924 protein-coding genes, 1 tRNA gene, 1 other RNA gene, 7 pseudogenes, 6 riboswitches and 4 other annotated features are annotated in these 922,746 nt (G+C 39.2%); of the genes and pseudogenes, 336 read left to right on the forward strand and 597 right to left on the reverse strand.

Annotated elements, in window-relative coordinates; all coding sequences use genetic code 11:
- The first annotated feature begins 77 nt into the window (after positions 1-77).
- On the forward strand, positions 78-1,253 hold the full coding sequence (locus BCM40_RS07200) for an FAD/NAD(P)-binding protein (protein WP_065526528.1): 1,176 nt from the start codon (positions 78-80) through the stop codon (positions 1,251-1,253).
- Positions 1,254-1,299: 46 nt separating this feature from the next.
- Positions 1,300-1,653 carry a hypothetical protein gene (locus tag BCM40_RS07205; RefSeq protein ID WP_065526527.1) on the forward strand — a complete coding sequence of 118 codons (354 nt, stop codon included), beginning with the start codon at positions 1,300-1,302 and terminating at the stop codon, positions 1,651-1,653.
- Between the two features lie 202 nt (positions 1,654-1,855).
- Here BCM40_RS07205 and BCM40_RS07210 read toward each other — a convergent pair whose 3' ends face one another.
- Positions 1,856-2,836, reverse strand: coding sequence for a 4-hydroxy-3-methylbut-2-enyl diphosphate reductase (locus BCM40_RS07210; protein WP_065526526.1), 981 nt, complete (start codon positions 2,834-2,836; stop codon positions 1,856-1,858).
- Positions 2,837-2,972: 136 nt separating this feature from the next.
- Between BCM40_RS07210 and BCM40_RS07215 the strand changes: the two genes are divergently transcribed.
- The 5 genes from BCM40_RS07215 to BCM40_RS07235 all read left to right on the forward strand — a co-directional run bounded on the left by BCM40_RS07215 (position 2,973) and on the right by BCM40_RS07235 (position 7,404).
- Positions 2,973-4,268 carry a DEAD/DEAH box helicase gene (locus tag BCM40_RS07215; protein WP_065526525.1) on the forward strand — a complete coding sequence of 432 codons (1,296 nt, stop codon included), beginning with the start codon at positions 2,973-2,975 and terminating at the stop codon, positions 4,266-4,268.
- 12 nt (positions 4,269-4,280) lie between these two features.
- Positions 4,281-5,174 (forward strand): deoxyribonuclease IV, encoded by an 894-nt coding sequence (locus BCM40_RS07220; protein ID WP_065526524.1) that lies wholly within the window; start codon positions 4,281-4,283, stop codon positions 5,172-5,174.
- 204 nt (positions 5,175-5,378) lie between these two features.
- Positions 5,379-6,146, forward strand: coding sequence for a metal ABC transporter ATP-binding protein (locus BCM40_RS07225; RefSeq protein ID WP_065526523.1), 768 nt, complete (start codon positions 5,379-5,381; stop codon positions 6,144-6,146).
- Entirely contained in the window at positions 6,143-6,997 is an 855-nt protein-coding gene (locus tag BCM40_RS07230; RefSeq protein WP_065526522.1) for a metal ABC transporter permease, read from the forward strand. The genes BCM40_RS07225 and BCM40_RS07230 overlap by 4 nt, the downstream gene beginning before the upstream one ends.
- Complete coding sequence (locus BCM40_RS07235; RefSeq protein WP_065526521.1) at positions 6,994-7,404, forward strand: Fur family transcriptional regulator; 411 nt, start codon at positions 6,994-6,996, stop codon at positions 7,402-7,404. Before BCM40_RS07230 ends, BCM40_RS07235 begins: the two co-directional genes overlap by 4 nt.
- A 37-nt stretch (positions 7,405-7,441) precedes the next feature.
- Here BCM40_RS07235 and BCM40_RS07240 read toward each other — a convergent pair whose 3' ends face one another.
- The 3 genes from BCM40_RS07240 to BCM40_RS07250 all read right to left on the reverse strand — a co-directional run bounded on the left by BCM40_RS07240 (position 7,442) and on the right by BCM40_RS07250 (position 9,863).
- Positions 7,442-8,032 (reverse strand): hypothetical protein, encoded by a 591-nt coding sequence (locus BCM40_RS07240; protein ID WP_065526520.1) that lies wholly within the window; start codon positions 8,030-8,032, stop codon positions 7,442-7,444.
- Between the two features lie 12 nt (positions 8,033-8,044).
- Positions 8,045-9,166 (reverse strand): flavodoxin-dependent (E)-4-hydroxy-3-methylbut-2-enyl-diphosphate synthase, encoded by a 1,122-nt coding sequence (ispG, locus tag BCM40_RS07245; RefSeq protein WP_065526519.1) that lies wholly within the window; start codon positions 9,164-9,166, stop codon positions 8,045-8,047.
- A 172-nt stretch (positions 9,167-9,338) separates the two neighbouring features.
- Positions 9,339-9,863, reverse strand: a complete 525-nt coding sequence (locus BCM40_RS07250) for a DUF1189 family protein (protein WP_065526518.1) — start codon at positions 9,861-9,863, stop codon at positions 9,339-9,341.
- A 162-nt stretch (positions 9,864-10,025) separates the two neighbouring features.
- Between BCM40_RS07250 and BCM40_RS07255 the strand changes: the two genes are divergently transcribed.
- From BCM40_RS07255 to BCM40_RS07315, 13 genes are all read left to right on the forward strand, one after another.
- Positions 10,026-11,657, forward strand: a complete 1,632-nt coding sequence (locus BCM40_RS07255; protein ID WP_065526517.1) for a Na/Pi cotransporter family protein — start codon at positions 10,026-10,028, stop codon at positions 11,655-11,657.
- A 96-nt stretch (positions 11,658-11,753) separates the two neighbouring features.
- Positions 11,754-12,248 (forward strand): DUF456 domain-containing protein, encoded by a 495-nt coding sequence (locus BCM40_RS07260; protein WP_065526516.1) that lies wholly within the window; start codon positions 11,754-11,756, stop codon positions 12,246-12,248.
- Between the two features lie 137 nt (positions 12,249-12,385).
- The gene (gene sodA / locus BCM40_RS07265; RefSeq protein WP_038703721.1) at positions 12,386-12,994 is read left to right on the forward strand and encodes a superoxide dismutase SodA; all 609 of its coding nucleotides are present in this window, start codon (positions 12,386-12,388) and stop codon (positions 12,992-12,994) included.
- 113 nt (positions 12,995-13,107) lie between these two features.
- Positions 13,108-15,285, forward strand: coding sequence for a penicillin-binding transpeptidase domain-containing protein (locus BCM40_RS07270; RefSeq protein WP_065526515.1), 2,178 nt, complete (start codon positions 13,108-13,110; stop codon positions 15,283-15,285).
- Positions 15,286-15,449: 164 nt separating this feature from the next.
- Entirely contained in the window at positions 15,450-16,388 is a 939-nt protein-coding gene (locus BCM40_RS07275; RefSeq protein WP_065526514.1) for a PstS family phosphate ABC transporter substrate-binding protein, read from the forward strand.
- A 75-nt stretch (positions 16,389-16,463) separates the two neighbouring features.
- Positions 16,464-17,390 carry a phosphate ABC transporter permease subunit PstC gene (gene pstC, locus BCM40_RS07280; protein WP_065526513.1) on the forward strand — a complete coding sequence of 309 codons (927 nt, stop codon included), beginning with the start codon at positions 16,464-16,466 and terminating at the stop codon, positions 17,388-17,390.
- 1 nt (position 17,391) lies between these two features.
- Positions 17,392-18,270, forward strand: a complete 879-nt coding sequence (gene pstA / locus BCM40_RS07285) for a phosphate ABC transporter permease PstA (protein WP_065526512.1) — start codon at positions 17,392-17,394, stop codon at positions 18,268-18,270.
- A gap of 28 nt (positions 18,271-18,298) precedes the next feature.
- Positions 18,299-19,111, forward strand: a complete 813-nt coding sequence (gene pstB / locus BCM40_RS07290; protein WP_065526511.1) for a phosphate ABC transporter ATP-binding protein PstB — start codon at positions 18,299-18,301, stop codon at positions 19,109-19,111.
- 17 nt (positions 19,112-19,128) lie between these two features.
- A complete protein-coding gene (gene phoU / locus BCM40_RS07295; protein WP_065526510.1) occupies positions 19,129-19,788 on the forward strand; it encodes a phosphate signaling complex protein PhoU in 660 nt (219 codons plus the stop codon).
- A gap of 188 nt (positions 19,789-19,976) precedes the next feature.
- Complete coding sequence (gene rpmG, locus BCM40_RS07300) at positions 19,977-20,126, forward strand: 50S ribosomal protein L33 (protein WP_006830468.1); 150 nt, start codon at positions 19,977-19,979, stop codon at positions 20,124-20,126.
- 65 nt (positions 20,127-20,191) lie between these two features.
- On the forward strand, positions 20,192-20,767 hold the full coding sequence (locus BCM40_RS07305) for a 5-formyltetrahydrofolate cyclo-ligase (RefSeq protein WP_065526509.1): 576 nt from the start codon (positions 20,192-20,194) through the stop codon (positions 20,765-20,767).
- Positions 20,764-20,961, forward strand: a complete 198-nt coding sequence (locus BCM40_RS07310; protein WP_065526508.1) for a YqgQ family protein — start codon at positions 20,764-20,766, stop codon at positions 20,959-20,961. The genes BCM40_RS07305 and BCM40_RS07310 overlap by 4 nt, the downstream gene beginning before the upstream one ends.
- Positions 20,962-21,095: 134 nt before the next feature.
- Positions 21,096-23,000 carry an LTA synthase family protein gene (locus tag BCM40_RS07315; RefSeq protein WP_065526507.1) on the forward strand — a complete coding sequence of 635 codons (1,905 nt, stop codon included), beginning with the start codon at positions 21,096-21,098 and terminating at the stop codon, positions 22,998-23,000.
- Between the two features lie 81 nt (positions 23,001-23,081).
- On the opposite strand, the gene BCM40_RS07320 is transcribed toward BCM40_RS07315, so the two are convergent.
- Positions 23,082-23,264 (reverse strand): DUF2759 domain-containing protein, encoded by a 183-nt coding sequence (locus tag BCM40_RS07320; RefSeq protein ID WP_008432208.1) that lies wholly within the window; start codon positions 23,262-23,264, stop codon positions 23,082-23,084.
- Between the two features lie 150 nt (positions 23,265-23,414).
- Between BCM40_RS07320 and BCM40_RS07325 the strand changes: the two genes are divergently transcribed.
- On the forward strand, positions 23,415-24,059 hold the full coding sequence (locus BCM40_RS07325; protein WP_065526506.1) for an MBL fold metallo-hydrolase: 645 nt from the start codon (positions 23,415-23,417) through the stop codon (positions 24,057-24,059).
- 70 nt (positions 24,060-24,129) lie between these two features.
- Here BCM40_RS07325 and BCM40_RS07330 read toward each other — a convergent pair whose 3' ends face one another.
- Positions 24,130-24,372 (reverse strand): DUF2626 domain-containing protein, encoded by a 243-nt coding sequence (locus BCM40_RS07330; protein WP_006830462.1) that lies wholly within the window; start codon positions 24,370-24,372, stop codon positions 24,130-24,132.
- A 312-nt stretch (positions 24,373-24,684) separates the two neighbouring features.
- On the opposite strand from BCM40_RS07330, the gene comGA reads away from it, so the two are divergent.
- The 10 genes from comGA to gcvPB all read left to right on the forward strand — a co-directional run bounded on the left by comGA (position 24,685) and on the right by gcvPB (position 33,256).
- Positions 24,685-25,728 (forward strand): competence type IV pilus ATPase ComGA, encoded by a 1,044-nt coding sequence (gene comGA / locus BCM40_RS07335; RefSeq protein ID WP_065526505.1) that lies wholly within the window; start codon positions 24,685-24,687, stop codon positions 25,726-25,728.
- A complete protein-coding gene (comGB, locus tag BCM40_RS07340; RefSeq protein WP_065526504.1) occupies positions 25,682-26,725 on the forward strand; it encodes a competence type IV pilus assembly protein ComGB in 1,044 nt (347 codons plus the stop codon). The genes comGA and comGB overlap by 47 nt, the downstream gene beginning before the upstream one ends.
- Positions 26,726-26,736: 11 nt before the next feature.
- On the forward strand, positions 26,737-27,051 hold the full coding sequence (gene comGC / locus BCM40_RS07345) for a competence type IV pilus major pilin ComGC (RefSeq protein WP_065526503.1): 315 nt from the start codon (positions 26,737-26,739) through the stop codon (positions 27,049-27,051).
- Complete coding sequence (comGD, locus tag BCM40_RS07350) at positions 27,038-27,475, forward strand: competence type IV pilus minor pilin ComGD (protein WP_272947699.1); 438 nt, start codon at positions 27,038-27,040, stop codon at positions 27,473-27,475. The genes comGC and comGD overlap by 14 nt, the downstream gene beginning before the upstream one ends.
- Before the next feature lie 25 nt (positions 27,476-27,500).
- Entirely contained in the window at positions 27,501-27,764 is a 264-nt protein-coding gene (locus BCM40_RS07355) for a hypothetical protein (protein ID WP_238323762.1), read from the forward strand.
- Positions 27,752-28,195: a competence type IV pilus minor pilin ComGF gene (comGF, locus tag BCM40_RS07360; protein ID WP_065526501.1), complete on the forward strand. Its 444-nt coding sequence runs from the start codon at positions 27,752-27,754 to the stop codon at positions 28,193-28,195. Before BCM40_RS07355 ends, comGF begins: the two co-directional genes overlap by 13 nt.
- A 199-nt stretch (positions 28,196-28,394) precedes the next feature.
- Positions 28,395-28,922 (forward strand): shikimate kinase, encoded by a 528-nt coding sequence (locus tag BCM40_RS07370; protein ID WP_065526499.1) that lies wholly within the window; start codon positions 28,395-28,397, stop codon positions 28,920-28,922.
- 127 nt (positions 28,923-29,049) lie between these two features.
- Positions 29,050-29,141, forward strand: a riboswitch (glycine riboswitch).
- Between the two features lie 163 nt (positions 29,142-29,304).
- Positions 29,305-30,405, forward strand: coding sequence for a glycine cleavage system aminomethyltransferase GcvT (gene gcvT, locus BCM40_RS07375; protein ID WP_065526498.1), 1,101 nt, complete (start codon positions 29,305-29,307; stop codon positions 30,403-30,405).
- 27 nt (positions 30,406-30,432) lie between these two features.
- Complete coding sequence (gene gcvPA / locus BCM40_RS07380; RefSeq protein WP_065526497.1) at positions 30,433-31,800, forward strand: aminomethyl-transferring glycine dehydrogenase subunit GcvPA; 1,368 nt, start codon at positions 30,433-30,435, stop codon at positions 31,798-31,800.
- Complete coding sequence (gene gcvPB / locus BCM40_RS07385) at positions 31,793-33,256, forward strand: aminomethyl-transferring glycine dehydrogenase subunit GcvPB (protein ID WP_065526496.1); 1,464 nt, start codon at positions 31,793-31,795, stop codon at positions 33,254-33,256. The genes gcvPA and gcvPB overlap by 8 nt, the downstream gene beginning before the upstream one ends.
- A gap of 157 nt (positions 33,257-33,413) precedes the next feature.
- On the opposite strand, the gene BCM40_RS07390 is transcribed toward gcvPB, so the two are convergent.
- On the reverse strand, positions 33,414-33,797 hold the full coding sequence (locus BCM40_RS07390; protein ID WP_065526495.1) for a rhodanese-like domain-containing protein: 384 nt from the start codon (positions 33,795-33,797) through the stop codon (positions 33,414-33,416).
- A gap of 156 nt (positions 33,798-33,953) precedes the next feature.
- Here BCM40_RS07390 and BCM40_RS07395 point away from each other — a divergent pair, with 156 nt between their 5' ends.
- The 20 genes from BCM40_RS07395 (at position 33,954) to BCM40_RS07485 (ending at position 53,532) form a co-directional block, all read left to right on the forward strand.
- Positions 33,954-34,733, forward strand: a complete 780-nt coding sequence (locus BCM40_RS07395) for a lipoate--protein ligase family protein (protein ID WP_065527723.1) — start codon at positions 33,954-33,956, stop codon at positions 34,731-34,733.
- A 186-nt stretch (positions 34,734-34,919) separates the two neighbouring features.
- Positions 34,920-37,478 (forward strand): vitamin B12-dependent ribonucleotide reductase, encoded by a 2,559-nt coding sequence (locus tag BCM40_RS07400; RefSeq protein ID WP_065526494.1) that lies wholly within the window; start codon positions 34,920-34,922, stop codon positions 37,476-37,478.
- A gap of 135 nt (positions 37,479-37,613) precedes the next feature.
- Positions 37,614-38,054: a type II 3-dehydroquinate dehydratase gene (gene aroQ, locus BCM40_RS07405; RefSeq protein ID WP_065526493.1), complete on the forward strand. Its 441-nt coding sequence runs from the start codon at positions 37,614-37,616 to the stop codon at positions 38,052-38,054.
- Positions 38,055-38,086: 32 nt separating this feature from the next.
- Entirely contained in the window at positions 38,087-39,118 is a 1,032-nt protein-coding gene (locus BCM40_RS07410) for a M24 family metallopeptidase (RefSeq protein ID WP_420330058.1), read from the forward strand.
- 18 nt (positions 39,119-39,136) lie between these two features.
- Positions 39,137-39,697, forward strand: a complete 561-nt coding sequence (gene efp, locus BCM40_RS07415; RefSeq protein WP_008429961.1) for an elongation factor P — start codon at positions 39,137-39,139, stop codon at positions 39,695-39,697.
- 124 nt (positions 39,698-39,821) lie between these two features.
- On the forward strand, positions 39,822-40,325 hold the full coding sequence (gene accB, locus BCM40_RS07420) for an acetyl-CoA carboxylase biotin carboxyl carrier protein (RefSeq protein WP_065527722.1): 504 nt from the start codon (positions 39,822-39,824) through the stop codon (positions 40,323-40,325).
- 26 nt (positions 40,326-40,351) lie between these two features.
- Positions 40,352-41,701 carry an acetyl-CoA carboxylase biotin carboxylase subunit gene (accC, locus tag BCM40_RS07425; RefSeq protein ID WP_065527721.1) on the forward strand — a complete coding sequence of 450 codons (1,350 nt, stop codon included), beginning with the start codon at positions 40,352-40,354 and terminating at the stop codon, positions 41,699-41,701.
- Between the two features lie 15 nt (positions 41,702-41,716).
- Positions 41,717-42,112: an Asp23/Gls24 family envelope stress response protein gene (locus tag BCM40_RS07430; RefSeq protein ID WP_065526491.1), complete on the forward strand. Its 396-nt coding sequence runs from the start codon at positions 41,717-41,719 to the stop codon at positions 42,110-42,112.
- 206 nt (positions 42,113-42,318) lie between these two features.
- A complete protein-coding gene (gene nusB, locus BCM40_RS07435) occupies positions 42,319-42,708 on the forward strand; it encodes a transcription antitermination factor NusB (protein WP_065526490.1) in 390 nt (129 codons plus the stop codon).
- A gap of 14 nt (positions 42,709-42,722) precedes the next feature.
- Positions 42,723-43,589: a bifunctional methylenetetrahydrofolate dehydrogenase/methenyltetrahydrofolate cyclohydrolase FolD gene (gene folD, locus BCM40_RS07440; protein ID WP_065526489.1), complete on the forward strand. Its 867-nt coding sequence runs from the start codon at positions 42,723-42,725 to the stop codon at positions 43,587-43,589.
- Positions 43,590-43,667: 78 nt separating this feature from the next.
- Positions 43,668-45,029 carry an exodeoxyribonuclease VII large subunit gene (gene xseA, locus BCM40_RS07445; RefSeq protein WP_065526488.1) on the forward strand — a complete coding sequence of 454 codons (1,362 nt, stop codon included), beginning with the start codon at positions 43,668-43,670 and terminating at the stop codon, positions 45,027-45,029.
- Positions 45,022-45,258 carry an exodeoxyribonuclease VII small subunit gene (gene xseB, locus BCM40_RS07450; RefSeq protein WP_008429975.1) on the forward strand — a complete coding sequence of 79 codons (237 nt, stop codon included), beginning with the start codon at positions 45,022-45,024 and terminating at the stop codon, positions 45,256-45,258. The genes xseA and xseB overlap by 8 nt, the downstream gene beginning before the upstream one ends.
- Entirely contained in the window at positions 45,255-46,136 is an 882-nt protein-coding gene (locus BCM40_RS07455) for a polyprenyl synthetase family protein (RefSeq protein ID WP_065526487.1), read from the forward strand. The genes xseB and BCM40_RS07455 overlap by 4 nt, the downstream gene beginning before the upstream one ends.
- An 85-nt stretch (positions 46,137-46,221) precedes the next feature.
- Complete coding sequence (gene dxs / locus BCM40_RS07460) at positions 46,222-48,132, forward strand: 1-deoxy-D-xylulose-5-phosphate synthase (protein ID WP_420330055.1); 1,911 nt, start codon at positions 46,222-46,224, stop codon at positions 48,130-48,132.
- Positions 48,129-48,950 (forward strand): TlyA family RNA methyltransferase, encoded by an 822-nt coding sequence (locus BCM40_RS07465; protein ID WP_065526486.1) that lies wholly within the window; start codon positions 48,129-48,131, stop codon positions 48,948-48,950. Before dxs ends, BCM40_RS07465 begins: the two co-directional genes overlap by 4 nt.
- A 191-nt stretch (positions 48,951-49,141) precedes the next feature.
- A complete protein-coding gene (ahrC, locus tag BCM40_RS07470; RefSeq protein ID WP_008429983.1) occupies positions 49,142-49,591 on the forward strand; it encodes a transcriptional regulator AhrC/ArgR in 450 nt (149 codons plus the stop codon).
- A 17-nt stretch (positions 49,592-49,608) separates the two neighbouring features.
- The gene (recN, locus tag BCM40_RS07475; protein ID WP_065526485.1) at positions 49,609-51,306 is read left to right on the forward strand and encodes a DNA repair protein RecN; all 1,698 of its coding nucleotides are present in this window, start codon (positions 49,609-49,611) and stop codon (positions 51,304-51,306) included.
- Between the two features lie 57 nt (positions 51,307-51,363).
- Positions 51,364-52,143 carry a sporulation transcription factor Spo0A gene (gene spo0A / locus BCM40_RS07480; RefSeq protein ID WP_065526484.1) on the forward strand — a complete coding sequence of 260 codons (780 nt, stop codon included), beginning with the start codon at positions 51,364-51,366 and terminating at the stop codon, positions 52,141-52,143.
- A 253-nt stretch (positions 52,144-52,396) separates the two neighbouring features.
- Positions 52,397-52,528 carry a hypothetical protein gene (locus tag BCM40_RS16600; protein ID WP_272941508.1) on the forward strand — a complete coding sequence of 44 codons (132 nt, stop codon included), beginning with the start codon at positions 52,397-52,399 and terminating at the stop codon, positions 52,526-52,528.
- Between the two features lie 269 nt (positions 52,529-52,797).
- A complete protein-coding gene (locus BCM40_RS07485) occupies positions 52,798-53,532 on the forward strand; it encodes a glycerophosphodiester phosphodiesterase (RefSeq protein ID WP_065526483.1) in 735 nt (244 codons plus the stop codon).
- A 455-nt stretch (positions 53,533-53,987) separates the two neighbouring features.
- Here BCM40_RS07485 and BCM40_RS07490 read toward each other — a convergent pair whose 3' ends face one another.
- Positions 53,988-54,221: a DUF2627 domain-containing protein gene (locus BCM40_RS07490; protein ID WP_008499061.1), complete on the reverse strand. Its 234-nt coding sequence runs from the start codon at positions 54,219-54,221 to the stop codon at positions 53,988-53,990.
- Positions 54,222-54,346: 125 nt separating this feature from the next.
- Here BCM40_RS07490 and BCM40_RS07495 point away from each other — a divergent pair, with 125 nt between their 5' ends.
- From BCM40_RS07495 to BCM40_RS07555, 13 genes are all read left to right on the forward strand, one after another.
- Positions 54,347-56,392 (forward strand): sigma-54 interaction domain-containing protein, encoded by a 2,046-nt coding sequence (locus BCM40_RS07495; protein WP_065526482.1) that lies wholly within the window; start codon positions 54,347-54,349, stop codon positions 56,390-56,392.
- A gap of 131 nt (positions 56,393-56,523) precedes the next feature.
- On the forward strand, positions 56,524-57,432 hold the full coding sequence (gene yqiS / locus BCM40_RS07500) for a phosphate butyryltransferase (protein WP_065526481.1): 909 nt from the start codon (positions 56,524-56,526) through the stop codon (positions 57,430-57,432).
- Positions 57,433-57,457: 25 nt separating this feature from the next.
- Entirely contained in the window at positions 57,458-58,552 is a 1,095-nt protein-coding gene (locus BCM40_RS07505) for a Leu/Phe/Val dehydrogenase (RefSeq protein ID WP_065526480.1), read from the forward strand.
- Positions 58,553-58,710: 158 nt separating this feature from the next.
- Entirely contained in the window at positions 58,711-59,793 is a 1,083-nt protein-coding gene (buk, locus tag BCM40_RS07510) for a butyrate kinase (RefSeq protein WP_065526479.1), read from the forward strand.
- 30 nt (positions 59,794-59,823) lie between these two features.
- A complete protein-coding gene (gene lpdA, locus BCM40_RS07515; RefSeq protein ID WP_065526478.1) occupies positions 59,824-61,251 on the forward strand; it encodes a dihydrolipoyl dehydrogenase in 1,428 nt (475 codons plus the stop codon).
- Positions 61,252-61,264: 13 nt separating this feature from the next.
- Positions 61,265-62,269 carry a thiamine pyrophosphate-dependent dehydrogenase E1 component subunit alpha gene (locus BCM40_RS07520; RefSeq protein WP_065526477.1) on the forward strand — a complete coding sequence of 335 codons (1,005 nt, stop codon included), beginning with the start codon at positions 61,265-61,267 and terminating at the stop codon, positions 62,267-62,269.
- Entirely contained in the window at positions 62,269-63,252 is a 984-nt protein-coding gene (locus BCM40_RS07525; protein WP_065526476.1) for an alpha-ketoacid dehydrogenase subunit beta, read from the forward strand. Before BCM40_RS07520 ends, BCM40_RS07525 begins: the two co-directional genes overlap by 1 nt.
- 329 nt (positions 63,253-63,581) lie before the next feature.
- Positions 63,582-64,886: a dihydrolipoamide acetyltransferase family protein gene (locus BCM40_RS07530; RefSeq protein ID WP_065526475.1), complete on the forward strand. Its 1,305-nt coding sequence runs from the start codon at positions 63,582-63,584 to the stop codon at positions 64,884-64,886.
- A 97-nt stretch (positions 64,887-64,983) separates the two neighbouring features.
- Positions 64,984-66,678 (forward strand): methylmalonyl-CoA mutase family protein, encoded by a 1,695-nt coding sequence (locus BCM40_RS07535; RefSeq protein WP_083394486.1) that lies wholly within the window; start codon positions 64,984-64,986, stop codon positions 66,676-66,678.
- Positions 66,678-68,825, forward strand: coding sequence for a methylmalonyl-CoA mutase (gene scpA / locus BCM40_RS07540; RefSeq protein WP_065526474.1), 2,148 nt, complete (start codon positions 66,678-66,680; stop codon positions 68,823-68,825). The genes BCM40_RS07535 and scpA overlap by 1 nt, the downstream gene beginning before the upstream one ends.
- On the forward strand, positions 68,825-69,892 hold the full coding sequence (meaB, locus tag BCM40_RS07545; RefSeq protein ID WP_065526473.1) for a methylmalonyl Co-A mutase-associated GTPase MeaB: 1,068 nt from the start codon (positions 68,825-68,827) through the stop codon (positions 69,890-69,892). Before scpA ends, meaB begins: the two co-directional genes overlap by 1 nt.
- A gap of 65 nt (positions 69,893-69,957) precedes the next feature.
- Positions 69,958-70,398, forward strand: coding sequence for a BrxA/BrxB family bacilliredoxin (locus BCM40_RS07550; protein ID WP_008499069.1), 441 nt, complete (start codon positions 69,958-69,960; stop codon positions 70,396-70,398).
- 55 nt (positions 70,399-70,453) lie between these two features.
- A complete protein-coding gene (locus tag BCM40_RS07555; protein ID WP_065526472.1) occupies positions 70,454-71,446 on the forward strand; it encodes an aromatic acid exporter family protein in 993 nt (330 codons plus the stop codon).
- Positions 71,447-71,857: 411 nt separating this feature from the next.
- Here BCM40_RS07555 and prli42 read toward each other — a convergent pair whose 3' ends face one another.
- Complete coding sequence (gene prli42 / locus BCM40_RS16390) at positions 71,858-71,953, reverse strand: stressosome-associated protein Prli42 (protein ID WP_008430007.1); 96 nt, start codon at positions 71,951-71,953, stop codon at positions 71,858-71,860.
- Between the two features lie 167 nt (positions 71,954-72,120).
- Between prli42 and mce the strand changes: the two genes are divergently transcribed.
- The 5 genes from mce to rnz all read left to right on the forward strand — a co-directional run bounded on the left by mce (position 72,121) and on the right by rnz (position 77,493).
- Positions 72,121-72,519, forward strand: a complete 399-nt coding sequence (mce, locus tag BCM40_RS07560) for a methylmalonyl-CoA epimerase (RefSeq protein WP_008430008.1) — start codon at positions 72,121-72,123, stop codon at positions 72,517-72,519.
- A 15-nt stretch (positions 72,520-72,534) separates the two neighbouring features.
- On the forward strand, positions 72,535-74,076 hold the full coding sequence (locus BCM40_RS07565; protein ID WP_065526471.1) for an acyl-CoA carboxylase subunit beta: 1,542 nt from the start codon (positions 72,535-72,537) through the stop codon (positions 74,074-74,076).
- Between the two features lie 21 nt (positions 74,077-74,097).
- A complete protein-coding gene (locus BCM40_RS07570; RefSeq protein ID WP_065526470.1) occupies positions 74,098-75,216 on the forward strand; it encodes a M20/M25/M40 family metallo-hydrolase in 1,119 nt (372 codons plus the stop codon).
- A gap of 89 nt (positions 75,217-75,305) precedes the next feature.
- Positions 75,306-76,541, forward strand: coding sequence for a DNA polymerase IV (locus tag BCM40_RS07575; protein WP_065527718.1), 1,236 nt, complete (start codon positions 75,306-75,308; stop codon positions 76,539-76,541).
- Positions 76,542-76,548: 7 nt separating this feature from the next.
- A complete protein-coding gene (gene rnz / locus BCM40_RS07580) occupies positions 76,549-77,493 on the forward strand; it encodes a ribonuclease Z (RefSeq protein ID WP_065526469.1) in 945 nt (314 codons plus the stop codon).
- Positions 77,494-77,896: 403 nt separating this feature from the next.
- On the opposite strand, the gene namA is transcribed toward rnz, so the two are convergent.
- Positions 77,897-78,913 carry an NADPH dehydrogenase NamA gene (namA, locus tag BCM40_RS07585; protein WP_065526468.1) on the reverse strand — a complete coding sequence of 339 codons (1,017 nt, stop codon included), beginning with the start codon at positions 78,911-78,913 and terminating at the stop codon, positions 77,897-77,899.
- A gap of 48 nt (positions 78,914-78,961) precedes the next feature.
- Positions 78,962-79,771, reverse strand: a complete 810-nt coding sequence (gene proC / locus BCM40_RS07590; RefSeq protein ID WP_197681403.1) for a pyrroline-5-carboxylate reductase — start codon at positions 79,769-79,771, stop codon at positions 78,962-78,964.
- Positions 79,772-79,813: 42 nt separating this feature from the next.
- Positions 79,814-80,019: a binding site (T-box leader), on the reverse strand.
- 118 nt (positions 80,020-80,137) lie between these two features.
- On the opposite strand from proC, the gene BCM40_RS07595 reads away from it, so the two are divergent.
- The 9 genes from BCM40_RS07595 to BCM40_RS07635 all read left to right on the forward strand — a co-directional run bounded on the left by BCM40_RS07595 (position 80,138) and on the right by BCM40_RS07635 (position 90,145).
- Complete coding sequence (locus tag BCM40_RS07595; RefSeq protein ID WP_065526466.1) at positions 80,138-81,085, forward strand: MBL fold metallo-hydrolase; 948 nt, start codon at positions 80,138-80,140, stop codon at positions 81,083-81,085.
- Between the two features lie 93 nt (positions 81,086-81,178).
- Positions 81,179-81,748: a DUF3221 domain-containing protein gene (locus tag BCM40_RS07600; protein WP_065526465.1), complete on the forward strand. Its 570-nt coding sequence runs from the start codon at positions 81,179-81,181 to the stop codon at positions 81,746-81,748.
- Between the two features lie 135 nt (positions 81,749-81,883).
- Entirely contained in the window at positions 81,884-83,116 is a 1,233-nt protein-coding gene (locus BCM40_RS07605) for an argininosuccinate synthase (protein WP_065526464.1), read from the forward strand.
- Positions 83,113-84,486 (forward strand): argininosuccinate lyase, encoded by a 1,374-nt coding sequence (argH, locus tag BCM40_RS07610; protein WP_065526463.1) that lies wholly within the window; start codon positions 83,113-83,115, stop codon positions 84,484-84,486. The genes BCM40_RS07605 and argH overlap by 4 nt, the downstream gene beginning before the upstream one ends.
- Positions 84,487-84,772: 286 nt before the next feature.
- On the forward strand, positions 84,773-86,527 hold the full coding sequence (locus BCM40_RS07615; RefSeq protein ID WP_065526462.1) for an ABC transporter ATP-binding protein: 1,755 nt from the start codon (positions 84,773-84,775) through the stop codon (positions 86,525-86,527).
- Positions 86,527-88,311, forward strand: a complete 1,785-nt coding sequence (locus BCM40_RS07620) for an ABC transporter ATP-binding protein (protein ID WP_065526461.1) — start codon at positions 86,527-86,529, stop codon at positions 88,309-88,311. Before BCM40_RS07615 ends, BCM40_RS07620 begins: the two co-directional genes overlap by 1 nt.
- A gap of 282 nt (positions 88,312-88,593) precedes the next feature.
- Positions 88,594-89,304: a cytochrome c biogenesis CcdA family protein gene (locus BCM40_RS07625; RefSeq protein WP_065526460.1), complete on the forward strand. Its 711-nt coding sequence runs from the start codon at positions 88,594-88,596 to the stop codon at positions 89,302-89,304.
- A gap of 24 nt (positions 89,305-89,328) precedes the next feature.
- Complete coding sequence (locus BCM40_RS07630) at positions 89,329-89,652, forward strand: thioredoxin family protein (protein ID WP_065526459.1); 324 nt, start codon at positions 89,329-89,331, stop codon at positions 89,650-89,652.
- Positions 89,645-90,145 carry a CcdC family protein gene (locus tag BCM40_RS07635; RefSeq protein ID WP_065526458.1) on the forward strand — a complete coding sequence of 167 codons (501 nt, stop codon included), beginning with the start codon at positions 89,645-89,647 and terminating at the stop codon, positions 90,143-90,145. The genes BCM40_RS07630 and BCM40_RS07635 overlap by 8 nt, the downstream gene beginning before the upstream one ends.
- A 14-nt stretch (positions 90,146-90,159) precedes the next feature.
- Here BCM40_RS07635 and BCM40_RS07640 read toward each other — a convergent pair whose 3' ends face one another.
- Positions 90,160-90,594, reverse strand: a complete 435-nt coding sequence (locus BCM40_RS07640) for a DUF2621 family protein (RefSeq protein WP_065526457.1) — start codon at positions 90,592-90,594, stop codon at positions 90,160-90,162.
- Between the two features lie 120 nt (positions 90,595-90,714).
- Between BCM40_RS07640 and BCM40_RS07645 the strand changes: the two genes are divergently transcribed.
- The 4 genes from BCM40_RS07645 to BCM40_RS07655 all read left to right on the forward strand — a co-directional run bounded on the left by BCM40_RS07645 (position 90,715) and on the right by BCM40_RS07655 (position 92,055).
- Positions 90,715-90,933: a DUF1659 domain-containing protein gene (locus BCM40_RS07645; protein ID WP_008430030.1), complete on the forward strand. Its 219-nt coding sequence runs from the start codon at positions 90,715-90,717 to the stop codon at positions 90,931-90,933.
- A gap of 23 nt (positions 90,934-90,956) precedes the next feature.
- Complete coding sequence (locus tag BCM40_RS07650) at positions 90,957-91,172, forward strand: DUF2922 domain-containing protein (protein ID WP_065526456.1); 216 nt, start codon at positions 90,957-90,959, stop codon at positions 91,170-91,172.
- A 99-nt stretch (positions 91,173-91,271) separates the two neighbouring features.
- Positions 91,272-91,400, forward strand: coding sequence for a YvrJ family protein (locus BCM40_RS16270; RefSeq protein ID WP_008430032.1), 129 nt, complete (start codon positions 91,272-91,274; stop codon positions 91,398-91,400).
- Between the two features lie 94 nt (positions 91,401-91,494).
- Positions 91,495-92,055: an SCO family protein gene (locus BCM40_RS07655; protein WP_065526455.1), complete on the forward strand. Its 561-nt coding sequence runs from the start codon at positions 91,495-91,497 to the stop codon at positions 92,053-92,055.
- A 12-nt stretch (positions 92,056-92,067) separates the two neighbouring features.
- Here the strand turns inward: BCM40_RS07655 and mscL are convergent, their stop codons facing one another.
- Positions 92,068-92,457, reverse strand: coding sequence for a large conductance mechanosensitive channel protein MscL (mscL, locus tag BCM40_RS07660; RefSeq protein ID WP_065526454.1), 390 nt, complete (start codon positions 92,455-92,457; stop codon positions 92,068-92,070).
- A 157-nt stretch (positions 92,458-92,614) separates the two neighbouring features.
- Between mscL and BCM40_RS07665 the strand changes: the two genes are divergently transcribed.
- Positions 92,615-93,253, forward strand: coding sequence for a lytic transglycosylase domain-containing protein (locus tag BCM40_RS07665; protein WP_065526453.1), 639 nt, complete (start codon positions 92,615-92,617; stop codon positions 93,251-93,253).
- A 44-nt stretch (positions 93,254-93,297) separates the two neighbouring features.
- On the opposite strand, the gene BCM40_RS07670 is transcribed toward BCM40_RS07665, so the two are convergent.
- The 3 genes from BCM40_RS07670 to BCM40_RS07680 form a co-directional block, all read right to left on the reverse strand.
- Complete coding sequence (locus BCM40_RS07670; protein ID WP_065526452.1) at positions 93,298-93,552, reverse strand: GlsB/YeaQ/YmgE family stress response membrane protein; 255 nt, start codon at positions 93,550-93,552, stop codon at positions 93,298-93,300.
- A gap of 89 nt (positions 93,553-93,641) precedes the next feature.
- Positions 93,642-94,184: a cysteine hydrolase family protein gene (locus tag BCM40_RS07675; protein WP_065526451.1), complete on the reverse strand. Its 543-nt coding sequence runs from the start codon at positions 94,182-94,184 to the stop codon at positions 93,642-93,644.
- A 289-nt stretch (positions 94,185-94,473) separates the two neighbouring features.
- Positions 94,474-95,328 carry a site-specific integrase gene (locus BCM40_RS07680; protein WP_065526450.1) on the reverse strand — a complete coding sequence of 285 codons (855 nt, stop codon included), beginning with the start codon at positions 95,326-95,328 and terminating at the stop codon, positions 94,474-94,476.
- A 211-nt stretch (positions 95,329-95,539) separates the two neighbouring features.
- Here BCM40_RS07680 and BCM40_RS07685 point away from each other — a divergent pair, with 211 nt between their 5' ends.
- The 4 genes from BCM40_RS07685 (at position 95,540) to BCM40_RS07700 (ending at position 99,727) form a co-directional block, all read left to right on the forward strand.
- Complete coding sequence (locus BCM40_RS07685) at positions 95,540-96,043, forward strand: DinB family protein (RefSeq protein ID WP_065526449.1); 504 nt, start codon at positions 95,540-95,542, stop codon at positions 96,041-96,043.
- A 129-nt stretch (positions 96,044-96,172) separates the two neighbouring features.
- Positions 96,173-98,887 carry an aconitate hydratase AcnA gene (acnA, locus tag BCM40_RS07690; protein ID WP_008430041.1) on the forward strand — a complete coding sequence of 905 codons (2,715 nt, stop codon included), beginning with the start codon at positions 96,173-96,175 and terminating at the stop codon, positions 98,885-98,887.
- 116 nt (positions 98,888-99,003) lie between these two features.
- Entirely contained in the window at positions 99,004-99,444 is a 441-nt protein-coding gene (locus BCM40_RS07695) for an acyl-CoA thioesterase (RefSeq protein WP_065526448.1), read from the forward strand.
- Positions 99,428-99,727, forward strand: coding sequence for a hypothetical protein (locus BCM40_RS07700; RefSeq protein ID WP_065526447.1), 300 nt, complete (start codon positions 99,428-99,430; stop codon positions 99,725-99,727). The genes BCM40_RS07695 and BCM40_RS07700 overlap by 17 nt, the downstream gene beginning before the upstream one ends.
- 201 nt (positions 99,728-99,928) lie before the next feature.
- Here BCM40_RS07700 and BCM40_RS07705 read toward each other — a convergent pair whose 3' ends face one another.
- Together BCM40_RS07705 and plsY are read right to left on the reverse strand one after the other, a co-directional pair.
- A complete protein-coding gene (locus BCM40_RS07705) occupies positions 99,929-100,219 on the reverse strand; it encodes a HesB/YadR/YfhF family protein (protein ID WP_065526446.1) in 291 nt (96 codons plus the stop codon).
- 20 nt (positions 100,220-100,239) lie between these two features.
- Positions 100,240-100,833, reverse strand: coding sequence for a glycerol-3-phosphate 1-O-acyltransferase PlsY (plsY, locus tag BCM40_RS07710; RefSeq protein WP_008430045.1), 594 nt, complete (start codon positions 100,831-100,833; stop codon positions 100,240-100,242).
- Positions 100,834-100,969: 136 nt separating this feature from the next.
- Here plsY and BCM40_RS07715 point away from each other — a divergent pair, with 136 nt between their 5' ends.
- The 7 genes from BCM40_RS07715 to BCM40_RS07745 all read left to right on the forward strand — a co-directional run bounded on the left by BCM40_RS07715 (position 100,970) and on the right by BCM40_RS07745 (position 112,626).
- The gene (locus BCM40_RS07715; RefSeq protein WP_065526445.1) at positions 100,970-101,377 is read left to right on the forward strand and encodes a CoA-binding protein; all 408 of its coding nucleotides are present in this window, start codon (positions 100,970-100,972) and stop codon (positions 101,375-101,377) included.
- Between the two features lie 118 nt (positions 101,378-101,495).
- A complete protein-coding gene (gene parE, locus BCM40_RS07720) occupies positions 101,496-103,466 on the forward strand; it encodes a DNA topoisomerase IV subunit B (protein WP_065526444.1) in 1,971 nt (656 codons plus the stop codon).
- The gene (gene parC, locus BCM40_RS07725; protein WP_065526443.1) at positions 103,463-105,889 is read left to right on the forward strand and encodes a DNA topoisomerase IV subunit A; all 2,427 of its coding nucleotides are present in this window, start codon (positions 103,463-103,465) and stop codon (positions 105,887-105,889) included. Before parE ends, parC begins: the two co-directional genes overlap by 4 nt.
- 275 nt (positions 105,890-106,164) lie before the next feature.
- Positions 106,165-107,454, forward strand: a complete 1,290-nt coding sequence (gene ilvA / locus BCM40_RS07730) for a threonine ammonia-lyase IlvA (RefSeq protein WP_008430049.1) — start codon at positions 106,165-106,167, stop codon at positions 107,452-107,454.
- Between the two features lie 110 nt (positions 107,455-107,564).
- Positions 107,565-108,119, forward strand: a complete 555-nt coding sequence (locus BCM40_RS07735; protein WP_065526442.1) for a DNA-3-methyladenine glycosylase I — start codon at positions 107,565-107,567, stop codon at positions 108,117-108,119.
- A gap of 294 nt (positions 108,120-108,413) precedes the next feature.
- Positions 108,414-110,357: a fructose-bisphosphatase class III gene (locus tag BCM40_RS07740; protein ID WP_065526441.1), complete on the forward strand. Its 1,944-nt coding sequence runs from the start codon at positions 108,414-108,416 to the stop codon at positions 110,355-110,357.
- A gap of 220 nt (positions 110,358-110,577) precedes the next feature.
- The gene (locus tag BCM40_RS07745) at positions 110,578-112,626 is read left to right on the forward strand and encodes a GAF domain-containing sensor histidine kinase (protein ID WP_065526440.1); all 2,049 of its coding nucleotides are present in this window, start codon (positions 110,578-110,580) and stop codon (positions 112,624-112,626) included.
- A 166-nt stretch (positions 112,627-112,792) separates the two neighbouring features.
- On the opposite strand, the gene BCM40_RS07750 is transcribed toward BCM40_RS07745, so the two are convergent.
- A complete protein-coding gene (locus tag BCM40_RS07750; RefSeq protein ID WP_065526439.1) occupies positions 112,793-113,245 on the reverse strand; it encodes a DUF305 domain-containing protein in 453 nt (150 codons plus the stop codon).
- Between the two features lie 239 nt (positions 113,246-113,484).
- On the opposite strand from BCM40_RS07750, the gene BCM40_RS07755 reads away from it, so the two are divergent.
- The 3 genes from BCM40_RS07755 to BCM40_RS07765 all read left to right on the forward strand — a co-directional run bounded on the left by BCM40_RS07755 (position 113,485) and on the right by BCM40_RS07765 (position 115,849).
- Positions 113,485-114,381, forward strand: a complete 897-nt coding sequence (locus BCM40_RS07755) for an aminoglycoside phosphotransferase family protein (protein WP_065526438.1) — start codon at positions 113,485-113,487, stop codon at positions 114,379-114,381.
- Positions 114,378-115,259 carry a DMT family transporter gene (locus tag BCM40_RS07760; RefSeq protein WP_065526437.1) on the forward strand — a complete coding sequence of 294 codons (882 nt, stop codon included), beginning with the start codon at positions 114,378-114,380 and terminating at the stop codon, positions 115,257-115,259. Before BCM40_RS07755 ends, BCM40_RS07760 begins: the two co-directional genes overlap by 4 nt.
- A 62-nt stretch (positions 115,260-115,321) precedes the next feature.
- The gene (locus BCM40_RS07765; RefSeq protein ID WP_083394561.1) at positions 115,322-115,849 is read left to right on the forward strand and encodes a GNAT family N-acetyltransferase; all 528 of its coding nucleotides are present in this window, start codon (positions 115,322-115,324) and stop codon (positions 115,847-115,849) included.
- Positions 115,850-116,158: 309 nt separating this feature from the next.
- Here BCM40_RS07765 and BCM40_RS07770 read toward each other — a convergent pair whose 3' ends face one another.
- Positions 116,159-117,172, reverse strand: a complete 1,014-nt coding sequence (locus BCM40_RS07770; RefSeq protein ID WP_065526435.1) for a YeiH family protein — start codon at positions 117,170-117,172, stop codon at positions 116,159-116,161.
- A 105-nt stretch (positions 117,173-117,277) separates the two neighbouring features.
- Between BCM40_RS07770 and BCM40_RS07775 the strand changes: the two genes are divergently transcribed.
- From BCM40_RS07775 to BCM40_RS07895, 25 genes are all read left to right on the forward strand, one after another.
- The gene (locus BCM40_RS07775) at positions 117,278-118,183 is read left to right on the forward strand and encodes a LysR family transcriptional regulator (protein ID WP_065526434.1); all 906 of its coding nucleotides are present in this window, start codon (positions 117,278-117,280) and stop codon (positions 118,181-118,183) included.
- A 225-nt stretch (positions 118,184-118,408) separates the two neighbouring features.
- Positions 118,409-118,825: an SMI1/KNR4 family protein gene (locus BCM40_RS07780; protein ID WP_065526433.1), complete on the forward strand. Its 417-nt coding sequence runs from the start codon at positions 118,409-118,411 to the stop codon at positions 118,823-118,825.
- A 51-nt stretch (positions 118,826-118,876) separates the two neighbouring features.
- Positions 118,877-119,350: an SMI1/KNR4 family protein gene (locus BCM40_RS07785; protein ID WP_065526432.1), complete on the forward strand. Its 474-nt coding sequence runs from the start codon at positions 118,877-118,879 to the stop codon at positions 119,348-119,350.
- Positions 119,350-119,571 (forward strand): DUF7660 family protein, encoded by a 222-nt coding sequence (locus BCM40_RS07790; RefSeq protein WP_065526431.1) that lies wholly within the window; start codon positions 119,350-119,352, stop codon positions 119,569-119,571. The genes BCM40_RS07785 and BCM40_RS07790 overlap by 1 nt, the downstream gene beginning before the upstream one ends.
- Before the next feature lie 120 nt (positions 119,572-119,691).
- Positions 119,692-120,045 carry a transposase gene (locus BCM40_RS07795; RefSeq protein ID WP_065526430.1) on the forward strand — a complete coding sequence of 118 codons (354 nt, stop codon included), beginning with the start codon at positions 119,692-119,694 and terminating at the stop codon, positions 120,043-120,045.
- Between the two features lie 180 nt (positions 120,046-120,225).
- Entirely contained in the window at positions 120,226-120,561 is a 336-nt protein-coding gene (locus BCM40_RS07800; RefSeq protein ID WP_065526429.1) for a DUF7668 domain-containing protein, read from the forward strand.
- 44 nt (positions 120,562-120,605) lie between these two features.
- Entirely contained in the window at positions 120,606-121,130 is a 525-nt protein-coding gene (locus BCM40_RS07805) for a hypothetical protein (protein ID WP_065526428.1), read from the forward strand.
- A gap of 94 nt (positions 121,131-121,224) precedes the next feature.
- Positions 121,225-121,557 (forward strand): hypothetical protein, encoded by a 333-nt coding sequence (locus BCM40_RS07810; protein WP_065526427.1) that lies wholly within the window; start codon positions 121,225-121,227, stop codon positions 121,555-121,557.
- Between the two features lie 239 nt (positions 121,558-121,796).
- On the forward strand, positions 121,797-122,531 hold the full coding sequence (locus tag BCM40_RS07815) for an urease accessory protein UreH domain-containing protein (protein ID WP_065526426.1): 735 nt from the start codon (positions 121,797-121,799) through the stop codon (positions 122,529-122,531).
- A gap of 70 nt (positions 122,532-122,601) precedes the next feature.
- Positions 122,602-123,414, forward strand: coding sequence for a prolipoprotein diacylglyceryl transferase (gene lgt, locus BCM40_RS07820; protein WP_065526425.1), 813 nt, complete (start codon positions 122,602-122,604; stop codon positions 123,412-123,414).
- 18 nt (positions 123,415-123,432) lie between these two features.
- Positions 123,433-124,335: a cytochrome c oxidase assembly protein gene (locus tag BCM40_RS07825; RefSeq protein ID WP_083394488.1), complete on the forward strand. Its 903-nt coding sequence runs from the start codon at positions 123,433-123,435 to the stop codon at positions 124,333-124,335.
- Between the two features lie 122 nt (positions 124,336-124,457).
- On the forward strand, positions 124,458-125,864 hold the full coding sequence (locus tag BCM40_RS07830) for a sensor histidine kinase (protein WP_065526424.1): 1,407 nt from the start codon (positions 124,458-124,460) through the stop codon (positions 125,862-125,864).
- Complete coding sequence (locus BCM40_RS07835; protein WP_065526423.1) at positions 125,861-126,058, forward strand: hypothetical protein; 198 nt, start codon at positions 125,861-125,863, stop codon at positions 126,056-126,058. Before BCM40_RS07830 ends, BCM40_RS07835 begins: the two co-directional genes overlap by 4 nt.
- A 4-nt stretch (positions 126,059-126,062) precedes the next feature.
- Positions 126,063-127,091: a F510_1955 family glycosylhydrolase gene (locus tag BCM40_RS07840; RefSeq protein WP_065526422.1), complete on the forward strand. Its 1,029-nt coding sequence runs from the start codon at positions 126,063-126,065 to the stop codon at positions 127,089-127,091.
- Between the two features lie 136 nt (positions 127,092-127,227).
- Entirely contained in the window at positions 127,228-127,794 is a 567-nt protein-coding gene (gene resA, locus BCM40_RS07845; protein ID WP_083394489.1) for a thiol-disulfide oxidoreductase ResA, read from the forward strand.
- Between the two features lie 27 nt (positions 127,795-127,821).
- Positions 127,822-129,723 (forward strand): copper resistance protein CopC, encoded by a 1,902-nt coding sequence (locus BCM40_RS07850; protein WP_065526421.1) that lies wholly within the window; start codon positions 127,822-127,824, stop codon positions 129,721-129,723.
- 38 nt (positions 129,724-129,761) lie between these two features.
- The gene (locus BCM40_RS07855; protein WP_065526420.1) at positions 129,762-130,472 is read left to right on the forward strand and encodes a cytochrome c biogenesis CcdA family protein; all 711 of its coding nucleotides are present in this window, start codon (positions 129,762-129,764) and stop codon (positions 130,470-130,472) included.
- Between the two features lie 135 nt (positions 130,473-130,607).
- On the forward strand, positions 130,608-131,300 hold the full coding sequence (locus BCM40_RS07860; protein ID WP_083394490.1) for a response regulator transcription factor: 693 nt from the start codon (positions 130,608-130,610) through the stop codon (positions 131,298-131,300).
- A 61-nt stretch (positions 131,301-131,361) separates the two neighbouring features.
- Complete coding sequence (locus BCM40_RS07865) at positions 131,362-131,601, forward strand: SHOCT domain-containing protein (protein WP_065526419.1); 240 nt, start codon at positions 131,362-131,364, stop codon at positions 131,599-131,601.
- A gap of 80 nt (positions 131,602-131,681) precedes the next feature.
- Positions 131,682-131,945 carry a hypothetical protein gene (locus BCM40_RS07870; protein WP_065526418.1) on the forward strand — a complete coding sequence of 88 codons (264 nt, stop codon included), beginning with the start codon at positions 131,682-131,684 and terminating at the stop codon, positions 131,943-131,945.
- Between the two features lie 265 nt (positions 131,946-132,210).
- On the forward strand, positions 132,211-132,702 hold the full coding sequence (locus BCM40_RS07875; RefSeq protein ID WP_065526417.1) for a hypothetical protein: 492 nt from the start codon (positions 132,211-132,213) through the stop codon (positions 132,700-132,702).
- Between the two features lie 212 nt (positions 132,703-132,914).
- Positions 132,915-133,586, forward strand: a complete 672-nt coding sequence (locus BCM40_RS07880) for a 5'-methylthioadenosine/S-adenosylhomocysteine nucleosidase family protein (protein WP_065526416.1) — start codon at positions 132,915-132,917, stop codon at positions 133,584-133,586.
- A gap of 258 nt (positions 133,587-133,844) precedes the next feature.
- Entirely contained in the window at positions 133,845-134,396 is a 552-nt protein-coding gene (locus BCM40_RS07885; RefSeq protein ID WP_065526415.1) for an SAP domain-containing protein, read from the forward strand.
- A gap of 32 nt (positions 134,397-134,428) precedes the next feature.
- Positions 134,429-135,046, forward strand: coding sequence for a hypothetical protein (locus BCM40_RS07890; protein WP_065526414.1), 618 nt, complete (start codon positions 134,429-134,431; stop codon positions 135,044-135,046).
- Positions 135,047-135,527: 481 nt separating this feature from the next.
- Entirely contained in the window at positions 135,528-135,860 is a 333-nt protein-coding gene (locus tag BCM40_RS07895; RefSeq protein WP_065526413.1) for a hypothetical protein, read from the forward strand.
- Positions 135,861-135,933: 73 nt separating this feature from the next.
- Here BCM40_RS07895 and BCM40_RS07900 read toward each other — a convergent pair whose 3' ends face one another.
- Both BCM40_RS07900 and BCM40_RS07905 read right to left on the reverse strand, forming a co-directional pair.
- Entirely contained in the window at positions 135,934-136,278 is a 345-nt protein-coding gene (locus BCM40_RS07900) for a hypothetical protein (protein ID WP_065526412.1), read from the reverse strand.
- A 145-nt stretch (positions 136,279-136,423) separates the two neighbouring features.
- The gene (locus BCM40_RS07905) at positions 136,424-137,038 is read right to left on the reverse strand and encodes a hypothetical protein (RefSeq protein WP_065526411.1); all 615 of its coding nucleotides are present in this window, start codon (positions 137,036-137,038) and stop codon (positions 136,424-136,426) included.
- A 147-nt stretch (positions 137,039-137,185) separates the two neighbouring features.
- Here BCM40_RS07905 and BCM40_RS07910 point away from each other — a divergent pair, with 147 nt between their 5' ends.
- The 5 genes from BCM40_RS07910 (at position 137,186) to BCM40_RS07930 (ending at position 140,182) form a co-directional block, all read left to right on the forward strand.
- Positions 137,186-137,686, forward strand: coding sequence for a HEAT repeat domain-containing protein (locus BCM40_RS07910; RefSeq protein ID WP_065526410.1), 501 nt, complete (start codon positions 137,186-137,188; stop codon positions 137,684-137,686).
- An 88-nt stretch (positions 137,687-137,774) separates the two neighbouring features.
- Entirely contained in the window at positions 137,775-138,182 is a 408-nt protein-coding gene (locus tag BCM40_RS07915) for a DUF4279 domain-containing protein (protein ID WP_065527714.1), read from the forward strand.
- Between the two features lie 136 nt (positions 138,183-138,318).
- Positions 138,319-138,819, forward strand: a complete 501-nt coding sequence (locus tag BCM40_RS07920) for a hypothetical protein (RefSeq protein ID WP_065526409.1) — start codon at positions 138,319-138,321, stop codon at positions 138,817-138,819.
- A gap of 98 nt (positions 138,820-138,917) precedes the next feature.
- On the forward strand, positions 138,918-139,571 hold the full coding sequence (locus tag BCM40_RS07925) for a hypothetical protein (protein WP_156851275.1): 654 nt from the start codon (positions 138,918-138,920) through the stop codon (positions 139,569-139,571).
- Positions 139,572-139,735: 164 nt separating this feature from the next.
- Complete coding sequence (locus BCM40_RS07930; RefSeq protein WP_065526407.1) at positions 139,736-140,182, forward strand: hypothetical protein; 447 nt, start codon at positions 139,736-139,738, stop codon at positions 140,180-140,182.
- A gap of 267 nt (positions 140,183-140,449) precedes the next feature.
- Here BCM40_RS07930 and BCM40_RS07935 read toward each other — a convergent pair whose 3' ends face one another.
- Positions 140,450-141,067 (reverse strand): hypothetical protein, encoded by a 618-nt coding sequence (locus tag BCM40_RS07935; protein ID WP_065526406.1) that lies wholly within the window; start codon positions 141,065-141,067, stop codon positions 140,450-140,452.
- 463 nt (positions 141,068-141,530) lie between these two features.
- Here BCM40_RS07935 and BCM40_RS07940 point away from each other — a divergent pair, with 463 nt between their 5' ends.
- The 11 genes from BCM40_RS07940 (at position 141,531) to BCM40_RS07995 (ending at position 151,744) form a co-directional block, all read left to right on the forward strand.
- Entirely contained in the window at positions 141,531-141,842 is a 312-nt protein-coding gene (locus tag BCM40_RS07940; protein ID WP_065526405.1) for a hypothetical protein, read from the forward strand.
- 647 nt (positions 141,843-142,489) lie between these two features.
- Positions 142,490-143,287: a hypothetical protein gene (locus tag BCM40_RS07950; RefSeq protein ID WP_071450553.1), complete on the forward strand. Its 798-nt coding sequence runs from the start codon at positions 142,490-142,492 to the stop codon at positions 143,285-143,287.
- A 404-nt stretch (positions 143,288-143,691) separates the two neighbouring features.
- Entirely contained in the window at positions 143,692-144,138 is a 447-nt protein-coding gene (locus tag BCM40_RS07955) for a hypothetical protein (RefSeq protein WP_065526402.1), read from the forward strand.
- 242 nt (positions 144,139-144,380) lie between these two features.
- Positions 144,381-144,800: a VOC family protein gene (locus BCM40_RS07960; protein WP_065526401.1), complete on the forward strand. Its 420-nt coding sequence runs from the start codon at positions 144,381-144,383 to the stop codon at positions 144,798-144,800.
- A 379-nt stretch (positions 144,801-145,179) separates the two neighbouring features.
- Positions 145,180-145,437: a binding site (T-box leader), on the forward strand.
- Positions 145,438-145,496: 59 nt separating this feature from the next.
- Positions 145,497-146,720, forward strand: a complete 1,224-nt coding sequence (locus BCM40_RS07965) for an MFS transporter (protein WP_156851277.1) — start codon at positions 145,497-145,499, stop codon at positions 146,718-146,720.
- Between the two features lie 193 nt (positions 146,721-146,913).
- Positions 146,914-147,447 (forward strand): nucleoside/nucleotide kinase family protein, encoded by a 534-nt coding sequence (locus BCM40_RS07970; RefSeq protein ID WP_065526399.1) that lies wholly within the window; start codon positions 146,914-146,916, stop codon positions 147,445-147,447.
- 703 nt (positions 147,448-148,150) lie between these two features.
- The gene (locus BCM40_RS07975; protein WP_065526398.1) at positions 148,151-148,570 is read left to right on the forward strand and encodes an SMI1/KNR4 family protein; all 420 of its coding nucleotides are present in this window, start codon (positions 148,151-148,153) and stop codon (positions 148,568-148,570) included.
- A 104-nt stretch (positions 148,571-148,674) separates the two neighbouring features.
- Positions 148,675-149,253 (forward strand): histidine phosphatase family protein, encoded by a 579-nt coding sequence (locus BCM40_RS07980; RefSeq protein ID WP_065526397.1) that lies wholly within the window; start codon positions 148,675-148,677, stop codon positions 149,251-149,253.
- Between the two features lie 237 nt (positions 149,254-149,490).
- Positions 149,491-149,949 carry a hypothetical protein gene (locus BCM40_RS07985; RefSeq protein ID WP_065526396.1) on the forward strand — a complete coding sequence of 153 codons (459 nt, stop codon included), beginning with the start codon at positions 149,491-149,493 and terminating at the stop codon, positions 149,947-149,949.
- 351 nt (positions 149,950-150,300) lie between these two features.
- Positions 150,301-150,606 carry a hypothetical protein gene (locus tag BCM40_RS07990; RefSeq protein WP_065526395.1) on the forward strand — a complete coding sequence of 102 codons (306 nt, stop codon included), beginning with the start codon at positions 150,301-150,303 and terminating at the stop codon, positions 150,604-150,606.
- Positions 150,607-151,408: 802 nt separating this feature from the next.
- Positions 151,409-151,744, forward strand: a complete 336-nt coding sequence (locus tag BCM40_RS07995) for a hypothetical protein (protein WP_065526394.1) — start codon at positions 151,409-151,411, stop codon at positions 151,742-151,744.
- A gap of 312 nt (positions 151,745-152,056) precedes the next feature.
- Here the strand turns inward: BCM40_RS07995 and BCM40_RS08000 are convergent, their stop codons facing one another.
- Positions 152,057-152,857, reverse strand: a complete 801-nt coding sequence (locus tag BCM40_RS08000; RefSeq protein WP_065526393.1) for a GNAT family N-acetyltransferase — start codon at positions 152,855-152,857, stop codon at positions 152,057-152,059.
- Positions 152,858-152,972: 115 nt separating this feature from the next.
- Complete coding sequence (locus BCM40_RS08005) at positions 152,973-153,473, reverse strand: plastocyanin/azurin family copper-binding protein (protein WP_065526392.1); 501 nt, start codon at positions 153,471-153,473, stop codon at positions 152,973-152,975.
- A 284-nt stretch (positions 153,474-153,757) separates the two neighbouring features.
- Here BCM40_RS08005 and BCM40_RS08010 point away from each other — a divergent pair, with 284 nt between their 5' ends.
- On the forward strand, positions 153,758-155,119 hold the full coding sequence (locus BCM40_RS08010; RefSeq protein WP_065526391.1) for a copper amine oxidase: 1,362 nt from the start codon (positions 153,758-153,760) through the stop codon (positions 155,117-155,119).
- A gap of 153 nt (positions 155,120-155,272) precedes the next feature.
- Positions 155,273-155,491, forward strand: coding sequence for a hypothetical protein (locus BCM40_RS08015; RefSeq protein WP_065526390.1), 219 nt, complete (start codon positions 155,273-155,275; stop codon positions 155,489-155,491).
- A 967-nt stretch (positions 155,492-156,458) separates the two neighbouring features.
- On the opposite strand, the gene BCM40_RS08025 is transcribed toward BCM40_RS08015, so the two are convergent.
- Positions 156,459-157,658, reverse strand: coding sequence for an MFS transporter (locus tag BCM40_RS08025; protein WP_065526388.1), 1,200 nt, complete (start codon positions 157,656-157,658; stop codon positions 156,459-156,461).
- 237 nt (positions 157,659-157,895) lie between these two features.
- Entirely contained in the window at positions 157,896-158,426 is a 531-nt protein-coding gene (locus BCM40_RS08030) for a DinB family protein (protein ID WP_083394563.1), read from the reverse strand.
- 198 nt (positions 158,427-158,624) lie between these two features.
- Between BCM40_RS08030 and BCM40_RS08035 the strand changes: the two genes are divergently transcribed.
- Together BCM40_RS08035 and BCM40_RS08040 are read left to right on the forward strand one after the other, a co-directional pair.
- Complete coding sequence (locus tag BCM40_RS08035) at positions 158,625-159,044, forward strand: GNAT family N-acetyltransferase (protein WP_065526386.1); 420 nt, start codon at positions 158,625-158,627, stop codon at positions 159,042-159,044.
- A 179-nt stretch (positions 159,045-159,223) separates the two neighbouring features.
- Positions 159,224-159,729, forward strand: a pseudogene (locus BCM40_RS08040) (nucleotidyltransferase family protein).
- A 72-nt stretch (positions 159,730-159,801) separates the two neighbouring features.
- Here BCM40_RS08040 and BCM40_RS08045 read toward each other — a convergent pair.
- The gene (locus BCM40_RS08045; RefSeq protein ID WP_065526385.1) at positions 159,802-161,052 is read right to left on the reverse strand and encodes an MFS transporter; all 1,251 of its coding nucleotides are present in this window, start codon (positions 161,050-161,052) and stop codon (positions 159,802-159,804) included.
- A gap of 20 nt (positions 161,053-161,072) precedes the next feature.
- The gene (locus tag BCM40_RS08050; protein ID WP_065526384.1) at positions 161,073-161,663 is read right to left on the reverse strand and encodes an ArsR/SmtB family transcription factor; all 591 of its coding nucleotides are present in this window, start codon (positions 161,661-161,663) and stop codon (positions 161,073-161,075) included.
- A gap of 313 nt (positions 161,664-161,976) precedes the next feature.
- On the opposite strand from BCM40_RS08050, the gene BCM40_RS08055 reads away from it, so the two are divergent.
- From BCM40_RS08055 to BCM40_RS08070, 4 genes are all read left to right on the forward strand, one after another.
- The gene (locus BCM40_RS08055) at positions 161,977-162,237 is read left to right on the forward strand and encodes a hypothetical protein (protein ID WP_083394492.1); all 261 of its coding nucleotides are present in this window, start codon (positions 161,977-161,979) and stop codon (positions 162,235-162,237) included.
- A 575-nt stretch (positions 162,238-162,812) separates the two neighbouring features.
- Positions 162,813-164,105 (forward strand): endonuclease, encoded by a 1,293-nt coding sequence (locus tag BCM40_RS08060; RefSeq protein ID WP_065527712.1) that lies wholly within the window; start codon positions 162,813-162,815, stop codon positions 164,103-164,105.
- Positions 164,106-164,407: 302 nt separating this feature from the next.
- Positions 164,408-164,869 carry a hypothetical protein gene (locus BCM40_RS08065; protein WP_065526383.1) on the forward strand — a complete coding sequence of 154 codons (462 nt, stop codon included), beginning with the start codon at positions 164,408-164,410 and terminating at the stop codon, positions 164,867-164,869.
- Positions 164,870-165,105: 236 nt separating this feature from the next.
- On the forward strand, positions 165,106-165,378 hold the full coding sequence (locus BCM40_RS08070; protein ID WP_238323763.1) for a hypothetical protein: 273 nt from the start codon (positions 165,106-165,108) through the stop codon (positions 165,376-165,378).
- 108 nt (positions 165,379-165,486) lie between these two features.
- Here the strand turns inward: BCM40_RS08070 and BCM40_RS08075 are convergent, their stop codons facing one another.
- The 3 genes from BCM40_RS08075 to BCM40_RS08085 all read right to left on the reverse strand — a co-directional run bounded on the left by BCM40_RS08075 (position 165,487) and on the right by BCM40_RS08085 (position 168,441).
- A complete protein-coding gene (locus BCM40_RS08075) occupies positions 165,487-166,356 on the reverse strand; it encodes a DMT family transporter (protein WP_065526381.1) in 870 nt (289 codons plus the stop codon).
- Between the two features lie 284 nt (positions 166,357-166,640).
- Positions 166,641-167,513 (reverse strand): YitT family protein, encoded by an 873-nt coding sequence (locus tag BCM40_RS08080; protein ID WP_065526380.1) that lies wholly within the window; start codon positions 167,511-167,513, stop codon positions 166,641-166,643.
- Between the two features lie 343 nt (positions 167,514-167,856).
- Positions 167,857-168,441, reverse strand: a complete 585-nt coding sequence (locus BCM40_RS08085) for a TetR/AcrR family transcriptional regulator (protein WP_065526379.1) — start codon at positions 168,439-168,441, stop codon at positions 167,857-167,859.
- Positions 168,442-169,164: 723 nt separating this feature from the next.
- On the opposite strand from BCM40_RS08085, the gene BCM40_RS08090 reads away from it, so the two are divergent.
- Positions 169,165-169,914, forward strand: coding sequence for a class I SAM-dependent methyltransferase (locus BCM40_RS08090; protein ID WP_065526378.1), 750 nt, complete (start codon positions 169,165-169,167; stop codon positions 169,912-169,914).
- Between the two features lie 46 nt (positions 169,915-169,960).
- On the opposite strand, the gene BCM40_RS08095 is transcribed toward BCM40_RS08090, so the two are convergent.
- Complete coding sequence (locus BCM40_RS08095) at positions 169,961-170,236, reverse strand: hypothetical protein (protein WP_065526377.1); 276 nt, start codon at positions 170,234-170,236, stop codon at positions 169,961-169,963.
- A gap of 154 nt (positions 170,237-170,390) precedes the next feature.
- On the opposite strand from BCM40_RS08095, the gene BCM40_RS08100 reads away from it, so the two are divergent.
- Complete coding sequence (locus tag BCM40_RS08100) at positions 170,391-171,182, forward strand: phosphotransferase (protein ID WP_065526376.1); 792 nt, start codon at positions 170,391-170,393, stop codon at positions 171,180-171,182.
- Positions 171,183-171,291: 109 nt separating this feature from the next.
- On the opposite strand, the gene BCM40_RS08105 is transcribed toward BCM40_RS08100, so the two are convergent.
- The gene (locus tag BCM40_RS08105; RefSeq protein WP_065526375.1) at positions 171,292-171,642 is read right to left on the reverse strand and encodes a YciI family protein; all 351 of its coding nucleotides are present in this window, start codon (positions 171,640-171,642) and stop codon (positions 171,292-171,294) included.
- Positions 171,643-171,840: 198 nt separating this feature from the next.
- On the opposite strand from BCM40_RS08105, the gene BCM40_RS08110 reads away from it, so the two are divergent.
- Both BCM40_RS08110 and BCM40_RS08115 read left to right on the forward strand, forming a co-directional pair.
- Positions 171,841-172,314, forward strand: a complete 474-nt coding sequence (locus BCM40_RS08110) for a DUF2243 domain-containing protein (protein WP_065526374.1) — start codon at positions 171,841-171,843, stop codon at positions 172,312-172,314.
- Between the two features lie 2 nt (positions 172,315-172,316).
- On the forward strand, positions 172,317-173,102 hold the full coding sequence (locus BCM40_RS08115; RefSeq protein ID WP_065526373.1) for a cytochrome c oxidase assembly protein: 786 nt from the start codon (positions 172,317-172,319) through the stop codon (positions 173,100-173,102).
- A 557-nt stretch (positions 173,103-173,659) separates the two neighbouring features.
- Here BCM40_RS08115 and BCM40_RS08120 read toward each other — a convergent pair.
- A complete protein-coding gene (locus tag BCM40_RS08120) occupies positions 173,660-174,895 on the reverse strand; it encodes an MFS transporter (protein ID WP_065526372.1) in 1,236 nt (411 codons plus the stop codon).
- Between the two features lie 364 nt (positions 174,896-175,259).
- Here BCM40_RS08120 and BCM40_RS08125 point away from each other — a divergent pair, with 364 nt between their 5' ends.
- Both BCM40_RS08125 and BCM40_RS08130 read left to right on the forward strand, forming a co-directional pair.
- On the forward strand, positions 175,260-175,739 hold the full coding sequence (locus BCM40_RS08125; protein WP_065526371.1) for an RNA polymerase sigma factor: 480 nt from the start codon (positions 175,260-175,262) through the stop codon (positions 175,737-175,739).
- Complete coding sequence (locus tag BCM40_RS08130) at positions 175,729-176,577, forward strand: zf-HC2 domain-containing protein (RefSeq protein ID WP_065526370.1); 849 nt, start codon at positions 175,729-175,731, stop codon at positions 176,575-176,577. Before BCM40_RS08125 ends, BCM40_RS08130 begins: the two co-directional genes overlap by 11 nt.
- Before the next feature lie 108 nt (positions 176,578-176,685).
- Here the strand turns inward: BCM40_RS08130 and BCM40_RS08135 are convergent, their stop codons facing one another.
- Positions 176,686-177,120 carry a hypothetical protein gene (locus tag BCM40_RS08135; protein ID WP_065526369.1) on the reverse strand — a complete coding sequence of 145 codons (435 nt, stop codon included), beginning with the start codon at positions 177,118-177,120 and terminating at the stop codon, positions 176,686-176,688.
- A gap of 587 nt (positions 177,121-177,707) precedes the next feature.
- On the opposite strand from BCM40_RS08135, the gene BCM40_RS08140 reads away from it, so the two are divergent.
- The 6 genes from BCM40_RS08140 to BCM40_RS08165 all read left to right on the forward strand — a co-directional run bounded on the left by BCM40_RS08140 (position 177,708) and on the right by BCM40_RS08165 (position 184,386).
- A complete protein-coding gene (locus BCM40_RS08140) occupies positions 177,708-178,532 on the forward strand; it encodes a sugar nucleotide-binding protein (protein ID WP_065526368.1) in 825 nt (274 codons plus the stop codon).
- A 144-nt stretch (positions 178,533-178,676) separates the two neighbouring features.
- Positions 178,677-179,291 (forward strand): TetR/AcrR family transcriptional regulator, encoded by a 615-nt coding sequence (locus BCM40_RS08145; RefSeq protein WP_065526367.1) that lies wholly within the window; start codon positions 178,677-178,679, stop codon positions 179,289-179,291.
- Between the two features lie 27 nt (positions 179,292-179,318).
- Complete coding sequence (locus BCM40_RS08150; RefSeq protein ID WP_065526366.1) at positions 179,319-180,173, forward strand: ABC transporter ATP-binding protein; 855 nt, start codon at positions 179,319-179,321, stop codon at positions 180,171-180,173.
- 1 nt (position 180,174) lies between these two features.
- Entirely contained in the window at positions 180,175-181,284 is a 1,110-nt protein-coding gene (locus tag BCM40_RS08155; protein WP_065526365.1) for an ABC transporter permease, read from the forward strand.
- A gap of 12 nt (positions 181,285-181,296) precedes the next feature.
- Positions 181,297-182,298, forward strand: a complete 1,002-nt coding sequence (locus tag BCM40_RS08160) for an ABC transporter permease (RefSeq protein WP_065526364.1) — start codon at positions 181,297-181,299, stop codon at positions 182,296-182,298.
- A gap of 276 nt (positions 182,299-182,574) precedes the next feature.
- Positions 182,575-184,386 (forward strand): M3 family oligoendopeptidase, encoded by a 1,812-nt coding sequence (locus BCM40_RS08165; protein ID WP_065526363.1) that lies wholly within the window; start codon positions 182,575-182,577, stop codon positions 184,384-184,386.
- 111 nt (positions 184,387-184,497) lie between these two features.
- Here BCM40_RS08165 and BCM40_RS08170 read toward each other — a convergent pair whose 3' ends face one another.
- Together BCM40_RS08170 and BCM40_RS08175 are read right to left on the reverse strand one after the other, a co-directional pair.
- Entirely contained in the window at positions 184,498-185,052 is a 555-nt protein-coding gene (locus BCM40_RS08170) for a peroxiredoxin family protein (RefSeq protein ID WP_065526362.1), read from the reverse strand.
- Complete coding sequence (locus BCM40_RS08175) at positions 185,049-185,669, reverse strand: hypothetical protein (protein WP_065526361.1); 621 nt, start codon at positions 185,667-185,669, stop codon at positions 185,049-185,051. Before BCM40_RS08175 ends, BCM40_RS08170 begins: the two co-directional genes overlap by 4 nt.
- Before the next feature lie 150 nt (positions 185,670-185,819).
- Here BCM40_RS08175 and BCM40_RS08180 point away from each other — a divergent pair, with 150 nt between their 5' ends.
- Positions 185,820-186,419, forward strand: a complete 600-nt coding sequence (locus tag BCM40_RS08180; protein ID WP_065526360.1) for a class I SAM-dependent methyltransferase — start codon at positions 185,820-185,822, stop codon at positions 186,417-186,419.
- A gap of 97 nt (positions 186,420-186,516) precedes the next feature.
- Here the strand turns inward: BCM40_RS08180 and BCM40_RS08185 are convergent, their stop codons facing one another.
- From BCM40_RS08185 to BCM40_RS08205, 5 genes are all read right to left on the reverse strand, one after another.
- Positions 186,517-187,002, reverse strand: a complete 486-nt coding sequence (locus BCM40_RS08185; RefSeq protein ID WP_065526359.1) for a DMT family transporter — start codon at positions 187,000-187,002, stop codon at positions 186,517-186,519.
- 11 nt (positions 187,003-187,013) lie between these two features.
- Positions 187,014-187,682, reverse strand: coding sequence for a Crp/Fnr family transcriptional regulator (locus tag BCM40_RS08190; protein ID WP_065526358.1), 669 nt, complete (start codon positions 187,680-187,682; stop codon positions 187,014-187,016).
- A gap of 14 nt (positions 187,683-187,696) precedes the next feature.
- Positions 187,697-188,122, reverse strand: a complete 426-nt coding sequence (locus BCM40_RS08195; RefSeq protein ID WP_065526357.1) for a DMT family transporter — start codon at positions 188,120-188,122, stop codon at positions 187,697-187,699.
- A gap of 248 nt (positions 188,123-188,370) precedes the next feature.
- Positions 188,371-189,147, reverse strand: coding sequence for a 3-hydroxybutyrate dehydrogenase (locus tag BCM40_RS08200; protein WP_065526356.1), 777 nt, complete (start codon positions 189,145-189,147; stop codon positions 188,371-188,373).
- A 43-nt stretch (positions 189,148-189,190) separates the two neighbouring features.
- Positions 189,191-190,474, reverse strand: a complete 1,284-nt coding sequence (locus BCM40_RS08205) for a GntP family permease (RefSeq protein WP_065526355.1) — start codon at positions 190,472-190,474, stop codon at positions 189,191-189,193.
- Between the two features lie 561 nt (positions 190,475-191,035).
- Between BCM40_RS08205 and BCM40_RS16570 the strand changes: the two genes are divergently transcribed.
- The 3 genes from BCM40_RS16570 to BCM40_RS08220 all read left to right on the forward strand — a co-directional run bounded on the left by BCM40_RS16570 (position 191,036) and on the right by BCM40_RS08220 (position 192,952).
- Positions 191,036-191,203, forward strand: coding sequence for a hypothetical protein (locus BCM40_RS16570; protein WP_238323764.1), 168 nt, complete (start codon positions 191,036-191,038; stop codon positions 191,201-191,203).
- A 199-nt stretch (positions 191,204-191,402) separates the two neighbouring features.
- Entirely contained in the window at positions 191,403-192,302 is a 900-nt protein-coding gene (locus tag BCM40_RS08215) for a hypothetical protein (protein ID WP_065526353.1), read from the forward strand.
- 113 nt (positions 192,303-192,415) lie between these two features.
- Entirely contained in the window at positions 192,416-192,952 is a 537-nt protein-coding gene (locus BCM40_RS08220) for a dihydrofolate reductase family protein (protein WP_065526352.1), read from the forward strand.
- Position 192,953: 1 nt separating this feature from the next.
- Here BCM40_RS08220 and BCM40_RS08225 read toward each other — a convergent pair whose 3' ends face one another.
- The gene (locus tag BCM40_RS08225; RefSeq protein ID WP_065526351.1) at positions 192,954-193,346 is read right to left on the reverse strand and encodes a hypothetical protein; all 393 of its coding nucleotides are present in this window, start codon (positions 193,344-193,346) and stop codon (positions 192,954-192,956) included.
- An 82-nt stretch (positions 193,347-193,428) separates the two neighbouring features.
- On the opposite strand from BCM40_RS08225, the gene BCM40_RS08230 reads away from it, so the two are divergent.
- Entirely contained in the window at positions 193,429-193,950 is a 522-nt protein-coding gene (locus BCM40_RS08230) for a hypothetical protein (protein ID WP_065526350.1), read from the forward strand.
- Positions 193,951-194,048: 98 nt separating this feature from the next.
- Here BCM40_RS08230 and BCM40_RS08235 read toward each other — a convergent pair whose 3' ends face one another.
- The 3 genes from BCM40_RS08235 to BCM40_RS08240 all read right to left on the reverse strand — a co-directional run bounded on the left by BCM40_RS08235 (position 194,049) and on the right by BCM40_RS08240 (position 195,846).
- A complete protein-coding gene (locus BCM40_RS08235) occupies positions 194,049-194,258 on the reverse strand; it encodes a hypothetical protein (protein ID WP_065526349.1) in 210 nt (69 codons plus the stop codon).
- A gap of 265 nt (positions 194,259-194,523) precedes the next feature.
- Entirely contained in the window at positions 194,524-194,922 is a 399-nt protein-coding gene (locus tag BCM40_RS16575; protein ID WP_272947700.1) for a phosphatase PAP2 family protein, read from the reverse strand.
- Positions 194,923-194,937: 15 nt separating this feature from the next.
- Positions 194,938-195,846 (reverse strand): DedA family protein, encoded by a 909-nt coding sequence (locus BCM40_RS08240; RefSeq protein ID WP_238323766.1) that lies wholly within the window; start codon positions 195,844-195,846, stop codon positions 194,938-194,940.
- A gap of 298 nt (positions 195,847-196,144) precedes the next feature.
- On the opposite strand from BCM40_RS08240, the gene BCM40_RS08245 reads away from it, so the two are divergent.
- Positions 196,145-197,437 carry an APC family permease gene (locus BCM40_RS08245; protein WP_065526348.1) on the forward strand — a complete coding sequence of 431 codons (1,293 nt, stop codon included), beginning with the start codon at positions 196,145-196,147 and terminating at the stop codon, positions 197,435-197,437.
- Between the two features lie 88 nt (positions 197,438-197,525).
- Here BCM40_RS08245 and BCM40_RS08250 read toward each other — a convergent pair whose 3' ends face one another.
- On the reverse strand, positions 197,526-199,028 hold the full coding sequence (locus tag BCM40_RS08250) for a multicopper oxidase family protein (RefSeq protein ID WP_083394495.1): 1,503 nt from the start codon (positions 199,026-199,028) through the stop codon (positions 197,526-197,528).
- A gap of 188 nt (positions 199,029-199,216) precedes the next feature.
- Between BCM40_RS08250 and BCM40_RS08255 the strand changes: the two genes are divergently transcribed.
- From BCM40_RS08255 to BCM40_RS08280, 6 genes are all read left to right on the forward strand, one after another.
- Positions 199,217-200,122 carry a F510_1955 family glycosylhydrolase gene (locus BCM40_RS08255; RefSeq protein ID WP_065526347.1) on the forward strand — a complete coding sequence of 302 codons (906 nt, stop codon included), beginning with the start codon at positions 199,217-199,219 and terminating at the stop codon, positions 200,120-200,122.
- A gap of 49 nt (positions 200,123-200,171) precedes the next feature.
- Positions 200,172-202,217: a copper-translocating P-type ATPase gene (locus BCM40_RS08260; RefSeq protein ID WP_065526346.1), complete on the forward strand. Its 2,046-nt coding sequence runs from the start codon at positions 200,172-200,174 to the stop codon at positions 202,215-202,217.
- Between the two features lie 203 nt (positions 202,218-202,420).
- Positions 202,421-203,719 carry a murein hydrolase activator EnvC family protein gene (locus BCM40_RS08265; protein WP_083394496.1) on the forward strand — a complete coding sequence of 433 codons (1,299 nt, stop codon included), beginning with the start codon at positions 202,421-202,423 and terminating at the stop codon, positions 203,717-203,719.
- Positions 203,720-203,801: 82 nt separating this feature from the next.
- Positions 203,802-204,866 carry a stage II sporulation protein P gene (gene spoIIP / locus BCM40_RS08270; protein WP_065526345.1) on the forward strand — a complete coding sequence of 355 codons (1,065 nt, stop codon included), beginning with the start codon at positions 203,802-203,804 and terminating at the stop codon, positions 204,864-204,866.
- 319 nt (positions 204,867-205,185) lie between these two features.
- Positions 205,186-205,884: a lipocalin/fatty-acid binding family protein gene (locus tag BCM40_RS08275; protein ID WP_065526344.1), complete on the forward strand. Its 699-nt coding sequence runs from the start codon at positions 205,186-205,188 to the stop codon at positions 205,882-205,884.
- Positions 205,885-205,968: 84 nt separating this feature from the next.
- Complete coding sequence (locus BCM40_RS08280) at positions 205,969-206,892, forward strand: HD-GYP domain-containing protein (protein WP_065526343.1); 924 nt, start codon at positions 205,969-205,971, stop codon at positions 206,890-206,892.
- Between the two features lie 66 nt (positions 206,893-206,958).
- On the opposite strand, the gene BCM40_RS08285 is transcribed toward BCM40_RS08280, so the two are convergent.
- Complete coding sequence (locus BCM40_RS08285) at positions 206,959-207,618, reverse strand: TetR/AcrR family transcriptional regulator (RefSeq protein WP_065526342.1); 660 nt, start codon at positions 207,616-207,618, stop codon at positions 206,959-206,961.
- 141 nt (positions 207,619-207,759) lie between these two features.
- Between BCM40_RS08285 and BCM40_RS08290 the strand changes: the two genes are divergently transcribed.
- The 3 genes from BCM40_RS08290 to BCM40_RS08300 are packed head-to-tail and all read left to right on the forward strand — an operon-like array spanning position 207,760 to position 211,970.
- The gene (locus BCM40_RS08290) at positions 207,760-209,355 is read left to right on the forward strand and encodes a BCCT family transporter (protein WP_065526341.1); all 1,596 of its coding nucleotides are present in this window, start codon (positions 207,760-207,762) and stop codon (positions 209,353-209,355) included.
- Positions 209,355-211,400 (forward strand): CocE/NonD family hydrolase, encoded by a 2,046-nt coding sequence (locus BCM40_RS08295; RefSeq protein WP_065526340.1) that lies wholly within the window; start codon positions 209,355-209,357, stop codon positions 211,398-211,400. Before BCM40_RS08290 ends, BCM40_RS08295 begins: the two co-directional genes overlap by 1 nt.
- A gap of 45 nt (positions 211,401-211,445) precedes the next feature.
- Entirely contained in the window at positions 211,446-211,970 is a 525-nt protein-coding gene (locus BCM40_RS08300; protein WP_065527709.1) for a DUF2179 domain-containing protein, read from the forward strand.
- A gap of 70 nt (positions 211,971-212,040) precedes the next feature.
- Here the strand turns inward: BCM40_RS08300 and BCM40_RS08305 are convergent, their stop codons facing one another.
- Positions 212,041-213,132 carry an FAD-dependent oxidoreductase gene (locus BCM40_RS08305; protein WP_065526339.1) on the reverse strand — a complete coding sequence of 364 codons (1,092 nt, stop codon included), beginning with the start codon at positions 213,130-213,132 and terminating at the stop codon, positions 212,041-212,043.
- A 16-nt stretch (positions 213,133-213,148) separates the two neighbouring features.
- The gene (locus tag BCM40_RS08310; RefSeq protein WP_065526338.1) at positions 213,149-213,730 is read right to left on the reverse strand and encodes a CDP-alcohol phosphatidyltransferase family protein; all 582 of its coding nucleotides are present in this window, start codon (positions 213,728-213,730) and stop codon (positions 213,149-213,151) included.
- 174 nt (positions 213,731-213,904) lie between these two features.
- Between BCM40_RS08310 and BCM40_RS08315 the strand changes: the two genes are divergently transcribed.
- From BCM40_RS08315 to BCM40_RS08355, 9 genes are all read left to right on the forward strand, one after another.
- Positions 213,905-215,788: an FAD-dependent oxidoreductase gene (locus tag BCM40_RS08315; RefSeq protein WP_065526337.1), complete on the forward strand. Its 1,884-nt coding sequence runs from the start codon at positions 213,905-213,907 to the stop codon at positions 215,786-215,788.
- Complete coding sequence (locus BCM40_RS08320) at positions 215,785-216,444, forward strand: TVP38/TMEM64 family protein (protein WP_065526336.1); 660 nt, start codon at positions 215,785-215,787, stop codon at positions 216,442-216,444. Before BCM40_RS08315 ends, BCM40_RS08320 begins: the two co-directional genes overlap by 4 nt.
- A 36-nt stretch (positions 216,445-216,480) precedes the next feature.
- Positions 216,481-217,728, forward strand: coding sequence for an ABC transporter substrate-binding protein (locus BCM40_RS08325; RefSeq protein WP_065526335.1), 1,248 nt, complete (start codon positions 216,481-216,483; stop codon positions 217,726-217,728).
- Positions 217,712-218,596 (forward strand): ABC transporter permease, encoded by an 885-nt coding sequence (locus tag BCM40_RS08330; RefSeq protein ID WP_065526334.1) that lies wholly within the window; start codon positions 217,712-217,714, stop codon positions 218,594-218,596. Before BCM40_RS08325 ends, BCM40_RS08330 begins: the two co-directional genes overlap by 17 nt.
- Entirely contained in the window at positions 218,596-219,405 is an 810-nt protein-coding gene (locus tag BCM40_RS08335; RefSeq protein ID WP_065526333.1) for an ABC transporter permease, read from the forward strand. Before BCM40_RS08330 ends, BCM40_RS08335 begins: the two co-directional genes overlap by 1 nt.
- A gap of 17 nt (positions 219,406-219,422) precedes the next feature.
- A complete protein-coding gene (locus BCM40_RS08340; RefSeq protein WP_065526332.1) occupies positions 219,423-220,499 on the forward strand; it encodes an ABC transporter ATP-binding protein in 1,077 nt (358 codons plus the stop codon).
- Between the two features lie 250 nt (positions 220,500-220,749).
- Positions 220,750-221,097: an ArsR/SmtB family transcription factor gene (locus tag BCM40_RS08345; RefSeq protein WP_065526331.1), complete on the forward strand. Its 348-nt coding sequence runs from the start codon at positions 220,750-220,752 to the stop codon at positions 221,095-221,097.
- A gap of 29 nt (positions 221,098-221,126) precedes the next feature.
- Complete coding sequence (arsC, locus tag BCM40_RS08350; RefSeq protein ID WP_065526330.1) at positions 221,127-221,546, forward strand: arsenate reductase (thioredoxin); 420 nt, start codon at positions 221,127-221,129, stop codon at positions 221,544-221,546.
- 158 nt (positions 221,547-221,704) lie between these two features.
- The gene (locus BCM40_RS08355; protein ID WP_065526329.1) at positions 221,705-223,300 is read left to right on the forward strand and encodes a long-chain-fatty-acid--CoA ligase; all 1,596 of its coding nucleotides are present in this window, start codon (positions 221,705-221,707) and stop codon (positions 223,298-223,300) included.
- Positions 223,301-223,362: 62 nt separating this feature from the next.
- On the opposite strand, the gene BCM40_RS16480 is transcribed toward BCM40_RS08355, so the two are convergent.
- The 3 genes from BCM40_RS16480 to BCM40_RS16395 form a co-directional block, all read right to left on the reverse strand.
- Complete coding sequence (locus BCM40_RS16480; RefSeq protein WP_169818718.1) at positions 223,363-223,524, reverse strand: hypothetical protein; 162 nt, start codon at positions 223,522-223,524, stop codon at positions 223,363-223,365.
- A gap of 18 nt (positions 223,525-223,542) precedes the next feature.
- Positions 223,543-224,079 (reverse strand): DUF1572 family protein, encoded by a 537-nt coding sequence (locus BCM40_RS08360; RefSeq protein ID WP_065526328.1) that lies wholly within the window; start codon positions 224,077-224,079, stop codon positions 223,543-223,545.
- Positions 224,080-224,264: 185 nt separating this feature from the next.
- A complete protein-coding gene (locus tag BCM40_RS16395) occupies positions 224,265-224,429 on the reverse strand; it encodes a hypothetical protein (RefSeq protein ID WP_156851279.1) in 165 nt (54 codons plus the stop codon).
- 308 nt (positions 224,430-224,737) lie between these two features.
- Between BCM40_RS16395 and BCM40_RS08365 the strand changes: the two genes are divergently transcribed.
- The 6 genes from BCM40_RS08365 (at position 224,738) to BCM40_RS08395 (ending at position 231,223) form a co-directional block, all read left to right on the forward strand.
- The gene (locus BCM40_RS08365) at positions 224,738-224,986 is read left to right on the forward strand and encodes a hypothetical protein (protein ID WP_065526327.1); all 249 of its coding nucleotides are present in this window, start codon (positions 224,738-224,740) and stop codon (positions 224,984-224,986) included.
- Positions 224,979-226,373 (forward strand): AMP-binding protein, encoded by a 1,395-nt coding sequence (locus BCM40_RS08370; protein WP_065526326.1) that lies wholly within the window; start codon positions 224,979-224,981, stop codon positions 226,371-226,373. Before BCM40_RS08365 ends, BCM40_RS08370 begins: the two co-directional genes overlap by 8 nt.
- 135 nt (positions 226,374-226,508) lie before the next feature.
- A complete protein-coding gene (locus BCM40_RS08375; RefSeq protein ID WP_065526325.1) occupies positions 226,509-227,960 on the forward strand; it encodes an MBOAT family O-acyltransferase in 1,452 nt (483 codons plus the stop codon).
- 75 nt (positions 227,961-228,035) lie between these two features.
- Positions 228,036-228,947, forward strand: coding sequence for a hypothetical protein (locus BCM40_RS08380; RefSeq protein ID WP_065526324.1), 912 nt, complete (start codon positions 228,036-228,038; stop codon positions 228,945-228,947).
- Between the two features lie 1,120 nt (positions 228,948-230,067).
- Positions 230,068-230,403, forward strand: a complete 336-nt coding sequence (locus tag BCM40_RS08390; protein ID WP_065526322.1) for a PadR family transcriptional regulator — start codon at positions 230,068-230,070, stop codon at positions 230,401-230,403.
- A 1-nt stretch (position 230,404) separates the two neighbouring features.
- Positions 230,405-231,223, forward strand: a complete 819-nt coding sequence (locus BCM40_RS08395) for a permease prefix domain 1-containing protein (protein WP_065526321.1) — start codon at positions 230,405-230,407, stop codon at positions 231,221-231,223.
- A 288-nt stretch (positions 231,224-231,511) separates the two neighbouring features.
- Here BCM40_RS08395 and BCM40_RS08400 read toward each other — a convergent pair whose 3' ends face one another.
- Complete coding sequence (locus tag BCM40_RS08400; RefSeq protein WP_065526320.1) at positions 231,512-231,919, reverse strand: hypothetical protein; 408 nt, start codon at positions 231,917-231,919, stop codon at positions 231,512-231,514.
- Positions 231,920-232,214: 295 nt separating this feature from the next.
- Between BCM40_RS08400 and BCM40_RS08405 the strand changes: the two genes are divergently transcribed.
- From BCM40_RS08405 to BCM40_RS08430, 6 genes are all read left to right on the forward strand, one after another.
- Positions 232,215-233,132 (forward strand): DMT family transporter, encoded by a 918-nt coding sequence (locus tag BCM40_RS08405; protein ID WP_065526319.1) that lies wholly within the window; start codon positions 232,215-232,217, stop codon positions 233,130-233,132.
- A gap of 41 nt (positions 233,133-233,173) precedes the next feature.
- The gene (locus tag BCM40_RS08410; RefSeq protein WP_065526318.1) at positions 233,174-233,731 is read left to right on the forward strand and encodes a DEAD/DEAH box helicase family protein; all 558 of its coding nucleotides are present in this window, start codon (positions 233,174-233,176) and stop codon (positions 233,729-233,731) included.
- A gap of 71 nt (positions 233,732-233,802) precedes the next feature.
- The gene (locus BCM40_RS08415) at positions 233,803-234,558 is read left to right on the forward strand and encodes a kanamycin nucleotidyltransferase C-terminal domain-containing protein (protein WP_238323777.1); all 756 of its coding nucleotides are present in this window, start codon (positions 233,803-233,805) and stop codon (positions 234,556-234,558) included.
- 60 nt (positions 234,559-234,618) lie between these two features.
- Positions 234,619-235,080 (forward strand): NUDIX domain-containing protein, encoded by a 462-nt coding sequence (locus tag BCM40_RS08420; RefSeq protein ID WP_065526316.1) that lies wholly within the window; start codon positions 234,619-234,621, stop codon positions 235,078-235,080.
- Between the two features lie 243 nt (positions 235,081-235,323).
- A complete protein-coding gene (locus BCM40_RS08425; RefSeq protein ID WP_065526315.1) occupies positions 235,324-236,532 on the forward strand; it encodes a Bcr/CflA family efflux MFS transporter in 1,209 nt (402 codons plus the stop codon).
- A gap of 178 nt (positions 236,533-236,710) precedes the next feature.
- A complete protein-coding gene (locus BCM40_RS08430; protein ID WP_065526314.1) occupies positions 236,711-238,312 on the forward strand; it encodes a pyruvate oxidase in 1,602 nt (533 codons plus the stop codon).
- A 51-nt stretch (positions 238,313-238,363) separates the two neighbouring features.
- Here BCM40_RS08430 and BCM40_RS08435 read toward each other — a convergent pair whose 3' ends face one another.
- Positions 238,364-240,454, reverse strand: coding sequence for a sensor domain-containing protein (locus tag BCM40_RS08435; protein WP_065526313.1), 2,091 nt, complete (start codon positions 240,452-240,454; stop codon positions 238,364-238,366).
- 141 nt (positions 240,455-240,595) lie between these two features.
- The gene (locus BCM40_RS08440; protein ID WP_065526312.1) at positions 240,596-241,396 is read right to left on the reverse strand and encodes an AraC family transcriptional regulator; all 801 of its coding nucleotides are present in this window, start codon (positions 241,394-241,396) and stop codon (positions 240,596-240,598) included.
- Positions 241,397-241,632: 236 nt separating this feature from the next.
- On the opposite strand from BCM40_RS08440, the gene BCM40_RS08445 reads away from it, so the two are divergent.
- On the forward strand, positions 241,633-242,019 hold the full coding sequence (locus tag BCM40_RS08445; RefSeq protein ID WP_065526311.1) for a VOC family protein: 387 nt from the start codon (positions 241,633-241,635) through the stop codon (positions 242,017-242,019).
- 440 nt (positions 242,020-242,459) lie between these two features.
- Here BCM40_RS08445 and BCM40_RS08450 read toward each other — a convergent pair whose 3' ends face one another.
- The 6 genes from BCM40_RS08450 to BCM40_RS08475 form a co-directional block, all read right to left on the reverse strand.
- On the reverse strand, positions 242,460-242,939 hold the full coding sequence (locus BCM40_RS08450; RefSeq protein ID WP_065526310.1) for a hypothetical protein: 480 nt from the start codon (positions 242,937-242,939) through the stop codon (positions 242,460-242,462).
- 155 nt (positions 242,940-243,094) lie between these two features.
- Positions 243,095-245,098 (reverse strand): ABC1 kinase family protein, encoded by a 2,004-nt coding sequence (locus tag BCM40_RS08455; protein WP_065526309.1) that lies wholly within the window; start codon positions 245,096-245,098, stop codon positions 243,095-243,097.
- Between the two features lie 78 nt (positions 245,099-245,176).
- Entirely contained in the window at positions 245,177-246,439 is a 1,263-nt protein-coding gene (locus tag BCM40_RS08460) for an MBL fold metallo-hydrolase (RefSeq protein ID WP_065526308.1), read from the reverse strand.
- Positions 246,440-246,628: 189 nt separating this feature from the next.
- Positions 246,629-247,135, reverse strand: coding sequence for a P-loop NTPase family protein (locus tag BCM40_RS08465; RefSeq protein ID WP_065526307.1), 507 nt, complete (start codon positions 247,133-247,135; stop codon positions 246,629-246,631).
- Positions 247,132-247,581, reverse strand: a complete 450-nt coding sequence (locus tag BCM40_RS08470) for an SRPBCC family protein (protein ID WP_065526306.1) — start codon at positions 247,579-247,581, stop codon at positions 247,132-247,134. Before BCM40_RS08470 ends, BCM40_RS08465 begins: the two co-directional genes overlap by 4 nt.
- A 16-nt stretch (positions 247,582-247,597) precedes the next feature.
- Positions 247,598-248,050: an SRPBCC family protein gene (locus tag BCM40_RS08475; protein WP_065526305.1), complete on the reverse strand. Its 453-nt coding sequence runs from the start codon at positions 248,048-248,050 to the stop codon at positions 247,598-247,600.
- A gap of 118 nt (positions 248,051-248,168) precedes the next feature.
- Here BCM40_RS08475 and BCM40_RS08480 point away from each other — a divergent pair, with 118 nt between their 5' ends.
- On the forward strand, positions 248,169-248,357 hold the full coding sequence (locus BCM40_RS08480) for a hypothetical protein (RefSeq protein WP_065526304.1): 189 nt from the start codon (positions 248,169-248,171) through the stop codon (positions 248,355-248,357).
- Between the two features lie 162 nt (positions 248,358-248,519).
- On the opposite strand, the gene desB is transcribed toward BCM40_RS08480, so the two are convergent.
- The 4 genes from desB to BCM40_RS08500 all read right to left on the reverse strand — a co-directional run bounded on the left by desB (position 248,520) and on the right by BCM40_RS08500 (position 251,688).
- Entirely contained in the window at positions 248,520-249,587 is a 1,068-nt protein-coding gene (desB, locus tag BCM40_RS08485; RefSeq protein ID WP_065526303.1) for a Delta(10) desaturase DesB, read from the reverse strand.
- 532 nt (positions 249,588-250,119) lie between these two features.
- Positions 250,120-250,707 carry a histidine phosphatase family protein gene (locus BCM40_RS08490; protein ID WP_065526302.1) on the reverse strand — a complete coding sequence of 196 codons (588 nt, stop codon included), beginning with the start codon at positions 250,705-250,707 and terminating at the stop codon, positions 250,120-250,122.
- Positions 250,708-250,782: 75 nt separating this feature from the next.
- On the reverse strand, positions 250,783-251,115 hold the full coding sequence (locus tag BCM40_RS08495; protein ID WP_065526301.1) for a hypothetical protein: 333 nt from the start codon (positions 251,113-251,115) through the stop codon (positions 250,783-250,785).
- Positions 251,116-251,301: 186 nt separating this feature from the next.
- Positions 251,302-251,688 carry a nuclear transport factor 2 family protein gene (locus BCM40_RS08500; protein WP_065526300.1) on the reverse strand — a complete coding sequence of 129 codons (387 nt, stop codon included), beginning with the start codon at positions 251,686-251,688 and terminating at the stop codon, positions 251,302-251,304.
- Between the two features lie 206 nt (positions 251,689-251,894).
- Between BCM40_RS08500 and BCM40_RS16290 the strand changes: the two genes are divergently transcribed.
- Positions 251,895-253,243 (forward strand): IS3 family transposase gene (locus BCM40_RS16290; protein ID WP_156851264.1). Its coding sequence is split into 2 segments (ribosomal slippage): positions 251,895-252,339 and positions 252,339-253,243, totalling 1,350 coding nucleotides; the frame shifts between segments, so codons are not numbered across the junction.
- Positions 253,244-253,295: 52 nt separating this feature from the next.
- Here the strand turns inward: BCM40_RS16290 and BCM40_RS08515 are convergent.
- From BCM40_RS08515 to BCM40_RS08525, 3 genes are read right to left on the reverse strand one after another with little or no spacing between them, the layout of a single operon-like run.
- Complete coding sequence (locus BCM40_RS08515; RefSeq protein WP_065526299.1) at positions 253,296-255,203, reverse strand: PTS fructose transporter subunit IIABC; 1,908 nt, start codon at positions 255,201-255,203, stop codon at positions 253,296-253,298.
- Positions 255,200-256,132 (reverse strand): 1-phosphofructokinase, encoded by a 933-nt coding sequence (pfkB, locus tag BCM40_RS08520; RefSeq protein WP_065526298.1) that lies wholly within the window; start codon positions 256,130-256,132, stop codon positions 255,200-255,202. Before pfkB ends, BCM40_RS08515 begins: the two co-directional genes overlap by 4 nt.
- On the reverse strand, positions 256,129-256,881 hold the full coding sequence (locus tag BCM40_RS08525; RefSeq protein ID WP_065526297.1) for a DeoR/GlpR family DNA-binding transcription regulator: 753 nt from the start codon (positions 256,879-256,881) through the stop codon (positions 256,129-256,131). Before BCM40_RS08525 ends, pfkB begins: the two co-directional genes overlap by 4 nt.
- Before the next feature lie 192 nt (positions 256,882-257,073).
- Between BCM40_RS08525 and BCM40_RS08530 the strand changes: the two genes are divergently transcribed.
- Together BCM40_RS08530 and ptsP are read left to right on the forward strand one after the other, a co-directional pair.
- Entirely contained in the window at positions 257,074-257,343 is a 270-nt protein-coding gene (locus tag BCM40_RS08530; protein ID WP_065526296.1) for a phosphocarrier protein HPr, read from the forward strand.
- A complete protein-coding gene (ptsP, locus tag BCM40_RS08535; protein WP_065526295.1) occupies positions 257,340-259,058 on the forward strand; it encodes a phosphoenolpyruvate--protein phosphotransferase in 1,719 nt (572 codons plus the stop codon). The genes BCM40_RS08530 and ptsP overlap by 4 nt, the downstream gene beginning before the upstream one ends.
- Before the next feature lie 37 nt (positions 259,059-259,095).
- Here ptsP and BCM40_RS16400 read toward each other — a convergent pair whose 3' ends face one another.
- From BCM40_RS16400 to BCM40_RS08545, 3 genes are all read right to left on the reverse strand, one after another.
- The gene (locus BCM40_RS16400; RefSeq protein ID WP_156851281.1) at positions 259,096-259,284 is read right to left on the reverse strand and encodes a hypothetical protein; all 189 of its coding nucleotides are present in this window, start codon (positions 259,282-259,284) and stop codon (positions 259,096-259,098) included.
- 165 nt (positions 259,285-259,449) lie between these two features.
- Complete coding sequence (locus BCM40_RS08540; protein WP_065526294.1) at positions 259,450-260,169, reverse strand: 3-ketoacyl-ACP reductase; 720 nt, start codon at positions 260,167-260,169, stop codon at positions 259,450-259,452.
- A 287-nt stretch (positions 260,170-260,456) separates the two neighbouring features.
- Entirely contained in the window at positions 260,457-261,395 is a 939-nt protein-coding gene (locus tag BCM40_RS08545) for an MBL fold metallo-hydrolase (RefSeq protein ID WP_065526293.1), read from the reverse strand.
- A 300-nt stretch (positions 261,396-261,695) separates the two neighbouring features.
- Here BCM40_RS08545 and BCM40_RS08550 point away from each other — a divergent pair, with 300 nt between their 5' ends.
- On the forward strand, positions 261,696-262,538 hold the full coding sequence (locus BCM40_RS08550; protein ID WP_065526292.1) for an NAD(P)H-hydrate dehydratase: 843 nt from the start codon (positions 261,696-261,698) through the stop codon (positions 262,536-262,538).
- Positions 262,539-262,606: 68 nt separating this feature from the next.
- Here the strand turns inward: BCM40_RS08550 and BCM40_RS08555 are convergent, their stop codons facing one another.
- On the reverse strand, positions 262,607-263,071 hold the full coding sequence (locus BCM40_RS08555; RefSeq protein ID WP_065526291.1) for a low molecular weight protein-tyrosine-phosphatase: 465 nt from the start codon (positions 263,069-263,071) through the stop codon (positions 262,607-262,609).
- A 707-nt stretch (positions 263,072-263,778) separates the two neighbouring features.
- Here BCM40_RS08555 and BCM40_RS08560 point away from each other — a divergent pair.
- From BCM40_RS08560 to BCM40_RS08575, 4 genes are all read left to right on the forward strand, one after another.
- Positions 263,779-264,777 carry a potassium channel family protein gene (locus BCM40_RS08560; protein ID WP_065526289.1) on the forward strand — a complete coding sequence of 333 codons (999 nt, stop codon included), beginning with the start codon at positions 263,779-263,781 and terminating at the stop codon, positions 264,775-264,777.
- 129 nt (positions 264,778-264,906) lie between these two features.
- Entirely contained in the window at positions 264,907-265,842 is a 936-nt protein-coding gene (locus tag BCM40_RS08565) for an acetamidase/formamidase family protein (RefSeq protein ID WP_065526288.1), read from the forward strand.
- Positions 265,843-265,900: 58 nt separating this feature from the next.
- On the forward strand, positions 265,901-267,568 hold the full coding sequence (locus tag BCM40_RS08570) for a DUF2207 domain-containing protein (RefSeq protein WP_065526287.1): 1,668 nt from the start codon (positions 265,901-265,903) through the stop codon (positions 267,566-267,568).
- A gap of 107 nt (positions 267,569-267,675) precedes the next feature.
- On the forward strand, positions 267,676-268,410 hold the full coding sequence (locus BCM40_RS08575) for a YqcI/YcgG family protein (protein WP_065526286.1): 735 nt from the start codon (positions 267,676-267,678) through the stop codon (positions 268,408-268,410).
- A 68-nt stretch (positions 268,411-268,478) separates the two neighbouring features.
- On the opposite strand, the gene BCM40_RS08580 is transcribed toward BCM40_RS08575, so the two are convergent.
- From BCM40_RS08580 to BCM40_RS08610, 7 genes are all read right to left on the reverse strand, one after another.
- Positions 268,479-269,483, reverse strand: a complete 1,005-nt coding sequence (locus BCM40_RS08580; protein ID WP_065526285.1) for a LacI family DNA-binding transcriptional regulator — start codon at positions 269,481-269,483, stop codon at positions 268,479-268,481.
- Positions 269,484-269,792: 309 nt separating this feature from the next.
- A complete protein-coding gene (locus tag BCM40_RS08585; RefSeq protein ID WP_065526284.1) occupies positions 269,793-270,740 on the reverse strand; it encodes an ABC transporter substrate-binding protein in 948 nt (315 codons plus the stop codon).
- Entirely contained in the window at positions 270,737-271,282 is a 546-nt protein-coding gene (locus BCM40_RS08590; protein ID WP_065526283.1) for a hypothetical protein, read from the reverse strand. Before BCM40_RS08590 ends, BCM40_RS08585 begins: the two co-directional genes overlap by 4 nt.
- 165 nt (positions 271,283-271,447) lie before the next feature.
- Positions 271,448-271,641: riboswitch (cobalamin riboswitch) on the reverse strand.
- Between the two features lie 54 nt (positions 271,642-271,695).
- On the reverse strand, positions 271,696-272,649 hold the full coding sequence (locus BCM40_RS08595) for an HNH endonuclease (protein WP_065526282.1): 954 nt from the start codon (positions 272,647-272,649) through the stop codon (positions 271,696-271,698).
- 167 nt (positions 272,650-272,816) lie between these two features.
- Entirely contained in the window at positions 272,817-273,932 is a 1,116-nt protein-coding gene (locus BCM40_RS08600; protein WP_065526281.1) for a GGDEF domain-containing protein, read from the reverse strand.
- 156 nt (positions 273,933-274,088) lie between these two features.
- On the reverse strand, positions 274,089-274,577 hold the full coding sequence (locus BCM40_RS08605; protein ID WP_065526280.1) for a GNAT family N-acetyltransferase: 489 nt from the start codon (positions 274,575-274,577) through the stop codon (positions 274,089-274,091).
- A 16-nt stretch (positions 274,578-274,593) separates the two neighbouring features.
- On the reverse strand, positions 274,594-275,847 hold the full coding sequence (locus tag BCM40_RS08610; protein WP_065526279.1) for an MDR family MFS transporter: 1,254 nt from the start codon (positions 275,845-275,847) through the stop codon (positions 274,594-274,596).
- 97 nt (positions 275,848-275,944) lie between these two features.
- Here BCM40_RS08610 and BCM40_RS08615 point away from each other — a divergent pair, with 97 nt between their 5' ends.
- On the forward strand, positions 275,945-277,609 hold the full coding sequence (locus BCM40_RS08615; RefSeq protein ID WP_065526278.1) for an ABC transporter substrate-binding protein: 1,665 nt from the start codon (positions 275,945-275,947) through the stop codon (positions 277,607-277,609).
- Positions 277,610-277,651: 42 nt separating this feature from the next.
- Here the strand turns inward: BCM40_RS08615 and BCM40_RS08620 are convergent, their stop codons facing one another.
- Both BCM40_RS08620 and BCM40_RS08625 read right to left on the reverse strand, forming a co-directional pair.
- Entirely contained in the window at positions 277,652-277,918 is a 267-nt protein-coding gene (locus BCM40_RS08620; RefSeq protein ID WP_065526277.1) for a hypothetical protein, read from the reverse strand.
- 367 nt (positions 277,919-278,285) lie between these two features.
- Complete coding sequence (locus BCM40_RS08625; protein WP_065526276.1) at positions 278,286-279,347, reverse strand: DmpA family aminopeptidase; 1,062 nt, start codon at positions 279,345-279,347, stop codon at positions 278,286-278,288.
- 75 nt (positions 279,348-279,422) lie between these two features.
- Here BCM40_RS08625 and BCM40_RS08630 point away from each other — a divergent pair, with 75 nt between their 5' ends.
- Positions 279,423-280,076: a TVP38/TMEM64 family protein gene (locus tag BCM40_RS08630; protein ID WP_238323713.1), complete on the forward strand. Its 654-nt coding sequence runs from the start codon at positions 279,423-279,425 to the stop codon at positions 280,074-280,076.
- Positions 280,077-280,094: 18 nt separating this feature from the next.
- Here BCM40_RS08630 and guaC read toward each other — a convergent pair whose 3' ends face one another.
- The 8 genes from guaC to BCM40_RS08670 form a co-directional block, all read right to left on the reverse strand.
- A complete protein-coding gene (guaC, locus tag BCM40_RS08635; protein WP_065526275.1) occupies positions 280,095-281,078 on the reverse strand; it encodes a GMP reductase in 984 nt (327 codons plus the stop codon).
- 119 nt (positions 281,079-281,197) lie between these two features.
- The gene (locus tag BCM40_RS08640) at positions 281,198-282,715 is read right to left on the reverse strand and encodes a gluzincin family metallopeptidase (RefSeq protein ID WP_065526274.1); all 1,518 of its coding nucleotides are present in this window, start codon (positions 282,713-282,715) and stop codon (positions 281,198-281,200) included.
- A 168-nt stretch (positions 282,716-282,883) separates the two neighbouring features.
- The gene (locus tag BCM40_RS08645) at positions 282,884-283,603 is read right to left on the reverse strand and encodes an anti-sigma factor (RefSeq protein ID WP_065526273.1); all 720 of its coding nucleotides are present in this window, start codon (positions 283,601-283,603) and stop codon (positions 282,884-282,886) included.
- On the reverse strand, positions 283,596-284,162 hold the full coding sequence (locus tag BCM40_RS08650) for an RNA polymerase sigma factor (RefSeq protein WP_065526272.1): 567 nt from the start codon (positions 284,160-284,162) through the stop codon (positions 283,596-283,598). Before BCM40_RS08650 ends, BCM40_RS08645 begins: the two co-directional genes overlap by 8 nt.
- A 309-nt stretch (positions 284,163-284,471) precedes the next feature.
- Positions 284,472-284,903, reverse strand: a complete 432-nt coding sequence (locus tag BCM40_RS08655; RefSeq protein WP_065526271.1) for an Hsp20/alpha crystallin family protein — start codon at positions 284,901-284,903, stop codon at positions 284,472-284,474.
- Between the two features lie 256 nt (positions 284,904-285,159).
- Entirely contained in the window at positions 285,160-285,753 is a 594-nt protein-coding gene (locus BCM40_RS08660; RefSeq protein ID WP_065526270.1) for a class I SAM-dependent methyltransferase, read from the reverse strand.
- A 96-nt stretch (positions 285,754-285,849) separates the two neighbouring features.
- Positions 285,850-287,322 (reverse strand): aldehyde dehydrogenase family protein, encoded by a 1,473-nt coding sequence (locus BCM40_RS08665; RefSeq protein ID WP_065526269.1) that lies wholly within the window; start codon positions 287,320-287,322, stop codon positions 285,850-285,852.
- A 24-nt stretch (positions 287,323-287,346) separates the two neighbouring features.
- A complete protein-coding gene (locus tag BCM40_RS08670) occupies positions 287,347-288,078 on the reverse strand; it encodes an SDR family oxidoreductase (RefSeq protein WP_065526268.1) in 732 nt (243 codons plus the stop codon).
- Between the two features lie 171 nt (positions 288,079-288,249).
- Between BCM40_RS08670 and BCM40_RS08675 the strand changes: the two genes are divergently transcribed.
- Positions 288,250-288,939: a TetR/AcrR family transcriptional regulator gene (locus BCM40_RS08675; protein ID WP_065526267.1), complete on the forward strand. Its 690-nt coding sequence runs from the start codon at positions 288,250-288,252 to the stop codon at positions 288,937-288,939.
- 261 nt (positions 288,940-289,200) lie between these two features.
- Positions 289,201-289,368, forward strand: a complete 168-nt coding sequence (locus tag BCM40_RS16485; protein ID WP_008429691.1) for a hypothetical protein — start codon at positions 289,201-289,203, stop codon at positions 289,366-289,368.
- Positions 289,369-289,682: 314 nt separating this feature from the next.
- Here BCM40_RS16485 and BCM40_RS08680 read toward each other — a convergent pair whose 3' ends face one another.
- The 3 genes from BCM40_RS08680 to BCM40_RS08690 form a co-directional block, all read right to left on the reverse strand.
- Entirely contained in the window at positions 289,683-290,120 is a 438-nt protein-coding gene (locus BCM40_RS08680) for a PTS mannitol transporter subunit IIA (protein ID WP_065526266.1), read from the reverse strand.
- Between the two features lie 37 nt (positions 290,121-290,157).
- The gene (locus BCM40_RS08685; RefSeq protein WP_065526265.1) at positions 290,158-291,618 is read right to left on the reverse strand and encodes a PTS mannitol transporter subunit IIBC; all 1,461 of its coding nucleotides are present in this window, start codon (positions 291,616-291,618) and stop codon (positions 290,158-290,160) included.
- Between the two features lie 342 nt (positions 291,619-291,960).
- On the reverse strand, positions 291,961-292,452 hold the full coding sequence (locus BCM40_RS08690; RefSeq protein WP_065526264.1) for an SdpI family protein: 492 nt from the start codon (positions 292,450-292,452) through the stop codon (positions 291,961-291,963).
- 182 nt (positions 292,453-292,634) lie between these two features.
- Here BCM40_RS08690 and BCM40_RS08695 point away from each other — a divergent pair, with 182 nt between their 5' ends.
- From BCM40_RS08695 to pgeF, 4 genes are all read left to right on the forward strand, one after another.
- Positions 292,635-293,321 carry a GIY-YIG nuclease family protein gene (locus tag BCM40_RS08695; RefSeq protein ID WP_065526263.1) on the forward strand — a complete coding sequence of 229 codons (687 nt, stop codon included), beginning with the start codon at positions 292,635-292,637 and terminating at the stop codon, positions 293,319-293,321.
- Positions 293,322-293,482: 161 nt separating this feature from the next.
- A complete protein-coding gene (locus BCM40_RS08700; protein ID WP_065526262.1) occupies positions 293,483-294,715 on the forward strand; it encodes a PucR family transcriptional regulator in 1,233 nt (410 codons plus the stop codon).
- 120 nt (positions 294,716-294,835) lie between these two features.
- Complete coding sequence (gene ald, locus BCM40_RS08705; protein WP_065526261.1) at positions 294,836-295,966, forward strand: alanine dehydrogenase; 1,131 nt, start codon at positions 294,836-294,838, stop codon at positions 295,964-295,966.
- A gap of 116 nt (positions 295,967-296,082) precedes the next feature.
- The gene (gene pgeF / locus BCM40_RS08710; protein ID WP_065526260.1) at positions 296,083-296,850 is read left to right on the forward strand and encodes a peptidoglycan editing factor PgeF; all 768 of its coding nucleotides are present in this window, start codon (positions 296,083-296,085) and stop codon (positions 296,848-296,850) included.
- Positions 296,851-297,249: 399 nt separating this feature from the next.
- Here the strand turns inward: pgeF and moaA are convergent, their stop codons facing one another.
- The 9 genes from moaA to BCM40_RS08755 form a co-directional block, all read right to left on the reverse strand.
- On the reverse strand, positions 297,250-298,266 hold the full coding sequence (moaA, locus tag BCM40_RS08715) for a GTP 3',8-cyclase MoaA (RefSeq protein ID WP_065526259.1): 1,017 nt from the start codon (positions 298,264-298,266) through the stop codon (positions 297,250-297,252).
- Between the two features lie 16 nt (positions 298,267-298,282).
- Positions 298,283-298,846: a molybdenum cofactor guanylyltransferase gene (gene mobA, locus BCM40_RS08720; RefSeq protein WP_238323714.1), complete on the reverse strand. Its 564-nt coding sequence runs from the start codon at positions 298,844-298,846 to the stop codon at positions 298,283-298,285.
- Positions 298,843-299,076, reverse strand: coding sequence for a molybdopterin converting factor subunit 1 (gene moaD / locus BCM40_RS08725; protein ID WP_065526257.1), 234 nt, complete (start codon positions 299,074-299,076; stop codon positions 298,843-298,845). The genes mobA and moaD overlap by 4 nt, the downstream gene beginning before the upstream one ends.
- Positions 299,073-299,513 carry a molybdenum cofactor biosynthesis protein MoaE gene (locus BCM40_RS08730; RefSeq protein WP_065526256.1) on the reverse strand — a complete coding sequence of 147 codons (441 nt, stop codon included), beginning with the start codon at positions 299,511-299,513 and terminating at the stop codon, positions 299,073-299,075. Before BCM40_RS08730 ends, moaD begins: the two co-directional genes overlap by 4 nt.
- Positions 299,500-300,021: a molybdopterin-guanine dinucleotide biosynthesis protein B gene (mobB, locus tag BCM40_RS08735; protein WP_065526255.1), complete on the reverse strand. Its 522-nt coding sequence runs from the start codon at positions 300,019-300,021 to the stop codon at positions 299,500-299,502. The genes BCM40_RS08730 and mobB overlap by 14 nt, the downstream gene beginning before the upstream one ends.
- Complete coding sequence (locus tag BCM40_RS08740) at positions 300,009-301,253, reverse strand: molybdopterin molybdotransferase MoeA (protein ID WP_065526254.1); 1,245 nt, start codon at positions 301,251-301,253, stop codon at positions 300,009-300,011. The genes mobB and BCM40_RS08740 overlap by 13 nt, the downstream gene beginning before the upstream one ends.
- Before the next feature lie 183 nt (positions 301,254-301,436).
- Positions 301,437-302,717 carry an L-lactate MFS transporter gene (locus BCM40_RS08745; RefSeq protein WP_065526253.1) on the reverse strand — a complete coding sequence of 427 codons (1,281 nt, stop codon included), beginning with the start codon at positions 302,715-302,717 and terminating at the stop codon, positions 301,437-301,439.
- 212 nt (positions 302,718-302,929) lie between these two features.
- Positions 302,930-303,739 carry a formate dehydrogenase accessory sulfurtransferase FdhD gene (fdhD, locus tag BCM40_RS08750; protein ID WP_065526252.1) on the reverse strand — a complete coding sequence of 270 codons (810 nt, stop codon included), beginning with the start codon at positions 303,737-303,739 and terminating at the stop codon, positions 302,930-302,932.
- Positions 303,726-304,109 (reverse strand): Na-translocating system protein MpsC family protein, encoded by a 384-nt coding sequence (locus BCM40_RS08755; RefSeq protein WP_065526251.1) that lies wholly within the window; start codon positions 304,107-304,109, stop codon positions 303,726-303,728. The genes fdhD and BCM40_RS08755 overlap by 14 nt, the downstream gene beginning before the upstream one ends.
- Positions 304,110-304,366: 257 nt before the next feature.
- Between BCM40_RS08755 and fdhF the strand changes: the two genes are divergently transcribed.
- From fdhF to BCM40_RS16515, 5 genes and pseudogenes are all read left to right on the forward strand, one after another.
- On the forward strand, positions 304,367-307,294 hold the full coding sequence (fdhF, locus tag BCM40_RS08760) for a formate dehydrogenase subunit alpha (RefSeq protein WP_065526250.1): 2,928 nt from the start codon (positions 304,367-304,369) through the stop codon (positions 307,292-307,294).
- 14 nt (positions 307,295-307,308) lie between these two features.
- Positions 307,309-307,788, forward strand: a complete 480-nt coding sequence (locus BCM40_RS08765) for a helical membrane plugin domain-containing protein (RefSeq protein WP_065526249.1) — start codon at positions 307,309-307,311, stop codon at positions 307,786-307,788.
- A 421-nt stretch (positions 307,789-308,209) separates the two neighbouring features.
- Positions 308,210-309,496, forward strand: a pseudogene (locus BCM40_RS08770) (IS4 family transposase); the annotation flags it as partial.
- Between the two features lie 1,138 nt (positions 309,497-310,634).
- Positions 310,635-311,927 (forward strand): isocitrate lyase, encoded by a 1,293-nt coding sequence (gene aceA, locus BCM40_RS08775; protein ID WP_065526248.1) that lies wholly within the window; start codon positions 310,635-310,637, stop codon positions 311,925-311,927.
- A 75-nt stretch (positions 311,928-312,002) separates the two neighbouring features.
- Positions 312,003-312,131, forward strand: a complete 129-nt coding sequence (locus BCM40_RS16515; RefSeq protein ID WP_197681390.1) for a YhfH family protein — start codon at positions 312,003-312,005, stop codon at positions 312,129-312,131.
- Between the two features lie 94 nt (positions 312,132-312,225).
- Here BCM40_RS16515 and BCM40_RS08780 read toward each other — a convergent pair whose 3' ends face one another.
- On the reverse strand, positions 312,226-312,936 hold the full coding sequence (locus tag BCM40_RS08780; protein ID WP_065526247.1) for a class I SAM-dependent methyltransferase: 711 nt from the start codon (positions 312,934-312,936) through the stop codon (positions 312,226-312,228).
- A 15-nt stretch (positions 312,937-312,951) separates the two neighbouring features.
- Positions 312,952-313,482, reverse strand: coding sequence for a GNAT family N-acetyltransferase (locus BCM40_RS08785; RefSeq protein WP_238323716.1), 531 nt, complete (start codon positions 313,480-313,482; stop codon positions 312,952-312,954).
- Positions 313,483-313,798: 316 nt separating this feature from the next.
- On the opposite strand from BCM40_RS08785, the gene BCM40_RS08790 reads away from it, so the two are divergent.
- The gene (locus BCM40_RS08790; protein WP_065526245.1) at positions 313,799-314,773 is read left to right on the forward strand and encodes a proline dehydrogenase family protein; all 975 of its coding nucleotides are present in this window, start codon (positions 313,799-313,801) and stop codon (positions 314,771-314,773) included.
- A gap of 151 nt (positions 314,774-314,924) precedes the next feature.
- Here BCM40_RS08790 and BCM40_RS08795 read toward each other — a convergent pair whose 3' ends face one another.
- The 6 genes from BCM40_RS08795 to BCM40_RS08820 form a co-directional block, all read right to left on the reverse strand.
- Entirely contained in the window at positions 314,925-315,728 is an 804-nt protein-coding gene (locus BCM40_RS08795) for a metallophosphoesterase (RefSeq protein WP_065526244.1), read from the reverse strand.
- 186 nt (positions 315,729-315,914) lie between these two features.
- Positions 315,915-316,985, reverse strand: a complete 1,071-nt coding sequence (locus tag BCM40_RS08800; RefSeq protein ID WP_065526243.1) for an ABC transporter ATP-binding protein — start codon at positions 316,983-316,985, stop codon at positions 315,915-315,917.
- Entirely contained in the window at positions 316,982-318,724 is a 1,743-nt protein-coding gene (locus tag BCM40_RS08805; RefSeq protein ID WP_065526242.1) for an ABC transporter permease, read from the reverse strand. Before BCM40_RS08805 ends, BCM40_RS08800 begins: the two co-directional genes overlap by 4 nt.
- A 34-nt stretch (positions 318,725-318,758) precedes the next feature.
- A complete protein-coding gene (locus BCM40_RS08810; RefSeq protein WP_065526241.1) occupies positions 318,759-319,787 on the reverse strand; it encodes an ABC transporter substrate-binding protein in 1,029 nt (342 codons plus the stop codon).
- 365 nt (positions 319,788-320,152) lie between these two features.
- A complete protein-coding gene (locus tag BCM40_RS08815) occupies positions 320,153-320,476 on the reverse strand; it encodes an IDEAL domain-containing protein (protein ID WP_065526240.1) in 324 nt (107 codons plus the stop codon).
- Between the two features lie 372 nt (positions 320,477-320,848).
- A complete protein-coding gene (locus BCM40_RS08820; RefSeq protein ID WP_065526239.1) occupies positions 320,849-321,832 on the reverse strand; it encodes a ketoacyl-ACP synthase III in 984 nt (327 codons plus the stop codon).
- Between the two features lie 172 nt (positions 321,833-322,004).
- On the opposite strand from BCM40_RS08820, the gene BCM40_RS08825 reads away from it, so the two are divergent.
- Both BCM40_RS08825 and BCM40_RS08830 read left to right on the forward strand, forming a co-directional pair.
- Entirely contained in the window at positions 322,005-322,757 is a 753-nt protein-coding gene (locus BCM40_RS08825; protein ID WP_065526238.1) for a GDSL-type esterase/lipase family protein, read from the forward strand.
- A 155-nt stretch (positions 322,758-322,912) separates the two neighbouring features.
- On the forward strand, positions 322,913-323,647 hold the full coding sequence (locus BCM40_RS08830; protein WP_065526237.1) for a Bax inhibitor-1/YccA family protein: 735 nt from the start codon (positions 322,913-322,915) through the stop codon (positions 323,645-323,647).
- Positions 323,648-323,816: 169 nt separating this feature from the next.
- Here BCM40_RS08830 and BCM40_RS16490 read toward each other — a convergent pair whose 3' ends face one another.
- The 5 genes and pseudogenes from BCM40_RS16490 to BCM40_RS08850 all read right to left on the reverse strand — a co-directional run bounded on the left by BCM40_RS16490 (position 323,817) and on the right by BCM40_RS08850 (position 326,896).
- Complete coding sequence (locus BCM40_RS16490) at positions 323,817-323,966, reverse strand: hypothetical protein (RefSeq protein WP_169818719.1); 150 nt, start codon at positions 323,964-323,966, stop codon at positions 323,817-323,819.
- Between the two features lie 83 nt (positions 323,967-324,049).
- Entirely contained in the window at positions 324,050-324,412 is a 363-nt protein-coding gene (locus BCM40_RS08835; protein WP_065526236.1) for a hypothetical protein, read from the reverse strand.
- 5 nt (positions 324,413-324,417) lie between these two features.
- Entirely contained in the window at positions 324,418-324,846 is a 429-nt protein-coding gene (locus tag BCM40_RS08840) for a hypothetical protein (RefSeq protein WP_065526235.1), read from the reverse strand.
- Positions 324,847-325,525: 679 nt separating this feature from the next.
- Positions 325,526-325,834, reverse strand: coding sequence for a WGR domain-containing protein (locus tag BCM40_RS08845; protein ID WP_083394499.1), 309 nt, complete (start codon positions 325,832-325,834; stop codon positions 325,526-325,528).
- Between the two features lie 92 nt (positions 325,835-325,926).
- A pseudogene (locus BCM40_RS08850) lies at positions 325,927-326,896 on the reverse strand (LLM class oxidoreductase).
- Between the two features lie 223 nt (positions 326,897-327,119).
- On the opposite strand from BCM40_RS08850, the gene BCM40_RS08855 reads away from it, so the two are divergent.
- The gene (locus tag BCM40_RS08855; protein WP_065526234.1) at positions 327,120-327,812 is read left to right on the forward strand and encodes an AIM24 family protein; all 693 of its coding nucleotides are present in this window, start codon (positions 327,120-327,122) and stop codon (positions 327,810-327,812) included.
- 114 nt (positions 327,813-327,926) lie between these two features.
- Here the strand turns inward: BCM40_RS08855 and BCM40_RS08860 are convergent, their stop codons facing one another.
- From BCM40_RS08860 to BCM40_RS08870, 3 genes are all read right to left on the reverse strand, one after another.
- Positions 327,927-328,898 carry a Gfo/Idh/MocA family protein gene (locus BCM40_RS08860; RefSeq protein WP_065526233.1) on the reverse strand — a complete coding sequence of 324 codons (972 nt, stop codon included), beginning with the start codon at positions 328,896-328,898 and terminating at the stop codon, positions 327,927-327,929.
- Positions 328,899-329,071: 173 nt separating this feature from the next.
- Positions 329,072-329,722, reverse strand: a complete 651-nt coding sequence (locus tag BCM40_RS08865) for a vWA domain-containing protein (RefSeq protein WP_065526232.1) — start codon at positions 329,720-329,722, stop codon at positions 329,072-329,074.
- A gap of 81 nt (positions 329,723-329,803) precedes the next feature.
- Positions 329,804-330,778 carry a macro domain-containing protein gene (locus BCM40_RS08870; protein ID WP_065526231.1) on the reverse strand — a complete coding sequence of 325 codons (975 nt, stop codon included), beginning with the start codon at positions 330,776-330,778 and terminating at the stop codon, positions 329,804-329,806.
- A 224-nt stretch (positions 330,779-331,002) separates the two neighbouring features.
- Between BCM40_RS08870 and BCM40_RS08875 the strand changes: the two genes are divergently transcribed.
- Positions 331,003-331,749 (forward strand): potassium channel family protein, encoded by a 747-nt coding sequence (locus BCM40_RS08875; protein ID WP_065526230.1) that lies wholly within the window; start codon positions 331,003-331,005, stop codon positions 331,747-331,749.
- Positions 331,750-331,786: 37 nt separating this feature from the next.
- On the opposite strand, the gene BCM40_RS08880 is transcribed toward BCM40_RS08875, so the two are convergent.
- The gene (locus BCM40_RS08880) at positions 331,787-332,692 is read right to left on the reverse strand and encodes an HNH endonuclease domain-containing protein (RefSeq protein ID WP_238323717.1); all 906 of its coding nucleotides are present in this window, start codon (positions 332,690-332,692) and stop codon (positions 331,787-331,789) included.
- Between the two features lie 216 nt (positions 332,693-332,908).
- A riboswitch (purine riboswitch) is annotated at positions 332,909-333,008 on the forward strand.
- An 82-nt stretch (positions 333,009-333,090) separates the two neighbouring features.
- On the opposite strand from BCM40_RS08880, the gene BCM40_RS08885 reads away from it, so the two are divergent.
- The 5 genes from BCM40_RS08885 to BCM40_RS08905 all read left to right on the forward strand — a co-directional run bounded on the left by BCM40_RS08885 (position 333,091) and on the right by BCM40_RS08905 (position 338,135).
- Entirely contained in the window at positions 333,091-334,269 is a 1,179-nt protein-coding gene (locus tag BCM40_RS08885) for an MFS transporter (RefSeq protein WP_065526229.1), read from the forward strand.
- Between the two features lie 337 nt (positions 334,270-334,606).
- A riboswitch (TPP riboswitch) is annotated at positions 334,607-334,712 on the forward strand.
- Positions 334,713-334,802: 90 nt separating this feature from the next.
- A complete protein-coding gene (locus BCM40_RS08890; protein WP_065526228.1) occupies positions 334,803-335,393 on the forward strand; it encodes a YkoF family thiamine/hydroxymethylpyrimidine-binding protein in 591 nt (196 codons plus the stop codon).
- Between the two features lies 1 nt (position 335,394).
- Complete coding sequence (locus tag BCM40_RS08895) at positions 335,395-335,976, forward strand: ECF transporter S component (protein WP_065526227.1); 582 nt, start codon at positions 335,395-335,397, stop codon at positions 335,974-335,976.
- Positions 335,969-337,399, forward strand: coding sequence for an ABC transporter ATP-binding protein (locus tag BCM40_RS08900; protein WP_065526226.1), 1,431 nt, complete (start codon positions 335,969-335,971; stop codon positions 337,397-337,399). Before BCM40_RS08895 ends, BCM40_RS08900 begins: the two co-directional genes overlap by 8 nt.
- Positions 337,380-338,135, forward strand: a complete 756-nt coding sequence (locus BCM40_RS08905) for an energy-coupling factor transporter transmembrane component T family protein (protein WP_156851285.1) — start codon at positions 337,380-337,382, stop codon at positions 338,133-338,135. Before BCM40_RS08900 ends, BCM40_RS08905 begins: the two co-directional genes overlap by 20 nt.
- Before the next feature lie 283 nt (positions 338,136-338,418).
- On the opposite strand, the gene BCM40_RS08910 is transcribed toward BCM40_RS08905, so the two are convergent.
- The 5 genes from BCM40_RS08910 to BCM40_RS08930 form a co-directional block, all read right to left on the reverse strand.
- Positions 338,419-340,371 carry a phospholipase D-like domain-containing protein gene (locus BCM40_RS08910; protein ID WP_065526225.1) on the reverse strand — a complete coding sequence of 651 codons (1,953 nt, stop codon included), beginning with the start codon at positions 340,369-340,371 and terminating at the stop codon, positions 338,419-338,421.
- A 378-nt stretch (positions 340,372-340,749) separates the two neighbouring features.
- A complete protein-coding gene (locus tag BCM40_RS08915) occupies positions 340,750-341,610 on the reverse strand; it encodes a glycerophosphodiester phosphodiesterase (protein ID WP_065526224.1) in 861 nt (286 codons plus the stop codon).
- Positions 341,611-341,945: 335 nt separating this feature from the next.
- Entirely contained in the window at positions 341,946-342,365 is a 420-nt protein-coding gene (locus BCM40_RS08920; protein WP_065526223.1) for a sporulation protein, read from the reverse strand.
- A 59-nt stretch (positions 342,366-342,424) separates the two neighbouring features.
- Positions 342,425-343,612, reverse strand: coding sequence for an AI-2E family transporter (locus BCM40_RS08925; protein WP_065526222.1), 1,188 nt, complete (start codon positions 343,610-343,612; stop codon positions 342,425-342,427).
- Between the two features lie 58 nt (positions 343,613-343,670).
- Positions 343,671-344,618, reverse strand: coding sequence for an LCP family protein (locus tag BCM40_RS08930; RefSeq protein WP_065526221.1), 948 nt, complete (start codon positions 344,616-344,618; stop codon positions 343,671-343,673).
- A 262-nt stretch (positions 344,619-344,880) separates the two neighbouring features.
- Here BCM40_RS08930 and msrA (BCM40_RS08935) point away from each other — a divergent pair, with 262 nt between their 5' ends.
- Both msrA (BCM40_RS08935) and BCM40_RS08940 read left to right on the forward strand, forming a co-directional pair.
- Positions 344,881-345,411 (forward strand): peptide-methionine (S)-S-oxide reductase MsrA, encoded by a 531-nt coding sequence (gene msrA, locus BCM40_RS08935; RefSeq protein ID WP_065526220.1) that lies wholly within the window; start codon positions 344,881-344,883, stop codon positions 345,409-345,411.
- An 84-nt stretch (positions 345,412-345,495) separates the two neighbouring features.
- Positions 345,496-345,813 (forward strand): hypothetical protein, encoded by a 318-nt coding sequence (locus tag BCM40_RS08940; protein ID WP_065526219.1) that lies wholly within the window; start codon positions 345,496-345,498, stop codon positions 345,811-345,813.
- Here the strand turns inward: BCM40_RS08940 and BCM40_RS08945 are convergent.
- On the reverse strand, positions 345,810-346,979 hold the full coding sequence (locus tag BCM40_RS08945) for an MFS transporter (RefSeq protein ID WP_083394500.1): 1,170 nt from the start codon (positions 346,977-346,979) through the stop codon (positions 345,810-345,812). The two genes, BCM40_RS08940 and BCM40_RS08945, sit on opposite strands and share 4 nt — an antisense overlap.
- Before the next feature lie 166 nt (positions 346,980-347,145).
- On the opposite strand from BCM40_RS08945, the gene BCM40_RS08950 reads away from it, so the two are divergent.
- A complete protein-coding gene (locus tag BCM40_RS08950; RefSeq protein ID WP_065526218.1) occupies positions 347,146-347,379 on the forward strand; it encodes a hypothetical protein in 234 nt (77 codons plus the stop codon).
- A gap of 107 nt (positions 347,380-347,486) precedes the next feature.
- Positions 347,487-349,094, forward strand: a complete 1,608-nt coding sequence (locus tag BCM40_RS08955; protein ID WP_065526217.1) for an ABC-F family ATP-binding cassette domain-containing protein — start codon at positions 347,487-347,489, stop codon at positions 349,092-349,094.
- A gap of 73 nt (positions 349,095-349,167) precedes the next feature.
- Here the strand turns inward: BCM40_RS08955 and BCM40_RS08960 are convergent, their stop codons facing one another.
- The 4 genes from BCM40_RS08960 to BCM40_RS08975 form a co-directional block, all read right to left on the reverse strand.
- The gene (locus BCM40_RS08960) at positions 349,168-349,644 is read right to left on the reverse strand and encodes a YkvA family protein (RefSeq protein WP_065526216.1); all 477 of its coding nucleotides are present in this window, start codon (positions 349,642-349,644) and stop codon (positions 349,168-349,170) included.
- A gap of 45 nt (positions 349,645-349,689) precedes the next feature.
- Complete coding sequence (locus BCM40_RS08965; protein WP_065526215.1) at positions 349,690-349,896, reverse strand: cold-shock protein; 207 nt, start codon at positions 349,894-349,896, stop codon at positions 349,690-349,692.
- A 145-nt stretch (positions 349,897-350,041) separates the two neighbouring features.
- Positions 350,042-350,242, reverse strand: coding sequence for a cold-shock protein (locus BCM40_RS08970; protein ID WP_008428384.1), 201 nt, complete (start codon positions 350,240-350,242; stop codon positions 350,042-350,044).
- A gap of 186 nt (positions 350,243-350,428) precedes the next feature.
- Positions 350,429-350,725: a DUF1033 family protein gene (locus BCM40_RS08975; RefSeq protein WP_065526214.1), complete on the reverse strand. Its 297-nt coding sequence runs from the start codon at positions 350,723-350,725 to the stop codon at positions 350,429-350,431.
- Positions 350,726-350,929: 204 nt separating this feature from the next.
- Between BCM40_RS08975 and BCM40_RS08980 the strand changes: the two genes are divergently transcribed.
- Positions 350,930-351,637, forward strand: a complete 708-nt coding sequence (locus BCM40_RS08980) for a 5-bromo-4-chloroindolyl phosphate hydrolysis family protein (protein ID WP_065526213.1) — start codon at positions 350,930-350,932, stop codon at positions 351,635-351,637.
- Positions 351,609-352,790 carry a toxic anion resistance protein gene (locus BCM40_RS08985; RefSeq protein WP_065526212.1) on the forward strand — a complete coding sequence of 394 codons (1,182 nt, stop codon included), beginning with the start codon at positions 351,609-351,611 and terminating at the stop codon, positions 352,788-352,790. Before BCM40_RS08980 ends, BCM40_RS08985 begins: the two co-directional genes overlap by 29 nt.
- Before the next feature lie 216 nt (positions 352,791-353,006).
- Here the strand turns inward: BCM40_RS08985 and BCM40_RS08990 are convergent, their stop codons facing one another.
- The 9 genes from BCM40_RS08990 to BCM40_RS09030 form a co-directional block, all read right to left on the reverse strand.
- Positions 353,007-354,860: a vWA domain-containing protein gene (locus tag BCM40_RS08990; RefSeq protein ID WP_065526211.1), complete on the reverse strand. Its 1,854-nt coding sequence runs from the start codon at positions 354,858-354,860 to the stop codon at positions 353,007-353,009.
- A 9-nt stretch (positions 354,861-354,869) separates the two neighbouring features.
- Positions 354,870-355,727 (reverse strand): AAA family ATPase, encoded by an 858-nt coding sequence (locus BCM40_RS08995; protein WP_065526210.1) that lies wholly within the window; start codon positions 355,725-355,727, stop codon positions 354,870-354,872.
- A gap of 67 nt (positions 355,728-355,794) precedes the next feature.
- Positions 355,795-355,992: a DUF6501 family protein gene (locus BCM40_RS09000; RefSeq protein WP_065527704.1), complete on the reverse strand. Its 198-nt coding sequence runs from the start codon at positions 355,990-355,992 to the stop codon at positions 355,795-355,797.
- A 96-nt stretch (positions 355,993-356,088) separates the two neighbouring features.
- Positions 356,089-356,685 carry a DedA family protein gene (locus tag BCM40_RS09005; protein ID WP_065526209.1) on the reverse strand — a complete coding sequence of 199 codons (597 nt, stop codon included), beginning with the start codon at positions 356,683-356,685 and terminating at the stop codon, positions 356,089-356,091.
- Positions 356,686-356,772: 87 nt separating this feature from the next.
- Entirely contained in the window at positions 356,773-358,035 is a 1,263-nt protein-coding gene (gene odhB, locus BCM40_RS09010) for a 2-oxoglutarate dehydrogenase complex dihydrolipoyllysine-residue succinyltransferase (RefSeq protein WP_065526208.1), read from the reverse strand.
- Positions 358,036-358,059: 24 nt separating this feature from the next.
- Positions 358,060-360,870 (reverse strand): 2-oxoglutarate dehydrogenase E1 component, encoded by a 2,811-nt coding sequence (locus BCM40_RS09015; RefSeq protein WP_065526207.1) that lies wholly within the window; start codon positions 360,868-360,870, stop codon positions 358,060-358,062.
- A 245-nt stretch (positions 360,871-361,115) separates the two neighbouring features.
- The gene (locus BCM40_RS09020; protein ID WP_065526206.1) at positions 361,116-362,762 is read right to left on the reverse strand and encodes a sensor domain-containing diguanylate cyclase; all 1,647 of its coding nucleotides are present in this window, start codon (positions 362,760-362,762) and stop codon (positions 361,116-361,118) included.
- An 18-nt stretch (positions 362,763-362,780) separates the two neighbouring features.
- Complete coding sequence (dapF, locus tag BCM40_RS09025; RefSeq protein ID WP_065526205.1) at positions 362,781-363,734, reverse strand: diaminopimelate epimerase; 954 nt, start codon at positions 363,732-363,734, stop codon at positions 362,781-362,783.
- A 28-nt stretch (positions 363,735-363,762) separates the two neighbouring features.
- Positions 363,763-364,839, reverse strand: coding sequence for an undecaprenyldiphospho-muramoylpentapeptide beta-N-acetylglucosaminyltransferase (locus BCM40_RS09030; RefSeq protein ID WP_065527703.1), 1,077 nt, complete (start codon positions 364,837-364,839; stop codon positions 363,763-363,765).
- Between the two features lie 211 nt (positions 364,840-365,050).
- Between BCM40_RS09030 and BCM40_RS09035 the strand changes: the two genes are divergently transcribed.
- Positions 365,051-366,409, forward strand: a complete 1,359-nt coding sequence (locus BCM40_RS09035; protein WP_065526204.1) for an MATE family efflux transporter — start codon at positions 365,051-365,053, stop codon at positions 366,407-366,409.
- Between the two features lie 54 nt (positions 366,410-366,463).
- On the opposite strand, the gene BCM40_RS09040 is transcribed toward BCM40_RS09035, so the two are convergent.
- From BCM40_RS09040 to BCM40_RS09135, 19 genes are all read right to left on the reverse strand, one after another.
- Entirely contained in the window at positions 366,464-366,703 is a 240-nt protein-coding gene (locus BCM40_RS09040; RefSeq protein ID WP_065526203.1) for a hypothetical protein, read from the reverse strand.
- Positions 366,700-367,581 carry a CobW family GTP-binding protein gene (locus tag BCM40_RS09045; protein WP_065526202.1) on the reverse strand — a complete coding sequence of 294 codons (882 nt, stop codon included), beginning with the start codon at positions 367,579-367,581 and terminating at the stop codon, positions 366,700-366,702. Before BCM40_RS09045 ends, BCM40_RS09040 begins: the two co-directional genes overlap by 4 nt.
- 57 nt (positions 367,582-367,638) lie before the next feature.
- Positions 367,639-369,162 (reverse strand): lmo1851 family serine protease, encoded by a 1,524-nt coding sequence (locus tag BCM40_RS09050; protein WP_065526201.1) that lies wholly within the window; start codon positions 369,160-369,162, stop codon positions 367,639-367,641.
- Between the two features lie 122 nt (positions 369,163-369,284).
- Positions 369,285-369,989 (reverse strand): purine-nucleoside phosphorylase, encoded by a 705-nt coding sequence (deoD, locus tag BCM40_RS09055; protein ID WP_065526200.1) that lies wholly within the window; start codon positions 369,987-369,989, stop codon positions 369,285-369,287.
- A gap of 70 nt (positions 369,990-370,059) precedes the next feature.
- Positions 370,060-370,275, reverse strand: a complete 216-nt coding sequence (locus tag BCM40_RS09060) for a YozE family protein (protein ID WP_008431862.1) — start codon at positions 370,273-370,275, stop codon at positions 370,060-370,062.
- A 59-nt stretch (positions 370,276-370,334) separates the two neighbouring features.
- Positions 370,335-370,760 carry a peptide-methionine (R)-S-oxide reductase MsrB gene (msrB, locus tag BCM40_RS09065; RefSeq protein ID WP_065526199.1) on the reverse strand — a complete coding sequence of 142 codons (426 nt, stop codon included), beginning with the start codon at positions 370,758-370,760 and terminating at the stop codon, positions 370,335-370,337.
- Entirely contained in the window at positions 370,757-371,287 is a 531-nt protein-coding gene (gene msrA, locus BCM40_RS09070) for a peptide-methionine (S)-S-oxide reductase MsrA (RefSeq protein WP_065526198.1), read from the reverse strand. Before msrA (BCM40_RS09070) ends, msrB begins: the two co-directional genes overlap by 4 nt.
- Positions 371,288-371,303: 16 nt before the next feature.
- Entirely contained in the window at positions 371,304-371,882 is a 579-nt protein-coding gene (locus tag BCM40_RS09075) for a YpmS family protein (protein WP_083394501.1), read from the reverse strand.
- A 9-nt stretch (positions 371,883-371,891) separates the two neighbouring features.
- Entirely contained in the window at positions 371,892-372,692 is an 801-nt protein-coding gene (locus tag BCM40_RS09080) for a GDSL-type esterase/lipase family protein (RefSeq protein WP_065526196.1), read from the reverse strand.
- Between the two features lie 39 nt (positions 372,693-372,731).
- Positions 372,732-373,571 (reverse strand): DegV family protein, encoded by an 840-nt coding sequence (locus BCM40_RS09085; protein WP_065526195.1) that lies wholly within the window; start codon positions 373,569-373,571, stop codon positions 372,732-372,734.
- A 47-nt stretch (positions 373,572-373,618) separates the two neighbouring features.
- Positions 373,619-374,356, reverse strand: a complete 738-nt coding sequence (locus BCM40_RS09090) for a lysophospholipid acyltransferase family protein (protein WP_083394502.1) — start codon at positions 374,354-374,356, stop codon at positions 373,619-373,621.
- Positions 374,343-374,840, reverse strand: coding sequence for a dihydrofolate reductase (locus BCM40_RS09095; protein WP_065526193.1), 498 nt, complete (start codon positions 374,838-374,840; stop codon positions 374,343-374,345). The genes BCM40_RS09090 and BCM40_RS09095 overlap by 14 nt, the downstream gene beginning before the upstream one ends.
- Positions 374,841-374,904: 64 nt before the next feature.
- Positions 374,905-375,849 (reverse strand): thymidylate synthase, encoded by a 945-nt coding sequence (locus BCM40_RS09100; RefSeq protein WP_065526192.1) that lies wholly within the window; start codon positions 375,847-375,849, stop codon positions 374,905-374,907.
- A 119-nt stretch (positions 375,850-375,968) separates the two neighbouring features.
- A complete protein-coding gene (locus BCM40_RS09105; RefSeq protein WP_065526191.1) occupies positions 375,969-376,562 on the reverse strand; it encodes a YpjP family protein in 594 nt (197 codons plus the stop codon).
- A 739-nt stretch (positions 376,563-377,301) separates the two neighbouring features.
- Positions 377,302-377,673, reverse strand: coding sequence for a rhodanese-like domain-containing protein (locus BCM40_RS09115; RefSeq protein WP_083394503.1), 372 nt, complete (start codon positions 377,671-377,673; stop codon positions 377,302-377,304).
- A complete protein-coding gene (locus tag BCM40_RS09120) occupies positions 377,673-377,969 on the reverse strand; it encodes a rhodanese-like domain-containing protein (RefSeq protein WP_065526189.1) in 297 nt (98 codons plus the stop codon). Before BCM40_RS09120 ends, BCM40_RS09115 begins: the two co-directional genes overlap by 1 nt.
- Before the next feature lie 59 nt (positions 377,970-378,028).
- Positions 378,029-378,265, reverse strand: a complete 237-nt coding sequence (locus BCM40_RS09125; RefSeq protein ID WP_065526188.1) for a glutaredoxin family protein — start codon at positions 378,263-378,265, stop codon at positions 378,029-378,031.
- A gap of 206 nt (positions 378,266-378,471) precedes the next feature.
- Positions 378,472-379,260, reverse strand: coding sequence for a class I SAM-dependent methyltransferase (locus BCM40_RS09130; RefSeq protein WP_083394504.1), 789 nt, complete (start codon positions 379,258-379,260; stop codon positions 378,472-378,474).
- Entirely contained in the window at positions 379,257-379,694 is a 438-nt protein-coding gene (locus BCM40_RS09135; RefSeq protein ID WP_065526187.1) for a BrxA/BrxB family bacilliredoxin, read from the reverse strand. The genes BCM40_RS09130 and BCM40_RS09135 overlap by 4 nt, the downstream gene beginning before the upstream one ends.
- 176 nt (positions 379,695-379,870) lie before the next feature.
- On the opposite strand from BCM40_RS09135, the gene BCM40_RS09140 reads away from it, so the two are divergent.
- Positions 379,871-380,656, forward strand: a complete 786-nt coding sequence (locus BCM40_RS09140) for a GNAT family N-acetyltransferase (protein ID WP_065526186.1) — start codon at positions 379,871-379,873, stop codon at positions 380,654-380,656.
- A gap of 270 nt (positions 380,657-380,926) precedes the next feature.
- Here BCM40_RS09140 and BCM40_RS09145 read toward each other — a convergent pair whose 3' ends face one another.
- The 5 genes from BCM40_RS09145 to BCM40_RS09165 all read right to left on the reverse strand — a co-directional run bounded on the left by BCM40_RS09145 (position 380,927) and on the right by BCM40_RS09165 (position 385,625).
- Complete coding sequence (locus BCM40_RS09145) at positions 380,927-381,133, reverse strand: hypothetical protein (RefSeq protein WP_065526185.1); 207 nt, start codon at positions 381,131-381,133, stop codon at positions 380,927-380,929.
- Between the two features lie 393 nt (positions 381,134-381,526).
- On the reverse strand, positions 381,527-381,820 hold the full coding sequence (locus BCM40_RS09150) for a hypothetical protein (protein ID WP_065526184.1): 294 nt from the start codon (positions 381,818-381,820) through the stop codon (positions 381,527-381,529).
- A gap of 139 nt (positions 381,821-381,959) precedes the next feature.
- Positions 381,960-383,090 (reverse strand): conserved virulence factor C family protein, encoded by a 1,131-nt coding sequence (locus BCM40_RS09155; RefSeq protein ID WP_065526183.1) that lies wholly within the window; start codon positions 383,088-383,090, stop codon positions 381,960-381,962.
- Positions 383,091-383,115: 25 nt separating this feature from the next.
- The gene (locus tag BCM40_RS09160) at positions 383,116-384,993 is read right to left on the reverse strand and encodes an ABC-F family ATP-binding cassette domain-containing protein (protein ID WP_065526182.1); all 1,878 of its coding nucleotides are present in this window, start codon (positions 384,991-384,993) and stop codon (positions 383,116-383,118) included.
- A complete protein-coding gene (locus tag BCM40_RS09165; protein ID WP_065526181.1) occupies positions 384,990-385,625 on the reverse strand; it encodes an HD domain-containing protein in 636 nt (211 codons plus the stop codon). The genes BCM40_RS09160 and BCM40_RS09165 overlap by 4 nt, the downstream gene beginning before the upstream one ends.
- A 165-nt stretch (positions 385,626-385,790) precedes the next feature.
- Here BCM40_RS09165 and BCM40_RS09170 point away from each other — a divergent pair, with 165 nt between their 5' ends.
- The gene (locus BCM40_RS09170) at positions 385,791-386,000 is read left to right on the forward strand and encodes a cold-shock protein (protein ID WP_008499149.1); all 210 of its coding nucleotides are present in this window, start codon (positions 385,791-385,793) and stop codon (positions 385,998-386,000) included.
- Between the two features lie 69 nt (positions 386,001-386,069).
- Here the strand turns inward: BCM40_RS09170 and BCM40_RS09175 are convergent, their stop codons facing one another.
- Entirely contained in the window at positions 386,070-386,270 is a 201-nt protein-coding gene (locus tag BCM40_RS09175; protein ID WP_065526180.1) for a zinc-finger domain-containing protein, read from the reverse strand.
- 145 nt (positions 386,271-386,415) lie between these two features.
- Here BCM40_RS09175 and BCM40_RS09180 point away from each other — a divergent pair, with 145 nt between their 5' ends.
- From BCM40_RS09180 to BCM40_RS09200, 5 genes are all read left to right on the forward strand, one after another.
- On the forward strand, positions 386,416-387,099 hold the full coding sequence (locus BCM40_RS09180; protein ID WP_065526179.1) for a queuosine precursor transporter: 684 nt from the start codon (positions 386,416-386,418) through the stop codon (positions 387,097-387,099).
- 8 nt (positions 387,100-387,107) lie between these two features.
- Positions 387,108-387,497 (forward strand): ribonuclease HI family protein, encoded by a 390-nt coding sequence (locus tag BCM40_RS09185; protein WP_065526178.1) that lies wholly within the window; start codon positions 387,108-387,110, stop codon positions 387,495-387,497.
- Between the two features lie 115 nt (positions 387,498-387,612).
- Entirely contained in the window at positions 387,613-387,822 is a 210-nt protein-coding gene (locus BCM40_RS09190) for a hypothetical protein (protein ID WP_008430532.1), read from the forward strand.
- A 20-nt stretch (positions 387,823-387,842) separates the two neighbouring features.
- Positions 387,843-388,157 (forward strand): hypothetical protein, encoded by a 315-nt coding sequence (locus BCM40_RS09195; RefSeq protein ID WP_008430530.1) that lies wholly within the window; start codon positions 387,843-387,845, stop codon positions 388,155-388,157.
- A 159-nt stretch (positions 388,158-388,316) separates the two neighbouring features.
- A complete protein-coding gene (locus BCM40_RS09200; RefSeq protein ID WP_065526177.1) occupies positions 388,317-389,327 on the forward strand; it encodes a PQQ-dependent sugar dehydrogenase in 1,011 nt (336 codons plus the stop codon).
- A gap of 43 nt (positions 389,328-389,370) precedes the next feature.
- Here the strand turns inward: BCM40_RS09200 and BCM40_RS09205 are convergent, their stop codons facing one another.
- From BCM40_RS09205 to BCM40_RS09215, 3 genes are read right to left on the reverse strand one after another with little or no spacing between them, the layout of a single operon-like run.
- A complete protein-coding gene (locus tag BCM40_RS09205) occupies positions 389,371-389,868 on the reverse strand; it encodes a GNAT family N-acetyltransferase (protein WP_065526176.1) in 498 nt (165 codons plus the stop codon).
- Positions 389,869-389,880: 12 nt separating this feature from the next.
- Entirely contained in the window at positions 389,881-390,891 is a 1,011-nt protein-coding gene (locus tag BCM40_RS09210) for a S66 family peptidase (protein WP_065526175.1), read from the reverse strand.
- Positions 390,892-390,911: 20 nt separating this feature from the next.
- Positions 390,912-391,118: a hypothetical protein gene (locus BCM40_RS09215; RefSeq protein ID WP_008430523.1), complete on the reverse strand. Its 207-nt coding sequence runs from the start codon at positions 391,116-391,118 to the stop codon at positions 390,912-390,914.
- Between the two features lie 192 nt (positions 391,119-391,310).
- Here BCM40_RS09215 and BCM40_RS09220 point away from each other — a divergent pair, with 192 nt between their 5' ends.
- Positions 391,311-391,955, forward strand: a complete 645-nt coding sequence (locus BCM40_RS09220) for an SDR family oxidoreductase (protein WP_065526174.1) — start codon at positions 391,311-391,313, stop codon at positions 391,953-391,955.
- Positions 391,956-392,009: 54 nt separating this feature from the next.
- Here the strand turns inward: BCM40_RS09220 and BCM40_RS09225 are convergent, their stop codons facing one another.
- The gene (locus BCM40_RS09225) at positions 392,010-392,258 is read right to left on the reverse strand and encodes a hypothetical protein (RefSeq protein WP_065526173.1); all 249 of its coding nucleotides are present in this window, start codon (positions 392,256-392,258) and stop codon (positions 392,010-392,012) included.
- Positions 392,259-392,307: 49 nt separating this feature from the next.
- The gene (locus BCM40_RS09230; protein WP_065526172.1) at positions 392,308-392,823 is read right to left on the reverse strand and encodes a cupin domain-containing protein; all 516 of its coding nucleotides are present in this window, start codon (positions 392,821-392,823) and stop codon (positions 392,308-392,310) included.
- Between the two features lie 108 nt (positions 392,824-392,931).
- Between BCM40_RS09230 and BCM40_RS09235 the strand changes: the two genes are divergently transcribed.
- Together BCM40_RS09235 and BCM40_RS09240 are read left to right on the forward strand one after the other, a co-directional pair.
- Positions 392,932-393,732 carry a TIGR00266 family protein gene (locus tag BCM40_RS09235; protein WP_065526171.1) on the forward strand — a complete coding sequence of 267 codons (801 nt, stop codon included), beginning with the start codon at positions 392,932-392,934 and terminating at the stop codon, positions 393,730-393,732.
- Positions 393,733-394,015: 283 nt separating this feature from the next.
- Positions 394,016-394,537, forward strand: coding sequence for a GNAT family N-acetyltransferase (locus BCM40_RS09240; RefSeq protein WP_065526170.1), 522 nt, complete (start codon positions 394,016-394,018; stop codon positions 394,535-394,537).
- An 82-nt stretch (positions 394,538-394,619) separates the two neighbouring features.
- On the opposite strand, the gene BCM40_RS09245 is transcribed toward BCM40_RS09240, so the two are convergent.
- The 6 genes from BCM40_RS09245 to BCM40_RS09270 form a co-directional block, all read right to left on the reverse strand.
- Complete coding sequence (locus BCM40_RS09245) at positions 394,620-395,078, reverse strand: GNAT family N-acetyltransferase (protein WP_065526169.1); 459 nt, start codon at positions 395,076-395,078, stop codon at positions 394,620-394,622.
- A 186-nt stretch (positions 395,079-395,264) separates the two neighbouring features.
- Positions 395,265-395,669, reverse strand: a complete 405-nt coding sequence (locus BCM40_RS09250) for an HIT family protein (RefSeq protein WP_065526168.1) — start codon at positions 395,667-395,669, stop codon at positions 395,265-395,267.
- Complete coding sequence (locus tag BCM40_RS09255) at positions 395,659-396,096, reverse strand: NUDIX hydrolase (protein WP_065526167.1); 438 nt, start codon at positions 396,094-396,096, stop codon at positions 395,659-395,661. The genes BCM40_RS09250 and BCM40_RS09255 overlap by 11 nt, the downstream gene beginning before the upstream one ends.
- Before the next feature lie 176 nt (positions 396,097-396,272).
- A complete protein-coding gene (locus BCM40_RS09260; protein ID WP_065526166.1) occupies positions 396,273-396,752 on the reverse strand; it encodes a hypothetical protein in 480 nt (159 codons plus the stop codon).
- Positions 396,753-396,894: 142 nt separating this feature from the next.
- Entirely contained in the window at positions 396,895-398,277 is a 1,383-nt protein-coding gene (locus BCM40_RS09265) for a M1 family metallopeptidase (protein ID WP_065526165.1), read from the reverse strand.
- 177 nt (positions 398,278-398,454) lie between these two features.
- Positions 398,455-398,670, reverse strand: a complete 216-nt coding sequence (locus tag BCM40_RS09270) for a hypothetical protein (protein WP_065526164.1) — start codon at positions 398,668-398,670, stop codon at positions 398,455-398,457.
- Between the two features lie 308 nt (positions 398,671-398,978).
- Between BCM40_RS09270 and BCM40_RS09275 the strand changes: the two genes are divergently transcribed.
- Positions 398,979-399,167, forward strand: a complete 189-nt coding sequence (locus tag BCM40_RS09275) for a hypothetical protein (RefSeq protein ID WP_065526163.1) — start codon at positions 398,979-398,981, stop codon at positions 399,165-399,167.
- A gap of 20 nt (positions 399,168-399,187) precedes the next feature.
- Here the strand turns inward: BCM40_RS09275 and BCM40_RS09280 are convergent, their stop codons facing one another.
- The 3 genes from BCM40_RS09280 to BCM40_RS09290 all read right to left on the reverse strand — a co-directional run bounded on the left by BCM40_RS09280 (position 399,188) and on the right by BCM40_RS09290 (position 401,972).
- A complete protein-coding gene (locus tag BCM40_RS09280) occupies positions 399,188-399,895 on the reverse strand; it encodes a DNA alkylation repair protein (RefSeq protein WP_065526162.1) in 708 nt (235 codons plus the stop codon).
- A gap of 168 nt (positions 399,896-400,063) precedes the next feature.
- Entirely contained in the window at positions 400,064-401,515 is a 1,452-nt protein-coding gene (gene cls / locus BCM40_RS09285; RefSeq protein WP_083394505.1) for a cardiolipin synthase, read from the reverse strand.
- A 223-nt stretch (positions 401,516-401,738) separates the two neighbouring features.
- Positions 401,739-401,972: a hypothetical protein gene (locus BCM40_RS09290; protein WP_065526160.1), complete on the reverse strand. Its 234-nt coding sequence runs from the start codon at positions 401,970-401,972 to the stop codon at positions 401,739-401,741.
- A 218-nt stretch (positions 401,973-402,190) separates the two neighbouring features.
- Between BCM40_RS09290 and BCM40_RS09295 the strand changes: the two genes are divergently transcribed.
- A complete protein-coding gene (locus BCM40_RS09295) occupies positions 402,191-402,691 on the forward strand; it encodes a YusW family protein (protein WP_065526159.1) in 501 nt (166 codons plus the stop codon).
- 103 nt (positions 402,692-402,794) lie between these two features.
- Here the strand turns inward: BCM40_RS09295 and BCM40_RS09300 are convergent, their stop codons facing one another.
- From BCM40_RS09300 to BCM40_RS09315, 4 genes are all read right to left on the reverse strand, one after another.
- Positions 402,795-403,733: a metal ABC transporter substrate-binding protein gene (locus BCM40_RS09300; RefSeq protein ID WP_065526158.1), complete on the reverse strand. Its 939-nt coding sequence runs from the start codon at positions 403,731-403,733 to the stop codon at positions 402,795-402,797.
- A gap of 29 nt (positions 403,734-403,762) precedes the next feature.
- Positions 403,763-404,620 (reverse strand): metal ABC transporter permease, encoded by an 858-nt coding sequence (locus tag BCM40_RS09305; protein ID WP_065526157.1) that lies wholly within the window; start codon positions 404,618-404,620, stop codon positions 403,763-403,765.
- 2 nt (positions 404,621-404,622) lie between these two features.
- On the reverse strand, positions 404,623-405,363 hold the full coding sequence (locus BCM40_RS09310; RefSeq protein ID WP_065526156.1) for a metal ABC transporter ATP-binding protein: 741 nt from the start codon (positions 405,361-405,363) through the stop codon (positions 404,623-404,625).
- A 164-nt stretch (positions 405,364-405,527) separates the two neighbouring features.
- Positions 405,528-406,088 (reverse strand): CGNR zinc finger domain-containing protein, encoded by a 561-nt coding sequence (locus BCM40_RS09315; RefSeq protein ID WP_065526155.1) that lies wholly within the window; start codon positions 406,086-406,088, stop codon positions 405,528-405,530.
- 114 nt (positions 406,089-406,202) lie between these two features.
- Here BCM40_RS09315 and trxA point away from each other — a divergent pair, with 114 nt between their 5' ends.
- Together trxA and BCM40_RS09325 are read left to right on the forward strand one after the other, a co-directional pair.
- Positions 406,203-406,517: a thioredoxin gene (trxA, locus tag BCM40_RS09320; protein ID WP_065526154.1), complete on the forward strand. Its 315-nt coding sequence runs from the start codon at positions 406,203-406,205 to the stop codon at positions 406,515-406,517.
- A gap of 71 nt (positions 406,518-406,588) precedes the next feature.
- Positions 406,589-407,239 (forward strand): peroxiredoxin-like family protein, encoded by a 651-nt coding sequence (locus tag BCM40_RS09325; protein ID WP_065526153.1) that lies wholly within the window; start codon positions 406,589-406,591, stop codon positions 407,237-407,239.
- Between the two features lie 150 nt (positions 407,240-407,389).
- On the opposite strand, the gene BCM40_RS09330 is transcribed toward BCM40_RS09325, so the two are convergent.
- Positions 407,390-408,751 carry a copper amine oxidase gene (locus BCM40_RS09330; protein WP_065526152.1) on the reverse strand — a complete coding sequence of 454 codons (1,362 nt, stop codon included), beginning with the start codon at positions 408,749-408,751 and terminating at the stop codon, positions 407,390-407,392.
- A 247-nt stretch (positions 408,752-408,998) separates the two neighbouring features.
- Between BCM40_RS09330 and BCM40_RS09335 the strand changes: the two genes are divergently transcribed.
- Positions 408,999-409,550 carry a plastocyanin/azurin family copper-binding protein gene (locus BCM40_RS09335; RefSeq protein WP_065526151.1) on the forward strand — a complete coding sequence of 184 codons (552 nt, stop codon included), beginning with the start codon at positions 408,999-409,001 and terminating at the stop codon, positions 409,548-409,550.
- 93 nt (positions 409,551-409,643) lie between these two features.
- Here BCM40_RS09335 and gshAB read toward each other — a convergent pair whose 3' ends face one another.
- From gshAB to BCM40_RS09350, 3 genes are all read right to left on the reverse strand, one after another.
- Positions 409,644-411,911, reverse strand: a complete 2,268-nt coding sequence (gshAB, locus tag BCM40_RS09340) for a bifunctional glutamate--cysteine ligase GshA/glutathione synthetase GshB (RefSeq protein ID WP_065526150.1) — start codon at positions 411,909-411,911, stop codon at positions 409,644-409,646.
- Between the two features lie 238 nt (positions 411,912-412,149).
- Positions 412,150-412,983, reverse strand: coding sequence for an S-formylglutathione hydrolase (gene fghA, locus BCM40_RS09345; RefSeq protein WP_065527700.1), 834 nt, complete (start codon positions 412,981-412,983; stop codon positions 412,150-412,152).
- 4 nt (positions 412,984-412,987) lie between these two features.
- Complete coding sequence (locus tag BCM40_RS09350; protein WP_065526149.1) at positions 412,988-414,103, reverse strand: S-(hydroxymethyl)glutathione dehydrogenase/class III alcohol dehydrogenase; 1,116 nt, start codon at positions 414,101-414,103, stop codon at positions 412,988-412,990.
- A gap of 125 nt (positions 414,104-414,228) precedes the next feature.
- On the opposite strand from BCM40_RS09350, the gene BCM40_RS09355 reads away from it, so the two are divergent.
- Complete coding sequence (locus BCM40_RS09355) at positions 414,229-414,591, forward strand: winged helix-turn-helix transcriptional regulator (protein ID WP_008428659.1); 363 nt, start codon at positions 414,229-414,231, stop codon at positions 414,589-414,591.
- Between the two features lie 62 nt (positions 414,592-414,653).
- On the opposite strand, the gene BCM40_RS09360 is transcribed toward BCM40_RS09355, so the two are convergent.
- From BCM40_RS09360 to BCM40_RS16605, 7 genes are all read right to left on the reverse strand, one after another.
- Positions 414,654-415,148 carry a GNAT family N-acetyltransferase gene (locus tag BCM40_RS09360; protein ID WP_065526148.1) on the reverse strand — a complete coding sequence of 165 codons (495 nt, stop codon included), beginning with the start codon at positions 415,146-415,148 and terminating at the stop codon, positions 414,654-414,656.
- A 172-nt stretch (positions 415,149-415,320) separates the two neighbouring features.
- Entirely contained in the window at positions 415,321-418,155 is a 2,835-nt protein-coding gene (locus BCM40_RS09365; protein WP_238323779.1) for a YhgE/Pip family protein, read from the reverse strand.
- A gap of 2 nt (positions 418,156-418,157) precedes the next feature.
- Positions 418,158-418,664, reverse strand: coding sequence for an RrF2 family transcriptional regulator (locus BCM40_RS09370; protein WP_008428653.1), 507 nt, complete (start codon positions 418,662-418,664; stop codon positions 418,158-418,160).
- A gap of 181 nt (positions 418,665-418,845) precedes the next feature.
- Positions 418,846-420,117, reverse strand: a complete 1,272-nt coding sequence (egtB, locus tag BCM40_RS09375; RefSeq protein ID WP_065526146.1) for an ergothioneine biosynthesis protein EgtB — start codon at positions 420,115-420,117, stop codon at positions 418,846-418,848.
- 60 nt (positions 420,118-420,177) lie between these two features.
- Positions 420,178-421,080: a glycine betaine ABC transporter substrate-binding protein gene (locus BCM40_RS09380; protein WP_065526145.1), complete on the reverse strand. Its 903-nt coding sequence runs from the start codon at positions 421,078-421,080 to the stop codon at positions 420,178-420,180.
- A 40-nt stretch (positions 421,081-421,120) separates the two neighbouring features.
- Positions 421,121-422,470 carry a dihydrolipoyl dehydrogenase family protein gene (locus BCM40_RS09385; protein ID WP_065526144.1) on the reverse strand — a complete coding sequence of 450 codons (1,350 nt, stop codon included), beginning with the start codon at positions 422,468-422,470 and terminating at the stop codon, positions 421,121-421,123.
- A 242-nt stretch (positions 422,471-422,712) separates the two neighbouring features.
- Positions 422,713-422,994: a glutaredoxin domain-containing protein gene (locus tag BCM40_RS16605; protein ID WP_065526143.1), complete on the reverse strand. Its 282-nt coding sequence runs from the start codon at positions 422,992-422,994 to the stop codon at positions 422,713-422,715.
- Here BCM40_RS16605 and BCM40_RS09395 point away from each other — a divergent pair.
- Entirely contained in the window at positions 422,993-423,673 is a 681-nt protein-coding gene (locus tag BCM40_RS09395; RefSeq protein ID WP_065526142.1) for a Crp/Fnr family transcriptional regulator, read from the forward strand. The two genes, BCM40_RS16605 and BCM40_RS09395, sit on opposite strands and share 2 nt — an antisense overlap.
- Positions 423,674-423,784: 111 nt before the next feature.
- Here the strand turns inward: BCM40_RS09395 and BCM40_RS09400 are convergent, their stop codons facing one another.
- Positions 423,785-424,222, reverse strand: a complete 438-nt coding sequence (locus tag BCM40_RS09400) for a hypothetical protein (protein WP_065526141.1) — start codon at positions 424,220-424,222, stop codon at positions 423,785-423,787.
- A 259-nt stretch (positions 424,223-424,481) separates the two neighbouring features.
- On the opposite strand from BCM40_RS09400, the gene BCM40_RS09405 reads away from it, so the two are divergent.
- The gene (locus tag BCM40_RS09405; RefSeq protein WP_065526140.1) at positions 424,482-424,745 is read left to right on the forward strand and encodes a hypothetical protein; all 264 of its coding nucleotides are present in this window, start codon (positions 424,482-424,484) and stop codon (positions 424,743-424,745) included.
- 234 nt (positions 424,746-424,979) lie between these two features.
- Here BCM40_RS09405 and BCM40_RS09410 read toward each other — a convergent pair whose 3' ends face one another.
- Entirely contained in the window at positions 424,980-426,080 is a 1,101-nt protein-coding gene (locus BCM40_RS09410; protein ID WP_065526139.1) for a flavin monoamine oxidase family protein, read from the reverse strand.
- Between the two features lie 299 nt (positions 426,081-426,379).
- On the opposite strand from BCM40_RS09410, the gene BCM40_RS09415 reads away from it, so the two are divergent.
- The 4 genes from BCM40_RS09415 to BCM40_RS09430 are packed head-to-tail and all read left to right on the forward strand — an operon-like array spanning position 426,380 to position 430,811.
- Positions 426,380-427,990, forward strand: a complete 1,611-nt coding sequence (locus BCM40_RS09415) for a diguanylate cyclase (protein ID WP_065526138.1) — start codon at positions 426,380-426,382, stop codon at positions 427,988-427,990.
- Positions 427,987-429,039 (forward strand): HEAT repeat domain-containing protein, encoded by a 1,053-nt coding sequence (locus BCM40_RS09420; RefSeq protein ID WP_065526137.1) that lies wholly within the window; start codon positions 427,987-427,989, stop codon positions 429,037-429,039. Before BCM40_RS09415 ends, BCM40_RS09420 begins: the two co-directional genes overlap by 4 nt.
- Entirely contained in the window at positions 429,039-430,436 is a 1,398-nt protein-coding gene (locus BCM40_RS09425; protein ID WP_065527699.1) for a glycosyltransferase family 2 protein, read from the forward strand. The genes BCM40_RS09420 and BCM40_RS09425 overlap by 1 nt, the downstream gene beginning before the upstream one ends.
- An 18-nt stretch (positions 430,437-430,454) precedes the next feature.
- The gene (locus BCM40_RS09430) at positions 430,455-430,811 is read left to right on the forward strand and encodes a response regulator transcription factor (RefSeq protein WP_065526136.1); all 357 of its coding nucleotides are present in this window, start codon (positions 430,455-430,457) and stop codon (positions 430,809-430,811) included.
- A gap of 53 nt (positions 430,812-430,864) precedes the next feature.
- On the opposite strand, the gene BCM40_RS09435 is transcribed toward BCM40_RS09430, so the two are convergent.
- From BCM40_RS09435 to BCM40_RS09490, 12 genes are all read right to left on the reverse strand, one after another.
- Entirely contained in the window at positions 430,865-433,726 is a 2,862-nt protein-coding gene (locus BCM40_RS09435) for an ATP-binding protein (RefSeq protein WP_065526135.1), read from the reverse strand.
- Between the two features lie 311 nt (positions 433,727-434,037).
- Complete coding sequence (locus tag BCM40_RS09440) at positions 434,038-435,012, reverse strand: glycosyltransferase family 2 protein (protein WP_065526134.1); 975 nt, start codon at positions 435,010-435,012, stop codon at positions 434,038-434,040.
- A 40-nt stretch (positions 435,013-435,052) separates the two neighbouring features.
- Entirely contained in the window at positions 435,053-435,793 is a 741-nt protein-coding gene (locus tag BCM40_RS09445) for a WbqC family protein (protein ID WP_065526133.1), read from the reverse strand.
- A gap of 55 nt (positions 435,794-435,848) precedes the next feature.
- Positions 435,849-436,622: an SDR family NAD(P)-dependent oxidoreductase gene (locus BCM40_RS09450; RefSeq protein WP_065526132.1), complete on the reverse strand. Its 774-nt coding sequence runs from the start codon at positions 436,620-436,622 to the stop codon at positions 435,849-435,851.
- A 35-nt stretch (positions 436,623-436,657) separates the two neighbouring features.
- Positions 436,658-437,224, reverse strand: a complete 567-nt coding sequence (locus tag BCM40_RS09455) for a GNAT family N-acetyltransferase (protein WP_065526131.1) — start codon at positions 437,222-437,224, stop codon at positions 436,658-436,660.
- Positions 437,225-437,619: 395 nt separating this feature from the next.
- Entirely contained in the window at positions 437,620-438,393 is a 774-nt protein-coding gene (locus tag BCM40_RS09460) for an SDR family oxidoreductase (RefSeq protein ID WP_065526130.1), read from the reverse strand.
- Positions 438,394-438,472: 79 nt separating this feature from the next.
- A complete protein-coding gene (locus BCM40_RS09465) occupies positions 438,473-438,856 on the reverse strand; it encodes a nuclear transport factor 2 family protein (protein WP_065526129.1) in 384 nt (127 codons plus the stop codon).
- Positions 438,857-438,858: 2 nt separating this feature from the next.
- Complete coding sequence (locus tag BCM40_RS09470) at positions 438,859-439,287, reverse strand: nucleoside 2-deoxyribosyltransferase (RefSeq protein ID WP_065526128.1); 429 nt, start codon at positions 439,285-439,287, stop codon at positions 438,859-438,861.
- 109 nt (positions 439,288-439,396) lie between these two features.
- Entirely contained in the window at positions 439,397-439,891 is a 495-nt protein-coding gene (locus tag BCM40_RS09475) for a DinB family protein (protein WP_065526127.1), read from the reverse strand.
- 180 nt (positions 439,892-440,071) lie between these two features.
- On the reverse strand, positions 440,072-441,133 hold the full coding sequence (locus BCM40_RS09480) for a hypothetical protein (protein WP_065527698.1): 1,062 nt from the start codon (positions 441,131-441,133) through the stop codon (positions 440,072-440,074).
- 31 nt (positions 441,134-441,164) lie between these two features.
- A complete protein-coding gene (locus tag BCM40_RS09485; RefSeq protein WP_065526126.1) occupies positions 441,165-441,884 on the reverse strand; it encodes a nucleotidyltransferase domain-containing protein in 720 nt (239 codons plus the stop codon).
- 47 nt (positions 441,885-441,931) lie between these two features.
- Complete coding sequence (locus BCM40_RS09490) at positions 441,932-442,681, reverse strand: aminoglycoside phosphotransferase family protein (RefSeq protein ID WP_238323718.1); 750 nt, start codon at positions 442,679-442,681, stop codon at positions 441,932-441,934.
- 299 nt (positions 442,682-442,980) lie between these two features.
- Here BCM40_RS09490 and BCM40_RS09495 point away from each other — a divergent pair, with 299 nt between their 5' ends.
- The 3 genes from BCM40_RS09495 to BCM40_RS09505 all read left to right on the forward strand — a co-directional run bounded on the left by BCM40_RS09495 (position 442,981) and on the right by BCM40_RS09505 (position 446,589).
- Entirely contained in the window at positions 442,981-443,763 is a 783-nt protein-coding gene (locus BCM40_RS09495; protein WP_065526125.1) for a class I SAM-dependent methyltransferase, read from the forward strand.
- Positions 443,764-444,179: 416 nt separating this feature from the next.
- Positions 444,180-445,841 (forward strand): M4 family metallopeptidase, encoded by a 1,662-nt coding sequence (locus BCM40_RS09500; protein ID WP_065526124.1) that lies wholly within the window; start codon positions 444,180-444,182, stop codon positions 445,839-445,841.
- Between the two features lie 196 nt (positions 445,842-446,037).
- Positions 446,038-446,589, forward strand: a complete 552-nt coding sequence (locus BCM40_RS09505; protein ID WP_065526123.1) for a biotin transporter BioY — start codon at positions 446,038-446,040, stop codon at positions 446,587-446,589.
- Positions 446,590-446,791: 202 nt separating this feature from the next.
- On the opposite strand, the pseudogene BCM40_RS09510 reads toward BCM40_RS09505, so the two are convergent.
- The 3 genes and pseudogenes from BCM40_RS09510 to BCM40_RS09520 all read right to left on the reverse strand — a co-directional run bounded on the left by BCM40_RS09510 (position 446,792) and on the right by BCM40_RS09520 (position 448,879).
- Positions 446,792-447,253, reverse strand: a pseudogene (locus BCM40_RS09510) (VOC family protein).
- 49 nt (positions 447,254-447,302) lie between these two features.
- Entirely contained in the window at positions 447,303-448,241 is a 939-nt protein-coding gene (locus tag BCM40_RS09515) for a magnesium transporter CorA family protein (RefSeq protein ID WP_065526122.1), read from the reverse strand.
- A 224-nt stretch (positions 448,242-448,465) separates the two neighbouring features.
- Complete coding sequence (locus tag BCM40_RS09520; protein WP_065526121.1) at positions 448,466-448,879, reverse strand: VOC family protein; 414 nt, start codon at positions 448,877-448,879, stop codon at positions 448,466-448,468.
- Positions 448,880-449,023: 144 nt separating this feature from the next.
- Here BCM40_RS09520 and BCM40_RS09525 point away from each other — a divergent pair, with 144 nt between their 5' ends.
- Entirely contained in the window at positions 449,024-449,407 is a 384-nt protein-coding gene (locus BCM40_RS09525) for a VOC family protein (RefSeq protein ID WP_065526120.1), read from the forward strand.
- A gap of 968 nt (positions 449,408-450,375) precedes the next feature.
- Here BCM40_RS09525 and BCM40_RS16405 read toward each other — a convergent pair.
- The 5 genes and pseudogenes from BCM40_RS16405 to BCM40_RS09550 form a co-directional block, all read right to left on the reverse strand.
- Positions 450,376-450,546, reverse strand: a complete 171-nt coding sequence (locus tag BCM40_RS16405) for a hypothetical protein (RefSeq protein WP_156851287.1) — start codon at positions 450,544-450,546, stop codon at positions 450,376-450,378.
- A 445-nt stretch (positions 450,547-450,991) separates the two neighbouring features.
- Entirely contained in the window at positions 450,992-451,432 is a 441-nt protein-coding gene (locus BCM40_RS09535; protein ID WP_065526118.1) for an OsmC family protein, read from the reverse strand.
- A 360-nt stretch (positions 451,433-451,792) separates the two neighbouring features.
- Positions 451,793-452,416 (reverse strand): annotated as a pseudogene (locus tag BCM40_RS09540) (flavodoxin family protein).
- A gap of 4 nt (positions 452,417-452,420) precedes the next feature.
- Positions 452,421-453,164 carry a cysteine hydrolase family protein gene (locus BCM40_RS09545; protein WP_083394506.1) on the reverse strand — a complete coding sequence of 248 codons (744 nt, stop codon included), beginning with the start codon at positions 453,162-453,164 and terminating at the stop codon, positions 452,421-452,423.
- Between the two features lie 177 nt (positions 453,165-453,341).
- Positions 453,342-453,668, reverse strand: a complete 327-nt coding sequence (locus BCM40_RS09550; RefSeq protein WP_065526117.1) for a thioredoxin family protein — start codon at positions 453,666-453,668, stop codon at positions 453,342-453,344.
- A gap of 218 nt (positions 453,669-453,886) precedes the next feature.
- On the opposite strand from BCM40_RS09550, the gene BCM40_RS09555 reads away from it, so the two are divergent.
- Together BCM40_RS09555 and BCM40_RS09560 are read left to right on the forward strand one after the other, a co-directional pair.
- Positions 453,887-454,567 (forward strand): Crp/Fnr family transcriptional regulator, encoded by a 681-nt coding sequence (locus tag BCM40_RS09555; protein WP_065526116.1) that lies wholly within the window; start codon positions 453,887-453,889, stop codon positions 454,565-454,567.
- Between the two features lie 876 nt (positions 454,568-455,443).
- On the forward strand, positions 455,444-455,710 hold the full coding sequence (locus BCM40_RS09560; RefSeq protein ID WP_065526115.1) for a SunI/YnzG family protein: 267 nt from the start codon (positions 455,444-455,446) through the stop codon (positions 455,708-455,710).
- A gap of 255 nt (positions 455,711-455,965) precedes the next feature.
- Here the strand turns inward: BCM40_RS09560 and BCM40_RS09565 are convergent.
- The 8 genes and pseudogenes from BCM40_RS09565 to BCM40_RS09600 form a co-directional block, all read right to left on the reverse strand.
- Positions 455,966-456,335 (reverse strand): annotated as a pseudogene (locus BCM40_RS09565) (DUF2691 family protein).
- A 78-nt stretch (positions 456,336-456,413) separates the two neighbouring features.
- Positions 456,414-456,836, reverse strand: a complete 423-nt coding sequence (locus BCM40_RS09570) for a YxiG family protein (protein WP_083394508.1) — start codon at positions 456,834-456,836, stop codon at positions 456,414-456,416.
- 66 nt (positions 456,837-456,902) lie between these two features.
- The gene (locus BCM40_RS09575) at positions 456,903-457,271 is read right to left on the reverse strand and encodes a hypothetical protein (RefSeq protein ID WP_065526113.1); all 369 of its coding nucleotides are present in this window, start codon (positions 457,269-457,271) and stop codon (positions 456,903-456,905) included.
- A 42-nt stretch (positions 457,272-457,313) separates the two neighbouring features.
- Positions 457,314-457,610: a hypothetical protein gene (locus BCM40_RS09580; RefSeq protein WP_065526112.1), complete on the reverse strand. Its 297-nt coding sequence runs from the start codon at positions 457,608-457,610 to the stop codon at positions 457,314-457,316.
- Positions 457,611-457,906: 296 nt separating this feature from the next.
- On the reverse strand, positions 457,907-458,290 hold the full coding sequence (locus BCM40_RS09585) for an ACT domain-containing protein (protein WP_083394509.1): 384 nt from the start codon (positions 458,288-458,290) through the stop codon (positions 457,907-457,909).
- Between the two features lie 80 nt (positions 458,291-458,370).
- Positions 458,371-458,472, reverse strand: a riboswitch (guanidine-I (ykkC/yxkD leader).
- Between the two features lie 353 nt (positions 458,473-458,825).
- Positions 458,826-460,271 carry an NADP-dependent glyceraldehyde-3-phosphate dehydrogenase gene (locus BCM40_RS09590; RefSeq protein ID WP_065526110.1) on the reverse strand — a complete coding sequence of 482 codons (1,446 nt, stop codon included), beginning with the start codon at positions 460,269-460,271 and terminating at the stop codon, positions 458,826-458,828.
- A gap of 1,028 nt (positions 460,272-461,299) precedes the next feature.
- Entirely contained in the window at positions 461,300-462,070 is a 771-nt protein-coding gene (locus BCM40_RS09595) for an ABC transporter permease (RefSeq protein WP_065526109.1), read from the reverse strand.
- A 12-nt stretch (positions 462,071-462,082) separates the two neighbouring features.
- Entirely contained in the window at positions 462,083-462,997 is a 915-nt protein-coding gene (locus tag BCM40_RS09600) for an ABC transporter ATP-binding protein (RefSeq protein ID WP_065526108.1), read from the reverse strand.
- A gap of 1,337 nt (positions 462,998-464,334) precedes the next feature.
- Here BCM40_RS09600 and BCM40_RS09605 point away from each other — a divergent pair.
- Entirely contained in the window at positions 464,335-465,984 is a 1,650-nt protein-coding gene (locus tag BCM40_RS09605; protein ID WP_169818721.1) for an S-layer homology domain-containing protein, read from the forward strand.
- Between the two features lie 434 nt (positions 465,985-466,418).
- Here the strand turns inward: BCM40_RS09605 and BCM40_RS09610 are convergent, their stop codons facing one another.
- Both BCM40_RS09610 and BCM40_RS09615 read right to left on the reverse strand, forming a co-directional pair.
- Complete coding sequence (locus BCM40_RS09610) at positions 466,419-467,300, reverse strand: DMT family transporter (protein ID WP_238323719.1); 882 nt, start codon at positions 467,298-467,300, stop codon at positions 466,419-466,421.
- A gap of 43 nt (positions 467,301-467,343) precedes the next feature.
- Positions 467,344-467,889, reverse strand: coding sequence for a flavodoxin family protein (locus tag BCM40_RS09615; RefSeq protein ID WP_065526106.1), 546 nt, complete (start codon positions 467,887-467,889; stop codon positions 467,344-467,346).
- Positions 467,890-468,004: 115 nt separating this feature from the next.
- Between BCM40_RS09615 and BCM40_RS09620 the strand changes: the two are divergent.
- Positions 468,005-468,898, forward strand: a pseudogene (locus BCM40_RS09620) (LysR family transcriptional regulator).
- A gap of 177 nt (positions 468,899-469,075) precedes the next feature.
- On the opposite strand, the gene BCM40_RS09625 reads toward BCM40_RS09620, so the two are convergent.
- A complete protein-coding gene (locus BCM40_RS09625; protein ID WP_065526105.1) occupies positions 469,076-470,026 on the reverse strand; it encodes an SDR family NAD(P)-dependent oxidoreductase in 951 nt (316 codons plus the stop codon).
- A gap of 233 nt (positions 470,027-470,259) precedes the next feature.
- Here BCM40_RS09625 and BCM40_RS09630 point away from each other — a divergent pair, with 233 nt between their 5' ends.
- Complete coding sequence (locus tag BCM40_RS09630) at positions 470,260-471,198, forward strand: AraC family transcriptional regulator (protein ID WP_065526104.1); 939 nt, start codon at positions 470,260-470,262, stop codon at positions 471,196-471,198.
- An 840-nt stretch (positions 471,199-472,038) separates the two neighbouring features.
- Here the strand turns inward: BCM40_RS09630 and BCM40_RS09635 are convergent.
- From BCM40_RS09635 to BCM40_RS09645, 3 genes are all read right to left on the reverse strand, one after another.
- Entirely contained in the window at positions 472,039-472,515 is a 477-nt protein-coding gene (locus tag BCM40_RS09635) for a MarR family winged helix-turn-helix transcriptional regulator (protein WP_238323720.1), read from the reverse strand.
- A gap of 50 nt (positions 472,516-472,565) precedes the next feature.
- Positions 472,566-472,922: a DoxX family protein gene (locus tag BCM40_RS09640; RefSeq protein WP_065526103.1), complete on the reverse strand. Its 357-nt coding sequence runs from the start codon at positions 472,920-472,922 to the stop codon at positions 472,566-472,568.
- A 545-nt stretch (positions 472,923-473,467) separates the two neighbouring features.
- Positions 473,468-473,929: a DedA family protein gene (locus BCM40_RS09645; RefSeq protein WP_065526102.1), complete on the reverse strand. Its 462-nt coding sequence runs from the start codon at positions 473,927-473,929 to the stop codon at positions 473,468-473,470.
- 166 nt (positions 473,930-474,095) lie between these two features.
- Between BCM40_RS09645 and BCM40_RS09650 the strand changes: the two genes are divergently transcribed.
- The 3 genes from BCM40_RS09650 to BCM40_RS09660 are packed head-to-tail and all read left to right on the forward strand — an operon-like array spanning position 474,096 to position 476,432.
- Entirely contained in the window at positions 474,096-474,656 is a 561-nt protein-coding gene (locus BCM40_RS09650; RefSeq protein ID WP_083394510.1) for a class I SAM-dependent methyltransferase, read from the forward strand.
- A complete protein-coding gene (locus tag BCM40_RS09655) occupies positions 474,628-475,350 on the forward strand; it encodes a response regulator transcription factor (protein WP_065526101.1) in 723 nt (240 codons plus the stop codon). The genes BCM40_RS09650 and BCM40_RS09655 overlap by 29 nt, the downstream gene beginning before the upstream one ends.
- Entirely contained in the window at positions 475,347-476,432 is a 1,086-nt protein-coding gene (locus BCM40_RS09660; RefSeq protein ID WP_065526100.1) for a HAMP domain-containing sensor histidine kinase, read from the forward strand. Before BCM40_RS09655 ends, BCM40_RS09660 begins: the two co-directional genes overlap by 4 nt.
- Before the next feature lie 354 nt (positions 476,433-476,786).
- Here BCM40_RS09660 and BCM40_RS09665 read toward each other — a convergent pair whose 3' ends face one another.
- The 4 genes from BCM40_RS09665 to BCM40_RS09680 all read right to left on the reverse strand — a co-directional run bounded on the left by BCM40_RS09665 (position 476,787) and on the right by BCM40_RS09680 (position 480,142).
- Positions 476,787-477,338 (reverse strand): SMI1/KNR4 family protein, encoded by a 552-nt coding sequence (locus tag BCM40_RS09665; RefSeq protein ID WP_065526099.1) that lies wholly within the window; start codon positions 477,336-477,338, stop codon positions 476,787-476,789.
- A gap of 273 nt (positions 477,339-477,611) precedes the next feature.
- Positions 477,612-477,821 carry a hypothetical protein gene (locus BCM40_RS09670; protein ID WP_008428505.1) on the reverse strand — a complete coding sequence of 70 codons (210 nt, stop codon included), beginning with the start codon at positions 477,819-477,821 and terminating at the stop codon, positions 477,612-477,614.
- Positions 477,822-477,838: 17 nt separating this feature from the next.
- The gene (locus tag BCM40_RS09675; RefSeq protein WP_065526098.1) at positions 477,839-478,564 is read right to left on the reverse strand and encodes an SDR family NAD(P)-dependent oxidoreductase; all 726 of its coding nucleotides are present in this window, start codon (positions 478,562-478,564) and stop codon (positions 477,839-477,841) included.
- 3 nt (positions 478,565-478,567) lie between these two features.
- Complete coding sequence (locus tag BCM40_RS09680; RefSeq protein ID WP_065526097.1) at positions 478,568-480,142, reverse strand: amidohydrolase; 1,575 nt, start codon at positions 480,140-480,142, stop codon at positions 478,568-478,570.
- 169 nt (positions 480,143-480,311) lie between these two features.
- Between BCM40_RS09680 and BCM40_RS09685 the strand changes: the two genes are divergently transcribed.
- On the forward strand, positions 480,312-481,622 hold the full coding sequence (locus BCM40_RS09685; RefSeq protein ID WP_065526096.1) for a hemolysin family protein: 1,311 nt from the start codon (positions 480,312-480,314) through the stop codon (positions 481,620-481,622).
- Positions 481,623-481,658: 36 nt separating this feature from the next.
- On the opposite strand, the gene BCM40_RS09690 is transcribed toward BCM40_RS09685, so the two are convergent.
- The 11 genes from BCM40_RS09690 to BCM40_RS09740 form a co-directional block, all read right to left on the reverse strand.
- Positions 481,659-482,588, reverse strand: coding sequence for a sulfurtransferase (locus BCM40_RS09690; RefSeq protein WP_065526095.1), 930 nt, complete (start codon positions 482,586-482,588; stop codon positions 481,659-481,661).
- A gap of 3 nt (positions 482,589-482,591) precedes the next feature.
- The gene (locus BCM40_RS09695) at positions 482,592-486,173 is read right to left on the reverse strand and encodes a dynamin family protein (protein ID WP_065526094.1); all 3,582 of its coding nucleotides are present in this window, start codon (positions 486,171-486,173) and stop codon (positions 482,592-482,594) included.
- A gap of 97 nt (positions 486,174-486,270) precedes the next feature.
- Complete coding sequence (locus tag BCM40_RS09700) at positions 486,271-487,029, reverse strand: SDR family NAD(P)-dependent oxidoreductase (protein WP_065526093.1); 759 nt, start codon at positions 487,027-487,029, stop codon at positions 486,271-486,273.
- Positions 487,030-487,511: 482 nt separating this feature from the next.
- Positions 487,512-489,017 carry a carboxypeptidase M32 gene (locus BCM40_RS09705; protein ID WP_065526092.1) on the reverse strand — a complete coding sequence of 502 codons (1,506 nt, stop codon included), beginning with the start codon at positions 489,015-489,017 and terminating at the stop codon, positions 487,512-487,514.
- A gap of 53 nt (positions 489,018-489,070) precedes the next feature.
- Entirely contained in the window at positions 489,071-490,978 is a 1,908-nt protein-coding gene (locus BCM40_RS09710) for an ATP-dependent DNA helicase (protein WP_008431070.1), read from the reverse strand.
- 54 nt (positions 490,979-491,032) lie between these two features.
- On the reverse strand, positions 491,033-492,166 hold the full coding sequence (locus BCM40_RS09715; RefSeq protein ID WP_065526091.1) for a THUMP domain-containing class I SAM-dependent RNA methyltransferase: 1,134 nt from the start codon (positions 492,164-492,166) through the stop codon (positions 491,033-491,035).
- A gap of 385 nt (positions 492,167-492,551) precedes the next feature.
- Positions 492,552-492,931, reverse strand: an RNA gene (rnpB, locus tag BCM40_RS09720) — RNase P RNA component class B.
- A gap of 48 nt (positions 492,932-492,979) precedes the next feature.
- Positions 492,980-493,273, reverse strand: a complete 294-nt coding sequence (gene gpsB / locus BCM40_RS09725) for a cell division regulator GpsB (RefSeq protein ID WP_065526090.1) — start codon at positions 493,271-493,273, stop codon at positions 492,980-492,982.
- Between the two features lie 64 nt (positions 493,274-493,337).
- Complete coding sequence (locus BCM40_RS09730) at positions 493,338-494,585, reverse strand: ribonuclease H-like domain-containing protein (protein WP_065526089.1); 1,248 nt, start codon at positions 494,583-494,585, stop codon at positions 493,338-493,340.
- Between the two features lie 6 nt (positions 494,586-494,591).
- Positions 494,592-496,862, reverse strand: a complete 2,271-nt coding sequence (locus BCM40_RS09735) for a DEAD/DEAH box helicase (RefSeq protein ID WP_065526088.1) — start codon at positions 496,860-496,862, stop codon at positions 494,592-494,594.
- A complete protein-coding gene (locus tag BCM40_RS09740) occupies positions 496,855-497,223 on the reverse strand; it encodes a YppE family protein (RefSeq protein ID WP_065526087.1) in 369 nt (122 codons plus the stop codon). The genes BCM40_RS09735 and BCM40_RS09740 overlap by 8 nt, the downstream gene beginning before the upstream one ends.
- Before the next feature lie 235 nt (positions 497,224-497,458).
- Between BCM40_RS09740 and recU the strand changes: the two genes are divergently transcribed.
- Both recU and BCM40_RS09750 read left to right on the forward strand, forming a co-directional pair.
- The gene (recU, locus tag BCM40_RS09745) at positions 497,459-498,070 is read left to right on the forward strand and encodes a Holliday junction resolvase RecU (protein ID WP_065526086.1); all 612 of its coding nucleotides are present in this window, start codon (positions 497,459-497,461) and stop codon (positions 498,068-498,070) included.
- A gap of 34 nt (positions 498,071-498,104) precedes the next feature.
- Complete coding sequence (locus tag BCM40_RS09750; RefSeq protein WP_065526085.1) at positions 498,105-500,783, forward strand: penicillin-binding protein 1A; 2,679 nt, start codon at positions 498,105-498,107, stop codon at positions 500,781-500,783.
- Between the two features lie 38 nt (positions 500,784-500,821).
- Here BCM40_RS09750 and BCM40_RS09755 read toward each other — a convergent pair whose 3' ends face one another.
- From BCM40_RS09755 to BCM40_RS09830, 16 genes are all read right to left on the reverse strand, one after another.
- The gene (locus BCM40_RS09755) at positions 500,822-501,160 is read right to left on the reverse strand and encodes a YpoC family protein (protein WP_065526084.1); all 339 of its coding nucleotides are present in this window, start codon (positions 501,158-501,160) and stop codon (positions 500,822-500,824) included.
- Complete coding sequence (nth, locus tag BCM40_RS09760; protein WP_065526083.1) at positions 501,135-501,815, reverse strand: endonuclease III; 681 nt, start codon at positions 501,813-501,815, stop codon at positions 501,135-501,137. Before nth ends, BCM40_RS09755 begins: the two co-directional genes overlap by 26 nt.
- Positions 501,816-501,827: 12 nt before the next feature.
- Positions 501,828-502,529, reverse strand: coding sequence for a DnaD domain-containing protein (locus BCM40_RS09765; protein WP_065526082.1), 702 nt, complete (start codon positions 502,527-502,529; stop codon positions 501,828-501,830).
- Positions 502,530-502,558: 29 nt separating this feature from the next.
- A complete protein-coding gene (gene asnS, locus BCM40_RS09770) occupies positions 502,559-503,854 on the reverse strand; it encodes an asparagine--tRNA ligase (protein WP_065526081.1) in 1,296 nt (431 codons plus the stop codon).
- 31 nt (positions 503,855-503,885) lie between these two features.
- On the reverse strand, positions 503,886-505,073 hold the full coding sequence (locus BCM40_RS09775) for a pyridoxal phosphate-dependent aminotransferase (protein ID WP_197681422.1): 1,188 nt from the start codon (positions 505,071-505,073) through the stop codon (positions 503,886-503,888).
- 19 nt (positions 505,074-505,092) lie between these two features.
- The gene (locus tag BCM40_RS09780) at positions 505,093-505,569 is read right to left on the reverse strand and encodes a cell wall elongation regulator TseB-like domain-containing protein (RefSeq protein ID WP_065526079.1); all 477 of its coding nucleotides are present in this window, start codon (positions 505,567-505,569) and stop codon (positions 505,093-505,095) included.
- Between the two features lie 8 nt (positions 505,570-505,577).
- Positions 505,578-505,748, reverse strand: a complete 171-nt coding sequence (locus BCM40_RS09785; protein WP_065526078.1) for a YpmA family protein — start codon at positions 505,746-505,748, stop codon at positions 505,578-505,580.
- A gap of 24 nt (positions 505,749-505,772) precedes the next feature.
- Positions 505,773-508,535 (reverse strand): ATP-dependent DNA helicase DinG, encoded by a 2,763-nt coding sequence (gene dinG / locus BCM40_RS09790; protein ID WP_065526077.1) that lies wholly within the window; start codon positions 508,533-508,535, stop codon positions 505,773-505,775.
- Positions 508,536-508,675: 140 nt separating this feature from the next.
- Positions 508,676-509,059 (reverse strand): aspartate 1-decarboxylase, encoded by a 384-nt coding sequence (gene panD / locus BCM40_RS09795; RefSeq protein WP_008431043.1) that lies wholly within the window; start codon positions 509,057-509,059, stop codon positions 508,676-508,678.
- Positions 509,060-509,062: 3 nt separating this feature from the next.
- Positions 509,063-509,899: a pantoate--beta-alanine ligase gene (gene panC / locus BCM40_RS09800; protein ID WP_065526076.1), complete on the reverse strand. Its 837-nt coding sequence runs from the start codon at positions 509,897-509,899 to the stop codon at positions 509,063-509,065.
- A 262-nt stretch (positions 509,900-510,161) separates the two neighbouring features.
- Positions 510,162-511,154, reverse strand: coding sequence for a biotin--[acetyl-CoA-carboxylase] ligase (locus BCM40_RS09805; RefSeq protein WP_065526075.1), 993 nt, complete (start codon positions 511,152-511,154; stop codon positions 510,162-510,164).
- Complete coding sequence (locus BCM40_RS09810; protein ID WP_065526074.1) at positions 511,132-512,265, reverse strand: CCA tRNA nucleotidyltransferase; 1,134 nt, start codon at positions 512,263-512,265, stop codon at positions 511,132-511,134. The genes BCM40_RS09805 and BCM40_RS09810 overlap by 23 nt, the downstream gene beginning before the upstream one ends.
- The gene (gene bshA / locus BCM40_RS09815) at positions 512,262-513,404 is read right to left on the reverse strand and encodes an N-acetyl-alpha-D-glucosaminyl L-malate synthase BshA (RefSeq protein ID WP_065526073.1); all 1,143 of its coding nucleotides are present in this window, start codon (positions 513,402-513,404) and stop codon (positions 512,262-512,264) included. The genes BCM40_RS09810 and bshA overlap by 4 nt, the downstream gene beginning before the upstream one ends.
- A gap of 11 nt (positions 513,405-513,415) precedes the next feature.
- Positions 513,416-513,820: a methylglyoxal synthase gene (mgsA, locus tag BCM40_RS09820; RefSeq protein WP_065526072.1), complete on the reverse strand. Its 405-nt coding sequence runs from the start codon at positions 513,818-513,820 to the stop codon at positions 513,416-513,418.
- A gap of 13 nt (positions 513,821-513,833) precedes the next feature.
- On the reverse strand, positions 513,834-514,634 hold the full coding sequence (dapB, locus tag BCM40_RS09825; RefSeq protein ID WP_065526071.1) for a 4-hydroxy-tetrahydrodipicolinate reductase: 801 nt from the start codon (positions 514,632-514,634) through the stop codon (positions 513,834-513,836).
- Positions 514,631-514,969, reverse strand: coding sequence for a nucleotide pyrophosphohydrolase (locus tag BCM40_RS09830; RefSeq protein WP_065526070.1), 339 nt, complete (start codon positions 514,967-514,969; stop codon positions 514,631-514,633). The genes dapB and BCM40_RS09830 overlap by 4 nt, the downstream gene beginning before the upstream one ends.
- Positions 514,970-515,076: 107 nt before the next feature.
- Here BCM40_RS09830 and BCM40_RS09835 point away from each other — a divergent pair, with 107 nt between their 5' ends.
- A complete protein-coding gene (locus tag BCM40_RS09835; protein WP_065526069.1) occupies positions 515,077-515,943 on the forward strand; it encodes a YitT family protein in 867 nt (288 codons plus the stop codon).
- Positions 515,944-515,992: 49 nt separating this feature from the next.
- Here the strand turns inward: BCM40_RS09835 and BCM40_RS09840 are convergent, their stop codons facing one another.
- From BCM40_RS09840 to BCM40_RS10015, 36 genes are all read right to left on the reverse strand, one after another.
- Positions 515,993-516,676 (reverse strand): zinc metallopeptidase, encoded by a 684-nt coding sequence (locus BCM40_RS09840; RefSeq protein ID WP_065526068.1) that lies wholly within the window; start codon positions 516,674-516,676, stop codon positions 515,993-515,995.
- Between the two features lie 51 nt (positions 516,677-516,727).
- Positions 516,728-517,339, reverse strand: a complete 612-nt coding sequence (gene lhaT / locus BCM40_RS09845) for a lipoprotein heptaprenylglyceryl N-acetyltransferase LhaT (protein ID WP_065526067.1) — start codon at positions 517,337-517,339, stop codon at positions 516,728-516,730.
- A 63-nt stretch (positions 517,340-517,402) separates the two neighbouring features.
- On the reverse strand, positions 517,403-518,185 hold the full coding sequence (locus BCM40_RS09850) for a menaquinol-cytochrome c reductase cytochrome b/c subunit (RefSeq protein WP_065526066.1): 783 nt from the start codon (positions 518,183-518,185) through the stop codon (positions 517,403-517,405).
- Between the two features lie 39 nt (positions 518,186-518,224).
- The gene (gene qcrB / locus BCM40_RS09855) at positions 518,225-518,899 is read right to left on the reverse strand and encodes a menaquinol-cytochrome c reductase cytochrome b subunit (RefSeq protein WP_008431028.1); all 675 of its coding nucleotides are present in this window, start codon (positions 518,897-518,899) and stop codon (positions 518,225-518,227) included.
- A 21-nt stretch (positions 518,900-518,920) separates the two neighbouring features.
- Positions 518,921-519,424 (reverse strand): QcrA and Rieske domain-containing protein, encoded by a 504-nt coding sequence (locus tag BCM40_RS09860; RefSeq protein WP_065526065.1) that lies wholly within the window; start codon positions 519,422-519,424, stop codon positions 518,921-518,923.
- Positions 519,425-519,564: 140 nt separating this feature from the next.
- On the reverse strand, positions 519,565-520,017 hold the full coding sequence (locus BCM40_RS09865; protein WP_065526064.1) for a DUF2487 family protein: 453 nt from the start codon (positions 520,015-520,017) through the stop codon (positions 519,565-519,567).
- 9 nt (positions 520,018-520,026) lie between these two features.
- On the reverse strand, positions 520,027-520,587 hold the full coding sequence (locus BCM40_RS09870; RefSeq protein ID WP_065526063.1) for a ReoY family proteolytic degradation factor: 561 nt from the start codon (positions 520,585-520,587) through the stop codon (positions 520,027-520,029).
- A gap of 14 nt (positions 520,588-520,601) precedes the next feature.
- Positions 520,602-521,855: a tetratricopeptide repeat protein gene (locus BCM40_RS09875; protein ID WP_065526062.1), complete on the reverse strand. Its 1,254-nt coding sequence runs from the start codon at positions 521,853-521,855 to the stop codon at positions 520,602-520,604.
- Positions 521,856-521,941: 86 nt separating this feature from the next.
- A complete protein-coding gene (gene aroA / locus BCM40_RS09880) occupies positions 521,942-523,225 on the reverse strand; it encodes a 3-phosphoshikimate 1-carboxyvinyltransferase (RefSeq protein ID WP_065526061.1) in 1,284 nt (427 codons plus the stop codon).
- A 16-nt stretch (positions 523,226-523,241) separates the two neighbouring features.
- Complete coding sequence (locus BCM40_RS09885; protein WP_065526060.1) at positions 523,242-524,330, reverse strand: prephenate dehydrogenase; 1,089 nt, start codon at positions 524,328-524,330, stop codon at positions 523,242-523,244.
- Positions 524,327-524,710, reverse strand: coding sequence for a chorismate mutase (gene aroH / locus BCM40_RS09890; protein ID WP_065526059.1), 384 nt, complete (start codon positions 524,708-524,710; stop codon positions 524,327-524,329). The genes BCM40_RS09885 and aroH overlap by 4 nt, the downstream gene beginning before the upstream one ends.
- On the reverse strand, positions 524,707-525,783 hold the full coding sequence (aroB, locus tag BCM40_RS09895; RefSeq protein ID WP_065526058.1) for a 3-dehydroquinate synthase: 1,077 nt from the start codon (positions 525,781-525,783) through the stop codon (positions 524,707-524,709). Before aroB ends, aroH begins: the two co-directional genes overlap by 4 nt.
- A gap of 2 nt (positions 525,784-525,785) precedes the next feature.
- A complete protein-coding gene (gene aroC / locus BCM40_RS09900; RefSeq protein ID WP_008431014.1) occupies positions 525,786-526,958 on the reverse strand; it encodes a chorismate synthase in 1,173 nt (390 codons plus the stop codon).
- A 182-nt stretch (positions 526,959-527,140) separates the two neighbouring features.
- Positions 527,141-527,587: a nucleoside-diphosphate kinase gene (gene ndk / locus BCM40_RS09905; protein WP_065526057.1), complete on the reverse strand. Its 447-nt coding sequence runs from the start codon at positions 527,585-527,587 to the stop codon at positions 527,141-527,143.
- An 85-nt stretch (positions 527,588-527,672) separates the two neighbouring features.
- Positions 527,673-528,647 (reverse strand): heptaprenyl diphosphate synthase component II, encoded by a 975-nt coding sequence (hepT, locus tag BCM40_RS09910; RefSeq protein ID WP_065526056.1) that lies wholly within the window; start codon positions 528,645-528,647, stop codon positions 527,673-527,675.
- Positions 528,648-528,664: 17 nt separating this feature from the next.
- Positions 528,665-529,369 carry a demethylmenaquinone methyltransferase gene (locus tag BCM40_RS09915; RefSeq protein WP_065526055.1) on the reverse strand — a complete coding sequence of 235 codons (705 nt, stop codon included), beginning with the start codon at positions 529,367-529,369 and terminating at the stop codon, positions 528,665-528,667.
- 5 nt (positions 529,370-529,374) lie between these two features.
- A complete protein-coding gene (locus BCM40_RS09920) occupies positions 529,375-530,151 on the reverse strand; it encodes a heptaprenyl diphosphate synthase component 1 (protein ID WP_065526054.1) in 777 nt (258 codons plus the stop codon).
- A gap of 76 nt (positions 530,152-530,227) precedes the next feature.
- Complete coding sequence (gene mtrB, locus BCM40_RS09925; RefSeq protein ID WP_006829861.1) at positions 530,228-530,449, reverse strand: trp RNA-binding attenuation protein MtrB; 222 nt, start codon at positions 530,447-530,449, stop codon at positions 530,228-530,230.
- Positions 530,450-530,470: 21 nt separating this feature from the next.
- A complete protein-coding gene (gene folE / locus BCM40_RS09930) occupies positions 530,471-531,055 on the reverse strand; it encodes a GTP cyclohydrolase I FolE (protein ID WP_083394511.1) in 585 nt (194 codons plus the stop codon).
- Between the two features lie 514 nt (positions 531,056-531,569).
- Complete coding sequence (locus BCM40_RS09935) at positions 531,570-531,842, reverse strand: HU family DNA-binding protein (RefSeq protein ID WP_006829858.1); 273 nt, start codon at positions 531,840-531,842, stop codon at positions 531,570-531,572.
- Positions 531,843-532,015: 173 nt separating this feature from the next.
- The gene (locus BCM40_RS09940; protein ID WP_065527691.1) at positions 532,016-532,726 is read right to left on the reverse strand and encodes a hypothetical protein; all 711 of its coding nucleotides are present in this window, start codon (positions 532,724-532,726) and stop codon (positions 532,016-532,018) included.
- A gap of 10 nt (positions 532,727-532,736) precedes the next feature.
- On the reverse strand, positions 532,737-532,940 hold the full coding sequence (locus BCM40_RS09945; RefSeq protein ID WP_008431005.1) for a DUF2768 domain-containing protein: 204 nt from the start codon (positions 532,938-532,940) through the stop codon (positions 532,737-532,739).
- An 87-nt stretch (positions 532,941-533,027) separates the two neighbouring features.
- A complete protein-coding gene (locus BCM40_RS09950; protein ID WP_065526053.1) occupies positions 533,028-534,047 on the reverse strand; it encodes an NAD(P)H-dependent glycerol-3-phosphate dehydrogenase in 1,020 nt (339 codons plus the stop codon).
- Between the two features lie 20 nt (positions 534,048-534,067).
- Positions 534,068-535,378 (reverse strand): ribosome biogenesis GTPase Der, encoded by a 1,311-nt coding sequence (gene der, locus BCM40_RS09955; RefSeq protein WP_065526052.1) that lies wholly within the window; start codon positions 535,376-535,378, stop codon positions 534,068-534,070.
- A 93-nt stretch (positions 535,379-535,471) separates the two neighbouring features.
- Positions 535,472-536,506: a type 2 isopentenyl-diphosphate Delta-isomerase gene (gene fni, locus BCM40_RS09960; protein ID WP_272947679.1), complete on the reverse strand. Its 1,035-nt coding sequence runs from the start codon at positions 536,504-536,506 to the stop codon at positions 535,472-535,474.
- 22 nt (positions 536,507-536,528) lie between these two features.
- Complete coding sequence (gene rpsA, locus BCM40_RS09965) at positions 536,529-537,674, reverse strand: 30S ribosomal protein S1 (RefSeq protein WP_065526050.1); 1,146 nt, start codon at positions 537,672-537,674, stop codon at positions 536,529-536,531.
- A gap of 68 nt (positions 537,675-537,742) precedes the next feature.
- Complete coding sequence (locus BCM40_RS09970) at positions 537,743-538,333, reverse strand: lysophospholipid acyltransferase family protein (RefSeq protein ID WP_065526049.1); 591 nt, start codon at positions 538,331-538,333, stop codon at positions 537,743-537,745.
- Entirely contained in the window at positions 538,334-539,008 is a 675-nt protein-coding gene (cmk, locus tag BCM40_RS09975) for a (d)CMP kinase (RefSeq protein ID WP_197681391.1), read from the reverse strand.
- Between the two features lie 82 nt (positions 539,009-539,090).
- Positions 539,091-539,780: a glutamic-type intramembrane protease PrsW gene (prsW, locus tag BCM40_RS09980; protein ID WP_065526048.1), complete on the reverse strand. Its 690-nt coding sequence runs from the start codon at positions 539,778-539,780 to the stop codon at positions 539,091-539,093.
- Positions 539,781-539,861: 81 nt separating this feature from the next.
- Positions 539,862-540,830, reverse strand: coding sequence for an asparaginase (locus BCM40_RS09985; RefSeq protein WP_065526047.1), 969 nt, complete (start codon positions 540,828-540,830; stop codon positions 539,862-539,864).
- Positions 540,831-540,896: 66 nt separating this feature from the next.
- Complete coding sequence (locus BCM40_RS09990; RefSeq protein WP_065526046.1) at positions 540,897-541,865, reverse strand: YpdA family putative bacillithiol disulfide reductase; 969 nt, start codon at positions 541,863-541,865, stop codon at positions 540,897-540,899.
- Between the two features lie 65 nt (positions 541,866-541,930).
- Complete coding sequence (locus tag BCM40_RS09995; RefSeq protein WP_065526045.1) at positions 541,931-542,692, reverse strand: metallophosphoesterase; 762 nt, start codon at positions 542,690-542,692, stop codon at positions 541,931-541,933.
- Between the two features lie 65 nt (positions 542,693-542,757).
- Entirely contained in the window at positions 542,758-543,390 is a 633-nt protein-coding gene (locus tag BCM40_RS10000; protein ID WP_065526044.1) for a CBS domain-containing protein, read from the reverse strand.
- Positions 543,391-543,448: 58 nt separating this feature from the next.
- Positions 543,449-544,177, reverse strand: coding sequence for a LysM peptidoglycan-binding domain-containing protein (locus BCM40_RS10005; protein ID WP_065526043.1), 729 nt, complete (start codon positions 544,175-544,177; stop codon positions 543,449-543,451).
- Positions 544,178-544,256: 79 nt separating this feature from the next.
- The gene (locus BCM40_RS10010) at positions 544,257-545,684 is read right to left on the reverse strand and encodes a RecQ family ATP-dependent DNA helicase (RefSeq protein ID WP_065526042.1); all 1,428 of its coding nucleotides are present in this window, start codon (positions 545,682-545,684) and stop codon (positions 544,257-544,259) included.
- Positions 545,681-546,706: a YpbB family protein gene (locus BCM40_RS10015; protein WP_065526041.1), complete on the reverse strand. Its 1,026-nt coding sequence runs from the start codon at positions 546,704-546,706 to the stop codon at positions 545,681-545,683. Before BCM40_RS10015 ends, BCM40_RS10010 begins: the two co-directional genes overlap by 4 nt.
- A 106-nt stretch (positions 546,707-546,812) precedes the next feature.
- Here BCM40_RS10015 and BCM40_RS10020 point away from each other — a divergent pair, with 106 nt between their 5' ends.
- Positions 546,813-547,064, forward strand: coding sequence for a ferredoxin (locus BCM40_RS10020; RefSeq protein ID WP_006829841.1), 252 nt, complete (start codon positions 546,813-546,815; stop codon positions 547,062-547,064).
- Between the two features lie 462 nt (positions 547,065-547,526).
- Here BCM40_RS10020 and BCM40_RS10025 read toward each other — a convergent pair whose 3' ends face one another.
- The 11 genes from BCM40_RS10025 to BCM40_RS10075 all read right to left on the reverse strand — a co-directional run bounded on the left by BCM40_RS10025 (position 547,527) and on the right by BCM40_RS10075 (position 558,684).
- Complete coding sequence (locus BCM40_RS10025; protein WP_065526040.1) at positions 547,527-548,108, reverse strand: ECF transporter S component; 582 nt, start codon at positions 548,106-548,108, stop codon at positions 547,527-547,529.
- A 144-nt stretch (positions 548,109-548,252) separates the two neighbouring features.
- Positions 548,253-548,385: riboswitch (FMN riboswitch) on the reverse strand.
- 76 nt (positions 548,386-548,461) lie between these two features.
- Entirely contained in the window at positions 548,462-549,664 is a 1,203-nt protein-coding gene (locus tag BCM40_RS10030) for a hypothetical protein (RefSeq protein ID WP_065526039.1), read from the reverse strand.
- Positions 549,654-550,187 (reverse strand): RNA polymerase sigma factor SigX, encoded by a 534-nt coding sequence (locus tag BCM40_RS10035; protein ID WP_065526038.1) that lies wholly within the window; start codon positions 550,185-550,187, stop codon positions 549,654-549,656. Before BCM40_RS10035 ends, BCM40_RS10030 begins: the two co-directional genes overlap by 11 nt.
- A 46-nt stretch (positions 550,188-550,233) precedes the next feature.
- Positions 550,234-552,015, reverse strand: coding sequence for an ATP-binding protein (locus BCM40_RS10040; RefSeq protein ID WP_065526037.1), 1,782 nt, complete (start codon positions 552,013-552,015; stop codon positions 550,234-550,236).
- On the reverse strand, positions 552,008-552,724 hold the full coding sequence (locus tag BCM40_RS10045; RefSeq protein ID WP_065526036.1) for a response regulator transcription factor: 717 nt from the start codon (positions 552,722-552,724) through the stop codon (positions 552,008-552,010). Before BCM40_RS10045 ends, BCM40_RS10040 begins: the two co-directional genes overlap by 8 nt.
- A gap of 135 nt (positions 552,725-552,859) precedes the next feature.
- Positions 552,860-554,044, reverse strand: a complete 1,185-nt coding sequence (gene ccsB, locus BCM40_RS10050; RefSeq protein WP_065526035.1) for a c-type cytochrome biogenesis protein CcsB — start codon at positions 554,042-554,044, stop codon at positions 552,860-552,862.
- A complete protein-coding gene (locus BCM40_RS10055) occupies positions 554,041-555,699 on the reverse strand; it encodes a cytochrome c biogenesis ResB family protein (protein ID WP_065526034.1) in 1,659 nt (552 codons plus the stop codon). Before BCM40_RS10055 ends, ccsB begins: the two co-directional genes overlap by 4 nt.
- Before the next feature lie 13 nt (positions 555,700-555,712).
- Positions 555,713-556,273 (reverse strand): thiol-disulfide oxidoreductase ResA, encoded by a 561-nt coding sequence (gene resA / locus BCM40_RS10060; RefSeq protein ID WP_065526033.1) that lies wholly within the window; start codon positions 556,271-556,273, stop codon positions 555,713-555,715.
- A gap of 99 nt (positions 556,274-556,372) precedes the next feature.
- Entirely contained in the window at positions 556,373-557,104 is a 732-nt protein-coding gene (locus BCM40_RS10065) for a pseudouridine synthase (protein WP_008430976.1), read from the reverse strand.
- Positions 557,105-557,342: 238 nt separating this feature from the next.
- Entirely contained in the window at positions 557,343-557,933 is a 591-nt protein-coding gene (gene scpB / locus BCM40_RS10070) for an SMC-Scp complex subunit ScpB (RefSeq protein ID WP_065526032.1), read from the reverse strand.
- Complete coding sequence (locus BCM40_RS10075) at positions 557,911-558,684, reverse strand: segregation/condensation protein A (RefSeq protein WP_065526031.1); 774 nt, start codon at positions 558,682-558,684, stop codon at positions 557,911-557,913. The genes scpB and BCM40_RS10075 overlap by 23 nt, the downstream gene beginning before the upstream one ends.
- Positions 558,685-558,767: 83 nt before the next feature.
- Here BCM40_RS10075 and BCM40_RS10080 point away from each other — a divergent pair, with 83 nt between their 5' ends.
- Complete coding sequence (locus tag BCM40_RS10080) at positions 558,768-559,268, forward strand: DUF309 domain-containing protein (RefSeq protein WP_065526030.1); 501 nt, start codon at positions 558,768-558,770, stop codon at positions 559,266-559,268.
- 1 nt (position 559,269) lies between these two features.
- Here BCM40_RS10080 and BCM40_RS10085 read toward each other — a convergent pair whose 3' ends face one another.
- The 7 genes from BCM40_RS10085 to BCM40_RS10115 all read right to left on the reverse strand — a co-directional run bounded on the left by BCM40_RS10085 (position 559,270) and on the right by BCM40_RS10115 (position 565,928).
- On the reverse strand, positions 559,270-559,629 hold the full coding sequence (locus BCM40_RS10085) for a GNAT family N-acetyltransferase (RefSeq protein ID WP_008430972.1): 360 nt from the start codon (positions 559,627-559,629) through the stop codon (positions 559,270-559,272).
- A gap of 180 nt (positions 559,630-559,809) precedes the next feature.
- Positions 559,810-561,132: a diaminopimelate decarboxylase gene (lysA, locus tag BCM40_RS10090; protein ID WP_065526029.1), complete on the reverse strand. Its 1,323-nt coding sequence runs from the start codon at positions 561,130-561,132 to the stop codon at positions 559,810-559,812.
- A 69-nt stretch (positions 561,133-561,201) separates the two neighbouring features.
- Positions 561,202-562,506: a pyrimidine-nucleoside phosphorylase gene (locus BCM40_RS10095; RefSeq protein ID WP_065526028.1), complete on the reverse strand. Its 1,305-nt coding sequence runs from the start codon at positions 562,504-562,506 to the stop codon at positions 561,202-561,204.
- A 60-nt stretch (positions 562,507-562,566) separates the two neighbouring features.
- Positions 562,567-563,754: a phosphopentomutase gene (deoB, locus tag BCM40_RS10100; protein ID WP_065526027.1), complete on the reverse strand. Its 1,188-nt coding sequence runs from the start codon at positions 563,752-563,754 to the stop codon at positions 562,567-562,569.
- A gap of 67 nt (positions 563,755-563,821) precedes the next feature.
- On the reverse strand, positions 563,822-564,724 hold the full coding sequence (gene xerD, locus BCM40_RS10105; RefSeq protein ID WP_065526026.1) for a site-specific tyrosine recombinase XerD: 903 nt from the start codon (positions 564,722-564,724) through the stop codon (positions 563,822-563,824).
- Between the two features lie 86 nt (positions 564,725-564,810).
- Positions 564,811-565,272 carry a ferric iron uptake transcriptional regulator gene (fur, locus tag BCM40_RS10110; RefSeq protein ID WP_008430965.1) on the reverse strand — a complete coding sequence of 154 codons (462 nt, stop codon included), beginning with the start codon at positions 565,270-565,272 and terminating at the stop codon, positions 564,811-564,813.
- A gap of 104 nt (positions 565,273-565,376) precedes the next feature.
- The gene (locus tag BCM40_RS10115; RefSeq protein ID WP_065526025.1) at positions 565,377-565,928 is read right to left on the reverse strand and encodes an NUDIX domain-containing protein; all 552 of its coding nucleotides are present in this window, start codon (positions 565,926-565,928) and stop codon (positions 565,377-565,379) included.
- An 81-nt stretch (positions 565,929-566,009) separates the two neighbouring features.
- Between BCM40_RS10115 and BCM40_RS10120 the strand changes: the two genes are divergently transcribed.
- Positions 566,010-566,912 carry an aldo/keto reductase gene (locus tag BCM40_RS10120; protein ID WP_065526024.1) on the forward strand — a complete coding sequence of 301 codons (903 nt, stop codon included), beginning with the start codon at positions 566,010-566,012 and terminating at the stop codon, positions 566,910-566,912.
- Between the two features lie 383 nt (positions 566,913-567,295).
- Positions 567,296-569,635 carry an S-layer homology domain-containing protein gene (locus BCM40_RS10125; RefSeq protein ID WP_065526023.1) on the forward strand — a complete coding sequence of 780 codons (2,340 nt, stop codon included), beginning with the start codon at positions 567,296-567,298 and terminating at the stop codon, positions 569,633-569,635.
- A 60-nt stretch (positions 569,636-569,695) separates the two neighbouring features.
- Here the strand turns inward: BCM40_RS10125 and BCM40_RS10130 are convergent, their stop codons facing one another.
- Both BCM40_RS10130 and BCM40_RS10135 read right to left on the reverse strand, forming a co-directional pair.
- Positions 569,696-569,905, reverse strand: a complete 210-nt coding sequence (locus tag BCM40_RS10130) for a DUF3886 domain-containing protein (protein WP_065526022.1) — start codon at positions 569,903-569,905, stop codon at positions 569,696-569,698.
- Positions 569,906-569,918: 13 nt separating this feature from the next.
- The gene (locus BCM40_RS10135; RefSeq protein WP_065526021.1) at positions 569,919-571,103 is read right to left on the reverse strand and encodes an acetyl-CoA C-acetyltransferase; all 1,185 of its coding nucleotides are present in this window, start codon (positions 571,101-571,103) and stop codon (positions 569,919-569,921) included.
- An 80-nt stretch (positions 571,104-571,183) separates the two neighbouring features.
- Here BCM40_RS10135 and BCM40_RS10140 point away from each other — a divergent pair, with 80 nt between their 5' ends.
- Together BCM40_RS10140 and BCM40_RS10145 are read left to right on the forward strand one after the other, a co-directional pair.
- Positions 571,184-572,083: a hydroxymethylglutaryl-CoA lyase gene (locus BCM40_RS10140; protein ID WP_065526020.1), complete on the forward strand. Its 900-nt coding sequence runs from the start codon at positions 571,184-571,186 to the stop codon at positions 572,081-572,083.
- Positions 572,084-572,095: 12 nt separating this feature from the next.
- Positions 572,096-573,076, forward strand: coding sequence for an alpha/beta hydrolase (locus BCM40_RS10145; RefSeq protein ID WP_065526019.1), 981 nt, complete (start codon positions 572,096-572,098; stop codon positions 573,074-573,076).
- 32 nt (positions 573,077-573,108) lie between these two features.
- On the opposite strand, the gene BCM40_RS10150 is transcribed toward BCM40_RS10145, so the two are convergent.
- The 6 genes from BCM40_RS10150 to yneA form a co-directional block, all read right to left on the reverse strand.
- Positions 573,109-573,384, reverse strand: a complete 276-nt coding sequence (locus tag BCM40_RS10150) for a hypothetical protein (protein ID WP_065526018.1) — start codon at positions 573,382-573,384, stop codon at positions 573,109-573,111.
- Between the two features lie 119 nt (positions 573,385-573,503).
- A complete protein-coding gene (locus BCM40_RS10155) occupies positions 573,504-573,746 on the reverse strand; it encodes a YneF family protein (RefSeq protein ID WP_065526017.1) in 243 nt (80 codons plus the stop codon).
- 130 nt (positions 573,747-573,876) lie between these two features.
- Entirely contained in the window at positions 573,877-575,880 is a 2,004-nt protein-coding gene (gene tkt, locus BCM40_RS10160) for a transketolase (protein WP_065526016.1), read from the reverse strand.
- 87 nt (positions 575,881-575,967) lie between these two features.
- Positions 575,968-576,201 carry a DUF896 domain-containing protein gene (locus BCM40_RS10165; RefSeq protein WP_008430945.1) on the reverse strand — a complete coding sequence of 78 codons (234 nt, stop codon included), beginning with the start codon at positions 576,199-576,201 and terminating at the stop codon, positions 575,968-575,970.
- 57 nt (positions 576,202-576,258) lie between these two features.
- A complete protein-coding gene (locus BCM40_RS10170) occupies positions 576,259-576,912 on the reverse strand; it encodes a YneB family resolvase-like protein (protein WP_065526015.1) in 654 nt (217 codons plus the stop codon).
- Positions 576,909-577,226 carry a cell division suppressor protein YneA gene (gene yneA, locus BCM40_RS10175; RefSeq protein WP_065526014.1) on the reverse strand — a complete coding sequence of 106 codons (318 nt, stop codon included), beginning with the start codon at positions 577,224-577,226 and terminating at the stop codon, positions 576,909-576,911. The genes BCM40_RS10170 and yneA overlap by 4 nt, the downstream gene beginning before the upstream one ends.
- 165 nt (positions 577,227-577,391) lie before the next feature.
- On the opposite strand from yneA, the gene lexA reads away from it, so the two are divergent.
- On the forward strand, positions 577,392-578,012 hold the full coding sequence (lexA, locus tag BCM40_RS10180) for a transcriptional repressor LexA (protein ID WP_008430939.1): 621 nt from the start codon (positions 577,392-577,394) through the stop codon (positions 578,010-578,012).
- 133 nt (positions 578,013-578,145) lie between these two features.
- On the opposite strand, the gene BCM40_RS10185 is transcribed toward lexA, so the two are convergent.
- The 7 genes from BCM40_RS10185 to BCM40_RS10215 form a co-directional block, all read right to left on the reverse strand.
- Entirely contained in the window at positions 578,146-578,880 is a 735-nt protein-coding gene (locus BCM40_RS10185; RefSeq protein ID WP_065526013.1) for a class I SAM-dependent methyltransferase, read from the reverse strand.
- Between the two features lie 81 nt (positions 578,881-578,961).
- Positions 578,962-579,156, reverse strand: a complete 195-nt coding sequence (locus BCM40_RS10190) for a hypothetical protein (protein WP_065526012.1) — start codon at positions 579,154-579,156, stop codon at positions 578,962-578,964.
- 59 nt (positions 579,157-579,215) lie between these two features.
- Positions 579,216-579,647, reverse strand: a complete 432-nt coding sequence (locus tag BCM40_RS10195) for a hypothetical protein (protein WP_065526011.1) — start codon at positions 579,645-579,647, stop codon at positions 579,216-579,218.
- Between the two features lie 107 nt (positions 579,648-579,754).
- Entirely contained in the window at positions 579,755-579,961 is a 207-nt protein-coding gene (locus tag BCM40_RS10200; protein ID WP_065527689.1) for a hypothetical protein, read from the reverse strand.
- A 208-nt stretch (positions 579,962-580,169) separates the two neighbouring features.
- Positions 580,170-581,504 carry a type I glutamate--ammonia ligase gene (gene glnA / locus BCM40_RS10205; RefSeq protein ID WP_065526010.1) on the reverse strand — a complete coding sequence of 445 codons (1,335 nt, stop codon included), beginning with the start codon at positions 581,502-581,504 and terminating at the stop codon, positions 580,170-580,172.
- 41 nt (positions 581,505-581,545) lie between these two features.
- Complete coding sequence (locus BCM40_RS10210) at positions 581,546-581,932, reverse strand: MerR family transcriptional regulator (RefSeq protein WP_008430929.1); 387 nt, start codon at positions 581,930-581,932, stop codon at positions 581,546-581,548.
- Positions 581,933-582,053: 121 nt separating this feature from the next.
- A complete protein-coding gene (locus BCM40_RS10215) occupies positions 582,054-583,286 on the reverse strand; it encodes a methionine gamma-lyase family protein (protein WP_083394512.1) in 1,233 nt (410 codons plus the stop codon).
- 108 nt (positions 583,287-583,394) lie between these two features.
- On the opposite strand from BCM40_RS10215, the gene BCM40_RS10220 reads away from it, so the two are divergent.
- Positions 583,395-584,000: a trimeric intracellular cation channel family protein gene (locus tag BCM40_RS10220; RefSeq protein ID WP_065526008.1), complete on the forward strand. Its 606-nt coding sequence runs from the start codon at positions 583,395-583,397 to the stop codon at positions 583,998-584,000.
- 49 nt (positions 584,001-584,049) lie between these two features.
- Here the strand turns inward: BCM40_RS10220 and BCM40_RS10225 are convergent, their stop codons facing one another.
- The 9 genes from BCM40_RS10225 to rny all read right to left on the reverse strand — a co-directional run bounded on the left by BCM40_RS10225 (position 584,050) and on the right by rny (position 594,380).
- Positions 584,050-584,349, reverse strand: coding sequence for a rhodanese-like domain-containing protein (locus BCM40_RS10225; protein ID WP_065526007.1), 300 nt, complete (start codon positions 584,347-584,349; stop codon positions 584,050-584,052).
- 148 nt (positions 584,350-584,497) lie between these two features.
- The gene (gene hfq, locus BCM40_RS10230; RefSeq protein WP_008430925.1) at positions 584,498-584,722 is read right to left on the reverse strand and encodes an RNA chaperone Hfq; all 225 of its coding nucleotides are present in this window, start codon (positions 584,720-584,722) and stop codon (positions 584,498-584,500) included.
- A gap of 10 nt (positions 584,723-584,732) precedes the next feature.
- Positions 584,733-585,689 (reverse strand): tRNA (adenosine(37)-N6)-dimethylallyltransferase MiaA, encoded by a 957-nt coding sequence (gene miaA / locus BCM40_RS10235; protein ID WP_065526006.1) that lies wholly within the window; start codon positions 585,687-585,689, stop codon positions 584,733-584,735.
- Positions 585,682-586,602 (reverse strand): alpha/beta hydrolase, encoded by a 921-nt coding sequence (locus tag BCM40_RS10240; protein WP_065526005.1) that lies wholly within the window; start codon positions 586,600-586,602, stop codon positions 585,682-585,684. Before BCM40_RS10240 ends, miaA begins: the two co-directional genes overlap by 8 nt.
- 60 nt (positions 586,603-586,662) lie before the next feature.
- Positions 586,663-588,480, reverse strand: coding sequence for a DNA mismatch repair endonuclease MutL (mutL, locus tag BCM40_RS10245; protein WP_065526004.1), 1,818 nt, complete (start codon positions 588,478-588,480; stop codon positions 586,663-586,665).
- A gap of 11 nt (positions 588,481-588,491) precedes the next feature.
- Positions 588,492-591,011, reverse strand: coding sequence for a DNA mismatch repair protein MutS (gene mutS / locus BCM40_RS10250; RefSeq protein ID WP_065526003.1), 2,520 nt, complete (start codon positions 591,009-591,011; stop codon positions 588,492-588,494).
- Between the two features lie 195 nt (positions 591,012-591,206).
- Positions 591,207-591,635, reverse strand: coding sequence for a YlbF/YmcA family competence regulator (locus tag BCM40_RS10255; RefSeq protein WP_008430917.1), 429 nt, complete (start codon positions 591,633-591,635; stop codon positions 591,207-591,209).
- A 321-nt stretch (positions 591,636-591,956) separates the two neighbouring features.
- A complete protein-coding gene (locus BCM40_RS10260) occupies positions 591,957-592,754 on the reverse strand; it encodes a TIGR00282 family metallophosphoesterase (RefSeq protein WP_065526002.1) in 798 nt (265 codons plus the stop codon).
- Positions 592,755-592,820: 66 nt separating this feature from the next.
- The gene (gene rny / locus BCM40_RS10265) at positions 592,821-594,380 is read right to left on the reverse strand and encodes a ribonuclease Y (RefSeq protein WP_065526001.1); all 1,560 of its coding nucleotides are present in this window, start codon (positions 594,378-594,380) and stop codon (positions 592,821-592,823) included.
- Positions 594,381-594,696: 316 nt separating this feature from the next.
- On the opposite strand from rny, the gene BCM40_RS16310 reads away from it, so the two are divergent.
- Positions 594,697-596,045 (forward strand): IS3 family transposase gene (locus tag BCM40_RS16310; RefSeq protein WP_156851264.1). Its coding sequence is split into 2 segments (ribosomal slippage): positions 594,697-595,141 and positions 595,141-596,045, totalling 1,350 coding nucleotides; the frame shifts between segments, so codons are not numbered across the junction.
- 69 nt (positions 596,046-596,114) lie between these two features.
- Here the strand turns inward: BCM40_RS16310 and recA are convergent.
- The 70 genes from recA to BCM40_RS10625 form a co-directional block, all read right to left on the reverse strand.
- Positions 596,115-597,176: a recombinase RecA gene (gene recA / locus BCM40_RS10280; protein ID WP_008430914.1), complete on the reverse strand. Its 1,062-nt coding sequence runs from the start codon at positions 597,174-597,176 to the stop codon at positions 596,115-596,117.
- Positions 597,177-597,350: 174 nt separating this feature from the next.
- Positions 597,351-598,604 (reverse strand): competence/damage-inducible protein A, encoded by a 1,254-nt coding sequence (locus tag BCM40_RS10285; protein ID WP_065525998.1) that lies wholly within the window; start codon positions 598,602-598,604, stop codon positions 597,351-597,353.
- A 22-nt stretch (positions 598,605-598,626) separates the two neighbouring features.
- A complete protein-coding gene (gene pgsA / locus BCM40_RS10290; protein WP_065525997.1) occupies positions 598,627-599,205 on the reverse strand; it encodes a CDP-diacylglycerol--glycerol-3-phosphate 3-phosphatidyltransferase in 579 nt (192 codons plus the stop codon).
- A gap of 49 nt (positions 599,206-599,254) precedes the next feature.
- Positions 599,255-600,115 (reverse strand): helix-turn-helix domain-containing protein, encoded by an 861-nt coding sequence (locus BCM40_RS10295; RefSeq protein ID WP_065525996.1) that lies wholly within the window; start codon positions 600,113-600,115, stop codon positions 599,255-599,257.
- Between the two features lie 17 nt (positions 600,116-600,132).
- On the reverse strand, positions 600,133-600,933 hold the full coding sequence (locus BCM40_RS10300) for a YmfK family protein (RefSeq protein ID WP_065525995.1): 801 nt from the start codon (positions 600,931-600,933) through the stop codon (positions 600,133-600,135).
- Between the two features lie 108 nt (positions 600,934-601,041).
- Positions 601,042-601,761 carry an elongation factor P 5-aminopentanone reductase gene (ymfI, locus tag BCM40_RS10305; protein ID WP_065525994.1) on the reverse strand — a complete coding sequence of 240 codons (720 nt, stop codon included), beginning with the start codon at positions 601,759-601,761 and terminating at the stop codon, positions 601,042-601,044.
- Positions 601,758-603,059: an EF-P 5-aminopentanol modification-associated protein YfmH gene (gene yfmH, locus BCM40_RS10310; RefSeq protein WP_065525993.1), complete on the reverse strand. Its 1,302-nt coding sequence runs from the start codon at positions 603,057-603,059 to the stop codon at positions 601,758-601,760. The genes ymfI and yfmH overlap by 4 nt, the downstream gene beginning before the upstream one ends.
- Positions 603,052-604,326 carry an EF-P 5-aminopentanol modification-associated protein YfmF gene (gene yfmF / locus BCM40_RS10315; protein WP_065525992.1) on the reverse strand — a complete coding sequence of 425 codons (1,275 nt, stop codon included), beginning with the start codon at positions 604,324-604,326 and terminating at the stop codon, positions 603,052-603,054. The genes yfmH and yfmF overlap by 8 nt, the downstream gene beginning before the upstream one ends.
- A 388-nt stretch (positions 604,327-604,714) precedes the next feature.
- Positions 604,715-605,674 carry an ABC transporter permease gene (locus tag BCM40_RS10320; protein ID WP_065525991.1) on the reverse strand — a complete coding sequence of 320 codons (960 nt, stop codon included), beginning with the start codon at positions 605,672-605,674 and terminating at the stop codon, positions 604,715-604,717.
- A 1-nt stretch (position 605,675) separates the two neighbouring features.
- On the reverse strand, positions 605,676-606,725 hold the full coding sequence (locus BCM40_RS10325; protein WP_065525990.1) for an ABC transporter permease: 1,050 nt from the start codon (positions 606,723-606,725) through the stop codon (positions 605,676-605,678).
- Positions 606,715-608,274, reverse strand: a complete 1,560-nt coding sequence (locus BCM40_RS10330; protein WP_065525989.1) for an ABC transporter ATP-binding protein — start codon at positions 608,272-608,274, stop codon at positions 606,715-606,717. The genes BCM40_RS10325 and BCM40_RS10330 overlap by 11 nt, the downstream gene beginning before the upstream one ends.
- A 164-nt stretch (positions 608,275-608,438) precedes the next feature.
- The gene (locus tag BCM40_RS10335) at positions 608,439-609,509 is read right to left on the reverse strand and encodes a BMP family lipoprotein (RefSeq protein ID WP_065525988.1); all 1,071 of its coding nucleotides are present in this window, start codon (positions 609,507-609,509) and stop codon (positions 608,439-608,441) included.
- A 47-nt stretch (positions 609,510-609,556) separates the two neighbouring features.
- Positions 609,557-610,285, reverse strand: coding sequence for a GntR family transcriptional regulator (locus tag BCM40_RS10340; RefSeq protein WP_065525987.1), 729 nt, complete (start codon positions 610,283-610,285; stop codon positions 609,557-609,559).
- Positions 610,286-610,460: 175 nt separating this feature from the next.
- Positions 610,461-612,809, reverse strand: a complete 2,349-nt coding sequence (locus tag BCM40_RS10345) for an FtsK/SpoIIIE family DNA translocase (RefSeq protein WP_065525986.1) — start codon at positions 612,807-612,809, stop codon at positions 610,461-610,463.
- A gap of 78 nt (positions 612,810-612,887) precedes the next feature.
- A complete protein-coding gene (locus tag BCM40_RS10350) occupies positions 612,888-614,555 on the reverse strand; it encodes a ribonuclease J (RefSeq protein WP_065525985.1) in 1,668 nt (555 codons plus the stop codon).
- Between the two features lie 128 nt (positions 614,556-614,683).
- A complete protein-coding gene (locus tag BCM40_RS10355; RefSeq protein WP_065527688.1) occupies positions 614,684-615,694 on the reverse strand; it encodes an aspartate-semialdehyde dehydrogenase in 1,011 nt (336 codons plus the stop codon).
- 301 nt (positions 615,695-615,995) lie between these two features.
- A complete protein-coding gene (locus BCM40_RS10360) occupies positions 615,996-617,222 on the reverse strand; it encodes a M16 family metallopeptidase (protein WP_065525984.1) in 1,227 nt (408 codons plus the stop codon).
- A 63-nt stretch (positions 617,223-617,285) separates the two neighbouring features.
- Positions 617,286-619,403 (reverse strand): polyribonucleotide nucleotidyltransferase, encoded by a 2,118-nt coding sequence (pnp, locus tag BCM40_RS10365; protein WP_065525983.1) that lies wholly within the window; start codon positions 619,401-619,403, stop codon positions 617,286-617,288.
- A 149-nt stretch (positions 619,404-619,552) separates the two neighbouring features.
- On the reverse strand, positions 619,553-619,822 hold the full coding sequence (gene rpsO / locus BCM40_RS10370; protein ID WP_008430885.1) for a 30S ribosomal protein S15: 270 nt from the start codon (positions 619,820-619,822) through the stop codon (positions 619,553-619,555).
- A gap of 135 nt (positions 619,823-619,957) precedes the next feature.
- Complete coding sequence (gene ribF, locus BCM40_RS10375; protein ID WP_065525982.1) at positions 619,958-620,908, reverse strand: riboflavin biosynthesis protein RibF; 951 nt, start codon at positions 620,906-620,908, stop codon at positions 619,958-619,960.
- Between the two features lies 1 nt (position 620,909).
- Positions 620,910-621,839 (reverse strand): tRNA pseudouridine(55) synthase TruB, encoded by a 930-nt coding sequence (gene truB / locus BCM40_RS10380; protein WP_065525981.1) that lies wholly within the window; start codon positions 621,837-621,839, stop codon positions 620,910-620,912.
- Positions 621,840-621,905: 66 nt separating this feature from the next.
- A complete protein-coding gene (gene rbfA, locus BCM40_RS10385; protein ID WP_008430880.1) occupies positions 621,906-622,256 on the reverse strand; it encodes a 30S ribosome-binding factor RbfA in 351 nt (116 codons plus the stop codon).
- An 18-nt stretch (positions 622,257-622,274) separates the two neighbouring features.
- Positions 622,275-622,553, reverse strand: coding sequence for a DUF503 domain-containing protein (locus tag BCM40_RS10390; protein WP_008430878.1), 279 nt, complete (start codon positions 622,551-622,553; stop codon positions 622,275-622,277).
- Entirely contained in the window at positions 622,550-624,889 is a 2,340-nt protein-coding gene (infB, locus tag BCM40_RS10395; RefSeq protein ID WP_065525980.1) for a translation initiation factor IF-2, read from the reverse strand. Before infB ends, BCM40_RS10390 begins: the two co-directional genes overlap by 4 nt.
- Positions 624,867-625,211: a YlxQ family RNA-binding protein gene (locus BCM40_RS10400; protein ID WP_065525979.1), complete on the reverse strand. Its 345-nt coding sequence runs from the start codon at positions 625,209-625,211 to the stop codon at positions 624,867-624,869. The genes infB and BCM40_RS10400 overlap by 23 nt, the downstream gene beginning before the upstream one ends.
- Positions 625,211-625,489 carry an RNase P modulator RnpM gene (rnpM, locus tag BCM40_RS10405; protein ID WP_008430874.1) on the reverse strand — a complete coding sequence of 93 codons (279 nt, stop codon included), beginning with the start codon at positions 625,487-625,489 and terminating at the stop codon, positions 625,211-625,213. Before rnpM ends, BCM40_RS10400 begins: the two co-directional genes overlap by 1 nt.
- Positions 625,490-625,509: 20 nt before the next feature.
- Positions 625,510-626,637: a transcription termination factor NusA gene (gene nusA / locus BCM40_RS10410; protein ID WP_065525978.1), complete on the reverse strand. Its 1,128-nt coding sequence runs from the start codon at positions 626,635-626,637 to the stop codon at positions 625,510-625,512.
- Between the two features lie 20 nt (positions 626,638-626,657).
- The gene (rimP, locus tag BCM40_RS10415; protein WP_008430872.1) at positions 626,658-627,143 is read right to left on the reverse strand and encodes a ribosome maturation factor RimP; all 486 of its coding nucleotides are present in this window, start codon (positions 627,141-627,143) and stop codon (positions 626,658-626,660) included.
- Positions 627,144-627,269: 126 nt separating this feature from the next.
- A complete protein-coding gene (locus tag BCM40_RS10420; protein WP_065525977.1) occupies positions 627,270-631,577 on the reverse strand; it encodes a PolC-type DNA polymerase III in 4,308 nt (1,435 codons plus the stop codon).
- Between the two features lie 129 nt (positions 631,578-631,706).
- On the reverse strand, positions 631,707-633,410 hold the full coding sequence (locus BCM40_RS10425; protein ID WP_065525976.1) for a proline--tRNA ligase: 1,704 nt from the start codon (positions 633,408-633,410) through the stop codon (positions 631,707-631,709).
- 98 nt (positions 633,411-633,508) lie between these two features.
- The gene (gene rseP / locus BCM40_RS10430; RefSeq protein WP_065525975.1) at positions 633,509-634,768 is read right to left on the reverse strand and encodes an RIP metalloprotease RseP; all 1,260 of its coding nucleotides are present in this window, start codon (positions 634,766-634,768) and stop codon (positions 633,509-633,511) included.
- A 42-nt stretch (positions 634,769-634,810) separates the two neighbouring features.
- Entirely contained in the window at positions 634,811-635,956 is a 1,146-nt protein-coding gene (gene dxr, locus BCM40_RS10435; protein ID WP_065525974.1) for a 1-deoxy-D-xylulose-5-phosphate reductoisomerase, read from the reverse strand.
- 16 nt (positions 635,957-635,972) lie between these two features.
- Positions 635,973-636,764, reverse strand: coding sequence for a phosphatidate cytidylyltransferase (locus tag BCM40_RS10440; RefSeq protein WP_065525973.1), 792 nt, complete (start codon positions 636,762-636,764; stop codon positions 635,973-635,975).
- Positions 636,761-637,552 carry an undecaprenyl pyrophosphate synthase gene (locus BCM40_RS10445; protein ID WP_065525972.1) on the reverse strand — a complete coding sequence of 264 codons (792 nt, stop codon included), beginning with the start codon at positions 637,550-637,552 and terminating at the stop codon, positions 636,761-636,763. Before BCM40_RS10445 ends, BCM40_RS10440 begins: the two co-directional genes overlap by 4 nt.
- Before the next feature lie 152 nt (positions 637,553-637,704).
- The gene (gene frr, locus BCM40_RS10450) at positions 637,705-638,262 is read right to left on the reverse strand and encodes a ribosome recycling factor (protein ID WP_065525971.1); all 558 of its coding nucleotides are present in this window, start codon (positions 638,260-638,262) and stop codon (positions 637,705-637,707) included.
- Positions 638,262-638,987, reverse strand: a complete 726-nt coding sequence (gene pyrH / locus BCM40_RS10455) for a UMP kinase (RefSeq protein ID WP_008430861.1) — start codon at positions 638,985-638,987, stop codon at positions 638,262-638,264. Before pyrH ends, frr begins: the two co-directional genes overlap by 1 nt.
- Positions 638,988-639,068: 81 nt before the next feature.
- The gene (tsf, locus tag BCM40_RS10460) at positions 639,069-639,953 is read right to left on the reverse strand and encodes a translation elongation factor Ts (RefSeq protein WP_065525970.1); all 885 of its coding nucleotides are present in this window, start codon (positions 639,951-639,953) and stop codon (positions 639,069-639,071) included.
- A gap of 89 nt (positions 639,954-640,042) precedes the next feature.
- Positions 640,043-640,759 carry a 30S ribosomal protein S2 gene (gene rpsB, locus BCM40_RS10465; protein ID WP_008430856.1) on the reverse strand — a complete coding sequence of 239 codons (717 nt, stop codon included), beginning with the start codon at positions 640,757-640,759 and terminating at the stop codon, positions 640,043-640,045.
- A gap of 223 nt (positions 640,760-640,982) precedes the next feature.
- Positions 640,983-641,762: a GTP-sensing pleiotropic transcriptional regulator CodY gene (gene codY / locus BCM40_RS10470; protein ID WP_008430854.1), complete on the reverse strand. Its 780-nt coding sequence runs from the start codon at positions 641,760-641,762 to the stop codon at positions 640,983-640,985.
- Positions 641,763-641,848: 86 nt separating this feature from the next.
- Complete coding sequence (hslU, locus tag BCM40_RS10475; protein WP_065525969.1) at positions 641,849-643,246, reverse strand: ATP-dependent protease ATPase subunit HslU; 1,398 nt, start codon at positions 643,244-643,246, stop codon at positions 641,849-641,851.
- On the reverse strand, positions 643,246-643,791 hold the full coding sequence (hslV, locus tag BCM40_RS10480; RefSeq protein WP_008497953.1) for an ATP-dependent protease subunit HslV: 546 nt from the start codon (positions 643,789-643,791) through the stop codon (positions 643,246-643,248). Before hslV ends, hslU begins: the two co-directional genes overlap by 1 nt.
- A gap of 16 nt (positions 643,792-643,807) precedes the next feature.
- On the reverse strand, positions 643,808-644,701 hold the full coding sequence (xerC, locus tag BCM40_RS10485; RefSeq protein WP_065525968.1) for a tyrosine recombinase XerC: 894 nt from the start codon (positions 644,699-644,701) through the stop codon (positions 643,808-643,810).
- 67 nt (positions 644,702-644,768) lie between these two features.
- Complete coding sequence (trmFO, locus tag BCM40_RS10490; protein WP_065525967.1) at positions 644,769-646,079, reverse strand: FADH(2)-oxidizing methylenetetrahydrofolate--tRNA-(uracil(54)-C(5))-methyltransferase TrmFO; 1,311 nt, start codon at positions 646,077-646,079, stop codon at positions 644,769-644,771.
- 20 nt (positions 646,080-646,099) lie between these two features.
- The gene (gene topA / locus BCM40_RS10495) at positions 646,100-648,169 is read right to left on the reverse strand and encodes a type I DNA topoisomerase (RefSeq protein ID WP_065525966.1); all 2,070 of its coding nucleotides are present in this window, start codon (positions 648,167-648,169) and stop codon (positions 646,100-646,102) included.
- Between the two features lie 101 nt (positions 648,170-648,270).
- A complete protein-coding gene (gene dprA / locus BCM40_RS10500) occupies positions 648,271-649,167 on the reverse strand; it encodes a DNA-processing protein DprA (RefSeq protein ID WP_065525965.1) in 897 nt (298 codons plus the stop codon).
- A gap of 230 nt (positions 649,168-649,397) precedes the next feature.
- A complete protein-coding gene (sucD, locus tag BCM40_RS10505; protein WP_008430844.1) occupies positions 649,398-650,300 on the reverse strand; it encodes a succinate--CoA ligase subunit alpha in 903 nt (300 codons plus the stop codon).
- Between the two features lie 18 nt (positions 650,301-650,318).
- Positions 650,319-651,479 (reverse strand): ADP-forming succinate--CoA ligase subunit beta, encoded by a 1,161-nt coding sequence (gene sucC, locus BCM40_RS10510; RefSeq protein WP_008430842.1) that lies wholly within the window; start codon positions 651,477-651,479, stop codon positions 650,319-650,321.
- A gap of 112 nt (positions 651,480-651,591) precedes the next feature.
- On the reverse strand, positions 651,592-652,371 hold the full coding sequence (locus tag BCM40_RS10515) for a ribonuclease HII (RefSeq protein ID WP_065525964.1): 780 nt from the start codon (positions 652,369-652,371) through the stop codon (positions 651,592-651,594).
- 86 nt (positions 652,372-652,457) lie between these two features.
- Positions 652,458-653,324 (reverse strand): ribosome biogenesis GTPase YlqF, encoded by an 867-nt coding sequence (ylqF, locus tag BCM40_RS10520; RefSeq protein ID WP_065525963.1) that lies wholly within the window; start codon positions 653,322-653,324, stop codon positions 652,458-652,460.
- An 11-nt stretch (positions 653,325-653,335) separates the two neighbouring features.
- Positions 653,336-653,893, reverse strand: a complete 558-nt coding sequence (lepB, locus tag BCM40_RS10525; RefSeq protein WP_065525962.1) for a signal peptidase I — start codon at positions 653,891-653,893, stop codon at positions 653,336-653,338.
- A 99-nt stretch (positions 653,894-653,992) separates the two neighbouring features.
- The gene (gene rplS / locus BCM40_RS10530) at positions 653,993-654,337 is read right to left on the reverse strand and encodes a 50S ribosomal protein L19 (protein WP_008430837.1); all 345 of its coding nucleotides are present in this window, start codon (positions 654,335-654,337) and stop codon (positions 653,993-653,995) included.
- Between the two features lie 136 nt (positions 654,338-654,473).
- Positions 654,474-655,199, reverse strand: a complete 726-nt coding sequence (trmD, locus tag BCM40_RS10535; protein ID WP_065525961.1) for a tRNA (guanosine(37)-N1)-methyltransferase TrmD — start codon at positions 655,197-655,199, stop codon at positions 654,474-654,476.
- Entirely contained in the window at positions 655,199-655,714 is a 516-nt protein-coding gene (gene rimM, locus BCM40_RS10540) for a ribosome maturation factor RimM (RefSeq protein ID WP_008430835.1), read from the reverse strand. Before rimM ends, trmD begins: the two co-directional genes overlap by 1 nt.
- Positions 655,715-655,780: 66 nt before the next feature.
- Complete coding sequence (locus BCM40_RS10545; protein WP_008430834.1) at positions 655,781-656,014, reverse strand: KH domain-containing protein; 234 nt, start codon at positions 656,012-656,014, stop codon at positions 655,781-655,783.
- Between the two features lie 13 nt (positions 656,015-656,027).
- Positions 656,028-656,300, reverse strand: a complete 273-nt coding sequence (rpsP, locus tag BCM40_RS10550; protein ID WP_008430833.1) for a 30S ribosomal protein S16 — start codon at positions 656,298-656,300, stop codon at positions 656,028-656,030.
- A gap of 93 nt (positions 656,301-656,393) precedes the next feature.
- The gene (ffh, locus tag BCM40_RS10555) at positions 656,394-657,752 is read right to left on the reverse strand and encodes a signal recognition particle protein (RefSeq protein WP_065525960.1); all 1,359 of its coding nucleotides are present in this window, start codon (positions 657,750-657,752) and stop codon (positions 656,394-656,396) included.
- 12 nt (positions 657,753-657,764) lie between these two features.
- Entirely contained in the window at positions 657,765-658,088 is a 324-nt protein-coding gene (locus BCM40_RS10560; RefSeq protein WP_039863254.1) for a putative DNA-binding protein, read from the reverse strand.
- Between the two features lie 67 nt (positions 658,089-658,155).
- Positions 658,156-659,172 (reverse strand): signal recognition particle-docking protein FtsY, encoded by a 1,017-nt coding sequence (gene ftsY, locus BCM40_RS10565; protein WP_065525959.1) that lies wholly within the window; start codon positions 659,170-659,172, stop codon positions 658,156-658,158.
- 17 nt (positions 659,173-659,189) lie between these two features.
- Complete coding sequence (gene smc, locus BCM40_RS10570; RefSeq protein ID WP_065525958.1) at positions 659,190-662,738, reverse strand: chromosome segregation protein SMC; 3,549 nt, start codon at positions 662,736-662,738, stop codon at positions 659,190-659,192.
- 2 nt (positions 662,739-662,740) lie between these two features.
- Positions 662,741-663,496: a ribonuclease III gene (gene rnc / locus BCM40_RS10575; RefSeq protein WP_065525957.1), complete on the reverse strand. Its 756-nt coding sequence runs from the start codon at positions 663,494-663,496 to the stop codon at positions 662,741-662,743.
- A 123-nt stretch (positions 663,497-663,619) separates the two neighbouring features.
- The gene (locus BCM40_RS10580; protein ID WP_008430824.1) at positions 663,620-663,853 is read right to left on the reverse strand and encodes an acyl carrier protein; all 234 of its coding nucleotides are present in this window, start codon (positions 663,851-663,853) and stop codon (positions 663,620-663,622) included.
- A 40-nt stretch (positions 663,854-663,893) separates the two neighbouring features.
- On the reverse strand, positions 663,894-664,640 hold the full coding sequence (gene fabG / locus BCM40_RS10585) for a 3-oxoacyl-[acyl-carrier-protein] reductase (RefSeq protein WP_065525956.1): 747 nt from the start codon (positions 664,638-664,640) through the stop codon (positions 663,894-663,896).
- Positions 664,637-665,575: an ACP S-malonyltransferase gene (gene fabD, locus BCM40_RS10590; RefSeq protein ID WP_065525955.1), complete on the reverse strand. Its 939-nt coding sequence runs from the start codon at positions 665,573-665,575 to the stop codon at positions 664,637-664,639. Before fabD ends, fabG begins: the two co-directional genes overlap by 4 nt.
- Positions 665,565-666,563, reverse strand: a complete 999-nt coding sequence (gene plsX, locus BCM40_RS10595) for a phosphate acyltransferase PlsX (protein ID WP_065525954.1) — start codon at positions 666,561-666,563, stop codon at positions 665,565-665,567. Before plsX ends, fabD begins: the two co-directional genes overlap by 11 nt.
- Complete coding sequence (fapR, locus tag BCM40_RS10600) at positions 666,560-667,144, reverse strand: transcription factor FapR (RefSeq protein WP_065525953.1); 585 nt, start codon at positions 667,142-667,144, stop codon at positions 666,560-666,562. Before fapR ends, plsX begins: the two co-directional genes overlap by 4 nt.
- An 89-nt stretch (positions 667,145-667,233) precedes the next feature.
- Positions 667,234-669,276: an ATP-dependent DNA helicase RecG gene (gene recG, locus BCM40_RS10605; RefSeq protein WP_065527687.1), complete on the reverse strand. Its 2,043-nt coding sequence runs from the start codon at positions 669,274-669,276 to the stop codon at positions 667,234-667,236.
- Positions 669,266-670,165, reverse strand: coding sequence for an L-serine ammonia-lyase, iron-sulfur-dependent, subunit alpha (sdaAA, locus tag BCM40_RS10610; protein WP_008430813.1), 900 nt, complete (start codon positions 670,163-670,165; stop codon positions 669,266-669,268). Before sdaAA ends, recG begins: the two co-directional genes overlap by 11 nt.
- A gap of 16 nt (positions 670,166-670,181) precedes the next feature.
- Entirely contained in the window at positions 670,182-670,844 is a 663-nt protein-coding gene (sdaAB, locus tag BCM40_RS10615) for an L-serine ammonia-lyase, iron-sulfur-dependent subunit beta (protein ID WP_065525952.1), read from the reverse strand.
- Positions 670,845-670,976: 132 nt separating this feature from the next.
- Complete coding sequence (locus BCM40_RS10620) at positions 670,977-672,629, reverse strand: DAK2 domain-containing protein (RefSeq protein ID WP_065525951.1); 1,653 nt, start codon at positions 672,627-672,629, stop codon at positions 670,977-670,979.
- Between the two features lie 18 nt (positions 672,630-672,647).
- A complete protein-coding gene (locus BCM40_RS10625) occupies positions 672,648-673,010 on the reverse strand; it encodes an Asp23/Gls24 family envelope stress response protein (RefSeq protein WP_008430809.1) in 363 nt (120 codons plus the stop codon).
- Between the two features lie 220 nt (positions 673,011-673,230).
- Here BCM40_RS10625 and rpmB point away from each other — a divergent pair, with 220 nt between their 5' ends.
- On the forward strand, positions 673,231-673,419 hold the full coding sequence (gene rpmB / locus BCM40_RS10630) for a 50S ribosomal protein L28 (protein ID WP_006828787.1): 189 nt from the start codon (positions 673,231-673,233) through the stop codon (positions 673,417-673,419).
- Between the two features lie 151 nt (positions 673,420-673,570).
- Here rpmB and BCM40_RS10635 read toward each other — a convergent pair whose 3' ends face one another.
- From BCM40_RS10635 to gmk, 12 genes are all read right to left on the reverse strand, one after another.
- Positions 673,571-674,212 (reverse strand): thiamine diphosphokinase, encoded by a 642-nt coding sequence (locus BCM40_RS10635; RefSeq protein ID WP_065525950.1) that lies wholly within the window; start codon positions 674,210-674,212, stop codon positions 673,571-673,573.
- The gene (gene rpe / locus BCM40_RS10640; RefSeq protein ID WP_065525949.1) at positions 674,209-674,874 is read right to left on the reverse strand and encodes a ribulose-phosphate 3-epimerase; all 666 of its coding nucleotides are present in this window, start codon (positions 674,872-674,874) and stop codon (positions 674,209-674,211) included. The genes BCM40_RS10635 and rpe overlap by 4 nt, the downstream gene beginning before the upstream one ends.
- Entirely contained in the window at positions 674,867-675,763 is an 897-nt protein-coding gene (rsgA, locus tag BCM40_RS10645) for a ribosome small subunit-dependent GTPase A (protein WP_065525948.1), read from the reverse strand. Before rsgA ends, rpe begins: the two co-directional genes overlap by 8 nt.
- Before the next feature lie 20 nt (positions 675,764-675,783).
- Positions 675,784-677,757, reverse strand: coding sequence for a Stk1 family PASTA domain-containing Ser/Thr kinase (gene pknB / locus BCM40_RS10650; RefSeq protein WP_065525947.1), 1,974 nt, complete (start codon positions 677,755-677,757; stop codon positions 675,784-675,786).
- Between the two features lie 2 nt (positions 677,758-677,759).
- Positions 677,760-678,509 carry a Stp1/IreP family PP2C-type Ser/Thr phosphatase gene (locus BCM40_RS10655; protein ID WP_065525946.1) on the reverse strand — a complete coding sequence of 250 codons (750 nt, stop codon included), beginning with the start codon at positions 678,507-678,509 and terminating at the stop codon, positions 677,760-677,762.
- A gap of 21 nt (positions 678,510-678,530) precedes the next feature.
- Positions 678,531-679,883 carry a 16S rRNA (cytosine(967)-C(5))-methyltransferase RsmB gene (rsmB, locus tag BCM40_RS10660; RefSeq protein WP_065525945.1) on the reverse strand — a complete coding sequence of 451 codons (1,353 nt, stop codon included), beginning with the start codon at positions 679,881-679,883 and terminating at the stop codon, positions 678,531-678,533.
- Positions 679,880-680,812, reverse strand: coding sequence for a methionyl-tRNA formyltransferase (gene fmt / locus BCM40_RS10665; RefSeq protein WP_065525944.1), 933 nt, complete (start codon positions 680,810-680,812; stop codon positions 679,880-679,882). The genes rsmB and fmt overlap by 4 nt, the downstream gene beginning before the upstream one ends.
- A complete protein-coding gene (def, locus tag BCM40_RS10670; protein WP_065525943.1) occupies positions 680,809-681,321 on the reverse strand; it encodes a peptide deformylase in 513 nt (170 codons plus the stop codon). The genes fmt and def (BCM40_RS10670) overlap by 4 nt, the downstream gene beginning before the upstream one ends.
- Positions 681,322-681,340: 19 nt before the next feature.
- The gene (priA, locus tag BCM40_RS10675; protein WP_065525942.1) at positions 681,341-683,737 is read right to left on the reverse strand and encodes a primosomal protein N'; all 2,397 of its coding nucleotides are present in this window, start codon (positions 683,735-683,737) and stop codon (positions 681,341-681,343) included.
- Positions 683,727-684,932: a bifunctional phosphopantothenoylcysteine decarboxylase/phosphopantothenate--cysteine ligase CoaBC gene (gene coaBC / locus BCM40_RS10680; RefSeq protein WP_065525941.1), complete on the reverse strand. Its 1,206-nt coding sequence runs from the start codon at positions 684,930-684,932 to the stop codon at positions 683,727-683,729. The genes priA and coaBC overlap by 11 nt, the downstream gene beginning before the upstream one ends.
- 74 nt (positions 684,933-685,006) lie before the next feature.
- Positions 685,007-685,231, reverse strand: a complete 225-nt coding sequence (rpoZ, locus tag BCM40_RS10685) for a DNA-directed RNA polymerase subunit omega (RefSeq protein WP_065525940.1) — start codon at positions 685,229-685,231, stop codon at positions 685,007-685,009.
- Complete coding sequence (gene gmk / locus BCM40_RS10690; RefSeq protein ID WP_065525939.1) at positions 685,231-685,851, reverse strand: guanylate kinase; 621 nt, start codon at positions 685,849-685,851, stop codon at positions 685,231-685,233. The genes rpoZ and gmk overlap by 1 nt, the downstream gene beginning before the upstream one ends.
- Positions 685,852-686,142: 291 nt before the next feature.
- Here gmk and BCM40_RS10695 point away from each other — a divergent pair, with 291 nt between their 5' ends.
- The 3 genes from BCM40_RS10695 to BCM40_RS10705 all read left to right on the forward strand — a co-directional run bounded on the left by BCM40_RS10695 (position 686,143) and on the right by BCM40_RS10705 (position 689,635).
- Positions 686,143-687,807, forward strand: coding sequence for an Rqc2 family fibronectin-binding protein (locus BCM40_RS10695; protein WP_065527686.1), 1,665 nt, complete (start codon positions 686,143-686,145; stop codon positions 687,805-687,807).
- A 286-nt stretch (positions 687,808-688,093) separates the two neighbouring features.
- Entirely contained in the window at positions 688,094-688,942 is an 849-nt protein-coding gene (locus BCM40_RS10700) for a transporter substrate-binding domain-containing protein (protein WP_065525938.1), read from the forward strand.
- Positions 688,943-688,957: 15 nt separating this feature from the next.
- Positions 688,958-689,635 (forward strand): amino acid ABC transporter permease, encoded by a 678-nt coding sequence (locus tag BCM40_RS10705; RefSeq protein ID WP_065525937.1) that lies wholly within the window; start codon positions 688,958-688,960, stop codon positions 689,633-689,635.
- A 46-nt stretch (positions 689,636-689,681) separates the two neighbouring features.
- On the opposite strand, the gene BCM40_RS10710 is transcribed toward BCM40_RS10705, so the two are convergent.
- The 42 genes from BCM40_RS10710 to BCM40_RS10915 form a co-directional block, all read right to left on the reverse strand.
- On the reverse strand, positions 689,682-691,016 hold the full coding sequence (locus tag BCM40_RS10710; protein ID WP_065525936.1) for a D-serine ammonia-lyase: 1,335 nt from the start codon (positions 691,014-691,016) through the stop codon (positions 689,682-689,684).
- 82 nt (positions 691,017-691,098) lie between these two features.
- Positions 691,099-691,776, reverse strand: coding sequence for a DUF1129 family protein (locus tag BCM40_RS10715; RefSeq protein ID WP_065525935.1), 678 nt, complete (start codon positions 691,774-691,776; stop codon positions 691,099-691,101).
- Entirely contained in the window at positions 691,751-692,104 is a 354-nt protein-coding gene (locus tag BCM40_RS10720; protein ID WP_065525934.1) for a PadR family transcriptional regulator, read from the reverse strand. Before BCM40_RS10720 ends, BCM40_RS10715 begins: the two co-directional genes overlap by 26 nt.
- A 155-nt stretch (positions 692,105-692,259) precedes the next feature.
- Positions 692,260-692,883 carry an orotate phosphoribosyltransferase gene (pyrE, locus tag BCM40_RS10725; protein WP_197681392.1) on the reverse strand — a complete coding sequence of 208 codons (624 nt, stop codon included), beginning with the start codon at positions 692,881-692,883 and terminating at the stop codon, positions 692,260-692,262.
- Positions 692,880-693,569: an orotidine-5'-phosphate decarboxylase gene (pyrF, locus tag BCM40_RS10730; RefSeq protein ID WP_065525932.1), complete on the reverse strand. Its 690-nt coding sequence runs from the start codon at positions 693,567-693,569 to the stop codon at positions 692,880-692,882. Before pyrF ends, pyrE begins: the two co-directional genes overlap by 4 nt.
- Complete coding sequence (locus tag BCM40_RS10735; RefSeq protein ID WP_065525931.1) at positions 693,566-694,480, reverse strand: dihydroorotate dehydrogenase; 915 nt, start codon at positions 694,478-694,480, stop codon at positions 693,566-693,568. Before BCM40_RS10735 ends, pyrF begins: the two co-directional genes overlap by 4 nt.
- Positions 694,477-695,244, reverse strand: coding sequence for a dihydroorotate dehydrogenase electron transfer subunit (locus tag BCM40_RS10740; protein ID WP_065525930.1), 768 nt, complete (start codon positions 695,242-695,244; stop codon positions 694,477-694,479). Before BCM40_RS10740 ends, BCM40_RS10735 begins: the two co-directional genes overlap by 4 nt.
- Complete coding sequence (carB, locus tag BCM40_RS10745; RefSeq protein ID WP_065525929.1) at positions 695,241-698,429, reverse strand: carbamoyl-phosphate synthase large subunit; 3,189 nt, start codon at positions 698,427-698,429, stop codon at positions 695,241-695,243. Before carB ends, BCM40_RS10740 begins: the two co-directional genes overlap by 4 nt.
- Positions 698,422-699,519: a carbamoyl phosphate synthase small subunit gene (locus tag BCM40_RS10750; protein WP_065525928.1), complete on the reverse strand. Its 1,098-nt coding sequence runs from the start codon at positions 699,517-699,519 to the stop codon at positions 698,422-698,424. Before BCM40_RS10750 ends, carB begins: the two co-directional genes overlap by 8 nt.
- Positions 699,516-700,793: a dihydroorotase gene (locus BCM40_RS10755; RefSeq protein WP_083394514.1), complete on the reverse strand. Its 1,278-nt coding sequence runs from the start codon at positions 700,791-700,793 to the stop codon at positions 699,516-699,518. Before BCM40_RS10755 ends, BCM40_RS10750 begins: the two co-directional genes overlap by 4 nt.
- A gap of 1 nt (position 700,794) precedes the next feature.
- On the reverse strand, positions 700,795-701,664 hold the full coding sequence (locus tag BCM40_RS10760; protein ID WP_065525927.1) for an aspartate carbamoyltransferase catalytic subunit: 870 nt from the start codon (positions 701,662-701,664) through the stop codon (positions 700,795-700,797).
- A gap of 132 nt (positions 701,665-701,796) precedes the next feature.
- On the reverse strand, positions 701,797-703,083 hold the full coding sequence (locus BCM40_RS10765) for a solute carrier family 23 protein (protein WP_065525926.1): 1,287 nt from the start codon (positions 703,081-703,083) through the stop codon (positions 701,797-701,799).
- A 27-nt stretch (positions 703,084-703,110) separates the two neighbouring features.
- Entirely contained in the window at positions 703,111-703,650 is a 540-nt protein-coding gene (gene pyrR / locus BCM40_RS10770; protein WP_065525925.1) for a bifunctional pyr operon transcriptional regulator/uracil phosphoribosyltransferase PyrR, read from the reverse strand.
- A gap of 190 nt (positions 703,651-703,840) precedes the next feature.
- A complete protein-coding gene (locus BCM40_RS10775) occupies positions 703,841-704,752 on the reverse strand; it encodes an RluA family pseudouridine synthase (protein WP_065525924.1) in 912 nt (303 codons plus the stop codon).
- Positions 704,752-705,228, reverse strand: a complete 477-nt coding sequence (gene lspA, locus BCM40_RS10780) for a signal peptidase II (protein ID WP_008430756.1) — start codon at positions 705,226-705,228, stop codon at positions 704,752-704,754. Before lspA ends, BCM40_RS10775 begins: the two co-directional genes overlap by 1 nt.
- Before the next feature lie 123 nt (positions 705,229-705,351).
- A complete protein-coding gene (ileS, locus tag BCM40_RS10785; RefSeq protein ID WP_065525923.1) occupies positions 705,352-708,114 on the reverse strand; it encodes an isoleucine--tRNA ligase in 2,763 nt (920 codons plus the stop codon).
- A 44-nt stretch (positions 708,115-708,158) separates the two neighbouring features.
- Positions 708,159-708,374 (reverse strand) — a binding site (T-box leader).
- 37 nt (positions 708,375-708,411) lie between these two features.
- A complete protein-coding gene (locus BCM40_RS10790; RefSeq protein ID WP_008430754.1) occupies positions 708,412-708,933 on the reverse strand; it encodes a DivIVA domain-containing protein in 522 nt (173 codons plus the stop codon).
- Between the two features lie 94 nt (positions 708,934-709,027).
- Positions 709,028-709,813 carry a YlmH family RNA-binding protein gene (locus tag BCM40_RS10795; RefSeq protein ID WP_065525922.1) on the reverse strand — a complete coding sequence of 262 codons (786 nt, stop codon included), beginning with the start codon at positions 709,811-709,813 and terminating at the stop codon, positions 709,028-709,030.
- Positions 709,814-709,874: 61 nt separating this feature from the next.
- Positions 709,875-710,138 carry a YggT family protein gene (locus BCM40_RS10800; RefSeq protein WP_008430752.1) on the reverse strand — a complete coding sequence of 88 codons (264 nt, stop codon included), beginning with the start codon at positions 710,136-710,138 and terminating at the stop codon, positions 709,875-709,877.
- A gap of 20 nt (positions 710,139-710,158) precedes the next feature.
- Positions 710,159-710,641 carry a cell division protein SepF gene (locus BCM40_RS10805; RefSeq protein ID WP_065525921.1) on the reverse strand — a complete coding sequence of 161 codons (483 nt, stop codon included), beginning with the start codon at positions 710,639-710,641 and terminating at the stop codon, positions 710,159-710,161.
- Entirely contained in the window at positions 710,641-711,309 is a 669-nt protein-coding gene (locus BCM40_RS10810) for a YggS family pyridoxal phosphate-dependent enzyme (RefSeq protein WP_065525920.1), read from the reverse strand. The genes BCM40_RS10805 and BCM40_RS10810 overlap by 1 nt, the downstream gene beginning before the upstream one ends.
- 112 nt (positions 711,310-711,421) lie before the next feature.
- Complete coding sequence (gene ftsZ / locus BCM40_RS10815) at positions 711,422-712,615, reverse strand: cell division protein FtsZ (RefSeq protein WP_065525919.1); 1,194 nt, start codon at positions 712,613-712,615, stop codon at positions 711,422-711,424.
- A gap of 59 nt (positions 712,616-712,674) precedes the next feature.
- Complete coding sequence (gene ftsA / locus BCM40_RS10820) at positions 712,675-713,958, reverse strand: cell division protein FtsA (RefSeq protein WP_065525918.1); 1,284 nt, start codon at positions 713,956-713,958, stop codon at positions 712,675-712,677.
- Positions 713,959-714,060: 102 nt separating this feature from the next.
- Entirely contained in the window at positions 714,061-714,423 is a 363-nt protein-coding gene (locus tag BCM40_RS10825; protein WP_008430746.1) for a small basic family protein, read from the reverse strand.
- Between the two features lie 2 nt (positions 714,424-714,425).
- On the reverse strand, positions 714,426-715,142 hold the full coding sequence (locus BCM40_RS10830; protein ID WP_065525917.1) for a DUF881 domain-containing protein: 717 nt from the start codon (positions 715,140-715,142) through the stop codon (positions 714,426-714,428).
- A gap of 16 nt (positions 715,143-715,158) precedes the next feature.
- Positions 715,159-715,884: a DUF881 domain-containing protein gene (locus BCM40_RS10835; RefSeq protein WP_065525916.1), complete on the reverse strand. Its 726-nt coding sequence runs from the start codon at positions 715,882-715,884 to the stop codon at positions 715,159-715,161.
- Complete coding sequence (locus BCM40_RS10840; protein ID WP_065525915.1) at positions 715,862-716,647, reverse strand: cell division protein FtsQ/DivIB; 786 nt, start codon at positions 716,645-716,647, stop codon at positions 715,862-715,864. Before BCM40_RS10840 ends, BCM40_RS10835 begins: the two co-directional genes overlap by 23 nt.
- Positions 716,648-716,666: 19 nt before the next feature.
- A complete protein-coding gene (gene murD, locus BCM40_RS10845) occupies positions 716,667-718,031 on the reverse strand; it encodes a UDP-N-acetylmuramoyl-L-alanine--D-glutamate ligase (protein WP_065525914.1) in 1,365 nt (454 codons plus the stop codon).
- A complete protein-coding gene (mraY, locus tag BCM40_RS10850; protein ID WP_065525913.1) occupies positions 718,032-719,000 on the reverse strand; it encodes a phospho-N-acetylmuramoyl-pentapeptide-transferase in 969 nt (322 codons plus the stop codon).
- A 24-nt stretch (positions 719,001-719,024) separates the two neighbouring features.
- Positions 719,025-721,376 carry a penicillin-binding protein gene (locus BCM40_RS10855; RefSeq protein ID WP_065525912.1) on the reverse strand — a complete coding sequence of 784 codons (2,352 nt, stop codon included), beginning with the start codon at positions 721,374-721,376 and terminating at the stop codon, positions 719,025-719,027.
- Positions 721,373-721,735 (reverse strand): cell division protein FtsL, encoded by a 363-nt coding sequence (gene ftsL, locus BCM40_RS10860; protein WP_065525911.1) that lies wholly within the window; start codon positions 721,733-721,735, stop codon positions 721,373-721,375. Before ftsL ends, BCM40_RS10855 begins: the two co-directional genes overlap by 4 nt.
- 12 nt (positions 721,736-721,747) lie before the next feature.
- Positions 721,748-722,686, reverse strand: a complete 939-nt coding sequence (gene rsmH / locus BCM40_RS10865) for a 16S rRNA (cytosine(1402)-N(4))-methyltransferase RsmH (protein WP_008430733.1) — start codon at positions 722,684-722,686, stop codon at positions 721,748-721,750.
- 20 nt (positions 722,687-722,706) lie between these two features.
- The gene (mraZ, locus tag BCM40_RS10870) at positions 722,707-723,138 is read right to left on the reverse strand and encodes a division/cell wall cluster transcriptional repressor MraZ (RefSeq protein ID WP_008430731.1); all 432 of its coding nucleotides are present in this window, start codon (positions 723,136-723,138) and stop codon (positions 722,707-722,709) included.
- A 146-nt stretch (positions 723,139-723,284) separates the two neighbouring features.
- On the reverse strand, positions 723,285-724,904 hold the full coding sequence (gene bshC / locus BCM40_RS10875; protein WP_065525910.1) for a bacillithiol biosynthesis cysteine-adding enzyme BshC: 1,620 nt from the start codon (positions 724,902-724,904) through the stop codon (positions 723,285-723,287).
- A gap of 76 nt (positions 724,905-724,980) precedes the next feature.
- Positions 724,981-725,358: a DUF3397 domain-containing protein gene (locus BCM40_RS10880; protein WP_065525909.1), complete on the reverse strand. Its 378-nt coding sequence runs from the start codon at positions 725,356-725,358 to the stop codon at positions 724,981-724,983.
- A complete protein-coding gene (locus tag BCM40_RS10885; RefSeq protein ID WP_065525908.1) occupies positions 725,355-726,218 on the reverse strand; it encodes a ketopantoate reductase family protein in 864 nt (287 codons plus the stop codon). Before BCM40_RS10885 ends, BCM40_RS10880 begins: the two co-directional genes overlap by 4 nt.
- A gap of 81 nt (positions 726,219-726,299) precedes the next feature.
- The gene (locus BCM40_RS10890; protein ID WP_065525907.1) at positions 726,300-727,850 is read right to left on the reverse strand and encodes an acyl-CoA carboxylase subunit beta; all 1,551 of its coding nucleotides are present in this window, start codon (positions 727,848-727,850) and stop codon (positions 726,300-726,302) included.
- Positions 727,851-727,876: 26 nt separating this feature from the next.
- A complete protein-coding gene (locus tag BCM40_RS10895) occupies positions 727,877-728,092 on the reverse strand; it encodes a biotin/lipoyl-containing protein (protein WP_038704331.1) in 216 nt (71 codons plus the stop codon).
- Positions 728,089-729,438, reverse strand: coding sequence for an acetyl-CoA carboxylase biotin carboxylase subunit (locus tag BCM40_RS10900; RefSeq protein ID WP_065525906.1), 1,350 nt, complete (start codon positions 729,436-729,438; stop codon positions 728,089-728,091). The genes BCM40_RS10895 and BCM40_RS10900 overlap by 4 nt, the downstream gene beginning before the upstream one ends.
- Positions 729,439-729,626: 188 nt before the next feature.
- Positions 729,627-730,379 carry an enoyl-CoA hydratase/isomerase family protein gene (locus BCM40_RS10905; protein ID WP_197681393.1) on the reverse strand — a complete coding sequence of 251 codons (753 nt, stop codon included), beginning with the start codon at positions 730,377-730,379 and terminating at the stop codon, positions 729,627-729,629.
- 111 nt (positions 730,380-730,490) lie between these two features.
- Positions 730,491-730,667: a 50S ribosomal protein L32 gene (rpmF, locus tag BCM40_RS10910; protein WP_006828847.1), complete on the reverse strand. Its 177-nt coding sequence runs from the start codon at positions 730,665-730,667 to the stop codon at positions 730,491-730,493.
- Positions 730,668-730,691: 24 nt separating this feature from the next.
- The gene (locus BCM40_RS10915; RefSeq protein WP_065525905.1) at positions 730,692-731,225 is read right to left on the reverse strand and encodes a YceD family protein; all 534 of its coding nucleotides are present in this window, start codon (positions 731,223-731,225) and stop codon (positions 730,692-730,694) included.
- 126 nt (positions 731,226-731,351) lie between these two features.
- Between BCM40_RS10915 and BCM40_RS10920 the strand changes: the two genes are divergently transcribed.
- On the forward strand, positions 731,352-732,551 hold the full coding sequence (locus BCM40_RS10920) for a nucleotidyltransferase (RefSeq protein WP_065525904.1): 1,200 nt from the start codon (positions 731,352-731,354) through the stop codon (positions 732,549-732,551).
- On the opposite strand, the gene BCM40_RS10925 is transcribed toward BCM40_RS10920, so the two are convergent.
- The 3 genes from BCM40_RS10925 to rsmD form a co-directional block, all read right to left on the reverse strand.
- Positions 732,539-733,564, reverse strand: a complete 1,026-nt coding sequence (locus BCM40_RS10925; RefSeq protein WP_065525903.1) for a SepM family pheromone-processing serine protease — start codon at positions 733,562-733,564, stop codon at positions 732,539-732,541. The two genes, BCM40_RS10920 and BCM40_RS10925, sit on opposite strands and share 13 nt — an antisense overlap.
- Before the next feature lie 70 nt (positions 733,565-733,634).
- Positions 733,635-734,114 (reverse strand): pantetheine-phosphate adenylyltransferase, encoded by a 480-nt coding sequence (gene coaD / locus BCM40_RS10930; RefSeq protein ID WP_065525902.1) that lies wholly within the window; start codon positions 734,112-734,114, stop codon positions 733,635-733,637.
- On the reverse strand, positions 734,107-734,682 hold the full coding sequence (rsmD, locus tag BCM40_RS10935) for a 16S rRNA (guanine(966)-N(2))-methyltransferase RsmD (protein ID WP_065525901.1): 576 nt from the start codon (positions 734,680-734,682) through the stop codon (positions 734,107-734,109). Before rsmD ends, coaD begins: the two co-directional genes overlap by 8 nt.
- A gap of 83 nt (positions 734,683-734,765) precedes the next feature.
- On the opposite strand from rsmD, the gene BCM40_RS10940 reads away from it, so the two are divergent.
- Positions 734,766-735,146: a DUF7147 family protein gene (locus tag BCM40_RS10940; protein ID WP_065525900.1), complete on the forward strand. Its 381-nt coding sequence runs from the start codon at positions 734,766-734,768 to the stop codon at positions 735,144-735,146.
- Here BCM40_RS10940 and BCM40_RS10945 read toward each other — a convergent pair whose 3' ends face one another.
- Positions 735,147-735,419: a YlbG family protein gene (locus BCM40_RS10945; RefSeq protein ID WP_008430713.1), complete on the reverse strand. Its 273-nt coding sequence runs from the start codon at positions 735,417-735,419 to the stop codon at positions 735,147-735,149.
- 131 nt (positions 735,420-735,550) lie between these two features.
- Between BCM40_RS10945 and BCM40_RS10950 the strand changes: the two genes are divergently transcribed.
- The gene (locus BCM40_RS10950) at positions 735,551-736,459 is read left to right on the forward strand and encodes a glycerophosphodiester phosphodiesterase family protein (protein ID WP_065525899.1); all 909 of its coding nucleotides are present in this window, start codon (positions 735,551-735,553) and stop codon (positions 736,457-736,459) included.
- A gap of 57 nt (positions 736,460-736,516) precedes the next feature.
- On the opposite strand, the gene BCM40_RS10955 is transcribed toward BCM40_RS10950, so the two are convergent.
- On the reverse strand, positions 736,517-736,963 hold the full coding sequence (locus BCM40_RS10955) for a YlbF/YmcA family competence regulator (protein ID WP_065525898.1): 447 nt from the start codon (positions 736,961-736,963) through the stop codon (positions 736,517-736,519).
- A gap of 74 nt (positions 736,964-737,037) precedes the next feature.
- Between BCM40_RS10955 and BCM40_RS10960 the strand changes: the two genes are divergently transcribed.
- Positions 737,038-737,520: a PaaI family thioesterase gene (locus BCM40_RS10960; protein WP_065525897.1), complete on the forward strand. Its 483-nt coding sequence runs from the start codon at positions 737,038-737,040 to the stop codon at positions 737,518-737,520.
- 4 nt (positions 737,521-737,524) lie between these two features.
- Here the strand turns inward: BCM40_RS10960 and BCM40_RS10965 are convergent, their stop codons facing one another.
- On the reverse strand, positions 737,525-738,589 hold the full coding sequence (locus tag BCM40_RS10965; protein WP_065525896.1) for a CAP domain-containing protein: 1,065 nt from the start codon (positions 738,587-738,589) through the stop codon (positions 737,525-737,527).
- Positions 738,590-738,733: 144 nt separating this feature from the next.
- Between BCM40_RS10965 and BCM40_RS10970 the strand changes: the two genes are divergently transcribed.
- Positions 738,734-739,099 carry a YugN family protein gene (locus BCM40_RS10970; protein ID WP_065525895.1) on the forward strand — a complete coding sequence of 122 codons (366 nt, stop codon included), beginning with the start codon at positions 738,734-738,736 and terminating at the stop codon, positions 739,097-739,099.
- A gap of 83 nt (positions 739,100-739,182) precedes the next feature.
- Positions 739,183-740,238 carry a sporulation integral membrane protein YtvI gene (ytvI, locus tag BCM40_RS10975; protein ID WP_065525894.1) on the forward strand — a complete coding sequence of 352 codons (1,056 nt, stop codon included), beginning with the start codon at positions 739,183-739,185 and terminating at the stop codon, positions 740,236-740,238.
- Positions 740,239-740,317: 79 nt separating this feature from the next.
- Here ytvI and BCM40_RS10980 read toward each other — a convergent pair whose 3' ends face one another.
- The 7 genes from BCM40_RS10980 to cyoE form a co-directional block, all read right to left on the reverse strand.
- Positions 740,318-740,779 (reverse strand): DUF420 domain-containing protein, encoded by a 462-nt coding sequence (locus BCM40_RS10980; RefSeq protein ID WP_065525893.1) that lies wholly within the window; start codon positions 740,777-740,779, stop codon positions 740,318-740,320.
- 26 nt (positions 740,780-740,805) lie between these two features.
- Positions 740,806-741,729, reverse strand: coding sequence for a cytochrome c oxidase assembly factor CtaG (gene ctaG, locus BCM40_RS10985; protein ID WP_065525892.1), 924 nt, complete (start codon positions 741,727-741,729; stop codon positions 740,806-740,808).
- 235 nt (positions 741,730-741,964) lie between these two features.
- Positions 741,965-742,297, reverse strand: coding sequence for a cytochrome c oxidase subunit IVB (gene ctaF / locus BCM40_RS10990; RefSeq protein ID WP_065525891.1), 333 nt, complete (start codon positions 742,295-742,297; stop codon positions 741,965-741,967).
- Entirely contained in the window at positions 742,297-742,923 is a 627-nt protein-coding gene (locus BCM40_RS10995) for a cytochrome (ubi)quinol oxidase subunit III (RefSeq protein ID WP_065525890.1), read from the reverse strand. The genes ctaF and BCM40_RS10995 overlap by 1 nt, the downstream gene beginning before the upstream one ends.
- Complete coding sequence (locus BCM40_RS11000) at positions 742,913-744,793, reverse strand: cytochrome c oxidase subunit I (protein ID WP_065525889.1); 1,881 nt, start codon at positions 744,791-744,793, stop codon at positions 742,913-742,915. The genes BCM40_RS10995 and BCM40_RS11000 overlap by 11 nt, the downstream gene beginning before the upstream one ends.
- A gap of 29 nt (positions 744,794-744,822) precedes the next feature.
- A complete protein-coding gene (gene coxB, locus BCM40_RS11005) occupies positions 744,823-745,920 on the reverse strand; it encodes a cytochrome c oxidase subunit II (protein ID WP_065525888.1) in 1,098 nt (365 codons plus the stop codon).
- A 52-nt stretch (positions 745,921-745,972) separates the two neighbouring features.
- The gene (cyoE, locus tag BCM40_RS11010; RefSeq protein ID WP_065525887.1) at positions 745,973-746,890 is read right to left on the reverse strand and encodes a heme o synthase; all 918 of its coding nucleotides are present in this window, start codon (positions 746,888-746,890) and stop codon (positions 745,973-745,975) included.
- A gap of 345 nt (positions 746,891-747,235) precedes the next feature.
- Between cyoE and BCM40_RS11015 the strand changes: the two genes are divergently transcribed.
- Positions 747,236-748,156 carry a COX15/CtaA family protein gene (locus BCM40_RS11015; RefSeq protein ID WP_065525886.1) on the forward strand — a complete coding sequence of 307 codons (921 nt, stop codon included), beginning with the start codon at positions 747,236-747,238 and terminating at the stop codon, positions 748,154-748,156.
- A gap of 35 nt (positions 748,157-748,191) precedes the next feature.
- Here BCM40_RS11015 and pyc read toward each other — a convergent pair whose 3' ends face one another.
- From pyc to BCM40_RS11030, 3 genes are all read right to left on the reverse strand, one after another.
- Positions 748,192-751,632, reverse strand: a complete 3,441-nt coding sequence (pyc, locus tag BCM40_RS11020) for a pyruvate carboxylase (RefSeq protein WP_065525885.1) — start codon at positions 751,630-751,632, stop codon at positions 748,192-748,194.
- Between the two features lie 15 nt (positions 751,633-751,647).
- A complete protein-coding gene (locus BCM40_RS11025) occupies positions 751,648-752,814 on the reverse strand; it encodes an FtsW/RodA/SpoVE family cell cycle protein (protein ID WP_065525884.1) in 1,167 nt (388 codons plus the stop codon).
- 259 nt (positions 752,815-753,073) lie between these two features.
- A complete protein-coding gene (locus tag BCM40_RS11030; RefSeq protein WP_008429175.1) occupies positions 753,074-753,355 on the reverse strand; it encodes an Fpa/YlaN family protein in 282 nt (93 codons plus the stop codon).
- 169 nt (positions 753,356-753,524) lie between these two features.
- Between BCM40_RS11030 and BCM40_RS11035 the strand changes: the two genes are divergently transcribed.
- From BCM40_RS11035 to BCM40_RS11045, 3 genes are read left to right on the forward strand one after another with little or no spacing between them, the layout of a single operon-like run.
- Positions 753,525-754,031: a hypothetical protein gene (locus BCM40_RS11035; protein WP_065525883.1), complete on the forward strand. Its 507-nt coding sequence runs from the start codon at positions 753,525-753,527 to the stop codon at positions 754,029-754,031.
- Between the two features lie 12 nt (positions 754,032-754,043).
- Complete coding sequence (locus BCM40_RS11040) at positions 754,044-754,247, forward strand: YlaI family protein (protein WP_065525882.1); 204 nt, start codon at positions 754,044-754,046, stop codon at positions 754,245-754,247.
- Complete coding sequence (locus BCM40_RS11045) at positions 754,247-754,696, forward strand: hypothetical protein (RefSeq protein ID WP_065525881.1); 450 nt, start codon at positions 754,247-754,249, stop codon at positions 754,694-754,696. Before BCM40_RS11040 ends, BCM40_RS11045 begins: the two co-directional genes overlap by 1 nt.
- On the opposite strand, the gene BCM40_RS11050 is transcribed toward BCM40_RS11045, so the two are convergent.
- Together BCM40_RS11050 and typA are read right to left on the reverse strand one after the other, a co-directional pair.
- Entirely contained in the window at positions 754,690-755,019 is a 330-nt protein-coding gene (locus tag BCM40_RS11050) for a YlaH-like family protein (RefSeq protein WP_065525880.1), read from the reverse strand. The genes BCM40_RS11045 and BCM40_RS11050 overlap by 7 nt on opposite strands.
- A gap of 24 nt (positions 755,020-755,043) precedes the next feature.
- Positions 755,044-756,891, reverse strand: coding sequence for a translational GTPase TypA (typA, locus tag BCM40_RS11055; protein WP_065525879.1), 1,848 nt, complete (start codon positions 756,889-756,891; stop codon positions 755,044-755,046).
- 111 nt (positions 756,892-757,002) lie between these two features.
- Here typA and BCM40_RS11060 point away from each other — a divergent pair, with 111 nt between their 5' ends.
- Entirely contained in the window at positions 757,003-757,200 is a 198-nt protein-coding gene (locus BCM40_RS11060) for a YlaF family protein (RefSeq protein ID WP_420330049.1), read from the forward strand.
- A 34-nt stretch (positions 757,201-757,234) separates the two neighbouring features.
- Here the strand turns inward: BCM40_RS11060 and BCM40_RS11065 are convergent, their stop codons facing one another.
- Both BCM40_RS11065 and BCM40_RS11070 read right to left on the reverse strand, forming a co-directional pair.
- A complete protein-coding gene (locus tag BCM40_RS11065; protein WP_065525878.1) occupies positions 757,235-758,026 on the reverse strand; it encodes an inositol monophosphatase family protein in 792 nt (263 codons plus the stop codon).
- Positions 758,027-758,112: 86 nt separating this feature from the next.
- Positions 758,113-758,307: a hypothetical protein gene (locus tag BCM40_RS11070; protein WP_008429874.1), complete on the reverse strand. Its 195-nt coding sequence runs from the start codon at positions 758,305-758,307 to the stop codon at positions 758,113-758,115.
- Between the two features lie 169 nt (positions 758,308-758,476).
- Between BCM40_RS11070 and BCM40_RS11075 the strand changes: the two genes are divergently transcribed.
- Positions 758,477-759,118: a YktB family protein gene (locus BCM40_RS11075; RefSeq protein WP_065525877.1), complete on the forward strand. Its 642-nt coding sequence runs from the start codon at positions 758,477-758,479 to the stop codon at positions 759,116-759,118.
- Between the two features lie 19 nt (positions 759,119-759,137).
- Here BCM40_RS11075 and BCM40_RS11080 read toward each other — a convergent pair whose 3' ends face one another.
- The gene (locus BCM40_RS11080) at positions 759,138-759,416 is read right to left on the reverse strand and encodes a UPF0223 family protein (protein ID WP_065525876.1); all 279 of its coding nucleotides are present in this window, start codon (positions 759,414-759,416) and stop codon (positions 759,138-759,140) included.
- A gap of 15 nt (positions 759,417-759,431) precedes the next feature.
- Entirely contained in the window at positions 759,432-760,397 is a 966-nt protein-coding gene (locus tag BCM40_RS11085; protein ID WP_065525875.1) for an NAD(P)H-dependent flavin oxidoreductase, read from the reverse strand.
- Between the two features lie 134 nt (positions 760,398-760,531).
- Between BCM40_RS11085 and BCM40_RS11090 the strand changes: the two genes are divergently transcribed.
- Complete coding sequence (locus BCM40_RS11090) at positions 760,532-762,001, forward strand: aminotransferase class I/II-fold pyridoxal phosphate-dependent enzyme (RefSeq protein ID WP_065525874.1); 1,470 nt, start codon at positions 760,532-760,534, stop codon at positions 761,999-762,001.
- A gap of 215 nt (positions 762,002-762,216) precedes the next feature.
- Here the strand turns inward: BCM40_RS11090 and BCM40_RS11095 are convergent, their stop codons facing one another.
- The 6 genes from BCM40_RS11095 to BCM40_RS11120 form a co-directional block, all read right to left on the reverse strand.
- Positions 762,217-763,080, reverse strand: coding sequence for a polysaccharide deacetylase family protein (locus BCM40_RS11095; RefSeq protein WP_065525873.1), 864 nt, complete (start codon positions 763,078-763,080; stop codon positions 762,217-762,219).
- 90 nt (positions 763,081-763,170) lie between these two features.
- A complete protein-coding gene (gene lpdA / locus BCM40_RS11100; protein WP_065525872.1) occupies positions 763,171-764,580 on the reverse strand; it encodes a dihydrolipoyl dehydrogenase in 1,410 nt (469 codons plus the stop codon).
- 5 nt (positions 764,581-764,585) lie between these two features.
- Positions 764,586-765,968 (reverse strand): dihydrolipoamide acetyltransferase family protein, encoded by a 1,383-nt coding sequence (locus BCM40_RS11105; RefSeq protein ID WP_065525871.1) that lies wholly within the window; start codon positions 765,966-765,968, stop codon positions 764,586-764,588.
- 27 nt (positions 765,969-765,995) lie between these two features.
- The gene (locus BCM40_RS11110; protein ID WP_065525870.1) at positions 765,996-766,973 is read right to left on the reverse strand and encodes an alpha-ketoacid dehydrogenase subunit beta; all 978 of its coding nucleotides are present in this window, start codon (positions 766,971-766,973) and stop codon (positions 765,996-765,998) included.
- 3 nt (positions 766,974-766,976) lie between these two features.
- Complete coding sequence (gene pdhA, locus BCM40_RS11115; RefSeq protein WP_008429860.1) at positions 766,977-768,089, reverse strand: pyruvate dehydrogenase (acetyl-transferring) E1 component subunit alpha; 1,113 nt, start codon at positions 768,087-768,089, stop codon at positions 766,977-766,979.
- Positions 768,090-768,347: 258 nt separating this feature from the next.
- Positions 768,348-768,986, reverse strand: a complete 639-nt coding sequence (locus BCM40_RS11120) for a YkyA family protein (protein WP_065525869.1) — start codon at positions 768,984-768,986, stop codon at positions 768,348-768,350.
- 146 nt (positions 768,987-769,132) lie between these two features.
- Between BCM40_RS11120 and def (BCM40_RS11125) the strand changes: the two genes are divergently transcribed.
- Positions 769,133-769,699, forward strand: a complete 567-nt coding sequence (gene def / locus BCM40_RS11125) for a peptide deformylase (protein ID WP_065525868.1) — start codon at positions 769,133-769,135, stop codon at positions 769,697-769,699.
- Positions 769,700-769,716: 17 nt separating this feature from the next.
- Here def (BCM40_RS11125) and BCM40_RS11130 read toward each other — a convergent pair whose 3' ends face one another.
- The gene (locus BCM40_RS11130; protein WP_065525867.1) at positions 769,717-770,487 is read right to left on the reverse strand and encodes a Cof-type HAD-IIB family hydrolase; all 771 of its coding nucleotides are present in this window, start codon (positions 770,485-770,487) and stop codon (positions 769,717-769,719) included.
- A 285-nt stretch (positions 770,488-770,772) separates the two neighbouring features.
- On the opposite strand from BCM40_RS11130, the gene BCM40_RS11135 reads away from it, so the two are divergent.
- Entirely contained in the window at positions 770,773-770,985 is a 213-nt protein-coding gene (locus BCM40_RS11135) for a DNA-dependent RNA polymerase subunit epsilon (protein ID WP_008429852.1), read from the forward strand.
- 2 nt (positions 770,986-770,987) lie between these two features.
- The gene (gene rnjA, locus BCM40_RS11140; RefSeq protein WP_065525866.1) at positions 770,988-772,655 is read left to right on the forward strand and encodes a ribonuclease J1; all 1,668 of its coding nucleotides are present in this window, start codon (positions 770,988-770,990) and stop codon (positions 772,653-772,655) included.
- A gap of 91 nt (positions 772,656-772,746) precedes the next feature.
- Here rnjA and BCM40_RS11145 read toward each other — a convergent pair whose 3' ends face one another.
- Together BCM40_RS11145 and BCM40_RS11150 are read right to left on the reverse strand one after the other, a co-directional pair.
- Entirely contained in the window at positions 772,747-773,406 is a 660-nt protein-coding gene (locus BCM40_RS11145; protein WP_065525865.1) for a potassium channel family protein, read from the reverse strand.
- Between the two features lie 129 nt (positions 773,407-773,535).
- Positions 773,536-773,832, reverse strand: coding sequence for a hypothetical protein (locus BCM40_RS11150; RefSeq protein WP_008498069.1), 297 nt, complete (start codon positions 773,830-773,832; stop codon positions 773,536-773,538).
- Between the two features lie 545 nt (positions 773,833-774,377).
- On the opposite strand from BCM40_RS11150, the gene BCM40_RS11155 reads away from it, so the two are divergent.
- Positions 774,378-775,568, forward strand: coding sequence for an MFS transporter (locus tag BCM40_RS11155; RefSeq protein ID WP_065525864.1), 1,191 nt, complete (start codon positions 774,378-774,380; stop codon positions 775,566-775,568).
- An 82-nt stretch (positions 775,569-775,650) separates the two neighbouring features.
- On the opposite strand, the gene BCM40_RS11160 is transcribed toward BCM40_RS11155, so the two are convergent.
- The 14 genes from BCM40_RS11160 to fadH form a co-directional block, all read right to left on the reverse strand.
- The gene (locus tag BCM40_RS11160; RefSeq protein ID WP_065525863.1) at positions 775,651-778,224 is read right to left on the reverse strand and encodes a VWA domain-containing protein; all 2,574 of its coding nucleotides are present in this window, start codon (positions 778,222-778,224) and stop codon (positions 775,651-775,653) included.
- Complete coding sequence (locus BCM40_RS11165) at positions 778,205-779,938, reverse strand: vWA domain-containing protein (RefSeq protein ID WP_065525862.1); 1,734 nt, start codon at positions 779,936-779,938, stop codon at positions 778,205-778,207. The genes BCM40_RS11160 and BCM40_RS11165 overlap by 20 nt, the downstream gene beginning before the upstream one ends.
- Positions 779,939-779,949: 11 nt before the next feature.
- Positions 779,950-780,810 carry a DUF58 domain-containing protein gene (locus BCM40_RS11170; RefSeq protein ID WP_065525861.1) on the reverse strand — a complete coding sequence of 287 codons (861 nt, stop codon included), beginning with the start codon at positions 780,808-780,810 and terminating at the stop codon, positions 779,950-779,952.
- Positions 780,807-781,799, reverse strand: a complete 993-nt coding sequence (locus BCM40_RS11175; protein WP_065525860.1) for an AAA family ATPase — start codon at positions 781,797-781,799, stop codon at positions 780,807-780,809. The genes BCM40_RS11170 and BCM40_RS11175 overlap by 4 nt, the downstream gene beginning before the upstream one ends.
- A 14-nt stretch (positions 781,800-781,813) precedes the next feature.
- Positions 781,814-783,247 carry a hypothetical protein gene (locus BCM40_RS11180; RefSeq protein ID WP_065525859.1) on the reverse strand — a complete coding sequence of 478 codons (1,434 nt, stop codon included), beginning with the start codon at positions 783,245-783,247 and terminating at the stop codon, positions 781,814-781,816.
- Between the two features lie 12 nt (positions 783,248-783,259).
- Positions 783,260-784,108, reverse strand: a complete 849-nt coding sequence (locus BCM40_RS11185) for an ABC transporter permease (protein WP_065525858.1) — start codon at positions 784,106-784,108, stop codon at positions 783,260-783,262.
- Positions 784,105-785,040 carry an ABC transporter ATP-binding protein gene (locus BCM40_RS11190; protein ID WP_065525857.1) on the reverse strand — a complete coding sequence of 312 codons (936 nt, stop codon included), beginning with the start codon at positions 785,038-785,040 and terminating at the stop codon, positions 784,105-784,107. Before BCM40_RS11190 ends, BCM40_RS11185 begins: the two co-directional genes overlap by 4 nt.
- The gene (locus BCM40_RS11195; RefSeq protein WP_065525856.1) at positions 785,037-787,397 is read right to left on the reverse strand and encodes a hypothetical protein; all 2,361 of its coding nucleotides are present in this window, start codon (positions 787,395-787,397) and stop codon (positions 785,037-785,039) included. Before BCM40_RS11195 ends, BCM40_RS11190 begins: the two co-directional genes overlap by 4 nt.
- 126 nt (positions 787,398-787,523) lie before the next feature.
- Complete coding sequence (locus BCM40_RS11200; RefSeq protein WP_065525855.1) at positions 787,524-788,639, reverse strand: N-acetyldiaminopimelate deacetylase; 1,116 nt, start codon at positions 788,637-788,639, stop codon at positions 787,524-787,526.
- A gap of 12 nt (positions 788,640-788,651) precedes the next feature.
- Positions 788,652-789,365, reverse strand: a complete 714-nt coding sequence (dapD, locus tag BCM40_RS11205; protein WP_065525854.1) for a 2,3,4,5-tetrahydropyridine-2,6-dicarboxylate N-acetyltransferase — start codon at positions 789,363-789,365, stop codon at positions 788,652-788,654.
- 68 nt (positions 789,366-789,433) lie between these two features.
- Positions 789,434-790,309: a transcriptional regulator CcpC gene (locus BCM40_RS11210; RefSeq protein WP_065525853.1), complete on the reverse strand. Its 876-nt coding sequence runs from the start codon at positions 790,307-790,309 to the stop codon at positions 789,434-789,436.
- On the reverse strand, positions 790,299-791,777 hold the full coding sequence (locus BCM40_RS11215; RefSeq protein WP_065525852.1) for an MDR family MFS transporter: 1,479 nt from the start codon (positions 791,775-791,777) through the stop codon (positions 790,299-790,301). Before BCM40_RS11215 ends, BCM40_RS11210 begins: the two co-directional genes overlap by 11 nt.
- 182 nt (positions 791,778-791,959) lie before the next feature.
- On the reverse strand, positions 791,960-792,403 hold the full coding sequence (gene cbpB / locus BCM40_RS11220) for a cyclic-di-AMP-binding protein CbpB (protein WP_008429816.1): 444 nt from the start codon (positions 792,401-792,403) through the stop codon (positions 791,960-791,962).
- A gap of 101 nt (positions 792,404-792,504) precedes the next feature.
- Positions 792,505-793,272 carry a 2,4-dienoyl-CoA reductase gene (fadH, locus tag BCM40_RS11225; protein ID WP_065525851.1) on the reverse strand — a complete coding sequence of 256 codons (768 nt, stop codon included), beginning with the start codon at positions 793,270-793,272 and terminating at the stop codon, positions 792,505-792,507.
- Between the two features lie 207 nt (positions 793,273-793,479).
- Between fadH and BCM40_RS11230 the strand changes: the two genes are divergently transcribed.
- The gene (locus BCM40_RS11230; RefSeq protein ID WP_065525850.1) at positions 793,480-793,941 is read left to right on the forward strand and encodes a YkyB family protein; all 462 of its coding nucleotides are present in this window, start codon (positions 793,480-793,482) and stop codon (positions 793,939-793,941) included.
- A gap of 42 nt (positions 793,942-793,983) precedes the next feature.
- Here the strand turns inward: BCM40_RS11230 and BCM40_RS11235 are convergent, their stop codons facing one another.
- From BCM40_RS11235 to BCM40_RS11255, 5 genes are all read right to left on the reverse strand, one after another.
- Complete coding sequence (locus tag BCM40_RS11235; RefSeq protein WP_065525849.1) at positions 793,984-794,844, reverse strand: NAD(P)-dependent oxidoreductase; 861 nt, start codon at positions 794,842-794,844, stop codon at positions 793,984-793,986.
- A 212-nt stretch (positions 794,845-795,056) separates the two neighbouring features.
- Entirely contained in the window at positions 795,057-796,268 is a 1,212-nt protein-coding gene (locus tag BCM40_RS11240; RefSeq protein WP_065525848.1) for an MFS transporter, read from the reverse strand.
- Complete coding sequence (locus BCM40_RS11245; RefSeq protein WP_065525847.1) at positions 796,265-797,419, reverse strand: DUF58 domain-containing protein; 1,155 nt, start codon at positions 797,417-797,419, stop codon at positions 796,265-796,267. Before BCM40_RS11245 ends, BCM40_RS11240 begins: the two co-directional genes overlap by 4 nt.
- A complete protein-coding gene (locus BCM40_RS11250; protein ID WP_065525846.1) occupies positions 797,420-798,355 on the reverse strand; it encodes an AAA family ATPase in 936 nt (311 codons plus the stop codon).
- A 16-nt stretch (positions 798,356-798,371) separates the two neighbouring features.
- The gene (locus BCM40_RS11255; RefSeq protein ID WP_065525845.1) at positions 798,372-798,560 is read right to left on the reverse strand and encodes a hypothetical protein; all 189 of its coding nucleotides are present in this window, start codon (positions 798,558-798,560) and stop codon (positions 798,372-798,374) included.
- Between the two features lie 201 nt (positions 798,561-798,761).
- Here BCM40_RS11255 and BCM40_RS11260 point away from each other — a divergent pair, with 201 nt between their 5' ends.
- Together BCM40_RS11260 and BCM40_RS11265 are read left to right on the forward strand one after the other, a co-directional pair.
- Positions 798,762-799,376, forward strand: a complete 615-nt coding sequence (locus BCM40_RS11260) for a CPBP family intramembrane glutamic endopeptidase (protein WP_065525844.1) — start codon at positions 798,762-798,764, stop codon at positions 799,374-799,376.
- A gap of 61 nt (positions 799,377-799,437) precedes the next feature.
- Entirely contained in the window at positions 799,438-800,022 is a 585-nt protein-coding gene (locus BCM40_RS11265) for a hypothetical protein (RefSeq protein ID WP_065525843.1), read from the forward strand.
- Between the two features lie 56 nt (positions 800,023-800,078).
- On the opposite strand, the gene BCM40_RS11270 is transcribed toward BCM40_RS11265, so the two are convergent.
- From BCM40_RS11270 to BCM40_RS11315, 10 genes are all read right to left on the reverse strand, one after another.
- Positions 800,079-800,522, reverse strand: a complete 444-nt coding sequence (locus BCM40_RS11270) for a MarR family winged helix-turn-helix transcriptional regulator (RefSeq protein WP_065525842.1) — start codon at positions 800,520-800,522, stop codon at positions 800,079-800,081.
- Between the two features lie 78 nt (positions 800,523-800,600).
- Entirely contained in the window at positions 800,601-801,950 is a 1,350-nt protein-coding gene (locus tag BCM40_RS11275) for a TrkH family potassium uptake protein (RefSeq protein ID WP_065525841.1), read from the reverse strand.
- A gap of 214 nt (positions 801,951-802,164) precedes the next feature.
- Positions 802,165-803,376: an anti-sigma-I factor RsgI family protein gene (locus BCM40_RS11280; protein WP_065525840.1), complete on the reverse strand. Its 1,212-nt coding sequence runs from the start codon at positions 803,374-803,376 to the stop codon at positions 802,165-802,167.
- Positions 803,376-804,122, reverse strand: coding sequence for an RNA polymerase sigma-I factor (sigI, locus tag BCM40_RS11285; protein WP_065525839.1), 747 nt, complete (start codon positions 804,120-804,122; stop codon positions 803,376-803,378). Before sigI ends, BCM40_RS11280 begins: the two co-directional genes overlap by 1 nt.
- A gap of 210 nt (positions 804,123-804,332) precedes the next feature.
- The gene (locus BCM40_RS11290) at positions 804,333-805,130 is read right to left on the reverse strand and encodes a TerC family protein (RefSeq protein ID WP_065525838.1); all 798 of its coding nucleotides are present in this window, start codon (positions 805,128-805,130) and stop codon (positions 804,333-804,335) included.
- Positions 805,131-805,351: 221 nt separating this feature from the next.
- Complete coding sequence (locus BCM40_RS11295) at positions 805,352-806,431, reverse strand: SDR family oxidoreductase (RefSeq protein ID WP_065525837.1); 1,080 nt, start codon at positions 806,429-806,431, stop codon at positions 805,352-805,354.
- Between the two features lie 76 nt (positions 806,432-806,507).
- Positions 806,508-809,567, reverse strand: a complete 3,060-nt coding sequence (locus BCM40_RS11300; protein ID WP_065525836.1) for an efflux RND transporter permease subunit — start codon at positions 809,565-809,567, stop codon at positions 806,508-806,510.
- 176 nt (positions 809,568-809,743) lie between these two features.
- Positions 809,744-811,312 (reverse strand): peptide chain release factor 3, encoded by a 1,569-nt coding sequence (locus tag BCM40_RS11305; RefSeq protein ID WP_065525835.1) that lies wholly within the window; start codon positions 811,310-811,312, stop codon positions 809,744-809,746.
- Positions 811,313-811,417: 105 nt separating this feature from the next.
- Positions 811,418-812,878, reverse strand: coding sequence for a UDP-N-acetylmuramoyl-L-alanyl-D-glutamate--2,6-diaminopimelate ligase (locus BCM40_RS11310; RefSeq protein ID WP_065525834.1), 1,461 nt, complete (start codon positions 812,876-812,878; stop codon positions 811,418-811,420).
- Between the two features lie 18 nt (positions 812,879-812,896).
- Entirely contained in the window at positions 812,897-813,949 is a 1,053-nt protein-coding gene (locus BCM40_RS11315) for a M42 family metallopeptidase (protein ID WP_065525833.1), read from the reverse strand.
- A gap of 199 nt (positions 813,950-814,148) precedes the next feature.
- On the opposite strand from BCM40_RS11315, the gene BCM40_RS11320 reads away from it, so the two are divergent.
- The gene (locus tag BCM40_RS11320) at positions 814,149-815,717 is read left to right on the forward strand and encodes an ATP-binding protein (RefSeq protein WP_065525832.1); all 1,569 of its coding nucleotides are present in this window, start codon (positions 814,149-814,151) and stop codon (positions 815,715-815,717) included.
- A gap of 92 nt (positions 815,718-815,809) precedes the next feature.
- Here BCM40_RS11320 and BCM40_RS11325 read toward each other — a convergent pair whose 3' ends face one another.
- Both BCM40_RS11325 and BCM40_RS11330 read right to left on the reverse strand, forming a co-directional pair.
- A complete protein-coding gene (locus tag BCM40_RS11325; RefSeq protein WP_065525831.1) occupies positions 815,810-817,198 on the reverse strand; it encodes an aldehyde dehydrogenase in 1,389 nt (462 codons plus the stop codon).
- Positions 817,199-817,289: 91 nt separating this feature from the next.
- Positions 817,290-818,216 carry a Gfo/Idh/MocA family protein gene (locus BCM40_RS11330; protein WP_065525830.1) on the reverse strand — a complete coding sequence of 309 codons (927 nt, stop codon included), beginning with the start codon at positions 818,214-818,216 and terminating at the stop codon, positions 817,290-817,292.
- A gap of 116 nt (positions 818,217-818,332) precedes the next feature.
- On the opposite strand from BCM40_RS11330, the gene BCM40_RS16495 reads away from it, so the two are divergent.
- From BCM40_RS16495 to BCM40_RS11340, 3 genes are all read left to right on the forward strand, one after another.
- Entirely contained in the window at positions 818,333-818,476 is a 144-nt protein-coding gene (locus BCM40_RS16495) for a hypothetical protein (protein WP_008429789.1), read from the forward strand.
- A gap of 147 nt (positions 818,477-818,623) precedes the next feature.
- A complete protein-coding gene (locus BCM40_RS11335) occupies positions 818,624-819,352 on the forward strand; it encodes a thermonuclease family protein (protein WP_065525829.1) in 729 nt (242 codons plus the stop codon).
- An 82-nt stretch (positions 819,353-819,434) separates the two neighbouring features.
- Positions 819,435-819,506 (forward strand) — tRNA-Val (locus tag BCM40_RS11340).
- A gap of 232 nt (positions 819,507-819,738) precedes the next feature.
- Here BCM40_RS11340 and BCM40_RS11345 read toward each other — a convergent pair.
- The 7 genes from BCM40_RS11345 to BCM40_RS11375 all read right to left on the reverse strand — a co-directional run bounded on the left by BCM40_RS11345 (position 819,739) and on the right by BCM40_RS11375 (position 826,801).
- Complete coding sequence (locus BCM40_RS11345; protein WP_065525828.1) at positions 819,739-820,170, reverse strand: hypothetical protein; 432 nt, start codon at positions 820,168-820,170, stop codon at positions 819,739-819,741.
- Positions 820,171-820,471: 301 nt separating this feature from the next.
- Positions 820,472-820,834 carry a YolD-like family protein gene (locus tag BCM40_RS11350; RefSeq protein ID WP_065527682.1) on the reverse strand — a complete coding sequence of 121 codons (363 nt, stop codon included), beginning with the start codon at positions 820,832-820,834 and terminating at the stop codon, positions 820,472-820,474.
- Positions 820,835-820,848: 14 nt separating this feature from the next.
- Positions 820,849-822,108, reverse strand: a complete 1,260-nt coding sequence (locus BCM40_RS11355; RefSeq protein ID WP_197681425.1) for a Y-family DNA polymerase — start codon at positions 822,106-822,108, stop codon at positions 820,849-820,851.
- A gap of 383 nt (positions 822,109-822,491) precedes the next feature.
- Positions 822,492-824,525 carry a TRAP transporter permease gene (locus tag BCM40_RS11360; protein WP_065525826.1) on the reverse strand — a complete coding sequence of 678 codons (2,034 nt, stop codon included), beginning with the start codon at positions 824,523-824,525 and terminating at the stop codon, positions 822,492-822,494.
- Positions 824,515-825,039: a DUF1850 domain-containing protein gene (locus BCM40_RS11365; RefSeq protein WP_065525825.1), complete on the reverse strand. Its 525-nt coding sequence runs from the start codon at positions 825,037-825,039 to the stop codon at positions 824,515-824,517. The genes BCM40_RS11360 and BCM40_RS11365 overlap by 11 nt, the downstream gene beginning before the upstream one ends.
- Positions 825,040-825,116: 77 nt before the next feature.
- On the reverse strand, positions 825,117-826,091 hold the full coding sequence (locus tag BCM40_RS11370) for a TAXI family TRAP transporter solute-binding subunit (RefSeq protein ID WP_065525824.1): 975 nt from the start codon (positions 826,089-826,091) through the stop codon (positions 825,117-825,119).
- 125 nt (positions 826,092-826,216) lie between these two features.
- Positions 826,217-826,801 (reverse strand): phosphatidylglycerophosphatase A family protein, encoded by a 585-nt coding sequence (locus BCM40_RS11375; protein WP_065525823.1) that lies wholly within the window; start codon positions 826,799-826,801, stop codon positions 826,217-826,219.
- A 103-nt stretch (positions 826,802-826,904) separates the two neighbouring features.
- Here BCM40_RS11375 and BCM40_RS11380 point away from each other — a divergent pair, with 103 nt between their 5' ends.
- From BCM40_RS11380 to BCM40_RS11390, 3 genes are all read left to right on the forward strand, one after another.
- Complete coding sequence (locus BCM40_RS11380) at positions 826,905-827,627, forward strand: alpha/beta hydrolase (RefSeq protein ID WP_065525822.1); 723 nt, start codon at positions 826,905-826,907, stop codon at positions 827,625-827,627.
- Positions 827,628-827,692: 65 nt separating this feature from the next.
- Positions 827,693-828,211, forward strand: a complete 519-nt coding sequence (locus BCM40_RS11385; RefSeq protein ID WP_065525821.1) for a YjcG family protein — start codon at positions 827,693-827,695, stop codon at positions 828,209-828,211.
- A complete protein-coding gene (locus tag BCM40_RS11390; RefSeq protein WP_065525820.1) occupies positions 828,212-828,649 on the forward strand; it encodes a GNAT family N-acetyltransferase in 438 nt (145 codons plus the stop codon).
- Positions 828,650-828,696: 47 nt separating this feature from the next.
- On the opposite strand, the gene fabI is transcribed toward BCM40_RS11390, so the two are convergent.
- Together fabI and mgtE are read right to left on the reverse strand one after the other, a co-directional pair.
- Positions 828,697-829,467: an enoyl-ACP reductase FabI gene (gene fabI / locus BCM40_RS11395; protein WP_065525819.1), complete on the reverse strand. Its 771-nt coding sequence runs from the start codon at positions 829,465-829,467 to the stop codon at positions 828,697-828,699.
- A 79-nt stretch (positions 829,468-829,546) separates the two neighbouring features.
- Positions 829,547-830,917 carry a magnesium transporter gene (gene mgtE / locus BCM40_RS11400; RefSeq protein WP_065525818.1) on the reverse strand — a complete coding sequence of 457 codons (1,371 nt, stop codon included), beginning with the start codon at positions 830,915-830,917 and terminating at the stop codon, positions 829,547-829,549.
- Between the two features lie 102 nt (positions 830,918-831,019).
- Between mgtE and prpE the strand changes: the two genes are divergently transcribed.
- Positions 831,020-831,757 carry a bis(5'-nucleosyl)-tetraphosphatase PrpE gene (gene prpE, locus BCM40_RS11405; RefSeq protein ID WP_065525817.1) on the forward strand — a complete coding sequence of 246 codons (738 nt, stop codon included), beginning with the start codon at positions 831,020-831,022 and terminating at the stop codon, positions 831,755-831,757.
- Here prpE and BCM40_RS11410 read toward each other — a convergent pair.
- The 4 genes from BCM40_RS11410 to BCM40_RS11425 are packed head-to-tail and all read right to left on the reverse strand — an operon-like array spanning position 831,754 to position 834,526.
- Positions 831,754-832,629, reverse strand: a complete 876-nt coding sequence (locus BCM40_RS11410; RefSeq protein ID WP_065525816.1) for an RluA family pseudouridine synthase — start codon at positions 832,627-832,629, stop codon at positions 831,754-831,756. The genes prpE and BCM40_RS11410 overlap by 4 nt on opposite strands.
- Before the next feature lie 5 nt (positions 832,630-832,634).
- The gene (locus tag BCM40_RS11415; protein ID WP_065525815.1) at positions 832,635-833,441 is read right to left on the reverse strand and encodes an NAD kinase; all 807 of its coding nucleotides are present in this window, start codon (positions 833,439-833,441) and stop codon (positions 832,635-832,637) included.
- Positions 833,438-834,115: a GTP diphosphokinase gene (gene yjbM / locus BCM40_RS11420; protein ID WP_065525814.1), complete on the reverse strand. Its 678-nt coding sequence runs from the start codon at positions 834,113-834,115 to the stop codon at positions 833,438-833,440. The genes BCM40_RS11415 and yjbM overlap by 4 nt, the downstream gene beginning before the upstream one ends.
- A 21-nt stretch (positions 834,116-834,136) precedes the next feature.
- Complete coding sequence (locus tag BCM40_RS11425) at positions 834,137-834,526, reverse strand: UPF0738 family protein (protein ID WP_065525813.1); 390 nt, start codon at positions 834,524-834,526, stop codon at positions 834,137-834,139.
- Positions 834,527-834,637: 111 nt separating this feature from the next.
- On the opposite strand from BCM40_RS11425, the gene BCM40_RS11430 reads away from it, so the two are divergent.
- From BCM40_RS11430 to BCM40_RS11440, 3 genes are all read left to right on the forward strand, one after another.
- Complete coding sequence (locus BCM40_RS11430; protein WP_065525812.1) at positions 834,638-835,228, forward strand: CYTH domain-containing protein; 591 nt, start codon at positions 834,638-834,640, stop codon at positions 835,226-835,228.
- A gap of 100 nt (positions 835,229-835,328) precedes the next feature.
- The gene (locus BCM40_RS11435) at positions 835,329-835,727 is read left to right on the forward strand and encodes a globin domain-containing protein (RefSeq protein WP_065525811.1); all 399 of its coding nucleotides are present in this window, start codon (positions 835,329-835,331) and stop codon (positions 835,725-835,727) included.
- A complete protein-coding gene (locus BCM40_RS11440) occupies positions 835,724-836,521 on the forward strand; it encodes a ClpXP adapter SpxH family protein (RefSeq protein WP_065525810.1) in 798 nt (265 codons plus the stop codon). Before BCM40_RS11435 ends, BCM40_RS11440 begins: the two co-directional genes overlap by 4 nt.
- 471 nt (positions 836,522-836,992) lie before the next feature.
- Here the strand turns inward: BCM40_RS11440 and pepF are convergent, their stop codons facing one another.
- The 10 genes from pepF to BCM40_RS11490 form a co-directional block, all read right to left on the reverse strand.
- Positions 836,993-838,801 carry an oligoendopeptidase F gene (pepF, locus tag BCM40_RS11445; RefSeq protein ID WP_065525809.1) on the reverse strand — a complete coding sequence of 603 codons (1,809 nt, stop codon included), beginning with the start codon at positions 838,799-838,801 and terminating at the stop codon, positions 836,993-836,995.
- Positions 838,802-838,846: 45 nt separating this feature from the next.
- Positions 838,847-839,953 (reverse strand): competence protein CoiA, encoded by a 1,107-nt coding sequence (locus BCM40_RS11450; protein WP_238323722.1) that lies wholly within the window; start codon positions 839,951-839,953, stop codon positions 838,847-838,849.
- A gap of 70 nt (positions 839,954-840,023) precedes the next feature.
- Entirely contained in the window at positions 840,024-840,680 is a 657-nt protein-coding gene (mecA, locus tag BCM40_RS11455) for an adaptor protein MecA (RefSeq protein ID WP_065525807.1), read from the reverse strand.
- 243 nt (positions 840,681-840,923) lie between these two features.
- Complete coding sequence (gene spxA / locus BCM40_RS11460; protein ID WP_008429739.1) at positions 840,924-841,319, reverse strand: transcriptional regulator SpxA; 396 nt, start codon at positions 841,317-841,319, stop codon at positions 840,924-840,926.
- Between the two features lie 373 nt (positions 841,320-841,692).
- Positions 841,693-842,901, reverse strand: a complete 1,209-nt coding sequence (locus tag BCM40_RS11465; protein ID WP_156851324.1) for a putative glycoside hydrolase — start codon at positions 842,899-842,901, stop codon at positions 841,693-841,695.
- 190 nt (positions 842,902-843,091) lie between these two features.
- A complete protein-coding gene (locus BCM40_RS11470; RefSeq protein ID WP_065525806.1) occupies positions 843,092-844,030 on the reverse strand; it encodes an ABC transporter ATP-binding protein in 939 nt (312 codons plus the stop codon).
- A complete protein-coding gene (locus BCM40_RS11475) occupies positions 844,030-845,085 on the reverse strand; it encodes an ABC transporter ATP-binding protein (RefSeq protein ID WP_065525805.1) in 1,056 nt (351 codons plus the stop codon). Before BCM40_RS11475 ends, BCM40_RS11470 begins: the two co-directional genes overlap by 1 nt.
- Before the next feature lie 15 nt (positions 845,086-845,100).
- The gene (gene opp3C, locus BCM40_RS11480) at positions 845,101-846,129 is read right to left on the reverse strand and encodes an oligopeptide ABC transporter permease (protein WP_065525804.1); all 1,029 of its coding nucleotides are present in this window, start codon (positions 846,127-846,129) and stop codon (positions 845,101-845,103) included.
- On the reverse strand, positions 846,129-847,064 hold the full coding sequence (gene opp3b, locus BCM40_RS11485; RefSeq protein WP_065525803.1) for an oligopeptide ABC transporter permease: 936 nt from the start codon (positions 847,062-847,064) through the stop codon (positions 846,129-846,131). Before opp3b ends, opp3C begins: the two co-directional genes overlap by 1 nt.
- Positions 847,065-847,253: 189 nt before the next feature.
- A complete protein-coding gene (locus BCM40_RS11490; protein WP_065525802.1) occupies positions 847,254-848,945 on the reverse strand; it encodes a peptide ABC transporter substrate-binding protein in 1,692 nt (563 codons plus the stop codon).
- Between the two features lie 251 nt (positions 848,946-849,196).
- On the opposite strand from BCM40_RS11490, the gene BCM40_RS11495 reads away from it, so the two are divergent.
- Together BCM40_RS11495 and trpS are read left to right on the forward strand one after the other, a co-directional pair.
- Positions 849,197-849,529 (forward strand): DUF3899 domain-containing protein, encoded by a 333-nt coding sequence (locus tag BCM40_RS11495; RefSeq protein WP_238323723.1) that lies wholly within the window; start codon positions 849,197-849,199, stop codon positions 849,527-849,529.
- 43 nt (positions 849,530-849,572) lie between these two features.
- Positions 849,573-849,785, forward strand: a binding site (T-box leader).
- Positions 849,786-849,830: 45 nt separating this feature from the next.
- Positions 849,831-850,823: a tryptophan--tRNA ligase gene (gene trpS / locus BCM40_RS11500; RefSeq protein ID WP_065525800.1), complete on the forward strand. Its 993-nt coding sequence runs from the start codon at positions 849,831-849,833 to the stop codon at positions 850,821-850,823.
- Positions 850,824-850,867: 44 nt separating this feature from the next.
- On the opposite strand, the gene opp4A is transcribed toward trpS, so the two are convergent.
- From opp4A to BCM40_RS11535, 7 genes are all read right to left on the reverse strand, one after another.
- Positions 850,868-852,682, reverse strand: coding sequence for an oligopeptide ABC transporter substrate-binding protein (opp4A, locus tag BCM40_RS11505; RefSeq protein ID WP_065525799.1), 1,815 nt, complete (start codon positions 852,680-852,682; stop codon positions 850,868-850,870).
- Between the two features lie 108 nt (positions 852,683-852,790).
- Complete coding sequence (locus tag BCM40_RS11510) at positions 852,791-853,702, reverse strand: ABC transporter permease (RefSeq protein WP_065525798.1); 912 nt, start codon at positions 853,700-853,702, stop codon at positions 852,791-852,793.
- A 25-nt stretch (positions 853,703-853,727) separates the two neighbouring features.
- A complete protein-coding gene (gene opp4B, locus BCM40_RS11515) occupies positions 853,728-854,690 on the reverse strand; it encodes an oligopeptide ABC transporter permease (RefSeq protein WP_065525797.1) in 963 nt (320 codons plus the stop codon).
- A gap of 4 nt (positions 854,691-854,694) precedes the next feature.
- Complete coding sequence (locus BCM40_RS11520) at positions 854,695-855,630, reverse strand: ABC transporter ATP-binding protein (protein WP_065525796.1); 936 nt, start codon at positions 855,628-855,630, stop codon at positions 854,695-854,697.
- Positions 855,617-856,633: an ABC transporter ATP-binding protein gene (locus BCM40_RS11525; RefSeq protein WP_065525795.1), complete on the reverse strand. Its 1,017-nt coding sequence runs from the start codon at positions 856,631-856,633 to the stop codon at positions 855,617-855,619. Before BCM40_RS11525 ends, BCM40_RS11520 begins: the two co-directional genes overlap by 14 nt.
- Before the next feature lie 299 nt (positions 856,634-856,932).
- On the reverse strand, positions 856,933-858,168 hold the full coding sequence (gene fabF, locus BCM40_RS11530; protein WP_065525794.1) for a beta-ketoacyl-ACP synthase II: 1,236 nt from the start codon (positions 858,166-858,168) through the stop codon (positions 856,933-856,935).
- Between the two features lie 27 nt (positions 858,169-858,195).
- Entirely contained in the window at positions 858,196-859,128 is a 933-nt protein-coding gene (locus BCM40_RS11535) for a beta-ketoacyl-ACP synthase III (protein ID WP_065525793.1), read from the reverse strand.
- Between the two features lie 187 nt (positions 859,129-859,315).
- On the opposite strand from BCM40_RS11535, the gene BCM40_RS11540 reads away from it, so the two are divergent.
- The gene (locus BCM40_RS11540) at positions 859,316-859,501 is read left to right on the forward strand and encodes a YjzD family protein (RefSeq protein ID WP_008429711.1); all 186 of its coding nucleotides are present in this window, start codon (positions 859,316-859,318) and stop codon (positions 859,499-859,501) included.
- A gap of 32 nt (positions 859,502-859,533) precedes the next feature.
- Here BCM40_RS11540 and BCM40_RS11545 read toward each other — a convergent pair whose 3' ends face one another.
- The 3 genes from BCM40_RS11545 to BCM40_RS11555 all read right to left on the reverse strand — a co-directional run bounded on the left by BCM40_RS11545 (position 859,534) and on the right by BCM40_RS11555 (position 862,996).
- Complete coding sequence (locus BCM40_RS11545) at positions 859,534-861,675, reverse strand: ATP-dependent Clp protease ATP-binding subunit (RefSeq protein ID WP_083394515.1); 2,142 nt, start codon at positions 861,673-861,675, stop codon at positions 859,534-859,536.
- A 177-nt stretch (positions 861,676-861,852) separates the two neighbouring features.
- A complete protein-coding gene (locus tag BCM40_RS11550) occupies positions 861,853-862,161 on the reverse strand; it encodes a metal-sulfur cluster assembly factor (RefSeq protein ID WP_008431406.1) in 309 nt (102 codons plus the stop codon).
- Positions 862,162-862,228: 67 nt separating this feature from the next.
- On the reverse strand, positions 862,229-862,996 hold the full coding sequence (locus BCM40_RS11555) for a prolyl oligopeptidase family serine peptidase (RefSeq protein WP_065525792.1): 768 nt from the start codon (positions 862,994-862,996) through the stop codon (positions 862,229-862,231).
- Between the two features lie 160 nt (positions 862,997-863,156).
- Here BCM40_RS11555 and BCM40_RS11560 point away from each other — a divergent pair, with 160 nt between their 5' ends.
- Genes BCM40_RS11560 through BCM40_RS11570 form a run of 3 tightly spaced genes read left to right on the forward strand, consistent with a single transcriptional unit; the run spans position 863,157 to position 866,188 of the window.
- Positions 863,157-863,963, forward strand: coding sequence for a Cof-type HAD-IIB family hydrolase (locus BCM40_RS11560; protein ID WP_065525791.1), 807 nt, complete (start codon positions 863,157-863,159; stop codon positions 863,961-863,963).
- A 21-nt stretch (positions 863,964-863,984) separates the two neighbouring features.
- Positions 863,985-864,836: a DegV family protein gene (locus tag BCM40_RS11565; protein WP_065525790.1), complete on the forward strand. Its 852-nt coding sequence runs from the start codon at positions 863,985-863,987 to the stop codon at positions 864,834-864,836.
- 14 nt (positions 864,837-864,850) lie between these two features.
- Positions 864,851-866,188 (forward strand): CoA-disulfide reductase, encoded by a 1,338-nt coding sequence (locus BCM40_RS11570; RefSeq protein ID WP_065525789.1) that lies wholly within the window; start codon positions 864,851-864,853, stop codon positions 866,186-866,188.
- Between the two features lie 39 nt (positions 866,189-866,227).
- On the opposite strand, the gene BCM40_RS11575 is transcribed toward BCM40_RS11570, so the two are convergent.
- The 7 genes from BCM40_RS11575 to BCM40_RS11605 form a co-directional block, all read right to left on the reverse strand.
- Entirely contained in the window at positions 866,228-867,688 is a 1,461-nt protein-coding gene (locus BCM40_RS11575) for an alpha-amylase family glycosyl hydrolase (protein ID WP_065525788.1), read from the reverse strand.
- 175 nt (positions 867,689-867,863) lie between these two features.
- Complete coding sequence (locus BCM40_RS11580) at positions 867,864-868,235, reverse strand: YisL family protein (protein ID WP_065525787.1); 372 nt, start codon at positions 868,233-868,235, stop codon at positions 867,864-867,866.
- Between the two features lie 68 nt (positions 868,236-868,303).
- Positions 868,304-869,203, reverse strand: a complete 900-nt coding sequence (locus BCM40_RS11585) for a fumarylacetoacetate hydrolase family protein (protein ID WP_065525786.1) — start codon at positions 869,201-869,203, stop codon at positions 868,304-868,306.
- A 43-nt stretch (positions 869,204-869,246) separates the two neighbouring features.
- Positions 869,247-870,425, reverse strand: coding sequence for a DUF418 domain-containing protein (locus BCM40_RS11590; RefSeq protein WP_065525785.1), 1,179 nt, complete (start codon positions 870,423-870,425; stop codon positions 869,247-869,249).
- A 10-nt stretch (positions 870,426-870,435) separates the two neighbouring features.
- On the reverse strand, positions 870,436-874,044 hold the full coding sequence (gene addA, locus BCM40_RS11595) for a helicase-exonuclease AddAB subunit AddA (protein WP_065525784.1): 3,609 nt from the start codon (positions 874,042-874,044) through the stop codon (positions 870,436-870,438).
- A complete protein-coding gene (gene addB / locus BCM40_RS11600; RefSeq protein ID WP_065525783.1) occupies positions 874,022-877,498 on the reverse strand; it encodes a helicase-exonuclease AddAB subunit AddB in 3,477 nt (1,158 codons plus the stop codon). The genes addA and addB overlap by 23 nt, the downstream gene beginning before the upstream one ends.
- A 77-nt stretch (positions 877,499-877,575) precedes the next feature.
- Positions 877,576-878,202, reverse strand: coding sequence for a TVP38/TMEM64 family protein (locus BCM40_RS11605; protein WP_065525782.1), 627 nt, complete (start codon positions 878,200-878,202; stop codon positions 877,576-877,578).
- 139 nt (positions 878,203-878,341) lie between these two features.
- On the opposite strand from BCM40_RS11605, the gene BCM40_RS11610 reads away from it, so the two are divergent.
- Together BCM40_RS11610 and BCM40_RS11615 are read left to right on the forward strand one after the other, a co-directional pair.
- Entirely contained in the window at positions 878,342-879,037 is a 696-nt protein-coding gene (locus BCM40_RS11610) for an AzlC family ABC transporter permease (RefSeq protein ID WP_065525781.1), read from the forward strand.
- Positions 879,034-879,339 carry an AzlD domain-containing protein gene (locus BCM40_RS11615; protein ID WP_065525780.1) on the forward strand — a complete coding sequence of 102 codons (306 nt, stop codon included), beginning with the start codon at positions 879,034-879,036 and terminating at the stop codon, positions 879,337-879,339. The genes BCM40_RS11610 and BCM40_RS11615 overlap by 4 nt, the downstream gene beginning before the upstream one ends.
- 21 nt (positions 879,340-879,360) lie before the next feature.
- Here the strand turns inward: BCM40_RS11615 and BCM40_RS11620 are convergent, their stop codons facing one another.
- From BCM40_RS11620 to hpf, 11 genes are all read right to left on the reverse strand, one after another.
- On the reverse strand, positions 879,361-879,618 hold the full coding sequence (locus BCM40_RS11620; RefSeq protein WP_065525779.1) for a CsbA family protein: 258 nt from the start codon (positions 879,616-879,618) through the stop codon (positions 879,361-879,363).
- A gap of 12 nt (positions 879,619-879,630) precedes the next feature.
- Positions 879,631-880,782, reverse strand: a complete 1,152-nt coding sequence (locus BCM40_RS11625) for a PDZ domain-containing protein (RefSeq protein ID WP_065525778.1) — start codon at positions 880,780-880,782, stop codon at positions 879,631-879,633.
- Positions 880,783-880,872: 90 nt separating this feature from the next.
- On the reverse strand, positions 880,873-881,979 hold the full coding sequence (locus BCM40_RS11630) for a trans-sulfuration enzyme family protein (RefSeq protein ID WP_065525777.1): 1,107 nt from the start codon (positions 881,977-881,979) through the stop codon (positions 880,873-880,875).
- A gap of 11 nt (positions 881,980-881,990) precedes the next feature.
- Positions 881,991-882,569, reverse strand: coding sequence for a peroxiredoxin family protein (locus BCM40_RS11635; RefSeq protein WP_065525776.1), 579 nt, complete (start codon positions 882,567-882,569; stop codon positions 881,991-881,993).
- Between the two features lie 143 nt (positions 882,570-882,712).
- Positions 882,713-883,597 carry a permease-like cell division protein FtsX gene (gene ftsX / locus BCM40_RS11640; RefSeq protein WP_065525775.1) on the reverse strand — a complete coding sequence of 295 codons (885 nt, stop codon included), beginning with the start codon at positions 883,595-883,597 and terminating at the stop codon, positions 882,713-882,715.
- Positions 883,587-884,273, reverse strand: a complete 687-nt coding sequence (gene ftsE / locus BCM40_RS11645) for a cell division ATP-binding protein FtsE (protein WP_065525774.1) — start codon at positions 884,271-884,273, stop codon at positions 883,587-883,589. The genes ftsX and ftsE overlap by 11 nt, the downstream gene beginning before the upstream one ends.
- 266 nt (positions 884,274-884,539) lie before the next feature.
- Positions 884,540-884,878, reverse strand: coding sequence for a cytochrome c551 (cccB, locus tag BCM40_RS11650; RefSeq protein ID WP_065525773.1), 339 nt, complete (start codon positions 884,876-884,878; stop codon positions 884,540-884,542).
- 51 nt (positions 884,879-884,929) lie between these two features.
- The gene (locus tag BCM40_RS11655; RefSeq protein ID WP_420330059.1) at positions 884,930-885,760 is read right to left on the reverse strand and encodes a YitT family protein; all 831 of its coding nucleotides are present in this window, start codon (positions 885,758-885,760) and stop codon (positions 884,930-884,932) included.
- Between the two features lie 208 nt (positions 885,761-885,968).
- A protein-coding gene (gene prfB / locus BCM40_RS11660) for a peptide chain release factor 2 (protein WP_156851291.1) occupies positions 885,969-887,070 on the reverse strand; the annotation gives its coding sequence in 2 pieces (ribosomal slippage) (positions 885,969-886,997 and positions 886,999-887,070; 1,101 coding nt in all).
- Between the two features lie 61 nt (positions 887,071-887,131).
- Positions 887,132-889,648 carry a preprotein translocase subunit SecA gene (gene secA, locus BCM40_RS11665; RefSeq protein ID WP_065525771.1) on the reverse strand — a complete coding sequence of 839 codons (2,517 nt, stop codon included), beginning with the start codon at positions 889,646-889,648 and terminating at the stop codon, positions 887,132-887,134.
- 288 nt (positions 889,649-889,936) lie between these two features.
- On the reverse strand, positions 889,937-890,500 hold the full coding sequence (hpf, locus tag BCM40_RS11670; protein WP_065525770.1) for a ribosome hibernation-promoting factor, HPF/YfiA family: 564 nt from the start codon (positions 890,498-890,500) through the stop codon (positions 889,937-889,939).
- A gap of 126 nt (positions 890,501-890,626) precedes the next feature.
- On the opposite strand from hpf, the gene BCM40_RS11675 reads away from it, so the two are divergent.
- A complete protein-coding gene (locus BCM40_RS11675; protein WP_065525769.1) occupies positions 890,627-891,334 on the forward strand; it encodes an SDR family NAD(P)-dependent oxidoreductase in 708 nt (235 codons plus the stop codon).
- Positions 891,335-891,540: 206 nt separating this feature from the next.
- Here BCM40_RS11675 and BCM40_RS11680 read toward each other — a convergent pair whose 3' ends face one another.
- The 5 genes from BCM40_RS11680 to BCM40_RS11700 all read right to left on the reverse strand — a co-directional run bounded on the left by BCM40_RS11680 (position 891,541) and on the right by BCM40_RS11700 (position 895,459).
- Positions 891,541-891,888 carry a PilZ domain-containing protein gene (locus BCM40_RS11680; protein ID WP_065525768.1) on the reverse strand — a complete coding sequence of 116 codons (348 nt, stop codon included), beginning with the start codon at positions 891,886-891,888 and terminating at the stop codon, positions 891,541-891,543.
- A gap of 39 nt (positions 891,889-891,927) precedes the next feature.
- On the reverse strand, positions 891,928-892,584 hold the full coding sequence (locus BCM40_RS16580; protein ID WP_238323724.1) for a ComF family protein: 657 nt from the start codon (positions 892,582-892,584) through the stop codon (positions 891,928-891,930).
- 1 nt (position 892,585) lies between these two features.
- Positions 892,586-893,908 carry an ATP-dependent helicase ComFA gene (locus BCM40_RS11690; protein ID WP_065525767.1) on the reverse strand — a complete coding sequence of 441 codons (1,323 nt, stop codon included), beginning with the start codon at positions 893,906-893,908 and terminating at the stop codon, positions 892,586-892,588.
- A gap of 40 nt (positions 893,909-893,948) precedes the next feature.
- The gene (locus BCM40_RS11695) at positions 893,949-894,782 is read right to left on the reverse strand and encodes a DegV family protein (RefSeq protein ID WP_065525766.1); all 834 of its coding nucleotides are present in this window, start codon (positions 894,780-894,782) and stop codon (positions 893,949-893,951) included.
- A 101-nt stretch (positions 894,783-894,883) separates the two neighbouring features.
- Positions 894,884-895,459: a nuclear transport factor 2 family protein gene (locus tag BCM40_RS11700; RefSeq protein WP_065525765.1), complete on the reverse strand. Its 576-nt coding sequence runs from the start codon at positions 895,457-895,459 to the stop codon at positions 894,884-894,886.
- 133 nt (positions 895,460-895,592) lie between these two features.
- Here BCM40_RS11700 and BCM40_RS11705 point away from each other — a divergent pair, with 133 nt between their 5' ends.
- Positions 895,593-896,201 (forward strand): 3'-5' exonuclease, encoded by a 609-nt coding sequence (locus BCM40_RS11705; protein ID WP_065525764.1) that lies wholly within the window; start codon positions 895,593-895,595, stop codon positions 896,199-896,201.
- A 447-nt stretch (positions 896,202-896,648) separates the two neighbouring features.
- On the opposite strand, the gene BCM40_RS11715 is transcribed toward BCM40_RS11705, so the two are convergent.
- Both BCM40_RS11715 and BCM40_RS11720 read right to left on the reverse strand, forming a co-directional pair.
- The gene (locus tag BCM40_RS11715) at positions 896,649-897,323 is read right to left on the reverse strand and encodes a response regulator transcription factor (protein ID WP_065525762.1); all 675 of its coding nucleotides are present in this window, start codon (positions 897,321-897,323) and stop codon (positions 896,649-896,651) included.
- A gap of 27 nt (positions 897,324-897,350) precedes the next feature.
- Complete coding sequence (locus tag BCM40_RS11720) at positions 897,351-898,496, reverse strand: sensor histidine kinase (RefSeq protein ID WP_065525761.1); 1,146 nt, start codon at positions 898,494-898,496, stop codon at positions 897,351-897,353.
- A gap of 155 nt (positions 898,497-898,651) precedes the next feature.
- Here BCM40_RS11720 and BCM40_RS11725 point away from each other — a divergent pair, with 155 nt between their 5' ends.
- From BCM40_RS11725 to BCM40_RS11740, 4 genes are all read left to right on the forward strand, one after another.
- Positions 898,652-899,287, forward strand: coding sequence for a YigZ family protein (locus tag BCM40_RS11725; protein WP_065525760.1), 636 nt, complete (start codon positions 898,652-898,654; stop codon positions 899,285-899,287).
- Positions 899,288-899,458: 171 nt separating this feature from the next.
- Positions 899,459-900,496 (forward strand): LCP family protein, encoded by a 1,038-nt coding sequence (locus BCM40_RS11730; RefSeq protein ID WP_065525759.1) that lies wholly within the window; start codon positions 899,459-899,461, stop codon positions 900,494-900,496.
- 123 nt (positions 900,497-900,619) lie between these two features.
- Positions 900,620-901,660, forward strand: coding sequence for an IS1595-like element ISPdo1 family transposase (locus tag BCM40_RS11735; RefSeq protein WP_065525758.1), 1,041 nt, complete (start codon positions 900,620-900,622; stop codon positions 901,658-901,660).
- A 19-nt stretch (positions 901,661-901,679) separates the two neighbouring features.
- Positions 901,680-902,042 (forward strand): hypothetical protein, encoded by a 363-nt coding sequence (locus BCM40_RS11740; RefSeq protein ID WP_083394517.1) that lies wholly within the window; start codon positions 901,680-901,682, stop codon positions 902,040-902,042.
- A 158-nt stretch (positions 902,043-902,200) separates the two neighbouring features.
- Here BCM40_RS11740 and BCM40_RS11745 read toward each other — a convergent pair whose 3' ends face one another.
- Positions 902,201-903,277, reverse strand: a complete 1,077-nt coding sequence (locus tag BCM40_RS11745; protein WP_065525757.1) for a glycosyltransferase family 4 protein — start codon at positions 903,275-903,277, stop codon at positions 902,201-902,203.
- Between the two features lie 369 nt (positions 903,278-903,646).
- On the opposite strand from BCM40_RS11745, the gene BCM40_RS11750 reads away from it, so the two are divergent.
- The 3 genes from BCM40_RS11750 to brnQ all read left to right on the forward strand — a co-directional run bounded on the left by BCM40_RS11750 (position 903,647) and on the right by brnQ (position 905,636).
- Positions 903,647-903,940, forward strand: coding sequence for a hypothetical protein (locus BCM40_RS11750; RefSeq protein ID WP_065525756.1), 294 nt, complete (start codon positions 903,647-903,649; stop codon positions 903,938-903,940).
- 73 nt (positions 903,941-904,013) lie between these two features.
- Positions 904,014-904,199: a CsbD family protein gene (locus tag BCM40_RS11755; RefSeq protein ID WP_065525755.1), complete on the forward strand. Its 186-nt coding sequence runs from the start codon at positions 904,014-904,016 to the stop codon at positions 904,197-904,199.
- A 117-nt stretch (positions 904,200-904,316) separates the two neighbouring features.
- On the forward strand, positions 904,317-905,636 hold the full coding sequence (gene brnQ, locus BCM40_RS11760; protein WP_065525754.1) for a branched-chain amino acid transport system II carrier protein: 1,320 nt from the start codon (positions 904,317-904,319) through the stop codon (positions 905,634-905,636).
- Between the two features lie 40 nt (positions 905,637-905,676).
- Here brnQ and BCM40_RS11765 read toward each other — a convergent pair whose 3' ends face one another.
- Together BCM40_RS11765 and BCM40_RS11770 are read right to left on the reverse strand one after the other, a co-directional pair.
- On the reverse strand, positions 905,677-906,495 hold the full coding sequence (locus BCM40_RS11765; RefSeq protein ID WP_065525753.1) for a general stress protein: 819 nt from the start codon (positions 906,493-906,495) through the stop codon (positions 905,677-905,679).
- Between the two features lie 107 nt (positions 906,496-906,602).
- Positions 906,603-907,196, reverse strand: a complete 594-nt coding sequence (locus BCM40_RS11770; protein WP_065525752.1) for a general stress protein — start codon at positions 907,194-907,196, stop codon at positions 906,603-906,605.
- Positions 907,197-907,666: 470 nt separating this feature from the next.
- On the opposite strand from BCM40_RS11770, the gene BCM40_RS11775 reads away from it, so the two are divergent.
- Together BCM40_RS11775 and BCM40_RS11780 are read left to right on the forward strand one after the other, a co-directional pair.
- Entirely contained in the window at positions 907,667-908,956 is a 1,290-nt protein-coding gene (locus BCM40_RS11775; RefSeq protein WP_065525751.1) for a helix-turn-helix domain-containing protein, read from the forward strand.
- Between the two features lie 12 nt (positions 908,957-908,968).
- Positions 908,969-909,442: a hypothetical protein gene (locus tag BCM40_RS11780; protein ID WP_065525750.1), complete on the forward strand. Its 474-nt coding sequence runs from the start codon at positions 908,969-908,971 to the stop codon at positions 909,440-909,442.
- 56 nt (positions 909,443-909,498) lie between these two features.
- Here BCM40_RS11780 and BCM40_RS11785 read toward each other — a convergent pair whose 3' ends face one another.
- The 9 genes from BCM40_RS11785 to BCM40_RS11825 form a co-directional block, all read right to left on the reverse strand.
- Positions 909,499-910,233, reverse strand: coding sequence for a gamma-glutamyl-gamma-aminobutyrate hydrolase family protein (locus BCM40_RS11785; RefSeq protein WP_065525749.1), 735 nt, complete (start codon positions 910,231-910,233; stop codon positions 909,499-909,501).
- A gap of 308 nt (positions 910,234-910,541) precedes the next feature.
- Positions 910,542-910,871, reverse strand: coding sequence for an MGMT family protein (locus BCM40_RS11790; RefSeq protein WP_065527677.1), 330 nt, complete (start codon positions 910,869-910,871; stop codon positions 910,542-910,544).
- 13 nt (positions 910,872-910,884) lie between these two features.
- Entirely contained in the window at positions 910,885-911,364 is a 480-nt protein-coding gene (locus BCM40_RS11795; RefSeq protein ID WP_065525748.1) for a hypothetical protein, read from the reverse strand.
- A gap of 21 nt (positions 911,365-911,385) precedes the next feature.
- Positions 911,386-912,399, reverse strand: a complete 1,014-nt coding sequence (locus tag BCM40_RS11800; RefSeq protein ID WP_065525747.1) for a GNAT family N-acetyltransferase — start codon at positions 912,397-912,399, stop codon at positions 911,386-911,388.
- A 28-nt stretch (positions 912,400-912,427) separates the two neighbouring features.
- The gene (locus tag BCM40_RS11805; protein ID WP_065525746.1) at positions 912,428-913,090 is read right to left on the reverse strand and encodes a YveK family protein; all 663 of its coding nucleotides are present in this window, start codon (positions 913,088-913,090) and stop codon (positions 912,428-912,430) included.
- 294 nt (positions 913,091-913,384) lie between these two features.
- Complete coding sequence (locus BCM40_RS11810; RefSeq protein WP_065525745.1) at positions 913,385-913,684, reverse strand: replication/maintenance protein RepL; 300 nt, start codon at positions 913,682-913,684, stop codon at positions 913,385-913,387.
- A gap of 236 nt (positions 913,685-913,920) precedes the next feature.
- On the reverse strand, positions 913,921-915,222 hold the full coding sequence (locus BCM40_RS11815) for a Zn-dependent hydrolase (RefSeq protein ID WP_065525744.1): 1,302 nt from the start codon (positions 915,220-915,222) through the stop codon (positions 913,921-913,923).
- Positions 915,223-915,243: 21 nt separating this feature from the next.
- A complete protein-coding gene (locus BCM40_RS11820; protein WP_065525743.1) occupies positions 915,244-916,419 on the reverse strand; it encodes an amidohydrolase in 1,176 nt (391 codons plus the stop codon).
- Positions 916,420-916,482: 63 nt separating this feature from the next.
- On the reverse strand, positions 916,483-917,679 hold the full coding sequence (locus BCM40_RS11825; RefSeq protein WP_065525742.1) for a hypothetical protein: 1,197 nt from the start codon (positions 917,677-917,679) through the stop codon (positions 916,483-916,485).
- Between the two features lie 328 nt (positions 917,680-918,007).
- Between BCM40_RS11825 and BCM40_RS11830 the strand changes: the two genes are divergently transcribed.
- Positions 918,008-919,432 carry an NAD-dependent succinate-semialdehyde dehydrogenase gene (locus BCM40_RS11830; protein ID WP_065525741.1) on the forward strand — a complete coding sequence of 475 codons (1,425 nt, stop codon included), beginning with the start codon at positions 918,008-918,010 and terminating at the stop codon, positions 919,430-919,432.
- A gap of 38 nt (positions 919,433-919,470) precedes the next feature.
- Here BCM40_RS11830 and thrB read toward each other — a convergent pair whose 3' ends face one another.
- The 3 genes from thrB to BCM40_RS11845 are packed head-to-tail and all read right to left on the reverse strand — an operon-like array spanning position 919,471 to position 922,723.
- A complete protein-coding gene (thrB, locus tag BCM40_RS11835) occupies positions 919,471-920,376 on the reverse strand; it encodes a homoserine kinase (protein WP_065525740.1) in 906 nt (301 codons plus the stop codon).
- On the reverse strand, positions 920,373-921,434 hold the full coding sequence (gene thrC, locus BCM40_RS11840) for a threonine synthase (RefSeq protein ID WP_065525739.1): 1,062 nt from the start codon (positions 921,432-921,434) through the stop codon (positions 920,373-920,375). Before thrC ends, thrB begins: the two co-directional genes overlap by 4 nt.
- Positions 921,431-922,723: a homoserine dehydrogenase gene (locus BCM40_RS11845; RefSeq protein ID WP_065525738.1), complete on the reverse strand. Its 1,293-nt coding sequence runs from the start codon at positions 922,721-922,723 to the stop codon at positions 921,431-921,433. The genes thrC and BCM40_RS11845 overlap by 4 nt, the downstream gene beginning before the upstream one ends.
- Positions 922,724-922,746 lie beyond the last annotated feature (23 nt).

A 922,746-nucleotide genomic window follows, 5' to 3' on the forward strand; every position in this document is an offset into this window, starting at 1 on the left:
GTATTGATAGGGAAATGTGTTTAATTACTACTTACAGCAAGTCGAGCTATAAGGGTCAACGAAAAGGAGAAAAAACGATGTATAAATGCGTAATTATTGGTGGCGGAGTTCACGGAATAACAATGGCAAACTATCTGATAAAGCTCAATAAAGTGACACAGGACGAGTTATTAATTATTGATCCTCATGATAAACCATTAGCCAATTGGCAACGCTGTACAAATCAAATTTCCATGCCTTTTTTGCGCTCTCCAATTGTTCATCACCTTGATCTTAATCCACTTAGTTTAGAAGCTTTTGTGAAATCCAATCGTAATAACGAAAATGCTTCTTTTCTGGGAAGGTTGAAACGACCTTCACGCTTGTTATTCGAAGAGCATTGCCAATGTCTTATCGAAAACATAGCTTTAAAAAAATGTTGGAAACAAGGTTCTGTTAAAGCAATCAGTCAGCATGAAGAGGGGTGGCAAATCGAACTGCAAAGCAATCAGATTTTATATGGACAAAATGTCGTGTTAGCTATCGGTAATAGTGAGGAACTGAATTGGCCAGAGTGGGCAATACCATTGAAAAAACATCCCGAAGCTCCAGTTCATCACATATTTGATATAAATCTTCCAGATCTTGAAACTATGAAGCCTCCTTTTACGGTCATCGGAGGTGGAACAACTGCTGTCCATTTGACCCTTAAATTACATAGCTTGTTTCCAAACCAAGTGACATTAGTTAAACGTCACTCATTCCGAATTCACGATTTCGACAGCGACCCGGGTTGGCTAGGTCCTAAAAAGCAAACAGCTTTTCGCAAGACGAAAGCTTATCAAAAACGACGAGAACAAATCGTTAATGCTCGAAATAAAGGATCAATTCCTCGCGATTTACACATCAAGCTGCTTCACCAAAAAAGACGAAACAACAATATCGTTTTGGATGGACAGGTTCACGAAGGAAAAGTGGAAAATGGAATGATACATCTTTACGACGACGCAAAACAATTACTTCAACAAAGTGGCACCGTCTTATTGGCGACGGGATTTCAATCACTACTGCCAGGGAAAAGCTGGTTAATGCCAGCCATTGAAGAAAATTGTTTGGAATGTGCAGCGTGTGGTTATCCAATTGTCACTACACATCTACAATGGGGACCCAACTTGTATGTGATGGGGGGCTTAGCAGAACTTGAGGTTGGACCAATTGCTAGGAATATCTCGGGAGCTCGCCAAGCAGCTGAATGTATTGCGCAGGCACTTTAGTAGAAGATTAGAGGTGTTGATAGAAAGACGGAAAGGTGGAACAAAAGTGAATGAGCGCATAATGGAATTTTTATGGCGGAGCGAAGTGGCTAAGCTTCCGGAAGAAAAAAAACGTCTATATCGGTTTATTGTAGAACAAGAAGATATGCTAGCCGAAAAAGCAGTTACCGTAGAAGATTTCTATAGCTTATTGATAAAGCAATCTCCTGTTGATTTGGCGGTTGCCCAATTTCGTTTGCCTTACAACCGTATTGTGAAATTGATGTTGGAAATTGAGGTTGAATTAGAACAGAAAATCAGCAAACGATACAAAACAGTAAAATGGATTGATTTTACCAACCACTCTATAGAATCAACAAATTCAGGTGAAAATAAGTTGCTTTTTTTGTTCGTTAATTAAAAATAAGTGTGAAGAGATGAAAATTTTATCTGTTCTGTAAATTGTAATAGGATAATTTCATGAAAAAATGCTTATAGTAGGGAGCTGTATTTCACCATCAAATATGAAGATGTTCATTTTGAAACTGGTTAAAGGTTTTTTTGAGAGGATCAAAAAAAAACGGTCGCAAAAGTTAGCGTTTAACTTTTGCGACCGTTTGTAATTATTCACCTACCGGATAAGGCTCAATGCGATCCGATGGTTTCGGGTGTTTGATTTTTGGTAAAATTTTATTGAGTGGTACAGAACGAGTTAACTGATGAGTGCTTGAGTCTGCTGGGTCGTAAAGGTCCAAGAATTTCATCACTTCTTTAACGATTGGTGTTGGGGTAGAGGCACCTGCTGTAATGCCTACCGTTTCAACGCCTTCTAACCATTCTAACTTTAACTCAGACAAATCAGAAATGCGATATGCAGGAGTACCTGCAATGTCTTGAGACACTTGTGCTAAACGATTTGAGTTATTGCTCATTGGGTCTCCAATAACTAACAATAAATCAGTATCGCCTGCTTGTTGTGCGACAGCTTCTTGACGCACTTGCGTAGCCAAGCAAATTTCTTTATGAACTTCAGACTGAGGGAATTTTTCTTTCAAGCGTTCCATCATGTCCACAACGTCCCATTGACTCATGGTTGTTTGGTTGGTCACAATAATTTTTTCGGAATCGAGTTCTAATTGATTAACGTCTTCCACACTTTCTACTAAATGAACCATATCAGGTGCGACCCCAATTGCGCCTTCCGGTTCAGGGTGTCCACTTTTTCCGATATAGACAATTTGGTAGCCATCTGCCGTTTTCTCACGGATCAAGTCATGAGTAACGGTAACGTCAGGACATGTTGCATCAATCGATACTAAACCTTTACGTCTTGCTAATTCGCGAACTTGTGGAGAAACACCGTGCGCAGTAAAGATAACCGTACCACTCTCTACTTTTTCCAAAATTTCAAGACGGTTTGGGCCATCCAATGTAATAATGCCGTCTTCTTCAAAAGCATCTGTTACGTGTTTATTATGGACAATCATTCCTAGTATATAAATGGGGCGTGGTAAACTTTCGTCCATCGCAGCATTTTTTGCGATAACCATCGCATCGACCACTCCGTAACAATATCCTCTTGGCGATATTTTCATAACTTTCATCAAGTACCGCGCTCCTTTCAATTTCACAATCATATATTCATTATAACGGAGACGGCACAGCTTTACAAAAGTTGCATCGCGTAAAGCGGTGATTTTATGCTATAATGTCTAGAGCGTAAGGAGGGAATTTAATCCCATGACAAAATTTAACGAATACCCATTCAAACCGTTTCTATTAGAAGCGGTAGAAAAACTTGGTTTTACGGAACCAACACAGATCCAAAAGGAAATGATGCCCCATATATTGAAAGGCACAAGTGCAATTGGACAATCCCATACAGGGACTGGAAAAACGCATAGTTTCATTATTCCCATTGTAGAACGTATTGACGTCAGCAAACAGGAAGTGCAGGCGGTAATTTCAGCACCGACACGTGAACTTGGAACGCAGATCTTCAATGAGTTGCAAAAACTAGTTGTTGGATCAGGCATTGAAGTAAAATCGTTTATCGGTGGTACGGACAAACAACGTTCGATTAACAAGTTGAAAACACAACCCCACATCGTCGTTGGAACCCCTGGTCGATTAAGAGACTTAGTAAAAGAAAACGCTTTGTTGGTTCACACAGGTAAAATTCTTGTAGTGGATGAAGCAGATTTAGCTTTCGATCTTGGCTTTATCGAAGAAATTGACCAAGTAGCTGGAAAAATGAAAGATGATCTAGAAATGTATGTCTTTTCAGCCACAATTCCTGAAAAACTAAAACCATTCTTGAAAAAATACATGGAGTCACCTATCCATGTGAAAATTGGCGACAAACGTCCTACTGCAGATGGTTTAGACTTTTACCTAGTGCCCGTAAGAAGCAAAAAGAAAATGGATCGCTTGCAAGATGTGATGAAAGTAATCAATCCTTATTTAGCGATTATTTTCGTCAACACTCGTACAAATGCGGATTATGTTGCAGATCAATTAGCGAAAGAAGGCATTCGTGTTGGACGTGTTCACGGCGATTTAGCCCCACGTGAACGCGTCAAAATGATGCGTCAAATTCGCGACTTGGAATATCAATACATTGTAGCGACAGATCTTGCAGCTCGAGGAATTGATATTCAAGGCGTTAGCCATGTCATCAACTATGAATTGCCGGAAGACCTGGAATTCTTTATCCACCGTGTAGGCCGTACAGCTCGCGCGGGCATGAAAGGATTAGCGATTACGCTATTCAAGCCAGAAGAAGACGATGCGATTGTTCGTATTGAGAAAATGGGCATTCCTTTCCAACAAAAAGATATTGTGAAAGGCGAATTTGTCGACTTGAAAGAGCGTCATAGCCGGACAACACGTACTAGAAAAGTGAACGAAGCAGACGCGAAAGCGAAAACAATGGTTCACAAACCGAAAAAAGTAAGACCAATGTACAAGAAGAAGATGAAGTGGAAAATGGACGAAATCAAAAAAATGGAACGACGCAAAAATCGTAAAAAATAAGGAGATAGGTCAATGTTATTAGGATCTCACGTATCAATGAGCGGCAAAAAGATGCTGCTTGCAGCAAGCGAAGAAGCCGCTTCTTACGGAGCGTCGACTTTCATGATCTATACCGGTGCACCTCAAAACACGCGCCGCAAACCGATCGAAGACTTAAATATTGATGCTGGACTTGCACATATGGCAGCTAACAATTTAACGAATATTGTGGTTCATGCACCGTATATTATTAATTTAGGAAATACGCAAAAACCTGAAACTTTTCAGCACGGTGTTGAATTTCTACAAAAAGAAATTGAACGTACTGCAGCACTCGGTTCAAAGCAAATTGTTTTGCATCCAGGAGCCCACGTCGGTGCTGGGGCAGAAGCAGGGATTGCTAAAATTATTGAAGGATTAAATGAAGTTTTAACGCAAGATTATCCTGTGAATATTGCACTTGAGACGATGGCTGGTAAAGGTACAGAATGTGGCCGCAGTTTTGAGGAAATCGCCGCAATTATTAATGGCGTGACTCATAATGAACGTTTATCTGTATGCTTTGACACGTGTCACACGCATGATGCGGGGTATAACATCAAAGAAGATTTTAATGGGGTACTCGAAGAGTTCGACCGGATTGTTGGGATTGATCGTCTACAAGTATTGCACATCAATGACAGCAAAAATGTTCGCGGAGCGGCTAAAGACCGCCACGAAAATATCGGTTTTGGTGAAATCGGCTTTGAGGCGTTAAACGGCATTGTTCATCATCCAGATTTAATGCATGTACCAAAAATTCTCGAAACCCCGTATGTGGGAGCAGACGCTAAAAATAAAAAACCGCCATATGCATTTGAAATTGAAATGTTCAAAGCGGGTGTCTTTTCACCAGGAGTTATCGAAGAACTAAAATCTTCTTTATAATATAGAAGCATTTATTGCTGAAGACAATCTCGTTATAGGAGAGCTGTCTTCAGCTTTTTAGTTTTAACTAGATGTGAATACCAATAAAACCAAAAAAACTGATTACAAGCGTTTCAAGCAAAATCTGTTTACATTCGTGTAGAACTCTACTATACTTTTTTAATGTAAATCGTAATCATTATTAATTAGAAAAGAGGCGAAACAATGGTTGCGCCATTAATCGACATTCAAGACATCAGTTTTGAGTATGAAGAAACCAAAGCGCTAGATCATATTTCCATGAAAGTGGAAGAAGGCGATTTTTTAGCCATATTAGGTCCCAACGGATCAGGAAAATCGACGTTATTGAAAATTATGTTAGGGCTTATCAAGCCGAGCAAAGGAAAGATTGAGCTTTTTGGAACAGACTCCAAAAACTTCAAAAACCGAGAATGGATTGGCTATGTTTCTCAAAAATCAAATTCATTTAACTCGGGCTTCCCGGCGACTGTCAAAGAAGTTGTGGCAGGCGGGTTAGTAAAGAAAACAGGCTTGTTTCATCGGTTGCCAAAAACAACGCATCAACAAGTGATTGAAGCATTAGAAGCGGTTAGCATGGAACCATTTATCGATAGAAGCATTAGTGAACTTTCTGGTGGTCAGCAGCAGCGTATTTTCATTGCGCGGGCATTAATTGCAAAACCAAAAGTTTTAATACTGGATGAACCAACCGTAGGCATTGATCATGAGAATGTTCAAGCATTTTATGATATGTTGGCCAGGCTAAATCAAGATAAAAATATCACCATGGTACTTGTCACACATGATGTGGATACAGTAACAGATCGAATCACGCATGTGGCGTGTTTAAACCAAACAATTCATTTCCATGGTTATAAAGAACAGCTTCACACGATGAGTGACGAAAAGCGCGAAGCATGGTATGGACACTCTGTCCGGAAAATTCACCATATCGGGGGAAGCCACACATGATAGAAGCGATTTTTTCTTATGAATTTTTACAAAATGCTTTTGCGGCAGGCTTAATCATTGGGGTCATTGCACCGTTACTTGGCGTATTCATTGTTGTTCGTCGCCTGTCGTTAATTGCTGATGCGTTAAGTCATGTGACATTAGCGGGCATTGCAGGAAGTTTGTACTTGAGTCAAAGTGTTGCTTCTTTAGCTCTTTTAAACCCGTTATTTCTCGGGATTGCAGCTTCAGTCGGCGGTTCTATGTTGATTGAACGTTTAAGAAGCTTGTATAAGCATTACCAAGAATTAGCGATACCCATTATATTATCTGCGGGTATTGGGTTTGGTGCTATATTTATTTCGTTAGCGGAAGGTTTTTCAAGTGACTTATTTGGGTATTTGTTTGGTTCGGTTTCAGCAGTAAGCAGAGAAGACTTGTTTATTGTGATGGGAGTAGCAGTCGTTGTGCTTGCTTTCGTGTTTATCTTCTTTAAAGAACTGTTTGTTTTATCATTTGACGACGAATATGCTAGAGCTTCTGGGTTACCGGCTAAATGGATTCATTTTATGTTTATGATCGTAACGGCACTCGTCATTGCAGGTTCTATGCGCATTGTTGGCATATTGCTTGTATCATCGCTTATGACCATTCCGGTTGCAACAGCAATGCGTGTCACAAAAAGTTTTAAACAAACCATTTTGTTATCGATTGTTTTTGGTGAAATTTCGGTTATTACCGGACTAGTATCTGCTTTTTACTTAGACTTGGCTCCGGGTGGAACAATTGTGGTGACTTCGATTTTCCTATTATTGCTAGTCCTTGCGTATAAAAAAATAAAGGTTTCACGTAAAAAAGGAGCGATTGCATGAATTTAACAAATGCCTGGAATATTCTTAAAGACAAGGGTTTCAAAGAAACATCGAAACGTAACCAGATTTTAGAACTGTTTGCGAACGATGAACGGTATTTGACGGCGAGAGATTTGTTGGACGTTATGCAAAAAGACTATCCAAGTATGAGCTACGACACAGTGTATCGAAATTTAGCGACATTTGTATCGCTGGGCATATTAGAAGAAACCGAATTATCAGGTGAACGTCATTTTCGTATGCAATGCGAAAGTGACCATCACCATCATCATTTTATTTGCATGGATTGTGGCAAAATAAAAGAAATTCCAATTTGTCCGATGGATATGGTAGGTGCAGCTCTACCCGCATACGAAATTGCCAATCACAAGTTTGAAATATACGGGAAATGTCCCGAATGCAAATAAAAAGCGAGAGTGGATTTTTCCACTCTCGCTTTTTTCATTATTTACGGCTTAAAGTTTCGTGCAAACTAAATTCGTTTTTAACCCATTGTTCTGCTTCGAGCCAGTCATAAACGCGTACAACATTCGATGGAATGGCCTCGCGGTTATAAGGGGTATCAAAAAGAATAACAGGAATGTCAAGCTCTTCAGCTATTTCTACAGCATTGTCGTGTTTGTCTTCGAAAAACAAATCCACATTATGGCGTTTTGCTGTTTCGATTTTTTTGTGAGAACCAATCAGTTCAATGTGATCATAAGCAATGGCATGTTCTTCAAACCAATTTAGCGTGATGTCACGAACGTTGTCCCCACGAGCGGAAATATAATACAGCTCGTATTGGTTTTTCCAGTTGTTTAAAATTTGTTTTGCATGATCAGATACAGGAGAAGCCGCATAAATACGCGGCTCGGAATCCCGGAACCAAGAATAAAATTCACCTTGCGTCAAATGGGGAAGAGCCGCAGTTAAATCGTATTCTTTAATATCATCTAACGTTAATTCACTGTTAAACTGTTCATTTATGTGAGGAATCAGTGACGTTGGAGAAGTCACGGTCCCATCAATATCTATTCCAAAACGGTATTTCATTGGTTCACAACCTTATACTTGTTGTTGTTCTAATTCTTTTTTCTCTGCTGCTTGTTTCGCGAAATATTCTTCAGCAAGTTTGTCGATTTCGATTTTCAATTCTTCGACCATTGTCGCTTCAGGCACTTTACGAACCGTTTTGCCTTTCATGAATAGCAAACCTTCACCGCGAGCTCCCGCGATCCCGATATCGGCTTCACGCGCTTCACCAGGTCCGTTAACTGCACAACCTAAAACAGCTACTTTTAATGGTGCTTTAATGTGTGAGATGTATTCTTCTACTTCATTGGCGATTGTGATCAAATCGATTTCAATACGTCCGCATGTCGGGCATGAGATAAGTGTAGCGGCGTTTGAAGAAAGACCGAAAATTTTCAACATCTCACGTGCTACTTTTACTTCTTCAACCGGGTCTGCACTTAACGATACGCGAAGTGTATTCCCAATGCCTTTGGCGAACAATGCGCCAAGACCTGCTGCACTTTTCACTGTACCTGAGAACAATGTTCCAGATTCCGTAATCCCTAAGTGAAGAGGGTAGTCGAAAGCTTTTGAAGCGAGTTCGTATGCTTCAACCGCTAAGCTGACATCTGAAGCTTTTAATGAAACGATAATATCGTGGAAATCCAAGTCTTCTAAAATTTTAATGTGATGAAGTGCACTTTCGACCATGCCTTCAGCTGTTGGGTAGCCGTACTTTTCTAAAATTTTACGCTCTAATGATCCAGCGTTAACTCCAATACGAATAGGAATGCCTTTTGCTTTAGCTGCATTTACCACAGCTTCAACTTTTTCGCGACGACCAATGTTACCTGGGTTGATGCGGATTTTGTCTGCACCTTGTTCAATTGCGATTAAAGCTAATTTATAGTCAAAATGAATATCTACTACTAAAGGAATGTTAATGCGTGCTTTTATCGCGCCAATTGCATAAGCAGCACGTTCGTCAGGGCAGGCTACGCGAACTACTTGGCATCCTGCTTCTTCTAAACGCAAAATTTCAGCGACTGTCGCTTCAACATCATGTGTTTTAGTCGTAGCCATACTTTGTATAAATAATTCATTACTACCGCCAATCGTCAAATCTCCGACTCTTACGGGGCGTGTTTTTGAACGGTGTGTCATTTCGCTCATGAAAAAATCTCTCCTTTTTAGTGGTGGCCTGTTGTACCGGCTCACATATCTTTGTCCTACATACGAGGAATAAACCAAAGCATGCAGGCTCTCTTCTATTGCCTATAGCCATTTTAGCAGTGTCGTGCGCAAAAAGACAAGAAAGACGGCTGATTAACACCGTAAATCAATCTTACGCTTGTTTCTTTGAAATGGGTGGTTTTTTTGGGTAATAGCCAATTGCTACATATAAATAGAAGATGGTCAATAAACTAGTGGCGATAGAAACATTAAAATCAATGTCAAAGAAACTTAATGCAAATGCTAGTAATGTTGGGATGGTTACACTTAATGCGGTAGTGCGCCATAAATGACGGTATTCACCTCGACGTTTTCTGCTATTCAAAATCAGCAAAGCGATCAAAGCGAACAAGCTAATTTTGATAAAATGATAAATTGTAGTTGAAACAAATAGGAAAACAAACGCAAACGGATAAAGAAGCCAATCGATTTCTTCGACAAATTCAATCAATCCATCTATACTGCTAGAGGCATTACCTAACCCAGTGCTCCATTCAACAAAAGATGCGACGGTTAACAATAATATAAAGACAAAAATAAACTGCATTATTTTCCCAATGCTCATAATCCGGACAGCAGCTTGTTTTTTAGGTTCTAATAAACTCGCTTTAAATAATTGGTATAGGTTCAAAATCATCTTCCTCTCATCTATACCAATAATCGTACCACGTAGATTGTAAAAAAAAACGCCGCTTTGTTACGGGAATGTAAATTTTGCAGAAAGGTGTTTACAAATTCTTAGTAAACTACGCATAATAGGTTAGGTGTGAATATGAAATTTAGGAGTTGAATATGTATCGTGGAAATGAACTGGCAAGAAATTTTCTTTTCTTTCTTCGGGGGATTAGGGATTTTCTTATTCTCAATTAAGTTTATGGGTGATGCTTTACAGAAAGCAGCAGGTGATAAACTGCGAGACATCTTGGATCGTTTTACAACAAATCCATTCATGGGTGTTTTAGTTGGTATTATCGTAACCATCTTAATTCAATCGAGTTCAGGTACTACTGTAATCGTAGTTGGTTTAGTTAGTGCCGGGTTTATGACGTTAAGACAGGCAATCGGTGTTATTATGGGGGCCAATATCGGTACCACTGTAACAGCCTTTATCATTGGTTTGGACGTTGGAGAGTACGCTTTGCCAATTATGGCAGTCGGAGCGGCGATGATTTTCTTTGTTAAGAAAAACAAAATCCAAAACATCGGACAAGTCATTTTTGGTTTTGGTGGCTTATTCTACGGAATGGAATTAATGAGTGGCGGAATGAAGCCGCTACGTGAATTGCCAGCCTTTATCGATATGACGATTACATTAAGTGAATTTCCAATTTTAGGAGTGTTTGTCGGAACAGTCTTTACATTAATTGTACAGAGCTCAAGTGGTACTGTTGCAATTCTTCAAGGACTTTATGCTGAAAACATCCTTACGCTTGGCGCATCTCTGCCAGTTCTATTCGGTGACAATATCGGAACGACTATTACAGCGGTACTAGCAGCACTTGGTACTTCAATCGCGGCGCGCCGTGCAGCTGCAGTACATGTATTATTTAATGTTGTCGGTTCGGTTATCTTCTTGATTTTACTGATTCCATTTACGGCTTACGTTGAATGGATTTCCGGGGTATTGTCATTAGAGCCTAAAATGCAAATCGCTTTTGCACACGGTTCATTTAACGTAGTAAATACTCTTATTCAATTCCCGTTAATCGGTGCGTGGGCTTACCTAGTGACGAAAGTCATTCCGGGTGAAGAAGTGTTGGTTGAATTTAAACCAAAACATTTGGATATTCACTTTATCGAACAATCGCCTTCTATTGCGCTTGGCCAGGCAAAAGAAGAAATTTTACGCATGGGTCAATATTCAGTGCAAGGGTTAGAAGAAACGTATAAGTATTTAATGACAAAGAGCAAGAAAAATGCAGAAATGGGTTACCAATTAGAAGATGCAATCAACAACCTTGATAGCAAAATCACAGATTACTTGGTACTAATTTCAGCAGAATCTATTTCAGCAGCAGATTCAACACGCCACACAATGTTAATGGAAACGGTTCGCGATATTGAACGAATTGGTGACCATTTTGAAAACATTATTGAGTTGGTTGATTATCAAGAAAACAACAAAGTGAAAATCACAGAAGATGCAATGGAAGATTTAACAGAAATGTTTACATTGACGATTGCGACAGTTCAAAAAGCGCTAAAAGCATTAGACACAACTAGCCACGAACTGGCTCGTGAAGTAGCTGAACAAGAAGATTTAATCGACAAAATGGAACGTAAATTCCGCAAAAAACACATTTTACGCTTGAACGAAGGTTTATGTACAGGACAAGCGGGAATTGTTTTTGTCGATATCGTTAGTAACTTAGAGCGAATTGGTGACCATGCAGTTAACATTGCAGAAGCTATTTTAGGAAACCGCGCTTAACTAAATATTAAAAAGCCTCTCTTTCATCACGCTTTACATTTTTTAAAATGTAGAGCACGATAGAAGAGAGGCTTTTTTTATAGGGAGGGATTCCAGATGGAAATTATCGGCTGGGTTTTAATCTTGCTATTTTTTGTTATTGGATTTATCGGTTTGGTTTATCCAATAATACCGGCTGTTTTATTTATTTTTGGAGGTTTTGTCATCTACGGCTTGTTTTTCAGCTTTAGTGATTTGCCTTGGTGGTTTTGGGCGATTCAAAGTCTTTTTGTCGTTTTATTATTTGGAGCAGATGCCATTGCAAATGCTTTTGGTGTAAAAAAGTTTGGTGGATCTAAGGCAGGTTTATGGGGTAGTACAATCGGCTTAATCGTAGGTCCATTTGTTATACCGATTATTGGTATTTTAATTGGTCCATTTATCGGAGCGATTGTTGCGGAAATCCTTTTTAATAAATCATCAGTAAAAAAATCATTTCTTTCAGGTGTAGGATCTGTTGTTGGGTTTATCACATCGGTCTTTACAAAAGGCGTTATCCAAACAGTTATGATTGCCATCTTCTTTATCATTATTAATTATAGCGATAAATGAAGGAATATATGTTTAATTGGGGGTGAATTCGGGCAAAAGACTGAATAACGCCATTAGACGTGCATTTTGTTTGTCACGGTCTAGAAATTTTGATAGGCTAAGAAGGTAGACCAATAGACTCAAGGAGGAATTTAATTATGGCTTATGAATTACCAGAATTACCTTACGCGTATGACGCACTTGAACCACATATTGACAAAGAAACGATGAACATTCATCACACGAAACACCACAACACGTATATCACAAATGTAAATGCGGCTTTAGAAGGCCACGAAGATCTTGCTTCAAAATCTGTAGAAGAACTAATTGCTGATTTAGATGCAGTTCCAGAATCAATTCGCACAGCTGTCCGTAACAACGGCGGTGGACATGCAAACCACTCATTATTCTGGAAACTATTGTCTCCAAACGGTGGCGGTAACCCGACAGGCGCTTTAGGCGAAGCAATTAACAGCAAGTTTGGTAGCTTCGACGAGTTTAAAGAAAAATTCGCTGCTGCTGGTAAAACTCGTTTCGGATCTGGATGGGCTTGGCTTGTTCTATCTAACGGCGAACTTGAAGTCGTATCAACACCTAACCAAGACTCGCCATTAATGGAAGGTAAAACGCCATTACTTGGACTTGACGTATGGGAACACGCTTACTACTTGAAATACCAAAACAAACGTCCAGACTACATCAATGCATTCTGGAACGTAGTAAACTGGGAAGAAGTTTCAAACCGTTACGAAACAGCAAAATAAGAATTCACAATTGAAACTTTACACACACTTTTTCGTCAGAAAAAGTGTGTGTTTTTTTTATTGGATGATATACTGATAACTGGATATTTTTTTGCGAAAGGAGCAAATTGCTCATGAAACCGCCTCAAAAAAGACGCATTTCACTTGCAAGGGTGAAACTGCAGTCGAACACAGTCTTTCGAATGAATGTCCTGTTTTTCACGATTTTCTTATTGTTTTCTTTGTTGATTTTACGTTTAGGCTTTCTTCAAATTGTTAAAGGAGAAGATTATGCACGTGCAATCGCAAGAACGGAAGAAGTCCCAGTCAATACAAGTGTTCCAAGAGGACGCATTTTTGACAGCGAAGGACGGATTCAAGTTGGCAATAAACCGGTCAATGCCATCACGTACACAGCGATGCAAACGACCAAAAGAGAAGAAATGATGACGGTGGCACGAGAGTTAGCAAAGCTGATCGAAAAAGACGTTAATAAAGTGACGCTCCGGGATAAACAGGATTTTTATATACAATTGAATACAGAAAGCGCCACGAAAAAAGTGACGGATGAAGAAAGAGCAGCAATAACAGCTGAAGATATTACCGAAACAGAAAAGCAGCGCAAGCTCGATGCGTTAGTAAGAGAAAAGATCACTGAGGAAGAACTAGCAAGTTTGTCGGCAGAAGACCTTGAAGTACTGGCAATCTATCGTGAGATGACTTCAGGATATGCACTGACTCCTCAAATGATCAAAAACGAAGATGTCACCGATGAAGAGTTTGCTCGTGTGTCGGAACGCTTAACGGACCCGCAATTAAAAGGCGTAAATACCGTGACCGATTGGAAACGGATTAAGTCGAGTGACTTAACTATTCTAGGAAGTACGACAACACCGGAAACCGGAATTCCTGCTACCAAGCTGGAATATTACTTAGCACGAGATTATTCTCGTAACGATCGTATTGGCGTAAGTTTCTTAGAACAACAATACGAAGAAGTGTTGCAAGGTCAAAAATCAGTTGTTAAAAATGTAACCGATGGCCGAGGAAGTGTAATCGAAACGATTCCTGTGGATGAAGGGGAAGCTGGTAAAGACATTGTTTTATCTGTAGATAGTGAATTACAAAGTGAACTTGAAAAAATTGTAGAAGATAAATTGCTAGAATTAAAAAAACGCCCGAATTCCGAATTAGTCAAAGACGCTTATTTAGTTATGATGAATCCGCAAACCGGCGAAGTTTTATCAATGGTAGGTAAACGCATTGGCGAAGATAAAGATGGCAAACAAGTGATTTATGATTATGCATTTGGGACATTTACAGCAGCTCACGAAATGGGTTCAACTGTTAAAGGTGCAACATTATTAACCGGTTACGCTAAAGGCGCAGTGGAACTCAATGAAGTTCAAATTGATGAACCACTTAAATTTGCTGGAACCGCATTAAAAAAATCCATTTTTAACACAGATCCATTTAACCGGATTCCAATGACCGATTTAATGGCGATTGAACGATCTTCAAACGTTTATATGTTTAAAATAGCAATGAAAATTGCAGGAGTCGAATATCAATACAATCGCGGATTGTATGTAGCTCCTGAAACGTTTGCTGAAATGCGCAATTCGTATGCGCAATTTGGTTTAGGAGTTAAAACTGGCATTGATTTGCCGAACGAAGGAACTGGATATATGGGTGGAACTTCCCCGGGAGCAAAACTACTCGATTTGGCGATTGGTCAGTTTGATACGTATACACCAATGCAGTTAGCTCAGTATATTTCAACAATTGCAAATGACGGTTACCGGATGGAACCTCATGTGGTGAAAGAAATTCGCAGTGCTTCTACAGACGGAGTGTCACTAGGTCCAATTGAAACAATTATTGAGCCTAAAATTTTAAATCGTATTAACAATACGCAAGAAGAAATCGAGCAAGTTCAAACCGGTATGCGTAATGTGTATATTGGAAGTTCAGGTTCAGCGCGTGGTCAATTTAGTGATGCTCCATATACCGCTGCTGGGAAAACCGGAACAGCCGAAGTATATTTCTACGAAAAAGATCATGAACTAAACGGAAAATATGCGATTAATATTGCGCATGTTGGATATGCTCCTTTTGAAAATCCGGAAATTGCTTATGCAGTCGTTATACCGTACGTTACGACCGATCCGAAAAATGTTCCAAGAGCGAACAATGAAATTGCGCGAGCAGCAGCTGATAAATATTTTGAGTTAAAAAGTAAAGAGGTAGTAGAAGAAAGCAATCTAATAAAACCACCTTATAGTAAAACTGTTGAAGTTGAAGGTGAATAAACGATACCCCCAAGGAATTTTTCTTTTCGAGAAATTTTCCTTGGGGCTTTTTTATGTAAACAAAGCCATTTACAATTTCTTAACATTGCCTTTATATGTCCTCAACAATCCCTCTATATAGTAGAGAATGTAAACAAACATAATTAATAGGGGGAAACAATATAATGAGAAACTGGAAGTTTGCGATGGCGTCAACAATTGTTGGTTCAGCTTTAATGCTTGGTGCATGTGGCAGTACAGATACAGGTCAAGAAACTAGTTCAGGTGAAGCTGGTGTCGAAGGAACTGTATCTGGCGACGGATCTTCTACTGTAGCACCGATTATGGAAGGTATTGTTGAAGAATATGCTGGAGTACAGCCGGGTGTTCAAGTTACAGTTGGTACGTCAGGTACCGGTGGTGGATTTGAAAAATTCATCCAAGGCGAAACAGATTTCTCGAATGCTTCTCGCCCTATAAAAGAAGAAGAAGCAGCAAGTCTTGAAGAAGCTGGCATTGAGTATACAGAATTTCAATTGGCATATGATGGATTATCAGTGGTTGTGAGTCAAGAAAATGACTGGGTAGAAGATTTATCAGTAGAAGATTTGAAAAAGCTGTGGGTCGAAGATGGATCAACAAAGAAATGGTCTGATATCAACCCAGAATGGCCAGATGAAGAAGTGGTATTTTATGCACCAGGAACAGATTCAGGAACTTTCGATTACTTTAATGAAGTGATTCTTGAAGAAGAAGATTTGGTTAGCTCAGCAACTTTGTCTGAAGATGACAATACGTTAGTGCAAGGGATACAAGCAGATCCAAACGCAATCGGATTTTTCGGTTATGCCTATTACGTTGCAAACCAAGACACGTTAAAAGTTGTATCAATTGATGGTGTCGAGCCTAACAATGAAACAATTGAGTCAGGTGAGTATGCACCACTGTCACGCCCATTGTTCACATATGCTAATAATGCATCACTTACAGATAACGAAGCAGCATACGATTTCATGACATATACGCTAGAAAATGCAGGGGCAATGGCTGATGCTGTTGGTTATGTAGCTTTGCCACAAGAAGGTTATGACGAAGGCTTAACAGAATTAGAAGCGTTGAAATAATAACAAGAACCAGTCTAGTTTAGTCTGAGGGTGAGCAGCCACTGCTCGCCTTTTGCGGTTGAAAGGGGATTCTATATGCGACCATCTGTACAGGAAATGATCGCAAGTTCAAATGGCAAGAAAAACAAAAAAGTAATCGAGAAAATTATGCCGGTTCTTTTGTTTTTGATTGCTTCAGTTTCGGTTTTGACATCTGTTGGGATCGTTGTAACATTAATCGTGGAAACCATCACGTTTTTCACGCGTGTACCATTTTTTGATTTTATTTTTGGCACCACGTGGTTGCCGTTTTCAAATAAAGATGCCCAATTTGGCATTTTGCCGCTCATCGTCGGTACCTTAAAAGTTACGTTAATCGCAACGGTTGTCGCGGTACCAATCGGTATTTCAGCAGCCATTTATTTGAGTGAGTATGCCAGCGAAAATGTTCGACGCATTTTAAAGCCGATTCTTGAAGTATTAGCAGGTGTTCCAACAATTGTTTACGGATTTTTTGCGCTAACATTTGTCACACCGATTCTTCAATCGGTATTTCCAGAGATTAAAATTTTCAACGCGATTTCACCCGGAATTGTTGTAGGAATTATGATTATTCCAATGATCGCTTCTTTGTCAGAAGATGCCATGTCTTCTGTGCCGAAAAGTATACGAGAAGGCGCATTAGCGATGGGTTCAACAAAATTTGAAGTGGCTTGGAAAATAACTGTACCAGCCGCGTTATCAGGAATCATTGCATCGGTGGTGTTAGCTGTATCGAGAGCAATCGGAGAAACCATGATTGTCTCACTTGCAGCCGGCTCCACACCAAGATTTGATGGGGACTTTACCGGTTCAATCCAAACGATGACTGCTTATATCGTACAAGTATCAAAAGGGGATGCTGGATACGGAACAACGATTTATTATTCCATCTACGCAGTCGGCTTCACGCTGTTTGTCTTTACGATGCTTATGAATATCCTCGCCGGCTACGTCTCAAAACGTTTCAGGGAGGAATATTAATATGAGATATATTGAACAGCAAGCAGTTGTCAAACGGATGAATGGAAGATTAATCGCCAACAACATCTTTAAATATCTATTTTTAGCCGCTACATTAGTCGCATTAGTAGCATTGGTTATTTTACTTTACCGGATTGTTTCTCAAGGAATGGGACATTTATCCATTGAATTTTTAACGAACTTTGCTTCGCGTTTTCCAGAAAAGGCAGGGATTAAAGCAGCACTTGTTGGTTCGCTATGGTTGATGCTGGTTGTGGCACCGACTTCAATTATTTTGGGTGTAGGTTCAGCCATTTACCTGGAGGAATATGCCAAACAAAACCGCATCACCACATTTATCCGCATGAATATTTCTAATTTGGCGGGTGTACCATCTGTAGTGTTTGGGTTACTGGGATTAACGATCTTTGTACGGGCAATGGCTTTAGGAAACAGTATTTTAGCAGCTGGTTTTACAATGAGTTTATTGATTTTGCCGGTAATCGTTGTGGGTGCGCAAGAAGCAATTCGTTCGGTTCCTAATGAACTTCGTGATGCATCATTTGGCATGGGAGCTACCAAGTGGCAAACAATTGTCAAAATTATATTGCCTGCCGCTATACCTGGTATTTTAACAGGAAGTATTTTAGCCTTATCACGAGCTATCGGAGAAACAGCACCGTTAATCGTTATTGGTGTTCCGGTTATTATTCAGTTTTTACCGGTAGGAGTTATGGATACATTTACTGCTCTGCCGATGCAAATTTATGATTGGTCAAGTCGTCCACAACCAGAGTTTCAAACTGTGGCAGCCGCAGGAATCATGGTATTAATGGCAGTCCTGCTGTTCATGAATTCTATCGCAGTTATTATTCGCAACAAATTCGACAAACGCTATTAACGCTAATTATGTGGAAGGGGTTCTGCAAATGACCACCATCGTTACGGAAAAAGCACTAACAGAAGAACTAGTTAATGATTCAGCTAAAAAAGCTGTCTATGAAACAAATCAGCTTAACCTTTGGTACGGAGCAAACCATGCATTGAAGAATATTGATTTGGAAATTATGGAAAACGAAGTAACTGCGATTATTGGGCCTTCAGGGTGCGGCAAGTCGACTTACTTGAAGACGTTGAATCGCATGGTAGAGTTGGTCCCTTCAGTCAAGACTTCTGGAGAAATCCTTTATAGAGGTCGTAATATTTTTGATAATGATTACGGCGTTGAAGAACTGCGTACTCGTGTAGGAATGGTTTTCCAAAAGCCGAATCCATTCCCGAAATCGATTTACGATAATATCGCATATGGACCGCGTATCCACGGCATCAAAAACAAGAAAATTCTTGATGAAATTGTTGAAAAAAGTTTACGAGGAGCGGCTATTTGGGATGAAGTAAAAGATCGCTTGAACGAAAATGCTTATAGTATCTCGGGCGGGCAGCAACAACGAATCTGTATCGCACGCGCACTTGCAATCGAACCTGATGTGATTTTGATGGATGAGCCAACCTCAGCACTTGATCCAATTTCAACATTAAAAGTTGAAGAATTGGTTCAGGAATTGAAAAAAGACTATAGCATCATCATTGTGACGCACAATATGCAACAAGCAGCTCGTATTTCGGACAAAACAGCATTTTTCCTTAATGGAGAAGTAATAGAATATGATAAAACAGATACCATTTTTTCAAATCCTTCCGATAAACGTACGGAAGATTATATTTCAGGTAGATTTGGATAACCAAGGAGGCGGACCGTTTGTCAGTACGCGAAAGATTTGAGTTTGAGTTAAATTCCGCTCAAGAGGAATTGATAACGTTAAGCACGATGGCAGTGAATGCGTTGAACAAATCAGTAGAAGCACTTGTTACACAAGATATCGATGCAGCACTTGAAGTGATTGAAGACGATACAGAAATCAATCAACTAGAAGAATTTATCAATGACCGAGTAATCTTGTTAATTGCGAAGCAATCGCCGGTCGCTACTGATTTGAGACGGTTGATTGTTACAATAAAAGTAGCATCGGATATGGAACGAGTTGGAGATTATGCAGTTAATATCGCCAAAGAGACAATCCGCATCGGCAACCAAGAGTTGTTGCCTCAAATCGAACAAATTCTGCAAATGAAAAAATTAGCGGTTGCCATGCTGCATCAAGTTATCGATGCCTTTGTAGAAGAAGATATTGTCAAAGCAAAAGAAATTGCAGAACTTGACGATCAAGTCGACGATTTATACGGCGATGTAATTCGTAAACTAATCCAAGCAGGTGGAGAAAATCCAGATAAGCTTGGTCAAATTACGCAATTAGCATTTATCAGTCGTTATATGGAACGTTCTGCTGACCACGCCACTAATATTGCCGAGCAATTATTTTACTTAGTACGCGGTCGTCACTATGATTTAAACAAATAATAAGTATCTTCAATCGTTCAAAATAAGATGCCGGAAGCGAAAAGCTACCGGTCTTCTTTTTTATTTAAAAAGGTTCAATATTATTGGAGTTTTACAGTAGACTTTATGTTGAAATATGCTATAATAATTAAGTCGTATAGATCACGCTTATTTACAAATGATCTTTGAAAGAATTAGGAGGGATACCGATGCGTGTTAACATCACTTTAGCTTGTACAGAATGTAGCGAACGTAACTACAGCACTGTTAAAAATAAGCGCAACAACCCTGAGCGTCTTGAAATGAAAAAATATTGCTCACGTGAAAAGAAAATGACAGTACACCGTGAAACGAAGTAATTCATTGATTGCCAAAACCTCATACAGGTTTTGGCTTTTTTCTTTTTAAAGGAGAAGATATCGATATGGATAAAAAAACGCAACGCAACCAAGTACTAGCAATGCTTACGCAAATGACTGCGGATCAATATAACAATAAATCGCAAGCAATTATAAATCGATTAATGAAAGATCCCGTATTTTTATCAGCAACAACTATCGGATTAACCATATCAGCATTTCCTGAAGTAGATACAATCGCTTTAATAGAAAAAAGTTGGGCGGCAGGCAAACAAGTAGCTGTTCCTAAATGTTTTTCAGCAAGCCGCACGATGGACTTTCGAATTATTGAGCATTTCGAGCAACTGGAAACAGTTTACATGAAACTAAAAGAACCGATTGTCACCACGACAACTTACATAAACCCTGACCAAATCGACTTATTAATCGTACCGGGTATAGTTTTTTCAAAAAAAGGCTTTCGAATTGGATTTGGTGGCGGCTATTATGATCGCTTTTTAGCTAACTATTCGGGTGAGACTCGTTCGTTAGCATTTGACTGTCAAATTGCAGAAGAAATTCCCGTTGAAGCACATGACTTGCCGGTTAACGGTATTTATACAGAAAGTGGTTTTATCGATTTAAAGGCGGTGGACAAATGAAAAACTTATATGATGTTATGCAATTACTAAAGCGTTACGGGACTGTTATTTATACAGCTGATTACAGTGCAGATATTGGGTTAATGGAAGAAGAAATCAAGGAGTTGTATCGTCTGCAATTTATTACAGCGAAAGAATTTGCGACAGCTATGCTCATTTTGCGCCACAAAAAATCCGAATATGATAAAAAATAAATTCGTTTTGCGAAACTTTTAATTGTTTTATTCGTCTAAAATAAGGGTAATTACTTCAATTGACTACAAAAATCTTTTATACTGAACTATTATGATAAACGTGAATAACAAATAGAATAGGAGGATGTCTAGTAATGTTGAAAAAAGAATGGCCAAAGCACACAGTCCTGGCAATTGCCATTATCGCCACTTGGCTAAAAACATATATCGTTTACAAAACAAGTTTTTCAATTACTATTGAAAATTTGTTACAAGAGTTTATCTTGTTTATTAATCCATTAAGCATGTTGTTGTTTGTTTATGGAATTTCCTTGTTCTTTAAAAGTGACAAAGTTAAAAATATCTATTTACTGTCGGTTGCAGTTGTAACCTCTATCGTGCTCTACGGAAACGTTGCATTTTACCGATTTTTCAATGACTTTATCACCTTGCCTGTATTGTTTCAAACCGATAATTTCGGAGATTTAGGATCCAGTGCAGCAGCTAGTGTGTTTTGGACAGATCTTCTTTATTTTGCAGATGTCCTTGTTATTCTACTGGCTATTAAATTTATTAAACTAAAACCGAGCAAAGCAAAATCTCAATCAGTACAACGCAAAGCTTATTATATTTTGGCGTTGGCAGTGCTATTTTTCAATTTAGGATTGGCAGAGGCAGAACGTCCACAATTATTAACACGCAGCTTTGATCGTGAAATGCTAGTGAAAAACTTAGGAATGTACAATTATCATTTATACGATATTTACATTCAGTCAAAATCACAAGCACAACGTGCATTAGCTGATGGCTCGGAATTGGTAGAGGCGAACAGTTATGTACGTGCTAACCAAATCGAACCTTCTACAGAAATGAAGGGAATTGCTGAAGGACGCAATTTAATTGTTGTGACGTTGGAATCGTTACAGAGTTTTGTGATTAACGAAGAAATGAATGGGCAAACCATTACACCGTTTATGAACTCGCTAACTGAAGACGAAGACACCATTTATTTTGAAAACTTCTATCACCAAACGGGGTTAGGCAAAACTTCGGATTCAGAATTCTTGCTTGAAAACTCACTTTACCCGTTAAGTGGTGGAGCAGTATTCTTTACGCATAGTGGAAACACATTCAACTCAATGGCAGAAAGCCTTGGTAGTGAAGGCTATGCAACAAACGTTCAACATGCTAACACAAAGAGCTTTTGGAATCGCGATATCATGTACGAATCGTTAAATGTTGACGAATTTTACGATGTGGAAAGTTTTGAAGTTGAGGATGGTCAAGCGGTAAACTGGGGCATGAAAGATGTGCCATTTATGGAACAATCTGTTGAGCATATGACTGAAATGCCGCAACCTTTTTATAGTCGTTTGTTAACTTTAACAAACCACCATCCGTTTACATTGGATGAAGAAGATAAGTTGATCGATGAATACGACTCAAATTCTGGAACGTTAAATCGCTATTTTCAAACATCGCGTTATTTAGATGAAGCAGTAAAAGTTCTTTTTGATGAGTTAAAAGACCAAGGCTTATACGAAAACTCGATTATTGTGATGTACGGCGACCATTATGGGATTTCTGAAAATCATAACGAGGCCATGTCTCAATATCTTGGCGAAGAAGTAACGCCATTTACAGCTGCTGAATTGCAGAAAGTCCCTTTCTTTGTTCATATTCCAGGATACGGCAAAGGATATGTAGAGGATGAAATAAGCGGACAAGTTGATATGCGTCCAACAATCATGAACCTACTGAACATTGATACGTCAAAAGACATTCAGTTTGGCGGCGACCTTTTCTCGGAAGAACATGAAGAATTTGCGATTTTCCGTGATGGCCGTTTTGTTACAGATGAAGTCGTTTATGCAGGGAATGTATGTTATGACAAGGAAACAGGGGAACAGACCGACCAAGAACTATGTGCGCCATATATTGAACGTGCATTTACAGAACTTGAATATTCGGAGTCGATCATTAATGGAGATTTATTGCGTTTCTACGACGAAGAAGATGGTCAGTTAACAACAATTCCAGATGTCGAATTAAAACAATAAATAAAAGGAGAGTGCATGATGTGCTCTCTTTTTTTTATGCAATAAAAAAAGCCGATGCATAATGCATCAGCTTTTTTTAAACTAGTGTAAGCTTGGTGGATAACCGTGTGTAATAAGTGTTGCGATGGCAAACCCGCCAAAAATCACAAAAGTTCCAAAGTTAAAAAGGAAACCTAGAACTTCTTTGTTTTTAAGCGTTTGTACAGTGCCGATTGCTGCAAGAATTGCAATAAGTCCAAAAATAACTACTAACATCCAACTCATCGATGACACTCCCTTCAACTTAAACAGCCAGTGCCGCTTTGTTCTCTTTATATTGTAAAGATATTCCGCTGTTTTGTCGAGGACAAAAAGTGTCAGTATCTTGACAGTCTGCTAGGGTCTGCATGTTATAATCGGAAAGAGGTGAAAGAGATGTTAAAAATCGATCAACTAGAGTTAGGTCCTATTCAAACAAATTGTTACATCATTTCGGATGATCAAAAAAACTGTTTAATTTTTGATCCAGGTGAAGAAAGTGCAAAGATAGAAGCAGTGGTGAAAAAGAAAAATTTAAAGCCACTTGCGATTTTATTAACGCATGCGCATTTTGATCATATCGGTGCAGTCGATGACATAAGAGAACGTTATACTGTCCCTGTATATTTGCATCACTTAGAAAAAGACTGGTTAAACCGCCCGAACTTAAATGGTTCAGGAAAATATCCATCATTACCAGATTATCGTATGAAAGATGCGGATGTTTTGTTAATTGATGAAAAGACTTTGGAGATTGGATCTTTCAAAATGGATATTTTTCACACACCAGGACATTCGCCAGGGAGTGTGAGTTATTCGTTTGGGAAGGAAGGTTTTGCGATTGTCGGGGATGTTATTTTCCGAGGAAGTATCGGTCGTACCGATTTGATCGATGGTTCTGAGAAAAGGCTTCTGCAGTCTATTGAAGAGTCCATATTGCCGCTTCCTGAGCACATGATTCTGTATCCAGGACATGGCCCTGAAACAACACCAGCGCAAGAACTAAACAGCAATCCATTTTTAAAGGCTTTTAAACAGTAAGAACGTGATAGCAATAAAACAAACGGTGTAGCGGATTTCCGCTACACCGTTTGTTTTTTATTCGCATTGATTAATGTCCAGCACCAGGAACGTGGATGAACGTAGAGTAATAAGTGAAGCCTACAAAGAAAACTGTTAAGTAGGCGCCAAAAATATACAAATACATGCGTTCAGAAATATTTAAAAATCCAAGAAGAACAAAAAATCCGGTGTTAGCGACCATTAATAATGATACTTCAACCATATCGCCTACATAAAAGAGAACTGCAAATATTCCAGTCCACCATCCCATTAATTTGAACATATTATTCATGGGTAATCCCTCCTTTGCCACAACACAATAATCTCTTGTTCATTATATAGGAAACAGAGTGAATGTGTAAACAACGAGTTGGTCTTTCTTTGTGACAAACAGGTGTACGATAAAAAAGCCGAATAGACGCTATAGTTCATTACAAAATTACTAGTCGGTGAAAAATAGCATACCGATCAAATTTCAGATTTGGCTTGATATTGACGGTCAAAAAATTATTTTGGCAAAAAATATTTCTTTCTTAAAAAGAGCTAGCTATACTAGGGAGGAACAAAGAGGCGGCCTTTGTTCAAGTCGAAACTGGAGGTGGATATGCAATCAATTATTGAGCGCCGCTGTGTGGACCTCTTACATGATGCGGCAGAAAATGGCACAACAGACATCCACATCAAACCCGAACCATCCTGCTATACCGTTGCTTATCGCTCGTTCCAAAACTTGCGACAAGTAAAACAACTCCCCTTTGATCTAGGTGATCGCATGATTGCTTATTTCAAATACCTATCCCTTTTAGACACGAGTGAAAAGCGAAAACCGCAAACCGGTTCTTTTCAACTTACCATCAACAACTTATCCCATTATTTTCGAATTTCAACTTTGCCTTCCGTATTAACGAAAGAAAGCATGGTCATCCGAATTATGCCGGATGATACTGCACAATCCATTTATCAATTGGCAGCGTTTCGTGACTCGGCCCGGCTTTTGGAAAAATTGTCTGAAGCGTCTCAAGGACTTATTTTATTGACGGGTCCTACAGGCTGTGGCAAGTCGACAACTTTGTATTCGCTGTTAAAGCATTGTTCGGAAAAGTTAAACCGAAACATTATTACGCTTGAAGATCCTGTAGAGCGTAAAAACCAATCCATCTTGCAAATTCAAGTAAATGAAAAAGCGGGACTCAGTTATGCTACAGGGCTACAAGCGATTTTGCGACACGATCCGGATATTATCATGATCGGCGAAATTCGGGATGCAGAAACAGCTCAAATCGCTGTGCGTGCCGCATTGACCGGACATTTAGTATTTTCCACGATACATGCTAGGCATTCTGTTGGCTGTTTGCATCGCTTAAATGATTTAGGCGTCTCTTTTGAAGACATGTCCCAAACTTTAGTAGCCATTTCTGCGCAAAAAATTATTCCGCTGTTTTTAGATGTTGAGCAAAAACAGGCTAGCCACCGCGCGCTATATGAAATTCTTGACGGTGAACGTTTAGTTGATGCGCTACAGTCCGCTCATCAGAAAAAAATATACACATTGCCAAGTCATTTGTCTTTTGCTGGTCAAGTTCGAGAAGGAGTGAAAATCGGTGCGATTGAGCCTTCCTATACGTACAGACAAGATCCGTCTTCGTGACCGTGAACAATTTCTGACGCGCTTAGCGGTGTTGATGAAAGAAGGTTATTTATTGCCAGTGGCGTTGAATTTATTATTACCAATGCATACATCGAAGCTAGAAGTAGCTTTGGTTGGCATCACGGCTATTTTAAAAGAAGGAGGCAATGCAGCGGAAATCCTGAAGTTTTTAGGGTTTAAAGAGCATGTGTTATTTCCGGTTGAAATTGCTGAATCTCACGGCAGATTGGCAGAATCGATTGATAGCATTGGCAACAGTTTTGCGCGGACCGAACGCGTGCAAAAAAAATTAAAGAATATATTGATATACCCAGTTTCTTTGTTAATTTTCACTTCCATCTTATTTTTGTTTTTTCGCACAAGCTATGTGCCGAATTTAACGGAAATGATGAATTCGATGCAAAGCGGAGAAGAAACTTCCGGGGTGCCAGCTTATTTATTGAGTTTGCCAGATTTTTTTATCGCAATTTTTGCAAGTGTCGCCTTGTCGGTATTTGTATTCGGTCAGTTATTAAAACAACAAGCAGTCGAGCGACAAATCACGTGGCTTTTATCAATTCCAATTATTCGCCGTTTTATGAAACTATACTGGTCGCATTTATTGGCGCGTGAACTTGGTACTTTGTTGCATAGTGGTATCTCGATGCAAGAGTCACTCGATTTGTTGCAACGCCAAAACTATCATAAAACGATTCAGTTTATGGCGCGAATGTCTCACGAAGAATTGATGATGGGCCAAAGTTTTTCTAGGTCACTCGAACATGTTGCGTTTGTCTCTAAAGACATGCCAGCTTTTGTGCAACACGGGGAAATGACAGGGTATTTAGGCAAAGAGCTCATTCTGTATAGTGAAGTATTAATGGAGCAAATTGAACAGCAAACGCAGCAATTGCTTCGCATTATCCAACCCAGCTTTTTTATCATCATTGCCATTTGCATTATCGGTGCTTATTTAGCGATTTTAATGCCGATGTATAACTTGGTCCATACCATTTGAGGAGGAAGAATATGCGCTTATTAAAAAATCAAAGAGGATTTACATTAATCGAAATGCTAATTGTTATGTTAATTATTACTGTGTTAATTGCGATTGCCATACCGAATGTGACAAAGCAATCTTCTGCGGTTGAAGAAAAAGGATGTAAAGCATTTGTTCAAATGGTTCAAGGGCAAGTCGAGTCCTACCGGATGGATTTTAAAGCTCTACCTACAATTGAAAATCTTACAACTGAAGGTTATTTAAAGACAGGTGAAACAAACTGTCCAAATGGGGATACAGTGACCATTTCGCCTACCGGAGTCGTTAGTTCTGCTAAACCTTAACGAAAAAGGATTTACTTTGTTGGAAATGTTACTAGTACTGGTTGTACTAGTAACAATTTCCGCCATTTCAATCTCAGGCTCTCGTTCTTTCACGGTACAAAAAGAAGAGCAACGCTTTTTTGAAGTTCTTCAGCAAGATATTTATTTTGCACAAAGTCAAAGCTACTCGTTAAAAAAGGCTGCAAAAGTAGTGTTTCGAGAAAGTAAAGGAACCTACGAAGTCTTTACAGATCTTCAATCAGTAGCTGTTTCTCGTAAACTGCCGCAATCGATTCAATTGAAAAAAACGAGTAACTTAACTGGAATTTATTTTAATGAGAACGGGACTGTTGTCCAGTCGGGTACTCTCCGGTTTTCGACATCAAGTGGCGAAAAAACCTTAGTTGTGCACCTCGGCGGAGGGAGAGTGGTGTTTTCTGAATGAGCGAGGCATATCTTGGGCAGAGACGATGGTGAGTTTATTGATGGTGTTTATTTTGTTTGGCAGTTTATTGCCCGTGATGATCGGCATTCAGCATAGCCTTCATGTTAAAAAAGAACGAGTTAGCGCATTTGAAACTTTGCACGAAGCAGCAAGAGAAATAAGTGCTACTGGAAATCTGCAAGGTCAGCGAACGGTTAATAATATTTTATATAGTTGGAAAATGGAAGAGCAGCTTTGTGTTGACTATGTGGATTATAAAGAACAACGGCGACGTATATGCATCGACTAAGACGGCTAGATGAAAAAGGTTTTTCTTTTTTAACATCAATTTTTGATTTGATGGTGTTGATGATGTTACTGCCTTTAATTGTCGTGTTTTTTAGTTTTGCGATTCAATTTAACCAAGACGTAGATCCGCACCGGGCAGAGTGGCAATTATTCGTCATCGATTTACAGAGTTACTTACACCGCAGTGACTCGATCGAAGTTATTAATGGAGGAAGCGGGATTCGGATTGTTCAACGAGGAGAAGAATTTGATATTGAACTATATGCAAATATGATGCGCAAGCAAAAAAGCCAGAAAGGACATGAAGTGATGTTAACTCGTGTAAGTCAGTGTAGTTTTTCGTTAGATGGCAACAAAGTGAAAATCAGAACCAAATTTTCTACAGGTAATTTAGAAGAGGCCGAGTATGTTTTTACGAAACCATCTGGATGAAAAAGGGGCCATTTATCCGATCACTATTGTGTTTTTTATGTCCGCTCTCCTAATGCTATCTCACTCTTTGATGCTTTATTCGATTCAATATAAAACGTATGATGGTTTGGAAAATACGCATAGACATGCTACGATACTATTACTGATAGAAATAGAGCAAAAATAAATACCTGAGTAGAGGTAAGTATCGGGTGGTAGGATGAACAGAATATATTTGATCGGATTCATGGGCTGCGGAAAAAGCGCGGTCGGCAGAAGGTTAAGCTTTCTACTGAAACTGCCCTTCTATGACATGGACAAAGAAATTGTTCGTCAGACAGGGAAGACGATTCCTGAAATTTTTGAGCAGCATGGCGAAAAATATTTTAGAGATCTAGAAACGCAGTTTTTGCAAAATTTTAAAAATGATTATTGCATCATCTCCACAGGCGGTGGTGCTACCATGCGGAAAGAAAATCAGAAAATCATGAGAAATACCGGATTGGTGATGTTTTTAGATGCGCCTTTCCGCGAAATTTGGCGACGGATTCACCGGGATCCCAATCGTCCAATAGTCCGTCAATCGACTCGTGAAGAAATTGAAGCGTTGCATAAAGCACGCTACCGGGGTTATAAACAAACTGCCCATATTACGATTCGTACTGAATTCCGTACTTTACGGCAAATTACACAATATGCGGCGTTTCAAGTGAATCGTCTAAAAAGCGAACGTTTCGATTTAAATTAATCGATTCGTTCGCTTTTTGTGCTGTTAAAGAAAAAAGATTGCGCTTCCGTGAGAACAATGTTAGGATATATTCAAAGTTATACTATTCTGTATAACGGATTGGACCAATCAATCTTGATTTGGGCGGATGATTGTACGAGGAGAGAATGCGAAAGCGTCGCCGAAGGAGCAAATAACAAAAGTTATGAATCTCTCAGGCAAAAAGACTCGTACAGGACGCATCTCTGGAGAATGCTGCATGTCAGCTACCAACGAGGAAAGCCATCATTTTGGTAAACTTTCAGGTTCCAGGACAGAGATTTCCCTTTAAAGGGAAATCTCTGTCCTTTTTTCGTGCCCAGATAACGGGTCGAAAAGATTTGTAAAATGAGGAGGAAAATCATTGGCACAGTTAAAGCGTACACCTCTTTTTGAAACCTATTCAAAATATGGTGGCAAAACAATTGATTTTGGTGGTTGGGAACTGCCTGTACAATTTTCAAGCATTAAAGAAGAACATGAAGCGGTCAGAACAAAAGCAGGACTTTTTGATGTATCTCATATGGGTGAAATTTTTGTCACAGGAGCAGACAGTTTAAACTATCTCCAACACCTCGTCACAAATGATGTGTCCAAAATTCAAGATGGCCAAGCGCAATATACAGCGATGTGCTATGAAGATGGCGGCACTGTAGATGATCTTTTAGTTTATAAAATAGCAGATGAGCATTATTTGCTTGTAGTGAATGCATCCAATATCGAAAAAGATTTTGGGTGGATGGAAAAAGCAATAACTGGTGATGTCTCATTAGACAATGCATCTGAACGCTATGGCTTGTTGGCATTACAAGGTCCATTGTCTGAACAAGTGCTTCAGCGCTTAACAGAAGAAGACCTTGCAACGATTAAACCTTTCCGTTTTAAAAACGACGTAGAAGTAGCTGGACAAAAAGTAATCTTATCGCGTACAGGTTACACGGGGGAAAGTGGCTTTGAAATTTACGCTGCACCTGAATCGTTAGTTACCTTATGGGAGAAAATTCTATCCGAAGGTGAGCCTGAAGGTATCTTGCCGGTAGGACTTGGAGCGCGTGATACATTACGCTTTGAAGCTTGTCTTGCTTTATACGGTCAAGAATTGTCAAAAGACATCACACCGCTTGAAGCGGGGATCAATTTTGTTGTGAAGTTAAAAAAAGAACAAGACTTTTTCGGCAAAAAAGCGTTAGCTACTCAAAAAGAAGAAGGCGTACCGCGCAAATTAGTAGGCATTGAAATGATCGACAAAGGCATACCGCGTCATGGCTATCCTGTTTATGCAGGAGACCAAAAAGTTGGGGAAGTAACAACAGGTACGCAATCGCCAACGCTCAAGAAAAATATCGGGTTGGCGTTAGTTTCAAGTGAATATGCGGAACTCGGAATTGAATTGGAAGTTGAAATTCGCAACAAACGATTAAAAGCGAAAACAGTCGAAACACCATTTTATAAACGATCCAACTAATTTAACTTGAAAAGGGGACAGCACTCGATGAAACATCGCTATTTACCAATGACCACTCAAGACGAAAAAGAAATGCTGGAAACAATCGGTATCGATTCAATTGATGAATTGTTTTCGGATATCCCGGAAAAAGTTCGCTTTAAAGGTGAATACAATATTAAAGCAGCCAAGTCAGAATCTTCATTAACAAAAGAATTGGCACAAATCGCGGCGAAAAATGCAGATACAAACCGCTATGCATCCTTTTTAGGTGCGGGTGTTTACGATCATTATAAGCCGATTATTGTTGATCACGTCATTTCTCGTTCTGAGTTTTATACAGCGTATACACCATACCAGCCAGAAATTTCACAAGGTGAGTTACAAGCGATTTTTGAATTCCAAACAATGATTAGCGAATTGACAGGTATGGATATTGCCAACTCTTCTATGTATGACGGCGGAACAGCTCTTGCCGAAGCGGGAATGCTTGCTGCAGGACACACAAAACGCAAGAAAATTTTAGTATCCCGCGCAGTACATCCAGAATCGCGCGATGTTGTTCGCACTTATGCGCTTGGTCAGTCGATTGATGTAGTGGAAATTCCATTGAAAAATGGCCATACCGATTTGGATGCCTTAAAAGAAATGATGGATGACAACGTCGCAACGGTGATGATTCAATATCCAAACTTTTTCGGTCAAGTTGAAAACTTAAAAGAAATTGAGCCGATAGTTCACGAATCTGGCGCGTTGCTATCCGTTTCTTCAAATCCATTAGCACTTGGTGCGCTTACGGCTCCTGGTCAATTGGGTGCAGATATTACAGTAGGAGATGCCCAGCCTTTCGGAATTCCTGAAGCATACGGCGGACCTCACTGTGGTTATTTTGCAGTAACGAAAAAACTAATGCGCAAAGTACCCGGTCGCTTAGTTGGCGAAACAACGGATGAAGAAGGTCGTCGTGGATTTGTATTAACATTGCAAGCGCGTGAACAACATATTCGTCGCGATAAAGCGACATCGAATATCTGCTCGAACCAAGCGTTAAATGCATTAGCTGCATCTGTTGCTATGACAGCGCTTGGCAAAGTCGGCACACAAGAAATTGCCAAACAAAACATTGTCAAAACACATTACATGAAACAACAATTGAAAAAAGCTGGATTTGAAATTGTCTTTGAAGGCGCTCATTTCAATGAAATCGTTGTGAAAACAAAAGAATCTGTAAAGCAATTAAACGATCGTTTGTTTGAACAAGATATGATCGGCGGCTACGATCTTGGGCTAAGCTACGACGAATTCCAAAACCATATGCTCGTTGCAGTTACTGAACAACGGACAAAAGAAGAAATTGATGCATTCGTACAGGAAATTGCTGCGAAAAAACAGGAAGTGGGGGCTACTCATGCATAAGGACAACCAAGCGCTAATTTTTGAATTGACGAAAGAAGGCCGCGTCGGCTATAGTTTGCCGACACTTGATGTACCAGAAGTTGACTTGAGTGAGCTATTGCCGACTGATTTAATCCGTACAGAAGCAGCAGAACTGCCTGAAGTATCGGAACTGGATATTATGCGTCATTACACAGCGTTATCGAACCGTAACCACGGTGTAGACTCAGGTTTCTATCCACTAGGTTCATGCACAATGAAATACAACCCGAAAATCAACGAATCTGTTGCACGATTCCCTGGGTTTGCGAACATCCATCCGTTACAAGATGAGAAAACAGTTCAAGGTGCTCTTGAATTGATGTTTGATTTACAAGAACATTTAAAAGAAATCACAGGCATGGACGAAGTAACGTTACAACCAGCTGCAGGCGCACATGGTGAATGGACTGGTTTAATGATGATTCGCGCATACCACGAGTCTCGCGGGGATTTCAAACGTACGAAAGTTATTGTTCCCGATTCAGCACATGGCACAAACCCAGCTTCAGCAACTGTTGCTGGATTTGAAACGGTAACGGTTAAATCGAGTGACCAAGGACTTGTCGACTTAGAAGATTTGAAACGCGTTGTTGGAGATGATACAGCAGCATTAATGTTAACCAACCCAAATACACTCGGCTTGTTTGAAGAACAAATTTTAGAAATGGCTGCGATTATTCACGAAGTGGGCGGGAAACTGTATTATGACGGTGCCAACTTAAACGCAGTTATGTCTAAAGCACGTCCTGGAGACATGGGCTTTGATGTAGTTCACTTGAACTTACACAAAACATTCACCGGACCTCACGGAGGCGGTGGTCCTGGGTCAGGTCCAGTTGGCGTGAAAAAAGATTTAATGCCGTACTTACCAAAACCAGTATTGGTGAAAAAAGACGAAGCGTATACGTTTGATTATGACCGTCCAAAGTCAATCGGTCGTGTAAAACCGTTCTATGGCAACTTCGGAATTAACGTCCGTGCATACACCTACATCCGTTCAATGGGGCCAGACGGCTTGAAAGCTGTAACAGAATACGCCGTGTTAAACGCTAACTACATGATGCGTAGACTGCAACCTCATTTCGACTTGCCGTATGACCGTCATTGTAAGCATGAATTCGTATTAAGTGGTCGTCGTCAGAAGAAGTTGGGCGTCCGCACATTGGATATGGCAAAACGCTTACTTGACTTTGGCTACCATCCGCCAACAATCTACTTCCCGTTAAATGTAGAAGAAGGCATGATGATCGAACCAACAGAAACCGAATCAAAAGAAACGTTGGATGCTTTTATTGACGCGATGATTCAAATTGCAAAAGAAGTAGAAGAAAATCCAGAAATCGTCCAAAACGCACCGCATACAACGGTGATCAATCGTTTAGATGAAACAAAAGCCGCACGTCAACCAGTGCTTCGTTACCGTAAAGCTGAATAGAAAACAAAAAGACGTGTTGGCCATCGTGGCTCACGTCTTTTTTACGTTAAAGCGAATCCTCTTAAAACCGCTCTGAGTGGTTGTTATTGTTTTGGAATAGAAATAGTCGCAAAGACCGAAAAAACCCTTCCAGCAATGCGTGGAAGGGTTTTAAAATTTAGTTTTTAGATTTGATCTTGCCAGTCCATTGTTTGAACCCGCCTTGCAGTTGGAACAATTGGTTATAGCCTTTTTTCTGTAAGAAAATAGCAACCCGGCCACTGCGTGCTCCGTTTTGGTCATATAAATAAACCGGTTTGTCTTCGCGGATTTCTTTGTAGCGCTGACGTAATTGTGATTGTGGAATATTACGCGCTCCAAGAATATGTCCTGCCGCAAAATCTTTTGGCTCGCGTACGTCAATTAATTGCGCTTTGCGGTAGCCCTCGATAAATTGTTCTTGTGTCAAGTTCGTGACAGCTTTTTTCATGCGGAAATACGTAACTACCGCATAAATAATGATTGCCAATAGTACTGCGATTGTAATGTACAAAAATTCCAATGATCTTGCCCCTTTCTCATCTTCTTTTATTATAAGAGAAGAGATGACGGATATTCAATGCCAATGTTACACTAATTATCGGAAATAGGAGGCGATCTTGTGAAATATCCAAAATGGATGTTTATAAATTCAGGTAAAGGTACCCCATCTTTTAATATGGCGCTTGATGAAGCTTTATTAAATTGGCATAGCCAAGGGCTTATTCCGCCTGTTATTCGGTTTTATGGTTGGCAGCCTGCAGCCCTTTCAATCGGTTATTTTCAAAAAGTAGAAAAAGAAATTGATATGGAAGCTGTGAAACGATTAGGGCTTGGATTTGTTCGTCGACCGACTGGCGGCCGTGGCGTGCTTCATGAACATGAACTTACATATAGCATTATTGTTAGTGAAGATTATCCGGATATGCCGGAAACTGTTACCGAAGCCTATCGTGTGCTAAGCGAAGGTTTATTAAAAGGGTTTCAGAATTTGGGATTGGAAGCTTATTTTTCCGTACCTGATACCGAAGACAAACGAGCCGATTTAAAAAAACCAAAATCAGCCGTATGCTTTGATGCACCAAGTTGGTATGAAATGGTCGTTGAAGGGAAAAAAGTAGCTGGCAGTGCCCAAACCCGCCAAAAAGGAGTTATTTTACAGCACGGGGCTATTTTAATCGACTTGGATGCTGAAAAGCTCTTGTCGGTTTTTAAATTTCAAAACGAAGAAGCGAAAGAGCGGATGCGCGTCAAAATTCCTGAAAAAGCAGTCGCGATCAATTCGTTACGTGATAAACCTGCCACCGCAGAAGAATGTGTAGTGGCATTTAAAGCTGGATTTGAACAAGCGTTGTCGGTTGAATTAGAACCCTACATGTTGACGGAGCAACAACTTGCCGAAGTCAAGGCTTTAGAAGAAAAAAAATATGCCAATTCTGAATGGAATTTTCGGGCGTAGAGTCTTTAGCCTTATTTTTTTGCGTGCATGTGCTAAAAACCTTGATAAATAAAGCTTTTTACTTCGTTCGGATTTTCCAGCAGAAACTTGTTATTGTAAACAAGTTTCAATATGTAGTATGATGGGAATCGAAGTAATACTATATATAGTATCCGACTCCATATATCACAAAGGAGGAATTGTCAAATGGTTTCCGCCACACAATCCCATTATTCATTAAACGCACAAGCTTTAAACGAAGATATTAAGACGTTTCCGCAAGTGCACGAAATTACACCAGATATGAAGTTAACGCACAAAGGGGTCTCTCGTCTTGTCATGATCGATCGCTATTCTTTTAAGGATACGGAAAAAAAGACACTTAAAGCAGGTGATTTTGTTGTTTTAACTGTCAAAGAAGATCCGAAATTTCCAGCTCGTGGCCTTGGATATATTGTATCTATTGATACACAAGCTAACAAAGCTCAAGTTTGGATTGAGGAAGATTACAGAAGCGCGATTGACAATCCGCAAGAACAAGAAGCAGGCATCGTCAATCGTCCAATCGACGTGATTGAAAAGCCGATGGAAGTGTTCTACGAGCAGATTGCGAAACGTAACGCTACAGGACTAGCTTCGGTAGAAACAACTCCTGAAAAGCGTCAAGAATGGTTCGAGAAATTTTATCAGCAATTGGTTGGGTTGAAATTCATTCCGGCTGGACGAGTTCTTTACGGAGCAGGAGCAGATACAGATGTAACGTATTTCAACTGTTACGTGATGCCGTTTGTAGCAGATTCGCGCGAAGGTATTTCGGACCACCGCAAACAAGTAATGGAAATCATGAGTCGTGGTGGCGGTGTCGGAACAAACGGATCTACACTTCGTCCCCGTAATACGTTAGCTCGTGGAGTTAACGGCAAATCATCAGGGTCAGTTTCTTGGTTGGATGATATTGCGAAATTGACGCATCTTGTTGAGCAAGGTGGATCAAGACGCGGTGCTCAAATGATCATGCTTGCAGACTGGCATCCAGATATTGCAGAATTTATCATTTCGAAAATGCAAAATCCACGCATTTTGCGTTATTTGATCGAAAATACGCAAGATGAGACGATTAAAAAATTAGCTCATGATAAATTGAAATTCAAGGCATTGTCAGCTCAAGAAGAAGCCATGTATCAAGGAATCTTAAACTACCGTACAATTCCTGGTATGGGCGGATTCAATGAGAAAATTATGCGTGATGCTGAAGCTAAATTGCGCGACGGTGGAACGTATTCTGTTCATAATGAAGAGTTTTTAACAGGGGCGAATATTTCTGTAACGTTAACGAGCGATTTCATGACAGCTGTTGAAAACGATGCTGATTTCGAGTTGCGTTTCCCAGCAGTTGAATCGTATTCAAAAGATGAAATGGCTGTTTACAATGAAAAATGGCAAGAAGTTGGCGATGTTCGTGAATGGGAACGTATGGGCCATGGCGTCCGTGTTTACCGCACGATGAAAGCACGTGAACTATGGAACTTGATCAATATTTGTGCTACGTATTCTGCAGAACCAGGCATTTTCTTTATCGATAATGCCAATGAAAAAACAAATGCGGCAGCATATGGCCAAAAAGTCGTTGCAACAAATCCATGTGGTGAACAGCCGTTAGCTCCGTATTCTGTGTGTAACTTGGCTGCGGTCAACTTGGCACAATTTGCGGATCCAAAAACAAAAACGATTGATTTTGAAAGCTTGAAAGAAACCGTTCGAGTTGGCGTTCGCATGCAAGACAACGTCATTGATGCAACACCATATTTCCTTGAAGAAAACCAAGTACAAGCACTTGGCGAACGCCGTGTAGGTCTCGGCGTTATGGGATTAGCTGATTTGCTAATCTACTGTGACAAAGAATATGGTTCGCCAGAAGGCAACGAACTTGTAGATCAAATCTTCAAAACGATTGCTACTGCAGCATATGAAGTTTCGACTGATTTAGCAGCAGAACGTGGCAGCTTCCCATTCTTAGTGGGGAATTCAGATGAAGAAACGGCAGCGCTTCGCAAAGCGTTTACGGAAACTGGGTTTATGCAAGGCATGCCAGAACATGTTCGCGAAGCGGTCCTGGAAAAAGGAATTCGCAACTCACACCTATTAACTGTAGCTCCAACAGGATCTACCGGTACAATGGTCGGTGTTTCAACAGGACTTGAACCTTATTATTCATTCACGTACTACCGTAGTGGTCGCCTTGGCAAGTTTATTGAGGTGAAGGCTGATATTGTACGTGAATACTTGAAAAACAACCCTGATGCAGACGAAGAAAACTTACCAAAAGCATTTGTTACATCAATGGACTTAGCGCCAGAAGCACACGCAGATGTTCAATGCATCATCCAACGTTGGATTGATTCGTCGATTTCAAAAACAGTAAACGCACCTCGTGGTTATACTGTTGAACAAGTCGAAGGCGTATATGAACGTTTGTATAAAGGTGGAGCAAAAGGTGGTACGGTTTATGTCGATGGCAGCCGTGATTCACAAGTTCTAACTTTAAAAGCTGAAGACAATAATTTCGAAGAAGAGCAACAACAAGAAGATACAGGTAAGCGTCCGATTGTTTTGATCGATACAATCCAAGACCTTCGTTCAACAAATGTGACAATCGGTTCTGAAGTGGGCGATACTTGTCCCGTTTGCCGAAAAGGAACAGTCGAAGAAATGGGTGGCTGCAATACGTGTACAAACTGTAACGCTCAGTTAAAATGTGGATTGTAATAGAACGAGCGGGGTGGCTATTTAGCCACCCCGCTTTTTTATTTAATGTAGTCGTAAGCGCTTTTATAAATAGTTGCTCGATTGTTCCGATATGTTAAAATAATGAAGAATGTATAAAAGGGAGGAGAAGATTGAATGCGTGTACTGGTCTTGAACGGTCCGAATTTAAACCGCCTCGGCAAACGAGAAAAAGAAGCGTATGGAACGTTCACTTTGGACGACTTAGAACAAGAACTAGTGGAATTTTCCTACCGTCATCATATTGAGTTGATTTGCCGACAGTCGAACCATGAAGGAGAACTGATTGATTGGATTCATGGAGCTGGCGATGAAGGTTTATCGGGAATTGTGTTAAATGCAGGTGCCTACACACATACGAGTATTGCGATACGAGATGCGATTGCGGCGATCCAAGTGCCTGTAATTGAAGTACATATATCAAATGTTCATAAACGAGAAGAATTCCGACACCATTCGTATATTTCTCCAGTCACCATCGGGCAAATTGTAGGATTTGGTCAAGATGTCTACAAACTGGCGCTACAAGCGCTGATTTTCAAACAAGAGAGAGGTTGAACACTTTGAAACTTCAAAAATTACGCGATGAAATGAAACAACGCGAAGTAGAAACAGTACTAGTTACGAGTCCTTATAATTTGCGTTATATTACTGAATTCACAGGAACGGCTGGCTTAGCAATAGTCACACAACAAAAAGCCGTTTTCATTACAGATTTCCGTTATACAGAACAAGCAGGAGAACAAGTGAAAGAATTTGATGTTATCCAAGCGGAAAAAAATCTAGTAGATGAAGTAGTAAAGACAATCAAAACGATGGATATTGAGACGCTTGCGTTTGAACAAGATTACATGACGTATGCTCAAGCTGCGCTTTATAAAGAAAAATTAGCATGTGAATTAGAACCGATAAGTAATTTGATTGAAAAAATCCGCATGGTTAAAACAGCTGAGGAAGTAGCGGTATTAAAAGCTGCTGCTAAAATTGCAGATGATACATTTGAACATATTTGTGGTTTTATCCGCCCAGGACTGACGGAATTGGAAGTTTCCAATGAGTTGGAATTTTTCATGAGACAACAAGGTGCAACGTCATCTAGTTTTGATATTATTGTAGCTTCTGGTCTGCGATCTGCTTTGCCTCACGGTGTAGCCACAGATAAAGTCATTGAAAAAGGTGACATGATTACACTGGATTTTGGTGCTTTGTATAATGGTTACATATCCGACATTACCCGCACGGTTGCAGTAGGCGAACCGTCAGAGCAAATGAAAGAAATTTATGATATTGTATTAAAGGCGCAAGAATTAGGTGTGGAGAAAATTGGTCCGGGAATGAGCGGTATTGAAGCAGACGCCATTGCTCGAGATTATATTAAGTCTAAAGGCTATGGCGAAGCATTTGGCCATTCAACAGGACATGGGATTGGGTTAGAAGTTCACGAAGGTCCAGGGTTATCTTCTAAATCAGAGACGATATTAGAGCCGGGAATGGCTGTAACGGTTGAACCGGGAATTTATCTGCAAGGAATTGGCGGAGTCCGCATTGAAGATGATATACTGATAACCGAGTCAGGAAATGAACGGTTGACTAACTCCACAAAAGAGCTTCGCATTTTATAAACAAACGGAGGAACTATAATGATTTCAGTAAACGATTTTAAAACAGGTGTAACAATTGAAGTAGACGGCGGAATTTGGCGCGTAATGGAATTCCAACACGTAAAACCGGGTAAAGGTGCTGCATTCGTGCGCTCGAAACTTCGTAATCTTCGGACAGGAAGTGTCACTGAAAAGACATTCCGTGCAGGTGAGAAAGTAGCGAAAGCACAAATCGACAACTCTAAAATGCAGTACTTATATGCCAATGGCGACATGCACGCATTTATGGACATGGAAACTTACGATCAAATCGAGTTGCCAGAAAAAAACATTGAATATGAATTGAAGTTTTTACAGGAAAATATGGAAGTGCAAGTAATCCAATTCCAAGGAGAAGTTCTTGGCGTTGAATTGCCTAACACGGTTGTTTTAGAAGTAGTTGAAACAGACCCAGGCATTAAAGGTGATACAGCAAGTGGCGGTTCTAAACCAGCGAAGTTATCGACTGGTTTGTCTGTTCAAGTGCCGTTTTTCATTAACGAAGGCGATAAATTGATCATTAACACAACTGATTCATCTTATGTTTCTAGAGCTCAATAATCAAAAAGGCCTCTACTATAGAGGCCTTTTTTTAAAAAGTCAGATTAGCTATTTCAAAATAGCCTGAAAAAGTCTAAAATGGTATAGAAATCAGTTAAATACATATTAGGGGAGTATGATGAATATGAAAATCCAAGAAATCCGTGAAATCATCAAATTGGTAGATGGGTCATCTATTGATGAATTCTCTTACGAGTTTGAAGGCATTAAAGTTAAAATGAAGAAAAACGGCTCTGGCCAAACTCAGCAAACAAATACTTCAACTGCTCAAGCACCACAAGTCCAAAAAGCGGTAGAAACGAGTGCGCCGGCACCAGCTAAAGAACCAGAAGTTGAAACTCTAGTGTCTTCTGAAGCGCCAGAAGTACCAGCCGATAACCATGCGGATTACCACAAAATTTTATCGCCAATGGTTGGAACTTTTTATGAGTCTCCATCACCTGACGAATCACCATACGTTCAAGTAGGAACAAAAGTTTCAGCTGATCACGTTGTTTGTATCGTTGAAGCGATGAAACTATTTAACGAAATCGAAGCAGAAGTAGATGGGGAAATTGCTGAGATTCTTGTAAAAGATGGTCAACTAGTCGAATACGGCCAGCCTTTATTCCTCGTGAAAGCAAACTGAGGAAAGGGGAGATAGCGATGAAAACGATGAAAAAAGTATTGATTGCAAACCGTGGAGAAATCGCCGTTCGGATTATTCGTGCTTGTAAAGAAATGGATATCGAAACGGTTGCTGTATACTCAGAAGCTGATAAAGAAGCTCTTCATGTGGAACTTGCAGATGAAGCGTATTGCATCGGTCCGAAATTATCGAAAGACAGCTATTTAAATTTTTCTAATATCATGTCAGTTGCTAAATTGACTAATTGTGATGGTATCCATCCCGGGTACGGGTTTTTAGCTGAAAACGCAAGTTTCGCTGAACTTTGCGAAGCGTGCGATATGATGTTTATTGGCCCGACTGCAGACGCGATTTCGCGCATGGGCACCAAAGACGTAGCGCGTGAAACGATGCGCAAAGCGGGTGTTCCGGTTGTCCCAGGCTCGACAGGCATTGTAGCAGATGAAAAAGACGGGTTGCGTATTGCAGATGAAATTGGTTTCCCTGTCATCATTAAAGCCACAGCAGGTGGTGGAGGGAAAGGAATCCGCGTCGCACGTACTCGTGAGGATTTTGTTACTGGATTGAAAATGACTCAAAAAGAAGCAGCTGCTGCTTTTGGGAATCCTGGCGTGTATATCGAGAAGTTTATCGAAGATTTCCGCCATATTGAAATCCAAGTACTGGCTGATTCTCATGGCAATGCGATTCATTTAGGTGAGCGTGATTGTTCCATTCAGCGCCGTATGCAAAAACTGGTAGAAGAAGCACCATCACCGGCACTGTCACCAGAATTGCGTGCAGAAATGGGCGAAGCGGCAGTAAAAGCGGCACTAGCTGTTAACTACCGCGGAGCAGGAACAGTAGAATTTATTTTTGACGCTGTCAATCAAAAATTCTACTTTATGGAAATGAACACACGCATTCAAGTCGAACACCCTGTAACAGAAATGATTACGGGAATTGACTTGATTCAACAACAATTACGAGTGGCTTCTGGTGAAACATTAGCTTATAAACAAGAAGATGTTACGTTTAAAGGTTGGTCAATTGAATGCCGTATTAATGCGGAAAACCCAGCTAAAAACTTTATGCCATCGGCCGGAAAAGTCGAAATGTACTTGCCCCCAGGTGGTATGGGTGTCAGAATCGATTCTGCAATGTATTCAGGCTATACGATTCCGCCATATTATGATTCAATGGTAGCAAAATTGATCACATTCGCAGACACACGAGAAGAAGCAGTAGCAAAAATGAAGCGCGCATTAGATGAATTTGTCATTGAAGGCGTGTTTACAACGATTCCGTTCCATTCAAAACTGATGGGTCACGAAGTATTTAAGTCGGGAGATTTCAACACGAAATTCCTTGAAAAATACGACGTGTTGGGATCTTAAGGAGGAGCTTTTTAAATGGCTGAAAAAACGGCACCTTATTTACGCATGAAATCGCACGGAGCACAAGACTTAGGAAATATTGAAGTTGCTCCAGAAGTGTTAGAAATTATTGCGAGTATTGCAGCAACAGATATTGAAGGAGTTGCTAGCATGCGTGGGAACTTTGCTTCTGGCGTTGTAGAACGTTTAGGAAAAAAAGTTCACGGCAAAGGCATTAAAACCGAATTGTCGGAAGAAGGATTGGCGATTGATGTGTATTGTGTCATCAATTATGGTGTGTCAATTCCTAAAACCGCATTAAAAATTCAAGAACAGGTTCGTCAAACGCTAGAAAATATGACGTCGCTTCAAACGCAAGAAGTAAACGTCCATATTACAGGTGTTCATTTCGAGTCTCAAGCAGCAGAATAGGCAGCAAGGCTGTCCTGAAGTCCTCTTGTAGGCTTTGGGACAGCCTTCTCTTTGTTTTTGTTGGCAAACCCCCAAAATATTCCTGTAGGTGGCTGTGCATTTTGAGACATTCAGCATTATTGACCGAACATTTCAAACATGGAAGTTCTACCGGAATACCTGTATAATGAGGGGTAATTAGCTGTGAAAAGGAGACCGGATAACTTATGAAACGACACGAAGCACGCGAAAAAGCGCTTCAGACCTTATTTCAATTAGAAGGCACTGAATTAACCATCAACGAGGCAATGGATCATGTGATGGCCGGAGAAAATGATAATTTTTACGACTTGTTGGTACAAGGCACGTATACAAATATGGCAACAATTGATGAAAAATTGGTTGACCATCTTGAAAACTGGTCAATCGAACGTTTGCCCAAAATTGAACGTACCATTTTGCGTATGGCAATTTTTGAATTAGAGTACATGGAAGATGCGCCAGCACGCGTAGTAATGAATGAAGCAATTGAATTGTGTAAAACATTCGGAGACGATAAGTCTAGCCGATTTGTTAACGGAGTATTGTCGAAGTTTACAGACGAAACAGCAAATTAATTGGGGGAGTAAACATGACTGCAAAATTGATTGATGGAAAAGCGGTAAGCCAAAAAATAAAAATTCAAGTACAACAACGAGTAGAAAAATTGGCACAGCAAGAGATCATCCCAGGACTAGCCGTTGTGTTGGTTGGAGAAAACTCCGCCTCTCTTACATATGTAAAAAACAAAAAAAAGACATGTGAAGCACTTGGTATGCGCTCAGATTTGCATCAATTCCCAGATACATTGACTGAGCAAGAGTTGCTTTCAACAATAGATGAATTGAATAATGATTCCAAAATACATGGAATTCTTGTTCAATTGCCATTACCTAAACAAATAGATGAATTTAAAGTAATATCAGCCATAAGCCCTGAAAAAGACGTAGATGGTTTTCATCCAATTTCAGTAGGCAACATGATGATTGGTAAAGACGCCTTTCTACCTTGTACGCCGCATGGCATTATGGAGTTACTTGCTCATTACGACATCGACCCAGCGGGCAAGCATGCTGTGGTCATTGGTCGCAGCAATATTGTCGGTAAACCAATCGGGCAATTGCTGCTTCAAAAAGATGCCACAGTAACTTACTGCCATTCAAAAACAAAAGATTTGGCTGAATTTACAAAGCAAGCCGATATTTTAATCGCTGCAATTGGACGTGCCAAATTTATCGATCATACGTTCATTAAACCCGGTGCAGTTGTTATTGATGTGGGGATGAATCGTGACGAAAACGGTAAATTATGTGGCGATGTAGACTTTGAAGATGTTCAAGAAACGGCTAGTTTTGTGACGCCTGTTCCGGGTGGCGTAGGACCTATGACGATTGCGATGCTTATGGATAATACATTACAATCAGCAGAAAAAGGGTCTGTACAGACAAAACCAGAATAAGCATGTAAAATAAATAGCAATGGGGCTGTTTTTCTTCCGAAAAACAGCTTTTTAAATTCACAGATAGGGGTTGAAAATGTGTCGTCCGACCCGTACTTAAGTGTAAAAGCATTAACCAAATACATAAAAAAGAAATTTGATGCCGATCCCCATCTTCGCGATGTATACGTGAAAGGCGAGCTATCCAATGTTAAAATTCACACCAGTGGCCATATTTATTTTACCTTAAAAGACAATTCAGCACGTTTGCCTGGCGTAATGTTTTCAGCAAGCGCAAAATCCGTGAAGTTCAAGCCTGAAAGTGGCATGACGGTGCTAATTCGGGGAGATGTCACGGTCTATGAAGCGTCCGGGCAGTATCAACTTTATGCCCAGTCTATGCAAGCAGATGGGATTGGTGACTATTATTTAGCATTTGAACAGTTGAAAGAAAAACTAGCGAAAGAAGGATTATTTGATGCTTCTCATAAAAAACGCTTGCCTCGTTTTCCAAAACGAATTGCGGTAGTAACTGCTCAAACAGGTGCAGCAGTGCGCGACATTATCATTACCCTTCACCGCCGATATCCTTTGGCTAATGTGGTATTATATCCGGCACTTGTGCAAGGCAGTGGTGCAGTTCAGTCAGTTGTCCAATCAATCCAAGCAGCCAATAAAGATAATTTTGACGTATTAATTGTTGGTCGCGGCGGAGGTTCGATTGAAGATTTATGGGCTTTTAACGAAGAAGCGGTGGCACGTGCGATCTTTTCTTCTGAAATCCCTATTATTTCAGCTATTGGTCATGAAACCGATACCACAATTGCTGACTTTGTATCTGATTTGCGAGCGCCTACACCAACTGCTGCCGCGGAACTTGCAGTACCTAGTCAAGCAGAACTGCTAGAGCGAATCTCTAGTTACAGAAGTCAAATGTATCGCAATGTTTCTAGCACCGTGAGTCAGCAAAAACAGGCGTTAAACCGATTAACATCTTCTTATCCGCTCGCTTACCCAGAACGGCTGTATCGGCCCTTTATTGAACGAGTCGAACGTGCTACTGAGTCGTTGCAAAGAGAATCAATGCAGCATTTAAATCGTTCGAAAGAATATTACCGAACGCTTGATCAGCGTTTGAAATCGCGAATGCCGTTGCAACAAATTCGACAATCTGAAACAGACATCACGGAACTAGCGAGAAGACTAGACTATCAAATAGAGCAATTGCTAAAAAATCATTCACGCCAATTAAGTTCGGCGATTCGCACATTAGATGCACTTAGTCCACTAAAGATTATGGACCGTGGGTATTCAATTCCTTATATCGAAGAAACTGTTGTTAAAAGTGTTGAACAAGTAACGGTAGGAGATCATTTAACGCTTGCCATGCAAGACGGAACCATTCAAGCAACGGTCAATGAGATAAATCCAGCACCTAAAGGAGACGGAAACGATGACTGAGAAGAAAATTATGTTCAATGATGCAATGGAACAACTTGAAGAAATTGTTCGTCAACTCGAACAAGGGGATGTGCCACTCGAACAGGCATTGACGCTTTATCAAAAAGGAATGGAACTTTCGAAAGTTTGCCACGATAAATTACAAAATGCAGAAAGTCAATTAGTGACGATGATGAAAGATGGCAAAGAAGTGCCAGCAAACATAGAAATGGACGGGAATGCCAAATGAATTTAACCCAATTCCGTGCTCATTACGAACCGCTTATCCAACAGGAAATGGCACAATTAATTCTTTCATTATCCATTCCAGATTCACTAAAAGAATCGATGCATTATTCATTGCAAGCAGGCGGAAAACGAATTCGCCCAATTTTGCTATTAGCTGTTTTACATGAAATGACTGGCAAAGAACATCCGGATGCATTAAAAGTAGCAGCTGCCATTGAAATGATTCACACGTACTCATTGATCCACGATGACTTGCCAAGTATGGATGATGACGACTTACGTCGCGGCATGCCGACAAACCATAAAGTGTTTGGCGAAGCAGTTGCGATTCTTGCAGGCGACGCGCTATTAACTTATAGCTTTGGTGTAGTAGCTCGTCTAGAGCATGTATCAAGTGATGACAAAGTGCGTTTAATCGATTTAATGAGTGTTTCTGCAGGAGCTGAAGGCATGGTTGGGGGTCAAGTGTTAGACATTGAAGGCGAAGAAAAGCAATTACAGCTTGAAGAGTTAGAACAAGTACATCGCTTAAAAACCGGTGCTTTGTTAACTTTTAGCATATTGGCTGGCGGCATTTTAGCACAAGCAACAAACGAAGAAATTATCGCGCTTAGTCAATTTGGCCAGCATTTAGGGTTAGCTTTCCAAATTCAAGACGATATTTTGGATGTGACTGGAACTTCTCAAGAACTTGGGAAAACAGCTGGAAAAGACGAATCCAGTGAAAAAAGCACATATCCAAGTTTGTTAACGTTACCAAAAGCAAAAGAAAAATTAGACTACCACGCGTCTGAAGCTGTAAATGCTCTAAATAAGTTAAACGGCGAAAAAACATTGCTATTGGAACTCACACAATTAATTGTGCAAAGAAAAAACTGATTTTTAAGGCTCTGATTTGTACAATTGCTCAGTATTGATATAATATGTACAGACAGTCTGAAGGAAAATTTAAAAAAGGTGCGTGATGGCATTGGATCTACATTCGATTACTAGTCCATCTTTCTTAAAAGAGCTGAACACAAAACAGCTAGAAGTATTAAGTGAAGATATAAGACGGTTTTTAATAGAGAATTTATCAAGAACAGGTGGACATATTGGTCCGAATCTCGGCGTAGTAGAATTGACGTTGGCTTTACACAAAGTATTCGATAGCCCGTCAGACAAATTTATTTGGGATGTAGGACACCAATCATACGTCCATAAAATTCTTACGGGAAGAGCTAACCAATTTGACACTTTGCGTCAATTTAAAGGTCTTTGCGGTTTTCCGAAGCGCAATGAAAGCGATCACGATGTTTGGGAAACTGGACATAGTTCAACTTCATTATCCGCAGCAATGGGGATGGCGGCAGCACGTGATATTAAAAAAGACAGCAATTACGTCATTCCAATCATTGGAGACGGCGCATTAACGGGTGGTATGGCTTTTGAGGCGTTAAACCATATTGGCCATACAAAAACGGATATGACCGTTATTCTCAACGACAACGAAATGTCAATTGCTCCAAATGTTGGTGCCATGCATAGCATGCTTGGTCGTATGCGGACAGCTGGAAAATACAATAAAGTAAAAGATGATTTAGAATATCTATTGAAAAAAGTTCCAGCAGTTGGCGATCGTTTAGCCTCTACTGCTGAGCGTGTAAAAGATTCGCTCAAGTATTTGGTCGTTTCAGGCATGTTTTTTGAAGAAATGGGCTTTACGTACTTAGGGCCAATCGACGGACATGATTTGGAAGAACTAGAAGACAATTTACGTTATGCGAAGAAAACAAAAGGTCCTGTTTTATTGCATGTTATTACGAAAAAAGGCAAAGGTTTTTTACCTGCGGAACAAGATACAATTGGCACGTGGCATGGGACAGGTCCTTATAAAATGGAAACCGGTGATTTAGTAAAATCATCGTCAAAAGCTCCTTCTTGGAGTGGGTTAGTAGCAGAAACAGTCCGTAAACTAGCCCGTACTGACGAACGCATTGTAGCAATTACACCAGCAATGCCAGTTGGTTCAAAATTAGAAGGATTTGCTTCTGAATTTCCAGAGCGCATGTACGATGTTGGAATTGCCGAGCAACACGCAACTACAATGGCTGCGGGACTTGCAACACAAGACATGAAACCATTCCTCGCGATCTATTCGACATTTTTACAACGTGCCTATGATCAAGTTGTCCATGATATTTGCCGTCAAAACTTAAATGTTTTTATCGGTATTGATCGTTCAGGTCTTGTAGGAGCAGATGGCGAAACGCATCAAGGTGTATTTGATATTGCGTTCTTGCGTCATTTGCCAAATATGGTCATTATGATGCCTAAAGACGAAAACGAAGGACAACACATGGTTAAAACGGCGATTGACTATAATGGCGGTCCAATTGCACTTCGTTACCCACGAGGAAACGGATTAGGTGTAGCGATGGACGAAGAGCTACAAGCTTTACCAATCGGTTCATGGGAAGTGCTCCAAGAAGGAACAGATGCAGTAATTCTAACGTTTGGGACAACTATTCCAATGGCGATAAAAGCTGCAAAACAATTATCAGAACAAGGCATTTCAGTGGAAGTCGTCAATGCCCGGTTTATTAAGCCAATGGATGAAGAAATGCTTCATACGATCTTTAAACGCGAAGTTCCAATTTTAACAATTGAAGAAGCTGTTCTTCAAGGTGGATTTGGGAGTGCGGTTCTTGAGTTTGCTCAAGAACAACAATATCGTGGCGCGGTTATTGACCGTCTTGGAATTCCGGATCACTTTATCGAGCACGGGGATGTTAGTGAACTAATGGATGAAATCCATTTAAACAGCGATGAAGTGGTGCGTGTCATAAAAGAGCGAGCACAATCCAAAAAGCAGGCAGGTACAACGATTCTATGAACAAACCTAAAAAAGAACGTGTAGATGTCTTGCTAGTTGAGCGAGGCATCTGTGAAACGCGTGAAAAAGCAAAACGAGCGATTATGGCTGGTATTATTTACTCAGGCTCTGAACGGATGAATAAGCCTGGTGAAAAAATACTTGAAGACGCGGCTTTGCAAATGAAAGGCAATGACTTAAAGTACGTTAGCCGCGGAGGGTTAAAGTTGGAAAAAGCATTAGAGCAGTTTGATTTATCAGTCGCAGATAAATTGATGCTCGATATTGGTTCTTCTACAGGTGGATTTACAGATTGCGCCCTTCAAAATGGGGCAAAGCATTGCTACGCATTAGATGTCGGTTATAACCAATTGGCTTGGAAAATTAGACAAGATGAACGCGTAACTGTGATGGAGCGTGTTAACTTCCGTCATTCAAAACCAGAAGATTTCGTGCAAGGATTACCTGAATTTGCATCAATTGATGTGTCGTTTATTTCATTACGCATTATCTTCCCAGTATTAAAACAAGTTTTGGTTCCGGGTGGCGACGTCATCGCATTGGTGAAACCGCAGTTTGAAGCGGGAAGAGAAAATGTAGGGAAAAAAGGCATTATTCGCGATCCGAAAATTCATCGAGATGTATTGTTCAAAGTGGGGAATTTTGCAGTTGAATCTGGATTTCATGTGAAAAACATGTCGTTTTCTCCAATTACTGGCGGAGAAGGCAATATTGAATTTTTATTTCATCTTCAATCGAGTATAGAAGGTCATGAAATTGCCCCTATTTCAGAGTTATTGATTGATGAAACGGTGAAAAAAGCACATGAGGTTTTGTAAACACATTCCGATAGGGGTGTGTTTTTTTTATCCACAACGGGGAATACACAAATAGGAAAGTAATATGTGGAGTTTACCTAGTAAATATATGTCATTAAAGATATATACCTTCAAGCTTTTCTTGTTTTATGTATGAAATAACTGTAGGATATAAAGTATATAGAATAATTATTCATTCAAGGGGGAGCACCATGAACAAAGGACAGCGCCACATTAAAATACGCGATTTAATATCGAATCGTGAAATCGAAACACAAGACGAATTAGTCGAATTATTAAAATCAGCCGGCTATGAAGTCACACAAGCTACAGTATCACGCGACATTAAAGAATTACATTTAGTAAAAGTGCCACTACAAGATGGCCGTTATAAATATAGCTTGCCAGCAGATCAACGGTTTAATCCGATGCAAAAGCTACATCGGGCGTTGACAGATGCTTTTGTTAGCATTGATGGTGCGAGTCATTTTTTAGTGATGAAAACATTGCCTGGTAATGCACATGCGATTGGCTCTTTAATCGACCATTTGGATTGGGAAGAAATTCTCGGAACAATTTGTGGAGATGATACGTGCCTAATTATTTGCAGAGATACCGAACATCGAGAAGTTTTAAAACAACGTTTAATTGAAATGCTTTAAGAAGAGGTGAACGGTATATGCTTCGGGAATTAGATATACGCAATTTTGCCATTATAGATGCCTTAACCGTAAGCTTTGCTGAAGGGTTAACGGTATTGACAGGGGAAACCGGTGCAGGTAAATCCATTATCATCGATGCCGTCCATCTTTTAGCAGGTGGACGGGGGAGCCAAGAGTTTATTCGACATGGTGCTAAAAAAGCTGAAATCGAAGGTTTATTCTCTTTGGAAAATGAGCAGCATCCGGTATTTCGCAAATTAGAAGAATTCGGCATCACAAAGAGTGATGGCGATATTTTGTTGCGTAGAGAATTAAACGACAAAGGCAAAAATGTTTGTCGGATTAATGGTAAACTAGTGACAATATCGATTTTGCGTGAAGTGGGTGCATCATTAATAGACATTCACGGACAACACGAAACGCAAGAGTTAATGGATGAAAAACAGCATTTATACTTATTGGATCAATTTGCTGGTAAATCTTTAGCAAAGTCGAAAGAAAGCTATAGCCACACATTTGATAAATACATGAAATTAAAGCGTGAGTTTTCGTCCTATACAGAAAATGAGCAGCAAATTGCCCAACGGATTGATTTATTAACATTTCAATTGCAAGAAATTGAAGCAGCAGAATTGGTTATCGGAGAAGAAGAAGAGCTCGTGCTAGAACGTAAAAAATTGCAAAATTTCAACAAAATTTACGAATCCATTTCAGCGGCTCATGAAGCCATTCAAGGCGAGAGTAAAGGATTAGACTGGATAGGTTCTGCAATGTCTGAATTAGAGCATGCAGCGGCTGTAGATGAAACATTTACGGGATCTTCAGAGACATTGTCTAGCGCTTTTTACTTGATCCAAGACACAGGTAGTGAAATTAAACGTATTTTAGATGACATGGAGTTTGATCCTGGCCGATTAAATGAAATTGAACAGCGTTTAGCCGTTATCCAATCGTTGAAAAGAAAATATGGGTCTTCCGTTGAGGACATTTTGCTGTATCATGAAAAGCAGACAGATGAGTTGGATAAATTAGTTAACCGCGATCAACGTTTTCAGTTAGATCAAGAAAAATTAAAAGAAATGACTGAAGATCTACGTATTGAAGCGGAAGAATTGACGATTTTGCGCAAAAAAGCTGCTAAAAGTTTAGGGAAAGCGATTATGGAGCAGTTAAAAGAGCTTCATATGGCTAAAGCATCATTTGAAGTGAATTTTGATGTATTGCCGAATTCCAGATTTGATCGAAATGGACATGATGCAATAACGTTCTATATTTCAACAAACCTGGGTGAACCATTGAAACCCCTAACAAAAGTGGCATCAGGTGGAGAATTGTCACGTATGATGTTGGCCTTAAAAACGATATTTTCAAAACATCAAGGAATTACGTCGATTATTTTTGATGAAGTGGATACAGGCGTGAGTGGTCGTGTAGCTCAAGCCATTGCAGAAAAAATTGCAGCTATCTCAGTGGATTCTCAAGTATTGTGTATTTCCCATTTGCCTCAAGTAGCGGCAATGGCTGATCAACATTTGTTTATTGAAAAGAAAGTTGACAAACAACGGACAACTACCGCTGTAACCGAGCTTGATGGTAGCGAGCGAACAGAAGAAATGAGTCGCATGCTATCGGGTGCTGAAATTACTGACTTGACTTTACAGCATGCCAAAGAATTACTTTCTTTAGCAGCAGATCGTAAATTATTGATGAAGTAAACTTGTAAAGAGCGTCTAAACAACTACTAGAGTCAGTCACCAAGGAGAGAGAGTCCAATGGAAAAAATAAAAATCGCAATTGCAGATGATAATCGCGAATTGGTCGGGCTGATGAAAGATTATTTAAATTTACAACCGAATATGGAAGTTGTAAATGTTGCCTATAACGGCAAAACTTGCATCGAAATGTTGAAAAGTGAGAAAATCGACATTTTATTGCTAGATATCATCATGCCCTATCTAGACGGCATTGCTGTGTTAGACGAAATTAAGGAAAATGATGATTTGCAAGGTATTGACGTTATTATGCTCTCAGCATTTGGGCAAGAATCAATTATGAGTCAGGCTGCCGATTACGGAGCTTCTTACTTTATTATGAAACCATTTGAGACCGATCGTTTAGTAGTACAGATCAATCACATTATGAACAAACGGAGCAATACCCCTGAAGAGCCCGAGGTTAAACCGACGAGAGAAGACATCATTACTAATATGGTAAAAGATATCGGCATACCTCCTCACCTGAAAGGTTATAGCTATTTAAAAGAAGCTGTCTCATTGGTGTTAGAGCAACCTGAATTTTTGAACAAAATTACAAAAGAACTTTACCCGGGCATTGCGGCTAAATTTGATACAACCTCGTCACGAGTGGAACGATCAATTCGCCACGCTATCGAGCAAGCTTGGACGCGTAATGAAACGGTAGATCATATTTCTGAAATCTTTGGCTATAGCGTAGCGCATTTAGAATCCAAGCCAACAAATTCGGAATTTATCGCCATGGTAGCAGATAGTTTGCAAGTAGAAAAGCGGGAAAAGCGAGAAAAATCCCATTAAAACAAAACCCCTTGAATCTTATTTATCGCTAGAAAAGCGATAAAATAGTTCAAGGGGTTTTTAATAGGAAATAAAAAATATAATGAAAATAATTTACTTTTCAGAAATTTAATGATATTTTAAATTAAAGTTTTGGTTTGAAAAAGGGGAAAAAGAGGAAAAGGAGAAGACAGAGTTTTCACAACGAGAAGATAGAGAATCGTAATGGTGTGAGAAACGAAGAATCCAGTGAAGTGAAAAGAGGCGATCGCAATTGCAATTAATCAGGCAAATTGATGACTACTTTTTAGGCAATGACGAAGGAACTGTCGTTGACCGTCTTTATTTTTATGGTGTTTATTGTGTCAGCCTTCTTATCGCTTTTTCGACCATGATGTCCATGTAATCAAATGGAAGATAAATTTATAGATTACTAAACCGATGAGCCACCCGCTCATTGGTTTTTTTTTAGGGAATGGTGTGTATAGCTTACTATGTAATCTTCTACATAAGGTTATCTAATTAAGAAAAAACAAACACGCCATCAACAAACCAGCATTGCTTTTAGTTTTGGATAATAGATGATAACATGGGGAGGAAGCTGAAGAAAAAGAGCCAGCAAAGCTAAAGAATTATTGCGTTTTCTGGTTCAGTGGATTTCAGAAACGGAAGAGGATGATTTTATTGTCTGAAGTCAAAGTGTATGCACACCGAGGCGCTTCAGGATATGCACTGGAAAACACCTGGGATGCTTTTAATAAGGCATGTGAATTAAGTGTAGGCATTGAGCTTGATGTGCAAATTACGAAAGACGGTGTCGTGGTCGTGTATCATGATGATAATTTGAGACGTTTGACTGGTATTAATGCAGACATAGATACGCTCGATTACGAAGAAATAAAAGAGCTGCGTGTTGGTAGGAGATGGATGCGGAAATTTCAACAGCATCAAATCCCATTAGCTTATGAAGTGTTTCAGTGGGCGAAGAAAAAGAACATCCCATTGAATGTAGAGTTGAAAGGATCGTTTGCGAAAAATCCAAAAGGACCTCAAATTCTCGCTGCAATGTTAGAAGGAATGGAAGACATCCATTTGTCTTCATTCAATTCACAACTTCTTCAAGAAATGAAGCAGTTGATGCCATCTACAGAAATGGCTTGGATAATAAAGAAAAACAAGCAACTTGCTTATTCTGAGCAAATGGATTGGGTGGATAGTATTCATCTTCATAAACGGCTGCTGGGTAAACCGTTATGGACGGATATATTAAAACTAAACAAGAAAGTACGCTTATACGGTATTCTTGGCTCAGAGTCGCTCACGCGTCTTCTGGAGCCTCAAATGATCGGTATTATTACGGATTATCCAGATCGCGTAAAAAGAAAAATGGCATCACCCTTTATTGGGTAATGCCATTTTTCTTTATCTAGGGATTAGCTGAAGGCTGCGAATGTCAGTTGGAACTGCGGAGCGATTGGAAGTAAATATATTATTGAGCTAACTAACTACATAAACGCATGGCGTTTATTGGCATGCATTTATGTCCTGCTGCATATACATTAAAGATGTAAGAGCGAGACCGGGCAAATAGAAATCAAAACAAAAGAGTAAGAGGAGAAAAATTGCAGGTGGATTTTTGATGTAATTTATAAAAGTCTAAAGATTTTTTATTCCGTAAGGGATTGAGAAGAAAATTTTGGTGCTAACTATCATCAAAATTTGGGTTGGAAAGTATTTCTCGATTTTGGACAGTATTGTCCTCTATTTCGACAGTATTCTATCCAATTCGGACAGTATTTCGCACAATCTCGACAGTATATCCATAAAATAGAAAAAAACCGCCTAAACTAGGCGGCTTTTCTTCATTATTTCTGGAATCTTTTTGATACATTGCCTTTTTTTCGATCGCGATTTAACAGGAATCCTGCAAAAAACCCAATTCCGAGAACGACAAAAATAGTACCAAGCGTAAATTGAAGCCAAAGAGCCGGGTAAGGCTCTAATAATTTATTGAACAAAGTATCGCGCATCAATTTAATCCCATATGCCGCCATGATTCCAGGAATCAGCAAAATAATAAACGCCACAAGACGACCCATATTTCCACATCCTTCAGTGTCTATTGTTTCTAATTCGGTTAAAGTTGTCAAGAAAACCTTCCTGAGGTACGCTTAAAATATTAGTGCAACTATTTGCATGATTTCAGAGAAGAGGGTGAAATAATATGCAAAACGTGTTGATTGTGGGTGGTGGAGTTGGCGGGTCAGCTATATTAAGCACGCTCTTAGAATCCGATTATTTACACGTTCAAGGGGTTGTTGATTTAATACTTGACGCACCAGCAATCACAACTGCAAAATCTCATGGAATTGCTGTTGCAACCGATTATCGAGAATTTAACAAATCAGATATTGATATTGTATTTAACGTGACGGGTAGTGACACTCTTTATCAAGATCTGAAAGGGTATTTTCTAAAAAATACAGTTATTATACCGGGCAGTCTTGCGAATGTATTGGTTAGGCTATTAGAAGAAAAAGAACATTTTATTAGTCAGCTCAGTAAGGAAAGCCATCGAGAAAAGATAATATTCAATTCGATTGAAGAAGGCATGATCGGCATTGATAAAACAAGTCATATTACGTTTATAAACAAAAGTGCCGCTAGAATGTTAGAAGTGACCGTGGAAGAAACAATTGGTAAGCATATTCATGAGTTTATTTCGTTAAGTGAATTGCCAAGAACTTATGAAACGGGTCGTGTCGAATTAAATAAAGAATTGCAGTTGCGAAATGGGGCGAAAATCGTCACTTCTCGTTTTCCGATGATTGGAGACGATGGTGAAATTATCGGGGCATTTGCGGTATTTAAGGACATTACAGAAGTAGTGGCGCTCGCAGAAGAAATTACAGACTTAAAAGAAATTCAGACGATGTTAGAAGCTATTATTCAATCGAGTGACGATGCTATATCAGTTGTGGATGAAAAAGGAAATGGTTTACTTGTCAACCCGGCATATACCCGAATTACTGGATTGCAAATGAAAGATGTTATTGGTCATCCAGCTTCAGCTGATATATCTGAAGGTGAAAGTATGCACTTAAAAGCATTGCAAACTCGAAAACCAGTGCGAGGGGTCAACTTAAAAGTTGGGCCAGCAAATCGGGAAGTCATTGTGAACGTGGCGCCGATTATTGTTGACAACAAGTTAAAAGGCAGTGTTGGCGTTATTCACGATACAACGGAAATTCGTTCTTTAATGAAAGAGTTAGATCGAGCGCGAAGTATTATTCGGACATTAGAATCCAAATATACGTTTGATGACATTATCGGATTGTCTTCAGAGATGCAATTGTCATTGCAACAAGCCAAACTAGCTGCACAAACATTGGTCACGGTGTTATTGCGCGGAGAATCAGGGACGGGGAAAGAATTGTTTGCTCATGCGATTCACAGTGCTAGTGAGCGGAAATACAATAAGTTTGTTCGAGTAAACTGTGCTGCTCTTTCTGAAGAATTGTTAGATAGTGAGCTTTTTGGCTACGAAGAAGGGACCATTCCAGGTAGTCGAACAGGGAAAAAGCGTGGCTTGTTTGAAGAAGCGAATAACGGCAGCATTTTTCTAGATGAAATTGGTGAATTGTCACCAATGTTGCAAAGTAAATTATTGCGAGTTTTGCAAGAACATGAAACTTTGCGTATTGGAGGAAGTAAACCCATTCCTGTAAATGTTCGGGTGATTGCCTCGACAAATGCCAATATGGAAAAAGCGTTGCTCGAAGGGAGATTCCGCGAAGATCTTTATTATCGCTTGAATCGGATGCCGATCCTGATTCCTCCTTTGCGCAACCGAAAACAAGATATTCCACGAATTACGGAACGTCTATTGTTAAAACTAAACCAAGAATATGGCCGCAGTGTGGAATCCATATCAGACAAAGCACTGCAATATTTAAGAGTATACGATTGGCCAGGAAATGTACGAGAACTCGAGAACGTTCTAAGCCGTTCGATGATTTTTATGCAAATGAACGACCGCGTGTTAACAGAAGAACATATTCCACTTAATATGCTAAAAGTGGCAGAAGCAAAAAACGAAGTGCTCATTCAATCATCCATGCCTTTGCAAGAACAATTGGATACAGTTGAGCGTGGGATTCTGCATCATGCGTTAAAGCAAGCCGGAGGGAATAAATCAAAAACGGCTAAACAATTAGAGATTTCACTTAGGACTTTGTATTATAAATTAGAAAAATATGGTTTAATGTAAGTTTTGCAACATTTTGCAGGGTTTTGCAAGAAATTGCAATATTTCATAGCTTAAAATGAAAATAAAACGCTTTCATCCCTTATATATGGCGTTTCGTTCTGTTTTAATTAAGAAGAATGAGGTGAGCACCATTGGCCACATTAAAACAGTTAATCGAAAATATTCCGAGTGGAACAGTTCATACTGTCGCAGTTGCGGCGGCAGCTGACTTGTTTGTGCTTGAAGCAATTAGTATGGCTATAGAACGGAAAATGGCGTACTTTCGATTATACGATGATGAGAATGCAGTGACGGAGATGATTGAACAAAGTTTTCCTCAATTGCTCGGTCATCCAGATATTGTTCTGTGCCATGTTAACAGTCAAGAATCTGCGGCTCAAGCTGCAGTTACCTCCGTATTTAAAGGAGAAAGCCAGATCTTGATGAAAGGCCAACTCGCAACCGCTGTGCTTTTAAAAGCAGTATTAAATCGCGATTATGGACTGCGGACAGGTTCAGTGATGTCCCAAGTTGCTGCATTTGAAGTAGCTGGATTTGATCGACTCATTTTTGTGACAGATGCGGGGATGAATATCAGTCCGAACTTAACTCAGAAAGTACAAATTATCGAAAACGCTGTTCAAGTTGCTCGTTCAATCGGTATTGTAAATCCAATTGTTGCCCCGTTAGCAGGGGTAGAAGTAATTAATCCGAACATGCAAGCAACACTTGATGCTGCAGCACTTACTGCCATGAATCAGCGCGGCCAAATCAAAAATTGTATAGTAGACGGGCCGTTTGCTCTCGACAATGCAATATCTGTTGATGCAGCCAAAAACAAACAAATTGCAGGAAACAATGCCGGGAAAGCCGACATTCTGCTTGTTCCATCAATAGAATCAGGTAACATTTTGTATAAATCACTCGTATTTTTTTCAAATGCAAAAGTCGGTAGCATTGTGACAGGGGCAAAGGCACCTATCGTTTTGTCTTCACGGGCGGACAGCGCTGAAAGTAAATTGTATTCACTGGCATTGGCCATTTACTCGTCACTCAATTAGGAATGATCATTAGGAGGAATTAATAATGGAAATTTTCAAAAAAATGGAAGAACACGACTACGAACAATTAGTATTTTGCCAAGATAAAAGTTCAGGGCTAAAAGCAATCATTTGCATCCATGATACAACTTTAGGGCCAGCACTTGGCGGAACGCGTATGTGGAATTATGCAACAGAAGAAGAAGCAATTGAAGATGCGATTCGTTTAGGTCGCGGAATGACTTACAAAAATGCTGCAGCAGGACTTAACTTAGGTGGCGGTAAAACAGTTATTATCGGAGATCCATTAAAAGACAAAAACGAAGAAATGTTCCGTGCATTTGGTCGCTTTATCCAAGGACTAAACGGTCGTTACATAACAGCTGAAGATGTTGGCACAACAGTTGCCGACATGGACTTAATCCACGAAGAGACGGATTTCGTAACAGGAATCTCACCAGCATTTGGTTCTTCAGGTAACCCGTCTCCAGTTACAGCATACGGCGCATATATCGGGATGAAAGCTGCTGCGTTAGAAGCATTTGGCGATGATTCGCTAGAAGGCAAAACGGTAGCTGTACAGGGCGTTGGTAACGTGGCTTACCCACTTTGCGAATACTTGCACAAAGAAGGCGCAAAATTAATCGTTACAGATATTAACCAAGCTGCAGTAGATCGTGCAGTTGCAGCATTTGGCGCAACAGCAGTTGCACCTAACGATATCTATTCACAAGAAGCAGACATTTTTGCACCATGCGCAATGGGGGCAATCATTAACGACGTAACAATTCCTCAATTGAAAGTTAAAGTTGTTGCAGGATCTGCAAACAACCAATTAAAAGAACAACGTCACGGTGATGAATTAGAAGCTCGTGGAATTGTTTATGCACCTGATTTTGTTATCAACTCAGGCGGTGTTATTAACGTCGCTGATGAATTATACGGATACAACAACGAACGCGCGATGAAACGCGTTGAAACAATTTACGACAGCATCACTAAAATCTTTGAAATCGCTAAACGTGATAATATTCCAAGTTATATTGCTGCAGACCGTATGGCTGAAGAGCGCATTGAACGTGTACGCAAATCAAGATCTCAATTTTTGAGAAACGAACATAATATTTTAAGCAGAAGATAAAAAGACCAATTCGCGCGTGCGGAATCTTTTCCGCGCCGCTTTAGCCGTACTCGGCATGGCCTCTGTAAGAAGTCAGGCAAAGTACGCCTGGCTTCTTGCTTTGTCTAGGCGAAATACGAGTTGCAAATTCGATCAATAAAGTGAAATGGGGGAACGATATGCCAAGACAATTAAATCGTATCTTAGTCATTAATCCGGCCTCCACTTCGACTAAAATTGGAGTTTTTGATAACGACCTCTTGATAATGGAAAAGACCATTCAGCATACGCAGAAAGAATTGAGTGCTTTTTCGAACATTGCCGATCAGTCTTTTTATAGAAGAAACACCATTTTGGAGTCTTTGGACGAAGAAGGCATGAACATCTCTAATTTGTCTGCTGTTTGCGGTAGAGGGGGCTTATTGCGCCCAATCGAAGGTGGAACATACGAAGTGAACGAAGAAATGATTGAAGATTTGCGAAAAGGTTATTCTGGACAGCATGCCTCTAACTTAGGAGGCATTGTTGCACAGGAGATAGCGGATGCTTTAAATATACCTGCATTTATCGTAGATCCGGTTGTTGTGGATGAATTAGACCCTGTTGCACGTATTTCGGGGTTTTCATCTATTGAACGAAAATCTATTTTCCACGCACTTAATCAAAAAGCAGTAGCGCGACATTATGCAAAAAAAAATGGTCTTTCATATGAAGACGTCAATTTAATTGTGGCTCATATGGGGACTGGCGTTACGGTTGGTGTACACCATCGGGGCCGAGTAATCGATGTAAACAATGGATTGCATGGCGACGGACCTTTTAGTCTTGAACGAGCCGGAACTGTGCCGGCAGGTGATTTAGTAGAATTGTGTTTTTCTGGTCAATATAGTCGACATGAAATTTTAAGGAAATTAGTCAGAAATAGTGGACTAGTTGCTTACCTTGAAACAAATGATGTTGTTAAAGTAGAAAAGCGTATTTCAAAAGGCGATAAAAAAGCTGAATTGGTTTATCATGCAATGGCTTATCAAATCGCCAAAGAAATTGGCGCGGCTAGTGCTGTTTTAAAAGGGCAAGTCGATGCCATCATTTTGACAGGCGGTTTGGCTCACGGCAAAAGCTTTGTAGAAGCGATATCAGAACGGGTTAGCTGGATTGCGGATATTGAAATCCAGCCCGGCGAAAATGAACTTCAAGCGTTAGCAGAAGGTGCAGTTCGCGTATTGAACGGGGAAGAACGAGTGAAGACTTATTCATTTTAAACAATGAAATCGATAAAGGAGGAGAAATCTATGGCTCAAAATTATGATGTTGTCATTTTAGGTGGCGGAACAGGCGGTTACGTAGCCGCGATTCGCTCAGCACAACTAGGATTGAAAACAGCAATCGTTGAAAAAAACGAACTAGGTGGAACGTGCTTACATAGAGGTTGTATTCCGAGTAAAGCTTTGCTTCGCAGTGCGGAAGTATACTCAACAACTAAAAATCACGCAGCTGACTTTGGCGTGCAAACTGGGGAAGTAACACTAGATTTCTCGCGTGTCCAACAGCGTAAGCAAGGCATTGTGGATCAATTGCATGCAGGTGTGCAAGGATTAATGAAAAAAGGCAAAATTGATATATACGAAGGCATTGGAAGAATTCTTGGACCATCAATCTTTTCACCAAATGCAGGAACCATTTCTGTAGAAATGAAAAATGGAGAAGAAAACGAAATGTTGATCCCGAATAACGTGATTATCGCTACAGGTTCACGCCCTCGCACATTGCCAGGGTTAACAATTGACGGCGAATTTGTTATGACTTCAGATGAAGCATTGAAAATGGAAACTTTGCCACAATCTATTTTAATTGTGGGTGGCGGTGTTATCGGAATTGAGTGGGCATCCATGCTAAATGATTTCGGTGTAGATGTAACTGTTATTGAATATGCAGATCGTATTATTCCGACAGAAGACAAAGACATTTCAAAAGAAATGTTGAAACTGTTGAAGAAAAAAGGCATTACGTTTGCAACAAGTGCAAAAGTAATGGCGGATACTTTGGAAACAGGTGAAAATGGCGTAACGATTCAAGCTGAAATCAATGGAAAAAACGAAAGTTTTTCTGCTGAAAAAATGCTCGTTTCTGTAGGCCGTCAAGCAAACGTTGAAAATATCGGCATTGAAAACACAGATATTATCGTTGAAAAAGGCTTTATTCAAGTGAAAAAATCCTTCCAAACGAAAGAATCTCATATTTACGCAATCGGTGATGTGATTGGGGGCCTTCAATTGGCGCATGTTGCTTCACATGAAGGCATCACAGCAATCGAGCACATTAAAGGCAACAATCCACATGCGATGAATTATGACTTAGTGTCTCGCTGCATTTATTCAAGTCCAGAAGCAGCAAGTGTTGGTATTACAGAAGACCAAGCAAAAGAAAAAGGACACGATGTTAAAGTCGGTAAATTTTCTTTTAAAGCAATTGGTAAAGCATTGGTATATGGAGAGTCTGATGGATTTGTTAAAATTATTGCAGACAAAGAAACGAATGATATTTTAGGCGTGCACATGATTGGTCCGCACGTAACAGATATGATTTCGGAAGCAGGTCTAGCGATGGTGTTGGACGCAACTCCATGGGAAATCGCTGAAACAATTCATCCGCACCCAACACTTTCAGAAGTAATGGGCGAAGCGGCATTGGCAGTTGACGGAAAAGCAATCCACAGTTAAAGGGGGAAATATAATGGCTACGAAACACGAAGAAATTGGTTTGACAAATGAAGATGTTTTAAAAATGTATGAAACAATGTTAATGGCTCGTCGCGTAGATGAGCGCATGTGGTTATTAAACCGAGCAGGTAAAATTCCTTTCGTAATTTCTTGTCAAGGACAAGAAGCGGCACAAGTTGGTGCAGCATTTGCACTAGATAACTCAAAAGATTATATCGCGCCTTACTACCGTGATATCGGCGTGGTTCTTCATTTTGGTATGACGCCAAAAGAATTGATGCTTTCAGCTTTTGCTAAAGCAGAAGACCCGAACTCAGGTGGCCGTCAAATGCCTGGTCACTTTGGTCAAAAAAGCAACCGGATTTTGACAGGTTCTTCACCTGTAACAACACAATTGCCACATGCGGTAGGCGTTGCGTTAGCAGGAAAAATGAAGAAAAAAGATTTCATTACATTCACAACACTTGGGGAAGGTTCTTCTAACCAAGGCGATTTCCATGAAGGCATGAACTTTGCTGGTGTACATAAGTTGCCAGTTATTATTATGGTTGAAAACAATAAATACGCAATTTCAGTTCCAGTAGAACGTCAACTAGCTTGTAAAAACGTTTCTGATCGTGCAATTGGTTACGGAATGCCAGGTGTGACAATTGACGGAAACGACCCAATTGAAGTTTACAAGCATGTGAAAGAAGCAGCTGATCGTGCGCGTCGCGGTGAAGGCCCGAGCTTGATCGAAACGGTTTCTGAACGAATGACTGCTCACTCTTCAGATGATGACCACCGTCAATACCGTTCGGCAGACGAATTAGCAGCACAAAAGTCAACAGATCCAATTTTGACTTTTGGTGCTTATTTGAAAGAAAACGGTGTAATGAACGATGAATTGGAAAAAGAAATTAACGATCGCATCATGGTGATTGTCAACGAAGCAACGGATTATGCAGAAGAAGCACCGTATGCAGCACCAGAACATGCGATGAAATATGTCTATGCCGAAGAAGGAGGAGACGAATAATGGCTATTATGTCTTATATAGATGCCATCACGCTTGCCATGAAAGAAGAAATGGAGCGTGACGAAAACGTCTTTGTTCTGGGAGAAGACGTTGGTAAAAAAGGTGGAGTTTTTAAAGCGACGCAAGGCTTGTATGATCAATTTGGAGAAGATCGCGTATTAGATACACCACTGGCGGAATCAGCAATTGCCGGTGTCGGAATTGGAGCTGCGATGTATGGTTTACGCCCGATTGCAGAAATGCAATTTGCGGATTTTATTATGCCTGCTGTAAACCAAATTATTTCTGAAGCTTCCCGTATTCGTTACCGTTCAAACAACGACTGGAGCTGTCCTATTGTGTTCCGCGCACCATTTGGCGGCGGTGTTCACGGGGCTCTTTATCATTCTCAGTCTGTAGAAGCGGTATTTGCGAACCAGCCTGGATTAAAAATTGTAATCCCGTCTACACCATATGATGCGAAAGGTCTTCTAAAAGCAGCAATTCGCGACGAAGATCCAGTTATGTTCTTTGAACACAAACGGGCATATCGCCTGATTAAAGGAGAAGTGCCAGAAGAAGATTACACAATTGAAATCGGTAAAGCAGACGTGAAACGCGAAGGTGAGGACATTACAGTCATCACTTACGGTTTAGCAGTTCACTTTGCGCTTCAAGCAGCAGAACGGTTAGCTGAAGATGGTATTTCTGCGCATGTTTTAGATTTACGCACAATTTATCCATTGGATAAAGAAGGCATTATCGAAGCTGCGAAGAAAACAGGTAAAGTGCTTTTAGTGACAGAAGACAACAAAGAAGGAAGCATTATCGGAGAAGTAGCAGCGATTATCGCTGAAAACTGCCTATTCGACCTAGACGCTCCTATTAAACGTCTAGCTGGACCAGATATTCCAGCAATGGCATACGCACCAACTATGGAAAAATTCTTCATGATCAACCCAGACAAAGTAGAAAAAGCAATGAGAGAACTAGCAGAGTTTTAAAACGAAAAGTTGAACCGGCCGCTCAGCTCCGACAGGCATAAGACGCACTGGCGAAGCGGCGTTTTTTGCCGCACAGCCAGAGTGACTTATGACCCGAGGAGTTGGCCGGTAAAGCTAGACAAAACGAAAAGTTGAACCGGCCGCACAGCTCCGACAGGCATAAGACGCACTGACGAAGCGGCGCTCTTTGCCGCACAGCCAGAGTGGCTTATGACCCGAGGAGTTGGCCGGTGAAACTAGACAAAACGAAAAGTTGAACCGGCCGCACAGCTCCGACAGGCATAAGACGCACTTACCAAACCGATCGATCAAGTAAAGGAGGAAATCCCTTGGCTATTGAAAACATAAAAATGCCTCAATTGGGCGAAAGTGTTACAGAAGGAACAATTGAAAAGTGGCTCGTCCAGCCTGGCGACCATGTAAATAAATACGACCCGCTTGCTGAAGTTAATACAGATAAAGTAACAGCGGAAGTTCCTTCTTCTTTTACAGGAATCATTAAAGAGTTAGTCGCTTCAGAAGGCGAAACGTTAGCAGTTGGTGAAATCGTTTGTACAATTGAGACAGAAGGTGGAAGCGCTGCTCCAATTGAAGAAGCAAAACCGGCAACTGAAGAAAAACCAGCTGACAAAAAAGAAGAGTCAAAAGCTTCTTCGACTCCTGTAAAACCATCCGGAGCAAAAGGACGTTACTCACCAGCTGTATTGCGTCTAGCTCAAGACAATGACATTGATTTAGCACAAGTAGAAGGCTCAGGAAACGAAGGCCGCATTACGCGCAAAGATTTAATGAAATTGATCGACAGCGGCAACATTCCAAAATCTGGAGATACACCGGCTGCAGAAGCAGCGCCCGCTCAACAAGAACAGCCAGCTCAGACGTCAGCTCCTGCTGCACCAAAAGCTGCTTCTGCTCCAATCGAAAGCGCACCTGGCGATATCGAAATTCCTGTCTCGGGCGTACGTAAAGCAATTGCAGCGAACATGCTAAAAAGTAAACATGAAGCTCCACATGCTTGGATGATGATTGAAGTAGACGTAACAAATCTCGTTCAGTACCGCGATTCCATTAAAGGCGAATTCAAGAAAAAAGAAGGCTTCAATATTACGTATTTTGCCTTTTTCGTTAAAGCTGTTTCACAAGCGTTAAAAGAATTCCCGATGATGAACTCCATGTGGGCTGGCGATAAAATTATCCAGAAAAAAGATATCAATATTTCAATTGCTGTAGCTTCTGACAATGCACTATTTGTTCCGGTTATCAAAAATTCTGATGAAAAATCAGTAAAAGGAATCGGAAAAGAAGTAAACGAACTGGCGCTTAAAGCACGTTCAGGTAAATTGAAATCTGCGGATATGCAAGGCGGAACATTTACAGTTAACAACACGGGCTCATTTGGTTCTGTTCAGTCGATGGGAATTATCAACCATCCACAAGCCGCTATTATGCAAGTGGAGTCAATTGTTAAACGTCCTGTAATTATGGATAACGGAATGATTGCTGCGCGTGATATGGTTAACCTTTGTTTATCACTAGATCACCGAGTTCTTGACGGACTTGTTTGCGGTCAATTTTTAGCACGTGTTAAAGAAATTTTAGAAAACATGTCAAAAGAAAATACTTCTGTTTATTAAGAAAAGCTGGAGTCTTCGGACTTCAAGCTTTTTTTTCTTTAATGTCTGCGTCGAGTCGGGTAAAATGAAGTTAGATAGCCTTTAAGGAGGGAATAGTTTGACAATCGAATCGATGAAAAACACAAAATTTCCAACTCATACATACAGTGAATGGCAACAAGCAGCTGAAAAAGCAATTAAAGGAAAGTCTTTTGAAGACACTTTGAAAACGCCTACAATTGAAGATGTCACGCTTGAACCTTTATATACAAAAGACATGCTTGACCGATTAGGAAGCTATTTACCCGCTCAAGTTGCAGCTATACAACATGGCAAGCATCAACCGAGTTGGCTCGTGTCTCAAGAAGTGACAGCAGACTCTGCAGCAGAATATTTAACGTTGATGAAAGATGATTTGTCCCGGGGAAATGAAACTGTCGTTTATACAGGTTTCCATAAATTCGAGTGGTCAGACGAACAATTAACTGAATTGGCTCAACTGATTGTCGAATACCCGCTTTACTTCAAATTGTCAGGAGATGACCAAGATGTTTTGCGGGTGTTTGATTTTATCGCCCCAGAAAAGCTATCTCAATTACAAGGTGTCATTTTTTCTGAAGAACCAGTAAACGCACCAGATAACGTACGGACCCAATTAGTCGATACGATTCCTATTCATCACGCTGGAGGAACGGCAGTACATGAATTAGGTGTGGCACTTAGTATTTTGGCTGAACAACTGGTTAATAACGACTTTACCGAAACCACTAAAAATACGTGGATTCGTTTTGCAGTAGATACACAATTTTTCCAAGAAATTGCTAAATTGCGTGCATTCCGTGTATTGTGGCAAGCTTTTTGTTCCGCGTATGGTAACGAAACACCGAAGCTTCCTGTATATACAGAAACGTCTGTTCGTTCTTATTCGAAACTTGATCCGTATGTCAATTTATTACGCGCAGGAAACTCAACGTTTGCAGCAGTTCTTGGTGGAACGGATGCGCATACGGTTCATCCGCATGACTTTTTAACAGAGCCAGATTTATCAAGTCGACGCATTGCGCGTAATGTGCAACTGGTGATTAAAGAAGAAGCGCATGTATCGCATGTGGTAGACCCTGCTGCAGGATCTTATTTTATCGAAACATTAACGAAAGAATATGTAGAAGCGGCATGGAACTATTTCTTGGAGATCGAAAATATTGGTGGCTATTCTGAAGCTATTAAATCTGGATGGCTGACAGATGATATCCAAGCAAAATGGATCGAGCGAGAAAAAAATGTAGCTACACGTAAACAATCGCTTATTGGTACAAATATTTATGCAAATCCACAAGAGACCGTAAAAAATGTCAAAACAGATGATAGTCACATTGAATACATGACAGCGAAGCGTTTAGCGACGCCTTTTGAAAAACTTCGAGCACAAAGCAAAGCGAAAAATTTAAACTCTGCAATTATTTTAGTGGAACCGTTAAAAAATATAAAAGCTCAAGTGGATTTTGTATCTGGGTTTCTTGCAGTTGGCGGAATTGAAGCGAAAGTAAGTGGACATCTGCAAACAGCTGAAGAAATCAATCAATTTCTAATAAATGAAAACCTGGACTATGCCGTACTATGTGGATCGAAAGAAGCGATCGCTAACTTGGTTCCAAAGTTAAAAACAGAAGTAAACATTGATGTCGCTGGCAAGTATCCGAGAGAGCAATTAAATGAATGGCAACAATACGGAGTGAACGACACAATCTATTCTGGCAAACACATTACTTCTAAGCTCGCGAACATTCTTGCTTTAGGAAAGGAGGCGCTATAATGTCAAAACCTGATTTTTCCAAAATAACGTTAAATGATTTAGCAATTGCGGCTAAAACGGTCGAACATCAAAGCGCTTTTACTACCAATGAAGGCATCGATATTAAGCAAATTTATACAAAAGACGATATCAAATTTCTGGAAGAAAGTATGCCAGGATTTGCGCCTAATTTACGTGGACCTTATCCGACAATGTACGTGTCACGCCCCTGGACAGTGCGTCAATATGCTGGATTTTCAACAGCAGAAGAAAGTAATGCTTTTTACCGCCGCAATTTAGCGATGGGACAAAAGGGGTTGTCCGTGGCATTCGATTTAGCGACGCATCGTGGTTACGATTCAGATCATGAACGAGTAGTAGGCGATGTGGGGAAAGCTGGCGTTGCTATTGATAGTGTGGAAGACATGAAAATATTGTTTGATGGTATTCCGTTAGATCAAATGTCTGTATCCATGACAATGAACGGTGCAGTTGTGCCCATTATGGCATTCTTTATCGTAGCAGCTGAAGAACAAGGCGTGTCACCTGACCAATTGGCTGGGACCATCCAAAACGATATTTTAAAAGAATATATGGTACGTAATACATATATTTATCCCCCAGCCATGTCGATGCATATTATTGCCGATATTTTCAAATACACATCCACTCATATGCCGAAATTCAACTCAATTTCAATTTCGGGTTACCATATTCAAGAAGCAGGAGCAACAGCAGACCTCGAGTTAGCTTATACACTTGCAGATGGCTTAGAATACGTCCGAACAGGTCTTGCAGCAGGGATTGATATTGATCATTTTGCCCCGCGTTTATCGTTCTTCTGGGGCATTGGGATGAACTATTTCATGGAAGTTGCCAAAATGCGTGCAGGACGTGAAATTTGGGCGAAAATGATGAAGACATTCGATCCGAAAAACGACAAAGCCCTTGCTTTACGAACGCATTCGCAAACATCGGGCTGGAGCTTAACCGAGCAAGATCCATTTAATAACGTTACGCGTACGTTAATTGAAGCAAATGCAGCAGCTATGGGTCATACACAATCCCTTCATACTAATGCGCTTGACGAAGCAATTGCATTGCCAACTGATTTTTCAGCACGAATTGCACGTAACACGCAATTATTTCTTCAAGAAGAGACCATGATGACCAATGTGATTGACCCGTGGGGTGGCTCGTATTATGTCGAGTCCCTAACGAAAGAATTAGTGGAAAAAGCATGGGAGTTAATCGAAGAAGTTGAAGAACTTGGCGGCATGGCAAAAGCGATTGAAACCGGTTTGCCGAAAATGCGGATTGAAGAAGCAGCAGCAAAAAAACAAGCGCAAATCGATTCAAATGAAGAAACCATTATCGGTGTGAACCGATACCGTTTAGATCAAGAAGATCCGATTGATATTTTAAACATCGACAATACAATGGTTCGCAAAACACAAATTGAGCGATTAGATCGCATGAAAGCAAATCGAGATGACGACAAAGTGGCAGCTGCGCTAGAAAAATTAACGCAAGCTGCACAAAGTGGAGAAGACAATATTTTAGCTTGTGCTATTGAAGCAGCAAGGCACCGAGCATCTCTTGGTGAAATTTCCGATGCTATTGAAAAAGCATCTGGGAGACATAAGGCGGTGATTCGTTCAGTGAGTGGCGTTTATAGTTCGAATTTCTCTAACCAGCAAGAAATGGAAATTGTAAAAGAAATGACTGAAGACTTTATCGAAAACGAAGGACGTCGTCCCCGTATTTTGATTGCGAAAATGGGTCAAGATGGTCATGACCGCGGAGCAAAAGTCATTGCGACGGCATTTGCTGACTTGGGCTTTGACGTGGATATTGGACCGTTGTTCCAAACGCCTGCAGAAACAGCCCAACAAGCAGTGGAAAATGATGTCCACGTTATTGGGGTGAGCTCACTAGCGGCAGGTCACATGACGCTAGTGCCAGACTTAAAAGCCGAACTTGCAAAAATTGGTCGGGAAGATATATTAATCGTGGTGGGTGGGGTTATTCCTGCACAAGACTACGAATTTTTACGTAATAATGGAGCAAGTGCTATTTTTGGTCCAGGGACAGTAATTCCCGTTGCTGCACAGAAAGTAATTGAAGAAATTTATGTGCAGCTTGGTTATGAGGAAGTGGCTGACTGATGAGCCACGAAAAAAACTCCAGGCGTATGATGGAAGGTGTTCATGAAGCGCATGATGGCATGAAAATTTTGCCGCGGAAAAAGTTTAAAAAGCCCCTTTCCGACAAACTGGATATTCAAGAAATTGCACAAGGGGTCAAAAGTGGGTCGCGTCTATATCTTGGAAAAGCAATAACTTTACTGGAAAGTTCAAATCCTGAACACAAACAAAATGGCCAAGAATTATTAAATCAATTACTGCCTGACACGGGGAATAGTTTACGTCTTGGCATCACGGGTGTTCCCGGAGCAGGAAAAAGCACCTTTATTGAAACCTTTGGCGAAATGTTAACGAGTCTTGGCCATCGTGTTGCAGTACTAGCGATTGATCCAAGCTCTTCTCTGACAGGTGGCAGTATACTAGGCGATAAAACTCGTATGGAGCAGCTTGCACGTAATCCGAAAGCCTTTATCAGACCTTCACCAACTGCCGGAACACTCGGTGGTGTGCATAAAAAAACGCGTGAAACAATGTTGTTATGTGAAGCGGCGGGATATGATATTATATTGGTAGAAACAGTAGGTGTCGGTCAAAGTGAAACTTTGGTACGGGGTATGGTGGACATGTTCCTGTTGCTCGTTTTAACAGGTGCTGGCGACGAACTGCAAGGCATGAAAAAAGGAATACTAGAATTAGCAGATGCAATTGTTGTTCATAAAGCAGACGGAGAAAATGCGCGTTTGGCAAAGAAAACTGTTGCAGAATACAAACAAATGCTGCATTTTCTGCAACCGGCGACAGAAAGCTGGACGACCAAACCGATTGCTGCTTCTTCTATTGATAGTACCGGCATACCTGATGTTTGGGAAATGATCCAAGAGTTTGAAACAACGGTAAAAGACAGCGGCTATTGGAAAAAACGTCGACAAGAACAGACAAAAGATTGGTTCCGCTCGATGATTACAGATGAGCTGCATAGCCGCTTTTTTGACGATGCCAGTCGTAGAGAATTGGTTAAAGTACTAGAAAAACAAGTGCTTGATGACGAATTGACGGTAGCTCAAGCGATTGTGCGACTTTTTGAGTAGGCTTTTTTGCAAGTCCGTTAAACACCTGCTATGATTAAGAAAGCACTAATAAGGAGTGGTATTTGATGAGCATGGACTTTAACTTCCTGATGAATGATATAGCTACACAAGCGCGCCAGGAATTGATTGATGGTGGATATACACAGTTGGAAACAGCTGAAGACGTGAACGAAGCTTTTTCTAAAGAAGGAACGAGCCTTGTAATGATTAACTCTGTATGTGGATGTGCCGGCGGTATCGCTCGTCCAGCTGCATTGCATTCGATTCATTACGATAAGCGCCCAGATAACTTGTTTACGGTTTTTGCAGGTCAAGATAAAGAAGCAACTGCACAAGCACGTGCAATTTTCGGGGATGATCACTTACCGTCTTCGCCATCTTTCGTTTTCTTAAAAGATGGAAAAATGGTTGATGAAATTGGTCGTCACGAAATTGAAGGTCATGATCCAATGTCTGTTATTACACACATTCAAGCAATTTTCGAACAGCATTGCGACGAAGTGTAAAAAGAAATGCCTCTTAATAGGGGCATTTTTTTCATGTCAATAGTTGGAGGGAACAATGAAACTGAATTTAAAGCCATATTCAATTGGGTATCGCACAATGAAAACCGCGTTAGGTGTAGCTATAGCTATTTATTTAGCGCAATTGTTGCAACTCGATTATTATGTATCTGCCGGTATTTTGACGATTCTTTGCATACAACCCACAAAGAAAAAGTCAATTCGTGCCGCATTTTCTCGTTTTATCGCCAGTTTAATCGGCATTGTTTATGCATTTATCTTTTTTGAAGGAATAGCCTATCACCCAATTATTATTGGTGTATTAATTGTTCTTTTTATTCCTTTATTGGTTACTTTACGATTTCAAGATGGGTTTGTCTCGAGCTCCGTTATATTGATGCATATTTACGATGCCAAACAGCTAAGTTTTGACTTGTTAATTAACGAAATAGCTTTAATGGTAATAGGATTTGGTACAGCATTAGCGGTGAATATGTATATGCCCAGTATCGAGAAAAAGCTGGAAAATTATCGCTATGAAATTGAAGGATTGTACGCGTCTATTTTTCGTGAAATTGTCGTTTACTTACGTGAAAGAGAATCGTTATGGAGTGGCCAAGAGTTGATGGATGCGAGAAAACTATTAGCAAAGGCAAAAGCACTTGCTTATCAAGACGTTGAAAATCACATCACACGTCATGAAAACAAATACTATCATTATTTTGAAATGCGCGAACAGCAACTTGAAATTATTGAACGCATCTTACCGAAAATCACGTCTTTGCCGGTCATTGTAGACCAAACGGACTTAGTCGCTGATTTTTTAGAAGATTTATCGGAACATGTTCACTCAGGAAATACAGCATATCGATACATTTCAAAGCTTGACAAAGTAAAAGATAACTTCGCCGAGCTGCCACTTCCTGATAGTCACGAAAAATTTCTGGCAATGGCCGAACTCTACCAAGTCATTCACGAAATGGAAGCTTATCTTGAAATCAAACAATCCTACAAAGGGTTTCACACAAGAAAAGCGGAAGTGCCTGTTTAGCTCCGACAGGCATAAGACGGACCAGCGTAGTGGCGCTTTTGCCGCGTAGCTGGGCTGACTTATGACCCGAGGAGCTAGGCACTGGAGTCTGGACAAAGAAAAGCGGAAGTGCCTGTTTAGCTCCGACAGGCATAAGACGGACCAGCGTAGTGGCGCTTTTGCCGCGTAGCTGGGCTGACTTATGACCCGAGGAGCTAGGCACTGGAGTCTGGACAAAGAAAAGCGGAAGTGCCTGTTTAGCTCCGACAGGCATAAGACGGACCAGCGTAGTGGCGCTTTTGCCGCGTAGCTGGGCTGACTTATGACCCGAGGAGCTAGGCACTGGAGTCTAGCCACAAGAAAAGCGGAAGCAGCCGTTAAAAACTAAAAAAGGACATTCCGAAAAATTCGGAATGTCCTTTTTTTACTTAATTAAAGTACAAAGCTCAAGCCAAACATAAAGCTTGATAACAGCATAATAGCAATCATCGCATAAACAATAAACTTACGGAATGCAGCGTTTCTCATTAGTGATAAACTCCTTTATCAAACAAATCTATTGAGCAAATCATATCATAGATTCGTGTAAAATTGAAGAGACACGCTATAGGTTTCCGAATATTCACGAACAACTAGAGTTTTTAGCGGTGAATCTGTACAATAAGAGAGAAGTCAGAAAAGGAAGTGAAAATGGGATGAAAAAAGTAGATCATATCGGAATTGCTGTACGGGATTTGAATGCTGTCCTTCCTTATTACACGGATACGCTCGGCCTTCCGCTTATGAAAATTGAAGAAGTGGAATCTCAAAAAGTGCGTGTGGCATTTATTGATGCAGGCAACGTCAAATTGGAATTGCTTGAACCAATGGCTGAAGAAAGCGCTATCTTCAAATTTTTAGAGAAAAAAGGCGAAGGCATTCATCATATTGCTTTTGGAGTGGTTGGCATCGAAGAGCGAATGGAAGAATTGCGCGAAAAAGGTGTACAGTTATTGAACGACAAGCCGAAACCTGGAGCTGGCGGAGCGATGGTCGCCTTTTTGCATCCAAAATCATCAAACGGAGTATTATACGAACTTTGCGAAAAAGAGTGATTAGGAGTGGGGAAAATGGATATTTACGAACGAATTAATGAGTTATATGATCGCAAACGTGAAATTGAACTTGGAGGTGGCGAAGAACGCATCGACAAGCAACACGAAAAAGGCAAGCTAACAGCACGTGAACGTATTGATTTGTTGCTTGATGAAGGATCATTTGTAGAGTTAAGTCCATTTGTAGAACATCGCACAACTGATTTCGGCATGGCTAAAGGACCTGGTGAAGGGGTTGTTACCGGATACGGGAAAGTAAACGGTAGACCGATTTATTTGTTTTCTCAAGACTTTACGGTTTTTGGTGGAGCTTTAGGGGAAATGCATGCGAAAAAAATTGCCAATGTTATGGATTTAGCAGCTCGTAATGGTGCACCGTTTATTGGCTTAAACGATTCAGGTGGCGCACGCATTCAAGAAGGTGTGTTATCACTTGATGGCTATGGTCAAATTTTTTACCGCAATTCGATTTATTCGGGCGTTATCCCACAAATTTCCGTAATTATGGGGCCTTCTGCCGGTGGAGCAGTTTATTCACCAGCGATTACAGATTTTGTCTTTATGGTTGATAAAACGAGTCAAATGTTTATTACAGGACCGAAAGTTATCGAAACCGTAACAGGCGAAAAAATATCTTCTGAAGATCTCGGTGGGTCAAGAGTACATACAGCAATTAGCGGGAATGCACATTTCCGAGGAGACTCAGAACAAAAAGTGCTTGAAATGGTTCGTCAATTGATAAGCTACTTGCCACAAAATAATACGGAAATGCCGCCTCGCCTAGAAGGTGGAGAGGAAGACGATTATCGTCCGGATTTAGCAGATGTCGTGCCTTTTGAAGCAATTCGTCCTTATGATGTGCGTAAAGTAGTCGACCAAGTTGTGGACAAAGACAGCTTTATGGAAGTACAACCAGAGTTTGCGCGCAACATTGTCATTGGTCTCGCTCGCATTAAAGGCGAAACCGTTGGATTAGTGTGTAACCAACCAAAAGTAATGGCGGGCGGACTTGATATAGATTCATCTGATAAGGCAGCGCGCTTTATCCGATTCTGTGATTCGTTTAATATTCCATTGATCACATTTGAAGACGTGACTGGATTCTTCCCTGGGATTAAACAAGAACATGGCGGAATTATTCGTCATGGGGCAAAAATCTTATACGCTTATTCAGAAGCAACAGTTCCAAAAATGACGGTTATTTTACGTAAAGCATATGGCGGTGCTTATGTCGCGTTAAACTCGAAGTCTATTGGAGCTGATTTGGTTTATTCATGGCCAAACGCTGAAATTGCGGTTATGGGACCTAATGGAGCGGCGAATATTATTTTTGCGCGCGAAATTGCCGCAAGCGAAAATCCAGAAGAAACACGCGCAGCAAAAATTGAAGAATACCGGGTAAAATTTGCGAATCCATATGTAGCTGCAGCTCGAGGAATGGTTGATGACGTGATCGATCCACGCGAAACGCGGATTAAATTGATTCAAGCATTAGAAATGATGCGCAATAAAAAAGATTCTCGACCTGCAAAAAAACACGGCAATATGCCACTGTAAGATATAGAAGGAGTGCTTGTAATGAATAATGAACGATTGATCAATGAATTTTTGGAACTGGTTCAAATCGACTCAGAAACAAAACATGAAGGGCCAATTTCGGCTATATTGCAAACGAAACTAGAAGCTATGGGTTTTCATGTCGTAATTGACGAATCTGCTGCAGTAACTGGGCATGGTGCAGGAAATATTATTGCGACATTACGTGGTAGCTTAAGTGAAGTTCCGGCTATCTACTTTACAGTTCATATGGATACCGTGACGCCTGGAGTTGGCGTTAAACCTGAAATTCGTGATGGCTATGTTTATTCGGATGGAACAACTATTTTAGGAGCGGATGATAAAGCCGGTATCGTTGCTTTATTTGAAATGATTCGTGTGCTCCAAGAGCAAGAAATTCCGCATGGTGATATTCAATTGGTTATCACGGCTGGAGAAGAAAGTGGTTTAGTTGGGGCAAAAGAGTTAGACTCTTCTTTACTAATTGCCAAGTATGGCTATGCAGTAGACAGCGATGGCAAGGTAGGCGGAATTGTAACAGCTGCCCCAAACCAAGCAAAACTGTGGACGACCATTTACGGCAAAACAGCTCATGCGGGAGTAGCGCCTGAAAAAGGCATTTCGGCAATCAGTATCGCTGCAAAAGCTATCGCTAAAATGACATTAGGCCGGATTGATGAAGAAACGACTGCGAACATTGGGCGTTTTGAAGGTGGCGGAGCGACGAATATTGTATGTGACGAAGTCCATATTTTATCAGAAGCTCGTTCAATTAGCGAAGACAAATTGGCAGCACAAACCATTCACATGGAATCGGTCTTTGAACAAGTGGCTGAAAATTTGGGAGGACGTGCAGAAACAAAAGTGCAATTAATGTACCCAGGTTTCCATTTTGATGATATGGATCCTGTTGTGGAAATTGCTCAAAAAGCAGCTGCTAATATTGGACGTCCGTCGCCCATTTTAACAAGTGGTGGAGGCAGTGATGCAAATATATTCAATGGTTTTGGGGTTCCGACCGTCAATCTTTGTGTCGGCTACGAAGAAATTCATACTAAAAATGAACGTATGCCAATCGAAGAACTCGAAAAGTTAACCGAATTATTGGTTGAAATTGTGAAAGAGTCAACGCAAAAGTAAATAGTAGAGTGATGATGGAAAGAGAGAACAGGATGTATGTTCTCTCTTTTTTTGATACACTAAAAGAAAAGGAAATGAGAGACAGTGCTATGGCAAGCAGAGTGATATTTCATATTGATATGAATAGTTTTTATGCTTCTGTTGAACAGTCGCATAATCCAGAATTAAAAGGAAAAGCGATTGCCATTGCGGGAAATCCGAAAGAGCGAAAAGGGATTATTGTCACTTGTTCTTACGAAGCAAGAGCACATGGCATTTATACGACGATGCAAGTACATGAAGCAAAACGAAAATTCCCTGAGCTGTTATTGTTGCCACCGAACTTTGAACGGTACCGGGCGGCATCAAAAGCGATGTTTGAAATTTTGCGTACATATACGGATCTGGTGGAACCGGTGTCTATTGATGAGGGCTATGTCGACGTAACCGAATTGATCGAAACGCGTCATGCATTGGAAATTGCGGATGAAATCCAGCAACGGCTGTTGGCAGAGTTGGATTTGCCTTGCTCAATCGGCATTGCACCGAATAAATTTTTAGCAAAAACAGCTTCTGACATGAAGAAACCAATGGGAATTACCGTGTTGCGTAAGCGAAGCATCCAAGCTTTGCTGTGGCCAAAGTCCGTCATCGAGATGCACGGGATTGGTGACAGTACAGCTGCACGTTTAAAAAGTTTGAAAATCGAAACGATTGGTGAGTTAGCAACTGCGAGCGAAGGCTTGATCAAAGAAAAAATGGGGAAAAACGGCTTGCGCCTCAGAGAGCGAGCAAATGGAATTGACGACCGTCCAGTAGATCCAGATTCTATTTACGACACAAAAAGTGTGGGAACGTCGACTACTTTACCGGTAGATGAAACAGATGAACAAAGTTTAAGAGCTTTGTTTCGTCAACTTAGTGAGAAAGTGGCCAATCGTTTAGAAGCGAAAGAATTGGCCGGGTCCACTGTTAGTATTCAAACACGTAGTTCCGATTGGAAAAACAGAACACGCAGCATCACTTTAAACAATACGGTTTGGAAAGCTGATGACATTCAACGAACGGCATGGCAATTGTTCACTAAACATTGGAACGGGGAAGCGTTACGGTTGATTGGGGTAACAGTTTCTAATGTGGCAAGTAAAGGCGATATGACCGAACAATTATCGATCTTTAATTTTCAAGATCATGTAAAAGAAGAACCGATTCTGGATTTGATGGCTAAACTTGAAAGTCGATTCGGGAAAAGTGTTTTGACGCGAGGCACCAAAATCAAAAAAACCAACTACGATTCAAAAACAAGTTTTAGCAAAGATTTTTTGGATGATCACGACAGAAAGTAGGGAAAGTATGCAGTTATTATTTCTAGGTACTGGAGCGGGAATGCCTTCTAAACAACGGAACACTTCCGCACTGGTACTGAAATTGCTTGAAGAACGGGGAACCGTTTGGTTGTTTGACTGTGGCGAAGCAACACAGCATCAAATTCTTCGGACTACAGTAAAACCGCGCAAGATTGAAAAAATCTTTATTACACATATGCATGGTGATCATATTTTTGGCTTACCCGGTTTGCTTGGGTCTCGTTCATTTCAAGCAGGTGAAGAGCCGCTTGATATTTATGGACCTGTAGGCATTAAAGAATATATCCAAATGACGTTAACACTCAGTCGAACTCATTTAACGTATCCGATTGTTTACCACGAACTATCTGAAGGAATGACATTTGAAGACGAATTGATGACAGTGGAAACGCGTTTATTAGATCATGTAATCCCCTCTTACGGATTTCGCATTACACAAAAACCATTACCTCCAAAATTACTAATCAACAAAGCCTTGTCTCTTGGAGTTCCTAAAGGTCCGTTATTGGCAAAGCTAAAAACTGGACAAGACATCGAGCTTGCCAATGGTCAGTGGGTGCGGAGTGGTGACGTAACAGAACCTGAACAACCGGGATTTATCGTGACGATTTTAGGCGACACGCGTTTTTGTAAAACCGCAGTAGAATTAGGTCGCGGTGCAGATGTGTTAGTACACGAAGCTACGTTCGACGCAACTGCTAAAAAAATGGCGGCAGAATATGGTCATGCAACTGTCTATGACGCTGCTGAAACTGCTCGATTAGCAGGAGCGAATACGTTAATCATGAATCACATTAGTGCTCGCTTTTTACCTGAAGATGAGAAGTTTTTATTAAAGCAAATGAAAGAACAGCATCCACGAGGATTTATTGCGCATGATTTTGCAGAATTTGAATGGCTACAACAAGAGAAAAAAATAAGGAAAAAATGAGGAAGTCATCTTAAATATATGGCTTTTTTTGGATAAAAGCAAAATTATTTCTGGAAATAATAGAACATATGTTCTTTTTGTGATAAAATAAAGTTACAGCTGTATGAGGGCGGTTTGGCCATTCCCGAGGAAAGGGGGTGGTAACATGACCATTGCCGAATCATTCGGTCTCGTATTTACGAGTATCGGATTAACGATTAGCGCATTAACACTTGTCGTTTCTATGATTTTGGTCATTAACAAAAAAAAATAACCGTCCCATGTGGCGTGGAATGACGGTTACTTTTTAAGCCTGTATTCCAGCCAACCGCTCTCGTAGCGGCATACAGCTGGCCGAATGCGAAAGCATTCGGTTTTTTGCGTTATCTTAAGTATACTAAATTTGAAGCATTTTGCAACTGCCTTATAGCCAACCACGCTTATACGGCTCTGGAGCGGTTATTTCAGCGTTTAGCTCTTTTGCTGCTGTATATGCCCAATAAGGATCGCGAAGCAGTTCGCGGGCTAGGAAGACCATATCCGCACGATTGTTTTGAAGAATTTCTTCTGCATGCAAAGGACTAGTGATCAAGCCAACGGCACCTGTTGCGATTGGTGTTTCTTTTTTGATGGTTTCAGCAAAAGCCACTTGATAGCCAGGGAATACTGGAATGCGAGCAGGGACAACAGCTCCTGAACTCACATCGATCAAGTCGACGCCTTGTTGTTTCATCCATTGACACATTTCTACATATTGATCGGCAGTCATGCCGCCTTCACTATAGTCATGAGCTGAGATACGGACAAATAACGGACCATCCCAAACTTCATTGACAGCATCGATCACTTTTCCTAATAACCGGTAGCGGTTTTCAGCACTGCCACCATATTCATCTGTTCGTCGATTTGTTAAAGGAGATAAAAACTGATTGAGTAAATAGCCATGTGCACCGTGAAGTTCAATTACATCAAAGCCTGCTTTTTTTGCCCGAATTGCGCCAAGTTGAAAAGCTTCAATGGTTTCTTCAATGTCTTGAGATGACATTGCTTTTGGTAATTTATAACTATCATCAAAAGCAAGCGCGCTTGCTGAATAGATGTCGCCATCAACAGTAGCTTTTCTCCCTGCATGCGCCAATTGAATTCCTGTTTTAGCTCCGTTTTGTTTCATTAAACGAACTATTTCGGATTGACCTTCAATATGAGCATCATCCCAAATGCCAAGATCTCTTGCAGAAATACGGCCTTGAGGTTGAACGGCTGTCGCTTCGGTGATAATTAGACCGACACCTCCAACTGCCCGTGTTGGGTAGTGGATACGGTGCCAGTCAGTTACTTGTCCATCTTCTTTGTCACTTTGATACATGCACATCGGTGCCATGACAATCCGGTTTTTAAAAACAACTTCTTTTATCTCGAATGGTTCAAATAACTTAGCCATGTACTGTCCTCCTTCTAGTAGTTCCAACTATAAAGTATACAGAAAGATTTATTTAAATTCTTTTCCAAGCTCTTTTGATCTCTCTGCAGCACTTGTTACACATTGATTGACAATCTCTTTAAAGTTGTTTTCTGCTAAAGAATTGAGGCCAGCAGCTGTCGTTCCATTTGGGCTTGTTACTTTTTTGCGCAATTCAGCAAAATCTTCTTGTTGGAGCATTTCAGCTGCCCCTGCAAAAGTTTGGCGTACCAATTTTTTTGCATCCGCATTTGATAGACCATTTGCGATAGCCGCTTCAGTCATGGCTTCTGCAAAATAATAAATATAGGCAGGTCCACTTCCGGCGACTCCGGTTACTGCATGTAATTGCTCTTCTTCCACGACTGTAACGCCGCCAATAGAAGACAATAACTTACGCAGTTCATGTTGCTGTTCAAGAGATACATGTTTGCTCCAGGCAACACCTGTCGCAGATTTACCGATTTTTGCAGAAGTATTTGGCATTGCACGTGCTACGGGGAAGTTACCCACATGTTTTTGGATCGTGTCGATTGAAACACCTGCTGCAACAGATACGATTACGGTATTGCCAGTTAATTTATCTTTTATCCCGTTAAGTGCAACCTCTACATCTTTTGGCTTCATTGCCAACAAAATGAAATTCGCATCTTTTAATTCGGTTTTTTCTTGGCAAACGATATTTACGCCGTACTCGTCACTTAAAAATTCTAGACGGTCTTGATCTGATTTGTTCATCACCGAAATTTCTTCTGGTTTCATAATGCGTTTATTTATCCAGCCATGAATCATAGACTCAGCCATTGATCCGGCTCCTACACAAACGATTTTCATATTCATCACTCTCTTTCCTCAAAATAAAAAGCGCATTCGTCCCTGTTATACAAGGACGAAAACGCTTTGTTTCCGCGGTACCACCTAAGTTTGCCATAAAGACACCACTCGATATCCATAACGCGGACAGACGGCCGTGTTTTCACGGCAGCTCAAAAGCAGGTTCGACAAAGGAGAGGGGGTGCGCATTTCAGCTATAGCGACACTCTCTTTACACCTTCACTTTGTTTACTAATCTTTATCTTCGCTCACATATGTTATTGAATTATAGAGGATAAAGCAGCACTTTGTCAAATAACATCAAGAAGTGACGGCACGGAATTTTCCATGTATGATAGATGAATAGTGATTCATTTTTAAGGGGCTGATAGTGTGAGTTTACATAAGATTATTATTCCGACACCTTTTGCGGTAGGAGACGTGAATTCGTATTTAATAAAAGGAGACATGCTGACGTTAATCGATGCGGGTCCTAAAACGCCGGAAGCATGGCTCGCGATTAAAGCTGGATTAAAAGAATTTGGAGCCGAACCTGAAGATGTGGAACAAGTGGTGTTAACGCATCATCATCCAGATCACGCAGGGTGGATAGATGGTTTTGAAAATGCCAAACTGTACGGCCACCCGTACAATGATCCGTGGCTGCGCCGTGATCAACAATTCTTTGATTATCACGATGAATTTTACTTGGAACGGTTAAAAGAAGAAGGGGTTCCAGGCGATTTGCAATTTTGGGTCAAGAAAATGAAGCGGCCGTTAAACTTAATGGGCAATCGTCCACTTGATAAGACGATTAATGAAGGAGATGTGTTGCCAGGGCATCCAGATTGGCAAGTTCTTGAGACGTTAGGTCATGCACAAAGCCATTTATCGTTTTGGAACAGCAAAACGGGCGAAATGATTGGTGGGGATCATGTCATTGCAAAAGTATCTTCTAACCCGCTTATAGAACCGCCATTAGATCCAACAGCAGGACGCCCAAAATCTTTGCTTCAATATAATGCTTCACTTAGTCGTTTACTAACGATGCCAGTGGACGTGATTTATAGTGGGCATGGTGAAGAAGTATACAATGTTCATGAATTGATCACCACGCGCTTAGCGAAACAGCATCAGCGGGCTATGAAAGCGCTCGGTTTAATAGGAGAAGTAGAGCGAACCGTTTATGAACTAACAAAAGACTTGTTTGCACACGCCTACGAAAAAGAACTCGGATTAACGTTGTCTGAAACGATTGGTCAAATTGATTACTTGTTAGAAGACGGATTACTTGTTGAACGAATGGGTGTCGATGGCATTTTCTACTATAGTAAAGCGTAAGTTCAGCTCTCAATTGCAACTAAACTGTGCAACAGGTAAAATTAAGTGAAGAATGTGTACACCACGACTATACAAGAAAAGGATTGGGTAGCTTTGAAAAAATGGGGTTTATTTTTAGCAAGTGCATTATTGCTAGCAGCGTGTTCAAATGAAGAAACGGAACCAACAGGGCCGGATGAAACAGAAGATCCGGATAAAGCAGAAATGGCAGTTGAACAAAAAAGCATGACCGAGGAAGGATTTATCACACAAGTTAGTGGGGAAAGTGTTCTCGTTAACAATATTTATTTTAGCATTCCAGAAGATGTTAAAGTTCAACTAAGCGATGGTGCTGAAACAACTGAAGGTGTGATTCGAGATATTCGTACCGGTATGAAAGTCAGCATGGATTATAATGGACCGTTAGCTGAATCGTTTCCTATGCAAGGAGAAGCTGAAACGATTACCATTTTAATAGATGAAGAATCTGTGAAACAAGCAGATGCGCTTGAAGCATTTATAAACGAAGAACAATTATCACGTTTGATTATGATGGGACAACCAATAGTGCGCGATAACGAAATCGGCTTTTTATTCAGCAATATGGAAACGGGCGAAATGTCCGAAGTTCGGATCGATCTTGATACACATGAGTACACCATTGGTGGAGAAACAAGTGAATAATAACGAGAAGCAGCCGCAGCTGCTTTTTTTTTTATAAAAATTTATAGTCGTTTCTCTTGCGCTTGTTAAATATCCGTGATATTATGTGTATATTAAATTAAAACATTGCATAAAAATACATTGGAGGTTTTCATATTGACTAAAAAGATTGTACTCGCATACTCAGGTGGATTAGATACATCGGTGGCCATCCCGTGGCTAAAAGGAGAAGGCTACGACGTTGTTGCAGTTTGCCTGGATATCGGGGAAGGAAAAGATTTAGATTTTATTAAACAAAAAGCGCTTCAAGTTGGAGCGGTTGAAAGTTACATGATTGATGCAAGAGATGAATTCGCGGATGAATATGCATTAATTTCAATGCAAGCTCATACATTGTATGAAGGTAAGTATCCGTTAGTGTCGGCATTGTCTCGTCCGTTAATTTCAAAAAAATTGGTTGAAATTGCAGAAGCTACTGGATCAAGCGCTGTTGCACATGGTTGCACAGGAAAAGGCAATGACCAAGTACGTTTCGAAGTTTCGATCAAGTCGTTAAACCCTAACCTTGAAGTTGTAGCACCAGTTAGACAATGGGGATGGTCACGTGACGAAGAAATCGCTTATGCAAAAATGCATAATATTCCAATCCCAGTAAACTTAGATAGCCCGTATTCAATTGACCAAAATCTATGGGGACGTGCCAACGAATGTGGCGTATTGGAAAACCCGTGGACAACGCCACCAGAAGAAGCATATGACATTACAAATTCTCTTGAAACAACACCAGATACAGCGGATATCGTTGAAATCGAATTTGTTAACGGTGTACCAACTCAATTAAATGGCATTTCGTACTCATTCTCTAAATTAATTTTAGAACTAAACGAAATCGCTGGAAAACATGGTGTCGGAAGAATTGACCATATTGAAAACCGTTTAGTGGGGATTAAATCTCGTGAAGTTTACGAAGCTCCTGCAGCAATGACATTAATTGCAGCGCACAAAGAACTTGAAGACATTACATTGGTAAAAGAAATGGCTCATTTCAAACCCGTTATCGAGAAAAAATTAACTGAATTAATTTATGAAGGGTTATGGTTCTCTCCATTACGTGTTGCACTTGAAGCATTCTTAAAAGAAACACAAGTGTATGTTAACGGTACAGTGCGTGTGAAATTGTTTAAAGGCCATGCCATTATCGAAGGACGTAAGTCTGCAAACTCACTCTACAGTGAGCAACTAGCTACGTATTCGACAGATGATACATTTAACCATGCATCTGCAGTTGGCTTTATCGAGCTATGGGGCCTTCCAACAGTTGTGAACTCAATGGTAAACAAAAAAGAAGTAGCAGTTCCTGAAGAGTTGAAAGAGAAGGTGAAAGCATGACCAAACTGTGGGGCGGCCGTTTTCAAAAATCGGCCGAACAGTGGGTCGATGAATTTGGGGCTTCCATTTCTTATGATCAAAAGTTAGTAATGGAGGATCTGGAAGGCAGCACAGCGCATGTTAAAATGCTGGCTGCTTGCCAGATTCTTTCTAACGATGATGCGAATCTAATTTTATCGGGTCTTGAAACGCTCAAACAAAAAGCGCAAGACGGAGAATTGGAATATAGCGTATCAAATGAAGACATCCACTTAAACTTAGAAAAACATTTAATCGATGAAATTGGTCCTGTTGGCGGCAAATTGCACACAGCGAGAAGCCGGAATGACCAAGTAGCGACTGATATGCATTTGTATTTAAAAAATCGTGTCGGTGAAATTATTGAGGCTGTAACGGCTTTTCAAGATGCAATTGTGACCCAAGCAGAAGCACATGTGGAAACGATTGTTCCAGGTTATACACATCTTCAACGTGCACAGCCGATTTCATTTGGCCATCACTTGATGACTTATTTTTGGATGTTGCAGCGCGATAAAGAACGATTAACAGAATCATTAAAACGCATCGATATTTCACCGCTTGGAGCGGGTGCGATGTCGGGAACTACTTTCCCAATTGACCGTGAAATGTCGGCAGAACTTCTCGGTTTTTCAAACGTTTATCAAAACAGTTTGGATGCTGTAAGCGATCGTGATTTTATCCTTGAATTTTTGAGCAATTCATCGATGTTGATGATGCACATGTCTCGTTTTGCCGAAGAAATTATTCTGTGGTCTAGTGAGGAATTCCGTTTTATCGAGTTAGATGACACGTTCTCAACAGGTTCAAGTATCATGCCGCAGAAGAAAAACCCAGATATGGCGGAATTGATCCGTGGCAAAACGGGTCGCGTATATGGCAACCTATTTGGCCTATTAACAACTTTAAAAGGTTTGCCACTTGCTTATAACAAAGACATGCAAGAAGACAAAGAGGGTATGTTTGATACGGTTCACACGTTGATGGGATCTTTGCCGATTTTTGAAGGCATGATTCGTACGATGACCGTTCGTACGGATTCTATGGAAAAAGCCGTTCATTCAGATTTCTCAAACGCCACAGAATTAGCGGATTATTTAGCCGCAAAAGGAATGCCGTTCCGTGAAGCACATGATGTCACTGGGAAACTCGTGTTTACATGCATTCAACGCGGTTATTTCTTGAAAGACTTGCCGCTTGCTGATCTACAGCAAGCAAGTTCACTGATCGATGAAGATATCTACAACACCTTAATGCCAAAAACAGCAGTAGAGCGCAGAAACTCACTGGGTGGCACAGGTTTTGAACAAGTACATCATCAATTGGGACTTGCCAAGCAACTTATCGGGTAATAAGTCCATTCCCTATAAAGTCGTTAGCGCTTGGTACCCGCTGGCGATCAAAAAAGCCGATTTTCCTCTTCCCCGATGGAAAATCGGCTTTTTTCTGTGTTTTTTTCGAATTCTGGAGATGTCCTAACGAGTAACATACGGAATCAGTCAAAAGTCTAATTTATTTCACAAATCGAAGCATTGTCTTTCCGAAAGCTAACAATATTTGCTAAAATTAAAAAGGTTAAAAATATGCGTACAAAAAGGAATTTACAAGAAAATATGAATAGGTAAGGGGAATATTACGATGCGTGTATTTTGGGAGTTGGGTTGGTTTTTTAAAGAACGGAAAAAACACTATATTTTAGGGGTTATGCTATTAATGGTCGTAGCTTTTCTAGGTGTTTTGCCGCCGCGAATCATCGGATTTGTGGTTGACCGCATTAGCCAAGGAACGTTGACACCTGAATATTTGCTTCAATGGTTAAGTATTTTGGCGGCTTCCGCATTTGCAATGTATGTCCTACGATACACATGGAGGTTGCAAATATTTGGGTCTTCGATTTTGTTAGCTAGGAATCTACGTCAGCAACTGTTTCGGCATTTCACGCAAATGTCTCCTGCTTTTTATCAAAAGCGTCGTGTAGGTGATTTGATGGCCCATGCGACAAATGATTTGCAAGCCGTTCAGCAAACAGCCGGTGCTGGCGTTTTAACACTCGTCGATTCGATTGCGACAGGCGGATTTGTAATTGCAGCCATGGCTTTTACAATTGATTGGAAATTAACATTGATCGTTTTGTTGCCAATGCCTCTGATGGCTTATATGACCAATTATTACGGCAAATTAATGCACGAGCGTTTTCACGGAGCACAACAAGCGTTCTCAGGGCTCAATGATAAAACGCAAGAAAGCATTTCAGGGATGAAAGTCATCAAAACTTTTGGTCAAGAACAGCAAGATATTGATGACTTTAAAAGCTTGTCAGAGCGTGTCGTACATGAAAACATTCGCGTTGCACGTGTCGATTCATTATTTGATCCTACCATTTCTGCTATTATCGGTGTTTGTTATTTTCTAACGATTGGCTTTGGTTCATATTTTGTGACGCAAGGCGATATGACGATTGGGGATTTGGTGGCATTTACAGCTTATCTTGGATTGCTGGTGTGGCCGATGTTAGCGTTTGGCTGGTTATTCAATATTGTAGAGCGTGGCCGTGCTTCCTATGATCGCATTCGGCAGTTGCTTGCAGAACCAATTGACATTGATGATCGAGAAGACGCAATTGATGAAGACCCATCAGGAGATATTGTTTTTTCGTTAGAACAGTTTCAATTTACTGGTGATGACCGAGCGGCATTACGAAATATCCACTTTACAGTGAAACAAGGCGAAACACTCGGAATTGTCGGCAAAACCGGGTCAGGAAAGTCCGCAATTTTAAGATTGTTATTGCGTGAATTTGATGACTATAAAGGCTCTATTTTATTCGGTAATTACTCGATAGATGCCTATAAAAAGCAACGGTTGAGAAGAGCCATTGGTTATGTTCCTCAAGACCATTTCTTGTTTTCGACGAGCATTGCAGGAAACATTGCCTTTGCGCGACCAACTGCTACGATCAAAGAAGTCGAAAGTGCTGCTAAGTTAGCACATATACACGAAGATATTCAAAACTTTGCAGAAGGATATGGCACCGTAGTTGGTGAACGTGGCGTATCGTTATCTGGGGGGCAAAAACAACGAATTTCAATTGCCCGTGCACTTATGACAGAACCTGAATTATTGATTTTGGATGATTCGTTATCGGCAGTAGATGCCAAAACAGAAGAAGCCATTTTAAAATCTTTAAAAGCAACACGAGCGGATAAAACGACCATTATAACGTCCCACCGTTTGAGTGCCATTCAACATGCAAATCAAATATTGGTGATGGAAAAAGGGACCGTTAAAGAAATTGGTTCGCATGATGAACTGATGGAGAAAAAAGGGGCTTACTATGAAATGTATGAGCTGCAACAATTAGAAGCGCTCGTCGAACAAGGAGGCGAGTCATAATGCTAGTTAAAGAAACTGAGAAAAAACACGAACTCACCGGACGAGATCAATGGATTATTTTCAAACGCTTGCTACAGTATTTGTTGCCTCATAAAAAAATGCTATTACTGGCAATGGGTCTATTGCTGCTAACAGTACTAGGTGATGTGCTTGGACCTTATTTGATCAAAGTATTTATCGATAATTACTTAACAGAAGGCAACTTTCCAACAGGACCTGTAGTTGGTTTGGCATTAGGATATTTGTTTATCCAAACGTCCAACGTCATCATCAGTTATTTTCAGCTGTTAAAATTTCAAGAAGCAGCGTTAAAAATTATCCAGCAGCTACGGATTGATGTTTTTGCCAAAGTTCACGGACTCGGCATGCGTTATTTCGACAAAACTCCGGCTGGGGGCATTGTATCGCGCGTAACCAATGATACCGAAGCGATCAAAGAAATGTTCGTGACGGTGCTAATTGGATTTATCCAAAGTGCTTTTCTAATTGTTGGTGTCTATATTGCGATGTTTTTACTAAATGTGCGATTAGCCCTTTTTACCTTAATCTTACTGCCAATACTCGCTTGGATTATTTATTTATACCGAAAATACAGCTCGGTATTTTACCAAGATTTACGTGAGCGTTTGGGGCAATTAAATGCCAAGTTATCCGAGTCTATACAAGGTATGGGAACGATTCAAGCGTTTGGTCAAGAAACTCGGTTGAAAGATGAATTTAATGAGATAAATGATGGGCATTGGCAAGCAGCTAAACGCAATATAAAAGTGGACGCATTGCTACTCCGTCCGGCGGTAAATTTGGTTTATACAATGGCCATTATTTTGTTGCTCAGCTTTTTTGGTGTCTCATCATTTTCCAATACTATCGAAGTCGGTGTGATTTATGCATTTGTTACGTATATTGATCGATTTTTCGAACCCATCAATCAAGTAATGCAGCGGTTATCGATTTTTCAACAAGCTATTGTGGCAGCTTCACGCGTGTTCTTATTGCTTGATGAAGAAGAAAAAATACCTGCTCAACTAGAAACAACAGCAAAAATGAACGAAGGTAAAATTGAATTTCGAAATGTGAGCTTTTCATATGATGACAAAACAGAGGTCTTAAAAAATATTTCTTTTACAGCGATGCCTGGACAAACAGTGGCATTAGTTGGTCACACGGGCAGTGGGAAAAGTTCGATTATCAATTTGCTTATGCGCTTTTATGAATTCAAAAAAGGTGAAATTTTGATTGACGGTGTTTCGATAAAAGATTATCAAACCGAGGAGCTGCGTAAAAAAATGGGGTTGGTTTTACAAGATCCTTTCTTATTTTATGGAACCATCGCTAGCAACATCCGCCTTTATGATCAATCGATTACGGATTCGGACGTGCGACAAGCAGCTGAATTTGTGCAAGCAGATCGTTTTATCGAAGAATTGCCAAACAAATATCAACAACAAGTGACAGAACGTGGATCGACATTTTCTAGTGGTCAACGGCAATTAGTCGCTTTTGCGAGAACCATTGCAACCGATCCGAAAGTATTAGTGCTCGATGAAGCAACAGCAAATATTGATACGGAAACCGAGATGGCCATTCAAGAAAGCCTTGAGCGTATGCGCCTTGGCCGTACGACAATTGCTATTGCTCACAGACTTAGCACCATTCAAGATGCAGAATTGATATTAGTATTGCGACAAGGGGAAATCGTCGAACGAGGAACTCATCAACAATTGCTGCAACAACGCGGTCTGTATCATAAAATGTATTTATTGCAAAACGGAATCGTAGAGTAGGATACGCTTCTAAAACTGTAGTCAACTCAAATTGATTACAGTTTTTTTATGTGAAAAATCCTGCCAGACATAAGAAAAAACAAGCAAGCTTGTTATAAGCTTACAATGTAGTAAACTACAAAAGGATTTATGCAGAAAATCAAAAGCGTAGCCAACCAAAAAAACACACTTGAGAAAATGGAAAAAGACCATAATTTGTCCACAAAGATTTCACAGGCGTAGAAGCAGTGTTGCGGTAGAATATTTGTTAAGATGAGAAGAGCACAGGAAGGAGATTTACCAGTGACATCTGATATTAATTTATTTTTAGCATTTGGCGCAGGCTTTTTAAGTTTTATTTCTCCATGCACATTGCCTTTGTATCCTGCATTTTTATCTTATATAACAGGTATGACGATGGATGAGATTAAAAACGATAAAAAAGTGATGCAACGAAGAGGTATGTTTCACACCTTGTTTTTCTTACTAGGCTTTTCAACAATTTTTATCGCACTCGGGTTTAGTACTTCATTCTTTTTTGAATGGTTTATCCGGTATGATGAGTTAATCCGTCAAGTAGGTGCGATTTTTATTGTATTGTTTGGTTTAATGATAGTCGGTGTATTTTCGCCGAAATTCCTCATGCAAGATCGAAAATTTTCATTTAAAAATCGGCCATCAGGATTTCTTGGAACATTTGTAATTGGACTTGCTTTTGCGGCGGGTTGGACACCGTGTACAGGACCAATCACAGCAGCTATTTATACACTTGCTGCGACTAATCCGGGATCTGGTATTTGGTATATGGTGGCTTATGTTCTAGGCTTTGCTATTCCATTTTTCGTGTTGTCTTTCTTTGTGACACGTATGGGCTGGTTGCGCAAACATAATCAAACAATTATGAAGGTTGGCGGTTATGTTATGATTGCAATCGGGATCTTACTATTTTTTGATGGCCTAACGTATTTGATCCGTGTCTTAAGCCCGTTCTTTGGGGATTTCCAAGGATTTTAAATTGAGAATAAGTAGGTGAAAAAGATGGAAACCATTTCGAAAATAGAAGATTATCAATCAAAAATAGGTGAAGAGAAATCTTTTTTGCTTTTTGTAAAAACGGATAATTGTTCAGTATGTGAAGGATTACGGCCGCAAGTAGAAGATTTTGAAGATGATTATAAGCTTCCTTTTTACATGGTAAATGCGGCAAAGGTGTCTGAGTTGGCAGGACAATTGATGCTGTTCACAGCACCCGTAGTTATTTTATATCGCTATGGTAAAGAAGTTCAGCGTTTTGCACGTTTTGTACCAATAGACGAATTACGCCGAAGATTAGATGAGCTGGAGGAGAGTTTGGATGCTTAATCAAATTCCAACAGAAGTTTATTTAATCGTTTCAACACTTGGCGCATTTTTGATGGGATTGCTTGCGATGTTTGTTCGCTCAAAAGCTGCAAAAAAGCCAGCATCTGTTAAAAAAATCATTTTGCCACCTTTTTTCATGTCTACGGGTGCCTTCATGTTTATCTTTCCATTTTTTCGAGTTGCCCCTCTGCAGATTTTAGAAGCACTGGGAGTAGGTATTCTGTTCTCAACGGTGTTAATTTGGACATCCAAATTTGAAGTGCGTAACGGCGATATTTATTTGAAACAATCGAAAGCATTTGTCTTTATTTTATTTGGCTTATTGTTTGTTCGTGTAATAGCCAAAGTTGTTTTGAGTTCAAGTATCGATATAGGAGAATTGGGTGGGATGTTTTGGATTTTAGCATTTGGCATGCTTTGGCCGTGGCGAATTTCAATGCTTTGGCAATATAAAAAACTCGAATCAAAGAATAAAAGCGCTGTTCCCATTTAAGGGAGCAGCGCTTTTTACTGTTCAAAATATTGTTCGTATGGGCTCACATCGATTTTCATCTCTGCTAGTTTTTTTCGTAAAAACTTATGATCGCGTTTAGGTGTCGCTAAAATATAGCCACGAATAATGTGTTCGATTTTCATCTTTTTAGCTTTTTCTTCTAGTAAAACTTGCCCAATTCTACCTGCGATTTTTTGTTTCGCTACTGGTCGAAATAAATCGGGAACAGGTTGAACCAATTCGTTCAACATTGCTTTTTCGTCATCGCCCCATAAATGTATGGTTTTATCCACGTAATATTCTTCCCAGTTCAAATCTGAAAGGCCGTCCTCTTTAGGCATGGACTTCAGGAACTTTCTGAACATAAAATATCCTCCAATGGCAAAAAGCCCTACTAATACGACTACCCAAAATAGGATAAACACTAAAAACCAGCCATTCAGTTCCATATTGTTTCACCTCGTTTTTTCCATTACTTCTATTATAGAAGGGATTGAAAAGAAATTCATTAAAAATGTATCTCTTTTTTCTAACTGTGTCTATATAGCGAATGAAAGGAGGTGAGAAACATGGCCTTTAGTGATTTTAAGAACGCTAGCATTCGCTGCACGTACGACAATGGGTTAGACGCCAACGGCAAAGTAAAGAGAAAGTTTAAATCGTATCACAACGTCAAAGAAGCTGCAGCTGCAGACGGTATTTTCGAAACAGCAGCAGTTTTGACAAACTTCGGAACAAAAACATTAATGGATGTTGAAAAACAATCCGCAATCACCATTTATCAATAATTAGCATGAAGGGGGAATAAGGGATGGCTAAAACGTTAGAATTGATCTTTACAACGACTGCAGGAAAAGATGTGACCTTAACAGTAGATGAACCACGAGCTAATGTTACAGATGCGGAATTGCTTGCGGGTATGCAAGCGATTATCACACACAACGTATTTGAAGTAGAAGGTTCACCACTCGGGACCGTTAAAGGCGCGCGTATCGTCGAACGAAATATTGTGGAGTACGAAGTATAAGCAAAAAGCTCTCCTGATTTGGGAGAGCTTTTTTTAATCGCTTTATGCCTGTCGAATCTAAATGACAGCTTCAGCTTTTCTAGATTGGAGGTGAGGGTTATGGCTGAGTGGATGCAATGGGTACAGGAACTCGGATTTCCTATATTTGTGTCGTTTTACTTGATGCATCGTGTGGAAACGAAACTGGTCGCCATTCATGAAGCATTGCTTACATTGAAATTGTCCTGACTTCACAAATTCGTGACAATGGCGGTATTCCATGTATTGTACTGATTCTACACTTTCGCTATGATTAAAGAGATGAAAGAGTGGAGGCAAGATTATGCGATTTTTTTCTTTATCCGCATTACTAAGCTTGGTGCTGTTGTTGACGGCATGTGGCAGTGCTACAATAGACGATTTTTCGTATACCGACCAGCGTGGAGAACCGGTATCTTTAGAAGATTTAAAAGGAACGCCTTGGTTAGCAACTTTTGTGTTTACCAATTGCAATACAGTGTGCCCACCTATGACGTTTAACTTGAGCACCATTCAAGAAGAATTGGAAGCTGATGGCTTGAGTGATTATAAGATCGTAGCGTTTAGTGTGGATCCAGTTGTAGATACACCTGAAACCTTACAAAATTATTTAGCTCAATATTCGGTGCCTGATGAATCGAAATGGCATTTACTGACAGGGTACGCACAAGATGAAATTGCTGAGTTTGCTAAAGATAACTTTAAATCGTTTGTTCGCAATGATCCTGAAAGTGATCAAGTTATACACGGCACGAACTTTTATTTAGTAGACCAAGAAGGTGTCGTTGTAAATAATTACGATGGTTATGACAGTGTGCCAGTTGAAGATATTAAAAACGATTTGCGTGGATTAATCGAAAAGTAGTAAAAAAACCGGTCATTGACCGGTTTTTTCTTTGTTCAAAAGATCTCTGATTTCAACAAGAATTTCCTGTGTCTTGTCCAGAACTTCAGGCTCTTCAGCTGCAGGTACATCTTTTTTACGTTTTAAATTAGTGAAAATGCGGATGACCATGAAAATAGAAAATGCAATGATAAAAAAGTCGATGATAGCTTGTATAAATAATCCGTATTGCAGCACTACGTCATTGAACGTATAGCTCCAGTTTTCAACACTAACGCCGCCGACTAACATGCCAACTATCGGCATAATAATGTCTTCTACTAAAGATGTGACCACTTTTCCGAAAGCCGCCCCAATAATAACTGCCACTGCCAGATCAAGGACATTTCCTTTTAAAGCGAATTTCTTAAAATCTTCCCACATATCATTCACCTCCTTTAACCTATTGTTTATGATAACAAAAAATTTCTGAAACTACACGGGAGAGGGAATTGGTGAAGAATCTCTCTGCGTCCTTTTAAAAGGTATTGTTATAGAGGTTGTGATACACTAAAACAAATGAAAAAATAGGTGTGAAAAAATGAAAAAGAAAAAATTACCAATTAGGTGGAAGCGTAAAGTAGGATGCCTAATTCTTTTTGTGCCTGCCGCGATTGTGATAGCGACGATTGCAATTTTAATATTTACGATTGTTAATTCTGATTCGGTATTTAAAACCATCAAAGACGCACCTAATCGTTTAATTGAATTAAATGTACCAGAAGAAAACATTCCATTATACAAAGAAGCGGCTGATGCTTATAATATCCCTTGGACATTATTAGCTGCGCATCACCGAATTGAAACCAGATTTTCTACTATGGATCCCTTATTGTCGCCAGTTGGCGCAGAAGGACATCTTCAATTTATGCCCTGTACTTTTGTCGGGTGGAGCCATCCGAGTTGCTCTGGGCAAGGGCAAGGCGATATAAGTGATGAAGACAAAGTAAATATTGATGTGATTGCTTATTACGGTGGTTACGGTGTGGATGGTAATGGAGACGGCATTGCAGATCCGTATAATTTAACAGATTCGCTTTACAGTGCGGCGAATTACTTATCCCAAAACGGAGCTGCTGAAGGTGATTTAGAACGAGCCATTTTTCAGTATAACCATAGTGATGAATATGTAGCAGACGTGTTGCAATTTTATCATTTGTACGAAGAAGAATATAATTGACGAAAAAAAGAGTGGACATATGTCCACTCTTTTTGCATGATGTTTTATGATTTTTTTCTCATAGATCCCATGATCAAGCTAAGAACGAATACAAAGATCAAAGCACCGATTAATGCTGGGATAATTGCTACGTCCCAAATAACTGGACCAAAGTTTCCTAAGATCAATCCACCTAACCAAGCACCTACGATACCTGCAATAATGTTACCGATAATGCCGCCTGGAATATCTTTACCTAAAATCATTCCTGCGATCCAACCGATAATACCACCCATAATTAGATATAAAATAAAACCCATTTTTTCCAGCTCCTTTTAAGGTAATGTATAATTGCTACACTTTAGATATAACCTTAATCAGGACATTTGAAACATAAAATAAAAAAATTTTATAAAACTTGTGCGCCTAAGGTTGCGGTAAAATGCCGCAGTGCCCATTCATGCCCAACTTGATCAAAACTTGCGACGCCTTCTTTATGAACAACAATGCTAAATCCTTTATTGTAAGCATCAACCGCTGTATGCAAGACACAAATATCGGTGCAAACTCCAACTATATGGATTTCTTCTATCCCTCGCTCACGCAGTACCAATTCTAAAGGGGTACCGGCAAATGCACTGTAGCGTGTTTTATCCATCCAAATAATGTCGTTCTGATGGGTTTCATAAATATCCGAAAGTCGTCCGTATAACGCACGGCCAGCCGTTCCTCTTATATTGTGGGGTGGGAATAGCTTTGTTTCAGGATGATAGGGATCGTTTTTTTCATGTAAATCAACTGGCATAATCACCAGACTTCCCTCATTTAAAAACTCTTCAGTCAACTGACAAATTTTTTCCTCGATAACTTGACCGGGTTTTCCGCAAGTTAACGCTCCATCATCTGCCACAAAATCCACCGTATAATCTACAACGAGTAACGCTTTTTTCATTCCGTTCACTCCCATATCTTTTTCTTAATTATAAACTTTAACCGAGTAAGATGAAAATAAACATTGCTTGCTAAAATTTTATCTTTTCAGTATAATCAGACTATTAAAGAGAGAAGGGGTGGTCCTAATGCAATATGAAAATGTGGAAAAACTTAATCGCCAAGGAATGATTTTTGTTATATTCCATACATTACTCATTTTTAATTTTGCTTTGGATTTCGGGTTTTTCTTATGACCGGAAATATAAAACAGCCTACCTCAAACTCATTGGGGTAGGCTATTATTATGTTTATTCTCTTTTCAACCGAACCAATGAATCTTTTAAAATTCTGGAAGCAGAGTCTAGTGAAACCCCCAGTGTTTCTTGGATTTCTTCCAGATTTTTATGTTCCACTGAATATAAATAATGGACGTAAGCAAAACGGATATCTCCTGAACGCATCGGCATGCCGACGAATGAAGAAAGAGCTTCTGTATAATCTGATAACGAACCCATTTGAAACATTGTGTATTCGTTTTTCACTTTAGATGATAAAAGGTAAGGCGTGCCGCGGAATACTGCGCGCTCGATTGCATCAAGCATAACCGGAATCTCTTTATCGGTGAACTCCATGCGGCATTGGTAGCCGTCTTTTTTATCAACAGCTAACACGAGCTTACCATCTCGATCGTCAAAATTATCTACATCAATAGCGACCATATCACGAAGGCGAAGCCCGCGTAAGTAAAGAATATAAAGAATTTTTGCGTTCAAAGACAACCGATCAGCTTCAAGTACGGCATCTTTCTTTTTTAACAAATCTTCGTAATTCAAATGGATATCAGCCGGTGTCAAATCCAGCTTTTTGCTAAATTTGAATTTTGGCATAAAATCGTTCGGAATGCGACCAATTTGCCACATATAGTCAAACCATCTTCTTATATAAATTAGTTTTCGGTTTAATGTGCTATCTTTAATGCCCGCCATGTGCTGATCCATTAAAAATTGTTGAATATCGGATGGGCGAATGTCATGCGGTTCAACAGGTCTTTTATACGTATGTCTAAGAAAAGCGAAGAGCGAGCGGATCAATTGGACTTCATGAACAACGGTGTTTGGGCTAATGCCATTGTCCAGTCTGAATTTCTCGTAACCATAAGGCATTATGCGTCACCTCTTCTTAATGGATTTCCTTAAATTATACCATTAAATCAGGTAAATAGAACGTATTTTCCCTTGTCAATAGGCAGTGAGAAGAGTTTTTTTCGTCTTTTTTATTAGACAGAAAAAGCCAGTAGTTGAATGTATTTAATTCTTGCAGATTAGGGTATGTTAAAAGAGTAGGCAATTAGACGAAATGAAGGTGGATTAAACGATGTTTAACGAAGATAATGCAAAAATTAGAAACCAAGTTCTTCAAGCGGTAGAAGGAATGAGCGATGAAACATTAAACTTGAAACCTTCAGAAACAGAATGGTCACCGATACAAATATTAGATCATCTGCAATTAATGGAAAAAATCATTGCAAAGGGGGTTTCTCAAGAATTAAAAAAAGAAGAAAGCAAAAAAGCGATGAAAAAACCAATAGCGATAACGGTTAGTCGATCGTTCAAAGTAGATGCGCCACGGCACGTCACGCCGACAAATGACTTTGTTACACTCAAAGAAATGAAAGAGCGTCTAAATGCCTCACATAACTTCCTATATGAAGTGTTTGCGCATGCAAGCCGTGAACAGCTCGAACAAAAATCAATGAACCATCCGGTGTTCGGAAAAGTACCGCTCGTTCAATGGTTTCCGTTTGTCGGCTTGCATGAAAAGCGTCATTTTAAACAATTGCAAGAGACCTTAAGAAAAATTGATGAATTGAACAGATAGTCATTCGGAAAACTTATCACATTCTATAATTTTAATGTAATTTACTTATGCTGTGGCATTCGGTATGATAGAAGAGGCGAGAAGCGCTGATTAAGAGCTTTTCAGAAGATTTAAAGGAGGAACTAAAAAATGGCAAAGAGCAGTTTGCACAACAGCCGCACTTCTTTTGAGCTAAATGACAAAACGTATAACTATTACCGTTTAGCTGCATTAGAAGAAGCAGGTATCGCTAAAGTATCACGCCTACCTTATTCGATTAAAGTTCTATTGGAATCCGTATTGCGTCAGCATGACGGATATGTCATCAATGACGAGCACGTTGAAGAATTAGCAAAATGGGGCAAAGATGCCAACAAAGAAGCAGAAGTTCCATTCAAGCCTTCACGCGTTATTCTACAAGATTTCACAGGAGTACCAGTAGTAGTTGATTTGGCTGCACTTCGTTCAGCAATGGCTGAAATGGGTGGAGATCCAAATAAAATTAACCCTGAAATTCCTGTAGATCTTGTTATTGACCACTCTGTACAAGTTGATAGATATGGTACAGAAGATGCACTACGCATCAACATGGAGCTTGAATTTGATCGTAACGCTGAACGTTACCAGTTCCTTAGCTGGGCTCAAAAAGCATACGATAACTACCGTGCAGTACCGCCTGCAACTGGTATTGTTCACCAAGTTAACCTTGAGTACTTGGCAAACGTTGTTCATGCAGTTGAAAACACAGACGGCACATTTGAAACTTTCCCTGATACGTTGTTCGGTACAGATTCCCATACAACAATGATCAATGGTATTGGTGTTCTTGGATGGGGCGTTGGTGGTATTGAAGCTGAAGCAGGAATGCTTGGACAACCTTCATACTTCCCAATTCCAGAAGTTATCGGCGTTAAATTGACGGGTGAACTTCCAAACGGTGCAACTGCTACTGATTTGGCTTTAAAAGTTACTCAAACATTACGTAAAAAAGGCGTTGTTGGTAAATTTGTTGAGTTCTTCGGTCCTGGTGTTACAACATTGCCACTTGCTGACCGTGCAACAATTGCGAACATGGCTCCTGAATACGGTGCAACTTGTGGTTTCTTCCCAGTTGACGAAGAAGCACTAGATTACATGCGTTTAACTGCACGTGACGAAGAGCAAATCGCTGTAACGAAAAAATATCTACAAGCAAATGACATGTTCTTTACTGTAGATAACGAAGATCCAATCTACACGGACTTAGTGGAAATTGATCTTTCTGATATCGAACCAAACCTTGCAGGACCAAAACGTCCACAAGATTTGATTCCTTTATCTCAAATGAAAACTGAGTTCAACAAAGCTGTAACAGGTGAAGAAGGACCTCACGGTTTTGCACTTGATGAAGCTGAAATTGAAAAAACAGCAACAGTTAACTTTAAAGACGGCAGATCTGTTGAGATGAAGACCGGTGCATTAGCAATTGCAGCGATCACATCTTGTACAAACACTTCTAACCCGTACGTAATGCTTGGTGCTGGATTAGTAGCGAAAAAAGCAGTTGAAAAAGGATTAACTCCACCTGCTTACGTGAAAACTTCATTAGCTCCAGGATCTAAAGTTGTTACAGGTTACTTGAACGATTCTGGTTTATTGGATTACATGAACCAAATCGGCTTTAACTTAGTAGGATACGGCTGTACAACTTGTATCGGTAACTCAGGTCCATTGCTTCCAGAAATCGAAGAAGCAATTCTTGATAACGATTTACTAGTATCATCTGTATTGTCTGGTAACCGTAACTTTGAAGGACGTATTCACCCGCTTGTAAAAGCAAACTACTTGGCATCTCCAATGTTAGTTGTTGCTTATGCACTTGCTGGTACTGTGGATATCGACTTTGAAGTTGATCCAATCGGTAAAGACAAAGAAGGAAACGATGTCTTCTTCAAAGATATCTGGCCAACAACTGAAGAAATCAAGAAAACGGTTAAAGATACAGTTACTCCAGAATTGTTCCGTAAAGAATACGAGCACGTATTTAACGAGAACGAAGCATGGAATGCAATTGAAACAAACGACGATTCTTTATATGAGTTTGATTCGACATCAACTTATATTCAAAACCCGCCGTTCTTTGAGGGTCTTTCTAAAGAGCCAGCTCCAATCCAAGCATTATCTGACCTTCGTGTAGTTGCGAAATTCGCAGACTCTATCACGACTGACCATATTTCACCAGCTGGTGCGATTGGTAAAGATACGCCAGCAGGTTTATACCTACGTGAAAACGGCGTTGAGCCTCGTAACTTTAACTCTTACGGATCTCGTCGTGGTAACCACGAAGTTATGATGCGCGGAACATTCGCTAACATTCGTATCCGTAACCAAGTAGCTCCAGATACAACGGGTGGTTACACTACTTACTGGCCAACGGGCGAAACTATGGCGATTTACGATGCAGCTATGAAGTATCAAGAACAAGGTACAGGTCTTGTTGTCTTGACTGGTAAAGATTACGGCATGGGTTCTTCTCGTGACTGGGCTGCTAAAGGAACATTCCTTTTAGGCATTAAAACAGTTATCGCAGAAAGCTATGAGCGTATTCACCGTTCAAACTTAGTGATGATGGGTGTTCTACCGTTGCAATTTGTTAACGGTGAAAGCGCAGATTCTCTTGGATTGACGGGACGCGAAACAATTAGCGTTAACTTAACTGATGACGTGAAACCACGCGATTTACTAACTGTTACAGCTACTGCTGAAGATGGTAAAGTAACTGAGTTCCAAGTATTAGCACGTTTTGATTCTGAAGTGGAAGTAGATTACTTCCGTCACGGTGGAATCTTACAAATGGTGTTGCGTAACAAATTGCTAGAAGTATAAAAGCAATTCAAAAAGGCTGCCTGGGGAAACCCAGCAGCCTTTTTTTGATTTTGCAAAACCTCTATCGAACATTCAAAAAGCGTTTTCTTGTATACTAGTTATGAGGTGAAGAGGAAATGTACATAAGCGAAAAAGAAATTGAAATCCGTTACGCTGAAACGGATCAAATGGGCGTTGTTTATCACGCCAACTACATTATCTGGCTAGAAATCGGACGAACCAAATTGATTGAAGATATAGGATTTACGTATGCAGGCATGGAAAAAGACGGCTACATCTCGCCTGTTGTGGATATTTCCATTCAATACAAAGCAGCTTTACGTTATGGCCAAAAAGCGTTTGTTCGCACGTGGGTGGAAGAACATGGTCGTTTACGAACAAAATACGGCTATGAAATTGTTCATGAAGATGGAACAATCGCGGCTACTGCTTTATCTGAACATGTCGTTGTAAAAAAAGAAACGTTTCGTCCGGTGTCCATCCAAAAAATCTTTCCAGAGTGGCATAAAAAATACGAAGAAATTAAAAAGCAGGTTCCTGATGGCGTTCGGAATTAAACGAGATGAACTCGAACGTTGGAAGCAAGGAGTCAATCGCGGTGAAATTTCGTTTTTAACGCATTATTGGGTAGACGAGCGCTTTCCAGGCTGTAATACGGTCACAAAAGTAGGGTGTTGTGACTTAAATAAGCTGGAATCTTGGGGGAAACAGTACGGATTGCAACGTGAGTGGATGGATTTACGAGGCAAGTACCCACATTTTGATTTATTTGGTGAACGTCAGCGGTCGATTTTGCAAAAAGAAGGCCATTTAGAGCAACTGAATAAACTAGAGAAATAATACATGAACTCGTCATGTAACAGAATGGCTATACGAAAAGTGTTGGAAAGGTTTTTCCAGCGCTTTTTTGTGTTTTATGCTTTAAAACAGGATGTACAAATCGAAAAAAGAACGGAAAAGTGTATTTTTTCAACAAAAAAGACTATAGACAACTCAAACAATACGAGTTTATCTATAGTCTCACAAGATTATTCATGCGTTTTATTTTGTGTATGAATAATCGAGTTCGTGTAAGTCATCGTTAACACTAACGTCAAGATTGTGGCCGTCAAAATACCAAGCATCGCTTTTTTCGATAAAATAAGTGACGTGATCTTCCTCTACTTTGGCCTCGATTTCATACGGCTGATCTTTTGTTACACCGAGAGAAAATCCAGGCTGCAGCTTGCTTGAGCCGCCATAACGAACGAAAAAGCGTACAGCTTCTCCAGATGTTACTTCCATTTCTTTTTTAAACCAATCGAGCGCGTCGTTGCTAATGTTAATTTGCATAGTACACGTCCTTTCACTGGTTACATCCAGCTGATTTTTGGTTCAGTGCCCGCTCGTATTCGGGAGATATTGGCGCGGTGGCGGAAAATAATGAATAACGCCAATAAGTAAATGACTGCCATAAACAAGTAATCTGCGGAAAAAATGGCGTAAATGGTAATGTAAATGATGAAAACGAGCGCTAAAATAATTGATGATAAGGATACCATTTTTGTGATTTTTAATGCAATTAAAAACACTGCAACTGCCATAATGAACAGGGGCCATTGGTAGCCAATTAAGATTCCACCAGATGTAGCAACGGCTTTGCCGCCTTTAAATTTAGCGAATACCGGAAAAATATGACCAATAACAGCTAATACACCAAACACTAGCGGATGGATGTCCGTTGCGATAAAGAGGGGAATCAACGTAGCCGCTGTTCCTTTTAAAATATCTAAAATGGTTACCGCAATACCGGCTTTTTTTCCGAGTGTTCGAAATGTGTTTGTAGCTCCTAAATTGCCACTTCCTTGCGTCCGGATATCAGTTTTGTAAAATAGTTTTCCAACCCATAAGGCAGAAGGAATCGAGCCAAGCAAGTAAGCTAATAGTAGGGGAAGTAGTATAGTCATGATGAACTCCTTTACACAACCTTATTTTGTATTTTTAGTTTACCATGACTGAAGTTCTTTAAACAATAGTCGACAGATTATTCAACAGGCAGAACAAAATCGTGTATGATAGAATAAAAAAGGACAGGTGAACATTTTGGAAAATCCTAGCCGTAACGAAATTAAAAATGTACTCGACCAAGCAAAAACAATAGCTGTGGTCGGGCTTAGTCCAAATCCTAGCCGAACGTCTTATGTGGTAGTAGAAGCGATGAAGCGAGCAGGTTACCGGATCATACCGGTAAATCCGTTGGCAGATACGGTAATGGGTGAGAAAAGCTATGCCCGTTTGAGCGATATCCAAGAAAAGGTAGATATCGTGAACGTTTTTCGTCGTAGCGAGTTTTTAGAAGAAATTGCAGATGAATTTGTGAAAATCGATTGTCCTGTTTTTTGGACACAATTAAATGTAGTAGATGAAAACGTATTTAATCGGTTGACTGATGCAGGGTATACAGTCATTATGGATCGTTGCATCAAAGTGGAATACGCCATTCTGAAATAGGCAATACCGCTAAAGGGCGCTCAGCGCTCTTTTTCTATGAAGTTTGACAGATGGTCTAGAAATAGCATACGATTAAGATAGAGTGAAACGCGAACAAACGTTTGTTGGAGGGAATTAGATGGCTAAAATTCAAAATACGGCATACAACGAAGAAGCAATTCAAGTACTCGAAGGCTTAGATGCCGTTAGAAAACGTCCGGGGATGTATATCGGATCGACTGATACGCGTGGACTGCATCATTTGGTCTATGAAATTGTCGACAACTCGGTCGATGAAGCGCTTGCAGGACACGGAGATAAAATTTCCGTTACAATCCACGACGATAACAGCATCAGTGTTCGAGATTTCGGACGTGGTATGCCTACAGGAATGCACCGCAGCGGGAAACCGACGCCAGAAGTTATTTTAACTGTGCTACATGCTGGGGGTAAATTTGGTCAAGGTGGCTATAAAACAAGTGGAGGGCTTCACGGAGTGGGTGCCTCTGTTGTAAACGCATTGTCTAGCTTTTTAGAAGTGACCATTTACCGTGACGGCAAAAAATACCGTCAACGTTTTGAACATGGCGGAAAGCCTGTGACGACTTTAGAAGAAATTGGCTCTACAAAAGAAACCGGGACAATGATTCATTTCTTACCGGATGAATCTATTTTTTCGGTTTCAAAATACAATTATGAAACGCTTTCTGAACGATTGCGCGAGTCTGCTTTCTTGTTAAAAGGATTAAAAATTGAGCTATTCGATCAACGCACAGAAGCGAAAGACGTTTTTCATTACGAAACTGGGATTGAAGCTTTTGTTTCTTACTTGAACGAAGAAAAAGATGTGCTTCATCCGGTCGCGTATATCGAAGGCCAACAAGATGAAATGGAAATCGAATTTTCGTTCCAGTTTAATGATGGTTATTCTGAGACCATTTTATCGTTTGTAAACAACGTCCGTACGCGTGACGGCGGCACACATGAAACCGGTGCAAAAGCAGCGATGACACGTGTTTTCAATGATTACGCTCGGAAAATTAATTTGTTAAAAGACAAAGATAAAAACTTAGAAGGCTCAGATATTCGTGAAGGATTGGCCGCAATTGTATCTGTCCGCATTCCAGAAGCTTTATTGCAGTTTGAAGGACAAACGAAAAGTAAATTAGGGACGAGTGAAGCGCGCAGTATCGTCGATTCAGTAGTTTCTCAAAAACTCATGTACTTTTTGGAAGAAAACGCAGACCTGAGCGCCTCGTTAGTTCGAAAAGCCATTCGCGCAGCACAAGCACGACTAGCTGCAAGAAAAGCTAGAGAAGATGCGCGAAACGGCAAAAAACGCAAAAAATCAGATGCGTTGCTGTCGGGTAAACTAACACCAGCGCAATCGCGTAACGCTAAAAAGAATGAGCTTTACTTAGTAGAGGGTGACTCTGCTGGTGGATCCGCTAAACAAGGACGCGACAGAACGTTCCAAGCAATCTTGCCGCTACGCGGAAAAGTTGTAAATACTGAAAAAGCAAAACTTGAAGAAATTATGAAAAACGAAGAGATTTCAACGATTATTCATGCCATTGGTGGCGGGGTTTCTTCTGACTTTTCAATTGATGACATCGCTTATAACAAAATAATCATCATGACAGATGCCGATACGGATGGTGCGCATATTCAAGTACTTTTGTTAACATTCTTTTTCCGTTACATGAAGCCTTTGATTGAAGCAGGAAAAGTGTTTATCGCACTTCCGCCATTGTATAAAGTATCAAAAGGTCTCGGTAAAAAAGAAGTAATTGATTACGCATGGACTGAAGCCGACCTAGATGCTTCGATCAAAAAAGTTGGAAAAGGTTACACACTACAGCGTTACAAAGGTTTGGGTGAGATGAACGCAGATCAATTATGGGAAACAACCATGAACCCGGAAACCCGCACATTAATCCGTGTAACGATTGAAGACAGTGCACGCGCAGAACGCGGCATTACCACATTAATGGGCGATAAAGTAGAACCACGCCGTCGTTGGATTGAAAGCAATGTCGATTTCGGACTTGAAGAAGATAGCAATATTTTAGAAAATGATTTGATTCACGCTGAGGAGGAACTGGTATGACACAAGCCGAAAGATTTCAAGATTTGCCATTAGAAGAAGTAATTGGCGATCGATTTGGCCGTTACAGTAAATACATTATCCAAGATCGAGCACTTCCAGATGCTCGTGACGGATTAAAACCTGTTCAGCGCCGAATTTTATATGCGATGTACCACGAAGGCAATACCAATGACAAAGCGTTCCGTAAATCGGCCAAAACCGTTGGTAACGTTATCGGTAACTATCATCCACACGGTGATAGTTCGGTTTATGAAGCCATGGTTCGTTTAAGTCAAGATTGGAAAATTCGTCACATGCTTGTTGAAATGCATGGAAATAACGGTTCGATGGACGGTGATTCACCAGCTGCGATGCGTTATACGGAAGCGCGGCTTTCGGCGATTTCTTCAGAACTATTACGCGACATCGACAAACGAACGGTAGATTTTATCCCGAACTTTGATGATTCGGATATGGAACCAACTGTTTTACCGGCCCGTTTTCCGAACCTCTTAGTGAACGGCTCGACGGGTATTTCTGCAGGTTATGCCACAGATATCCCGCCGCATGCACTTCACGAAGTACTAGATGCGGTATTAATGCGCATGGATAACCCACAAGCGACAGTTGCTGAGTTGATGACGGTCATTAAAGGCCCAGATTTCCCAACAGGTGGCATTATTCAAGGCGTAGATGGCATCAAAAAAGCGTATGAAACGGGTAAAGGAAAGATTATTGTCCGTTCTAAAGCCGAAATCGAACCGTTAAAAGGCGGAAAAGAACAAATCGTCATTACAGAAATCCCATTTGAAGTCAACAAAGCCAATATGATCAAGAAAATAGACGATCATCGCTTTGACCGCAAACTCGAAGGCATTTCTGAAGTGCGAGATGAATCGGATCGAAGCGGTTTGCGCATAGTGATTGAGCTGAAAAAAGATGTGCAAGCACAAGGAATTTTAAGTTATTTGTATAAAAACACCGATTTGCAAGTCAGCTATAATTTCAATATGGTGGCAATTTACAAACGTCGCCCAACAATGATGACGTTGCAAACGATGTTAGACGCTTATATTGAACATCAAAAAGAAGTAATTACGAAGCGCTCTGAATTTGATTTGCAAAAAGCTAGTGATCGCATGCACATAGTTGAAGGTTTGATGAAAGCATTATCGATATTAGATAAAGTGATTAAAACAATCCGCTCTTCTACTGACAAGCGTGATGCAAAAAACAACTTAATCGCTGCATTTGATTTTTCAGAAGCACAAGCAGAAGCGATTGTTTCGCTGCAACTTTACCGATTAACCAATACGGATATTACGGATTTGCAAAAAGAAGAAGATAGTCTGAAAAAGACCATTGCTGAATTGACGGGCATTTTAACTAGCTCGACTAAGTTAAAAAATGTCATTAAAAAAGAATTGGCAAACATCCGCAAACAATTTGCAGAACCGCGCCGCTCGGTGATCGAAGATAAAATAGAAGAAATTACAATTACGCGCGAAATTATGATTCCAAGTGAAGAAGTAGTCGTAACTGTCACAAGAGAAGGCTATGTCAAGCGGACGAGTACACGGTCATATGCTGCTTCGAACGGCAAAGATTTTGCGATGAAAGAAACGGATCATTTACTATTCGAAGGCAATTTAAATACGCAACATACCATTCTGATTTTCACTACTGCGGGTAATTTCGTCTTCCAACCAATCAACGAATTGCCAGATATTAAGTGGAAAGACTTGGGGCAGCATTTATCAAGTATTATTCAATTAGATGCCAATGAATCTGTTCTTGCTGTTTATCCATTTGAAAACTTTGATGGAGATGCCAGTATTTTAACGGTCTCTAAATTAGGACAAGTTAAACGTTCTGCGTTAAAAGATTATCAAATTCAGCGTTATTCACGTACTGTGAAAACCATGAATTTGAAATCTGGTGATGCGATGATTTACGCAGGGCTTGTGACGAAAGAAACAGAATTATTCATCGGCACAAACCAAGCTTACGGCGTTCGTTTCCCACTCGAAGAAGTTCCGCTTACAGGACTCCGGACGGGTGGCGTTAAAGGCGTAAACTTAAAAGGCGATGATGAAGCTGTCTCGGCAATCTTAATTGATCCAGAAGTAAAACAAGAACTAGTTCTCGTTACTCACCGAGGCGCAGCTAAAAAAATGAAGCTAGATGAATTTGAAAATGGCAGTCGTGCAAAACGCGGTGTCGTAATGCTACGCGAATTAAAATCGAACCCTCACCGTGTAGTCGCTGTTATTGGCGCAACCGGTAAAGAGGAAATTATGTTAGAAACAGCTAAAGGTCTTCGCATACCACTAGTAGCGAATTCATTGAAAAATGTAGACCGTTATTCAAATGGTTCATTCATAGCGGATGAATCCACTGATGGAAAAGTAGTCGCTGCTTATCGCTTGAATACAAAAGAATAACATGAATAACTCGCTCTTGCGGATATAGAGAGCGGGTTATTTTTTTGGTTAAAACGAATAATCTTATTCATTCGAATTCTTATATATAATTCTGGAATATTCATTTTTATTTTAAATGAATTGGAATGAATAATTATTCTCGGGTGAATGTTATTCATTTCAGCAGACAGTAAAAGTATATTAAACTTTTCTTATAATTGTCAAAATCTTCTCGACATTAATGGGCTTTAATGTGTTAGAGTAGTGAGATAAATAAAAATAAGAGGGTGACAACTATGACTAAGAGCAACATCAAAGAGCTCGATCGAAAACAATTAGTGAAGAAAGTATCCGTAGAAGAAATTATGGTAGCCAACCAGGCGCTCAAGGACGTTGTCATCAAGACACCTTTGCAAAAAAACGAACTGCTCTCAGCACGGTATGAATGCAATGTCTATTTAAAAAGAGAAGATCTTCAAGTAGTAAGGTCTTTTAAACTGCGAGGTGCCTATAACTTCATCCGTAGTCTAGATGCAACAGAACGCTCAAAAGGGGTTGTCTGTGCGAGTGCTGGGAATCATGCTCAAGGGGTAGCGTATTCTTGTTTCGCTCTTGGCATTGAAGGAAAGATTTTCATGCCTTTAACAACGCCTCGTCAAAAAGTATCTCAAGTAAAACGCTTTGGTGGAGACCAAGTTTCGGTTGTTTTAGTGGGAGATACATTTGATGACTCGTTTTCAGCAGCGATGGAATACTGTACTGCTGAAGAAAAAGTGTTTGTTCATCCATTTAACGACACAAGCGTCATTGCAGGACAAGGAACGGTCGCAGTGGAAGTGTTAAATGATATGCAAGAACCTGTCGATTACATGTTTTGTGCAATTGGTGGTGGGGGATTGACTGCGGGCGTTGGTTCATACTTAAAAGGAATCAGTCCAAAAACGAAGTTGGTTGGTGTGGAACCGGCAGGCGCTGCTAGCATGAAAACGTCATTGGCAAATGGCAAAGTAACGCGTCTAGATACAATTGATACGTTTGTAGACGGTGCTGCAGTTAAGCAAGTTGGAGATGTAACAATGGCGATTTGCGCAGACGTGTTAGACGACATTGCATTGGTTCCAGAAGGCAAAGTGTGTACGACGATTTTGCAGCTGTATAACGAAAATGCGATTGTTGCAGAACCCGCAGGTGCGTTGTCTGTCGCCGCTCTCGATTTTTATAAAGATGAAATCAAAGGGAAAAACATTGTTTGCGTCATTAGTGGAGGCAATAACGACATTGAACGGATGCAAGAAATTAAAGAGAAATCATTGATTTACGAAGGATTGAAACATTACTTTATCGTTTCTTTCCCGCAACGTGCAGGTGCGCTACGTAAGTTTATGGGGCAAGTGCTAGGTGAAACAGACGACATTACTCATTTTGAATACACGAAACGGACCAATCGTGACGAAGGACCGGTACTTGTTGGCATCGAACTGAAAAGTCCCGATGACTATGAACCGCTCGTCAAACGCATGACCGATAGTGGTTTTCCGTACAAAGAAATTAACAACGATTCACTGCTGTTTAATTTATTGATTTAGTCATACTGATAGGACGTCTACTCAAAAGAGTGGGACGTCCTTTTTGTTTGTTAAAACGGATATCCCGTTAAATGATATAGTAAAGGTAACGAAAAAATGGAGTGATGGAAATGGAGAAACGGTGTTTATGGGCGCAAAGCAACACACTCATGCAAGCTTATCACGACAAGGAATGGTGTAAACCAAGTAAAGACGATCGATACATTTTCGAAATGCTCACATTAGAAGGTGCACAAGCCGGCTTATCGTGGAACATTGTGTTGTCTAAACGACAAGCTTACCTCGAGGCCTTTCGAAATTTTGATATTGCCTATTGTGCACAATTAACAGATGAAAGCTTGGTGTCCATCAAAGAAAATTATGGCGTGATCAAGCACGGCACAAAAATCGCATCTGTTCGGTCTAATGCACAAGCCATCTTAAGCCTACAAAAAGAATGGGGCAGTTTTGCTGATTACTTATGGAGCTTTACGAATAGGGAAATCATTGACAACAAATGGTCGAATGATGCTCAACTACCTGCTCAATCTCCTCTGTCTGTTCAATTAAGCAAAGAGCTGAAAAAAAGAGGATTTAAATTTGTAGGCCCTGTGACCACTTACTCTTTTATGCAAGCCATTGGAATGGTAAACGATCATATTGAAACGTGCATTTGCCGCACTTGAAATGTGATATCAAGATGAAATGGTGAAAGTGAATAAGGGAATAACGAAATTCTTTTCATTTGCACAAGGGATTTCCAATTAAATGAAGAATAAAGGTAAAGAAGGTAACCAGCCACAGGTGAAATCCGGACTAGAGTAAAGCCGTTTTTTTGGAGTGATTAGCCCTTTTTTCTTGTCATACACTCACTGTAAAATGAAAAGTAAACGAGTGTTTGTTAACTCGCTCAAAACAATCTTTTTCGTGCTACAAGTAACATATGTAAAAACATGAGACTTAAAGGAGGAGACAAGACAATGAACTTAAAATACTTAGATTTATTAGCGCAAAAATACGATTGTGAAGAAAAAGTCGCTACTGAAATCATTAACCTTGAGTCCATATTGGATCTACCTAAAGGAACCGAACATTTTGTCAGTGATTTGCATGGAGAATTTCAGGCGTTCCAACATGTCTTGCGTAACGGCTCTGGAAATGTAAAAGTAAAAATTAAAGATTTGTTTAAGAACGAGTTAACTGAAGAAGAATTGAACGAATTCGCTACGCTCGTTTATTATCCAGAAGAAAAACTGCTAATGAGTAAAAGTCACTTTACCAGTAAAGCAGAGCTGCATAACTGGTACATAGAAGTAATTGAGCGGCTGCTGAAATTGATTGCCTACGCCTCGTCGAAGTATACACGCTCCAAGTTAAGGAAAGCGCTACCAAAACAATTTGTTTATATTATAGAAGAGTTGTTGTATAAAACAGATGAGTTTAAAAACAAAAAAGACTATTATGCGAAAATGGTAACGCAAATCATTTCCCTAGGGCAAGCGGATAAATTGATTGTTGGATTGGCTTATACCACTCAACGCCTCGTCGTCGACCATTTGCATGTTGTAGGCGACATTTATGACCGAGGACCAGATCCGCACAAAATCGTAGATACGCTAATTGATTACCATTCGGTGGACATTCAATGGGGAAATCATGACGTTTTATGGATCGGTGCATATGCCGGTTCAAAAGTATGTTTGGCGAATATTTTACGAATTTGTGCACGTTACAATAACTTGGATATTATTGAAGATGTTTACGGCATTAATTTGCGACCGTTATTGAATTTAGCGGAGAAATACTACGAAGACAATCCGGCTTTTCGACCGAAAAGAATATCAGATGAAAAGATGACAGAACAAGAACAGCTGCAAATTACTAAAATTCATCAAGCGATATCTATTATCCAATTTAAATTGGAAAGTCCTATTATTAAAAGACGTCCGTGTTTTGACATGCGAGATCGCTTATTACTGGAAAAAGTCGACTATGACAAAAATGAAGCAACAATTCATGGGAAGACTTACCCATTAGAAAATACGTGCTTTGCAACCATCAATCCGGATCAACCAGATGAATTGATAGATGAAGAAAGACAAGTAATCGACAAATTGCTATTTTCGGTTCAACATTCAGAAAAGCTAGCGCGACATATGAATTTTTTGATGAAAAAAGGCAATTTGTATTTGAAATACAATGGCAACTTGCTTATTCATGGATGCATTCCATTAGATGAAGATGGCAATATGGAGAAAATGGAGATTGAAGGAAAGTCATATGCAGGGCGTGAACTGCTCGATGTATTTGAACGATATTTGCGTACGTCATTTGCGCATCCGGAAGAAACAGATGATTTTGCGACCGATATGGTTTGGTATTTGTGGACGGGTGAATATTCATCGTTATTTGGCAAACGGGAAATGACGACTTTTGAGCGTTACTTTATTCAAGACAAAGAAACACATAAAGAGCGGAAAAACCCATATTATTATTTACGGGAAGACGAAGACATGTGCCGGAAAATACTTGCTGAATTTGATTTGAATCCTGAACATGGTCGGATTATTAATGGGCATACCCCTGTTAAAGAGCGGGACGGCGAAAACCCGATCAAAGCCAATGGCAAAATGCTAGTGATTGATGGTGGGTTTTCAAAAGCTTACCAGTCGACTACAGGAATTGCCGGATACACGTTGCTATATAATTCTTACGGCATGCAATTGGTCGCTCATCAATTGTTCAACTCAAAAGAAGAAGTCTTACAAAATGGGACAGATGTTTTATCTGTAAAACGATTGGTTGATGAAGAATTAGAACGAAAAAAAGTAAGAGAAACCAATATTGGGGAATGCCTCCAACAAGAAATTCGAAATTTGAATAGTTTGAGAGAATATCGTTACATGAAAACTGTGAGAAGATAGTAAAAGATAGAAATAGAAGAGGTGCATCCATGTGCCTCTTTTTTTCTATGTAAAAATAATGATTGAAAAAGCAAGTAGTATAAAAGAAACGGTGAAATATATTTTTATAGTGCAAAACTCTTTATGATAAGTTCTAAAAATAATATACTATGAGAATAGATAATTATGACTAAAAACTGGAAGTCTACAATTTACGATTATTTAGAGCGGAGCGAATAATATGTTGAAAGAACAAGAAAGATATTCGAGACTGGCAGAAATTACAAGACTCATTAATACGAAACTAGAATTACAAGATATGCTTCAACATGTTGCATCGGCCATTTCAGATGAAATTGTTCAATGTGATGCTATCGGTATTTACCTTCCTGATAGCGAAGGAATCTTCCGAGCTGTAGCAGGTAAGCCTGAAGCCATCGACGGTCAACCGTTGACTGATCAGAAAATAGATTTGGATGATGATCCACTTGCCAACGAAATTGCCACTACAAAACAAGTGGTTTACATTCCCGATACATCGATGGATTCACGTCCGAACGCTGCTGCTTTAGCAGCGTTTAATATTAAGTCCCTTCTTGGACTACCCATTATTTATGAGCAGCATTTATACGGTCTTGTGTTCTTATTTGATAATGGAAAGAAAATGGACTTAACCGAAAATCAAATTCAAAGTGTAGAAGCTTATGTCAATATGGCAGCAGTAGCTATTCAAAATGCGGCCAATCTTAAACAAAAAGAACAATTGCTTGCAGAAAAAGAACTCCTTCTCGACGCAAACAACGAGCTTGCCAAATGCGCAACTGTAAGCGAAAGCATAAACACTTGTTTTTGTTATTTAGAAAAAGTTGGCGGATTTAAAAATGTCGCTGTTTTTTTGAGAACGCCTGATCAGACGAATACGGTTTATCTGAAAGAAGTAAACAATAAATCAAATTGGTCAAAGCCTGAATGGGAACGAATTATTGATGATTTCCAATCCACTACAAATTCTGACACAGTTATTAAAGACATTATTAAGAAAAAACACATTCGTTTCATCCCTTCTGAAGAAAAATGTCGGTTACTGTTTATTCCTTTAATCTCAAAAGGAGCCGTTTTTGGAGTGGTGGCAATCGCTTGTTTGTTAGAAAAATTGCATACGTACGAGAAAACACAAATTAATCTAGCCCAGTCTATTATCAACTCAACTGCAATCACACTTTCAAACTTAACGTATATGGACCAGCTTGAGCATCGTGTGAAAGACCGAACGTTGGAGTTAGCAAATGCAAACGAGCGGGTGACTAGTGTTATTGGCAGCATCACAGATGGATTTTTTGCGCTAAATGAAAACTGGGAATTTATCTATATTAACAACCACCAAGTACTGCCAAAAGGACGTACCCCAGAAAATGTAATGGGCGAGGAAATATGGTCTGTTTTTCCAGAACACTTTAATTCTATTTTATATAAAGAATTTTCTGGAGCCATGTTGAAAAGAATGCCTGTGCATTTTGAAATTGCTTCTGCTGAAGAAGGGTATTGTTATGAAATTGTTGCCTATCCGTTTGATGATGGAATTTGTTGTATGTGTAAAAACACGACAGAAAAGAAACTTTATGAAAATGAATTGAAACGGTTATCAAACTTAGAACTTATTGGCCAAATGGCCGCAGGAATCAGTCATGAAATTCGAAATCCCATGACGACGGTTCGCGGGTTTTTGCAATTGCTTACAGATAATAGAGAATTAGAAAACTACAATTCGTATTTCGAACTAATGATTGAAGAGCTAGACCGAGCAAACTCTATCATATCTGAATTTTTATCGATGGGTAATACAAGGTCTTCGGATTTGAAAATGCAAAATTTAAATGCCATTATTATGGACATCGCTCCATTGTTAAAGATTGACACGTTTAGTCAAAATAAGTTTATTGAAATCGAGACGATGGATTTGCCAGATCTCCTGCTAAACCGAAATGAAATACGTCAATTGCTCATAAACATCTGTCGAAATGGACTTGAAGCGATGAACCCAGGGGAAATGCTGTCTATTCGGACGTATATAGAAAAAGAAAATACAGTGGTTCTGGAAATTGAAGATGAAGGCGAAGGCATGAGTGAAGAAGTATTAAAGAAAATTGGCACTCCATTTTATACGACTAAAGACAACGGTACAGGTCTTGGACTTGGTGTTTCGTATGCAATTGCTGCTCGTCATCGAGCCAAAATCGATGTACAGTCAAGCAGTGATGGCACCATTTTTTCATTTAAATTTCAATTATAATAAATGAATTTTAATTAGATCGGCTATATTAAATTTATAAGACTAGAGACAAACTTGATCTGTTCGGTTTGTCTCTAGTCTTTTGTTTGAAATAGATTCGAAGGTAATTTGTGTATTAAATAGAGAAAGACTAAAAGCTCAACATCCTGCTCTTAGTCTTTCTCGCTTATTCCTCATCTTCAAGGTCTTCGATCAGCTTTTTCATTTCGGCAATTTCTTTTCGTTGTGCTTCGATAATCGAGTCTGCCAATTCACGAACGCGAGGGTCTGAAATGTTGGCGCGTTCACTCGTCAAAATTGCAATCGAATGGTGGGGAATCATGGCTTCCATCCACTTAACATCTTCGATTAAGGTTTGACTGCGAACTAGCCATAACGAAAGCGCAAATACTACAGCACTCGTCCCAAGAATCACCGCATTGGCTTTTTTGTTTTTGTACATCGGCCACATAAACAGCAACATAACAATTGCCATTGTAGAGCCCATGATCAAAGCCATATACACCCGGGTTTCACTATAGAAAATGTGATCAAACTGAAACGTGTTCAAAAATGTTAACCAATACATGATAAAAGCTGAAGTTAAAATCATTAAAGTAAATTTCACATATGCATTCATCGATACTTCTCCTCCTTTTTCAATTAAGTTGCTAAAAACAAAGCTTATTATTTATATACCTGGATTTTTTTCAGATAAACTCCATAAAAACTGCACGAATGGTGAGGAATCAAGCTCGGATACTTTAATTGAACGTAACAACCCAGAAATATCTGAATAAATTTACTAATGTAAATTCTTTGGTTAGAAAAAATGTTATGATTATTTTAACCAAATCATGACAAGTCAGGAGACAACAAATGGATGTTGCACCAATTATTGCGCAATTAAATAAAGAGAAGTCGATTGGGCATACGTATATGTATACGGCTTTGGCTGGCGGCACAATGAGCAAAGTTTTTCTTCTCTATCAAGAAAAGAGCAATGCATGCATTTTAAAGATTAACGCAGCAAAAGTGACCAAAGAAGAAGCTGGTTTTCTGTCACTTTATCAGCCAATTGCCTTACTACCCGATTTACTAGTCGTGGATTCTTTATATCAATTTATGGTTTATACATATATTCCAGGTTCTACAGCAAATCATCAAAACATCAAAAAAACAAGCCTTCTCCAAACGTTGGTTGCGGAACTCATAAACCACTACCAACCTGTGTTAAATCAGCACAACTGGGGATGGAAAGACGCACCCGTAAGTTCGTGGGCGCAATTTTTACGCGATGAAGTAAAAGCGGCAACTGCTATATTAACTCCACAATTGGATAGATTAGGTGTAACAATTGAAGAACCGCTATTAAAAGAGCGCTGCAATTCGGGACTAAACCAGTTCCCTTATTTAATTCATGGTGATTGCGGAGTACATAATTTTATCGTACGCGAAGAAAAGTTAGCGGGTGTCATCGATCCAACTCCAATCTTAGGCTGGCCACATTATGATGTAATCTATGCATTTTTTTCGTCCCCTTCCGACTTAACTAAACAGGCGTGGGATTCTGCAATCGCTGGCCTAACAATCGAGCGGCCTGCTGATTCTGTTTTGTATGAAGAATTGCTGATTGGGTTGTACCAGCGGTTGGGCATTTGTCTTAAGCATCATCCTGAGGATTGGTCCATGTATATTCGAGCTTGGGAGTATTGGAATAAAATAGTTTCCAATCAGCAACTGAAATTAGAATATTCAAGGAGAGTGGCAAATTGAAAGAAAAACTAATTTTCTCTTTATTGGTCGTCTTGACGACCGGATTAATGGGGTCTTCTTTTGTCGTAGCGAAAATAGGCTTGATCTACATATCGCCTCTATTATTGGCAGGGATACGATTTACGATTGCTGGCAGTATTATGATTTTCTTTGTTTTGTTATTTAAAAGAAAACACCCTAAAAATGCTGCAACTTGGGGGAAAGTTATTTTAATCGGTGCTGTTCAAACCGCAGGCGTGATGGGAGCTATTTTCCTCAGTTTGCGCACCATCACTTCAGGAGAGTCCGCGATATTAACGTTTATGAATCCCTTATTGGTGGTGTTGATTGGGACGTTAGCAATGGGCATGCGTTACCGAATTGTTCAATGGTTTGGAGTTTTTGTTGGGTTTGCGGGTGTTTTTGTCACAATGGGAAGTCATTTGGATCTTCAAATCGGCACATTGCTTGGTTTTTTAAGTGCCGTATTTTGGGCTGTTGGAACACTTCTTATAAAAAAATGGGGCGTCGCAATCGATATGTGGGTATTAACTGCGTATCAAATGTTGTTTGGCGGTCTTATCTTATTGCTTGGCTCAGTTTTTTTAGAAAATGCCTACATAGTCATTAACACAACATCGGTCTCTATTTTATTGTGGCTATCGATTCCAGCTTCCATCATTCAATTCACGATTTGGTTTTACTTGTTGCAAAAAGGAGATTCTGGTAAAGTAAGCGCCTTTTTGTTTTTAGCTCCTTTTTTCGGTATCGTATCTGGCTGGCTCGTGTTAGGAGAGCCTATTGGGATACCGTTATTAGTTGGTGGCAGTTTGATTTTCTCAGGAATTTTTCTAGTCAACTGGCCAGAAAAGCGAGTGCCAGTGAAAGTAACCGTATAGCTTAGTTTAACTAACAATAAAGAAATGGAGCATTCAAGTTGATAGAACTAGCAGGAAAAAAGATGACTTTAACAAACGCAACAGAAGAATTGTTAGATGAGCTTTATTATTGGCGCTTTGAAAATCCACAACAAGAAGCGAAAAAGTGGAACGGACCGTATATTCCAGAGGTGTGGTTGAGTAGAGATCAACACCGTAAAATGTGGTTAGAAGAAAAAGACATTTCGATGGGCGTCCCGGCATCACTGGTTATTACGGCGGACGGCAAAGCGATTGGCTATGTTGGTGCTTATTGGGTGGATAAAAACACAAATTGGTTGGAGACGGGTGTTGTAATTTATGACACGGATTATTGGAGCGGTGGATACGGCTCTGAGGCTTACCGGATGTGGATCGATTTTTTGTTTGCCAACACCGATTTGCACCGACTCGGCATGTCGACTTGGTCAGGCAATGAACGAATGATGAGCGTTGCAAAACGGTTAGGGATGTCAGAAGAAGCGCGTATTCGAAAAGCACGCATAGTCGATGGACAATTATATGATGCGATTAAGATGGGCATCTTGCGTGAGGAATGGGAAGTGCAATAAACCTAAAAAGCGACAGCCAGCTGGCTGTCGCTTTTTAAGTTTATTCATAATATGGGATTCGTAGCACCAAGCGGACGCTTTCCGCGGACGAAGTGCTGAGCCTCCTCGTCGCAAGCTCCTGCGGGGTCTCATCACTCCGTTCTTCCGCAGGAGTCGCCACTTGGTGCTACGAATCCTGGAGTGAGTGGATGAAAAGGATATTAGGTTACTTTTATTGTGCAGTGGACAAAAGAATCTCGTCTTATTAAAGATTTGTCTAGAATCTGAAAAGACAGTTGGCTGTTTCTTTTTTTAGATTTAAGAAGGACATCAAATTATAAAATACGTTAAGACGGACAATAAAACCGATGCAATTGTCATTGCAGCGAGCGGCAAGAGAGCACGTTCTCGTAAATCACGTAAGCTGACATTCAATCCCAGTCCAACCATTGCAGCTGTAAGTAACCAAGTGGTGGCCGTTGAGACAAAGTCACGTAAAGCTTCTGGGAACGGAACGACTGGGCCTAGTACATAGCTGCCTAACACGCTGAGGAAGATAAACCCGAGAAGAAACCAGGGAAAGTCGACTTTTGCTGTAGTTTCTTCGTCTTTGTTTTTTCGTTTCATCATGAAAATAAAAATAAAACAAAGCGGAACGAGTAAAAAGACACGACCTAGTTTTCCAAGTAAAGCCATAGCGAGCCCATCTTCTCCAGCAGGAGCTCCGGCTAATGCCACATGAGCAATTTCATGTAAACTGATGCCAACCCACATGCCATATTCAATGTCATCCAGCGGTAAAAATGGGCGAATGATGGTATAAGATATAGCAAATATTGTTCCCATGAGCGCAATAATGCCGACACCAATCGCGGTGTCTTCATCTTTTGCTTTAATGATTGGCGCAATAGCTGCAATTGCGGCTGCACCGCACACGCCAGTGCCGACACCAAGAAGTAACGAAATCGTTTGATCGGCTTTAAAGCGTTTGGCTAGCCAAACAGTTAGCGAAATCGCAAAAGCAATAACGCCAACATCTCGTACTAAAAGCCAAAGACCATCGCTCAATACAGTATTAATGTTTAGTTTTAATCCGTATAAAATGATAGCGACACGTAGTAACCGTTTTGTGGAAAACGTGATACCAGATCGAATCGCAGTAGGATACCCGAAAAGCTGTCGGTAAAAAACCGCAATAATAATGGCGCACGCCAGTTGACCAATTTGATTAAAACCTGGTACTTGTGCCAATAAAAAACCTAGAAATGCGAGTAAAAACGTAAACAACACACCACCGAGCAATGCGGCTTTAGGCGATGTTGATTTATTAAGAAATGCAGACATAGTAAAACCTCCTGCAATAAGCTTAGAAAAAAAGTATGCATTAGTAAAATAAATATATAAAATGAGTACCATAAGTAAAGTGAGATGTGAGGAGGGCGCAAAAAAGTGGATCAACGATTAGAAGTGTTTATTAAAGTGGTTGAAAAGAAGAACTTTTCCAAAGCGGCAGAAGAGTTGCATATGACGCAGCCCGCTGTTAGCCAGTACATTCGGTCATTAGAGGAATCGACAGGAGTGAAATTATTAGAGCGAACCAATAAGTATGTCCGTCTGAATAAAGCAGGTGAAATTGTCTTCCATCATGCACTCGAAATCAAGGAATTGTATGCAAAAATGAATCACTTACTCGATGATTTGACCAACAAAGCGAGCGGGTCTATTGCAATTGGTGCGAGTTATACATTTGGCGAATATTTATTGCCAGCGATCATCGCTGAAACTAAAGCACAATATCAAGACATCAAACCAACGGTCACTATTGGCAACACCACGACAATTGCTGCATTGGTATTAAACCATCAACTAGATGTCGGAATTGTCGAAGGCCATTTTAAAGACGTCAAAGAACTAAAAACAGAGCCGTTTGCAAAAGATCGAATGGTCATCGTCGCCCCAGCAAATCACCCATTGGCAGTACGTAAAGAGGCTATTTCGATTAAGGAACTGGCAGACGAAACTTGGATATTGAGAGAGCTAGGATCCGGTACACGAGAAGCGGCAGAAGCAGTCTTTGAAAAATTTAGACTGTCACCTCAAGCCATTATGCACTTTAGCAGCACACAGCCAATAAAAGCCATGGTTGAAGCAGGAATCGGTATTAGTTTGCTATCAGAATGGGCAATTCAAAAAGAATTGAAATATGGGGATATAAAAGTAATAAACGTTAAAGAAATGCCTTATACACGAGATTTTTCGATTGTAACTCGGTCGCCGTTTCAAACAAAAGCATTGTCGGCATTTCTTAAGCTATTAAAAAATCATAAAGAAGTGATTGATTTTAAAGTTGAATAACTATTGCTGCTTTTTTAGTTCGTAAAGGTCTAAGGGAAATAGCGAACGTTCGGAAAGTGTGATGACACGTTTACGGACGTTCTTTTTGTGGGTTTTGTGCTGTGTTTTGGTTGTTCGTAAAAGTGTACTTTTACGAACGCTTATTTACTGAGAATTCTCTAGCTATCTGGCTATTCTCTAAGTATATTTAAAGAAATAGAATTAAATGTAAAAAGGAGCTAAAAGATGAGCACTAACTTTCAGAAATATCTAAAGTCACTTGACCTAAATGACCCGGCTGATCCGAACGTTATCCGAAACGTTGAAGATCAATTGGGCTTCCAATTTCCCATAGAGTATGTCAATTTCCTGTTGCATTCAAATGGAGGCGAGGGTCCAATCGGTGAAAACTATCTTAAACTATGGAGAGTGGACGACCTGATTGAAGATAACGAAGGCTACAGTGTCGAAGAATTTGCACCTGGACTGTTGATCATCGGATCGGATGGCGGTGATACTGCTTACTGTATTGATACGCGAAGCAAGGAGATGCCCTTTGTCTCCATGCCGTTCATCGGGATGGACCTCGATGAAGTGGAACCATGTGGACCTACCTTCAATGAGTGCCTTAAAATTTTATATACGGAGCTAAATGACGACTAACCAAGTCCGGTTTTAATGAAAATAACTGATACAAGATGGAGGAGTAGCAGAATGAGCAACAAAACCTATCAAAAAGCCAAAAAAATCATTTCAAAGAATAAAGACCTAGCGGATTTTGAAGGGCAAAAGTCAGTAGAGTTAATCGAGAAGGCAGAAGCAGCAGTTGGTCTACAATTTACCGGCTCCTATCTGGATTATTTACAGACATTCGGCGCAGGAAATTTTGGCTCGGAAGAAGTTTACGGGATCATCGACGAAGACTTTGAGGACTCTTCAGTGCCAGATGCCATTTGGTACACGCTCACTTTACGCAAAAGCATAAATCTGCCTGCCAACTTTCTGGCGATTTATGATACGGGCAGTGACGAGATTTTCTGTCTGGATTTTCATAGTACAGATGCAACAGGGGAACCGAAAGTAGTTGCTCTAGATCCGACATATGCCCTAGAGGATCAGACACTGGAAATCATTGCGGATGATTTTGGGGACTTTCTATTGGAATTGATCGAGGAGGAACTGGCGTAATGGATACAGATCAGGTTAAGTCAAAACAAGACGTAATCCGCTTTATCCAGGAGTTAATCATCGATTTTATAGAAAATAAGGACACTTGGGAGAACATTGAACTCTCGGATTATCTCGAAAGCTTGCAAGCTTGGCTAGAGGATGCCGACGATGCTGCATCAGACGGAAATAAATGGAAACTGTTATGCAGCGCACTTGAGACACCGAAATTCTATGAATAATCTAAACAAATTCAAGCTAAATTATGACACCCATTAAAATAGTCCGATTAGACGAAAACTTATTTAATGGCCATCGCTTAATGAGAATTTATCAATTAAACCATGAAAAGAGGAACAATGATGAATGAAGCATTTGTTAAGTCATTGCATGAAGTAATTGTTAAAGAAAATCTGGAAAGTTATAAGGATCTATATGAGACAGCGGTAGTGGATGCCAAAACGGATCCCTACTATAAAGAAGCTTTGAATTTATATAACAGTATACCTTCGGAAAAAAGAGAGACCTTGATGAAAATAATCGAACAAACCATGGTAGATACGATTTCTTCGATGTTAGGCATCATCGATGGTAGCATTCCGGTAGATGATGACGATTCTGTCGAACCAAGATTACTCCTGAATTCTATAGATACTGAAGGAGAACTTCAGGATCTATTTCTAGAATTTGTAGAAGAGCTGGAGGACAGTAAGTAAATTTCTATTTTAAATACAAGTTTACACATCATGGTGTTATCGGTAGGGTAGAGACTCAAATATGAGTCTCTTTTTGGTCTGAGAAAGTTTTTGAAAACGGTTTTATTTCCAAAATTAACTAGCCAGCAATTAAGTTTCTGCGTATATTTATGAAAAGTCTATAAAAAGGAGGTAAAGTATATGAAAGAGAAAGATGAGATTCTTGCTCTGCTCATACCATTAGTCGAAGACTTAGTTAGCGGCAAATTAGAGTTAATTAAAGAAACGGGAAGAAGCGGACCTTATACCGTGGAAGAACTAAAAGAGCAGCTAGATGATTACGGCGGAACTTTGACAGCATCGCCTGAAATAGACTACAAAAACCTTGATTTATATGAAATAGACGATGAGCCCGAATGGGTGATGGAATATGAACTATGGGTCGATGGGGAGAAGTCGGATTTGACCTTGACTTGCACGGTCCGGTTAACGGATCAGGAAAAATCAATTGCCATTGACAGCATTCATGTACTTTAAAAAAAATAGAATTATAAAATCTATTTCCGCAAGGAGAAGTGGCTATGATCAGGCAAGCAACACTGATAGACGAACCCAAATCAGGGAAGTACAAGGAAAGGATCTATGATATTCCCAATTCCTCGAATTCTGGCGACTGGACGTGGGTTATGTTCACGAATGATGATCTAGCGGAATGGTGCGGAAACTTCCGCGGTTTCCCGAGAGGGGTGGCCTTATCGGAAAGGCATCAGGTCGTTCTCGTTCTCACTTCCGACTACTTATTCAAATTGGATGTAGGCACCGGCGACCTTCTTGATTACGTTTCTGAACCCGGTTATCGATGCCTCACCGTTTCTCCTTCAGGCGAGTTCATTGTGGCTAATGATTATCATATTGACCTCCTACATCCTAATTTACAGGAAGTCACTACCATACCGCCTCCTATTGAAGTAGATATGATTGCGTTCGTGGATTGGCATGGGAAGATGTTATCCATTTCCTGCACGGAGTTTCTGGATATAAATCAGGCGATAGAGCTGGAACTTGATAGTGAAACTTACGAAATCGTATTCAAAGATCCTCGGTAACCCTAAAAGTAAGGTGAATCTGGTTGTGTTATGTTCTAGTCGACTGTATGCAGTTGGTCAATTTTCATACAAAAAATGAGGGGGGGGATATACATTGAACTGGAATTTGAATAATACTAACATTACCCTTGAATACTCTCATATAAATTTAAAAACGTTATTAGAAGAGATATGTAAAAATAAAAATACATTTTCACATTACGAATTTGCCCAGTGGTGTGATAATTTAACAATGATTTTTGAGGATGACGAAAGAGAATGGGACGATGAAGAAACTGTCATGATAGGAGTGGCACGGGACATAGAATGCCAATGGGATTTGTTTCTTGTCAATACTTACTCAATGGAAGAGTTACAATCTATTGACCTTTCTAAAGTAGAGCTTCCGCAACAGTGGTTTATTGATTGGAAGAAAGAAATGGACTAATCCTTATATGCATGGGCAAGTTGAGCTCATCAACATGGTTATTAATAAATTGTAATGTAATATTCGGATTTTGAATGAATACAAGTTTACATATCATAACTTATCGGAAGACAAGAGACTCACACCCGAGCCTCTTGTCTTTTTAGTTTGGAAAAATGTATAATTTCAACTTCATACTTTCCACAAACTTTTCGACTATTATAAAGAAGTCAAAAATGTTAATAAGTTGGTGAGTTCTAATGTATGGATTTTTTAGTCAAATGAGCAATATTATGATGCAACCCTTTATCACTCTTTCAAATAGTTTTATGAGCACTCCCCTTTTATTTGCTTTTTTACTCGGAATCGTAGGTGCTATGGCACCCTGTCAGTTCACAGGAAATATTGGGGCTATTACCCTCTACGGAAATAAGTCGCTTCAAAAAGAAACAGCATGGAGTGAAGTTTTATATTTTTCACTAGGAAAGATTACCGTATTTACTGGATTAGGACTGCTAGTGTGGGGGCTAGGGAGTGAATTTGAGTCTCAGCTTACAATGTACTTTCCTTGGTTCAGAAAAGTAGTAGGACCGTTGTTTATCGTTGTAGGCATCTTTTTGCTGGGATTTTTTAAAGTGAAAGGCACCTTTACATTGTTGGAGGTACCAAAGAAGTTTTTGCGGAAGGGGAAAATGGGATCCTTTTTACTTGGTGTCAGTTTTTCATTGGGGTTTTGTCCGACGATGTTTGTGCTATTCTTTGTAACATTAATGCCTGTTGTTCTTTCCACTTCTTATGGGATGGTGTTGCCTAGCTTGTTCGCCATCGGAACATCTGTGCCATTGTTCATTGCCATTTTTCTGATTTGGTATTTCGGAGCTGGCGGAGCTGTGATGAAAAAGGGCAGAAAACTCGGATTTTATATGCAAAAAGGTTCTGGAGTAATTTTAATTACTTTAGGTGTACTGGACACTATTACTTACTGGAGTATTTGAGTCTTACAGATTTTGTTAAATCCAAAGGAAAATAAGTATGAAGATTTAACGAATTAGAAAGGGGTAGTATATGCATCAGACTTTAGCGTCAATAGACCCCATTGCGTTTTCGCTGGGACCAATCGATGTTCGCTGGTACGGTGTCATTATCGCAGCGGGAATTATCATTGCTTTTTTGGTCGGCCAGCGGGAGATGGTCAAAAGAGGGCTCCATCCCGATTTTTTGACGGACCTGCTGATTTGGGCAGTGCCACTAGCAATCATTGGAGCGCGTATTTATTACGTATCGTTTGAGTGGGAGCAGTACAAAGACAAACCAGCAGACATCATAGCTATTTGGAATGGCGGAATCGCCATTCACGGAGCATTAATCGCTTCTGTCATTGTCGCTTATGTCTTTACCAAAAAGCGCAATATGTCATTTCTCAAAGTGGCAGATATCTTGGCGCCAAGCATTTTAATAGGACAGGCAATTGGCCGTTGGGGGAATTTTATCAATCAGGAAGCGCACGGCGGAGAAGTGTTACGTTCATTTCTGGAAAGCCTGTTCCTTCCCGACTGGATCATTAACCAGATGTACATAGACGGCGTTTATTACCATCCGACGTTTTTGTATGAATCGCTGTGGAGCTTGGCTGGCATTATTATTTTATTACTGCTTCGAAAAGTCAATTTGGTTCGAGGTGAATTATTTTTCTTTTATGTGATCTGGTATTCTGCCGGACGGTTTTTCATTGAAGCCATGCGGACAGACAGTTTGTACGTAGTTGGTGAACTGCGGGCAGCGCAGTTGGTTTCCGTGATGGCGATTATACTAGCGCTCGGATTACTTACTTATAGACGTGTTGCGTTTAAAAAACCAGTGCATTATCTGGACAAGTAGAAAGAAAGGAGAAAGACAGTGAAGGTAATTGGGATATTATTCAGCGTTTTACTGGTACTGTTTTTAGATCCAACAGAAAGCGTTTTGGCGCATAATGACGTTGATGAAGCAACTGAGGCAGCTAATTTAGCTTCACAATGGAGCCTTTGGATGGCAGTGGCTTTGGTTGTCGTTTTAGTGGCTTATGTTTATCAATTCAAAGCGGAAGAAGATTTCTTTAAGAAGTTTGCTTTTTTCTTTTCGGCTTTAGTGGTGCTGTATGTGACATTGGGCAGTCCACTGCATGTACTGGGAGATCATTACTTATTCAGCGCCCATATGCTGGAACAGTCGTTAATATATACGCTTTTGCCGCCATTATTGTTGCTGGGTCTTCCGAAACGATTTGTTGCACCGATAGTCCGCCTAGGTATACGGACGAAAATACTGAGTTTCCTGAAACGTCCGCTGATTCCATTACTTATGTTTAATGTATTATTTTCTTTTTACCATATTCCCTTAGTATTCAATGTTGTAGTGGATAATAATGTTCTGCACAACCTAATGCATTTTGTGTTAACGCTGACAGCTTTCTTTATGTGGATCCCGCTTATCCCTATGGTCAAAGAATTGGACACATTGTCTGAAATCCACAAAATTGGTTATATTTTTGCGGCGGGGATGTTGCTGACACCGGCGTGCGCCCTCATCATTTTTGCAGACCAATCGTTTTATACGGTCTATTCAGATGCTCCGCAGCTTTTTGCTTCTCTTCCACCGCTCGAGGATCAGCGGACAGGTGGTATTGTCATGAAAGTTGTTCAGGAGATTGTATACAGTACAGTAATCGGTTATATTTTCTTTACGTGGGCTAGGAAAGAACGATTAAGTAAAGTGGATCCAGTGCCAACTAATTCCTTTATAGAGGAAGTTAACCAGTGAAAAAATGCAAGAGCTTTGAAGGATAAGGTGAAAGGGGTTACGGATGAAATGAAAAATAATTTCAGGAACTCTATTCAGTCAAATGGAATTTCGATGGAATTTCGACGCGATGATGAAAATCGATGAAGTGGAACAGTATTGTAGTTAAATTAGGTGTCAGTGTTTTGTTGCTAGTATTGGCAATTTTACTTCCACTTGGTTTTATAGTAAATCAAATTTTTTCCGGTTTTTATTTCAGCAAGGTTCAGGAAGAAGTAGAAGAAGCATCAGAACGCTATGCAAATTCAATTGACTCACTCGATGAACAGCAGTTTGAATTATTCGAGTTGCTGGCCTCAGTAACAGAACAAGAGATAATTATTGTGGATGAACAAGGGGTAGTCGTTGCGAATTCAGGTATTCAAAATGTACTTATAGGCGAAGCTATCCGTTCTGAGGACCTTGTTGTAATGACGAAGAACGTTGATATTCGTCATGAATATAATGATGACATCACCAATCGGCGTTATCTTCAAGTTGGAAAGCCCATTTATTCTGACGATGAGCAAGTAATCGGAGCAATTGTCGTTTTGGCTTCTATTGAAGACTTATATCAATCGTTGGAGTTGATTAAAAGGGCGATAATTTTAGCGGGGGTAGGGGCAGTTTTCTTGGCACTTGGCCTTGTTTTTATTTTGTCGCGTAAATTGTCCAGCCCTCTTCTTGAAATGGAGGAGGCGACCCGAAAAATAGCCGCAGGCGACTTGAATACAAGGGTCACTCGCGGTTCAATGGATGAAATCGGCACGTTAGCAGCAGCTATAAATGACCTAGCAGTTGAACTTCATCGTTATCGATCCAATCGACGGGAATTTTTAGCGAATATCTCACATGAATTGCAAACGCCTATTACGTATTTGGAAGGGTACACAAGTGCACTAAGGAATCGCCTGTACGAAACAGAAGAAGAAAAAGAACAGTATCTACAGATTATTCAATTGGAGGCTCAAAGAATGTCTAAGCTGGTCTCGGATTTGTTTGAGTTATCAAAAATGGAAGATGGCAAGGTTGCCTTGGTTTTCGAAGAAGTGAATTTGGTAGAAGTAATAGAAAATGCGTTACTGAAGACGAAAATAAAGGCACAAGCGAAAGGTCTTCATTTGGAGTTTAATCAAACGTATGACTTTCCCGGCATTAATGCGGATGGATTAAGAATGGAACAAATCATCACTAATTTACTTGAGAATGCCATTCGCTATACAGAAAACGGTTTCATAAAAATAAAGCTTTCCACTGACCTCGGAGTTGCAAGAGCAGTCATTGAAGACACAGGTATTGGCATTCCACAAGAAGATATTCCCTTTTTATTTGAGCGATTTTACCGAGTAGAAAAATCAAGGTCGAGAGAGTTTGGTGGAACAGGACTAGGGTTAGCGATTGTCAAACAGCTTGTGGAGCTGCAAGGAGGAACCATTACAGTGGAAAGTCAGATTGGAAAGGGAACATGTTTTGAACTTACTTTCCCAATCACAAGGAGGGAATCTCCGTGAAAAAAATCGAGGTTTTTTTAGCTGTTATGTTGGTTGTTATTGGGATATTCTGTTTAACGATGTCTGGAACATTGATGTTAGAAACCGGATTGACCGTTTTTTTAACAACATTTGTCCAAGTTTGTTTATGGATGGGCGTTCCACTTGTCCTGACTGCAATAATTTATTGGCAGTATGCTAGAAAGAGGAGGTAACAAAATGAAAAAATTGACATTTGCGCTTCTGGTTGGGCTATTGGCGGGAAGTATCGCCGCGTGCTCGGGGGAAGAAGAAGCTATGGAGAATGCAGCAACTGAAGAAGTGGCTGACAATGAATCAAACGAAGCAGAAACTGTTGAAGAAGGCGAAGCAGAGACGACGCCTGCCGAAGAATACACCCCGGAAATGAGCGATATTGAAATGATGCACTTACACGGGCTTGGGTTCTCAGGAGACGGTGCCGGATTATTTGTCCCTTCCCATGATGGACTCAAAGTGTTTGAAAATGGTATCTGGCGCGAAGCGGCAGCTGAGCCGCATGATTATATGGGCTTTGTTATGGTTGATGATGGGTTTTACAGCAGTGGTCATCCAGGTCCAGGTACTTCATTGGGAAATCCATTCGGGGTGGTCAAAACAACTGATATGGGTGAAAACCTGGAAATGTTGGATCTGTATCAAGAAGTGGATTTTCATGGAATGGCAGTCGGATACATTTCACATGCCATTTATGTGATGAATCCGCAAGAGAATTCAAGAATGGATGAAATAGGTTTATATTATTCCACAGACGATACAGAGACTTGGACAAAAAGTGAGATGACGGGCTTGCAAGGGACAATATTTTCAATAGCGGCACACCCGACAAACGAAGCAATTATCGCTCTAGGTGCAAGTGAAGGAGTCTTTCTGTCAAATAATTTTGGAGAGACATTTGAATCAGTGTCAGACTCTCCCACTACAGCCGTCACCTTTTCTCCAACAGGGGGCTTAATTGCAGGCAGTGTTTCAAATGAAGTGAACTTAACAATATTCGATAGCGAAACAAATGAGCCACAATTAATTTCAATTCCTGAATTGAATGAAGAAAATACAATCGGCTATATCACAGTAAACCCGCAGGACGAAAACCACATTACATTTGCAACAATAGAAAAAGATATTTACACGATCAAAGATTCTGGTGATAACTGGAACCAAATAGCTGAAAAAGGGATAGGCATTAATTCAACGTCAGATGCAAAATAATAGTTTTTAGCTTATGTGAAATTAGCAAATCTCAAGATTAATCGAAAACTGTATGAAAATGGTGACCGCAATCTGGTTGCCATTTTTTCTGGCACTGTTCTAAGCAGGGTGACTTCATAGTTAGGAGTGGTAGGCATTGTGTGATAAAGGACGATCCATTAGGAAACAAAGTATCTTAGTCGGGGTTGCTATCGTGATAATCTACGTGCTTTTCACCAACCTTTCCGATATCCAGAAGAATGAAGAAGTCCTTTCTATTGGAGACGAAGCTCCCGACTTTCTACTTACTACACTTGAAGGAAAAACCGTAAACTTAAGGGACTATAGAGGAAAAGGTGTGTTTTTGAATTTCTGGGCCACTTATTGTCCTCCGTGTAAAAAGGAAATGCCATTCATACAAAATCAGTATGAACTGTTTAAAGAAAAAGGCATTATAATTTTAGCCGTAGATGTAGCAGAGCCACAGCCAGTAGTTGAAAAGTTTGCGTTGAAATACGGATTGACTTTTCCTATCTTGCTTGATTTGAATCAAGAAACGATGGATTTATATGATGTAGCGGCAATTCCCAGCAGCTTTCTGATAGATGAAAATGGAAAAGTGGTTGATCGAATTACTGCCAGTTTAACGGAGTCACAGATAGCTGACTATTTGAAACTGATAGTGCCGGAATCTGAAATTGATAAAACGTCTATTACTCAGTGAGTTCAAAGACGTAAGGAGGTGATTGTTATGAATTTTGTCCATAAATTTTTTATTTTATTCGTTACGTTGCTTTTGACGCACGTTGCTTTTCTAGCGCACCATGGTTCTGCTCATTCTACCTTGGAAGAAACCAGTCCATCAGAAGGAGAACGGCTAACTGAAAGTCCGACAACGCTCGAATTTTGGTTTCAGGACCCCGTTGTTCTGCACGCTGAATCTATTCAGTTAAATAGTCAATCTGGAACTAAAATTGAACTAGAGGATACACGAATTGATCCTGATGATAAGACGCATATTATCGGTAACTTGAATGAGGAATTATTGCCGGGTAGATATACTGCTAAAATAAGTGTAGTTGCTTTAGATGGCGATGTATTGGAAGAAAAACTGAATTTCCAAGTAGGTGGAAAAGCAAAAAAACAACCACAGACGGAGTTTGAAATTATTCAAAATTATCCCGAAGATGGAGAAATCACTGGTGGTTCTCCTCAGAAAATAGAACTTTGGTTTAATCAGCCCGCTGACATAACCGCTATCGGAGTTTTCGATGACAGGCAAGAATCGATCAATATCAAGGAACCTGTTATGGATTCTGAAGATCCAAATCATGTAATTATTGAATTCAACGAAGAACTGCCGAAAGGAACCTATCAAGTCACCTGGTACGCCCGGCCCGTGGCATCAGAAGATGTAAGCCTACCAGATGCCATAGACGTGTTTTATTTTGCTGTAGATGAATTCACTCCAATCCAACAGCCAAATGAAGGAGAGCCAGTCGGATTTGCATGGTTCGCTAGTATGGGATTAAAACAAACGGGATACTGGTTTTTTTTCATCGGCATCATGGCTTTATTTGGTGTAGCGTTTTTTCATACGGTCATACATAAAGAAATCACTTTGCTGAAACGGAATCCACTTTCACTGCTCCTTCTACTTTCTGTATTCACTGGTATGGTTTTCGTACTTATGGCTCAAAAAAGTGAATTGGAAAGCCTGTCATTGACTCAGTTCCTTTCGCTGAAATTTGTCTGGATTCCATTAGTACAGATTGGTTTATTACTGCTGGGCGTCTTCTTACCCAAAGTTAGACTTTTCTTCTTTGCAGCTACGCTGTTGTTGATTCCCTTTATTACCGGTCATGCACCATATCCACGATACGGCGGCTACTTTTCAGTATTTATGAATGCATTACATTTACTGGCTTCTTCTATTTGGATTGGTGGTTTACTAGCAATACTGACTTTTCCCAAGAAAGAAGAGATGAAGAAATTTTTAAGAACCACGCTACCGGCTTTTTCGAACTGGGCATTCGTCAGTTTAATGGTCATTATTGTAACGGGGTTATACATGACAATAAAATATGTTCCTTCTTATACAATTGAAAGCTTCTGGGAAAGTGAATGGGGGAAAGCGATCATTTTGAAAATGGCGTTAACCCTCGCTGTTTTGGTGATTGGGTTTCTCCAAAGGAGATTAATTAAAAAACTAACAGAGAAAGCTTTCTCTAAAGTGCTCAACCGGTTGCGGGTCGAGATAATTTATGCGGCTTTGCTGTTACTGTTCGCATCTGTGTTGGTTGTTTCAACACCCGGTTCAGCTGAACAAGGCGTATATCCTGCTACTGTAGAAAAAGAAAATATTAAGGTGAATGTCAGTTTCTCACCTTTGAAATTGGGGTTAAACGTTTTAACCATGGATTTCGAAGGCGAATCGATTGAGGACGTGGATGTAACGTTGTCCATGCCACCGAATTACCAGGTAAACTACAAGGCATTCCAAGTTGAAGAAGGTGTGTTTAAACTTACCGGAAATCTTCTTCATGCTGCTGGTACGATGAACATGAAAGTGAAGGCGGAAAAATCGAGTGGAGAAGAAGTGGAATTTGCTTTTCGAGTCGTCATACCCGGGGAAATGCGGTTAAATGAGTAGCGAAAATAAAAAACTAATTGAAAAAGGGCGGGACGGGAATGGAAGATGTAAATTTGTTATTGGCTTTCGCGGCTGGGGTGTTATCTTTTGTATCCCCCTGCTGCCTGCCTCTCTATCCCGCATTTTTGTCGTATATAACCGGAATGTCTGTGGATGAATTACAGAACGGTAAGGGGATACTGAGAAAACGTGCATTGCTGCATACCACGTTCTTTCTATTAGGATTTTCCCTTATTTTTATTGCTCTGGGTTTCTCTACGTCTTTGTTCGGCAATTTATTCAGCTATTATGGGAATCTGATGCGACAGATGGGAGCAATCTTAATTGTCTTGTTAGGATTGGTCACATTGGGGGTTTTTAAACCCCAATTCCTGATGCAGGAAAAAAGAGTGACATTTAAAGATCGTCCAAGTGGCTACTTAGGATCTAGTATTATCGGGGTCGCTTTTGCAGCCGGATGGACTCCATGTACCGGTCCTATTTTGGCAGGGGTTATTGCTCTAGGAATTTCGAATCCCAACCAAGCTTTAATTTATATGGTCTCCTATATCCTGGGTTTCTCACTTCCTTTTTTCTTTATGTCTTTTTTTATTGGAAGAATGAAGTGGGTAAAGAGATATAGCGGACTCATAATGAAAATCGGTGGAATTACGATGATTATCATGGGGGTGTTCCTCTATTTTGACTGGATGACGAAGATGATTTCATTTCTGTCTAATAATTTTTTTAATGGTTTTACGGGGTTATGAGCATTTATATTCTATCATTTAATCTCCGTCCACTATATTCGTTTAAATGAATACGGTAGAAATCAATAAACTTCACAGTAACTACAAACTTTAAGGATAGAGTTAGAATAAGCAGTCAAAAAGCGAGGTTTTAAGGTGGGAAATAAAATTTTGGTAGTCGATGACGAATGGAATATGAGAAATCTCGTGAAGCTGTATTTGTCAAAAGAAGACTTTGAGGTGGATGAGGCTCGCGGGGGACATGAAGCTATCCAGCTGACCAGGCAACACGCCTACGATTTACTAGTACTAGATATTATGTTGCCAGATATTGATGGATGGGAAGTTTGCTCAGCCATTCGACAGACTCAACAAATGCCAATTCTAATGTTAACTGCTCGAAATGATATTCAAGATCGGGTCCGTGGTTTAAACCTTGGGGCCGATGATTACCTGATTAAACCGTTTGCTCCTGAAGAATTGGTGGCACGTATTAAGGCATTGCTTCGCCGAGAAAAAGGAAAAGTAGAGGGAGGACATAACCTTCATCTAGCTTTTGAAGATCTGCTTATTGATAGTGAAAGTAGAGAAGTAAAGGTCAAGGGAATACTTGTCGAGTTGACTGCTAAAGAGTTTGATATCCTTTATATGGTTGCAGGTCAGCCTAAAAGAGTTTTTACTCGAGAAATCTTATTAGATAACATTTGGGATTCCGAAGACTTTCGCGACTTGCGTACGATTGATACACATGTGAAGAATGTACGGGAAAAACTTCGGAGATCTGGATTGTCCTATAATCCCATTAAAACGGTTTGGGGTGTTGGATATAAATTTAATACACAAGAATGAATTAGCAGAAGTTATTAAAAACCGCATCAAAATATATTTACAATGATTGGAGGTGAAATATATGATGTCAATGATGGGTGGAGGCATGATGCTGACTATGGTTCTTTGGATTCTCATAGTCGGATTCATCATCTATGGAATAATCCGATTCCTGATGAAGCAAAACACAAAAAAAGAAAATACATCGTTAATCGAAAAGCGAGGAGATTCCTCAGTCGATGTTCTTAGAGAAAGGTTTGCACGCGGGGAAATAGAAAAACAAGAATTTGAAGACAGAAAGGAAATTTTGCAAAACAAATAGTTAAACTTTCGTATCTTACAAATTCAATATATTCATATTCTAAACTTTGATGAACCAACTATAAGAAGGAGAGGAAAGTAATGCAACTAAGAAAAACACCTTTTATCTTATCAATAGCTTTGTCCACACTATTAGTAATGGGATCTACCGGATTTGCTAATGGCATGGATAGCAATAAAGCCGGTAACATGGCAAATGCCAATGAACATGGAATGACAAACATGATGGAGAATGGCAATATGTCCAGTATGATGAACGCAATGAACTCATCTGAAGGACAAAAGATGATGGGTGCTTGTGCAAGTTTTTCGAAAACTATCGATGACTCAAAGGAAATTGAATAGTATCGTTAGTGAATAAGGTCTCTAAATGAGGCCTTATTTTTTTGACCCAACTAAGAGTGACTAACCAAAGAAAGAAAAAACAGCGAAAGTTATTGCTCAGGCTATGGAGGCAGTACTTTTAAAACAAAATTAAATTCATAGAGTCTGTTAGCTCACTAGTCTGCATAATTCGGATTATCAGAAGTTAAATCAACTCTCATGACGAGTTTAATAGAAAAAATGTTAAGAGGTTCTGAGATTTGTATTCAGAGTGGAGGAGGGAGGTATGGATCTTTCTCATGCGAAGAAGCGAAAGTTCATCTCGATAGATTTAACAAAAGGCAGAAGGAAATTTGATACCAGCAAAATGGATGAATGGTCACCAGAGGAATGGGCAGCTTTCGTCGGAACTGAAGAAGATCATCATCTAGAAATACCCTTGTTGAATACAGAAAAATATCATTTTCTTATAGTCTCTATTTCTATAAATGAAGTCACCAAGGCATTCACGCTTGAAATTCAAATTGAAAACAAGACAGAAAAGGAAATTCGTATTGATGCTTCAACGTTGAAAATTGATGAGGCCCTTTTTGATGTATCAAAAACCGAGCCTTTTTTCATCAAAGCGCATGCACAGAAAGAAGGTCAAATTACTGTCATCATCTCCGGAGATTATCTGGAGTTCTTCAAAAATTTGATTTCCTTGAGCTTCGATATTAAAGAGGTAGAGACAGACAATTGGCTCGAGGGATATGAAGTGGTTGTGCAAGTGTATTGATGTTCCGGATTAATTATGAAGTTTACATATGACAACTTATCGGAAGTTGAGGAGTGAAAGAGAAAAGCTTTTTTCTTTTTACTTATCTATTTAATTGCACTGTTTATTTAAGATAGGTTAATTCTATAAAAAAATTTTGATCATAATTATCAATTTACAACATGGTATCATTGTTAGAAATAGCGAAAATGAAAATAGTAGGTGATAACTCGGTGATTGGAATAAGTATAGCGACGAAGTGGGAATATGAGGCATCATTAAAATATTTTGGTATAAAAGATAGTGAACGTTTCGCTTACCCATACGGCGAGTATTTCATCAGAACAATTGAGGATGCCGAACTTATTTTTTACAGTACTGGTGTGAGAAAAGTAAATGGCGTGGGTGGAAATCAATACATGATTGCTAAATTTAATTTAACGAAAGTAATCGTTGCTGGAACTTGTGCAGGAATAGATGGGAAGTTCAGCAATTTAGATGTTTTTGTACCTGAGAGAGCTGTTCAATATGATTGCACAGTAAAAGAAATTGAACCCTTCATTAAACAATCCTTCATAGTCGACATCAATCTATCCAAATATGGAAATGATTTTTATACGGGTACAATTGGGACTGCAGATAAAGCTGTAGTTATGTGGAATGATTATATAGAACTTAAAGAAAACGATATAACAGTAGCTGATACAGAGTCAGGTGCAATTGCGTATATCTGTAAGAAGAATGATATCGAATGCATTATTATTAAAGGGATATCTGACTTTCCAACAGATGAAAGAAACTCTGACAAATTCAAATCGAACATTGAACAAATGAATGTGTATTTAGAAAACACTCCAAAAGTTATGAATAAAATTTATGATGAATATTTAAAAAGATTTATTTAAATAAATATACAGTAAAATTTTTAAATTAGATTAGTTTACATATTCCGGATTATCGGAAGTCTTACATAAAGCAAAGGGAGGTGCTGGCTATTAGCATCTCCCTTTATTTTATAGAAATTTTCATAACCTGTGATATGTAGACTAGAACTGTACAGAGCGAGAATACGGAATCTAAGAAAATGGTATGATTTATAATATGCAATAAGCCCGTTGTCAATTACGAAAGCCTTCGATAAATAAATACTAAGGAGTATTCTCATGACGAACTTTAGCCCGCCTGCAATACACAACAATAATAATATATATAAAGTTGAAGATATTCTAGTATTACATGAGTTAAATAAAAGACCTACTTTTGTAAACGATCCTTTAGAAACCTTTTCTGGTCATACACACTCGATAGACTCGTTTAAAGCGAGAGATATATTTCTTGATTTTGTTCAAGTGGTTTCAAATTTACAAGAAAATGAATTGATAAGAGAGAACTTACCTAAAGAAATATTAAAGTATTTAACGGTTGTAGAAATGAAAGTTATCCTTAAGGCAATATCTAAACCAGTTAAAGGCACGAAAGATGTATTAATTAATAGGATAGAGACTCATGCGAGTGATGAAGATATTCGTAATCATACAGATAAGAGTTGTTTTGTTCTTACAGAACTCGGTTTAGAGGTTCTGGAAAAGTATAAGAATGTCCTTTGGATACATAAAAACAAAAGGGATATCTTTAGGTATCCCTTATTTTACGAGAGTAAGTTTGATGAATATTATTTTATGAAACATTGGGATTTAGATCCCCCAATACACTAATTGATTATTATGAATCAGAAACCAGTGGAATAGTGGCACGTATATATCAGATAGAAAACAATCCCGAAAAATCATTTCTTTATGGGCTTAGGAAATTAACCGAAGAAATTAATTTGCAATTAGAAAAATGTAAAGAAGTTGGTTGGTTTAACACAAGTGCAGGGTTAGGTGAATTTCTCTCCCTTCACGCAAGTCCAGAATTAGGCGAACCTCTGTCCTCCAAAACAATCTTCAAGGGTTTAACTATTAGTGATGATAATTTTGAGGAGATTTTAAAATATATCTATGACTTTGCAATAAAAGACCCTTCATTAATCTCCTTTAACAACTTTCATGAAATCATTATTGCTCTATTGACTAATCCTGGGGATGAACTATATAGAGAATTACTCGATAACTTATATCAGAGTAATAGAAAAAAACTTGGTCACGAAGGCTATCAAGAAGATATAAATAACTATCACCAGAAAGGCTTTGACGATGAAGAAGGAGAACAGGAAGAGGAAGAAGAGAACTTAATGGACATATTAGATTTATTTATAACTGATGAAAATAGAAAGTTAGAAATGGTGTTTGAGCTGATAGATATTCTTGATTTAGAAGTAATAAAGGAAATGAAAGTGAGAATTGACAATAGACTTACGAATTAAATATTTTCTAAAACTAGAAGGGCAGAAGTTTTTATTTTCTTTGACCTTTTTGTTTTTTATGTACTTCATCTTTTATAGTAAATCTATTCTTTGGGCTTTTCCCAATGCACCTTTGTAAACTGCCAACCGACGATGCAGCCCCCAAAAGTTTGGGGATTGGGAGGATTTATAGAAGTTTTTAGCGTTTTTTGTGGTGTCTCAAGGAGCTCCGTTCTGAGAAAGGCTGATTTGCATTGCAGCTAGTCGATGTTACTTAGAGGACGATGAATAGACCACTAATAGGCTTACATATTTCAGGATTGTCGAAAGTAAAGAAGCTCAAAATAGAGCTTCTTTTTTGTCTGTATATGTGTACTTTTGCGAACGGTTATTTTCTGATAAATTTCCTTTGAATATAATTTTAATATGATATTATTGGTGAAAAATGAAAAACAAAAGTTTTCAAGGCTCATGAATTGTACTAAAAGAGGAGGATTACCTTGTGGAGTGGAATTGGAATAAAACTAGCATCGATCTTCCGTATTCATATGAAAATCTTAAGACTCTTTTAGATGCAGTCTGCAAGAAAGAAAATCAATTTTCTCAAGTTGATTTTTGCATGTGGTGCGATAATTTAACAATGGCTTGGGAAGATGAAGATATAGATGACCAAGGTGAACTGGCTCGTGTCATCGCAAGAGATATAGAGTGTCAATGGGATTTGCATTGGTACGGATTTTATTCCCATAAACAACTGATGAAGATGGATTTGTCGAAATTAGAATTACCGCCTGATTGGTTTAAAGAATGGATAGCTGAGTTAGACGAAAAATAACCAATAAAGACTAGGGGTTGAATGTAACTTAAGTGCAGTTAAGTTACATTCTAAGTGCTATCAAACCTCAGTTTTATTTATTTATAAATAGTTCTTTTGCATAACAAATTCTTGGTATAGAATCTGTACACGTATCTCCTAAAATTACTCTCACCTCATCTTGCGCACGCAAACTATCTCGATTTAGTTTAGTGTCTTGAAGATTTTGAATACTGGTTTCATCGCTAACATTAACCCATATTATTGTCTCATTTTCTTGTAGTTCTTGTGATAGTTCCAAAAGAATTTTATCTTGATTTATATCCGTTATAGTCCCAGACACCTCATAAGTTGACTGTTCTAAAGATTCAGTATTTTCTTCTTGTTCTTGGCATCCACTCAATAATAAAATTAATATAAAAACCCAAGTTTTTTTCAATATATCGTCTCTCCTTTTCTTTATAAAACAATAAATACCTCACGTTTTATTAGACGAGAAAAACACTTTATAGTTACATTAATTGGAAAAATAATAAATTCTCACTTAATAAAACTAATGTAACTTATTAGCAAGTAAGTTACATTTAATCTTCATTGTTTACAATCGATGTTCCAACTGGAAAATAGCTGGTCAGCTTTTCAATTGTCGAAAAACGAGGTTCGGTTGTATAGAGATTTAACCCATCCCCGTCATGCCAAATTTCGATAACTGTCGATGCACCATTCATATCAAAGTGAGGCCATATCGAGGTCTTCTCACGTCCAAACCAGCTCTTTCCTATCACGGATTTATACACGATATTATCCGAGAAAGAAAAGGCGTAGAAGTTATTACAAGTTGCTATCCAAAAAGTTTCTTGTAAAACAAAAGTCAGTGAAGAAGGTTTTTCGATTGTGAGTTTAAAAACAGGAAAACGTTTGTTTTTCAAACCCTCAAATTTTAAAGAGTATTCAATGTTTTTGCCTTGGAAAAGGCGTTCTAAATCCTCTTCCATGCCACTAAACGGTTCAAATGTAAGATAGATTGGAAACAGGAATTTTGTACAAATGAACTCAACGAGTAGTTCACCTGTTGAATCAGGATCAGCAATAGAGTCAAAAGGAGCCATATGAAACTTCTCAATGGTTTGACCCTCCTCACACAAAAGCATTTCTCCATCCGACCTAATAGTTTCAGGAATGATAAAAACCTTATCCATACGTTTCGCCTCCTTTACATTGAAGAATATGTCTTGTTCTTAGTATTACACTTTTATCTAGAATTTGCAGTTTACATAACGATGGTTGAATGCAACTTATGTGTAATTAAGTTACATTCAGATTGACTATTAAAGGGGGAGAGGCAAATGAAGTTCAGTGTATTAGAAAGAGCATTAGAAAATAATGACGTGGAAAAAGTAGAACTATTATTGGGTGAAATGTCCGCTGATCAACATCAGGAAGCAACCAAAATACTGATAAAGCACCTCACCCAAACTGAAGACAAGAATTTAAGAAATTTGCTTGCTATTGCCTTACGAGATATTGGAAATGAAGAAGCAGTTTCTCCTTTGATTAACTTGCTTAACGATTCCAGGACACTCGGAAGTAGGGGAACTTTATTGTACGCATTAGAACTTTTTGATTGTACGGCGCATTTAGAGATACTCATCCATCAGTTTTTAACTGGAAATTATGAAGTACAAGCAGGTGCTTATCAACTTATAGAATCCATGAACAGAAACGTATCTGGCGATGTATTATTGAAATCCCTGCAAAAGGTAAAAGAGCGACTGGACGAGATTGAAAGACAGCAAGAATTACATAGCGATATATTAGATTTTCTGTTTGATTTGAATGTAACTTAATACTAATTAAGTTACATTCAGATTTTATGAAAGTGCGTTTTATTTTATTTGACTAACAGGAGGGACTAGTTTGGATGTTACCAAAGTGATGGCTTACTTCTGCTTAGTAGGTGACCATTTTCCACTTGAAGAAATTACCGAAGTACTGACCATTAAACCGACTGAAACTTATACTAAAGGCGATATTATTGAAAAAAATAGAGCTACTACGTTTTCACCAGAAGTAAGGAAAAGAGTAGAAACCGATTGGACGCTGAGTACAGGATATCAAAATTCATACGACATCAATGACCAGTTGAAATCACTGTTGAATTTTCTTGAAGGAAAACAAAAAGACATAATCAGACTAAAAAAGAAATACAAATTAACATCTATTTTTATAATCGTCATAGAAGTTGGAAAGAACCAAACACCTGCAATGTGTCTCGAAAAGGAGATCATTGATTATGCAAGTGCAATCGGTGCTGAAATACATTTCGATTTATACGTAATGTAGCTAAAACTTAAATTTTATGAACCACTTGTAGAACATGTTTGCTGGATTTGAATGTAACTAACTCCAATTAAGTTACATTCAAAACTTGATTTCTTGGTAATGATATTCAGCGTTTTCAGGCAGTTAGGAGGCTCAAATGAGCAAAAAAGAGTTTATAGAAGAGCTGAACGAAATTATTAAAGATCCCATCTTTATTGGGAACTCTATTGACGATCTGTTCAGTGAAACAGGAGAAAACACCTGGGGTATTTCAATGGGACAAGAGTTAGCAAATGAATTCACCATGGAAGAGTTGGTTTTATTCTTTACTCAAGTCCAAACCAATAGAAAAGAACAGATTACCCAAATTAGTGATCATCCCATGATTTTTTATGCTTGGTTTGACTGGCAGGCTGCTAGCTTAAAGTTCAGTCTGATATCAGCTTTCCACGAAAAGTTGCCTTTTATCAGCCCATACAAAACGATAGCGAGCATAGAACCCATCATTGCCGAATTTCTGCAATTTCAGTTTCATGACGGCTTCCCTATTGCCGATATTCAAGATGAAATTTCTGCCGATATGGGAGAGGAAGAAAAAATGAGTGAACCGTTAAATGTTTTTGCAGCTGTACTTTCTAATGACAGAGAACCCATGTAACTAAGCTTAATCTGAATGTAATTTAATTCTAATTAAGTTACATTCATAATAGTGCTTATCAAACAGTCCTGTATAAGTTTTTGAGAGGTAGGAATATGATGGATACGGAATTACAAAAAAAGATTACGACATTGGTAGCTGACCGGAAACTGGAGACAGCTGAACGGTTATTAATTGATTACGTCGAGCAGAATCCCTATGACATCGAGGGATGGAATCGATTAATTGTACTGGAAACGCTCACGCCATTTGAAGATTACGAACAAGCCGCTAACTTTGCTCGGAACGCCTTGCAGTACCACCCAACCAATCTGCTTTACTTTATTCTGATTCTTTCTTTTACTCCCTGGTACCAAGGAGAACTGGATGACGAACTGGTAGAGCAAGCCGAAGAAGTACAACACAAAGAAAATCCGGAAATAGCAGCCATTATTTCACTGCTGCTTGCCGACCACTATCAGAGTAAAGATAAGGCTCATTACGAATTCTTATTAAAACGGTCAATCCAGGACTACCCATATATTGTTAGAAACTATACCGATTTAGGGCAGCATTATTTGCGATATGGAAAAAAGGAATCAGGGAAGGCATTGATAAAAAAAGGATTAGCCAATGTAAAATTCGTCTACATAGAGGGTGTATTCGACAACCATGACGATCTGGATGTTATCCGGTACATCAATGAAATGATAACGGGAGTCTTTACTACAGAATACAGTTATCGTGACTTGGAGAATTTGTTGCAGAAGTAAGCAGACCATGTTTGAATGACTTTTACTGATTCTGAATGTAATTTAATAGCAAGAAAGTTACTTCGGAATCCTAGTTTAAAGCTGCAGGAAAAGACAGAGAATAAGGGGCAGTGTAGGTGGCGACGATAGGCTAGACACCAAATGTATGGATATGGGGTGAGAACATGAAGGGTGAAGAATTAAAGCGAAAAATAACAGCGTTAGTTAACGATGAAAAATTAGAGAATGCTGAAGCTTTATTGATCGATTATGTACAGATGAACCCCGACGATCTAGAAGGGTGGAATCGATTGATTCTGCTCGAAACACTGGATCCCCTTGAGGATTATGAACAGGCATCTGAGTACACCAGAGAGGCGCTGACATATCACAACGACCAGCCGATTTATTTCGTTTTGATTTTGCTTTTTGCTCGCTTGCATAAGGGAGAGTTGGATTATGTGTTAGTTGAACAAGCAAGGAGTGCATTAAACAAAGCAAATCCGAAAATTGCTTCCATGATTTCACTTCTACTTGCTAAATACTATGAAAGTAGAGATAGCATCCAATATGAAGCCGGTCCTTATTTTGTTGGAAACTACCTGGAATTGGGACAATATGTATCTGGATAAAAATCATGATGGGCGCACTTGTTGTATTTTCTGCAGTAATGCTCTATGTCATCCTTATTGTTCAAAGCTTGATGCATTTCGTGAAAACAAAAGGAGAAAGAGATTAATAAGAAAAAGAGTCCTTTTGGGCTCTTTTTTGTTGAATATCGTTTGAGATTATTTGTACTTTTTTAACTTACTATGGGCTTTATGAAAGAATTCAAATGAAACCTATTGAAGAACTAGAAGCAGATAATCTCAAAGAGGAGTTAAGCTATTGAGAGTCACTTACAATCGCCTCTTCTTGCCAACTTTATTGCCTACGAATGCGAATATTGAAATTCCGATCATTACTGCTGTGGTTTCTTTTAAGTCGAAATACAGAAAAGATGTCAGGGTATTATCCATCCAGCGATAAACAATTACTGCCCCGTATGAAATCAGAATTCCGAATGCTGCCCCAGCAACAGTTCCTGCTAAACTAAATCGTTTTGTATCGTGTTTGATGAAAAAGAAACCAGTTAGCATACAGAAAAAAGCTATTATATTAGGATATACATATAGCAATTCACTGTAACTAGGATTAGTCCCAGTCCATTGGACAAAGAGTTTCAGTAAGTGAACGAGCCAAAATCCAAATCCTGCCCCAAGTAACAGACCAAACATATTTAGCCGCTCGTAAAAAACTATGAAAATGATAAATAGTAGCAGCATCAGTAGCAATTCACTATAAATTAGAAACACCAAAAGCCCGAAATCGGGTACAGACGATGCAGCTTCCGTAGAAGGTACCTGTACAATTTCTTTTAAATAAAAAGTATAGATTCCTTGTATTCCTCTACCTATACTAATTGTTGCCATTATAGCCGCTACTAATGAAATTAAAATACGCTTAAACCAAATCATAATCAAGCTCCTTTTTTCTATGATTGTAACAAATACTCATTAGCTTTGTGAGCGGATAAGAAAGAAAGCTCAGGAAAGGATGAATTAATCCCCAAAAATAGAGATGGAATGTAGTGTTATTAGTACTATGGGAGAAAGTTATTTCGACAACAAATTTAGTAAATTAAAATTGCGTAGGAAAACTGATAGTTTACTGATCTTAAAACAGTTGGAAAGTGGAGGCCGAGTGACTATCAACTTGAAGAACGAGAAAGTATTTTCGGATTTCGTTTTTTCTTTTTTACTGAATCCGATATTATCGTTTCACGAAAAATGACGTTAGAACAAGTACTCGAAGGTAAAGATTATACAAAATGGATATAGTTCAATAAAATTAGAGAGATAGAAAAGGTGATAGTAGAAAACATGATTGATTTAAACAGGGGTTAGCAATAAAAGAAATAGAATGGGATAGGGGAAAATTATGTTGAGTGTGTTAGTTGAATTAATTGGAGGACTATTTGGCGGTGTTGGCTATAGTGATACTTTAAACACGAGAAAAATTGATCGAAATATTGAACGATTAAATGAATGCGATTGGTTTAAAAAGGTGTACGAGGATAAAAAGTATCATCGTTTATTTTTTGTAAATAAACGCGTCAGGCATTATTTACAAAGTACAGTTCGTATTAGGAGGATTATTCGAAGCGATAAAGCACAAAAAAAGCTATTGCTTCTTCTTGATAAAGAAATAAAATCAGTACTTCCTTCTACAAAAAACAAAGACGCTAATTGAGTAAGTAGCAAAACAGAAGGAGCGATAAAAATGTTTTTTTGTAAAAAAACATTTGTCTGTTTGGTATGTGGATACGATCGATTACCAGGACCATTATATAACGATGAGGGCATACCAAACGTTAGCTTGATTTGTTATTGTTGCGGTTTTCAACCAGGGTACGACGATGACGAACTAAGATATACCTTAGAAAGTTATCGGACGGAGTGGGTCGAAAGCGGCGCAAACTGGTTTACTGAAAAAGAGAAGCCTGAGAAATGGGATTTGCAAGAACAGATAAAGAACATTAGGGTTTAATTCTAGTTCAGTTTATATATTATAGGTTTTCGGCAGAGAAGAAACTCAAGCATCAGTTTCTTCTCTGTTTTTGTAGCTGAAAAAGTGCAGTTTTACGAAGAATTTTATTTCCAAAATTATCTAGCTATTATTTAAAGTTCTAAGTATATTTAATGAGTAGGTTTTAATTTTATAGATAAGATAAAACATGAAAACAGCTTCAGTAATACCTAAAAAAAGTGAGTAAAGACTAGGGTTTTAATGTGCCCTATGTGCAGTTAAGTTGCATTCAAAAATAATGACGATAACTAAGAAATAGATAGATTTTTTTAAGCGGCGCTGCCTAATTCCTGAATGGAAGGGAAATGATCGTGATGCATTTGAAGGAAGAAACGCTTTTCAGAAGTGACCAGTGGCCCATTATTGATGCGGATTGCAAAAAAGACCAGGTGATTGTTCTTTTGAAAGGTAAGGGTGAAAACATAGTCCAGTTAAACGGCCAGAAAATTTTCACTGGTCCAACTGGACATTGGAAGATTCGGTTTACTCAAGAGCATTTTTGTCTCTTAAATCATACGACCTTATCTTTTTATACCCTGACAGGGGAATTGATTTTTGAATGTGAGGTCGGAAACGATATTTTTGAATTATTCCCCTATCGACAAGGCGTACTGTGTATTTATGGTGATGAAGGCGTGTTCGGAAAGAAACTCGGCAAAAACAGATTAAATTACGCTGCACCCTTTCAGCATACAGAATCCTATTATGATATCGCTGTCCAGAATCAGCTAGTATACGACGCTCTTTTTGCCCGGTACAAACCTTATACCTGCCTTAGTTTTGGTATGGATTCCAATCAGCTGTTCTTCTTAGATGCGCAGTTAAAGAGAGAAAGAACAATAGAGTTGCCTTTTTATACGGGCAATATCATCGCGTATGCACTTACCTATGAATTCGGAGTGTTTCTTGAAGAAAACCGGCTGTTGTTATGGCAATTTGAAACAACGGGGCAGGTTTCGGAATACCCTGGAGAGTTCACTTACAATACCAGAGCGATTTTTTCTCGCCACGAGTATTTGTTTATGACTGTTTCGGAAGAGAAAGTACAGGTTTTCAAACCAATCCTGAACAGTTGGTTAGCAACCAGCCGTGATCATGATGATTATTAAAGTTGACGGTTACTTCAACCAAGCCTTATTGACCGGTAAAAAATGTTCCAAGCAGCAATTGAGGCAAATGTACCGACAAGCAGACCAATTAACTTTTGAGACTCGTGACTTTGCCAATGTGTTTTGCCAGCTTCATAACTTTGATCAACTTCCGTATTCAGAGGATATAGAAGTTGATTTTGTCTTGGGTACGGATACCGGCAGAATATACTCTCCGAATTATTAAGTTTTAGGAACCATTTTTAAAGACTTTAAAGCCGGAATTCGAAAAAGATTGTAGGTTACATACCTCGAAATATCAGCAGTCAAAAAAGAAGGTGCTACTGTTAATTGTTTACTGTTGCTGCTTCAGGACAATGAAAAGATAGTTAATTGAATACCATATCGGTAGAGGAGTTAGGAGAATGTTAAAACGATTTTTGGCAGTTATTATCAGCACAATTATAGTATCATTGGGAATTTCTCTCCTCAATTATGTACCCCTAGGACAAAGAGAATCCGATGTATATTATTTTGGCATAGGGGAATATTTTCTTTTTGCTTCCTACATTTTCTTTATCTTTTATGTTGTGATTGGCTTACCTATTTCATGGCTCTTGGATAAGTATCGAAAACGTTTACGAACAAAACCTGTCGTTATTCAATATTGTATTGGAGTATTGGTTTATTCACTAATGGGGTTGCTTTTAGGAACTGTGTACCATTTTGCGTTGGGAAGTATTCAATTTAACTTAAATATTTTTATCGAGACATTAGGATATTGGTTTACTGCGGCTTTTTGTTATTTCCACGTTTTATGGATTTTCGAGAGAAGAACCATAAAAAAATCTCAAACATCGTCTTTAGGGTAGAGTTGGACCAAGAGTCAAACAGTTAAATTTTCTGCAAATCAATCGCAATAGTCAGAAGTTGAATAAGATGAGAAGAGGCGATATACAGCTGCATTTCTTTTTTATAACTTAGAAAACGTCTGTTCCAAACATATACTTTAAGTGACCGCTAGTATAAATTTTTTTGTCATTTTGAAGGGTTTTTTCAAAACTAATCGAATAGAATAAGGGTTCCTATCCTACTTTAGAATGGAGGATTACCAGTGAGCTTAAAAGCTAAAGAGATTTATGTCAATTTACCTGTAAAAGATTTAGACAAGTCCGTGGAATTTTTCCAGCAGATAGGATTTGATTTTCACCCTGAAATGACAGATGAAAATGCGACCTGCATGATTGTTGGCGAAAATATTTTTGTTATGTTATTAACAGAACCATTCTTTGAAACCTTTACCAATAAAGCTTTAGGAGATTCTACGAAAACTACAGAAGTAATTGTGGCTCTTTCCGTTGACAGCCGCAAAGATGTTAACGACATGGTAAACAAAGCATTAGAAGCAGGCGGGTCAACATCGAATGACCCTATGGATAACGAGTATATGTATGCCTGGAGTTTTCAAGATATTGATGGCCATTTGTGGGAAGTCATGGCAATGCCCGAAAAAAAGGATGAAAATACAAATTAAACGTAAACACCAAAAGCATTCAGGATCATCTTGAGTGCTTTTGGTGTTTATAAACTTATGGTCAACTTAAAAGTGGAATCCATAAGTCATTCAAATGAATATCACAAACAATTAAGACGAGTAGTTGACACCCAAGTTGAAGGTGATTAGTCTTTGGGAAATAAAAGCTAAGCAGAACGATAAAGCTCAGATAAAGAAGGAGTGTAATACTATCTGGCAGTATGGTTTATAACTTTTGAAGTATTTTTATGGTCTATCTAAAATTGCTGAGGTGAAGTTCGTTCATATTTAACTACCCACTCAGTGATAGGATTACTTGTCAAAAAAATGTCATTTACTAGATTTGTTAAGTTGTGGTAATGTTACGGAAATTAAAAAAATAAAAGCGTTGAAGAGAACAGTAGATAACCAAACACTTTTTCTAGAGAGCTCCGGTTGGTGGAAAGGAGTAGGAGTATGTTATCGAAACAAGCCTCTGAGCATCACAACGGAACCTGATCTTGGGGGTGTTGGGACGGGAGCTCCCGTTACAGAGCTAAGGTATTCGTCTTTTTTGCGGCTGTACCAAATAAGGTTCGTACGGTGACGTAAGAACAAACAGGGGTGGCACCACGATTTTAGTAATCTCGTCCCCAAGACAATTGTCTTGGGGGTGGGATTTTTTATTTAGCTAAAATGCAGTGGGGGGAGGTTACCATGAAAAGCTGGAGATATTCTTTATTATTGTTAGGCGGTATCGGTATTTCGAATATAGGCAGCTGGGTTTATCTGATTGCCTTGAATTTAATTATCCTGAATGAAACAGGTTCTCCTTTGGCAATCTCTTTGCTATACATTTTAGGACCGATCGCGACTATTTGTTCTAACTCATGGGTAGGGAGCCTGATCGATCGCATTAATATAAAGAAATTTATGATTGGGTTAGATATTACACGCGCATTTTGTATTGCATTAATCCCTGTGCTTCCTTCACTGTTCTATGTGTATATCATCGTATTTTTCATTAATATCGGAAGTGCCATGTTTGAACCCACGTCAATGGTGTACATGACAAAACTCATACCAGAGAAGGATCGTCAACGATTCAATGCGTTAAGAAGCTTTATCAATTCTTGCGGAACATTGATTGGCCCTGCCATAGCGGGTCTGTTGTTTTGGATGGGCACACCTTATACGGCCATCTATATAAACTCAGTAGCTTTGATGTTGTCAGCTTTTATCATTCTGTTGTTGCCTAATTTGGATTCTCAAACAGTTTCATCCGAAACGGAAAAGCTTTCTTGGAAACTGATAAAAAATGACTTTAAAATGGTTTACAAGTTTAGTCAAACCCATACGTTTATGTTAAAAGTCTATTTATTGTTTGTTGGAATGACGGTATTTATGACGGCCTTGGATTCATTAGAAGCTGCTTTTGTGAAAGAAGTTATTGAGATATCCGACACCAATTATGGGTTCTTGCTAAGTGTATTTGGAACAGGAATTATTTTGGGTTCAGTCATCAATACCATTTTTTCCAAGCAATTAGCAGTCAACTTCCTAATAGGAAGCGGTTCTGTATTTACCGCAATCGGTTATATCGCTCTTTACAGTTCGCAAGGTTTTACGAGTGCTGCCATTGGAACTTTTATGATTGGATTTGCCATTACGTTTGCCAATACTGGTTATTTGACGTTCTATCAGAACAACGTGCCGGTAAACATGATGGGAAGGTTTAGCAGTTTATTCAGTATGGTAGAAGCAATATTTATCATCATTCTAACTGTAATAATTGGTTTGGCAGCAGAATTGACTTCAATACGACCTATAGGCTTAATAGGTTCGTTTACTTTCTTATTGCTGGGGATTATGGCATTTCAGACAGTTATGCCCCAAAAAAGAAAAGTATATTTTGAGGATAGATTGACCTCAAATAATTAGTGCTTAAGGAAAAGATTAGGAAGTGAATGTAACTTAAGTGTGCCTAAGAAACAAGGCGTTATTAGAAAATTAAAGTACAAATTAGGGGGGAACGACTCGAAACAACCATTTTTTATTCCGAGTCTTTCACGTATTCAATATTAGGTTTATATATCGTCAGTCATTAAAAGTAACTTAAAAAGAGGGTGATGTATTGGAAAAAATAAAAAGACCTATTGTCATCGCAATTGCTAGTATTTCAGGTGGCGGAAAAACAACTATTGTTGAAAAATTGAATGAAGAACTACCAAATTCTGAAGCGCTTTACTTTGATGAGTATGATTTGGAAGGGCCAGAAAATGTAATTGATTGGATGAATCGAGGAGCTAATTATAATGAATGGAATCTCACTCCTATTGTAAAAGACCTAGAGAAATTAATGACTAAACCTATCGATTACATTCTATTGGATTTTCCATTTTCCTACCAACATGCACAAACGCATTCTTTCATCAATGTTTCTTTCTTTATCGATACGCCTTTGGATATTGCATTAGCGCGTCAAACAATCCGAGATTTTCAAGAGGGCTCTAAAGAAGATATTATTGAGGCTATGGCACATTATAACTCGCAAGGCAGACAGGCATATCTAGAGATGTTATCTACAATCAAGCCAGATGCTGACTTCATTATAGACGGATCTCAATCAGTAGCTAGCATTGTAAGGTTAATATTAGAAAAAGTATGAAAACCTCTAGATTAAGATAGGAACTATTATCGGAAGAGAAAAAGCGAAAAACAGCTTTTTCTCTTTTTGTGTCTGTGAAAGTTTGCTTTTACACATGGTTTTTTTACCAAAATTAGCTAGCTATCTAATTGTGGTATATGTATATTTGAAGAAACAACTGGGTTCCCAGTTTTTCAAATGGATAGTTTATAAACGACTTGAATAGAGAGGTTAAGGAGAATTAGAATGATTGAAAAAAATCAGACAGTCTATTTATTCAGGTAAATTTAAAACAGATACCAATTTGCAATTCACAAAGTTTTGTTAACATGAGGATCGTTTGCCTTAACATGTTCTAGTTATATGAATTTTCGACTTCTCAAGTGTTGCTAAAAGAGTCTCCAACTAATAAGAGTTACCACTTCCTACGTTTAGGACCAAGCTTTGTTATTGCGAAAGAGTTTCAGGTCGTCCAAGTTGATGTTGAACATCGTCTTTAGTAAAAAAGGGAAGTCATCAATTTTCTAGCTGCGACTTCTGATTGGAGAACTTAGAATAGCGCAGTGAATGTAATGCAAGTGCAGTTAAGATACTTTCATTTGTAAAGATAAATAGGAACGATTGAGGAGTGAAAGATGTTGTATAAAATAAAATTACTTTAGAAGCTTTGAAGAAACGCCTAGATTCAAAAGGTCTTCTGGAAATTCAACAGGAAGATGGATATTTGGAGAAAGCGAAAGTGTTCTTTAATCCTCCCACAACAGAAAAGGATCTTAAGAAATTGCCATTTAATGTACCAAAAGATTACGAAGAGTTTCTTCTACTGCACAATGGGGGACTTATTTTCAACCATCCCGAATATGGAGGGGGCTTTGAACTTTTTACCATAGACGAGATATTGGAACATAGAGCCATCCCTGGTTTTGACTATCCGGATAACTGGTTTCCCATTGCCTATGGATACGATGGTTGCTATTTGATCGTGACAGACAAAATGGTAGGCAATGGCTATCTTTATGTCATGGATACTGGCTATAACTTCGAAGATAATATGTTCATCGGCATGACCTTTGAAGACTGGCTTGAAAAAATCATCATCGCGCAAGGGTCGAAATTTTGGGAATGGGGATTCATTATTCCATAAATAATAGATTGCTCCTATTGAACAATTTGAATGTCCCTGATTTTTGAATAAAATTACATACAGTTTTAAACAAATAAAAGAGGAGTTATTAAGGAGGTAGCAAAGTGGAATTGATTTTTATTCGCCATGGACAAGGTGAACATACATTGAATTTACCTGAAAGTCTACATATGGATAATCCCTCCTTAACCATTCAAGGAAGGGGACAGGCGAAAAATTTAAGATCTTCCCTTCCATTAGCTGCTGGGGACGTTTTAATTGTCAGTCCGACTTTCAGAACACTCCAAACGGCTTTGATTTGGAGTGAGAACATTGAGTGCAATCGATGGGTACATCCAATGGTTGCTCCCCGTATATTTCCAACACGACTGGCTGCTACGACATTGCCATGTGATGAATTGCTTGATTTCGAAAGACTTCAAGATGAGTTCCCAACTTTTGCTCCTGCACCAAATCTTACTTCTTCTTTGTGGGTAACAGGCATTAATGTCCTATGTGAAGATGAATTTACCCTTTTGGCTGAAGAGTTCATTGATTTTTGTCGGAGTTTTCAACGCGAGAGAATCTATATTGTCACGCATGACGGGACTATCACTTCTTATCGGCAACAGATTTCAGGCCAACAGCTTACCAGAGAAGATTTCCTGCTAGAGACAGAGTATTTTCATCTTGTTGTGGAGTGATTCACACCCGTTATTCTAACGAAGTTATAAACATAAACAGAAAAAGTGGATTTACAGAAAATGATATTCAGCACGATTTTAAATTGTAAATTAACGAAGTGATTGAGTTTAAGGAAGCATATGGATTCCGATAGAAGTGTACGTCAAATAGTGAAAATCTAAATGCATGATCAGTTTGAATGAGATAGGACGCAAACCAATCTCTCTTTTTCATTTCAAAAGAAAGGAAATGGGAAGATGAAATATAAATTACATTTTACTATACCTACATTTACTGAGGATTTGGATACCTTTCCAACCCCTGAAAGTGAAAATTATGATTGCTGGGTTCCTTTAATAAATTATTTTATTGAGCAATCAAATATAATCGAAATCCATTGCTGGAATGAAGAGAAAGATGTTATTGAGGAGACGACATTGTTGTTCGAAGACTCTTTTAAAATAGTAAATGGAAGAGATATTACTGTTATTAAAGGAAGAAAAATAGACTATATGTCAAACTACTTGATGTACGAGAATCTTAAAAAAAATGGCAGATTGAAATGGTTTTCGATTTTTTTGAGTAATAACAACACTCCTATTTTTCACTCTGAGCATTGGGGGACCGAGTTCTTTGCTCCGAAACTCAGAGAGGAAAACATAGTATACATCAAATCAATTATGCCCACAGGTACTGATTTTCATCAATACAACTAAAATAATTGCACTAAGCGGTTTCGTTCAATGAGTTGGATAGTAGTTACCTACGAAAAGACTAAATTTCTTAAAAGATTTCCATGCAATAGAATGCAAACAAAGTTAAGCTCGGTTTATTAATTTTATTACATTTGAAAGATGGAACAATTAATGAATGAAACTGAATACAGAAATTTTATGAGAAAGTTGGAAATTTAAATGGATGGGACTTCAGTCAATTACAAATTATAGTGGATGAACCAAAATGGGACTTTTATTATGAAGTGAAAAAGAGATTTAAACAATTCTATTGCACGCAAATAGTTCAAAGAGATAATCAGTCAAAAGTTATAAAAAGAAAGAGGTGTACTGATGAGGAAATTTTATGTGGTTCTGTTGGGTACTTTCCTACTTGCTACTGTTTTTTGTGTATTTGGACAAGGACTGGCTTACTTTTTGAGTGAACACTTCGTGCAGATCTCCCCAGTCTATTACTTGACGGGCCTGACCATACTTGGCATTTTTTTATATGTGGTTACAGGTTTTTTGGTATTTCGCCTATTTAAAAAAGAAGAATTCGTTTCAAAAAATAGAGAATTCTATTTGTTGACTTTATTTACGGTCGCACCTAGCGTTTCTATCTGGGCATTTTTTGTAACGGTTATGTGGTGGGGCTAACAGTATGAGGAGCCTATGCGGTAAATTGAGCGGTAAAATTACAAGGGAAAGTGAATGTAACTTATATGTAATTTAGTTGCATTCACTTTCCGTACACTTTGCTTAAAAATTCCTCTATGGTTTCCTATAATTCCATTTTTATTTCTTTTAGGGAGGCATCCACAAGTTCTCCAATAATTTTACTCCCATGGATGTTTTTCAAAACAGGCAAGCCAAAGATGGTTTGCGCGCATTTCCAAATCGAAATAGCATGTAGATTTATCAGTTCTCTAGCTCAATCGATTTTATCTGTTATCCCGATGTGCCCATGAGGCAAATTCCATCTCTTGAATCTTCGTCTGTAGCTCATAGGTAAAATCTTTTAGCTTATATTTGAATGTAACCTAGTCTAAATTAAGTTGAATTCAAAATCTTTATAAAAAAAGCTAAAACACTATTTAAGAAAGTGAATGTGCTAAAAAAGGGATAGTCAAATAGCTATTCTGTCAATATTTGAGACTAAGTATAGTGCAATGCATAATCTATATATCAGCAGAGAAGAAGCTCATGCAGGAGTTTCTTCTTTTTTTTTGTGTCAGGGAAAGTGCAGTTTTACGAAGAATTTTATTTCCAAAATTATCTAGCTATTGTTTTGAGTTATGAGTATATTTAATATATAAATTTCGAAAACAGTCTCAACAATAACGTAAGTAAGTTAGTGGGCAAAGGTTATGAGCTGAATGTAACTAGAGGGCAGTTAAGTTATATTCAATTTGGAATTTTAGAAGTTTTCATCTGAAGTTTCGAAATGGAGGAGACGTGAGTGAGATTAAGTGGTCAAGATGTTGAAGAGAAACTTATGGCGACAAACTACATCGATGCAGAACTAAAGGGAATCTATTATGATCACGTCAAGCATTTAGTGACAATGAAATATATGGGTAGTAGGGATGAAGAAAAAGAAGATAGCGAGTATACCGTTCTGTTTAAAGAATGTTTTTCCGCCAATTTTAATACTTGGCTGGAAGGGGCAGAAGGAAATATTCCACAATCGCCCAATGAGGTCGCTTTCTATTTTCATAACATTTCGATTAGAGAGATTGTAGTGGAAGGAGTTTCTCTTTATCAAGTTAAAATGGTGATTCCCATGATGGATTGACAGATTACCTGCAAATCAATCGCAATAGTTAGAAGTTGAAAGTAGCTTAATGTGAATTAAGTTATTTTTACTTTCTGAGAAAAAGAAGGCTTTAAATCATATATTTGAATGGACAATCCTATACATATCTTGAATTTACGAAAGAGAGAAAGCGACCAGTAGCTTTTTCTCTTTTTTATGTCTGGGAATGTAAACTTTCACCATTAGGGTTCTCCATAAAATAGGTGTTTATTAGCAGTAACAAGCTCAGCATAAAATTCAAGTTTTCTATGTTCAATTTCAGTAAATTTATTCTTCTTTTCATAAAATGAATCAGGTAATTGATATCTTAGCGAGATAAATTTCATCATAGGCGGTTTGTTGGATCATCAACGCTTTACGGCGAATGCCTTCAGATTCATAGCCATGCTTATGTAAAAAAGTGAGAGCCGTCGAATTTGTTTCTAGTACACTAACTTCAAGGCGATGTATGCCTTTTTCTGCTGACCATGCTTCTGCTTTTTGGAGAAGTAAAGATCCGATTCCGTTTCGCTGTGAATCCTTTTGAATGCCTATTCGCAAGCCAGCACGATGGCTGGCTCGATGAGCTTTATATCCTTCAATCATTAAGTAACCGACGTGCTGTCCATTTAAAATAGCCAAAAGAATGAGCGAATGTCCATTTTGATTCCATTCAATGATTTGTTTTCTTGTTTTTTGTGTAGACAAGAATCGTTCGCCATGTCCGTATAGGAAGAAATCTGATTCGCCTTCAATTTTTTTCTGCAAGTCTGAAAGGGAACTTGCATCACCATGTGCTGCAGGACGAATTAATAAGATGTTTTCATTAGCTTTAACAATGTCTTTATCGTTCGCCGCTTCTATTCGAACGAAAATAACGTAGCGTTTAGGTTCTACATGAGTAACGGCGTATCCTGCAGCTGTCCAAGCTAGGTAATGCTTGGCTGGTGCTTTGGTTTTTTTCCACCAACTGTAACTCAAATAAGCAGCATTCGGAAGGCTTTGACCCATGATTTTTTCGATTTCTGTAAATTGCAAAGTAATGGTTGGATTTTTCGTTGCCGAGAAATAATTTGCTAAAGGGATATATTTCTTTTCAATTTTTATGTTCATGCGGATAGGTCCTCCTTACCGGTACTCCGGAATTCTTAGTAAAAGTGAAACAGCACAAGCAACTTGAAACTTGTGCTCGTGCTGTTTAGATAAAATAGGGAAACGCCCATCTAGATTATTTAAATGCGACATTGTGTTGAACTTGATCTTGGTTCGTCCAAACAATAGTAGTTCCTGGAGAAACGGTAATGGTTTCTTCACCAAATGCATAATCAGCGATATCAATTTCTATTTTATCCATGGCCTCTGTACCTTCTTCTACTAGTACCGTCATTTGCATATCAGGATGTGGCTCACAGAAAATCGAAAACTCACCAGTTTCGTTAAAGACAAAACTTGTTGCTTCTCCTTGGGATAAGAGATTTGATGCAGTTCCACTCATTGCTTCTTGCGTGTTTTCTGCCGCTGGTTCTTCTGCCGTTTCTTCTGCAGGTTCTTCAGTCGTAGCTTCTTCTTCGGTCGTTGTTTCTTCTTCAGTTGTCGTTTCTTCTACAGTGTTTTCTTGTTCTTCAGCCATTGGTTCTGTTGTATCCTCAGCTACGGGTTGTTCTTGTCCACAAGCTGCTAGTGATAAGACACCAGCGGCAAGGATAAAGCTAAATTTTTTATTAATCATCATATTTCCTCCTCGATTTTTATTCTTGCTAACAGAACGCAAGAAGGGGCGGAATAGATTGCTTTTTTAGAAATTAGCAAAAAGTTTCTTGTTTCTTCTATAAGAAGAGCGAATTAATATACCTTTCAATGTTTTGTTTGTTTAATATAAGCTCTTAAAAAAGTAGATATAAAAGAATGAAAATAAAAACAAATAATTTTTTTTGAAAAAGTGATCTAAAAGAAAACCCTTTGCGTTATGCCTGTATAACGAAAAAAAAAAAGAAAAAAAGGGAGCGATTTTAGATGAAATTAAACAAAGTACTTTTAGCCTTACCACTTAGCCTAGCATTACTGGTACCAACGGCGGCACTTGCCGACAGCCACGGAGGCCATTCTACAGCGAGTGAAGCATCTATGGAAATGGCAACCGCAACACCTGCAGGGGAATTGCGCATTGCACTGGATACAACTTTAACGGAGCATGCGTTCCTTGCAATCGAAGCAATGCGTAAAGGCGTCGACGGCGCAGAAGATTTTGACCAAGCAGCGGGCGCGTTACTTGCGAACGCCGATGACTTATCTGCCGCAGTTGGGTCCGTTTACGGCGACGAAGGCGCAGCGCAATTTGACGAAGTATGGAAATCACACATTGGCTATTTCGTCGATTACGTAACAGCTACCGCTGAAGACAACCAAGAAGGCAAAGACCAAGCGTTAGCGGAACTGGAAAAATACAAAGTCGAACAATCGAAATTCTTTGATTCGGCAACAGGCGGCTTACTGCCAGCGGCAGCGGTTCAAGAAGGATTGGACATGCACGTCGATCAGTTGATCAACGCGTTTGACGCATACGTAGCCGGCGATTTTGAAACAGCATACTCATTAGAGCGTGAAGCAATTCACCACATGAGCATGTTCGCAGAAAGCTTGTCCATTGCGATCACAACACAGTTCCCAGACAAGTTCGACAACACAAGTGCCGATACACCAGCGATTGACTTGCGTGCAACGTTAAACCAAACGTTCACTGAACACGCTGGACTTGCCGTGATGGCCATGCAAGACGGTGCCGATGGCGCGGAAAGCTTTGACCAAGCAGCGGGCGCGTTACTAGCGAACGCCGATGACTTGTCAGCGGCAGTTGGATCCGTTTACGGCGAAGAAGCCGGTGCACAGTTTGAAGAAACATGGAAGTCACACATTGGCTACTTTGTGGATTACGTAACAGCAACCGGTGAAGGCAACGAAGAAGGGCAAGAACAAGCCCGTGCCGAGCTGGATCAGTATATCCTAGACCAAGCGGCATTCTTAGACGCAGCAACTGAAGGACGCGTACCAGCGGATGCACTTGAAGAAGGCTTAACTGCCCATGTTGGGCAACTACTAGGCGCATTTGATTCGTACGTAGCCGGCGATTTTGACGCAGCATACAGCTCGATTCGCGAAGCGTATGCACATATGCAAATGCCAGCAGCCGGCTTGTCTGCGGCCATCGTCGATCAATTCCCAGATCAATTTAGCGCAACTGAAATGCCATCTGAAATGCCAAAAACAGGCATGGGCGGCATGGCCGATCAAAACTCATTCCCAATCTTGTGGGTGCTGGTAGGCTTGATGTTAGCTACATTGACAACGGTAGTAGCAGTACGTACACGTAAACAATAATTATCTGTTTAAGATAGAAGCTAGCCTGAGGGCTAGCTTTTTTTATAGAACTATAATTGGCTTCCTAAAAGTCACTTACTACAATACCCATACCCCACTATCTAACTGTCTTACAACGGTCATAAAACGAAAGCACAAAGGAGGGATTCATTTATGGAATGTGAATTTATATTGTCGTACATCAATGGATCTCATCTGATAAAAGAGGAATACGCTGAAATTCTTGAACAACACTTAGTCATATGTTCAACTTGCCAAGAATTATATGAAATAATGGGAGACCTTCCTTCGATAGAGGAAGATTTATTTTCTATTGAAATGAAAGCCAGAATTTTAGCCAAAGTCTTTGAGGAAGATCATCCCACATCGTAAAAAACTCTTACATTTCAATCGTTATTAGAAGGAACGAGGGTTAAAAGTTTAAATCTTTCTTTGTAAAGAGAGATAAATGGATGGGTAACCAGTGACTATTATCAGTAGCAATCTTTAAGGTAGATGAGTATAGTTAAAATAAGGAAGAATGTAAGGGAGTGTGAATGGGCTTTTGAATTAAGAAAAGCGCAGCTCACATTTCGATATAAACACTTTAAGCAAAGCCAAGAGAATGTTAAGTTGCGGATGATTTTAACTTTTGTGTTTAGAAATAATATTTTGGTGTGTAGGGAGTCTAGGCAAAGAAATAGCAGAGATAGAGAGCATAACCAATTTGTCACTTTAGGGAGAAATGTTGAATGATGTTGAAGTACTACACAAAACGCTATGAGGTAATCATGCAGGGGACTTATCCGGCAAGTCGAAAAAAAATAATGTTAACCACCCTTGCGAAGGATATGGAGAAGGCTTACGCAATTCCGATGCAGAGAGATCCGGCGTGGGAACAGAATAATGAAGAGATATTCTCACTTTATACTCGAGTTGCTACTAGGAAAGACATGTAGATTATGTCACAGCTAATAATATTTCAGGTGTAGCAGGAAATATTATTATGAACATAGCAGGAGCTAGTTTCTTTCTATTCATATTTCAAACTTAATAAAAGAAAATAGAAAAAAAACGAAAAGCAGTTTAAAATACTGAAAATTCCTAACCTACTTTGATATCAGCCCTAATTATTCTACTTATCATTGTTATTATTTCGTTCAATTTATCTGACTTAGTATTTAAATTCTAAAGAGAGTCCAAATAAATAAGAATGCTACTTATTATTAAGTAGGTCATATTAATTCGGTGGAATTTAGAAGCGGAGAAATTTATTAGAAAACAGATTCATGAAAATCGGAAATCGTCAAAAAAGAGTGATTCGGCTGTATTCCGAATCACTCTTTTTTATCGTTTAAACTTATACTGTTCGCCATAGTAAGATTCTGCCTTTGTAAGCAATCAAGCTGACGATGCTCAATAAAATTCCAGACAAGATGAATACCTCGCGAATGCCAAATGCGTCTGCTAGAACACCCATCAAAAGGGAAGCAATGCCGAAGGTTCCGGTTCCAATTGCGCCGAGTGTGGTAAATACGGTTGGCAATTGAGCTTTTGGAACACTTGTCTGAATTACCATCTGTTGTGGAATGTTCTTAATTTGGCTAGAAGCCCCAACCAAAAAAGAAAAAAACAGTGCTAGCGTCGGAAGGCTCGTCAATCCAAAGAAGATGGTGACCAAGCTGCTGGAGATTGCACCTAAAAATATAAATTGGCTGAGCTTTTGTTCAATCCAGTTTGAAAACCGTAGACAGAACAAGCTGCCAGCGATTAACCCTAAGAAAAAGGTGCCATTAATGAATCCCCACCATTTTTCATCTGCGAATAAAGCATCACTGACAAAGACATAGAGAATCGCGGCAATCCACACCGTCCCAGCAATTGTCTCCAGGACATCCATCCAGACAATTCGCTTGAGTACAGGCGAAGTAGAGACGGTTTTCCAGCCTTGGCTAATTTGCTTCCACTTTCCGTGGTTACTTGATGGTGTAAAGTCGACCGTATCTAAAAAGCTCAAGAGTAAACTTGAGACCAAAAATAAGGCGGCTGTTAACCAAACCAATTCATTCGCAGCGAGCCAAATCAATAACGAGCTTCCAACAAACCATATGGCGGTCTGAATCAGCTGGGTAACAGTTTCTGTAATGCCATTCGCTTTCAGTAGCCAATCGCTTTTCACATAATTTGGAATGAGCGATTGAGTCACTGGGTTGGCGCAGCCATCCAGTAAGGCGACCAAGCTGATGACCAAAAAAAGTCCGTAAAAATTAGCCATCGAAAGTTGAGGCAGAAAGAAAGCCAGTCCGGTTAGCAAGATTGTTTTACCCATCTGTGACCCTGCAAGCAGCCATTTTAGGTTGAAACGCTGCATCAATAAAGGAGTCAAGGAGTTCGAAATGAACATTGAACTGGTGATGGTAAAAGGCACAAAAGCAGCTGCCGTGGCTGATCCAGTCAATTCAAAGATGATGTAAATAATGCTGACAATATAAAGAACATCACCGATATTGGCAAGCGACTGTCCGGTCAGCAATAAGTTGAAATTCCGATTCATTTTCATTATTCAGTTCCCCCAAGAAGTCAATTCGTAAATGATTTCTACTCAGGGTTAGATCAAATTGGACTAATTGACATACTAGTTGTTCCTTTCCTTTTTATGGATAAATCTTGGGGGCGATTTATCGAAAGTATTCATTATTTACATTATACTTTAAATAAGAGGAGAAATTTTACATTATTTTAAAGAAGAAAAAAACAATGAGTTACAAGTTTCAACATATAACTTAAGGATAAGCGGCTATAGGTTAGAATCATTATTTCTCAACAATCTCATAATCATTCTGATTTGACCACGATGGCTAATTTCCTCTTCCAAAACATGAAACCAAAGGTAGTAATTGTTGTGAGGAATGCCATTTCCCCATTTCTTTTCTTCTGCTAACCAATTGTCTTGCTTTGATTTTAGCAATGTAAGTGTGACTTGTCGGACTTGATGCAATTCGTTTAAATAATAAGCAAGAGTATGTCCTTTGATATCCTCTCTTGCTTTGGCGCCGAGTTCCAATGCTGATTTCCACTTTATATATTCATCTGCTGTTAAATCTCTGTTTTCGCTTGAAACAATTTGATGAACAAACTCAATAGATGCAATATGCAGTAAAAGAGAACCAATAGAATTCGAACTCTCATCATGCCGATAATCCAAATCGCTTTGACTTAAATTGGCTACATCAATCAATGTAACTTCTCTTATATGTTTTAACATAGTAACAAGTTCCCCGATTTTCTCAGAAAAAGAAACCGTTGGTATTATTCGATATTCCACTATCAATCAGCCTCCATTCATCTTCTTATAAGACTACTAGGAATATCGAATATTTAAAGACTTATAATTCTGAAAAGAGAATGATATAATTAAGGTAATAACTTAAAGGCGGCCAATTGGTGGCCTTTTTTCTTTGTCTAAGTTTAAAATTCATATTCATAACCTACTTTTCGTTTTCTAACATTTGGCAGGAGGAAATTAATGAAAGATATTGATTCCAAAATGATTGATCAATCTATACAACATCTCCTTTCTTATGCAATGTCTAGTAATGCTGTTATTCAGGAATATGACAAGTATATTTATTTATCAAACCGAAAATTGTATGCCTTTTTATCGGAAAACATGACTATTGGCTGCATTGGTATCGAAATTTTTGAAACAAGCAACTGCATCATCAAACATCTAGCTGTTTTACCAACTCAAAGAGAGATGAATGTAGCAACTAAAATGATTGATTTTATTACCGAAAAACATTCATTAACTCAAATTTCTGCTGAAACAGATGGAGAGGCAGTAGGATTTTATGAAAAGTATGGATTTGAAATAACGAGTTTAGGTGAAAAATATCCAGGAGTTGAACGATTTCTGTGCATTTACAAAACGATTTCTAATTCATGAATTCCATTAGCGAGAGTTGAAAGTTTCTTAATTAAAGCACTGCTTAATCTAGAAGAAGATATATCTAGAAGCAGTCGTATAATGATTATTGCTAGCATTCGAAGATGTTGGGAGGGGAAGAGTTGGTAATAAAAAATGAAGACGATATTATCGAATTGATACAAAAAGACGAGTGGATGATGAAGCTGCTTAAAACGGTAAAAGTCCTAGATCTTCCCGATGGGTGTATTTGTGCGGGTTTTATTCGATCTAAAATTTGGGACACGTTACATGGATACAGTGAAAGAACGACCCTTGAGGATATTGATGTTATTTATTTTGATGGGACGAATAAGGATAAAAAGATGGAAAAGCAATTAGAAAGTAGTTTAATAAGTTTACTTCCTAATGTGCCATGGTCAGATAAAAATGAAGCAAGAATGCATAGTAGAAACGGGATAGAACCCTACATATCATCAACTGACGCAATAGCAAAGTTTCCAGAAACAGCGACTGCAATAGGTGTTAAACTAGATAAAAAGACAACTTAGTGTTAATAGCTCCTCATGGAATTGAAGACTTAATAAACTTAACAGTTAAACCGACTTCTTTTTTTACTGCAAATATAGAGCGTATGGCAATCTATGAAAAGCGCGTTCAAAAGAAAAACTGGAAACGTCATTGGAATCGAATAATCATTACCTAACTTATAAATGAGTAAAAGCTACCTCGATATACTAAAGTTTACCTCTTAATGAATTAACGTAACGCTTTTCATCTAGTCCACATTTTTGATGATGTTGGAGCGAAACAGATAAATGATGGTAATCACAAAAATCAGTATACCACACACTAACATCACATTTGAAATCGTGAATTGCAACACGAGAGCTAGCGATACAAATGCATAGGACAGAGGAACAAGTCCATTTGAAGATGCATTGACGAGACTCATAACGCGGCCTATTTTCATCGGGTCCGATTGAGCTTGTATTGTTGAAATCAGTGTGACATTGATAAAAGAAGAAAGAATGCCCATTAGTACGAGTAAAAGAATTCCTTGCCATAGGAACCCGATTTGTCCTAAGAAAGTTAAGCAAATACCCAGTACACCGATCATCACCAGCATGGTCAATCCTCGTTTTTTTTGCCAATTCAAAATGCCGACTAAAATGGCTCCAGCTAACATGCCTCCTTGATATGAACTTTGAAGAAAACTTAAATCCAACACCTCACCTTTGAGGACACTATTTACCAGCAACGGAATGCCCATTAACAATGGACCGAAAAAGAAGAAGTTGATTATGATTAAAATCAGCAACATGTTTTTCAGAAAAGGCATGTTCCAGACATACGACAACCCTTCTTTTAGTTCTGATAGCGTTGAAGGTTTGCTAATACTTGTCTCACGCTTCTCCTCCTTAATAAGAGAAGAGAAAAGAAATGTTAATAGCAAAAAGCCAGCAATCACTGCAAACAACAGGATAAAAGAACCGAACGAAAGAATCCAACCGCCTAGCATTGGACCTGAAAAAAGCGCGATTTGATTGGAACTTTGAATAAAAGAATTTGAGCGTGGAAGAACCTCTTTCGCGACGAGTGCAGGCAGAAGAGAAGTATTTGCTGGAGAAAAGAATGCGTCTACGATTCCAAAACTCAAGGCAAAAAGAATAAGTGGCCACAGTTCAAGTAAACTGAGCTGTAGCAATAAAATCATTCCTAGTACAAGAAAGCAGCGTACTAAACTCGATAGTAACATGATGCGTGAGCGGCGGAATCGATCGGCCCAAACACCACCAAGTGTCATAAACAAAATCCGAGGGATCATCGTTACCATCATCACAATACCTAAAGCGCTTTCCTTTTCCAGCACAGTGATGATGTACCATTGTTCAGCAAATAAATATGTTGATAAGGCAAGAAAAGATGCAGTACTAGAAAGCCAGAGAAAAATAAACGATCGGTTGCCAAACAAACTCGAGGTAGCTGCTGTCTGTTCATTTGCGGTAGCTACTTGATCATTTCCCACGTAACCGCTCCTTTCATTACCTAATTTTCTTTTTTAAACAGCAATTCATCAATCTGAAATGCCGTAGTCATCAAGTAGTAATGTTGCTTGTCCGCTTCCTCATCCTCTTCATTTAATGTACTTAAGAGTTCACGGTACTTCCGTGTGAATTCCACAAATTTTTTCTCGCTTACAGTAAATTCAGTTTGAAGTGACAGGTTGTTCCATTCGTCGACATTGGAAGAGTGCAGTTCAAATGATTCTTCTGGCGCTGTGAGCACCCGTGTTTTTGCACGATCAATGACTTCTAAATAGGACTGGCGTGTAGCTTCCTGGGATTCCACATAGGTAAGCAAATGATCTGCCGGAATAAATCCTCGGGCAACGGCCTGGTAGAATTTCAGGATATTTCCTCCACGTTCTTCTTTTCGGACAAGCTGAATAATGCCGTATTTCTCTAATTCTCGAAGGTGGTAGAGAACTTTGGCTCGCGAAAGGTTGAGTTCTTGAGCCAGCATTTGTCCTGTGTGAGGTTGTTCGACTAGATAAATGAGCATTTTGGTGCGTAGTGGATCACTAATAACCTTTAATTGTTCATACGTTTCGAGAATGAAAATAGATTGTTGATTCAATTGTAATACCCCTTTCTTAACCGGTTAACTTTTCTTAACCTGATTATATACATGCTAACTTTTAAAGTTCAAGTATTCTGAATATGATTATCGAATCAATATCATATATAAAGTTCGATAGGAGTCTTTTCTTTACTTTGACTCCTTAAAATCTTAAAGAAAACTGTGAAGCAACGGAAATAGTTTTGCAATGCATATTAAAGACTTCTACTTTTAAAGACATTCAATCGTATAAAAGGGCGATTGAATACCCTCTTATTTAAAGGAAGTGGGAATAGCCATGGTGAATTATATACAGGAGGTTGCTGAAAGGATGATGAAAATGAGCAAAATTGATCAAAGGGGTCGTTTAGAAGAAGAGCCATTTGCGTATTTGCTGACTAAAAACGGCTCAATTCTGATCAACTACCAGGGCAAGCAAGTAGTAATGCTAAAAGGGAAAGATGCCGAACAGCTATCTGCAAAACTTACAGCTGTAAAAGGCGATGCAAAACAACTGCAGATTCTTTTGGCAAAAGCAACAGGAAATTTCAAGCGGGGCAACGAGAAGAATGGAAAAAGAAATAAGAATTGATCAGAAATATGGAAATGACTAATTTCATTAGAATTTAAAATATATATTGTGTAAATCAGAGTCACAAACGAAGACTGGATGCATTTAATCTTGCATCCAGTCTTTCTATAGTTATGGAGAAAATTTTGTTTTGAACAATAACTGTATTTGATAATCTACACAATAAATTTCGTGATCCAAGCTATGTACCTTGCTTCAGACAAAAAGAATAACTGAGCAATTATTGTACTTAGTAAGTGAGAAGCAATCATCATTCGATGAAATCAGATAAGAAGCCATAATCGCAGTACCAATTCTTTCTTATCCTTTAAACGGATGTCATTTAAGTAAAACGTCTTTAGTAGATGGATAGGTTTTATATCTTCTAATATACACAACCTTATTTTTATTAAATTTATGTAATGTTTGTTAAATACCATTGACGATAAAGGATGCATTCGTTAAAGTTTAGTGGAACGAAAGAAAAAACTGTAAATTAAAATAATTAAGTGTTATTAATTTACATTTGTTCTGACAAGACTAGAGGTATTAGTAGGTAAACAGAAACACTTAGAAAAAAGGAGGATGTCATGACGATGGATAAAAGCTTATGGGGAAAATCAACAAAGGCATTATTATCAATAGGGATGGCAGCAATACTGTGGGTACCGAGTTCACAAACTACGGTTCAAGCAGCTGCTCCAGCAAGCGACCTGTTTATTTCGGAATACATAGAAGGTAGCAGCTTGAATAAAGCAATCGAAATTTACAACGGAACAGATGCTTCAATCGACTTGAGTTCTTATTCGGTAGCGTTGTATGCGAACGGCAGTACATCCGCGCAAAGCGAGATGGCACTTTCCGGTACGGTTGCTAGCGGTGATACAGTAGTTCTTTATCATGGCAGTGCAGACGCGCCGATTCAAAGCAAAGGGGATTTACAAAACAACAGCGTAATCAATTTTAACGGTGATGATGTAGTAGTACTAGAAAAAGGCGGATCACCAATTGATTCGATTGGCCAAGTGGGATCAAACGCTGTATTTGCGAAAGATGTCACGCTAGTACGTAATCCAGATATCCAAGCTGGCGACAGCGTCGTAAATGATGCATTCGATCCTTCGACTGAATGGACTGCGTATCCAACGAATACATTTGAGTACTTAGGAAGCCATACGATGAATGGAAATGAGGAAACGCCACCTCCAGCTCCATCTGCTTATTATGAAACTGCAGCTGGTTTGCAAGGAGCAGCGTTGAAATCGGAACTTCATGAAATCATCGATGACCACCAACAACTTAGCTATTCACAAGTGTGGGACGCGTTAAAAATAACGGACGAAGACCCGAATAATTCGAACAATGTCTTGTTATTATATACAGGAGAGTCGCGTTCAAAATCGTTAAGTGGCGGGAATGTTGGTGACTGGAATCGCGAGCACACGTGGGCAAAGTCTCACGGCAGCTTTGGAACAGCGATGGGTGCGGGAACGGATATCCACCATTTGCGCCCAACCGATGTACAAGTCAATGGGCAGCGCGGCAACTTAGACTTTAATTATGGCGGCACTGCAGTGAGCGGTTGCGACGGCTGTTTGCGTACAGCTAATTCATGGGAGCCACCAGATGAAGTGAAAGGCGATGTTGCCCGTATGCTTTTATACATGGCAGTGCGCTATGAGTCAGATGATGCGGTAGACTTGAAACTGAACGACCAGGTGAATAATGGTTCAACGCCTTATCACGGCAAGATTTCTGTTTTGCTGGAGTGGCATGCACAAGATCCTGTCAGCACTTGGGAACAGCAGCGCAACGAAAAGATCGAAGACATTCAAGGTAACCGAAATCCATTTATTGATCATCCAGAATGGGCCGAATCGATTTGGTAATTATTTTTCGTGAGTATTTATGATAGGTGAATAGGTTTTAACCTTATACCTAGTTTATGCAAAATCGATTATGAAGAAAGCAGAAGCTCAAATAGGAGCTTCTGCTTTTTTATTTCCAAAATTATCTAGCTATTAATCTATGTCCTGAGTATATTTAATATATGTTAACTATTTCCCTATATGTTTTTATGGAAATATCCTCAATTGTTTAAAGAAGGAGTAAGGAATAGGCTCTCACAAATCGTTTAGGATTTAAATTGAATAAAGGGGATAAAACCTATCTCATAAGAGGAGTTGGAAGATTGTTGAAAAGAATACTAGCAGTTATCGTTAGCGCAAGTATAGCAGCATTAGCTGTTTCTACATTAAATTATGTTTCACAAAATCAACGAGAATCAGATATGTATTATTTAGGTATTGTTGTATATTTCCTTTCAACTATTTGGATTTATTTACTGTTCTACTTGGTAATAGGTGTCCCATCCTCTTGGGGGATAGATAAATACAGACAAAAATATAAAGAAAAGACTAATGTCTATCAATATTTTATGGGAGTAACCCTTTACTCTCTTGTAGGATTGTTTTTTGGAACAGCTTTTTACTTTCTAATGAGTGTTAAGCAAGCTTACTTGTATAATATTTTTGAAACATTAGGGTTTTGGGGCGTAGCGTTCCTTTTGTACTTTCAAGTCATGTGGGTTCTTGAAAAAGGGTTTTTAGAAAAATACACTAAAAAACTTCAAAAGCCCGCCGAGTTTAGGTGAGTACAAAACGGGTAATGAACCACAGAACCAAATAATTTGGCAATTTTGAGGAGGCGAAGATTATCGGAAAACCAGCATCAAAAGACCAGATGGATGAGGCATTAAAAGAGCTGGAGCAAGATTATCTAGAGGCTGTGGACAATAACAGCTCCAGTACGGTAGAGGCGTTTGTGGAAACATTTCTATACGATTCCTGGTCTTACAACGAACAGAATTTAGACAGGATTAAAACTGTCATGAGTCGGTATTCGCATGAACAAATAAATGCACAAACCTTCAGCAGCTCTTTTAGGCGAATGGTCGACAAAGTACAGAAAAAGCTGGAGGAATTGGATATGGATAAGCAATATCCAGTTATCCAAGACGGGCAAGGGGCTTCCTTGTTGATCGCTATTGTGGATGGGTTGGTCATTCAATATTTTGCCGGGACCTATCCTGTCGATGAATTGGAGCAGCGTACTCCGTATTTCACGCGCTTTATCACCCAAGCGCTGAAAACTAAAAACTGAAAAAGCAAGTCAATTCATACAGCCCCTTCTCGTTTGTTTGAGAAAAGGGGCTGTTATTCTTTTTGACTGTCTTCAACAGTCTGGCTATTGAATAAAAATAAAATCAAATCAAGCGGACTGCTTTACACTAAGGACAGTAACGGTCGTTAAGATGATGATCATCCCAATAAATTGAATAAGGGTCAAATTAGTTCCCAGAAATAAAACCCCAAGCAAAGAAGCTGTGACCGGTTCAACCATTGCGACCATCGCTGCGGTTGCTGCAGTAATCAATTTTATCCCAATCAAATACAAAATAAACGAAATCCCTGCGCCTAAGATACCTAATAAAACAAACCAACCAAGGTCAGGTGAAGTCAAAACGGCAATCGTCTCGTGCGTATCTGCTAATAAAAACAAGATAAGGCAAAACAGCAGAAATGCTATGGTTAAAATGAGTGGTGGTTTACCGAATGCAGCAGCTTGCTTAAATGCGAAAATAAACAACGCATAGGAAATTGCAGAAGCAAGGCCTGTTGTGATCCCGATAAAACTTACAGAAATAGAGTCTGTATTATAAGCACCTGTAAGTAGTATGATTCCAAGAAGGACGCTGAAAATGGCAGCCCATTTAAACCAACTCGAACGTTCCAGTCTTAGAAAAAAAGAGGTGATTAAAACAAACACAGGTGCGGTATACATCAATGTAGCTGCAACAGCGATACTAGAAGCTTGGATACTCAGAAAATAAAAAGTAATGTTACCGGCAACCCCAACCCCTGCAAGCGATGACCAAATATATAATCGTAGAGAGCTGCTCGGGTTTTTCTTAAAACGAAGAAAATACCACATTATAAAAAAAAGTATACCAATAGCTCCCCGATAAAACGAAGTTACCATCGGACTCCATCCTTTATCCATAAGAATATCTGCAATTACTCCGCTCGTCCCCCAGCAACCAGCAGCCAAAATCACTAAAATAATACCCTTATTCTTCATTGTTTACCTCCAAAAAATATCTGCTTGTCACGTATAGAATCGTATTCAAAGTAACTTTAAAACATCTTTTACTCGACTTTAAAGCCGGTTATTGGTTATACGTTTTAAACAATTAACATGTATTATGTAGGTTATTCTATTAATTCACATAAATATTTACCTCTAAACTTAATAAATTCATGAAAATTTTAACTGAAAAATCTTTGGATTTTAAGAAAGTAACATAGTAGGCCAATTTAAAAACGACCGACGAAAAATAGCTATTTTTCGTCGGTCGTTTAAATTTAGTTATTTACTTGAACAGATTTGTTTTTCAAAACCGGGCTTTTCATGAAATTCCCATCTTTTCTGAAATTGCCCATAACTTCCATCGTTTCGCTAATGCTCACGAACGCTTGGGGATCAACTTTTTTGATCAATGGTCGCACAAAAGCCAATTCATGACGGCTAATGACACTATAAAGAACTTTTACTTTAGACGCTGAATATGCGCCTTCGCCATCTACTACTGTGATTCCTCTGTCTAGGTTATCAAGCAATTCTTTTTTGACGGCATCTCCTTGATTTGTCACAACCATTAAGCTCAATTTGATATGACGCGTATGCACGCGGTCAATAACCAATCCAGTGATGTAGATGGAAGCCATCGTATACATTGCCAATTCCCATGAAAAGATAAAGCCGGATACAAAGACTACGGCACTGTTTAAACTAAAGACAAGCGCTCCAAGTGGAATATCTCGTTTGATTGACAACAAAAGACCAATGACGTCAAATCCGCCTGTTGAACTATAATAGCGAATAATGATGCCAACTGCTATTCCTGAAATGACACCACCAAAAACGGAAGAAAGCAGTGCATCTTCTGTAATTTTAACGACAGGAATATAAAGCATAGAAACGGATGTGACCACTACAGAAAACAAACTGTTAGCGATAAAAGTCTTGCCGAGCTTCATCCAGCCAAGTACCAAGATTGGTACATTCAAGATAATCATCCAAAGCCCAGCATTAAGCGGGGTTACTAAGCCGAACATCATCGCAATACCTGTTACGCCACCCGCTAGTATTTCATGTGGCAGCAAAAACATATTAGCTGCAAATCCAAGTACAATTGAAGAAACAAAAATAAGTAATAATCTCATCCATTTATTCATAACCAAACTCCAATCCTATGGGAAGCCTAAGCCTTAACCATTCTATTTTGTTTATCCCACAAAAAAAGGGCGTGCATTTGCACGTCACCTTAAGTCTATTTATCATAATGGACTTTTTTAGTGTTAATCAAAACTACGACCATGTGAATAAATTGCTTTTTTATAGCGATACAATATTTCATATTATAGTGGCTTAAGGCTGAAAAATGCAAGCTTTCACGTTTACTTCATACAGTTTTTTATCACAGCAACAAACAAATAGCAGGAAACTACTTTTCTGCTTAACAGTATGGGAATTAACTAGTTATTATTGGGAAGACAGCAACGATTATTCCTGATAATATCAGCTCTTTTTATGTGACCCAATAATTAGTTTAGCAGTTTCTTTCACAGCAGAAATTCCGTTTGACGAGATCCCCATCGAATAAGTTACCATCAATCCTTCATGTAACACTAACAGTTGTTCTCCAATTTCTTCCGGATTTGTGACGTTTAATCTTTTCAATAAAGTAGAAAACAACTGCTTCAGCCATTTTTTCTCTTCGATAATTACCGCTCTTCCGGGATAAGATGGCTCATTCAATTCAGCTAAAGCATTTATAAAAGCATATCCCCGCGGAGAGTTGGTTTCTAACCAACTCTCAATTGTGTCAAATATGGTTAGTATCCGATCTAATGGTTGTTCTTCTGGAATAAGGTCTATATATTCATGTAAATGTTTTCGCCACTGTTGATCCCGCTTTTCTAAATATGCCACTACTAATTGTTCTTTCGAGCCGTAACAATCATATAATGTTTTTTTAGTCACACCAGCTTCTTTAGCAATAGTTTCAACACCAGTAGAATGAATGCCATTCAAATAAAAAAATTGAGAAGCGGTTTCGAGAATTTTTAATGCAGCAGGAGTCATTTTAGTTTGTTCATTCATTTGATTCATTCCTTTATTAGTAAGTATTTTGAATTGGATTTGAAGTTTTAATAAGAGTCTCTTTTTTAATAACCCATACGCCTACCAAACAAATAATCATTCCGATAATAGTTAAAACCAGATCCCCCTAAAGTATACCGAACAGTATATTATTTTCTAATATACTCATACCGGTCGGTATACTTTCAAGAGTGGCGATTATATAGAGCGCATCAAGAAGATTGGTTTTGATGTAATAGAAATTAAAATGATGAACTTTTCCTGTTTAATGAAATATGCAAAATATGGTAAGGTTGAGTAACTATAGGAGATGTTTTGAGGAAACTTATATATGCTATACCTTTTGATATGGTGTCAGCTATAACAGTTTAAATCATTTTAGTAACATGAAAGAAAGCGAACCTAAAGACATGATTCACGCATCTGGAACAGAAATTGAAACAGTAACTCAACAACAAAGAGAAGAATACAGATGGAACGACCCCGCCAATCCTTAGGGCAACTTATATCAAGTAGAAGATCGTGAAGTATATTTTAATGAGGTTGCCGGAGTAATTAAAAAGAATGTGGATACTGAACGAGGCCATATCTATCGTTAAATTGCAAAATGAAAAAATACCAAGAACTAATGTACACTCTTCAAGATTCACTTTTTAACTTTAAAAAACTATCAAGCTGCCTATAGAATCTTTAATAAAATAGCCTTCAAAAGGTGGAGTCATAATGGATAAATGCGATTACAAGAAATTCTATGAGACAGTTGGGAATTTAAACGGTTGGGATTTTAGCAAATTACAAGTTCAAAGTGACGAACCGAAATGGGATTTTTATGATGAAGTAAAAAGAAGGGCTAAAACCACTGATATCCTTTTAGATATTGGTACAGGTGGTGGAGAAAAAATTCTAACCATTGCGCCATCATTGGAATTTACAGTTGGAATTGATTTATCGCATGCGATGATTCAAGTAGCAAAAGAAAATCTTAAAAATTCTAACTTACCGAACGTGCAGTTTTTGCATATGTCTTCAGACAAAATCGGATTTCCTGCTAACTTCTTTGATGTTGTATCAAGTCGCCATGCACCATTTAATGCAAAAGAAGTTGCACGCGTTTTAAACACAGACGGCTTGTTTTTAACTCAACAAGTAAGTGAAGCTGACAAATTGAATATCAAAATTGCTTTTAAACGAGGGCAATCCTTTAGTGAAAAGGATGGTGTTTCAAAAGAAAGGTATATACGGGAATTAAAAACAGCGGGGTTTTCCAACGTGCAATCTTTTGACTATAACGTCACTGAATATTATCAAAGACCAGAAGATTTGATTTTTCTCTTGCAACATACGCCCATTATTCCGAATTTTGGTATGGAGACAGAGGATTACTCTCGTTTAACTGCTTTTATCGAAAACAACCGAACAAAAAAAGGAATCTGCACAAACTCGAAGCGATTTTTGATCATAGCCAAAAAATAGTTAGTCAGTGAAATACGTCATTTTTAAGACGCTTACGAATACTTAATTAGAATTGAAATTTTTTAGAGAAAAAGCCGAAAACTAAGAATATCAATCCATTTATGAACGTAGTTGTCGCAAAGACAAATCCTGCAAAGTTTGCTCCAATGCCGCCACCGGAATAGCTTCCGATAATATTAAGCGTCAGGATATAAACAAGTGGAGCTAATAAAATCATTGTAATGATCCCAGAGATAAACCATTTTTTACGATTAAGACCGGCTATTTTATTTACGATAAAATTTAACAAAACTAAAATTGTCCCCATAACTAAAATTGACATGAAAAGGACCTCCTTTTATTAATTAAACATATGTGTTTAATTTAGTTTACCTTTTCACCAACAATAATTAACTTACTATTTAGTGAATTACTGGAAAATGAAGCAGCGTTTATAATTGTGTTTTTTAAAAATGATTTTTTGGAGGAATTTAAGGATGTCGGATTATACAGAAGATAAACTTGTCGGGGGAAATGTTTCTACGGTATATCGTATAGGAAACACAGTTCGTCGAGAACTAAAGCCGGAAAGCTTTAAAATCCATCAGCTTTTAAAGCATTTAGAAGAAAAGGAGTTTACTCAATCACCCCGATTTATCGGAATTGATGAAAATGAAAGAGAGATTTTAACATATATTGAAGGAGAAGCTGGTAATTATCCAGTGAAAAAGTATATGTGGTCAGACAAAGTATTAATAGATATAGCCAAAATGCTTCGTCTTTATCATGATTCAGTAAGTGATTTTACATTTGATGAAAATTGGCAGCCTTTAGATAATACACCTTCACCGTATGAAGTAGTTTGTCATAATGACTTTGCTCTATACAACCTTATTTTCAATCAAGAAAAGCCAGTTGGAATTATTGATTTTGATCATGCTTGTCCTGGTCCAAGACTTTGGGATATTGCTTATACACTTTATACGTGTATCCCTTTATCAAGGTACAATCTAGCAGAATCAGAGGATAAAAAAGTTTACTACAATGCCTCAAAAGATGCGGATCGCATAAAGCAGCGGGTACAGTTGTTTTTCGAATCTTACGGAGATAAAGTGGATAAGAATTATTTGGAGATGGTTTTGCTGCGATTAGATGGATTATGTGAAACGATAGCAAGAAAAGCTGCTGAAGGGAATCTTGCATTTCAACAAATGATAAGTGAAGGTCACATAGAACATTACCAAAAGGAAATTGAATTTATACGAGAACGTGGTCATGAATGGATTTGAAAAACTAAAAAAATTGCCATTTGAGAATCCCTTTTAATCCGGAAACTCAATGGCAATTTTTAAATAGTTAGCGAAATCATACTGAGCGGTTCTGTCGTTTCAAGTGCAACTAAAATACTTCACGCAATTCAATCTGACCATTACCTTCTCCTTGAGGGTCAGGCATACGCATGGCCCATTCAATAGCTTCTTCTTTTGAGTTCACCTCGATAAGGATAAACCCGGCGATTATATTTTCGGGTTCAGAAAATGGCCCATTTGTAATCACAGGATTTTCTGCTAATTTCGGATAAGAAATACGCATTCCACTTGAACTTGGTTTAAGCCCTTTCGCCATAACCCTTACTCCTGCCTCGATTAACTCTTTATTGTATTTGTCCATAGCTTCGATAAGTTCTAAGCTTGGTCTATTTCCAGCTTCTGAATTTTTTGAGGATTTAACGATCAACATAAATAACATATTTTTACCTCCCTTAATAGTGAAGTGCCTTCCGTTGTCATTAGTATAAATCTATTTTAAATACAAAGCTTCTAGAAATTAACGCTGAATTATTCTATTCAAACCTGCAATAGTCGGCTATTGGAGTAGGCGTTTATTTAACAAGGTAAAAGGGAAAAAGAGCCTGTGGAAAAATATATATATGAGGGAGCTGTGTGTATGGAAAAAAATCAAGGTTCCTATTCGTTTCGCAATTTAGGGTCTGGTCTTCTTTTTGGTATGGGGTTAGTGGCCTTTATCGACGAAGCTGTTTTTCATCAAATTTTAGGCTGGCATCATTTTTATGACAAGTCAACAACTGCAGTTGGTTTGTTTTCCGATGGCTTGTTTCATGCATTCAGTTGGTTTGCGACAGTGGCGTCCCTGTTTCTATTTGCAGACCTTCGAAGAAGAAATTCGCTTTGGATAAAAAGATGGATTAGCGGTGTGTTTCTTGGAGCGGGCTTTTTCCAACTTTATGATGGACTGGTTCACCACAAACTTTTAGAACTGCATCAAATTCGCTATCATGTCGATATTCTGCCGTACGATATTGTTTGGAACGGCGTTGCAGTGATCATTCTACTTATGGGTGTCTTTCTTTATATGCAAACTCAAAAAGCAAAAGGGCTGCAAAAGAAGGGAGATAGGTGAGCATGCATTCTCATGTTCAAGCACAAGGGACAAGTTTCGAGATAATCGTGACATTGTTGTTACTCTCAATGGTTTTTCTTTATCCCTTTGCTGCGATTAGAACAAATCGAAAATATAAAGAATGGCCAGTTTATCGCTATGTATTCTGGATTACGGGCGTTTTTAGTATAGGAGTAGCACTGACTGGCCCATTGGCTGAGTTTGCTCACAGCAACTTTAAAGGACATATGGTTACGCATCTACTAATAGGAATGTTGGCACCGCTTCTTTTTGTGTTCGCTACACCAATGACTTTATTGTTGCGAACTTTAAAGGTGACTACTGCAAGAAAACTGACTCGTGTCTTAAAAAGTCGTCTGCTGCAGTTTTTAACCAATCCCGTGACAGCTACTGTTCTTAATATTGGTGGACTTTATGTTCTTTATACGACTGATTTGTATATGCTGATGCATCAATCACTTGTTCTTTATGGACTGATTCATTTGCATGTTTTTCTAGCGGGATATTTGTTTACGTTGTCCATTATATACGTTGACGTGACATCACATCGATATAGCTATATGTACCGAGCCATTGTATTGATCTTAGCAATAGCAGGACACAAAATTTTATCCAAGTATATATACGCAAATCCTCTAAAAAGCGTTCCGAGAGCGGATGCTGAAGCAGGCAGTATGCTGATGTATTATGGAGGAGATCTTATTGAACTCGTTTTAATTATTTTCTTATGTTACCAATGGTATAAATCAACTGCACCACGTTTCACAAACCCTTTATACAAAACTTAACTAGAGTTGGAAACCAGCAACAAATGCGCAACAAAAAGAGGCTCTCAATATAGAGCCTCTTTTCAGCTTGTAGACAAAGTCTTATTAAACTGAATAATGATGCATAATCTTCAACTAGGCTGGCCACTTCGCTTTCCATGGGCTCAGCTGCAGCCTCCTCGTCACTGGCGTTCCTGCGGGGTCTTCAGCTTTCGCTGTCCCATAGGAGTCTTCGTGACCAACCTAGTTGAAGGTTTCCAGCTTCGATCACTATGAGGTATTTGAGTGCGCTTCACCATAAAAGTAACCTATCAAAAAAATTTACCCACTCGCTTCAGGATTCGGAGCACCTAGTGGCGACTCCAGCGGAAAAACGAAGTGGTGAGACCCCGCAGGAGCTTGCGACGAGGAGGCTCAGCGCGGAGTCCGCGGAAAGCGTCCACTAAGTGCGGAGAATCCTATATGCATACAAAATTGAGTAAATATTCTTTTGTCTACAGTCTGAGAGGCTCTCATTAAAGAGCCTCTTTTTTCTGTGTAGAGATAGTGTTTAAAAGACACGGAAACTTAGCTTTGATTTACCTGCTCTCTTTAGAAAGACTAGGTAAAGTTTCGCGTAACCGCATTGCAGCGATTATCCCTGCACTCAACGGTAAAATAGCGACCAATCCGATAGCCCAACTGACATTGAGTAAATCTGTTAATATGCCGGCAAATAATGCGCCAAAGGCATATCCACTATCCCGCCAAAAACGATAAACCCCCATTGAAGAAGCTCTCCATGATGGTTCTGCGATATCACTTATAGAAGCTTGTAGTGTTGGATAAACCATCGCAGTCCCAATACCTAACAAGATAGCTGCCACAATCCAGGTATTGTATTCATTGACGAGCAAAATCATCCATAGTGAAAGGGCTTGTAGCCACATACCGCTAACAATCAATTTTTTTCTGCCTATTTTATCGCTAAGAAAACCAGTAAAAAGTTGAAAAAAGCCCCATGAAGCTGGGTAAATGGCAACCAGTAATCCGATTTGCGATAAAGTTAGCCCGACGCTTGCAAAAAAAATCGGAAACAGTCCCCACGCCATGCCATCTTTTAGGTTGGTGCTTAGTCCGGAAAAGGTGAGGATAGATAAATTTTTGTTTTTATACGTCGTATTTTTGAAGACATCTGCCGCTGAAAGTGTCGAATTTTTAGTAGACGTGCTAGTTTGTAATTGAATGTGTGCTTGCGTATCTTTTACGATTAGCGATAATGAAAAACCGATTAAGACAATGACAATTCCAATATAAAAAGGTTCTGGTCGGTTTGAATAACTCGACGCAATAAAACCTGAAACAGCGGCCATTACCGCTACCCCGGTATAACCTGCAAATTCATTAAATCCTACAGCAAATCCTCTTTGGGTAGGTTTTGCTAAATCAATCTTCATGTTTACGGTCATAGACCACGTAAGTCCTTGGTTAATACCTAAAAAAATGTTTGCGACTACAATCATCCACCACGAGCTTGCGAAGATCACAAGTAAAGGGACGAGTAATCCAACACTCCAGCCAATGAGCAAAACTTTCTTTCTTCCAAACCGGTCGGCGATGGTTCCTGCGAAATAGTTCACAATAGCTTTTGAGAATCCAAAACTAATGATGAAAGATAATGCCGCACTTGTAGAGACTAGGCCAAAATCTTCTTCGCCGATAATTGGAAGGATAGTTCTCTCTAAGCCAACCATAGATCCTACAAAAAAGTTTGTTACAACTAAAAGGAGGAAATTCAGTAAATTTTCTTTGATGCCAATTTGTACAGTTTTCATAATGCCCACCTTCAACAAAAGGCTTTCCTTTTGTTATTTTCTTTATTCATCTTGTTTACTGTTCACTTTGCGGTTGAGTATTTAGTATATCAATAGTACAGGTTCGAATCGATTATCAAAACTGAGACACTGACGGGAACATTAAATAAATAGGTAATCCGCGCCCATTCACTTCACCTTATTAAATAACTATTTTTGTACGTAATCTTATTAAACGATTGAAGCAAACAGCTATGAATAAGTAAAGATAAATTCCTGAATTTACTAGTTTGTATAAATGTTAAAATAAAGAAATAAAAAACTTTGAAAATCTTGTAACGAAACCATTATTTTTTAGATATATAAAGTGAAAGGAGGTAGAAGTGTGGATGAACTTACGGAAATATATGAACAACACGCAGAGCAGGTCTATAAATACTTGATCTCACTTTGTCGGAATATGGATATAGCAGATGAACTAACGCAAGAAACATTTTATCAAGCTATTCGTTCTATTGACAATTACAATGGCGAATGCAAAATGTCGGTCTGGCTATGTCAAATTGCTAAACATACTTATTATAAGTACGTCGACAAGCAAGTAAAGCAAGTTAACCTACATACTGAAGATCAAGAAAAGTCGTTAGAACGAGAGTTAATCGCTAGCGAAAACAAAATTGAACTTTTCCGTATGGTTCATTTCCTAGAGGAACCTTACAAAGAAATTGTTTTGCTGCGACTTTTAGGAGACTTGTCTTTTAAAGAAATTGGTGAAATTCATCAACGAAACGAAAACTGGGCGAGGGTGTCTTTTTACAGAGCAAAATTAAAATTGAGAGAGCGAGGAACTGTCTATGAAAAATGAATGTTACATAGTCCGAGATTTAATGCCTTCATACATCGATCAGCTATGCAGTGATGAAAGTAGAAGATTTATCGAACAGCATGTGAAAGGTTGTGCGTCATGTTCTCACGTATTGCAGCAGATGCGAGCGGAATTGAATGATGGAGAAAAAGTTGAACTACCAAGTCGAATAGAGCAAAAAAAACCGTTTGAAAAAATATCAAATTTATTAAAGGCCCAAGGCAACTTTTCGCAATTCTTAAAAGCGTCTTTTTGGCTTTCGCTGTTAATTACCATTATTCTTTTGGCGTTCTCTTTTAACAATTTCATCCCTTGGCAAGAAAATCAACAAGAAGCTGAGCGCGTAGAACAACAACGTCAGGAAATGATGGATAAAGCCTTTGCAGCATTACCAGTAGAAGGACTGCCTGACAAAACAGCATTACAAACTGTATTTGATCAGTACGAAGAACAACTGCAACATATTGCCGTGTTCGCCAAAGAAGATGTAAGAGAGATTAGTTCGTTGCCAGCAGAGCCCAGTGCAATGTTTCCTATTGATTATGAAAAAGCGTTGCTTGTCGTGGGTGAAAATGGAGAAATTACGGAACCAATTGTTCCAAATGAGTATGACATTGGAACAATTGTGATGGCGAGCGAAGAGAAATTGGTCCAATTTGAATACAAAAACGCGTATCTCAAAACCGTCGAAAATGCCCACCAAACAAAATACTATTCTCTTAAGGTTTGGGAATTGTTTTCTTTACCACTCGCATTTGGTTTGACCACGTTATTTATTTTTGCTATATGGAGTTACCAAAAGCGCATCATGAAACCGTTGAGACCTCAAGTTGGGTGAAATACTGCTACATTCACTTTAATCCAAAATAAGAGAGACGAGCCTATACGTATAGGCTCGTCTCTCTTATGTTATTTTTGGTTTTTTGAGGTCTTCTGTGTAAAGAAACTAATTGGGTAATAGATAGTAAATAGCAGTCAAAAATACGATTAACGGGATATTAAATAGTAGTGTGAGCAAAGCGCTTTCTACAGTTAAGGTTTTGTATTCAAAGTATACCCTCATAAAAGTTAAAATAATCCATGAAAAAAGCAAACTCCATTTAACAATAAAGAAGATATCATAGCCAATTGGGAAACCAAAAAATAAGGCGAGAAGACCGTATACATATATCATCGGATAAATAATAGCTACAGCACTCAAAATAATGAGTATGCGCAAAATCCAGGAAGCACGATAAATTCCGGCGTAGCGAGTTTCTTTTAGTGTAGGTACTTTTAAGTACTTTCTAACAAAAAATTCAACCATTACATGGAGTAGAATGTACATGTATAAATAGATGAATATACTTTCTTGATAGAAAATTTCTTCGATTTCATTCATATCGATCCACCTCGAGTTCTTTATTTATTTCGAAATCGAAGATCTCATGACACGCTAGATTAGTCTCCACCGCTCGTATAATGATTATCCCCCATTTGGTAATTAGAGCTTTCGCCAGGTCTCGTATGAGGATTGATGGCATTGAGGGAGGTATCATTTCTTTTTTTCCGCTTCCATTCAATCAGTGCGCCAAGTGAAATTAGTGATGCAATGGGAACTATGAAAATCCACATGTTGGTTTCACGTCCTTTCTACTAAAATCTTTTAAATTGGTAATTCCTTATGAAAATTTTAACATAGATTCTGGGAAAAAAATACAGTTAATAAGAGGAAGAAGCTAAATTTTATCTTACAATAAAGACTGGTAAGTATTTTTTCTGATAAAGTAAACTAAATGGGATTGGGAAGAACGTTAAGTTATACTGTATTTTTGCGTTAGTACTGGGTGGACCAATTGGAATCGGAACCATACTAACTGTGTGTTTTGCCGGACTACTGCTTAACTTTTTTATGCCCCCAATTGCCAAAGCAATCGATCGCGTCATTGTACCGCCAGTCACTTCAACTCATTAAAAGGAGAGTGCATGATGAGGAAATTGTTAATACTAGGAGTCAGTGGATTAGTCGGAAGAGCGTTAGTTGAAGAATGCAAAGAAAGTTTTGAAATATTCGGTACGTATTCCACATCGCCTATAGACCTTTCTAAAAACAACCAGTTTCAACTAAACGTTAGTGAATTAGATCAACTGAAAAACATCATTCGCAAAGTAAATCCTGATGCCGTTGTTTCGTGTTTGAGAGGGGACTTTGACCAGCAACTACGATTTCATAAAGAGTTGGCATTAGAATTAAGAGAAACGAACGGGGTTTGTTATTATGTCTCTACTGCCAACGTATTTGACGGAGATTACACTAAACATCATTCTGAAAGAGACCAACCGAATGCTGAGTCTTTGTATGGAAAGTTTAAAATTAGCTGTGAACACGAGTTAAAACAAATTTTAAATGAACGGGCTGTGATAATAAGAATTCCGCAAATATGGGGAAAACAGTCCCCAAGACTTAAGGGAATCGAATCTGCAATTGAAGAAGGTCAACTTGAGGTATACGACAATTTGGCATGCAATAACTTGTCGGACACTTTATTAGCAAAACAGCTAAAATACATTATTGAAAATAATTTAGAAGGAATCTTTCATCTTGGCACTGTTGATATGATGATTCATCAACAATTTATAGAAAAGCTCGTAAAAAAAATTACGGATAAAAAAATCGAGCTAAACCTTCAGTCGATTCCAAATGTCCTTGGAATCTGCCATTTTGGGTTAACAAGTGTCCGACACGAAATTCCTGAAAACTTACAAATAACCAATCAAGAGCTGATCGACTATTTAATCGGATCAAGTGAATAAAAGACTTATGAAATAAGAACTTCAAATGGAGTTCTTTTTTGTTTGTGAAATATTCAGTTAATTATTGACCAGGTTAGTCAATTCATGTAATAATGAAATTGACCAGAGTAGTCAAAGAGTTTTGGTGTGAAAAGGGGGATTCTAGTGGAAGATTTATTAAAAAACGTAGATCTTGAAAAAAGAGATCGAATCCTTAATAGTGCCATGAAAGAGTTTAGTAAAAACACATTCCAAAAAGCTTCGACCAATAAGATTGTTGAAGATGCTGGGATTTCTAAAGGACTGTTATTTCATTACTTCGGAAACAAGGAAAAGTTATATAAGTACTTAGAGTTTTTTACGTTTAAAGTAATGACTGACGAAATTAACAATGAATTGGATTGGAACAACCAAGACATACTTGTGCGATTAAAAGAAATATCGATGATTAAACTTAAAGTGTTTCAAAAGTATCCCTACTTAACGGACTTTTCACTGTTGCTTTTTAAAGATTCGACTGTTGAAGAAATTATGCACAAATATCCAGATTTTCCGTTAAAGCTTTATGGCCAAGTCTATACGCACAATATAGATTATTCTCTTTTTAAAAAGGATCTTGATGTAGAAAAAGCGTTGAACATTATCAAGTGGACGATGGAAAAATTCAGTGACGAATTCAGAAAAGATTTAGAACTAGGTGTAACCAAATTTGATAATCAATCAGTGGAAAAAGAAATCTTCAAGTATATCGACATGCTTAAAGAGTGCTTTTATCGATAGATCTAGTCAAGAGAAGGAGGGAATCCAATGATTTCTGTTAAAAATTTATACCACTCCTATAACAAAGACGGAAAGTATCAAGTAAAAGATGTTAGTTTTGAAGTCGCGAATGGGGAAGTGTTCGGGTTTTTAGGTCCATCTGGAGCAGGGAAGTCAACTGCCCTAAATATTCTTACAGGTCTTTTACCACTTCAACAAGGTGAAGTGGTGGTTGGGGGATATGATTTAAAAAAGGTTTCAAACGAGAGGTTCAACAAAATCGGGATGAGTTTTGAACAGTCGAATGTTTATAGCAAACTTACAGCAAAAGAAAATTTAGATTTTTACCGAAAATTATTTGATGTGCCAACGCTAGATTCGCATGCGCTATTAAAGCTTGTTGGTTTAGAAGGCAAAGAGCATGTAAAGGCTGGTGAATTTTCAAAAGGAATGAAGCATCGGCTAACTTTTGCGAGATCGATGATCAATAATCCAGAAATGTGGTTTTTAGATGAACCGACTACAGGGCTTGACCCATCTATCGCTGCAGATATTAAAGACATCATTAAAGAAAAAAACAAAGAAGGCGTGACGGTATTTTTAACGACGCATAACATGTTTATTGCAGACGAACTGTGTGACCGAGTGGCTTTTATCGTAGATGGAGAAATTAAACTAATTGATTCACCAAAAAATTTAAAGCTGCAATACGGCGATAAACTTGTTGAAGTGGAATATATGGAAAAAGGAGAAGTCATAAAAACGACCTTGTCTACTGTATTGCCAGAAGATAAAAAAGAGCTACAAAAGATTATTGAACACCATGACATTCAAACGATGCATACAAAAGAAGCTACGCTTGAAGAAATCTTCATAAAGGTTACTGGAAGGGGGCTTGTTTAACATGAAACTCTTTTCTAGCTTTATAAAAGAGTTGAAGCTAGCCTCACGAGGGTTTTACTTTTACATCGAATTGTTTATGGCGGTAATCATTTTAGCGGTATTTCTGTTATTGGTTCCCGATAACTTTAATAACCAAAGAACGGAATATATCTACTTTGATATGCCAAGTCAAACGAGTGAGTTGTTTTTACAAGAAATCTTACAAGAAGACACTGATGGGAAAGCAGCGCCTGTCAAAGTTGAAGTAGATAAGCAAGAAAAAGACGCTATGCTATACACCACATCGGATCAAAAAATATACGTATTGACGAGCCGTGAAGACGTTATCTATATGGCAGATAGAGAAAAGAAAATTGCTGCGGTAGTGAAATTAGATAGTGATAACGCGATAAACTATGAATATTACTTACAAGGATATGAATCCGATAAGTTTAAGAACCTATTAAAAATACTTCATGTGGAGTCCAATGAAACCATAGAAGCTGCGATGAATAATCAAGACGTAAGGCCATTAGCTGACAATACCCTTGTGTTATCAGATAAAGAAAATATGATGCCTTCAGTTTTAGTATTCAATGGGGCGCTCATGGGGCTATTTATTATTGCTGCATACATTTTCTTAGATAGAAAAGAAGGGGTTATTATGGCTTATGCTGTTACACCTTCTCCTGTTTGGCAATACTTGATGAGTAAAGTTGGCGTCATTCTAGTAACGACAATACTGTCCAGTTTTTTAGTCATAATTCCTGTAATGGGAACACAGCCGGACTACTTATTGTTGCTACTATTGCTAGTAACTACTGCTTTTTTTTCGTCATCCCTAGGGCTTTTAATTGCAAGCTTCTATAAAAATGTGACACAAGCTTTTGGAGCGATTTATGGATTTATGTTGTTAATGATTCTTCCCAATATTGCTTATTTTATCCCAAGTTGGAATCCGAATTACCTAAAACTAATCCCTACCTATCCAATGTTAGAAGGATTTAAATCGGTACTGCTCGGAAATAATGATTGGTTATACGTGCTAACAATTTCTGGAGGCTTTCTATTGGTTGGAGCAATTTTGTTCAGTATTTCAAACCGAAGATACAAGAAAACTCTTTTAGGCTAAGGAGGGGTAACGATGATTCGTAAAATCTGGGCAATATTCAGAAGAGACTTGAAAGTAAACTTAAAAGATTCGATTGCTCTTTACATCTTATTCATTCCAATTCTCCTTGCCGTTTTAATCAATCTTTTTACACCTGGGATAAATGAAACGACAGTAGACCTGGCATTATTAGAAGGAGATAATCCTAGTCAAATCAGTTATTTAGAGCAATTTGCAGAAGTAGAGCTTTTTAAAACTATTGATCAAGTACAGCAACGCGTCGAAGAAAGAGATGCCACAATCGGAATAGTTCCAGAAAACGGTGGCTATTATTTAATGACACAAGGCAATGAGCCTGAAGGCATTGTCGATTATGCGAAAATATTAACTAGTTTTTATGAGCTGGATATTTCGATAGAAGAAACCAATAGCGAGTTATTCGATTTTGAACGAACCGTACCCCCGTTAAAAAAGACGTTAGTAAACACAATGATTCTGCTGATTTCGATCCTTGGAGGGATGCTCATAGCATTGAATATCGTTGAAGAAAAGGCAGATAACACATTAAGTGCGATTAACTTAACGCCTGCTGGCAGACTTACTTTTGTATTAGGAAAAAGTGTAATCGGAGTACTGCTTTCTATTATTGGTACTCTTTCTTTAATCGTTATTACAGGATTTGGCACCGTAAATCTGCTGCAATTATTACTAGTTTTACTGGTGACGAGTTTACTTAGTATTTCAGTAGGCTTTATCCAAGGGCTGACTAGTAGCGACATAATGACCGCAGCCGGCAGTATTAAAATACTGTTTCTTCCTTTACTTGCAGGTGTATTAGCAATTGAAATGCTCGGAGATAAATGGCAAAAATTCTTTTATTGGAATCCTTTTTACTGGGCCTATAAAGGAAACGATCTGATTTTATCTCAAAGTGGAACATGGTCGCAGATTTTTATGTATTCTGGTATCGTTTTGCTCATTAGTGGGATTGTTTACCTTTTCTTAGCCCCAAAGATTCGAAAAGGGCTCGAATGATAAGAAAATCATATGCGAAATAGATAGATTTAGGGAAGAAGCTTGTAATTAAGCTTCTTTTTTTTGATTATTAGGAAATAAGTATACAATTTTTGTTTATTTTATGGGAATTAATGTTATTCTGTACAAAGGTGATCTGTTTTCTGTTAATTTACAGTAGTGTTTTTGAAAATATATTATTGCTAATTGCTGTAAAGAATTGTATTGAATTGTTTATCAAAATTATGTGAACCCTATTACAATCAGGGTGTTTATTGAAAATGGAGGAGACTACCAGTGAATCAATTAGTTGTGCAAAACTGGAATTTAAATTCTTTATACAAAGGTGGAAGCCAATCAATTCAATTAGCTAAACTTATAAGTCGTATAGTGGAACAGTTATATATTGTCAATGATGAAATTAGCGTACATAAAATAGCAATAAGAAAGCAGAATTTGCAACCATTACTTTCCATAGTTCAACAGTTTCAGTTGATACTGAGTGAGTGGGAGGAAGTAGATGAATTTTTGCTTTGTGCCTATTCTGAAAATGTTAATAATAGTTCAGCGATCAGCCTAATAGAGAAAAGTGATAGTTTAAAAGTAGAAATTGATACGTTAAAAGTAAAAGTAAACCAACTTCTTGCATCGCTGCCTGAAGATGTATGGAATGAGTTTATCCAGCTAGAAGAAATCCAACCAATTACCTTTTATTTAGAAAAACAAAAAAAGGAAGTTTGTGATCGTTTACCTGCTGAAATGGAAAGGTTAATCAGTATAATGTCTGTAAATGGCATAAAAGGCTGGGAGCAACAGCAACAGTTTATGCTTTCAAAATTGAAAGTGTTGCTAGAAGTGGATGGATATAAAGAGTCAGTTTCCATTGGCCAAGCCTTAAATTATGCGATTCACTCTAAAGATGACACATTACGTAAGCGGACAGCACAAGGCATTAAAGAAGTATGTGAGGCAGAAGCCGCTTCATTTGCTGCTGTATTCAATCATATTGCTGGTGCTCGTTTAGATATATATGAACAGCGAGGATGGACTAACTTATTAAAAGAAGCCGTTGAACAAAACGATATAAACGAAGAAACGATTCATTTAGCGATCGCTTCAATTGATGAAAATAAGAAAAGTTATTTAACTTATATTCAACGAAAACTTGAATTGAGTCGAACAGAGCGAGCTAGTTGGTTTGACTTAGTTACCCCATTATTTGCACCTGTTGAAAAAATTTCGTATAACGAAGCGAGAGAGATTATTTTGACGCAATTTTATCGGTTTAGTGAAAAGTTAGGGCGATTTGCAGAAATGGCGTTTGAGAGTGATTGGATTGAAAGTGAAAATCGCCCGAATAAAGCAGAAAGTGGATTTTGCACTTCTATGCCTATATCGAAGGAAAGTCGTATATTTTTCACTTATCGAGAAACATACCAAGATGTTTTAACCTTAGCTCACGAACTCGGACATGCCTATCATAATTTCATCATTCATGAGGAACCCGCACTTGCTCAACAAACTGGCATAAGTGTCGCTGAGACTGCCTCCACATTTATGGAGAATTTAGTACTAGACGCTGTAATCGGTCAAACGACCAATGAGCAAGATAAACTAGCACTTCTAGAGATGAAAATCAAAAATGGACTTATGTATGTAGGGGCCGTACCAAACATGTTCCGTTTTGAACAAGCATTCTATAAGAAAAGAAAACAAGGACCATTATCTGTCCAAGAAATAAACGAATTGTTGAGTAGTGTAGAAAACTCCTTTTATGAAGGGCAAATTGAAGATTTAGCACTTTATAAATGGATTTATACAAGCCATTTTTATGATGCTGATAAGCCTTTTTACAACATACCTTATACAATCGGTTATTTGTTTAGCAACGGCATTTACGAGATGTCTCTTTTGGATCCGTATGGCTTTGAAGAACGCTATGATGAGCTTTTGCGTAATTCTGGAAGAATGACAGTCGAACAATTGGCGCAAACCTTCTTACATGTAGATATATCGAAGCGAGAATTTTGGCATGCTTCTCAACAGCCTTTGAAAGATGCGATTGAGGAGTATATAAGAATAACTGAGAAGTATTGCGTACTAGACTAACATTTCAGGACATAGTCTGAAAAAAACACCTTCAACAAGTACAGTTTCAGCCTGTACTTATATTGAAGGTGTTTTTCCTATTTTGCTAATATTAACTATAAAGTGCACATTTTAATCGAGGTTTTCTGTTTGCTCAATCATAATCTGTTCATCCATTGGGCCGACAATCTTCTGGGCAATTTCGCCTTTTGTATTCAAAATGTAAGTTGTCGGGACTGTGCGCACTTGGTATGCTTGTGCCACTTCTCCAGATTCATCCATCGGAATTTGGAAAGTTAAGCCAAACTCATCAATAAACGAACGGATGGCTTCGTCGCCTTTGTCTTGGGAGGTCAAATTGACGGCCAGTATTTCGACGTCCCCGTCTGGATTGTTTTCATGAAATTGTTGCATATGCGGCATTTCTGCGCGGCATGGCGGACACCAAGTTGCCCAGAAGTTAAGAATCACTTTTTTTCCACGATAATCGGACAAGTGAACCGTTTCGCCATTTTGATCGGTTAATGTAAAATCGGGTGCTTCTGCTCCTGGAGTGAGCCCTGTCGTAGCCGACTGGTTGGATTCTACTTTAGATTGTGTAGATTCGTTTTCTTTTGCTATGAAGTTGGTGGCAATAATGGAAATGGCTGCTAACAATAAAATGGCAAAAAGTACTTTTTTAATCATACAATCTGTCCTTTCTGTGTAAATCGGTTATAAAAATAAATCGTTATTACTGCAAGTGTCACAAATGTTGCCGTTTGCCAAGAGATCAAAGGAGCAAATACGCTTACAATTAGCAGCTCTAATGTAAATAAGGCTGCGAGTAGTAAATCGGTCGGAACATCTGCACGTTTAACAAGATAGCGAATAGCTAACATACTTAGGATCAGCAAAAGGCTATGAAAAATTGCTTCTAGTACATTGTTTTCGAAGATTTGCAATACAGCTTGATAAGATACAAAAAACAATAGCCAAGCAAAAACAGGTTGGTTAGCTAGTTTCGGTTGTTTAGTAAAGAGAAGCGTTAAATACACCATTACTAGAACAATTCCTAATACGTGACCGTATAAACCACCATTAAAATAAAGAATAGATAAAGGCATTTCAAGAAAATTTTCGAAATTCAATGGGATGTAGCTTAGTTTCCAGATGAGAATATATAGTGACACCGCATTCCATAACCAGTCACCCGTTTTTTCTTTTAATGCAAAACGTACTAAAAAGCTTGTTAATGCAGCTGCGATCAAGACTGAAACCCATATGGCCGGGATTGTTAAGTGAAATATTGGGACATAGCTCATAGTGGTAACTCCCATCGTGCTTTTTGTTTCATAAAAATCTCTCCATCCGTATTTTACTCAACGCTTTCCATTATATCGGAATGCACAATCTTTTCATCTTTTTTGTTTGACAGGTATGATTAAAACAATACCAAATTAGGAGGTAAAAGTATGGCGTCTTGGCATGAACGTTTTCAAACGAAAGAATATTTGTATGGAACAGAACCAAACGTATTCATTAAAAATACTCATCCTAGCTTGAATCTTTCAGGGGATGCACTTGCGATAGCAGAAGGCGAAGGACGCAATGCCGTATATCTTGCAGAACAAGGAATGCAAGTTACTTCCTGGGATATTGCACAAAGTGGCTTAGATAAAACAATGCAACTTGCAAAAGATCGTTCAGTAACTGTCTCAACCAAATTGGTAGATTTGTCGCAAGCTGTATGGTCAGAAAACAAATGGGATGAAATTATTTGTGTGTTTGGTCATTATCCAAAAGAAGTTCAGCAGAAAACGTTCGAAGGGGTAAAACGTGCATTAAAACCAGGAGGGTATTTTTTAATGGAAGTATACTCTGTGGATCAACTCCATTATGGGACAGGTGGACCGAAAACAGAAAAACTTCTATATCAGCCAAAAGAAGTATTGTCGGCATTTACCGACTACCGAATCGTTCATTTTTTCACAGGGGAAGTCATAAGAAATGAAGGGACTTTACATAATGGCTTGTCTCATGTAATTCAACTTGTTGTTCAAAAGCCGGTTTAAGAAGAAAAACAGAGAAACCCCCAGCAATTCTGAGAAGTTCAGGTTGTCGGGGTTTTCTCTACATATTTTGAAAATATTAAAGCCGTAAATGTGATTGTCACACACGGCTTGTTTGTGCAACATCAGAAGAAGCGGTGCGGTTTGTTGTTGACTTAGGTCCAAGTTGGAACAGCAATGCGCCACTTGCGATTAATACAAGTGCAGCAAGAGACTGCCAAGTAAAAGGAACTTTTTCAAGACCGAACCAGCCAAGTGTATCCCACACAAGCCCGAAGAATATTTGAGAGATCATGACCAGTGAGATGGCTGCACTCGGCCCCAATTTCTGGACGCCTTGAGTCACGGAAGCAACAACGCCAACTCCAAGAATGCCGCTGAACCAAAACCACGGCTCAGCTTGAAAGTGGAAAAGAGTCTTTCCTTCGAAAACGAGTCCTGCTACCAGCGAAGCGACAAAGCCGAGAAGCAGAACAAGGGTGGTCGTCGACCAGACACTTACCCTTTTTTTGACGTTCGCATTAAATGTGTTTTGAACGCATACAAATGCGCCACCTAGAAAAGCTAGCAGAATGCCGATTGCCATTAAAGTTCCTCCTATTCGTAAATGTTGTTGCCAAACTGGTTTAACATGGAGTTTCGATTAATTACTGTGATTTTTCCACGCTTTTTCAAAATCCATCCTTGTTCTTCAAACTGTTTTAATACCCGATTCAAATGCCGGTAGCTTGTGCCGATTAAATCTGCCATGTCTACAAGTGAAGTCGAGTCGAGCGTAGTATCATCTGATGTCATTGCCAGTAAGTAGCTCGCAACCCGAACATCGACTGGATACAACAAACTGAAATTCATAGCGTGCGATTTAAGCTCGAATTTGTGGGTAATCGTCTCTAGCAAAAACTGTAGCCATTCCGTGTTGTTCATCATATTAGTTTCCAGCGCATCGTACGGAATACAAATGACTGTTGTTGTGGTAACGGCTTCAACGGTATTAATCAGCGTACATTTTCGGATATATTCAATATCTCCAACAAAGTCAAAAGGAGATTTAAATGCCAATATAAGTCTTTTGCCTTCCGGTGATAGCCTTGACACTTTTAATTTTCCTTCTACTAACAAATAGAGTGTGTCGGATTTCTCGCCTTGTGAAAACAATGGACTGCCACCTATGTAGGTTTCCAATTGCATGGCTTGTTGTACGCGATCTGGGAACATCGTGCTCAAGTTATATTGTTCAAGGTAACCGGATACAGTTTCTTTTTTCATAATTAAACACCCCTTTACCATTTCAAGACAATGACCCCCGCAATCATTAAGGCAACACCGAGTAGCTGATTGCGCCCAATGGTCTTTTTGGGCATATCCAACCAACCTTTAGAGTCAATCAGCACGGCTGTGATCAGTTGTGCAATTAAAAACACGCCAATTGTCAGTGTCACACCCAAATGGTGAATCGCTGTCATGTTGATAAACAGTACGATTGCTGCTAGCATACCGCCTGATGCATAAAGTGGAGAGACTTGAGTCAGTTGTTGATACGACCGATCTTTTAATGCCAAGACGATTGCTAATGCTAAGATAAAGCCAGTAAATTGGGTCATCGTGGCAGCTTGCCATGTGCCGATTTGCGAACTGATAGCGGCGTTTGCGACACTTTGAAACGTCAGGAAAAAACCTCCTGCCAATGCAAAAAATATGCCTTTCATTCGATTCACACTCCTTATATCTTTTTAACTGTACTAGCAGCAAAAAAATACCGAAAGGACATATGTCCCATTATTATTCCTTTCTTATTGTTTGTCTAGTAGCATAAAAAAGGAGATTCATCATTGCAGTGTTTAACTTCAATCATTTACGCTATGCAAATTAGACGACTTTCGATTTATTCCATAATAAAGGCGCAATGGGTATCAGCTTTCCAGCTAATACCCATTGCGCCTTTTCGTGTATAAAGTTATTGTGCTGTGTAACCGCCATCGATGACGATTGTTTGGCCAGTAATGCTTTTCGCTTTGTTGCTTGCCAAATAAAGAGCAGCATCTGCAATTTCAGCAACGTCTAGCAAACGTTTTTGAGGCACAAGCGGTAAAAGAACTTCTGCTAGTACTTTTTCGATTGGCACATTACGTGTCTTAGCTAAATCAGCCATTTGACCACGCACTAATGGTGTATCGACATAACCTGGTGCAATTGCATTAACTGTAATGCTGTGTTCTGCTCCTTCTAAAGCAGCGACTTTTGTTAAGCCAATAACGCCGTGTTTCGCGCTGTTGTATGCAGCTTTGCCAGCAAAACCAATCAATCCATTGATAGAAGAGATGTTAATAATGCGTCCAAATCCTTGTTCTTTCATAATTGGGAAAACTGTTTTAGTCAAAATGAACGGCGCAGTTAACATGATTTTTAGCATCAATTCGTATTTAGCTGTTGGAAATTCTTCGATAGGAGATACGTGCTGCAAGCCAGCATTGTTAATGACGATGTCAACGCGACCATAAGTTTTTTTAGTTTCTGCTACTAAGTTTTGAAGCTCAGACTCGCTAGTAACATCAGCTTTAACGCCGATTGCTTCAAAGCCATCGTTTCTCAGTGATTGAGCAGATTCTTGTAACACTTCATTATTAATATCTGATAAAACGACTTTTGCGCCACTTTCTGCGAAGTGTTTCCCAATTTCAAAACCGATACCGCGAGCAGATCCAGTAATAATTACGACTTTTTGTTCTACCATGTTAAATTCCTCCATATAATGTAATTTAGTTTAATTGATGTGGTTATACTAAACCAATGCCACCCATAATAATGCCGACGATTACAGCGATTGTTGGAATAACCAATGCGACAACAAAGACATCTTTATATGTTTCTTTATGCGTCAATCCAGTTACTGCAAGCAAAGTTAATAATGCACCATTGTTTGGCAAAATAGATGCACCCGCAGCTACAGAAGCCATTCGGTGGAACACTTCTGGGTTGATGCCAGTAGTTTGTGACAAGTTATAAAACGTATCACCTAGTGTACTAAGCGCAATTCCCATACCACCTGAAGCAGATCCGGTAATCATGGCCATTACTTGAATCGCTAGTGATTGGGCAACCAAAGGGTTGTCCGATACATTAAGTAGCCATTCTGTAATGTTGTCAAAAGCAGGAACGATTGCGATAACAGCTCCAAAACCAACAGCCGCACTGGTGTTAAGGATAGCCATAACAGAACCTTTTGCTCCTTCGTTAATCGAGAAGATAAATTTCTTATAAACTTTCACGTTGATTAGCATAATACTAACAATACCAAGCATTAACGCATAAATTGGTTCAAGTTTTACAACGTTCAAAAGAATCACGACTACAATAAGAGGAACTAATGACAAGAACCAACTCGGTGTAGAACTTTCATCACTTTTTGAAGAACCAGGTGTTTCACGCATTACAAAACCTTCACCTTTTGCCGAAAGTTTTTTCTCTCGATACGCTAACCAAGCATAACCTCCAACTGCCATGATTAACGTAGTGACGATTCCAATAACTGGACCCGCCATTGGGGTTGTATTGTAGTAAGCAATCGGGATTAAGTTTTGAATCTGCGGTGTGCCGGGCATCGATGTCATTGTAAATGTGAATGCTCCAAGCGCAAAAGTAGGAACTAAAAGTTTGCGTGTAACGTTAGCTTCCCGGAACAATTCAAGTGCAATTGGGTAGACTGCAAATACCACAACGAACAAACTTACTCCTCCGTAAGTCAATAACGCAGATGCGATAAGCACGCCTAAAATTGCACGTTTGCCACCGATTAATTGAGTAACTTTCTTCGCAACAGCTTTCGCCGCTCCTGTTTCTTCCATCAATTTACCGAATATTGCCCCCAGTAAGAAAATTGGAAACCATTTTTGTACAAAATTTACTAAACCGTTCATATACGTATCGGTATATGTTGAGTAAACGTCTAGTCCGCTTAAAAGTGCTACGACTCCTGCTGCTAATGGAGCCACCCATATAATAGACCATCCCAAATAGGCAAGTGCCATTAATAGGATCAGTCCGATAAGAATGCTTAACATGTGTTCTCTCCTCTTTCTAATGTGTGAATCTATTATTTTTGCCGAAGCAAGGACTTATTATACATGAATAAAGATATATTGAAATAAATATATGCTAAATGATGAAATAAAAAACAATTGCGATATTTACATATTTTCTTGTATTTTTGTTATAAATGCTATTTGATAGAGCATCCATATGTGTGTTTGAAAAGCGGTTTTTAATATTTTAGATAGATCTAACAATTCATCGTACATTTAATGTTATCTTAAAATTATTAACTCGGACCAATTGTGAAACGAATCAAAATAGGTTCGCAATTAGCTTAACTAATCTATGAGGTATGGTGTCTTCTTTCATTTCTTATGGAAAATTGATGGCGTAGTTGTTTTGTTTACCGGGTTATCTTATTTGGAATTCCGGCGCAGACAAGCGAAAAAAGCGGGAGAGGGTTATAGTGGTTTTACTGAAAAGGCTGCTCGACACTAAATAAAGAAGACGACGCTCGTATAGAATTGTCGTCTACCAATTCCAAAACCCAACAGCTATTAGCATTTGTTCCTCTGGTTTTGGTTGCAGTTATGAACAGTTATTTAGTTCGAGCAATTCCGGGGTGGTATCCAAATGGGTTCGACTTTGCAGCTTTAGCACTGGTTAATGGTGCGGTTACTACAAGTGCGCTGGGCGATCAATTCAATAAAGCCATAGCTGCGGCTAACATCCCGCCAGAATTGTTTGGCATTGTCTAACTACTTATTTGTTAAAGAGCTGTCGAGTCTAAGGTCTCGGCGGCTTTTTAACATTATAGAAAGAAAAGAGCTAGATGATTTTAGCTACTAAGAAGGAGTAATGTAAAAACAATTGAATTACTAATAGTTAAGGGGTAAGCAGATACTGCTTATTTAAACTCAAGTAATTGGTGACAAAAATAGGATAGGGGTGCGTTATATGAATAAACTATCACTAGATCAATTTGAAAAAGCTGCTTTGTTTATAAAAACAACAGCACGACCTTTAGAGCGGACTTTATTTGCATGGGAATTTGAAGGTGGTAGCTCTGAGGCTATTTTAAGTGAAGTGAAAAAATTTCAGAACAAAGATGGCGGATTTGGTCATGGCTTGGAATCGGATTTTCGCTGTAAGGAATCTTCAGCTTTGGCGACTGCGGTTGGATTGCATCTTTTGAGCGATATTGGCGTAACAGAGACAGAAGCAACAGTGGAAAAGGGCATTCAATATTTACTAAATACGTTTAAGCAAGAAAAGCAAGGGTGGCAAATCGTCCCACGTGCTGTTGAAAATGCACCGCGAGCGATTTGGTGGAACTACAGTGAGGATTGGGCATGGGGCAATCCGACCGCTGAAATCATTGGACTTCTCCATCATTATCAGAATTTAGTACCGGCGGATTTCTTAGAAGAAATCACATCCCGCGCATTAAATTATTTAAATAACTTAACCACATATGAACCGCATGAGTTGCTTAGTTTTTTAAAACTGTATAAACAACTTCCTGCGTCGCAGCAAGCTGTTATTTTCCAGAAGTTGAGCGACATTTTAAAAGAATGTGTCACAACAGATTCAAATCAATGGGACTCATATAGTCTACAACCTCTTCAAGTGGTTTCTACACCTAACTCTGATTTTTACGATTTATTCAAAGAAACAATTCCAGAAAATTTAACGTATGTAATTCAAAAGCAATCTGAAGGTGGCTATTGGAATCCTACATGGCAATGGGGGCAATTTGAAAAAGAATGGGAAGTAGCCAAACAGGAATGGCAAGGTGTGCTAACGCTCACTAATTTGAAAATTCTTCGCGCATTTAACGCACTGGAAACGAGCTAGAATTCGTTCAAATGATTGTTCTGAATAGGAGCATACCCAAGAAAAAAGATGGATGAACTAACTAACTATAGTAAGCATTTATCAAGAAAATTGGAAAGGTGGTGGCATTTAATATGAGAAAGTTGATTTTGAATTTAGCCATTAGTTTAGATGGTTTTATTTCAGATGAGCACGGGGGATTTGGTTGGATTGTAGGGCACGGAGATACCAAAAACGACACGTCCGATGTATTTGATTTTGCCGAATTTATGGACAGTATCGATACCATCGTTATGGGCTCAAAAGCATACGAAGACGTAGTGTTAACCAACCTGGATACGTATGCCGACAAAAAGATTTTAGTTGCAACGACAAGAGAGCTCGAAAAAAGAGATAATGTCGAATTTATTCAAGGTGATGTTTGTAAAGTGGTCTTGGCATTAAAAGAAAAAGAAGGCAAAGACATTTGGTTATATGGTGGAGGAATTCTTGCCGATCCATTTGTGAAAGCGAACCTTGTAGATGAATACATTATCGGAATTATTCCAACCATTTTAGGAAGGGGACGCACGTTGTTTAAAGGGGACAATCCGAAAATTGATTTGCATCTTGATCGTGCGACTGTGACGGATGGAATCTCGATGTTAGTGTATAGCAGAAAATCAAGCTGAATTAAATTTCATAGGATTTAACGTCAATAATTTTTGCTGACTTCGCTGCATTGCTAAACGTCAGGACATAGCAAAACTCAATGTAATCGCCCTTTGATAATGTAATTGCGCCATTGACCGAAGCTAACTTCCCATGCGTAATAACTTGATAAATCTCGAGACCAATAACATGTTTTTTTTCGTTTAGTACCCATTTGATTAATTCATCTTGACCATTCACTACTTTGTTTTGGTTTATTTGATGCCATTGGATCGAGTCACTAGTGTAACTTTGTATGCTGGCAGTTTGGCCCATTAAAACCGCTAGTATAAAATCGAGTACAATTTGTTTTCTGGGGGCGTTGTTGCAGTCTTTTGGAATCACCAAATTTAGTTTGTCATCATTCTCACCCATTTTAGCCATCTCCTTACTAGTTTCAAATTGATTAAATCTTTTAACGTGCTGCGAGTTGTACTGTTAAATAAGGAGAACGAAGATGAAGCACTTAATATTTAAAGTTTTAATTTTTATAGTCTTTATTTTAATTATTATATTATCAGATACACCTTATTTGATAAAAGTCATTTTATCAGGCATTATGTTGTTTTTTCTTTTGCCCTTTGGAGATGAAGTCTTTTCAAAAGAAAGGCTTACTAGAAAGGTTAAAGCAGCTTTTGTCAGCACTGCAACTTTTGTCGTTTTACTCTATCTGTTTCCGGCTTTAATATACAAAGATGCACTCGTGTTAAGTAGCGTTGAAGAAAGTGCTAGCTTCTTTTATGTAGTACTATTTTCTTCTTTTTTAGGGTTTTTCGTTTATGGATTACCGGTATCTTTATTGTCAGACTGGATTTCGATTCGCTTTACTTACCGGTTTGCAATGGCTGCTTTTGTCCATATTGGATTTGGATTGCTGTTGTTTCAATTTTTGTACATACTTCCAGCTGTTTGTGCTGTCGTATTTTTAATAGTTGATGAAATGCTGCGTACAAAGAGTATAACGCGTTTGAATAATTGAGCTAAGAAAAGAGTTTAATCTATACAAAAAAACAAGTAGCGAAAGATTTCGCTACTTGTTTTTTTGTGAAATGTGTTAGTTCAATAAGTTAGTTGCTCCTATTCGTTAGAAAACACTTTTACAGCAAATGGAAAGTGCATAACTCCTGTATCTGAAAAGTTGAATTCTGCCCATAATTTATAGAATCCAGCTGATGGAAAATTGGCTTCAAATACCGTTTGATCACTTGATATGGGATGAACATGGAGAAATTGTTTTCCGTGTTCATCTAATACAACAACATGACCTAAAGCACCTAAATAAGGCAAAGGGGTTTCGTCCTTTAAGTTGAAGGATAATGTAGCTGGTTTACCAGCAATTAACTGGGGTCTTTCGAATGTAACTTTTTTACCGTTAAACTCTTTAGTTGAATACTCATTTTCAATAAGGGTTTCCCAATTAATTTCAGCTTACGGGATAAACTCCATAGAAAATGTATAGTTTCCTTAAAGAATACAATTCGGTAGCAAGAAAAAAGGAAGAAACATGATATCTTTTTATCACTTTTCTTCCTTTGAATATAAAAATATATTTTTACAAATTAGCTTTTCTTTTGAAAACACTATTTGTAGTCTTCGAGTTTTTTAGTAAAAGAAGAAATTCGAAAGTGAAAATTGTAAATCCAAGCCATACACCCCCAAAAACATAGCCAGCTAAAATGTCACTAGGAAGTTCTAGCTCTAAATACATGCGACTTATCGAAATTAACATCAAAAGAATGAATATGACAAAAGGGAAGAATGTACGAACCGAAACCTTTTCGATAGTTCTAACTAAGATAAAGACGACAATCCCATAAATCACAAATGTCATTAAAGACTGCTCGCTCGGAAATGAATACCATAGATTTTCTAGTGTTTGATTCAAAGGAGAGAAATTATGGAATATCCTTCTCAAACATTCTTCGTATATTTCACCGCCTCCAATAACCACTACCAGCAACAAAAATTAGGGCACTCTATCTTTATTTTTCCATAAAATCCAAAAGGCTATAAATAATAGACTGAAGATTAATGTGTTTCTAGAACCGAGGAGTGAAAAAAACAACATAAAGTTTGCCCAAGATTCAGTGAAAATAAACTGGATTACTAAATTCGTAATGTCGTTGAAATCTTGAAATTCATTTTCTAAAAAATCCTGTATTAACCCAAGCATTAAAAGAAACAAACCAAAAGTGACTATTGCTGTGCTTATTAATAAAGTGGCGACCTTTTTACGCGAATGCATCAAGTATAAAGAAATTTCCAAAAAACGAGTGGCATAATCATGGAACTGCGCTTTGTATTTTTTGTATAGATACATCCCGACTAAAAAAACAAGTACGAATACAGCAGCTATGAAGAAATATTTTTTGATCGAACTATGAAATTGTTCCCACTCGGGACCTAGAATTTTGCCGATTGTTATAAATAGACTGACCCAAAGAAAAGCGCCACTATATGCATATAAGGCATATAGTCGAAATGGTATTTGAATAATTCCGGAAAAATAGCCTGTAATATGTCTAATACCTGGTATAAAATACGCAACGATTAACAACTTATTTCCGTGTTTATTAAACCATACGGATATCTTACTGATTTTTGTTGGTCCCATATGAAAATGATGTCCATATTTGGTGAAAAAAGGTGCTCCTAATTTGCGACCGATAGAATAAGAAATGGTCATGCCGATTGAAGTACCTGCACCTCCTACGATTATGCTATAAGCCCAGTTTAAATCATGTTGGTACACAAGAAACCCGCTGTAAGTCATAAGAACTTCACCAGGTATAGGAAAAGCAATCAGTTCAAGAAGTAGTGCTCCGAACAAAACGATATATCCATACTGTTCAAGGTAAGCAATGATATTCTCCATAAGAAATGCCTCCAAATAGTATCTCGTATAAATTAGTTTACAGCAAAAGTGAATGTCACTCTAGGTTCAAACAAAATGGTGTGTCGTTTTTAAAAAATGGCTGTGTGTAATTTCAACTTCTCACTATATACATAAAACAATTTAAATGTGCAGTTTGTGTCCAATTTTCATATTCCTGTTTAACTAAAAGTGGTCTAGGGAAAATTCAAGTAATCGCAAAGCAGTGTGGACAGTAATTTTTAAGAACAAAAAATGTTCATGTGCTGGAGTACTTGTACATAGAATGGAGGAATGGAGAATGGCAGACTATAAAAAGAATAGTATTTCCTTAACGGGGGCTGTCGGATTAGGAACAGGCGTGATGATTAGCGCAGGGATTTTCGCCTTACTTGGCCAAGTCGCACAACTTGCAGGAGCTTGGTTTCCATTAATATTTATTGCTGGGGGACTTGTTACTGCGTTTAGTGCTTATTCTTATATTAGGCTAAGCAATGAGTTTCCATCAGCAGGTGGAATTGGCATGTTTTTAGTTCAAGCTTATGGTAAGGGGACGATCACAGCTGCAGCTGCCTTATTAATGGCCATTTCAATGGTTATTAACCAAAGTTTGGTTGCTAGAACATTTGGTACGTACACCTTACAACTTTTTGATGTGGATCAATCAAGTTATCTTGTTCCATTATTGGGGGTTGGGTTACTAACTTTCGCATTTCTAGTGAATATTTCTGGGAATAGTTTTATCCAGTCGTTTACATCCGTAGCGTCATTATTGAAAATTGCGGGATTAGCTGTGTTTGGAATAGGCGGATTAAGCGTCGCAGGATTTTCATTTGCACCCGCAGAGAGTGGTGGCAATTCGGTAGATCCTACCATTGCAAGCTATATTGCTGCGGTAGCATTAACAATTTTAGCTTTCAAAGGGTTTACTACGATTACCAATAGTGGTTCTGAAATAACCAAACCTAAGAAAAATGTAGGTAGAGCCATTATGATTTCGATTTCAGTTAGTTTACTTGTGTACTTATTAATCGCATGGTCAGTTTCTAGTAATTTGCCGTTGGACCAAATTATTAAAACAAAAGATTATGCACTTGCTGAAGCCGCTAGACCTGCATTTGGCGATTATGGACTTTGGTTTACTGTTGCTATAGCCATTATCGCAACAATTTCTGGAATTATCGCAAGTGTATTTGCTGTCTCTCGAATGTTAGCAATGTTAACAGATATGAAACTAATTCCTCATAAACATTTTGGTATGCCAGGGGATATTCAAATGCATACCTTGGTTTACACAATCGTGTTGGCGATGTTCCTAACCATCTTTTTCGACTTGAGTCGAATTGCTTCAATGGGGGCAATTTTATATTTGGTTATGGATATGATTATTCATTTGGGCGTGTTCAAGCATTTACGCAAAAAAGTGGGAGCCAATTCTGTGATCGTGCTAACAGCTTTATCATTAGATGCCATCATACTTACTGCCTTTATATGGGTGAAGATAAACTCTGATTTATTTGTAGTCGGTGTCTCATTTGTGTTTATCCTGCTAATTTTTGCAGGAGAGCGTTTCTTTTTAAAACGTACTGCTTAACCGATTTATAAATGTCGTAAAACTAAGCAAATAAATACCCCCGCAGAGCCAAGATTCGAGCTGGCTGTGCGGGGGTAATTTTTATTGGTTAATAGATTTCAATTTGTCCCATCATACCATTGTCTTCATGTTCTAATATATGACAATGAAATACGTATACGCCTTTCTCTGGGAATGTGACGAGTATTTTCACTTTTTCTCCTGGATTAACTAATATACTGTCTTTTAAACCTTGTTCGTCTGGATCTACTTCTTTACCATCACGAGATATAACTTTAAATTGAGTCCCGTGAATGTGGAACGGGTGAATCATACCACCCATCATATCTTTTTTATTGTAAACTTCCCACACCTCGGTCACGCCTTGTTCTTGGCGTAAATCAATGCGGTCGGCATCGAATTTCTTGCCATTAATGGTTACCATGTCCATCATGCCAAACAATTCGATGTTTTTTTCAACAGGCATTTCTTTTTCTTCTTGAGATAGGAATGGCTCTTCAGTTGTCCACATTTCAGTAGAATCTGCGGTAGCACCGTCAAGTTTCACATCAAATGGCAACAATTCAACGTCTTCATCATTTATGATAGCAAGCGATTCTTCGGCTGTTAGTTTTGAAAAATCTATTAGAATCTCTGCGCGCTCTGATGCCGCCAATGTCAATTCTTGAATCTCGACAGGTTCATCGAGCAAACTGCCATCAGATGCAATTTGCGTAAAGCTAGCGCCATTGCTTAAACTAAATGTGTAGTTTCGTGCATTCGAGCCATTTAATAAACGGAAACGCATTATCGGTTCCGTAACCGTTAATTTAGGATTGATTGTGCCATTAACGATAGAAACGTCTCCTAATGTGCCATCTTCATTCATAAGTTGATTGTAATTCAACTGTTTGTCTTCATCAAAAAGGCGATCTTGGAAAATCAGTGGAATATCGTTAACTCCATATTCGTTAGGTATAGCTGGGTCTTCCTTATCAGAGCTATCGATAAGCAACATACCTGATAATCCTCTATATACTTGCTCAGCCGTCATTTCATGGACATGGGGATGATACCACAAAGTTGCGGCTGGCTGATCGGCTTCGAGCGTTATGATCCGACTTTCTCCAGGCTGAATTTCATCAAAGGGTCCTCCATCTATCTCACCGGCAACTTCAAGTCCGTGCCAATGAAATGTAGTAGTTTCGTTTAAGTCGTTTGTAATTTTAACATCTACTTTTTTGCCTTCTTCTATTGTGAGAGTAGGGCCTAGTAAGTCGCCATTGTATCCGTAAGTTTCAGTTGATATTCCATTGAAAAATTCGGTAGTTCCTTGTTGTGCAACGACTTCATAATCATAATTTTGACCCTGCTGCTTTTCAAGTAATGGAGGTATAGCTAATTCATTTGAACCTTCAGAAGAGGCAAGTGAAGGGACATTACCATGATTCATCATTGAACCCATACCGCCCTGATTCATTCCTCCCATGCTTTGTTCAGAATCTTCTCCGCCCATCATATTTGAATTCATGCCACCACTATTACCGGAACAAGCAGATAAAGTTATTGCTAAAAAAAACAAGAATCCGATCAATCCAAATTTTTTATTCATTATATACCCTTCTTTCTTATCCGTAATATTTCTACTGTACCCAAAAGATATGCACATCTCGTGCAGGAATAGTGTCACTATGATGTACATCCGGATAAGGGGCAAAGAAGGATCCCTCTGCACAAAAAATCAAAATTATTCCTTTACACTTATTTTAGAACTGATAGATAGAAAGTAGGAGAACAGCGATGATAAAGCAGTTAAGATCGATGATTATAATGAGTGCGGTGATTTTAACAGGATGTAGTGACAGCGCTGAGTCCAAAAAAGAAATTCCGTATAGTGGGGAACTCAATCATGTTCATGGAATAGGCTACGCTGGTAATAATGGTGGATTGTATTTTGCGGCTCATGCAGGGATGAAAATTTATCGTGAAGGAAGTTGGTTCGCCATTTCCGACGACTTTTTCGATTATATGGGATTTAACGCAATAGACCAAGGCTTTTATACATCAGGACATCCGAGTGCCGACTCAACTATGCCAAATCCACTTGGGATTCAAAAAAGTTTAGATGGCGGAAAATCTTTGGAACCTATTGCTTTTGAAGGAGAAACGGATTTTCATGCAATGGCTGTTGGATATGTTAGTCATGATATTTTCTTATTAAACCCAGAAGCCAATTCCGAATTAGCAGCTGGTTTTTATAAACGCACAAGTACGGATGATCAATGGGATGCTGTGAATGCAGCAGGATTAGAAGGAGAACTTTCAGCGCTTGCTCTACATCCTAGTGACTCTAATTTTGTTGCAGCAGCAACATCTACTGGAGTGTACGTCTCAGGAGATGGTGGAGAACAATTTGATCGAATTACAAATGAAGTAGCTCGTGGAACAGCCGTTTTCTTTAATGAAACCGAATTGTATTACGCAAGCTATGAAGATAGTGCAAGATTGACAAAATATACAATTACAACAAAAAAAGAAGAACAAGTCAATTTACCAAATCCTACGCAAGATGCGGTAGCTTTTATTTCTCAAAATCCTGCAAATAAAGACGAAATTGGGTTATACACTCTGCAAGGAGAAGTTTTTTTAACCCAAGATAATGGGGGTACGTGGTTGCCTTTACTTCAAGAAGGCAAAGTAGATTAACATAAAACGTTTATAGCTAAGGAGAAGCCAATAAAAAGGAGTGGTTAAGATGAACGCTAAAAACTCACATCATAATCATGAAAAACAGACACCAGAACACGCACATGATAAAAAGAATGCACATCATTCAAATCACAATCACCAAGGTCACGGGAGACACGAGGATATGGTAGCTGATTTTAAAAAACGATTTTTTATATCCTTAATTTTAACTTTGCCAATTTTAGCTTTGTCTCCAATGATTCAACATTTTTTTAGAGTCGATTGGCGCTTTGATAATGACCTATATATTTTATTTGTTTTGTCAACCATTGTTTTCTTTTATGGTGGATGGCCATTTTTAACAGGAGGAATTCGTGAACTTAAAGATAAAAATCCAGGCATGATGACCTTGATCGCATTAGCAATTACCATTGCTTATGGCTATAGTACACTGGTTGTCTTTGGCTGGGATGGCAATCAATTGTTTTGGGAATTGGCTACATTAGTTGTCATCATGTTACTTGGTCATTGGATTGAAATGCGTTCGATTATGGGGGCTTCTAATGCTTTAGAGGAATTAATCCAGCTCATGCCAAGTGAAGCACATAAACTAGACGAAAATAACGATGTTCATGATGTGCCATTAGCGGACATCCAAAACAACGATCGATTGTTAGTTAAACCGGGCGAGAAAATTCCAGTAGATGGATTGATCATTGAAGGAAAATCAACAATTGATGAAGCTATGCTTACAGGGGAATCGCTTCCTATTGAAAAAGAAGAGGGAGACCAAGTTATTGGTGGCTCTGTAAATAATGAGGGTTCATTAATTGTTGAAGTAGAAAAAACAGGGGAAGCATCCTATTTATCGCAAGTGGTGAAGCTGGTAAAAGAAGCGCAAGAGTCTAAATCTAGAACACAAGATTTAACCAATCGCGCAGCCAAGTGGTTATTTTACTTAGCTATCGTAGCAGGACTTATAACCTTTTCTGTATGGATTCTCCTAGGCTTCACTGTAGATGTAGCAGTGGAACGAATGGTAACGGTTATGGTTATTACATGTCCTCATGCATTAGGTTTAGCAGCGCCCCTCGTAGTAGCCGTTTCAACATCAATATCGGCTAAAAAAGGGTTGTTAATTCGCAATCGTGCAGGATTTGAAGACGCACGCCACTTAAACGCAGTAGTTTTTGATAAAACAGGCACATTAACAAAAGGGGAATTCGGTGTTACCAATATTATACCGAGTGGCGATTATACAAAAGATGAAGTTCTGCAGTTTGCTGCTGCGATTGAACAAAATTCAGAGCATCCCATTGCGACGGGTATTGTGAGTTCTGCGAAAGATCAAGGACTTGAACAGAAAAGAGTAACAGACTTCGAATCGATTACCGGAAAAGGCATTCAAGGACAAGTAGGCGGTCAGAAAATAAATGTAGTAAGTCCAAAGTATGTAAATGATAATAATCTAAGCTTTGATGAACAGCAGTTTAATGAGTTATCAGAAGAAGGGAAAACAGTTGTATTTGTATTAGTCGAAGACCAACTCGCTGGTATGATTGCGCTCGCTGATATCGTACGAGAAACTGCTAAAGAAGCCGTATCGGCGCTGAAAGAACAAGGGATTCATTCAATTATGTTGACAGGGGACAATCAAAAAGTAGCGAATTGGGTAGCCAAACAACTTGGCATTGACGAAGTTTACGCAGAAGTGCTGCCAGATGATAAAGCCAACCAAATTAAAGAAATTAAAGATAAAGGTTGGAAAGTGGCGATGACTGGAGATGGTGTTAATGATGCACCAGCACTAGCAACAGCTCATTTAGGAATTGCAATTGGAGCGGGAACGGACGTTGCGATGGAAACAGCGGATGTTATTCTTGTTCAGAGCAACCCGAATGATGTAGTCGAATTAATGGAATTATCGAAAAAAACTTATCGAAAAATGGTTCAAAATTTATGGTGGGCAACGGGATACAATATATTTGCGATTCCATTAGCAGCCGGTGTTTTAGCGCCATGGGGAATTATTGTGAGTCCGGCAGTGGGAGCGGTATTAATGAGTTTGAGTACGATAATTGTGGCTATTAATGCGAAGCTATTAAAAGAATAATAGAAGAAACACAAATCCCTTTCTTGTGAAGTAGTGTGACAATATCGGGGTTTATTTTTGTACTTACAAGTAATACAAAAAAAGTTAAGAATTTTCACTCCTTTTTTGCATTTTTAGATAGCTTCTTGCTAAATTTCCTGTAATATGAAATTAAAGATGTAAAAAGTAAAATTTTAACTAGGCAAATAGAAGGGGGCGCAAACTTGAACATGAAATCAAAATGGATCGTGACCAATATTTCAATTGTATTGGCCCTCTCTCTATACACCACTACATCAAACGCAACCACATTAAGTGAGCTTGAAAAAAAGCAGCAAGAAACAGAACAAAAGAAAAGTGAATTGCATTCTGGTATAGAAGAAAAAACAAATGCCATCAGTACAAACCAAACAAAGTTATTTGAAATTATGGAGAAAATAACAGAATTAACGAATAAAATTAACGAAATGGAATATTATATCGTAGAAGTTCAAGAGGAAATTAATCAACGGAAAATTGAAATTGATGAGTTGCAAAATTCAATTGAAGCATTTGAAAACAAAATAGCAGAGCGCACAGAATTGTTAAAAGAACGTGTTCGTGCTATACAAATGAGTGGAGGATCAATCGATTATATCGATGTTCTGCTAAGTGCTAATAGTTTTGTTGATTTTATCGACCGGTTCTCGGCTGTAAACACATTAATAGAAGCAGACCGTGAAATCATGTTACAGCAAGTTGAAGACACTAAACTATTAGCTAAACAAAAAGCAATTGTGGAAACCAAACTTGAAGAACAAAAAGAGCGTCAATCCGCACTTCAAGAACTAAACAATTCAATAGCAGCTCAAAAGAAAGAACATGCTGAATATGTTGTGAAACTAACAGCAGAACAACAGCGATTAGCAAAAGCAAAATCCGAATTGGAAAATCGATTTGAAGAAGAATTGGAACTGAGCGAGAAACTAGAAAAGCAAATCAGTGCAGAACAAGCTCGCCTTGCTGAATTGGCAAGAAAAGCGGAAGAAGAACGTAAGCGAAAAGCCGCAGAAGAAGAGCGGTTACGACAAGCTTCAAGCAATCAATCATCTGTGAATATTACGCAAAAAATCGCAAACTCTCCTTTTATTAGACCTGCAGCGGGCAGATACACTTCTGGATTTGGTGGTCGGGACATAGGGGATGGAGCGGAAACACATTTAGGTTATGATATCGCGAATGCAACTGGGACATCAGTTGTCGCAGCCGCAGATGGATATGTATCTTTTGCAGGAGTCATGGGTGGATATGGCAACGTTGTGATTCTTACACACTCTATCAACGGTCAAACGCACGCGACAGTATACGCGCACTTAAATTCAATAAATGTATCTGTCAGTCAATTTGTATCACAAGGTGAGCAAGTTGGCGGCATGGGGAACACGGGGCGTTCGACTGGAACTCATGTACATTTCGAAGTGCACGTAGGTCCTTGGAATGGATCAAGATCAAACGCTGTAGATCCAGCTCAATATATATGGTAAACGTTTTAAACAATCGTCCCTGTTTACAAGTGACGATTGTTTTTTTATCTTCTAAAAATATTTTTGTAAAGTAGGTCAAAATGTGGCAAATAAAAACGAAATAACAAATACACCCAATAAAAGCAAAAAGAAAAAATCGAAATCAACAGGATTCTTCTATCTATTAGTCATCTTCATAGCCAGTTTATTACTTGTTGCTTTAGCATTTGTTTACAAAGGTTTAAAAGAAGATGCGACAAGTAGTTCTCAAACTAATGATCCAAGCTCGTCAGAATCGGCTGATGCAAGCAAGTTTTCATTTTACTTTAACCTACTCAATCCGTTTGGCGAAAAACCGGACGCTTCTGAGCCTAAGGTGGAGGCCAGTTTAAAAACCGGGCAGCAAGCAAGTGATGAATTTCTTCCGCCCATGAAAACTTTTATAGATGAAAAGGAATTATCTTCAAGCTTTAATGAAGCTTTGTTTGATGATATAAGTTCTAGAACAAATATCGACACGGGACATTCAACCTTAGACAAAGACGTCATCTATATATATCAGAGTCATAGTAGAGAAGCATTTTTACCATATTTAAAAAACGTAAATGAACCCGAAGAAGCTTTTCATTCAAAAGCAAATGTAACATTAGTGGGAAAAATGCTAGGAAAAGCACTAGAACGAAGAGGAATAGGATCAACAGTTAATTCTACAGACAATATTCAAGAACTAAATTCAAGAGGTATGAACTACGGAAGCTCTTATTTAGTGGCGGGGGAACAAGTAAAAGCAGCAATCCAAGACAATCCAGATTTAGAAGTTTTTATCGATATTCACCGAGATTCCTTGCGTAAAGATTCTACAACGGTCAACGTAAACGGAAATGATTATGCACGGATATTGTTTATAGTAGGAACAGGTCACAAAGAATTTAAAAAAAATTTAGCTTTTGCAAAAGAGTTGCAATTGCAACTTGATACAAAATATCCAAATTTATCAAAGGGAATATTAGAAAAAGATAAGAGCCAAGGTAACGGCGTATACAATCAGAACTTAGCTGCCAACGCAATTATTGTTGAAATAGGTGGTGTTGATAATACCGTAGATGAACTTTACTTGTCTGTCGAGGCATTGGCGGATGTATTGAGCGATAATTATTGGCATGAATAATTAACTGTAGGAAGGCTCAGTAGTTCTAAATCCTTCCTCACCAAGTATATAAGGTAATAAAATGTTAAATATATGAAATAATCCTCATTTTGAAAATTTCTTTCAATAAATTACAGAAAAATATAAATATTTATAGATTTAGGTATATATTCCCTGTATAATGTAGAAAGATAATAGTAAAGGCTCATTTTATGTTAGCGTACGATTATTTCGTAGGGCAAGGGTGTTGTATAAACTGTATTTTACATAAGTCACATACAAACCTTTACAATTAATGAGCTTCTTTATTATCTAAACTAAAAGTGAAAGGGTGGTTATTATGAAGAAAAAGTTTTTATCGATTTCGTTAATGCTTGTCCTATTAACTGGCGTAGCAAGTCCTACTTTGGCAGCTAGCGACAAAGATGTAGAAGAAGCAATAAAAATGATCGAAAAAACAAATGTTGAGATTGATGAAAAAATCGAAAAAGCCGTCATAAAAGCAGATGAATTGCAAGAAGATTACCTGCTAGACATTCGCAAAATTGAAGAGGGCGGTAAGGTTCTCGATGTTAAGATTGAAAAGAATGAAATGCTTGTTGAGTTAGAAATGTCTAGACATGATTTGAAAAAGCAAGTGAAACTAAAAGAAAAGTTAGATAAACTGGAAGAAAAAATGGCAGAAGAGCAAGCAAAAATCGATAAAGAATTAGCAGAAATCAATTCGAAAATTACAGAACTAACACAAAGAATTGTAACTGCTGAGGATAAAGACACGAAGAAATTAGAAAAGAAATTAAATAAACTAACAGAAAAACTAAACACTAAATCAGTTAAGTTTGATGAAAAAACAACAAAATACACGTCTGAGTTAAATAAAGTGATTACAGATATTTACGATGTAACACTTAAAATGTCTGCAGATACAATCGCAAAAGCTGCTGAAAAAGGCATTGAAGCAGAATGCAGTTGGAAGCTTGTTCGTTTTGCGGACCAATGGGTATGGATAGATCCAATTCGTGTAGTTGGAAGAAGATAATTTTTACAATTCAGTATTCGTTTGTAGTACAATAAAGACGAGTTCATGATGAACTCGTCTTTATTCGTGTTGAGGTGGGATGATATGGACGGTTTTAAGGTTGGTAAAAAAGGTGAATTTCTTGAAACGGTTGATTTTGAAGACAATACTTCCTTAAGCCTTATTACCAAGGGAGATGGTGTAGAAATTTTACATCAATCTATTGAAGAAGGAATGTTATTTTATGTTTACCCAAGCGAAAATCCCAATGCTGTAGAATTTTATTTTGTGTTGTCAGGAGAAATTTTTTATGATCTTGGTAACCAGAGAGAGAGATTAGGTCCTGAAGATTATTTTACAACACGTGGTCTTAAAGAGCCTATTTATTTCACAGCCTTATCGAAAGTAACTTTACTGTGTGTTTTCACCGAGCAAACATTTTTCCACATTAGTAAAGAAATTTCGAAGTTAATGGATATTATGAAGCAGGTTGAAGACAAAGATAGATATACGCATAAACATAGTCATCGTGTCGCTACATATTCTGTACGTATTGCTCAAAAGTTAGAGCTAAACAAAGAACAACTTGAAAATTTGACAGTCGCTGCTTTTTTACACGATATCGGGAAAATACATGTTCCTTCTGAAGTGTTAAACAAACCAGGACGATTGACTACTGAAGAATTTGATCTTATTAAAAAGCATCCTTTTGATGGGGCTGAAATGGTTCGGAATTCTTATTACTACGAGCTCGCGCCGATTATTGAACAACATCACGAACGACTGGATGGCAGTGGATATCCTAATGGTCTAAGCGGAGATGAAATCCTCTTAGAATCTCGAATTATTGCAGTGAGTGATACGTTTGATGCGATGACTGAGGACCGGGTTTATCGAAAAGCATTAGAAGATCATGTCGCGATTGCTGAACTAAAGAAATTTGCAGGGAAGCATTTTGACGAAGATGTAGTTGCGGCTTTTGAGCAAATTTTAATAGAAGAAGGAAAGATTATTCATACACACGAATAATAGACAAAGCCAACGAGAAATTCTCAGTTGACTTTGTCTTTTTTTATACGATTTCCAACCAGGATGTTAAACTTTATTTGTTTTAGCTAATATGATTTCGCGTATATATTTCATTGACTGGACATGCGCTTCTTCGGCAGTATAACGATTTCGATTGTTCAAGACATTTGTAAACATACCTTGCCAAATTAAGTTTGTAAGTTCATTAAGTTCTTCTGCTTCATCCTCATCTACCACTCCTGCTTTAATCATATAGCTAATGGCAAAACGTCCGCGATCATCGATATTTCTTTTCATTAAAGCGGGTTTCAACTCGTCTGAAACATCCAGTAAATCTGCGGGATAAAGTTCATAATAATGCGCTAATAGACTTTCGGGGTGTTCACCGAGGTCCATTAAATAAGCAGAATGGAACACGTCCGGATTTTTAAATGAATGTTCACTAAAAACTTCCCAAGCGACCAAGTATTTTTCGATTGGATCGCTGGTTTTTTTTATTTCTTCAGTTACAACTTTAAAATAAGGCTTTAAAAATTTTAAAGACGCAAAAAACAGTAGGTGCGATAACTCCCCAAAATAATTATAAATAGTTGCGCTATTGTAACCGGCTTTATCAGCTACTTTCCGTATGGTTACTTGTTTAAATCCTTCGGTATGAATTAACTCTTCAGTCGCATCGATAAAATATGTCCACATTCGCCTTTTTTTTAATTCTTTATTGTTCATGGCAATTCACTTCCTTAAAATTATTTATTTTTAAAATATATTGATTATTCATTTAAATACATGATAACATGAAAAATATTAAAAGTAATCATGATTACTAATTAAACATGATTATTTTATCTTTATAAAGGGGGAAGGTAAATGAACAAAGTTAAAATTGATCCATTGGTTTTTTGGTCTTCGTTAATAGTAATTGTGGCAGCAACTTTATCGCTAGTTATTTTTAGAGGATCTGCAGAACCGGTAATGAACAAAATGATGACAAGTATTACATACAATCTGGATTGGGCATTTCAATTTCTTACCTTTGGAATATTTATATTACTGGTATGGTTAGTTTTTAGTCGCTATGGAAAAGTGCGTCTCGGCGAAGAAGCACCTGAATTTTCAACATTCAGTTGGGGAGCTATGCTGTTTTGTGCTGGAATGGGCACAAGTATCATGTTTTGGTCGATGATGGAACCACTTTACTACTATATGGGACCACCGTTCGGTATTGAACCTAATAGCAATGAGTCAGCCGAATGGGCAGTCGCATACGGCATGTTCCATTGGGGAATTTCTGCATGGGCATTGTACGCATTGCCTACCGTCACAATTGCTTATTCGTTTTTTGTAAAGAAAAACCGTTCGCTAAAAATTAGTACAGCATGTCGAGGCGTTTTAGGTAAACATGCTGACGGACCAATTGGGAAAATTATCGATATTATGGTTATTTGGAGCTTGGTTGGTGGACTTGGAACATCTCTTGGTCTTGGTGTACCTATGGTTTCTGCCGTTATTGGTGAAATTTTTGGTGTTCAACAATCTCTACAATTAAGTATAATTATCATCTTGATTTGGACCGTTATTTACGGAGCTAGTGCATATATGGGTTTATATAAAGGTATTCGTAAATTAAGCGATTTGAATGTTTATTTAGCACTAGGCTTAGCATTATTCGTTTTAGTCACAGGTCCTACTTTGTTCATTTTATCGAACTTCTCAAATAGTTTCGGGTTAATGTTACAAAATTTCGCATTAATGAGTTTTTCAACAGATCCTGTTGAAAAAGGAGGATTTCCACAAGCTTGGACTGTATTTTATTGGGCTTGGTTTGCAGCGACAGCACCATTTATTGGCCTGTTTGTAGCGAGAATTTCTCGAGGTCGCACAATACGTGAATTGATCATTCATATATTACTATGGGGATCACTGGGTAGCTGGATTTATTTCGGTATATTTGGCGGCTATACTATGAATTTGCAGTTAACAGGTGCATTGAATGTGGTCGATATGCTTAATAATAGCGGAGGACCAGCAACCATTGTTGAAATTTTACGAACAATTCCACTCGACTTTTTAGTATTGCCATTCTTCGCTATATTAGCGTTTATCTTTTTGGCAACGTCGCTTGATTCAGCTACGTATATTCTTTCCGCAATTGCGACAAAAGAGTTGATTGGTGACCAAGAGCCCGCACGTTGGCATCGTATGTTATGGGGGGCTGTTCTCGCAGTTCTTGCGGTGTCGTTATTGATGATTGGCGGACTAAAGGTCATTCAGACTTCGTCCGTAATTGTTTCGGTACCAGTCATTATTCTTTATTTACTATTAACATCTTCTCTACTGAAATGGTTAAAGCAAGATTTTCCAGATCAACTAGGGGAGAAGGTTCTTGCAACAAAGGAAAATTTCGTAGAAGAAAAAGAGATCTATAAAATTGGATTAAAAAATGCTAAAGAGGTGGAAGAGTAATGGTTTTTAATGTTCGAGAAAGCACACGTAGTATTAAGCGTGAGTTTCCACATGAAGTGGAAGTAACCGAACATGTGTGGATCCCGATGTCTGACGGCACAAGATTGTCTGCCAAGTTGTGGATACCCAAAAGTGCGTATGCGAGTCCTGTACCGGTTATTTTAGAATATCTTCCGTATCGAAAAAATGAATTTACTGCACTTCGTGATTCAATCCGTCATCCTTATTTCGCAGGACATGGCTATGCCAGCATTCGCGTAGATATTCGAGGTTGTGGTGATTCAGAGGGCATCATTTACGATGAATACGAAAAACAAGAACAAGATGACGCTTTAGAGGTTTTAAACTGGATCACTAAACAAGGCTGGTCAACGGGATCGGTTGGCATGATTGGAAAATCGTGGGGAGGTTTTAATGGTCTTCAAGTCGCAGCACTTAATCATCCCGCATTAAAAACCATCATTACGTTATGTTCAACAGATGATCGTTATGCGGATGACGTACATTATAAAGGTGGTGCTTTACTTGCTTCTGATATGCTTTGGTGGGCTTCGACAATGCTTGTATATAACGCTCGACCACAAGATCCATCAAATGTAGGGGAGTCATGGCGTGAAAACTGGTTAGAACGCTTAGAAAAAATACCACCATTTGTGGAAGAATGGATGCGCCATCAGCGAAGAGATGATTACTGGAAGCACGGTTCAGTTTGCGAGAATTATGATGACATCAAAATTCCTGTTTATGCAGTCGGTGGTTGGGCAGACGGTTATACAAACGCAGTATTTCGTTTGATCCAAAATTTAAAAGGGCCGAAAAAAGGATTAATTGGACCTTGGGCACATGAATATCCAGAAGTGGCGGTGCCTGGTCCTCAAATTGGATTTTTACAAGAATGTCTTCGTTGGTGGGATCAATGGTTAAAAGAAGAAGATACAGGCATTATGGATGAACCGGTGTTGCGTATGTGGCTTCAAGATGCAGTACCACCCAAAACCGATTACCATGTCCGACCTGGCGAATGGGTGCTTGAGAATAGTTGGCCAACACCTAATTCTGAAGAGAAAAGTTTTTTCCTTGGAAATCATCAACTGACTGAAAGTCCAGAAAGCAGTTCAGAAATGTTGAAGACACATCAACAGCATGGTTTATATGCAGGTGTTTATTGTCCGTTCGGTCAAGAAGGCGATATGGCATCAGATCAGGCAATTGAAAACGGTCTGTCAAATACATTTACAAGTACACCTCTAAAAAAAGAATTAAGCATTCTTGGTTTTCCAAAGCTCAAAGTAAAACTAATTAGTGATCATAAACGGGCTAATCTTGCTGTTAGGTTGAGTGATTTATCACCAACAGGAACTTCAAAACTAATTTCCTGGGGACAATTAAACTTGACTCATCGAAATAGCCACGAGTTACCAGAAGATGTACCAATCGACCAGGAATTTACGGCTATAGTGGAACTAGATGCCATAGGCTATAAAGTTCCAAAAGGACATAGTCTTCAGTTATCTATTTCACCAACGTACTGGCCACATATGTGGCCGACTGCAGAAAAAGCAGAACTGTTTATTATAAAAGATCAAGACACACAGTTAGTCATCCCTTCTTACAAGAACACTACAAATGAAGAAGACATCATTCCATTTGAAGAGCCGGAAACAGCTGCTGTCATGGAGCGTGAAGTGCTTCGTGAAGCTGGACGAACGCGTGAAATCACTCATAATACAGTTACCAATGAATGGGTATTAAATGATTTTTCAGATGAAGGATGTCGACGTTTACCAGCTAATGGGTTGGAATACGGAAGTACAAACAAAAATATCTATCGAATAAAAGAAGGGGATCCTTTGTCCGCTTCCGTTCAATGTGATTGGACGTTAACTGTCGGTCGCAAAGAATGGCAAACAAGTTTAGAATCTGTCTCAACAATGACGGCTGATGAAAAAAAATTCTATATTACGAGTCATCTTAAAGCTTTCGAAGGAGATAACGTACTTTACGATACATGCAGGACTTTTGAAGTCGATCGTGATTTTAATTAATCGACTATCTGAATAGCGGGCGGGGACTCTGTGAATTCAATCTTAATGCTTATTGTTCTAATTAACGTTGCTTATATGACCCTGTTTACTTTGCGCATGATTTTAGTTATTAAAGGTTACCGAAAAGTAGCTGCATTTTTATCCATGGTAGAAGTGTTTATATACTTAATGGGGTTAACTATCGTTCTGGATAATCTAAGTAACCCTGTCAATCTTGCAGCATATTGTATCGGATGGGGAATAGGTGTATATCTCGGAGGAATTATTGAAAATCGACTAGCACTTGGTTATATCGTGTTTGATATTATTGTTGATGCATTAGAAATTGATTTAGCGAGGCATCTAAGAGGTAAGGGTTACGGTGTTACATCATGGACTGCAGAAGGAAAAGATGGAGAACGATTGTGTTTAAAAGTTTTAGCAAAACGGAAAAATGAAAGCAAGCTCCGAAGTTTTGTGACCCAGTTGTCTCCAAAAGCATTTATCATTTCCTATGAACCTAATCGCTATAATGGTGGTTTTCTTATGGGGAGTTTTGAATCCATTATTCAGATCAACAATAAAATATAAATGATACTAAATAACTTACAAAAGACTTCTTGTGCATTCACAAGAAGTCTTTTGTATGAACAAAGGTTGGTTATTCGTAAAGATCTTTATACTTTTTCATAAATTTACGGTCAATATACTGTTTAATCTTCCACGGGATTTTCCCGTGGAAAAGTTGACTCCCATAAGAAAGAAAAGCTTCACCATCGCCCGTAGACAAAATCGATATATACCTTTTTTGAGGAGTGAACCGCACTAACTGGCCTTTCGTTAAACTCTTCTTAATGTTTTCCCAAAGAATTGGGCCCTGACGAACCGCATAGACGCCATTTTTAGCAAGTGCAGGATACTGATCAATGGTGACACAATCTCCTGCTCCAAAAATTTCAGGATGCTGATTGTTTTGCAACATTTCATTCACGAGTAAATAGCCATCTTCGTCCGTAGTCAATCCGGAAGATTGGAATAAATCAAAACTTTTCGGGCCAGTTAACCACAAAACTGCTGATTGCGGGTGGTTGTCGCCTGCACTCGTTGTTACGCTGTTTTCATCAACAGACTCAATCCCCGTACCCGAATAAAACGGCAATCTTTTTTGCGCAGCAATCGATTCGATTTTTTTAGAAGCTGCAGTTCCTTGACTCATCAATAACGCTGTCGAACTAAACAACGCTATATTGGCAGACAACTGATGTTGTTTTCGCCAAGATAGGATTGAAAATGCTAGTTCTACCCCTGATGCGCCGCCTCCCACAACTATCGGATGAGAAGATTCCCGCATCTTTACTAATTGCTCGGGAAAGCGATAGTTTGGTTTGATCGATAAAGCATAGTTTTCAATCGCTTTTGGAATAGCAGTTTGTGAGCCAATATCAAATGATACAACATCATATGTATAAACTGCTCCGTTTGATCCCATCATTTCTTGTGCATTCGCATCGATAGCTGTAATTGCATCTTCATTAAATTCAACCCCTATGCTTTGACATAGTTTCTTTAAGTCAATTCGAATTTCGTCCAAGTTATATACGCCTTCTGTATAGCCTGAGAACATTCCCGAATAATACTGATAAGGGGACGGTGAGATTAATAAGATACGCCAGTCTTTTTGAGAATCCTTCTTTAATTGTTCTAGACAATGCAAATGAGCATGTCCGCCTCCTACTAATACAAGTGTCTTCATCCCTCACTACTCCTATCTAATACAAAATTCGTTTTGCTTCAGCCATGCGTTGGTAAATGGTGAAAAGTTGAATCGCGATAAAAATCAGTGTAATGACTGTTAAATATGTTGAAAACACAATCATTAGGGTAAACAATAGAAAGCCTTCTGTTCTTTCTGCTAGCCCTGCTTGATAGTAGAAAGATTTAACGCCTTTTTTGTCAGACAAAGCTCCGACAGTTAGAAAAACAGTCATACCAATGATTATAGAAGTGCTTAACAGCAATAACGCCCACATGGCGTCTGGAAAACGAAAAGCCAGCCCTAAAATCACGCTGATTTCTACCATTCGATCAAAGCTAATATCGAGTAGCGTTCCCCAAGAAGAAGGTTTGGTTTTGCGGGCCATGGTCCCATCCACTACATCCAAATATCCTGAGAACCACAGTACAACGATTGCCCAAAAAGGTTGGTCGAGGTAAATAAAGACCCCGGATGAAAGACCGATCGCAAATGCAATTTTGGTTACGCCATTTGCAGTGAAGCCTTCTTTCAGTAAGAAGTCAGCTGTTTTGTCAACGACCGGTTGAATATGTTTTCGTCCATATGTATCGAGCATCAGGTTCACCTTTTCGTTTTTAGAATACTTTAAGTATAAAGGATGTTCCCAATTGTAACCCGTAATCTCACTCGATTCAAAATAACTAGAGGTAGATGAGGGTGATTAAGAGAAAGTGAGTCTTCTTTATTGCTAAAATGGATGTAATGTAAAAAGAGAAAGGAAATGATATAGATGGTTAAAAAATACGATGTTGCCATAATCGGAGCTGGAGCAGCCGGATTAACAGCTGCATTTACAGCGGCTGGATTTTCTAAAAGCGTGGTTCTGATTGATAAAAATTTACCGGGCGGAGAATGTACGTGGTCTGGTTGTATTCCGAGCAAGTCACTTATCAATATTGCAAAAGAAGTACATCATGCAAAAAAATATACGCCTGATTTACAAGTGGATACTTCAGTTGTATTAGAAGACATTCAAGATGTTATTCAAAAAGTATATGCAGGCGAATCCCCAGAAGTCTTAAAGGAAGCTGGCATTGATTTTATTAATAGCTATGCAAAATTTATCGAACCGCATGCACTAGAAGTAGATAATGAGCGCATTGAAGCAAAAAAAATCATTCTTTCGACAGGGTCTTCTCCAATGGTTCCGCCAATTGAAGGGTTAAACCAAGTTAGTTATTTAACGAATGAAACCATTTTCACTCAAAAAACGTTTCCAAAAACAATGACCATTCTCGGTGGTGGAGCGATTGGCGTGGAGTTAAGCCAAGCGTTAAATCGACTTGGCGTTAACGTAACACTTGTTGAGAAATTTGAGCGGATTTTACCTAAAGACGAAGAAGAACTGGTGTTGATGATTCAACAACGTTTGATCGATGAAGGGGTAACGATTCATACAGGCGCAACTGCCGTTCGTGCTGAGCAAACTGAAGAAATCATTGATTTGATTATTGAAAAAGACGGCAAGGAAATGACGGTTAGCGGAGAAGGGCTGTTAGTAGCGCTTGGACGTCAAGCAAATGTAAACGGTTTTGGGTTGGAAACAGCTGGTGTTGAATTCGATTCGAAAAGCATTCAAGTTGATGAACATTTAGAAACAACCGCAAAAGGAATTTATGCAATTGGTGATGTCGTTGGGCCTTATCAATTGTCGCATATGGCTAATGCACAAGGAATTTTAGCGACACAAAACGCCATTTTGCCCATCAATCGAAAAATGGACTACGAGCATGTGACGTGGTGTACATATACAGATCCTGAGCTCGGCAGATCCGGATTATCCGAAGAAGAAGCCCGCGGAAAATACGGCGACTCGATTCGAGTATACGAGCACGAATACGCTGACTTAGACCGTGCCAATACGAAAAAAGACAGCATTGGGAAAGTGAAACTTATTTTAGATAAAAAAGGTTATATTCTAGGTGCGAGTATTCTTGGGGACCGAGCAGGTGAAATCATTAGCCAAATTCAAACCATCAAAACCTTGAAAGTTAATATGGGGAAACTATCTGGCGTGATTCATCCGTACCCTACGTATAGTGAAGTGTTGGTGAAAATCGGCAAAAAGGTTTTCGTCGACAATTTATTAAACCAACCGGTTGTCAAAACGTTCAATAAAGCAAAAGCAGGAGAACTGCCGGCAAAAAAAATTGGTATATACGGAGCCGCGACGGCAACTGGACTTAGCATTGCAAACTTAGTCGTTCACAACAACATTAAACCTAAACTTGGTGTTAAAAATGGCCGTTTAAAAGAAATGCCTACTACACCGAATGCAGTATCTTCTCAAACCACGAAACCAGATATGTCTGTACCGGCATGGCCTTATAACGGCAGCAAACATGTCGCCAAACAAAGTTTACTTGAGATGCTCGAGAATTATGATGGCATCAAAATTCAGCAAAATGAGGAAAATTACGTACGTGCAGTGGCGATCTCCAAACCATTAAGGTTTAAAGATGACATTGAATTTTATTTTAACGATGCCACAGAGCGCATTGAATTTCGTTCAGCATCGCGTGCAGGACATTCAGACTGGGGCGTCAACCGCAAACGTTATGACGAAATGAGAAGTCGTTATTTTAGCATTTTGGCGCACAAACAAAATTCATGAAAAAGAGCAAAGGTTTTCAAATTGCCAAATGGGTAGCAATTGCCGCGTTAATCGGCATTGCCATTTGGCTCAGCCGCTCTGTTTTTCAAGTAGATGCCAATGATCTTCGTAATTGGATTTTGTCATTCGGTATTTGGTCACCCATTTTTTATATCTTAATTTACACTGTTCGACCGCTCATTTTTTTTCCAGCATCAGTTTTATCGATTGCCGGCGGTCTAGCATTTGGGGCTTGGCTGGGTACACTTTATACCATAATTGGAGCAACACTTGGGGCAATGTTGTCATTTTATGTCGCCAAAACGCTAGGGAAAAGTTTTGTACGCAAAGCTTGGACCGGTAATGTCGGGAAAATTCAATCTCAAATGGAACAAAATGGCTTTTTCTACGTCTTGCTGTTTCGTTTTATTCCCGTTATTAATTTTGATTTGATTAGTTATGTCGCGGCTTTTGCGAAAGTGCGCTTTTCGTCTTTTGCATTAGCTACATTTATCGGAATAATCCCGGGTACGTTTGCTTATAATTTTTTGGGCAGTAGTTTTGTTAGTGGAAATCCGAAAATCATCATTCTTGCTGTCGTTGTTTTCGTTATACTAACAGTAGTACCCATTGCTTTACGCAATCGGTGGAACAAAAAACAAACACTCAATAAATAACAGCTACTTTATCAACGGATTTAGGAAGTGTAAAAAATGAAGAACTCCGTATTTTTAGCATCAGCCTTTCTGACGCTGACGTTATCTGCATGTTCTCAAAACACGGATAATCAGACAGCTGAAGAAACAGAGCAGTTACTGACAAGTGATTGGCAAACAATCGCAGATTCAGCAACCGGGCAACAAGTGAATATGTATATGTGGGGCGGCAGCGACAACATTAATCGGTATATTGATGAGTGGGTAGCACCTCGTTTAAACCAAGAACACAATGTGGAATTAAACCGTGTCCCAATGAACGACTCACAAGACATTATCAATCAATTGGTGGATGAAAAGTTTGCGGGCAAGTCGAGTGGCAGCATGGACATCATTTGGATCAACGGTGAAAATTTCAAAGCTGCTAAAGACAATGAATTGTTGTGGGGGAGTTTTAGTGGGCAATTGCCGAATTTTAACGACTTTATCGACAAAGATGCGCCTGAAATTGCGTATGATTTTGGTGAACCTGTAGACGGTCTCGAAGCGCCGTGGGGCAAAGCCCAATTTGTCTTTGTGCACGATGAAAGCAAATCGCCCACTCCGCCAAAATCTATGGATGAATTGGCAGAATGGGTTCAAGAAAACCCAGGACAGTTTACGTACCCTGCGTTACCTGACTTTACAGGCAGTGCGTTTGTTCGTCACGTGTTGTATGAAACAACAGGTGGCTACGAGCAGTATCAGCAACCTGCTGCGTCGATTCCAAATTTAGAAACACAACTCGAACCAATGTGGGATTATTTAAATCGCATCGAGCCATATTTATGGCGAGACGGAGAAACCTATCCCGAAAGTTTAGCGAAACAAGATCAATTGTATGCAAGTGGTGAAATTGGCATGACGATGAGTTACGATCCGGCACTTGCGGCGAGCGAAGTGTTGAAAGGGCGTTTTCCTGAGTCCACCCGCACATTTGTGTTGGATGGTGGCACGCTTTCCAATACCCACTTCTTGTCGATTCCATTCAACTCTTCTGCAAAAGCAGGAGCAATGGTTGCCATCAACGAAATGTTGTCGCCAGAAGCGCAAACGGCAAAACTGTCGCCTGAAAACTGGGGAGACTTGTCTGCACTGGACCTAACTTTATTGTCTCTTGAACAACAAGACGCCATGAATGCAGTCGACTTAGGTGCAGCCACGCTGTCGTTAACGGAATTAGAGGAGCACCGACTTCCAGAATTATCATCAGACTATATTGAAATTATCGAAAAAGGATGGTTACAACATGTGGCAAAAGAATAAACCGTATCTTTTGTTGCTTCCTGCCATCGGCACCCTGGTCCTCCTGTTTTTTGGAGGGCTTTTTGATGGATTTTTAAAAAGTCTTGGTTATTTTCCAGCACTTGGTCAAACTGATTTTATCGTTACAGCTTATCGCCAGCTATTTAGCTCATCTGAATTTTGGGCATCGTTTAACTTAACCCTTCGTGTGGCATTGTTGTCTTCGTTATTTGCGGCTGGGTTAGGTGCACTTTTAGCCATTTCCTTGTTTATGCTAAAAGAATCAACTAACGACAAAAGCTCGTCTATTTGGCATCGATTGTTTCAATTGCCCTTAACGATTCCGCATCTTGTAGGTGGCTATATTATCGTGTTGTTGTTTATGCAAAGTGGTTTTCTGTCTCGAATTGCGACCAATCTTGGCGTCATCGATACAATTGCGGAGTTTCCCGTTTTAGTAAATGATGCGTTTGGTTGGGGCATCATTTTGACTTATGCATGGAAAGAAGCACCTTTTATCTCATTAATGATTTATCCAGTATTGTCACGAATCCATCAGTCTTGGCGTGACGTATCCCGTATTTTTGGTGCCAATCGTTGGAATTATATCCGAGAAATTGTGATTCCTGTTATGATGCCTGCTTGGACGGTCGCGACATTTATCGTATTTGTCTTTACGTTTTCTGCGTTTGAAGTTCCGTTTTTACTTGGGGTTACGTATCCGAGTACACTGCCGGTTTATTCCTATCAGCTCTATACGAGTGGGACACTCGCAGACCGACCAGAAGCACTTGCCGTCAATATCATCTTGGCAAGTTTTACTGTGTTATTGGGAGTCGTGGTTTACGCAATTAATAAACGTTGGAACGCTGTAAAGGGGTGGGATTGATGAAAAACCCTCAAGTGATCATCAAAATCATTTTGTATGTATTGGTCTTCTTTTTGATGTTCTTCCCTTTTATCCCGCTCTTTTTATCCAGTTTGTCATTCGGTTGGCAATGGCCAAACATTTTACCGGATTCAATTAGTTTTCGAGCATGGGATTATGTGTTGTTTAGCAGTTCAGGCACTTGGCAAGCAGTAGGGGTTAGTTTACTCATTGCATTGATTGTCACAGTTGTAAATATTTTGCTCGCAGTACCTGCCGCTAATGCACTTGTGCGAAATTCGTTTCGCGGCAAATGGCTAATGGAAGCCATTATTTTTGCGCCCATCATTATTCCGCCTTTTGTTGCAGTAATGGGCATTCATTTGACGTTTTTGAAGCTTGGCTTAACAGAGACGATAGCGGGAGTCGTGTTAGCTCATATATCGCCTACTTTGCCTTATGTGGTGCGCGCCATTATGATTAGCTATCAAACCTTATCGATCGATTGGGAAGACCAAGCACGCATGCTTGGAGCGGGGCCAATTGCTCGATTTATATTTGTGGTGATGCCTCATTTACTACCCGGAATTGTAGCAGGAGCTAGTCTAAGTATTTTAATCTCATTAAGTCAGTACTTGATCACTTTTATCATTGGTTCAGGACAAGTAGTTACATTATCCATTTTATTATTCCCATTTATAAGCGGGGGTGACCCGGCAATCGCTTCTGCCTACTCATTGTTGTTTGCGGGGATGGCGATTTTAACGTTGATTGGACTGGATGTTCTTTTGAAAAAATACTATCAACAGAAAAAAGCCGTAACAAACTAGGCTAAAGGAGTGAGAAAATGAGCGATTTGCGAATAATCAATGTAGAAAAACAATACAAGCAACCCCAACAAAAAGACAACCCAGCCTTTTCGTTACAGCCTGTCAATTTGACGGTTCACGAAGGCGAGTTTTTCTCATTGCTTGGACCTTCTGGTTGCGGCAAAACCAGTTTGTTAAAACTTGTTGCGGGATTGCTTCCACCCGATCACGGAGAAATTTGGGTTGGTGATCAAAATTTAACCCGAGTTCCATCAGAAGCACGAAACTTTGCGATGGTTTTTCAACAATCACTTTTGTTTCCACATATGACGGTGGAAGACAATGTCGCTTTCGGGCTCAAAATGCAAAAAGTTGAAAAACAGCAACGTTTGAAAAAAGCGCGCGAGATGCTTGAACATGTGGGGTTGCAGGGCTATGGCAGCCGATTTCCCGGTGAACTGAGTGGAGGCCAACAACAACGTGTGGCTCTAGCCCGAGCGTTAGTAGCCAATCCGCGTGTGCTCTTGATGGATGAGCCATTCAGTGCGTTAGATCCGGGACTACGAGAAGAAATGCGTGACTTGCTTAGTCGGATTCAACTAGAGTTTCATGTCACCGTGTTGTTTGTTACACACGACCGAGAAGAAGCTTTTTCATTATCGGACCGAATCGCTGTGATGAGTCAAGGGGAGATATTGCAAGTGGGTACTGCCAAAGAATTATACGAACGCCCATTAACAACAAAAGTCGCTTTGTTTCTAGGAATGAAAAACATCATTAAAGGAAATGTTGAAGAGGGTTGTTTTCGTTCGATGGATGGCTGTTTTGAATTTTTAGTGGACGCAACGACTCCACATGCTCCAAGTTATGTAATCGTCCGACCTGAAGCTTTGCAACTGGTAACAGAAGCTTCCCCAATTGGTGAAGCCGCCATTCAATTGCATGGAACAGTGGAACAAATGAAATTTAATCATGGTTTCTATTCAGTCAAACTAAGTGTGGGTGATTCACCCTTAACATGTAGCCTTTCGAGTCAACAAGCAGAAGGGTTTTGTGTAGGTCAAACAATCGTGTTGCAAATAGACAAAAAAGATTTATGGTTCGTGAATGAATAATATTCAAATGGGAATAAATGATTTATAAGCATTATTCAATTCGATAAATTTAAAATGAATGAATATATTCATCCTGAATGAATAATGAATTACTTATTCAATTCAGTCGAATACAACAGGTTATAAAATTCTTTGCCAACCAAAATATATAGCTGGAATTTAGTCGTTTTTAAAACTTGCTATATAAAGTATAAGCTTTGACTTATATAATAATAATGGCATACACTTAATCTAAAGGAGTGGATCTTCTATGGAGACTTTATCTAAACAATCTGCAACTGACGTTACCGCTCTTCTGAAAGCCGTTAGCGATCCCACTCGTCTACTGATGATGAAATTGGTCGAGACGAATGAGTATTGCGTATGCCAATTTGTTGAAATGTTTGGGATGAGCCAACCAGCGATCAGTCAACATTTACGAAAGCTAAAACAAGCAGGGCTTTTAAAGGAAAATAGAAATGGGCAATGGCGGTTTTATTCGATGAATAAAGAATCCATCCACGCTACCTTGCTGTTGGATATTTTAAGCCACATTGAAGACTCCGATGCACAACTTCAAGCTCTGCGCGCGAAAGAAAAACCGGTAAATTGCTTTTAAAATTATAGTAGTACAAAGGAGAACTCATTATGACGAAAAAAATTATTTATTTCTTATGCACAGGAAACTCATGCCGCAGTCAAATGGCTGAAGGATGGGCAAAACAACATTTAGCAGCCGAATGGGATGTATACAGCGCTGGCATTGAAGCTCATGGATTAAATCCAAATGCGGTAAAAGCAATGAATGAAGTAGATATTGATATTTCAACTCAAACTTCAGACATTATTGATAACGACTTGCTTCACCGTGCAGATTTCATCGTAACGCTTTGCGGTGATGCTGCAGATAAATGCCCGGTAACTCCGGCACACATTCGTCGTGAGCATTGGGGCTTTGAAGATCCCGCAAAAGCACAAGGCACAGAAGAAGAAAAGTGGACGGTATTCCAAACAGTTCGCGATGCTATCGGAACGCGCATCGAATCGTTTGCGAAAACTGGCATCTAACTACATGATTAGCACGAAACCCACAAGCTTTTTAGCTTGTGGGTTTTCTTTTGTCTAAATTGTCAATCGATTCCAACAACTTCATTGACACAGTTGGGGGTGCTACTTATACTTGCTATATAACAGTTTCGCTATTTTTACACGAGAGGGGTCATTTTATGCTGGCAACATTAACACCACTTGATTGGAAACGCCGCGCGGTAAAATACTATCCGGAGAAAGTTGCGGTGATTGACGGAGACAAAAAGTTTACATACAAAGAGTTTGGCAAACGAGTAGATCAACTTACAATCGCTTTACATAATGCGGGTATTGGCAACAAAGACCATGTGGCGGTGATGTTGCCAAATAATCATGCGATGCTGGAGTGTTTTTATGGGATTATCCCGCTTGGCGCGGTGATTGTTCCGCTTAATTATCGCTTGTCTACAAAAGATTTAACGTATATTTTAGAACATAGCGACGCAAAAATATTAATAGTTGATGCGGAGTTCGGCAAAATGCTTGAAGATGTACAAGATGAACTCCCAATTGAAAAGTACATAATCGTGGCAGTAGATGGCTTTGAATCAACGATTAACGGAGAAGACTATGAAGCGTTTATCGAGAACGTAGCGGTTGATGCGAAAGTGCCTTACGTCGATTTGGATGAAAACCAAATGCTGTCGTTAAATTATACGAGCGGGACAACTTCTAGCCCCAAAGGAGTCATGCAAACGCATCGCACCAATTACTTGAATGCAGCCAACTTCTTGCATCATTTGGAGATTAAGTTCGATGACGTGTATTTGCATACCTTGCCAATGTTTCATACAAACGGATGGGGAGGCGTTTGGGCCATTACGGCAGCGGGAGCTACGCATGTTTGTTTACGTAAAGTAGACCCTCCGCTCATTTTGGAGTTATTTGAAAGTCATGGCATCACGTCACTTTGCGGTGCACCGACAGTTGTTAATATGCTTGTTAATGAACCTAAAGCAAAACAACTAGAATTGACTCAGACCATACGGATGGGAACTGCAGGTGCACCACCTGCTGCTGCTTTGATTGCGAAAGCACAAAGCATTCTTGGATTGAATATGATGCATGTGTACGGCTTGACTGAAACATCTCCGTTTATCTTGTACTGCGAATGGAAAAACGAATTTAATGATTTGGATTCTGACCAACAAGCATCTATAAAAGCACGCCAAGGCATAGAACTCGCTTTTAATGGCGAAACAAAAGTCGTTAACCAAGAAGACGGCGAAGAAGTGGCTTGGAACGGAAAAGAACTGGGGGAAATCGTCACGCGCGGCAACGTCGTGATGGCGGGTTATTACAAAGACCCTGAAAAAACAGCAGAGGCAATTCGTGATGGGTGGTTTTATACTGGGGATTTGGCGGTGACGCATCCGGATGGCTTTATCGAAATTCAAGATCGCATTAAAGACATGATCATTTCAGGCGGTGAAAATATTTCTTCTACCGAAATCGAAGGCGTTTTGTATAAGCATCCTGCCATTGCTGAAGTGGCTGTGATTGCTGTACCGGATGAAAAGTGGGGGGAAGTACCAAAAGCCATTATTGTGTTGCATCAAGGCGTGCAAGTAACCGAACAAGAAATTCTCGATTATACGCGCGAACACATGTCGCGCTTTAAAGTACCAAAATCCGTAGACTTTGTTGAATCATTGCCTAAAACGGCAACTGGGAAACTGCAGAAGTTCCAGCTGCGGGAAATGTATTGGGGACGAGGAAAAAAAGTAAATTAACGTTAAAAACCGTTTATTCATGAAGTTTCTCATGAATAAACGGTTTTTGTAATTCATCATGGTTATAAAACGACTACAAAGATTAACGTGAACACTAAACTAGTAACGGTTGATATCACCCAGTAGTTTTTGTCGCGAATGTTGAGCAAAAGAAATCCAACGATAAAATTGATGAGTAGCATAGCGATAAACACAAGAGCCAGGGTAAGTGGTATATAGAACATAGAGTGCTCCTCCAACCGTTAAGATTGATGTTTCTTTAACTCCGACTGTAAATACGATTCTGATTTTCCTTTTGGAATACTCAGTGTTTCCCAATTGTCATTTTTTATTTGCTTTCCAATATAAACAATCTGACCGACGTGGTAAGCGTAATGAGCCATTTGTCTTTCAATGGCTTCTAATACTGTGTGTTTTTCTCCACGAATGGTGATCCTTTTTAATAAGTCTTGGTTTTCTAAACTTCTCAATGTAGTAAACAATGTAGTCCAGCCTTTTTCCCAAACAATGATCAGTTCGTGTTTCGTTAAAATACCCTCTTCAAATTCCTGATCACGATTTCTAGTGGGTTTTTCTCCATCCGTCGTTAAAAAATCAGACCATCTAGATGCCATGTTTCCACTTACATGCGTGACGATAATTCCCACGCTATTAGAAGCCTCGTTTAATCTCCAGTGAACATCAGCCTCAGATAATTGATAGATGGTTCGATCTCCAAGATCCTTAACACTTTGAAACCGCTCTTGAATCACCTTCAAATATTCTGTTTCGAGTTCCATAATTACACACTCCTTCATTTTTATACATGCCGAATTGAGGTGTTTTAGTGTTCAGAATCTATGGCAGCATTTGTATTGTCTTCTATAGAAGCTAAATACCCATCACTGTCTAACTTCACTTCTAAATAGTAGTTCTTGTGTTGCTGATTTTGCACAATCACAAAGTAATTGCCTCTGCCAACATCCTATCTAGTTCCGCCGTGAGACAAGTTATTGCTTTCGTGATAGTTAGTTACGATAAAATCTTTTGCGTAATGAAAGGCGGCCATTTCGTTTGCTTTATGTTCGCTATATAAATAAACGGCACCAACGATTATTCCGATAGTCAAAAATGTAAAGGCATGTGACATTTACTGCTCTACTTAGAATAACTAGACTGACGGGTTTTTTTAACTCTATCATGAAATATTCCTTTTTTTTTACGCCTTCCCAAACTAAAGGACCCAATCCATGAAAGACTCATAATTCAATTATAACTATAAAAAACGACTGTCATTCCGATATTGACTTTTCTTTTCATATACTTATACTTGATTATGAGAATCATTTTCAATAAGATTGTTAAAAGAGACTCCGTGGAAAGAAATTAACGGAATCGAAGTATATAAAATAGCGTCATGTTGATGCTCATGAACGCAATAGTGAAAGGATGTAAATGATGAAAAATATCGAAAAATATAGAAATGCTTTTATGGATGCGTTGGAACTGGAAGAAGAGGATGTAAGTGAAGAGTTAGCATTAGGAGAAACAAGAGAATGGGATTCCCTTGGACATATGATTCTGATTTCTACGATGGAAGATGTTTTTGATGTGTCAATCGATGCTGAATGGATGACAGAATTTGATTCGTATAAGGCAGGAAAAGAACTCTTGAATCGTTTAGGAGTAGACTTTGTAAATGAATAGGTTCAAAAATCTTGAAGAGTTTGGCACCCGAACCGCTGTATATGCGGAAAGAGAATACTCTTACGCTGAAATGGTAGAGGTTGCTGACGAAATCTGCAGTCATGTAGGTGAAAGAACGCTGGTTTTTTGTTTGTCTTCAAATAACAAAGAGTCTTTATTTGGCTACGTGGGCTTTATGAGAGGGCATGTTGTCCCTGTCTTGTTAGATGCATCTATCCCGGTGGAGCGGTTGCAAAAACTAATCGAGCTTTATAAGCCTTCGTACATTTGGGCGAGTAGTGCTAATCAAGACCTCCAAAACACAATGGAACAATCTTTTGTGTTTGGAGATTACTCATTATTTAAATGTCCGACAGCAATTCAACATGATCTTGCTGAAGATCTTGCACTCCTTTTAACCACCTCAGGAAGTACTGGCAGCCCCAAATTTGTTCGCTTGAGTTATGAAAATATCTTCAAAAACGCTGAATCTATCGTGAAGTATCTTGATATTAAGGCAGATGATAAACCGATCACAACACTTCCTATGAATTACTCTTATGGGCTGTCGATCATCAACAGTCACTTCATTAGTGGAGCGACCATAATTGTCACGGATGCATCGATCATGAAAAAAGAGTTTTGGGACGTATGTAAAGAGCAGCGAGCGACAACTTTTGGAGGCGTTCCTTTTGTCTATGAGATGCTCGATCGGCTGAAGTTTGAAGAGATGGAACTTCCAAGTTTGAAAAAACTAACGCAAGCAGGCGGCAAATTAAACCCAGAGCTATCCGCTAAGTTTGCAAATATGTGTAGTCAAAAAGGGATTCAATTTTTGACTATGTACGGTCAAACAGAAGCAACGGCGCGGATGAGCTATTTACCGGCCGAAAAAAACCTTGATAAAGCTGGAAGCATTGGAATTGCCATTCCAGGTGGCGAACTGATGCTGCAAGATGACACTGGCAACAACATTACAGTGCCTCATGAAATTGGCGAATTGATATACAAAGGACCCAATGTTTCTTTAGGGTATGCGGAGTCGTTAGTCGATTTAACGAAAAAAGATGACAACAATGGATTGTTGCACACAGGTGATCTGGCTTACTTTGATGAGGACGGCTATTTCTACATCACTGGACGAATCAAAAGAATCATTAAAGTCGCTGGAAGCCGCATCAGCTTAGATGAAGTGGAAGAACTTTTAACTGAGCATGGTCATGATTGTGTGTGCGCGGGGACAGATGACCAAATGATCGTTTATACATTAAAAGAAGCTCAGCTTCAAATTAAAAAAATAATTAAGGAAAAATTAAACTTAAGGGGCGTTAAGGTTATCAGGATTGAGGAATTCCCACGCAACCCTTTTGGGAAGATCCTTTATTCCGAGTTACCTATAGATAGATAATTTACGATCACCTGAACTCGTTACAGGAGATGTGATAAAACTTTATCTACTGAAAGTTGAAATTGAGTGTAGGTAAGGTAGTTGTTTATCTTATTTCGTGTAAAATCTTAAGTTTATTTTTGATCAGGTGATTGGATGACTTTTATATCAATTGAGTTTCTGTTATTTTTTGCAGGTATTGTTTTTACGTATTATTTAATCCCACACAAGTGGAGATGGATTCTTTTACTAGCCGCCAGTTACAGTTTTTACGCTACGTTGAGTGGCTACTTTGTCCTGTTACTCCTCACAAGCACAGTATTTACGTATTTTACGGGAATACTCATTGAAAAACAGGACACCAAACAACAGAAGAAAAGAGCCATGCTAGTTGGAATTTGCGTGTTGCTGTTTTTTCTCGGCTGGTTTAAATACTTTAATTTTGTAAATGACTCGATTCGAGCCATTTCAACATACATGAATTGGAATTATGCCATACCGTATCAAGAAATTATCCTACCTTTAGCCATTTCTTTTTATACCTTTCAGGCAGTCAGTTACCTTGTCGACATCTCAAGAGGCAAGCAAAAAGCAGAAAGACATTATGGCTATTTCTCAATCTACTTTGCATTTTTCCCTCAATTGGTTGCTGGACCGATTGAACGTGCTAAAAAATTGCTTCCTCAATTCAAAGTTGAGCAAACGTTAAACTATGACAACATAAGCTATGGGATGAAGCGAATCGCATGGGGATTTTTTAAGAAAACATTGATTGCGGATCGACTCGCTCCAATTGTTGCGAGTGTTTACGATAGTCCGGACCCAACCGGTTCACAAATTGTCCTAGCGACAATTCTGTTCTCAGTTCAATTGTACGCTGATTTTTCAGCACTCAGCGACATTGCCATTGGTTGTGCACGGATGCTTGGGATAAAACTAACGGAAAACTTTAAGCAACCGCATTTTGCCACGTCAATCGGAGATTTCTGGAATAGATGGCACATTACGCTTTCTACATGGCTTAGAGACTATATCTTTATGCCTTTATGTAAAGGAAAAAAGAAAAGAAGCGAAATTTATGTAGCTATCATCATTACGTTTTTAATAAGCGGCATTTGGCACGGAGCGGCTTGGACGTTTGTGTTATGGGGGCTAATTCACGGATTTTACCGTGCTTTTGGAGATCACACAAAACATTTTCGTGGGAAGATGGCGACGTTTATTCACTTGGATCAAGTTCCATCGCTGCATAAATGGCTGCAAATCGCCACCACTTTTTTGCTCGTGTGTTTTTCGCGCGTGTTCTTCCGATCGGATTCCGTTACCGCTGCATTTGAAAATGCGCAACATTTCTTGTCGCCTAGTTCGTGGAACCCATCTGGAATCATTGGGGCGTTTGAGATGTTTTCACTACTCGACTTAGTGATTTTCAGCTTTTTCTTTATCGTTATGCAACTGTTTCATTATATCGAAAGAAAAAATACTTCGACATGGAACTGGCTATCACAACGCCCGGCAGTTGCTCGTTTTGCCGTGTATGTATTAATCGTTGTTTCAGTTCTAGTGTTTGGTGCTACAGGTCAAGGATTTGTTTACGGTGGGTTTTAATCATAAACAAACGGACGCGTATGCGTGTTAGTCCGTCAATTTAGTAAAAAGAGTACAAGATCGAAAGGATTTGCCATGGGCCGTTTATTCATTAAGTTAATTATAATCTTCACTGTGGCTTTACTGTTATTTATACCAGTGAATAACTTTGTAAAGCAGTCTCGGAGTTACAACATCAACGAGGATATCCTGACGTTTAAGAAAGATCCTTATCCCGTTGATATTATCAATCTGGGTGCCTCTCATTCTATGTATGGTTATTATTTTAAGCCAACGGGTTTGGCTCACTTGGATTTAGCTCTTCCTGGTCAGGCGCTCGAATATGACTTTAAATTATTGAAAGAGTATGGTGAGTATTTGAAATCGGATGGAGTTGTCATTCTATCCATTTCTCAAATGACGTTCATAAATAGTGAGAACGAGGATGTAGACGAAGGACGTTATTATGAAATTTTAGATCGTACGCAAATTGAATCGTTTCGATTGTTGGATTATTATAAGTACATGTATTTTCCAGGCACAAATAGTGACAATTTTACTTCTGCGCTCTCAAGCAAATGGAAAGGCCTTAAATGGACTTCTCATCAATCTTGGGCAAATAATGGGGAAAATTATGCAGAAAGAAAAACCGAATACGTAGAAGAGCAATATAGAAAAGCAATTGAGCATAATTACATGGAACAAAACCTAGAGCGGTTAAAAGAAATATTGGAATATTGTCAAGAGCAGGGCTACGAGGTCATTCTAACTATGGAGCCCGTACACAAGACGTATCAAGAACATTTCGACGAAGAAGTCATGAATCGACTTGTTTTTCAGTACTTAAACACTCTTGAAACAGATGTCCCTTTTTTAAATTATATGAACGATGAACGTTTCACAGACAACAAAGAGTATTTTATCGATTCCGATCATTTAAACAGTAAGGGAAGAAAAAAATATTCGTGGATCGTTTACGAGGAACTCAAAAGTTTAGGGTATTTTTGAACGATTATTATGTTCTATTATTCATCGCTGCTCATTTGAGTGGAAACTAACATGGTTTGTATTAATATCTCCTGGAGGGCAAGAATTGAAACACAATTCTTTCTTTCCAGGGGATTTTTTTGTCTATAAGGGCGAAAATTCGCTGCGTTTAGGACAAAGTTTCTTTATGGACCTTTTTAATTGAAGAAATGAATAGGGAGGTACGGGTATAAGAAGACAACTAGAAGATGAACTCCGATGATACTCCAAGCTACAAAGTGGTTCTCTATTTTTTGAACAACTATAAACATTAGTGAACCTGTTAATGCGGCTAACAAGAAAAAAGGACTATTTGAACAATCTGTTAAAAATTCGAGTCCGACTCCAAGTATTATTCCGATACTTGAAAATATAGCAACCTTTTTGGGGGTGAAGACCGCCTTATTTAAATCGCTACTTATTATAAAAATAGCAATCAATCCTATAACATACCCAATGAAAGTTGCATACATTATAAAAAAGTAAAAGTAGTCAGCTTGGTAGTGCGGATCAAATAAGTAAGTCAAAATCATGTATGCGGACACCGAAGAAATAATAGATGCGGAAGAACCTTTCAAATAATTGAGTACCATTTAACTTCTCTCCTCTAAACGATGTCATATATTAGTCAGCATTACATGTTCATATCTAATTAATCGTTATTAAAAATGATGCTGTGCATGTGATAATTAGAGAAATTGCTAGTCCAATCTGATTTTTACTCATTTTTGAATTCTTTCGCGTTCCTATAAAAAGTGTAACAAGACCATAAAGTGTTCCACCCGCAAAAATGAGTGACAAGATTATCGAATCCAATTAAACGTCTCCTTTTGTTACGAGACTTTTTATACGAAGATTACCTTTCGCAAATGCCATTATTAGTAAAATTAATATTTAAGTAAATCATGACATTATCAATGAAATATGTAAATGATTTTATCTACTAAGTAGTTCCCAGAAGAGAGGATTGTCTTTACTTTTATCTACAAACTTAAGTGTTTTAGTGCATGCTGAATAACCCTTTTTTAATATTTTTTATTTTTTAAATAATACCTTGTATTATAGAGTAATGTGAAATAAAGTAATATAAAGGGGTGTGAAAATGGAAATTAGTAAAGAGGTACTAAAAGGCCATATTGATACATTAATTCTTTCTCTTTTACAGGGCAGAGATATGTATGGGTATGAAATAGCTAAAATTGTCCGTGAAAAAAGTGAAGACCAATTCGAGTTAAAAGAAGGAACACTTTATTTATCATTAAAGCGATTAGAAAAAAGTGAATGGATCACCTCTTACTGGGGCGATGAACAAGGACCAGGAGGAAGAAGGAAATATTACAAACTCACGCCTGTAGGTGAAAAAGGATTTGAAGAAAAACGTTCAGAATGGGAATTTGTAAAAAAACTGATGGACTTATTTTTAGAAAGGGGAGAATAGGATGAAACAAATAGAAGCGTATGTTGAGGAATTGTATCAAGGTGTCGGTGGAAACAAAAAAGAGATTAATGAGTCAAAAAAAGAAATGAAAAGCCACTTATTAGAAGCTGTTCATGAGTTGAAACAAGAAGGAAAATCAGAAAAAGAAGCAATTCAACTTGCTATTGAACGTTTTGGTGGAGAACAAGAAATGCGTTCGGTAGTTGGTCAGTTATTTAAGGCACAACGAATATTTGCTAATTGGATTCTCTATTTAGCCATAACCGTTCTACTGTTAAGTGTTGTGGCAGTCGGATTAATTTCTGCATACGAAAATGAAAATGCCTCTGAGAATTCCGAAGTTGCTTCAGCTGTACACGAAATTTTAACTAGTCAAGGTTCGCTAACCGATTCAATGAAAACTGAAATTGCTGCTTTAATCGATGGAACAGATCAAATTTCAAAAGTTGAAATTTATAACGTCAGTGGTGTAGGTGTAAATTCCGTATTTGACTTCGTAAAGAGCGCAAAACCTGAGTATCAATACAGTAAGTCTGTTTGGTCTCCAGATTGGCTACTAGCGAACTTTTACCCTTACGGAAGTGGTGGGGGGGATAAGTGGTATGTTCAATTGGAAACACGACTTATCGGCAGCTGGATGGGAATTATTTTATTTTCAGGATTAGCGGTCTATGCAACGCTATTCACAATGTGGGCAATAATTAATGCCTATCATCACAGACGATTAACTATTGCCTGGATTATTGCTTTTGCTATTTTTAATGTAGTCGGTTATTTAGTTTATATTTTAGTAGGTAAGAGAAAAGTGAGATATAACTAAAATTGTAAGCTTAGTGGTTAAGCGCATATTACAATTTCGAGTCTTAATTTGCATATAGTAAAATGAAACTCAGCAATCTTTATACCAAGGTAGCTGAGTTTTAGTTTATATGTGAAATTTATGGAACCAATTTTGAACTCTAATTAATATAAACATTAGAGGATTGTCGATAATGATATACAGCTGCTTACTCTTTAATTTTTTGAGATATACAAAAAAGAGTGGCTCCAGTCCACTCTGCTTACGGTAACTTCTTTTTCCATTAAGATTTGTTAGTCAACGAAAAGCTCATTTTTCAAATCGCACGAATGTTTTTTCTGGTATTTCAATTTGATCAATATCAAACTCATTAAGTCTTAAGGTTAAGTTGCTCGAGCGCTCTTCGCGCTCCTCGCCGATCCAACACGTGTAATGCTCAAAGAAATCACCTTTTTCAAGATAGCTGTCCATGATTTCACAAAGCCTAATTAGCTTCTTTTTTGATTCAATTGATGTGCTAGTGTTCGTAGATTTCGAAATTTCAATTCCCCAATCACTTGATACCTCATAGACATAAGGCGTGGTGAACTGATACTTTTTTACATTTTGACGGTCGAACTTGCTTGAAAAACAGATACCAATGAGTATTAAATCATTAGAATCAGGGTCACTAAGCGGTATTTCTATATTGCATCCAATATAGCCTGCTAAACTCATCTTCATAACCTCCTTATTGAAAAGCGCCAATATATTAAAATACAGATCTTGCTAAAATAAGACTTCAAGAAACTTAAAATTGTTGGCAATGTATGTAGACCCTTTTATAAGTATACAGCTGGTTGTAGCAACAGAGGATTGTCGATAAAAAATTCAAATAATTATAAATCGCTTCTATATAGCCCAGTAACTCTATCTAAGCAAGATCAAGATAAACACGAGAAAAATTCAGTTTTTTTGGATGGATTAATGCCTCCTATGGTAGTATAAATGGATTATGGGTAGGAGGGATAGGGTGGAAAATAAATCAGCGTGGCTACTTATTGCAATCGGTGCTTCACTATGGGGAGTTATCGGGGTTTTTGTTACTTACCTTTATGAAGTAGGGTTTACGCCACTAGAAGTTGTCGCGGTGCGTGTGTTAACAGCTTCCATCTTTATGGTTCCTTATGTTTTGATGAAAAATCGGCAGTTGTTCAAAATAAAGGTGAAGGATTCTAGGTATTTCATAGGTACCGGTATTATTAGTATTGTTCTCTTTAACTGGTGTTTGTTTAGTTCGATGAGAGAGTCTTCTATTTCGATTGCTTTTATTTTGCTGTATACAGCACCGGCATTTGTGACGATTTTATCGCGCATCTTCTTTAAAGAAGCATTAACTGCTCGCAAACTTACAGCCCTCCTCGTTACGTTAATAGGGTGCTCGCTTGTTATTGGAATCTTTTCTAGTTCTACCGCATCCATTTCACTTTATGGATTAACCCTTGGACTCGGATCAGGATTTTTCTATGCCCTTTACAGCATATTTGGAAAAGCAGCCCTATCAAAATATGACTCGTTAACCGTTACGGTATACACGTTTCTTTTCGCGACCGTGGCTATAGTCCCTTTTAGTGGATTAGGTTCGAAACTTTCTACTTTGACGGATTTAAAAGTCCTTGGACTGGTAGTTGGACTTGGCTTTCTTTCGACCATGTTGCCATTTATCTTCTACACAAAAGGTCTTCAATATGTCGAGTCAAGCCGCGCCTCCATTATCGCAACAATTGAACCTGTCGTTGCTTCGGTCGTAGGGTTCTTTATCTTTAATGAAACGTTATCAACGTGGCAATACCTCGGCATGATCATGGTGATCAGCTCGGTCATTATTGTACAGGAATCCAAGAAACAAAAAGCCAATCGCCCCCAGCAATTTGACCAAGCTGGCGCGTAAGTTCGTTACACATACTCTTTACTGATTAATAGGAGGATCTAATGAAATTTATCATGCTATTTGGTCCACAAGCTGTCGGCAAGATGACGATTGGACATGAACTTGAAAAAAGCACTCTGTTAAAATTGTTTCACAATCATATGACCATTGAACTGTTGCATCCTTTGTTTGAGTTTGGTGATGAAACGTGGCGGCTTTCAACCCTGTTTCGTCAAGAGATTTTCAAATCGTTCGCCAAAAGTAAGGAAGAAGGCATGATTTTCACCTATGTATGGGCTTTTGATTGCCAAGAGGATTGGGATTTTGTCGAACAAACACGGACGATTTTTGAAGCGGCCGGAGGAGAAGTTTATTTTGTTGAACTAGAAGCGGAAGTCACCGAACGTATGGAGCGGAATCGCTCGGCGCATCGCCTTGAACACAAGCCAACAAAGCGAAACACACAAGCATCTGAACTTGAATTGATCGAGTCGATGAATACATATCGGTTAAACTCGTTGCCAAACGAAATTCAAGAACCCAATTATATGCGAATTGATAATACACATCTATGTCCCAAAAGCGTTGCGATGAAGATTAAAGATCATTTTAACTTGTAAATGGCGGGGAAATACTTTCGACTGTTTGTAAACAGAACGAGAGGTTATGTAAGGAGGTAGTTGTATTGTTAATGTATCCTGATTCTACTACTCGAAGTGAAAAAGTAGACATGATTGCTGTATTAAAAGAACGGTTGTTGGCAGCTTACGGGGAGCAGCTACTAGCCATCGGCGTATACGGCTCTATAGCGCTAGAGACAGAGGGACCGTATTCAGATATTGAAATGCATGTGGTGACAAAAGAGTATCATCGCTTAGAAGATCTTGAATTTGTTTACGATAAGTTCAAAATCGAAATCGGTTTTCATGACAAGCAGGCGTTTTTTGAGAAAGCCAAAAAGATTGATGATGCTTGGGCGATCAAAGCAGGAGCGTTTATCCATGTTTTACCTGTATACGATCCTACAAACCTGTTTGATCAAGTGAAAAGCTTGCCTTTTAAAGGGTTGAGTTTATCTGCTCACCGTGTAATGAAAGAATTCATGGTGGGGGAGCCATACGAGACCATGGCAAAAATTCGTAATAGTTACCATAGCGGCAACCACAACTACATCCCGCTTGGCGCAAACGATTTGGTGTGGGAAACAGCCAAGTTAATCGGTCTTGCAAACCATACATACTACAGTACAAGAGCGAAAACTTACGAAGAATCCATACAGTTAGAGTCCGTGCCTTCTGGTTACAAAGAAATTGTGCACCACGTGAAATATGGACAGCTGACGGATACGGAAATGGTTTACCAGCTTTGTGAAGGTTTATGGACAGGGTTAAATGATTGGATGGAGTCATTGGGATTGGATTACCGGCTCAAACAACTTCCGTTTTAGTGTTAAATCGGGAATATATTTTTTTATTTAGTTGTATTTCAAAACGGAGGAGCTTATAAAATGCATATACGAAATTCTGCAAAAGCGGTAATCGAAAAAGAGGGTCATGTGCTACTGACCAAAAATATAGACGCAGAAGGCATCTTTTATTTGTTTCCTGGTGGGGGACAAGAACACGGGGAAGTATTGGTAGAAACCATTAAGCGAGAATGCTTAGAAGAAATAGGGTACCAAGTTACAGTGGGAGAACTATTACATATACGCGAGTACATAGGTAAAAATCATGAATATAAACACGATCGAGACGTTCATCAACTTGAATTTTATTTTGTTTGTACAATCGATGCTCAAGCGGTAGAAATGCCCATTCCATCTAATCCTGATTCTCATCAAATTGGCATGGAGTGGGTAGCAATCAAAAACTTACATGAGTACCGCATTTATCCAAAAGGAATTCGGTTGCCAGTCCAGCAATTTGCGGAAAATAAAAAAACCGCTGCCTATTTAGGGGATATTAACTGACGTAAAATAGGATATCGTTTTTTTATTATAAATGTAGTTATCTACTTAAGGATTTATTTCCAAATTCAACACAAAGCAACTAAGTCAACAAAGAACGAACTCAAAAACATGAAATAGCATTACTTACCTTTAGTTTAATCACGGGAAAGAAGTAGAGATCTTCACAATAGCTACTGCCACCAATCATAAAAATGCTGTATAGTAATGATGGATATATAGAGAAGTGAAAGGTGTTAGTAAGATATGATGCAAAACCCGAAAGGAAGAAAACGGCTAGGTCTCGCATTGATCCTCAGCATGCTCGGCATTTTAGCGCCGTTGAATATTGATATGTATTTACCGGCTTTTCCTGCAATCGCTGATGAACTCGATGCACACGTCTCACTAGTGCAGCTTAGTTTGACAGCGTGTTTAATCGGACTCGCTGCTGGGCAAATCGTTGTTGGGCCATTTAGTGACGCGGTAGGGAGACGGAAGCCTCTCATAATTTCTGTTATTTTGTTTGCGCTGTCGTCCGTGATGTGTGCTGTAGCGCCAAACATTGAAACACTAGTTGCGGCTCGCTTTGTCCAAGGATTTACCGCATCGGGTGGTGTGGTGTTATCAAGAGCGGTCGTTAGTGACGTATTTACTGGACGCGAATTGACAAAGTTTTTTGCGTTGTTAATGGTGATTAACGCAGTAGCTCCAATGGCGGCACCGATTGCAGGTGGCGCGATACTAGCTTTGCCGTTTGCCGGTTGGGAAACGATTTTTTATTTTCTTGGCTTGTTAGGGGTTGTAATGGTGATTATCGTGACATTGCGTTTACCAGAAACCTTGCCTCCTGAACAACGTGTGCCAAGTTCGATCAGACATTCGGTTCGGACAATGGCCAGTTTGTTTAAAGAACGCCCTTATATTGGTTATGCATTAGTCGTCGGTATAATTCACGGTGGCAGTTTTGCTTATGTTGCTGGGACGCCTTTTGTTTACCAAGAGATTTACGGTGTTTCGCCTCAAACTTTTAGTGTTTTGTTCGGCATTAACGGCATTGCCATGATTCTTGGTAGTTTTATCATTGGGAAGTTTGGTGGCATTGTTTCCGAGCATCGTTTGTTGCAAGGAGCAGTCGTTGTGGCAGTGAGCGCTACGCTTGTCTTGTTGATCATGACGATCATCCAAGGACCTCTCGCATCACTTGTCATTTCGATTTTTATTTACATGATTGCGATTGGCATGATCTTTACGAGTTCGTTCACGTTGGCGATGAAAGGGCAGGGACATAGAGCAGGGAGTGCGAGTGCTGTTATTGGGATGCTGCCTTTAGTTATTGGTTCGCTCGTGTCACCGCTCGTCGGAATCAATGAAACTTCCGCAATTCCAATGGGCGCTATTTTATTTGGAACGTCTGTACTCGGAACGATTGCCTTTTTCACTTTAACTGGGCACCGGCAGCAAGTCGAACAATAATGTAAATCAAAAACAAGAACAGGGAGGAATTCTTCTTGTTCTTGTTTTTTTGTTTGCTTAAAAAATATCCAGTTAACTAGCGCATCTATATTTAAGCGTCTTTTTTGTTTACCATTTCCTAACGCGAGGTATAAGGAACAAAAAAGCTTGTGTCAACAGGAGAGAGCGAGGGATATTGATGTTCGACAAAACAGCAGGGAGTTATGTCACTGAATTGCTGAAAGAGTGGAAAGTAAATCACATTTACGGGATGCCCGGAGACTCGATCAATGAATTGATGGAAGAATTGCGAAAAGAAGAAAGCATTCGTTTTATCCAAGTTCGGCACGAAGAAACCGGTGCCTTAGCAGCCGCCGCTTATTCCAAATTGACGGGACACATCGGCGTTTGCTTATCTATTGCAGGTCCCGGAGCGGTTCATCTGTTAAACGGGCTATACGATGCGCAAAAAGATAAAACACCCATGCTAGCCATCATTGGACAGGTTGATAGTCAGTTGGTCGGAACAGATACGTTTCAAGAGCTTAAAATGGAATCTCTGTTTGAGGAAGTTGCTGTTTATAATCGGTCCGTTCAGCGTGCAGAACAACTACCGGATATGCTAAATCAAGCGATTCGTAGTGCTTATGCTGAAAAAGGGCCAGCTGTGCTGATTGTTTCAGGTAATTTGTTTAGCACGAAAATCAAACACGAAAAACCATTTACGTCCGCTATTTTTTCTAGACCGAATATACGAGCTTCTGAAGAAGACTTGCAAGGTGCATTAAAATTGCTAAATGCCGCAAAAAAACCCGTGATATTGGCCGGTAAAGGCGCAAAAGGGGCAACGGCAGAAGTAGTGGCATTGGCAGAAAAGCTGAAAGCGCCATTGATAGCTTCTCTTCCAGCGAAAGGCATCATTCCGGACGACCATCCACATAATCTTGGTCAATTAGGAAAGTTGGGGACTGATCCGGCTGAACAAGCTATGCAAGAAACCGACTTACTAATCCTAGCGGGTACTGCTTTTCCATACCGAGATTACTTGCCTGCAGATGTAGCTGCCATTCAAATTGATACAGATCCGAAAGTTATCGGTAAGTATTATCCGGTGTTGCTTGGACTTGTGGGTGAACTGGCACCCACTGCTACTTGGTTGACTGCCAGATTAATAGAAAAAGAAGATGCCTTCCTTTTACCGTACCAGCAAAAGCGCAAACAGTGGCATGACACGTTGCAACAGGACATGAATACAGAAACTCAGCAATTGCAGCCGCAGCACGTCATAGCGGAAGTGCAACGTATTTTACAAGAGGATGCTATTGTCTCACTCGATGTCGGCAGTATTACGTTATGGACAGCACGCTATTTGCAACTAAAAAATCAACAACTCGTGTTGTCGGCGTGGCTCGGGACGATGGGGTGCGGCCTTCCGGGTGCCATTGCAGGGAAGCTAGCTTATCCCGACAAACAAGTTGTAGCTATACTCGGGGATGGCGGTTTTTCAATGGGCATGCAAGACTTTGTCACGGCTGTTAAATACGACTTACCGATGATTCTCGTTGTTTTTAATAACCAAAAACTCCAATTGATTGAACACGAACAACAAGAAATGGGCAACAAGGCTACCCAAGTCGACTTAACAAATATCGACTTTGCCGTCTTTGCTCGTGCATGCGGTGGAGAAGGGTATACCGCTAAAAACAGGAGTGAGCTGAGACAAGCACTGACAAAAGCGAATATGAGCCAAAAACCGGTGGTTATCGATGTGTTTGTAGAAGACAGCACACCACCTTCTTAAATCCAAATTTAAAAAAGCGGAACGAAAAAATCGTCCGCTTTTTTAATTTGGTTATTTTACATATAAGGTGGTCAAATCGTGCAACTCTGCAGGCAAAGGACGACCAAAATAATACCCTTGTCCTTCGTTGCAATTTTGGTCTTGTAAAAAGGCTAATTGCGTATTGTCTTCGATGCCTTCTGCAACGACCGTCATATTTAAGGTATGTGCCAATAAAATGATGGTGGCTGTAATGGCTTTACCGTTTAAGTCATTGCTAATGTCCCCGACAAAACTGCGATCAATCTTGATGCGGTCAAATGAAAATTGCCGTAAATAACTAAGAGACGTAAAACCTGTTCCAAAATCGTCAATCGACATCGACACACCCAGTTTTTTTAACTGTTGTAAACTGCATTTTAAGAGTTCCGTATCGACTAGCAAAATGCTTTCTGTCACTTCGAGTTCCAGCCATTTGGCGTCTAGTCCGGTTTCTTCCAGAATCTCGATCACGGTTTGAACAAAATCGAGTTGTTGCAACTGAATCGTCGAAATGTTGACGCAGATTTTTATCGGCGGGTGACCTTGGTCTTGCCACGCTTTATTTTGTGCGCATGCTGTATAAAGAACCCACCGACCCAATGATACGATTTGACCCGTTTCTTCAGATATCGGAATAAAGGAATCTGGAGGGACAAATCCGAGTTCTGGGTGGTTCCAGCGGATAAGTGCTTCCATCGCGCTCAAACGATTCGTTTTCAAATCGATAATGGGTTGATAATGAAGCATCATTTCCTGTTTAGCCAGAGCTGATTTTAATTCTCTTTCAATGGTCAGTCGATAAGCTGACTGTTGATCCAGTTCTTCGGAATAAACCGTATACTGTGCGATTTTATGCTTTTTCGTATAGTTCATCGCAGAATCCGCTTTCTTGATCAATCCCTCTACACTTTCATCAGGTCCATCGCTAAAGGCTATACCGATACTGGCCGTGATGGAAACAGAATGGCCTAACGCTTCAAAAGGTTTGGCTAATGCGTCATTGAATCGCTCCGCTAATTGGAAAATTTGGTGTTGGTCCAGCCCTTTTAAGAGAACCGCAAATTCATCTCCGGCAAATCGACCAACTGTACCATTGGCATCCATGTTATCGGACAGTCGGGAAGAAATATCTTTTAAATACTCATCACCAAACTGATGGCCAAACGAATCATTGATCAATTTGAAACGATCTAAATTTAAGAACATAATGGCAAGTTGAGGTTCGTTATTTTCAATCGCTTGCTTGACATGATCTTCAAATAATGTCCGGTTTGGCAAACGGGTAAGGGGATCGAAAAACACCATTCCTTCCATTAGTTTTTTATAGTCTGTTTCCACAGTAATGTCTTTAGCCATTCCATAAGCCCCAACGATGTTGCCACCTGATTTCATCGGGAAATTCGTGGCTAATAAAGTTCGCATTTCTCCATCTTTTCGAATGATTCTAATTTCGTATGTGCTCGCATTGCCATTTAAGGCGTTGTGAAAGTGAAAAAAGGCTTTTGGCAAATCTTCCGAAACGATAAAAGGCGTAAAAGACAATTGAAGGATTTCTTCGATGGTGTAACCAGAAATCGTTTCGCATCCTTGGTTGGCTGTTTGAAAATTCCCTTCCATATCAAATGTGAATATCGCGTCTGGGTTGTACGTAAAGAATGAATTAAGCCGTTCTTCTTTTTCTTTTAATTTTAGGTCCGCTATAACTTCAGCTGTAATGTCGATCACAGTTCCGAACAACACATTTTTCCCTTGCCATTTCTTTTTAGTGGAATGGATTTCAACGTGAAGCAATTCTCCATCACTTCTGTATACTCTGACGCGATACCGCGCAAAAGCCTGGTGAACGTCATAATCAGACAAGATTCGTTTTTGAATAATGGGTAAGTCTTCAGGGTGAATTAAGTTTTCTAACGTAATCGTGCCATTTAAAATGTCCTTTTGCGTATAGCCTACTAATCTGCAGAAATGCTCGTTAACATATGAATAAGACGAGCCATTTAGTACATACAGACTGATTGGGATTTGTTGCACTATGTCATCAAACAAATCCTCATATAGCAAGTCATCTGATAGAGCTGATTTTTTATGTTTGGAGCTGCTGGTGTTGTTGTCATTCTTCACAAATCTGATCTCCTTGCCATCAAAAATTTTCTGCTATCTTCTTGGAACATCGTACATCTAAATGCATCTATGTAACGTATATTAAAGTAATATTCAAACTAATGCCATTTAAATTTAAATTTAACAAATTCTTTTTCAACATTAACTGTTTTGTTTGTGGCGAAGTCGGTATTGCCTAGGAGTAAGCCCAGCCGCTTTCTTAAATGCTGCTTGAAATTGTGTATCGCTTTTATAGCCGGTTTTGCTGGCAATTTTAGAGACGGACTTATCGCTTGTGCGCAATAAGTGTTTAGCGGTATTAATGCGGCACGTGATAATGTACTGGAGTGGACTCATGCCGGTAATCTCTTTAAAATGGCGTGCGAATTGGTATTTATTGAGTTTAAATCGAGTAGCAAGTTCTTCTAAAGTTAGTGACTTCGAGTGGTTTTCCTCCATATAATGCTTTACATCTTGAATGGTTTCTTCCAAGTTGGGGTAGTTGGATGATTCTTGTTGATTCGCAGCACGGAAAACATGTAATAAAATCGAGTTGATCACATGATGAGTCATTTGTTTAGAATCAGTACGTGGAAACTGTTTTTCTTGTTGCAAATGCATAAAAAGCGTTTTTAAGTTGTCTAGTGAATCAATCGGAATCACGGAGGGGAACTCAGTATAATTTGTAGAGTTTACTGGACAAAAAGTCAGTCGATACCCATGATGCTTGTCAGACGAAGGATACAGTTGTTCATGCCAAGATCCTGGCTGGATAAAAAGAACCGTTCCTGCAGAGGCTGTATGAACTTGGTCGTCAATTTTACATTGAACTGTTCCGGATAATACTAAAAGCAATTCCACTGCATCGGCATGACAGTGGAGTGGGTGATGCTTTGACGTTCCGAATGGTACTGAAAAAGGTTGAATGCTATGAAATAAGATAGAATCCGTGGCTAGTGACATATAAAACGCTCATTTCTTTTTCTTTTAGTTTAGCAAGAATCAATAAAAAAATCTGTATAATACCGGTAATTTTATAGATAAATTCAATAAGTAATACAAGAATTAATAGGAAATACCTAAAATACGGGCATTTAATATAGATCACACCATTACCTGTTATTACACATATGAATATTCTGATAATTAACTTAAAATAAAGGTAAACCCATTTTAAAAAAGAAAGAAGGTGGAGCTGGATGAAACAGTTATGGATAAATCTACCTGTTCACGATTTAACTCGTTCAAAGCAGTTTTTTAGCGCAATTGGCATACTGATTATGGAAAACCGTCATGAGATAGATCAAATGGTGGGTTTAGTAGTTGGTAATCCACAAGTACAAATTATGTTATTTCCAGATGAGCAATTTAAGAGGTTTACACAAAACGATTTAGCAGACACAAACGCGTCGACAGAAGTATTGTTTTCTATCTCATTGGAAACTAAACAAGAACTTGATGAGACGATCGGAAAAGTGAAACAAGCAGGTGGATTTGTGTTTGGTGAGCCGACAGAACGAAATGGATTGTACGGCGCAGGATTTACGGATTTGGATGGACATCGGTGGAATTTGCTAGTGATGTAGTTTAAGGAAAATTTGTTAGCAATCTGTGACCGTGATTATTTGTATTTAAGTTGCACGATGTTTAAAAGTAAATTTTACGGAAGAATTTTTTAGATGCAAAAATTCTTCCGTAACTAAATTTGCTGAGCGAAACTAAAATTAGTAACAGCAATTCATAGAAAACAACACACAGATAGCGAATCATAGAATTTAGCTTAAAATGACGTAAAAATGCGTAAAAATCGTTTTTGTCTCACTGTCTTAAGTATACTTATTGAGTGAAACACCACTTCCGATAATTTATATTATGTCTACTTAAATTAAATTTATGAAAAAGAGCGCTTTTTATGTTGGCCTCTTCTCTTACTTCAATTCTTTTCTAAGCAACTTAGGTGTCTCTTCATCTTTAAATTACAACAACAAAAAAACTGCACCTTTACTTAGGCTGCAGTTTTTTTGTTTTAATTTAAATCTAAACTATCTACATACAAACTATTCAACTGAGTTTCAAATTCGTTCGTCAAAACGATTCGTTTTTCTTCTGATAATTCTTCGTTACTCGTTAAACGATTTGCTGTCTCTCGAAGTGTTTGAAGTTGATAATAGGTTGAGTCTATTATTTCAGGAATTATTCCTATTGTAGTTGGATCTACTGAGGATAAAATCTCTTCGCTCTTTGAAGAACTCGACACATTAAGTTTTTCTTTTTCACTCAAACGACTCCAGCTTTTATAAATTAACTGGATTGGACCTTCTGCTACTATTTCAGACGAATCTGCTGATAGATTTTCCTTTTTCCACATTTCGTTTTCCTTAGCAACGTCTTCTTTTGTTTCTTTAATTACAATTATATTTGAATCTCCTACATTAACTTTTAAGATGATAAGAATTAGACCAATGAGAATAATGAACGGAACTCCAATAACTATTTTCTTTAACAATACAAATGCCACCTTTTATCGTATTTATAGTTAAAGCATATCATCTGCTAAGTTTTAATTGTACCAATTTAATCCATAATAAGGAAAAAACCTTCTGATAAAAATCAACTAACAATAAAGAAAAAACCCACACCCTCTAAAGGATGCAGGTTTTCTTACGTATTGCTGCGTTTCATATCACGTATCGCTTGAATCGACAATCGAACAAGCAATATGACACAAAGAAACAGTCCTGTATAAGCGGCTGTATTCAAGTAAACAGCGTAAGCATTATTGATAAATTGCGCGATGGCCAGCAATGCCGCTGAAATCAGTCCAAATGTGATTCCTGAGAACAATAACACAAACCGCGAGAACAGTTGCAAGATAAAATTGGCATTATGTTTATCCGAAAAGACATCATGATGGAGAATCATTTTGCCGCCTTCAATGCGCTGAATCAGTTGATCGGCGCGTTTCGGCAATTTCATCAGTTCTGGGATTAATAAAGCTAATTCTTCTTCTACTTTTTGTTTTGTTTCGCGTGGTTCTTTAAAGGGTTTTTTCAAGACAGCCGTTTTGTATTTTTTCGCAAACACTTTAGCTTCGGTAAACATATCAAATTTCGGGTCTATCGTGTGTAAAGTGCCGTCCAGGCTGATTAAAGACCGAAGTGCCATTCCGACTGAAGGATAAAACGATAACCCGAATTCACGAACAATATCAAACATCGCATGAATCAGTTCTTCCGTTTGAATTTTATCGACATAGGCAATTTTCAGCAGCAATTGACCGACTGATTGTTCAAGTTTTTGACGATCAATATGGCTATTGTCTTCTACTAGTACATTAATCGCGTCACAAATAACTTCTGCGTCGTTTTGTTGAACACCGATGATAAAGAGGTTTAGTCCGTCTTGCTGTTGCGCTGCGAGACGCCCAACAGCCCCAAAATCGAGTAAGATGGGTTTGCCATCTTGTTCATCAATAAAAATATTACCAGGATGCGGATCCGCATGAAAAATACCTGAAAACAGCATTTGCTCAAAAAACGAAAACAACACCGTCCGACCAAATTCTTTTTGATCGATTCCAAACTGATCAAAAACAGCTTGCCCACGCGAAATACTTTTGCCTTTAAAATACTGCATGACGATTAAATTATCGTTGCAATACTCCTGATATATATGCGGAATTTTCACCGGATAATCACTTTTTCTTAACGCATTTGCGACTTGAATGGTATTGCGCGTTTCAATTTCAAAATTGATTTCTTCACGCAATCCGTTCGCAAAGCCAATTGCTAACTCACGAAAACCAATGTTTTCAGCCCATGTGGATTTACTCGTTACCCATTCGGCAAACTCAACCAAAATATCCAAATCGTTGCGCATGACGCCTTTTACTTCAGAGCGTAGTAGCTTGACGACTACTTTTTCTTGCGTCGATTTCAATACTGCTTGATGAACTTGGCCGATTGATCCGGCAGCTAGTGGGTCCATATCAAATTCCGAAAACACATCTTCGACTCCGGCAGCTAGTGATTTCTTTAAAATGGCGGTTACTTGCTCACTCGTTAACGGTTTCACGTCTTGTTGCAATGTTGCTAGTTCTTCGATAAATACTGGTGAAAACAACTCGGTCCGTGTAGATAACACTTGGCCGAATTTGATAAAAATGCCACCACTTTGTTCTAATGTATCGCGAAAAGCAATGGCGAAATCGCGGTTGCTTTCCCGGTGACGTGCATAACGTATCGTCTGCGAAAATCCATTTTTAACGGCGATTTCCAACACTTGACTCAATCGTTTTTGCCGGCGCCAACGATGTCTCAACCGTTGGAAGATAAATTTTTGTCCCGTAATCCGTTCTCCGCGTTCGCCAATTTCCATCGGGTCAAACAACTCGAAAAACAAGTAAAACAGCATGGAAATGAGCAGCATACTGCCCACCCAAATAATCGCACTAGCGTCAGCGACGGCAAACCCAATTCCTTCGCTTAAAAAGTCCGTATGACGCAAATACGAATACCAATAAACAAACGTCGTCAAACTAACACCTAACAACACAGAAAGAATTCTCTTCGTAAAATTGACTTTTGAACCCATTAATCGACCACTTACATAATAGATAAATAATCCAATGACCAATAATTCCAGCAGCATAATGAAATAAATCATAGAAGCGATTCTCCTTTCATTGCTAAGCTTTGTTACGAACCTAGTATAGATATCGCCGAACAACTGTTTAGTAAATCTCTACAGCTTATTAGCAACTGGACTTGGCAGTTTCTTAAGTAAATCGAGCAAGCCTGTTGGATACAGAACAGTGTCACGTTGTTCTAACTCTTCAAGTGACACCCATCTTGCTTTTGTCATTTTACCATCTTCAAAAACGTCAAAAGTATCTTGGTCATAAAGCGCCTGTTGTTCAAATTCCACTTCATAAACCAACGAAATTTCGTGAAAAACTTGATTTTTTAGCGTGTAAATATTTTCTATCACGTCCACGTACTGAACGATCTTAATATCCGCACCGATTTCTTCTTTAAATTCTCTTGCTACTGTTTTAGCAGATGGCTCACCCAGTTCAGTGGTTCCTCCAATTGGACGATAAAATGGACCTTCTCCTAATGAATGACGCGCAAATTGTTGTTCCAACAAAACAGATTGCCCTTTTCTCAAAATTCCTAACGTATTCGCTCTAGGACGCAAATGTCGACTCTTTTTTTCGTCGTACTCAGCTATCGTAGAAGTAACGATATGAAGAGAATCCCATTCCCCGTTAGAAAATCGAACGATTGGATATGTTTTGGGGAAAAGCTGAAGATGAATGTCGCTTGGAGTTTCTCCATCCTTGAAAAGTTGAAGTATTTTTTCTTGTAGGCTCTCTAAATAAGTTAGCTTTTCTTCTAATAACGCACGTCCGTTTTCAAGATAGCCAGCGTGACTGCAAAATACAGATTCGAACGGCAAGGTCAATAATTTACGCAAAGATGTTTTAATGCGCGAAATCGACTCGCCTTTCATCACGACACGTGTTTTCGGTGTCACAAACAAGTCGCCAGTAAACAAGCGGCCCGATTCCGGATGAAACAACGCGACATGATCATTTGCATGACCCGGTGTATGGATCACTTGCCATTCAAGTGTGCGCGAATTTATCCGGTCACTCAGCGCTTGTGTAAGAAAAGCGTCACGATTTCCCCATGTGAGTTGCCGATAAGCTGGATATATGCCGTGCCTATCCGTAATTTCTTGTCCACTGGGATGAATGTAAATTGGCACTTGGTAATGTTGCTGAATCCAAGCCGCATTTCCCGTATGGTCTTCATGGTGATGTGTCAAAACAACTTGATCGAATGATAATTTGGCTAATTCTTTTTTAAGATCGTCTTGCATTTTCTCGGCCCCAGTATCAATCAGCATGCCGTCTACTAAAAAGAGAAATACTTTACTGCGGGTTTCTTCCAAAATTCCTTCTATGCATACAACTTGTTCATGTTCGTAAACTTTTAGCATGTCCAGTCCTCCCTAAACGTCCACCAGCTTGTTTCTTTTCTAATATGATACAGACTTTGTGAGGTGTCTGCTATAGCGTAGCGCTTGTACTATTGACATTTCTTTCTTTTCTTGTTGACGGGTTTGAATTTATATGATAAATCCTTAAGTAGTTTGTTACATATTTAAGTGAAAACATAGATTTATGCTTTATTTTATTGTTTCTATTATCAATTTATCCAATTGTTTTTGGTTGTTTACAACGACGACTTTTCCTGGCGTCGCTCCGAGCTTTGCCAAAAATTCCGGTTTCATCGTGTCTTCGAAATAGCGATTCCACTGGAACATTTTCCGCAGCATACTAAAGCTGGGCTTGTAATTGGCTTGTTCTGTCCCCGCTCGTTGTTTGATGTAGCGAAAAACAAAGCGAAACGTTCTTATGTGATACGGCATATCTAAAAAGATCACTGTGTCTGCCGCATTTATCGCCGTGTCGGTCCAACCAATATGTACGCCTTCTATAATCCAACTAGGCTGCTCGAGCGCCGCTAAAAACTGAGCGTCTCTCACAGATTCCGGGTTGCGGATGTCCCCTTCTTTTTGACGCTGCCAAACAAAATTGTCCGTTTCAAAATGCGGAATACCTAGACTCACCGACAACCGCCGCGCTAACGTTGTTTTCCCGCTCCCTACAGAGCCGAGTATGTAAATCTTCATGACTCCGCCGCCTTTTTTACTCGTTCGATCAGCTCATCCACTTCTTGCTTGCTGCTATTTTGCGCGTCAAGCTTGAGTAAAGTTCGCCCAATCATGTTTGCCCCTCGATTTGATCCACGATAAACAAATAATGTTTGCTCACTTTCTACACGCTTTAACACAAAACTTAATGCAATGTGAAACAAACCCGCAGGGACAAAATACAGGTCTTTTCTTTTGTAGTCCGGCAAATCTTCATACGCGGTCACTTCCATGATATAACTCACCGCACGGCCTTTAATGCGGTTTTGTTGCACGTACTTTGAACCTACTTGATTAGGCTGTCCTTCGATTAATTGATGCTTTTCAAGTTGTGGCATGATGGTTTGCAGGTGTTCGTCTGAAAACAATGCCCATACTTTTTCGATGGGTGCGTTGATAAGTTGCTGCTCACTCCACTCGACCATTGCCTCCACGCCCCTTTTATTTTTTCAACGCTTCGTCTCTTACGCGTTCCATAAACGTCGTGACGGTTTGCTTACGTGTTTTTTTACTTCCCGACAATAACATCGCTTTTCCCATTAATCCTTTTCCTTTATTAAATCCTTCGTAAATAAACTTTGTTTGGTTTTCATTTTCTTTAATTAACGTAAACGAATAAAACACATCAAAACTTTGTCCCATTTCAAACTGAGTTTGTTTTAGCTTTTTGTCTGGCAAATCTTCATAACCTACAGTCTCCACAATATACGTTTGCAGCTGCCCGCCTTCGTGATAACTTTGGGCGTGTTTGGCACCCAGTTCATTGTTATTGTTTTCAAGTAAAATGTGTTCTTCAATTTTCGGCATCACTTGTTTAATGTTTTCGTCTTTGAATAAACGCCATACTTTTTCGATATTCGCGTCAATCGTCATTTCTTCTTTCCATTTAACCATTTGGTGGCCTCCTCAGAATCTGTACTTGTTAGTAGTATCTCATGCGCGATCAGAACATTCACGTCGCTTGTATTAATCTCGCTCCTCTTTATAATAAGGGATGGAACGGAGTGAGCGAATGAAAACTGCAACTATAATGTTGTTATTTATCTTGGCCATGCAAGCCATTCTTGCAGCAAATGCGCTGATTTTTGACGGAGTGCTTGGAGATCTTGTATTTTGGTTTAATTCGGCTTTATTTATGGCTGCGTTAACTGTCTACATATACCGAATGGATAAAGACAAATCACCTGCTAAAAACAAATAAACGGAAACGAATAGTATAAAACGAGCCCTCCTATGAATGATTCACTTAGAGGGCTCGTTTTTATTGGATTTCCGTTTCATCAGTAGAATATGCTGCCATTCGTGAAAAAAGCGTATCTTTTATCAAGATACGCCCTTTAGAATTTTATGCTTGTTTTATTCTCTAGTTTGTATCGCTGTTATTTATCGGCCGCGGCTCAATTGCTTCGGGATTTAGACCGTTCCCAAGAGATCCATATAACAACTGTGCCTGAGGATCAATTAAATCTTTCCCATTGTAATAAACTCTCGGAGTCTTCCATAATGCTATTAAAGCACTCGACATTGGCATCTCATGATAGCGACTTGGCCAGCTGTCCTTTATAAGATCTTTTACTAAAGGATAATACTTCGAGCTCATACTTGGAAATATATGATGCTCTGTGTGATAAGAAAAATTAAAATGTAACACGTCGATCCATCGAGGAACCGTTACCGATAAGGTGTTTGCTAGTGGGTCATTCACTGGAACAAGTGGATTCAACCGATGATTAGTCGAAATATATCCCATTACAATGGCATTCGCAATTAAATGGGGGATTAGAAATATAAATAACCAGTTTATTATTCCTACAAAGAAAATCAAACCTAACCAAGCTACCCACGGCAATAAAAACTGAATCCAAACTGTCCCACGTTTTTCAGGCTTAAATTCCTTAATATAAGCGAAAAAGATTTTAGTCGAGTGCAATGTGAATGTAAAACACAAAGCGAAAAACTCTAGAAATGCACGAACTGAAAATGGTAATCGATAGATAATTTTCAATGCAGGCTTTTTGTCTAAATCTTCTTTTGACAACCACGTATCAGGATCCTTCTCTTCATTTTGAGTATGAACATGATGGGTCATGTTATGCCACTTACGCCATAGTAGTGGTCCAGTAAGAAGAGGGAAAAAGAAAACTGCACCGAGTAAATTGCGCAATTTAGCTTTTTTCACTACCGTCCCATGTAAGATTTCATGTCCCAAGAATCCCATTGCGGCAAAACTTGTGCCAATTACAAATGAAAGTGCTATGTTCGCAAGAAAGGGTAGATCATATATTCCAATAGCAAACATTCCTGCGATTGAAATAATTAAATAAGCTAGACCACCAAGTAAACGTCCTGGAACCGGTTTAAATGCTTTTTTGGGCAGATGCGGCGATACTTTAGACGCATACCAGCCAAATGAGTGAAATTCTTTATTCATATTTTTCCTCCAATTAATATACAAGTACTGCTTATTTTCTAACAATTTGGTACGATTAAAATTCGCTGTACGCCAGCAGATGGTACAGGTTTTGCGCACAAATCAACCAAACTAAAGATACTCGTTTTATTTAAAGTTCCACTCCCTGCTTCACTATAAAGGTTAAGTGTTTAAATTCATAATGATTTCATCCCTTTTTCTTTATTAAGTGCTCGTTATAATGTGGTTAAGGAAATCTTCATTGCCTTTTGCACTTCTATTACACAAACCCTTTGAAAATAATAAAGAGCAATCGCTTGATTTAGCTTCAACTATATTACTTTCGGTCTTCCCGCTTTTGTCCTCCTTGTACTTCCTGCTTTTAACTCAGCCATTTCGACCATAAAATCGATACCGGTAAAAGAATAATAAAAATAGCACCTCCGCCACGCAATTCAGGTTGTTGAAAACCTTGCGTGTTAGGGTGCTACCAGGTTCTGTATTTGAGTAACATCTTTAATTCAGATATAATTCGTTTGGTTGCTTTTGCAATTTACGTTCCGCTCATCTCTTTTTCAAGATGACTCACTTGGTTGTAATTTTTAATCACCCAATTGGTTTGATCAAACTGAATATGGCTAAAACTTGTATTCAATAACCTGGTTTTGCCAGAACCGATTTCTCCATTTGATAACGTGCCAAGTAATGCGTTAATAACACCGCCGTGTGACACCAACAACACGCGCTTGTTTTTAAAACGTTCATGTATGATTTCTAGTCCCGACGACAAGCGTTCAGCAAACAACTGATTATCTTCTTGGTTAGGATAATGCCGATCCGGAAACGTCAATGCCCGCTCCTCGTAAGTCATGCCTTCTGCATCACCAAAATGCTTTTCTTCAAACTGTGGCATTTCCATAAGCGGCAATTGCAAAGTCTCATTGATCAGTTCTGCTGTTCGTTTGGCGCGCTTGAGCGGACTTGTAATAATAATGTCCCAATTAGCATCGGTTAACCCGTGCGCACAACGCATCGCTTGTTTTATGCCTTCTGCGTTTAACGGAATATCGGTTTTTCCTTGAATTTTCCCTTGTACATTCCAGTCGGTTTCCCCGTGCCGGACTAAACAAATCGTCGTCATCTACTTCACCTCTTTATTCATGCGAATGATTTGACTAGTTTAGCATAAATAAAGCACAGACTCACTTGATAAACGTTAGAAGCCCAACAAATCGATCAACTGGAAGTCATTTAACGTGATGCGATTGCCGCAGCCTTTACACGTAAAACTCAATTCAAAGTCAATGGTTTCCGCATAAGCATTTGCTGCTAGTTCTTCTTCGAGTATTTCTTTGCGCTCTTTGTCTGTCGTCGCTTTCCCGAGCTTATTCACTAACTCATCTTGTATATGTTCGATCACTTGGCTTTTCCAACTGACACCTACTTGAAAACTTTGCGATATGGAATGAATGCCAACTTCACCATTTTCTCCAGGAGATTGAAATTTATCTGTCGTTCCACATTCCTTGCACATGATTTGAACATCCATCTATTCTCCTCCTCTACTGGCAATTAAAAAACTATAATAATTGTAATTATCTGATTATAACGAATAAGTGTGGAGAAATTGTCGAGAAGTCGTTTTTTTGTTAGTGGCGTGTCTTTATATATTTATGGCCCTTATGTAAGAAGCTACATGGAATCCTGTACACCCCCAAAATAAAAAAGCCCCCTGTTAGGAGCTTTCTACTGTTTCATCAATCGCTACAAGAAATGTGGTTAACTCTTTTATTTTACAATCGTTTTCGTCATTCAGTACATAAAAATCGCAAAATGCATACACTTTTGGTGTGCTATCTGTTGTTTTTCGAATCATTTTTCCTTTGAGTGCGGCTTTTTTAGCGTCTGTTACGGAAAAATCGATCCAGTATTCAAGATCCGAATACCCTTCCTCTAATCCAAAAGCTGTATCAAGAAAAGCTTGCTTTCCAACAATTGATTCCGTACCCACCATTGTCCATACCACGTCGTCAGTAATGTTGTTTTCGATAAACTCCCGGTCGCCTTGGAAAAAAGCATGATTGAATTGACGGAAAAAATCCGCATTTTTTGCGGTTTCCATTTTCACTTACTCCTTTCGTTGATTTTTCTATAGATCAATTTTGCGGTTCACCTCTTTCGTTAATCTTCTTGTAGATGCTGAACTTTTTGTATCTGCATTATTCAATACCCAGTTTTTAGGGATCAAACACCACAAAAAACCGCTCCAAGGTTGTGAACTGCACCTCCATTGTTAGACACAACTAACAATGGAGGTGCAGTTTTTTTATGGCGAAATTTAAAGTTGAAGATAAGATACGCGCTGTTCGGGAGTATTTAACTGGGCATGACTCGATGAATGAAGTCGCTAAGCGGTATGGGGTAAACAAAAGAGGATTCCATCAATGGATTGAGCTGTACCAACATCACGGCGTAGAGGGATTGATGAAACGCTATACAAACTATACACCTGAGTTTAAGATGGACGTATTAAACTTTATGAACGATACCGGGGCGTCCCCTATGAAAGCAGCTGCTGTTTTCAATATCCCTTCCAGAACGACCGTGATGAAATGGGAGAAAGCACTTGATCAAAGTGGCATGGACGCCCTTATTTCAAAACAAAGGGGGCATCCATCCATGAAAGAGAAATCCAAAAAACCTGTGTCACCAAAGAAACCAACCGAATCACTTCAAGAAGAAGTCGAACGGCTGCGCATGGAGAATGCGTATTTAAAAAAGTTAAATGCCTTAGTGAAGGAAAAAGAACTGTCACAGCGCAACTCAAAGCGCAAGTAATCTATGAGCTAAGGCATGATTTCAAGGTCGTTGACCTCATCAAGATAGCGTCCATTCCTAGAAGTACCTATTATTATTGGATCAAACATCACACTCGTCCCGACAAATACAAAGAGGCAAAAGAAGCGATTGCCGTTATCTTTCATGCACACAAGGGACGATATGGACATCGGAATATCCAAATCGAATTAGGGAAAATAGGAATCCACCTGGATCCAAAAACGGTATTGAAATTGATGAAAGTAATCGGTCTCGCCTGCCGGGTTCGGATGAAGAAATACCGTTCCTATCGTGGCAATGTGGGAACAGCGGCACCGAATATCCTGAACCGAGATTTCTCAGCTGAGAAACCAAATCAAAAATGGGTAACCGATGTGACGGAGTTCTCTCTTTTCGGGCAGAAGCTCTATCTATCACCTGTACTGGACCTGTACAACAGCGAAATCATCGCTTACACCATCCAGAGCCGGCCGACGTATGACCTGGTTTCCACCATGCTTGAACAAGCCTTGAAACGCCTCGACCCAAAAGATGAGCTTGTGCTCCATTCGGATCAGGGCTGGCATTATCAGATGAAGAAATACCAGATGGCATTGAGCAACCGGAACGTCACCCAAAGCATGTCCCGTAAGGGGAACTGTCTCGACAACGCCGTGATCGAAAATTTCTTTGGCATCCTGAAGACGGAACTCCTCTACTTGCAGGAATTTGAAAGTCTTGAACACTTCCGCCAGGAACTGGATGACTATATGATTTACTACAATCAGAAACGAATGAAGAAGAAATTAAAAAACATGAGTCCGGTTGAATACCGGACTCATGTACAACAAGCTGCTTAATTTTTTTGTCTAACTTTTTTGGGTCAGTTCAGTTGCCCTTGGAGCGGTTTTTTTATGCAACTACTCTTTTTTTCAACAAACCGGCGATCAAGGCCGTCACAACTGCTCCTAGTAAAATCGCTAAAATATACAGCGAAATGCTTGGAACACCTCCATCGACTAATCCAATAACGAAAATTCCACCGTGTGGCGCACGTAAACCGATATCAAACAACATTACTAATGCACCTGTAGTCGCAGCTCCAGCCACACATGCCGGAATCACACGTGCCGGATCTGCTGCAGCGAAAGGAATGGCACCTTCAGTTATAAAGCAAGCACCTAACACATACGCAGTTTTACCAGCTTCACGTTCTGGTTTTGTGAATTTGTTTTTAAACAAACTAGTCGAAATGGCAAGACCTAGTGGCGGCACCATTCCAGCAGCCATTACAGCGGCCATAAAGTTAAAGTTTTGCGCATCTAACATGGCCAGGCCAAATGTATAAGCTGCTTTGTTGATCGGACCACCCATATCAATGGCCATCATCCCGCCTAGCAACAAACCAACTAATACTAAGTTGGTACCACCTAGACTTTCTAGGAACGAAGAAATCGATGTATACACTTTTGTCAGCTGCGGATTCACAAGCATCATGATGATGCCCGTAAAGGCAATCGCAAAGACCGGGAAAAACAACACCGGTTTTAATCCTTCTAATGAAGAAGGCAAACCAGAAAACATTTTCTTCACCAAAATCGTCACATACCCAGCAAGGAAACCAGCGATCAATCCACCAAGAAAACCAGATCCACCACTTGCCCCTTCAACGCCTGTTACGGTAATGGCAATCAATCCACCGATCATACCTGGTGCAAAACCGGGACGATCGGCAATACTCATAGCGATAAAGCCGGCAAGAACGGGAACCATTAAGAAGAAAGCGTTAGCGCCACCAATCGTCATCAGCATTGCCGCAAACTCGTTGTATTCAGGACTGTCTGGATTGCTGGCATTAATGCCCCAGAAAAACGAAATGGCAATAAGAATACCGCCACCCACTACAAATGGCAACATATTGGAAACACCGTTCATTAAATGCTTATAAAAACCGCTTTTGGTTTCTCCTGCATCAGCTTCATCTTTAGACTGAACATGCTTGTAAATCGGAGCGTCTCCAGTTACTGCACGGTTCAGCAACTGATCGGCTTCATAGATCGCTTTGCCGACGCCGGTTTGAATTACGGGTTTGCCGTCAAAACGACTCATTTCTACTTTGGTGTCAGCTGCAACAATAATGGCGTCTGCTTCAGCAATGTCTTCGGCCGTCAAGCGATTTTTCACACCGCTCGAGCCATTGGTTTCTACTTTTAACGATATGCCAAGATCTTTTGCCCGCTCATTTAACTTTTCAGCTGCCATATACGTATGCGCAATGCCAGTTGGACAAGCCGTTACGGCCAAAATTTTCTTTTGTGTGCTACCTACAGGCGTTTGAACGGCCGCTGTTTCTGGTTGATCAACAGCTGCTTCTTTTGCAGACACGATGTCCAAAATTTCTTGTTTTGATTGCGCTGCCAAAATGTTGTTGCGGAACTTTTCATCCATTAAAAATGTAGCTAAACGTGACAGTGCTTCCAAGTGATCGTCATTCGCGCCTTCACTCGCTGCTATCATAAAGAACAAATGGCTTGGTTGACCATCCAGCGATTCAAAATCCAGTCCTTTTTGAGAACGACCAAACGCAATTGCCGGAAACTCGACGGCGGCGGATTTAGCATGAGGTATCGCAATGCCATCACCAATACCGGTGGTACTTTGATTTTCACGTTCTAAAATGGCTTTTGTGAAAGCTTGTTTATCTGTTAGTTTGCCGGCTTGGTCTAATTGATTGGCCAGCTCTTCTAATACCTGTTGTTTCGTTGAGGCTACCAAGTCCAAAATGATCGTTTGTTCCGTTAAAAGTTGCGTGATTTTCATTTTGTCACATCCTTTTCTTCAAATGGGTAAACTTCTATTTGGTCAAGCAATGTTTCCACATCTTCTTTTTCGCACAAATCGGATCGAAATGCAGTGGCACTGCCACTGGCAACCCCAAAACGGAAAGCTTGTGCAGCATCTCCATGTGTTGCGTACGCGGCAATAAATCCAGAGACCAAGGAATCTCCTGCGCCTACAGTGTTGACGACCTTGCCATTTGGTGCATTCGCGATAAGTGCAGTGTCTTTAGTTACAAGCATGGCCCCATCGCCTCCCATAGAAACCACAACATGTTCGGTTCCACTGTCAACCAGTTTGCGGGCGTAATGATAAACGTCCGTCAAATTTGTGATGTCCACATCAAACAATTCACCGAGTTCTTGTTGATTGGGTTTAACCAAAAATACAGGCGTGGTCAGTATACTGTTTAGCATTGGCCCTGAAGTATCCAGTACAAAGCGAATGTTTTTGGTTTGACAAATTGTGGCGAGTTCTAAAAAATAATCTGGCCCAATTGTGCTAGGTAAGCTGCCGGCCAAAACAAACCAGTCATATTCGTTCATATCCCGCACTTTTTTTGTTAAAGCTGCTAATTGATCGGCAGTTAACTCAGGACCGGGGCCATTGAGCTCTGTTTCCGTAGCAGATTTGATTTTGACATTGATGCGTGTAACTTCGGCCGTTTCAATAAAATCACTGTCAACGCCTTCATTTTTTAAATACCCTTCTATATACCGTCCGGTAAAGCCACCAACAAATCCGAGTGCTTTATTAGGTATGCCGAGACGTTTTAACACACGCGATACATTAATGCCTTTGCCCCCCGGATAATAATACACTTCCGTTGTCCGATTTAGCTTGCCACTTTCAAATTCTGAAAGATAAGCGGTATAATCAATGGATGGAGCGATAGTACAAGTATAAATCATAGCTTCACAACCTTTACAATTGTCTTTTTTTCAAGTACAGCATTGGCATCTTTGGTAATTTCATCTACAATTAAGGTGGCACGTTCTAGATCCATAATTTTTGCAAAGCTGATTTTATTGATTTTGGAATGATCAGCGAGCGCGAACGTCTTTCGTGATAAAGAACTAGCCATTTGTTTTACGGCAGCTTCCTCAGGGTCTGGTGTGGTATAACCATATTCCGCATGAAAACCATTGATGCCAAGAAAACAGCTATCAAAACGATAGTTCTGCAAAGCTTGAATCGTTTGAGAACCGACAAATGCGCCGGTACGTGGTTTCATTAACCCACCTGTTAAATAAGTGGTGATGCCGTGGCTATTTAGTGCCTCGACAAGCGTTAAGCCATTTGTTACGACGACGAGATCTTTGTCTTTCAAAAATGGAATCATTTGAAAGGTCGTGGTACCAGCGTCCAGATACACGCTATCGCCTTGTTGCACAAATGAAGCAGCAAATTTCGCAATTTTAATTTTTTCATCTAATAATTGTGTGGATTTGTCTAAAATGCTCGGTTCTAACAAATTTTTACCGGCAAGCGTTGCGCCACCGAAAACGCGTTCCAATTTTCCGGAATGTTCGAGATCAACCAAATCTCTTCGGATTGTTGATTCGGATGCGCCAGTTGATTCAACAAGTTCTTGAATTTTGACAGTCTGTTTTTCATCTAGAAGTTGCATAATAAAGAGATGTCGTTCGTTTGTCAGCAAGCTCTCACCTTCTTTTTTTAATAGTTTAAAAGTTCTGTTAAAAAGATAATACTTGAAATCGCTTCCAAAATCAATCATAATCGTTCATAAGCAGTCAAAAAACGTCATTTATTTTTAAGGACAATCGAAAACCTTCAAAAACGGTCATCTTTTGTTCTATATGACGGCACTTATAAAAGGAGGAATTTAATCATGGTCGAAAAACAATTTACAATTACAGATGAAGCAGGTATGCACGCACGTCCAGCATCAGCATTAGTAGGAGCGGTGTCTAAGTTCTCATCAGATATCACACTTGAGCACAATGGCAAAAAAGTAAACTTAAAATCAATTTTGGGCGTTATGTCTCTAGGGATTCCAAGTGGTTCAGTCGTAACAATCGCAGCAGATGGTCCAGATGAAAACGAAGCAATTGAACAAGCAGGAGCAGTTATGGAAAAAGAGGGGATTTCAAACCAATGACCCAAACAATGTCCGGAATAGCAGCCTCAAATGGAATTGCCATTGCGAAAGCTTTTCGCTTGGAAAATCCGGAATTGAATGTTGATAAGCGAACAATTTCGGATACTGACAGCGAATTGGCACGATTAACATCAGCGTTAGAAACATCCATCGCTGAACTTGAAGTCATTCAGAAAAAAACAGCTGAACAAATTAGCGAAAAAGAAGCAGCCATCTTTGGGGCTCACCTACTCGTATTAAGCGATCCTGAACTTGTTGGGCCAATTACTGAAAAAATCAAAACCGAAAACGTCAATGCCGAATTTGCATTGCAAGAAGCAACAGACATGTTTATTGCTATGTTTGAAGCAATGGACAATGAGTACATGAAAGAACGCGCAGCGGATATTCGTGACGTGAGAAAACGCGTACTCGCTCACCTATTAGGTGTAACTACCCAAAGCCCAAGCATGATTTCAGATGAAGTCATTATTATCGCGGAAGATTTAACGCCTTCTGACACCGTGCAGTTAAATGCACAGTTTGTAAAAGGCTTTATCACGGATATTGGTGGACGTACGTCTCACTCTGCGATTTTAGCGCGCACACTGGAAATCCCAGCAGTTGTTGGGGCTAAAAAAGCGATGGCTGATATTCAAAACGGCACGATGGTTATCGTGGACGGATTAGATGGAACGATTTTGATCAATCCAGAAGATAGCGTCATCGAAGAATACAAAAACAAGCAAGCAGCTTATGAAGAACAAAAAGCTGAATGGGCTGTTTTGAAAAACGAAGCTACGGTGACTGCTGATGGTCAAGCTGTTGAACTTGGTGCCAATATCGGAACACCTAAAGACATTACAGGGGTTGTTGATAACGGCGGTGAGGCAATTGGTTTATACCGTACAGAGTTTCTTTATATGGGACGCGATTCGTTCCCAACTGAAGATGAACAAGTAGAAGCCTATGCAGCTGTATTAAAAGGCATGCAAGGCAAACCAACTGTTGTTCGCACACTAGATATTGGTGGCGACAAAGAGTTGTCTTACCTTGATTTGCCAAAAGAACTAAACCCGTTTTTAGGTTTGCGTGCAATTCGCCTGTGCTTAGAAATGCCGGATATGTTCAAAACACAATTGCGTGCACTTTTACGTGCTAGCGTACACGGCAACTTGAAGATCATGTTCCCTATGATTGCTACACTTGACGAATTCCGTGAAGCCAAAGCATTGTTATTAGAAGAAAAAGCGAAGCTTCAAGCTGAAGGCGTCGAAGTTAGTGAAACAATCGAAGTAGGCATCATGGTTGAGATTCCATCAACAGCTGTGATGGCGGATACTTTCGCTAAAGAAGTTGACTTCTTCTCGATTGGGACAAATGACTTGATCCAATACACGATGGCCGCTGACCGCATGAACGAAAGCGTGTCGTATTTGTATCAGCCATTCAACCCAGCCATCTTACGTTTAGTAAAAATGGTCATCGATGCGTCTCACCGCGAAGGCAAATGGACAGGTATGTGTGGTGAAATGGCAGGAGATGAAATTGCGATTCCAATTCTCTTAGGTCTTGGCCTAGATGAATTCTCAATGAGCGCTTCATCGATCTTGAAAGCCCGTGCGCAAATCAGCAAACTTTCAAAAGCTGAAATGGCACAACATACAGACCGCATTTTGGCACTTGGCACTTCACAAGAAGTTGAAGACTACGTAAAACAATTACCAACTAAATAAAAAAATGAGCTAAGGAATCCATTCCTTAGCTCATTTTTTATGGCGATTCTATTGTGATGCCGAACAAAATAAAAGTGACGAGTATTAACGGACCAAAAAAGCTTAAGACTTTTTGGCGATTTCTATGAGTTTCGGGAATCCACCTTAATACCAATTCAGGCTTAATCAACCCAATCCAAAACAATGCAATCGATAACATTAACAATATCAAATAGAATTCCCTCACCGCTTTACCCCCGTCCGCTGTTTTGATATAAATTCGTTTTATTGACTAAATTGATGGACCTTTATTAATGAAAAAGCTGACATTCCTCTTCCATAATTGCAAAAGAGGAATGTCAGATTAAATTTCATGCTAAAGCAAGTGAGGAACCCGTAAGAAAATTATCTTTTAGAAAGGATTTGTCGCCCACTGACTAGAAGTTGGAATGAAAATACGCGGATGCAATTTTAATTGCGCCACCATGTACTCAGCCAAATCTTCTGGTTGCATGAATTTTTCTTTTTCTTCTTCCGTTTCGCCTTCTTTATACGTTAGATCTGTTACGACTCGACTTGGTGTTAAAGCAAATACGCGAACATTATGCTTACGTACTTCTTGAGACAATGACTCTGTCATACCCAGTACACCAAACTTTGAAGCGCTATAAGCACTCGAACCAGCCGTCCCGCGCAATCCTGAACTAGACGAAATATTGATGATATCTCCCCCATTTTTTTCAATTAGTTGCGGTAAAACAGTGCGAGTTACATAGTACATGCCCATTAAATTGACATCAATCATTCGCTTCCATTCTTCTGGCTGCAACTCTAAAAACGGTGCGTATTTACCAATTCCAGCGTTATTGATCAATATATCGGCTGTCCCAATTTCGTTCGTCAATTTCTCAATGGCCGCTTCTACTTGTGCCAAATCCGATACATCTGCCACCGCATAAGCCACACGCCCACGCAGTGACTTAATTTCCGCAGCAAGCTTGACTAAATCTGACTCAGTTCGCGCGATCAATCCCACATTGACCCCTTCGTTTGCTAAAGCTAGAGCTGAAGCACGTCCAATTCCTTTGCCCGCTCCTGTAATAAATGCTGTTTTCTCTGTTAATAATTGCATCTTTTGTGTCCACCTCTCGCTAAGTTCTCCCAGGTTTTTAATTTGATAATGTTGTACAAATTTGTTGGGATGTTGTCTATTTTTTTATTTACCCTAAAGGGGCTAGTATGTAAACAGAAGTCATGTATTTTAGTAATTGTCCCGCCCATCCACCTTTATGAATATGATTATTCATAATAATTATTAGACCTTAAAAACTCGCAATAATAACTCACCTGAATAAGCTATTCAGGTGAGTTATGAATGAATAGCAATTTAAAAGCCTATGCTGTTGCATAGGCTTTTGTTTATTTGGATAAGGCATGCAGAATTCCCATAGCGCTTACTTGCATGTCCACTTGAATATAAGCATATACATCATGATCATCCGCTACATTTTGTGATCTTAAATATTGGCGTACTCGCTCAAATAACTGATTCGCTAATTGATCCGCACTCCAATTCTTCTCAAATGCCGCATTCCCTTCCTCCACAAAAATTTTCAGCCACTCAGTGACTTGTTGAAGTGCGATATGTGGTTGATTGGTTTTGCCAAAATGTCCATAGTAAATAGCAGCCAAATCGGCTTTCGTCATTCGCTCAATCGCTTGGTGCATTTTTTCAGGATTGAATTGGTTAGGCGAAGTCGACGGCAAATACAAGTCGATGCCTTCTCTTACCAATTGGTCATAACGGATACCTACTGTGTCTCCTGCAAACACCCCATTACTGCCAGGATCATAAATACTAAAGTGATGGTTAGCATGTCCAGGTGTATCCCAAAAGAAAAGTTGACAAGTTGGCCCAATTTCCAATTGATCCCCTTCCGTTTTGATCAACAAACGGTCTTCAGGGATTGCGAGTATCGGATCGAATAATTTCTCAAACTGGTCTCCATAAACCATTTTTGCCCCCGCAATTAACCGACTCGGATCACTTAAGTGCCGAGCACCTTTTGGGTGAACAACAACTTTTGCGTTCGGACAATCTTGCAGTAATAATCCCGCTCCACCTGAGTGATCTAAGTGAACATGGGTAACGATTATGTATTTAACGTCATCTAGAGAAAAACCTAACGCAGCTAGTCCTTTTTTGACATGCTTTACCGAAGCACTCGGACCGGTATCCACTATTGTTAGTTCTTTGTCGTTTATCACGTACGTTCCGGTACGTTCTGGCAATCCTAAATCAAAGCCATCGATTAAATAAATTCGATCACCTAAACGAATTGGTTGTTTTTCTTTCATACTATTCATCCCCTTTGTGTTGGAAATAGACTGATGGATAGGTTAAATTCAAAAAGTTTATCCATTGATAGAATATTCTACCATTACTATTCGAATTTGAGTTCTTTTACCCACTGTGGATTTTCAAAAAATTAGCTTCTAAAACGGATTGGCAAAGCAATGACGAGATCGCGTGCTTTCTCGTAGATGTTCAAAGTCTGACTAGCTGGTCGCAATCGGACTGATTTTGCATTTTCTCAAATTATTGCGTACTGTTAAAATAACTTTATAAATAGCGTTGTGAAATGGAGGTTAGACGAAATGGACAAAGCGAATAAGGTATGGACAGATAAGCATGTTAAATCGACGCTTCCTAAAAGAAAAGCTACCAGTCATAAAGGCAGCTACGGAACCGCATTGTTGGTTGCGGGCACAAAAGACATGCCCGGTGCTGCCTTGCTTGCGGGACTTGGTGCTATGCGCAGCGGTGTCGGCAAGTTAGTCGTTGCAACTGATGCGGAAGCGGTTGCGATGATTGTGTCACGACTCCCTGAAGCTACCTTTTTAGCTGATGGCTTAAAGCATATTGCCCAACGTCAAACTTCCATCGATACTTACCGTGCTGCAGCAATTGGCCCTGGAACAGAGCCGGATGACGTCACTGAAAAAGCTATTCACGTTCTTTTAGAAAGCCAGATGCCCGTCGTGTTAGATGCCGGTGCAATAAGTGATCGCTCTTATTTAACACGGCAGTCCCCTATTATATTGACCCCTCACCTCGCTGAATTTTCGCGCATTACAGGGGTCGAAATAGATGCTTTGCAAGAAAATCGAGCAGAGTACGCCGCAATTTGGTCGAAAAGCTTAGGGGTAACCATTGTTTTAAAAGGTCCCAATACTGTCATCTCGTTTCCAGACGGCCAAACATGGCTAAATCCAACAGGCAATAGCGCGCTTGCTAAAGGCGGATCGGGTGACACATTAACTGGGATGATACTTGGGATGTTATGTTGTCATTCCAATTGGCAACAGGCTGTATTAAACGCCGTTTACCTACACGGAGCTTGTGCAGATGAATGGGTGCTTACTCGCTCTGCACATACAATGCTTGCACATGAAGTAAGTGACTTATTGCCGGTCGTTTGGGCGAGGTTTGAGACATAATCCCAAAACTGCCGCTTTGTTGTTAAATATCTTAAACAACAAAGCGGCAGCTTTTTATATTCATTCGATTATTCCACTAGTTCTTCTTTGATTTTCTGCAATAAAGCGGTACAACCTTCTGTCACTAACTCGTAGGTTTCAGTGAAATCACCTGTAAAATAAGGGTCTGGAACATCTTTGGCATGATGAGTTAAATCCAAAAAACGAAAAATTTTTGGATGAACCGGTTGCCCTAACATCGAGCGAATGTCTGCTATATTGTTTTTGTCCATCCCCACAATATAGTCAAAGCGCTCAAAATCTCCTGGCTGAAGCTGTCTTCCTTTTAAGCCCGCTGTTGAAATATCGTGCTTTTCCAATATGTCCAATGTTCCTGGGTGCGGGTCATCACCAATGTGCCAGTTTCCCGTACCCGCAGATTCTACTTTTATTTTCGAAGATAAACGATCTTTGTTGACTAATTCTTTCAAAACAGCTTCTGCCATGGGAGATCGGCAAATATTTCCTAAGCATACAAACAATACGCGAATCATTAAAATGCCTCCTTTAGTCAATCATCTGTTTTTATTATATCACCGGCATAACCTGCAGCAGGGACAATTAGGCGCCCTACCCTTCTCTCCAAATAAAACAGCTTGTCTCATTTATGGGACAAGCTGTTTTATACCGGCAGTTAGATTTTAAAATGTTTTTTGCCGGTGGGCTTATTGCGTACTAATTTTCCTTTGTAAATGACCCACAGCACATATAGGATCCCGACGAGACTTAACGAAAATAACAAGACTTGGTACAAAGTCAAACTTTGTTGCATCATTGTTTCTGTATAGCGGATACAGTTTAACGTAAGAATCAATACCGGCAACCATAACCAATTATTAGAAATTGACGCTTCCTCCCTTTTTTCAGAGTGACCGGCTTTATCTTTGAAAGCTTCTAATCAACTCGACTTCTTATTTTAGCAAAAAAATAGGATAAATAAAGAGTTTTTTTATTTTATTTTGCTGTTAAGTTGGCATATTGGTGGACATTTTCATACATTCAAACAAGCCTTTGCAATTTGTGTAAATGTATTCGACAAGGAGTAATTGAGTTGTTCTGTTCACCCGTTGCCATCCCTTTTCCTATATAAACTCGATCATTTTGCTTCGTAACCTTATATCAGTGGATGATTTGTCACGCCTTGTACGGGTATAGAGATATTACACGTGCTGATCACTGTTAGAGGAAAGGACTGATTTTTTTGGAGACCTTATACTTACTTGCGGGCATTCTGCTACTTGTTTTATGTATCATTGATTTTACATGGACAACTTTATGGATAGATGGTGGAGCAGGCCCGATAACCAATCGATTGTCCTCATCAATTTGGCGATTAATGAGATTGATCGCCAGAAAAAATTCAAGACTGTTGAGTTTAGCCGGTCCACTTGTATTAAGTACCACATTACTTATGTGGATCGTTTTGCTATGGGTGGGATGGACTTTCACATTTGCAGGCATAGAACAATCGGTATCCCCTTCTCATGGATCCGATCCGGTATCTTGGTTTGACCGCTTTTACTTTGCCGGGTATTTAATTTTCACATTGGGTAATGGCGACTTTAGCCCGTTAGAAGGACCTGTACAAATCATCTCAATCATCGCAACTGCTACCGGGATGTTGTTTATCACGTTTGGCGTCACGTATTTAATTTCGATTTTAAGTGCTGTCACGATGAAACGTTCTTTGGCTGTCAGTATTCATGGTTTAGGCGAGTCTGCTGAGGAAATTGTAAGAAGTGCATGGAATGGTGAAGATTATCATGATTTAAACCTTTTATTAGCTAGTTTTTCGGAAAATCTAGGTTCCCTAGCTGCTCAACATGCCGCGTATCCCGTTTTGCATTATTACCATGCTATAGATAACACAACAGCTATGCCTACGGCCATTACGGTTTTAGACGAAACCTTAAGTATTATTAAATTTGCAGTTCCGGAAAAGCACCATCCAAATCAATTGCTTTTAAAAGAAATGCGCTCTAGTATAGATCAATATTTAGATACGCTCAATCAATCGTTTTTTAAACCATCAGAAGAAATTCCTTCCTTACCGGATTTTCATTCACTCCGTAATGAGGGCATCCCAATCCTTCTTGAAAAAGATTACACACTAGCCTATCAACAACTAGAAACCCGCCGAAAAAAATTACTCGGTGGTCTCGAGGCCGATAGTCGTCCTTGGCCAACTGATTTAAAATAAAGAAAGCGACCGCAGCTGATAGTTGCGGTCGTTTATCATTGTTGGCATATATTTTGTTATCTGAATGAGTTACTTGGTATACTTATAAATAAAAAACAGAAAATTCTTTCATCTGAAAGGGGTACTTTTTTGATCCATTCAATTCCACTCAATTCAACCCATTTACACTCGTCTTTTAATCGTGACTATCAACCAATTTTAACGATCCAATCAGGAGACACCATTCAGTTAAAAACGATTGACATCGAATGGGGCTATTCCGCACATCCGCACGAAGAACGAACTGTTTACACATCAAGAGAAAAAGAACAAAAGCTTATTCACCCGATGGTTGGACCAATCGCAATTGATGGTGCGAAACCTGGAATGGTGTTAGAAGTTCGCGTAAATAAATTGGTGCCTGGCTGGTACGGACGCAATTGGGCGGGTGGCTTACCTGCCTGGCAAAATGATAAACTCGGCATTACAAAGAGTGCTCGTTTTCAACTCGATTGGTTATTAGATTCCGCGCGAATGACGGGAAGTTGCAACATCGGCGATCAAGAATTTCGGGTCGCTTTATCTCCTTTTCTTGGTCTACTGGCAGTTGCACCAGGCGAAGTCGGAACTTTCTCCACAAAACCGCCTAGTTACTTTGGTGGAAACATTGACTGTAAAGAGCTAGTAGCTGGAAGTAGCTTATTTTTACCAATTTCTGTAGAAGGTGCCCATTTTTCCTTAGGCGATGGTCATGCCTTACAAGGAGATGGTGAAAGTTCAGGAACTGCAATTGAGTGCCCAATGGACTTAGTGGATATCACGTTACTATTGCATAAAGACATGCAATTAACCATGCCTAGAGCGAATACGCCTGCAGGGTGGATTACGTTTGGTTTTGATGAAGACCTTAACGAAGCAGCTGCTGTTGCTTTAGCTGAAATGGTGTCATTTATGGAGCAATTATACGGCATCAATCGTACCGAAGCGACTGCCTTATCAAGTGTCGCGGTGGATCTCCATGTCACGCAAGTCGTCAATGATGTCAAAGGTGTACACGCCATTTTGCCTCATGGCGTATTACGCTAAGGAATCTTTCTGGAACTTTTTGTGGGGCCTCTCGTAAATAGAGAAAGAGGTGATGACAATGTCCAAGAAAATTTCGACCATTGCTTTATGGGTATTGCTGGTGGTCGCATTGTTTCCTGTACAAGCTATGGCTGTCGAGTATTCCATTTCTAACGTAACGATAGATGCACACGTAAATGCCAATGGATCTGTCGATGTTACCGAAAATCATACGTATAAATTTGAAGGTGACTTTAACGGCATCACACGCGAAATTATCCCCAAAGATGGAACGTCTATACAACAGGTCACAGCCACCGAAGGCAACCGAAAATTACAGGTCGAACGCCAAGGACATTTATACAAAGTGTTTCGATCAGGTAAAGACGAAACCATCACCATCGAATTACGTTACGTGATTCAGCAAGCTATCGAAAAATTTCAAGACGGTGCACAATTTTACTGGGCCTTTTTTGACGACCGCAACAAAAGTGACTTTGAACAACTTGCAATTACCGTCTTTCCACCCGCTCCAGCAAAAGATGTAGACTTTATCGGCTATGATCGAGCTTACCAAACTGGCAACTTACAAGAAAACGGGGCTGTTCATTTTAATATGGACGCAGTTCCTGCTGGGTCTAATGGAGAGGTACGCATCGTTTATGATAGCGACTTGTTTCCAGGGATCGCCCAACAAGATGGAACCATTCGCTCGGAGCTAACTGCTGACAAAGAACGTTTAGCAACGGATGCACTCGTTTTTTCGGCAAAACAAAAAACCACGAGCATTTACGGAAGCACCTTTGTAGCAGCTGCCGGCGCACTTTTCTTGGCACTTATCGCTTGGTCCTGGAACAAAGCTCGCCAAACCAAGCGCCAAGCAAAGTCTAAGACCGCAAACTTTTATGTACCTAAACAGAAAATGAGCATACCCGCCACATTGTATTTTACCAATTCCTCTATCTTAACGCCTGCTGTGACAGCTGCGGCCTTAATGGAATTGGTACGCAAAAAGAATATTGAACAATTGTCTGAAGAAAAATTCAAGTTACTAAATCGTCAAACAGACTATGCTCATGAAGAAAAGTTATTGGAATTGTTGTTTGATAAAACTGGAGATGGCGAATTTTTCGAGACAACAGATCTTGAAAATTACACAAAAAATGAGTTAAACCATTTTTCTTATAACGATTCTATCTCGGCTTGGCGAAATGGCGTTATTGAGGAAGTACATGAAAACAATTTGCATAACAAGCATCTTGCTCTTCGTGCAACTGCTGGTTTTATTGGAACGGCGTTGTTTGGAACTGCAATTTATTTCGGCCTACTGGACCTCATCCCGTTGATGATTTTCTCTCTTATTACCGGCATCTTCTTGCTTGCTTTTTGTTTCTACTCTCCACTTACTTACGAGGGTCATCTGATTCGAGAAGAGTGGAAACAAGTGCAAAGAGCCATGGCGAACTTGCATCAAACCGAATGGAATCGACTCACACAAGATGAAAAAATGCGCGCCTATAGTTACCTGTTAGGAACAGAAGAAAAGTCCGCCAACCAAAAAATTCGAAGCTTTACGAATGCCTATAGCGATGCAGCATTTGCAAACTTCGGTTTGTTTTATAACCCCGTTCTTTTAACCGGGTTGTTCCTAGTTGCAAATGCCAATGCTACAGTTTCTGCTAGTGCACCAGACTCTGTAATTGGTGACGGTAGTGTTGGTGGTGGCGGAGGATCAGGCGCATTTTAATAACAAGCTGAAACGGTTAAGATTTTTCTTAACCGTTTTTGTTTTGCCCTCAACATCTTAGGGAACTAGAAATCAAAAGACCTTTTTATAAATGGAGGAATTAGCTGATGTTAACAAAAAACTCTGCTTTACTAACGAAAGACGATTTTACGAAACGTACCGACTTACCCGAATGGTTATTAGCTGAATATAAAACTTTTCATGAAACCGTAACCGATAAAACCTTTCCTTGTTATTTTGGTATGAGTGGTGAGTTAAAAGGAGAATTACGTTATGCGTATATTACGCAAGAAGATTGGAGCAACTTACCCGCAGCTGTGGAATCGTTTTTGACGTTATTCAACGATCCAAAACATAAACGTCATGGCTTGTTTGTTTTTGTCGAACCATTTGAAGAAGAAGGAACACTCGAAGCTTACCGAAAGCAGTTTTGGGACATTCTTCAATACTTACATGAAGAAGATGATATGGAATGGCCAAAAGATGCCCCTCGTGACCCCGATCATTATTTATGGGACTTTACTTTTAAAGGAGAGCCTATTTTTATCTTTGGCAACACCCCTGCTTACAAACAACGCAAAACGCGTGATCTTGGCAACGCTATGGTGCTTGGCTTCCAACCGCGTCGTATTTTCGAAGGACTGAAAGGAACAGAAAAAGGCGGGGTAATGTCACGTGAAAAAGTTCGACAACGTGTCGAAGCGTGGGATCATTTACCGACACACCCTGATATTAGCCATTTTGGGGATCCTAATCACAATGAATGGAAACAATTTTTCATTGGTGACGACAGTGAACCGATCAAAGGAAAATGTCCATTTACACATAAAGAAATGAAATAGATAGAAAAAAGCCTTACCGGTTTTATAACGGCAAGGCTTTTTTCGTGTGATTTAATTGGCTGTCTACATTACCTCTGCAATAAAGCAGTTGTTGCTCGCTCATACAGTGCGACTTCTCTAGTCACGTTAAATGCTTCGTTTTGACTATGAATAATCAAGTCGAATAATCGTTTTACTGCTTCTTGACCTAAGTTTTCCAAAGTGTCTGATGTCCCGACTGAGGTCAAAGCAATCGCTGAATGTTGACCTATTTCTGAATTTCCGATTCCGACAATGCTGATATCTTGTGGAATTTGATAACCCGCTTTTTTGTATAGGTCCATAAATTGAATCGCAATTTCGTCTGTAGCTGCAACGATAGCAGTTGGTTTTTTCTTTAAGGCTTGCAAATTCTCGAATGCTTCAACTAAAGAGAACTTGTCTATGTCTGTCACCACTAATCGTTTTTTACGAATTTTGAAATTCGCTTCTTGCAAAGATTGAACAAACCCAAGCAAACGATCTTTCGTTGAGGGACTTCCTAAAGGCCCCCCTACCCATGCAATTTCTAAATGACCAGCATCAATTAAGTGTTTTGCAGCTAAATAGCCTGTCTCAACATCGTTCAATCCTATGGCATATTGACAGGTTACACCGCTTGAGTTCAGTGCGATAAAAGGAATAGCGGATTCTATTAATTTCTCGTGTGCTGTTTTATCGAGTAAAGCAGAAATAACCAGAATGCCACTCGGTTTGCTTGCCACGACAGCCTCATATGTTTCAATTTCACGAGATTCAGAAACAACATGAATATTCACTTGATAACCTTGCTGTTGTACTGTACTGATTAGTGCAGGAACGGCATTCACGTAAATTGGGTCATTTAAAGCACCTACCACCAAGCTAATGGTTTTCGTTTTAACGACTGGCGAAATTTCTTTTGATGATTCAGCGGATGAATAATTTAATTCATTCACAGCATTCATCACTTTGTCATATGTTTCTTTTTTCACTTGATCCGGCTTATTCAAAACCCGTGAAACTGTTGTTTGAGACACACCGGCATACTTTGCGACGTCCGTAGTTGATACCATACCTATCATCCTACTCTCTAGTTTATTTAATAATATTCATTTTATATTCACCCATTTATTATAGCACGCAGCTTCAAAAGACGCACCCTTTAATTTATTCAATTAACAGGCAATACTTTTGAATAAGTTATTCACTGTAAATTTGAATGATGATATTCATGAATACTTTATTAAATCCATTAAAGATTAAAGAATATCACTGAACCTCTGTATTTACTATTATTCATACTCCTAATGAATGCGATGGTGAATTTTATTCATTAGAATATAAGAAAATCCTCGCATAGTAAGCGAGGATTTTTTGGATCTTTATTCAAATGCTGCTGGATAAACAGTTTTGGCTACCAGTTCAACTGCTTCGCCAATTCTTGGGCCAGGGCGTGAAGTAATATCTGAATCTAAGAAAAAGACTTGGTCATTTTTAATAGCTTCAATTTCGCTCCATCCTTCGCGCGCTTTAATTTCTGCTACTGGATCTTCTGTATATGACACAGTGGTGGTAATGATTTCTGGATTGCGTTGGATGACTTCTTCTTCTGATATTTTCGGCCATCCTTCAAGGTCACCAAATAAGTTTTCTACTTTAGCGTGATTTAATATTTCTTGTTGGAACGTTTTTTGACCAGTTGTGTACAGTTCAGGAGATGGACTAATTTCGAAATACAATTGTTTGTTTTCCTCTACTGCCGCTACTTTTTCTTGTACGTCCTCTATTTGCTGTTGAATCGTGCGATTTACTTCATCACCTTTATCTTCAAGACCCATTACCGTTGAAATTTGTTCAATATCACCGTACACATCTTCGAATGATTGTGCAGATTCGATAACAAACACAGGAATTCCTGCAGCTTCTAATTCTTCATATCCAGTTGGTGCACCTGTCGAATACCCAATCACAACATCTGGATCTAGTTCAATAATGCGTTCGGCATTAAAAATAATGGAGTCAGAAACGCGTTCCACTTCAGCCGCTTCAGCCGGATAATTATCGTAATCGGTCGCACCAATCACTTTTTCGCCTGCACCAATTTCATATAAAATTTCTGTATTACTTGGAATTAATGAAACCACTGTTTCAGGTACTGCTTCAAAAGTTAGTTCGTTGTCTAAATCATCAGTGACAGTATAACTTGTTTGTTTTTCTGCTTCCGTTGCCGAATCTGTTTCAACTTCTTCTGCCACGTCAGACTGACATGCCCCTAAAGTTAATGCTATTGTTCCGATTGTTAAGTACTTGACTAACGATATTTTCATCATTTATTGGCCACTTCTTTCTTTTTGGTTTTTGTTGGATAAGATTTACTAACGAATGGAACTTCTTCAACGCCATAATATTGATTGACATAGACAGCCATTGTAAAAAGGACATTGGCTAAAAGGTGAGTGTAGTTGAACAAAATTTCCGGCACATCTTGTTCGAGGCTTACTTTATGTAATGCACGAACAGATTTTTTCGCTTCACTTCTACACACATGCAACACAGTTGCAGCATGTGTACCTTGCGGCAACACAAAATTGCCGATTTTATCTTTTGTGAAGTTTACATAATAATCGTACATGTCACTTAGTTCGATTATATCTTCTTCTTGAATGGCTAGTTTTCCGCGTACAGAGCCATTCAAGTGATAGATTTTCGGCTGAAGAATTTGCAAATCACGCTGTATTGCCTCTACCTCTTTTGTTATAGCCAATGCTTCTCCAATACGTGTGGTCAATGAATCCGTCCTGATTTCAAAATCTACAGTAGACGCTTTTTCACGCATAAACGGATAACAAAGATACCTCATGTCTTTTTTCATTATTTCACCTCACTTTAGTTTGGTGAAAATCACTGCATTGAACGCTCTCGAAAACAACAAAAAGCCGCCCTTAATAAAGGGCGGCGGCATAGCTATTTAGAGACATACTCCAGCAGTCAAAAATAGAAACGTTGCCGTATGATTCCCTTATCTTCCGAAGAGTAAAAATACGTTCAAAAAAAGGTAGGTCTCCTGGCTTGTGCATCGATTTACTTTAAGAACCTTCCCGTTTAGTTGCTTACACTAAACAGTGGTGTTTTCTTATTTCATACGCACTTACAGTTGCGGAAACAGCCCCGGAATTTAACCGGGTTCCCTGTTATGCTGACGAGTCAGCACCTTTTTTCTGCATGATTATTCACTTGTTTTCAGTGTATCATATTACACAAGCCAAAAGACATACTAAAAATTGTTTATTCCGGATCTATTACCAATTTCACTTTCCTTGGTTCTGCAAAAACAATTCGTTTATGCCATCTTAAATAAGTTGCATGTTCGGGTGAAACCGGTATTTTCATGCCTTTTTTTAAGCGATAAATTGGATGCTGATCTTCTAAAATCGCACTCGAGATATGAAGACGTCCCCCACCCGTAAAAGCAATATGTCCGGCTGAATACAATGCACTATGATTGGCACAAAGCAATACGCCATTAAAAGGGTCTAATCTTTCCGCATCTGAGCTGTCTTTCCACGGTTTAGCATGTGTAGCTCGTAAGACGTCGCTAATAGCTATCCCGCAAAGTGGGCATTCACCGTTCCAAAGTGGCAGTAAACTTTCTCTGAACTGCTCTTTGCCTCTGCGCATCTTTGTTTTAATTTCAAGTTCCGCTTCCGCGATTAGGCCGAGTAATGGATTGTGCTCGGTTTTTTTTATCACTTCCATCGATAGTTCCAATTGTTCTACTTCTACCGTGAAAATATTTAACGAACTAATCAATTCTAAAAATTTAATCGCCAATTCTTCGTTACATGGATACAAATAACCCGAATTCCCATTAGCATCTTCTTGGAATGCCGAGTATTTCACTGGCAATAACGGTCCGATGTCTTTAAAGGATTCTTTAATCGATAAGGGATTTTCTAATTCCCGGTAAACCGTATAAGCGATAAATGCCTCTTCATTGTCACTTGATGGATCTTCAAGGTTTTTTGGTTTTTTGCCTTTTACGCAATCCTCACGCACACGGCTAATAGCCACTACAAATCCCTTTACATAATGAAAGACAATATCGCCTTTTTTCACTTCTTGCATCCGATTCCACGAATGTGGCACCATACCTGACTTGTCTACTTGAGGCGTCCAAAGAACTCCTGCATGTTGTTCAGCGTGATAAGTCTCTCCTTGCATAACGATAAAACTATTCATAACTGCCTCCTATTAATGGCTATATCTCATTGGTTTGTATGTAGTAAAGCTTATTGTTCTAAAATAATTTACTTTCTCTATTTTAACCCAAATCCACAACTTATGCTTTCGAGATGTTACCCCAACAAAAAACAACCACTTTATCAAGTGGTTGTTCTATCAAACGATTAAGCTTGAATTGCTTTTGCTTCTGTAATTTCAGTAAAAATCGTAACTTGATTTCTGCCGCTCCGCTTAGACTGAAAAAGCGCTTGGTCTGCTTCGCCGATCAGTTGATCTAAGGTTTTATCAGCTGAGTATAAACTAATTCCGAGCGAAACCGTTAAATTGCCTTTTGGTTGTAATTCTTGGCCGTCAAATGGATATTTTTCGATTTCTGTTCGGACTTGTTCAGCAATCTCCAAAGCTCTATGTTCATCAAATGGTTGGGCGATACAAATAATAAACTCTTCTCCCCCATAGCGTGCCACAAAATCAGTTGAGCGCGTATTGTCTTTCATCAATTGTCCAATAGAGCGTAGCACTGCATCTCCTTTTTGGTGACCATGTGCATCATTATAAGATTTAAAATAATCGACATCCAACATGATTATGGCAATGGGTGCTTTTTTAGTAATCAATGTTTGAATTTCATTCTTAAAAAAACGCATATTGGGTAATTGGGTCATTGGATCTTGATTTGAATTAATCTCAAGTTCTTTTCGCAACAAAATGTGATAATTTTCTCCATTCGTCATTAAGCCCATTACCAGAACCGCGATCCCAGCGAAAATAGCCATTGTTAGTATAATGGATAAAGTTGCAGGAGTCGTTACAAGCATTAAAATCGATTTAATCACTTCAAAAACCAAAAGTCCCATCATCATCTTCTTTAAATCGATTAACGAAAAGAATTTATTCGTTTTTTTCTTATTGTGGAACAAACTGCCAATAACGACCGGTAAAAGTATTGCTTGTAAAATTCCCATAATAGCCGTTGGTCCACCTAAATAATAGCGAAAAACGGATGGGAAAATAGAAGATAATAACCCAACTTTCCAGCCCCCGATATATGAGATAAAGTAAAGGGCGACTTCCCGTAAATCGAGTCTCATACCCATATATAAATAAGGTTTATGCATTACAGAAAAAGTCAAAAAACTAACAAATATGATACTCAAAAACACGAGTCGTTTAGATTCTGTTAAATCGGGAAACCAAAATTCTTTCACTTTTAACGCTACATACAATAGCGCAATGATTAATGCCATGTTTTCAAGAAAGAAAAACATCAATGTTGCCATATAACCAACTCCTACAAACCGTTTCTAGTTTTAGTGTACAGTTAATATGTCAAAAAATATAGATAAGATACAATATTATACAAGAATAAATAAATAAAAACTCTTTAACTTGCCACTTTTAGTGACGCATTAAAGAGTTTTATCAGCTAAAGAAGATTACAATAATTTTGACATATAGAGTTCATCGACGTATTTTCCTTCTATATAGAGCGAATCACGTTTTACACCTTCAAGACTAAACCCTAATTTTTCATACAGCGCAATGGCTAGTGTGTTATGTGCCACAACTGTCAATTCAATGCGACGAAGCGCTTTTTCTATCGCCCACTTTTCTACAGCACGTAATAGCTGAGTGCCGGTCCCTTTCCCCCTATTAGCTTGGTGAACTCCTATTACTATATAGACTGAATGCTGTTTGCGTTTTATTTCTTCTCCAATCGCAAATACATACCCTACTAATTCGTTATGTTCTTCTGCGGTAAACACAATCGAGCTATCATTCATCGTAGTTAAGCGACGATTAAGTTGTTGACTTGTGGTGTTTCGTTCTCCTGGTTCGAATAGCATAACATTAGACTCTTCTACATGTTTCATAAGAAATACCAATTTTTCTGCATCATTCGGAACTGCTTTTCTGATCAGCATAAACTTTCTCCTAACATTATGAAATAACTTCCGGATCAATCAGCTGTTCTTTTTCAGCTTTTCTAACAAACAATCCTGTATAAACAAGTACTGTCCCGATCATCAACAAAACACCGATATACACAGACATCATGGTTGGAATAAGAAATGCGCCTATGATAATAGTAGACCGTGCCAATAGATCAGCACCACTAAATGAAACATTGGAAAAAGCAGAATACGATCCTCTCTTGTCTTCTGGAATCATGTTCGCCATTTCTGCATTACGAACAGGAGAGTAAACCAGTTCACCGATCGTGCCGATAAAATTAAACAAAATTAATAAATACCAGCTATTTGCTGATGTGATAGTAATATAGCCAATGCTATAAAGTAGAAGTCCTGTTAACAAGACATGTTGTTTTGCAAAACGATCTGTAAATTTATTGACCATAAACGTTAGACACACAACAAGTAACATGTTTTGAATATTCATCAAACTTAACATGCGCACACCCGCTACTTCAAAACCGCCAATAGTAAATGCTTCAAAGCTCTCAGCTAGTCGAACGCCAATATAACTATTTAAAGAAAATTCAGCGGAAAAGATAAACATAGAACCAATCACGACTTTAACAAAAGGACGATCTTGAAATGCAACTTTGTAGTTTTGCAATAAATCGATTACTACATTGTGATGTTGTTGTTTTAAGCTTTGAACTCGTTCGTCTTTTAACCAAATGTGATAAGCGATCGGCAAACAACTTGCCGTAAAGGTTAATACTGCAAATAACTCAATTTGGTGATTTAAATATAACAGTCCTCCAAGTGCTGCACCAATTGCCATGGATAAATTAACCATCCAATAATCGATAGCGTAAATTGCTTTGCGATTTTCCGGCGTGGTCGAATCGATAATGATAGCATGCATGGCAGGACGCCCAAGGCTGCTTGTGACAATAAACAATACGTAAGCTAATGCAAAAAGACCAATCCATCTATCTGTGGGAATTAAGCTAATCGACATAAGTAAAAACATAAGCGCACTTAGTGAAGACGTCGTGACCAATACTTTTTTTCGAGGAAAACGATCGGATATATAACCGCCTATCATGTTTACAAAAAAACCAATAAACACCGTAATCATTAAAAAAGAACCTGCCCAAATTTTGCTCATCTCTTGCGCAAAAAACAAAGCCATGAATGGCATGACAGCCGACGCGACAGCTCGGTTAAAAAATGATGTGATTAAACGTACTTTAATATTTTGTGGATAGTCTTTCCATTTCATCTTGTCAGCCCCCTTTGTCTTATGTATATTAAACTAGACGGAAAACACTAAAAATAGACAATTTTTATAATTATGTCCACTTTTAAAAGGAGGCTTTATGGAACAAAGTCTTTTAGCTTTATGGCAGGCTGTACCCACTGGAAATATTAAGCAATCTAAATTAGCAGATCAACTCGAATTGAGTAGCAAACAAACCACACGCCTTCTTCGGAAATGGGCAGATGAAGGGTGGCTAACTTTTACTTCTGGTCGCGGCAGAGGCAACGCTTCACATATTCAATGGCATATTAATGTTGAAGAACATTATGAAAAACAAATGATCCAACTGATAGAAGAAAAATCCATCGAGACTGCTAGTAAGTATTTGTTATTTGATTGGTCGCCAGAAGTTAAGCATCGCCTTTTGCATAACTTCCGTTCTAATTTCGGTTACATTCAAAACAATCTTACAAAAAACGATAAATTGCTCATCCCAAGAAAATATCCATTTTTAACACTTCACCCGTTATACGCTTCAGATATTCATAGTGCAAATTTAGTCGCAAATGTATATAGCCGCCTCGTATCAGTAGATGAAAACGGGATTATTACTCCAGAGCTTGCGCATAGTTGGGATGTAACAAGCACTCATCTTCGTTTGTATTTAAGAAAAGAAGTGTATTTTCACGATAATTCTTATTTAACGGCAACGGATGTTGTTAATTGTTTAAATCGTTTACGAAAAGATTCTTCCTATAGCGATTTATGGCAACCAATCGAGTCGATTAGCGCTTGTGGATCTTACATGGTTGAGATTTCTTTTTCAAACGGTTGTAGCTATTGTCTGCAGATGCTTGGCATGATCAATGCCAGTATATATAAAGAAACCCCTCATCAAACAATCGGCTCTGGTAGCTTTTGTATCACAGAAAATAGCGCAAGCAAAACAACTTTACAAGCATTTGGGCACTATTTTCAACATCGGCCACTTGTCGATGTAGTTGAATTTATCCAAGTATCCGGTGACTTTGATGTGGCTTACCGATCTTCTTGTGAGAATGCAGAAGAAACTTTTCAAGTAGAAAGTGATTCAGGATTCGGTGTTGTAATTTTAAACGCGTTTAAAGATTCGCCCATTGGTCAAAAAGAAGTTCGTGATTATGTGCATTACGCGATTGCAAAGCACCGTCATAAAATAGCACATTATCACCCCCGTGCTATAGCCAATCATTACAGCTGCTTAATCGGACAAGAGCAGCGACCAATCACATTGCCCTGTCCGAAACGGCCACATTTAGAACAGCCCTTAATCATTAAAGCAGCAAACTATACTGATGGTGCTACTCGTTGGCTAAAAGAAGCACTTGAAAGTGAAGGGATTTGGGTTGAGATACAATGGATGTCATTTCAAGATAAATTAATCGATACAAAGTCAGATCAAAAAGCTGATCTTTTTGTACACGGTGAAGTGTTTGAAATGAATCAAAACTTCTCATTTTTTTATTTTTTAGCCAATGGCCATTCACCTTTAGCCACTATCATGAAATCTCAACCACTGTTTCACCATTATTTAGCGCAATATGCGGCTACACCATTTGAAGAATGGACAGCGCTAAACTTACAAATGGAACAAGACTTGATCACCTCATCCATCATGCTTCCTCTTTACTATGAAAAACGGCAAATTCCGTTTTCTATCGATGTGATGAACATCACCATTAGCCATTTTGGCTATGTCGATTTCTCTAAGTTATGGGTTCGTCCAGTCAGTATAAACTCATAAAAAAACAAGGCCATCACGAGGATAATGTGATGGCCTTGTTTTTTAGAGAACAGTTAAGTTGACCGTTAAAATAGCATAAAGACTTAAGCTAAGTACATTAAACAGCACTAGGTTCAATTTCAAATCGCCTTTAATGCCAATTAACGCTGCTCCTACCCCTAAAACACTCAACAAGCTTGGCAAATATAAATGAACACTTAACAAAAACTCAAGCGGTCCCTGGAACCATTGAATCGCTGCTAATGCTAGCGGTAGCAAGGTCAGGAGACAAATGCTTGCTGAAATGCACGAAAAGCATTTCTCATTCATAAGAACACCACCTTTAACTGTTCATTCGCATTGCCATGGCACCGACAGTTGAAAACTTTTGTAGCTTGCTGATATAAATTGTGAATCCGTATACACTGGGTTGCTGGGAACTACTCGAAATCTATGCTTAAATACGAAATAACAATGAAAAGTTCTGGCTTTATTTTGTATAATAAGAAAAAGTCTTTCAACCTATATAAATGTCTTATTAAAAGAAAATTCAGTTATTAACTATCACTATTAGACTACAACCATTCCTACAATTTGTAAACACAAAAATACTAATTTAATATTTTTTATGCGCACTTTCTAGAATGACTTTCCAAACTTTTGTAAGTTTTGAACAAAAAAGAACCCTCAAGGGGTTCTAAAGTGATAAGTTGAATTTTTCTAGCAACTCTTTTAAAGCAGGTCTACTATTGCCATCACGTCCAACAACACTTTCTGCTGTGATCAAGGAATTTAACACCGCTTCTTCTGTAGCTTCTCCAACTGCTCTAAAAGCTTCATCAATATCTTCTTCGTGTATTGTTTCGATTGTTAAACCATGTTGCGGTTTGGTATGCGGGATTTTGTTAGCTGTTGAAAACCCGAGAACAATCTCTCCGCTGCCATTGGTAATAATTGAACCTGTTCGTGAAAGCCCGGTTACAGAACGTTTTAAAATCCGATTTAGTTGCCGTTCCGACACCGGTAAATCTGTAGCAACAACAACCATAACTGAACCTTTGTCTTGTTCTTCAAGCGATTGTAAAATTTGTTTTTTAAGTTTTTTGCCGATAGGATTACCCTCAATCGTTAAGTCACTTAACATACCAAAGTTTGATAGTACTAACACTCCTATTGTATAACATGCATGCGCTAGTTCGACCATTCGAGAAGCTGAACCTATTCCCCCTTTAAGTGAATAACACAACATGCCTCTCCCTGCGCCAACTGCTCCTTCTTCAAACTCTATATAAGTTTCGTCAAGCGCACGACGCACATGCTCTTCTTTAACAAAGCGACCTCGTACATCGTTTAAAAACATATCATTGCATTCTCCAACTACTGGATTGACCGTTCCAGTGGTTCTTCCTATATCATTATTTTTTTCCAACATATAATCAATAACGGCATTGGCGGCTGTTCCAACGTTTAATGTATTCGTTAGCACAATAGGTGTCTCAATCACGCCGAGTTCAGCCATTTGTATAGTTCCCATCGTTTTTCCAAAACCGTTTATAACATGACTCGAAGCAATTAATTTCTCATGAAACAAATCTCCTGGATGCGGCTTGATGGCAGTTACACCGGTTTGCATATCGCCTTTACTTAAAGTGACATGTCCCACTGTCACACCTGCCACATCTGTTATTGCATTTAATGGTCCTGTCTGCATCGTGCCGATTGTTACATCGTAATCTCGAATTCGTTTTTGATTTTTCAAATCCCCACTCCTTGTCTGATGTCTTCAAATCCATTATGTAAAAGTTCTTATCTCTATCATACAACTAGCAAACTATTGGATGAAGAGTTTGCTAGTTATTCTGTGAATCAATCAGTTTACCTTACTCTCAATCAACATGGTAAAATCAATTTTAGATTAACAGAAACGGAGGCCACGTTTATCGATACTGTTCTTTTTATAGTTGAAATTTGCATTCTTCTACTAGTCAATTTAGCGGTAAGCGCGGTTGGCTTTGTACCAAGTATTTTAATAACTACTGTAAACATTCAGTTTTTTGGTCTTTACGGCGGTGCTTTTCTAACCTTTGTTGGGGAAATAGTAGGTGCTTTACTTGGGTTTTATTTGTATCGCTTTGGCTTTTCTAAAGTTGATCCAAAATGGTTGCAGCACCGGTTTTGGTTGAAACTCCAACAACAATCTACAAAACAAGTGTTTGGCGTGGTAATTTTGCTTCGACTTCTCCCTTTTATGCCATCAGGACTCGTTACCGCTGGTGCAGCACTAACACGCATAAACGGTAAGATGTTTTGGTTAGCTAGTTCTATTGGCAAAGTTCCAGCTGTCCTGTTAGAATTAGCCGCAGTTTACGGTTTCACACTGCTAGCTCCTAAAAGCGTTCAGTATGCGCTGTTTGGCTTTGTGCTATTAGTATCAGTAATGCTCTGGATAAAGTCGAAAAAGCAGAAAGAAGCCCCTTCAATTCGCTGATTGAAGGGGTTTCTTTCTTTAATATACTTTATCACCATTGAAAATTGAGTTTTTAACAATGACATAATCTACATTCCGAATTGCTAGCAATTGATCTCCACCTGCATACGAAATAGCCGATTGAAGATCTTGTTCCATTTCTACTAACGTATCTTTTAATGACCCTTTGTACTCTACATACATTTTCTTGCCTTCAACGTTTTTCTTTTCACCTTTTTGGAACTCCGAAGCCGATCCAAAATATTCTTTTAACAACTTGCCATCCTGTTCAATCGTTTGACCCGGTGATTCTTCGTGTCCTGCAAAAAGCGATCCAATCATAACCATCGATGCTCCAAAACGTACCGATTTCGCAATGTCGCCGTGGGTACGAATTCCGCCATCCGCAATGATGGGCTTGCTTGCAGCTTTTGCACACCATCGAAGTGCTGCTAATTGCCAACCGCCTGTACCAAAGCCTGTTTTAATCTTTGTAATGCAAACTTTGCCTGGTCCAATACCAACTTTTGTAGCGTCTGCTCCCGCATGCTCAAGTTCACGCACAGCTTCAGGCGTACCTACATTTCCAGCGATCAAAAAGCTGTCTGGCACTAATTTTTTTATATGTTTGATCATGTTGATTACAGCGTTCGAGTGTCCGTGAGCCACATCAATCGTCATATATTCAGGAGTAATTTTTTCATCTGCTAATTGTTGAACAAATTCATATTCTTCTGGTTTTACACCAACGCTAATCGACGCATAGAGCCCACGTTGTTGCATATCTTTTATAAAACCAATTCGTTTTTCAGGTTCGAATCGATGCATAATATAAAAATAATTATTCTCGGCTAAATAGCCTGCAAGCTTTTCGTCCACAATTGTCTGCATATTTGCAGGAACAACCGGCAACTTAAAAGTGCGGCCCCCAAATTCAATTGACGTATCGCATTCTGAACGGCTATTTACTACCGCTTTTGCAGGAACTAGTTGAATATCCTCGTAATCAAATACATTTTCCATTAATTACACCCCTATAACCGAATGATATATTTAAATAGCTTAAAAATGTTCGTCCATATGATAATGTACTTGATTTTGATAGCGATGTCAAAGAACTAAAATAATTTTTCCGTTTAGTTTCAAAATTCACCCGGATATTCTTTACTAAGCTTCTCTACCAAATGCATTCTTACATACGGGTTATACAGCCATTCTTCTAATAATCGTTTATACCCTGCGAGTTTATTGGCAGAATTTACTTGTTCGTATCCCAACAAAATACCTTCTTCGTAATAATAAAACTCACTTGTTTTAGCTATTGTTTCTGCTCTTTGCACTGTTTCGTATGACAACTCTGGGTCAACAAGAAGGTATACTTCTGCTAACAATAATAAATCGTCAACTAGAAATTCTTCCTGGCCCATTTCAATCTTGTTTTTCAGCACATCAACTGCAGCATCAACTTTTTTTTGAGCAAGCATTATGTCTACTAACAACCAGTCAGCCGCATCTATATCATAAATGTCTCCAGATTCTCGAATGTTTTCAACCGTTTTTAAAGCGGAGTTGTAATTTTTCATTTCTACTTGTTGATATCCCAAGTCAACCCAATCTGCTATTTGTTGCTGATTGGCTAATAATTTTCCAAGAAAAATTTCTTCATATTCTTCTATATCCATATTAATCGTTTTTTCTAAGTTTTTATAAAATCCACCAATTGATTGTGACTTTAATAATTCAGGAATAATCTCTTCACCATGCGCATCGACTATCGATTCCACCGCCAAAAAACTTTGTGCATAAGGATCATATGTATCTGTAGCTGCCTGATCATAATCCTCTTGACTATCGAGGTCGTGAAAATCAATTGTCTCTAGATTTTCTAAGTCATACCACATGCTTGATTCACCAGCGAAATATTCAGCAACACCTTCTTCAAACCAGGAAGGAATTCGTGTTATTGACAACAAATGCTGATTGGAAAAAAGATGGCTTTGGTAATGTGAGTATTCGTGTACTAAGATTAGTTCCCAATTCTCATCTGTTGGAACTAAGTGGATTCTTTTATTGCCTAAATCGTAATACCCTGCAACTTCTTCTGAACCATAACCCGATTCTAGTGAAGCATAATTTTCGTGAAACTCGATCGTTAAGCCACCCTCATCTCGAGTACCAAGAGTCGAATTAAACTGCTCTCGTTCTAACTGCAATACCGCATCCATTTTTTCAATCTCATCTTTATTGCTTTCTGGATAAAAGTAAGTCACCCCATTTTTTTCGGTCTTTAACAGAGCCGCTTGGGAAGGAACATCAAATATTCGTGATGCGAACGCCCTAATTTTTTTATCAGCACTTTGACTTTCATCACCCGTTGTATACACCGCAAATGAATTAATAAGGCCAATCGTAGTTACGACAAGTCCCAGTAAGATAGAAAAAGTCATTAAGCCGGCTGCTTCAGTTACAGAAGTAAGTTTCATCAACTCCAACTTTCCTTTTACTACGCCCACAATACTGGCGATAAAAAGAAACGTACAGACCACGAGGAATACCCCTGAAATTACTATTCCTCCAAGCAACCCTTGATTAAACACGAGGAAAAACGCCATATACGAACAGATCACTAGTAAAATAAATTGGTTCAATAACTTTTTCATTGCGGCCTCCGGTAATTTTTCTATATAGGGACTTGGCTTACTTTAGTTAGATAAGCCCCCAATCTTTTCTATATATTAACAGTTATAAAAATGAATAAATAGTCTTACTTTACTGAATTCAATACTATTTTTTTAGACATAAAAAAACTGACCGTATAATGCGGTCAGTTAAATTTCGGAACTTAATACAATTTGACCTTCAGGTAACTCATTTCCTGTTTTAGGTTCAAGTGTAATGGCAATCGTATCCCATTCTTTTGAAGTCGTTTCTAGTTGGTAATAACTTGCACCTTCTCCGTTTGGATTGGGTGAAAATGCACCTGCTGGTATTGGCTTTCCATCTTTGATCAGCCATACTTGGTAAACTTGACTAGCTTCTAATTCAGCTAATTGATCTGCTTGGACAACTAGATTTAACAATCCTTCTTCTTCAATCATCGCTGCTGTTGCAGTGCCTGTAAATGCTTCGTTTGGCTGAAGTTCAATAGATTGAATAGCAGTTTCAGTTCCTGCAGGTTGATCTGACAGCTGGTAAAAGGCATAGCCGTTACCTAAGAGTGACATTAACAACACAGCTGCAAGAAGCGGTTTCCAAACATTTTCTTTACGTCTCTTTTTATGGATAGGTATTGGAGACATTGCTGGTTTCAATGCTTTGGGCTGGTCGTTTTGTTCTACTGTTTCATCAAATACATTCGATAAAATACGTGCTTTCATATCTGTTGGTGGTTCCACCGGATCTGCAAGATAAGGGAGCTGACCAGTTGCTTCTACTATTTCCTGGCATTCCGAGCACGTCATTAAATGTTGCTCAAATTCCTTGTTTTCTTTTTCTGATAATGTTCCATTCAAGTAATCTACTAAATAATCACAATCTATATTAGTCATCGTAAGCCCCCCTTTCCTGCAACCCATGCAGTGATATTTTTAATTTTTTTAACGCTAATCGTATTCGACTCTTAACAGTTCCCAGTGGAATATCACACATATCTGCGATTGTTTCATGTGTATGTCCTTTAAAGTAAAACAAATCAATCATTTTTTGTTGTTCTGCAGATAAATGCTGAACGGCCATTTCAATCTGCGTTTTCTTTTCTTGCCAAACTACTTGTTCTACCACTGGCTCATCATTGCTGACCATTTGACTGGCCTCTTCAATCGGTACAGTAGGCTTTTTTTGTTTTCGGATCAAATCGATGGCTGTATTTTGCGCCATTCGGAATAGCCACGAAGAAAATTTTCCTTTGCTTTCGTCGTAAACCCCTTTACCACGCCAAATCTTGATAAACACTTCTTGTAATACCTCTTCAGCCAATCCTCGATCTTCGAGCATTTTATAAAGAAAAGAGAAAAGGATTTTTTCGTAGCGGTCGTATAATTCTTCAAGTGCGGCTTTATCTTGTTCACTAACGCGCAAATACAAACTTGTATCGGTACTCTTTTCCATCCCCTGTCTCCTTTTTTACTTATTTCGTATTACTACCTTACTATACTTCCCGCTACAGGAAAATCTTTTCTTTTCCATAGTCTCTTTTATAAAAAAAGTTCAAGAAATATTTTACCCTTTTTTTATTTCTCTTACTTATAATACGTAAGAAACGGGGAATTAGTTCACTTTTTATCTAAATCCGACGATATTTTCTAAAGCAAGCTAGTTTATTAAAATTTTTTAGGATGAATTCTATTCCCATTCTTATAGTCTGATTTTTCACAAATATAGAACCAATAGCCATTGGACTATTGGTTCTTGTTCAAGCTATTCGATTAAAATTTGATGGCCATCGTCTTTGTTTTTATCCTCTTTTGATTTAGGAACTTTCAACATTAATACCCCGTCATTGAATGAACCAGATATCTCACTTTGTTCCACTTCACCAATGTAGAAACTACGTTTGAAAGAACCATAGGAACGTTCTTTTCGAATGTAATGGCCATCGTTTTCTGTTACTTCTTTATTTTCTTCTTTTTTACCTTGTAGTTGTAGATAACCATTTTTGTATTCTACGGAAATGTCTTCTTTTTTAAATCCAGGCACATCAACTTCCACTTTATAATGATCATCAGCGTCTTTAATGTCTACTTGTGGGTAATTTGCTTCTTTAAAAAATCGATCAAACATATCCAATTCAAAGTTGTTTTCAAAAAGGCTCGGGAAAAAATCTTCTTGTCTTCTTGGCAAAAGTCTCATTTTAAAGCTCTCCTTTCAAGTATTTGCTAGACAAAATCTCCCTGAACTTCCCTACAACTATTTTGCTTTAACTACAACAATGAACTTTCCAGTAAATCATGCACCCCTTTCTTACTAGCTATTTTTTCCCCTTTTTTATAATGCTCTATTCATTAATAATTATAAAAAATAAGGTTTTATTGTCAAATGAAAAAGATTGAATTTGCTGTTAATTCAATAAAATTATTTACTTCTTTAGTAAAGCTCTATGTTCATTTCAGCCCGGATTACAACATTCAATTGTTAAAAACAGTCCGCCGTAATAAGGCGTCACTTTCTCAATAATTAAACCTGATTGTTTTAACGTATGAAGAGTATTTCTATTCAAATGACAGCCATCACATACTTTTTTCCATACGGGTGTCAGTGCATCTTGCGTTTTCCCCACCATTTTTTGATCCACTTTCACATGTTCAAACAGTAGAATTTTAGCTCCGGGTTTACTAGTACGCCGAATTTCTTCTAGAGCTTTCTCTGGCTCTGGGATTGTACAAAACACCAACGTTGCTACAACGGTGTCAAAACTATCGTTTGGAAATGAAAGTTGTTCCGCCTTTTCCTGATACGTATAAATAGTTGTTCTTGATTTTTTGATTCTTTTTTTTGCATGTTTACTCATTTCTGGGTTTGGTTCGATTGCATCTACTCGTTCTACATTCGTGTAATAGCGAAAGTTTGCTCCTGTTCCGTAACCAATTTCCAAAACCCGCCCTTCGGCTTTTCGAACAAGATTTGCTCGAATTTTTTCAAAACGTGTTTTTTCCAATGGTTTCATCGCTATATCATATAATGAAGAAAACAATTTAGTCACTCGAATTCAACCTCCAATTATTCGCTATTGGGCGAACTAAATTATAGTAGTTAAAATAACCGACAACCTCAATTATGAGGTTGTCGGTTTAACTGTTTATTTTTTTGTGTCATTAACAAATGGTCCGTATTCGCTGCGACCATGTTGAACAGATAACCATTTTAAGGTTGTGAATTCTTCTAATACCCATTCTCCGTTAAAGCGGCCTAAACCTGAATCTTTTTCGCCACCAAACGGCATATGTGCTTCATCGTTTACTGGCTGATCGTTAACGTGAATCATACCTGTATGAATTTGATGTGCGATATTTGTGCCGCGTTCAATATTTCCAGAATGAACTGCGCCACTTAACCCAAATGGATAAGCATTTGCCATTTCAATCACTTCTTCATCACTATCAAATGGGATCAAAATTGCTACTGGGCCGAAAATTTCATTTTTCGCAAGTGGCATATCGTTCGTCACGTCAGTTAATACAGTAGGTTCTAAAACATTGCCATCGGCCTTACCTCCGAGACGCAATTTAGCACCTTGTTCGACAGTTTCATCAATGTCTTTAAGAATCCGATCTACTTGATCACGGTTGATTAAGGGACCGACTTGAGCGCCTTCTTCAGTAGGATTACCGAATTTCAGTCTTCCCGCTCGAGCGATAAATTGCTCTGCAAATTCTTCATATAAATCACGGTGTACAAAAATACGGTTAATAGACATACAAATTTGACCTTGATGATAAAACTTGCCGAATAAGGCAGAATCTACCGCTTGGTCAACATTAGCATCGTCTAACACGATAAAATTATTGTTCCCACCAAGCTCTAACGCCGTTTTCTTTAATGCGCCTCCAGCCAACTCTCCAATGTGCTTTCCTACTGGTGTAGAACCCGTAAAGGAAATCAATCGAGGAATTGGGTGGGTTACAATGTCGTCACCTATTTCTGATCCACGTCCAACTACAACATTTAATAAGCCTTTCGGCAATCCAGCTGCTTCAAAAATGCTTGCAAATAATAATCCACCCGTTACAGGTGTATCTGTTGCCGGTTTGATAACAACGGCATTACCTGTTGCGATTGCAGGGGCAATCGAACGAATTGCCAAATGGAACGGAAAATTCCAAGGACTAATAATGCCGATAACACCAATCGAATTACGATACACACGATTTTCTTTACCCGCTTGTCGAGAAGGAAGAATTTTGCCTTCCATTCGGAAAGGGAAAGTTGTTGCTTCTTTAAGAATATTAACCGATACGCCAAATTCAGCGGTTGCTTTAAACACTGTGCTACCCGCTTCTTTAACAAGCCAATCGATAATCAATTCTTTGTTTTCTTGCATGACATCTAGTGCTTTTTCCAATACTTCTTGTTTCTTTTGTGGCAATTCTTTCGACCATGCTACTTGTGCTTTTGCTGCTGCTTTATAAGCTTTATCTAAATCGCTTTTATCAGCAGCTTGCGTTGTAACTAGCTCTTCTCCTGTGAATGGATTGGTATTTTTCATCTGGCTATCACTAGATCCCGTAGTCCATTCACCATCTATATAAATTTTCGAATAATCGGTTTTCATCTAATCGACTCCATTCTTCATAGTTTAAGGTTGTTGTCTTGGACGAATTAAAATCTCATTAACATCTACGTACGATGGCTGCTCTACTGCATATGAAATTGCATTCGCAATATCTTGAGCTTGAAGCATCGTCATCTTGCCGCCTTCTTTAAAGCTATTTAATACATCTTCATCGGTAATGGTATTTGTCAGTTCTGTCTCTACTGCTCCTGGGGACACAATGGTCACGCGGATTTCGTTTGCTGGGTCAATTTCTTGACGCAAGCCTTCCGAAATGGCACGAACTGCATATTTTGTACCACTGTATACAGCACTTCCTTTAAAGACTTGGTGACCTGCTACCGAAGATACGTTAAGAATATGACCAAATTTCTGCTTTTCCATTATTGGTAAAACAGCAGCGATTCCATAAAGAACCCCTTTTATATTCACATCAACCATCTGATCCCATTCATCTATTTTTAACTTATTCATAAATGACAATGGCATTAAACCTGCATTATTTACTAAAACATCAATACTACCGTTTTTTTCTAATGCTGCTTCTGCAAGAGACTTCATTTCATCTGCAGACGTTACATCCGTCACTTTGTATTGTGCTGAACCGCCAGCATCTTCGATTTCTTTTTTCAGTTCCACTAAACGGTCTTGTCGTCTTGCAGCTAGCACGACGTGATACCCTTTTGCAGCTAGCTCTTTTGCTGTGGCTTGGCCAATTCCACTACTGGCTCCCGTAATAATTGCTGTTTTTGTCATTCAAGCTCCACTCCATTTCAATTTTTTAGGTATGTGATCCAAAATGGATCCATTTATTAAATACGTCTTACCTATTTACCCAGTACCTTGTTGATTAAACAATAGAGTGAAAATGTGCATTTTTCTCAAGTTTTCTTATGTTATAATTTATATAAAATGGAGGTGTTTTAGATGCGGAAAATTTCACCTGAAGAGCGTCAAATTATGCGGCGATCTTATGCAGAAAAAATAATGGATACTGTGCGTAAAAAAGGATTTATCTCATTAACAATTCAAGATTTGGCACGTTTAATGGGTATTAGCCGTGCATCGCTGTATAATTTTTTCGCATCTAAAGAAGACATCATCCAAGAAGTAACGGAAATTTATATTGACTATTTAACAAGATCTAATGAATTTATAAACAATCCACGCTATCCATACATTCGGCGTTTGCCAGCTGTATTTGAACAATCCGTTTTCTCAACTGTGTATGCTTCAGAAATTTATTTGAATGAGTTAAAAATAACCTGTCCAATTTATTACGAAAAACAAATACATGTAGTAAATGAGCGATTAGCCATCCTTTATTCATTTTATGAAAATGGCATAAGTGATGGTGATTTCAACCCCCTCCATCCATCTTTAATTATTGAGCAAGATGAAGCTGCTTTGCATAAGATTCTAAATTCCTCATTTTTGATTGATCAGGGAATTACCCTAGAAGACGCGATGTATGGCTATTATGAAATGATGAAATATCGGAGTTTTACGCCTACTGCTTTAATACCAGGAAAAGATGAATATATAGATAAAGCGGTGAAAGTTATTATGAACCAATTAGGTAAAAGCAGCGACCTCCTCACACCCGCTGATAATTAAAAAACTAGTTTTCTAACTAAAATCTCAACTTAACAACACCTATTAAAAAACGTTGTCGCAATACACGACAACGTTTTTTATCAAATGTGAGTATAAAAGTTTGGTTTTTTCAATAGATGGGAATAGAATTGAAAAAGAATAGAGATTACACCAATCTTTAAAATAATAGTTTAATAATTCTGACAAAAAGAATATACTAGAATACAACCCCGAGAAAAGGAGATGGTCAAAATGAACCTAGATTCAATAAGAGGCTCGAGCATGATTGTAAAGATGGCACGTGCATTAGTGGAGGACGGTTGGTTGTTTACCCCTAATGAATTCGACGTCATCGTAAAAGCGGAACATAAGGAAACAGGCGAAGCCATCTCTTTTAACTCTATCGGCAACTTAAAAAGATGGATGTATGAAAAAGCACTTAGTTATTAAATCGAATGAACAGTAAAAATCCTCGTTTGCCTAATAGGCAAACGAGGATTTTTACTGCTTTACAACATTTCCGACTTCTTACATAACTCTGCTTTAATGCCCTGCTTTTTCAGATTTTCTACGATTTCTTTAGCTGTTTGGATTTTTCCGATTGTACCACATATGGTTCCACTCATCTTCATCATCCTCCAGAAACTTTTATAGTCACAGTATACAGAGTAAATGTGAACAAACTATTACCAAATCGAATTATCTGAAAAAGATTGGCTTTAATTAAAGCAGGTCGATGTCGTTCTTAAAAAAATATACTAGACTCAACCTACATCGCTAAACAAATCCATTATCTCTTCTTCCGTCCGAGCATTGAGGATCTTCTCAATATTTTCTTCATCGGAGCAAACGATTGCGATATTCGAAAGAATGTCTAAGTGTTCATTGTTTTTGCCCGCAATGCCGATTAAAATTTTTGCTATGTTGCCTCCACCAAAGTCAACCCCTTCTGGTACTGTGACAACTGATATACCTGTCTGCAATACATTAGCTTTAGCGTCTTCTGTACCATGTGGAATTGCTAAGCTGTTCCCCATAAAAGTTGAGGCCATTTCTTCTCGTTCGAGCATCTTATCAATATAGCCTGCATCTACATAACCATTAGCTACTAAGATTCCCCCTGTAAATCGAATGCCTTCTTCCATTGTAGCGATTGAAACATTTAATTTAATGTTTTCACGGTCTAAGACTGCTTTTGCCAATTTGATCCCCCCTCTTAAAAATTTCTCGTTTCAGCATTTATTTTTTTAGACGCTGTGTCAATTTATCGTATTCCGGACTATTCATGAAATTTTCTACTGAAATATGTTCTGCTTGTGGCAGTTTTTCTTTTGCCCGTGGAGTTAAATCTTTGTGAGTGACTACAATATCAGCGTCTTCCGGTAACTGACTTATAGCGGTATTGGTAACCGGAATATCAATATTTTCTTTTTTAAATTTGTTTTTCAGTATGGATGCTCCCATAGCACTTGAACCCATTCCCGCATCACAAGCGAAAACGACACGACGCACATCTTCAGTGGCTTTCACACCAGGAGTTGATGTTACTGCTCCTGCTTCGTGCAACACATCACCATCAGAAGTAGTTGCCGCCCCTGGAGTTAAAAATTCACTAGCAGAGCTTTTTTTACCTTTCATTTCTTCCATTTTGCCAGTTGCTACTGTTAAATCTTCTTCGACGTCTTTTGTTGTTTTTAAAATAATCGATGCAATGGTGAAAGAAACAGCTGCAGCAACTGCAACGCCAAGAACCACGCCTACATAGTTTCCTTGTGGGGTTAGCGCGAGCAAGGCAAAAATACTACCAGGAGCTGGTGTTGCAACTAGTCCTGCATCAAGTAAAACGAAAGTGAACACTCCACTCATCCCACCACCGATAACCGCTAATACTAATAACGGTTTCATCAAAACGAACGGGAAGTAAATTTCATGAATACCACCGAGAAATTGAATGATGATTGCACCCGGTGCAGAGCTTTTAGAAATACCTTTACCAAAAACAGTAAAGGCTAATAAAATCCCTAGCCCAGGTCCAGGATTTGTTTCCAGCAAGAACAAAATGGATTTTCCAGCAGTTGCTGCTTGCTCTACACCAAGCGGGCTTAAAAATCCATGGTTAATCGCATTATTAAGGAACAGTATTTTTGCTGGTTCGATAACAATACTGGCTAACGGTAATAGTCCATTATTGACTGTGAATTCTACTCCATTTGCTAAGCTGTTGACCAACGAATTTACAATGGGACCAATACCAAGAACTGCAATACCGGCCAATGTTGCGCCTAATATCCCAGCAGAAAAAGTGTTATAAAGCATTTCAAATCCAGCACGTATTTTATCTAAAAAGAGCTGGTCAATTTTTTTCATAAGATATCCAGCGAGAGGTCCCATAATCATGGCACCGAGGAACATAGGAATATCAGATCCAACGATGACCCCCATTGTAGCCGTTGCTCCAAGAACACCGCCACGAAAATCATAAACAAGTCGTCCACCGGTAAAACCGATTAGTAATGGTAGTAGATAAATAATCATCGGCCCAACAAGTGCAGCGAGCGGTTCGTAAGGCAACCAACCAGCAGGAATAAATAGTGCAGTGATAAGACCCCAGGCAATAAATGCGCCAATGTTTGGCATGATCATGCCACTTAAATGACTTCCAAATCGTTGAATTCGTGCACGATTTCTACCTTCAGCCATATAAATCCCTCTTTTCCAAAATTTATTATATGGAACAATAAGACAAGTACAGAGGTTTCTTATTCAAACGATAACTTTAAAGCTAATGTTCACTACAGTTAATAAACACGCAAAAATTCCATTTATTTGAACTTTAATACGAATAGATTGCTTTTTCACCTCTTTTCGGACTATGCTAATGAGCTTTGCAGAAACCCCTTCATTAAAATAATATCACATTATTAGTGGGATATCTTCTTTTTATCTGAATAATCAGTCTTTTTGTATTAAATTATTTTCTCAGGAAAATAAAGTAGGGTGTGATCAACTAATGTTAGTAAATTATTCGTCATAAGTTCGACTTTACATTTTCAACATTCGAATTACAAAAAATAGGATACTTCCAAATATCACCGTTAAAAATATGGGACCAAAAGCTGCTCCTAACCCTACTGCTGCCCCACTAGCTATACGAACACTTTGAAATATTATAAAACTAAACAACAAGATGATTTCGTTTTTTAATACGTTCACCATCAATCTTCCATTTTTATATTGAGCCTCTTTGTTTTTTTCCGTAAGGTTCAAATAGTTATACAAATGTGGATATTTTTCAAGTATGGTTAATCCTAACCATACGATTGTTCCTATTAACGGTAAAAGAAGTAGCTCTACTTTATTGCCTAAGCGATCGACTCTCCCTGTTTCATCGAAATGAACTGGTACTTTTTCCGGTAATGTTTCTAACTGGAAAACTAAAAATATAATTGCGAAAATAAAAGACAACAAAGAAATTGCGTTCAAAAATGTTTCATAAAGTGATTGTGTAACAGGTTTTTTTTGCTGTTTAACCACCTACTCCACCTCCTTCTAAATTGTCTCCTCACATAATTGAAGTTCGCCCTCTTCATTACCATCCTCATCCATGTTAGTAAAATTATTTACATTTTTTTGAACTTCAACCCTCTTATTCCATCAAACTTGTACTATACTAAGTAAAAAGTAATGATTTTCGAATAGATCAGGAGGGTATTAAAATGTTCAAAAAAATTTTGAGTAAATTTGTCGTTTCCTCAACTGTTCAATCCCCCAACAAATCAGTAAAAAAAATTGATACGGACAAAATATTCTTATTTGAACCTAACCAACGAGAGTTAGATTATATTATACAACTTCCAACACTTACTGGAAAAGCACCTGGCTATGTGTATTTTGTACAAGAATATATGACCGGCTCTTTTAAAATTGGCAAAACTAAGCATATTGACAGACGAATGAATGTTTTTAACGTAAAGCTTCCTTTTGAGAACAAACTAATTTTCCTGATTAAATCTGCTGATCATCATCAAACAGAACTTGCTTTTCATGAATATTATTCAACTAAACGCCTTGAAGGCGAATGGTTTAACTTGACGCGCGAAGATCTTGCATGGATAAAAAATGGCCACTACACGGATAAAATCCACAAAACGATAAACTCTCCCTTAGAAGTAACAAAGCAACTTACAGCTAACAAAGCAAAGACGGAAGAAAAACCGTTAACTCTAAAACAAATAGAGTTTGCCAAAACCTTGATAGTAAAACTTGAACAAGAATATGAACTCAATGCTTCTTATTCTAAATGGACGCAAAAAGACTTGAATCGCTTGAGTGGTTATTTCAGATTCAAAAACTACAGTGCTTTAAAAAATTTGGTAGAAAGTGGCCACCTAATAAAAAAATAAGTTTCCCGCGTCTATATTATCTTTTTTTCTAATCTTCTTTTCAGACACTACCGATCTATTGCGTTACTTATCGACTCCCCTAGAGGAAGCTATTGTTTTTCGTTATACTGATGATAGATACCACTAATGAAGGTCAGCATAATCGCAAAAGGAGCTACTTTATGGAAGACATACCACCTAAAAATCCATTTAAAAAACCATTTTCGGACTTGAAAGAACTTGTTGACAGCATTCAAGAACATTTGGAATGCCCTGCAACTATAGAAGACACCAATCATCGCTTAAATGCTTATAGCTCTCATGGAATTGATGCTGATCCTGCACGTATCGGTACGATCATTTCTCAACGTGTACCCGAAAAAGTTATTAACCGTCTTTGGAAAGAAGGCATAATCCCAAAATTAATGCGGTCAGATAGCGCTTTACGCATTCCGCATATTGAAGATATTGGACTTCGTGACCGTGTAGCGATTGCCATCAAAAAACATACGGAAATTTTGGGTTATATTTGGGTAGTCGAAGGCACAAAAAAGTTAACGGATATACAGTTAGAACAGCTAAAAGATGCAGCAATTGTGGCGATTCCTTTAATGGCTAAGATTCAACAAAATCGGAAACGGAAAGAAGAAAACTATCAAGATTTCCTGTGGCAACTTTTAACAGGTCAGTTTAAAAATCGAGATGAAATTTATGAACAAGTTCACGATCTTCATCTCAAAATACCAAGTCACTTTACTGTACTGGTGTTCAAATTTGAACAAGATATTTCACAGATGATGGAAGAGCAAATTTCCTATTTGATTACAACAAGCCAAAAAATCACCAATCATTTTCTTGTAGTGATGGACAATGAGCTGATCTTAATCGCCTCTCCCCATCCCACTCAATCTGATGCTACAGCTTTTGACAGTTTTATCACATACTTTACTTCTGAAATAGCCAATCGTTTCTCGATTTTAGGGGTAACAGGAAGTTCTGGTACAGGATATAGTGATTTTAGTAAAGCCAAGACAAGTTATCAAGAGGCGCAAAAAGTGCTTGACCTGAAAAAAACGTTTCCAGAAGAGCTTGAAAATGTTTTTCATTATAGTCGGCTTGGGGCATTTTTGTATATCGACCTTATTCAACAACAATTGCCTACCGAACATCCAGCAATTAGCAAAATTAGAGCTTATGACAAACAGCACAAATCGAATTTTTTAAAGACATTAGAAGTCTTTATTCAACAAGACAGCAACATGAACGATGCAGCGAAGAAGTTGTTTGTCCATACCAATACTTTGCATTATCGCATGAAACGTATTGCTGAAATTGGTGGGATTGATTTGACGAATGTAAATGAAAAACTAGGAATTTACCTTGATTTAATGTCCCAAAAAATGACGAAAAAATAGCCTTTTGTGAAATTTCACAAAAGAAATGCTCATCTTTCTTCTTTCTACCCAATGCGGTCTAGTAGGCTTTCCGTTATACTTATGGATATCTTCACCATTCGTTTTAAGGGGGAAACATCAATGATTATTGGAATTCCGAAAGAAGTTAAAAATAACGAGAACCGAGTGGCAATTACGCCAGCCGGGGTCGATGCTTTTGTAAGAGCAGGTCATCAAGTAATCATCGAAACAGGGGCAGGTCTTGGATCTAGTTTTACAGACACTGATTATGTAGCGACAGGCGCTAAAATTGTTGAAACAGCTGCAGAAGCTTGGGCTGCTCAAATGGTTATGAAAGTTAAAGAGCCTGTTTCTTCTGAATACCAATACTTCCGTCAAGATTTGTTGTTGTTCACTTACTTACACCTTGCAGCTGAACCTGCTTTAACACAAGCTCTTGTCGACAATAAAGTAACAGCAATTGCTTATGAAACTGTTTCAGTTAACCGTACTCTTCCATTATTAACGCCAATGAGCGAAGTAGCTGGAAGAATGGCTTCACAAGTTGGGGCTCAATTTTTAGAGAAAATTTACGGCGGCAAAGGAGTTCTATTATCAGGTGTACCAGGTGTTCAACGCAGTAAAGTAACGATTATTGGCGGCGGAGTTGCCGGAACAAATGCAGCAAAAATGGCTATTGGTCTTGGCGCGCAAGTAACCATTATCGACTTGAGCCCAGAACGTCTTCGCCAATTAGATGATATTTTTGGAAATGATGTGACGACATTGATTTCCAATCCATTTAATATCGCAGAAGCGGTCAAAGAATCTGATTTGGTTATTGGAGCGGTCTTAATCCCCGGAGCAAAAGCACCTAAACTAGTAACTGAAGAAATGGTAAAAGCCATGAATCCTGGAACTGTCATTGTCGATATTGCGATCGATCAAGGCGGCATTTTTGAAACGACTGACCGCATTACAACGCATGACAACCCAACTTACGTGAAACACGGTGTCGTTCACTATGCTGTTGCGAATATGCCTGGAGCTGTTCCGCGTACTTCAACAATTGCGTTAACTAACGTTACTGTAGGATATGCACTTCAAATGGCTAATAAAGGTGTTCATAAAGCTGTTGCAGAAAATCCAGCATTGATGTTGGGCGTTAACACAGCTAATGGGTATGTAACATATGAAGCTGTTGCAAAAGATCTTGGCTTTGAATTTATCACAGCTGATGCGGCTCTTGCACAGTCAACATCGTCAATTTAATATCTATTCGACAGTCCTGCTCTTCCTAGAGCTGGGCTGTCTTTTTTATATTCTGCTAATTACGTATTGCTGTACATCCAGATTGGCTTATTTTATATTTAAAAAAGGTGATGACATTGAAAGTGAAATTTTATGAGAACAATACTAATTTTGTATCTGGCATAACGTTAAAAGAGTTAACTGCTCCTGAAGAGAATAACATGGCTTTGCATGCTTGCAAAAACCCAGAGGCGATTTTATCAAATCGAAAAAGTTTAGCGGAATTTCTAGACGTTTCTCTGGATGATTTTATTTGTACGCAACAAACTCATAGTGCGAACTTCCGACGCGTCAATAGACATCATAAAGGAAGCGGCGCATATACAGTTGAAACCGCCATTTCTGATACGGATGCTTTGTATACTTTCGATTCTGGAATTGTATTGTGCAGCTTTGTGGCCGATTGTGCTCCTGTTATTATTCACGATAAAACAACGGGATTAATTGGTGTGATTCATTCCGGATGGCAAGGCACTGTTAAAGAAATTACGCTTGAATTTTTAAAGCACATCATTTCCATAGAACAATGCAATCCTACCGATATAGAGATTCAAATCGGCGCATCTATTAGCCAACAACAGTTTGAAGTTGATCAAGATGTTTATTTAAAGTTTGAAGCTTTAGGATACGCTAATGAATTTATGTATTTTAATTCGGCTACGAATAAATATCATATCGACAACCAAGCTACTGTAAAAAAACAATGCGAACTTGCTGGAATTCCTTCAAGTCAGATTCTCGTTGATTCTACATGTACGTTTTTAAATTCCGATGGATTTTCTTACCGTCAAGATCGTAAATGTGGCAGGCATTTAATATTTGCTATGAACAAAAATACGCAATAGTTTTCTTAAACAAAAAGCATTCCTTCAATTTTGAAGGAATGCTTTTTTAAAAAAACTAATATTCAAATTACATTATGGTTTTTACTACCCTTATTTTAATAAAAAATGAGATTAGAAAAGCAATAGATACTAGTACGATAAAAACATAAAACACTGGTTCATAACTGTTGGTACGCTCACGAATTTGCGATACAATGGCAAGTCCGACAATGCCGCCTATTTGCAAGAGCCTATTTCTGCTCTCACAGGAATGCTCCAGCGGGAACAGCGCGAGCCGAAGACCCTGGAGCGAACGCAGTGAGTGAAGCGGCTGAGGCCGTGTCCGCGGAAAGCGTCCGTCGAAATGGACATCAGCCCTTTCTTTAGTAGACGAAAAGGGACTGCCCCTTTTATTATAGGCTAGCCGCCAATATACGACATACCAATTTTGTTGCGATTTTTCGCTGTTAATTCGGTGCGTTCATCAGAATACCGATCGTCTCTACGTTCCCAAACAGCCGAAATTCTCTCGAACAATTCCTCGTCACCTAACCCACTGCGAATCAGTTCACGAATATCAAAATGCCCTGTGGCGAATAGACATGTATAAAATTTGCCGTCTGACGATAAACGCGCACGTGTACAAGAAGAACAAAAAGACTCAGATACGGATGTGATAAAACCGACTTGAGCTTCCCCTTCTTCAAACCGATAACGTTTCGCTACTTCTCCGTAATAATCTTTATCTACTGGCTCTAGTTGATAAACAGATTGTAACTTCTCTAAAATTTGCTTTTTGGTCACTACTTTTTTAAAGCTCCAACCGTTATCGTTTCCAACATCCATAAATTCGATAAACCGTAACGTAATGCCACGTTCTTTAAAATACGCCGTCATCGGCAAAATCTCATGTTCGTTGACATCTTTTTGAACGACCATATTGACTTTAATCTCAAATCCGATTTGTTGAGCAAAATCAATTTGTTTTAAAATATGGGAAGGATCAATTCCTCTGCCATTCAGTTGCCCGAATAATTCTGGGTCCAAAGCGTCTAAGCTAATATTCAAGCGGCGAAGTCCTGCATCATATAACGCTTGCGCTTGATTTCCAAGCAACAAACCATTGGTCGTCAAGCCGATATCTTCTACCCCTTCAACTGAAAGAATTTTTTCAACTAATTCAGGCAACCCTCTGCGCATTAACGGTTCTCCACCAGTTAGCCGAATTTTTTTGACGCCCATTGCTACAAAAACTTTTGTTAAGCGATGGATTTCTTCAAAGGACAATAATTCCTGCTTTGGCAAAAATGCATAATCATCCCCGAATACTTCTTTTGGCATGCAATAAGAGCAACGGAAATTACAGCGATCAGTAACCGATATTCGCAAATCCCGTATCGGACGTTGGAATTGGTCCTGTACTGGGTTTATAGCCATCCTGCCATCTCCTTTTTTAATCATCCGGGTGATTTAGATTACGGAAAACAAGTTGATCTTCATGGATAGCTGATGCATCAATCCATCTAGTTGTGACTTTCTCCATAAACTTCATAACTCGCAATTGTCCGTTTTCCAGTTCATTTTTCAACTGATTTTTAATGTGACCATCCCAAATGCTAAATAAGGGAATTTTTTCGGCGTGGTTCAAAACAGCTGTTATATCAGTAGACGTATCTGCTAAAGCAAGAAGTTTTTTTGTTTCTACTGGTCCGATAAAAGGCATATCACATGGCAACACTACGTATTTTTCTGCCTGTATAGCAGCCATACCTGAGTAAATTCCAGCTAGCGGACCTTTTCCTTTGATCCATTCTTCATCTGTAATGACGTCATAGTTTGACGGAAAACGCGATACCAATTCTGGTCTGGATACAATAACAATGCGATCACACACTCCAGCTAATGCGCGGTATGCACATTCGTAAAAATACTCTCCTTTTATTTTAGCGAATGCTTTAGGGGAGCCGAACCGTCGAGACAAGCCGCCTGCGAGTAATATTCCGACAGTCAAAGTCACCCTCCGCTTACCGGCGGGATAAAAGCGACAACATCTCCAGGCGCTAACACATCTGTTGGCAACGCATATTCTTCGTTCACAGCTAAACGGGCTGCACCACTGAGAAATTCCGGGTATTTCTCAGTCGCCCATTGCCATAATTCTTCAACCGTTTTTCCTGCCATGTCCACTTGTTCTTCAGAGGTACCGGTTTGTTCTTTAAGTCCGGCAAAATATCGTAAGCTGATCATACTGATTCCCCTTCTGGTTTTTTCTTTTGGTCGCCAATCCACTCTTCTCCGTCTTCCCAAATTTCTTTTTTCCAAATTGGCACAATTTCTTTAATTCGTTCAATGGCATATTCATTTGCTTCATATGCCGATTTTCTATGAGGAGATGAAACTGCGATTACTACCGCAATGTCACTTATTTGTAACTCGCCAATGCGATGGGCTATTGCCACTTTTGTTCCTTCCCAACGCTGCTCTATTTCCTCGCCAATCTGAGCTAGTTTTTTCTCAGCCATAGGTACATAAGCATCGTATGATAAATACATGGTCCGCACACCTTTTGTCCACTCACGAACATGTCCTGTAAACAAAGTAACTGCTCCTGCTTCTGGTCGTAAAACAAAATCTGCATAAAGTTGAGGATTGATATGGGTTGTTACGATTTCAAACGCTTTCATGACTATCACCATCCATCCAATTGATAAACCAATTCGCTAATTGCTTACTGTCATTTTGCAGAATCATACGCACATTGTCCAGTTCTACTACTTTTGGAGAAACCACTAATTGAATATGTTCGAGCTTTTGAAGTGTTATCCAATCATCTTCAGAATGGAGTAAAACGATTTTTTCATACTGTGCTTCTTTAAAACCCTCTACTAAAATAAAATCGGGATTTTCATGTCCAGCAAGTGCAATTAAATCTTCTAAAGTCGCATCCTCACTGCGCTGATGCATTTGAATAACTCCATTACCGTAAGCAATCGAACATTCTGCGCCTTGATCAAAATGTTGCATGCTATCCGTGTTAGCGTCAGGCATATTGAGTGCACCGCCATGCCCGTGATGCTTGATTGTAGAGATAATTTTCCCTCTACTTTTTGCAAGTTTAAGCAATTGCAAAGTTACTGTTGTTTTGCCGCTATTTTTATACCCCACTATTTGCAATACTTTCACAGTTGCCACCTAGCCGCCCCTTCTTCTGAACCGAGGAGTAAAACGTCCACAGTATCTCCTGCTTCGTAGCCTCGCGAACCGCCCGGCAAGACAATTAAGGCATTGCCACGCGCGATAGAAGACACCGCATTGGATTTGTTGAAGCCGGCCGGCGACACCATTTGTCCATCATAAATGGCTCGAACAAATCGAGTAAACGGATTGGCTTTTGTAAAATCTTCTCCAAGTGTGGCTGTAGTATGTGGCATATATAATTTTTGAGCACCCATCATGTTTAAAAGTGCGGGACGGACAAACAATTCAAATCCTGTAAAACAAGCAGATGGATTGCCTGATAAGCCGAATAAATACCGACCATTTGCCACTGCGACTGTTGTTACACTGCCTGGACGCATGGCGACTTTATTAAACAATACTTGTGCACCAAGTTTTTCGTAAATAGCTGGAAGAAAATCAAAATCTCCGACAGAAACACCGCCTGTCGTAATTAGACAATCCGTTTCTTCAGCCGCTTTTTTTACGACCCGATAACTTTCATCTAAATTATCAACGGACATGCCATACATTTCACAAGTTAAGCCCATCCGCTTTAACTGAGCTACAATCATTGGGCCATTGCTATTGCGGATTTTGCCCGGCACTAAATCATCTTCAACTGATAACAATTCGGTCCCTGTAGAAAGAATACCCACTACGGGCTTTTTCGCTACAAGAACTTGTGAATAACCAAAAGTTGCGAGCAATGCCACAGTTCCTGGGTTGATAAAACTTCCACTGTCGATTACGATTTCATCTTTCTGAAGATCCTCACCTTGCAAAGAAACGTTTTCTAGAGGTAGAAATGGTTTTCGAATGGTAATGCCGTCCTCCACTTCTTTTGTTTGTTCAAACATCACAACCGCATCTGCCCCCTTAGGAAGCTGTGCTCCTGTCATAATACGTATAGCCTCAAATGCTTCCAGTTTTTTTACTGAAACTTCTCCTGCTCCTATATGATCAATGACTTTAAATGCAATCCGGTTGTCACCCGATGCCCCTTCAGAATCTATGGAACGAATAGCAAACCCATCATAAGGTGAACGGTCGAAAGGCGGCACATCGCTCGAAGCAACAATCGGTTCTGCTAGAATACGACCATAACTTTCTTCTAAATTCACTGTTTCAGCACCACTTGGTACAGCCTGTTCTACTACTTTCTTTACCGCTTCTGCAACAGCTAGCGGCGTCCGTTTTTCGACCATTTTACTTCAGCTCCTCTAAAGAAAACTATGTTTCTATTGTGTTTTACTGATTATGTATTTTCTGCATTTTTGTAAATTTCTTATCGTACTAAACTTATACAAACAGCTAATGCCTGTCAAACAAGCATTTTCCGATAAAAGAAAAAACCTTGAAAATTGAACCTTTCAAGGTTTTCCGTTTACTCAGTCACTAACAACTTCCGCATTAGCAGGTATTGCCTCTGCGTTTTTAGCTCGAAGTCTACGAATATCAAGGCGAATTACAAGAGATATCACAAGCGCGACAACAAACAGACCTGCAAAGAACATCAGACTGCCTTCATAACTTCCTGTTTTGTCTTTCATGTAAGCTGCAAATAATGGTCCTGCAAGGCCAGCTGCGGCCCAAGCTGTCAAAATATATCCATGAATCGCACCAAGCTGTTTTGTGCCGAATATATCAGCAATATACGCTGGAATCGATGCAAATCCGCCACCATAGCAAGTGTAAATGATTGCTAGCATAATTTGGAAGAATATCGCATTTGTTGTAAATGGCAAGAATGCAAAAAGCACAATTTGAATAGCAAAAAATGCCGTATACGTATTTGGGCGGCCAATATAATCAGAAATTGTAGCCCAACCAAGGCGGCCAAGACCATTGAAAATACCAAGAACCCCAACTAATGCTGCTGCTTGGACGGTCGTCATCCCGATGCTGTCAATTGCCATTGGTTTGGCAGCTGATAAAATCGCGATCCCGCATGTCACGTTAATAAATAACATAACCCATAAATAATAAAATCGTTTTGTTTTAATTGCTTGATTCGCAGTTAGTTGTGACAAATCAACTTTTCGTTCCGCTTTTCCGCTATTAAGTTTTTCTTCAAATCCAGCTGGTGACCATCCTTCTGGTGGTTTTTCGAGATATAACGACGATAACAACATGATGAGTAAATAAGCAGCCCCTAAAATATAAAAGGTTTGTTCTACTCCTACAGTTGTAATGAGTTGCTCCATAATCGGACTGCTAATCGCAGCTGCAAACCCAAAGCCCATAATCGCAAGTCCCGTAGCTAGACCGCGACGGTCAGGAAACCATTTCACCAGTGTTGAAACCGGGGCAATATAACCGATACCTAATCCAATTCCGCCAAGCGCTCCATAAAATACATACAGTAGCGGCAATGAGGAAGCGCTTACAGCAAAACCTGACCCAATAATTCCAGTACCAAAAAACATAGCTGCAACTAGTCCCGCTTTACGAGGACCATATTTTTCAACAAAACTCCCAAAAAAAGCAGCAGATAACCCCAAAAACAAGATGGCAATACTAAATGTCAATTGCACTTGACTCGTTGTCCAGCCAAATTGATCGATTAAAGGATTTGTGAAATTGCTCCATGCATAAACTGACCCGATCGATATATGAATCCCCACTGCAGATAATGCAATCAACCATCTGTTTTTCGGTTTCTTTTTCATTTTCTTTGACCTCCTGATGAAATTGTTTATAACTATATAAAATGATTTTTCAAAAGAAACATCATTAGTTTTCCTTAGTGACGAGGGGAATTTTCAAAGAAAAAAAGCTGTATAACTACAGCTAACCTTTTATTTGTACGTGTGATTAATTTTTGAATAATAAGACGATTAGAATCATAGCATCCTTCTTTTTATTTGTCACCAGATTTTTTTCAAAAAACTTCTTTCGGTTTTTCACCAACAATTCGTTCAGGATGTGTATACAAGTTAAATGAATTCCCACGGATAAAACCAATTGCTGTAATCCCTAAGTCTTCAGCTAATGTTAAAGCTAGTTCTGTTGGTGCAGATTTTGACAGCACAATTTCGCAACCGATTTTTGCTACTTTCATCAAAATCTCTGAAGAAATTCGTCCGCTAAAAACGATCACTTTGTCGCGAATGTCAATATCATTCATTAAGCAATACCCATATATTTTGTCCAGTGCGTTATGTCTCCCAATATCCATCCGAGAAACGATGATGCCATTCGCATCGCAAAGTGCCGCATTATGCACGCCACCTGTTTGCTTAAACATTTCTGCTGACTCACCCATCTCTTTCATAAGTTGAAAACAGTTTTCTGGTGTTAATGTTACCCGGACTTCGGTCATTTTTTTCGCAATCATCGCATCATGTGCAAAAACAAATCCTTGACGACTCATTCCGCAGCAAGAACTAATAAATCGCTTGTTCTGTAATTGCTCAAAAAACGGGTACACTTTTTTAGCAGTGATGTGCACGGTGCCTGTTTTTTCTTCTACTCGAATGTCTTGGATGTCTTTAAAATTAGGGATGATTCGCTCAGAAACTAAAAACCCTATAGCCATCTCTTCCATTTTGTCGGGAGAACAAACAATTGTGATAAATTCTTTGCCATTTATTTTGATGGTGGCCGGCTGCTCAACAACGACACGATCTTCTTTTTCGATAAAAGCACCTTTTTCAAAGCGAATGATTTTACGTACTTTATCTTGTTTCATCGATGTTCTCTCCTGTCTGCCCTGATTGATCTATTGGCCTGTCGAAAAGAAATACAGACACAGCGATATCATCTTCTATTTTGATATCTGAAAACAAATGGACAAACTTTGCTTTCACTATTTTTTCCATACCTTCAGGTGCAGCGGATGCATAAACACTTTGAATCATGCGCGTCCGTGCGGCGTGAACCATCTCTTTTCCTTCGGGAGTTCTCGCGATAAATTGTTCGGAAGGGCTAAGGTTTCCATACAAAGTTGAAATTGCCATGTCGTTAACAAATACTGTGTGGATTCGATCTGGACCTTTGCCAAATAAACTTTTTCGTAATTTCCGAATGATGTCATTAAATTCATGGATTTGTTTAGACATATGCTTCTTCTCCCTATCGTCCGGATTATTTATTGAATAGTGAATATTTTAGTTGTATAAGATATTTTTACTGTTTATAATAATAGCATATGTAGGTACTGCCGTAAGTTATTGCGACAGCGCTTTCAATTCACTTTATAATTTTGGATTGGTCATTTAACAAGTCCTGTTAAGACACTATTCCACTATGAAACAGATGCACTTGTCAAGTGTGTTTTTCATAGTGGATTTTTTTATATCAAAAAGGAGGATTTTGCATGTCGATAAAAATTAACGGCACCCTTACTGATTTTGAACAAGGTAAAACCATTTTACAAGTGCTGAACGAACAGAAAATTCTTCACCCTCAAATTTGTTATATGCCCGAACTAGAGCCGATTGAAACTTGTGACACCTGCATCGTTGAAGTTGATGGCAAACTTGTTCGCTCGTGTTCAACAAAAGCTGTAGCCGGTATGGATGTTCAACTTGCTTCACCACGTGCAAAAGAAGCTCAAACTGAAGCGATGGACCGCATTCTTGAAAATCATTTGCTTTATTGTACCGTTTGCGACAATAACAACGGCAATTGTAAAGTTCATAACACAGTCGACTTGATGGAAATTGAACATCAAAAATATCCGTACGAACCAAAGTGTACAGTGGATGAAGTTGATTTGACGAATCCTTTTTACCGATATGACCCAAATCAATGTATCGCATGTGGCCAATGTGTTGAAGTTTGTCAGAACTTACAAGTTAACGAAACCTTAACAATGGATTGGTCACGTGATCGTCCGATTGTTCTTTGGGACGGTGGCGCAAAAATCAATGACTCTTCTTGTGTTAGCTGTGGTCAATGTGTTACGGCTTGTCCATGTAATGCGCTAATGGAAACGTCTATGCTCGGTGAAGCTGGCTTTATGACTGCGATCCCCGAAAAAGTTCTTAGCCCGATGATTGATTTGGTAAAAGATGTAGAACCAGGCTATAGCGGAATCATGGCTGTTTCTGATGCAGAAGCGAAAATGCGTGAAACACGTACGAAAAAAACCAAAACAGTTTGTACGTTCTGCGGTGTTGGTTGTTCGTTTGAAGTGTGGACAAAAGATCGTAAAATTTTGAAGATCCAGCCCGTTTCAGAAGCACCTGCCAATCAAATCTCGACTTGTGTTAAAGGTAAATTTGGGTGGGATTTCGTCAACAGCGAAGAACGCATCACAACTCCTTTAATCCGTAAAGATGGCGAGTTTGTTGAAGCTAGCTGGGAAGAAGCGCTTGACCTTGTGGCTTCTAAATTCAAAGCGATAAAAGAACAAAACGGTAAAGACTCCATTGGTGTTATTTCTTCTTCAAAAATTACGAACGAAGACAATTATGTAATCCAAAAACTAAGCCGCCAAGTGTTTGAAACAAATAACGTCGACAACTGTTCACGTTATTGCCAATCTCCTGCAACAGATGGATTGTTCCGTACAGTCGGGATGGGCGGAGATGCGGGTACGATTAAAGACATTGGCAGCGCCGGGCTCGTGATTATTGTAGGGGCAAATCCTGCTGAAGGTCACCCCGTTCTAGCAACCCGTGTAAAAAGCGCTCATAAATTGCACGATCAAAAATTGATCGTTGCCGATATGCGTAAAAACGAAATGGCTGAACGCTCTGACCTGTTCATTACCCCTAAACAAGGCACTGACCAAGTGTGGTTAATGGCTGTCACAAAATACATGATCGATCAAGGCTGGCACGATCAGCAATTTGTCGATGAAAACGTCAATTACTTTAACGAGTTTAAAGAAGTATTGGCTCAGTACACGCTAGAGTATGCTGAAAAACGCAGTGGCGTTTCAAAAGAAACGATTATCCGTACTGCAGAAATGATTCGTGATGCTGATGGCACATGTATTCTTTGGGGCATGGGCGTTACACAAAACACAGGTGGATCTGATACGTCTGCTGCTATTTCTAACTTATTATTAGCAACAGGAAATTACCGTCGCCCTGGTGCTGGTGCGTATCCACTTCGTGGTCATAACAACGTACAAGGTGCTTGCGATATGGGCTCACTTCCAGGTTGGTTGCCAGGATACCAACACATCACTGACGACAATGCACGTCAAAAATTCGAGCAAGCTTACGGCGTGAAAATTGATGACAAGCCAGGCATGGACAATATTCAAATGCTACAAGCAGTGGATGAAGGCATCATGAAAGCGATGTACGTTGTTGGTGAAGATATGGCTTTAGTTGACTCTAATGCTAATCACGTTGATGATGTTTTATCGAAGCTCGACTTTTTCGTTGTGCAAGATATCTTCTTCTCACGCACAGCACAATATGCAGATGTTATTTTGCCGGCATCACCGTCACTTGAAAAAGATGGTACGTTTACTAATACAGAGCGTCGTGTTCAACGTTTGTATAAAGCCTTACCAGAACTCGGACAATCGAAAGCAGATTGGTGGATTGTTCAAGAAATTGCGAACCGTCTCGGTGCTGGTTGGAATTATAGTCACCCAAGCGAAATTTTTGCTGAAATGGCAAGCCTATCTCCCCTATTTGCAAAAGCAGATTACACAAATATGGAAGGTTGGGACAGTTTCTTATGGGGCAGTTTAGAAGGCGAAAGTACACCTCTTCTATATGTAGATGGCTTTAACTTCCCAGACAAAAAAGCACGGTTTGCGTTATCTGATTGGGTTGAGCCTGTTGTCTTCCCTCAAGAATATGATTTACACATTAACAATGGTCGTTTATTGGAACATTTCCACGAAGGCAATATGACCGACAAATCAAAAGGCATTCTTTCTAAATTACCAGAGACTTTCGTCGAAGTGTCACCAAAACTTGCAAAAGAACGTGGACTTGAAGATGGTTCGACCGTACGTCTTGTCTCACCATATGGCGCATTAAAATTACCGGTCATTGTAACAGATCGTGTGAAAGACAATGAGCTGTTCTTGCCAATGAACTCAACGAAAAAAGAAACAGCCATCAATTTCTTAACCGGACCAGCTGTTGACCAACGAACAAATACACCTGCTTATAAGCAAACGAAAGTTCGTATGGAAGTATTAAAAGATCACGTCAAACGTCCGCTACCAAAATCAAATCCGCGTGACAAAAAACGCACGCCACAATCAGGCATTGAAGTCGAACGAAAATGGGCACGTGATGGCTATGTGCATTTGACAGATCAACGATAGAAAGGTGATGTCCTATGGCAAGTCCGATAACACAGATCAAGAAAAAAGAATGGACCTCTGAAGAAATCCGTCAGCAAAAGCTTTATGAATTGGAAACGTTGATTGCTGAACAAAACGAGGCGCTTAATAAGTTATTAGCTATTGCAGGCGATTTAGATGATGCCGGTGTTTTGGATGCTGTGCTCGCGATGGTCAAAGCCAAAGAAGGCATTGCCGAAGTGGTCATGGAACAAGCTACGCGTGAACCGGTGACAAACCTTATCAACAATATGATGAGTGCTGCTGGTGCATTAACTGCGATCAATCCGGAGTCAACAGGCCGATTGGCAACAAGTGCAGTTAAAGGGTTGAAAGAAGCTGAAGAACAAAATCAAAATGGCAAGAAAATTGGTGTGTTTCAACTTGTTAAAGCTTTACGTGATCCTGATATTAACCGGACCATAAAGTTCGGCCTTAATTTTTTACGAGGAATGGGAAAAGAATTAGGTAAATAAGTAGTTTGTTAAAAACAGTTGCGGGTACTCCGCAACTGTTCAGACTGTAGACAAAGTCTATTGAAAATGTATAGTTGTGTATAACCACAACCGTTCTGGCCACTGCGCTTTCCATGGGCTCAGCTTCAGCCTCCTCGTCACTGAAAACCCATGCTCCTGCATCGCTGCGCTAACTTCGTCGCAAAAGCTTGTCCTCGCAGGCTTCGGCCAATGCTATTCCTGCGGGGTCTTCAGCTTTCGCTGTCCCATAGGAGTCTTCGTGGCCATGCGCGTCAACTTAAGAAATATCAGGTGATTAGCCTCCTTTAATTGATGGTAAAGAAGAATACCATCAATTAAAGGAGGCGTTTTTTTATGAAACGGAACCATGCAACTTACCATCTGACGCGATTGTTCCAGTTTCTATCACCCAGGAAACCTTGAAGCTCTCGCTAAAGCAACTCAATTTGTCCAGAGAAAACGGAAGTTGACTGTCAGTTCTTTTATGAAGCTCCTGTTTTCATCTCCCGGAACTCTCAGTGACCATTCCTTATCCGAACTCTGTTCGGACTTGGCTATTCATCAGGTCCCGCTATCCAAAGAGGCATTGAACAAGCGTTTGAATGAACACACGGTTCTTTTTTTACAAGAGGTGTTTTTTGCCTTGTTTGAGCTCCAAAAAAGCTTGCCCCTACCGGGCATTCAATTGGCAACCACGCTTCCCTTCAATCGCATCCGGATACTGGATGGCACAACAGTCGCGCTTTCGTCTAATTGCCAGAGCGACTATCCTAGTTCGGTGGGGGCAGGCGTCAAATTTCAAGTTGAAGTTGACTACCTCACCGGTCAGTTTCAGTATGTGAAGATTCAACCCGCAAAAGCTGCAGATTGTCCAGCTGGTCGCGAGCGGTTGGCCACGATACGGAAGGGGGACTTGTTTTTACAAGACCTTGGGTATTATCAATACACCACGTTTGAACAAATCAATGAGGAACATGCTTTTTATGTTAGCCGAGCCCGGACCGATACGATGTTTTATATCGACCATCCAACGCCTCGCTACCACCCAAATGGAAAAATGGTGGAAAGGTCTGCATATGAGCAACTTTTTATAAAAGAAGAAATGAAGACACTTCACCCAGGAGAAATACGCAATTACCCACGGGTCTATCTGGGCAGGCATAAGAAGTTGCCCTGTCGTCTCGTGCTTTATCGAATGACAGCGGCCGAACAGCGACCCCAAGCCTATCGAGTGAAACGCCGTGACCAGACCAAACACGGTACCATTAAACAAAAATCGCTAGATTTAGTGGGCGTATCCATGTTAGTGACGAACCTTCCAGACAAGGTTCCCACAGAAGAAATCGTTGCGCTCTACCGGTATCGTTGGCAAATCGAACTCCTCTTTCGCTCCTGGAAGAGCAACCTGAAACTGGATCAGTTTCGCTGCATGAAACAAGCTCGTTGGGAATGTCATATCTATGCAGAATTGATCCTGTTACTTCTCAGTACGTTGGTTGCCTATCAATTACGGGTCCGTTTCTGGAAAGAGCGGCATTTTGTGTTAAGCGAACAGATTGCCATCCACGAAATTTCCAAAAAAATAGGGATGCATTGGCGCATCCGTGACGGAACGGATTGGCAATGCATCCATCAAAAAATCGAGCTAACCCTGAACGCCATTGGTCGGAAGAAAGTCTGGAAACCCGGTCCGATCAACTGGCTATAGGCCTAAAAGACAGATAGACACTCAAAATTTGGGGAAATGAGAATGTTTATTTGTCGCGCCCTCAAGTTCAGCGTTATTAGTCATACTATCCCCCGTTCGAAAAAAGATAAAACCTCTTTTGAACGAAGGATAGAAAAGGTGTGAAATTTTCACTTACTCGGAAATATAGCTTTAAGAAACAGCTTAAGTTGACGCGCATGGTCTTCGTGGCCAGAACGGTTGTTAGCATATTGCTCTAATTAGAGAGAGTAACCAGTGATTCCACTTTTCAAGAGAATTAATGAGTAATCACACAAGGATCCGAAGCGCAATGCGGCGAAGGGCAAAGATATGCTCCTGCATCGCTGCGCTAGCTTCGTCGCAAAGCCACTGCCCGAAGTCCCTTCGGTCACTGACTTTCCTGCGGAAAAACGGAGTGATGAGACCCCGCAGGAGCTTGCGACGAGGAGGCTCAGCACTTCGTCCGCGGAAAGCGTCCGCATGGAGCGAAGGATCCAGTATATAGGATGAGATGAATAATACATTCGTTAACTAACATAATAATTCTTTTGTCTACAAGCTGAACAGTTGCGGGTACTCCGCAACTGTTTTTTTATTGTGTAAAGGTAACTTACTTACGGTAGATTTCTAAAATTTTAAAAACGCTCTATTATATAGAAGGAACTGAAATAAAAACGTCATTCTTTTCTTGTGTATGTAGTAAGTTCCGGTTGGGGATTCTGTGTTTTTAGATTTTGCAAACAAAGGTGTACATCGCGCAAACAATGAATTTTATCCTGCAAACAAACTACTCTATTCCGCAAACTAGCTTTTGAATTCCGCAAACAAATTACTCTATTCTGCAAACAAACTCGATTTCACTAAATAATTAGCCTAATAAACTGCTATTTCACCCTTATAAAATTAAACTTTCTCGATATTTCTAGTAAATAACAACTTCTCACCCCCCCCTATAACCTCCTCCAACATTCTTAAACGAGACTTTATCGCTCGATAACTGCTTTTGTCATTATATATTCGCTTTTATCCATTTCTGATGACAAAACACCCTTACTGTTATATATTAATTAACAAGAAAACAAACTGTATTAATACAGTTGTTACATTAAATTTTTCAAATCAGAAAGGGATGGATGACATGGTCGCAAACAAACTTCAACAAATCGAAGAACTGAATAAGAGCTGGGAAAATGATAGTCGCTGGAACGGCATTGAGCGTATGTACACAGCAGAGGAAGTTGTAAAGCTTCGCGGCTCTGTTCAAATCGAGCATACTTTAGCAAGAAGAGGCGCAGAACGTTTATTCCGCTCGATTCACGAAGAGGATTTTGTAAATGCTTTAGGTGCTTTGACTGGTAACCAGGCAGTTCAACAAGTAAAAGCTGGCTTAAAAGCCATTTACTTAAGCGGCTGGCAAGTAGCTGCAGATGCTAACTCTGCAGGTCAAATGTATCCTGACCAAAGCTTGTACCCTGTTAACTCTGTTCCCGATGTGGTAAAGAAAATTAACCAAGCACTTCAACGTGCGGATCAAATTGACGGCGTTGAAGGCACAGAAGGATTTGATTGGTTTGCACCAATCGTAGCGGATGCAGAAGCAGGATTTGGCGGACCGCTAAACGTTTACGAATTGATGAAAGCAATGATCGAAGCTGGAGCAGCTGGTGTTCACTTTGAAGACCAATTAGCATCCGAGAAAAAATGCGGACACTTGGGTGGCAAAGTATTGTTACCAACTCAAAACGCTGTAAGAAATTTAGTTTCAGCTCGATTGGCAGCAGATGTACTCGGAGTTCCGACATTAATCATCGCTCGGACAGATGCCGATGCAGCTGACTTAATCACTAGCGATATCGATCCTCGTGACCATAAATTCATCACAGGTGAACGTACACCTGAAGGTTTTTATCGCACAAACCCTGGCATTGACCAAGCCATTGCACGCGGCTTAGCTTACGCGCCATATGCAGATCTAGTATGGTGTGAAACGTCCCACCCGAACTTAGAAGAAGCACAACAGTTTGCCGATGCAATTCACGCAGAATTCCCTGGTAAATTGCTTGCATATAACTGTTCGCCATCCTTCAACTGGAAAGCGAAGCTTGATGAAGAAACGATTGCAAAATTCCAAGTTGAACTTGGGAAAATGGGTTATAAATTCCAATTCGTTACACTAGCTGGATTCCATTCATTAAATCATAGCATGTTCGAACTAGCATATGACTATAAAGATCACGGAATGGCTGCATATTCAAAACTTCAACAAGCTGAGTTTGCGAACGAATCAAAAGGCTACACAGCCACTCGTCATCAACGCGAAGTCGGAACAAGCTACTTTGACGAGATTTCACAAATTGTTTCTGGTGGCACCAGCTCAACAACCGCGATGAAAGGTTCTACCGAAACAGCTCAGTTCTCAACAACTAAGTGAAACTTATCATTTGACTAGCATGATTCCTTAGCCACGGCATTCAAAACCAAAACTAACTTATTGGAGGAGATCCTTATGAAAACGAATAAAATGTATGAGACACGCACAATGAAAGAATGCCGCGAGTGCGGATGCGAAATCAAAGAACAACAACAGTCAATCATTTATGAATGCGAACGCTGCATGTGCAATAAAGACGAATAAAAACACAAGCCACTCGAAATTGAGTGGCTTGTGTTTTTTAATTCGGTTCGCAGAATAAAATTTGAACTTGTATACGCGTAACGAAACATTTTTCTTACTTACTTTTACGAACTTTTAAGATTAAGAAGTTTGGACTTTTTAATAGCTTCTCATACTGTTTCGGTGCTAGTTCTTTAAATACCTCAGTTGGTTTTGGTTCTATTACTTTTTCGATTGTAAAGTGAGCAAGTAGAGACTCAAAAACTTCTCCCAAAGATCTACGGAAAAAAGGCACATTGTACGTCTTTCCTCCTTTGTTCCACGAATCCACAATTAGCTCCGTGCTAAAATAATCGACGTCATCTAATAGTTTGAGATCTGTTAGTGGATGATGAATTGATAAAAGAAAGCTGCCTTCAGGTTTTAATACTCGGTGAAGTTCTTGGAATGTTACGCTCCAATCTTTTAAATAATGTAACGTTAATGAACTAACTACAAAATCAAACGTTTCATCTTGAAAAGGTAAGGTTTCTTCTAAATCTAAACAAATTACAGAGGTTTTCTCTCCTAGTAATTTTTGCGTGTGGTTGACCATTTCTGGACTAATATCTACTGCTGTTATTTGTGCACCTCTTTGAGCAAATTGCTGAGAATACCAACCTGCAGAACATCCTGCATCAAGTATATGAAATCCGGTCAACTCTTGTGGGATGAGTCCCATCATTGCCGGTCTTTCGTATTGTGTATTGTATAAATTATCGACATTTCCCATTTGCTTATAGATGCCTGCTAGGTCATTAAATACTTCGACAACTTGCTTTTTCATACTTTCTCCCCAATCTCATCGTTTAATTCTATACAATACATGTCGCTCAAGTGGGCTATTCTTTTCTAATTTCGGATGGTCAAACTCCCCTACTTTAGTCATGCCAATTCTTTTCATCACTGTTTCAGAAGGCTGGTTGATCAATGCAGTAAAGGAATACACTTCGTTCATGTTTAATGGCCCAAACGCATATGCCAGACAAGCTTCCGCTCCTTCAGTTGCGTAGCCTTTTTTCCAAAACTTCTTATCTAACCGCCAGCCAATTTCTGCTGAACCTTTTCCTTCAATCTCCATAGTAATTTCAAGCATTCCGATAAAACCCATAAATGCCCCATCTTCTTTTCGTTCTACTGCCCACATTGTATAACCTTTGTCATCCATGTGCGTTTCAAAACGCTCGATCAGTTGATCAGCTTGTTTTTTCGACATTGTTTTCGGAAAGTAACGCATCACTTCGACGTCTTTAGACATATCAGCAAACTTGTCTCGATCTGTGTTTTTCCAGCGTCGAAACCTTAACCTTTTTGATTCAAACAAATAGTCCACCAAAAGTTTTCACCCCTTTATAAATTACTACAGTTGTTCTCTTCTGTTCTATATTACCAAAGCTTGTCATGATTAAAAACTGGCCACGTAATTGTCACCTATCACAGCATTATTTAATAAATCATAAAAATAATAAAGAAATTTTGAAAATAAAGATTGCAATATGCAGCATTTTTTTGCATTATTATAGATAGGGATAATTATTAATGCAAAAAAATTTTGCGTCTACCATTTTATTCTACTTATGTTGAAGGTTCACTAGTTCTTCAGCGATTTGTTCCGTTATAAAATACAGAGAAGATTGGGGCAATAAAAAATGATCGTAAAAAACTTCTTTATCCACCTTTCAGAAAACCAACTTTTAAATAAAGCTGCTCAAAATTACGGTTTCAAACTTGGAGCTCATAGCGTCGTTGCTGGCACCAACATTGAAGAAGCAATTGGCAGCATCAAAGAACTAAATGCACAAGGCATTAGTTGCACCATTGATAATCTTGGAGAATTCGTCCACGATAAGGCAGAAGCATTAGAAGCAAAAAATCAGATTTTAGGTGTAGTGGATGCGATTCATAACCACGAAGTAGATGCGCATATTTCGTTAAAACCTTCACAATTAGGTCTGGATATCGACTATGACTTCTGTTTTGAAAACATTAAAGAAATTGTAGATAAAGCGTCTCATTACGGAATTTTCATCAATATAGATATGGAAAACTACGATCGCCTACAACCTTCTTTTGACTTGATGGAAGAGTTGTCTAAAGACTATGATAACATCGGTACAGTAATTCAATCGTATTTCCTAAGAGCTCAAGAAGATATCAAAAAATATAGCAATTACCGTCTTCGCATTGTAAAAGGTGCATATAAAGAACCGGAAGCAGTAGCATACCAAACAAAAGAAGAAATCGATGCCAACTACATCGAATTAATTGAATATCATTTGTTGAATGGTAAATTTACATCGATCGCCACTCACGATCACAACGTCATTAACCACGTTAAACAATTTGTTATTGACCACAACATTTCAAATGATAAGTTTGAGTTCCAAATGCTTTATGGTTTCCGTAAAGAAATGCAATTTGAACTTGCAGCACAAGGGTATAATTTCTGCACATATATTCCTTTTGGTACCGATTGGTACGGCTATTTCATGCGTAGACTTGCTGAACGTCCTCAAAATTTGAACTTAGTGGTGAAACAAGTATTCACGAAAAAAACGAATACTGCTTTAGGCGTTGTAGCTGGCGCATTTTTACTCGGTCGTTTAACAAGCAAAAAATTATAAGGTTCTATTTATAGCGTTATTACTTTACTAAACACAGAAGCTATTGGTATCAACTAAACTATTAGCACCAAAAAACCTGTAAGCCGTCTATGGCTTACAGGTTTTTTGATGTTAACTAATAAATATTGATAAATACAGAAATAAGACAACATTAAATTTCGATAATTTTCATTGCAGTATGGATTTCTTCTTTTGGCGAGTCCAGAACCCATTCATTTGGATAATGACCAAGGGGATTGCAAATACACTCAATGCCTTTATATTCTTCATGGTAGCGTGAATGTGTGTGACCAAAAACCAGTTTTTTCACACCGTATTTTTCGGCCAGTTCCCCAAATCTTGAACTTCCCATCATGGCGTTAAAAAAATCCCACGTTGGCTCGTTTTTAATTTGGATAAAATGATCAAACGGAACGAAATGATTGACCAAAATAATTTTTTTCTCTTGATGTTCTATTAACCACTGCTCTAGCTTTGTTACATACTTGTCGGTAACAGCTTTATCTTTTTCCGGCCAATGGGCATGAAGTTTGTCTGGCCACGTAAAATTACTGCAGCGGCCGAGTTCAAATTCTTCTTCAGTAAACCCCGAAACGCCCAATGAGTAATCGTACCATCCCCCGTCCCCAATGACGACCCACTCGTCATTTAACTCCACTGGTCCTCTTCCTAAATTCCCTTGAAATTCTAGTAATGTGTCGTAAGCTACAGTAGAATCTTCGTGGTATATATCGTGGTTGCCGTGAACAAACAAAACTTTCACTTTTGGTAACTCACTTTGTAGCCGATTTAGCAAATCCAGGCTTTTTTCAGGTCCTCCCGCCATATCACCACACATGATAAAAACATCCGGCGCATGTTGGATTAAACTGTCTCTTAAAAGTGACAGTATATCAGTCTCCGTTTTTTTTCGGTTTAACCCTTCATGAATATCCGATAAAATAGCGATTTTCACTGAGCATTCCTCCTATGAGAAGCATACTAGTCATCCGAATCTTCTCTAATTTATAGAAGATAGTTGTATTTCGTTATGCCTTTATTATAACTGATTTTTCAATCTTTTATCAGTCAGAGCTAGAATGTTTCATAAAAAAAGAGAAATGCAACTTGTAGCGCACTTCTCTTTTCGACATCTAACTTATTAATAGGGCACAAGTGATTCCTTTTGAACCGGAGCATTTTTTAAGGAAATATTCACAAAATCACCTGTTGTGAATCGTGTTGTAAATACCGATTCATGAATGGTCCATGTTTCTTTTTCAACTTCAACAGTATAATGAATTTCATGTCCTTGATACTGTACAAAAGAGACAATACCTTGTAAGCCATTTTGTTCTGGAGGCAAGAGTTGAAATTGTTCCGGACGAACGGGATAAATGCCGTTTTCTTTAAAACTAATTGTCACACCAAGATCTGGCCAAACATTTTGAGGGTCAATCGCAGGGACAAATTGATCGTTTTGCCAATCTCCTTTAACTAAATTGCATTTTCCAACAAAAGTAGCTACAAATTCCGTTTCGGGACGTGTATAAAGAATTTCTGGAGGAGCAATTTGTTCGATACGGCCTTCATTCATCACGACAATTTTATCTGCGATAGCCAATGCTTCTCCTTGATCGTGAGTAACAAAAACAATAGACGCTTTTGTTTCTCGGTGCAACTTTTGAATTTCTTTGCGCATTTCCATGCGCAACTCAACGTCTAACGCACTTAAGGGCTCGTCCATTAATAATAAATTCGGTAAGGGCGCAATAGCCCGAGCTAGCGCTACGCGTTGCTTTTGACCTCCTGATAGCTCTGAAGGGTATCGTTCAGCCATTGAGTCTAAACCAACAAGTTTTAGAACTTCAAAGATTCGTTCTTGAAGTTCTTTTTTTCCTTCTTTGATTTTATTAGGATGATAGCATAGTGGAAACTTCACGTGTTCAGCAACGGTCATATGCGGCCAAAGTGCAAATGATTGAAAAACCATGCCAATATTGCGTTTCTCTGGTGGCAACACTCGTCTTTTTGAAGCGAGCAGAAGATCATCCATTTCAATCGTGCCGTCACTCGGCCCCATAAACCCTGCCAATAATTTAAGTAATGTTGTTTTCCCGCATCCCGATGGACCAAGCACTGCGATAAATTCTCCTTCGCCGATTTCCAAGTTAATGTCATGCAACGCAGAAAAAGAACCGTATTTTTTTGATACATTATTTACTTTAATCATTTGGTTTTCAGCACCTTTCTATCCCAAAGCTTCCCTAATAGCATAAACAGACCTCCACCAAACAATATACCCAGCACGAGTACCGTTGAAAAGGCTGTTGAATACGTTGAATAACCTGCTTGTTCATAACCAAATATGACTACGCCCACTGTTTCAGATCCGGAAGACCATAGCAAACTCGATACCGTCAATTCCGTGAGTGCCATTAAAAAGACCAGTAACGCACCACTGATGATTCCTGGAAACAACAAAGGCAATAAAATACGGCGCCACTTTACCCAACCTGCTGCACCAGACGTTCGTGCTGCTTCTTCCATTGACGGATCGATTTGCAAAAATGCTGTATAACTTCCTCGCACTTGCAATACAAGAAAGCGGGTGACATAAGCGATAAATAGGATCCAGACCGTCCCGTAAATTCCAGGGTTCCATCCAGGTATTGGCTCAAGCCACATAAAAATCATACATAATGCAAACACGGTACCAGGAAGTGCATATGGAATGGTCATAAACAGTTCGGCTATTTTCGTGCTCCAATCCGAATATTTAAAGCGCAAATACGCGACAGCCGTCCCGATTACTAAACAAACAAACATCGTCAACAAGGCCAGTTGCAAACTATTCGATAAAGCCGAGAGCGGTTTAGAATCAGTTAAAAAGACATATTCATAATTTCGTAACGATAAATTTTCTAATTTGAATGGTACGCCGTAGGCAGAAATTAGCGATAATGCCCCCATTGTAATCAGTGGCATTAAACTTGTCACGAAGAGGAAGATCCATAAGGCTACTTCCAGGAACTTTTGTTTTCCTGCCGACAAATAAATACGCGGTGTTGAATCACTTCTATTCGTTTCGTTGACCCGGCTGCGGCGTAACAAAAACCATTGCAACACCGTGCCCAATAATGCAATCACGCCAAGAATTACAGATAAAACAGCGGCACGAGAAAATGCCGATGGCCCAAATCCGACCACTTGCTCATAAATATACGTACTCAATACTCGAATATTTGCAGGTGTTCCAAGAAATGCTGGAATCCCAAAGTTATCAAGATTAGATAAGAATGCAATCAAGCCCCCACTAGCGATTCCAGGCAGCGCTAAAGGAAGGACAATTTTCCAAAACGCCCGCTTTTTCGATAAACCACTCGTTGCAGCTGCTTCTTCAAGTTCTCGCGGAATTTTTCTGAAAACGTTAACCGTAAACAAATACACAAGTGGGTAATGAGATATTCCAAGAAGAAGAATGATCCCCCCAATGCTGTACAAGTTTGGTGCTTGCGGTTCTCCTGGCAGCCAAGATAGCATCGCTGTTACAGGACCAGAAGCACTAAAAAACTGTGTCCAAGCAAGTGTGGTTATATAAGAAGGAATCACGAATGGCAAGAAAATAAACAACTGCATGGCGCGTTTACCATTCAATTGAACATATGCGACAATCCAAGAAAATAAGATGCCTAACACCAATGCTAATGTGGTTGAACCTAGCACAACGATTATTGTGTTTTTCACTGTTTTCCACGTTGCTGGTTCCTTCAGTACCTCGGTGTAATACTGCATTGTTAGCGATCCGTCATCTACAAAACTCAACCAAACAAGCCGCAATACAGGCAGCAGAAAAAACACGAAAATAACGAGCAGTCCAGCAATTTTATACAAATTCTTACTTTGAAAAAAGAGAGAAAAAGAGGAATCCCTCTTTTTTCTCTCTTCTGCCTTTGGCGGTTTTGCTGTCATAGCACTAACTCCTCACATCGAAATTCAGTTTATTTTACTCTCCGAAAATCTTTCCGAATTTCGCTTTGTCATCGTTGCGCGTTTCTAATAGCTCCATCGCTTCAGCATTTAAAATTGTCATTTCATCTAACGTTTTTAGCCCTTTAGGAGCTTCAACACCTTCACGAATTGGCGTATAACCTTGTTCAGAAGCTAACTTCTGACCTTCTTCTGAAAGTATAAAGTCGACAAATGCTTTAGATGCTTCTTCATTTTCAGTGTTAGCGAGAATTCCTACCGGTTCTGTAATAACTGGCACTCCTTCTTTCGGGTAAATCAATTCAACTGGAGAACCATCGTTTTTAGCACGAGCTGCTAAAAAATCGACAATCATCCCATAATTCTTCTCACCCGTTGCCACGCTTTCTAACACTGCTCCGTTCCCTTGTGTAATCATTATGTCATTGGCATTGAGTGCTTCATAAAATTCCCAACCGAAATCATCTTGACGCGTGATGACACCTAAATTATAAGCTGCAGCACCCGAATACAAAGGACTTGGCATTACAGCCTGTCCTTTAGTCGCTCCGTCAGTCAAGCTACTCCAACTATCCGGCAGATCGGTCACTTCGTTTGTATTGACGATAATTCCCGTTGCCATTATTTTCGTTCCGGCATACGTACCATCAGGGTCCACAAAAGCATCATCAATTGATGCTGCTTCTGGAGATTCATAGCTTAGTAATAATTCTTCTGCCTTAAAATTTTCAAACGTTACCGAATCAGCTACCAATAAGACGTCTGCCTGAATATTGCCACCTTGGTTTTCAGCTTGGATTTTTGATACAACTTCTTCTGTTCCTGAGCGGAAAATGCTAATTTCAACATCTGGATTTTGCTTTTTAAAGGCATCAACCAATCCTTGCGCATCTGCATCTGGCTGTGAAGTATAAAAATCCAAAGTGCCTGAAACTCCTTCTCCTTCTTTCGAAGTACTGGAGTACGAACCGCCTCCTTCGCCCCCACAAGCAGCGAGTAATGTTGCTATACAAAATGATGCCGAACCAAAAAAGATTTTTTTCATCTCTATTCCTCCTCAAATTTTGTATCGGCCTTTGTAAAATTTATGATGTTGTAACTCCTTATTAGTATAGAGCTAGTTTATAAAGCTATTGTTAAGCCAATATTAAAAAATATTATTGTAACCCGTTTAATACTTCATCTTATAGAAAGTTTATATATCTTGTCTTATAACGTAACTATAAATAGAGGAGCTAGCGAGGTCAAATATAAGTTGTAAAAATATTCTGATTTATTAGCAGTTTATGCTTTGCTAACTCTCTTTAAAGATAATAAAAAAGCACTTTAATCCATAACTTCAGGTGAGTAAACCTGTTGGACTAAAGTGCTTGCTATCATTCTTTACTATTTAAAGTTGATTGACTATTGTTAATTAACCGTTTGTTTTTTTTCATTTAATTGAGACGAAAGCTCTTGGAACCATTCTTTGTCGTCAGTGGCCAATGCTAAATCAATCAGGAAGCTCAGTTGTGCTATATCTTTATTTGAAGATTCTGGAATGCTGTCAACTTGATGTATAGACATTGGAATGGTCATGCCGATCATGTCCTCATTGTCACTTTCTACAACAGTTACATTAACTGCTTCTTTTAGAACGTCTAGGGAATCAATGAAACCGATAATTAGTTCGTCGTGGCGTGATTTCCCTTTTACCCAATCACTTGTTTTTAAAATCGTTTTATTCGTACCCATATCTATACACCTACTTTACAATATTTTTGTTCTCTACTTATTAAACACTAATCGAATTATAGATTCTTATTACTGTTTCCCTTATTAAACACTCGCAAACGTCATACGCCATTATTCTATAGTTTTCGCTAAGCAAGTAGAATAGTAATTTGCCTTATCCTTTATCTTTCTAGACAGAATAAGTAGAGAAGTTTTCTCTACTAAGCTTATTACTAGTGTTAATTTTACGTCTCTCCACTAAGAAACTCAATTTATTTGCCTCACATTCGAGATATGTTCAAGTTGAGAAAAAATAAAAACAACCCCTCTTCCCATTTTAGGGTTCGAGAGATTGCAACTATTTTAAGACCTTATTTATTCGATTGTATACGATTAAATTGACCACTTAATCAGCATTCCTGCATGTGTTAAGCCGCCACCAAATCCATAGAGAAGCACTGTATCATTGAATTTCAGCTTTCCTTCCTGTAGTCCTTTATCTAACGATAACGGAATTGAAGCTGCAGAAGTGTTGCCATAGTATTCAAGACTGTAAATTGTTTGTTCAAGAGATAATCCAGTCCTGCTACAAATCGACTCGATGATTCGAAGATTTGCACTATGCGGAACAAACCAATCCACTTTTTTTGTTTCGTATCCAGCTTTTTCTAGTAATGCGGTTACCCCTTTAGGAACGGTGTTTACTGCCCATTTGTATACTTCACGCCCATTTTGATTAACAAAACCATTAACCTCTAATTCATTTCCAAACATTTGGTGTGAAAGATCGGTGCAATACAAATTATGTGCTTGTTCTCCGTTCGTACCCATATGCGCTTCAATAAAGCTTGGATTTTTTTCATCAAATTCTACCAGAACCGCTCCACCGCCGTCTCCAAACAAAATGCACGTTGAACGGTCACTATAGTCTAAAATTTTCGAGAAAGTTTCTGCGCCGATTACTAAAACTTTTTTGTTTAAACCCGCTGTGATTAAACCATTGGCGATATGAAGTCCATAAGCAAATCCAGAGCAAGCTGCATTTAAATCAATCGCGCCAGTATTTTTAATACCAAGTTTCGCTTGCACAAGAGCAGAAACACTTGGGGTTTTGAAATCAGGGGTCATTGTACAGGCAATAATCATGTCCACATCATCTAGTGATTTCTTAAAGCGCTCCCTCAAATTTTCTACAGCCTTCACACTAATATCACTCGTGAATTCAGTGGCAAGCGCTATACGACGTTCTTTTATACCAGTCCGTTGGACGATCCATTCATCGTTAGTGTCAACTAATTTTTCCAAATCGTGATTTGTCAGCCTCTTTTCAGGTACATATGAGCCGATAGCTGTAATTCGAGCTTTTGAAGTGGTCATTTAAATCGCCCCTTTTAATGTCTTACCACTATACTACCACCAACTATTAGTAATAGGTACTAATATTCGCTTGAATCTACTTTTAAAATATTTTTGATTTCGTTAATAAAATACTGACAATTCAGTTTATTTGTTTTATAATAAACTAAAAAATGGAAAAGGAGTTGCACCGATGAAAAAGCTATTTCAATTACTTATCGCTGTTTTTTTAGTTTTGGCACTTGGAACCCCATCCGTATCTGCAGAACATAATCACGGCAAAGATCTGCTTGTCTCATTAGGTGATTCTGTACCTTACGGCTATAATTTAGGTAAAAATAATAATCACCCTTCTAAAGCAGCGTTTCCTTACTTGATTGGTGAAAAAGCTGATTTACGCGTCCGTAACCTCAGTGCTTATGGATTGCAAACTTCTGATTTGTTGACTGCTATAAAAACAAACAAAAAATACCAAAAAGCGATTCATCACGCTGATTACATTACAATTACAATTGGCGGAAATGATTTTATTGAGATTTTAAGAGCAGCAAATGCAGAAAGTGGCGGAGACCCTGAGTTGTTTAAATTTCTAATTCAGCAAAAGTTATCTACCAGTAAAGCTTTTAATAACTTAGCGGAAATCATTAACGAAATACGAACATTAAGTGATGCTCCGATTGTATTGTATAATATGTATAATCCATTCCAAACAAATGATCCGTTACACAATATCGCTAATCTTTTCTTGCCTCAAGTTAATGCTACTTTTGCTGAATTAGCCCATAGCTTTAATGATGTTCACATAGCTGATGCTTATAGTGCGTTTGGGAGCAATCAAGAAAAGTACGTATTGCCACAAGACATCCACCCTACCAAGGCAGGTCAAAAAAAATTGGCTAAAATCGGTATAAAGGCATTTCACGTCGAGCATGTAACACATCATTAATATACATTTCAAAAAAGCTGTAGCTCCCGTTTTGGGGCTACAGCTTTTTTGAGTTATCATGAGAAGGACTTTAGAACTGGTGGGTTCATCGTATATTTTTTGTAGGTTAAAGGATATAATTGATTTTGCTTGAAATAATTTATGAGGTGATCAGTTTGAGAAGTGGAAATCCAAGTTTAAAGACCGAAGCGTTTGAAAACTTCAAGAGTAAAGATGCGGGCCGAAAGATGACCATCCAAGGCACCGTTAATAAAACATTTATTTTGATTTTGCTATTACTCGTAACATTTGTTTATTCTTGGAATCAGTTTGTCAGCAATCCAACTGGCGTATTGCCACTGATTCTTGTTGGAGCAATCGGCGGATTGATTGTTGGGTTATTTACGATTTTCGTTCCCAAAATATCGCCTTTCACAGCGCCAGTGTATGCGCTATTAGAAGGCTTATTCCTCGGTGCAGTATCTGCGCAATACGAAGTTCAGTATGGAGGCATCGTGTTCCAAGCCGTATTGATCACTATCGGTGTGTTATTGAGTTTACTAGTTGTTTATAAGTCTGGCTTAATCAAAGTAACGCAAAACTTCAGACTTGGCGTCGCTGCAGCTACAGGAGCTATTTTCTTAGTTTACATCATTTCGTTTATTGGTGGATTTTTCGGTTTTAACATCCCTCACTTACATGAAGCGACACCATTGGGCATTGCCATTAGCGTCGTTATTGTTATCGTTGCCGCTTTGAATTTAGTGTTAGATTTTGATTTCATTGAGAATGCTGCCGAAAAACAAGTACCGAAATATTTCGAATGGTACGGAGCTTTTGGATTACTTGTAACATTGGTTTGGTTGTACCTAGAAATTCTTCGTTTGTTATCAAAAATTCGCAGCAGGTAACTCTAAAACGTCCTTCGGGGCGTTTTTTACACTATCATGCCATTCTAATCAGGATTCCATTCAGTATAGTTAATAATTTTCTGACGAACACAGCAAAAAGCACTTCCTATCGATAGTGAATAGGAAGTGCTTTTTGCTGTGTTTTACTTACTCAATAAATCTGATCTAGTTACGCTCTTTTAGTTTTTTCTTCTGTTACGTATAAAGCAGCTTTTTCTAATTTATATTGCTTATATCCCTCGATATATTCCTTGTACATTCCTAAATATGTTTTCGCAAGCTGGTTCTTTCTTCTTCCTTTATTTATCATTGTAGTCATCTAAATCATCCTCCTCAGTATGGGTAATTCTGTGTGTTGAGTAGTAGTTAAAATATTGTGCGATGGGGATTTACAATTATCCTTCAGTTGACGAATTTTTCACATGTAGATTTTTTGTGATAAGGAATCACATGAAAAATTTCTTCAGGGCATTTCTTGGATAACTGATACATGTTATAAAATACCTCTTTAGTGATTTCATATCGATGCATGCAATTTGGTAAATCTCGTAATTTCTTTGATGCTTGATCAAACCGTAATTCATTTATATCGACCCAAAAGGTTTGAATCTGTGTTTGTTCTTCGTCGTCTTTTTCAATTAGCACTTCTCTTGTTAAGCGAGCAAAGCAAGTGATGTACGTATTTCCTTCTTCAACATGAACATCTTTAGATTTCAGAAAAAAATAGGTGATTCTTTCCTGTGGCAAATACAAAACTTGTTCCATTATCTCTACTCTCCTTTGGACAATATGCTTTTCTCACCAAGCGCTTGGAGCGAATCTGAAAGACGTTCGGCGAAGTGTTCTGGTAGTTCCAGGGACGAAATTCTTAAACAATACATTCCTCGTTCTGTTGACAATTGTTGAGAGTAACTAATAGGTAAAAAATTTGGATGTTTAATCAGTTCGCCGATAAAAACGGATAATTCTTCAGGTAGCAGAAAAATTTCAGCTTGATTAATAGCTTTCTGGTCATCTGCAGTCATTTGATAAGCAACTAACAAGTCTAATGACCAACACACACACAACCTTGATCTCCTGTGCGCTTTAACCTCTCGCTTTTTCTCAAGGTGCCAGAACCCGTCATAAAATTCCATTTCTCCGCCTAATAATTCACTAACTTTTTGTGGCGTTTTTTCTAGCAAATCCACTTTTACCATTTTAACAACTCCTTTAAACGCTTTGAAAATAGATTCTAGGTGTATATCCAATTACAACCAGCTAAACCCTTGATAAAAAGTTTACATAATACATACGATAAAATGTCTTTGAAAATTCTGTCAAAAAAGATAGTTAATAAACACAAATACTTACTACTTTTTTTAATCGTAGTACTTTTATACTCTTTAATACTTTTATAATTTTTTAAAAAAATCATTTGCAATACATTTAGACTATAATACAAGACAAAATATGTAAAGTGTTATAGAATATTCTTTTAATTCTGACTAATTAAATGTTTTTCTCGTATAATTTTTATGCAAATAAACGCATATGAATAATTTTATGCGAAATTCCCAAAAATTACAACTTCATTATAAAATTCCCACTAACAAAGAAACCCTTCACAAACAAGCTCCATATATATGGACCATCTGTCTTAAACTTTGCTTATATTTACTGGGATTTTTTTGACTGTTATTTAATTTTTATAAAAATAGCATGTAATAAAAGGAAAGAGAAGATGCATAGTAATTCGCACCTTCTCTTTACAAGCTATCCTATATAATTTCGTATTTTTATATTTTTATATGCTTGCATTATGAATTCCAATTCAAGAATACTTTACTAAAATAAGGAAATTTCGAAATTTTATTAAATATTTTTAGTTTCCAATTTCTATTTACATGGGCCTATATTGGAACTCTTTTTCAAAGAACCTATACTGTGTGAATAAGTCGCATCGGTTTTTAAAAAACGTTTAGACCGCGCTTCCTCTTGATCACTTTCCCAGTATCCTTTATTCAACTTTGATTCAATTAGTTTATCCGCTTCATTTAAACAGATTTCCTCCGAAACAAATTTTTTTGTGTTTACAGAGCCTCGACTTCCAATTTTTCCGTATAACACAATAAACATATTGCCTTGAACTTTAATTCTCCAAAACTTGTTGGAGTAGGCGGTTATACATACTAAAGATTTGTCCACTCGAATTCCTCACTTTTCGCTAGTACTGGCCTCCACTTTTTATGCGCTTTAATTAGCTACTTTAAACCCAAAAGTCAGTTACCTATAAAAATTCATTCCTTTTTTATAGGTTTGGGATGCGCTTGAAAATGCGGAATAACAAACTCTCCTAATTCCTGCAGTACGTCATTCAACGGGCGGTGACCATTTTTTACTGCTAAAATAACGTGATTAACTCCAATTTTCTCGAGTGCATATAGATAATCAATTAAAAATTTATGCCCTGATGTAAATCCAAGTTTAATGGGTACTGGACTTGGTGGTGCATTTGGTTTTTCGGACAAGTTAATAACTAGAGGTTGCGAAAACGGTTTAAATTCATTGGTTGCTGTTCTCCATTGCTGAATTAGCCGCTTTTGTCGACTAGCCTCTTGACCATAAAACATCCAGCCATCTGTATGTTCTGCTAACCACTCAATTGTCTGCCCAGAATAACCTGTCCCTAAAATCGGAATATTTTTTAACTGTGGTTTTGGAATAACATCTCCTTCAGTTAACCCAACCCGTGCAGATTGTATAGTAGGAAAAGACTCGTTCCAAGATTTTCTCATTACGTGAATTGACTCTTTAAATAACTCATTTCGATTTTCTCTATCTACTTTAAACGCTGGAAATTCGATTGGACGGTCCCCTGTCGCAGCACCAAATAAAAAACGCTGACTCGACAATGCATCTAAAGATGCAGCCGATTTAGCTAAATGAAGGGGATGACGTAAAGTCGTAATTACACTGGCGATTCCTAAAGCAATTTCTTTTGTATGCGCACTTGTATAAGCAAGAAGTTGAAAAGGATCGTGTATAACTCCTGTGTCTCCAAAGTTCGGATCAAAAAGTGGCGAATCCCTTATAAATAAAGAAGCAAAACCAGCTTCTTCTGCTTGGTTTAGCAAGCCTCATTTGGTAGCTTATATCCATTGTTTGAGAATAATCTTTAGCCGTTTCAAAAGGAAACGAAATTCCGAGCGTTAATTTGTTTTCTTTAAACGTTCGTGCAAACCCATTATGAGATTGAAAATTGTTCACGTTTGTTCCACCTGACTGTTGTATTGTTTTAACTAACATGGATAATAACTATCCACATTAGAATAGCAGTGTCGTTAATTAAAGTAAATATTTCTGTTTGAAGACTCATCATAAAAAAACTTGCAAAACCTGTATGATTGAAAAGAATATAAGTTGTTACTTTTCTGGAACTATCTGCGCAAGCAAACGTATATAGTACTATACAACTCAAGGAGGTCATCCAATGTCGAAGTACTCAATTCACCAATTTGTTCAAAAAACAAAACAAGACGAAAATGCACGTGAATTTTTCGAACTCGAAACAGATCGTCTTTTAGAAGTGAATTTGAATGGGCTTGTTTGGGCAAAAGCCGGCTCTATGATTTCTTACGAAGGCAATATTAAATTTGAGCGTGAAGGCATGCTCGAGCATGGACTTGGAAAATTTGTTAAAAAAGCTTTCAGTGGTGAAGGCGCACAATTGATGAAAGCACATGGTGAAGGCAAACTTTATGTTGCTGACAGCGGCAAAAAGATTACTGTGTTGGATCTCGAAGGCGAAAGTATTTACATCAACGGAAATGATCTTCTTGCTTTTCAAGATGGTTTAGTATGGGATATTAAACTCATGCGACGTGTTGCCGGAATGATGGCTGGTGGGCTGTTTAATATTCGATTAGAAGGTGAAGGACTTGTGGCTTTTACCTCTCATTACGAACCGCTCACTTTACTTGTGACGCCTGACAAGCCTATTTACACTGATCCAAATGCAACAGTTGCTTGGTCAGGTAGTTTAGAACCTGATTTTGTGACAGACATTCAATTGAAAAGTTTGTTTGGACGAGGAAGCGGCGAGTCCGTACAGATGAAGTTTTCCGGAAATGGATTTGTTGTGGTGCAGCCTTACGAGGAGGTTTATCAAGCTTTGCAGAAATGACTTTCGCCATGTACTATGATGCATTTAAATTATTTACAGAAAAAAGGTTCTGGATTAACTACCAGAACCTTTTTAAATAGAGGTTCTACAAAAAAAGTCGCGATTAAGAGACTCTTATTCAAAATCGTACGTTAAATCCCATTGCTTACGAGCTTCATCCATTAACTCCATCACATTTTCCGAAAGAGCTAACGTCCAACTTTCTTTCTTATGTACTACCAAATCTTCCATAGCCTCCACCTCATAGTGGAGAGCTCTCTCACTTTCGCCCGCTTTAATCGTTTCGATAGCACCGTCTGATGAATATGTGACGGTGGCCAGGTCTGCTCTTGGGAAATTGTCTACTGTTATGTAACCTTTATCTCCTGCGATAATTGCACGTATTGGGAGATCTGCTCGCAAAGCAAGCGTTACAACAGCCAATTGACCTTGCTCGTTTTTCATCACGATTGCTGATTGTTCATCTACCCCGGTATCATGTTTCTTTACAGTCGTAAGCAGCTCGGTTGGGTGACTAGATAAAAAGTAACGCATGAAAGTTAATGCGTATGTACCAAGGTCTAACAAACCGCCCCCCGCTAAATCCGGATTAAAAAAACGGTTTGTTGGATCATCTTCTTTACAGCTACCAAATGTTACATTAATCATATTCACATTGCCAATATCACCCGCAACGACTCGATCCTGTAACTCTTGGTAGATCGGCATATGATAGATGGTCATAGCTTCCATTACAATTAGATTTTTGGATCTTGCCAACTTCATAATTACCTTTAGCTGTTCTGTATTCATCGTAATCGCCTTTTCACAGAGCACATGTTTGTTCTTGTTTAACGCCGCTAACATAATATCATAGTGAAGGTGATGAGGTGTTGCGATATATACAATGTCAATTTGTTTATCTGAAAGCATACTGTCCATACTTTTATAAACGTGTTCTACACCTATATGTTCAGCGAAAGCTTTGGTTTTTTCATAATTTCTGCCCCAAACGCCAAACACGTGACCATTCACGTCATGAATCGCTTTCCCAAAGTCTTCAGCTATACTACCTGGTCCGATGATACCCCAATTTAATCGTTTCATCTTTATCTCCCTTTCTCAATAAAAAGATAGTAACGCCTACTTCTTGAGTTAAAACTTCTCAGAGTAATTGATGCAAACCAATATACATTAATTACTCTAAGAATTTATATATATCCTCTTTACAAAGTTAAATCAAGAACTTGACTATCTAAATTTTCTAGTTAGCGCCTCTCTTATTTTTTCTGGCGAGAGTTAAAGTCTTGTTCAATTTCTTTTTTCCAGCTGCGATTCATTTTTTTACCTGTTCGAAAAGAACTGACAGCTTCACTCACCACATCATAGTTAAGTTGGGTACCTTCAGCGTCCGCATGATAATTCACCGCAAAATCTTCTCCTACCCCGAACTGCCTAGCTGTGGCGACGGCATCGATATTCGCTCCAAGAAAGATAAACTCCCAATTTGCCGTATTTTTCTGCATCGCAATCATTTCATGAATTTTTTTATACGAGTATTCACAGCTGGAATTTTCCATACCATCTGTCGTAATTACTACCAATACCCTGTCTGCCCGTTGTTCTTGCAAAGTGCTTTTTTGCACATTGCTTATTTTCTGGATGGTCGAACCGATCGCATCAAGCAAGGCTGTCATTCCACCCACTTGGTAATCCTCTTCAGTAATTAGAGCAACTCCTGTTACCGGAATTCGATCATGTAGCAACTCATAGTCCTGATTGAACAATACCGTCGTGACACGAACTTCTCCGGGTAACTTCCGCTGTTTTTCAAGCAATGCATTAAATCCACCAATTGTGTCCTTCTCTAGCCCTGCCATCGACCCACTCTTATCCAATATAAAAACCAATTCTGTCGTTTCATTTCTCATCATACATTCCTCCTTAAGTTTTCTTTACAACTTAAGGGTATGATTTTCAACACGCCAATGGGTCGCTCCTAAAGCGACATTTTACGCACCCAGTAGTACTTGGTCAAAAGCGAACAAAACCTCATTTATTTCATAAATATTGTAGTTTCCCCGCTCAATAAAATATAGAATAATTAAATCAAATTTATGACTTTTAGATAACCTATACCCAGCTTTCTCAAGCAATTCCTCCGTTTCCAAAAGATCTAGCTCGAGCGCTACAGCAAATGCAATTATGGTTTTTTTCATCGGTGTATAATTAGGCGAATTGCGTATTTTAGAAAACAGCTTTCGGTCAATATTTGCTTTTTTATACGTTTCAATGTCCGTCATGCCCTTTTCGTCTATAAAACGAAACAATCGCGCTGAAAAAGATTCATCTAAATTCCCTAACACGTCATCTAAACTAAGTTCAATCTCAGGACTATAGAAGATATGTTCGTTGTCACTTTTTTTGCGATATCGCATATCTTGTTCTTCTAGTATTCGAACTTCATTTTCATCAATAAAAGCCGCAATCGATTGATAACGGTTTTTGCTGATTCCAAAAGACTTTTTATCGAACACTACGAGATAGATATGCATTTCATGGTCCGCTAAAAATTTTTCAATGACAGAAACCGCAATTTGTAAAGCAGGCTCTTTTGGATAACCGAAAATTCCCGTAGAAATAAGCGGAAATGAAATTGACTTACAACCAAGCTGATGTGCCAGTTTGAGCGAATTTTCGTAACAACTTCTCAGCGATTGTTCTTCGTGCTTTCCTCCTCCTTGCCAGACAGGACCAACAGTATGAATGATGTAGTTGGCATCTAATGAAAAGGCTTTTGTCTGCACCGCACTTCCTACGTCACAATGACCAATTTGATCGCAAGCTTCTTGTAAGGCATGAGACCCCGCAGCAGAAAATATGGCCCCACATACTCCGCCCCCCATCTTCAAACTAGTATTCGCCGCGTTGACAATTGCATCAGTTTTCATCTTTGTAATGTCATTTCGTACAATTTCGAATGGCATGTTTTTCCCCCTTTGACTCTTTTAGTTTGGACCTTCCACCTAATTTTCATCACTACTTTATAGTTTACCAATTGCTTATGACATCAACTTTACTATTAGTATCCTATGACAAATAAAAAAACCTAACCAACCACACTATATTTGCGTTACAGTTAAATTAAGTATTTTATTTCTGTCTATTAAACTTTTGTTTAATTATACCTTTACTGCAGAGGAGCAACCTAATGAAAAAAGGTGTCATAATATATGAAAGCATTATGTTCGTTCTTATCTTAATATCTATCTTCTTTGCTTTTTCAGAAGATCAAAGCTTTATCCTACTGGACCGAATCATTTGGGGGATTTTTGTTATTGATTACACCGTTCGATTATTCAATGCCAAAAACAAATGGACCTATGTTAAAAAGCACCCATTTGAATTGATCGCCATTATTCCGTTCGATGCTCTCTTTAGAGCTGCCCGTATCGCCAGACTGATGCGTTTAGTTCGCTTAATTGGCATTGGTTCGCGGTACATGAAACCCGTATACAAATTACTGAAAACAAATGGCTTAGAAAAAGTATTAATCGTTGCGCTCATTCTTTTATTCCTAATTCCGATCCCTATTGTCATTCTAGAACCATCAATCGAAACTTTTGCGGATGCATTGTGGTGGGCTGTTGTCACTACCACAACTGTTGGATATGGAGACTTATCACCAGAGACCCCCATTGGTCGTATCCTTGCGGTTGTTCTTATGATGGTCGGAATCGGGATTATCGGTACTTTAACCTCTTCTATCACAAGCTTTTTCAATAAAGAAATCGCTAAAGGACACGAAAAAAAACTTCTTGATATCCTAAAGACTATAGAAGAAGTTGATATGTTAACTAAAGATGATATAGAGATGATTAATCTTTACATTAAACGAAAAGAAGCTACTAAAGATACTGGTAGCGATGCAAAAGAAAAAGGTTCAATCCAAGAATAACGAACTTGGGTTGAACCTTTTTTCACTATAAACCTATCTATGGTAACCAGCCTTTCTCAAAGCCGTTTAACTCTGCATAATTATAAATTTTTTCAAATTGGTGAAAGCTATAGTTTTCCATATATTGTTTCACGTAAACATTGCCACTTTGTTTTAACAATTGATTGCGCTCATGCAGTTTCCCTAAGAACCGCTCTGCAGGAAGTTTTACACCTTTTCGAGAATTTAACGTTGAAGAGGTTAAAACAAAATTCCACAAGTCATCGCTATGAACAAAACTCCAAGGTACAAAATGATCTACCGCTATTGTCCGTGGCGCTTTCACTAATGGTTGTTCTGTATAAAAACAATGGTGGCCAGAGTGTTCCACAATCAATTGTTGAAATTGTTTTAACGACTCGCGTTTTGTAATGTTCTCAATTTCATGCAATAAAATTCCTTGAGTTAAATTCGGATTTTTCTTTTCTAGAAACTTTGCCATTTCATAGTTGATAAGTTTAAAAAGGATTGTTTGGTACTTCAGTAAAAATTCATAACTTCCTGGGGTCAGCACTATTTTACGACTTTTTTTAGAAAAACCGTAAAATAGTCCGTTCGTATCAGCATACAACGCACCTACTACATATTTACGCAAAATACTAACCTCGATACGACGAATCAATTCATCTTGGTGATTTTTTTGTAGTCCATCAAAAGAAGCCCCTTCTGGAATAGCAAACTCTAATTTGAACTCCATTAAACCCTTCTCAATACTCGTTTGGTATCCTTGAGAATAGCCATTTCGAACAACTAAATTCCAGTACAGTCTGGCAAAAGACTCTGCCAATTGATTAAAACTCAGCTCAAATTCATCATTAGTCTTATAAAGGTTCTCAATAATAGCTCTCAGCAATACATACTTATAAGAAGTTGTTTTTACAGCCTGAGATGATAATACCTTCATGCATAGAGCCTATAGCTGATCAGCTGATACAGTCCTATAGGTGGCTGCTCCTTCTTTTAACTTCCATCCTTCTGCCACTGCTATTTCACCTCATTCTAAATGTAACCAAATTCAAAAAAATACAGCTACTTTATAAAGTTACTATTATTTTACAGTATTAATGATATCAATTCTCGAGTGCACTTGCAGAAAAACTTTGTTTATAGTAAGATTTTCTAAGAATAAATTATATGCATCTGTATAACCCTAAGGATATGGCTTAGGGGTCTCTACCAGGAACCTCAAAATCCTGATTACAGAAAACGATCCGTTCGTTTTTTGTAATCAGGATTTTTTTGTGTTTTTAACAAACCTTAAATCTATTACAAATGCAAAGAAGAGAGGAAGCGTTAAAAGCAATGAATTTAAAAGTGTATATTTTAGCCTTATCCACAGTAGCTGTGGGACTTGTCGAACTGATTATCGGGGGAATTTTGCCGACAATCGCTGCAGAGTTTGATGTATCTCTAAGCTCAGCCGGACAATTAATTACAGTTTTTGCAATGATTATTGCTATTGCAGGTCCTGTATTGCTTGTTGCAACCAGCAAATTCGAACGAAAAAAAGTGTATTTGATTGCCATGTTCATTTTTTTCCTCGGAAACATTATGACTTATTTTAGTCCTGATTTCACGTGGATGATGATCGCCCGTGTGTTAACCGCTGCAAGCACTGCACTTATTGTCGTCTTGTCGCTCACCATTGTCGCTAAAATTGTTGACCCTCCATACCGAGCAAAAGCAATTGGTTTTATCTTTATGGGAATCAGTTCTTCACTCGTTCTTGGTGTGCCAATTGGAATTGTTGTTTCAGACTTGTTCGGCTGGCGTGTTATTTTCCTTGGCATCGCCCTACTTTCCATCGGATCTATGGCATTGATTGCACTCTATATTCAGCCAATTGCCGGTGGTACAGCAGTTCCGCTTAAGCAACAACTAAAAGCCGTTGCGAGTGCAAAAATCGGTTCTGCGCATCTCGCGACAATGTTTATGTTAGCCGGACATTACACGGTATACGCTTATTTCACACCGTTTCTTGAAACTATTCTTAACTTAAATTCATTTTGGGTTAGTGTCTGTTACTTGTTATTCGGTATTGCAGCAGTTAGTGGTGGTGCAATCGGTGGCGCGTTGTCCGATTGGATTGGATCGAAAAAAAGTATCATCATCGTCATTTCAACTTTTGCTGTTTCCCTATTTTTACTACCACTCACAACATTCTCGTTAGTCGTGTTCTTGCCTGTAATGGTCATTTGGGCAGCCCTTAGCTGGAGTTTATCTCCACCGCAACAAAGCTACCTAATTGAAATAGACCCAGCAACATCAGATGTTCAGCAAAGTTTTAATAACTCAGCTCTACAAGTTGGTATTGCTCTAGGTTCTGCAATTGGTGGTATCGCATTAGCGCAAACCGGTTCAATTTCAAGCATGCCTTGGGTTGGCGCTGTTATTGTTCTTATTGCACTTGGGTGTGCCATATTCTCATTAACACGACCGGCCATTGTTCGTAACCATATACAAACTACTAGTCAAAACTAATGGTTAAATTACACAAAGCCCAATAAAAAACAGGAGTGAAACCTTTTAGTTTCACTCTTGTTTTTTGCATTTACTTCACTTTTATCATATAAAAACTATATTTACTGGTGTAACAATTCACTAAGCACCGGCGCGTCGACGGGCTAGGCGAAGCGATAAGACAGGCGTTTTTCCTGGCTTATCGCGAAAGCCATGCCAAAAGCGTCCAAAGCGTTCCCAGACCCCACTCAAACTTCCACACCTCACATATTTTTCTAAGCTCCCTCTTTACATCCCTCACCACTTCCTCTACACTAAACCCATCGGGAACAACCCGAACACAAAAACCGCATACCGTTTTCTGCACTAGGGGTGCCCACTTTGGCTGAGATGCAAGCGCAAGCTTCGATCCCTCAAAACTCGATCAGGATAATACCTGCGTGAGGAAGTGCGGCGCATTTCTGAAATAATTCCTTTTTTGATTATTTGTAGATTATGGCTGCATCTTCACGGATGCGGTCTTTTTTGTGCACATTTTTAAGGAGGAATTTTACATGGAACCATTGCAATGCGGTACCAGTCCAATCGTTGGATTTCGCTTTTCGTTACATCCAATGACAGGCGATTTTATCAAAGTAATCAAAGGAGCTTTAAACGAAACGGATACTTCAAACGTATGGATGCATACAGACGATGTCTCTACTGTTATTCGTGGCAAACAAATTCATGTCTTTAATGTTGCCAAAGCTTTAACTCTACATGCAGCGAAAACTGGTGAACACGTCGCGTTGTCTGGCACTTTTTCAATTGGCTGTCCTGGTGATTCTTCAGGTGATGTCTTTTTAAATAAAGACGATGTGTTACTGAATACTGACGACACAAAACAATATGTTTCTTCGCAATTTGCACTATACCCAATGAACAATCCGGATTATATGACCGTGATTTACCGTGAAGTCGATCGGGCAAAGCAACAAGGCGTTTTTAACGATTCGATGCATTATGCGAGTGGTATCCACGGGGACATTCACGATGTTTTTGATTTTTACGAAGAAGCGTTTACGAATGCTCGCTCTGAGGAACACCGCCATTTAGTCATGACCGTATCGATGAGCATTAACAGCCCATCTCATGGAGGTGCTTAACATGCTAAAATCGTGGAAATTAAAAGAAGTTGTCTTAATGTCGTTATTTGCTGTTGTCTTTGGCATTGTATATTTATTGTTTGTTCATGCTGCAAATATTTGGGCAGCTGTGATAGGCCCCCTTGCTTATGAATGGATGTTTGGTATTTGGTTTATCGTCTCCATTATTTGCATGTACATTATCCGTAAACCTGGCGCAGCATTTCTTTCAGAAACAATGGCAGCTGCCATCGAAGTCTTAATCGGCAACGCTGTAGGACCTCGATTAATTTTAACTGGAGTTGTTCAAGGACTTGGCGCAGAAGCCGCTTTTGCATTAACTGGCTACAAGCATTTTAATATTTTGGTATTAATGCTTGCCGGAATCGGTTCGGCAGTTTTCAGTTTTGTATATGGCTATTTTGTCTCAGGCTATGCTGCGCTTGACCCGTCATTTGTTGCGTTAATGTTTACTATTCGCGTGCTTAGCGGTACTATCATCGCAGGAATTGGTGGTAAGTATATTGGAGATGCCTTACTTGCGACAGGTTCGCTGCGAGGCTATGCCATTGCACGTACGAAAAAAGGTGATGTGAATGCTTAAAGAGATCCTCTCTTTAAACAATTTGTCATTTCGATTTCCAGAAGATCAAACGGCAACGTTACAAGATATTTCTTTCGCCGTCTCAAAAGGCGAGAAACTTGTTATTTCTGGTCCAAGTGGCTGTGGCAAAAGCACTCTCTTGTATTTGTTAAACCGTTTGTATCCTGATAATTGCGATGGCTCTGTTGACGGGGAAATTTTGTTATTCGGAAAACCAGCAACAGACTATGCGCCTGGTGAAATCAACCATCGCGTTGCCACCGTTTTTCAAGATCCAGACTCTCAATTTTGTATGCCTACTGTTGAAGACGAGCTGGCTTTCACATTAGAAAATTTGCAGGTTCCTTTTAACAACATGGAAACGCGAATCACAGCCGTATTAGAATTAACGGGTCTAACCCATTTGAGACACACGGTAATTCAATCTTTATCTGGAGGAACTAAACAACGTGTTGCAACAGCCTGTGCACTTATTATGGAGCCAGAAGTGTTACTGCTCGATGAACCATTGTCCCATCTAGATCCCTACACGGCAAAGCAATTTGTTGAATGGCTCACAGATCTGCAACTTAAAACGCAATTGACAATCGTCGCAGTAGAACATCGCTTAGACAGTTGGGGAACATTCTTCGAACGCGAAATCCAATTAGATGAGAACGGGTGTCTCGTAAACGATCAATGTTTTTCACCAAAACAACCGATTTTATTTCCGGAACGGGCATCTGTACTTCAACCGCAGACGGCTTTACAAGTTGAGAATTTGTCAGTCACGATTAAGAACAAACAATTACTCACACCACTATCGTTTTCAGTGTGTCGAGGCGAAATCGTGGTGGTCGCTGGACCAAATGGTAGCGGTAAATCGACATTGGTTAAATCCTTATGTGATATTTACAAGCCGACAACCGGCACAATTCAATCAGATGGCACCGGTTATGTGCCTCAATCACCGGAATACTTGTTTTTAACACAAACAGTCCAAAAAGAAGTTGCTTATTCTGGTAGTTCAAACCCTACTGAAATTACTTCATTAATGACTCGTTTACGTCTCGATGAAATTTGTGAAGATCACCCTTTCGCGATTAGTCACGGACAAAAAAGACGCGTTGCGATTGCAGCAATGCTTGCTGATAAAAGGCCAGTTCTATTAATGGATGAACCCACTTCAGGTCAAGACAAAGCTGCACTAGTAGAACTTTTTGAGTTAATCGATCAGCGCTCTAAAGAAGGAACTACATTTTTAATCGTGACACACGATATGGAATTTGCGGCAAGCATAGCAGATTCTGTGTTGCTCATTAAAGACGGTGAACTGACTGGGAAATTTGATGCTAAAGATGTCTGGCATAATGAAGAATTGCTAGAGTCTCATCATTTGTTAACACCGAAAGGAGTAGATCGTTTTGCAGAATCTTTTGCATAACATGAATCCTTCAGTGAAGTTTATCGCAGTCACACTATCCATGCTTACAATTGCTTTCTTTTTCAATCCGTGGACGCCTCTACTGTTTTTTGGCAGTATTCTATTATTGCAATTAACCATGAGCCATATTAATTGGAAGTTATGGTTGTTGTTCATGCTACCTTTTTCGATTGGTGCTTTCGGTTATTTATGGACGACTGTCGTTTTTGGCGCAGATACTGGAGGCACAATCATTTGGTCGTTTGCAGGAATCAATGTAACCGACGAACAATGGGCGCACGCTTTGTCGCTATCTTTTCGTGTCATGGCGTTTTCTAGTCTTTCCCTCATGTTCGCTTTTACAACAGATCCTGTAAAATTTATTTTAAGTTTAATGCAACAATTAAAACTATCACCAAAACTGGCATATGGCGTTATGGTTGGTTATCAGTTTTTACCTGTGATGAAAGATGAGTTTACTCAAATTCAACAAGCGCAACGGTTACGCGGTGCTGTAGTAGAAAAGCATAGCTGGCAACGAATATTATCTATGCGCCGTGTGCTAATCCCAATGCTCGCAGGCGCTGTTCGAAAAGCGGAACGCTCTGCCTTTGCTATGGAAGCGCGTGGATTTACCGGTGAGCCAAGAAACGCTTACTACCGCCCAATTCTTTTAGGTCGTACAGATCTATTGATGTCTTTTGTTTTTCTAACGATTTTACTAACTAGTTGCCTTGGTGGCATTTGGTTGAGCTAAAGAATACAAAAAGGAAATCCAAGTTTTATGTGGATTTCCTTTTTTATAACGCTCTACTTTCTTGCTTACTTGGGTTTGAACTTCGAAGTATATCCTTAAGTAGTTATTTACATAGTAAATAAAAAACATATCAATCTTTCAAATGTTTTAAACGACTTTATTTAAATGACAGTTTCTTTTATGTTTACATAATATGATTATTCCGTTTGTCCTGAATACCTATAAAAAAAGACTGTTAAGAACTATTCCTTCTTAACAGTCATCCCCCTACTTTTCTGTTCCTTTAGTTTATTGATCCGCCAGCATTCGTATACCTGACATTGAACTCTTGCACAAATTGGTTTGCAATGGTTCCATCATGTATAAACAGCATGTTTTCATCATTGATGTTATTCCCATTATTGCTCCAGTTCGTGGAACCTACAATGACTGTTGGATCACTGTTTGTGTCTGCATCGATCAACATCGTTTTGCTGTGAAGTTTGCGAGACTCATTACCCGTGTAAACAGGTGCGGGGTTAGCCCAACGAGTATTCGGGTTATCAACACTTTCCTGTGTTGCGGTGCGTCCTGTCATATCCACACTTGCAGACCACCATTGGTTCCAAAAGCTTTGATCGAATACACCTTTGATATCAAAACCCGTCAATGTACCTTCCAGATCATTATATGATCCTTCCCATAATTTCTTTAACTCATCGACTAGGCCTTGATCGCTCCAGGCAAAAATGGTGAAGTAAGTATTCACATCAGCAGACGTTTTAACAAACTCTCTCATTTTCCCAACCGCATCATCACCTGCGGAAAAGTAAATTTCAACGATTTTTCCATTCACATCAACTTCATGTATCGTATTGTCAATCTTCCGGGTGTTGAAATTAGCGGCTTCACTATCAGGCGATAGCGTAGAGCTGCCCCACATTTCATTAAATTCAACTTCAAATACATCAGCTAATGCCGGCCAGTTAATCTCGACTACATGTTGCTGGTTGCCATCCAAAACGCCTTGTTCCATATTGGTTTCAGTGCCGTACAAGCCGGTCACTGTGAAGTTCCAGCTTCCTGTAAATACCCAGCGATTATCAATGATGGCAAATTTATTATGCATTTGTGTTCCGGGGCTATAGTAGGCATCGGTGCTTTTTTCTTCAGCCTCTACAAACAGATAACCTGACTCGTCCCCATTTCCGACTGCAACGGTTTTAAGTGGAAAATCTTCTGGAGTGGCAGGCAAGCCCAAATCGGTTCTGGCTGCACTGTCTTCTACAGCAAACATCGGAGAATCTGAGAATACATAAATGTCATCCGCAGTTCCAACTTTTCCATCTTGTCCCCTTACCATTTTCTCTACTTGCAATCGCATCGTTTTGAACCGTTCAACATAATTCGGATCAGCTGCATCTTTTGCATCCGCTATCACGCGGACATCTATGCCTTCTGCCGCTTTCGCAATCAATGCATCCACAATGCCCGGCAGATTAATTTCATATGTTGCAAAGTCGATGCTAGTCGTCGCTTGATTCAAGCGTTCGATCAAGCGGGTTTCCAAATTCACGTTATAGTTTGCTTCATTCCCCGAACTTGCATAGGAAATGTCCGCGCATTTATTAAAGTAAACGTTAATTGCGCCTTCCGCTTCAGAAACGTTATTTAAATGTTCTGTTCTGTCGGTGCAGCCTTTCACTTTTGAATTGACTGCCCGCGGAGTGCCGTTTCCTCCGTCATAGGTTTTTGTAGAATCAATCCAGTTGGTGGCTAGGGTGCCAGCCACAAGCGGATCGGCTCTTTCCATTGTTGCCTTTGACAAGTTATCCCCTGCATACCAAGCATCTGCACTATCTATTAAAGTGCCGGAAGAATCTCTCAGTTCAAGGATCTCTCCCCCATTTTCCAGTGACCCTATATAAATCAGGTCAGCAGTAACGCCAGGAACAGAACTGTCATTGGTTCTTTCCAACAAATAATACCCCCCTGCTGCAATGGTGCCGGAGAGGCGGATTTCGGGACTGCTATCGGCAGCATTTAAAGTCCAGCCGCTCATATCAACAGCCGAGTTTGTCGTGTTATGTAATTCAATCCATTCGCTATTATAGCTGTAACTCGTACCCATCCAGGCAACTTCATTGATGGCTACCGTGCCTGTCGTCGCTGCCTGTACTTTTTGATCCACGATACTAGGTGCCATAAAAGAAATAATCAGTGCAAAAATCAATGCAAAATGTAACGGTTTTCTCATTTTCTAATCCCCTTTTTGTTTTTGTGTTTCAATGTTCATCAAGCCCTTTATTATTGTATAACTATTTTGTTAATTAAGTATTAAAATTTAACAATAATTTCATCTAATATAAATTATTTTGCTATTTTTAACATTTATCAAAATAGAATATTCATTTTGGGATTATCGAAATTCCCTGCTTTCTTTATAATCTAGAATGCTGAAGTAACATAACTTTATAAAACAAGAAAAATACCCCTTTCGAAGATGTTCTAAAATTGCAGGAATTACTTATGAATGGAGGTGTTCTTTCGTGCACCATATTGAAGTAGTTGTTGAATTCCTACGAAATTAAATAAGACAGGTAGATAGCTCTCTACCTGTCTTTCCACTATAAAATTATGAGTTTTTTACAGGATGGGAGTAAACATGCTCCGGATAATCTGTAATAATTCCATCTACATTTAAGTCGAATAGTCGTAAAGCTTGTTCTTGTGACCTTGAAGTGTATGGATAAATGTCCATTCCTGCCTCATGAACATTACTAACCAGCTCATCCGTTACAATCTTCATTGTTGGGTTGAAATAATCAGCATAACTCGCAAACTGAGCTAATTGTTCTTCGGTTACGTTTGCCCAACTTCCTCCTGTCAAAACGCCATGAGAGAGGTTGGGTAAAAGCTCTTTTGATTTTTTAATAGATTCATGGTTAAAAGATTGGATGATGATTTTATTATTGTTCGGTGCACTCATATTCTTTTCAATCAAAGCATCCGCAACCTTCTCTTCTACTCCTGTATAAAGTTCTGGCGCCTTCAATTCGACTAAAATACCAACTTTCCCTTGAAACTCAGCCAATACTTCTTCAAAAGTAGGAACACTTTCACCAGTAAAGGCTTCACTAAACCAGCTACCGGCATCTAACTGCCTAATTTCTTTTAACGTTAAATCGCCAACTTTGCCGGTTCCGTTTGTTGTACGATCGACAGTCGTATCATGAATAACGACGAGCTCTCCATCTTTGGTCATTTGCACGTCAATTTCAATATAATCCGCCTTCATTTCAACCCCTTTTTGAAAGGCTCCCATTGTATTTTCAGGTGCGTGTCCAGAAGCACCACGGTGTGCGATGTTCACCATTTCTTGCTGTTCTTGTTTCGATACCATCTTTACTGTTTCTCCCTGTTCAGCTGCAAGTCCAGATCCGGTAAAGGATGTCATTGCAAGACTTGCTGCTAAAATTGTCACCATCCGTTTCAACTAACCACTCCTTTAGTGTTTTTCAACTTTAGTGTACGCAATGGATATATAGCAGGTATTAATAGATCATTAATAAAATGTAAATTATGGACGAACTATATAAACACAAAAAGGAAATCCTAACTTTATGGATACCCTTTTTTATCTTGCTCTTTTTTCTTGATTGCTAGTTTTTGAACTTATGATTATATCCTTAAGTAGTTGTTTACATGGGAACAAAAAAACATACTTACCATTGAAAACTATGTTGTTTTAATTTCAAATTACTTTTTCGTTATTTGTTTACATAATATAATTATATTTAATATTAACGCAATAAAAAAAGAGCTGATTTCTCAGCTCTCTAATGTTCCATATGTGATGGCGTCTTCATCTCTTGCATTTACGCCATTTTTTACATGGACAATCGTACGTAAAATTAGTTTTGCGTTTGGATTGTCCAATACCCAACGTTCGTCCGGTACAATTTCAAACTGCTGCATAACGGTATCTTTAGATTTTACGGATCCCGCAAATTCCATTGATTGTTTTGCCACAATTGTTTCGTAAAAATCAAAATCACTGTCTTCACGCGTGTCTTCGACAAGACGCACTACATTCAATTCGATAAAATCAATGGTTTGTTCCCCGTCTCCGCCGTCAAGATAAATTGTCCCATTTAATGTCTCGCCTTCTTCAAGATGAGGCCTTTCCACTACTGTATTTACTTTTAATGAACCAATGCCAATAGATGATAAAAAATCTTTGAACTTCATAAACTTGAAACCCCCAAATTTTGTTAGTTGTTAAAATACAACTTTTTTTTATAATTACTTTATAGCTCTGTATAATCATATTGATTTGATAAATTGGTTTCATGCCGATTATAGCGACGTTTAAACAATTTATAGAAATGAGATACGAGCACACGCAACAAAGCATACATTGGTATACCAAGAATTACCCCAACTACACCAAACAAAGACCCTGCTGTTAATAGAACAAAAATAATGGTCACCGGATGGATAAACATGGTTTTACCCATAACTTGCGGGGAGATCAAATTCCCTTCTACTAATTGCACAACCGTCCACACAATTGCTAGTTTAACTAACATAAATGGTGAGGTCACCAAGGCGATAATAGCCGCTGGCGCAATCGCTATCGCTGGGCCAATATAAGGAACTACACTCGTAACCATGGCTAAAACGCCGAGTAACAACGCATATTCCATACCGATTATCAAAAACCCGATATAGACCATCACACCAATACAAAAAGCCACAATCAATTGACCTTGTATGTAAGCTCCTAATTGTCTATCCGCTTCTGAAAACACTTCGCGCGTATCTTCACGAAATCTCGGAGGCAATAATTTCAAGAAATACTCCGGCAATTTTTCCCCATCTTTTAATAAATAAAACAAAATAAATGGCACAATAACAATGGATAAAATAACACCCGTAATTGTTGAAATTAATCCAGTAATACCAGAGATAATCCCCGTTACTGTATTTTGAAGCGTGTCCGCAACATTGTCTGGCAACGTTGCAAGTAAAGTATCTAATGTAAAATTAGACTCACTATAATAATCTCCAACAAATGAAGTTCTCAAAAATCCATCCACTGCTGTAACTAATTGCATAAAATATTCCGGAAAATCTGCGATTAAATTTTGAAATTGAGAACGTAAAAACGGAAATACCAACACACTTAGTAACGTGATCAAACCAATTACGCCGAGGAAGATAATGATAATACCCCAAATCCGAGGAATTTTAAACTTCTCTAACGTGCGTAATATAGGTCTGAGCAAGTAAAAAAACACCAATGCCAAAACAATTGGCAAGACCACGGTTTTCATAAATACCGTTACCGGATGAAAGATAAATGAAACTTCCTTGAAAACAAAAATGACGAATCCAAGCAATAACAAGGAGAACAATGTAAATAAAGTATTTCTACCACCCAAAAACCGAATATAATTAGTGGCAAAAAATGATGGCTTGTCCTCTGGCTCCATAAGCTTCCTCTTTTCTGATTAAACGTTATACTTTCATTTTATCATAATCATCGCACAATTAGTTTAAGGGTTGCGACAAAAATTCACTCAAAGCTTGCTTATTCATGTCAAGGTCAATATCAAGAACTGAACCTGCATGTGCGTAATTGCCATAGCTATAACCATTTTTAATCGGCAAGGTTAATCGTTCAACTTCCCCACCACCACTCATAGCTAATTGAGTCGCTAACTTGATTTGATCTGTTAAAGGCATATCCGTTTGAACATACCCTTGTAAAGTACCTGCTAATTTAGGTAATTTTGGAATGGTAGAGACGGTCGCCATTTCATCTTTCATTGCTGCAATCACTTGTTGTTGTCTTCTCACGCGGCCAAAATCTCCTTCTTCATCTGCTCGGAACCGCGCATACCCTAGTAATTCTTTCCCGTTTAGCTTTTGAACTCCTGGGGTTAAAGAAACACCAATATTTTCTGACATTTCTTTTTCAACATCAATTTCTACACCACCCGGTACAGCTACATCGACAAGGCTTTCAAAGCTCTCAAAGTCGATTAATGCGTAATGATGAATTTCAACTCCAAACATTTGTCGAAGTGTTTCTGCAAGTAAGTCCACTCCACCTAAATAATATGCTGTATTTAATTTATAAGACTGATAACCTGGGATGTCTGCATAAATATCCCTCATAAACGAAGTTAACTTTATTTCACCATTTACTTTATCATGTGTCACTAACATCATTGTGTCCGTGCGTGATTTTTCTTCTCCTCGTGAGTCAATGCCTAGCACCAAAATGTTTTCATAATCTTCGTTTGCCTCATCTTCATCGAACAAAACAGGCTCTTGCGCTGATGTATCTGCTATGTCTTTACCTTCTTTAAATTGTAGGAATGCATAAGTGCCAATAGCGATTAAAGCGACCAGGAGCAGGAAGACGATGCCGCGCAGCCGAAATCTTCTTTTTCTGCGTCTTTTTCTTTTAATCGGTTGTAATTCTTCTTCCATTATAAATCCACTCCTTTCTGAACTTTCACGTCAATATGACGCATTGTTGGGCATTAAGTTTCGGTATTTCAATTAAAAATTTACACGATCAACTCTATTCAACTACCTTTTCCCATCCGACTAATATTTAAATAGGAAAATCGCTTTTTTTTATTAATACTGCTACTATTATAATGACTTTAGTTATGTAAAAGACATTTATATTGTCGGAAAACCGCGAAAGTGGTAATATTTCCTTAGCAACTTGAGAGGAGACTTAATTATGACTGAAAAAGCAACATTTGCAGGGGGCTGTTTTTGGTGCATGGTCAAACCATTCGATCAATTTGATGGCATCGAACAGATCGTTTCAGGCTATAGCGGTGGCCATATCGAAAATCCTACATATGAACAAGTAAAGACTGGTACAACAGGCCATTTAGAAGTAGTGGAAATCACTTTCCAACCTGACGTCTTCTCTTACGAACAATTGTTAGATATTTTTTGGCAACAAATAGACCCTACTGATGATGAAGGACAATTTCAAGACCGCGGACCTTCTTATCGTGCAGCAATATTTGTTCACAACGAACGTCAACGTGTTATTGCCGAAAAATCAAAACAAGAGATTGATGCAAGCGGTCGTTTCAATAAGCCTGTCGTGACCGAGATTCGCGACGCAACACCATTTTATGCAGCAGAAGATTACCATCAAGATTTTCACAAGAAAAACCCTGAATATTATAAAAACGATCGTGCAGCTTCTGGCCGCGATGAATTTCTTTCCTCTACATGGGAAAAAGTTGACGTCTAACGCGTCAGCTTTTTTTACCCTATTGAATTTTTTGATTATTCGACCAATTCGCCATTTTATTATATAGTTTAGGGAGGTACTCGGTTGAAACTCATTGAATCTATTGATCCCATTATAATGCAATTGATTATTGTTCCATTCTTTGTTATTGGCATTGGTATTTGGCTAGCACTTCTTTCTAAAAAAGTTTATATTGGCCCAATCACAACCATGCTTTTAACACTAACGTACAATTATTGGTATTTTACATCATTTTTCCCTGATTCCAAGCTTTCATTTACGATGATTTCATCCTGGTGCATCATCTTCCCTTTAATATCTCTTTACCTATCTTGGTATATACTCATGCAACTTCAAAACATTAAAAATTTTTTTCTTCTAGAACCAAGAGAATTCGATTAATTTTTTTTATGAAGTAAGAAAGCAAAAATTAGCATTAACCCGATAAAACTTAAAAACAATAATAATGTAATGTCATGATTCTCGGTTTGATCGTAAATAACACCAATAACGAGAGGCATAAAAGCCGATATCATATACCCACCCGATTGTGTCATGGCGGTCCAACTATTGGCATCGTCAGCTGTTGTGGTTTCATCTAATGGCATCAGTAAGGCAATTGGAAAAAGACCACCTAACGCCACACCGATAAAGGCAGCCGCTATCCAGACCATGTTCAGAGAACCGAACATCAGTATCAGAACACCGATCGAACCCGAACTTAAAACGATAACAGTCCATATAAAACGATTCGGAAACTTATTAAAAAATAACGGAATGCTTATGTTCCCAACTATTTGTACTGCTGTCATTAAAGTTAGAACTCCACCTGCGGTTAGCACGGTCATTCCCTTATCAATCGCAATTGGTGCAAGCCACGTAAGCATTGAAAAAAACAAAGCTGATTGCGCACCGAAAAACAGTAACATATACCAAGCTCGTTTATTTTTAAGTGGAGACACGCGTCTAATTTCGAAATCCACTTCCTCCACTTTTTCTTCAGTTGGTTGCTCCACACGCAACCAAATACTAATCGCGACTACTGACAACAAACTCCAACTCGCAATGGCTGCTGGCCAATCCGCAATGATATAAAACACACCTGTTAATCCTGCAGCCAATGTTGCCCCGAGACCCATTCCAAATGAATAAACACCGATTAATGCGGGCGTTCGCGTTGGGAAGCTATGCTTTATAATCGCTGACAAAAGTGGACTTATTACTGCAATGGCGACACCAATAAAAAATGCACTGATGAGCAATACCGGATAATTTGGTAAAAACCCTCTTCCTAAAGTAAACACACCGATTACACCTAATAGGAAAGCAATTGATCGTCTCAAGCCGAATTTCCGACCAAAAACGATCGCAAGTGGTGCAAAAAGCCCCATACAAAAAACAGGAATAGCTGTCAGTAAGCTAACCTCACTGCTACTCAAATTCAAATCGATTCGAATGGGATCAAGCATCGGCCCAATAGATGATATTGCGGGACGTAAATTTAACGCGACAAACAATATTGCGATGACCATTAATCCGAGCGCTGACTTTCTTTTGTTTTTAGACACGTTTTGCCCTCCAGTAACTAACACTCAAATGCCTTATTTAAACAGCAATCTAAAATAAAATTTCATTAGTAACTTTTTAAAAATTGCGCTTGAATTGACGAAAACCCCAAACTTGTGTTCTCTCTATCCAATCATTTAAAATAGAGGAGTGAAAGGCGGTTTGTCAATGAAACTCGTAAATTGGAGTTATGCGAAACGCTACAATATAAAAGCGATTTTCGATGATTTCCCACACGTCGTCGTTTTGTTTCGTCAAATTGGTGGCTATTACTTTATCTATTCCATGAAAGGTCTCACGAAAGATCATGTTCCTGGCCGGCGAGAATATGTGCAAATGGAATACTTATTAAACAAAGAACTTGGCTCGCTTGAAGCATACTTAGAGCGTAAATCGAGATAAAAAGACCTTATATTCTCAGTTTATCCGAGACCACGGCTGAATGCTATCGATTTTCGGGGAATTCGTGGTATACTAATCTTATTGTGAAATTTAGGAGGTACGTATACATGATAGCTGCAAATGATGTAAGTCTTCGCTTTGGTGACCGTAAACTTTTCGAAGATGTAAATATTCAATTTAACCCTGGTAACTGTTACGGATTAATTGGTGCCAATGGTGCTGGGAAATCCACTTTTGTTAAAATTCTTTCTGGTGAACTTGAACCCCAATCCGGAAATGTTTATATGGGTTCTGGTGAACGACTTGCTGTACTAAAGCAAAACCACTTTGAGTACGAAGAGCATGTAGTTCTTGAAACTGTCATTATGGGACATAAGAAATTATATGAAGTAATGTCTGAGAAAAACGCAATTTACATGAAAGAAGATTTCTCTGATGAAGATGGTATGCGCGCTGCTGAACTTGAAGGCGAATTTGCTGAATTGAACGGTTGGGAAGCTGAGTCTGAAGCAGCAATCTTACTTCAAGGTCTTGGAATCACTGAAGATCTTCACGACAAAAAAATGGCCGAACTATCCGGTTCTGATAAAGTAAAAGTGCTTTTAGCTCAAGCTTTGTTTGGTAAACCTGATGTTCTATTACTGGATGAGCCTACCAACCACTTGGACTTAAAAGCAATCCAATGGCTGGAAGAATTTTTGATCAACTTTGCGAACACGGTTGTAGTTGTATCCCATGACCGTCACTTCCTTAACAAAGTATGTACACATATTGCCGATCTTGACTTCGGAAAAATCCAACTATATGTCGGAAACTACGACTTCTGGTATGAATCAAGCCAATTGGCAACACGTTTAGCTTCAGATCAAAACTCGAAAAAAGAAGAAAAAATTAAAGAGCTTCAAGCCTTTATCGCGCGTTTCTCAGCCAACGCTTCAAAATCGAAGCAAGCGACGTCACGTAAGAAAATGCTTGATAAAATTGAATTGGACGACATTCGTCCTTCTTCTCGTAAATATCCATTTGTTAACTTTACAATTGGTCGTGAAATCGGCAACGACGTGCTAACAGTTAGAGATCTTAGTCAAACTGTAGACGGCAACAAATTATTAAATAACATCAGCTTTAACATGAGCAAAGAAGACAAAATTGTTTTGATTGGCGATCCGCTTGCCAAATCAGCACTTCTTCGTATTTTAGCTGAAGAAGATAAACCCGAATCAGGAGAATGTCGTTGGGGTGTAACTACTTCACGTGCTTATTTACCAATCGATAACTCAAGCTATTTCGAAGGCAGCGAAACATCATTAGTAGAATGGCTACGCCAATATTCTCCAGATGATGAAAGCGAAACTTTCCTACGCGGATTCCTTGGCAGAATGTTATTCTCCGGTGAAGAAGTTAAAAAGAAACCTTCTGTCTTATCAGGTGGCGAAAAAGTGCGTTGCATGCTTTCAAAAATGATGCTATCTCACGCAAACGTTCTTTTATTGGACGAGCCAACTAACCACTTGGACCTTGAGTCTATCCAGGCTTTAAATAACGGCATGATCGCTTTTAAAGGCGCTATGGTTTTCACATCTCATGACCATCAGTTTATCCAAACGGTTGCAAATCGCGTGATTGAAATCCGTGAAGATGGATCAATTTTAGATAAACAATTAACTTATGATGATTTTTTGGAATGGAAAGAAACACAAGGAATCACCAACTAAAACAAACAGCAGTCTAACTCATTGAGTTGGACTGCTGTTTTCTTTTTAACATTGTTTAACTCAAGTGACTTTTTTACTTGGTAAAACGTTTTACCAGACGACCTGCCGGTAATTTCGAAACATATTTATTTCCGGAGTTGGAGACTTTCTTAACAAGTGATAACAAATTCTCATCACCTGTCCAATGTTCTGTTATGACTTCTGTCGGGAACTTATTTAGTACCGTATTTATAACAAATACAGCAACTACAACATCATCGAGGAATCCACCGGGCCCTACTAAGATTTCTGGCAAAAAATCGATAGGCGCGATAAAATACATAATCCCTGCTCCGACTGCTGCTTTGCTTTTAGCATCGATTCGGTTGTCTAGCATCAATCTTGTTAACAAGTGAAACAAATCAGGTGCGAACAATACATAACCACTAACGGTTCCGACCACACCCGGCTTGTTATCTACCCAATTTTGTACTTTTTGTCGCAGTTTTTGGTAGAAGTCTTGTTGTTTTTCTTGACTAGGCATTGGCTTTTTTAAATAATCATTCGTCATTTTCATGTCCCCTTTGCACATCTTATCTAACTTCGAGCACAACAATTAAAAGATTAAAGTTACGTTTGTCGCAACGCGTTCTTTATCGGCTACCCCATCATAAATTGTGAATTTGACTGGCTGTCCAGGCATTAGTTTTCGGAACCCATCCACATTGATATTGATCTCCTCAAAGAAAAAGTCTTCTCCATTGTCACCAGTAATCATGCCAATTCCTTTGTTATCATCAAATGATTTTACTTTGCCTTCCATTTCTAAAACCTCCCACCTTCTCTTGATCCGGTCTTCTCATTATACCCAGTTGAGAATGAATAAAAACCTTCTTAGAAAACGAGGTATTGGCTAACATTTTTCTACAAAAAAAGAACCGCTTCTAAAGAAGCGGTTCTTTGGGATATTAGACTTTAGTTACGTTTGTTGCTTGAGGTCCGCGGTTGCCTTCTTCTACTTCAAATTCAACGCGTTGACCTTCGTCGAGTGTTTTAAAGCCTTCGCCTTGGATAGCTGAGAAATGTACGAATACATCGTCGCCGCCTTCAACTTCGATAAAACCAAAGCCTTTTTCTGAGTTAAACCATTTCACTGTTCCTTCTTGCATGTAAATTACCTCCTGTGGTAAGAAAAATTTTTCAATATGGAATCTTTTGCAATAAAAAAATTCACATATTCCCGAAAGTACCATCACGTGCTGATCACTTTTGGGAATATGTGAATAGCTGTTATTGGTCGAGATTTCATATTGTTTCATTTATTATAGCAAATTGACTACAAAAGTCAAACAAATCTAAAAACTTATATTTGGTTTTCCGTTAACTAGCCAGATTAGCCCATGAAAGATTTGCAAATCCTCTTCGCAATCTTCACAGTACTCCGTTTCTTCTTCATTCCAATAACACGTAAAGGCATGATTCTTTTGTTTTTGATTCGGAAAACGGCGACTAAAATCATCTTTGAGACCTTCTAAATAAGACCGAGCTTTTTCGGGTGAACTAAATTCATGTCGAGTCATAATTTTTTCTTCCCAACCATCCAACATCCACCACGGTTCGTAATCTGTTCTCATATAGATAATTTCATGCATAGCTGCCGGCCTCTTTTCTTCCTAATTAGCATTGTGCCAAATCCTCTTGTACTTGTAAAGTGTTATGCATCATATTCTAGTAGGATTCCAAAGTTTGTATTGACCTGTTGTTTCACGTAAAATATAGAAGAGCAAATGCATTGAAATGAAACTTTTTAATGCGCAGGACGTATAGATTAAGTAGTAGTGAAGGAGGTCCTTTGCATGAAGCCCCTAAAGCCGATTGAAAATTTTATCAAGAGGCAAACTGTCAGCTTACCCATTATGGCTGTAATGTTTCCTGTTTTATATTTGGGCGCTGAGATTGGATTCATCGCTTCTGGAGCAGTAGCCGCTGGCACATATATTGCGAGCAATAGCACAATGAAACAAGTTCAACTTTCTTCAGACTCGAAAAATTTCGGCATGACACGAAGTGAATACAAAAATGTGCAACTGCAAATAAAAGAAGGCAAAGAAAAAATCAAGCAACTTCAAGGGAATTATTATAAAGTCCGTTCTATTTCTTCTTTTAAACAATTAATAGATATGACAAAAATAGCAAACAAGATCATTCTCGTGGTTCAACAAAACCCTAGAAAATTTTACTTAGCTGAACCATTTTTTTATTCTCATTTGGATTCAGCGATAGAACTAACCGAAAAGTATACGTTATTGGTTGGACAACCTGTTAAAGATACCGAAATGCGCATTACGTTGCAAGATACACGGGAAATGCTCTTATCGCTAAACAAAGTAATGGAGCAAGATTTGAAACGAGTATTATCCAGTGATATCGAACGATTGCGCATGGAGTTAGATTACGCACAATTGGCCGTTGATCAGCACAACGAACAGAAATTACTCGTTCAGCCAGAATCAGAACATGAGGGAGACGTGGAAGATGACAGAGAAACCATCAAACCAGAGTGAATTAGATGATTTATTGGAGTCTCCATTTGGCATGCAGATGGAAAAACAACAGCAGTCAGTAGTTGAACAAAAAGAAGAACGCCCAGTTTCGTTAATGGACCGCTTATCAAAAGAAGAACAAGCAAAAGCCCGTGAACTTGCCAAGCAAATTCCAGTAGGGAATAACGAAGCGATTCTTACTTACGGAGCCAACGCTCAAAACCAATTAAGCCAGTTTTCACATAAAATGTTGGATCATGTACAGCGTAAAGACATCGGTCCTGTTGGCGATATACTTCATGACTTGATGAAAAAGCTTGAAGAGTTAAACCCTGAAGAATTGACACAAGGTAAACGTGCCGGAATTCGCAAGCTTTTTTCAAAAGCTAAATATTCGGTACAGGAAATGATGACAAAATACCAAAAGCTCAGTAGCCAAGTAGATCGGATCAGCATACAACTCGATCATTCTAAACGAGGATTGCTTGACGATATTCAAATGCTTGAACAACTATACGACCAAAACAAAACGTATTTTCAAGCATTAAATGTTTACATCGCAGCTGCAGAACTAAAACGCGATGAAATTATGAACGAAACCATCCCGGCTCTTCGTAAAAAAGCAGAAGCTTCACAAGATCAAATGGTGTATCAAGAAGTAAATGACATGGTGCAATATGTGGATCGGTTAGAAAAACGATTGTATGATTTGCAACTATCACGCCAAATTACGATTCAAAGCGCACCACAAATTCGCATGATTCAACAAACCAATCAGACCTTAGCAGAAAAAATTCAGTCGTCTATTATGACATCGATTCCGCTATGGAAAAACCAAATTGCGATTGCGTTAACGTTGAACAAGCAGCTTAAAGCTGTAGAGGCACAAAAACAAGTGACCGCGACAACCAATGACTTGCTTCTGAAAAACTCAGAAATGCTAAAAATGAATTCAATTGAAACCGCTCGTGAAAACGAGCGCGGTATTGTGGAAATTGATACATTGAAGAAAACGCAAGAAAACTTGTTAGAAACAATTGAAGAAACGCTGAAAATCCAGGCAGAAGGCCGCAGAAACCGAAAAGCTGCAGAGCTTGAGATTGGTCGAATGGAAGAAGATTTAAAACAACGATTGCTCGCAATTCATGATGGTCACGAAAAAAATAATGAGTAATACAAACCCCCGGTAGCTCAGAGCTACCGGGGGTTTGTATTGTTTTACCGTTTGGACAGTATTTCTATCGATTTGGACAGTATTGGGCATGATTCCGACAGTATTCCGGCTAAATCGGACAGTATTTGCAGCAATCCGGACAGTATATCCAAATAATTGGAAATTCAACACGCTAATAAACCCTAAAAAGGCACTCTCCACGGAGAGCACCTTCTTTCAACCCGCCTGTATGACCAAATGCAAGCTTCTTTTTAGCAATCGCAAGGTCTGTTCGACAAATTGTTCGAGCGAATCAGCACTGACGGATTTATTGCCATACATCATCCGGTAAAAGGCGGCTTGATCTTCTGAAATCGATTCGCTGCTCAAAAATAAGTGCAGCACTTCAATCCCTGTCTTTTTCGCTTCGGATACGGCGTTCGCAGTGTCCACTACGCCGTTTTCTGCATAATTATAAGCAGATGGTTCGCCATCTGAAAAAACCAGTAAAAAGCGATGTTTTTCAGCGCGTCGCTTTAATCGGTTGTTCATCCAACGAATAGCAAAACCGTCTCGATTGTCTTCGTGTGCATCGAGTGACGCAATGGTCTCGGCGTGGTCTTTGTTGCGATCTTCAAATTTATGCATCCACTCAAAGTAATTGGGTTGTTCGGCGTCACTTGCTTCGTACGCATCTTCGTAAAACAACACAATTTCATGTGGCACATTCAACCCGCGCAACACATCGTGAAACAACAGAACCGCTTGTTTTGTTTCATCTAATTTATCTAGCATTGATGCAGATCCATCGATCAACAAACAAAATACGGCGTCCAGTTCTTTAGATGGTGCGGTTTTTCGGTAAAATGGCTTTGGTCGCTCTTCAATCGCAAGGGGTACTAATTTTTTTGACAGTCTTCCTGCATTTAAATTTGTACGAATGCCTTCTTGTCGTTGAGTCATTCGCTTTTTTAATTCTTTTAACAAAGCACGAACATGAGGTGCTTGTTTCCTACGCCAATTTTCAATATCCAAACGGTGATCGCCTACTGCTTTTAATCTCGATTCGTGATACACCACTTGATCATTTGCGGAACCAAATTTCCCTTCTGCTTTTTTCGGTTCGCTTTTCATTTGGCGATCGTCTTTATCGCTATCTTCTAAATGATCACCGCTTGAATCACCTTTTGCCGTTTGTTCCACTTCACTAGCGCCTGCTTCTTCTCTACCACCATCTGCAATTTGCGAATCTCCACTTTCTAATTCAAATTCCATCGCAGGTGAATCGCTTAACTCTGTTTCACGATGCCACGCCCCAAACCATTCTTCAATCGTTTCGATTTCTTCAGGTTCTTCTGCTTCATCTGCTTCTATGCCTTCATGATAATGAAATGGTGGGATCTTCTCCAGTGCTTCCCCGAACGTATAATACGTATGAAGCGCATCTGATTCTAGTAAAAACTCTGCGCGGTCCATAATCCGGTTTACAATTCTTACAGAATCCATTGTCGATTTCGCATCAAACAACTCTGTCCACATTAAAGAGAGTGCATCCGTCAACTCGCCTATATCTACTTCAACTCCACGCAAACGTAAATATGCTGCATTGATAAGAAGGTCGCTTTTAAATCCTTTTTTAAGATTTTGCTTGGCCTGATCTTCATGATATTCCGTATAAACCACTTCGCGGGTTTGAAAAGCAGTCATTGTTCCAGGTCGATTCGCTTTAATGTGTTCAGAAAGCCTAAATTCTTCAGCACATAACAATAATTGTTCACGAAGGCTTGGCAATTTCGTTTTACTTTTTTTAAAATGACGCCACACCGTTAAGTCGAAGTTACGCCAAAACCCTGCCGCTAGTAAATAGATATCCGACAAATAACCATTGCGCTCTATTCGTTTCGTTCGGTGTCGCCAAAATACACTCATCGACATGGCTAATTCAGATGGTCGCAATTCGATCAATTTACGTGTCGTCACTTTTAAATACGGTGCATCTGCTAAAGCGGCAGCCAGCAACTCCATTTGATGAAGCAACTTCGTATCAATGGTTTCGTTATTAAATTGAATAAAGCGGTTAACTGATGTCATCATTTTCACCTACTTTTTCCAAGTATTCGCTAAGTCCATGAACAAATCACGTTCACTTTCATCATCTAATTTCTCTGCAATTGCATATTGAACGGCTCGCAAAGGGTCCATATGTTGTGCTAAAGCCGTCGCATCAAGCAAACTCCGAATCGAAGCAGCTTCTTCCGACAACAAGCCATTTTCCACTTGCTTCATCAAATCTTCTGCTAAATTCAGCATGAATGTTTTCAATTCTTTTTCAGCATCTGGAAATTCACGATTCCACAATTCAGCTAATTGTTGGCCGGTTAAATAAGGAATCGGATAAGCGATAAAGCGGTTTTTCAACGCTTCGTTCATAGGCGCTGTGCCAATATAGCCTTCATTTATCGCGGAAATCACACCAAAATCTGGATGAGCTTCAATTACTTCACCCGTAAACGGATTGGTCATCATACGGCGATGATCTAATGCGCTATGCAAAATGGGCAAGGTCTCTGCCTTAGCCATATTGATTTCATCGATATATAGAAAATGCCCTTTTTTCATTGCGGTTACAACTGGACCTTCAACAAATTCGATCACACTTTGTCCATCACGTTGCACCAATGTTTTAAAGCCTAATAATGCTTCTGCATCCAAGTCTACTGAACAGTTTATGCTTTGCATAGGTTGTTTGAAAAGGGCTGATATGCTTTCTGCCAGTTTGGTTTTACCTGCACCCGTTGGCCCTTTTAGCAAGACAGGTTTTCTCAAAACAACAGCTGATAAAATATCTTCCCACAAATGCTCATCTGGAGCGATATAGCCTGTTTTTCCGATCAGTTTATCGTATTCTTCGTTTGACTGTTTTTGTCGTTTGGCTATATCTTCATTTATAAATGACATAGAGTATCCCTCTTTCCTATAGAAAAAGCCGATGTTTCCATCGGCTTTTCAACTTTATTGATGTGGATTATTCGAAATACGTTTTGTAAAAGCCACCAATTTTTCCGGTATTATCTACTACAAAGATAAATTCTTCGGTTTCATTTTTAACTTCGTACTCTTTCCCTGCAGTTAAAACGTTTGATACTAAAAATTTAGCTGCATCTGTATGTTTGCATGTCACGGTTTTGATTGTTTCTTTATTTAACCATTCATTGTGAAGCATCATCATCACCCTTTTCTATCTGTCTATCTTTTAGTATAAGGAAAAATTCAACTAAATTCAAACAGTCTCTTTTTCAGATGCGTAACACATTTATTGCTAGTCATCACTTTTAGGAAACTTCGTTGTATAAATATACCGTATCACCAAAATAAAAACGATAAGAACAGTCAACGAAACTAAAAATGCTTGTATGTGATCGAGAATGGTTTCATAGGCATATGGAAACGTTCTGCCGACATTGAAATAAATAAACATCCAAACAAATCCCGCTGAATACGCAAACAACATATAACGCATGATCGGAAATCGATTTGCTCCCACTACATACGGCATGGCCCAACGGATTCCTGGAAGGAAAAAACTAAAAGCTATTGCCCATTCTCCGTGCTTTTCCAAAAAGTGGCTAAAACGGCTAATTGCCTGCTTTAACGCAGTTTTATTCAAGCGATTTAGCAATCGATGTCCTAAGCTACGACCGATAAAGTACGCGAATGTATTGCTGGTGATCAAACCTGCATATGCGGATAAAAAAGCATAATAAGGATTAAAGTTGCTAATCTCAGTTAAGACGCCTGAAAATGCTGCTGCCACTTCATTTGGAATCGGCAAACCAAATAACAGCAGCCAATTAAACACAAACATGCTAAAATACCCATATTTTTGCACCAATTCTAGAAGAAACGAAATATCCATGGACTTCGACCGCCTTAGGTGTTCTTTCCTATATCATGACAAAAAAAAGATAGTCCTGCAACGCAGGACTATCTTTTTTAAAAAATATTAAGATTCAAGCAATAAATCTTCTGGGTTTTCAATCATATCTTTAACCATTTTCAAGAAACCAACAGAATCGCTTCCGTCAATTACACGGTGGTCATAAGAAAGTGCAACGTACATCATTGGACGAATTTGAACTTCGTCACCAATTGCAACAGGACGTTTTTGGATTGTGTGCATTCCAAGAATACCAACCTGTGTACCATTTAAAATTGGTGTAGACATCAATGAACCAAATACGCCACCGTTCGTGATTGTAAACGAACCGCCTGTCATATCAGCCATTGAAAGTTTTTTGTCACGAGCTTTTTTAGCAAGTTCGCCGATTGTCGCTTCGATTTCTGCAAAGTTCTTTTTGTCCGTATCGCGAACGATTGGTACAACAAGTCCTTCTTCAGTTGAAACGGCAATACCTACATCATAAAACTGTTTTAGCAATACGTCTGTACCATCTAATTCAGCGTTAACGTAAGGGTATTTTTTCAATGCAGCAGTTACTGCTTTTGTGAAGAATGACATAAAGCCAAGTTTCACATCATTGTTTTTAAGGAATTGATCTTTTTTACGGCTGCGTAATGCCATAACGTTCGTCATATCAATTTCATTAAATGTAGTTAACATTGCAGTTGATTGTTTAACTTCAAGAAGACGTTTAGCAATTGTTTGACGACGTCTAGTCATTTTTTCACGAACAACGCGGCCGTTTTCTTCGTCTGAAGAAGGTGCTGCTGCTTTTGGTGCTTCCGCTTTAGCAGCAGGTGCACTTGCTGCAGGTTTTGAACCATGCGCTTCTACATCTTGAACGCGTACACGTCCCATAGGATCTACTGGGGTAATTGCTGCAAGATCGATTCCTTTTTCACGAGCTAATTTGCGCGCTGCAGGACTTGCAATTGTGCGATCAGAAGAAGATTGCTCTTCAGCCGCTTTGTCTTCAGCCACAGGTTCTTGAGCAGCAGGAGCTTCTGTTTTAGCAGGCTCTTCTGATTTTTGCGGAGCTTCTTCTGCTTTAGGAGCAGCAGATTCGCCAGAACCTTCGCCTACGATTGCGATTACTTGTCCAACTTCAACTGTATCGCCTTCTTGTGCCAAATGTTCTTGAACAACTCCAGCTTCTTCAGAAATAACTTCAACGTTTACTTTATCTGTTTCTAATTCAACGATGAATTCTCCCTTTTCAACTGTTTCGCCCGGCTGTTTAAGCCACTGAGCGATTGTTCCTTCTGTAATCGATTCTGCTAATTCTGGTACTTTGATCTCTGCCACAAAAAATTCCTCCTTAGGTTATCCTTACAATTTAGCTAATGCTTCGTCAATGATACGTGTTTGTTCTACTTTATGTGCTTCGCCATCGCCTTCTGCTGGGCTTTGACGTTGGATACGACCGAAGTATTTCACTTCTTTGCCGTCACCTAATTCACGCAAGTAAGGGTCTGCAAATGTCCATGACCCCATGTTCATTGGTTCTTCTTGTACCCAAGCCAACTCTTTAGCATTAGGGTAACGATCTACAATCGCTTTAATCTTCTCAGCTGGGAATGGATACAATTGTTCTACACGAACAATGTGCGCCCATTCGTAGCCTGTACCATCTTTAACTCGTTCAGCTAAGTCAATTGCCATTTTACCACTTGCAAACAAAATACGTTTTACTTTTTTCACATTTTCGCCCATATTCGGCTGTTCAATAATGGTTTGGAAATGTCCTTCTGACAAATCATCTACGGATGCACCCACTAGAGGATGACGCAGCAATGATTTTGGTGACACAATAATTAATGGACGAATCGATTCTTCTCCAAGCATTTTTGCCTGACGGCGTAAAATATGGAAATAGTTTGCTGCACTAGAAAGGTTGGCAACTGTCCAGTTGTTTTCAGCAGCCATTTGAAGATGTCTTTCTAAACGCGCACTCGAATGCTCCGGGCCTTGACCTTCGTAGCCGTGAGGCAGTAGCATAACTAAACCTGATTTTTGTCCCCACTTTGAACGTCCAGCAGAAATAAATTGGTCAAACATCATTTGAGCCATGTTAGCGAAATCGCCATACTGAGCTTCCCAAATAACTAACGCTTTATCGTTCTCAACATTATATCCGTACTCAAAGCCTAATACTGATGCTTCACTAAGCGGACTGTTGTACACAACAAATGATGCTTTAGCATCTGAAATATGATGCAACGGCACAAGTTCATTGCCGTTCTTTTCATCATGTAACACTAGATGACGGTGAGCAAATGTGCCACGTTGCGCATCTTGACCAGTTAAACGGATTGGGTTGCCATCTTGTAAAATTGTACCGAAAGCAAGTGTTTCAGCATGTGCCCAATCAATTTTCCCTTTGCCTTTAAAAGGTTCTTCACGACGTTTTAAGATTTTTGCTAATTTGCCGAAAGCAGAAAAATCACTTGGCCAAGACAATAGCTCTTCGTTCATTTTAGTCAAAATATCTTTATCAATTCCTGTTGGAACTTCAGGATAACCGTTTAAAACAGCTTCAGGGATTTCCAATTTCGGGAAATCTTCTGATTTGTTTTCTTTAACGCGATCATATGCTTCCTGCATTTCTTTTTGAACATCTGCATCAAGCTTTTGAACATCGTCTTCAGAAAGTACGTTTTCAGCTGCTAATTTGTTACCGTAAAGTTTACGGACGGTATCATGTTGGTGAATACCATGGTACATAGTTGGGTTGGTAACTAATGGCTCATCCATTTCGTTATGTCCATAACGACGATAACCAATTAAATCAATTAAGATGTCTTTACCAAATTTTTCACGGTATTCAAACGCTAAACGAGCAACTGCAACTACTGCTTCTGGCTCATCCGCGTTAACATGGATAACCGGTACTTCAAACCCTTTTGCAGGATCCGACGAATAATGCGTGGATCTAGAATCAAATTGTTCTGTAGTAAATCCGATCAAGTTGTTAGCAATAATATGGATAGATCCACCTGTTTGATAACCTTTGACGCGGCTAAAGTTCAAAGTTTCCGTGACAATCCCTTGACCTGGGAATGCCGCATCGCCATGCACTAAAATAGCATACGATTTTTTCGGATCCATATTAGCAATACCCGTTTGGTCAGTAAGTTCTTGTGCAGCTCGAGTTTGTCCAGCTACGATTGGACTTACAACTTCCAAATGCGATGGATTATATGCTAATTTAACGCTCGTACCAGTTGCAGATTTATAAGCTGCACCCATATGGTATTTCACATCACCAAACCACCCTTTAGTGATTTGAAGAGAACCGTCTTTCGGAAGAAATGCTTCATCGCCAACGTGGGCAAATCCAGCAAACATCATTTCATAAGGTTTGTTTAAAATATGAGTAAGCACATTTAAACGACCGCGATGCGCCATCCCGATCATAATGTCTTTCGTTCCTGCTGATTCGGACATGCGAACAAGCTCATCCATTAATACAACTAATGAATCAACACCTTCGATTGAAAAGCGTTTTTGTCCAACAAATGTACGATGTACAAACTTCTCAAAACCTTCTACACGCGTTAACAAATCAAGAACTTGTTTTTTCTTATCTGCATCTAGTGATGGTTTTGCTATGCCTGCTTCGATCTTTTCTTGCAACCAGCTACGTTCTTGCGGCTGAATAACGTGAGAAAATTCAAAAGCAATTTTGTCTGTATAAAGTGATTTCAAGTAATTAATAGCTTCTAAACCATTGCTTACATTGTTTGGTACATTGTTCAAAATAAATGATGCAGGCACTTCTTTTAAATCTTGCTCACTTAGACCGTAAGTTGAAGGTTCCATGCGTGAAGTATCTTTTGGCTGATCGTTTAGCGGATAGATATCTGATGCTAAATGACCATGCGCACGAATCGCTTCAGCTAAATGAACAGCAGCCAACACTTTTTCAAAATTATTTGGTTCTACAGTTGTTGCACCTGAAGTTTGTTGTTCTTTAGGAACTTCAGTAGGTGGTCCGTATTGCTTAAAAAGTTCAACATATTCTGGGTCAAGTAATTCAGGTGACTCTTGATACAGATCATACATTTCCATTACGTATCCCAAGTTCGGGCCAGTAATAGAGCTCCACGGGGATTTTGCATCTGGATAATTGCTAGACATTAAAAAACCTCCAACTATTTGTTTGACGGCAGTCATTATTTTTTGTATATGTCTTGCCTATTTTATCACGCTTCCGATTAGACATAAAGCAGAAGGCGCTTAGGCAATATAAGTTTAAAATTCCCTATCAATCTTACTACTTCCATGACGAAAATCAAAGCATTTTCGTGAAAAGATTCACATAACAACTAATAAAGTACTTTTTATCAGTTTATCGCTTTAATTTAGCTATTTTCAACTGCTTTTTACTGCACAGAATACAAATAAGCAGTTCCTTTCCCTTTACCTTTGGCCAAATAAAGTGCCGCATCTGCTTTTTTAACCAATTCATCAAAATCTTGTCCGTGTTCAGGATAGATAGCAATCCCTACAGACGATGTTGGGGTGAAATGATGATCAGCGATTGTCCATCCTTCTAAAAGTGACTCATTGATTCGATTAATAACACTTTCAATATGTTGTTCACTATTTTCCGGTACCACATCACGTAATGCGACTAAAAATTCATCGCCACCAACTCTTGCAACTAAATCATTTTTTCGCAAGCTTCTTTTGATTGCATCGCCGAAATGAAAAATAAACTCATCCCCAACGTCATGTCCAAATTGATCGTTAACTAATTTAAAGTCATCTCCATCTAAATACAGTAAAACGATAAATTCATTTTTGGCATCGGCTTGCTCTCTAATTTGTTGAAACTGTTGAATCATAAAACGTCGATTAGGTAAATTGGTCAAACTATCGTGATATGCCATGAAATGCAATTTTTCTTCTAATTGTTTTCGTTCTGTTATATCAAAAAGAATAGATAAAAATTGATAAATTTCTCCTTCTACATCTAATAGTGGAATGATGGTAACGTCTACCCAGAAAAACTCCCCATTGCGTTTCATACTTTTAATTTGGCCGCGCCAGATTTCACCTCGTAAAGTCACTTCACGAATCTCATTGTATAATTTTGGAGATACAACTGCTTCTCCAATTTCAGATATATTCAACCCAATCATATCTGACGGTTTATAGCCTGTTAATTCGTTTAAATTATCGTTTACAAACTCTACCGTACCAGAGACATTCCAAATGGCGACAAGTGCTGCGTAATTAAGCGCTTCTTTGTAGCTTTCCAAAATATTTTCGGTCTTTTTCAGTTCATTTTTTAACAATAATTCGTTAGTTAACTCTCGAAAAACAATGTGAAATGCGCGGATCATTCCGTTTTCTTTTACCGGTGAATAGCTGACCGAAAACTTCGCTTCGGTACCATCTTGTTTTATACGTTTCATAATCATCGACGTACTCTTAGATTGTGCTGAAAACTGTTGGAGCAAGTTTTTCCCCGCTCCAAACAATTCTTTTTGCTTATCCGGCAACTCGTGATAGTAGCGACCAACCCACTGGCCTTTGAATACGCCAAATGTGTTTTCATAAGCTGGATTTAAATCGAGAATCATAAATTCTGCCGAAACCATAATCATGGGATCCACGGAGTTTTGAACTAATGACTCGAAAAACAAATAGTCTTCTTCTATTTTCTTTTGAGCTGTCACATTTTTGGTAACTGCAAGAACAAATCGCTCATTTCCATATTCCATCGGTGTAAGCTCTGTTTCCATGGCAGTTTCTAAATCACTGAACAAACTATAATCACGATACGTGTGTTTTTTCCCTACTTTTAAAGCGATCAAATATTGTTTTTTAATCTCCATTGCGAGGGGCAGTGGCATACTTTCATCTAAATTGGTACCGACTAGTTCTTTATTAAAAAGCGTAAAGCACACTGGGTTAACATACAAATAGTCAAATGTGTCTCCATTTTGCCTCATGAAATAAACCGGATCTTTAGCGTTTTTATAAAGTAGATCTAGTTGCTCCACTGTAAAAGGCATTAACATCTAATTCACCGCTTTCCTTTACACAAATTGACTTGAGAAAGTAGTAACTTCCTCAATAAATTTCTCGTAACTTGGTTGTTCTTGTAATTCAGTAGTTGATGATATGCTGCTATTGACCGATTCGTCGGCCCAATCGAATGTCGAAATTGACAGATAAGTTGCGTTCCCTGTAAGTTGAAGTTGAATATTGTCCCCATTTTTTATAACGGAACATTTCACGAGTCCCCCAGGATTATATACGGATACTTCGCCAAACGGTACCAACCCTGCCATACAACTAATTAATGCTGAAGCTGTCATTGCTGTGCCACATGCATTTGTAAAGCCGACACCTCGTTCGTAAGTCCGAACAAATATTCCCTGCTCTACTGGGGTTACATAACTAACATTGACCCCATCAGGAAAATACTCGTTCTCTCCATTAAAATGCTGTGCCCATTTTTGCTGGTGGCTAATGTCTTTTTGAAGTTCTTCAGGCACAATTCCAATCAAATGAGGGTTTGGAACAGAGACCGCTGAAAAAGGAATGTCTTCTGAAACAAAAGGTAATGGTTTTTGAACCCATTCTGTATGATTTAAGTAGTTCATTGGCAAACTGTTTAATGAAAATGACACCGGCGAAATCTCTACAGCATATGTTTCAATTCCTTCGTTTAAAGTTTCTTCTTTTTTGACACGCAAGGAAGCTTTCATCGTTTCGATTACTGCTTCTTGAACGTTGTCACGTTCGCAAACATAGCGTGCAACACAACGTAGACCATTTCCACACATTGAAGCTTCTGAACCATCATTATTAAAAACACGCATTTTCGCATGCGCAACAGCCGATGGTAAAATCACCAATATGCCGTCCACATCTTGATCTAAAGCCGAAAGTTGGATTGCTAATTGGGCATAATCTTCGCGTTCTTCCCCTTCAAACATGTAAAACGTATTCATAGAGCCATGGACTTTTATCATTGTCATTTCCATTCCGGTCACCTCTTATAAATTAATAATCTTATTTTGTAAAGGTTGCTACCAACTTAGCCATTTCTGCAGCTGTAATTGGTGCCTCAGCCTGTGTCATCGTTTCGATTAACTGATCTTTATCCGATTGTAATTGTGAGAGCTCTTTCATAAAGCGTTCGGCAGACAACTCTTCTTCTTCCACGACTTTTGCGAATCCTTGTTTTTTAAATAAGTTCGCATTCAGTATTTGATCTCCGCGACTCTTTTGGATAGATAAAGGTACAAGTAACATTGGTTTTTTTAATGCCAAAAATTCAAATATGGAATTTGAACCCGCACGCGACACAACAAAATCCGTCATATGCAACAAATGCGGTAATTCGTGTGTAACATATTCAAACTGACGATAATTTTCATGGATGTCCAATTCTGCCACATGATTTCCTTTGCCGCACAAATGAATAATATTAAATTGTTTAAGCAACTGCTCTAGGTTATTATGAATCGCTGAATTGATCATTGCAGACCCTTGACTGCCACCCATCACCATTAAAACAGGCAATTTGTTTGAAAACGAACTGATTTCTCGTCCTTTTTCTGCGGTGCCTTCCATCAGCTCATTGCGAATCACGGATCCTGTGCATGTAGATTTATCATTCGGGACGTGAGCTAATGTTTCTTTAAACACAGTGAATATATGATCCGCAAAAGGCAAAGCGAGCTTGTTGGCTAGTCCTGGAGTCACATCCGACTCATGAATAATTACAGGAATTGACATCATTCGTCCCGCCATCACAACGGGAACCGATACAAAGCCACCTTTTGAAAAAATGGCTACAGGTTTCGTTTTGCGAATGATAGTTAATGCTTGCACCAATCCTGCACCTACCCGAAATGGATCCGAGAAGTTTTTTGTAGAGAAATAACGTCTTAATTTACCACTCGATATGGCGTGATATGGAACCGACGGAAACGATTCTCGAATAAGTTCGTTTTCAATGCCTTCTTTAGAGCCGATATATTCTACATGAAAACCTAAATTTTTCAACTCTGGAATTAATGCCTGGTTTAGCGAGACATGCCCTGCCGTCCCGCCTCCGGTCAATAAAATTGTTTTGTTGTTCATCATTCGTCCTACTCTCATCTAATAATTTGCTAAAGCTAGTTTCTCCTTAAGAGGAAGGCTAACTATGCTATACTGAAATTTATGGGTTAAATTTAGTTGAATTCATTTTACTACATAAGAAAAACAAGTAACTCTACGTATCATTTTAGTAAATCTCTAGTAATATAGCGACAAAGAATTACTATACGTAAGTTGTGGGAGGAAAGAACATATGCACGAAACGCACACTAAAAAAGAAAAACTCTTATTATTAGTGAAGATTGTTTTTCCGGTTCTAGTTACACAAGTAGCCATGTATATGGTGACATTTTTCGATATTTATATGACTTCCCGCTACGGAACAGAAGATTTAGCAGGAGTATCGATTGGATCCTCTTTTTGGGTTCCCGTATACATCGGTTTAGCTGGTATCCTCATGTCCATTACCCCAATTGTAGCACAATTGATGGGGGCTAAGAAAAAAGAACAAGTAAAACAAGCTGTCCAACAAGGAATTTATTTGTCTCTTTTGCTTGCCGCAATTGTTTTTGCTTTTTTCTACTTTGGAATTGATCTTTTGCTTGCACTTATGAATCTTGAACCAGCTGTTGCCGACGTTGCCAGTCGCTATATACAAGCAATGAGCATCGGGTTAGTTCCCTTATTTGCATATACTATATTGCGTTCTTATATTGATGCACTTGGTGCCACTCGCGTTACTATGGTCATCTCTCTTTTATCAACACCAATCAATATTCTTTTCAACTACTTATTGATTTTCGGGAAATTTGGCTTTCCTGAACTTGGTGGTGTCGGTGCGGGACTTGCGTCAGCCATCACTTATTGGTTAATTTTGGCGATCGCCGTATGGATCATTCATACAAGAAATCCATTTTCTGTTTATGGCATTTTCCGCCAATGGCCAAAGCTATCCTTAAGCCGGTGGATTGAGATTAGTCGGATTGGTGTTCCTATCGGCATTTCGATTTTTGTAGAAACCAGCATATTCTCAGCAGTAACTTTTATGTTAGCTTCTTATGGTACTTACACCATTGCCGCTCACCAAATTGCTTTAAATTTCACTTCTCTCTTGTATATGTTGCCTCTTAGCATATCGATGGGTGCTACTATCCTTGTTGGTTACGAAGTTGGCGCTAAACGCTTCCGTGATGCAAGACAATATAGTTGGTTGAGTGTGTTAACTGCAGTGACGTTTAGTTTTGTATCAGCTTGTATTCTCTACTTTATGCGTGCTGAAATTGCGGCTTTGTATACATCTGATCCCGTTGTCATTGAATTGGCCGTTCAATTTTTAGTATTTGCTGCTTTGTTCCAATTATCAGATGCTATTCAAGCGCCTGTTCAAGGGGCCCTTCGTGGCTATAAAGATGTTAATATTACGTTTATTATGGCCGTTATTTCTTATTGGGTCATCGGCTTACCTTGCGGATACTTGTTAGCCAATTACACTGAATTTGGCGCATTTGGCTATTGGATCGGGTTAATCGTAGGGTTAACTGCAGGCGCCATTACGTTATCTATTCGTTTATTGAGCATCCAAAAAAGAATTGCAGGTCAAACGACTACATGACACTAAAAAAACAGGCAACGAAAATCAATGATTTTCGTTGCCTGTTTTTTATTTTTATTGAGATGCTAATTTTTTGTACAAAGCTGCTAAACTCGTTTTTTCAGACTCCGATAAGTCGGATTCTGAAATACGCAATAATGCGAGGTCTAATTTTTGTTGTTTCGATTTGCGTACTCGTGGATGCGTCAGCTCATCATTTAACTCGATAAGCATATATTTTTCAAGCTCTTCTTGTGTACGAATTTGCGCTGTTGCCGCTCGTTGAGGCCAAAGTTTTTGGTACAGTTCAATCATGGAAGTTCGACTCCTTCTAGCCCTTCACCAATGACTACGATTTGGTTTTGCATTTTCATATATTCCGGAAGCCATTGGGCCATTCCATAGGCAAATTGAAAGGCATGTGGGTATTTATCGCCTTCAAGTGGCACATACCCTTTGATCCGATAAACTGAATCCGGCAAGGTTCGTAGCCACTCTTCAAACTTTTCCCGTTGAACAGGCGCATCAAACTGCAACACTTTCGCATTTAAATTTAGTTTCGAAACGGGCGCTTTTACGACGTCTTTTGCGGTAGATGCTGTTATTTTATCCAATGCTGAAAATGGTACTTTCGCGTGAACCGTCTGAATAATTTGAGCAGATGAGTTTAACGACTGAATTTCGTAAACCACTGTTCCTTGTTCACTGTCGGTTAATAAATCCATTTTGTTTGCTAATATTAAGTCCGCGTGGCGAATTTGCTCTAAAAACAATGACCGAATTTGTGGAGACAAGCTATTGCGATCCATCCACCTTTTGCTATCTGCTACGGTTACGATACCTTTAAAGTTTAATTTCTCTGCAAATAACGGAGAAAAAATGGCATCTAATGCTTCTACAGGATGTGCAGCACCGGTTGTTTCAATAAGCAGCACATCAAAATCTTCTTCTGCTAACAGCGTTTGAATTTGTGCTTCTGATTTTTCAGAACCGGTGCAGCAAATACACCCATCCAAAATTTCTTTTAGCGGTACTCCGTCTTCAACTGAATCAGAGTCCATATTCATTTTGCCAAGCTCATTCATGAAAACTGCCGGCTTTAAGCCTTTATCTTTCATTTGGCTGATCATGGTTTTTAAAAGCGTCGTCTTCCCACTCCCCAAAAATCCACTAAACAAATATACGTCTTTCATCAACTCACCCTTCCCATCACTAATTAAGAAAAGGCCCGCATAAGCGGACCTTTAGGATCACTCTTCAGTTTCTTCAACTTCTTCTGGTTCAGAAGTTGTAATGCCTGCTTTTTCCATTGAAAGCTTTTTCGCTTCTTGTAATTGCGGGTCATCATTTTTGATTTTATCACGTAATGCATCCATGACAGCAAATGTACTATCTCCAGTTAAGACACCCGTTGTTTCTAGTTCTTTGTCTTCCTGGAAAGCTTTAACTGCCTCTGCCATTTGCTCTTCAAACACGCCATCTACTTCACCAACATCGTAGCCAAGCGCTTCGAGCATTTGCTCTGCTGTTTTGACTTGTTCAGAAATTGCGCCATCTTTTAATTCGATGGAAGTATCCAAGACCGGAAGAGAAGCATAAGCTGGAAATTCCACTTCTACATCTGGTTCAATTCCTTTTTCATGGATCCAATTACCATCCGGTGTTAACCATTTAGCTGTTGTAAACTTCAAATTAGAACCATCTTGAAGGTCATTAGCCGTTTGGACAGTTCCTTTACCGAAAGTTTTTTCTCCAACTAATTGGATATCCGCAGATTCGTTCATCGCTCCAGCTAAAATCTCAGAAGCTGAAGCACTGCCACCGTCGATTAACAGCGTAACAGGTACATCAACTTTAGCTCCTGATGAAGACATATAAACTTCAGGTTCTTCACCTTTTGCTTGAACTTCAAACAATGGTTTTCCTTCTTCGATAAATAAGTCGGAGATATCAAGTGCCACATTCAGCAAGCCGCCAGGATTTCCACGTACGTCCATGACGAGTGCTTCCATTCCTTCGTTTTCCATTTCTTCAATAGCATCAAGCAACTCTTGATACGTATTTTCAGAGAAACTAGTCACTTGAATATGGGCTACATTGTCACCAATCATTTCTGCATAAACAGTCTCAATTGGAATTTCATCACGTACGATTGTAATATCAATCGGATCTGCGTTTTCACCGCGTTTAACGGTTAATGTAACTTCAGTTCCTTTTTCACCACGAATCAACATAACCGCTTCTGTAGTCGTGAAGCCTTGAATGCTTTCTCCGTCAACAGCAATAATTTGGTCATTTGGCAAGATGCCTGCTTTTTCAGCTGGGGAATTTTTAATTGGTGAAACCACCGTTATAAATCCGCCGCGCTCTTGCACTTCTGCACCAATCCCTTGAAAACTAGACGAAATTCCTTCAAGAAATTGTGAAGCTTCTTCTTCATCCAAGTAATCTGAATAAGGGTCTTCTAGCGAATCCACCATGCCGTTAATGGCACCATTCACTAATACATTGCGATCAACATCTTTATAATATTGGTCTTGTATTTGATCATATGCTGTATACAGTTTTTCGAATTCACGTCGCTCTGGAGAATTGACTTCCACAGCTTTTTCGTCACCAAATGTTAAAGCGAAAACAGTTAACCCAGCCGTTGCTATTATTAAAAGAAACACTAGCATAATAAACGAGAATGTTTTCATCTTAATAGTGTGCGACGGTGATTCTTCTACCGGAGGAGTAGATTCTTGCTGTTCTTCCGGACGTTTGTCATCCATCTATTTCACCACTTTCGTAATTGCGCTTAAAACTTGTGAGCATGAAAAGAAAAAGACTGTCGAAACAGTCTTTTTTTCAAACGGATACTTAAACGCTAAAGGTTAGGGTACCCGCATTTTTACTAGTCTTGAATAGCTGCATCTAAAGCTACAACAATCATATCATTGAATGTTGTTTGACGTTCTTCAGCTGTAGTTACTTCACCCGTTAATAAGTGATCGCTAACCGTTAAAATAGATAGTGCTTGGCGACCAAATTTAGCAGCTAATGTATAAAGTGCCGCAGATTCCATTTCGAGAGCAAGTACACCGTATTGAGCCCACTTTTCATGTTCTGCAAATTCGTTATAGAAGATATCTTCCGTGAAGACATTCCCAACACGCAAGTTTAATCCTTTTTCAAGACCCGCATTGTATGCTTTTAAAAGCAAATCGAAATCTGCTGTTGGTGCATAATCAATGCCATTGAAAATAACTTCATTCATTTTAGAGTTAGTTGAAGAACTTTGAGCTAAAATTACATCACGAACTTTAACGTCTTTATGGATTGAACCACATGTGCCTACACGGATTAATTTTTTTACATCATATTCTTGCATCAATTCTGTTACATAAATAGCAATCGATGGTACACCCATTCCAGTTCCTTGAACAGAAATACGTTTTCCTTTGTATGTTCCTGTGTAACCGAACATATTGCGGACTTCATTGTACAACGTTACATCTTCTAAAAAAGTTTCCGCTATGTACTTTGCGCGAAGCGGATCTCCTGGTAGTAAAATTGTTTCGGCAATATCGCCTTTTTTTGCATTAATGTGAACACTCATTAAAAAAACCTCACTTTTGTATAGTAGATTTAATCATACTGTTTTTTTGTTACTAGTGCAACGACCAGCTTTATTCGTCTGTGTAATCTCGCCACATTTCATCGAAAACGCTTGCTCTCATGACTGGATGTGCTTTTTCTTCAATGTATTTAGAAAGTCGTTCAAAATCAGTTTCGGATTTCGGAAATGAATGGTCCAAAAACATTGAATCTGAAAAACGTGAAAAGTCATCTGCCTCGAGTTTGCCACGGTATTTCAATGCAAATTGATAAAAAGAACGTTCCATGGTCGAACTCCTTTCGAATTTCAGGCAAAAAAAACCGGACAATTTGTCCGGGCCACCCTTTATTCAAATAATTTCTTGTACTCGGATAAACCTTCATCATCTAACTGCTCTTTCGGTACAAAACGAAGAGCTGCAGAATTGATACAATAACGAAGTCCACCTAAAGAAGATGGTCCATCAGGGAATAAATGGCCTAAATGCGAGTCGGCAGTTGCCGAACGAACTTCAGTTCTTCTCATGCCATGACTTGTGTCAAAGCTTTCTTTTACTTCAGTCGCTTCGATCGGTTTCGCAAAACTTGGCCATCCACAATGAGCATCAAATTTATCTTTTGAACTAAATAACGGTTTTCCAGAAACGATGTCTACATAAATACCTTCTTCGAAATGTTGGTCGTACTCACCTTGAAATGGCGGCTCCGTCCCGCTTTCTTGCGTGACATGATATTGCATCGGTGTTAATTTTGCTTTTAATTCGTCTTTCATAATTGTCCACCCCAATTCTTTTCTATGAACGCGGTCCGTCCCGATCCAACCGAATAACGATTGTAATGGGCAGGGTTTTTCTTATAGTAATCTTGATGGTATGATTCTGCTAAATAAAATGGTTTTGCTTCAAGTATCGGGGTCACAACAGCTTTTTCAAATCTCCCCGAATTATCTAGTTCTTGTTTGGATTTTTCTGCAGCGATTCGTTGCTCTTCGGAATGAACAAAAATTGCCGTTTGATAAGATTCCCCACGATCATAAAATTGACCGCCAGCATCTGTTGGATCAATTTGGGTCCAGAAAACATCTAACAATTTTTCATATGGGAAAATATCGGGCTGGAAAGTGATTTGAACTGCTTCAACATGTCCCGTAGCATTTGAACAAACTTGTTCGTAAGTTGGGTTTTTTAACTCCCCGCCTGTATATCCACTTACTACTTCTTCGATGCCATCTAATGAATCAAAAGGTTTGACCATGCACCAAAAACAGCCGCCTGCAAATGTTGCTTTTTCTGTCTTCATCTACTCACTCCGTTCCCTATGGTTCGATTGTCACCAATAATCGGATATCGTCATCTTCTAAATTAAACGATGCCGCTCGCACAGAAATTCCACCATCTAACGGAATTTCTGTAAGCTTTAATACCACTTCTTCGTCTTTAGGCATTACTTCCATAAAATCTGGAAGATCAACTGAATCTCTAAGTAACTTTAACGCAGATTCAGGCGGAATATCCAGCATGCCGACTTCGACAGACTTTTGTTCCAGCAACAAATTGCCATCTTTTTGAACAAGCGGCTCAAATTTCATCAAGATTGGTAAAGTCACCGAAAATACCGTTAGTTCTGTGGAGATGCTGACATCATCTGTAACCGATAAAGCTAAAGGAATCGGCTGATCTTTCATGGCTCTTTGAATATAGGTATTGGCAATTCCTTCAAAATCTGCTTTGGTTGTGTTGACGACTACTGTATTACCAGCAGCAGGTCCATTTTCTAAGGCCTGATACGATGTATAGTCTTTTGGTGGAGTGGTGACATAAAGTACTGCTCCTACCAATGCCAAGGCATTTAACGCTAGTAAAGCAAAAAAGGCCAATCGCCATTTTCTCATCATATCATCACCCTATTCTTCATAACTCAATCCACATTCTTCCATCCTTTTTAACATACGTTTTGTCATCAAGTCGTAACCTTTACTATTGGGATGAAAAAAATCGGAATGGTAAACTAAGTTTTTGTTGCCTATAAACAAATCACTTACAGGCACAAAACATGCTTGAGGATCTTCTTCTACTCTTTCTTTCATCACTTGATTGAAAGAGTCAATAATTTGATCAAATTCCTCTACTTCGTCTGTAACGAGTGAAAACGGGTTATAAATGCCCATCATCACAATGGGAACAGTGGGATTAATTGCTCGGATTGAAGTGAAAATTGTGTCAAAACGATTTTCATATAATACCAGTTCATCATCAAAAGCTTCTATATTCAGCGAAAACAAATCGCGTTTCACAATTCGCATGACATCATTTCCGCCTATGGTCATTGTTAAATAATCCGCTTCCGTAATAGGGCCAGTCAGTTTACCTTGTTGAAACATTGCTAGCAATTGATCGCTTCGACGGCCCCTTTTCGCAGTATTTTCAACTGCAACACCTTCAATCCCTTGCCAAGTTTGAATTTCGGCGGCCAATCTACCTGTGTAGCCACCTAACTCTTCTTCATCTCCAACACCTTGAGATAATGAATCACCAAGAGCCGTTATAATTACGGCTTGAGGTTTAAAGTTCGGCGGGACCGTATAAGAACCGATGGACGGCTCATTTCTTGGTTCCGCCTTTTCGTTACCAAAGATAAACGTTGGACTGCACCCCGCTACTATACCCATGGACAAAATGACGATTAACAACAGGATGCGTTTCAAATTCGTCTCTCCTTTTTTAAGTGGAACTGTACTTTAGAGTTAATCGGTATAATACATGAATCCTATTGCACCAATTCCTGTGTGCGTTGATATTACGGGCGTTGTAAAGTCAAATTGAATATCACTAAACCCAGTTTCTTTAATTTTTTCGCGCAACGGATCGGCCATTGCAAGTCCGTTAGCGTGGGCGATGCCAACACCTTTTACTTGCTTGCCTTTTGTCCGTTCAAGAAAATCATTCATTAAATAATCGACCACTTGCTTATGGCTTCTCACTTTAGCAACCGGCGTATATTCACCACTATCTAAAGAAGCGATCGGCTTGATTTTCATTAACGAACCTAACAATGCACGACCTTTACCAATTCGTCCGCCTTTTACAAGATTATCTAATGTATCCACAACAACAAACAGTTTTGTGTTCAGGCGAACTTGCTCTACGCGTGCAATAATTTCGTCCATCGACTTCTCTTCTTTGGCCATTTTAGCTGCCTCAAACACTTGGAAAGTTAAGGCGTGCGAAATATAGCGAGAGTCAATGACCGTAACGTCTGAATCAGAGAGTTGTGCTGCTGTTCGGGCAGACTCAACCGTCCCGCTCATTCCTCCCGTCATATGAATAGATAAAATTTGATCGCCATTTTCACCTAACTTGTCATATAAATCCTTGAAAACACCTGGTGCTGGTTGAGAGCTTTTTGGCATTTCTTTCGTGTTTTTCATTAGCTCCAAAAAAGATTCTGGCTCAAGATCTACTCGGTCCAAATACGTTTTTCCACCAACCTGTATGCTCAATGGAACCACATGTAAATCATATTTTTCTATGACCTCTGGCTTTAAATCAGCGGTCGAATCCGTCACGATATGAATCTTGGACATGAAATCACTTCTTTCTTCACTTAAATTTAGGACGAACAATCTAAATTTTATTTTTGCTTAGACAATGTAACAATCGCGTCAGCAATTTGGGAATGAATCATTGCAATTGCTTCTTTTGGGTTCATCTCTTTTATCGTTTCACTGGAGATTGGATCTAAAAGTTGAACTTGTACAGTTGCCGGCATTACTTTATTGTTGTTTTTTTCCATAATATCTGCAGTTCCGTGAATGGCAATGGGCAAAATCGATACATTCGCATCTTTTGCAATCCGTAAAAACCCTGCTTTGAATTCGCCTAGACCTTCCCCTTTACTTCTTGTTCCTTCAGGAAATATCAAGATTGAATGACCTTCTTTTAACTTTTCTACTGTGTCTGTAATCGATTTCAAAGCGCTCCGGCGATCGGTACGGTCTAAAAACACACAGTTCATCTCTTCCATATACATCGGGATGATAGGAAATTTCTTTACTTCTTTTTTAGAGATAAAGCCAAATGGTTTCGGAATTGTAGACAGTAAAGTTGGAATATCAAAATTCCCTTCATGATTGCTGACAAAAAGCACAGGTCCTTTAGGAAGTTTATCTAAACCATTAATAGACACGGTACTTTTTGTCCGTTTCATAATACCAGTTGCCCATTTTTGAGGCTCTTTGTGAATTAATTGATCATATTCTTCTAGAGTCATGTGTTGCTTTTGTTTTATGGATTTTTTTAAACTTATTGCACTAAACGGCAAATAGCCAAATAAAAACGAAAATGTTCGAATTGAATTAAGCATGGTCATTTTTCTTTTTCCGTCTTTCATACACTAAGTAGGAAAAAGCGACTTCTTTTGAAATTTGCTGCTCTGACTCTGAAACAAGCTTCCACTCACGACCATATTCCGGGAAATAAGTATCGCCATCAAATTCCTGATGGATTAACGTGATATACAAGCGGTCAGCATCTGGTAAAACCGACTCAAAAATTTGTTCTCCACCAATAACCATGACTTCTTCATGCGCTTCTTTTGCCAATTGGATGGCATCTGATAAATTGTGAACCACGTCTACCCCTTCCGCTTCGTAATGATCGTTGCGTGTCACGACAATATTACGACGTTTTGGAAGTGGACGACCTATAGATTCATACGTATTGCGTCCCATTACAATGCCTTTACCAATTGTATGTTCTTTAAAATAAGCCAAGTCTGCAGGAATATGCCAAGGCAATTCGTTATTTTTTCCGATGACCCGATTAGGATCATGCGCTACCATCAATGAAATCATACTTCTTCCTCCTACCCCGCTTTTTACGGGTGTTAAACTTTATATAATGAATTTCTGTTGCTCGTTAAACCGCAACAGGTGCCTTAATACGCGGGTGCGGATCATACCCTTCGATGGTGATATCTGCAAGTGTTAAGTCGAAAATAGATTCAACTTCTTCGTTAATGTGTAAAGTCGGAAGCGGTTTAGGCTCTCTTGTTAGTTGTTTTTGCACTTGCGATAAATGATTTGAATACAAATGTGTATCCCCTGTCGTATGGACAAAATCGCCAACTTCCAACTTGCATTCGCGAGCAATAAGATGCGTTAACAACGCATAAGATGCAATATTAAATGGCACACCTAAAAAGACATCTGCACTTCGTTGATACAGCTGACATGAGAGTTTACCATCAGCTACATAAAACTGGAACATAATATGGCATGGTGGCAATGCCATGTCATCTATAAATTCTGGATTCCAGGCGGTCACTAAGTGGCGACGTGAATCCGGATTTTTTTTGATGGATTCGATAACATTTTTCAGTTGATCGATCGTTCCACCTGTTGTCGTTGCCCATGAACGCCATTGTTTGCCGTAAACCGGACCTAAATCTCCGTACCTTTCGGCAAATTCCGGGTTTTCAATCACTTTTTGCTGAAAAGCTTGCATTTGCTGTTTATAGAGTTCTGCAAACTCCGAGTCTTTCTGGGCGCGACGGCCGAAATCTGTCATATCTGGCCCTGTATATTCATCGCTTTCTATCCACTGGGCAAATGCCCACTCGTCCCATATATGATTATTGTCTTGTAACAATGCGCGTACATTTGTGTCGCCTTTAATAAACCATAGAAGTTCCGAAACAATTAAGCGGAACGCTGTTTTTTTTGTTGTCATTAATGGAAAGCCTTGCGTCAAGTCAAAGCGCATTTGATGGCCAAAAACACTTAATGTTCCTGTACCCGTTCGGTCTTCTTTTTTTGCGCCGTTATGTAAAATATGTTCGCATAAGTCTAAATATTGCTTCATGTAATTCGCCTCCGTTGTTATGTTTAATCATAACAAAAAATATGATCAAGGACACATTTGAACTAATATTACCTGCCCACAAATTTTTCAAAACAAAAAACCGCCACAAAGTGAACGGTTTAAGAAAGCCATTTGGGTGGTGTATTTTTAGACCAATAAATATCTCCCAACGTAATATGTTTTTGGAAGTTGTCATTAGCTATATGGTAATGGAAGTTAAACGAATAGCCTATTTGCGGCTTTTTCTCTGTTCGAACATGAAAACGAATTTCGTCTTTATTGGTTTCGGCATCATAAACATGGAAGATTTTTTCAGCGTAGTCACCGGAAGGTTTTTCGGAAATCGCTAACTTTTTAAGTTTGCTGTCGTCAAGGCTAGCTAGATGAACATCAATTGCACGCTGAATATTAGGCAAAATCATTGTTTGAAATTCATCATGAATGACAGGTCCAATTCGCGAACCGAATTTCAAATAAGATTGCTCTTCGGCAGATTGATAAACTAAATCGAGTATCGAATCACTTGTATCGTAAAATTCACTCGGGTCGACCCAGTCATAAATATATTGTTTGTTGTCACTTTCCGCTGCATGTGATTTTGGTTGACCTTTATCGTCTAAAAGCGACTCCCAAATTAAATGATTTGGAGAGATTGCGCCCAATGTCAAAACGGCAACTGCAATCATCAGCGACTTTTGCCACCAATTTTTCATGAACATCACCTTTTCTTTATGAACATTTTAGTAACACGTCTGCTTATTTATACGATTTTCATGGGTAAAGGTTTCATCTTCTTGAAATTCATTGTACAATAAAGTCATTAACAACGCCTTGTTTTTTTTGGAAAAGGAGGAATTTTCGTGGACGCATCATTATTGATCGGATTGGGTCTCCTGTTTATGCTCGGATACTTGACTTCACTTTCGTTTACAGACTAATAACAAATAAAAAAACTCCCTCTATTTTAGGGAGTTTTTTTATTGCTTTAATTTCGGACGTAATCGCTCATACCAAGTGGCAAAGTTAAATTGAGGTTTTTTAAAAAGCGGATTGCAAATAAGGTTCAAGCTTTTTTTCGTTGATTTATTTTTTCTGTTATCGTTTTTATATCATTTGGCAGCCAGATAATGAGGGGTAAAAACGCTATAACATAAAACTTCAAGTAAGTATTAGGTAAAGTAAAATAAACCAATAATAAACCTACAAATGTAATTAAGTATAATTTACGATGTCTTCTCCAGTAACTTGCGCGCATAATTTACCCCCTCCACTAATCTTCATTAACCTTGTATTTTACACAACTGATATAAGAACAATTCAATAGTTTCACTTTAATCTAATTTACTGAATATTACAATTTAAATCACACAAAAAAAAGGAGGATTGATTTGTAAATGAATCAATCCTCCTGCTGTTATTTCTTTGCATCTGTTCAGCTAAATCAATAAGCGACTATTTTTCTACGTCGCCTTCCCATGAAGACATCCCTTGAGCCACATTTACAAACTCATAGCCTTCTTCAAGCATCAATTCACTCGCTTGCTGAGATCGGTTGCCTGACTGGCAAATGACAACGTATTTTGTGTCTTTTTGAAGACCGTCAAAATCACCATTTTGCATTCCTGTCAGTGGCTTGTTTTGAGCCCCCGGAATATGGCCTTGGTCAAATTCAGACGGTTCGCGAACATCCAAAACAGTGTAGCCGGCATCTTGCTTTTCAGCTACTTGATCGATTTGGATCGTTTCATAATCTGCTTCTTGTCCGCACGCTGCTAATAGCAATGCGCTGAAGATTGCGAGCGTTAGTAGAAGTCGCTTTGTCATTACTCGACGTCGCCTTCCCACGCATTCATACCACCTTCAACATTTGTCACATTATAACCTTGGTCATCTAAAAATTTGCAAGCTGAACTACTACGTCCGCCAGCTTGGCAGTTCACATAGTATTCTTCTTTTTTATCCAACTCGTTCATCTTGAATTCCAATAAGCTTAAAGGCACGTTCACCGCTCCAGGAATTTTACCTGTAGCCACTTCTGACGCCTCACGCACATCAATTACGTTTACTTTTTTGTCTTCTGCTAATAACGTTTGTAGTTCTTGTGTAGAAATTGATTTCATTAAAAATTCCTCCTAGTAATTTGGTTTTTCGTTTGTACTTTATTCTTACCATAATTTGTTTATGCGTTCAATAATTCTGAAACACGATTCGGATCGAATCCAAGAACCCACTCACCATTTATATTCGTTTGGGGGACACCCATTTGGCCAGTTTCTTGGACAAGACGATTGGCAGCTGCTTGGTCCTGCTGGACATTTACTTCTCTGTACGCCACATTATTCTGGTCTAAAAAATTTTTCATCATTGTGCAATAAGGGCACGTATTTGTTGAATAGACTGTAACTTTGTTTGTCATAATCGCTTCCTCCTAATAAAGAATGGCTTTTGAAAGTAAATAAAATATACCATAGGGGGTATATTCTTTCAAGAGATTTGCTTAGCATTCATTTCTTACTCCACTTTACGATTTAATATAGTAACTAAACAAAATAAAATAGCATCCTATTTCGCAAAGCAGATTTGAAAACTTGGCGACAATCGATGCTATTTTAAATCTCGTTTCTAAAAGTTATTTTCTTGTTCGAGCGAAATCACACCATAATGAAATTTGGTATTCGGGCGCACACGTCGAACAAAACCAAACTGCTCAAAATCGTGTGAGCGGAAATGTGCTTTTAACACAATACTTTTTCGCGCAACACGCTTAGCTTCAGTTACCCATTGCTCTGTTAACTGACCGCTATCTGCCAAACCTTTTAGCGCTGTGAAGTTTGTGGCTTCTGCAATTTCTTCTGTAAACATCGGATCCATATAAACTACATCAATAGAATCCGACTCAAGTTTTTGAAGAAACGAAACAGCATCCGAAGCAACCACTTCGATTCGTCTCATTGCGTCCATTAAGTGTGGCGTCTCACTATACTGTTTTAATCCTTGTTGTACGACGTAAGAAAGAATTGGATGGCTTTCACAACCAATCACCCGCCCCCCATCTCCTACGCGCTGAGAAGCAACTAGAGCATCAGAGGCAAGACCTAGCGTGCAATCTAAAAATGAGTCCCCCGACTTTAAATTCGAAACCACAATTAATGGGTCTTTTTCGAGCGGTCTCTTTGTTCGATAAGCAGCTGAATTCGGATGAAAAAAGAACGGCTCTGATTTACCCAGTGGATAAAACTCAAGCCGTTCTTTTAAACAGATCAACAAATCAGCCGATTCTTCTGCATGCATTTTCTCGATGGAACGTTTATTGCGTGCAACTTGCTGAAGCGATAATTCTGTTGAAACACGCTCCGCCCACTCCATCATCGATGAAGTTGGGCGATACGCTGTTGTGACGATCGTTTTCACTGAGCAGCCACCTGTTCAAGCGCTTGTGCCAAATGGTCACGAATTTGTTCCATTGGATAGCCCTCTATTTGTTCACGCGGAATAAAATGAGCCAATTCGCCGTCTTTTACTACCGCGATCGATGGTGACGATGGAGCCACTTCTTCAAAATAATTTCGCATTTGCGCTGTTGCTTCTTTATCTTGACCCGCAAAGACCGTCACTAAATGCTCTGGTTTTGCTTCTACCGTTTGAAGTGCTTCTATAACTGCTGGACGTGCCAATCCTGCTGCACAGCCACAAATTGAGTTAATGACTACAAGACTAGTTCCTTTAGCAGTGCTCATATGTTCGTTGACTTCCTCAGCTGTCACTAATTCTGTAAATCCTGCTCCAACCAATTCTTGGCGCATTGGAACTACAATGCCCTTCATGTATTCATCATATGCGTTCATGCTTTTCGCCCCTTTTCAATTAAGCTTTTCTTAAAACTCTAGGTTTTATCTATTTTAGTGTAACCTAGATTCTCTGTAATTTCATAGTGTGCGGATTCAAATATGATTTTTTTCATGAATTTAATCGGTTAGTCCTGTATGATTAACGTTAAGCAAAAAGAAAGAGGGTGAACTAGATGGAATTAACAAAACAAATCAACGAATTAGATTTTGCGCTTTTGCAGTCTTTTTCCACTAAACTTGACCGGTCATGGGGAACGTTGTTTTTAAATGCCGACCAGCCAGATTATTATGATGCGAATCACGCTTATCTAAACTCACAACCCGAGCATCCTGAAAAAGTCATCGATGAAGTGCTTGCATTTTATAGATCTTATTCCATTACGCCACGGTTCTATTTGGGTGATGTCGATTTGCTGACAAGCTTTATTGTCCAATTAAAAGACAAGGGATTTCAATATGAAGAAATTCCTCAACCAATCCAGTTATGGAACAATAAAATAACTACGCTTTCAATTCCTGAACATGTCACAGTTGAAAAAGTAAACAGTACCAATTACAAAGAAGCATCGTGGGTAGAGTGTCAGATTAAGGAGTTTGGCGGAAAAGCCGTTCGCGAAAAAGCTTTTGAAACAGAGTTTAAAGATAGTCGCTATACGCATTACTTATTAAAAATAAATGGCAATCCGAGTTCGACAGCATGCTTGTTTGTGCATAACAAGCAAGGTCGTATTGAAAGTGTTGCAACAATTGAAGAATTTAGAGGGCAAGGATTGATAGGTTTTGTATTACAACAAATACAAACAGAAGCTCGAGAGATGAAGCTAGAACATTTATGGGTTCACCCGATAAATGAACAAGTTGAAAAAGTTTACAACCGCTACGGCTTTGCTACGATTCATACGTTGCAATCGGGTCATGCTTTTTTAGATGGAAAAAGTATTAAAGAGATTCGTGATTAAAGTAGTAATGAGTATGATGTGGGTAGTTCTTAACAAGAGTCTAAATAACGGGAGAATTTTATGAAGAAAAAGAAGAAAGATTATTGTTTTGCAGATTTTTTAAAAGACCTTAGTGTCGGTTTAGCATTAGAAATGCTTTTTACTGCTATTTGGAATACATTATTGTTCATTCCTAGACAGTTGATTAGCCTGTATAGGAATAGTTAACTTTCGGTTAGACACGTTAAAGTTCCGTACTGTTAACTCCAAGACAATTTAAAAAGCCACCCTTTAGGATGACTTGAATAGTGAAATTTGAATACCTTCAGCTGATGGTGGGCGAAGAGTAATGGTATTCCCCATTTCTTCTACCGTATAATCTTTTAAATATTCTTCTACGTCTTTTGCATGTTCAGCAACTGATTCTCTGATTAGCTCTCTAATAATTAACGAACTTCTTTTTTGACTCAATACTATTCCATTGACCGTAAGATTCACCTGAAACCCTCCTATGTATATTTAAAAGATATCATAAACTTATTAACAAAAAACGTATACATGGACCTAATATTTTTAAATTTTTTTAAGGAAAATGCGTATATTCTTGTCTTTTGTATCATTAAATGATTTTAAATACCTAGAATACCCTATATTTATAATATTAATTCCAATGCAACAGCACATTTCTAGCAATAAAAAAACTACCCTGCTTGGGTAGTTTTTTATTATTTGTATACCAATCGATCAAACCAACACTTCAAGTAGGGAGCCATTTCAACATGTATTTCTTTCTAATTTGTTGACTATGACCATTACAAAAAACGCTGATTGATACTTTTTTTCAAAGGAACTTTTAATGTTATTGTCCACTCTAGGACTTAAGACTTGAGTTTAAATATATTCATGATTGATATAGTCAAGCATTTTACTAAAAACATCATAGTCGAACCATTCAATAGTCATATTTTGAACGTATTCTCCATTTTCTTGGAGTTCCAAATTATTTGATGACAATTGGACAATCTTTGTATCATCTATTTCCCCTTCTTGTTTGTCGACTTTTTGATCGTTAAATTCGCGAATTACTTTTTCATAAAAAGCATCACGCTCTTCACGACTCGCAAATTCCCAAGATTCGTATTTTCCACTATATAAAATTTCTACAGAGTATACATTCGTGTTCATTCGCTATTCCTCCTCGTAAATGATGACTTTCTGAACAAATCAACTAAAAGCTCTTTACCTCTTAAACATCTGTTAAAAACATATTATTGAAAATCTAAGCAAAAATAAAAATCCGGCGACTCTAAAGTCACCGGATTTTTTATTCACCTTTCATCGCTTGTCGCGCTTCGGTCATTTGTTTCCAAACTGAACCTTTTGCATCTTCACCTTCTGCTATACGTGCAATGGCCATTTTAATTTGCAATTTCACTTCAAACTCAGGATCATTTTCTGCTTGCTTTAACGCTGGCAATGCTGATTCTGTACCCGTTTCATACAGGAACATTGCCGCTCTCCAGCGAACCAATTTGTTTTTATCGTTTAAGGTTTCAATCATAATTGACTCAAATTCTTCAAATCCTAAATCACTAATGGTGTCCCCTGCAGTTCTTCGGACAGCCCAGCTTTTATCTTTCATAGCACGTTCTACATAAGGAACGACTGCTTTGTCATCAATGTCTCCAAGGAAAATAGCCGCTTGTCGACGAATTGACATTTTTTCATCATCAAGCGCTAGTGATAATAATGGCAAATCGTCTAGGTCTGCTTCGATCATTTGATCGAGTAGCTGAAAACGAGTTTCCCAGTCAGGCGCATTAAATTCATCTGGAGAAATTTTGCGCCCACGCGGTGCTGCTTCGTGCTGTTCTTCGTCTTTTTTCGTCGTAAGTGAATCCAAGCGCTCTTGTGGGTAAGCTGCTTCGATTTCTTCTACCATGCTTTTGCCGATTTCGGCTTTATCGCCGTAACGGACGCCATAATCTGCCCACTTACGTTGCATCAAGTAGTTTTCTTCAGTCGGGTCCATTACGTGCTTCATCGCTGTGATAAAACGCTCAGGCATACCAAAACGCTCTTCTGAAGCATTGTCGAAAACTTTTACTTGTAACGGAATGCCTTTGAATTCCTGAACATGAACATATACTTCTCCGAAATGTTCATCTAATTCAATTTCGTCACCTGTGTGTTCACGATCTTCCCCAAAGACATTGCGCACTTGTGCCAAAATGGCTTCCCAATCAAATTTCGAAATGCGTTCAACAGCTAGGAAATCAGCCACGTGATAAACACCTTTGACACCGTCAATCGCTAGCAATTCTTGAACTTCTTTTGGAGCTGTTTCTATATTGTCTTTATTGTAATTATGACTTTTGCCAAACGGCAATTCTTGATCGATGATTACTTTCATCGTATTCGGGCTTGGTGTCGGTTCAATGGTTAAAATTTTCACAAAAATCCCTCCTGCAATTAGTCGATCACGCTTCTGCGATTTCTTGAAGGTATGTCCATCGTTCAATTAAGGCGTCATACTCTGCAGTTAACGTATTCACTTCTTCTGTTAGCTTTTGCAATTTATCGTAATCTGCTCCCGCCAAAGCCATCTCTTCTTCACGAGCTTCGATTTTCGATTCAGCTTCAGCGATTTTATCTAAGATGCCATCATACTCTAGTTGATCTTTATAGCTCATCTTTTTTTTCGTTTTAACGGGCTCAGGTACAACTGTTTCCACTAACTCTTGTTCAGCAAGAGCCACCGGATTGTTTTTTTCTTTTATAAATTCCGAATACAGTCCTTGGTATTCTTCGATTTTCCCAGTACCCGTTGTCCACAATTTCTGTGCGATACGATCTAAGAAAAAGCGATCATGCGAGATGGTGATGACAACGCCTGGGAAGTTTTCTAAGAAATCTTCTAACACAGAAAGTGTTTGAATATCCAAGTCGTTTGTCGGCTCATCTAAAAATAAAATATTTGGCTGTTCCATTAACAGTTTCAACAAGTATAGGCGTTTACGCTCGCCACCCGACAATTTGCCAATTTGTGTACCATGACCGTTTGATGGAAACAAGAAACGCTCAAGCATTTGAGTGGCAGATAATCGAACCCCTTTTTCCGCTTCAAAATCACTCGACGTTTCTTGAATATACTCAATCATACGTTGTGATTCGTCCATTTCAGGCAAATGCTGCGTAAAGTGAGCAATTTTCACGGTACTGCCATATTCCATTTTGCCAGTTGTTGGCTCTAACTCTCCAGCTAACATTTTCATTAGTGTAGATTTACCAGCTCCGTTTGGTCCGACTATTCCAATGCGATCTCCACCTTGAAGAAGGAAATCAAATCCGCTGAAAATTTGTTTGTCGCCATAAGCAACGCCCATATCTTTGCCTTCGATGATTTTCTTACCAAGACGTTGACTTTGCATTGATAGTTCAAGCGACGTATTGTCGTTTTCTTTTTGAACACTTTCTTTAATTTCGTCAAATCGTTGAATCCGTGCTTTTTGTTTGGTTGAACGTGCTTTTGCACCGCGGCGAATCCATTTTAATTCTGAACGAAAACGGTTTTCAAGTTTTTGTTGAGACGAAGCGTTCATTTCGTCGCGAATGGCTTTGTTTTCTAAATAATCGCCATAGTTTCCTTTATGCGTATACATCGTTTGATCCGCAATTTCGAAAATATGAGTAGATACCGCATCTAAGAAGTAGCGATCATGCGTTACGAAAAGCATAGCTGATCCCATACGTAATAGCGTTTCTTGTAACCATTCTGTTGAAACAGCATCAAGATGGTTGGTTGGCTCATCCAGAAGTATTAAATCAGCTGGTTCGATCAATGCTTTTGCAAGGGCGACACGTTTGCGCTGACCACCTGATAATTCACCTACTGCTTGGTCGTACATATCAATTCCCAATTTTGACAACGCAGTTTTAGCAAGTGCGTTAATGTCCCACGCATTTTCTTGCTCCATTTTTTCTTGAATATCCATCAATTCGTCTTGAAGTTGTGTCGAACTGGAATCAACCATCATATTTTTTAGTGCATTTTCATATGCGCGGTTTAATGCGAGAATTGGAGAATTTCCTGAGAATACTGTTTCTAGTACTGTTAATGACTCATCAAATTCAGGTTCTTGCATCAAATACGTAATTTGATATTTTTTTGGATGATCCATGACAACACTGTCTGCATCCATTGATCCTGCTAATATCGACATCAAGGTTGATTTTCCTGTTCCGTTTACGCCGATCAATCCGGCACGTTCTCCAGGATACAATGAAAATTCAACATCCTTGAATAATGTTTTGGCTCCAACTGTTTTAGTTAATTTCGTAATATTTAAGTGGCTCATTTATTCCCATCCGTTTCTGTTTGAAGTTGCTTTAAAAAGGATAGCATAAATTCATGGCGTTCTTCAGCCATCTGCTTACCAGTTTCCGTTGTCATTTGATCTTTTAGCAATAAAAGCTTTTCGTAAAAATGCGTAACACTGCTTGTTTGCGCTTCTCGGTATTCCTGCTCGGTCATTTCTGTTCGTGCTTTTTCGTGCCAATCGTATAGTTTACGTCCTTTCGCTCCCCCGTATGCAAAAGCTCTCGCAATGCCAATTGCACCGATTGCATCTAAGCGATCTGCATCTTGAACAATTTTAGCTTCGATGCTTGTTGCAGGCTTACCGTTTCCACCTTTAAACGAGACAGAAGCAATAACTTCTTGTATTTCTTGTCTTTGGGCATCAGTCAAGTTGAGGCGCTCTAATATTTCCCGCTCTAAATCCTCATCCGGCTTTTTGTATTTTGGATCTGAAACATCGTGTAGCAACACCGCCAACTCAACGATATAAGCATCAGCGTTTTCTTGTGCCAAAATCATTTTGGCGTTTTTCATGACGCGTTCAATATGCTGCCAGTCGTGGCTCGCATCAAACTGCTCATAAATTTTCTTAACTTCTTTTAAGCATTGATTGATTTTTTCTTGATTCATTCTCCCGCTCCTATCGCTTGTTTCTTCTATTATAACCTGAAGTGACTCCAAAATACCTGTCTCCCCAACGATTATTGACGTATACATAGGCTTCATGTATAGTATAGCCATCCATAACATGGCGTCTATAGGTCCATGACATACTCAATACTAGGGGGAACTTGTATGAACCAAGGGACAGTAAAATGGTTTAACTCAGAAAAAGGTTACGGATTTATTGAGTATAATGATGGCGATGATGTATTTGTCCATTTTACAGGCATCCAAGGTGACGGGTTTCGTACATTAACTGAAGGCAAAACTGTATCTTTCGATATTATTGATGGCAACCGTGGACCACAGGCTGCAAATGTTATTGAAGTCGATTCGGAATAACAACTAGAAAATAGAAAAAAGCAGGGACGGAAATTCCGTTCCTGCTTTTTGTATGTCAGTAGAAAACAGTTATTGGTTGGTGCCAGTTCCGATTTTGTTCAGTTCATTGCCTAGAAACTGCAATTGTGCACCTACTGTACAGTTGCTAATGCAAAATCGATGAGCCGCTGTTTTTCCATCGTCTTTGCGAAGTTGGTTTTTCACAAAACACCCATCACAATAAGTCGTCAGCATGTCATCAATTTCTTTTATAATAGAAATTTTCTTCACGTAGTCACCTCTTAGCAAAACATCATTTTCTCATTCTACTACGCATTTGTTTTTTATACCAACAATAGTTATACTAGCTGAGGATATTTTCATGTACTGAGCGGTTCGCAAACTCCCGCTTTACCAAAACTAAGGAGGAAGTTTTTTGTTTAATGAATTTTGGGGACTTGGCTTTGCCTTGTTCAATTTTGTTCTATTACTAATCATGTATAAGTTTTTCGGGAAAACAGGCTTGTTTGCATGGGTGGCGATTTCAACAGTCCTTGCCAATATTCAAGTTACAAAAACGATTGAAATCATTGGCTTGACTGCTACACTTGGCAACAGTTTGTATGCTTCCACATTTTTAGCAACCGATATTTTAAATGAAAAATACGGCAAAAAAGAAGCAAAAAAAGCGGTATGGCTCGGCTTTTCTTCCCTGCTAATCATGGTGCTAGTGATGCAATTTGGCATTAAGTTTATACCCGCGGACAGTGATTTTGCACAAAGCTCTTTAGAAACGATTTTTGGGCTTATTCCGCAAATTGCTATCGGCAGCATGATTGCTTATCTAGCTAGTCAACATCTAGACGTGATCATCTTCGAGGCGCTTCGCAAAATTTTTCCGAAAGATAGTCAATTTTGGATTCGCAATAACGGTTCTACTTTATTAAGCCAATTATTAGATACGTTAATTTTTACTTCGATTGCATTTTGGGGAGTATTTCCCTTTGATGTATGGCTCCAAATTTTCTTCTCAACTTATGTGTTGAAGTTTATTGTTTCTATTCTAGATACGCCATTCGGCTATTTAGCAAAAATGATTACGCCCATTGACGAAAAGTAGGTGATTGGATGTTAGAAGTGTTTGTAGACGCCGCAAGTGCTGGCACGCCCCAAGTAAGTGCTGTTGGTGTTTTTATTCGCGGGGAAGGTCATGTTATTCACTGGAGCGAGTATGTGGGTGAAATGGACAATCACACTGCGGAATTTACGGCGCTCGTTAAAGGTTTGGAGCTTGCCAAAGAATTGGCGCCTCACATGATTTCGATCAAATCAGATTCACAAGTAACGGTTGATGCATTTGAAAGACGGTTTATTAAAAACCCGAAATTCAAACCTTTACTGGAACGCGCGTTAGAAATTGGCGATCAATTTGAGTATTGCTTTATAAAATGGATTCCGGACTCTCAAAACCGTGCGGCGGACGCCCTTGCAAGAACTGAACTTCGTGCACATAAATAAGGATACAAACTTGCAGTTGCCCTTATGTTTTATGGGCGGCTGTTTTTCTTTCTATGCATACGTCCGTGCTAAAGTCTGATAAGATTAAAATATCATCTTTTATTGGAGGAAGCTCATGAGAACAAAACTTGGTACCGCACTTGATATTTTTATACTGGTCATTGGACCGTGGATCGTCTACACACGAATCAATGAAATGATGCAAAATGGAGTATCCGTTTATCCAATGGTTTCGGTAGTGATTGTAACTGTTGCAGTTATATTCTCAATCTACAATTTGTATTTGCTATTCGGTCGTAAGCAACAAAACAATATGAAAAAATAAGCAGAAAAGAGGCTTTTCACGTGAAATCGCTTTTGTTTTATTTTATTCCGCTCGTGCTTTTCGCAATAATCAATAATGTATTTTCCGTTTTCTCATGGCCTCATTATTTGGTTTTGTTGCTGGCTTTTCTTGTGTTTCAGTTGGCACGTACTCGCTACCCAAAAGACGCGATTCCGTTTATTGCAAAACTCACCCAAGCTGCTTTCTACATTTTGACAGTCGCAACTATTTTCCGCGACCAATACTTAAATCCATTGATCATTAATGTGTTATTAGGCGTTACGCTCGGATTTGTCATTGTAGAAATTATGCAAACGAAAAAAAAGCCAGTTTAAATTACGGAAGACCTTAGCCACATCAAGTCGGCTAAGGTCTTCTTTTTATGTGGAGAAAATTAAGAAACTAACATTTACTCGATCTAACAACGACCACTCTTTGTTTTGTTTCCTATCAACGTCCAATTCCATTAAAATAATAAAAAGGAGGTTTTTTTCATGAAAAAGATTTTAATAGCTTCACTGTCGTTATTGTTTTTAGCCGGTTGCAACAATTCAGCTGCGGACCCCGAAAAAGCAACGGCACCTTTTGAAGAAATTGCCACAGGATTAGAGACACCATGGGCAATTAACAAATTGGGTAATGAATTTTATATTTCAGAGCGAACTGGCAACGTCGCTTATATTGATGAAGATGGTACAGTGACACATCAACCAGTTAACTTTTCGGATAAACTTTCCGGTGCATCAGAAGCTGGCTTTTTAGGATTTGTCTTAAAACAAAATTTTGAAACCAGCCAAGAAGCGTATGGTTATTATGTTTACGAACGCAACGGCAAAGATTTCAATAAAATTATCACACTTGTGTTAGAAAATGGTGAATGGCAAGAAAGCCAAGTTTTACTAGAAGGCATTCCAACGGGCAATGTTCATCACGGCGGCCGTTTAGCATTAGATAAAGACGGCACACTTTTTGCAACGGTTGGCGATGCCTCTACTCCAGAGCTTGCTCAAGACTTAGGCTCCGTGAATGGCAAAATTTTAAAGCTCAATTCTTCCGATGAATTTGAAATTTACTCATCAGGTCACCGAAATCCTCAAGGAATTACATGGGACGAAGACATCATGTACGCTTCTGAACACGGACAATCGGCTAATGATGAACTTAATATTATAGAAGAAGGTAATAATTACGGATGGCCAACCATTGAAGGCACTGCCACTGAAAATGAATTAGAATCTCCATTTTTCACTACCGGCTCAGATGACACTTGGGCTCCGAGTGGCATTGCGATGCACGACGGGTTCCTATATGTGGCTGCACTTCGTGGTACTGCCATAAAAGTAGTGAATCCTGAAAATGCTGAAGTGACAGATTCGATTGAAGGCTTTGGGCGTGTTCGAGATGTGTTGTCGGATGGAGACTCGCTTTACTTTATAACCAACAATACCGACGGCCGCGGTACACCAGCGGACGACGATGATAAGCTATATAAATTGAATGAATAAAAAAAAGGTGTATTGGAATGATCCAATACACCTTTTGTAATTGCTATAAGAACTTCACCATCAGGTTTTCATCAATATATTTTTCAGGTGTTTTCATCGCTCGTGGGTCTGTTCCGTATTTTTCAAAACCAAGTTTTTCATACAAGGCGATAGCTGCCTTGTTTTCAGTTGCGACCGCTAAATCTAAACGTTCTAGACCTTGCAAAGTTTTGGCAAACTCTAGAAGTTGGTGCATTAAATGACTGGCCAACCCTTTGCCTCTTTCACTTGGTGTTACATAGACTGCAAGAACAGCACCACGATGGTGTAACATCGGAGCTAAATTTCGCATTAAAGTAACATTCCCCAGCAATCTGCCTTCCGCAAACGCGCCAAATGTAAAAGCATTTTTCATCGCCAAATTTTGTGCCGTTTTTTCAATTGGCCTTGTTAGCGCATCTTCTAGTCTTGTTGCAAACGCATCTGGATTGTTTGTTAAAGCTTCAATCCGTAAGTCATAATACGCTTGCGTATCTTTAATGGTGAGTTGGCGAAATTCCATAAACAACATCCTTTATATAAATTGCTGTGTGATAGTTCCTTTTCCACTTGCCACTCGAACTTCTGCATACGCCCCGTTAATAAAGGTGAGTTGTGGCGGTACATGCCCTAAGTCAATATCGTAAGCAATCGGCACATCAAGTTCTTCTGATAAGTCCTCATACATTTTCTCCACCGTATATTCTTGGGTTGGCTCATTTGCAGGACTTCGACCAAAAATGATGCCGGTACAATGATCAAACCAACCTGCATACTTCATTTGGGTTAGTGACCTTTTTAAATCTGCTACAGGCAACTCGCAATTTTCCAAAAACCAAACAACGGGTTCTCCTGGAATATGTTCTTTCTTGAAATTTTGAACATCGCCAAAAGAAGTTCCGATCAAATGGCGAATTACATCAATGCAGCCGCCTAACAGTCGGCCTGAGAAGTTTTCTTCCCCTCCAGAAACGGTTTTCCATACAGTCGGTTCACTCAAATGAAACACGACAGGAGATGGAACCGAATGATTCCACTCTTTTTGATACAACGTAGATGAACTTTGGGCAACAGAGCCCTTTGCCCCGGTTTGTAAAATCGATAACCAGCGACCTGTAGTTTCGTCACTTTGTTCACCACGCAAGTCGATCAAGTTAGTACCGTGTGCTGTGGCGATTCCTGTTTTTAATGTAAAAGCTAGTAATAGGACACTAAGATCTGAATACCCTAGAATCCATTTTGGCTGCATTTTCGAAAAATCCAGGTATTCCAATATTTCAATCAGCAATTCCCCACCCCATGGCGGCAGAATCAGATCAATAGTCGGATCCGTCATCATTTCCATCAACTCATCGGCACGCTTTTTAGCAGGTGCAGATTTTGCCAAGTTTTGAGTCCAAGCAGTATCACCCGTCACAAATGTAAAGCCGTTTTGTTCTTGTCTTTTGATTGCTTGTTTTAATAGCGCGTGATGTTCACTGCCCACTCCTGATGACGGCGCAGTCACTCCAATTTTCTTAATAGTTGTTGCAGGATACCGAATCATTCAATAGTCCCCCTTTTTCTTTAAACAAAATAAAATAACGAAAAAATCATCGCTAGTAAAATGCCTGCTCCTGCACAGAACCATAAAGCATGTTTAACCATTTCAAGAAACTGGCTTGGTTCTTTATCAAGTCTTTCCCCTTTAAACTGGGAAAAATCTGGCGGAGTCTCTCTTCTGTGCGTCGTTTTTTTCATGTACGTTGTTTTTGTTTCAGACATCGGGTTCATCGTGTTCCTCCTTGAATCATTAGCAATAAAGTTTTTAATATATTTACCATTATACTAAAGTTAACTTGAGAATATAGTCCCCTTTTTGACTAATTGTCATTTTTCAGAACATACTAAAAGAAGCCTTACTTGAAATAGTCTTTAGAGCGTATATGATGGAGATAGGGTGAAAATATCAAGGGGGTTTTGTGGATGAAAGTTTTAGTCGTCGGTGCAAACGGACAAATCGGAAGACATTTTGTAAAAATGCTTGCAACTAGTGACAAACATACACCAAAAGCGATGATCCGCAAAGAAGAGCAAGTGAGTTTCTTTAATAGTTTAGGTGTGGAAACGGTCCTAACTAGCTTAGAAGGTAGCGTTGAAGAAATCACAGAAGCCATGGAAGGTTGCGATGCAGTCGTATTTGCAGCCGGCAGTGGTGGCAACACTGGTGCCGACAAAACATTGTTGATTGATTTGGATGGGGCTGCCAAAACCATCGAAGCTGCTGAACGCACAGGAACCGAACGCTTCCTTATGATCAGCGCGATAAATGCTGACAAACGGGCAATGTGGAAAGAAGATATGGCCCATTACTATGTGGCTAAGCATCATGCTGATAATATTTTACGAGCGAGCGGATTGGTTTATACCATTATCCGCCCGGGGATTTTAACCAACGAACCCGCTACCGGTAAAGTTTTGGCAGTAGAAGATTTAGACTCTGGAGAAATTTCACGTGAAGATGTAGCACACGTTTTGTTCCATTCGTTAGACAATGAACATGTCTTTAATAAAACTTTTGCAGTTGTTTCAGGTGATCGCGAAATCGAGACGGCACTTAACCAACTTTAGTTTTTTTCGTATACAAAAAAGGCTTCTGATCAGCGATCAGAAGCCTTTTCTTATTTACTGTGCTACTGTTTTTAAGTTTTTGAAGCCCATAACCAGTTGGAATACAAACGCTATTGAACAAATAACGATGGCGGCGTAACCAAGCGTACTAATTGGTGTCATCATAAATGTTTGAATCACAAGTAATGCCATCATGACAGCGATACCAAAATTCACAATATACGGTTTGTTGTAAAACTTTTTTGACGCAATGCCGACAAAAATTGCCACAGCAATGATTAATATCAATAAAAGACTTCCCATTTTTCTCCCTCACCCTTTTGCTTTGTCTACTGTAAGTCTAGCATTTATCTTACCCCTCCGATAGAGTACCCGGAATTTTTTTGCAAGCCATTTTTTTAATGATTTCTTTGTGTTCAGGGAAATCTTCCAGTAAATCTGATTGCAACAGCAATTCAAAGTCAGCAAAGTCAAAGCCTGGTGACACCATACAGCCGACTAATGAAAATGTCGCTTCTGCATCTACTGTCGAACCAAATATACTGCCCTTTTCCACTAAAATTTGCGGTCGTTCACCAGCTGCGATATCTAAACCAAGCTTTTCTGCGCGGTAACTTCCTTTTTCGTCGATTATGTGTACCGTCACAGCTTCGCCGGCGTGAAAATACCAAAGTTCATCTGATTTTAATCGATGAAAATGCGAAATATCATGTGATTGCAGTAAAAAATAAATACTCGTGTATAAATTTCGTTCTTGCGGATGATTTGCTGTTGTAACTTTTTCTGGCGATACAAATGATTGCTTGTAATACCCACCTTCGGGATGTGCCGTCATATCAAGACGCGTAATCCATTCTTGTGCATTCATCTATTCCATCTCCTATCCGTTTTTCTACACAATATTTTGAAACTTTCTATCGCTCAAGACGTATTTAGTATATAACAGAAATACTATGAGAAAAAAGGAGGAGTAGTAATGAACAATCATGAAATAGACTACAAACTGCACGGGGACGATATGCAATTTGTCGAAGTGGAACTAGATCCTGCAGAAACAGTCATTGCAGAGGCCGGCGCATTAATGATGATGGAAGATGGCATAGTGATGGAGACCATATTTGGAGACGGTTCTCAAAGTTCGGGCGGTAGTGGCTTGATGGGCAAACTAATGGGTGCAGGTAAGCGAATTATTACCGGTGAGAGTTTGTTTATGACGACTTTCACAAACAACGGAACAGGCAAACGGCATGTTTCGTTTGCTGCTCCTTATCCAGGAAAAATCATTCCTATGGATTTAAGCACATTAAACGGCAAAATCATTTGCCAAAAAGATGCTTTTTTAGCAGCTGCTAAAGGCGTTTCAATAGGCATCGAATTTCAACGTAAAATTGGTGCTGGATTTTTTGGTGGCGAAGGATTTATTATGCAAAAACTTGAAGGCGACGGCTTAGCATTTGTTCACGCCGGCGGTACCATTTACCGCAAAAACCTTCAAAAAGGTGAAGTACTTCGCGTGGATACAGGTTGTTTAGTCGCCATGACTGGCGATGTTGATTATAATATTGAAGCTGTGCCTGGCATTAAAACCGCTTTGTTTGGTGGCGAAGGCTTGTTCTTTGCAACATTACGCGGCCCTGGTAGCGTGTGGATTCAGTCAATGCCATTTAGTCGTTTAGCCAGTCGCGTCTTTGCGGCAGCTCCTCAAAACCCTGCTGGCCGTTCAAAAGGTGAAGGCAGTGCCGCAGGTGGATTGTTTGATTTACTAGGTGGTAGGTAATATTAAACTAAATTAGGTAATGAAATATGGACGTCTTTGATCTCTTCTCGGATCAAAGGCGTCTTTACTATTTTTATTTGGGAAAAGAATACTTCATGTTAGAAGATAATTGAGGTTGTTTGCAGAAATATGGTGTTTGTTTGCGGGATAGACTTGGTTGTTTGCGGATTGGCTCTAGTTGTTTGCGCTAAGTTGTTATTTGTTTGCGGCAAATACTAGTTTGTTTGCAAATCGACCAATTCCCAGTATTTATGCTATGCTTTTTAAAAATGGGAGTGACGTCATGATAATTAGACAAGCAACCAAACGAGATGCGCCGGCGATTGCGAAAGTACATGTTGATAGTTGGAGGTCCACGTATAAAGAAATTTTGCCTCACGAATATTTAACAAGTTTATCCTATAAGAAACGGACAACTCTTTGGGAAAACAACATTGCCGACAACACCAATTACATCGTTGTATCAGAAACGGATGCTGGCCAAATCACTGGCTTCGGTACGGCTTCGAAAAGAGTGACGAATACGGTAGCGAACTCCGGAGATTTAACTTCTATCTACTTGCTTGATGAATATCACGGTCAAGGCATTGGCAAACTGCTGATGAAAGCATTATTTCTTCATTTTAAACAACTGAATTATGAAAAAATCTTTGTCGAAGTTCTTGAAGACAATCCAACACGATTTTTCTACGAATATTACGGAGCTCAATTGATTAGAACGGTGCAACTTCAGTTTGATGAAAAAGTAGTAAACGAACTAATTTATGAATGGAAAAATATTGATCGAGTACTAGAAAAGCTATAATTTTTCACAATAAAAAACCGTTTTCCATTAGAAAGACGGTTTTAAAAAGTGCTTTGAATAAATCTGTTGTGCCCTTATCATTCTATTTATCTACTTTACGTAATTCCCAGTACAGCATATCGCCTTTTTTCTCTAGTTGGTTCATTCCAATTTTTTGCAGTACACGGATTGACCCGATATTTTCTACCTCTGTTTCTGCAATGATTCTCTCTACCACAGATAAATTAAATGCCCACGTTACAAGGCTTTCAACAGCTTCGGTCGCATACCCCAGATGCCAACAAGATTCAAGAAACCCGTAACCGATTTCCACTTCCTTATTTGAATTTGGCGCTCCCTTAAATCCAGCATCTCCAACAATTAGACCATCTGATTTCCGCATAACTAACCAACTACCCCATCCATATAAAGTCGGGTCTTTCGATAGCTCGTTTATTTGATTAAGCGAATGAGGACTCTTGTCGTAACCTTGTTTTTCCATTATTTCAATTAAACCACTATCACATGGCATTAATGTTAATCGCTCAGTTTCTATTTTCATCTTCTACTTCCACCCTTTTTTAAAAATAAATATCATTTATTGGTTTCATCATCCAGTTGTTTGCGGAAATATGGTGTTTGTTTGCGGGATAGACTTGGTTGTTTGCGGATTGGCTCTAGTTGTTTGCGCTAAGTTGTTATTTGTTTGCGGCAAACTGCGTTTTGTTTGCAAAACTGAAAAGCGCCCTTATTTTCTCACTCGTTTGTTCTCCGGTTGTTTTAACCAATGACGCAATCCTTTCCCCGCTAAAGGTTCATCGTGATAACGCGGAATGACATGAAGGTGGCTATGCCGAATCGACTGGTTCGAAGCCTCGCCCACATTCCAGCCAAGTGTATAGCCATCTGGGGCATAGATTCGATCTAAGTATTCTTTCGCTTTTTGCAATAACTCATATGTATCATTCCACTCGTCTTTTGTTAAATCGAACGTTGTTGCACGATGCTGCTTCGGCACGATTACTCCACTGCCTTCTAGGACATCTTGTTGCTTGTCATGTTGGAGAAAATAGCAGCTTTTATTTTCAACTATAATTTTTTGATTGTGGTCTTTTGTTGGATTACAAAAAGGACAATTGGTTTCATAAGACATGCTTGTTTCTCCCTTCTATACAATTTGGTGCAGTGACGAATGACAAAAGCAATTCCAAGTCTTCAGGATAATCATGTTCAATTGCTAAAAGATTGTCGTAGTTTTGCCAAGCGATTTCTTCAATTTCGTCATCTGGGTCTGTATTTATGATTTCTCCAGTACTTATTGTGCAATAAAAATAATAAGTTGTTACATTGAAATTTCCGATAACCATATTTTTGGTGTGAATAGCTTTTCCCACTGACACGCTAAACCCTGTCTCTTCTTGTATTTCTCTTATACACGCTTGTTCCACAGTTTCTCCGTTTTCAATTTCGCCTGACGGCACACTCCATCTTTTTGTCGCTTTTTCTTTAACCATCAAGATTTTGTTGTCCAACACGACAATACCGGCCGCTCCAATCCAAGATTTACTCGCTTTAGTCATTTGAACACTCCTTTGGAGATGCTAGTTGCTGCAGTTGTTTGCACGATACAAGGCGTTATTTGCGCATGGATCTATTTTGTTTGCAGGAACACTCTATTTGTTTGCGGGAAATTCCACTTTGTTTGCAAAAACTTCAAGTTTATTTGCTAAACCAGTAATCCCTCCACCCCATAACTCTACAACCTCGCCCTTCTCTTCAAACTCCATCCCGCTCCTGCGATAAAACAAATGCCGACGACTCCGGAAAACGTCAATGGATTAAAAAATATATGATTAGAAAATACATTTAACAATGCAAATTCTGTTGGATCGTTATATGCATCTTTCGTCTCCACGATATAAGTCCGAAAGCGATCAGCTGCATGAATGGTCCATAAAGTTACGACTATTACATAAATCAAACTCAACGAAATCATAATAATGATCTTTTTTCGACTAAGCCATCTTTCTGCCAATCGCATCGACAACTCTACAGTTCCATAAAGAAAATAAAATAGAAAGGGCATAAGAACTACAGGGAAAAACAAAGCAGGGTTGCCATTTCCTCCCCGGTAATCATTATTAAGAACCGGAGCAGTTAAATAATTCATCCAGTAAAAAACAGCGAATGTTAAAATGACGGACACCCCGTATAATGCCATCAATATTTTATTCACAGTGAATCGCTCCTGTCGAATGAAAGTGAAATGCTATATGGTACTATTCACCATTTCCCAAATAAATCCTTTAAAATTTACCCAACTAGTAAAATGCATAAAAAAAGAAGCTGCAACTGCAGCTTCTACTCTAATTCAAATTTCACTTCAGCCAGCTATTCAAAAACTTACTTTGGTCGCCTTCGAAGTACTCTTCAAAAAACGTTTTAAACTCTTGCGTATTGACTTGCTTGAATTGAAATTCCTTGTAATAAGCGGACAGAAACAAAAGTGCTCCATCTCTACCACCGTGCTCTTCAAAATATTCTTTTAACACCATCGGAACTTTGCCGTAGATCGTGGAATAATACGATTCGTCCGTAAACTTGGAGAGCGGCAAATTTACGTATTTTTCTGGACGGGAATATTGTTCCGCTGTAGAAGCGCCCCAAAATCCATACTCATCGTCGTCGTAGTAATCGCTAATAAACAGCGAACTACTAAATTCGGTCAACCCTTCATCCAACCAAGATTCATAATACGGATCGTTCGTCACTATATAATAAAACCATTGATGAGCAATCTCATGAACGAGCACCATTTCTTGAGATTCCCCATCCGCAGCTACTTCAATAATATTCGGATATTCCATATAGCCATCGTTTGCAATAATATCAAGCCCTGTAAATGGATTATCACCAATTTCCACTTCAAAATAGAGATACGCATCAACTGCGAGTGAAGAAGTTTCTTCTAATATATTTTGTGTGGCGCGAGTAAACACATTCAACTTAGTGTCATTAGCTTGAATCGTTTCATATTCCCATTCATCAGGATCCATAATGGCCATGTAAAAATCTTTAATGTTGTCTCCTTTTACGGTGCCCTTCGATGTTGCTTTAATGGGGCCATCATTTCCAGAACTCGCAACTAAATAATCTTCGGGCAACTCATAACTTACGGTAAAGTCTCCATAATCTGTATTATAAGACTCTCCTTTTGCATCATAATCGTTAATATCCCAGCCGTTTCGATATAGTGCGAGCATAGGATACCAATGAGCCAAGTAATAGTTGTCATCTACTTGAGACAAGCGCATACCGTTTTGTGGCAAGGTCATTGAATAATCGACCACTACATTTGCTAAAGAGCCAGATTCTAATGGTGTTTCCAGTTCGACTAGCAATTTATTGTTCTCCAAAGTATAAGATACTTCTTTTCCATCAACTGTTATGGAAGTAACCTCAATTTGTGCTCGATCATCTTCATAAGACGTTGTCTCTTCAGCATTCATCGCATTGGGAACCAAATAAAATCCGATATCTGCCCAAGCATCTGTTGAATCGTTTGTCACATCAATCGCTGTTTGTATTTGAAAATCATTTTCCCTATCCATATTAATCGAAATGTCGTAAACTGCATTGGTTGTTTCCACATACTTTTCCATCACAACGGTTTCGTCTTTGCCAAGAAATACTAACGCTGCTACAACGCCAACGATCAATACGCTTATTACTACAATCGTTACTACTACTTTTTGTTTCATAGCCCATCTCCTAAACTTCAATATACTATGCAAAATCGGTATTTATTAAACTTTACCATTTATTCTTTTGCTTGGTATACACTATTTCTAGACTTCTGCCGTTGTTATTTCATAGGCACATAGTGTCCAAATAAAAAAGCACTGATTTCAAAAAGAAATCAGTGCTTAAGTCGTTCATTATTTGCCACGTGGCGGTTTTGGTGGTTGGCATACGTCACATTTACGTTGGTTTTTTGTGTTGAATTTTGTAAACGTTTTTTCGAAGTTATTCCCACATGCGCATTTAAAGAGCAATTTTTGAGAAAACCCATGATATTCAGTCGACAATAGTTTGCTGTCTGAATTTTTTTCAACAAATGCTTTAATTTCTTTAATTGTCCATCGTTTGTTCATTTTGTTACACCTCCATATACTAACGGTAAGCGGAGGCTTTTTGGCATCCGTTCACTAAAGAGCAAACTTATATCTGCCCTAAGTTCTTTAGTATAACACGCGCAGTGATATAAATTGAAGAATTCGTGATGTTTTGATTTTTTACCTGGATAAAAACCTTAAATCAGTTTGTTAATTTTATCAGAAAATTATAAAAATATGATATAATGTATAGAGAATAGATTCACTACTTAATCGGGATTATTGGTCGGTCCAACTGAAATTTCCATTCTGTTTGCACACAAAATATGAATAAGGAGGGACCAAAAATGAGTGAACAACATCAAACAGCTCTGGAACGGTTTAATGCCATAGATCAAATGATTAATGAAGGACTCGGAAGCGGCTCGATCAATCCGCGTTATACAGAAGCTCATTTGAGATTAAAAGAAAAACAAGAAGCTCAATTGCTAGCAGCTTTAATGGCGGAGGTTTCTGAAAAAGAGGAAAAAAGCTAACCCTTTAATAAATTAGCTTTTTAACACCTGACATATTTTCGCTTAAACCCCAATCTGCCTTTTTCCATAGCCGTTTGAATGCTTTCATAGGCATTTAAACGGCTATTTTTTTTATTATCCCGTTCAATTTCTACAATCCCGACTCGTTTTGAAACTTCGACTGCTTTATCATTTAATGGTTGAAAAGAAATTCCGACAGTGTATAAAAAATTATTCATTGAAGATTTGGTGCGTGGCGGTGAACTGTGTATGTTCTTTTCCACAGTATCAAGCATGTCTGAAATTTTACTTCTGGAAAATTCTTCGTCTGAACGATTTCCCAGCAGCCAACAATAGCAGCTCCATCCCGCCGACATTTTCAATTCTTCTCCGCTCGCAATCCATTGATCGGCTACTTCTTGTGCAATATCAGACTCTGACAAAGTTACCGCAACGACAAAATCAGCGATCATATAAAAATACGCGTCCTCGATCCAGCGATTAAAGTCCTCAGCGGTCATAGCTTTTGGATCTGCGATAATCCCTGCAAAATACATCGCATCGTAGTTGCCTGTTGCATACAATTGTTCTGCCAGCTGTTGATCTATTTTTATTTTCTTCGCGATTGTCTTCATACTGCCGGTCGTTACACCAAATAAAGGTTCCCGTGCACCGTTTGATAAATAATTTTTTTTCGTTCGCTCTTTTCCTAATGCCTCAAGTTCTTGCATTACGGTTTCGCTATTCATCGATTTCCCTTCTTTCTAGTAGAGCTTTGGATTCTATTCCACTCTTTTATAATTCCCTTATGAGCAATAAACTCCTCTAAACAAAATATATTTCTTCTCATTCCTCTATTAAAAGCAATAAAGGAAGAGACCATAAAATAGCCTCTCCCTCTATTATTCCCGTTCACCTTATAAAATCGGTGATACTAACTTCGCCACATCTTGTTTAACTTTTTCGATCCACGATTGATTCTTGAATGTTTTTTCCGTTAATTCAACGGAAAGCTCTTTATCTCGAAAGAATAAATCCTCCATTTCCTGCGCTGACTGTTTATCGTATACAAATGCATTCACTTCAAAATTTAATGTAAAACTGCGAATGTCCATATTTGCCGACCCCACTGAATAAGATTCTCCATCAACGACTAGCGTCTTGGCATGCAAGAAGCCATTTTTATAACTATATACTTTGACTCCATCCCGTAGCAATTCACGCACAAACGATAGTGTAGCTGAGTGAACAAATATATGGTCCGCTTGATGCGGAATCATAATTTGCACATCAACTCCGCCTAGTGCAGCTGTTCTTAGTGCATCCATAATCGACTTGTCTGGTATAAAATAAGGTGTTTGTAAATAAATACTTTCTCGAGCATGATAAATCATTTTCAAATAGCCATTTTTAATGTCTTCATGTGTTTCTAAAGGGCCACTAGCAACCACTTGCATTGCCGTGCCTGTTTCTTCACCCTTAACAGGGAAAAAACTTTCAGCAAACTTTAATGGGAATTTCTTAGTTGCTTGATTCCAGTCGATGAAAAATCGATTTTGAAGCGAATGAATGATACTACCTTCAAGACGGAGGTGAGTATCTCGCCAATATCCGAACTCTTTTTTCCCTAAATATTCATCACCAACGTTAAAACCACCGATATACCCAATCGCACCATCTACCACTACTAATTTACGGTGATTTCGATGGTTCAGCCGTGGATTAATACTCGACATCAGTGCTGGCAAAAATGGAACTGCTATTCCTCCATTACTATGAAACTCATCAAAAAAATCGTTCGGCAAGTTTTTAGAACCGAGATCATCATATAAAAAACGTACATTTACGCCTTGTTTCGCTTTTTCAGTTAACAAACCAACTAGCCGACGACCTAAATCGTCGTTATTTAAGATGAAATATTGCAGGTGAATGTGTTCTTTTGCCATACGAATATCTTCAAACAAGGCATCAAATTTTTTAGTGCCATCGTTAAAAATTTGAATGTCTGTAGCTGTTGACAGTGGGGCATCTGTTCTAGACAAATTCATTTGGATAAGATCTATCCACTTTTCTATAGTTTTTGAAGATGGGCGAAAACTACCTTCTTGTATTTCATCAAGTTGCCGTTTTTGATTTTCTTTAAATTTTTTATTGTCATAGACAGCTGTACTATTTAAGCGTTTTGGTCGTAACGATTTACCGAATAACAAATATAAAACAAAACCCACGATAGGTATAAAAAATAATATTAAAATCCACGCCCATGCAGACGACGCTGCTTTTCGTTCAAAAAATAAAATAAAAACAGCTAGCATTACATTGATCACAACAAAAATGTTGCTTACTGTGCTAAACCATTCGAATGAAATGGGGAACCCTCCTCGAACTCTGACTTAAATACTTTCTTTAGAAATAGTGAAAAAATAGTAGAACAAACCAATGTTGGTTCGTACTACTATTTCTTCATAAACAAAATAACTTACTTATCTGTAACACTTCTATTGCTTTATGGTCACGTTATTAGCTCGATACGCAGAAGTGTTAAACAACTTAAAACATCTATTTAACCAAATACAATTTGGTCATCCTATCTTACTCCTCATCTGCTTGAACGTCTTCATCTTCTACTGCATCTTCCACGCCTTGATTATCGATTTCTTCTTCTAATTCACCCACGGGTTCTATCACGTCTTCTTCTATCGCATCTTCTAGTTCTTCCTCTTCTACTTCTTTTTCTAGCTCTTCTCCTGCATTACAAGCAGCTAGAAAACCAAGAGACAATACGAAAGTTAATCCCCATTTTGCTAAAACCTGTGATTGCCTCATTCGAATCCCTCCATTTCGTCTGGATTTTTATGAGCCTTGTTATTCACTTACCCGCTTGGACTCATAAAAAACGTATCTATTTAAACTTTTAATACTTTATTGTTATCACATCTACTTTTTTGTTCGTCATTATATATATCGATTTTCACTTGAAAGCATATTTTTTTCAAATTCGGGAAACAACATTAATAATCGAAGAAAGAAAGGATGAGAAAATAATGATCAGAAAAAATGCAATTGCAACAGGCCTTCTTTTCTCCGCTGTATTTTCTCTAGGGGCTTGTGGCAATGATGACCAAGTAACAGATACCGTTACAGAAGATGCTGTGGATTACGAAGGTGTTGTGGATGCTAATCCTGGCGGAGGTCTTGAGGATGAAAATATTGGGGGTAAAGTTTACGGCTTTACTGAGTTCGAGTTAGAAGTTGAATACACGGATCCAGAAGAGAAATTAAAAGTTTCTTATGAGGAAGACCGTGACCTTGTAGAGGCTGAGTATGAAAATTCCTCTGCTGAAGAAATGCTGTCAGGTAATAATGCATTCGATAAGATCGAACCTTTTTTAGCTCAACTCGAATTGACCCCGGATATGTCTGATGAAGATGTTATTAGCAAAGTTACAGAAGTATTTGATATTGCACCGGATTATGAATCTATAGAAATCGATGTAACGTATGCTGACGGAACAGATAAAGAATATGAGTCTTCAGGAAACTAGGTTGCTCCAAAGTTCATAAATACTGTTTATGAATTTACAATAAACAAAAAAGCCGGTATAAAACCCGGCTTTTTTCATGTAAATTTATATATTGACTCTTTTTTTACTCTGTCAATCCTTTGTATATCGTATCAATATTCCATTCCATCATTTTGATATACGTATCGCCATCTTCACCTGGTTTCCCAATCGAATCGGTAAAGACTTTTCCTTTGATGTCCATTCCCGTTTCTCTTGCTACCATTTCCATGCTGCGCGGATCAATACTCGTTTCTAAAAACAAGCCTTGAATTTGTTGTTCTTTTATCAAATCAAGCACTTGCGTAATTTGATCCGGTGTTCCTTGGTTTTCTTGGTTGATTTCCCAAATGTACTCAGCTTGGAAATCATAAGCTTTACTGAAATATTTAAATGCCCCTTCACTTGTTACAAAAATCCGCTTTTCTTCTGGAATTTTGCTATATTGATCGATGGCCTTTTGATGAAGTGCTTCTAACTCACTAATATACGCTTGTGCATTTTCTTCATATGCTTCTTTATGATCCGGATCTACTTCTATAAATGCATCTCTTGCATTCTCCGCATATTTAATGCCATTTTGAACATCTAACCATGCATGTGGATCTTCTTCGCCTTCTTTTCCTTCAGTGGTTAAATACATCGGCTCTACGCCTTCGCTCATTTTGTAGACAGGTGCTGAATCTCCTGATTTCCCAGCAGTATTCATTAACTTCTCAAACCATGAATTACCTGCTTCTAAATTTAACCCGTTATAAAAAACGACATCTGCGTCTGTTGCTTTTTGTACATCTAATGGCAATGGTTCATATTCATGTGGATTAGAGCCAATTGGCGCTAAACTATGAATGTCAATTTGATCTCCCCCAACATTTTTGACAATATCATAAAGAATTGAGTAAGTTGTAACTACTTGTAGTTTGTCATCTGTAGATTCGTTATTTTCGCTTTCGTTGCTTGAACATCCTGCCAATAAAAACAGTAGGACGATACTAAAGATAAACATTTTGTGCTTTTTAAACATAAATAAATACTCTCCCTTTTTTTAAAAAATTAATTTGTTGCGGCTCTTTTTTTCATTTCGTTTAATTTCCGCCATAACATGCCTTGCTTAGGCGAGAACACAAAGGCTATAAAAAACAGCGTCGTCGCAGCAAGCACGATAGTAGCCCCTGATGCCAAGTTGTAAGTGAAACTAAAGTACAAGCCGATTACAGCTGCACTCACCCCAATAGTAGCCGATAGGAAAATCATCGTTGATAGGCGATCCGTCAGTAAATATGCTGTTGCAGCAGGTGTTATTAGCATCGCCACTACTAATATAATTCCGACTGTTTGAAGCGAAGCTACTGTCACCAACGTCAGAAGTGTCATTAAAAAGTAATGAATCATTCTCACTGGAAGGCCATAAACTTCTGCCATCGTCTCATCAAACGAGGTTACAAGAAGTTCTTTGTAAAAAACAAAAACAGAAATTAAAACAGTCAGCCCGATGCCAAGCGTAATCCACATATCTGATGGCCTTACCGCTAACACATTACCAAACAAAATATGGTACAAATCGGTACTGCTTTCAAGAACCGTAATAAGTATTACCCCTAACGCAAATGCTGCAGAAAACATAATACCAATTGCTGTATCTTGTTTGATCCGACTGTTTTGACTAACAAAGCCGATCCCAATTGCAGTTAACACGCCTGTAAATACTGCACCAAAGAAGAAATTGATGCCAATTGCATAAGAAATGGCCACTCCTGGTAAAACCGCATGGGAAATCGCGTCACCCATTAAAGCCATTCCTCTTAAAATGATAAAACAACCGATGACTCCGCAAATGATTCCTACCATAACCGAGGTAAGTAACGCTTTTTGCAAAAAGTCATATTCAATAAGCCCTTCGATAAAAGCCATAATCAGTTCACCCCAACTTCATACAAGAAAGATAATTCACTTTCATATGCTTTCCGCATAACTTCAGGTCGTAAAACTTGTTGTGGATTTCCAAACTGAATTACGTGTTTATTCAATAGAAGCAATTCATCAAAATACTCATGTGCTTTACTTAAATCGTGATGAACCACAACGACGGTTTTTCCTTGATCTCGCAAATCTTTTAATAATTTAACAATCATTTCTTCACTTGATATATCAATCCCAACAAATGGTTCATCCAAAAAGAAAATATCTGCTTTTTGCGCTAGTGCTCTTGCAAGAAAAACACGTTGTTGTTGCCCGCCGGAAAGTTCCCCTATTTGTCGATGAGCAAATTCTTCCATGCCTACTTTTTTCAAGCATTCATAAGCCCATTCTTTGTCTTTTTTCTTCGGACGCTTGAAAATGCCTAAGTTTGGATAAGTACCAATTAAAACAGCGTCTAGCACGTGAATGGGAAAATCCCAATCATACTCGTTACGTTGTGGCACGTAAGCTATTTTTTTTCGGTTTTCTTTTAAGGTTTCGCCTAGAATTTCAATACTTCCTTTATCGATAGAAACTAGGTTTAATAATGCTTTTAGTAACGTAGACTTCCCGGCACCGTTAGGACCAATAATGCCAAGTACGTTTCCTTGCTCGAGTGTTAAGTCTATTCCCTCAATTGCGGTTCTACCGTAATAGGAGACGTGAACATTTTGTAATTTAAGTGCAGGAACCATGTTACTTCCCCTCCGCCATTTATTTTCTTTTTTAAAATGTTTTTCCCTCAGGAAACTTTTCTTTAGTTTATACTTCTTAACGCTATTTGTAAACAGAAAAGTTTTCAGTTAAATGTAAAAAAAGACAAAGGCATTTGAAAATGCACTTTGTCTTTTATCGATTGTTATGAATTGAGTTTTTTAGCGTAATGTCTTCTTGCTTTTTCACGATTTCCGCAAACTTCCATAGAGCACCATTTGCGCTTACCACTGGTGTCTATAAAAAACGCATAGCAAACGGAACTATCACATTTTTTTAGTTTCTCAAAAATACCACTTTGATAGGCTAGAAGCATTTCAAACGACAAAATGGCAAGAAGCCCTTCTGTTCCGCCCTTACTTGGAATGGGCTTAAGGAAAGCATCGAAAGACAAAGGCGCTTGTTTTGTATACATAGCTAATGATTCAAAAGCGTTTTGTGACTCTCCTGATCTCTCAAAGTCACTTCGCCACTCCTCACGAAACGCTTTCATCTTCTTCGCATCAATCGGAGACATTTTAAGTTGCTCTACTTGTTGGGAATTCAAGATGCCTTGTTTCGCCATATACGATAGCCAATCTTCTAATCCATTTTCTTCTTCCAGAAAATCTGTTACCGCTATCTTTTTGATATTAATCGTATTTAAAAAATTTATAAATAAATAGTCACTTACATATGAATAATAATTTTCATTGGTTATTGTCATGATCATTTCTCCTTAAGACTGAATGATTGACTTCCATCATAACATATCGTAAAGTTTGTTTCTAACCACTTGATTTATTAAAGCGGTTAGAAACCAATTAAAAGGAGAGATACTATGTCTATTAAAGACGTTACAGATTCAACATTTGTCGATGAAACGAAAGAAGGTTTTGTAATTGCAGAGCTTGGTGCAGCATGGTGTGCTCCCTGCAAAATGATCGCTCCTGCGTTACAAGAAATCAACGAAGATCAGCACAACAACATAAGCGTGATCCAAGTAGACATCGATGACAACCAAGAAACCGCACAAAAATTTGGTGTGATGAGCATTCCAACACTTCTTTTCTTTAAAAATGGCGAATTGATGGAGCAAACTGTAGGCTTCCAACCAAAAGAAGAAATTCTTGCGACTGCTCAAAAACATATCTAAATAAAAAATGCACTCATAAATTAATATGCAACTAAAGTAAACTATTTTATTTTGAAAAGGAGTTTTTATTAATGACTACAAACATGAGAGAAGAAATTCAGGAATATATCGAGAACTTTAAGAAAAACAAGCCTGTTGAAGCGCAAGAGAAGATGCAAAATGCAATTGACGAATTAGAAGCCTCTGACCAAGGCAAGGGGTTAAAAACAGGCGAAAAATCGCCAAACTTCAACTTACCAAATGCTACAGGCGAAACCGTTGAATTATACGAACAGTTAAAACAAGGACCTGTCGTTCTAACGTTTTATCGTGGAAACTGGTGCCCTTACTGCAATATGGAACTACGTGCTTACCAACAAATTATCGGGGAAATTCACGGCCAAAATGCTGAATTGATTGCGATTAGCCCACAAACACCAGATCAATCTATGTCGATTCAAGAAAAGCACGACTTGGAATATATCGTTTTAAGTGATGAAAACAACGAAGTAGCTAACCAATTCAACTTGGTTTACCAATTACCAGAATACTTGGTAGAGATTTATAAAAGTAGCGGCCTAAATGTTGATCAATATAATGGTGAAGATTCATGGAAACTTCCTGTATCTGCGACATATATTATTGATACAGATGGAACGATTGCATATGGCTACACGAAATCAGATTACAGAGACCGTGTAGAACCTTCAACAGTTGTAGACGAACTAAAAAAAATAAAATAAGTTAGCCAAAAGCGCCATTCTAAAAGTCGTTAAGACGTTTAGAATGGCGCTTTTTTAATCAAAACAGTAACCTATATTTACACATAAAAAGGGTGTTGGAATGAAATCATTCCAACACCCTTTTCTCTATACTCTAAAGATTGTAGCTATTTACTGTTTACGTGTACGAACCGCTACTACCGTTGTCAATGTAGCTAACATCAAGCCTACAAGAACCCACAAGATTGGGAATGAGTTTTGATCGGCCATGCCGCCCATGCCTGTTTTTGGCATTTCAGATGGCATTTCCGTTGCGTTAAATTGATCTGGGAATTGATCGACGATGGCCGCTGACAAGCCGGCTGCTGGCATTTGCATATGTGCATACGCTTCGCGAATTGAGCTGTACGCTGCGTCAAAGTCGCCTGCTACGTACGAATCAAATGCGCCTAGTAGTTGCCCAACATGGGCAGTTAAGCCTTCTTCAAGTGCATCCGCTGGTACGCGTCCTTCAGTTGCTGCGTCTAAGAATGCCGCTTGGTCTAAGATATACTGATCCAGCTCGGCACGGGCTTGTTCTTGTCCTTCTTTGTTGCCTTCACCGGTTGCTGTTACGTAATCCACAAAGTAGCCAATGTGTGACTTCCATGTTTCTTCAAACTGTGCACCGGCTTCTTCGCCGTAAACGGATCCAACGGCCGCTGACAAGTCATCGGCGTTCGCGAGTAACGCGCCCGCTGCTTGGTCAAAGCTTTCTGCGCCATCGGCACCGTCTTGCATGGCCATCACGGCAAGTCCAGCGTGTTCAGTGAACGTTTGGTTCAACGTGGCACGCAAATCAATCGCTGGTGTATCGGCACTTGTGTTGTCGAACTTGTCTGGGAACTGTGTTGTGATCGCCACTGACAAGCTTTCTGCGAACATGCTCATGTGGTGAATTGCTTCACGCTCTAATGAGTATGCTGTTTCGAAATCGCCGGCAACGTATGCGTCAAACGCGTTGATCAACTGATCAACGTGCATGTCCAGTCCTTCTTGAACCGCTGCCGCTGGCAGTAAGCCGCCTGTTGCCGAGTCAAAGAATTTCGATTGTTCGACTTTGTATTTTTCCAGTTCCGCTAACGCTTGGTCTTTGCCTTCTTGGTTGTCTTCAGCGGTAGCTGTTACGTAATCGACGAAATAGCCAATGTGTGACTTCCATACTTCGTCAAATTGCGCAGCGCCTTCGTCGCCGTAAACCGAACCAACTGCGGCAGATAAGTCATCGGCGTTCGCAAGTAACGCGCCCGCTGCTTGGTCAAAATCTTCTGCGCCGTCGACGCCTTTACGCATTGCTTCGATTGCAAGGAACGCATGCTCCGTTAAAGTTGTATCCAGTGCAATGCGCAATTCCCCTGCAGGTGTTGCGGTCGCCATTTCCATAGATGCTTCACTCGCTGTAGAATGGCCTCCGTGGCTGTCGGCAAGTGCCGCCGTTGGTACCAATAATGCTAGACTAAGTGGTACGGCTAAAAGTACTTTGTTTAATTTCATCTAAAATCGCTCCCTTTTTTCTTTTTTTTCGTTATACAGGCATAACGCAACGGGTTTAACTTTAGATCACTTTTTTTGAAATTAAATTAAAATTCTTTTTTGCTTGATAAACTAACATAGATGATTAATCTTTTTTCTCTCTTTATATAGAAGAAAGCCAATATCTTAAGTTTTTTTACATAAAAGTAATCTATTCTTCATCTTCTTGCGTTCTATTAACAAGAACAAAAAACGAGGAGGAAATATAATGATTAACAAAAAATTTAGCTTTATCCTTGCCGCTGGTGTCTTATCACTAGCAGCTTGTGGACAAGAACAACCGGTAGCTGAGGAATCAACAGAACCTATGGCTGAAGAACAAGAAAACACTGCAGAAGAAACGACAACTGAAGAAGAAACAACGACCGAAGAAGAAACAACGACCGAAGAAGCTGCGACTGAAGAAGAAACAACGACCGAAGAAGAAGCTACGACTGAAGAACCTGCAGAAGAAACGGCAGAAGAACCCGTAGTAGAAAACGCACCGGAAGCAAAGAGCGGAACAGCATCGAATCTTTTATCTAATGGGGAAACGACAAGTTTTGTCTTTAACGAAACTGGTGAGTTTTCGGTTTTCTGTGAGCCACATCCTGTTATGCAAATGACGGTACTAGTAGAAGACGGTGCAGAAGCCATGGATAATATCGAAGTTGATATTGCAGATTATGAATTTGGCGAAGAAACCATCACTGTTGCTCCTGGTACAACAATCGTTTGGACAAACCAAGATCAAGTTCAACATAATGTCGCATTTGAATAATCCTGGTGTTATTACTTCAAGTTAACTAGTGAACGATTAGATTCCCACAATAAATAGAGGACACCGGTAGTTTACCGGTGTCCTCTATAATTTTTAATTCATTTTACCGAGCTCAGGGAATAAATAGTAGAGCAAATTCATCGTTAGACGTCGGGATTTCCCTTTATACGGGAAAACATGCATGTACATAGAAGGATTAAAGTTTGCTTCAATAATTCCATATGCTTTGTCATTTGAAGCAGGTACTTCAATGTCCTCTATGATTAAGTCAAGTCCACTAATCTTTGCACCAAGCGCAGCAACTGATTCAACTGCGATAATTTTGTAATCTTCGCGAATTTGGTCGGTCACATCAATTGAGTCCCCACCCGTACTCACATTAGAGTTTTCACGCAAATACAAAACTTCGCCTTTTTTCGGAATCGAGTCTATTTGCTTACCTTGACCTTTTAACATTAAAATTTCGAGTTCGCCTAATTGAATTTTTTCAAGTGGCGTCCGGTGATCTTTCCCTCTTAATGGATCTTCATTTTTTTCAGCGACTAACTCTTCGACCGTCTTTTTTCCATCTCCTGTTACGTTTGCAGGAACTCGAGCCATAACGGCTTCTACTTTATCGTTAATAACAAAAAAGCGATATTCTGTACCTGACAAAAACTCTTCAATTAACACAGAAGAATCTTCTTTAAAAGCAATTTTTAAAGCTTGTTCATAATCTTCATATGCTGCACCATCTTTGAAGATTGATATGCCAAGACCATAATTTGTTGATTTTGGTTTTACAACAAAAGCTTTACTAGCGAATAAAGCATATGACTGTAGAGCTTCTTCAATATGATTAAATTCATCACCTAAAGGTACACGGAACCCTCGTTTTTGAAGAATTTTTTTAGTCACGGTTTTGTTTTCCATGATTAAGCTAGCGATATAACTATCTTTACTCGTCATATTGCCGTTTTTAACGTATTCAATACGGTCCTTCAACTTCAGTTTCAAAAATTGATCTTGTCGATCGATAATTTCTACTTGAATACCAAGTTGAATTGCATCGAACATTAATAGTTGTGTAGACAACTCCATGTCTGTAAATGCCGTTAATTGGTAAGGCATATCCCATGCTTTTTCATAATATTCTTTTGCAATGTTTACTGCTAATTGACTTTGACTGCTTTGCTGGCTTTCTTTATAAAGTTTTCCAGCTATCGTTTTACTCGGATCATCCAACATGTCTCTTTCAGTGACAAGTAGCTTATCTGAAACAGATAAACCTAAAGTTTCCACCAATTGTTCCATTTCATCTAAAATCGTTTCAGCTTCTGCTTTAAACTGAGTGGGCTTTAGTGGATGCTCAAGCGCTACTTTTTCATTCGTAAGTTCTCCTTCTTTTACCCACTCGTCATGATGAGCACTTTCATCTTTCCATAGTAGATAAACCATAAATAGATTCAGAAATTCTGCTTGCTCATAGCTGATTCCATTTTTATCAAAAGGATTAATATCGATATTTCTTAACTCGATATAGCCAATCCCACGCTCTTCTAAATCTGCAACTTGACTGCCGCCTCGTAAACGAACAGCTGAGTAAAACTCTTTTTCTTCAACTAACACATCTTTTTCTACGAGTGCAGAAATATCTGAGATGTATTTTTTCAAGCTGCTATAAGAAACTTGAACATTCTCCCGATTTACATAACCGAACTTACTGCTTCTAATGCTTCTCACCGGTTCTACTAAAGAGTTGTCTTCAAAGAAGTTCTTTTCACTACTAGGTGATGCACCATACAAATAAGTAATTAACCAGCGGTAATGCAAATAGTTTCTCGTCAGTTTCATGTAGATTTCTGTTTTAAACAAATGATATTCTGCAATTTCAGACTGTGCAGCGAACAAAGCGTGAAGCAGTTCCTCACTAAATTCAAAATTATAATGAATTCCACTTATCATCTGTTTACGTCGACCATACGATTCTGCTAACGAATGACGGTACCGAACACTTTCAGCATCTGCTAATTTAGCAATGATAATGTCTTCTTCTTTTTCAGGTAGTTCTGGAGGCATACTCAATGGCCAAATCATTTCGTTTTTATCCAATGAACGGTAAGCTACTTCATGAATCGACTCTAAATAGTCAAATAGCTCTTTTAACGTATCTGTAACAGGTGTGACTAACTCCATTTGTGTTTCTGCAAAATCCCGTTTTATATACGGATGATCATCGCTCTTTGAAATGGTTGCTGGGTGATCTGTGTTAACCAGCTTCCCTGTCAAATCAACTCGTTGTCCTTCTTTTTCAAGACCATAACGGGCTTTTAATACATAGGGCTTTACTCGATCGTTTTCTAATAATTTTTTAATATCCACATTATCACAACCTTTAAATTTACATGTGTTCGGACTTTGTTTCCCGGTTAATTCCAAGTTTTATAACACAATATAAGCCGATTATACATGACTCTTGGTAGAAGTTCTTTTTTATTGCCTATACTTTTAAATTGTTCTCAAAAACAAGTTATTTCAAGAATTTCAAAGTAATGGGACATCCCTACATTTGCTTGAAATGTAGGGATGTCCCCTTTTAGAACTTATTTTAAAATGAGTATCATTTTAAGTGCTTCACGTGAAAAGCAAAATGGTCATCTAAAAATGTCGAGATAAAGAAATAGCTATGATCATAACCATCGTGTTTTATATACTCTACCGACTGGTTATATTCTTTAGCATTTTTCAAAAATGTCGACTCTTCTAGCTGCTCTGGATAAAAACCATCTTTTGTTCCTTGTGAAATCATAATTGGGGGTGCATTCGTTTTTTTAATCAGTTCTGAAGCGTCCCACGATTTCCAAGATTCTTGGTCTTCACCTAAATAAGTCGAGAAAGCTTTCTTGCCCCAAGGAGTTTGAATAGGGTTCAAAATAGGAGAAAATGCAGAAATGGCTTTGAAACGTTTTGCATTTTTCAAGCCAATTACTAAAGCTCCGTGGCCACCCATCGAGTGCCCCATAATGCTTTCTTTCCCTGAGAAATTAGGCACTAAAGAAGTGGCAATTTCCGCTAATTCCTCTGTTATATAGGTATACATTTTATAATGCTCAGACCATGGTTTTTCAGTAGCGTCTACATAAAAGCCTGCACCTTGTCCAAGGTCATATGCAGCGTCATCCGCCACATTTTCTCCTCGAGGAGAAGTATCAGGAATTATAACTGCTACTTGATGGTGATCTGCTAATCGCTGAAACCCACTTTTTTGACTAAAATTATCATCTGTACAAGTGAGGCCTGATAACCACCAAACGAGTGGAATTTTTTGTTGTTCATTAGTAGATGGCAAGTAGATACTAAACGTCATATCGCACTGTAAGGCTTCTGAGTAATGTGTGTATTTACGTTGTTCGCCACCAAAAGCAATTTTCGTTTCACTAATATTGAGATTCATCATTTCACTCTCCGTAAGTTAAAATTGTGCGAATCGATTCACCTTTATGCAAAAGTTCAAACGCTTTGTTGATATCTTGGAAATCTAGTTGATGCGTGATGAATGATTCTAAATCAATATCACCATTCATAAAATCTTTAACCATTCCTGGTAATTCGGTACGACCTTTTACACCGCCAAATGCCGATCCGCGCCATACGCGTCCAGTGACTAGTTGAAATGGTCGCGTGCTAATTTCTTTTCCGGCACCCGCAACACCTAGGATAATGCTCTCGCCCCATCCTTTATGACAACATTCAAGAGCTGAACGCATGACGTCAACATTTCCAATACACTCAAAGCTGTAGTCTACGCCGCCATCGGTCATTTCCACAATCACTTCTTGAATTGGCTTATCAAATTTCGATGGGTTGATAAAATCAGTTGCGCCCATTTTTTTCGCCAATTCAAATTTATCTTCGTTCAAATCAATTACAATGATACGACTAGCATTTGCTTTAACAAGTCCTTGAACAACTGCTAAACCAATTGCGCCTACTCCAAATACGGCAGCTACTGCACCTTCTTCAACTTTGGCAGTGTTTTTCACTGCGCCCATCCCAGTTGTAACGCCACAACCAAGTAAACAAACTTTATCTAACGGTGCGTCTTCATCGACTTTTGCCAAGCTTACTTCGTTAACTACCGTATATTCACTAAATGTACTAGTGCCCATATAATGATAAACGGGTTCGCCGTTATAAGAAAAACGAGTTGTGCCATCAGTCATTAAACCTTTTCCTTGTGTTTCACGTACGGCACTACACAGATTCGTTTTACCAGACAAACAGAATTTGCACTCGCCACATTCAGCTGTGTAAAGCGGAATTACGTGATCTCCTGGGTTTACAGATGTTACGCCTTCTCCAACTGAGACGACAACTCCGCCGCCCTCGTGGCCTAATACGGCTGGGAAAACACCTTCTGGGTCATCACCCGATAACGTGAACGCATCAGTATGACAAACTGATGTATATAAAATTTTGACCATGACTTCTTTTGCTTTTGGTTCCTCTACGTCGATTTCTACGATTTGAAGGGGTTCTCCTGCTTTAAATGCAACTGCTGCTTTACTTTTCATTTTTATATTCCTACTTTCTTTTTGTTTTACTTTCGTCTATACCCATGTTCACATAGAAAAATGCATTAAACAATACTGACGTTTTTGTCACTATGGGTTATGATTTACGTAAAGGAGTGAAATACTTGGAAATTCAATATAAAGATAAAACTTATTTCTCTGGCAAAGACTTGGCCTTATCAGCAATCGGCGGGCGGTGGAAAATAGCCGTTATTTGGTGTTTATTGCAAGAGTCTCCACTAAGACTAAGTGAAATTCAAAAAAAATTACCTCAAGCCAATCAGCGTATGCTTATTCGACAATTGAGAGAACTAGAAGAAGATAAACTCATCAAACGATTTGTTTATCCAGTGGTCCCACCAAAAGTCGAGTATCAACTAAGTGATATGGGTCTTCAGCTAGAGCCAGTCGTTACTTCTATTTGTAACTGGGGAGATGAATTTGCTGCTTTTGTGGAAAAAGAGGCGAACTCCCCATCTGTTAACTAACTTATTTAGATCAACAGCCGTTGCCTCATACTCAATCAGGCAACGGCTGTTAACTTATAGGGTTAAGTTGTCCAGTGAATTTTGTTGTTATGTTCTTTAATCTGTTTGAGTCCGGCTTTCTCTAGCACTCGTACTGAAGCGATATTGCTAGGATCACAGCTTGCTACAATTTTTTTAATCTCTTGCTGTTTTAACCCCCACTTTACCATTGCTTTTGCCATTTCAGTTGCATATCCATTTCCTTGATAGGTCGGTGCAATACTGTACCCTAATTCCAACTGATCTTGATCTCCGTCTTTTCGTCTAAAGCCCATGTCCCCCATTATTGTCTGAGAAGCGTTATGGATAATAATTCCTTCCCATTCATTTTCCCATGGATATTCGCTATAGCGCTTAATTTTGTACGGAATGATTTTTTTGTATTCTTCAGATGGATATCCAGCAGCCACTTTATAAGGTGTTATTTGGGCTAATTCTAACTGGTCAATAATCGCTGCTTGCATCAATTCCGTCGTAAATGTTACTAGGGTCAATCGACTTGTTTGAATATATGGCATTTGTGTTACCTCCTAACAAAATGCGTTTAGAAAACTTATCCAATTTTCGTCCCACATCTTATTTTCGTTTTCTTATTGAAAAGTCCTCTTTTAAAATAAAAAACTGTAGCTAACTCGAGTAATAAGAGCTAGCTACAGTTTGTGATGTATAAATTTCTATACAATTTTTTTATTAATTTTCTTCTGCTAATTTAAAAGCTTTGTGGCTTCTTAAACTCAAGACGCCCCACAACAGTACATTGAAGACGAAGATGAAAGCACCAAGTACTGACAGACTCATTAGTAAGGTCTCGGTCCCATATGCCGAAGACATGGCTTCTCGGAAGCCTAAAATTGCATAGCTCATCGGAACAAAATCATGAACACTTTGGAAGAATTTGTTTGTCAATTCGACCGGGAACGTCCCGCCACTCGAACCTAATTGAAGAACCAGAATAATCATGGCAACAAAGCGTCCTGGATTTCCAAAAGTAATACTTAAAAACATAATTAAGAACATATAAGTAAGCGAAGTAACAATAGAGACTATAATAAACTCACCCACGTGTTCTACTTGAAGATGAAAGCCAAACAACATAATCGCATCCACAATTAATGCGGCGGCAGTCGCTTGGATAAACCCAAGTGAGAATTTGCTGAGCCACCAAGCGAACCCCGAGGTTGGTCGTCCTGCTGGAGCATTTATTGGAAATACTAAATTAAACGACAAAGCACCAACAAAAAGGGCAAGTGATAAAATATAAGGTGCCAACGCATGACCATAGTTAGGCACTTCACTTTTTTTACTCTCGGTTGTTGTTGCAGGTGCGGCAATCATATCGTAATTCGCATCGGATACTAAAGCATCCCCAACTTCTTCAGCTCCATCTGAAAGTTTGCCAGCTAATTCGGCGGCCCCTTCCTCAAGTTCTCCAATGCCATTTCCCAATTCTCCTGAACCGTCCTCAAGTTTGCTGGCACCATCGTGCAATTCAGCAGCTCCTCCTGCAAGTTCACCTGCTCCGCCTGACAATGCTTGAACGCCTTTTGTTAGACGGTCAGTACCCGTTGCCAAGTCAGCAGAACCCGAGTTTAGTTTGTCGGAGTTTGCAGCAAGTTCTGCGGTTCCTTGTTGCAGTTGACCTGCACCTTGTGCCGCTTCTGATACTCCGGCTGTATAAGCAACGGTTCCTTGCTGCAATTCTTCAGAACCTTGTTGGAGTGAATTAGCCCCTTCCACAAGTCCTTGTGAACCTGAAGCAAGCGATGATACCCCTTCAGTTAAAGAGGAACTTCCTTGTGCTAAGCGATCAACTGCCGCTGCAAGTTTTGGTAAATTATCAGCTGTTTTATCTACTCCAACTTGAAGTTTTTCATTTGCTTCTACAGCTTTTTCTGATCCAGCATGCAAATTTTTTGCACCTGGAATAAGTTGTGTGGAAAGTGTATTTTGAACGGTTGAATAGCCACCAAGTGCTGATGACGCCGCTGGATTTACTTTCGCTACCACACTATTCAATTCAGCCACTTTCTCTGGCAATGACCCAAGAGTTTGAAATGCGGGAACTAGTTGCTCATTGAGATTAGCTGATATTGCTGCCAAACTTCCTTTTAGCTTCTCAACAGTTTCTTGCTGAGTGGCTGATTGGCTTTCTATACTTCCGCTAACTGCTCCAGTTAGTTCAGCTTGTTGTTCTGGCGTTAAACTATTAAAAGTTGGTGTTGCTTCTAAAGCAGTAATCGTGGTTTGTGAAGATGTTCCTTGAAGATCATTAATAGCTTGCTGTGCTGCTGCCAAATTAGCTTGAATTTGCGATACACCTGGTGTATCGCCTATAGAGACAGCGTCATTTAATTGGTTTGTACTTTCTTGAATTGCTGTTAATCCTTGCTGCAAACTCGTTATTTGATCTGCTGAAGGAAGTTGACCTTCTAGCAAGCCAAGTCCTTCTTGAAGAGTTAAACTACCGAAAGAAAGTTTTGAAAGCCCATCTCCTAAAGCTGCTTGTCCAGACACCAATTGTTGTATACCAGAAGAGCTATTTGTTAGTTGGCTTGTTTGCGCCTGTAACTCGCGTAGTCCTTCCGTTAACTGTGCACTGCCATCTTGGGTTTTCCAAAGCCCTTGGTTTAATTGTTCAGCTCCAGGGACAAGTGAACTAAGACCTTCTGTCAGTTTTTGAGAACCTTTCACAAGCTGTGGACCTTTATTGGTTAATTCTGCAGTTCCTTCAGCTAGCCCATTTATACCGGTTTGCAATTTGCCTACACCCGCTGTATACGAAATAATTCCTTTGTTTAAAAAGTTTGCCCCTTCGTTTAGTTCGGTTGTTCCGGCTGCAAACTGACTCACACCAACCTCTAATTTCTCTGCGCCTTCTTGAAAACTCAAACTTCCTTCTGAAAGAGTTCCCAGTCCTGCAACTAAGTCGGCAGTTCCTTCTTGCAATTGCACAGTTCCAGAATCGATTTGCTCCGCCCCGTCAGCGGCCTCCTCCATTCCTTCGCCTATTGTTTCAATTTGAGCGAATACCGCTTTTACGTATTCTTTAGTCACACTTTCAGCAATTTCTTCTTTTATATTAGCTGTTGCTTGTTTGCTTACCGATTCGATAAAAAATCCGCGGCCAGGATTGGTTTCATACTGTAAATTCATTGGTGTTGGTTGCTCGTTCATAACAGATGCTGCATTAGCTGAAAAATCTTTTGGAATGGTAAGTATCATAAAATACTTGCCATCTTCCATTCCTTGCTCAGCTTCTTTTGCATCCGTGAAATACCAATGGAGTGCGTCATTTTCTTTTAAGTTTTCGACCAATTCATCCCCAATAGATAAGGTTTCCTCTTCATAGTCTGCCGGCACATCTTCATTTACCACCGCTACTGGTAAGCGATCTGTCTTGCCGTATGGATCCCACGAAGAGCCGAGGAAAAAACCACTATAAATAATCGGTATAAACATCATTACAATCATAGTTCCGAGTAGTAAAGGTTTTGAAAATAATTGTTTCCACTCTTTTTTCAACATGTTCACTTTTGATCATCCTGTTCTTTGTTCAATACATCACTTAAGGTTTCTTGGTTCCAATTTAATGTTGGCAAGTTAGACATGCCTAACCCTTCTTTTAATAAGTCTGCTGCGGTTACTTTCGAGAGATATTCGATTAATAATCGATCTCCTTGCGCAAAGACATTTTGAAGAATCTCTTGTCCTTTTTTTGCATATTCACCATCTTTAAAAGCAAGCCGAATTAAACCCGTATCTGGGTAAATCTTGATTGGCCCTTCCATCGCTTCAATAACGTCTAGCATTGTAATGTCGGTTGCTGATTTTGCCAAAGAAACGCCTCCGTTATTCCCAGATACAGACACAGCAATTCCTTGCACAACTAGCTTTCTTGTAATTTTCTTCATATAAGAAGGTGATACCCCTAGCCTCTTACTAATTTCATCGGAAGCAAGCGGCGCGCTGCTTTCTTGTGTAGCTAATAACACGATAATACAAATTGCTTGTTCTACCCCTTTAGTTAACTGCAAACTAACACCTCTCCCTTATCTATCTTCAATATCCATTATGGATATACAATGTCTATTAAGGAATAATACTCTCTTTTTGAGAAATTGCAATAAAAAATGCGAATTATTTATAAAACAAAAAAAGCAGACAAACCGATAGACGGTTGTCTGCTTTTTAACTTATATAAGAGGAAGTCCAACATTAACTTTGGTCTTCTGCCAACCTAAAACCACTAAATTGCCATCTTTTCTCTGGAGGAAAGAAATTTCGATAAGTTTTCCGAATGTGATCTACAGGCGTTGCACACGAACCTCCACGAAGAATCATTTGGTTACACATGAATTTCGCATTATACTCACCTAATGCGCCTTCTAACGGTTTACTGCCAGGATATGGTGAGTAGGCACTAGCAGTCCATTCCCATACATCTCCAAACATTTTTGATAGCGATGAACTTTGTAAATCCTCGCTACTTGCCACCGGATGGTAAACTCCATCATCCATCGTATTTCCGCGAATAGCAACGCTTTGAGAAGCATATTCCCATTCTGCTTCAGTAGGTAACCTTTTGCCTTTCCACCTGCTAAAAGCATCTGCTTCGTAAAAACTCACATGACTCACCGGTTCATCAAGTTCTAGGTCTTGTATGCCTGCTAAGGTAAAGATTTGCCATTTTTCTTCTGTATCTTTCAGCCAATAAAGTGGTGCTTTCCAATTATGCTCTTTAACAATACTCCACCCATCCGAAAGCCAATATTCCGGTTTTTCATAGCCTCCGGAATTTATAAATTCAAGAAATTCTCCATTAGTTACAGGTTTTGTTGCCAACTTGAAAGGTTCAAGCCAAACCTTGTGGCGCGGACTTTCGTTATCAAACGCAAAGCCATCGCCATCATGACCAATTTCGACCAACCCTCCATCATACTCAACAAACTGCGATTCCTGCGTTTTGCTTAGTGTTCGTTTTTTTGTTTGTGCATAAGTAGGTAAAAGGGGGTTAACAAAAAAGTTGTACTTTATGTCCATTAAGATCAATTCCTGATGTTGTTGTTCGTGTTGAAGTCCCATATATAGTAAAGCTTCTATTTCTTTTTTTGTTTCACTAGCTGATTCATCAAGTAAGTTATACACTTGCTGATCCACATATTTGCGATATTCAATAACTTGATCTACTGTGGGTCGTGATAGCACGCCGCGTTGGTGACGCGGTTGATAAGGTCCAATCGTGTTGTAATATGAATTAAACAAAAAATCAAAAGCTGGATTGAATTCTTCATAATTCGATTTGAACTCTTTTAAAATCATACGCTCGAAAAACCATGTTGTATGAGCGATATGCCATTTAGCTGGACTCACATCCTCGTGAGATTGGATTATAAAATCTTCTGTTTCTAAAGGCTCGATTAGTTTCATCGTAACGCCTCTTATTTCTGCAAAGCGCTCTGCTATAGATGTATTTTCTATTGCTTTCATCGAATAACTCCCCTTACCTACTAAAAATTTTCTGCTTACTTTACATGTTAAGAAGCTACTCTATTCTTCAATCAATTCTTTTTCGATTAGAAATTCTCGAGCCACGTCTTCTGGCTGCTCTTTATCCACATCTACTTTAGAGTTCATCGCCAACATTTCTTCTGCACTGATTTGACCACCAAGTTCATTTAATAGCTCTTCTAAGTCAGGATATTCTTCAAGCGTCTCCATGCGGATAACTGGTACGGCATCATATTTCGGGAAAAAGTTTAAATCATCTTTTGTTGTGCTCAACTCGAATAAATCTATTCTGCTATCGGTAGTAAACGCCGTTATCACATCGACATCTCCATTTTTCACTGCCTCGTACATGATTGAAGGATCAAAACTTTCCGTAGCGGAAAAATTAAAGTTATATGCCTCTGTCAAAGCATCATAGCCGTCCCCTTGTCGTTCATAAAAAGAATGCGGGCCGCCAAAAGCAACGTCCTGTGATTGAGAAAGTTCAGCTAGTTCTGAGTAAGTTGCGACGTCTAATCCACTTTCTTTCGAGTAGGCTAATGTATAGCCATTTTCAAATCCTAACGGTTCTAACCAAGTTGCCCCTAACTCTTCTTCATATCCTTCTCGAACCGCTTGAAGAACTTCTTCAGAAGTTTGTCCCGGGGTGGATTCAAGTTTCAAAACATCTTTAAATCCTGTACCGGTATACTCAACGTACATATCAATGTCGCCTTTTTCCAAAGCTGGTGTTAAAATTGCCACTTCCCCTAAACCGTCTTTGTATTCAACGGTGTAGTCAGAATTCGCCTCTATGTATTCACCCAAAATATAAGGCAAAATATATTGCTCAGTCCAAGGCTTGCCGCCAATTACTAACGGCTCAGTTGCTTCTTCTCCAGAACTACATCCGTATAAAGCTGATGAAGCGATTAAGGTCATTCCCACTAATTTTTTATTCATGTTTTTTCCCCCTATTTTTTGTTTGTATTTTGGTACGACTTTAAAGCATTGAAGCAATATCAGAAGCCGCAGTTGGATAGGCAAAAATCATCTGTTTTAATTCATAAGTTGTTAAATTAAATTGAATCGCTAATGCAAAATGATTGATAAGTTCATCTGCTTCTTGGCCTATTAAATGCGCACCGAGTATTTGGTCAGAATCCTCATCAATGATAACTTTTACCATTGCATGCTTTTCATTCGTCCGTTTATAGGTATACCAACTTGAAATGTCTTTTTGCAGAACTTTATAGTTATAACCTTTTTCTTTTGCTTGATCTTCTGACAGTCCTACAGCTGCTAATTTGGGGATGGTGAAAACAACTGTTGGCATGACTTTGTAACTTGGTGTTTTTTGATTGCCTTTTAATAAATTCGATGCGACTACGTGAGACTCCATTGAAGCAATAGGCGTTAAGGGAAGTCCTTCTGTTGCCGCCGCGTCTCCTGCCGCATAAACACGTGGATTGCTAACATTTTGAAGATAATCATTCACCGTAATGCCCGAGGGTTCACGTTCTACATTTGCTTTTTCCAATTGCATCTCGTCAATATTTGGCACTCTTCCTGCTCCGTGTAGAACAAGGTCGCAATCTAGTTCAAGTGATTCAGAACCATTTTCACCAATGACTTTAAAAGACGAATCTATTTTTTCGATAGACTTTACTTCCGTGCCCAGATGAATATGAATGCCGACTTCTTTCGACCTTTCTAATAACACGTCCACCAAATCCGCCTCGAAATTTTCAAGTGGTCGCTTTCCTCTATGAATGATGTGTACTTCAGAACCTGCTCGTGCTGCTATATGCGCAAATTCGAACGAAATGTAACCACCACCTACAAAAACTAATCTCGCCGGTAACTTATCAAGTTCTAAAAATTCATCGCTCATTGTAAGATGTTCTGCCCCGTCTATGGGTAATGTAACTGGCTTTGCGCCATTTGCGATTAATATCTTTTCCGCAGTCAATTCATTTTCTCCAACTTGAATTTTGTCTTCAGCGACAAAAAAAGCTTCTCCGTGAAACGTGACAATTCCAGCTTTTTGAAAACCTTCCAATCGATTTTCAGGTACAGGTTCCGTGAACGTCCGCTTGAATTCCATTAAGTCGTTCCAGTTTATTGTCGGGGCACCTGTAATTCCCTTTCCTTTCATGCGGTCGACGCTATCTATTATGTTTGCCGCTCCAACCAATATTTTTTTCGGATCACATCCCCTTAATGCGCAAGTACCTCCAAATGGTCTTGAGTCGATGATTGCGACTTCCCATCCAGCTTTTTTGCACTTCATGGCTGCTGCCGTACCAGCTGACCCTGTTCCAATTACGATTAAATCAAATTTCTTTTGCATCAATGGCATCTCCTTTTTGTAGTAGAACATTCAAATTTCCAAACTTGCTTTGGCGGTATATTTTTTATTACCCTTTTCCACAATTTTCACTCATGTTTCTATTGTGTAATTAACTGCTAATAGATGAAAATTATAATTATTGTTCTTTTTAGAATATTCGATAATCATAGAGCAGATTCCTGCTGAGCAAATAAATCTGATTAACGCGGAAAATAACCGCTATTATAAGTTATTTGAACAACCTATTTATTGCATAGACTGACAGGCTGTTTGTTCCATTCCAACACTTCATTTAATGAATAATAATTTTCTTTCATCTTTAACAGTGGTAACCCTTGGTTCTTGTTCTCTACCGGCACACTTTGAAACAATGCACGATGTTCGAAAATGTTATAAACTTGATATGAAACCCCTAGTTCCCGCAGCTTGCTCTCGGCTTTTTTACACTTGTTACACCCTGGCAGGATAAAAAGAATAGAGTCTAGACACAGTTTTTTAGGACGAGAAGAGGAGGATTTAAACATGGATAAATTGACACTCCTTTCGCAAATAAATCTATTTGATGAGTTGCCTATGAAAGATATTAAAGTAATTGACAAAAACAGTACGATGACGCCTATGAAAAAAGGTACCCAAATTTTAATACCTGAACAGCCACTTGATGTATTGTTTTTTCTTAAAAAAGGGCAAGTTCGCTTGTATCGAATGACCGCACAAGGAAAGCAATTTACTACAGACATCTTAATCGATGGAAATGTCTTTGGTGAAACGGAATCTTTTATGCTGACAGACAAAGAAACATACGCCGAAGCCATGACTGACTGTTATTTATGCACGATGGATAAAGCAAAATTCGAGGCATTTATACGGGCCACACCTGACGTTTCCTTTAAACTCATTCAAATATTATCGAACCAATTAAAAGAAACACATGATATTAGCGAAAAAATAGCGCTTGGAGACATTCGCTATCGCACGCTGTTTTTATTACTAAAAATGAGCGAAAAAAGCGGGAAGCGTGAGAAGGAATGGCAAACGATCAATATGAGAATTACACATGAAGACATTGCTACTATGGTAGGTTCTTCTAGAGAAACCATTTCTCTTTTAATGAGTAAGTTAAAAAAAGAGGGCCTACTTAAGAAAACTCTTTTCGGTTATTCCATAAAAGCAGACGAAATAAAAAAAATCATTATGGACTAAAGTTGTTAGTAGAAACCCACCGTTAAAGAAACAACACTTTAGTAAAGAAAAACCTTTCCCAACCTACCCTAAATGTCTCTAGGTAGCTTTTGAAAGGTTTTCCACTGTATTTCATGCATGTTTATGAACAAGTTTACTGAATACGACTGCTAGAATTAATGAGAATGCTAAGTGTGTAACCAAGCTCATCAATTGATCACTCGCAAACATTTGTCCAAACATCGGCCCCATACCCATCATAATTGGCATGACAAGAAGTGGGCCAATTATCCAAATAAGCACTCCATGAATTACCCCAAGTACATAGTAACGAGATGAGAAAAGGGTCATTGCGCCATACCCTAGACCGAAAATCCAACTAATCATCATGTGCATAATCCATCCGAGCACTAAACTATCGCTTCCGACCATAGATGCAATCATAGGTATCATACCCATGATTTGCATGTAGATCCCGAACAATATGCCCGCTACTGTACTCCCGATTAGTGAAGCCTTCACAACGCTGGAATAGTTAGAAACACTAGATGTTTGTTGAGGTGCTACCATTTTTCTCACTCCTTTTTTTATTAATATACATCACAGCAAGAGATAAAAAAGTAATGTATCTTACAATTCTGATAATTCAACAACTTTTTCTTTTTTTAAAATGACATTTCTTTTATTTACATCCGCAATTTTAGAAGGAACTATTTCTATAATCATTCATATTATACTATAAATATGCAAATTATCCGAGCACTTAGACTCATTACAAATTCATATGAATCTCCCACATTAATATTGACTTTAAAAAGAGCTGATCTTGATGAATCAAATATTTCTATCGCTCGTTGTTGGTTTTTTAGTCGCAGCGATCACGACGATGCTATTTTTAGATTACAAACCACCTTGGATAACTTATACATGCTCAGCTACAGATTCACTTAGCAAACCAACTATTACGAAAGCGGTAGATATTGATTTCCTATTTTACTTGACTATTTTTTCGATAATCAGGGCCATCGTTGTTTATGGAGTTTGGACTTATATCGAAAATACACCGCACGAAAATTTTAGAGGAGTTTCATAGTAATAAGTAAACAACAAAAAACCTTCTGAACTGTTTTAACGTCAGAAGGTTTTGATGTGAAATAAGTGATGATGAAATTATTCAGTCTCTCTTTTTAATTTTAAATAGCCACTTCTAGTTTGATAATCCCCTATATTAGTCAGCACGAGTAACAACCGTGTTTTACGTTTAGCTAGTTGAAAGAAAATAGGAACTTTTTTTCCGCCACATTAAATAATAAGACAACCAAATAAACTATTTTCGCAAGGCCATTATTTTATCGACTGCCGTTTCAGCAGACTGAAGCGCTCCTTCAAGATGCCCACTAAATTGAGCATTTGTTTCTGTCCCTGCAAATATTATTTTCTCTTCCCAAACCCCAATTACCTGTGGTTCTCCATAACTCAAATAATTCTTAAATGGACTCGAGTCTTCTACAACTGCCGTCTCCGAATCGTTCGACCAATCTTTGTACAGGATTTCTAGTGGATTTTCAGCTTCACTGCCAAAAAGCTTAATCAATTGATTGGTAACTAATTCCGTAATTTTTTCTTGCCCCATTTGATGTCGCACTTCTGAATTTATACCAAAAAACCCAAATAATGCACCTGCTCCGTCAATTGGCGAGGCATCATAAATTTCTTGCAGTGGACCTGCTGAACTTAACACCAGACCTGACAATCCTGACTCTCTCCAAAATGGTCGATTGTACACAGCAACTGCTTTAGCTTGTGACCCCATCCATGTTGGCTTTTCTGTAATATCCACCATAAGTTCTGCAGGCAAATCGGGTGAAAATTCAATGTGATTTGCTACAAGACGAGGCGGCAATGCCAAAATGACATTTGCCGCTGAAAGTTGTTGTCTCTCTCCTTCAGCTTTTTCCACTTCCACTGTTAGTTTGCCTGCTGGATTCAAGCAAATCTTTTTAACCCGCGTTTCAAGCTCAATAATAGACGAAGGAATTGTTTTGGCTAATGCATCTATTAACGATTGCATTCCTCCCGTAATCCGAACGCCTCTTTCGTGAACGTTTTCTTGCATCTTGCAGCGTTCAGGAGGTTTTCTTTGAAAACGTTCAACTAGTAAATCACCATCATTTTGCTGAACAAAAGTTTCTAAACCCAGCTTTTTCACAAAGTCTGAAATATTTGGCTCGTACTGTGGCCAAAACCAGGTCGGTCCAAGATCAAATCTCCCTAAACTTTCTTGGTTTCGTACAGAAGCACTTAACACTCTGCCTCCAATTCGATTTCTTGCTTCGATCACTTTACAGGCTATTCCTTGTTCCATGAGCAAGGACGCAGCACGCAAGCCGCTTAAACCTGCTCCGACAATAATTACTGGTTCTTGCATTAAACTTCCTCCTACGGTCTGTTTTTGCTGTTGAATTCTTAACTAAAAGGTATAACCCATTATAATATACTCCCTATTTATTGCACGCAGTAGTTATTACATACACAAGCTAATTTTCCACGTGCGACATTTGCTACATCCCATATTTAGCAAACTTTAGTCTATTCGTGCTCGAAACGTGAAACTTAATCAGGTTTCACATAATAGTTACGGTTTCATAGTTACCAAGAAACGCATAATAGGAATTTATATAGTATAGTGGAAGTATATAGATAATTTTTTTTGAGTAGGTGAAAGATATGTCCCGAACAAATTACAGAGCTTTGCTCTCTGACCGAATGGAAAAAGATTTTGCGAAATGGACTAAGCATGAAGAGATCTCAGAACGAGAGATATACCGATTTTTACATACGATGAAAGGTACTTCAGGTACGATTGGATTAATGGATTTGTCTGATTTTTGTGGCGAACAATTAGCGTTTTTTGCTGAGGACAGTGACATTTTACTCCCAGCTCATTCTTTGCAAGATTTAATGTCTACTTTGAGAAGCTACTTTACCCAGGAAAATCCTTTAGTAAGCCCTGAAAAAGCCATTAACTTTAACAAAGAGATCCCTACAAATGATTTATTTGTATTAGTTATTGATTCTGATGCAGAATTAGCTACCTATATAAAAGAATCCTTGCAAGCACATGGCATACAAGTAGTCATAGCACTTGATGGAAAAAAAGGAATTGAATTATTTTATACTCTTCAACCTCAAATGGTTATTGTCGATTTACATCTGCCAGACATAGATGGGTTCGATTTGGTTTCTAGAATACATGAGTCTGCTAAAGATCAGTATGTACCTCTTGCGATTGTCAGTTCAGAAAGTAAAATTGAACATCACATAAAAGCGATGGAAATCGGGGCAACTGATTTTCTTGCCACACCTTTGAATATGTTATTTTTTGTACCTTATGTGTTAAATCGTCTGCGTCAGCAACAAATGATTCTGCAAGAAACACTATATGACGAGTTAACAGGCGCAGGAAACAGAAAGTACTTTAATGATGTCTTGGTACAAATGACTACTTTATCCGAGAAAACTAAAAAAACATTCACACTTGTTTTATTTGATTTAGATCATTTTAAAAAAGTTAATGATAGCTTTGGACATCCCATAGGGGACGAAGTTTTACAGTCTTTCAGTCAACTGCTGTTGAAATCAAAAAGAGAAGCGGATTACTTTTTCCGTTACGGGGGTGAAGAGTTTGCTTTAATCCTTCCTGATACTACAGCAAAAGATGCAATATCTTTAGTTGAACAAATTCGTTTAGCTTTGACTAAAATTACTTTCACGGACCAATCCAAAAACCCATTTCAAGTAACATTTTCTGCAGGAATTAGTGAATATCGTCAAAAACAAGACACTTTAGTTGATAAAGCTGACCAAGCTTTGTATCAAGCGAAAAAAAATGGTCGTAACCAGACTATTTTATATGAGATTTCTACACATGATGTGAGACGACAACTTAACATCATTATAGTTGATGATGATTCTCTAGTTCGTAAACTCATTTCAAAACAATTTGCAGGTTGGAAACCTGATGACTTTGATATAACCATAGAAGAATTTGCGGATGGCGTCAGTTTTATCGAGTTTGATTGGTACAAACCAGAACAAAACTACATGATTTTACTTGATGGAGTGATGCCAAAAATGGATGGTTTAGAAGTTTTGCATCATGTACGAAGCCAATACCCAAATGAAAATATAGTCATTTCTATGCTTACTTCACGTTCAAATGAATCGGACATTGTTCTTGCTCTGCGTAGTGGAGCAGATGATTACATACTTAAGCCGTTTTATGCACAAGAAGTTGTAGCGCGTGTTCAACGACTAACAATGAGGTTATTTAAATGAATATCTATTTCTTTTGGGCACTGATCGCCTTCTTATTTTTGAGCCAAGTATTTCTATTGGGGGCTTTATCTTTACGCAAACTACTAATGAACCATAAAGAAAAAACAATTAGCCAGCAGTACGACAGGTTAACTGAATCATTCAGTTCTTATATGATGGATCCAACTGATGATCGATTTCTTAAAGAAATCGACACTGTCTCTAACCAATCAGTTGTTTTAGAACGTTTGCTAAATCACTATGTAGCTATTACTAAAGGAAGCGTCACTTCTTCACAAGTCTCACAATTATCCGAGAAATATTTAACAGAACGCTATAAAAAACAACTCAAGTGTAATAATTGGGCAATTCGGATGAACACCCTTTATTTCATTGAAGATTTTCATATGAAATCACTTTCTCCTTTACTTAAAAAAAAGCTACAAAAATCTTTTCGCTTAAATTTAGAAACGCAACAACTTATTCGAACTTTAACTTCATTAAACGAACCTATGACACTATCAGCACTTGCCCGCTACGCCGATGCACCTGTTCGCTTGTACATCGATGTTTTTAAAAGGTTAGAATTAGATATTCAATTAGAAGAACTAGATGCTGCATTAAAACATGGACATAACAATAAGGTACTGAAGCATGCTGCTGTTTCTTATATCGGCATGACTGGATTAATGGGATTTCTTCCTCGCATTGAAGAAGAATTACTAAGTGATGATGAAGAACTCAGAATCCAAGCCTTAAAATCTATCCAGCATTTGCAATACATCTCCTCACCAAGCTTGTTAATACCTTTTTTCCATTCGACTTCTTGGCAAGAGCGAATGTTTGCAGCACGCATTGCTGGAAAGCTTCAATTATCTAGATTCCAAGAAGTTTTGAGTGAACTACTTGGTGATTCTGTTTGGTGGGTTCGTTATTCATCTGCCGAAGCGTTAACACAGTTTGCAGATGGTGATATTTTACTGAGTCATTTATCAGCCACTCACCCAGATCGCTATGCGCGAGACATGGCGACTCAATGGGAAGCCTCCCTTTTAGGAAGTGAAGAATGATGAACAGCTTTTTCTTAATATTATCTTCTTTTATCATTGCTTATTTACTTTTTTCAAGCTTAAGTTATCTAGGTCTCTTTGCTCTTGCGTTCCAAAAAGTAAAAAACGAAAACAACCTAGTTCATCGTGAATCTACAGAAGTTTTTTTAAGAAACCAAAATACGTATCCCGTTTCAATTCTGGTGCCTGCTTATAACGAAGAAGTGGGTGTTGTGAGCACGGTACGATCCTTATTAGCTTTAGACTACCCTCAAAAAGAAGTCATTGTTATCGATGATGGTTCGAAAGATATGACATCTGCGGAAATGATTAAAGAGTTTAAAATGGTTCAAATTCCTTTTGCCTTTCGAACGCATATCCCTACTGCAGAAATTGTCGCTATTTATCAATCATCTATATTCCCATATGTCCGCCTCATTAAGAAAGCTAATGGCGGAAAAGCTGATGCATTGAATGCGGGTATTAATCTATCTGCTTTTCCTTATTTTTGTGCAATTGATGGCGATTCTATTTTAGAAAATGATGGGCTTATCAAAACGATGAAACCTATTATTGAGTCTGATGGACAGGTTATTGTAACGGGTGGATCTGTCCGGATCGCAAATGGTTCTACCATTTCAAGAAGTAAGGTAGAAGTTGTAGACCTCCCTAGACATCCGGTTGTGATTATGCAAATCGTTGAATATTTCCGTGCATTTTTAATAGGTCGTTTAGCTTTAAGTCAACTCAACATCCTGCTTATAGTATCTGGTGCTTTTGGTGTTTTTAACAAAGAACGTGTGATCCAAGCAGGAGGCTATAACAAAAATACCGTAGGCGAAGATATGGAATTGGTGGTACGACTGCACCGCCTGCTCAGGGAAGAAAAATCGAAACAACGAATTGAATACGTCCCTGACCCAGTTTGTTGGACTGAAGCACCTGAATCGTTAGAAGTACTCCGCTCCCAACGCATACGCTGGCAGCGAGGGTTATTTGAAACGTTATGGACTCATCGGAAAATGATGTTAAACCCAAAATATGGTGCTGTCGGTATGCTGTCTATGCCCTATTTTTTGTTCATCGAGTTACTTGGTGCTGTTTTTGAGCTTTTAGGCTATTTCATGATTTTTGGTGGGTTCTTTTTCTCATTAATTGACCCGAATGTGGCTTTAGTTATGTTTGTAGTAACGATTTTGTATGGCTCTCTTATTTCAGCATTAGCAGTTCTATTAGAAGAATTAACACTTCATAAATATCCAAGAATTTCGCATTTAATGCGTCTCTATTTTTGGGCTTTAACAGAAGCCTTTTGGTATCGTCCGCTTATGGTTATATGGAGAGTCCAGGGGATTTTCGCGGCTTTCCACAAAAAAGCTCATTGGGGCGATATGAAACGTAAAGGAATTTCTACTTAAAATAGGAGGCGAATCATTATGAAAAAAATACTAATAGCAGATGACGAAGATATTTTACGTATCTTAATAGCTGATACTTTGGAAGACGACTTCGAAATTGAAGAAGCTGAGGATGGCAAAGAAGCGCTAGAAAAAATTAGACAAAATGATTATGACTTAATTGTTCTCGACTATATGATGCCCCACTTAACGGGTTTAGAAGTGTTAGAAGAAGTAAGAAAAGATCAAAACGATACGAAAGTATTGATGTTAACAGCTAAAGCACAAGATGCGGATAGAGAAAAAGCCATTTTAAAAGGAGCCGATTTCTTTATGTCTAAACCTTTTAGTCCGATGGAGTTATTATCACTGGTTGAGAATATATTGGCATCATAAAAAAACGTACAAGTCCATGTAGGACTTGTACGTTTTTTGGTTGAATTTTTAAATCACACTTCTGTTCCTTGAAAATCTTTTGATGCATAGTAAATGGCCCCATCACGATTTTGAGAATCCAATAATTCTTTCATGACTGTCGATAAATTTGTCGGTGCATATGGTTTCGTTAAATAATGGCTGATTTTATTAATCTTCTGTGCATCTGACGATGGATCTAAAGCTGATGAAATCACAATTGGAATATCTTTTGTTAAAGGATTTTCTTTCATCATATCAACTAAATCCCAGCCATCTAGTTCTTCGCCTAGCATAATGTCAACTACTGCACCGACAAGCGGTGTACGTATCGCTTCTTTTAATGCTTCTTTTGGATTGGTATGATAAATCACTTTAAATCCATTAACTTTTAACTCTTCTGAAAGTAAAAGTGCTAAACTCATGTCGTCTTCTACAATCATAACAGGCGGACTTTCTTCTGTCCCTTCATGATTTGTATACTCTTGAGGTTCCGCAACAAGTGGCAATTCAAAGTGTACCGTTGTACCTTGTTCTTCTGCTGAATCTATCCAAATTTCCCCATCATGTTGATGAATGATTTCTTGGCATATTGCCAATCCAAGACCAGTGCCACCAATTTTACGTCTTGAGCTATTATCAATACGTTGGAATTTCGAGAATAATTTCGGTATATCTTCAGTCGGAATGCCAATTCCTTCATCTTTTATTGATACACACAACTTGTTTAAGTCGTTTTTCATTGAAATGGTGACATTGCCACCTTGAGGAGAAAATTTAATAGCATTGCCGATTAAATTCATCAATACTTGAGCTATACGCTCACGATCTCCCGCTACAATGACATCCGAAGCATCATCTACAAAAATAATTGAATGCATGTTTTGCGTACGGAATTTTTCAACTGTTTCAATAATCAACTCATTTACTGGAAATTTATCCATCCGATATACTTGGTCACCAGATTCCATTCGTTGCAAGTCCAGAAAATCGTTTATTAAGTTGGTTAATCGTTTGGCTTCTTTGTATATGGTTTTTAAATAGCGTTCTTGCTTTTCAGGTTTTAGTTGTTTGTTTAACAATAACTCAGTAAATCCAAGAACACTTGATAATGGCGTGCGAAGCTCGTGACTGACAGTACTAACAAGTTCTGACTTCATTTTATCCACTTCGTGTTCTCGTGTAATGTCTCTGTGCACAAAAATGGTTCCTGTTTTTTCACCGTCTACAATTACTGGTGTACTATATACGTCAATAACACGTTCATATGGTTCTTTCACAGTGTACCGGAATGTATTGGCTTCCTTATCCTTTATTTGTATGCAATTGCTTAAGAATTTGTACATTAACTCAGGAGCTGTGGTTTGTTCAGCCATTCTCTTGATCCATATTCCTTTAGGAACAGAAGCATCGAGCGGGCCACTCCCGCAATTCAACATTGTACACATGGTAGCATTGTGTTGTACCATATCTCCATTCTTCGAAATAAACTGAATGCCTTCATTGATGTTATTAATGATTCGTTCATTGAGTGTACGTTCATGTACAGCAGCATCGTATAATTGAATGCGGTCAATTGCCAAATGAATACGTTTTAACAACCCGCTAATATCTACTTCTTCTTCTGTCGAGAAAGTTCTCCCCACACGAGATAGTCCGATTAACGCTACGGTATCTTGGTCTTCATTTTTCACTGCCGCATATAAATCATGGATATATACCGTCTCTATTGCGAACCCTTTTTCTAACTGTGCTTCTCTTTTGACTGTGAATGAATCACATTCTTCTAATCGGTTTAAAAGATATTCAATGCGCTCTTCTTTTAACTGCTTAAACATTGTAGGCGTGTATCCCTTTAACGCATACTCTCTAGACCTAGGCAGCCATAGTGCGCCTGTATCGATTTTGTAAGTTTCGCTAAAATACTCGAGCGTTGCATCAATTAGTTTTTGTTTGTCTAATGTAAAAGACAAAATATGATTTAAATCGTTGTATCGAATCAATCGATCTTTTGTTTGCTCTGTTTCTTGTAACGACTCTTTTAATTTGAATTGTTGTTCCTGTAATTCGCCTCTATTCAGCAACAATGCTTCATTTTGAGAAGTAAGTTTTTCTTGATTGGTTTGAATTGTATTGATCATATTGTGAAAAGTCATGGATAAAATCCCTAGTTCATCTGAGCGTTTAAGCGGCTTATAAGTTAATTCTTCTCCTTTTACAAACCCTTCTATCGATTCACGCATGCCTTCGATTGGCTTCACAATATCATTGAGTGCTCGTAAAATGATTAAGGCGGTAATAATAAACAAAAGAATAAAAAGTAAAATCAACACAAAAGACAAGTTTTCAGATTTTGCTAACATATCGTCATTTACTTGTTGTAAAGCTTGTTTTGTAACAGCCTCATATTCTTTAGAAAAGTTTACAAACTCATTTACTGTCGAGTTTGTACCGCCGTTAGATAATTCTCGTAACCCTTCATAATCTCCGTCACGTACTAGTGCAATTGCTAAAGGAAATACATCTTTTTCAAAAGTACTAACAAAATTACTCAAATCGATAATTTGAACTTTTTCTTGTCGCGTTATGGATAAATTATTCATTTTGGCTATGGCACTTTTTAAGGTTTCTAGTTCTGTAAAAGCCATATCCAATTCTGCTTCATTTTGAAAAGCATAAAATCCTCTAGTTCTAAAAAACAGTTGGTTTAATGACCGAGAAAGATCTTTAAACGTTTCCTGCTTTTCTCTCAGTTCTGTATATTCAGCTTCTAATTCGAGTTGTTGCTCGTGCATATAAAAATAAATCCCAATTATCATTAACGTACAAATAAGTACCGAAGAAAAGGTTAACTTTAAATATTTATACCTTATTCCTTTTTCTCTTAAATTCCGCATGCAGTTCCTCCTAGATATTCAGCTGTGTTTGTAAAAATTTTTTAAAAATAGCATGCCTATCTTACTTTTAATAAATTATCTTCTTTACTTACAGTATACGTTATTAACATTTCAAATAATTACTTTTTAAATAAAAAAATATGAAATTTTTTACATAGTATTAAATTGAACAAACAATCTTGATGACATAGCAAAACACCTTCACTTTATTCGATTTCATGATGTACTCATGTCAATCAAATAAAACAAAGGTGCTCGGTGTAGTGCTATAACTACGTAGTGCTATAACTACCTTTTGCGTGAAAATTTGTTCAAGCTAACTTTTTTCGCGGTTTCACTAAATCAAAATCAGCCTTATCTTTCATATAGTAGTGAGATTTCAACACTTTTTTCCAAATTCGTCTTATAAATTCGAGTTCGACATAAAACCTAGCATACTCTTTATTAAAGACTTCTTTGAATTTTTGCTGTCTTATTAACAAATAGAAATGATTTTTCTTTTTTGTTCTCTCAATTGTTTTATCGTATTGGAAGTTTGTGTGGTGATTAATCTTGTCTAATAAGTCTGCAGTTGCATCATTTTGTTTTGTTGCGTTTATCGTATTGGTTAATGTCTTTTCAGACCATGCTCCTTTTACATCTACACGGTACACAGACATTTGCTCGTCCAAATAATGGACTTGCCCATGAAGCGCTAAGTGGATCGCTAAAGGATAATCTCCAAACCCTGCATCGAAATAAAAAGAGGGTACATTATCAGCTTTTTCACGACGATACACCATCGAATTGGTTGGAAATAGCTCGCCTCCACCTAAAAAAACTTCTTCTGCAGAAAATTCTCGACTTTTCCGACTTGGTCTTACTTTTCCTACGACCTTATTTAAAGCTTCTGAATATTGATAAGCCGAATGAACACATAAGTCACATTTTGGATTTGCTTCTAAATAATCCACTTGCTTTTGTAATTTGTATGGATCGGTCCAGAAGTCATCTCCTTCGCAAATGGCTATATATTTCCCCTTTGCTCTGCGCTGATTGATTTGAAGCATTGTAGCGCTTTGAGAAAACAAATTTTGTTTTTGATAGAGCGGCTTTATTAAATCAGGATACTTTTCTTCATACCTTTTGATGATGGCAGCTGTCTTATCGGTAGAAGCATCATCATTGATTAAAATTTCAAATTTGAAATTTGTTTTTTGCATTAAAAAACTTTCGATTGCCTCCGCTATAAAATCTTCATGATTGTATGCTAAACAATCTACACTTACTAAAACATCTTTTCCCATAACCCTTCACCCTTTATTGTCATTGTTTATATATGTCAGTTTAACCACTCGTACTGGTTTGAAGTAGATTAGAAAAATTATTCAGCACAGTATAATCATCCAACATAGCATCAATTTCTTCAGGACTATTAAACATCATAACGTCAATAATTGATAAGTTAGGAACAAACTCTCTTACATCTTTTTGCTGGTAACTAATAGGATTGGTCTTAATGATTTTCAACTCGATTCCTTGTGTTTGAAAATCCAGCGGTGAATAAAGCAAAAGTCCTCCAGCAGCGTTTAAATATTCTTCCGCTGAAAAAAGTCCACAAATTTCTAAGATTTTATCTTGTCCTCTCAGATGTTCATTTTTTGTTAACTCAGAAGAAAGAATAATTTCAGTCCGTATGTTTAAATACGCACAGATTTCTTTTATCGAATTCGCTAGATATGCCGCCAAGTTGGGTTCGTTTTGATTTATTATTTTTTCAACTACACTATAAGCTTCTTGGAAATAAGGTGCTTTACTATACGCTTCTTTAATGGTTTTCAGTAGCTTTTTTTTATAAACAAGATCATGATCAATTTCAATTTCATTGATTCGTTTGTTTTGACTGACTTTAAACGTTCTTAAAGAAACTGGTTTTGCTTCTCCATTTACTAATATGTTGTTTTTGTTGATCCAGCCTCTTTTTTTATAATTCACATCATCATATACAACGTATTTATCTACCGCTTTGATAAGTTGCCAATAACCGATATAAGGAAAGAAATACGGCTGCATAATACCTACCTTCATGACCTCATCCCCTTTTACTTTAACGCTTAGAAAAGCATTTCTTCCTGTTTGATAACTAACGCGCGCCCATACCACCATCGATTCGATATTGGCTGCCTGTAATAAATTGCGAATCATCACTTGCTAAAAACAAAATCAGTTTTGCTACTTCAGACATTTCCCCGTATCTTCCTAGAGGAATACGAGAAGAAATGACTTTTCTGACTTCTGATGGATTTTCACGATTTATCCCTTCTTCATTTTTTCTCATCATGGTTGAATCGAGTGGCGCAGGATGAATCGAATTCACTCTAACTGAGTGGTATCCTGCTTCTAAAGCTGCTGTCTTTGTCAAACCAACAACGGCATGTTTCGAAGCAGCATAAAGTGAATTTCCACTACTGCCCATCAACCCTGAAACAGAAGAGGTATTAATGATGCTGCCACTTTTTTGTTTAAACATAACAGGCATCACTTTTTTCAACCCCAGAAAAACTCCTTTGACATTGATATTCAAAATCGCATCAAAATCTTCAACAGTTTGTTCGACTAAAGGAGCAACTTTCCCTAAAATTCCCGCATTATTGACGAATACATCTATTCTTCCCCATCTACTCATGACTTTATCTACACAAGAAGCGACATCATTTTCAGAAGTAACATCTGCCACTATTCCAAACACTTCACCAATATCGGTTAGTGAACTTTCACAACTGAAAAGAGCTTGCTGGTCGCGATCTACCAAAGCTACTTTCGCGCCTTCTTTTAAGAAAATCTCTGCAATAGCCTTCCCAAGATCTCCTGCCGCTCCAGTAATTACGGCTACTTTTCCTTTTAGTTTCAACGACATTTCTTCTCCTCCAAACAAACGACTCTCAAAAGATTTTAACTCTCTGTCTTCCAGTATCCGAGTTCTTGGCATAATTGTTCATATTCCGTTTTTAAAATACTCACAATGATTTGGTCGTAATATTGGTTATTACGAAATGCATAATCTCGTTTTCTGCCTTCTTCCACCCACCCGCATTTTTTCATAAATAAATTATACGAAGGAACATTGTGTTCTAGAATATCTCCTTCTAAGCGGTGAAGTTGAAGTTCTTCAAATGCATATTTCATCGTAGTCATGACTGTATCGCGTCCATAACCGTGGCCTCTCATATTTTTTTTACCAATTAAAATTCCATGATGTGCAGAACGATTTCGGTAATCGATATTTAAAATATTTGAGATGCCGATAAACCCATCTTCTTCTGTTTCAATTGCCAAGCGTAGATTTCGGTTATCAAATTCTAATCGATCAAACCACCGATTTTGTTGTTCAGAAGAAATCGGAATCGTCCAGCCTCCAAGTAAGGGTGCTATTGCTGGATCGTTATAGTAACTTCTCAATTCTTCCATATCTGTTCTCTCTAGCGCACGAAGCGTTACTTTTTTCCCCTTTACATTCATATTCTCATCACCCTTCTTTTACTTATTATTTTAATGTGTATATTTAACGGTAAAACACTATTAGCATCAGCTCTGTTTAACTGAATACCACTAACTAGCGTCAACCAGGCCAGACAATTAAAAAGCCCCTATCAAAGCCTTTTGACCTATTAATAATAGTAATTTTCAGAACCAGCACTATAAACCTACATAAATTCCTATTATAAGTTCTATAATACCATATTATCTGAAAATTAAGACATAAAATTTCAAATTTTTTTCTATTTAGCATCTTATATTCTTTTTACTGGAAATTAACTGAATCTAATAATACATATTTTTTACCTTTTATAAAAAGACGTATAGAAGGCGCAATACACCCTTCTACACGTCTTTTATATTTATACAGCAAAAATTTACCTTCTAAATCCCCCTTCCGAATGGATAATCTGACCTGTAATCCATTCCGCATCATCACTTACTAAAAACTTAATCGTTTTCGCAACATCTTTAGGTTCGCCTAGCCTACCGAAAGGAAAGCTCGGCTCCAATTCACGCTTGATTTCTTCAGTCATCCACCCTGTATCAGTTGGACCTGGGTTTATCGCATTGACCGTTATTCCGATCGGAGCAACTTCTGCAGCCAAAGTTATGGTTAATGCATCAATGGCCCCTTTAGTAGTGGCGTAGGCTAGTTCTCCTGGCATCGGCCCTTGAAACTGACCAGAAGTAATATTGACAATTCTTCCGCCTGTTTTTTTCTTAAAGCGCTTGGCAAAACCACTACTGAGCAGCGTGGTAGCTCCAATGTTCACCATATAATGCTGAGTAAGTTCCTCTGCAGTCAAATTTTTATAGTTATTGTTAGTGGAATAAGCTGCATTGTTTATCAATATGTCCGGCTCTCCTACATCTTCTAACACTTTATCGAAAAGGGATTCTAAATGATGAAATTGAGTTAAATCTATTTCTTCACATGCTACTTTTACGCCTGTTTTCTTTAACTCTTCTTTTAAGCTCATTGGCTCGTTTAATTCCAGCCCCCAAGGCATCTGCTTATCATACTTTGTCCAGTAAGTGAAAAAGATATGACAACCGTTTTTTGCTAATTCTCGGCAAATCGCGGCTCCAATCCCTTGAAGTCGACTTACCCCTGTTACTATCGCGATTTTCCCTTCCAATTGGTTCATTAACTCCACCTCAGCACGAAATATTGTCGTCTGTAACGTGTAATCTGTTCATCTACTTGCTAATGATTTGTCTCCACAACTAATACATTGGATTTCCTGATTTCGAGGTTTGTGGAATTTTTTGAATGGCATCCCAGTGCTCTACAATTTTTCCCTGCTCATCAAAACGGAAAAAGTCCATAGTTACATACTCTTCTTCATCTGGCCAAACTTGATGGGTATGAAGGGACACTAAATCGTTTTCTGCAATCGCCCGAACAAAATCAATACTTTTGTCGGGAAATTCTTTATGCATTTTCTCAAAATATTTTATAAAGCCTTTTTTGCCATTTTCGACATCCGGATTGTGCTGAATGTATTCTTTCCCTACATATCTTTGAACAGCTTCAGCTGGCTTGCCCATATAAGCCATTTCATAAAATTCCTTCGCATTCTTTTTATTCGTTTTTAAATCATATTTCATGATCATACCTCCCTCCCTATTCCCACTTTCTCCTGAGTACTCATTTGGAATTTTGAGCAAACGGTTTCTAGTAAGTCGTCTAGCGTTCCGATTACTTTTTGAACTTCTGGCAACTGATAAAAAGTACTTGTTAATGCTAAATCATCAATGTCAGTATCCGGAGAATACAAAAAAATTTTCTTTTGAGCAGCAATTGCCATTCCTAATTCTATGTGACTTCCTTTTCCTCCTGGCAGCAAAACAATCACAATATCTGAATTCATCACAGCTTCTTTTTCTTTAATTCCGATCTCTGTTAATGCTTCTAAAGTTGTCGGACGGTCATTTTTCGTCCAATCGTACGAATGCACATATCCCTTCATTGTTAATTGATGACTAACATACTCTACTTGTTCTTTGTTTTTAAAACTTGATGCCACATAAAATCTCAATTGTTTCCCCCCTTAACTTTTCACTCATAACAGTCTATAAAAAGCCACCAATTTAATTAGCGGCTTTTTGAGATGCAGAGAAAATAACAAGATTTTTCAATTGGTTTCGTTAAATATAACGCTCTAGCTCTTTTTGTTGACGCAGGTGATGTCGAGAATGCATTTCAACTAGTTCAACCCATTCCTTTGCATTTAACCAGCCAAATCCTCCATGTTCAATCTTGTAATTTGGATTTACTAAATCTATATCCACTTCCCACTGTTCTAGTCTTTCAATCACTTTGTCGATTCTATTAGCGAGCACTTCTTTATTATCCGTATTGTTAGGAGGGGTATTCATTTCATCCGGAAGTCTGATTTTGACAGGCGGAAATCCTCCATCTTTCATTAACTGCTTACCCATTTGAGTTTTTCCTAAAGGCTGTTCTTTTGTTAACCTAGCACAAGCTTCTGCATTGTCGAGATACTCATGTGCTACTAAAATAATATGGTCATACATTTGCCCAATCGACCAAACGCCTGGTTCGTGAATATGTGTTAGTTGCTCTGGAGAATAGTTGCTAAGATCGTTTCTGAATGCTGAAAGTATTTCTTTGCCACTCATACAATTTCTCCTCTCGATTAAATTGATTAACTTATCGTTCTCAAGAACTGCATTAACTGCCAAATCAATATATTCTAGAATTTGGTCAAATGTGTAAACTTCCAACTCTTCTTTCAAATCTTCAGCAGAGTAACAAAAGTCTAAAAGCGTTTCTTCCCTAAATTTATGAAGATTTTCAGATTACACGAGCACCTTGATTTGAGAAGTTGCTAATTCTTTTAATTCTTTACTTAGCGTTACAAGTCTTTTTTTAATTTGTTCCTTATTGCCATACCGAATTTCAGTTTCTTTAGCTATGTCTTCTGACAGCAAGCGAAAATGACTATGTGCCGTTTCGAGCAATTGAAGCAACTGCTCTCCTCTAACTTCACCGACTATTTGCTGGTTTCCTGCACTATATCCTTCTATAAATCCTTTAGCGATCATTCTTAAATTTTCTATGCAATCTTGAAAATGATGTTTTTTATACCTTTCTGTATCGGCTAACGTGACAAAGTACGTTTCATATAAGTTCATAAAATTCCCTGCCATTCCTCTGGCATAATAAATGCTTGGATAAGGATCAATTAAACATACATTTTCACCATTGCATAAAATATTTTCCGGCGATACATCTTGATTTCCTAAGAGTGGTTTGGTGAATGCCTTTTTTCTCAAGTTTGCAGCTAATTGAAGTGCTTTTTTCACTAGGATGTCATCATAGTCTAGAAACGCTTCGCAAAGAGCTTGATAATCCGCTAGATGCTCTTCGCTTTCTTCATATATGAACTTCCTAACATCACCGTTAAAAGTACCATGCAACCCTTTTTCTTCAGACCAAGCTAAATAACCAAACCCAGTCAACCCATGAGGAATCTCTTCCGTCGCCTTGTGAATTGCACCTGTTTGCAAACCTATTTTATAAGCTTTTTCTAGCGTTATCGTGTGCAAATCAATTTGACTACCAGCATAAGTTTCTATCGTATAAGTCAATTCAGGGGTGACATAGTAGTCAAAGAATAACGGTGCCGCTCCTTCTTGTGCTTTGTTTACAGTCTGATAGTAAAGTTTAGTTCCAGCATACTCTGCTTTTAATGCAACTTCATCAAATGCAACTTGCTTTCCGTACGCTATCGTCTTCGGTATTCTTAAAACTAATTGTTGTTCGCCTCGATTTACTTGCCAAGCGCAATGCCATGCACCTTCACCGAGAAATCCCACTAACACAAGACCTGCATGCTCCAGCGCTGCTTCCAATCTCATTTCCCTCACTATGCTCCCTCTTTCTACTTAGTTATTCTTTACCATTTGAAAAACCTTCGAACAAACGCCCACCGTAAGGTTCTAGTACCCTATCCACAAGATGAACAACTTTTAATTTCTCACTCGTTTTATAGTATTCATCAAAAGCGATAACAAAGTCTCGAGTAAATTCGGCATCATAAGCTTTTAATGACCGGACAACCCATTTTGAATTGCCGACCCATTGTTTGTTAACTCTTAAAACAAATTCACTTACAAGCTCGGCCAAAGTAGCCGCAATAAAGATCCCCTCTGCCCGATTGTTGCAACCGATAAAGTCATCAAGAGAATCTGTTAAAAAATAACGTTTTTGCACAACTGTTTCGGCTGACCATTCTTTTGGTCCTGTTTCAAGTAGTCTTCTTGCTTCTTCTTTTATCGCTGTAATCATCCCATTGTCTTTTAAAATTGTACCTTCGACTACCATTTGTGGCATGGATGGCCTGGCTCTTTCATAATCACTCAAAAAATAAGATTTATATGATGATTGGTTATGAACAAATACTTCAATCTGCCAGCCGTACACTAAAAATGATTCGCGATAGGAAGAAGAAAACTTTTGATCAAATACTACAAGATCTAAATCGGATGTTTCAGTACTTTCGCCTCGAACCACACTTCCCGCTAACAATGCTCCTTGGCACTGAGGAAAATACTTATTTATGAATAATTCAGCTGCTTTTACAGGTTCAAGTTTTTTATCATCTTCCATTGCTCAAACCACCCTTTTGTTAGTTGTTCTGACCAAATCAATACATTTTATCCATTAACTATTTTCTTTAAAATAACTAAGTTTTCTTCTAGAAAAGCAGCGTTTTTTTCAAGGCCTCGACGTCTGCACCAACCGATGCTGTTAAAGGCATCTAAAAATTGATAAAACAGCAGGACCTTTTTCAAGTCCAACAATGGTTTAATCGTGCGGTATCCATCTTGGTACGCTTGATAAAAACTGTCGTTAACACTTAAAAAATCCCGATACAATTTCGTGAAGTCAATATCTATTGAACCAAATCGCACACTTTCAAAGTCAATCACTCCTGAAACCTTTTTACCATCTACTATGATGTTGGCAGGACGAAAATCCATGTGGATAAAGCTAGGACCGACTGGAGCAGGTAATTGTTGTTTTAATTCACTAAATTTATTCATACTTTTTTCATACAACTCAGTTTCAATAATTTCTTTTACATCTACTGCAAAATCAAGAAACTTAGATTCAATAAAATTGAGCCAATTAGAAAACTCATTTTCAATACTTGTTGTTTCTTGGCCAACCGGTGGGCACACCGCATGCATTTGGGCATGCAAAATCCCCACTTGAAACGCCACTTCTGACGAAACATCTGTAGTTAAAGGCTTTCCTTTTAGTTCAGACAACAAAAAAGCACCTGGACATTCGCTATCACCAGACCAGTAATCTAACATTTGAGGTACCGGTACTTTTCCTGCCAACAATTTATAAGCATCCAATTCTCGTTGATACTTCAATTTCGTGTAAGGAATTTTCACATACACATGTTCACTTGTAACGCGCATTTGTATACGGTTGAACTAAAAGAATCTTCTACTTTGTGCATTGCGGCTGGTTGCACTGCAAATTTCTCTAGCACTTTTTTTATCACGGTGTTCTCTCCTTGTTTCTCATATGTATGATCTATCTATAAAGCGAATATTCTACTAATTCAATATTAACATTAATTCCCACTTGATTATATACACCTTTATCTAAATTCAACTATACTCATTGAATGAATATTTTAATTTAGATATAGTAATATATGTAAATATTTCATTAATGGAGGATGAAAATGGATACAGTCAATCAAAACAGTAACGCATGGGACAAAAAAGTTGAAGAAGGTTCGAGGTATACTCAACCCGTAACTAGCGAAAAAATCCAAAAAAGTAAAACTGGGCATTGGGAGATTACAGTCACTACAGAAAAATCAGTACCGAGAAATTGGTTTCCTAAATCATTAAGAGGGTTGAACATCCTTTGTTTAGCCTCAGGTGGTGGACAACAAGGTCCCATTTTAGCTGCCGCTGGAGCAAACGTGACAGTTACTGATATTTCCAAGAAACAATTGGAACAAGATGAAGTAGTAGCGAAGCGCGATGGGTTAAACTTAAAAACCATTCACGGAGATATGTCAGATCTTAGCGCATTTGAAGATGAATCTTTTGATATTGTCGTTAACCCTGTTTCCAACCTATTTGTTAAAGATGTTCAATGTGTTTGGAATGAAGTTGCAAGAGTGTTAAAAAATAATGGCACTTTAATTGCAGGATTTACCAATCCTCTTCTATGGATCTTTGATGATACTCAAGAAAGAAAAGGGATTCTTGATGTACAACACTCTATTCCTTCATCCACACTAGATTTTTTACCTGATTCAGAAGTGCAAGATTACATAAATTCAAATCAAACTATTGAATATGCACATACTTTAGAAGAACAAATCCAAGGCCAAATAAAAGCCGGATTCGTTATTTCAGGTTTTTACGAGGATGATTTTGGAGGAACTAGAATATTAGACAATCATATTAAAACTTTTATAGCGACGAGAGCTATTAAGTTGAAAATGGATTAAAATTTAGCCGTAAACTATTTTATTCGAGTAAATTGCAAGGACTTCTTCTTTTGAGGAGGTTCTTTTAACTCAGTATTTATGAGGGTTAAATCGACTAATATTCATACTTTTCATAGTTCTAATATCCTTACAATTTTTTCATGTAAAAATGAAAAATCAAAATAAAATTTATAATATTCAATTTAATTAGATAATTTTATTATTACTAATCAAAAATATAACGGATTTCGAAATTTCTAAAATCCATTTACCTATAAAATTCAAATTCTAAATTACCCATAAATTTACAAAGGTTATATAATCACTTTCTTTGAACCAGAAAAACACACCATACACCCTATATATTCAGAATACTTAAAAAGTTATGCTAATTACACCGAGCTTCGATGCCGGTAAAACGAGAAGGAGTGAATTTGATGAACAAGAAAAAATTACTGACTTTAAGTTTGGCAGCATCACTAGCGTTATCAGCAACAGCGGTTTCTGCAAATACCGCCCCAACACAAGAAACAACAGAAAAGGTTCATATCAATAAAGAAACCAAAATGCCTGACATGATATATGGGAAACTAACGACTCCATCCAATAAATCAGCTAAGGAAATTGTGTTTACATACTTAGAAGAAAATGAGGAACTTTACAAATTTGGCAAAAAGGAACTTTCTAACTTTAAAATTGTTAGCCAGGAAAAAGATGATCTTGGCTTTACAAAACTGAAAATGCAACAAATGTTTAAAGGCGTTCCTGTTTTCGGTTCAGTAATCAATGCGCATGTGGATCAAGACGGCGTATTGAACTCCGTTTCAGGTAATTTAACGCCAGAATTATACAATAAGCAATCCTTGAAAAAAGGCGCTACGTTAAAAGCAGACGTAGCACTTGAAAAAGCAAAAGCTGACTTGAATAAAAAAATTGGCAGTACTCCAGAGTTAGAATCTGAAGTAACACCTGAGCTGGTCGTTTACTTCCAAGATGGAAATGCGAACTATGCCTACAGTGCAGAATTTGAATTCCTCTATCCGGAACCTGGCAATTATCAATACTTTGTCGATGCTAAAACAGGTGAAATCTTAGATTCATATAACCAAATCCACGAAGCAAAACCTTCAACAGGTGGACAAGGGATAACAGGAAGCGACTCCACTGGTACAGGTAAAGGTGTATTAGGAGATACAAAAACCTTCAATACCTTAACCAACAGCAGTGGTTCATATTTAGTAGATAGAACTCGCGGAAATGGGATTTTCACATACGATGCTAAAAATCGCACACGGACACCAGGAACTTTATGGCTTGATAGCGACAACGTTTATAACGCTGCATATGACGGTGCTGCAGTCGATGCTCATGCATATGCCGGTCAAACCTATGATTATTTCAAAGATGTTCATAACCGCAATAGCTATGATGGCAATGGGGCTGATTTAGTATCCACTGTCCATTACGGCCGTGATTATAACAATGCTTTCTGGAGTGGCTCTCAAATGGTTTATGGAGATGGGGACGGCAATACGTTTGTGCCCCTATCAGGTGCTTTAGATGTAATTGCTCATGAATTGACACATGCTGTGACAGATACTACGGCGGACTTAATTTATCAAAACGAATCAGGCGCGATTAACGAATCCATGTCTGATATTTTTGGAACACTCGTTGAATTCCATTTCAACAACAACCCTGATTGGCAAGTTGGAGAAGATATTTACACACCAAATATTGCAGGTGATGCACTTCGTTCAATGCAAGATCCTACGTTAAGCGGAGATCCTGACCATTATTCAAAACGCTACACAGGTACTGGTGATTACGGCGGCGTTCATATCAATTCTGGAATTAGCAACAAAGCTGCATATTTGTTAGCTAACGGAGGTACGCATTACGGAGTAAGTGTCAATGGAATTGGCAATGATAAAGCAGGCGCTATTTATTACCGTACATTAACTCAATATTTAACGCCAAATTCAAACTACAGTCATTTCCGCGTTTCGACGATCCAAGCGGCAACTGACCTATACGGAGCTTCAAGCGCAGAAGTTGCAAGTGTGAAAGCTGCGTTTACAGCTGTAGGAGTTAATTGATCTTTAACTAATTAGCGATTTGTATTTCTCAATTGCTGTACTTCAAAACCCCAGTGAATCCATTTCACTGGGGTTTTGTATTGAATGTCTTAGTAGTTCTCTAATTTTACAGTTTATTGACAGTCATTATTTGGCTATGCTACCATTTTAGTTAACTTATTTTATCAATAGGTTAACTCAATTGAAGGGGTGTATTATGACAACAGCAAATGTAAAACTAAAAATGATGATTGTTACCTCATTGTTCGCAGCAATCATTGGCATTTTCGCACAAATCACTATCCCGCTTCCACTTGTACCTATTACAGGACAAACTCTTGCCATTGGCCTGGCTGCTACAATTTTAGGTGCTAAATATGGAACGCTGTCTGTTTTGGTTTATTTAGGACTAGGTGCAATTGGTATACCCGTATTCGCCCAAATGTCCGGAGGTCTTGGTAGCTTATTTGGACCAACTGGTGGCTATTTAATCGGATTTCTACCAGCCGCTTTTATTATTGGCTATTACCTCGAAAAAACTAGCTATACGTTTATGAACGCATTAATTGCAAATGTAATTGGCATGTTTATTACCTTAACATTCGGGACGATTTGGTTAATGATTTTCGCAAACCTTTCATGGACCGGCGCATTTATGGGAGGATTTTTCCCATTCATTTTAGTAGGACTTATAAAAGCCGCACTTGCTGCATGGATAGGTATTTTAGTTAGACTACGTTTAGAATCCGCGAAGCTACTTTATGTTTAAGCTTGTTATTTATATTTGAACTGTTTTTAACTAAGTTTTTCTTTAATTTCTTTTTTGATCTCAAATGATCACTTTAGTTTTTACTTTGAAACTAAAAATAGATAATGAAATATTTTTACACACAAAAATAGGAAGCTTCCAAAATAACTGGAGCTTCCTATTTTTGTCTTTATAAAGGATTTAACTTTATCTTTCCATCAAGTCACTCTGAATGTTGTGCTTGCTCCCAGTCACTTAAATACATTCGTTCTTTAATGTTAAGAGGATTACCGATTTTGCAAATAAATTCTAAACTGTTGCCATCTAGGTCATTAAAGTGAATTTTAGCATGTGCATGATCATCCGTTGGCATAACAAATGGTTCGGTCGGTTCAAAATCAAAAGCCTTTCTTGGCGTAATCCCTCTACTTTTTAGCCACTCAACAGACTTTTTTAATCCATCTAGTGATACGTTAAAAGCTATGTGCCTTATTGAAGGATGGTATTCCAATTCCACTTTATCGGTACGCCAAAGCTCAAGCCAACTCTTGTCTTTTTCAATCCACAGAAAAGCCAAATTCTCTCCCACTTGATGATCAAATTAGAGTCCTAATTCTTTATAAAACTCAATAGACCGACTTAAATTACTGACAGGTAAATGAGCTTCATAGAGACCTTTTATCAAAAAAATCCCTCTTGCATTTAGATAACTTTCTTGTTTTCTATGTACAGCATTAAAAAATTCGTCTTTTCCACAATGCCCAGCCAATCAGTAAAACAAAAATTAACGAAATTCCGAGTGTGCTCATCCAAGAAGACGGGTCGTCATCGGTTATCGGTAACGCTACGTTCATTCCGAAAAAGCTAAATACGAGTGTTGGAAGCGTTAAAAATACAGTAAACAACGTAAGAGTTTTCATCGTATTGTTTAACTCATTTGAGATCAGTGAAGAATAAGAACTTGTGATACTATCCAATATTCTCGTGTACAATTCAGTCGTTTCAATTCCTTGATTGTTTTCGATTTTCACATCTTCTAGAAGGTCTTTATCATCCTCATATAGTTTGATGGAATGAACACGAAACAGTTTCGTAATGACATCTCCATTAGACTTTAACGACGTAAGGAAATAAACCAAGCTTTTTTCGGTTTCCATCAAGTCATACAACTGCTTGTTCGTAAACGACTCGCGCAAATTACTTTCAATTTTAAGACGCTGTTTGTTGAGCGTTTTTAAATTGTCCAAGTACAATGTTGAAATTGATAATAAAACCTCTAAAGCAAACCGACTTCTCATTAACGTGCTTACATTTTTCTTAATAAGCCCTGTTAAAAAGCTACTTGGCTGCTGGCATATGGTGACTATATAGTCGCTGCCGATAATAATCCCGATCGGAATCGTGATATACGAATTAAACCGGTCGTTTGTCGTATCTGGTATCGGAAAATCATTAATAAGCAATGTACTATTTGTTTCTTCATCATACTCAATTCGTGCGGTTTCTTCTAAATCTAAAGGATCTACTAAAAAGTCCATAGGGATATTAAAGTGCTGAGATACTCTTTCAAGTTCCTCTTTTGACGGTGCCGTAACATTGACCCAGCAGTTCTTGTCAAAATTCTCTATGGTTTCTAGTTTTCCACTAAGTGAAGATTTATAAATATGGAACACCCTATATCCCCCTTTCTTTTTTATCAAAGTCTCATTAATCTACCCATACATGAGAAATACTCTAACTTTTTTCTACAAAACTTATTTATACCCTTATTGTGGGTCTATTAATCTTATTTTCACTAAAAAACCGAAACCTTGATATTTCTACAAAGGTTTCGGAAGGCAGCTATTTACTATTCATTCTACTAGTGTTCTCATTTGAAAATAGATAACCTACTTTTCTATTTTGAATACGTATAGTTAAGGTCCCACGTAATACCAAAAGCATCTTTTACTTTAGCATAACGTGCTCCCCAAAAAGTATCTTGCAACTCCATTGCGACCGTTCCATTTTCAGCGAGGCGGCTATAAATCGTATCTATTTCTTCTTGCTCCTCAAATTCTAATACTAACGCAATGTTACTTCCTGATTCAACGTCCTGGTTTGGAAATGCGTCGGAGACCATGAAAAACAATTCACCTTTCTTAAATCTAGCATGCATAATTTTGTTTTCAGCTTCTGACGGTGTTGGGAAATCAGCTTCGCCATACGTTTGCACGTCTGAAATTTCACCATCAAACGTTTTTTTATAAAATTCTAATGCTTCTTTTGCGTTACCGTTAAAAATTAAATACGGCGTAATTTGGTGCTTCATTATTAATTACTCCCCTTTTAAGTTGTTTCAATTTTTAATTACTCTTTATTATTATAACTGATAATTATTTTGTTTTTGATTTTATTTGAATATTCTGTATATAATAGTTACAACTACACAAATAATTGTTTGGGGGGGATTTTGATGATTAACAAGTTAGGACAAGTAATGTTGTATGTACATAACCAAGAAAAAGCAGAGACATTTTGGAAAGACAAAGTTGGATTTAAAGGAATTTCTTATGGAGGTTCTGAAGAGATGGGAATGAAGTGGATTGAAATTGCCCCTACTGAAGATGCTGCAACGACGATAGTTTTACATGACAAAGAAGTTATTTCAAAAATGTCACCTGACCTAAATCTTGGCACACCCTCATTGATGTTCTTCTCGGATCATATTGAAAAGTTGCATGCAGAATTTAAAGGAAAAAATATCGAAACAGGTGAATTGGTAGATATGGGTACCGGAAGGAGCTTTAACTTTGCCGACGATGAAGGGAATTATTTTGCTGTGATGGAGAATGTTTAAATACCATTTCTATTAAACTTTTGAAGTTTGGTGAAGAAATCTCGACAAGTTAATTTCACTAATCTCTTTAGAGGTGCGGCTTTTGCTGCACTTCTTTTTTTGATCAATTAAAACCCCTACGATGTTGCTTTAATAAATTGAATATCTGCAACCCATCGCTTGAAAGACCTCCTAAAAACTTGGGATAGTTTATAAGGTATGGTTTAGTAACAAGTAATTTTTCCAAGTCTCAATTTGACTTTGTTAGCTTTATTAGATGACCCAAAGTATAACTCTGCTATCGCTTTTTTATGCTGTAAAACTACTGCAACGGCATGACCCATTTCATGTATAAAAATCGAAAATGTAAGAATAGTAATGACCGTAAATATTTCGAACAACATCCACATAATGGCCCCCCTCTTTTCTAAAACTTTAGACGTTTTTTCTTATTCTAGTTCGAACTACAAAAAAGTGTGATTGTTTGCGGGATAAGAAGATTTGTTTGCGCTAATTTGTAGTTTCTTTGCAGATTCACTTTGGTTGTTTGCGCGATAACGGTATTTGTTTGCAGAGGTCACCAGTTTATTTGCAAAAGCGCTTTCTCTTAGTTAATCCAGCCCATACCTACTCGAAGTTTAGACAACTAAAATACCAATTCTGCCAATAAAACGTATTTCTTTTTCCTACTATCGGTATATTATCCTCTAAACAGTCAAAGAAAGTTGGAAGACTTTGTGAATAATTCTTATATTTAACTAAATATATTAATTTCGATAGTCAGCGCCATTCCTAATTGGAATGGCGCTTTTTTCTTCTTCTCTGCTACAGATCTTATGTAAGTTACTCTACTATCATTCGATATCATTCAGTCTCTCGAAAAATCGCCTCTTGTAAGCTGTCGACCTGTATTCTTCTATCGATAAGAAGTGATGGTTCCGTCGTATATGACAATATAGATTTGTTCACGGTCAAAACTTCTGCGAATTTCACTTTTCCAAGAGAACAATCTTTTCCGCAATTGCATCACCAGTCTCAGGACCTTCTTCAAATTTCCAGACAGCAACTTTGTCCCCTTTTTTGTACATTCCTTCAAACCTGGTTTTGTTAGATACAAAAGAGGCTATGTTTAATTCGTAGGTTAATAAATCAATTTCCATCCTCACTTCTCCACTATCTCCTGTCTAGACATTTGGGAATAACTCTTCGGCTATATGCTACCGAATGCCTAACAAGATAAGAAAACGAATCGCCAGATACTAGCGCAAAGATATATTCTGCCGCTCCTCATTAACTTTGCTGAGAAAATCAAAAACCTACCACCTTCTAAAAGAGGTGATAGGTTTTCCTAGCAGCGTTCCACTCTTTTTCACTCGTTTGATCTCACTTATCACCCTGACCACTCACAGGCGAATTGGTTGCGTTTCAGCAAATAGCAGCACTCTATGTAATCAAATTTTCTTAGCAATCTTGATTCATGTGTTTACCATATTGGAATTATTTTACTAAAATCAAAATAGACTGTCAATAAGGTTTCAGAGAAAGGAAGAATCATGAGAAAAATAAAGAAGAAGCTGAAAAAAATCAGCTTCTTCTTTATATTCTTTATGCTTTTTCCCAATTTGCTTCGATCGGGATTCCTGCTGCTTGAAATGTAGTGAAAACAGGGCAACGAGCATCCGTTTTTTCTTTTAGTTCTTGGATACGCTCAACTGTCTCATCTGTTGTTACTTTTGCATAGACATAAACTTGATTAAAATAAGGCTGAACATCCGCTTTCCCCATAAGACCGCGGGGATCTAAGTCACCTTTTACATCAAACTCGATTCCTTGCAAATCAAATTTCATTTCTTTTGCGACTAAATTTGCTATTACATTTTCACATCCAGCTAATGCTGCAAGAAGAGTCGAAAGTGGATCAGGTCCTGTATCAGTCCCACCCATGCTTGGTGGCTCATCGATTATCATTCCGTGATTTCCCATTTTGAGCTCTGTTTTCATTTTACTTGATGTACCTGTTGCTTGAAATGTTACTGTGTTTGCCATGTTGAATTTCCTCCTTATTTCTAATTCTTTTTTACTTTAACAGCAACTTCCAAACAAATATGTAAGGTGGCTTACAACGACTTCCCATATATGAAAATGATTGCTTTATTTTGTAGATTAACCTTCAAAACATGTGTTGTTTCAATAGAAAAGAGCTTAAAGAATTTCTTTAAGCTCTTTTTAAAAGTCTATTTTTTTCATTGCCTACTTAAAGTGTTTCTCTGTGTATCGGTTACGAAAGCTTTCAAAATCGACTAAAACAGCAGCTTTAATCTGGCTATACATCGCAACTGTTCTTTTAAAAGCAATTTAAATGCATGCTTGATCCTATTTTATTATGAACAGAGACGCACTCTTAGCTTAGGCTAATGTATTGCCTTCTGCCGGAATAGGTGTGTTTTTCAGCATTCCCGCAAGGTGATACGTATTATAGGCGAGTCTTCTAATAGCCTTTTTCGAAAATTCATTATCTCTCCCTGCATCCATGTACGATTCACCTGGACCAGCTTCTCCTACCCAGTAGGCATCAACATTCGGTGGTACTAGGAATCCTATGTGTGATAATCCGTATAAAAGAGAAGCTGCAGCATGTTTCGCGCCATCTTCATTGCCAGTAATAATTGCTGCTCCGACTTTATTGTAGAAAACTGCTTGTCATTTATCGTTAGTTTTACCGCTGCTGGCGTAAAGACGTTCAATGGTTTGGGTAGCTAAAGAACTTTTTTCTCCAAGCCATAGAGGCGTGCCAATAATGAGAATGTCGGCCGCTTTAACCTTTTCAAAGATTTTCGGCCACTCATCATCTCCACCCATATCTTCTTGCACACCAAGGGCAATTTTGTAGTCAGCCAGCCGGACAATTTCGGATTCGACTCCTAATTGATTGTAGTGAACTTGGACATCGTTCATAAAAACTTCGGTATGAGACGGTTCCTCCGAACTTTTTAATGAAGTATTTAAAAATAGAGCTTTTAGTGGTTGCATATAATTACTCGCCATCCATTCGTTTTATGGTTTCCTCTGTGTTCCACATAGCATTGGCGATCATTCGGAAATTGACTTTTGCTGCTTGGTCTCCGTTGAGTCCAGGAAGAATTGCCGCTGCGGTTGCATCCGATACGACGGCCACTTCAAATCCTTGCTCCAATAAGTCGCGAAGGTGAGATTCGATGCAAAGGTTTGCAGACATTCCTGCAAGAATCAAACGGCTGATCCCATGTTTTCGCAATTGCAGAACCAAATCCGTATTCTGTGGACCATAGACTTTATGCGGACTTGCCACAATGGTTTCAGGTTTTTTTATAAATGGTTTCAAGCTTTCCAGAAAGTCAGCTCCCGATCCTTCGAACCCTTCTAAGGATAGAGGATCTTTCCGTTTGAACATTCCGCCTTTATGCATCATGTTCTCTAGCGGACCACCAAATTGCCAGTCACCATCCGTAGGATAGTAGTAATGCGGGGATATGAAAAGCTTCAAGTTATTTTTTTCACCGGCTTTCAATAATAGCTCCAGATTCTGGATTGTCTGATTAGCTTCCACACTTTCCTTCACTAATTTCCACGCTACACCATCGTCGCGTAAAAAATCATTTTGAGGATCAACAATAACTAATGCCGTATTTTCGGGATTAACCTCCATTGTTCCTACCGGTAGAATTGAATCTTGTTGTTCTTCTAAAGTCATCTTCTCATCAGTCCTCTCAAAATCATTTGATTGCTCATGAACTTTCATTCCTTGCCTCCGCACCATCTCCTTACTGCATATGTATCTCTCATTAAATTTATCAGAATATTCATTTAAAAAATGTAAGCTACACAACATTTCGGAATATTTAATAGGTCAAAATAAAAAGGATTAAATACCGATTTCCGATACTCAATCCTTCCATTTACTTAATTATGACCATCTTTAGTTCTTAAAGAATTGCCCCAGAAATTCACTTACTTGATCAGGGGTTTTAGCATTCGCGCTGTGAAGATGACCTAATTTACGATTATTTTGAAAAACAAGCAGGCTTGGTATACCCATTACATCTTCTTTGTTCGCAAGCTCTTCAAATTGATCTTTATCGATTGAATATGAAGAGATATCTTGGAATCCCGACAAAACTTCCCCTATAAACATGTCCATTCTCTTACAGTCTGGACACCATTCAGCGTAAAATTTAACTAAAACAGGCTGCTCCTGGCTGATAACACTTTTATATTGGTCTTCTGATAAAATATTTTCAAACATTGAAACCACTCCTCTAATTGATATTTACTTTATGTAAGTAGCATAATAGGTATTTGAAAATAAAAATGTGAGCTAGGTTACGTTAAGCAAAATAACTGCTTGTTATTTCAATTTGTAATATATCTTACAGTATTTTTAGATTTATCAAGTATACTTAACACAACAACTATAATGTCCTTACTTAACAGATTATTAGAGGAGAAGAGGAGATTTTAATTATGGATAAACTAACACTCCTTTCACATATCAATCTTTTTGATGAGCTGCCAAAGGAAGACATGGATTTAATCGATCAAAACAGTACAATGACGCCCATCAAAAAAGGAACGCAAATTATGATTCCGGAACAACCTTTGGATGTGCTTTTCTTTCTGAAAAAAGGACAAGTTCGCCTATATCGAATGACTCCTCAAGGAAAGCAATTTACTACCGATATTCTTGTCGATGGCAATGTTTTCGGGGAAACTGAATCTTTCATGCTGACGGATAAACAAACCTTTGCAGAAGCAATGACCGACTGTTACGTATGCACAATGGATAAGGGGAAATTCGAATCTTTTATTCGAACAACACCAGATGTATCACTCAAACTTATTCAAATTTTATCGTATCGCCTGAAGGAAACTTATGATCTTAGTGAAAAAATCGCTCTTGGCGACGTACGCTATCGCACGCTTTTCTTGTTGCTAAAAATGAGTGAAAAAAATGGGACACGAAACAAGGAATGGCAATCGATCAACATGAAATTTACCCACGAAGATATTGCTACAATGGTTGGCTCTTCACGAGAAACAATTTCTCTTTTGATGAGTAAGTTAAAAAAAGAAGGCCTTTTGAAGAAAATGCTGTTTGGCTATTCTATAAAAGCTGATGAGATAAAGAAAATATTGATGGAATAAAGATTTTCATTAGCACTGCAAAAAGATACAGTAAAAAAGTAAGGAATTGTATTTCAGTAAAACCAATAGCAACTTCAAAAAGCCTTTCGCATCTTACCGACCAGTTCATGTCTTGGTAAGTTGCGAAAGGCTTTTCTCTTTCTTCTTTGCAGATGATGAACTAAATTCTACTCGTTATATGTAACAATTCGTTACAAGAACCATGAGAACTGCTTTTCCAGAAAGAACATGCAGCTAACTGTTTTACAAGCCCATATCATTCCTATCGCAATATCAAGTTCGTCAATCTCAAGTCATGCAACGCTTTTAAACGCTCTCTCCAAATCAGTTAGTATTTCCTTATGGGATAACACTAGCTCTACATACATATATCACAGAATAGCTAAAAGAAGAGCAACATCATAAAAATACACTTTTTCACAACACAAAGAAAGAGAAAAAATGTTTGCAGCTTCTCTTCTTGTGATAATCCCATATATGTAAACTGCCATATGAATAAACCACTTCAAGTTTTTTAGAAATAACTGGATATATTGTGAAACTTTTTCATAGATAGACCGTAAAGGAATAGTGAGAAGTATTTAATAACCTTATATTTCCCCTCACTGCAGCTTCATTCGTCTGCACATTGTTTAAACAGTCTTTTTTTAATTTTCCACAGTAAGAAAAGCGCTTATTTTTTATCTTATCTATTCTTTTTTATATGCGGTTCTATTTTCACTCTTAAAAGTATTGTAATACAAACAAATCGTTGAGCTATGTATCAGTCTGCTTTTTTGAACTTTTATGTGAATTGTTCTAGTTGCGTAAGAGAATCGAGAGTATTAATTGTTTGGGAAATGTAACATAAGTTAACTTAAAACGAGGAGGGATATTTTGTTTGAAGTATATGTAAAACAAGTTGATACTGATATTGTAATTAAATGGCTATTCACAAAGATAAAAATTCCAATAGCCGATATAGTAACAATTACCACTGATGACACGTATGGCGGTAAAGAAAAAACTGCTATACGAATTGGCATGCCCTATGGCACAACAGACAGAGTGGTAATCGTTACGAAGAAAAGCACATATCTATTATTTACAACCAACTATTTATCGATACAAAACAAACTAAATTCGTACATCCATGCAAATTAATAAATAGACTACTAAAACTGTTAGCATCCATTTTCTGATGAAATTCTAGCTTGTATTTCTTTTAGTGCAGTCTTTTGAATATAGCCTAAACAAAAAGGGAGAAAAAGTCAGCTTAAATCAGCACTTTTTCTCTCTTTATATTTAATCACTTCTATTATTCGCTACAATTTCAGTATTTTACTAAGATCAATAAACTAGAAGTGCTAATCGTAACCGACTTAGCAATAAGCTCCATTCGTCTTATTAGGAGCGTCATTATACTGTGACATAAATGCAATCAATCACTAGTAAGACTAGTTGGCAGTCACTCTCTACAAATTCTTCAAATGTTTCTACACGGGTCACTCTATTTTTCGGAAAGGCTTGTAAATCAGCAGAAATTATATACAGTTGGTTCGTTATTAATCGATTTTCCAGTTCTGTCATTCTGAAAAAGTTCTTTCTCTGACTCATTATCAATCATCGTATATAACTCTCTACTTCCAACTTGCCAGTAATAAGTAGAAATATCAACAGGCTTAAATACTTCTTCGAGCCATTTGCCCCACTCATTAGGAATTTCAAAGCTGATGCCTCTTCTCATACACTTATTTTTTTCAACAATAAATGATAAAATTAATGACATTATTACACCTGTTCTAAACTACATATTCATTTATATTATATTGCTATTGCTACAGTGATTCATCCATTTAAATAAACTTCATATTTGCTTTAAATCAAAAACTTGATTCTCTACTTCTACTCTCCTAGCTTCTATAAACAAAACAGAATCCCATATTTCAATAACGACATTCGCATCCGTAGTATGATTTTCGCCCCACTCTTCATCGCTCGTAGATTTAATTTGGAAATCGCATTTCTTTTTCTCGACATGATCGATTGTTGTCATTTCTAAGTAATAAACTTTTTCTCGATCATAGAAATTAAAACGATTTTCTAAATTGTCTTTCACGTAATAGAAAGCAGAAACGTCAATAAATTTCAGGGTTTGAAAATCAGTGTAGTCATTTTTATGTATTTCTATATTAAAGGTAAGAGTATCATTCAATAAATCCACTTGCATATCTCTTATGACCGTTCCCCATAGATTATATAAATAATCTTGGATTTCTTTTTTCTTCACGCATATCCCCCTTTACTTTAAGTATTAAAGAATACTATTTTCAATAAAAAACAGCAGAGCTTACCTTTAGTCTCCTATGGCAAATACTTTTTTATTTTGTTCTAGTGCAACTAAACAAAGTACTTTTAACTCTTCAGCAAATACATTTATTCCCCAAGTTGTTTTATCTACTTCCCACTTTTTCTTTGTTGTAACTTTATATTCGTTTAGCAGGTGTTCGCAAATAATGACCAATTCCTGCACTTCTCTAGCTGAAAACACTCGATTACTGTATTGATCAAGGTTTATAAGGAGACCGTATCTTTTGGCTGGATAGCCCTCCTTTGCCAATAGATAATTCTGTAAATCTTCTTCGAGTTTCACATGTTTTTCAGACCGAGCTATCTCTTTTTTTGTATTGCCAATATAAAAATCGATTCCAATGCCGACCGTCATTTGTTTGCCTCCATTTTTCACGCTGCAATATTTAAGCTTTTATTAGTCAAAGTATAAGTACCAAAACAAATAAATCAGTCCAATCATTAAAAAGGCGATTAAAATAGCGATTATACGAAAAGCGATTAACTGGTACCTCGCAGAAAATAATTTTTCACTTCTCCATAAAACAAAAGCAAAAAATAACCCAACAATCGCAAATATTCCATCGCCATCATAAAAAGCGTCGTCAAATCCTCTTTCCTCATCATTTTTATAAGATTTCAAGCCCGCATATAAACTGATGATTGCAAAGTACCCGAACAAAAGTGTCGCAAGCCAGGGTACCCATACTTCCATAAAAGTTTCTCCATTCTCGTAACAATTTATTATCGAGTAAGCTTTTTAACTTTGTGCGTGAAACAATCACTGCTGCTCAATAAATTACATTAAAATTCGACTTCACTATTTAAATATACTCAGAACTCAAACCAATAGCTAGATAATATTGGAAATTAAAGCTTCCGTAAAGTTATTTTTGGCCTAATCCAGAAAAAAGAAGCTCACGCTTTGTGGCTTCTTTTTTAACAATGACTTTTGATGTGTAAACCGAATAATTCTAGCTTAAAATGGCAAAAATTACGCACAAACTGTAATTAGCTGATAGAGTGTCCGTGCTCAGCTAAAATCTGTAAAGTCCGTTTTAAAGTGTTTGACTTAACCAGAAGGTAATCTGTGTCAAAAGTTGAAATGGCAAAGATGCTAATTTCAGCTTCGGCAAGTGGTGAAATTAGAGATGATAATATGCCGGTCAGTGAAAAATCTAGGGGCCCTTCTACTTTAATGCATCTCCATTCATCGCTTATTTCCATACCTTCTACATGCGATGGCACTGCTTCTTTTGCACAAACAATAGAAAGTTCTTCGTTCGTATACGTAATTGAGACAAAACTACTTTTTTTAAGAGCCCATTGGGGAAGAGCCTCAGAAGAATCTAATTTTAAAACTGACATTGTTTCAGGAAGTACAGATAATTTCACACTTAACAACTCCATTTCTTCAGATTATCATTTTTACTTAATACAAAAAATAAAAAGCCCAGGAAAATATCGTTTATGATATCTCCCGGGCTTTTATCCCTCCGTGGACACAGAGTTTCTGTGCGTTTTCTCTCGGACCTAACCGGAATATAACAGCCCGCGGAACCCTAGAAAACTTCTTGTATTAAGTTAAATAAATTATCTATTTGATACAGATACTTGTCAATGTACTGCAAGTTTTAAGCATTGTACCGTGAGAAAGAGCAGGCTTATCGCTTCTCCTCATCTATTCAACTACTTACTATTGCGATTGATGCAGATCCTAAAAATAATCCCACAAGAGAATATAGACTTCCGGTTAGGTGTGCCATATAAACTACAATGCATTTTTCTCCTTATTCCGTAAAAAAGGATACTTCAGGGCAAATTTCTATATTGTTTTCGAGCCAATCTCGTTTCTTTCTTACTTATTAAAATGAAAATTCTGAAAATAATACCGATAATTATGGTTAATCAGTATAAATTCATTAGCCATTTAAAGATTTAGAACGAGCATCTTATCGCGCAACATAGAATCAATGCTTCTACCAATTCCCTGCACACCTTGTCCGGAGTTTTTCACTCCTAAGAACGGAAAATGATCTGGTCCTCGTGATGTTTTGCCGTTCACTTGGACAGTCCCTACATTCAGCTTATCTGAAATTGCGAAGGCGTTTTCCAAATTACGAGTGAAGACACTAGCTTGTAGACCATACTGGTTTCGCTTTTCAAGCGCAATTGCTTCAAGTTCATTCTCAACTCGTATAAATGGTAACACCGGTCCAAACTGCTCTTCCCAAGCGACAGCCATCTCTTCTGTAACATGGTCAAGAAGAGTTGGACCCAGAAGGTTCTTTTCCTTAATGCCTTCTAGTACGACAGTAGCTCCTTTAGTTTGGGCATCTTCAATCAGACTAGTCACAAAATCCGCTGACTTTTGATCGATTAAAGGCGTCACACTCGCATCTTCATGGGATTTCCCTACTGTCAGTTTGGACACAAGTTCTTTGACCTTCTCAATAAGCTCATCTGCGACACTGTTGACCACCATCACACGTTTTATAGCTGTACAGCGTTGTCCTGAATAGCTAAGTGCTCCGCTAACGATTTCTTTTGCGGCTTTATTCAAATCTGCGTCTTCTAATACAATTGCAGAGTCTTTACCACCCAGCTCAAGCACGACGGGAATCATAGATGCTTTTTTGGCGATATGCTGCCCCGTTGCCGTTCCCCCAGTAAATGTAATCATATTAATAAGGGGATGAGAAACGATGAAATCACCGATCACAGAACCTCGTCCCGTTACTACGTTTACTACTCCTTCTGGCAGGCCAGCTTTTACCAAGGCTTTTATCATCAACAGTCCACTAATTGCCCCCTGAGTAGCAGGCTTAAAGATCACGGTATTGCCTGTAATAAGCGCTGGCGCGATTTTAGAAGCTGCTAGATTTACTGGATAGTTGAATGGCGATATAGCCAGCACCACGCCATGAGGAACTTTTTGTACGATGGCTTTTGTCTTCTTCGTAGCCCCAGGAAAAGCATCTCCTTGGATAAAGCTTCCGTGTGTACGAAGACCTTCTTCTGCCGTATAGCGAATGAGTTGCGCAGTACGTTCAACTTCACTTTTCCCTGCCGAAAATGTCTTCCCTACTTCTTTATGAATCATTTCACCGATTTCATCGGTCATTTTTTCTAATTCTTCTGCCCAGCGATGAAGAAGTGCAGAGCGCTCATAAACCTCTTTTGCTGCCCACAGTTCTTGGGCATCTGCTGTTTTTTGAATTGCAACAGCGACTTCTTCCTGACTCAAGGCAGGAACTTCACCTACTACTTCATGATCATCCGGAGAATAGATTTGTACAGTTTCCCCACTACTGCTTCCCATCCATTCATTATTCAATAAAGTATAAAATAAACTTTCAGTTTGGCGTACTATCATATTCTCTTCACACTCCGTCTCTTTGTATTTAATCTACAAAAGATTAATGTTACCCATTAAACCACATGAAAACTCTTTCAGGCAAGGTTTTATTGAACTACGAATTGCCGACATAGATGCTTATTTTATTCATCCGAGGGTTTTTTCTTTATATCTATATAGTTATATTTTCAAGCGTTCAAAAGTGTTAATAAGAAATAATACTCCTTGTAAAGATACAGCTTATAGACGTAAATTTGACGTTCCAATATTTTATACCTATAAATTTTCACTGTTTTTTATTTATTTTAAGTATCAAAATAAGCTTAAGAATTAATGAAGAAAACGCTATCATACTGAGTTAACAATACAATTTTCAATTGAACCTTTACTTAAGAAATAAGTACGCACTAAATCGATTTTTGATTTTTGATTGTGTCATAACTTTTTTATTTTTTAAACAGTAAACTGCTTAAGATGGCATGTGAAATAATGAACAAGACCTAAATTAAACCGAATTTATTTTTAAAAAATTTTGACTATTTATGATTAATCTAGAGTAAAAGCTACAAAAGTTACCTAACTCAATGTAATAAGTAATTAATAACGTTCTATATTAACAAAAAGTTCAAGTATACTTTTAGGCATATTTGAATCATAGATAGATCAAACCATATGCCAATTCAAGTTTTTCATGCAATCAAAATATGGTTAGAAGAATTTACTAAGCAAAGATTCACTGTACAAAATTCAGACATTCTATTAGAGAATTTTTTGTATAAGTGCACTTTAGCGAATAAAAGAAAAGAAGAAACTCATCGCTGAGTTTCTTCTGATAAATAGTCATATGCAAACTAGACTATCTTTATAAAGTTGGTTTTCTTCTTATAAAACTGATTCTGCTCTACATACATAGTTTAACCAATCCTATGAAAATGTAAGGATAATAAAAGAGCTTTTGTTATATTAGCTAGCTCGGCTCTAGTACTCTATCGACCTTTAGATAAAATACTAGAGTAAAGTATTCATTGAATTAATAAAAATAGATATTAACTTCTCAGTCCACGACCTTTTTCAATCAGATACCAATTTAAACCATAAAGCAAAATCACAAAAATAATCGAAATGAGAACAGAGAATAGAATTGGTACATCGATTACACCGAGGATCCCGAATCGGAATCCAGAAATCATATAAACAATCGGGTTGAACTGTGATACAATCTGCCAAAATGGTGGCAACATCGAGATGGCAAAGAATACACCACCTAGGTAAGTCAATGGCTGAAGAACAAAAGTAGGAACGATAGACACATCGTCAAATGATCTTGCAAAAATGCCGTTCAACAGACCTGCCAAAGAAAACAAAATAGACGTCATTAAAAACGTTAATATGACAATACTCCAAGAATAGACTTGTAGCGGAACAAAAAGTAACGAAATAATCGTGACCAGTATCCCCACCAAAGTACTTCTTCCTAGTCCACCAATCACAAAGCCCCAAATAATAATATGTGTCGGGACGGGCGCGACCAATAGTTCTTCAATATTCTTTTGAAACTTTTGGGAGAAAAATGATGACGAAACATTTGAGTAGGAACTCGTAATGACTGACATCATAATCAATCCAGGGACAATAAATTCCATGTAGGAAAATCCTCCCATTTCACCAATCCTTTTACCAATTAAATTTCCAAAGATGATAAAGTATAAGGAAGTTGTAATTACAGGAGGAACCAATGTTTGGATCCAAATTCTAAGATAACGGTTCGTTTCTTTGACCGCCAAACCCTTTAATGCTGTTAAATATAGTTTAAACATGTGAATCCTCCATTAAGCAGTTTCTTCTGTAAGTTTTAAAAATAATTCTTCTAATCGATTGGACTTATTGCGCATCGACAATACTTTAACCCCTTGTTCGGTCAATTGGTTAAACAGTTCGTTGATCCCTTGATCACGCCCTACTTCCACAGAAAGAGATCCTTCATCCATAAGTTCACTCTCATAGCCTTTAATCACCGGCATTTGCCCTGAAGATTCAATATCTAAAATAATTGTTTCAAACTGAAGCTTAGCAAGCAATGATTTCATACTTGTATCCTCAATCAGTTGCCCCTTTTGAATGATACCAATATTGCGACATAACATCTCCGCTTCTTCCAAATAATGTGTTGTCAAAATTATCGTCGTACCATTATCATTCAACTCTTTCAGAAACGTCCACATCTCTCGTCTCAATTCAATGTCCACACCGGCCGTCGGCTCATCAAGAATAAGTAGACTTGGTTCATGCATTAAGGCGCGTGAAATCATCAGTCGACGTTTCATCCCTCCAGAAAGCATCCGTGCCTGAACATTTTTTTTCTCCCATAAATCAGACTGCTTCAAGTACTTTTCGCTGCGCTCTAATGCTTCCTTCCTTGACACACCGTAATACCCTGCCTGGTTCACGACAATCTGTTGGACCGTTTCAAAAGGACTGAAGTTGAACTCTTGGGGGACCAGACCAATCTGTAGCTTCGCCTGCATTAACTGCGTGTCCATATCATAGCCGAAGACTTTGACATTTCCTGATGTCTTATTGATAAGAGATGTCACAATTCCAATGGTCGTAGATTTCCCAGCACCGTTAGGACCTAAAAGAGCGTAAAAGTCTCCTTCTTCTACTTTTAAATCGATGCCACGCAAAGCCTCAACGCCGCCAGAATAGACCTTTTTCAAGTCGTTTATTTCTAATGCATATGTCATTCACTTTATCTCCTAACTATCTTTTTAATTAGTTGTATTTAAATACCTAATTGCCAATATGCCACTCGCTCATGTTCATAAAGCTTTGTGTATACATTTTTTAAATGCGCCGATTGTGAAATTAAGCTAGACAACTGAAAAAGTCATTCGGGTACCTCACAATGTGTTTTCCGACCAAAGAAAAACATCAGAGTGATCGCGAATGACCTACACCCATCTTAACACGAAAGAACTGGTGATGATAGAATCCTACCACTACCTAAATATGCACATTTCAATCATCGCTGAGCGCTTGAATCGTTTCAGGCAACCATTTTATAATATCATAAAATATCTAAAATCCGGGCATACGGCGCTCGGGTTTCACGAGCTGTACGAGAGAAATAAGAAACGCTGCGGCTACTGAAAAATGGTCTTACAGAAGAAAAAATCGCTCATATTCAAGACAAAATGAAACATAAAAGTGAATCCGCGACACTCGATGGATAATCGAGTGTCGTTTTCTATCCTCCCCTTACAGAAAAAAAACCGCTTAACCTATTCGAAGTAGACGATTACTTCAATAGAACTTTTGTGGAGCTGAAGCTAACTATCCTTTCTCCTAAAAAATGTGCACGTGCTTATATTAAGATCCTGTGTCAGGAGATGGTAAGCTGTGGTTCCGATCCATTCCCAACAATAGATAACATCTATTTGGTGGTTCCGGCATATACACTTCATGAGCTAACGGCATGGTATGACAGCAGTGAACAAATCGATGATTTCCGCTATGGAGATAGCTACAGAAACATAACAAAAGAAACTTTACTAGTCTTGATAAAAAAGGCCATGAAATAGTTAGAGACATAGCTTTCAGACTTTATAAAATTTATGCTTGTTCGTTAAAATTGCATTTTGCGAATATATAAAAATCTATCAAAAAGAAGGCAAACATCGTATGACACATAATCGATGTACAAGTGTTGATAAGATTAAATAGATAACGCATCGAGTACAAAATAAACTACTTTGGTTGCCAGTGCAATTTTGAATCTCTTTACACGGAGCAAAAATATTAATACACACCTACTTCTCATCACTTTTATTGGTGCTTTTTTAAGTATGCAAATCAAGATATCTCCTCCATTTTGGAAGAGGTTAACTAAGCAGTCAGTATCCAATACTCGTTTAGTAATTTAAAAAGTAAAAATGTAACATTTAAAGTAAATATATGTAGCGTGAAAATGAAAATCTGTTACAATCATCTTAAATCTTTCATTATATATTTCCTAGGAGGGCTTTATCTGTCTAGTTCCGTTAACATTCAAAGATTTACATCTCTCATTTTCATGTCTCTTTTGGCTCTGCTCTTTATTTTCACTTCTATAAAAACCGAGGCAAGTCATGACGCAACTGCTACACCTGTATTATTCGATCAGTCCGTATCTGGTCCTTCAATCCCGATGAATGGCGGAACTAAACGTTACTCGATTACAGTGCCGAAAGATAGCCTATTGGCAATCGAAGCCGAATATGTAAACTTTCAGTTTCTTGAAGTCCGTTTAATTGATGAAAACCACAATATAATTCCTGTGCCTGTTGCAAATGAATTTAATGTGAAAAATCCATATACTCAATGGTTTTATAAAAATGTGAAAAAGGGAAAATACATCATTGAATTTAAAAACAACTCTTCAGCATCACATAAATTCAAATGGAAAGTAACCCTTGATAAATACACATTTGAAACAGAACCCAATAATACATTAAAAACTGCGAATACAGTGTTAATGGGTCAGACCATCAATGCTTCGATAGAGGACAGAATGTTTACGGACTTTTATAAAATAGAAGCAGTCCGAGATGGACAATTGAAATTGAATTTGACTTTCAATAAATACGATTACCTTATCTTACGTCTATTTGACAGTGAAGGCAGACTGGTAAAGGAATTTAACACTTATTCTTTCCAAACGCCAGATGCTGACTTATTCATATCTGAGAATGTTGGTGTGGAGAAAGGCATTTATTATGCCCAGGTGAACTACTTCTACGGCTTCTCACCCAACAATGGTTTTTATCAATTCAAACCAGAACTGAAGCCTATCAGTTTTCATGAGAACGAACCTAATGATGCACGGCCAGAAGCAAACCCAATCAGTTTGAATGAAACATGGACCGGTGAACTAAGTCGAATGGGTGATGAGGATGACTTTTACCGGTTGGATTTATCCGAAACCGGCAGTTTGAAAATCTTGATGAAAAATCAAAGTTCAAATGACTTGAACTATCAATTACTAGACACTGATGGCCATGTTCTTGAAAGTGAAACATATGACCCCCTTGTTATTAAAGCGGGCAGTAGCCATACCTTATCAGCGGAACTTGAGCCGGGCCGCTATTATATACGGCTAGTTGGCCAAAATCTTTCGATCAGTCAAGGATACGAAATAACAGCTTTTCACGATTCAAACCCCATCTTTAGTGACGTCGCCTTCGGATCAATGGGGTTTAGCGAGATTCACCGTATGAAAACAACTAAAATCGTTACAGGATATCCTGATGGAACATTCCGGCCGAACCTGCTTATCAAGAGAAGCCATGCAGCATTGATGCTTGAACGGGCAGGGGTTGATTTAACGCCAGTCCGCTCAGCAACAACTTTCAGTGATGTGCCAATAAATCATCCAGAACATAGCAGCATACAAAAATTGTATAGGGCTGGAATCATTGACGGCACTGGAAATGGAACATTTAGCCCCGATAGTTATCTGACACGGGAGCAGATGGCCAAAATCCTAGTGAATGCTTTCGATTTAACACCTGCAAAAGAATACGTTCCATCAAAATTTACTGATGTGCCGAACAACCATTGGGCATACAATTATATTCGTACACTTGGTTCGCGACAGATCACTCTTGGTTACAGTAAGGGCATCTACATGCCAAAGGAACAGCTGACGCGAGCTCAACTCGCTATGTTCTTGACCAGAGCGACCGGTGAATGAAATTTCTTCAACTTAATTGTTTAAAGTGACACTAACAAAAAAAGAGTTCATATCTCATCTCGCACCGCTTTCAGCGGTGCTTTTCTATATAATCTTAGAGATACTCGATAAAAATTTATTTTTGCTGATAAATTGGTTTAAGGCAAAATTACTAAATCAAGCGTTGAAAATGTCGCATAATGGTTTATACAAAAAGTCGCCTATATATGTCCAGACGAAGTAAAGGGTATTGTACAAGTAAAGCGTCCACAGCTTTCCTTAACTAAATTTAGAAAAGGTAATTCTTATTTAAAATAATCTAATTCACAGAGAAAAGAGAAAGAAGACCCGATTTAATCAGCCTCTTCTCTCTCTTTCTATTTATATAACTTCCAATAATCCGGAATATGTGAACTAAATCATTTATTTCATTCAATTAATAACTCTCTTTTATCTCACTTTTTATTCATCATGAAAACGCCACTTAAAATGAGGAGCATCGCGCCCCAATCACTAACTAAAATCAGTTCATTTGCTAGAAAAGCCCCAATCAATAAAGAAACCACAGGTGGGATATACGTTGCAGTAGAAGCAATTATTGCTCCTAAATACTTTACGATTACATAATACAGAATGTAGGCTAATCCAGTTCCGAGCAATCCAAGCCCAACTAAAACACCAAGCAAGGCGACACCGTCCGACTGGATATTACCGATTCCTTGTAAATCGCCAAAGAAGCCAATGGCGATTATTGCAATCAGCATTTGATAACTTGTCAGTGCTGCGGGTGGAATGTTCATAGGTGTTATATATTTCCTTGCATAAACAAAAGAAACACCAATGCTGAGAGAACCCATCAGCATGTAGAAAACACCGTTGATATCAAGACCTGCAGCCCCACTCTCCCACGGTCTGGCAATAATAATCACGCCAATCAAGCCGATTCCAATGCCAGCTACTGCTTTTCCCGTAATTTTTTCTTCTTTTAACAGTACGAATGTTGCGATGGCCGAAAAAATTGGAATAGCCCCGCTTAAAGCTCCTGCAATGCCCGACTCCAACAAAGCGGTGCCTTGTGCAAAACAGTAATAGTAAATGGTGGTTGCGAGAAAGGACATAATGAAAAAGTGGTGGATATTTTTTAGATGTGCAACGTTAAATTGACTTTTGTATAGCGCATAGAGAAACACCGGAACAAAACCGGCTACTACTCTTAAAAATACAATTTGTAACGGCGTAATCCACTCAGCTGCCCATTTCATAAACAGAAAATTGGTTCCCCATATCACACCAAGGGAAAGATAGGCCAAATAATAGACATTCACATTCCGGAGCACTTTCTATTCCCCCTTTGTCTCTCCTATTTATACAAGAGACGCATTAGAGCGAGATTAATTTCTTTCTAAGTTGTACTGCAGCGTTTATCGCTTGTTGATCATTGTAGATATCTCCTGGTTTGTTAGCTTCTCCAATAATGTACCCTTCAAAAGACAGCCCAAAAAAGTCGAAAATATAGGTGAACTGTTGGATCAAGGGCAAGCCTTTGATAGTAGGAGAATCGCCACCTACCGCAATGACATAGGCCTTCTTATGGGACATCCTTTCCTTGAAGTCCTTAAAACGGGCATCTTTCATTGTTTGAGACCATCTGTCTACAAAATTTTTCATTTGCCCTGACATGCTGTACCAGTAGATGGGTGTTGCAAAGATGAATGTCTCGTGCTGCATCATGCGGGACAGAATTGCGTCATAGTCATCTTCTACAATGGGAAATCCTTCTTCCTCATGGCGCCTGTCTTCGATTGAATTGATAGTGAAATCATTCAAGTAGATGGAATCCACTTCTATGTTTTCAATTGCTAGTTTGGTCAACGTTTCGGTGTTCCCATTTGGCCGGGTGCTTCCATAAATAACAGCAATGCTCAAGGTAATCTCTCCTTTTTGATAGGTTCTTCTTTTTAGCGTAAACTAGAAGCAGGCATCAGTAAAACGGATTATTACGTTTAGACCAATCGTTATTTCCGATTAAGGAGAGATACATGTGAATACAAAACAACTTATCACCTTCAAGATTGCTTCGGAAACACTGAATTTCACAAAAGCGGCCACTGTCCTTAATTTTGCTCAATCCAGCATCACCGCGCAAATCAAAGCATTGGAAGAGGAACTGGGAAAACCGTTATTTGAACGGTTAGGCAAGCGCCTGATCCTGACGGAAGCTGGGAAAGAGTTTAAAGGTTATGCAGAAAAAATGATCAAGTTGGATGAAGAAGCGAAACTGGCGATCAGTGGAAAAGAGATATCTTTTGAAACCCTTATTATCGGGGCACAGGAAAGTCAATGCACATATCGGCTGCCGACTATTTTGAAAGAATTTAAGACCCAGTATCCGAATGTGAAATTAATCTTCAAGCCCGCACATTCGGATGAAGCTGCGAGATTGCAATTGATGAACGGACAGTTAGATGTAGCCTTCATCATGGATGTCTCAAAACCTGAAGAAGCGTTGACGATCAAACCCTTAATCCAAGAAGAAATTGTTTTAGTCGTTGCCTCTGATCATGTGCTAGCTGCACAACCTGAAGTAACGCTGAAAGATATTGAGAACGAAACGCTGTTATTAACCGAAACCGGCTGTTCGTATCGGAAGCTATTGGAACATGCTTGTCACGAGGAAAATGTTTATCCTATGGATCAGTTTGAATTCAGTAGTATTGAGGCGATCAAACAGTGCGTTATTGCCGGTTTGTGAATTGCTGCATTGCCGACGATGGTAGTAGATCAAGATATCAAATCGGGAAAATTGAAAACCTTGAAGTGGGCAAACAACATTCCGCCTATTTTTACCCATATCGCTTGGCACAAAGACAAATGGATGTCCCCTTCTTTGAAAGATTTTATCGAATTAACTCAGAAAAGCTTCCTAATAAAGTGACTAAGCCACTAGTACGTTAAAACCAATACATTTTCGATAGAAATAAGCGTTTCTACACGGTCACTTCTCTGCATGAAAAAAAGAAGCTCTCACTTGAGCTTCTTCTTTCAAAAACTTGCTGAAATATAAAGTTATATATTATGGATCCTCATTCTAGTTACGCATTTTTTTGAGTCCTTATAAATTCCAACTAACTCCCGTTGCCTTTTCCGAGACTTCCCATAGTCTTTTTGATACTTTCTTATCTAAGGCATGAGCTTTAATACCACAGTTGCCAACAGGCCCCACCCAGTTGGCTCTTCCTGTAGGACCATAAAATCCACTCTCATCTAGATTGCTCTCTGTTGCACACATGAGTTCAGGGTATGCACCTTTTTCTGCTGATTGAACCATAGGTGACAATTTCATTAAACCGAATACAATTCTCATGCCTAAGCTCCCGCTTGTTGTTATTAATGACGTAGAAGACGAACCGGGATGACAGGCATAAGCCTTAACATTGGTATTACCTGCTTTTTTCAGGCGGTCTTGCAATTCATAGATACTCATAATTTGCGCCAGTTTACTTTGACTATACACATTATTTCCTTGATAACCCTTATCCCAATTCATGTCATCAAATTTGATGGTTTTAATCCCCATATCATACCCCATACTCCCTACAGTCACTATTCGACCATTAGATTTATCAATCAGGTCAAATAGTAAAGCCTGTAAGGTCCAATGACCATAATAGTTCACACCAAGTTGACTTTCAAAGCCATCGACCGTAAATTTCTGTTCTGGTACTTGAGCAATCGCCCCGTTACACAGAAGTGCATCAATACGGTCTACCTTTTTAAGAACTTCTGCTGCTGCCGCCTTAACCGAAGCTTGATTTCCCAAATCCATGGTCACATATGAGACATCAACATCAACACCGAGTTCTTCTTTTATTTTCCCCATACATTCTTCTGATTTCTTAGGATTCCGATTTAATGTCACTACTTTAGCCCCTTTTGAAGCGAGGATTTTAGTTGCTTCAAATCCTGTACCACTTGTTGCACCTGTAATAACGTATGTTTTTCCTTTTAATGAACCGATGCGAGCCGGTGTCCATCCGTTTTTTCCAAATTGTAAATCTGCCATTTTTTTAATCTCCTTATAATCTACTCTTAGTATTTGGTTTACTTTTTCTTTATTTCGGATATACACTTTCTTTCATTTCCATACCTTTTGAACTTCCTAGCAAGTTGTTTAGCCTCGCTCTACAAATATATTAACTCTCAGTTCCATTAATAACGAGGTGTAATCATCTCTTAAAATTGCCTATTTGTATCAGGTGCGTTGAATTATGTATATAATCATGGTAAATTAACTGTATGAGCAAACAAAAAATAAAACAAATAATCGAAAACACAATAACTGAAGATGGAATGATGAAAACTGGCATCAAAGGTGTACACCTTTTCCGAGTCAGTGACACAAGGCTTTGTGCTCCCGCAATATACAAGCCTACGGTTGTAGCCGTTCTAAACGGAACGAAAGAAGCTGTTTTAGACGGAAAGTCTTTTAAGTATGACAGTAGTAAATACATGTGTTGTACAATGACAATGCCTGTAGAGGCTGGAACACCTGAAGCTTCACCTGAAAATCCGTTACTTGGTGTTTATATCTCCCTTGATACTAAAGTAATGACCGAATTAGCTATTGAAATGCAAAACGCATCGGGTGCCCTAAGTAAGTCTAAAAGCAATCAGCCCCCACCTGGGTTAGCATATTCAAATTGGGATGAAACTTTTACAGAAGCATTACTTCGCCTGATGCAGTTAGGAGAAAATCCATTAGATACTTTAATTCTCGGGGAAAGTAGACTCCGTGAATTATACTATGCCGTTTTGAAAGGAGAAGCCGGTAATTCCGCTATGCGAGCTTTTGGCATAGGCAATGAAATATCAAGATCAATTGTATATTTGTCTTCAAATCTAGATAAAGCAATTACAATCGAAGATATGGCTGAACAAGTTGGAATGAGTAGAGCAGTCTTCCATCGGAAGTTTAAACAGGCAACAAGTATGTCACCCATTCAATTTGCAAAGTCAATGCGCCTCAACAGTGCTGCCATGAGGATGGCAACTGGCATGACAGTAAATGAAGCTGCATTTGAAGTTGGGTATATTAGTTCCTCTCAATTTAGTAGAGAGTTCAAGCGAATGTATGGACTATCACCTAAACAATGGAGTTCATCAAATCAATTATCATCAGAACTGATGCGACGTAATGAAAATTACTTTGATGAATTTCAGCAGTCAGTCACATAATTAACTAACATTAAAAGACAAAAAAGGTAGGAATTTATGAATGTTCATAAATTCCTACCTTTTTAATGTTTCTCTTAATAAAGTTGAAAAACAATAGCAGTTAACCGTTTTTTCTTATAATACCTAGCCATTAATGTGGTTTAAAAAACGCAATATTATCTTCATAACCAACTTTACATGAATAGTCATCGTAACCCTATTGTAGGAAAAAGTCACCACCTTTCCCCTATATGATTCGATTGGTTTGGCAATTACTTGATATCGGTCACAAATAATTTCCAAATTCCTCTTTTTCAAATTTGCGATTTAACAGGTTGGAAAAGAAAAAATAATCTTTCACGGCTTTGGCCTCTTGCCTACAGGACACATTCTCCAATTTCCGGAAAATAGGTTGAATTTGCACATGAGACAATGAAAGATTTTGTGATTCATCGGTGTTTCCAGTAGTTCGACGAGCACTATGTAATTGATGTATGGTCGGCCAGTACTGCCTTATCTATAGTCATCTTCAAAAAATCGCTCTTCTTGATAAGGGTTAAACTTGGTCAGGAAAGTTGCCCGCCAGGCTCCTCCACAACGGTAATGGTTTTTTATAACCGCCTGTTTTGAATCGCTAAATTGGATACCGAGGCGACATATAGATTCCTCTCCACGACCTGTTATAGGTATTCGTTGAATACGAGTTTCCTCATGGAATCTTCTCCCGATTAAGTTAGCTAAATGTCGCATGCCGCGGCCAGAAAAAAGAAAAACCCCAAATGGATCACTTTTTCAAAGTGTCTACCATTTGGGGGACTTTTAGTGATTTCTATCTTCCCTTTAAGTTCGCCTGTTCTTGCATCATTCAACCTGTTCACTACTTGTTGTTCTAGAAAGTTCTTTTGCAGCTAAACCCACTATTTTCAACAATTCTTTCAATTGCTCTTTCTGGCTATTATCTAAAGAAGCTAAATTTTCCATAATCATATCGACATGTTTTGGAAAAATTTCGTCGAACAACACTTGCCCCTTATCGGTTAATAAAACTCGGCAATAACGTTTATTTTCCTCATCAAGCTCACGCTTTACCAACTCTTTTTTCTCCAGCTTGTTGACGACATATGTGATACTTCCACTTGGTACCATTAACTTGTCACTGATTTCTTGAATATAATGTGGCCCTTTGTTATAAAGCAATTCTAACACCATAAAATTTTCAATCGTCAATCCATGACTAGCAATATCCTTTTTTGCATTATCCGTAAGGGCTTTAGTTGTTTTCATCCAAGTCCGGAATAATTTTAAATCGATTTCTGCTTGACTAAAATTTCCTTCCACTCACAATCGCCTCCGATTTCTCTCTCTTCAGCATAAGGGTTTAGTGAAATTTATCCAAGTAAAAATGAGTAATTTGAAAACAGGACAACCACTGATAGCACCAATAAAACAAGCGGCATCATCATATCTTTTGCTTTATCTTTTACTTTAATATGTGTGAATATCGCTCCAATCATTGTCGCTACTGCAAGAAAAGCGCCAATCGCAGCTAATTGTTCATTCCAAATACCCGCTATTAACAAAGCTGCTGCAACAATTTCAACCAAACCGGTAAGAATTCTGAACCCGTTCGGATATCCATAATTCTTAAAATTTTCGACCATTTGTTTGGAACCGAACTTCATCATTCCAAATAACAAGAATCCGACCCCTAATAAAATCTGAAGAATAATTGAGAAAACATCCATTAAAATCGCTCCTTTTTTTAAATAACCTATATCCTAATGATAGGATATAGGTTATTTACATCCTATCATTAGGATATGAATAAAGCAACTACATTTTATTTTTTGCCCCCTATTTCGAAGATAGTGACACTTTATTCATTTGGTGGAGGTTCTCAAATAAGAACTAACTCGTATCCTTCTCTAGTTAAGAACACCCGATTATCGTATGGTTCTATGTTTAAGTGGACCTCTAGAAAACATGAAAGTAAAGGGGCTGTGATCGCTCTTTCGCTTCCGAAAATTCTTGATAAATGCATATGAAGGACTCGAATTTCACCTAGTTCTTGTAGAAAAAATTAAAGCGGAACAGAGAGTAGATTCCGGTAATTCGTCATATATAAACTAGTTAATCTCTAGCTCTTGTCACACTATTCACCATCCTGAAAGAATTAATTGAATGATAAATTTCTAAAATATACAATTCTAGAAGGATAGAATAGCAAGACCTTAGCTAGTAAATTTTAGTGCGTATGCCGTTTCTTAATAGTTTCCAGAAGTATTTAACATCATCGAGAGAAGAAATTGAGGACTGATGCCACATCAAAAATTTGCACGATAATGGCCCAAAGCATCGTATACAATCCCGCGGCAGAAACATTGTAAAAAATGTATGTTTTTAACGGGACACGTAAAAACCCAGCTACATAATGAATGGGGTGACGAAGACCTGGAATAAAATAAGAAATGAAAATCATCCGGTGACCATGGCGTTCGATTAATGCTTGGGCACGAAGTATATGCTTGGAAGATTTTCTTTTAGAGGAAAAGACTCGGTTGAATGTATAACCCACAACATAAAACCATGTAAATGACATAAAACAGACAACCCACAAGATGAGCCATGAAAAAGCAAACGAATCGCCATTTGAAAAAGCATATAATAAAAACGAAATCACGAGAAAATCATCGGAAGCGGGCGTAAGCATTATCCCGCCAGCCAAAACTCCTAATGCGATTAGGTATGACATCAAATCCCCTGCCCTCTTAAATTTTGTTAATACAACCAGTATCGGCAAAATTTAAAAAGAAGAGCTTATCGAGTTCTTAAGAAATCTTAAGAACTCGATAAGCTCTTCTTCAACTCTATTGAGTACTCTTTTCTAGTAGCCCAACCAAAGAAAAGAGGAATTTAGCTTGAATATGCAGTTTATAGTAGAATTTATGAAACAGCCAAAAGAAATTGGGGCCATTGCGCCAAGCTCGATTTACTTGGCGCGGAAAATGACGCCGGAAAAGTTGCTCTGTGATGCGAAGGTCGTCGTCGAGTTAGGTGCCGGGATGGGTCATTTTACAGAGGAAATCGTCCGAAAAAAGCCTCATGGCTGTAAGGTTATCGTTTTTGAGACAAACCCGTTATTTTCAGAAGGATTGGCGGAACAGTATCGCTCTAGAGAAGATGTTCTTGTTCTTTTGGAAACAGCCGAAAACCTGCCGCTGATTTTGCGGGGACTTGGAATCGAACACGTGGATCTCATCGTTTCAGGGCTGCCGTTTTCCAGTTTTGAAATTGAGAAAGCAAATACGATTTTAAACGGTGTACATGAGGTTTTGAATGCAAACGGAACCTTTTTGGCGTTCCAATATTCGAAATACCGTAAAAAAATATTTGAACGAGTATTTGGCAGCGTGACCCACGAGCGTGAGCTTCGCAATCTTCCACCGGCCTATGTACTCGAATGCAGGAAGGAGCTATAGAGTGAAAGCGCAAACGACGATTTTAATTGCCGACGATGATGAGGAAATTAGAAATCTATTAGGAATCTACCTAAAAAATGAAGGGTATACGTTGTATTATGCTCAAAATGGAAAAGAAGTTCTTGAAATCATTCATCAAACCGATATTTCATTGGTAATTCTCGATCTCATGATGCCTGTGCTCGATGGTATCAGTACATGTATGGAGATTCGAAAAAAATACTTCATGCCAATCCTCATGCTGACGGCAAAAACGAGCGATTTGGATTTGATGAAAGGGATTACCATTGGGGCAGATGATTATATGCGAAAGCCCTTCAATCCATTGGAAGTAACGCTTCGCGTCAAATCCTTGCTGCGGAGATATCAAGATTATGGAGCACGAGAAGCAATGGATGCAAGTCTCTTGCAATACAAAGATTTATCGATCGACATCCAGACGCGCCAATGTTTAAAAGGAGGTCAATCCATCCGCCTTACCCCGAAAGAGTTTGATATTTTATCATTTTTCATGCGGAATCCGAATCAAGTACTGAGTTTGGATCAAATCTACGAGGCAGTGTGGCAGGAGGCAGCCCTCGGAATTGAGAATGTGGTGATGGTCCATATCACAAAACTGCGTGAAAAAATTGAAGATGATTCACGACAGCCTTCTTATATTAAGACGGTCTGGGGGAAGGGGTACCGCTTATGAGAAAAATCGGTGTCAATAAGTTGCTGCTGAAGCTTTTTTTCGTGATTCTGCTGAACTGGTTTCTTGCGAGCTGCGTCTTTTTCTTGCTGGCGTATTTTGCAGCGCGCTTCTATTTTCAAGAAGGGGCTTCGTTCAATCCTGAAATGGTCAATCGGGTTTATCCATCAATCCTGTTCCTTTCAATTCTGGTCTTTATCATCGGTTTTTCCTTTATGGTACGGCACAAGCTAAAGCAAATCTCACATTTAGCACAGGAAATCGATGCGATTGCCTCAGGAAATCTTGGACACCAAGTAGTGATCAAAGGGAATGATGAACTCGCTTCACTTGGAGAAAACGTGAATCGGATGTCCGTTCAAATAAAAGAGCTGTTTGAGAAAGAGCGTTCTCATGAGCAGGAGCATCGTCAACTCACTTCCAACCTTTCGCATGATTTGCGCACTCCGTTGACGAGTATTCGGGGCTATGTCCAGCTACTGCAAGACTATCCTGGCAAGCATGACCAAGCTTATCTCCATATTATTGAAAAAAAAACGAAGCAACTCGAACGTCTAGTGGATCAATTATCAGCAGTGGATCGCCTCTCGGATGGACAAATCACGATGCATGCCGAATCCATTAATTTGAGCCTGATGACGTCACAGCTTATCCATGAATACCATCCGCTGTTCGAAATGGATGGAATGCAACTTGTTCCGGACATCGAATCTGCATTATTTGTGAGCGCGGATGTAGAGGGTGTGATGCGAACGTGTCAAAACTTATTATCGAACGCATTAAAATACGCACAAAAAAACTCTACCGTCCGTATTGACGTACGGCAAGATCAGGAAAAGGAGACGATCGTATGGGAAATCCGAAATGAGACGGATGAAGCGACGCTTCAGCAACTGGATAAATTATTTAATCGCACCTATCGGGTGGATCCTTCACGTGGTGCTGTGGCCGGGGATGGATTGGGACTTTCTATTGCGAGACAAATCATGAGGCTGAATGGCGGCGATTTAATCGTCAAACAAGCAGGAAAGCATACCATTTCCTTTCAAGCTATCTTCCCATCCATCGGTCAAATTACGGACTGACTAAGATGAAATTTCGTACACTCTTTCCAATTACTGTCGACAAATAAAAGAACCAAGAAAGTTGCAAACAGATGCGACAGAAGAGTTTGTTTCATCGTGTAACCTGATATTCCAGGTATCAGGTTGGTGCTGATTTACCTTTATAAATAAGCAACGTGTAAAGTCCATAATCAGAATTGATTATGGGCTTTACGGATTCACTTATCATCTACAGATACATTTGTATCTCTCCATTTTTGTTTAATGGGATTCAAAAGATTTGTGCATTCGTATTTAATTATTATGAACTTCCGATAACCTCATGATATGTAAACCTAATGAGCACCTGCTATTTGAAAAGTGCCTTTGATTGGTTTATTCATCGCCCTCCAAGTAATAGCGGCTAGCCGCATTGTAAATCGGCCAGTCCCAAAATGGAGCCCCTTGGGACATCACAAAGCGATCCAAAAACAGGTGGAAGTTCAGGGTCAAAGCCGTTGGCCCGTCATCGTTATCAATTCGGTAAAGGTAATTGGGCTCTTCTTTCTCCATCGCGTCCAGACCGATGGCCAAGTAGTGGTCATAAACGAATCCAATAGGCAAGAAACCAGGGTAGGTATCCATGTAATAGAGATTCTCTTTCAGTTCCTCGACAGAAAAAATTTTCAATCCGCCTCCACCTTCGCTTCCTAAATCCGTAACGAGTTGTAAGATCCATGCGCCATTGTATTCCAGCAGAAAAGACCGATAGTCCTTTGGCAGCTGATAGCCGATCTGTCGTTCAAATTCAGCAATGTCCGCTTCCTCGGCCGGGGGATTAACCGTGCTGGTACTCCTGATAATTGTCCCCTCTTCTAGAATTAACCGCCGTTCGTTGTTGCTATCCACCACTTGTAGAACTGCCTCCATGATTTCTTTAACGCCCATGTTGTTACTCCTTTACTAATTTTTCCATCAATCGTTTCTTGGGAATTTTTGATAATTATATTCTTTGAATCTTTACATTAGATTTATATTAACATTAATTCCCACCGTTATAGAGCACCTGTATTTTTTATTTAAACCGTTCGTAAAAGTACACAATTACAAACGCTTTAAAATCAATCCAAAACCACAAAAAAGAACGTTCGTAAAGGTGGCTGCACGCTTTACGAACGTTCAAGGGATACTAAGGACATTTACGAACGCATTTCGGTTTGGTTAATTTTTGCGCTCTTTCATTTCCGCTACTGCTTTGTCGTATTTATCAAAATCGAATTCAACACTATTTGGTTTGTAGAAAAAGAGGATTGACTCTTTTTCGCCTTGGCTTAGCAAATAAGTTACGACGGCTTTCGGGCTCGTCATGTTAATGCCCGCTTGGTTTGCGTCTGCAAGTTTTGTCAGGATATTTTCTGGTGTCTTGCTCAATGCAATCACTCCTTTTCTCATGGTAAGTTACGTATGTCTAAAATGGTTGGCAATTCGTTAAAATCTGTTCTTTCATTCATCTCGATTAACAATCGTGCCGTTTTTTCTGGACTGCTGAGTAATCCGCTTTCTTTGTAGTCCAAGAACTTTTCAATGAGCGGGAAATCTGTGGCATCGCTTTGGCGAATTTTTTCTTGCATGCCCGTATCAATGATTCCTGGTGCGACAGAAACGACTTTAACGTCTTCGTTTTCTGCATCGATGCAGGAGCTGAAATGATCGAGTCCTGCTTTTCCTGCACAGTAGGCACTCCATCCCTCGTAAGCATGGCGACCCGCTCCTGACGATATATTGATAATTCTTTTTTTAGCTTGGCTATTTTTCAGTTGATTGATAAATGCGCCGCATAGCAACATAGGCGCGGTCAAGTTCAGTATGATGCTTTGACTAACTTCTGCTGTGGAGTTTGTATGAGCCAGTCCAATGGGATCAATGGTTCCTGCATTATTGACCAACACAATTTGTTCTATATCTGTTGGCAGTTGCCCTAACGCTTGCTCCATTGTTTTTTCAATAGCCTCGAGCTGAGTTAAATCTACTGAAAGAAAATGCTCACCTGGCCAATTTTCTGGTTGTGTGCGCGCAATGCCAATCACTAGATGACCTTTTTCGATAAGTTGTTTGCTCCATTCCAACCCAATCCCTTTAGATGCTCCTGTTATAATATAAGCTTCTTTAGTCATTTTTTATTGCCCACCTTTTTGGTACATAATTTCGCCTGCCACAACCGTCATTACGGGCTCCGCTTCTAAAATTTGTTCTTCTGGCCCTGCAAATAAGTCGCGATCGAAAATGGTAAAGTCCGCATCAAAACCTTCACGGATGACGCCGCGCTCGTTTTCTTTGCCAATTGCTGCGGCACTTCCACTTGTATACAATTGAATCGCTTCAAAGCGTGTCAGTTTTTCTTCTGGTAAAAACCCTTCGTGAGTTTCATAAGGTTTTCTGCGCGTAACAGCTGCATAAATTCCTAAACGCGGGTCTGCTTCTTCTATTGGCGCATCTGACCCACCTGCACAAATCAGCCCGTGATTTAAAAGTTTCTTCCATACATAAGACCATTCCAAACGATTTTCTCCGAGACGTTCCACAACCCATGGAAAGTCAGATGTGACAAAGCTTGGCTGAAGATCTAATGCGACATCTATTTGTTGCATACGTGCGACTAAATCTTCTCGTACGACCATAGTGTGAATAAGACGGTCGCGCTTTCCTTGAGGCACTGGATGTGCTTCAATGGCATCTAGCGCCATTTCTAAACCAAGATCCCCAATCACGTGAATCGCTACTGCTTCGCCGTGTTTACGGGCAATTGATACAAGACGTTTTAGTTCTTCGTCTGATTGAATGGCAACTCCAATAGTAGATGGGTCATCGTTATACGGTTTGCTTAAAAGCGCAGTACGACCGCCGATGGATCCATCTGCGAAAATTTTCATCGGACCCGGATCGATAAATGGTTCTGCGTAAGAAGCATTTTCCATCATTTCTTCAAAAGCAATATGGGCTCTAAGTAAATGTGCACGGAATTTCACTTTGTCTCCGATGACATTTTTAAATGCATTGAGTGGTCGTGAATAATGACCGTAATAGCCCATGTCTTCTGTGTGAGCACCCGTTAATCCAAGCGATAACAAATGATCCACTGATTTTTGCAGAGCGCGTGTTAAATAATCTACGCTTACTTCAGGAACTTGACTGGCTACCAAATCTTGTGCAGCGTCTAACAAATAACCGGTTGGTTCCCCGTCCGCATCACGTACGATTAAACCACCTTCAGGATCTGGACTATCTTTAGTAATACCTGCTAATGCTAATGCGCTAGAGTTTGCTAAAATCGCATGACGGCAAACTCGTTTTAACAACATTGGTGACGTGCTTATTTCATCTAGTTCGTTGCGGTGGAAAATTTTACGGTCTGCAAAATTATTTTCATTCCAGCCTTCACCAATAAACCAATCGTCTTTTTTCAGATCTTTTGTGGATTCAATTAATTGTTCGCGCATTTCTTCTGAGCTTTCAATGATAGATAGGTCAACACGCATTAGTTTTACGCCATGGCCAATCATGTGCATATGGCTATCGACCAATCCTGGATACATCGTTGCTCCTTGCAAATCGATTTCTTTATCAGCAAATTGTTTTAAATCTTTGTATGTCCCAATTTTTTCTATATGATCATCCGACACTAAAACCGCTTCTGCAGTCGCGCCTTCTGCTTCCAATGTATAAATTGTTCCCCCATGCCATAACACTTTCATCTAACCACTCCTTTTCTCTCTTCTCATCATAAGTTTAATCGCTCTTGCATTCAATACGTTTAGATTGAATTTTCAATGATTCCTCCCTAAAGCAAAAGCACTTTCATTTATGTTATACTGTTTTTACTTATAGAAAGCAGAGGTGAACCCTCCTAGTCGGAGGGACGAATTGGACAGTATACTCATTCTCAATTTGTTTATGGTCGCGCTTTTAATCGGGCTGACCGCTTTATTTGTTGGATCGGAGTTTTCAATTATTCGTGTCAGAATGTCCCGTATTGATCAACTCGTTTCAGAAGGGCATAAAAATGCCAACTTGACGAAGAAAATCATTGGCAATTTGGATTATTATTTATCTGCTTGCCAATTAGGGATTACCGTAACAGCACTTGGCCTTGGTTGGCTAGGTGAGTCAACTGTAGAACGGCTCTTGTATCCGGTCTTTGAAAACTTTGGAATCGAAGAACCGACTGCATCGATTTTTTCTTTTTTTATCGCATTTAGCATGATTACTTTTTTGCATGTCGTGATTGGTGAATTGGCACCTAAAACGCTAGCCATTCAATATGCAGAGAAAATGGCTTTTGTCTTTGCTCGCCCTCTTTACTTTTTCGGGCTGATTTTCGCACCGTTTATCTATTTGATGAATGGCTCCGCAAGATTGCTTTTACGTGCATTCGGTATCGAACCCGCAGCTTATGAGCAAGCTCACTCAGAAGAAGAATTGAAAATCATCATGACAAAAAGCTACCATAGCGGCGAAATCAATCAAACGGAATTATCGTATATGCAGAACATTTTTTCTTTCGATGAACGATTGGCAAAAGATATTATGTTGCCACGAACACAAATGGAGACCATTTCACTTGAGATGAGCCATGACGATTTAATGGAGATTGTCCGTGATCATCAATATACCCGTTACCCTGTTACTGAAAAAGGGGACAAAGATGATATTCTCGGGTTTATCAATGTTAAAGAAATGCTGACCAATTACACGTACCAACAAGATTTAAATGACAGCATCGTCGTTCACGATATTCCATTTGTTCATGACATGGCACCCATACAAGATGTGTTATTGAAAATGCAAAAAGAACATGTTCATATGGCCATTGTTGTTGATGAATACGGCGGAACGGCTGGTGTCATTACAATGGAAGATATTCTAGAAGAAATTGTTGGAGAAATTCGTGACGAGTTTGATGAAGATGAACGCGATGAGATTAAAGCCGTTGATATTAATAATTATTTATTGAATGGACGGGTACTTTTATCTGATTTAGAAGATCGTTTTGCCATCGAGTTTGATGATAGCGAAGACGTTGATACGATCGGTGGATGGATTCAATTGAAAAATACGGATATCGGTGAAGGTGAATCGGTCGAATTGCCGCACCATACGATTACAGTTCGTGAGATGGAAAACCATCAAATTATCCGTGTGTTGTTGTCACGTCATACAGACCTTAAAACCTAAAAAAATTCCAACAGCAATTTCTGCTGTTGGAATTTTTTATTTTTCTTCTAATAATGATTTTTCATATTGGAATTTTTTCATCAACATTTCACCTGAATAGCCTTCTTCGATCAATTTTGCAAGAATCGCTTTTGTTTGATCGTCTGCTGCTTCAGGATGTTCTCCTCGGTCAAACTCTACAACATTTTCAGCGTCTGTAATCCAGTCAGAAAAACTTCCCATGTAAAGTTTTAACTGGTCATAGCCTTTTTCAGCCATGATGGCATAAAGCGCTGCTGCCGTAACCCCACTGCCGCAATAAACAACAGTTGGTTCGTGTTTTTGAACGACCGTACTAATATCTCCAGTAAACTGGAATTCTCCTTTTGAAACAAACTGTGCCCAGTCTAAATTACGTGCGCCTGGAATGCGTCCAGCAACTGGGTCAATCGGTTCTTCAAGACCTGCAAAACGTGCTGCTGAACGAGCATCGACTAATACACCTAGTTCGTCACCGCTAATGACTTTCTTAACATAGGCTTGATCTGCAAAGATATCCCGAACAAAATTCGGTGTAACAGTAGACGCTTCTATTGTAGGAATATCACTAGACACTGCAATACCGCGCTGCTTTAATGCATCAAATCCTTGTTGACTGATGTAAACATGTTGGAATCCTGCGTATTTCAATAACCACCAAGCTCGCGCTGCATAAGGCGAACCGCCTTGGTCATAAAGGACAATAGAATCCTCCAAGCTCAAGCCGCTTGACCGAACTAATTGCGTTAGTTGTTCGTCAGAAGGCATCGGATGCCGCCCTGCGCTGGCAGTCATATCTGACATATCCTTTTCTAAGTCCCAAAAAACAGCTCCTGCCACATGCTCTTCTTCGTACATTTTCTTACCAGCAGAAGAATCTTTTAAATCAAATCGTGCATCAATCCATTTATGGTTTTCGGTATCCGTTGTTTCGATAAATACTGACATCGATTACACCCTTCCGTCCATCAAATTTGAATACAGCTCTTTCCATTGCGCTAGTTTCTCGGATTGTTGGAGTAAGGTACGTTCCGAATCAATCTGGTCGACAGCTTGACGTAGAATATGTTGACGTAACCCTTCTGCTTCTTGCTCAATCCAAAACGTTGCCCAGTTGGTTAATTCTTTTTTCTCTTGCTCTAAATAACGTAGCGCATCCGGCTCCATTAATTCTTGCAGCGCGTCACGCATTTTTTCTTTTTCGTTTTTCTCGAAAAAGCTCTTATTGTTTTTATAATACGATTTAACTGACGAATAATCAGCATCTACAAACGGTTTTGAAATTTCGACAGATCCTGCTTCTTGCACTTCGTAAGGTGTAAACGAGAAATCGGCATTTTGCTCTTTCAATTTGCTCGTGTCTTCTTTAAAGCGCGAATCTAATTTCTTTTCGATAAACTGAGCAAGACGGAAATTCGTTACGCGCAACTCTTGTTGAAAATCAAATCCTGTCATTTCATTTAAATCTTGCAAGGCTGAATCCAAAGCTTGTTGGGCTGATTTGTTGGAAAAGACCGAAGGATTAAAAGCTTCTTTGAAAAAGTCATTAAACCGATAAAAAACGCGTTGGTTCACGTAGTACAACAATTCATCCAACTCTTGCAGAGCTTCGCGTTCTAATAACTTGGCAATAGATGCACCGAAAAGTTTACGCAATTGCTGCTCAAGAAGTTTAAGCTCTTCTAGTCTCTCGTCTTTACGCAATAAGTTCTTTTCGGTGTGTTCAATCAAGCTGCGGAAGCGATCGACTGCTTTTTGCTCTTCTTCTGCGAGCGATTGCACAGCCATTCCTTTAAGCTCTTCTTTTAAGAAATGCTGAAAAGCTTCTTCAAATTCTGGCATACCCGAATGTTCTCGGTCTTTCAGCGCTAATAAACTTGAAACACCAAACAAGCGTGGGAAACGAATGCCAAAACGCCGCAGCTCATCTTGTACATACGTAACAACCGCATTTTTTTCTTCTTCGTCATTAGCAAGATCTATTGCATTGACAACAAAGAACATTTTATCCATTTCAAATGCATCTTTTACTCGACCAAGCTGAATCAGGAATTCTCGGTCAGCACGTGCAAAGGCATGGTTGTAGTAGGTGATAAATAGAATGGCATCCGCGTTACGAATATACTCAAAAGCAACATTCGTGTGTCTCGCATTTATCGAATCCGCTCCTGGAGTATCCACAAGCGTAACGCCATTTCGCGTTAATTCGCAATCGTAATAAAAATCAATTTCATCAACAAAACAACTTTTTTCTTCTTTTGCCACATACAAGCCAAATTCTTCACGATTGGTCCGAAGGGTTTCGCCTAAACGGTCTTTGAAATCTGGATAGCCTTTGTTAAAGGCGGTGATAAACGATTTATGAACTTGTTGTTCTGTTGGCGTATTTTCTGGTAGTTTTGATGACTTTTCAAAAGCATCTTCTAGTGAAGTGACTTGAACGCCTAAAGCTTGGAAAGAATTTTGAACATCTTCTGTCATTTGCGAACGCGTTTTTAAGCGAACATCTGCTGTTTCATGTGGATGTTGCTCACTTACTGGACGAATTCGGTTAATGGTTGCCGTAGTTGGGTTTGGGGAAACAGGTAATACCGTTTCTCCCATCAATGCATTCGAAAATGACGATTTCCCTGCACTAAAAGCGCCAAACAACGCAATGGTGAATTCTTGTCCTTCTAAACGACCTGCTTTTCGTTTTAAATAAGCTGCAGTTTCCGCAAATCCTTTGATTGGGTCAATAACTTCTGCAGTACGAGTGGCCCGTTCGAGTACAGCTACTTCATCAAATGATGCCACTTCCATAGAATGCACCTGTTGTTCTTGCTCTTGTTGTTTTTTCTCATCTTTTTCAAGCATTGCTGGATCAAATTCAGTCATTTCTTCTATAGAAACTTCAAATTCACTTAGCCATTGGTCGACTTTTTCTTCCGCTGCTGTTTTTTGTTTTGGCAACATCGCCGAATAAGATTTTTTTACTTTGTCGATTTTGCTTTCCATTTCTTCAAGCGTTTGGATTGCTAGCATTTTTTGAGACAAAGTTTGGGCTTTCATATCAATTTCTGTTGTAGCGTCATCTGTTAAACCTTCAAACTTTTCTTCTTGTGCTTTTTTCCAGCCATCCGTCTCCCGGATAAACCAGCGCTGCACACCTGTAGAAATGCTATTGGCGAAATTCAATACCGCGTCTCCTGTCACAGAAGCGCCTGTCGGAATTTGCTCTTCTACAACTGAAAATGGCACATTGAAAGTCATGTCATCTATAGATAACGATTCATCATCTGTTAACAAACCAGCATCTTTTAACGAAGATTTCATCAATTTTTTTAAGTGATTGGTAATTTGAGAAGATACGGTCGTTTGAAAACGTTCGTCCACTTCTTGTTGCCGTTTTTGTCGTTCTTCTTGTGTTTTTTTGCCACTAAATAGCAATCCCACTTTAAAATTCGGCTGAACCGATTCCAAGTAACTTGTTAATGCATTTCGCAATTCGTACGGCATAATATTCGAGTTTTCTAGTAGTTCTTTCCGGCTTTTTTCAAACTTGGCCTGCCAATTTTCAAAATCCTGAACAGACATTCTACGAGAAACTAACGCATTTTCCTTTTTTAAATCCTCGCGCATTTCCCACTCTTCCGGCTCCAGAACACTTGAAAATGCTTGTAAACATTCTTGTTTTTCATCTTCTAAATAGTTGATGTGCTCGTCTTTTAACTGACTCAAGGCAGATTCAGAAGCTGAACCCATATGACCTTTCCAGTTTTTCATCGTCGACGAAACGAGACTTTTCACTTGGTCAAAATCATTACCCGGAAAATCAAAATCCTTTAATGACGTAAAGAAAATGCCTTTTGGAACGACGCCCCATGCCGCGAATGAATCATGGACTGATTGTTGAAAATCTTCAAAGCTCATTTCACTGCTTTGATGCTTATCAATTTGGTTGACGATTAAATACAGCTCGGTGTATTTTTGCAATTCTTTCGTGAAATTAAAATTCAATTCTGACTGAACATGGTTATAATCCATTACATAAAATACCATATCCGCTACGTGAAGAGCTGACTCGGTTGACATACGGTGCGCATCATCCGTGGAATCGACTCCCGGTGTATCCATGACCGTAATGCCACTTGGCAATACCGATGCCTGGTGTCCGATGTCGATTTGCGTCACATCACCATTTTTACAAAATTCCTTCACCGCGTTAAAATCGTAATTCTCTGGAAAGTAAACCGGTTTTTCATTGCGCATATTGACAATGGCGAAATCCGTATCTGCTTTTTGGACATTGACGATATTCGCACTCGTTGGAATCGGACTAGATGGCAACAAGGTCTCGCCCGTCAATGCGTTGATCATAGATGACTTCCCAGATGAAAAATGTCCGGCAAAGCCAATAATGAAATTATTTTTTAAAATCTTTTTTGCAAATAAATGCGCTTTGGCTTCACGCTCTGTGTCTTCATTGTCTTTGAAGATCTTGTAGAGATGTGCCGTTTCAAGTAATTCTTGTTTATGATCAACAACTGTCATTTCGAAATCTCCTTCTCCGCTTACTGCTCTCTATCATATCATTTTTATGGGTCGACGAAAAACATCCTTCCCAAATTTGAGAAGGATGTTGCGTTTCTTATGAAAATCCGTGAATCGACATCCCACCATCGACAAAAAGTGTCTGTCCGGTAATATAACTTGCTGCATCTGAAGCTAAAAACACAACAGGTGACGCCACTTCAGGTAATTCTCCAACACGCTTCATCGGGGTCACTGCAAGAATCGAATCTAAGTATTCAGGATCACTTAAAATCTTTTCTGTTAACGGAGTTTTAAAGTACCACGGTCCAATCGCATTGACGCGAATGTTTTTTGGTCCCCATTCCATTGCCATAACTTTTGTCATTTGAATAATTGCCGCTTTAGACGCCGCATAAATCACACCTGTTTTTAATGCGCGATCGCCTCCAACCGAGCTAATGTTAATAATCGAACTGCCACTTGCCATTTTTTTCACCGCTTCTTGTGAAAACATAAAGACGCTTTGTGCGTTCGTATCCATAATTTGATGCCACTCGGCGTCATTCGCATCGGCTAATGACGACCGGATATTCATCCCTGCGTTATTCACTAAAATATCAAGCGCTCCAAAATGGTCCACTGTTTTATCGATTGCTGCTTGAATGTCGCTGCGCTTTGTAATATCTGCTGTTATGTAAGTTGTTCGATCATTGTTTATGTCTTGTTGTGTTTGCTGCAAGTCTGATTCGGTTCTTGCTACTAACATGACATTGGCCCCTGCTTCTGCAAGCGCCATTGCGATTGCTTTGCCAATTCCTTTGCCGGCACCGGTTACGATAGCCGTCTTGTTTTCTAAACTAAATGATTTCAACATGTATAATCGCCTCCATTTTTATTATAGTCACAACATTCACTATTTGTCCTGTTCTATAAACTACTGAAAATATTTATACTCATAAAATCTTTAATCGCTTTTTTAAAGGATCTTCCGCCCCAAACGGACGCTTTCCGCGGACGAAGCGCTGAGCCTCCTCGTCGCAAACTCCTGCGGGGTCTCATCACTCCGTTCTTCCGCAGGAGTCGCCGCTTGGTGCTCCAGATCCTTGAGTGAGGAAATAATATGTATTAGTAAGATCATCATTATTAGGAAGTTAATTTGGTTAACTCACTTTAATAAAAGTAGGAAGCTTCTAACTGAATTTGTCACTAAGACTACATTGAGAGCAGCAAAGCGATAGAAACTGATTCCGTGGAAAGCCAAGTGGCCAGCCTAGTTGAAAAATGTATATCACTATTCAATTTAATAAGACTTTGTTTATAAATTAAAACCGCCGTGACTACCACGGCGGTTTCTGCTTACTCGTTTAGTTGATAAATTTTCGTATACTTCTCTTCTAGGTAGTCCGCTAAGTAATCTGGATTCAGACCTTCTCCAGTAACATCTTTTAAAATATCCATAGGCTTTTTAAAAGCGCCAAACTGATGAATGTTCTTCGTTAGCCACTCGCGAATTGGAGTGATGTTCCGCTCTGCCAACAATTCGTCGTAATTTGGCAACTCTTTTAGCATAGCGTTTTTGAATTGTGCGGCATACATATAGCCAAGTGCGTATGATGGGAAATACCCGAAGCTTGCGCCTGCCCAATGAACATCTTGTAAGACACCTTCTGCATCGTTGGACGGACGGACTCCTAAATACTCCTCGTATTTATCGTTCCACAACTGCGGCAAATCACTAACTTTCAAGTCTCCATTAAACAATCCTTTTTCAAGCTCGTAACGTACCATAATATGCAATGCATACGACAATTCGTCTGCTTCAATGCGAATTAAGGATGGTTTAGATTCATTAATTGCGCGTACGTAATCCACCAATTCAACAGAAGCAAATTGATCAGGAGCGTACTCTTTCAACAAATCAAAGTTTTTCTGCCAAAAATGTTCATTGCGTCCGATAAAGTTTTCACAAAACAACGACTGTGATTCATGTATCCCCATCGAAGCACCTGTTTCTATCGGCAATCCCGCTAGATTGTCTCCTAGATTTTGCTCATACATCGCGTGTCCACCTTCGTGAATTGTGCCAAATACCGCTGTGCGAAAATCACTTTCATCATACTTAGTCGTCACACGAATGTCTTGACGGTTGATTGAAATCATAAACGGATGTACAGTTTCGTCTAGTCTACCTGCTTCAAAACTATAGCCAAGTTGCTCCAACATTTCTCGGCTGAAATCTTGCTGTGCTTGCTTTGGAAAATGGTCATACAAAAATGCGGTTTCTGGTTTATTAGGCGATTCTGCAATTTTTTGTACCAATGGCACAATCCGTTCACGGAGCTTGCCAAACACATCATCTAAAATTTCTGTGGTCATGTCAGGTTCGTATTGATCGAGCAGCGTATTGTACGTACTGCCGTTTTTCTCTCCCCAATAACCAACCATTTTCTTCGTTGTGCTGACCAATTCTTCTAAGTAAGGAAGAAACAGCGAGAAATCCGAATCTCGTTTAGCTATTTCCCATACCGACTCAGCTTTCGATTTTAAAATGACAAATTCTTTGTATTCTTCTGGTGGAACTTTTTTGCTTAAATTGTATTCTTTTCGCGCTTCTTCTACAGAGCGACGAATGTAAGGATCTATCGTTTCCTGTTGGGCTTCTAATGAAGAAAGCAATTCACCAAATTCATCTGAAGTCGATAATTTAAAAAGTTCACTAGATAAGGTTCCAATGGTTGCAGAGCGAAGTTCCACTCCGTTTTTTGGAGCACCTGTACGCAAATCCCAATACAATAAGGCAATGGCTTCTTTATAGCCTCTGATTTTACTGAAGTGTTCTGTAAAACGTTTTTCAAGTGACAACTAAATCCCCCCTATGCTTAATGAGACCATTGTATCATAGCCTTACAGCTCGCTTAAAAATTTTCAGCAGGTACTGGTAATATGGTTTCCCATAAATGTTCAACGCGCAGTTCTTCTTCGTTCACCAATAAATGAATTTCCCCATAATCTTTTGAAGTTCGGATCAACCGCCCAATTCCTTGTTGAATGCGAAGTTGCATGAAAGGCAAATCGATTTCTTCTAATGGGTTGTTACTAAATTTACGTTTTGCATCAAATACAGGATCTTTCGGTGGGAACGGCAAATCAACAATAATTACTTTTGTTAATGCTTCCCCTGGTAAATCCAACCCTTCCCATAAGTGATACGAACATAAAATTTGGAATTTCCCTTGTTGAAATTCTTTGACGACCGTTGATAATTCGCGGTCTCCTTCAAACTCAATGGCATATTGGTGATCTAGTGGGAGTGACTTTTTGAAATTGTCCATGTCTACTTTTGACGTGAACAACACAAGTGTTTGATCTCCTGTGCTAAACAAGTCGTAGACGCGCTCAAATTTTTGTTGTTGTTCTAAAGGATGCTTAAAGATTTTCATCACATCTTCATATTCAAATGGAGATGGCACTGAGAATGATTGGAATTTATCAATTCCTAGGCTATCTGACAAGTACGTGAAATCTTTTTGAATAGATAATGTAGCCGAAGAAAACGTGATTGGAATTTTTCCATCAAATAATTTTTCATCTAATATGTCTGTAACTAAGCGTGGCATAATTACAAGCGTCTCTATTTCATCTTTAATTTCTAGCCAAGTTACTGCGTCGCCTTCTTCTACAAACAAGCGCATTGAGAATGTGTATTGTTCGAAATACTCTTCTGCTAAACGCAATTCGTATTCAGGAATGGTGAAAAGCTCGCCTTCAAAAACAAATTCCTCTAGCATTAAATCAATGTGACGAACGAGCATATTGCCGACTTTGACCAATTCAGGATCTTTTGTAATGGCTTTACGGTCTTCATCACTTTTCACTGTATGAATGCGTAACAAACGGAAAAATTCATTGTGAAGATCGATTGTTTGCTCGATCATATTTAACGTCTTTTCACGCATACCATCTGAAAGAATGCTTTCTGTCACATCTTGCAATGTGCTTTCTTGCACTTCGTACGTTAATGCACGTTGTGCTGCAAACTCTAGTAAATGTCCTTCATCTAATACAATTTGAGAGAATTCAGGAAGCAGTGGTGTTTGCCCTTCGCGTTTACGCGTTTCTTTTGTCCAAATATGTTCCATCAGAAAATCGTGCGAACAAATCACTAAGTCTGTCGCTTGGCGGTAATGATTGCGGTGAATGGTTTGTCCGCATTTGTTTCTCAATTCACAAGCATTGCAGTTTTGAATGGGGTGGTAATTAACTTGTTGCCATTCTTCATCTGTTACTTCTGGATAGCTCGAACGCTCTCCGTAAGGATACGTATTTTGCATGGAAAATGTTTTGTTAACAAATTCCGGTAAGCTGTCTTCAATATCAAATACAAAGTCTTCGTCGATTCGTTTTTTGGCGCCTTCTAAACGCTGAAGACATAAATATTGATCGCGTGACTTTGCCAAACGAACATCCAAATTCAAATCAAACAACTCATTTAAACGGTCAACGTCGCCGCCTTTTTTAACCAATTGTTCAATCAATGTTTCATCCGCACATGAAATAAGTGCAGGCTTCCCCGTGTAACGAGCATAAGCGATAGCCGGTAACAAGTACGCCATCGTTTTCCCAGTTCCAACTCCTGCTTCAGCAAACAAAACCGATTTTTCTTTTAATGCCTGTTCGATTTGAAAAGACATAAAAATTTGTTCATCGCGAAGATCATAGCCTTTTTCAGGTAGTTCGTCGTAAAATACATCGCCAATCCAATCATTGAGTGATTCAAAGAAAGTTTTATCTTTTGATAACGCAAATGGTAGTGGTTGTCTCATAATACTCTCCTCACAGAGAAACGGAAGAGCCTGTGCCCTTCCGTTTCGTCTCATTTATTTTTTAGAACGTTCTCCCCAGAATTGGAAAAGATCCGTACGGATAAATCCGTTAAAGAGTTTGCGTTTTTTCGTAGCTGGTTGTCCGTAAAGTGTTTCAAAACGCCCCATCGATGACAGCATGTAAACTGACCAAGTTGGGTGTTTCGCAAATACACGACCCATATCAGCAATCATTTCTTCAATGATTTCAATTTCACCTATACGTTCGCCGTATGGTGGGTTCCCTACAACAACGCCGTTTTCTTCAGTTGCCACAAAATCCTTAACTTGACGTTGTTCAAATTGGATTAAGTCTGCAAAGCCAGCTTCACGCGCATTTTCTTCAGCGACTTTCAGCATGCGGTGGTCAATGTCTGTGCCTAAAATATTCAGTGGCTGATCATAATTCGCTAATTCTTCTGCTTCTTCGCGAACTTCATCCCACAGTTTTTGTCCCATCCATGGCCATTCCTCGCTATCGAAATCACGGTTGTAGCCAGGTGCTAAGTTTTGACCGATCATCGCCGCTTCAATTGCGATGGTCCCAGATCCACAGAAAGGATCTACGAACGGACGGTCTGGGGTCCATCTAGATAATTTCACAAGAGCCGCTGCAAGTGTTTCTTTTAATGGCGCTTCCCCTTGATCTAGACGATAGCCGCGCTTATGCAATCCTGCTCCGCTCGTATCGATTGATAATTGAACTTTGTCTTTTAAAATCGATACTTCAATTTTAAAACGTGGTCCCGTTTCATCTAAAAACGAATTGCGGTGATAGGCTTTTTTCAAACGTTCCACAATTGCTTTTTTAACGATAGATTGACAGTTTGGCACACTGTGTAGTGTCGATTTAACTGATTTTCCTTGTACCGGAAATTCAGCATCTACTGGAAGGTATTTTTCCCATTCGATTTCTTTTGTGCGTTCAAACAATTCGTCAAACGTATAGGCATTAAATTCACCGGCGATAATTTTGACACGGTCAGCTGTGCGTAACCATAAATTGGCCTTCGCAATATCTCGCTCGTTTCCTTCAAAAAATACTTTGCCGTTCTCTGTTTCTGTTTCATACCCTAATTCTTTTACTTCGTTAGCGACAATCGACTCAAGTCCCATTGCGGCTGTTGCGAGCAATTTAAATGTTGTCATAATGACTCCCTCTCTAGTTATTCACTATTTCAGCTTTCAGTGTTCGTTTAATCGTTAGATTTTTAAAATTAAATACGTATTACAGAAATCGCTGTAGGCGGACGCTTTCCTGCGGGCGGGCGCCAAGCCTCCTCAGTCGCTCTGCTCCTTGCGGGGTCTCGGCTGTCTCGCTATCCCGCTGGAGTCGCCGCCTTTCGCTTTTCTTCTAATTTTCATACTGATACTATTAAAATAAATTAAGAAATTGCTTAGCACTAGATATAAACGCCTAATGCTTACTCAAAAGATTAAATTATATCAGTCTAACTTGTTTATTTATATCATAATATGAAGAAAAGCTCCCCGACAGGAGAGCCTTTAATAAGCATTTTAAGACCATGTGAAATTCTATAAGCCATGTTTTGTTTCCACGTACTCAAACGGCTTACACCTTGTACTAGTGGACAGCAACCATCTATCTGCAAGTTTGCACCTGCCTCTTCATCAGTTCATTTCCTTCAGAAAAGTGCCCCTACCATAATTTGGGTTTCTCGCTCACGGGGTTTACCTCGTTCCACCTGTATAATTTCTTATACAGCTCCGTCACTGTGGCACCTTCAGGGTATTTCGGCCATATCCGAAGACTTAGGCGTTCTACCCGCCGTCAGCTATTTCTAGCTGCCTCAGCTTATTGTTTCACTGAGCGCGATCACTACGGTCATCTCAGAACCGTGCGAGCATGGACTTTCCTCTCCAGCGAAAACGCCAGAGCGATTGCCAGAATTTCAAATGGCTTATTTAGTATACGCTATTTACCTATAGAAAACAATGATTTTAGTTATTGTCTAGCTTATTTCCAAATACATGGTTTTCTAAATGCGACAGACGACGCAAAATATCAAAATTCGTTGTACCAGGTGCCGGTGTTGCTTGCTTTTTAGGAGAGTTTTCTAACTCCGCACGTAAACGTTGGTTTTCATTTTGAAGTTGCTCGATTCGTTTGGTGAAAGCTTCATAATCCTGGATAACTTCGTCTAGGAAATGATCGACTTCATCTTGGTTGTAACCGCGCATCGCTGTTTTGAAATCTTTTTCTAGTATATCCTTAGATGTAAATTTATTGTCCATTTTAATCGTCCTTCCATAAAAAACTACCTTTTGTTAAGTATAGCATACGGCACATTTTTCGTGTTTAGTCTTCTTGAACTTGAAGGTTTTTTTTTCGCTTTTTCTCGTCCAATCGAGCTTGTCTTTTGTTAATATCTGACACAAGTGATTGACGAACATTTGTGTGTTCACTAGCCTCTTTTGCAAACCCTGCCATTATAGCGGCTTGGTTTAAGTCTCGCAATTGATGCTCGTAAAGTTTTGCAGCATGAATCCAAGCTTCTACTTCGATACTTCCACGCAAATGCGGGGCTGCTTCTTTAAAAAGTTTGACGGCCACTTCATGTTGACCAGCACGTTTTTTCTGAATGGCAAGTAAATAACGAGCCAATGCGGATGAGGCTCCTCGATCGTTCGTTACATGCTCTAAATAAGCTGCACTTTGGTCAAATTGTTTTAAGTCCGCATACCATTTCCCGATATTCGTATAAGCTCCACTTGTTTCAGATTCCATGTCTTCCATCAACAAATTAGAAGACAGCACATACAACGAAACCAGTGATAAAATGTCTAATTCATTGTGATAAAGAACTTTTGACAATCCTTCGGGAAAACCGCTTTTTACAGCATCTAAGTAAATAGCCGGGATTAAGTAGCCCGGTACATCGCCATGACGCACAAATCCAAGCTTTTCTTCTTCGATCGTGCTCAACTTCATCCGCGCCAACTCATTTTTCCATATGCGTTTTGTGCCATGAAACAAATCGATTTGACGTGGTACGGGTAATTTCGGCAAATCTTGTCGATGCATCGTCCACCGCGAAGTTAGTTGCGGCCAATCAAAGCTTTTCCCGTTATAAGAGAAGATAATCGGATCATCTGCTTTCCATAATCCTGTTTCGTATAGAAATGCCGCTTCATGAGAAGGATCTGGCATAATGTATTGCATCATTTCAAAATGATCGCTCTTTTTCACTAATATTCCAATTAAAAAAATGTACGCCCCAGTTCCACTTAATCCAGTTGTTTCCGTATCAAAAAACACAAGTGGGTCTTGTGCATCTAGTTTAAATGGGTGATCAAAATCGGTTTTTCCCCATGCTTCTAATACTGGATCTAGTTCACTAAGTAGGACTGACCCATGACGAGTCGTAAACGGATAAGTGATTTTCTTTTGAAAAACAAAGCCGAATTTATTTTCAACAAGTTCAAGTCCAATCTCTTTCCACTTTTCTTCATGAAGTGGACGCTCAGCTCGTTTTGATTGTTGTTTTTTAGTGGGCTTGTTTTTTAGCATGCCTTTCATTTGAAGAAGTTTGCTTTCAAACGACATGGTGCTTCACCCCTCTTTGCGAAGATCATCTAAAAGCCGGATAACATGGCTCTTCATACTAATAGCGGCATCTTGTGCACCGATGCACGCGGGGCATCCATCTAAACACGGACATTCAGACACATGTTGTTGCGCTTTATCGAGTAATGGTTTCCACAAATCGTATATTCGTTCGCTAATCCCAATACCACCAGGATAAGAATCGTGGATAAAAAATGTTGGCATATCGTTATGCGGCGATTTTACTTGTGGCACTACGTGAACATCTCGGCGATCACATTGGACAAATATCGGGATAAACGACTCGATCGCGTAAGCTGCACCGGTCATAGTGTCCGAGAGCTCTGCCTCTGAAAAATCTTCTGGCTTTGAAAAGCTTAGCCACGTCGAAGACGTATGAAGTTCTTCTGCTGGCAAGGATATGGGGCCCGAACCAATATTGTCGTGCGAATCAAACCGTATTTTCTTGAATATGGTTGGCATCGCAAGAACTGCAATGTCTCCATAAAAAACTTCGGATTTGTTCATCTTTTTGTCTTTGTCTTCGCTCATTACTTTTAATTCGACTGCTAAATTGGCATCTGTGAAATAATCCACATCTACTTCTCTGACATAAGCTTTCTTTTCTTCCCAATCCAAAATTTCCACTTGAAATTGTGTGCCTTGATGCAAGTAGATTGCTTCTTCATGCAATAAGGTCATAGCGCTAAAGCGGTCCATTTCACCGATTACACGCGTATCAGCTGGAACCGATTGATCGATGATCACCACATTTTCTTGTGACGCTGAACGCAAAGAAATATCATGCGCTGGGAAACGGTCGCTCATCCAGTGCCAGCGATCTGAAGTCCGGACAAGCACCCCTTCTTCTTGTAAATATTCGAGAAGTTCTTGCACTTCGAATTCACCATACTGATCATCAGTTCTAAACGGCAATTCAAAAGAAGCACATTTCAAATGGTCCATTAAAATAATAATGTTTTCTGGATGAATGCGTGCTTCTTCAGGCGATTGGTCTAACAGATATTCTGGGTGATTGATAATGTATTGATCGAGTGCAGTGGATTGTGCAACATAAATAACCAGCGATTCGTCTTGACGACGACCAGCGCGTCCTGCTTGTTGCCAAGCACTGGCAATATTCCCAGGATACCCTGTCATGATACATGCTTGCAATTGACCAATGTCTACACCAAGTTCCAACGCATTGGTAGATACGACACATTGAATCGAGCCATCACGAAGTCCTTTTTCAATGGCACGTCGTTCTGTCGGCAAATAGCCTCCTCGGTATCCTTTAATCGAGTCGTCTTGCAGTTTCATTTTGGTAATAGCTTGCAAATACGTGACCAGCATCTCTACACGCACCCGACTTTTTGCAAAGACAATGGTTTGTATGCCGTTTTTGATCAAATGCGTCGCTAAATCACGAACTTCTAAAATCGCACTTCTTCTAACACCAAACGTCGGGTGAATAATTGGCGGGTTGTAAAACACAATGTGTTTTTTTCCAGATGGCGCACCGTTTTGGTCAATTAACTTGTGGGTGCTATTTGTTAAGTTTTCCGCCAGTTCTTTAGGGTTGGCGATGGTCGCTGATGTACAAATAAAGACCGGGTTGCTGCCATAAAACTCGCAAATCCGTTTTAGTCTACGAATTACGTGAGCTACGTGCGTGCCGAATATTCCTTTATACGTATGCAGCTCATCAATGACTATATAATGAAGGTTCTCAAAAAGAGACACCCATTTTGTGTGATGTGGCAAGATCGCTGAATGCAACATATCTGGATTGGTCATAACAATCTGTCCTGCTTTACGCACTTTTGTCCGAATAGCTGGTGACGTATCACCGTCATATGTGTAAGACAAAATAGCTTCTTCCGTTTTTTCGATCAAATCGTGCAAATCACTTTTTTGATCTTGGGCTAATGCTTTTGTCGGGAACAGATAAAGTGCGCGTGCCCCCGGATCGTTTAAGATTTTGTGTAAGACAGGTAAATGATAGCAATACGATTTACCTGAAGCGGTTGGCGTCACGGCAGTAAACGAGTTTCCCGCTGTTGCTAAGTCGAACGCTTCACGCTGATGCGTATAAAGTTGCTCAATTCCTTTTTTACGAAGAGCAGCTTTTAAGCTCGCATGCATTTCTGGTGGAAAATCAGCATATTGTGCTGGTTTTTCTTGTCTTGTATGCCAATGGACAATTCGTTCCATCATATCCGGTTCTGTTTTCCATTCTTCCATTAAAGCTGGTAATGTTTTTCGTCTAATCATGCGTTTTGCTCTTTTCATCTATAGCCATAATAAATGTTTGCAATGTATATTGTGCTGCTTGAATCGTTTGGATAAAGCGCTTTTTGCTCGTTTCTTTATAAAAACTTTGAACAAAAAATTGGGTCATGCCTTCTGCCGCTGTATCGATTTGCGGTTTGTGCACATATTTTGGTCGTTCTTGTTGAATATAGATTAGTGACTCTTTTTGCCACTCATTTATTTTAGCGTGCCAAATATCGGCGTATGGTTTAACGTCTTCATAAAAATCAGGGACCGCGTCCATTTCACGCATTTCGTAAAAGCGGTCTAAGCATTTTCCACATTCATCATATAATGTAGAAGAGAGTTCTCTTACTGTCATTTTGCATTCCCTCCATTGCTTTTAGTTTATCATATCCACTAAATTGACACGACTTTATCGAACAGACATTCCTTACTCTTTGACTAGCTAAAAAAATCAGCTATTATAAGAATATCTTAAGCTGATTTCTTAAAAGAGTGTAAAGCGAGTAGACAGGTTTTGAATTGTTGAAACCTTTCATCTTATCAGTCGTCTAAAAGCTTGTGATATGATAGAGTAAGCGAGGTGTATCACAATGGCAATCAATTACCCGAACGGAAAAAAATTTATTCCGCCGAAAGATCAACCTGCCAAACAAACAGCAAACCCTAAAAAGAAAAAGGATTTATCCTTTAGCAATCGGGGTAAGACATTAGAGGACGAATTAAATGAAACCAATGATTATTATCTTCAACTGGGATTAGCTGTTATTCACAAAAAGCCAGTACCTCTCCAAATTGTTAAAGTGGAGTATCCTTCTAGAAGTGCTGCAGTTATTCGAGAGGCCTATTTCCAAGCTCCTTCTACTACCGATTATAACGGTGTTTGGAACGGTCGGTATGTTGACTTTGAAGCGAAAGAAACACAAAACAAAACCTCATTTCCATTGAAGAATATTCATGATCATCAAATTCATCACATGTCTAAAGTGGTTAAACAAAATGGAACAGCGTTTATGATTATCCGCTTTTCTTCTTGGCAGCGGTATTTCATCATGCCATTTAACGAACTTGAGGTTTTTTGGAACCGAATGATGACAGGTGGAAGAAAATCGATTACCTTACAAGAAATCGAAGAAACTTCCTTTGAAATTACACCTGGCGCATTTCCACGAATTGACTATTTACCTCTTTTAAACAAGCTTTAAGCAACAGTATGTATACGAAAGTGAGGAACCGAACTTGAGCGACAAACAAATTTCGCGTGAAGAACGCCGTAAAGCAATCGAACGCCAAAAGAAAACCAACAATAAAAAGAAAAAGAAATCCCCTGTATTCCTATGGATTAAACGCATCGTTCTGGCGATGATCATTATAGGGTTGGCTGGCGTTGTATTCGGTGCCTCAATGTTTGCTTATTATGCAAGCAGTGCACCAGAAATTGACGAAGAGTTGCTACGCGATCCAATCAGTCCGACTTTCTATGCAGCGGATGGCGAAACTGAAATCCCTTATATCACTTCCGAAAATCGAGAGTATGTAAATTACGAAGATATCCCTAAAACAATGGAAGCCGCAATTTTAGCTACTGAAGATAACCGATTTTATGAACATTCGGGAATCGATGTTATTCGTTTAGGCGGCGCTGTTATTGCCAATATTACAGGTGGCTTTGGTTCCCAAGGGGCTAGTACAATTACCCAACAAGTTATCAAAAATTCATTTTTAACAAATGATAAAACCTTAAAACGAAAAGCTCAAGAAGCATATTTAGCTTATCAATTAGAACAAGAATACGAAAAAGAAGAAATCTTCGAGATGTATTTCAACAAGATTTTGATGTCTGGTAATATTTATGGTTTTGGCACAGCATCTGAATATTTTTATGGGAAACCTTTAGAAGAATTAACCTTAGCAGAAACTGCATTGTTGGCTGGAATGCCTCAAAGTCCGAATGGATATAACCCTTTTAAAAACCCAGATCGCGCTGTAGAACGCCGCAATGTTGTTTTAGGTTTAATGGAGCAACATGGCAAAATCACTACAGAAGAAAAAGAACAAGCAAGAGCAGCTTCTCTTGACGATTCGTTAGTAGCTGAAGAAAATCGTCAGCAACAAATTCCAAATGCTGAATATACAGCGTTCATGGAAATGGTCGAAGATGAACTTGAAGCTTTAGATGGCGATTACTCACTAGATGAAGGCTTGAAAATCTACACAACTCTTGAACCATACGTTCAAGAAAAAGTAAATGAAGCAATGGCTTCTGATTTGTTCTTTGATGAAGAAGTCCAATCTGCTATGACGGTAGTGGATACTGAAACGGGGGGCATTAGTGCAATTGGTGCTGCTCGTGATTATACGGGTGACATTCGTCATAACTTTGCTACTTCAAAAGATCGCCCAATAGGATCAACGATAAAACCATTACTAGATTATGGCCCTGCAATCGAATACTTAGGTTGGTCTACTGGCCAAACTGTTGTAGATGAGCCTTATTCTTACGAAGACAATGACCAAGAAATACGCAATGTCGATGGAGAATTTTTAGGTACGATGACTATTCGTGAAGCACTTTACCGCTCACGTAATATTCCTGCAGTTAAAACTTTGCAGGAAGTAGGAATGGAAAACGCTGAAGAGTTTACTCAGAAATTGGGACTCGATTTTGGAAATGTTTATGAATCTGCTGCCCTAGGCTCACCGGAAAAAAATATTTCAACAGTTGAAATGGCTGGAGCCTTTGCTGCTTTTGGTAACGAAGGATCTTTCACTAAGCCTCACACGATTAAAAAGATTGTTTTCCGTGATGGTTCTACCGAACAAATTGTTGCACCTGAACCTGTGCAAGCTATGAAAGACAGCACCGCATATATGATAACCGATATGCTTAGAGACGTTGTCGATTTAGATACACCAGGATCTACAGGTAAAGAAGTAGCAATTAATGGATTGGACATGGCTGGTAAAACCGGAACCACTAACTATTCTGTTGAAAATCTCGAAGAATTCGGATTAGATGATAGTTCTACACCAGATGTTTGGTTTGCGGGTTATACAACAGACTACTCAATCTCTGTTTGGAGTGGCTACGCTAATCGGAAAACACCTATTGACACAGCATCAGATGAACGTCTACTCGCTCAGCGTTTGTTTAAAAATGTAATGTCTCAAATCTCTTCCCCTGAAACGGCACGCTTTGAACAGCCTGAATCCGTTACAGAACAAGTAATTGAAGTGGGATCAGAACCATTAAAATTGGCTAGTGCTTTTACACCTTATAATATGAGAAGTTCGGAATTGTTTGCACGTGGTACTGAACCGAATGCAGTATCGCAACGTTACGTAGTTGAAGACTTAAAAACACCTAGTGGTTTACGAGCAAAAGTTGAAGACCATTCAGCTCAACTTTCTTGGGATTCAAGTGACAAAGATGTGGCATTTGAAGTTTCTGTAGAAGTTGATGGAGCTCGTTCAGTGCTTACGACTTCGTCCAGTAAATCCTATACTTATAATGGACTAGAAGAAGGAAAAACTTATACTTTTAGTGTTGTAGCAGTTAATGATACTCAGCGCAGTGATCCAGCATCGACAACTGTTGAAGTGGCTGCCGCTCCTGAGGAACCAGAAGAAGAGCCGGAAGAAGAACCTGAAGAACAGGAAGAGCCGGTTGAAGAAGAACCCGTTGAAGAAGAACCTGAGGAACCGGTTGAAGAAGAGCCTGCTGAAGAAGAACCAGCAGTCGAAGAAGAGCCTGCTGTTGAGGAAGACCCTATCGACGTACCAGAAGACCCAACTGAAGAAGAAGAAAGTGAAACTCCTTCTGCAAACAGTAGCGGTAATTCTGATAAAGATCAGGATAAGGATAAAGAAAAAGATAACAAAAATGATGAAGGTACCAAAGACGAAAACAAAAACTAAACATCAAAAGCCCCGAATGCTAAGCATTCGGGGCTTTTCTATGATTCATTTAAATGCTTGAATTCAATTCGTTTTCTAGCAATCATTTTTTTAAGTTCTCTAAACAATTCACTTAACTGCCGATAAGCCGCATAAGTACCAGGTGAGGACTCAATAAATGCTAAACGCTCTGAGCCATTTAACGGTTCAAATCCATCATCTTGTAATGCTTGCCGACAATGCGTTAAAAGTTTTTTATAAATCGTTAAACCGTCTTTCGTAAGTTCCGCAGCTTTATTGCGCTGCTTATGCAATTCAGCCAATTGGGCTGAATTGCATTCCCATTCCAAAAAATAAGGCTCAAGTTGTTCTTTAGTTAACTTCAGTGACCGTTTCACGTTTAACAAGTCCTTTTTTCTCACGTTTTTGCCCTTCTCGGCATCGATCAAAAAGCGGACAAATATGGCAGCCCGGATTTTGTGATTTGCAATGATAGCGCCCGAAAAAAATAATTTGATGATGCGTCTTCGACCAATCGTCTGCAGGGGTTTTTTTCATAATCGTTTCTTCTACTTGAAGCGGATTATCTTTCCAACGACTCAAACCTAAACGCTTTGCGACCCGTTCAACATGAGTATCTACAGCTAAAGCTGGAATTCCAAAAGCAACAGAGACGACCACATTTGCAGTCTTCCGTCCCACTCCAGGGAGCGTCATTAATAAGTCTCGGTCCGCTGGCACGACACTATTGTGTTCATCGATTAAGATTCGACTGAGCGCTTGAATATTTTTAGCCTTATTGCGAAACAAGCCGATCGAGCGGATATCTTGTTGCAATTCTTCTAAAGACACAGCCACGTAATCCTCTGGTTTGTGATATTTTTGGAACAAGTCAGCCGTCACTCGGTTGACGAGTTTATCTGTACATTGTGCAGATAAAAGCGTCGCAATTAACAAATCAAACGGATTGCGGTGAACCAATTCACAATGAGCATCCGGGAACATAAGATCCATTTCTTCTAGACAAGCCAACCATTCTTTTTTAGACATCATCTATTTCACCTTCTAATTACGGTCTTCCAACCAATTATAAAATTGAACTTTTTTCACAGCATTTTCAGTCGGCTGAATCCGAATATTTTTTTCCCTAAATGAACTTGCATGGTTGGTTACTTGTGTAGAGGTTTTGATATTTTTCTTTTTCCACTCAAATAAGATTCGGTCTACATAACGTAAACTTAACTTCTGAGCGATAACCGCTTCTTTGAGCGCCATTCGAATGACATCAGGGGTATGACCATCTTGGTCCATCCACATCGAAATGGTCTCGATTTCCATTGGAGATAAAAAACGTCCAAATTCTTGTTCAAACAATTGGAAGATTTCCCCTTCCAACTCTTTTTGTGTATTTTCTTTTATCTCATGTTGTTCTTTGTAAACACAGTCCAACAAGCGATCCCATAAAGGTTGTAAAGAAATAACTTCTGTCAAAACATCTTGTTCCGTTGTTTGTTCAATTGACAAATAGCCTTGTTGCATTAGTTTTTGTAACATGGTTGTGACGCTTTTTTGAGAAGTCATCATACGTTCGCCCACTTCATCAGGTGTCGGAAACTGGTTTCCTGTTTGTTGAAATGCTTGAATGTGCATGAGCAGCATTGCCTCTTCATCTGTAATCTTCAGTTCTTTGTAAAACTGAAAAAAAAGCTGGGAAATGGTAACATTCCCCTGCTCAATCCACGTTTGTAATCGATTAGGTTGTTTCATATCCCAACCACCTTTCCTATTATTCATTTTTATGGGTATAAGCGGTTTAGTAGACGTGGGAATGGAATCGATTCTCTAATATGTTCCACACCACTAATCCAAGCTACAGTACGCTCTAAACCTAAACCAAATCCTGAATGCGGAACGGATCCGTATTTGCTTAAGTCTAAATACCAAGCATATGCTTCTTCATCTAAATTATGTTCTTGGATGCGTTGTTTCATCAATTCATAATCGTGAATTCGTTCTGATCCACCGATTATTTCTCCATAACCTTCTGGAGCAATCATATCTGCACAGAGGACAACATCGTCACGCTCTGGATGCGGCTGCATATAAAATGGTTTAATCCCGATTGGGTAATGGGTAATGAATATCGGCATATCGTAGCTTTCTGCTAATGCTGTTTCGTGTGGCGCACCAAAATCTTCGCCCCATTTAATATCATCAAAACCATTGTCGTTTAGCCATTTAATCGCATCGTCATAAGAAACACGTGGGAATGGCGCTTTGATTTTTTCAAGTTTCGATACGTCTCTATCAAGACGTTCCAATTCCAATTTGCAGTTTTTCAAGACCGATTGCACAATATGAGACACGTATTGCTCTTGTACTTCTAAACTTTCTGCATGCTCGATAAATGCCATTTCCGGTTCGATCATCCAAAATTCGATTAAGTGACGACGCGTTTTAGATTTTTCCGCGCGGAATGTTGGACCAAATGAAAATACTTTTCCAAGTGCCATTGCCGCTGCTTCCATATAAAGCTGACCAGACTGAGACAAGTAAGCATCTTCATCAAAGTATTTGGTTGCGAACAATTCTGAAGTTCCTTCCGGAGAAGATCCTGTCAAAATTGGCGGATCTACTTTGACAAAACCGTTATCATTGAAAAATTCATAAGTCGAGCGAATAATTTCGTTACGGATTTTCATGATGGCATGTTGCTTGCGTGAACGTAGCCATAAATGACGGTTGTCCATAAGGAATTCTGTACCATGTTCTTTCGGTGTGATTGGGAAATCCTTTGCTTCATGGATAACTTCGATGCCGGTAACAGCTAATTCATAACCAAACGCAGAGCGTTCGTCTTCTTTTACTTCGCCTGTTACATAAACCGATGTTTCTTGTGTTAATCCTTTAGCTGTAGCGAATAAGTCGTCACCTACTTCAGCTTTTACTACAACACCTTGTACAAATCCTGAACCGTCACGCAGTTGCAAGAATGCGATTTTACCGCTTGACCGTTTGTTCGCGATCCAAGCGCCTAGTTTAATTGTTTCTCCGTTATGTTTAGCCATTTCGGCAATGGTAATTTTTTTCATCAAACAATAGCCTCCAAAGAATAATGTGGTCTTAGTCTTTCCATTTCGATGTTACGAACTGATGAATTCGTTCTACAGCTTCTGTCAACTTTTCAAGCGATGTCGCGTATGACAAACGAATCGTTGAATTTGCACCAAATCCAGATCCAGGAATGACGGCAACATTTGCTTCTGTTAGCAACGCTGTTACAAAATCATCAACTGATCCGTACCCTGTTTTTGCTGCAGCTTCTGATACATCTGGCAACAAATAAAATGCGCCTTGTGGACGAATGACTGTAAAGCCAGGAATGGCTTGCAGTTTCGGGAAAATAACATTTAACCGCTCTTCAAATGCTTGGCGCATTTCTTCGACAGCGTCTTGTGGTCCGTTATATGCTTCAATTGCTGCATATTGCGAAGTAGTCACAGGGTTTGAAGTAGAATGACTTGCTAAATCCGTCATAGCTTTAACCAAGCTAGCATCAGCTGCTGCATACCCAATGCGCCATCCCGTCATTGAATGCGATTTTGATACACCATTAATTAAAATGGTGCGTTTTTTGGCATCTTCTGAAAGAGTCGCAATGGAAGTATGTTTAACATCTCCATAAATGAGTTTTTCATAAATTTCATCAGACACAATCAAAATATCGAACTCGCGACAAACTTCTGCCAATGCTTCTAATTCTTCTTTTGAATAAATCATGCCTGTTGGGTTACTCGGTGTATTTAGAATTACTGCTTTTGTGCGGTCTGTAATAGCTTCTCTTAATTGTAGAGGAGATATTTTGTATTCCTGACTGGCTGTTGCTTCTATGTATACAGGTACACCTTGTGCTAATTTCACTTGCTCAGGATAACTTACCCAATACGGAATTGGGATAATTACTTCATCCCCTTCGTTTAGCAACACTTGGAACAATGTATAAAGCACATGTTTAGCGCCAATACCGACCATTACTTCTTTTGGCGAATAACTCAACCCTTGGTCTCTTTGCAATTTGTTGATGATGGCTTCTTTTAATGCAGGAAGACCGCCAGCTGGAGTATATTTTGTTTTACCATCTTTCATTGATTGATACGCAGCTTCAAGAATGTTTTCTGGTGTATTGTAATCCGGCTCACCTGCTCCAAGACCAATTACATCGACTCCTTGAGCTTTTAATTCATTTGCTTTCGCAGTGATTGCTAATGTTGTAGAAGGTGTTAAGGTTTGTACACGATTCGCTAAGTTCATCAAAATTCATTCCGCCCTTTCACAAATTCAATATGCGTTTTCGCCATTGTCCATCGTCCGCCGATAAATAAACATAATTCAATGTGTCTTTTTCATCTACAAAAGCAACTTCCCATACTGGCTCTTCATTGGCCATACCAAGTTTTGTATGCAGTATTTTCTTGACATCCATTTCATTAAGAACCAATTCACGAGCTTGTTGAGCCGTGATTTTATCTGTTAAAGAAAGTGTTTGCATCTCGCTATCACCTTCAGGAACAAAAACAGCGGTTAACTCGCCTTTATCGTTCGTTCCAAGAACTGTCACAGATGCGTTAACCGTTGTATAGACATATGCTCGCTCTACCTCTTCAATTAACTGTTCACTTTTAGCGCGTTCAATGGCGCGGTCTTCTGTATCGGTATAAGGTTTATTGCCCAAAAACAAAACTAAGATGATTATGATCACTGCCAAAAAAGACAGAAATCCAAGTATAAATGTAATCCATTGTCTCATGTAATCACCTATGTTTTATATATTGTAAAAATTGCTTTTTCAGTGTTTTCTTTATCAAGCGCTAGTCCGAACATTAAATTTCTGTCTTTCAACGTACGATTTAAGGCGTCTACCACTTTGTATAAATCTGTTTGATACGTAAGTTCTACTGTTGAGATGACTTCGATTTTTGATTCCATGTTTACGCCCTTCCTTTCGTTATATCATTGCTTATTATACCAAGCTTCAATATCGGTTACCATCTTTTCTAAAGACACTTTAGATACTTTCACTTTAGGCAATGCACTTATAAATTCTTGACCATAAGATTTCGTCTCGATTCTTCGATCTAACACGATAAATAAACCTTTATCGTTTTTCGAACGGATTAAACGACCGAACCCTTGACGTAGTCGCAGAACCGCTTCTGGTAAAGCATATTGAAGAAATGGATTAACACCTTCACGCATAATAACTTCCGAACGCGCCTTGAAAATGGGTTCTTCTGGAGATGTAAACGGCAAGCGTACCACAACTACTGCGCGAAGCGCATCCCCCGGAACGTCTACGCCTTCCCAGAAACTATTCGTCCCAAAAAGCACCGACTTTTGGAAGCGCTGGAATGATTTCAATAACTTCATACGGCTTCCAGACGAAACTCCTTGTGCAAACAACATATATTCATCTAGCAACCCTGTATCCTGGATTAAGTCTACTGTTTTTCGCAACATATCTTGTGACGTAAATAACACAAAGCAGCGACCTTCTGTCACAAGAACGGTTTGAATGACGGCATCTGCTACTGATTCAATGTATTCATGTTGAGAAACACTTTGAATATCTGGCATGTCCTCCACAATGTACACATGAGCTCCTTGGTAAAAATCTTTTGGTGGTTCAAATTTCATAATAGGTACATGCGCTGGAATACCAATTTGATTGACGATAAATCGTTCGTTTGCCGGAACGGTCATTGTACCAGACAACCAAATAATTGCTTTGTCCTGACGAGCTGAAGCCATTACTTTGTCTACTAAAGGCGCGACTGCAAATGGACGTTTGTATAAGGAAAGGCTGGTTGGTAAACTTCTTAAGTCTCCATCGATCCAACTAACTTCGCCTGCTAATGGGAAGACAAATATCTCACTAAATTCTACCGCTTTGACCATCATCTCTTCTGTCCAGTAACGCCAATCCGCTATCGTCAATTGATCTTTAATGGTTTTTTCAGACAACCGCTCAGCTTTTTGCAATACAAGCTGAGACAAGTCAATCCATTCATTTAAATAATACAGCATTTGTGTAAAGCGACTGTCTTCAAGTGTTAGTTCACTCAAGAGCGCCGAATTTTTTTTATGACGACTCGCTGCAAACTTTGTTGCAAATTCTTTGGCGATTAAATTTGAGACTTCATCAAACAGTGACGTGAATTTTAAAAACAGTGATTCTAATTTCAATATTTCGGGAGCGGTTGAAAAACCAGTTCGTTGCGCTGTTTCGAAAAGTGCAGCGGCTAATTGCTGTTCGTCTAAACTGCCAATTTGACCAAAAATATATTTCCATTGCGTATAAACGAATGTTTTTTCGTGTTGAGAAACTGCTGCTTGAACAACTTGGTGCGCTTCGTCCCATATATAAGCATCAACATTGGCTAAAATTGACTTTTTACTTAAATGTTGATTGAGTAAAAAAGCGTGATTCGTCACAATGACATGTGCATGTTGTGCTTGGTTTAGTGCAAATTCATAAAAGTCTGCTTGTTTTTCTTGTCTACTTAGTTTTCGTATATGAGAACGACGAATTTTATCCAGAACAAATTGACCACCACTTGAAGCATTGATTTCGTTTAAATCGCCGGTTTCAGTAGCTGTTAACCACACCAGCACTTGCATAATCGTAAACGTCTCATCATAAGACTCATCGTCGCCTTGCAACAATTCCACAAATCTCGCCAAATCGATGTAATGGGATACCCCTTTGATCAATGCAATACGAACTGGCGCACCAATATATTTTTCGACCATTTGACCTTCTTTTAACACTAGTTGGTCTTGTAAATGCGTCGTGTAAGTACTGATTAATACTTGTTTTCCAGTATCAAGTGCATAGTTTACTGCCGGCAACAAATAGCCAATCGTTTTCCCCATACCAGTAGATGCTTCGATAACCAATTCTTGTTTTTCTGTTAATGCTTTTTCAATCGATGTCATCATATCGTATTGGCTTGGTCTATTCTCGAAATTCGGGAAAACTTTTTCTAATCCATCTCGCCAATCCCGCGAATAAGAATGCTGGTTATTTAGCCTTTCTTCAAATACCCGTCTTGGCTTTAATGGAATTCCTTGAAACCTATCAAAATCATCAACTTGTTCGTTTCTTTTTTTCTGGGTCAACTCAAAAAATAAGCGAGACAAATCTGATTTCAACTGAAACGATCGTTTGTGTAGATACGCCAATGTCGCGTAAGGCAATGATGCTAAATCTTCTTTGGCCCGTAAAAACAAAAGGGCGGTTGCCATCGCATCATCATCTGCACGGTGCGCACTTTCTAAAGGAATACCGAGCTCTGATGTAATGTCCTGTAATTTAAAGCTAAATGCTGTAGGATACATTAACCTGACTAGTTCGACTGTGTCCATCGTCAGTCCTTGCCACTTTGGCAAACCGCTCCGTTTTAGCTCTGCCTGCAAAAAAGGTAAGTCAAAATTAGTATTATGTGCCACAAAAATAGCATTTTGCATTTTTTCATAAATTGTTTCTGCATAATGCTCAAATGGCTTAGCCTCTGCAACATCTGAATCTGTAATATTCGTCAAGTCTTGTATAAACATCGGAATCGTGCGGCCCGGGTTTATAAATTCAGTATATGTATCGGTGATGTCACCGTTTTCGATTGTTACCATCGCGAGTTGAATAATCCGGTCACCTTTTGCAGGGGAATGGCCCGTTGTTTCAATATCGACAACGACATACTTTTGCGTATTCATCTTAGCCCCTCTTTCTTAGGTGATTGCCTAAAAAAATTGTAACATATCCTGTCGCTTTCCGCTTTCAAGATGAAAATTCAATCTTCTTTTTTGCCCTTTTAGACAAAAGAAAACAGCTCCCTCTATTGGGAGCTGCTTGCTTACATAACCGTTGCTTCAGGTTCGTAATGAAGAATTTCTTTAATTTGGTTTTCGGCATCCATAATAGCTACAGTTGGTTTATGGTCACGTGCGTTTTCGTTCATCACATAAGCATAAGATAAAATAATCACGATATCTCCTCGTTGCACAAGACGCGCTGCTGCACCGTTCACACAAATAACGCCACTTCCGCGTTCTCCTGCAATAATGTACGTTTCAAAACGTGCACCGTTGTTGTTATTAACAATATGAACTTTTTCATTTGGCAACATGCCAACTGCATCAAGTAAATCTTGGTCGATGGTAATGCTTCCTACATAATTTAAATCCGCTTCTGTTACAGTTGCGCGGTGAATTTTTGAATTTAACATCATTCTAAGCATGAGTCAGTTCCCCTTTGGATGAAAAATAATATTATCGATCAAACGTGCTTTTTCAAATTTTACGGCTAATGCTAAAATAGCATTTTGTCGAATCGTAGTTGTTAACGTCGGATAATCTAATAGTTCGATATAATCGATAACTCCGGATGTATGGTTAGTTAAATACTTCGTCATTGGCTCAATTGGATCTTGACCTTTCAAAACCAGCTCTTTCCCCATTTCCAATGCTTTTTTCAAATGAGGTGCTTCGTTTCGCTCAGCACCACTTAAGTAAACATTACGAGAACTTTTTGCAAGTCCGTCAGCTTCACGGACGGTTTCGCCTCTTCTTATGGCCATTGGAAAATTATAATCTTCCACTAATGATTCAATAATCGCCAATTGCTGTGCATCTTTCTGGCCGAAATAAGCCAAATCTGCCTCAACCAAATGAAACAACTTTGTCACTACTTTTAAGACGCCATCAAAATGACCCGGTCTTTTTGCGCCGCAAAGCACATCAGCTTGAGCGCCTGCAGTCAATTGAATTTGGCTTTCACGCGGATACATTTCTTCTACACTCGGTGCAAAAATTACGTCAGTACCCGCTCCTTCAGCTAATTCTTGATCTCGTTTCAAGTCTCTTGGATAACGGTCAAAGTCTTCGTTCGGCCCAAATTGAGCGGGGTTTACAAAAATACTCATGACCACTTTGTCGTTCTCTGCTTTCGCTTTTTTGACTAGCGAAAGATGACCCTCGTGCAGAAAACCCATTGTGGGTACAAGACCAATAGAATCGCCTGCTTTTTTAGTATCACGAACCCACTCTTTCAGCTCGTTTACGGTCTGCAAAATTAACATTTTTTCTCTCCTCTCGGGAAGAAAACCATATAAAAAGCCCTTCTGCTAAAAAAGGACAGAAGGACAGTAAATGTGCGTTAGGTTTCCTCCGTCCCTGTCGTAAATCTGATCAAGGCAGAACTTATTTGTATTCATTTTGGGTGTCTTGCGATTGGTCGGTGCAGTTCGTAAAGGATACTGCCCATAAAGTTACTATAACAGAATTTCAGGAAAAAATATATTCAATGGTCTTTGCTTATTAAACTTGAAAAGGCTCGCCAAATCAACTTGTAGAATTAGCCATTTCAATATCAGCTGAATATATGCCATGAAGTTTCCCATCAGGTGTTCGTAGTTGAAGCACTCCTTCATCGGTAATTCCTTCCGCAATACCTTCAAGTGTGTGATTGGCCATTCGTGCTCGGACAGGATGGCCAATTGTGGTCGAATAACTTTCCCACAAAATTTTCAACATCCCAAATCCTTCATCAATATACATTTGCGTATAAAGCTCCATATAAAACAACACAGACTGCACTAATTTTTGACGGTTAACGGTTTCCCCACTCGCCATCTTCAATGACGTCGCGATTTCTTGAACTTCTGGGTCAAAATCTTCTTTTTCTTGATTGACGTTTAAACCAATGCCAATGATTAATGCTTGTATGCCATCAGCGTCAGACTGCAGTTCAGTCAAAATGCCCGTGCATTTTTTGCCATTAAGTAAAATGTCATTTGGCCATTTAATCTTCGGCTGTAATTTAGTGACTTCTTCGATTGCCCGAACAATTGCGACAGCAGTTACTAATGTGAACTGAGGTGCTTTTTGCGGTGCAACATTTGGCCGTAAAATAATGCTCATCCACACGCCTTTTTTAGCCGCAGAATCCCATTTCCGCGCCATTCTCCCACGCCCAGCGGTTTGAGTTTCTGTAAGTACTACCGTCCCGTCTGGTGCGCCTTCTTGGGCTAATTGGTGAGCAATAATTTGAGTCGACGCACAACTTTCAACATATTCAATTTTTTGACCGATTCGCTTTGTTTTTAACCCCGTTTGAATCCCTAGAGGCTCTAATGTGTCGGGTGTTGTAACAATGCGATAGCCTTTTCTTTTAACTGATTCGATATCATAGCCTTTTTCTTCAAGCTCTTTTATATGCTTCCAGATAGCAGTTCTAGAAATACCGAACTCATCTGCTAGTTGTTGACCTGAGACGGCTTCACCATTCGATTCCAGTAATCGTTTTGCTATCTTAAGCGTGACTGTGATATTCATCTTCAAACCAGTCCTTTATAAGTTCTTTGTCATTTTTTAATAAGCCATATACAATCAGTTTTTCAATTTTCTCGATCCATACTTTTAACCATGGACCGGATTTTTTCCCAGTCCATTGCATTAGATCCCAGCCACCTACTACAAGTTCCGAACGTGACTGAATCGGCAACTGCCGTTTAATAGCAGCTAAATCTGTCGTATTCCCAGTCACACGAGCAGCCATTTCTAATTGTTCAAGCGTGTAATGGTAAAATGTCCATTGATCCCAAGTGTTCAAGGCAGTTAATTCTAAACTCTTTTCAATGAGACGTCTTTCATCATTTGAAAAGCGATAATCTTTAATATCAGAAAACTGACGCTTTTGTTGATGCAATAAATAAAACCAACCATAAGTAGGTTTGCCATTTGGTTGGTAAGGCAACCACTCCACTTCAAAAAGACCGCCAACTGGCAGAAATTTTGTTAAAACAGAATCCTTTAAATAAGCCATACTTTTTTGCATGCACGGATTGACAAAAATTTTATCTATTTCTGACTTTAACCGTTCGACAGCTATAAACCGGATTAAACGTGCATGACGTCGTATGGAATAGAGAGTTTTCATATCGATGATAAAATCTAGTTGGCCAGAAAAACGGATTGCTCGGAGCATTCGTAAGGCGTCTTCTTCAAAACGTTCATCCGGGTCCCCAACTGCACGAATGACCTTGTTTTTTAAATCTTCTTTTCCACCAAATGGATCGATAATATTGAGTTCTTCAGTCATGGCCATTGCATTTATTGTAAAATCACGTCGTCGCAAATCTTCTTCGAGTGATAGAACAAACTCAACAGAATCAGGTCTGCGATTGTCCGAATAACTACTTTCTGTTCGGAACGTTGTTACCTCAATACCTTCTCCATCAAGTAACACCAATACCGTACCGTGGTCAATTCCTGTGTCAACTGTACGGGCAAACAGCGCTTTTACTTGCTTTGGCAAAGCAGATGAAGCTACATCTACATCATGCGGCGTTTTACCTAACAACAAATCGCGTACCGCTCCCCCGACAATATATGCCTCAAATCCCGCTGCTTTTAACGTGTGAATGACTTTAATGGCCGTATTCATTGATCGTCATCCTTTGGCAACAATCGTTCATATAAGCCTTCATATTGTTCCAAAATTTTCGTTGAATGAAAATGAACAGACACGGTATCTAAAGCACCTTGACGTAAAGTTTGTAAAAGTGCTTGATCACTCAGCATGTTAACTGCGTACTGAGCCGCTTGTTCTGTGTCTCCAAGTTCGACTAGAAATCCGTTAACATTCGGATTAATAATTTCAGGCATTCCGCCGATGTTTGCACCAATGACAGGAACTCCACAAGCCATCGCTTCAAGTAGGACCAAACCAAATGCCTCTTTCTCAGATAGCAAAAGCTTAATATCGCTAATGCTATAAAATTCTGCAAGGTCATCTCGTTTTCCTAGAAATAGTACGTCTTCTTCTATTTCTAACTCTCGTACTAGTTGAATAATTCGTCCCATTTCAGGACCATCACCTACTAATAATAATTTGCATTTAAGTTGCTTGCGAGCTAGTGAAAATGTTTCTACAACATCTTGAACTCGTTTTACTTTACGGAAGTTTGAAACATGAATCATCACTTTTTCAGAAGCAGCGATCCCTAATTGCTCTTTTAACTTTGTTTCTTCTTGTGGGTAATATTCTCTTTCATCTACAAAATTATAAACAGTTTCTATCGTCTTATCTGGTTGAATCAGTTCATAAGTTTGATCTCTGAGTGAATTAGAAACAGCTGTGACAATATCCGATTTTTCAATACCGTAACGTATTGCTTCTTTTAAAGAAGAATCGGAACCTAATACTGTAATATCGGTCCCGTGTAGCGTTGTCACAATGCCGATATTTGATCCAGCCATATCGCGCCCAAGAATAGCGCATACTGCATGGGGAATCGCGTAATGAACATGAAGAAGGTCAAGTCCTTCGTTTTTGATAACTTCAGAAATTTTTGTAGCTAACGCAATGTCGTAAGGAGCATATTGAAAAACCGAATACGTGTTGATATCCACTTGATGATTAAAAATATTTGGATATGTTTTATTCAAACGAAAAGGAGTGCTCGAGGTAATAAAATGAACGTCGTGCCCTTTTTCCGCCAACATTTTCCCTAATTCTGTAGCAATGACTCCAGATCCTCCAACTGTTGGATAGCAAGTGATGCCGATTTTCATTTTTCGCACGCCATTCTCTCCTATTCTCTTCTTTCTCCGAGCAAGCGCCAGTCTATAAAGCCTTCTTTTAAGCCTTTAAGAAGGACTTCTGCTGTTCCCATGTTCGTAGCTAAAGGAATGCCATAGACATCACACAGGCGGATTAAAGCCGTCACATCCGGTTCGTGCGGTTGCGCAGTTAATGGGTCACGGAAAAAAATAATCATATCCATTTCATCTTGCGCAATCATGGCTCCGATTTGTTGGTCGCCCCCTAATGGACCCGAACGAAAGCGGGTCACAGATAAATCTGTTTCGTCAACGATTCGTTGTCCTGTCGTTCCAGTGGCAAACAGGTCATGTTCGGATAAAATCGGCTCGTAAGCTAACGCAAATTGAATCAGGTCATCTTTTTTACGGTCATGGGCAATCAAAGCTATATTCATATTATCGTCCCCTTTAGTCGATTATGTGTTCTAACCCATAAATCAGTTCTTCTTTTTCCATTACAGTTTGAATTGATAAAATTACACCTGACATAAATGATCCCCGATTAAATGAATCGTGCCGAAGTGTTAGCAGTTGACCTTCTCCTCCAAGTAATACTTGTTGGTGAGCTACCAATCCTGGCAACCGCACACTGTGGATACGCATGCCATCATAATTCGCACCGCGAGCACCTTCTAAAATTTCTTTTTCACGAATATGTCCTTGCTCATGAATCGGACGTTGTTGAGAAATTAAGTGTGCCGTTTTCATTGCCGTTCCAGAAGGAGCATCAAGCTTCTGATCATGATGCATTTCGATAATTTCAATATCCGGCAAATATTTGGCCGCTTGTTCTGCAAACTTCATCATTAACACCGCACCAATTGCAAAGTTTGGTGCAATGATACAACCTATTTTCGAGTTTTTAGATACTGTTTTTAACTCTTCTAGTTGCTCATCTGAAAACCCCGTTGTGCCTACAACTGGACGTATATTGAGCTCTAATGCTTGCTTGGTGTGCTCGTATACAAATTCTGGTGTTGTCAAATCGACAAGCACATCCGGCTTCGTTTCAGCGTGAAGCTGCTCAAGATTGATAAAAATAGGCGCGGTAAAGTTCGAAGGAAATAATTTCGTATCAGCTAATGTATCGCCTACTTCTTTGTAATCTAAAACAGAAACAAGTTCCATATCTGTATGATTCATCACTGTATGTACTGCTTCTTTACCCATTTTTCCTCTTGCTCCTGCAATTGCTACTCGAATCGTCATTGCTGTTCATCCTTTCGTGTCCACCGGTTTTGGTCTCTAGTATTAAATTTATCGATTACTCGGTCATGTGCATCCGCTAGATTGATGTCCATAGAGTTTGCCATGCATATCAATACAAATAGCAAGTCGCCCATTTCTTCTTCGATACTGTTTTCAGTCTCTGAACTTTTCTTTTTTTTCGGACCGTATTGGTGCATGACTTCTCTGGAAAGTTCACCAAGTTCTTCTGTTAGACGGGCCATCATTTCCATCGGCTGAAAATAGCCTTCTTTAAATTGTCCAATGTACTCATCAACCTCTTGCTGAAGCTGCTTCATGGTTTTATCACCGTTCATATCATCACGCTCCTCAATCAATCGTAAAGAAAACTTGAGATGTTGTCAAAATACATTATTTCAACGATAATACAGAAGTCTATATTTTCGAAAGGGGCTTGGCATATTTGAAAGAGTTAAAAATTAAAAACATCTTATTTATCCTTCTTGGTGCTGCCATTTACAGTTTTGGGTTTGTTCACTTTAATATCCAAAATGAACTAGGAGAAGGTGGTTTCGCTGGTATTACATTGATTTTGTACTTTATCTTTAATTGGGACCCAGCCTTGATGAACCTGCTATTAAACATTCCCCTATTTTTTATAGGTTGGAAACTTCTTGGCAGAAAAGTTTTCCTTTATACCATCATTGGCACTGTAGCGGTTTCGGTATTCTTAAAAATCTTCCTTGTTTACGAAATTCAAATCAATTTACAAGATGATTTGTTTTTAGCAGCGTTGTTTGCTGGTGTTTTTATTGGTATTGGACTTGGGATTATTTTTCGCTTTGGGGGCACGACCGGCGGTGTCGATATTATCGCACGTCTTGCACAAAAATACATTGGTTGGAGCATGGGGAAAACAATGTTTCTGTTTGATGCTTGTGTAATTATGTTATCTTGGTTAACATTTCTCGATCACCGCTCAATGATGTACACACTTGTTGCCGTGTTTGTCGGGGCACGAGTTATTGACTTTGTGCAAGAAGGAGCTTATTCTGGCCGTGGCGCATTGATCATATCAAATTCTCAAGAAGAAATTGCCAGCCGGATTGCCATCGAAATGGATCGTGGTATCACCATTCTTCGTGGGTATGGTCATTTTACCAAAGAAGAACGGGAAGTTCTGTATTGTGTAATTGCAAGAAACGAAATTGTTCGATTGAAAAGCATCATTAATTCTGTTGATCCTCATGCCTTTGTTTCTTTAATGGACGTTCATGATGTAATGGGCGAAGGATTTACGCTTGATGAAGAAAAACGGCCAATTGGTTAATCGACAAATTGGATATAGAAAAAAACGGCCCATGATTGGGCCGTTTTTTTTATGAGCGTTGCATACCTGTATAGATTAAAATCAACCGTGCAAGTTCAAGAACCGCTACTGCTGTCGCTGCAACATAGGTCATTGCTGCTGCGCTTAATACTTTTTTCGCATCGCGCTCTTCCTCATTGCGAATAATATTATGTGACAACAACTGATCCATTGCACGACTTGAAGCATTAAATTCGACCGGCAAAGTTACGAGCTGAAAAACTACACCAGCAGCCAATAAAATAATACCAATCAGTAACGCGCCGCTCCATGCTGAAAAGAAGCCAATCATAATAAAGATCCATGACATATTCGAAGATACATTAACAATCGGCACAAGGCGATGACGCAAACGCAAAAACGCATAAGCTTCGGCATCTTGTATCGCATGTCCAACTTCGTGAGCCGCAACCGCTGTACCTGCGACCGAAGCATCGTGATAGTTATGGCTGCTTAAAGCTACTACTTTTGTCAACGGATTATAATGGTCGCTTAACATTCCGCGACTTTCTGTTACTTTTACATCATGTAAACCATTTGCATCTAAGATTATACGCGCTACTTGGGCACCTGTGTGACCCGACGTCGAGCGAATTTTCGAGTATTTAGCATACGTTCTTTTTAATTTGAATTGAGCCCATAGTGGAATGATTAGCAAAAGGATAAAATAGAAGATATAACCGCCTATACCCATGTCTAAATCAACACCTCTTTCTACTTGATACTCTTATTTTACTTAAATTAGTCAATATTGGTCAACTGAAATGGATTGTGATTTGTTCAAATGAGTGACATAAAAGGCAAATCCGACACAAACGATAGAAAGCCAAAATGTAAAGTAACCGATTTGGCTACTATACTCACTTAATCTACTATAGATCGGCATTTGACCAAACACATAATCGATTACATCGTTATGTAACGTCCATATGGCTGTTAAAGCGACGGATAACCAACCAAAACGGTAATGTTCAATATAAAGAATCGCTTGCAGGGCCATCGCAAAGTGAGATCCTACTAACATCCAGCCAACCCAACCGATTGAACCGGTTTCCCATAAAGTAAGCAAATTCATGACCACTGCCCATAAGCCATATTTGATCAATGTGACAAAAGCTAAAGCTTCAATTAATCGATTTCGTTTACCAAATATCCACAACCCAAGCACGATAGTAAAAAACAAGCTCGCTGTCGGACTATCTGGAACAAACACCAAAAAAATCGGATCTGTTATTTTTAATTGCCATCCATACCATATGTATCCATAAATCGAACCCGCCAAGTTTACTACAAATAATAAGATTAAAAATGGACGGTACATTAACCAAGTAGAAATTTTAATCGCAAAGGAAAGCATTGGTTTTCTTCCTTTCAAGATAGAAAAAAAGAGTCGGTTTCCCGACTCTTTTTCTATTAGTTATTATTCTGCTTCAAGGCCTGAAATGAATTCAGCTAGAACTTGTAGATCTTCATCTGTTCCATCCCAAGCTGCAGGCATCACTAACGTTCCGCCTTCTTCAATACCATTTTTAGCAATTTCAGCAATTTCTTCAGGAGATAAGCCTGTACCCGTAAGTGCTGGTCCAACTGCTCCTTCTAAGTTATCACCATGGCAACTAATACAAGCCGCGCCAGCATAAATTTCATATCCTGGGTCAGTTGTATCGATTTCCACTTCTTGCGTAATTTTCCCTTGTGCTTCAGCAGCTTCCCAGTCATGGTTTGCTACTGATTCCCATGTTAGGAAGATGATTGATACGATAGCAAGAATCATAAATCCTGTAGGCAATGGGCGTTTCGAAGGGCGTCTTTCCGGCCCGCGGTCTAAGAATGGTGCCAACATTAGCGCTCCAAAAGCAAGTCCTGGAATAATGATGGCTCCAACCACGTTAAATGGTCCGGATGCAAATTCGTATTTCAGTAATTGATATAAGAACAAGAAATACCAGTCTGGTAAAGGAATATATGCTGTATCTGTTGGATCAGCCTGACCTTCAAGAGGTGAAGGATGAGCAACCGTCAAAAGCAGATAACCGATTAAGAAGACTGCACCAATCATCCATTCTTTCAAAAGGAAGTTTGGCCAGAAAGCTTCTGTTTTACCAGGGTATTCGGAGTAATCTTTAGGAACATTCGGCTTACGGAATTCCATACTCGGAACACGCGAATCCCCTACAAATTTCATCCCTTTTCCGCGATGCATAAGTGTTCCCTCCTTAAAAAATCCTTGTTGCGGAATGAATTATAGCGGTCCTGAAATACCTTGTCTTCTTATCATGATAAAGTGAGCAGCTAGCAACCCAAGCAACGCTGCAGGTAAGAAGAAGACGTGGATAGCGAAGAATCGTGTCAAAGTCTGTGCACCAAGGATTGTTGAGTCCCCAGCCAATAGAATTTTGATCGATTCACCGATTACCGGTACAGAAGCTGCAATTTCAATCCCAACTTTTGTAGCAAACAAAGCTTTCATATCCCATGGAAGCAAGTAACCTGTGAAACTTAATCCTAGGATTACGCCGAATAGTAGAACGCCTACTACCCAGTTTAGCTCACGAGGTTTCTTATAAGAACCTGTAAAGAATACTCGTAATGTATGAAGGAAAATCATAACAACTACAAGCGAAGCTCCCCAGTGATGCATCCCACGCACGATTTCTCCAAAAGCAACTTCGTTTTGAAGATAGTAAACCGACTGCCAAGCATTTTCAATATCTGGCACATAATACATTGTTAAGAACATACCGGATAAGATCTGAATTACTGTAATGAAAAATGTAAGTCCCCCAAAACAATAAACAAATGCTGAAAAGTGGTGTGCGGGGTTTACGTGCTCAGGTACTTCATGGTCAGCAATATCACGCCAGATAGGCGTAATGTCTAATCGCTCATCAACCCAATCATATAACTTGTTTAGCACTGGTGTCGTACCCCCTAACTATTAAACTAGTGTGTTGTCTCTTACTGCGCCGATTGCAACAAAACCATCTTGTTCTTTTACTTGGTACTCATCGAGTGGTCCAAGCGGCGGTGTTCCCGGGATGTTTTGTCCGTTTTTCTCATAACGGCCTGCGTGACATGGACAGAAGAATTGTGTCGGGTGTTCTGGATCGCCCGACCAGTTTACTGTACATCCTAAATGTTTACAAACTGGTGAAAGTGCGATTAGTTTATCGCCTTCTTTATACACCCAAGCTGAATTCGTTACTTCAGATTTATACCATGCGTCCACTTGTTCGAAAGTGAAATCGACACGTACTGGTTCTTCCGTAATATCAGCTACAGCTTGATCAGTTAAAACGTAGTCTCCGCCTTCATGTTGTTGAAGAATCGGGTCTACTGCAAAACGAACCATTGGCATCAACATACCTGCTGCCATGAAACCACCTACACCTGTTAAAGTGTAGCCTAAAAATTGACGTCGTGATACACGATTATTACTCATCCTTTTCCCCCCTCTAACATTCAAGGTCAGTCCAATGGACATACTCATTCAAATATAATTACTAGGACAACCTAATGATATATCAATCAAATCTTAAGGTCAATATCGCATATAGCCTATTCAAGCAGTTTGTGAACATTTCATGAATGATGTGACCATTCTTTTGTAAATAGCGGCAATACCTGTCTTAGCTGGTCTTCCATAACGGAATTTTTAAAGGATTGGTCCATATCCTCCATTGGAATTGCTGGAAGCCACAAAACATTTTTCAGGCTATCAATCGTTCGCCATTCTGAATCTGTCGTTAAATAAAAAACATGTTTGAACTTTGTTTGCTGTAATTCTTTTGACAGTTCTTCTGCAATTCGCTGACGATTTGCTATTTTGCCATAAGAAATAGGCGGAAGCAAAAGTATCCGCCCTTTAAATTGTTTTTCTAATAAAGCTGTTAAGTTTTGCAAGTATTCAGAAGCGCCTGCACTGGACTTCATGCCTGTTTCGCTTAAATCTAGTTGTAAAAGTGGCACCACCGCTGTATCTATATAATCTTGTTGATTCAAATATTGATCTATTTCTTTGCCGATAAAATGCATAGCTTATTCTCACTCTCCGTCTTTTTTTATGGCTTTGAACGCCTGCAACATCGCCGACAGTTCAAAAAAGCGTTCGCGATCATTGGCATCTAATGCTTCGTCAATTTGTTTGTAAATCGTTTCCTCATGGAAAACAGACATACTTTCTTTTAAAATTTCCTCAGCAATTTGACGATCTTGTTCATCGATAGAAGCATCTTCAGGTATATATGGATTTTCTTCCAATACCGATAAATACAAAGGCGGTGGTGGAATGCTAGGAAAATTCAATTGGATATACAAATGTTCATCGGGATTTAAACGCAAATCATGAAATGATTTTTCTGCATCTGCGGTCATTAAATTCCCTTTATAAAAACGAAAAGGAATTTCTTTTGAATCTGTTGAGGACATGACCATTGCGCGCGGACAATAATGCGCTTCTTCAACAAAATGGGTTTTTTCAAGCAGGTCTTCGTTGCTCAACATATAGTTTAAAATCCAAATGCATTCACGTCTTTTCATCTTGTAAGATTGTAAAAACCAACGGACAAATTGCTTTTTTTCACCTACTGATACTGAAGCGGTCATGAAATTTCCTCCTTTCATTCAAAAGACTGCTGCCAATCAAACCATTCTGGATTTTCTGGTTCTAGCACTTGCAGTTCTTTTATTATTTCGAGAGCGCGCTCTCTTTTTCCTTCTTCTATTAAAAATAAGCTGTATTTTTTCAAAAAATCCGCATCATCTTTAAAAGATGCATAAGCTTTTTCATAGTAAATTGTTGCTTGCTTATAATTTTCTGTGCGTTCATAGGCTTCTGCTACCATTGGATAAAGCCCTGCCCAATCATCGCCACTTTCAACTACCATTTCTGCCAATTCAAGAACGTCTTCGTCTTGTTCTTGCGCATGGAAATATGATACCAATGTATAAATTGCTTCCATGTACTCTGGGTCTAATGCAATTGCTTGACGGAGGTGTTCTACACCTTCCTCTGATTTCCCAAGTTTTAAAGCAAGTTTGCCAGCGAATAAAAACAACTCTTTATCAAATTCATCTCTGGCAAGCCCTTCGCTTATTGCCTGGTAAGCTGGTTGATACTCTTCCGCCATATTGTAGCTTTGAGCTTTTAACAAATACGCAGAAAAATAATCTGGATCAATGCCTATCAATTCATCGAGACGACGTACGGCCATTTCGTATTGACGCGTTTGGAATGCTGCAAACGCTGCACCAAATAGCACGTCTGGCGTCGCTAAGTCTTCAAGCGCTTTTTCATAATAAGGCAGTGCTTCTTCGTAAGCTGCTCCTGCACTATATACTTCAGCTAGTCGTTCAGAAATATTGACTCCTTCTATCACCACTTGCTGGGCTTCCAGCTCTTGATAAATTTTAGCCGATTCAAGATAACGTCCAGAATCAAGCAAAAGTTCTGCTTTTGCTTGCTGCAAAAGGAGTTCTTCCGGCATTAGGTCTATCGCTTCATTTAAACGATTCTCAGCTGCCTCAAGCAAGCCTTGTAATTGGAACAAGTCTGCTAAGGTTACAAGCGCCTGCGCATACAATTCATCGTCTTTTGGAATTTCCATCAAGGCATTTAATGCATCATCTTCGCGGTCAGCATCAATCAACAAATTGGCTTTGTCGATCGTCAGTTGAGCTTCTTCCGGGAAGATGTATTGTAAATGTTCGAGTACTTTAATGGCTTCTTCGACAAAGCCTATTTCTGCTAGCCATTCAGATAAACCATATTGTTCATCTGGATCGCCTTTCAGCAAATAATCATCTAGTAAGGTGTTCAAAAGATTAGGATCTCCTTGTTCCACCGCTTTTTGTATTTGTTCAATATTCGCCATACTATCACCTATTCCTTCACATTCTTACCTTCATCCTACACGAAATACTGCTATTATCATAATAAAAAAACTCTCCATATGGAGAGTTAATTTGTCAGTAAATTCAGTTGTTCAAAAAAGTTCGGGTATGAAATCGAGATGCATTCTGGATCATCTATCGCAACTTCATCTGTTGCTACTAAAGCAGCGATGGCTGCCATCATTCCTAGGCGGTGATCGCCGTAAGAAGTCATTTTAGCACCTGTTAAAACGGTTGGACCGTGAATAATCATACCGTCTTCAGTTGCTTCAATATTCGCGCCCATTTTCGACAATTCGGTCACAACTGCAGCAATCCGATCTGTTTCTTTTACGCGTAATTCTTCAGCATCTTTAATCACAGTCGTTCCTTCTGCTTGTGTTGCGATCAAAGCAATTAGCGGAATTTCATCGATCAAACGAGGAATGAGATCACCACTAATTTCAGTACCTTTCAAAGTGCTAGAAGAAATGGTTAAGTCCGCTGAGCGTTCGCCCGCCGTTTCTTTTTCTTCTATTTCAATTATAGCGCCCATTTTTTCAACTACATCTAAAATACCTGTACGCGTTGGATTAATCCCAACATTTGTAAGAGTGACTTTACTATCTTCTGTGATCAATGCTGCTCCAATCATAAACGCTGCAGATGAAATGTCTCCAGGAACTTGAACGTGAGCTGCCGTCAACTTCTGCCCACCTTCGAGCTTAATTACGTGATTTTCACGGTTAACAGTTGCGCCAAAATGTTCCAACATAATTTCGGTATGATCACGAGATGCGATAGGTTCGTGAATGACCGTTTGACCATCCGCTTTTAAAGCTGCTAGAAGGATAGCAGATTTTACTTGTGCACTTGCAACTGGCAATGTATAGTCAATTGCTTTTAACTGAGTTCCTTGAACAGCTAACGGTGTAAATTGTCCATCTTGTCGCCCACGAATATCCGCCCCCATTTCACGGAGAGGATTGATAATACGCTTCATAGGGCGTTTAGCAATTGACTCATCTCCAGCCATCACAGAATGAAACGATGTGCTAGCTAATAGCCCAAGCATTAAACGGGTAGTCGTTCCAGAATTTCCTGTATCCAATACTTCAGATGGCTCTTTCCAAGACGCCTCACCTTCGCTTTGAATCGTGACCAAATCTTCTGTAACGTCAATTTGCACGCCGAGTTTTTTAAAACAAGAGATTGTACTTAAACAATCGTCTCCCATAAGAAAGCCTTCTACTGTTGTTGTACCTGTTGCGATTGATCCGAACATGATGGCCCGATGAGAAATAGATTTGTCTCCCGGGACCTGTATGCTGCCTTTTAAGCTTGGTTTTTTAAATGCTAACGATAATGCCATGGAGTCATCCATCCTCTCAGGAAATATATGTATCGTAAACTGTTCGTGACGAAATACACTTTTGTGCACGCGCACGGTCTTCGTTTGTTTGAAAACTAATAACAAGAATACCAAATACATCTTCACGCGTTTCTAAAATCCGAATATTGACGATGCTAATATTTTCTTCTGCTAAATAACCCGTTAGTTCAGAAATAATACCCGGCACATCGGGTATGTCTATGTATAAGTCAAATACAGAGAACATTGCACCATGACCAGCTATTGGTAGTTCGTCTCTCACGACTTTCGCATGATTAAAAAATTGTTCGATAGGTTCTGGGTCATTTTGTTGAAGCATTTCTTTTAACTGTTCCATTTGTTTCATCCAGTTGTCTAATTGATGAACAATCATGGAGTTATTTTGAGTGGTGATATCTCGCCACATTTCTGGATTGGCTGAGGCAATACGCGTAGTGTCTCGAAAACCACCCGCAGCTAATTGCCGGGCAAAAGGGAATTTTTCTTCTTGATCTAATTGATGAACAAGTGAAGCTGCGATCAAATGTGGAAAATGGCTGACTACAGCCGTCATATGATCATGTTCTTCTGCAGCTAACACTTTAATCTTAGCTTTTGTTACAGACAATAAATCTTTAAGAAATTGAAGACTTTTTTCATCTGTCTTTTCATCAGGTGTTAAAATATAAAATGCATTTTCAAATAACACTTCTTTTGCAGCTTCTACACCACTTTTGTGCGAACCTGCCATAGGATGGCCCCCAATAAAAAGGTGATTTAGCTTTTTAGAAGCTTCCATGATTTGCAATTTTGTACTTCCCGTGTCTGTCAAAATAACATCGTCTTTTAAATTCCAATACTTACTTTGCTCCATCAACTTGATCGTTGCACCCACTGGTGTGGCAAAAACAATAACATCGGCTTCCGCTGCAGCTTGCTCAAGTGATGGCGGTGAACTATGTATGATACCCATTTTAAAAGCTTTTCGTGCAGTTAATGCACTTGAATCATAGCCTGCAACATGGATATCTTCGTTGCGTTGAAGCGCTTTTGCCAATGATCCACCGATCAAGCCTAATCCGATGATTAGTATGTGTTTAGTCACTTTGAAATCACCTGGCTTTTTGCTGATAGATCCGGACGCAATTTTGTCGCTTCATTTAAGTAGACATGATGAATCTTTTTCTGCTCTAACTCTGTATTCACATGCATCATGACACGGATGCACAAAGGCATACTGCCAGGAACGTCCATTTCATGTGTGCACATGACTGGCACAAAATTCCAATCTTCTATTGTTCGCACGGCTTTTGCAGGAAAAGCTGACGAAATATCAGTTGTCGTCGAAATGATGACTGAAGCGACATCGTCCGGTTCAATTTTGTTTTCTCTGGCCATTTCCAAAACAAGACGTTTTGTTTCGTTTAGCACTTCTTCCGCCTGATCTGCCGAAACCGTAATTGCCCCTCTTACTCCACGTATCATGAAATCACTTCTCCTATCTGTGAAACTAATTTTTCGTATGCTGCAAAGGCACGCTGTTCATCTACTTTATCCACATATGGATGACCTGTTTGTTCCAGAAGAACAAAATTCAGTTCTCCTTTTGATGACTTTTTATCTTTTTTCATATATGGCAATAATGCTTCAAATTGAATTTTCTTTAATAAGTAAAGCGGGTAATTGTTGACCTTTGCCCACTGGATAAAAGCAGCTAATTTCTGATGCTCTGATAACAATAATGCATAAGACATTCCGAGAACGACTGCTTCACCATGTGTAATTTTACCGTAACCAAGATGACCTTCTAGTGCATGAGCTAAGGTATGACCAAAATTCAAGTATTTCCGGACCCCACCTTCAAATTCATCTTCTTCAACAATCGCCGCTTTTACAGCAATTCCTTTTTCTAAATGACGGTTCAATTGATCTTCTGTCAACAGACTAAAATCTTCGATTGCTAATAGTTCTGATAGCCACTGTTCATTAGAGATAAAAGCGTGTTTGATCACTTCAGCCATTCCAGAACGAACTTCTCCAGGTGGTAAAGTGCTTAATAACCCACTGTCATACAAAACAGCTTTCGGTTGATAAAATGTCCCAATCATATTCTTACCTAACTCGTGATTGATCGCTGTTTTTCCGCCCACTGCACTATCATGTGCCAAGATTGTTGTCGGTAGCTGGATAAAGGGTACGCCGCGCATAAATGTCGAAGCGACAAATCCTACAACGTCTCCTGTAGCTCCTCCGCCAAATGCTAATAATAACGAATTTCGAGAACAGCTTTCAGATAGAAGAAAGCTGTGGCAGGCCATAAAGGTCTCCACAGATTTCGCACTTTCCCCAGCTGGAATCGTTAATACACGAATGTCCCAATCCGTTAAATAATTCAACAAATATTGCAAATGAAGCTCGGCCACTTTTTCATCTGCGATAACCACAATCTGGTCAGCCGCATCTAGTAAAGGCCGATAAGTATCCGCAAACAAATCGAATGCTCCAGCACCAATATGGACAAGATAAGGATGATCAGCTTCGACCTGCAATTGCTTCATGCTTAAAACTCCTTCGTGTAATTCATGTAGTTTTTCAAATTATCAACCAATCGCGGCATTTGGTCAGCATCAAACTGATCTAATAATGCATTTGCCACTTCCCAAGCTACAACATGTTCAGCAACAATTGAAGCTGCCGGTACTGCACAACTATCTGAACGTTCAATACTTGCTTGGAATGGTTCTTTTGTTTCAATATCTACACTTTTTAGTGGTTTGTATAAAGTAGGAATCGGCTTCATTACACCTCTTACAATAATTGGCATGCCAGTCGTCATACCACCTTCAAATCCACCTAAATTATTTGTGTTACGCGTATAACCATTTTCTTCGTCCCATAAGATTTCATCATGAACTTCACTACCAGGTTTTCTCGCCATTTCAAAACCTAAGCCGAACTCGACGCCTTTAAAAGCATTAATGCTCATAATAGCAGCAGCAAGCTTCGCATCTAACTTCCGATCATAATGAACATAGCTCCCGATACCTGCTGGCATACCTTCTACGATAACTTCTACTGTGCCTCCAATAGAATCCCCATTTTTCTTCGTTTGATCGATTAAATCAGTCATTTCTTTTGTGACCGATGGATCAGCACAATAAACAGCATCATTTTCAACGATTTCGCGAATTTCATCTGCCGACTTTCCAATATAACTTTCAGGATTTACTTTAATCCCACCAATTTCCGTAACGTGAGAAACAATTTTGATGCCAAGTTCTGCTAATAATTGTTTCGCAACTGCCCCAACTGCTACTCGTACAGTTGTTTCACGTGCTGACGAACGTTCTAAGACATTTCGAAGGTCACGGTGACCATATTTCATCCCACCGTTTAAATCGGCATGACCTGGACGTGGACGTGCTATTTGACGTTTCACTTCTTCCGTTTCTTCAATTGGTTCAATGCCCATAATTGATGTCCAATGTTTCCAATCGTCATTTTTGACGACTAAAGCGACAGGAGAACCTAAAGTTTTGCCGTGTCGAACGCCAGAAACAATTTCAACCGTATCTTTCTCGATTTGCATTCTTCTGCCGCGTCCGTGTCCGCCTTGGCGTCTTTTCAATTCTTTATTAATCATTTCTGCCGTTAAAGGCAACTGCGCCGGCAACCCCTCTATGATGGCAGTCAATTGCGGACCGTGTGATTCTCCTGCTGTTAAATAACGCATTTACGCTTTCTCCCTTCAACGTGCTAAAGTATTTATGTACCACTATACCATAAGATATTTCTTCAATTCTATATTAAAATCACATAAAGTGAAACTTCAATCAATTGAAAATTTTTATATTCATCAATTATTCATATTCAATAAAAAAACCGCCCCAAATGGGACGGTTTTTTAAAGGCAAATTAGTTTACCCAGTTATTGATTGTTTTTTCGTATGATACTAATTCTTCTTCTTTGAAGAACAAGCCGATTTCGCGTTCTGCACTTTCAGCAGAATCCGAACCGTGAATCATGTTTTTACCAACAGTTACAGCAAAGTCTCCACGGATTGTTCCTGGAGCTGCATCTTTAGGGTTAGTAGCGCCCATCATTTGACGTGCAGTCAAAATAACGTTTTCGCCTTCCCAAACCATTGCGAATACAGGACCAGAAGTGATGAATTCTACTAATTCACCGAAGAATGGACGTTCTTTGTGCTCGCCGTAATGCTCTTCTGCCAATTCAGTAGGAATTTGCATTAATTTAGCGCCTGCTAAATGATATCCTTTTTTCTCGAAACGTGCGACGATTTCTCCGATTACGTTGCGTTGAACGCCATCCGGTTTAACCATTAAAAATGTTTTTTCCAATGTAAACACTCCTCTATTAAAAGCTCGGGCTTTTTGCCCACCTTAAAAAATACTATCATTGTCGAGTCATTTGTCAACTAGCAACTTAAAATTTTCGTTTCCCAATAAAAAATGCAATTTTGCGCATTGTTTTTACGCCTTGCCCTTTCGGCAAAAACGATAGCTCCCGTAAAGCCTTTTGCAAATAGCGTTCACTCATCGCTTTTGCTTCTTCAATACCTGAACTATTGCGTATTGCTTCAACTACTTTAAACCGCTCTTCGGTAGAAAGATTCTTATTTAAATTTGCTTTTAACATCGCATAAAGTTCAGGATCTTTTCGTGCACATAAAACCGGCAAGGTTATATTTCCTTGGATAAAATCGCTTCCGGCTGGTTTTCCCAATTCTTCATCTGTTGAAGTGAAATCGAGGATATCGTCAATAATTTGAAAGGACATCCCGATAAAATATCCGAAACGTCGCAAATGGGCTGCGGTTTTCTCATCGGTCCCGGAAACAAGGGCGCCCAGTTCACAGCTTGAAGAAATCAACAATGCTGTTTTTCGTTTAATGCGGCGGAAATAATCACGTAAATTTTGATCTAATCTGTACTTGTCTTGGATTTGAATAATTTCGCCTCGGCAAACTTCAATTAAAGTTTTAGATAAAATTTCATGGACACGTGGAGATTCAATTTTAGTAATGTGTTCTAATGCCCGAGCCAAAATAAAATCACCCGTATACATCGCTACACTATTGTTCCATTGCGCTTTAACAGTAGGTCGACCTCTTCGTATTTCTGAATCGTCAATCACATCATCATGAACGAGCGAAGCCATATGGATCAATTCAAGTGGAACAGCAACTCGTTTCATCACATCAATATCATAATTTCCAAATTTTCCTGCAAGCAAAACAAAAACAGGTCGGATTCTTTTCCCTCCGGCCTGCAATAAATGAAGAGACGCATCATTTAAAAGGAGAGATTCGGAATCCACTGCCTGCTCCAATTCTTTCTCGATCATGTCTAGTTCCGGTTTAAGATCGGAATAAAGCAATTTCAACTTCATCTTTTCCACTTAAAATCCTTCTCCCGCTAGTTTACTTTTTTTATACCTAAATGAAGGGCTGCGGCGCCTCCGGTATAAGGCTTGTATTTCACTTTTTCAAATCCAACTTCTGTAAACAATTTTGCCAATTGTTTCATGCCCGGAAACGTCTTTGCTGATTCCTGTAACCAGGAGTATTCGTTGTAACTTTTAGCGAAAAGCTTACCGAAAACCGGCATAATAAAACGAAAATACATTCTAAAAAATGGTTTAAAAACAATGTTTTCTGGTTGAGATGTTTCTAAACAAGCAATCATTCCGCCTGGCTTTAATACACGATGCATCTCAGACAACACTTGACGATAATCCGGCACGTTGCGCAATCCAAAACCGATTGTCGCAAAATCAAAAGAATTATCGGGATAGGGCAATGACATTGCATTTCCTTGAATCAATTCGATTTGCGGCATCTCTTTTGTTTTATCATGTCCAACATTCAGCATATTTTGGCTAAAGTCTAACCCAATTACTTGTCCGGTTTCACCTACCGCTTTTCCTAACGCAATCGTCCAATCAGCCGTTCCACAGCAAACATCAATCGCTGCAGCACCTTTTGGCACTTGCATCTTAGACATTGTGTCTTCACGCCATTTGTTGTGTTGCTGAAAACTGATCACCGAATTCATTTGATCGTAGTTTTCAGATATTTTTTCGAATACTTCGTGGACTCTCTGTTCTTTCGTTTTAGGCATATCAGTCATCCTTCTCGGGTCAGCTGCTCAGCTCTATGCTGGTGCGGGGTTATTTGATGGAGCAGAAATTGTGCTAATTCATAATCTAGTGCACAATCGGCGATCGACGCCAAAATCTGTTCATGCAGGCTATCCAACTTTTCCGTTAGCCAGTATTTTGTATAATTTTCATGGACAAGCTTTGTGGTTACTTCACGCAGAAAATGCGAATAATGGTTAGATTGCAATCGGTTTAGTTCTTCAGTATAACGAATATAAAGCAGCGCTTGTTTAGCCAACAGTGCATATTCGGTATATCCATAAAATGTATAAAAAGACATTAAAAGCTCGGTTTCAATAACGGAAATGGCACTTTCAATTTCTTCTACCGTTCGAAATTCCTCTTCAAAAAATGATGTTTTGCTTTCACTTACTTTAATAATAGCGGATGCCAATTGCTGGACCATCGCAATGTTTTTAGTGTTCACTAACATTTGATAATAAATCCCGCTATACAAGTCTCCAGCTAACACCGTTAACTGTTGTTCTTTAATAATCGGGGTATCTTCTCTTATTTGATCATGGGCATTTAAAGCCGCATACACGATGGAAACCGTTTTTGCAGAGGCTTCAATATCTGGCGACCAAGTTTTCCCGCTGAAAAAAGGCAATAGTAAAAAAAACAAACGGGACTCTTTGACAGAGGGACCTTCTGTAAATTGATCGAGCGTCCGCTGTCGCACAGCATGTAAGACCTCGATTTCCATTGAGATGATTTTCGATTGTATTTGATGTCCCTTCATACTGCTTGCTCCATTCATGATTTAGCCATACTACATTAGTATATCACAGGCATAGCCTTGCCTTCACCAATATCGTTTATTTTTTAGCTTCGCTTTCAACGATACCATGGGCAGAATGAATCTCCGCTTTGCCACGAATTTTCATAGCTGAAGTGTGTTCAGTAAATTGAGCAATCATCACTTCGCCTTTATCCAATTTTTCAGTATGGTGAAATTTTGTATCGTTCCCTCGAGTCAATCCAATAACGTTTACGCCATCTTCTTGAGCACGGATGATAATATATTCTGTCTGAGCCATCTTCGCACCTACTTTTTAGTTTTAGTTCATATTAATATAAGTAATTACTTCTGAACGCTTAACTGCATCAGTCTCAAGAATTCCTCGTGAAACAGCTGTCACCGTTTTTGCGCCTGGTTTTTTTATGCCTCGCATTGTCATACACATATGTTCTGCTTCAACCATGACATACACACCATGCGGATTTAAGGTTTCCATTAATGATTCGGCAATCGAAGATGTAATACGCTCTTGAAGTTGCGGACGTTTTGAAACCGTTTCTACAGCACGAGCCAATTTACTCAATCCTGTTACCACTCCATCACGAGGAATGTAAGCAATATGAGCTTTGCCAAAAAATGGTACAAGATGATGTTCACACATCGAATAGAACGGGATGTCTTTGACCAGTACTAACTCTTCATGACCTTCATGAAAAACAGTTTTAAAATATTCTTTTGGATCTTCTTTTAATCCGGAGAATACTTCTGCATACATCTTAGCTACCCTTTTCGGTGTATCTTGTAACCCTTCTCGACTTACGTCTTCTCCTACTGCTTCTAAAATCATCGAGACTGCTTGCTCGATTTTATCAAGATCTACTTTTTGTGCTCTCACATCTATCACTCTGCTTCCCCCTGTTGAAGACGAATCGGTTATTTGTTTGGCAGCAAAAGCTGCTCATCTATTTTATAGCAATAAGTACTTTTTTAACAATCTATAACTTCACAAGCCTGTCTTATACCCGCCGGAGCAAAACGACCGCTTCCGCTTTTCTCACTGTCTAGTTTCAGCGGTCTGCCCCTCGGGTCATAAGCCGTTTCGGCTGTACGGCTGAAAAAACGCCGTTTCGCCGATCCGTCTTATGCCTGTCGGAGCAAAACGACCGCTTCCGCTTTTCTCACTGGCTAGCTGCGGGAGCCAGCCCCTCGGGGTCATAAGGCATGCTGACTGTGCGGCTGAAAAAATGCCGCTTCGTCATCTTGCCTTATGCCTGTCGGAGCTGAGACGGCTCCCTCCGCTTTTCTCACATGAATCGTAGCATACGCGCAGGTGTTTCGTAAAATTGTTGGCTCAAAAAAAGGATGACTTTTGCAAGATTGTGTCTCGCAAAAGTCATCCTATGTACAGAGGCTAAAGCTTACTTCACTGCGTCTTTAAGCGCTTTACCTGGCTTAAATGCAGGAACTTTGCTTGCAGCGATCTCGATTTCAGCACCAGTTTGCGGGTTACGTCCTTTGCGGGCCGCGCGTTCGCGTACTTCAAAGTTACCGAATCCGATCAACTGTACTTTTTCACCCTTAGTTAAAGCGTCTTGAATCGTCTCAAATGCAGCGTCAACTGCTTTGGCAGCGTCTTTACGAGAAAGTTCAGCTGCTTCAGCAACAGAGTTCACTAATTCTGTTTTGTTCATGCTATTCACCTCCTCTCAAAGGGGATGCAACCATCAATCCTGTAAAAAGAGTATCACATCGAAAATCGCATAGCAACAACAAACAGCCCACTTTTCCAATAAACACACCAAATGCTAACAAAATTTTCTAAAAAGCAGCTATTTCTATCAAAAACGCGTCAAATCAAGGTTTTTTACTCTGTTAAAAAAATCGGTTCATTTTCTTCGTTTATGGTGTACGGAAGTGAATAAGCTGGCAGAACTGGATAATCTTCATACAAAATAAATCGAATATCTTGTCCTGGTTCTAGCTCCCCTTCATACTCTTGAAGCTCGGTGAAAAGGTCCATTGCATAATCAATATAGACGTCTCCACTTCCCGTAATAACCATCGGCAAGTTTCTACCGCTATAAGGGCTAACAACAGTAGGTTCCTCTGAGAATCCCATTGCTTTATGATTAAATTTATAAACATTATCGGCTAATATTTCGGCGATTGGGGCTTTTCCTCCATTCGCGCTTTTTCGCACATTCACTGATCGAATTGCTTCTGCAGCTTTTAAATCAACCAGTTTCACGGTTGGATTTTCATCCACATCCACTAAGACATATTGAAAAATCCCACCCGTTTCAAATGCATTGGTTGGTATTTCCGCAGTATATGCGGGAACAATTTTCGAAAAATCAATAGGATATTTAATGTATTGGTCTACATCCATATCACGAGTTTTAATCGGAAGCAATCCACCCGTTGCATCTTTGTACTGATTCACAGCATTTTGCACAGTAAGTAATTGGTCTTCATATGGAACTTGATTTTCGGCTCTTTCACTTTGCGGATACCCACAAGCCGCTAAAACCCCAATCGTTAACAACAATAAAAACAGCATTGATATTTTTTTCATTTTTCTCACCTCAAGCGCCGCCTGTTGGTCCGCTGAATACCGTGAATATCATGATGAAAAATCCAAGGATCAGCAATATATATGCAACTAGCGCAAAAATAAATTTTAGAATGCCATTTTGCAATTTGTATCTACTTAAATAGATTAAACCCATTGAAAGTAGTAAAAAAAGAATTCCGGCAAATGATACCCACATTTTGTCTAAAGCACTCATAATTGCCCGCCTTTCGTAGTGTTTCAGTCCATAGTATAGCATAAAAAAAGAAGAGTCTGCTTTAAGCATCCTCTTCTTTTGTGACAATTATAGCAAGTCGACCAAGTCTTCCATTTCGTTCTTTTTCGTGCGTCCCATTAACTTTCCAACTGCGTCGTCTGTCGAAACATTATCAAACAGTACTGAATAAAGAGCAGCAGTAATTGGCATAGGCACATTGTATGCCTCTGATAGCTGATAAGCAGCTTTCGTCGTCCGTATTCCTTCTACTACCATACCCATTTCTTCAAGCACTTCATCTAAGGATTTCCCTTTTCCTAGCATATTGCCTGCACGCCAATTGCGTGAGTGGACACTTGTACATGTCACAATCAAATCGCCCACACCCGTTAAGCCAGAGAACGTTAAAGGTGTTGCTCCCATTTTCACACCAAGACGAGCGATTTCCGCTAGTCCACGTGTCATAATTGCAGCCTTTGCATTGTCACCAAACTCTAGACCGTCTGTAATACCAACAGCTAATGCGATGATGTTTTTTAAGGCTCCACCAATTTCAACACCGATTACATCGGTATTAGTGTAAACGCGGAAATAACTATTCATAAACAGATCCTGAATGCGTACGGCTGCTTCTGTGTTCTCACATGCAGCCGTTACCGTTGTCGGATGTTCTTGAACTACTTCTTCGGCGTGACTTGGACCAGATAAGACAACCACTTCTTCGATCCATTGTTCCGGAATTTCTTCGCGAATCATTTCACTAATCCGTTTTAACGAATCCGGCTCAATGCCTTTAGAAACATGCACAAACAAAACTTTGCGATTGAGATTTTTTTTAATATCTTGACAAACTTCACGAATCGCTTTTGTTGGAACAGCCAATACAAAAATATCACCGTGTGCAACCGCCTGCGACAAATCACTTGTCGCCTTCAGGCTTTCCGGAAGGCGCGTATCTTTTAAATAGCGTTTATTTGTATGCTGGTTGATTTCATCAGCTTGCTCTTGACGATGTGTCCAAAGCAATAAATCATGTCTATTCTGAGCCAATACATAGCTCAGCGCGGTTCCCCAGCTTCCTGCTCCAAATACAGAAACTTTTTCCATAAGCTAAAACCACCTTTACCTTAAGTACGAGCTCTCGTTATAAGACGAAGAGGCGTTCCTTCAAAATCGAAGCTTTCACGAATTCGGTTTTGTAAGAAACGTTCATAACTAAAGTGCATCATTTCTGGATCGTTCACAAAGACAACAAATGTTGGCGGTTTGATAGCCACTTGCGTTGCATAATAAAGACGCAAACGACGCCCTTTATCCGATGGCGCAGGATTCATAGCAACTGCATCTTCGATTACTTCGTTTAAGATACTCGATTGAATACGTCTCGAATGGTTATCGTTTACTTTGTTTACGATTTCTAAAATGTTATGCACGCGTTTACCGCTGATTGCAGAAACAAACATAATTGGTGCATAATCTAAAAACAAGAAATGCTCGCGAATTTTACGCGTCATGACATTCATGGTTTTTTCATCTTTTTCAATGGCATCCCACTTATTGACAATAATAATGACTGCTTTGCCTGCCTCATGAGCGTATCCAGCAATTTTTTTGTCTTGCTCTTGAATACCTTCTTCTGCATTCAAGACCACTAAAACAACGTCTGAGCGTTCAATCGCACGCAAAGCTCGTAATACACTGTATTTTTCAGTTGTTTCATACACTTTTCCTTTTTTACGCATACCAGCAGTATCGATAATCACGTACGGTTGCTCATTGTACTCATATTGCGTATCAATAGCATCGCGCGTTGTTCCGGCTACTTCACTGACAATAACACGCTCTTCTCCTAAAAATGAGTTTACAAGAGAAGATTTACCAACGTTCGGGCGACCAATCAAAGAGAATTTAATGACATTGTCAGGATATTCCTCATCATCGTCTTGTGGGAAGTTTTTAGCAACTTCATCCAATAAATCCCCTAATCCTAAACCATGAGATCCAGAAAGCGGGAAAGGTTCACCCATTCCTAATGTATAGAAATCATAAATCAAGTGACGCATGTCGGGATTGTCGATCTTGTTAACCGCTAAAATAACTGGTTTTTTTGTCTTATATAAAATTTTAGCTACTTGTTCATCTTGATTAGTTACGCCATCACGACCATTTACAAGGAAAATAATGACGTCTGCTTCGTCCATAGCAATTTCTGCTTGTTGACGGATTTGTTCTAGAAACGGTTCGTCGCGAAGATCGATCCCGCCTGTATCTATAATATTGAATTCGTGTGTCAGCCAATCTGCCGAACTGTAAATACGGTCACGCGTCACTCCTGGAATATCTTCCACAATTGAAACCCGTTCTCCTACCACGCGATTGAAAATCGTGGACTTACCAACGTTCGGCCGGCCAACTATTGCTACTACCGGTTTTGACATAATAAATTCATCCTTCCACTTCTGATATGCCTATTATACACGAAAAAGGCGATGTCATCTGTTAAATGTCCATCCCCTTTAAATGTGCAATATTCAGTTTTTCGTTACACATGCGTAAGAAGCTGGATTAAAGCCTCTAGCAGTTAAATATTGGGCCATTTCTCCCGTTATTATTGCAGGACATTTCTGTAATTCCATTAAGTTTTCAGCGCCTAGCGCTGTCATCATCATAGTCAAATCTTCATACAACGAGTGAATATCAGAAATCAGTTGCTTTTCGCCTTCTTGCATTGCGACTTTTAAAAATGAGCCAGCAAGACCTACTGCATCAGCTCCTAGCAAAAATGCCTTAATCATATCTCGAGCATCTTGTATTCCTCCAGAAGCAAGTACAGTTTTATCGAAAACACTCTTTACTTCAACAATTGCTGGTGCTGTCGGAATACCCCAATCTTCAAAATAAGACAATTTTCTTTGACGGCGCTTGTTTTCAATCGAAGCAAAATTGGTTCCACCAAAACCACTGACATCGATTGCCGAAACGTTACAACTACGTAATTTCTCTGCCGTTTCACGCGAAATACCAAACCCGGTTTCTTTTACGATTACCGGAACATTAACGCCCTCTACAATAGCTTGTATACGTTCAAGTGCACCACGAAAATCTCTGTCACCTTCTGGCATCGTTAACTCTTGCACAACATTTAAATGAATTTGCAGCGCATTGGCTCCAATCATTTCGACTGCGTCGTTTGCCTGTTGCACTGTTGCTTCACTTCCTAAGTTACTGAAAAATATGCCATTTGGATGTTCTTTCCTAACCACGGCGTATGATTGCCTCTCATTTGCATCTTTTAATGCCGCCATTTGAGAGCCAACTGCCATAGCCATACCTGTCTCCCGAGCAACTCGAGCTAAAAGACCATTCAGCTGATGAGTATCTTGTCCGCCTCCACCCGTCATTGCATTAATAAAAACAGGTGATTGTAAATTCAAATCACCTGTTTTTGGTTTTATGCAAATATCGGATACCGCAGTATCAGGCAAAGCTTGGTGAACGAAACGAATATCATCGAACATGTTTTTTTTGCTTTGTCCTGTAGCTAAAGCAAATTGTATATGATCCATTTTACGTTCAGCTCTAGACATCTTATTCCGATTTAAAACCTTTAAGTTTATCGCCAATGACGTCACTGATTGAAAAACCAGATGACTCTTCAGGCATATCGTAATTTGAAAAATCTTGCTCGCCTTGCTTTTCTTGCAATTCTTTAATACTTAGAGACAACCGTTTATCAGCTTTATTAACTTCTAAGATTTTCACTTCTACTTTTTCGCCTTCTGTTAATACTTCACTTGGCGTTGCAATATGTTTATGGGCAATTTGCGAAATATGAACTAAGCCTTCAACGCCAGGAAGAACTTCCACAAAAGCACCATAGCTAACTAAGCGCTTAACTGTCCCTGTGTGAACAGATCCTTTTGGCGCTTTTTCATCGATAGCATCCCATGGTCCAGGAAGCGTATCTTTAATCGACAACGAAATCCGTTCTGAATCACGGTCAACAGATAAAACTTTAACAGTCACTTCTTGGCCTTCTGTTACCACGTCAGAAACTTTTTCAACGTGTTCATGCGAGAGCTGAGAAATATGAACAAGTCCATCTACTCCACCGATATCGACAAAAGCACCGAATGAAGCGATACGTTGCACTTTTCCTTTTAACTCATCTCCGGCATGGATTTTGTCCATGACTTGTTCTTTTTGTGATTCTTTTTCTTTCTCAACTACTGCGCGATGAGAAAGGATTAACCGATTATTTTCTTTTTCCATTTCGACGATTTTAAAAGTCAGTTCTTTTCCTTTGTAGTCTTCAAAAGACTCGACAAAATAGTCTTCTACTAGCGATGCTGGAACAAATCCACGTACGCCTAAGTCAACAACTAAGCCGCCTTTAACAACATCTTTTACTTCAGCTTCGATGATTTCACCTGATTCAAACTTGGTTTCCAAATCGTCCCATGCTTGTTCAGCATCCACTTTTCTTTTAGATAAAACAAAATTTTCATCTTCTACTTTAGTAATGATAAGCTCTAACTCATCTCCAACTTCGACTGAATCTGAAGCTTTTTCAATGTGCAAGCTAGATAACTCACTGATTGGAATGATGCCGTCAAATGGCGCTCCTTCAATCGTTACCGTCACTGCTTTTTCTTCAATTTTTGCTACTACCCCTTTAACGCGATCTCCTGTTTGGAAGTCACGGTTTTCCATCTTATTCGTTTCCTCTGACATAAGTAGCCCTCCTTCACAAACTATCCACCTTCTATTTTATTCGAATTCTCTAATAAAAACAAAAATTATCACTTATTACCTGAATAGTCATCTAATATCTTTTGAATGCTCGCCATAATAACTTCAGTTACTTCTTCTGCTGAGGCTTTTCGCTCACGAAAAGGTGCCATTTGGATTGGTTCCCCGTAAACCACTTGTACTTTTCGGAACGCCTTATAGGGCCCGATAATCGCACATGGCATTACATCCGCATTGCCTCTTAGCGCAAAAAAACCTGCTCCGCTAAGACCTTTTTTTAGTATGCCATCAGTTGAACGTGTTCCTTCTGGAAACAATCCAACGACATCGCCATTTTTCAATATTTTTAATGCTGTACGAAGAGCTTCACGATCACTCATGCCACGTTTTACCGGAAAAGCATTTACTTTCGGCAAAATCGATCCAAGAATTGGCGCATTAAACAATTCTTCTTTCGCCATAAAATGAACTGTTCGAGGAGCCGTCATTCCGACAACCGGTGGATCTAAGGCATGGATATGATTGGAGCATAAAAGAATACCGCCATCTTTAGGAAAGTTCTCTTTGCCTATTACTTCAAACCGGTAAAGAGGGCTTAATACTGTTTTTACAAGTCCTTTACCAAATGCGTATAAGTTCATTTACACCAACCTCTCTTCAGCCAATTTCAATATTTCTTGTGCAGCTTGTTCAATGGTTAAAGTTGTTGTATCTAGGTAAATAGCATCTTCAGCTTGACGTAATGGTGCCACTTCACGTTCACTATCCATTTTATCTCGTTTGGCAATTTCGGCTTGAAGCTCTTCAAGAGATGTCAAAATATCTCTTTTTTGATTTTCTACAAATCGTCTTCTTGCTCGTTCTTCAACTGATGCGGACATGAAAACTTTTAATGCCGCGTCTGGAAGGACGTGTGTTCCGATATCCCGACCATCCATCACCACTCCGCGACCTTCAGCCAATTGTTGTTGCAACTCAACCATACGCATACGCACCAATTCATGCGCTGCCATTTCTGATACCGCTTTTGTTACGTTTTGCGAACGAATTGCTTCTGTTACATTTTGTTTATCAAGAAAGACTAACTGGCCATCTTCAGACGGTTGCAAGTCAATTTCAGTTTCCGCTAATAATTTTCCAGCTTCTTCGTTGCTGGCCATATTAATGCCTTTCGCTAAAGCTTTCATAGTAATAGCGCGGTACATAGCACCGGTATCGATGTAAACATAGCCCAGTTTTTCTGCCACAATTTTTGCTATCGTGCTTTTTCCAGCAGCAGCCGGGCCATCGATTGCTATTTGTATCGGTTTTATCAAAATAGTCACCTCATCCTAAGTATTCATCATATTTTAACATAAAAAAAAAGTCTCCATGTGTAAGACTTTTCTTGTATTCACTTTAATCTTCTGATTGTCCTGACGAATTTTGATCGTTATAATGTGACAACGAAAGTTGATGCGCTTGCTTTGCTTTTCGTAGGCCAAACCACCATAAAAAAAGCATGAACGGAATCGCACCGTACACAATATTATCGTATATGTATAAACTCGTGTTATACGAAAGATGAAGAATTACTGAGCTAACAATCGCCCAACAAATCCAGCGTTTCCTTGTGTTACTTTTGCTAAACTTCGCTTTCCCAAAATAATAACCCATTACTACTCCGAAAAGTGCATGACTGGACACGGGCAAAAAAGCACGTAGAAACGCTGTTTGTAAGCCGAATTCTAGTAAATATAATATGTTTTCGATCGTTGCAAACCCGAGAGAAACGCTCACTCCGTACAAAATTCCATCATACGGATCCTCAAAGTCTACGTGGCGATAAACAGCAATTAATAATACTAACCACTTAAAAAATTCTTCAATAACACTAGAAAATACTACATTTTGAATAAAATTATTTGTAAAAACACCTTCAGCCTCAAAGACATATTGAACAAAAAGAATCGGGAATGTTAAAACAGCCCCATATACAAAACTTTGTAAAAGGAGTTTTGACGGTTCGCCAGCAAATTGATCGCGCAAATAAAAATAACTAAAAAGCGCTAGGCCAGGGGCTATTGCTACTGTTAGTAAAATGATCATATGCGTACCCCTTTAGTTGGATTACACTGCATTCTCCTACCCGTGTATTTATTTTTTTCACGCTTTACGCTTATTCTAATTTTATCTTTCAAAAGCATTTGCTTGGATCAAGTTTTGAGTAGACAACAACACTGCAAGCTTAATACGTGCTTTTTTGCTATCATAATCGCTCCCAAGAATTACACCACGCGTTAACAAATCATGAGCGCTGCCTGGATAACTATATGCCGGATACGTATTTCCTTCTTCAGCACTAGTTGTTAAAATGACGGGAATTCCCCGCTTTATCGCTCGATCAATCGAATCTGTCATATGCGGAGAAACTTGTCCTCTACCTGCCGCTTCTAAAATAATGCCTTTTGAAGGTCCAGCCACTAGCTGATCGATCAAAAATCCATCTTGGCCAGAATGACATTTAATAATATCCACACGAGGCAATTCGTTTTTCACTTTATGTACTTCATGTATTACAGGCTTTTGATAAATACGCACCGTATCGTTATCAATAATCCCAAGATAACCGTGCCCAAATGAGTCAAAACCTTGTAAATTACTAGCATGAACTTTTTTAACGTATTTAGCGCTGTAAATACGCTCATTAAATACAACAACAGCTCCAATTCCGCGTAGGTTTGGGTCTACAGCTACGTATATAGAATTCTGCAGGTTAGAGTAAACATCTGTCCCCACTTCTTCTGGAGATCGCTGAGAGCCCGTGATAACAACTGTACGATCATCATCTATCGTTAAATCCAAAAAATAAGCTGTTTCTTCTAATGTATCTGTTCCATGCGTTACAACAACTCCTTCTACTTCAGGGTCTTGTAACTCTTTAAGTACTGCCTGTCTAATCCCCATCATTTGTTCAAAGCCAATATGCATACTCGGCAACTGGAAAACATCCACAACCTTAACTTCGATTTCTTCTGGAAGCTGACATAGCTTAGCTAATTCTTCACCTGAAATTGCTCCTGACTTTAACAGTCCATTTGAGATTTCTCGACTGGCAATTGTTCCCCCAGTTGTAATTAATGACACTTTTTTCTTCATACTCAAATTCCCCCTTTAATCCTTAGATAGTCCATTTATACAGAGGCGATAAAAAAGAAGACACAATTAAACTGTGCCTTCTTTTTTTGCAATAGCTTCCGCAATTTGCTGTCCATGAAAGCGTCCATTTTCAATAAAGATTTCGTTCGCATTATTACCTGCCGCTATAACACCCGCAATGTATAAATCACTTACATTGGTTTCCATCGTTTCCTCATTAAAAGTGGGTCTTCCAGATACAGGATCGATTGAAATGCCCATAGAGGTTAAAAACGTATGATCGGGATGATAACCAATCATTGCAAATACAAATTGATTGGGAATCGTTTCTTTTTGATCATTGACCGTTAACTCAACCGTTTCGTCTTTAATACGATCAACCATTGAATCAAATAACATCGTGATTTCACCTTTTCTAACTAACCCATCAAATTCCGGTAAGATCCACGGTTTAATGCTTTTAGAATAACTTGTTCCATGATAAGACACAGTCACTCTGCTTCCAGCTTTGTGCAAAGCCAATGCCGCGTCTACTGCTGAGTTTTTGCCACCAATCACCAAGACATCTTGATCAAAATAAGGGTGAGCCTCTTTAAAATAATGCATTACTTTTGGTGAATTTGCGCCCTCTACTTCGAGTTTATTCGGTTGATCATAATATCCCGTTGCAGCGACTACGTATTTTGCTTGATATTGTTCTTTTGAGGTCGTGACTTTAAAAAGATTTTCCTTTTCAACCTGTTCTACCGTTTCGAAAGGACGGACTTGAATCCCACTTCTTTTAACAACTTCTCGGTAATATACTAGAGCTTGGTTACGCTTTGGCTTACGACCTTCGACAATAAAAGGAACGTCACCTATCGACAGTTTTTCGCTTGTACTGAAAAAAGTTTGGTGAGTAGGGTAATTGAAAATCGCATTAACAATATTTCCTTTTTCAATTACTATCGTTTTAAGCCCCTTTTTTTGCAATTCAATCGCAGCCGACAATCCGCACGGGCCGCCTCCGATAATAAGAGCATCTACATATTCCATTTAAAACATCTCCTGTATTTAATCCTAATTTAAGCATAAAGGACTCCGTCTCTGTTTGCCAAATTTTATTCATCCACTTTTGTTTCAGGAATGATTGTTAGTAAATGATATTCAGCCGGTGCACCGAGTCTAAGGTGTAATGTCGTAGTACCAAATCCATTTGTAATCAACTCGATTCGATTGTTTTTATATTTTATCGAACCTTTTTTGAACATCCCAAAAGGCCCTATTCGAATTTGACCACCATGAGTGTGACCAGCAAGCAGCAATTGGGCTGAATATGGTCTTTTTATCTTCCAAAAGTCAAAAGGGGTATGTGAAACAAATACTACCGTATCTTGTTCTGTTACTTCGCTAAAAGCGTTTTTTAATCCGTCCGGTTTATATGCAAAATGATCTAGTCCCACCAACCTCAACTGTGGATTATTAAAGAGGGAAACAGATTTATCATCTAACACCACCACATCATGTTGAACAAAAATCTTTCTAAGCGCATCTTCGCTTACTTCTCGGTCATTATTTCCCCAGACAAAATAAACAGGAGCATGAGCGCGCAAATTTTTGATGTTTTCGGCTACTCGTTCAAGAGGCACGCCTTTTTCAACTAGATCTCCTCCGATAACAATGACATCCACTTGGAAATCGATTAACTCCGCTTTTATACGTCTGCGATGAACATCAGCGATAAAAAGTAAATTAAACGGTTTAAATGCTTTGTACGTAGGAAGTTCAATTGTTTTTTGTACTAGTTTTTCTGAAAAGGCATTTCGTCCCATGTGGAGAAGAAGTGCAACTGCCGCCAATCCAATTCGCATTAAATATTTCATGTAGTGTATCCTTTCATAAAAGAAGAAAAAAACATAAGCCAGGCTTATGTTTTTCTTTCATTCTACTATTCGTCTTCTGCAATATCCAATACTCGGAAGCCTGATTTCTCAAGTTCTTTAACAAAACGATTAATATTATCTTTTTTCTCAACCTTTAATACAATACGTCGAACCATTTTATTTGTTTCATCAAAAGTAACTAAGGAAATTACAGATTCTTTGTATTTCTCAATTATTTCTCCTAGTCGACCAATTCGACCTTCTGACTCTACTGAAGTAAAAGTAATTCGGTATCCTGGTTTATCAATCCCAAATGCACTTTGCAATTGGTTAACGATGTCAAAGCGAGTAACAATTCCTAAAAATTGATCATTTTCAACTACTGCAATAATAGGAAAATCATTTAGTTCTACTAATGCTTTTTCGTAAACATCATTTATCGTTAAGTAAACATCTTGGTTAACAATTACATCAGCCACTTTAGTTGTGCTAACAAACTCTTCTTTCGTTTTTCCTGAATAGAAAAATGCACGATAGGCATGATACCAAGTAAAAATTCCTTTGTATTCCGTTCCGTCTACTACAGGTAAAGCATCGATTGTGTGTTTTTCCAACAAATCGAAACCAACTTTTACTGAATCCTCTAATTTCACTGTATAACATTTCTCTCTTTTTACCATTACGCTTTTAACAAACATTCATTCGCCCCACTTTCTACTTTTCAAAACACCCGCATCTAGTTTATCAGGCTCAGGTCTAAGGTAATGTTAAGCTTTGCCCTGGGCTAATGCTATTTGATCCTAAACCATTGGCTTGTTTAATTTTTTCTACAGCCGCAGCTGCTCCTGCTGCCCCGTAATTATTAACAGCGATTCGATATAATGTTTCTCCAGGTTGCACCACATAAGTTTTGCCTGAAGCACTTGGCACTTCTTCTTTTTTATCAGCTTCTTCTTTTGCTTTTGCATCGGCTTCCGCTTTTGCTTTTGCATCCGCTTCTTTTTTAGCTTGAGCATCGGCTTCCGCTTTCGCATCTGCTTCTTCTTTTGCTTTTGCATCCGCTTTTGCTTGTTCATCGGATTTCTCTTTTTCAGCTTTTGCTTCAGCATCTGCTTTTGCTTTTTCAGCTTTTGCTTCAGCATCTGCTTTTGCTTTTTCCGCTTCTGCCTTTTCTTTTTCTTCTTTTTCGGCAGCAGCAATGGCAGCACTAGAAGGCTGGGAATTCATTTCGAAACTCACTTCATTTTCTGTAGGTTTGGCTGTCAATGAATCGTCGGGTTCAAAAAAGAAAGCTACATAAATCAACAAAGAAACTGGTATTAATATAAAGATAAAAAATAACGCAGGCATCAAAAGACTTTTGCTTTTTTTAGCTTTAGGCTTTTGGGCTTGTCTTTGAGCTGCTCTAGACAACGCTGATTTATCGTCTACTGAAATTTCTTGCCGATTCTTCTCAATCGACTCATGATAACTATGATTCCCCATACATGACTACCCCTATCTGTACTAATATATCTATTATGACGAAAAAAGGCTCATTTGTAAATGACAGTTAATGAAATCCTTATATAGGTAATATTACACTTAAACGATCTTGCCAATCAAGCGGTATTGCCTTTTTTTCAGAATAAGAATACGCCTCAAACACACTATAATCAATTCCATCATTCACACAACAATTGTCAGGCTTGGTTATAAGTTCCTGATCAAATGAACCGATAATATAACGACGCAAACAACCGTCTCGTGAAATCAACTCACGAATTTTCGATGCTTGCTGCCATTTACCTTTTCTTAGCAGTTCTATTTGATTTGTGACACCCTCTAGTGGTAACTTCGTCATCCAGTAAGCGATGACACGAAACGCTGTTTCTCTTACAATTCCTTGATCGATTAAATGTGTTGCTGATGGTCCATTATTAAATACTGCTTCTATTTCATGTTGGGTGGGTAAATCATCCATCACTAAACTTTCAAGCAAGGCTTCATCTCCTCGGGCATAAAGAAGCGTGGCTAAAGCAGGAAGACCATCTCTTCCCGCTCTTCCCACTTCCTGTACATACCCTTCAATGGAAGTTGGCACTTGAAAATGGATAACTTGTCGAATATTCGGAATGTGGACACCCATACCAAAAGCATTGGTTGAACAAATCCACTCGACTTCCCCATTTTGAAATTGCTGTTGAATGAAAACTCGATCCTGATGTTCCATGCCTCCATGGTAATACGCAGATGAAATGCCTTGTTCTGTTAAAAGCATAGATAACTCTTGGGACTTTTTTCTAGTTCCGGCATAAATAATTCCAGGACCTTTAAACTTCTGAATAAATGTTTTTAAAAACTCGAGCTTTTCACCACTATCTTCAAATTTTTTAATATCGTAGACAATATTTTTTCTGTCCATCGGATGGCTATACACATAAGGTTTGATAAGTGCTAAATACTCTTTTATTTCTTCAGTAACTTTGTCAGTAGCAGTGGCGGTTAATGCCAAAACTTGTGGAAATTTTAAAATTGGCAATATTTCAGAGATCCGTAAATAATCTGGCCTAAAATCGAATCCCCATTGAGAAATACAATGTGCTTCGTCAGCTACTAATAAAGAAACTCGTATTTCTCGTAATTTTTTTTTAATAAACGACTGAACTAACATTTCCGGAGATATAAATATAAATTTATAAGAGCTAAGGTTGGTCATAATTCGGTCTTTGTCTTCTGGTTTTAAAAAAGAGTTAATGGCCACAACTGACTTTTCGCCCATTTTTTTTAGTTGCGCTACTTGGTCTTGCATTAAGGAAAGTAAAGGCGAAACAATCAAGACACTATCCGGCAAAATTTTCGCTGGCAATTGATAACAAATGGATTTTCCCATGCCAGTTGGCAATAACGCAATTACGTCTTCCCCAGCTATTACTTGTTCAATAATTTCTTTTTGCCCTGGTCGAAAAGAAGAAAAACCGTAAGTTGAATATAGTAACTCCTCCAAATTCATTGATTTTCCTCCTTAATCGATAACGCAAGGCGTATTTGAAAATAGCTCGCATCGGGTAAATGCTCTTTAATGTCTCGCAACCTTTTCGACTGCTGGCGTCGACTTTCGCTAATGATTGCTTTATACAGTTCTTGACTCATAAATGATTGAAAATTAAAATACGGGTCATTCATGGCAAGCTCAACCACATGATCTTCAATCGTACTGGTTTTCAACTGACGTAATGAAGCAATTTGTTCTAAAGAAAAACCTCTTTCAAATAGTTTTTCAGTACGTTGTGCAGTTGCTGTTAACGAAGACTGCTGGATAACGCCTTCCATCAAGCCCAGAAGTAACGGGGATTTAGATTTTTCTATTTCTGCCATCCAGCCATGTAGGGCTTCTGCCATCATCAATTGTACGTCTAACACAGTTAGTTTCTTAGACGTCGCCATTTGTTGCCACGTTAAACCACTCAAACCAAAGCCTGTTAAGCGTTCCGTAATGATCAATTTATGTGTTTCAGAAATATTCGAATCGGTTAAAGTAGTGATGAGTTCTTTTTTAAATGCCTGGACTATTGCTAGATCACGAAAGTGAATCTGCTGTAAATAGTTTTTGACCCATATTTGTATATCTTCGTTATTAACAATCGGGTCAAAAGTTTTTACGGATTGACTCACATGGGATAAAGTTTGAACAATTAGTGACAATCGATTGAAAAAGAGATTTTCATTGCCACGGTATTTCCAGCCATTCAAGGGGGAGTCGGCAACATTTGCATTTAACGCTTTTTCAGTAAGTTCGATTACCTGTTCATTAGCTCGTAAATACCCTTGCGAAAATAAGCTCTGAACCACATGGTCATAGGCTTTCTTATCCAGTTTAGGCAATACGCCAAAATAAGGATAAAGGCCAAAATAGCCAATATCCTGTATCGTTTGTCCGGACTTCTTTCCTTTTATTAAATGATAAGGGGAAGAGATGGTCCGCTGCCGATTAACGGGCTTCATAATGGCCAAAATGAGTTCACTAAATAACAAGCTTGTACCCCCTAGCGGTTTTAGGTTGAAAAACTACTCAAACACCTTTAGAATAAATACGATAGTATAACTGAACTTGTTCGGAGATAAAGGAGTGGAAAACTATATGGCTAAGTATACCATTGTTGACAAGGATACTTGCATCGCTTGTGGTGCTTGTGGTGCTGCTGCACCCGACATTTACGATTACGATGACGAAGGAATCGCGTTTGTTATTTTAGATAATAACATGGGAACAGAACAAGTTCCAGATGAACTCGAAGAAGACATGGAAGATGCATTTGAAGGCTGTCCAACAGACTCAATCAAAGTCGCAGATACATCTTTCGAAGGCGATCCTTTAAAATACGAAGACTGATTAAAAAAAGAAGGCGTTTTGGGAAATCCCAAAACGCCTTCTTTTTATGTATGCCTGTCAGAGCTGACCAGGCAACTTACGCTTTTCTTTGTCTAGACTCCACCAGCCAGATTCTAGGGTCATAACTCACTCTGGCTGTGCGGCTATAAACACGCCGCTTCGCCAGAGCGTTTTATGCCCGTCGAATCTACACGGCTAGTTACGCTTTTCTTTGTCTAGACTCCAGTGCCTAGCTCTTCGGGACATAAGTTAACCCAACAGAGTGGCAAAGAACGCCACACTGCTGGGTCTCCTTATGGCTGTCAGAGCTGACCAGGCACTTACGCTTTTCTTTGTCTAGACTCCACTAGCCAGATTCTAGGGTCATAACTCACTCTGGCTGTGCGGCTATAAACACGCCGCTTCGCCAGAGCGTTTTATGCCCGTCGAATCTACACGGCTAGTTACGCTTTTCTATATCATTTATGATAAATAGTAGGTTCTTTGTTTTTCGATCCATGTGTGCATGCTACTGAACATAAGCAAGACTACTGCGGTTAAAAGAACACCTTTGATTATGTTAAAAGGGAGTATTCCTAAAACAATCATTCCGAATAATGCGTCACCAGTTGTTGGTGGCATGTTAAGGAAATAGGTGTACATCGGTAGGAAAACAAAATAATTTAAAATACTCATACCGATTGCCATCGACAATGTTCCGATCGTTAATCCAAAAGCCATACCTTTTTTAGTTGCCACTTTTTGATAGATAAAATAAACTGGCAAAATAAATAACAAGCTTGTTACGAAATTTGCCATATGGCCAACTGGAACTCCTGTTGGACTACCTGCAAACAACCAATCTAACACGTTTTTAAAGAAAGCTACTAAAATCCCTGCAACTGGCCCCATTGTAACAGCGGCGATTAAAGCAGGTACATCACTAAAATCTACTTTCAAAAAAGCAGGAAGTGCAGGTAGTGGAAAGTTAAAAAGCATCAATATAAAAGAAATACTGCTTAACATCCCAATCGCGATCATTGTTTGTAACTTTTTGTTCTTCATATTCCTCTCTCCTTGTCGTGATTCACCAGAAGAAAGGTTTAGACTCCGCATTTACATATAAAAACCCTTAAGTAATAAATACTTAAGGGAGAAAAGGCACACTTAAAAGCGTTCCGTCTACATGTAAACGACAAACGTCCGCACCTTCACCTTCTCCCATCCAGACTATACTGTCGGCTTTGGAATCTCACCAAATCCTGCGTTTTACGGCTCGCGGGCTTATGAACAGAGTTCAATTACCGCCGGTAGGGAATTGCACCCTGCCCCGAAGATGAATCGATATTTTGTTATGCCCTAATATTAGTATAAAAAAGAAAGGTTGTAAACAAATTTGTTTACAACCTTTCTTTTGTTTAGGGTAATGGCCAAGGTAACAAATTAGGTGCTACTGGAATTGGTATAGGCTCACTAAAATTAAAACCGTTCCAATTCTCTTGCCGCATTCCTTTCACTACTACTTCTTTACCAAAAGCATCAGCTGTCAAAACAAAACTTTCAAGCATACGAACTGCCTCTATTTTGTCTACTGATTCTAGGTCGACATTGTTCGTAAATTCAATTTGAACAAGTTTATCGGTTTCCGATACTTGGAATTCCCAATCTTGCGGAATTGTAGGTTGATAGATATCGTTCGGATTTACAGCAAGTGCCATAATAGCTTTTTCCGCTGAATCAAACGGCATGTCATAGCCGGGTGCAAGGTAAATTTCACCTTGAGTCGTTTGATAAGCATAATATGCGAGATTCTCTACTTCCGGAACAATTTTTTCTAACGGTCCTACTTGAGAAAACTCCGCAGGAGAACCATCTTCATTTGTAACATCAATTTCTGCTACATCATTAAACGTCTCTTTGATGGTATTCATGTATACCCCAATACTGGCTGAGGCCAAATCATATTGATGATCTTGCGGTAGCACATGACGTATACCTGTAGCCATTTCCTCTAAAGTTCCAACGTACGGGTGATAATTATCAAAACCTAATGCGACTTCATCTAAGTCATCTGCATATTCTTGATACAATTCTAAAGACGTCGGAATAGAACCTTCAAAAGTTTTTGTAATTTCTTCATTTGGGATCAGAAAAGATACCGGAATAACGAAGGCATTTTCGGTCATGCCTATCGTCATTAAAGTTTGATCGCCAATCATCTCTTCGTAAACCGCAGTCCGAAATGTTCCGTCTACTTGAGCTGTTGAATATGAATCTGCATTTTCAGCTCCAGATTCTTCAGCTGCAGGTAATCCTTCTTGCTCTTCTAAACCTTCTTGAGTCTTCATCTCTGCTCCATCGTTCGAGTTATCAGCAGAGCTTTCGCTGTTTTGAGCAGAATCATTGCCATTTTGATTGATAATAGAGGAGACCAATAGGCCGACAGCGATAAACGCCAATGCCGCGACAAGAAGCGGCAGCCATCTATTTGGACGCTTTTGAACCGGCTCTTTTTGAACCAATTGATTATAGACTTTTTCTTTTGGCCGGTTATCCTTTATCGCGGGGAAGTCCTTCAACAAATCTTCGATAGATTCATCGGTCCATTTGTTATTCGGCATTTTCATCTCCCCCTTCCCTAGCTATTAATTTTTCACGCAAAGCTTTAATGGCACGGTGCTGGGTAGTCTTCACTTTCCCTTCAGTCCACGCTAGTACTTCTGCGGTTTCCGCAATTGACAAGTCCTGAAAAAAACGCATAATTACGACCATTTTTTGATCTCCTGTACAGCTGTCTAATGCCTTGTATAAAAATATTTTATCTTCGTTTAACAACGAAACTTCTTCTGGAAGTTTTTCTGATGAAACTAACTGCTGTGTTTCCCAATCAAAATATTCCATCGAATGTTTTGAGCGAACTGCTGCTTTCCGGAAATGATCAATGGCCACATTTTTCGCAATTGAAAAAAGCCACGTTTTCTCAGAGCTTCTGCCTTCAAATCGATCATAAGCGCGAAAAGCACGAATATAAACTTCTTGCATCAAATCTTCTGCTAGGTGCCTGTTTTTCACCAGATAAATTAAAAATTGAAAAACATCTTGGTGATATGCATCGTACAGCCGGTGGAAAACGGAGTCCTTCAATATACTCCCTCCGTCCTTTAGATTAGTCGTCTTTAAAACTAAAAGGTTACATGTCTTTTAATGGCAATAAGAAAACAAAAGAAGTACCTTGTCCAACAGTACTTTCTGCATAAATTTCACCTTCGTGAGCTTGGATAATGTTGCTTGCTATCGCTAAACCAAGACCTGTTCCACCTTTTCCAAGTGTTCTTGCCTTATTCGCCTTATAAAACCGTTCAAAAACAAATTCCAAATCTTCTTTTGATATGCCGACACCGTTATCATTAATCGAAATCTTCGCGTATTCTTTTTGTTGTTCGACACGAACGACCACATGCCCTTCTTTAGGCGTATGACGAATCGCATTATCGATTAAGTTCGTCATTACTTGTTCAATGCGATCTTCATCAATTTCCGTTGCTGTCCAATCATCGACAGTCGTTTCGAAAGACAATTGAACTCCATTTTCTTTCGCAATTTGAGAAAACTTAAGTGTCATCCGTTCAATAGAGCTATTTAATTGCACAATTTCTTTATAAAGTCGCATATGCCCTGATTCGAGACGTGCGAGATTTAATAAATCGGTAACTAAACGGCCCATTCGTTGTGATTCTTCATAAATAATTTTCGTCATTTCACGACGCTCTTCTTCAGTTGCACCGACATCATCTAAAATTGCTTCACTATAACCTTGAAGCATAGCAATAGGAGTTCGTAACTCGTGTGATACATTAGCGATAAAATCTTCTCGAAGCTTCTCCAAACGATGCTGCTCCGTCATATTATGCAATACGGCGACAGCCCCACGGATCGATTCCCCACTATACAATGGACTAAAATTAATCGCGTAATAAGCCCCTTCGATTTCCAATTCTTCTTCAATCTCTTCTTGCAACCCAATAACATGATCGAGCATATGAAGCATTTCAGCAGGCAAAGATTGCGTTTCGGCCGAACCACTTTTAATTGTCCACTGCTTTAATAATTTTTCAGCTGGCGGATTACTTAATAAGATGGTTTTATCCTGATTGAACGTGATAACTGCATCTGCCATTGACGTCAAGATGCTTGATAATTGCTCTTTCTCTTGGTTGATTACTTCTACATGATGCTTTAATTGGCGACCCATTTGGTTAAATGCAGAAGCTAATTGACCAATCTCATCACTAGAAGTTGCTTTAACTTTCGTATCAAAATTGCCTTTTGCTAATTCAAATGCACCTTCACGCATTTTCCGTAAAGGAGATGTGATTCGCGAAGATAAAAAGAAGGCAAAAAATGTTGTTAATAACAATGCGATAAATGCGGACAAGAAAACAATATTGGTCGTTCGTTCCGCCGTGCGGTCCATTACTTCCAATGATTGATAAATAAAAACAACACCGTGCTCTTCTTCACCTGTCTTTAATGGGCTGGCCAAAACAATATAGGATTCGAGACGATTTTGATCTGTTAATGAAGGCAAGAGCATTTCTTTCATCACAGTTTCGTCTGATTCAAACACTTTCTGAAACACTGGTTCATTTAATATTTCTTCTCGAGTTTTTGCACCATTTAATCCATCATGAATATAATAGCTACTTTCATATGGTTCTTCAGCGATAACTGCATTTGTCTCAGCACCAATAATATCACCAATAATTTCTAATGAATTTACTACTTCTTCATGCTCGTTAAAAATATTCGCAATCATATTTGCTTCGCTATTAAGCGCTTCTTCCACAGTTTGACTGTGATAGTTCCCTAGAAATTCCAAAAGCAGAACGGTCACAATAAAAAGGACAAAGGAAACGAGAAGCAGGATCGTAATCCATAGCTTCCCGACAACACTATTCCATATTCTATTCATTGCCGACCTCGAATTTATAGCCAACGCCCCATACAGTAACAATCATCTTCGCAGCCGACTCTGATACGCGGTTTAGTTTTTCGCGCAACCGTTTAACGTGCGTATCTACTGTACGTAAGTCACCGAAAAAGTCGTAATGCCAAACTTCTTTTAGTAGATGCTCACGGTCAAACACTTTATCCGGTGCTTTAGCTAAAAAGTACAATAATTCGTATTCTTTAGGTGTTAAGTTCACTTCTACACCATCAGCAGTGACACGGTGAGCATCATGATCAATGGTTAAGTGAGGAAAAACAACCAAATCTTTCGAAGCTGTTGAATTGGAAATTGGCGAATACGCAGCCGAACGTCGTAAAATCGCTTTAACGCGTAACACCACTTCCCGCGGACTAAACGGCTTCACTATATAATCATCAGCACCAGCTTCAAAACCTTCCACCCGGTTAGCTTCTTCTCCTTTAGCAGTAAGCATGATGATCGGAGTCATTTTTGTATCACGTAATTCTGTAGCAACAGCGACACCATCTTTTTCAGGCATCATCAAATCAAGCAAGATACAATGATAATCTTTTTCTAGTGCCATATCTAATGCTTGAGCGCCATTTTCTGCTTCTTCAACTACATATCCTTCGCGCTCTAAATACATTTTTAACAATCGTCGAATTCGTTCTTCATCGTCTACTACTAAAACCGTAATTTCCTCTGACATCCTAACCCCTCCAACTTTCTACTGTTATGTCTCATTGTACCGATAACCTTATTAAAAATAAAGAAAAGTGCAAGCGTACGTTGAAGTCTTGTCCAAAACAAAAGGCCTTTTCCGTTACCGGAAAAGGCCTGCTTGTTATGCGTAAGAATGCAACCCGGCGATTATTAAGTTTACTGCAACTAAGTTAAACATGATGATGATAAAGCCCAGCACAGCTAACCATGCAGATTTTTCACCTTGCCACCCTTTGCCTAAACGTAAATGCAAGTATGCAGCATAGAATAGCCATGTGATTAATGCCCATACTTCTTTCGGGTCCCATCCCCAGAAACGAGACCAAGCAATTTGCGCCCAAATCATGGCGAAAATTAGTGCGCCCAATGTAAATATTGGGAAGCCAATAATTATAGCCCGGTAACCAATTTCATCCATCAATTGAGTGTTAACATTTTTAACAAATGGTTTTAATATCGCGGAAATCCGTTTTCTAAAAACTAAACGGATCAACCAATAAAGAACTGTACCGAATAGAATTGACCATGTAACAGTTGTTAATTTTCCTGCATGTACAATCGGAGGCATTTCGACCAGTGGTGTCATAGCGTCATCCGTTAAAGCAACATACTCGTTCATGCCGAAAATTGGAGGCATTGTGTACGTCACAGCCGCATCTTTCGCTTCTTTATCTACATAAGTAAATTCCGCTTCATAGCCTGTAAATGAAAAGAAACTACTAGCGACAACAAATCCAAGAACTAGGACAAGCGAATACATAATTGCTTCTAGGCCCATACGTTGTTTGGATTTTTTCGTAAGGTCTACAACTTTCAATAAATAGATTAACCCAGCTGCAGCACTAATTGCTAAAATTCCTTCCGCAATAACAACTGTGCTGACGTGAATCGCCAACCAGTTTGTTTGAAGTGCTGGAATAAGCGGACTGACTTCGCTTGGGAACATGCTTGCAAAAGCAATAATTAACAATGCGACAGGCAAGACGATCATGCCTAAAACAGGCGTTTTATACAAGAAGTATAAAATGATAAATCCAGCAACTAACGTCATTCCAAATGCTGTTGTAAATTCGAACATATTACTAAGTGGTGCATGACCTGTAGCGCCCCACCTTGTAAAGAAATAGCCAAGATTGGCAACAAAACCGATAAGGGTTATCGTAATAGCAACTTTACCCCATCGTGATTCCGACTTAAACGTACCTTCTTTATTTCCTTTAACCGCTCCTCCAAAAACAAATGTTGCAATTAGATAAGCGACAAAGGCTACATATAATAGATTTGAACTTATTTCAGCTAACGTCATGACAATACTTCACCTTCCTTTTCCGCTTTCTCTTGTTTGTCGATTTCATCTTGCTGATCTGTGTAAGCGGGCAATGATGCATATTCAACGACTTGGTCTAAATCTTTTTTCAAGCCGAACCAGTTTTTGTTGGTATGACCGGCTAGTAAAATGGTGCCGTCAGTTTTTTGCTGAATCCAGAATCGACGATGATTAAAATACATCCCTTGAGCTACACCAATCATAAAGATTAAACCGCCAAGGCCAAGAATCGGCAAGGTGCTGTCTTTACGAACTGTTAAACCTGATACATCACGTGTTTCAACACTTTGGAAAGCTAGTTTATACTCGTTTTCACCTAAAGGTTCAACCGTATTTTTAATCGTAATAAAACTCGTTTCTCCGTCTGGTGTTTCCGGAGTATATAGTTTCACTAAAAAGCCAGGATTGTTCGGCAATGGTGTAGCCGTTTGCGGTTCCCCATTTTCAAACCCTGAAAAATCCGGATAATAACCAATCAATTTAACTGAATAGCCATTATCCAATTCATAATCTTTTTTAGGTTCGATCAAATCAATGGTTAGCTCACCAAAAGATTCTTCTGTTTCTTTATTAATAAACGAGAACGTCATTGCTTTTAGTTCATCTAAACGAAAGTCCATTTGATAAATAGCGTATCCATCAAACTTCAATGGTTGATTGACCCGAATAGGATATTCTTTCACAACTTCCTGTCCATCAACTGCTCCAGGTAATGCGTCTTCTTTCTTCTTATACAAAACAATGTCTGTTTGGTAGTTTTTCGCTACAGTGCCAACACGGTCTAAAGCTTCACCGAAGATTTCTTCGCCGCCTTCACCTGAATAATTTTCAAGTTCGAAGTTTTTGTTTTCTAAGTAATAACCCGGAACTTCCGGTATTGCTCTTGTTTCACCTTCACGGATCCAAAGACTCTCATCAATATAAAATCCTGGCATCATCCGCAACATAACACCAAACAAAAAGATGATTAGACCGATATGATTAACATAAGGACCCCATCTTGAAAAACGACCTTTTTCAGCCAATAATCCATTTTTATCCGTACGAACTTTGTATTTTAGTTCGGTTAGTTTTTCTTCGGCGTTTTTTAACGTATCTTCTGCCCCTGGACCTTCAGCGTAAATTCGCTGTTTGTCCATAAAGCTTGGATGACGTAAAATACGTTGATTTTTCAATGATTTATACAAAGGCACAAAACGGTCTAAACTAGCTATGATTAACGAAATGGCTAACATCCCAACTAAAATAATAAACCAAAATGAACTGTATAAATCGTGGAAACCAAGTGCGTGATATATTTGACCAATTACGCCATACGTATCCGCGTAATAATCTTTTATCGTTGCTTCTGTACTAGCAGGAACAAATGCTTTTTGAGGCAATATTGTTCCGATTGCTGCAGCTACTAGTAATAAGACAATGATACCAACACCGACTTTGACACTAGAAAAGAAGTTCCAAATTTTATCGATGATGGATTTATTATAAGTTTGCGAGCGTCTGGCAGTTCCTTCATAACGCATATCGACCAATTTGCTGTTTTGTTCTTTTTCAGTCAAAGACCGCCCACACGACTCACAAAGTTTCGTGCCGGGCGGATTGATATGACCGCATTGACATTGCAATTTTTCCATCCAAAAAATCTCCTTAGTCAGGTTTGATTTCTTCCATAAAGCCTTCAATATCCTGTTCTGTCATCTCACCTGTAATGATGCGTTGAATGTTTCCTTCCGGATTAACAAGCACTGTGGTTGGTAACGGCCTTATGTTATATGCCGTCATCACACTTTTTGTTTTATCAATCACTACCGGAAAAGACAAGGCATATTGATCTGCAAAAGATTGGACTTCAAAATTTGATTGAGCAATATTAACTGCGAGTACTTGAACTCCTTCATTTGAGAAGACCTCGTATTGCCGATCCATTGCCGGCATTTCTTTTGCACAAGGCTTACACCATGTACCCCAGAAATTCAAGAACACGCCTTGACCTTCGTAATCTGATAATTTATGATCGTTGCCTTCGAGATCTACTAAGGTGAAATTAGGCGCTTTGTCACCGACTTTCAGCACAGTAACATCTTCTGCTGTTGCACTGTTATAAATTGTATAGCCAATTGCAGCTATTAAAATCGCTAAGATGGTTGTTCGCATCACGGCTCTTTTTTGCTTTTTGCTATTCTTTTTTTGTTTACCTTTATCATCCATACTTGTTCCCCCTTCGAGGTGTGTTACGCAAACCTAATTATATCAAAGTTTAAACAGCCACAAATCGAGAGTTTTGAAGGGTTTGTGAACGTTAGACAATTAGACGCGCTTGCCAGTTTCGGCTAACACACGTAATAATTTTACTTCGTGGGCAGACAATTCGCGTGATTCGCCAGCATTCAAGCCATGCAATGTTAAGAAAGCAAATTGTTCACGGCTCAATTTTTGAACTGGATAACCAATTGCTTCGAACATTCTCCGTACTTGACGGTTTCTGCCTTCGTGAATAGTAATTTGCACAATCGCTTTTCCTGTCTTTTTATCACCAGACAATAGTTTTACTTTAGCAGGTGCCGTCATGCCATCTTCTAACTTGATGCCACGCTCTAATTTTCTCAAATCGTCTTTTTCAGGAATTCCCTTTAGACGGGCTACATATGTTTTATCAATTTCAAATTTTGGGTGCGTCAGCATATTGGCAAATTCACCATCGTTTGTCATGATTAATAATCCAGACGTATCGTAATCTAAACGGCCAACTGGATAAATACGTTTTTCAATTCCTTCGAAAAAGTCTGTTACCACTTTTCGGTTTTTATCATCAGAAACAGCGGAAATAACGCCACGTGGTTTATATAATAAATGATAGACTTTCTGCTCTTTTTCAAGCTGAACGCCTTCTACTTCGATTTTATCTGAGTTGGATACTTTTACTCCCAGCTCTTTTATCGTTTTTCCGTTTACCCTTACTTTGCCGTCCAAAATCAATTGTTCCGATTTACGTCTTGATGCTACGCCTGCATGTGCAAGTACTTTTTGTAATCTTTCCATAAATAAGTTCACCTCATTAGTATTTTTTTCGAAAAGCGTACGCATCTGAGTGAATCAGATGCTACAGCGAGGTAAATAAAACGTGTTTTATCTTACATCGCCGAGTACTGCAAATATATTACAATAACTTGATATGCCGTTCGTTCCTCTCGGAATTATGTCACATTTCTCCCAAAAGCGGAAGCACTATGCTCAAAAGAAAAGAAGACTGTCAATAACACAGCCTTCTCGTGAAACCTTAAACGCTCACTTCTTCTTTAAACGTTTGTTGAAAATTTGTCATAAAAAGATCGGTATCTTCATCCAAGTCACTTGCCGCTTCTTCCGGTAAAGGAGGAAGTTCTTCTAGATTCTTCAGCCCAAAATAATTTAGAAATTCTTTTGTTGTACCGTATAAAATAGCGCGTCCAGTTCCTTCAACACGTCCCGCTTCTTGAACTAGTCCTTTAGCAGTTAAAGTTTGAAGCGCTTTTTCACTTTTCACCCCACGTAAGTCTTCTACTTCTACTCGCGTAATGGGTTGCTTATAAGCAATAATCGCCAGGACTTCTAAAGAAGCTTGTGACAACGCTTGAACAGTAGGGTTTTCTACTAGCTTTTGAATGGTTTCAGCAACTTCTTGTTTAGTGACCAATTGAAAAACACCTGCTAATTCTTTTAGTGTAATACCACTAACTGACGAGCTGTATCGTTCATCCAATTCGTGAATGCCTTCTTGTAATTCCTCTAAGTTGACTTCTGTCAAAAATTGAAGTTGCTTTAACGTAAGACCATCGTCTCCTGCTACAAAAAGTAAAGCTTCTATTTTACTCGAAAGATTCGTCTTCATATTCCCACTTGTCCTTTCTGAGTTCTACCATCAAATCAGTAAAGTTCTTTTGCTGCTCTACCGCTACTACTTGTCGTTTCATCAATTCCAAAATCGACAAAAACGAAACAACCAACACAGACTTATCATCCGAAGTAAATAAATCACTAAATGACGTACGCCCTTTTGACAACTTCAACTGATTCACTATGGAAGTCATTTGTTGCTTTATGGAAATTTCTTGTCTAGCAACTCGTGCGGATAAAGGCGCTTTTAGTTGTTTGCGGCGAAGCATTTTCTGAAAAGCCCCTAGCATGTCGTAAGCATTTACCTCAAGATTAACTTGATCCTCAGGCAGAGCTATTTGAATATCCGACAAATCCATCGGCGCTTTTGTATATATTATGGAACGATTGCTCTCCAGTTCTCTTAAGTTTTCTGAAGCATCTTTGAACTTTCGATATTCGATGAGTCGGGACACCAATTCATCACGTGGGTCCTGCTCATCAAATTCATATTCAACTTCATCCAGTTCTCCTTCGTGGACGGGCAACAGCGTTTTGCTTTTAATTGCCAGCAAAGTAGCCGCCATTACGAGGTATTCACTCGCTTCATTTAACTCCAGGACTTGCATCGCACGTATGTGTTCCATATACTGTGAAGTAATCTGTGAAACTGGAATATCGTAAATATCAATTTCCAAACGGTGGATTAAATGCAATAATAAATCAAGAGGACCTTCAAAGGCCTCTACTTTCACTTCATAAGACATGACTAGACCACCTGACTGTTAAAATACTCATTCATCCCGATTAATGGGCAATTATTCTTTATTATAGTAGAAAGGGGATCAAAATGCATCCACTTCAACATCCACTGTTTATTCAGTACATCGTTAATTTCAATTTAGAGAAAGATTTTTTTGAATGTCATGAAGTTGGCGAGGACTACTGGAAGCTCGTTGCACCAAAAGATAAAATGCACCCACTTACTGGATGGATTCAATTAGCTGTTGGCATGTACCATTGGCGAAGAAGCAATTACCCTGGTGCCTTACGCTCGTTTATCCGCGCCAAAGTTAAATTAATGGCAGGAGGCGTGTGGGTCGAAGGATTTGACCACGAAAAACTAATCGACATTTTAACTTATTCGATAAAGGCAGTTACAGAGCGTCAACCTTTCGTGGCACAAGAAATTCCAGTCGTTTCAGAAGAGTTGAAAAAAGCGGTAGAAACTTACTGTTCCGATCATCCATTGCTTCAACAAGATCCTTATTTCCTTATGCATAAACACAGACTACGTGATCGATCTTCAATTATTAGTTTACGTGAACAAAAAAAAAGGCGAAACCTTTAACTTAAAGGTCGCCTTTTTTTACTGGGCATTTTTTTAGAAATGCATCTGTTTCTTCTGTTGCACGCATCTCTCGGTCTTGCATCATATCTTGGATTTTCCCAATCATTTCATGACCGATTCCTTCTCCACGATGCGAAGGATTTACGGAGATATGGTGGATTGTATATGATTCTTCTTCTACTTTTAGACCTAATAACCCAACAAAATCATCTTCTTTTTTCCAAAGGAACAATTGCCAATCCGGATTTTCTTCATAAATGTGCATGGTTTGCTGAAGTTTTTTCAGCTCGCGTTCTTTCGGCATGAACGACATTAGCCCCATTGCAATCTTTTCAAATGATTTCTTATATCTGAATAACATAGTTAAATCCCTCATTTTCGTCTTAAAGCGGCTTTTACCATACTACTATAAATCTCTTAAGAACTCAAGAGAGCCTTTTTTAGCCGCTAATGACATTTTCTGCAAAGAAGAGCCAGTATACAATTCCCCAGCCTAAAGCCATCGTTAATATAAATAATAGCAAAACGATGTTTCCTTTTTTCATTCTTGATCAGCCTTTTGTGAATACGGTAAATCTTGTTTGATTAAATCGTCGTTTGTTTCACGTTTGACAACAAGCTGTGATACGCCATTTTCAACAAACACTACAGCCGGGCGTGCAATACGATTGTAATTGCTCGCCATTGAATAGCCATATGCCCCGGTACAGAAAATGCCCAAAATATCTCCTGCAACAACAGCCGGAAGCTCTGCTTGTTCAATTAATTTGTCTCCAGATTCACAGCATTTCCCCGCAATTGTGTACTGTTCCGTCAGCGAAGCATCTGCGTTATTGGCAATTACCGAGCTATACTTCGCACCATACAAAGCAGGGCGAATATTGTCCGACATTCCTCCATCAACTGCCGCATACTTTCGTGTGCCTGGAACTTCTTTTGTTGACCCAATAGTATAAAGCGTTGTTCCCGCGTCGCCTATTAACGAACGGCCTGGTTCAATCCAAATTTCAGGAATTGGGTATCCAGAAGCATTTGCTGTTAGTTTTACTGTTTCAATCATTTGCTCTACATAAACAGCCGGTTCAAGTGGCGTATCTTCTTCTGTATACCGAATTCCAAAACCTCCACCAAGGTTTAAAACAGGACAAGTATAATTGAATTGCTCTTTCCAACTTGCCATTTTCTGCATTAGCTTTTCAGATGCCAATTGAAATGCACCTGTATCAAAAATTTGTGAGCCGATATGACAATGAAGACCTAATAAGTTCAAATAATTGTGGTCAAATGTTTGTTCAAATGCACGGTCTGCTTGACCATTTTTCAAATCAAAACCAAACTTCGAATCTTCTTGACCTGTAGTAATATAATCATGGGTATGAGCTTCAATGCCTGGAGTAACACGCAATAAAATATTCATTGGTTGCGCTAGCTGCTCAGAAAGCTTCTTTAATAATTCGATTTCGTAAAAATTATCAACTACAATACAACCAATTCCCACTTCAAACGCCATCTGCAATTCTTCTACACTTTTGTTGTTGCCATGAAAGTGGATTTTCTCAACTGGAAAACCAGCTTTAACAGCGGTATAAAGCTCTCCTGCAGAAACTACATCTAATGATAGTTTTTCTTCAGCTGCCACTTGGTAAATCCCAATTGTTGAAAAAGCTTTACTAGCGTAAGCCACTTGATAGCCAATTCCTGCTTTTTCAAACGTTTCTTGAAAAGCTCTAGCTCGGTCGCGGAATAATTGAATATCGTATACATAAAGCGGCGTACCGTATTTTTTTGCCAACTCTACCGAATCAGTTCCACCGATTGTTAGATGACCTTGGTCATTAATAGTTTGTGTGCCATATAAATGCAATAAAAACCCCTCCTGATAATAGCTTTATAAGAAAAATCTTGCTGAGCAATTACCCAGCAAGATTTTTTGTTAATCGGTTATCAAAGCTGAAATCAGTTTGATTTTTTCAACCGGTTCACTTGTATATTCGATACTATTATATATCATTTTTGAACATTCTGCGAGCTCTTCTGTATTCGAGTAAATTGTAGCGATTGACTCTCCCTCTTTTACGAAGTCTCCTACTTTTTTGCGAAGAACGATTCCAACTGCTAAATCAATTTCCGATTCTTTTGTGGCACGCCCTGCACCAAGCACCATTGCAGCTGTTCCAATTTCATCTGCTTCCATAAATGAAATATAACCTTCTTCTTTTGAAGGAACTTCCGTTACGAACTTAGCTTGTGGCAATAATGTGACATCGTCCACTACTCCAGGGTTTCCACCTTGATCTTTGATAAATTGCTTGAACATTTCTAAAGCTTGTCCATTTTCAATTACTTTTTCTAACATGGTGCGCGCTTCTTCAAGTGTTTCTGCTTTTCCGCCAACAACGACCATTTGACTACCAAGTACCATGCACAGTTCAGTTAAATCTTCTGGACCATTGCCTTGTAAAGTTTCAATGGCTTCTTTAACTTCCAATGCATTACCTATAGCAAATCCAAGAGGTTGGCTCATATCGGATATAATGGCCATTGTTTTTCTACCGGTTGCATTGCCGATTCCAACCATAGCATGCGCTAGTTCTTTTGCATCTTCCGGCGTTTTCATAAACGCACCTTCACCAGTTTTCACATCTAAAACAATAGCATCCGCTCCGGCTGCAATTTTCTTGCTCATAATTGAACTCGCGATTAACGGAATGCTGTTAACAGTACCCGTTACATCACGCAACGCATACATTTTTTTATCAGCAGGAGTCAAGTTTCCACTTTGTCCAATTACCGCTAATTTATGATCATTTACTTGTTTGATAAAATCTTCTGTTGAAAGTTCAACGTGGAAACCATCGATTGCTTCTAACTTATCAATCGTTCCACCCGTATGACCAAGTCCGCGTCCGCTCATTTTAGCAACAGGAACCCCACATGCAGCAACTAATGGCCCTAAAACTAAAGTGGTCGTGTCGCCAACACCGCCCGTAGAATGCTTGTCGACTTTGATGCCTTCAATAGCTGACAAGTCGATTTGATCGCCCGACTCTGCCATCGCCATTGTTAAATCTGCACGCTCACGTTCTGTCATATTTTGAAAATAAACTGCCATTAGGAAGGCACTCATTTGGTAATCAGAAATTTCACCATTTGTATATCCTGTAACAACAAACTTAATTTCTTCTGTTGATAACTCACTGCCATCTCGTTTCTTCTCGATTACGTCTACCATTCTCATGCCTATTACCGCCTTCTCCATTTAATTTTCACGCAGTTAAATTGCATTTCAGTTGTCTACTTATTGGTTAATGCTAGATAAAAAGCTTGTACCGAATTTAGGCATTTTTACTGAGAAGTTTTCAGCAATCGTAGCACCAATGTCAGCAAAAGTTTTACCTGTTTCCAACTCTTTTCCACCTGTAAATCGTGGAGAATAAGCTAAAAGCGGTACATATTCACGCGTATGGTCTGTTCCTGGGAATGTTGGGTCATTTCCGTGATCAGCTGTAATGATTAACAAATCATCTTGCTGCATGTTTTCTAAAACTTCTGGAAGACGCACATCAAAAGCTTCTAACGCATCTCCATACCCTTGCGGATTTCTTCTGTGACCATAAAGTGCATCAAAGTCAACTAAGTTCAAAAAGCTTAATCCGTTAAAATCTTCTTTTACAACTTGCACAAGTTTATCCATGCCATCCATATTATCTTTTGTACGAATCGCTTTTGTTACACCAGCTCCGTTATAAATATCATCGATTTTCCCAATGGCGATTACATCTTTTCCACCATCTTTTAACTCGTTCATAACGGTGCGATCAAAAGGTGCTAAAGCATAGTCGTGGCGGTTTGATGTCCGCTTGAAAGCTCCAGGTTCTCCAAGAAATGGACGCGCAATAATACGACCTACTAAATATTCAGGCGCTAATGTCAATTCACGCGCAATTTCACAAATGCGGTAAAGTTCTTCTAACGGAATAATTTCTTCGTGAGCAGCAATTTGTAACACGGGGTCCGCAGAAGTGTAAACGATAATTGCGCCTGTTTCCATATGTTCTTGACCAAGCTCATCTAATATTTCAGTACCACTCGCTGGTTTGTTACCAATTACTTTACGTCCCGTTTTTTCTTCAAGTTGCTGGATTAATTCTTCTGGAAAGCCATCCGGATACACTTTAAATGGTGTATCAATGTTCAAACCCATGATTTCCCAATGTCCTGTCATCGTATCTTTTCCTACTGAAGCTTCCTGCAATTTCCCATAATAAGCAGCTGGAGAATCTACGTTTGCAAGCCCTTTCACAGAAACGATGTTTCCTAGTCCTAAGTTCTCCATGTTCGGCATGTTTAATCCGCCCACTGCTTCAGCAATATGTCCAAGTGTATCTGAGCCTTTATCTCCATATGCTTCAGCGTCTGGTGCTTCTCCAATGCCCACTGAATCTAATACTACTAAATGAACGCGTTTAAATGGTTGAGTCGTCATAAGTATTCCTCCTTATTTTGCTTTTAGTTTACCACATTTACTACCCTTGTCGGAAGTCAGACCTATTTTATGCACGTGGATGAAATTGCGAATAAACGTCCTTTAACCGCGTTTTACTCACATGCGTGTAAATTTGAGTGGTAGATATATCTGCATGACCAAGCATTTCTTGTACCGCACGAATATCCGCTCCATTTTCTAATAAATGTGTCGCGAAAGAATGACGCAATGTATGCGGCGTTAACTCTTTTTGAATCCCAGCTTTTTGGGCGTGTTGCTTTAGGAGTTTCCAAAACCCTTGTCGAGTTAAGCGTTTGCCTCGTTGATTGATAAATAGGGCATCTGTCTTTTCGCCACTTTTCAATAAATCTACCCGTCCTTGCTCCAGATAGGTTTGACAAGATGTTAAAGCAGATTTGCCTAGAGGAATAATTCGTTCTTTTCCACCTTTACCGGTACAACGGACAAATCCCATCGTTAAATGCACATCTTCTATATCAAGATTAATGCATTCACTCACACGCATTCCGCTAGCATACAATAACTCCAACATCGCTTGATCACGTAAGCCATTTGCTTTATTGGTTGCTGGTGCTTGTATTAACGCATCAACCTCTTCAATGGATAAAATGTTCGGTAATTTTTTGTCCATTTGAGGCATTTCCAAGTGAACAGTTGGATCCGTTTCAACGATTCGTTCACGAATCATAAATTGATGAAACGAGCGAATTGAAGATATATGGCGCGCTACTGTTCGTGGCGTTTTAGTTGTTTCTTTTAAATGACGTAAATGATTTAATATATGCACCCGTTCTACTTTTTTCAAAGACTCTAACTGCTCTACTTCTTTTAAGTATTGCAAATACACTTTCAAGTCGCGTTCGTAAGACGATAATGTATTATCCGCAAGTTGTCTTTCTACACGCAGAAAGTGTATATAATCATCCAGTGCATCTTTGCCAAAATTCATGTGTCTGCCTCCTTTACCTGCTAGGTTTCATATGGGTTTCCCCACAATAAAAGGACGGCCTGCATGGGCCGTCCTTTTGGCATCAGCTATTCTGATGGATTTTGAGAATTGCTGTCGTTGCAGCGCCAGCAGATGCCATGGAAAGTAAGACGGTGGTCTTTAATTTGGAAATTCCAGCGTTTCTCTACTATGTTCTCCACATCTTCTAAAAGGTCTTCTTGTATTTCATCTACTGCTCCACATTCTAGACAAACGAGATGATGATGGAAATGTGCCGCACCTTCTTGTCTTAAATCATAACGTGACACACCATCACCAAAATTTATTTTGTCGACAATTTTCAATTCCGTTAAAAGTTCTAAAGTTCGGTACACAGTTGCCAATCCAATTTCCGGTGCAATGTCTTTTACTAACAGATAGACGTCTTCCGCACTCAAATGGTCTTCTTCATGGTCCAACAAAACTCGAACTGTTGCTTCACGCTGTGGCGTCAATTTGTAACTCGCAGCGTGTAATTGTTTTTTTATGCGGTCGATTCTCGTTTCCATGCGACGCCCTCCCTCAAACTGCCTTTATTATATCAAAAGGGAGTTCTCAATTACAACAATACTATTCATTGTTTATTGATAATCGTTATAAAGTGATAATAGTTTCAATTCTCAATTGATAATCGTTGTTTTGCCCACAACACAGCAAACGCCGTTTTGGCATCATAAATTCGTTCATCTATTACCATTCGCTCTGCTTCTTCTAATGTAACTTCCATCAATTCGACAAACTCATCGTCATCTAGTACTGCTCCATTTGTTGCTTTGCTTAAACCTTCTGCTACGAACAAATGAACCACTTCATCCGCAAATCCTGGAGAAGTCGCAAACGTTTGAAGTTTTACTAACTTTTCTGCTGTATATCCTGTTTCTTCTTCTAATTCGCGCATGGCAGTCGTTTCAGGAGCTTCTCCTGGTTCGAGCTTACCAGCTGGAATTTCAACTAAAGATCGTTCTAGCGCTTTACGATACTGCTCTACAAGAATTATTTTGTTATCAGGTGTAATGGCAATAATGGCAACTGCCCCTGGATGCTCAACCAATTCGCGTTTTGACGTATGACCATTTGGAAGCGAGACATCGTCTACTTTTAGATTAATCACTTTTCCTTCATATAAACGATTAGAATGGATTGTTTTTTCTTCAAACTTCTTCATCAGAACCCTCTTTTCATTTGTGGTTTCGCTGACAAAAAGTATACCATATTAGAGACGACAGACTAAATGAGGTGGGAAAAGATGAAGAAAAGACAATTAGGAAAAAGCGGACTTGAAGTAAGTGAAATTGGCTTTGGCTGCATGTCTTTACCAACTAACGAAAAAGAAGCGGGACGTATTGTTGATGAAGCAATTGCTCACGGGATTAATTATTTCGATACGGCAGATTTATACGACAAAGGGGAAAACGAAATAGTTGTAGGTAAGGCTTTAAAGCATCACCGAAATGATGTCATCCTCGCCACTAAGGTAGGTAACCAATGGGACCCAGATTCAGACGAAGTCCAGTGGAACCCAACTAAGGACTACATTAAAAAACAAATTCACACAAGTTTAAAACGATTGCAAACAGATTATATCGACTTGTATCAATTGCACGGAGGCATGATCACCGATAACACTTTAGAAACGATTGAAGCTTTTGAAGAACTAAAAAAAGAAGGTTTAATACGCGCTTATGGGATTTCATCAATTCGGCCAAATGTAATCAACCGATTTTTAACAGAAAGTGAGATTGCTTCTATTATGATGCAATATAGCTTACTAGACCGTCGCCCAGAAGAACTGCTTGATAGTATACATCAATCAGGTAGGTCCGTAATGACGCGCGGTACATTAGCTAAAGGTTTGCTAACCGCTGAAGGAATTGAGCGTGCAAATAAAACCGGTAGCTATTTAACTTACGAGTCAGAAGAATTAAAACACACATTGCAAAAGCTTATGAACATTCATGACAACCTACATGCTTTATCACTCCATAGTGTCTTGCAGCACAAAGCAATTGGAGCAGTAGTCACGGGTGCTAGCTCTCCAGAACAAATCAAATCGACCATAAAAGCTTATGAATCCACTGTCTCACAAGATCAAATAGAACAAGCAAAAACAGTTACACGTCAAGATGTCTATAAAGAACATCGAAACTAAACGATTTCTCGACATAAATTAACGAAATTCACATTAGGCATAGAGCTCCGTTATAAACTGGAGCTCTATGCCTATTTTTATTTCTTTAAAAGGTGAAGTGATAATTATTTGGAATTTCCAATTAAGATATATTAAAAAAATCCTTAAAACCTAGTAGTGACAATAGCCTCTATAAACAAAATTAAAAAAGAACACTAAATATTCTAAAAATATGGAAAAATAAGTTGTTTTTTTATTTTTCTTTGTTATTATGAATAGATAGAATCACTTTTAAGTGAAAAATTAAAACAAGAAAGGAATTCTATAGGTAATAATACCTTAATTATCGTAAGGAAAAAAGGTTTCACAGATTGGATGCAATACCCATTAAAGGAGGATGAAAAATGATAAAGAAGATTTTTACTACTGCTGCTGCATTAACATTAGTACTAACCAACGCCAGTTTGGCACCATTAGCAGCCACTACCTTTGAAGACCCAAGCAATGTAAAACCCGCTGACTATGCAGCAGATGTCAGTTTGAATCCAACGTTAGAAGCAATTATTAAAAACGCTTCAGGAGAAACTATTAACACAGTCGACTTTAAACAAGGTTACAAATACGACTTTGCTAGTAGTAAGAGCATGACAGCTTTTGAAAATGACTCTGTTGATAATCCTATCTCTGTTGCTATTCAAACAGACGCAACTCCTTTAACGGGCACTAAAATCGATGCCATTGCTGCTAATGACAGCAAAACAGCAATTACTAAAAGCAATAATGGTTTCCCTTCTCAACGTTTTGTCGTTGATGTATCTAAAAACATGGCCGCTGGAAATGTAATTGAGATTTATTGGGAAGGCAAAACCTTAGCAAATGGCTTAGCTAACTTATCGGCATGGGATTATAAAGCTGGAAATTGGGTAGCCTTGAGCCAAAAAGAAGGAAATGCTGAAGGAAAAGAAATAACTTTGTCAGCCGAAATAGAAGTTGATAGGTTTGTAAGAGACGGTCAAGTTCAAGCGATGGTTCACGATTCTGGAACTGTGACGAACTCTAATGACAAAGACTTTACAATGTTATGGTTTACTGACACCCAATACTATGCAGAAGATTACCCTGAGATTTGGACATCTATGACTGACTGGATGATAGCTGAATTTAAAAAAGGAAAATTCGAATATGCTATGCATACAGGTGACCTTATCAATCGGTACGAAGAAATTGAACAATGGGAAATCGCAAAAACAAATCTAGACCGAATGGATGCCGCTAATATACCTTATGGTGTTCTTGCAGGAAATAGAGATGTCATGCCAGACCGCACACAAAAAATTTATGATTATTCACGCTTTGGACAATATGCAGGAGTCGATCGTTTTAAAGATAAACCTTGGTTCGGAGAAGCCATGAACGAGGAAAATCAAAATCATTACGATCTATTCTCATTTGGAGATCATGATTTCATCATGCTTTATCTTGGTTTCGGAAAAGACGGATCACAAGAAACTGTAGACTGGGCAAATAAAGTGTTAAAGCAACATGCCGATCGCAACGCAATTGTTGGTATGCATGAAAACATTAACTCGTTAAATCAATATGTAACGGATACGGCTCGAACTGTTAATAGAGAAATTGTTAACCCTAACGAAAATGTCAAAATGGTTCTTAGTGGTCACCATCACGGTGCAAATTATCGTGTAAAACAAGTTGAGAATGCAGATGGCACAAATCGTGAAGTGTTAGAAGTTCTAGCAAATCACCAAGGTAATCTCCCTCCAGATCGTGGACAAGGTTATTTGCGTTTGCTGACATTCGATCCAACTGATGAAACGTTAGATTTCGTTTCGTATTCTCCATATCTAAACGATTACGATTTCGATCAATTTGATCCAGCGAAAGAAAGCTTTACTGCTAATTTTGATTTAGCTGATGTCGAAGCTAAACCAAATCCGAGACAAATTGAGACAGATTACTTAGCAGTTAATATCTATACAGACCAAGCGATTGGACAAGTTAAAAATGTAAAATCAGGCGATAAAGCTACTGTTCAATGGAAAGGCCTGAACGAAAAAACAAACTACCAATGGTATATAACTATGATTAATGCTGCTGGAGAAAATGAAAAATCCCCAATTTACCAGTTTACGACTGGCGTAAAAGAACCTGATCCAGAACCAGAACCGGAACCAGAACCATCTAAACCTACATTCTCAGATGTTACACCTGAAAAACCTGACTGGGCATACGAAGCAATTGAACGTATGGCTGGTAAAGGAATTATTCAAGGCTATCCAGACAAAACGTTTAAGTGGAGAAATAGCATTGAAAGACAACACGTTTCGCTAATGTTCACGCGTGCTTTACCAGAACTGAAAAGCAAACCACCATACAAATTGTTTAGCGATGTTCCTGTTGGTTATAAATACTTCGAACCAATTATGGCAACTCAGCAAGCTGGCATTGTTGAAGGATACGACAACAAATTCCGCCCTGCCGGTATGCTAACACGCCAAGAAATGGCGAAAGTACTTGTAGTGGCATTTGATATCAATGCAAAAGGGTCTCACAAATTCCCAGACGTTGATCCAAACGGATGGTCCGATCCTTATATTGACGCATTGTACGCTGCAGGAATCACTGTCGGTTCGACCGATGGGAAGTTCAATCCAAAAGCCGATGTCACTAGAGCCGAGTTTGCCGTCTTTATGGACAGAGCATTAACTTATACTAAAAAACAATAAGCAAAAAAAGGAGTCTGCAAATGCAGGCTCCTTTTTTATGCTTTATATCAATCATTCACCTTAAAACTTATTCCCTTTATCACCATGACGTTCTAGCAATTCAGCAAACGACAAATTCTTTTCACGTTCTTTGCGCTCGAATAAGCGCTGTGCTTCTTTTTCTTCTTCTAATTTTTGTTCTTCTTTAAGCAGTTCTTTTTTTGTTTCTTTCAACTTCGACAACATGTCTTCTGAAAATAAACCGTTAGTTTCTTCTTTTCTTTTAGCCACAGGTCTTCTCTCCTTAAGAACGTTTAATGACAGTCGCGATTCCTTGGCCCCCACCAATGCATAAAGTCGCAAGACCTGTCTTCGCATCACGTTTAATCATTTCGTGTAATAACGTAACAAAGATGCGTGTACCACTTGCCCCAATTGGGTGACCTATCGCAATCGCCCCGCCATTAACATTTAAAATATCATGGTTAAATTCTAATTCGCGGTCAACTGAAATTGATTGGGCCGCAAACGCTTCATTCGCTTCGATCAACTCAATTTCACCTAGTGACATATTCGCTTTTGCCAAAGCATTTTTCACTGCTTGTACAGGACCAATTCCCATAACAGACGGATCCACTCCTGCCGTTCCGCTTGATACGATCGTCGCAAGTGGTGTCAATCCTAATTCCTCTGCTTTAGCTTTTGACATCACTACAACTGCAGCCGCTCCGTCGTTAATGCCTGACGAATTCCCCGCCGTTACACTGCCATCTTTTTTGAACGCTGGACGCAATTTCCCTAACTTTTCTTCGTTCGAGCTACTCTTCACGTATTCATCTGTTTTAAAGATGATTGGGTCTCCTTTACGTTGCGGAATTTCCACTGGTACGATTTCATCATCAAAACGACCTGATTCAATCGCAGCTGCTGCACGTGCTTGTGAACGGGCAGCAAACTTATCTTGCTCTTCTCGCGTAATATCATATCGGCTACATAAATTTTCTGCAGTAACACCCATATGATAGTCATTAAATGCACATGTCAATCCATCTACAAGCATGCTGTCAACAACTTTTTGATCTCCCATACGAAAACCACTACGTGCATTTTCCATTAAGTAAGGTGCACGACTCATATTTTCCATTCCGCCTGCAACTACAATTTCTGCATCCCCTGCATAAATTGCTTGGTAAGCTAATTGGATAGATTTTAATCCAGAACCACAAACTTTATTGATTGTCATTGCTGGAACCGTTTCAGGAAGACCTGCATTAAGCGATGCTTGACGAGCCGGGTTTTGACCTAGTCCTGCTTGGAGTACATTTCCCATAATAACTTCTGACACTTGGTCTGGTTGAATGTTTGCACGTTTAAGTACCTCTTTAATCACGATTTCCCCTAATTTTGTAGCTGGAACATCTTTAAGAGATCCTTGAAATGAACCTACGGCCGTTCGGACAGCGCTTACAATTACGATTTCTTGTGACATGAAATTTCCCCCTTGAATGATTGTTTGCTAGTTGCTCTTTTATCCCACTCCTCTATACAATGGATAGTAGGGGGGATACTATGTTCAGTTTACCAAAGAACGCAACGATTATCGAGGTGGGGCCACGAGATGGTCTCCAAAACGAAGAGAAACTTGTTCAAACAGAGGATAAACTTCAATTTATTCGTGCTTTGCAAAAAGCTGGCATCCAAGAAATAGAGTTAACCTCTTTTGTTTCACCAAAATGGGTGCCTCAAATGGCAGATTCTAAAGACATAGTTGCCAAGGTAGCAAAAACGGGTCGACAGTTTGTATTAACTCCGAACGAACGAGGTATTAACGCCGCTCTTGAATCTGGCGCACAATCACTCGCTGTTTTTGTAGGTGTTTCTAATACATTCAATCAAAAAAATATTAATAAAACGACACAAGAAAGTATGGCAGCCTTAAAGCCACTTGTTCTTGACTTAAAAAAACAAGAAATTTTTGTACGTGCCTGTATTTCTACTGCGTTTTACTGTCCTTTTGAAGGTGCAATTTCACCCGAAGCGACAATTGATCTTTGTCGCGAATTTGTTGATTGGGGTATCGACGAATTGAGTGTGGCTGATACGATTGGAATGGCTAGTCCAAAGGAAAGTTATGACTTATTCACCAAACTCATTAATAAGTTTCCACAAGTGCTGATGACCGCTCATTTTCACGATACACGAAAAATGGCTTTAGCTAATATTGTTTCGGCACTCCAAGCTGGAGTGATCCGCTTTGATGCCTCTGCAGGTGGTTTAGGTGGTTGTCCTTTTGCCCCTGGAGCAACAGGCAATGTAGCGACAGAAGACGTGGTCAACATGCTGCATAGAATGAACATCCAAACAGGAATTGATTTAGACCTCCTTTGTGCAGCTATCGAAAAAATAGAGCCTCACGTAACCAACCCAATTACGACAGGTATGTACACGCTATACAAAAATCGATCTTAAGGAGCTAACGCGATGAAGAAAAGATTAATCTGGACTTCAGCAATTGTTTCTAGTGTTCTAACCGCATCAGCTACCGTCGTAGGAATCATCGCCAGCAATCGAATCATGTATGTAAAGAAAAAAGATGATCAATTGATTTTGGAAAGAGAAATCACGGCGAAACGCTATGACGAAGCTTGGTATGCCAACGTACCTAAAAGCGAACAATGGATCGAATCAGACAACGGGTATCCGATTAAAGCCATTTTCTTAGAACCTCATGATACCAATCGTTACGTTATCATTTGCCACGGCGTAACCGAGTCAAAAGTGAATTCTTTTCGATTTGCTCGGATGTTCGAACATTTAGGATTTAATTCGGTCGTTTATGATCATCGACGACACGGCGATTCGGGCGGGAAAACAACCAGTTTTGGTCATTTTGAAAAAATAGATCTAAAAGCGGTTGTAAAAGCACTCGAGCTACACGCGGGACCTGATTTATTTTTCGGTATACACGGTGAATCTATGGGCGCAGCGACCACACTCTTATACGGCGGTATGGAAGATACGGCAGATTTCTATATTTCCGATTGTGCATACTCCGATATATACGAGCAAATTTTGCACGTTATGCGAACAACGACTCCATTACGCACAACTTTAGCATTGAGGCTTGCTAGTCTTTTTATGAAAATGCGTGATGGTTATTCGATTGCTACGGTGTCGCCACGAGAAACCGTTAAAAATATTCGGAACCCTGTACTTTTTATACACAGCATCCACGATGATTTTGTGTTACCTAAAATGAGCGAAGAGCTTTTCGCCTTAAAACAAGGTCCAAAAGAGTTGAAGCTGTTTTCAGAAGGCGCACATGCACAATCCTTCAACAAAAACCCAGAAGAATACGAAGAAATCGTTGCCGAGTTTTTAATGAAGTACGATTTGCTAACACCTAAACAAGAAGATAGGCCTGCATCTTCTTTAGTTACTTTATCAACACAACCCATATAAAAAAGCACTCTGCGGAGTGCTTTTTTATATAGTTATTTATTGCGATTTAAGACTAACTTCATCCCCGCCTGCCCCTCGATCCCGATAAACAACTCAGTAATAGGTCCACTTTTGACAATCCCGGTAACATGCAGCTCAATGGTATCCAAGTTATAATCTGTCATGTCTTGCACCAATTCTTGAATCTTATCCAAAGAAACTGGAAACGCCTTTTTGATGCTCTCGTTTTCTAGATGAAACTTTCCTGCTTCTTTTTTATCTTCTTCAATTACTGGCAAATAAAACTTTAACTCTTCGTTTTCTGCCATTTTGCATTCCTCCTTTAGTTTTAACAAACACACAGGGACTTATTGCCACAATACCCGGTAATCGATAAATCTAATTGCAAAATAAGACAAAATAAAAAAAGCACTCCGGAGAGTACTTTTTATTTTTTAACTTTTTTTTCTGGTTTAGTCGATGCTTTATTCATTTGAGTCATCATTTGATTGATTTTCTTTTGAGACGGTTTTTGTCCCATTTGCATCATCATGATTCGTAGCATTTCTTCATTGATTGGTGGGTTATCTTGCAAATATTTCATCATATATCGACGAGCGATATAGAATCCAAGTGCAACACCTGCGAGTAAAGCCACGATAACGATTACGATCCAGATCCATGTATCCATTCTTGTTACCTCCTTCGTGTTGCGTAAATAAGTAGTGCACCACAATGGATTATACTATAAAAAAAGTATTGTGACCATAAGTAGAAAAATAATAAAAAAATGGGAGCCATAACTGCTCCCATTCTTCATTTTACTGTTCGTTGATTAAGTTTTTCACTTTGTTTGCTACGTTTTCAACTGTGAAGCCAAGCTCTTCCATAATGCGTTCGCCTGGTGCACTTGCGCCAAAACGGTCGATCGCTAAAATGTCGCCTTCCTCGCCTGTATAACGATCCCACCCGAATGAAGTACCAACTTCAATCGCTAGACGTTTTTTAACAGTTTTCGGAATAACAGATTGCTTGTATTCTTTGTCTTGTTTTTCGAAACGATCCCATGATGGCATTGAAACAACTGATACATTAATGCCTTCTTCAGCCAATTGCTTTTGAGCTGCAACAGCTAAACCAACTTCAGATCCAGTCGCTAACAACAATGCTTGTGGGTTTTCAACAGGTGATACCACATAAGCGCCTTTTTCAACGCCTGCTTCAGCTAGTTCCCCGCTGTTTTCCAAAATCGGTAAATCTTGACGCGATAAAACTAAAAGAGTTGGTGTTGTTTTAGCTGTTAACGCTAAACGCCATGCCGCTTTTGTTTCGTTTGCATCTGCCGGACGGACAACGCTTAAGTTTGGCATTGCACGTAGAGAAGCTAAATGTTCAACCGGCTCGTGCGTTGGACCATCTTCCCCAACAGCTACACTGTCATGCGTGAACACGTATGTTACAGGAAGACCCATTAAAGCAGCTAAACGAATCGCTGGACGAACATAGTCACTAAAGACGAAGAACGTTCCACCAAAGACATGAAGTCCCCCGTGAAGTGCCATACCGTTTAATGCAGCACCCATTGCGAATTCACGAACACCAAACCAAATGTTGCGGCCTTCAGGGTGTTCAGCGTCAAAGTCGCCTGCACCTTTGATGTTTGTTTTGTTAGATCCCGCAAGGTCAGCACTACCACCAAAGAATGACGGAACCGTTTTAGCGATTGCATTGATCATGTCTCCAGATGAAGCACGCGTTGCTTGTTTCTTGCCAGCTTCGTATGTTGGGAATTCTGAATCAAAGTTTTCAGGAAGTTCCCCGCGAATAGCCATTTGCAATTGTTTAGCTAGTTCCGGGTGTGCTGATTCGTATTGAGCGTATAATTCGTTCCATTCAGATTCAGCTTTTGCTCCCAATTCTTGTGTCGCTTGTTCAAATGTTTCATACACTTCTTCTGGTACGTGGAACGATTCTTCAAATGTCCACTCGTAATTTTCTTTTGTTAATTTCATTTCATCTTCACCAAGTGGCGCTCCGTGTGAATCTGCTTTACCAGATTTGTTTGGAGACCCGTAACCAATGACTGTTTTAACTTCGATTAATGTTGGTTTGTCTGAAGATTGCTTTGCTTGTGCAATTTTTTCAGACAAATCACCCATTTCGTTGCCATCATCTACGCGCAAGTAGTTCCAGCCATATGACTCAAAACGTTTTTGAACGTTTTCAGAAAAACTTTTGCCCAGTGGTCCATCTAATGAGATGTCATTGCTATCGTAAAGAACTACTAATTTATTTAACTTTAAATGACCCGCAAGAGAAATTGCTTCTCCCGCAACACCTTCCATTAAATCACCATCTCCGCATAAAGCGAATGTGTTGTGATCTACGATGTTCATGCCTTCTTTGTTGTATGTAGCTGCTAAGTGACGTTCAGCCATCGCCATACCAACGGCCATACCAATTCCTTGGCCAAGTGGTCCAGTTGTTGCTTCAACACCTACAGTGTGACCAAATTCCGGGTGACCCGGTGTTTTTGAATCCCATTGACGGAAATTTTTAATTTCATCCATTTCCAAGCCATAACCGCTTAAATGAAGCAAGCTATATAAAAGCATGGAACCATGTCCTGCCGATAACACAAAACGGTCACGGTTAAACCAATCCGGATTTTTCGGGTTATGGTTCATGTGTTTCGTCCACAATGTATACGCCATTGGAGCTGCGCCCATTGGCAATCCTGGGTGACCAGAATTTGCTTTCTCAATAGCATCGATGGAAAGTGTGCGAATTGTTGTTACTGCAAGTTGATCTGCGTGGGTTGACATAGTAACATCCTCTCTCAAACAAAAATTTAATCCTATTCTAGTTTAGTCAACTATAGGAAAGAATACAATGAAAAAGAGAATAAGTATTTAATTCAAATACTTATTCTCTCGAATATTTTTGACCTTTTCAGGTGTTACATCGTTTCCTTCAGGGTCAATTACTTTTACGTTTTCAATTGTACCGCGCATTGTCTTGCGGAAAGTTTGTAAATACTCTTGGCGCAAAGCAGATTGTTCTTTTGCCTCTTCTTTTGACAAACCTTCTGTTTTCGACTTACGTGACAATTGATTAATGCGGTTTAATTTGTCTGGTGATAACATACACATCCACCTTTCTTCTTTCATATCGTACAAAAAAAGTCGGGTTTCTGCAATGGTTTAGTCTTCCATAAGTCTTTGATATTCTTTAAAGCGACGATGTACCGTAGCTTTACTTGCTTGATAGCCGAAGCCTTGAAGCGTTACAGCAATTTCACTAAATGTTAGGCCATTGCTCTTTAAGCTCACAATTTGATCAATAGGTAAATCTAAGCGTTCGCGCCCATCAGGATTTCCTTTGCCTTTTAAATTTCTTTCTGGTTTATAACCATTATCAACAGCACGTTTCATGCCTCGTTTAATTTTAGCATTGTGTATTTTACGCTGATATTCTTCAACAATCGCTAATATTTCTAAAACCATGTCATCCATATCGTTTAATGCAATGGGTCCTTGATCTGACAATGTATAAACTTTCACATCGTATTTTTTCATCACATGTAACAGCGCTATGCGTGCATGACCTCTGCCTAAGCGTGTTTCATCTTGTATAAACACTGCTTCTACTTTTTCAGTTTTAATGCTGTTGAGCATTTCTAATAATCCATCACGGTCCATTTCGTATCCACTATGTTGATCAGTGAATACACCATCTACTTTATAGGATTGTTGAAATGCAAACTTCATCAATTCTTCTTCTTGTCTTTCTAGTGAAGATTCCTGCGTATCTTTTGTCGTGCTGACACGACAATATATAAAAGCGTTTTTCTTCATTCAGAATCACCTGCAAATGCACTTGTTTCATCTGGAGAAAAATTTAGTTGTTCACTGGGTATTTTAAGTGATTGTCCAGCAATAATTTTTGCAGTAGAAAGATTATTTTCTTTCATAATTTCCTCAATCCATTCATGATGGGGAGTCGAACCACTAAAAGATTCAGCTAATGTCCAAAGTGTATCCCCTTCTTCTATTTTTACTTGGCTGGTTTGTACACTATTTGTATTATGAGTCAAAATTACGTAAAAAGTAAATACCATAATTAAAGCAAAGAATAAGATTAGGTAAGAATTTTGTCGGATGATTGTCATCTAAATCGCCTCCTGAGAATAAGTGCTCGGAATGTATGTTCTCATAATAATGCGAACAAGTGTTTTTGTCAACGATAAAATTCGAACCTATGTTTGCATTTCATAGCCCGAGTTGGTATACTATTGGTAGAAATCCAGTAGAACTACTCAAATGAGGTGAAACGGTTGAAAAAAGTATCTAAACGTCAAGAAGACATACTGACATTCATAAAAGAAGAAGTCCGCCTAAAAGGCTATCCACCTTCCGTTCGTGAAATTGGAGAAGCAGTTGGCCTAGCATCTAGTTCGACCGTTCATGGTCACTTGGCACGCCTTGAAAGTAAAGGCCTGATCCGTCGTGATCCTACAAAACCAAGAGCAATTGAAGTTATCAGCACCGAAGAAGCATTAATTGATAAAAGTCCAGTATTGCACGTTCCATTAATCGGTAAAGTCACAGCAGGTATGCCAATTACAGCTATTGAGAATGTTGAAGAATACTTCCCGCTACCTCAAAGCTACGGTACGGAAGATGATCATATTTTCATGCTCGAAATTATGGGTGAAAGTATGATTGAAGCAGGAATTTTAAACGGAGATTATGTGGTGGTAAAACAACAGCAAACCGCTAATAACGGTGATATTGTTGTTGCGATGACTGCAGAAGACGAAGCAACAGTAAAACGTTTCTTCCGCGAAGATAACTATTTCCGCTTACAGCCAGAAAATTCTTCAATGGATCCAATCATTGTGGATCAAGTTTCTATTTTAGGTAAAGTGGTTGGCGTTTATCGCCAAATCCATTAAAAAGAATTTTGATTAAATTGCTATAGTAAAAATAAAAATAGGCATTGGAATAGAACTATTCCAATGCCTATTTTTTTATATTTTAACACAGTAATTTTTCAACTCAATATTTTTATTATGTAAACAAAAACCTTTATTGTTTAATACAGCTAAAAGCTAAAATAACGGGGATTCTTTTTCTACGTTCGTATTCTTCTTCATCATGAAAATCTTGACGTCTTGGCATACCTTCACGAAGACCGGTAATTGTAAATCCTGCCTTTGTTAAAGAGGCAAAGTAACTCTCAATCGTTCGATGATGTTTAACTACAATTTTATCTATCCACGGCTCATGTCGCTCGCCTTCTTTAAAGTAGTCATCGACAACCCAATTCCCTCTTCTTTCACCTGTCTTTTTGCTCTCAAAAGAAGAAGTTGTTAAAGGGTGTTGAACACTAAAGACAAACTGTCCCCCATTCTTTAAGCTGTTGTGAATGTTAATGAATAACTCATCTATCTTTATTAAATAGTGAATGGCCAAACGGGAAGTAACTAGATCAAAATGTTCTTGCGGAAAATCGAACGATTCCATCGTGGATTTTGTAATCTCACCTTGAAGGCCTTCCAAATTTTGAGATGCTAGTTTACTCATTTGTTCAGATCCTTCTACTCCTTGGTAGTAAAGTGCTCCTAACTCCATTAACTCTTTTCCGAACTCGGCATCTCCACAACCTAAATCCAATATGCGTTTGTCTTGCACACCTGTAAGTAAGTCATACATTACGGGTTTTTCAATGCTATTATTCGGACTATCCACTCGATTTCTTCGTTGTAAATAATTCAACAAAAACTCTTTTTCATCATAAACACTCGAACCTTTAAATTCCAAACTAACTCCCCCTTGTTAATAACTAAAAAAAGATGCCGCATAAGCAGCACCTTAACGTGCAGCTTATCAAGAAAAACTCTTCTATAATTCGCTGACTTTAATATAGTTAACTAAATTGATCGTGATCCGGTAAATAAAACCTGTTTCCTTGTTCGAAATTTCATAAGTACCATTTGATGGGATTTGACTTAATGCTGATTCTTTATCCATGGCCTGAACATTGTGAACGATGGTGTTTTCTTGATCAAAATTGAACTCAACTCGAAACGTCTTCATGTAATGGCCTCCCTTAAAGTATCACGCTCTTCGTGACTCAGTTTACCATAGTTAGGTTTCTATTGCTGTTTGTATAATTCTTTGTAGACAACAACTTTAAGAGCTAATAACTCTTCTTCGCTTAAGTTTTCTTCAAGTTTTTGAATGACCTCTTCTGCAGTCATCGTGCCGTCTTCTACGCCCGATTTCATCTTAGCCAAGTCACTGATTCCCACTTTTTTAATCAACGTGCCAGCAGCATCTCCTGTCGTTTGAAACGGCAAAGTTTGTTGTTTTGGCTCCGCGATTTCTGCTTCTTCTATGTATTGGCGCATTTTCGGATCATTTTCTACATACTCCACAACTTTTTCCAGCTGACCATTGCTCCGCATTTTTTCAGTCGCTTCTATTGCTAAGCGTTCCGTAGAAAGATCTGGACCTACCACATATACACCTATTCCAGCAAAAGAAAAGAAAATCAAAAATACGATGATTGTCATTAAAAAGCGCATGGCCGACGCCTCCTTTGTTTTATTGATTATAACAGTAGATGAGACGAAGTGTATAAAGTTTCCAAAAAAACCTCAAAATCCTATACTAAAGGAAATTGAGGTCTTTTTTAAGTATTTTCGGTTATTTGTTGTTTTTGCTGCTCCGCGATCCACCAGTCTATGTGTTCTAAGTTAAAAATCACAATATCCTGATAAGCTTTACGATGCGGAATTTTTCTTTTTAGCATTAACTCAGTAATTTGCTCTGCAGCCACAGGATAATTTACGGATTCCAAATAAGTTACCAAATTTGAAATGCCTTGTATCTTTCTCAATTTAATCCCCTCCCACAAAATCCTCCTTATCGTGTACAAAGGAAAATTCAGTACGAGTTATTAAATGTATAGGCTGCGTTATATTATTACCTTTATATTCGTTTTCTAAACATTTTTTCACTAATATATTAGCTCAGTCCATTATCAACTTAGCTAGTTTGAAAATATAAAAAAACCGTTGGAGCTATAAGCCCCAACGGTTCTCCTATTAATACATTTTCAAGTATTGCTCGCGTTCCCACGGGTGTACTGATGTGCGGAACATGTCCCACTCGATTTCTTTCGCTTCAACGAAGTTATTTAGAATATGTTCGCCTAAAGCTTTAGTCATTACTTCATTCTTTTGTAACTCTTGTAGTGCAGCATACAACGTGCCAGGTAGGTCTTTAATGCCAACAGCTTCACGCTCTTTCTTGTTCATTGCATAGATGTTGCGATCTACTGGGTTTGGCGGAGTCAATTTTCTACGGATGCCGTCAAGACCTGCACCTAATAGTACTGCCATTGCTAAGTATGGGTTAGCAGCTGGATCGACTGAACGCACTTCAACACGTGTAGACAAGCCGCGTGATGCTGGAATACGGATTAACGGGCTTCTGTTTTGTCCAGACCAAGCGATGTAACAAGGTGCTTCGTATCCAGGAACTAGACGCTTGTATGAGTTTACTAGCGGGTTTGTAACAGCTGTAAATCCTTCAGCGTGCTCTAAAATACCAGCAAGGAATTGGTAAGCAGTTTCACTTAGCTTCATTTCGCCATCTTCGTCAAGGAATGTATTGCGGTCTCCATCAAACAACGAAACGTTCATGTGCATACCAGAACCGTTTACACCGAATAGTGGTTTCGGCATGAATGTTGCATGTAGTCCGTGTTTACGAGCGATTGTTTTAACAACAAGTTTGAACGTTTGAATATCATCACATGCTTTTACAGCATCTGCATATTTAAAGTCAATTTCGTGTTGCCCCGGTGCCACTTCGTGGTGAGATGCTTCGATTTCAAAGCCCATTTCCTCTAACTCAAGCACGATGTCACGTCGGCAGTTTTCGCCAAGGTCCATAGGCGCTAAGTCAAAATAACCACCGTGGTCATTTAATTCAAGAGATGGTTCGCCTTTTTCATCCAGTTTGAACAAGAAGAATTCTGGTTCTGGTCCAAGGTTGAAATGTGTGAATCCTAGCTCTTCCATTTCTTTTAATACACGCTTCAAGTTTGTACGTGGATCTCCAGCAAATGGTGTGCCGTCTGCACTGTAAATATCACAGATCAAACGTGCTACTTTTCCTTTACCTGTGATCCATGGGAACACAACCCACGTATCAAGATCTGGGAATAAATACATATCTGATTCTTCGATGCGTACAAATCCATCGATAGAAGATCCATCAAACATCATTTTGTTATCGAGTGCTTTGTCCAATTGGGATGTCGGTATTTCAACGTTTTTGATGACCCCAAGAATGTCGGTAAATTGCAGACGAATAAAATTAACGTTCTCTTCTTTTACTAATCGATGAATGTCTTCCTTTGAATACTTGCCCATGTTCTCTTCACTCTCCTATGAATGTTGTATGTAAGCCCGTCTCAATTAAAGAAACGGGATAAATCACCTTGTCTAAAGCCGCCTTTTTCAAATGGACGAGCTTGGTGTTTCAATTCTTCATGCAGCAGCTTTCGCAACTCTGCATCGCTCAAGCTTTTCGGCTCAGCTTTTTCGTTTTCAGGTGTTTCTTTTAAGTCGTAAAGTTTTTTAATGCCTGCCATATTCAGTCCTTGATCCAAATAATCTTTGATCTCAAGCAAAGCATCGACATCATTTAGTGAAAACATACGCTTGTTACCTTCTGTACGGGCAGGGCTGATTAGCTTGTGCTCTTCGTAATAACGAATTTGTCTCGCTGTCAATTCCGTCAGCTGCATAACTATACTGATCGGAAGTAGCGGCATCGTCCGTCTGACCCGGTTCGTCATAAGATTCACTCATTTCAAATAATTACTACTTCTAAATCATACATTACGTTATATTAGTTGTCAACGAAATGTTATGTCTTCTAACATGTAAATTTTTTGCATGTTTTTTATATAGCTTTATTTAGATTAATTGTTGTTTTTTTAATGCATTTACAGAATTTAATACAGCAATTTTCACATGTTCATATGTAAGTCCACCTTGCACAAATGCCGTATACGGTGGTCGAATCGGACCGTCTGCTGTTAGTTCAATACTTGACCCTTGTACAAATGTTCCTGCTGCCATAATGACATCGTCTTCATAGCCAGGCATATACGCAGGTTCAGGCTTGAATTGAGCATTTACTGGTGAACTAGCTTGTATCGTTTGGCAAAAAGCAATCATTTGTTCAGCAGTTTGAAATGAGACCGATTGGATTAAATCTGTCCGCTTGTCGCTCCAATGAGGCGTTGTTGTCATACCCGCATCTTCTAATAACGCAGAGGTAAAAATTGCCCCTTTTAAAGCTTGTGAAACAACGTGTGGTGCCATAAAAAACCCTTGATACATGTCAGGCAAGGCATTGAGTGACGCTCCAGCCTCTCCACCTATACCCGGTGAAGTCATACGATAACCGCATTTTTCGATTAAATCTTTTCTTCCAGCTATATACCCACCAATTTTAGCTAGGCCGCCACCAGGATTTTTGATAAGCGAACCGGCGATCAAATCTGCTCCTACTTCAACCGGTTCTTGCGTTTCGACAAATTCTCCATAGCAATTATCAACAAAAACAATCGCTTCTGGTTTGATGCGCCGGATATGGACAATCATTTCTTCAATTTCTTCCATAGTAAAAGAAGGCCGTGTGTCATAACCTCTCGAGCGTTGAATGGCAATTACTTTTGTCTTGCTATTGATGGCTTTTTCAGCCGCCTCCCAATCAATTTTGTTCTCCACGTTTAGTTCTACGTGCTGATAGCTTATTCCAAAGTCTTTTAATGAACCGGTATCTTTTTCTCCTCCAGAAACGATGGAGTCTAATGTATCGTATGGTTTACCTGTCAGATACAACAACTCATCGCCCGGACGTAATACTCCAAACAACGAAATTGTAATGGCGTGAGTTCCCGAAATAATTTGCGGACGTACCAGTGCTGCTTCTGCTTTAAAGACATCTGCATAAACGCGTTCTAATGTATCCCGTCCTTCGTCATCATATCCATAGCCGGTTGACGGATTAAAATGATGATCGCTAACACGTTGGTTATGAAAAGCCTTCAATACCTTTTCCTGATTTATATAAGCTGTTTCATCAGCTAGGTGTAGTTGTTTTTGGATCGTTTCTTCGATTGTTTTAATTGTTGTTAACATGTAATTCTCCATTCTCTTGAATTTCTCTTTCTATTATGCGGCATGACTTGAAATAGCGTCAAATTCTGCTACAATTCATAGAGTTGTATGTTGAGGAGGAAAAAGGCTATGGCTTGGGAAGTACTGAGCGCAATCGGCACGATTGCTTTTGCAGTATCCGGCGCAATTATTGCTATGGAGGAAGAATACGATATATTCGGCGTGTATCTTCTTGGTGTGGTCACAGCCTTTGGCGGTGGGGCTATCCGGAATTTATTAATAGGCGTACCTGTTTCGGCATTATGGGAACAGGAATTTATGTTTCAACTGGCTTTTGTTTCGATAACGATTGTTTTTTTATTTCCACATAAATTACTCGGTCATTGGAATCGCTGGGGGTACTTTTTTGATGCGATCGGCTTATCAGCATTCGCTGTGCAAGGCGCCATCTATGCCGTCGAACTAGAATTGCCATTGTTTGCGGTTATTGTAGCTGCAGTATTGACAGGTTCAGGTGGCGGGATTATACGCGATATGTTAGCTGGCAGAAAGCCACTTGTGTTAAAATCTGAAATTTATGCTGTGTGGGCAGCTTTGGCAGGCTTGTTTATAAGCTTCGATTCAGCCAACACTGACTTAATGCTGTATTCATTGTTTGTGTTCATCACAATTTTACGTATTTTATCATATACGTTTAAATGGAGATTGCCCGCTCGTAAAATTCATATGACTTAAGATAACGGGCCACTCGGCAATATATCCGAGTGACCCGTTTAAATTTTCTTTATGCGATTGTTTCACCATTCCAAGCTAGCATGCCACCTTCGACGTTAGTTGCGTCGATATTATTGGTTTCTAGAATCCCGCCAGCCATTTCACTACGGCGACCTGAACGACAAATCATATAATACTCTTTTTGCGCATCTAATTCTCCAACACGTTCTTCCATTTCACCAAGGGGAATGTGTTTTGCCCCAGGAATCATTCCTGTCGCCACTTCATCATCTTCACGAACGTCAATGATGTTCAAATCTTCGCCCGACTCTACGCGTTTTTGCAATTCATCTGTTGTAATAGTTTTCATCAATACCCCTCCTGAATTTAAATCTTACTCACACAAAAATCCTATACCCCAAAAAGCAAGCTGTCAATCAGAAAAGCGCAGGTACCCATGTAGCTCTGACGGGCATAACCTAAAAAAAACCGAACTGCCTAAACAGTTCGGAACCTTGTTATTCTTCGTGTTCAATGGCGACAGCTTTTGCTGGAGAGAACGTCGAAATAGCATGTTTGTAGATTAGTTGTTGTTTACCATCTGTTTCCACCAACACCGTAAAATTATCATAAGATTTAATGATTCCTTTTAGTTGGAAGCCATTAAGTAAAAAAACGGTAACATAAATATTATTTTTACGAAGCTGATTTAAATAGACATCCTGAATATTAATCGGTTTCATGTGAATCCCCCTATTTCTCTGTTGGCATGTCTTTTGCCGTAAGTTTATCAATTCGACAATCTCTATCATTTTCCTGCATAAAAGCGATTATTTCCTGGAGATTTTTTTCAGGCATTTCCAATGCATCAATCCAGAAAATCGGCAATTTGTTTTTAAAATACGTAAATTGTCTTTTCGCATATTTACGAGAGTTTTGTTTGAGTTTTTCCACCGCTAACTCTAGACTCCACTGGCCATCTAAATAATGATAGATTTCTTTATAACCAATTGCTTGGATAGACTGTACATCTCGAACCCCTCTTTGTCTTAACGCTTCCACTTCTTCGACCAATCCCCGATCCAACATCATGTCTACCCGTTGGTTAATGCGCTCATACAAGACACTTCTCGGAATATCTAGTCCAATAATGACTTCGTTATACATTGGGGACAAAGCTAAATTACGGTCTTCTTTTTGCTGATCGCTCATGAGTATTTCGATGGCTCGTAAAACACGGCGTGTATTATTCGGATGAATATCACTTTGCGAATCCAACTTCAGCAATTTTTCGTGCATCCATTCAGGTCCGAATTGCTCTAGTTCTTTATTTAGCCGGTCACGAAGCTCTTGATCTACGGCATCTTTTGAGAAACGATAATCAAATAATACCGCTTGAACGTAAAGCCCAGAGCCTCCTACTATAATCGGTAATTTGCCACGCGATTGAATTTCAGCAATTTTTTCGCGAACCAATTGTTGATATTCAGCAACCGAAAACCCTTCATCGGGTTCTTTAATATCGATTAAGTGATGAGGAATGCCATTCATCTCTTCAGGCAATATTTTTGCTGTGCCAATTGTCATATCCCGGTAAATCTGCATCGAATCTCCGTTAATGATTTCCCCGTTTAAGTGTTTTGCTAACTCTAGACTTAGCGCAGTCTTCCCAGACGCTGTTGGTCCAACTACGGCCAATACATCAATCATTACCGCACATCCAATCGCCAATTACACGATAGGTATCGTGACGCCCTAGCTCGTTCAGCAATTCATGCCGCGCACCTTCAACGAGATATACTTTGACTAAACTCACACCTGCATCACTAAATTGTTTGGCTGCTTCAAAAACACCTTTGCCATTATCGCCTACCGGGTCTACCGCTCCGCTAATTAGTAAAATCGGTAAATCTTTGCGTACATGAGCGACTTTTTCAGGATTGTTTACAGTTGTAATCCCTGAAAACAAATCCTGATAAAATTGATTGGTTGATTCAAATCCACACAGGGGATCTGCTTCGTATTTCGTAACCATTTCTTTGTCTCGACTTAGCCAAGCGTAAGCGGACTCTTCATGTTCGAATGGTTTATTGAAACTACCAAATGTTAATTTCCCTAGCGCTTCACTTTGTTCTTGCTTGCCATACATTTTTGCCGATGCAGCTGCTATAACTTTTCCAAGTTTTCCAGAAACACCTGGGTCTCCACCTGTTGCAGACAGAACAACACGGTGAACCGTATCACTATACAATTGAATATATCGACGGGTCACAAATGAACCCATGCTATGGCCGAATAATACAAGCGGCAGTTCTCCAGTTGCTAGCTGCACTTCTTGAATAACTGAATGCGCATCTTCTACTACTCGTTCAAAACCATTATAATCTGCAAAATAGCCTTGTATGCCGTTACGTTCGACAGTTTTCCCATGGCCACGCTGATCGTGTGCCGATACAATAAACCCGCGCGACGCCAAGTATTCCGCAAATTCTTTGTAACGTCCTATGTGTTCTGCCATGCCGTGAATAATGTGGACATGACCAATCGGGCTTGTTGGTTCGTAACATTCAACGTATAGTTCGTGACCATCAGAAACGCGCATATAGTTTTTCGTTACTTGCATTCTCTCCACCCTTTCTTCTATCCTTATACCCAAAAACCTGTTTTTCATGACAGCAAAAACTTAATTCATTACACGTTTGAACATTTTTTCCACGTCATAAGTTTTAAAATGGATAATAACTGGGCGACCGTGCGGACAAGTAAATGGCTGTTCAGCTTTTTTTAAATCCGCTAGCAACCGTTCCATTTCGTGTTTTCGCAAAAAATGATTTGCTTTGATCGATCGTTTACAGCTCATCATAATCGCTGCATCTTCACGCAACTTTTTCACATCAACTTTGCGTTCTGCCAAAACCTGTTCGATTAAATCTTCGATAACTTCTTGTTCAAAACCTTTCGGAAACCATGTTGGGTATTCACGGACGATAAACGATGTATCTCCGAATTCTTCTAGAAAAACACCACTGTCAGTTAGTACCGATAAATGATCTTTTAATCGCAAAGCTTCATCTCGACTATAGTGAAATGTTAATGGCAATAACAATGCTTGTCGTTCGTTACTATCAATATCTCCGACTTTTTCACGGAAGTATTCGTATTTGATGCGTTCTTGCGCGGCATGCTGGTCAATTAAATAAAAACCATCATTACTTTGCGCCACGATATACGTCCCATGAATTTGACCAACCACTTCAAGCTCTGGAAATTGAGGACTTTGTTCTTGTTGTTCTTCTTCGTATCCCTGAACAGGTGGTGGTTCTTCTACTGGTGAAAAATCCGGTTGTATACGTTCTTCTTGGGGTACAGCAATTTTCACTTGTTCCACGGGCTGTTCTGAGTATTCCTGAACAGGCACTTCTTTTGGTTCTTGAACCGTAAACGAGCTTTTCCACAAGTCCAATTGTTTGGTTGGTGCTTGTTTCACCGGTTTTGGTTTATCAATTACTGGCGCACGAACTACCGTGCTAATTGTTCCACGAAGTGTTTCATGAATCAGTTCCATTAATTCTTTTTCTTTACTTAAGCGAATTTGTTGCTTTGCTGGATGCACGTTGACATCTGTTAAATAAGGATCGCCTTCAATGTTCATGACCACTATCGGTTGTCTCTCCAGCGGCAAAAACGTGTGATACGCTTTATGAACTGTGTTGGCAATCGCATAATGTTTGACCCACCGTCCATTTACAAATAATGAAATGTAATTTTTGTTGGCCCTTGTAATTTCAGGTAGTGATGCATACCCCGATATTTTGTAGTCATGAGATAGACCTTCAAACGGAATCATTTTCTTAGCAATTGCCACTCCATATATATCTGCTAACACTCGTTTGATTTCTCCACTGCCTGAAGTTTGAAGAATGATTCTTCCGTCATGTACTAGTTTAAAAGCAATCCCCGGATAACTCAGGGCAAAGCGGTTTAATAAATCAATTGAATGACCCAATTCTGTTTGCAAGGTTTTCATATACTTTAAACGAGCAGGAGTATTGAAAAACAATTGATCGATTTTTATATCCGTACCTTTTCTAAGAGACCCTGCACGATGTTCTGTCAGACGACCGCCTTCCATTTGTACGAAAGTTCCACTTTCCCCGTTTGACGTATGCAAAGTTACTTTTGATACAGAAGCGATACTGGCTAATGCTTCACCACGAAATCCAAGCGTCCGAATTCGGAACAAATCGTGTTCGTTTGCAATTTTACTAGTCGCATGACGAGAAAATGACAATAATGCATCATCTGCGTCCATCCCTGCTCCATTATCAATTATTTGTATAGAAGTCAGCCCCGCCTCAATAAGCAATACTTCAATGGCCGTACTCCCTGCATCAATCGCGTTTTCTACTAATTCTTTTACGACAGAAGTCGGTCGTTCTACTACTTCCCCTGCTGCTATTTTGTTGGATAGAGGTTCGTCCATCAATCGAATGATGCCCATGCGCTCACTCCTTATTGGTTTAACTTCTCTTGTAAGTCATGAATCATTTGCAACGCTTGAAGCGGTGTCATTGCTGATACTTGTACATCTTTAATCGTTTGTAGGATTTCGTCCTTTTCTGTATCGGCTTCGTCAAAAAAGGACAATTGTTCAATTGTTTTTGGTTGTTGTTTTTTATCTTGCTCAAAAGTTTTTAATAACTCTCTTGCTCGCGCAAGTATTGGTTCAGGTAAATTGGCCAACTCTGCAACATGAATACCGTAACTTTTATCCGCAGGGCCTTTTTTTACTTTATGAAGAAACACGACTTTGCCCGACTGCTCCATTGCGGCTACATGAACATTGTGTAGTTTTTCAAGAGAATTTTCTAACGTTGTTAATTCGTGATAATGGGTAGAAAACAGTGTATTGGCCCCAATTTCACGATGAATGTATTCAATCATTGATTGAGCTAGCGCCATTCCGTCATATGTCGATGTACCACGGCCAATTTCATCAAACAGCAATAAGCTGTTTTTTGTCGCGTGCGTAATGGCATATTGTGATTCAAGCATTTCCACCATGAATGTACTTTGGCCAGAAACTAAGTCATCTGCTGCACCAATACGCGTGAAAATTTGATCGACTATCGGTAAATTCGCAGATTCAGCAGGTACATAACTCCCGATTTGAGCCAGTACAATTGTCAATGCAACTTGTCGCATATACGTACTTTTACCGGACATGTTGGGTCCAGTAATTAGTAACATGTTTTGATTTTCTGCAAGGACGCAGTCGTTCGGAACATAATGCTGTTTGTTGAGCATTTTCTCAACTACTGGGTGACGTCCTTCGATAATGGATATTTCATTTGAATCATTGAAATCCGGTTTTACAAAACGGTATTTTTCCGCCACATTAGCAAAGCTTAAAAAGACGTCTAATCCACTTAGAGAAGAAGCTAAGCGTTGAATGCGGGAAATATATTGTTTGACTTCGTCTCGAATCGCTACAAATAACTCATATTCGAGTGCCAAACTTTCTTCTTCTGCCGTTAAAATCAAAGCTTCTTTTTCTTTTAGTTCAGGAGTGGTATAACGTTCAGCGTTCGCTAATGTTTGCTTTCGATCATAACGTTCTAAATCTGCTAAATGCATATTGGCTTTTGAAATTTCAATATAATAGCCAAAAATACGGTTATAGCCAATTTTCAATGACTTGATGCCCGTTAATTTGCGTTCTCTTTGCTCCAATTCAGCAATCCAGTCTTTACCGTTACGAGAAGCATCTCGAAATTCATCCAATCGCTCATGAAAACCGTCACGAATCACTCCACCTTCTTTTGAAGACAACGGAGGATTTTCACTAATCGCTTGCAGTAATTCACAAACTTCAATACAACGATCTAGTTTCTCGCCAAATTCCAATAAAGCTGGATCTCCCGACTTCTCTAACTCTTCGATTAACATAGGTACTTTCTCTAGAGAACTGCGAAGCTGTGCTAAATCTCTTCCACTAGCACTCCCAAAGGCGATTCGCCCAGATAAACGTTCTAGGTCATAAACTTCTTTCAACAAGCCTTGAAGCTCTACACGCACGAAATAGTGCTCGATCAATGCCGTTACCATTTGTTGGCGTTCTTCAATCATTCGTTTGTTGGCTAACGGTTGATGCAACCACTGCTTTAATTTCCGGCTCCCCATCGCTGTCATTGTTTCATCCAACAGCCACAGTAACGTTCCTTTTGTTTCATTGCCCCGAATCGATTGCAGCAATTCCAAATTTCGTTTGGAATGAAAATCAATGCTCAACAATTGATTGTTTTCTTTATAAGCAAAAGCTTGGATGTGGTCTAACGATTGTTTTTGCGTACGAGCAATATACGTCATTAATCGGTGACAACTTGTTTGTAAATCTTCTGGACAATCTATAGTCAACGATGCATTCATCTGATACGCATCTTCCATCGTCTCAATCGACAAAACTAAATCTTGTTCTTCTTCTGTTAACAAGACAAACAATTGCTCGGAAACGACTAGTTCACGAATGCTTAAAGAACGCAGCTCCTGAAGCAATGCTTTTTCCGTTCCCATTATGTACGTCGCTGTCGATTCACCTGTACTAATATCCACATACGACAAAGCAAAACCGTCTGTTAATTCATCGGCAGCAGCTAAAAAGACATTAGATTTAGAATCCACACTTTTTCCTTCTGTATGTGTACCAGGCGTGATTAAACGGACGACCTCACGCTTCACAACGCCTTTAGTCGTTTTTGGGTCTTCTACTTGTTCACATATGGCCACTTTATGACCTTTTAAAATTAACTGATCAATATAGTTTTTGGCCGCATGGTGAGGCACGCCACACATCGGAATCCGGTCATCGCCATTTCCTCCACGTGCAGTTAACGTAATTTCGAGTAGTTGAGATGCCTTAATCGCATCATCATAAAACAATTCATAAAAATCGCCTAAACGGAAAAACAAAAATGCATCTAAGTATTCGGATTTCACTTGAAAATATTGTTGCATCATTGGTGTCGGTGCCATTTAAAAAACCTCTTTCAAATCGATTCGTCGTTTCTCCATTATACCAAATATAAAGGCGGAAAAGAAAAAACTGAAAGAGCTTTGGCTCTTTCAGTTTTTTCTGTTTAAATGCGTTTCTATTCACGCATGTATTTCGTTATAACGACCAGATTGTCTTATGCCGTCGAGGCTTAACGGTCGTTTACGCTTTTCTAGTTACCCGCAGCTTCCTGGTTTGTCGTTGCGAACTTTCGATCCTGTTTCGCCGCGTAACAAGTCGCCACCTGTTTCCGTGATAATGTTGTTTGTAACTTGGTTCGCAATAGCAGTTGAGACCATTTGCAACAATGAGTTAACATCGCTTTGCGATTGTTTAAATTCTTGAACGATTGGCACTGCGTCAATTTCTTCTTCGATTTTGGCAATTTTGCCTTCGATTAAATTTAATGCACGCTCTTTGCCATATGCTTGGAAGTTTACTGCTTGTTTTTGCAAGCTTTTCAAGCTAGCGATTTTCTCACGAATTTGTTGGTTTTCGTTAATTTGTGCTTCTGCACGTTTAAAGAAATCTACTTCTTCTGTTGCTGCGATCATATCGGCAACTTCGCGTGCTTTGTCGACGATTTCTTGTTTTGTGTATGTCATTTTTAAACACCCATTTCTTGGCCCGCTGCAGCTTCTTGTTGTTCACCGTTTTGCGGCCATGTTTTAGTTTCGGTAAATCAGACTTCGACATCTTTATTTGAAGTACAAAACCTAACTGTGCAATTACATACAGTATGGTTCTTCCTTTTGATAGTACGTTAATCATTTTTGAAACCTTATGACCTGTTCGAGTTTCCGAAAGAAATGATTATCCATTTCCACAAAAATTCTTTTTACTCACTCTCTCATTATACTGAAAATGAGGCTTGCACTTCAAGGTCTCTGCTCTAATTGTCGAAGTTTCGTCACGAAGCTATAAATTTATCCTCGGAATGGATAATCTTCATTGATATAAACACGCTCAAAGCTTGTCGCTTTACCCGTTTGATCATCCACTTCTGTGAAAAATCCACTTACAACTGAACGGCCACGTTTCGGCACTTCAAATCGAGTTGGCATATTCGTTTTAAAACGATACAACACAGCTTCTTTGTTCATACCTAATATTTCATCATATGGTCCTGTCATACCCACATCTGAGATATACGCAGTACCATTTGGTAATATGCGTGCATCAGCAGTTTGAACATGCGTATGAGTTCCAACGACCACTGAAGCGCGGCCATCTAAATGCCACCCCATCGCAATTTTTTCACTTGTTGCTTCTGCGTGGAAATCGACAAATACTAATGGCGAAATGGCTTTAGCTTCGGCTACAAGCTCATCTGCTTTTTGGAATGGGTCTTCATGAGGCGGCAAAAAAACACGTCCATGTAAATTTATAACCGATAAGGTTTGGCCATTTTTGGTGACTGTAGCCATGCCACGACCTGGTGCTTCATCTGAAAAGTTTGCTGGACGAATCAAGTAATCAACTTCATCAATAAAATCAAAAATCTCTTTTTGATCCCAAGTATGGTTGCCCATTGTTACCATATCGACACCCATAAATAACAAGTCTTGATAAATGGCTTTCGTAATTCCGCGTCCTGCTGCTGCGTTTTCACCATTTGCAATAATGACGTCTGGTGCATACTTTCTTTTTAATCTCGGTAAATACGATTCTAGTGCATCTCTTCCGATTGATCCGACAATATCTCCAATAAATAAAATTTTCACAAACTCACCTTTTTTCCATAAGAAAAAGGCTTCTTTGAATAGACATTCATCGAAGCCTTACTCTTATTATTTTGCGTATTCAACTGCTCTAGTTTCTCTAATAACCGTCACTTTGATATGACCTGGATAATCCAGCTCTTCTTCAATCCGTTTCCGGATGTCTCGAGCTAAACGATGCGCCGTCATGTCATCAATTTGTTCAGGTCGCACCATGATGCGAATTTCACGTCCCGCTTGAATAGCGAATGATTTCTCTACGCCTTCATACGACTCGGAAATTTCTTCAAGTTTTTCTAGGCGACGAATGTAGTTTTCCAATGTTTCACTTCTTGCACCTGGACGAGCAGCTGACAATGCATCTGCTGCTGCTACGATGACAGAAATGATTGAAGTCGCTTCTGTGTCACCGTGATGGGAAGCAATACTGTTTATCACTACAGGATGTTCTTTGTATTTAGTTCCAAGTTCTACACCGATCTCTACGTGACTGCCTTCTACTTCATGATCGATTGCTTTACCAATGTCATGTAAAAGTCCAGCACGACGAGCAAGTGTAACGTCTTCTCCAAGTTCAGCTGCCATTAAGCCTGACAAGAATGCTACTTCCACAGAGTGCTTCAGTACATTTTGTCCATAACTTGTACGGTAACGAAGGCGTCCAAGAATTTTGATCAAATCAGGATGTAAGTTATGAACACCTACGTCAAATGTGGTTTGTTCCCCAATTTCACGAATTTGTTCATCCACTTCACGTCTGGACTTCTCAACCATTTCTTCGATGCGCGCTGGATGGATACGGCCATCTGATACCAGTTTTTCAAGAGCCAATCGAGCCGTTTCGCGACGAATTGGATCAAATCCTGATAGAATAACCGCTTCTGGTGTATCATCGATGATTAAATCGATTCCGGTTAAGGTTTCAAGCGTACGGATGTTACGCCCTTCACGCCCAATGATACGACCTTTCATTTCATCGTTTGGCAAGTTTACTACCGACACAGTAGTTTCTGCTACATGGTCTGCTGCAAATCGTTGCATCGCCAATGATAAAATGTTTTTCGCTTTTTTGTCCGATTCTTCTTTAGCACGAGCTTCTGACTCTTTCATCATTACCGCAATATCCGTTGAAAGTTCTTTCTCAACATCTTGCAAGATAATTGATTTGGCTTCTTCTCGTGTCAAAGATGAGATTCGTTCCATTTCAGATTGCTGCTGTCGGACTAACTCTTCGGCTTTGCTCTCCATCTGTTCAATATGCTGTTGTTTTTCTGAGAGCGTTTCGTCTTTACGTTCTAGACTCGCTTCTCTTTTGTTTAATGCATCATCCTTGCGATCCAAATTTTCTTCTCTCTGCAACAACCGATTCTCTTGTCTTTGTAGTTCAGAACGGCGTTCCCGAATTTCAGATTCTGTTTCAGTACGCAATTTATGATTTTCGTCTTTCGCTTCCAATAATGCTTCTTTTTTCAGCGCTTCAGCTTCTCGTTTTGCATCTTCGACTATTTGCTCCGCAGAGTTTTTAGCGCCTGCAATATTGGAATCGTTTGCTTTTTTTAATGCAAAATAACCAACAACTACACCGACGATGATACCAAGCAAAGCGAAGATGAACTCATTAATACCCATTCGGACACCTCCTCTTGCTATTGATTTGTTTTCATTTTAAAAGATGAATGATCAAACTTGTTTCACTACAACTATTTTAAAATTAGTAAATTATACAATTTTAATTGTATAGATGGACTTATGTCGTGTCAACCCAGGAAAGCGGAAGTAGCAGTCTTGAGCCAAGGGGAAGTTAGCAACACGTTCGCATTAATGAATACACGCGTTTCTGCTGTGCGCTAACTTTACGAAATTTACTATAGTAAAAAAGCCGCAAAGCTTTTTTGAACTGCACCGAAATTGTTAGACACAACTAACAATGGAGGTGCAGTTTTTTATGGCGAAATTTAAAGTTGAAGATAAGATACGCGCTGTTCGGGAGTATTTAACTGGGCATGACTCGATGAATGAAGTCGCTAAGCGGTATGGGGTAAACAAAAGAGGATTCCATCAATGGATTGAGCTGTACCAACATCACGGCGTAGAGGGATTGATGAAACGCTATACAAACTATACACCTGAGTTTAAGATGGACGTATTAAACTTTATGAACGATACCGGGGCGTCCCCTATGAAAGCAGCTGCTGTTTTCAATATCCCTTCCAGAACGACCGTGATGAAATGGGAGAAAGCACTTGATCAAAGTGGCATGGACGCCCTTATTTCAAAACAAAGGGGGCATCCATCCATGAAAGAGAAATCCAAAAAACCTGTGTCACCAAAGAAACCAACCGAATCACTTCAAGAAGAAGTCGAACGGCTGCGCATGGAGAATGCGTATTTAAAAAAGTTAAATGCCTTAGTGAAGGAAAAAGAACTGTCACAGCGCAACTCAAAGCGCAAGTAATCTATGAGCTAAGGCATGATTTCAAGGTCGTTGACCTCATCAAGATAGCGTCCATTCCTAGAAGTACCTATTATTATTGGATCAAACATCACACTCGTCCCGACAAATACAAAGAGGCAAAAGAAGCGATTGCCGTTATCTTTCATGCACACAAGGGACGATATGGACATCGGAATATCCAAATCGAATTAGGGAAAATAGGAATCCACCTGGATCCAAAAACGGTATTGAAATTGATGAAAGTAATCGGTCTCGCCTGCCGGGTTCGGATGAAGAAATACCGTTCCTATCGTGGCAATGTGGGAACAGCGGCACCGAATATCCTGAACCGAGATTTCTCAGCTGAGAAACCAAATCAAAAATGGGTAACCGATGTGACGGAGTTCTCTCTTTTCGGGCAGAAGCTCTATCTATCACCTGTACTGGACCTGTACAACAGCGAAATCATCGCTTACACCATCCAGAGCCGGCCGACGTATGACCTGGTTTCCACCATGCTTGAACAAGCCTTGAAACGCCTCGACCCAAAAGATGAGCTTGTGCTCCATTCGGATCAGGGCTGGCATTATCAGATGAAGAAATACCAGATGGCATTGAGCAACCGGAACGTCACCCAAAGCATGTCCCGTAAGGGGAACTGTCTCGACAACGCCGTGATCGAAAATTTCTTTGGCATCCTGAAGACGGAACTCCTCTACTTGCAGGAATTTGAAAGTCTTGAACACTTCCGCCAGGAACTGGATGACTATATGATTTACTACAATCAGAAACGAATGAAGAAGAAATTAAAAAACATGAGTCCGGTTGAATACCGGACTCATGTACAACAAGCTGCTTAATTTTTTTGTCTAACTTTTTTGGGTCAGTTCATTTTTGCTTAGCGGCTTTTCCCAATTTATAAACGACTTTTAGTTATCGTCTTCATCTAACAAAAGATTAAAGTCTTCTGGTTCTTCTTTGCTTGCAGCAATTGTATACGTAGCTGCTGCCATGCCATAAGATTCACGGATTTTGTTAGAAATCTCATTACGGATTTCTGGATTTTTAAGCAAGAATTGCTTAACATTTTCACGGCCTTGACCGATTCGTTCTTCGTTATATGAATACCATGAACCGCTCTTTTGAATAATTTCCAAATCAGAACCGATATCGACGATTTCGCCTTCACGCGAAATCCCTTTTCCGTACATAATGTCTACTTCAGCAGTACGGAACGGTGGAGCTACCTTGTTTTTCACAATTTTAATCTTCGTTCTGTTACCAATGATTTCTGTGCCTGATTTTAATGCTTCTGCACGACGTACTTCTAAACGAACAGACGAATAGAATTTCAATGCGCGACCACCAGGTGTTGTTTCTGGGTTACCAAACATTACACCAATTTTCTCACGAATTTGGTTAATGAAAATAACAATGGTATTAGACTTGTTAATAACACCAGATAATTTACGAAGAGCTTGAGACATTAAACGAGCTTGTAATCCCATATGAGAGTCGCCCATTTCACCTTCGATTTCAGCTTTTGGTACTAATGCTGCTACTGAATCGACTACGACGATATCAACTGCTCCACTACGAACAAGAGCTTCGGCAATTTCAAGTGCTTGCTCTCCTGTATCCGGTTGAGACAATAGTAACTCATCAATATTTACTCCAAGGTTCTTTGCATAAACTGGATCTAATGCGTGCTCTGCATCGATAAAGGCAGCTGTTCCGCCTGTAGCTTGTACTTCTGCAATAGCATGAAGAGAAACAGTTGTTTTACCTGAACTTTCAGGACCGTATACTTCGATTACACGCCCACGTGGATATCCGCCTATTCCTAGTGCTGTATCCAATGCAAGTGAACCACTTGAAACTGATGATATATTGCGGTCGGAATTTTCCCCTAATTTCATAACAGAACCTTTACCAAATTGCTTTTCTATTTGTTTTAACGCCATATCTAATGCTGCTTTACGATCGCTCAAAAGAAATCCTCCTCTAAATGAAAACCTATTTTCTATCTGTTTCTAGTATACTAGCTTATTGAGAAATACACAAGAAAAAAGCGAACGTTTATTCGGTTATTTATTTTTAAAACTTATTTTTAAACGTCCTATTTCACGCATTTCCCGATTTTGGCAATAAAAAAACACGCAAAATTAAATTTTGCGTGCATTTTCTTCTGTTAACGTGCGAATGACATAATATAACGCGAGTTTAACAGCTCGTAAACGATTCGTGTTGCGCATTCCTGATAGCTGAAGGCGGTAAGATTTAGAACTTCCTTCTGTGGCTATGCCAATCCAAACAGTCCCTGCAGGCTGATCACCGTGTGCGTCTGGCCCTGCTGCACCTGTTAATGAAACGCTAATATCGGTTTTAAATTTATCTCGTACCGCTTCTGCCATAGCTAATGCTGTTTGCTCACTGACAACACCGTATTCAGCTAGTAATTCAGCTGATAAGCCAAGCTGATGAACTTTCATTTCTTCGTTGTAAGTAATAACTCCACCTGATAATACTGCGCTTGCTCCTGCAACAGAAGCCAACTCCGATTGAAATAATCCAGCGGTTAAACTTTCGGCTGCTGAAATTGTTTTGCCTTGCTGTTTCAAAAGTTCAACTACTTTAGATGCGAGCGAATCATTGTCATACCCATACAGATAATCACCTACAACATCTAAAATCTCGTTTTTAGTACCGTTAATTAATTGCCACGCTTCTTCTGTTGTATTGGTTTTAGCCGTAATACGCAGCGTTACTTCACCATCAGCAGCGAGTGGTGCAATTGTCGGGTTTGTTTGTTTTTCGAGAATGTGATGCAAACGATCTTCCAGTTCCGCTTCACCGATCCCATAAAAGCGCAAGACGTGTGACAAAATAACATCTGCTTTGTTCAATAAGCTTGCAAGTTTCGGTTTTGCCTCAAACTGGAACATTGGCTCCATTTCTTTTGGCGGTCCTGGTAACAAGATATAAACGCGTTCGTCTTTTTTGTACATCATGCCAGGCGCCATACCATTGTGGTTCACAAGTACGTCGCTGTCTTTTAACACCCACGCTTGCTTTTTGTTGTTTTCCGTCATCGGTCGACCTGCACGTTCAAAAAACGCAACGATCGAATCGAGAGCTTCTTCGTTTGTTTCTAGGGATGTATTTAAGTGACGAGCAATCGCCTCTTTTGTTAAATCATCTTTTGTCGGACCCAATCCACCGGTAAATAGTATTAAATCCGCACGATTTTCTGCAATCTTAATCGCATCTTCTAACCGATCCGGGTTGTCTCCGACTACTGTATGGTAATACACATTAATGCCAAGTTCGGCTAAATGATTAGACAAAAATCGAGCATTCGTATTTGTAATTTGACCTAATAATAACTCTGAACCTACCGCAATAATTTCTGCGTTCATTTATTCGAACCCCTTTTTGCGCTTATTTTGAAGCCATTAATGCGCGACGATTGGCGTAGAAATAATCCCAGCCAGACCATACTGTAAAGATCAATGCGATATAAAGCATAATTTGACCAAATGGCAAACCAACTAATACAAAAATAGTGTCGTGTAACAACAAAGCCGAGATCGCTAAAATTTGTGCAGTTGTTTTAATCTTGCCTAAACCACCAGCAGCAACAACTTCACCTTCGCCTGCTAGAACTAAACGTAATCCTGTAACCGCAAATTCACGGCTGATGATGATAATTACAATCCACGAAGCGGCAAACCCTAATTCCACTAAAATGATTAATGCGGCTGAAACCAATAGCTTGTCCGCTAATGGATCTAAAAACTTTCCAAACGTCGTAACTAAGTTGTACTTACGTGCATAATAGCCGTCCACCCAATCTGTCAGTGATGCAAAAATAAAAATTACTCCTCCGACAAAATGAGTGACGGGCATTTCAGCGCCAAATAGCATCATGGTTCCCCAGTCAAAGCCGGCTAACATGACCACCATAAATACAGGAATCAATAAAATCCTCGAGATGGTAATCTGGTTTGGTATGTTCATTGTTGTTTCCCCTTTCAAACTTTCAAGAAAAATAGCCATCCAAAGATGGCTATTCGACGTTTGTCAATTGAATAACGATATTTTGGGTTTGGAGTGGTTGCGTATACTCGATGTTTTCACCGTTCATAATCAATGTGATATTAGCGTATTCTCCAATACGTACATGAAGACGGTCTACTTTAGCTAAATCGAGTGTTTCTTTTTCCCCAGCTTGCATTACACGTGCTTTAGAAGTTAACTCTTTTTGATTTTGATCAGTGGCAGCAATCCAGGACGGTCCATCCGCAACTATTTCTAGCTGAGGATTCGCAGTTCCTTGCCATGTATAAGTTGTTGTTTCACCTTTTGTTTCTTTTAGTGAAAGAACAGACGTAGGTTCTGCAGGTTTTTCCACTGGTTCTTCAACAGCCGCTTCTTCTGTTTCATCTGGCGTAGCAGGAACAGGTTCTTCGTATGGCACACTTACGCCTTCTTCTTCTGCTGGACGATTGGCGGAATCTCTATTCGTCGATGCACTATAAAAATACCACGACACCGCAAGAATTAAGACAATAAATAAGGCAACCAAAACTTTTGGTATGATATCAGCATATGTCTCGCTCGGAGCAGTGCGGGCAACAGAACGGCTTCTTGAAGTAAAAGTTTCCGGCATTTGTTTTTTTTCAGCCGTTTCACCAGCCGGCATTTCTGTTTTAAACTGCTCAAGTAATTCTTCACCGTTCAACCCTACTGCTGCAGCATATTGTTTAATAAAAGCGCGTACATAAAACGCTCCAGGCATCATAGTGTGATTGCCATCTTCTATACCCGCCAAGTAACGTTTTTGTATTTTGGTCAAGTCTTGCAAATCTTCCAAACTAAAACCTTTGGCGATTCTGGCCTGTTTCAGCCTCGTACCCAACTCATTCAAACCGATCACCTGCCTACTTAAAAGTTAAAGCCGTCTCCAAACATATTCCCTTGAGATTTTTCATCCATAAATGTATTTTTCTCTAATACTTCATAAGTAATCTCTTCATCTGGGTGGTGACGCAATTCAATAATGTAATCAAAATCATCAATGCTGTATTCGGATTGCTCTACAAACTTGTCTGGGTGCTCTACTACTTTAATCGTTGGCATACGCATCATTTCACGGACTAATTGCATATGTCGTTCATCAGATGAACGCCGAGTAACAATACCATCCAAAATAAAGATGTTATTGCCGTTATGCTCATCGCCCATTAACTGGTTACGTACAGTTTGCTTAATCATTGTAGAAGATAAGAAAATCCACTTTTTATTTGCACTTACGCTGGCAGCGACAATCGATTCTGTTTTTCCAACACGCGGCATTCCTCTTAATCCGACCAACTTATGACCTTCTTGTTTGAAAATTTCTGCCATGAAATCCACAAGCAAGCCTAATTCGTCTCTTACAAAGCGGAAAGTTTTTCGGTCATCGGCGTCTCGTTGGATATACCTGCCGTGGCGTACTGCCAAAATATCCCGCAGTTTTGGCTCCCGGAACTTCGTCACAGCAATCGTTTCAATAGTGGATAAAATTTGTTCAAAACGCTCTAGTTGAACATCATGTTCTGCACGCAATAGCATACCGCGACGACCTTGATCGACGCCATTAATAGTAACGATATTTACCCGTAACATTCCCAAAAGAGAAGCGATATCGCCAAGAAGACCGGGACGGTTGACTTGGATTTCGTATTCAAAATACCATTCTTTCATGCAATATCCGACCTTTCTCTAATACAAGCTGTCTAAAAGGGATTCTAGTTAATATGATAGCTGATTTGCCGCTCACGTGAAAGAGGCATTTACTTAGAGAAAAAGCGATTACATCAACCATCCACCATTTATACGCAGTGTCTGACCAGTCATATAATCTGCTTTTCCCCCGATTAGGAAATCCACAGCATCTGCGATGTCTTGAGGAGTTCCAAGTCCGAGTGGAATATCTTCTTCAATTTCTCGTATCTCTTCTGATGAAAAACCGGCATTCATTTTTGTTTGAATAAAGCCAGGCGAAACAGCATTCACGCGCGTTCCGGATGGTGCCATTTCTTTTGCATAAGCTTTCACAAATGCTAACTGCGAACCTTTAACAGCTGAATACATTGTTTCCATAGATGCGCCTATCTCTCCCCAAATAGAAGAAACAAAAACGACATAAGACTTGTCGTGACGATGAAAAAATGAAGAAAGAGTCCGAATTACGGAAATCGGATTTTTTACATGTACACGCCATAAATCTTCCATCTCTTGTTCTGTTGTATCAATTAACATCTTCATTAGCGATTGCCCACTAGCAACAACAATGCCCGATGCATCATACACATTGGTTGCAAGCTGTTGTACTCCACTTTCGTGGGCAAAGTCTGCTTGAATGGGGATAAACTCCTGTGAAGGATAATTTTTCACAAGCTCTTGTGCTAGCGCTGCTGTCGAGTTGGTGTTCCAATGCAAATACAATGACCAACCACTGTCTGCTAATTGCCGTGCAATGCTTTCACCAATTTCACCAGATGCTCCGAGCAGGACAACAAACCGTTTCACTGCTCGTCCTTTTTCGAGGGCATAATGGTAAATACAGATTGCTGAGATTCGTGACTGACCAATGAAAATGCATTTTGCAAATCAACAACCTCTAACTCCTCTAATACTGGAACCACGTCAAACAAGTTCATTTCATTAAATGCATAATTGGTGAATTGGTTTGCAATGTATTCTGGAGAGTTTAACGCTCTAAGGAAGAAGCCAATTTTTTTACGGCGAACACGATCAAGATCTTCCTGTCCAAATGGCCATTTTTCAATTGCATTTTGAAGCGTATGTTTGATTTCTTTTATTAAAATCTCAGGCTTGTGCGTATCAGATCCGACTAAAGCGTAACCAAATCCTTGTTCTAACGAGTAGTCGAACGAATACGACTCATCAATCCAATCGTTTTCGTAGGCATGATGGTAAAAATCAGAAGTCCGTCCAAACAACAATTCATAAGCAAGTTGAGCCGCTAGCTCATGCTTAAGCATGTCAGGACCAATTAAATCGAGTTTTTCAGGTTTAATCCCGTAAAACACTTTTGGTTTTTGAACGCTCATTTCTAATACACGTTCTTTTATCGCTACTTCTTTTGGCTCTTCTGGATAAATACGTGTAATTTCTGTAGGCTCTTCAAACGATCTTTGTGCTTGGTCTTCTTTTACTAACGCCATCATTTGATCAGGATCTACATTTCCTACGATAAATAACACCATATTTGAAGGATGGTAAAACGTGTTGTAACACGTATACAGATGGTCAGCCGTAATATCTTGAATCGATTCTACTGTACCTGCAATATCGATTTTTACGGGATGATTTTTGTACATATTTTCAATGATTCCAAAATACAAACGCCAATCTGGTTGATCGTCATACATCGTAATCTCCTGTGCGATAATGCCTTTTTCTTTTTCCACAGTCTTTTCTGTAAAATAAGGTGTTTGCACAAAATTCAGTAAGGTTTTAACGTTTTTATCTATTTCTCCTGTAGCTGAAAACAAATAAGCTGTCCGGGTAAACGAGGTAAAAGCATTGGCTGAAGCACCTTGTTTACTAAACTCTTGAAAGACGTCTCCTTCTTCTTTTTCAAACATTTTGTGTTCTAAAAAGTGAGCGATGCCATCTGGAACTTTGATTGGCTCTTTCCCACCTTGTGGAACAAAATGGTTATCAATAGAACCGTACTTTGTCGTGAACGTTGCAAACGTTTTTGAAAAGCCCTTTTTCGGTAAAATATAAACGGTTAAGCCATTATCTAGCTTTTCATGAAATAGTGTTTCTTCTAATTGTTCAAATTCTACTTTATGCATTTGTTTCATCCTCCTTGCCGGATAGGAAGTAAGTCATTTCTAACGACAATTCCTTAGCAACTAACGCGATATCTTCTTTCGTCACATTCTTCCATTTATTAATCATATACTCAGGTTCGAAACGCTCGGTCAACTCCATGTATTGATCATAAATGTCGATTTGTCCACGCGCCGAGTCTAGAGCTTCTTTCAACTGATTGATCAACAATGCTTTTGTTTGATCGAGTTCAATATCTGATATATTCCCTTTTTTCACTTCTTCTAATTGTTCTAAAACTAAAGTCACCGCTTTTTCTTCTAACTTAGAATCAATACCTGCGAGAACGAACATCAACCCAAACTGCGAAGCAAAAGAACTTGAGACGTAATAAGCCATGCTTTCTTTTTCACGAATATTTACAAATAATTTGGAATGAGCATAGCCACCAAAAACGCCGTTCATCAGCTGCATGATTGGAAATTTCTCATCGCGGAATGTAATCGGCGTAAAAAATGCCATATGTAATTTCCCTTGTTTCATGTCTTCGAATTCAAGAACACGTGATTGCTCTGGTTTTACCAATTCCATTGGGGGCACTGCAATCGCTTTTTCCCGATCTTTAAAATGGAAAAATTCACGAATATACGAAGCGATCATTTCAGGTTTCACATCGCCTACCGCATAAATTTCAATTTCATTTTGAGAAATCATTTCGTTGTATTCAGCTACCAATTGCTCGTTTGTAACGCTTTCCACAACTTCAATTGTGCCATTTGATGTAATAGAAGCTGGATGGTTCGGTAAAGCCAGCTCCATCATGCGTTGCTGCGCATAACGTGTTTTTTCGTCAAATACAGATTCAATACGCTGCACAATAGAATGCTTTTCACGTGTAAATATAGATTGTTTAAACAACCCATTTTCAAAATTCGGTTTAAACAAGACGATATACATTAAGTTTAGTACTTTTTCTAACACACCTTTTTCAGAAAGGTATTGATCGTTGACTGTTTCAACATTTAGCGTAACCACGTGCTCATTTCCACGCTTTGATGAATCTATGTAAAGAGAAGTACCATATAAATCATCAAGCACCATACGAAGTGCTGTATGTGATGGATAAACCTCGTTACTATGTTGCAAGACATTCGCCAAAATCGAACGAGCCGACGCCTTTTCTTTCGTTAATTTATCTTTGAATTTAATTGAAAAATTTATCGTTTTAAATTGTGTGGTCTCATTGACATGCACATTTACGCCTTTAGCAATATTAATCGTTTCAAACATGTAGAATCCCCTCTCGTCGTTCATGTTCTAACTATACCGAACCTTTTCCGTTAATTGCAAATAAAGAAAAGCAAAGGTGCCCGTTTTAGTCCCGACAAGCGCTGGAGGACTTGTTGCTAATGGCGCTCTTTGCCATTATCCGCAAGTCCGAAGCGACCTCGAGGGACTGGGCACCGGAGCTAGACAATAGAAAAGCGAAAGCGGCCGTTTAGATTCGATGGGCATAAGATGACCTGGCGAAGTGGCGTTCTTTGCCACACAGTCAGGACATCTTATGCCCCGAGAATCTGACCGCTTGAGCTGGATCATAAAGAAAAGCGCAGGTGCCCGTTTTAGTCCCGACAAGAAATGAAAAGAGCCGTCGCAATCGACGGCTCTTTTGAAAATCTTATCGCTGACCTTTGATGTATGGTTTTCCGATTGCTAGTGGTGCATGAGCGCGACCGATAAAACCAGCAAGTGCTAAAATTGTTAACACATATGGCAAAATCAACAGGAAAACGTTTGGAATTTCTGAAATATACGGAATAGATGATCCGACAATACTCAGTGACTGGGCAAACCCGAAGAATAAGGCTGCTCCCATTGCACCAAGCGGATGCCATTTCCCAAAAATCATAGCAGCCAATGCCATAAAGCCTTGACCATTGATTGTGGCATGACCAAAATCATTGGTAATGGTCTGTGCGTAAATCGCGCCACCAATACCGGCTAAACCACCAGAAATCATAACAGCGATATAACGCATTCTCGTTACATTAATCCCCATAGTATCAGCAGCCATTGGGTGTTCCCCGACAGCGCGTAAACGAAGACCAAATGGAGTCTTGTAAATAACGAACCAGGCTAATACAGCAATACCGATTGCAAAGAACGAGGTATTGTAAACTGATTTAAATAGCAATGGCCCGATAACTGGAATATCAGATAAGAACGGAACATTGTAACGCGAGAAACGTTCAGTGATGAAATCCGTTTGTCCTTTATCAAAAATTCGTTTTACCAAGTAAATCGATAGTGCAGCTGCTAATAAGTTTATAGCTACTCCGGAAACTACTTGATCTGCACGGAATGTAATAGAAGCTACAGCATGCAATAAGGATAGGAGCAGCGCTGCAAACATCGCTGCAATTAGTGCAACCCAAGGTGTAGCCGATCCAAACGTATCAGCATACAATAAGTTGAACAAGATTCCAACAAAAGCACCAATGACCATTAATCCTTCGAGACCAATGTTAATAACACCAGATCTTTCTGAGAAGACACCGCCAATTGCGACTAAAATAAGTGGTGCAGCATAAAAGATCGCTGAAGGAACGATGAAATATAATACTTCAAGGAAACTCATATTACTTCGCCTCCTTCTTCTTAGCTGATGCACGGAGCAACAGCAAGCGAATGATGTAGCCCGAAGCTACAAAGAAGATAATAACTGCGATAACAATTTCAACAATTTCAATTGGAATACCCGCAGCATTTGGCATATTTAATGCCCCGTACTTTAATGAACCAAACAAAGTAGCCCCAAATATTACACCCAGTGGCGTGTTCATACCTAGTAAGGCAACTGCAATTCCATCAAAACCAATCCCGGTAAATCCACCTTTAGAAGATACATACTCAAAAGTTCCAAGTGCTTCCATCGCACCACCAAGACCGGCAAATGCACCAGAAATGACCATTGCTAAAATGATGTTTTTATTGACGTTCATCCCTGCGTACTGAGAGGCATTTTGGTTAAACCCAACCGCTTTTAACTCAAATCCAAGCGTGGTTTTTTCTAAAATAACCCACATCACACCGACCATCACCAAGGCAATAATAATCCCAAAATGCAGTCGTGAAAATTCGGTTAAGTTTTGCAAAAACTCAGAACGTAGTGAAGCACTTGCATATATATTGCCCGTGCGATCTCCACCGTCAGAAACCGTGCGGATTAATGCATTGGTTACGTGTAACGCAACATAGTTCATCATAATCGTTACGATTACTTCGTGTACACGGAATTTAGCTTTTAAAAGACCCGGTACGTAGCCCCATAATGCTCCAGCTACAGCTGCAGCCAAAATTGCTAATGGCAAGTGAATAATTTTCGGTAATTCTACAGCCACGCCAACGTAAGCTGCAGCAAACCAACCCACAATTAATTGTCCTTCAACACCAATATTGAATAGCCCTGAGCGGAAGGCAAAAGCTACCGCAAGACCAGCTAATAAATAAGGCGTGATTTGGCGAATGGTTTCACCGATAGTATATAAGTCTCCAAAAATTCCGTTCCAAAGAGCAGCATAGCCTTTTAATGGGTCATAGCCGCTGACCAGCATAATAACAGCGCCGACCAACAATCCTAAAATAACGGAAATGATGGGGACCAAAAGATTGGTCGCTCTATTCGACATGCTGATCCTCACCTTTCTTAGTTAAATCCTGTGTTTTTTTCTGATCAGTATGTCCTGCCATCAACAAGCCTAGCTCTTGCTCGGTCGTTGTTTCAGGCGTTACAATATCCACAATTTCTCCATCATGAATAACGGCAATGCGATCTGAAACGTTCATAACTTCGTCTAATTCAAAAGAAATCAATAATACAGCTTTTCCTTTATCGCGCTGTTCAATTAATCGACTATGAATAAATTCAATCGCCCCAACGTCTAATCCCCTAGTTGGTAAAGCCGCAATCAATAAATCGGGATCTCGGTCAACTTCTCGTCCAATAATCGCTTTTTGTTGATTACCACCAGATAACGAACGTGCTAACTCTGAAGGTCCTTGTGTGCGAACATCAAAGTCTTTAATAATTTGCAAAGCTTTTTCATTGATTTTGTTGTAATCAATAATACCTGATTTAGAGATTGGCTTTGAGTAGTATGTTTGAAGCGAAATATTATGACCAATTGGGAAATCGAGTACCAATCCATGCTTATGTCTATCTTGAGGAATATGACCAACACCCGACTCTGTTACTTTGCGTGGTTTCATGTTGGTAATATTTTTCCCATTAATTGAAATGGTTCCACTCTTTACTTTTCGAAGTCCTGTAATCGCTTCGATTAATTCAGATTGTCCGTTTCCATCAATTCCTGCAATTCCGACAATTTCGCCTTTACGAACATTCAAATTCAAGTGTTTTACTTTTTCAATGCCACGATAATCAAGGACAACTAAATCTTTAATATCTAAAATTTCTTCTCCTGGGAAAGACTCCCCTTTTACCGTAGTAAATTCTACTTGACGCCCAACCATTAAAGATGCAAGGTCGTTAGGATTGGTTTCAGACGTAATAACCGTTCCAATTCCTTGTCCTTTACGAATAACAGTTACACGGTCAGATACATCCATAATTTCTTTTAGTTTATGCGTAATTAAAATAATGGATTTTCCTTCAGCAATTAATCGTTTCATAATTTGAATCAATTCGACAATTTCTTGTGGCGTTAATGAAGCAGTTGGTTCATCAAAGATTAAAATTTCTGCTCCGCGATACAAAGTTTTCAATATCTCTACTCGCTGTTGCATACCTACTGATATGTCTTGAATAATAGCATTTGGATCAACATTTAAGCCGTATTGTTCAGACAAAGCCTGTACTTTTTTAGCAGCGTCTTTTTTATTGGTTACACCGTATTTTGTTGGTTCGGTTCCTAAAATGATGTTTTCTGTAACTGAAAAGTTTTCAACTAACATAAAATGTTGGTGAACCATTCCAATTCCAAGGTCATTCGCTATATTTGGATTAGCGATATCTACTTTTTTACCACGGACTCGGATTTCTCCGCCTTCAGGCTGATATAAACCGAACAATACGTTCATTAATGTCGATTTTCCAGCTCCGTTTTCCCCTAGTAATGCGTGAATTTCTCCCTTTTTCAGTTGCAGCGTAATATTGTCATTCGCGACAAATGTACCGAACTCTTTACGGATATTCAGCATTTCGATTACATACTCCACTGTTGTCACTCCCTCAAGACTGCTAACTTTTTTAAAAAATTAATTAATACAGGAAAGGCTTCCGTTTCTAAAAACCTTTCATCTATTAATTTCTACCTTGTAGACAAAAAAAATCATAAAGACCGGTAAAACCGGTCTTTATGATGACCGTCTAAAAATTTCTATTACTGTACAGTTTCAGGAACTTCAATGTCGCCATTGATAACTTGTTGTTTAAAGTCTTCAATTTTCGCCATTACGTCTTCTGGAATTGCTCCACGTGAATCAGCCAAATCAACGCCATCATCAGACAAACCGTAAGTAACTGTTTCGCCACCTGGGAATTCATCTGCCATAGCTTGTTCAGAAATATTGATTACAGCTGTATCTACGCGCTTCAATACTGAAGTTAAAGTAACGTTAGCGTCACCTGTTTGACCTTCATCGTATTGATCCGAATCCACACCGATAACCCAAATGTTTGCTTCTGGATTTGACTCTTTACGTTCTTTAGCTTCAGTGAAGACACCGTTACCAGTACCACCAGCTGCGTGGAAAATGATATCTGCTCCTGCAGAGTACATACGGTTCGCAGTTGTTTTACCTAATTCCGCTTTATCAAAAGCACCTGTGTATTGAACATCAACTTCAACTGATTCGTCTACAGCTGCAACTCCTGCAAGGAATCCTGCTTCAAAACGCTCAATTACTGGAATTTCCATTCCACCAACAAAACCAATTTTCTTCGTTTCAGACATTAAAGCCGCTGCTACACCCGCAAGGAATGCACCTTCTTGTTCTTTAAAAAGAACACTTGCAACGTTTGGAGCATCAACTACAGCATCAATGATTGCAATTTGCGCTTCAGGCTGTTGTTCAGCGATTTCTGCTACAGCACCTTCCATCAAGAAACCAATACCGAATACAACATTAAAGTCGCGACGGATCAAGTTGTTCAAGTTGGTGTTGTAATCTGCATCTGATGCAGATTGAAGATAGTCATAGCCGCCATCGCCTTTTTCAAGACCATTGTCTTTACCAAATTGCTGAAGACCTTCCCAAGCAGATTGGTTAAAGGATTTATCATCTACCCCACCAACATCTGTAACCATAGCTACTGAAAAGTCAGAAGCTTCTCCGCCTTCTCCTCCGCCAGTTTCACCGTTTGAAGTATCTTCGTCGCTACCGCATCCAGCAAGCATAGTTCCAGCAGCAAGCATTAATGATAAACCTAGACCAAATTTACGTTTTGTCAATGTAATAACCCCCAAGGTTTTTTTGATATTAGCAGGAATTTGATGTTTTACATACGTTTGCGAACCACATGAAAGCTGAATTTATCAGCTCTAAAGTAATTCTTTGAATAAAGCACCAAACGATCGTCTTCATCGTAATGGAGCTGTTTTAAAACAAGTAATGCAGTTTCCGGTTCACACTCCAGGATTGGCGAAGCATCATCATGATAACCAGTCGGATCAATAAATGTCACCGCATAGGAGATATGAATGTCTCCAGATTCTTCAATCGCTTTAAAAATGGAACTTTCTTTGCGTTTTAAAAAATCTGTAGGCAAATACGCGGAAGGAACCTTGTCGACACAATAAACTACAGGGTCGCTGTTTGCCGTACGAACGCGTTCAATAGTAATTATGGTATCATCGCCAGTGCAATGAAAGCGTTTTATATCCTCTTCAGAAGAAAGGCCCTCTGACGTGCTTAAGTAGATAGCACCGGGTTCCATTCCTGCCTGGCGGATCATATCGGATACACTTGTTAATTGTTCAATACCTGATGAAAACAATGGTTTTGAATTGACAAATGTCCCAACTCCGTGGCGTCTGACGATAATATTATCTTCTTCCAACAACCGAAGTGCTTCTCGTAAAGTAGCTCGGCTGACTCCAAGTGTTTTCGATAATTCGAATTCGGACGGCAACTTCTCTTTTTCTTTGTAGACGCCCGCAGCAATATCCTGTTTCATTCGATCGATCACTTGAAGGTACAATGCACGATGATCCGATTTGATTGTCATACGATTCACCACCCATGACAGAGATCAGACATCTGATGTAAAACATTCCTACTAATCAAAATTACTATAACACTTATTAGAAACGAAATAAATAGTAATTTGTCGAATTCAGCGAATTTTCGGTTCTCGAATAAATAAAAGAGTGATTAATTTATCACAAGTAACTTCAAATTCCTCAATAATCTTCCTGCTTTGGAACTAGTACTGTTCTTGGCTTACTGCCTTCATACGGTCCCACGACGCCACGTTGTTCCATTTGATCAATAATTCTTGCCGCGCGTGAGTACCCTACGCGAAAGCGACGTTGCAACATTGAAACGGAGGCTGTTTGCATTTCTGTAACTAATTGCACAGCTTCATCGTAAATTTCATCCGTTTCTTCGTCTATTTTCGTATCGTCAATTTCACTTGGAATCATGTCTTCTTGATATTGTGCTTTTTGTTGTTCGATTACAAAATCGACAATTTTTTCGACTTCTGAATCTGACAAAAACGCACCTTGAACACGCACTGGTTTTGATTGACCCGCGCCTAAAAACAACATGTCTCCTCGACCAAGTAGTTTTTCGGCTCCGCCCATGTCTAGAATTGTGCGAGAATCAATCGATGATGATACGGCAAAAGCAATTCGAGACGGAATATTCGCTTTGATGACCCCAGTGATGACGTTTACACTTGGCCGTTGTGTCGCAATAATCAAGTGAATTCCTGCCGCACGTGCCATCTGAGCTAGACGTGTGATCGCATCTTCTACTTCGTTTGAAGCAACCATCATTAAATCAGCCAACTCATCGACAATGACAACGATAAATGGTAACTTTGGATGCTTATCTTCGTTTTCTTCATTGAAAACCCGAACATATTCGTTATATCCTTCAATATTTCGTGTGCCGGTATGCGAGAAGAGCTCGTATCTTCTTTCCATTTCCGAAACAATTTTCTTTAATGCTTGTGCTGCTTTACGTGGATCGGTAACTACTGGTGCTAAAAGGTGTGGAATGCCGTTATAAACGTTTAACTCGACCATTTTCGGGTCAATCATCATCATTTTCACTTCATGCGGTTTAGCACGCATTATAATGCTTGTGATGATGCCGTTAATACATACCGATTTCCCACTCCCTGTTGAACCTGCCACTAAAAGGTGTGGCATTTTGTTTAATTGGGTCATAACAGCTTGGCCCGTAACATCTCTGCCAAGTGCAAATAATAGTTTAGCATCGGGTTGGTTGTTTTCTTCCGACTCCAATACTTCACGTAAGCTAACAATTGAAACTTCCGAGTTTGGTACTTCAATACCGATTGCTGATTTTCCTGGAATCGGTGCTTCGATACGAATATCACGCGCTGCTAGAGCTAAAGCTAGATCGTCATGCAAACTAACAATCTTACTTACTTTGACACCTGTGTCTGGCAACACTTCGTATTTTGTCACGGCAGGACCTAAATGAACTTGCGTTACTTTCGCTCTTACTCCAAAACTTTGGAACGTTTTCTCAAGTTTTTTAGCATTTTTTTGAATACCGGAATATTCTCCACTTTGATCGTGATGTGGCGGTAAAGTTAGTAAACTCATAGGAGGCAATTGGTATTCTTCATTCTCCAACTCTTCAGCAGTCGACAACAATTGGACTTCTCCCGTTTCTTGGGGTTCGTCTTGAGCAACTTCTGGAGGAGCTGTTTGTTTTGGTTTAACATTTTCGGTAAATGCCGAAATAATCGGCGCTTCTTGTTTAGGCTCGTATAAAAGATCCTCTTCTTGGTCGTCATCTTCATCGTAAGATAAGGATTCATTGATTTCCAAAACTTGTTCAGGTTCTGATTTTTTACGAGAAGTACGTGTTTTTTTCGGCTTGCTTTGCTTAAAACGACTCATTAATGAATCGATAGCCGGACGCATACTTGGTATTTTTTCAGCGATAAACGGTGCGGCTGCTTTTCCTGTTAAAATAATCGCGCCAATTGATAACAAAATGAGAGCTACAATCCATGTGCCTGCCGTGTCAAAAAGAACGTGCAATAGCGCATATAGTAAAGCTCCTAAAATTCCGCCGCCGGTAGCCAAGTAACTATTCCAAATAGTGCCCGTCATTTTAGTAGTGCGGATAGTTTCAGCAATTACGTTTGACGAGGTGATCGGTAATATACTGTTCGCCGCCCATATTAAATGACAAATAAGCAAAATACCGACTAACACTAATGCGGATCCAAACACGACTTTCATTCTCGGTTTTGGCCACTGTCTTTTCACCATGACAAATATTGCGACAAAAACGAGTGAAATAGGGATTAAGAAAGCCATATATCCAGCTAAATATTCCGCTATATTGTAAAACATTTTTCCAATAACGCCGAGCTGAAACGTCATTAACACCGCAATTCCTAACATTATTAATCCGATGACTTCATATGCAATCATTGGCATGGGCTGTCTTTTTTTGTTTTTCGGCTTTGGTTTTGCTTTTGCTTTTGTTCTTGCTCTCGCTTGTGATTTTTTCTTCGCGGTTTCACGAGCCCTATTCATACCTATCCCTCACTTCTTCCGTAATCGAAAAAGGATTTCCTCCGATAAAATCGGTATGGAAATCCTTTTACTTTTTTCTTAGTATTCCATAATAATTGGGATAATCATTGGACGACGTTTTGTTTGTTGGAACAAATAAGAATTCAATGTATCGCGAATTTCTTGTTTAATGTTATTCCACTCGAACGCGTCTCTCGTCACGTATTTTTCAACGACTTTGCGAACTAGACGTGTCGATTCTTCCATGAGTTCCTCGGATTCACGCACATACACAAAACCACGTGAAATCATTTCCGGACCCGATGCGATTTTCTTCTCTTTGCGGTTTAAGGTAACAACGACGATGAAAATTCCATCTTGTGATAGTAATTTACGATCGCGAAGTACAATATTTCCAACATCGCCAATGCCAATACCATCAATTAATACATTGCCGGCTGTCACACGCCCGCTCATGCGAACTTTGCCACCTTTATATTCTACGATATCGCCTTTGTCTGCGATAAAAATTTCAGACTTGTTCAAGCCAACTTGCTGGGCTAATTTAGAATGCGCAATAAGCATTTTGTATTCGCCTTGAATTGGGATGAAATACTTTGGCTTCATCATGTTCAGCATCATTTTTAAATCTTCTTGACTACCGTGACCAGAAACGTGAACTTTTTTACTTGAAGTCAACACGTTCGCTCCAGCTTTCGCCAATTTGTTCATTGTTTGGAACATTGGAACTTCCATACCGGGTGATGGTGTGAATGTGATTAATACTGTGTCTGTTGGTTTGATCTTAACGTCTTTATGTTGCTTACGAACCATTTTATCTAGTGCTTCAAGCGGTTCACCTTGGTTACCTGTAACAATGATCACAACTTCGTCGTCGCGGTAATTTTCCAAGTCCTTTAATGAAATAACCGTATCTTCATCGACAGTCAAATACCCAAGTCTTAAACCGACTTCGTAACTGCTCTCAAGACTTCTACCTGCTACTGCAACTTTTTTACCTGTAGCTGCCGCAATATCAAATACCTGCTGGATGCGGATAAAATTTGATGAATACAATGATACAAGTACACGACCTTCTGCTGCTAAAAATGCAGACAAAATATGGTCAGCAACAACAATTTCCGATGTTGTATAACCAGGACGCTCTGCTTCTGTTGAATCTGACAATAGCATCAAGACGCCGTCTTCTCCTAATTTCGCCATTTTGGCAATATCAGGCTTATAGCTGCCTTTAGCTGACTGATCAAATTTAAATTCCCCCGTATGCACAATAGCGCCTTCTGATGTGTGGAAGACAATGCCTAATGCATCAGGAATACTGTGAGTTGTATGGAAAAAAGTTACATGTGTTTTATCAAAGTTCATGCGGCTTTTGTTCGTTACCTCAAAAAACTTCACATGTTTTAAAGAACCTTGTTCTTTAATATGTTCTTTTGCCAATGCGATTGTTAATTTCGATCCATAAACAGGCACTTGGATTTTTTTCAATAAGTAAGCGATTGACCCAATCGCATCTTCATGTCCGTGTGTTAAGAAAACACCTTTTACACGATCTTTGTTTTCTACTAAGAAAGTCATATCCGGAATAACGATATCAACGCCAAGCATTTCATCTTCCGGGAACATTAATCCGCTGTCTACAACAAACAGATCTTCGTCAATTTCAACTACATACATCGCTTTGCCGATTTCGCCGACGCCGCCTAAAGGGATAACTCTTATTACTTCGTTTTTAATTTTACTCAATTTATTTCCTCCTAAAATTCACCCGTACACATCCATAGAATTCATTATACGGGAATCACCGGAAACAGTCCAAAGAAAAAAATAAACCGGCTCATTGGCCGGTCATTTTTAACGCCTATTGTTCGGGATTAAATAATATTTTCCTCGATTAACGCTTCAGCGATTTGTACGGAATTCAAAGCTGCGCCTTTAACCAAATTATCCGAAACGACCCAAAGGTGGAAACCGTTCGGGTTATCTAAGTCTTGACGAATACGTCCAACAAACACTTCATCTAAACCAGCCGTCATTAATGGCATCGGATAAACTTGATTTGATGGATCGTCCATTAGTTCAACACCGGGTGCATTTGTCATTGCTTGTTTCACTTGGTCAACTGTTGCTTCTTTTTCTAGTTCTACATAGACCGATTCTGAATGCCCTGTGACTACCGGCAAGCGTACACAAGTAGCTGCTACTGCTAAAGAATCGTCATGCATTATTTTTTTTGTTTCGTTGATCATTTTCATTTCTTCAAACGTGTAACCATTGGCTGTGAATTGATCAATTTGTGGAACCACATTAAAAGCAATCGGGTAATGATGTTCAGCTGATTTAACTGGCAACACTTTTGCCTCTGCATCTTTTGCATTATCAAAGTCAGCAGCTTGCGCTTTTAATTCATTGATTGCATCAATTCCAGCACCAGACACCGCTTGATAAGTTGAAACGACAACTTTGCTCATCCCGTACAACTCTTTTAATGGTTGTAACGCACAAACCATTTGAATCGTAGAACAGTTTGGATTGGCAATAATTCCTTTGTGTAAACGAAGATCCTCTTTGTTTACTTCAGGCACAACAAGCGGTACTTCTTTATCCATACGGAATGCACTCGTATTATCAATAACAATTGCGCCTCGTTTAACAGCTTCTGGTGCAAACTTCTCTGATACACTGCCCCCAGCGCTAAACAACGCGATATCGATGCCTTCAAATGATTCTGGCTTTGCTTCTTGGACTGTATACGTTTTGCCATTGAATTCAATTTCTTTTCCAGCAGAACGACTAGAAGACAAAAAGACGATATCTTTTATCGGAAAATTACGTTTTTCCAATTGCTCTTTCATTTGCTGACCAACTGCTCCTGTTGCTCCCATAATTGCCACATTGTATGTTTTCAAACTATTCGCTCCCTCAATAATGATTTGAGTTATTGTAACATAATTTAGTCTGCTAAAGGAATAGAAAACACAAAAAAGCTTCCTTAAACTAAGGAAGCTCAGACTGTAGACAAAAGAATAGTTACTCATTTTTTTATGCATATGGGATTCGCAGCACCTAGTGGACGCTTTCCGCGGACTCCGCGCTGAGCCCATGGAAAGCGAAGTGGCCAGCCCAGGTGAAGATTATACATCACTATTCAGTTTAACAAGACTTTGTTTACAGTCTGAAGCCCCCTTAAACTAAGGAAGCTGCTTTCGGTCGAATTATAGAAATAGCTGGTGTTTCTACTAGAATTTCTAATAGTTCCATTACTTTTTCGAGTGAAACTTGATCGATTTGTGTTAATACTTCTTCGTAAGACTGGTGTTTCCCCAGTAGCAATTCGTGTCTGCCGTTGCGACTCATGCGTGCGCTCGTACTTTCAAGTCCGAGCATTAAACTGCCTTTTAACTGCTCTTTAGAATCTGTAATTTCCTGCTCAGTGATGCCACCATTTTTGAGTTCTTTTAGTAAACTTAATATGACTTGTTGCATTTCGGCCATTTGCTCATCTGAAGTTCCTCCGTAAATCGCCAACGTTCCATGGTCGGAATATGCTGAATGATAAGAGAAAATAGAATAAGCTAAACCGCGTTGTTCTCTAATTTCTTGGAACAACCTCGAAGACATAGAGCCGCCAATAATATTATTTAACACAGTAATGTTATAAATATCTGGATCGTTTAAAGACAAGCCCGGATAACCAAGACATAAATGACCTTGTTCCGTTTCTTTATTTTTTAAAGAATAGCCAGAAGTGAAATTAGGAAGCTCGTATTTTTTAGGACTTTCTTCTTTTTCAAAATTCCCAAATAACACTTCAATCTTCTCTAATAACGCTGGCGTGATATTTCCTGCTACTGATACGACCGTATTCGCTGGTGTATAGTGGCGGTCCATATAATCACGAATTTTCTCTGGTGTAAATTTCGCTAATGTTTCAGCAGTTCCAAGTATCGGTGCACCAATGGAATTTCGCGGGTACATTACACGCCAAAGTTGCTCATGAACATCATCATCAGGCATGTCTTCCGTCATGCTAATTTCCTCAAGAATGACTTGGCGCTCTTTATCAAATTCTTCTGGGTCCATTTGTGAGTTGAAGAACATATCTGCTAACACTGTTACTGCGTGCTCTGCATGGTGATCTAATACTTTGGCATAGTAGCATGTATACTCTTTTGACGTATAAGCGTTTATATCGCCGCCAATACGATCAAATTCACGAGCGATTTCTTTAGCTGTTCTTGAATCTGTTCCTTTAAACAGCATATGTTCGATAAAATGGGTAATGCCATTTTCTTCTGGCAATTCGTCTCGTGAGCCATTATTCACAAAGACTCCCATTGCGACAGAATGAAAATATGGGATATGTTCGGAAACAATGCGCAATCCATTTTTGCAAGTCTTTGTAGTTACCATGTGCATGTTCCTCCTCATAGTAAAAAATTGCCGACAATGTCGGCAATTTTTGTATGGTTAACTTTATTCTTGATTTTGTTTTTCTGCTGCTTCTTTTTGCTCTTTTAAAACAACTTTACGTGATAAGTTTACACGGCCTTGACGGTCAATTTCAATTACTTTGACTTGGATGATTTGATCCATCTTCAAGACATCTTCGACTTCTTTTGTCCGTTCTTCTTGGATTTCAGAAATATGAAGAAGCCCGTCTTTTCCAGGGAACAATTCAACAAATGCCCCAAACTTCTCAATGCGTTTTACTTTGCCTTCGTAATATTCGCCGACTTTAGCCTCGCGAACAATGTTTTCAATCATTGCTTTCGCTTTTGCGTTCATTTCTTCATCAACAGAAGATATGAAGATGGTACCATCTTGTTCAGTATCAATTTTAACGCCAGTTTCATCAATGATTTTGTTGATCACTTTACCACCAGGTCCGATAACGTCGCGGATCTTGTCTGGGTTGATCTTCACCATGATGATTTTCGGAGCGTATTTAGAAAGAGTAGTTCTCGGTTCAGCAATTGTTGCCAACATTGATTCTAAAATGTGGATACGTCCAATTTGAGCTTGCGTCAACGCTTCTTCTAAAATTTCACGAGAAAGACCGTCAATCTTAATGTCCATTTGAAGAGCTGTAATGCCTTTTGCAGTACCGGCTACTTTAAAGTCCATATCGCCAAGATGATCTTCCATTCCTTGAATATCAGACAATACCGTATAGTTGTCGCCTTTTTTCACTAGACCCATTGCAATACCTGCAACTGGAGCTGTAAGTGGTACACCTGCATCCATCATCGCAAGTGTTGACGCACAAATACTTGCTTGCGAAGTAGAACCGTTCGATTCAAGTACTTCTGCAACAAGACGAATTGTATATGGGAAATCTTTTTCGTTTGGAATAACTGCTTCTAATGCGCGCTCACCAAGTGCCCCGTGACCGATTTCGCGGCGACCTGGTCCACGAAGGAATCCAGTTTCACCAACCGAGAACAACGGGAAGTTGTAATGGTGCATAAAGCGTTTTGTATCTTCAATACCAAGACCGTCGATGATTTGAACATCACCTAATGCGCCTAGCGTACAAATACTCATCGCTTGCGTTTGTCCACGCGTAAATAGACCAGAACCATGTGTACGGTTCAAAATGCCAACTTCAGAAGATAATGGACGGATTTCAGAAGGTCCACGGCCATCCGGACGGATTTTTTCGTCTGTGATTAAACGACGAACTTCATCTTTCACCATTTTATCTAAAATTTGACCTGCTTGTTTTTTAACAGCATCGTCAGATTCTTCGTAAGCTGCCATTGCGCGTGCTTTAACTTCGTCAATTGCTTCGTTGCGCGCTTGTTTTTCGTTAATTTGAACTGCTGCGTTTAAATCAGCTTCAACAGCTTCTTTAAGAGATGAAGTCAATTCTGCATCCAATTCATATAATTGAATGTCCGATTTTGCTTTGCCCACTTCTTCAGCAATTTGTTCTTGGAAAGCGATCAATTTCTTAATCTCTTCATGACCGAACATAATTGCTTCTAAAATGACTTCTTCAGAAACTTCTTTTGCTCCCGCTTCAACCATATTAATCGCATCTTTTGTTCCAGCTACGATTAAGTTGATTGAGCTTTGCTCAAGCTGATCGTTTGTTGGGTTAATAATATACTGACCGTCGATCAATCCAACGATTACGCCAGCAATTGGTCCGCCAAAAGGAATATCTGAAATCATTAATGCTAATGAAGATCCAAACATTGCAGCCATTTCTGATGGGCAATCTTGGTCAACAGACATAACCATTGAAATCACTTGAACTTCATTACGGAAACCATCTGGGAATAATGGACGGATAGGACGATCGATTAAACGACTTGTTAATGTCGCTTTTTCAGATGGACGCCCTTCACGTTTAATAAATCCGCCTGGAATTTTACCAACTGCGTAAAGACGTTCTTCGTAGTTTACAGTTAACGGGAAGAAATCTAGTGGTTTTGGCGTTTTTGATGCTGTTGCAGTTGATAAGACTGCTGTATCACCGTAACGGATTAATGCAGCCCCGTTTGCTTGTTTTGCCAATTGGCCAACCTCTACTTGTAATTCGCGGCCTGCCCAATCCAATGTGTAGACTTTTTTTGTTTGCTCCATAATATCGAGCTCCTCTCTATTACCGTGTATCTATATACTATATGTATCCAATAGTAGTGTATCAAAAAAGCATCCAGTATGCGATGCGATAGTTTAAAGTTTTATCCATAAAGAAAAAGCGGGACGAATCCCGCTTTTACTGTTTACTATTAACGGCGTAGGCCAAGTCTTGCGATTAACTCGCGGTAGCGAGCTACTTCGTTTTCACGTAAGTATTTTAGCAAGTTACGACGGCGTCCAACCATTTTGAATAGACCACGACGTGAGTGATGATCTTTTTTGTGAGTACGTAAGTGCTCATTCAAGTTGTTGATGTCTTCTGTAAGAATAGCGATTTGAATCTCTGCAGACCCAGTATCAGTGTCGTGCACTTTGTATTCGCTAATCAATTCATTTTTGCGTTCTTGTGTGATTGCCATACTGTTTCCACCTCCTAATTTCTGATATCCCCAATTACCGAGCAAACGTTGGTGATTCGATTTGCCAAGCAACGGTTTGTACTTTTAGTACTCATAAATAATAGCATACGGCATTTTTAAAATCAACTGCACGGGTCAATTTGTACGACTGAAAATTTGTTCGGCGGTTATTTTATCACGTTGAATTTGCGCTTTCAGTTCGTCAATTCCTGAAAATTTTTGTTCATCGCGAATGCGATCATGCCATTCGACTTCTACCATTTCTCCGTATATCGATTTATCAAACTCAAGAATATGAACTTCAATTACTTGTTTTTTGACATCCGGATTATTAAATGTTGGTTTATAGCCAATATTGCAGACGCCGTTATACACGTTGCCTTGCACGCGAATCTTCACAGCATATACACCTCTACTCGGCACAACTGCACCAAGTTCAGGTTCAATATTAGCTGTTGGAAATCCGATTGTCCGCCCTCGCTTATCACCATTGACAACCGTACCTAAAACGCGGAAAGGTCTCCCAAGCAATTGACACACTTCCCCAGTTTCTCCTTGCTTTAACAATTCACGAATACGAGTTGAGCTAACTTTTTCGTCGCCTTCTTCTAACTTTTCAGCGATCGTAACGCCATAACGACCTTCACTCATCTGTTTCATCAATTCCATATCGCCTTTTCCTTTGCATCCAAATGAAAAGTCAAAACCAGCTGTAACGTGTTTTGCATTGAGACCGGTGATAAAATAGTTGATAAAATCTTCAGGGGTCAACTTCGCAAACTCCGAAGTAAATCGAATGATAAAGCAGTAATCCACATTCATATCTGCCAGAATATCCATTTTTTGCTGCATAGGAGTTATGTAGAAAACTTCTTCTTTTCTTCCTCCAAGCACAAGTGACGGATGCGGATCAAAAGTCATAACAGCGGATTTAATGCCTTGTTGTTTAGCTTGTTTAATCGCTTCTCCAATAACGCGCTGGTGGCCTTTATGTACCCCATCAAAAAAACCAAGCGCCAAAGATAAGGGGCCCGTCTCGCTATCGGGTTTTACGTGATGCGGATACGTTAAATGAATAATTTCCATACTACACCTCGTTTGCTGTCGGAAAACCGAACATTTTTTCAGGTTTCATCTTGTCCGCTTTTTCAGGATGATCTTTATAAAGTGCTACAGGCTGTCCTTTATACGTCAACACAACAAATCCCATTTGGTCGAGTATAGAATGCCTTTCTAGTACTTGTCCATTTTTCACAGCAAAAACTTGTTTGGACTCAATTTCCATGAAAGGAAATAAACTCAATCCATAACTTAGCGGTTTCAAAACATCACCGATATGTCCATTTTGAGCAAGTTCAGCTACTTCGGCAAGTGTTACGCAATCCTTTTGGCTAAATTTTCCCGATTCAGTCCGCGTTAGTCTAGACATATGTGCAGGATAACCTAGAGCTTCTCCAATTTGCACAGCTAGTGTACGAATATAAGTTCCTTTTCCGCAACGTATGCGAATATTGAATTTGATTTGTTGACCTGCCCACTCGCTATCGTTATTCATCAATTCGATTGAGTCGATTCGGACTGTTCGCTCTGGTCGCTCAACAGGAATTCCTTGACGCGCATATTCGTACAATTTTTTACCATTTACTTTAACTGCCGAATACATAGGAGGAATTTGCTTAATATTCCCTGTTAATTGCAGCAATACAGCCTCTAATTGATTGCGGGTGATGACTTTTTCTGATAAATCTGTATCTACTGTTTCACCAGTCGCATCTTCTGTTTCAGTCGAATAACCAATTGTCACTTCCGCTTCATAAGTCTTTCCTTGGTCGGTAATATACTCCGCTACTTTCGTTGTGTTCCCGATACATATTGGCAATACGCCGTCTACTTCAGGATCTAAAGTGCCTGTATGTCCTACTTTTTTTGTTTGCAAAATCTTTCTTAACTTAAACACGCAATCGTGTGATGTCATTCCTTTTTCTTTCCATAACGGTAAAATTCCGTTTAACGCCATCTCATTTTAACCCCTTTGCTTGATACAAAAAAAACCCGCTATCTATTATAGACAGCGGGCTTTGTTTTAATCTTCTTTTGGTTCTTGAATATCACGCAATAATGTATCAATCCGATTGCCATATGCAACCGATGAATCGATTTCAAAAGACAGTTCTGGAGTTTTACGAAGACGGATTCGTTGTCCAATTTCAGAACGGATAAATCCTTTTGACTTCGTTAACCCAAGCAATGTCTGTTCTTTTGCATGGTCTTCGCCTAATACGCTGATATATACAGTTGCTTGCTGGAGATCTCCTGTAACTTCAACATCTGTTACAGTGACAAATCCGATACGTGGATCTTTCAGTTTTCGACTGATGATATCGCTAAGCTCTTTTTTCATCTGCTCAGCTACACGATTCGCGCGCATTGTCATTGATAGTCCACCTCGTTCTTACAAATATTCTTTTTCAATCTCCAAGCATTCCCAGGCAGGATTGCTTTCCAAATAGTAGAGAACCTGCGCCATTTCTTTATCTGCTACTTCTTTTGAGGAAGAAACGATAACAAAAGCGAGACGAGTTCGTTGCCATACATTTTGGTGATCAATCTCTGCTGCGGAAACGTTGAATTTTTGTCTACTGCGGGTCAGCATGCTTTTAACTACTGCCCGCTTATCTTTTAACGAATGTGCCGTTGGAATGAAAAATTCGCATTCCATGTAGAGGATCATTTACGTTTGATTTCTTCCATAACGTACGCTTCGATAATGTCCATTTCTTTTACATCATTGAAGTTTTTAATCGTAATCCCACATTCGTATCCTTTTGCAACTTCTTTAGCGTCGTCTTTAAAACGTTTCAATGTGTCGATTTCGCCTTCAAATACGACGATTCCTTCACGAATCACACGAACTCCGCTATCGCGAGTAATTTTACCTTCAGTTACATAACTTCCGGCAATTGTACCCACTTTAGAAACTTTAAATGTACTACGGATTTCTGCTTGTCCAATAATTTTTTCTTCAAATTCAGGATCAAGCAATCCTTTCATAGCAAATTCAATTTCTTCGATCACTTTATAAATAATGCGGTGTAAGCGAATGTCTACACCTTCAGCTTCAGCAGCACGCTTAGCGTTTGCATCAGGACGAACGTTAAAGCCGATCACAATTGCGTTAGACGCAGCTGCCAATGAAATATCAGATTCTGTAATCGCACCAGCGCCTGTGTGAATGATTTTCACATTTACGCCTTCAACATCAAGTTTAAGAAGAGATGCAGCCATTGCTTCAACTGCCCCTTGAACGTCAGCTTTAACGATTAAGTTAAGTTCTTTCATTTCGCCTTGTTTTAATTGATCAAACAAGTTATCAAGTGTCACGCGAGTCTTCTCAGAACGCTGAACTTGAAGTGCTGAAGTTGCGCGTGTTTCCCCAACTTGGCGAGCTGTTTTCTCGTCTTCAAAGACAACAAAACGGTCTCCAGCTTGAGGTACATCGTTCAATCCAGTTATTTCAACTGGTGTTGATGGGCCTGCTTCTTTTGCACGACGGCCTGTATCAGATACCATCGCACGAACACGACCAAATGTATTACCGACAACAATCGGGTCTCCAACTTTTAATGTTCCATCTTGTACTAGAAGTGTAGCAACTGAACCGCGGCCTTTATCAAGCTCTGCTTCAATAACTGTCCCAATCGCACGACGTGCAGGGTTCGCTTTTAATTCGCCAACTTCTGATACAAGTAGGACCATTTCAAGAAGTGAATCGATACCGTCTCCAGATAAAGCTGAAATCGGTACAAAAATCGTGTCGCCGCCCCATGCTTCTGCAACTAGTCCATGCTCAGTCAATTCTTGCATTACACGATCTGGATTAGCACTTGGCTTGTCCATTTTGTTTACGGCAATAATGATTGGAACTTCTGCTGCTTTCGCGTGGTTAATCGCTTCAACTGTTTGTGGCATAACACCGTCATCAGCTGCTACAACGATAATCGCAAGATCTGTTACTTTAGCTCCGCGTGCGCGCATTGTTGTAAACGCTGCGTGACCAGGAGTATCTAGGAACGTAATTTTTTTGCCGTTATCAACAACTTGGTAAGCACCAATATGTTGTGTAATTCCGCCTGCTTCGCCAGCAGTAACTTTAGTGTGACGAATTGAATCTAGTAAAGTTGTTTTACCATGGTCAACGTGCCCCATGATTGTAACAACTGGCGGACGTTCTTCGTTTAAGCTTTCATCTTCTGGTTCGAAATAAACTTCAAGATCTGTTTTGTCCACTAAGATCTCTTCTTCTACTTCAACCTCATATTCAGCACAAATCAATTCAATTGTATCTTTATCCAACTCTTGGTTAATGGTAGCCATTGCACCAAGCATGAATAATTTTTTAATAATTTCAGACGGCTCGCGTCCTAATTTTTTCGCAAGTTCAGCTACCGTTAATGACTCACTAAACGTGATTTTAGCCGGTAATTCTTTTTCTTTTTTAGGCATTGGTGGCAACGGATTTACCGGTTGCTGCTGTTTGCCTTTCCCTTTACGGTTTTGGAATCCGTTACGGTTTCCGCCGCCTGGACGTCCTGAAGAACGCTGTCCTGGTCCTGCTGTTGGTTTCGCTGCTTTTGGTGTAAAGTTTGAACCCGATTTTGCAGGTGCTGTTGGACGCTGACCATTCCCTTGTGAACGGGATTGTCCTTGACTCGGTGCTGCTGCCGGACGTGACTGGCTTCCTTGTCCTGAAGGGCGTTGGCCTTGCGCTGGACGAGACTGACTTCCTTGTGACGGACGTTGGCCTTGCGTTGGACGCGACTGGCTTCCTTGTGATGGACGAGATTGGCCTTGTGACGGACGTGACTGGCTTGCTGGACGAGATTGTGCTTGTGGACGTTGCCCAGCTCCAGCATTTTTGTAAATGCTGTCTAATTTTGTTACATCAGAATCTTCCAATGTTGCCATATGGTTTTGAACTTTGACATTTAGTTTTGACAATTCATTGATGATTTCTTTACTTGGCTTATCTACTTTTTTCGCGTATTCATGTACTCGAATTTTGGTCATCTGCTCGCCCCCGATTAATTTCTTCGATCAAGCTAGTTAGTTTTTTTGCAAATCCTGCATCTGTAACTGCAATTACTACCCGCTCTTCTTTACCTATTGCATGTCCCAACTCGTAACGGGATCCAAAAACGCGGATCTCTACTCCGTTCGATTTGCATTTATCATGCAATTTCTTACTTGTGTTGTCTGAAGCATCTTCAGAAAGAATCACTAATTTTGCTTTACCTTTTCGAACTTCGCTCACGGACATTTCTTCACCCGAAATGGTCATTCTTGCACGTGTAGCGAGTCCAAGTAATTGTAGGACTTTTTCTTTGGTCATTATTTCAACTGCTCTCTAAGAACGACGCGAATTAACTCATCATAAATTTCGTCTGGAACTTTAACTTCTAATTGTTTGTCCAGTACTTTCTTTTTGCGGGCAGTCGCGATGGCATCTTCCGATTTCGAAAGATATGCGCCGCGTCCTGACTTTTTGCCTGTCAAATCGACGGATACTTCGCCTTCTTTTGAACGGACAACGCGGGTCATTTCTTTTTTAGGATGCATCTCGCCTGTAGCTACACACTTCCGTAATGGAATTTTCTTTTGTAGAGCCAACGGACATCACCTTTTCTACGTTATTCTTTGTCTTCGTAAAAATCAAAGTCATCCAGTTCTTCACCAGATTCTAATAATTCGATGTTAGAATTCTCGTTTGGATAAATTCCAAGTTCACGTGCATCTGTTTCACTCTTAATGTCGATTTTCCAACCTGTTAATTTTGCTGCTAAACGAGCATTTTGTCCCCGTTTACCGATAGCAAGAGACAATTGATAATCCGGTACAACAACAGTTGTCGATTTCGCTTCTTCGTTTACTTGTACATCTAATACTTTAGATGGGCTAAGTGCGTTAGCTACAAAAATTACCGGTTCTTCTGACCATTCTACAATATCAATTTTTTCTCCGCTTAACTCGTTAACGATTGTTTGAACACGGCCACCTTTTGATCCAACACATGAACCCACTGGGTCGATATCGTCGCGATGAGCAAAAACCGAGATTTTTGAACGGTCTCCTGCTTCACGTGCGATTGACTTGATCTCAACAATGCCATCATAAATTTCAGGCACTTCGTTTTCGAATAAACGGCGCAGTAGTCCTGGATGTGTGCGTGAAACAAATACTTGTGGTCCGCGTGTCGTGCGTTCTACTTTTGTGATGTACACTTTAATGCGATCATGCGGTTTGTAATGTTCATTTGGCATTTGTTCTGTCTGCGGAAGCACAGCCTCCACTTTGCCAAGTCCAACGTATAAATTACGAGCGTCCATGCGTTCAACAATACCGTTAACGATATCATCTGCACGATCAACAAACTCTTCAAAGATCAAGCCGCGTTCAGCTTCACGAACACGTTGTGTCACCACTTGTTTTGCTGTTTGAGCCGCAATACGACCAAAGTTACGAGGTGTTACTTCTTCCTCTACAACATCTCCTAGTTCGTATGCAGGGTTGATGACTTTAGCATCTTCCAACGAGATGTGAAGACGCTCATCTTCTACTTCTTCTACAACATCTTTACGAGAATACACTAGCATTGTTCCCGTATTTAAATTTAAATCAACACGCACATTTTGTGCTTGGTTAAAATTTCGTTTGTACGCTGTAACTAATGCTGCTTCAATCGCTTCAATTAGAACTTCACGCGAAATTCCTTTTTGTTTTTCCAATACTTCAAAAGCATCCAATAACTCACTGCTCATTTTATTCACTCCCAGGTTCTTCAATCAGGTTTAACAGAAAAATCAATGGCCAAACGGATAACTGCAATTTTGTTTTTTGCAATACTGATTATTTTTCTGCGTGTTTTGATTTTAATTTCAATTTCTACTTGTTCATCGTCATACGATTTTAAATAACCTTCAAACTCTTTTGCATCTTCAACAGGCTCATACGTTTTGATGTAAATGAATTTACCGATTGCTTTTTCAAAATCTTTTTCTTTCTTTAATGGTCGTTCTGCTCCTGGAGATGAAACTTCCAAGAAATAGTTTTGTTCAATTGGATCTAATTCATCCAAAATCCCACTTAGTTTTTCACTTACTAAAGCACATTGTTCGATATCAATCGGTGCTTCTGGATTGTCTACGTACACGCGTAAAAACCAATCGCGACCTTCTTTTAAAAATTCCACGTCTACAAGTTCTAGTCCTAGTTCGCTCGTAATTGGTTGTGCTATTTGCTCGATTTGTTCTGTGATTTTGCTCATACATGCCTCCCGCTAATTTTTCGCCATAACAAACAGAAAAGAGCGGGAGAACCCACTCTTCTGCGACAGAGCTATTCAGTAAATGTTACTACAATAATACCATAAACCGCGCCGTGGTGCAACTGACTAGAACAGTGACAGCTGATTCGCTTCTGGCATACCTTCTAAACAACCGTGATCATCCATGTATTCGATGATTGTTTTCGAAACACGACCACGTTGTTGTAAATCTTCTTTCGATAAAAATTCTCCATGTTCACGCGCAGCTACGATTGATTTCGCCGCGTTAGTTCCTAATCCCGGAATAGCATTAAACGGCGGTATTAAACTTTTCCCTTCAATAATGAATTGATCAGCAGATGATTTATACAAATCTACTTTTTGGAAAGTATAACCACGCTCTACCATTTCAAGCGTTAGTTCCATAACTGTTAACAAGTTTTTCTCTTTAGTTGAAGCTTCAAGGCCTTTTGAGTTAATGTCATCAATCACTGACCGAATCGATTGTGACCCTTTAGACATTGCATTGACATCAAAATCTTCAGCACGAACCGTAAAGTATGCCGCGTAATAAAGAATTGGGAAATGAACTTTGAAATAAGCAATCCGAACAGCCATTAACACGTAAGCTGCCGCGTGGGCTTTCGGGAACATGTACTTGATCTTTTTACATGATTCGATATACCAGTTTGGTACGCCTTCTTTTTTCATCGCTTCTTCAAATTCAGGCGTTAAGCCTTTCCCTTTACGAACAGATTCCATAATTTTAAATGCTAGTGAAGACTCTAGTCCTTGATAAATCAAGTAAACCATAATGTCATCTCGGCAACCAATTACATCTGATAGCTGACATGTTCCGTTTTGAATTAGTTCTTGTGCGTTACTCAGCCAAACGTCCGTCCCGTGAGACAGTCCTGAAATCTGGACCAGTTCTGAGAACGTATTCGGTTTTGTTTCTTCAAGCATTTGACGAACAAATCGTGTACCAAACTCAGGAATACCGAGTGTACCGGTCTTACAACCAATTTGTTCTTTTGTTACGCCAAGCGTTTCAGGACCAGCAAAAATCTTCATAACTTCCGGATCATCCGTCGGAATGGTTTTCGGATCTATTCCCGATAAATCTTGGAGCATCCGAATTACTGTCGGATCATCGTGACCGAGTATATCTAGTTTGAGTAAATTATCATGAATCGAATGGAAATCAAAATGCGTCGTCTTCCATTCGGAATCTTGGGCATCTGCTGGGAATTGAATCGGTGAAAAATCATAAATATCCATATAATCTGGAACAACAATAATTCCCCCAGGGTGCTGCCCCGTACTCCGTTTAACGCCTGAACACCCTTGCACAAGTCGATCAATTTCTGCGCCACGAATCGTCATATCGCGGTCGTTCGCATAACCGCGAACATAACCATAAGCGGTTTTCTCGGCAACTGTCCCGATTGTTCCCGCACGAAACACATTATCCTCACCAAACAATTCTTTTGTATAGTTGTGAGCTTTCGACTGATACTCCCCACTAAAGTTTAAATCGATATCGGGAACTTTATCCCCTTTAAATCCTAAAAACGTTTCAAACGGTATATCTTGTCCTTCTTTTTGATACGGAACATCGCAGTCAGGGCAGTTTTTATCTTTCAAATCAAACCCTGAACCGACAGATCCATCATCAAAAAACTCGGATTTTTTGCATTTTCTACAAATATAATGGGGTGGCAATGGGTTTACTTCGGTGATTTCAGTTAATGTTGCAACGAGCGATGAACCGACCGAACCACGCGAGCCAACTAAGTAACCATCATCTAATGATTTTTTAACGAGTTTATGGGAAATCAAATAGATAACCGCAAACCCGTGACCGATAATGGATTTCAGTTCTTTTTCAATTCGCGCTTCTACAATTTCAGGTAAAGGAGAGCCATAAATTTGTTGAGCCATATTATAACTTAGCTCTCGAACTTCCTCGTCCGCACCTTCAATTTTTGGTGTGTACAGTTCATCTTTAATGGGTTTCACGACATCAATCATGTCAGAAATTTTCAATGAATTGGTCACTACAAGTTCATGCGCCGTTTCACTTCCAAGAAAATCAAATGCATCTAGCATTTCATTTGTTGTTCTAAAATGTACTTTCGGCAATTTCGTACGGTTTAATGGATTCGCTCCACCTTGAGAGCCAATTAGTACTTGGCGGAATATAGCATCTGTTTCATCCAAGTAATGAACATTACCAGTCGCCACTAACGGAATCTCTAACTTGCGACTAATTTTTACGAGCTTGCGGATAATATCTTCTAAATTCCATTCATCTCGAATCATTTCTCGTTCAATCAAATGAGAATATACTTCTTTCGGATGAACTTCTAAGTAATCATAAAATTGAGCCGTCTTTTCAACTTCTTCCATCGATTTTTGCATAACTGCTTCAAATACTTCACCTTTATCGCAGCCGGAACCGACTAGTAGCCCTTTTCGATGCTTTTGCAGCAACGACCGCGGAATACGTGGCACACGGTAGAAATAATTGATATGCGAAGCAGATACTAGTTTGAATAGGTTTTTCAACCCTTCGTCGTTTTGCGCGAGCAATGTACAGTGTGTCGGGCGTGACCGTTTATACGCATCGCCACTACCCACATAATCATTTAATTGATCATGATACAAAATACCTTTTTGATCCGCTTCTTTTAAAAGATGCGTCAACAAATACGAAGTTGCTTCCGTATCGTAAATGGCTCTGTGATGCTGCGTTAGCTCAATGCCAAACTTTTTGGCTAATGTATTCAGTCTATGATTTTTCAATTCAGGGTGAAGCATACGCGCTAACTCTAATGTATCGATTGTGGCGTGTACGGTATCAATGCCATATTTTTTATAGCAAACATACAAAAAGCCCATATCAAATGACGCGTTATGAGCAACCATAATATGGTCGCCTGCCCATTCGTGGTACTTGCGAATAACTTCTTCTACTTCTGGCGCATTTTTCACCATGTCGTCTGTAATCCCGGTTAAATCGATGGTCGTCGATGACAGTTCGTGATGCGGGTTGGCAAAACTTTCGAATTTATCAATGATTTGACCGCCTTTAATCTTTACAGCAGCTAACTCAATGATGGTGTCGTAAACAGCAGACAAGCCTGTGGTCTCTAAGTCAAACACCACGAAGGTTTCTTCTTCTAATAGCGCATGGCGTTCTTCATAAGCAATCGGTACGCCATCATCTACTAAATTCGCTTCTAGTCCAAAAATTGCTTTAATGCCGTGCTTTTTACTAGCTGCATAGGCATCAGGAAAAGATTGGACACCAGCGTGATCCGTAATAGCGATGGCAGGGTGTCCCCATTTTGCCGCTTGGCTAACCAATGAATCGACAGACGAAACCGCGTCCATTTGGCTCATTGGTGTGTGCAAATGCAACTCAACACGTTTTTCTTCGGCAGTATCACGTCGAAGTTCTGGTTTGATCTCCACCATATCTTGCGCCATCATGACTAAATCGCGAACGAACGTATCCGTCTGAATCGAGCCACGTGCTTTTAACCACATGCCTTTTTTCGCATTAGCCATTAGTTCCGCATCTTCTTTATCGCGTGAGAACATCTTCACTAGGATTGAATCGGTATAATCCGTTATTTTAACTGTTAGCAGCGAACGCCCGCTTCTTAGCTCTCTTACTTCGGCATCAAAGACATAACCTTCGATTGTTACGCGGCGTTCTTCGTCCACAATAGATTTAATGTCAACGATATTTTCATCCGGTTTGATCGCAGAGCCCATTTGGAACGGCCCTGAAGGAGCCCCATTTTCTTTCTGGCTGGTTTCTCGCTTTTTCATATCCGACAATGCTTTTTTCGCCATTTCTTCTTCTTCACGTAAACGTTCTGCCATAAAAGCTGCATGAGCGGCTTCTTGATTTTCGTCTGAAAGTTGAAAATCAATGGCTACGTGCGGAAATCCAAATTGACGATAAACCCCCGCTAATTTATCACTGTATTTTGATTTTAATGCCATCATTTCATGTTCATGACTGCATTGTAATAATAATTTGTTACCATTCCATACTGGCGCTTGTGACAATAACCGCTCACGTAGTGGCGGTGCCATGTCTGCCAATTCTTCAACAGCATATTTCCAATAAGATAATACTAAGTCTTCCTGTGCCGTTTCTTGTGCGGTTTCAATGTTTAGTTGAACTCGAGCAATTGGAGAAAATGTGCTATATAGACGTTCTTTTAATAATAGATACAAGTCAATCGGCAAGATATTCTTCAATTTCACAATAAATTTCCAGGAACGTTCTTTTTTATGGACGGTCATCCGTGTCAATTCAGCTTCTTCGAAAAAAGGCATGTGTACATCTTCCGTTAATTCGAGATGCTGAAGTAGCAATTTGAATCGCATCTTGGAGTCTTGCTCGTTTGTCATAATTATCCCCTTCATGGTAGTGATTTAAGAAAAGTGCTAGCTTACGTTCTTTCAAAAGCTTCTAAAGCAAGCAGAAAAAGAAAGGAAAGTACAATATGTACTTTCCTTTCATCATATCAGATTTCGCTGTTATTTTTTAAAAAACTGCTGTATTTTCTCAAGTACTTCGTCACGTGTCCATTCAAATGTTTCACCTGTACGACGTATTTTCACTTCTAAAATTCCTTCTGCAGCTTTTTTACCAATTGTGATGCGAATTGGCAAGCCAATTAAATCGGCATCTGCAAATTTCACTCCCGCTCGCTCTTTACGGTCATCGAGTAATACTTCATAACGGTTTTCTTTTAATAACGCATACAGTTCTTCGCCAAGTTCGCGTTGTGTGTCGTCTTTAACATTAACCGGTACTAGATGAACTTCATAAGGAGCAACAACGTCTGGCCATGTAAAGCCATTTTCGTCTTGGAACTGTTCGGCAACTGCAGCTAGTACACGTGATACCCCAATTCCATAACATCCCATAATATATGGCATTGATTTTCCTTGATCGTTTAAGAATGTACCTTTTAATGGAATGCTGTAAGTTGTGCCCAATTTAAATATATGTCCTACTTCAATGCCTTTAGCAAATTGAATCGTTCCTTGTCCGTCTGGAGAAGCGTCGCCTTCTTGGATAAAGCGAAGATCGTGGAAAGCAGGAACTGTAAAATCTTTTCCGGGTGTAACATTTTTAAAATGATAGCCACTTTCATTAGCTCCCGCAATTCCATTTACCATGTTTTCAACTGCATGATCAGCAAACAAACGAATATCTTCAGGCAAATTGATAGGTCCTAAGGAACCAATATCACAACCTAATAATTGTTGTACTTCTTCTGGTGTTGCCATCTCGATAACTTTAGCACCGGTAGCATGTTTAACTTTAACATCGTTTACTTCATGATCGCCTCTTGCTAAAACGATAACCAATTCCTCATCCGCTTTAAAGACCATTGTTTTAATGCATTTATCAGCAGTAGTTCCAAAAAACTCTGCCACGTCTGTAATTGTATTTTTACCTGGCGTTGCAACTTTTTCCAACGTTTCAGGAGTTTCATCTGAAACTGGATAGCTTACATTAACTGCCGCCATTTCAATATTCGCAGCGTATGAAGACGTATCTGAATAAGCGATTGTATCTTCACCTATTTCCGACAACACCATAAATTCGTGATTGTCTTTTCCACCAATTGCACCTGAATCTGCAATAACTGCACGGAAATTCAATCCAAGACGCGTAAAGGTATTCGTATATGCTTGCATCATTACCTCATACGTATCATCTAAACTTTCAGTTGTGGCATGGAACGAATATGCATCTTTCATTAAAAACTCACGGCCGCGCAACAAACCAAAGCGAGGACGTTTTTCATCTCTAAACTTCGATTGAATTTGGAACAAATTTAACGGTAATTTTTTATAAGATTTGATCTCATCACGCAATAAGCTCGTAATAACTTCTTCATGGGTTGCCCCTAATGCAAATTCACGATCATTACGATCCTTTAAACGCATCAATTCATCGCCGTAAGAATACCAGCGACCAGACTCTTGCCACAATTCAGCTTGTTGAAGTGCAGGCATAAAGATTTCAACGCTATTTGCAGCTTCCATTTCTTCACGAATAACGGTTTCAACTTTTTGAAGTACACGTTTTCCAAGCGGTAAGAATGAGTAAATACCGCTCGTATTTTGTCGGATAAAGCCTGCGCGTAATAATAGCTGATGCGATCTTACTTCTGCATCGGCTGGAGTTTCGCGTAAAGTCGGGATAAACGTTGCTGTTTGTTTCATTCCAAAATACACCTCAACTGACTATAAAATTTTTAGTAAAGTATTAAAAGTTTAGGACAGGCAAATAAATCGCCTGTCCGGTATTTCAAGTGCTGCTATTAAAAGAAATACTTTTGAATATCATTCCAAGTAACTACAAGCATAAGAAGCATGAGAAGCATAATCCCTACAAAATGGACCATTCCTTCTTTTTGTCGATCTACAGGTTTGCCACGTATTGCTTCGACGATAAAGAACATTAAACGACCACCATCAAGTGCTGGCAATGGAAGCAAGTTCATAATACCGAGGTTGATACTTAACATACCAGCCCAGCTCATCAATGTGAAAAATCCATATTTAGCAACTTCTTCAGTTGTTTTGTAGATTCCTACAGGGCCTGATAAGGCATCAATTGTAAACTGGCCTGTAACCAGCATTCCGAGTAGACGGAAAATTTCCTTAAACCAAAAGATGGTTCGTTCCGCGCCATATGCAAATGAACCTAGAAAATCTTTTTCCATCGGACTTTGGTAGAGCACACCGATCACGCCGACTTTTTCAGCAGATTGCTCTGCAACTTCAGGCGTAATAGTAAAGTCTAACGGTTCGCCATCACGTTCCACTTCAAAAGCTAAAGGATTTCCAGCATTGTTTTGAACAGATTCAACTAACTCGTCCCATGTAGCAATTGAGTTTCCTTCGATTGAGGTTACCAAATCACCATTTTGCATTCCTGCTTCAGCTGCCGGACTTTCTTCCGTTACTTCCGTAATGACAGGTTCAAAAGTTGGAACTCCTTGCATCATACCAAGTGCTGTAAAAATAAGAAACGCTAAAATGAAATTGAAAAGTGGCCCTGCAAAAATCGTCATAAATCGCTTGCCTACTGTTTTCGAATCAAATTGTCGATCGTATGGCGCTAAAATAATTTCTCTGCCATTTTCTTCAACAACAGCGTCTCGTGCCACATTAATGCGCACTAACTTTTCTTCTTCGTCGTAACCTTTGATCCAAAGCTCTTTTTCCAAATCTGCTTCTTCTACTTCTAGAAACAATATTTCAGGATAAACATGCTTTTGGTTCATGATTATTTTTTTAGCTAATCCTTCTTTGTTTAATAATATACCGATGCGATGGCCTGCCTGAAGCTGGATCGTGTCCATATCTTCGCCCGCCATACGCACATAGCCGCCAATTGGCAATAACCGTAATGTGTAAAGCGTTTCTCCTTTGGTGATGCCCAAAATTTTCGGACCCATCCCAATTGCAAATTCACGAACTAAAATGCCCGCCCGTTTTGCAAAAAGAAAATGACCAAATTCATGGAAAAATACTAAAGCACCGAAAATTATTATAAACGAGATAACCGTTTCCATTTTGAACCCACCCTTATAAACTTATTCGGTTTTGATCTTTAGTCATTTTAGCATTTTTTTAACGAATTTTCTTGTTTCAGCATCCACATGCAATATCGTTTCCAAATCTGGATTGGCTAAAACTTCGTGCTGATCCATTGCGCGCTCAATCATTTCCTCAATCTGCAAAAACGTAATTTCTTCATTAAGGAATAAGGCAACAGCTTGTTCGTTCGCAGCATTTAAAACGGTAGTCATAGTGCCGCCAGCAATTCCAGCATCAAATGCTAATTGCAATGCACGGAAACGTTTGTAGTCCATTTCTTTGAAATTCAATTGACCAATTTCAGCTAAATTTAAGCGTTTAGCTTCAGGACGCGGAAGGCGGTCAGGATAAGATAAAGCGTATTGAATTGGTACCCGCATATCTGGAGTCCCAAGTTGCGCCATCACACTTGTATCTTGGAATTCAACCATCGAATGAATAATGCTTTCACGGTGAAGCACGACATCAATATCAGCATACGCAAAATCAAATAGTACATGCGCTTCGATAACTTCTAATCCTTTGTTGACCATAGTTGCGGAATCAATGGTGATTTTTGAGCCCATCGACCAGTTCGGGTGATTTAAAGCATCTTGTACCGTAACGTTTTTCAATTGTTCGCGTGTTAAGTCGCGGAAACTGCCCCCAGAAGCCGTTAAAATTAACCGGCTGGCTTGCTCTAGCTTTTCGCCATTTAGCGCTTGAAACAACGCAGAGTGTTCACTATCAACTGGTAGAATGTCAGCACCATAATGTCTAGCGCTATCCATTACTAAATGGCCCGCCGTAACGAGCGTTTCTTTATTTGCAATCGCGATGGTGCGGCCAAGCTTGATTGCTTCTAATGTAGGCTCGAGTCCTACACTGCCAAGCACTGCATTAACAAGTACATCTGCATCGTACACAGCAATTTCGATTAAACCTTTAGCGCCACTCACAAATGACACACGCGGATATTCAGCTGCTAATGTTCTTGCATCTTCTAGTTGTTGAACACAAACAATTTCCGGTTTAAATTCCGCAATTAATTTGCGTGTAATGTCCATGTTTTTTCCAGCAGCAAATCCAACAAGTTTGAATTCATTCGGATGTTCCCGGATAATGTCAGCTGTTTGCACACCAATCGATCCTGTAGCACCCAGTAATATAATTTTCTTAACCATTTAGCAATTTCCTCTCTTAGATGAAATGTAAAAAGTGAAGCAAAGGCATCACAAACAAAATACTGTCAAAACGATCCAATATTCCGCCATGCCCCGGCAAAATCGTCCCTGAATCTTTCACGTTAAAATGACGTTTTAATGCAGACTCCACTAAATCTCCCATTTGGCCAAAGATGGAAGCGATGATTGTAACAATCGCGATTAAAAGAATCGGATGGTTTAAAGGAATAAAATAATTAAAAATCAAAGCAATTCCAATTGCCCAAATAATTCCCCCAACAAACCCTTCGATCGTTTTATTTGGTGAAATTTCGGGCCAAAGTTTTCGCTTTCCGATTTTACGACCTGTAAAATAAGCGCCTGAATCGGTAAACCACACGACTAATAATGCAAATATTAAATAACTGAGACTTGCTTCACGTGTTTCAATAAAGTAAAAGAACCCAATTCCAACATATAACGTTCCTAATATCGCAAACGCCGCATCATCAAAAGTAAAACTATTTTTCACAATTACTGTATGTATTAAAAGCAAAATGACAGCTAAAAAGGCAAATTCAATTTTTTCATAGCCAGTCCATTCAAATACTTGCTGTGCCCATTGAGTTGGGAGCATAAATGCATAAAGCGCTATTAGAGAAATAAGGCCAGGAATACTCCGTAAGCTCCGGCCTTTCATCTTCAATAATTCTTGCAAGGCTACAGTACCTAACATATAGACAAGTAATATAAACGGAATGCCTCCATAAATAACAAAAGGGATGAAAAAAGCCGCTGCAATAGCACCTGTTATAATCCGTTGTTTCATTTCGCTTCGTCTCCTTTCAACCCTCCATACCGGCGATTACGATTTTGGTATATTTGAATCGCCTCAAGTAAGGAATCTTCATTAAAGTCGGGCCACAAGGTTTCCGTAAACCAAAACTCGGTATAAGCCAATTGCCAAAGCATAAAATTACTTAAACGGACTTCACCACTAGTACGAATCAACAAATCCGGTTCAGGCAAGCCTTTTGTCATTAGCCCTCCCGTAATCAAGTCTTCGTTTATATCATCAAGCGTTAACGTACCTTCAGCTACTTGTGCTGCGATACCTTTAACTGCATCCACAATTTCTGCACGACTTCCATAATTTAATGCGAAATTTAATATAAGTCCTGTATTATTTTTAGTCGCTTCTTTTGCCTTAGTAATAGCTTTTAATGTATGTGCTGGTAAATTCTCATGATACCCCATCATTTCTACGCGTACATTTTCTTCGACTAATTCTGGTAAAAAGGTTGTTAAAAATTCTTCTGGCAAGCGCATCAAAAAATCCACTTCAATTTTTGGCCGTTTCCAGTTTTCTGTGGAAAATGCATACAAAGTTAATACACTTACCCCTAGTTCATTGGCAAGCTTTGTTACTTTGCGCACGGTCTTCATTCCTTCATGGTGTCCAGCTACTCTTGGCAATGAACGTTTTTTTGCCCAACGTCCATTTCCGTCCATAATAATTGCAATATGTGCTGGAACTTCTTCATTCGGAATCAAGCCTGAGCGACCTTTGTTTTCTATGACCATATCAGTATTTCTTTTTAATAGTTTATTAAACATAGTTAATCCTCCACCTATTACAAATCGGCATGTCTATTGCTTATCATATCAAAAAAAACAGCATTGTGCGCTTCTTTCAGAATAGAGCTGTAATTTTTGGCATGAAAAAGCGTCCTGTTTAACAGGACGCTCTACAAAAGATGAAGTTCGATTTAAACTTCCATAATTCCTTTTTCTTTATCTTTGGCCATTTCATCGATTTTCGCAATGTTGTCATCTGTCAATTTCTGAACATCATCGGAATATCCACGTAAGTCATCAACTGTAATTTCACTTTTCTTCTCAAGTTTTTTAAACTCGTCATTTGCATCGCGACGAATATTGCGGATTCCAATTTTCGCTTCTTCAGCTTCTTTTTTCACTTGCTTAACGAGGTCTTTACGACGTTCTTCTGTTAAAGCTGGTACAGCTAAACGTATAACAGAACCATCGCTTGATGGACTTAAACCTAAGTCAGATTTAAGAATCGCTTTTTCGATATCTCCAAGAACCGATTTGTCATAAGGCTGGATCATAATCAAGCGAGCTTCTGGAACCGAAATTCCTGCTACTTGGTTTACTGGTGTTGGAGAACCGTAATAATCGATTGTCAATTTATCCAAAATTGATGGCGTTGCACGACCAGCACGGATTCCTGCTAAATCGCGTGAAAAAGCTTGAATTGCATTATTCATTTTAGATTCGGTTTCATTCATTACTGATTTCGGCATTATAATGTTCTCCTCACTACTGTACCGATTTTTTCTCCAAGTACAGCTCTTTTTATATTTCCTTTTTCCATAATAGAGAATACTACGAGTGGGATATCATTGTCCATACAAAGTGTAGAAGCAGTTGAATCCATCACTTGCAAACCTTGTTGAATCACGTCGAAATAAGAAAGCTCTTCATATTTCACAGCAGTCGAATCCGTCTTCGGATCAGCTGAGTACACACCATCAACATTGTTTTTCGCCATTAAGATGACATCGGCTTCAATTTCCGCCGCACGCAATGCTGCTGTTGTATCAGTTGAGAAGTAAGGATTTCCTGTACCTGCTGCAAAAATAACAACTCGTTTTTTCTCTAAATGACGAATGGCTCTTCTGCGGATATATGGTTCAGCTACTTGGCGCATTTCGATAGATGACAGTACACGTGTTTCAACGTCCTGTTTTTCTAATGAATCTTGTAAAGCCAATGAGTTCATAACTGTCGCCAACATGCCCATATAATCAGCAGTTGCGCGATCCATACCCATTTCAGAACCGACTTTACCTCTCCAAATGTTACCGCCGCCTACAACAACTGCGACTTCTACTCCGAGTTCTACCACTTCTTTTACTTGGCTTGCTACTGATTTGATAATTTCAGGGGACAATCCGAAACCCTGTCCTCCTGCCATTGCTTCACCACTTAGTTTTAATACAATGCGTTTATATTGCTGAACACTCATCGGTACCCTCCGTTACACTTTTATTGAAAAATAGGGAACACATTCACGTGTTCCCCAAGTTAAATCATATGATAAACGATCTTATTTTTTGTTAACTTGGCTCATAACTTCATCAGCAAAGTTGTCTTCACGTTTTTCGATTCCTTCTCCAACTTCGTAACGGATGAATTCTTTAACAGTTCCACCAGTAGAAGCTGCGAAATCACGAACTTTTTGGTCTGAGTTTTTAACGAATGCTTGGTCAAGCAAGCAAATGTCTTCGAAATATTTACCAAGACGGCCTTCAACCATTTTAGCAACGATTTTTTCAGGCTTGCCTTCGTTTAATGCTTGCTCAGTCAAAATTTTGCGCTCGTGCTCTACTTCATCAGCAGAAACTTCGTCACGAGAAATGTATTTAGGGTTTAAAGCAGCAATGTGCATAGCGATATCGCGCGCAGCATCTGAGTCAGTAGAGTTTTCAAGAACTACTAATACTGAAATTCTTCCGCCCATGTGTAGGTATGGTCCAAATGCATCTGCATCTGTTTTCGTACGGATTTCAAAACGACGCAAAGTGATTTTTTCACCAATTTTAGCGATAGCGTTTGAAATGTGGTCAGCAACTGTTAAACCGTTAGACATTGTAGAAGCGTTAGCTTCTTCAACTGTAGCTGGTTTAGTTGTGATCAAGTGCTCTCCTAATTCTGATACTAATGTTTGGAAGCCTTCGTTTTTCGCAACAAAGTCAGTTTCTGCGTTTACTTCGAAGATAATAGCTTCATTATCTTTTACAAGAATTGAAGTTGTTCCTTCAGCCGCAATACGGTCTGCTTTTTTAGATGCGCTTGAAAGACCTTTTTCACGTAGGAAATCGATTGCTGCTTCCATATCACCGTCTGTTTGTACTAAAGCTTTTTTGCAATCCATCATACCTGCGCCTGTTTTTGCGCGTAATTCTTTTACCATTTGTGCTGTAACTGCCATGATTAAATTCCTCCTTCATAATTTGTAGCTATTTTCTCAAAAAAAGGTGATAAGAGGGGTTGGCCGCTTATCACCTGTGTAATCGTGAATTACTCAGCAGATTCAGCTTGAGTTTCTTCATCTTCTTCCGGTTTTGACTCAAGTAAAGCATCCGCCATTTTACCAGTTAACAATTTAACTGCGCGAATTGCATCGTCGTTTGCAGGAATAACATAATCGATTTCATCTGGATCACAGTTAGTATCAACGATACCAACGATCGGGATGTTCAATTTCATTGCTTCTGCAACTGCAATGCGTTCTTTACGTGGGTCAACTACGAACATTACGTCCGGTAGTGAACTCATGTCACGGATACCGCCTAGGAATTTAACAAGACGTTCGTGTTGTTTTTTCAACTGAACAACTTCTTTTTTCGGTAGAACTTCAAAAGTTCCATCTTCTTCCATGCGTTCGATTTGTTTCAAACGGTTCACACGTTTTTGGATTGTACCGAAGTTAGTAAGTGTTCCACCCAACCAACGTTGGTTGATGTAATAGTTACCAGAGCGTTCTGCTTCTTCTTTAATAGCGTCTTGAGCTTGTTTTTTCGTACCAACGAAAAGCACTTTTCCGCCTTCTTCGCCAACTTGTTTCATGAAGCTATAAGCTTCTTCCAGTTTGCGAACTGTTTTTTGTAGATCGATGATGTAGATACCGTTACGCTCCACGAAAATATATTTTTTCATTTTCGGGTTCCAACGACGAGTTTGGTGACCGAAGTGTACACCAGCTTCTAACAATTGTTTCATTGAGATTACTGCCATGATATGTTTCCTCCTGATAGGTTATTTTTTTCCCTCCGCATTTTTCTTCTCTGAACCGTCACCCATTTGGGCACCTACGACTCAAATCGAAATGCGTGTGTATTTAACACCATTTGAAATTATATCACGCTACAGCTTAAGAACGCAACAAGTTTCTACCAATTCGTCAAAATAGACAAAAGAAAAGATGCCGAAAAATTTCCGGCATCTTTTCAAAACAACATTAGTTCATTTTTAATTGTTCAAGTTCTGCAAGGAATTTTGTGTTTAATACTTTAATGTATGTCCCTTTCATTCCTAGAGAACGTGATTCGATAACGCCAGCACTTTCAAGTTTACGAAGTGCATTAACGATTACTGAACGAGTAATACCTACACGGTCAGCAATTTTAGATGCAACTAGTAATCCTTCGTTGCCATCTAATTCTTCGAAAATGTGCTCAATTGCTTCAAGTTCACTGTATGAAAGTGAAGAAATCGCCATTTGAACAACTGCTTTACTACGTGCTTCCTCTTCAATGCGGTCACCTTTTTCGCGAAGGATTTCCATCCCTACTACTGTTGCACCGTATTCTCCAAGAATTAAATCATCATCGTGGAATTCTGCTTCTACACGACCAAGAAGCAATGTTCCAAGACGCTCACCGCCACCGTTAATTGGCACGATTGTTGTAAGACCATCTTTGAACAACTCACGCTCTTCAACTGGGAAGATCGTATGTTCACTGTTTACGTCCAAGTTTTCAGTTGTTTCAGTGATGTTTGAAAGTTTTTGAGTATACTCAGCTGGGAACTGACGATCTTCAAGCATACCTTTCATACGTTCGTTTTCGATTTGTTGGTTAATTGCATAACCCAACACTTTACCTTTACGGCTTACTACGAACGCGTTACATTCAATAACTTCGCTCAAAGTTTCAGCCATATCTTTAAAGTTTACTTTTTTTCCGCCTGCTGCTTCCAGCATCGAGTTAATTCGTCTTGTTTTTCCTAATAAATTCATTTAAATGAACCTCCTACAGTATTCGTACCCTATTTATTCAATATTCTAAAGGTTTTTACACCTTAATGAAACTATTACGCCTTGTTTTACAGAATAAATTGTGACAAATCTTTATTTTTTGCCACATTTTCGAGTTTTTCGTTCACATATTGGACAGTAATGTCAATTTGCGCTGGAGAAATCTCGGAAGCTTCAAAAGACAAATCTTCCAAAAGGCGCTCCAGGATGGTATGCAGCCTGCGCGCACCGATGTTATCTGTGTCTTGATTTACTTCGTATGCAATTTCTGCAAGTCTGATTATTGAGGCATCACTGAAGTGTACCACAATTCCCTCTGTTTCGAGAAGGGCTTTATACTGATTTATCAAAGAATGTTTTGGTTCTGTTAATATTTTTACAAAATCTTCAACTTCTAGCTTTTGCAATTCTACTCGAATTGGAAAGCGGCCCTGCAACTCTGGGATTAAATCAGATGGTTTCGACATATGAAATGCACCGGCAGCAACAAACAGCATATAATCTGTTTTGACTGCTCCATATTTTGTCGAAACAGTAGATCCTTCAACAATTGGTAAAATGTCTCGCTGTACACCTTCTCTTGATACATCGGCAGATGACGAATTGCTTTTACTCGCTATTTTATCCATCTCATCAATAAAGATAATGCCATGCTGTTCAGCACGTTCAATTGCTTCCATTCCCACTTCTTCATCGTCTACTAACTTAGCTGCTTCTTCTGTTGTCAATACACGTCGAGCTTCTTTCACACGTAAACGGCGTTTTTTCTTTTTCTTTGGCATAAGAGAAGAAAATGCATCTTGCATATTTGCCCCCATTTGTTCCATTCCCGAACCTTGTAGAGCATCAAACATAGAAAGTGAGTTTTCAACCACTTCAACGGTTACCCATTCTTCTTCTAACTTTCCTGCTTTTAAGTCAGCAGCGATTTCTCTTCTTTTCACTCGGACTTCAACCTCTGCAGTTGGTTCTTCATCTTCCTGATCAAGTTTTTGTCCAAAAAGCATTTCTAGCGGATTTTGGTTTGTTTGTTTTTTGCGCATAGAAGGTGCTAATAATTTAACGATTCGTTCGTTAGCTGCTGTTTCTGCTTGGAATTTAACTGCTTCGTATTTTTCTTCTTTGACGATCCGCACCGATGCTTCTACTAAATCACGCACCATCGATTCAACATCACGACCGACATAACCAACTTCAGTAAACTTTGTTGCTTCAACTTTTATAAATGGCGCACCCGTTAATTTCGCAATACGACGAGCAATTTCTGTTTTTCCGACCCCAGTCGGACCAATCATTAAAATATTTTTAGGAATTACTTCACCGCGCATTTCTTCGTCCAACCGACTTCTACGGTAGCGATTTCGCAATGCAATCGCAATGGAACGCTTCGCATCTTTTTGACCAACAATGTATCGATCTAAATGGTTTGTAATTTGTCTTGGCGTTAAATCCGTCTGGTTTTTCATTAGGACAATTCCTCCACAACAATTTGGTGATTAGTATAGACACAAATATCTGCTGCAGTTTCTAAAGCTGATTTCGCAATTTCTGCTGCTGTAAAATGATCTCCAGCAAATTTTTTCAGTGCACGTCCAGCTGCTAATGCATAGTTACCACCAGAGCCAATCGCTAATATGCCATCATCCGGCTCAATCACTTCGCCAGTTCCCGATACTAACAATAGTTCATCTTTGTTCATAATAATAAGCATGGCTTCTAATTGGCGTAGCATTTTGTCTCCACGCCATTGCTTAGCTAGTTCTACAGCTGCTCTTTGAAGATTGCCGTTATACTCCGTTAACTTTCCTTCAAACATTTCAAACAGTGTAAAAGCATCTGCAACGGACCCTGCGAACCCCGTCAATACTTGCCCATTATATAATTTACGCACTTTTCTTGCTGTATGCTTCATTACGACAGCATTACCAAATGTAACTTGACCATCACCTGACATTGCACATTGACCGTTATGTCGAACTGCAAATATTGTGGTTGCATGAAATTCTTGCATTGTAAAATGCCCCTTTCTAAGCTCGTGGATGTGAATTCAAATACGTATTTCGTAAATGTTCTTTTGTGACGTGTGTATATACTTGGGTGGAACTTAAATGAGAGTGCCCCAATAATTCCTGCACAGTCCGAATATCGGCCCCGTTATTAATCAGGTGCGTTGCAAATGTATGGCGAATCATATGCGGATAAATAGAAGAATTGACCGAAGCCTTTTTCATGCATTCACTTAAAATATGGCGAATGCCACGATCCGTAACGACCTCACCACGACTATTAACGAATAAATAATCATGATCTTGTTTCTTCATCAGTTTAGGACGTGCGTCTTCGAGATAATGTTCCAACGCATCTTGTGCAAACTGACCATAAGGAATATAGCGTTCTTTCCTTCCTTTTCCCATCACTTTCACAATTTGCATCGTTTGATCTAAATCATTCAATCGAATAGAAACACATTCGCTAACTCGCATGCCCGTTGCATAGAGTAATTCAAGCAACGCTGTATTACGAACCGACAATTTGTCTTCACCTTGAACCGACTTAAAAAGCTGCGCTAGTTCTTCTTCATAAAAAAATTGCGGCAGTCGTTCTTCTTTTTTAGGATGATATAGTGATCTAAATGCAGCTTCGTCTAAGCCGTACTCCCGATTGGCATAACGGAAAAACGATCGAATGGCAGAGATTTTTCTAGAAACTGTTGTTCTTGATAACTTAGCATCATATAATTTCGTAACATAATTTCTAGCATGTATATATTCGACTTCTTGTATGTCTGGCACACCTTCAGCATTTAGAAACAGAAAAAAATCCGCCAAATCATGTTCATAATGGTGGACGGTATGTGTAGAATAATTTTTCTCCAGTTGGATATAACTCATAAAAGATTCCAGCATCTTTTCTTTCTTCATACGCGCTCCACCTTTCAGCAAATAGAAAAGCCTCTAAATTATAACAACATTTAGAGGCTTTTATCAATTAAACAGTTACTGTATTCATATAATTTTGAATTGATTCAAGTGCACGGTTTGCATGTTTTTCTGCACGCTCTTGTTTTGAACGAATACGTTCGCCTAAATCAGGGAACAATCCGAAGTTAACATTCATCGGTTGGAAATTCTTGCTGTCTGCTTCCGTGATGTATCGCGCCATACTCCCTAATGCAGTTTCAGCTGGGAAAACCAGTAACTCTTCACCTAATGCCAACTTCGCAGCGTTAATACCCGCCAACAATCCGCTTCCCGCAGATTCAACATAGCCTTCTACACCTGTCATTTGACCAGCAAAGAAAATGTTATCATCTGCCTTTAGTTGATAAGTTGGTCTTAGCACACGCGGTGAATTGATAAACGTGTTACGGTGCATCACACCGTAACGGACAATTTCAACATTCTCCAAGCCTGGGATCAATTTTAACACTTCTTTTTGAGGTCCCCATTTAAGGTGGGTTTGGAAACCAACAATATTGTAAAGTGTTCCAGCTGCGTCATCTTGACGAAGTTGAACAACTGCATATGGACGTTCTCCTGTTTTTGGATCTTCCAATCCTACTGGCTTCATTGGTCCGAATGTTAACGTTTTCTCGCCCCTAGCCGCCATTACTTCAACAGGCATACACCCTTCAAAGTAAATTTCTTTCTCAAACTCTTTCAAAGGTACTACTTCAGCTTCAACAAGTGCTGTATGGAATCGTTTAAACTCTTCTTCTGTCATTGGACAGTTTAGATAAGCTGCTTCTCCTTTGTCGTAGCGAGATTTCAAATACACTTTATCCATATCGATGCTGTCTTTTTCAACGATTGGCGCTGCTGCATCATAAAAATACAAATATTCTTCGCCCGTCAACTTGCGAATCTTCTCAGCTAGTGCCGGAGAAGTTAATGGACCGGTTGCAATAATCGTAATGCCTTCTGGAATTTCAGTTACTTCTTCGTTGATCACTTCTACTAATGGGTGGTTTTTCACTTTATCAGTTACTGCCGCCGCAAATTCGTGACGATCAACCGCTAGTGCCCCACCCGCTGGTACAGATGCGCCATCTGCTGATTCGATGATAACTGAGTCCAATTTACGCATTTCTTCTTTGATTACGCCAACAGCATTCGTTAGTGAATTAGCACGCAAAGAATTACTGCAAACCAGTTCTGCAAATTTATCTGTATGATGTGCAGCCGTTTGTTGAACCGGGCGCATTTCAAACAACCGGACATTTACTCCGCGTTTTGCGATTTGCCAAGCTGCTTCACTCCCAGCTAACCCTGCACCAATTACGTTTACATATTTCGTCATTTCTAAACACCTCTATATTATTATTGAACTTCTTCTTTATAATCACAGCTTGTACAACTAATTTGCACGCCTTTTTTCACTTTTTTCTCTACTAATAACTCGCTACATTTCGGACATGGTCGCTCAATTGGTTTATCCCATGAGACAAATTCACATTCCGGATAACGCTCACAACCGTAGAAGATGCGTCGTTTCTTACTTTTTCGTTCAACAATTTCACCTTGTTTACACGTCGGGCATGTCACCCCAATATGTTTTACAATAGCTTTTGTATTTCGACATTCCGGGAAATTACTGCAAGCCATGAATTTCCCGTAGCGACCTAATTTATAAACCATCGGTGAACCACATAATTCACAATCTTCGCCAGCCGGTTCATCTTTGATCTGTACTTTTTCCATTTCATTTTCTGCGACTTCGACATTTTTTTCGAACTTCCGGTAAAATGCATCGATAATTGAGCGCCATTCGATTTCGCCTTCTTCGACAGTATCCAAATCATGCTCCATTTTAGCGGTAAATTCGATGTTTAATATATCCGGGAAAAATTCAAGTACTAGCTGATGAACAATTTCACCCAACTCTGTTGGTATAAATCGTTTTGCATCTAGTGTGACATACCCACGCTTTTGAATTGTATCTAATGTCGGTGCGTAGGTCGACGGACGTCCTATTCCAAGCTCTTCAAGTGCTCGTACTAAACGGGCCTCTGTAAAACGCGGAGGCGGCTGCGTAAAATGCTGATTTGGTGTAATATCTACTGCTTTTACTACGTCCCCTTCAGCCATTTCCGGTAAAATATTATCTTTTTCTTCTTTTTGATCATCCGTGCCTTCAATATACAACTTCATGAAGCCTGGAAATTTCACTTGCGAACCATTTGCACGAAATACCGCTTCACCATTTTGCAATTCAGCCATTACTGTATCTAACACGGCCGAAGACATTTGACTTGCAACAAAACGATCCCAAATAAGTTTATACAGACGATAAAGGTCGCGCGAAAGAATGCTCTTCATTGATTCTGGTGTCCGCATGACACTTGTGGGACGCACTGCTTCGTGGGCATCTTGCGATTTAGCTGACTGTTTCGCAGCTACTTTTTGTGTAACGTACTCTTCGCCATATTTTTCAACGATAAAGTCGATAGTATCTTTTTTCGCCGTATCTGAAATCCGCGTCGAATCTGTTCGCATATACGTGATTAAACCTGTGATGCCTTCTTTGCCTACTGCAATACCTTCATACAATTGTTGCGCTAGCATCATTGTCTTTTTAGCTCGGAAGTTTAACTTGCGGGCAGCTTCTTGTTGGAGTGAAGAAGTTGTAAAAGAAGGGGAGGGATTTCTTTTTCTCTCTTTTTTCACCACGCGGTTTACTGTAAAGTTTTTTCCAGACATCGTTGACAATACTTCTTTGACATCGGCTTCATTGTTCAATTTCATTTTTTCTTTTGTGTTGCCATAAAATTGTGCTTCAAATTTCTTTTTTGATTTTTCAAACTCTCCAGTAATGGACCAGTATTCTTCTGGCTCAAAACCTTTGATTTCGTTTTCCCGATCAATGACTAACCTTAACGCTACAGATTGGACGCGTCCAGCTGATAATCCTTTTTTTACTTTTTTCCAAAGCAAAGGACTGATGCTATATCCAACAAGACGATCTAAAATTCGGCGTGCTTGTTGTGCATCGACTAAGTCCATATCGATTTTGCGTGGATGCTTAAATGATTCTTTAATTGCATCTTTTGTAATTTCATTAAAGACGACCCGACAATCTGAAGTTTGATCAATGCCAAGTGCCGTAGCTAAATGCCACGCAATTGCTTCTCCTTCTCTGTCAGGGTCAGCCGCGAGAAAGACTTTCTTTGCTTTTTTTGCTTCTTTTTTAAGATCTTGTAAGATTGGTCCTTTACCTCTGATTGTAATATAACGAGGTTCATAATTATTTTCCACGTCTACACCCATTTGACTTCGGGGCAAATCGCGTAAATGTCCAAGTGAAGCACGGACTTTATATTTCTTACCCAAATACCGTTCGATTGTTTTAGCCTTTGCAGGCGATTCCACAATCACTAAAAAATCCGCCATAATTTTTCCTCCTCATAGAGGTTTCTCAAAACTGCTTAAAAGAATTACCTGTTGCAAAATGTATAACAGTTTTTAGCTTAATGCAAGGGTTTTCGTTTTTTTCATTCTTTTCCAACTGTCATATGTTGGTATTCTTCGAGCACTTGCCATCCGTTCCATACCGGTTTTGCACCTTCTACTATCAATTTATGCGGCCCTTCAGATAACAAAGAATCAATATTTCCTGGGACTGCGAAAATATCTTTTCCATGATCTAATGCGTGTTCAATTGTGCTTAATGTGCCACTTTTCACTTGAGCTTCTGTTACGATAATTCCTTTAGATAATCCACTAATAATGCGATTTCTCATCGGGAAATTCCATTTTTCAGGCTTCACATATGGTGGATATTCGGTTAAAACGAGATGGCTTTCTTCTATTATATTGTTTAAGTTTGCGTTTTCTTTTGGATAAGGATGTAAAAAACCACTACCTGTAACGGCGATTGTATGCCCACCCAAATCAATTGCTTTTTGATGGGCCATCGCATCCGCACCTTTTGCTAGACCGCTGACAATGATAAAGTTTTTTTCTACAAGCGGCGGAACGATTTTTTGCAGAGCTTTTTGAGAATAGGAGGTGGCTTTACGTGATCCAATTATGGCTATTTTTCGAGAATTTTTTAATAATGTGAGGTCTCCTTTAGCATAAAGTATGGCAGGAGGGTCGATTAACTCAAGTAAACTCTCAGGATAAAGTGGGTGTTGATAAGATATGGGGAGTATCTTATATTTGGCGTAGGTTTCTTGTAAGGGGTATGTCAGGGATTGACTGTATGAGGTTTTTAGTTTTATTGCTTGTTCTAATTTAATGTTTAGTAACCACATTAACTCATTCGGAGATTTTCGTTCAAGCTTAGTTAAGTTTGGATCATCCGTAAATAGCGGCAATAACTTTTTCAAACTTTTTGGATATACGTAATGCAATGCCAATAACCGTTCTGTAAATTCATTGTTCATGTTGTTCCTCCTGTTCATTTTTGGAATCCATTAAGGTGAGTCGAAGAAAACCACCTTCTTTTCATTTTAATCTGTTTTTCTATTGGCGTAAACTTTTTAAATGAGTCTATGTTCATCCTTTTTTCATCGTAACAAGTGTTTTTTTCAATAGAATAATGCGGTTACGCATAACATATACATAAAAAAAGACTCAAGCTCTTGTTTAACCAAGAGTTTGAGTCTTTTGTTTATTAATGAGTTTTACACTTGTCGTATAAACCTTTTTCTTTAATCACTTTGATCAAAGTTTCTCCAATTACTGATGGAGTGTCTGCAACTTCGATTCCAGCTTCGTTCATTGCTTTGATTTTATCAGCAGCTGTTCCTTTACCGCCAGAAATAATCGCACCGGCATGGCCCATACGTTTTCCTTCAGGTGCAGTTTGTCCGCCAATAAATCCTACAACAGGTTTTGTCATGTTCGCTTTAACCCACTCAGCAGCTTCTTCTTCAGCTGTTCCGCCGATTTCACCGATCATAACAACTGCGTACGTATCTTCATCTTCGTTGAATTCTTTCAACACATCGATAAAGTTTGTACCGTTTACTGGGTCTCCACCAATACCGACAGCTGTCGATTGGCCAATTCCCTCTTCAGACAATTGGTGAGTCGCTTCATACGTCAGTGTACCTGAACGTGAAACAACGCCAACATGTCCTTTTTTGTGAATGTATCCAGGCATGATGCCGATTTTACATTCGTCCGGAGTAATAACGCCCGGGCAGTTAGGTCCAACAAGACGTGTTTTCTTGCCTTCCATGTAACGGTTCACTTTTACCATATCCAATACTGGAATGTGCTCAGTGATACAGATTGCCATGTCAAGCTCAGCTTCAACAGCTTCAAGAATTGCGTCTGCAGCGAAAGGTGCCGGTACGTAAATTACAGATACGTTAGCTCCTGTAGCTTTTACTGCTTCTTCAACAGTATTGAAGACAGGTACGCCTTCAGCTTCAGTTCCGCCTTTACCTGGTGTTACACCCGCAACGATTTTCGTTCCGTATTCAAGCATTTGCTTTGTATGGAAAAGGGCAGTTGACCCTGTAATTCCTTGTACAAGCACTTTTGTGTCTTTATTAATGTATACACTCATTTTTGTCCCTGCCCTTCTTTAGCCTACAAGTTCTACGATCTGTTTAGCGCCGTCTGCCATTGTTCCAGCAGCTACGATATTAAGACCTGATTCATTAAGCAGTTTTTTACCAAGTTCTACGTTTGTTCCTTCAAGACGGACTACTAATGGCACTTCAAGGCTTACTTCTTTAGCAGCTTGAATTACGCCTTCCGCAATGATGTCACACTTCATAATACCGCCGAAAATGTTAACGAAAATTCCTTTTACATTCTTATCAGAAAGAATGATTTTGAAAGCTTCCGTTACTTTCTCAGCAGTGGCACCGCCCCCAACGTCAAGGAAGTTAGCGGGTGTTCCGCCGTAATAGTTGATCGTGTCCATAGTTGCCATAGCAAGTCCGGCGCCGTTAACCATACAGCCGATGTTCCCATCTAAAGAAATGTAGCTCAAGTCATACTTAGAAGCTTCAATTTCTTTTGGATCCTCTTCGTCGAAATCGCGAAGTTCCACAATGTCTTTGTGGCGGTAAAGAGCGTTTTCATCGAAATCGAATTTCGCATCAAGCGCTAAAATATTGCCGTCGCCAGTTTCAACTAACGGGTTAATCTCAACGATAGAAGCGTCTTTTTCGATAAATACAGTGTATAGTCCAAGCATGAATTTCGCCGCTTTGTTAACAAGCTTTGGCGGAATGTTCATGTTGAAAGCCATACGGCGTGCCTGGAAACCAGTCAAACCGATTACTGGATCGATTACTTCTTTAAAGATTTTTTCAGGAGTGTTTTCAGAAACTTCTTCGATATCTACTCCGCCCTCTTCAGAGCCCATAAGAGTAACACGAGCAGTTTGGCGGTCAAGCACCAATCCGATGTAATACTCCTTCTTAATGTCAGATCCTTCTTCGATCAAAAGGCGTTTGATTTCTTTACCTTCTGGACCTGTCTGGTGAGTCACAAGAACTTTACCTAAAAGTTCTTTCGCATATGTACGGACTTCGTCCAGATTTTTAGCGATTTTAACACCGCCAGCTTTGCCTCGTCCACCTGCGTGGATTTGTGCTTTTACCACGACAACATCCGTACTCAGTTCTTTAGCTGCCTTAACTGCTTCTTCTGGAGAAAAAGCAACGGTGCCGTATGAAACTGCTACGCCATATTGTCTGAGGAGTTCTTTACCTTGATATTCATGGATATTCATCTGTCATCCTCCAATCAAACATCTCTATCGTAATTTTATTGCCTATACCATTGTATTAAAGTTGTCGTAGAATGTCCACCGTTGTTCGTTATTCTGACAAAACTTCGTATGATCAAAACAGTGAATTTTTCGTCAAAAGCGTTTTTATCGGTTCGAATGTTGTGCGATGAATTTCGCAAGGTCCATATTTTTCAAGTGCCGCAACATGCTCTTTCGTACCATAGCCAGCATGTTTTTCGAATCCATACTGAGGATATTGAACAGCATATTCTGTCATTAATGCGTCTCTCCCTGTTTTCGCTAAAATCGAAGCTGCCGCTATACTCAAGCTTTTTGCATCCCCTTTGATAATGGACTCACAAGGCATTTGAAGTTCAAGCATCATTGCATCAGCCAATACTATGTCAGGCGCAGGAGTTAATGCTTGCGCGGCTTCTGTCATCGAACTTTTTGTTGCTTGGTAAATATTCAGTCGATCAATTTCTTCGGGTGATTGAACATGCACAGCATAACTTATAGCGATCTTTTTTATCGTTTTAGCCAGTTCATCGCGTTTTGCTTTACTTAATTGTTTAGAATCATCTAAGCCGACTAGATCTGAACAATCTTCTGGCAAAATAACAGCCGCTGTTACAACAGGACCCGCAAGAGGCCCTCTACCTGCTTCGTCAATTCCTGCCACTAAATCCACACTTTCTTTTCGAAATGACTCATCAAATGCTAACTTGTCATTATGATCATCCAGCAACTTTTTTCGTTGAAGTTGCTTTTTCCGCCATGACGTTAATAAGGTTTGTACACTTTTCCTGGAATCGTTTTCGATTTCACTCATCCACGGTTGCCATTCAGTGGTCATTTTTAGCTTTTCTTTTATTTCGGTGATTTTTAGCATCTATTCAACTTCTTTCAATTTTTCTCGATATGTAAAAAGCTGTCCCTCAAAATCGAGGAACAGCTCTTGTTAAAAAGAGCGAATGCTCACTCTTCTTCTTCAATCATTTCATCTCTATAATCAAATGTTACTTTGCCTAAATGTTGATTGCGAATGTCTCTTACAATCACTTCAGCAGTCATTTCATAATCGACTTCACCGTGTTGATCTAAACAACGTCGCTTGTTGCCAATATGATCAAATGTATGAACAATTTCCTCATCAATATGATCAATGCCGTAACGCTCTTTCATACGTTCTGGATAGCGCTCTTCTAAAAACTTTAACGCATAGATAGCTAGTTCTTGCATTTGGATTACTGAATCTTTAATGGCACCTGTAACAGCTAATTTTAATCCTGTTTCTGGATCTTCAAACTTCGGCCATAAAATTCCCGGCGTATCCAACAACTCAATTTCTTTGCCTACTTTGATCCATTGTTGCGCTTTTGTGACACCTGGCATATTACCCGTTTTCGCTAAGCTTTTTTTCGATAAACGGTTTATGAGTGTCGATTTTCCAACGTTCGGAATTCCAACAATCATCGCACGAATCGCACGAGGCTTAATGCCCTTTGCAACCATGCGGTCCCATTTTTCTTCGAGTATTTCTTTTGAAGCTTTTGTCACCAATTGCAACCCTCTACCTTCAAGTGAGTTGATCGCAACAGCGCGTGTACCTTGATCCTCGAAATAACGAATCCATTTTTTCGTTTCAACTTCATCGGCCATGTCCATTTTATTTAAAATAATAAGACGTGGTTTTTGCTGAATCACTTGATCGATCATTGGATTTCGTGAAGATAAAGGTAACCTGGCGTCAACAAGTTCAAAAATAATATCCACTAATTTCAGCTTTTCGGTAACTTGTCTTCGCGCTTTTGCCATATGTCCAGGAAACCATTGTATCGTCATAAAACCACTCCTTATTTTACAATTCCCGCTTCAGCCAAGGGCCAGAAAACGAAACTTGTGTCGCCTATCACTTCGTCGGTTGATACCAACCCGATGTGTCGGCTGTCCTTACTCGCTCGGCGATTATCGCCCATGACAAAGATAGTTCCTTCAGGTATTGTATTTTCTCCTGTAACATCTACCAAGTCAAAATCTTCTGTAAGTGTACCTGTAATGCCTTGTTTATAAACATCTAAATAAGGTTCTTCTATTGCTTCTCCATTTATATATAACTGATCATCTTCATATGCGATATGATCGCCTGGCAACCCAATTATACGTTTAATGTAATCCTTTTTTTCTGGGGCATGAAAAACAATAATATCGAAACGGTCAGGTTCCCCGACTGAATAACCGATTTTGTTAACAATCATGCGATCCCCGTCTTCTAGGGTAGGCATCATTGACTCTCCATCTACTACAATCGGCGTGAATAAAAAGAAACGAATAATTGCTGCCAAGCCGAAGGCAATCAATAAAGCTTTGGACCATTCCCACATTTCATTTTTCTTCTTCACTTCAGTCTCCATGCGTGTTCCTCCCCAAACTTACTGTTTTAATTGTACAAGGAAATACACTTTTTAGCAAAAAGAAAGAGGGCGCAAGCGCCCTCTTTCATCCATGCCATCTTATCGAATTTCTTTAATACGAGCTGCTTTACCGCGTAGGTCACGCAAGTAGTACAATTTCGCACGACGTACTTTACCACGACGCATAACTTCAAGCTGTGCAATTTTTGGTGTGTGTACAGGGAATGTACGCTCAACACCAACACCGTAAGAGATTTTGCGAACAGTGAATGATTCACTGATTCCGCCTCCGCGACGGCTAATTACGACTCCTTCGTATACCTGAACACGTTCGCGTGTACCCTCGACAACTTTAACGTGGACACGAACAGTGTCTCCAGGACGGAACTTAGGTAGGTCCGTACGAAGCTGTTCTTTAGTGATTTCTGTAATAATGTTTTGCATTATTTTTTCTCTCCTTCTACAGACGCTCTTACACCATATCACTGTTGCAGCGGAACATCGTGATCCTGTACTTCACATAAAAGTACATTGTCCATGATACCACTGATCATTAACTCATGCAAGAGCTACTTAAATTCTATTTTTCTTTCGTTAATCTATCAATTATTTTCTGTTGCTTATCGCTCAACTCGATTTTTTCGAGCAAGTCTGGACGCCTTTCGAGCGTCCGTTTTAATGTTTGTTCTTCACGCCATTGATCGACTTTTCCATGATTACCAGAAGTTAAAACATCAGGTACTTTCCATCCTCTAAAATCAGCCGGACGAGTGTATTGTGGATGTTCTAGTAGTCCTGTAGAGAATGAGTCACGTATAGGTGAATCAGCGTTACCTAGTACCCCTGGAAGCAACCTAACGACACTATCGATTACTGTCATCGCAGCTAATTCTCCACCAGTGAGCACAAAATCACCGATCGAAATTTCATCTGTTACCAAATGCTCTCGAATGCGTTCGTCATATCCTTCGTAATGGCCACAAATAAACACCAATTCTTCTTCAGTTGCCAACTCTTCAGCTTTCTTCTGCGTAAAGCGTTCGCCTTGCGGGCATAATAAAATAACACGTCGTTTGCTTTTTGGCGCAAGACTTTCCACCGCATTAAAAATCGGTTCTGGTTTTAACACCATTCCAGCCCCACCACCAAATGGATAGTCATCAACTTGCCGTTTGTTATCAGCAAATTCACGAATATCGACTACATTCAAACTAACGGCATTTTTATCTTGCGCTTTTCTCATAATCGAATGTTGAAAAACACCTTCAAACATCGGGGGAAACAGCGATAGCACATGGATGTTCATCAAGACAATAGCCCTTCAATCACTTCGATGATTACTTTTTTTTCATCGATATCTACTTCTTTGACAATTTCTTCTGTATAAGGGATGTAATGTTTCTTGCCCTTTTCAGGCGTTACTTCCCATACATCATTGGCACCTGTCTCCAAAATCTCTGTGATCTTCCCAAGTTCTTGACCTTCTGTTGAATATACTGCACACCCAAGAATTTCATGATGATAAAAAGCGTTTTCTTCGAGTTCTGTCAAATCGTGTTCAGCAATTCTCAAGTACGACTCTTTAAACGGCTCAACATCATTAATGTTTGGATAGCCTTCAAAAGTTAGCAACTCAAAGTTTTTATGTTGGCGATGACTGGCGATTTTCACCATGATTGGTTTTTTTGCATCCGGAGTGAAAAGCCCAAGCTTTGTCCCCACGGCAAATCGTTCTTCTGGAAAATCGGTACGTGATAAAACACGTACTTCTCCACGGATTCCGTGTGTATTGACAATTTTCCCTACGTTAAACCATTGCACAAGCAAACATCCTTTCTAGGTTATTTTTCTGAAAAAAAAAGAAGGAACCGGGGCTCCTTCTTTTTCTTAATCCACAATATCGAGATAAGTTTTTTTCTTATGATAACCGCCTGCTGCTGAGTACACAATTGAACGAACAGCTTTCGCTACACGTCCCTGCTTCCCGATCACTTTCCCTGTATCTTCTGGATGCACAGAAAGCTTGTAGACAATTCGGCTTGCGTTTTCGTCGGTATCGACACGAACTTCTTCCGGATAATCAACTAACGGTTTCACAATGGTCTCAATCAGCTGCTTCATAAGAAACTCTCCCTTACTTGTTTAGTTTTTCGTTATGGAATTTCTCCATAATGCCTTTTTGAGAAAACAAGTTGCGTACTGTATCAGATGGTTTAGCGCCATCATGAAGCCATTTCAACACTAGCTCTTCGTCGATTTTAACTTCAGCTGGAACTGTCAGTGGGTTGTAAGTACCTACTGTTTGAATTTGACGGCCGTCACGTGGAGCACGTGAGTCAGCTACTACAATACGGTAAAAAGGAGATTTTTTAGCTCCCATACGTTTCAAGCGAATTTTTACTGCCATTTCTTAAAGCACCTCCGAATAGTTTCACACAAGATATTATATTAGCAAGCTTTAAATAGTTTGTAAAGTATTTTTTCTTAACACCTTAAAATTTTATTTAAAAAGCGAGTCTAGCCCTGGCATTCCCATCTTTTTTCTACCTTTTTTCGTGTTCATGCCAGACATTTGTTTCATCATTTTCTTCATATCTTCAAACTGTTTTAACAGTCTGTTGACATCTTGAATATTGGTTCCTGAACCTTTAGCAATTCGTTTTTTACGACTTGCGTTAATAATTTCAGGTGTTGTTTTTTCTTTTTTTGTCATCGAATAAATAATCGCTTCAACACGATCCATTTGGCTTTCATCGACTTTTGCGTTTTCAAGCCCTTTGATTTTATTGGCCCCAGGGAGCATTTTTAAAATTTCATCTAACGGTCCCATTTGTTTTACTTGTGACATTTGCTCAAGGAAATCATCAAAAGTAAATGTCGAAGTTCTGAATTTCTCTTCTAGTTCTTTTGCTTTTACTTCATCCACACTCGACTGCGCTTTTTCGATCAAGGACAACATATCGCCCATGCCAAGTATTCGCGATGCCATACGTTCAGGATGGAACGCTTCTAACGCATCCATTTTTTCACCCATCCCGACAAATTTAATCGGTTTTTGAGTGACAGAACGAATGGATAATGCCGCACCGCCTCGTGTATCACCATCAAGCTTCGTTAAAACGACGCCTGTGATGCCAATCGCTTCATCAAAGTTTTGAGCAACATTGACTGCATCTTGACCTGTCATTGAATCGACCACTAGGAAGATTTCATCTGGCTCTTTAAGCGCACGAATATCCTTTAATTCCTGCATTAACGCTTCATCTACATGTAAACGTCCCGCCGTATCTATAATGACCGTATCCAAATGCTCAGCCTTTGCATGCTCGATTGCTTGACGCGCAATCTCTACAGGAGACATATCTGTCCCTTTAGAGAAAACGGGTAATGATAATTGCTTACCGATCGTCTCGAGCTGCTGAATTGCTGCTGGACGATACACATCGGCCGCTACTAATAGCGGTTTACGATTGTGTTTTCTACGCAATAAATTAGCGAGTTTCCCAGTAGTTGTCGTTTTACCGGCACCTTGTAAACCAACCATCATAATAACTGTTGGCTGTTTTGTTGAAAACTCAATTTTCCGTTCTTCGCCGCCCATCAATTCCGTTAGCTCATCTTTAACGATTTTAACGACTTGTTGTCCTGGCGTTAAGCTATCCATGACATCTTGGCCAATCGCTCGTTCACTGATTTTCTTAACGAATTCTTTTACGACTTTTAAATTGACATCCGCTTCGATCAAGGCGAAACGAACTTCACGCATCATTTCTTTAACGTCTGCTTCGTTGACTTTACCTTTGCCTTTAATCTTAGTCATCGTACCTTGCAGGCGTTCGGATAAACCTTCAAATGCCATTCTTTCCGCCTCCTAATCCCATTCCTTTAGCTCGCCCAAAAACTGCTGGATACGTTCTTCTGTGAATGGCTCTTTTTCAAATGACGAAACCAATTGCTGCCGTTTCTGAAATTTCTCAAAAAGCTGCAATTTGCGTTCATATTCTTCTAGCATCGCTTCCGTCCGGCGAATATTATCGTATACTGCTTGACGGGTAATGTCATATTCTTCAGCAATTTCACCCAGTGAATGGTCATCTAAATAATACAGCATCATATAACTGCGCTGTTTAGGTGTCAGTAGTTCCTGATAGAAATCAAACAAATAATTCATGCGTGTTGTTTTTTCTAGTCCCATCATTGACACTCACCCCACTCGTTCTCTTGCTTAGAATACTGAATAACAATAGTGCTGTCAAGTAATTTTACTTGTCTGCTTCTTCATCTTCTAACTGTTGTTCTTTATCCAATCCTTCAGCAAATAGCCCGTAGACGTATTTTTGTGCATCAAACGGCTGTAAATCGTCCATTTTTTCGCCAAGTCCGACATATTTAACGGGAATTTTCAACTTGTTACGGATCGCTAAAACAATTCCGCCTTTTGCTGTGCCATCAAGTTTCGTTAAGACAATCCCTGTTACATCTGTTACCTCTTTAAACGTTTGAGCTTGTAGCATCGCATTTTGACCTGTTGTCGCATCAAGAGCCAATAACACTTCATGTGGAGCACCAGGAATTTCACGTGAAATAACGCGATGAACTTTTTGAAGTTCATTCATCAAATTAACTTTGTTTTGCAAACGTCCTGCTGTGTCACAGATTAACACATCGACACCGCGAGACTTCGCTGAGCGTACAGCATCGTACATAACAGCAGCAGGATCCGATCCTTCACTTTGTTTGATGACATCCACACCAACACGTTTGCCCCAAACATCCAATTGTTCAATTGCGCCTGCTCGGAAAGTATCACCGGCTGCTAACATAACGGTTTTTCCTTCACTTTTAAAGCGGTGAGCTAGTTTGCCAATCGTAGTCGTTTTCCCAACGCCATTGACACCAACCATTAAAATAACGGTTAATCCTTCAACAAAGTTAATCTCATTGATCTCGGCTTCACCAGCTTCATAAATTTCCACCAACTTTTCTGAAATAACGGATTGAACATTTGAAGTATCTTTAACATTTTTGCGCTGAACTTCAAAACGTAAGTCGTCCATCAATTCGATAACGGTTTCAAAGCCCACATCCGCTTGCAGTAAAATCTCTTCTAATTCTTCAAAGAAATCTTCATCCACTTTACGGTATTTCGCTACCAAATCATTAATTTTTGATGTAAAGCCTATACGGGTTTTGGCTAATCCCTCTTTGTATTTTTCAGTTGATTCTTCAGCTTCGGTATTGCCAGCAAATTTATCTTTTAATTTTTTGAAGAAACTCACAAATAAACACTCCTTTTTCAGATTTTTTCTTCGAGCTTGACTGATACTAACTTGGAAATTCCGGACTCTTGCATGGTGATGCCATATAAAACATCGGCACCTTCCATAGTTCCTTTGCGGTGTGTAATGACGATAAATTGCGTGTCTTCACTGAACTTCTTCAAGTATTGACTGTACCGTACGACATTTGATTCATCAAGCGCCGCTTCAACTTCATCTAGAACACAAAACGGTACCGGTCGCACATTTAAAATCGCAAATAATAATGCAATAGCAGTTAGTGCACGTTCTCCTCCTGATAGCAAACTCAAATTCTGTAGTTTTTTACCGGGCGGTTGCGCAATAATCTCGACTCCCGTCATTAACATATCTTTAGGATTGGTTAACACTAAGTCCGCCGATCCACCGCCAAATAACTCTTTAAAGACACGTTGGAACTGTATACGGATTGCATGGAAAGTCTCATCAAAACGACTCGTCATTTCAACGTCCATTTCGCGAATCAATGTACGCAATGTTTCTTTTGCTTCGTTCAAATCGTCGCGTTGCTCGGTTAAAAAGGCGTGGCGATCTGAAACGTGCTCGTACTCTTCTATTGCCCCTACATGAACAGGACCCAATTCTTCAATAGACTGCTTGAGCAGCTTTACTTTTCTACGGACTGCTGTTTCTTCGTCCATCATTTCAAACTGTTTAGCTTGCTCCATTGTCAATTGATAATTAGTTTCGAGCTGTGAGATCAAGCTTTGGATTTGAACTTCTAAACGTGTTGATTTGACTTCATAAATTCGAATGGCTTCTACATAACCTTTGTAAATGCGTTGCTGCTCTTTCAAGTTTTCTTCTAAATTGTTTAAGCTAGTTTGTTCTTTTGCACGTTGTTCTTTTGTTTCATTGACGGTTTGTTGAATCTGAATTTTTTTTGCAGACCATACTTTTATTTCTTGTAAAATTTCTTCATCAGAATACACTTTTGCTGCTTCTTCTGATTGAATCCATTCCAGTTCTTTTTGATGATCTTGCAATTTTTGATTGCTTTTTTCTAGTCGTTCAAACAGTTCGGCTTCGCTTGCTGTTAATTGCGCAACGCGTTCTTTTGTCACGGCATAAAGAGATTTTTGTTCAGCCAACTTCCCTAGCACTTGATCCCGCGCCGACTCGTTTTGTTGCTTAAACAAAGTTAATTCGTCGATCTTTACTGTGATGTCATTTAATTCACCGACAATGCTTTCAAGTCGCATCGATGCTGTTTCCTTACGTTTAGTGATCGCGGTTAAATCGTATTCCTTGTTTTTCTGTTCGGCTTGAAAAATATCAAATCGCTCTAATGTAGTTTTTAACACCGCTTCTATTTCCCGCAACAGAATCGCGCTTTCCGCTTCTAAATCACGATATTTTTCACCTTCAGTTTGCAAAATCCGAATTGCTTCTTCCGCCGCTTTTACTGTTTCTTGTTCTGTACGTACTGTTTTTTCAGCGGTTAAGATGGTTTCTTCTAATTCAGTAGCCTGAACAAGCAATTGCTCTAACTCGGCTTTTCGCGTAAAGAAAGAAGCTTGCGTTTTGTTCGCGCCTCCTGTCATCGATCCACCTGCATTGACGATATCGCCTTCAAGTGTCACAACGCGGAATCGGTTCCCTATGGCTTTAGCAATCGCCGTTGCCCCTTTAAGATCCTCAGCGATAATTACGTTACCTAGTAGATTTTCAATAATCATGCCATATTGCGGATCATAGCTAACCAATTCAAATGCCATATTAATATATGACGGGTGTTTGCTTACCGCCGCTAGCGTGTGATCAGGAATCATTCTTGGCTTCATAACTGTCATTGGAAGAAATGTCGAACGACCTGCTCTTTTCTTTCGTAGAAAATCGATTGCTTCGCGCGCATGCTGCTCATTTTCCGTTACAATGTGCTGACTCGAAGCACCTAAAGCTGTTTCAATCGCTTTCGCGTAGTTTTTCTCTACTTGAGCGAGTTCAGCAACCGCTCCTCTAATCCCTTGCAATTGACCTTTTTCACGAGCTACCAATACTTCTCGTACCCCTTGGAAAAAGCCAGAAAAATCAGCTTCTAATTCTTGTAGCGTTTCAATACGAGCTGCCAATTGCTTTTGCGACTGGTATGCCTGGAACAGCATTGATTGTTTTTGTTCGAAAGCCTGCTTTTGCTGTTGGTAAGCAGCTTCACTTTCTTTATATTCCTTACGTTTATTGTCTAATGAGGACCTAGCTTCTTTAAGTTCTTTTTCTGCACGTGCTTTTTCAGCTTTTAACTTAGAAAGTTCTGCAGTGAAATCGGCTCGTTGTGTACTAATGCGTCCGGTAGACTCTGTTAGTTGTTGTTCTTGCAAGCCAATATTTTTCAACTCATTTTTAACGGTTGCTTGCTCATTCATCAAATCAATATAGATTGACTTGCAATTTTCGATTTCATTGTCGATATCTGCTGGTGTCCGGTTGAGCTGTTCTTCGAGTTGCTGAATGGCAGTTCGAATTGAGTGACGCTCAGTTTTGCGTTCTTCTAATAATGCCAATTGCTCGCTATGTTTTTTCTTTAAAAGTTCGTTTTCTTGTTTTTCTGCCTCTACATTTTCTTGCAATTGCAATGCTTGACGATCCGCATTGCTCTTTTTCTCAGACATTAATAATTTGCGCCCTTGCCACTTTTCTGTCTCTGCACTAGCTTCGACTAAAGCATTTTGCGCTTTGTCTATTTTATTATCCATATCAAAAAGCGTCTTTCGTATGTTGGAGACAAGACGCTCTTTGTCATTAATTTCTGCTGATAGTTGCTGCTCGTTTTTTGAATGAGATGCAGCTTCCTGCGCCAAATGATTTAGCTCTTGTTCAAGGTTTCCTGCATCATGCGCTAGCAAAGCGATATCTGCATCTTTTAACTGCTCGTTCATATCGAGAAAATCTCTAGCAGTGGAAGCTTGAATTTGAAGCGGTTCCATTCGTCCGTCCAATTCATGTAAAATATCAAGCACCCGGTTCAGGTTTTCATCCGTTTCATTTAATTTGATTTCAGCTTTTTTCTTGCGCTGCTTATATTTTAAAACGCCCGCTGCTTCCTCGAAGATTGACCGACGCTCTTCTGCTTTGGAATTCAAAATTTCATCTACTCGTCCTTGCGAGATGATCGAAAAAGCTTCTTTCCCAAGTCCGGAATCCATGAACAAGTCCGTAATATCTTTAAGCCGGCAATTTTGTTTGTTTAATAAATAAGCACTTTCACCACTGCGAAAAACCCTTCTCGTTACGCTGATTTCGCTGTAATCAAGAGGGACTCGGCCATCTGTATTATCTAAAATTAATGTTACTTCCGCAAAATTTAACGGTTTTCTTGAATCACTGCCGGCAAAAATGACATCCTCCATTTTAGCTCCTCGCAGTGATTTTGCTGATTGTTCTCCGAGCACCCAGCGGATGGCATCGGTAACATTGCTTTTACCGCTACCGTTTGGTCCAACGACCGCTGTTACTCCTGGTACAAAGTCGATGCCAATACGATCAGCAAACGACTTGAACCCCATGACTTCCAATCTCTTCAAAAACATTATTACTCCTCCGCCGCTTCTTGCAATTTACGGATTGCCAGCTGAGCTGCTTGCTGTTCCGCTTCTTTTTTTGATCGGCCATTTCCGACCCCAAGTTCTCTATCTGCTAGAGAAACGCGAGTGACAAATACACGGCTGTGGGCCGGACCGATTTCATCTATAATTTCATAACTCAATGTGCCATTATTTTTTTGCTGAACCAATTCCTGCAATTGACTCTTATAATCCATCACATGCGAAAAAGCACCGATATCTACTTTTGGAAATAATACCATTTCCAAAAACGCAACCACAGGCTCTAACCCTTGGTCTAGATAAAGCGCACCGATATACGATTCGAAAACGTCAGCTAGTAGTGCCGGACGCGTCCGACCACCAGTTAACTCTTCTCCTTTGCCTAAAAGGATGTATTTCCCAAACCCAAGTTCATTAGCAAACATAACCAGTGAAGGTTCACAAACGATTGCAGCACGCAGTTTCGTCAATTCGCCTTCGCTCATTTCCGGATACTTCATGTATAGGTAATGCGAAACGGATAACTCCAATACTGCATCTCCTAGAAACTCCAGGCGTTCGTTATCGGTAAATTGTTTTCTTCGATGCTCATTCACATAAGATGAATGGGTGAAAGCTTGATACAGCAATGCAGGCTTATTGAATGTGATATTCAGCTCTTTTTGCAATTGTTCAAATGCTACTTTAGCGCTTTCTTTTAAGACGCCAGGCTTTTGATGATTTGTTTTTCTATTTATCGCCATTTTTATCTGCCTTCCTTTGTGTACTTCTTTCAATTTTACCTGTTTTCCAACTAATGTGCAAAAGAGAATTGACGCACAATCGCTTAGTATAACAGCAATCGTGCGCCAATAGATGTTTACATATTATTGTTTCTTTTCGATATACGTTACTGCGTCGCCTACTGTAGTCATGTTTTCAGCGTCTTCGTCAGAAATTTCCATATCGAACTCATCTTCAAGTTCCATAACAAGTTCTACTACGTCCAATGAATCTGCACCTAGGTCACCTGTGAAAGAAGCTTCAAGTTTCACTTCGCTTTCTTCTACACCTAGACGATCCACGATTACTTTAGTTACTCTATCTAATACTGTTGACAATGTCGTCACCTCCCCTCAAATCAGTATACAAAAAAATTACCTACATGACCATGCCGCCGTCAAGATGAAGCGTTTGTCCTGTCATATAGGAAGCATCATCTGAAGCTAGGAATAGTGCAGCTTTTGCAACGTCTTCTGGTGCGCCAAAACGACCTAATGGAATTTGTCCCATCATCGTTTTTTGAACATCATCACTTAATTGTTCAGTCATGTCGGTCGTGATAAATCCAGGAGCTACCGCATTTGCTGTAATTCCACGACTCGCTAGTTCACGCGCTGTCGTTTTTGTTAAGCCGATGACTCCCGCTTTTGCAGCAACATAATTTGCTTGACCAGCATTGCCCATTACGCCCACAATTGAGGCAATATTGACAATTCGTCCAGAACGCTGTTTCATCATTTGACGGGTTACTGCTTTTGTGCAAATAAATACGCCTTTTAAGTTGATGTTAATAACATCATCCCATTCATCATCTTTCATGCGCATCATTAAGTTATCACGCGTGATGCCTGCATTATTCACTAAAATATCGACAGAACCAAAGGTTTTCATCGTTTCATCAACCATTGCTTTTACCGATTCTGCATCCGCTACATTGGCTTTAACTGCAATGGCATTGCCGCCATTCGCTTCGATATCCGCCACTACCGCTTCAGCTTTTTCTTGACTGCCGCTATAATTTACAACAACTTTCGCACCGTCTGCTGCAAATTTACGCGCTATTTCTGCCCCGATCCCACGAGATCCGCCCGTAATAATTGCTGTTTTCCCTGCAAGTTTACTCATTTCGCCAACTCCTCTACCGCTTTTTCAAATGACTCCAAGTCATAGACAGGCAAAGTTTTCACTGAACGGTCAATTTTTTTCACTAATCCACTCAATACTTTTCCTGGACCAATTTCAACAAATACTGTGACACCAAGATCTATCATTTCACGCACTGACTGTTCCCATAGCACCGGAGAATACAATTGACGAACGAGAAGATCTTGGATTTGCGTCGCATTTGTCTCTGCTTTGGCTGTCACGTTTGAAATAACAGGCACTTTCGCATCTAACAAGAACGACATGCTAAGTTCTTTTGCTAAATCTTGTGACGCTGAACGCATCAATTCCGAGTGAAACGGCCCGCTCACATCAAGTGGAATGGCTCGCTTAGCTCCGCGTTCTTTAGCAACGATACACGCTTGCTCAACGCCTGCTTTTGTACCCGAAATAACGATTTGTCCAGGGCAATTTAAGTTTGCTAATTGAACAACACCTGTCGTATCTGTTACTTCATTTGTTACTTTTTCGAGTTCATCACTTTCCATGCCTAAAATAGCCGCCATCGTCCCTTCACCTGCTGGGAATGCCGTATTCATAAACAATCCACGCTTATGTACAATATTTACCGCTGTTGGAAATTCTAACACATTTGAAGTTACAAGCGCGCTGTATTCGCCAAGACTGTGACCAGCTGTAAAATCTGGTCTAATCCCTGCACGAATCAATCGTTCTGTAATCATCGAACTTACGGTTAGAAGGGCTGGCTGCGCATGATATGTTAACGTCAACTCTTCTTGTGGACCTTCTAGCATTAACTTTGATAAATCTAAATCAAGTGCTTGGTTGGCACTTTCAAAGAAATTACGGCTCGTGTCGTCTGTTAAAAAACTCTCACCCATGCCAACAGTTTGCGAACCTTGACCTGGATAAATAAATGCAATCTTAGTCTTCATGTAATGTCTCCTTTTTCAACGTACTATAAATCGTGCCTGTTACATCAAACTCAATCATGGTACGCGTTTGGCGTATCGCATTGAATAAGGCATTGGCATTTGACGAGCCATGCGCTTTTATAACTGGTGCTTTTAAGCCGAATAATCCGGCACCACCGTACTCGCTATAATCTAACATGCCTTTTAACCCTTTCAAGTCATCTTTCACAAGAAAAGCCGCCACTTTTGTTTTAACTGAGCTCATGAAGACATCTTTCATCATCGCAAACACGTTCATTGCCGTTCCTTCAATAGTTTTTAGCACCATATTGCCAGTAAAACCATCGGTTACAACAACATCCGCCACGCCATTTAATAAATCACGAGACTCCACGTTGCCAATAAAATTAACAGGTGCTTCTTTTAATAAAGGAAACGCAGCTTTTGTTAAATCATTGCCTTTTTTCTCTTCAGTTCCGATATTCAACAAGCCCACTGTTGGATTTTTAATGCCGCGAACTTTTTCAGCATAAATGCTGCCCATAATTGCATACTGCACAAGGTGTTCTGGCTTAGCTTCAGCATTGGCCCCTAAATCAAGCATGACAAACCCTTTGCTATCAATTGTCGGCAAGGTTGGAGCTAATGCCGGACGATCTACTCCGTCAATACGCCCAACGATAAACAGTCCTGCTGACATAAGTGCTCCAGTATTCCCCGCAGACACACAACCATCTGCATTTCCGTCTTTTACCGCTTGCGCCATTCGAACCATCGAAGCATCTTTTTTCCGTTTAACCGACCGTGCAGGGTCATCTTCTGATGTAATTACTTCTTCACAATGAACGATTGTTAGACGATCATGTTCCTTCAGAAATTCTTTCATCTTATCTTCATGACCATATAATTGAATTTCGATATCAGTAAATTCTTCTAACGCTTTATAGACACCCGCGACAATTTCTTTTGGGGCATTGTCTCCACCCATTGCATCTACTGCTATTCTCACTTTACGTCACCTTCACTTTGTTCTGTCATTCGATACATTTCAAATGTACCAATAAAAACCGTTTGTTGTTCAACAGAAGAAGTCACTTTTACAAACGCCCTGTTTTTTTCAGGGTGACTGTCGACTACTTCCGCTTTAGCAACAATCCGTTGTCCAGCCGTAACCGGTCGCAAAAATTGCAGTTCCGACTTTACCGTCAATGCCAATTCTTCGTTCATTACTGCTACTGCTAACGAATTAGCTTGAGCAAATAAATGATGACCTCTGGCAATTTGGTTACGTTGAAAAACATGCTCTGGTTTTACATCGAAAATTGAAATTGCTTTTTTATCTAATTCAATATCAATAATCTCGCCAATTACTTCATCAATTGGCAACGATTTTACTTCGTCTTCAAACGTTTTTACAGCAACGTGTTTAATGCGCTCTCTCAATTCTGGAATGGCAAGCTCCATTCGGTCTAATCGAATTGTTTGGACACTTACGTTAAATGTGACTGAAAGTTCTTCATCGGTCACAAAAGGATTTTCTTTAATCGACTCTTTCAACGCTTGTTGTCGCTGTTTTTTTGGTCTTTTCACTATGTCACCGCCCGCTATTAGCACTTGGTACTAATATGAGTATATAAATAACAAAAAAAGAATGCAAGGAAAATTAATACCTTGCATTCTTAATCGAGTCTTCCACCTGACAATACACCTGATTGTTCAATTTGCAATCGCAAACAAGCCATGTCATCTGCGTGCCAAAATTCATCGCTACTAATTAGTTTTTCAGCATCTTTTCTAGCCGCTTCAAGCGCACGATAATCATGGATTAAATCCGCCATTTTAAATTCGGGTATGCCACTTTGCTTGCGACCGAAAAAGTCACCCGGGCCTCTCAACTGCAAATCTTTTTCTGCTAACACAAAGCCATCGTTCGTTTCTGTCATGGTCGTCATACGTTCTTTCCCAATTTCTGTTTTCGGATCTGCCAGCAACACACAATAAGACTGTTCACTGCCGCGTCCTACACGTCCGCGTAATTGGTGAAGCTGAGACAAGCCAAAACGCTCCGCATCATAGATCAGCATAAATGATGCATTCGGTACATTCACGCCAACTTCCACAACAGTTGTGGATACTAATACATCGACTTGACCTTCCGAAAACTCACGCATCGTTTGTTCTTTTTCATCAGGATGCAAACGACCATGCATCAAACCGACCGTAAAACGGTCTTTAAAATAAATCGCCAGTTGTTGAAACAAATCGACTGCATTTTGATAATCCAGTTTATCCGACTCTTCAATCAGCGGGCAAATAACATACGCCTGCCTGCCGGCTGCCAACTCTTTTTCCATGCGCCCAACAATTTTGCCAAACATCTCTTTTTTCATCCAATACGTTTCAATCTCTTTTCGTCCTACGGGCATTTCATCGATAATCGAAACATCCATTTCACCAAACGCAGAAATCGCTAATGTTCGCGGAATTGGCGTTGCTGTCATAAACAAAACATCTGGATTATAGCCTTTGTCTTTTAATACGCGACGTTGGTCTACGCCAAAACGATGCTGCTCATCTGTAATGACAAGTCCTAATTTATCAAATCGCACTTCCGGTTGGATCAAAGCATGTGTCCCTATCAACAAGTCAATTTCGCCTGCCGCTAATTGGTCCAATATTAACTGCCGTTTCTTGCCTTTAACCGAACCTGTTAACAGCGCAATATTCAACGAAAACGGACGGAACCATTGTTCTAATGTGTTGGCATGTTGTTCTGCTAATATTTCAGTAGGCGCCATTAACGCACCTTGCAATCCAGCAGTGAAAGCTGCATATAAAGCAATTGCCGCTACGACCGTTTTTCCGGAACCTACATCTCCTTGCAATAGTCGATTCATTCGGAAAGGTTCTTTCATGTCTTTGCAAATTTCATTGACCACTCGTTTTTGAGCAGCTGTCAAATCAAACGGCAAAGAGTCGATAAACTTTTTGAGTTGTTCTAAGTCGTAATCGATAAAAGAGCCGCCTTCTTCTTCACGGTTTTTCTTACGTAACGCTTGCATTTTCAATTGAAATACCAATAGTTCTTCGTAAACAAAGCGTCTGCGCGCTTGTTTTACTTTTTCGCCATCCGGAGGAAAATGAACCCACTCCAATGCGTCTTGAATTGGCGCTAACTGGTACGTGTCCACGAGCGACTGCGGCAAACAATCTTCTATATCTTCTTTCACTAAATCTAATGCTTGTCGCATCAATTTTCGAAAGGTTTTTTGGTGAATACTGCCTTTCAAGCTATAAACCGGTTCAAAATCTGCTCCATTCGTACGCGGACCTATCGTATGGCTTGATACAGTAATCACTTGTCGACCGCGATCCCATTTACCGGTTACTGTAATGATTTCACCTAAATGCAATTTAGCTTTTACATATGGCTGATTAAAGAAAATCGCTTTTACTAAATGACGCCCTACCAATACACGGACTTGTGTACGCGATTTGTTCTTACCTAAAAAAAGGACGGAAGGTTCACTTTCGACCCTTCCCTCCACGGTTACACGTTCATTATGAGGTGTATCTGCCAAATCTTTTAATTGAAAATCTTCATGGCGATACGGAAATGTCATGATTAAATCATGGAGCGTTTCAATTTTCATTTCCTGTAAAGTTTCAGCAGCTTGTTTGCCTACTCCTTTTAATGTGGCGACAGAATCATTACTGCCCACTACCAACAACTGCTCCTCCGAAAATTTTCGATTCGAGCCATCTTCCGGTAGGAGTTGCGGCAAGTCCACCTTTAGCGGTTTCTCTTAGCGCACTCGGCATTGATTGGCCGATTTCAAACATCGCGCCAATTACTTCATCACACGGAATACGGCTCGTTACCCCCGCTAATGCCATGTCAGCAGCTACGACTGCATTTGCTGCTCCCATTGCATTACGTTTTACACAAGGCACTTCTACTAATCCCGCCACTGGATCGCAAACGAGGCCAAGCATATTTTTCATCGTAATTGCGAAGGCTTCCGAACTTTGTTGCGGAGTACCTCCTGCCATTTCAATAATTGCTGCCGAAGCCATCCCTGCTGCCGATCCAACTTCAGCTTGGCATCCACCAGCTGCGCCTGAAATCGAAGCATTGTTAGCCACAACAAATCCAAATGCTCCCGCCGTAAATAAATAACGGATCATTTGCTCGCGTGTTGGATTTAACTTGTTTTGCACAGCAAATAATGTGCCAGGTACAACACCCGCTGAACCAGCTGTTGGCGTTGCACAAATGGTACCCATTGCTGCGTTAACTTCATTTGTTGCAACAGCTTTGCTTACTGCATCAAGCAATAAATCTCCTGAAAGCGCATTCCCGGTTTCACGGTATTTTTGCAATAGCACAGCATCTCCACCTGTTAATCCAGATACAGAATGAACACCTTTTAATCCTTTTTCTACTGCTTCTTCCATGACCGTTAAATTACGGTCCATTTGAATCATTATATCTTCACGTGAACGATCGGTCATAAGCATTTCCTGCTCAATCATGATTTCTGAAATCAGTTTTTCTTCTTTTTCAGCTCGTTCAACCAATTCTCTTACATTACGGAATAAAGCTTCCATAGTTTAGCCCTCCAATTTAATCGGCGATTCTTGTCACTTGCGTGATATTCGGAAGTTTTCGCAAATCGTCCATCACTTCTTTGTCCACATTTTGATCGACTTCAATTACCATCAAGGCCATATGCCCTCTTTCTTTTCGGGAAACTTCCATATGACCGATGTTGATATCGTATTTGTACAGGCAATTAGCGACATTTGCGATACATCCTGAACGATCTTCATGGACGACCAGAATCGCCGGATGGTTCCCCGACAACCGTAGAGGAAATCCGTTAAGTTCTGTTATTTCAATTTTACCGCCACCAATTGAAATGCCCATCATCGACATTTCAGAATCTTTGTCACCAATGACGATACGTGCGGTATTCGGGTGATCTACATGACCTGTTTCAGGAATAAACTCAAACGTCATTCCTGCATTTTGTGCTTCTTCAAAAGAAGTTTTGATGCGTTCATCAAAAGTATCGTAATCTAATAATCCACCAATAATTGCCACATCTGTACTGTGACCTTTATAAGTTTCTGCAAATGAACCGTAAAGGTGTACTTTCGCCCAATCCGGTTGTCTACCAAACAAATCTCTCGCTACTCTTCCGATGCGGGCTGCTCCCGCAGTATGCGAAGAAGATGGCCCAATCATAACCGGGCCGATTATATCAAAAACAGATTTGAACTTCATGGCTCAAACCCCTCACTTTCGGTTACGTATACTGTTAGTGTACATGATTTTGCCATATTTCACAAAAATAAAAAAGCGCATACATTCGTATGCGCCTTAGCTTTTGACGATATTCCACTAACAAAAAGAAATTTACTCTACCGCTAGGATAAATGGATACAAAGGTTGCTTGCCGTTATGAATTTCAACTTCAACATCGCTATTTAACGATTCGATGAATTCGCCTAATTTTTGAGCATCAGCTTCTGTCGTATCTTCTCCATAAAGAATTGTGACGATTTCTGCTTCGCTACCCACTAACTTTTTGGCCAGTTCTTCTGTAACAAATTCAAGCTTACTGTCAGAAACAATAATCTTCCCTTCAGAAATACCCATGAAATCATCTTTTTTAATTTCAACACCATCAATTGATGTATCACGGACTGCAAATGTGACAGAACCAGATTTCACATGTTTAGAAGCACTTGCCATTGTTGCTTGGTTATCCTCAACGGATGCACCTGGGTTAAAAGCAAGCAATGCAGACATTCCTTGAGGTACATCTGTCGTCGGTACTACAGCCGCTTCAATATCTAAAAGTTCAGCTGCTTGTTCTGCAGCCATGATGATGTTTTTATTGTTAGGCAAAATAAGAACACGTTCTGCACCAATCGACTTAACCGCGTTCACAATATCTTCTGTTGAAGGGTTCATTGTTTGTCCGCCTTCGATCACATACGAAGCCCCGATACTGCGTAATAGTTCAGCAATTCCTTCGCCCATGGCAACCGTCACGACTGCATAAGGATGTGTAGCTTGTTTTTTAGGTGCGTTTTTTTGGAAATCTTCGCCTACAATATCGATATGCTGTTGACGCATATTTTCGATTTTCATACTGATCAAGCTTCCATAATCTTGACCATATGTAAGCACTTTTCCTGGTTCTTCTGAATGGATGTGAATTTTCGCGACTTCATCATCAGCGATAACTAATAGCGAATCCCCGTATCCACTCAAGTCGGAACGGAACATAGCTTCGTTAAACTCTTTTTTGCCTTCTTCGAATTTCACCATAAACTCAGTGCAATAGCCAAATTCGATATCAGCAGTATCCATGAAACCGGCAATGTTTTTATGATGTTCTGCACTTACTAGATCAGTCATTGAATGATGTGCATGTTTTTCTGGAAGTTCTTCACCTTTAAGTGAAGCAAGAAATCCTTCATACACATAAACAAGCCCTTGACCGCCACTATCAACTACGCCTACTTCTTTTAATACTGGCAATAAGTCAGGTGTACGCTCTAAAGAAGCTTGTGCTTCAGTTACTACAGCTTCAAAAAAAGCAATGATGTCTTGTTCGGTTTTAGCTATTTCCATGCCTTTAGCAGCCGCATCTTTTGCGACTGTCAAAATCGTACCTTCAACTGGTTTCATAACAGCTTTATAAGCTGTTTCTACACCGTGTTGCAGAGCTTCTGCAAATTTAAGTGCAGTCAATTCTGATTCTGAGGCGATGTATTTACCAAAACCTCTAAAAAGCTGTGACAAAATAACGCCAGAGTTGCCTCGCGCGCCCATTAATAGCCCTTTAGACAAAGCTCCTGCTGTTTTGCCAATATGAGCATCGGCTTGAGCAGTTGTTTCTTTTGCTCCAGATGTCATCGACAAATTCATATTGGTACCTGTGTCTCCATCAGGTACCGGAAAAACATTTAATGCATCAACATAATCCGCATTTTGAAAAAGATGGTGAGACCCCATCTGAACCATTTCTGCGAACTTCACGCCATTTAATGACTTCATATCTGTTTCTTCCTCCTCCTACGGGTTCGTTACACGAACTCCTTGGACAAAAATATTTACTGCTTTTACGGACATACCCAATGTTTGTGTGATTGTATATTTCACTTTGGACTGGACTTGATAAGCCACTTCAGAAATTTTTGTTCCGTAGCTGATGATGACGTACATATCAATAACCAAATTTTCATCTTCTTGACGCACAATAACTCCTTTTGCAAAATTTTCTTTGCGGAGTATATCTGTCAGACCATCGCGTATTTGGTGTTTCGTCGCCATGCCTACAATACCGTAACATTCAATCGCTGCGCCGCCTGCTATTTGAGCAACTACATCATTGGAAATATCGATTTGACCATATTCGTTCTTTAATTCAATCGACATGGAAATTCCTCCTTGAGTCCTATTTCACTCTTATCATTCTACCTTAAAGACTTATAGATGAAAAGCCAACGTTTTAAGGTGTAAAGGTTTTTTTCTTTAAAGACCTTCAAATATAGTTGCAAACGCGATATGTCTGTGGTAAATTATTAAAGTATGTGAAACGAAAAACGAACTGAAATTCTATTATAATTTTCAGCTTCACTTGTGAGGAGGGACTTACATGCCTAAAGTATGTGCAGTTAGTGGACGTAAAGCTCGCGCCGGAAATGCCCGTTCGCACGCAATGAATTCGACAAAACGTACATGGGGAGCAAACCTTCAAAAAGTTCGCATCCTTGTAGACGGTAAACCGAAACGTGTATGGGTTTCTGCAAGAGCCATGAAATCAGGAAAAGTTGAGCGCGTATAATCGCTCATGGATAATGCCAGTGCTGATCTAATCAGCCTGGCATTTTTTCGTGGTTGAATGTTTACCTACACTTAAAAAAGCATCTAAAAAGGGCACAGAAAAACAAATTGTTTTTCTGTGCCCTTTTATTTAATGAATGGAAAAGACTGCTCTATGCATCCGAACTTTCAACGAGCAAACAATAACCCCTGTCTATCTCAACAGTTCCCCGACCTAAAAGCTCATTGCTCACAAAACGGGTTGTCCCAAACGGAAGGTATTCATTTGTTACAGGGTATTTAAAGCCTGATAACGTTAAACCTTGAACTTCTTCTGCAAAAGGATAAAAAGACACATAACGGTAACGAATGTCTTTTTCAAGCTCATGCTTGCCTGGCTTCAAAAACCGAATTTGATTTTGGTTGTTTACTACACTAAAGCGGGTTTCGGGAAACTTTTGTTGGTAATGATAAACAATATGCAAGACGCTCATGTAATGATCTAGGCGACCACCAGTTACGCCAGTAAGTATGACTTGCTCCGGTTGGTAGGTCATCGCTTTTTCAAGTCCCAGCTCTGTATCCGATTGGTTTTTTTCTGAAGGCGATCGTGCCAAATCAGGAAAAGCTAATCGAATTTTTTCATAGTCAGCCGCTGTAACCGAGTCGAAATCTCCAACAGCAGCATCTGGTTGAAAACCTCTTTCCATCAACGCAAGCGTTCCAGAATCAACACCTATATAAATAGCGCTTGGAAATAAAGAGAAATCCGGCAGTTCACCTGCCGGACCTCCTGCGATTAAAATGACATTCACGAAATCGCCTCTTCTCCCGCTTTCCTAATTGCTTGAAGAGCTTGCGTACGGTCTTTTTTGCTGTAAATAGCTGAACCTGCCACAAAAACCGTTGCCCCTGCTTCTGCACAAGCTACGATGGTTTCTTCGTTAATACCGCCATCAATTTCAATTTCGATTGATAACTCTTTTTCTTTAATGATATCAGACAGCTGTTTTACCTTTGGCACAACCGAATGAATAAATTTCTGTCCACCAAATCCAGGATTGACCGTCATAAACAATACGAGGTCAATGTCTTCAAGAATATGTTGAATCGTCTCGATTGGCGTATGTGGATTTAACACAACCCCCGGTTTCACACCAAACGAACGGATTAATTGAATCGTACGATGCAAGTGAGGGCATGCTTCTACGTGTACCGTAATGTAGTCAGCCCCGGCTTTTGCAAATTCTTCAATATACAGGTCTGGATTTTCAATCATTAAATGAACATCCATTGGTAATTTCGTTAATGGACGAATGGCATTTAACACAATCGCACCAAATGAAATATTTGGGACGAAATGGCCGTCCATGACATCTACATGAATCCAATCCGCTCCTGCTTTTTCTACTTCTAACACTTCTTCTCCAAGTTTCGCAAAATCTGCTGCTAAAATAGACGGTGCAATTTTAATCATTTGAATACCTCGGCTTTCGGCTCATAATTTCTTCTAAAAACTTCAAGTAATGTTTATAACGATAATCTGGAATTTCTTTTGTTTCTACTGCTGCTTTGATGGCACATTTTGGTTCATTCATATGCAAACATTCTCGGAATTTACATGCATTCGAACGTGCTGCAAATTCTGGGAAACAAGCAGATAACTCTTCTCGTTCCATTGTTTCAAAATCGAACGAACTAAATCCAGGCGTATCGGCTAGTAAGCCATTATTAACAGCAATTAATTCCACATGGCGCGTGGTATGTTTGCCTCGGTTTAAAGCTTTCGAAATATCATCTGTTTTTAATTTTAACGACGGCAAGATGGTATTGAGCATCGTTGATTTCCCTACTCCCGATTGGCCAGCAAGCACGCTGATTTTCCCTTCAAGAACTGGCATTAAACGATCTTTTAACGCTGGATCGTCGATAAATGTTGGAATGACTTCATAACCAATTTTTTCGTAATCCGCGATATAGTGTTGAATTTTTTCTTTTTCTTCTTCTTTCAACAAATCCATTTTCGTCAAACAAATGACTGGTTGAATTGAATGCGATTCAATCGCTGTTAAAAAACGGTCTAGTAGTAACGGATGAAAATCTGGTTGTTTCGCTGAAAACACCAAAATTGCTTGATCTACATTCGCAATCGGCGGACGTACCAATTCGTTTTTTCGATCGTACACATGCAATATAGTACCTTCTAATTCATTATCCGCTTTATAGTCTACGTAATCTCCAACTAACGGGGTGATTTGACGATTACGAAAAACACCACGACCACGACATTGCGTATATCGCTCACCATCTTCATCTAACACATAATAAAATCCGCTTAATGCTTTTCTGATTTGACCTTTCGGCATCGTTTCACTCCATTCATCGCTTATTCCACACTTGAGTACTCAAAAGTTTCTTCTAGTATAATCGTCGAATCTCGGACAATTCGGTAAGATGCACTTTCACCTTCTGCAATTTGCAGCTCGATTTGGTGAGATTTATTTTCAGTAATTTTAAATTCTTCTACAGGCTCTACCATGGTATTGGTATTATCTTGTATATAAACTTGAATAGTTTGCTCAACCGGCTCTTCGCCTTCTTCAGCCGGTTCGGCTGGTTCATACGGAATAGTCACTGTATGGACGTAGGTTTTCATTGGTTGTGCGGCCACGCCAGAGGATAAAGTTACTTCTATTGTTCCTCCTGCCACTAGCTCTTCACCTGCCGCTGGTGTCTGGGACATTACTTTTCCAGCTTCGATATCACTAGATGCCTGCTCTGACACTATGCGAATATTAAAGCCAGAAGAACGAGCATAATCATTAAGGTTCTCCTCAGTAAATCCTGCTAAATCTTCTACTGTGCGCAAGTCTCTTCCTTTACTGACAATAAACTCAACTTCAGTTTCGCTAATGACGACTTCTGCTCCAGCTGCTGGGCGCTGGTTTAAAATCGTCCCGGCGGGTTCTTCGGAAAATTCTTCTGTTGATGTGGCTGGCCCAAAGTTTTTTGCTTCTAATTCGTTTGTTGCATCTTCAAGCATCATACCGACAAAATCATTCATTTCAACTTTTTCTTTTCCTTGGCTCACAAAGAGTTGTATCGCTGATTCGCGATCTCTCATTTTTCCTGCTTCTGGAATGGTTCGGATAATATGGTTGTCAGCTATTTCTTCAGAAAATTCTTTCGTTTCTTCTCCGACGATAAACCCATTAGCTTGCAACTCTTCTACCGCTTCTTTATGTTCCATTCCTGAAACATCTGGTACTGCAACTTGTCGTGGTTCAAACAAACCTGGAAATGCAATTGCTTGAATCAAACCCGCTATTAATAAAAACGACAACAAACCGATAATCCATGGCCATTTTTTTCTTTTCTTTTTTACGGGAGCTTGCGGTTCTGTGGCAGTTTCCTTTATTGGCAAGGGCATCGTTTTAGATTCTTCAACACTGGTATAAGCCGCTGGGTCTTTAATAGCTGGCATTGCACGTGTTTCATCTTGGTCGACAGGCACTATAAACTTTGGTTCATTTAGGCGTTCAGGTAATAATGCCGTACTAAGATCTTCTTCCATATCATCAGCCGACTGATAACGATGCTCTAAGTTTTTTGCAGTAGCTTTTAAAACGATATTTTCCAAACTTTGTGGCAGTGATGGAACTGAATCTCGCAAAGAGGGAGTTTCCGTCTGTAGATGCTTTAATGCAATTGAAACTGCCGATTCACCTGAAAAAGGCAACTTTCCTGTGATTAATTCATACATCACGATACCGAGCGAGTAAATATCGGATTTTTTATTGGCAGTCCCTCCCCGAGCTTGCTCAGGAGATAAATAATGAACAGTTCCCAATACAGAATTGGTTTGCGTATAAGATGTTGCGCTTAACGCCATTGCAATCCCGAAATCGGATATTTTCACATTGCCTTGATCGTCCATAAGAATATTTTGTGGTTTAATATCACGATGAACAATTTGATTGTGATGGGCGTGGGCTAAAGCCGAAGCTAACTGCTTCATAATTTCTACTGCTCGCTCAGGCGCGACCGGTGAGTGTTCAATTATGTAATCCTTTAGCGTCTTACCTGGTACATATTCCATCACCAAATAATGGATAGGACCGTCTTCACCTACATCAAAAATGTTAACGATATTCGGATGTGCCAAACTCGTAGTGGATAAGGCTTCTCTTTGGAAACGTCTACGCAACTCTTCTTCATTGGAAAAATCATACCGCAATATCTTTATCGCGATATCCCGATCCAAAATCATATCATGAGCTAAATAAACGTTAGACATTCCACCACCACCGATCAATTCCTTGATCTTATAGCGGCCGTTGATACTTTTCCCGATCAACATAGTTATACCTCCTTATCCATAGAGGACAGAAGAATTAATGAAATATTATCTTCTCCTCCAAGGTCGTTAGCCAGATTTACTAATTCCTGACCCTTTTGAGATAAAGGAGCCGCAGAGCGAACGATAGAGGCAATTTCTTCTTTCGGAATTTTATTGCTTAGTCCATCTGAACAAATCAACAAATACGAATCCTCTGCTAACAAAAAATCAATCATTTCTCTCTCAATCCGTGATTCGGTACCTAGCGCACGAACAATCCAATTTTTCTTTGGATGTGCTTCAGCCTCTTCTTGACTGATTTCTCCACTATCAACAAGCACATTGACATAAGAGTGATCACGGGTTAACTGCTTGATTGAATCACCTATAAGGTAAGCTCGGCTATCGCCAATATGGCATAAAACACCTTCGCCATCTTTAATCAATGCCGCAATTAACGTAGTTCCCATGCCTTTGCACTCCGGATTTGCCGAGGCGTGATCATACACTAAGCGATTAATCGTTTTAACGCGCTCAGAAAGCCATTGCCGCTTGCTGTCGAGCGTCAAAAATGCTTCGTCTTCATCCCCTAAAAAATATTGACTCAATTGATCTACTGTCATTTTACTTGCAACGTCTCCAGCTTTATGGCCACCCATTCCATCTGCAACGATCGCTAACATTAAACCATCTGGTCGTTTAAGAACTGCTACACTATCTTCATTTACTGCCCGAATTTTGCCTGTATCACTTTCGATCACATACTGAAACAAATCATGACACCCCGATCCTATTTAAGCTGTTGCCGTCTTTTGAATTTTTTTAAAAGCAGCGATGAAAAAGCCGTCACTTCCATAATCTTGCGGAAATACTTGTACAAATCCTGCATGTTTAATGCCCATTGATGCTGGCAATACTACTTGAATTTTTTCCATTTCAGGATGTTCTTTTAAAAAGCGTTCGGCCGTCCCTCTATTTTCAATAGCATCTACTGTACATGTACTGTACACGAGTAGGCCATCTTCTTTTAAAAGACGAGCTGCCTGATCTAGTAGTTCGATTTGAATCTCCTGCAAACGAGCGAAATCCTGCTCTTTTTTCGTGTATTTAATATCTGGTTTGCGTTTAATGACGCCTAAACCACTACAAGGAGCATCTACTAAAATGCGATCAAATTTCTCTTCACCAAAACGCTCTACACTTTGCTTGCCATCGCCAACAGTCGTTTCGATAACGGTGTGCCCTAGACGTTCTGCATTTTCATCTATCAGCTTTACTTTATGTTGGTGTAAATCCAATGCGTATAATGTTCCGCTATTATTCATTTTTTCAGCAATATGCGTAGTTTTTCCACCCGGTGCCGCACACATATCAAGAACTGTCATTCCTGGCTCTACTTGCAATGCATAAGCCGGAAGCATAGAACTTTCATCTTGAATCGTTATAAAGCCTTTTTCAAAAGTTGTTGTACGTGCAGGCTGCCCATTTGTAACCACTAAACATTCGGGAATTATTTTACTTGGTACCGCTTCTAAACCTTCAGACTCTAACATCTCAATTGCTTCTTCTACAGTCGCTCGAACGGTATTAACACGCACGGTTTGTAGTGGTGTTTTATTGTTCTCTAACGCCATTTCCCGTGTTTTCTCTAAACCAAATTGTTCTGCCCAACGTCGGATCATCCATTCGGGATGACTCGTCTCAATTGAAATTTTTTCGTATGGATCGCTAATGGTATTAAACGAACGAACACCATTACGCTGCACCGAGCGCAAAACACCATTAACAACAGAAGCCACGCCTCCGTGCCCACGACGCTTAGCAATTTCAACTGCTTCGTGGACTACTGCATGTGCTGGAATTCGGTCTAAGTAAACAATTTGGTATAGTGATAGCCTTAATAAAATTTTGACCCACGCCTCGATTTTCCCTTTTAAATAAGGTTCTAAATAATAGTCTAACGTCATTTGATGTTGCAACGTACCGTAGGTAATTTCCGTTAGCAAACCTCTGTTTTTAGCCGCAATTCCATAACTTTCAATAGTTTGGTGAAGTAATAGGTTGCTGTAAGCTTGTTTGTTTTCAACTGCCCAAAGTATCGAAAACGCTGCATCGCGAACATTGCCTTGTAGTTTTTTGTTTTTCATTCGAATAAATCTCCCACCTGGATTTTAGGTCCTCTTAAATAATCTTTTGCTGTCATGCGTTTTTTTCCAGCTGGTTGCAATTCGGTAATTGCTAAAACACCCTCGCCTGTTTGCACTAAAATAGCATCATCAGTTAGCTCGATCACTTCCCCTGCTTGCCCCTTAGCGCTAGAAGATGCTTTTTTCGTCCACCAAATTTTCACCGTGGCATCATTAAAACTTGTATACGCGACTGGCCACGGATGCAGCCCTCGAACTTGGTTATATATCGCTGCCGCTGATTTTGACCAGTCAATTCGTTCTTGCTCACGGGAAATATTGCGTGCATACGTCACCAATTGCTCATCTTGCGGAATGCGTTTATTGGTGCCTTCAATGATTGATGGCAATGTGGATTTCAATAAATCCCGACCGGCAATGCTCAATTTTTCGAACATACTACCAGTATGGTCTTGTTCTTCAATCGGTACGGTTACTTGTGAAATAATATCACCCGCATCTAAACGGTCTACCATATACATAATGGTGACACCCGTCTCATCTTGTCCATCAATAATCGATTGATGAATCGGTGCCCCCCCGCGATATGCCGGGAGTAAGGATGCATGGACATTGATGGCACCTAATTTCGGTGCTTCTAACAATTCACCCGGTAAAATTTGACCAAATGCTGCTGTTACAATCAAGTCCGCATCCATATCCAACACGTGTTGAAGTTCATCTTTGTTTTTCAACTTTTCTGGTTGATATATAGGTAATCCGAGACGCAATGCCTCTTCTTTTACTGGTGTTGCTGTCATCACTTTCTTCCGCCCCACAGGTCGGTCTGGCTGCGTTACGACTGAAATTACTTCATAACCTTCCTCGACTAACATACGCAAAATTGGTGCTGAAAAGGCAGGTGTGCCCATAAATATAATTTTGGTCAAGCCTGTTCCTCCTCTTCTTCTTCCTGCTGGCGAATCATTTCATCTAATTCTTCCTGCGTCACATATTTTGTGATTTTGCTTGTGAATAACACACCATCCAAGTGGTCCATCTCATGCAAAATTGCACGAGCTTCATAGCCTTCTGCTTCTAGCTCATACCATGAACCATCTCGTTCTTGTGCTTTAATCTTAATATGGTCGTAACGTTCGACTTCCCCAAAAATTCCAGGGAAACTTAAGCAACCTTCAATATCTGTTTCCGCGCCTTCAAATAGGACCAATTCTGGATTGATCATTTCAATGGGCTCTTGGCCTTCTTGGAAGTCAACGATAGCTACGCGTACCGCTTCTCCTACTTGAGGGGCAGCAATTCCGACACCGTCTGATTCCACCATTGTGTCGTGCATATCATCCAAAAGAATCGATAAGTTTTTATCAAAAACCGTTACAGGTTCACAATTTGTTTCTAGTACTTTGTTTGGGTGTTTTACAACCGCTCGAATTGCCATATTTATATCCTCTTTTCTTTTACATGACCGATGTAGGATTCATATCAATCGACAGCGTTGCTCCTTTTTTTAGCCATTCTGTACGATGAATTTTAATCAATTGCTGCATCGTGTCGATCAGTTTAGATTCTTTTTTGTATTTTATCAAACATTGATAGCGATATCTATTATTGACACGAGAGATTAACGACGCTGAAGGCCCAATTATCAAGGTATTTGGTGACAATTGACCTTTTAAATAACGCACGGTTTGATCTGCATATTCAGCCACTGTCATTAAGTCTTCATGTGTAAATTGGATGTTCACAACAAAATAATAAGGCGGGTAACCACTTGCTCTCCGCATGGCCATTTCTTGCTCGTAAAAAGGCTCGTATAATTGATCTTTCGCGAGCGTAATCGCATAATGCTCGGGTGTGTATGATTGAACAAACACGGTCCCTGGTAACACACCTCGACCTGCTCGACCACTAACTTGCGTTAGCAATTGATAGGTCTTTTCTGCTGCTCGAAAATCCGGTAAATGAAGTGTGGTATCCGCAGACAATACACCCACCAACGTGATATTTGGAAAATCCAACCCTTTTGCGATCATTTGCGTACCAAGCAATATATCTGCTTTGCCTTCACCAAACGCAGACAGGATTTTCTCATGTGCTCCTTTGGTACGTGTGGTGTCTACATCCATTCGCAAAACGCGCGCTTCTGGTACTACTTTTGCTAATTCTTCTTCAACTTTTTGAGTACCTGTTCCAAAAAAGCGAATATGCTCGCTTTCGCATTCTGGGCACTTTGTTGGAACCCGTTCGTCATAGCCACAATAATGACATTTCATCATCTCACTCGACCGGTGATAGGTGAGTGAAATATCGCAATTTGGACATTGCATAACTGTTCCACAATCTCGGCATAATACAAACGAGGAGTATCCTCGTTTGTTTAAAAACAACACCGTTTGTTGTTTTTTTTCTAACCGATCGCGAATTGCATCTGCTAATTGCACCGAAAACATTGACCGGTTGCCATTTCGCAATTCCTCACGCATATCGACAATATGAACAGCTGGCAACGGTTGATTTTTTGCGCGCTTTTCTAAAACTAATAACTCATAAACCCCTTTTTGTGCGCGGGCATACGATTCAAGTGAAGGTGTTGCACTTCCTAAAATAACCGGACAGTTGTGATATTCACTCCGCCATATGGCCATATCGCGGGCATGATAACGAGGAGAATCATCTTGCTTATAACTTGATTCATGTTCTTCATCAAGAATGATAAGCCCTAAATTTTGGAAAGGCGCAAAAATAGCGGAGCGTGCTCCTACAACCACTTTTACTTCAGCTCGTTGAATTTTACGCCATTCGTCGTATTTTTCACCTGCCGATAAGCCACTGTGTAAAACAGCAACTTGATCGCCAAATCGTTCTTTAAAACGAATTGTCATTTGTGGCGTTAAAGAAATTTCGGGCACTAACATAATCGCCTCTTTGCCTTGTTTTAGCACTTGATCGATTGTTTGCAAGTAAATTTCTGTTTTACCACTCCCTGTAATGCCATGCAGCAGGAAGGTTTTTGATGTATTTAATGCCGATTCAATCTGATCAAAAGCAGTTTGTTGCGCGCCTGTTAGCTGTAAAGATTCTTTATGTTCAATAGTTGATAGTAATTTCGGATCTCGGTAAGACTCCATATTCGATATTTGAGCTGCGCCTTTATCAACTAAGCTATAAATTGTAGGCAATGAAACCCCTGCCAATTTTTGAAGTTGAGACGATTCAATTGATTGTCCTGTGTTTTTTAAAAAATACTCCATTAATTTTAATTGTTGTTTGGCGTTTGCACGAATTTCTATTGCTTCAAGTACTTCGCTCGTTTCAGCAATGTGAATCATTCTTACCTTTTTGACAGCTGTTTGTTGCTGAATATCCGTATCGGCAACAATTGTCCCTTTATCCATCTCTTTTTTTAATAAGGCATAGACATCAACTGCATCTTGGAGCCGGATAAACGAACGATTTTCAAAATACGGACGTAAAGGCGGAGCAATTTCTTCAAGTGTTGCATTTAATACGAAACGCTTTTCATATTTCGCACGTAAAGCGGCAGGCACCATCACTTGTAAGGCATCAATTTCAAAACAAACTGTTTGTTTTTTCATCCACTGTGCCATCTGCAATAATTCTTCATTTAACACCGGTGTAACATCCATCAATTCATGGACTGGTTTTAACCGTTTTGGGTCAAAGTCAGAAGACTCTTTCATTTTCGTGATAAATCCAAGCACTTTGCGATTGCCAAACGGCACTTTCACACGCATTCCCGGCTCTGCCAAAACTTCCACTCTTTTTGGAATGGCGTAATCAAATGGCCGATCTATTGGATGTGCAGCAACGTCCACAATAACTTCAGCTATCATAGGACTCTTCCTTGTCTGTAATCATTTCGAACAGTTGACGCGCCAATTGTTGTTTCGGCATCATATCAAATGCTTGCTCAAAATCATTTTTGCCAAATACCGTCACGCGGTTAGTATCTGATTCAAACCCTGCTTGCGCTTCGCTGACATCATTGGCGATTATATAATCGGCATTTTTGCGTGATAATTTTTCTTTTGCGTACTTAGTTACATTGTTGGTTTCAGCTGCAAAACCAATCAATACTTGATTTTTTTTCTGTTGACCCAATTGTTTAAGAATATCAACAGTCCGCTCTAATTCGATGGTCGAACTGCCTTCTTGTTTTTTTACTTTTTGCTCAGCAATTGCTTTTGGTCGATAATCTGCCACTGCGGCTGTTTTCACAACATAATTTGCCGTATCAAAATGCGCTTCGACCGCTTTTAACATGTCTTCTGCACTTTCTACTTGAATACGAGTGACCCCGCTCGGTACGGGCAATGACACAGGACCGCTAATTAAAATCGTTTCAGCGCCCATTTCAGCAGCCGCACCCGCCATTGCATACCCCATTTTCCCGCTTGAAAAATTAGTTAAAAACCGAACCGGATCAATTCGTTCACGTGTTGGTCCTGCTGTTACGACTACTTTTTTACCGCTTAGTTTATGTTCACGTGTAAAATAGTCTTTAACAAGTTCTGTGATTTTTTCCGGTTCTTCTAAACGTCCTTTTCCTACATATCCACAGGCTAGAAACCCTTCAGATGGTTCGATAAAGCGGATGCCATCTTCATGAAGCTGTTGGAGGTTACGTTTGACTGCAGGGTGGTCATACATATGAACATTCATCGCTGGTGCAATCCAAATCGGCGCAGTTGCAGCAAGCAGCGTTGTTGTCACCATATCATCCCCAATGCCATTTGCTAACTTTCCAATCACATTGGCTGTTCCTGGAGCAACAATAATCAGGTCTGCCCAATCCGCAAGGTCAATATGCGCAATGACAGAAGAATCCTTTTCATCAAATGTATCCGTATAAACATCGTTTCTAGACATCACTTGAAACGTTAGCGGTTGCACAAATTCCTGCGCTGACTCCGTCATGATTACCTTAACGGTTGCACCGGCTTGCGACAGTTTACTTACGAGTGCAACAGCTTTATAGACAGCAATTCCCCCACTGACACACAGTAGAATTTTACGATTCTCCAACAACTCAAACACCCTTTCTAAACAACAAACTCCCAAAGAACAAATTTGCTCTGGGAGTCGTCTGTTGCGATTAATGGTTAAATTTCATCTTCGTAAATTGCAAATTCATCTTGTTTTTCTGGAACTAATACGCCAGCTGCTACTTCTTCAAGTGCTTTACCAACCGACTTAACAGAAGTGTATGAACCTAATTTCTCATCACCATGTTCATGTAATTGACGGGCACGTTTTGAGGCAAGTGCCACCAACGAGTATTTTGAATCGATTTGGCTTTTTAGTTTATCAACGGATGGGTATAACATTAGACATTCTCCTTTAGCATATCAAAATATCGTTTTTCAACACGTTCACGTTTGCAATGTTCTGCAATAATGATGGCATTGATTCGGTCACAGGCATTTTCAACTTCATCATTTTCTACAACATAATCGTATAAGTTCATCATTTCTAACTCTTGGCGAGCGGCTCGCAACCGGGATGCAATAACATCATCCGATTCAGTTCCACGACCAACTAGTCGTTCTTCTAATTCCGATAAGCTTGGCGGCGCTAAGAAAATAAATAAGCCGTCTGGAACTTTCGAGCGCACTTGTGCTGCTCCTTGTACTTCAATTTCTAGAAACACATCACGACCGGCGTCGCGCATTTTGTTAACATACTCGAGTGGAGTACCGTAATAATTCCCCACAAATTCTGCGTATTCAAGCAATTGATCTTGGTCGATCAATGCCTCGAACTCGCTACGTGTTTTAAAGAAATAGTCGACTTCATCGACTTCCCCTTCTCGTGGCGAGCGAGTCGTCATCGAGATAGAGTATTCATAATTTGTATTCGGCTGTGAGAACAGCTCTTTTCGTACCGTGCCTTTGCCAACACCCGAAGGCCCTGATAGGACGATCAGCAGTCCACGTTGGTTTCTCATTTTATCCCTCATTTGCCTTGTCGTCATTTTCTTCTAACCGCAAAAGCAGAACCTTTGCGAACTTTCAAGATTAGCTTACACACCATATAAAATTTAGTATAACTCCTATAATTCGGCTGACCCATTATAGTGCAGTTATTAATAAGAAAAATATGACTTTCTCTGCTAAACTTTAAATCGTCATTTGTCGCTAACCATTATTCCTCGTTTTCTAACTAACTGTCTTATTATATCATATTACACGGAGAAAATGATAAGATGGAACAAAACGATTTGAAAGAGGGATATTTAATGGCATTTGATGGATTATTCACAAAATCGATGACAGGCGAATTGCAACAGCTGGTCACCGGTAGGATTTCAAAAGTTCATCAGCCCAACCAGCTTGAACTCTTGTTACACATTCGCGCGCAAGGAAAAAACCATAAATTATTAATCTCCATACATCCATCGTACTCACGCATTCATTTGACAGCTACAGCCAACGTCAACCCTTCTGAGCCACCGATGTTTTGTATGTTACTGCGTAAGCATATTGAAGGCGGCGTCATAACAGAGATTTCCCAGTATGGAATGGACCGTCTTATTATGCTGAAAATCAAAGCCAAAAACGAAATTGGGGATGATATTGAACGTGAATTGCACGTGGAAATGATGGGGCGACATTCGAACGTTATTTTAATCGATGCAGAACGAACAATGATTCTCGACAGCTTGAAGCATTTGCCACCGAGCGTCAATTCCTACCGAACAATTTTGCCGGGACAACCTTACATTTTTCCACCAGCTCAAGAGAAAAAAGATCCATACGCTTCTATAGAAGATTTAACTCAAACAGAAGCTAGCGAAATCGTTAGTCAATTTTCTGGCTTTTCACCATTAAATGCACGTGAACTGGCGCATCGTTTAGAAACTTCGGAAAATAAATTAGAAACAACAAAATCTTTCTTGGCTGACTTTTCAAATGCAGAACCTACAGGATACTATGTAGAGCAAGGAGGAAAAAGTTTCTTTTCCGCTTCTTCGCTAACGCATATTGCTGAAAGCGGTTTGGAATTTCCTACGCTCGGGGAATTGCTTGACAGAATGTATTATGCCAAAGCTGAACGAGATCGGGTCAAACAACAAGCCGGTGATTTAGAAAGATGGCTACAAAACGAAATTTCCAAACTGAAACTCAAGTTGAAGAAATTGAAAAAAGAGCAAGACCAAGCAGAAAAGCGTGATGTTCTTCAATTACATGGTGAATTGATCATGGCAAACCTTCACCGTATTACAAAAGGCATGAAGGAAATTGAAGTAGATAATTATTACAATGACGAAAAAGTGACGATTGCATTGGATCCGCGAAAAACGCCGATTGACAATTCGCAGCGCTATTATTCGCGTTACCAAAAAGCTAAAATTGCTGTAGTAAAAACGCAAGAACAAATTAATAAAACTGTCGAAGATATTGATTACTTTGAAACCTTAATGTCTCAAGTTCAACAAGCCGGAATTTCCGACATTGAGGAAATTCGTGAAGAATTAGCTGAACAAGGCTTTATGAAAGCACAGAAATCGAAGAAAAAGAAAAAACCTACGAAACCAACTGTAGAGTCTTATGTTTCATCTAACGGGACACCGATTTCAGTCGGAAAAAACAATAAACAAAATGATTATGTAACATTTAAAGTAGCAGCGAAATCTGATACATGGCTGCATACGAAAGATATTCCTGGATCTCATGTTATCATTCACGACAACGATCCAGACGAGGACACGATTTTAGAGGCCGCAACAATTGCTGCCTATTTCAGTAAGGCGCGTGAGTCGTCTTCTGTTCCTGTTGATTATACTGAAGCTAGACAAGTGAAAAAGCCAAATGGCTCTAAGCCGGGGTTTGTTATTTATTTCGAACAAAAAACCGTGTTTGTAACGCCTGATGAAGAATTGGTTATTAAGTTAAAAAAATAAAATGGTGCCGAAAAGCTTACTGCTTTTCGGCTTTTCTTTTGTCGGAATAAGTAAAAGTATGATTTATACAATCGCTTCGGACATGACTCTCACCTAACTCGTAGACGCGCCGACGCTTTGTGCTTTGTAATACTTAACTTTAGTCTTAATAGGATAAAATATTTTAGTTTACATAATTAAAATATTGTTAATTACATTTTTTGTGATAAATAAAGGTCAAAGCATTGCCCTAGTTTAGCGTAAATGCTATGTTCTTAAAGGATTTAATTTTAAGGAGGATTTATAAATGAAAAATAGCTTTACCAAGAAGAAAACACTCGTAACTACTGGTGCGATTTCAGCATTGTTATTAGCAGGGTGCAGTAGTGAAGAAAGCAATAAGGAAGAAACAAAAACCGCATGGGATGAAATACAAGAAGAAGGTTCGTTAACAGTTGCTACTTCTGGAACGCTTTTAGCTACTTCTTTCCGAGACGCAGAATCTGATGAATTAACAGGGTTTGAAGTTGAAGTGGTTCGTGAACTAGGCGAACGTTTAAATCTTGATATTGAGTTTAAAGAGCTTGGTTTTGATGAAATGCTGACAAGTGTCAACACGGGACAAATTGATCTTGCCGCAAACGATATTGAAATTACGGAAGATCGTGCTGAAGAGTTTATTTTTTCAACACCGATCAAATACTCATACGGTACAGCCGTTGTTCGAAAAGATGATTTATCGGGCATTTCTAGTTTAGAAGATTTACCGGGTAAAAAAGCCGCTGGTGCATCTACTTCAATCTACATGGAAATTGCACGTGAATATGGTGCAGAAGAAGTTACGTATGATAATGCTTCGAACGAAGTGTATTTGCGTGATGTGTCGATTGGACGGACAGATGTTATTTTAAATGATTTTTACTTGTCGACGTTTGGTGTTGCCGCATTTCCAGATTTGAATATTACAATTCATCCAGATATTAAATATGCCCCGTCAGAAGTAGGACTTGTGATGAACAAAGACAATAAAGAACTTGCTGAAAATGTAAACACCACCTTAGAGGAAATGCTTGAAGACGGCACGATCACTGAAATCTCGGAAGAGTTTTTTGGTGGCGCAGATGTTTCTGTGAAACCGGATATAGAAGAAAACTAAGCAGGAGGTTGTCCCATGAACGACATTGAATGGGGATTATTGTTTGACCCGGCCTTAGCGATAGAATCTTTACCCTATGTGCTTGAAGGAATCGGCTATACGTTGCTGATTTCAGTAGTCAGTATGATTGTAGGGGTTATCATTGGATTTTTCCTATCGCTTGCTAGAACGTCCCAATTAAAAATTTTACAATTTCCTGCGCGCCTGTATATTTCTTTTATGAGAGGTGTGCCAATTCTTGTTATTTTGTTTTTACTTTATTTTGCACTGCCCGTTGTCGGCATTGAATTTACAGCTGTACAAGCAGCATTGATCGGCTTCTCGATCAATAGCGCAGCTTATATAGCGGAAGTTTTCCGTTCTTCCTTGGCATCAGTTGATAAAGGACAATGGGAATCTTCGAAAGCACTTGGCTTAACGTATTGGCAATCGATGCGACGCATTATTTTGCCGCAGTCAATTCGAATTGCACTACCTCCTTTATCAAACGTCTATTTGGATTTAATCAAAGCTTCTTCGTTAGCAGCTATGATTACTGTTCCAGAAATTTTCCAAAAGGCGCGGATTGTTGGAGCACGCGAATACGATTTGTTGACGATGTTAATTTTAGTAGCTCTAATTTACTGGGCGATTTGTTCGATTATGACGATTTTGCAAAATTACCTTGAAAAAAAATACGCTGATTATATTTAAAAGCATCCGGAGAGCTTCTCCGGATGCTTTTTGAATTTCATTATTGCTACACTCTTAAATCCTTATTGCCACGTTGATAAAATCCGTCCATTTCATCTTTTGGTACTAGTGCGCCTCCAGTTGCCCAAACAATATGTGTAGCTGTATTCATTGGAATATTATTTAGTTGTGCATAATCACTTGCTTGAATTTTTAAAGGTCCGAGAAGTCCTGCAGTAGCGGAAGGTTCTACGAATATGCCTTCGCTTGAAGCTAATAGTGTTAATAACGAAAACAACTGTTGATCTTCAACGGTATAAATCCCGCTCACGGTTTTTTCACTTATACCTGAAGCAAAACTAGAGGGCCGACCAACTGCTAAGCCGTCACCTTCTGTCACATTATCGATACCGAAATCCTGTACACAAACTTTGTTTTTTTCCCCGGTCATCAAACCAATTAAAACAGCTGGCGAATGTGTAGGTTCCACAAAAAAGCAATGAACGGCATCACCAAAAACTTGCTTGAGTCCGAACGCAATGCCCCCTGGTGCTCCACCTACTCCACAAGGTAAGTATACAAATAGTGGATGCTCAGCATCAACTGTTACACCAACATCATTCAATTGTTGCTTGAGTCGAAAAGCAGCCACACTATAACCTAAAAACAAATGTTTGGATTTTTCATCATCGACAAAATAGGCATTCGGTTTTGCTAGTGTTTCGTTTCGTCCAGCTAAAATGGCTTCACTAAAATCGCCTTCAAATTCAACGACTGTAGCCCCTTTTTCACGCAGTAACTCTTTTTTCCACTGTTTTGCGTCTGCAGACATGTAAACAGAAACTTGGAATCCAAGTTTTGCGCTAATGATGCCAATGCTGAGTCCAAGATTCCCTGTAGAACCTACTCCAATCGAATATTGACCAAAAAATTGTTTGAATTTTTCAGATGAAAACTGCTCGTACGATTGGTCGGTTGAGATGATGTCGGCATCAATCGCCAGTTTTTCTGCATGATGCAAAACTTCATAAACACCACCACGTGCTTTAATAGACCCTGCGATTGGCAATTCATTGTCGCATTTTAAAAACAGCGATCCTTCAATGGTATTTGTAAATCGCTCGTTTAATTGCGTTTTCATGTTTGAGATTTCACGCAAAGGGGATTCTACTAGCCCATCTGCCTCTGCCGCGTCGGGAAATTCAGCTGCTAAAAATGGTGCAAACCGTTGCCACAGCTGTTCTGCTTTTTCCATATCTGCTAAAGACACCGGCAAATCGTTCAGGTCTTCCACTTTTTTAAGCTTCGGGTTTAGCCAAACTACTGGTTGTAAGTTCATGATTGGTTGCAACAAAGGATAAGTTGAAATCCACTTTCTTATTTGTTGTCGCTCTATGCTCATACAAATCCCCTTCCGTTCGAATCATTTGTTAATTTCATCATACAGAAGGAGTCAAACAATTTCACCCCCTATATTTTGTCAGTTAATTGATTGAAAGTCGACTGACACCTTTATTAATCCCTAGTAAAACCAATCCAGCTAATAAAAGTACCCACCACTGAATTTGAATAACTGGGCCAATGCCATCAAAGAATAGTCCAACTCCTACGACAAAAGCAAATCCGACCATGCCGAACAACCCTGACAATACATATACTTTCCATTCGTTGACTTTGGGTTTAAAAACAGAAAAACGAATGACACGGAAAATAACAAAAATGCCAAGGATTCCGACCAATATTAATGACAATAAAATTAGAAAGACACTTCCCAAAGCAAATTCATTATCGACAGGCGTGAAAATTGAAATCATGCCATTTATAATCCCGTAAGAAAGTGCAAACCAACCTGCTAAACCAAGAATACCAGTAGAAAAAAGCACTAGAATATTTCGCTTGTTTTCTGCAGGCATATTGGCAATTAGTTCATCTGCGTAAGCCTCGAAAGAATTACCAAAAAGATCTTGAGCCTCTTTTCCATTTTCTTGCGCTTCAATTAAGTGATCAAGCAAGTCCATTAATAATTCTTCTGCAGCCTGCTCACCGACTCGCAAATCTGTTCGAACATACTGCAATACATCTGTGTAAATTTTTTCGTTTTCTACATTTAATAATTCTCTTTTTCGGTTATTTTCTTCAATTAACTCCGTTGCTTTTCTCATCTTTTTCACTCCTTTTTAATAATTGACTTACAGGGTGAGCAATTTGCAACCATTCAGAAGAAATTTGTTCAAGTTCCTTTTTTCCTTCATTGGTTAAAAAATAATATTTACGATTTGGACCAGATGCAGAAGGTTTCATCTCCCCTTTTATAAAGCCGTTTTTTTGAAGCCTCAACAATACAGGGTAAATTGTGCCATCACTAATATCAGGCAACCCGATTTTTTGAAGTTTCTGCGATAGTTCATAGCCGTAAACAGGTTGTTCATCAATTACGGCCATTACACATGCATCCAAAACCCCTTTCAACAACTGACTTCTAAGAGCCATTCCGTTTCCTCCTCAAGGTACTAGGCATTACAAGATAGCTATTCAAAAAAACAACTACCTTGTATTACCAACTAGTTGTTATCATTATATTCAGTCATTTTTATGCTGTCAACGATTTTTATTTTAAAACTAAAAAAACCGACCATAGGCCGGTTCTATAACGTTCCTGCTTTTAATTTTTCGTGCCAGTCTGCAAGCATAGGCATATCCGCTTCATTTATTGCCTTTGTGTTTAATGCTTGTTCAACAAGCGCTGGAAAATCCGTTAATGTATGGAATGTGTAGCCCGCCCCTGTGATGGCTTCGATTGATTGTGGTAAGTCGTACGTGAAAATCGCAACGATTCCAAGCACATCAAATCCTGCTGCTTCTAAAGCTTGTGCCGCTTGCAACACAGATCCACCTTTAGAGATTAAGTCTTCAACGACGACTACTTTCTTACCGTTTTCGATCTTTCCTTCAATCATATTCGTTTGGCCATGTTCTTTTGCTTTCGAACGCACATAAACCATTGGCAACTCCAACAAGTCGCTAACCCATGCAGCATGCGGAATTCCTGCTGTTGCTGTTCCTGCTACTACTTCACAATCAGGATAATATTCGTTAATGGTTTCAGCTAACCCTTTAGCTATGTCTTTTCTCACCGTCGGGTAAGACATTGTTAACCGATTGTCGCAATAAATCGGGGACTTGACGCCGGATGCCCATGTAAATGGTTGTTGCGGACGCAATTCAACTGCACCGATTGATAATAAATGGTTCGCTATTTCGTGTTTCAAAATTTCCCACTCCATTCTTCTCTAATCTGTGCGTAGCTATCTGCTGGATTTTCAGCTTTAGTAATCGCTCGTCCTACTACAATATGAGTTGAACCTTTTGCTCGTGCCTGTGCTGGCGTTGCGACGCGTTTTTGATCATCCACCGAAACTGTAGCCGGACGGATGCCTGGTGTAACACGTAGAAAGTTTTGTCCGCAAGCTTCGCCAATCGCCTCTGCCTCTAGTACTGAACAGACAACCCCATCTAACCCTGCTTGCATCGCTCGCTTTGCGTAATGTAAAACAGACTCTTCTAAGCTAACATAAACCAATTGATCTTCGTGCATCTGACTTTCACTTGTCGAAGTTAATTGGGTCACTGCAATCAATTTCGTCTCACTACCTGCCAACCCACGTTTTGCGGCTTTCATCATTTCAAGTCCACCAGCTGCATGAACATTGACTAAATCTACTCCCAAATTGGCCAAACCTTTCATTGCAGACTCTACTGTATTGGGAATGTCGTGCAGTTTTAAATCCAAGAAAATGCTATGACCTTGCGATTTTATAAAACGAACCAATTCAGGTCCCTCTTGAAAATAAAGCTCCATGCCGACTTTGACAAAAAGGGGTTCGGAAAACTGTGCTAGAAATGCTTCTACTTGTTGCTTGGATGCAAAATCTAAAGCGATAATGGGTTTATTCATAGACGGTGGCTCCTTCCGACAAGCTGTTCTACTGAGTCAAATCCTAGTTCGTGCAAGCGTTCAGGTAGCTGACCGATAATTTCTGGACAAACAAATGGGTTAACGAAATTTGCTGTTCCAACAGCGACAGCACTTGCACCAGCTGACAAAAAGTCAATAACATCATCTACATTTGTCACACCACCCATTCCAATGATTGGCAATTTCGTGTGTTGGCTGACTTCATAAACCATTCGCAGTGCTACTGGCTTAATAGCAGGTCCTGACAATCCACCTGTTATATTAGCAATAATTGGCCGACCTGTTTTTGTGTCCATGCGCATGCCGAGTAATGTATTGATCATCGTGATGCCATCAGCTCCACCTTCTTCAACAGCTTTTGCGATAGAGACAATATTCGTCACGTTTGGCGACAACTTGATATAAACCGGTACAGCAGACACTTCTTTTACGGCACGTGTCAATTCACGCGCTACATCCGGGTCGGTGCCAAATGTAATGCCACCTTGTTTAACGTTTGGGCACGAAATATTAATTTCAAGTGCGTGAACGTTCGGAGATTGTGAAATCATTTTTGCGACTTCCACATAATCCTCTGTTGTTGTACCGGCTACGTTTGCGATAATCGGCACATCGTATTGTTCTAACCAAGGCAACTCTTGCTCGGTTACTTTTTCAAGTCCTGGATTTTGTAAGCCGATGGCATTCAACATTCCGGAGGCAGTTTCTGCCACGCGTGGTGTTGGATTGCCGAAACGTGTTTCGACAGTTGTGGCTTTAATCATAATGGCACCAAGCTGCGATAAATCATATAGTTGCGCATACTCTTTCCCAAAACCAAAACAGCCAGATGCAGGCATGATTGGGTTTTTCAAGTTGAGTCCTGGAAGTTTTACTGTCAAATCGCTCATGAGATCACCACTCCTGCTGGAAATACTGGACCATCTGAACACACTTTGATGTAATCCGTTTCACTTTTTGTGGTCCGGCATACACAAGCAAAACATGCACCGATGCCGCAGCCCATTCGTTGCTCATACGATAAGAATCCTTTTTTCTGTGGATACGCCCATTGCACCGCTTCAAGCATTGGGGTTGGGCCACAGCTATAATACGTATCGAAATCTGTTGGCAGTTCATTTAAAATGTGAGTGACAAATCCTTGCGTACCATGAGATCCATCAACGGTGGCAATATGCGTTTCGCCAAGCTCACGGAATTTCTCTTCATAGAAAACTGCTTGTTTACTTTCAAACCCTAGTATATGAACAGTTTGGATGCCCCGCGCATTTAATTGTTTCGCCAGTTCATATAAAGGCGGTACCCCGATCCCACCACCAATTAAATAGGCTTTTTTCTCGGCTGCTTCTATAGGAAAACCATGCCCGAGTGGACCTAGCACATCGATTGTGTCACCAAGTTTTTTTTCTGCTAATAGTCCAGTTCCGCGTCCCTCAGCCCGGTAAATCATCGTGAATTGCGAAGCTTCCAGGTCAATGGATGCCACGGATATTGGGCGACGCAACAATGGTTCAAAACTGTCAGCAACTCGTATGTGAACAAATTGTCCAGGCTCTGCCATTTCATTGGCAAGAGCTCCTTGGACAGTTAGTTCAAAAATATGATGGGCAATTTGTTGCTGCTTCACGACTTGCATACGCTCTTGTTTGATCATATACTTGCCCCCATTGCTTCAGCTGAAAAGGTCATGGATTCGATGACGCGAAGCATCGCTTCTGCTGTATCAAGTGAAGTTAAGCAAGGAATGCCGTTTTCAACCGATTCACGACGAATGCGGAATCCGTCACGTTGTGGCTGTTTGCCCTTTGTTAAGGTGTTGATGACAATTTGCGTATCGCCATTTTGAATAACATCTAGTAAAGTTTTGCCTTCTGAACCAATTTTACCGATTGGTGCTACTACTATGCCAGCTTCCTCAAATGCTTTGGCAGTTCCACCTGTAGCCATGATTTGATAACCGATCGCTTTAAAACGTTTTGCTAAACCAACCGCTTCTTCTTTGTCTTTATCTGCGACGGTTAGTAGCACTGTGCCATGATCTTTTACTTCCATGCCAGCTGCCGCTAACCCTTTATAAAGAGCTTTTTCGAGTGTTGTATCTTTGCCCATTACTTCTCCAGTTGATTTCATTTCTGGTCCAAGCGTAATGTCTACACGGCGTAACTTCGCAAAAGAGAAGACCGGTACTTTTACAAAGACCCCTTTTGAAATCGGCGCAAGACCTGGTGTAAAGCCTTGGTCGACTATGCTTTGACCAAGAATTGCTTTGGTGGCGATGTTCGCCATTGGAATCGATGTGATTTTACTCATAAATGGCACTGTCCGGCTTGAGCGCGGATTTACTTCAATAACGAATACTTCACCTTTTGATATCACGTACTGGATATTTAGCAAGCCGACAATGTTTAATCCTTTTGCAAGTCGCGTTGTATAGTCTACTAAGGTTTCTAGTAACTCGTTCGAGATGTTTTGTGTTGGGTAAACCGCAATCGAGTCGCCCGAATGGACGCCTGCGCGTTCAATATGCTCCATAATACCTGGGATTAAGACGTTTTCTCCGTCTGAAATCGCATCCACTTCGATTTCAATCCCCGTTAAGTAGCGATCAACTAAGACTGGATGTTCTGGACTCGCTTCTACTGCGTGTTCCATATAATGTTTTAAATCTTCTTCGTTATAAACAATTTCCATTGCCCGCCCACCGAGTACATATGAAGGACGAACTAATACCGGATAGCCGATATCTCCTGCGATAATAATGGCTTCTTCTGTATTTACCGCTGTTTTCCCCAGTGGCTGTGGAATGCCGATTTCGTGCAGTGCTGCTTCGAATTTATTACGGTTTTCTGCACGATCTGTATCTTCTAATGATGTGCCGAGAATCTTCACGCCGTTTTGTTCGAGTTTTTCGGCTAAGTTGATTGCTGTTTGGCCACCAAATTGAACGACAACTCCTTTTGGCTGCTCTAGGTCTACGATGTGCATTACGTCTTCGATCGTCAGTGGCTCAAAATACAATTTGTCCGAGATAGAAAAGTCGGTTGAAACCGTTTCTGGATTGTTGTTGACAATAATGGCTTCATAACCTGCTTCTTTAATGGCCCATACTGAATGAACTGTGGCATAGTCAAACTCGACACCTTGCCCGATGCGAATTGGACCTGAACCAAGAACAATAACGGATTCTTTATCGGTCTTTACTGATTCGTTTTCATCTTCATACGTTCCGTAAAAATACGGTGTTTCGGATTCAAACTCGGCTGCACATGTATCCACCATTTTGTATACCGGCATTAATTTTTGTTCTTTGCGCCAGTTGTATACTTGTTGTTCGGTCGTGTTCCAAAGTTTAGCGATCGTCCGATCTGCAAAGCCTAAACGTTTTGCACGTTTTGCTACGTCGTAGTCAAACGCGGCATTTTTCAAATCTTTTTCGTATTTTACAATGTTTTCGAATTTCTTTAAGAAGAATAAATCGATTTGGCTCCATTCATTAATGGTTTCGATAGTGACACCGCGGCGAAGTGCTTCGCCGATAAAGAACAAGCGCTCATCTCCCGCTCGGCAAATGCGTTTTTGAATCCATTCATCACTCATGCTATCCGCATTTTTTAACTCTAAGTGAAATTGGCCGGTTTCAAGTGAACGAACCGCTTTTAGGATCGATTCTTCAAATGTACGTCCCATTGCCATCACTTCGCCTGTTGCTTTCATTTGCGTTCCTAAATTACGTTTTGCAGCTTCGAATTTATCAAATGGCCAGCGGGGAATTTTCGTTACCACATAGTCTAATGCTGGCTCGAAAGCAGCATAAGTACGCCCAGTTACTGGATTCATCATTTCATCTAACGTTAAACCGACTGCAATTTTCGCCGCTAATTTCGCAATAGGATAACCTGTCGCTTTGGATGCTAATGCTGATGATCGACTAACCCGCGGATTTACTTCAATGATGTAATAGTTAAAACTAAACGGATCTAATGCTAACTGAACGTTACAGCCGCCTTCAATTTTCAAGGCGCGAATAATTTTCAGCGAAACATTTCGCAGCATTTGGTATTCACGGTCTGATAAGGTTTGGCTTGGTGCTACAACGATAGAATCTCCTGTATGAATGCCGACCGGATCAATGTTTTCCATGTTACAAACAACGATTGCTGTATCGTTTTTATCGCGCATTACTTCGTATTCAACTTCTTTAAAACCTGCAATTGATTTTTCCAACAAACATTGTGTCACCGGGCTATATTTCAAACCACTTGCGACAATTTCTTTTAGCTGTTCGTAATTTTCACAAATGCCTCCGCCCGTTCCCCCCAGTGTAAAGGCTGGTCGAACGATAACTGGGTAACCCACACGGTCTACAAAGTTTTCAGCTTCTGTCATATTGTGAATAATGTCCGAATCCGGTACCGGTTCGCCAAGTTCGTTCATTAAAGTTCTAAACAAATCACGGTCTTCTGCTTTATGAATCGCTTCGAGCTTCGTGCCTAAAATTTCGATATTCAATTCGTCTAAAATGCCCGATTCGTCCAATTCAATCGCCATGTTCAACCCAGTTTGACCACCTAAAGTTGGGAGAAGCGCATCCGGACGCTCTTTGCGTAAGATGCGGCTAACAAATTCGAGTGTAATCGGTTCGATATACACTTTATCTGCGACTTCTGTGTCCGTCATAATGGTTGCAGGATTTGAGTTGATCAAGATTACGCGATAACCTTCTTCTTTTAATGCAAGACATGCTTGTGTTCCTGCATAGTCAAACTCTGCTGCTTGTCCGATTACGATTGGTCCTGATCCGATTACGAGTATACTTTGAATATCTTGTCTTTTAGGCATGTTGTTGCTCCTTTCGAGTTGCGTTCATTACATCAATAAAGCGATCAAATAAATAGTTTGAGTCTTCAGGTCCTGGTGAGGATTCTGGGTGGTATTGAACTGTAAATGCCGGATAGTCCAAGTGAGCCAGACCTTCGTTTGTGCCATCATTTAATGCGCTATGCGTTACTTTTAAGCGAGTTCCTTGTAACGTGTCTTCATCTACTGCGTAGCCATGATTTTGTGACGTGATTTCGATTTTACCTGTGACTAAGTCGCGCACTGGATGATTACCGCCGCGATGTCCAAATTTCAACTTGAACGTGTCTGCACCACAAGCCCTTGCAAACAATTGGTGTCCAAGGCATATTCCAAATATTGGAACTTGCCCGAGCAATTCGCGTACCACTTCTACACATTCCTCTACATCTTTTGGATCTCCTGGTCCATTTGAGAGCATGACACCATCTGGGCCCCAAGCCATTATTTCTCTTGAAGAAGTGTTATAAGGTACAACAATTACATCACAATCTCGATTGTTAAGTTCGCGCAAAATACCGTGTTTCATGCCGTAGTCGATTAAGACGACGCGCTTGCCACGCCCTGGACTTGGGTAAGGACGCCCTGTTGAAACTTGCGCCACTTGATCGCTTGGTAATACAGTTTCTTGAAGCATCTTCACAACTTGATCTATTTGAACTTCTTCCCCTGCTGCAGTTAACACACCTTTAATGGCCCCTTTTGAGCGTATTAAGCGTGTTAATTTGCGTGTATCGATCCCAGAAATACCTGGAATGCCTTTAATTTTAAACAACTCATCAAGAGTTGAATTGTTTCTGAAATTGGATGGGAATTCAGCAATTTCACGAACGACCATGCCTTTTACTGCCGGTTCAATCGATTCAAAATCGTCGCTATTAATGCCGTAGTTGCCGATTAATGGATAAGTCATTGTAACAATTTGTCCGCAATAAGAAGGATCTGATAAAATTTCTTGATAACCGGTCATACTGGTATTAAACACGATTTCTCCTACTGAAGCATCGTCACCTCCGAATGCTGTTCCTTCAAATACCGTACCGTCTTCTAAGATTAAATAACGTTTCATCAATTTGTCTCCTCCTGCCATACAATTTCACCACCAAAGATGGTCATTACTGGCCACCCTGTACAATTCCAACCACCAAATGGTGTATTTTTTCCTTTGGATAAAAATTCTTCTACTTGAATCGGCTGTTGTTTTTCAAGGTCCAACATTACGAGATCTGCTGTTTGCCCAATTTCCAATGTACCGTATGGCATATTGAAGGTTTGGCTAGGTTTAATGGTTAACCAGTCGATCAATTGTTGTAACGACCATGTGCCGGTTTTGACAAACTTGCTATACAGCAGTGGAAACGCCGTTTCAAAACCGACAATCCCGAACATCGAGCCGTTCATGCCATTTGTTTTTTCAGCTTCAGTATGTGGTGCATGGTCTGTTGCGATAAAGTCTAGCGTGCCATCTAGCAACCCTTCGTGTAACGCTTCCCAGTCTGCTTTCGCACGAAGCGGCGGGTTCATTTTGTAGTTTGCATCGTCTGATGGAATATCATCTTCTGTTAACAACAAATGATGCGGTGTGACTTCTGCTGTTACGCGAACGCCTGCACGTTTTGCATCCCGAATGACGCGAACCGATTCTTTCGTGCTGACGTGGCATACATGGTAATGTGCGCCTGCTGCTTCAGCAAGTAAAATGTCGCGTGCGATATGCACCGATTCTGCAATTGCAGGTATGCCTTTTAACCCTAATTCTTTGCTCCGCTTGCCTTCGTGCATGACACCGTCATATATCAAGCTATTGTCTTCACAATGCGCCACAACTGCCATATCAATTTTCGCTGCGTCTTGCATTGTTTCGTACATCATGCCTGCTTCTTGAATGCCGACCCCGTCATCAGTGAAAGCAAAAGCACCATTTTCTTTTAGTTCTTGTAAATTTGTGCGTTCTTTTCCTGCTTCTCTTATGGTGATGGAAGCATACGGCAAAACTCGGATAAGCGCATTTTTTTCGATCAAGCCGTTAACTAGCTGCAGATTTTCTTTCGTATCAGGTACTGGGCGTGTATTTGGCATTGCACATATTGTGGTGTAGCCGCCTTTTGCTGCAGACTTTGTCCCGCTTTCGATCGTTTCTTTCTGTTCTCCGCCTGGTTCACGCAAATGAACATGGACATCAACAAATCCTGGTGCAATCATCCGGCCTTTGCCGTCAATTTGGGGTTCATTGTTTACTTGTAACTCTTGACCGATTTCTTCAATTTTGCCTTCTTTGATACGAATATTGGTAGGTGTTAGTTCTCCATTTTGCAGCATGTTTACGTTTTTAATGAATAAATTCAACTCAATCTCTCCCTTTCAATGCGTATTCAAGTACTGCCATCCGGACGAAAACTCCGTTTGCCATTTGTTTAAAAATTCGTGACCGCTCACACTCTACAAGACAATCTGCTATTTCCACCCCCCTGTTGATTGGAGCTGGGTGCATAATAATGGCACCGTCTTTCATTCGCTTTTCTCGCTCTACAGTCAATCCGTATTGCTCATGATAGTTTTCTTTTGAAAAAAGCGCTGATACTGCATGGCGTTCGTGTTGTACTCGGAGCATCATGACCACATCCGTTGTTTCAATAAAATCATCCAAGTGTTCTGAAGATTCATAGTCACCGCTCCATTCTTCTGGACAAATAAAGCTTACGTGAGCTCCTAATTGTTTAAGCGCTGCTGCATTTGATTTTGCCACACGGCTATGAGCGATATCTCCAACGATGGTGACATGCACGCCTTTGATTCGACCGAACTCTTGGTAGATGGTCATTAAGTCTAAAAGAGATTGCGTTGGATGCTGTCCCGAGCCATCTCCACCGTTAATGATTGCCACATTGCAACCTTCTAGTTGTTGGTAATACGCTTCTTCTTCGTGGCGGATAATGACAGCTCCTACCCCAATCGCTTCCATCGTTTTAACAGTATCGTAAAGCGTTTCACCTTTTAATATGCTAGAAAAGGCTGTTTCGAATGGCAGGACAGCGAGCCCCATATGATGCTCCGCCATTTCAAAACTCATTTTCGTTCTGGTGCTTGGTTCAAAAAACAAGTTGACGACTGTGCCATCAATTGGCGCTCTTTCGCCTCGCTGAAATTCTCCAGCGCGCTCAAGTAAACTCATAATCGTGTCATTTTCTAAGTTGTTCATTGATAGTAAGTTTGGCAAAATCCACTCATCCTCTCATTCTTCAGACAAAAAAACACCTTCCCAGGGGCAGGAAGGTGTGAGGAAAAAAGGGTAGAGTTTACCCATTCTTCGATCCTTTCCATGCCTCTCTGGACATTCATTAAAAGGTAATTATTCAGTTCCGTCGTCTAGTTCTTTTTTGTTCATTCCGGGTAGCACTAAGTTCAAGATAACGCCAACAATCGCAGCTAGTGCCATTCCTTCGATCGAGAACGACTCGCTAAATTCAAGCTTTGCTCCGCCAATCCCGATTACTAAAATAACTGATGAGATGACTAAGTTGCGGTTGTTACCAAAATCGATGTTGTTGTCTACTAGCATCCGCAATCCTGATGAAGCAATGATTCCGAACAGCAAGATGGAAATTCCGCCAAGAACAGCCGTGGGGATTGTTTCAATAACTGCCATCAATTTGCCAAAGAAAGAAAATGTGATGGCGAACACTGCCGCACCGAGAATGACATACACAGAAAACACTTTTGTTATGGCAAGCACTCCGATATTTTCACCATAAGTCGTTTTTGGTGGACCACCGACTAGTGAGGAGATGAAAGTTCCAAGTCCATCTCCTAAAATCGAGCGGTGCAAACCAGGATCTTTTATGTAATTTCTATCTACAATTTTTCCTAATACAAGCTGGTGTCCAATGTGTTCAGAAATAGTGACAATTGCAATTGGTACCATGACAAACAGCAAGGTTGGCGTTACTTGGAACGAATAATCCACTCCAGGGATCAAGAATTCTGGAACGGCGAACCAGCTTGCTTCGCCAATTGCTGTAAAATCGATAATTCCGATGGCTGCTGAGTAGCCATAGCCTACAATAATTCCGATCAAAATCGGCATTAATGAAATGATGTTTTTAAAGTAAATGTTACAAATGATTGCTGTAAGCAATGTGACAATCGCAGCTGAGAAATGCAATAAACTGTATTCCGAACCACCTTCTGCTGGAATGGTCATCGCCATATTTACCGCAGTGCCGGATAAAGCAAGTCCAATAACGATGATAACCGGTCCTACTACAATTGGTGGGAGTAGTTTCATCAACCAATGATACCCGGTTTTCCAAATAATCAAGGCGACTATGGCGTAAACGAGGGATACAAACATGGCCCCGATCATAGCTGATCCAATTCCACCTGTTTCTGTTGCAATCGTGATTGGCACGATAAAGGCGAATGATGAACCTAAGTAAGCTGGCACTTTAAATTGTGTTATTAGGATAAAAATGATTGTTGCGATTCCGCTTGTTAACAATGCGATGGCCGGGCTCAGTCCAACCAGTTGTGGTACTAATATCGTTGCGCCAAACATCGCGAACATATGTTGCAAACTTAGTGAGATCCATTGTCCTGCTTTTGGTTTATCTTGTACATCTAAAATTGCTTCACTCAATTTCCATTCTCCCCTGTCTCTATCTCTCTATTCGTGGATGGCGACTCGATCAACTTGATCGCTTTCAACCATTTTGACGATAATTCGTTCGTCACTTGAAGTCGGAATGTTTTTCCCAACAAAATCTGCTCGGATGGGCAATTCGCGATGACCTCTATCAATTAATACAGCTAGCTGAATTTGTGCTGGTCGTCCAAGGTCCATCACTGCGTCCATAGCTGCGCGAACTGTTCTTCCTGTATAAAGCACATCGTCTACAAGAATTACTTTTTTATCAAGGATGCTGTGTTCAATATCGACTTGTTGAACTAGCGGTTCTTGATTTTTTGTTTTAACACTCAAGTCGTCTCTGTAGAGCGTGATATCAAGCTCACCTTTTAAAATGGGACGCCCTTCGATTTTTTCTATTTTCTCTGCTAAACGCTTGGCGATAAAAGCTCCACGCGTTTTAATGCCAACTAGTATGCAATCATCTATGCCTTTATTGCGCTCTATAATTTCGTGTGCAATCCGTGTGATTGCTCTGCTAATCGCTTGTTCATCCAAAATGTCTGCTTTTTCGACCATAAGATCCGCTCCTTTTTTGCAAATAAAAAACCTCTTGCCCGAGGGACAAGAGGATAGATGCGCAGAAAAATTTAGCACAGAAGATAGACTTCCGGCTTGCGTAAATACCTTCTCAGCCTCTCTGGACTGTAATTAAAGGTGTTATTATTCGATTTGTTTTTTTAAGTATAAAGAAAGAGAAACGGGTTTGTCAATCCTTATCGCGAAGAGATTCGAGAAGTTCTGCAAATTCAGCTGGTGGCTCTGCAGAAAACTCCATGTATTCGTTCGTTCTTGGGTGATTAAAACCAATGACTTCAGCATGAAGGGCTTGACCGCCGATGTCCATTGTTTTTTTCGGTCCGTATTTCGGATCGCCCACAAGTGGAAAACCAATGTACTTCATGTGGACACGGATTTGATGCGTTCTTCCTGTTTCTAAACGGCACTCAACAAGTGTGAAATTACCGAAACGTTCAAGAACACGGAAATGTGTCACAGCATGCTTGCCTTTATCAACAATCGCCATATTTTGACGTTCTTTCGGATCACGTGCAATTGGTGCTTGGATAGTTCCTTTATCATGAGGAATATGACCATGAACCAAAGCAACATATTTACGTGTAACTGTCTTTTTCACCAATTGATCAACAAGTGATGCATGAGCAGCGTCATTTTTCGCTACCATTAACAAGCCTGAAGTATCTTTGTCAATGCGGTGAACAATTCCTGGACGTACAACGCCATTGATCCCTGAAAGATCTGTACAATGATGCATTAACCCATTTACCAATGTTCCTTTAGCATGACCTGGTGCTGGATGAACGACCATTCCTTTAGGTTTGTTTACGACTAAAACATCTTCATCTTCATAAACAATTTCCAAATTCAAATCTTCAGGAACTACATCTAACTCTTCCAACTCCGGTGGCGTGACAATGATAATATCTTGCAAACGTACTTTGTAATTCGGCTTTACAGTTTCTCCGTTAACTTTTACTGCGCCTTCTTTGACCCAATTGCTGATCTGTGAACGTGACCAGTCTCCATCTATTGATGACACAGCTTTATCTACTCGTTCGCCAGCCATTTCTTTTGTGATTTCAATCGTTAAATCTTCCATTAAGACACCTTTTTCTTTTGTTGTTTTTCGTCATAAATAATATAAATAACCATCAATACGACACCAATCGTCAACGCAGCATCTGCAACATTAAATATCGGAAAATCATAACCAATCACTGGAATGAGTACGTCAACAAAATCAACGACTTCCCCGCGAAACATCCGATCGATAAAATTACCAACTGCGCCTCCTAAGAGAACCATTAAGCTTAACTGAAATAAAGGTTGCCCTTTTGCGTGTTTATGAAAATAGTAAAGTATTCCGATGATAACCGCTACAGTAATTATAGCGAACAGCCACATCTGTCCTTCTAGCATACCCCAAGCAGCGCCACGATTCCGATGCGACAACCAACCAAGGTAAGGGTCAATGACCGAAATCCGTTCACCCAATTCCATATTTTTCAGTACTAGCCATTTTGTCCATTGATCTAATGCGATTATGAATAATGCAAGTCCATAATAAATAAACATCTGTATCCTCCGTCAATTCAGCAGTCAATCTATTTTAACACACTGACAGCAAAAAAAGTAAAGGGCCTGGAGCAGCCGAATTTCGGTTCTCCAAACCCTTTTTAAATTCATTGTTGATATTGATTAGGCAAACTGCGTTTCTACAACACTTGCACAGCGAGGGCACAAAGTTGGATGCTCTTCGCTTTGACCAATTTCTTCAGAAATTGTCCAGCAACGTTCACATTTTTCACCAGTTGCTTTTTCAACTGTTACTGAAACTTCATTTAGTTTTACAGCATGTTCTGGTGCTTGATCTTGTGTTCCACCGTATTCGTATTTTGAAACGATGAACAATTGAGCAAGATTTTCATCTGTAGAAGCTAATAATGTAGCTAGTTCTTCATCACCGAAGACCGTTACTTTCGCTTCTAGCGATTTACCGATAGTTTTAGCTGCACGTGCTTCTTCCAATGCTTTTAACACATCATCGCGAACATCCATAAATCGGCTCCACTTGTCGTTTAAGCCTTCAAACGCTGGGTTGGAAACAGCTTCTGGGAAATCAGTCAATTGAACACTTTCTTCTTCAACAAAGCTCAAGTAAGACCATAATTCATCCGCTGTATGAGGGATGATTGGTGCTGCTAACTTCAAGATTGCCATTAATGAATCAAACATTACAGTTTGCATCGCACGGCGATGTGGATGATCTGCACTTTCAATGTAAACAACGTCTTTTGCTACATCTAAATAGAATGAGCTTAAATCGTTAGCGCAATAATTATTTAACGCATGATAAATTGTTGAAAACTCATACGTTTCATAACCTTTACGCACAGTTTCTACCATTTTTTGTAACTTCATGGCCATGTATTGATCCATTTCACGCATGTCTTCAAATGCAACACGGTGTTCTTGTTCATTAAAATCAGCTAAGTTTCCGTGAAGGAATTTTAGCGTGTTACGGATTTTGCGGTAAACTTCAGATACTTGTTTAAAGTTTTCGTCAGATACACGAACATCCGCTGTATAGTCTACAGAAGCAACCCATAGACGAAGAATATCTGCGCCCATTTGGTTCATGACTTTTGAAGGGACAATGACGTTACCAAGCGATTTACTCATTTTGCGACCATTGCCATCAAGCGTAAAGCCGTGGCTCAAAATGCCTTTGTAAGGTGCATGTCCATTAATCGCAACACTTGTCGTTAAGGACGAGTTGAACCAGCCACGGTATTGGTCAGATCCTTCTAAGTAAAGATCTGCTGGATATTGAAGATCTTCTCGTTCAACAAGAACTCCTTGGTGAGATGATCCTGAGTCAAACCAAACATCCATAATATCCATTTCTTTCGTGAACACGCCGTTCGGGCTGCTTGGATGCGTAAATCCTGGCGGTAATAATTCATCTGTAGAACGCTCAAACCATACATTTGATCCATTTTCGCGGAACAATTTTGCGATATGCGCAATTGTTTCTTCAGTGATAACCGGATCACCATTTTCAGCATAAAACACTGGAATTGGAACGCCCCATACGCGTTGACGTGAAATATTCCAATCTCCACGATCACGTAACATATTAAACAAACGTGTTTCACCCCATGCAGGAGTAAATGATGTTTCTTTAATTGCGTTTAAGATTTGGTCACGGAATGCTTCGATTGATACAAACCATTGAGCTGTTGCACGGTAAATTACCGGCTTTTTCGTCCGCCAGTCATGTGGATACGAGTGTGTGATAAATGTAAGTTTTTCAAGCGCGCCTACTTTATCTAACGCTTCTGTTATCGATTTATTGGCTTTGTCATAAAACTCGCCCTCAAATCCAGGTGCTTCAGCAGTCATAACTCCGCGCTCGTCAACTGGACATAAAACGTCCAATCCGTATTTTTTACCGATTAAGAAGTCATCTTCACCATGACCAGGTGCTGTATGAACACAACCAGTACCTGAGTCAGTTGTTACATGTTCGCCAAGCATAACCAGAGAAGTACGGTCATATAACGGGTGCTTTGTTAGAATATTTTCTAGCTCTTCACCTTTGATGACACGAACCACTTCTGCATCTGTCCAACCGAGTTCTTCCGATACTTCTTTTAATAAATCTTGAGCCACAATGTATTGAGATCCATTGACAGAGACTTCTGCGTAATCCAATTTAGCGTGCACGGAAATTCCTAAGTTCGCTGGAATTGTCCAAGGTGTAGTCGTCCAGATAATGAAGTTTGTTCCTTCTGCTAATACGCCTTTACCGTCTGTTACAGGGAAAGAAACGTAAATAGAAGGAGATTTTTTATCGTGATACTCAATTTCTGCTTCAGCAAGTGATGATTCACTTGAAGGCGACCAGTAAACTGGTTTTAAACCTTTGTAAATATATCCTTTGTTGGCCATTTTACCAAACACTTCAATTTGACGTGCTTCATATGCTGGTTTTAATGTCACATAAGGATTTTCCCAATCGCCACGAACACCAATGCGCTTGAATTGAGAGCGTTGGTTGTCGATTTGTTGGAAAGCATATTCTTCACAAAGCTTGCGGAATTCCGCTAAAGACATTTCTTTGCGGTTTACACCTTTGTTTGTTAATGCTTGTTCAATCGGTAACCCGTGCGTGTCCCAACCTGGAACGTAAGGTGCATGGAAGCCCATCATCGAACGTGAACGAACGATCATATCTTTTAACACTTTGTTAAGCGCATGGCCCATGTGCAAATCACCATTCGCATACGGAGGTCCGTCATGAAGTACGAAAAATGGTCGACCCGCAGTACGATCTTGTACTTGTTTGTAAATATTCATATCTTCCCATTTTTGTTGCATTTCCGGTTCGCGATTCGGCAAATTGCCACGCATTGGAAAATCTGTTTTCGGCATTAATAACGTATCTTTGTATTCCATTTCTATTCCTCCTGTAGACATAATAAAAAGCCCCCCATCCCTGGTAAAGGGACGAGAAGCTTAAACTCGCGGTACCACCCTTGTTGCAGCTAGATAGCTGCCACTCGATCGCCGTAACGTGGCGTAGACGGAATTGGTTACTTATTATTCACCAATTCTGCTCAAGAGTGATTTTCATCTATGCGTACACATCAGGCTCTCACTGTCCCTGATTCGCTTTAGCGTTCTACACAAACTACTGTCTCTATCAGCGCGTTTTTTTGTATGTCGTAATTATAGATTTAGAAAGTCTCAGAGTCAAGAGTTCGTCTCTTCTTTGTCCTTTTCAATCTTCTCTAAATTTTGTGTGTCGATATCGTATTCCAATAAGGTTTCCCAATCATCTGTTTCGATTAAATCTAATTGTGCTTCTACAAGCATTTTGAAACGATTTTTGAAAATACGAGATTGTTTTTTCAGTTCTTCAATTTCTGTTGCAATGCGACGGGCTTTTGTCAACGATTCGTTGACAATGCGATCCGCATTTTTCTCAGCTTCTTTAATAATCAACTCTGCTTCTTTTTGTGAGTTGCGACGAACTTCTTCTGAAGCTTCTTGAGCCACAAAAATCGATTTTTGCAATGTTGATTCAATTGTATTAAAATGGCCCACTCGTTCGTCGGTTGTGCGTAACCGTTCTTCAAGAGCTGCCTTGTCTTTAAGTAAAATTTCGTAGTCTCTCATAATTTGTTCCAGGAATTCATTTACTTCATCTTCCTGATATCCACGGAATGCACGGCTGAATTCTTTGTTATGTATATCTAACGGGGATAATGGCATTGAGTAAACCTCTCCTTAACTTGTGATCTTATCTTTCTATTATACAGTTGATGACGTTAAATTTCAGTACTATTTCGTAATTTTTCAAAGCCGTCTAGTTTTTTGTTTCTAGACGGCCGATTTGCAAGCGAACTTTATCTTTTTTCGTGCGCCCTTCGATCATAATCAAGCGAACTCGGCCAAATCCTCTTGAAGAAATCATATCTGATTCATGCAGCTCAAACGAAGGCTGGTCTTGTAAAGTCCAGTTTACTTTTACTTTTCCGCCATGAATAAGCGCAGCAGCTTTTTGTCTTGATATGTTATAGACAGAACTCATAACCGTATCCAATCGCATCGAACTAACTGTATAAGATTCTTCTGTCCATTCTTCACTAGTCTCAATCATTTCTATCGGGTCAGTAACTTCATTCAATTGAACTTTCACTTTTGCAGCACTTACAAAATTACTTTGTAAATAAGGACTGATTTCATTCATTACAGCAAGTTGAACACGATCATTATCAATGCGAATATCACCAAATTTGCTTCGGTCAAGCCCAAGGGACATTATTGACCCCAATATATCAGGATGACGCAAATTCACAAATTTCGACGGGTATTTTAGTTCAAAAACCGTAATATTAAAGTCTTCTTGTTGAGGCTCAAAATAAGAGGGATACAACAAAACACGTTGTCTTTCTGCATCTTTAAAAATACCCGAGGTCATCATTTGGACATCGGTCGACCCCATCACTGCTTCTACGATAAATCGCTGCCGCGGATCCAAAAAGTCTGTTAACTTTGGTGAATAGCGATCTTCAACTTCACGTAACCAGCCTGAAACTTGCTCGATAAATTGCTGTTCTTCTTTTCTGAAATGCTGAAATATCTCTTCCATGTTAATGCTCCTTCAGATCAATTTTTCAAGAAAAAAACCTCACGTGATGTGAGGTTTTAGATTAAACAAAGAAATTATATAAGACAATAATCCCTTGGCTTGCTAAGTTCAAAGTGAAAATTGCAACAATCGGTGAAATATCTATCATGCCGATTGGCGGAATAAAGCGTCTGAAAATGTCCAAATAAGGATCAGTGATTTTTGAAATCATTTGTCCAAAACTAGATTCTTTAATGCTCGGTACCCAGCTCATGAATACACTAACAATGAGAATATAGAAGTAGATGTTAATTGCTGAAAGTATCAAATTTAATATAACTGACATACTGTTTTATGGCACCCCTCTTATTGTTGCTCGTCGTAATAATAATCTGAAATGGCGCCATCCACTTCTACAGTGTCTGGTACGCATAAGAAAATATCCGTTCCAATGCGTTGAATGTCTCCACCAAGAGCGTAAACTGTTCCGCTTAAAAAGTCGATGATCCGCAGACCTTGATCTTTTTCAATACGTTGAAGGTTCACAACTACGGCTTGCTTATTTTTTAGGCTTTCTGCGATATCTTGTGCTTCAGCATAAACTCTCGGTTCTGCCAAGCTTACTTTTGAAGCTTTTGAAGCTCCTTGCATACTGACTAAATTAGACACATTGGTCTCCTCCACTTTCTGGCGCCGTTCTTTCGGTGCTTTTTTCGGCTCTTGCATAACAGCAGGTTTTTCATAACGCGGAGCTGGTTTTTGTTGTTTTATAGGTTGCTCACGCACTTGTTCTTCTTCATCATACTCATCTAAATAAAAGAAATTTTTAAATTTATCTTTCACGCCCATCATCCTGCCTCACTTTCTGCCCCAACCAATGCTGTACCAATTCGGACAAAACTAGCTCCTTCTTGAGCAGCAATTAAGTAATCGTTAGACATGCCCATAGAGCATTCTGTGCATGGTGCATGTGCCCAGTTTTTCTCAGACACTTGAAGTTGGAGTGATTTTAATCCTTTAAATGCTTTACGGATTACACTTTCATCGGTTGTATTTGGTGCCATTGTCATCAATCCGACCACTCTGATGTTGTTATAAGCTTCTAGTGATTGGATAAAGTCTAACGTATCTTCAGGTTCAACACCACTTTTAGACTCTTCTCCCGACACATTTACTTGGACAAAACAGTTTATAGGCCGAGTAGCACGTTTTTGAATTTCTTTGGCCAAACTTAACCGGTCTAATGAATGTAAATAATCAATTTCATTAATTACGTCTTTTACTTTTCTTGTTTGTAAATTGCCGATATAGTGCCAAGACACATTTTCGTCAATTGCCTCAAGTTTTTTTGATAATCCTTCTGGACGGTTTTCCCCCAGATGAATAACCCCTGCTTGAATCGCTTCTTTTGTGCGTTCTACATCAACTTGTTTGGTTACAGCGATAATTTGAATCGTGTCATTTACAGCGGCTAGCTGCTTAGTAATCTCATCAAATATAGGTTTAATCGGTTTCATCTAGTCACAACTTTTCTTATAGAAGTCCAATTTATTGTACCAAGTTTTAGTCGATTTATCAATTAAGCTCTTTCCCTAAAAAAAACAGCTGCCCAACCGGCAGCTGTTTGGATTAACGTCTCTTTTGACGATTGCGTAAGAAAGTCGGAATGTCTAATGCATCGTCATTATGTTTTTCTTGTCTTTGTGGCTCTTGGTTGTAATAAGGTGCTTGTTCTTCACGGCGTTGCTCATCGCGACGTTGATCTTCACGACGTGCATCACGGATGGATGGCGCAGGAGACTGTTGTTGAATCGACTGCACGCGGCTTGAATTCAATCCAGATCCTCTAGGTGTTCTTGGTTGAAGCTGTTCTTCATTAAAACCAGTCGCGATAACTGTCACGATAATTTCATCTTTTAAGTTATCGTTAATAACAGAACCGAAAATCATGTTAACTTCTTCGTCAGAAGCCGATGCTACAATGTCAGCAGCTTCTTGAACTTCATAAAGGCTAAGGTTAGATCCACCTGTGATGTTCATTAAGACCCCTTTAGCACCGTCAACAGAAACTTCAAGCAATGGACTTGAAACAGCTTTTTTAGCCGCTTCAGATGCACGATTTTCTCCTGAAGATACCCCGATTCCCATTAAAGCAGAACCTTTGTTAGACATAATCGTTTTAACATCGGCAAAATCCAAGTTGATCAATCCAGGAACGGCGATCAAATCAGAGATACCTGATACACCTTGGCGTAAAACATTATCCGCTTCACGGAATGCTTCAAGCATAGGCGTGTTTTTGTCAACAATTTCAAGCAAACGATCGTTTGGAATAACAATCAATGTATCAACTGATTCTTTCATAGTAGCGATACCACCGATTGCTTGTGTTGAACGTTTACGACCTTCAAAAGTAAATGGACGCGTTACAACACCAACAGTCAATGCACCAAGTTCTTTAGCAATGCCAGCAATAACAGGTGCTGCACCAGTACCTGTACCGCCACCCATTCCTGCAGTTACGAATACCATATCGGCTCCGCGCAAAGCTTCTTCGATTTGTTCTTTGCTTTCTTCTGCTGCTTTTTTACCAACATCAGGGTTAGCACCGGCACCAAGACCGCGTGTTAATTTACCACCGATTTGAAGGCGCACTTCTGCTTTAGATAAGTTTAAAGCTTGTGCATCTGTATTTACTGCTATAAATTCTACACCTTGTACTCCGTGTTCGATCATACGGTTTACGGCGTTGTTACCACCGCCACCTACCCCAATAACTTTAATTACGGCCAGTGCATCAATATTTGTATCAAATTCCAACATTCTTTTTCCTCCTAAGATTGCTTAGCTTTTATAGTTGCAAGCTAGATGCAACATTGATTTTATTCAAAGAATCGATCAAACATCTTTTTGGCTTTTGTTACGACACCTTCTGAATTTTGCTTTGGCTGCTTCGGCTTTTTAGGTTGTTGCACTTCTTGATGCTCAACTTTTGCAGCGCCCGCTACAGCTCCACCATTTCCAATACGGCCATAAAAGACATCTTCCATATAAGCATATTGAATTAAGCCAACTGCTGTCGTGTATTGTGGTTCACGAACGCCAATAAATTCTGGTGTAAATAGACGAACGCGAGTTTGCAGAATATTGCGTGCAAGTTCTGGCAATCCATCCAATTTAGCCATGCCGCCTGTTAAAACGACTCCTCCTGGCAAGTCTTGAACGCCCAAGCGATAAAACTCATCTAAAATCAGTTCGAAAAGTTCTTCCAGGCGAACTCCGATTATTTCAGATATGTATTTTTGATTATATTGTTCTGTAGAATCAGATCCAATAACTGGTACTTCAAAAACTTCATCTTCTGAAGCATCTTCGAAAAACGCATGACCATGTTCAAGTTTGATTTTTTCAGCTTGATCTGTCGGTGTCTTTAAAATAATGGACAAATCTTTTGTAACGTGGTCTCCTCCAACCGGTATTACGGAAGAAGCAGTCAAGTGGCCTTCTTGGAAGATGGAAATAGAAGTAGATCCTCCACCGATATCGATACACGCTGTGCCATGATTTTTCTCATCTTCAGTTAATGCATAACTTCCTGCTGCAAGCGGCTGAACATAAATATCACGAATTTCAAGTCCTGCTCTTTCTACGCAGCGAAGTACGTTGTGCAATATTGTTTTTGAAGTTGTCACCATTGTACCATCCATTTCAAGGCGGATACCAATCATGCCTCGTGGATCTTTAATTTCACCAAGATGGTCCACAATGTATTGTTCAGGAATGATGTTTACGAGTTCTCTCTCTGGCGGAATCGACATAACTTGTGCCGCTTCTAATACTCGATCCAAGTCTTCATCAGTAATTTCACGATTCTCACTATTTACCGCTACAATTCCTTTAACAGGTTGTAACACGGCCTTATTTGCTGGAATTCCTAATACCACTTCGTGAATCGATTTGCCGATCATTCGTTCTGCCTGATCGACAGCTTTTTTAATGGACTGCACCGTTGCATCTATGTCAACAATCGCACCTTTTTTAATTCCATTAGATTTTACATTTCCGACACCGATTACGTTCAATGACTTGTTAGCCATTTCTCCGATTAAAACTTTAACGGATGACGAACCGATATCTAGACTTACATATAATTCTGATTGACTCAATTCGTGGCACCTCCTTATTAAACTGCTGTACTTATATTCTATTGCATATCGTGCACCTTGTCTAAGAAAATCGCAAAACTTAAATAAATTTCCTTGAATTATTCAAATTGTTTCTCTAACTTCTTTTTTTTCCGCCCATTTCGCTAAAATAATGCGTCGAATTACGGCTATATTTTGAAATAGTCGAACACCGAATGCGAAAATTGCCGCTAAGTACAAATCCACGCCCAAGTGAACGCCGAGAAAAGCAAGCCCAGCTGCTAGTGCAATATTGAAAAAGAATCCTGACACAAATACTTTATCGTCATACACTTGTTGTAAATGAGCACGTATTCCACCAAAAAGTGTATCAAGAGATGCCAATACGGCTATGGATAAGTAATTGGCATATTCTGGAGGGATTTGCATATCCGTCAGAAGACCAAGCGAAATACCGAGTAATAAACCTAAAATGGATAGCCACATCGCTATTCCCCCTCTATTGCCTGTAAATATTTGGTGTCTATCGTACCATCATATGCTTGGATCACCATATCACTTTGAGGCGCTGAAACTGTCAGTGACATATTATCGATATAAAAGTCATCTAAAATACGTGACGCCAATATATGATTATACAGCTTTTCCGAGTCTTTCATCGACTTAGAAATAATTTTTATAGAAAACGGTGGCGTTTCAACCGGTTTTCCATTTACCGACGTTTCTCCGTTAATGTCTCGTATAGAAGTCGTATTAATAATTCGCTTACCGTCTATTGATACATAAAGAGCGTCGTAGCGGTTGATTTCATTGACAAGCCGAATAAGCAAATCTGGTGAAATCCCTTCGATTTCTAATCCTAACGCAACCGCTTCCATCGAAGGCTCAACAAAAACTTCGATTCCAGGACCTGTCGTTTCAGTTAAACCAACCGCATTTCGTAATTCACCCGCGGTTTCTCGTAGCGCTTGTTCAGGACTTTCATCTGCCGCGGCATCGTATTTGTTTAAAGTTTCATCCAGAGTACCTATTTCAGATAACAATTGTGAGTGCATCTTTTTTTCTCTAGATAACTCTTGTCTTACTTCCCATACATCTCGTGTATCGCGTCTGTCAGGTTCGTTGATTGTGTTGTATTGTACAGCGGTCATTAACCCAATTAAAAACATAATCGCCGTAAATCGAGTAAAAATCTTCTTCTTCACAAAATTTCCTCCTTACTCATGATTCCGTAAGTAAAGCAGGCATTTTAATGATTAACCCCTCGTCCAATGTAACGATAATATTGTCATTAACTAATTGATCCATAATTCCGCCAGATAATCTCATGGACGAAGACAATACTTCCGGTTCCCCAATTGCTTCAATGACAAAAGGAGCTGGATATTGCACGCCATCCACCGTTATAACAGGTCCGGTACAAACAATATAAGAATTGCCATGAATGCGCTGACCGTTAATAGAGATTGCTTCTGCACCTGAAATATACAATTCGTTAATCACTTGAAAAACATGACTCTCATGAACAATATAATCATTTGGGTTCACTGAGTTAGGATTGTAATCACCATCTTGCAGCGTTACTTTTAAGCCGTTTCCTTGAACCGGCACGAGACCAAGATATCTTCGGAGTTCTTCTGCTTCTTTCGCATATTCCGTATAGCGGTTTTCTCCGTCCGCAAAGGATTTTTCATACTCCTGAACTTCACTTTGCTTTTCTTGCAACTCATCACGTAAAGCTTTATTGCGCTCTTGCTGGTTGATTAGCTCTTTTCGGTACCGTTCTTCTTGTTCAAAAAAGGCCCCACCTGTATAGCCTTCCGACTCTTTATTAGTGTTAGATAGACTATAGGAATAGGCCATAATAAATCCGAGAACTAAAAATACCAATGAAAAAACAATTGATTTGCTGAAATTTTTGCGATTATTCCTCTTCGGCGTTTTCATCTTCTGAAACCTCCTCTGCAAAACCATAAGCATCTGCATAAGAGCGGAAATAAATTCCGACTTCCATATCAATTACGCCTTTTTGATCTTCTTCTAATTGTGAGATAACAGATGGATAATAATTAATTTTCTCAGCCAATGTGCTTAGTATTCCATGAATTTCGTTTCCATCATTCATGTACAATGTAACAAAATCCGCATCTTTTTCTTTGGAATCTAAAATAATTTGTGATATCAATTGCAATACTTCGGGATTAATATCCGCTAATTGATCGATTAATTTCTCTCTTTTTTTCTCGTCATCAAAATTCGAGTAAATTGGACCATCGATAATCGTAACTGGCTGTTTAAGTGCCAGATTATTGGATAAGACTATTTGATAGCTGTTGCCCCGGTCTAAATATCCCATTTGAACATATTCTTTCAAATCAATTTTCACACCGGTCAACCAATTTCTTTTGACCGATGCTTTCTCTACCCATTCCAACTTTTCTAGTTGTTGCGCAACAGCTCGTGTATCGAAAGACCACATTGAATCTCCGACCGCTAATCCACTTGCTGCCTGATAGCTTTTCTGATTAAAAAGAACAGCACCTTCTATAGTGATGGTCTGGATTTCACTGTACTTCGACTGGCTGTATAAAAGTACGGCAAGCAAAGTGAGAAAAATGAGCAACAGCGCCACGAACTTGCGATTGGTTCTTTTCTTCCGTCGATCGCGGAGCGATGGGATGCGTTCTTCGATGTCAATCACTTTGTCCATAATTGCTGCCCCTTATCTTTTAGTCGTTCGCTTCCGTCAATTGGTGGACGGCGGAAATAAAAGCATCTCCCCGGATCTCAAAACTATCGTACTGGTCCCAGCTTGCACACGCGGGTGACAATAAGATGGTATCTCCATCTGCTGACGCTTGAATCGCTTTTTGGACCGCATCATCCATTTTACCTGCTTGTATAATGGTCTGCACTCCGCTTTCTTCTGCAAATGTAGTAAATCGTTGTGCTGTCTCTCCAAAAGTCACCAATGCTTTGACGCGGTCCATAAACGGACGAATTTCGTCTAATGAATGATTACGCTCTAAGCCACCAGCCAATAAAATAATATTCTCTGGAAATGCCTCTAATGCACTTTTAGTAGCCAAAGCATTGGTGGCTTTTGAATCGTTATAAAATTTACGACCTTGCCATTCTTTAATAAATTGAGAACGGTGCTTTACGCCTGTAAATGACGTAAGAACGCGAATAATTGTTTCTTCAGTTCCACCTTGAATTAAGGTTGCTGCAGTCGCAGCTAAAATGTTCTCTAAATTGTGTTGGCCCGCTAACATGATTTTCGAACGTTCAATTAGCTTCTCACCTTGCCAATACACATAGTTATCGTCTGCACTGACACTTTCTTCAGTACGTCCTTTCAATGTAAAAGGCACCAATTTCGCTTTGCATTTTTTTGCGTGCTCTACTAGCAGTGGTTGATCAGCATTGTAAATAAAATAATCATCCGCTGTTTGGTTTGATGTGAGCTTCATTTTTGAAGCACGATAATCTTCAATTGATCCATGATAATCCAAATGCGCTTCATAAATATTCGTAATAATGGCAATTGTTGGTCGGAATGCAACCGTTCCTTTTAATTGGAAAGAAGATAGTTCGGTTACGATGACATTTTCGGGTTTTGCTTTTTCCGCAACGCCACTTGCCACTGTGCCGATATTTCCAGCGATTAACGGATTTTTATTGTCTTGGTTTAACATATGGAACAACAACGTAGTTGTTGTTGTTTTACCATTCGAACCAGTGATTCCTATAAATGGTGCTTCACTGATCAAATAAGCCAACTCAATTTCGGTCCATACTGGAATTTTCTTTTGCATAGCAGATTGAATTAAAATATTTGTATAAGGAATACCCGGGTTTTTTACAACCAATTCAAATCCTTCTTCTAGAAGGTCTTCTGGATGTCTACCGCAAATAACGGTAACGCCCATATTTAATAATTCTTGAGCTTCCGGATTTTCTTCAAAAGGTTTGGAATCATTGACCGTTACAAACGCACCTAACTTATTTAAAATTCGGGCCGCTGTAAATCCGCTTTTCGCTAATCCCAAAACCAAAACTTTCTTTTGATATAATTGTGGAACTTCTTTCATTTACATTACCTCCAAAAAGACGGCAATTGCCGCACTGATAAGACCGACTGACCAGAATACAATAACTACTTTCCATTCCGACCATCCGCTCAATTCAAAATGATGATGAATAGGACTCATTTTAAAAATTCGTTTTTGACGCAATTTAAAACTACCCACTTGTAAAATTACCGAAGCTGTTTCGAGAACGAACACAAGTCCGATTAATAGCAATAATAATTCTTGCTTCAGCAAAATCGAAACCATTGCTAATGCGCCACCTAGTGCTAATGATCCTGTATCCCCCATGAAAACTTTTGCAGGGTATTTATTGAAAATCAAGAATCCTAACAAGCCCCCAGTTACGGAGAAAGTGAAAATTGCAATTGCCATTTCACCTTGATAAATGGCTAACACTCCAAATGCTGCATAAGCAATAGACGCCGTTCCTGCTACTAAACCATCGAGACCATCAGTTAAATTAACCGCGTTGGAAAATCCAACTAGCCAGAAGATGATAAAGAACACATATAGCCATGATAACTCAATGGAAATGTTTGTAAAGGGGATATCGACCCCTGTCTCGAAGTCACTACCACTTAACACAAAGAATGATACGACAGCGATAATGATTTGAGCGATTAACTTTTGTAAAGACGTTAACCCAAGATTTCTTTTTAATACTACTTTGATAAAGTCATCCAAAAAGCCAATCAATCCATAACCGAAAAGTACCAAAAGTAAAATCCATACTTTAGCAGTTAATAATCCAGCGATAAAAGCAACTATTAACACCGTAATAATTATAGCGATTAAGAAAACAAGTCCTCCCATAGTGGGAGTGCCTGTTTTCTTCATATGTGATTCAGGTCCTTCTTCTCGAATGCTTTGTCCAAATTTCATCCTTTTTAACAATGGGATAAATACCGGCATTAGGATAACCGTTAGTAACAAAGTGATTCCGAGGCTCATTAATGTAAAAATACTCATTTGTATACTCCTTTAAACACAAGACTACTCAGTAGATTCGTCTGTTTGTGATTCTGTATTCTCTTGTGCTTCTGTATTTGGTTGTGTTTCTGGTTCTATTGGGACTTCATTTTCCGCTTCTTCTACTATGGTTTCAGAACCCGTGTCTTCTAACACTTCTTGTTCAGGCGGAATTTGATCTTCTTCTAGATTTTCTTCTTGCTCTTTTGCTTGAGCAGGATAAAAAATCTCAGGTGGATAAAGTTCAATAATTACGGGATCGCTCCCTACGACAAGCTGTCCTGCTTCAACGCTTTGTGTCATCGCATAGCCTTGGCCAGCAATCTCTAGTGCTAAACCACTTAAAGCTTGATAAGCAAGCAGTTCTCTCTTAGACCATCCAGTAAAATCAGGTAGCGTTGTGTCTCCAGCTGTTTTCAGGATCACACGACCACCTTTTAAGACAGCATTACTTGCTTCTGGGTACTGAGAGATAATTTCTTCGGTATTCCCTATTACCTCAACTTCAATACCTAACTCCTGCAAAGCTTTAGTCGCTTGTGTCACTGTTTTACCCGTATATTCTTCCATTGGCACTGTAGCGGCTTCCGCCATATTTTCTGGTTCGATGTTCAAATACTTCAAACTATTTTCCATTACGGAAGTAAAGATTTTCGCTACCGGTACTGAACCATACTCGTTAGTTGGCACATTAGGTTGTTGAACACCAATGTAGATAAGCAATTCCGGATCATCTGCAGGAGCCATCCCTAAAAAGGAGAACAAGTAATTATTTCTACCTGTTAAATAGCCGCCACCTTCTCTTGGTACTTGAGCTGTTCCCGTTTTTCCGGCAACTGTATAATCTTTTAATGCAAAACCTCGCGCTGAGCCTACTTCAGATGTAACAGTTGAAGCCAATACTTCTTTAACTTGATTTGCAGTTTCAGCTGAAATCGGCTGTCCTGCTTCTTGTGGTTCGCTTTTAACCGTTACTTTTCCTGTGTCGGAATTTTTGATTTGATCGATCACATACGGTTTCATCATAACTCCGTCATTGGCAATAGCAGACGCCGCTTGAATCATTTGAATAGGCGTAACTGTAGAACCTTGACCGTATGCAGTCGTTAACTTATTAATTGGCCATTGGTTCAAGATTTTACCTGATGCTTCTTTTGGCAAGTCGATGCCTGTTTGTTCCCCGAATCCAAAAGCATCTACATAGTTCATGAAAGTATCTGCTCCAAGACGTTCTAGTAAATACGCCATCGAAACGTTCGATGAGCGCTGGAAGCCTTCTAAAAACGAAATTGTTCCCCAGCCACGACCACTGTTATGATCTCCGATTTTGCTATCCAGTAAAGTATATGTACCCGATTTGTAAGAAGCATTGGGATCCCATTTACCTTCTTCAATAGCAGCAGCTAATGTGAACATCTTCATAGGTGAACCGGGTTCAATCGTTAATTCGATGCTTTCATTTAGCCAGTTATCGGATAATCCTTCTCGCGTATTCGGATTAAATGTTGGGCGTTGAGACATTGCTAAAATTTCACCAGTCTTAGGATCTGCAATAACCGCAATCATGCGTGTTGGGTCGTATTCTTCTTGTACACCTGTCATCGCATCTTCTAAGAAATTCTGCAACGTTTTGTCCAATGTGAGTTGAACATCTGCTCCATTTACTGCTGGGGTAATTGCAGATTCATTGTTCGGCAGTAAGAAGCCCCATTTATCTGTATCAAACTCCATTTTGCCATTTTTCCCTGTTAATACATCATTGTGAATCGATTCGAGACCCATTCTTCCCGTTGTTTTTGTTTCTCCATTTTCTAGCTCTTCTTTCATCGCATAGCCGATTAAATGAGAAGCAAAAACGCCATTAGGATATAATCGTTTTAAATCTCGAACAAATAATAAGCCTGGAATGTCTTCTTCTTTCATTGCAAGCATCTGCGTGTGACTAATTTCACGACCTGCAGAACCGAACTCTACTTGATAACGGTCTTTTTCGACACCATTTTTTAAAATTTCTAGAATTTTTTCTTCAGGAGCATTCAAATATCCCGCTAATTTCTTAGCGGTTTCTTCAACATCTACAACATGCTGTGGATCACTAGCTTTCTGAGTAACTGATTCATCGAGTACTGCCACTAGTTTATAAGTTAGTGTATCTTCAGCTATCACTTCCCCATTGCGATCGACAATGCGTCCACGCTCAGCTGTCAACACTTCTTCTTGATTGTATTTCGCTGCAGCTTTAGCAGCTAGTTCTTGTCCTTCCACTTTCCCCGTGGCTTGTATGGTTACAATTCTCGCCAATAAAAGGAAAAAGAGCCCTGCGAATAACAAAAATAGCAGAAAGGCTCCTCCTTGAAATCGAAACTTTTTTTTCATTGTCCAGGCACTACCTTTACATTTTGCTCATTTAATTTAAGGCCAAGCTCTTTTGCTTTAGCCCAAATGCGCTCATATGAAGACAGTTCACTTACCTGTACGGACAAATCTGTATTTTGCTTCGTTGTTTCATTGACTGATTGTTCAATTTTTTGAATTTCTTGAGTTGATGCTTGAATCGTTGCTTGATTCTGCAAAACCAGCAATGCACACATAATACAGACTGCTACAAAAGTTGTATACAGAATTTTTTCACCTTTTGTGATTAAGCCTTTTTTTCTAATCGATTGTTGCTGGCTCGGATTTCGAGGTGCGGCCGGCTGTTGGATGTAATCTTCTGTTCTTGCATTCAGTGCCATCTGAACACGTCCTTACTCGTTTATTTTTTCTGCAATCCGCAACTTAGCGGAGCGTGATCGATTGTTATGTTCTAGTTCTTCTTCAGAAGGTAATATTGGTTTTCTTGTAATTAGCTTTAAAATTGGTTCCATTCCATCAGGAATTACCGGTAAGTTCGGTGGCAATTCAGGTAGTGAAGAGGCTTCTTTAAAAATTGCTTTACAAAGTCGATCTTCTAACGAATGGAAAGTAATCACACTAATTCTTCCGCCAATTGCTAGTAGGCTAACGGCGTCTTGTAAAGATGTTTCTGCTGCACCTAATTCATCATTTACTGCGATGCGAATGGCTTGGAATACTCTTTTAGCAGGATGTCCACCTTTTCGACGGGCAAAAGCAGGAATTCCATCTTTGATGCATTCCACCAACTGACCCGTAGTTTCGATTGGTTGCTTTTCTCTTGCCGCTTCGATTTTACGTGCAATTTGCTTTGAAAATTTCTCTTCGCCGTAACGATAAAAAATTCTTACTAAATCTTCAAAAGACCATTCATTTACTACGTGATAAGCACTTAGTTCTGCACTTTGGTCCATTCGCATATCTAAAGGTGCGTCGTTGTGATAACTAAATCCTCGTTCTGGTGTATCCAATTGTGGAGAAGAAACGCCTAAGTCATATAGAATGCCATCAACTTTTTCTACCCCATGCATTTCCAATTCTTCTTTTAAAAATTTAAAGTTAGCATGGATAAATGTAATTCTATGTAAATACTCTTGTAGTTTTTCTTTTGCATGAGCTATCGCCGTTGCGTCTTGATCGAAACAATATAAATGACCTTGGTCAGATAATTGCTGAACCAAATATTCGCTGTGTCCTGCTCCGCCCAGCGTACAATCAACATATATGCCATCAGGACGAACGTTCAGACCATCGACAGTTTCATGCAGTAAAACCGTGGTGTGATTGAACAATCCATTCCCCCCGTTCACTTTTAAAAGTCAAAATCAGTTAAATTTTCCGCGATTTCACTAAAGGAATCTTCGGATGCTGCAAAATAGCTTTCCCATGAATCTTTTGCCCATATTTCAAAACGGTTGGACACACCTAAGATAATGCATTCTTTTTCAAGTTTCGCGTAAGAAATTAATGTCGTCGGTATATTGACGCGCCCTTGCTTATCAAGTTCCACTTCTGAGGCACCTGAGAAAAAAAAGCGTGTAAAAGCACGTGCGTCTTTTTTCGTGACCGGCAGTTCTTTAAGCTTTTCTTCAATTTTCTGCCATTCTTCCATAGTGTAGCCAAATAAGCACTGATCTAGACCTCGAGTAATCACAAAATGATCTCCCAAGAGTTCACGGAATTTAGCCGGTATGATTAACCGTCCTTTTGCATCAACGCTATGTTGATATTCGCCCATGAACATATCCTTCACCCCACTTATTGTAATAAATGTACCACAATCCCCCACTTGTCACCACTTGTTTTTGAAATATTTCATGTTTGTTACAGTAAAATATCTCAACAAGTTATTTTGACATAAAAAAAGCCTGCATAAGCAGGCTTTTCAACTTAAAAATAAATAATTTTATGATTTTTGTCATAACAGAGCGGAAGTGCTAAAAGATCTTTTACAAGGTCGACTCCATACTGATTCATATAAGTAAACGGACAGTATGTTCTTTCTTGAAAACCTCCATTAGGTAATAGTTCATTTTCAATGGCAGCGTAATGTTCGAACTCAATGCTGTTTTGAAGTATTACTTCATCTTGCAATTTGTTTTTCAAGAACTTTAGTTGCTTAACATGCAATTGTAAATTCTTCTCCACAATCGGCGTTAATCCCTTACTGACTAAAGAGAATTGTTGTTTGATTTGCTCATAATTTTTTTCTAATTCAAGTTCTAAGTTTGCCAGTAGCGCTTCCGCTTCTTGTTCACGAATCGTCTCCATCAATCGGTTTCTCATAGCCGCTATTTGATGTTCGTTAACAACAGAAGAAAAATCTAATTTGTACTTATTTAGTAAACGCTGCGTTTTGCGGTTTACAAGCGTCAAACTTAAACGAGGCATAATTACCGGTAATTCCATATCGAATATTTCAAACGCACCTTTTAAAGCTGCCCAATAAGCAATTTCGCCCGGGCCGCCAACAAAAGCGAGTACTGGAAAAACCATTTCCTGCATTAACGGCCGCGTCACTACATTATTGCTTAATAGCTCTGGTGTTTCTTCTGCAATAGTTAGAAGTTGCTGTTTTGTGAAACGAATGGAGCCATTGTTCGCTACAAACTCTGGACCTTCACGTTCTAGTAACAGCCGTTCTCCTTTAACGTTTATAAATAGATTTGCAGCAGTTTCTTCTGCTTCAATTACTGCACTATAGCCATCTTTCACAAGAGACTTTTCAGCAACCGTTACAACTTTTGCGATATCAGCTGAACGATTAATCATTTCTACAAAATAAGGAGACTCATATTTCCGAAACGCTTTATCTGCAGCATCTATGTACAGTAGCCCTTCTTCTTGAAAGAAATAATGAATAAGTTCTGCGAAAAAGTCTGTGAACGATCGAGATTTTTCCAACAAACCGAATGCTAGTTTTTGTATGTCTTTCGAGTGTTCTGTTTCTGGAAGGCTGCGGAAATATTCTTCTAAAAAAGAAGCCGTTTTTGGTTTATTAAGATTTGCTGACGAAGCTGAGTTTTTGCCGTATTCAGCATAAGGGATATTCAATTTATCCATCCGACCATTTACTTCTCGATAAAGGTGACTAACTTCAGCTAAATCATGATCTTCTCCAGCAATCCAAAAAACTGGCACTACGGGTGTTCGGAGTTGCTCAGAAGCTTGTTTAGCAAGAATAATGACAGATATCGCTTTATGTACCGTATAGAGTGGTCCTGTCAGAATACCTGCTTGTTGACCAGTAATTACAACAGGCGCACCTGCTTCTAAATTTTCTAAATTCTGTTGAGTCATTTCAGACAGTTTTTCCCGTCCCATATAATCACGCAGTATACCTGTAAGCTTCGAACGATCAACAGAATGATTTTGTAGGTTTTTCAATCGTTTTTCAAATGACGCTAGTTGTGGGTCATATGAAAAATACTGGCGAAGTACCGGTTTGCCATTTATATAATCACTCATCAATTTACTGGCTGGTTCAACGTACTGTTCCTCTACTTTCATAAAAAAGTCCCCTTTTCCGTTTACATTCAAAATCTACTATAGCAAACGCATCTCTCAAAGAAAAAAAATACGCCTACTAAATCGATTTAACAATGATGGAAATAAGACCTACTATCCATACAAGCGCATACAGAGAAGCTAATAGCAAAAAGTAAGTTCTCCATAATTTACGAAAAAACGGGATAATTTCAAGTTCTTTCGTATTTCTCCACTCGATGACTAATAATATTATTGCTAATACAAGAGCGACGAAATAAATGTATGCAGAAATGGAAAGACCCCAAAGAAATTCTACACTGGCTGGGACAGAAAAGAATAATAAAAAAGTTGTCACGTCTGAAGCTAAGACCAATGCTTTTTGCTTTTTGCTTTTTAGCAAAAAGAGATAAACAATAATAAAAAGAAGAAAAGGAATATACAAAAATACAGTTGCAATTGTAAACAAAATTGTCATTGAGTTACCTCAACAGTTTTCAATAAATGATAGAAAGCTTTAAACAAAGGCAACTCTAATTTTGATTGATTTAATACATACACCATTAGTCCGTCGACCTCCATTGGATCATTAGCTAAACGGTCAGCAAACATCCTCGATACTCTTTCGGGTTCTGCTGCACACATTGTTGCAACATTTTCAATCGGTTGCAACCATTCAATTTCTGGAAATGCCAAATACAATTCATTATATAAATTTCGGAACAATTCATAAGCATGAGGGTTAGTAATTAGCTCACCATTTCGTATTTTCATCATGGCAGTTAAAGGATCGATCAAACTGCTGAGTAATACGTTTTCAAAAAGTGATTTTTCAATGTCCTCAACCCATTCACTTTGCCAAGCATCGGTTGTAAGAAGCGGTTGAAATTCTTCTGACTGCCCTTTGATCAACCCAAATCTAAATTGAGGCGATTTACTAAAGCTAATTTCCGTATCTTTTACTTTGATGCAATCCGTATCTACTATACCCGCAGTGATATGGCGATGTGATAATGCAGTGGCTTTTTCTAAAAAAAGCATACCTTGTTGCAGAAAAATGATTTTGTTGCTTGGGCGACGAATTTTCAACAACCTCAATATCGGTGGTAATTCATCATAGTTCACCGTCACTAGAACAAAAGCCTCCGCATCGATTTGCTCAAAGTCTGTATAGGCAGCTACTTTTTGACAATTTCCATCATTTATAATTCCTTGCTTGTTAATTATCGCGGCTTGCTCTTCGTGCTGTGTAATGACTTGCACTTCATGGCCCGCTTTTTTCAGTAGATAAGCTGGTAACAATCCACTGACTCCAGCTCCGATAATTGCATATTTCACGGAATCACTCCTTACAGTGCCACAGTTTTTTTCTTAAAAAAGAAGCCTGCCCATATTAGGCAGACTTCTAATAATAATCTATTATACAGGATAAATCGGATGTTTTCGATATGGCAATGGTAAATCTTTTGTTTCGTAAAATGACAAACGCTGAGATAGCACTGAACGCAATTGATGCGGTGCTACTATTTCATCAACAATCAGTTCAGAAGCCAAGCGATAAATATCAATTTCTTCTTTATACTCTTGATGTTTTTCTTGAACATACTTAAGGCGTTCTTTCGGATCTTCAATTGCTTCGATTTTGTTAGAGTAAACAGCATTGACAGCTGCCTCAGGACCCATTACTGCAATTTGTGCTGTCGGCAACGCAATACAGACGTCCGGCTCAAAGGCAGGGCCTGCCATCGCGTATAATCCAGCACCATAGGCTTTACGGACAATCACCGAAATTTTGGGTACAGTGGCAGAACTCATTGCCGCGATAAACTTCGCACCGTGACGAATAATTCCAGCACGCTCTACTTTTGTTCCAATCATAAATCCTGGAACGTCCGCTAGGAACAATAACGGAATTGAAAAAGCATCGCATAGGTTGATAAACTTCGCGCCTTTATCAGCTGAATCACCAAACAATACGCCGCCTTTAACTTTTGGCTGGTTCGCAAGAATCCCCACTACTTGTCCATCAATACGTGCAATCCCAGTAATCAATTCCCCAGCGAACAGTTTTTTAATATCGAAAAAACTGCCCTCATCAACCAATTGATCAATCAATTCATACATATCAAAAGGTGCATTTTGGTTTTCTGGAATGATTGCTTCAAGTGAACGTCCCGCTTTTGCTGCTTTTGCTTCAATCTTTTCAGGCTTGATCGCAAAGTTAGCTGGGAAGTTTGTTAAGTAACGACGTGCTTCTGAGATAGCTTCCTCTTCTGTTGCAACTAATACATCACCAACACCACTCACTGTACAATGCATGCGAGCTCCGCCCATTTCTTCAAGCGACACTTTTTCACCAATAACTTTTTCAGCCATGCGCGGTGAACCAAGGTACATCGAAGCGTTGCCGTCTACCATAATCACAATGTCACAAAAGGCAGGAATATATGCGCCCCCTGCAGCAGATGGACCGAATAGTAAACATACTTGTGGCACCATTCCAGACATTCTTACTTGATTATGGAATATTTTACCTGCACCACGTCGGTTAGGGAACATATCTAGTTGATCGGTAATACGTGCACCAGCAGAATCTACTAAGTAGAGCATAGGCACTTGCATTTTTTCTGCAGTTTCTTGAATACGGATGATCTTTTCAACCGTACGCGAACCCCATGATCCTGCTTTTACAGTAGAATCATTCGCCATTACACAAACCGTTTCACCATTAACTTTACCAATAGCGGTGACCACGCCATCCGCTGGAAGGTCATTTGCTTCAACATTAGCAAAACGTCCGTCTTCTGCATAGTTTTCATCATCGAATAATAATTTCAACCGATCACGGACAAATAATTTATTGCTTTCTTTCATTTTGTCGTGATATTTTTGCTGCCCCCCAGCAAAAATTTTTGCAAGCTTTTGTTCTAAACGTTCATTATACCCTGTTGTTTCAGTCGTTTTTGTCATTTCACTGTCCCCTTTGCTTAAAACGATTACTCGCCTACTGTGATCAACAAATCGCCTTCATTAACGAAACCGCCAACTTCAACGTGAACTTTTTCTACAGTTCCACCGAATTCAGCTTCTACTGGTATTTCCATTTTCATTGATTCGATTGTTAAAACAGCTTGTCCCGGTGTAATTGCTTGTCCTTCAGCTGCTAATACGTTTAATACCGTTCCTGCCATTGACGCTTTTAGTTCTTTCATAATGTATGTTCCTCCTTCTTTTTTCCCATCCATTGCGGCAATACTGCTGTAGCATAGTCGCCTGAAACAAATTGTTCCGATCCAATAAATTCCTTGAATAACGAAATATTGGTTTTTACACCATTAATTGTAACATCATTAAAAAATGCTTGTGACTTCGATAATGCTTCGTCACGATCTGCTCCGTGAATAATAACTTTTGAAATCATTGGATCATAAAAAGGTGTGACTAAATTGCCTTCTTCATAACCCGTTTCAATACGTGCCCCTTCACCCCATTGAAGCTTTTCAAGCTTGCCAGGTGATGGGAAAAAGGTTTTAGGATCTTCCGCGTAGACGCGGTATTCAATTGCATGGCCATGAGTGTGTATCGTGTCTTGAGCTGGGAGCTCGCCTCCATCAGCGACAGTCAACTGCCATTCAACCAAATCAAGTCCTGTTACTTCTTCTGTTACAGGGTGTTCAACTTGCAGACGTGTGTTCATTTCCAAGAAATAAAACTCATTATTAGCATCAACGATAAATTCGACAGTGCCTGCATTTGTATAGTTCACTGCTTTTCCAGCTTGTAACGCTGCTTCACAAAGTCGCTCACGTACTTCTTGTGGCAAATTCGGTGAAGGTGATTCTTCAATCACTTTTTGATTGCGGCGCTGGACAGAACAATTTCGTTCATATAAATGAACAAGGTTGCCATGGTGATCTCCAAAAATTTGAACTTCGATATGCCTTGCATCTGCAATAAACTTTTCAAGGTAAACAACATCGTCACCAAAATAAGCTTTAGCACGATTTTTAACCGATTCAAACTGTTGAGTGAGCGCTTGCTCACTTTCACAACGAACCATGCCAATTCCACCGCCACCTGCACTCGCTTTTAACATAAGTGGATAACCGATTGCCTCGGCCTCTTGCAAAGCTTCTTCAAGCGTCGTCACGCCTTCTTCTGTACCTGGAACTACGGGTACTCCTGCTTGAATCATCGTTCTACGCGACTCAATTTTATCACCCATTTTTTCAATAATATCACTTGAAGGCCCGATAAACGTCATACCAGCTTCTGCGACTTTACGAGCAAAATCGGCGTTTTCGGACAATAAGCCATATCCAGGATGAATTCCATCAACTCCATGTTTCTTTGCTTCTTCAATGATTTTGTCAACTTGTAAATAAGACTGTACGACCGGGTTTGGACCGATCAGTACAGCTTGAGTTGCTTCACTAACGTAAGGCAGATCCCCATCAGCCTCAGAGTGAATAGCAACCGTTTCGATTCCAAGGCGATTACATGTACGAATAATTCGACGTGCAATCTCTCCTCGGTTCGCGATTAGGATTTTTTTCATATTTGAAATACCCCCTATGTTTTCTCCCTTCTATAGCATATACGAATTTTGTAAGCGATTTCAACTATTCGCTGAAATATTTCTTGTATTTTGTTATTTTAATAGGGTTGGTTTTTCAAACGCCCACAGTGAACTAGTGAATTACCGCTCATTCTCATAAAAAAAGAAACCTTTCCTAAAGAAAGGTTTCAGCTTTTCGGTTTATTGAGAAAGCGATCCACCGCTTCGTGATGAGGGTCTTTTTCCCATAGAATGGCACATCTTCGAACTTCTTGTTCAACGCGTTCTTGTAAATCCGTTTTTTTCCATTTGCGAATAGCCATTTCTTTATAGGCGCGGTGCACATCTGGATGAATGTTTTTCATGCGTTCAAAAAACACTTCAATGTCTCGCTCTTCTTGAATAATGTCTGTTGCCCATCCAAAATCTTTTAGTTCGTTTGCTGTATAAACTTTCGCCTCACTGAGCATTTTTAATGCTTGATCATGTTGCAAAGTTTCTAACAGATACGTTCCTCCACCCCAGCCACTTGTAATAGCGAGCGTCCCTTGGATAAAGCCACATTTCACATGATCCCATACAAGCCTGTAATCGCATGCTGTAGCTATTTCACAACCTCCGCCGACAGCTACACCATTCACAAGGGCAACAACCGGTACAGGTAGCGTTTTGATCGAATATAGCACGTCACTCACTCGCTTTAACATGCCATACGCTTCTTGTTCAGTCCGTAGGGTATGAAATACAGACAAATCACCACCTGAGCAAAACGCTTGTTTCCCCGTAGCGGTAATGATGACCATTCGAACAGATGGATGTTTCGCTTTTTCTACCAGTTCTTCAAGACCTGCTGTTACTTCGTTATTAATGGCGTTGCGAATTTCAGGACGGTTTATGGTAAATGTCATAATGCCGTCCATTAGGTTTATCGTATAAGACAATAGAATCCCTCTTTTCTGCCGGTTTCCTTAAAAATCTACTTATTTATGTATAGAGAAAAAGGCTATCGAGAGCCATGGCCTCTCAATAGCCTTTCAGCAGCAAATACTGTTTTATTTGCTTGCTACTACTTCTTTCCCTTTGTATGATCCACATGCTTTGCAGACGTGGTGAGCCAATTTACTTTCGCCACAGCTTGGGCAAATTACCATGCCCGGCACTGACAATTTAAAATGTGTACGGCGCTTTCTTTTAGCGGTTTTGGACGTTCTTCTAGCTGGTACAGCCATTGGTGACACCTCCTTACACTAATTCTATTCATCTGACTGATCAAAATACTTTGCTAAATCAGCAAGTCTTGGATCCGGTTTTGGTGGTGCCTCTTCTTTCTCAGCTTCGTACTCTTCGTCTGTTGAATACGACCAATCATTTCCGCCTTTTATAACGGCTTGATCAGCGTCTTCCTTAAACACTTGAATCGGAATCTCTAGCAAAATGAGTTCTTCTAGTATTGGCTGAAGGTTTATAACTTCAGTTTCTACAAAATGAACATCACTCAACTTGTCTTCTTGACCATTTCCAGACCAATCGAAGACCTCAACCGTATCAACGTTTATCGGAAACTCAACATCTTCCCAAGTTCGAGCGCAAGGCAGCGTGAGCATACCTTCGAGATGGAGTTGGCACGTTAATTGTTGCGAACCAATTGTGCAATGTCCTGTAACATGTACAGGTGAAATTTCCCGAATATCGCTATTCCGTGATTTCACTGCATCCAAATGAACCATTTGGTCAATTGGCAGTCCGTCTTTGCGATGCTTTTGTAGCTGTTGAATCGCTATTTTCATAAGTAATCACCTCAAGACAACAAAGTTGATTATATAATGCACAGAAAAAGATGTCAAGAAAAAATCTTGTCACTCTATTTCAAACATCGGTATACTAAAGTTAATTCTACCAAAGAGGTGAGCAGATTGAAAGCTGTAGGAATTATTGTTGAATACAACCCTTTCCATAACGGTCACCTTCACCACGCACAACAAGCCCGTGCAGAGTCCGGTGCTGATTTGGTCATTGCTGTTATGAGCGGGCAATTTTTGCAACGAGGTGAACCTGCATTTGTCGATAAATGGACACGTACTCAAATGGCTCTTGACGCTGGCATTGATTTGGTTATTGAACTTCCCTATGTTTATGCAACAGCTCAAGCTTCTGATTTCGCTAAAGGTGGTGTCGCACTACTTGACGCCATGGGCTGTGAATCTTTTTGCTTCGGGAGCGAACAAGGTCAGATAACCCCTTTCTTAAATTCACTGCAACTATTAACTGAGCATGCAGCTGAATACCAAGCATTTATCCATGAAGCGATTCAAACAGGCATTAGTTATCCAAAATCTTTGAACAATGCCTATCTTGCACTAACTGACGGCCAGGCTGGTTTTGCCGATTTGACACAACCCAATAATATTTTAGGTTTTCATTACCTAGAAGCTGCTCAACGCTTAGGTTCATCTATCAAACCATTAACCATTCAGCGGATAGGTGCTAATTTCCATGATCCACTTACAGTTGGACTGCCAATTGCTAGCGCGACAGGCATTCGCGAAGCTTTTTTTAAAGGCACTTCAGTCGAAGAACTGTCCACATATATGCCGGAAAGTTCAATTTCCTCTTTAAAAATGGCAGAAAAAGAATATGGGAAGTTTGGAAGCTGGGAGCACTTTTATCCGTTGCTTCGTTTCACGATTTTGCGTGAAGGTCCTGAAAACTTGAAACAATACGCAGAAGTTACGGAAGGAATCGAAAATTTGATTTTCCAATCCGCAAAAACAGCGGACAACTTTGAAAATTTCATGTCACTTGTCAAGTCAAAGCGCTATACGCGTACGAGAATCCAGCGGATGCTAACGCATATTTATACTGGCTTTACGTGGCAAATGTTGCATTCTTTTCAGTTACCAAGTTATATCCGCCTTCTCGGCATGTCAAAGACCGGAAAAAGTTTTTTAAATCATAAAAAAAAGAACATCTCACTTCCCCTAATAAGTCGCGCAGCTGATCTGAACGACTTAATGGGGAAATTAGATATTCATGCTACTACCATGTATTTACAAGGAATCGAATCTGTTCAGTTAAAAAAAGAATTTACAACTCCTCCGATTTACCGAGGCTGAAGCTCACCCAAATATTCTAAAGCATCTTCAATTGTCTCAACAGGAACAATTTTCATGTCTGTGCCGATTTTCTCTGCAGTTTCGACAGCTATTTTATAGTTGCTATCTCCGCCACCTTCTACTGGCTCGCTCGGAGCAAAGAAGATATCGATATCTGCAGAATCGGCTGCCATGACTTTTTGATCTATGCCGCCGATTCTTCCAATAGAGCCGTTACTTTCCATAGTACCTGTACCCGCAATATCGTACCCTTTTGTAATGTCCTCATCTACCAATTGATTAAGAATTTCGAGAGTGAACATTAATCCAGCTGAAGGTCCCCCAATTTTCTCTGAGTCGATTTCAACTTCAGGAGTCGTTTGGATGCTTTTATCTTCTACAAACGATATTCCTAAGCCAATGCGTTCCGGAGCTGTTGGCAATGGGGCCAATTTGATGTCAGTTCTAATCTCACGTTCTTTCCGCTCATATAGAACTTCCACAGTTTCTCCATTTTTTTTCCCACTCAAGTAATCTATTAATTGCTGCATTTCGGTGTATTTAGTGCCGTCGATTTCAAGAATTCGATCGCCTGGTGCTAAAACATCATCAGCAGCCCCACCTTTGAGAACATTTAAGACGAAAACTCCATTATTATTAATTTCGTATGGTAATTCGGCTTGTTCAAAAGCAATTTGAAGCGCATTTACTTGTGAATCAGACATCAATTTTAACTGCCGCACATTGTACTCTTCATCGCTTTCATGAGGACTACGTACCTGCTCAGGTTGCAACACTTTATAACCATCCCGAATTTTCGCCCAAACATATAAAACAGGAGTTGCTGTCAACATCGATACGGTCATTAAACTGAGCGTTCCTTCGTCATCTTCATCTCCACCTACTACTTCAACTAATGGCGATAACTCGTAGGCTCCGCCCGGTCTGGTAACGTAAGCATCTAGCTGATAAGAGGATACGTAGACGACAAGTGCCATCACGATAACAAAAATGAGTAATCGTTTGTTTTTCATATTGTTCCTCCTTCAGCGATTCAAATACTTAATAATTTTTAAAACAAGAAAAAGCCACGAAATTCGTGACTTATTGAAATTTTAAATGAAGAGCTTTTTCAACAGCTTCTGGCACTAAGCCAGTAATATTGCCTTGGTATTTTGCTACTTCTTTTACGATACTCGAACTCAAGAAGGAATATTGGTTGTTTGAGATCATGAACAACGTTTCAATATTTTCATTTAAAAATCGGTTCATAGAAGTGATTTGCATCTCGTATTCAAAATCACTGACTGCGCGCAAGCCGCGAATAATGGCATTTGCTTTTACTTCCACCGAATAATCAATCAGTAGACCAGAAAAAGAATCTACTTTGACATTTGGAATAGACTGCGTCACTTCAGCAATTAAACTTATTCGTTCATTCACATCAAATAACGGATTTTTAGAAGAGTTGTTCATTACAACCACTTTAACTTCATCAAAAATAGTAGACGCTCTTTTAATAATGTCCAAGTGACCCATTGTAATGGGATCAAAACTTCCTGGAACTACAGCGATTTTAGTCAATACGTTCTCCCTCTTCCCCATGGTAACGGTAAATTGAAATAATTGTACTTCCGTAAAGCTCTTTTTTATAGCGTTCAAAATACTTTGTACGATCCGGCAATTCGACATCTCGGTCATGCTCACAAACCACAATCGCATCTTCTGTTACAATGCCCAATTCTCCCGCTTTATCCATCAATTCATAAGATTTTTTCATGTGGTATGGTGGGTCTAAAAACAATAGTCTTGCTTGAACACCGTTTTTTTTGATGGCTTTTACAGCACGTTCTGCGTCTGCACGGTGAACTTCAGCACGATCGGTCAAACGAACCTTCTCTAGATTGGCCTGAATCGTTTCTACTGCACGTTTGTCTTTATCGGTAAAAATCACATGATCTATTCCTCGACTAAGCGCTTCTATTCCAAGTCCGCCACTTCCCGCAAATAAATCCAAAGCGTACCCACCATCAAAAAAAGGACCAATCATATTAAAAATAGACTCTTTTACTTTATCGGTCGTCGGTCTAGTTGAGTTCCCCGGTACCGCTTTCAATGGTATTCCTTTAACAGAGCCTGCTACAACTCGCATACTATCGCCTCTAACTTTATTGATTTTCTTGATGCATTTTAATTGCCTAATGGTAAAATGAAGACTGGAAAGGACGTGAAATGATGATTCAACGTTTTATTGAACTAGGAGAAGGGTACGGAGATATCTATGAACTCCGTGAACTTATCACAACTAACCAACAACGCTTTATGCATGGATTTGTATTTGTATCGACCAATCCACAAGGTCAAGATGTATTGTCAATTGCCGCAGCATTTAAACCAGCATCAGAAGGTAACTTCATGCCAATTTATATGTGTCGCGAAGGAATTCCAATGGACTCTAAGCGTTTAGCAGTCTTTGAACAAACTATTTCTAGTTTGGGACATACACCTATCAAAATGGAAGTAAAGCACTCATCCGTGTATGCAGATAAAAAATTCTATCATAACCATTTAATCTCAGTTTTAAGATTAAATCATTATATTCCGCCTATGCAATAATTAAAGACCGATTTTGTAATCGTATTCTTTTGCTTTATCAGGCTTTGCATTTTCATATTCGGTTTTCAGGAATGGGCGATACGATTCTAATACTTGTTTGACGTAAGGTAATTTATTTAATTTTGTTTTAGTTGCTTCGATAACATCTTGATCCATATAAAGAACCACGTATTTTAATTTTCGGGAGATAAAATGAACATGCCCGAACTTTCTTAACGATTTAGCTTGTTTCAAATGATGCACATAGACAATAAGACCTTGGCGATCATGCATAACTATCCCTCTTTTCTTAGCTTCTAGAATACCATATGAAAGAAAAAAGCCGCAACCGAATAAACTGACAGTATAGCCCTCTATTCGCTATACTGTTTTTATGATAGAAATCCAGGGAGGGAATCTACAATATGGGAAAAAAGACAAAAATCGGCTTAGCAGCTGCAGCTGTTGGAGCCGCGGCTTGGGCTGGTTCTAAAGTTTTAGTAAATCCTCATCAACGTCCCGCAAAAGAAGTTTTAAATTATGAACGACCAATTGTTCTTGCGCATCGTGGCGGCTCTAAACTAGCCCCAGAAAACACACTTGCTGCATTTAATCGGTCAGCCGAACTCGGTGTTAATGGCTTTGAAATTGATATTCGTATGACAAATGACGAAGAAATTTTAGTGTTCCACGATGAATACATCGATCGGACAACAGATGGTGCTGGACGCGTAGCAGATATGTCGCTTGAACAATTAAGAACTTTTGATCTTGGATATCATTTTATTGACTTAGAAGGTCAACATTCTTTCCGTGGCAAAAATGAAAAAGTTGTATTGCTGCGTGAACTGTTTGAAAAATTTCCGCAGATGTACATTAATATTGATATTAAAGATGCTCCCGAAACGTACGAAGGAAGTTTAGTGCCTTCAAAACTATGGCGCTTAATCGACTCATTAGGTGTACACGACCGAGTAGTGGTGACTTCTTTTTATGATGAACAAATTGACCGTTTCAATTTGTATGCTCAAAACCGTATTGCTGTCGGCGCAGGTGAAAATGAGATTCGAAAAGCTTACACTGCCTTTACTAGCCAGTTTGGTCATCTCTACCAGCCTCGCGCAGATGTATTCCAGATTCCTACGAAGTCCTCTGTGTTTCGATTGGATTCTGCTCGATTTATTGCATTTCTCGAGAACTTGAATATTCCAGTACATTATTGGGTTATTGATGAGCCAAATGCAATGAGAACATTAATTGCTTCGGGTGCGAAAGGCATCATTACCGATCGACCTGACTTGGCTTTATCGCTTATCTCAGAACTGGAAGTTTAATTGGGTTAAAAAAAGTGCAACGCAAGCGTTGCACTTTTTTTATGTAACTATTCACCTTTAAGCAGAACAAGAACATCCGCCGCCAGTACCACAGCTTCCCCCACAGGAAGAATCTGAAGAGAAAAACGGATTGGTAGACGGTATTTTAACTGCTTCGGATACAGATCTACCAATGATAAAACTTACTTGATCGATTAAGTCTTGTAATTCATTTTCCATCAAACGTAGATTAGCTACTTTTTCATTTAAATCTAAGCGACGCTTATCCACACGTATTTGCTTCATCACCCGAGAGTATTCAGGATGGTATTTTCCGAAGCGCTGAACTTCTTCGTATTGGTCTTTTAATCTAGCAAATGCAAGAATTTCATCCGCTAGATTTTTATCGTTATAGACAGAGGCATGAGCTTCTCGATAAAGGTCAGCTTGCTCTGATTGTAGGATCATTTGGCTTAACTCGTCTGCAAAGTCAGTAATTTCAGCCCATTCGTAAGTCATAATCATAGCATTTCCTCCTTTACATTTTAATCATAGCAGATATTTTTGCATTTCACTACAGACTTGAAAGGATTGGCAATATGAATGCACTCATTGAGCAATTTGCTCGCATAGTTAAAAATAGCAGCGACGAAGACATCGACATGTTAACTGACTACTTACGTAATTTCGAAAAAAAACAGCAAGGCGCGTTTTCTACTTATTTAAGTGCCAGTTTAAATATGACGCGAAAACTAGATGAACAATTATCTGTTGTATCTATACCAAACACCCCTTTTATTCACAATACGATGGCTATACCCCACGGCGGCATTCTTGCAGTGCTAATTGATACCGCAATGGGGACTTTAGCAAACAGTAAGTGTCCAGAGGGGTTTAGCGCGGTTACAACCAACTTGAGCATTCATTACCTGTCAGTGGCAAGTGAGGCTTCTATAAGCGCTCATGCACGTATAATCCGCAATGGCCGACAGACAATGGTCATTGAAGGAAACATTGTGCAAGAAGATGGAAGGCATATAGCTACTGCAACTGGCTCCTTTTTTATCATTCCAAAAAAATAGCCAATTATTGCTCAGAAGCAATAATTGGCTTTTCTTCAAGAAAAATTTGTGTGTAATATTTACCGAACACACCAACTCCAGTTTGATCATATTCATCACTGAGTAAAGTTTTCCGATGAGCTTCGGAATTTATCCAGCCATGAACTGTCTCAGCTGGATCATAATACCGTGCTGCTATATTGACAGCCGCTTGTTTAAACGTGATCTCGCTTTCTTGCAAACGAGCATGTAAATCTTTGAACTCTGTTTCTTCCGAGGTGAAATTTTGCTTTGCCATATCTTCACTATGTGCCTCTGCGACCGAACTAACTTGGGGACTAAAAGTTAGTGGCTTAGCTCCATGTTGCAGACGATATATATTTACTAAATCCATAACTTGTCTAGCATTTGCTTCGTCTATCAATTGTTGTTTTGTTGAAGAAGGCGTTTGGATTGGCAATAATTCTCCTGAAAACATCATGTCGTATGGCAAATGGCGAATCAATGTTTCCGCGTCCATAAAACGAACGGCCTCTAATACTCGATCAATAGAATCAATGTATAGCTGTGCATAAACATCATCAAATTTTACTAAAATACGTTTATCCATGTCTTCAGCAGTAACATTAAAGGTGTATATACTGGTATCATATTTAACCGTTACTTCGTTTTCTAAAATCGTAAATCGATATAATTCATCAAGACTTTGTCCTATTTTATACGGAGTTGCATCTATAGCCGCACCCGTAGTATAAACTTGAACTATCCTGCCGTCTTTAACACCTGCCATTTTAAAATGAGCATAACTGGCATTATACACCCACCAGTCATAGCCGTACGCCGATGGTTCTATCCGTTCAGGTTGGCCATATTGTTCAATCCATTTGTCAGTTGTTTTACCTATATAACTTGAAATTCCTGTTTCAGGACGATCGATATCTAAAGTTTCATCTGTAATTTGATCACTTGGTAAGGGTTCTGCTGTACGAGGAGCTTCAAGAACATCATTTTCACTAATTGATGGATCTAAGTAAAACAAACCGATAAGAACTATCGATAGAAATATCATAATTCGCAATAAGTCTTTCAATCGAGCAGCTCCTTTACTATTGTATCTTCTTTATTATAGCAGTCGCCTCTACACTGACACAATCTAGCCATTGCAACAACTTAAATTATGATCTATTATTAAAGGAGTATGTAGTCTTTTTTGTTATAGAGGAGGAGAGATCCTATGTATTTTGAAAATACAGGACTTGAAAACATTCACGTAGATATCGCTTTACTGGAAAGCATTATGAACAACCACGCCTTAACTAAAGAAGGCCAATGGGATTACGAACGTGTCACATACGACCGTAAGTTCATCGTACGCGAAGGCACTTATTATTTACGTGTATTTGCTTATGCTATCGATGGAGACGTCGATTCAAATGATGCAACAATGCGCGTTTTGAAACCAGTACTTGGCAAGCACTATTATCCACATGGTGTAGAGTATGGTGAAGACGAACATTTCCCAGAACATTTGGTTAAAACTTGTATCGGAATTTTGGATTCTATTAAAAAAGAAGTCAAAGCTTTCGAAATCAGCGTATAAAAAAGCCCGCAGTTCAACAATTGAACTGCGGTTTTTTTAAACAACCTGTGGTTATTTCAACTTCATAAGGAGGATATCATTAAGTGAAGTGGTTAACGAAAAAAACAGTAACGGTTGCTATTATAATAGCCGTCTTAATCTTAATATCTGTATACATATTACCTGTATCGATTCCATTGATTGTCGCATTGGTTACTGCTATTTTTCTAGAACCTTTTGTGAATTTTATACATAAGAGATTCAAGTGGCATAGAAAATCTGCTGTTATATCTGTATTTATTTTGTTCTTATTAATCGTTTCAGCTATACTTTACTGGATTGTCACGCAATTAATAGGAAGAATTATACAATTTACGAAAATGGTACCGGAATATACAAACTCCCTGTCTGTTATGTGGGACGAATTTCAACGATTTTTCTTTCGTTCAACAAAAGATATGCCCGTTGAAGTTGTTTCTTCGTTTGAAACTGAGCTAGTTAGTTTTATGGAAGGAATTCGTAATTGGGTATTATCAATTATTAATTACGATACAGTTTCTAATTTATTGACAGGTATACCCTCGTTTCTTGTTAGCTTTATTGTATTTTTAATTGCATTATTTTTATTCATGCTCGATTTACCTGATTTAAAAACCTTACTTTTCAAACGATTAAAAGATTCAACTGCGGAAAAAGTTCGCTTTATGTTCGCTCGCTTAAATAAAGTAATTTTTGGCTTTTTAAAAGCACAATTTCTTGTAAGTTGCATCATTTTCATCGTCTCTCTCATCACATTGGCGTTTATCGTACCAGAATATGCACTTGTTATGTCATTAGTCATTTGGGTGATTGATTTCATCCCTATTTTAGGATCAATCATTGTTCTAACGCCTTGGTTTGCTTACGAATTCATCACTGGTGATGTGGTGTTCGGCACACAATTAGCGGTCTTAGCACTTGTCCTATTAGTTATTAGACGGACAGTGGAACCAAAAGTGATGGGTACCCAAATTGGGCTATCTCCTTTGGCGACATTGATTGCTATGTTTATCGGGCTTCAGTTGATTGGATTCCTCGGATTCTTTGTTGGCCCATTAATTGTCATTCTCTTTACTTCAGCACGTGAAGCAGGAATGATAAAAATAGACTTTAAAGTATAAAAAAAGAACCCTCGAGGTAGTGCACCCGAAAGTTAGATTTGAACTCTAACTTTAAGGCACTACCCAAGGGGTTCTTTTTTTATCCACCTAAAATGGCTTTAAACACTGAAGTTGTATGGCCACCTTCATAAAATACGTAAAGCAATAAATAGACCATAACACCTGTTATAGCTGTAGAGAACCACACGATACTTGTGAATGGTCCAATTTTACGGTGTTTAGCCAATTGGTTTTTCCATCCCCAGTAAATCGTGATCAAGCCCATAATGCCGCCTGTTGTTGCCAATGTAATGTGGAATATTAAGAATATCGTATAAAATAACTTTAGCTCATCAGGTCCACCAAATGCGGTATTTCCAATGAATATCGTTCGAGACATATAGATGATAAAGAACGTTAACGCAGCAGCACCTGCTGCCACCATGACTTTCTTATGAGCTTCAATTTTGCGACGACGAACTAAATTCCAGCCAATCGCAACTAAAATTGCACTTAATACTATAAAAAATGTACTAATCGTTGGCAAAAGCGGCAAATTCATTATAAGTTATTCTCCTTTATGGTTCGTTATGCGTTATGTCTATGGTAATCCATATTTTTTCGATCTTGCAAAGTTTTCGCAGTAATTTCATCTGCGTTATCTGTTTCGTTGCGCAGCCATTCGTGAAAAACCATCCAAATGAAAGCCGTGAATACAAGTTCTTGAATAATTTTCATTGTAATTCCGCCTGTACGTTGATCTTCAAGCGTTGACATGTTTGAAAACAACTCAGGACCAGACAAATTTAGCTGCGATAAGGTTCCTGCTGGCACACATAATGCCATAGCTTGTAACCATGCTTCACCATCTGTATAAGTAGCATAGAAAGGTGTACCACTAAAGATAATCATTGCACATGCTGGGGTTACTAAAACACTGAGGCCGAACAAATAACCTAATTTTTTTAAACCATGAAACTTATGCATTCCTTCAACATTATTAACTACTGGCCACCAATAAAAGAAAGCCGACAGGAACAACACAATATTAACTGCCCCATGGAGCAACATATCTTTTTTAACAAAATCAAAAACCATTGGAATGTGATAAAACGAGAAAACCATGCCAAACAATATTAAAGCTAACATTGGGTTGGCAAAGAAATTGAATAATGGTTTAATGATTGGGAGAACGATAAAGGTTTTCCACACGTAAGTTGGAATGCCCATAATTAATAACGGAACTGCTAAAAGTAACAACAGCGCCATTTGAACCATATGCATGGTAAATAAAATGTGTCCATATAAATCGACTGGTGAACCTTTTATAATGTAAAGCAAAACCATTCCTGAAACAAAAAAAGTAGCTTGTTTAGCAGTAAGCCGTTGATTGTCTTTAAACTTACTACGCCACTTTACAGTGATTAAGAAATATAAAATCGTTACCAAAACGAGGACTGCTAAGTAAACGGGACTCCACAAAGCTTGAAACCCGAAGATACTAATCGGCATGTTATGGTACCTCCTTTTCCTCAAGTACCCTCATTATATAGCTGCTAGCAAACTATATCAATGAACGAACTATGAACAATTACCTGCCGAAACATTTGATCTGCCTACGACCACTTCTAAACAATCTTGAATTTTTTTCGCTTGCCCTTAGAATCGATTGAATGCTTGTTTTACGACTATATAATATTCATGAAAAAACCCCTTACCTTTAAAGGTAAGGGGTTTAAACTAGAGCCTACCACCAAATGATTGTAACAAATGTTAAAACCGTGATGAAAGCCACGAACATACCTGAGAACATAAAGAACGCGACCATCCCGTGTCCTTTACCACTCATATGCATGAAGTAATAAAGTTGTAGAACTACTTGAATAGCTGCCAACAATAGAATGATTGGTACGATCAAGTATACTGAGAATCCAGCAGCAACCATTGTAAATGCAATTAATGTCAAGAAAATCATAATTGCGAAAGTTGCTAAATTACCTCTCATTTCTTCTGCTCTTTTTCTTTTAACGTATTCGAATTCTGCTTGCGATCTTACATGTACATGTGTATCGTGTGCCATTATCCGATCACTCCCATCAAATAGACGACAGTAAAGATGAATACCCAAACTACGTCAATAAAATGCCAGTATAAAGAAGCAAGATAGAATTTTGGTGCGTTATACATATTCAGTCCGCGTTTTGCGTTACGAAGCATTAAAGCAATAAACCAGCTAAGTCCAAACAATACGTGAGCACCGTGCGTTCCAACAAGTGTAAAGAATGCGGAACTAAATGCACTGTTCGTATAACCAAATCCAATGTGGACATAGTGATTAAACTCATAAATCTCTAGTCCTAAGAAAGTTAAGCCAAGCAAAACAGTAATGGCTAGCCAAGCTTGCATGGCTTTAAAATTATAGTTTTTCATATGATACATTGCGTAAACACTTGTCAATGAAGAAGTTAAAAGAATCATCGTCATTGCAAAAACTAAAGGTAGTTCAAAAAGTTCAGCGGCAGAAAATTCCATGCCGCTTGGTCCTTTATCTTTTAATGCCAAGTACGTTGCAAAAAGTGAAGCAAATGTTACTGTTTCTGCAGCTAGAAGCAACCAGAAACCAATAAACTTATTTTTTCCTTCCAACGTAGCCGTCTCAGGATGATCTGGCCAAGATTGAGGAGTATATTTTTGATTAATGTCCATCTGTGTTGCCTCCTTTCGCATCTTCTAGTAATTCTGCTTTTGTAATATGGAAGCCTAAGTCATCTTTCAACGAACGTACTAACATCGAAGCGAACATTAATGTCAACCCGCCAATTAATACTGCTAACGCCCAAGGCTTACCGTCCATGAAGTACAAAGCGCCAAATGATGCGATAAACATCCCTAATGAAATTACGAAAGGAATAATAGAACCATTGGGCATGTGAATATCGCCAAGAGGTTCAGCGAAAATCATACCTTTTTTGTTGCCATCCATTTTTTCGATCCAGTAAGTGTCAAGACCACGAACTAATGGAGTTTGTGCAAAGTTATAAAATGGTGGTGGAGATGGAATTGCCCATTCTAATGTACGGCCATCGCCCCATGGATCGTTGCCAATACGCTCGTTTTTAACGATCGTCATTACAACGTTTACAAGAAGAATAATGATACCCGTCGCCATTAATATGGCACCAGACGAACTGATTGCGTTGAATAGATCCCAACCTTGGTCAGCTCCGAACGTGTAAACTCGACGTGGCATACCCATTAAGCCCAAGAAATGCTGAATAAAGAACGTTAAATGGAATCCAAGGAAAAAGAACCAGAATGTCCATTTCCCTAATTTTTCGCTAAGCATCGTTCCAAACATTTTTGGCCAGTATAAATGTGTACCTGCTAAAATTGCCAATACCACACCACCGACAATAACGTAATGGAAGTGAGCTACGATAAAGTAAGAATCATGCAATTGGTAATCCAAAGGCGCGATTGCTTGCATAACCCCTGTTACCCCACCCGCTACGAATGTAGGAATGAAAGCTACAGCATAAATCATCGGTACTGAGAACGAGATGTTCCCGCCCCAAATAGTTAATAGCCAGTTAAAGATTTTAATACCTGTTGGAACAGCAATAATCATTGTTGCTAAAGCAAATACTGCGTTAGCTGTTGGCCCTAAGCCGACTGTGAACATATGGTGAGCCCAAACCATGAATCCGTAAAACCCGATTAGGATTGTAGCGAAAACAAGTGCAGTGTATCCGAAAAGACGTTTACGAGAGAAGATTGCAAAGATTTCAGAGAAAATACCGAAAGCTGGCAAAATCAAAATGTAAACTTCTGGGTGACCAAAAATCCAGAATAAATGTTCCCAAATAATCGTGTTACCGCCCATTTCAACTGCAAAGAAACTTGCACCAAACAAACGATCAAAGACCATGAAGAAAAGTCCTACAGTAAGTGGTGGGAATGCTAGTAAGATTAAAGCGGAAGCAACAAAAGTTGTCCACGTGAACAACGGCATTCTCATGTAAGTCATACCTGGCGCACGCATATTAATAATTGTTACAAGGAAGTTAATCCCTGCGATCAATGTACCGAAACCAGATATCGTTAATCCTAGTGTATAAAAATCAATACCATGACCTTCTGATGCAAGTGCTAACGAAGCATAGTTCGTCCAACCTGCATCTGGTGCACCACCCATAAACCAAGATAGGTTTAAGAAAATTCCACCAAAGAAGAATAACCAAAATCCAAGTGAGTTTAAGAATGGAAAAGCTACATCACGTGCGCCAATTTGCAATGGCATAACAGCGTTCATGAAAGCTAATAATATCGGCATTGATGCCAAGAAAATCATCGTCGTACCGTGCATTGTTATAACTTCGTTAAATGTTCCAGCACTTAGGAAATCATTCCCTGCTTTAACTAACTGGATACGGATCAACATTGCTTCAATACCACCGACTAGGAAGAAGAAACCTCCTGACATGAGATACAGAATTGCAATTTTCTTATGGTCGACCGTTGTCATGAAGTCCCATATTGTAGCGCCGAAGCCCTTTTTCTGAGCAATAGAACTCACACTGTTAACCTCCCTTTTTTAACTTTATTCTACTCTTCTACCGTTAAGCCCATTAAATAAGCTGCAAGAGCATCAAGTTCTTGATCTGATAATTTTTCGCCATTGTTTAATGTAGCTACATCAGGCATTAAGTTACCAGGTTTGTATTCTTGTGGATCTGAAATCCAATTTTTAAGATTTTCTTCATTGTGCTCTAAGTATCCAGCAACGCGGTTACGGTCACCGAATGTTGCTAAGTTTGGTCCAGCCATAAGATTACCTTGGCCTAAACCAGAAGTTGCGTGACAAGAGATACAGCTTAACCCATCTTGACCAAACAATTCTTCGCCTTGTTGAGCAAGAGCTCCTTCAACTGCAGCTGGTTCTTCTGATTGCATTGCTGTTACCCATTGATCAAACTCTTCACGATCAACTGATTTCACTTTGAAATCCATTAATGCGTGAGAAGGTCCACAAAGCTCAGCACATTTACCATAAAACACCCCATCTTCAAGTTCTGAAGACTCTTTGTCAAACTCTAAATAGAACGTATTGACGTTTTCAGGGTTTACATCCAATTTCCCACCAATAGATGGAATCCAGAATGAGTGTTTAATATCCGCTGAAATCAAGTTAAAGTATACGCGTTCGTTTGTTGGTACAACCAACTCTTGAGCAGTTACAATGCCTTGTTCAGGATATTCAAATTCCCACCAGTAAAGTTTACCAGTTACGTTTACTGTTAGATGAGAAGAATTGCCATCTTCCGCTTCGACGTCCATTGTTGAAACATCAGCCAAATCAAATGTTGAATAAACTGTTGGAACTGCAAGGATTAATAGAAGGACAATCGGAATCGCTGTCCAAATAAATTCTAATTTCGCACTTCCTTCAACTTGTTCAGGAATCATGTCTTCTCCCACTTTTGAACGGCGGAATTTAACAATAGCTAAAATAAATATAATCAATACAACAATGATTACAAACGTCATTATAACTGATGATAAAATCAACAAGTTAAATTGATCTTGAGCTACTCTACCTGCTGGTATTAATGTCGAAATCTCTTCGCGTCCACATCCTGCAAGAAATACCAATAACATGGACATCAATGCGAAAAGTCGCCATTTTTTAATTCCTTTCATCATAGCTTGTCATACCCCTCTCTCATTTAAATAGTTTCTTTTTAGAAATGGTTTTTTAGATGAAAACTGCAAAAATGATCATCGAAACAAATAGAATGGTCATATAGTTCAATGAATAGATAAACATTGTCTTCGCCCATTTCAAATCATCTGTCGCTTTAAATCCTCGAATCGCCAATACTAGCCACCCGATATTTAAAAGTGTAGCTAAGATGATAAAGCCTGTCCCAAGTTCCATTAATAGAAATGGCAGAGGGAAAAGCATTACAACCCATGCAAGCATCGATTTCTTTGTTCGGTGAAAACCTTTTATTACCGGTAGCATAGGAATATTCGCTGCACGATATTCTTCTGTTCGTTTCATAGCCAAGGCATAAAAATGCGGTGGCTGCCAAATGAACATAATCAAGAATAATGCCCAAGCACCCACTCCAAGTGTCGGTTCCACTGCAGCCCATCCGATTAGTGGTGGTACCGCACCAGAGATGCTTCCAACAATCGTATTGCTGACGTAACGTCTTTTTGACCACATGGAATATAAAACGACATAAGCTAAAACTCCGGCAATTCCTAAAATACCAGCCGATACAGAAGCGGAGAACAAAAATATTTCGCCTATAACGATGAAAGAAATAGCTAGTGCAAAGACAGCTGATGGCTTGAATCTTCCTGTTACTGTAGGACGCCCTTTCTTACTTTCCATTAAAGGATCTATATCCGTATCAATATAGTTATTCATCGCTGCAGATCCTGCAATAATCAGCGCTGAACCGAAAATGGTGTAGACAAGGATATCCAGCTCATTAAGAAAATGTCTGTCGGAAAACTGAAATGCGAGCCACAAACCTGTAAAGACTGTAATTAAATTAGAATTGACAATTCCAATCTTGATAAGTGCCAAAAAGTCTTTAAGAAATGTTGACGCTTCCGGTTCTTCGTGTGCATCTGCAGACATTGCCCGGCCATTTGACATATAAGTCCCTCCTTTCAAAGTTGTAAGCATATTCCGCTAACCATAACTATATCTAAATTCCAGTTGTTTTTCTACATATAACTGAAATTTCCTGATAAAAGAGATGATTTTCACGTAATTGGTCTCACTCTATGCATCTCCTATCATACCTTAACACTTACACTATTTTAAGATAGAAAAAAAATAGTTTTTGAACAGTTTGTGAAGCGGCAGTTATTATGTCCAAATCTTGAAAGTTTCTACTATTGTTGATTTCTCGTTGTATTATGTGGAAATATTCGCTATTATCGAGTATGCAGGTATACGAACGTTGAAAAGTTTTCTATAGAAAAAGTAGGTGGTATTTTGCAGCAAAATAGATATATAAAATGGTTTGCCGTTGCGGCTACTATCGGCATGTTGTTAATCCTTCTCGGCGGCGCACTTGTCACTAAAACCGATAGCGGTATGGGTTGTGGGCGGAATTGGCCAGATTGTAATGGCAAACTAATTCCAGACAACATTACAACTGAAGTATTAATCGAATTTTCTCACCGCCTTGTTACTGGGGTTGTTGGAATATTAATCGTAATCTTAGCTGTATGGGCTTGGAGAAAATTTGGACATGTTCGAGAAACAAAATTTCTTGCGGTTATGGCTGTTTTCTTTTTAGTTTTGCAGGCGTTAATTGGTGCAGCCCAGGTGCTTTGGGGACAAGGTGATTTTATCCTCGCACTCCATTTTGGAATTTCCTTATTATCATTTGCCTCTATCTTGTTATTAACACTTCTAATTTTTGAAGTTGACCGAAAGTTTGATGCAGACCGAGTGCAAATTGGCAAAAAACTGCGTTTCCACACAATTGGAGTCGCTTTATATTCTTACATCGTAGTTTATACGGGCGCTTTAGTTCGCCATACGAATTCTAGCCTTATTTGTTCTGATTGGCCTTTGTGCCGAAATGATACTTTTGCATTCCCAAGCAATATGTACGAATGGGTCCAAATGGGTCATCGTGCAGCAGCTGGTTTGATCGTTGTTTGGCTAGGGTACATTGCTTGGCACGCGATTAAACATTATAAAGATCAACGTGTAATTTATTGGGGTTGGACAATTGCTTTTATCATCGTTCTTCTTCAAGCAACAACGGGTATGCTTGTAGTCTTGACGAAACTAAACTTAGTTGTCGCGCTACTTCATTCATTATTGATTTCAATGCTTTTCGGCTTATTATGCTATATGGTGTTATTAGTATCGCGAAGTCGAATTAAAGATAGTTCTAAATAAAAACAAGGTTGGCGCATAATGCGCCAACCTTGTTTTTATTTTTTCTCCATTTCGATCAATAGATCGCCTGTGGAAATGCCATCACTGGCAACTACATGAATGTCTTGAATCGTTCCATCAAACGGTGCTTGAACAGTTGTTTCCATTTTCATGGCTTCAGTCACAAGTAAATGATCGCCACGTTTTACTTTGGCTCCTTTTTCTGTGAGCACTTTTAAAACAGTCCCTGGCATCGTCGCCGCTATATGACTTTCGTTTGTCGGATTAGCTTTTGGTTTTGCTGTGCTATCCGCTTCTACTGTCATATCTTGAATGCTAACTTCACGAGGTTGACCGTTTAACTCAAAGTAAATGATGCGCGTTCCGTCTTTTTGCGGTTCGCCAATAGACACCATCTTAACCATCAAAGTTTTCCCTTTTTCAATTTCCACTTCGATTTCTTCGCCTAATCTCATACCGTATAAGAATGTCAATGTATCTAGAACGGACACATTCCCAAATTGAATATTGGTCGCTGTGTATTCATCGAATACTTTCGGATATAGGGCATAAGCTAAAATTTCATGGCTTGTTAAAGGACGTTCTAATTTGTCGTATAAAGTCTTTTTAATTTCATCGAAATCTGCTGGTTCTAAAAGTTCACCTGGACGAACGGTAATTGGCTCACGTTCTTTCAAGATGACTTTCTGCAACTCTTCTGGGAATCCACCATGTGGTTGGCCAATATAGCCTTCAAAGAATTCGATAACTGATTCTGGGAAGTCAATTGTTTTCCCACGAGAAATTACCGTTTCTTCATCTAGCTCGTTTTGCACCATGAACAGTGCCATGTCTCCTACTACTTTTGAAGAAGGTGTTACTTTTACAACATCTCCGAATAGCATGTTAACGCGAGAATACATCGATTTAACTTCTTCCCAACGCAACCCTAACCCTACAGCTTTTGCTTGTTGCTGGAGATTGCTGTACTGTCCGCCTGGCATTTCATGTTCATAAATCTCTGAATGCGGGCTATTCATGCCGCTTTCAAAATCAACATAGTACTTACGAACATCTTCCCAATAATGAGACATTTTTTCGAGATTTTTCACATCTGATCGAATTTCACGGTTACCACCGCTCATCGCGTAATGAAGCGAACTTGCACTTGGTTGTGATGTAAGTCCTGCCATCGACCCAAGAGCTGTATCAACGATATCAACTCCAGCTTCAATTGCTTTCGAATACATATAAATCCCGTTACCACTTGTATCGTGTGTATGAAGATGAATTGGCAATGACACAGTATCTTTAAGTTCAGAGACTAAACGATAGGCCGCTTCTGGTTTTAACAGACCAGCCATGTCTTTAATCGCTAAAATATGGGCACCTGCTGCTTCTAATTCTTTTGCCATATCTTTATAGTATTGCACCGTGTATTTGTCTCGACTCGGATCTAAAATATCTCCTGTGTAACAAATCGCAGCTTCTGCAATTTTGCCAGATTGACGAACTTCATCAATCGCCACTTCCATACCTTTGATCCAGTTTAAACTATCGAATATGCGGAAAACATCGATTCCTGCATCTCCCGATTTACGAACAAATTCACGAATTACATTGTCTGGGTAATTTTTATAGCCTACTGCATTTGCACCACGGAACAACATCTGGAACAAGACATTCGGAATATCTTTACGAAGTTTGATCAAACGCTCCCAAGGGTCTTCTTTTAAGAATCTGTAAGATACGTCAAAAGTGGCGCCTCCCCACATTTCAAGAGAAAACAAATCGTGTTGCAAACGGGCAGTTTCTTTCGCAATTTCAAACAAATCATGCGAGCGAACACGTGTAGCAAGCAACGATTGGTGCGCATCGCGGAATGTAGTATCCGTGATCAATACATCTTTTTGTTCGTGAATCCATTTAGTTAATCCATCTGCTCCTTGTGAGTCGAAAATCTGCTTCGTCCCGTTTGGTGCCGGAGCTAGTAGATCCACTTCTGGTTTACGCGGAGCTGTATGGATTGGTTTGTTTTTCTTCTCAATGCCCGGGAAACCGTTGACCGTTACGTTACCGATATAGCTCAACAACTTAGTTCCACGATCTTGTCTCACTGGGAATATAAACAATTCTGGTGTTGTATCGATAAAGCTTGTATCAAATTCGCCTTTTATAAAGTTCTTATGTTTTACCACATTTTCTAAAAATGGAATATTTGTTTTAATGCCACGGATTCGGAATTCTTGTAAATTACGGTCCATTTTAGCTGCAGCTTCCTTGAACGTTAATGCCCAAGTCGAAACTTTTACTAATAGTGAGTCATAATAAGGTGAGATTATTGCTCCTTGGAAACCATTTCCTGCATCCAAACGTACGCCAAATCCACCGCCTGAACGATACACCATCAGCTTTCCAGCATCCGGCATAAAATCATTTAATGGGTCTTCCGTAGTTACACGGGATTGAATCGCGAAACCAAATAATGGGATTTCACTTTGTTGGGGGATTCCTACTTCTTCACTGTGAATCATATGTCCTCTAGCAATATGGATTTGTGCGTGAACAATATCGATTCCAGTAATCATTTCTGTAATGGTGTGCTCTACTTGAATACGTGGATTTACTTCAATAAAATAAAATTCATCGTTCGCTACAAGAAATTCGACTGTGCCGGCATTTATGTAGTCAATATTTTTCATTAATTTAACTGCGGCATCACAAATTTCGTTGCGCAATTCGTTACTAATTGAGTTAGAAGGAGCAATTTCTACAACCTTTTGATGACGGCGTTGAATTGAACAATCTCTTTCATACAAATGAATGACGTTACCTTCTGAATCGCCTAAAATTTGAACTTCAATGTGTTTAGGTTTTTCAACGAATTTTTCGACATACATTTCATCTGAACCAAAAGCTGCTTTTGCTTCAGATTTTGCACGTTCGTAAGAGGATGCTAATTCTTCTTGAGATCTGACAATACGCATTCCGCGGCCTCCGCCGCCAAGAGATGCTTTAATCATTAATGGAAAACCTGCTGTTTTACTGAATTCTTCAACTTCCTCTAAAGACTCAACTGGGCCGTCTGTACCTGGAATAACTGGTATACCAGCGGCAATTGCTTGAGTACGAGCTTTAACTTTGTCACCGAACATATCCAAGTGTTTTGAAGTAGGACCGATAAAGATGATATCTTCTTCTTCACAACGTCTTGCAAAATGCACGTTTTCCGATAAAAAGCCGTAGCCTGGATGAATTGCATCTACATTCGAATCTTTTGCAATACGGATAATATCTTCAATATCCAAATACGCATCGATCGGCTTTTTGCCCTTACCTACTAAATAGGATTCATCAGCCTTATAGCGGTGAAATGAACCACTATCTTCTTGAGAATAAATTGCAACTGTTTGAATTTTCAGTTCTGTACAAGCGCGGAAAATCCGAATAGCGATTTCTCCGCGGTTGGCCACCAAGATTTTGTCAATCTTCTTCACACCGCAGCACACCCTTTACTTTTTCGATTTTTCGTATTTGTTGAACATGGAAACATTCATTAATACTCCCATAGATAAAGATAACAAAATTACAGAAGTTCCGCCATAGCTGATAAAAGGAAGTGTTACTCCAGTTAATGGAATAATCCCAGTTAAGCCGCCTAAATTCACAAAAGATTGAATTCCAATCATGCTTGCAACACCTGCTGCAAGCATTCTAGCTAAAGGATCATGAGTCGTCATAGCAATCCAAAGCCCACGCAAAACAACAAACCCTAAACCACCTAAAACAAAAACCACACCCAATACCCCTAGCTCTTCAGCTATCACTGACATGATAAAGTCAGTATGCGGTTCTGGAAGGTATCCCAGCTTTTGAATCGATTGTCCAAGTCCCAATCCACTTAGTCCACCAGAGCCAATTGCTAAATAGCCATTAACGATTTGAAAACCAAATCCCAATTCATCAGAAAACGGATTAAAGAAAGCATCTAATCGACCTAGACGTTTTTCAGTAAAAATTCGATCACCAGCAAAAATCATAAAAGGAATAATGATCATGGAAGCTGCTGCTACGAATACTGCAGAAAGTCGAATAAATGGTTTTAAACGAACCCCACTTGCCGACATGACCGATAAGCCGACTGCTCCAATAATCAACATGGAGCCAAGATCGGGTTCCAGAAATACTGAAAATAATACAAGCGTTAAAATAATAACGGGAGGTATAATAGACTCGTTTAATTTATTTATAGTACCATTTTTGTATTTGTTAGCAAACACGCCAGATAAGTAAAGAATTATTCCGACCTTCGCCACTTCAGACGGTTGGATATTCGCAAACCCTAAGCTAATCCAACTTTTCGCGCCCCCAGCTGCAAAACCGATAAAATGAACCGCGATCAACCCGGTAAAGATAACGATTAAGATGGTTTTCATCATCCAGCGCTTTTTAAAATGTTTATACGGGAAAACGGCTGCCATCGCAAAAACTGGAAATGCAATTGCTAAGTTTATCAATTGTTGTATGTAGAATCGATCAGGCTCAGATCCATAATAATTGACCGACCAAGCCATACTAGAGCTGTAAATCATAATTAGTCCGAATATCGTTAAAGCTAAATAAGTAAAAAATAAAGGATAGTCAAAGTATTTTGCGTACTTCTTGATGTAAGATTTCATTTTTATACCTCTTTTAATTTAATAGAATAACAAGAAAAGCGCAGGCTGTTGTTTAGATTCCACGGGCATTAGAGGCTCTAGCAAAGCGGCATTCTTTGCCGCACAGCTAGAGTAGCTTATAACCCGAGAATCTGGCAGCAAGAGCTAGACAACAAGAAAAGCGCAGACTGTTGTAAAGGTTCATTTTAAGTAACTAGGTGAATAAAATACTTCCCTTAAATTTCAAAAAAACTCAAACAAAATTCGTTTGAGTTTTAGATCATTTATTTGTATACGCATCGTGAAGAATCGAAAGTTTCTTTTCTAGCGTATCCATTAAATTTTTTCCAGCCTCACGTTCGATTAGCCCTAGCTTAACCGCAAAATCAATTTCGCGTGATAGACCGAACATTTGGGTGTCCAGCACCTCTTCATATAAAGGACAAGATGGTAACGTTAAGTGATCCATTTGCACCTTGATTAATTGTTCGATTTTCTCTGCATCCGCTTTGAGGAGTTCTAAAGCCTTCAAATGGTATGTTTGTTCTTCTGTATGTTCCATGAGGACTCCCCCATTTTTATGAGTTTTCTTCTCTATTTTCCTGTTTAAAGTGTATCTTTTACAAAGGGAAAATGCAAGCCTCTTAGACGAAAGAGATGAATCACTTTAGGAACTTGACACGAAAAGGTATACTATTAAAAGAGTAACTATCTAAATGGAGGGTTTACCCATGGAATTTATCGTACCTTTTAAAGGTGAAGTGAAATTTAAATTGATTCTTGATCCAACTGTATGGATTTTTGACGACCGCAAATTGAATTTAGAGACATATTTTCAAGAAGAACGGATTGAAAAAGATGAGCTCGAAGAATACAAACGCGGGATGGGCGAACATTGGTCTCGAGAAATTATGGAAGGCAATGTTGTACCCCCTACTTTGAATTCAGAAAAAACATACAAGAGCAAAGAAAAAAAAGAAATGCTAACAGGCACTTTTGGCATCTTGTTTAAGCCATTCCTTTTAAATGCAGAACCTTTTGAACATGCAAAGCGGGTGGTCTTTGAGACATTGCACGGGGAGTTCGAGTTTCCGATTGAACATGCTGCACAATTAATATTTAAGTTTAGCGATCACGGAAAACCGTTAAAGGAAGATGGCCCTGTCCATGTGCTTCTTCCGGATGGATCAAATCAAGATAACCCCATTACCGATATCCAAGCCATCCGAGTCGAATAGGAGTGATAAAGCATGCGAGTAAAATGCGTAATTTGCGATAAAATTGAAGAGTTAGTCGATGATACACTCCAGGCCAAGCGCCTGCGTAACAGACCTATTCATACCCATATGTGTGATGAATGCCACAATCGTATAACAGAGCGTACAAAAGAACGCTTAGCAACTGGGGACTTCCGCTTTTACCGAAGCTCTCGTAGCATTGAGGATGACTTCTGATGAAGCTCTTAAAAGGTCTCTGGATCGGATTTTGGAGCGGATTGATTTTAGGGCTTTTGCTAAAATGGGTTCAATCAGTTACCGGAGAACAAGTATACACTCTCCTGTTAAATGTTGATTTTATTCCGATAATTGGAGATGTACAGTGGTCAGAGGTTACAGAGTTTATTTTCCATATGAGCATTTCTTTGGTTATTGGCATTGTTTTCGTGTTTTTAGCAAAACGACGAAAATATACATTCGGCCAATTGGTGATTCTTAGTTTGCTAATGTCCATTCCTTTTCCCTTCCTTTTCTTTTTGCTTGCAGACCTTGCCATCCATGCCGATGTACCAGCAGTTAATGACTGGAGTGCGTTTTTATATTGGGTCTTCGGCCATTTAACATATTCATTATTATTACCAATTTTATACAAAACATTTGAACGCAAAAACGCTGTATCTCAATGAGATACAGCGTTTTCGCGTTTTTCACGCCATAGACGGATTTTGTAAAGAATCAGTATAAGCGCTGCAATAACCAGCCCTTCAACAACCGGTAGGAAAAAGGCTAGAAATGTAAGCCCTAAACCACCAATTGCTAAAAATAGACCAATTGCTGCATTTTTTCCAAGTGATAACTTTTTAGCAAACCCTAACTTATATACAAAAGCCGAAAGCAGAAAAATTACCGCAAACAATGCGTATCCCGCCGCTTCAAAACTCGGCATACTTTGATATAAAATTCGAGCTACCGGATACATACTGTCATAGACAAAAGCTTGTTCGTCCACGTATTATACATCCTTCCTATTCACTTATTCCTCGATGGCAACTTTCTTTTTCTTAGCCATACGCTCACGTTCGTTTTTATCAAGAATCTTTTTACGTAAACGAATCGTTTGTGGTGTGATTTCACAATACTCATCATCATTCAAGTATTCAAGTGCTTCTTCAAGACTCATCAAACGCGCTTTTTTCATCGTCGTTGTTTGGTCTTTGTTAGCTGAACGGATGTTTGTTGCAGCTTTGATTTTTACGATGTTTACTGTTAGATCGCTATCGCGGTTATGTTCGCCGACGATCATACCTTCGTAAATTTCAGCGCCTACTTCAACAAATGCAGTTCCGCGGTCTTCAATACCCATTAAGCCGTAAGTCGAAACTTTACCGCGCTCCATAGATACCAATACGCCTTGACGACGTCCGCCAACACGACCAGAAGCAACTGGCTGGTAGCTATCGAATGTGTGGTTGATGATTCCGTATCCACGAGTTTGTGTCAAGAATTCAGTTGTGTAACCAATCAATCCACGAGCTGGTACGTTAAACACCATACGGACTTGTCCGCTACCGTTGTTAATCATATCCAACATTTCGCCTTTACGTTCACCTAGTGACTCAATGATATTCCCTGTGTACTCTTCAGGTACATCTACTTGAACGCGTTCAACTGGCTCGCAGCGAACTCCGTCTACCATACGTACAATAACTTCAGGTTTTGATACTTGAAGCTCGAATCCTTCACGGCGCATGTTCTCGATTAAAATCGACAAATGCAATTCTCCGCGTCCAGAAACTACCCAAGCATCTGGTGAATCTGTGTTTTCAACGCGCAATGATACGTCTGTTTGCAATTGAGCATCTAAACGTTCTTGAATTTTTCTAGAAGTAATCCATTTACCTTCTTTACCTGCAAATGGGCTGTTGTTAACTAAAAACGTCATTTGTAGAGTTGGCTCATCAATGCGTAAGATCGGTAATGCTTCGCGGTGATCTGCAGGACAAACCGTTTCCCCTACGTTAATGTCTTCCATACCAGAAATTGCGATTAAATCGCCAGCTTCTGCTTTTTGGATTTCCACTCGTTTAAGACCCATGAAACCATGAATTTTCGTAACACGGAAGTTTTTGTACGAACCATCAAGTTTCATCAAAGAAACTGATTGTCCAACTTCAATTGTTCCGCGGAATACGCGGCCAATACCGATACGTCCAACATAATCACTGTAATCAAGAAGAGCTACCTGGAATTGAAGTGGCTCATCTCTGTTATCGACTGGAGCTGGAACGTGTTCCATGATTGCATCATAAATAACTTGCATGTTTTCTTCCTGATCAGATGGATCTGGAGAAAGACTTGCTGTACCATTCATACCTGATGCAAAGATAACCGGGAATTCCAATTGCTCGTCGTTCGCTTCAAGCTCGATGAACAATTCGATGACTTCGTCAACCACTTCTTCAGGGCGTGCAAAGTCACGGTCAATTTTGTTAACAACAACGATTGGTTTTAAGTTTTGCTCAAGAGCTTTTTTCAAAACAAAACGTGTTTGTGGCATACAGCCTTCATAAGCGTCAACTACTAATAGAACACCATCAACCATTTTCATGATACGTTCAACTTCTCCGCCGAAATCGGCGTGGCCAGGAGTATCTAAAATGTTGATTTTTGCGTCTTTGTATTGAATAGCTGTGTTTTTCGCAAGAATCGTAATTCCACGTTCTCTCTCTATATCATTAGAATCCATAGCGCGTTCTTCAACGTGTTCGTTTGAACGGAAAATTCCGGATTGTTGTAGAAGTTGATCCACCAAAGTTGTTTTACCATGGTCAACGTGGGCAATAATTGCAATGTTTCTTAAGTCGTTACGTAAGTTAGTCATATTTTCACTCCAATATTCTTTTTTCGTGCCTATAACTGTGCTAGTATAGCACATATAGGTGTAAAACCCTAAGATTTTATTTCAGGCGGCAAGCTACAGGAGGAAAATCAAGTGATAAATCTCATTAAAAACATAAAATGGATCTTTGTTTTGTATTCCTTGGCAGCAATCGTAGCGATGGTCTTAATTGGCTTGGCTATTGGCTTACGCAGCGTGTTGGGCATATTTGCAGCGATCATGATGCTCGTTTTCGTCATGGGTATAGGTTTCAAAAAGAAAAAAGAAATGCGGGAAGCCGGATTACTATAATTATAAAAAAAGATGCGGAATTCCGCATCTTTTTTTACTTGAATTTTATATATTTATTTAACAGCTCTTGATGAATTGCTGGATTAGCTGCTATAAAAGTGTCTTGTTTTAAAAGATTTGCCGGGTCCCCTTTAAAGTTCGTCGTTATTGCACCTACTTCTTTGGCAATGACCATACCACCTGCAATATCCCATGGCGATAACCTCATTGAAATATAAGCATCGAAACGTCCTGAGGCCACATATGCAAGTTCGAGTGCTGCAGAACCAAAAGAGCGCGTCCCCCTTACATCGCGAATCAATTGAATGATAGCTTCATGTTCTAAATAACGATTTGGGATTGCCCACGTGGCATTCATCGCCACAATAGATTCAGATATGTCTGTTTCCATAAGTGGTCTTAGCTTTTCATTGTTGTAATATGCTCCTCCGTCTTTTACTCCATGATACAAATCATCGTTGACAACATCGTATATATAGCCTAGTTTACCGACTCCATCTTCGTATATCCCTAGAGATATAGCAAAATTGCGTTTTTGATGCACAAAATTCATCGTGCCATCTATTGGATCGAGCAACCAAATGATTCCTTTCGTATTTTGGATATCGTCTCCAAATCCTTCTTCACCAAAAATTCGATGCCCTGAAAAATCTCTGCGAATCCGCTCAATAAAAAATTGCTCAATTTCTTTATCCATATTGGTTACCAAATCATTTGCATTCGATTTTGATTCAATTGTGATATCCGTTAAAAAGGAATTACGAATTCGATGCCCTGCTTCTTTAATCAATGATTTTATGTATCTATCCATAGCGTGTAAATCCATTTATAAACGCCTCCTTATTAATTTTAGTATAACGAAAAAGGCATCTGCTGTCTTACTCTAGCAGATGCCTTTAGTGTATAGATGGATTAGAGCGCATGGAGGGCCTCCAGTTCAACGTGAATTTCATGGAGCCGCTGCTTGCTTTTTGTCATTTGATGTTCATCTTTTTGTTGCATTGCGTCGAATAGTGAAGCAAGTTCATAGTCAAGTTCCAATTTCAGCACATGAATATATTCTTTCTCTACATCCGCTTTTCGGATTATCTGAACCATCTGTTTCATAATGAGCACCCCTTTCTTACCAAACTCCGAAAATTCTGACTATTTTTGTTACAACTTAATAATACCACTTTTTTCTGACAAAATCCATTGGCAGGAACGTATTTATATTCTTTTTTCCCAAACTTCGTTAAAATGAAACCTGATTACTTAAATTAAGGGAGGATTTTTTTTGAAGCCTTATTGGACTGAACAAGATTTTGATGTTTTTAACACTCCAGGATTAGATGCACGAATGTCTGCATTAACTGACCTTATCCGACCAAAATTCGCGGAACTTGGCACTGATTTTTCATCGTTTTTCTCTGGGAAAACAGGAGATGAATTTTTCCCGCACGTTGCTAAACATATGCGCAGAACGGTAAATCCTCCGAATGATAGTTGGGTAGCTTTTGCTCCATATAAAAGAGGATATAAAGCGGTTCCGCATTTCCAAATTGGTATGTGGGAAAGTCATGTATTTGTAATACTAGCTGTTATTTATGAAGCTCCAAATAAAACAGCGATGGCTGAAAATTTATTGCATTCAGAAGTTCTAAAAAGTTTGTCTGGTGAATTTGTTATTTCTGGCGATCATATGAAACCGCAATCCGCTGCTTTAAACGAATTAGAGGACGATGGTCTTGATAAATTACTCATTCGTTTGCGTGATGTAAAAAAAGGCGAATTTGTTATCGGACGCCATTTAACTAAAGACCAGGCTGCATTTTTTACGAAAGAGCAGTTTTATCAATTTGCTGAAGAAACATTCGAAGCTTTGTTACCTGTTTACCAAACCTTGCTTCAATCCACAAAAAAACCTGTTAGCCGTTGAAGCTACAGGTTCTTTTTTCTTACTTCTTTTTCAATTTGATCTTTTGATCATCGGTTCCAGCTTTCATCTCTTTAATCACCGGAAAACTCGCATAGCCGCTTTCTTCTTCAAATTCACGAAAATACGTTTTTTCTTCAGATATAGCAGGAACTACTTGCTTGAATTTACGGTACCGCGTTAACAACTCTTGTCTATTGATGCCATTTTCATAGGCCATTTCAATTGCTTCAAAAAAACTGACAACGTCAATGATTTCTTCCGTTGACCATTCAATAGAAAATGGATAAGAATAATCCATTTTTCATCCCTCTTTTCATCTAATGATTGACCATTTTTCACGGATTTCTTCCGCTTGCTTGACCATGCCTGCAATCAACTCTTGAACTGTCGGCACATTTTTAATCAGTCCTGTTACTTGTCCAGCCCAGCCAAAACCTTGGTCTTTATCTCCATTATAGATGAAACGCTTGTTGGCTTCACCACTAATATATTCTTTTAAAGCTTCATAAGTAGGCGTTTGACTTTCGATTTCCAAAATCTTGTCCGTCCAGCTATTTTGCAAAGTTCTTGCAGGCGCGCCTATACTGCGTTTAATAATAACTGTATCGTTCTCCGAGCTATCGACTAATTGCTGTTTATAGGCATTAGATGCATGAACACATTCTTTTGTAGCTATAAAACGTGTACCCATTTCAATTCCTTCTGCACCTAATGCATGCGCTGCCATCCATCCTCGTCCATCCCCAATTCCACCTGAAGCAATAACAGGAATCTTCACAGCATCGACTACTTGAGGAATTAGCACCATTGTGCCGATATCATCACGTCCTAAATGTCCGCCCCCTTCTTGCCCGACAACCATTACTGCATCAGCACCGAGACTTTCCGCTTTTTCAGCTTGTCTTCTAGCAGCGACGAGAACCAATTTTTTAATATCGGTTCCTTTTAGTTGTTCAAATATAGGAGTTGGGTTCCCTCCAGTCATGGAAACCACTGGCACTTTTTCTTCAATTGCCACCTCGAGCATATGTGAAAATGCCCGACCGTGTTCACCAATCGCAAAATTAACGCCAAAAGGCTTGTCTGTTAACTTTCTAACTTTTTGGATTTCCATTCTCAATTCTTCCGGTGTAGATAGGCTCATCGCTGTAATCTGCCCAAGGCCACCTGCATTTGAAACAGCAGCGGCTAGTTCTGCATAAGCTAAATAGGCTAAGCCTCCTTGGATGATCGGATAGCGGATTCCAAGTAGCTCCGTTACCTTTGTTTTGAACTCCATTCACTCACTCCTTTTCTCTCTATACCAAATGTATTCGCTTCCATATTGGAAAATCCTTTTATTTATACTATAGTAGGGTACATCATGCTATAATTCTTTTTGTTTTCATTTTATTTAGTGAGGTGGGCTTATCATTGTCTCAATTAGAAACTCCGTTATTTGATGCACTTTTAAAGCATCGAAATCGGCACCCGATTCAATTTCATATTCCTGGTCATAAAAAAGGACAAGGCGTCGATCCTGCATTTCGGGAATTTGTTGGCGATAACATTCTTTCCATTGATTTGATCAATATTGCACCTTTGGACGACTTACATTCTCCAAAAGGTGCCATTAGAGAAGCACAAGAACTAGCTGCCAAAGCTTTTGGTGCAGATCATACATTTTTTTCTGTACAAGGTACAAGTGGCGCAATTATGACGATGATCCTAAGCGTTGTCGGACCAAACGATAAAATTTTGGTTCCAAGAAATGTTCATAAATCAATTATGTCTGCGATTGTTTTTGCTGGAGCAATCCCAATCTTTATTCACCCAGAAGTAGATACGGAACTTGGTATTTCACATGGAATTTCAGCAGAAGCTGTCGAAAAAGCATTGGTTGAATATCCAGACGCTAAAGCCGTATTGGTTATTAATCCGACTTATTTCGGCGTAGCTGCTGATTTAAAACGGATTGTTGATATTGCGCACGATCGCAATGTACCAGTTTTAGTTGATGAAGCACATGGCGTTCATATTCATTTTCACAAGTCTCTGCCTGTTTCTGCAATGGCAGCAGGTGCAGATATGGCCGCAACTTCTGTTCATAAACTCGGTGGTTCAATGACACAAAGTTCTGTATTAAACGTGCGTGAAGGTCTCGTATCACCAAAACGCGTACAGTCTACCTTATCGATGTTAACCACAACTTCAACTTCATATCCGATATTGGCTTCTCTAGACACAGCACGTCGCCAATTAGCCGTTCACGGGTTTGATTTGATTGACCGGACTATTCGTTTGGCTCAAGATGCACGCAAACGAATTAACAAGATTCCTCATTTGTATTGTGTGGGGAAAGAAGTGTTACATTCGTCGGCCACTTTTGATATGGATCCGACAAAATTATTAATAAGCGTTAAAAACTTGGGCATTACGGGGCATCAAGCCGAAGAATGGCTAAGAGAAAACGCAAATATTGAAATCGAACTTTCCGACTTATACAACATTCTTTGTTTGGTCACACTTGGCGACAGCCGCAAAGAAGTCAATCTACTGATCAACGCTCTTCAACGCATGAGCGAAACATTAGATAGCGATGCTGCAGTTGTTGAACCTGTTGTCATGATTCCAGACATCCCTAGACTTGCAATGACGCCACGAGATGCTTTTTATGCAACGACGGAAGTTATTTCGATCAATGACGCTGTGGGACGCATTTCCGCAGAATTTATTATGGTTTATCCGCCAGGTATTCCCATTTTCATTCCTGGAGAAATTATCACGGAAGAAAATATTAACTATATTCACATGAACGTAGCTGCTGGTTTACCAGTACAAGGACCAGAAGACGACACCCTACAAATGCTACGCGTAATAAAAGAACAACAAGCTATTAGGTAGTTAAGAAAAGTGAAAGTGCCTGGTCAGCTCCGACAGGCACAAGTCAACCCGGCAGTGTGGCGTTCTTTGCCACGCAGCTGGGTTGACTTATGTCCCGAGGAGTTAGGCACTTGCAACTAGACATGAAAAGTGGAAGCAGCCATGTAGATTCGACAGGCAAAACACTATACTTTATATTAAAAACGATTCACAGAATTTTTCTGTGAATCGTTTTTTTACATTCCTTCAATTTCTTTTGGATCTACAAATCCATAACCTTTATCTTCTAACCCTTGAAGAATTCCTGGCAACGCTTCAACTGTCCAGTCACGATCGTGCATCAGTAAATTAGCTCCATTATTTAAATACTCTGTATTCACCATAATATCTGTTAAAGTTTCTGCATTTTGATATTGTTTTTCCCAATCATAACCGTATGTCCAGTTCATCAATACCATTTTTTCTTCTGCCACTAACTGCTTACTAAAATCTGTATTAGAACCAAATGGTGCACGGAAAAACTTGGGTTTTTCACCTGTAACTTCTTCTATCAGGGCACTTACTTTTAAAATTTCTTGTTGTTGTTGTTGTTCCGTTAATCCTTTTAAATCTTGATGGCTGTATGTGTGATTCCCAATTGCAAAACCCATTTCATGTATTTTTTTTAGTTGTTGTTTTTTTTCATCAGTCGCTAAAAAATGACCATTCACAAAAAATATAGCGGGAACCCCTTGGCTTTTCAAAGTCTCTGCCATTTCTATTGAATGCTTGTCTGGTGCGTCATCAATTGTCACGAGCACTACTTTCTTATCTGCATCTGCCATAGGCTGCACAGACCAATTTGCTGAATTGACTTTGTATTGAGGTTCCGTGACCTGCTCTTCTACTTCTTTTACTTCTTCAACTTCTTTTGCTTCTTCTATTTCTTCTTCTATTTCTTCTTCTATTTCTTCTTCTTTTTCACCTTGCACTTTTGTTTCTGTATTTTTTTCTACCTCTTCTGTTTTTTCCTCTTCGCCCGAGGATGTATTTGTTTCTTCTCCACATGCTGTTAGGAAAAGAGACATTGCAGCAATCATTATCCATTTTTTATGTATCATTTCAAAACACCCCTTCAATAAACAAATCTTACCATGAGAACTCAGTTTGTTCCAAAAAAAAAGAAGCCGCAGATGCGGCTCCTTCATAATTTACTTGATGATGTGAATTGGTGTTCCAAGAGCTACTTCTGCAGCTTCCATCGTAATTTCAGCAAGTGTTGGGTGAGCGTGGATTGTCATTGCGATATCTTCCACAGTCATGCCTGCTTCGATAGCAAGTCCGATCTCAGCGATCATATCTGATGCGCCAGCTCCAACAATTTGTCCACCTAACAACAAGCCGTCAGATTTACGTGAAACAAGTTTCACAAACCCTTCAGAAGCGTTAAGTGCCAGTGCACGGCCGTTAGCTCCGAATGGGAACTTAGCAGCTGTTACTTCAAATCCTTCAGTTTTTGCTTGCTCTTCAGTTAAACCGACGCTTGCAAGTTCAGGATCTGTAAAGCAAACCGCTGGAATTGCTAAATAATCAACTTCAGATTTTTCGCCAGCGATTGCTTCAGCAGCAATTTTGCCTTCGTAAGAAGCTTTATGAGCCAATTGCAAACCAGCTACAACATCACCGATTGCATAGATATTCGGGATATTTGTACGGCATTGCTTATCAACTTCAATCAAGCCACGGTCAGACATGTTTAAGTTTAATTCTTCAAGACCCATTTCGTCTGTGTTTGGACGACGGCCAACTGTTACAAGAACATAATCTGCTTCAAGCGTTTTTTCTTCTCCGCCTGCTTCGTATGTTACTGTAACGCCAGAATCAGTTTCTTCTACACCTTTAGCAGATGCTTTTGTGATGACTTCAACGCCTTTTTTCTTCAATCCTTTTTTAACAATTGACGTCATTTGTTTTTCAAATCCAGCAAGGATGTCTGGTGCGCCTTCAAGAATTGTTACTTCAGATCCAAGGTTCGCATACGCAGTTCCAAGCTCAGTACCGATATAGCCCCCACCAATAACAATCAATTTGCCTGGGATTTCTTTAAGAGCTAACGCTCCCGTAGAATTGATAACACGGTCTGTGAATTTGAAAGTTGGAATTTCAACAGGACGAGATCCTGTAGCAATAATAGCGTTTTTGAATTTGTACGTTTGTGCTGAATCTTCATCCATAATACGAACTGTGTTTTCGTCTACGAAATAAGCTTCACCGCGTATAATTTCAACTTTGTTTCCTTTTAGAAGGGATTCAACTCCGCCCGTTAATTTCTTAACGACGCCATCTTTGAATGCTTGTGCTTTTTCAAAGTTGATTGAAACTTCTTTCGCCACAATACCCATATCATCTGAGTGTTGAGCTTCTTCAAAACGGTGTCCAACAGAAATCATCGCTTTAGAAGGGATACAACCAACGTTTAAACAAACGCCACCAATATATTCTTTTTCAACGATTGTTACTTTTTGACCAGTTTGTGCTGCACGAATAGCTGCAACATAACCACCAGGACCAGAGCCAATTACGAGCGTGTCTGTTTCGATCGGGAAATCTCCTACTACCATAAGTTTTACGCCTCCATTAATAGTAATTCAGGTTCACTTAATAAACGTTTAATATGATTTAATGCGTGCTGCGCTGTTGCGCCATCGATCATTCTATGATCAAAGCTCAATGACAATGCTAACACAGGTGCTGCTACAATTTCACCATTTTTAATTACAGGTTTTTCCGCAATGCGGCCAATTCCAAGAATCGCTACTTCTGGGTGGTTGATAACTGGTGTAAACCATTGTCCACCGGCAGAACCGATATTTGTAATCGAGCATGATGCGCCTTTCATTTCAGCAGCTGATAGTTTACCATCGCGCGCTTTTGTAGCTAAGCCATTAATTTCATCAGAAATTGCGAATACCGATTTACGGTCTGCATTTTTAATAACAGGAACCATCAACCCTTTTTCTGTATCCGCAGCAATTCCGATATTGAAATAATGCTTTTGAATCACTTCGCTTGTTTCATCATCAAATGATGTGTTTAAAGCTGGGAATTCACGCAATGTACTTACTAACGCTTTTACTACATATGGTAAATAAGTCAACTTAATTTCTTTTTCTGCAGCAATGTCTTTGAACTTTTTGCGATGTGCGACAAGTTCAGTAACATCCACTTCATCCATTAGCGTTACATGAGGAGCAGTATGTTTCGAATGAACCATTGCTTTCGCAATTGCTTTGCGAATTCCAGACATTTTCTCACGTGTTTCAGGGAATTCACCTTCAGGAGCTGCTGCCGCTTTTGGCGCTGCTGCTTTTTCAGTGCTTTCTTCTGTTGTTTCTTGTGACGCTTCAGGAGCTTCAGATGCTGGCGCTTTTTGATCACCATTCATGAAGGCTTCTACGTCTTCTTTTAAAACACGACCATTATTACCTGATCCAGTCACTTGTTTAATATCAACATCGTTGTCGCGCGCAAATTTGCGAACGGATGGCATTGAAATAACGCGAGCATTCGGGTCAGATTCTTTTGTATCTTTAACCTGTTCACCAGCACCAGTTTCTTCTTTTGGTGCGTCTTCTTTCGCAGGTGCTTTATCCACATCTTCGCCAGATTCAGCTGTACCTGATTGAACTTGCTCTTCAGTTTCTTCTTTTTCTTCAGGCTCAGCTTCTTTTTTGTCGCTGTGCCCGCCTTTGAAACTCATTTCTTCAGCGTCGGGTGCATCAATGCGAACTAATACATCGCCTACTACCGCAACAGTTCCTTCTTCTACCAATACTTCTTCAACTGTTCCTGAAACTGGTGAAGGAATTTCGACTACTGCCTTATCATTTTGCACTTCGACAAGAATATCGTCTTCTTCAATTGTATCTCCTGCTTTTACGAACCATTTTACGATTTCACCTTCATGGATACCTTCTCCGATATCCGGCAAACGAAATTCAAAAGCCATGCATATCACCCTTTCGGTTCTGTCTAATTAAAACGTAAGTACTTTTTTCGCTGTTTCTAGTATATCCTTCGAATTTGGTAACCAAACTTCTTCTGCTTGTGAGAACGGGAAGATTGAGTCTGGCGCCGTCACACGAAGAACAGGTGCTTCTAAGCTAAGGATTGCACGATCTGTAATTTCAGCTACCACGCTCGCTGCAATTCCAGCTTGTTTTTGAGCTTCTTGAACGACCATTGCGCGACCAGTTTTTTCAACTGAAGCAATAATTGTTTCAATATCAAGCGGTTGGATCGTACGAAGATCGACCACTTCAACCGAATAGTTTTCTTTTTCAAGTTGTTCTGCTGCTTTGATACTTTCTTGTACCATTGCACCGTATGCAATAATCGTTAAATCTTTACCTTCACGTTTTACATCAGCTTTGCCTAAAGGAATTGTGTATTCTTCTTCAGGTACTTCTTGACGGAATGAACGGTATAGTTTCATGTGCTCTAGGAAAATAACGGGATCGTTATCGCGAATTGATGAAATCAATAAGCCTTTAGCATCATATGGTGTAGAAGGAATAACTACTTTTAATCCTGGCTGAGCTGCCATTAATCCTTCTAGAGAATCTGCATGCATTTCAGGTGTATGAACACCGCCGCCAAATGGCGAACGGATTGTCACAGGAGAAGTTAAAGTTCCGCCACTACGGTAACGCATACGCGCCATTTGGCCGCTAATAGAATCCATTACTTCAAAAACAAATCCGAAAAACTGAATTTCTGGAACTGGACGGTATCCTTGCAAAGCCAAACCAATGGCCAAACCGCCAATACCTGACTCAGCTAAAGGTGTATCAAAAACGCGGTCTTCACCGAATTCTTTTTGTAGACCTTCAGTTGCGCGGAATACACCGCCGTTATTTCCTACATCTTCACCGAAAACAAGAACGTTTTCATCGTTCTTCATCTCTGTTTTCAGAGCGTCGGTAATTGCTTGGATCATTGTTAATTGTGCCATGGCTTACTTCGACTCCTTTGCTTTATAAATATCCAATTGTTCCTGAACATTAAACGGCACTTCTTCGTACATAAGCTCTAATAGATCTGATACTTTTTGTTTTGGAGCGCCGTCAGCTTTTTTAATTGCTGCTTTAATTTCTTCTTTAGCTTTATCGATTACTTCATTTTCTTTTGCTTCATCCCAAATGCCTTTTGCTTCCAGGTATTTACGGAAACGAACAAGCGGATCTTTCTTTTCCCATTCGCTGTCGATATCAGAAGTACGGTAGCGAGTTGGGTCATCTCCAGCCATTGTATGCGGTCCATAACGATAGCAAAGTGTTTCGATTAAAGTTGGCCCATCGCCTTTAACTGCGCGCTCACGAGCATCACGCGTTACCGCGTATACCGCTAATGGATCCATTCCATCTACAAGTACGCCTGGGATTCCGGCTGCAACTGCTTTTTGAGCAATTGTTTTCGCTGAAGTTTGAAGTTCACGAGGCGTTGAAATCGCGTACTGGTTATTTTGCACAATGAAAATAGCCGGTGCACGGAATGCGCCTGCAAAGTTTAGTCCTTCATAGAAATCGCCTTGTGATGAACCGCCGTCACCTGTGTAAGTAACTGCAACAGATTCTTTTTTACGTTTTTGCATACCAAGTGCAACTCCTGCTGCTTGAATAATTTGTGCACCAATGATGATTTGTGGCGGCAAAATATTCAATCCTTCAGGCATTTGGTTCCCCATGAAATGTCCACGAGAGAACAAGAATGCTTGGTGCAGTGGCCAACCGTGCCAAATCAATTGTGGAACATCACGGTAACCTGGCAAAATAAAGTCTTCTTTTGTCAATGCAAAATGAGATGCCAATTGAGAAGCTTCTTGTCCTGCCGTAGGAGCATAAAAACCAAGACGTCCTTGACGGTTTAAAGAAATTGAACGTTGATCGAGAATACGTGTGTACACCATACGATTCATCAATTCTGTTAGTTCTTCATCTGATAGTTTCGGGTCTGCCTCTTTATTAACGATTTCGCCTTCTTCATTCAAAATCTGAACCATTTCAAACTTTTCTTCGATTGCATTAAGCGTTTCTACTGGATCGAACTGCTGTGATTTTTTCGCAGCCATAAAAGCAACTCTCCTTTTTATCTGTATTAAAATAATTTCATACAATTTATGATACAATTTCGCATTCCTATTCAGTATACGTTACGATAATAACTCGGTCAATCATAGAGAACCTGACATTTTCGTACGATATCAATACAAAGAATATTCCGGCTTTTTTAACTGTATCAGTCTGAATTAACCTCTGTATTATAATACAGTTAAACACTAACGAATCTTTTATAGCACAGAAAAAGCAGCCTTTCGGGCTGCTTTTTACTAGCTGTCAGTCAGTTTTTCCAATGTGTTATCTTTTAATTCGTTAACCTGTTTCGTTAAATCATTAAATTTTGTAACCGCTTGTTGCACCACATTATTTTGCTCATTTACTTCTGTAGCTTGTTCTTGGAGCGTTTGCAGTTTACTTTCTTCGTCTTTCAGCATTTCATACAATTCCTTTTGATGACCTACTAGTTTTTCATAGGCTACTACAAAATCAGCATGAGCTGTAAAACGCTCTTGCATTTTAGCTTTTAGTGCCTGTACATCTGATTTTACCGATTCATCTTCAGCATCCTCAATTACTTGATCCATTTCAGCTAACTTTTCTTCAGCCAACTGCATCGATTCTTTTTCAATTTTCAAAAACGCTAAACGTTCATCCGCCGAATCAAGCGCTTCTTGAGCTTGTTCTGCTACTTTATCTTGTTCTTCTTGAGTCAAAGCCATAATATCTGCAAACAGTTCCTGTTCTGCTTTTTCTCTCTTTTCCAAGTCGTCCTGAACTTTGCGATATTCTTCTTCGGCCTCGAACGTGTCATTGAGCACTTGATCCAAATCTCCGCGAATTCCTGAATCGGTACAAGCACTCAACAAAATCAGGATAGAAAAGCTTAGCGCTATACTTGTTTTTTTCATCTAATTCACCCCTTATTTCCCATGAATTAACTATAGTCTGTGCCCATGTAAAAGACAACACCATCTGTCGGCTTTTTCTTTTTTCAAAAAGACTGATTTACGTTATACTAGTTTGTAGAGCAAGTCATTTGAAAGGATGAAACCACTTGATACGAATGAAAGACATTATACGTGAGGGTCATCCTACGCTAAGAGAACGGGCAGAAGAAGTGAAATTCCCACTTTCTGAAGAAGACCGTAAGCTAGGTGAAGACCTTTTAGAATATGTAGTAAATAGTCAGGATGATGAATTAGCAGAAAAATACGATTTACGTCCAGGTGTTGGAATTGCAGCCCCACAAGTAAATCAGGCAAAACGAATTTTCGCTTTGCATTTTGATAATAGTACAGGTGAAAATCTCAGCCTTGTTGTGTTCAATCCTAAAATTGTTAGTCATTCGGTTGAAAAAACTTATTTAGCAGCCGGCGAAGGTTGTTTATCTGTGGATCGTGCAGTTCCTGGTTACGTGCCTAGATATGCACGCATAACGATCAAAGCCCTAAATTTTGACGGCGAAGAAATTAAAATGCGTTTAAAAGGTCTTCCTGCTATCGCATTTCAACACGAATTGGATCATTTGAACGGCGTGATGTTCTTTGATCACATTGATTCGAAAAACCCCTTTGCTGAAATTGAAAATGCCATTCCAATTGAAAGAGACTCAGCTGAATAAGCTGAGTCTCTTTTTTGTTATATCAATTTCAAGTGTTTGAACGCTTTAGCTAGGCCATCATTATCTACGTGATCGGTTATATATGATGCACGTTTTTTTGTTTCTTCGTGCCCATTTTCCATTGCAACACTAAATCCGGCTACTTCCATCATTAAAAGATCATTCAAGCCATCGCCAAATGCAATTGTGTCTTCAATGGCATGTCCAGTTGCTTTGATCAAATGGTTAATCCCACTGGCTTTTGTTCCTCCTTTAGGTGTGATATCACAAGAAACACGATGCCAACGCACAAAATCAACTTCTTTGAATATATCATGATACTGCTGTTCTTCTTCTTTTTCACAAAAAACGAGCGCCTGATAAATTTCATTATCTAGATGAAAACCTTTCTCCGTTTCAGGATGTGGAATTTTTAACGTCTGAATGCTTTCATCAATATCTGGGTGATAATCAATAGAAGAAATCATTTTTTCTTCATTCATGAAAACCAGCGGATGATTTTGTTGCTCAGCATACGCGTAAATTTCTTTTAACATTTCTGTATCGATTGCTTCTTTATGAACTGTTTCACCTTTGTGCGAAATATACTGACCATTAAATGTAATGTATGTATCAATTTCGAGTTCCTCCAAAATCTTGTTAATCATAAAAGGTCCTCTACCCGTAGCGATTGCCAAATCATGGCCATTTAAACGAGCTTGTTGCAATGCTTTTTTTGCAGAATCCGGAAGTTTCTTGTGTGAGTCTAATAGCGTTCCATCAATATCTAGCAATAATAATTTAGGCATAGTTAAATCTCCATTCTTATGTAATTAGTGGGCAATTCAGCGTTCTCAATTCTTTGCAATTATCTGAAAAAGAGTTATAATTGCTTTGAGGAGTGATTAGCCATGCTGAAACGTTTGAAGAGAAAACTTCTCAGACAACTCAATGGCATCATGAATAAAAAGAAAATAGCATAAACGTTTTAGCCCTTCTGTATAAATAAGGAGGGCTATTCTTTATTTTAGTCTAATGTCATGATAATATAAAGGAAGTGCATTTATTTGAGCGTGGAAAAAGGAGAGCAAACTATGATTTTTAAAGTATATTACCAAGAAAACCGATTCGAAGTACCTGTTCGTGAGAACACACAAAGCCTTTATGTGGAAGCAGCATCCGAGCGCGAAGTCCGACACCACCTAAAAGACCGCAATTACAATATTGAACTTGTTCAATTACTTGAAGGAAACCATCTAGAGTATGAACAGTCGAGCCAAAATTACGAAGTTGAGAGCATCGAATAACAATGAAATTTGTTAAAAATGATCAAACAGCTGTATTTGCACTCGGCGGACTGGGTGAAATCGGCAAAAATACGTATGGTGTCCAATTTCAGGATGAGATTATCCTTATTGATGCCGGCATTAAATTTCCGGAAGACGATTTGCTCGGAATCGATTACGTTATTCCGGATTACACATACTTAGTAAAAAACGTTGATAAGATTAAAGGTCTTTTTATTACACACGGCCATGAAGATCACATCGGCGGTATTCCCTATTTACTTAAAAAAATTAACATTCCTGTTTATGGCGGAAAATTAGCGCTAGGTTTATTACGTAAAAAGTTAGAAGAACACGGTTTATTGCGCCAAACGAAAATGACTGAAATCGGCGAAGACGACATCATCAAATTCCGCAAAACTGCTGTTAGTTTTTTTAGTACAACACACAGTATTCCTGATGCTTTTGGTGTTGTGGTTAAAACACCACCTGGTAACATTGTGCACACAGGCGATTTCAAATTTGATTTCACGCCTGTTGGCGAGCCTGCTAACTTATTGAAAATGGCTCAAATCGGTAGTGAAGGCGTTTTATGCCTTCTTTCTGACAGTACTAATGCAGAAGTTCCTGAGTTTACAATGTCTGAACGTAAAGTCGGCGAATCGATTAAAGATATTATGAGAAAAGTTGATGGTCGTTTAATTTTTGCTACCTTCGCATCGAATATTTATCGTTTGCAACAAGTGACTGACGAAGCAGTTGCACAAGGTCGTAAAATTGCTGTTTTTGGACGTAGTATGGATAATGCCATGACAATTGGTCGTGAGTTAGGCTATATTAACGCGCCAGAAGATGCGTTTGTAGATACACAAACCTTAAACCGTTTACCTGCAAACGAAGTGTTAATTCTTTGTACAGGTTCACAGGGTGAACCGATGGCAGCTCTTTCAAGAATTGCTAGCGGTACACACCGTCAAATTCAAATCCAACCAAACGATACGGTTGTCTTCTCGTCTTCTCCAATTCCGGGTAACACGAGCAGCGTTAACCGCACGATCAATTTGTTGTTCCGCGCTGGAGCAGATGTTATTCACGGATCACTTAATAATATCCATACATCCGGTCACGGTTCAGAACCTGAAAATAAATTGATGTTGCGTTTGATCAAACCTAAATACTTTATGCCAATTCATGGTGAATTCCGTATGTTAAAAACACATGCAGGATTAGCTGTTGAATGTGATGTTCCGATGGAAAATACGTTCATCATGGAAAATGGCGAGGTTCTTGCTTTAGGTCAAGATGAAGCATCTATTGCAGGGCGTATTCCTTCTGGCGATGTTTACATCGATGGCAGCGGAATCGGTGACATCGGCAATATCGTATTACGTGATCGCCGCGTTCTTTCTGAAGAAGGTTTAGTTATCGTGGTTGTTAGTGTGGATATGGAAAAGAATAAAATGGTTTCGGGTCCTGACATCATTTCGCGTGGATTTGTTTACATGCGCGAATCAGGTACTATGATTTATGAAGCACAACAAATGCTAAATCGCCATTTAAACAAAAAAATTCACAGTAAAAATACTGACTGGGCAGAATTGAAAAATGATATCTCAGATGTGCTTGGACCGTATTTATACGAGAAAACAAAACGGCGCCCAATGATTTTGCCGGTCATTATGGAAGTTTAATAAAAAACAGTTAGGTGTAAGGGAATATCTCCTTTACACCTTTTTTCATGCAAAAACCCTGTAGCAGATGAATATCTGCTACAGGGTTTTACTAATTCATCATTTTTTTCTCAAAGCGATTAATATCTGCATCCGATCCGATGATAATCAAGATGTCTTCTTGTTCAATTTCCATATCTGCTTGTGGAGAAACAATAATATCTTCTCCCCTTTTGATTGCTACGATGTTTATCCCGTAACGTGCACGAATATCAAGTCCGATTAATGTATACCCAGCTAGTTTTTGATTTGCTTTAATCTCCATAATTGAGTGTTCATCAGAAAGCTCTAAGTAATCCAGTACGTTGTTCGATAAGATATTATGCGCTATTCGTATGCCCATATCCCGCTCAGGGTGAACCACTTTATCTGCACCAATTTTACTTAATACTTTAGCGTGATAGTCATTTTGCGCTTTTACCGTAATTTTTTTCACACCAATTTCTTTTAACATCAAAGTTGTTAATATACTCGCTTGAATGTTTTCGCCGATTGCTACAATAACGTGTTCAAAGTTCCGAATGCCTAATGACTTTAACACAGACTCATCCGTTGTATCCGCTACTACCGCTTGTGTAGCAATAGACGAAAATTCATCTACTCGCTCAGAATCTTTATCGATTGCCATAACATCTGCATCTTGTTCGATTAATTCGCGTACAATACTACCGCCAAAACGGCCAAGTCCAATGACTACAAATTCCTTTTTCATATTCATCCTCCAAATGTTCTAGTCGCTTTATTTTACCATATATCATCCGTACTAAATCTTTGCTTGTCGATTTTTTGAAATTCTTATACCCAATTGTTTCAAAGCTATCTAACTATTAAAAAACCCCGCTTATCGGCGGGGGTCTAATGGGCGTTTTGGACGGTTTTCACAATATTCACAGCTAATGTCAGTGCAAGGTTCTTCTCGCCATTCGTTACAACTAGCGCAATAACTTGCATCAAACTCATCATCAAATGTTAATGCGTCCAAGCAAGTATGGCAATACGTATGAACATCCATCCAGTTGATGAAGCGCTTATTAGCAACAAGATATAACCCTTGTTGGTCTTGTTTGTAATTCATAATCGAAGGTTTTTGAATAACTCGATTTTTAGGATCAAGGAAGAAATTCATTTTTCCATTCACATTTATCACTCCTAGAGTTTTGGTCAAACTGTTTGCATCATTTATATGCAATTACTATATGAGTTGAGCTGTAGAAATCGTTATTAGTTCTTTTACTGTTCTCTACTTAAAAAGAAATTCAGCTACTTTTTGCTATAGGTGCAAGTTGGTTAAATGACAAAAGTAAATCATCTCATAAAATATATTCGTCAACTTATAGCTATCTTATCATTCTTTTCATCTTATTGTAATTTCACACTTTCTCTATAATAGTAAAAACTTCTGGTAAATTGCAATAGATAACAATCCTTTATTTTAAATAATTTTCGATTTGAAATAGATGACACTGTTTAATTGATGAATCTAGATACTTAATAGTTAAAAAGTGTATTCGAATAACCTTCTTTAAGGTTCGTTCAAATGAAATTCAATAAAATTTAGAAAGCACCTAAAAAATAAATAGCCAGAGCATTTATCTGTTTTTTTCGCAGAAATTAAGGTATAGTATGTAGATTCTAGAAGCTAAAATTTAGTAAGGCGAAATAAATACGAAAGAAGGTCTCTTTATGGCCGTAAGATCGAATAAATTTGCACTTTATGTACTTATGTTTAATATGTTCATTGCGATGAGCGGTATTGGATTAATCATTCCCATTATGCCAGCCTATTTGGATACATTTGGAGTAGCTGGTCAGGCTCTTGGCACCTTAATTGCTACATTTGCCTTAGCACAATTCTTATTCTCGCCTCTTTCTGGTAAGCTTTCGGATAAGCACGGCCGTAAAAAGCTGATTATTTTAGGATTGATTGTCTTTGGATTATCACAGTTGGCTTTTGGCATCGCTACACATTTATGGATGCTGTACGTTGCTCGCTTTTTTAGTGGATTGGGTGCTGCTTTTTTAATCCCTCCAATGATGGCATTTGTCGCCGACATCACCTCATTTGAAGAGCGTGGTAAAGGTATGGGTCTTCTTGGCGCATCAATGTCTCTTGGCTTTATGATCGGCCCTGGTATTGGTGGATTTTTAGCAGAAGTTAGCATTCAATTTCCATTTTATATCGCAACTGTTGTAGCCTTGATTGCTGCTTTTATCTCGTTTGCGGTGCTACCAAATGTAGCCCCTACTATACAAGCAGCTGACGAGAAGTCTGAAAACCTGCTTCAACAGATGAAAAGATCTACTTATACACCCTACTTTGTCATGTTATTGGTTATGTTTATTTTCGCATTTGGTTTATCCAACTTCCAATCGACGATTGCTTTGTATGCGGATAAGAAATTTGGATTTACACCAAAAGAAATTGCGGTATTAATCACAGTTGGTGGATTTGTCGGAGTTGTTGTGCAAACCTTTGTGGTTGATAAACTTTTCAAGCGTTTCGGCGAGATGAAAGTTATTCTTGTCAATCTCTTAATCTCTGCTGCTGGTATGATTGGTATTTTGTTTGTTAGCTCTTTCTGGGCAATTCTTTTAGTATCTGCAGTATTTTTCACCGCTGCTTCCTTACTCCGTCCTGCTATCAATACGTTGATTTCGAAATTAGCAGGCGATGAACAAGGGTTTGCAGCTGGTATGAACAACGCTTACATGAGCCTTGGAAATATGATTGGTCCTGCACTTGCAGGAATACTTTTCGATATCGACATGAGCTATCCTTATATTTTAGGTACAGCCATCTTAATTACTTGTTTCTTTATCGCCAACACATGGTCTATGAGAAAACAACAGCTTTTGGCTACAAGCCGGAGTTAAGAAGTAGACAAAAAAGTAGCTCAAACCTTATTGGTCTGAGCTACTTTTTTAGTTGAAGCAATAAAACAGCAGATAAAGAGCGCTATTTTTTCTTTTTTGCTTTTATTAATTGATCGATTGCTACAGGGGAAGCAGTTTCTTCTTTTAAAGTTTTCGATTTTACTATTGGCTTAATTAACCCGAAGCGTCTGAACGTGATGTCGATAAAAAATAAGAGCATTGCACCAAACAGGAGCACCAACTGAATCGAGCGAATCGAGCCACTTGTGTAAGACATCTCACGGAACGAACCATCAAGTGTATCTAATAGCTGTCCACCTGTACGCTCAGTCAACGTCGTCATTAATGGCATGTTTGCCTTTGTAATTTTGTATTCATCGCCATAAGGAATGGTCAGAGCTGTTTTATAAGCTGCCCCTGTTTCATTGCTAATGCTAAAAAAGACCAATCCTGGTGATGCATCCATTTTCACATTTACTTTTCCCGGAGCTACAGGTTCTGTTTGCAGCGGAATTTCGTTACCTTGTTCATCAACTGCCGCAACTGTCAAAATTGCTGAGCTATTGGTAGGGTCTTCAATTGAATAAATACCTTGTTCTTTTCGAGCTACTGAAAAAGGAATTTCTTCAAATGACGGCAATAACTCAGCAGTGCTTCGATTCCAAAAGGCAGACCAGTTCGACCAGCTTTGAAAATCTCCACTCCATGCTCCGCTTCCTGATGTATAGGCAATTGTTTTGCCGAGTCCATAGTTCCAACTTGCAAGTATAGGATCTTCCTCTTCACTTTCAAGAGCAACGGACGCTGTGTTTTTTGCTGTTGTTGCAATATACGTATTTAATTGTGGAACACCTTCTGCAAACAAACTATTCCATTTGCTTTCATAAACAATTGGGTAAAACGGTTTGTCGACAATATAAGTTCGCGACATCATAATGGTTTCTCTTGATAAAATCGCGGGAATCGTCGTGGCATCTGTTACATCGTAAAACCTTCCGCTACCAGTACCCGCTAATTGTTCGAGCAAATTCCTGTCTGCGTCTTGACCAATAGATACGGTCGATAACGTAATATTATGCTCTTTGCCGTTTTCGATCAATGCGTCATAGTCGTTTGAAGTCGACGATTGGCCATCGGTTAACAAAATAATATGTTTTCGTTGCAATTCCAGATCCTCAAGTTCTGTATATGCCTGTTCCAACGACCGATAAATTTCAGTACCTCCACCGGGTGTAATGCTTAAAATTTTCTCTACAGCTTTTTTCGGATCATCAACTTTACCAGTCGGCAATATCTCCCACGGTTGATCGTCAAAAGCAATGACTCCTAAGGTATCATCAGAACGCAAAAGTTCAACTGAGCGCGCAGCTGCTTCTTTCGCGAGTTCGATTTTCATGCCCATCATACTTCCTGAACGATCCATAACAATCATTAACCCAAGCGAAGGCAATTCGTGCTTGCCTTTCACTTCCATTTCTACAGGCAATAAGCGTTCGATTGGTGTTTTGAAATAACCACCCAGACCAAAACTTTGATCGCCGCCTACCATCATAAAGCCCACACCAAACTGTCTTACAGCTTGTTCGATAATCGCCATTTGCTGCTCGCCTATAGCTGTTCCGGATACATTATCAAAAATAATAGAGTCGTAGCGGAGCATAGCAGATAAACTGCTTGGCAATTGTGTTGAAGTGAGTTCTGTTACCCGTAAATTCCCCGTGTCTAACAATGCAGGAATTGGACTCGGTTCGCCACCATTCACAACTAGAACTTCTGGATTTCCAGCAACTTCTGTAATGCTGTACAATGAGTTGTTTTCAAGATATGTGTCTTTTTCCGTCTCTAAACGCACTTCATATTTTTGAAGCCCTTCAGTATTCGCGGGGTAGGAATAATTATATACATTTTGACCTTCAAGCACTTCGATTTCTTGAACAGCTAAATCTCGATCATTTGCAGAAAAAATTAGCTTTGCATCAGCTTGGCTATCTGAGTCTACAGCAATTGTAAAAGATTGAGCTTCTCCTAAAAATGCTCGAGACGGTGTTTCAAAGCGACTAATCGCCATATCGTTTTTAGTAATGTGTTCGATCGGCCATATGTCTACTTGAAGTCGGTCAGACTGTAAGCGATTTAAACTTTCAATTGCAGATGATTGCGTTTCATTGCCATCGGTTAAAATTACTAACCGTGTGGCTAAGTCGGTATCTCCACTGTTTGAAGCGAGCTCCAACGCACGTGCGATATTGGTGTTGCTAGTTTGACTAAGGCTTACTTCTGCTGGTAAGGTTTGTGGATTTTTGGTCATCGGCAAGAGACTTTGGAAATCTTCTGCAAACGTATAAACTGCCACTGACTGGTACTCTTTTTTTGCCTTTAATGCATCTTCTATTGCTGCTGCCATCTCTGTTTGAAGTCCTTCAAGGGATGCAGATCGGTCCAATAAGAAAATAACTTGCTCTTCTTTTACCGGACTAAATAGCGACGGAGTGGCTAAAGCAAAAATTAGTAAAGCGACCGCCGTAGCTCTAAGTAAAAAAACAACTTTTACTAACTTAGTGCTCGCACGAAAATTTCTAACAGCAAACCAGCCAAAATAGAAGATGGCAGGAAGCAGCAATAGGAGCCAAATTGGATTACCGAGTTGTAATTCCACGACGGTACACCTCCCATTCTCCAACAACTAACAGTAAAATCAATCCGATTAAAAACGGCACAAAAGAAAAGCGAACCTTATCTTGCATGGCCTCCGCTTGCCCCATTTTATAAGTCGAACCAGCAGAAAGTGTCTTTTCTTGTGAGCTTAGCTGAACAATCATCGTCATTTCTTTGTCATCACCCACTACTTGATAAATGCCAGGCTCGGCAGGCGCGACGAACGGGCCACTTCCTTCTATGTAAGAATGACTATACGTGCCATCCCGAAAGATTTCCCATTCTCCTGTTTTCGAAGCTAGCGACACAGACCGGTGTTCATTGGGTTGAAAATATCCGAGAAATTCTGCATCTCCAGCTAAACTTTCCATCGCACTCCATAAAAATAACGGAAATGATGGAGATAATGGCCAGTCGGTCAACTGGACATCTGTCAATACCACAATATCTCCTTTGGGAGAAACTTGAATAAACGGATGGTCATCAATCGTTGCGATTGTTTCATATCCTTCAAGAGGAGGATATAGTTGTGATACATATATCTCATCTAAAGTAGCGTATGTGAAAAGCGGATGTGCTTTTGTTTCGATTTGCCCTACTACTTCAAATGACTTTTCGTCATTACGACCAAACAGCAAGATTGGCGTTGGCCCTTCAAGTACATCACGCTGATTTGTTACAATTGGTATTCCTGAATCGGGCTGCAGTTGACTCGAATCTGACAATGCAACATCTAAAGACAATGAACGAAAACCACTTGCGATTAATTCATGTAGCGCTGAATCAATCACGACTGCATCAACAGGAGGCGCTACATAAGTTGCCATCGTGTTGTCAGCTGAATAGTTATCTGCCACTTCTACTGTTGCTTGCCACAACTGTTTATTTGGTAAATCTTCAAACGGCACCAACAGTTCTTCAGAAGCTGCAAGTTCCACATCAATTCTTTTTTCCACACTGTCACTTGTCAATCGTATGGTCGCAGGTATAGTTTCTTTGCTATTATTTACTACCTGAACTATTCCACGTGTACCACTTTCCGTTTTAGAAAGACCAAATTGACGAATTGAGACATTGCGCAAGGTTTCTGTAAAACCATGGACGTGATAGCTTTGTCCGGTTTTATTGATGAGTACAGAACGCTCTAAACTATCTGTAAATATGTGAATAATGGTGGAGTCATTGACCGCCAATGTGTCCGCAAATAATATCGTTTGCTCGATTTCAGCGCTTTCATAGTTGACCGCTAATTGATCGATGGCTTTTTCAACTTTTTGTAGATCTTGCTCATTACGAATGATGACTTTCGGACTGATACCCGTTGTCACGATGGTGACTGGTTTTCCACCTGCTTGAGCAGCTAGGTTTTTCATTTCTTGTTGGTGCTTTACAAAATGAGAGGGAGATCCTGCAAGCATCGTTGCTGACGTATCTACTACAAAAATGAAGTCATTGCCTGCTAAAGTTTCTGATTCACTAAAAGGTTCGATTAGCGCCAATACACAAAAGAGCAGCGCCGCCAATTGGAGATAAAACAAAAGATGATGCTGCAATTTTTTTAAATAAGGAGAAGCTTGCATTTCTTTCATACGCTCTTGCCAGAATAACGTTGAAGATACCTGCTGGTCTTTGTATTTTTTTCTAAAGAAATAATAGAGAATAACGGCTAGCGGCATAACCGCTGTCCAGATCATTCCCCAATTTGATGCTCCCATGCCGCTTCACCTCATCCGATCCAATTTTTCCGTATCATTTGATGAAACAATACTTGCTCGATGCCATCTTCTACACGTAATGGCATGTATGCGATTCCGTAAGTTCGACAAAGTGATTCCAAGCCTTTGCTATGAAGCTTGCTTTGTTTTTGATAGGCACGAAGCGCTTCTTCTGTAACCGTCACACTCGTCACTTGTTGCGTTTCTTCATCGATAAAGCGAAGATCTCCTTTATAAGAAGGCACCCGCTCTTCTTCTGTATTCATATGAATAAACCGAATATCATGCGCATAGGCTGGAGCTTGTCTAAAAAACAAGTTCCAGTCTTCTAACGGATCCAACCCATCTGAGACAATAAATAAGACTGTAGAATCTTTTGCTGCATGAAAACTTGCTTGCTTGGCAAACGACAAACTTTGAGGATTTGGTATTGTTGAAATAAAATGCTCCAGCAATTTTTTAGCTGACTTTCCTTTTTTCCGAAAAGGGACGACTTCTTTTAGTCCAGCAGAAACCGTTAATCGGTCATCGCTTCCTAATACCATTAGCCCAAGTGAAAACACCATTTGCTTAGCAAACAGCCATTTATTGTTCATCGATTTCGAGCTATCTAGCAAAATGTGAATACGCATTTCTTGTTCATCTAAAAAGCGTTTAATGTAAACTTTTTCAGTCCGTGCGTAAACGTTCCAATCAATATGCCGTACATCATCTCCCGCATGGTATTCCCGAAAATCAGAGAAATCTAGCGAACTACCAAAGCGCATCGAGCGGTGAGATCCTTTATGATGCCCCCTAATTTTTGCTTTTGTCCCTATGGCGTAGCGGCTGAGACGTGAACCCCAATCAGCTGGCAGGTTTAATAAGGTCATTTCAAAACGCCTTTACCTGCTGTGCTCAGCACTTTGTCGATCAATTCGTCTGCTTGTTTGCCAATGGCTTCTGCTTCGTAATTTAACAACAAACGATGGCGCAATACCGGTTTTGCCACATGTTTTAAATCACCAATTGATACGTGATAACGTCCTTCCATTAGCGCGCGTGCTTTAGCTAAGCGGATCAAGCTTTGTAATCCACGAGGACCGCTGCCATATTGAACAAATTGTTGAATTTCTTGATGTTCTGAATGCTCAGGATGCGTGTTTTGAATAATGTCGACAGCGACCATTAAAATGTCTTCTGCCATCAATACTTCTTTCACCATCTGTTGTGCCTCGATTAAACTAGCGGTATTCATTTTTTTGCTGAGGTTAATGGATTGTGCACCTGTTGTTCGCCGACTAATTTCAGCAAGTTCATTGCGACTTGGATAAGAAACAAGAATTTTACATACAAAACGGTCCATTTGGGCTTCAGGCAATGGGTAAGTTCCTTCCATCTCAATAGGATTTTGAGTAGCCAAAACAAAAAATGGGCATGCCATTTCTTTTGTATCTCCTAGAATCGTCACCGTTTTTTCTCCCATTGCCTCCAAAAGCGCACTTTGAGTTTTAGGAGTTGCGCGGTTAATTTCATCCGCTAATACCATTTGATGAAAGATCGGCCCTTCTCTAAACGTAAATTGCTGGCGCCCTTGTGCGTCTCGTTCAATCAGGCTAGTTCCGGTAATATCTGAAGGCATTAAATCGGGTGTAAACTGAATTCTAGAAAACGACAAATCAAGAACATCCGATATAGTTCGTATCAACATTGTTTTACCAAGACCTGGTAGCCCTTCGAGTAAGGCATGGCCATCTGCTAAAATGGCATACAAAGAAAACTCAACTGCACTTTCTTGTCCGACGATAAAACGCCCTATTTCCGTTTTTACTTCTTGAAGCAATTGACTCATCTCTGTAAATTGTTCGGTAGTGTATGTCATGAAAACCCTCTTTTCTATTTATCGGTTTCTATATCTGTAAAGTATTGTTCTACAATAATTTGTAAATCAGGTGGCAATTGTAGACGATCTGCGCTTGAGAAATACGATGTAGAGTAATCTCCTACTACATCTGCATAGGGTCGGACGGTTCCTTTTGTTGCAGATACAGTTCCAGTTTGCTCGCCAACAGCTTCGCCTTCACCAACTTCTCCACTATCAACTGTCGTTTGCCCTTGGCCACCGATTCGAGAAGGTACCGTCAATAAATCGCGGCTACCTTTACCTGTCCCAGCTCCACTGCCACCTTGGCCTTGACCTTGACCTTGTCCCTGGCCTTGACCTTGTCCCTGACCTTGTCCCTGACCTTGTCCCTGACTTTGCCCCTGGCTTTGTCCCTGACTTTGCCCCTGGCTTTGTCCCTGACTTTGCCCCTGGCTTTGTCCCTGACTTTGCCCCTCGCCTTGAGCTTCGCTATTTTCTGAATCTGATTCACCTGTTGATTTGTTCTCTCCTGTTTCTGAGGCTTGTCCACTACCACCTGATTCACCAGTAGTTTCAGACGACTCACCCTCACTAGTACCATTTCTTTTGCTTTCGTTCGATTGTTCACGATTAGCAATTGTTTGTTGCAACGGAAATGCTACAGGTTTTCCCATATTGCTTAAAGTCGTTTGTGTCTTTCCTGCTTGTTCAGCTAATTGATCGGCTGCTTTTTCTATATCCTCACTCGTTTTTTTAGCTTCAGTATTGTTGTCTTCTGCTAACCGCCGGTTTTTCAATTCCAACTCTTTTTGTTTTTTCACAATTTCTTTTAAAACCGCTTCCGGATTTTCTTTTTCTGCTATGGCAGCTTTTAATGCTTCTAATTCTTTTTTTACCATTTCTGATTCTGCTTGTTTTTTAATATCATCAATTTCTTTTTTAAGCTCTTCTACTAATTCAAGTTCTTTTTCCACATCATTTGCTTGATTTTGCAAATTGCTTGGAAACACTAAAAGCAAGAGCATGAAAGCAGCACTGATTACAGCACCTATCAACCATTTAGGACGTAGCCACACTTTGCGTTCTTTTCGAAACAGTTGATAGCTATATGGAATATTTTGAGCCGTTTTGTAAGTCAGCTCTTCTGACAGTTTATTGTGTTCTGTTAGTTTCCACACCGTCAATAATTGATTGTGCGGAGTGAAGCGATCTAATTCTTGTACTGCTTGCTGCTCAGTTGGAAGTCCTTTTAAAGACAATAACAGCCAACCAACTAATACGGTTGTTCCTGCTGCATATGCATAAAATTCATAATAAGGAAGGACGAACAATCGTGATACGAAAAGCAAAGCTACAGCAAACAATAATCCTGCAAACAAAGCAAACTGAAAACTACGTCCGATATGAAGCATCTTCAAAATACGCTCTACTTTTTTAACATAGTTACGAATATCACGATTGTTCATGAGAATCCCTCCTTATTTGTATTTATTCATATTTACGCGTAATTTTTTTACAGCTAACAATAAACTTCCAGCTGTTAGTAATACATAAAAAATAGTGTAACCAATCCATAATGGGATAGGTACCAACGTCACTGTTTGCAATTGTTCTTCCATCGGTGGCTGTAATAAAGTCAACAACACTGCCGGTGGGTTAATCGTTGCCCAAAAATGAGCTATTGGCGACATAGTTGTCTGCGGCGAAGTCATGCCCATTTGAGAAACTTGAACAGAGATTAATAAAAAGAATGCCGTGACACCCGCAAGAAAAATCATTGCTCCATAAGTGGCAATAATTGCAACAATGGTTTTTCTGATTAACGTTGAGAACATGACCCCAATGCTCGCGATTGCGAGCAAAGTCAGCATATAAAACAGGAAAATATATAATAATTGGCTCGGGGAAACGCCTCCGTATAAGAAAACTAAACTGTAAATAGGTAAACCAGACACAATCATCAACAACAAAAATGCAATCGATGACGTCATTTTCCCAAATATGATTTGGAATGATGTTTGCGACGTGGTTAGCAATATATTCAACGTTTGTTTTTCACGTTCTGTACTAATCGTACCTGCTGTTAAGGCGGGCGTAATAAATAAAATCAATCCTAATTGAATATACGTCATCATACTAAATAGCATGAAACTTTCATCTGGACGGAAAAAACCATTTCCAGTTAAAGATGTAGCTAGAAAGATAAAACCAAAAACAAATACACTCATCGCGATTAAGTAAAACAAAATACCTGTAAAACTTTTCAAGTTGCGGAAACGCAATTTAAGCTCTTTAACTAGTACAGGATTGGTAAATAGGGTTTTCATCCAATTTCCACTCCTTTTGTAATTGCCATGAAGACATCTTCCAAATCTGTTTCTTCTTCAGAAAAAGAAAGAATCGGCAATTTTTGTTGAATTGCGCGTTGCAACAATTGCAGTTGATCTTCTTCACTCCCGCGATAGAAAAACTGAAGGGTATTTTTACCTTGCAATTCTACAAGCTGAGAAACAAATGGGTCCATTTCAAAAAATGCAATAACTGCTTGCATATCTCCTACTATTTTAACGCGAAGCACTTTTTCACTTTGCAATTGGGCTTGAATATCAGCAACGGATCCTTGTGCAATCAATTTACCGTTATCAATAACCCCAATACTGTCACACATCTCCGCAAGTTCCGGAAGAATGTGAGAAGAAATCAAAATGGTTTTCCCCATGGCTTTTAACTCTCTTAATATATCTCTCATTTCTACTCGCGCACGTGGATCTAGTCCTGATGCCGGTTCATCTAAAATTAGTATTTTTGGATCGTGAATTAATGCACGTGCTAGACATAGTCGTTGCTTCATCCCGCGTGATAATAAATCGACATATTCATATCGCTTGTTCTCTAAATTGACTAACTCCAAAAGCTTTGGAATTAACACCTCACGTTCTTTTGGTTTAATGCCGTAACTTGCACCGTAAAAATCCAAATACTCATCCGTTTTTAATTGATCATACACCCCAAAGAAATCTGGTACATAGCCAATTTGTTTACGAACTTCTTGAGGATTTTTAGTAACGCTCACGCCGTTGATAAATGCATCTCCAGCTGTTGGTTGAAGCAGTGTGGCTAAAATCGAAAAAGTTGTTGATTTCCCTGCTCCGTTTGCGCCAACAAAACCAAAAACTGTGCTATCTTCTACCACTAAATTCAAATCCTGAAGTGCGTAGAAAGAACCGTATTTTTTTGTCAATCCGATTGTTTCAATCACGGAGCAATCACTCCTTTCAATTTAACTTTTGGTACAATCACTTCGGGAATTCCAGAATTATTTTCAGTCATGTTTAATTTAAGTTTAATAGTGCCTTCTGCATTCAAATAATTTTTAGCATTGTCAGTGAATTTTTGATTAGACTCGGTAATTTCCTCATAATCTTCACTTTCATAATTGAATATACTAACAGTTAAATTTGTCGCAGACTTGGTCACTGCTAATTCATCCCAATCAGCTTTTTTTAGCTCCACATCTTCTGGCAGTGCATAAGTAAGTTCATATTCTCCCGGTTCTAAGTAGTACATATAAGGATCATCCGATACGTTTTCAAAATAGCCGTTGTTATTAGCGGATGCGAGATTCATCGAAAATACATCAGTATTTAACGTAATCGCACCACTTAAGCTCAATTTCGGTTTAAAACTTTGGGCTATAAGATGAACAGATTCTACAGATGCCCGTTGGTTTTCAAGGGTAATTGGAACAATAGCATCTTGAGTATATGCAATTACATAGGGAGTTTTTCCATTTTGTGACAATTGTTCATAAGACGTTACAAGTAGTGATTGACGACGCGCTTTTTCTAACTCTTTTAAATTCGCGATCGGCTGATAACTATAAGACTGACCGATTGGAGCAGCTGGTGACAAAATGGCCGATTGTACTGTTTCATCAACCACTAACTCTTCTCCCGGGTTCAACTTGCCTATGTCTATAAGACGTGTGCCAGTCCAAATCGAAACACTTTCGACTGCAAATGGAAAATTATTTTGAATGGTTCCGGTAATTTTTTCATTTGCGACCTCCAAATCAATACTGAAGTCCCCACTATTTTCAATATATGATTGACCCATAATTGAACCCACAGACCAATAACGCATATCACGCAACGTCATTTGGTTGCTTGCAGCTCCTTTTTCCAACATGGCCGATAAATATGGCTGTGTGGATGAAAATTCACTAGCTAAGCGATGTGTCATGGTAGTAGATGATGGAGCTGTAAATTCATAATTTCCTCCGCGATTTGAAAGTAATGAATAGACGTAATAACCTTTTAATCCACTATCCGCATCTACTTCAAAAAATCCAGTTTGCTGAATTTGCGGGTTACCAATGCGATCTTTTGCCCCAAATGCGAATAAGCCAATTGAAGTCAGTAATGCAATCATCGGAATGATAAACCACGCATATTCACGTTTGTCTTTTTTCTTAAGTACGATATATAGAATAGGGACAATTAATAAAATATATAGCACGATAATCGTAATAATGAATGGTTTTGACACTTCAAAGCTATCAAATAGTTCGTTAACACTTCCAACTTCATACGTCATGTAATCGAGAATTGATTGCCCACCCATCGCATTATAGTTGGCTACGGATGACGGAAAAAAATTCGAAATCACTTGACTATAACCTTTTTGGCCGGAAACGGTTTCATCACCAAGTGAAAAACTCAGTTGCGTCAAACTACCAGATCCAACAGACTGGGAGGCCGCCAGAACTTGGCCGTCTTTTTGCAGTTTAACGACTGCTCCTTCTTTAGCAGTTGCTTGAATCACAGGGATGGATTTTTCAAGTCCTGGAATTGTCATTTCTGTTGATTCTGCTAAATTTAAAGGCAAATGCTCACTCAAATTTCCGAGTTCTGCTTCTATATTACTCGAAGATCCCGTAATGACGTGTCCACCTTGCTGAAGCCATAGCAAAATAGCTTGTTGTGTAGGTTTGGGTAAGTCACTGTAGGCAAATTCATCAATAACAAGAAAGTCAATCATGTCCCAAGCTTGGGCTTCAGTAGGCAATGTGAAATTCTTTAATTGATTTAAATGAAATACTTCCACTCCTTCGGTATTTGGTATCGCAAGTTGTTTTAAAGGCAATAAGCGGTCTTGATTGTCTGTTAATGTTGCCACAAATAAGGACATAGGTGAATAATTGGAAGGCTGTATCTTTTTACTTCCTTTAAACGCAATAGATTTTCCGTCTTTCCATCCACCTTCAAATAAGAAAATATTTTGGTCGCCTGTTCCTCCAGAATAGTAAGTATCTGTTAACCCAGAAACTGCGACTTGTAGTGACTTTGTTTCTCCTTCAGCAAGTTCGATGGGTATCGCCATCCCGGCTCCAAGGTTATAAGTTTCTGAAAAACTAAGTACTAAATCGCCAGAGAACGCTGACCCGTCATTAGTTATCGTAAATTGTAGCGGCAAGCCTTTTTCATATTTTACTTTGTTTTGAAAACCGGCACTTGAATCTACTGTGATTTGTGGTGCCGCTAAAGATGGTTGTGGCACGATAAAAAAACTAATTAGCAATGCAAAAGCAAAAAATGCCAGCAATCGTCTATACATGTTGATCCCCCTTTTACTCGTCTCTTTATTAGTACGCTGCGAATTCAAAATAGTTCCATATTCTCATAACAAAAGCTATTTAAATTTTTCCACAAAATAAGAGCAGACAGCCTCAGCTGTCTGCTCTTATAGTGTTAAAAAGAAACCATGTAGAAAATCTGGCATGAAAGTTAGGATTTGTTCATCTGGGTTTAACTTTGCGTGGTGCAAACCATAAGAAGAATTCACACCCGCCCAGAACATCACTCCTGGAAGTTGCTCCGTAAAATAACCAAAGTCTTCCCCAGTCATGGCTGCTTCACTTCGTATAGCTTTAATAGTCGGTACTTGACTTGCATACGACAAAAATTGCTCAGCTAACTCTTGATCATTATTCACTTCAAGATAACTCGAACCGTAATCGATACTAACTCGACAATTGTATGCTTCTTCTACTGCACGACATATTGCTTCAATCCGCTTTTTCATCTGGCTCATCGATTCACTGTTCAGTGTACGAATCGTTCCTTCTAGACGCGCATGTTCAGCAATAATGTTTTGTACCGTGCCCGCGCTAAGCTTACCAATTGTTAGAACAGCTGAATCCATTGGGTTCACGTTTCGACTAACAATCGTTTGTAATTGCATAAGCAATGAAGCCGCAGCAACCGCCATGTCTTCTGTTAGATGAGGAAAAGCCGCGTGTCCCCCTTTGCCATGAAGATCAATAAACAACTCAGACGTATTCGCAAACAATAATCCTGGTCGGGTACCCACAGTGCCTACAGGTAGTTCTGGTGCAATGTGCAACGCAGCAATCATATCCGGCAGAAAATCAGGTTTTTCATTTTTCAACCATTCCCGAAAAGGCAATGCGCCTCCCGGACCTTCTTCAGCTGGTTGGAATAAAATAACGACATCATCTTTAATCGGCTTTTCAACTAGCTTTTCTAACAAACCAACAGCGATTGTCATGTGCACATCGTGACCGCAAGCATGCATAAAGCCTGGATGAGTCGATTGAAACTCTAGTCCTGTTTCTTCTGGGATTGGCAAAGCATCTATGTCTGTTCTCCAACCAATTAGCTTGGTCGGATTTTCACCTAACACTTTAACTGCGATGCCAGTACGCCATTTCACTATTTCTAATCGCTCTTGCGAAAACTGAGAAATAATGTCCATTAAATAGGCTTGCGTTTTTACTTCTTGAAAACCAATCTCCGGAATTTGATGCAAAGCTCTTCTAATTTTCACTAATTCCATTGGATTCACCGATTATAGCTGTCTTAATTCGTGCTTGATTTCTGTTTTTGAACGAGTTTTTGCATCCATCAATTTCAATACTCGCGCTGGAGTTCCGCCCACTACTGAGTTTTCAGGTACATCTTCGATAACAATTGCGCCTGCTGCCACAACTGCACCTTTCCCAATGCGAACTCCTTCAAGAACGACTGCATTAGCACCGATCATTACGTCATCTTCAACAATAACTGGAGTAGCTGATGCTGGCTCGATTACGCCTGCAAGTACTGCGCCTGCTCCGATGTGACAATTTTTCCCGACAGTTGCACGGCCGCCCATAATAACGCCCATATCAATCATCGTACCATCTCCAATAACAGAACCAATGTTGATCACAGCACCCATCATGATGATACAGTTATTGCCGATTTCAACATTTTCCCGGATAAATGCACCCGGTTCAATACGGCTGTTGATGTTTTTCATATCTAACATAGGAATAGCTGAATTTCTGCGATCATTTTCCACCACAGAATCTTCAATGACAGAAGCATTTGCTTCTAATGCTGATTGAATATCTGACCATTCGCCAAATACAGTTACTGAATTGCCTTCTCCGAATACTTTTGAATCTGTACCATAATCTAAATCAGCAACACCTTGTCCTTTTATGTAAACTTTTACAGGCGTCGATTTCTTAGCATTCTGTATGTACGAAATAATTTCATTTGCATCCATTTGTTTCATCAATAAAAACCTCTTTCTGTTATGTGATGTTGTTATTATATCTGATTTAGCATAAAAATTCATCCACTTCACCTTAATAAAGTGGCATGTTTTTCGACTATAGCCACAAAAGCTTCTACTTGTCGTAGTTGAAACGCCGACTCATAACCAATTAACCACGTATCACGCGTTAATTCTAATTCTTCTTCGTTATTTGTTAATGGCATCATGTGCACGTCTTCATTGCCTGTTAACGTAATAGATGGCAAGATGGCATAACCAATTCCGTTTACCGCCATTTGTTTACACGTTTCTATTTGATCAACTGTTATTTGACGTTTAGGGTTAGAAGCAAAATGTTTTTGCCACCATTGCTGAATTTCTTCATAATACGTCGAATCACTTTTAAATTGGATAAATGGTCGTTCTGTTTGAAGAAGCTCTTCAAGTGACCGAATTTCTTTGTCCACTAAATACAACGTATCTTTGAACAAATGCAATTTTGGTCCCTTCCAGTCTGTATGGCCACGAACAATTCCAATATGAGCCTCACCGTCGTAAAGGGCTCGAACAATTTCCGAGCTCCAGCCGGTAATCAGTTGAATTTTCGCTTCTGGATAAAGTGTAACAAAATCTTTTAATACTTTTGGTAGCCAGTTTTGACCAATAATCGTGGCACATGCAATTTTTAACGTTCCGTGCACTTTTGAGGTCAAGGTATGTAACACTTCAAACACTTCTTCTTTTCGCTGAATTGTTTCATTGGCATATTGGATGACCAATTCTCCAGCAGGTGTCGGTGAGAGGCCTTTTTGAGAACGAATAAACAATTGCTGACCCCAGTCTTTTTCAATAGTTTGAAGACGTTGCGACAAAGCCGGTTGCGATAAAAATAGTCGTTCGGCAGCTTTTCTCATATTTCCTTCTTCTGCCAACACTTTAATGACTAATTCTTCATTTGACATGACCCTTCACCCCTTTTTGACCACGAAGTCCCAAAATCAATACCAGGCTAAGCACCGCGAAAAATGCGGTTACTAAATACACGATTTGAAGCGACTCTGCTAATGCCTGCTGAAGAAACCTTAACACTTCGATTGGCATCTCGACACGAGTATTTTTACTCAATAAATCATTGATTGAACTTAATGTATAATTTTGGCCGTTTTCAGCAAAATACCGCAGAAGCGAACTGTTCAAAATGCTTCCGAGTAACGCCACACCAATCGTACTGCCTAAGTTTCGCATGAACATATTTGAAGCCGTAGCTGCCCCCCGCTGTTCATAAGAAACGGCCGCTTGAATCGAAACAATAAATGCTGTACTAGTTAGTCCCATTCCAATACCAATAGCAAAACTAGACATCGCTGCCCATAAAGGACCAAAGCTAGGTTGCATCGTGACAAATAGCAATGTTCCCAGCACGAGGGAAACCCCGCCAGCTAATGAGGTTTTAAAATATCCAATTTTCAGCAATAATCTTCCCGAAAAAAATGCGGCAAGTGGCCAACCGATCGACATAGCGGTTAACGTAAACCCAGCAATTGCAGCAGGCTGCTCCATGACCCCAGTTACATAAGTCGGCAAATAACTCGAGATTCCAATTAAAATAACTCCTGTAGCTAACGAAACAAGATTCGCATACAGAATGGTTTTATTGCGCCAAATTTCAAAAGGCATAATTGGATCGACAGCTTTACGCTCTACTAATACGAAAAATACGATAAGCAAACTGCTCGATAAGAATAAAATTAACGATTGCATAGATAGCCAACTAAATGATACACCGCCTTCTACAAGCAAATACAATAAACTAGACAAGGCGACCATTAACAAAACTGCACCTTTATAATCGATTACAGGTGTTTTATGATTTACAGGTTCTTTTAAAAACAATAGAACGCCTAGTAAAGATAAAATCCCAAGAGGCAAATTCACCCAAAACACATATTCCCAACCGATGGTTACAACTAGTACACCACCAATAGCTGGCCCGGTAACAGCTGAAATTCCCCACACACTCGACAAATAACCTTGGATTTTTGCACGTTCTTCTCTCGTATATATATCCCCGACAATTGTGGTGGCGATAGGCATAACCGCGCCCGCTCCGAGACCTTGAACAAAGCGGTAAATTATCAATTCATCCATTGATGTGGACAAGCCACATAATAAAGAACCAAGTAAAAATAATAGCATTCCAATCGTAAATATGCGTTTACGACCAAATATATCTGATAGTTTACCGTACAGTAAGACGGTTATCGTACTCATTAGTAAATAGGCCGAGAACACCCAGCTGTATTGTGAAAAACCTCCTAATTCAGCTGCAATACTAGGCATAGCCGTTGAAACAATCGTGGCTTCGACAGCACTGACAAACATCGCCAACATAACAGAAGCTAGAACTAACGGCCTTTTCGTTTTTTCCATTAAACAAACCTCTTTTCAACTCGGTATAAGAAAAACAAAAACGCCTTTATAGATTTTATCAGCAGAAGCCAAGTTGACTTATACTTCTAGAATCCGGGCGCCAGTGTTTGAACCGTTATAAGCATGAAGCTCCATCTTTTTTAAGCATAAAAAAGGCCTCTAAGACGAGACCTTCTCTACATTTATTTTTTCAATTGATACAGTTGCTTTTTCAGTTGTTTTAATACAACACGCCGTGTCAAGATTCCCATAAACATTTCCTCATCATCAACAATGCAAAGAAAATTTTGGTTAATGACCATATCTAGCGCTTTTTGAAAACGCTCATTAATGTGGATCAAAGGAAGATCTTTTTCCATAATATCTTCCACGCGGATATCAGAAAGCCGTTCGTATTCTATATGGTCCAAACCAAGAATTGCATCAGTTATTCGTTGTGCATTAATCAGGCCGCGAAAGCGATATTTTGAATCCAGAACCGGTATAGCGGAATAACCTGTCTTCGTCAAAACAAGTAGTGCATGTTCTGCACTATTACCTATTTGAACATGTGCAACTTTCTCGGAAGAGATGATATAGTCTTCGATCGGTGTATCAAGAAAATCTTTGCTTGGTAATGAAATCATGTACTCTACTCCTTTTACAACGCCTGTATTAAATGCCACCTTTTAGGTTCATCATAACACATTGGCATGCTCGAAACTATTTAAATCTCCCTATAACTTACTTAAAAAGGAAATTTATTTAGCCATTGTCCACCGTCTAAAGTGACAATTTCGCCATTCATATACGAGGCTTTTTCAGACATGATAAAAGCTGCAAGTTCAGCTACTTCTTCCGGTTTCCCAAGTCTGCCTAGCGGAATCGATTCTAACGTTCGCTTCGCTGCTTTCTCGGATTCCCACAGTTTTTCTGCGCCTCCTGTTCGTTCGATTGGCCCAGGAGCAATCCCGTTCACTCGTATACCAAACTGCGTTCCCCATTCAACCGCAAGTGTTCGAGTTAATGACATGACGCCTGCTTTCGCCGCTGCCGAGTGAGCAACTCCAGCACCTGCATTCCAAGCATATGTGGCAAGCATATTAATGATGTTGCCTTTTGTACCATTTTCAATCCAATAATTTCCGACTGCATGCGAACAGAAAAATGTACCATTCAATACAATATCAATTACCGATTTCCATCCGTTCGGCGAAAGTTTTTCTGCATGAACAATAAAGTTCCCTGCCGCATTGTTGACTAAACCATCCACTCTTCCAAATTTTTCATGAGCGAATTTGACCATTGCCTTAGCATGTTCAGGTTCCCGGACATCCATTTGAAACACTTCTACTGAACCCCGTTCTCCTGTAATCGTTTTCACAGCTTCGTTGAGTTTTTCCATATCTCGTCCAGTTATCACCACATTTGCTCCTTCAGAAGCAAATTTTTTAGCCATATAGAGTCCCATACCACTTGATCCACCAGTAACAATAATCGTTTGATCTGTAAACATACAAACATCCCCCTTATCGACTCTGTAGTTAGATTAATGATTTTCACCTGCCAATACTTCGGTCAGGCGTTCTCACCTTCACTAATAGAGTTCTACAAAGATTATGACTTTTCCTTCTATTAGATACAGTCCTTTGGTATACAGTGTCTGGAAATTTTGATATGATAATATCGAACTACCACTAAATTGGATGAAAGGAATGAGTCCATGCCAACTGCAAAATCAGATTCAGATATCGCACAAGCCATTTTCACAGTTAATCGGCACGCAAAAACCGCTCCCGACAATCAATATTTATATGCACTTAAAAAAGAAGCATTAAATTTGATGATTGAAAAACAGCGTGCATTAAAACTTGGTTTACACTTCAGTAAAAACCCCCAGAAAAGTCAACAACAATCTTCCGTCCTCGTCAAATGCGGCAATTATTATTTTCACATGCTCCCGAAAAAAGAAGATTTTGCCTCACTTGAACATTTAGGTCACTTGGATGATACTTATCGAAATCCACCAAGTCGCATGAATTTAAAAGTGGCAAAAGAGATATTGCGGACGTTAACCGGATTGGAACCACATAAAAAAGAATCGACAACATCTAGTTTCTCTAAAACTTATCAACCAAGACAAATTGATCGTTTTTATTCTCCAAAAAAATCTTATTTTGATTAAGTATAAAAACAGCCGAAAACCATTAATGGTTTTCGGCTGTTTTTATGCTTTATAATGTTCAATTAAAGCTTGTGTACCATTTTCTTCATTTCCTTGTGCTGCAACTTTTTCATACATGCTGAGCGACATACGAAGCCCTGGTAAATCTAATCCCCAGTTCTCCGCTTCTTGCGCTGCAATCTTCATATCTTTAATAAAGTGTTTTATGTAAAAACCTGGTCGGAAATCTTCGTTGATCATTTTTGGCGCTAAGTTAGATAATGACCATGAACCGGCTGCACCTGAAGAAATCGATCGCAGTACCCGCTCTGGGTCTAAACCTGCTTTTTTCGCGTAAATAATCGACTCGCAAACACCAATCATGTTACTCGCAATGTTAATTTGGTTACACATTTTGGTGTGCTGTCCTGAACCTGCGGGACCTTGGAATACTATATTTTCACCGAATAAGTTAAGAATAGGCAAGATTTTCTTGTAAACTTCTTTTTCGCCACCAATCATAATGGATAAGACACCATTTTTGGCACCGATATCTCCTCCAGATACAGGAGCATCCAATGCGTGAAGCTCTTTTTCAGTAGCTACTTCAAAAATTCGTTGAGCCAATTGTGGCTGCGAAGTTGTCATGTCTACAAGAATTGTTCCTTTATTTGCATTTTCTAATAAACCATTTTCACCGAAATATACTTGTTCTACATCAGAAGGATAACCAACCATTGTAAAAATTACTTCACTAGTTTCAGCTACTTTCTGCGGTGAATCAACAAGTACTGCACCGGCTTCTACTAAATTTCCTGCTTTTTGAGCAGTGCGTGTATAAATAGAAACTTCATGCTGAGCGTCGAGCAAATGTTTGACTAAGCTATTCCCCATGACACCCGTTCCGATAAATCCCAGTTTCATATGTATATCCCCCTTTTAGTTTCATCTATAGTCTAGCAAAATTCTTCTAGATATACACTTATTAGAAATAAAAACGCTAGTAAAGAGATGATAAAACTGCATTGCCTTAAAAAAACACAAAAAAGAAGCCGACCCGTAAACGGACCGACCACAAAAGGGGGAAATGAGAATGTTGCTGTGTTCAAGTATACTATCCCCCTCTTGAAATGACTTTAAACATATTCTTTTAAATAATCATTTTTTATTTTTTGGATATCTTTTTTAAATTGGACAACTTGTGATTCTGGCAACTGTTTATCACCATACCGAATTTGGTCATATGTGTTGTAGAAAGCATCAGATACGTCCCACTTCATCCGACCTACCCACTCCCGGACCGTTTCGTAATCTCTTCTTCCTAACTTTTGTTCGTTAGCGGATTTTTCAAGTTCGCGAAAAGCTTCCCTTATTTGATGCAAATCCATTCGATACTCTAACGATTTTGTCGCAGTTGATACAACCGGTTCTGTTAATTGATGACGAGTTCTCTGGATGCTAGTGCTATTTTCTTGTATCGGTTCTTGTAATTGTGGCTTTGTTTTTCTCAGCCACAAAATGAGTACAATCAAGCACCCAAAAATGACAAGCCCTAGCAATATTTCTACCGGATAATCTGTTACCACCGCTTCATATACTGGCTGATCGCTTTGCGCCATTTTCTCTTCTGGTCCCAACTTGTCTATGGTTTCTTGCATTTCTTCTTCTGTCGACAAGCCTGACAAAAACTTTGTGATTCTCTCCATTAAAAGAGCAAGCGGCCAAAACAAGAGAGGAATGGCTCCGCCAACACCCCAGCCTATTCCGCGACGTACTTCATCAGCGATAAACAATGTAGCAATCGCTGCACCACTAGCCAAGCTAAAAGCAACAAGCAATGCACTCGCTCCTTGAGATAATCGCGCACCATTTGATTTAAAACGGCTGTATAGGTAAGTCACTTGAGAAACAGCATAAAACAGGATAGCTACGGGAACAATGGAAAAAAGCAACTGAGCTGACTGTTCTTCAGGATTTAGTAAAAGAAGAATCCAGCAAACGCTGAAAACCACAACAAACTTTACCAAAAAATGATGATCGTTACTAATCTCATTGTAAAAGCTTGAATACCTTCCATGGAGCATATAAATGATGAGCATACCTAAAAAGAGCGCGAGCCATAATGGGACTCCTACAAACCACATCATAAGCGTAGCAAGAAAAGAAATCCCAATTCCAACTACTAACCGATAAGAATAGATCGAAAATAATAAATAAGCACTTCCTGAAACGACTAAAGCAATTGCTATCCATCGCCAAACGATTGGCTGTTCAACGAAAACAAGCATTAAGGAAACGATAAAAGCATCAAGCATAAAATAGCGAAACGAGACAAAGCGGGAAATCATGCCAGATCACGTTCCTTTCTACTTGGTAAAACCGTCAACTGAGTTTGTTTTCTCCACTTTTCAATAAAATGAAGAGCGTCTTCTGGCTTATCGGTTAATAGGTATGTGGTGTAAGGCAATTCCGTATGGATGTCCAAATGCCCTAACATATTGCTAAAAGCCAAGGTTGCATTGTTTTTAGAAATGACCGAGAGCAGCTCCAATGCTTGTTGACGCTGCTTTTGCCCTTGTCCTGCAGACAAATACAAATACGGCATCTTTCCCGCTGAACGAATATTAACTGCTAACGCATAAGGCACACCTGTAATAAAACAATTCTCGATATACGAAGCCAGTTCTTCAATTCGTTTTTCTAAATTAGGAATAGTGCCATAATGTGAAGAAACATTCAATGCAAAAAGCATCGTTTCATTTGCTACTTGCGAAAAAATTTTTGTTTGGTAATTTTGCATTCTCACGCTGGCTTTCCAGTGAATTTGGTTGAATTGATCTGTTAAGACATAATCACGCGTCCCGATTGGTTGAAAGGCGTCATCAAACAATGAGTGCTTTAAATTGAATTCGCCTGGCTTTTGTGGAGACGGGGTATACCCAAAAGGATACTTCTGGAGCTTTGGAAACACGAGTTGCTCATGCAAAATTCTAGGCTGATACGCTAAGGTCACACTGCCTTCTCCAAATGGTTGAGGAATGAGCACTTCCATTTTCGAAATGCGAGAGATTCCTCTTTTTTTTCCTGTGACAGGCACCTCTATTTCGATGCTTTCGTTATGACCAATTGTAAAAGGCAGTTCAAGTTCTATTAAATCTCCAGTACTTATCTGCTGCTCTTCTGTTGGTTCCACTGCATGATGAAACCAAATTTTCAATTGACCACCCCAAATTGGCAAGCCTCCATTTTTGAAAGCTAGTTGCCAAGTTGAAACCCCATCATACAGCACACGTTTTCGCAGACGCTGGTTTTGAAAAACCAATTTTTTTCCCACTTGATTTAAATAATATATTTGCAGACCCACTATTGTTGTAACAAAAATAATGACCGCCGCCGCAGTAAACTGCAAAAACACCATAGCCATAAAAAACAAAACAAATAAAAATCCCAATACCCATTTCATGTTTTTCAAGTCATCTTCATGGCGCATCCATAGCATTTAAAATGCCTCTACCGGAGAAGAAAGTGAATTTACGATTTCTTGTAAAATCGCAGCCGACTCCTGAACAAGCATTCCTTCAGCAGTTAACAGTAAACGATGGACTGCCACCGGTTCTAATATGTATTTGACGTCATCTGGCGTAACAAAATCTCGGCCTTCAAGAAATGCTTTACCTTGCGCTGCATGAACAAGTGCTAAAGCCGCCCTAGAACTTAAACCAAGTTCGATCGACGGATGTTCACGCGTCGCTCGCACTAGTGACAGAATATATGTTTCAATGTCTTCATGTACAGCTACTTGCCCTGCATCTAGATGCCACTGTTGGACATCTTTCACTGACGCAACTGGCAAAATTTCTTTCTTGTGGGAGACGTTATCACGAAAATTTCGGATAATCGACAGTTCTTCTTCATAGGTTGGATAACCGATCTCTAACCGGAACAAAAAGCGGTCGAGTTGTGCCGCAGGTAGCGGAAAGGTTCCTTGTTGAGATTCGACAGGATTTTGAGTTGCAATAACGATAAACGGGTTTGGTAATTGAAGCGTATCTCCATCGATGGTCGCTTGTTTTTCTTCCATCGATTCTAAAAGACTCGACTGGGTCCTTGGAGTAGCGCGGTTGATTTCATCAGCCAGTAATAAATTTGTTTGTACGGGGCCTGCCCGCAATTCAAACTCTTGCGTTTTTGGATTAAAAAAACGAATGCCTGTCACGTCTGACGGCAAAACATCTGGTGTAAATTGGATTCGTTGAAACTGACCTGCAAATGATCCCGCAAATGCTTTCGCCATCCATGTCTTACCTGAACCCGGTACACTCTCAAGCAATACATGCCCCCCTTGAATCAAAGCGATTAGCATAAAGTCTATTTCTTTTTCCCTGCCCACGACCAAACGATTTAATTGTGCTTTAACTTGCGTTAAATTCTCCACCTATTCTCCCCGCTTCCTATTTTGATGGCTCTACCGTATAAGTATAAACAGTCGTGCCATGATGGTAAGCCGTCCCACGAAAGTGTTTAAAATCCTCACGTGCAATCAAAACTGTACGAAATTCTAAAAAGTCTTCTTTTTCAATGGTGATGGATTCAATAACGCCATTTTTCAAATCTTCTAGTTGCTGGTTGTAATCAGTCATGAATTGTTCTCCTTTTGCCTTAGTTTTGATAAGCTATTCTGTTATAATACTAAACGGATGATAAATATTGACGCTCAAAAAGTATACGAAACGACTATAAACAGTCTAAAAACCTGTTCTAGGCAATAGTATACAGCAAGAAAACAACTTAGACATCTTTGTCAATAAAGTCTCCATGGCTTTGAATTTAGGAGGATTTACATGATTAACTTTTTAAAGCAGCATCCGTTGATCTTGATGCTGCCCTTGGCTTTCTTTTTGTATAATTTAGCCTTTGAAAATACTGCGATTTTTTGGTATATGTACACATTTGCGACGCTGATTCTTATGTCTCTCGCTATCATATTCGTTAAAATTTTCGATGAGCTTGCCACATGGAAATTATTGGTTTACGGTATAATTTTTGGTACACTTTTATACGGAATCTTTTTCGCTGGTTATCAATTATTTCTTTTGACCCCGCTTGACGTAGCCGGCTCGATTGAAACGTTTCTTTCTAGATTTTCCCCTGTATCAATTTGGCACTATTTACTGCTGATGTTTATCATCGTACCAGGTGAAGAGATTTTTTGGAGAGGCTTAGTACAACAAAAGCTAAAGCAATATGTCTCTACACCTATCGCCATTCTAACTAGTTCCCTTTTATTTGGATTAGCGCTAGCACTGGGTGGGTTTTGGTTTGGTGCTTTAGCTGGTATTGTTGTCAGCTTGATTCTAGGGTTTCTTTATGAATGGAAAAAAAGCTTACCAGTCATTATCGTCGCTCATTTGGTCATGATTGTTTTGTTGTTTTTGATTATGCCACTATCTATATAAAGTGAAACATTCCTCCCGCTTAGACGTCTAATAGACAAACCAGCTAGGGAGGAATTTTTTTATGAAAAAGAACTTATTTTTATTGTCATCCGTTATGGTGGTTAGTTTGTTGCTCACAGCTTGTCTATCTCAGGAAGAAGATGAAGTGACTGAGCCTGTTGAATCGACAGAACAAGCACCTGCAGAAGAACAGTCAACTCCTGATGAAGGTGAATCGACAGAACCAGCAGGAACGCTAACACAAAGCGATGGACAAAATTACGAACTTTATGTACAAGATGGATATGAACTCACTGCAGAAGAACCAAATAAAGATGTGTTGTATGTAGCAGATAACACAGCTGTATTTACGCGTGTGGAAACATTCCCACTTGCTGAAGCCGACTATGACTTTGTAGTAAATACAATGAAAGAAACTTTGGCTGCTGTAAACCCCGATCAAGAGCCTGTTGAAGTCACTGATTTTGATCATAATAATGCTATGCAGTCTGTAGCATATACCATTCCAAGTGCTGAAGGCGCGGTTACCGGGATTGTCTATGAATTAGAAAATCTTATTGTACGCCTAACTATTTTTGACGACAGCTCAGTTAATGCTACTGATGACTTTATTGCTATGAGTAAAACGATTAAAGCAATTCAATAGTATATATGATTTAAAGCAATAAAAAACCTTCCGAAATTTCGGAAGGTTTTTTTGAGTCAGTATGATAAATCTTTAATCGATAAGCCAAGCTTTTTCATCAATTCGATGGCTTGGTCTTTTTCTTCACTTGATAACGCTTCAGTCAATTCATGTAACTTTTTTTCATGTTGCGGGAAGATTTCCGCCATGAATTCCTTGCCTGACTCCGATATTTCAGCATATGTGATTCGACGATCGCTTGGGCTGTTTACACGTGTGATATACCCTCGTTTTTCAAGCTTATCGATTACATAAGTAATAGAACCACTGGCTAAAAGAATTTTTCCACCAATTTTTTGTAGCGGTTGTTTCCCTTTATGGTACAACAATTCTAAAACAGCAAATTCAGTTGGGTTAACTCCACTTGCTTGAAAAAATTGGTTTGTTTGTTCAGTGATGGCTTTATGTGCGCGTGATAGCACGATAAATAATTTTAACGATTGTTTAATATCTTCGTCCATTTGGCTCACTCTTTCTACTGCTAAAATTGTATTACACTAATTATAGTTCTTTTTTCACAAAAATAATAGCTTTTCAGGTTACCCAATAATTACGCGTTCTTTTGGATAATGGAATTTTGTCGGATCTGTTTTACCGCCAATGGTGAATAAGAAGGAGATTAATCCTACACGCCCTACAAACATTAATGCCATTATAATAACTTTCCCAACATCTGACAAGTCACTTGTGATTCCTAACGACATTCCACATGTTCCAAAAGCAGAAGTGATTTCAAATATTATTTCAACAATTGTAGCTGCAGGCTCCGTGATAAGCAAAGCCAAAGTAGCGGCAAAAACTATAAAGAATGCCAAAAAGATAACCGCAAACGAACGGAAAACATCGATCAATTCAATTTCACGGTTAAATATTTGAATTGTATTTTTCCCACGCGCAAAATTAATCAAAAATAAAATCGCAATCGCAAAAGTTGTGGTACGAATGCCCCCTCCTGCAGAACTTGGAGATGCACCCACAAACATTAATGCACTCATAAAAGCATTTGTAGCATCACTAAATTGTGTGATGTCGACGGTCACTAACCCACCTGAACGCGATGAAACGGAATGAAAAAGTGAAGCAAATAGTGATTCATGCCAGGTCATGCCTTTAAATGCTCTGACCGATTCCAATAAAAAGATACCAATAGCTCCAACAGCTAATAAAACGGCAAAGATACTCGTCGTAATTTTCGTGAACAAAGAAAATCGGAAGTATTTTTGCTTGTTGGAGATAAATTCTTTTACTTCGATTAAAACTGGAAATCCGATAGCACCTAGAATGATCAGAATCATATTTATGATTTGAACAAAATAGTCATTGAAATAGGGCACTAATGATTCCCCAGTTATGTCGAATCCTCCGTTAGTCGTAGCTGTTATTGAGCCAAAGACACCATGGAGTAAAGCTTCTTGGAATGTCGGGAAATACTGTGTAAAGTAAATTGTCAGCACCAGTGCACCGACCGCTTCTATTAACAACATAATTTTCACAATTTCTCGTATTAGTTTGACGACCCCAGACATACTCGACTGATTATGATCGACCATGATTAACTGACGTTCACGCAACCCGATACGCTTACCAAAAAGAAGCCAGATAAATGTACCAATCGACATGATACCAATGCCACCTAGCTGCAAAACGGTCATTAGAACAAGAATACCAAAGACCGTATACGTATCAACAACGTTAATTACCGTTAAACCTGTTACACTTACAGCACTTACTGCAGTAAACAAGCTATCGATTAAAGGAATGGTCATTCCCGGTTTATGGACATTCGGTAACCTTAGTAATAAGAAGGAAACAGCAATTGCCACAAAATAATACGAAACAATCGCCTGTGCAGGTGTTAAATTCCGTACTTTTTGAAATGATTTATTCATAAGACATGGATTCCCTTCAGTGTTATACTCTCTCCTCATTCTATGAAAAGAATTGACAAAAAGAAAGAGAAATCGAAAATCTATTTAACTTAGATTTTCGCTTTCTCGTTTTTATGCTCTACTAGAGACTGATTATTGATTGAACTTAGCATAAAATCAGCCTCTTGTTATAAGCTTTCTGTGTTATAGAAAACAGTTTTTGTGTTATTAGCACCTATTTCCCTTCACTTTTGTTCTTGTGATCTTTTTCGTCTTTTATTCTTTTATCATGATTTTCTTCTTTGTTAATTGAGTGATTACCCTTAACAGAATCGGTTTTCATTTTTTCTTTTTTAACGTCTTTACTATTTTTCTCTATCTTTTTTTCTACTTTTCCTTCTATCTTTTCTTCTATCTTTTCTACTTTTTTCTCTACCTTTTCTTCTTGCTTCTCTTGCTTCTCTTGCTTCTCTACCTTTTTCTCTTCTTTCTTAATAAGCTTATCTTTTGGATCGGTCTTTGTTGGTTTTATTTCTTTCTCAGGTTTCGCTACAGGTGCATTATTAGGGGCGGTAGATGACTCTTTGGCATTACTTTTTTGCGTTGGTGTTTTTTGTTGCTGCTTTTCTTTTAGTGACTTATCCTCTTTTTTCTCTTCGGGAAGATCGGATGTTTCTTTACGTTTTTCAGTTTCTTCTTTTGGTTTTTTTATGCTGTTTTTTTCTTTTGAACTGTGTTGTTCCTTAACTTGTAGTGTAGATACCGGCATCTTATCTTGTTCTAATAATTGTTCTTTTGGTTCTACTTGGTTTTTTACTGTCACAGATTTTTTAATCATTTGGCCAACAGGCACTTGCTCTTTTTTCGCATCCCGCCATTGTTCTTTTGTGGCTTCTTTCATTTGAATTGCTACTAAATCGTTTTCAATTTCTAGGGAAAGGCTTAATACAACTTTTCTTATAGTTTGATCAAATTCTTTTCCATCTTCTTCGACCGCAGTTATTGTGACGTTTCTTGTCTGATCAGTCACAGCTAATTCAAGAACACGATTTAACACGGTTTGAAGGGAATTGTTTTCCCAGTCTCCTAGCTGATGAATCAACTCATGGCCATCGCTATTTAACTGGCGGACAGACACTACTTCATATTCCTCGTTTATCCCTAGTTCAACCCCTGGATTAACTTGTACTTGAACATAGCCATACGCTTCTTCAGCAGGAAATACTACTGATGACATAAACAAGACCATCATGGCAATAGCAGCTGTTATTGGAGCCATTGTCGGTAGCATGCTGCTAACTGACCTTTTTTCATCCGGATAAAATAGCACTTCTTCTCCTTTTAAAGGGTTGCCTACAGGAGTCCCTTTTACAAATTGACCATTTTTCAGTAAAAATATTGAGCGATTATCTTTTGATTTTATGCAAATTCCAGATTGTTTGTACATCAGTTTAACCGCCCTTTCAAATAATCTTTTAAGTAATACAAGTCACTCATCTGTAGTAAGGCCATTGCAATTATGTACTTTCGATTTCGTTCAATTGTTTTACGAGATACCTTTACTAGCTTTTCAATTTCTTTAATAGGCAATTTCTTCTTATCTAATAAATATTGTTTGTACTCATCTGTTTCCGCCACTAATTGAGCGATTTGAATCGCTGTGACACGGGCATCTAGATGAGCAGGAGAAACTTTAACCAGTATTTGAAACGACAAATTATATTCTTGTAATATTTCTTCGTACCGTGCTATTTCTTCGCTTCTCTTATGATTTTCTTGTTCGCTACTGTAAGCAATAGTTGCTGCATGATCTGCGATACCATTATGCTCTTCTGACTCTGATGCGGGCATAAAATCATGGCTAAACTCATCACGCCTGCTTTCTTTGCGTATAAAATCGATTATGCGTCTACGAATAACCATATGTGCAAAGGTTAAGAATGATGCATTATTATGTTGATCGAATTTATGTATTGCTTCATTAAATGCTGCTAAGGCAACGCTATATTCATCGTCATGATCATCGATATATCGTTTACACACTTGCGATGCTGTTTTTCTCATAAATGGTGAGTAATAGGATAGCAAATCGTGCAATACCTGCTCATCACCAGCTTGTACCTGTAATACCATTGTTTCAGCATCAGGTTTTTCAATTCGTCCCAATTTCCAGCCTAATGAAGCTAAAAGCACACCATTCACCCCTTTTCAAAGTCACCACCTATTAGATTGTAACTTTGCGGAACTAGATTTAAAAGAGGCATGTTTTTCTTTACCTTCCATTATTCGCTTTTAAAACGGTTCTTTTGTCCGTATTTACTTATTTTATTTTCCCCATAGAAAAAGGTGCATTGAATTAGATTCAATGCACCTTTTTTCGATTCTACTTTTTCAAGTAAATCCTTATTTTGCTTCCTGTTCTTTCGCTTGTTCTTTGTTTTGCTTTACTCCTAAAACTCCACCTACAACAACAATTCCAAGCAATACTGACCAGAAGACCAAAGTCCATGGTGTAGAGTGTGGGAAGTCATGAGGCAAAATGCCAACATTTTCGTGAGATAAAGTCATAACCAATAACTTCACTCCGACCCAACCCACAATAACAAATGCTGCTGTTTCAAGTTGTGGATATTTCTCAAGCAATTGTACAAATTTATGTGCAGCAAATCGCATGATGATAACACCGATTAAACCACCAGCTAACATCACCATAAACTGACCTGAGTTAATCCCACCAATATCTTTCATACCAAAAACATCTAAATGCGGCAATGTAACTGCTAACGCTACAGCTGCTAACATTGAGTCGATCGCAAAAGCAATATCTGCTAATTCAACTTTTAAAACAGTCATCCAGAAGCCAGAACCTTTTTTCTTCGGCTTTTCGTCCATGCCTTCTAAACTTTCATCTGTATCGCCTTTGCGCTGGTCATATATACTCTTAATCGAAATAAACAATAGATACGCTGCACCAAGTGCTTGAATCTGCCAAATGTTAACCAGCAGTGTAATCATAAATAACGCTGCAAAACGGAAAACAAATGCTCCTACTAACCCATAAAATAACGCTTTTTTCTGTTGTGCTTTTGGTAAGTGTTTAACCATTACTGCCATAACTACTGCATTATCTGCAGCCAATAACCCTTCAAGTCCTACTAAAACGAGTAAAACCCAAGCGTATTCCAATAATACTGCTTCCATTCTGCTTTCTCCTCCTGTTTTTTGCCAACAAAAAAGACCCTTGCCTAAATAAAGGCAAAGGTCTCGCTAAGCAAATTTCGTTTGCTATCACAACCGATGGCTACTAACCATGTATTGACGACTGTGAAATAGGTTTCCCTATAGCTACTCCCCCTTGACTGAAAGTCAAAGTGTATTGAGTTGTAATGTTAGTATAGCATCTTTTCAATTCATGTCATAGTTTAACGAATTAGGATTTGAAAGTTTTTGTCATTTTTATGTACATTGTAAAACTCCACCATTGCAGGCATCGTCTCTAAAAAATCGGCACACTGAATGTTACTGTTTGCTAGTAGGCGCTCTGCATTTTCTGTATCGAAATCTGCCGTCCACGTCAAATAATCCAAGGTTTCAATTTCAACCCCCAATGCTTTTCTGATTGGGGCAATCGATAAAGAAACTTTTGCTAAACGATGTGGCAAACGCCCTTTTGGCTGTTTCCCTGTCATTAACTGGACCATATTCCGATATACTTCTTCTACAGGGTGGGGATCGGGATCTGTTAAATGAACAGTTTGACCAGCTGCTGCATCTAATTTACTAAGGTACATAGAAGCCTCTAATATATAATCAATCGGTACCACATTAATATAAGATGTCGACCGTCCAACAAACGGAATAAACGGCAAAATTTTAACCCGATCAATTAAATTCAAGAAAAAATAAGGTCCGTCAAATTTGATGGTTTTGCCTGTAAGCGAATGTCCTCGAACAATGCCTGGTCGAATAATGGTGATTGGTAGTGATTTCTTTAGTTCATCTACAAGTAGTTCTGCTTCAAACTTGGTTTCTTCATAGAAGTTTTTAAAAGCAGCTGGTCTTTCTAATTCACTTTCGTAAATAACACCTTCTCTATTACCTGCTACATAGGCCGTACTAAAATAAACATACCGTTTTACATTTTGTAAATTTGAAACAAATTCATTAACATGACGGGTTCCTTCAACATTTACTTTCCATGCGAGATCTCTTGGGACTGCCAAATCATAAATGGCTGCTAAATGCCAAAAGGTCACTGTTTTTTCTTTGAAATATTCTTGGTCTTTGTTGCTTATGGCTAATCCAAGCTGAGTAATATCGCCTTCAATCAATTTAATCGCACGACAATTGGTTTCTTTTTCAATCCGTTTAGCTTCTGTTTCTGCTTTTTCTCGTTCGGATGGTAAAATAATGGCAGAAATCATTTCATGTTGAAGAGCATGCTGGTATATTAATTGACTGGCAATAAACCCAGGAAATCCGGTAAACACGATTTCTTCCATAACTTCATCCCCTTTTTATTCATCATACTAAATTTTCTGGTAATTTACAGCAAAAGAAAAAAGTAAACCCGAAGGCTTACTTTTTATTCATTCTTCTTGTTTGTCCGTCCAGTAAACTATAAACAATTGGAACAACATAAAGTGACAACAGTGTGGCACTAATTAATCCCCCAATAACCGTTATTCCCATGGGTTGATTGATTTCAGTGCCTTCGCCTATCCCAATTGCTAAAGGCAGTAACCCAAGGATAGTTGTTAAAGCTGTCATTAAAATTGGACGGCGGCGATCATGAACCGAGGTGACAATAGCATCATAAGAACCCATGCCATCTTCTTTCCGCTGATTGATGTAATCCACCAAGACAATCCCATTGTTTACAACTATACCGACTAGAACAAGCAATCCAATAACGGCTGTTATACTGACTGGAGTTTGAGTGATAAACAGCGCAATTGCTACCCCAATCGCCATTAGAGGAACAGTAAACATAATAACAAGTGGATATTTAAACGATTCGAACTGTGCAGCCATGGCGATATAGACAAGCACAATTGCTAGTAAAACCGCCAAAGACATATCATTAATCGAGTTATCGAGTAGTTCACGATCCCCACCAAATGAAACCATCGTACCGTCGTCTAAATCTAAAGCTTCAAGTTCTTCATCTACTTGGTCAGACATATCACCGAGTGTAATACTCGATTGATATTGTAGCGTAAAGGACACACTATCTGCCTGATCTACTCGTTGAATACTGACAGGTCCTTGTGCAACTTCAATATCAGCCAATTCTTGAAGTTCCACAAATTCTCCTGAAGGTGTTCGAAGAGATAAAGCACGAAGCTTTTCAAGACTATTTCGTTCCCCTTCTTCATATGCCACATAAACGCTTAAAACTTCATCATCTTCTGTCAATACTTGACTCGCAAGAACACCTCGTGTGATGTTGTTAACCGCTTGAGCTATCTGAACCGGCGGTAAACCATATTCAGTTGCTGCTTCGCGGTTAATCGTCATCTGAATTTCATCAATAGTTTCTTGGCGGTCATTTGTGAGCTCTGTTACTTCTGGAAGTTTTGTTAAAGCTTCTTCAATATCAACAACTGCTTTGTCTAATCGTAACCGGTTTGTATCTGTAACAGTGAAAGATAAATTGTTCGGCGAAGAGCCTGCAGCTGTTTGCAAGTCAAAGCTGACTAATGCACGTTCTCCAACAGTTTCCCGAATTCGTGGCTGCACGTCATCCACGAATTCAAAGATGGAACGATCGCGATCTGCTAAGTCAATTAACTTCACATAAATCTCAGCGACGTTCGCTTGTGCAGAGCCTTGTGCTTGTCCTTGTTGTGTTGATCCAACCAAACTAACGTACACATCAACATCTTCTTCTTGTTTTAATTCGTCTTCTATCAAATCAACAACTTCGTTTGTAGCTGTTCTAGAAGATCCGTTTTCAAGCTCGACTGAAACACTGACAAATCCTTCATCTGTAGCCGGGATAAACTCTGTACCCACTTGCATAACGCCAAAAGCACCAACAATCAATAGCACTAGCGCTGTAAACAATACTATAATGCGATTTCGTAGAGCCCAAACAACAGACCTTTCGAAAGCTTTAACACTCCTTGACGTGTCTTTTTGGATCTTCGGCTTACTCCCCGTTTTCCCTAACATTCTAGAAGCCATCATAGGAATAACAGTTAAAGCAACGGCCAAAGAAGCAAAAAGACTAAACGATATTGTTAGGGCAAATTCAAAGAAAATCTCTCCAATTAACCCTGATATGAAAATAACCGGGATAAAAACAGCTACGGTCGTAAGCGTAGACGCGATAATCGCACCTGACACTTCTTTGGCACCTTCTGATGCCGCTTTTTTAGCATTTTTCCCCATAGCCAAATGTCGTTCAATATTTTCAATAACAACAATCGCATTATCTACAAGCATTCCGATTCCTAATGCTAGTGCACCTAGCGTTAAAATATTTAAAGCGAAATCTGCAAAAAACATCAGAACAAATGTCACAATAACTGAATATGGAATCGCAACTCCAATAATAATTGGACTTTTAATACCTCGTAAGAAGTAGAAAAGAACAAGCATTGCAAAGATTCCACCAAGAACTAATGTCCGACCAATATTGCCAATTGCAAGTTTGACATAGTCACCTTGGTCAAACAGAATATCTGCTTGTACTCCTTCAAAACGATCTTCACTTAACAGTTCATCAAGTCGGTTTTGGAAAGCATCTGAAACCTCTGCTGTGTTGGCTTGAGACTCTTGAAGAGCTGATAACAATACCGCAGGCTCTTCGTTTGTTCTTGTTTCACTATTACTTTCACGTTCACTAATGTCTACTGTCGCAACATCGCCAATTGTTATGTTATCCCCTTCTAATGGATCGATCGTTAAAACTAAATCTCGAATCTCTTCTACGCTGGTTAACGTACTAATGATGCGCGTAGTTAAGTTACGACCATCTTCTGTTTCAATGGGTTCTCCAGGAAGTGAAATATTATTCGCTTGGATGAGTTGCACAACATCTGATTGTTGCAAGCCACGTTCTTCAAGTGCTGCTTGATCTAATTCGATTTGAATTTCTTCTATTAAAGAACCTGAAATGTTTACACTTGCAACTCCTTCTGTTTGGCGGAGTTCGGTTTCCAATTCTTCTGCAATTACGCGTACGTCTGCATCTGGATTGCTTGAGCGTAATGACAGTTGCAAAATCGGGAATTGCGCTGGGTCAAATTTTAAAAAGCGCGGATCATTCGCATCATCAGGTATCGGCGTTTGATCGATTCGTTGCGCAATATCCGGCTGGACATCATCAATATCGGTTGACCAATCAAATTCTAAAAGGATAAAATTTGATCCTTCTTGGCTATTCGACTGAATCGATTTAATGCCGGGTAACGTTGCTAAATTTGCCTCTAAAGGCTTTGTAATTTTTTCACTTACTTCTGTAGGACTAGCCCCTGGATAATTTGTGACTACCACACCTATAGGTGGGTTTAGTTCTGGAATTAACGTAATCGGAATTCGTGTAAATGAGACAATACCTAAAATGATTACTAAAAACATAATGACGATGGTAAAGACAGGCCGTTTTATGGAAAAATCACTTATTTTCATTTTTTTCAAACCCTCTCTTTACTTTGTTCTTTAATCATAAGAAAAATTTCCTACAACCGCAAATTTAATAGAGTGTGTTCACTCTTCTGACACTTTTCAAAAAAGAAAAAACTGCAGACAACTCGAATAAATCGAATTTGTCTGCAGTTGAAACCTGCCTAAACAGGTATTCACTTCTATAAAAGACTGTATAAACGAATGTCTGGATTTTTATCTTGGAACCAGCGTGTTGCAAACTCGTTCTCAAATAAGAATACATAGTTATCAAAACGATCACGCACAAGCATTGAACGTCCGCTTGACATCGATTCTTTCACATCTTCTTCATTTTCAATCCAACGAGCGATTTTATTGCCTACTGGCTCCATACGCACATCTACATTGTATTCGTTTTTCATCCGGTGTTCGAACACTTCAAACTGAAGTTGACCGACTGCACCAAGAATCACTTCTTCTAAATGCAATGTTTTGTAGTATTGAATGGCACCTTCTTGTACCAATTGAAGAATCCCTTTATGGAAATGTTTTTGTTTCATGACATTTTTGGCCGTTACTTTTACAAATAGTTCTGGCGTAAACTGTGGCAAACTTTCGAATTGGAATTTCTTCCCGCTCGTAATCGTATCTCCGATTTGATAATTCCCTACATCATGCAAACCGATGATGTCGCCCGCTACTGCTTCACTAACCATTTCACGATCATCCGCTAAAAATTGCGTGGTCTGAGATAACTTAATATTTTTTCCTGTACGCGCTAACGTCACGTTCATTCCACGCTCAAATTTACCTGATACGATGCGGACAAAAGCGATACGATCGCGGTGAGCTGGATTCATATTCGCTTGGATTTTAAAGATAAATCCTGAAAACGGCATTTCCGTTGGATCAATGATTTCTTCCTCTTGCGTAATACGTGGTTGCGGTGGTGGTGCAAATTGCAAATACGTTTCAAGGAATGTTTCTACACCAAAATTAGCCAATGCACTACCAAAGAACACAGGCGTCAATTCACCTTTTTTGACACGGTCAAATGAAAACTCATTGCCTGCCTCGTCCAACAAATCAATATCATCCATTGCTTGCGTGTAATAAGATGTTTTTTTCATTTCATGGTCTGCGATCAATCGACCGTTTTCATCTAAGTCAAGGAAACGTTCTCCTTCTGAACGGAAAGGTTCAACACGTTTGTTAAAACGGTCATAAATTCCGAGGAATTCTTTCCCCATCCCGATTGGCCAATTCATTGCATATGATTGAATGCCAAGAACTTCTTCAAGTTCTTCCATTAACTCTAATGGCTCTTTTCCTTGACGGTCCATTTTATTGATGAACGTAAAAATTGGTATACCGCGCATTTTACATACTTTAAATAGTTTGACAGTTTGCGCTTCAATCCCTTTAGCCACATCAATAATCATCACTGCGCTGTCTACTGCCATTAAGGTACGATACGTATCTTCACTGAAATCTTGGTGTCCAGGTGTGTCTAAAATGTTGACGCGATGACCATCATAGTCGAATTGCATAACGGAAGAAGTTACAGAAATTCCGCGTTGTTTTTCAATTTCCATCCAATCGGAAGTAGCGAACTTGCCGCTTTTTTTCCCTTTTACTGTTCCGGCATCACGAATAGCTCCACCAAATAACAATAATTTTTCAGTTAACGTCGTTTTACCAGCATCTGGGTGGGAGATGATGGCGAAGGTTCTTCTATTTTGAATTTCATTCTTTAATTGGTCTGACATGTTTATACGCTCCTTTAATCTACTCTCTTCATATTAGAGAAGGGGACTGAAAAAAACAAGGAATTTTAATGTCTACAGAAAAAAGAAGCCATTATAGGCTCCTTTTTACTGAAACTTTTTCAACGCTTGTTGTATCGCAATTTCTTTATCACTGTGTGGGTACTTCGTATTCCCCACGATTTGGTAGTCTTCATGCCCTTTTCCAGCAAGGATGATAATGTCACCAACTTCAGCTTGCTCTATGGCATGCTCTACTGCTTTTGCACGATCACCAATGCATGCGAAATTGCTATGGGTCATGCCTAATTCCAAATCACCTAAAATACTGTCATACGCTTCATCGCGTGGATCATCGGTTGTTAAAACAACGTAATCTGCAATCGAGGCTTTTTCAGCCATAATTGGACGCTTCGTTTTATCACGGTTGCCACCTGTACCCACTAAGAAAATAATCCGGTTCTTTTTAAAATCTTGAACGGCGTCAATTGCTTTTTCGATTGCATCAGGGGTATGAGCATAATCGATAAAAATCGATATAGGCGCTTCGACTTCAACTTTCTGCATACGTCCTTCTACAGGTGCAATTGTCGCGAGTGCTTTCAAAATTTCGTCAAGCTTGTATCCTTCTGCATACAAAGCTGCAATTGAGGCGAGCGCATTCGAAACATTAAACTCACCAAGCAGTTTCATTGTTACGGGGAATTCACCTTCTACACAAGTCAATGTAAAGTTTGTGCCCGTATGCATCAATTGAATGTCTTTTGCCTGAAACTGGGCATCGTTTTGAATGCCGTAAGTGTATACCGGATGAGGCGTCATTTTTGCGAGTTCTTTAGACCACGGATCATCAGCATTTAAAATTGCTTGCTTTTGATTGGCCAGATCTTGCCCGAGTTGTGAAAATAACAGAGCTTTGGCATGTCCATACTCTTCCATCGTTCCATGGAAATCCAAATGATCGTGCGTCAAATTAGTAAAAATAGCGGTATCAAATTCCACACCAGCTAGACGCCCTAAAACTAACCCGTGCGATGAAACTTCCATTGTCATATGCGAACAATCTTCGTCTCGTGCACGTGCAATCATTTGTTGAGTTGTTAGGACATCGTTTGTTGTATTTGCTGATGGATGCAATTGTCCATTTAAATTAAAACCAATTGTTCCTGTCAACGCTGACTTTTCGCCCAACTCCATTAACATTGAATGCAAAATACCTGCTACACTCGTCTTGCCATTAGTTCCGGTAACTCCAATCATATGCAAAAGCTTAGATGGATAATCGTAAAATTTAGTCGCTAAAAGTCCGAGTGTTCGCGAGGTGCTTTCAACTTCCACTACCGTCGCATTGTCAATCGTCATTGGTTTTTCAGTAATAATGAGTGTTGCTCCTTGATTTGCTGCTTGTTGCGCAAAATCGTGGCCATCGACTGTATAACCTTTGATACAAATAAAAGCCGAATTTGCTTTTATATCACGAGAGTCAATTGTTAAATGCTCAATATGTTCTGGTAACTCTCCTTTAATTTGTTTATAAGGAATTGACGCTAATAATTCTTTGCTGTTCATGAAATCCTCTCCTAACTCTTATGAAACCAATGGAGACAATACATATGCATAGAGCAATGCTGCCGCCGCTTTTAAGGAATCGATATGCGTACGTTCATACGAATGGGAAGCTTCAATTCCAGGACCAAACAAGGCGTGCTTAATATCATGCCCTGCACTAATCGCAGCTGATGCATCCGAACCGTAATATGGATAAATGTCTACTTTATAGTCAATGGAATTCGTTTGCGCTAAAGCAATCAAGTGACGAGTCAAACCGTAATGATAAGGACCGCTTGAATCTTTTGCACAAATGGAAACGGTATATTCGTCTGATTCTTGTCCGTCTCCAATAGCGCCCATATCAACCGCAATGTATTCTTGGGTTTCGAGTGGGATACTTGCGTTTCCACCGTAGCCAATTTCTTCATTATTGGAAATATAAAAATGAGTGGTGTATGGCAATTGCTCTTTGGTTTCACTCAAATGTTTAACTAATTGAAGAACTAAAGCGGTACTGGCTTTATCGTCTAAATGACGGGATTTAACATATCCAGACGAAGTTGCTTCAAATCTTGGCTGAAACGAAACAAAATCTCCCACTTCGATCCCTAGACTACGCACGTCATCTTTAGAAAAGGCTTTCTCATCTAACCGTACTTCCATATTATCTGCATTGCGTTCTGCCGTACCTGCATCTTTATAAACGTGAACAGTTGTTTGATGCAACAAAATCGTTCCTGAAACTGTTGAGCCGTCCGCTTTATGTATTAGGCAATTTTCACCTTCGATAGCATTAAATTTAAAACCGCCTACTAAAGATAATTTTAATCGACCGCTTGGTTTAATTTCTTTTACCATTGCGCCAAGTGTATCGACATGTGCCGTTAATAACCGATGTTGCTCTTGATTTTCTCCAGGGATCGTCGCAATTACAGCCCCTTTGTGAGTCGTTTTATATTCAACATTCCACTGTGTCAATAATGCACTGATTTTTGACATGACGTCCATTGTATATCCCGATGGGCTTGGAATTTCCACTAATTCTTTTAATAAATCGACCGTTTCGTTTTGATTCCATTGATAAGTCATCATTATCACTCCTCGATCTTATAATCATATCAAAATCATAGATGTTCGCACAGTCCTGACTTATAGTATTATAGTATAAGTTGAACTCAAAACTATGTTTCTATGTGTTTTCGAACTTATCTTTTAACAAAAACAGGCGTTTACTACTAAACGCAGCTTATTCGTTTAAATTACATTCTTAAAAATACCGAGGTGTCTAATGGAAAGCAAGCTTATCAATCGTAAAAGAAGTCAATTATTTATCCATATATATGGAGCCCTAAGTATTTTTCACTTTCTGCTCAATCAAATAGTAGATAGTAACGCCGCTATCGTTTCTCCACTTTTTGGAATTTCTTCTTATTTTTTGTTGCTGTTACTCATCACTAAAGCAAATGAGCGTACGTTGCAATACGCGATTCTTTTTGCCATGAATTTGTACATATTCATTTTGAATTTCGAATCTTTTGCTCCGATTACGCTTGTTTATTTTGTTGTCCCTATTATTATATGTGCTTTATACAATGAAACAAAACCTCTCTTATTTCTAGGACTCGTAACAGCGATTGAATTTGTGTTATTTCTCACCATATACGATCGCTTTGTGCCAGGAGCTTCGCTTTCTTATATTCAATTATCCATTGTTGTTTTTACTTCCAGTGTGTTTTTCCTTACATTGCTTCACAGTCTTTACTTTAGCCATTATTGGAAACAATTAGAGACCAAAAATGCATCAATGGAAAAGGCGTTATTATCAAAAGAAGGTTATTTGCAATTGTTTTTTGAAACAGCAAAAGATGCTATTGCCGTTTTCGATTCAGAAGAAAAAATCATTGCGGTCAATCCGGCTTTTGAAGAATTATACGGCTGGACTTCCGAAGAATGCATCGGCCAAACTTTGCCTTTTTATCCGCTTGAAAATGCACTAGCTGTTAAAATGCGTGCACAACAAGTTCGCAGAGGAAAAAGTTACTCCCTTTTAGAAACTGAAGAAGCCCGGAAAGATGGCAGTCGCTTTTTTGCACAGATTACGTTGTCGCCTATTCTTGATGATTCCGAAAAAATAATTGCAACTTCCATGATTTCACGTGATATTAGTTATCAAAAAGAAGCCGAAAAGCTAATTGTTCAAACTGAAAAACTAAAGCTTGCTGGTGAAATTGCGGCCGGTGTTGCCCATGAAATTAGAAATCCGATGACAGTGATCTCCGGTTTTATCCAGATGATGCATCATGATTCAAAACATCCCTTCCCAGAGTATACGGAGCTGATTCAGTCAGAGTTAGACCGAATCAACTTGATCATTAGTGAATTTTTGGTGTTGGCCAAACCTCAAGCTGCAACATTGAAAGTCTTTAGTGTCCAAAAAGCGTTAGATGACATTCTTCTATTATTTAGTTCCGAGTTGAATATGAATGGCATCACTTTGATAAAAGACTGGGAAAAAGATTTTCAGTTAAATGGAGAAGAGCATCATTTAAAACAAGTTTTCATTAATCTATTAAAAAATGCTGTAGAATCTATGCATCGACCAGGAGAAGTACGGGTTGCTTTAAAAACTGAAGACAATGACATGTTCTCCATTTCTTTTGAAGATACCGGAAAAGGCCTTTCGGAAAAAGAATTGAATGAGATTTTCGAACCTTTTTATACCACGAAAGCAAGCGGTACAGGATTAGGATTAATTGTTTCTCAAAAAATCATTCAAGAGCACAAAGGCAAGCTCTCCATTTCAAGCTCTAAAGGGATTGGCACAGTGGCTAAAATTCTTTTAAAGCAAACTGGGTAACATAGAAAAAGCGAGCAACTAAGCAGTTGCTCGCTTTCTTTTTTTGTACACTTGGCACAAATTACTCTTCCTAAAAACAATCCGTAGGACGTTTATTTCAGGACTGTTTTTATCCATTTCGCTTTGTTTTTATAAGGCGGAAAAAGAATATTGGTTGACAATTTAGTAGATTTTTTCAAAATGGACTTGGCATGTGTAAAGGTTTCAAAACTAGATTTTCCGTGATAAGAATTTATCCCAGATGTACCGACCCCGCCAAATGGCAAGTAAGCACTCCCCACATGAGAGACCGTATCGTTAATACAACCACCACCGAATGGCAATTGCTCTAAGAAAAATTGCGTTGCGCGGTCATTTTCTGAGAAGAAATATGCCGACAACGGTTTAGGCAGTTTGCGAATTTGGCGCAGCAATAACGGTAAATCGGTATAGCTAATAATAGGTAAAATCGGTCCGAAAATTTCATCTTCCATTGAAGGACTATCCCATCCTACTCGATCTAATAAAACGGGTTCGATATACAAGTCAGCGCGGTCCATCTTGCCCCCATAAACAACTTGGTTGGCTTCTTTTTGGACAATTTCTGCTAAACGATCAAAATGCTGCGTGTTAACGATGCGTCCATAATCCGGACTTTGTTGTGCGTCTTTGCCATAAAAGTTTTGAATCGTTTTCGTTAATTTTTTTATAAATTCATCTTTAACCGATTCGTGGACACAAATATAATCCGGTGCCACACATGTTTGGCCTGTATTCATCAATTTACCCCAGGCAATACGTTTTACAGCCAAATCGAGATCTGCCGTTTGGTCGACAATTGCCGGACTTTTCCCACCAAGCTCTAGAGTAATCGGAGTTAAACGCTCTGATGCTGCTTTCATAATGACTTTCCCGACATTGACACTGCCTGTGAAGAAAATATAATCAAATGGCGCATGGATCAATGCTGTTACTTCTTCCCGTTCGCCTTCAACTACACGAATGTAGTAAGAAGGAAATGCTTCTTCAATAATTGTTCGAATTACTTTTGCTACATTTGGCGTTGCTTCAGATGGCTTCACAATTGCACAATTCCCACCAATAATAGCGCCAATTAACGGTTCCATCACTAACTGGAATGGATAATTAAATGGCCCAATGATCAATACAGAGCCATACGGTTCGTGTATAACAAAGCTTTTTGCTGGTTGCAAGTGAAGTGGTGTTTTAACTTGCTCTGGTTTCATCCAGTCTTCTAAGTTTTTTGCCATTGTGCTGATGCTATCAAGCACAAAACCGACTTCTGTGGCATAGGCTTCAAACTCACTTTTGCCTAAGTCTTTTTTCAAGGCATCGATTATATCAGTTGCATGAGATTGGATAACGCTTTTTAAGCGATATAATTGTTCAATTCGAAAAGCTGCTGGTTTTGTATCACCTGTATAAAAATATGCTTGTTGTTCTTCAATCATGCGGTCTACATCAGTTGCAGTAAAATTCATTGTCCAACCTCCTCTAAGTTTCTTCATTATACCCATCAAGCCAGTTGATACGCTAAGCTAATGACTCCGATTATTTTCTGTTTGCCAATACCTAGTCCATTAATAAATGATCAATATAGCGCTGAACAATTAACCCTTCTTTAAAATTAACTAACAACGTCGATTGCTCGTTCATTTCGTCAAAAAGCGAAGGCACGTCTTTGAAATCGCTAATCAATTGACGGTCTTCTCCTTTTACCGACTCGTAAAGGGTTGTCCAATTTTCCAACGTTAACACCCCTTGTTCGCCATACACTTTAAACTGCAATAACTCTTTTTGACCGATGTTACTAATTCCCGTCAATAGAAACGGAATTTGGTCTTCAGTGAGTCCATGTGCAATCATCCCTGTTTCACATTTATCTGCTTGTTCTGGATAAGTAATGTGATGGGAAGTAAAGGATAATTCACCAAACAATCGGTTCATTAATTGAAAATAGTGAGGAAAAACTTCACGAACAAACCCGCCTTGATTTCTCGAACCAATCCATGGATTTTGCTGCCACAGTCTTGGCCAGTCTGGGAAAAAAGTTTGAAGTTCAATGCGAACAACTTTCCCAATGTGTCCGGTTTTAATACGCTTGGACATTTCACGAATGACCGGTTTATACATTAATGGAAAATGCATCGCCGTTTGTACTCGATTGTTTTGCACGGATGCTACCATCGATTCGCCAGCTTCCACATTATGGGCTAATGGTTTTTCACACAATATATTAATCCCTGCACTCGCCGCCAGCTCCGCAATTTCTGCATGGAACGCGGGTGGCGTCGCAATATACACCCAATTTATATCCGAATGAAGGACATCTTCGACAGATTTCGCCATCGGAATTCCATAGGTTTGGCTAATTTCTGTAAGTCGTTCAGTTTGTTCATCGTAAACGATTTTTATTTCTACGCGACTTTCCTCTTGTTGCAGTTGTTTTATAATACGTTCTCCTATAATTCCCGCTCCAATGATGCCAATTGAAATCATCCATTATCTCTCCTTTAAAGCTTTTCGGCTTTTTCACAATGTTTGTTTATTAGTGTAACCTTTAGGGGTATAGAATAGTCAAACAATACCATTACAATTTCGAGGGAGGAACTTTTATGAATGAACAGGCAAAATGGTGGGAACCTATTTTCACAGGTGAATTAGAAGTAGGGGTCAATAAGGAAAAGTTAGAAAATGTAACCGAAGAATCTCTTCTGTATTACACGGAAACCCAAGTACCTTCGGAGTCTGCACTTTAATTGATGAGACTAACCCCAATTTATCACTTACCTACATAGCAACGCCTTTTCAATTATTGATTGAAAGAGGCGTTTTATTATGCAATAGAGTCGATTGCCAGGCTAGTCGATTGTTCGTATAATGAAAGAACGAAAGCAGGGGTTGCAATGAAACTAAAAGTCATATTACTAGCTTTGTTTTTTTTATCAGGCTGCGGAATGGTCGAATCCATTGATACACCCAACACAACCGATCAAATAGATGTGGAAGTAACACAAGTCATTGATGGCGATACCATTAAAATTATATATGAGGGCGAAGAAGTAACTGTTCGTTACTTATTGATGGATACACCGGAAACCAATCATCCGCGCTTAGGCGAACAACCGCTTGGTAAAGATGCTACGGAAGAAAACAAACGAATTATTGAATCAGGTGACGTTTCTATCGAGTTTGATGTTGGCGACCGCTTTGATGATTATGATCGATTGCTTGCTTATATTTATGTGGATGGCGAAAGCGTTCAAGAACAAATGATTAGAGTGGGATTGGCTCGAGTCGCATACGTATTCCCGCCAAACACACGTTACCTTGAGCAATTCGAACAAGCAGAACAACTTGCGAAAGAAAATAAAGTTGGCATTTGGCAATACGAAAATTACTCAACCGACCGCGGATTCAATGCAGATGCATACGGACAAGAACCAGCTGCTAATACGTCCCCTTCTGCTGGACAACAACCAGATGAATGCAATATTAAAGGAAATATTAACCGTAACGGCAATAAAATCTACCATTTACCAAGTGATTCTTCCTACGAACAAACCAATCCAGAAGAATGGTTTTGCTCTGAACAAGATGCACAGGATGCAGGATTTAGAGGCGTTGGACAGTAGACTGAAAGGGCTTTTTCTCTCTTTTCATTAGTATTGACTTTTTCTACGGACGAGCTATAATTAAATTTGTCCTGGAAATTGAGGTCTGTTAGCTCAGCGGGAGAGCACTTCGTTGACATCGAAGGGGTCACTGGTTCGATCCCAGTACAGACCATTGATTATTACGTTGTACTTTACTCGTTTTTCGAGTGAAATACAAAACTCCTCATTCTGTAAAGTTCAGAATGAGGAGTTTTTTATGTCTATTTTTCAGCAAAAGACGAGCGTTACTAATAAAATGATTTAACTTTTCTTGGATTTGGAAAATAACTCGAATTTTTCTCACTTTCAGTGACAACACCACATTGCAGCTGGGGCAAAGAAAATGCGCACATAGAATTGACGACTTATTCTGATGAATAATGCTTTTCTACTACAGAAAAAATTTCCTTAATAGTTTCTTCCTCATCTTTTTCTAACCTGTGAAATTTAAAGGCAATAGACTCGGCTGAAGTATTTATGGCTGGCCCTATATTTTTATCACGCCGAAATGTTGTGACCTTTTCTAGATTTTCTCTCAAATAATCTGCAAGATTGCTTCTCTTAAACCGAAGACTCACTTTATCGGGTTCTTTTTCTAAATGTTTATTACTTCCTTCATATTGAATAGCTCCGATATAGCGTTTCCCTAACCTTAAAGACTCTTCATTCTCAAAAAGTTGTAATGTTTCTTTGGCGTTTGCCCAATGAACATATAGACTAGCTGCTTCTGCTTGCCTTTGGATATAGTGAAACAAAGGGGTTACTTTAAAGTTCTTTCCTTCAACCGAATTAATCATATACCTTCCTCCTTATTGTGTATTTATTATACTCAATGTCAGATTACTGGTTCGCTAATTAATAGTCAATAAATAATCTTAATTTTCAGAATACTTTAGGCAGTGAATTTATTAAAGATAACTTCTAGTTTTGAAATTTAAAGAGCACTCTTTTTCTCGCCTACTAAAAATGAGTTTAAACTACATCTCCACTCTTCTACTTTCTCGTAAAAGTGAGCTAAGAAGCTATTAATTGAGACTTGCGTTACCGGAGTATCTTTGCTCTAAACCGCAACGCCTTGAATATTGTAGTTATAGCTTGCTACTCAACCATCACAATCGAAACCACGCGATCTATCGGCAGCCTATGTCTTTTTTCTCCTTCTTTACAAATAAGGATGCGACTTCTTGCATCGATGCCTTCAATCGTCCCTCTATACTCATAAACCACCCCTTCCTCCCAGTTTTTGAGTACCACTTCACATTGGCGCTTTAATGCAATATCCAGTTCTTCTTGGAGTAGCTGTAAGTCATCTTCAGTTAACTGTGGCTTTGCTACTAGTTCATCTTTTGCGTACCATTCTCGAATCATTTCGACATGCTCTGGCAACATTAACGCGGTCCACTTAATACGCCCGCGATCTTTAACGTCTCCTACGACTTTTAAATATTTATTGTGTTTCACTCGACCCATCCCCTTTACTCTTTATTGTGTCCGCCGATTAACTTGGTTCGGGCGATGGCAGTACCTGCTTGCGTAGCAGATATGCCACGGTAGATTGCTGAATAGCCATAGCGTTTTCGAATTGTGTCCATCGCTTCTCCAAGTTGTCTGTTTTCAAACTTTTTTTCATCAAACAAACTGAGCTGCATAGATGATTCTTCTTCTAAATTGCTAATAGCCAGTGAAATTTGCCGTACCGGTTTGTGTTGGAAATGCTCTCTGAAAAGACTTTGACAAACACGGTACATCTCCATGGTGTCATTCGTAGCTTCGTCTATAGACCGCGAACGGGAAAACCCTCCTCCAAACGCTGTCTTGCTATAGGCAATACTCAAATGGATAGTTCGCCCTGCACGTCGAGCTTGCCGTGTTCGCATTGCGACGTCCTCACACATCTCTAGAATAATGGTCATGATGTCTTGTTCTTCTATGTAGTCTCTATACAAAATCTGTCCTTTGCCATAGCTAATTTGGCCTTCGACTAAGGGTGATCCCATATCCGAAAGATCGATGCCATTTGCATGTTGATAGAGTTGATTGCCCATAATACCAAATTGTTTTTCTAGAACAGAAACGTCGGTACACGCTAAATCTCCCACTGAAAAAATGCCCATAGTGTTTAAGGTTTTCTCTGTTCGAGATCCGATCCCCCACATTCGACTCAGTGGTTGGACTGGCCACAATTTCTTCGGAACATCGCTATAGCCCCAATAAGCAAACCCTGTATTTTTCCCTTCTAAATCCAATGCTAACTTCGCCAACAACATATTTGGCCCTCCGCCCACTGAGGATGGCAGTTTAAAAGAGTCTAATAATTCTTGCTGAATACGGCGCATAGTAGATTCGGGTGGTCCCCATAGTTTCTCGGTACCGGTCAGTTCGATAAAACTTTCGTCAACACTGTAAATATGAATCGATTCTTTCGGCGCATAACTTGCCAACAATTCTGTAATCGCCATAGATTTTTGCAAATACAATTTCATTTTCGGCTCTACTAATAAAATATCTTGATGATTTGGAATTTCAAACAGCCGCGTACCTGTCCTAACACCAAAACGTTTTTTCATCATTGGCGATGCTGCTAGTACTACACTGCCTTTTCGTTCCTGATTCCCGACAACTGCAAGACAAACTTCTAGAGGGTCCAGTCCAAGCTCAACCGCCGAAACACTCGCGTAAAAGCCGCACATATCGATGCAGAAGATAGAAGCTTTCGGTAGTTCCTGCTTCTTCATCATACTCACCTCTCAAAAGGGAACGTTTGTTCTTATCTTATACCACGTTTTCCTACTCGGCAATCCTTTTTGAAAAAATAAAAAATCTATAACATAGGTATCAGCAAATTTTTCTCTATTCGCCAAAATTTCTAACAACTTTACATTTTCCGGTGAACAAGATATGATGAATCTAGTAACAAGTTCGACATCCATCATTCTTATGAGATTTCAACAATCAGTAAGAATTATTGGGTGCCAAACCCACTGCAAGCTTTAGGAACAAAGTTTGCTTTGAAAAAGTCATCACTTTCGAGTGATGGCTTTTTTCGTTTATTTAAGGAAAAGGAAAAGAACGCAAAAAGAAACCGGTCAGGCTAGTGCCTGACCGGTTTCTTTTTAGTTTATACTTCTGCTGTTTTACTAGGTTTTTTATCACGTGCCATCCATTGGATACCAAACAAGATAAGAAATAACACGGCTCCAATAATATCAGTCATGCCTTCTGGATAAATTAAAGCTAATCCAGTTGCAAATGTGATAATGCGTTCGAACCAGTTAAGCTTACGATACCAATACCCGATCAATCCGGCACCAATTGCTACCATCCCGGATAACGCGGTAATCAATACCCAGATCAATTCTGGCCAAGTCGTATCAATCATTAACAACGACGGAGATAAAACGAACATATACGGAATGATAAAGGCTGCTGCTGCTAATTTAGCTGCAGTAAAACCAGTTCGTATTGGCTCGCCGCCTGAAATACCTGACGCGGCAAATGCTGCAAGTGCAACAGGTGGTGTGATATCGGCAATAATACCAAAATAGAAAACAAACAAATGGGCAGATAATGCGACCACAAGTGGGACTGCTGCTCCAACTGGCTCATCTAACATTAACAGCGTAATAATAGCTGGTGCTGCGATAGTAGACGTAATAACATAGTTGGCAGTTGTCGGTGATCCCATACCTAGGACAATCGCTGCTAACATCGTGAAGAATAAAGTTAACAAGACATTTCCGCCTGATGCTGAAACCAATCCGTTTGCCAAACTTAAACCAAGTCCAGTCTTCACAACGACCCCGACAATAATCCCGGCTGCTGCAGTTGCTGCTGCGACCGCTAATGCCGTTCTTGCACCATCAACTAAAGCTAAAATCATATCTTTAAAGTTCAAGCGTGTTTCTTTATTAAAAGCACTTACAAATATCGTCAGTAAAATTCCGTAAAGTGCTGCTTGCATTGTTGGCACACCAATCAATAAAAAGACGATGATGGCAACAATTGGCGAAAGTAAGTAGATTTTTTTCAATACTTCTTTACGATCCGGCATTTCTTCTGGGGAAAGCCCTTTCAAGCCAATACGTTTCGCTTCAAAGTGGGTCATAATCCAAACACCTGTAAAATACAAAAGCGCTGGTATCGTTGCCGCTTTGGCAATTTCCCAATAAGTCACGCCTCCGATAAATTCTACCATCAAGAAGGCTGCTGCTCCCATAATTGGTGGCATTAATTGTCCACCTGTAGAGGCTGCTGCTTCTACCCCTCCGGCAAATTCTTTCTTATAACCTAACTTTTTCATCATCGGAATTGTGTAAGAACCTGAAGTTACAACGTTAGCAACCGAGCTCCCAGAAATCGTCCCTTGCAGGGCACTTGAGAAAATCGCTACTTTTGCTGGTCCCCCAACTAAATTCCCGGCTAATGATACGGCCAAATCATTAAAATATTGGCCTACTCCTGTTTTGACTAAAAATGATCCAAATAACAAGAAGGTGAATATAAAAGTAGCCGAAACGCCGATTGGTGTTCCGAGCACACCATCTGTTGTATAGAACATCAGTTGAACAAGTGATTCTAAATCCTGGCCTCTGTGACGCAAGAAGCCTGGGAAGTAAGGTCCGAAAAAGGCATAAGTTAAAAACAAACTAGCAATAATGGTAATTGGCATACCAACAGCTCGCCTTGTCGCTTCTAATGTTAGAAGGACGGCTAAAATACCAACTATTAAATCTAATTCAGTAACGCGCCCAAGACGGAATACTAAATCGTCATACATGATTGGCCAATAAGCAGCTACTCCAACTGATAATAATGCCAGAATATAATCATACCAAGCAACTTTATGACGAGCTCCTTTACGTTTACGAGCTGGGAATAACAGGAAAATTAAGGATAAGGCAAATCCTAAGTGAATCGACCGCTGAATATACGCAGTATACTGTCCGAAAATGGCAGTATAGAGTTGGAACAAGGAAAAAGCTAATAATCCAAAAAAGACCACATGTTTAATCATTCCGCTTAAATCTCGCGTATTGGATTCAGGATCGTATTTCTGTAAAATTTCCTTTTGCTTTTCTTCTGAGATGTAAGACTCGTCCTCTGGCGGAAGCTTTTGTTGCGTGCGCTCTTCTGGAGGTAACTTATCGCTCATCAATTTTCACTCCTTTTCTTAGTTGAAAAAGGGATACATTTTCTACTCGAAACGTGTACGACTTTCCTCTTTCAAGTGTCTTTTTTAAATCGATCCGGTGCCCTTTAGTTTTGAATGACAAGTTCGCATCTACATCCCCAACAAATAAACGAAACTCCGGGATTTCTCTTGTCATATTCTTGATAAAGTATTTACCATCCCTTTCGACAAAGGTCTCGCCTTCTCCTGCATTTGAAGGCATACCGATATTAAAATCTTCGTATTCAAGCTCTGTCATCATCAACTGATCGTTTCCTGTTATTTTGTAGCTTTCAATAACTTCTGATAAGTGAATCGAATGGGTATATATGATTTGAAAAAACCGGCTTTCTACCGGCATATATGCCGCAATGTCTTCAGTCTCATTATCGATAAACACATAATATTTTTGGGAAGGGGTGAATGCGATTAAGGAGCTGATTAAGATGAGGGCAATCATTAAAAGAAGAATTTGTTGTATCCGGTTAAACCGCATAATCTATTCTCCTCCATCTAAAAAATAAATAACTGACGACAAGCTTGCGCTTTATCGTCAGTTACTCGCTCATTCAATTAATTTACTTCGTCAAAATATTTTTGCGCTCCAGGGTGGATATCAATACCGATTCCATCAAGAGCCGTTTCTGATTTAATAAATTCTGCTTTTGCATGCTGAATTTGATCTGTGTTTTCATAGATTGCTTTTGTAATGTTGTATACAAGATCTTCTGAAAGATCGTTTTGTACAACTAACATCGCTAAAACTGAAACTGTTGGAACTTCTTCAGTTAATCCATAAATACCAGATGGCACAGTATCATGCGCATAGTAAGGATATTTCGCGATCAATTCATCAGCTTTGTCTTTTTCTACAGGTACGATCACTACGTCTGAAGTAGCGCCAAGGCTTTCAACTGCGCCTGTCGGAGTACCAGCAGTGATAAATGCTGCGTCAATTTGACCTGACTGCAAGCTTTCTTGTGACTCACCGAAGTCAAGGTTTTGTGCATCGATATCATCCATTGTCATACCATGAATTTCTAACAATTGTTCTGCGTTAATATAAGTTCCTGATCCAGGTGCACCAACTGAGATTTTCTTACCTGCTAAATCATCAAATGAAGCAATTCCTGAATTTGAAGTTGTTACTAATTGAATCGTTTCCGGATAAAGTGCACCGATAGCAGAAACTGTATCGATTACTTCGCCTTCAAACATATTTGATCCTTCAGATGCGTAAAATGCTGTATCTGTTTGGACAAATGCAATTTGTGCATCTCCATCAGCCAGTGCAGTCATGTTCGCAGCAGATGCTTGTGAAACTTCAGCAGTTGTATCCAAGCCTGTTTCAGTTTCAATGATGTTGGCCATTGCGCCACCTAGTGGATAGTACGTTCCTGTTGTTCCACCAGTTAGAATGCTAAGGAATTCTGGATCTGAAGATCCTCCGCCTTCGCCTTCTGTTGCTGTGTCATCTCCGCAACCTGCTAAAAATACAGATCCTGCAAGAGTTACTGCAGCAAATAAACCAAATTTCTTGTTCAACATAAAGTGACCTCCCTTTTCTCTAATAACCTACGATGTTTCAACTTTATAATACCATTCCTTTCTAGCTAGTTTCAATGTATTTTGCAAATACAACCGCTTACAGAAAGAACATTTAGAATACTTCTTTACGTTTCTGCACCTTCTACATGTGTTTCAGGTGTCGTCTCTTCTGGAGCCAAATCTTCAAACGTCCTACCTTGCTCTTCAAGATCGCGCGTACGATGGGCAATACGAGCTGATGCACAAGCAGCGATACTAGCTACCAAATCATCTAAAAAAGTGTGAACATGATCGCCATATTTTGTATCTAGTTCATGAATAATGCCAGTTTTATTTTTATCTAAATGACCAAAGGTTGTAACTGCGATACTGCCATAAGTTAACACCGCACCTAATCCAATCATTTCATCAACGCCGAACAACCCTTCATCCGACCCGATAATTTGTTGAAGCGGACGGGATAACTTCCCCTGTTCTGCTAATTCATCGAGTTCAATCCCTACTAATAGGGCGTGTTGCATTTCACGTTTACGTAAAACACTTTCCACTGATTCCAAACAATGTTCGATTTTAAGCCCTTCATTGTAAGGGAGTTGCATATCCAAAACGATTTTGGCTATGTCTTCATTTGTTACGCCTCTTCTTTCTAATGCTTCATGTGTCGCTTTTCTAACGTCGTCAGAATGAACTTGGAACTTTGCACCATCCATGTCAAAAACCCCTTCCCTCTAATTATTGGTGTTCTCTTTCCATTATACCTTGAACATTCATTATGGTACAATTTTCTTATAAAACACTAGAGGAGGCATATAAATGACTACTGGAAAGGTAGAGGACTTATCCATCTACAGCAAGGAACTTCAAGAAGACATGCAATTGCTCGTCTATCTTCCTGCCAATTTTTCGCCCTTATATAAATACACGCTGGTCATCGCTTCTGATGGAAAAGATTATTTTCAATTAGGACGAATTCCTCGAGTTGTCGATGAGTTATTGGAAAATCGCGAAATCGAGAACATTATTGTTGTCGGCGTTCCATACAAGAGTGTAGAAGACCGAAATCGAAAATATGAGCCTACTGGTGAACAGCACAGTGCCTACTTACGTTTTCTAGCGCATGAATTGGTACCTTTCCTAGACGAAAAGTACCCAACCTATCAAGTAGGTATGGGGCGTGCTTTGATTGGAGATTCTTTAGCAGCAACCGCCTCATTAATGGCTGCTTTAAAGTATCCGAATATTTTTGGGCGTGTGATTCTTCAATCACCGAAAGTTGGCATGGAAATGCTGACTGCAGTAGAAGCTTTTAACTCGGCTAACTCGTTTACGGTTTATCACGTTATCGGAAAAGAAGAAACAGCTGTAAAACTAGGGTCTGGCAAAACTGCAGACTTTCTCGAGCCAAATCGCCAATTAAATAATTTAATGAAAAATAAAGGGTTTTCGGTCTTTTATGAAGAATTTGAAGGAGACCACACTTGGAAGCATTGGCAACCTGATTTAAGACGTGCCCTTATTCAAAACTTCGGCATGTAAAAGCTTAGGATGCTCCAAGGGAGTAAAATATTCAGATGGTTATTATAGACAAGGAGGTCGTTTAGATGAAATATGGAGTAGCAGCTTTCCCTTCAAAAAAATTACAAGACATCGCCAACTCGTATCGCAAACGTTATGACCCGCATTATGAATTGATCACTCCTCACATGACATTAAAAGATCCATTTGAGGTGGATGCAGCTGATGTTAAGGCTATGGCAGAAGAGATGCAAAACATTGCAAAGCGCCATAAACCTTTTAAATTACATGCAACTCGCGTTAGCACATTTTCTCCGGTTAACACCACTTTGTACTTTAAAGTAGAACCGAACGAAGATATCGAGGCTTTACACGAAGATTTGCATTCTGACTTTTTCGGTGGAATGCCAAAACATTCATTCGTACCTCATATCACTATCGGACAAAAACTGTCTGATACAGAGCACGCTGATGTTTATGGCCAATTGAAAATGGTCGGCATCGACCACGAAGAAATTATTGACCGCATCCATCTACTTTACCAACTGGAAGACGGTTCATGGACAGTGTACGAGACATTCCGTTTAACGGGAGATGATCAGTAAGTGTTTACAGTGAAGATAGCTGAAAATCAATTGGAAAAAGAACAAGCCTTTGATGTTCGCAGAAAAGTATTCGTAGAAGAGCAACGTGTCCCTCTCCATATTGAAATGGATGAACATGATGACGATGCGATTCACTTTATCGCTTATCAACTTGAACAACCAATTGCTGCCGGCCGTATTCGCGAAGTAGAAGTCGGTCTTGGAAAAGTGGAGCGTGTATGCGTTCTTCCTGAATATCGAGGGCAGCATATAGGCGTCATGATGATGAATGGGATGGAGGAGTATGCTCAGTCTAATGGGATTTTCAGACTTAAATTGAATGCGCAAACTCATGCTCTTGCCTTTTATGAAAAACTTGGCTACGAAGTTACATCAGACGAATTTATGGACGCCGGTATTCCTCATAAATCGATGGAAAAAGCCGTAACAGTCGAATAACACAAAAGCAGATCAACCGATAAATCGGTTGATCTGCTTTTTCGTTTTTATAAAATATGGAACCCACTATCAACGTGAATGGTTTCGCCTGTAATTCCGCGAGACATATCACTAAACAAGAATGCAGCTGTATCGCCAACTTCTTCAGGAGTTGTGTTGCGACGTAGTGGTGCTTTTTCTTCAATTTCATGCAAAATTGAATTGAAATCACTCACACCTTTTGAAGATAATGTGCGAATCGGGCCTGAAGAAATCGCGTTCACACGAATATTATGCTTACCAAGGTCTGCCGCTAAATAACGTACCGACATTTCAAGAGAAGCTTTCGCCACACCCATGACATTGTAGTTTGGCATAACGCGTTCCCCGCCAATATACGTTAATGCAACAATACTGCCACCTTCTGCCATCAATGGCTTTGCATTTTTGGCGATATTCGTTAATGAATAGGCACTAATATTATGTGCTAACAAAAAGCCATCTCGTGACGTATCTGAAAAATCGCCTGCCAATTCTTCGCCTTTTGCAAAAGCGATACAATGTGCCAGTCCGTGGATTGTTCCCACTTCTTCTTTAATTGTTGTAAAGCATGTAGCTACTGCTTCATCATTTGTAACATCACAAGGCAAGATCAACTCATGATTGCCTTCTAGAGTAGCAACTAAATCCCGCACAGATTTTTCAAAGCGCTCTCCTGCGTATGTAAAAATTAAGTTTGCTCCCGATTGATCTAACGAACGTGCGATTCCCCAAGCGATACTCCGTTTGTTTGCTACTCCCATAATGACAAAAGTCTTTCCTTTTAATGATATTGACATGTCCATTCCTCCTGCGTCTGTTGTTATTACCTGGTACTAATAATACCTCATAAAAAAGAAAAGTGCAATTTGCACTTTTCTAAAGACGCCCTAAAAATGTCGTAGCTAAACCTAAATAGATTAAAATTGAAATAATATCGTTTAACGTTGTGATAAAAGGTCCAGATGCGACAGCCGGGTCAATCTTCATGCGATGAATAACTAACGGAATAAACGAGCCTGCTAATGTGGCAACAAAAATAGAACTCGTAACGGCCGTCCCAACTAGCATTCCAATTAATAATTCACCTTTCCAAAAGTAAACCAATCCCACAACAACTATTCCACAAACAATACCGGTAATAAGACCCGTACCCGCTTCACGGAACAATAATTTCATTTTACTCTCTTCTTCAATGTCACCTGTCGCAATCCCTCGAACTGCTACTGCTAAAGCTTGCGTTCCACTATTACCAGCCATCCCTGCAATAAGTGGGATAAAAACAGCTAATAACGCTACTTGGTCTAAAGTAGCTTCAAACATCCCCATTAAGTTTGCCGTTAACATCCCTAAAAACGTCAGCAAAATTAACCAAGGGAGTCGCTTTTTAGCAGCAGTTAACGAACTTTTATCAAACGTATCCATGTCAGATACGGCTGCGAGTTTCGAGTAATCATCAGATGCCTCTTCTTCTAGTACGTCAATAATATCATCGACCGTGATAATTCCTAACAAATGCTGTTGAAAATCCACAACCGGTAAAGCTAGAAAATCATAATCTTTAATCATGCGAGCTACTTCTTCTTGGTCTTCACTAACGGAAACACTAACTACTCGCTCGTTCATGATGGCACTAATCAATGTATCTTCTTCTGCAAGGATTAAATCTCTCAACGTGACAATACCTGAAAGTTTCTTTTCATCATCCACAACAAACACATAATAGATGGTTTCGGCATTGGGTGCAGCGTTTCGGAGAATATTCATTGCCGAACGAACAGTCGAGTTTTTCGGAATTGCGACAAATTCTGTCGTCATAATCGATCCCGCTGTATATTCCTCGTAATGGAGCAAATCTTTTATTTGACGTGCTGAATCTTTGTCCATGATGGTCAAATAACTTGCTACTTGTTCTTTATTCAACTCATTTAAAACATCAACCGCGTCATCTGTATACATATAAGACAGTAAGTCTGCAGCATAACGCGCGTCCATTTCTCGGAACAAATCTTCGTAATCGTCATCATCTAATTCAATCGCTTCAAATAGATCCGCCATCTCTTTAGGAGAGAGATACTGATACAGCAATTGCCTTGTATCGGAATTAGCCTTTTCGTAAAAACTTGCTTGGTCGTATGGATGGTGCGATAAAAATTCTTCACGGAAATCTTTGACGTCACCGCGGATAAGTAACTCAGCAAATAGAGCTTCGTTTAACTCTTCATCACGTACTACTTTTTCTTCCATCATGTATACTCCCTCCTTTCGAAGATCTTCTATGCTTGCTATAGTAGTCTAAACGCTACACCATCGTTATGTATAGTGAATTTTTAAAACAAAGAGGTGTGTAAGATGAAATTTGATATTATCGGGGATATTCACGGCTGTTACCAAGAATTGCTACTGCTCATCGAACGTTTAGGCTATCAACAACAAGGCTCCATTTTCGTTCATCCTGAAAACAGGAAACTCGCTTTTGTTGGTGATGCAATGGACCGCGGTCCTGAATCATTGAATGTTTTGCGCTTACTGTTTGCATTACAAGATGAACATAGCCTTTACTATTCGCCCGGCAATCATTGCAATAAACTGTACCGTTTTTTCAAAGGACATCCTGTTCAATTGGCTCACGGGCTAGAACAAACTGTAGCTGAATGGGAACAACTGCCTTCTTTAGAAAAACTACAATTCAAAAAACGCTATCTCCATTTTTATGAGCAACTTCCGCATTACCAACAGTTTGACAATGATTTAATCATTGCTCATGCTGGTTTAAAGGCCGAAATGATTGGTAAGCCATTGAGCAAAGGCATTGCAGTATTCGTCTTGTATGGTGATATCACCGGAAAATTCCATTCTGATGGCCGACCTGTTCGGCGTAACTGGGCCAAATCTTATAAAGGACATAAGTGGGTCGTATATGGTCATACCCCCACTGAAAAGCCTTATTTTATCAACAATACTGTCAATATTGATACCGGTTGTGTTTTCGGTGGTGCCCTTAGTGCTTTTCGTTATCCTGAAAAAAACATCGTATCCGTTTCTTCTCTACAACCGTATCAACCTGACCGCTTTTACGTTTACGATTAAAGCAAAGAGTGCATATCGTGATTTAATGAAGAATGGAAAATGAGCGGTTCTCCCGAAACCGGATGAATTAACTCGATTTCGGTACAATGGAGTGCTTGACGATTTACTAAATCTCGTTTTCCACCATACAAATCGTCCCCAACTAAAGGATGGCCAATATGAGCCAAATGAACGCGAATTTGATGCGTTCTTCCTGTATTCAATTGCAAGCTAACGTGTGCATAGCCTTGCAAGTTTTGGAGTACACGCACTTCTGTTTCAGCAAATTGGCCGTCTTCACGCACTTCCCGTTCGATAATGCTCGTATTTTTCCGGCCGATTGGAGCCGTTATCGTAAATTCAGTTTTATCAATTTGCCCATGAACTAATGCCTCGTACCGCCGTTTCATCTTTTTCTCTTGCTGCTGCTGAGAGATCATATGGTGAATGTGGCGGTTTTTTGCTATGCAAACAAGTCCAGAAGTATCGCGGTCAAGTCGAGTAGCGATATGCAAAGTTGAAGGAATGCCATGGTCATTAAAGTGTTTCGCTACAATATTCGCTAAGCTTCCAAAAGGATGCTCACGAGATGGAATGGTATTTTGCAACGGTGGTTTTTCTACGATAAGTAGCACTTCATCTTCGTAAACAATGTCTAGGTAACCATCTTCTGCAAGCAAGCCTTTGCCATGTTCTTCATTCGGAAAAATAACGGTTACAGCATCGCCTTTTTCTAGGACATGCCTAACCGTCACTTCTTGATCATTGACTAAAATCTGACCACCGCCATATTTAACAGAAGCTAGCGTCCGTTTTGAGATACCCCAAGCTCCTAACGCCTCACGAAGCAAACCTGAATGTTCAGCGGTATATGTTAATTGAAAAGGTTTCATATCGTTCACTCTGAAAGCTCGCTATCGATAAATGAATCGTGGACGCGTTCCCAGAATGGGAATGCACGGAAACGAGCAAAACGAACTTTTTCATCAGCCACTCTGTATTCGATCGACTTTACATCTTTATGAAGCAATTGCAAGTGGTCCACAGTTACCATGAAATCAGGCGCTTTCACTGGTCGTAAGGCGCATCTGTGATGAGCAGGCAAAACTAATGGCGATCCCACTGTTCGGAAAACCCGGTTGTTTATCGATGCCATCTCTGTTAACTGCATAGCTTGCAATGAGGGATGAATAATGGCGCCCCCTAACGCTTTGTTATAAGCGGTACTACCTGAAGGAGTTGACATACACAATCCGTCTCCTCTAAAGCGTTCGAAATGACTTTCGTTTAAAAAGACATCCATTACTAATGTTACGTCAGGCGATTTTACAGTAGACTCATTTAAAGCTAAATACACCGCCGGATCGTCTAAGTTTTGGTAATGGATACTCACTTCTAATAACGGATATTCAATTACTTCATATTCTTTTTTAGCGATAGACAAAACTAATTTTTCAATTTCGATTGGTTTCCAATCAGCATAAAATCCAAGGTGGCCTGTATGAATCCCAACAAAGGCAACATCGGCTAGTTTTTCACTGTATTTATGAAAAGCATGAAGTAAAGTTCCGTCCCCGCCAATCGATAACACAACATCTGGAGATTCCTCGTTCCATTCCATGCCAAAATCCTCTAGGTAATCCTTGGCAGTAGCCATCAATTCATTGGATAATTTGTCCGTTCTCGAGATGATATAAAATTTCATCGTTCCGCTCGACCTCCCTCTCTATCGCTTCGAAAATGCGTTCCAGGTGATTCTTTAAACTCAGTGAAATAAGCTTGTGCTTCTTGAATTTCGTCCCGTATTTGCGACATTTCTTCGTCTAATTGGAATGCCGCTTCCGCAGCACGTTGCAGTCGATTTTTTATCTCTTCTGGAAAAACACCTTTATATTTGTAATTCAAGGAATGCTCAATTGACGCCCAAAAATTCATCGCTAATGTACGTATTTGAATTTCAGCTAAAATCAATTGCTCGCCATTAATTGTTTGAACTGGATACTCGACAATGACATGATACGAACGATAACCACTTTGTTTTTCATTCGAAATATAATCTTTTTCTTCGATAATCCGCAAATCTTTTCGTTGCCTTAACAAACCAACGACAGTTTCAATATCCCCTACAAACTGACACATCATGCGAATTCCAGCGATGTCTTGTAACTGATGAGCCAATTTCTCAGAAGGTTCAAATGGAATGCCTTTTTCTAATGTTTTATCGTAAATACTAGCCAAAGGTTTAACGCGTCCAGTAACAAACTCAATTGGCGAATTTGTATTTTCATTTTCGAACTGACTGCGCATCCCTTTAAATTTCACTTTTAATTCGTCCACTGCTTCTTTATATGGCGCTAAAAAACGATTCCATTGACCCATCTCAAGTCCTCCTCACTACTATTAAGATCGTGAAGCAAGTGCCTCATGAAATGTTTGCTCTACAGCAGTACGGAACTTTTCACCGTAATTGTCGTTGCCTTCTATGTTTTCCACGAGCATTAATAGCTCCTCGTGAAACTCTGCGAGTGGCATAATTTGTTTGCCCCATTTCAAAAGCGGAACATTTTTCAATTCTAGCGCTTTGGTCATTGCCGACCATGTATGTATTGCAAACTGAACATATATATAATCTGTTCCTGTGTCCAACAAGTAAACAAACGCTTGGTTATCTGAATCTGTAAGCATTTGACCAGATGCCTCAAGTGCTTCTGTTGGTTCACTTTCTTCAATGATAAACTCAATTTCATTCTCCGTAATTTCAGTTCTTTTTACTGCCACAAATTTATGCAAATCGAACCTTCCTTTCTGGCTTCTTAATAATGATATTTTACCACAGCTCTGTCATTCGTTGCAGTTTGCACTAAACTATCCGATAATGAAATTACTAGAGAGGTGCTTCCAATGACAAAAGAACTCGAAATCGAATTTAAAAACATGCTGACACGAGAAGAATATAGCCGTTTACTTGAAGACTTTACGGATTACCATCAAGGTCCTGTAACGCAGCACAATCATTATTTTGATACGGCTGATTTCCGGTTAAAAGAGCAGCTCAGTGCACTCCGGATCCGCAATAAAAATGAACAATTTGAATGCACATTAAAAATACCCGCTCCTGTGGGTCATTACGAAATCACGGATCCATTAACTAAAGAGCAAGCACAACAGATGCTCACATTAAAAAGCTTTGATGCAAATGAAGTGGCGCAAGCTCTTCGAACACTAGATGTGTTGCCCGCACAGTTAAATCTGATTGGAACATTAACAACTCATCGCGTAGAATTTGATTTTCTGGATGGATTATTAGTACTCGATCATTCGGAATACAACGGACAAGAAGACTTTGAATTGGAATTTGAAGTTTCTGATGAAAAAATTGGGCGTCACCAATTTTTAAATTTCTTAAAAGAACAAGAAATTCCAGAACGTCCAGCAAATAAAAAAATAGCACGTTTTATGAATTCTGCTCTGAATTCTACTAAAGACCAATAATTTTTTATCCTATTTTTCCCATGTCATCAATCGATTTGTTTGAGATATTCGGGATCCGTTGGTAGAATGTATTTACAGCTAAAGCAAAGGAGACACGATGATGACTGGAAAACCGATTATTCCGTACGATGAGATTGGTGCGGAAACATTATCACAGTTAGTCGACGCATTTTATGCTCGCGTAGCGGCACATCCAAAGCTGCAGCCTATTTTTCCAAATGACCTTTCAGAAACCGCCCGTAAACAAAAACAGTTTTTAACTCAATATTTAGGTGGCCCGAATATTTATTCAGAAGAACATGGTCATCCGAGACTAAGAGCAAGACATAATCCATTCTCCATCACCCCAGCTAGAGCCCAGGCTTGGTTAGAGTGCATGAGTGAAGCAATGGATGAAGTAGGACTAAGCGGGAAATTCCGTGAAACCTTATACAACCGACTCGTTTTAACTGCCCATCACATGGTCAATGAGTCTGATAGTGAGGAGGAGTTGGAGTGAACAACTTAGATTTGGTCGAAGAAGTTCACGAACCTGTGAATACTTTTAAGCCTATGGAACTGTATGTTTTCGTAGATCCCTTGAACCCAGACTGCTGGGAGCTGCAAGGAGTTATTCGGAAGTTACAAATTGAATATGGACATTATTTTTCGATGCGAATTGTGTTAAGCACACAATTAGCCAATTTAAATAAAAACTTTTTATCTGCAAATATCGACACGGAAAACTTGACCCATCCTGTGTTGCCTTCTGTCGCTATCAAAGCAGCAGAACTTCAAGGAAAACGTTCAGGAAATCGTTTCTTGCACAAATTACAAGAACATTTATTTCTCCAATCAAAAGATGTTTCTTCTTACAGCGTTTTGTTGGAAATTGCGGAAGAGGCAGAACTTGATCAGGAAGAGTTTAAATCGGACTTCCATTCTGTACATACCGCAAAAGCGTTCCAATGCGATTTACAGATTACCCGTGAAATGGAGATCAACGAAGTGCCGAGCATTGTCTTTTTCAATGAATGCATTGAAGACGAAGGGGTAAAAGTATCTGGACTTTATTCATACGATGTATACCAAACAATTTTACAGGAGATGATGGGAGAAGAAAGCTTGAATCGTCAAACCCCGCCTCCTCTAAATGACCTTTTCACTAAATATACGACGATGGCTACTAGAGAAATTGCTTCTATATATAATATTTCGGAACAAACAGCAGAGTGTGAACTAAAAAAACAAGTATTGCAACAAAAACTAGAGCGCATCTCAATGCCAACAGAAACTTTATGGAAAGTGAAATAACCTATCTCCCACTTTTGGGAGATAGGTTATTTTTTTGTAGCTTATGGAGATGTCAAATTAGGTTTCGACAGTATTTTTTGGATTCGGACAGTATTGTATGTGATTTCGACTGTATTTCTACGATTCGGACAGTATTCATGCTCAACTGGACAGTATATCCATTAACTAGGAGAATCACGCGATTTATTTTAGAAAAAGTGAAAGGCGCCTTCCACGTCCGGAAGGCGCCTTTCTATATTACACAAAGGGGATGGGAGAAATGTTCACGCTCAAACAAAGGGGTGTATGTTTGTATGTGATTTATTTCACAACGTAATCTTATCACGGAATAATAGTTAAATCAATAATTCACAAGCGGTTTCACAAATTCGTCATAATTGCCTATTTCTCTCTTATCGAGAAACAGCAAGACATTATTTTAAAATAACAAAAAAGCAACAACCTCATAAGGCTGTTGCTTTTTTGTTAGCTTTATTTATTCAATAAAAGCTTTTCAAGTTCATTTAATTTTTGTTCAAATACCATGCACGCTTCCTCGACTGCTTTCGACTGAGTCATGTCGACACCTGCTTTTTTCAACACTTCAATCGGATAATCTGAGCTTCCAGCTTTTAAAAATTCATTGATATACCGGTCGACTGCAGGTTGCCCTTCTTCAAGGATACCTTTGCTAAGTGCTGTCGCAGCACTAAACCCTGTTGCATATTGGAAGACGTAATAATTATAGTAGAAGTGTGGAATTCGCGCCCACTCCATGCCAATTTCCTCATCGGATACTACATCAGGTCCGTAATATTTTTGGTTTAATTCATAATAAACTTCTGTGAGACGGTCTGCCGTTAACGCTTCGCCATCTTGGTCCATTTTATGGATCAAATGTTCAAATTCTGCAAACATCGTCTGACGGAACACTGTTCCACGGAAACCATCTAGCCAGTGGTTTAATAAGTAAATACGCTCTTGGTCGTCGTCAGTAGACTTCACCATGTACTCATTTAATAAAGCTTCGTTTGTAGTAGAGGCTACTTCTGCTACAAAGATTGAGTAATCGCCATACACATATGGCTGATTTTTGCGTGTGTAGTAACTATGAACGCTATGTCCAAATTCATGCGCTAATGTATACAAATTATCTACGTTGTCTTGCCAGTTCATCAAAATATACGGGTTGGTACCATATGCACCTGATGAATAAGCTCCACTACGCTTACCTTTGTTTTCTTTTACATCTACCCAGCGATTGTCGATGCCTTCTTTAACAATCCCTACATACTCTTCACCTAACGCTTCAAGGCCATTAAGCATGACCCCTGTCGCTTTTTCATATGGCATGTCCATTTTCACTTCTTTAACCAACGGCGTGTGTAAATCCCACATATGAACTTTATCAAGTCCAAGTACTTCTTTGCGTAAAGCTGAATAGCGGTGCAATAAGTGAAGATTATTATTCACGGTTTCCACTAAATTGTCATAAACCGCTTCTGGAATATGATCATCAGCTAAGGCTGCTTGACGTGCCGATTCAAATTTACGAATTCGTGCACTGACATTATCTTTTTTGATATTACCTGACAAAGTGGAAGCAAACGTATTGCGGAATTTGCCGTATGTTGCATAAACAGCTTTAAATGCATCTTCACGAACACGGCGGTCCTTACCTTCAAGGAAACGAATATAATTACCATGTGTAATTTGCACTTTTTCCCCTGACTCATCTTCGATTTCTGGGAATTCAAGATCGGCATTATTTAACATACCAAACGTTTCTGAAGATGCGCGACTTACTTCTGACATTTGCGCTAACAAAGATTCTTGCTCTGCTGGCAAAACATGCGGACGCATTGAATTCAATTCTTCAAGAGCTTGCTTATATAAACTCAACCCTTCATGCTTTTCTACATAGTCATTTAATACAGATTCTTCAATCGCTAAAATTTCTGGTGTCATAAATGACAGCCCAGCTGATACTTTTGCAAACAATGATTTAATCCGGCTATCTAATGCTTGATATTTAGAATTAGTTGTATCTTGGTCGTAACGCATATGCGAATACGTATAAAGACGTCTTAAACGCTCTGTCAATTCATCACGGTAAACCATTCCTTTGTATAGCGCTTCCGCACTATCGCCTAACGTTCCTTGGAATGATTCTGCTTTGTTACTAAGAGCTGACACTTCTGCAAACTCTTTTTCCCAAAGTTCATCAGATTCAAATATATCTTCTAATCTCCAAGTCAATTCTGTTGGAACTTCTTCTCTTGTTAATACTTTCTCAGCCATCTAATTTCCTCCTCTATCCCGTTCTTTCGGGAAACGAACTACATCTTATTTTCTCAATTTTCTCACGTTTTTGCAATAGTTATCATAGAGAATATCCAAAATATTGGAATTATTTAATGCGTCATCTTTGTATTTCAAATATAAAGTAAGATAATCCGCTGTAAGAGTTATTGCTTGCTGCTCTTTTTCCGACTCTCTCAAAGTTAATTTCCCAGTTTGAATCAACCAATCGACGCCAATTCCTTTTTCATAAGCTTCCACTACGAGCAACTGCCATAAAACAGCAGGCTGTTTAAAACAATCCGCACCTACTAATGGAACACCGAATAAGTTAGGGGGATTTGTAGCATCTAAACACAATTCATAACACAACCGACAATATAAATTCCCAACTCGATTGCCTGCATATAATTGACTGCGAACATACTGTTTTTTGGCCTGATAAAAAATTCCCATTACGAGATTAAACTCTTCTTTGGATAAAGGCTTTGGCCGTGCAAACGGGAAAATTTGTTTTGTTGCCGAAAGTGACTTGGTTTTTCCTACCCACCTACTTGAACTGACGTAAAACAAGTTCGAATAATAATAAAACCGATTATCCGGCGGGCAAAATAATAAGATATACGGAAGTTGACCAGCGTATTGCATCATAGCCACTTCATGTACCTTAAGATGTAATAGTCCTATTCCTTCAAGACAAGGCTCTTTTAAGCCCTTTAACCAAATAGGAGATATACTGAGTTGTTGATAACCTTTAGAGCGTTGTAGTAGCTGCGAAACAGGTATCGGGCTGCATTGAAACTCAATGGCATACCGTTCGTCGACTAATACATCTGCGCGCTGACGAACTTTCGATAAATATTTTTCTAATTCAGCTTTGAAGTTCAATTGGTTGAAGAATTGATAAAGAAGAAGTTTTCCATGTAGATGTAAAGAGGATTCTGGTTCACTGAAATGCTGGCAGTTTGAAAGAGTTTTGTGGGCAAAATGAGGGATATTGACCTTTCCAACTTTCAAAAGCAGTGGAGCATGACAAGTGGGGCAGAAAAATTGTTCCTGCAGACGAATTTCAAGCAACTCCTTTCGCGAGTACTGTCCAGTTAAACAAAACAACTGTTGCCGTGTCGTTGTTGCGACTAATATACAAATCACTCTCCTTTTTTTCAGTTTATGAAAAACAAAGGATTTTGGCAATAAAAAAAAGATCTCCAATAAGGAGATCTTAGCCGAAATAATGAAGGATATTTGCGAGTGCATCTTCTTTAAAAACAGGATTTCCGTATTCTTCAAGTCGATGAATCGTCACTGGAGATGAACGCAAGTACTCAGAGATAATACTGACATTATTTTTAATGTCTTCTTCTGAGTGAAGGACTTCATCAAAACTAGTGTGCAAGTAGTATTTATTTTCGAAATGGTAGACTGAAGACTCAATTGGCACATAAATTAAACGACGTGCAATCGGCAACAATTCTTCCACTTCTGAAAAAACAAACGTGTACTCAAGTTTTTTTACTTCAGGTTCATCGAAGACAGGTTCAAATTCATCAAATTCTGCTGTCTCCGTGTCTTCACTAGCAAACATTTTACGACGTTCTTCTATATCATCAGGCAAGTCTAGCTTTTGCCCATCTTTTGTTAGTTGAGCGCGTGTCACAGTAACCTCAAGACCCTTTTCCATTGCTTGGACTTGGATCCACAGCGGACCTTCCATTACGAAATCGGCTTCTTCGTTTACTTCATCCATCATTTCCCAAAAAAGCTCTTCACTTTTATCTCTGTTAAACCAGATTTCGTCACGGCTAAACCCTCGCTCTTCAACGTCGAGATAGGAAATGTAAAATTTAACTGTGTTATCGTTTATGCGTTCTATTTCCATTTTACACCTCTCCTTTACGGTTTGGACTAAGAGAACATTACTCAGAGCCGTGCTATGTTACTTCTAACTAGTATAACTTTATTTATAACTAAAGAAAAAGTTTATGCCTATTATCTTACTCGATTGCAAGTACATAGAGTTTAATGTACTTAACTGATAAATGCAACTAATTTAATATAAAGAAAAGCTGCCCGAGATCTCTTATGAAATACCATAAAGACCGGACAGCTAGTGTGATTATTGTTAGTTTACCATTCGCTGAGCTTCAAGCAACTGATAAGCTCTAACTTTACGCGGTAGGAATCGACGAATCTCATCCTCATTGTACCCGACCTGTAGACGCTTTTCATCCATGATAATCGGACGGCGTAGCAATCCAGGGTGTTCTTGGATTAGCTCATATAAACGCTGAAGTGGTAAACTTTCAACATCTACATTCAATTTTTGGAATATTTTAGAACGAGTAGAGATAATTTCATCTGTACCGTCTTCAGTCATACGTAAGATTTCTTTGATTTCACTAATAGTTAGTGGCTCAGAAAAAATATTGCGTTCTGTATATGGAATGTCGTGTTCCTCAAGCCAAGCTTTTGCTTTTCTGCAAGATGTGCAGCTCGGAGAAGTAAATAGTGTAACCATCATAGTGGAGCACTTCCTTTCGGATTCATGAAAATTTAATGTAATTCATTTTCCAATTTAGAATCATTATAGTTTAGAGGCTCTACATTCATTATACAACGGATGTAGTTGATTTAATAGTGTATCTTCATAAAAATTTTAATTTACAAGCTTTTTGTCACAATTTGACTATATATTCATTATATATTTACTGCTACATAATAAATTTACCCCATTTAAAGCTGTCGCAAACTTCCAAACTATACTTTTTTATTCTCATTTACAAAATCTTTTTGAAAATATGCTTTACACTAATATACTACGTTTGAAAAACAGAAAAGTTTCGTAATAACGAAATTTTTATAAAGAAATACTCATTGGGCTCTAACAGAGATCAAGGTGTATAGTCTACACCTTTTGAATAAGAGTTTCCTGCGTTCCAAAGAAGAAATTCTTTTATCCCTTGCTCATTTAAAGCTTTAATCTGCGCTTCTACTTCCGCTTTTCCATACCGCTTATAATTGCCTGCCCCTAAATAACTTGCTGTAAAGTCTTGTAGCCAAGGTCTTGAAACAGGTGGGTTTTTTAATGCACCTAAAACTTTATTTTCTACTTTTGCATATTCACTTACTAATTGATAAGGTTCTAAATCCGGCTTTGCAATACCAAAATATGACGTCCAATGACTTGGATAAATCATCGATGAAATAACATCAACATTTTCCGATATCTTTGAAAAGTTTTGTCCTATGCCAGGGGCTTCTGGTAATGTCGCAGCGTAGCCAAATATATCAACTGATACTTCTACCCCATAAGGCTCTAATTGCTCTTTTGCATACGCAACAAAGTCTGTTACTGCTTCTACTCTTCTCTGTACAGAGTCAGCTTGAGAGTTTTCATATTCACCAAATGAGTAACTCAAATCCTCTGCACGATGCTCAAATCCTTCTGGAAAGCGAACATAGTCAAATTGAATTTCTTTAAACCCGAGCTTTGCCGCTTCAATAGCAATCTGAACATTATAATCCCATACTTCTTTAAGAAACGGATTTACAAATGATTCGCCGCGGTTATTTTTCCACACTTGATCGCCGTCCATAAAGGTTAAGTCATGTCGACTTTCCGCTAAGACGGTATCTTTAAATACAACGACGCGTGCGATCGGATAGATCTCTTTTCCTTCTAATTTTTCTAGCATTTCTCTTGGATCCTTTATCAGCCTTTGACCAATCTCTAACTTTGCCAACGAAGAATCCTCATCAGGTATGTACGTCAAGTGTCCTAAATCTTCTTTTATATCAATAACCATTGCATTTAAGTCTGTTGTCTCTATAAGATTGATTAGCGAATCGAATCGTTCTCCTCCAGCAGAATGAGCTGTAACGAAAATTCCACGAACAGCATCTGGATAAGTGAATTTAAGTCCTGAATCAAATTTAAACAAGCCAGATGATGCTAGCACTTGTGAGTCGAATTGAACTGTATGGTAAGTACGCGGTGTAAAGTCAGGTGTTTTTTCTTTTTCGGCTGCATATACGTTTCCAGCACTTGCCAAACCAATACTTACTGCACAAATAGCTAGCCATTTACGCGTTGTCATCATTTTCCGCACCCCTTTTTCAACTTTATCCATCGCATTTTTCACCAGGTAGTTATGGGTTAATAATCCAATTGCTTGATGTTATCCATTGTTCTTCCATTCTATCATTTTTCTGACTACTTAAAGTAAACTAATTGCTCTAAAAAAAATATATTTAAAACAAAAAACGATGCCCAAAAGGACATCGTTTTTGTTATTTAGTTACTGCAGCTGCTTTAATCGATTCAAGTTCACGCTCTGAACATTGAACAAAATGGCCAGGACTAATTTCTCTCATTCGAACATCGTCAGCTTTAGTATATTCATGTACGGCAGGATCGTATGATTTACGAATCCGATTGCGTTCATAGTTTGGATCTGGAAGAGGAATCGCAGACAACAATGATTGCGTATACGGATGCAACGGATTGTTGTATAACTCTTCTGCAGGAGCTAGCTCAACCAATTTACCAAAATACATCACTCCGATACGATCAGAAATATATTTAACCATCGATAAATCATGCGCGATAAATAAGAATGTTAATCCTTTTTCAACTTGAAGTTCTTTCAGTAAGTTTACTACCTGCGCTTGAATCGAAACATCTAATGCAGAGATCGGCTCATCAGCAATAATAAAATCAGGATCTACTGCCAAAGCACGTGCAATTCCAAGACGCTGGCGTTGCCCACCTGAGAATTCATGTGGGTAACGGTTTGCGTGTTCTTTGTTTAACCCAACTGTTTCCAACAAGTCATAAACCATCTTTTTGCGCTCTGTTTGATCTTTCGCTAGGCCATGAATATCAATGCCTTCTGCGATAATATCCATAACTTTCATGCGCTGATTAAGAGACGCATAAGGATCTTGGAAAATCATTTGCATCTTGCGATTGAACTTTTTCAAATCTTTTTTCGATTTTTTTCCATGAACATTTTCACCTTCATAGAAAACATCGCCATCTGTTGCATCGTATAAACGGATAATTGAACGGCCTGTTGTAGATTTCCCACAACCTGACTCGCCAACCAAACCTAAAGTTTCTCCTCTGTAAATATCGAAGCTAATATCATCTACTGCGCGGACTTCATTTGCTTTACCGATATTGAAATATTGTTTTAGGTTTTTAATCTCGAGTAATTTCTCAGCCATTATACCGCGCCCCCTTCATAATATCTGCTTCCTGGGAATTTCTTCATGCGTTCAATAACAGACAACGGTGGTTCTACTTGAGGAGCATCTGGATGCAATAACCACGTTGCAGCCGAGTGCGTCTCGCTAACTTTAAAGAATGGAGGGTTTTGCTCCATATCGATTTTAAGTGCATATTCACTACGAAGTGCAAAGGCATCTCCTTTTGGTGGATCCAATAAATCAGGAGGAGTTCCAGGAATTGCGTATAATTTAGCATCTTCTGTATCTAATGAAGGCATTGAACTTAATAAGCCCCACGTATAAGGATGTTGCGGATTGTAAAACACTTCATCAACTGTTCCAATTTCCACAATTTTGCCGCCGTACATAACCGCTACACGATCAGCAACGTTCGCCACTACACCAAGATCATGGGTGATGAAAATAATAGAAGTATCGATTTTTTTCTGCAAGTCTTTCATCAATTCAAGAATTTGTGCTTGAATCGTAACATCAAGTGCAGTTGTAGGTTCATCTGCAATCAAAATTTTCGGATTACAAGCTAATGAGATAGCAATTACAATACGTTGACGCTGACCACCTGAGAATTGGTGTGGGTATTGCTTCATACGCAATTCAGGCTTTGGCATACCAACTAAACGCAGCAAATCAATCGCTACTTTTTTCGCTTCAGTTTTGCTTATTTTTTGGTGCTTTAATAACGGCTCTGTTAACTGTCGACCAATTGGCATTGTTGGGTTCAAAGAAGTCATAGGATCTTGGAAAATCATCGAAATTTCTTTTCCGCGAATTTTTTGCATTTCTTTGTCGCTCAACTTAGTCAAATCACGACCACCAAATAAAATTTCACCATTTTTAAACTCTGCTGATTGTTCTGGCAGCAAACGCATAATGGATTTAGTCGTAACAGATTTCCCTGATCCCGACTCGCCAACGATTGCCAAAGTTTCACCTTTATTTAAATCAAAGTTAACCCCACGTATCGCTTTAACTTCCCCAGCTTGGGTGTTAAAGGAAAGTTCAAGGTCTTTTACTTCTAAAATTTTCTCCATTTTTAACTTTCCTCCTTAATCTTTCATCTTCGGATCGAGGGCATCACGAAGTCCATCACCAATCAAGTTAAATGCAATCATGATTAAACTCAACAAAATGGCCGGGAATGCTAAAATATGTGGCGCAAATTGAATTAATGCATACCCATCGTTAATCAATGTTCCAAGTGATGCATCTGGCGCTTGAAGCCCCAATCCGATAAAGCTTAAGAAAGCTTCGAAGAAAATTGCACTTGGAATCGTAAACATCGTATTGATGATGATTACTCCTAAAACGTTAGGCATTAAATGCTTCCAAATAATGCGGCTATCACTTGCTCCTAGTGTACGAGCTGCCAAAACGAATTCTTGGCTCTTGTATTTAAGAACTTGACCACGAACAACTCGGGACATTCCCGTCCAGCCAGTGATGGTTAAGGCTATAATGATGGCCAGTATCCCTGGGTCCATGATTAAGATAAAGAGAATAACTACTACTAAGTTTGGAATACCCGTTAAAATTTCAACGATACGCTGCATAATATCATCCACGCGTCCACCAAAGTAACCTGAAACGCCTCCATAAATTACCCCAATAAGCATGTCGATAGCAGCTGCTACAAAGGCAATAAATAAGGACACTTGAGTTCCTTTCCAAACACGTGAGAACATATCGCGTCCAAGGCCATCTGTTCCAAACCAATAATTAACTTCAACATTTTTCAATTCATACAAGTCAACTTTTTCTCCGCCCAATGTTCCAACACCATTGAGAATTCCTAACTTTTCAATACCAGGAACTTTTGGCGGTAAGTTGGCGTGAGTAATAGTTTGCGCATTTGGCTCATAAGGACTGATAACTGGTCCTAAAAATGACATAATTACGATTAGCCCGAATAAGATTAAGCTAAGCAAAGCACCTTTGTTTTTACGAATTCGATACCAAGCATCCTGCCAAAAGCTAACGCTAGGCTTTGTAATACGTTCAGCTTGCTTAGCGTCCAACGTAATTCGCTCAAACGACCCTTTTGGCAGTTCTGGGATTTTATCAATTTTCTGAGTCATTAATTTTTACCTCCTGAAAGACGGATACGGGGATCAATGACACCATATAAAATATCTACTAACAAGATAATTACAATTAGGAATACTGAGAAGAATATAGTAGTCCCCATAATGATGGCAAAATCATTTACCATAATCGATTTAACAAATTGTTCCCCGATACCTGGTATTGCGAAAATTTGTTCAACAACTAAAGATCCTGTAAGAATCGCTACAGCCATTGGCCCTAGTACTGTGATTAACGGAATCAATGCATTACGAAATGCATGTTTAAATGCAATTTCAGAGCCACTTGCACCTTTAGCTTTTGCTAAAGTAATGTAATCAGATCCAAGAACTTCAATCATTTCAGTTCGGATAAAGCGGGCTGCTGTAGCAAGTGGGAACATTGCTAATGCAACAGATGGTAGGACACTTGACATAAAACCATCTTTCCATAAAGCTACCGGGAACAAATCCCATTTTAAACCGAACCAATACTGCAGTAATGATGCGAAAACGAATGAAGGAATCGATATTCCGACAATCGCAACAAAAGTACTCGTATAGTCAATCCAAGTATTTTGCCTTAACGCAGCAATCATTCCCAAAAGAATCCCTAATACAGTACCTAGCACCATTCCTTGGAAACCTATTTGAGCTGAAGGACCCATTCGGCTTAAAATGACATCTGTAACATCCGCACCTTTAAATTGGTTAATGGATATTCCTAAATCACCTTGTACTAAACCAAACATATAGTCGAAATATTGCATTGGAAGTGGTTTATCCAATCCGTATCTTGCTTCAACGACTGCCCTTTGTTCTGGAGATAATTTATCTGCGGAAGCGACGGGGGAACCTGGTAAGATTTTCATTAAGAAAAAAGTAAATGTAGCAATCAATGCCAAAGTGATGATCATATAAATTAAACGTTTGCCTATATACTTCGCCATAGTGCACCTCCAAAAATAATTCTATTAAACAAGTTTAGCCTATCAGACTTCGTACTTGCAACATTCGTGAGTTAGCAGAAAATGGTCAATTTTCGGTTAATTCCTTTGCATTAGAAAAGAGAGTATATCAATCTAAATATGCGATATACTCTCTTTCTATTTTGTTTTTACAGTAGCGGGATTAAATTATTATTTGCCCGAAATGTATGCCCATTTGTAAGAGAAATCTCCACCGAATGGGTGTTTGATAATGTCATTTACATATGGTTGTTGAAGAGCCATAGCTCCACGCTGATAAATTGGTGCGATAGCAGCATCGTCAGCTAATAGGATTTTCTCAGCTTTCGCCATTGCTTCCCAACGTCCAGCTGGATCTGTTGCTAGTTCGCCTTTAGCAGATTCAACTAAAGCATCATACTCTGAGTTCGAGTAAGACATTTTGTTTTGAGCAGATCCAGTAACAAACAAATCAATGAATGTCATAGGATCCTGGTAATCAGGTCCCCATCCAGCAGTTTGGATGTCATAGTCCTGAGCTTCGTCAAGTTCTAAACGAACTCCGAAAGGTACAGCTTTAAGGTTGATAGTTAAACCTTCAAGGTTAGTTTCAAGTTGATCTTTCAAGTATGCGTCCATGTTTTTAGCAGTTTCAGTGTCGCCACCTAAGATTTCAAGTGTAACTTCTTCTACTCCTAATTCTTCAAGACCCATAGCCCAATGTTCTGCAGCTTCTTCTGCGTTAAACTCAATTAGGTCTCCGTTAACATCACGGAAGTCAGCATTGTTTTCGTCAAAAGAAAACTCAGTTGGTACTAAGTAGTTAGCTGGTAGTGAACCGTTAGCTAATACTACGTCTACTAGATCTTGCTTGTTGAAGCCTTGTGCAATTGCTTTACGGATGTGTACGTTAGCAAGTGCATTCTTCTCGCCATTACGTTCTTGGTTAAGCTTGAAGTAGAAAAGAGTTGGTTCTAAGTCAGTTACTAAGTTTTCATCATTTGCATATTGTCTTGCAAATTCACCAGCTAAGCCAGCGCGATCTTTTTCACCAGAGTTGTAAAGGTTAACTGCAGTAGCAGGCTCTTTTACAACGTCTACGTTGATTGTTTCAAGTTTAACTGTTTCAGCATCCCAGTATTCTGGGTTTTTCTGCATTTTCCAAGTTAAACCAGTTCCGTCCCAATCAGTTAATGTGAAAGGTCCGTTGAAGATTAAGTTATCAGAGTTAGAAGCGTATGCATCGCCTTTTTCAGAAATGAAAGCTTCGTTCTGTGGGTAGAAAGTTGGGAATGACATTAAAGACATAAAGTAAGGTACTGGACGCTCTAATTGTACTTCTAGAGTGTTATCGTCTACAGCAGTAACTCCAAGTTCAGTTGGTTCCATTTCTCCTGCAGCAATTTCAGTAGCATTAACAATCGAACCAGCCATCATGTAAGCTCCGTATGGAGAACCTGTAGCAGGATCAATTGAACGTTGCCAAGAGTATACAAAATCGTTAGCAGTAACTGGAGTACCATCTGACCAGTTAGAATCACGCAATTTGAACGTGTAAGTTAATCCATCTTCACTGACAGTAGGTTCACCATCTGCAAGTGCTGGTTCAGCAACATTTTCTTTGTTTAAACGGAATAGACCTTCGTTAACATTATTGAAAATGTTAAACGCAACTGCATCTTCAGCTAAAGAAATATCCATAGTTGGAATTTCAGCGCTTTCCATTAAGTTAAGAACTTGATCTGCGTCTGGTTCCCCAGCAGTTTCGTTTCCTTCTGGTTTTTCAGTTCCAGTGTCTTCATCATCATTGCCGCCACATGCAGCTAGAAAAGCACTTAGAACTAGTACTAGGCTTAGTAGCCAAAAAATCTTACTATTCTTCACTAAATTGACCCCCTCGAATTTTCTGAAAAATTGGTACATAGCTAATTATACATAATATTTTTTTCTTGTACAGAACTTTTTTGCTAATTTTTACACTCTTGTAACAATTGCGTTACATTAACATTACATGAAATCGCTAGAATGTTGGATTTGTAAGCGTTTCCGGCGTCTACGATAAATGAATTTTTTTTTGATTTTTTTTAGAATTTCTTCTACAATTGATAAGAATTGAGGTGCACAACTTGAAAAAAATGATTATTTCATTATTAATTATTCAGCTATTGATCGTCTTAACTGCACTTTTACGAACAGATGGCCTCACCTTATTATCATATATAAACAATTCATTTGTTTATGGTGGTATTTTACTTTTTTTAGGTTTATGGGTTTTTGTCATCCGTACGGGAGTTTTTGACATATTTACCATCAGTATGAGAAAAGCTTTCAAAATGAAGTCTACTATAGAAGATGATGAGATGCGTCCTCCTTCTGAAGCATTAGGTTTCTCTAGTTCCTATTTACTGATTATCGGAACCATTACGTTACTGATTATGTTGATTTGTTTAGCCATTTATAGCAACTAATATTGCTTACGAAATCGGTTGTGTATTATAATAATAGAATATAAAACGGGCAATGATAAAGAAGAGTAAATGCAGTTCCTTCTATAATAGAGAGTCTGTGGTTGGTGAAAACAGATGGAGTGCTGCATTGAATGGACTTTGGAGCTGAATTGGCGAACGTACAGTAGCCGATTCCGTGATCTTCACGTTATGAAGAAGAGCGGCCGGCGACGGCAACTAGGGTGGTACCGCGGAAAACACATCATTCGTCCCTTTTATTAGGGATGTGTGCTGTGTTTTTTTAATTTGAGGAGGAATAAAGATGAAGAAGAAAATTTTTTCAGGCGTTCAGCCTACCGGTACGGTTACACTCGGAAATTACATAGGTGCTTTCAAGCAATTTACTGAGTTGCAAGATGAATATGATTGTATCTTCTGCATTGTCGATCAACATGCCATTACAATGCCCCAAGATCGATTGGAATTACGAAAAAACATTAAAGCTTTGGCCGCGCTTTACCTTGCAGTTGGAATTGATCCAGAAAAAGTAACGTTGTTTATCCAATCAGAAGTTCCAGCGCATGCACAAGCCGGTTGGATGTTGCAATGCGTTTCGACTATCGGTGAACTCGAACGCATGACACAATACAAAGATAAATCCGCTAAAAATGCTTCTGTCTTAGCAGGACTATTAACGTATCCACCTTTAATGGCAGGTGATATTTTATTGTACCAAACTGATATCGTGCCAGTTGGAGATGACCAAAAGCAACATATCGAGCTTACACGTGATTTAGCAGAACGCTTTAACCGAAAATACAACGACATTTTTACCATCCCTGACATTCGCATCCCTAAAAATGGTGCGCGAATTATGTCTCTGCAAGACCCTACCAAAAAAATGAGCAAATCTGATCCGAACAAAAAAGCAATTATTACGTTACTAGATGATTTGAAAACTATTGAAAAGAAGATTAAGAGCGCTGTAACAGATTCTGAAGGAATCGTTCGTTATGATCCGGTTAATAAGCCTGGAGTAGCCAATCTATTAACAATCGAAGCGGCATTGACTGGTGAAAGTATCGATAACTTAGTTTCAAAATACGAAGGTTCGGGCTATGGTGACTTTAAGTCTTCGGTAGCACAAGCAGTAATTCACCATTTAGCACCTATTCAAGAGCGTTATAAAGCATTACTAGATTCGGATGAATTAGATGTCATTTTAGATGCAGGGGCCGAGAAAGCGAATTTTCTGGCCAATAAAACACTTAAAAAAATGGAAAATGCAATGGGTCTTGGCCGAAAAAGAAAGTAAAAAAAGGAGCTGCGAAAATCGCAGCTCCTTTTCTATTTGGATTATTATTCTGCAGTAACCGGTGAATCTTGGCTTACAGCAAGGTCAGACAAGTAAATTTCAGTTCCATCACCAATCGCGTAATTTAATACACGGTCGTTAACAGGACTCAATACTGCACGGTATAAAGTTGGGAATACTGGTACTTCATCTACCATTAATTGTTGCCATTCGTTATAAACATCTTGACGGAACGCTAAGTCAAATGCTTCTTCTGAACGACCTTCTTTTAGCAAGCGTTCATTTTCTTCATTTTCCCAACGTGGGAAGTTGTATAGAGCATCTGCTCCGTAAAGCCCTGAAGGATCTACGTCAATTCCAACGCCCCAAGCTGCTTGGTACACATCCACATCTGGGTTATCTTCTCCACCGTTACCAACACGGTCATAGAATGTGTTGAATTCAAGCATTTCCAAATTCACTTTCAAGCCAACTGCTTCCCAAGACTGAACGTAATATTGTGCTAATGGTTCAGCTGTGTCGCCACCCGTCATAGAAATGAAGTTAATTTCTAATGGGTTGCCTTCCGGATCTTCTCGGATTCCATCACCATCTGTATCTGCATAGCCAGCGTCATCCAGTAGTGTTTTCGCTACTTCTGGGTCATACGCTCTTCCTTCATTCGTATCATCATGGAATTCAGGGTGTGACGGCGGAATCAATGTTGTTGCATTCCAGCGTAATCCATTATAGAAACGTTCGCCAACAGCTGTATTATCTACAGCATGCCACATTGCTTTACGAAGTTCTACATCACCCATTTTCGCTTCTGGGTTGTAGTTAACACGATTTTTTTCTGCATCCCAAGTTCCAAGTTTAAAGCCGATATACGTGTAGGCACGATCAACTGCACCTAAAAATTCTACGTTAGACATATCTGCGTTATCAGGGAATTGATCCACTGGGAATTCACTAATCAAGTCTACTCCACCTGTTTCTAGCTCTTGAACTACTGTAGAGCTGCTGATGACTTTAATTGTTACGCCATCCAGATTAGGTGCTCCGCGCCAGTAATCTTCGTTTTTAGTTAATGTTACAGATTCTCCTGGAACAATGCTTTCTACTTTAAATGGACCAAAACCAATAGGATTTTCACGTACTTCTGGAGAAGAAGAAATATCAGCTACTGCCATATCTCCAAAAATATGCTTAGCAAGTGGATATGACCACACGCTTCCTGTTAGTAGAGATGGTGTTGATTCGATGTACGTAATTTTCAACGTTTTTTCATCCACAACTTCGATACCTGAAATAGTATCTGCTTTACCGCTATTGTATTCTTCCATACCTTCAATGTTTGTGAAATCTGAATTGTAACGAGGACCGTCATATTCAGAGTTACCAATTACTTCATGAGCAAACAACCAGTCTTCCGCAGTAACGGGTTCACCGTCATGCCAATTAACATTGTCGCCAATTTTAAATGTGAATGTGCGTCCATCTTCAGAAACTTCGTATGTTGCAGCTCCATCGTTTGTGTACACATAGTTTTCATCCCAAGTTAACAAACCTTCATCAAACCAGTTTAAGATTTCTGCATCTGGTGCTCCAGAATAGAAGTTCCAGTTTAATGTTCCTTCAAATACTGTATCCGATACTAGACCAAATGTAATGTTCCCACCATCGATGGCTTCGCCTTCGTTTGTCTTTACATTGCTAAAGTCTTCAATTGAATACAGTCCGTCATCTTTTTGTTCCTGTTTTCCGTCTGAGTCTTTTTTTCCGCCGCTATCTTTAGTGGCTTCATCGTCACCGCTACACGCTGCTAATAGCAATGCTAAAGACAAGATCAATACTTTAGACTTGTTACTCTTCCCCATTCTCTGTTTCCCCCTCTAGTGATGAATATAATAATTGCTGTTTGCACACTTAAAAAATATTTTTCGTAACCGTAACCAGACTTTGATCCCCCTTCTTCCCCTATATTGTTACCCTCTTCGCTGCCGGGCATCGGTAGCGCGTTTTAAAGCTTGCCCGACGTTATTTATACTAAGCATCAATACTAATATGAGAATTGATGCAGGTAACCAAATCCACCATCTTAACTCCAAAGTTTGAGGATTACGTGCGTAACTAATCAAGGTTCCTAAACTTGGTGTCGATTCAGGAAAACCAAACCCTAAAAAAGAAAGGCCTGATTCAATGCCAATGTTGGCTGCCAAATTTAATGTCATCGTAACGATGATGATTGAACTTAAATTCGGAAGCACTTGGAAAAACATAATTTTAAAATTGGATGTCCCTAAAGTTTTAGATGCTTTTACATAATCCAATTCTTTTTCCTGCAATGCTTTAGAACGTATGAGACGGGCGATTCCCATCCATAAGAACGCTGTCATTATTAAGGAAAACGAAACAATGCTATATCCAGGTACAGCCGTTACAAACGCAATTACAATCATTAAAGTTGGCAATACCATGAAAAAATCGACAAAACGCATAAAGATATTATCGACAGTGCCTCCATAATATCCAGAAACAAGTCCGATCAATATACCGATAATTCCTGTCAGCAAAGTGATCAAAATACCGATAGCTAAAGAATTACGTGTTCCTATGATTAATTGCCCAAATATATCACGGCCGCCGTAGTCGGTACCTAACCAATACATCGAAGAAGGCGCTTCATAAAGAGCAAACAAATCAACTTTGATGATTTCGTCTTGATCGAGAACAATCGATGTACCAAATACACCAACAATAATGAGAAATAAGAACAATAGCGAAACAAATGCAACTTTATCTCGTATTAATTCTCTAAGTAATATACTAAATCCAGATGGGCTTTTACCGAGATCCACATCAGGGATTTGTGTTCCACTGTCTTTATCAAGTCTCATATTTACACCTCAAAATTATCATTTATTATTTAATTCGAATACGTGGATCTACTAAACTTAAGATGATATCGGATAATAACGCTCCAATGATTGCTGCAAGTCCAAATAATAGAACAAGCGCGGTCATTACACTGTAATCACGCAAGCTGATAGAAGACAGGAACAATTCGCCCATTCCTGGATAGCCAAAAATGTTCTCAATGAATATCGTCCCGCCGATCAATCCCGTTATTTCATAACCAAAAAAAGCTGCAATGGGAAGCAAAGAATTCCGCAAAACGTGACGATTATAAACGCGTGATTCGGATGCTCCTTTTGCTCGAGCTGTTACGATAAAATCTTTTTGTTTTGTATCAATGATCTCACTTCTCAAATACTGGACTGTCGAAACAGTCGTTATCAGCGCCATCGATAATGCTGGTAATAATAAATGATTTACTTTGCTGATAAAATATTCAAATGTACCTGGTGTTGTGCCTGGTGTGACACTACCACTTGTCGGAAACCAACCTAATTGGAAACCAAAAACAAATAACATTACCAAAGCAAAAATAAACAACGGTGCCGCAAAGCCAATATACGTATAACCTGTAATTGCGCGGTCTAACCAAGTATCGTTAAAACGTCCACTAATAATTCCTAAAGGAATAGCGATCAAATACGTTAAGATCAATGTCGCTAATGATAGCCATAACGTATTAATCATTCGAGCTCCGATTAAATCAGATACAGGCATTTTAAAGCGAAACGACTGACCAAAATCCCCTTGCATAACGCCTTTAATCCAGTCCATATACTGTACGTACCAAGGATTATTCAATCCGAGGCGTTCTCTCATAGCTTCGATTGTGGCTGGGTCAATACTCGGGTCAATTAATCCAGTTAATGCATCCCCTGGCATTGCTTGAGCTAAAATAAATACTAAAAGGCTTAAAACAATAATTTGTGGGATGGTAATAAGTGTTCTGCGTACTATTAATTTCCACATACCATTAACCTCCCTCTCCCAATGCTACTTGGTGAGTAGCTGATATTGCTTTTAAGGAGAAAGGCAAACCTTCTTCATCAAAAAAGTCTTTTTCTAGTCTGTCGTATTCAGCCTTCACCAATTTGCGGTTGGCGTAATGCTTTTCACGGTTACGCGGATCACTGTCTGGAATCGCTGCGATTAAACGTTTTGTATAGATATGCTGCGGATTAGTAAAAATCTCTTCAGCGGTACCATGCTCCACATAACGCCCTTTGTACATAATTCCAATATGATCACACATGTGACGAATAATACCTAAATCATGACTAATAAATAAATACGTTAAATTCAGTTCTTTTTGAATTTCACGCATGAAATTCAACACTTGAGCTTGAACAGATACATCTAACGCTGAAACAGGTTCATCGGCAATGATCAATTTAGGCTTTAATGCAATTGCCCGGGCAATACCGATTCGTTGCCGCTGTCCTCCAGAAAATTCATGCGGATATTTGTAGATGGCTTCTGGACTAAGACCTACTAATTCCATCAGTTCTTGAACGCGTATGCGTTCTTCTTTGGCAGAAAGTTTTTCATAATTACGAAGTGGTTCAGCTACAATATCCACTACTCTCTTTTTAGGATTCAATGAGGAAAAGGGATCTTGAAAAATCATTTGTATATCTTTTCGTACGTCGATATACTCTTTTCTACTGACCGTTGCCAAGTCTCTGCCTTCAAATAGTACTTTTCCTGAAGTAATATCATTTAAGCCGATAATCGCACGACCTGTTGTTGTTTTTCCAGATCCAGATTCGCCAACTAGCCCATACGTTTGACCTTGTTCAATCGAAAATGAGACGCCATCCACTGCTCGAACATGATCTTTCACGGTTTGAAAAATACCGCCACGAATAGGAAAGTGGACTTTCAGATTTTCAACTTCAATTAGCGACATAATTGCGCTCCTCCTTGGCTTTTTCTGGGAAGTAAAAGTCTTTATAGCATGTGCAACGCACAAAATGGCCATGGCTAATTTCGTGTAGTTCAGGTGATGCTTCGTGTGCCGAATCATCTATCCAAGGAATACGGCTAGCAAAACGACATCCTGTTCTTGGCAACTTTTGAAGTGAGGGTACGACTCCTTGAATAACATGAAGATCTGACTTTACTTCTGCCAATGTCGGAATTGAATTTAAGAGCGAGCGTGTATATGGATGTTGGGGATTTTCCATCAATGTGTAAATATCTGCAATCTCGACGATTTGTCCTGCATACATCACTGCTACTCGGTCAGCCATCTCAGCGACTACTCCTAAATCATGTGTTATCAGGATAATGCCGGCATTCATGGTATCTTTTAATTCTTTGATCAAGTCTAAAATTTGCGACTGAATTGTTACATCTAATGCTGTCGTCGGCTCGTCAGCAATTAATAGTTCAGGTTGGTTTGAAATTGCCATTGCAATAACAATACGCTGACGCATGCCGCCTGATAATTCATGCGGGTATTGATAATACGTTTTTTCAGGTCGCGGAATACCTACTTGGTTCAGTAGATTAATCACTTGTTTTTTTCGTGAACTTTTAGAACTTCTGGGATTGTGAAGGAAAATGGCTTCATCGATTTGTGCTCCCACAACCATAAGTGGATTGAGGGCAGAAAGTGCATCTTGGAAGATCATCCCCATTTCACGCCCACGCAACTGTTTCATTTCATTCGCATTTGCAGCAACTAAATTATTGCCTTTGTAATTGATTTCCCCCTCAATTTTGGCTCTTGTATGAAGACCCATAATAGAAAATGCAAATGCACTTTTTCCAGATCCCGATTCGCCAACAATCGCTAATACCTCGTTTTTTCTAACATTCAACGAAACATCATCGACTGCCGCATAATAATCGTCTTTGATTCTAAAGGAAGTTTTCAGATTTTTGATTTCAAGCAAAACATCATTCACAATGATCCTCCTTAAAATAAAACATTTTGTTCTTACTAAACGAACTTGTGCTGCCACATCCTAATTAGTAAACCTCTTGTTAGACTAGGATCCAAAATTCTAGTCGACTCTAAAGATTTTTAATGCTATTGTACATATATCGATATTTCATTATATTTAGAATAGCATAACAATTTAAAGAATCGACAGTTTTTTTCAATTTTCTATAAAATTTTGGTTATTTTACCTATTATTATACCTATCCAAACAAAAATGACGCTGTGCAATAGTTTTGCACAGCGTCATTTTTGTTTAAGATATTAAATTTTCTTGAATACAAGTGAAGCATTATGTCCACCAAAGCCAAGCGAGTTACTCATCGCAAAACTAAAGTCTGCTTTACGCGCTTCATTTGGAACGTAATCTAAATCGCATTGTTCATCTGGTGTTTCATAATTTGTTGTCGGAGGCATAATGCCTTCTTTTAAAGCTAATGCAGTGAAAATTGCTTCTATTCCACCAGCAGCACCAAGCAAGTGACCAGTCATAGATTTCGTCGAACTCATCCCTAATTTGTAGGCATGTTCACCAAATACTGTTTTCACAGCCATAGTTTCGTATAAATCGTTATAAGCTGTACTTGTGCCGTGTGCATTAATATAGCCAATGTCTGTTTTTTCTACTCCAGCATCTTCAATCGCTTGTTCCATTGCACGAGCTGCACCTTCTCCACCCTCAGCAGGAGCTGTAATATGATACGCATCTCCAGTAGAACCGTAACCAACGATTTCTGCATAAATTTTAGCGCCACGTGCTTTTGCAAATTCATATTCTTCAAGAATTACAATCCCAGCGCCTTCCGCAATAACAAAACCATCACGATTTTTATCAAACGGACGAGAAGCTGTAGCTGCATCTGCATTTGTAGACAATGCGGTATTAGCTGTAAATCCAGCTACAGATAATTGTGTTATTGGTGCTTCTGCTCCACCTGAAATCATGGCATCTGCATCTCCACGCTGAATTACTTTAAAAGCGTCACCTATAGAATTTGTACCTGAAGCACAAGCTGTAACTGAACATGAATTGATTGCTTTTGCACCAAAATAAATTGATACTTGTCCGGATGCCATATCCGGAATAATCATTGGAATCAAGAAAGGACTAATACGACGTGGTCCTCTTGTATTCAAAACATCCATTTGTTTTTCAATTGTTTCCATGCCACCAATACCTGATCCGATCCAAACTCCTGTACGCAAAGCTGTTTTTTCATCTAGTTCCAAATTGGCGTCTTTCATTGCCATAATTGAAGCAGCCAGCGCATACTGCGTAAAACGATCCATTTTACGTGCTTCTTTTTTTTCAATATATTCTTCTATCGAAAAGTCTTTTACTTCAGCAGCAACTTTTGCAGAATACAAATCTGCATCTACTCTTGTTAACGGACCCACTCCGGATTTACCGTTTTTGATCGCTTCCCATGTTGTTTCAATGTTATTGCCTAAAGGCGTAACTGCGCCAATGCCTGTAATAACTACTCGGCGATTTTCCATTCTATCTTCTTCCTTTCGCATAGCTAATTATTTGCCCCACTTCATTGCAATCGCGCCCCATGTTAAACCGCCACCAAATCCAACCATTACAATCACATCGTCGTCTTTGACACGTCCCTCTTCTATATCTTCGACAAGAGAAATGGGAATAGATGCCGCTGAAGTGTTGCCATATTTATGAATCGTTTTCGACATTTTTTCAATTGGTAACCCTAGACGTTCTCTAGAGGCTTCCATTATACGAATATTCGCCTGATGGGGGATAAGAAAATCAACGTCTTCTTTTTGTAATCCAGCTTTTTCGATCACGTTTATAGCCGACTCACCCATTTGACGTACTGCGAATTTAAAAACCTCACGCCCATTCATAACGAGGTGTTCGTCTTGGTAAAGGTGTTTGCCGCCTCGGCCATCCGCACCGAGTTCAAATGATAAAATGCCGCGTCCTTCTGACACTTTGCCGACCACTGCAGCTCCTGCACCGTCTCCGAAAAGAACGGCTGTGTTGCGATCTTCCCAATTGGTGATTTTCGATAACTTCTCAACCCCAACGACAAGAACATATTTATAAACATCAGACTCGATAAATTGTTTTGCTGTGACAACTCCATATATAAAACCTGCACATGCTGCTGAGACATCCATCGCCGCTGCATTAACTGCTCCAATTTCTTGTTGAATTACACAAGCCATTGATGGAAAAGGCTGGTCAGGAGTAACTGTTGCCACTAAGATTAAGCCAATCTCAGCAGGATCAATATCCGCATCTTCAATCGCTTTTTTTGCCGCTTGACGTGCCATGTCAGAAGTGTCTTGTTCGTCTTTTGCAATCCGGCGTTCTTCTATGCCTGTCATTGTACGAATCCACTCGTCGTTCGTATCCATACGCTGCTCTAATTGAAAATTAGTCAATCTTTCTTCTGGTAAACATCTACCCATACCGATTATTCCAGCATTCATTTTATATCCCTCATTTCAATTATCATCATCTATTAGTACCTGGTATTAATAATACGCCATCTACTATTCAATTTCAACTAACTGACATATTTACGACAAATTATCTTCATTCTCTATAATCTTTCTTTCTGTCTGTTGAGGCTTGTGCTATGATTAACCTAGATATTCTATGTAGAGGTGAAACTAGATGCAATATATTGGAACGTTTTTATGGTCATTCTTATTAATTTCATTGGTCAACTATGTGGTAAGTGCTGTTCAGAACGTACATTTCGACTTTATGATGGGCGTTTACATTTCAATCGGAGTTTCAATTTTAATCTTCGTAATCGCAGCTGTTATTCCGAACGAACCGACTCCTGAAAAACATTAATAACAAAAAGAAGCGTAAACCGGAAATCCGGTTTACGCTTCTTTTTTATTGATGAGAATTTGATTGTTTTCCCCCATGGTTAGTTCTAGTTCTGTATTGGATACGATCCCACCTTTGATTAATTCACGAGCAATATCGGTTTCGATTTTGCGTTGAATAAATCGTTTTAACGGGCGTGCACCAAATACTGGGTCCGTTCCAGCTTCAACAATGTAGTTGATCACTGAATCATCAACCGACAATTTAATTTGTTGTTGACCCATACGCACTGCTAGTTCTCCGATCATCTTTTTAGCAATGCCATAAAAATGGTCATTATTCAATGCATGGAAGATGACAATATCGTCGATACGGTTTAACAACTCTGGTTTAAAGTGTTTGCGTAATTCTCTCATGACAATGTCTTCTACATCATGTTCACTACTTGTATCACTGATATAAGTAGAACCAATATTTGAAGTCATAATGACCACTGTGTTAGAGAAGTTAACTAAACGACCTTGACTGTCTGTAATACGACCATCATCCAAAATTTGCAATAGAATATTGGCAACGTCTGGATGTGCTTTTTCGATTTCATCGAGTAAGACTACAGAGTATGGATTGCGACGTACTGCTTCTGTTAATTGTCCGCCTTCTTCGTAGCCAATATATCCTGGTGGTGCACCGACTAGACGCGACACACTATGTTTTTCCATATACTCGGACATATCGATTCGGATAAAATGATCTTCTGAGTCAAACAAATTGGCAGCAAGTGATTTTGCTAATTCCGTCTTACCGACACCTGTTGGCCCAAGGAAAATAAATGAACCAATTGGTTTTCTTTCGTCTTTAATACCTGCTCGCGCTCTCCATACAGCTTCAGTTACAAGCTCTACTGCTTTATCTTGACCAATAACACGTTCTTTTAAAGTGTCGCCAAGACGCAATAGTTTTTCACGTTCACCTTCTACTAATTTTGTTACAGGAATTCCTGTCCAACGTGCGACAATACCAGCAATTTCTTCTTCTGTTACTTCTTCACGCAACAACCGCTCAGCATCTTCATTTTCCAAGCTTGCTTCTAACGCCATCAACTCTTTTTCGAGCGCTGGAATTTTGCCATGTTGCAACACAGCGGCTGCGTTTAAGTCGTATTTGTTTTCCGCATCTTCTAGTTGTCTACGGAACTGATCTAATTGCTCACGTTTTTGTTGAATTTTTTTCAAGGACTCTTTTTCTTCTGTCCATTGTTTCTTCATGTCTGTTGTAGACTCACGTAGTTCTGTGATTTCTTTTTGCAACGTTTCTAATCGCATTTTACTCGCTTCGTCTTTTTCTTTCATCAACGCTTGTTCTTCAATTTCCAATTGCAATAAACGACGCGTTACTTCGTCAAGCTCTTGTGGCATCGAATCAATTTCAGTACGAATCATCGCACAGGCTTCATCTATTAAGTCAATTGCTTTATCTGGCAAAAAACGCTCTGTGATATAGCGATCTGACATAGCTGCCGCTGCGACAATCGCACGGTCATGAATGCGAACGGCATGATGCAACTCAAAACGCTCTTTCAAGCCACGTAAAATCGAAACGGTATCTTCTACTGAAGGCTCGCGCACCATAACTTGTTGAAAGCGACGTTCTAAAGCCGGATCTTTTTCAATATGCATGCGGTACTCATCTAATGTCGTTGCCCCAATACAATACAACTCTCCACGAGCAAGCATTGGTTTCAGCATATTCCCTGCATCCATAGCGCCTTCTGTTTTTCCCGCTCCAACAATGGTGTGGATTTCATCAATAAATAAGATGATTTGCCCTTCGCTATCTTTTACTTGTTTTAAGACGGCTTTTAAACGTTCCTCAAATTCCCCACGGTATTTTGCGCCTGCAATTAACGCACTCATGTCGAGTTCGTATATTGTCCGGTTCTTCAATCCTTCTGGAACATCATTACGAACAATACGCTGCGCTAGACCTTCAACAATTGCTGTTTTACCAACACCTGGTTCTCCGATTAATACCGGATTGTTTTTTGTTTTTCGTGACAAAATTCGAATGACATTACGAATTTCTTGGTCTCGACCAATGACAGGATCCATTTTCCCCGATTGTGCTTGTTCGACCATATTACGGCCATACTGCTCTAACGGGGATTTTTGTTCTGTATTTCCCTGGAATTGAACCATAACAACCTCTCCTTTTTAAAAAGTTTGACTATCTTTGACTAATTAGATTATAGTCAATTTTTTAAGATATAGCAATTATTTAGGTTCACCATTTCTTACAAATTTAACCCTTAATACGGAAAATGAATCCATAAAAAAATCTCACTGGAATAAATTCCAGTGAGATTTTTTTATTGCTTATCGAACGCCAAGTGCCATTTTAGCATAGCGTGACATATGTTCTTTGCCCCATACTGGCTGCCATACGATTTTTACATCGACTTCTTCTACTTCTGGTAGCTCATATAATGCGGTTTTTACCATTTGTACGATTTGAGGTCCCATTGGGCATCCCATTGACGTTAATGTCATCGTAACTACTGCAAAGCCGTCTTCAGACAACATTACATCATAAATAAGCCCTAAATTGACGATGTCAATTCCTAATTCGGGATCGATTACAGTTTCTAATGCACCCATCATGCTATCTTTCATATCTTGATCCATTCAAAATCCCTCCCTTTACTATTACAACCATCTTAACAAATTTCATCTGAAAATGGAATTGACACGATTACTCGGCTAAATGCTTAACAAACCAATCGGTTGCCTCAAGCATACCAGCTCGACTTACTGCGTGTCCTGCTTCTCGTTCACGACGAAAGACAATTTTTTCTGGTACAGTCTCGTATTGTTTTTTAAGTTCTTTAAACAAGCGATATGTTGGCTCAAAAGGGACAGTAACATCTTGTTCGCCATGCCAAAAATAAATTGGACGGTTATTAAATTTTGATTGATGCTTAACACTATCAAACATCGCTAAAGTCGTAAGCATCTTTTCTCTTTCTTCTTCACTAATTGGCAATTGGAAGCCTCTCGATTCGTATTGCGACATTTGGGCTTGAGCCAACTCCACATAATTTCCTGCACCCATCATAACTGCAGCTGCTTGAATCCATGGATAAACTGTCATAGCTCCCATTGTAGTAATGCCACCCATCGATGTGCCACCTACTCCTACTTCTCCTACTACTAAGTTTTGCTTATGTAACTCTTCGTGTAAAAAGGCCAATTCTTCGATTGAAGTTAGCACAATTTCCCAAAATCGCAAACTAATTTGAACATCATCTAACCCTTCGCTTCGTTCTCCATGAAGATGAGCATCTGGCAAAATGACTCGGAGTCCCTTTTCAGCTAATTGATAGGCGTAGTGCAAATTATGCTCTTTTGCACTCATATGCCCATGAAAAAAAACAACCGTTGGCAATGCAGATTGCTCGTCTTGGTCTGGCGTGATATGAAGCAACGGGATATGCCCCCAAATTTGTCGTTGTACCTTCAATTTGACTCACTTCCTTCTCTTCCAATCGTACCAATCTTCCAGTTATCCAGCAAACCCCAATTCTTCGCCCTTAAATAAACGCCAAAATTGCCAATTTTTTTGACGTACCCCTTGCTCTATCGCTACACTAGTAAGAGATAGAAAGGAGACGGCTATTTATATGAAGAAACATTTAATCGTTCTAGATTTAGATGGAACCTTATTAACAGATGAAAAGATCATCTCAACTAAAACAAAACTCACTTTAAATAAAGCAATGGAAGCAGGACACGAGGTGATGATTGCTACCGGTAGACCATACCGCTCAAGTGAAACTTATTATAATGAATTGGGGTTAACAACGCCAATCGTTAATTTTAACGGTGCGTTTGTTCATCACCCTACTGATCAGCACTGGGGCATGCATCATACACCAATCGATTTAGGTGTTGTTCACGAAGTGGTAGAGTCTATGTACAATTATAACTTCCATAACATTGTTGCCGAGGTGTTGGATGATGTGTATGTCCATCAACATGACGAACAACTTATGGACATCTTCAGATTTGGAGATCCATCCATTACAACGGGCGATTTGCGTAACTACTTGAAAACTGATCCAACTTCTATTTTAATCCACGCCCCGTATGAACGCGTACAGGAAATTCATGACCACTTGTCTTCCGTTCACGCTGAAGTTATTGACCACCGTCGTTGGGGAGCTCCTTGGCATGTGATCGAAATTGTAAAAAGCGGTATGAGTAAGGCTGTAGGGTTAGATCGCGTTTCAAAATCTCTTGGCATTGACAGAGAAAACATCATCGCTTTTGGCGATGAAGATAATGATTTAGAGATGATTGATTTTGCAGGCGTTGGTGTCGCTATGGGGAACGCCATTTCGCCTTTAAAAAATATTGCCAATGAAATCACTTTAACTAATAATGAAGATGGCATTGCTGAATTATTAATCGACCGGTTGAAGCTGTAACTATTAAAAGGAGGTTTGGTTATGAGGTTATTTGCTGATAGCGCATCTGATTTACCAAAAGAATTTTTTGAAAACGAAGACGTAGTTTTATTTCCATTGCGCGTACATATCGGAGAACAAGATTATGAAGATATTCGCGGGATTCAATCTATTAAAGTATTTGATGCAATTCGTGCTGGCAATCATCCTAAAACGTCGCAAGTGTCACCTGAAGAAATGCTTAAGGCCTTTGAACAACTAGCCATCGCAAATGAGGAAGGTTTTTATATTGCGTTCTCATCTGAGTTGTCAGGTACTTATAGCACAGCGGTAATGGTAGCAGACCAAGTACGTGAAGATTACCCAGATTTAAAACTGACAATACTCGATTCTAAAGCGGCTTCACTTGGATACGGTTTGTTAGTAAAAGAAGCTGTAAAACTGCGCACTGCCGGTCATTCTCTTGAAACGATTCTAGAGAAAGTTCGTTTTATGGCTGACCATTTAGAAAGTCTCTTTACCGTGGAAGATTTGGACTATATGGCTAAAGGCGGTCGAATTTCCAAAGGCAGCGCATTTGTTGGTGGATTATTAAACATCAAACCATTGCTTCATGTAGAAGAAGGAAGACTAGTGCCTATTGAGAAATTGCGTGGACGTAAAAAAGTTGTTAAACGCATGATTGAATTGATGCAAGAACGTGGTAGCCAATTAGATCAACAAACCATTGCCATTAGTCATGGCGATGACGAGGAATTTGCTACCATCTTGAAACAGGAAATCAAGCAACACTTTAACCCTAAAGATATTGAAGTTCATATGATTGGTTCTGTTATTGCTGCACATACTGGACCGGGCACATTGGCTTTATTTTTCCTTAATAAGATCGAATAGGAGCTGATTAGACGGTGAAAAAAATAGTCATTATAGGTGCTGTCGGCGGAGGCGCAACAGCTGCGGGTCAACTTCGATTTTACAATCCGGATGTCCAAGTAGTTGTTTTTGACCGAGATTCAACGATGTCCTATGCAGCATGCGGAACGCCCTATGTCATTGGGGATGTAATCGAAGACGAACAGTCAATTGTTTTAACAAATCCAGAGAAGTTTAAGAAAAAACGCGATATCGATGTTAAGTTAAGACACGAAGTGAAAGAAATCGATAGAGATGCTAAAAAAGTTATTGTGCACAATTTGGAAACCGGAGAACAATTCGAAGAATCATATGATGCTTTAATATTAGCGCCTGGTGGTTCTGCTATAATGCCTAAAATCGAGGGAATCCATTCTTCTAAAGTATTTACTTTACGTAATTTTGAAGACATGCAACGGATTGACCGTTTTATCAAAAACGAAAAACCAAAAAGTTGCGTTGTATCAGGTGGTGGATTTATCGGGCTTGAAATGGCAGAAAACCTAAAAAACCTCGGATTGGACGTATCGCTCGTTCATCGATCACCTGCTATTATGTCTATTTTAGACACTGATATTTCGCTAATGATTGAAAAAGAATTGGCTCTACAAGACGTAAAACTACTTACTGGTACAGAGATGATAAAAACCGAAGGCAAAACAATTACATTATCGAATGGCATTGAGTTGCAGGCTGACTTTATTATTATGAGTGTCGGGTTGAGACCTAACACTGAACTGGCTGTAAAAGCTGGGTTAAAAATTGGGGAGACCGGTGGAATTCAAACCAATGAATTTATGCAAACAGATGACCCTTCGATTTATGCGATTGGCGATGCTTCTGAAAACTTTGATATGGTGACGGGAGATCCAAAAAGAGTACCACTCGCTTCTCCTGCCCATCGACAAGCATTTATTGCGGCACGCCACATCTTAGGAGATAAAATAGCGAAAAAAGGATTACTTGGAACTTCTGTCTTAAAGATTTTTTCATTAACTGCTGCTATGACGGGATTAAATGAAAAAACGATCAAAGACAAAAAGTTAGAATCGGCTACAATTACGCATCATGGCATTTCAAATGCTGGCTATTATCCCGACCATTCTAAAATCACGTTAAAAGTACATTATAATCCACATACGAGAAAAATTTTAGGTGCTCAATGTATCGGTGGAAAAGGCGTCGATAAACGTATCGATGTTATCGTCACAGCTATATACGGGGGCTTAACGATTGATGATTTGCAGGCGTTAGAGCTTTGCTATGCGCCTCCTTATTCATCACCAAAAGATCCAATTAATATGGTTGGCTATAAAGCCATTAACGATCAATAAAAAACAGGAAGAAAAAGCAGTTTGCTTTTTCTTCCTGTTTTATGTTTGGTCAGTTGTTTTTTGTTTTGCGGCATCTGCTTTACGTTGTTTGCCTTTTCTCCACACAACCCAGAGGAAAAGCATAAACACGACATACATAATAGCTAATGTTGCGATATAAGCTGCGTTAAGTTTTGTTTCTTCTGTGACATGAAAAACCTCCGCAATTTCACGGTCTTGCGTCACACGATACTCTCCGTCATCTTCTTGTCGAACAATATCACTTTCAAACAAGCCTCGCAATTGCTGATTTTGGCCAACCACATCAGCTGACAAGTTAATGGTTTTAGTCGCTGAAGAATTGTTAATAGCGATAACCCATGCTTCTTCATCATTTGAACGTTTGTAAACGAGCCAGCCGTCTTCATCATGCAAAACTTCTATTTTTCCCGTTCGTAAAGCTTCTGATGAATTACGCAAAGAGGTTAAATTCGTAATATGGTCAACCAATTCTTTGTCTACAGCCATATTTAAAATTTGATGCGATTCAGAAGGCGTTACGCCATTCATTGCTGATTCTGATCCGTATTGAATTACTGGAATTCCTGGCATTGTTAGTAATTGCGTTAACAACAATTTCCAACGTGTGGGCGGAAACCCCTTTTCATTTACAATGTCTGACGTAAAACGAGAACCTAACAATGAATCTACTTGGATCAGCTGATTTTCACTTTGCTTCATAATCGTCTTAATCCCAGTCAAATCTTGGTCGAAACTTTTATACGCCGAACGCAATGTTTCTTCGATACCAGGAATAACAACAGCATCAAATCCAGCTGTTTCTTCCATCTCCCGATCACTTAAAATATAACTCGGATGAATGTCTTTCATCGCTTTCGAAAAATCACGTACAAATTGCGGGTTTACTTTATCTGCATCTTGCAGTCGGAAACCATCCACTTCATATGTTTCATTGAATTCTGTGAATATGGTGATTAATGCTTGTTGAACTTCTGAATTTGAAGTGTCTAACGCTAAACTGCCATCCTCATTTTCTGTAAACCATTGAGGGTTTTCATCTGCCCACACATGATTGGTACTTACTTGTTGAGTTGGAATATCTACAATCACTTTCATATCCTGATCATGAATTTCTTCTACCAATGTTTGAAATTCTTCTTTTGTGCCAAAGTGACGCTCAAACTCTGTATAGTCCAACACTTTCTTTCCATCGTACGTTTCCGTTGAAAATACTGAGCCTATTGAAAGAGCCGTAAAGCCCATGTCTTTTACAAACAAAAGTTCACTAGCCATCCCATCAAAATCGCCCCCGTTAAAAGCTGTAGGGTCTAATGCATTTACTTCATAATCATTATCGATTTTTTTGTTAAAATAACGGTCGACTAATACATCATAAATAAGTTCATCTTTTAATTCATACTCTTTTTCCGCGTATGCTGGTTGAACAATTGCCAACAGCAACACTGTTGTGATTACGCTTGAAATCCATTTTGCTTTCAATCTGATATCCTCCTTCAATGAGGTCGCCCTTGCGTTCTACCCGGTTCATTTTATCAAACTCCTGCTTTTACTGCCATGTAAAGTTAAGGTTTTCCCAGCAACTTGCTTGAGTTTCGTCTAAACTGTGAAAATTGACAAAGAAAAAGACAGGTGCGCGTTGCACCTGCCTGCTTGCTTAAAAGAAATCCATCCCCACCGGTAACATGAATCCGATAAACATTGTTGCAAATAAGAAAACTGCAAACAATGCCCAGAACATCGTAACCGATTTTTGTTTTTTCGAACGAACTAAGACCATCTCCATCATTCCAATAGTCAATACGCCTAATAAGAACTTAATGCCATAAAGCATAGGGTCAGCAGAAGACCATTCGATAAATAATGTTAAGCCCGTAATGATGATTAAGACATAGAACAATCTTAATACCATATGCACAATCTTCCGTCCTTTGCTATCGCGTTGCATAAATGCTGCAACTAAGAACAAAATGACAGAAACAACCCATGTCGTAATGTGTAAATGTGTAGTGTCTGTTAAAATACTCAAGATCTCACCTCTTCTAATAATGTCCTCTCTAGTTTAGCACAACTGGGACAGTTAAAAGGGCTATAACCCTATGACAAATGTGTGACGAGCGTGCCGATTGACTCAATCGATACTTTTACTGTATCGCCTGCTTTTAAAAACTTCGGCGGAGTGAAACCTTTGCCGACTCCAGCAGGTGTACCCGTAAGCAAAATATCGCCTGGTTCTAATGCTACATATTTTGATACTTCTGCAATCAGTTCATCGACGCGACGAATCATGTTTTCGGTATTGCCATTTTGACGGATTTCATCATTTACTTTTGTGACTATAGACAAATTTTGTGATTGTGGAATTTCGTCTTTTGTGACAATGTATGGACCTACTGGGCATGAACCAGCCAAGCTTTTTCCAAGGAAATATTGCTGATGCTTTGCCTGTAAATCGCGCGCCGTCAAATCATTGGCAATCGTATAACCAAACACATAATCATAAGCCATTTGTTTTGGTATTTTATGACCCGCTTTTCCGATGACAACAGCCAATTCACCTTCGTAGTCATACGAGTCGGTCACATCGCTATGAACAGAAACCGTTTCACCATCTGCGGAGATGCTAGTAGAAGCTTTTGTGAAAACCACTAAATCGGTAGGTGCTTCGCCGCCCATTTCTTTCGCATGATCTGCGTAATTTTTGCCAATTGCAATAATATTTTTTGGTGTTTTTGAAATTGGAGCTAACCATTCAATTTCTGCAAATGAGTGTTTGAATTCTTCAGAGCGGTCAGATTGGACAGCGGCTTCCGTCAATTTACGAATTTGTTCGACAAACTCCATTCCTTGTGGAATTCCTTCTATTAATTGTGTAGGGAACGCTGGCAAGACCTCTAATTGCTGTTGAATCGCAACTAAATCCCAAACAGCTTCTTCCTTTTTAACTTTTGGTCCGAATCCTTCTTTTCCTTCGTAGCGAAATGATAACAGCTTCATTCGTCAAACACTCCTTTTCTGTGATTGAATTCATTATACACATTCAGGGTTTTGAATTGTTAGTTTTTTCGAAATTATTTCCGTAAGTCCACTTTCTCCAGAGAATTTCGAGTGGGCCACGCGAAAATTTTTCAAACCAAAGTTCTGCAAATATTATCTGCACGACAAAAATACCAAAAGCAATCAAAGACCCTGTTAACAAATCAACTTTTCCATATAAACCTAATCCATACGAATAAAAAATAAAGGTAGCTAAAATCGATTGGGTTATATAAGTCGTTAATGACATGCGACCTACTTTAGCAATTGGTGAAAACAATTTTTGCAACCGTTGATTTTGAACCGTTAATGCTATTACCGCTGCATAACCGATTGCTACAAGTGGCCCCCCGAATATATCTTGTAAATAAACAAAAGCGTAGTTTGTGCCAAATACATAAGGTGTACTTTTTAATACTAGACCAATTAACAACGGAATAATCGCTAACACGATCCAAAGAGTTTGTTTTTCCTTTGTGCGTTCGATTAGGCGCCATTTTGCTGCTGCTGCTCCAAACATAAGAAAAGGCAGAATGGTAAAAATCAAGAACACATAGCGAACTAAATTGTTGCTATAAGACCAATCAGCCAATCGCTGACTGAAAATCTCTGCAAAGTTTCCCGTTTGATAGGATTGAATCGAACTTTCAATTTCCATATACCCTACATAAGTATTCGGATCTGCCGTTGCTGCGATAAACAAAATCGCTTGCATTAACAAGTGAGGCACCATATAAATGACTGCGCCAAAACTCATAAGCCAACTAGAAGGCAATCGTATCAAACCGATTAATAAAAAGCCCATTACTGCATAAGTGATTAAAATATCACCATACCAAATAAGAAAAGCGTGAATTACGCCAAATAACAAGAGTACCGTCAGTCGCTTGAATGCAAGTGGCATAAAAGGTCGTCCTATAGCTTCTGCCCGCATATACTGCATAGCTAAACCGTAGCCAAACAACATCGCAAACAAAGGATAGAAACTAGCCTGGATGAAAATATCAATCACCAAATAGATCTCTTCATTAACACTCCCGTTAAACCATTTGTAAGGGTCGATATAGGATAGAGGTGAATGGAAAGCCAGCATATTAATAAGTAAGATACCTAAAAGCGAAAATCCTCTCATCAAGTCAATCGCTTTTATTCGTTCATTGGTGGAAACCGGCTGTAAGTTCAAAATAATCCTCCTAAATATTCACTTCTTGATTAGCTGCAAACAAGTACAGCAAACGTTCTTTGACTGATATTTTCAATATCGATTCAACCGCTTCTTGATAGACAGTTAACTGAACACTATATCGTTCCGACATTTCGTTTTTCACGTCACTAATCTGTGTTACGCGATCCGTTTTGTAATCTAGCAACACCCAGCCGTCTTCTTCTTCAAACAAACAATCAACAATCCCTTGGATAATTTGATGGTCCCCATCTGCATCTTTTTTTGCATAAGTAAAAGGCACTTCTTTTTTTATGTTTGTTGCAGCTCTAAGACGTGCAGCTGTTTTACTTGCATAAAAACGTTCAAGTTCTTCTATTTTGACCGCTTTGCCCTCATCTGAGGACAAAATCTCCATGCCAACTAATGTTTCGATAAACTCTTTTATTTCGTTGCTAGTTAATGTACGATCCAACGGAATATGTTGCATCACTGCATGGACTGCGGTCCCAATATCAGCTCCGGATAAACGTTTGTCCATCATGAAATTGGGGCGGTGTAGCAACATTTTCCGTTCGGGCTTTACTGTCTGAATAAAGGACTCCGGCTCATCAAGACGTTGCAACATTTGCAATCGCTTCATTTCAGTTACAGACTGTTTCGAGCGTTTTTCAACAGCTTGCTGATGAGGATATTGATAATTAAAACGATCATTGACTTGTTGTTGGTAATCATCCGACAACTCATCTTCTTTAAGCAATTCTTCCATATTTACTATTGCGGGAAGCAGCGATTGAGACTCGACGATATCAATGTGAAAACGAGACGTGTGATCAAGAAAATGTCCCGTTACATTCAGTTGCTTTTCTGCATCGGGGTGTCTTGCTACAGCTGGACCTATCCAGTCTAAATACCCTTTTGCACGAGACCGCATAAAATCTGGTAAACGCACATCATTTGTCGCCATTTTCCATTTCTCTAAAAGCTTTTCGATATCTTTTACAGAAGCCGTTAAATACAGCCTTTCTTTTGCTCGTGTCATTGCTACATATAAAACGCGCATTTCTTCTGCTTTCATCTGCAATTGTTTCATCTCTCGAACAGCTAGAAATGGCAGTGATGTGTATTCGATTCGGGTATCAGGATTTACCGCTTTAACAGCCAAGCCGTAATCTTGATCAAACAAATAAGATTTTTTAAAATCCATCTCATTAAAAGCTCGGCCCGTGCCTGCAAAAAAGACCACTGGAAACTCGAGACCTTTTGACTTGTGTACCGTCATGAGACGCACGACATTTTCTTTTTCACTAAGTGATTTAGCTGTTCCTAAATCATCGCCACGTTCTCGCATCCGGTCGATAAAACGAAGAAAACGGAACAATCCACGAAAAGAAGTTTTTTCATATTCGAGTGCACGGTCATGTAACGCGCGCAAATTAGCTTTTCGTTGTTTGCCATTTGTCATAGCACCAACCATTTCATAATAATTGGTATCCAAATAAACTTGCCAAATCAGTTCTGCTAGTGAACCTCGACGCGCCAAATTCCGCCAACCTTCTAACTGCAGGACAAACCGGCGCAGTTTTTCAGCCGCAGCTGGATCTATTCCTGTTCCTGCACGCATAAAAGTTTTGACTGCTTCATAAAAAGAAGCTTGAGGTGCTGCTAAACGAATTTCGGCCAATTCATTTTCCTTCAATCCAATAAACGGTGCACGTAAAACTGAAGCGAGCGGAATGTCTTGGTAAGGGTTATCTATAACGCGTAGCGTATTCAGCATAATCATCACTTCAAGCGCTTCAAAATAGCCACCTGTCAATTCCGCATACAATGGAATTCCAGCCATTTTAAATTCATCCACAAAGTCTCCTGACCATGTCATCGAACGCATTAAAACAACAATATCCCGATATTCAAGCGGTCGTTGTTTTTGTGACCACGGATCATTCACCATTGTTTCACTTTCCATCAATTCGGTAATTTTTTTAGTGATAAATCGTGCTTCCCATTGTGACTTTGCCAAATCCTCGTCTTCTGATTCTTCTTCAGTTTCTGGTTCATGGATTAATGTCAATTCAATCGGAGTTTGTTGTTCTGGATAAGGCGCTTTCGCTTTTAATGCAGCCGCTTCATCATAGTCAATTTCTCCAACTCGTTCTCCCATGATTTGCGAAAAAATATAGTTGGTGCCATCTAAAATTTCTTTGCGACTTCTGAAATTCGCATTTAAATCAATACGCAACCCAGTGTTTTCAGCATCGTGTCTAAACCGTGAATATTTCCCTAGAAATAACATAGGTTCAGCAAGGCGGAAACGATAAATCGATTGTTTCACATCGCCCACCATAAATAAGTTGCCGTTTTGTTCATCGCCTGATTTTACTAAGTTAAGGATTGTCTCTTGCAAAAGGTTGGTATCTTGATATTCATCTACTAAAACTTCTTTAAAGCGATCTTGATATTCTTTTGCAATAGGTGAAGGTTTGCCTTCTATCATTAAGATTTCTAGAGCATAATGCTCTAAATCGGAAAAATCAACTAATGCTCGATCAATTTTAAGTGCTTTGTATTGATCCGCAAAAAGCTGCGTCAATTCGACTAAAGTTTTCATCAACGGTGCCATTTCTCTCATCTCTTCTAATAAGCGCTTTGGTGAACGAGTAAAATAAGCGTCAAACAATCCACTAACAATTTTCTTCACATCATTGCGCCGCGCTTTTGCTTCTTCAGCTAAAACTGGATCACAAGAATCTTTGCGAATACTTGCAGCTTTTTCCCATTTAAATGATTTTGAGAAAGCATATAAGCTCTCCCATGAATTTTCCAATGCTGCAATTGCCGTTCGGATTACTTCAGTATCGGTTCTGAACGTGCTTTCTAGTACGACAGGTCCTTCTGGGGCATGAGCTATTTGAAGGCCTTGATCAGCTAATTGCAGCGCTTCTTCTAAAGCGTGACGTATCGTTAGTTTTAAGTCGTCGATAAATGGTAATTCGTCAATTGTGGCATCTGTTGGGACATTGTATAAATTAAGTACTTGTTGCAACCATTCTTGTGGATTCGGGTGCACGCGCGAATAATCATATAGCTTGCTTAATAACACTTCCATCGCTTGATCACTGCGATCCGAAGTGAAACTATCTGCCAAACGGTAAACTGCATCTGCTCCTTCACCTTCGTATGCTGATTCAAGCACTGCTTCTAAGACATCATCCCGCAAAAGAGCGGCTTCTGTATCTCCTGCAATTCTAAAGCCTGGGTCAATTTCAAGCAAATACGCGTATTGTTTGACGACTTGTAAACAAAACGAATGCAGCGTAGAAATTTGAGCTTTGTTGATTAAACGTAATTGTTTACGTAAATGTGTCGATTCCGGATTATCTGCAACCGCTTTTTCTAATGCATTTGACATTCGGTGGCGCATTTCAGCAGCCGAAGCATTAGTAAACGTAACAACTAATAATTCATCGACAGAGATTGGATCGTCTTCAGCTAATACTTTTTCTATCATACGGTTGATTAGCACAGCTGTTTTGCCTGATCCTGCTGCTGCTGATACCAACATATCTTGTCCTTTTGCCCATATAGCCATCCATTGTTCATCAGTCCAAGTAGCATCAATTGGTTTTTTCGGTATCATTTGCAGCGGTCTCCTTTCTGATCAATTCCACAGCTTTATCCGGAGATAAAGGGGTTAGTTTTCGGTAGCTTTGGTCTGGGTCTGCTGGGTCGAATTGGCACACTGAGCGATAAGAGCAAAATTGACAAGGTGTATCTTCTTTCATCTTATAGGGCGTAATACTTGTATCGCCTTCTAAGATGCCATTTCCTGCATTTTGATGCTTGTTTCGTACAAAGCGGCGGACAGCTTGCATATCGTCTTTCATCACTGTTTTGGATTGAGATGCAGACACCGTACCACTTTTGTTAAGTCTTACCGGAATGACATTAGAATAACCATCAATTTGGTTATCCATTGCTTCAATCACTTCGGGATCTTCAACGACTAAACCATTCATCTTAAAGGATTTTGCCATTTCTTCATCTAATTCTTCAGCTGTCAGCAATTTCGTCAGCTTTAACATCGGATTGTGCATATGAAAATACAGCACACCAGCTGGTTCTGCTTCTTCACCTAACCAACGTTCAGAATGGGTTAACGCCACATCTAAATACGTAAAGGTTTGCAAAGAAAGACCGTGATAAACGTTGCTTAGATCAAGCCCTTGTTTAGAAGATTTGTAATCGACAATACGCAAATAAGGTTTGCCCTGAATTTCAGTAGAATCGATTCGATCAATACGACCTCGCACGTTCATCTTGCGTCCTCGATCTAAAGAAATTTCCAGAGGCGGAATCGTCTCTTTTGGTCCAAATCCAACTTCTAGTGCAATCGGTACAAACCCCGAAACTTTAGCATGCTTGCTGAGCATATACGCGGTTTGGCGAATAATACCTTCTAGTTTATGTTGTATATAGCGATAGCGATGCGAACTGATTAAGATATGATTAACGAAATAAGGAGAAAGTTGATCGATCGCTTCTTTCGCTAAGTTACGGCATTGAGTTTGGGTTAGCGAAGACCATGATACCCCTAATCGTAACACTTCATCTGATATCCATTTAATCGCCGCATGGAAAAGATCCCCCATTGCAGGAGCTGCTAATTTGTATTGGCTTCTTTCTTCGAGACGTAAACCATAAGCTACATAATGTGCAAATGGACAGCCATAATACGTTTCTACCCTAGATACGCTAGAAGAGATAGGTGTTCCATACAACGGTTCTGCAATAGCCTCACGAAGAGGATCTGCTTTATTTGGTTTGATTGGCGATAAGATGCGTTTAATAATAGAAGACCAAAACGGATCGTCCTCATAATAGTGATAAACCGCACGCCACTCTGCTGATAATTCACCACCGCGTATTTGCGAAGTTAAGTATGCTAAACTCGCTCTCGGATGCGAAATGTAATCCATAGCCGATGCATCCACAAGTTCTTCCGGATCAATAACTGCCGGAATTGTTTCAATTGCCAACATATCTTTTAATTTTTGAATATAAAGAGAAGGCAACAAGGCTTTTCCTTCTTCATCTGCGATTGGAAACGAAACAGTTAATAAATCAGACGCTGATGTAAAAGCACGATATACCATATAGGTCTCGTCCATTAAACGCATTTTCGAAGTAGGCGCCAACTCAAAGCCAATTTGAGCAAACCATTCACGGTCTGTGTCTGTTAATAACCCTTCCTGCTCGATACGCTTTGGCAAGACACCGTCATTAGCTCCGACAACAAAAACCGACTTTATATCCATTAAACGAGCCAAATCGATTTTTGATACCATCACTTGATCTAACGAAGGCGGAATACGTGAAAACTCTAACGTCTCAAATCCTTCGTCTAAAATTTTTACAGCTGTTGGCAAATCCACTTTTTTGTCGCCAAACATTAATACAAATTGATCTAATACGCCAACCCATTGGTTCCAAGCCTGCTCGTGCTCTGTTGCGGCTAGTAAGCGATGTTCACTTTCTTCTCGTTCTCGTATATCTTGAATTTTTGCATAGACATCCATTTTTTCTATAAAAAGAAACAACGACTCTGCTATATCTCGCCCTGTTTTACTCAGTTTTAGTTGTTCTTTTAACTGGGCTAAAGGTTCTCTTATTAAATCACGTACTGCATGAAGCTCTACTTGTGCCGCTAGTTCTTCATCTGTTTGTATCGATGTATGAAATTCCAAGCCGCGGTATTTTTTATAAAACCAACGTTTTTCATCAAACCAACGTTCACCGTAAATTCCATTGGCAATAACAAAATTCTCTAGTAAATCGCTTCTTTCCCGCCATTTTGTAGCAGGACCTTGCGGAAAGAATAAATCTGTTTTGACAGCTCGAAAAATTGCTTCATAGGAATAATTAGAAACCACTGATTCAAGAACCGAACGACTAAATTCAATTAATGGATGATGAAGCATGGACTTTTTCTGACTAATAAAATACGGAATTTCGTATTGTGGGAAAATGGTATTGATCAATTCATCATAAATTTCAGGTTGTCTGTAGAGAATAGCAATTTCATTGTAACGAAAGCCATTTCTTACTTGTTCTCTTATTGCTCGGGCTACTGCATGCATTTCAGCTCTTCTATTTGATGCTTCCACTAAAGAGACAGCGTTCTTCCCTTGTATTTTCCTTGTTGGGAAATCATCAAAATGACGTTCAATATGTTCAAGCTCTGGATTCATAAAACGACGCGGCAAAGCTAAGTGAACCGAATTTTCAATTTCGATTCCCTCTTTTGCAGCTTGTTCAGTTAACCTGCGTGCGGTATTAGCAGACTGATAGAATAAAGTTTGCTCGTCATTTGGATCGGTTTGGTTATCCATTGGCAATGCTATGGTTACTGATTTCGCTTGCTTCATTAATTCAAAAAGAATTTCATATTCTCTTGCTGTAAATGTAACAAAACCATCGATGTAAATTGTCGACGATTTGATCAACTCAGAATGGGGGATTTTCTCGCTTAGTAGCGCTAAATGACCTTCAGAATCCACAAACACTTTTCCTAAACGGTCTTCAATTTCTGTCAGGATTAACTCCAGGTCCCCTGCTTTGTCGAGCAAAGTTTTTGGTGCCCCCGCCTCACTTAATGAAGAACGGATGGCATTTAATTCTCCACAATCTACACAATAACGTGCAAATTCTTTCACCAATTGCTCGATTTGATCGGTAAATCCTCTTTTGCCTGCAGCTCTTCGAAATAATTGGAATTCCTCTCGATGATCTTCGAGCAGGCTTCGAATTAACATTCGGTAACCAAAAGTATCTACTTCTCTCCTACTTATCCCACCAACTTCTTGAAGTACCCGCCAAGCCAATCGCTTAAATGTTACTGCTTGTGCGCGAATCATGCCATTCATATTGTATGCCGCAGCTAGTCGATATTCAGTAGAAAAAGACATTTGGTCCGGTACGATAAGGAATATCGGATCCCCATCTGCTTGTCGCTTTAACTCATCTACGATTTCTTCTTGAACAAAACGAGTTTTCCCCGCTCCTGCCCTGCCATAAACAATGCGTAATGACACATGATCACTCCTCCACTAAGAACATTTGTTCTTATTATACAATTTTCTACTTTTATATGCTAATAACACCTTTGAAATTATTTCTTTCTTTTGCGTTCTTCACCGGCCAAACGGAAGTCTTCTTCTACTTTTTTGTGTAAACGATTCTCAAAAATTTTCCCGATTACATACAATAGAACAATAACTAAAATAACAATTGCTGTTCGAATCGGTTGTGTAAAAAGCGCACGCAAATCGTATCCGACAAAAGAAATCGTAAATACCATTACCAGTTTCCCTGCCATTACTGTTAACAAATAATAATATTTACGAATATTTGATAAGCCCGCAACTAAGTTTACAAGAGCGGACGGAGTAAAAGGCAAGCAAAGCAATAAAAATAATGGGCCAAAGCCATTTCGCTCTACCCAATGAATCAGCTTCTGGACTTTGTCATGACGTGTCATGAAGTTCATAAATCGGGCTCTGCCATATTTACGTACTAGTAAAAATACAGCGTATGCGCCAACTACTGATCCGCCCCAAGAAAGTAAAAATCCTAACCATAACCCGTATGCCGTTGCATTGGCAAAAACAAATACAAATAAAGGCAAGAAGGGTAAAAAAGCTTCGATAAAGGGCAAGAGGAATCCGATCAACGGACCAAAAGCCTTGTAGGATTGTGTCAACTCAACAATATTTTCCATTGAAAAAAAATCCGTCATAAGCTCAGTCCTTTGAATTGTTTAATTTTTCTATATTCCATACCAAACTAAAAAGTTTTTGTGATATGCTATTATAATTACTTTACACTCTTTCAAAGAGTTTGGAAAAGGAAATACTTATACATAAGGAGCGAAAAGAATGAACGGACGTGAGTTTTCTGCCGGATTAAAGGCAGGAACCAGCATTGCAATCGGTTATTTCCCTATAGCATTAACCTTTGGCTTGCTAGCAAAAACGACTGGCCTCTCTTTACTCGAAGCTACAGCCATGAGTATTTTTGTTTTTGCAGGTGCCGCACAGTATATTGCATTGTCACTAATTACGGCTGGTGTAGCACCTATTGTCATTGTTTTAAATACATTTGTTGTCAATATTCGGCATTTTCTTATGACTGCTTCCCTCAATGAAAAAATGGTGCCGGATGCCAGATGGAAAAAAGCTTTATATGCTTTTGGAATAACCGATGAAACGTTCTCTGTTTTGGCTACACAAAAAGACCATAAACTCACCACCACTTTTGCTGCTGGCGTAATTATTATTGCTTATGGGAGCTGGGTCGTATTTACATCGATTGGACATTTGATTGGAGCAAATCTTCCCCAGTTTCTTCAAGCTGCCATGTCTGTTGCGCTTTATGCGATGTTCATAGGCTTATTGGTTCCATCGATGCGCGGCAATCGTAAAGTTGTCAGTTTGGCTCTAATTGCCGGAGTGATCAATTCTCTTTTTTACTTCACAGAATGGTTGTCAACTGGTTGGGCCATCATGGTGTCTACTTTAGCATCGGCCGTTTTCATTGAATGGATTTCTAGGAAAGGTGGGAGAAAATCATGAGTTCTTGGTATTGGTGGATGATCCTTGGTATGGCGATGGTAACGTATATCCCGCGTGCTATTCCGCTGACATTTTTAGAAGGGCGAGAGTTGCCTGAAGCGGTTCAAAGCGTATTACGCAATATTCCTTATGCCGTATTAGGCGCGTTAATTTTTCCTGCAGTCTTTTTTATTCAAGAAAATATTTGGTTTGGGGTAGTGGGTGCTGCTGCTGCATTTGTTATTGCGATCGCTGGAGCGAATGTAATGATTGTCGTTTTAGGTTCGATTGCTGTACTTGCCATCTTTAGTGGATTTTTTTAAAAATAGACACAAAAAAAGCCGTTACTCATTTTCATGAGCTTCGGCTTTTTTTCTACGATTAAACATTTTTGTCGAATACCAAAATCCTGCTGTAAGAGAAGCTGCATTTGCGACAAATAATAACCAAGTATGGGTATATCCTGCATAAACAGCGGCTGCCATTAAAGCAACGGTCAAAATTAATGCGACGATATGATTAAATGTGACTCTTGTAAACAAGATGACGAGTAATCCTGGTACTAAAAGAGACAGGACAAATTTTGTTACCATTGATTCCATTAATTTAGCTCCTTAATTGACCACTAATAGTCCGAGACGGTGGTGATCATGACGGAAAATAACATGTTGACGTAAACGCACTTCCAAATTATGATCCAGTACTTCTAAACGACAATGAGCAGCATTTACTTGAATCGCTTCATACAATTCAGATTCATTCGCAATGGCAATACCGTTTACTTTGCGAATTACTTCGCCACGCAATAAGCCCATTTTGTCGGCAGGAGATCCTGGTAAAACATCCACAATCATAACACCTTGCGGTTGAGGAGTTACTGCATAATTACCGCTGCGCTCTTTTAAGGCGAAGTGAACAGCAATCACTATACGGCCAATTACTCCACCCACTAATGCAACAGCTGCTAGTGGCTGCCACAATAATGCAGCTAAACCTACAACAACAATGCTGACTCCTAACGTAGTAACAGCTTTTCCAACTACTGGGTAAAGGTAAACTGGTAAAGTACGTTGTGAACGACCTACAAATCCGAAGACGACAGGGAACAGGATTAACGAAAAGTTCGATTCACCAATCGGCAGCTGTGGCCAGTACGGCGCATACGAATCTAGTAACGAACCTGGCACCACCAACAAGATCGGCAATAGCCATAAACGTTTTGAAATATAAGCTGCGGCTTTTAGGCCACGTCCTGATTTATGTAACCGAGGAGAGCCCGCTTGTGCTGCTGCTTTATCAATCATTTTACCTTCTACAAAAACTAATGCTCCTGCGATTAAGGCAACAGGGATCAACCATTGATAAGCAATTTCTGTTCCTTCGAATGTAACTAATCCAAAATTCAAGGTCCAGTTATTGGCATAAAACAACCAGCTAAGTCCTACAGCCGCTGTAGCCAAATAAATAAATGACCCCGCTTGATAAAAAGTCGTTGCCATAAACAACACGGAAACGATGCTTAAAGCAATCAACCAATCCATGGGTACAACCAAGCCAATTCCTGCAAACAATATCGAAAGGCCAAGCGCATACAACCAAGCATCTTTGATCAAACGTTTAAACTCAGTCAATCCGTAAACAATACGAATTCTAAAAATTTTCCGTTCTTTTTTCACTCGATAATACCCTAACAACACTGCAGCAAGCAATGCAATGTATAACACGGGATTTACAAAAAACTTACCTATCGCTAACATTAAATCCATTATCACTTTACTTACACCATCCTATCACCGGCAATTGACGTTACTTCTCATTGTAACAAAGAAAACCGGCTTTCTGCATTTCTTTTTCAGTTAAACGAATGCGGCACCTAATTGTTTTAAAATATCCTCTGTTCCTTCAATCCCTGCTGACAGTCGAACTACTTGTCGCGTGACACCAACTTTTTCTTTTTCCTCTGCTGAAAGCGCTCTGTGAGAAGTTCCATATGGATAAGAAACGGTAGTTTCCACGCCCGCTAATGTTGGCACTATTTTAATCCACCCAAGTGATGAAAAGAATTTTGACACATCAACGGTTTTAGGCACTTCAAACGAGACAATAGCTCCGACGCCTGGATACCAAACACGTGCCTTATCTTCTAAAAATGTCGCAATTGCTTGTGCATTTTCAGTTTGTTTTTTCATTCGCAAAGCCAAAGTTTTAATCCCACGAATCGTTAACCATGCTTCAAATGGACTCAAATTCAATCCTAAATTCACCACTCGCTTTTCAGCAATAGCGATCAACTCCGTATCGCCAACCAAAACACCCGCTGTAACATCGCTGTGGCCACCAAGATACTTTGTTGCACTATGAGCAACTAAATCTGCTCCAAGCGTATAAGGAGTCATTGTGTATGGTGTAGCAAAAGTATTATCAATCATAATTCGAACTCCGTATTGTTTTTTCAATTCCAAAAGAGCTTCCATATTTTCAAGACGTAAAAATGGATTCGTAATCGACTCACTAAATACTAATTTCACTTCAGGAATGTCGATTAAAATTCGTTCAACTTCTGTGATATCCGAGAAATCAGCAAAATGAACTTCAATTCCCATTAATGTAAGTTCTTCTTTTAGCAGATGAAACGTTCCTCCATACACATCTTGAGCAGCTAGAACATGATCGCCTGCTTTTACAACCGATAAAATCCCAGCTAAAATCGCTGAAGTTCCCGAAGAGGCCGAAACCCCTTTTGGCGCTTTTTCCAAATCAGCTACAGTTTGCCCTAAAGCATCTGTATTCGGATTTGCTGTGCGTGAATACAAATAAGTCCCGTTCCCTTCATAATAGCCTTCAAGCTCTTCAAGAGACGAAAAAGAAAAAGCAGAAGTTTGGTAAAGCGGCATGACTTTCGATTGAATCGTCCGTTCTTTCATTGTTGCGGTATGTACTGATTTCGTTTCGATTGTTGTCATCTTTTCATCCCCTATTCCATTTCTTTAACTAGTTGCTCCATCATAGGCTCATCCATCGGTCCTACGATTTTGTTTTGAATGCGTCCTTTTGTATCGATCATGTACGTAGTTGGAATAGACACTGCTTGGTAAGTGGAACCTACAGCCCCTTTTTCATCCATCGGAATTGAAAACTCCAATTCAAATTCCTCAACAAAATTCTCTATATTTTTAAGTCCTTTGTCTTCAGTTGTTAGATTAACCGCTAAGATGACAACGTTCGCCTCTTCAGCTTGTTCTTCAAAATAAGTTTGCATGTGAGGCATTTCTGCTCGGCATGGTGGACACCATGTCGCCCAAAAATTCAATATTACTTTTTTCCCTTGATAATCTGATAAGGTCACTACTTCCCCATCTAGAGTTGTTAATTGAAAATCCGGCGCTTTTTCGCCTTTTGCCAATCCTTCTTCAGTTGGCAAAAAGTCTACATCACTGCCAAGAGCCATATTAGTGAGCACTTCAGATTCTGATGTGTTGTTTTTAACGGCACCTATTATGACAATTGCTATCATAACAGCAAGTATTACTAAGCCGATAATCTTCTTGGGCATCTGTTTCCACTCCATTCAACTTTTATCATACGATAAATCGGATAGTTTATTCCACTAAGTTTATTTAAAAATGTGACAGTCTAGATAGAAATGAAAAAACAGCCGACACTTTTATGTCGACTGCTCTAAACTTTAAAGCTACATTATACACGTAAAAATTTTCTGATGGACATAAAGCTTCCCCATACGCCGATAAATACACCCATCAATAAAATCAAGGCACTTACTTGATAGATAAATGGAGCATAATCTAACAACTGAATCAGTTCTCCACTCAAACGAGGTTGTGCAAATTCAGTGATTTTTTTATACAATAACGCCACAAGACCGATTGGAATAAGAGATCCCAATATCCCAAGCCACATGCCTTCCAAAATAAATGGAATGCGAACAAACCAGTTGGTAGCACCAACTAATTTCATAATCTCGATTTCACGACGTCTAGCAACAATCGTGATACGAATTGTATTAGAGATTAAGAACATAGCTGTAAACAATAACGCTAAAATCAAAATGAGCCCTACGTTTCTTCCTGCATTCAAGAAGTTGAATAGTTTCTCAATTTTACCTTCACCGTATTTTACATTTTCGATATTTTCAAAAGTCGCAATTTCTTTAGCGACATTTTTAGTTTGCTGCGGATCTAATGCCTTTACGTAAAACACATCAAACAATGGATTACTTTGTTCAAATAAGCTTAGTTCTTCACCAAAATCAAGAACCAAGTCTGTTAATTCTTCTTCTTTTGTTGAAAAAGTTGTCGATTCAACACCTGGTATTTCGTTAATTTGCGTTTCTAAACCAGATACTGTTTCTTCACTTACATCTAATGAAACAAATACTTTGATTTCCACATCATTTTCGAGATCGTCGGCAACTTTGTTTAAGTTCATCATTATGAGAACAAATACCCCTACCAACAATAACGTTACTGTAACTGCACTGACAGATGCAAATGTCATCCAGCTATTACGGCCAATACTTTTAAAACTTTCCTTAATATGGCGTACTAATGTTCTAGGCTTCATAACCGTAATCACCTCCAACTACATCACGAACAATTAATCCGCCTTCGATTGCGATCACGCGATGTCTAAGCGTATTAACGATTTGTTGGTTGTGTGTTGCCATAATAATGGTTGTGCCTGCCTTATTGATACGCTCAAACAAATCCATAATATCCCATGCGGTTTCTGGATCTAGATTTCCTGTTGGCTCATCCGCAATCATCACTTTCGGCATATTTACAATAGACCGAGCGATCGATACGCGTTGTTGCTCACCACCGGATAATTCTGTCGGGAACATTTTCGCTTTATGTTTTAATCCGACCAAATCCAGCACTTCCATAACACGTCGTTTAATATCTGCTGGCTTTTCTTCAATTACTTCTAACGCAAATGCTACATTTTCGTAAACATTTAGCTTTGTTAGCAATTTAAAATCTTGAAAGACCACGCCCATTTGACGACGTAACATTGGAACTTTTCGATTTTTTAAAGTAGCGATGTCAATATCATCTACAAACATTTGACCAGAAGATGGTCGCTCTTCACGATACATCATTTTGATAAATGTCGATTTCCCTGCACCACTTGGTCCTACAATATATACAAATTCCCCTTGTTCGATTTCAACGTTAAGACCGTTCAAGGCGACAATTCCGTTCGGATACTTTTTGTAAACATTCTTCATCTGAATCATCTTTTATTACCCACCTAATATAAATTGGCTTTTGCCAAAATTATTTCCATTGATTTTTGCAGCACACCTATTATAACACCTTAACTCAAAATTTTTATTACATTTCTGTATCATTTAAAATTCAATTTGAATATACTGAACTAGATAATGATAACAAATTAAAGCTAATATTGTTCACGAAATTGACATATTAATACACTTAAAAGTTAAAAAAGTATTTATTTGCAGGAAAATTAACAAAAAAATAAACCTGCTAGTTTGCAGGTTTATTTCATGTTTGCTAAGTACTCCGCTACCGCGTCTGCTTCGTCACCTTCGATAATTCCAGCAGGCATCGCCCCTTGACCATTTTCAATGACCATACGAATCTCATCTTGTGATAAGCGAGATCCTACATCATTTAACGACGGGAAGTTGCCAGCACCTTCTAAGTTTTCACCGTGACAAGAAATACAATTTTGTTGAACCACTTGTTCCGCATCAATTTCAGTGGTTTCTCCTCCGTTATCCTCGGGTGTTGGTTCAGGTTCTGTCGTATCTTCTCCGCCGCAAGCGCCAAGTACAAGCGCTGCACCGAATAGAATCGTCATCAATTGCTTTTTCATTTGGTGACCTCCTCTAATATTTTATCTTATGTCTATTAGAGTATACCAAAGTTAAGGTCTTTTAAAACCTTCCCCCAACACTTCAGACGCATCCGACACGATAACAAATGCCGCAGGATCAATAAACTTAACCAATTGCTTGAGGCGTGAAAATTCTGTCTGAGGAATAACAACCATCAATAAAGGCTTTTCCGTTCCAGAATACCCTCCTGTTGCAGTCAATTCTGTAACGCCGCGATCAACTTCATCATAGATAGCATCCCGAATTTCTTTTTGTTTGTTTGTAATGATATAAACCAGTTTCGATTGACCAAAGCCGACTTGAACAAGATCGATCGTTTTAGTTGTAACGTATAAACCGATTAACGCATACAGTCCTTTTTCAATATCAAAAACCAATGCTGCGCTTAAAACGATAAAGCCATCAATCAATGCAACGCTTGTCCCTAACGTTAAGCCTGTAAACTTCGTGATGATTTGTGCGGCTAAATCTGTTCCGCCTGTTGATGCTTTCCCACGAAAGACGATGCCTAGTCCAAGACCGACCATAATCCCGCCGAATAAGGCACCAAGCAACGGATCACGCGTCCAAGGCTCCCACGATTCTGTTAGAAACACGACAAAAGGTAAAAACACTGTTCCTACCGCTGTTTTAATGCCGAAATTCTTACCAAGTAAAATTAAACCTGCAATGAATAGCGGAATATTAAATGCCCATTGGACAAATGCCGGTCTCCAGTCTAAAACGCTTTTTAATATCGTACTAATCCCACTAACGCCTCCAGAAGCAACTTCATTTGGCAATAGTAACACGTTAAAAGAAATAGCTACAATTGCTGAACCAATAATTACACTCGCATAGTCGATAAAGAGTGTCAGCATTGGATGCGGATCTCTACGAATCCGTCGATTTTTTTTCGTCATCTATTTTCTTCCTCTTTTCTTCTGTTGGACTAAACCCTGTCAGAGTATACCAAACACCTAGGACTTTGTGAACTTCATCGGGATAAAGCAAAAATTAAAAACGGCCCTAAAGCATATGCGCTTTTGGACCGCTTTGTTAAGCATAACTATACGTAACAGCTCTTGATTATTCCATTTTAGAGCGCAATAAAGAATTAATGAACCCATCAATATCGCCGTCCATAACTGCGCCTAAATTGCCTGTTTCAAAGTTGGTACGGTGATCTTTGACCATTGAATAAGGGTGGAATACATAAGAACGAATTTGACTTCCCCAACCAATTTCCTTTTGCTCGCCACGAATTTCAAGAAGACGTGCTTCTTCTTCTTCAATTTTCAATGCATATAATTTTGCTTTTAACATTTGCATTGCTTTCTCACGGTTTTTAATCTGTGAACGTTCCTGCTGACATGTAACAACTGCTCCTGTTGGTGCATGCGTAATTCGAACAGCAGAATCTGTCGTATTGATATGCTGTCCTCCCGCTCCACTTGCACGGTACGTATCAATTTTCAAATCTTCCGTACGAATATCGATTTCAATTTCTCCTGTGAATTCCGGCATTACTTCGCATGAAACAAATGAAGTATGACGGCGACCAGAAGAGTCGAAAGGTGAAATCCGAACCAAGCGGTGAACACCTTTTTCGGCTTTTAAATAGCCGTAGGCATTATGGCCACGAATTCCAAGCGTTACTGATTTAACTCCAGCTTCGTCTCCTGCTAAGTAATCCAAAGTTTCAACTTTGAATCCACGTTTTTCTGCCCAACGTGTATACATACGCAGCAACATCGAACACCAGTCTTGAGATTCTGTACCACCTGCGCCTGGATGTAATTCTAAAATTGCATTGTTTTTATCGTATGGTTCACTTAATAACATCGTTAGTTCATAATCGGCTAAATCCGAAATAAACTGCTTCATGTCTTTATCTACATCTTCATGCAAATCTTCGTCATCTTCTTCTCTCAACAACTCTAAAGACATTTCCATGTTTTCTTGTGTTTCCATAAAGCTATAGTAAGCATTAACAATTTCTTTTAATCCATTTAATTCTGAAATAACTGTTTGAGCGGTTTCTTGGTTGTTCCAAAAATCAGGATCAAGCATCATTTCGTCTAATTCTTGTATGCGAGACTCTTTGTTTTCTAAGTCAAAGAGACCCCCTAAAGTCCGCCAGTTTATTGGCTGATTTGTCGAGCTCGTTACGGATGTCTGCTAATTCCATCATATGTTCCTCCTCAAAATAACACCGAAGAGCAAATGCTCTTCGGTCTTTTCACACATTCTTATGAAGCTGTCCCGTGGCAATTTTTATACTTTTTGCCACTACCGCATGGGCATAGGTCGTTTCTTCCAACTTCCATTTCCTTGCGAACAGGTGCTTTTTTCTGTTTAGGCGCCGGTCCATCTTCTTTCGGATTAACCGCCTGACCTTTTGCAACTTCCTCACGCTCAAGGTTATTGCGGATTTCAGCTTTCATCGAATACTTCGCGACGTCTTCTTCAATGGCTTCAACCATTGCTTCGAACATTGCGAAGCCTTCATTTTGGTACTCGCGTAGAGGATCGTTTTGTCCATAAGCACGCAAATGAATTCCTTGACGCAATTGGTCCATAGCATCAATATGGTCAATCCACTTCGTATCAATTGAACGAAGCAAAACAACCTTTTCAAATTCACGCATCCGCTCTGGTGTCATTTCTTGTTCTTTTTCATCATAACGCGTAGTCACAGTTTCTTTAATAAAAGCAATAAGCTCTTCTTGAGACTTCCCTTGAAGATCCGCTTCAGTCACTGTATCTTCCGGTAGAAGATTTGCTGCAATCGTCTCAGAAAGTGTTTTTAAATGCCAGTCTTCTTGCTTTTCTTGTGAAGTATGCGTATAAACCATACGCTCGATTGAACTATGAAGCATGTTTTCAACCAATGAACGCATATTATCGGTATTCAGCACTTCCATACGTTCTTTGTAAATAATTTCTCGTTGTTGACGGAGAACATCGTCGTATTGAAGCAAACGTTTACGAGCATCGAAGTTATTACCTTCCACTCGTTTTTGCGCTGATTCAACAGAACGTGTGACCATTTTCGATTGCAATGGTTGTGAATCGTCCATGCCGAGTTTGCCCATCATCGTACGCATAGCATCTGAACCAAAGCGACGCATTAAATCATCTTCAAGAGATAGATAAAATTGCGTAACACCCGGGTCTCCTTGACGTCCTGAACGACCACGTAACTGATTATCAATACGTCTCGACTCGTGACGTTCTGTACCGATAACTGCAAGACCACCGGCTTCAATCACGCCTTCACCTAGTTTAATGTCAGTACCACGACCAGCCATATTGGTTGCAATCGTCACAGCGCCTTTTTGACCAGCATTTAAAATAATCTCTGCTTCATGCGCATGGTTTTTCGCATTCAATACAGAATGTTTAATGCCTTTTTTCGTCAAATACTCAGAAATGATTTCAGAAGTTTCAATGGCAACTGTACCAACTAACACCGGTTGTCCTTTCGCATGACGAGCTGCAATATCATCTCCAACTGCTTTGTATTTTCCAGCAGTTGTCGAATAAATCAAATCGACATGGTCTTCTCGAATAATTGGTTTGTTTGTTGGAATAACAATGACATACATATTGTAAATATTACGGAATTCTTCTTCCTCTGTTTTCGCAGTACCGGTCATACCTGATAACTTATCGTACATACGGAAAAAGTTTTGGAACGTAATCGTCGCCATTGTCATCGATTCATTTTGGATTTCTAAGCCTTCTTTAGCTTCAATTGCTTGGTGAAGTCCATCAGAATAACGACGACCTTTCATCAAACGACCTGTAAATTGATCGACAATGACCACTTCTCCGTCTTGGACAATATAGTCTACGTCTTTGCTCATCGTCACGTATGCTTTTAACGATTGATTGATCGTGTGATTTAAACGAACATGGCTAATATCAAAAAGATTGTCGATACCAAATGCTTTTTCGACCTTTTCGATGCCTTCTTCTGTTAAAACTACACCTTTAGTTGTTTCATCATACGTGTAATCTGTATCTTTTGTCAGCAAACGAGCGAATGCATTCGACTGTTGATACAATTGAGCAGCTTTTGCAGCTTGCCCTGAAATAATAAGTGGCGTACGCGCTTCATCGATTAAAATAGAATCGACTTCATCAATTACGGCATAATTTAATGGACGTTGTACCATGTCTTCTTTGTACAACACCATGTTATCCCGCAAGTAATCAAAGCCTAATTCGTTATTTGTGCTATAGGTTACGTCAGCTTGATATGCTGCTCGCTTTTCTTCTTTCGTCAAACTGTTTAAGTTTAATCCAACAGTTAATCCAAGCCATTCATACAGTTGACCCATTTCCAAAGCATCACGGCTAGCTAAATATTCGTTGACCGTTACGACGTGGACGCCTTTTTTACTGATGGCATTTAAATATACAGCCAAAGTGGACGTTAAGGTTTTACCTTCACCTGTTTTCATTTCTGAAATATTTCCTTCGTGAAGAGAAGCTGCACCCATAATTTGCACTCGGAATGGATACATGCCAAGAACACGCTTAGCTGCTTCACGAATTGTGGCGAATGCTTCTGGCAGTAAATCGTTTAATGATTCGCCTTTTGCGTGTCTTGCAATAAATTCTTCTGTTTTTGTTTTTAATGCCTCATCGGTTAACGCTGCAAAATCTGCTGCTAAAGCTTCAACTCGATCTGCCGTTTTTTCTAATCGTTTTAAATCCCGTTTATTCGGGTCAAATACTTTATTTAATACTCCCAACATATCTATACCGCTCCTTGCGCAAGTGTCCGCCGGTATTTAACTACCGGATGATCGCTTTAGCTTTTATAGTATTCTATCAAGCTTTACTAATTAACAATACACTGAATCCAAATCAAACAGTTCTAAAAAATTCTCACTATTTATTTTAACACTGCGTAGAAAACGGTGCAAATAATGGAGTAAGGCATACAGCGGTTTACCGCTTACTTTTAAACCAAAACAAAACGAAAGCCTCTCTAATCGAGAGGCTTTCGTTTTGTTTGGAATTGAACTAATCCAATTCTTATTTTATTGTGCCGAAGTTTCGATTAGTCCGTAACTTCCATCTTTACGTTTGTAGACAATGTTTGTTTCATTCGATTCTGCATCTGTGAAGACGAAGAATGAATGACCAAGCATATTCATCTGCAATACCGCTTCTTCTTCATCCATTGGTTTTAAATCGAACTGCTTTGTGCGAACAATTGTGAAATCTTCTTCGTCTGAATCGCTTTGATGACGTGTGTCATTTTCAGCAACTGCGAACGAAACGCCCATTCCATCGCGATCGCGGAACTTGCGGTTCACTTTTGTTTTGTACTTACGAATTTGACGCTCTAACTTGCTAACGATTAAATCTATAGCCGCGTACAGATCATCATGTCGTTCCTCTGCACGTAATGTTAGATTTTTCATAGGTATTGTAACTTCTACTTTAGTTTGGCTGTGGTTATAAGTTTTTAAATTGACCATCGCGGTAGCATTTGCACCGTCTGTGAAATATCTCTCGATTTTTTCTATTTTCTTTTCGATATGGTCTCTTATTGCGGGAGTTACCTCGATATTTTCGCCTCTAATGTTGAATTGCAACATATTAACTCCTCCTTCTATTGTGCTATCTATACAATTCTATACTTTCCCTCTACTCTCCTTCTTAAAACAAAAAAAGTTTTAAAAACATTTTTGAAGGTAAACTAAGAGCATAAGGAGTTGAAGCAAATGTTCACTAATAAAACCATTATCGTTACAGGTGCGTCTCATGGCATCGGGAAAAGTATCGCAACACATTTTGCTGCTGAAGGGGCTCGCGTAATTGGCTTGGATATTGAAACCATTGATATGACAAGCGTGGAGTATCGTAAATGCGATGTGGGAAACTTTGATGAAGTTATATCCGTATTCAAGCAGATACACGAGGATTATGGCGCTATCCATGCCCTCATCAATAATGCGGGGATCTCAAAATTCAAATCTATTTGGGAAGTAGACGAGACAGAATGGGACCACGTGTTGAACACTAATTTAAAAAGCGTCTTTATATGTAGTCGAGAAGCAGCGCGTTATATGACGGAGGACATCCGTTCGATCATCAACATGACTTCAACACGGGCATTTATGTCGGAACCTAATACAGAAACCTATTCAGCATCAAAAGGCGGAATTTATGCGCTGACTCATTCGTTAGCTGCAACGTTCAGTGAACAAGGAATTCGCGTCAACTCAATAGCACCCGGCTGGATTCATACGGGAGAAACCGAAGACTTACGAGACATCGACCACCAACAACATTGGAGTGGGCGTGTCGGAGAACCCGCCGACGTTGCGCGTGCGTGCTTATTTTTGAGCAACCCTCAAAATTCGTTTATTAGTGGCGAATGCTTAAACATCGATGGTGGCATGACAAGAAAAATGATTTACGAGCACTAAAGAAATGCAAAAGCAGCCGTTAAGCTCCGACAGGCGGAAGCTAGTCCAACGAAGCGGCGCTCTTTGCCGCACAGTTGGATTGGCTTCCGACCCGAGGAGTTGGCTGCTGAAGCTGGACAATAAGAAATGCAAAAGCAGCCAGTAAGCTCCGACAGGCGGAAGAAAAAATTTAATAATAATTAAAAAACCCGGCATTGGCCGGGTTTTTAATGTAATTCTACTTCCTTTAACTCTCTGATTTCAGTAGAAATGAGTAATTCCTTAACGGGGTTACGCTCGAAGTCCACCCCGTATAACCAGCCTGACTCATAGCAATGCTTCCACACTATCTTCGCTTCTGCGGTAATTTTTTCGTGATTTAAGATAAATTTCAAACTCACAATTTCTGTTGTTAACTCTAACTCTTTTTCCGAAAAAAGTTTTGCCCCTTTCGGAGAAATATCGAGTAATAGACAATAAATTGTCAGATTCCCAGTGGAATCCATGACCATCAACTTTATTTCTGGTGGTGCCCCAAATGTGTAACGAAAACTTTCTGCTCGTTTATAAAACATAACCGTCACTCCTAATCTTTTCTATTTATAAGTTCATGATTAAGCACGTATAAGTGTTAAGATTTTAATGGTTTTAGCACCTTTTTCCTTTAATACTTTAGCTGCTATACGCAATGTCGTTCCGGTCGTATACAAATCATCAAATAACAATATTTTTTCTGGAACAGGTTTTCCATTCCACCAAAAAACATCTTGTAACGCAAGTCTTTCCATTTTTGATTTTCCCCCAAGACTCACTTCGTTTTTTTCAAGAAGATGGGTATAAGGGATAGAAGCAGCATCAAGTAACCGATCGACTTGTGAAAACGTTCGTGCTTTTAGCTTTTCTTCATTCATTGGGATAGGTACAATCACTGATTTTTCATTTCGCAATTCTGCATGTATTATAGTTGAAAAAACTTCTGAGAGTACTACATCTTGCAAAAATTTATATCGGTGCAAGTACTCTTTCATGGCGGGATTATAGTGATACAAACTTCTCCCAGAATCAATCAGCCCTGCATATTCTGTTTCTTCCCAGTCCCAACAATCAGGACATTTCGCATCTCCTACCGCATTGCAAATTGGACAACCTGCCTTTACCCGTTCAAATTTAGTTTGGCACTTAAAACAAACAACTTCTTCTCGTTCGTTAAAAAAGATACCTCGCCAAGTCACTTGAAGTGGAATTTCCCGATCACATAAATAACATTCCATGCTACAATCCCCCGTTGTAGGAAATAATCTTTTTTTTGGCTTTGTCCATTTGACGCGTTATGCCATCATGAAAAAAGATGATTTCGCCATCTGGGTATTTACTAGATCTGCCTACACGTCCGGAAATTTGAATCAAAGCAGCTGCGTCAAAAATCGGTTGGTCTGCGCCAACTACCGCAACTTGTACGTTGGGAATCGTAATCCCCCGCTCTAAGATTGTCGATGTCAAGACGCCAGGAATCTCACCTTTTCGCAGTTTCATAACTTTTTCTTTTCGATTTTCATCTTGTGAATGTATCGCTTCAATGGCTGGATATTTTTGTTTGAATACAACAATTGCAAGTTCGATCAATTCAATTGTGGGAAAAAACAGCAGAAACGGTTCGTGATTTTCTATTTTTTCACCTACCCAATCAGCTAATTTTTTAGGAATCTGGCCTTTCGCAAATACTTTTTCAAACCCCCACAAAGATTGGAATGTGGGAATTGGTAATGGGTGCCCATGAAACCGCTTAAATATTTGTGATACTTGAGAGACTTGCTTTAAGAGTAATTTTGAAGGTGTTGCTGAAACGTAAACAATGGGAGCATCTTTTTTCTTCGCTTTTACCACAGCTCTTTTTAGTGCAAGATCATAAGAATAAGGAAACGCATCTGCCTCGTCGACGATCATGACATCAAAAGCATTTTCAAAACGATACAATTGATGCGTGGTCGCAATTACTAGCTGCGCAAATCCTTTTTCTTCGGGCGCATTACCATATAAACTGTGGATTATTGTACTTGGAAACACCGCACGCAATCTTGGGGTCAATTCTAATACTACGTCTGTTCGAGGAGCCGCCAGACAAACACGCATGCCTTTCTTTAATGCTTCAAAAATAGGCGGAAATAATAATTCTGTTTTACCAGCTCCGCATACGGCATAAATAAGATGGTCATTTTTTTGTGAAATGCTTTTTTGGACTTCTTGTGAGGCTCTTTGTTGTAGGAGAGTTAAGTTGCCAGTCCAATTAAATGAATGGCTTTGAAGAGGAAGTGTTGTGGGAAGCGCCCATGTAATTAATTCGGTACAAGAACTGATGCGCCCCATTTTGATACAATGCCGACAGTAATAACACAATTTCTGACACGCATCACAGGAAAAAGCAATTATTTTTTCAGGTGATTTTTCAAGACACCTTGTACATTGTTTACCATCTCGTATTCCACAACGAACAGAAATCGCCCCAATTGATATTGCCTGATCTACTTGTTCGTTCGGAAATGGGATAAACTGTCTAAGCCATATTCTGCCCGTTAAAAACTCTTCTAATTGCGTCATTTGTAACCACCTTTCGATTGAGAAAAAGCCTCAGCAGGTTTTATTTTTCTACCCAACCAAGACCCATTGCTCCTTCTCCTAAATGCGTACCAATAACTGGTCCAAAACAAGAAATTTCAAAATCCACTAGAGGACAAGTCATTTCCAATTCTTTTTCCCACTGTTTTGCTTCTTCTAGTCGATTTGCGTGAATAATTGTGGCTTTTAGCTTTTTGTCACCTTTACTTGCATCTTTTAATAATTCCACAATGCGATTCATTGCTTTTTTACGCGTTCGAATTTTTTCAAATGGCACTATGATTTTATTTTCGAAATGTAAAATGGGTTTGATTTGCAACATGCCTCCAACTAAAGCTTGAGCACTGGACAAGCGTCCACCGCGTTGCAAATGTTTCAAATCTTCAACCATAAAGTACGCACGCAATGTTTTTTTCATTTCGTGTAGTTCGGCTAAAATCGCTTGAGCACCTGCTCCATCTCTGGCCATCTCAGCTGCCTTCACTGCATAAAACCCTTGCAATGCACAAGTCAGCTCCGAATCAAACGAATAAACTTTTACCCCATCCACCATTTCGGCTGCCTGTATAGAGCCTGCATACGTTCCACTAATACCACTTGATAAATGAATCGCCACAATTTCGTCGTGGTTAGCTGAAAGCTGGTCGTACAATTCTACGAACTCTCCTATTGGTGGCTGAGAAGTTTTTGGAAATTCCTCTCTAGCTTTTCGATAAAATTCTTCCTCTGTTAAATCCGCTTCTTTAAAAGACTCGTTTCCAAAAATGACTTCTAGCGAAACCGTATGGATATCGAGCAGCTCTAGCGTTTCTTTAGGTAAATATGACGTACTATCCGTTACAATTGCTGTTTTCATAAATAAATCAGCCTCCTCTGCTAGTTTATCAAAAATTGACATAGAAAAGACATAAATAAAAAGACGAAATAAAAAAATTCCCACATTATGCGGGAATTTTTTTATTGGTTGCCTACTAGATGAACACCGCTTACTTTCCATTCATCGTTTTCCTTTTTAAAAACGACTACTTGACGAGCCGATTGCTCAACAGCATCATTGGAATTTGCAGCTTTCATCTTCACATTCAGTGAAGCAAAAACTTCTGCACGATTTTCTTCATATTTCACAATGGTTTCATCGCTTGTTTCGTACACACTATCATAAGCCTCAAAAGCTTGTTCTAAAGCTATTTTGTCTTCCTCACGATTAAATCCCTCAGGGTCTTGCGCAATCGTACTCATGTAGCGATCAATGTCTTCTGAATTGAATGCCGCTATATATTCTTTATAGGCCGCTAATAATTGACTAGCTGGTTCTTCAGGAACATCTGCCGCAATAATATTACCTTGCTCATCTACGGTAAAACCAATATCTTCTTTTTTATCGTCTTTTTCTTCAATACCATGGTTAACTGCATTGTTTTCGCTAGTTGCATTACCATCTTCGACCGTGTTTTCATTAACTGAAGGTTCTTCAGAATTTGAACAGGCAGCTAGGGTCAAAATAAAGCCTACTGCTATTATCATTTTTTTCATTACGCACTCCTCCTGCGCTTCATTTTGCCATACGAGGGTGGTGAATACAATGAAGAAACTGTGTCATCTGTCAAAACAGAATTTTTTTCAGATTTGCGATACACTAGTATGTAGAAATAAAGGAGGGGCTCACATGGAAAAAAGAGATGCACGACAAATTTTAGAACAAAAAATGAAAGAAACCCGTCCCCAGTGGAGCCGTAAACAACCTGCTCGACCAAAAAAATACAAATCGAGTATGCAAAAAGTAGAAAATTACGTGGTTTTGGATTTTGAAACTACCGGGTTACGTCCAGGAAGCGATAAAATAATTCAAATTGGTGCTGTAAAATACATGAATCACGAACGGGAGGAAACGATGTATTTGATGGTAAATCCCCAATGCCCAATTTCAAATACGATTACTCGAATTACGGGTATCACCAACAAAGACGTGGCAGACTCACCTGTTATTGAAGAAGTTGCCCATGAGTTGATTGATTTTATCGGGGATTTGCCGATCATTGCGCATAATGCACCTTTCGATATGGGCTTTCTTTATGCACTCGAGGACATCATACCAATTCCTGAATACACCGTAATCGATACAGTCAAATTGGCGAGAAAAGCGATTACACAAACACCTAATCACAAATTAACTACTTTAACCGCCTTCTTAAAGCTCGAACACGACGCCCACGATGCATTAGGTGATTGCCTCGCAACAGCAGCTATCTACCAATACTGCTACGACCGGTTATAAGAAAAGCGGAGGTGCCCATGTAGCTCCGACCGGCATAAGACAGTCCAACGAAGCGGCGCTCTTTGCCGCACAGTTGGGATGGCTTATGACCAGAGGAACTGGGCACCGGAGCCTAGACAATGAAAAGCGGTAGCAGCCGTTTAGCTTCGACCGGCGTAAGGCGAACTGGCGAAGTGGCGTGGTTTTGCCACACAGCCAGAGCGACTTACGACCCGAGGAGCTGGCTGCTGGAGCTAGACAATAAGAAAAGCGGAGGTGCCCATGTAGCTCCGACTGGCATAAGACAGTCCAACGAAGCGGCGCTCTTTGCCGCACAGTTGGGATGGCTTACGACCCGAGGAGCTGGGCACCGGAGCCTAGACAATGAAAAGCGGAAGCAGCCGTTTAGCTCCGAAAAGCGAGAACAAAAAAGAGGAAGCTGCATAATAGCAGCTTCCTCTTTTTTTATTATCTTACTTCAACCCAACCATTTTTGATAGCAGTTACAACTGCTTGAGTCCGGTCATTTACTTGCATTTTTTGCAAGATGCTTGATACATGGTTTTTAACTGTTTTTTCAGAGATAAACAACGTTTCACCAATTACGCGATTGCTTTGACCATCTGTCAACAATTGTAGAACTTCACTTTCACGCTTTGTCAAAAGGTGATATGGACGGCGAATTTCCGTTTGATGGAAAGAACCTTTATTTTCACGTTCACTTAAACGACGGAATTCCATTACTAAGTTGCGTGTAACTTTAGGGTGTAAATAAGATCCGCCTTTTGCTACTACTTTGATCGCTTGAATAATCGCATCTGCATCCATTTCTTTAAGCATATAACCTAAAGCTCCGGTTTTCAGCGCATGCGTTACATACGATTCATCATCGTGAATGGACAGCATAATGACTTTTGCATCAGGAAATTGAGAAATCAATTCAGCTGTAGCTTCTACACCATTTTTTTGTGGCATATTAATATCCATTAATACCACATCTGGTCTGTTTTCTTCATATAATTTAATGACTTCGCCACCATCTCCACCTTCGGCAACGACTTCAAACGAACTTTCAAAATCTAAAATTCTTTTTACACCTTCACGGAATAGTTGGTGATCGTCAATGATAATTATTTTTGTCATTATGTCGTCCTCCTCGAATACCCTATCTTACATACCCTTTTTAAAAGGTATATGAAACATTAAAATTGTTCCGTTACCAGGTGAAGAATTGATGGTCAAGCTGCCTTCGACTAGTTCAACCCGTTCTCTCATACCTGTTAACCCAAACGATTGATTTTTCACAATCCCTTGATCAAAACCTATACCATTATCTGAAACCATAATTTGCACTTGGTTTTTTAACCATTTCATTTCTACCGTAATGTCGTTTGACTTACCGTGGCGGATTGCGTTTGATATTCCTTCTTGGACAAGACGAAAAATAGTCGTTTCGTAAGTATTAGGCAACCTTTCTTCTTTTCCACTCGAAAGAAATTTCAATACAACCCCTTTATTGTATTCTTCAATTGTATCCATGTACTTTTTCAAAGTAGGAACTAGCCCGAGATCATCGAGGGTCATGGGGCGTAAATCATAAATGATTCTCCTTACTTCAGTAAGTGCCTGTCTTACCATTTCTTTTAATGAAGTAATTTCTTGAAAAGCAGGTTCAGGACCTTTTTCACGATAGGTTCTTTCAATCAAATCTGAACGAAGTAGAACGTTCGCCATCATTTGAGCAGGTCCATCATGAATTTCTCTAGATAAACGTTTTCTTTCTTCCTCTTGCACTTCGATGATACGGAGACTATAATCTTGAATTGTCTTATTCTTATCGATTGCTTCGTCAACATCCTCATAATCTGAAACTAAATAACTGCTAGCGACATTGATTTGGTTGACTAGGCTTTCAGCTCGTTCAATCGTTTGAAGTAAAATTTGAAGGCGACGCTGTAACTTATCTCGTCGTTGACGACATTTTTTTTCTTCATTACGATTCACAGATAATTCGACTTGAAGATTATTTGCCTGTTCGTATACTTGACGAACTTCGCTTTCAGTAAAAGAACTAAAAAATTGAGATACTTCTGCTAAACGCCTTCGCGCTGCTCGCGTCTTTTCTTCTAAAAGATCTCCAGCTTCAACAATAGTTGAAATTTCCACGCGGACATCTTCTAGTTCATTTTTCATCTCTTCATAACTTTGGCGACTTTCTTCACTAATGACGAAAATATCTTGTTTTGCCTGTTCCATGCCCTCTAACATTGCATTAAAAATAGAATCAGGTATGTTTCCACCGATTTTCTTTGCCATTTCAAACCCGCCTTAGCTATACTGACTGTGTCTAGGTATGAGTCTTGCTTCTTTATACCTTGTCGGTTGTAATAAGTATATCACTATATACGCAAGTCCATGTTAAATATACATTACAAATTATCTGATTTCATTTTACAACAGGAGGAGTTAAATTGCGAGAAAATTACACAACTGTAGGTGATTCTGGCAGTGCAGAAATACTTATCCAAAAATCTAGGTTTATTGGTCATGTTGCACGGGCAGAAACCGAACAGCAAGCTATTGAGTTTATCGATTCGATTAAACTCCTTCATAAAACAGCTACTCACAATTGTTCAGCTTACATGATTGGCGAACATGACTCAATTCAAAAGGCAAATGATGACGGAGAACCAAGTGGAACTGCTGGCTTTCCCATGCTTGAAGTTTTAAAAAAACAAGGCTTAAAAGATACTGTCGTTGTCGTTACCCGCTATTATGGGGGCATCAAACTAGGTAGTGGTGGCTTAATTCGAGCTTATGGAAAAGCTGTATCTGCTGCTTTAACTGCCGCGGGAATTGTAGATAGACGATTACATTTTTTAATGAAAACATCTATTGATTACACATGGCTTGGAAAACTTGAAAACGAAATCCGGCAATCGCCATTCCCCCTTGATCGCATAGAATACACAGAAGGTGTAGACCTTTATATTTACGTTCCAGTTGACAGAGAAACTGAATTTATTGACTGGATAAACGGACTGACAAATGGTCAAGCACAAATTACCACTGTGGATAGCCAGTTTCTCGAATTTAATCTATCTTAAATTCTTTTCATTTACGCATACTAAAAATCACTGTATAATATCAAAAGCACAGAAAAATGAAATATTCTCCATAGCCAAAATATCTACAAACACACACAGTATTCATTATAAGATTGGATTAATCCGAACTAATTAGTCGGTTGGCCCATAATCCATAGAGGAGCAATTTACATGAACCGGAAATATTATCGGAAAACCAAAAATGATCAGAAAAGGACCATTCTTGTAATAATTGCTACTTTAGCCGTTTCCTTACTTATTTGTGTTTCAGCATATGGAATATACTTAATTAAGAAAGCAGAAACGGCTGTAGATACAGCCTATGAACCCGCTGGCAATATCAATGAAGACATCGAGCCACTTACAGACAATATCTCCATTCTTTTTATAGGAGTGGATGATAGCGCAGAGCGCAATCAAAGCACCAACAATATCCGTTCCGATGCATTAGTACTAGCCACTTTAAACAACGAAGATAAATCAATCAAACTGGTAAGCATCCCGCGTGACACTTACACCTTTATTCCTGATAGCGGAAGAGAAGATAAAATTACTCATGCCTACGCATATAACGGTCCTAGCTCTACTATCGAAAGTGTCGAAAACCTATTAGAAGTTCCAGTTGATTACTACCTGCGCATGAATTTCGATGCATTTATTGAAGTGATTGACGCACTCGGAGGCATTAAAGTTGAAGTGCCTTATGATATTATCGAGCAAGATGAAAATGATTCGCAAAATGCCGTTGAATTAAAAGAAGGAATTCAATTCCTTAACGGTAGTGAGGCTCTTGCACTAGCAAGAACTCGTCATTACGATAACGATATTGAGCGTGGGAAACGCCAACAAATGATATTAGAATCAATCATGAATCGAGCGGTATCAGCGGGCTCTATCACCAAATATGGAGACGTATTTGAAGCAGTCGGCGATAACATGAAAACAGATTTGACTTTCAAAAACATAAGTTCACTGTTTGAATATGCTAAAAATGGTAAACCAGACGTCGAAACGATCACGCTGGATGGGTATGATGATATGTCTACCGGAATTTATTATTACAAACTAAAAGAAGAATCGTTAACCGAAATACAAGATATTTTGCAAAGTCATCTTGGATTAAAAGCTGACACATCTAATTTGACACAATCAGAAACAGATTTAGAACTTGCCGATTTTCAAACAGAAAAAAGTGAAACACCACAGTGAAAACTGTGGTGTTTTTTTCTAATTGGCTATGTTAAATAACTCTGTTGTTTTTTAAGTACTCATTGAATTTTTAGAACATTTGTTCTAAAAATGAGTATAAAAAGATGGAAGTGGGTGAAAGACATGGCATTGAAAGAAGTTATGCAGGAAGTCAAAAAACTATCGAATAAAGATATGCATCGGCTAATACAATTCTTGACCCAGTCTGTCACACCGCTTTCACCGCAAGAGCCTTTATTTGAGGAGATTCGAGACCTAAAACACAAGGGCGGCTATACCTGTCCGCACTGCCAGTCCAATCTATCTGTCCGATTCGGTAAGTATGTTGTAAAAGTAGGTCTAAAGAAAATGAACCGCCAACGCTACCGATGCAAAGATTGTTTAAAGACCTTCACTGATGTCACCAATACCCCGCTCTATCGCACTCATAAGCCTGATAAATGGTTCGACTTCGTTCGATGCATGATTGATGGCGAGACGCTTCGCAAAGCAGCGGAGAAACTCGATGTCCACCATGTCACTTTGTTCTACTGGCGCCATAAGCTTCTTTCCGCTCTAGAACAGATGGATTTCGAGAAGTTTGCAGGAATTGTTGAAATGGATGAGACCTATTTTCTGTACTCTGAAAAGGGCAAGCGCGGAATTCAAGGACGGAAACCTCGTAAGCGGGGAGGTTCTTCGCAATTCCGCGGTATTAGCCATGAACAGATATGCGTACTCGTAGCCAGAGACCGTCAAAAATCTACGTATTCACGGGTTATCGGTGAAGGACGTATTCTGAAGACTCGGCTTCACCAGGCGATTGGCGCTAAGCTGACTTCCGAAAACGTTCTATGCACAGATGCGTGGCGAGCTTTCAAAACTTATGCCAAAGAAAAAGGAATGAACCACTATGCATTTAAATCAGATGGTAAGGAACGGGTTAAAGGACTCTATCATATTCAAAATGTGAACAGTTACCACGGAAGGCTCAAGAACTGGATGAAACGTTTCAATGGTGTGGCGACGAAATACCTCGACCATTATTTGAGCTGGTTTCAGTTTCTAGATGCCATAAAACATCGAAATAATTCAGGGACAGTATCTAAGATGATGATTGAGAGCTGCTTATTTCCAGTTACTGAAACTTATCAGGCACTCCGTACGTACCAATATAAAATATAGATGTTGAGGGGGAATCCGTTTGAAAAGAAAACACTCATATTTACTTATCTCTTTTTTGGTTGCTTTGTTCTTTATGGCAGGTTGTTCAGTAGAAAATGCCGATACGTCATCCGCTGACTGGGCCTATTCATTCGTTGTATGGGATGATTATATTTACCAAATAGGCAATGAATATGTGCAAGAAGTAGATGAAGAGATTGGACAAGTCACGCTTTATTCTGATATGGAAGGTTCCTATGCGGGAAATTTCTCCAATGAATATGAAAAAGGGACAAAGTATTTTTCAATAACAGGAATTAGTACGGAAGAAGCAATTGCCATTAAAGAAAAAGATGGCCAATATCGAAAAGCCATCAGAGACGGGAAATATGCAGGCAGGTAATTTATAGAGGGGGCTTCTTAAATTTGGAAGTCCCTTTGATTGACTTCAAAATCAACAGAGTTCGATAACATAGCCTTCTAATTAAAACACATCCACAAAACTTTCTTCTATTTTGCCATCAAAAAGAGAGGATGAAGCAATTGCTTCATCCTCTCTCTTCACTTACCTATTAGTCGAACTAAATTTAACAATGGACGGTAATTCTTTCCTGCCAATCCAACTACTTCTACAAAAAGTTCAATTGCTAGTAACATGACACTAATTAGCAATATTCCTCCCCATAAAGTGGATTGAGAAAACAAAAGAGCTGCCAATCCAAACAAAGCTGCAATTCCATAAATGATTAACACTGTTTGACTATGAGAAAACCCAATGTTTAACAAACAGTGATGCAAATGTGATTTATCAGCTTCCGAAATCGATTTTTTCTCTCGAACACGACGAACGATCGCAAAAAATGTATCGGAAATCGGCACGCCTAACATAATAATCGGAATGATTAACGCTACAACTGTAACGTTTTTAAAGCCCATCAAGGCTAAAACTGAAATCATAAACCCTAAAAACAATGCACCTGTGTCACCCATAAAGATTTTAGCAGGGTGGAAATTATAAACTAAAAACCCTGATGTACTAGCTGCTAACAGTGCTGCCATTGACATAACATAAATGTCACCCATTATAAATGCCATAGCTGCTAAAGTTAGCAAAGCAACTGTTGATACACCCGCTGCCAATCCATCAAGACCATCAATCAAATTGATTGCGTTGGTAATACCGACAATCCAGAGAATTGTTAAAGGAATGCTAAAGTAACCGAAATCCAAAACGCCACCAAAAGGTAAATTGATGAAAGATATTTCGAGCCCCCCACCAACGACAACAATTCCAGCAGCAACAAGTTGCCCTATTAATTTTGCTTTGGCACTAATTTCGTACATATCATCTAGTACACCTGTAATAATAATTAATAAAGCACCTAAAATTATTGCAGTTTCAATCGGTATAAATGAGGTTTCAATAGCATTAGAAATCGGATCTTGAGGTTTTAATATAAAATATGCGATTAAAAACGACCCGAAAATGGCCAATCCGCCTAAGCGCGGCATAATTCTCGCATGAACTTTTCGATAATTTGGTCGGTCGACTGCTCCTACGCGAAAGGCAATGCGTTTAACAATCGGTGTTAGCACAATCGAAGCGATAAATGCCAAGACCATCATGAGGTATAGCATGTCTTCCCTCCTTAAAATAACTTTTGCATTTTACACATACTTATTCATTGACATTATAGCACGACTGCGCAAGAAATAAAGCAAAACCTGCTTATGCTCTGTATTTTCCTATAGTCCTACTGACTATAGGACGTTCATCTATTGTATAAAGTTTCTACCCGTTTCTCTTTTTACTAAACAAATTTACTGCTTAAACATTCTAAAAGATCCTATTCCAAAATACTACACTTTATAAAAAGTCAAAAAAAGTAATATTACCTATTAATAATTATGATATATAAGTAAATTTAATTACTTTTTCGGTAAATATGTGATATATTAAATTGACAATAATAATTTTCTCATTATTTGATTAGGAGTGTAAGCCATATGGATGACACGCTACTAAATTACTCACTGAAAAAGGTGTGGACACCTTGGGATGAAGCTGCTGTATTGAAAATGGATTATCAGTCGCGTGCAGATCTTGCAAAGACTATTACTTGTCAAGGCTTACTTGTGGACTTATCTATGGACCAGCATGCTGAAGTCAGATCGGGTGTCGCTTCAAACATTCATACTCCTCTCCGCACTTTAGTAAGGTTAAGTAATGAAGATTTATGCATTACAGTGAAAAATACCGCTACAAAAACTTTATTAAGCCTTCAATTAACATCAAAATAGTCTTTTGATGTTTAGTTATTACATTAGTTGGCTATTGTAATAACAGCTATAAAAATTGAAGGAGGAATCATTAATGAGTGATAATAACGGCTTTTCAGACAAACTAAAAGGTGCTGTGAACAAAGGCAAAGGCGAGATTAAAGATCAAGTCGGAAATGCTACGAATGACCCTGATAAACAAGCAGAAGGTAAAATGGACAAAGCTAAAGGCAGTGTTCAAGATAAAATTGGAGATTTTAAAAATAATAATGAAAAATAATAAAAGCTCGGCTCTTTAGCCGAGCTTTTATTTTATGTTTTTTAAAGTTTTCAAATATTAAATCACTCTGTTATAATAAGTAACCGTGTATACATGTTATTTTCAGAGGAGCTTACAATGAAAAAGAATGCGCTTACAAAAATAGATACATTAACATTAGGACTCATGCTTTTCGCCCTGTTTTTAGGTGCTGGTAATATTATTTTCCCCCCTTATTTAGGACAACTTGCGGGCGATCAATTAATCTTAGCCATCTTTGGCTTTTTGTTAACTGGTGTCGGCCTCCCTTTACTTGGCATTTTAGCCATCGCTAAAGCAGGTGGAGATTTGCAGTCAATTGCAGGACGTGTTCATCCTGTTTTCGGAATCGTCTTTACATTGATAGTATATTTAGCCATCGGCCCTTTCTTTGGAATTCCCCGAACCGCAACAGTGGCCTATGAAATTGGGACAGCTCCCTTCTTGCCAGCTTCCCTAACTGAATCTTTTTGGCCATTATCAATTTTCACAATCGTTTTCTTTACAATCACTGTTTTGTTTGCGATGAATCCTACAAAACTTGTTGATAGAATTGGTAAAATTTTAACCCCCCTGTTAATCGCTGTTATTAGCATGCTTGCTATTAAAAGCTTTCTAACACCAATGGGTTCTATCAATTCACCGGTTGGAAGTTACGATACTGAAGCTTTTTTTGAAAGCTTTTTACAAGGTTATCTTACTATGGATGCTATAGCTGCTTTAGTATTTGGAATTGTTATTATTCAATCTATTCGAAGTAAAGGCGTTACAGATACTCGAATTATTTTAAAAACGACAGCATATGCTGGATTTATAGCGGCTATCGGTTTATCTACCGTATATTTGTCCTTAAGTTATATTGGCGCGACAAGTGTAGATGCTATCGGTCTACAAGACAATGGCGGTATCATCATTGCTGCGGCCTCTCGCGTTCTTTATGGGGAAATCGGTGGAATTATTTTATCTGCAGCAATCACTTTTGCTTGTTTGACAACTTCTATTGGGTTAGTTTCCGCTACCGCACAGTTTTCATTTAAATTATTTCCGAAAATTTCCTACATGACTTATGTGTTATTTTTCGCTATTTTTTCTGCGTTTATCGCAAATATAGGCTTAACCCAATTAATTGCTGTTTCCTTGCCTGTTTTGTTGGCTATTTATCCAGTAGCCATTGTTCTTGTCATGTTGTCGTTCATTGATCATAGTTTTCACCGTAAACCTTTTGTTTACATCCTGGCTCTTTCTACTACAGCAATCATCAGTATATTCGATGCATTGCGCTCGTCAGGAATAGCTTTCGAACAGCTAGATTCTATTTTCCAGTTCCTCCCTCTCTTCGAGCAAGGAATCGGCTGGATTTTCCCTGCAGTCATCACAACTTTAATAGGAATTATAATAGCTCGTTCGATAAGTAAATAAAACAAAAAAGTTCCCGACCTATGTCGGGAACTTTTTTGTTTTAAAATAACCTTGGTGTGGGCGGGGTCGTGTTATCACTATCTTTTTTTCTTTCTATCTCTCGATGATCACTAGAATATCCTTCTTGTTCGTTCTCTATCTCCTTGTGATTTCTATCGAATGGAGCAGGTCCTAAGTTTGGATCAACTCCAGGTGAAGATTCACCTTGTCGACGATTCACATCGCCTACGTTGTCTCCATCTTGAAGGCCTGGCTCGTGATCCATTTCTTTTTTTTCAATAGTTGCTTCCTCTTTTTTCAACCCACCAGTAGGGTGAATTTCATCACCTTTCAAACGAGAATCTTGATAACGATTATTTTGAGCCGCACGAGCATGCTGATCTTCCCTAGAAACTTCACGTGCATATATTTCATCCGGATCATGATGTTCTTGCGTACGTTGAGAGCTAGAACTTGATTCGGGAGTCTCTGATTCTAAATACGCGGGCGAATAAGTATCGTCTAAAGAAGAGAAATGTTCATCTTCAGACGTCGCCGCATCCCCATCTGTATATAAAAGAACTCCCCCTTTTTCGATTTTACGTTCATACTCATCTGTTCTATCTTTACTCAAATTAAAACGATCCAACTCTCTTCTAACGATATCTTTTCCAGTTAAAAAAGATTTAAAGCGATTGGAAAAAGAGTTTGCTTGATCCGCATAGACTCCTGCATTTCCAGCAGACTCTACAATTTCTTTGTCATTAGCCAACACATGTATATCTTTTTGTTGATATCCTTTTGCCTTGAAAGTTTGTAACATCTCTTCCATTTCTGATTTGCTATAAACAATTTCAAATTCGTGGTTTCCTGACTTCATTGTTCATACCTCCCGTATACTCAATTACTTTTACTTACCCTTCTATCTTTCACACTAAAACCTGTCTGAAGAATGTATATTGTTTTTACCCTATTACCAGTATCAACTTATTTATATTTCTTATCATTTTGACTATGTTTTTCAGCTTCGCTAGAGCCACCTCTAGCTTTTTGAATTTCAGGTTTTTCCTCTGTTGTAAAAGAGTGATGATGCTCTTCTTTAACTAAAGTTGCGTCTTGCATAAACGTTTCTCCACGTTCAAAGCGATCTTCTTGCTCATCAAAATTATTATCGACTGAATTGATGAATTGCTGTCTTTGTCGATCATTAGGGTCTTTTGGCTCTAGACCTTCCTCCTCACTAGAAATTTCGTCTAGAATCGTTTTGTGATCTTCATCTTCATAGATTAGGATCCCACCTTTTGCAAGGTCACTAGTGTAACGTGACGTTTCTTCTTCAGAAAGTTTTAACGATTTCACTCCTGCTCGAACTCCACTATCTCCTGTAACGAACCCTTTAAATTTATCTGTAAATGTATCTACATCCGTACCTTCAACAGAAATATTCTCAAAATGCTTTGTATCTTTAGCCATAATATGAAGATCCTTCTCTTTGTATCCAGAAGCTTTTAAGTCATTAATCTTCTCTAGTAAATCATTTTCAGAAAATACTACTGCTAAAATATTATTGTGTGATCTCATATAAAAAACCTCCATAGATTTAATAGAACTGTGTATTCTATCTTTACCCATTAGTAGACAATCTTTAACGTGCTTTGACATTCGTTTTTTTAGAAGGAACAAATCGTTCTAAAAATATAGGAGATAAAAATCATTACAAAATTATCCATCTACCAACAATAACCATTTCTAAATACCTAACAAAATGACTAATTTGGCATTTTTTTAATTTACATTTGTTGGAGTAAGCATATTTTCCCTTTTTTGCAAATTTGCTTGTTTCCCAAATAAAAAAGCAGTCTATTTTGAAAATTGATGATATCATAGATGAAAGATGTTTAAAAAGCGAAATATAGGATGTGGAGGCGGCTATTATCGTACTTGGCGATCTATTTTCTTCTTACTTTTCGGATGGTCCGAGGAAGACGGAAAACAATTCTCCTACATGGCTGACAGAAGTACTGCCCTTACAGAAGGAAAGGAGAGCAGTAATGGACACGGGAATGCGTTTAAAATACCATCGTTTAAAGCAGAAAATTAGTTTAGAAGAATTCTCCTCTGGCATACTGTCTCCCAGAGAGCTGAAGAAAATTGAAAGTGGTGTTAAAGATCCAGATTTAAAAGATCTCGAAAGTTTGTGTAAGAAACTAGCAATACCTTTAGCACCTAAAGACAATCCAATTGGAAAAGTTCTTGTTAAGAACTTTAAAAACTCTTTGTTGCACCCTCAGAACAAAGCAGAAATCATGGAGCAGTACAACGATATTCAAGGACATCCTTTATTGCATGCTGATGAAGATGTCGAACTGGAGTATTCTATTCAACAAATCAGGTATTTCATTATCACTGGCGATCTTGACAGTGCAGAAGAAAAAATCAAAGAAATGGAACGCTTCAGAGAATTTATGAATCAGGAACAGTTTTACTTGTTTCACAAGTACAACGGTAACTACAATTACATTCTCAATGATTTTGAAAAAGCTTTAAAGACTTATCTTGTGGCGGAAAAAATCGCGCCTAACACCATCTCAGCTTCAGAACTTGGTGACCTCTATTATTCAATTGGAATTTCTAGCACCAAGTGCAGAGAAACAGAAAAAGCTTTTAAGTATACCGAAATGGCATTAAAAATTTATCAACAAGAATTTATACCAAAACGTATCGTAGAATGCCATTTGAACATTGCAATCACGCACCAACATTTCGGTAATTTTAAAATGTCGATGGATCATTATAAAAATGCTTTGACCATTGGCAATAAGCTAGAAATTGATATTTTGCGATTTACTACAGAATATAACATAGGCTACGCTTATTTCTTATTCCAGAACTATGAACTAGCCATTGCTCACACTGAAAATTCACTAAATTATATTCATCCTGAATACCCGGCTGATATTTTAATTAGTTATTGTGTTATAATTAAATCTAATTATGAGCTTGGAAATTATGAAGTTGCTAAAAAGTGGTTGAAAAAAGGGCTTCATATAGTTGAAAATAAAAAAATCAGTATTAATTCACCAACAAATCAGGCATTTAAAGAAGCTTATATTGAATTTATTTGTTTAGATCATTTAGTGAATAAAAACTATGAAGAATTTGAAAATTACGTTCTTCATCAATTGCTTCCTAGCTTAGTAGCAACTGAAAACTTCTTTGAAATGGGTTACTTTTTGGAACATCTAGGTGACGTTTACTATCAGCAGAAAAAATATAAACAATCTGCTGAAATATTGACTGAAGCTAGGAAAGCATATAGAAATACAACTATCTTATACTAGGGAGTGAAAGTGATGAAAAAAGGAATTACTATCTTATTTTTTTCAATTCTTACATTAAGCACTTTATCATTTACACATAGTTCTTCAACTGAAATTGCTGCTCAAGCTCGTGTTCCTGAGCCTTGGTCTACTGGCACTGAAATTGCTGCTCAAGCTCGTGTTCCTGAGCCTTGGTCTACTGGCACTGAAGTTGCCGCTCAAGCTCGTGTTCCTGAGCCTTGGTCTACTGGCACTGAAGTTGCCGCTCAAGCTCGTGTTCCTGAGCCTTGGTCTACTGGCACTGAAGTTGCCGCTCAAGCTCGTGTTCCTGAGCCTTGGTCTACTGGCACTGAAGTTGCCGCTCAAGCTCGTGTTCCTGAGCCTTGGTCTACTGGCACTGAAGTTGCCGCTCAAGCTCGTGTTCCTGAGCCTTGGTCTACTGGCACTGAAGTTGCCGCTCAAGCTCGTGTTCCTGAACCTTGGTCAGTCGAATCATCTAAAGCATAATTTTGTAATAAAAAAGAAGTTGCTTAAAATATAAGCAACTTCTTTTTATTTTATGGTTATTGATTTTGTTTTTTGTCTACTAAGCACTCTTCAACAAACCGATTAAAGATATTCATGGAAGCTTCATCACCTTGAAGAGCAAACTCTTCTGGATGCCACTGGATCCCCATAGCAAATTGGTGGTTTTTACTTTCCAATGCTTCTACTAATCCGTCTGCAGCATAAGCTGCAACAGTTAACTGCGGCGATACATCTTTTACGCCTTGATGATGAAAAGAATTTACGTTGAATTTTTTCTCTTTCATAATTTCATACAATATACTATCATCTTCTAAAGTAACAGAATGTGTCCGATGAGTTCGAATCGCTTTTTGTTTATGTTGATGCAACTCTCCTTCAAATTGAGATTCTAAATCTTGATAATTAGTACCCCCGAAAGAAATATTGAACATTTGCAAGCCACGGCACATTCCGATAAATGGCTTATCCAACTCAAGAAACTTTAATATCAATTCTTTTTCGTACTTATCGCTTCCTGGATAAACAGCTCCGAGCTTTAAATGGGGCTCTTCCCCATATAATGTCGGGTTAATGTCACCACCACCGGTGACAATAAGACCATCTAGCCTTTCGCATAGTAAGGGAATATCTTCTTCATCTACAATAGGTACTATTAACGGCAGTCCTCCTGCACGCAAAATTGCTCGTCCATACACTGGATCAAGCGAATAGGTTTGGTTTTCTTCAACTCGTGCAGTTATGCCGATTACCGGCTTATCTTTCTTCACCATGTTTTCCCTCTTCTCTAATTGTATACATCATGTTTATATTCTATACCCTGCATCTCAAAATTTATAAACATTATTGAATTTTTACTACCACTAAATTTGAAATTTAAGGTAATATGTAGCGATAGTAGATCTAGATACAAAGTATACAATTATTCATTCATCTTTTTTTTGCATCCATAAATGATTAAATTTAATAAAATATGAAATGAAAAACGCAGCAAAATAAAAAGGCTAATTCATAAGCGAATTGGCCTCCAGTTGCATTACTCTTTAAATTCTTAGTGTCTTTTCATTCCACGACAGTTCTATTAAGTATTGTCCATCATCATCATTAAAGGGTCAAACCGATACTGCGCTAAATCAATCCGATCGTTAGAATCGACTTCTACCCCTTCTTCCTGCAACGATTTTCTTTGAAAAAAACGCGCTTCTTCATCGTGAAGTGCAATTTGACCTTGCTTATTGACGATTCTATGCCACGGTAAACTATGTTTATCACTCATACTGTGAAGGATTCTTGTTACTTGCCTTGCTGCTCGAGGACTACCAGCTATCGCAGCCACTTGTCCATAAGTCATAATCTTCCCCGCTGGAATCTGTTTTATTATAGTTAATGCTTTTTCGGTGAAAGTTTGCATTTTTACATCCATCCTATTGTGCTTTTTTCTTTTGACTCTCCACTTCCATTAATAAACGCCCGCTTTTGTAATCTTTTAAAAGCTCTTGAACAAACTCATACAATGGCAGCTTTCCGGTATCTATCGCAAGCCCATCACTTTCAGCATGGACACACTTATAATACTCTACCATTCTGTCAACCAATTCCTCAAGACCTTCTAACGATTGTTCTTGGTCATGCTGCAATGGACGTTTTAAGTCGATGGTTTTTGCTTCATTTAAATATAAAAACTTCATTTTATCGATATCATCCACAGTTTGATCAAATAGCTGTTGGTTTCGATCTAGACGGTAAAAACTTCTCCAAAAAACAAAAATCTCTTTCGCGACACCCAATTTTTTTGCGCCAAGCGAAGAATTTAAGCCTTCGACCACACAAATTTCGTACATAATTTTTCTTAATGACTTTTTATATTCTCTTTCTACCACACCTTTATATTGCATATACTTCATGATAAACCCTCCCCGGATTGATTAAATATTTCTATATCTCCGAATCACATCTTGCTCTTCAACCGATACTAAGCTGTCGTATGTTTGTTGATCATGTATTTTTTGACCGATATAAAATTTACTAGGTTCACAATTAGCAATTTCTTTTTTTATTTGCTTGTGATGTTTTACATGACCTCGAAAGTCTCCGCCTAGATGAAAAAAAGAATAATAATTTTCTTCTCCCCACTCCGCAATTTTTAACAATAAGATTCGCATAGTATTTTCGCTATACACATCAGATACACTACCTTCAAGATGATAAAAAATGGTATCCCCCATCGCTAGTACATAACAAGCTGTAACTAGTTTTTCTTCATGATATACACCAAATAAATGGAGATCTGACCCCATTGAACTAATTAAGGTTTCAAAATAATCGTTTGTAAAAAAGTAGTAGCTATCCGCTTCTTCTCTTCTTCTGGCGGCTGCATAATACAGTACTAGAAATTCAAACATATGCCTTACTGTCCCTAACTTTTTGACAACTAAATTTTTATCGTTTTGATCTTCCTTGCGACTATTTAATTGAATTTTCTCGTAAGGGTTGTTCTTATCTTTTAAATTAATTGTGTAGGTATTAAATAACGGAGAAACATTCAAATAGCTTTGGAAAATATTAGCGTTTTCTGTTAATGGATGAAAACGTATATACTCCGCAATAATTTTTTCACTTTTACAATACTCCCTAAAAGCTTCTCTAAAATTTGCAGCTAAATTCGCCTGACTGTTTTCTACTTTTAGTAAAGGTCCCCCATATCCAAAGGGAGTTGTAACATCATAAAATGTGGTTTCTTCTTCGCTCACTTGTCTTTTAATAAAAGGATAAACAACCTCACCTTCATCATCTTTATAATGAAAAAGCAACGCCTCTCCTGGATCCAACTTCAGTGCCCCTAAAAAATACTGATTTGTATAGTAAATTTCTGTGATGTGTAATGTATCAAGTAGTTTTTTCCAGCGACTGCGCTCCTGTATTGATATCAGCTCATACATCCATTCCACCCCTACTTCACCTTAAAAATCATTTGAAAACTGTTTGTAATTGTTGCTCTCTTTCTTCTATTTCTCTATCTCTACTAGTTACATTTTTCACTACACTGATGCCTAACATTAAAAGAATGCTGAAGATAAATCCGATTAATGTCCCTATTAGTGTGTATAGTATGATTGCACTTTGACTCGGCTCTCTACTTTCTCCTTCAGCTGATGCCAGAGAAATAACGTTTACATTAGCAACTTGTAAAGATGTCTTTACTTCTTGCTCAAAAACTGTTGCCAATGTATTGGCAATATTACTTGACTCATGTTTATTTTGAGAAAAAGTAGTAACCGTTAAAACTGGAGAGTTATTGGTATAGCTCACATGTACTTGTTTGCGAAGATCAGCGATAGAAGTTGAAAGGTTTAGTTTTTCTCTTACTTTCTCCAATACTTCTGGACTTTTTAAAAAAGTAGCGTAAGCTTCTGTCACGCGAAAGTCTACCTGCTGGTTTTCAATTTCTAATTGAGAAGTTGTGGATACATCTCCGATTAGTAATTGGCTAGTAGACTGATATTCCGGTTTCACGAAAAAAACAAAAATGAACAATGTTGTAAGCATTAAACAAAAAGTAAGACTGATTACAAAGGAAATTCGTTTTTTATAACCCGCTAACAACTGTTTCATGACTTTCAAATCACTCATTATGTTCTCCCCCTCATTCGAAAGCGTTAATTTTCCTCTTATTTCTAAAAATTCAGATTATTATAGTTCATTTATATCATACTTGAGTGGTTCTATCTACTCTTTTATCTATATTTTTTAAATATTTAGATTTCTAAATAAGTAATTAGTCTAAAGGCACAAATAAAATAAAGTCATTTATAAGAAAAATAGGTACTATAGCATATAAATGACTTTTTCTTTGCATTTGGATTTTTTCCCTTTTTTACAAATAGAAACTAAAAAGCACCCCTCAAGTATTTGAGAGATGCTTCGTTATTCTTTCCATAATCCAATAATTCCGTTTCTTCGATAAATAATTTCTTTTGACTCTAATATTTTTAACACTTTAGTTAAGGTTTGATGTGAAATGTTAATATCTGTTGTAATTTCTTTGATTGTTTTAAAAAGTACACCTTCTGCCGAAGCATTTTTTACAAAGTATTGGATAAACCTTTCTCCAACTTCTGCTATTTTTTCAGTTTCTGATGAGAAGCATACACGGCAATCATTCAAAATTTTCTCTTCTGAAAATACATTTATAGTGTTGTACACCTGATTCTCCTTCACTTTCACCTAACCACCTCCAAAATTTGCAGCCCAGGGGCATACACTTAATGTACCTATACCCTATCTATTTCAAAATATACATACAATTTCATTTAGTACTGATAATTCCAAAGTTATATTTCAAATTCCATATTAAGGTTATAATTCAACGGCTCTAATCGGGTAGATTGGTCATTTCAGCAAAAAAAGAAAACAGGAAAAATTCATTTCCTGTTTTCTTTATCGATTGGTAACATGATTAGTTATTGTTTCATTGAAGTTTCAATAAAGTCTTTCAACACATGAATTCCCATGACACAATCGTTTAAACTAGACCACTCTTTTGGATTGTGACTAATCCCATCTTTACTTCTGACAAAAAGCATGGCGACAGGAATTGTGCGACCAAGATTCATCGCATCGTGACCGGCCCCACTTGGAATATACGTTGGGACAATATCAAACTTTTTTAACGATGTCGCTAGACGAGTTTGCAACTTGTTAGCAATAGGAACGGGCTTGATCCTCGTATTCAACTTAGTCGTTACATGTACCTCATGTTTTATTGCGACTTTTTCAGCTTGTTCGATTAATTGATCAATTAAAAGATCTCTTGGTTCTTCATTAATGTCGCGAATATCAACTAGCATTTCCACTTTCTCTGGTATAACATTTGCTCCATTTGGGAAAACTTCTAATTTCCCGACTGTAGCTACTGCCGTATTATTTATGGCTCTTGGAAATTCAGGAATCGATTGAAGAAATTCTGCAGCAGCTACTAAACAGTCTTTTCTTCCAGTCATGGGTGTATTTCCTGCATGTCCAGCTTCACCTACAAAGACGACTTTAAGCCAAGCGGGACCAGCAATACCATTTACGATTCCAACTGGTTGATCCGCTTGCTCCAACTTTTTCCCTTGTTCAATGTGCACTTCTACAAACAGTTCTAATTCTGTTAAATCTCTTTTAGCCGCTTTAAAAGCTTCAAGTGTGCTCCCATAATGAGTTAATACTTCTTCTAATGTCTCTCCATTATAGTCACGAAGCTGCGCTATTTCTTCATCCGAAATAGCGCCAATCATTGCTTGACTCCCCGTTAACCCCCTATTAAAACGTGATCCTTCTTCATCTGAAAAAATAATTACTTCGTAAGGTTTATCAGGAATATAGCCTGTTTCTTTCCACGATTCCACAACTTCAAGTGCGGATAAGACACCAAGAGGACCATCAAAGTTACCGCCATTTGGAACACTGTCTACATGAGAACCAGAAGCGATAGCTGGAGCTTTTTGCAAACCTTCCAAGCGAGCTGTAACGTTCCCTGCTCCGTCTTCTGATACTTGTAAGCCCGCTTCTACCATCCATTCTTTCACCAGTGTTTTTGCCGCTTTTTCTTCATCGGAAAAGCCAGGTCTTTTTATGCCACCCACTTGAGAAAAACCAATCTGAGACAATTCGAATAATCGTTTTGCAATACGTTCTCCGTTAATGCCTGAATGACTGAGTTTAACATCATAATTTTTTATTAATTCTTCGTATAATGGATTATCATTTGTTTTTGGCATAATATCCTCCTTAGTTTTTTGTTAGTTAGTTAAGAAAGACCATGCATATTGTGCGTAAAGTTCTGCTCCTATTACCATTGAATCTTCATCTACATTAAACTTGCCATGATGATGTGCCCACTGTGTATCTTTTTGTGGATTACCACTACCTACTAAAGCAAAGCTTCCTGGAACTTCGTCTAAGTAAAACGAGAAATCTTCTCCACCCATAGTCGGTTTTTCTACATAAAGAGAATTTTCACCGAAAGCTTCAATTGCTACGTCTTGCACTAACTGCGCACTCTCTGCTCCATTTATAACAGCTTGTGTTCCGCGAATATACTCAACTTCTGCTGTACCACCATAGATAGCTGCTGTATGATCTGCATAAATCTTAAGTTGCTTTTCGATATGATCTCGTGTTGCAGGGTCAAAGCATCGCACCGTTCCCTCAATATCTGCATTTTCAGCAATAATATTAAAGCGAGTTCCTACAACCATTTTCCCAATTGTTACAACGGCTGACTGTTGAGGATCTACAGTCCGTGAAACAACAGATTGTACATTCATTACAAACGACGATGCAATAATCGCTGCATCAACACAATCTTGAGGCATTGCACCGTGGCCTCCTTGACCTTTAAAGTGGACTTTGAAAATATCTGCAGAAGCAAAGGCTGGACCTGGACTGCAAGCTATTTTCCCTGTTTCACTTTGAGACCAAATGTGAATGCCAAACACATTATCCACACCTTTTACCGCACCTTGGTCAACCATCGCTTTTGCGCCAGTCGCCACTTCTTCAGCAGGCTGGAAAACAAATCGTATATTTCCCGGAATCTCTTCTTTTACACTGACTAGCGCTTTAGCTGCTGTTAAAAGCATCGCTGTATGGACATCGTGCCCGCATGCATGCATTTTGCCAAGTTTTTTCGACTTGTATGCCAAGTCTGTATTTAGTTCTTCTACAGACAAAGCATCCATATCCGCTCTAAGCGCAACAGTTTTACCATCTTTGCCGCCTTGAAGCTCAGCAACCACACCTGTGGGTTCCATTTTATGCGCTTTGATACCAAGTTCCGTCAAATAATCATAAACAAATTGAGAAGTTTGAAACTCTTCCCATGATAGTTCCGGCTCGCTATGAAGCTTGCGACGAATCCTAATCATTTCATCGCTATTCTCTTTTATCGCTTTTTTTATCGTTTGGTTAATCATGATTAATCCCCTCCGATTGTCTCGATAAACAGTTGTTCAAGTTTCATTTATCATTCGTTTCTCTTATAGGAAGCCGACAAAGATGCCTGCTAAAATAACCGAAACAATAGTAACTGTGATAAAACCGGCCACTAACATTGGTGGTAACATGTGACTTGTTAATACTTCGCGTTCTTTTTCATCTTTTGTTAAGGAATTGATTACTTCTACTGTAATAATATAATCTGCTGGGAATCCGTACAGAGCAGTCAATGAAACGGCAAAAGCCATCTCTTTACTGACTTTAAGAAGTTTCCCGACGATAAACGAAAAGATATACATACCCACCACACCAATCACGATACAGCCAATGAGTGGATAAAGAATTTCAAGCATCATACTTGGTGTGGCATTTTTTAATCCATCGAAAATGAATAGTAGAAGTGCCATGATCGCAAATCCAAAACCATTTGCTTTTTGTAACGGGTGACGCTCAAGAAAGCCAATGCTACGAGCAATTACGCCGAACAACAAACACAATACAAACGGACTGATTTCAACTACGGGCGTTAACAGGGTTGCAGTTAAATAAGCCAAGTAACCAACCAGAGCTAAACGGAAAAATTTAAAAAAGTCGGTATTGTATTTATCCGGCATCCTCGCAAACATGCGCGGTTCTTTAACGGGTTTATCAACAGTTCCTGGTTGATTAGCAGGCATTTCTTTTAATGTAAGTTCGTTATTTCTATATTTCGTTAGAAGATTTTTCCCTTCTTTTTTCAGCATAACTGAAGTAAGTGGATAACCTGCAAAGCCTTGAACAACATATATTACGATTGCAAAAACAGCTAATGCTGGTAACCCGGCAGCAGCTGCACCTTCAGACATGATTAAAGCAGATACTAACCCACCAACTAAAGGAGGAATGGCCACTACCACTGTTTGATAGTCAAACAGTAAAGTTCCGATACTGAATAAAGCAGCAATAATTCCGGCAATACCAGATAATGCGATTAAAATAGTTCTCCATTGATCTTTCAATTCTTGCAAAGACAATAACGTTCCCATATTTGTGATTAGTAAATAAATAAGCATCACAGCTACAGCTGGTGGTACACCTGAAAGCGTAACAATATCAGCAGGAAAGAATGTCCAATATCCGAGCAAGAATAAAACTCCACTGACAAATATTGAAGGTATCCAAGCTTTGGTGCGAATTGAAACTGCTTCACCGACAAATAAGACGAAAACTATAATTGATAATGCGAGCATTTGAGCCATTTTCTTTCCTCCATTTTCTTATGTCAGCTTAAACGATTGTCTTGCTTTTAAGCTGAATATTTTTACTATTGCAATAGTAGCACATCAATCAGTCTTTATATATTAAAGTTTTAAACTTTTTTTAAATAACATTAACTTTGTTTAACGTGCGAATAGAGATAAATCGCTTTCATTACCTATATATTGCATATTTTAAAGTACTCTTAATCCTTTTTCTTTGTGTCGGAATTGTGAACAGACCAATCCTATCTTTTCTGTAAGCGTTTATTCATGAGGATTTAGAGGTATTTATTAGGATACGCAAAAATCAAAAGGAGGATGTCGAAGCATGGATGGTAGACATTATATTAATGGCGAATGGTCAAATACAGGTGATGGCAAAATTGACGTTACGAATCCTGCAACAGGTGAAGTCATAGGATCCGTTCCTAATGGCGGCGAGCAAGAAGCAACAGATGCAATCGATGCAGCATCTGCAGCTTTTCCAGAGTGGTCAAAAACGACTGCTTACCACCGTGCAGACCTTCTCATGAAATGGCATGATCTATTACTTGAACATAAAGAGGAAATTGGAGAGATTTTAACAAAAGAAATGGGAAAACCTCTCGCAGAAGCGATTGGCGAAATTGAATACTCCGCTTCTTTTGTTTCTTGGTTTGCAGAAGAAGGAAAGCGCATATACGGGCGAACCATTCCAGCTAGTAAAGAAGGTAAACGTATTCAAATCAATAAGCAACCTGTTGGAGTAGTTGTTTCTATTACACCGTGGAATTTCCCTGCCGCTATGATGGCTCGAAAAATGGCTCCCGCACTTGCAGCTGGATGCACATTTGTAGCGAAACCTGCTAAAATGACGCCATTAACAGCGGTTAAAATGTATGAATTGGCGATTGAAGCTGGATTCCCTAAAGGTGTCATCAACTTAGTGACAGGAAGTGCTAGTAAAATTGGTAAAGTGTTTACTAGTCACCCCGATGTTCGTAAACTTACCTTTACTGGATCAACTGAAATCGGCAAAGAATTGATGAAACAAGCTTCAGAAACAATGTTAAATTTATCTCTCGAATTAGGCGGTCATGCCCCCATCATTGTCTTAGAAGATGCAAATATGGAGTTAGCCATCGAAGGCGTTATCGCTTCGAAATTCCGCAATGCTGGACAAACATGTGTATGTGGTAACCGCATTTATGTTCAACAAAGCATTGCAGAAGAGTTTTCTAAAAAACTTGGTGAAGCTGCTAGCCAATTGAAAGTTGGTAATGGGTTGGACGAAGGTGTAAAAATCGGTCCTTTAGTAGATAAAGATGGATATGAAAAAGTAGAAAAACACGTTCAAGATGCTGTTGAAAAAGGGGCTAAAGTGGTCGTTGGCGGAGAAGGACGTACTGAAAACAATGCTTATTTTTATAACCCAACAGTTCTAACCAATGCCTCATCCGATATGTTGGTTATGAACGAAGAAACGTTTGGTCCGGTGGCACCGATTATGACTTTCGAAACAGATGAAGAAGCTGTTGAACTTGCTAATGATACACGCTTTGGCTTAGCTGCTTATTTTTTCACTGAAAGCATGTCGCGTGGCACTTATATCGCTGAAAACCTTGACTATGGCATTGTCGGATGGAACGACGGTGCACCATCCACTGCACAAGCACCATTTGGTGGCATGAAAGAAAGTGGTGTGGGACGTGAAGGTGGTAAAGAAGGTCTAGAAGCCTTCCTTGAAACCAAATACATTTCGATTAAAGTTTAATGTAAATAAAAAGCTGCTCCGAAATTCGGAGCAGCTTTTTATAATACTGTTTCACATATTTTAATCCCTTTAGAAGATGGTTTTGTTACTAAACTTTCATAAAGCGGGAATTTCTCTGCTAATTGAGTTGCTACCATTTTTTCTTGTCCTTTTTCGACAGCGATAAATAACGATGGTCCTGCTCCACTTATTGCCATGCCGTATACTCCAAGCTTTAAGCAGCTTTTTTGTATTTGTTCAAAGTCTTGAAATCTGCTTTTGCGGTAAGGTTCATGAAAAACGTCTTTTTGCATCATTCGTCCTGCCGTTTTCCAATCGCCTCTTGCTAAAGCAGCGGATAGTACGTTTCCAGAAGCGCTACCTCGTATCGCCGTTTTATAAGGTAAATTTTCAGGCAATAGATCACGTGATTCTGACGTTAAAAATTCAGTCGGTGGCACTAAAATAACTACGCCAATCTCAACTTCTGGAACATGAATAATTTCTAGCTCGTCCTCGTCAAAATAAGAAATGGTTAACCCACCAAGAAGCGATGCTGAAATGTTATCGGGATGCCCTTCCATTTCCGTACCGATTTTCAATTTCTCTTTCATCGAAAGTTGCAAACCGATTAATCGATCGGCAATTTCGATACCCGCAGCAATGGCTGAAGCACTGCTGCCAAGTCCTCTACTTAACGGAATTTCTGTATCAATGACCAATTTTGCAGTTGGCAAAGACCGGTTGTATTGATCAGCAACTGCTTGGGCAGTTGCAACAATCAAATTATCCGTTCCCGTTGCAAGCTGCTTGTATCCTTGGTCTTTGTATTCAACTTGCCAAGTAGCAGATGGCGAAACATGAACAAACATATGAAGATCTAATGCCAGACCAATCGAATCAAATCCAGGGCCAAGATTGGCAGTAGAAGCTGGAACGGTTACCGAAAATTCTTTCCAACTCATACTTTCACTCCTTTTTTTAAATCCTCCCAAAATTGCTCCATGTCTTCTGGAACGAGTAGCGCTTTGTGCTGATTAACCGAAATAGCAGTTTCAGGATCTTTCAAACCATTTCCTGTTAATACTGCTACTACTTTCGATCCTTTTTCCAAAAGACCACTTTCGACTTGTTTCTTGATACCGGCAATCGATGCACACGATGCTGGTTCCGCAAAAACTCCTTCAGTCGAAGCTAACATTTGATAAGCTTCTAAAATTTCTTCATCAGTAGCCGCTAAAATTGTGCCATTTGATTCATCTAGGGCATTAAGTGCCAACTGCCAGCTTGCCGGATTTCCAATGCGGATAGCAGTAGCTACAGTTTCTGGGCTTTCTACTACTTTATTGTGAACGATTGGTGCAGCTCCGGCTGCTTGTACGCCTAGAAGGATTGGACGCTGTTTGCCAGTACGCTCTGCGTATTCCGTGAACCCTTTCCATGATGCTGAAATGTTACCTGCATTGCCAACTGGTAACGCAAAAACGTCTGGTACTTGTCCCAACTGATTAATAACTTCAAAGGCAATCGTTTTTTGTCCTTCTAGGCGATAGGGGTTAACGGAATTGACTAATGCAATACCCGCTTCTTGACCAACTTCTCTGACCATTTGAAGAGCTTCATCGAAATTCCCTTTAATTTCAAGAATTTCTGCTCCGTACATTTTGGCTTGGGCTAACTTTCCAAGTGCAATGCGCCCTTCTGGAATGACGACAATTGTACGCATCCCTGCTCGTGCGCCGTAAGCCGCTGCGGAAGCAGAAGTATTTCCCGTTGAAGCGCATATCAATACCGTTTTGCCTTCTTCTTTTGCTTTAGCAACTGCCATGACCATACCGCGGTCTTTAAATGACCCAGTTGGATTGGCACCTTCTAATTTCACGTAAAGTTCAATGCCCCATTCTTTTGAAAGCTTCTCTAAATGAACGAGCGGTGTATTGCCTTCTTGTAAAGTTAGTGAAGGGGTATTTTCTGTAACAGGTAGCCACTCTTTATGTTCTTCGATTAGTCCTTGCCATCTCATGCTGTTTCCTCCCCTTCTATGCGGTAATGGCTAATAACGCTCGCCGTTCCTTCTACCTCTTTTAAAACGTCTAAATGTTGCTGTCTAGAAATTTGATGCGTCAATAACACCAATTCTGCTTTTCCTTGGTCTCCAGCTGGTGATTGGATTACTGATTGAATGCTTGCCCCATGTTTGCTATAAATTGACGTCATTTTTGATAACACGCCAACTTCGTCGTTTACGAGCAAGCGGTGACAATATTTTGCAAAGCGTTTTGCTTCTGGTTTGATGACACGTTCGTGCTGTGCTGCATGAGCCCGTTTACCGTTAACGCCAAGTTGCAAGTTACGACAAGCTGCGATAATGTCAGAAACTACAGACGTTGCGGTTGGTAATGATCCCGCTCCTGGTCCATATAACATGGTTTCACCTACAGCATCTCCGTATATGTATACTGCATTGAATTCGTTATTCACTGAAGCAAGCGGATGTGAGTTGGCAAGAAAAATCGGTTCTACGGAAACTTCGATGCCATCTTCATCTTTTGTTGAAGATCCAACCATCTTCATCGTATACCCAAATTTATTGGCTAACTCTAAATCGCCATCACGAATTTCTTTCATTCCTCTTACAAGAACATCATCTAAATGAACTTCTGTCGAAAATGCAAGTGAAGACAAAATAACCATTTTGCGAGCAGCATCAAGACCATCTACATCCGCTGAAGGATCTGCTTCTGCATAACCTAATGCAGTAGCTTCTGCCAATGCATCTTCATATGTCATATTTTCGTTTTTCATTTTTGTCATAATGAAGTTTGTTGTGCCGTTGACGATTCCCATTAAACTAGAAATACGGTCTGAAGCTAGACCATCTTCTAATGTACGAATAATAGGTACCCCACCTGCTACACTTGCCTCATAAAAAAGATCGCATTTTTCAGCATCTGCTAGTTTCAGAAGTTCGTGGCCAAATTCTGCCATAATGTCTTTATTGGCTGTAACCACTTGCTTGCCTGCTTTGAGTGCTTTTTCAATAGCTGTTTTAGCGCCGTCTACGCCACCCATCACTTCGACAATAATATCGAGAGAAGAATCATTTAAGATTTCATCTATATCCGTTGTAAAAACACTCGGGTCTAAGCTAGAAAGCCGATCTTTTTTGGTATCTCTGACCAGTACTTTCTTAATAGAAACTTGGGCACCTAATTTATGATGCAAATCTTGCTGATGTTGCTGAATGATTGTCGCAACTCCGCTGCCCACCGTTCCAAGGCCTAATAATCCGATAGAAATTTCATTTTTCATTGACGATTCCTCCCATGGTGTGT

This window comes from Planococcus donghaensis (genome assembly GCF_001687665.2).
GTDB lineage: Bacteria > Bacillota > Bacilli > Bacillales_A > Planococcaceae > Planococcus > Planococcus donghaensis.

What these genes read in the sequence shown, in the direction of transcription:
- BCM40_RS08025 (WP_065526388.1), bottom strand. Translation starts at nt 157,658, where the DNA reads ATGAAAATGAATCGGAATTTCAACTTATTGCTGACCGGACAGTCGCTT.
- pfkB (WP_065526298.1), bottom strand. Translation starts at nt 256,132, where the DNA reads ATGATTTATACTTGTACTATCGCTCCATCCATTGATTATACCGCTTAT.
- BCM40_RS07210 (WP_065526526.1), bottom strand. Translation starts at nt 2,836, where the DNA reads ATGAAAGTTATGAAAATATCGCCAAGAGGATATTGTTACGGAGTGGTC.
- BCM40_RS08425 (WP_065526315.1), top strand. Translation starts at nt 235,324, where the DNA reads ATGATGCAAAACCCGAAAGGAAGAAAACGGCTAGGTCTCGCATTGATC.
- BCM40_RS09405 (WP_065526140.1), top strand. Translation starts at nt 424,482, where the DNA reads ATGAATCAAATATTTCTATCGCTCGTTGTTGGTTTTTTAGTCGCAGCG.
- BCM40_RS10030 (WP_065526039.1), bottom strand. Translation starts at nt 549,664, where the DNA reads ATGCCGAATAACAAATGGACCGATGAATCTATCGAAGATTTGTTGAAG.
- BCM40_RS07955 (WP_065526402.1), top strand. Translation starts at nt 143,692, where the DNA reads ATGTTAAAACGATTTTTGGCAGTTATTATCAGCACAATTATAGTATCA.
- BCM40_RS09005 (WP_065526209.1), bottom strand. Translation starts at nt 356,685, where the DNA reads ATGGATATTTCGTTTCTTCTAGAATTGGTGCAAAAATATGGGTATTTT.
- BCM40_RS11315 (WP_065525833.1), bottom strand. Translation starts at nt 813,949, where the DNA reads ATGACTTATCAATGGAATCAAAACGAAACGGTCGATTTATTAAAAGAA.
- BCM40_RS08055 (WP_083394492.1), top strand. Translation starts at nt 161,977, where the DNA reads ATGATGAAAATGAGCAAAATTGATCAAAGGGGTCGTTTAGAAGAAGAG.
- acnA (WP_008430041.1), top strand. Translation starts at nt 96,173, where the DNA reads ATGGCAAAGAGCAGTTTGCACAACAGCCGCACTTCTTTTGAGCTAAAT.
- BCM40_RS08580 (WP_065526285.1), bottom strand. Translation starts at nt 269,483, where the DNA reads ATGGTATCAACTACGGACGTCGCAAAGTATGCCGGTGTGTCTCAAACA.
- BCM40_RS07745 (WP_065526440.1), top strand. Translation starts at nt 110,578, where the DNA reads ATGTTGAAAGAACAAGAAAGATATTCGAGACTGGCAGAAATTACAAGA.
- arsC (WP_065526330.1), top strand. Translation starts at nt 221,127, where the DNA reads ATGACGAAAAAAATTATTTATTTCTTATGCACAGGAAACTCATGCCGC.
- ald (WP_065526261.1), top strand. Translation starts at nt 294,836, where the DNA reads ATGATTATTGGAATTCCGAAAGAAGTTAAAAATAACGAGAACCGAGTG.
- BCM40_RS11470 (WP_065525806.1), bottom strand. Translation starts at nt 844,030, where the DNA reads ATGGCTGAGAAATTACTCGAGATTAAAAACCTAAAACAATATTTCAAT.
- xerD (WP_065526026.1), bottom strand. Translation starts at nt 564,724, where the DNA reads ATGAATTTTGGCAAAGATGCACTGGATGATTATATACACTTTCTGCGT.
- BCM40_RS08195 (WP_065526357.1), bottom strand. Translation starts at nt 188,122, where the DNA reads ATGAAAGGCATATTTTTTGCATTGGCAGGAGGTTTTTTCCTGACGTTT.
- BCM40_RS08285 (WP_065526342.1), bottom strand. Translation starts at nt 207,618, where the DNA reads ATGAACAATAAAGAATTAAAAAAAAGGCGAATGTGGACATATTTTATC.
- BCM40_RS07750 (WP_065526439.1), bottom strand. Translation starts at nt 113,245, where the DNA reads ATGAATGCATATGTGAAATTTACTTTAATGATTTTAACTTCAGCTTTT.
- BCM40_RS09115 (WP_083394503.1), bottom strand. Translation starts at nt 377,673, where the DNA reads ATGACAAAGCGACTTCTACTAACGCTCGCAATCTTCAGCGCATTGCTA.
- rpsP (WP_008430833.1), bottom strand. Translation starts at nt 656,300, where the DNA reads ATGGCAGTAAAAATTCGCTTGAAACGTATGGGAGCTAAAAAATCTCCT.
- sdaAB (WP_065525952.1), bottom strand. Translation starts at nt 670,844, where the DNA reads ATGAAGTTCAAATCTGTTTTTGATATAATCGGCCCGGTTATGATTGGG.
- BCM40_RS07855 (WP_065526420.1), top strand. Translation starts at nt 129,762, where the DNA reads ATGGAAGATGTAAATTTGTTATTGGCTTTCGCGGCTGGGGTGTTATCT.
- BCM40_RS09245 (WP_065526169.1), bottom strand. Translation starts at nt 395,078, where the DNA reads ATGAAAATAGAAACTGAGCGATTAACATTAATGCCATGTGATAGTGGT.
- dapD (WP_065525854.1), bottom strand. Translation starts at nt 789,365, where the DNA reads ATGAAACAAATGGATGCAAATGAAATTATTTCGTACATACAGAATGCT.
- BCM40_RS10955 (WP_065525898.1), bottom strand. Translation starts at nt 736,963, where the DNA reads ATGATTATGACTTACGAATGGGCTGAAATTACTGACTTTGCAGACGAG.
- BCM40_RS10345 (WP_065525986.1), bottom strand. Translation starts at nt 612,809, where the DNA reads ATGAATAGGGCTCGTGAAACCGCGAAGAAAAAATCACAAGCGAGAGCA.
- BCM40_RS08100 (WP_065526376.1), top strand. Translation starts at nt 170,391, where the DNA reads ATGTCGGATTATACAGAAGATAAACTTGTCGGGGGAAATGTTTCTACG.
- BCM40_RS11610 (WP_065525781.1), top strand. Translation starts at nt 878,342, where the DNA reads ATGAACGGACGTGAGTTTTCTGCCGGATTAAAGGCAGGAACCAGCATT.
- BCM40_RS09990 (WP_065526046.1), bottom strand. Translation starts at nt 541,865, where the DNA reads ATGGAATATGTAGATGCTCTTATTATCGGAGGCGGCCCGTGCGGATTG.
- BCM40_RS08230 (WP_065526350.1), top strand. Translation starts at nt 193,429, where the DNA reads ATGAAGCACTTAATATTTAAAGTTTTAATTTTTATAGTCTTTATTTTA.
- BCM40_RS09015 (WP_065526207.1), bottom strand. Translation starts at nt 360,870, where the DNA reads ATGTCTAGCAATTATCCAGATGCAAAATCCCCGTGGAGCTCTATTACT.
- sucD (WP_008430844.1), bottom strand. Translation starts at nt 650,300, where the DNA reads ATGAGTGTATACATTAATAAAGACACAAAAGTGCTTGTACAAGGAATT.
- rpmG (WP_006830468.1), top strand. Translation starts at nt 19,977, where the DNA reads ATGCGTGTTAACATCACTTTAGCTTGTACAGAATGTAGCGAACGTAAC.
- BCM40_RS08600 (WP_065526281.1), bottom strand. Translation starts at nt 273,932, where the DNA reads ATGGCAACATTGATGTTTTTCTTTCTTGAAAACATGGCATTAATCATT.
- BCM40_RS09805 (WP_065526075.1), bottom strand. Translation starts at nt 511,154, where the DNA reads ATGAATATCACAGTCACGCTTAAGATAGCAAAACGATTACTGGAATCG.
- BCM40_RS11045 (WP_065525881.1), top strand. Translation starts at nt 754,247, where the DNA reads ATGAAGCTCTTAAAAGGTCTCTGGATCGGATTTTGGAGCGGATTGATT.
- BCM40_RS08475 (WP_065526305.1), bottom strand. Translation starts at nt 248,050, where the DNA reads ATGGTTAAATGGAAAGAAGAAATGACGATTGACGCGAATATCGAAAAA.
- dinG (WP_065526077.1), bottom strand. Translation starts at nt 508,535, where the DNA reads ATGAATACGCAAAAGTATGTCGTTGTCGATATTGAAACAACGGGCCAT.
- BCM40_RS09840 (WP_065526068.1), bottom strand. Translation starts at nt 516,676, where the DNA reads ATGGGTATAGGCGGTTATATCTTCTATTTTATCCTTTTGCTAATCATT.
- BCM40_RS07680 (WP_065526450.1), bottom strand. Translation starts at nt 95,328, where the DNA reads ATGCCTTATGGTTACGAGAAATTCAGACTGGACAATGGCATTAGCCCA.
- mraZ (WP_008430731.1), bottom strand. Translation starts at nt 723,138, where the DNA reads ATGTTCATGGGCGAATATCAACATAGCGTTGATGCAAAAGGACGGTTA.
- BCM40_RS11355 (WP_197681425.1), bottom strand. Translation starts at nt 822,108, where the DNA reads ATGAAGAAGCAGGAACTACCGAAAGCTTCTATCTTCTGCATCGATATG.
- BCM40_RS09920 (WP_065526054.1), bottom strand. Translation starts at nt 530,151, where the DNA reads ATGAAGGGACATCAAATACAATCGAAAATCATCTCAATGGAAATCGAG.
- hslU (WP_065525969.1), bottom strand. Translation starts at nt 643,246, where the DNA reads ATGAAAAACCAGACGGATTTAACGCCAAGACAAATTACAAACCATTTA.
- BCM40_RS09120 (WP_065526189.1), bottom strand. Translation starts at nt 377,969, where the DNA reads ATGAAATCAATTTCTACACAAGAACTACAAACGTTATTAGCAGAAGAC.
- BCM40_RS08150 (WP_065526366.1), top strand. Translation starts at nt 179,319, where the DNA reads ATGATTTCTGTTAAAAATTTATACCACTCCTATAACAAAGACGGAAAG.
- BCM40_RS10895 (WP_038704331.1), bottom strand. Translation starts at nt 728,092, where the DNA reads ATGAAAGAACTAAAAGCGTCAATGGCAGGAACGGTATTAAACGTATTA.
- BCM40_RS11635 (WP_065525776.1), bottom strand. Translation starts at nt 882,569, where the DNA reads ATGCCCAAGAAGATTATCGGCTTAGTAATACTTGCTGTTATGATAGCA.
- BCM40_RS11565 (WP_065525790.1), top strand. Translation starts at nt 863,985, where the DNA reads ATGAGGTTATTTGCTGATAGCGCATCTGATTTACCAAAAGAATTTTTT.
- BCM40_RS09630 (WP_065526104.1), top strand. Translation starts at nt 470,260, where the DNA reads ATGAGCAAACAAAAAATAAAACAAATAATCGAAAACACAATAACTGAA.
- BCM40_RS08380 (WP_065526324.1), top strand. Translation starts at nt 228,036, where the DNA reads ATGGGCCGTTTATTCATTAAGTTAATTATAATCTTCACTGTGGCTTTA.
- BCM40_RS08890 (WP_065526228.1), top strand. Translation starts at nt 334,803, where the DNA reads ATGGAACCATTGCAATGCGGTACCAGTCCAATCGTTGGATTTCGCTTT.
- trpS (WP_065525800.1), top strand. Translation starts at nt 849,831, where the DNA reads ATGAAGAAGAAAATTTTTTCAGGCGTTCAGCCTACCGGTACGGTTACA.
- BCM40_RS11535 (WP_065525793.1), bottom strand. Translation starts at nt 859,128, where the DNA reads ATGAATGCTGGAATAATCGGTATGGGTAGATGTTTACCAGAAGAAAGA.
- glnA (WP_065526010.1), bottom strand. Translation starts at nt 581,504, where the DNA reads ATGGGCAAGTATTCAAAGGAAGACATTCATCGATTAGTAAAAGAAGAG.
- BCM40_RS07455 (WP_065526487.1), top strand. Translation starts at nt 45,255, where the DNA reads ATGAATTTAACCCAATTCCGTGCTCATTACGAACCGCTTATCCAACAG.
- BCM40_RS09250 (WP_065526168.1), bottom strand. Translation starts at nt 395,669, where the DNA reads ATGTCTTATGAAACCAATTGTCCTTTTTGTAATCCAACAAAAGACCAC.
- BCM40_RS08805 (WP_065526242.1), bottom strand. Translation starts at nt 318,724, where the DNA reads ATGACAGCAAAACCGCCAAAGGCAGAAGAGAGAAAAAAGAGGGATTCC.
- BCM40_RS07795 (WP_065526430.1), top strand. Translation starts at nt 119,692, where the DNA reads ATGAATGAAGCATTTGTTAAGTCATTGCATGAAGTAATTGTTAAAGAA.
- BCM40_RS07640 (WP_065526457.1), bottom strand. Translation starts at nt 90,594, where the DNA reads ATGGAACTGAATGGCTGGTTTTTAGTGTTTATCCTATTTTGGGTAGTC.
- BCM40_RS09550 (WP_065526117.1), bottom strand. Translation starts at nt 453,668, where the DNA reads ATGTTTGAAAATATTTTATCAGAAGACCAATATAAAAGTGTTATCAGC.
- BCM40_RS08135 (WP_065526369.1), bottom strand. Translation starts at nt 177,120, where the DNA reads ATGAATGAAATCGAAGAAATTTTCTATCAAGAAAGTATATTCATCTAT.
- BCM40_RS10120 (WP_065526024.1), top strand. Translation starts at nt 566,010, where the DNA reads ATGAAGAAAAGACAATTAGGAAAAAGCGGACTTGAAGTAAGTGAAATT.
- BCM40_RS11170 (WP_065525861.1), bottom strand. Translation starts at nt 780,810, where the DNA reads ATGACCTTATTAAACCTGCCAGCTGATTGGGGTTCACGTCTCAGCCGC.
- dprA (WP_065525965.1), bottom strand. Translation starts at nt 649,167, where the DNA reads ATGAACAATGAATTTACAGAACGGTTATTGGCATTGCATTACGTATAT.
- BCM40_RS09310 (WP_065526156.1), bottom strand. Translation starts at nt 405,363, where the DNA reads ATGGTTCCTGCACTTAAATTACAAAATGTTCACGTCTCCTATTACGGT.
- BCM40_RS09495 (WP_065526125.1), top strand. Translation starts at nt 442,981, where the DNA reads ATGGATACAGTCAATCAAAACAGTAACGCATGGGACAAAAAAGTTGAA.
- fghA (WP_065527700.1), bottom strand. Translation starts at nt 412,983, where the DNA reads ATGAATCTCAATATTAGTGAAACGAAAATTGCTTTTGGTGGCGAACAA.
- BCM40_RS08550 (WP_065526292.1), top strand. Translation starts at nt 261,696, where the DNA reads ATGGACAAAGCGAATAAGGTATGGACAGATAAGCATGTTAAATCGACG.
- thrB (WP_065525740.1), bottom strand. Translation starts at nt 920,376, where the DNA reads ATGAGTTGGAAAGAATTTTCGGTAACCGTTCCAGCTTCTACTGCCAAT.
- BCM40_RS08010 (WP_065526391.1), top strand. Translation starts at nt 153,758, where the DNA reads ATGAAATTAAACAAAGTACTTTTAGCCTTACCACTTAGCCTAGCATTA.
- BCM40_RS10355 (WP_065527688.1), bottom strand. Translation starts at nt 615,694, where the DNA reads ATGGGAGCAACAGGAGCAGTTGGTCAGCAAATGAAAGAGCAATTGGAA.
- nusB (WP_065526490.1), top strand. Translation starts at nt 42,319, where the DNA reads ATGAAACGACACGAAGCACGCGAAAAAGCGCTTCAGACCTTATTTCAA.
- BCM40_RS11105 (WP_065525871.1), bottom strand. Translation starts at nt 765,968, where the DNA reads ATGGCTTTTGAATTTCGTTTGCCGGATATCGGAGAAGGTATCCATGAA.
- BCM40_RS09255 (WP_065526167.1), bottom strand. Translation starts at nt 396,096, where the DNA reads ATGACTAAAGCGAGTAAATCTTGGATTGGAGCGGCCGGTATTGTCGTG.
- BCM40_RS08070 (WP_238323763.1), top strand. Translation starts at nt 165,106, where the DNA reads ATGAGTCGGTATTCGCATGAACAAATAAATGCACAAACCTTCAGCAGC.
- BCM40_RS11720 (WP_065525761.1), bottom strand. Translation starts at nt 898,496, where the DNA reads ATGGCAAAGAAAATCGGTGGAAACATACCTGATTCTATTTTTAATGCA.
- BCM40_RS11585 (WP_065525786.1), bottom strand. Translation starts at nt 869,203, where the DNA reads ATGAAGCTGTTATCATTTCGCTACGAAGGAAAAGAAGGATTCGGACCA.
- BCM40_RS08015 (WP_065526390.1), top strand. Translation starts at nt 155,273, where the DNA reads ATGGAATGTGAATTTATATTGTCGTACATCAATGGATCTCATCTGATA.
- BCM40_RS11320 (WP_065525832.1), top strand. Translation starts at nt 814,149, where the DNA reads ATGGAAAGCAAGCTTATCAATCGTAAAAGAAGTCAATTATTTATCCAT.
- BCM40_RS11605 (WP_065525782.1), bottom strand. Translation starts at nt 878,202, where the DNA reads ATGACGGATTTTTTTTCAATGGAAAATATTGTTGAGTTGACACAATCC.
- BCM40_RS09545 (WP_083394506.1), bottom strand. Translation starts at nt 453,164, where the DNA reads ATGAAAGTTCATGAGCAATCAAATGATTTTGAGAGGACTGATGAGAAG.
- gcvPB (WP_065526496.1), top strand. Translation starts at nt 31,793, where the DNA reads ATGCATAAGGACAACCAAGCGCTAATTTTTGAATTGACGAAAGAAGGC.
- BCM40_RS10995 (WP_065525890.1), bottom strand. Translation starts at nt 742,923, where the DNA reads ATGGACATTAATCAAAAATATACTCCTCAATCTTGGCCAGATCATCCT.
- BCM40_RS09420 (WP_065526137.1), top strand. Translation starts at nt 427,987, where the DNA reads ATGAATATCTATTTCTTTTGGGCACTGATCGCCTTCTTATTTTTGAGC.
- opp3b (WP_065525803.1), bottom strand. Translation starts at nt 847,064, where the DNA reads ATGGCGAAGTATATAGGCAAACGTTTAATTTATATGATCATCACTTTG.
- BCM40_RS08515 (WP_065526299.1), bottom strand. Translation starts at nt 255,203, where the DNA reads ATGAAAATCACGCAACTTTTAACGGAACAAACGATCATTTTGGACTTG.
- BCM40_RS11715 (WP_065525762.1), bottom strand. Translation starts at nt 897,323, where the DNA reads ATGACAAAAATAATTATCATTGACGATCACCAACTATTCCGTGAAGGT.
- lpdA (WP_065525872.1), bottom strand. Translation starts at nt 764,580, where the DNA reads ATGGTAGTAGGAGATTTCCCGATCGAAACAGACACGCTCGTAATTGGC.
- asnS (WP_065526081.1), bottom strand. Translation starts at nt 503,854, where the DNA reads ATGAAAAAAATTACCATTGCCGAAATGGCTAAACATAACGGAGAAACA.
- BCM40_RS10695 (WP_065527686.1), top strand. Translation starts at nt 686,143, where the DNA reads ATGGCATTTGATGGATTATTCACAAAATCGATGACAGGCGAATTGCAA.
- BCM40_RS10960 (WP_065525897.1), top strand. Translation starts at nt 737,038, where the DNA reads ATGAATGCACTCATTGAGCAATTTGCTCGCATAGTTAAAAATAGCAGC.
- BCM40_RS08780 (WP_065526247.1), bottom strand. Translation starts at nt 312,936, where the DNA reads ATGAAAAAGCAAGTTGTCGAAGTATTTAATGACCTAGCAGGCATCTAT.
- lepB (WP_065525962.1), bottom strand. Translation starts at nt 653,893, where the DNA reads ATGGAGACTGAAGTGAAGAAGAAAAATGAAATGTGGGAATGGTCCAAA.
- prsW (WP_065526048.1), bottom strand. Translation starts at nt 539,780, where the DNA reads ATGATCATTTTACTAACAGTAGCAATAGCCCCTGGCCTAGCGCTTTTT.
- BCM40_RS10915 (WP_065525905.1), bottom strand. Translation starts at nt 731,225, where the DNA reads ATGAAAATAGCGATTCAACAGCTACAAAAGCATCGCAAAGACGGACTG.
- codY (WP_008430854.1), bottom strand. Translation starts at nt 641,762, where the DNA reads ATGAATTTATTAGGAAAAACAAGACGAATTAACTCGATGCTGGAAGCA.
- BCM40_RS08445 (WP_065526311.1), top strand. Translation starts at nt 241,633, where the DNA reads ATGAAACAGTTATGGATAAATCTACCTGTTCACGATTTAACTCGTTCA.
- BCM40_RS08900 (WP_065526226.1), top strand. Translation starts at nt 335,969, where the DNA reads ATGCTTAAAGAGATCCTCTCTTTAAACAATTTGTCATTTCGATTTCCA.
- BCM40_RS11290 (WP_065525838.1), bottom strand. Translation starts at nt 805,130, where the DNA reads ATGGAAGCAGTATTATTGGAATACGCTTGGGTTTTACTCGTTTTAGTA.
- BCM40_RS10560 (WP_039863254.1), bottom strand. Translation starts at nt 658,088, where the DNA reads ATGGGACTAGAAAAAACAACACGCATGAATTATTTGTTTGATTTCTAT.
- BCM40_RS07740 (WP_065526441.1), top strand. Translation starts at nt 108,414, where the DNA reads ATGAACTTAAAATACTTAGATTTATTAGCGCAAAAATACGATTGTGAA.
- deoB (WP_065526027.1), bottom strand. Translation starts at nt 563,754, where the DNA reads ATGACGACTCAACCATTTAAACGCGTTCATTTAGTAGTATTAGATTCA.
- BCM40_RS09165 (WP_065526181.1), bottom strand. Translation starts at nt 385,625, where the DNA reads ATGAATCAAGAAAAAATCAATCAATGCTTAAAAGAAGTTAAGAAAATT.
- BCM40_RS11095 (WP_065525873.1), bottom strand. Translation starts at nt 763,080, where the DNA reads ATGATACATAAAAAATGGATAATGATTGCTGCAATGTCTCTTTTCCTA.
- BCM40_RS07645 (WP_008430030.1), top strand. Translation starts at nt 90,715, where the DNA reads ATGGCCTTTAGTGATTTTAAGAACGCTAGCATTCGCTGCACGTACGAC.
- BCM40_RS10515 (WP_065525964.1), bottom strand. Translation starts at nt 652,371, where the DNA reads ATGCTAAAAATCACCGAAATAAAAGAAAAGCTAAAAATGACCACTGAA.
- BCM40_RS10125 (WP_065526023.1), top strand. Translation starts at nt 567,296, where the DNA reads ATGATAAAGAAGATTTTTACTACTGCTGCTGCATTAACATTAGTACTA.
- BCM40_RS11200 (WP_065525855.1), bottom strand. Translation starts at nt 788,639, where the DNA reads ATGGAATTAGTGAAAATTAGAAGAGCTTTGCATCAAATTCCGGAGATT.
- BCM40_RS10925 (WP_065525903.1), bottom strand. Translation starts at nt 733,564, where the DNA reads ATGAAAAACAAACGATTACTCATTTTTGTTATCGTGATGGCACTTGTC.
- opp4B (WP_065525797.1), bottom strand. Translation starts at nt 854,690, where the DNA reads ATGTGGAAATTAATAGTACGCAGAACACTTATTACCATCCCACAAATT.
- BCM40_RS08320 (WP_065526336.1), top strand. Translation starts at nt 215,785, where the DNA reads ATGAAAAAGAGCAAAGGTTTTCAAATTGCCAAATGGGTAGCAATTGCC.
- BCM40_RS09275 (WP_065526163.1), top strand. Translation starts at nt 398,979, where the DNA reads ATGAGTGAACAACATCAAACAGCTCTGGAACGGTTTAATGCCATAGAT.
- rnc (WP_065525957.1), bottom strand. Translation starts at nt 663,496, where the DNA reads ATGGCGATAAATAGAAAAACAAATCATCAAAAGCCTGGCGTCTTAAAA.
- BCM40_RS08340 (WP_065526332.1), top strand. Translation starts at nt 219,423, where the DNA reads ATGAGCGATTTGCGAATAATCAATGTAGAAAAACAATACAAGCAACCC.
- recN (WP_065526485.1), top strand. Translation starts at nt 49,609, where the DNA reads ATGCTTCGGGAATTAGATATACGCAATTTTGCCATTATAGATGCCTTA.
- BCM40_RS08920 (WP_065526223.1), bottom strand. Translation starts at nt 342,365, where the DNA reads ATGAAGTTCAAAGATTTTTTATCATCTATTGGCATTGGTTCATTAAAA.
- aroB (WP_065526058.1), bottom strand. Translation starts at nt 525,783, where the DNA reads ATGAAGCAATTGCAGGTCGAAGCTGATCATCCTTATCTTGTCCATATT.
- BCM40_RS07520 (WP_065526477.1), top strand. Translation starts at nt 61,265, where the DNA reads ATGGCTACGAAACACGAAGAAATTGGTTTGACAAATGAAGATGTTTTA.
- BCM40_RS08965 (WP_065526215.1), bottom strand. Translation starts at nt 349,896, where the DNA reads ATGGAAGGCAAAGTAAAATCATTTGATGATAACAAAGGAATTGGCATG.
- BCM40_RS10420 (WP_065525977.1), bottom strand. Translation starts at nt 631,577, where the DNA reads ATGACAAACGAGCAAGACTCCAAGATGCGATTCAAATTGCTACTTCAG.
- moaD (WP_065526257.1), bottom strand. Translation starts at nt 299,076, where the DNA reads ATGATCAGCTTACGATATTTTGCCGGACTTAAAGAACAAACCGGTACC.
- BCM40_RS09870 (WP_065526063.1), bottom strand. Translation starts at nt 520,587, where the DNA reads ATGACCGCTTCAGTATCAGTAGGTGAAAAAAAGCAATTTGTCCGTTGG.
- BCM40_RS11245 (WP_065525847.1), bottom strand. Translation starts at nt 797,419, where the DNA reads ATGCTATGGATGCGCCATGAAGATGACTTGAAAAACATGAAATGGGTA.
- msrB (WP_065526199.1), bottom strand. Translation starts at nt 370,760, where the DNA reads ATGAAAGACGAATTAAAAGCAAAATTAACACCGATGCAATATCATGTC.
- BCM40_RS11180 (WP_065525859.1), bottom strand. Translation starts at nt 783,247, where the DNA reads ATGAACAATCGTGATATTCGTAACTATGTTAAAAAAGTAGAGCGTATT.
- BCM40_RS07865 (WP_065526419.1), top strand. Translation starts at nt 131,362, where the DNA reads ATGATGTCAATGATGGGTGGAGGCATGATGCTGACTATGGTTCTTTGG.
- BCM40_RS09780 (WP_065526079.1), bottom strand. Translation starts at nt 505,569, where the DNA reads ATGAGACAATGGATTACATTTATACTTGGATTTCTGTCTTTTTTGGCA.
- rpoZ (WP_065525940.1), bottom strand. Translation starts at nt 685,231, where the DNA reads ATGTTATACCCATCCGTTGATAAACTAAAAAGCCAAATCGATTCAAAA.
- BCM40_RS09555 (WP_065526116.1), top strand. Translation starts at nt 453,887, where the DNA reads ATGGATAAACTAACACTCCTTTCACATATCAATCTTTTTGATGAGCTG.
- BCM40_RS08400 (WP_065526320.1), bottom strand. Translation starts at nt 231,919, where the DNA reads ATGAGTTTAGCAGGCTATATTGGATGCAATATAGAAATACCGCTTAGT.
- BCM40_RS07655 (WP_065526455.1), top strand. Translation starts at nt 91,495, where the DNA reads ATGCGATTTTTTTCTTTATCCGCATTACTAAGCTTGGTGCTGTTGTTG.
- BCM40_RS11510 (WP_065525798.1), bottom strand. Translation starts at nt 853,702, where the DNA reads ATGAGACTTGATAAAGACAGTGGAACACAAATCCCTGATGTGGATCTC.
- frr (WP_065525971.1), bottom strand. Translation starts at nt 638,262, where the DNA reads ATGCCGAAATCAGTAATGAATGAAACCGAATCTAAAATGAATAATGCA.
- BCM40_RS08170 (WP_065526362.1), bottom strand. Translation starts at nt 185,052, where the DNA reads ATGATTAAAAAAGTACTTTTTGCCATTTTATTGTTAGCAGCCATTTCC.
- BCM40_RS08365 (WP_065526327.1), top strand. Translation starts at nt 224,738, where the DNA reads ATGAAAAATATCGAAAAATATAGAAATGCTTTTATGGATGCGTTGGAA.
- BCM40_RS10800 (WP_008430752.1), bottom strand. Translation starts at nt 710,138, where the DNA reads ATGTCAGTTATATTAAATTTGATACTTTCAGCAATTAACATCTACTTC.
- BCM40_RS11795 (WP_065525748.1), bottom strand. Translation starts at nt 911,364, where the DNA reads ATGAAGTATATGCAATATAAAGGTGTGGTAGAAAGAGAATATAAAAAG.
- BCM40_RS07270 (WP_065526515.1), top strand. Translation starts at nt 13,108, where the DNA reads ATGAAACCGCCTCAAAAAAGACGCATTTCACTTGCAAGGGTGAAACTG.
- BCM40_RS08870 (WP_065526231.1), bottom strand. Translation starts at nt 330,778, where the DNA reads ATGCCATTCGAAATTGTACGAAATGACATTACAAAGATGAAAACTGAT.
- BCM40_RS11360 (WP_065525826.1), bottom strand. Translation starts at nt 824,525, where the DNA reads ATGAGCGATAAGTTACCTCCAGAAGAGCGCACGCAACAAAAGCTTCCG.
- BCM40_RS09485 (WP_065526126.1), bottom strand. Translation starts at nt 441,884, where the DNA reads ATGGAAGATGATAAAAAACTTGAACCTGTAAAAGCAGCTGAATTATTC.
- prpE (WP_065525817.1), top strand. Translation starts at nt 831,020, where the DNA reads ATGAAATTTGATATTATCGGGGATATTCACGGCTGTTACCAAGAATTG.
- BCM40_RS08895 (WP_065526227.1), top strand. Translation starts at nt 335,395, where the DNA reads ATGCTAAAATCGTGGAAATTAAAAGAAGTTGTCTTAATGTCGTTATTT.
- BCM40_RS09985 (WP_065526047.1), bottom strand. Translation starts at nt 540,830, where the DNA reads ATGAAGAAAAAAGTGTCATTAATTACAACTGGGGGAACAATTGCCAGT.
- BCM40_RS07705 (WP_065526446.1), bottom strand. Translation starts at nt 100,219, where the DNA reads ATGCAAATTAACATTAGCAACGACGCGCTCGATTGGTTTAAAAAAGAA.
- cbpB (WP_008429816.1), bottom strand. Translation starts at nt 792,403, where the DNA reads ATGATTTCATTACCAAGCAAAGATTTTCTTGATACACCGATCGAAGAC.
- BCM40_RS08075 (WP_065526381.1), bottom strand. Translation starts at nt 166,356, where the DNA reads ATGAAGAATAAGGGTATTATTTTAGTGATTTTGGCTGCTGGTTGCTGG.
- plsY (WP_008430045.1), bottom strand. Translation starts at nt 100,833, where the DNA reads ATGACTATACTACTTCCCCTACTATTAGCTTACTTGCTTGGCTCGATT.
- BCM40_RS11845 (WP_065525738.1), bottom strand. Translation starts at nt 922,723, where the DNA reads ATGAAAAATGAAATTTCTATCGGATTATTAGGCCTTGGAACGGTGGGC.
- BCM40_RS09350 (WP_065526149.1), bottom strand. Translation starts at nt 414,103, where the DNA reads ATGAAAAGTAAAGCAGCAGTTGCATTTAAAGCAGGAGAACCCCTTCAA.
- BCM40_RS08615 (WP_065526278.1), top strand. Translation starts at nt 275,945, where the DNA reads ATGGAACAAAGTCTTTTAGCTTTATGGCAGGCTGTACCCACTGGAAAT.
- BCM40_RS08185 (WP_065526359.1), bottom strand. Translation starts at nt 187,002, where the DNA reads ATGGCAATCGGCATTCTGCTAGCTTTTCTAGGTGGCGCATTTGTATGC.
- BCM40_RS11435 (WP_065525811.1), top strand. Translation starts at nt 835,329, where the DNA reads ATGACTGGAAAACCGATTATTCCGTACGATGAGATTGGTGCGGAAACA.
- gmk (WP_065525939.1), bottom strand. Translation starts at nt 685,851, where the DNA reads ATGAGAAACCAACGTGGACTGCTGATCGTCCTATCAGGGCCTTCGGGT.
- cccB (WP_065525773.1), bottom strand. Translation starts at nt 884,878, where the DNA reads ATGAAAAAGCAATTGATGACGATTCTATTCGGTGCAGCGCTTGTACTT.
- BCM40_RS11230 (WP_065525850.1), top strand. Translation starts at nt 793,480, where the DNA reads ATGCCAACTGCAAAATCAGATTCAGATATCGCACAAGCCATTTTCACA.
- BCM40_RS11675 (WP_065525769.1), top strand. Translation starts at nt 890,627, where the DNA reads ATGTTCACTAATAAAACCATTATCGTTACAGGTGCGTCTCATGGCATC.
- accC (WP_065527721.1), top strand. Translation starts at nt 40,352, where the DNA reads ATGAAAAAAGTATTGATTGCAAACCGTGGAGAAATCGCCGTTCGGATT.
- pstC (WP_065526513.1), top strand. Translation starts at nt 16,464, where the DNA reads ATGCGACCATCTGTACAGGAAATGATCGCAAGTTCAAATGGCAAGAAA.
- BCM40_RS09655 (WP_065526101.1), top strand. Translation starts at nt 474,628, where the DNA reads ATGTACTCGAATGCAGGAAGGAGCTATAGAGTGAAAGCGCAAACGACG.
- BCM40_RS10025 (WP_065526040.1), bottom strand. Translation starts at nt 548,108, where the DNA reads ATGAAGAACAAAAAGTTACAAACAATGATCGCGATTGGGATGTTAAGC.
- BCM40_RS11345 (WP_065525828.1), bottom strand. Translation starts at nt 820,170, where the DNA reads ATGATTAATTCGGTTGAAGGAAAGAACTTTAAAGTAACCCCTTTGTTT.
- ftsZ (WP_065525919.1), bottom strand. Translation starts at nt 712,615, where the DNA reads ATGTTGGAATTTGATACAAATATTGATGCACTGGCCGTAATTAAAGTT.
- BCM40_RS16480 (WP_169818718.1), bottom strand. Translation starts at nt 223,524, where the DNA reads ATGTTCTATATACCACTTACCCTGGCTCTTGTGTTTATCGCTATGCTA.
- BCM40_RS10195 (WP_065526011.1), bottom strand. Translation starts at nt 579,647, where the DNA reads ATGCGCTTTTTAATGACAATCATCGTATTTTTGATTTTCTTTTCTTTT.
- BCM40_RS07555 (WP_065526472.1), top strand. Translation starts at nt 70,454, where the DNA reads ATGAAACTGAATTTAAAGCCATATTCAATTGGGTATCGCACAATGAAA.
- BCM40_RS09300 (WP_065526158.1), bottom strand. Translation starts at nt 403,733, where the DNA reads ATGTTTAAAAAGCACAAAATGTTTATCTTTAGTATCGTCCTACTGTTT.
- rny (WP_065526001.1), bottom strand. Translation starts at nt 594,380, where the DNA reads ATGGGTATTAATGAGTTCATCTTCGCTTTGCTTGGTATCATCGTCGGT.
- BCM40_RS07870 (WP_065526418.1), top strand. Translation starts at nt 131,682, where the DNA reads ATGCAACTAAGAAAAACACCTTTTATCTTATCAATAGCTTTGTCCACA.
- mraY (WP_065525913.1), bottom strand. Translation starts at nt 719,000, where the DNA reads ATGAGTATTTTTACATTAATGAGCCTCGGAATCACTTTGTTACTAACG.
- rseP (WP_065525975.1), bottom strand. Translation starts at nt 634,768, where the DNA reads ATGGAAACGGTTATCTCGTTTATAATAATTTTCGGTGCTTTAGTATTT.
- BCM40_RS09090 (WP_083394502.1), bottom strand. Translation starts at nt 374,356, where the DNA reads ATGACCATGCTTAATTCAATTCGAACATTTTCGTTTTTATTTGGCTAT.
- BCM40_RS11030 (WP_008429175.1), bottom strand. Translation starts at nt 753,355, where the DNA reads ATGGAACATACAGAAGAACAAACATACCATTTGAAGGCTTTAGAACTC.
- meaB (WP_065526473.1), top strand. Translation starts at nt 68,825, where the DNA reads ATGAGCCACGAAAAAAACTCCAGGCGTATGATGGAAGGTGTTCATGAA.
- BCM40_RS11165 (WP_065525862.1), bottom strand. Translation starts at nt 779,938, where the DNA reads ATGGGAGCATCAAATTGGGGAATGATCTGGACAGCGGTTATGCCGCTA.
- BCM40_RS11080 (WP_065525876.1), bottom strand. Translation starts at nt 759,416, where the DNA reads ATGGATTATTCTTATCCATTTTCTATTGAATGGTCAACGGAAGAAATC.
- BCM40_RS10790 (WP_008430754.1), bottom strand. Translation starts at nt 708,933, where the DNA reads ATGCCATTATCCCCGTTAGATATACATAACAAAGAATTCAGCCGTGCA.
- BCM40_RS08250 (WP_083394495.1), bottom strand. Translation starts at nt 199,028, where the DNA reads ATGAATAAAAAATTTGGATTGATCGGATTCTTGTTTTTTTTAGCAATA.
- BCM40_RS08825 (WP_065526238.1), top strand. Translation starts at nt 322,005, where the DNA reads ATGAAAAAGCTATTTCAATTACTTATCGCTGTTTTTTTAGTTTTGGCA.
- BCM40_RS11035 (WP_065525883.1), top strand. Translation starts at nt 753,525, where the DNA reads ATGGAATTTATCGTACCTTTTAAAGGTGAAGTGAAATTTAAATTGATT.
- BCM40_RS11370 (WP_065525824.1), bottom strand. Translation starts at nt 826,091, where the DNA reads ATGTTGAACAAGAAATTTGGTTTATTTGCTGCAGTAACTCTTGCAGGA.
- panD (WP_008431043.1), bottom strand. Translation starts at nt 509,059, where the DNA reads ATGCTTAGAATGATGTTAAATTCAAAAATTCACCGCGCAACTGTAACA.
- BCM40_RS11120 (WP_065525869.1), bottom strand. Translation starts at nt 768,986, where the DNA reads ATGAAAAAAACAAGTATAGCGCTAAGCTTTTCTATCCTGATTTTGTTG.
- BCM40_RS08745 (WP_065526253.1), bottom strand. Translation starts at nt 302,717, where the DNA reads ATGAAAAAGAAACCGAAAAACAGATGGTTGATTGCATTATCTGCAGTG.
- BCM40_RS07250 (WP_065526518.1), bottom strand. Translation starts at nt 9,863, where the DNA reads ATGATTTTGAACCTATACCAATTATTTAAAGCGAGTTTATTAGAACCT.
- BCM40_RS07770 (WP_065526435.1), bottom strand. Translation starts at nt 117,172, where the DNA reads ATGTCTGCATTTCTTAATAAATCAACATCGCCTAAAGCCGCATTGCTC.
- BCM40_RS09425 (WP_065527699.1), top strand. Translation starts at nt 429,039, where the DNA reads ATGAACAGCTTTTTCTTAATATTATCTTCTTTTATCATTGCTTATTTA.
- BCM40_RS07630 (WP_065526459.1), top strand. Translation starts at nt 89,329, where the DNA reads ATGGAAACCATTTCGAAAATAGAAGATTATCAATCAAAAATAGGTGAA.
- BCM40_RS09690 (WP_065526095.1), bottom strand. Translation starts at nt 482,588, where the DNA reads ATGTCAGTATTTATCGAAACAACGGATACCGAAAACCATAAATGGATT.
- BCM40_RS08860 (WP_065526233.1), bottom strand. Translation starts at nt 328,898, where the DNA reads ATGAAACGATTAAATTGGGGTATCATCGGACCAGGTAGTATAGCTGAA.
- pnp (WP_065525983.1), bottom strand. Translation starts at nt 619,403, where the DNA reads ATGGAGCAAACAAAAAAAGTCTACACATTGGATTGGGCAGGCCGCGAA.
- BCM40_RS08865 (WP_065526232.1), bottom strand. Translation starts at nt 329,722, where the DNA reads ATGAGAAATGAAACGACAGAATTGGTTTTTATATTGGATAAGAGTGGG.
- BCM40_RS09060 (WP_008431862.1), bottom strand. Translation starts at nt 370,275, where the DNA reads ATGGAACGTTCTTTTTATCAATTTGCATTGAAATACCGTGGCAAACTC.
- fabI (WP_065525819.1), bottom strand. Translation starts at nt 829,467, where the DNA reads ATGTCAATATCATTAAAAGGAAAGACTTTTGTCATTATGGGAGTAGCA.
- BCM40_RS08540 (WP_065526294.1), bottom strand. Translation starts at nt 260,169, where the DNA reads ATGCAATTATTAACAGAGAAAACAGCATTTATTACAGGAGCGGGCAAA.
- BCM40_RS08790 (WP_065526245.1), top strand. Translation starts at nt 313,799, where the DNA reads ATGATCGTAAAAAACTTCTTTATCCACCTTTCAGAAAACCAACTTTTA.
- BCM40_RS09535 (WP_065526118.1), bottom strand. Translation starts at nt 451,432, where the DNA reads ATGGCAAACACAGTAACATTTCAAGCAACAGGTACATCAAGTAAAATG.
- BCM40_RS07305 (WP_065526509.1), top strand. Translation starts at nt 20,192, where the DNA reads ATGGATAAAAAAACGCAACGCAACCAAGTACTAGCAATGCTTACGCAA.
- BCM40_RS11755 (WP_065525755.1), top strand. Translation starts at nt 904,014, where the DNA reads ATGAGTGATAATAACGGCTTTTCAGACAAACTAAAAGGTGCTGTGAAC.
- BCM40_RS08415 (WP_238323777.1), top strand. Translation starts at nt 233,803, where the DNA reads ATGTATCCTGATTCTACTACTCGAAGTGAAAAAGTAGACATGATTGCT.
- BCM40_RS11330 (WP_065525830.1), bottom strand. Translation starts at nt 818,216, where the DNA reads ATGATTTCAATTGGCATCATTGGAGCGGGAATTATAGGAGAACGTATT.
- pyrR (WP_065525925.1), bottom strand. Translation starts at nt 703,650, where the DNA reads ATGGTCGAAAAAGCAGACATTTTGGATGAACAAGCGATTAGCAGAGCA.
- BCM40_RS09995 (WP_065526045.1), bottom strand. Translation starts at nt 542,692, where the DNA reads ATGAAATATTTAATGCGAATTGGATTGGCGGCAGTTGCACTTCTTCTC.
- BCM40_RS10170 (WP_065526015.1), bottom strand. Translation starts at nt 576,912, where the DNA reads ATGAAGAAAAACGCTTTTATATATTGTCGTGTCAGCACGACAAAAGAT.
- BCM40_RS09085 (WP_065526195.1), bottom strand. Translation starts at nt 373,571, where the DNA reads ATGTCCAAGATTCATATCGTGACGGATTCGACCGCTGATTTAAAGCCA.
- BCM40_RS10085 (WP_008430972.1), bottom strand. Translation starts at nt 559,629, where the DNA reads ATGTTATTCAGATATAAGAAATCATTTGAAAAGATTGCAATGGGGCTA.
- BCM40_RS07215 (WP_065526525.1), top strand. Translation starts at nt 2,973, where the DNA reads ATGACAAAATTTAACGAATACCCATTCAAACCGTTTCTATTAGAAGCG.
- BCM40_RS09360 (WP_065526148.1), bottom strand. Translation starts at nt 415,148, where the DNA reads ATGCCATATATTCAAACAAGTCGATTGACCCTAGTAACATTTACGACG.
- BCM40_RS10840 (WP_065525915.1), bottom strand. Translation starts at nt 716,647, where the DNA reads ATGGACAAAGTGATTGACATCGAAGAACGCATCCCATCGCTCCGCGAT.
- scpA (WP_065526474.1), top strand. Translation starts at nt 66,678, where the DNA reads ATGTCAAAACCTGATTTTTCCAAAATAACGTTAAATGATTTAGCAATT.
- BCM40_RS09500 (WP_065526124.1), top strand. Translation starts at nt 444,180, where the DNA reads ATGAACAAGAAAAAATTACTGACTTTAAGTTTGGCAGCATCACTAGCG.
- BCM40_RS11070 (WP_008429874.1), bottom strand. Translation starts at nt 758,307, where the DNA reads ATGAAACAGATGGTTCAGATAATCCGAAAAGCGGATGTAGAGAAAGAA.
- BCM40_RS11130 (WP_065525867.1), bottom strand. Translation starts at nt 770,487, where the DNA reads ATGCCTAAATTATTATTGCTAGATATTGATGGAACGCTATTAGACTCA.
- BCM40_RS09410 (WP_065526139.1), bottom strand. Translation starts at nt 426,080, where the DNA reads ATGCAAGAACCAGTAATTATTGTCGGAGCAGGTTTAAGCGGCTTGCGT.
- BCM40_RS10055 (WP_065526034.1), bottom strand. Translation starts at nt 555,699, where the DNA reads ATGGAAAAATTGCAATGTCAATGCGGTCATATCAATCCGCCCGGCACG.
- BCM40_RS08140 (WP_065526368.1), top strand. Translation starts at nt 177,708, where the DNA reads ATGAGGAAATTGTTAATACTAGGAGTCAGTGGATTAGTCGGAAGAGCG.
- BCM40_RS10240 (WP_065526005.1), bottom strand. Translation starts at nt 586,602, where the DNA reads ATGCAAGTAACGAAAAACTATATGCGCGTTTCTGATGGTCACGAACTA.
- BCM40_RS08220 (WP_065526352.1), top strand. Translation starts at nt 192,416, where the DNA reads ATGAGAAAGTTGATTTTGAATTTAGCCATTAGTTTAGATGGTTTTATT.
- BCM40_RS08160 (WP_065526364.1), top strand. Translation starts at nt 181,297, where the DNA reads ATGATTCGTAAAATCTGGGCAATATTCAGAAGAGACTTGAAAGTAAAC.
- parC (WP_065526443.1), top strand. Translation starts at nt 103,463, where the DNA reads ATGACACAAGCCGAAAGATTTCAAGATTTGCCATTAGAAGAAGTAATT.
- BCM40_RS08240 (WP_238323766.1), bottom strand. Translation starts at nt 195,846, where the DNA reads ATGGAGAATATCATTGCTTACCTTGAACAGTATGGATATATCGTTTTG.
- BCM40_RS08910 (WP_065526225.1), bottom strand. Translation starts at nt 340,371, where the DNA reads ATGAGAAAACCGTTACATTTTGCATTGATTTTTGCACTGATTATTTCT.
- BCM40_RS09225 (WP_065526173.1), bottom strand. Translation starts at nt 392,258, where the DNA reads ATGGGAAGTCTTTTATTGATATTAATCATTGCTGTGGCAATTTTTGTC.
- bshC (WP_065525910.1), bottom strand. Translation starts at nt 724,904, where the DNA reads ATGAAAGTAGAGGAACAGTACGTTGAACCAGCCAGTAAATTGATGAGT.
- BCM40_RS09440 (WP_065526134.1), bottom strand. Translation starts at nt 435,012, where the DNA reads ATGGGAAAAGATGTTTTAGTAAGTGTAGATTGTTTAGCATACAATCAT.
- BCM40_RS08480 (WP_065526304.1), top strand. Translation starts at nt 248,169, where the DNA reads ATGAAAACTGCAACTATAATGTTGTTATTTATCTTGGCCATGCAAGCC.
- BCM40_RS08645 (WP_065526273.1), bottom strand. Translation starts at nt 283,603, where the DNA reads ATGACTAATATAGATTGTGATTATTTAGTAGATTACTTGAATGGAACA.
- BCM40_RS08410 (WP_065526318.1), top strand. Translation starts at nt 233,174, where the DNA reads ATGAAATTTATCATGCTATTTGGTCCACAAGCTGTCGGCAAGATGACG.
- BCM40_RS08585 (WP_065526284.1), bottom strand. Translation starts at nt 270,740, where the DNA reads ATGATGAAAATATCGTTAGTCAAGTACTTAACAATCGGAACAATAGCA.
- aroA (WP_065526061.1), bottom strand. Translation starts at nt 523,225, where the DNA reads ATGGCATTATCGTTAGCATTTAAAAAACCAAGCTTAAAAGGCAGCATA.
- ctaF (WP_065525891.1), bottom strand. Translation starts at nt 742,297, where the DNA reads ATGGCACACGATACACATGTACATGTAAGATCGCAAGCAGAATTCGAA.
- BCM40_RS07935 (WP_065526406.1), bottom strand. Translation starts at nt 141,067, where the DNA reads ATGATTTGGTTTAAGCGTATTTTAATTTCATTAGTAGCGGCTATAATG.
- comGA (WP_065526505.1), top strand. Translation starts at nt 24,685, where the DNA reads ATGCAATCAATTATTGAGCGCCGCTGTGTGGACCTCTTACATGATGCG.
- BCM40_RS08105 (WP_065526375.1), bottom strand. Translation starts at nt 171,642, where the DNA reads ATGTTATTTATGTTGATCGTTAAATCCTCAAAAAATTCAGAAGCTGGA.
- BCM40_RS09735 (WP_065526088.1), bottom strand. Translation starts at nt 496,862, where the DNA reads ATGATTAGACGAAAAACATTACCAGCTTTAATGGAAGAATGGAAAACA.
- BCM40_RS09135 (WP_065526187.1), bottom strand. Translation starts at nt 379,694, where the DNA reads ATGAACGCATATGATGAATACATGAAGGGCATTGTAGTTCCAATGCGC.
- BCM40_RS08175 (WP_065526361.1), bottom strand. Translation starts at nt 185,669, where the DNA reads ATGAGCTATGTCCCAATATTTCACTTAACAATCCCGGCCATATGGGTT.
- BCM40_RS11475 (WP_065525805.1), bottom strand. Translation starts at nt 845,085, where the DNA reads ATGGAGAAAATTTTAGAAGTAAAAGACCTTGAACTTTCCTTTAACACC.
- BCM40_RS07485 (WP_065526483.1), top strand. Translation starts at nt 52,798, where the DNA reads ATGATTTTATTGTCTGAAGTCAAAGTGTATGCACACCGAGGCGCTTCA.
- BCM40_RS08205 (WP_065526355.1), bottom strand. Translation starts at nt 190,474, where the DNA reads ATGTTAAGCATTCTTATCGGACTGATCCTATTAATGGCACTTGCCTAT.
- BCM40_RS09190 (WP_008430532.1), top strand. Translation starts at nt 387,613, where the DNA reads ATGAGAACAAAACTTGGTACCGCACTTGATATTTTTATACTGGTCATT.
- BCM40_RS08115 (WP_065526373.1), top strand. Translation starts at nt 172,317, where the DNA reads ATGCATTCTCATGTTCAAGCACAAGGGACAAGTTTCGAGATAATCGTG.
- mtrB (WP_006829861.1), bottom strand. Translation starts at nt 530,449, where the DNA reads ATGGCTCAGACAGAATATATTATCATCCGTGCTCAAGAAGATGGCGTA.
- BCM40_RS09325 (WP_065526153.1), top strand. Translation starts at nt 406,589, where the DNA reads ATGACTACAAACATGAGAGAAGAAATTCAGGAATATATCGAGAACTTT.
- BCM40_RS08595 (WP_065526282.1), bottom strand. Translation starts at nt 272,649, where the DNA reads ATGAATAGTTTTATCGTTATGCAAGGAGAGACTTATCACGCTGAACAA.
- BCM40_RS10890 (WP_065525907.1), bottom strand. Translation starts at nt 727,850, where the DNA reads ATGACAAAAACGACTGAAACAACAGGGTATAATGAACGTTTAGAACAA.
- BCM40_RS09415 (WP_065526138.1), top strand. Translation starts at nt 426,380, where the DNA reads ATGTCCCGAACAAATTACAGAGCTTTGCTCTCTGACCGAATGGAAAAA.
- BCM40_RS08455 (WP_065526309.1), bottom strand. Translation starts at nt 245,098, where the DNA reads ATGATTTATTTCATTATGCTGCTGGAATTATTGGTCATTGGATTATTT.
- BCM40_RS07570 (WP_065526470.1), top strand. Translation starts at nt 74,098, where the DNA reads ATGAATAATGAACGATTGATCAATGAATTTTTGGAACTGGTTCAAATC.
- BCM40_RS08885 (WP_065526229.1), top strand. Translation starts at nt 333,091, where the DNA reads ATGAATTTAAAAGTGTATATTTTAGCCTTATCCACAGTAGCTGTGGGA.
- pdhA (WP_008429860.1), bottom strand. Translation starts at nt 768,089, where the DNA reads ATGGCTGCGAAAAAATCACAGCAGTTCGATCCAGTAGAAACGCTTAAT.
- comGF (WP_065526501.1), top strand. Translation starts at nt 27,752, where the DNA reads ATGCATCGACTAAGACGGCTAGATGAAAAAGGTTTTTCTTTTTTAACA.
- BCM40_RS09915 (WP_065526055.1), bottom strand. Translation starts at nt 529,369, where the DNA reads ATGCCTAAAACGAAAGAACAGAGAGTCCACGAAGTATTCGAAAAAATA.
- BCM40_RS10775 (WP_065525924.1), bottom strand. Translation starts at nt 704,752, where the DNA reads ATGGAAGATTTAACGATTGAAATCACAAAAGAAATGGCTGGCGAACGA.
- BCM40_RS11825 (WP_065525742.1), bottom strand. Translation starts at nt 917,679, where the DNA reads ATGGCTCAAATGCTCGCATTATCAATTATAGTTTTCGTCTTATTTGTC.
- BCM40_RS09395 (WP_065526142.1), top strand. Translation starts at nt 422,993, where the DNA reads ATGGATAAATTGACACTCCTTTCGCAAATAAATCTATTTGATGAGTTG.
- BCM40_RS09100 (WP_065526192.1), bottom strand. Translation starts at nt 375,849, where the DNA reads ATGAAGCAATATTTAGACTTATGCGAACATATTTTACATAACGGCGCA.
- BCM40_RS11465 (WP_156851324.1), bottom strand. Translation starts at nt 842,901, where the DNA reads ATGATGACAACGCGTAAATGGCTAGCTATTTGTGCAGTAAGTATTGGT.
- BCM40_RS07235 (WP_065526521.1), top strand. Translation starts at nt 6,994, where the DNA reads ATGAATTTAACAAATGCCTGGAATATTCTTAAAGACAAGGGTTTCAAA.
- BCM40_RS09710 (WP_008431070.1), bottom strand. Translation starts at nt 490,978, where the DNA reads ATGAGACAACCACTACCATTTGCGTTATCAAAAGATAAAACTTTCTTT.
- rpmF (WP_006828847.1), bottom strand. Translation starts at nt 730,667, where the DNA reads ATGGCTGTACCAGCTAGAAGAACGTCCAAAACCGCTAAAAGAAAGCGC.
- BCM40_RS08275 (WP_065526344.1), top strand. Translation starts at nt 205,186, where the DNA reads ATGAAGAAAAAGTTTTTATCGATTTCGTTAATGCTTGTCCTATTAACT.
- BCM40_RS07780 (WP_065526433.1), top strand. Translation starts at nt 118,409, where the DNA reads ATGAGCACTAACTTTCAGAAATATCTAAAGTCACTTGACCTAAATGAC.
- pstB (WP_065526511.1), top strand. Translation starts at nt 18,299, where the DNA reads ATGACCACCATCGTTACGGAAAAAGCACTAACAGAAGAACTAGTTAAT.
- mce (WP_008430008.1), top strand. Translation starts at nt 72,121, where the DNA reads ATGAAAAAAGTAGATCATATCGGAATTGCTGTACGGGATTTGAATGCT.
- pgsA (WP_065525997.1), bottom strand. Translation starts at nt 599,205, where the DNA reads ATGAACATACCAAACCAGATTACCATCTCGAGGATTTTATTGATTCCT.
- BCM40_RS08670 (WP_065526268.1), bottom strand. Translation starts at nt 288,078, where the DNA reads ATGACAAAAACAGCAATTATTACGGGAGCCAGTAGTGGAATTGGCCAA.
- BCM40_RS09075 (WP_083394501.1), bottom strand. Translation starts at nt 371,882, where the DNA reads ATGATGAGAAAATGGCGATTGGCCTTTTTTGCTTTACTAGCGTTAAAT.
- BCM40_RS16270 (WP_008430032.1), top strand. Translation starts at nt 91,272, where the DNA reads ATGGCTGAGTGGATGCAATGGGTACAGGAACTCGGATTTCCTATATTT.
- BCM40_RS07310 (WP_065526508.1), top strand. Translation starts at nt 20,764, where the DNA reads ATGAAAAACTTATATGATGTTATGCAATTACTAAAGCGTTACGGGACT.
- smc (WP_065525958.1), bottom strand. Translation starts at nt 662,738, where the DNA reads ATGTTTTTGAAGAGATTGGAAGTCATGGGGTTCAAGTCGTTTGCTGAT.
- BCM40_RS10115 (WP_065526025.1), bottom strand. Translation starts at nt 565,928, where the DNA reads ATGAAGAAGTTTGAAGAAAAAACAATCCATTCTAATCGTTTATATGAA.
- BCM40_RS16495 (WP_008429789.1), top strand. Translation starts at nt 818,333, where the DNA reads ATGAATGAACAGGCAAAATGGTGGGAACCTATTTTCACAGGTGAATTA.
- BCM40_RS09465 (WP_065526129.1), bottom strand. Translation starts at nt 438,856, where the DNA reads ATGAAATATGATTTAAAAACGAATAAAAAGAATGCGAAGGAATTTTAT.
- BCM40_RS07815 (WP_065526426.1), top strand. Translation starts at nt 121,797, where the DNA reads ATGTATGGATTTTTTAGTCAAATGAGCAATATTATGATGCAACCCTTT.
- BCM40_RS11270 (WP_065525842.1), bottom strand. Translation starts at nt 800,522, where the DNA reads ATGGACGAAGATATTAAACAATCGTTAAAATTATTTATCGTGCTATCA.
- BCM40_RS08355 (WP_065526329.1), top strand. Translation starts at nt 221,705, where the DNA reads ATGCTGGCAACATTAACACCACTTGATTGGAAACGCCGCGCGGTAAAA.
- BCM40_RS11210 (WP_065525853.1), bottom strand. Translation starts at nt 790,309, where the DNA reads ATGTCAAATGAAGAATTAGTCATTAAAGTGTTGGCAGAAGAAGGAAAT.
- BCM40_RS10040 (WP_065526037.1), bottom strand. Translation starts at nt 552,015, where the DNA reads ATGAATAGAATATGGAATAGTGTTGTCGGGAAGCTATGGATTACGATC.
- BCM40_RS09575 (WP_065526113.1), bottom strand. Translation starts at nt 457,271, where the DNA reads ATGACGGTCGGCATTGGAATCGATTTTTATATTGGCAATACAAAAAAA.
- BCM40_RS09140 (WP_065526186.1), top strand. Translation starts at nt 379,871, where the DNA reads ATGGAATTAACAAAACAAATCAACGAATTAGATTTTGCGCTTTTGCAG.
- BCM40_RS11415 (WP_065525815.1), bottom strand. Translation starts at nt 833,441, where the DNA reads ATGAAATTTTATATCATCTCGAGAACGGACAAATTATCCAATGAATTG.
- BCM40_RS09480 (WP_065527698.1), bottom strand. Translation starts at nt 441,133, where the DNA reads ATGAGATTGGAAGCAGCGCTGGAGCATGCAGGTCTTGTGTTAGTGGGA.
- typA (WP_065525879.1), bottom strand. Translation starts at nt 756,891, where the DNA reads ATGACTAACTTACGTAACGACTTAAGAAACATTGCAATTATTGCCCAC.
- mutL (WP_065526004.1), bottom strand. Translation starts at nt 588,480, where the DNA reads ATGGGCATCATTCGATTGATGGACGAACCTCTATCCAACAAAATAGCA.
- BCM40_RS11775 (WP_065525751.1), top strand. Translation starts at nt 907,667, where the DNA reads ATGGACACGGGAATGCGTTTAAAATACCATCGTTTAAAGCAGAAAATT.
- BCM40_RS09095 (WP_065526193.1), bottom strand. Translation starts at nt 374,840, where the DNA reads ATGATTTCATTGATGGTAGCGCATGATCCTAATCGGGTCATCGGAAAA.
- BCM40_RS08120 (WP_065526372.1), bottom strand. Translation starts at nt 174,895, where the DNA reads ATGAAAACTGTACAAATTGGCATCAAAGAAAATTTACTGAATTTCCTC.
- BCM40_RS09810 (WP_065526074.1), bottom strand. Translation starts at nt 512,265, where the DNA reads ATGAATACGGCCATTAAAGTCATTCACACGTTAAAAGCAGCGGGATTT.
- yjbM (WP_065525814.1), bottom strand. Translation starts at nt 834,115, where the DNA reads ATGGGTCAATGGAATCGTTTTTTAGCGCCATATAAAGAAGCAGTGGAC.
- BCM40_RS10855 (WP_065525912.1), bottom strand. Translation starts at nt 721,376, where the DNA reads ATGAAAAAAAAGTTTCGATTTCAAGGAGGAGCCTTTCTGCTATTTTTG.
- BCM40_RS10425 (WP_065525976.1), bottom strand. Translation starts at nt 633,410, where the DNA reads ATGAAACAAACAGCAACGTTTATCCCGACTTTACGCGAAACTCCAGCC.
- BCM40_RS11630 (WP_065525777.1), bottom strand. Translation starts at nt 881,979, where the DNA reads ATGACAACAATCGAAACGAAATCAGTACATACCGCAACAATGAAAGAA.
- namA (WP_065526468.1), bottom strand. Translation starts at nt 78,913, where the DNA reads ATGGCTAAGTTATTTGAACCATTCGAGATAAAAGAAGTTGTTTTTAAA.
- gpsB (WP_065526090.1), bottom strand. Translation starts at nt 493,273, where the DNA reads ATGGACAATAAATTTACATCTAAGGATATACTAGAAAAAGATTTCAAA.
- BCM40_RS07695 (WP_065526448.1), top strand. Translation starts at nt 99,004, where the DNA reads ATGTACATAAGCGAAAAAGAAATTGAAATCCGTTACGCTGAAACGGAT.
- BCM40_RS10320 (WP_065525991.1), bottom strand. Translation starts at nt 605,674, where the DNA reads ATGAGTTTCCTTGAAGTATTATATTTCATCGTTCCTTCAGCGATCTTT.
- BCM40_RS11430 (WP_065525812.1), top strand. Translation starts at nt 834,638, where the DNA reads ATGACAAAAGAACTCGAAATCGAATTTAAAAACATGCTGACACGAGAA.
- BCM40_RS11300 (WP_065525836.1), bottom strand. Translation starts at nt 809,567, where the DNA reads ATGAAAATAAGTGATTTTTCCATAAAACGGCCTGTCTTTACCATCGTC.
- pyrH (WP_008430861.1), bottom strand. Translation starts at nt 638,987, where the DNA reads ATGAGTGTTCAGCAATATAAACGCATTGTATTAAAACTAAGTGGTGAA.
- BCM40_RS11770 (WP_065525752.1), bottom strand. Translation starts at nt 907,196, where the DNA reads ATGAGATCACACAATAATATTTTAGCAGTAGTATTTTCTGAAAATGAT.
- BCM40_RS10080 (WP_065526030.1), top strand. Translation starts at nt 558,768, where the DNA reads ATGCATCCACTTCAACATCCACTGTTTATTCAGTACATCGTTAATTTC.
- BCM40_RS08090 (WP_065526378.1), top strand. Translation starts at nt 169,165, where the DNA reads ATGGATAAATGCGATTACAAGAAATTCTATGAGACAGTTGGGAATTTA.
- def (WP_065525943.1), bottom strand. Translation starts at nt 681,321, where the DNA reads ATGGCAATTCGAGCGGTTGTAAAACACCCAAACAAAGTACTAGAAACA.
- spo0A (WP_065526484.1), top strand. Translation starts at nt 51,364, where the DNA reads ATGGAAAAAATAAAAATCGCAATTGCAGATGATAATCGCGAATTGGTC.
- BCM40_RS08225 (WP_065526351.1), bottom strand. Translation starts at nt 193,346, where the DNA reads ATGGGTGAGAATGATGACAAACTAAATTTGGTGATTCCAAAAGACTGC.
- BCM40_RS09525 (WP_065526120.1), top strand. Translation starts at nt 449,024, where the DNA reads ATGATTAACAAGTTAGGACAAGTAATGTTGTATGTACATAACCAAGAA.
- BCM40_RS09580 (WP_065526112.1), bottom strand. Translation starts at nt 457,610, where the DNA reads ATGGAAGTATGGGTACCCTGGCTTGCGACACTTTTGTTCGGGTACTTT.
- BCM40_RS08465 (WP_065526307.1), bottom strand. Translation starts at nt 247,135, where the DNA reads ATGAAGATTTACATACTCGGCTCTGTAGGGAGCGGGAAAACAACGTTA.
- BCM40_RS11385 (WP_065525821.1), top strand. Translation starts at nt 827,693, where the DNA reads ATGAAATATGGAGTAGCAGCTTTCCCTTCAAAAAAATTACAAGACATC.
- ftsL (WP_065525911.1), bottom strand. Translation starts at nt 721,735, where the DNA reads ATGGCACTGAATGCAAGAACAGAAGATTACATCCAACAGCCGGCCGCA.
- BCM40_RS08190 (WP_065526358.1), bottom strand. Translation starts at nt 187,682, where the DNA reads ATGAAAAAAGAAACTGTATCCGGTTACCTTGAACAATATAACTTGAGC.
- BCM40_RS09730 (WP_065526089.1), bottom strand. Translation starts at nt 494,585, where the DNA reads ATGTCGTTTGAAAGCAAACTTCTTCAAATGAAAGGCATGCTAAAAAAC.
- BCM40_RS08245 (WP_065526348.1), top strand. Translation starts at nt 196,145, where the DNA reads ATGGCAGACTATAAAAAGAATAGTATTTCCTTAACGGGGGCTGTCGGA.
- BCM40_RS11820 (WP_065525743.1), bottom strand. Translation starts at nt 916,419, where the DNA reads ATGATTAACCAAACGATAAAAAAAGCGATAAAAGAGAATAGCGATGAA.
- BCM40_RS08440 (WP_065526312.1), bottom strand. Translation starts at nt 241,396, where the DNA reads ATGTCACTAGCCACGGATTCTATCTTATTTCATAGCATTCAACCTTTT.
- BCM40_RS10095 (WP_065526028.1), bottom strand. Translation starts at nt 562,506, where the DNA reads ATGAGAATGGTAGACGTAATCGAGAAGAAACGAGATGGCAGTGAGTTA.
- BCM40_RS10710 (WP_065525936.1), bottom strand. Translation starts at nt 691,016, where the DNA reads ATGAGCATAGAGCGACAACAAATAAGAAAGTGGATTTCAACTTATCCT.
- BCM40_RS09445 (WP_065526133.1), bottom strand. Translation starts at nt 435,793, where the DNA reads ATGAAGGTAGGTATTATGCAGCCGTATTTCTTTCCTTATATCGGTTAT.
- BCM40_RS09330 (WP_065526152.1), bottom strand. Translation starts at nt 408,751, where the DNA reads ATGAAATTAAACAAAGTACTTTTAGCCGTACCACTTAGTCTAGCATTA.
- BCM40_RS07905 (WP_065526411.1), bottom strand. Translation starts at nt 137,038, where the DNA reads ATGGATAAGGTTTTTATCATTCCTGAAACTATTAGGTCGGATGGAGAA.
- BCM40_RS07320 (WP_008432208.1), bottom strand. Translation starts at nt 23,264, where the DNA reads ATGAGTTGGATGTTAGTAGTTATTTTTGGACTTATTGCAATTCTTGCA.
- BCM40_RS09045 (WP_065526202.1), bottom strand. Translation starts at nt 367,581, where the DNA reads ATGAAAGACGTATATTTGTTTAGTGGATTTTTGGGGAGTGGGAAGACG.
- BCM40_RS11195 (WP_065525856.1), bottom strand. Translation starts at nt 787,397, where the DNA reads ATGTATAGACGATTGCTGGCATTTTTTGCTTTTGCATTGCTAATTAGT.
- BCM40_RS08215 (WP_065526353.1), top strand. Translation starts at nt 191,403, where the DNA reads ATGAATAAACTATCACTAGATCAATTTGAAAAAGCTGCTTTGTTTATA.
- BCM40_RS10065 (WP_008430976.1), bottom strand. Translation starts at nt 557,104, where the DNA reads ATGGAAAGATTACAAAAAGTACTTGCACATGCAGGCGTAGCATCAAGA.
- BCM40_RS09765 (WP_065526082.1), bottom strand. Translation starts at nt 502,529, where the DNA reads ATGAAACAACCTAATCGATTACAAACGTGGATTGAGCAGGGGAATGTT.
- BCM40_RS07650 (WP_065526456.1), top strand. Translation starts at nt 90,957, where the DNA reads ATGGCTAAAACGTTAGAATTGATCTTTACAACGACTGCAGGAAAAGAT.
- BCM40_RS09935 (WP_006829858.1), bottom strand. Translation starts at nt 531,842, where the DNA reads ATGAACAAAACAGAATTAGTGAACTCTGTTGCTGAAGCAGCTGAACTT.
- BCM40_RS07400 (WP_065526494.1), top strand. Translation starts at nt 34,920, where the DNA reads ATGGTTTCCGCCACACAATCCCATTATTCATTAAACGCACAAGCTTTA.
- BCM40_RS08880 (WP_238323717.1), bottom strand. Translation starts at nt 332,692, where the DNA reads ATGAAGGTATTATCATCTCAGGCTGTAAAAACAACTTCTTATAAGTAT.
- BCM40_RS08665 (WP_065526269.1), bottom strand. Translation starts at nt 287,322, where the DNA reads ATGAAAACCGATTATTCGAAAATTTATATAGATGGTGAATGGACTACG.
- BCM40_RS10945 (WP_008430713.1), bottom strand. Translation starts at nt 735,419, where the DNA reads ATGCATGATCGCCAAGGTCTTATTGTCTATGTGCATCATTTGAAACAA.
- BCM40_RS09265 (WP_065526165.1), bottom strand. Translation starts at nt 398,277, where the DNA reads ATGAAACAAAAAGTAGTAGTAACGATTGTAGTAATAAGCGTATTGATC.
- BCM40_RS10825 (WP_008430746.1), bottom strand. Translation starts at nt 714,423, where the DNA reads ATGTGGCTATCCATTTTAGGTTTATTACTCGGTATTTCGCTTGGTCTT.
- BCM40_RS09600 (WP_065526108.1), bottom strand. Translation starts at nt 462,997, where the DNA reads ATGACATATGCATTAGAAATAAACGACTTGAAAAAGGTCTATTCTGGC.
- BCM40_RS08545 (WP_065526293.1), bottom strand. Translation starts at nt 261,395, where the DNA reads ATGAAAGAAAAACAACCAATTCGTTTAGGTGATCGAATTTATTTAATC.
- opp3C (WP_065525804.1), bottom strand. Translation starts at nt 846,129, where the DNA reads ATGACTCAGAAAATTGATAAAATCCCAGAACTGCCAAAAGGGTCGTTT.
- BCM40_RS09865 (WP_065526064.1), bottom strand. Translation starts at nt 520,017, where the DNA reads ATGCATTTTATCGGCAAAGAAATAGATCAATATTTGAATCAACAAGAT.
- BCM40_RS08620 (WP_065526277.1), bottom strand. Translation starts at nt 277,918, where the DNA reads ATGAATGAGAAATGCTTTTCGTGCATTTCAGCAAGCATTTGTCTCCTG.
- BCM40_RS08180 (WP_065526360.1), top strand. Translation starts at nt 185,820, where the DNA reads ATGGCGTCTTGGCATGAACGTTTTCAAACGAAAGAATATTTGTATGGA.
- dxs (WP_420330055.1), top strand. Translation starts at nt 46,222, where the DNA reads ATGGCATTGGATCTACATTCGATTACTAGTCCATCTTTCTTAAAAGAG.
- BCM40_RS09940 (WP_065527691.1), bottom strand. Translation starts at nt 532,726, where the DNA reads ATGAAAAAAATATCAATGCTGTTTTTATTGTTGTTAACGATTGGGGTT.
- aroQ (WP_065526493.1), top strand. Translation starts at nt 37,614, where the DNA reads ATGCGTGTACTGGTCTTGAACGGTCCGAATTTAAACCGCCTCGGCAAA.
- BCM40_RS09700 (WP_065526093.1), bottom strand. Translation starts at nt 487,029, where the DNA reads ATGTTGAAATCATTTAGTTTAGAAAACAAGACGGCTATCGTAACCGGT.
- BCM40_RS11690 (WP_065525767.1), bottom strand. Translation starts at nt 893,908, where the DNA reads ATGACGCAATTAGAAGAGTTTTTAACGGGCAGAATATGGCTTAGACAG.
- BCM40_RS11065 (WP_065525878.1), bottom strand. Translation starts at nt 758,026, where the DNA reads ATGGATTTACACGCTATGGATAGATACATAAAATCATTGATTAAAGAA.
- BCM40_RS09860 (WP_065526065.1), bottom strand. Translation starts at nt 519,424, where the DNA reads ATGAGTAATAATCGTGTATCACGACGTCAATTTTTAGGCTACACTTTA.
- rplS (WP_008430837.1), bottom strand. Translation starts at nt 654,337, where the DNA reads ATGCAAAACATTATTACAGAAATCACTAAAGAACAGCTTCGTACGGAC.
- BCM40_RS08200 (WP_065526356.1), bottom strand. Translation starts at nt 189,147, where the DNA reads ATGGTAGAACAAAAAGTCGTAATTATTACTGGATCTGCTCGCGGTATC.
- mscL (WP_065526454.1), bottom strand. Translation starts at nt 92,457, where the DNA reads ATGTGGGAAGATTTTAAGAAATTCGCTTTAAAAGGAAATGTCCTTGAT.
- BCM40_RS07225 (WP_065526523.1), top strand. Translation starts at nt 5,379, where the DNA reads ATGGTTGCGCCATTAATCGACATTCAAGACATCAGTTTTGAGTATGAA.
- BCM40_RS11805 (WP_065525746.1), bottom strand. Translation starts at nt 913,090, where the DNA reads ATGAGTGATTTGAAAGTCATGAAACAGTTGTTAGCGGGTTATAAAAAA.
- BCM40_RS11785 (WP_065525749.1), bottom strand. Translation starts at nt 910,233, where the DNA reads ATGGTGAAGAAAGATAAGCCGGTAATCGGCATAACTGCACGAGTTGAA.
- BCM40_RS07800 (WP_065526429.1), top strand. Translation starts at nt 120,226, where the DNA reads ATGAAAGAGAAAGATGAGATTCTTGCTCTGCTCATACCATTAGTCGAA.
- BCM40_RS07940 (WP_065526405.1), top strand. Translation starts at nt 141,531, where the DNA reads ATGTTGAGTGTGTTAGTTGAATTAATTGGAGGACTATTTGGCGGTGTT.
- brnQ (WP_065525754.1), top strand. Translation starts at nt 904,317, where the DNA reads ATGAAAAAGAATGCGCTTACAAAAATAGATACATTAACATTAGGACTC.
- BCM40_RS11235 (WP_065525849.1), bottom strand. Translation starts at nt 794,844, where the DNA reads ATGAAACTGGGATTTATCGGAACGGGTGTCATGGGGAATAGCTTAGTC.
- BCM40_RS09150 (WP_065526184.1), bottom strand. Translation starts at nt 381,820, where the DNA reads ATGAACACGAATGTATACTCTGTAGAAATTTTATATAGTGGAAAATAC.
- BCM40_RS10135 (WP_065526021.1), bottom strand. Translation starts at nt 571,103, where the DNA reads ATGTCACAAGAAATCGTAATTGTAAGCGCTGTCCGAACGGCCGTAGGT.
- BCM40_RS11410 (WP_065525816.1), bottom strand. Translation starts at nt 832,629, where the DNA reads ATGAAACCTTTTCAATTAACATATACCGCTGAACATTCAGGTTTGCTT.
- lpdA (WP_065526478.1), top strand. Translation starts at nt 59,824, where the DNA reads ATGGCTCAAAATTATGATGTTGTCATTTTAGGTGGCGGAACAGGCGGT.
- desB (WP_065526303.1), bottom strand. Translation starts at nt 249,587, where the DNA reads ATGAATAAAGAATTTCACTCATTTGGCTGGTATGCGTCTAAAGTATCG.
- fabD (WP_065525955.1), bottom strand. Translation starts at nt 665,575, where the DNA reads ATGAAGACTAAGATTGCATTTATTTATCCAGGTCAAGGTTCGCAAACT.
- BCM40_RS07925 (WP_156851275.1), top strand. Translation starts at nt 138,918, where the DNA reads ATGGATACGGAATTACAAAAAAAGATTACGACATTGGTAGCTGACCGG.
- gcvPA (WP_065526497.1), top strand. Translation starts at nt 30,433, where the DNA reads ATGAAACATCGCTATTTACCAATGACCACTCAAGACGAAAAAGAAATG.
- ribF (WP_065525982.1), bottom strand. Translation starts at nt 620,908, where the DNA reads ATGGAAATTATTCATTTAACGTATCCGCATCACGTAAAACCCGATAGC.
- BCM40_RS11800 (WP_065525747.1), bottom strand. Translation starts at nt 912,399, where the DNA reads ATGTATGAGCTGATATCAATACAGGAGCGCAGTCGCTGGAAAAAACTA.
- BCM40_RS09230 (WP_065526172.1), bottom strand. Translation starts at nt 392,823, where the DNA reads ATGAATGCACAAGAATGGATTACGCGTCTTGATATGACGGCACATCCC.
- BCM40_RS08095 (WP_065526377.1), bottom strand. Translation starts at nt 170,236, where the DNA reads ATGTCAATTTTAGTTATGGGGACAATTTTAGTTTTGTTAAATTTTATC.
- BCM40_RS08330 (WP_065526334.1), top strand. Translation starts at nt 217,712, where the DNA reads ATGTGGCAAAAGAATAAACCGTATCTTTTGTTGCTTCCTGCCATCGGC.
- BCM40_RS11375 (WP_065525823.1), bottom strand. Translation starts at nt 826,801, where the DNA reads ATGGATGGTGCAAAGTTCCAAGTTCATTCTGACGACGTTAGAAAAGCG.
- ptsP (WP_065526295.1), top strand. Translation starts at nt 257,340, where the DNA reads ATGACCCAAACAATGTCCGGAATAGCAGCCTCAAATGGAATTGCCATT.
- BCM40_RS08390 (WP_065526322.1), top strand. Translation starts at nt 230,068, where the DNA reads ATGGAAATTAGTAAAGAGGTACTAAAAGGCCATATTGATACATTAATT.
- BCM40_RS10020 (WP_006829841.1), top strand. Translation starts at nt 546,813, where the DNA reads ATGGCTAAGTATACCATTGTTGACAAGGATACTTGCATCGCTTGTGGT.
- BCM40_RS10835 (WP_065525916.1), bottom strand. Translation starts at nt 715,884, where the DNA reads ATGAAAACGCCGAAGAGGAATAATCGCAAAAATTTCAGCAAATCAATT.
- BCM40_RS08255 (WP_065526347.1), top strand. Translation starts at nt 199,217, where the DNA reads ATGATAAAGCAGTTAAGATCGATGATTATAATGAGTGCGGTGATTTTA.
- scpB (WP_065526032.1), bottom strand. Translation starts at nt 557,933, where the DNA reads ATGAAGACGAATCTTTCGAGTAAAATAGAAGCTTTACTTTTTGTAGCA.
- BCM40_RS08155 (WP_065526365.1), top strand. Translation starts at nt 180,175, where the DNA reads ATGAAACTCTTTTCTAGCTTTATAAAAGAGTTGAAGCTAGCCTCACGA.
- BCM40_RS11335 (WP_065525829.1), top strand. Translation starts at nt 818,624, where the DNA reads ATGAAACTAAAAGTCATATTACTAGCTTTGTTTTTTTTATCAGGCTGC.
- BCM40_RS11700 (WP_065525765.1), bottom strand. Translation starts at nt 895,459, where the DNA reads ATGAAAAAAATGATAATAGCAGTAGGCTTTATTTTGACCCTAGCTGCC.
- topA (WP_065525966.1), bottom strand. Translation starts at nt 648,169, where the DNA reads ATGGCGGATTTTTTAGTGATTGTGGAATCGCCTGCAAAGGCTAAAACA.
- BCM40_RS08315 (WP_065526337.1), top strand. Translation starts at nt 213,905, where the DNA reads ATGGTTAAAAAATACGATGTTGCCATAATCGGAGCTGGAGCAGCCGGA.
- BCM40_RS11790 (WP_065527677.1), bottom strand. Translation starts at nt 910,871, where the DNA reads ATGCAAACTTTCACCGAAAAAGCATTAACTATAATAAAACAGATTCCA.
- parE (WP_065526444.1), top strand. Translation starts at nt 101,496, where the DNA reads ATGGCTAAAATTCAAAATACGGCATACAACGAAGAAGCAATTCAAGTA.
- BCM40_RS07465 (WP_065526486.1), top strand. Translation starts at nt 48,129, where the DNA reads ATGAACAAACCTAAAAAAGAACGTGTAGATGTCTTGCTAGTTGAGCGA.
- BCM40_RS09715 (WP_065526091.1), bottom strand. Translation starts at nt 492,166, where the DNA reads ATGACAACATTTAAATTGCTCGCAACAGCCGCAATGGGACTTGAGTCG.
- BCM40_RS08430 (WP_065526314.1), top strand. Translation starts at nt 236,711, where the DNA reads ATGTTCGACAAAACAGCAGGGAGTTATGTCACTGAATTGCTGAAAGAG.
- folD (WP_065526489.1), top strand. Translation starts at nt 42,723, where the DNA reads ATGACTGCAAAATTGATTGATGGAAAAGCGGTAAGCCAAAAAATAAAA.
- BCM40_RS07910 (WP_065526410.1), top strand. Translation starts at nt 137,186, where the DNA reads ATGAAGTTCAGTGTATTAGAAAGAGCATTAGAAAATAATGACGTGGAA.
- sodA (WP_038703721.1), top strand. Translation starts at nt 12,386, where the DNA reads ATGGCTTATGAATTACCAGAATTACCTTACGCGTATGACGCACTTGAA.
- sucC (WP_008430842.1), bottom strand. Translation starts at nt 651,479, where the DNA reads ATGAATATCCATGAATATCAAGGTAAAGAACTCCTCAGACAATATGGC.
- BCM40_RS11750 (WP_065525756.1), top strand. Translation starts at nt 903,647, where the DNA reads ATGGATGACACGCTACTAAATTACTCACTGAAAAAGGTGTGGACACCT.
- rsmB (WP_065525945.1), bottom strand. Translation starts at nt 679,883, where the DNA reads ATGAAAAACAAAAAACTACAAGGCAATGTTCGCGATGCAGCGTTTTCG.
- BCM40_RS10900 (WP_065525906.1), bottom strand. Translation starts at nt 729,438, where the DNA reads ATGAAAAAAATCCTAATCGCGAACCGAGGAGAGATTGCACGTCGAATT.
- BCM40_RS10340 (WP_065525987.1), bottom strand. Translation starts at nt 610,285, where the DNA reads ATGACAATCAAATCGGATCATCGTGCATTGTACCTTCAAGTGATCGAT.
- trxA (WP_065526154.1), top strand. Translation starts at nt 406,203, where the DNA reads ATGTCTATTAAAGACGTTACAGATTCAACATTTGTCGATGAAACGAAA.
- BCM40_RS11265 (WP_065525843.1), top strand. Translation starts at nt 799,438, where the DNA reads ATGAAAAAGAACTTATTTTTATTGTCATCCGTTATGGTGGTTAGTTTG.
- ctaG (WP_065525892.1), bottom strand. Translation starts at nt 741,729, where the DNA reads ATGCCGATTAGTATCTTCGGGTTTCAAGCTTTGTGGAGTCCCGTTTAC.
- BCM40_RS09680 (WP_065526097.1), bottom strand. Translation starts at nt 480,142, where the DNA reads ATGAAAGTGTTATGGCATGGGGGAACAATTTATACATTGGAAGCAGAA.
- BCM40_RS07665 (WP_065526453.1), top strand. Translation starts at nt 92,615, where the DNA reads ATGAAAAAGAAAAAATTACCAATTAGGTGGAAGCGTAAAGTAGGATGC.
- BCM40_RS07230 (WP_065526522.1), top strand. Translation starts at nt 6,143, where the DNA reads ATGATAGAAGCGATTTTTTCTTATGAATTTTTACAAAATGCTTTTGCG.
- fabG (WP_065525956.1), bottom strand. Translation starts at nt 664,640, where the DNA reads ATGAGTAAACTTGCAGGGAAAACAGCAATTATTACGGGCGGATCTCGT.
- BCM40_RS07805 (WP_065526428.1), top strand. Translation starts at nt 120,606, where the DNA reads ATGATCAGGCAAGCAACACTGATAGACGAACCCAAATCAGGGAAGTAC.
- BCM40_RS08740 (WP_065526254.1), bottom strand. Translation starts at nt 301,253, where the DNA reads ATGGTCGAAAAACGGACGCCGCTAGCTGTTGCAGAAGCGGTAAAGAAA.
- BCM40_RS08005 (WP_065526392.1), bottom strand. Translation starts at nt 153,473, where the DNA reads ATGATTAATAAAAAATTTAGCTTTATCCTTGCCGCTGGTGTCTTATCA.
- BCM40_RS07735 (WP_065526442.1), top strand. Translation starts at nt 107,565, where the DNA reads ATGGAGAAACGGTGTTTATGGGCGCAAAGCAACACACTCATGCAAGCT.
- BCM40_RS07765 (WP_083394561.1), top strand. Translation starts at nt 115,322, where the DNA reads ATGACTTTAACAAACGCAACAGAAGAATTGTTAGATGAGCTTTATTAT.
- mecA (WP_065525807.1), bottom strand. Translation starts at nt 840,680, where the DNA reads ATGGAAATAGAACGCATAAACGATAACACAGTTAAATTTTACATTTCC.
- BCM40_RS11325 (WP_065525831.1), bottom strand. Translation starts at nt 817,198, where the DNA reads ATGAATTTTACTGCAACTGATGTAGACCGCATGATTGAAGAACAACAA.
- BCM40_RS09660 (WP_065526100.1), top strand. Translation starts at nt 475,347, where the DNA reads ATGAGAAAAATCGGTGTCAATAAGTTGCTGCTGAAGCTTTTTTTCGTG.
- BCM40_RS09450 (WP_065526132.1), bottom strand. Translation starts at nt 436,622, where the DNA reads ATGTCGTTGAAACTAAAAGGAAAAGTAGCCGTAATTACTGGAGCGGCA.
- BCM40_RS09105 (WP_065526191.1), bottom strand. Translation starts at nt 376,562, where the DNA reads ATGAAAAATTGGTGGCAAAAGTCGCTGATGATTGCAGTTGCCGTTTTG.
- BCM40_RS10795 (WP_065525922.1), bottom strand. Translation starts at nt 709,813, where the DNA reads ATGGAAGAGATATTTCAGCATTTCAGAAAAGAAGAACAGCAATTTATC.
- BCM40_RS10400 (WP_065525979.1), bottom strand. Translation starts at nt 625,211, where the DNA reads ATGACCAAAGAAAAAGTCCTACAATTACTTGGACTCGCTACACGTGCA.
- BCM40_RS10300 (WP_065525995.1), bottom strand. Translation starts at nt 600,933, where the DNA reads ATGAAAGAATGGTATTTTGAATACGAAATCCAAGTCAACCGTCCCGGT.
- BCM40_RS10210 (WP_008430929.1), bottom strand. Translation starts at nt 581,932, where the DNA reads ATGACGAACCGGGTCAGACGGACGATGCCGCTACTTCCGATCAGTATA.
- rsgA (WP_065525948.1), bottom strand. Translation starts at nt 675,763, where the DNA reads ATGCCGAAAGGTCAAATCAGAAAAGCATTAAGCGGATTTTATTATGTG.
- BCM40_RS08360 (WP_065526328.1), bottom strand. Translation starts at nt 224,079, where the DNA reads ATGGAACTCGAAACAGAATATTTGAAGGTGATTCAAGAGCGGTTTCAA.
- BCM40_RS09850 (WP_065526066.1), bottom strand. Translation starts at nt 518,185, where the DNA reads ATGCATCGCGGAAAAGGGATGAAATTTGTAGGGGATTCGCGTGTTCCG.
- resA (WP_065526033.1), bottom strand. Translation starts at nt 556,273, where the DNA reads ATGGATGATAAAGGTAAACAAAAAAAGAATAGCAAAAAGCAAAAAAGA.
- BCM40_RS10440 (WP_065525973.1), bottom strand. Translation starts at nt 636,764, where the DNA reads ATGAAACAACGGATTATAACAGGTGCTATTGCAGCGGCTTTTTTCATC.
- BCM40_RS11735 (WP_065525758.1), top strand. Translation starts at nt 900,620, where the DNA reads ATGGCATTGAAAGAAGTTATGCAGGAAGTCAAAAAACTATCGAATAAA.
- BCM40_RS08280 (WP_065526343.1), top strand. Translation starts at nt 205,969, where the DNA reads ATGGACGGTTTTAAGGTTGGTAAAAAAGGTGAATTTCTTGAAACGGTT.
- BCM40_RS09200 (WP_065526177.1), top strand. Translation starts at nt 388,317, where the DNA reads ATGAAAAAGATTTTAATAGCTTCACTGTCGTTATTGTTTTTAGCCGGT.
- BCM40_RS11305 (WP_065525835.1), bottom strand. Translation starts at nt 811,312, where the DNA reads ATGTCAGACCAATTAAAGAATGAAATTCAAAATAGAAGAACCTTCGCC.
- BCM40_RS09785 (WP_065526078.1), bottom strand. Translation starts at nt 505,748, where the DNA reads ATGGAATCAAAAATCGAAGTCATCTCAACAGTAGAACTTACGTATCAA.
- BCM40_RS09665 (WP_065526099.1), bottom strand. Translation starts at nt 477,338, where the DNA reads ATGGGCGTTAAAGAAATCATGGAGGCAGTTCTACAAGTGGTGGATAGC.
- BCM40_RS08995 (WP_065526210.1), bottom strand. Translation starts at nt 355,727, where the DNA reads ATGTCATTTATAAATGAAGATATAGCCAAACGACAAAAACAGTCAAAC.
- BCM40_RS08835 (WP_065526236.1), bottom strand. Translation starts at nt 324,412, where the DNA reads ATGGAACAAGTTTTGTATTTGCCACAGGAAAGAATCACCTATTTTTTT.
- BCM40_RS11365 (WP_065525825.1), bottom strand. Translation starts at nt 825,039, where the DNA reads ATGCGGTTTAACCGGATACAACAAATTCTTCTTTTAATGATTGCCCTC.
- BCM40_RS10215 (WP_083394512.1), bottom strand. Translation starts at nt 583,286, where the DNA reads ATGTTAACAACAATTAAAACAATCGAAGAAACGATCCAAAAACAACTA.
- BCM40_RS08605 (WP_065526280.1), bottom strand. Translation starts at nt 274,577, where the DNA reads ATGCTGATCAGAAAAGCAGTTCCGAATGATGCAGAAAAATTGGTATTT.
- recU (WP_065526086.1), top strand. Translation starts at nt 497,459, where the DNA reads ATGGCAATCAATTACCCGAACGGAAAAAAATTTATTCCGCCGAAAGAT.
- fadH (WP_065525851.1), bottom strand. Translation starts at nt 793,272, where the DNA reads ATGTTTACAGATCAAACGATTATTGTTACTGGTGGATCAAGTGGTATG.
- BCM40_RS09270 (WP_065526164.1), bottom strand. Translation starts at nt 398,670, where the DNA reads ATGAACAAACGATGGACAATTAAAGAAATTAAAGCATTTGTTGAAAAA.
- BCM40_RS10005 (WP_065526043.1), bottom strand. Translation starts at nt 544,177, where the DNA reads ATGGGGAATCATAGTTATCATGAGTCGATTGAGAAGAATCGGCAAGAA.
- BCM40_RS08490 (WP_065526302.1), bottom strand. Translation starts at nt 250,707, where the DNA reads ATGACGACGATTTGTTTAGTCCGGCACGGGGAAACCGACTGGAATGTA.
- BCM40_RS07220 (WP_065526524.1), top strand. Translation starts at nt 4,281, where the DNA reads ATGTTATTAGGATCTCACGTATCAATGAGCGGCAAAAAGATGCTGCTT.
- BCM40_RS09875 (WP_065526062.1), bottom strand. Translation starts at nt 521,855, where the DNA reads ATGGCGAATATTGAACAAATACAAAAAGCGGTGGAACAAGGAGATCCT.
- BCM40_RS11025 (WP_065525884.1), bottom strand. Translation starts at nt 752,814, where the DNA reads ATGAAATCTTACATCAAGAAGTACGCAAAATACTTTGACTATCCTTTA.
- BCM40_RS10810 (WP_065525920.1), bottom strand. Translation starts at nt 711,309, where the DNA reads ATGAAACCGATTAAACCTATATTTGATGAGATTACTAAGCAGCTAGCC.
- BCM40_RS10285 (WP_065525998.1), bottom strand. Translation starts at nt 598,604, where the DNA reads ATGAACGCAGAAATTATTGCGGTAGGTTCAGAGTTATTATTAGGTCAA.
- ffh (WP_065525960.1), bottom strand. Translation starts at nt 657,752, where the DNA reads ATGGCATTTGAAGGTTTATCCGAACGCCTGCAAGGTACGATGACTAAG.
- BCM40_RS11495 (WP_238323723.1), top strand. Translation starts at nt 849,197, where the DNA reads ATGATTATTTCATTATTAATTATTCAGCTATTGATCGTCTTAACTGCA.
- BCM40_RS09675 (WP_065526098.1), bottom strand. Translation starts at nt 478,564, where the DNA reads ATGACTAAAGAAGCTTATATTATAACAGGAGCATCTAAAGGGATTGGG.
- ahrC (WP_008429983.1), top strand. Translation starts at nt 49,142, where the DNA reads ATGAACAAAGGACAGCGCCACATTAAAATACGCGATTTAATATCGAAT.
- tkt (WP_065526016.1), bottom strand. Translation starts at nt 575,880, where the DNA reads ATGTCAACCCACGCAGATCAACTTGCAGTAACAACAATTCGCACACTT.
- BCM40_RS07850 (WP_065526421.1), top strand. Translation starts at nt 127,822, where the DNA reads ATGAATTTTGTCCATAAATTTTTTATTTTATTCGTTACGTTGCTTTTG.
- BCM40_RS16490 (WP_169818719.1), bottom strand. Translation starts at nt 323,966, where the DNA reads ATGACTACAATGATAAATAAAGGAAGAAGAAAGAACCAGCTTGCGAAA.
- hpf (WP_065525770.1), bottom strand. Translation starts at nt 890,500, where the DNA reads ATGTTGCAATTCAACATTAGAGGCGAAAATATCGAGGTAACTCCCGCA.
- BCM40_RS07915 (WP_065527714.1), top strand. Translation starts at nt 137,775, where the DNA reads ATGGCTTACTTCTGCTTAGTAGGTGACCATTTTCCACTTGAAGAAATT.
- BCM40_RS10700 (WP_065525938.1), top strand. Translation starts at nt 688,094, where the DNA reads ATGAAAAATAGCTTTACCAAGAAGAAAACACTCGTAACTACTGGTGCG.
- BCM40_RS08855 (WP_065526234.1), top strand. Translation starts at nt 327,120, where the DNA reads ATGTCGAAGTACTCAATTCACCAATTTGTTCAAAAAACAAAACAAGAC.
- guaC (WP_065526275.1), bottom strand. Translation starts at nt 281,078, where the DNA reads ATGGAAAATGTATTTGATTACGAGGATATTCAACTAGTTCCTGCAAAA.
- BCM40_RS07325 (WP_065526506.1), top strand. Translation starts at nt 23,415, where the DNA reads ATGTTAAAAATCGATCAACTAGAGTTAGGTCCTATTCAAACAAATTGT.
- ftsX (WP_065525775.1), bottom strand. Translation starts at nt 883,597, where the DNA reads ATGAAGCCTAGAACATTAGTACGCCATATTAAGGAAAGTTTTAAAAGT.
- BCM40_RS09170 (WP_008499149.1), top strand. Translation starts at nt 385,791, where the DNA reads ATGAACCAAGGGACAGTAAAATGGTTTAACTCAGAAAAAGGTTACGGA.
- BCM40_RS07525 (WP_065526476.1), top strand. Translation starts at nt 62,269, where the DNA reads ATGGCTATTATGTCTTATATAGATGCCATCACGCTTGCCATGAAAGAA.
- BCM40_RS07370 (WP_065526499.1), top strand. Translation starts at nt 28,395, where the DNA reads ATGAACAGAATATATTTGATCGGATTCATGGGCTGCGGAAAAAGCGCG.
- BCM40_RS10165 (WP_008430945.1), bottom strand. Translation starts at nt 576,201, where the DNA reads ATGTTATCACCAGACAAATTAAACCGCATTAATCAATTGTCACGTAAG.
- BCM40_RS10705 (WP_065525937.1), top strand. Translation starts at nt 688,958, where the DNA reads ATGAACGACATTGAATGGGGATTATTGTTTGACCCGGCCTTAGCGATA.
- rpe (WP_065525949.1), bottom strand. Translation starts at nt 674,874, where the DNA reads ATGATTAAAATTGCACCGTCTATTTTAGCAGCAGATTTTGCGAAACTT.
- BCM40_RS09645 (WP_065526102.1), bottom strand. Translation starts at nt 473,929, where the DNA reads ATGTCATACCTAATCGCATTAGGAGTTTTGGCTGGCGGGATAATGCTT.
- coxB (WP_065525888.1), bottom strand. Translation starts at nt 745,920, where the DNA reads ATGATGAAAGGAATTAAAAAATGGCGACTTTTCGCATTGATGTCCATG.
- BCM40_RS08875 (WP_065526230.1), top strand. Translation starts at nt 331,003, where the DNA reads ATGAAAAAAGGTGTCATAATATATGAAAGCATTATGTTCGTTCTTATC.
- BCM40_RS08950 (WP_065526218.1), top strand. Translation starts at nt 347,146, where the DNA reads ATGAAACTCGTAAATTGGAGTTATGCGAAACGCTACAATATAAAAGCG.
- aroH (WP_065526059.1), bottom strand. Translation starts at nt 524,710, where the DNA reads ATGATACGTGGAGTAAGAGGGGCAATTACGGTTTCGGCAGATCAGGCG.
- BCM40_RS09160 (WP_065526182.1), bottom strand. Translation starts at nt 384,993, where the DNA reads ATGAGCCACTTAAATATTACGAAATTAACTAAAACAGTTGGAGCCAAA.
- BCM40_RS07410 (WP_420330058.1), top strand. Translation starts at nt 38,087, where the DNA reads ATGAAACAACGCGAAGTAGAAACAGTACTAGTTACGAGTCCTTATAAT.
- BCM40_RS11550 (WP_008431406.1), bottom strand. Translation starts at nt 862,161, where the DNA reads ATGGATCAAGATATGAAAGATAGCATGATGGGTGCATTAGAAACTGTA.
- BCM40_RS08370 (WP_065526326.1), top strand. Translation starts at nt 224,979, where the DNA reads ATGAATAGGTTCAAAAATCTTGAAGAGTTTGGCACCCGAACCGCTGTA.
- BCM40_RS09280 (WP_065526162.1), bottom strand. Translation starts at nt 399,895, where the DNA reads ATGAATAGCGAAACCGTAATGCAAGAACTTGAGGCATTAGGAAAAGAG.
- BCM40_RS11295 (WP_065525837.1), bottom strand. Translation starts at nt 806,431, where the DNA reads ATGGAAGAAATCGTGTTTACCGGATTTCCTGGGTTTATTGCCAGTCAA.
- der (WP_065526052.1), bottom strand. Translation starts at nt 535,378, where the DNA reads ATGTCAAAACCGGTAGTAGCAATAGTTGGCCGGCCGAACGTTGGTAAG.
- BCM40_RS08375 (WP_065526325.1), top strand. Translation starts at nt 226,509, where the DNA reads ATGACTTTTATATCAATTGAGTTTCTGTTATTTTTTGCAGGTATTGTT.
- BCM40_RS07830 (WP_065526424.1), top strand. Translation starts at nt 124,458, where the DNA reads ATGAAGTGGAACAGTATTGTAGTTAAATTAGGTGTCAGTGTTTTGTTG.
- BCM40_RS08985 (WP_065526212.1), top strand. Translation starts at nt 351,609, where the DNA reads ATGACAGAGAAACCATCAAACCAGAGTGAATTAGATGATTTATTGGAG.
- BCM40_RS09695 (WP_065526094.1), bottom strand. Translation starts at nt 486,173, where the DNA reads ATGACAGTTGTTGATCATAAACAAGAATTACTTGAAACGGCACATCTC.
- BCM40_RS07875 (WP_065526417.1), top strand. Translation starts at nt 132,211, where the DNA reads ATGGATCTTTCTCATGCGAAGAAGCGAAAGTTCATCTCGATAGATTTA.
- BCM40_RS07685 (WP_065526449.1), top strand. Translation starts at nt 95,540, where the DNA reads ATGTTTAACGAAGATAATGCAAAAATTAGAAACCAAGTTCTTCAAGCG.
- BCM40_RS08955 (WP_065526217.1), top strand. Translation starts at nt 347,487, where the DNA reads ATGATAGCTGCAAATGATGTAAGTCTTCGCTTTGGTGACCGTAAACTT.
- BCM40_RS09185 (WP_065526178.1), top strand. Translation starts at nt 387,108, where the DNA reads ATGTTAGAAGTGTTTGTAGACGCCGCAAGTGCTGGCACGCCCCAAGTA.
- BCM40_RS08460 (WP_065526308.1), bottom strand. Translation starts at nt 246,439, where the DNA reads ATGCTAAAAGTTTACGAACATGAACAAGTTGTATGCATAGAAGGAATT.
- BCM40_RS08590 (WP_065526283.1), bottom strand. Translation starts at nt 271,282, where the DNA reads ATGAAAAAAGACATGAGGTATCTTTGTTATCCGTTTATGCGTGAAAAA.
- BCM40_RS08990 (WP_065526211.1), bottom strand. Translation starts at nt 354,860, where the DNA reads ATGACATCAGTTAACCGCTTTATTCAATTTAATAACGAAACCATTGAT.
- BCM40_RS09520 (WP_065526121.1), bottom strand. Translation starts at nt 448,879, where the DNA reads ATGAAGCACCAAATTACGCCGTATTTAATTTTTAACGGTAACGCAAAA.
- BCM40_RS11310 (WP_065525834.1), bottom strand. Translation starts at nt 812,878, where the DNA reads ATGAACAGCAAAGAATTATTAGCGTCAATTCCTTATAAACAAATTAAA.
- BCM40_RS08975 (WP_065526214.1), bottom strand. Translation starts at nt 350,725, where the DNA reads ATGCATGAAATTATCTATATGAGAACAGATTACGAACCGTGGTGGATG.
- BCM40_RS10735 (WP_065525931.1), bottom strand. Translation starts at nt 694,480, where the DNA reads ATGAGCGATTTGACAGTAAAACTTCCAGGACTCAACTTGAAAAACCCA.
- BCM40_RS08610 (WP_065526279.1), bottom strand. Translation starts at nt 275,847, where the DNA reads ATGAAATGGAAAGACTATCCACAAAATATTAAAGTACGTTTAATCACA.
- BCM40_RS07790 (WP_065526431.1), top strand. Translation starts at nt 119,350, where the DNA reads ATGGATACAGATCAGGTTAAGTCAAAACAAGACGTAATCCGCTTTATC.
- BCM40_RS11185 (WP_065525858.1), bottom strand. Translation starts at nt 784,108, where the DNA reads ATGAAAACCCTATTTACCAATCCTGTACTAGTTAAAGAGCTTAAATTG.
- egtB (WP_065526146.1), bottom strand. Translation starts at nt 420,117, where the DNA reads ATGAAAGCAATAGAAAATACATCTATAGCAGAGCGCTTTGCAGAAATA.
- BCM40_RS08310 (WP_065526338.1), bottom strand. Translation starts at nt 213,730, where the DNA reads ATGCTCGATACATATGGACGAAAACATATTCAACCGGTCGTTGACAAA.
- BCM40_RS09640 (WP_065526103.1), bottom strand. Translation starts at nt 472,922, where the DNA reads ATGGATGTTTTCTCAATTATTCTTCAGATTTTATTAGGGGTCGGATTC.
- truB (WP_065525981.1), bottom strand. Translation starts at nt 621,839, where the DNA reads ATGGCGTTAAACGGAATTTTACCGTTATGGAAAGAAAAAGGAATGACA.
- BCM40_RS07505 (WP_065526480.1), top strand. Translation starts at nt 57,458, where the DNA reads ATGGAAATTTTCAAAAAAATGGAAGAACACGACTACGAACAATTAGTA.
- BCM40_RS08930 (WP_065526221.1), bottom strand. Translation starts at nt 344,618, where the DNA reads ATGGAAGAAGAATTACAACCGATTAAAAGAAAAAGACGCAGAAAAAGA.
- fdhD (WP_065526252.1), bottom strand. Translation starts at nt 303,739, where the DNA reads ATGAAACAAGATAAAGTACGTAAAATCATTCGCTTTGAAAAAGGTGCT.
- BCM40_RS07575 (WP_065527718.1), top strand. Translation starts at nt 75,306, where the DNA reads ATGGCAAGCAGAGTGATATTTCATATTGATATGAATAGTTTTTATGCT.
- BCM40_RS08815 (WP_065526240.1), bottom strand. Translation starts at nt 320,476, where the DNA reads ATGGGTACGAATAAAACGATTTTAAAAACAAGTGATTGGGTAAAAGGG.
- BCM40_RS09020 (WP_065526206.1), bottom strand. Translation starts at nt 362,762, where the DNA reads ATGTTAATGCCTTTTACAGTGGAGCAACTAGATCTACTTTATAAAAAC.
- lgt (WP_065526425.1), top strand. Translation starts at nt 122,602, where the DNA reads ATGCATCAGACTTTAGCGTCAATAGACCCCATTGCGTTTTCGCTGGGA.
- BCM40_RS11260 (WP_065525844.1), top strand. Translation starts at nt 798,762, where the DNA reads ATGATTAACTTTTTAAAGCAGCATCCGTTGATCTTGATGCTGCCCTTG.
- murD (WP_065525914.1), bottom strand. Translation starts at nt 718,031, where the DNA reads ATGAAAGAAGTTCCACAATTATATCAAAAGAAAGTTTTGGTTTTGGGA.
- BCM40_RS07330 (WP_006830462.1), bottom strand. Translation starts at nt 24,372, where the DNA reads ATGAATAATATGTTCAAATTAATGGGATGGTGGACTGGAATATTTGCA.
- BCM40_RS11780 (WP_065525750.1), top strand. Translation starts at nt 908,969, where the DNA reads ATGAAAAAAGGAATTACTATCTTATTTTTTTCAATTCTTACATTAAGC.
- BCM40_RS09830 (WP_065526070.1), bottom strand. Translation starts at nt 514,969, where the DNA reads ATGAACGGTGATAAAACCATGAAGCAGCTTCAGCAAGAGGTTGATGAG.
- aroC (WP_008431014.1), bottom strand. Translation starts at nt 526,958, where the DNA reads ATGCGTTATTTAACAGCAGGAGAATCACACGGTCCGCAATTGACTGCC.
- BCM40_RS08840 (WP_065526235.1), bottom strand. Translation starts at nt 324,846, where the DNA reads ATGGTAAAAGTGGATTTGCTAGAAAAAACGCCACAAAAAGTTAGTGAA.
- BCM40_RS08345 (WP_065526331.1), top strand. Translation starts at nt 220,750, where the DNA reads ATGGAGACTTTATCTAAACAATCTGCAACTGACGTTACCGCTCTTCTG.
- rsmD (WP_065525901.1), bottom strand. Translation starts at nt 734,682, where the DNA reads ATGCGAGTTGTAGCAGGCTCTGTTAAAGGAATACCATTGAAAGCGGTA.
- BCM40_RS10155 (WP_065526017.1), bottom strand. Translation starts at nt 573,746, where the DNA reads ATGGATACATGGATCTGGATCGTAATCGTTATCGTGGCTTTACTCGCA.
- BCM40_RS10075 (WP_065526031.1), bottom strand. Translation starts at nt 558,684, where the DNA reads ATGTCTTATGAAGTGAAAGTAGAGGCCTTTGAAGGTCCTCTTGATTTA.
- BCM40_RS09305 (WP_065526157.1), bottom strand. Translation starts at nt 404,620, where the DNA reads ATGGCTTTTATCGAAGGGCTTATTGAATATGACTTTTTGCAAAAAGCG.
- BCM40_RS07315 (WP_065526507.1), top strand. Translation starts at nt 21,096, where the DNA reads ATGTTGAAAAAAGAATGGCCAAAGCACACAGTCCTGGCAATTGCCATT.
- BCM40_RS09775 (WP_197681422.1), bottom strand. Translation starts at nt 505,073, where the DNA reads ATGAACTTAGCGAATCGTGTACAAACCTTAACACCTTCTACAACATTA.
- moaA (WP_065526259.1), bottom strand. Translation starts at nt 298,266, where the DNA reads ATGGCTATAAACCCAGTACAGGACCAATTCCAACGTCCGATACGGGAT.
- efp (WP_008429961.1), top strand. Translation starts at nt 39,137, where the DNA reads ATGATTTCAGTAAACGATTTTAAAACAGGTGTAACAATTGAAGTAGAC.
- BCM40_RS08000 (WP_065526393.1), bottom strand. Translation starts at nt 152,857, where the DNA reads ATGAACATAAAAATTGAAAAGAAATATATCCCTTTAGCAAATTATTTC.
- BCM40_RS09475 (WP_065526127.1), bottom strand. Translation starts at nt 439,891, where the DNA reads ATGAGTGGCAAAGAAATACTTTCAGCATTCAGAAACGATCTTAGCAAC.
- BCM40_RS09000 (WP_065527704.1), bottom strand. Translation starts at nt 355,992, where the DNA reads ATGCTTCACAATGAATGGTTAAATAAAGAAACAATCAAAACCGTGACA.
- opp4A (WP_065525799.1), bottom strand. Translation starts at nt 852,682, where the DNA reads ATGGGGAAGAGTAACAAGTCTAAAGTATTGATCTTGTCTTTAGCATTG.
- rimP (WP_008430872.1), bottom strand. Translation starts at nt 627,143, where the DNA reads ATGAGCAAAATCACAGAACAAATCGAGCAAATAGCACAACCAATTACG.
- BCM40_RS07275 (WP_065526514.1), top strand. Translation starts at nt 15,450, where the DNA reads ATGAGAAACTGGAAGTTTGCGATGGCGTCAACAATTGTTGGTTCAGCT.
- BCM40_RS10360 (WP_065525984.1), bottom strand. Translation starts at nt 617,222, where the DNA reads ATGGTAACTACAAAGACTTGCAAAAATGGATTGCGCATTGTTTCCGAA.
- spxA (WP_008429739.1), bottom strand. Translation starts at nt 841,319, where the DNA reads ATGGTTACACTATTTACTTCTCCGAGCTGCACATCTTGCAGAAAAGCA.
- BCM40_RS08570 (WP_065526287.1), top strand. Translation starts at nt 265,901, where the DNA reads ATGTCCAAGAAAATTTCGACCATTGCTTTATGGGTATTGCTGGTGGTC.
- BCM40_RS09950 (WP_065526053.1), bottom strand. Translation starts at nt 534,047, where the DNA reads ATGGAAAAAGTTTCTGTATTTGGAGCAGGAAGCTGGGGAACCGCGCTG.
- BCM40_RS11815 (WP_065525744.1), bottom strand. Translation starts at nt 915,222, where the DNA reads ATGCCAAAAACAAATGATAATCCATTATACGAAGAATTAATAAAAAAT.
- pyrF (WP_065525932.1), bottom strand. Translation starts at nt 693,569, where the DNA reads ATGAATAAACCCATTATCGCTTTAGATTTTGCATCCAAGCAACAAGTA.
- BCM40_RS09460 (WP_065526130.1), bottom strand. Translation starts at nt 438,393, where the DNA reads ATGAACCAATTGGAAGGGAAAATCGCGATAGTAACAGGGGTAAGTCGA.
- BCM40_RS11145 (WP_065525865.1), bottom strand. Translation starts at nt 773,406, where the DNA reads ATGAAAAAGGAATTTGTAGTCATTGGACTTGGCCGTTTTGGCGGTAGT.
- BCM40_RS08530 (WP_065526296.1), top strand. Translation starts at nt 257,074, where the DNA reads ATGGTCGAAAAACAATTTACAATTACAGATGAAGCAGGTATGCACGCA.
- BCM40_RS16395 (WP_156851279.1), bottom strand. Translation starts at nt 224,429, where the DNA reads ATGTCACATGCCTTTACATTTTTGACTATCGGAATAATCGTTGGTGCC.
- lhaT (WP_065526067.1), bottom strand. Translation starts at nt 517,339, where the DNA reads ATGCTTTCCTTTGCGATTAAAATTTCTACTTGGTTAATGTACCGTCCA.
- BCM40_RS07395 (WP_065527723.1), top strand. Translation starts at nt 33,954, where the DNA reads ATGGCGCTTGATGAAGCTTTATTAAATTGGCATAGCCAAGGGCTTATT.
- BCM40_RS08655 (WP_065526271.1), bottom strand. Translation starts at nt 284,903, where the DNA reads ATGAGACTTTTGCCAAGAAGACAAGAAGATTTTTTCCCGAGCCTTTTT.
- BCM40_RS07240 (WP_065526520.1), bottom strand. Translation starts at nt 8,032, where the DNA reads ATGAAATACCGTTTTGGAATAGATATTGATGGGACCGTGACTTCTCCA.
- nth (WP_065526083.1), bottom strand. Translation starts at nt 501,815, where the DNA reads ATGATGTCTAAAAAAGAATGGTTGGCTTGTCTAGAAGAAATGGATCTT.
- carB (WP_065525929.1), bottom strand. Translation starts at nt 698,429, where the DNA reads ATGCCTAAAAGACAAGATATTCAAAGTATACTCGTAATCGGATCAGGA.
- BCM40_RS09240 (WP_065526170.1), top strand. Translation starts at nt 394,016, where the DNA reads ATGATAATTAGACAAGCAACCAAACGAGATGCGCCGGCGATTGCGAAA.
- deoD (WP_065526200.1), bottom strand. Translation starts at nt 369,989, where the DNA reads ATGAGTGTTCACATTAATGCAAAAAAAGGCGATATTGCCGAAACAATT.
- rpsO (WP_008430885.1), bottom strand. Translation starts at nt 619,822, where the DNA reads ATGGCAATCACACAAGAACGCAAAAATGAATTGATTAGCGAATACAAA.
- BCM40_RS07670 (WP_065526452.1), bottom strand. Translation starts at nt 93,552, where the DNA reads ATGGGTTTTATTTTATATCTAATTATGGGTGGTATTATCGGTTGGATC.
- BCM40_RS08970 (WP_008428384.1), bottom strand. Translation starts at nt 350,242, where the DNA reads ATGCAAGAAGGAACAGTGAAATGGTTTAACTCAGAAAAAGGCTTTGGT.
- BCM40_RS09315 (WP_065526155.1), bottom strand. Translation starts at nt 406,088, where the DNA reads ATGACAATAACCAATGAAAATTATTATTCATATGTAAGTGACTATTTA.
- pstA (WP_065526512.1), top strand. Translation starts at nt 17,392, where the DNA reads ATGAGATATATTGAACAGCAAGCAGTTGTCAAACGGATGAATGGAAGA.
- rnjA (WP_065525866.1), top strand. Translation starts at nt 770,988, where the DNA reads ATGAAATTTGTTAAAAATGATCAAACAGCTGTATTTGCACTCGGCGGA.
- BCM40_RS07785 (WP_065526432.1), top strand. Translation starts at nt 118,877, where the DNA reads ATGAGCAACAAAACCTATCAAAAAGCCAAAAAAATCATTTCAAAGAAT.
- hfq (WP_008430925.1), bottom strand. Translation starts at nt 584,722, where the DNA reads ATGAAACCGATTAATATTCAGGATGTCTATTTAAATCAGCTTCGTAAA.
- trmFO (WP_065525967.1), bottom strand. Translation starts at nt 646,079, where the DNA reads ATGACGAAATATGTAAACGTAATTGGTGCAGGGTTAGCTGGGAGTGAA.
- mgtE (WP_065525818.1), bottom strand. Translation starts at nt 830,917, where the DNA reads ATGATGGAAGAAAAAGTAGTACGTGATGAAGAGTTAAACGAAGCTCTA.
- sdaAA (WP_008430813.1), bottom strand. Translation starts at nt 670,165, where the DNA reads ATGGAAGCTTTATTCCGTAATGTAAGAGAATTGGTTGAACGAGCTGAA.
- BCM40_RS11255 (WP_065525845.1), bottom strand. Translation starts at nt 798,560, where the DNA reads ATGACTGATTACAACCAGCAACTAGAAGATTTGAAAAATGGCGTTATT.
- fabF (WP_065525794.1), bottom strand. Translation starts at nt 858,168, where the DNA reads ATGGAAAATCGCCGAGTAGTTATTACAGGCATTGGCGCAGTTACGCCT.
- BCM40_RS07965 (WP_156851277.1), top strand. Translation starts at nt 145,497, where the DNA reads ATGAAAAGCTGGAGATATTCTTTATTATTGTTAGGCGGTATCGGTATT.
- rbfA (WP_008430880.1), bottom strand. Translation starts at nt 622,256, where the DNA reads ATGACAATGCGCGCGAATCGTGTAGCTGAGCAGATGAAAAAAGAGCTT.
- BCM40_RS10255 (WP_008430917.1), bottom strand. Translation starts at nt 591,635, where the DNA reads ATGACATACACAAAACAAGAAATCGTCGACAAAGCACGCGAAGTTGCC.
- BCM40_RS10805 (WP_065525921.1), bottom strand. Translation starts at nt 710,641, where the DNA reads ATGGGCGTGAAAGATAAATTTAAAAATTTCTTTTATTTAGATGAGTAT.
- BCM40_RS11625 (WP_065525778.1), bottom strand. Translation starts at nt 880,782, where the DNA reads ATGGATTTAATGTTAGCGATAGGTAAGTTTTTTGTAAATCCCGTGTTA.
- trmD (WP_065525961.1), bottom strand. Translation starts at nt 655,199, where the DNA reads ATGAACATCCATGTGCTATCGCTGTTTCCCCCGATGTTTGAAGGTGTT.
- BCM40_RS09590 (WP_065526110.1), bottom strand. Translation starts at nt 460,271, where the DNA reads ATGATAGTACGCCAAACTGAAAGTTTATTTTATACTTTATTGAATAAT.
- BCM40_RS08800 (WP_065526243.1), bottom strand. Translation starts at nt 316,985, where the DNA reads ATGATTAAAGTAAATAATGTATCAAAAAAATACGGTTCTTTTTCTGCG.
- BCM40_RS08960 (WP_065526216.1), bottom strand. Translation starts at nt 349,644, where the DNA reads ATGACGAATGATTATTTAAAAAAGCCAATGCCTAGTCAAGAAAAACAA.
- BCM40_RS09595 (WP_065526109.1), bottom strand. Translation starts at nt 462,070, where the DNA reads ATGTTTAAACTATATTTAACAGCATTAAAGGGTTTGGCGGTCAAAGAA.
- BCM40_RS08650 (WP_065526272.1), bottom strand. Translation starts at nt 284,162, where the DNA reads ATGGAAAAGAGTACCGATACAAGTTTGTATTTGCGCGTTAGTGAACAA.
- msrA (WP_065526198.1), bottom strand. Translation starts at nt 371,287, where the DNA reads ATGAAGACAGAAAAAGCAACATTTGCAGGCGGCTGTTTTTGGTGCATG.
- BCM40_RS10010 (WP_065526042.1), bottom strand. Translation starts at nt 545,684, where the DNA reads ATGAATTTGGAGGAGTTACTATATTCAACTTACGGTTTTTCTTCTTTT.
- BCM40_RS08335 (WP_065526333.1), top strand. Translation starts at nt 218,596, where the DNA reads ATGAAAAACCCTCAAGTGATCATCAAAATCATTTTGTATGTATTGGTC.
- BCM40_RS11280 (WP_065525840.1), bottom strand. Translation starts at nt 803,376, where the DNA reads ATGTACAAACAATCTGGAATTTGCATAAAATCAAAAGATAATCGCTCA.
- BCM40_RS07755 (WP_065526438.1), top strand. Translation starts at nt 113,485, where the DNA reads ATGGATGTTGCACCAATTATTGCGCAATTAAATAAAGAGAAGTCGATT.
- lspA (WP_008430756.1), bottom strand. Translation starts at nt 705,228, where the DNA reads ATGTTTATTTATTATGGACTTGCATTATTCATAATCGCATTAGATCAA.
- BCM40_RS09030 (WP_065527703.1), bottom strand. Translation starts at nt 364,839, where the DNA reads ATGAACAACAAAACAATTTTATTGACCGGAGGCGGGACGGCAGGGCAT.
- BCM40_RS16485 (WP_008429691.1), top strand. Translation starts at nt 289,201, where the DNA reads ATGATTGTAAAGATGGCACGTGCATTAGTGGAGGACGGTTGGTTGTTT.
- BCM40_RS09740 (WP_065526087.1), bottom strand. Translation starts at nt 497,223, where the DNA reads ATGACAGTAAGAGAACTCTCTTCTACATTATATGATGAATGTGGAAAA.
- BCM40_RS16405 (WP_156851287.1), bottom strand. Translation starts at nt 450,546, where the DNA reads ATGGAAATTGATTTATTAACCTACGAATTAAACATAGCCTCTTTTGTA.
- BCM40_RS11135 (WP_008429852.1), top strand. Translation starts at nt 770,773, where the DNA reads ATGATTTTTAAAGTATATTACCAAGAAAACCGATTCGAAGTACCTGTT.
- BCM40_RS10980 (WP_065525893.1), bottom strand. Translation starts at nt 740,779, where the DNA reads ATGAATTTGCCGCTTTTGCCAACGATTAGTACATTTTTTATAGTATTA.
- BCM40_RS11175 (WP_065525860.1), bottom strand. Translation starts at nt 781,799, where the DNA reads ATGACATACACTACCGAACAATTTACAGAGATGAGTCAATTGCTTCAA.
- BCM40_RS09400 (WP_065526141.1), bottom strand. Translation starts at nt 424,222, where the DNA reads ATGGTAGCACCTCAACAAACATCTAGTGTTTCTAACTATTCCAGCGTT.
- BCM40_RS07675 (WP_065526451.1), bottom strand. Translation starts at nt 94,184, where the DNA reads ATGAAAAAAGCGTTACTCGTTGTAGATTATACGGTGGATTTTGTGGCA.
- prli42 (WP_008430007.1), bottom strand. Translation starts at nt 71,953, where the DNA reads ATGAGAAACGCTGCATTCCGTAAGTTTATTGTTTATGCGATGATTGCT.
- BCM40_RS11655 (WP_420330059.1), bottom strand. Translation starts at nt 885,760, where the DNA reads ATGCTGACACTCTTTATCGACTATGCGAGTGTAATTATTGGTTCAGCA.
- BCM40_RS08810 (WP_065526241.1), bottom strand. Translation starts at nt 319,787, where the DNA reads ATGAAAAAAATCTTTTTTGGTTCGGCATCATTTTGTATAGCAACATTA.
- argH (WP_065526463.1), top strand. Translation starts at nt 83,113, where the DNA reads ATGACCAAACTGTGGGGCGGCCGTTTTCAAAAATCGGCCGAACAGTGG.
- BCM40_RS08260 (WP_065526346.1), top strand. Translation starts at nt 200,172, where the DNA reads ATGAACGCTAAAAACTCACATCATAATCATGAAAAACAGACACCAGAA.
- BCM40_RS07430 (WP_065526491.1), top strand. Translation starts at nt 41,717, where the DNA reads ATGGCTGAAAAAACGGCACCTTATTTACGCATGAAATCGCACGGAGCA.
- BCM40_RS11380 (WP_065525822.1), top strand. Translation starts at nt 826,905, where the DNA reads ATGACTACTGGAAAGGTAGAGGACTTATCCATCTACAGCAAGGAACTT.
- BCM40_RS09205 (WP_065526176.1), bottom strand. Translation starts at nt 389,868, where the DNA reads ATGGAATTTCGCCAACTCACCATTAAAGATACGCAAGCGTATTATGAC.
- BCM40_RS10325 (WP_065525990.1), bottom strand. Translation starts at nt 606,725, where the DNA reads ATGTCGAATAGAGCGACCAATCTTTTGGTCCCCATCATTTCCGTTATT.
- BCM40_RS08110 (WP_065526374.1), top strand. Translation starts at nt 171,841, where the DNA reads ATGGAAAAAAATCAAGGTTCCTATTCGTTTCGCAATTTAGGGTCTGGT.
- BCM40_RS07355 (WP_238323762.1), top strand. Translation starts at nt 27,501, where the DNA reads ATGGTGAGTTTATTGATGGTGTTTATTTTGTTTGGCAGTTTATTGCCC.
- ispG (WP_065526519.1), bottom strand. Translation starts at nt 9,166, where the DNA reads ATGAGCGAAATGACACACCGTTCAAAAACACGCCCCGTAAGAGTCGGA.
- BCM40_RS08295 (WP_065526340.1), top strand. Translation starts at nt 209,355, where the DNA reads ATGGTTTTTAATGTTCGAGAAAGCACACGTAGTATTAAGCGTGAGTTT.
- BCM40_RS09220 (WP_065526174.1), top strand. Translation starts at nt 391,311, where the DNA reads ATGAAAGTTTTAGTCGTCGGTGCAAACGGACAAATCGGAAGACATTTT.
- BCM40_RS08925 (WP_065526222.1), bottom strand. Translation starts at nt 343,612, where the DNA reads ATGGAGCCAGAGGACAAGCCATCATTTTTTGCCACTAATTATATTCGG.
- BCM40_RS16570 (WP_238323764.1), top strand. Translation starts at nt 191,036, where the DNA reads ATGAACAGTTATTTAGTTCGAGCAATTCCGGGGTGGTATCCAAATGGG.
- BCM40_RS09380 (WP_065526145.1), bottom strand. Translation starts at nt 421,080, where the DNA reads ATGAATAAAAAATTAGTGGGAATGACCTTAATCGCTTCATCAGCTTTA.
- comGC (WP_065526503.1), top strand. Translation starts at nt 26,737, where the DNA reads ATGCGCTTATTAAAAAATCAAAGAGGATTTACATTAATCGAAATGCTA.
- ilvA (WP_008430049.1), top strand. Translation starts at nt 106,165, where the DNA reads ATGACTAAGAGCAACATCAAAGAGCTCGATCGAAAACAATTAGTGAAG.
- BCM40_RS09290 (WP_065526160.1), bottom strand. Translation starts at nt 401,972, where the DNA reads ATGAGGCAATCACAGGTTTTAGCAAAATGGGGATTAACTTTCGTATTG.
- BCM40_RS10140 (WP_065526020.1), top strand. Translation starts at nt 571,184, where the DNA reads ATGTTCAGTTTACCAAAGAACGCAACGATTATCGAGGTGGGGCCACGA.
- BCM40_RS08300 (WP_065527709.1), top strand. Translation starts at nt 211,446, where the DNA reads ATGCTTATTGTTCTAATTAACGTTGCTTATATGACCCTGTTTACTTTG.
- priA (WP_065525942.1), bottom strand. Translation starts at nt 683,737, where the DNA reads ATGATAGCTGAAGTTATTGTGGACGTTGCTGCACATCCAATAGATCGG.
- BCM40_RS09235 (WP_065526171.1), top strand. Translation starts at nt 392,932, where the DNA reads ATGAACAATCATGAAATAGACTACAAACTGCACGGGGACGATATGCAA.
- BCM40_RS11240 (WP_065525848.1), bottom strand. Translation starts at nt 796,268, where the DNA reads ATGATTTCCCGCTTTGTCTCGTTTCGCTATTTTATGCTTGATGCTTTT.
- BCM40_RS08395 (WP_065526321.1), top strand. Translation starts at nt 230,405, where the DNA reads ATGAAACAAATAGAAGCGTATGTTGAGGAATTGTATCAAGGTGTCGGT.
- BCM40_RS11155 (WP_065525864.1), top strand. Translation starts at nt 774,378, where the DNA reads ATGGCCGTAAGATCGAATAAATTTGCACTTTATGTACTTATGTTTAAT.
- BCM40_RS08080 (WP_065526380.1), bottom strand. Translation starts at nt 167,513, where the DNA reads ATGAATAAATGGATGAGATTATTACTTATTTTTGTTTCTTCAATTGTA.
- BCM40_RS11540 (WP_008429711.1), top strand. Translation starts at nt 859,316, where the DNA reads ATGCAATATATTGGAACGTTTTTATGGTCATTCTTATTAATTTCATTG.
- BCM40_RS07260 (WP_065526516.1), top strand. Translation starts at nt 11,754, where the DNA reads ATGGAAATTATCGGCTGGGTTTTAATCTTGCTATTTTTTGTTATTGGA.
- BCM40_RS10740 (WP_065525930.1), bottom strand. Translation starts at nt 695,244, where the DNA reads ATGATCAAACAAGAGCGTATGCAAGTCGTGAAGCAGCAACAAATTGCC.
- BCM40_RS11615 (WP_065525780.1), top strand. Translation starts at nt 879,034, where the DNA reads ATGAGTTCTTGGTATTGGTGGATGATCCTTGGTATGGCGATGGTAACG.
- accB (WP_065527722.1), top strand. Translation starts at nt 39,822, where the DNA reads ATGAAAATCCAAGAAATCCGTGAAATCATCAAATTGGTAGATGGGTCA.
- pknB (WP_065525947.1), bottom strand. Translation starts at nt 677,757, where the DNA reads ATGTTGATCGGGAAAAGTATCAACGGCCGCTATAAGATCAAGGAATTG.
- BCM40_RS10190 (WP_065526012.1), bottom strand. Translation starts at nt 579,156, where the DNA reads ATGAAGACGTTTCGAGTTGAGTTCAATTTTGATCAAGAAAACACCATC.
- BCM40_RS10950 (WP_065525899.1), top strand. Translation starts at nt 735,551, where the DNA reads ATGGGAAAAAAGACAAAAATCGGCTTAGCAGCTGCAGCTGTTGGAGCC.
- BCM40_RS07635 (WP_065526458.1), top strand. Translation starts at nt 89,645, where the DNA reads ATGCTTAATCAAATTCCAACAGAAGTTTATTTAATCGTTTCAACACTT.
- miaA (WP_065526006.1), bottom strand. Translation starts at nt 585,689, where the DNA reads ATGATTGATGTATTGGCCGTAGTTGGACCAACAGCGTCTGGGAAGACT.
- BCM40_RS10220 (WP_065526008.1), top strand. Translation starts at nt 583,395, where the DNA reads ATGGCTTGGGAAGTACTGAGCGCAATCGGCACGATTGCTTTTGCAGTA.
- BCM40_RS07620 (WP_065526461.1), top strand. Translation starts at nt 86,527, where the DNA reads ATGCTAGTTAAAGAAACTGAGAAAAAACACGAACTCACCGGACGAGAT.
- fdhF (WP_065526250.1), top strand. Translation starts at nt 304,367, where the DNA reads ATGTCGATAAAAATTAACGGCACCCTTACTGATTTTGAACAAGGTAAA.
- addA (WP_065525784.1), bottom strand. Translation starts at nt 874,044, where the DNA reads ATGATACCGAAAAAACCAATTGATGCTACTTGGACTGATGAACAATGG.
- BCM40_RS08640 (WP_065526274.1), bottom strand. Translation starts at nt 282,715, where the DNA reads ATGAAAAAGTTATTGAACCAATTTATTTTACTAGTGATCTGTTCGTAT.
- BCM40_RS07200 (WP_065526528.1), top strand. Translation starts at nt 78, where the DNA reads ATGTATAAATGCGTAATTATTGGTGGCGGAGTTCACGGAATAACAATG.
- xseB (WP_008429975.1), top strand. Translation starts at nt 45,022, where the DNA reads ATGACTGAGAAGAAAATTATGTTCAATGATGCAATGGAACAACTTGAA.
- ftsE (WP_065525774.1), bottom strand. Translation starts at nt 884,273, where the DNA reads ATGATTCAGATGAAGAATGTTTACAAAAAGTATCCGAACGGAATTGTC.
- BCM40_RS09505 (WP_065526123.1), top strand. Translation starts at nt 446,038, where the DNA reads ATGACAACAGCAAATGTAAAACTAAAAATGATGATTGTTACCTCATTG.
- BCM40_RS11560 (WP_065525791.1), top strand. Translation starts at nt 863,157, where the DNA reads ATGAAGAAACATTTAATCGTTCTAGATTTAGATGGAACCTTATTAACA.
- BCM40_RS09210 (WP_065526175.1), bottom strand. Translation starts at nt 390,891, where the DNA reads ATGATTCGGTATCCTGCAACAACTATTAAGAAAATTGGAGTGACTGCG.
- BCM40_RS10445 (WP_065525972.1), bottom strand. Translation starts at nt 637,552, where the DNA reads ATGTTTAATAAACTATTAAAAAGAAATACTGATATGGTCATAGAAAAC.
- BCM40_RS09385 (WP_065526144.1), bottom strand. Translation starts at nt 422,470, where the DNA reads ATGCAAAAGAAATTTGATTTAATCGTAATTGGAACAGGGTCAGCTGGT.
- BCM40_RS10620 (WP_065525951.1), bottom strand. Translation starts at nt 672,629, where the DNA reads ATGAAGTCATTAAATGGCGTGAAGTTCGCAGAAATGGTTCAGATGGGG.
- BCM40_RS08470 (WP_065526306.1), bottom strand. Translation starts at nt 247,581, where the DNA reads ATGGTCGAGTGGAGTGAGCAGCAACTTATCAACGCACCCATCGAAAAA.
- BCM40_RS08130 (WP_065526370.1), top strand. Translation starts at nt 175,729, where the DNA reads ATGAAAAATGAATGTTACATAGTCCGAGATTTAATGCCTTCATACATC.
- ccsB (WP_065526035.1), bottom strand. Translation starts at nt 554,044, where the DNA reads ATGACGTTAGCTGAAATAAGTTCAAATCTATTATATGTAGCCTTTGTC.
- dxr (WP_065525974.1), bottom strand. Translation starts at nt 635,956, where the DNA reads ATGGTTAAGAAAATTATATTACTGGGTGCTACAGGATCGATTGGTGTG.
- BCM40_RS11110 (WP_065525870.1), bottom strand. Translation starts at nt 766,973, where the DNA reads ATGGCACAATTAACAATGATCCAAGCAATTACCGACGCTCTGAAAACA.
- BCM40_RS10390 (WP_008430878.1), bottom strand. Translation starts at nt 622,553, where the DNA reads ATGATCCTCTACATGGAATGCGAATTTTTCATTCCAACGGCACATTCG.
- rpmB (WP_006828787.1), top strand. Translation starts at nt 673,231, where the DNA reads ATGCCTAAAGTATGTGCAGTTAGTGGACGTAAAGCTCGCGCCGGAAAT.
- BCM40_RS09035 (WP_065526204.1), top strand. Translation starts at nt 365,051, where the DNA reads ATGCACGAAACGCACACTAAAAAAGAAAAACTCTTATTATTAGTGAAG.
- BCM40_RS09295 (WP_065526159.1), top strand. Translation starts at nt 402,191, where the DNA reads ATGATCAGAAAAAATGCAATTGCAACAGGCCTTCTTTTCTCCGCTGTA.
- rnz (WP_065526469.1), top strand. Translation starts at nt 76,549, where the DNA reads ATGCAGTTATTATTTCTAGGTACTGGAGCGGGAATGCCTTCTAAACAA.
- BCM40_RS09970 (WP_065526049.1), bottom strand. Translation starts at nt 538,333, where the DNA reads ATGAACTTATACGCATTTGGTAAAGGACTTGTAAAAACAGTATTAAGC.
- BCM40_RS11705 (WP_065525764.1), top strand. Translation starts at nt 895,593, where the DNA reads ATGGAAAAAAGAGATGCACGACAAATTTTAGAACAAAAAATGAAAGAA.
- BCM40_RS07920 (WP_065526409.1), top strand. Translation starts at nt 138,319, where the DNA reads ATGAGCAAAAAAGAGTTTATAGAAGAGCTGAACGAAATTATTAAAGAT.
- panC (WP_065526076.1), bottom strand. Translation starts at nt 509,899, where the DNA reads ATGTTAATTTTGCAGACCGTAAACGAGCTGAAAGAGTGGGTTCGTGAT.
- BCM40_RS08085 (WP_065526379.1), bottom strand. Translation starts at nt 168,441, where the DNA reads ATGAATGAACAAACTAAAATGACTCCTGCTGCATTAAAAATTCTCGAA.
- BCM40_RS08555 (WP_065526291.1), bottom strand. Translation starts at nt 263,071, where the DNA reads ATGATTCGCGTATTGTTTGTATGCTTAGGAAATATTTGCCGATCTCCC.
- BCM40_RS07615 (WP_065526462.1), top strand. Translation starts at nt 84,773, where the DNA reads ATGCGTGTATTTTGGGAGTTGGGTTGGTTTTTTAAAGAACGGAAAAAA.
- BCM40_RS10000 (WP_065526044.1), bottom strand. Translation starts at nt 543,390, where the DNA reads ATGTTTGTTAAAAGCGTAATGGTAAAAAGAGAGAAATGTTATACAGTG.
- mgsA (WP_065526072.1), bottom strand. Translation starts at nt 513,820, where the DNA reads ATGAATATAGCTTTGATTGCCCATGACCGTAAAAAAGATGACCTGATT.
- BCM40_RS08575 (WP_065526286.1), top strand. Translation starts at nt 267,676, where the DNA reads ATGTTAACAAAAAACTCTGCTTTACTAACGAAAGACGATTTTACGAAA.
- BCM40_RS08035 (WP_065526386.1), top strand. Translation starts at nt 158,625, where the DNA reads ATGAAAGATATTGATTCCAAAATGATTGATCAATCTATACAACATCTC.
- BCM40_RS16515 (WP_197681390.1), top strand. Translation starts at nt 312,003, where the DNA reads ATGAAAACGAATAAAATGTATGAGACACGCACAATGAAAGAATGCCGC.
- BCM40_RS16605 (WP_065526143.1), bottom strand. Translation starts at nt 422,994, where the DNA reads ATGTTTAAATCCTCCTCTTCTCGTCCTAAAAAACTGTGTCTAGACTCT.
- BCM40_RS10880 (WP_065525909.1), bottom strand. Translation starts at nt 725,358, where the DNA reads ATGACAATTTTGTTTACAATTGCAACTGTATTTTTGTATATTCCTTTT.
- BCM40_RS08730 (WP_065526256.1), bottom strand. Translation starts at nt 299,513, where the DNA reads ATGAAAGCGTTTGAAATCGTAACAACCCATATCAATCCTCAACTTTAT.
- BCM40_RS11545 (WP_083394515.1), bottom strand. Translation starts at nt 861,675, where the DNA reads ATGGTTCAATTCCAGGGAAATACAGAACAAAAATCCCCGTTAGAGCAG.
- xerC (WP_065525968.1), bottom strand. Translation starts at nt 644,701, where the DNA reads ATGAAGAAAGAAAAGATGCTGGAATCTTTTATGAGTTATATCCAACTG.
- BCM40_RS11695 (WP_065525766.1), bottom strand. Translation starts at nt 894,782, where the DNA reads ATGAAAACAGCAATTGTAACGGATAGTACGTCATATTTACCTAAAGAA.
- BCM40_RS09430 (WP_065526136.1), top strand. Translation starts at nt 430,455, where the DNA reads ATGAAAAAAATACTAATAGCAGATGACGAAGATATTTTACGTATCTTA.
- BCM40_RS09435 (WP_065526135.1), bottom strand. Translation starts at nt 433,726, where the DNA reads ATGCGGAATTTAAGAGAAAAAGGAATAAGGTATAAATATTTAAAGTTA.
- BCM40_RS10970 (WP_065525895.1), top strand. Translation starts at nt 738,734, where the DNA reads ATGTATTTTGAAAATACAGGACTTGAAAACATTCACGTAGATATCGCT.
- BCM40_RS11275 (WP_065525841.1), bottom strand. Translation starts at nt 801,950, where the DNA reads ATGAATAAATCATTTCAAAAAGTACGGAATTTAACACCTGCACAGGCG.
- dapB (WP_065526071.1), bottom strand. Translation starts at nt 514,634, where the DNA reads ATGACGATTCGAGTAGCAATTGCAGGAGCAAGAGGAAAAATGGGTAAA.
- BCM40_RS11040 (WP_065525882.1), top strand. Translation starts at nt 754,044, where the DNA reads ATGCGAGTAAAATGCGTAATTTGCGATAAAATTGAAGAGTTAGTCGAT.
- BCM40_RS10045 (WP_065526036.1), bottom strand. Translation starts at nt 552,724, where the DNA reads ATGTCAGAGGAAATTACGGTTTTAGTAGTAGACGATGAAGAACGAATT.
- BCM40_RS08755 (WP_065526251.1), bottom strand. Translation starts at nt 304,109, where the DNA reads ATGTCTAAACAAATCCATGAATTTAATGACATCATTCGGAAATTACGA.
- BCM40_RS09215 (WP_008430523.1), bottom strand. Translation starts at nt 391,118, where the DNA reads ATGAACCCGATGTCTGAAACAAAAACAACGTACATGAAAAAAACGACG.
- BCM40_RS07490 (WP_008499061.1), bottom strand. Translation starts at nt 54,221, where the DNA reads ATGGGTCGTCTTGTGGCGTTTATTATTTTGCTGATTCCTGGAATCATG.
- BCM40_RS10545 (WP_008430834.1), bottom strand. Translation starts at nt 656,014, where the DNA reads ATGAAGCAGCTGATTGAGACCATTGTGAAACCGTTAGTTGATTATCCG.
- BCM40_RS10150 (WP_065526018.1), bottom strand. Translation starts at nt 573,384, where the DNA reads ATGGCAGAAAACGAAGAGTTAAAGTTTTATTTGCCAGTAATTGAAGAA.
- BCM40_RS10225 (WP_065526007.1), bottom strand. Translation starts at nt 584,349, where the DNA reads ATGAAAACTATTACAACAGATGAATTGCAAAAACGCGTAGAGTCGGGC.
- BCM40_RS08420 (WP_065526316.1), top strand. Translation starts at nt 234,619, where the DNA reads ATGCATATACGAAATTCTGCAAAAGCGGTAATCGAAAAAGAGGGTCAT.
- BCM40_RS09335 (WP_065526151.1), top strand. Translation starts at nt 408,999, where the DNA reads ATGATTAACAAAAAATTTAGCTTTATCCTTGCCGCTGGTGTCTTATCA.
- BCM40_RS07495 (WP_065526482.1), top strand. Translation starts at nt 54,347, where the DNA reads ATGCAAAACGTGTTGATTGTGGGTGGTGGAGTTGGCGGGTCAGCTATA.
- BCM40_RS08495 (WP_065526301.1), bottom strand. Translation starts at nt 251,115, where the DNA reads ATGGATGTTCAAATCATGTGCAAGGAATGTGGAACGACAGATAAATTT.
- BCM40_RS09125 (WP_065526188.1), bottom strand. Translation starts at nt 378,265, where the DNA reads ATGACAAACAAAGTTACAGTCTATTCAACAAATACGTGCCCTTATTGC.
- BCM40_RS09050 (WP_065526201.1), bottom strand. Translation starts at nt 369,162, where the DNA reads ATGGATGACAAACGTCCGGAAGAACAGCAAGAATCTACTCCTCCGGTA.
- BCM40_RS10715 (WP_065525935.1), bottom strand. Translation starts at nt 691,776, where the DNA reads ATGAGAAAAGCAACGGAGTTAATTGAAGAAAATAACCGAAAAAGAGAA.
- BCM40_RS11730 (WP_065525759.1), top strand. Translation starts at nt 899,459, where the DNA reads ATGAACCGGAAATATTATCGGAAAACCAAAAATGATCAGAAAAGGACC.
- BCM40_RS10720 (WP_065525934.1), bottom strand. Translation starts at nt 692,104, where the DNA reads ATGGCTCTTAGAAGTCAGTTGTTGAAAGGGGTTTTGGATGCATGTGTA.
- BCM40_RS07990 (WP_065526395.1), top strand. Translation starts at nt 150,301, where the DNA reads ATGAGGAAATTTTATGTGGTTCTGTTGGGTACTTTCCTACTTGCTACT.
- BCM40_RS09945 (WP_008431005.1), bottom strand. Translation starts at nt 532,940, where the DNA reads ATGAGTGCTTTAGACAAAATGTGGGTATCATTTGCCGGAATTCTTTTT.
- rpsA (WP_065526050.1), bottom strand. Translation starts at nt 537,674, where the DNA reads ATGTCAGAGGAAACGAATAAGATGGAAAACCGTGACTTCCAAACAGGA.
- BCM40_RS08060 (WP_065527712.1), top strand. Translation starts at nt 162,813, where the DNA reads ATGGATAAAAGCTTATGGGGAAAATCAACAAAGGCATTATTATCAATA.
- proC (WP_197681403.1), bottom strand. Translation starts at nt 79,771, where the DNA reads ATGAATATGAAAATCGTTTGTGTAGGAGCCGGATCAATGGCTGAGTCT.
- BCM40_RS08980 (WP_065526213.1), top strand. Translation starts at nt 350,930, where the DNA reads ATGAAGCCCCTAAAGCCGATTGAAAATTTTATCAAGAGGCAAACTGTC.
- BCM40_RS08820 (WP_065526239.1), bottom strand. Translation starts at nt 321,832, where the DNA reads ATGACCACTTCAAAAGCTCGAATTACAGCTATCGGCTCATATGTACCT.
- BCM40_RS08325 (WP_065526335.1), top strand. Translation starts at nt 216,481, where the DNA reads ATGAAGAACTCCGTATTTTTAGCATCAGCCTTTCTGACGCTGACGTTA.
- fur (WP_008430965.1), bottom strand. Translation starts at nt 565,272, where the DNA reads ATGGAAACGAGAATCGACCGCATAAAAAAACAATTACACGCTGCGAGT.
- BCM40_RS11085 (WP_065525875.1), bottom strand. Translation starts at nt 760,397, where the DNA reads ATGGAGTTCAAAACAAAGGTAACGGAGCTACTTGGAATCCGCTATCCG.
- buk (WP_065526479.1), top strand. Translation starts at nt 58,711, where the DNA reads ATGCCAAGACAATTAAATCGTATCTTAGTCATTAATCCGGCCTCCACT.
- BCM40_RS10625 (WP_008430809.1), bottom strand. Translation starts at nt 673,010, where the DNA reads ATGTCGATTGAATTAAAGAACGAATATGGTCAAATCGATATTTCCAAT.
- pepF (WP_065525809.1), bottom strand. Translation starts at nt 838,801, where the DNA reads ATGGCTGAGAAAGTATTAACAAGAGAAGAAGTTCCAACAGAATTGACT.
- yneA (WP_065526014.1), bottom strand. Translation starts at nt 577,226, where the DNA reads ATGACAATCATCCGACAAAATTCTTACCTAATCTTATTCTTTGCTTTA.
- BCM40_RS09455 (WP_065526131.1), bottom strand. Translation starts at nt 437,224, where the DNA reads ATGAATGTAAAGGGGAAAAAAGTAACGCTTCGTGCGCTAGAGAGAACA.
- rpsB (WP_008430856.1), bottom strand. Translation starts at nt 640,759, where the DNA reads ATGGCAGTAATCTCAATGAAACAATTGTTAGAAGCTGGTGTACACTTC.
- secA (WP_065525771.1), bottom strand. Translation starts at nt 889,648, where the DNA reads ATGTTGGGAGTATTAAATAAAGTATTTGACCCGAATAAACGGGATTTA.
- BCM40_RS08695 (WP_065526263.1), top strand. Translation starts at nt 292,635, where the DNA reads ATGTTCAAAAAAATTTTGAGTAAATTTGTCGTTTCCTCAACTGTTCAA.
- BCM40_RS08500 (WP_065526300.1), bottom strand. Translation starts at nt 251,688, where the DNA reads ATGGAAACCGCAAAAAATGCGGATTTTTTCCGTCAATTCAATCATGCT.
- BCM40_RS07700 (WP_065526447.1), top strand. Translation starts at nt 99,428, where the DNA reads ATGGCGTTCGGAATTAAACGAGATGAACTCGAACGTTGGAAGCAAGGA.
- cyoE (WP_065525887.1), bottom strand. Translation starts at nt 746,890, where the DNA reads ATGTCAAATGGCCGGGCAATGTCTGCAGATGCACACGAAGAACCGGAA.
- hslV (WP_008497953.1), bottom strand. Translation starts at nt 643,791, where the DNA reads ATGCAAGAATTTCATGCAACCACAATATTTGCAGTTCGACATAACGGT.
- BCM40_RS08765 (WP_065526249.1), top strand. Translation starts at nt 307,309, where the DNA reads ATGGCAAGTCCGATAACACAGATCAAGAAAAAAGAATGGACCTCTGAA.
- BCM40_RS07985 (WP_065526396.1), top strand. Translation starts at nt 149,491, where the DNA reads ATGAAATATAAATTACATTTTACTATACCTACATTTACTGAGGATTTG.
- fni (WP_272947679.1), bottom strand. Translation starts at nt 536,506, where the DNA reads ATGGATCATATACAATTTGCTTTAGCTACAGGACAAAGCAAAAAAAAC.
- nusA (WP_065525978.1), bottom strand. Translation starts at nt 626,637, where the DNA reads ATGAGCAGTGAGTTATTGGATGCTTTTGAAGTATTGGAAAAACAAAAA.
- BCM40_RS11620 (WP_065525779.1), bottom strand. Translation starts at nt 879,618, where the DNA reads ATGGAATCAATGGTAACAAAATTTGTCCTGTCTCTTTTAGTACCAGGA.
- mutS (WP_065526003.1), bottom strand. Translation starts at nt 591,011, where the DNA reads ATGGCACCGACACCAATGATGCAACAATATTTTCAAGTGAAATCCGAA.
- BCM40_RS11745 (WP_065525757.1), bottom strand. Translation starts at nt 903,277, where the DNA reads ATGCTATACCTCATGATGGTCTTGGCATTTATCGCTTCGATTGTGCTA.
- thrC (WP_065525739.1), bottom strand. Translation starts at nt 921,434, where the DNA reads ATGAGATGGCAAGGACTAATCGAAGAACATAAAGAGTGGCTACCTGTT.
- BCM40_RS11765 (WP_065525753.1), bottom strand. Translation starts at nt 906,495, where the DNA reads ATGAAGTCAGGAAACCACGAATTTGAAATTGTTTATAGCAAATCAGAA.
- BCM40_RS08685 (WP_065526265.1), bottom strand. Translation starts at nt 291,618, where the DNA reads ATGGCTGAAGGTAGAAATCGTGCACGAATTCAACGATTTGGAAGTCAT.
- msrA (WP_065526220.1), top strand. Translation starts at nt 344,881, where the DNA reads ATGACTGAAAAAGCAACATTTGCAGGGGGCTGTTTTTGGTGCATGGTC.
- infB (WP_065525980.1), bottom strand. Translation starts at nt 624,889, where the DNA reads ATGACCAAAATTCGAGTACATGAATACGCGAAAAAAGTAGATAAGCCA.
- BCM40_RS08290 (WP_065526341.1), top strand. Translation starts at nt 207,760, where the DNA reads ATGAACAAAGTTAAAATTGATCCATTGGTTTTTTGGTCTTCGTTAATA.
- BCM40_RS08675 (WP_065526267.1), top strand. Translation starts at nt 288,250, where the DNA reads ATGCGGAAAATTTCACCTGAAGAGCGTCAAATTATGCGGCGATCTTAT.
- aceA (WP_065526248.1), top strand. Translation starts at nt 310,635, where the DNA reads ATGGTCGCAAACAAACTTCAACAAATCGAAGAACTGAATAAGAGCTGG.
- BCM40_RS07565 (WP_065526471.1), top strand. Translation starts at nt 72,535, where the DNA reads ATGGATATTTACGAACGAATTAATGAGTTATATGATCGCAAACGTGAA.
- yfmF (WP_065525992.1), bottom strand. Translation starts at nt 604,326, where the DNA reads ATGTTTGAAACGATTAATATTGCTAAAGGCGTAAATGTGCATGTCAAT.
- BCM40_RS16580 (WP_238323724.1), bottom strand. Translation starts at nt 892,584, where the DNA reads ATGGAATGTTATTTATGTGATCGGGAAATTCCACTTCAAGTGACTTGG.
- BCM40_RS08700 (WP_065526262.1), top strand. Translation starts at nt 293,483, where the DNA reads ATGGAAGACATACCACCTAAAAATCCATTTAAAAAACCATTTTCGGAC.
- yfmH (WP_065525993.1), bottom strand. Translation starts at nt 603,059, where the DNA reads ATGCATAAAGTAGAATTTGAACAATTAGAAGAAACACTATTTCATGAA.
- BCM40_RS09040 (WP_065526203.1), bottom strand. Translation starts at nt 366,703, where the DNA reads ATGATTGAACTGTACCAAAAACTTTGGCCTCAACGAGCGGCAACAGCG.
- BCM40_RS10940 (WP_065525900.1), top strand. Translation starts at nt 734,766, where the DNA reads ATGATTCAACGTTTTATTGAACTAGGAGAAGGGTACGGAGATATCTAT.
- BCM40_RS11830 (WP_065525741.1), top strand. Translation starts at nt 918,008, where the DNA reads ATGGATGGTAGACATTATATTAATGGCGAATGGTCAAATACAGGTGAT.
- ileS (WP_065525923.1), bottom strand. Translation starts at nt 708,114, where the DNA reads ATGGAATACAAAGATACGTTATTAATGCCGAAAACAGATTTTCCAATG.
- tsf (WP_065525970.1), bottom strand. Translation starts at nt 639,953, where the DNA reads ATGGCAGTTACAGCACAAATGGTAAAAGAATTACGCGCAAAAACAGGC.
- BCM40_RS08305 (WP_065526339.1), bottom strand. Translation starts at nt 213,132, where the DNA reads ATGAAGACACTTGTATTAGTAGGAGGCGGACATGCTCATTTGCATTGT.
- BCM40_RS09365 (WP_238323779.1), bottom strand. Translation starts at nt 418,155, where the DNA reads ATGTTGAAAAAAGAGTGGAAACAATTATTTTCAAAACCTTTACTACTC.
- BCM40_RS07930 (WP_065526407.1), top strand. Translation starts at nt 139,736, where the DNA reads ATGAAGGGTGAAGAATTAAAGCGAAAAATAACAGCGTTAGTTAACGAT.
- dapF (WP_065526205.1), bottom strand. Translation starts at nt 363,734, where the DNA reads ATGGAAATGACAATGATAAAAGTCCATGGCTCTATGAATACGTTTTAC.
- BCM40_RS07885 (WP_065526415.1), top strand. Translation starts at nt 133,845, where the DNA reads ATGACGAACTTTAGCCCGCCTGCAATACACAACAATAATAATATATAT.
- BCM40_RS11215 (WP_065525852.1), bottom strand. Translation starts at nt 791,777, where the DNA reads ATGGAAAAAACGAAAAGGCCGTTAGTTCTAGCTTCTGTTATGTTGGCG.
- BCM40_RS11520 (WP_065525796.1), bottom strand. Translation starts at nt 855,630, where the DNA reads ATGTCGCTAATTGAAGTTGAAAATCTGAAAGTCCACTTTCCTATTCGT.
- BCM40_RS07550 (WP_008499069.1), top strand. Translation starts at nt 69,958, where the DNA reads ATGAGCATGGACTTTAACTTCCTGATGAATGATATAGCTACACAAGCG.
- BCM40_RS09625 (WP_065526105.1), bottom strand. Translation starts at nt 470,026, where the DNA reads ATGGCAGATTTACAATTTGGAAAAAACGGATGGACACCGGCTCGCATC.
- ylqF (WP_065525963.1), bottom strand. Translation starts at nt 653,324, where the DNA reads ATGACGATACAATGGTTTCCTGGACATATGGCAAAAGCGCGAAGACAA.
- BCM40_RS10145 (WP_065526019.1), top strand. Translation starts at nt 572,096, where the DNA reads ATGAAGAAAAGATTAATCTGGACTTCAGCAATTGTTTCTAGTGTTCTA.
- BCM40_RS07840 (WP_065526422.1), top strand. Translation starts at nt 126,063, where the DNA reads ATGAAAAAATTGACATTTGCGCTTCTGGTTGGGCTATTGGCGGGAAGT.
- BCM40_RS11680 (WP_065525768.1), bottom strand. Translation starts at nt 891,888, where the DNA reads ATGTTTTATAAACGAGCAGAAAGTTTTCGTTACACATTTGGGGCACCA.